Annotated in this window: 784 protein-coding genes, 18 tRNA genes, 1 other RNA gene, 8 pseudogenes and 1 CRISPR repeat array (1 of these 812 only partly in view); of the genes and pseudogenes, 470 read left to right on the forward strand and 341 right to left on the reverse strand. The window is 48.7% G+C overall.

Going from position 1 to position 922746, the window contains the following annotated elements:
- Positions 1-186 precede the first annotated feature (186 nt).
- The 3 genes from B0D95_RS02095 to B0D95_RS02105 all read left to right on the forward strand — a co-directional run bounded on the left by B0D95_RS02095 (position 187) and on the right by B0D95_RS02105 (position 5216).
- A complete protein-coding gene (locus B0D95_RS02095) occupies positions 187-1026 on the forward strand; it encodes an NAD(P)-dependent oxidoreductase (protein ID WP_246841701.1) in 840 nt (279 codons plus the stop codon).
- Between the two features lie 411 nt (positions 1027-1437).
- Positions 1438-4377: a TonB-dependent receptor gene (locus B0D95_RS02100; protein WP_078042357.1), complete on the forward strand. Its 2940-nt coding sequence runs from the start codon at positions 1438-1440 to the stop codon at positions 4375-4377.
- Between the two features lie 89 nt (positions 4378-4466).
- The gene (locus B0D95_RS02105; protein WP_078042358.1) at positions 4467-5216 is read left to right on the forward strand and encodes an SDR family NAD(P)-dependent oxidoreductase; all 750 of its coding nucleotides are present in this window, start codon (positions 4467-4469) and stop codon (positions 5214-5216) included.
- Between the two features lie 116 nt (positions 5217-5332).
- On the opposite strand, the gene B0D95_RS02110 is transcribed toward B0D95_RS02105, so the two are convergent.
- Positions 5333-6073 carry a FadR/GntR family transcriptional regulator gene (locus B0D95_RS02110; RefSeq protein WP_078042359.1) on the reverse strand — a complete coding sequence of 247 codons (741 nt, stop codon included), beginning with the start codon at positions 6071-6073 and terminating at the stop codon, positions 5333-5335.
- 491 nt (positions 6074-6564) lie between these two features.
- Here B0D95_RS02110 and B0D95_RS02115 point away from each other — a divergent pair, with 491 nt between their 5' ends.
- The 9 genes and pseudogenes from B0D95_RS02115 to B0D95_RS02155 all read left to right on the forward strand — a co-directional run bounded on the left by B0D95_RS02115 (position 6565) and on the right by B0D95_RS02155 (position 17829).
- Positions 6565-8817 (forward strand): chondroitinase-B domain-containing protein, encoded by a 2253-nt coding sequence (locus B0D95_RS02115; RefSeq protein WP_078042360.1) that lies wholly within the window; start codon positions 6565-6567, stop codon positions 8815-8817.
- Between the two features lie 53 nt (positions 8818-8870).
- Entirely contained in the window at positions 8871-11114 is a 2244-nt protein-coding gene (locus B0D95_RS02120; RefSeq protein WP_210403670.1) for a heparinase II/III family protein, read from the forward strand.
- Between the two features lie 40 nt (positions 11115-11154).
- Complete coding sequence (locus tag B0D95_RS02125; protein ID WP_078042361.1) at positions 11155-11502, forward strand: cupin domain-containing protein; 348 nt, start codon at positions 11155-11157, stop codon at positions 11500-11502.
- Positions 11503-11597: 95 nt separating this feature from the next.
- Positions 11598-12778, forward strand: a pseudogene (locus tag B0D95_RS02130) (MFS transporter).
- A 32-nt stretch (positions 12779-12810) separates the two neighbouring features.
- Positions 12811-13743, forward strand: coding sequence for a sugar kinase (locus B0D95_RS02135; RefSeq protein WP_078042362.1), 933 nt, complete (start codon positions 12811-12813; stop codon positions 13741-13743).
- A 165-nt stretch (positions 13744-13908) separates the two neighbouring features.
- Positions 13909-14728: pseudogene (gene tpiA / locus B0D95_RS02140) on the forward strand (triose-phosphate isomerase).
- An 18-nt stretch (positions 14729-14746) separates the two neighbouring features.
- On the forward strand, positions 14747-15826 hold the full coding sequence (gene fbaA / locus B0D95_RS02145; RefSeq protein WP_078042363.1) for a class II fructose-bisphosphate aldolase: 1080 nt from the start codon (positions 14747-14749) through the stop codon (positions 15824-15826).
- A gap of 48 nt (positions 15827-15874) precedes the next feature.
- Complete coding sequence (locus tag B0D95_RS02150; protein WP_078042364.1) at positions 15875-16906, forward strand: class 1 fructose-bisphosphatase; 1032 nt, start codon at positions 15875-15877, stop codon at positions 16904-16906.
- Between the two features lie 62 nt (positions 16907-16968).
- Positions 16969-17829 carry an amidohydrolase gene (locus B0D95_RS02155; RefSeq protein ID WP_078042365.1) on the forward strand — a complete coding sequence of 287 codons (861 nt, stop codon included), beginning with the start codon at positions 16969-16971 and terminating at the stop codon, positions 17827-17829.
- A 17-nt stretch (positions 17830-17846) separates the two neighbouring features.
- On the opposite strand, the gene B0D95_RS02160 is transcribed toward B0D95_RS02155, so the two are convergent.
- Complete coding sequence (locus B0D95_RS02160) at positions 17847-18233, reverse strand: DUF2956 domain-containing protein (protein ID WP_078042366.1); 387 nt, start codon at positions 18231-18233, stop codon at positions 17847-17849.
- Between the two features lie 373 nt (positions 18234-18606).
- On the opposite strand from B0D95_RS02160, the gene B0D95_RS02165 reads away from it, so the two are divergent.
- The gene (locus tag B0D95_RS02165; protein WP_078042367.1) at positions 18607-20283 is read left to right on the forward strand and encodes a cellulase family glycosylhydrolase; all 1677 of its coding nucleotides are present in this window, start codon (positions 18607-18609) and stop codon (positions 20281-20283) included.
- Between the two features lie 120 nt (positions 20284-20403).
- Here the strand turns inward: B0D95_RS02165 and B0D95_RS02170 are convergent, their stop codons facing one another.
- The 3 genes from B0D95_RS02170 to B0D95_RS02180 all read right to left on the reverse strand — a co-directional run bounded on the left by B0D95_RS02170 (position 20404) and on the right by B0D95_RS02180 (position 23602).
- Entirely contained in the window at positions 20404-21339 is a 936-nt protein-coding gene (locus tag B0D95_RS02170) for an NADP-dependent oxidoreductase (RefSeq protein ID WP_078042368.1), read from the reverse strand.
- A gap of 105 nt (positions 21340-21444) precedes the next feature.
- Complete coding sequence (locus tag B0D95_RS02175; protein WP_078042369.1) at positions 21445-22644, reverse strand: MFS transporter; 1200 nt, start codon at positions 22642-22644, stop codon at positions 21445-21447.
- 154 nt (positions 22645-22798) lie between these two features.
- Positions 22799-23602: a hypothetical protein gene (locus B0D95_RS02180; RefSeq protein WP_078042370.1), complete on the reverse strand. Its 804-nt coding sequence runs from the start codon at positions 23600-23602 to the stop codon at positions 22799-22801.
- A gap of 242 nt (positions 23603-23844) precedes the next feature.
- Here B0D95_RS02180 and B0D95_RS02185 point away from each other — a divergent pair.
- The 4 genes from B0D95_RS02185 (at position 23845) to B0D95_RS02200 (ending at position 24242) form a co-directional block, all read left to right on the forward strand.
- A tRNA-Glu gene (locus tag B0D95_RS02185) sits at positions 23845-23920 on the forward strand.
- Between the two features lie 4 nt (positions 23921-23924).
- Positions 23925-24000: transfer RNA gene (locus tag B0D95_RS02190), tRNA-Gly, on the forward strand.
- Positions 24001-24084: 84 nt separating this feature from the next.
- Positions 24085-24160: transfer RNA gene (locus tag B0D95_RS02195), tRNA-Glu, on the forward strand.
- A gap of 6 nt (positions 24161-24166) precedes the next feature.
- Positions 24167-24242 (forward strand) — tRNA-Gly (locus tag B0D95_RS02200).
- A 212-nt stretch (positions 24243-24454) separates the two neighbouring features.
- Here the strand turns inward: B0D95_RS02200 and B0D95_RS02205 are convergent.
- Positions 24455-24877, reverse strand: coding sequence for a PA2817 family protein (locus B0D95_RS02205; protein WP_246841702.1), 423 nt, complete (start codon positions 24875-24877; stop codon positions 24455-24457).
- A gap of 57 nt (positions 24878-24934) precedes the next feature.
- Here B0D95_RS02205 and B0D95_RS02210 point away from each other — a divergent pair, with 57 nt between their 5' ends.
- The 3 genes from B0D95_RS02210 to queF are packed head-to-tail and all read left to right on the forward strand — an operon-like array spanning position 24935 to position 27521.
- Positions 24935-25882, forward strand: coding sequence for an ABC transporter ATP-binding protein (locus B0D95_RS02210; protein WP_078042371.1), 948 nt, complete (start codon positions 24935-24937; stop codon positions 25880-25882).
- Between the two features lie 2 nt (positions 25883-25884).
- A complete protein-coding gene (locus tag B0D95_RS02215) occupies positions 25885-26658 on the forward strand; it encodes an ABC transporter permease (protein WP_078042372.1) in 774 nt (257 codons plus the stop codon).
- A gap of 20 nt (positions 26659-26678) precedes the next feature.
- Positions 26679-27521 (forward strand): NADPH-dependent 7-cyano-7-deazaguanine reductase QueF, encoded by an 843-nt coding sequence (gene queF, locus B0D95_RS02220; protein ID WP_078042373.1) that lies wholly within the window; start codon positions 26679-26681, stop codon positions 27519-27521.
- A gap of 72 nt (positions 27522-27593) precedes the next feature.
- Here queF and B0D95_RS02225 read toward each other — a convergent pair whose 3' ends face one another.
- Together B0D95_RS02225 and B0D95_RS02230 are read right to left on the reverse strand one after the other, a co-directional pair.
- Positions 27594-28976 (reverse strand): adenylate/guanylate cyclase domain-containing protein, encoded by a 1383-nt coding sequence (locus B0D95_RS02225; RefSeq protein ID WP_078042374.1) that lies wholly within the window; start codon positions 28974-28976, stop codon positions 27594-27596.
- 141 nt (positions 28977-29117) lie between these two features.
- Positions 29118-30347: a hypothetical protein gene (locus B0D95_RS02230; RefSeq protein ID WP_078042375.1), complete on the reverse strand. Its 1230-nt coding sequence runs from the start codon at positions 30345-30347 to the stop codon at positions 29118-29120.
- Positions 30348-30557: 210 nt separating this feature from the next.
- On the opposite strand from B0D95_RS02230, the gene B0D95_RS02235 reads away from it, so the two are divergent.
- From B0D95_RS02235 to B0D95_RS02250, 4 genes are all read left to right on the forward strand, one after another.
- Complete coding sequence (locus B0D95_RS02235) at positions 30558-31133, forward strand: nitroreductase (RefSeq protein WP_078042376.1); 576 nt, start codon at positions 30558-30560, stop codon at positions 31131-31133.
- Positions 31134-31238: 105 nt separating this feature from the next.
- Positions 31239-31326: transfer RNA gene (locus B0D95_RS02240), tRNA-Ser, on the forward strand.
- A gap of 181 nt (positions 31327-31507) precedes the next feature.
- A tRNA-Arg gene (locus B0D95_RS02245) sits at positions 31508-31584 on the forward strand.
- A gap of 610 nt (positions 31585-32194) precedes the next feature.
- Complete coding sequence (locus tag B0D95_RS02250) at positions 32195-33016, forward strand: HDOD domain-containing protein (protein ID WP_168172383.1); 822 nt, start codon at positions 32195-32197, stop codon at positions 33014-33016.
- Positions 33017-33080: 64 nt separating this feature from the next.
- Here B0D95_RS02250 and B0D95_RS02255 read toward each other — a convergent pair whose 3' ends face one another.
- Positions 33081-34040 carry a tRNA-dihydrouridine synthase gene (locus B0D95_RS02255; RefSeq protein WP_078042378.1) on the reverse strand — a complete coding sequence of 320 codons (960 nt, stop codon included), beginning with the start codon at positions 34038-34040 and terminating at the stop codon, positions 33081-33083.
- A gap of 131 nt (positions 34041-34171) precedes the next feature.
- Here B0D95_RS02255 and B0D95_RS02260 point away from each other — a divergent pair, with 131 nt between their 5' ends.
- From B0D95_RS02260 to B0D95_RS02335, 9 genes are all read left to right on the forward strand, one after another.
- On the forward strand, positions 34172-35545 hold the full coding sequence (locus B0D95_RS02260; protein WP_078042379.1) for a DEAD/DEAH box helicase: 1374 nt from the start codon (positions 34172-34174) through the stop codon (positions 35543-35545).
- 382 nt (positions 35546-35927) lie between these two features.
- Positions 35928-36734, forward strand: a complete 807-nt coding sequence (locus B0D95_RS02265; protein WP_078042380.1) for a PhoH family protein — start codon at positions 35928-35930, stop codon at positions 36732-36734.
- A gap of 204 nt (positions 36735-36938) precedes the next feature.
- Entirely contained in the window at positions 36939-37712 is a 774-nt protein-coding gene (locus B0D95_RS02270) for a putative RNA methyltransferase (protein ID WP_149867851.1), read from the forward strand.
- A gap of 280 nt (positions 37713-37992) precedes the next feature.
- Positions 37993-39780, forward strand: a complete 1788-nt coding sequence (locus tag B0D95_RS02275) for a TolC family outer membrane protein (RefSeq protein ID WP_244904706.1) — start codon at positions 37993-37995, stop codon at positions 39778-39780.
- A gap of 98 nt (positions 39781-39878) precedes the next feature.
- Positions 39879-42044, forward strand: a complete 2166-nt coding sequence (locus B0D95_RS02280; protein WP_078042382.1) for a type I secretion system permease/ATPase — start codon at positions 39879-39881, stop codon at positions 42042-42044.
- Positions 42044-43483 (forward strand): HlyD family type I secretion periplasmic adaptor subunit, encoded by a 1440-nt coding sequence (locus tag B0D95_RS02285; RefSeq protein WP_078042383.1) that lies wholly within the window; start codon positions 42044-42046, stop codon positions 43481-43483. The genes B0D95_RS02280 and B0D95_RS02285 overlap by 1 nt, the downstream gene beginning before the upstream one ends.
- On the forward strand, positions 43483-44076 hold the full coding sequence (locus tag B0D95_RS21030) for a response regulator transcription factor (protein WP_078042384.1): 594 nt from the start codon (positions 43483-43485) through the stop codon (positions 44074-44076). The genes B0D95_RS02285 and B0D95_RS21030 overlap by 1 nt, the downstream gene beginning before the upstream one ends.
- Positions 44077-44235: 159 nt before the next feature.
- Entirely contained in the window at positions 44236-50862 is a 6627-nt protein-coding gene (locus B0D95_RS20370; RefSeq protein WP_149867852.1) for a retention module-containing protein, read from the forward strand.
- Positions 50863-50916: 54 nt separating this feature from the next.
- A complete protein-coding gene (locus B0D95_RS02335; protein WP_078042385.1) occupies positions 50917-51246 on the forward strand; it encodes a hypothetical protein in 330 nt (109 codons plus the stop codon).
- Between the two features lie 23 nt (positions 51247-51269).
- Here B0D95_RS02335 and B0D95_RS02340 read toward each other — a convergent pair whose 3' ends face one another.
- Positions 51270-53213, reverse strand: a complete 1944-nt coding sequence (locus B0D95_RS02340; RefSeq protein ID WP_078042386.1) for an EAL domain-containing protein — start codon at positions 53211-53213, stop codon at positions 51270-51272.
- A gap of 52 nt (positions 53214-53265) precedes the next feature.
- The gene (locus B0D95_RS02345; RefSeq protein WP_078042387.1) at positions 53266-53985 is read right to left on the reverse strand and encodes a transglutaminase-like cysteine peptidase; all 720 of its coding nucleotides are present in this window, start codon (positions 53983-53985) and stop codon (positions 53266-53268) included.
- A 299-nt stretch (positions 53986-54284) separates the two neighbouring features.
- Between B0D95_RS02345 and B0D95_RS02350 the strand changes: the two genes are divergently transcribed.
- Positions 54285-56888, forward strand: coding sequence for an alpha-amylase family glycosyl hydrolase (locus tag B0D95_RS02350; RefSeq protein WP_078042388.1), 2604 nt, complete (start codon positions 54285-54287; stop codon positions 56886-56888).
- 111 nt (positions 56889-56999) lie between these two features.
- Here the strand turns inward: B0D95_RS02350 and B0D95_RS02355 are convergent, their stop codons facing one another.
- Together B0D95_RS02355 and B0D95_RS02360 are read right to left on the reverse strand one after the other, a co-directional pair.
- Complete coding sequence (locus tag B0D95_RS02355) at positions 57000-57491, reverse strand: hypothetical protein (RefSeq protein ID WP_078042389.1); 492 nt, start codon at positions 57489-57491, stop codon at positions 57000-57002.
- 5 nt (positions 57492-57496) lie between these two features.
- Positions 57497-58114: a hypothetical protein gene (locus tag B0D95_RS02360; RefSeq protein WP_078042390.1), complete on the reverse strand. Its 618-nt coding sequence runs from the start codon at positions 58112-58114 to the stop codon at positions 57497-57499.
- Between the two features lie 496 nt (positions 58115-58610).
- On the opposite strand from B0D95_RS02360, the gene B0D95_RS02370 reads away from it, so the two are divergent.
- Both B0D95_RS02370 and B0D95_RS02380 read left to right on the forward strand, forming a co-directional pair.
- A complete protein-coding gene (locus B0D95_RS02370) occupies positions 58611-59963 on the forward strand; it encodes a carbohydrate-binding protein (RefSeq protein WP_246841703.1) in 1353 nt (450 codons plus the stop codon).
- Positions 59964-60293: 330 nt separating this feature from the next.
- The gene (locus tag B0D95_RS02380) at positions 60294-60602 is read left to right on the forward strand and encodes a chorismate mutase (protein WP_078042392.1); all 309 of its coding nucleotides are present in this window, start codon (positions 60294-60296) and stop codon (positions 60600-60602) included.
- Between the two features lie 36 nt (positions 60603-60638).
- Here the strand turns inward: B0D95_RS02380 and B0D95_RS02385 are convergent, their stop codons facing one another.
- Positions 60639-62780 carry a methyl-accepting chemotaxis protein gene (locus B0D95_RS02385; RefSeq protein WP_078042393.1) on the reverse strand — a complete coding sequence of 714 codons (2142 nt, stop codon included), beginning with the start codon at positions 62778-62780 and terminating at the stop codon, positions 60639-60641.
- Positions 62781-63105: 325 nt separating this feature from the next.
- Here B0D95_RS02385 and B0D95_RS02390 point away from each other — a divergent pair, with 325 nt between their 5' ends.
- Positions 63106-64152 carry a linear amide C-N hydrolase gene (locus B0D95_RS02390; protein WP_078042394.1) on the forward strand — a complete coding sequence of 349 codons (1047 nt, stop codon included), beginning with the start codon at positions 63106-63108 and terminating at the stop codon, positions 64150-64152.
- Positions 64153-64399: 247 nt separating this feature from the next.
- Here B0D95_RS02390 and B0D95_RS02395 read toward each other — a convergent pair whose 3' ends face one another.
- The gene (locus B0D95_RS02395; protein ID WP_078042395.1) at positions 64400-66055 is read right to left on the reverse strand and encodes a hypothetical protein; all 1656 of its coding nucleotides are present in this window, start codon (positions 66053-66055) and stop codon (positions 64400-64402) included.
- Here B0D95_RS02395 and B0D95_RS02400 point away from each other — a divergent pair.
- Positions 66054-66308, forward strand: coding sequence for a hypothetical protein (locus B0D95_RS02400; RefSeq protein WP_078042396.1), 255 nt, complete (start codon positions 66054-66056; stop codon positions 66306-66308). The two genes, B0D95_RS02395 and B0D95_RS02400, sit on opposite strands and share 2 nt — an antisense overlap.
- 159 nt (positions 66309-66467) lie before the next feature.
- Here B0D95_RS02400 and B0D95_RS02405 read toward each other — a convergent pair whose 3' ends face one another.
- From B0D95_RS02405 to B0D95_RS02415, 3 genes are all read right to left on the reverse strand, one after another.
- Positions 66468-66749: a hypothetical protein gene (locus tag B0D95_RS02405; RefSeq protein WP_078042397.1), complete on the reverse strand. Its 282-nt coding sequence runs from the start codon at positions 66747-66749 to the stop codon at positions 66468-66470.
- A gap of 306 nt (positions 66750-67055) precedes the next feature.
- Positions 67056-68693 carry a GDSL-type esterase/lipase family protein gene (locus B0D95_RS02410; protein WP_078042398.1) on the reverse strand — a complete coding sequence of 546 codons (1638 nt, stop codon included), beginning with the start codon at positions 68691-68693 and terminating at the stop codon, positions 67056-67058.
- A 19-nt stretch (positions 68694-68712) separates the two neighbouring features.
- On the reverse strand, positions 68713-70815 hold the full coding sequence (locus B0D95_RS02415; RefSeq protein WP_168172384.1) for a YCF48-related protein: 2103 nt from the start codon (positions 70813-70815) through the stop codon (positions 68713-68715).
- A 393-nt stretch (positions 70816-71208) separates the two neighbouring features.
- On the opposite strand from B0D95_RS02415, the gene B0D95_RS02420 reads away from it, so the two are divergent.
- Complete coding sequence (locus tag B0D95_RS02420; protein WP_078042400.1) at positions 71209-72222, forward strand: pectate lyase; 1014 nt, start codon at positions 71209-71211, stop codon at positions 72220-72222.
- A gap of 120 nt (positions 72223-72342) precedes the next feature.
- Here B0D95_RS02420 and B0D95_RS02425 read toward each other — a convergent pair whose 3' ends face one another.
- From B0D95_RS02425 to argS, 5 genes are all read right to left on the reverse strand, one after another.
- Positions 72343-74184, reverse strand: coding sequence for a glycoside hydrolase family 9 protein (locus B0D95_RS02425; protein ID WP_078042401.1), 1842 nt, complete (start codon positions 74182-74184; stop codon positions 72343-72345).
- A 27-nt stretch (positions 74185-74211) separates the two neighbouring features.
- Positions 74212-76212, reverse strand: coding sequence for an alpha-L-arabinofuranosidase C-terminal domain-containing protein (locus tag B0D95_RS02430; RefSeq protein WP_078042402.1), 2001 nt, complete (start codon positions 76210-76212; stop codon positions 74212-74214).
- A 176-nt stretch (positions 76213-76388) separates the two neighbouring features.
- Entirely contained in the window at positions 76389-77540 is a 1152-nt protein-coding gene (locus B0D95_RS02435) for an AraC family transcriptional regulator (RefSeq protein WP_168172385.1), read from the reverse strand.
- A 17-nt stretch (positions 77541-77557) separates the two neighbouring features.
- Positions 77558-78460 (reverse strand): hypothetical protein, encoded by a 903-nt coding sequence (locus B0D95_RS02440; protein WP_078042404.1) that lies wholly within the window; start codon positions 78458-78460, stop codon positions 77558-77560.
- Positions 78461-78589: 129 nt separating this feature from the next.
- Entirely contained in the window at positions 78590-80329 is a 1740-nt protein-coding gene (argS, locus tag B0D95_RS02445; protein ID WP_078042405.1) for an arginine--tRNA ligase, read from the reverse strand.
- Positions 80330-80507: 178 nt separating this feature from the next.
- On the opposite strand from argS, the gene B0D95_RS02450 reads away from it, so the two are divergent.
- Together B0D95_RS02450 and B0D95_RS02455 are read left to right on the forward strand one after the other, a co-directional pair.
- Positions 80508-81302, forward strand: a complete 795-nt coding sequence (locus B0D95_RS02450; RefSeq protein WP_078042406.1) for an enoyl-CoA hydratase — start codon at positions 80508-80510, stop codon at positions 81300-81302.
- Between the two features lie 70 nt (positions 81303-81372).
- Positions 81373-82185 (forward strand): SDR family oxidoreductase, encoded by an 813-nt coding sequence (locus B0D95_RS02455; RefSeq protein ID WP_078042407.1) that lies wholly within the window; start codon positions 81373-81375, stop codon positions 82183-82185.
- Positions 82186-82192: 7 nt separating this feature from the next.
- On the opposite strand, the gene B0D95_RS02460 is transcribed toward B0D95_RS02455, so the two are convergent.
- The 4 genes and pseudogenes from B0D95_RS02460 to B0D95_RS02475 form a co-directional block, all read right to left on the reverse strand.
- On the reverse strand, positions 82193-83650 hold the full coding sequence (locus B0D95_RS02460) for a DUF5666 domain-containing protein (RefSeq protein ID WP_078042408.1): 1458 nt from the start codon (positions 83648-83650) through the stop codon (positions 82193-82195).
- On the reverse strand, positions 83651-84553 hold the full coding sequence (locus B0D95_RS02465; RefSeq protein WP_078042409.1) for a DUF6502 family protein: 903 nt from the start codon (positions 84551-84553) through the stop codon (positions 83651-83653).
- A gap of 107 nt (positions 84554-84660) precedes the next feature.
- Positions 84661-86208 (reverse strand): DUF5666 domain-containing protein, encoded by a 1548-nt coding sequence (locus B0D95_RS02470; protein WP_078042410.1) that lies wholly within the window; start codon positions 86206-86208, stop codon positions 84661-84663.
- A 199-nt stretch (positions 86209-86407) separates the two neighbouring features.
- Positions 86408-87207 (reverse strand): annotated as a pseudogene (locus tag B0D95_RS02475) (glutaminyl-peptide cyclotransferase).
- A 39-nt stretch (positions 87208-87246) separates the two neighbouring features.
- Here B0D95_RS02475 and B0D95_RS02480 point away from each other — a divergent pair.
- Complete coding sequence (locus B0D95_RS02480) at positions 87247-87876, forward strand: DUF502 domain-containing protein (RefSeq protein WP_078042411.1); 630 nt, start codon at positions 87247-87249, stop codon at positions 87874-87876.
- A gap of 55 nt (positions 87877-87931) precedes the next feature.
- Here the strand turns inward: B0D95_RS02480 and B0D95_RS02485 are convergent, their stop codons facing one another.
- From B0D95_RS02485 to trmL, 5 genes are read right to left on the reverse strand one after another with little or no spacing between them, the layout of a single operon-like run.
- Positions 87932-88363: a late competence development ComFB family protein gene (locus tag B0D95_RS02485; protein ID WP_078042412.1), complete on the reverse strand. Its 432-nt coding sequence runs from the start codon at positions 88361-88363 to the stop codon at positions 87932-87934.
- Positions 88364-88411: 48 nt separating this feature from the next.
- Entirely contained in the window at positions 88412-90460 is a 2049-nt protein-coding gene (mnmC, locus tag B0D95_RS02490) for a bifunctional tRNA (5-methylaminomethyl-2-thiouridine)(34)-methyltransferase MnmD/FAD-dependent 5-carboxymethylaminomethyl-2-thiouridine(34) oxidoreductase MnmC (RefSeq protein WP_078042413.1), read from the reverse strand.
- A complete protein-coding gene (fldB, locus tag B0D95_RS02495) occupies positions 90457-90993 on the reverse strand; it encodes a flavodoxin FldB (protein ID WP_078042414.1) in 537 nt (178 codons plus the stop codon). Before fldB ends, mnmC begins: the two co-directional genes overlap by 4 nt.
- A 31-nt stretch (positions 90994-91024) precedes the next feature.
- Positions 91025-91471 carry a flavodoxin domain-containing protein gene (locus B0D95_RS02500; protein ID WP_078042415.1) on the reverse strand — a complete coding sequence of 149 codons (447 nt, stop codon included), beginning with the start codon at positions 91469-91471 and terminating at the stop codon, positions 91025-91027.
- Between the two features lie 37 nt (positions 91472-91508).
- The gene (gene trmL, locus B0D95_RS02505; RefSeq protein ID WP_078042416.1) at positions 91509-91973 is read right to left on the reverse strand and encodes a tRNA (uridine(34)/cytosine(34)/5-carboxymethylaminomethyluridine(34)-2'-O)-methyltransferase TrmL; all 465 of its coding nucleotides are present in this window, start codon (positions 91971-91973) and stop codon (positions 91509-91511) included.
- A gap of 203 nt (positions 91974-92176) precedes the next feature.
- Here trmL and B0D95_RS02510 point away from each other — a divergent pair, with 203 nt between their 5' ends.
- The 17 genes from B0D95_RS02510 to B0D95_RS02590 all read left to right on the forward strand — a co-directional run bounded on the left by B0D95_RS02510 (position 92177) and on the right by B0D95_RS02590 (position 109569).
- Complete coding sequence (locus B0D95_RS02510) at positions 92177-93130, forward strand: MSHA biogenesis protein MshI (protein ID WP_078042417.1); 954 nt, start codon at positions 92177-92179, stop codon at positions 93128-93130.
- A gap of 1 nt (position 93131) precedes the next feature.
- Positions 93132-93806 (forward strand): MSHA biogenesis protein MshI, encoded by a 675-nt coding sequence (locus B0D95_RS02515; RefSeq protein WP_078042418.1) that lies wholly within the window; start codon positions 93132-93134, stop codon positions 93804-93806.
- Entirely contained in the window at positions 93806-94498 is a 693-nt protein-coding gene (locus B0D95_RS02520; protein WP_078042419.1) for an MSHA biogenesis protein MshJ, read from the forward strand. Before B0D95_RS02515 ends, B0D95_RS02520 begins: the two co-directional genes overlap by 1 nt.
- A gap of 25 nt (positions 94499-94523) precedes the next feature.
- Entirely contained in the window at positions 94524-94874 is a 351-nt protein-coding gene (locus tag B0D95_RS02525) for a hypothetical protein (RefSeq protein WP_149867853.1), read from the forward strand.
- Between the two features lie 29 nt (positions 94875-94903).
- Positions 94904-96676, forward strand: a complete 1773-nt coding sequence (gene mshL, locus B0D95_RS02530; RefSeq protein WP_078042421.1) for a pilus (MSHA type) biogenesis protein MshL — start codon at positions 94904-94906, stop codon at positions 96674-96676.
- Between the two features lie 73 nt (positions 96677-96749).
- The gene (locus B0D95_RS02535) at positions 96750-97670 is read left to right on the forward strand and encodes an ExeA family protein (RefSeq protein ID WP_078042422.1); all 921 of its coding nucleotides are present in this window, start codon (positions 96750-96752) and stop codon (positions 97668-97670) included.
- Positions 97667-98884 carry a lipopolysaccharide assembly protein LapB gene (locus B0D95_RS02540; RefSeq protein WP_078042423.1) on the forward strand — a complete coding sequence of 406 codons (1218 nt, stop codon included), beginning with the start codon at positions 97667-97669 and terminating at the stop codon, positions 98882-98884. Before B0D95_RS02535 ends, B0D95_RS02540 begins: the two co-directional genes overlap by 4 nt.
- A 16-nt stretch (positions 98885-98900) precedes the next feature.
- Complete coding sequence (locus B0D95_RS02545) at positions 98901-100619, forward strand: GspE/PulE family protein (RefSeq protein ID WP_078042424.1); 1719 nt, start codon at positions 98901-98903, stop codon at positions 100617-100619.
- A gap of 35 nt (positions 100620-100654) precedes the next feature.
- Positions 100655-101875, forward strand: a complete 1221-nt coding sequence (locus tag B0D95_RS02550; protein WP_078042425.1) for a type II secretion system F family protein — start codon at positions 100655-100657, stop codon at positions 101873-101875.
- A gap of 7 nt (positions 101876-101882) precedes the next feature.
- The gene (locus B0D95_RS02555) at positions 101883-102419 is read left to right on the forward strand and encodes a hypothetical protein (RefSeq protein ID WP_078042426.1); all 537 of its coding nucleotides are present in this window, start codon (positions 101883-101885) and stop codon (positions 102417-102419) included.
- A gap of 172 nt (positions 102420-102591) precedes the next feature.
- Positions 102592-103011: a type II secretion system protein gene (locus B0D95_RS21035; protein ID WP_078042427.1), complete on the forward strand. Its 420-nt coding sequence runs from the start codon at positions 102592-102594 to the stop codon at positions 103009-103011.
- Positions 103012-103032: 21 nt separating this feature from the next.
- On the forward strand, positions 103033-103470 hold the full coding sequence (locus tag B0D95_RS02565) for a type II secretion system protein (RefSeq protein ID WP_078042428.1): 438 nt from the start codon (positions 103033-103035) through the stop codon (positions 103468-103470).
- Positions 103454-103888: an MSHA biogenesis protein MshD gene (locus B0D95_RS02570; RefSeq protein ID WP_078042429.1), complete on the forward strand. Its 435-nt coding sequence runs from the start codon at positions 103454-103456 to the stop codon at positions 103886-103888. Before B0D95_RS02565 ends, B0D95_RS02570 begins: the two co-directional genes overlap by 17 nt.
- Positions 103889-103908: 20 nt before the next feature.
- Positions 103909-104715, forward strand: a complete 807-nt coding sequence (locus B0D95_RS02575; protein ID WP_371453621.1) for a type II secretion system protein — start codon at positions 103909-103911, stop codon at positions 104713-104715.
- Entirely contained in the window at positions 104705-105214 is a 510-nt protein-coding gene (locus B0D95_RS02580; RefSeq protein ID WP_078042431.1) for a pilus assembly PilX N-terminal domain-containing protein, read from the forward strand. Before B0D95_RS02575 ends, B0D95_RS02580 begins: the two co-directional genes overlap by 11 nt.
- Positions 105214-109131, forward strand: coding sequence for a DUF6701 domain-containing protein (locus B0D95_RS02585; RefSeq protein ID WP_078042432.1), 3918 nt, complete (start codon positions 105214-105216; stop codon positions 109129-109131). Before B0D95_RS02580 ends, B0D95_RS02585 begins: the two co-directional genes overlap by 1 nt.
- Positions 109132-109155: 24 nt before the next feature.
- A complete protein-coding gene (locus tag B0D95_RS02590) occupies positions 109156-109569 on the forward strand; it encodes a DUF2721 domain-containing protein (RefSeq protein ID WP_078042433.1) in 414 nt (137 codons plus the stop codon).
- 81 nt (positions 109570-109650) lie between these two features.
- Here B0D95_RS02590 and B0D95_RS02595 read toward each other — a convergent pair whose 3' ends face one another.
- Positions 109651-110178: a glycine cleavage system protein R gene (locus B0D95_RS02595; RefSeq protein ID WP_078042434.1), complete on the reverse strand. Its 528-nt coding sequence runs from the start codon at positions 110176-110178 to the stop codon at positions 109651-109653.
- A gap of 66 nt (positions 110179-110244) precedes the next feature.
- Between B0D95_RS02595 and B0D95_RS02600 the strand changes: the two genes are divergently transcribed.
- Together B0D95_RS02600 and rlmM are read left to right on the forward strand one after the other, a co-directional pair.
- Positions 110245-110523 carry a YheU family protein gene (locus B0D95_RS02600; protein WP_244904710.1) on the forward strand — a complete coding sequence of 93 codons (279 nt, stop codon included), beginning with the start codon at positions 110245-110247 and terminating at the stop codon, positions 110521-110523.
- 27 nt (positions 110524-110550) lie between these two features.
- Entirely contained in the window at positions 110551-111603 is a 1053-nt protein-coding gene (gene rlmM / locus B0D95_RS02605; RefSeq protein ID WP_078042435.1) for a 23S rRNA (cytidine(2498)-2'-O)-methyltransferase RlmM, read from the forward strand.
- Positions 111604-111680: 77 nt separating this feature from the next.
- On the opposite strand, the gene B0D95_RS02610 is transcribed toward rlmM, so the two are convergent.
- Complete coding sequence (locus B0D95_RS02610; RefSeq protein ID WP_246841706.1) at positions 111681-112082, reverse strand: hypothetical protein; 402 nt, start codon at positions 112080-112082, stop codon at positions 111681-111683.
- Positions 112083-112190: 108 nt separating this feature from the next.
- Here B0D95_RS02610 and tusA point away from each other — a divergent pair, with 108 nt between their 5' ends.
- On the forward strand, positions 112191-112424 hold the full coding sequence (gene tusA / locus B0D95_RS02615; protein ID WP_078042436.1) for a sulfurtransferase TusA: 234 nt from the start codon (positions 112191-112193) through the stop codon (positions 112422-112424).
- Positions 112425-112526: 102 nt separating this feature from the next.
- Here tusA and B0D95_RS02620 read toward each other — a convergent pair whose 3' ends face one another.
- The gene (locus B0D95_RS02620) at positions 112527-113228 is read right to left on the reverse strand and encodes a hypothetical protein (protein WP_078042438.1); all 702 of its coding nucleotides are present in this window, start codon (positions 113226-113228) and stop codon (positions 112527-112529) included.
- 205 nt (positions 113229-113433) lie between these two features.
- Between B0D95_RS02620 and B0D95_RS02625 the strand changes: the two genes are divergently transcribed.
- Genes B0D95_RS02625 through B0D95_RS02635 form a run of 3 tightly spaced genes read left to right on the forward strand, consistent with a single transcriptional unit; the run spans position 113434 to position 116637 of the window.
- On the forward strand, positions 113434-114582 hold the full coding sequence (locus B0D95_RS02625) for a 4-phosphoerythronate dehydrogenase (protein WP_078042439.1): 1149 nt from the start codon (positions 113434-113436) through the stop codon (positions 114580-114582).
- Positions 114575-115714 carry an ATP-NAD kinase family protein gene (locus B0D95_RS02630; RefSeq protein ID WP_078042440.1) on the forward strand — a complete coding sequence of 380 codons (1140 nt, stop codon included), beginning with the start codon at positions 114575-114577 and terminating at the stop codon, positions 115712-115714. Before B0D95_RS02625 ends, B0D95_RS02630 begins: the two co-directional genes overlap by 8 nt.
- Positions 115714-116637, forward strand: coding sequence for a class I SAM-dependent methyltransferase (locus tag B0D95_RS02635; RefSeq protein WP_078042441.1), 924 nt, complete (start codon positions 115714-115716; stop codon positions 116635-116637). Before B0D95_RS02630 ends, B0D95_RS02635 begins: the two co-directional genes overlap by 1 nt.
- Before the next feature lie 55 nt (positions 116638-116692).
- Here the strand turns inward: B0D95_RS02635 and B0D95_RS02640 are convergent, their stop codons facing one another.
- The gene (locus B0D95_RS02640) at positions 116693-117907 is read right to left on the reverse strand and encodes a pyridoxal phosphate-dependent aminotransferase (protein WP_078042442.1); all 1215 of its coding nucleotides are present in this window, start codon (positions 117905-117907) and stop codon (positions 116693-116695) included.
- Between the two features lie 96 nt (positions 117908-118003).
- Here B0D95_RS02640 and msrB point away from each other — a divergent pair, with 96 nt between their 5' ends.
- From msrB to B0D95_RS02660, 4 genes are all read left to right on the forward strand, one after another.
- Positions 118004-118405 (forward strand): peptide-methionine (R)-S-oxide reductase MsrB, encoded by a 402-nt coding sequence (gene msrB, locus B0D95_RS02645; protein WP_078042444.1) that lies wholly within the window; start codon positions 118004-118006, stop codon positions 118403-118405.
- Positions 118406-118678: 273 nt separating this feature from the next.
- Complete coding sequence (locus tag B0D95_RS02650) at positions 118679-119764, forward strand: efflux RND transporter periplasmic adaptor subunit (protein WP_078042446.1); 1086 nt, start codon at positions 118679-118681, stop codon at positions 119762-119764.
- Between the two features lie 10 nt (positions 119765-119774).
- Positions 119775-122891, forward strand: a complete 3117-nt coding sequence (locus tag B0D95_RS02655; RefSeq protein WP_078042447.1) for an efflux RND transporter permease subunit — start codon at positions 119775-119777, stop codon at positions 122889-122891.
- Positions 122892-123061: 170 nt separating this feature from the next.
- Positions 123062-123763: a LamG-like jellyroll fold domain-containing protein gene (locus tag B0D95_RS02660; protein ID WP_246841707.1), complete on the forward strand. Its 702-nt coding sequence runs from the start codon at positions 123062-123064 to the stop codon at positions 123761-123763.
- A 46-nt stretch (positions 123764-123809) separates the two neighbouring features.
- Here B0D95_RS02660 and B0D95_RS02665 read toward each other — a convergent pair whose 3' ends face one another.
- From B0D95_RS02665 to B0D95_RS02675, 3 genes are all read right to left on the reverse strand, one after another.
- Positions 123810-124580: a hypothetical protein gene (locus B0D95_RS02665; protein ID WP_078042448.1), complete on the reverse strand. Its 771-nt coding sequence runs from the start codon at positions 124578-124580 to the stop codon at positions 123810-123812.
- A 96-nt stretch (positions 124581-124676) separates the two neighbouring features.
- On the reverse strand, positions 124677-126065 hold the full coding sequence (locus B0D95_RS02670) for a carbohydrate-binding protein (protein WP_078042450.1): 1389 nt from the start codon (positions 126063-126065) through the stop codon (positions 124677-124679).
- A gap of 463 nt (positions 126066-126528) precedes the next feature.
- A complete protein-coding gene (locus B0D95_RS02675) occupies positions 126529-128256 on the reverse strand; it encodes a proline--tRNA ligase (protein WP_078042451.1) in 1728 nt (575 codons plus the stop codon).
- A gap of 136 nt (positions 128257-128392) precedes the next feature.
- On the opposite strand from B0D95_RS02675, the gene B0D95_RS02680 reads away from it, so the two are divergent.
- Positions 128393-128815 (forward strand): HIT domain-containing protein, encoded by a 423-nt coding sequence (locus tag B0D95_RS02680; protein ID WP_078042452.1) that lies wholly within the window; start codon positions 128393-128395, stop codon positions 128813-128815.
- Positions 128816-128888: 73 nt separating this feature from the next.
- Here the strand turns inward: B0D95_RS02680 and B0D95_RS02685 are convergent, their stop codons facing one another.
- The 8 genes from B0D95_RS02685 to B0D95_RS02720 form a co-directional block, all read right to left on the reverse strand.
- On the reverse strand, positions 128889-129368 hold the full coding sequence (locus B0D95_RS02685) for an HU family DNA-binding protein (RefSeq protein ID WP_078042453.1): 480 nt from the start codon (positions 129366-129368) through the stop codon (positions 128889-128891).
- A 255-nt stretch (positions 129369-129623) separates the two neighbouring features.
- Complete coding sequence (locus B0D95_RS02690; protein WP_078042454.1) at positions 129624-130124, reverse strand: hypothetical protein; 501 nt, start codon at positions 130122-130124, stop codon at positions 129624-129626.
- Positions 130117-130587, reverse strand: coding sequence for a GNAT family N-acetyltransferase (locus tag B0D95_RS02695; protein WP_078042455.1), 471 nt, complete (start codon positions 130585-130587; stop codon positions 130117-130119). Before B0D95_RS02695 ends, B0D95_RS02690 begins: the two co-directional genes overlap by 8 nt.
- A 4-nt stretch (positions 130588-130591) precedes the next feature.
- A complete protein-coding gene (locus B0D95_RS02700; protein WP_078042456.1) occupies positions 130592-131746 on the reverse strand; it encodes a cupin domain-containing protein in 1155 nt (384 codons plus the stop codon).
- A 69-nt stretch (positions 131747-131815) separates the two neighbouring features.
- A complete protein-coding gene (gene purB, locus B0D95_RS02705; RefSeq protein ID WP_078042457.1) occupies positions 131816-133195 on the reverse strand; it encodes an adenylosuccinate lyase in 1380 nt (459 codons plus the stop codon).
- Positions 133196-133255: 60 nt separating this feature from the next.
- Positions 133256-133879, reverse strand: coding sequence for a high frequency lysogenization protein HflD (gene hflD, locus B0D95_RS02710; RefSeq protein ID WP_078042458.1), 624 nt, complete (start codon positions 133877-133879; stop codon positions 133256-133258).
- A 62-nt stretch (positions 133880-133941) separates the two neighbouring features.
- The gene (gene mnmA, locus B0D95_RS02715) at positions 133942-135060 is read right to left on the reverse strand and encodes a tRNA 2-thiouridine(34) synthase MnmA (RefSeq protein WP_078042459.1); all 1119 of its coding nucleotides are present in this window, start codon (positions 135058-135060) and stop codon (positions 133942-133944) included.
- 58 nt (positions 135061-135118) lie between these two features.
- Positions 135119-135556 carry an NUDIX hydrolase gene (locus B0D95_RS02720; RefSeq protein ID WP_078042460.1) on the reverse strand — a complete coding sequence of 146 codons (438 nt, stop codon included), beginning with the start codon at positions 135554-135556 and terminating at the stop codon, positions 135119-135121.
- A gap of 579 nt (positions 135557-136135) precedes the next feature.
- Between B0D95_RS02720 and B0D95_RS02725 the strand changes: the two genes are divergently transcribed.
- The 3 genes and pseudogenes from B0D95_RS02725 to apbC form a co-directional block, all read left to right on the forward strand.
- On the forward strand, positions 136136-137260 hold the full coding sequence (locus B0D95_RS02725) for an efflux RND transporter periplasmic adaptor subunit (protein ID WP_078042461.1): 1125 nt from the start codon (positions 136136-136138) through the stop codon (positions 137258-137260).
- 78 nt (positions 137261-137338) lie between these two features.
- On the forward strand, positions 137339-140419 hold the full coding sequence (locus B0D95_RS02730; protein WP_078042462.1) for an efflux RND transporter permease subunit: 3081 nt from the start codon (positions 137339-137341) through the stop codon (positions 140417-140419).
- A 119-nt stretch (positions 140420-140538) separates the two neighbouring features.
- Positions 140539-141387: pseudogene (gene apbC, locus B0D95_RS02735) on the forward strand (iron-sulfur cluster carrier protein ApbC); the annotation flags it as partial.
- An 87-nt stretch (positions 141388-141474) separates the two neighbouring features.
- Here apbC and B0D95_RS02740 read toward each other — a convergent pair.
- A complete protein-coding gene (locus B0D95_RS02740) occupies positions 141475-142920 on the reverse strand; it encodes a glycosyl hydrolase (RefSeq protein WP_168172386.1) in 1446 nt (481 codons plus the stop codon).
- A 17-nt stretch (positions 142921-142937) separates the two neighbouring features.
- Between B0D95_RS02740 and B0D95_RS20510 the strand changes: the two genes are divergently transcribed.
- From B0D95_RS20510 to lysS, 3 genes are all read left to right on the forward strand, one after another.
- Positions 142938-143108 carry a hypothetical protein gene (locus tag B0D95_RS20510; RefSeq protein ID WP_168172387.1) on the forward strand — a complete coding sequence of 57 codons (171 nt, stop codon included), beginning with the start codon at positions 142938-142940 and terminating at the stop codon, positions 143106-143108.
- Positions 143109-143234: 126 nt separating this feature from the next.
- Positions 143235-144330, forward strand: a protein-coding gene (gene prfB, locus B0D95_RS02745) for a peptide chain release factor 2 (RefSeq protein WP_149867854.1) whose coding sequence is annotated in 2 segments (ribosomal slippage) — positions 143235-143306 and positions 143308-144330 — 1095 coding nt in all. Because the reading frame shifts where the segments join, the coding sequence is not laid out codon by codon here.
- 50 nt (positions 144331-144380) lie between these two features.
- On the forward strand, positions 144381-145883 hold the full coding sequence (gene lysS, locus B0D95_RS02750; RefSeq protein WP_078042465.1) for a lysine--tRNA ligase: 1503 nt from the start codon (positions 144381-144383) through the stop codon (positions 145881-145883).
- A 68-nt stretch (positions 145884-145951) separates the two neighbouring features.
- On the opposite strand, the gene B0D95_RS02755 is transcribed toward lysS, so the two are convergent.
- From B0D95_RS02755 to arsC, 5 genes are all read right to left on the reverse strand, one after another.
- Complete coding sequence (locus tag B0D95_RS02755) at positions 145952-146497, reverse strand: lipocalin family protein (RefSeq protein ID WP_078042466.1); 546 nt, start codon at positions 146495-146497, stop codon at positions 145952-145954.
- A gap of 38 nt (positions 146498-146535) precedes the next feature.
- Positions 146536-148512, reverse strand: a complete 1977-nt coding sequence (gene sppA / locus B0D95_RS02760; protein ID WP_246841708.1) for a signal peptide peptidase SppA — start codon at positions 148510-148512, stop codon at positions 146536-146538.
- A gap of 54 nt (positions 148513-148566) precedes the next feature.
- Positions 148567-149019, reverse strand: coding sequence for a DUF2069 domain-containing protein (locus B0D95_RS02765; protein WP_078042467.1), 453 nt, complete (start codon positions 149017-149019; stop codon positions 148567-148569).
- Between the two features lie 3 nt (positions 149020-149022).
- Positions 149023-149619: an NAD(P)H:quinone oxidoreductase gene (wrbA, locus tag B0D95_RS02770; RefSeq protein ID WP_078042468.1), complete on the reverse strand. Its 597-nt coding sequence runs from the start codon at positions 149617-149619 to the stop codon at positions 149023-149025.
- Between the two features lie 67 nt (positions 149620-149686).
- Complete coding sequence (arsC, locus tag B0D95_RS02775) at positions 149687-150049, reverse strand: arsenate reductase (glutaredoxin) (RefSeq protein ID WP_078042469.1); 363 nt, start codon at positions 150047-150049, stop codon at positions 149687-149689.
- A 100-nt stretch (positions 150050-150149) separates the two neighbouring features.
- On the opposite strand from arsC, the gene B0D95_RS02780 reads away from it, so the two are divergent.
- The 6 genes from B0D95_RS02780 to B0D95_RS02805 all read left to right on the forward strand — a co-directional run bounded on the left by B0D95_RS02780 (position 150150) and on the right by B0D95_RS02805 (position 157178).
- Positions 150150-151427 carry a YihY family inner membrane protein gene (locus tag B0D95_RS02780; protein WP_078042470.1) on the forward strand — a complete coding sequence of 426 codons (1278 nt, stop codon included), beginning with the start codon at positions 150150-150152 and terminating at the stop codon, positions 151425-151427.
- A 129-nt stretch (positions 151428-151556) separates the two neighbouring features.
- Positions 151557-151922 (forward strand): response regulator, encoded by a 366-nt coding sequence (locus B0D95_RS02785; RefSeq protein ID WP_078042471.1) that lies wholly within the window; start codon positions 151557-151559, stop codon positions 151920-151922.
- A 133-nt stretch (positions 151923-152055) separates the two neighbouring features.
- Positions 152056-153330, forward strand: a complete 1275-nt coding sequence (locus tag B0D95_RS02790; protein ID WP_078042472.1) for a valine--pyruvate transaminase — start codon at positions 152056-152058, stop codon at positions 153328-153330.
- Between the two features lie 147 nt (positions 153331-153477).
- The gene (locus B0D95_RS02795) at positions 153478-153723 is read left to right on the forward strand and encodes a TIGR02647 family protein (RefSeq protein ID WP_078042473.1); all 246 of its coding nucleotides are present in this window, start codon (positions 153478-153480) and stop codon (positions 153721-153723) included.
- A 116-nt stretch (positions 153724-153839) separates the two neighbouring features.
- Entirely contained in the window at positions 153840-154871 is a 1032-nt protein-coding gene (locus tag B0D95_RS02800) for a DUF4380 domain-containing protein (RefSeq protein WP_078042474.1), read from the forward strand.
- A gap of 231 nt (positions 154872-155102) precedes the next feature.
- On the forward strand, positions 155103-157178 hold the full coding sequence (locus B0D95_RS02805; RefSeq protein WP_078042475.1) for a glycosyl hydrolase: 2076 nt from the start codon (positions 155103-155105) through the stop codon (positions 157176-157178).
- 143 nt (positions 157179-157321) lie between these two features.
- Here the strand turns inward: B0D95_RS02805 and B0D95_RS02810 are convergent, their stop codons facing one another.
- From B0D95_RS02810 to B0D95_RS02820, 3 genes are all read right to left on the reverse strand, one after another.
- Positions 157322-159904 carry a glycoside hydrolase family 9 protein gene (locus tag B0D95_RS02810; protein ID WP_078042476.1) on the reverse strand — a complete coding sequence of 861 codons (2583 nt, stop codon included), beginning with the start codon at positions 159902-159904 and terminating at the stop codon, positions 157322-157324.
- A 232-nt stretch (positions 159905-160136) separates the two neighbouring features.
- Positions 160137-162254: a glycoside hydrolase family 6 protein gene (locus tag B0D95_RS02815; protein ID WP_078042477.1), complete on the reverse strand. Its 2118-nt coding sequence runs from the start codon at positions 162252-162254 to the stop codon at positions 160137-160139.
- A 1280-nt stretch (positions 162255-163534) separates the two neighbouring features.
- Positions 163535-165577 (reverse strand): PhoX family phosphatase, encoded by a 2043-nt coding sequence (locus B0D95_RS02820; RefSeq protein ID WP_078042478.1) that lies wholly within the window; start codon positions 165575-165577, stop codon positions 163535-163537.
- Positions 165578-165791: 214 nt separating this feature from the next.
- On the opposite strand from B0D95_RS02820, the gene B0D95_RS02825 reads away from it, so the two are divergent.
- Positions 165792-166646: an HDOD domain-containing protein gene (locus tag B0D95_RS02825; RefSeq protein WP_246841709.1), complete on the forward strand. Its 855-nt coding sequence runs from the start codon at positions 165792-165794 to the stop codon at positions 166644-166646.
- A gap of 3 nt (positions 166647-166649) precedes the next feature.
- Here B0D95_RS02825 and B0D95_RS02830 read toward each other — a convergent pair whose 3' ends face one another.
- Both B0D95_RS02830 and B0D95_RS02835 read right to left on the reverse strand, forming a co-directional pair.
- Positions 166650-167795 (reverse strand): diguanylate cyclase, encoded by a 1146-nt coding sequence (locus B0D95_RS02830; RefSeq protein ID WP_078042480.1) that lies wholly within the window; start codon positions 167793-167795, stop codon positions 166650-166652.
- 10 nt (positions 167796-167805) lie between these two features.
- Positions 167806-168840, reverse strand: a complete 1035-nt coding sequence (locus B0D95_RS02835; RefSeq protein ID WP_078045598.1) for a DUF72 domain-containing protein — start codon at positions 168838-168840, stop codon at positions 167806-167808.
- Positions 168841-168975: 135 nt separating this feature from the next.
- Between B0D95_RS02835 and B0D95_RS02840 the strand changes: the two genes are divergently transcribed.
- The 8 genes from B0D95_RS02840 to B0D95_RS02875 all read left to right on the forward strand — a co-directional run bounded on the left by B0D95_RS02840 (position 168976) and on the right by B0D95_RS02875 (position 188687).
- The gene (locus B0D95_RS02840; protein WP_078042481.1) at positions 168976-169866 is read left to right on the forward strand and encodes an AEC family transporter; all 891 of its coding nucleotides are present in this window, start codon (positions 168976-168978) and stop codon (positions 169864-169866) included.
- A gap of 205 nt (positions 169867-170071) precedes the next feature.
- Positions 170072-178138, forward strand: coding sequence for a putative Ig domain-containing protein (locus B0D95_RS02845; protein ID WP_078042482.1), 8067 nt, complete (start codon positions 170072-170074; stop codon positions 178136-178138).
- Positions 178139-178363: 225 nt separating this feature from the next.
- Entirely contained in the window at positions 178364-179005 is a 642-nt protein-coding gene (locus tag B0D95_RS02850; protein WP_078042483.1) for an aspartyl/asparaginyl beta-hydroxylase domain-containing protein, read from the forward strand.
- 92 nt (positions 179006-179097) lie between these two features.
- Positions 179098-180165 carry a sulfotransferase gene (locus B0D95_RS02855; protein WP_149867855.1) on the forward strand — a complete coding sequence of 356 codons (1068 nt, stop codon included), beginning with the start codon at positions 179098-179100 and terminating at the stop codon, positions 180163-180165.
- The gene (locus B0D95_RS02860) at positions 180158-180640 is read left to right on the forward strand and encodes a GNAT family N-acetyltransferase (protein ID WP_078042485.1); all 483 of its coding nucleotides are present in this window, start codon (positions 180158-180160) and stop codon (positions 180638-180640) included. Before B0D95_RS02855 ends, B0D95_RS02860 begins: the two co-directional genes overlap by 8 nt.
- 300 nt (positions 180641-180940) lie before the next feature.
- On the forward strand, positions 180941-181540 hold the full coding sequence (locus B0D95_RS02865) for a phage tail protein (protein ID WP_078042486.1): 600 nt from the start codon (positions 180941-180943) through the stop codon (positions 181538-181540).
- A gap of 95 nt (positions 181541-181635) precedes the next feature.
- Entirely contained in the window at positions 181636-182091 is a 456-nt protein-coding gene (locus tag B0D95_RS02870) for a hypothetical protein (protein WP_078042487.1), read from the forward strand.
- Complete coding sequence (locus B0D95_RS02875) at positions 182070-188687, forward strand: fibronectin type III domain-containing protein (RefSeq protein WP_210403672.1); 6618 nt, start codon at positions 182070-182072, stop codon at positions 188685-188687. The genes B0D95_RS02870 and B0D95_RS02875 overlap by 22 nt, the downstream gene beginning before the upstream one ends.
- A 96-nt stretch (positions 188688-188783) precedes the next feature.
- Here the strand turns inward: B0D95_RS02875 and cysC are convergent, their stop codons facing one another.
- Together cysC and B0D95_RS02885 are read right to left on the reverse strand one after the other, a co-directional pair.
- Complete coding sequence (gene cysC / locus B0D95_RS02880) at positions 188784-189353, reverse strand: adenylyl-sulfate kinase (protein WP_078042489.1); 570 nt, start codon at positions 189351-189353, stop codon at positions 188784-188786.
- A gap of 106 nt (positions 189354-189459) precedes the next feature.
- A complete protein-coding gene (locus tag B0D95_RS02885) occupies positions 189460-190857 on the reverse strand; it encodes a PLP-dependent aminotransferase family protein (RefSeq protein ID WP_078042490.1) in 1398 nt (465 codons plus the stop codon).
- A 189-nt stretch (positions 190858-191046) separates the two neighbouring features.
- Between B0D95_RS02885 and B0D95_RS02890 the strand changes: the two genes are divergently transcribed.
- Entirely contained in the window at positions 191047-191859 is an 813-nt protein-coding gene (locus tag B0D95_RS02890; protein WP_078042491.1) for a PhzF family phenazine biosynthesis protein, read from the forward strand.
- Positions 191852-192751 carry a branched-chain-amino-acid transaminase gene (gene ilvE, locus B0D95_RS02895; protein WP_078042492.1) on the forward strand — a complete coding sequence of 300 codons (900 nt, stop codon included), beginning with the start codon at positions 191852-191854 and terminating at the stop codon, positions 192749-192751. Before B0D95_RS02890 ends, ilvE begins: the two co-directional genes overlap by 8 nt.
- 172 nt (positions 192752-192923) lie before the next feature.
- On the opposite strand, the gene B0D95_RS02900 is transcribed toward ilvE, so the two are convergent.
- The gene (locus B0D95_RS02900) at positions 192924-193127 is read right to left on the reverse strand and encodes a hypothetical protein (RefSeq protein WP_078042493.1); all 204 of its coding nucleotides are present in this window, start codon (positions 193125-193127) and stop codon (positions 192924-192926) included.
- Positions 193128-193493: 366 nt separating this feature from the next.
- On the opposite strand from B0D95_RS02900, the gene purU reads away from it, so the two are divergent.
- The 3 genes from purU to B0D95_RS02915 all read left to right on the forward strand — a co-directional run bounded on the left by purU (position 193494) and on the right by B0D95_RS02915 (position 195044).
- Positions 193494-194354: a formyltetrahydrofolate deformylase gene (gene purU / locus B0D95_RS02905; protein ID WP_078042494.1), complete on the forward strand. Its 861-nt coding sequence runs from the start codon at positions 193494-193496 to the stop codon at positions 194352-194354.
- A gap of 76 nt (positions 194355-194430) precedes the next feature.
- Entirely contained in the window at positions 194431-194721 is a 291-nt protein-coding gene (locus B0D95_RS02910; RefSeq protein ID WP_078042495.1) for a nucleotidyltransferase family protein, read from the forward strand.
- The gene (locus B0D95_RS02915; RefSeq protein ID WP_078042496.1) at positions 194718-195044 is read left to right on the forward strand and encodes a DUF86 domain-containing protein; all 327 of its coding nucleotides are present in this window, start codon (positions 194718-194720) and stop codon (positions 195042-195044) included. The genes B0D95_RS02910 and B0D95_RS02915 overlap by 4 nt, the downstream gene beginning before the upstream one ends.
- A gap of 17 nt (positions 195045-195061) precedes the next feature.
- Here B0D95_RS02915 and B0D95_RS02920 read toward each other — a convergent pair whose 3' ends face one another.
- From B0D95_RS02920 to B0D95_RS02935, 4 genes are all read right to left on the reverse strand, one after another.
- Positions 195062-196213 carry an MFS transporter gene (locus B0D95_RS02920; RefSeq protein ID WP_078042497.1) on the reverse strand — a complete coding sequence of 384 codons (1152 nt, stop codon included), beginning with the start codon at positions 196211-196213 and terminating at the stop codon, positions 195062-195064.
- Between the two features lie 163 nt (positions 196214-196376).
- Positions 196377-197210, reverse strand: coding sequence for an ABC transporter substrate-binding protein (locus B0D95_RS02925; protein ID WP_078042498.1), 834 nt, complete (start codon positions 197208-197210; stop codon positions 196377-196379).
- A gap of 122 nt (positions 197211-197332) precedes the next feature.
- Positions 197333-199855, reverse strand: coding sequence for an alpha-glucan family phosphorylase (gene glgP, locus B0D95_RS02930; protein WP_078042499.1), 2523 nt, complete (start codon positions 199853-199855; stop codon positions 197333-197335).
- Positions 199856-199882: 27 nt separating this feature from the next.
- Positions 199883-200881 (reverse strand): 2-hydroxyacid dehydrogenase, encoded by a 999-nt coding sequence (locus B0D95_RS02935; RefSeq protein ID WP_078042500.1) that lies wholly within the window; start codon positions 200879-200881, stop codon positions 199883-199885.
- Positions 200882-201064: 183 nt separating this feature from the next.
- On the opposite strand from B0D95_RS02935, the gene B0D95_RS02940 reads away from it, so the two are divergent.
- A complete protein-coding gene (locus B0D95_RS02940; protein WP_078042501.1) occupies positions 201065-201436 on the forward strand; it encodes a DUF6164 family protein in 372 nt (123 codons plus the stop codon).
- Between the two features lie 5 nt (positions 201437-201441).
- Here B0D95_RS02940 and B0D95_RS02945 read toward each other — a convergent pair whose 3' ends face one another.
- Positions 201442-201846: a DCC1-like thiol-disulfide oxidoreductase family protein gene (locus B0D95_RS02945; RefSeq protein WP_078042502.1), complete on the reverse strand. Its 405-nt coding sequence runs from the start codon at positions 201844-201846 to the stop codon at positions 201442-201444.
- Between the two features lie 154 nt (positions 201847-202000).
- Here B0D95_RS02945 and B0D95_RS02950 point away from each other — a divergent pair, with 154 nt between their 5' ends.
- The gene (locus B0D95_RS02950; protein ID WP_078042503.1) at positions 202001-204658 is read left to right on the forward strand and encodes a choice-of-anchor I family protein; all 2658 of its coding nucleotides are present in this window, start codon (positions 202001-202003) and stop codon (positions 204656-204658) included.
- An 81-nt stretch (positions 204659-204739) separates the two neighbouring features.
- On the opposite strand, the gene B0D95_RS02955 is transcribed toward B0D95_RS02950, so the two are convergent.
- Together B0D95_RS02955 and B0D95_RS02960 are read right to left on the reverse strand one after the other, a co-directional pair.
- Positions 204740-205099, reverse strand: coding sequence for a YggL family protein (locus tag B0D95_RS02955; protein WP_078042504.1), 360 nt, complete (start codon positions 205097-205099; stop codon positions 204740-204742).
- A gap of 61 nt (positions 205100-205160) precedes the next feature.
- A complete protein-coding gene (locus B0D95_RS02960) occupies positions 205161-205907 on the reverse strand; it encodes a YceH family protein (RefSeq protein ID WP_078042505.1) in 747 nt (248 codons plus the stop codon).
- A gap of 179 nt (positions 205908-206086) precedes the next feature.
- Here B0D95_RS02960 and B0D95_RS02965 point away from each other — a divergent pair, with 179 nt between their 5' ends.
- On the forward strand, positions 206087-207250 hold the full coding sequence (locus B0D95_RS02965) for a hypothetical protein (protein WP_078042506.1): 1164 nt from the start codon (positions 206087-206089) through the stop codon (positions 207248-207250).
- 7 nt (positions 207251-207257) lie between these two features.
- Here B0D95_RS02965 and B0D95_RS02970 read toward each other — a convergent pair whose 3' ends face one another.
- The 4 genes from B0D95_RS02970 to B0D95_RS02985 form a co-directional block, all read right to left on the reverse strand.
- On the reverse strand, positions 207258-207788 hold the full coding sequence (locus B0D95_RS02970; protein ID WP_078042507.1) for a shikimate kinase: 531 nt from the start codon (positions 207786-207788) through the stop codon (positions 207258-207260).
- 119 nt (positions 207789-207907) lie between these two features.
- On the reverse strand, positions 207908-208360 hold the full coding sequence (locus tag B0D95_RS02975; RefSeq protein WP_078042508.1) for a hypothetical protein: 453 nt from the start codon (positions 208358-208360) through the stop codon (positions 207908-207910).
- On the reverse strand, positions 208353-208667 hold the full coding sequence (locus tag B0D95_RS02980; RefSeq protein WP_078042509.1) for a hypothetical protein: 315 nt from the start codon (positions 208665-208667) through the stop codon (positions 208353-208355). Before B0D95_RS02980 ends, B0D95_RS02975 begins: the two co-directional genes overlap by 8 nt.
- Positions 208668-208732: 65 nt before the next feature.
- Positions 208733-210034 carry a DASH family cryptochrome gene (locus B0D95_RS02985; RefSeq protein WP_078042510.1) on the reverse strand — a complete coding sequence of 434 codons (1302 nt, stop codon included), beginning with the start codon at positions 210032-210034 and terminating at the stop codon, positions 208733-208735.
- Positions 210035-210246: 212 nt separating this feature from the next.
- On the opposite strand from B0D95_RS02985, the gene B0D95_RS02990 reads away from it, so the two are divergent.
- From B0D95_RS02990 to B0D95_RS03075, 18 genes and pseudogenes are all read left to right on the forward strand, one after another.
- Complete coding sequence (locus B0D95_RS02990) at positions 210247-210873, forward strand: MotA/TolQ/ExbB proton channel family protein (RefSeq protein WP_078042511.1); 627 nt, start codon at positions 210247-210249, stop codon at positions 210871-210873.
- A gap of 17 nt (positions 210874-210890) precedes the next feature.
- Entirely contained in the window at positions 210891-211316 is a 426-nt protein-coding gene (locus tag B0D95_RS02995) for a biopolymer transporter ExbD (RefSeq protein WP_078042512.1), read from the forward strand.
- A 118-nt stretch (positions 211317-211434) separates the two neighbouring features.
- Positions 211435-212508, forward strand: coding sequence for a tetraacyldisaccharide 4'-kinase (lpxK, locus tag B0D95_RS03000; protein ID WP_078042513.1), 1074 nt, complete (start codon positions 211435-211437; stop codon positions 212506-212508).
- Positions 212509-212536: 28 nt separating this feature from the next.
- Entirely contained in the window at positions 212537-213298 is a 762-nt protein-coding gene (gene kdsB / locus B0D95_RS03005; RefSeq protein WP_078042514.1) for a 3-deoxy-manno-octulosonate cytidylyltransferase, read from the forward strand.
- A gap of 20 nt (positions 213299-213318) precedes the next feature.
- Positions 213319-213792, forward strand: a complete 474-nt coding sequence (locus B0D95_RS03010) for a low molecular weight protein-tyrosine-phosphatase (protein ID WP_078042515.1) — start codon at positions 213319-213321, stop codon at positions 213790-213792.
- Between the two features lie 46 nt (positions 213793-213838).
- Positions 213839-214855 carry a UDP-N-acetylmuramate dehydrogenase gene (murB, locus tag B0D95_RS03015; RefSeq protein WP_078042516.1) on the forward strand — a complete coding sequence of 339 codons (1017 nt, stop codon included), beginning with the start codon at positions 213839-213841 and terminating at the stop codon, positions 214853-214855.
- Between the two features lie 277 nt (positions 214856-215132).
- Positions 215133-215786 (forward strand): response regulator, encoded by a 654-nt coding sequence (locus B0D95_RS03020; RefSeq protein WP_078042517.1) that lies wholly within the window; start codon positions 215133-215135, stop codon positions 215784-215786.
- 51 nt (positions 215787-215837) lie between these two features.
- Positions 215838-217675, forward strand: a pseudogene (uvrC, locus tag B0D95_RS03025) (excinuclease ABC subunit UvrC).
- A gap of 116 nt (positions 217676-217791) precedes the next feature.
- Positions 217792-218346 carry a CDP-diacylglycerol--glycerol-3-phosphate 3-phosphatidyltransferase gene (gene pgsA, locus B0D95_RS03030; RefSeq protein ID WP_078042518.1) on the forward strand — a complete coding sequence of 185 codons (555 nt, stop codon included), beginning with the start codon at positions 217792-217794 and terminating at the stop codon, positions 218344-218346.
- A 116-nt stretch (positions 218347-218462) separates the two neighbouring features.
- Positions 218463-218536: transfer RNA gene (locus tag B0D95_RS03035), tRNA-Cys, on the forward strand.
- A 33-nt stretch (positions 218537-218569) separates the two neighbouring features.
- A tRNA-Leu gene (locus B0D95_RS03040) sits at positions 218570-218656 on the forward strand.
- Between the two features lie 318 nt (positions 218657-218974).
- The gene (locus tag B0D95_RS03045) at positions 218975-222421 is read left to right on the forward strand and encodes a DEAD/DEAH box helicase family protein (protein WP_246841710.1); all 3447 of its coding nucleotides are present in this window, start codon (positions 218975-218977) and stop codon (positions 222419-222421) included.
- 33 nt (positions 222422-222454) lie between these two features.
- Positions 222455-224011, forward strand: a complete 1557-nt coding sequence (locus B0D95_RS03050; protein WP_078042520.1) for a class I SAM-dependent DNA methyltransferase — start codon at positions 222455-222457, stop codon at positions 224009-224011.
- Positions 224008-225204 carry a restriction endonuclease subunit S gene (locus tag B0D95_RS03055; protein ID WP_210403673.1) on the forward strand — a complete coding sequence of 399 codons (1197 nt, stop codon included), beginning with the start codon at positions 224008-224010 and terminating at the stop codon, positions 225202-225204. The genes B0D95_RS03050 and B0D95_RS03055 overlap by 4 nt, the downstream gene beginning before the upstream one ends.
- 1 nt (position 225205) lies before the next feature.
- Positions 225206-226654, forward strand: coding sequence for an AAA family ATPase (locus B0D95_RS03060; protein WP_078042521.1), 1449 nt, complete (start codon positions 225206-225208; stop codon positions 226652-226654).
- On the forward strand, positions 226654-227568 hold the full coding sequence (locus B0D95_RS03065; RefSeq protein ID WP_078042522.1) for a hypothetical protein: 915 nt from the start codon (positions 226654-226656) through the stop codon (positions 227566-227568). The genes B0D95_RS03060 and B0D95_RS03065 overlap by 1 nt, the downstream gene beginning before the upstream one ends.
- Before the next feature lie 251 nt (positions 227569-227819).
- Positions 227820-228749 (forward strand): DUF5655 domain-containing protein, encoded by a 930-nt coding sequence (locus B0D95_RS03070; protein WP_078042523.1) that lies wholly within the window; start codon positions 227820-227822, stop codon positions 228747-228749.
- Positions 228750-228779: 30 nt separating this feature from the next.
- Positions 228780-230621, forward strand: coding sequence for a 3'-5' exonuclease (locus B0D95_RS03075; RefSeq protein ID WP_078042524.1), 1842 nt, complete (start codon positions 228780-228782; stop codon positions 230619-230621).
- Between the two features lie 108 nt (positions 230622-230729).
- Here the strand turns inward: B0D95_RS03075 and B0D95_RS03080 are convergent, their stop codons facing one another.
- Positions 230730-231350, reverse strand: coding sequence for an arylesterase (locus B0D95_RS03080; RefSeq protein WP_078042525.1), 621 nt, complete (start codon positions 231348-231350; stop codon positions 230730-230732).
- Positions 231351-231459: 109 nt separating this feature from the next.
- Between B0D95_RS03080 and B0D95_RS03085 the strand changes: the two genes are divergently transcribed.
- From B0D95_RS03085 to B0D95_RS03100, 4 genes are all read left to right on the forward strand, one after another.
- On the forward strand, positions 231460-232143 hold the full coding sequence (locus B0D95_RS03085) for an ABC transporter ATP-binding protein (RefSeq protein ID WP_078042526.1): 684 nt from the start codon (positions 231460-231462) through the stop codon (positions 232141-232143).
- Between the two features lie 5 nt (positions 232144-232148).
- On the forward strand, positions 232149-234647 hold the full coding sequence (locus B0D95_RS03090) for an ABC transporter permease (protein WP_078042527.1): 2499 nt from the start codon (positions 232149-232151) through the stop codon (positions 234645-234647).
- 119 nt (positions 234648-234766) lie between these two features.
- Positions 234767-236155 (forward strand): MATE family efflux transporter, encoded by a 1389-nt coding sequence (locus B0D95_RS03095; protein WP_078042528.1) that lies wholly within the window; start codon positions 234767-234769, stop codon positions 236153-236155.
- Between the two features lie 285 nt (positions 236156-236440).
- Entirely contained in the window at positions 236441-238741 is a 2301-nt protein-coding gene (locus B0D95_RS03100; protein ID WP_168172388.1) for an NPCBM/NEW2 domain-containing protein, read from the forward strand.
- 82 nt (positions 238742-238823) lie between these two features.
- Here the strand turns inward: B0D95_RS03100 and B0D95_RS03105 are convergent, their stop codons facing one another.
- Entirely contained in the window at positions 238824-240788 is a 1965-nt protein-coding gene (locus B0D95_RS03105) for a hypothetical protein (protein ID WP_078042530.1), read from the reverse strand.
- A gap of 96 nt (positions 240789-240884) precedes the next feature.
- The gene (locus B0D95_RS20515; RefSeq protein ID WP_168172389.1) at positions 240885-241058 is read right to left on the reverse strand and encodes a hypothetical protein; all 174 of its coding nucleotides are present in this window, start codon (positions 241056-241058) and stop codon (positions 240885-240887) included.
- A gap of 344 nt (positions 241059-241402) precedes the next feature.
- Between B0D95_RS20515 and B0D95_RS03110 the strand changes: the two genes are divergently transcribed.
- The 6 genes from B0D95_RS03110 to B0D95_RS03130 all read left to right on the forward strand — a co-directional run bounded on the left by B0D95_RS03110 (position 241403) and on the right by B0D95_RS03130 (position 250771).
- Complete coding sequence (locus tag B0D95_RS03110; protein ID WP_078042531.1) at positions 241403-248977, forward strand: FG-GAP-like repeat-containing protein; 7575 nt, start codon at positions 241403-241405, stop codon at positions 248975-248977.
- A 1-nt stretch (position 248978) separates the two neighbouring features.
- On the forward strand, positions 248979-249338 hold the full coding sequence (locus B0D95_RS03115) for a hypothetical protein (RefSeq protein WP_078042532.1): 360 nt from the start codon (positions 248979-248981) through the stop codon (positions 249336-249338).
- 66 nt (positions 249339-249404) lie between these two features.
- A complete protein-coding gene (locus tag B0D95_RS20970; protein ID WP_256386846.1) occupies positions 249405-249527 on the forward strand; it encodes a hypothetical protein in 123 nt (40 codons plus the stop codon).
- A 47-nt stretch (positions 249528-249574) separates the two neighbouring features.
- Positions 249575-249841, forward strand: coding sequence for a hypothetical protein (locus B0D95_RS03120; RefSeq protein WP_078042533.1), 267 nt, complete (start codon positions 249575-249577; stop codon positions 249839-249841).
- Positions 249842-250086: 245 nt separating this feature from the next.
- The gene (locus B0D95_RS03125; RefSeq protein ID WP_078042534.1) at positions 250087-250398 is read left to right on the forward strand and encodes a hypothetical protein; all 312 of its coding nucleotides are present in this window, start codon (positions 250087-250089) and stop codon (positions 250396-250398) included.
- A gap of 43 nt (positions 250399-250441) precedes the next feature.
- Positions 250442-250771 carry a hypothetical protein gene (locus tag B0D95_RS03130; protein ID WP_078042535.1) on the forward strand — a complete coding sequence of 110 codons (330 nt, stop codon included), beginning with the start codon at positions 250442-250444 and terminating at the stop codon, positions 250769-250771.
- A 51-nt stretch (positions 250772-250822) separates the two neighbouring features.
- On the opposite strand, the gene B0D95_RS03135 is transcribed toward B0D95_RS03130, so the two are convergent.
- The 3 genes from B0D95_RS03135 to B0D95_RS03145 form a co-directional block, all read right to left on the reverse strand.
- Positions 250823-251794 (reverse strand): glycosyltransferase family 2 protein, encoded by a 972-nt coding sequence (locus B0D95_RS03135; protein WP_078042536.1) that lies wholly within the window; start codon positions 251792-251794, stop codon positions 250823-250825.
- Between the two features lies 1 nt (position 251795).
- On the reverse strand, positions 251796-252191 hold the full coding sequence (locus tag B0D95_RS03140) for a GtrA family protein (RefSeq protein ID WP_078042537.1): 396 nt from the start codon (positions 252189-252191) through the stop codon (positions 251796-251798).
- A gap of 156 nt (positions 252192-252347) precedes the next feature.
- Positions 252348-252575: a 4-diphosphocytidyl-2C-methyl-D-erythritol kinase gene (locus B0D95_RS03145; RefSeq protein ID WP_078042538.1), complete on the reverse strand. Its 228-nt coding sequence runs from the start codon at positions 252573-252575 to the stop codon at positions 252348-252350.
- 322 nt (positions 252576-252897) lie between these two features.
- On the opposite strand from B0D95_RS03145, the gene B0D95_RS03150 reads away from it, so the two are divergent.
- From B0D95_RS03150 to B0D95_RS03160, 3 genes are all read left to right on the forward strand, one after another.
- Positions 252898-253326: a MerR family transcriptional regulator gene (locus B0D95_RS03150; protein WP_078042539.1), complete on the forward strand. Its 429-nt coding sequence runs from the start codon at positions 252898-252900 to the stop codon at positions 253324-253326.
- A gap of 61 nt (positions 253327-253387) precedes the next feature.
- On the forward strand, positions 253388-253957 hold the full coding sequence (gene dcd, locus B0D95_RS03155; protein WP_078042540.1) for a dCTP deaminase: 570 nt from the start codon (positions 253388-253390) through the stop codon (positions 253955-253957).
- Positions 253958-253983: 26 nt separating this feature from the next.
- Positions 253984-254169, forward strand: a complete 186-nt coding sequence (locus tag B0D95_RS03160; RefSeq protein ID WP_078045599.1) for a hypothetical protein — start codon at positions 253984-253986, stop codon at positions 254167-254169.
- A gap of 55 nt (positions 254170-254224) precedes the next feature.
- Here the strand turns inward: B0D95_RS03160 and slyD are convergent, their stop codons facing one another.
- From slyD to purM, 4 genes are read right to left on the reverse strand one after another with little or no spacing between them, the layout of a single operon-like run.
- Positions 254225-254707: a peptidylprolyl isomerase gene (gene slyD, locus B0D95_RS03165; RefSeq protein ID WP_078042541.1), complete on the reverse strand. Its 483-nt coding sequence runs from the start codon at positions 254705-254707 to the stop codon at positions 254225-254227.
- A 44-nt stretch (positions 254708-254751) separates the two neighbouring features.
- Positions 254752-255465: a DUF3108 domain-containing protein gene (locus tag B0D95_RS03170; protein ID WP_078042542.1), complete on the reverse strand. Its 714-nt coding sequence runs from the start codon at positions 255463-255465 to the stop codon at positions 254752-254754.
- Positions 255466-255475: 10 nt separating this feature from the next.
- Positions 255476-256147 carry a phosphoribosylglycinamide formyltransferase gene (purN, locus tag B0D95_RS03175; protein ID WP_078042543.1) on the reverse strand — a complete coding sequence of 224 codons (672 nt, stop codon included), beginning with the start codon at positions 256145-256147 and terminating at the stop codon, positions 255476-255478.
- Between the two features lie 4 nt (positions 256148-256151).
- On the reverse strand, positions 256152-257207 hold the full coding sequence (purM, locus tag B0D95_RS03180; RefSeq protein ID WP_078042544.1) for a phosphoribosylformylglycinamidine cyclo-ligase: 1056 nt from the start codon (positions 257205-257207) through the stop codon (positions 256152-256154).
- Between the two features lie 299 nt (positions 257208-257506).
- On the opposite strand from purM, the gene B0D95_RS03185 reads away from it, so the two are divergent.
- The 3 genes from B0D95_RS03185 (at position 257507) to B0D95_RS03195 (ending at position 261526) form a co-directional block, all read left to right on the forward strand.
- Entirely contained in the window at positions 257507-258853 is a 1347-nt protein-coding gene (locus B0D95_RS03185) for a DUF2066 domain-containing protein (protein ID WP_168172390.1), read from the forward strand.
- 2 nt (positions 258854-258855) lie between these two features.
- Complete coding sequence (gene hda / locus B0D95_RS03190) at positions 258856-259569, forward strand: DnaA regulatory inactivator Hda (protein ID WP_078042546.1); 714 nt, start codon at positions 258856-258858, stop codon at positions 259567-259569.
- A 145-nt stretch (positions 259570-259714) separates the two neighbouring features.
- The gene (locus B0D95_RS03195) at positions 259715-261526 is read left to right on the forward strand and encodes a glycoside hydrolase family 9 protein (RefSeq protein WP_078042547.1); all 1812 of its coding nucleotides are present in this window, start codon (positions 259715-259717) and stop codon (positions 261524-261526) included.
- Here the strand turns inward: B0D95_RS03195 and B0D95_RS03200 are convergent, their stop codons facing one another.
- Entirely contained in the window at positions 261527-262384 is an 858-nt protein-coding gene (locus B0D95_RS03200) for an RluA family pseudouridine synthase (protein ID WP_078042548.1), read from the reverse strand.
- A 16-nt stretch (positions 262385-262400) separates the two neighbouring features.
- On the opposite strand from B0D95_RS03200, the gene B0D95_RS03205 reads away from it, so the two are divergent.
- The 3 genes from B0D95_RS03205 (at position 262401) to B0D95_RS03215 (ending at position 264945) form a co-directional block, all read left to right on the forward strand.
- Complete coding sequence (locus tag B0D95_RS03205; protein WP_246841711.1) at positions 262401-262949, forward strand: YaeQ family protein; 549 nt, start codon at positions 262401-262403, stop codon at positions 262947-262949.
- Between the two features lie 52 nt (positions 262950-263001).
- Positions 263002-263865, forward strand: a complete 864-nt coding sequence (gene trxA / locus B0D95_RS03210) for a thioredoxin (protein ID WP_078042550.1) — start codon at positions 263002-263004, stop codon at positions 263863-263865.
- Positions 263866-264003: 138 nt separating this feature from the next.
- Positions 264004-264945: a YidC/Oxa1 family insertase periplasmic-domain containing protein gene (locus B0D95_RS03215; protein ID WP_078042551.1), complete on the forward strand. Its 942-nt coding sequence runs from the start codon at positions 264004-264006 to the stop codon at positions 264943-264945.
- Positions 264946-265015: 70 nt separating this feature from the next.
- On the opposite strand, the gene ylqF is transcribed toward B0D95_RS03215, so the two are convergent.
- On the reverse strand, positions 265016-265954 hold the full coding sequence (ylqF, locus tag B0D95_RS03220; RefSeq protein ID WP_078042552.1) for a ribosome biogenesis GTPase YlqF: 939 nt from the start codon (positions 265952-265954) through the stop codon (positions 265016-265018).
- 32 nt (positions 265955-265986) lie between these two features.
- A complete protein-coding gene (locus tag B0D95_RS03225) occupies positions 265987-266307 on the reverse strand; it encodes a hypothetical protein (RefSeq protein WP_078042553.1) in 321 nt (106 codons plus the stop codon).
- A 107-nt stretch (positions 266308-266414) separates the two neighbouring features.
- Here B0D95_RS03225 and B0D95_RS03230 point away from each other — a divergent pair, with 107 nt between their 5' ends.
- On the forward strand, positions 266415-267653 hold the full coding sequence (locus B0D95_RS03230; protein ID WP_078042554.1) for a sugar efflux transporter: 1239 nt from the start codon (positions 266415-266417) through the stop codon (positions 267651-267653).
- Between the two features lie 23 nt (positions 267654-267676).
- On the opposite strand, the gene B0D95_RS03235 is transcribed toward B0D95_RS03230, so the two are convergent.
- Genes B0D95_RS03235 through B0D95_RS03245 form a run of 3 tightly spaced genes read right to left on the reverse strand, consistent with a single transcriptional unit; the run spans position 267677 to position 270378 of the window.
- Positions 267677-268309 (reverse strand): hypothetical protein, encoded by a 633-nt coding sequence (locus tag B0D95_RS03235; protein WP_078042555.1) that lies wholly within the window; start codon positions 268307-268309, stop codon positions 267677-267679.
- Positions 268310-268355: 46 nt separating this feature from the next.
- Complete coding sequence (locus B0D95_RS03240; protein WP_078042556.1) at positions 268356-268775, reverse strand: DNA polymerase III subunit chi; 420 nt, start codon at positions 268773-268775, stop codon at positions 268356-268358.
- Positions 268776-268779: 4 nt separating this feature from the next.
- Complete coding sequence (locus B0D95_RS03245) at positions 268780-270378, reverse strand: leucyl aminopeptidase (RefSeq protein ID WP_210403674.1); 1599 nt, start codon at positions 270376-270378, stop codon at positions 268780-268782.
- Between the two features lie 191 nt (positions 270379-270569).
- Here B0D95_RS03245 and lptF point away from each other — a divergent pair, with 191 nt between their 5' ends.
- The gene (gene lptF, locus B0D95_RS03250; protein ID WP_078042557.1) at positions 270570-271670 is read left to right on the forward strand and encodes an LPS export ABC transporter permease LptF; all 1101 of its coding nucleotides are present in this window, start codon (positions 270570-270572) and stop codon (positions 271668-271670) included.
- Positions 271663-272721: an LPS export ABC transporter permease LptG gene (lptG, locus tag B0D95_RS03255; RefSeq protein WP_078042558.1), complete on the forward strand. Its 1059-nt coding sequence runs from the start codon at positions 271663-271665 to the stop codon at positions 272719-272721. The genes lptF and lptG overlap by 8 nt, the downstream gene beginning before the upstream one ends.
- A 25-nt stretch (positions 272722-272746) precedes the next feature.
- Here the strand turns inward: lptG and B0D95_RS03260 are convergent, their stop codons facing one another.
- Both B0D95_RS03260 and B0D95_RS03265 read right to left on the reverse strand, forming a co-directional pair.
- The gene (locus B0D95_RS03260) at positions 272747-273253 is read right to left on the reverse strand and encodes an RDD family protein (protein ID WP_078042559.1); all 507 of its coding nucleotides are present in this window, start codon (positions 273251-273253) and stop codon (positions 272747-272749) included.
- 36 nt (positions 273254-273289) lie between these two features.
- Positions 273290-274186, reverse strand: a complete 897-nt coding sequence (locus tag B0D95_RS03265) for an adenylate/guanylate cyclase domain-containing protein (protein WP_078042560.1) — start codon at positions 274184-274186, stop codon at positions 273290-273292.
- Between the two features lie 414 nt (positions 274187-274600).
- Between B0D95_RS03265 and B0D95_RS03270 the strand changes: the two genes are divergently transcribed.
- Entirely contained in the window at positions 274601-275386 is a 786-nt protein-coding gene (locus tag B0D95_RS03270) for a hypothetical protein (RefSeq protein WP_149867856.1), read from the forward strand.
- Positions 275387-275451: 65 nt separating this feature from the next.
- Here B0D95_RS03270 and B0D95_RS03275 read toward each other — a convergent pair whose 3' ends face one another.
- The 3 genes from B0D95_RS03275 to B0D95_RS03285 form a co-directional block, all read right to left on the reverse strand.
- On the reverse strand, positions 275452-276021 hold the full coding sequence (locus B0D95_RS03275; RefSeq protein WP_078042562.1) for a hypothetical protein: 570 nt from the start codon (positions 276019-276021) through the stop codon (positions 275452-275454).
- Between the two features lies 1 nt (position 276022).
- Positions 276023-276625, reverse strand: a complete 603-nt coding sequence (locus tag B0D95_RS03280) for an AHH domain-containing protein (protein ID WP_078042563.1) — start codon at positions 276623-276625, stop codon at positions 276023-276025.
- Between the two features lie 380 nt (positions 276626-277005).
- Positions 277006-277092 (reverse strand) — tRNA-Leu (locus B0D95_RS03285).
- A gap of 235 nt (positions 277093-277327) precedes the next feature.
- Between B0D95_RS03285 and queA the strand changes: the two genes are divergently transcribed.
- From queA to B0D95_RS03325, 8 genes are all read left to right on the forward strand, one after another.
- Positions 277328-278410 (forward strand): tRNA preQ1(34) S-adenosylmethionine ribosyltransferase-isomerase QueA, encoded by a 1083-nt coding sequence (gene queA / locus B0D95_RS03290; RefSeq protein ID WP_078042564.1) that lies wholly within the window; start codon positions 277328-277330, stop codon positions 278408-278410.
- Positions 278411-278443: 33 nt separating this feature from the next.
- Positions 278444-279565, forward strand: coding sequence for a tRNA guanosine(34) transglycosylase Tgt (tgt, locus tag B0D95_RS03295; RefSeq protein WP_078042565.1), 1122 nt, complete (start codon positions 278444-278446; stop codon positions 279563-279565).
- 175 nt (positions 279566-279740) lie between these two features.
- Positions 279741-281624, forward strand: a complete 1884-nt coding sequence (gene secD, locus B0D95_RS03300) for a protein translocase subunit SecD (RefSeq protein ID WP_078042566.1) — start codon at positions 279741-279743, stop codon at positions 281622-281624.
- A gap of 12 nt (positions 281625-281636) precedes the next feature.
- Positions 281637-282791, forward strand: coding sequence for a protein translocase subunit SecF (secF, locus tag B0D95_RS03305; RefSeq protein ID WP_078042567.1), 1155 nt, complete (start codon positions 281637-281639; stop codon positions 282789-282791).
- A 162-nt stretch (positions 282792-282953) separates the two neighbouring features.
- Positions 282954-284963 carry a PAS domain-containing protein gene (locus tag B0D95_RS03310; protein ID WP_078042568.1) on the forward strand — a complete coding sequence of 670 codons (2010 nt, stop codon included), beginning with the start codon at positions 282954-282956 and terminating at the stop codon, positions 284961-284963.
- Between the two features lie 281 nt (positions 284964-285244).
- The gene (locus tag B0D95_RS03315; RefSeq protein ID WP_168172391.1) at positions 285245-286423 is read left to right on the forward strand and encodes an efflux RND transporter periplasmic adaptor subunit; all 1179 of its coding nucleotides are present in this window, start codon (positions 285245-285247) and stop codon (positions 286421-286423) included.
- A 5-nt stretch (positions 286424-286428) separates the two neighbouring features.
- On the forward strand, positions 286429-289566 hold the full coding sequence (locus B0D95_RS03320; RefSeq protein WP_078042570.1) for an efflux RND transporter permease subunit: 3138 nt from the start codon (positions 286429-286431) through the stop codon (positions 289564-289566).
- Positions 289563-290153, forward strand: coding sequence for a TetR/AcrR family transcriptional regulator (locus B0D95_RS03325; RefSeq protein ID WP_078042571.1), 591 nt, complete (start codon positions 289563-289565; stop codon positions 290151-290153). Before B0D95_RS03320 ends, B0D95_RS03325 begins: the two co-directional genes overlap by 4 nt.
- Before the next feature lie 81 nt (positions 290154-290234).
- On the opposite strand, the gene B0D95_RS03330 is transcribed toward B0D95_RS03325, so the two are convergent.
- Positions 290235-291038: an inositol monophosphatase family protein gene (locus B0D95_RS03330; RefSeq protein ID WP_078042572.1), complete on the reverse strand. Its 804-nt coding sequence runs from the start codon at positions 291036-291038 to the stop codon at positions 290235-290237.
- Positions 291039-291269: 231 nt separating this feature from the next.
- Here B0D95_RS03330 and trmJ point away from each other — a divergent pair, with 231 nt between their 5' ends.
- The 21 genes from trmJ to B0D95_RS03435 all read left to right on the forward strand — a co-directional run bounded on the left by trmJ (position 291270) and on the right by B0D95_RS03435 (position 311769).
- On the forward strand, positions 291270-292109 hold the full coding sequence (trmJ, locus tag B0D95_RS03335; protein WP_078042573.1) for a tRNA (cytosine(32)/uridine(32)-2'-O)-methyltransferase TrmJ: 840 nt from the start codon (positions 291270-291272) through the stop codon (positions 292107-292109).
- A 160-nt stretch (positions 292110-292269) separates the two neighbouring features.
- Positions 292270-292758, forward strand: coding sequence for a Fe-S cluster assembly transcriptional regulator IscR (gene iscR, locus B0D95_RS03340; RefSeq protein WP_078042574.1), 489 nt, complete (start codon positions 292270-292272; stop codon positions 292756-292758).
- Positions 292759-292800: 42 nt separating this feature from the next.
- The gene (locus B0D95_RS03345) at positions 292801-293961 is read left to right on the forward strand and encodes an aminotransferase class V-fold PLP-dependent enzyme (protein WP_078042575.1); all 1161 of its coding nucleotides are present in this window, start codon (positions 292801-292803) and stop codon (positions 293959-293961) included.
- 33 nt (positions 293962-293994) lie between these two features.
- The gene (gene sufB / locus B0D95_RS03350) at positions 293995-295431 is read left to right on the forward strand and encodes a Fe-S cluster assembly protein SufB (RefSeq protein ID WP_078042576.1); all 1437 of its coding nucleotides are present in this window, start codon (positions 293995-293997) and stop codon (positions 295429-295431) included.
- A 110-nt stretch (positions 295432-295541) separates the two neighbouring features.
- Positions 295542-296291 carry a Fe-S cluster assembly ATPase SufC gene (gene sufC / locus B0D95_RS03355; RefSeq protein WP_078042577.1) on the forward strand — a complete coding sequence of 250 codons (750 nt, stop codon included), beginning with the start codon at positions 295542-295544 and terminating at the stop codon, positions 296289-296291.
- Positions 296292-296293: 2 nt separating this feature from the next.
- The gene (gene sufD, locus B0D95_RS03360) at positions 296294-297607 is read left to right on the forward strand and encodes a Fe-S cluster assembly protein SufD (RefSeq protein WP_078042578.1); all 1314 of its coding nucleotides are present in this window, start codon (positions 296294-296296) and stop codon (positions 297605-297607) included.
- Positions 297600-298829 (forward strand): cysteine desulfurase, encoded by a 1230-nt coding sequence (locus tag B0D95_RS03365; protein ID WP_078042579.1) that lies wholly within the window; start codon positions 297600-297602, stop codon positions 298827-298829. Before sufD ends, B0D95_RS03365 begins: the two co-directional genes overlap by 8 nt.
- A 49-nt stretch (positions 298830-298878) precedes the next feature.
- Positions 298879-299241, forward strand: a complete 363-nt coding sequence (locus tag B0D95_RS03370) for an iron-sulfur cluster assembly accessory protein (protein ID WP_078042580.1) — start codon at positions 298879-298881, stop codon at positions 299239-299241.
- 25 nt (positions 299242-299266) lie between these two features.
- Positions 299267-299803 carry a putative Fe-S cluster assembly protein SufT gene (gene sufT / locus B0D95_RS03375; protein WP_210403676.1) on the forward strand — a complete coding sequence of 179 codons (537 nt, stop codon included), beginning with the start codon at positions 299267-299269 and terminating at the stop codon, positions 299801-299803.
- A gap of 38 nt (positions 299804-299841) precedes the next feature.
- The gene (locus B0D95_RS03380) at positions 299842-300264 is read left to right on the forward strand and encodes a SufE family protein (RefSeq protein WP_078042581.1); all 423 of its coding nucleotides are present in this window, start codon (positions 299842-299844) and stop codon (positions 300262-300264) included.
- 176 nt (positions 300265-300440) lie between these two features.
- Complete coding sequence (gene ndk / locus B0D95_RS03385; RefSeq protein ID WP_078042582.1) at positions 300441-300866, forward strand: nucleoside-diphosphate kinase; 426 nt, start codon at positions 300441-300443, stop codon at positions 300864-300866.
- A gap of 39 nt (positions 300867-300905) precedes the next feature.
- Positions 300906-302081, forward strand: coding sequence for a 23S rRNA (adenine(2503)-C(2))-methyltransferase RlmN (rlmN, locus tag B0D95_RS03390; RefSeq protein WP_078042583.1), 1176 nt, complete (start codon positions 300906-300908; stop codon positions 302079-302081).
- Between the two features lie 61 nt (positions 302082-302142).
- On the forward strand, positions 302143-302925 hold the full coding sequence (gene pilW / locus B0D95_RS03395) for a type IV pilus biogenesis/stability protein PilW (RefSeq protein ID WP_078042584.1): 783 nt from the start codon (positions 302143-302145) through the stop codon (positions 302923-302925).
- 28 nt (positions 302926-302953) lie between these two features.
- Positions 302954-303880, forward strand: coding sequence for a RodZ domain-containing protein (locus tag B0D95_RS03400; protein WP_078042585.1), 927 nt, complete (start codon positions 302954-302956; stop codon positions 303878-303880).
- Positions 303881-303919: 39 nt separating this feature from the next.
- A complete protein-coding gene (ispG, locus tag B0D95_RS03405) occupies positions 303920-305044 on the forward strand; it encodes a flavodoxin-dependent (E)-4-hydroxy-3-methylbut-2-enyl-diphosphate synthase (RefSeq protein WP_078042586.1) in 1125 nt (374 codons plus the stop codon).
- A gap of 30 nt (positions 305045-305074) precedes the next feature.
- Positions 305075-306346, forward strand: a complete 1272-nt coding sequence (gene hisS / locus B0D95_RS03410; protein WP_078042587.1) for a histidine--tRNA ligase — start codon at positions 305075-305077, stop codon at positions 306344-306346.
- Positions 306347-306409: 63 nt separating this feature from the next.
- Entirely contained in the window at positions 306410-307105 is a 696-nt protein-coding gene (locus B0D95_RS03415; RefSeq protein WP_078042588.1) for a tetratricopeptide repeat protein, read from the forward strand.
- Positions 307106-308332 carry an outer membrane protein assembly factor BamB gene (gene bamB, locus B0D95_RS03420; protein WP_078042589.1) on the forward strand — a complete coding sequence of 409 codons (1227 nt, stop codon included), beginning with the start codon at positions 307106-307108 and terminating at the stop codon, positions 308330-308332.
- 176 nt (positions 308333-308508) lie between these two features.
- Entirely contained in the window at positions 308509-309909 is a 1401-nt protein-coding gene (gene der, locus B0D95_RS03425; protein ID WP_078045602.1) for a ribosome biogenesis GTPase Der, read from the forward strand.
- A gap of 181 nt (positions 309910-310090) precedes the next feature.
- Complete coding sequence (locus tag B0D95_RS03430; RefSeq protein ID WP_078042590.1) at positions 310091-311287, forward strand: SpoIIE family protein phosphatase; 1197 nt, start codon at positions 310091-310093, stop codon at positions 311285-311287.
- Positions 311287-311769: an STAS domain-containing protein gene (locus B0D95_RS03435; RefSeq protein WP_078042591.1), complete on the forward strand. Its 483-nt coding sequence runs from the start codon at positions 311287-311289 to the stop codon at positions 311767-311769. Before B0D95_RS03430 ends, B0D95_RS03435 begins: the two co-directional genes overlap by 1 nt.
- A gap of 31 nt (positions 311770-311800) precedes the next feature.
- Here the strand turns inward: B0D95_RS03435 and B0D95_RS03440 are convergent, their stop codons facing one another.
- From B0D95_RS03440 to dusA, 3 genes are all read right to left on the reverse strand, one after another.
- Positions 311801-312262, reverse strand: coding sequence for a TerB family tellurite resistance protein (locus B0D95_RS03440; protein ID WP_078042592.1), 462 nt, complete (start codon positions 312260-312262; stop codon positions 311801-311803).
- On the reverse strand, positions 312255-313208 hold the full coding sequence (gene tal / locus B0D95_RS03445; RefSeq protein WP_078042593.1) for a transaldolase: 954 nt from the start codon (positions 313206-313208) through the stop codon (positions 312255-312257). The genes B0D95_RS03440 and tal overlap by 8 nt, the downstream gene beginning before the upstream one ends.
- Positions 313209-313332: 124 nt before the next feature.
- Complete coding sequence (gene dusA / locus B0D95_RS03450) at positions 313333-314361, reverse strand: tRNA dihydrouridine(20/20a) synthase DusA (RefSeq protein WP_078042594.1); 1029 nt, start codon at positions 314359-314361, stop codon at positions 313333-313335.
- Between the two features lie 122 nt (positions 314362-314483).
- Between dusA and moaC the strand changes: the two genes are divergently transcribed.
- The 3 genes from moaC to moaE are packed head-to-tail and all read left to right on the forward strand — an operon-like array spanning position 314484 to position 315690.
- The gene (gene moaC / locus B0D95_RS03455) at positions 314484-314987 is read left to right on the forward strand and encodes a cyclic pyranopterin monophosphate synthase MoaC (RefSeq protein WP_078042595.1); all 504 of its coding nucleotides are present in this window, start codon (positions 314484-314486) and stop codon (positions 314985-314987) included.
- Complete coding sequence (gene moaD / locus B0D95_RS03460; RefSeq protein WP_078042596.1) at positions 314984-315232, forward strand: molybdopterin converting factor subunit 1; 249 nt, start codon at positions 314984-314986, stop codon at positions 315230-315232. The genes moaC and moaD overlap by 4 nt, the downstream gene beginning before the upstream one ends.
- A 5-nt stretch (positions 315233-315237) precedes the next feature.
- Positions 315238-315690, forward strand: coding sequence for a molybdopterin synthase catalytic subunit MoaE (gene moaE / locus B0D95_RS03465; RefSeq protein ID WP_078042597.1), 453 nt, complete (start codon positions 315238-315240; stop codon positions 315688-315690).
- A 65-nt stretch (positions 315691-315755) separates the two neighbouring features.
- Here moaE and fucP read toward each other — a convergent pair whose 3' ends face one another.
- Entirely contained in the window at positions 315756-317078 is a 1323-nt protein-coding gene (gene fucP / locus B0D95_RS03470; protein WP_078045603.1) for an L-fucose:H+ symporter permease, read from the reverse strand.
- A gap of 240 nt (positions 317079-317318) precedes the next feature.
- Here fucP and B0D95_RS03475 point away from each other — a divergent pair, with 240 nt between their 5' ends.
- Positions 317319-318356: a LacI family DNA-binding transcriptional regulator gene (locus tag B0D95_RS03475; protein WP_246841712.1), complete on the forward strand. Its 1038-nt coding sequence runs from the start codon at positions 317319-317321 to the stop codon at positions 318354-318356.
- A gap of 61 nt (positions 318357-318417) precedes the next feature.
- Here B0D95_RS03475 and B0D95_RS03480 read toward each other — a convergent pair whose 3' ends face one another.
- Both B0D95_RS03480 and B0D95_RS03485 read right to left on the reverse strand, forming a co-directional pair.
- A complete protein-coding gene (locus tag B0D95_RS03480; RefSeq protein WP_078042599.1) occupies positions 318418-319254 on the reverse strand; it encodes an HDOD domain-containing protein in 837 nt (278 codons plus the stop codon).
- A gap of 16 nt (positions 319255-319270) precedes the next feature.
- Positions 319271-320233, reverse strand: a complete 963-nt coding sequence (locus B0D95_RS03485; protein WP_168172392.1) for a folate-binding protein YgfZ — start codon at positions 320231-320233, stop codon at positions 319271-319273.
- A 112-nt stretch (positions 320234-320345) separates the two neighbouring features.
- Here B0D95_RS03485 and B0D95_RS03490 point away from each other — a divergent pair, with 112 nt between their 5' ends.
- A complete protein-coding gene (locus B0D95_RS03490) occupies positions 320346-320600 on the forward strand; it encodes a succinate dehydrogenase assembly factor 2 (protein WP_078042601.1) in 255 nt (84 codons plus the stop codon).
- Between the two features lie 70 nt (positions 320601-320670).
- Positions 320671-321108, forward strand: a complete 438-nt coding sequence (locus tag B0D95_RS21090) for a protein YgfX (RefSeq protein WP_371453626.1) — start codon at positions 320671-320673, stop codon at positions 321106-321108.
- Positions 321109-321111: 3 nt separating this feature from the next.
- Here the strand turns inward: B0D95_RS21090 and nadB are convergent, their stop codons facing one another.
- Positions 321112-322737 (reverse strand): L-aspartate oxidase, encoded by a 1626-nt coding sequence (gene nadB, locus B0D95_RS03500; RefSeq protein ID WP_078042603.1) that lies wholly within the window; start codon positions 322735-322737, stop codon positions 321112-321114.
- A 239-nt stretch (positions 322738-322976) separates the two neighbouring features.
- Here nadB and rpoE point away from each other — a divergent pair, with 239 nt between their 5' ends.
- The 5 genes from rpoE to arfB all read left to right on the forward strand — a co-directional run bounded on the left by rpoE (position 322977) and on the right by arfB (position 326442).
- Positions 322977-323567 (forward strand): RNA polymerase sigma factor RpoE, encoded by a 591-nt coding sequence (rpoE, locus tag B0D95_RS03505; protein WP_007641990.1) that lies wholly within the window; start codon positions 322977-322979, stop codon positions 323565-323567.
- A 124-nt stretch (positions 323568-323691) separates the two neighbouring features.
- Entirely contained in the window at positions 323692-324420 is a 729-nt protein-coding gene (locus B0D95_RS03510; RefSeq protein ID WP_078042604.1) for a sigma-E factor negative regulatory protein, read from the forward strand.
- Positions 324421-324507: 87 nt separating this feature from the next.
- A complete protein-coding gene (locus B0D95_RS03515) occupies positions 324508-325524 on the forward strand; it encodes a MucB/RseB C-terminal domain-containing protein (RefSeq protein ID WP_246841713.1) in 1017 nt (338 codons plus the stop codon).
- Positions 325525-325547: 23 nt separating this feature from the next.
- Complete coding sequence (locus B0D95_RS03520; RefSeq protein WP_078042605.1) at positions 325548-326021, forward strand: SoxR reducing system RseC family protein; 474 nt, start codon at positions 325548-325550, stop codon at positions 326019-326021.
- Position 326022: 1 nt separating this feature from the next.
- Positions 326023-326442, forward strand: a complete 420-nt coding sequence (arfB, locus tag B0D95_RS03525; RefSeq protein ID WP_078042606.1) for an alternative ribosome rescue aminoacyl-tRNA hydrolase ArfB — start codon at positions 326023-326025, stop codon at positions 326440-326442.
- 12 nt (positions 326443-326454) lie between these two features.
- Here the strand turns inward: arfB and B0D95_RS03530 are convergent, their stop codons facing one another.
- Together B0D95_RS03530 and B0D95_RS03535 are read right to left on the reverse strand one after the other, a co-directional pair.
- Positions 326455-327543, reverse strand: coding sequence for an MJ1255/VC2487 family glycosyltransferase (locus B0D95_RS03530; RefSeq protein ID WP_078042607.1), 1089 nt, complete (start codon positions 327541-327543; stop codon positions 326455-326457).
- A 51-nt stretch (positions 327544-327594) separates the two neighbouring features.
- Positions 327595-328137 carry a phosphatase PAP2 family protein gene (locus B0D95_RS03535; RefSeq protein ID WP_078042608.1) on the reverse strand — a complete coding sequence of 181 codons (543 nt, stop codon included), beginning with the start codon at positions 328135-328137 and terminating at the stop codon, positions 327595-327597.
- Between the two features lie 190 nt (positions 328138-328327).
- Between B0D95_RS03535 and B0D95_RS03540 the strand changes: the two genes are divergently transcribed.
- From B0D95_RS03540 to galK, 3 genes are all read left to right on the forward strand, one after another.
- Positions 328328-328699: a diacylglycerol kinase gene (locus B0D95_RS03540; protein ID WP_078042609.1), complete on the forward strand. Its 372-nt coding sequence runs from the start codon at positions 328328-328330 to the stop codon at positions 328697-328699.
- A gap of 171 nt (positions 328700-328870) precedes the next feature.
- On the forward strand, positions 328871-329914 hold the full coding sequence (locus B0D95_RS03545) for a UDP-glucose--hexose-1-phosphate uridylyltransferase (protein WP_078042610.1): 1044 nt from the start codon (positions 328871-328873) through the stop codon (positions 329912-329914).
- 6 nt (positions 329915-329920) lie between these two features.
- Positions 329921-331069 carry a galactokinase gene (galK, locus tag B0D95_RS03550; RefSeq protein ID WP_246841714.1) on the forward strand — a complete coding sequence of 383 codons (1149 nt, stop codon included), beginning with the start codon at positions 329921-329923 and terminating at the stop codon, positions 331067-331069.
- A 67-nt stretch (positions 331070-331136) separates the two neighbouring features.
- Here the strand turns inward: galK and B0D95_RS03555 are convergent, their stop codons facing one another.
- Positions 331137-331352, reverse strand: coding sequence for a hypothetical protein (locus B0D95_RS03555; protein WP_078042612.1), 216 nt, complete (start codon positions 331350-331352; stop codon positions 331137-331139).
- Between the two features lie 130 nt (positions 331353-331482).
- On the opposite strand from B0D95_RS03555, the gene B0D95_RS03560 reads away from it, so the two are divergent.
- From B0D95_RS03560 to B0D95_RS03570, 3 genes are all read left to right on the forward strand, one after another.
- The gene (locus B0D95_RS03560; protein ID WP_078042613.1) at positions 331483-331806 is read left to right on the forward strand and encodes a BolA family transcriptional regulator; all 324 of its coding nucleotides are present in this window, start codon (positions 331483-331485) and stop codon (positions 331804-331806) included.
- Positions 331807-331912: 106 nt separating this feature from the next.
- On the forward strand, positions 331913-332923 hold the full coding sequence (locus B0D95_RS03565) for a rhodanese-related sulfurtransferase (RefSeq protein ID WP_078042614.1): 1011 nt from the start codon (positions 331913-331915) through the stop codon (positions 332921-332923).
- 101 nt (positions 332924-333024) lie between these two features.
- Entirely contained in the window at positions 333025-333363 is a 339-nt protein-coding gene (locus B0D95_RS03570) for a hypothetical protein (protein WP_078042615.1), read from the forward strand.
- Between the two features lie 87 nt (positions 333364-333450).
- Here the strand turns inward: B0D95_RS03570 and B0D95_RS03575 are convergent, their stop codons facing one another.
- The 4 genes from B0D95_RS03575 to fnr form a co-directional block, all read right to left on the reverse strand.
- Complete coding sequence (locus tag B0D95_RS03575; protein WP_078042616.1) at positions 333451-333969, reverse strand: hypothetical protein; 519 nt, start codon at positions 333967-333969, stop codon at positions 333451-333453.
- Positions 333970-334227: 258 nt separating this feature from the next.
- A complete protein-coding gene (locus B0D95_RS03580) occupies positions 334228-334605 on the reverse strand; it encodes a SirB2 family protein (RefSeq protein ID WP_078042617.1) in 378 nt (125 codons plus the stop codon).
- A gap of 39 nt (positions 334606-334644) precedes the next feature.
- Positions 334645-335241 (reverse strand): DUF4202 domain-containing protein, encoded by a 597-nt coding sequence (locus B0D95_RS03585; RefSeq protein ID WP_078042618.1) that lies wholly within the window; start codon positions 335239-335241, stop codon positions 334645-334647.
- A gap of 18 nt (positions 335242-335259) precedes the next feature.
- Positions 335260-336018 carry a fumarate/nitrate reduction transcriptional regulator Fnr gene (fnr, locus tag B0D95_RS03590; protein ID WP_078042619.1) on the reverse strand — a complete coding sequence of 253 codons (759 nt, stop codon included), beginning with the start codon at positions 336016-336018 and terminating at the stop codon, positions 335260-335262.
- 392 nt (positions 336019-336410) lie between these two features.
- Between fnr and B0D95_RS03595 the strand changes: the two genes are divergently transcribed.
- Positions 336411-336617, forward strand: coding sequence for a cold-shock protein (locus B0D95_RS03595; protein ID WP_078042620.1), 207 nt, complete (start codon positions 336411-336413; stop codon positions 336615-336617).
- An 83-nt stretch (positions 336618-336700) separates the two neighbouring features.
- Here the strand turns inward: B0D95_RS03595 and glk are convergent, their stop codons facing one another.
- Entirely contained in the window at positions 336701-337699 is a 999-nt protein-coding gene (glk, locus tag B0D95_RS03600) for a glucokinase (protein WP_078042621.1), read from the reverse strand.
- A 331-nt stretch (positions 337700-338030) separates the two neighbouring features.
- On the opposite strand from glk, the gene B0D95_RS03605 reads away from it, so the two are divergent.
- Positions 338031-340490, forward strand: a complete 2460-nt coding sequence (locus B0D95_RS03605) for an exo 1,3/1,4-beta-D-glucan glucohydrolase (protein WP_078042622.1) — start codon at positions 338031-338033, stop codon at positions 340488-340490.
- Here the strand turns inward: B0D95_RS03605 and B0D95_RS03610 are convergent.
- The gene (locus B0D95_RS03610; protein ID WP_078042623.1) at positions 340487-340756 is read right to left on the reverse strand and encodes a hypothetical protein; all 270 of its coding nucleotides are present in this window, start codon (positions 340754-340756) and stop codon (positions 340487-340489) included. The genes B0D95_RS03605 and B0D95_RS03610 overlap by 4 nt on opposite strands.
- A gap of 49 nt (positions 340757-340805) precedes the next feature.
- On the opposite strand from B0D95_RS03610, the gene B0D95_RS03615 reads away from it, so the two are divergent.
- The gene (locus B0D95_RS03615) at positions 340806-342164 is read left to right on the forward strand and encodes an alginate export family protein (RefSeq protein WP_246841715.1); all 1359 of its coding nucleotides are present in this window, start codon (positions 340806-340808) and stop codon (positions 342162-342164) included.
- A gap of 107 nt (positions 342165-342271) precedes the next feature.
- On the opposite strand, the gene B0D95_RS03620 is transcribed toward B0D95_RS03615, so the two are convergent.
- Complete coding sequence (locus B0D95_RS03620) at positions 342272-343552, reverse strand: citrate synthase (RefSeq protein ID WP_078042624.1); 1281 nt, start codon at positions 343550-343552, stop codon at positions 342272-342274.
- Between the two features lie 615 nt (positions 343553-344167).
- Here B0D95_RS03620 and sdhC point away from each other — a divergent pair.
- The 14 genes from sdhC to B0D95_RS03690 all read left to right on the forward strand — a co-directional run bounded on the left by sdhC (position 344168) and on the right by B0D95_RS03690 (position 362312).
- Entirely contained in the window at positions 344168-344542 is a 375-nt protein-coding gene (sdhC, locus tag B0D95_RS03625; RefSeq protein ID WP_078042625.1) for a succinate dehydrogenase, cytochrome b556 subunit, read from the forward strand.
- Positions 344536-344907 (forward strand): succinate dehydrogenase, hydrophobic membrane anchor protein, encoded by a 372-nt coding sequence (gene sdhD / locus B0D95_RS03630; RefSeq protein ID WP_078042626.1) that lies wholly within the window; start codon positions 344536-344538, stop codon positions 344905-344907. The genes sdhC and sdhD overlap by 7 nt, the downstream gene beginning before the upstream one ends.
- A complete protein-coding gene (gene sdhA / locus B0D95_RS03635; protein WP_078042627.1) occupies positions 344907-346679 on the forward strand; it encodes a succinate dehydrogenase flavoprotein subunit in 1773 nt (590 codons plus the stop codon). Before sdhD ends, sdhA begins: the two co-directional genes overlap by 1 nt.
- A 15-nt stretch (positions 346680-346694) precedes the next feature.
- Positions 346695-347399 (forward strand): succinate dehydrogenase iron-sulfur subunit, encoded by a 705-nt coding sequence (locus tag B0D95_RS03640; RefSeq protein WP_078042628.1) that lies wholly within the window; start codon positions 346695-346697, stop codon positions 347397-347399.
- A gap of 203 nt (positions 347400-347602) precedes the next feature.
- Positions 347603-350434: a 2-oxoglutarate dehydrogenase E1 component gene (locus B0D95_RS03645; protein ID WP_078042629.1), complete on the forward strand. Its 2832-nt coding sequence runs from the start codon at positions 347603-347605 to the stop codon at positions 350432-350434.
- Positions 350435-350494: 60 nt separating this feature from the next.
- Positions 350495-351697 carry a 2-oxoglutarate dehydrogenase complex dihydrolipoyllysine-residue succinyltransferase gene (gene odhB / locus B0D95_RS03650; protein WP_078042630.1) on the forward strand — a complete coding sequence of 401 codons (1203 nt, stop codon included), beginning with the start codon at positions 350495-350497 and terminating at the stop codon, positions 351695-351697.
- Positions 351698-351801: 104 nt separating this feature from the next.
- Positions 351802-353241, forward strand: a complete 1440-nt coding sequence (gene lpdA / locus B0D95_RS03655) for a dihydrolipoyl dehydrogenase (protein WP_078042631.1) — start codon at positions 351802-351804, stop codon at positions 353239-353241.
- A 124-nt stretch (positions 353242-353365) separates the two neighbouring features.
- Positions 353366-354532 carry an ADP-forming succinate--CoA ligase subunit beta gene (gene sucC, locus B0D95_RS03660; RefSeq protein WP_078042632.1) on the forward strand — a complete coding sequence of 389 codons (1167 nt, stop codon included), beginning with the start codon at positions 353366-353368 and terminating at the stop codon, positions 354530-354532.
- A gap of 12 nt (positions 354533-354544) precedes the next feature.
- On the forward strand, positions 354545-355417 hold the full coding sequence (gene sucD, locus B0D95_RS03665) for a succinate--CoA ligase subunit alpha (protein WP_078042633.1): 873 nt from the start codon (positions 354545-354547) through the stop codon (positions 355415-355417).
- Positions 355418-355578: 161 nt separating this feature from the next.
- Positions 355579-357132: an FAD-binding domain-containing protein gene (locus B0D95_RS03670; RefSeq protein ID WP_078042634.1), complete on the forward strand. Its 1554-nt coding sequence runs from the start codon at positions 355579-355581 to the stop codon at positions 357130-357132.
- Between the two features lie 261 nt (positions 357133-357393).
- Entirely contained in the window at positions 357394-359313 is a 1920-nt protein-coding gene (gene speA, locus B0D95_RS03675; protein ID WP_078042635.1) for a biosynthetic arginine decarboxylase, read from the forward strand.
- A 69-nt stretch (positions 359314-359382) separates the two neighbouring features.
- Complete coding sequence (locus tag B0D95_RS03680) at positions 359383-360582, forward strand: saccharopine dehydrogenase family protein (RefSeq protein ID WP_078042636.1); 1200 nt, start codon at positions 359383-359385, stop codon at positions 360580-360582.
- Positions 360583-360591: 9 nt separating this feature from the next.
- Positions 360592-361779 (forward strand): carboxynorspermidine decarboxylase, encoded by a 1188-nt coding sequence (nspC, locus tag B0D95_RS03685; RefSeq protein WP_078042637.1) that lies wholly within the window; start codon positions 360592-360594, stop codon positions 361777-361779.
- A gap of 14 nt (positions 361780-361793) precedes the next feature.
- A complete protein-coding gene (locus tag B0D95_RS03690) occupies positions 361794-362312 on the forward strand; it encodes an RNA methyltransferase (protein ID WP_078042638.1) in 519 nt (172 codons plus the stop codon).
- 44 nt (positions 362313-362356) lie between these two features.
- On the opposite strand, the gene B0D95_RS03695 is transcribed toward B0D95_RS03690, so the two are convergent.
- The 5 genes from B0D95_RS03695 to B0D95_RS03715 all read right to left on the reverse strand — a co-directional run bounded on the left by B0D95_RS03695 (position 362357) and on the right by B0D95_RS03715 (position 365503).
- Positions 362357-363118, reverse strand: a complete 762-nt coding sequence (locus B0D95_RS03695) for a TSUP family transporter (protein ID WP_078042639.1) — start codon at positions 363116-363118, stop codon at positions 362357-362359.
- A 22-nt stretch (positions 363119-363140) separates the two neighbouring features.
- A complete protein-coding gene (locus B0D95_RS20630) occupies positions 363141-363386 on the reverse strand; it encodes a zf-HC2 domain-containing protein (RefSeq protein ID WP_078042640.1) in 246 nt (81 codons plus the stop codon).
- Positions 363380-363988, reverse strand: a complete 609-nt coding sequence (locus tag B0D95_RS03705; protein ID WP_078042641.1) for an RNA polymerase sigma factor — start codon at positions 363986-363988, stop codon at positions 363380-363382. Before B0D95_RS03705 ends, B0D95_RS20630 begins: the two co-directional genes overlap by 7 nt.
- Positions 363989-364079: 91 nt before the next feature.
- Positions 364080-364586 carry a DoxX family protein gene (locus B0D95_RS03710; RefSeq protein ID WP_246841716.1) on the reverse strand — a complete coding sequence of 169 codons (507 nt, stop codon included), beginning with the start codon at positions 364584-364586 and terminating at the stop codon, positions 364080-364082.
- Between the two features lie 236 nt (positions 364587-364822).
- Positions 364823-365503, reverse strand: coding sequence for a hypothetical protein (locus B0D95_RS03715; protein WP_078042643.1), 681 nt, complete (start codon positions 365501-365503; stop codon positions 364823-364825).
- 202 nt (positions 365504-365705) lie between these two features.
- Between B0D95_RS03715 and B0D95_RS03720 the strand changes: the two genes are divergently transcribed.
- The 3 genes from B0D95_RS03720 (at position 365706) to B0D95_RS03730 (ending at position 371817) form a co-directional block, all read left to right on the forward strand.
- The gene (locus tag B0D95_RS03720; protein WP_078042644.1) at positions 365706-365903 is read left to right on the forward strand and encodes a DUF2788 domain-containing protein; all 198 of its coding nucleotides are present in this window, start codon (positions 365706-365708) and stop codon (positions 365901-365903) included.
- A 61-nt stretch (positions 365904-365964) separates the two neighbouring features.
- The gene (locus tag B0D95_RS03725) at positions 365965-368154 is read left to right on the forward strand and encodes a response regulator (RefSeq protein ID WP_078042645.1); all 2190 of its coding nucleotides are present in this window, start codon (positions 365965-365967) and stop codon (positions 368152-368154) included.
- A gap of 171 nt (positions 368155-368325) precedes the next feature.
- The gene (locus B0D95_RS03730) at positions 368326-371817 is read left to right on the forward strand and encodes a ThuA domain-containing protein (RefSeq protein ID WP_168172393.1); all 3492 of its coding nucleotides are present in this window, start codon (positions 368326-368328) and stop codon (positions 371815-371817) included.
- Positions 371818-371973: 156 nt separating this feature from the next.
- Here B0D95_RS03730 and B0D95_RS03735 read toward each other — a convergent pair whose 3' ends face one another.
- On the reverse strand, positions 371974-373350 hold the full coding sequence (locus B0D95_RS03735; protein ID WP_078042647.1) for an aspartate ammonia-lyase: 1377 nt from the start codon (positions 373348-373350) through the stop codon (positions 371974-371976).
- A gap of 93 nt (positions 373351-373443) precedes the next feature.
- Here B0D95_RS03735 and uvrB point away from each other — a divergent pair, with 93 nt between their 5' ends.
- The 3 genes from uvrB to B0D95_RS03750 are packed head-to-tail and all read left to right on the forward strand — an operon-like array spanning position 373444 to position 376589.
- Positions 373444-375456 carry an excinuclease ABC subunit UvrB gene (uvrB, locus tag B0D95_RS03740; RefSeq protein WP_078042648.1) on the forward strand — a complete coding sequence of 671 codons (2013 nt, stop codon included), beginning with the start codon at positions 373444-373446 and terminating at the stop codon, positions 375454-375456.
- A 6-nt stretch (positions 375457-375462) separates the two neighbouring features.
- A complete protein-coding gene (locus tag B0D95_RS03745) occupies positions 375463-375900 on the forward strand; it encodes a hypothetical protein (RefSeq protein WP_078042649.1) in 438 nt (145 codons plus the stop codon).
- The gene (locus tag B0D95_RS03750) at positions 375900-376589 is read left to right on the forward strand and encodes an HTTM domain-containing protein (RefSeq protein WP_078042650.1); all 690 of its coding nucleotides are present in this window, start codon (positions 375900-375902) and stop codon (positions 376587-376589) included. Before B0D95_RS03745 ends, B0D95_RS03750 begins: the two co-directional genes overlap by 1 nt.
- A 53-nt stretch (positions 376590-376642) precedes the next feature.
- Here the strand turns inward: B0D95_RS03750 and B0D95_RS03755 are convergent, their stop codons facing one another.
- Positions 376643-377725, reverse strand: coding sequence for a Gfo/Idh/MocA family protein (locus B0D95_RS03755; protein ID WP_078045606.1), 1083 nt, complete (start codon positions 377723-377725; stop codon positions 376643-376645).
- Positions 377726-377975: 250 nt separating this feature from the next.
- Between B0D95_RS03755 and B0D95_RS03760 the strand changes: the two genes are divergently transcribed.
- Positions 377976-379430: an RsmB/NOP family class I SAM-dependent RNA methyltransferase gene (locus tag B0D95_RS03760; RefSeq protein WP_078042651.1), complete on the forward strand. Its 1455-nt coding sequence runs from the start codon at positions 377976-377978 to the stop codon at positions 379428-379430.
- A 5-nt stretch (positions 379431-379435) separates the two neighbouring features.
- Here B0D95_RS03760 and B0D95_RS20975 read toward each other — a convergent pair whose 3' ends face one another.
- From B0D95_RS20975 to B0D95_RS03785, 6 genes are all read right to left on the reverse strand, one after another.
- Positions 379436-379930, reverse strand: coding sequence for an SUMF1/EgtB/PvdO family nonheme iron enzyme (locus B0D95_RS20975; RefSeq protein WP_256386849.1), 495 nt, complete (start codon positions 379928-379930; stop codon positions 379436-379438).
- Positions 379927-381759, reverse strand: a complete 1833-nt coding sequence (locus tag B0D95_RS03765; protein ID WP_256386850.1) for a bifunctional serine/threonine-protein kinase/formylglycine-generating enzyme family protein — start codon at positions 381757-381759, stop codon at positions 379927-379929. The genes B0D95_RS20975 and B0D95_RS03765 overlap by 4 nt, the downstream gene beginning before the upstream one ends.
- Positions 381760-381823: 64 nt before the next feature.
- A complete protein-coding gene (locus B0D95_RS03770) occupies positions 381824-382690 on the reverse strand; it encodes a PP2C family serine/threonine-protein phosphatase (RefSeq protein WP_078042652.1) in 867 nt (288 codons plus the stop codon).
- A gap of 140 nt (positions 382691-382830) precedes the next feature.
- Positions 382831-385749, reverse strand: coding sequence for an insulinase family protein (locus B0D95_RS03775; RefSeq protein ID WP_078045607.1), 2919 nt, complete (start codon positions 385747-385749; stop codon positions 382831-382833).
- 53 nt (positions 385750-385802) lie between these two features.
- Positions 385803-386459 (reverse strand): tRNA-uridine aminocarboxypropyltransferase, encoded by a 657-nt coding sequence (locus B0D95_RS03780; protein WP_078042653.1) that lies wholly within the window; start codon positions 386457-386459, stop codon positions 385803-385805.
- Positions 386452-386793, reverse strand: a complete 342-nt coding sequence (locus B0D95_RS03785) for a GIY-YIG nuclease family protein (protein ID WP_078042654.1) — start codon at positions 386791-386793, stop codon at positions 386452-386454. Before B0D95_RS03785 ends, B0D95_RS03780 begins: the two co-directional genes overlap by 8 nt.
- A gap of 80 nt (positions 386794-386873) precedes the next feature.
- On the opposite strand from B0D95_RS03785, the gene B0D95_RS03790 reads away from it, so the two are divergent.
- From B0D95_RS03790 to B0D95_RS03800, 3 genes are read left to right on the forward strand one after another with little or no spacing between them, the layout of a single operon-like run.
- Positions 386874-387686 (forward strand): methyltransferase domain-containing protein, encoded by an 813-nt coding sequence (locus B0D95_RS03790; RefSeq protein WP_078042655.1) that lies wholly within the window; start codon positions 386874-386876, stop codon positions 387684-387686.
- Between the two features lie 15 nt (positions 387687-387701).
- On the forward strand, positions 387702-388748 hold the full coding sequence (locus B0D95_RS03795) for a GGDEF domain-containing protein (protein ID WP_078042656.1): 1047 nt from the start codon (positions 387702-387704) through the stop codon (positions 388746-388748).
- On the forward strand, positions 388715-389320 hold the full coding sequence (locus B0D95_RS03800) for an EAL domain-containing protein (protein WP_078042657.1): 606 nt from the start codon (positions 388715-388717) through the stop codon (positions 389318-389320). The genes B0D95_RS03795 and B0D95_RS03800 overlap by 34 nt, the downstream gene beginning before the upstream one ends.
- A 12-nt stretch (positions 389321-389332) precedes the next feature.
- Here B0D95_RS03800 and B0D95_RS03805 read toward each other — a convergent pair whose 3' ends face one another.
- Entirely contained in the window at positions 389333-389836 is a 504-nt protein-coding gene (locus B0D95_RS03805) for a molecular chaperone DnaJ (RefSeq protein ID WP_078042658.1), read from the reverse strand.
- A 303-nt stretch (positions 389837-390139) separates the two neighbouring features.
- Between B0D95_RS03805 and B0D95_RS03810 the strand changes: the two genes are divergently transcribed.
- The 9 genes from B0D95_RS03810 (at position 390140) to B0D95_RS03850 (ending at position 398254) form a co-directional block, all read left to right on the forward strand.
- Positions 390140-391720 (forward strand): hypothetical protein, encoded by a 1581-nt coding sequence (locus B0D95_RS03810; RefSeq protein WP_149867859.1) that lies wholly within the window; start codon positions 390140-390142, stop codon positions 391718-391720.
- 8 nt (positions 391721-391728) lie between these two features.
- A complete protein-coding gene (locus B0D95_RS03815) occupies positions 391729-392334 on the forward strand; it encodes a hypothetical protein (protein WP_078042660.1) in 606 nt (201 codons plus the stop codon).
- A gap of 75 nt (positions 392335-392409) precedes the next feature.
- A complete protein-coding gene (locus B0D95_RS03820) occupies positions 392410-393453 on the forward strand; it encodes an agmatine deiminase family protein (RefSeq protein ID WP_078042661.1) in 1044 nt (347 codons plus the stop codon).
- Positions 393453-394352 (forward strand): carbon-nitrogen hydrolase, encoded by a 900-nt coding sequence (locus B0D95_RS03825; RefSeq protein WP_078042662.1) that lies wholly within the window; start codon positions 393453-393455, stop codon positions 394350-394352. Before B0D95_RS03820 ends, B0D95_RS03825 begins: the two co-directional genes overlap by 1 nt.
- A 200-nt stretch (positions 394353-394552) precedes the next feature.
- Positions 394553-395179 carry a GGDEF domain-containing protein gene (locus B0D95_RS03830; RefSeq protein WP_168172394.1) on the forward strand — a complete coding sequence of 209 codons (627 nt, stop codon included), beginning with the start codon at positions 394553-394555 and terminating at the stop codon, positions 395177-395179.
- 75 nt (positions 395180-395254) lie between these two features.
- Positions 395255-395728 carry a thioredoxin-dependent thiol peroxidase gene (gene bcp, locus B0D95_RS03835; protein ID WP_078042664.1) on the forward strand — a complete coding sequence of 158 codons (474 nt, stop codon included), beginning with the start codon at positions 395255-395257 and terminating at the stop codon, positions 395726-395728.
- Positions 395729-395941: 213 nt separating this feature from the next.
- Entirely contained in the window at positions 395942-396385 is a 444-nt protein-coding gene (locus B0D95_RS03840) for an AraC family transcriptional regulator (RefSeq protein WP_078042665.1), read from the forward strand.
- A 104-nt stretch (positions 396386-396489) separates the two neighbouring features.
- Entirely contained in the window at positions 396490-396834 is a 345-nt protein-coding gene (yajC, locus tag B0D95_RS03845) for a preprotein translocase subunit YajC (RefSeq protein ID WP_078042666.1), read from the forward strand.
- 64 nt (positions 396835-396898) lie between these two features.
- A complete protein-coding gene (locus tag B0D95_RS03850; RefSeq protein ID WP_078042667.1) occupies positions 396899-398254 on the forward strand; it encodes a sodium:alanine symporter family protein in 1356 nt (451 codons plus the stop codon).
- Here B0D95_RS03850 and B0D95_RS03855 read toward each other — a convergent pair whose 3' ends face one another.
- The 7 genes from B0D95_RS03855 to rne all read right to left on the reverse strand — a co-directional run bounded on the left by B0D95_RS03855 (position 398255) and on the right by rne (position 403705).
- A complete protein-coding gene (locus B0D95_RS03855) occupies positions 398255-398587 on the reverse strand; it encodes a TusE/DsrC/DsvC family sulfur relay protein (protein ID WP_078042668.1) in 333 nt (110 codons plus the stop codon). It abuts the gene before it with no gap.
- Position 398588: 1 nt separating this feature from the next.
- Complete coding sequence (gene tusB, locus B0D95_RS03860; RefSeq protein ID WP_078042669.1) at positions 398589-398897, reverse strand: sulfurtransferase complex subunit TusB; 309 nt, start codon at positions 398895-398897, stop codon at positions 398589-398591.
- 1 nt (position 398898) lies between these two features.
- Complete coding sequence (tusC, locus tag B0D95_RS03865) at positions 398899-399261, reverse strand: sulfurtransferase complex subunit TusC (RefSeq protein WP_246841717.1); 363 nt, start codon at positions 399259-399261, stop codon at positions 398899-398901.
- A gap of 4 nt (positions 399262-399265) precedes the next feature.
- Positions 399266-399649: a sulfurtransferase complex subunit TusD gene (gene tusD, locus B0D95_RS03870; RefSeq protein ID WP_078042671.1), complete on the reverse strand. Its 384-nt coding sequence runs from the start codon at positions 399647-399649 to the stop codon at positions 399266-399268.
- A gap of 66 nt (positions 399650-399715) precedes the next feature.
- Entirely contained in the window at positions 399716-400399 is a 684-nt protein-coding gene (locus B0D95_RS03875; protein ID WP_078042672.1) for a Bax inhibitor-1/YccA family protein, read from the reverse strand.
- Between the two features lie 215 nt (positions 400400-400614).
- A tRNA-Ser gene (locus B0D95_RS03880) sits at positions 400615-400704 on the reverse strand.
- Positions 400705-400858: 154 nt separating this feature from the next.
- The gene (gene rne, locus B0D95_RS03885; RefSeq protein ID WP_078042673.1) at positions 400859-403705 is read right to left on the reverse strand and encodes a ribonuclease E; all 2847 of its coding nucleotides are present in this window, start codon (positions 403703-403705) and stop codon (positions 400859-400861) included.
- A gap of 792 nt (positions 403706-404497) precedes the next feature.
- Here rne and rluC point away from each other — a divergent pair.
- Positions 404498-405499, forward strand: a complete 1002-nt coding sequence (gene rluC, locus B0D95_RS03890) for a 23S rRNA pseudouridine(955/2504/2580) synthase RluC (protein WP_078042674.1) — start codon at positions 404498-404500, stop codon at positions 405497-405499.
- Positions 405500-405516: 17 nt separating this feature from the next.
- Positions 405517-406164 (forward strand): HAD-IA family hydrolase, encoded by a 648-nt coding sequence (locus B0D95_RS03895; protein WP_078042675.1) that lies wholly within the window; start codon positions 405517-405519, stop codon positions 406162-406164.
- Here the strand turns inward: B0D95_RS03895 and B0D95_RS03900 are convergent.
- Positions 406131-406748 carry a nucleoside triphosphate pyrophosphatase gene (locus B0D95_RS03900; protein ID WP_078042676.1) on the reverse strand — a complete coding sequence of 206 codons (618 nt, stop codon included), beginning with the start codon at positions 406746-406748 and terminating at the stop codon, positions 406131-406133. The genes B0D95_RS03895 and B0D95_RS03900 overlap by 34 nt on opposite strands.
- Positions 406749-406878: 130 nt before the next feature.
- Between B0D95_RS03900 and B0D95_RS03905 the strand changes: the two genes are divergently transcribed.
- The 13 genes from B0D95_RS03905 to B0D95_RS03965 all read left to right on the forward strand — a co-directional run bounded on the left by B0D95_RS03905 (position 406879) and on the right by B0D95_RS03965 (position 418228).
- A complete protein-coding gene (locus B0D95_RS03905) occupies positions 406879-407412 on the forward strand; it encodes a YceD family protein (RefSeq protein WP_078042677.1) in 534 nt (177 codons plus the stop codon).
- A 40-nt stretch (positions 407413-407452) separates the two neighbouring features.
- Positions 407453-407635 (forward strand): 50S ribosomal protein L32, encoded by a 183-nt coding sequence (gene rpmF / locus B0D95_RS03910; protein ID WP_078042678.1) that lies wholly within the window; start codon positions 407453-407455, stop codon positions 407633-407635.
- A 24-nt stretch (positions 407636-407659) separates the two neighbouring features.
- A complete protein-coding gene (plsX, locus tag B0D95_RS03915) occupies positions 407660-408664 on the forward strand; it encodes a phosphate acyltransferase PlsX (RefSeq protein WP_078042679.1) in 1005 nt (334 codons plus the stop codon).
- Between the two features lie 32 nt (positions 408665-408696).
- Positions 408697-409635: an ACP S-malonyltransferase gene (gene fabD, locus B0D95_RS03920; protein ID WP_078042680.1), complete on the forward strand. Its 939-nt coding sequence runs from the start codon at positions 408697-408699 to the stop codon at positions 409633-409635.
- 48 nt (positions 409636-409683) lie between these two features.
- Positions 409684-410427: a 3-oxoacyl-ACP reductase FabG gene (fabG, locus tag B0D95_RS03925; RefSeq protein ID WP_078042681.1), complete on the forward strand. Its 744-nt coding sequence runs from the start codon at positions 409684-409686 to the stop codon at positions 410425-410427.
- Positions 410428-410619: 192 nt separating this feature from the next.
- The gene (acpP, locus tag B0D95_RS03930; protein WP_012487300.1) at positions 410620-410856 is read left to right on the forward strand and encodes an acyl carrier protein; all 237 of its coding nucleotides are present in this window, start codon (positions 410620-410622) and stop codon (positions 410854-410856) included.
- A gap of 209 nt (positions 410857-411065) precedes the next feature.
- A complete protein-coding gene (fabF, locus tag B0D95_RS03935; RefSeq protein ID WP_210403677.1) occupies positions 411066-412307 on the forward strand; it encodes a beta-ketoacyl-ACP synthase II in 1242 nt (413 codons plus the stop codon).
- Between the two features lie 85 nt (positions 412308-412392).
- Positions 412393-413265, forward strand: coding sequence for an aminodeoxychorismate lyase (gene pabC / locus B0D95_RS03940; protein ID WP_078045608.1), 873 nt, complete (start codon positions 412393-412395; stop codon positions 413263-413265).
- Positions 413266-413278: 13 nt separating this feature from the next.
- Positions 413279-414337 (forward strand): endolytic transglycosylase MltG, encoded by a 1059-nt coding sequence (mltG, locus tag B0D95_RS03945; RefSeq protein ID WP_246841718.1) that lies wholly within the window; start codon positions 413279-413281, stop codon positions 414335-414337.
- Positions 414338-414497: 160 nt separating this feature from the next.
- Entirely contained in the window at positions 414498-416219 is a 1722-nt protein-coding gene (locus B0D95_RS03950; protein WP_078042684.1) for a glutamine--tRNA ligase/YqeY domain fusion protein, read from the forward strand.
- A gap of 1 nt (position 416220) precedes the next feature.
- A complete protein-coding gene (gene cysS / locus B0D95_RS03955; protein ID WP_078042685.1) occupies positions 416221-417624 on the forward strand; it encodes a cysteine--tRNA ligase in 1404 nt (467 codons plus the stop codon).
- A gap of 28 nt (positions 417625-417652) precedes the next feature.
- Complete coding sequence (locus tag B0D95_RS03960) at positions 417653-417853, forward strand: hypothetical protein (RefSeq protein WP_078042686.1); 201 nt, start codon at positions 417653-417655, stop codon at positions 417851-417853.
- Positions 417854-417925: 72 nt separating this feature from the next.
- Complete coding sequence (locus tag B0D95_RS03965; protein ID WP_078042687.1) at positions 417926-418228, forward strand: hypothetical protein; 303 nt, start codon at positions 417926-417928, stop codon at positions 418226-418228.
- On the opposite strand, the gene B0D95_RS03970 is transcribed toward B0D95_RS03965, so the two are convergent.
- Positions 418209-419009, reverse strand: a complete 801-nt coding sequence (locus B0D95_RS03970; protein WP_078042688.1) for an inner membrane protein YpjD — start codon at positions 419007-419009, stop codon at positions 418209-418211. The two genes, B0D95_RS03965 and B0D95_RS03970, sit on opposite strands and share 20 nt — an antisense overlap.
- Before the next feature lie 272 nt (positions 419010-419281).
- Between B0D95_RS03970 and ffh the strand changes: the two genes are divergently transcribed.
- Entirely contained in the window at positions 419282-420670 is a 1389-nt protein-coding gene (gene ffh / locus B0D95_RS03975) for a signal recognition particle protein (RefSeq protein ID WP_078042689.1), read from the forward strand.
- Positions 420671-420739: 69 nt separating this feature from the next.
- On the opposite strand, the gene B0D95_RS03980 is transcribed toward ffh, so the two are convergent.
- From B0D95_RS03980 to B0D95_RS03990, 3 genes are read right to left on the reverse strand one after another with little or no spacing between them, the layout of a single operon-like run.
- On the reverse strand, positions 420740-421165 hold the full coding sequence (locus B0D95_RS03980) for a secondary thiamine-phosphate synthase enzyme YjbQ (RefSeq protein ID WP_078042690.1): 426 nt from the start codon (positions 421163-421165) through the stop codon (positions 420740-420742).
- A gap of 23 nt (positions 421166-421188) precedes the next feature.
- Entirely contained in the window at positions 421189-421485 is a 297-nt protein-coding gene (locus B0D95_RS03985) for a hypothetical protein (RefSeq protein ID WP_078042691.1), read from the reverse strand.
- 15 nt (positions 421486-421500) lie between these two features.
- On the reverse strand, positions 421501-421845 hold the full coding sequence (locus B0D95_RS03990; protein WP_078042692.1) for a HopJ type III effector protein: 345 nt from the start codon (positions 421843-421845) through the stop codon (positions 421501-421503).
- A 150-nt stretch (positions 421846-421995) separates the two neighbouring features.
- Between B0D95_RS03990 and B0D95_RS03995 the strand changes: the two genes are divergently transcribed.
- From B0D95_RS03995 to B0D95_RS04025, 8 genes are all read left to right on the forward strand, one after another.
- A complete protein-coding gene (locus B0D95_RS03995) occupies positions 421996-423687 on the forward strand; it encodes an NAD-dependent malic enzyme (protein ID WP_078042693.1) in 1692 nt (563 codons plus the stop codon).
- 413 nt (positions 423688-424100) lie between these two features.
- Complete coding sequence (locus B0D95_RS04000) at positions 424101-424463, forward strand: MmcQ/YjbR family DNA-binding protein (protein ID WP_078042694.1); 363 nt, start codon at positions 424101-424103, stop codon at positions 424461-424463.
- 97 nt (positions 424464-424560) lie between these two features.
- On the forward strand, positions 424561-425085 hold the full coding sequence (locus B0D95_RS21095; RefSeq protein WP_246841719.1) for a helix-turn-helix domain-containing protein: 525 nt from the start codon (positions 424561-424563) through the stop codon (positions 425083-425085).
- A 114-nt stretch (positions 425086-425199) separates the two neighbouring features.
- Entirely contained in the window at positions 425200-427350 is a 2151-nt protein-coding gene (gene fadB, locus B0D95_RS04010; protein ID WP_078042695.1) for a fatty acid oxidation complex subunit alpha FadB, read from the forward strand.
- Positions 427351-427362: 12 nt separating this feature from the next.
- Positions 427363-428541 (forward strand): acetyl-CoA C-acyltransferase FadA, encoded by a 1179-nt coding sequence (gene fadA, locus B0D95_RS04015; protein WP_078042696.1) that lies wholly within the window; start codon positions 427363-427365, stop codon positions 428539-428541.
- Between the two features lie 174 nt (positions 428542-428715).
- Positions 428716-429210 carry a hypothetical protein gene (locus B0D95_RS20390; protein ID WP_149867860.1) on the forward strand — a complete coding sequence of 165 codons (495 nt, stop codon included), beginning with the start codon at positions 428716-428718 and terminating at the stop codon, positions 429208-429210.
- A complete protein-coding gene (locus B0D95_RS04020) occupies positions 429162-430127 on the forward strand; it encodes a hypothetical protein (RefSeq protein ID WP_149867861.1) in 966 nt (321 codons plus the stop codon). The genes B0D95_RS20390 and B0D95_RS04020 overlap by 49 nt, the downstream gene beginning before the upstream one ends.
- Before the next feature lie 104 nt (positions 430128-430231).
- The gene (locus tag B0D95_RS04025; RefSeq protein ID WP_078042698.1) at positions 430232-430498 is read left to right on the forward strand and encodes a hypothetical protein; all 267 of its coding nucleotides are present in this window, start codon (positions 430232-430234) and stop codon (positions 430496-430498) included.
- 239 nt (positions 430499-430737) lie between these two features.
- Here the strand turns inward: B0D95_RS04025 and B0D95_RS04035 are convergent, their stop codons facing one another.
- Positions 430738-431553: a M23 family metallopeptidase gene (locus B0D95_RS04035; RefSeq protein ID WP_078042699.1), complete on the reverse strand. Its 816-nt coding sequence runs from the start codon at positions 431551-431553 to the stop codon at positions 430738-430740.
- 342 nt (positions 431554-431895) lie between these two features.
- On the opposite strand from B0D95_RS04035, the gene B0D95_RS04040 reads away from it, so the two are divergent.
- From B0D95_RS04040 to B0D95_RS04055, 4 genes are all read left to right on the forward strand, one after another.
- The gene (locus B0D95_RS04040; RefSeq protein WP_078042700.1) at positions 431896-433242 is read left to right on the forward strand and encodes a PAS domain-containing sensor histidine kinase; all 1347 of its coding nucleotides are present in this window, start codon (positions 431896-431898) and stop codon (positions 433240-433242) included.
- A gap of 2 nt (positions 433243-433244) precedes the next feature.
- Positions 433245-434804 (forward strand): sigma-54 dependent transcriptional regulator, encoded by a 1560-nt coding sequence (locus tag B0D95_RS04045; RefSeq protein ID WP_078042701.1) that lies wholly within the window; start codon positions 433245-433247, stop codon positions 434802-434804.
- A 363-nt stretch (positions 434805-435167) separates the two neighbouring features.
- Positions 435168-435494: a hypothetical protein gene (locus tag B0D95_RS04050; RefSeq protein WP_078042702.1), complete on the forward strand. Its 327-nt coding sequence runs from the start codon at positions 435168-435170 to the stop codon at positions 435492-435494.
- 219 nt (positions 435495-435713) lie between these two features.
- Complete coding sequence (locus B0D95_RS04055) at positions 435714-436250, forward strand: hypothetical protein (protein WP_149867862.1); 537 nt, start codon at positions 435714-435716, stop codon at positions 436248-436250.
- Between the two features lie 154 nt (positions 436251-436404).
- Here the strand turns inward: B0D95_RS04055 and B0D95_RS04060 are convergent, their stop codons facing one another.
- Positions 436405-436605: a PA3496 family putative envelope integrity protein gene (locus B0D95_RS04060; protein WP_078042704.1), complete on the reverse strand. Its 201-nt coding sequence runs from the start codon at positions 436603-436605 to the stop codon at positions 436405-436407.
- Positions 436606-436861: 256 nt separating this feature from the next.
- On the opposite strand from B0D95_RS04060, the gene fliE reads away from it, so the two are divergent.
- From fliE to B0D95_RS04220, 32 genes and pseudogenes are all read left to right on the forward strand, one after another.
- Complete coding sequence (gene fliE / locus B0D95_RS04065) at positions 436862-437236, forward strand: flagellar hook-basal body complex protein FliE (protein WP_078042705.1); 375 nt, start codon at positions 436862-436864, stop codon at positions 437234-437236.
- Positions 437237-437291: 55 nt separating this feature from the next.
- Positions 437292-438995: a flagellar basal-body MS-ring/collar protein FliF gene (gene fliF, locus B0D95_RS04070; protein WP_078042706.1), complete on the forward strand. Its 1704-nt coding sequence runs from the start codon at positions 437292-437294 to the stop codon at positions 438993-438995.
- Positions 438988-440022, forward strand: a complete 1035-nt coding sequence (fliG, locus tag B0D95_RS04075) for a flagellar motor switch protein FliG (protein ID WP_078042707.1) — start codon at positions 438988-438990, stop codon at positions 440020-440022. Before fliF ends, fliG begins: the two co-directional genes overlap by 8 nt.
- A gap of 62 nt (positions 440023-440084) precedes the next feature.
- On the forward strand, positions 440085-440927 hold the full coding sequence (locus B0D95_RS04080) for a flagellar assembly protein FliH (protein WP_078042708.1): 843 nt from the start codon (positions 440085-440087) through the stop codon (positions 440925-440927).
- A 3-nt stretch (positions 440928-440930) separates the two neighbouring features.
- Positions 440931-442334, forward strand: coding sequence for a flagellar protein export ATPase FliI (gene fliI, locus B0D95_RS04085; protein WP_371453117.1), 1404 nt, complete (start codon positions 440931-440933; stop codon positions 442332-442334).
- 36 nt (positions 442335-442370) lie between these two features.
- Positions 442371-442823 (forward strand): flagellar export protein FliJ, encoded by a 453-nt coding sequence (gene fliJ / locus B0D95_RS04090; protein WP_078042709.1) that lies wholly within the window; start codon positions 442371-442373, stop codon positions 442821-442823.
- Positions 442824-443008: 185 nt separating this feature from the next.
- Complete coding sequence (locus B0D95_RS04095) at positions 443009-443314, forward strand: STAS domain-containing protein (protein ID WP_078042710.1); 306 nt, start codon at positions 443009-443011, stop codon at positions 443312-443314.
- Positions 443315-443368: 54 nt separating this feature from the next.
- Complete coding sequence (locus B0D95_RS04100; RefSeq protein ID WP_078042711.1) at positions 443369-445078, forward strand: fused response regulator/phosphatase; 1710 nt, start codon at positions 443369-443371, stop codon at positions 445076-445078.
- 22 nt (positions 445079-445100) lie between these two features.
- Entirely contained in the window at positions 445101-445433 is a 333-nt protein-coding gene (locus B0D95_RS04105; protein WP_078042712.1) for an Hpt domain-containing protein, read from the forward strand.
- Positions 445434-445530: 97 nt separating this feature from the next.
- Positions 445531-446979, forward strand: a complete 1449-nt coding sequence (locus tag B0D95_RS04110; RefSeq protein ID WP_078042713.1) for a flagellar hook-length control protein FliK — start codon at positions 445531-445533, stop codon at positions 446977-446979.
- A gap of 239 nt (positions 446980-447218) precedes the next feature.
- On the forward strand, positions 447219-447776 hold the full coding sequence (gene fliL, locus B0D95_RS04115; RefSeq protein ID WP_078042714.1) for a flagellar basal body-associated protein FliL: 558 nt from the start codon (positions 447219-447221) through the stop codon (positions 447774-447776).
- Between the two features lie 10 nt (positions 447777-447786).
- Positions 447787-448842, forward strand: coding sequence for a flagellar motor switch protein FliM (fliM, locus tag B0D95_RS04120; RefSeq protein ID WP_078042715.1), 1056 nt, complete (start codon positions 447787-447789; stop codon positions 448840-448842).
- The gene (gene fliN, locus B0D95_RS04125; protein ID WP_078042716.1) at positions 448832-449236 is read left to right on the forward strand and encodes a flagellar motor switch protein FliN; all 405 of its coding nucleotides are present in this window, start codon (positions 448832-448834) and stop codon (positions 449234-449236) included. Before fliM ends, fliN begins: the two co-directional genes overlap by 11 nt.
- Positions 449237-449244: 8 nt before the next feature.
- On the forward strand, positions 449245-449853 hold the full coding sequence (gene fliO, locus B0D95_RS04130) for a flagellar biosynthetic protein FliO (RefSeq protein WP_078042717.1): 609 nt from the start codon (positions 449245-449247) through the stop codon (positions 449851-449853).
- Between the two features lie 5 nt (positions 449854-449858).
- A pseudogene (gene fliP, locus B0D95_RS04135) lies at positions 449859-450718 on the forward strand (flagellar type III secretion system pore protein FliP).
- 10 nt (positions 450719-450728) lie between these two features.
- Positions 450729-451001 (forward strand): flagellar biosynthesis protein FliQ, encoded by a 273-nt coding sequence (gene fliQ, locus B0D95_RS04140; protein WP_078042718.1) that lies wholly within the window; start codon positions 450729-450731, stop codon positions 450999-451001.
- A 31-nt stretch (positions 451002-451032) separates the two neighbouring features.
- A complete protein-coding gene (gene fliR, locus B0D95_RS04145; protein WP_078042719.1) occupies positions 451033-451818 on the forward strand; it encodes a flagellar biosynthetic protein FliR in 786 nt (261 codons plus the stop codon).
- Between the two features lie 33 nt (positions 451819-451851).
- The gene (flhB, locus tag B0D95_RS04150; RefSeq protein ID WP_078042720.1) at positions 451852-453006 is read left to right on the forward strand and encodes a flagellar biosynthesis protein FlhB; all 1155 of its coding nucleotides are present in this window, start codon (positions 451852-451854) and stop codon (positions 453004-453006) included.
- A gap of 89 nt (positions 453007-453095) precedes the next feature.
- Positions 453096-455324, forward strand: a complete 2229-nt coding sequence (flhA, locus tag B0D95_RS04155) for a flagellar biosynthesis protein FlhA (protein ID WP_078042721.1) — start codon at positions 453096-453098, stop codon at positions 455322-455324.
- A 56-nt stretch (positions 455325-455380) separates the two neighbouring features.
- Positions 455381-456946 carry a flagellar biosynthesis protein FlhF gene (flhF, locus tag B0D95_RS04160; RefSeq protein ID WP_168172395.1) on the forward strand — a complete coding sequence of 522 codons (1566 nt, stop codon included), beginning with the start codon at positions 455381-455383 and terminating at the stop codon, positions 456944-456946.
- 172 nt (positions 456947-457118) lie between these two features.
- On the forward strand, positions 457119-457943 hold the full coding sequence (locus B0D95_RS04165; RefSeq protein WP_078042723.1) for a MinD/ParA family protein: 825 nt from the start codon (positions 457119-457121) through the stop codon (positions 457941-457943).
- A 115-nt stretch (positions 457944-458058) separates the two neighbouring features.
- Positions 458059-458802: an RNA polymerase sigma factor FliA gene (locus tag B0D95_RS04170; protein ID WP_078042724.1), complete on the forward strand. Its 744-nt coding sequence runs from the start codon at positions 458059-458061 to the stop codon at positions 458800-458802.
- A gap of 199 nt (positions 458803-459001) precedes the next feature.
- Positions 459002-459385, forward strand: coding sequence for a chemotaxis response regulator CheY (gene cheY / locus B0D95_RS04175; RefSeq protein ID WP_039914554.1), 384 nt, complete (start codon positions 459002-459004; stop codon positions 459383-459385).
- 34 nt (positions 459386-459419) lie between these two features.
- Positions 459420-460223 (forward strand): protein phosphatase CheZ, encoded by an 804-nt coding sequence (locus B0D95_RS04180; protein WP_078042725.1) that lies wholly within the window; start codon positions 459420-459422, stop codon positions 460221-460223.
- 26 nt (positions 460224-460249) lie between these two features.
- Positions 460250-462559, forward strand: coding sequence for a chemotaxis protein CheA (locus tag B0D95_RS04185; protein WP_078042726.1), 2310 nt, complete (start codon positions 460250-460252; stop codon positions 462557-462559).
- 86 nt (positions 462560-462645) lie between these two features.
- Positions 462646-463797, forward strand: a complete 1152-nt coding sequence (locus tag B0D95_RS04190) for a chemotaxis response regulator protein-glutamate methylesterase (RefSeq protein WP_078042727.1) — start codon at positions 462646-462648, stop codon at positions 463795-463797.
- Positions 463797-464546 (forward strand): flagellar motor protein, encoded by a 750-nt coding sequence (locus tag B0D95_RS04195; RefSeq protein ID WP_078042728.1) that lies wholly within the window; start codon positions 463797-463799, stop codon positions 464544-464546. Before B0D95_RS04190 ends, B0D95_RS04195 begins: the two co-directional genes overlap by 1 nt.
- A gap of 14 nt (positions 464547-464560) precedes the next feature.
- Entirely contained in the window at positions 464561-465442 is an 882-nt protein-coding gene (gene motD, locus B0D95_RS04200; RefSeq protein ID WP_078042729.1) for a flagellar motor protein MotD, read from the forward strand.
- Positions 465443-465755: 313 nt separating this feature from the next.
- Positions 465756-466592, forward strand: coding sequence for a ParA family protein (locus B0D95_RS04205; protein WP_078042730.1), 837 nt, complete (start codon positions 465756-465758; stop codon positions 466590-466592).
- On the forward strand, positions 466589-467647 hold the full coding sequence (locus tag B0D95_RS04210; RefSeq protein ID WP_078042731.1) for a chemotaxis protein CheW: 1059 nt from the start codon (positions 466589-466591) through the stop codon (positions 467645-467647). The genes B0D95_RS04205 and B0D95_RS04210 overlap by 4 nt, the downstream gene beginning before the upstream one ends.
- 145 nt (positions 467648-467792) lie before the next feature.
- A complete protein-coding gene (locus tag B0D95_RS04215) occupies positions 467793-468278 on the forward strand; it encodes a chemotaxis protein CheW (protein ID WP_078042732.1) in 486 nt (161 codons plus the stop codon).
- Between the two features lie 64 nt (positions 468279-468342).
- Positions 468343-468726 carry a DUF2802 domain-containing protein gene (locus tag B0D95_RS04220; RefSeq protein ID WP_078042733.1) on the forward strand — a complete coding sequence of 128 codons (384 nt, stop codon included), beginning with the start codon at positions 468343-468345 and terminating at the stop codon, positions 468724-468726.
- A gap of 111 nt (positions 468727-468837) precedes the next feature.
- Here B0D95_RS04220 and B0D95_RS04225 read toward each other — a convergent pair whose 3' ends face one another.
- The 4 genes from B0D95_RS04225 to B0D95_RS04240 all read right to left on the reverse strand — a co-directional run bounded on the left by B0D95_RS04225 (position 468838) and on the right by B0D95_RS04240 (position 472441).
- Positions 468838-469590 carry a YciK family oxidoreductase gene (locus B0D95_RS04225; RefSeq protein ID WP_078042734.1) on the reverse strand — a complete coding sequence of 251 codons (753 nt, stop codon included), beginning with the start codon at positions 469588-469590 and terminating at the stop codon, positions 468838-468840.
- 45 nt (positions 469591-469635) lie between these two features.
- A complete protein-coding gene (locus B0D95_RS04230) occupies positions 469636-470307 on the reverse strand; it encodes an HAD family hydrolase (protein WP_371453129.1) in 672 nt (223 codons plus the stop codon).
- A gap of 14 nt (positions 470308-470321) precedes the next feature.
- Entirely contained in the window at positions 470322-471026 is a 705-nt protein-coding gene (gene ubiG, locus B0D95_RS04235; protein ID WP_078042736.1) for a bifunctional 2-polyprenyl-6-hydroxyphenol methylase/3-demethylubiquinol 3-O-methyltransferase UbiG, read from the reverse strand.
- A gap of 77 nt (positions 471027-471103) precedes the next feature.
- Positions 471104-472441 carry a TRZ/ATZ family hydrolase gene (locus B0D95_RS04240; protein WP_078042737.1) on the reverse strand — a complete coding sequence of 446 codons (1338 nt, stop codon included), beginning with the start codon at positions 472439-472441 and terminating at the stop codon, positions 471104-471106.
- 356 nt (positions 472442-472797) lie between these two features.
- Between B0D95_RS04240 and gyrA the strand changes: the two genes are divergently transcribed.
- The 12 genes from gyrA (at position 472798) to ihfB (ending at position 486923) form a co-directional block, all read left to right on the forward strand.
- The gene (gene gyrA, locus B0D95_RS04245) at positions 472798-475452 is read left to right on the forward strand and encodes a DNA gyrase subunit A (protein WP_078042738.1); all 2655 of its coding nucleotides are present in this window, start codon (positions 472798-472800) and stop codon (positions 475450-475452) included.
- A 15-nt stretch (positions 475453-475467) separates the two neighbouring features.
- Positions 475468-476577: a prephenate dehydratase gene (gene pheA, locus B0D95_RS04250; protein ID WP_078042739.1), complete on the forward strand. Its 1110-nt coding sequence runs from the start codon at positions 475468-475470 to the stop codon at positions 476575-476577.
- A 6-nt stretch (positions 476578-476583) separates the two neighbouring features.
- Positions 476584-477498 carry a prephenate dehydrogenase/arogenate dehydrogenase family protein gene (locus B0D95_RS04255; RefSeq protein WP_078042740.1) on the forward strand — a complete coding sequence of 305 codons (915 nt, stop codon included), beginning with the start codon at positions 476584-476586 and terminating at the stop codon, positions 477496-477498.
- Between the two features lie 142 nt (positions 477499-477640).
- Complete coding sequence (gene cysD, locus B0D95_RS04260) at positions 477641-478549, forward strand: sulfate adenylyltransferase subunit CysD (protein ID WP_078042741.1); 909 nt, start codon at positions 477641-477643, stop codon at positions 478547-478549.
- Positions 478550-478618: 69 nt separating this feature from the next.
- Positions 478619-480040, forward strand: a complete 1422-nt coding sequence (cysN, locus tag B0D95_RS04265) for a sulfate adenylyltransferase subunit CysN (protein WP_078042742.1) — start codon at positions 478619-478621, stop codon at positions 480038-480040.
- A gap of 208 nt (positions 480041-480248) precedes the next feature.
- Positions 480249-480563, forward strand: coding sequence for a ComEA family DNA-binding protein (locus B0D95_RS21100; RefSeq protein WP_078042743.1), 315 nt, complete (start codon positions 480249-480251; stop codon positions 480561-480563).
- 111 nt (positions 480564-480674) lie between these two features.
- A complete protein-coding gene (pyrF, locus tag B0D95_RS04275; protein WP_078042744.1) occupies positions 480675-481382 on the forward strand; it encodes an orotidine-5'-phosphate decarboxylase in 708 nt (235 codons plus the stop codon).
- Between the two features lie 30 nt (positions 481383-481412).
- A complete protein-coding gene (gene cmk / locus B0D95_RS04280) occupies positions 481413-482090 on the forward strand; it encodes a (d)CMP kinase (RefSeq protein WP_078042745.1) in 678 nt (225 codons plus the stop codon).
- A gap of 136 nt (positions 482091-482226) precedes the next feature.
- Positions 482227-483579 carry a phosphomannomutase gene (locus B0D95_RS04285; RefSeq protein ID WP_078042746.1) on the forward strand — a complete coding sequence of 451 codons (1353 nt, stop codon included), beginning with the start codon at positions 482227-482229 and terminating at the stop codon, positions 483577-483579.
- Positions 483580-483605: 26 nt separating this feature from the next.
- Positions 483606-484499 (forward strand): UTP--glucose-1-phosphate uridylyltransferase GalU, encoded by an 894-nt coding sequence (galU, locus tag B0D95_RS04290; protein WP_078042747.1) that lies wholly within the window; start codon positions 483606-483608, stop codon positions 484497-484499.
- Between the two features lie 327 nt (positions 484500-484826).
- Positions 484827-486506, forward strand: a complete 1680-nt coding sequence (gene rpsA / locus B0D95_RS04295; RefSeq protein ID WP_078045611.1) for a 30S ribosomal protein S1 — start codon at positions 484827-484829, stop codon at positions 486504-486506.
- 126 nt (positions 486507-486632) lie between these two features.
- Positions 486633-486923 carry an integration host factor subunit beta gene (ihfB, locus tag B0D95_RS04300; RefSeq protein ID WP_078042748.1) on the forward strand — a complete coding sequence of 97 codons (291 nt, stop codon included), beginning with the start codon at positions 486633-486635 and terminating at the stop codon, positions 486921-486923.
- 51 nt (positions 486924-486974) lie between these two features.
- On the opposite strand, the gene B0D95_RS20520 is transcribed toward ihfB, so the two are convergent.
- Complete coding sequence (locus tag B0D95_RS20520) at positions 486975-487121, reverse strand: hypothetical protein (protein WP_168172372.1); 147 nt, start codon at positions 487119-487121, stop codon at positions 486975-486977.
- Positions 487084-488082: a glycosyltransferase family 4 protein gene (locus tag B0D95_RS04305; protein WP_078042749.1), complete on the reverse strand. Its 999-nt coding sequence runs from the start codon at positions 488080-488082 to the stop codon at positions 487084-487086. Before B0D95_RS04305 ends, B0D95_RS20520 begins: the two co-directional genes overlap by 38 nt.
- Positions 488083-488548: 466 nt before the next feature.
- Between B0D95_RS04305 and B0D95_RS04310 the strand changes: the two genes are divergently transcribed.
- Positions 488549-489805: an ammonium transporter gene (locus B0D95_RS04310; protein ID WP_149867966.1), complete on the forward strand. Its 1257-nt coding sequence runs from the start codon at positions 488549-488551 to the stop codon at positions 489803-489805.
- Between the two features lie 71 nt (positions 489806-489876).
- On the opposite strand, the gene B0D95_RS04315 is transcribed toward B0D95_RS04310, so the two are convergent.
- The 6 genes from B0D95_RS04315 to B0D95_RS04340 all read right to left on the reverse strand — a co-directional run bounded on the left by B0D95_RS04315 (position 489877) and on the right by B0D95_RS04340 (position 493951).
- The gene (locus B0D95_RS04315; protein ID WP_078042751.1) at positions 489877-490650 is read right to left on the reverse strand and encodes an RNA methyltransferase; all 774 of its coding nucleotides are present in this window, start codon (positions 490648-490650) and stop codon (positions 489877-489879) included.
- A gap of 20 nt (positions 490651-490670) precedes the next feature.
- Positions 490671-491447: a pyridoxine 5'-phosphate synthase gene (locus tag B0D95_RS04320; RefSeq protein ID WP_078042752.1), complete on the reverse strand. Its 777-nt coding sequence runs from the start codon at positions 491445-491447 to the stop codon at positions 490671-490673.
- The gene (locus B0D95_RS04325) at positions 491434-492087 is read right to left on the reverse strand and encodes a peptidylprolyl isomerase (protein ID WP_246841720.1); all 654 of its coding nucleotides are present in this window, start codon (positions 492085-492087) and stop codon (positions 491434-491436) included. The genes B0D95_RS04320 and B0D95_RS04325 overlap by 14 nt, the downstream gene beginning before the upstream one ends.
- A gap of 10 nt (positions 492088-492097) precedes the next feature.
- A complete protein-coding gene (locus tag B0D95_RS04330) occupies positions 492098-492718 on the reverse strand; it encodes a TIGR04211 family SH3 domain-containing protein (RefSeq protein ID WP_244904755.1) in 621 nt (206 codons plus the stop codon).
- A 66-nt stretch (positions 492719-492784) separates the two neighbouring features.
- On the reverse strand, positions 492785-493084 hold the full coding sequence (locus B0D95_RS04335; RefSeq protein WP_078042754.1) for a YciI family protein: 300 nt from the start codon (positions 493082-493084) through the stop codon (positions 492785-492787).
- A gap of 96 nt (positions 493085-493180) precedes the next feature.
- Positions 493181-493951: a VC0807 family protein gene (locus tag B0D95_RS04340; RefSeq protein ID WP_371453136.1), complete on the reverse strand. Its 771-nt coding sequence runs from the start codon at positions 493949-493951 to the stop codon at positions 493181-493183.
- A 38-nt stretch (positions 493952-493989) separates the two neighbouring features.
- Between B0D95_RS04340 and B0D95_RS04345 the strand changes: the two genes are divergently transcribed.
- The 5 genes from B0D95_RS04345 to rluB all read left to right on the forward strand — a co-directional run bounded on the left by B0D95_RS04345 (position 493990) and on the right by rluB (position 498654).
- Entirely contained in the window at positions 493990-494835 is an 846-nt protein-coding gene (locus B0D95_RS04345; RefSeq protein WP_244904757.1) for a PHP domain-containing protein, read from the forward strand.
- A 70-nt stretch (positions 494836-494905) separates the two neighbouring features.
- Positions 494906-495532, forward strand: coding sequence for an L-threonylcarbamoyladenylate synthase (locus tag B0D95_RS04350; RefSeq protein WP_078042755.1), 627 nt, complete (start codon positions 494906-494908; stop codon positions 495530-495532).
- A 223-nt stretch (positions 495533-495755) separates the two neighbouring features.
- Positions 495756-496589: a ScpA family protein gene (locus tag B0D95_RS04355; RefSeq protein WP_246841781.1), complete on the forward strand. Its 834-nt coding sequence runs from the start codon at positions 495756-495758 to the stop codon at positions 496587-496589.
- Positions 496586-497491 (forward strand): SMC-Scp complex subunit ScpB, encoded by a 906-nt coding sequence (scpB, locus tag B0D95_RS04360; RefSeq protein ID WP_246841721.1) that lies wholly within the window; start codon positions 496586-496588, stop codon positions 497489-497491. Before B0D95_RS04355 ends, scpB begins: the two co-directional genes overlap by 4 nt.
- Before the next feature lie 275 nt (positions 497492-497766).
- Positions 497767-498654: a 23S rRNA pseudouridine(2605) synthase RluB gene (gene rluB, locus B0D95_RS04365; RefSeq protein WP_246841782.1), complete on the forward strand. Its 888-nt coding sequence runs from the start codon at positions 497767-497769 to the stop codon at positions 498652-498654.
- Positions 498655-498749: 95 nt separating this feature from the next.
- Here the strand turns inward: rluB and B0D95_RS21050 are convergent, their stop codons facing one another.
- The 3 genes from B0D95_RS21050 to B0D95_RS04380 form a co-directional block, all read right to left on the reverse strand.
- A complete protein-coding gene (locus B0D95_RS21050; protein ID WP_305763980.1) occupies positions 498750-499685 on the reverse strand; it encodes a GGDEF domain-containing protein in 936 nt (311 codons plus the stop codon).
- 268 nt (positions 499686-499953) lie between these two features.
- Positions 499954-501351 (reverse strand): ATP-binding protein, encoded by a 1398-nt coding sequence (locus tag B0D95_RS04375; protein ID WP_078042757.1) that lies wholly within the window; start codon positions 501349-501351, stop codon positions 499954-499956.
- The gene (locus B0D95_RS04380) at positions 501351-502058 is read right to left on the reverse strand and encodes a response regulator transcription factor (RefSeq protein WP_078042758.1); all 708 of its coding nucleotides are present in this window, start codon (positions 502056-502058) and stop codon (positions 501351-501353) included. The genes B0D95_RS04375 and B0D95_RS04380 overlap by 1 nt, the downstream gene beginning before the upstream one ends.
- 176 nt (positions 502059-502234) lie before the next feature.
- Between B0D95_RS04380 and B0D95_RS04385 the strand changes: the two genes are divergently transcribed.
- From B0D95_RS04385 to traF, 6 genes are all read left to right on the forward strand, one after another.
- Entirely contained in the window at positions 502235-502726 is a 492-nt protein-coding gene (locus tag B0D95_RS04385; RefSeq protein ID WP_078042759.1) for a Spy/CpxP family protein refolding chaperone, read from the forward strand.
- 188 nt (positions 502727-502914) lie between these two features.
- The gene (locus B0D95_RS04390) at positions 502915-503457 is read left to right on the forward strand and encodes a flavodoxin (RefSeq protein WP_078042760.1); all 543 of its coding nucleotides are present in this window, start codon (positions 502915-502917) and stop codon (positions 503455-503457) included.
- A gap of 93 nt (positions 503458-503550) precedes the next feature.
- Positions 503551-504306, forward strand: a complete 756-nt coding sequence (locus B0D95_RS04395) for a phytanoyl-CoA dioxygenase family protein (protein WP_078042761.1) — start codon at positions 503551-503553, stop codon at positions 504304-504306.
- Positions 504307-504475: 169 nt separating this feature from the next.
- A complete protein-coding gene (locus B0D95_RS04400) occupies positions 504476-506623 on the forward strand; it encodes a protein-disulfide reductase DsbD (protein ID WP_078042762.1) in 2148 nt (715 codons plus the stop codon).
- Positions 506624-506739: 116 nt separating this feature from the next.
- Complete coding sequence (locus B0D95_RS04405) at positions 506740-507378, forward strand: redoxin family protein (RefSeq protein WP_078042763.1); 639 nt, start codon at positions 506740-506742, stop codon at positions 507376-507378.
- Between the two features lie 257 nt (positions 507379-507635).
- Positions 507636-508787, forward strand: coding sequence for a conjugal transfer protein TraF (traF, locus tag B0D95_RS04410; protein WP_078042764.1), 1152 nt, complete (start codon positions 507636-507638; stop codon positions 508785-508787).
- Positions 508788-508902: 115 nt separating this feature from the next.
- Here the strand turns inward: traF and cmoB are convergent, their stop codons facing one another.
- Together cmoB and cmoA are read right to left on the reverse strand one after the other, a co-directional pair.
- Positions 508903-509871 carry a tRNA 5-methoxyuridine(34)/uridine 5-oxyacetic acid(34) synthase CmoB gene (gene cmoB, locus B0D95_RS04415; RefSeq protein ID WP_210403713.1) on the reverse strand — a complete coding sequence of 323 codons (969 nt, stop codon included), beginning with the start codon at positions 509869-509871 and terminating at the stop codon, positions 508903-508905.
- A gap of 23 nt (positions 509872-509894) precedes the next feature.
- A complete protein-coding gene (gene cmoA, locus B0D95_RS04420; protein ID WP_094985962.1) occupies positions 509895-510647 on the reverse strand; it encodes a carboxy-S-adenosyl-L-methionine synthase CmoA in 753 nt (250 codons plus the stop codon).
- A 165-nt stretch (positions 510648-510812) separates the two neighbouring features.
- On the opposite strand from cmoA, the gene B0D95_RS04425 reads away from it, so the two are divergent.
- The 7 genes from B0D95_RS04425 to B0D95_RS04450 all read left to right on the forward strand — a co-directional run bounded on the left by B0D95_RS04425 (position 510813) and on the right by B0D95_RS04450 (position 517769).
- On the forward strand, positions 510813-512591 hold the full coding sequence (locus tag B0D95_RS04425; RefSeq protein ID WP_078042767.1) for a bifunctional diguanylate cyclase/phosphodiesterase: 1779 nt from the start codon (positions 510813-510815) through the stop codon (positions 512589-512591).
- An 89-nt stretch (positions 512592-512680) separates the two neighbouring features.
- Positions 512681-514324, forward strand: coding sequence for a tetratricopeptide repeat-containing response regulator (locus B0D95_RS04430; RefSeq protein WP_246841722.1), 1644 nt, complete (start codon positions 512681-512683; stop codon positions 514322-514324).
- Between the two features lie 2 nt (positions 514325-514326).
- Positions 514327-514551, forward strand: a complete 225-nt coding sequence (locus B0D95_RS20765; protein WP_246841723.1) for a hypothetical protein — start codon at positions 514327-514329, stop codon at positions 514549-514551.
- The gene (locus B0D95_RS04435) at positions 514551-515048 is read left to right on the forward strand and encodes a sensor histidine kinase KdpD (RefSeq protein ID WP_246841724.1); all 498 of its coding nucleotides are present in this window, start codon (positions 514551-514553) and stop codon (positions 515046-515048) included. The genes B0D95_RS20765 and B0D95_RS04435 overlap by 1 nt, the downstream gene beginning before the upstream one ends.
- Positions 515049-515157: 109 nt before the next feature.
- Positions 515158-516051 (forward strand): FHA domain-containing protein, encoded by an 894-nt coding sequence (locus B0D95_RS04440; RefSeq protein WP_078042768.1) that lies wholly within the window; start codon positions 515158-515160, stop codon positions 516049-516051.
- Positions 516052-516122: 71 nt separating this feature from the next.
- The gene (locus B0D95_RS04445; RefSeq protein ID WP_078042769.1) at positions 516123-517442 is read left to right on the forward strand and encodes a DUF5610 domain-containing protein; all 1320 of its coding nucleotides are present in this window, start codon (positions 516123-516125) and stop codon (positions 517440-517442) included.
- A gap of 78 nt (positions 517443-517520) precedes the next feature.
- A complete protein-coding gene (locus B0D95_RS04450; protein ID WP_078042770.1) occupies positions 517521-517769 on the forward strand; it encodes a glutaredoxin family protein in 249 nt (82 codons plus the stop codon).
- Between the two features lie 36 nt (positions 517770-517805).
- Here B0D95_RS04450 and B0D95_RS04455 read toward each other — a convergent pair whose 3' ends face one another.
- Positions 517806-519044 carry an EAL and HDOD domain-containing protein gene (locus tag B0D95_RS04455; RefSeq protein ID WP_078042771.1) on the reverse strand — a complete coding sequence of 413 codons (1239 nt, stop codon included), beginning with the start codon at positions 519042-519044 and terminating at the stop codon, positions 517806-517808.
- A gap of 258 nt (positions 519045-519302) precedes the next feature.
- Here B0D95_RS04455 and B0D95_RS04460 point away from each other — a divergent pair, with 258 nt between their 5' ends.
- Positions 519303-520250, forward strand: a complete 948-nt coding sequence (locus B0D95_RS04460) for a chemotaxis protein CheV (RefSeq protein WP_078042772.1) — start codon at positions 519303-519305, stop codon at positions 520248-520250.
- Positions 520251-520372: 122 nt separating this feature from the next.
- Here the strand turns inward: B0D95_RS04460 and B0D95_RS04465 are convergent, their stop codons facing one another.
- The gene (locus B0D95_RS04465) at positions 520373-522367 is read right to left on the reverse strand and encodes a transglycosylase SLT domain-containing protein (RefSeq protein ID WP_246841725.1); all 1995 of its coding nucleotides are present in this window, start codon (positions 522365-522367) and stop codon (positions 520373-520375) included.
- Positions 522368-522539: 172 nt separating this feature from the next.
- Between B0D95_RS04465 and B0D95_RS04470 the strand changes: the two genes are divergently transcribed.
- Positions 522540-524462 carry an ATP-binding cassette domain-containing protein gene (locus B0D95_RS04470; RefSeq protein WP_078042773.1) on the forward strand — a complete coding sequence of 641 codons (1923 nt, stop codon included), beginning with the start codon at positions 522540-522542 and terminating at the stop codon, positions 524460-524462.
- Between the two features lie 29 nt (positions 524463-524491).
- On the opposite strand, the gene B0D95_RS04475 is transcribed toward B0D95_RS04470, so the two are convergent.
- On the reverse strand, positions 524492-524950 hold the full coding sequence (locus B0D95_RS04475; protein ID WP_078042774.1) for a universal stress protein: 459 nt from the start codon (positions 524948-524950) through the stop codon (positions 524492-524494).
- Positions 524951-525039: 89 nt separating this feature from the next.
- Between B0D95_RS04475 and B0D95_RS04480 the strand changes: the two genes are divergently transcribed.
- Positions 525040-525549: a hypothetical protein gene (locus B0D95_RS04480; RefSeq protein ID WP_078042775.1), complete on the forward strand. Its 510-nt coding sequence runs from the start codon at positions 525040-525042 to the stop codon at positions 525547-525549.
- Here B0D95_RS04480 and B0D95_RS04485 read toward each other — a convergent pair.
- Positions 525539-526246, reverse strand: a complete 708-nt coding sequence (locus B0D95_RS04485) for a hypothetical protein (RefSeq protein ID WP_078042776.1) — start codon at positions 526244-526246, stop codon at positions 525539-525541. The genes B0D95_RS04480 and B0D95_RS04485 overlap by 11 nt on opposite strands.
- Before the next feature lie 333 nt (positions 526247-526579).
- Here B0D95_RS04485 and topA point away from each other — a divergent pair, with 333 nt between their 5' ends.
- From topA to B0D95_RS04535, 10 genes are all read left to right on the forward strand, one after another.
- A complete protein-coding gene (gene topA, locus B0D95_RS04490) occupies positions 526580-529201 on the forward strand; it encodes a type I DNA topoisomerase (RefSeq protein WP_078045620.1) in 2622 nt (873 codons plus the stop codon).
- 51 nt (positions 529202-529252) lie between these two features.
- A complete protein-coding gene (locus B0D95_RS20525; protein ID WP_078042777.1) occupies positions 529253-529792 on the forward strand; it encodes a DUF6586 family protein in 540 nt (179 codons plus the stop codon).
- Between the two features lie 154 nt (positions 529793-529946).
- Positions 529947-530031, forward strand: a tRNA-Leu gene (locus B0D95_RS04500).
- A 67-nt stretch (positions 530032-530098) separates the two neighbouring features.
- Positions 530099-531412, forward strand: coding sequence for a trigger factor (tig, locus tag B0D95_RS04505; protein WP_078042778.1), 1314 nt, complete (start codon positions 530099-530101; stop codon positions 531410-531412).
- A gap of 175 nt (positions 531413-531587) precedes the next feature.
- The gene (gene clpP / locus B0D95_RS04510; RefSeq protein ID WP_078042779.1) at positions 531588-532229 is read left to right on the forward strand and encodes an ATP-dependent Clp endopeptidase proteolytic subunit ClpP; all 642 of its coding nucleotides are present in this window, start codon (positions 531588-531590) and stop codon (positions 532227-532229) included.
- Between the two features lie 116 nt (positions 532230-532345).
- Positions 532346-533647: an ATP-dependent Clp protease ATP-binding subunit ClpX gene (gene clpX, locus B0D95_RS04515; RefSeq protein WP_078042780.1), complete on the forward strand. Its 1302-nt coding sequence runs from the start codon at positions 532346-532348 to the stop codon at positions 533645-533647.
- Between the two features lie 152 nt (positions 533648-533799).
- The gene (gene lon / locus B0D95_RS04520) at positions 533800-536220 is read left to right on the forward strand and encodes an endopeptidase La (RefSeq protein WP_078042781.1); all 2421 of its coding nucleotides are present in this window, start codon (positions 533800-533802) and stop codon (positions 536218-536220) included.
- 211 nt (positions 536221-536431) lie between these two features.
- Entirely contained in the window at positions 536432-536704 is a 273-nt protein-coding gene (locus B0D95_RS04525) for an HU family DNA-binding protein (protein WP_039914522.1), read from the forward strand.
- Between the two features lie 191 nt (positions 536705-536895).
- The gene (locus B0D95_RS04530) at positions 536896-538767 is read left to right on the forward strand and encodes a SurA N-terminal domain-containing protein (protein ID WP_078042782.1); all 1872 of its coding nucleotides are present in this window, start codon (positions 536896-536898) and stop codon (positions 538765-538767) included.
- Between the two features lie 309 nt (positions 538768-539076).
- Positions 539077-540084, forward strand: coding sequence for a glycosyl hydrolase 53 family protein (locus B0D95_RS04535; protein WP_078042783.1), 1008 nt, complete (start codon positions 539077-539079; stop codon positions 540082-540084).
- 69 nt (positions 540085-540153) lie between these two features.
- Here the strand turns inward: B0D95_RS04535 and B0D95_RS04540 are convergent, their stop codons facing one another.
- The 5 genes from B0D95_RS04540 to flgA all read right to left on the reverse strand — a co-directional run bounded on the left by B0D95_RS04540 (position 540154) and on the right by flgA (position 545770).
- Complete coding sequence (locus B0D95_RS04540; protein ID WP_078042784.1) at positions 540154-542502, reverse strand: glycoside hydrolase family 2; 2349 nt, start codon at positions 542500-542502, stop codon at positions 540154-540156.
- Positions 542503-542544: 42 nt separating this feature from the next.
- On the reverse strand, positions 542545-543642 hold the full coding sequence (locus B0D95_RS04545; RefSeq protein WP_246841726.1) for an arabinogalactan endo-1,4-beta-galactosidase: 1098 nt from the start codon (positions 543640-543642) through the stop codon (positions 542545-542547).
- A gap of 269 nt (positions 543643-543911) precedes the next feature.
- Positions 543912-544388, reverse strand: coding sequence for a flagella synthesis protein FlgN (locus B0D95_RS04550; RefSeq protein WP_168172396.1), 477 nt, complete (start codon positions 544386-544388; stop codon positions 543912-543914).
- A gap of 102 nt (positions 544389-544490) precedes the next feature.
- Positions 544491-544811, reverse strand: coding sequence for a flagellar biosynthesis anti-sigma factor FlgM (gene flgM, locus B0D95_RS04555; protein ID WP_244904785.1), 321 nt, complete (start codon positions 544809-544811; stop codon positions 544491-544493).
- 164 nt (positions 544812-544975) lie between these two features.
- On the reverse strand, positions 544976-545770 hold the full coding sequence (gene flgA / locus B0D95_RS04560; protein WP_078042786.1) for a flagellar basal body P-ring formation chaperone FlgA: 795 nt from the start codon (positions 545768-545770) through the stop codon (positions 544976-544978).
- A gap of 179 nt (positions 545771-545949) precedes the next feature.
- Between flgA and B0D95_RS04565 the strand changes: the two genes are divergently transcribed.
- The gene (locus tag B0D95_RS04565) at positions 545950-546906 is read left to right on the forward strand and encodes a chemotaxis protein CheV (RefSeq protein WP_078042787.1); all 957 of its coding nucleotides are present in this window, start codon (positions 545950-545952) and stop codon (positions 546904-546906) included.
- Between the two features lie 52 nt (positions 546907-546958).
- A complete protein-coding gene (locus B0D95_RS04570) occupies positions 546959-547834 on the forward strand; it encodes a protein-glutamate O-methyltransferase CheR (RefSeq protein WP_078042788.1) in 876 nt (291 codons plus the stop codon).
- A gap of 102 nt (positions 547835-547936) precedes the next feature.
- On the opposite strand, the gene B0D95_RS04575 is transcribed toward B0D95_RS04570, so the two are convergent.
- Positions 547937-548164 (reverse strand): hypothetical protein, encoded by a 228-nt coding sequence (locus B0D95_RS04575; protein ID WP_149867865.1) that lies wholly within the window; start codon positions 548162-548164, stop codon positions 547937-547939.
- Here B0D95_RS04575 and flgB point away from each other — a divergent pair.
- The 17 genes from flgB to B0D95_RS04660 all read left to right on the forward strand — a co-directional run bounded on the left by flgB (position 548157) and on the right by B0D95_RS04660 (position 570069).
- The gene (gene flgB / locus B0D95_RS04580) at positions 548157-548558 is read left to right on the forward strand and encodes a flagellar basal body rod protein FlgB (RefSeq protein WP_078042790.1); all 402 of its coding nucleotides are present in this window, start codon (positions 548157-548159) and stop codon (positions 548556-548558) included. The genes B0D95_RS04575 and flgB overlap by 8 nt on opposite strands.
- 58 nt (positions 548559-548616) lie before the next feature.
- A complete protein-coding gene (flgC, locus tag B0D95_RS04585) occupies positions 548617-549066 on the forward strand; it encodes a flagellar basal body rod protein FlgC (RefSeq protein WP_078042791.1) in 450 nt (149 codons plus the stop codon).
- Between the two features lie 18 nt (positions 549067-549084).
- Positions 549085-549789, forward strand: coding sequence for a flagellar hook assembly protein FlgD (locus B0D95_RS04590; protein ID WP_078042792.1), 705 nt, complete (start codon positions 549085-549087; stop codon positions 549787-549789).
- A gap of 68 nt (positions 549790-549857) precedes the next feature.
- Entirely contained in the window at positions 549858-552257 is a 2400-nt protein-coding gene (locus tag B0D95_RS04595; protein WP_078042793.1) for a flagellar hook-basal body complex protein, read from the forward strand.
- 277 nt (positions 552258-552534) lie between these two features.
- On the forward strand, positions 552535-553278 hold the full coding sequence (flgF, locus tag B0D95_RS04600) for a flagellar basal-body rod protein FlgF (protein ID WP_078042794.1): 744 nt from the start codon (positions 552535-552537) through the stop codon (positions 553276-553278).
- A 63-nt stretch (positions 553279-553341) separates the two neighbouring features.
- Positions 553342-554127 (forward strand): flagellar basal-body rod protein FlgG, encoded by a 786-nt coding sequence (gene flgG / locus B0D95_RS04605; RefSeq protein WP_078042795.1) that lies wholly within the window; start codon positions 553342-553344, stop codon positions 554125-554127.
- 13 nt (positions 554128-554140) lie between these two features.
- The gene (gene flgH, locus B0D95_RS04610; protein ID WP_078042796.1) at positions 554141-554845 is read left to right on the forward strand and encodes a flagellar basal body L-ring protein FlgH; all 705 of its coding nucleotides are present in this window, start codon (positions 554141-554143) and stop codon (positions 554843-554845) included.
- 74 nt (positions 554846-554919) lie between these two features.
- Entirely contained in the window at positions 554920-556023 is a 1104-nt protein-coding gene (locus B0D95_RS04615) for a flagellar basal body P-ring protein FlgI (protein WP_078045623.1), read from the forward strand.
- Entirely contained in the window at positions 556024-557217 is a 1194-nt protein-coding gene (gene flgJ / locus B0D95_RS04620) for a flagellar assembly peptidoglycan hydrolase FlgJ (RefSeq protein WP_078042797.1), read from the forward strand.
- Between the two features lie 4 nt (positions 557218-557221).
- On the forward strand, positions 557222-559990 hold the full coding sequence (gene flgK / locus B0D95_RS04625) for a flagellar hook-associated protein FlgK (protein ID WP_078042798.1): 2769 nt from the start codon (positions 557222-557224) through the stop codon (positions 559988-559990).
- 112 nt (positions 559991-560102) lie between these two features.
- Positions 560103-561680, forward strand: a complete 1578-nt coding sequence (gene flgL, locus B0D95_RS04630) for a flagellar hook-associated protein FlgL (RefSeq protein WP_078042799.1) — start codon at positions 560103-560105, stop codon at positions 561678-561680.
- A gap of 221 nt (positions 561681-561901) precedes the next feature.
- Positions 561902-562228 (forward strand): flagellar protein FliT, encoded by a 327-nt coding sequence (locus B0D95_RS04635; RefSeq protein WP_078042800.1) that lies wholly within the window; start codon positions 561902-561904, stop codon positions 562226-562228.
- Positions 562229-562441: 213 nt separating this feature from the next.
- Positions 562442-564235, forward strand: a complete 1794-nt coding sequence (locus B0D95_RS04640; RefSeq protein ID WP_078042801.1) for a flagellin — start codon at positions 562442-562444, stop codon at positions 564233-564235.
- 61 nt (positions 564236-564296) lie between these two features.
- Positions 564297-564689: a flagellar protein FlaG gene (locus B0D95_RS04645; RefSeq protein ID WP_078042802.1), complete on the forward strand. Its 393-nt coding sequence runs from the start codon at positions 564297-564299 to the stop codon at positions 564687-564689.
- A gap of 433 nt (positions 564690-565122) precedes the next feature.
- A complete protein-coding gene (locus B0D95_RS04650; protein WP_078042803.1) occupies positions 565123-566907 on the forward strand; it encodes a flagellin in 1785 nt (594 codons plus the stop codon).
- A 260-nt stretch (positions 566908-567167) separates the two neighbouring features.
- The gene (fliD, locus tag B0D95_RS04655) at positions 567168-569234 is read left to right on the forward strand and encodes a flagellar filament capping protein FliD (RefSeq protein WP_078042804.1); all 2067 of its coding nucleotides are present in this window, start codon (positions 567168-567170) and stop codon (positions 569232-569234) included.
- A gap of 145 nt (positions 569235-569379) precedes the next feature.
- Complete coding sequence (locus tag B0D95_RS04660) at positions 569380-570069, forward strand: cytidylyltransferase domain-containing protein (protein ID WP_168172397.1); 690 nt, start codon at positions 569380-569382, stop codon at positions 570067-570069.
- Between the two features lie 57 nt (positions 570070-570126).
- Here B0D95_RS04660 and acnB read toward each other — a convergent pair whose 3' ends face one another.
- On the reverse strand, positions 570127-572745 hold the full coding sequence (gene acnB, locus B0D95_RS04665; protein ID WP_078042806.1) for a bifunctional aconitate hydratase 2/2-methylisocitrate dehydratase: 2619 nt from the start codon (positions 572743-572745) through the stop codon (positions 570127-570129).
- A 385-nt stretch (positions 572746-573130) separates the two neighbouring features.
- Here acnB and B0D95_RS04670 point away from each other — a divergent pair, with 385 nt between their 5' ends.
- From B0D95_RS04670 to B0D95_RS04685, 4 genes are all read left to right on the forward strand, one after another.
- A complete protein-coding gene (locus tag B0D95_RS04670; RefSeq protein WP_246841727.1) occupies positions 573131-574114 on the forward strand; it encodes an SMP-30/gluconolactonase/LRE family protein in 984 nt (327 codons plus the stop codon).
- Between the two features lie 58 nt (positions 574115-574172).
- A complete protein-coding gene (locus B0D95_RS04675; protein WP_078042808.1) occupies positions 574173-574655 on the forward strand; it encodes a DUF1289 domain-containing protein in 483 nt (160 codons plus the stop codon).
- Positions 574656-574665: 10 nt separating this feature from the next.
- Positions 574666-575271, forward strand: a complete 606-nt coding sequence (locus B0D95_RS04680; protein ID WP_078042809.1) for a tRNA-(ms[2]io[6]A)-hydroxylase — start codon at positions 574666-574668, stop codon at positions 575269-575271.
- 113 nt (positions 575272-575384) lie between these two features.
- Positions 575385-577826, forward strand: a complete 2442-nt coding sequence (locus B0D95_RS04685) for a glycoside hydrolase family 9 protein (protein ID WP_246841728.1) — start codon at positions 575385-575387, stop codon at positions 577824-577826.
- A 107-nt stretch (positions 577827-577933) separates the two neighbouring features.
- Here the strand turns inward: B0D95_RS04685 and B0D95_RS04690 are convergent.
- From B0D95_RS04690 to B0D95_RS04735, 10 genes are all read right to left on the reverse strand, one after another.
- Positions 577934-578009 (reverse strand) — tRNA-Asn (locus tag B0D95_RS04690).
- A gap of 200 nt (positions 578010-578209) precedes the next feature.
- A complete protein-coding gene (locus B0D95_RS04695) occupies positions 578210-578491 on the reverse strand; it encodes a pyrimidine/purine nucleoside phosphorylase (RefSeq protein ID WP_078042810.1) in 282 nt (93 codons plus the stop codon).
- Between the two features lie 85 nt (positions 578492-578576).
- Positions 578577-578652, reverse strand: a tRNA-Asn gene (locus B0D95_RS04700).
- Positions 578653-578816: 164 nt separating this feature from the next.
- A complete protein-coding gene (locus tag B0D95_RS04705; protein ID WP_078042811.1) occupies positions 578817-579890 on the reverse strand; it encodes a class I SAM-dependent methyltransferase in 1074 nt (357 codons plus the stop codon).
- Positions 579887-580582, reverse strand: coding sequence for a 16S rRNA pseudouridine(516) synthase RsuA (gene rsuA, locus B0D95_RS04710; RefSeq protein WP_078042812.1), 696 nt, complete (start codon positions 580580-580582; stop codon positions 579887-579889). Before rsuA ends, B0D95_RS04705 begins: the two co-directional genes overlap by 4 nt.
- On the reverse strand, positions 580583-581344 hold the full coding sequence (gene truC / locus B0D95_RS04715; protein WP_078042813.1) for a tRNA pseudouridine(65) synthase TruC: 762 nt from the start codon (positions 581342-581344) through the stop codon (positions 580583-580585). It lies immediately after the preceding gene.
- A gap of 101 nt (positions 581345-581445) precedes the next feature.
- Positions 581446-582291 (reverse strand): bifunctional methylenetetrahydrofolate dehydrogenase/methenyltetrahydrofolate cyclohydrolase FolD, encoded by an 846-nt coding sequence (gene folD / locus B0D95_RS04720; protein WP_078042814.1) that lies wholly within the window; start codon positions 582289-582291, stop codon positions 581446-581448.
- Positions 582292-582502: 211 nt separating this feature from the next.
- Positions 582503-582578, reverse strand: a tRNA-His gene (locus B0D95_RS04725).
- 77 nt (positions 582579-582655) lie between these two features.
- Positions 582656-582732: transfer RNA gene (locus B0D95_RS04730), tRNA-Arg, on the reverse strand.
- Between the two features lie 37 nt (positions 582733-582769).
- Positions 582770-582846: transfer RNA gene (locus B0D95_RS04735), tRNA-Pro, on the reverse strand.
- Between the two features lie 318 nt (positions 582847-583164).
- On the opposite strand from B0D95_RS04735, the gene B0D95_RS04740 reads away from it, so the two are divergent.
- The 6 genes from B0D95_RS04740 (at position 583165) to B0D95_RS04765 (ending at position 587925) form a co-directional block, all read left to right on the forward strand.
- Entirely contained in the window at positions 583165-583665 is a 501-nt protein-coding gene (locus B0D95_RS04740) for a flavin reductase family protein (protein ID WP_078042815.1), read from the forward strand.
- Between the two features lie 507 nt (positions 583666-584172).
- Positions 584173-585192 (forward strand): NAD(P)H-dependent glycerol-3-phosphate dehydrogenase, encoded by a 1020-nt coding sequence (locus B0D95_RS04745; protein WP_078042816.1) that lies wholly within the window; start codon positions 584173-584175, stop codon positions 585190-585192.
- Positions 585192-585566 (forward strand): DUF4389 domain-containing protein, encoded by a 375-nt coding sequence (locus B0D95_RS04750; RefSeq protein ID WP_078042817.1) that lies wholly within the window; start codon positions 585192-585194, stop codon positions 585564-585566. Before B0D95_RS04745 ends, B0D95_RS04750 begins: the two co-directional genes overlap by 1 nt.
- Positions 585563-586033: a phosphohistidine phosphatase SixA gene (gene sixA / locus B0D95_RS04755; protein ID WP_078042818.1), complete on the forward strand. Its 471-nt coding sequence runs from the start codon at positions 585563-585565 to the stop codon at positions 586031-586033. The genes B0D95_RS04750 and sixA overlap by 4 nt, the downstream gene beginning before the upstream one ends.
- Positions 586034-586094: 61 nt before the next feature.
- The gene (locus B0D95_RS04760) at positions 586095-586997 is read left to right on the forward strand and encodes an alpha/beta fold hydrolase (RefSeq protein ID WP_246841729.1); all 903 of its coding nucleotides are present in this window, start codon (positions 586095-586097) and stop codon (positions 586995-586997) included.
- 28 nt (positions 586998-587025) lie between these two features.
- A complete protein-coding gene (locus B0D95_RS04765; protein ID WP_078042819.1) occupies positions 587026-587925 on the forward strand; it encodes a DUF4892 domain-containing protein in 900 nt (299 codons plus the stop codon).
- 65 nt (positions 587926-587990) lie between these two features.
- Here the strand turns inward: B0D95_RS04765 and folE are convergent, their stop codons facing one another.
- Complete coding sequence (gene folE, locus B0D95_RS04770) at positions 587991-588533, reverse strand: GTP cyclohydrolase I FolE (RefSeq protein ID WP_078042820.1); 543 nt, start codon at positions 588531-588533, stop codon at positions 587991-587993.
- Between the two features lie 144 nt (positions 588534-588677).
- Between folE and prmB the strand changes: the two genes are divergently transcribed.
- The 17 genes from prmB to B0D95_RS04855 all read left to right on the forward strand — a co-directional run bounded on the left by prmB (position 588678) and on the right by B0D95_RS04855 (position 604511).
- Positions 588678-589607: a 50S ribosomal protein L3 N(5)-glutamine methyltransferase gene (prmB, locus tag B0D95_RS04775; protein WP_078042821.1), complete on the forward strand. Its 930-nt coding sequence runs from the start codon at positions 588678-588680 to the stop codon at positions 589605-589607.
- A gap of 86 nt (positions 589608-589693) precedes the next feature.
- Entirely contained in the window at positions 589694-590794 is a 1101-nt protein-coding gene (gene aroC / locus B0D95_RS04780; RefSeq protein WP_078042822.1) for a chorismate synthase, read from the forward strand.
- Between the two features lie 126 nt (positions 590795-590920).
- Positions 590921-592105, forward strand: a complete 1185-nt coding sequence (locus tag B0D95_RS04785; protein WP_244904794.1) for an MFS transporter — start codon at positions 590921-590923, stop codon at positions 592103-592105.
- Positions 592102-592875 (forward strand): amidohydrolase, encoded by a 774-nt coding sequence (locus B0D95_RS04790; RefSeq protein WP_078042823.1) that lies wholly within the window; start codon positions 592102-592104, stop codon positions 592873-592875. Before B0D95_RS04785 ends, B0D95_RS04790 begins: the two co-directional genes overlap by 4 nt.
- A 20-nt stretch (positions 592876-592895) precedes the next feature.
- On the forward strand, positions 592896-593795 hold the full coding sequence (locus B0D95_RS04795) for a 5'-nucleotidase (RefSeq protein ID WP_078042824.1): 900 nt from the start codon (positions 592896-592898) through the stop codon (positions 593793-593795).
- Between the two features lie 287 nt (positions 593796-594082).
- Positions 594083-595057 (forward strand): HTH-type transcriptional regulator CysB, encoded by a 975-nt coding sequence (gene cysB / locus B0D95_RS04800; protein ID WP_078042825.1) that lies wholly within the window; start codon positions 594083-594085, stop codon positions 595055-595057.
- 223 nt (positions 595058-595280) lie between these two features.
- The gene (locus B0D95_RS04805; RefSeq protein WP_078042826.1) at positions 595281-596240 is read left to right on the forward strand and encodes a DUF523 and DUF1722 domain-containing protein; all 960 of its coding nucleotides are present in this window, start codon (positions 595281-595283) and stop codon (positions 596238-596240) included.
- Between the two features lie 2 nt (positions 596241-596242).
- Complete coding sequence (locus B0D95_RS04810) at positions 596243-596866, forward strand: MerR family transcriptional regulator (protein ID WP_078042827.1); 624 nt, start codon at positions 596243-596245, stop codon at positions 596864-596866.
- Positions 596833-597159 carry a hypothetical protein gene (locus B0D95_RS04815; protein ID WP_078042828.1) on the forward strand — a complete coding sequence of 109 codons (327 nt, stop codon included), beginning with the start codon at positions 596833-596835 and terminating at the stop codon, positions 597157-597159. Before B0D95_RS04810 ends, B0D95_RS04815 begins: the two co-directional genes overlap by 34 nt.
- Positions 597160-597168: 9 nt before the next feature.
- On the forward strand, positions 597169-597603 hold the full coding sequence (locus B0D95_RS04820) for a nuclear transport factor 2 family protein (protein WP_078042829.1): 435 nt from the start codon (positions 597169-597171) through the stop codon (positions 597601-597603).
- Positions 597600-599021, forward strand: a complete 1422-nt coding sequence (locus B0D95_RS04825) for a deoxyribodipyrimidine photo-lyase (protein WP_078042830.1) — start codon at positions 597600-597602, stop codon at positions 599019-599021. The genes B0D95_RS04820 and B0D95_RS04825 overlap by 4 nt, the downstream gene beginning before the upstream one ends.
- A gap of 9 nt (positions 599022-599030) precedes the next feature.
- Positions 599031-599801: an SDR family oxidoreductase gene (locus B0D95_RS04830; RefSeq protein WP_078042831.1), complete on the forward strand. Its 771-nt coding sequence runs from the start codon at positions 599031-599033 to the stop codon at positions 599799-599801.
- Positions 599802-599856: 55 nt separating this feature from the next.
- Positions 599857-601125: an NAD(P)/FAD-dependent oxidoreductase gene (locus B0D95_RS04835; RefSeq protein WP_078042832.1), complete on the forward strand. Its 1269-nt coding sequence runs from the start codon at positions 599857-599859 to the stop codon at positions 601123-601125.
- Between the two features lie 33 nt (positions 601126-601158).
- A complete protein-coding gene (locus B0D95_RS04840) occupies positions 601159-601986 on the forward strand; it encodes a DUF1365 domain-containing protein (RefSeq protein ID WP_078042833.1) in 828 nt (275 codons plus the stop codon).
- A complete protein-coding gene (locus B0D95_RS04845; RefSeq protein ID WP_078042834.1) occupies positions 601983-603248 on the forward strand; it encodes a cyclopropane-fatty-acyl-phospholipid synthase family protein in 1266 nt (421 codons plus the stop codon). Before B0D95_RS04840 ends, B0D95_RS04845 begins: the two co-directional genes overlap by 4 nt.
- 11 nt (positions 603249-603259) lie before the next feature.
- Positions 603260-603763 carry a DUF2878 domain-containing protein gene (locus B0D95_RS04850; protein ID WP_168172398.1) on the forward strand — a complete coding sequence of 168 codons (504 nt, stop codon included), beginning with the start codon at positions 603260-603262 and terminating at the stop codon, positions 603761-603763.
- Positions 603750-604511, forward strand: coding sequence for a hypothetical protein (locus B0D95_RS04855; protein ID WP_078042836.1), 762 nt, complete (start codon positions 603750-603752; stop codon positions 604509-604511). The genes B0D95_RS04850 and B0D95_RS04855 overlap by 14 nt, the downstream gene beginning before the upstream one ends.
- 20 nt (positions 604512-604531) lie before the next feature.
- Here the strand turns inward: B0D95_RS04855 and B0D95_RS04860 are convergent, their stop codons facing one another.
- Both B0D95_RS04860 and B0D95_RS04865 read right to left on the reverse strand, forming a co-directional pair.
- Positions 604532-604825 (reverse strand): EscU/YscU/HrcU family type III secretion system export apparatus switch protein, encoded by a 294-nt coding sequence (locus B0D95_RS04860; protein ID WP_078042837.1) that lies wholly within the window; start codon positions 604823-604825, stop codon positions 604532-604534.
- 46 nt (positions 604826-604871) lie between these two features.
- Positions 604872-606608 (reverse strand): flagellar hook-length control protein FliK, encoded by a 1737-nt coding sequence (locus B0D95_RS04865; RefSeq protein WP_168172399.1) that lies wholly within the window; start codon positions 606606-606608, stop codon positions 604872-604874.
- Between the two features lie 229 nt (positions 606609-606837).
- On the opposite strand from B0D95_RS04865, the gene ccmA reads away from it, so the two are divergent.
- From ccmA to B0D95_RS20530, 8 genes are all read left to right on the forward strand, one after another.
- Positions 606838-607512 carry a cytochrome c biogenesis heme-transporting ATPase CcmA gene (gene ccmA / locus B0D95_RS04870; protein WP_210403679.1) on the forward strand — a complete coding sequence of 225 codons (675 nt, stop codon included), beginning with the start codon at positions 606838-606840 and terminating at the stop codon, positions 607510-607512.
- Positions 607505-608218 carry a heme exporter protein CcmB gene (ccmB, locus tag B0D95_RS04875; protein WP_078042839.1) on the forward strand — a complete coding sequence of 238 codons (714 nt, stop codon included), beginning with the start codon at positions 607505-607507 and terminating at the stop codon, positions 608216-608218. Before ccmA ends, ccmB begins: the two co-directional genes overlap by 8 nt.
- A gap of 26 nt (positions 608219-608244) precedes the next feature.
- Positions 608245-609003: a heme ABC transporter permease gene (locus B0D95_RS04880; RefSeq protein ID WP_078042840.1), complete on the forward strand. Its 759-nt coding sequence runs from the start codon at positions 608245-608247 to the stop codon at positions 609001-609003.
- The gene (gene ccmD, locus B0D95_RS04885) at positions 609000-609203 is read left to right on the forward strand and encodes a heme exporter protein CcmD (RefSeq protein WP_078042841.1); all 204 of its coding nucleotides are present in this window, start codon (positions 609000-609002) and stop codon (positions 609201-609203) included. Before B0D95_RS04880 ends, ccmD begins: the two co-directional genes overlap by 4 nt.
- 66 nt (positions 609204-609269) lie before the next feature.
- A complete protein-coding gene (gene ccmE / locus B0D95_RS04890) occupies positions 609270-609734 on the forward strand; it encodes a cytochrome c maturation protein CcmE (protein WP_078042842.1) in 465 nt (154 codons plus the stop codon).
- Positions 609724-611727 (forward strand): heme lyase CcmF/NrfE family subunit, encoded by a 2004-nt coding sequence (locus tag B0D95_RS04895; RefSeq protein ID WP_078042843.1) that lies wholly within the window; start codon positions 609724-609726, stop codon positions 611725-611727. The genes ccmE and B0D95_RS04895 overlap by 11 nt, the downstream gene beginning before the upstream one ends.
- Positions 611720-612265, forward strand: coding sequence for a DsbE family thiol:disulfide interchange protein (locus B0D95_RS04900; RefSeq protein WP_078042844.1), 546 nt, complete (start codon positions 611720-611722; stop codon positions 612263-612265). The genes B0D95_RS04895 and B0D95_RS04900 overlap by 8 nt, the downstream gene beginning before the upstream one ends.
- Positions 612266-612370: 105 nt before the next feature.
- The gene (locus B0D95_RS20530) at positions 612371-612508 is read left to right on the forward strand and encodes a hypothetical protein (protein WP_168172373.1); all 138 of its coding nucleotides are present in this window, start codon (positions 612371-612373) and stop codon (positions 612506-612508) included.
- Between the two features lie 142 nt (positions 612509-612650).
- On the opposite strand, the gene B0D95_RS04905 is transcribed toward B0D95_RS20530, so the two are convergent.
- Together B0D95_RS04905 and B0D95_RS04910 are read right to left on the reverse strand one after the other, a co-directional pair.
- Positions 612651-612727 (reverse strand) — tRNA-Asp (locus tag B0D95_RS04905).
- 40 nt (positions 612728-612767) lie between these two features.
- Positions 612768-612843 (reverse strand) — tRNA-Val (locus tag B0D95_RS04910).
- 237 nt (positions 612844-613080) lie between these two features.
- On the opposite strand from B0D95_RS04910, the gene B0D95_RS04915 reads away from it, so the two are divergent.
- From B0D95_RS04915 to B0D95_RS04970, 12 genes are all read left to right on the forward strand, one after another.
- On the forward strand, positions 613081-613596 hold the full coding sequence (locus B0D95_RS04915) for a cytochrome c-type biogenesis protein (protein WP_078042845.1): 516 nt from the start codon (positions 613081-613083) through the stop codon (positions 613594-613596).
- Positions 613596-614876 (forward strand): c-type cytochrome biogenesis protein CcmI, encoded by a 1281-nt coding sequence (gene ccmI / locus B0D95_RS04920; protein WP_078042846.1) that lies wholly within the window; start codon positions 613596-613598, stop codon positions 614874-614876. The genes B0D95_RS04915 and ccmI overlap by 1 nt, the downstream gene beginning before the upstream one ends.
- A gap of 287 nt (positions 614877-615163) precedes the next feature.
- Complete coding sequence (gene smc, locus B0D95_RS04925; RefSeq protein ID WP_078042847.1) at positions 615164-618673, forward strand: chromosome segregation protein SMC; 3510 nt, start codon at positions 615164-615166, stop codon at positions 618671-618673.
- A gap of 27 nt (positions 618674-618700) precedes the next feature.
- Positions 618701-619897, forward strand: a complete 1197-nt coding sequence (gene zipA / locus B0D95_RS04930) for a cell division protein ZipA (protein WP_078042848.1) — start codon at positions 618701-618703, stop codon at positions 619895-619897.
- A 98-nt stretch (positions 619898-619995) separates the two neighbouring features.
- A complete protein-coding gene (ligA, locus tag B0D95_RS04935; RefSeq protein WP_078042849.1) occupies positions 619996-622038 on the forward strand; it encodes an NAD-dependent DNA ligase LigA in 2043 nt (680 codons plus the stop codon).
- Between the two features lie 2 nt (positions 622039-622040).
- On the forward strand, positions 622041-622667 hold the full coding sequence (locus B0D95_RS04940) for a transglycosylase SLT domain-containing protein (RefSeq protein ID WP_078042850.1): 627 nt from the start codon (positions 622041-622043) through the stop codon (positions 622665-622667).
- Positions 622668-622707: 40 nt separating this feature from the next.
- Positions 622708-623133, forward strand: a complete 426-nt coding sequence (locus tag B0D95_RS04945; RefSeq protein WP_078042851.1) for a hypothetical protein — start codon at positions 622708-622710, stop codon at positions 623131-623133.
- A 19-nt stretch (positions 623134-623152) separates the two neighbouring features.
- Positions 623153-624130, forward strand: a complete 978-nt coding sequence (gene hemB, locus B0D95_RS04950) for a porphobilinogen synthase (protein ID WP_078042852.1) — start codon at positions 623153-623155, stop codon at positions 624128-624130.
- Between the two features lie 25 nt (positions 624131-624155).
- Positions 624156-624563 carry a DUF3012 domain-containing protein gene (locus tag B0D95_RS20770; RefSeq protein WP_244904796.1) on the forward strand — a complete coding sequence of 136 codons (408 nt, stop codon included), beginning with the start codon at positions 624156-624158 and terminating at the stop codon, positions 624561-624563.
- A gap of 31 nt (positions 624564-624594) precedes the next feature.
- Complete coding sequence (locus tag B0D95_RS04960; protein WP_078042853.1) at positions 624595-626115, forward strand: Wadjet anti-phage system protein JetA family protein; 1521 nt, start codon at positions 624595-624597, stop codon at positions 626113-626115.
- Complete coding sequence (locus tag B0D95_RS04965) at positions 626108-626866, forward strand: DUF4194 domain-containing protein (RefSeq protein WP_078042854.1); 759 nt, start codon at positions 626108-626110, stop codon at positions 626864-626866. Before B0D95_RS04960 ends, B0D95_RS04965 begins: the two co-directional genes overlap by 8 nt.
- Before the next feature lie 2 nt (positions 626867-626868).
- Positions 626869-630528 carry an ATP-binding protein gene (locus tag B0D95_RS04970; protein ID WP_078042855.1) on the forward strand — a complete coding sequence of 1220 codons (3660 nt, stop codon included), beginning with the start codon at positions 626869-626871 and terminating at the stop codon, positions 630526-630528.
- 26 nt (positions 630529-630554) lie between these two features.
- Here the strand turns inward: B0D95_RS04970 and B0D95_RS04975 are convergent, their stop codons facing one another.
- Positions 630555-631232: a response regulator gene (locus B0D95_RS04975; RefSeq protein ID WP_078042856.1), complete on the reverse strand. Its 678-nt coding sequence runs from the start codon at positions 631230-631232 to the stop codon at positions 630555-630557.
- A 118-nt stretch (positions 631233-631350) separates the two neighbouring features.
- On the opposite strand from B0D95_RS04975, the gene B0D95_RS04980 reads away from it, so the two are divergent.
- The 3 genes from B0D95_RS04980 to B0D95_RS04990 all read left to right on the forward strand — a co-directional run bounded on the left by B0D95_RS04980 (position 631351) and on the right by B0D95_RS04990 (position 635759).
- Complete coding sequence (locus tag B0D95_RS04980; protein WP_078042857.1) at positions 631351-632205, forward strand: ATP-binding protein; 855 nt, start codon at positions 631351-631353, stop codon at positions 632203-632205.
- Positions 632206-632330: 125 nt separating this feature from the next.
- Positions 632331-634511, forward strand: a complete 2181-nt coding sequence (gene ovoA / locus B0D95_RS04985; protein ID WP_078042858.1) for a 5-histidylcysteine sulfoxide synthase — start codon at positions 632331-632333, stop codon at positions 634509-634511.
- A gap of 84 nt (positions 634512-634595) precedes the next feature.
- Positions 634596-635759 carry a MalY/PatB family protein gene (locus B0D95_RS04990; RefSeq protein WP_246841730.1) on the forward strand — a complete coding sequence of 388 codons (1164 nt, stop codon included), beginning with the start codon at positions 634596-634598 and terminating at the stop codon, positions 635757-635759.
- Positions 635760-635780: 21 nt separating this feature from the next.
- Here the strand turns inward: B0D95_RS04990 and B0D95_RS04995 are convergent, their stop codons facing one another.
- Entirely contained in the window at positions 635781-636527 is a 747-nt protein-coding gene (locus B0D95_RS04995; protein WP_078042859.1) for a hypothetical protein, read from the reverse strand.
- A 150-nt stretch (positions 636528-636677) separates the two neighbouring features.
- Here B0D95_RS04995 and B0D95_RS05000 point away from each other — a divergent pair, with 150 nt between their 5' ends.
- The 5 genes from B0D95_RS05000 (at position 636678) to B0D95_RS05020 (ending at position 641391) form a co-directional block, all read left to right on the forward strand.
- Positions 636678-638600, forward strand: a complete 1923-nt coding sequence (locus B0D95_RS05000) for a Cache 3/Cache 2 fusion domain-containing protein (protein WP_168172400.1) — start codon at positions 636678-636680, stop codon at positions 638598-638600.
- 71 nt (positions 638601-638671) lie between these two features.
- Positions 638672-640075, forward strand: a complete 1404-nt coding sequence (gene rimO / locus B0D95_RS05005) for a 30S ribosomal protein S12 methylthiotransferase RimO (RefSeq protein ID WP_078042861.1) — start codon at positions 638672-638674, stop codon at positions 640073-640075.
- 105 nt (positions 640076-640180) lie between these two features.
- Positions 640181-640435 (forward strand): GNAT family N-acetyltransferase, encoded by a 255-nt coding sequence (locus B0D95_RS05010; RefSeq protein ID WP_078042862.1) that lies wholly within the window; start codon positions 640181-640183, stop codon positions 640433-640435.
- Positions 640436-640480: 45 nt separating this feature from the next.
- Complete coding sequence (locus B0D95_RS05015) at positions 640481-640960, forward strand: prepilin-type N-terminal cleavage/methylation domain-containing protein (RefSeq protein ID WP_078042863.1); 480 nt, start codon at positions 640481-640483, stop codon at positions 640958-640960.
- A 32-nt stretch (positions 640961-640992) separates the two neighbouring features.
- A complete protein-coding gene (locus tag B0D95_RS05020; protein ID WP_078042864.1) occupies positions 640993-641391 on the forward strand; it encodes an OsmC family protein in 399 nt (132 codons plus the stop codon).
- Between the two features lie 36 nt (positions 641392-641427).
- Here the strand turns inward: B0D95_RS05020 and B0D95_RS05025 are convergent, their stop codons facing one another.
- Positions 641428-642456: a zinc-binding alcohol dehydrogenase family protein gene (locus B0D95_RS05025; RefSeq protein ID WP_078042865.1), complete on the reverse strand. Its 1029-nt coding sequence runs from the start codon at positions 642454-642456 to the stop codon at positions 641428-641430.
- Between the two features lie 131 nt (positions 642457-642587).
- Between B0D95_RS05025 and B0D95_RS05030 the strand changes: the two genes are divergently transcribed.
- Entirely contained in the window at positions 642588-643502 is a 915-nt protein-coding gene (locus B0D95_RS05030) for a LysR family transcriptional regulator (RefSeq protein WP_078042866.1), read from the forward strand.
- Between the two features lie 15 nt (positions 643503-643517).
- Positions 643518-644372, forward strand: a complete 855-nt coding sequence (locus tag B0D95_RS05035) for a pirin family protein (RefSeq protein ID WP_078042867.1) — start codon at positions 643518-643520, stop codon at positions 644370-644372.
- A gap of 94 nt (positions 644373-644466) precedes the next feature.
- Here the strand turns inward: B0D95_RS05035 and pgm are convergent, their stop codons facing one another.
- The 3 genes from pgm to glgB all read right to left on the reverse strand — a co-directional run bounded on the left by pgm (position 644467) and on the right by glgB (position 649965).
- Positions 644467-646107, reverse strand: a complete 1641-nt coding sequence (gene pgm / locus B0D95_RS05040; protein ID WP_078042868.1) for a phosphoglucomutase (alpha-D-glucose-1,6-bisphosphate-dependent) — start codon at positions 646105-646107, stop codon at positions 644467-644469.
- Positions 646108-646295: 188 nt separating this feature from the next.
- Positions 646296-647735, reverse strand: coding sequence for a glycogen synthase GlgA (gene glgA, locus B0D95_RS05045; RefSeq protein WP_078042869.1), 1440 nt, complete (start codon positions 647733-647735; stop codon positions 646296-646298).
- Between the two features lie 22 nt (positions 647736-647757).
- Positions 647758-649965: a 1,4-alpha-glucan branching protein GlgB gene (gene glgB / locus B0D95_RS05050; RefSeq protein ID WP_078042870.1), complete on the reverse strand. Its 2208-nt coding sequence runs from the start codon at positions 649963-649965 to the stop codon at positions 647758-647760.
- 379 nt (positions 649966-650344) lie between these two features.
- Between glgB and glgC the strand changes: the two genes are divergently transcribed.
- The 8 genes from glgC (at position 650345) to B0D95_RS05090 (ending at position 662447) form a co-directional block, all read left to right on the forward strand.
- Positions 650345-651610, forward strand: a complete 1266-nt coding sequence (gene glgC, locus B0D95_RS05055) for a glucose-1-phosphate adenylyltransferase (RefSeq protein ID WP_078042871.1) — start codon at positions 650345-650347, stop codon at positions 651608-651610.
- Complete coding sequence (locus B0D95_RS05060; RefSeq protein ID WP_078042872.1) at positions 651603-653330, forward strand: glycoside hydrolase family 57 protein; 1728 nt, start codon at positions 651603-651605, stop codon at positions 653328-653330. The genes glgC and B0D95_RS05060 overlap by 8 nt, the downstream gene beginning before the upstream one ends.
- A 45-nt stretch (positions 653331-653375) precedes the next feature.
- A complete protein-coding gene (malQ, locus tag B0D95_RS05065) occupies positions 653376-654884 on the forward strand; it encodes a 4-alpha-glucanotransferase (protein ID WP_078042873.1) in 1509 nt (502 codons plus the stop codon).
- A gap of 59 nt (positions 654885-654943) precedes the next feature.
- Positions 654944-655306, forward strand: coding sequence for a hypothetical protein (locus tag B0D95_RS05070; RefSeq protein WP_078042874.1), 363 nt, complete (start codon positions 654944-654946; stop codon positions 655304-655306).
- Positions 655307-655464: 158 nt separating this feature from the next.
- A complete protein-coding gene (locus tag B0D95_RS05075) occupies positions 655465-658566 on the forward strand; it encodes a glycoside hydrolase family 15 protein (protein WP_078042875.1) in 3102 nt (1033 codons plus the stop codon).
- A gap of 141 nt (positions 658567-658707) precedes the next feature.
- Entirely contained in the window at positions 658708-660159 is a 1452-nt protein-coding gene (locus B0D95_RS05080; protein ID WP_078042876.1) for a TrkH family potassium uptake protein, read from the forward strand.
- Positions 660159-661682: an ATP-binding protein gene (locus B0D95_RS05085; RefSeq protein ID WP_078042877.1), complete on the forward strand. Its 1524-nt coding sequence runs from the start codon at positions 660159-660161 to the stop codon at positions 661680-661682. The genes B0D95_RS05080 and B0D95_RS05085 overlap by 1 nt, the downstream gene beginning before the upstream one ends.
- Positions 661683-661760: 78 nt before the next feature.
- Positions 661761-662447, forward strand: a complete 687-nt coding sequence (locus tag B0D95_RS05090; protein ID WP_078042878.1) for a response regulator — start codon at positions 661761-661763, stop codon at positions 662445-662447.
- A 131-nt stretch (positions 662448-662578) separates the two neighbouring features.
- Here B0D95_RS05090 and B0D95_RS05095 read toward each other — a convergent pair whose 3' ends face one another.
- From B0D95_RS05095 to B0D95_RS05110, 4 genes are all read right to left on the reverse strand, one after another.
- Entirely contained in the window at positions 662579-663583 is a 1005-nt protein-coding gene (locus tag B0D95_RS05095; RefSeq protein WP_078042879.1) for a right-handed parallel beta-helix repeat-containing protein, read from the reverse strand.
- A gap of 207 nt (positions 663584-663790) precedes the next feature.
- A complete protein-coding gene (locus B0D95_RS05100; RefSeq protein WP_168172401.1) occupies positions 663791-664171 on the reverse strand; it encodes a hypothetical protein in 381 nt (126 codons plus the stop codon).
- 24 nt (positions 664172-664195) lie between these two features.
- Positions 664196-664999 (reverse strand): peptidylprolyl isomerase, encoded by an 804-nt coding sequence (locus B0D95_RS05105; RefSeq protein ID WP_078042880.1) that lies wholly within the window; start codon positions 664997-664999, stop codon positions 664196-664198.
- A gap of 182 nt (positions 665000-665181) precedes the next feature.
- Positions 665182-666162: an HPP family protein gene (locus B0D95_RS05110; protein WP_078042881.1), complete on the reverse strand. Its 981-nt coding sequence runs from the start codon at positions 666160-666162 to the stop codon at positions 665182-665184.
- Positions 666163-666281: 119 nt separating this feature from the next.
- Here B0D95_RS05110 and B0D95_RS05115 point away from each other — a divergent pair, with 119 nt between their 5' ends.
- The 7 genes from B0D95_RS05115 (at position 666282) to pelA (ending at position 679770) form a co-directional block, all read left to right on the forward strand.
- Positions 666282-668570, forward strand: coding sequence for a heavy metal translocating P-type ATPase (locus B0D95_RS05115; protein WP_305763982.1), 2289 nt, complete (start codon positions 666282-666284; stop codon positions 668568-668570).
- Entirely contained in the window at positions 668567-669028 is a 462-nt protein-coding gene (gene cueR / locus B0D95_RS05120; RefSeq protein WP_078042883.1) for a Cu(I)-responsive transcriptional regulator, read from the forward strand. The genes B0D95_RS05115 and cueR overlap by 4 nt, the downstream gene beginning before the upstream one ends.
- Before the next feature lie 13 nt (positions 669029-669041).
- Positions 669042-670421 (forward strand): TolC family protein, encoded by a 1380-nt coding sequence (locus B0D95_RS05125; RefSeq protein WP_168172402.1) that lies wholly within the window; start codon positions 669042-669044, stop codon positions 670419-670421.
- Positions 670414-671802: a multicopper oxidase family protein gene (locus B0D95_RS05130; protein ID WP_210403680.1), complete on the forward strand. Its 1389-nt coding sequence runs from the start codon at positions 670414-670416 to the stop codon at positions 671800-671802. Before B0D95_RS05125 ends, B0D95_RS05130 begins: the two co-directional genes overlap by 8 nt.
- Positions 671803-672062: 260 nt before the next feature.
- Positions 672063-675458 carry a HEAT repeat domain-containing protein gene (locus B0D95_RS05135; protein WP_078042885.1) on the forward strand — a complete coding sequence of 1132 codons (3396 nt, stop codon included), beginning with the start codon at positions 672063-672065 and terminating at the stop codon, positions 675456-675458.
- Between the two features lie 466 nt (positions 675459-675924).
- Positions 675925-677784 (forward strand): pectinesterase family protein, encoded by a 1860-nt coding sequence (locus B0D95_RS05140; protein WP_078042886.1) that lies wholly within the window; start codon positions 675925-675927, stop codon positions 677782-677784.
- A 24-nt stretch (positions 677785-677808) separates the two neighbouring features.
- Entirely contained in the window at positions 677809-679770 is a 1962-nt protein-coding gene (pelA, locus tag B0D95_RS05145; protein ID WP_078042887.1) for a pectate lyase, read from the forward strand.
- A gap of 59 nt (positions 679771-679829) precedes the next feature.
- On the opposite strand, the gene B0D95_RS05150 is transcribed toward pelA, so the two are convergent.
- The 5 genes from B0D95_RS05150 to B0D95_RS05170 form a co-directional block, all read right to left on the reverse strand.
- Positions 679830-680681 carry a DUF1080 domain-containing protein gene (locus B0D95_RS05150; protein ID WP_078042888.1) on the reverse strand — a complete coding sequence of 284 codons (852 nt, stop codon included), beginning with the start codon at positions 680679-680681 and terminating at the stop codon, positions 679830-679832.
- 139 nt (positions 680682-680820) lie between these two features.
- Positions 680821-681573, reverse strand: a complete 753-nt coding sequence (locus B0D95_RS05155; protein WP_078042889.1) for a ribonuclease H family protein — start codon at positions 681571-681573, stop codon at positions 680821-680823.
- A gap of 231 nt (positions 681574-681804) precedes the next feature.
- On the reverse strand, positions 681805-683211 hold the full coding sequence (locus tag B0D95_RS05160) for a DUF3999 family protein (protein ID WP_078042890.1): 1407 nt from the start codon (positions 683209-683211) through the stop codon (positions 681805-681807).
- A 50-nt stretch (positions 683212-683261) separates the two neighbouring features.
- Positions 683262-686021 (reverse strand): DUF2339 domain-containing protein, encoded by a 2760-nt coding sequence (locus B0D95_RS05165; RefSeq protein WP_078042891.1) that lies wholly within the window; start codon positions 686019-686021, stop codon positions 683262-683264.
- Positions 686022-686048: 27 nt separating this feature from the next.
- Positions 686049-686675 (reverse strand): DUF4230 domain-containing protein, encoded by a 627-nt coding sequence (locus B0D95_RS05170; protein WP_078042892.1) that lies wholly within the window; start codon positions 686673-686675, stop codon positions 686049-686051.
- A 156-nt stretch (positions 686676-686831) separates the two neighbouring features.
- Between B0D95_RS05170 and pabB the strand changes: the two genes are divergently transcribed.
- The 3 genes from pabB (at position 686832) to B0D95_RS20535 (ending at position 689385) form a co-directional block, all read left to right on the forward strand.
- The gene (pabB, locus tag B0D95_RS05175) at positions 686832-688292 is read left to right on the forward strand and encodes an aminodeoxychorismate synthase component I (RefSeq protein WP_078042893.1); all 1461 of its coding nucleotides are present in this window, start codon (positions 686832-686834) and stop codon (positions 688290-688292) included.
- Positions 688293-688343: 51 nt separating this feature from the next.
- Positions 688344-689096, forward strand: a complete 753-nt coding sequence (locus B0D95_RS05180) for a dienelactone hydrolase family protein (RefSeq protein WP_078042894.1) — start codon at positions 688344-688346, stop codon at positions 689094-689096.
- 133 nt (positions 689097-689229) lie between these two features.
- Positions 689230-689385, forward strand: a complete 156-nt coding sequence (locus B0D95_RS20535) for a hypothetical protein (RefSeq protein ID WP_168172403.1) — start codon at positions 689230-689232, stop codon at positions 689383-689385.
- Positions 689386-689445: 60 nt separating this feature from the next.
- Here B0D95_RS20535 and thrH read toward each other — a convergent pair whose 3' ends face one another.
- Complete coding sequence (thrH, locus tag B0D95_RS05190; RefSeq protein WP_078042896.1) at positions 689446-690063, reverse strand: bifunctional phosphoserine phosphatase/homoserine phosphotransferase ThrH; 618 nt, start codon at positions 690061-690063, stop codon at positions 689446-689448.
- A gap of 172 nt (positions 690064-690235) precedes the next feature.
- Between thrH and B0D95_RS05195 the strand changes: the two genes are divergently transcribed.
- Positions 690236-690958, forward strand: a complete 723-nt coding sequence (locus B0D95_RS05195; RefSeq protein WP_078042897.1) for a phosphoadenylyl-sulfate reductase — start codon at positions 690236-690238, stop codon at positions 690956-690958.
- 131 nt (positions 690959-691089) lie between these two features.
- On the opposite strand, the gene B0D95_RS05200 is transcribed toward B0D95_RS05195, so the two are convergent.
- From B0D95_RS05200 to B0D95_RS05235, 8 genes are all read right to left on the reverse strand, one after another.
- Positions 691090-692352, reverse strand: coding sequence for a tetratricopeptide repeat protein (locus B0D95_RS05200; protein WP_078042898.1), 1263 nt, complete (start codon positions 692350-692352; stop codon positions 691090-691092).
- 70 nt (positions 692353-692422) lie between these two features.
- A complete protein-coding gene (locus B0D95_RS05205) occupies positions 692423-692842 on the reverse strand; it encodes a biopolymer transporter ExbD (RefSeq protein ID WP_078042899.1) in 420 nt (139 codons plus the stop codon).
- 42 nt (positions 692843-692884) lie between these two features.
- Positions 692885-693295, reverse strand: coding sequence for a biopolymer transporter ExbD (locus B0D95_RS05210; protein WP_244904443.1), 411 nt, complete (start codon positions 693293-693295; stop codon positions 692885-692887).
- Positions 693296-693392: 97 nt separating this feature from the next.
- Positions 693393-694358, reverse strand: coding sequence for a MotA/TolQ/ExbB proton channel family protein (locus B0D95_RS21055; RefSeq protein ID WP_149867866.1), 966 nt, complete (start codon positions 694356-694358; stop codon positions 693393-693395).
- 83 nt (positions 694359-694441) lie between these two features.
- Positions 694442-694930 (reverse strand): energy transducer TonB, encoded by a 489-nt coding sequence (locus B0D95_RS05220; RefSeq protein ID WP_141229355.1) that lies wholly within the window; start codon positions 694928-694930, stop codon positions 694442-694444.
- 463 nt (positions 694931-695393) lie between these two features.
- A complete protein-coding gene (locus B0D95_RS05225) occupies positions 695394-696170 on the reverse strand; it encodes a ferredoxin--NADP reductase (RefSeq protein ID WP_078042902.1) in 777 nt (258 codons plus the stop codon).
- A 21-nt stretch (positions 696171-696191) separates the two neighbouring features.
- Entirely contained in the window at positions 696192-697118 is a 927-nt protein-coding gene (locus B0D95_RS05230; RefSeq protein WP_078042903.1) for an electron transfer flavoprotein subunit alpha/FixB family protein, read from the reverse strand.
- On the reverse strand, positions 697115-697864 hold the full coding sequence (locus B0D95_RS05235; RefSeq protein ID WP_078042904.1) for an electron transfer flavoprotein subunit beta/FixA family protein: 750 nt from the start codon (positions 697862-697864) through the stop codon (positions 697115-697117). The genes B0D95_RS05230 and B0D95_RS05235 overlap by 4 nt, the downstream gene beginning before the upstream one ends.
- Before the next feature lie 108 nt (positions 697865-697972).
- Between B0D95_RS05235 and B0D95_RS05240 the strand changes: the two genes are divergently transcribed.
- Both B0D95_RS05240 and B0D95_RS05245 read left to right on the forward strand, forming a co-directional pair.
- A complete protein-coding gene (locus B0D95_RS05240; protein ID WP_078042905.1) occupies positions 697973-698899 on the forward strand; it encodes a LysR family transcriptional regulator in 927 nt (308 codons plus the stop codon).
- An 8-nt stretch (positions 698900-698907) separates the two neighbouring features.
- Complete coding sequence (locus B0D95_RS05245; RefSeq protein ID WP_078042906.1) at positions 698908-700560, forward strand: electron transfer flavoprotein-ubiquinone oxidoreductase; 1653 nt, start codon at positions 698908-698910, stop codon at positions 700558-700560.
- 42 nt (positions 700561-700602) lie between these two features.
- On the opposite strand, the gene msrA is transcribed toward B0D95_RS05245, so the two are convergent.
- The 7 genes from msrA to B0D95_RS05280 form a co-directional block, all read right to left on the reverse strand.
- Positions 700603-701241, reverse strand: a complete 639-nt coding sequence (msrA, locus tag B0D95_RS05250) for a peptide-methionine (S)-S-oxide reductase MsrA (RefSeq protein WP_078042907.1) — start codon at positions 701239-701241, stop codon at positions 700603-700605.
- 74 nt (positions 701242-701315) lie between these two features.
- Positions 701316-702398 carry a protease SohB gene (sohB, locus tag B0D95_RS05255; RefSeq protein WP_078042908.1) on the reverse strand — a complete coding sequence of 361 codons (1083 nt, stop codon included), beginning with the start codon at positions 702396-702398 and terminating at the stop codon, positions 701316-701318.
- Positions 702399-702464: 66 nt separating this feature from the next.
- Entirely contained in the window at positions 702465-703115 is a 651-nt protein-coding gene (locus B0D95_RS05260; RefSeq protein WP_078042909.1) for a cation/multidrug efflux pump, read from the reverse strand.
- Between the two features lie 24 nt (positions 703116-703139).
- A complete protein-coding gene (nudC, locus tag B0D95_RS05265; protein WP_078042910.1) occupies positions 703140-704009 on the reverse strand; it encodes an NAD(+) diphosphatase in 870 nt (289 codons plus the stop codon).
- A gap of 2 nt (positions 704010-704011) precedes the next feature.
- Positions 704012-705718, reverse strand: a complete 1707-nt coding sequence (locus B0D95_RS05270; RefSeq protein WP_078042911.1) for a pilus assembly protein — start codon at positions 705716-705718, stop codon at positions 704012-704014.
- 261 nt (positions 705719-705979) lie between these two features.
- Positions 705980-706693, reverse strand: coding sequence for a DNA polymerase III subunit epsilon (dnaQ, locus tag B0D95_RS05275; RefSeq protein ID WP_078042912.1), 714 nt, complete (start codon positions 706691-706693; stop codon positions 705980-705982).
- Positions 706694-706763: 70 nt separating this feature from the next.
- Entirely contained in the window at positions 706764-707633 is an 870-nt protein-coding gene (locus B0D95_RS05280; RefSeq protein WP_078042913.1) for a methyltransferase domain-containing protein, read from the reverse strand.
- 162 nt (positions 707634-707795) lie between these two features.
- Here B0D95_RS05280 and gloB point away from each other — a divergent pair, with 162 nt between their 5' ends.
- Entirely contained in the window at positions 707796-708584 is a 789-nt protein-coding gene (gene gloB, locus B0D95_RS05285; protein ID WP_210403681.1) for a hydroxyacylglutathione hydrolase, read from the forward strand.
- Between the two features lie 304 nt (positions 708585-708888).
- Positions 708889-710436 (forward strand): LysM peptidoglycan-binding domain-containing protein, encoded by a 1548-nt coding sequence (locus B0D95_RS05290; protein ID WP_078042915.1) that lies wholly within the window; start codon positions 708889-708891, stop codon positions 710434-710436.
- Between the two features lie 69 nt (positions 710437-710505).
- On the opposite strand, the gene B0D95_RS05295 is transcribed toward B0D95_RS05290, so the two are convergent.
- A complete protein-coding gene (locus B0D95_RS05295) occupies positions 710506-712029 on the reverse strand; it encodes an alpha/beta fold hydrolase (RefSeq protein ID WP_078042916.1) in 1524 nt (507 codons plus the stop codon).
- A complete protein-coding gene (locus B0D95_RS05300) occupies positions 712026-712721 on the reverse strand; it encodes a TIGR01621 family pseudouridine synthase (RefSeq protein WP_078042917.1) in 696 nt (231 codons plus the stop codon). The genes B0D95_RS05295 and B0D95_RS05300 overlap by 4 nt, the downstream gene beginning before the upstream one ends.
- Before the next feature lie 447 nt (positions 712722-713168).
- Between B0D95_RS05300 and B0D95_RS05305 the strand changes: the two genes are divergently transcribed.
- From B0D95_RS05305 to B0D95_RS05325, 5 genes and pseudogenes are all read left to right on the forward strand, one after another.
- A complete protein-coding gene (locus tag B0D95_RS05305) occupies positions 713169-713792 on the forward strand; it encodes a DapH/DapD/GlmU-related protein (protein WP_078042918.1) in 624 nt (207 codons plus the stop codon).
- 84 nt (positions 713793-713876) lie between these two features.
- Positions 713877-715417 (forward strand): annotated as a pseudogene (locus B0D95_RS05310) (FMN-binding glutamate synthase family protein).
- Between the two features lie 28 nt (positions 715418-715445).
- A complete protein-coding gene (locus B0D95_RS05315) occupies positions 715446-716036 on the forward strand; it encodes a DUF3806 domain-containing protein (RefSeq protein WP_246841731.1) in 591 nt (196 codons plus the stop codon).
- A 295-nt stretch (positions 716037-716331) separates the two neighbouring features.
- Positions 716332-716904: a TMEM165/GDT1 family protein gene (locus tag B0D95_RS05320; protein WP_078042920.1), complete on the forward strand. Its 573-nt coding sequence runs from the start codon at positions 716332-716334 to the stop codon at positions 716902-716904.
- A gap of 71 nt (positions 716905-716975) precedes the next feature.
- Entirely contained in the window at positions 716976-718163 is a 1188-nt protein-coding gene (locus tag B0D95_RS05325) for a helix-turn-helix domain-containing protein (protein ID WP_078042921.1), read from the forward strand.
- A 10-nt stretch (positions 718164-718173) separates the two neighbouring features.
- On the opposite strand, the gene B0D95_RS05330 is transcribed toward B0D95_RS05325, so the two are convergent.
- From B0D95_RS05330 to B0D95_RS05365, 8 genes are all read right to left on the reverse strand, one after another.
- Positions 718174-719769 carry a tetratricopeptide repeat-containing sulfotransferase family protein gene (locus B0D95_RS05330; protein ID WP_078042922.1) on the reverse strand — a complete coding sequence of 532 codons (1596 nt, stop codon included), beginning with the start codon at positions 719767-719769 and terminating at the stop codon, positions 718174-718176.
- Positions 719770-719828: 59 nt separating this feature from the next.
- Positions 719829-720824, reverse strand: a complete 996-nt coding sequence (locus B0D95_RS05335) for a hypothetical protein (protein ID WP_078042923.1) — start codon at positions 720822-720824, stop codon at positions 719829-719831.
- Between the two features lie 44 nt (positions 720825-720868).
- Entirely contained in the window at positions 720869-723442 is a 2574-nt protein-coding gene (locus B0D95_RS05340) for a family 20 glycosylhydrolase (RefSeq protein WP_078042924.1), read from the reverse strand.
- 101 nt (positions 723443-723543) lie between these two features.
- Positions 723544-725151 (reverse strand): discoidin domain-containing protein, encoded by a 1608-nt coding sequence (locus tag B0D95_RS05345; protein WP_078042925.1) that lies wholly within the window; start codon positions 725149-725151, stop codon positions 723544-723546.
- A 165-nt stretch (positions 725152-725316) separates the two neighbouring features.
- Positions 725317-728142, reverse strand: a complete 2826-nt coding sequence (locus B0D95_RS05350; protein ID WP_078042926.1) for a TonB-dependent receptor — start codon at positions 728140-728142, stop codon at positions 725317-725319.
- A 580-nt stretch (positions 728143-728722) separates the two neighbouring features.
- Entirely contained in the window at positions 728723-729430 is a 708-nt protein-coding gene (locus tag B0D95_RS05355; protein WP_078042927.1) for a hypothetical protein, read from the reverse strand.
- A 16-nt stretch (positions 729431-729446) separates the two neighbouring features.
- Positions 729447-729866, reverse strand: a complete 420-nt coding sequence (locus tag B0D95_RS05360; protein ID WP_078042928.1) for an HIT family protein — start codon at positions 729864-729866, stop codon at positions 729447-729449.
- Between the two features lie 44 nt (positions 729867-729910).
- Complete coding sequence (locus tag B0D95_RS05365) at positions 729911-730753, reverse strand: 4-alpha-glucanotransferase (protein WP_078042929.1); 843 nt, start codon at positions 730751-730753, stop codon at positions 729911-729913.
- A gap of 731 nt (positions 730754-731484) precedes the next feature.
- Between B0D95_RS05365 and B0D95_RS05370 the strand changes: the two genes are divergently transcribed.
- Complete coding sequence (locus tag B0D95_RS05370) at positions 731485-733287, forward strand: DEAD/DEAH box helicase (RefSeq protein WP_078042930.1); 1803 nt, start codon at positions 731485-731487, stop codon at positions 733285-733287.
- An 85-nt stretch (positions 733288-733372) separates the two neighbouring features.
- Here B0D95_RS05370 and B0D95_RS05375 read toward each other — a convergent pair whose 3' ends face one another.
- The 3 genes from B0D95_RS05375 to rapA form a co-directional block, all read right to left on the reverse strand.
- Positions 733373-734134 carry a hypothetical protein gene (locus tag B0D95_RS05375; RefSeq protein WP_078042931.1) on the reverse strand — a complete coding sequence of 254 codons (762 nt, stop codon included), beginning with the start codon at positions 734132-734134 and terminating at the stop codon, positions 733373-733375.
- 74 nt (positions 734135-734208) lie between these two features.
- Complete coding sequence (locus B0D95_RS05380; RefSeq protein ID WP_078042932.1) at positions 734209-734490, reverse strand: hypothetical protein; 282 nt, start codon at positions 734488-734490, stop codon at positions 734209-734211.
- A 30-nt stretch (positions 734491-734520) separates the two neighbouring features.
- Complete coding sequence (gene rapA, locus B0D95_RS05385) at positions 734521-737487, reverse strand: RNA polymerase-associated protein RapA (protein ID WP_078042933.1); 2967 nt, start codon at positions 737485-737487, stop codon at positions 734521-734523.
- Between the two features lie 143 nt (positions 737488-737630).
- On the opposite strand from rapA, the gene B0D95_RS05390 reads away from it, so the two are divergent.
- Complete coding sequence (locus tag B0D95_RS05390; RefSeq protein WP_246841732.1) at positions 737631-738560, forward strand: D-hexose-6-phosphate mutarotase; 930 nt, start codon at positions 737631-737633, stop codon at positions 738558-738560.
- 164 nt (positions 738561-738724) lie between these two features.
- Here B0D95_RS05390 and B0D95_RS05395 read toward each other — a convergent pair whose 3' ends face one another.
- Both B0D95_RS05395 and B0D95_RS05400 read right to left on the reverse strand, forming a co-directional pair.
- Positions 738725-739459, reverse strand: a complete 735-nt coding sequence (locus B0D95_RS05395; protein WP_078042935.1) for an outer membrane beta-barrel protein — start codon at positions 739457-739459, stop codon at positions 738725-738727.
- Positions 739460-739562: 103 nt separating this feature from the next.
- Positions 739563-740546, reverse strand: a complete 984-nt coding sequence (locus B0D95_RS05400) for a malate dehydrogenase (RefSeq protein ID WP_078042936.1) — start codon at positions 740544-740546, stop codon at positions 739563-739565.
- Between the two features lie 383 nt (positions 740547-740929).
- Here B0D95_RS05400 and B0D95_RS05405 point away from each other — a divergent pair, with 383 nt between their 5' ends.
- Positions 740930-741256 carry a YkgJ family cysteine cluster protein gene (locus B0D95_RS05405; protein ID WP_246841733.1) on the forward strand — a complete coding sequence of 109 codons (327 nt, stop codon included), beginning with the start codon at positions 740930-740932 and terminating at the stop codon, positions 741254-741256.
- Positions 741257-741268: 12 nt separating this feature from the next.
- On the opposite strand, the pseudogene B0D95_RS05410 reads toward B0D95_RS05405, so the two are convergent.
- From B0D95_RS05410 to B0D95_RS05425, 4 genes and pseudogenes are all read right to left on the reverse strand, one after another.
- Positions 741269-741891: pseudogene (locus B0D95_RS05410) on the reverse strand (dUTP diphosphatase).
- Positions 741892-741956: 65 nt separating this feature from the next.
- Positions 741957-742748, reverse strand: coding sequence for a TatD family hydrolase (locus B0D95_RS05415; RefSeq protein ID WP_078042938.1), 792 nt, complete (start codon positions 742746-742748; stop codon positions 741957-741959).
- A gap of 95 nt (positions 742749-742843) precedes the next feature.
- Positions 742844-743197: a PilZ domain-containing protein gene (locus B0D95_RS05420; RefSeq protein WP_078042939.1), complete on the reverse strand. Its 354-nt coding sequence runs from the start codon at positions 743195-743197 to the stop codon at positions 742844-742846.
- 70 nt (positions 743198-743267) lie between these two features.
- Positions 743268-744293 (reverse strand): DNA polymerase III subunit delta', encoded by a 1026-nt coding sequence (locus B0D95_RS05425; protein WP_078042940.1) that lies wholly within the window; start codon positions 744291-744293, stop codon positions 743268-743270.
- A 95-nt stretch (positions 744294-744388) separates the two neighbouring features.
- Between B0D95_RS05425 and B0D95_RS05430 the strand changes: the two genes are divergently transcribed.
- Positions 744389-745027: a pseudouridine synthase gene (locus B0D95_RS05430; protein ID WP_078042941.1), complete on the forward strand. Its 639-nt coding sequence runs from the start codon at positions 744389-744391 to the stop codon at positions 745025-745027.
- 3 nt (positions 745028-745030) lie between these two features.
- On the opposite strand, the gene tmk is transcribed toward B0D95_RS05430, so the two are convergent.
- Complete coding sequence (gene tmk, locus B0D95_RS05435; protein WP_078042942.1) at positions 745031-745654, reverse strand: dTMP kinase; 624 nt, start codon at positions 745652-745654, stop codon at positions 745031-745033.
- A 111-nt stretch (positions 745655-745765) separates the two neighbouring features.
- On the opposite strand from tmk, the gene B0D95_RS05440 reads away from it, so the two are divergent.
- Both B0D95_RS05440 and B0D95_RS05445 read left to right on the forward strand, forming a co-directional pair.
- The gene (locus tag B0D95_RS05440; RefSeq protein ID WP_078042943.1) at positions 745766-746260 is read left to right on the forward strand and encodes a peptidylprolyl isomerase; all 495 of its coding nucleotides are present in this window, start codon (positions 745766-745768) and stop codon (positions 746258-746260) included.
- A gap of 1 nt (position 746261) precedes the next feature.
- Positions 746262-746984, forward strand: a complete 723-nt coding sequence (locus B0D95_RS05445) for a UDP-2,3-diacylglucosamine diphosphatase (RefSeq protein ID WP_078042944.1) — start codon at positions 746262-746264, stop codon at positions 746982-746984.
- Between the two features lie 27 nt (positions 746985-747011).
- Here B0D95_RS05445 and B0D95_RS05450 read toward each other — a convergent pair whose 3' ends face one another.
- The 6 genes from B0D95_RS05450 to B0D95_RS05475 are packed head-to-tail and all read right to left on the reverse strand — an operon-like array spanning position 747012 to position 754716.
- Positions 747012-747422, reverse strand: coding sequence for a hypothetical protein (locus tag B0D95_RS05450; protein WP_246841734.1), 411 nt, complete (start codon positions 747420-747422; stop codon positions 747012-747014).
- A 17-nt stretch (positions 747423-747439) separates the two neighbouring features.
- Positions 747440-749053 carry an ABC transporter ATP-binding protein gene (locus B0D95_RS05455; protein ID WP_078042945.1) on the reverse strand — a complete coding sequence of 538 codons (1614 nt, stop codon included), beginning with the start codon at positions 749051-749053 and terminating at the stop codon, positions 747440-747442.
- A 3-nt stretch (positions 749054-749056) separates the two neighbouring features.
- On the reverse strand, positions 749057-749947 hold the full coding sequence (locus B0D95_RS05460) for an ABC transporter permease (RefSeq protein WP_078042946.1): 891 nt from the start codon (positions 749945-749947) through the stop codon (positions 749057-749059).
- Positions 749947-750882, reverse strand: coding sequence for an ABC transporter permease (locus tag B0D95_RS05465; RefSeq protein ID WP_078042947.1), 936 nt, complete (start codon positions 750880-750882; stop codon positions 749947-749949). The genes B0D95_RS05460 and B0D95_RS05465 overlap by 1 nt, the downstream gene beginning before the upstream one ends.
- Before the next feature lie 2 nt (positions 750883-750884).
- Positions 750885-752501, reverse strand: coding sequence for a peptide ABC transporter substrate-binding protein (locus B0D95_RS05470; protein WP_149867867.1), 1617 nt, complete (start codon positions 752499-752501; stop codon positions 750885-750887).
- 52 nt (positions 752502-752553) lie between these two features.
- Positions 752554-754716, reverse strand: a complete 2163-nt coding sequence (locus B0D95_RS05475) for a M3 family metallopeptidase (protein ID WP_246841735.1) — start codon at positions 754714-754716, stop codon at positions 752554-752556.
- Between the two features lie 221 nt (positions 754717-754937).
- On the opposite strand from B0D95_RS05475, the gene B0D95_RS05480 reads away from it, so the two are divergent.
- Positions 754938-755555, forward strand: a complete 618-nt coding sequence (locus B0D95_RS05480; RefSeq protein ID WP_078042949.1) for a histidine kinase — start codon at positions 754938-754940, stop codon at positions 755553-755555.
- Between the two features lie 14 nt (positions 755556-755569).
- The gene (locus B0D95_RS05485) at positions 755570-756535 is read left to right on the forward strand and encodes a GGDEF domain-containing protein (RefSeq protein WP_244904451.1); all 966 of its coding nucleotides are present in this window, start codon (positions 755570-755572) and stop codon (positions 756533-756535) included.
- Positions 756536-756541: 6 nt separating this feature from the next.
- Here the strand turns inward: B0D95_RS05485 and B0D95_RS05490 are convergent, their stop codons facing one another.
- Complete coding sequence (locus tag B0D95_RS05490) at positions 756542-757270, reverse strand: hypothetical protein (protein ID WP_078042951.1); 729 nt, start codon at positions 757268-757270, stop codon at positions 756542-756544.
- A gap of 13 nt (positions 757271-757283) precedes the next feature.
- Positions 757284-757532: a hypothetical protein gene (locus B0D95_RS05495; protein WP_078042952.1), complete on the reverse strand. Its 249-nt coding sequence runs from the start codon at positions 757530-757532 to the stop codon at positions 757284-757286.
- A 216-nt stretch (positions 757533-757748) separates the two neighbouring features.
- Here B0D95_RS05495 and B0D95_RS05500 point away from each other — a divergent pair, with 216 nt between their 5' ends.
- Entirely contained in the window at positions 757749-759962 is a 2214-nt protein-coding gene (locus B0D95_RS05500) for a TonB-dependent siderophore receptor (RefSeq protein WP_078042953.1), read from the forward strand.
- Positions 759963-760189: 227 nt separating this feature from the next.
- On the opposite strand, the gene B0D95_RS05505 is transcribed toward B0D95_RS05500, so the two are convergent.
- The 13 genes from B0D95_RS05505 to B0D95_RS05565 all read right to left on the reverse strand — a co-directional run bounded on the left by B0D95_RS05505 (position 760190) and on the right by B0D95_RS05565 (position 783398).
- A complete protein-coding gene (locus B0D95_RS05505; protein ID WP_078042954.1) occupies positions 760190-762403 on the reverse strand; it encodes a TonB-dependent siderophore receptor in 2214 nt (737 codons plus the stop codon).
- Between the two features lie 226 nt (positions 762404-762629).
- The gene (locus B0D95_RS05510) at positions 762630-765110 is read right to left on the reverse strand and encodes a TonB-dependent receptor (protein ID WP_078042955.1); all 2481 of its coding nucleotides are present in this window, start codon (positions 765108-765110) and stop codon (positions 762630-762632) included.
- Positions 765111-765342: 232 nt separating this feature from the next.
- Entirely contained in the window at positions 765343-767805 is a 2463-nt protein-coding gene (locus B0D95_RS05515; protein WP_078042956.1) for a PKD domain-containing protein, read from the reverse strand.
- 74 nt (positions 767806-767879) lie between these two features.
- The gene (locus tag B0D95_RS05520; RefSeq protein ID WP_078042957.1) at positions 767880-770594 is read right to left on the reverse strand and encodes a TonB-dependent receptor domain-containing protein; all 2715 of its coding nucleotides are present in this window, start codon (positions 770592-770594) and stop codon (positions 767880-767882) included.
- A 138-nt stretch (positions 770595-770732) separates the two neighbouring features.
- Positions 770733-772043, reverse strand: coding sequence for an HlyD family type I secretion periplasmic adaptor subunit (locus B0D95_RS05525; protein WP_078042958.1), 1311 nt, complete (start codon positions 772041-772043; stop codon positions 770733-770735).
- Positions 772040-773812 carry a type I secretion system permease/ATPase gene (locus B0D95_RS05530; RefSeq protein WP_078042959.1) on the reverse strand — a complete coding sequence of 591 codons (1773 nt, stop codon included), beginning with the start codon at positions 773810-773812 and terminating at the stop codon, positions 772040-772042. Before B0D95_RS05530 ends, B0D95_RS05525 begins: the two co-directional genes overlap by 4 nt.
- A gap of 43 nt (positions 773813-773855) precedes the next feature.
- Positions 773856-775445 carry a choice-of-anchor tandem repeat GloVer-containing protein gene (locus tag B0D95_RS05535; RefSeq protein ID WP_149867868.1) on the reverse strand — a complete coding sequence of 530 codons (1590 nt, stop codon included), beginning with the start codon at positions 775443-775445 and terminating at the stop codon, positions 773856-773858.
- A 575-nt stretch (positions 775446-776020) separates the two neighbouring features.
- Entirely contained in the window at positions 776021-776965 is a 945-nt protein-coding gene (locus tag B0D95_RS05540) for a hypothetical protein (RefSeq protein WP_078042961.1), read from the reverse strand.
- A 264-nt stretch (positions 776966-777229) separates the two neighbouring features.
- Positions 777230-779941, reverse strand: coding sequence for a TonB-dependent receptor (locus B0D95_RS05545; RefSeq protein ID WP_078042962.1), 2712 nt, complete (start codon positions 779939-779941; stop codon positions 777230-777232).
- A 117-nt stretch (positions 779942-780058) separates the two neighbouring features.
- The gene (locus tag B0D95_RS05550; protein ID WP_078042963.1) at positions 780059-781057 is read right to left on the reverse strand and encodes a FecR domain-containing protein; all 999 of its coding nucleotides are present in this window, start codon (positions 781055-781057) and stop codon (positions 780059-780061) included.
- Positions 781058-781579: a sigma-70 family RNA polymerase sigma factor gene (locus B0D95_RS05555; RefSeq protein ID WP_078042964.1), complete on the reverse strand. Its 522-nt coding sequence runs from the start codon at positions 781577-781579 to the stop codon at positions 781058-781060.
- Between the two features lie 103 nt (positions 781580-781682).
- A complete protein-coding gene (locus tag B0D95_RS05560; RefSeq protein WP_168172404.1) occupies positions 781683-782714 on the reverse strand; it encodes a FecR family protein in 1032 nt (343 codons plus the stop codon).
- A 102-nt stretch (positions 782715-782816) separates the two neighbouring features.
- Positions 782817-783398, reverse strand: coding sequence for a sigma-70 family RNA polymerase sigma factor (locus B0D95_RS05565; protein WP_078042966.1), 582 nt, complete (start codon positions 783396-783398; stop codon positions 782817-782819).
- A gap of 270 nt (positions 783399-783668) precedes the next feature.
- On the opposite strand from B0D95_RS05565, the gene B0D95_RS05570 reads away from it, so the two are divergent.
- From B0D95_RS05570 to B0D95_RS05580, 3 genes are read left to right on the forward strand one after another with little or no spacing between them, the layout of a single operon-like run.
- Entirely contained in the window at positions 783669-784286 is a 618-nt protein-coding gene (locus B0D95_RS05570; RefSeq protein WP_078042967.1) for a biliverdin-producing heme oxygenase, read from the forward strand.
- On the forward strand, positions 784283-784666 hold the full coding sequence (locus B0D95_RS05575; protein WP_078042968.1) for a YbaN family protein: 384 nt from the start codon (positions 784283-784285) through the stop codon (positions 784664-784666). Before B0D95_RS05570 ends, B0D95_RS05575 begins: the two co-directional genes overlap by 4 nt.
- Positions 784666-785469 carry an energy transducer TonB gene (locus tag B0D95_RS05580; protein WP_078042969.1) on the forward strand — a complete coding sequence of 268 codons (804 nt, stop codon included), beginning with the start codon at positions 784666-784668 and terminating at the stop codon, positions 785467-785469. Before B0D95_RS05575 ends, B0D95_RS05580 begins: the two co-directional genes overlap by 1 nt.
- Positions 785470-785476: 7 nt before the next feature.
- Here B0D95_RS05580 and B0D95_RS05585 read toward each other — a convergent pair whose 3' ends face one another.
- From B0D95_RS05585 to B0D95_RS05630, 10 genes are all read right to left on the reverse strand, one after another.
- Complete coding sequence (locus B0D95_RS05585; protein WP_078042970.1) at positions 785477-786460, reverse strand: FecR domain-containing protein; 984 nt, start codon at positions 786458-786460, stop codon at positions 785477-785479.
- Positions 786439-786954, reverse strand: a complete 516-nt coding sequence (locus tag B0D95_RS05590) for a sigma-70 family RNA polymerase sigma factor (RefSeq protein WP_078042971.1) — start codon at positions 786952-786954, stop codon at positions 786439-786441. The genes B0D95_RS05585 and B0D95_RS05590 overlap by 22 nt, the downstream gene beginning before the upstream one ends.
- A 22-nt stretch (positions 786955-786976) precedes the next feature.
- On the reverse strand, positions 786977-787306 hold the full coding sequence (locus B0D95_RS05595; protein WP_078042972.1) for a DUF3325 domain-containing protein: 330 nt from the start codon (positions 787304-787306) through the stop codon (positions 786977-786979).
- Positions 787299-789023: a PepSY domain-containing protein gene (locus tag B0D95_RS05600; RefSeq protein ID WP_078042973.1), complete on the reverse strand. Its 1725-nt coding sequence runs from the start codon at positions 789021-789023 to the stop codon at positions 787299-787301. The genes B0D95_RS05595 and B0D95_RS05600 overlap by 8 nt, the downstream gene beginning before the upstream one ends.
- A 9-nt stretch (positions 789024-789032) precedes the next feature.
- On the reverse strand, positions 789033-789338 hold the full coding sequence (locus tag B0D95_RS05605; protein ID WP_078042974.1) for an iron uptake protein: 306 nt from the start codon (positions 789336-789338) through the stop codon (positions 789033-789035).
- 206 nt (positions 789339-789544) lie between these two features.
- Positions 789545-791305 (reverse strand): family 2A encapsulin nanocompartment cargo protein cysteine desulfurase, encoded by a 1761-nt coding sequence (locus B0D95_RS05610; RefSeq protein WP_078042975.1) that lies wholly within the window; start codon positions 791303-791305, stop codon positions 789545-789547.
- A gap of 51 nt (positions 791306-791356) precedes the next feature.
- Positions 791357-792292: a family 2A encapsulin nanocompartment shell protein gene (locus B0D95_RS05615; RefSeq protein WP_078042976.1), complete on the reverse strand. Its 936-nt coding sequence runs from the start codon at positions 792290-792292 to the stop codon at positions 791357-791359.
- A gap of 104 nt (positions 792293-792396) precedes the next feature.
- Positions 792397-792669, reverse strand: a complete 273-nt coding sequence (locus tag B0D95_RS05620) for a helix-turn-helix domain-containing protein (protein ID WP_078042977.1) — start codon at positions 792667-792669, stop codon at positions 792397-792399.
- Complete coding sequence (gene epsC, locus B0D95_RS05625) at positions 792666-793634, reverse strand: serine O-acetyltransferase EpsC (RefSeq protein WP_078042978.1); 969 nt, start codon at positions 793632-793634, stop codon at positions 792666-792668. The genes B0D95_RS05620 and epsC overlap by 4 nt, the downstream gene beginning before the upstream one ends.
- A 15-nt stretch (positions 793635-793649) precedes the next feature.
- Positions 793650-794153: a rhodanese-like domain-containing protein gene (locus tag B0D95_RS05630; protein ID WP_078042979.1), complete on the reverse strand. Its 504-nt coding sequence runs from the start codon at positions 794151-794153 to the stop codon at positions 793650-793652.
- Between the two features lie 250 nt (positions 794154-794403).
- Between B0D95_RS05630 and B0D95_RS05635 the strand changes: the two genes are divergently transcribed.
- On the forward strand, positions 794404-795309 hold the full coding sequence (locus B0D95_RS05635; RefSeq protein WP_149867870.1) for a hypothetical protein: 906 nt from the start codon (positions 794404-794406) through the stop codon (positions 795307-795309).
- A gap of 25 nt (positions 795310-795334) precedes the next feature.
- A complete protein-coding gene (locus B0D95_RS05640) occupies positions 795335-796117 on the forward strand; it encodes a class II glutamine amidotransferase (protein ID WP_078042981.1) in 783 nt (260 codons plus the stop codon).
- A gap of 98 nt (positions 796118-796215) precedes the next feature.
- Here the strand turns inward: B0D95_RS05640 and B0D95_RS05645 are convergent, their stop codons facing one another.
- The 13 genes from B0D95_RS05645 to B0D95_RS05705 all read right to left on the reverse strand — a co-directional run bounded on the left by B0D95_RS05645 (position 796216) and on the right by B0D95_RS05705 (position 813349).
- Entirely contained in the window at positions 796216-798594 is a 2379-nt protein-coding gene (locus B0D95_RS05645) for a TonB-dependent receptor (RefSeq protein ID WP_078042982.1), read from the reverse strand.
- 264 nt (positions 798595-798858) lie between these two features.
- The gene (locus B0D95_RS05650) at positions 798859-800628 is read right to left on the reverse strand and encodes an ABC transporter ATP-binding protein (protein WP_078042983.1); all 1770 of its coding nucleotides are present in this window, start codon (positions 800626-800628) and stop codon (positions 798859-798861) included.
- Entirely contained in the window at positions 800628-801239 is a 612-nt protein-coding gene (locus tag B0D95_RS05655; protein WP_078042984.1) for a nitroreductase family protein, read from the reverse strand. The genes B0D95_RS05650 and B0D95_RS05655 overlap by 1 nt, the downstream gene beginning before the upstream one ends.
- Positions 801240-801280: 41 nt before the next feature.
- Positions 801281-803113 carry an extracellular solute-binding protein gene (locus B0D95_RS05660; protein WP_078042985.1) on the reverse strand — a complete coding sequence of 611 codons (1833 nt, stop codon included), beginning with the start codon at positions 803111-803113 and terminating at the stop codon, positions 801281-801283.
- Between the two features lie 44 nt (positions 803114-803157).
- Positions 803158-804780, reverse strand: coding sequence for an ABC transporter ATP-binding protein (locus B0D95_RS05665; protein WP_078042986.1), 1623 nt, complete (start codon positions 804778-804780; stop codon positions 803158-803160).
- 16 nt (positions 804781-804796) lie between these two features.
- Positions 804797-805972, reverse strand: coding sequence for an ABC transporter permease (locus tag B0D95_RS05670; protein WP_078042987.1), 1176 nt, complete (start codon positions 805970-805972; stop codon positions 804797-804799).
- A complete protein-coding gene (locus tag B0D95_RS05675) occupies positions 805969-807033 on the reverse strand; it encodes a microcin C ABC transporter permease YejB (RefSeq protein ID WP_078042988.1) in 1065 nt (354 codons plus the stop codon). Before B0D95_RS05675 ends, B0D95_RS05670 begins: the two co-directional genes overlap by 4 nt.
- A gap of 25 nt (positions 807034-807058) precedes the next feature.
- Positions 807059-808378 (reverse strand): LLM class flavin-dependent oxidoreductase, encoded by a 1320-nt coding sequence (locus B0D95_RS05680; protein WP_078042989.1) that lies wholly within the window; start codon positions 808376-808378, stop codon positions 807059-807061.
- A 90-nt stretch (positions 808379-808468) separates the two neighbouring features.
- Positions 808469-809134 carry a class II aldolase/adducin family protein gene (locus B0D95_RS05685; RefSeq protein WP_170941588.1) on the reverse strand — a complete coding sequence of 222 codons (666 nt, stop codon included), beginning with the start codon at positions 809132-809134 and terminating at the stop codon, positions 808469-808471.
- Between the two features lie 130 nt (positions 809135-809264).
- Positions 809265-810341 (reverse strand): ABC transporter substrate-binding protein, encoded by a 1077-nt coding sequence (locus tag B0D95_RS05690; RefSeq protein ID WP_078042991.1) that lies wholly within the window; start codon positions 810339-810341, stop codon positions 809265-809267.
- A 275-nt stretch (positions 810342-810616) separates the two neighbouring features.
- Positions 810617-811411 (reverse strand): ABC transporter permease, encoded by a 795-nt coding sequence (locus tag B0D95_RS05695; protein ID WP_078042992.1) that lies wholly within the window; start codon positions 811409-811411, stop codon positions 810617-810619.
- A 28-nt stretch (positions 811412-811439) separates the two neighbouring features.
- A complete protein-coding gene (locus B0D95_RS05700; RefSeq protein ID WP_078042993.1) occupies positions 811440-812279 on the reverse strand; it encodes an ABC transporter permease in 840 nt (279 codons plus the stop codon).
- Entirely contained in the window at positions 812276-813349 is a 1074-nt protein-coding gene (locus B0D95_RS05705) for an ABC transporter substrate-binding protein (RefSeq protein WP_210403683.1), read from the reverse strand. The genes B0D95_RS05700 and B0D95_RS05705 overlap by 4 nt, the downstream gene beginning before the upstream one ends.
- Before the next feature lie 396 nt (positions 813350-813745).
- Here B0D95_RS05705 and B0D95_RS05710 point away from each other — a divergent pair, with 396 nt between their 5' ends.
- From B0D95_RS05710 to B0D95_RS05720, 3 genes are read left to right on the forward strand one after another with little or no spacing between them, the layout of a single operon-like run.
- Positions 813746-814525, forward strand: coding sequence for an energy transducer TonB (locus B0D95_RS05710; protein WP_078042994.1), 780 nt, complete (start codon positions 813746-813748; stop codon positions 814523-814525).
- A 52-nt stretch (positions 814526-814577) separates the two neighbouring features.
- Positions 814578-815309: a MotA/TolQ/ExbB proton channel family protein gene (locus B0D95_RS05715; RefSeq protein WP_078042995.1), complete on the forward strand. Its 732-nt coding sequence runs from the start codon at positions 814578-814580 to the stop codon at positions 815307-815309.
- Complete coding sequence (locus B0D95_RS05720) at positions 815309-815728, forward strand: biopolymer transporter ExbD (RefSeq protein ID WP_078042996.1); 420 nt, start codon at positions 815309-815311, stop codon at positions 815726-815728. The genes B0D95_RS05715 and B0D95_RS05720 overlap by 1 nt, the downstream gene beginning before the upstream one ends.
- A gap of 83 nt (positions 815729-815811) precedes the next feature.
- On the opposite strand, the gene B0D95_RS05725 is transcribed toward B0D95_RS05720, so the two are convergent.
- Together B0D95_RS05725 and B0D95_RS05730 are read right to left on the reverse strand one after the other, a co-directional pair.
- Positions 815812-816876: an ABC transporter substrate-binding protein gene (locus B0D95_RS05725; RefSeq protein WP_078042997.1), complete on the reverse strand. Its 1065-nt coding sequence runs from the start codon at positions 816874-816876 to the stop codon at positions 815812-815814.
- A gap of 220 nt (positions 816877-817096) precedes the next feature.
- On the reverse strand, positions 817097-818269 hold the full coding sequence (locus B0D95_RS05730) for a sigma-54-dependent Fis family transcriptional regulator (protein ID WP_078042998.1): 1173 nt from the start codon (positions 818267-818269) through the stop codon (positions 817097-817099).
- Between the two features lie 399 nt (positions 818270-818668).
- Between B0D95_RS05730 and B0D95_RS05735 the strand changes: the two genes are divergently transcribed.
- Complete coding sequence (locus B0D95_RS05735; RefSeq protein WP_168172405.1) at positions 818669-819790, forward strand: ABC transporter substrate-binding protein; 1122 nt, start codon at positions 818669-818671, stop codon at positions 819788-819790.
- An 86-nt stretch (positions 819791-819876) separates the two neighbouring features.
- On the opposite strand, the gene B0D95_RS05740 is transcribed toward B0D95_RS05735, so the two are convergent.
- Genes B0D95_RS05740 through B0D95_RS05750 form a run of 3 tightly spaced genes read right to left on the reverse strand, consistent with a single transcriptional unit; the run spans position 819877 to position 823302 of the window.
- Entirely contained in the window at positions 819877-821055 is a 1179-nt protein-coding gene (locus B0D95_RS05740) for an LLM class flavin-dependent oxidoreductase (protein ID WP_078043000.1), read from the reverse strand.
- Positions 821056-821087: 32 nt separating this feature from the next.
- Positions 821088-822158 (reverse strand): LLM class flavin-dependent oxidoreductase, encoded by a 1071-nt coding sequence (locus tag B0D95_RS05745; RefSeq protein ID WP_078043001.1) that lies wholly within the window; start codon positions 822156-822158, stop codon positions 821088-821090.
- 40 nt (positions 822159-822198) lie between these two features.
- Positions 822199-823302, reverse strand: coding sequence for an ABC transporter substrate-binding protein (locus B0D95_RS05750; RefSeq protein WP_078043002.1), 1104 nt, complete (start codon positions 823300-823302; stop codon positions 822199-822201).
- Between the two features lie 441 nt (positions 823303-823743).
- Between B0D95_RS05750 and B0D95_RS05755 the strand changes: the two genes are divergently transcribed.
- On the forward strand, positions 823744-825528 hold the full coding sequence (locus B0D95_RS05755; RefSeq protein ID WP_078043003.1) for an ABC transporter ATP-binding protein: 1785 nt from the start codon (positions 823744-823746) through the stop codon (positions 825526-825528).
- On the forward strand, positions 825518-827440 hold the full coding sequence (locus tag B0D95_RS05760) for an ABC transporter ATP-binding protein (RefSeq protein ID WP_078043004.1): 1923 nt from the start codon (positions 825518-825520) through the stop codon (positions 827438-827440). Before B0D95_RS05755 ends, B0D95_RS05760 begins: the two co-directional genes overlap by 11 nt.
- Positions 827441-827573: 133 nt before the next feature.
- Here B0D95_RS05760 and B0D95_RS05765 read toward each other — a convergent pair whose 3' ends face one another.
- From B0D95_RS05765 to B0D95_RS05775, 3 genes are read right to left on the reverse strand one after another with little or no spacing between them, the layout of a single operon-like run.
- Positions 827574-827789: a molybdopterin-binding protein gene (locus B0D95_RS05765; protein WP_078043005.1), complete on the reverse strand. Its 216-nt coding sequence runs from the start codon at positions 827787-827789 to the stop codon at positions 827574-827576.
- 37 nt (positions 827790-827826) lie between these two features.
- Positions 827827-828663 carry an ABC transporter ATP-binding protein gene (locus B0D95_RS05770; RefSeq protein ID WP_078043006.1) on the reverse strand — a complete coding sequence of 279 codons (837 nt, stop codon included), beginning with the start codon at positions 828661-828663 and terminating at the stop codon, positions 827827-827829.
- On the reverse strand, positions 828663-829232 hold the full coding sequence (locus B0D95_RS05775; RefSeq protein ID WP_078043007.1) for an NAD(P)H-dependent oxidoreductase: 570 nt from the start codon (positions 829230-829232) through the stop codon (positions 828663-828665). The genes B0D95_RS05770 and B0D95_RS05775 overlap by 1 nt, the downstream gene beginning before the upstream one ends.
- Positions 829233-829570: 338 nt before the next feature.
- Between B0D95_RS05775 and B0D95_RS05780 the strand changes: the two genes are divergently transcribed.
- Together B0D95_RS05780 and B0D95_RS05785 are read left to right on the forward strand one after the other, a co-directional pair.
- Positions 829571-830497, forward strand: a complete 927-nt coding sequence (locus B0D95_RS05780; RefSeq protein ID WP_078043008.1) for a sulfurtransferase — start codon at positions 829571-829573, stop codon at positions 830495-830497.
- A gap of 96 nt (positions 830498-830593) precedes the next feature.
- Positions 830594-831790, forward strand: coding sequence for a YeeE/YedE family protein (locus B0D95_RS05785; RefSeq protein ID WP_078043009.1), 1197 nt, complete (start codon positions 830594-830596; stop codon positions 831788-831790).
- A 14-nt stretch (positions 831791-831804) separates the two neighbouring features.
- Here B0D95_RS05785 and cysW read toward each other — a convergent pair whose 3' ends face one another.
- From cysW to cysP, 3 genes are read right to left on the reverse strand one after another with little or no spacing between them, the layout of a single operon-like run.
- Positions 831805-832635 carry a sulfate ABC transporter permease subunit CysW gene (gene cysW / locus B0D95_RS05790; protein ID WP_078043010.1) on the reverse strand — a complete coding sequence of 277 codons (831 nt, stop codon included), beginning with the start codon at positions 832633-832635 and terminating at the stop codon, positions 831805-831807.
- Positions 832632-833510, reverse strand: coding sequence for a sulfate ABC transporter permease subunit CysT (cysT, locus tag B0D95_RS05795; protein WP_246841736.1), 879 nt, complete (start codon positions 833508-833510; stop codon positions 832632-832634). The genes cysW and cysT overlap by 4 nt, the downstream gene beginning before the upstream one ends.
- A 33-nt stretch (positions 833511-833543) precedes the next feature.
- Positions 833544-834557, reverse strand: coding sequence for a thiosulfate ABC transporter substrate-binding protein CysP (cysP, locus tag B0D95_RS05800; protein WP_078043012.1), 1014 nt, complete (start codon positions 834555-834557; stop codon positions 833544-833546).
- Between the two features lie 389 nt (positions 834558-834946).
- Between cysP and B0D95_RS05805 the strand changes: the two genes are divergently transcribed.
- Positions 834947-836236: an O-acetylhomoserine aminocarboxypropyltransferase/cysteine synthase family protein gene (locus tag B0D95_RS05805; RefSeq protein ID WP_078043013.1), complete on the forward strand. Its 1290-nt coding sequence runs from the start codon at positions 834947-834949 to the stop codon at positions 836234-836236.
- A gap of 171 nt (positions 836237-836407) precedes the next feature.
- On the opposite strand, the gene B0D95_RS05810 is transcribed toward B0D95_RS05805, so the two are convergent.
- On the reverse strand, positions 836408-837046 hold the full coding sequence (locus B0D95_RS05810; protein ID WP_078043014.1) for a peroxiredoxin: 639 nt from the start codon (positions 837044-837046) through the stop codon (positions 836408-836410).
- A gap of 366 nt (positions 837047-837412) precedes the next feature.
- Between B0D95_RS05810 and B0D95_RS05815 the strand changes: the two genes are divergently transcribed.
- The 4 genes from B0D95_RS05815 to B0D95_RS05830 all read left to right on the forward strand — a co-directional run bounded on the left by B0D95_RS05815 (position 837413) and on the right by B0D95_RS05830 (position 842031).
- Positions 837413-838252 (forward strand): sulfite exporter TauE/SafE family protein, encoded by an 840-nt coding sequence (locus B0D95_RS05815; RefSeq protein WP_246841737.1) that lies wholly within the window; start codon positions 837413-837415, stop codon positions 838250-838252.
- A 149-nt stretch (positions 838253-838401) separates the two neighbouring features.
- The gene (mutS, locus tag B0D95_RS05820; protein ID WP_078043015.1) at positions 838402-841056 is read left to right on the forward strand and encodes a DNA mismatch repair protein MutS; all 2655 of its coding nucleotides are present in this window, start codon (positions 838402-838404) and stop codon (positions 841054-841056) included.
- A gap of 183 nt (positions 841057-841239) precedes the next feature.
- Positions 841240-841563, forward strand: coding sequence for a ferredoxin FdxA (gene fdxA, locus B0D95_RS05825; RefSeq protein WP_078043016.1), 324 nt, complete (start codon positions 841240-841242; stop codon positions 841561-841563).
- 159 nt (positions 841564-841722) lie between these two features.
- A complete protein-coding gene (locus tag B0D95_RS05830) occupies positions 841723-842031 on the forward strand; it encodes a PilZ domain-containing protein (protein ID WP_078043017.1) in 309 nt (102 codons plus the stop codon).
- A gap of 117 nt (positions 842032-842148) precedes the next feature.
- On the opposite strand, the gene B0D95_RS05835 is transcribed toward B0D95_RS05830, so the two are convergent.
- Entirely contained in the window at positions 842149-842883 is a 735-nt protein-coding gene (locus B0D95_RS05835; protein ID WP_246841738.1) for a VacJ family lipoprotein, read from the reverse strand.
- Between the two features lie 419 nt (positions 842884-843302).
- On the opposite strand from B0D95_RS05835, the gene B0D95_RS05840 reads away from it, so the two are divergent.
- The 3 genes from B0D95_RS05840 (at position 843303) to B0D95_RS05850 (ending at position 848731) form a co-directional block, all read left to right on the forward strand.
- Positions 843303-844964 carry a hypothetical protein gene (locus B0D95_RS05840; protein WP_078043018.1) on the forward strand — a complete coding sequence of 554 codons (1662 nt, stop codon included), beginning with the start codon at positions 843303-843305 and terminating at the stop codon, positions 844962-844964.
- 109 nt (positions 844965-845073) lie between these two features.
- The gene (locus tag B0D95_RS05845) at positions 845074-847755 is read left to right on the forward strand and encodes a TonB-dependent receptor domain-containing protein (RefSeq protein ID WP_078043019.1); all 2682 of its coding nucleotides are present in this window, start codon (positions 845074-845076) and stop codon (positions 847753-847755) included.
- Positions 847756-848005: 250 nt separating this feature from the next.
- On the forward strand, positions 848006-848731 hold the full coding sequence (locus B0D95_RS05850) for an energy transducer TonB (protein ID WP_078043020.1): 726 nt from the start codon (positions 848006-848008) through the stop codon (positions 848729-848731).
- Between the two features lie 79 nt (positions 848732-848810).
- Here the strand turns inward: B0D95_RS05850 and B0D95_RS05855 are convergent, their stop codons facing one another.
- The 7 genes from B0D95_RS05855 to B0D95_RS05885 form a co-directional block, all read right to left on the reverse strand.
- Positions 848811-849278 (reverse strand): hypothetical protein, encoded by a 468-nt coding sequence (locus B0D95_RS05855; RefSeq protein WP_078043021.1) that lies wholly within the window; start codon positions 849276-849278, stop codon positions 848811-848813.
- 77 nt (positions 849279-849355) lie between these two features.
- Positions 849356-850297 carry a porin gene (locus B0D95_RS05860; protein WP_078043022.1) on the reverse strand — a complete coding sequence of 314 codons (942 nt, stop codon included), beginning with the start codon at positions 850295-850297 and terminating at the stop codon, positions 849356-849358.
- 142 nt (positions 850298-850439) lie between these two features.
- The gene (locus tag B0D95_RS05865) at positions 850440-851180 is read right to left on the reverse strand and encodes a DUF2063 domain-containing protein (RefSeq protein ID WP_078043023.1); all 741 of its coding nucleotides are present in this window, start codon (positions 851178-851180) and stop codon (positions 850440-850442) included.
- Positions 851177-852019, reverse strand: a complete 843-nt coding sequence (locus B0D95_RS05870; protein WP_078043024.1) for a DUF692 domain-containing protein — start codon at positions 852017-852019, stop codon at positions 851177-851179. The genes B0D95_RS05865 and B0D95_RS05870 overlap by 4 nt, the downstream gene beginning before the upstream one ends.
- Before the next feature lie 5 nt (positions 852020-852024).
- Entirely contained in the window at positions 852025-852375 is a 351-nt protein-coding gene (locus B0D95_RS05875) for a hypothetical protein (RefSeq protein ID WP_168172406.1), read from the reverse strand.
- Positions 852376-852517: 142 nt separating this feature from the next.
- Positions 852518-856480 (reverse strand): ATP-dependent RNA helicase HrpA, encoded by a 3963-nt coding sequence (gene hrpA, locus B0D95_RS05880; RefSeq protein WP_078043025.1) that lies wholly within the window; start codon positions 856478-856480, stop codon positions 852518-852520.
- Between the two features lie 77 nt (positions 856481-856557).
- Positions 856558-857574 (reverse strand): cupin-like domain-containing protein, encoded by a 1017-nt coding sequence (locus B0D95_RS05885; protein WP_078043026.1) that lies wholly within the window; start codon positions 857572-857574, stop codon positions 856558-856560.
- Positions 857575-857891: 317 nt separating this feature from the next.
- Between B0D95_RS05885 and B0D95_RS05890 the strand changes: the two genes are divergently transcribed.
- Positions 857892-858602, forward strand: a complete 711-nt coding sequence (locus B0D95_RS05890; RefSeq protein ID WP_078043027.1) for a DUF6445 family protein — start codon at positions 857892-857894, stop codon at positions 858600-858602.
- Positions 858603-858612: 10 nt separating this feature from the next.
- Here B0D95_RS05890 and B0D95_RS05895 read toward each other — a convergent pair whose 3' ends face one another.
- The 14 genes from B0D95_RS05895 to ffs all read right to left on the reverse strand — a co-directional run bounded on the left by B0D95_RS05895 (position 858613) and on the right by ffs (position 873692).
- A complete protein-coding gene (locus B0D95_RS05895; protein WP_168172407.1) occupies positions 858613-859344 on the reverse strand; it encodes a SapC family protein in 732 nt (243 codons plus the stop codon).
- Positions 859345-859388: 44 nt separating this feature from the next.
- A complete protein-coding gene (locus B0D95_RS05900) occupies positions 859389-860960 on the reverse strand; it encodes a tryptophan halogenase family protein (protein ID WP_078043029.1) in 1572 nt (523 codons plus the stop codon).
- 159 nt (positions 860961-861119) lie between these two features.
- The gene (locus tag B0D95_RS05905; RefSeq protein WP_168172408.1) at positions 861120-864068 is read right to left on the reverse strand and encodes a TonB-dependent receptor; all 2949 of its coding nucleotides are present in this window, start codon (positions 864066-864068) and stop codon (positions 861120-861122) included.
- Positions 864069-864487: 419 nt separating this feature from the next.
- Positions 864488-864955 (reverse strand): Dps family protein, encoded by a 468-nt coding sequence (locus tag B0D95_RS05910; RefSeq protein ID WP_078043031.1) that lies wholly within the window; start codon positions 864953-864955, stop codon positions 864488-864490.
- 153 nt (positions 864956-865108) lie between these two features.
- Positions 865109-865603 (reverse strand): GNAT family N-acetyltransferase, encoded by a 495-nt coding sequence (locus B0D95_RS05915; protein WP_078043032.1) that lies wholly within the window; start codon positions 865601-865603, stop codon positions 865109-865111.
- Complete coding sequence (locus B0D95_RS05920; protein ID WP_246841739.1) at positions 865603-867615, reverse strand: vWA domain-containing protein; 2013 nt, start codon at positions 867613-867615, stop codon at positions 865603-865605. Before B0D95_RS05920 ends, B0D95_RS05915 begins: the two co-directional genes overlap by 1 nt.
- A 198-nt stretch (positions 867616-867813) precedes the next feature.
- A complete protein-coding gene (locus tag B0D95_RS05925; protein ID WP_244904611.1) occupies positions 867814-868335 on the reverse strand; it encodes a hypothetical protein in 522 nt (173 codons plus the stop codon).
- Between the two features lie 51 nt (positions 868336-868386).
- The gene (locus B0D95_RS05930) at positions 868387-868830 is read right to left on the reverse strand and encodes a YcgN family cysteine cluster protein (protein ID WP_078043034.1); all 444 of its coding nucleotides are present in this window, start codon (positions 868828-868830) and stop codon (positions 868387-868389) included.
- A gap of 62 nt (positions 868831-868892) precedes the next feature.
- The gene (locus B0D95_RS05935; RefSeq protein ID WP_078043035.1) at positions 868893-869189 is read right to left on the reverse strand and encodes a YcgL domain-containing protein; all 297 of its coding nucleotides are present in this window, start codon (positions 869187-869189) and stop codon (positions 868893-868895) included.
- Positions 869186-870358, reverse strand: a complete 1173-nt coding sequence (gene rnd, locus B0D95_RS05940; protein WP_078043036.1) for a ribonuclease D — start codon at positions 870356-870358, stop codon at positions 869186-869188. Before rnd ends, B0D95_RS05935 begins: the two co-directional genes overlap by 4 nt.
- A gap of 5 nt (positions 870359-870363) precedes the next feature.
- A complete protein-coding gene (gene recR, locus B0D95_RS05945) occupies positions 870364-870957 on the reverse strand; it encodes a recombination mediator RecR (RefSeq protein ID WP_078043037.1) in 594 nt (197 codons plus the stop codon).
- A gap of 23 nt (positions 870958-870980) precedes the next feature.
- A complete protein-coding gene (locus B0D95_RS05950) occupies positions 870981-871301 on the reverse strand; it encodes a YbaB/EbfC family nucleoid-associated protein (protein WP_078043038.1) in 321 nt (106 codons plus the stop codon).
- A gap of 62 nt (positions 871302-871363) precedes the next feature.
- Positions 871364-873370 (reverse strand): DNA polymerase III subunit gamma/tau, encoded by a 2007-nt coding sequence (gene dnaX / locus B0D95_RS05955; protein ID WP_078043039.1) that lies wholly within the window; start codon positions 873368-873370, stop codon positions 871364-871366.
- Positions 873371-873596: 226 nt separating this feature from the next.
- An RNA gene (ffs, locus tag B0D95_RS05960) (signal recognition particle sRNA small type) lies at positions 873597-873692 on the reverse strand.
- A 275-nt stretch (positions 873693-873967) separates the two neighbouring features.
- Here ffs and tpx point away from each other — a divergent pair.
- The 4 genes from tpx (at position 873968) to B0D95_RS05980 (ending at position 879135) form a co-directional block, all read left to right on the forward strand.
- Positions 873968-874465, forward strand: coding sequence for a thiol peroxidase (gene tpx / locus B0D95_RS05965; protein WP_078043040.1), 498 nt, complete (start codon positions 873968-873970; stop codon positions 874463-874465).
- 219 nt (positions 874466-874684) lie between these two features.
- The gene (locus tag B0D95_RS05970; protein WP_078043041.1) at positions 874685-876148 is read left to right on the forward strand and encodes a PAS domain S-box protein; all 1464 of its coding nucleotides are present in this window, start codon (positions 874685-874687) and stop codon (positions 876146-876148) included.
- Positions 876141-876572: a response regulator gene (locus B0D95_RS05975; protein WP_078043042.1), complete on the forward strand. Its 432-nt coding sequence runs from the start codon at positions 876141-876143 to the stop codon at positions 876570-876572. The genes B0D95_RS05970 and B0D95_RS05975 overlap by 8 nt, the downstream gene beginning before the upstream one ends.
- Before the next feature lie 46 nt (positions 876573-876618).
- Positions 876619-879135 carry an EAL domain-containing protein gene (locus tag B0D95_RS05980; RefSeq protein WP_078043043.1) on the forward strand — a complete coding sequence of 839 codons (2517 nt, stop codon included), beginning with the start codon at positions 876619-876621 and terminating at the stop codon, positions 879133-879135.
- Between the two features lie 6 nt (positions 879136-879141).
- Here B0D95_RS05980 and B0D95_RS05985 read toward each other — a convergent pair whose 3' ends face one another.
- Entirely contained in the window at positions 879142-880056 is a 915-nt protein-coding gene (locus B0D95_RS05985; protein ID WP_078043044.1) for a LysR family transcriptional regulator, read from the reverse strand.
- Between the two features lie 224 nt (positions 880057-880280).
- Between B0D95_RS05985 and metE the strand changes: the two genes are divergently transcribed.
- Entirely contained in the window at positions 880281-882707 is a 2427-nt protein-coding gene (gene metE / locus B0D95_RS05990; protein WP_078043045.1) for a 5-methyltetrahydropteroyltriglutamate--homocysteine S-methyltransferase, read from the forward strand.
- A 73-nt stretch (positions 882708-882780) separates the two neighbouring features.
- On the opposite strand, the gene B0D95_RS05995 is transcribed toward metE, so the two are convergent.
- From B0D95_RS05995 to B0D95_RS06010, 4 genes are read right to left on the reverse strand one after another with little or no spacing between them, the layout of a single operon-like run.
- Positions 882781-884811: a TonB-dependent siderophore receptor gene (locus B0D95_RS05995; protein ID WP_078043046.1), complete on the reverse strand. Its 2031-nt coding sequence runs from the start codon at positions 884809-884811 to the stop codon at positions 882781-882783.
- A 36-nt stretch (positions 884812-884847) separates the two neighbouring features.
- Positions 884848-887346, reverse strand: a complete 2499-nt coding sequence (locus B0D95_RS06000; protein WP_244904457.1) for an EAL domain-containing protein — start codon at positions 887344-887346, stop codon at positions 884848-884850.
- A complete protein-coding gene (locus tag B0D95_RS06005) occupies positions 887343-890045 on the reverse strand; it encodes a response regulator (RefSeq protein ID WP_078043047.1) in 2703 nt (900 codons plus the stop codon). The genes B0D95_RS06000 and B0D95_RS06005 overlap by 4 nt, the downstream gene beginning before the upstream one ends.
- Before the next feature lies 1 nt (position 890046).
- Positions 890047-890547, reverse strand: a complete 501-nt coding sequence (locus B0D95_RS06010) for a YfiR family protein (protein ID WP_168172409.1) — start codon at positions 890545-890547, stop codon at positions 890047-890049.
- Between the two features lie 230 nt (positions 890548-890777).
- On the opposite strand from B0D95_RS06010, the gene B0D95_RS06015 reads away from it, so the two are divergent.
- Entirely contained in the window at positions 890778-891629 is an 852-nt protein-coding gene (locus B0D95_RS06015; RefSeq protein WP_078043049.1) for a 6-carboxytetrahydropterin synthase, read from the forward strand.
- Between the two features lie 3 nt (positions 891630-891632).
- Here B0D95_RS06015 and B0D95_RS06020 read toward each other — a convergent pair whose 3' ends face one another.
- The 3 genes from B0D95_RS06020 to B0D95_RS06030 all read right to left on the reverse strand — a co-directional run bounded on the left by B0D95_RS06020 (position 891633) and on the right by B0D95_RS06030 (position 895351).
- Entirely contained in the window at positions 891633-891962 is a 330-nt protein-coding gene (locus tag B0D95_RS06020) for a YqcC family protein (protein ID WP_078043050.1), read from the reverse strand.
- 96 nt (positions 891963-892058) lie between these two features.
- A complete protein-coding gene (gene dinG / locus B0D95_RS06025; protein WP_078043051.1) occupies positions 892059-894197 on the reverse strand; it encodes an ATP-dependent DNA helicase DinG in 2139 nt (712 codons plus the stop codon).
- A complete protein-coding gene (locus B0D95_RS06030) occupies positions 894191-895351 on the reverse strand; it encodes a 1-acyl-sn-glycerol-3-phosphate acyltransferase (RefSeq protein ID WP_078043052.1) in 1161 nt (386 codons plus the stop codon). The genes dinG and B0D95_RS06030 overlap by 7 nt, the downstream gene beginning before the upstream one ends.
- A 152-nt stretch (positions 895352-895503) precedes the next feature.
- Between B0D95_RS06030 and B0D95_RS06035 the strand changes: the two genes are divergently transcribed.
- Positions 895504-895926: a YchJ family protein gene (locus tag B0D95_RS06035; RefSeq protein WP_141229362.1), complete on the forward strand. Its 423-nt coding sequence runs from the start codon at positions 895504-895506 to the stop codon at positions 895924-895926.
- 201 nt (positions 895927-896127) lie between these two features.
- Positions 896128-897420, forward strand: a complete 1293-nt coding sequence (locus B0D95_RS06040; protein ID WP_078043054.1) for a diguanylate cyclase — start codon at positions 896128-896130, stop codon at positions 897418-897420.
- A 44-nt stretch (positions 897421-897464) separates the two neighbouring features.
- Here B0D95_RS06040 and B0D95_RS06045 read toward each other — a convergent pair whose 3' ends face one another.
- The 7 genes from B0D95_RS06045 to B0D95_RS06075 form a co-directional block, all read right to left on the reverse strand.
- The gene (locus tag B0D95_RS06045; RefSeq protein ID WP_078043055.1) at positions 897465-898481 is read right to left on the reverse strand and encodes an aspartate carbamoyltransferase; all 1017 of its coding nucleotides are present in this window, start codon (positions 898479-898481) and stop codon (positions 897465-897467) included.
- A gap of 174 nt (positions 898482-898655) precedes the next feature.
- Positions 898656-899828 (reverse strand): FAD-dependent oxidoreductase, encoded by a 1173-nt coding sequence (locus B0D95_RS06050; protein WP_078043056.1) that lies wholly within the window; start codon positions 899826-899828, stop codon positions 898656-898658.
- A gap of 81 nt (positions 899829-899909) precedes the next feature.
- Entirely contained in the window at positions 899910-900215 is a 306-nt protein-coding gene (locus B0D95_RS06055) for a lipid asymmetry maintenance protein MlaB (protein WP_078043057.1), read from the reverse strand.
- Positions 900212-900868 carry a phospholipid-binding protein MlaC gene (locus B0D95_RS06060; protein ID WP_078043058.1) on the reverse strand — a complete coding sequence of 219 codons (657 nt, stop codon included), beginning with the start codon at positions 900866-900868 and terminating at the stop codon, positions 900212-900214. Before B0D95_RS06060 ends, B0D95_RS06055 begins: the two co-directional genes overlap by 4 nt.
- Positions 900861-901343 carry an outer membrane lipid asymmetry maintenance protein MlaD gene (gene mlaD, locus B0D95_RS06065; RefSeq protein ID WP_078043059.1) on the reverse strand — a complete coding sequence of 161 codons (483 nt, stop codon included), beginning with the start codon at positions 901341-901343 and terminating at the stop codon, positions 900861-900863. Before mlaD ends, B0D95_RS06060 begins: the two co-directional genes overlap by 8 nt.
- Positions 901344-901345: 2 nt before the next feature.
- Positions 901346-902137 (reverse strand): lipid asymmetry maintenance ABC transporter permease subunit MlaE, encoded by a 792-nt coding sequence (mlaE, locus tag B0D95_RS06070; protein WP_078043060.1) that lies wholly within the window; start codon positions 902135-902137, stop codon positions 901346-901348.
- Complete coding sequence (locus B0D95_RS06075) at positions 902134-902943, reverse strand: ABC transporter ATP-binding protein (RefSeq protein WP_078043061.1); 810 nt, start codon at positions 902941-902943, stop codon at positions 902134-902136. The genes mlaE and B0D95_RS06075 overlap by 4 nt, the downstream gene beginning before the upstream one ends.
- 224 nt (positions 902944-903167) lie before the next feature.
- On the opposite strand from B0D95_RS06075, the gene B0D95_RS06080 reads away from it, so the two are divergent.
- Positions 903168-904625, forward strand: a complete 1458-nt coding sequence (locus B0D95_RS06080) for an MFS transporter (RefSeq protein WP_210403684.1) — start codon at positions 903168-903170, stop codon at positions 904623-904625.
- A gap of 68 nt (positions 904626-904693) precedes the next feature.
- Positions 904694-908018: a CRISPR direct-repeat array (repeat unit 29 nt; unit sequence CGGTTCATCCCCACGGGCGTGGGGAACGC).
- A 101-nt stretch (positions 908019-908119) separates the two neighbouring features.
- Here B0D95_RS06080 and cas2e read toward each other — a convergent pair.
- The 15 genes from cas2e to B0D95_RS06150 form a co-directional block, all read right to left on the reverse strand.
- A complete protein-coding gene (cas2e, locus tag B0D95_RS06085; protein WP_078043063.1) occupies positions 908120-908425 on the reverse strand; it encodes a type I-E CRISPR-associated endoribonuclease Cas2e in 306 nt (101 codons plus the stop codon).
- Positions 908422-909348, reverse strand: a complete 927-nt coding sequence (cas1e, locus tag B0D95_RS06090; protein ID WP_078043064.1) for a type I-E CRISPR-associated endonuclease Cas1e — start codon at positions 909346-909348, stop codon at positions 908422-908424. The genes cas2e and cas1e overlap by 4 nt, the downstream gene beginning before the upstream one ends.
- Positions 909341-909844, reverse strand: a complete 504-nt coding sequence (locus B0D95_RS06095) for a DUF3368 domain-containing protein (protein ID WP_078043065.1) — start codon at positions 909842-909844, stop codon at positions 909341-909343. Before B0D95_RS06095 ends, cas1e begins: the two co-directional genes overlap by 8 nt.
- Positions 909819-910139: a type II toxin-antitoxin system prevent-host-death family antitoxin gene (locus B0D95_RS06100; protein ID WP_210403685.1), complete on the reverse strand. Its 321-nt coding sequence runs from the start codon at positions 910137-910139 to the stop codon at positions 909819-909821. The genes B0D95_RS06095 and B0D95_RS06100 overlap by 26 nt, the downstream gene beginning before the upstream one ends.
- 115 nt (positions 910140-910254) lie before the next feature.
- Positions 910255-911025, reverse strand: coding sequence for a type I-E CRISPR-associated protein Cas6/Cse3/CasE (gene cas6e / locus B0D95_RS06105; RefSeq protein WP_078043066.1), 771 nt, complete (start codon positions 911023-911025; stop codon positions 910255-910257).
- Positions 911025-911816, reverse strand: coding sequence for a type I-E CRISPR-associated protein Cas5/CasD (cas5e, locus tag B0D95_RS06110; RefSeq protein ID WP_078043067.1), 792 nt, complete (start codon positions 911814-911816; stop codon positions 911025-911027). Before cas5e ends, cas6e begins: the two co-directional genes overlap by 1 nt.
- Before the next feature lie 8 nt (positions 911817-911824).
- Positions 911825-912898 (reverse strand): type I-E CRISPR-associated protein Cas7/Cse4/CasC, encoded by a 1074-nt coding sequence (gene cas7e / locus B0D95_RS06115; RefSeq protein WP_078043068.1) that lies wholly within the window; start codon positions 912896-912898, stop codon positions 911825-911827.
- Positions 912899-912923: 25 nt separating this feature from the next.
- A complete protein-coding gene (casB, locus tag B0D95_RS06120) occupies positions 912924-913481 on the reverse strand; it encodes a type I-E CRISPR-associated protein Cse2/CasB (protein WP_078043069.1) in 558 nt (185 codons plus the stop codon).
- Positions 913481-915064, reverse strand: coding sequence for a type I-E CRISPR-associated protein Cse1/CasA (casA, locus tag B0D95_RS06125; RefSeq protein WP_078043070.1), 1584 nt, complete (start codon positions 915062-915064; stop codon positions 913481-913483). The genes casB and casA overlap by 1 nt, the downstream gene beginning before the upstream one ends.
- A 15-nt stretch (positions 915065-915079) precedes the next feature.
- Positions 915080-915238: a hypothetical protein gene (locus B0D95_RS20540; protein WP_168172410.1), complete on the reverse strand. Its 159-nt coding sequence runs from the start codon at positions 915236-915238 to the stop codon at positions 915080-915082.
- A 157-nt stretch (positions 915239-915395) separates the two neighbouring features.
- The gene (locus B0D95_RS06130; protein WP_078043071.1) at positions 915396-918107 is read right to left on the reverse strand and encodes a CRISPR-associated helicase/endonuclease Cas3; all 2712 of its coding nucleotides are present in this window, start codon (positions 918105-918107) and stop codon (positions 915396-915398) included.
- A 106-nt stretch (positions 918108-918213) separates the two neighbouring features.
- Entirely contained in the window at positions 918214-919062 is an 849-nt protein-coding gene (locus B0D95_RS06135) for a YafY family protein (protein WP_078043072.1), read from the reverse strand.
- An 86-nt stretch (positions 919063-919148) separates the two neighbouring features.
- Positions 919149-920639, reverse strand: coding sequence for an FGGY family carbohydrate kinase (locus B0D95_RS06140; RefSeq protein ID WP_078043073.1), 1491 nt, complete (start codon positions 920637-920639; stop codon positions 919149-919151).
- A 56-nt stretch (positions 920640-920695) separates the two neighbouring features.
- Positions 920696-921037: a DUF1820 family protein gene (locus B0D95_RS06145; RefSeq protein ID WP_078043074.1), complete on the reverse strand. Its 342-nt coding sequence runs from the start codon at positions 921035-921037 to the stop codon at positions 920696-920698.
- Positions 921038-921190: 153 nt separating this feature from the next.
- Positions 921191-922746, reverse strand: the 3' portion of a protein-coding gene (locus B0D95_RS06150) for a DHA2 family efflux MFS transporter permease subunit (protein WP_078043075.1). 1 nt of this gene lie beyond the right edge of the window; the window shows 1556 of its 1557 coding nt (coding positions 2-1557); the start codon is cut by the window's right edge — 2 of its three bases fall inside, at positions 922745-922746; it ends in the stop codon at positions 921191-921193.

The following is a 922746-nucleotide window of genomic DNA, read 5'->3' on the forward strand; positions in this document are numbered from 1 at the left end:
TTGGTAAAGCCAATATTGAGGTTGTTTGTATTATTGGATTGACAAAAAATATTAATAAAGTATAAATTGGTAAGCTATCTGTAGTGGCGAATGATAATATTCATATTGCTTTAAATTAATACGCATCACCCCTTCCAGGAGTTAGATATGACAAAACCGGTCATTGGTTTTATTGGGCTTGGCCTTATGGGCAGCAACATGGTTGAAAACCTGCAAAAGAAAGGCTTTGAGCCAATGGTTATGGACCTGAATAAGGAGGCTGTGGCGGCTGTTGTTGCTCGTGGTGCCACCGAGGCGGGTTCTGCCCGCGAACTGGCTGCTGCCTGTGACATTGTGATGCTTTGTCTGACCACTTCTGTTGTTGTGGAAAAGCTGGTTTACGCTGAAGACGGCATTCTGGCCGGTATAAAAGAAGGGGCTGTGGTGGTTGATTTTGGAACCTCAATTCCAGCATCTACCCGAAAGATTGGTGTCGATCTCGCGGCGAAAGGGGCGGGGATGATAGATGCGGCTCTGGGGCGCACACCTGCTCATGCTAAAGATGGTTTGCTCAATATTATGGTTGGCGGCGACAAGGCGACTTTTGACAAGGTGCAGCCGGTACTTGCTATGCAGGGGGAGAATATTTTCTATCTGGGCGCGCTCGGCGCGGGTCATACCACCAAGCTGATCAATAACTTTATCGGCATGACAACTGTGACCGCCATGTCGCAAGCCTTTGCTGTGGCTGACCGCGCCGGCATTGATCGCCAGCAGTTGTTCGACATTATGTCGACAGGCCCATCAAGCTCACCTTTCATGAAGTTTTGCAAAAACTACGCGGTAGATGGCGTCAGCGATTTGGGTTTCTCTATTGCCAATGCCAACAAGGATCTGGGGTATTTCCTGGCGATGGTCGACAATTTGGGGACTCGTGCCCCAATTGCTGAAGGCACCTCTGCTCACCTCCAGGCTGCTGTTGATGCTGGTATGGGCAACGGCAATGTGCCGGAAATCTTCGATTATTTCCTCACCTTAGGTAAGTAAGCCAATCAGTATTTGACGACAGCCGTGCTCCTTATTGTGAAGGGTGTGCGGCTGTTTTCCCTCTTCGTAAGACTTTTTAATCCCTCGTTATTCCTCTCTCAAGTCTGCTTTCGTCGACAACTGCGCTGACTGACCGCCACATTGGCCTATTTCAGTGCGACGTAATTTTCTCCTTAACAAATCAAGCCAATCATTTGCACCTGGCCAACACTGTGGCGCATCAATTTGCGTGCACAATATAGACACAAACCAATCATGGGCTGTTACTTTTTCGGATTAAAGCATTACCAATATACACATAATTGGTATTACCAATAATAAATTTGGCTAGTATGTTTGGTAAAATATCTGGTTGTGGTATTTTGCTTGTGAGGTCAAAACTTAAAAATAAAAGTTACTGGAGGTGAAACCATGATGAAATTACGTACGAAGGTTTGTAGCTTGTCATTAGCCATTTCTGCTGTGTCATCCATGACCTATGCGCAAGACCAGGCAAGTGCGCTGGAAGAGGTGATGGTTACCGGTATTCGCGCTTCTTTGCAGGGTGCTATTGAAGAAAAGCGTGCTGCTTCTAACTTGATCGAAGTTATCCAATCAGAAGACATAGGTAAGCTGCCTGACCAAAACCTGGCAGAAGTGCTGGAAAATATTACCGGCGTTCAGATCACCCGTGAGGGTGGTGTAGGTGTGGGTGTTCAGATTCGCGGTACCGATGCAAACCGTACTGAAATTAACGGTGTATCAACAGTGGGTTCGGGATCTGGCCGTACCGGTATCAGCTTTGAGGATGTGTCGGCAGCGATGATCTCTGCTGTAGAAGTCACTAAAGCACCTGAAGCAAAAACCATTGAGGGTTCTGTCGGCGGCACGATTAACCTGCGCACCATTCGCCCGCTTGAGTTGAAAGAAACACTTGGCTCTATCCGTGTTCAGGGCGAGCACAGTGACCTTTCATCCGATGGTGGTTTGACTCCCCGCGTGTCAGGCACCTGGGGCGATAATTGGTCGACTAACGCGGGTGAGTTTGGTGCAGTCATCAGCGCCAGTTACGCAGAGATGGATGTGACGGATTTCCGCCCCCGCGTTGATCGCGACAATCTGGTATTGGCAGGCCAAAACCCTACCGCTGACTACGATCACTTACCGGTTCAATTTCTGCAGCAAGATTATGACAATTATGAATATGAAACAAAAAACGTTTCAGCTTCATTTGAGTGGGCGCCAAACGACGACACAAAATTGTATTTTGATGCAGTTGTGAATGATCAGGAGCGCAGACAAGAGAGTCACCGTATACAGGCATCCGGCGTGGCCGATGTTGCCAGAACAGCACTCATTACGGATTATGAGACCATCAACTTTGGAACAATTCGTGGTGAAAATGGCCCGCAGGCTATAGGTTCGATTCGCGCGGTAACCAAAGGCATATTGTTGCCACAGCAAACCGGTAATTTGGATCCTAACCTGCGTACCTCAACGGATACCAATGCGCGCGTGACCGACAGTAATATTTTCAGGTTGGGTGGCGAGTGGTCGGGTGATAAAACGTTTGTGCGCGTAGAGGCATCCACCTCGGACTCCGAAAGTAATACGCCTAACTTCAGCACTACGCTTAATTTTATCAATCCTAATTCCGCATCAACCAGCACCAGAATCGATAATGGTGTGCCTTTTGAGTTTGATCTAACCGGCGGCTCGCTGACCTTTGGTATTGCTCAAGGTCTGGCTACTACACCGACAAAAGAGCAGTTGCTGGATCCTGCGAACTATGTGATCGCATCGGTAAACCAAAGTAATAACCTGATTAAAAACCAGGAAGACGCTTTCCGTGTTGATTTCCGCTACGATGTGGATATGGCCGGTATTACGTCAGTAGAAGTTGGTTATCGCTACAACGAAACATCCAGCCTTAAAGATGTGAGTGGTAGTAACTTCACTATTTCTGATCGCAGAAATTCGCCGACCGGCGATATGTTTGCCAGCGTTCTCTCTGCGGGCCCGGATAACTTTAATGCGGCTGACGGCAGAAAATTATATGTAAAAGATTTTTTGTTGGTCGATCCGGCAAAATCATTTTCTGATCCGGATGCGGTGATGGCGGCGTTAAATGCGGCAATTGTTGCAAACAATACGGCGAATAATCGCACCCAGGCTCAAATTTCTTCACCAACCTCAACCGCTGCATCGTTCTTTGATATCTCAGAAGAAACTAACTCCCTGTATGGGCAGGTGAATTTTGAATACGGCATATTCCGTGGTAATGCCGGTTTGCGTTATCTGGAAACCAAGGTTAATTCGCGGGGCAACAGTGTCGTGAACGGTGTTGCCACACCGAATGTTGAAACGGGCAGTTATGACTTTGTGTTGCCACGTATAAACCTTGTGGCAGATGTGAGGGATGATGTCGTGGTTCGTGCGGGTTGGGGTAAAGATATTCGTCGCCCGGATTTTGATGACCTGTCTACGTCTGTCGCGTTTCAAACCAGTGAAAACCAGGCTGTTGCTATAGGTAATCCCGGGTTGGAACCGGAAGAAGTAACCTCATTTGATTTGTCGGCAGAATGGTATTTTGCGCCTTCCAGCGTATTAAGTGCCGGTATTTTTCACAAAGTCCGCACCGGTTTGCATGTGACTCAAACACAGGATGCTTATTCCGAGCCGGGCACTGGTTATCGTGATACTACTGCGCCCTGTGAAGCGGGTGGTATTTGGAACCCTATTGCTGTCCGTAATACCTTGGCGCCGCCAGAAGAAAATGGTCTACAAGGTATTTGTGTGCCTACCTCGTCAAAAGTAAATGGCGCAGGAGAGACCACGCAAAAAGGGATCGAGCTTGCTTTTCAATACGATCTTTCCGAGTTTGAAGATACGTTGGGTTGGGCCTCCGGTTTTGGTTTTATCACCAACTATACCTTCCAGGAATTCTCGGGCGGTGATACCTACCAAACGCCAACAAGTCGTGCTGATCAGGTATTTACCTTGTTAGGTCATCCGGATGTCACCTTGCGCGCGGCACTGCTTAACCTTTCTGAGAACGCCTATAACATTACCGCGTTCTACGAAAAGTACGATATTTCTGCGCGTATCCGTTACACCTGGCGCGATGCCTTCAGTACCAACAATTACGGCAGTGGTAGTGATCCTTGGGGTTTCTACGCTATTCAGGAAGCCAGAGGACAGCTCAATGCCAGTATCAATTACGATGTAACTGAAGCATTGAATATTGGTGTGGAAGCTATCAATTTGCTGCGCTCGGATACCCGACAATCTTGTGTGAATGAAGGTGGGTTGTTGTGTTTCCAAGGCCTCACGGATCGTCGTGTGACCTTCGGTGCAACCTACAAATTTTAATTGGCGCACTAATACCAACATTGAAAGCCGAGAATTTATTCCCGGCTTTTTTTATCGAATAATTTTTCCAGTTTACTTCAGGAGCTGTGATGGACATGAAGGGTAAGGTATTCATCGTGGCGGGCGGTGGGCGCGACATTGGGCGTTCATGTGCCTTGGCTTTGGCGAAGCGTGGTGCCAGCATTTTATTAACCTATCACGCCAGTGCCGATGCGGCGCATGAGGTTGTGGCAGAAATAGAGCGTAGTGGAGCAAAAGCAGTTGCCCTTAAGGCAGACCTTACACAAGAGTCTGAAGCAAATGGTGTTGTGGCTGCTGCTATAAATGCTTTTGGGCATATTAATGGTTTGGTGCATGTGTCAGGTGGTTTGATTGAGCGCATTACTATTGATGCTATGCCGCTACAGCATTGGCGCAAGGTGATGGATGTTAATCTAACATCACTGTTTATGATGGTGCGCGCCACCATACCGCACTTAAATGCGGGCGATAGTATTGTTACCTTTGCCTCGCAAGCAGGGCGCGATGGTGGCGGTAGTGGTGCGGTGGCTTACGCCACATCCAAAGGTGCGATCATGTCTTTCACGCGCGGCCTGGCCAAAGAATTGGGTGCAAAAAATATCCGTGTTAACAGTGTTTGCCCTGGCATGATCAGCACCGGATTCCACGATCAATTTACCCAGAGCGATGTGCGTTCCAAAGTTGCGGCTGCAACGGCGTTAAAGCGTGAAGGCACTGCTGATGAAGTGGGGCAGTTGGTGGCATTTTTAATGTCTCGCGAAGCCTCATTCATGACCGGAAATTGTATTGATATTAATGGCGGTTTGTTGTTCTCGTAATTTTGCTTTTGCAGTTTTTTAAATACACGTCCATACAACAACGCCAGTCAGATTAACTGACTGGCGTTGTTGTATGGACGTTGTATTTTTAACGCAAGGTGAGAGTGCTGCGTGGATTAATTGCGTGCTTGCGCCAAATAATCCAACGAGTATCTGCCTCTGTATTCTGAGGTCTTGCGGCGTATTTCATCCAGTGCGCGCTGTTCGCTGGCATCGAACAACGAATTTATCAAGCGATTGAAGTGAAAGTGCATGGCTGCCCGCGCGGCATTTCCATCGTGCATCTTAAGTGCGTTGTAAATCGCTGTATGCTCTTCCATGCGCTTGTGAGCGCTTTGGTTACAAACACCTTTGTAGGCTTCGATAATGTCTTCATTGGTGCTGCGCAGATGCCAGAGCTTTTCTACTGCCACCAGGATGGCATTGTTGCGTGTCGCCTTGGAAATAATTAAATGGAACTGCTCGTCGGCATCCTCGGCGTTGGCTTCGTTTTCCATATCCACCAATGTTTGGTGCAGTGCAGCCAGTTCTTCTTCGGTAATCGTAGTGGCTGCCAGTGCAGCGGCTTCGCCTTCCACCAGTGCGCGTGCTTGAGTGAGTTCAAACGCACTGATTTTCACAGCACTTTTTTCTGCAGACTGATTTTCTGCCACATAGATGCCTGAACCAGTTTTTACTTCCACGCGTTCGCGAACTTCCAACGCAATAATGGCTTCGCGGATAGTTGGTCGGCTTACGCCGTAATTGTCCGCAAGCTCACGTTCTGGCGGAAGCCTGCTGCCCGGAGGGTAAATACCGCTATCAATCAAATGTTCAATTTTTTCAACGATGCGCCAAAACAAGCGACGGTTTTTCATTTTTATCCCCATTGGTACGCGCCCGACTGCGTTAACGCTTCAAGCATAACTCAAAGATCAGATAATTGGCAAAGCCAGTGGCTAAAAGGCTGCCATCTTTTTCGTGAGCTTTATCTTGGCTTCTTATGTTGTTTTGGTAATGCCAATTTATCATTTTTGGCAGCTATCTTTTGTGTTATTGGTCAAATTATTATTGACATACAGGTCTTAACTGTTAATATTTTGTGGTCAGTCACAATAATAGATACCAAGGCAATGCCATGACCGTACAGCCATCGTTAAAGCGCAACAAATTTGCAGGTTCAGTGGCAAACCGCATTGCCACCATTGTTGTTGGTCGCGTTTGGGCCCCAATCGCTATTTCAATTCTTCTTTCTTCTATCCGTCGTTGCTATTGCTCGTGGAAGTTGGGCGAAACACCCACCTTATAGCGGTGCGTGTTTTGCCATTTTTAATTGGGTGTTGTTACACAATTTGTTGGGGTGATACCAATGCAGTGGTTTGGAAAAGCGTCTAGCGTTTTATTGATGGGTTTGTTGCTGAGTAGCAATCTCTTAGCCAAGGATATTGTGGTCGAAAATCAACAAGCATTTGCATCTGCATTGAAAACAGTTGTGCCGGGCGACGCGATAGTCTTAAAAAATGGTGTATGGTCAGACTTTGAAATTGGTTTTTTTGCTGAAGGCAATGCTCTAAAGCCCATAACTCTCCGCGCTGAAACCCCGGGTAAGGTCATTATCTCTGGTCTATCTAATTTGCGCCTTGCGGGAAATTATTTGGTAGTAGAGGGGTTGGTGTTTAAAAATGGTTATACCCCAACCGGGGAAGTGATTTCATTCAAGCGTGACGATGAACATCTGGCCAATTATTCTCGCGTCACTCAAGTTGTAATTGATAGCTTTAATAATCCGGATCGCGATTCGTCAGATTATTGGGTGGCTCTCTACGGTAAACATAATCGCGTTGATCATAGTTACTTGGCAGGCAAGCGCAATTTGGGTGTGACTATGGCTGTGCGTTTGGATGGCGTTGCCAATCAACAGAATTATCATCAAATTGATCATAATTATTTTGGCCCTCGCCCCATTCTTGGCTCCAATGGTGGTGAAACATTGCGAGTGGGCACCAGCACCTATTCGCTTACAGATTCGCATACGCTCATAGAAAACAATTATTTTGATCGCTGTAACGGCGAGGTGGAAATTGTTTCCATTAAGTCCGGTAAAAATATTGTTCGCAATAATGTTTTTTATGAGGGGCGTGGAGCCCTGACGCTACGCCATGGCAATGGTAATGTGGTGGAAGGTAATGTGTTTTTCGGTAATGGTGCTGAGCATACAGGTGGCATTCGGGTAATTAATAGCGATCAAATAGTGCGAAACAACTATTTGGAAGGCTTGACTGGAACCCGTTTTGGCAGTGGTTTTGCGGTGATGAATGGCACAGTTGGTGCCTCGGTCAGTCGCTATAGCCAAGTGGTTAATGCAACTATTGAAAATAATACTTTTATCAATGTCGATAATATCCAATTGGGTGCGGGCAGCGATGCAGAACGAAATGCGCCACCAGTAAATAGCCGGATGCAACGGAATTTGGTCTTCAGTGAATCAAACGCTGATGTGTTCAAGATCTTTGATGACATGAGTGGAATTGCCTTTGCGGACAACGTCTTGCACAAGGTGAAGAATCCCAATCTACAAACGGGCTTCAGCGCGAAAACCCTGACAATGAAACGCAATGCTGCCGGTTTATTAATGCCACAGGGCGATGCGTATAAACATATCGGTGTTGCTGCATCCTTAAAACCTATAAAAAAATCAGAGGTAGGCCCGCACTGGTACGAGAAGAATGTGGCTCAGGTTGAGTTTGATTCGGGTAAAACGATTAGTGTCGATGCCAATGCAGAGGATTCATTGTCCCATGCCATTGCGGCGGCTGAGTCGGGCGATCAGTTAGTCCTGGCTCCCGGTCAATATAAAATTACCAAGCTGCTGGCAATTAATAAGGTGTTGAGCATCCGCGCTAAACAAGCGGGAAAGGTTGTTTTATTGCCTGAGCGAACCACCTTATTTGAAATACAAAATGGCGGCTCTTTAAAACTGCACAATGTGACTATTGATGGTAGCAAAAGCCCGGATTTGGCAGGCAATATTCTGATTCGCACACTCAAAAGCGGTATGTATATCAGCTATCGTTTAATCGTTGACAATGTCCGGGTAGAAAATCTAAACGTTAATCACTCGCATCACTTTTTAGAGGCTGGCAGTCGCAGTCTTGCAGAAAATATCCAGATTATGAATTCCAGCTTTAATAACATCACTGGCGACCTGTTGCGATTGGATAAAGAGACGGATGATTTGGGTAATTACAACGCTGAAACCCTGGTGATGGATAAGAATCGCTTTACGAATATCGAAGGTGCATTAATCAGTCTGTATCGTGGTGGCACCGATGAAAGTACCTTTGGCCCCCATTTATTGTTCAGACACAACCATGTTGAAAATGTGGGGCAGGGTAAGCGCAATAAACGCAGCGCATCACTGTATTTACATGGTGTGCAATACACCCGGATTGCCAACAACCATATCAAGAATGCGGCAGGCATTGTGATTGAGCATACCGTGGGTGATCCTGATACTGAAATCCGCGCAAACAGATTTACCAAGGTGCCCGCATTGCGGGTGGCGGAGCTTCACACCAAGGGCGAGTCCAGTGTGAAGTATGTAGATAATCGTGAAGACTGATCTTTATACACAATGATTAACTGACTCAATAGTTGAATAATCTGGATTTTCCTATGAATAAAGCAATGATAACGATGAATAAAAGCCTGCTTTCTGCAATAAGTGTAATAGTGATTTTTATCTGCAATAGTTTCGGCACTGCTGTAGCGGCTGAACAGCAAGCAGTAAAACAACATCCCTCGCTGGTCATTACTGCTCAGGACGTAGTTGACATGCGTTCTGAAATTGCACGCGATGGTCGCTTTAAAAAAGAATTTCAGGATAAAAAATCACAGCTTGATAGTAAGCTGGCACTGCCCAAACAAGTACCTGTGCCGCGTGATTCCGGTGGTGGTTTTACCCATGAGGTACATAAGAATAATGCGCAGAGCATGTACGATGCAGCAATAATTTATCAATTAACGGGGGAGGCAAAATACGCAAACTATGTGCGCGATATGTTATTCCTCTATGCCGATATGTACCCCGGGTTACCCTTGCACCCGCAACGTAAAACTGATTCAGTGATTTCGGCAGGAAAGTTGTTTTGGCAGAACCTGAATGAATCTGTGTGGCTGGTTTATGTTATCCAGGCTTACGACGCAATATTGCCAGCATTAACGACCAGTGAACGTAAAACCATTGAAACGGGCATACTGCGCCCGGTGGCATTATTTTTATCTGAAGGATCGCCCCATACATTTAATACCATTCACAATCATGCGACCTGGGCTACTTGTGCAGTAGGTATGACAGGCTATGTACTCAATGAACCGCAGTGGGTGGAACAGGCACTCTATGGTTCTGATAAATCCGGTAAAGGTGGTTTTCTTCGCCAGTTGGATGAATTATTTTCACCCCAGGGTTACTACAATGAGGGCCCTTATTACCAGCGTTATGCCTTGCTGCCATTTGTCACCTTCGCAAAAGCAATAGCGGTAAATGAACCGCAACGCAATATATTTTCCTATCGTGATGGCATTGTTTTAAAAGCCGTTAACACCACCATCCAACTGAGCTATAACAATTTATTTTTGCCGATCAATGATGCGATCAAGGACAAAGGCCTGAATACCATTGAGCTGGTAAATGGTGTTGCCATTGCTTACTCGGTAACAAAGGATACCGGTTTACTATCAATTGCCAAACAGCAGGATAAGGTGATTCTGACTGGTGACGGCCTGCGTATTGCACAGGCATTGGATCAGCATTTGGAGCAGCCTTACCCGTTTACCTCCATGGTGTTTCAGGATGGCGCCAAGGGTGATGAAGGTGGCCTTGTTGTTATGCGCGAGAAAGATCAAGCACTGGTATTCAAAGCTACCGCCCAAGGTATGGGACATGGCCATTTTGATAAATTGAATTGGCTCTTTTATGACAAAGGCGCGGAAATTATTTCTGATTATGGTTCGGCGCGTTTTCTAAATGTGGAAGCAAAATTTGGCGGCCGCTATTTACCGGAAAATGACACCTATGCCAGTCAAACCATTGCACATAACACCCTGGTAGTTGATGAGACTAGTCATTTTAATGGCGACACCAGTATTGGAAATGAAAACCATCCAGACCTGCTTTATTTCGCAAATAAGGACGGGCTAAAAATTTCGGCAGCGCGTGTGGACAATGCCTATTCGGATGTCGAGTTTGTGCGCACCATGGCCCAGATCCATCACAAGCAATTAGCCCACCCGGTGGTATTGGATGTCTTGACGGTGCACTCAAACAACGTACATCAACTGGATTTGCCATTGCACTATAAAGGGCATTTGATGGATACCAATGTGGCGCTGGATACGGCAACGCAACGCTTGGCTCCTTTGGGCAAAAAAAATGGCTATGAACATTTATGGTTGAAGGCAACCGCCAAAGCAGCTATGCCTGTGAGTCAAATTACCTGGTTACATGATAATGGTCGTTTTTATTCGCTGAGCACAATTAGCCGTGCGGATATGAAAATACTGTTCACTCAAATAGGTGCCAATGACCCGCTATTCAATTTACGCACTGAAAATGCATTTATATTACGGATTCCCAGTGCAAAGCAGGCCGCATTTGTGAGTGTGCTTGAACCTCACGGTGAATATAACCCGGTGAGCGAATTAACCTTTACTGCCAATAGCCAGGTAAAAAATATTACTCACCAGCAAGTGGGCGATATAGATCAGGTGAGCCTTGAATTTATCAATGGGCCTAAACTACTTTTGTTATTAAACAATGCAAAGGCATTTGATGAGAAAAAACTCAACAAGGTGAAGATTGGTGGAAAGCAATATTCATTTCGTGGACGTTTCCACCTGATAGACCTGACAGACAACTAAAAAATACAAACCATTAAGTGCCACTACACGAGGTATTTTTATGACGACGAGTAAAGACTTTATATTCAGTGATGAAACACCGAAAGTCGATTTAGGTGGTGGCATGGTTCGCCAGGTTCTGGGTTATAACCAGGAGCTTATGGTGGTGAAAGTATGGTTTGCCGCGGGTACAGAAGGCTATGTGCACAGTCATGTTCACTCGCAGGTTGCCTACATTGCCAAGGGCGTTTTTGATGTAAACCTTGGTGGTGTTATTAAGCGTATGAAAGAGGGCGACAGCTTTTTTGTCGCACCTTATGTTGAGCACGGTGCAGTGTGTATTGAAGAAGGTATTTTGATTGATACGTTTAGTCCCTGTCGTGAAGATTTTTTAGAGGCTAAGGTATGAGTCATAAAACTGTAAAAGGTCTGCGCTGGCTGGTTATTACCTTGGTAGGTATTGCCACCGTCATAAATTATATCGACCGTACAGCGCTCTCTGTGATGTGGCCGGGTATTGCCGAGGAGTTAGGTCTTGGTAAGCAGGATTACGCCAACATCATTACCGTCTTTATGATTTCTTATGCGATTGGTCAATCCTTGTTTGGCAAAATCTTTGATGCCTTGGGAACGCGCATTGGTTTTCTGTTATCGATTGTTGTTTGGTCTATTTCTATTGCGCTGCATGCGGTTGCCAGTTCGGTGATGAGCTTCAGTGTATTTCGCTTTTTCCTGGGCTTGGGGAAGCGGGTAACTGGCCAGGTGCAACCAAGGCCAATGCCGAGTGGTTTCCCGTACGTGAGCGCGCTTTGGCGCAAGGGATATTTGGTGCGGGAGCTTCCATGGGCTCCATTATTGCACCGCCCTTAATTGCGTTCATGTATGCTTTTCTCGGTTGGAAGGCAACCTTCCTGGTCATTGGCGGGCTTGGTTTCTTATGGGTTATTCCCTGGTTAATTGTGTATAAATCTTCACCAGATTCTCACCCCTGGATCACGCCGGAAGAGCGCGAATATATTTTATCGGGGCAGCGGGTAGCTGAATCGGCAGAGCAGGAATATGTTCCGGGGTGGTTGGATTTATTAAAACATCGCCAAAGCTGGGGTGTGATTGCGGCGCGTTTTTTTATCGACCCGATTTGGTGGTTGTTTGTGGCTTGGTTGCCGTTGTACCTGAATGAGAAATTTGGTTTTGATGTAAAGCAAATCGGTATTTTTGCATGGGTGCCTTATGTCGGTGCTGCTATTGGCGCCTTGTTTGGCGGGTGGCTGGCCGGGCAATTAATAAAACGCAGTTGGTCAGTCAATAAAGCGCGTAAAACAGTGATCACTTTGAGTTGTGTGATTATGTTGCCTGCACTGATTTTAACCTCCATGGCGAATACTCCATTGCTGGCGGTGTTATTGATTGCCGTTATTTTGTTCGGCTTTCAGGCGGCGATTAGTAATATTCAAACCATGCCCAGTGATTTTTTCTCGGGTAAAAGTGTAGGTTCATTGGCGGGTATGAGTGGAACCTCGGCAGTACTGAGTGTGATTATCAGTATTCAGTTGGTGCCTATGTTGACGGCGGGTGGTAATTACGGCCCGTTTTTTGTGTTGGGTGCGGTATTAGTACCCCTGGTGTTGGCCTCTATATTTTTGGCTGGGCGCATTGAGCCTGTGGCAAAACCCCAGAGTAAATAACCTGCGAATTCATGTGTGACGAAAGAGTTGTTATGAGCCAGATATTTTTAATGGGCGAATGTATGGCGGAGTTGCAAGAAGTGGCTCCTGGTCATTTGCGCCAGTCCTTCGCAGGTGATTTTTATAATACGGCGGTGTATTTAAAGCGTGCATTTCCTCATATAGATGCATGCCTGTTAACAGCAGTGGGTAATGACAAGCTGAGTGATGCCATGCTAGCGCATTGCGAGCAAGAGCGGTTAGATTGTTCGTCCGTTCTGCGTTCGCCAGAGCGTATTCCCGGGCTTTATTGGATTAATACCGATGCTCAGGGAGAGCGTACATTTACTTACTGGCGCGATAACTCTGCCGCACGGCAGTTGATGTCATTAATGGATGAGGCGGTGCGCGAGCGCTTAACCCATGCTGATTGGTTTTTCTTTTCGGGTATTTCGCTCGCCGTTATAGAGCCTCAGGATCGCCCCTTATTGTGGGCACTGCTGGCAGATTTAAAACACGCGGGTGTAAAAATTGCCTTTGATCCTAATTATCGCGCGCGCTTGTGGCCGGATGCTGATGTGGCTAAACAACATTTTGAACAGGCGTTTGGATTGTGCGATTTGTTATTGCCAGGAGTAGATGATTTTATCCAACTCTATGGCGTGAAAGATGCCGCACAAATCCGCACTTTATTAAACCCATTCCACATTACAGAAGTGGTATTAAAAAATGGCCCGGCAGAGATCTGCTATATCGCTGGTGACTTGATGGAGACCTATCCGGTGACACCGGCAGTCAATGTGGTGGATACCACTTCTGCTGGCGATTCGTTCAATGGTGTTTTTCTTGGCGCACGACTGTCGGGAATGCCCGTGGTCACAGCTATTGAATGGGCAGCAGCTACGGCAGGTTTGGTAATCCAGCATCCGGGAGCCATTATTCCCGCAGAGATTTTTAACCATTTCTGGGAGAGCATGGCCAAGTGAGCCGCTGATTTTTTAGTGGCTATGTCTCGTTAAAAAAATCGCCAGCGCTATTCGCAAAAAAATTCAGGTAATAGATGAGTCCAGTCGTGCATTGCACTGCTGCGGATAACTATTGCCTGTTATATGGAACCAAATAAGTATTCGGTTAATACCAGGAAGAAACAGATGAATGCTCAACTGCAAAAACCAAAACCCATCGTCATTGCTAATTGGAAGCTCAATGGCGGTATAGATCTGATTTGTACATCAGTCGCATCATTTATCGGTAAGCATTTTGATGCACAAATCGCAATTTGTCCTCCCTATATTTATATGCGTGACATGCTGACATTCCTGCAGCATTCAGAAATTAGTATTGGCAGCCAGAATGTCAGCAAATTTGAATCGGGTGCTTATACCGGAGAGACATCTGCACAAATGCTAAAGCAGGCAGGTTGCAAATTGTGTTTGATTGGTCATTCAGAGCGGCGCGCTATGTTTGGCGAAAGTAATCTCAGCTGCCAAATTAAAGTATGCCGCGCTTAATCATGGCTTATTGCCCGTGTTATGTATTGGTGAAAACCTGGAAGAGCGCGATGCAAATATTACTAAAGCGGTTATTTTTCGCCAGCTCAGTGAAGGTTTGCACAATATTAATCTGGAAGGGAAAGAGTTATGTATCGCCTACGAACCTGTGTGGGCAATTGGCACAGGGCTTTCCGCAACACCTGCTATGGCACAGAAGATACATCAGTTTATTCGTCGCGAATTGGCTGTGTTATTGGGTAAAGAAACTGCTGGGCGAATCCGATTGTTATATGGCGGCAGTGTCAATAAAACCAATGCAAGGGAATTGTTGGCACAAGCGGATATCGATGGCTTGTTGGTAGGTGGTGCCAGCCTTGATCCCGGCCATTTTTTAGCAATTTGCCAATTGGCATCTGAGCAGGCAATGCTGAAACAACATGCCGTTGTAACAGAGAAACAAGCTGCGGTCTCACACTAATCGGAGCAGATAAAGATCATGAATAATCTTGTAAGTGTAGTCCCCGCCGGTGTCGCAACCGGTGATCAGGTACAAATGTTATTTCGCATGGCAAAACAACAGGGATTTGCTTATCCCGCTGTGAATGTGGTGGGCACAAACTCTATTAATGCCACATTGGAGGCGGCCCAAAAAATTAATTCCCCGGTGATAGTGCAGTTATCCCAAGGTGGTTCCGCCTTTTTTTCAGGTAAGGGGTTGTCATTGCCAGGGCTGCAAAATTCGGTATTGGGTGCGGTGGCCGCTGCAAAATATGTGCATTGCGTTGCAGAAGCCTATGGCGTGCCTGTTATTTTGCATACGGATCATGCCGCGAAAAAATTACTGCCGTGGATCGACGGTTTGCTTGACGCCGGTGAACAATTTTTTACTGAAACCGGAAAACCGTTATTCAGTTCCCATATGCTGGATTTGTCGGATGAGTCGCTGGAACACAATATCGATATTTGCGCGGGCTATTTAACCCGTATGCACAAATTGGGTATGACGCTGGAAATTGAACTCGGGTGCACTGGTGGTGAAGAAGATGGCGTAGATAACTCCGCCATAGACAGCTCCGCGCTCTATACCCAACCCGAGGATGTAGCCTATGCCTATGAGCGCTTGAGTGCAATTAGCCCGCGGTTCACCATCGCCGCGTCCTTCGGCAATGTGCATGGTGTTTATAAACCCGGCAATGTAAAGCTAAGGCCGGAAATCCTTAAAAACTCACAAGCCTATGTGAGTGAAAAATGTAATTTGCCACACAACAGTTTGGATTTTGTTTTTCATGGTGGTTCCGGTTCTGACCCTGCAGAAATCACCGAGTCCATTACTTACGGTGTCGTTAAGATGAATATTGATACCGATACCCAATGGGCAGCATGGCAGGGGGTGATGGATTACTACAAGACGAATCAGGATTACTTACAAAGCCAAATTGGCAACCCTGGTGGCGCCGATGCCCCCAATAAAAAATATTACGATCCACGGGTGTGGTTGCGTAGCCTTGAAGAGAGCATGGTGTCGCGGTTGCAGCAATCTTTCCGCGATTTGAACTGTGTTAATCGCTACAGCTAAACGGTTATGAGTAATCCCATGAATCAATATTTCACAAGGTATATGCCCATGCGTGATTTGCAAAACTGCTTCAACCAGGATGCTGTTGCTGTGGAGCTGCAGAGTGTTATTACCAACCTGCTGGATGTGACCAAAGAGATCGCTCTGGCCGTTCGTCAGGCGGCCTTGGCCGGCGTTTTGGGGGCGGTGCAGGTTCAAAATGTACAGGGTGAAACGCAAAAAAAATTGGATGTGATCGCCAACGATTTATTGAAAGCTGCCTTAAAGAAAAATATTCATGTGCGTGCACTGGCTTCCGAAGAGGATGAGCATGTGATTGCCTTGCACAATTCAGGGCGATATGTCGTTGCATTTGATCCGTTGGATGGCTCATCGAATATAGATGTGAATGGCCAGGTGGGTACTATTTTCACTGTCTATCCTGCATTGGATAATGTTGCAGCAGATAGCCCCTCGCAATTTTTTCAGCAGGGGAAAAATCAGCTGTGCGCAGGTTATGTGCTTTATGGTCCATCAACAGCGCTGGTGTTAACCAATGGTGGCCCGACACGCTGCTTTACGCTTGACTCCCATCACAATGAATTCGTATTAACAAATGCAAAATTGCAGGTGCCACAAAACACTGAAGAATTTTCCATCAATATGGCAAACCAGCGTTTTTGGAGTGATAACTTCAAACGCTATATTGCAGATTTATTGGCCGGTGAAACCGGTGTGCGCGGCAAGCGCTTTACGATGCGGTGGAATGCCGCTATGGTGGGTGATGTGCACCGGGTGTTAACTCGCGGTGGTATTTTTATGTACCCGAATGATAGCCGTCACCCGCGCCAACCTGCTAAATTGCGCCTGCTTTATGAAGCCAACCCTATGGCCATGTTGGTTGAAAATGCCGGTGGAAAAGCATGCAGTGAAGCCACCAATAAAATCCAGCGCATTTTGGATATAGTGCCTGACGCATTGCATCAGCGTGTGTCTGTGATTCTGGGGGCGGCTAATGAAGTGGATATTTGTATCGTGTATTTGTTCAAGCGCGATCAGGTGGACGAGTCGGTTTTGATTGAGAATGAAGAAGCCTATTAGTGAAGCCGTCTGCTCATGAATTCATCTCTTTATTAGCGCGGAAACGACAGAGATAAATAGCAATGATTGTAGATTCTCATGTACATATTTGGGCGCCTCATTGCGCCGATCGCCCTTGGCCTAATCCTCAAACGGCAAAACCACACAAGGCTTATCCGGGGATTAGTGAGCATGGCATGAGCAAGCAGATGCTGGTGGCAGCGATGGATATCGCCGGTGTAGGTCGCGCTATTTTAATTCCACCATCGTGGGAAGGACATTACAACGATTTGGCTCTGGATGCAGTGCAATCCTATCCTGAGCGTTTTGCGGTCATGGGGCGTATTTTTTTAGAAGAACCTATGCCTGAAGCGCAGTTCAATCTGTGGCGACAGCAGCAGGGAATAGTGGGAGTACGCTGTATTTTTCACAGCCCGCGCTACCAACAATTATTGTGTGATGGTGCATTTGATTGGTTTTGGCAAATCGCTGCAAGCAACAAGGTGCCTGTTACCCTGATGATGCCCGGTTTAAAAAATGCGGCACTCATCATCGAACACCTGTTAAAAACATTCCCGGAATTAAAACTCTCATTGGATCATGTGAATATTCAGGGTGCTGATAAAGATCAGGTCGCTACGCAAGTCAAACAATTTTCTGCCTTGGCGCATTATGACAATTTCGCCATAAAGGCCAGTGCTGTGCCCAGTTGGTCGCAAGAGTCTTTTCCATTTAAAGATACCCATGACCATCTAAAGCGCTTGTTCGATGCTTTTGGGCCGCAGCGCACGTTTTGGGGCAGTGATTTCACCCGGCTGGATATTGATTATCGCCGCGCCGTTTGCCAATTCACTGAAGCAATGAATTGGCTCGACGGGCGTGATCTGGAATGGGTCATGGGACGTGGTGTTTGCGAATGGCTGGGCTGGCCTATTAACGCATAAGCTGCACTCAGCCATTTTTACGATGGACTATTCACTACAAATCCAATAATACCCACCACCAAAAACAATCCCCAGGACAGTGCCAATAACACCCATGGCAAGCGGGGATTGGTTTGTGTTGTTGCACTTTCTTCTTTTACCTCATCCGATTTTTGTTGTGTTAATTGATTGGATAATTGCTTTACTTTTTTTACCCGTTTATCCAGCTCCCGTGTTTTTTCACTTTGCTGACGCAAAAACATTTCCATGCCGCGTTGAATACCATTGGCAATGGCTTTGGTTTCAACCGGTGTTTGGCCTTCAATTTTTATGCTGTTGGCAATTTTCTGTGCGTCGGCGCGAATATCGCGCGCGTCTTTTTTCTGTTTGGTTTTGGGTGGGGCGGTGTGTGCGGCTTGGGTCATAAGAGCTACTCAGGTGTGTGGAGCCTATCCGGCGATTCTGGCTATCTGTGCGCAGGATAAAGGAGTTTTACGCCATTTTGTTGGTTCGCCATGAGTGTAGAGTCATGGCTATGGCTTCGTCATTAGTGTTTTTCATAGGTAAAATAAATTTTGTTTGTGAGTTGCATCCCATAATGCATTTTTTGTCATCCAAAACCTCATGGCAGGAGCTGATCCAAGTTTCATCCTGTTGTTTAGTGACTAGCATATGGTGCTGCTGACTATTTTGTGATCTGTTCGGTCGCAGTAGGTAGTTCAAGGCAGATCCTCCCGGCCAGTGGCGAGTCTGCCCTGTGCCGGGTCAATAACGGATAACAAACAGGAGCATAACTTGATGAAACTTTCACGATTGAAATTATGGGGCGTTGCCGCGCTCTTGGGGATGGGGCTTATGGCATCCCAAGCACAGAGCGCCAGTTGCCGGTATGTGGTAACCAATAGCTGGGGCAGCGGTGCTACCGCGAATATCGAAATCACTAATACCGGCTCCACGGTGTTGAATGGGTGGAGTGTGAATTGGAGTTATATCAACAACCGCATCACCAATAGTTGGAATGCCAACCTGAGTGGCTCCAACCCTTACAGCGCGTCCAACCTGAGTTGGAATAGTAGTTTGCAGCCAGGGCAAACCATCACGTTCGGGATGCAAGTGAATGCCAATGGTGCCATAGAAACACCCGTGGTGACCGGGGCGATTTGTGGTTCATCCACTCCGTCCAGTGTGAGTTCTTCCAGTCGCCCATCAAGCCTGAGTTCGTCATCGCGATCATCCAGCAGTGTGAGTGTGACTAGTCCATCGTCCAGCTCCAGAAGCAGTTCATCGTTCAGTAGTTCATCGCTGAGTTGTCCGCAGGGCAATAGTTGGCCGGACTGCCCACCATCTACCTGGAGTGATGCCTATTGTGCCTTGATTGGCCCACCCATCTGTGTGAGAAGTTCATCCAGTCGCTCCAGTAGTTCCAGCAGCTCAGTGAGTTCCGGTGTAACCAGTGTGGAGCTGACGCGCTCAATGGGGATTGGATGGAACGTCGGAAATTCACTGGATGCCGTTGGCGGTGAAACCAATTGGGGCAATCCATTAATTACCCAGCAACTGATTAACTCTGTGAAAGCGGCTGGATTCAAAACGATTCGTTTACCAGTGGCCTGGAGTAAATTTTCTGACGCGCAAAATTTTGTGATTCAAACGGCGTGGATGGATCGGGTAGAGCAGGTGGTGAATTACGCACTCAATGCAGATATGTATGTGGTGATGAATATTCACTGGGATGGCGGTTGGATGCAACCTACCTATGCGCAACAAAACTACGTGAATAATCGCCTTACTATTATGTGGACGCAAATTGCCAACCGCTTTAAAAATTATGATGACCGTTTGTTGTTTGCGGGCACCAATGAAGTGATGGTCGATGGCGATTACGGCACCCCAACGGTTGAGTACTACACAGTACAAAATAGTTTTAACCAAACATTTGTGGATACAGTGCGTGCAACCGGCGGCAAAAATGCAACCCGTCATTTAGTGGTGCAGGGGTTTAATACCAATATCGATCACACGGTCAATTTTGCGGCGATTCCGGTGGATACAGTCAGTGATCGTTTAATGATGGAAGTGCATTATTACGATCCTTACAACTTCACCTTGAATACCAACAGCAACATCACCCAATGGGGTTCCATCGCCACTAACCCGAATGCCACCGAAACCTGGGCAAACGAAGCCTATACCAATGCACAATTCCAAAAAATGAAAACCCATTTTGTGGATCAAGGGGTTGGTGTGATTTTGGGTGAGTACGGTGTGGTGTCACGGTTGAATGTGTCGGGCCACGCTACTTATCGCAACTATTGGAACGAGTACATCACCAAGTCTGCTTATGATCGTGGTTTGGTGCCCATTTATTGGGACAACGGTTATTCCGGTGATGGCGGTTTTGCATTGTTTAATCGGAACACTGGTGCGCAACTTGAACCTGTGTTAATTCAAGCGATTGTAAAAGCAGATGATTAAATACGGAGTGGCATCAGCAATGGACTGCTAAGTTATTGAATCTTTTAATGAGGATATTGTGTGATTCGCACATGAGCGTGCGATGTAAAAACCGCAAGGCGATAGTGCCTTGCGGTTTTTTTATGGCTTGCCAACATGCACAATAATTTTTCCGTCTGCACGGCCTGATTCACTCAGGGCATGGGCTTTGGCTATATCTTCCAGTGCAAATTCAGCGGCGATAATCGGGCGCATTTTTCCTGCATCAACCAGCAGTGCCAATTCTTTTAAAACGGCGGCATCAGGTTCGATAAAAACAAAGGCGGAGCGCACAGCATGTTCAGCGGCTTTTGTCGCTGATGGTGGGCTGACAACCGATACCAAAATACCGCCCTGTTTGAGTACCGCCCAGGATTTTTCCTGTACTTCGCCACCAATAGTGTCAAACACTATGTCCATTTCATGCACTATGTGCTCGAACGCTTGAGTGCGATAGTCGATGACCTGATCGGCGCCCAGTGATTTCACCAGCGGAATATTTTTGCTTGAGGTGGTGGCGACAACATAGGCACCGAAGGCTTTTGCCAATTGCACTGCCAGCGAGCCAACACCACCGGAACCTGCGTGGATTAACACGCGATCCCCTGCTTTGATAGCAGCTGCTTTGACTAACACATCCCAAGCGGTAATGCCTGCCAGTGGCAATGATGCGGCGCAGGCATGGGAGATAGTTTTGGGTTTGAATGCAGCTTCACTTTCATCAATCGCAATGTATTCGGCGTAGCTGCCATCGCGCAGAATATTAGGACGGGAATAAACCGCATCGCCAATGTTAAATCGGCTCACGTCTTTGCCTGTGGCCTCAACAATGCCGGATACATCCCAACCCAGAATGATTGGCAATTGGTAGTGCAGCATCTCTTTGAGGTAACCGGCGCGAATCTTCCAATCCACGGGGTTTATCGAGCTGGCAATAACGCGCACTAATATGTCGCGATCGCCAAGTGTGGGCAGGGGAGCCTCCTCCAGCGTTAATACCTCTTGTCCGCCGTAGGCATGGATTCTGACTGCTTTCATGGTGTGCCTCGAATGGTAGCGATAACTATTGTCTGACCTTAGACGCTCGATGGGTTATATCAAGTCAAATGATGCAACCAAACCAATATTGTGTGCCGTGGCCGCCTAACCATTTTTGATCGCGTCTTTTTTGGCGAGCTTGTAAATGCCCAGACCTGCGATGGAAAGCACTACACCAACCCAACCAGTGGATGACCAGCCAAGCCCCAAATCAATGGCAAAGCCGCCCAGTAGGGCGCCAATCGCATTGGCAAAATTAAATGCAGAGTGATTGAGCGCTGCCGCTAGGGTTTGTGCCTTGCCGGCCACATCCATCAAGCGGATTTGCAGGGCAGGGCCGATGGCAACGACGGTGCCAATTAAAAACACATTGATACAGGCTATCCAGAGCACATGGGCTGTAAGTACAAATGCGCCGAGCACAATCGCAGACCAAATAAGGGTTACCCGAATAGCGCCCATTAAATTTTTGTCGGCCATGCGGGAGCCAAAGATATTGCCTGCAACCATCCCGGCGCCGAACAGTGCCAGCACAAAGGGCACGCCTGCCTCCGTGAGGCCTGCTAATGCCATGAGGCTGGGCTTGATATAGCTGAATACCGCAAACATACCGCCAAACCCAATGGCGCCAATTCCCAGGGTTAACCAAACCTGCTTATTAACCAGCGCGGCCAGCTCTGCCCAAGGGCTGGCGGATGCTTCTTTAGGGATAGCGGGAACCCAGAGATAAATCATCACTGCCGATAACAGCGCAATGCCGGCGACAAATACAAAGGCAAATTGCCATCCCAACCACTGTCCCAAGGCAGCGGCTAAAGGCACGCCGAGCAAGGTGGCTAACGACAGGCCGAGCATAGTCATGGCCACAGCCTGGGCGCGTTTGTGTACTGGCACCAATGAGGCGGCAACCAGCGCTGCTATCCCGAAATAGGTGCCGTGCGGGAAGCCACTTAAAAAACGCATCGCCATCATCCAGTGATAATCGCTGGAGAGGGCACTGGCCAAGTTGCCGAGGGTGAATAGCCCCATCAGTATAATAAGCATGAGGTTGCGAGCAATTTTGGCACCTAGCAGCGCCAATATGGGCGCACCAATCACTACACCCAAGGCATAAGCGCTGATGGTGTGACCGGCTTGGGGAATGCTAATCGATAGGTCTGCGGATACTTCCGGCAGCAAACCCATAATGACAAATTCACTGGTGCCTACGGCAAAACTGCCAACACCCATCGCAATCAGTGGACGAATCATGTCACTGCGCGATGTTACTACCGGCGGGGTATCGCCTTGGGCTACATCTAACATCAAAAAAACAACCTTGGGCGGGAACAGCGGGAGAGGGATGGAAACGCCGCGCATTTTACAAAATTGACGATATAAATGACAGTCGGCGAACCGGCGATGCCTCAATCAGTGGATGGTGCAGGAAGGGATAATGCTAGTAATACGGAGCATCGCATCAATCGTAGATGGATTTCTTTTTCCACTTGTCGTTTTCTTCATCAAATTGCCGCCATTCCTTGCTGGTAGTTTGATCGCCCGTTGCGGGTGCTTTTGCCGGAGCAGCTTCCCCTTCGCTGGCCGCTGCCTCTTTATTGACCTCTACTTTTTCTTGCAGTTTGGCCATTACTGCGTCCAATTGGGCTATTTGTTTATCAAACAGATGGCTGCCGTTATCCGCTGCCAGAGCCTTGCGGGCGAGGGCATAGTGATGAACTGCCAAGCGCAACTTGCCAATTTGCTGTGCCTGCCGCGCATTAAACACATGGCCATCTACCGTAATTTGCAGCATCAGGCGAGTAATCTGATCGGTATAGGCTTCGGTTTGTACCTGATTGATATTACGTAATGCGGCTTGTTGGGCAACGAACTTATTGAGTTCCTGCAGCAGTTGATTTGCTTCTTTGATCTGCTGGGGGTTATCCAGCCTGACCTTAACTTGTGGGGCATTCTCTTTTTGTGCTGCCAGCAAATTGGTGTAGAGATTGAGGTTTTCTGTATGTGTTTGGTCATTGGGTTCCAGGCGAGACAATTGCTCACAGCAGTCGATCAGTGCGCGGTAGAGAAGCCCGGTCAGATCATTGGATAGAAAGCCGCTCGGGAAGCCTGTGGCAAGGTCGCGGAAGGAATTACGCCGCGCACGCAGGGCGGTAATCAGCCGTTGGCGTTGCACGCGTTTTTTCTCAATGGAATGCGAAAGGAATAAATAGCCCGCCAATAAGATCAGGGAAAGGAAAATACCGGCGATTACATAGGCAGACATGATGGTTTAAGAACCTTATTGATTAATTGCTGGGCTAATTTATGCAGCAAGTATAGCACCGATAAAAATGGCATCAGAATTTGAATTGATGAGTCGGGCTGAGCGCGCTAAGTGCTTGTTTCCGCACTGATAAAAAAAGAATTAAAAGTGTTGACACCTGCGGCATCCATCCCTAGAATGCGCCCCACTTCTGACGCAGACGTTAACTTGAAAAAGAAAACAAAAGTGTTGGATGGTCCGGGGTCCCCTTCGTCTAGTGGCCTAGGACACCGCCCTTTCACGGCGGTAACAGGGGTTCGAGTCCCCTAGGGGACGCCACATAGCGGGAATAGCTCAGTTGGTAGAGCATAACCTTGCCAAGGTTAGGGTCGCGAGTTCGAGTCTCGTTTCCCGCTCCAACTTCCTTAATGGGAAGTTATGTAATAAGTTTTAAACTGTTAGTGAAGTGTATTTTATTGTTGTCGCCTGATGACGATTAAAATGTCCCCTTCGTCTAGTGGCCTAGGACACCGCCCTTTCACGGCGGTAACAGGGGTTCGAGTCCCCTAGGGGACGCCACATTTAGCGGGAATAGCTCAGTTGGTAGAGCATAACCTTGCCAAGGTTAGGGTCGCGAGTTCGAGTCTCGTTTCCCGCTCCAATTTCTCTCGTAGAAATTCTAAAGTTTAAAAATGTGCGTCTTGAATAATTATCTTGCTACTCCCTTCCGTTATAAAAATATCTATTTTTGATCATCAGATTATTCTCTTTCGTATTTTCCTGATTGTTTGGCTGGAATGTGTTTACATGGCGCAAGCGTGAATTGTGAGCGGTGTAATAGGTGCGTCCTTGCAATTCTTCTATTGATCTCTTTCAGTGCAGTCCCATGCGTGTAGCCCTTGCTTCTTTATAGCTAAACGGTAGTTGTTCCTGTTTTGCTGTTTCACGTAGCTCGTCCAGTTGTTGGAAAAAATGAATTTCTTCGTCGGGCATGTAATGCAGGCAATCACCGCCAAAAAACCACAGCAGGTCGCGGTACAGTAATGGCATCAGGTGAGGGTAGGAGCCTACGACGCGGCACATCAGTGTTTGCCCTTTATCCAACCAGTCTGTAGCTTGTGTATTGCTGGCCAGCTCATCCAGCGCCACTAAAAATGCCAGATCATCTTCGCTGGCATCGGTGAGTGTAAACGGTGGAAGTTGCTTGATTTGTGCGATAAACGCATTCAGTAACTCCAAATGACATATGTAATACTCTTTATCATATTGGTTTTCTTCAGTGCTTGAAATCGACATACTTGGCCTCAAGTTGAGTTTTGATTTTTTGATCGTCCACTATTTCCGCGAGGGGTTATGACTCCGGCACTCTCAATCAGAAATTTGCGTAAAGTTTACAACGAAAAGTTTGAAGCGCTTAAGGGAATTTCACTGGATGTTATGCCTGGTGATTTTTTTGCAGTGCTGGGCCCCAATGGTGCAGGTAAGTCAACCACGATTGGCATTATTAGCTCATTGGTGCGTAAAACGGCAGGCACTGTCGAGGTGTTCGGTAAGAATATCGATACCGATTTTTCGGCGGCCAAAAAATATTTGGGTGTTGTTCCCCAGGAATTTAATTTCAGCATGTTTGAAAAAGTGCAGGATATAGTCCTGCAGCAAGCCGGGTACTACGGTATGAATCGTAGCCAGGCACTGCAACAAACCGAGCGCTACCTCAAGCAGTTGAGTTTGTGGGACAAGCGCGATACACCAGCGCGCATGTTGTCGGGCGGCATGAAGCGCCGTTTGATGATTGCTCGCGCATTGGTGCATGGCCCGCAATTATTAATTCTTGATGAGCCGACAGCAGGTGTTGATATAGAGTTGCGTCGCTCCATGTGGGATTTCTTGCGCGAGATTAATGCAGCAGGCACAACGATTATTTTGACCACCCACTACCTGGAAGAGGCGGAGAGTCTCTGTCGCAATGTGGCAATTATTGACCAGGGTGTGATTGTGAAAAACACCAGCGTTAAAAGTTTGTTGCAGCAGCTCAACAAAGAAGTTTTTGTGTTTGATGTGCAGGAAACCTTAACCGGATTACCCGTCATCGATGGGCATAGGGTGGCGCAGATTGATGAGCACTCGTTTGAGGTTGATGTTGAAAAAGGTCAATCGCTCAATGCGGTGTTTGAGCAATTAACGGCGCAACAATTTCGCATAGTGAGTATGCGCAATAAAGCTAATCGCCTGGAAGAGCTATTCGTTTCCATGGTTAACGCGAATAAAAGCGCGGCACCATCTGCAGTAAAAGAGGGGTAAGCATGACTATTCATGAGCAGTGGATTGCCTTTATGACAATCCTGCGCAAAGAGGTTAAACGTTTTACCCGTATCTGGGTGCAAACGCTGTTGCCACCAGCTATTACCATGATTTTGTATTTTGTGATTTTTGGTAAATTGATCGGGGCTCGTATTGGCGAGATGAGTGGTTTTAGCTACATTGATTTTGTTGCTCCCGGCCTGATTATGATGGCGGTAATTACCAACTCTTATGCCAATGTGTCCTCCTCGTTTTTTAGTGCAAAGTTCCAGCGCAGTGTAGAAGAAATTCTGGTGTCCCCTACGCCCAACTATGTCATTTTGCTGGGCTTTGTAATGGGTGGTGTCGCGCGTGGTATGGCCGTGGGCTTGATTGTCACGTTGATGTCATTGTGTTTTACCAGTTTGCAAGTGGAACACTGGTTTATCACGGTGTTTATTGTGTTGATGACATCCACGCTATTTTCATTGGCAGGCTTCATCAATGCCATTTATGCCAATACGTTTGATGATGTCTCTATTGTCCCCACTTTTATTTTGACGCCGCTCACTTATTTCGGTGGGGTATTTTACTCCATCAATTTGTTGCCGGGATTCTGGCAGCAGGTGTCAGTATTTAATCCGATTCTGCACATGGTGAATGCATTCCGTTACGGTATGTTGGGTATTACGGATGTGCATGTCGGTATGGCATTTGCCGGTTTAACGCTCTGCGTCGTAGTGTTGTTCGCAGTGGCATTGCATTTATTAAAAACGGGCAAGCGTTTGCGTGCCTGATTTATTTTCCGGGTGGTTCTATGGGTTTTAATCCGCTTGGGCAGCAGACTGAATATGTGTCAGTTTACTCGCCACAGTTGTTGTTCCCCATTGCTCGCGCTGAGTCGCGCAAATTATTGAATACAGTGGCGTCCTTGCCTTTTTCCGGTGTGGATATTTGGACCGGGTATGAGCTCTCCTGGCTTGACCCGAAAGGGAAGCCTGTTGTGGCGGTGGCAGAGTTTTTTATTCCCTGTGACAGCGAATTTATGATTGAGTCAAAATCATTCAAGCTGTACCTCAACTCGCTCAATCAGAGCCACTATCACAGTGCGGCGGAAGTGGAGGAATTGCTTGCCCGGGATTTATCTGCTGTGGCGCGTGCAATGGTGCGAGTGCAGTTGTATCCATTGTCATCCACGCAGTCGTCCCAGTGGCGCGCACAGCCGGCACATTTATTAAATACAGTGACGCTGGATGGCGTATTGCTCGATGACTTATCGGTCAGTATTGATAACTATCACCCAGATCCCAATTTGCTCACCACAGCGGATGCTATAGTTAGTGAGACCCTGGTGAGTCACCTGTTGAAAACCAATTGCCCCGTTACCGGGCAACCGGACTGGGCAAGCCTTGTGGTGCGTTACACTGGGAAGAAAATTGAGCATGACAGTTTGCTGCGCTACATTGTTTCCTTTCGCGAGCATCAGGATTTCCACGAGCATTGCGTAGAGCGGATCTTTAGCGATATAGCTGCGATTTGTAAGCCAACTCATCTGACTGTCTATGCTCGCTATACCCGGCGCGGTGGTTTGGATATCAACCCGTTCCGTAGCAGTCATGCGGCAGAGCAGCCGGAGTTGTTGCGTTTGATTCGCCAGTAAACTGTTGGGGAGGGGGTTTACGAAAAAACAGGGCGTGTGCAATACACGCCCTGTTTTTTTTATGTGTTGCGATTAGAGAATGACCTTGTCTTTAAGGCGACTGGCTGCTTTTTCCAGGGTTTCAATGACTTTTTGTTTGTCGTAATTGCGCACCTTATCCATATCCAGATACATCGAAAAGCCTTCTGCGCGGTCTTCAAAGTAACTCTGGTTTTTGCCCATCTCTTTACGCAAGTCGGCAACTTGATACACCTTCACTGGCATGGAAAAGCCTTTTACGGTGATCTCACCTTTATCGCGGCACATCACTGTATCTTTCACCAATGACCAGGTTTCATGGGAAATGAGGATTTCATCCGGCTCGGCGGCGGATTCCAATCTGCTCGCTAAATTCACTTGTGTGCCGAGTACGGTGTAATCCAGGTGATTGGATGTACCAAAGGTGCCCACGGTGCAATAACCGGTGTTGATGCCCATACGTACTTGCAAAGGTTTTTTGATGCCTTGATTAAACCATTCCACCTGCATGGATTTGATGCGCTTTTTCATGGCGATCGCCATGGAGACACAGCGCGTAGCATCATCTTTGACACCTTTGCTCGCACTATCACCAAACAGCACCATAATGCCGTCACCCATGAACTTATCGATAGTGCCGCCATAATGAGCGACGATTTTGGACATCTCGGTCAGGTAATGGTTAAGTAATTCGGTGAGGGCTTCTGCTTCGATTTCTTCGGAGAGTTGGCTGAAGTCTTTGATATCGGAAAAGAATACGCTGATGCGTTTGCGCTCTGCTTGTAAGTGTTTGTCGTCGCCGCGATTAATCGCTTGCCACACTGTAGGAGGCAAGTAGCGTGATAATTTGTATGCACGGATCTTGTGCCACTTCTGTTCATTCTCCAGCTTTTTTTGGCTGAGGATAAGTTTGTGTAACCGCTGGTGCATATACACCGCGTACACCAGGAAATAAGTAGCTACTCCAATCAGGCTGGCGGCACTGATTTGAATACTGCTGGATAGCATGAGTTGCGGGCTGTGTATGAATAGACTGAGCAGCACACCAACAGCGAAGGCGCTATTGTCTTCCAGCAATTTGCGCATTCCACCGCTGATCAGTGCATTGAATTGAATCATGGTCAGGAACATGATGCAGGGCAAAATACTGAAATCTGTCAGGCTCAATACCACCCCTATGAGCGCTGCATCGATATGGGACAACCAGCGGTTATTGCGCACTACTTGTTCAGGCAATTGTTTGCGGGTAAAAAAATAAGTGCCGTAGGCGTAGGTGAGCAGTAAGACTATAACGCCGATATATACCGGATTGGGTTTGTCCCAATTGACAAAGGAGGCGAGGGTACCGGAGGCGGCAAAACAAATAAGTGCGCGAAAGTAGTACTGTTGTATCGGGGTTTCAGTCTGCAAAGGTTCAGAGTCGATCTTACTGTTCATTGGGTTAAAGCCTTATTGTTTTGTGCAGTAAGGTCCTCCTTGCAGATTGAATTGCTCCCTAATGTCGCGGAGGAATTAAACGGTTTTTTTTCCAAAATGTCCACCTTGTTCGTGTGCCTGTTGATAGACCTATTTGTCATATTATTTGAGCTTTAATGCCAGGTACTTTTCTTCCAGCTCAGCATATTGTTTGCGCAATGCAATAATTTCGCCATTGAGCTGCTCGGCACTCTCTTGTCTACTAGTGTTGTTTTGCGCGTGCGAAGCATTTTTCAGTTGGTCGTTTTCTTTTTCCAGTTCCTCTATATTCTCTAATAAATCCTTACTTTCACGTGTAAAACTATGTAGCGTTTCTTTGATGCGCTGATTTTCCTCCTCCAGCAGATGTTCGTGTTCGATAGCGCCCTCTTGTTGCTGCAGCTTTTCATTGGCCCGGGTAAGTTCCTCTTCCAGCAGTTGTACGCAGGTATCGGATTCCTGCACAAAGCGAATTTGTCGTTGCAATTGTTGATCCAGCTCTTTAATTAGCTGATCTTTTTCTTCGGCGGTAACCGCCTCTTCGAGTTTGCGCTGCAGGTTATTGATCACCCGATACTGATCTGCTGCCACATTGCGCAGCTTCATAATCTCTTCTGCTGCACGTGGATCTTGGCGAATGATGTTAATAGTCTTGTTTTCGATAGGTTGGCCGTTAATCGCTGCACTCGTGGAATAGATATGTTGATTAATATCGTTGTAGCTATCGCTGTATTGACTTAATAAATTCTCATAATGCTCCTTGTCTGCCATACCATCAGCCATTGCATAGAGTTCGTTATAGTGTACTTGGGCGTTGGTTTGAGCCTCATCCCAGCGTTTTTCCAGATCGAAGAAGAGTTTTTTGAATTTCTCCAGGTTCTCGACTCGTTTCTTGTAAATATCCAGCTCTTCACTGTTATCTGGTATGTCCTGCGCTACTTGCAGCAAGGGTTCAAGGGTCTGCTGGAATATATCCCAATAACCTTCACTACCTTGTACGGCTGTTGTGCCCAGTTCTTCTGCGCGCAAAAACGCATAGCGCAATGCAACAATGCGCTGGTTGAGCGGTACATCATTGGGTTGTATGCCGGCAATATCGCTGCGTGGCGCGAGCAGGTTGAACCTATCCTGAGTGAATTCCAGTTGCTCATAAATAAACTGTTTGTAGGGTTTTGCTGGTGTGGCTGGGGTGTCGCCTCCGCGCTTAATTGCCTCAATGAATTCGCGCAGCTTTTGCTGTTGCTGCCGCATGATTTTTTTTTGTTTGATGGCATTGATCAACAATGCAGCTGTTGCAATAAGCAACAGCACAAAGGGTGTAATAATTGCGATGATTAAGGTGGTTTCTTGCATAAAAATTGCCGGATCTAGGGCTTATTAGCGGTCACAAAAGCTGAGTATTGCTGATAGCCCACACCTTGGGCGGCATTCACAGACAGGAATCAGTTGAAAGTATGGTACAACTTCCACCAATATTCGAATGGCACACCGCTATTTGTATGGGGCGACTATTTTGCCCCTCCAGTTAATGGTTTTTAACATTGTATTAGGTAGATGAGTTTTATGGATGCAATCACGGCACTACACCAGCGCGTATCCCAGTCAAAGCTACAAGCCCCTGCGCCTGACGCACAGCAATTGGCCACATTAATTCGCGCCGCAACGCGCGCGGCAGATCACGGCAATCTTCAACCCTGGCGCTTTTTGACCATAGAAGGCGATGGCTTGGAAAAATTGGGTCAATTATTCGCCAATGTGGCTGCTGCTAAAAAAACGGATATCAGCCAAGCAGAATTGGATCGTTTTAAATCCATGCCGCTACGAGCTCCAATGATTATTGTGGCGATTGCTAAATGTCACGCGCATCCGAAGGTGCCGCAAATCGAGCAGCTAATTGCGGCGGGTGCGGCCGCACAAAATATCATCAACGCCAGTTTTGCCTTGGGGCTTGGCGCCATCTGGCGCACGGGTGATATGGCCTATGACGACACGATAAAGCAGGCGCTTGGGTTGATCAGTAACGAAACACTGGACGAACAAATTGTTGGCTTCATCTATATAGGTACACCTGCGAACAGCGCGTCTCTGCCGCGTGAAATAAATCCCCAAGATTTTTTTACTGCTTGGACTAACGAATAAGATTGCGTTTGAAAGCTTGCTTGTGTAAATTAGCGCGCCTTCGTAGGGGTGACTATGGAGAGTTAGCAATGCGAAGAACCGCGCAAGCTGTCGGCGGTAAAATACGGTGAGATGTCCGAGTGGCCGAAGGAGCACGCCTGGAAAGTGTGTATACCGCAAGGTATCGAGGGTTCGACTCCCTCTCTCACCGCCATTTTAAAACGATGCATCTCCAAAATACGGCGCAGACTTGTAAGCAGTTCGTTATGCATCCAAGTCGACCGGTTTTTGTACTTCATTGATTTATAAAGCATTATTTTAAAATTTCACGAAAGAAAAATTAAAAAATGCTTGACGAGATAAAGGTCAGTCAATAGAATGCGCGCCAACAAGACGCACTCATAGCTCAGCTGGATAGAGTACTCGGCTACGAACCGAGCGGTCGGAGGTTCGAATCCTCCTGAGTGCACCATATAGAAGTCCCTAATCCCCTGATTATCCTAGAGATTTTCAGGGGTTTTGCTTTAGGGAGGTTGCTGTGCTGAATTTACTTTTTCAGTGATCGATTGCTGGTCTAAATTTTCACTGAGTAAATTGAACCTTCCGATTTTTTCATGATTTGTGAGGGTATTAATTTTCGCCACACACCAATTGCTCTCATAAGCAAACAATTACTCTCGATCAAATGAATACAAGATGTTGGCTTTTGACTTCAGTCTGAGAGTCTTGTTTTTTGTGAGTGGGCTTTTGCCAAAATGATGCGTTAGTTAGGCCTTCTCGGTCTGATGTCATTCGCTTGGTTTACTAAACTTTGGATCACTTACCTCTCTGTGGTATTGCCGGAGTTATGTCTTTTCCCCAAGTACAATTATCCCAATTGGTTTCTGTTGAGAAATCTTCCCGAGTGCGCCATATATGCGTCGCTAAGCCCTAGCTATCCTTCATCAAATCTGCGTTACTTATTTCTTATTCTTTGGTTTGTCGTTGCTATCCGGCAAAGATTTGCTATACCCAATCGAGGTAGAACGTTTTTGTTGCAGTTGGCTACCTTTGGTCGGGGTTTGAATATAAGCGAGGGTATCGTGGATTTAAAAGATTTAGTGGATAACGCACAAAAGTTGCCGAACATCCCAAAGGTGGTTCAAGAGCTGATTGAGAGCTTTGGTGATGAAAATGTTAATAACGAGGAGATTGCGAAGAAGATCAGTGCCGATCAGGTGCTGACAGCAAAAGTCCTGCGAGCGGCAAATACGGCGCATTATGGCGGTAACCGCAAAGTGGGGTCGGTAAGCGATGCGGTATTTTTGCTGGGGTTCAATGCAGTGCGTACGCTGGTGTTGGCCTCTGGCATGGTAGGGACATTTAAGGCCCCGGAAGGGTTTGATTTACCCGCGTTTTGGCATAACAGTTTTGCGGTTGCCAGTACCTGTAAGTGGTTGGCCCGTTTTTCCCGCGATGATGCAGAAACCGCATTTACCTGTGGGATGATCCATAACATTGGGGAGCTGTTGATCCATATTTTGCTGCCGGAAGAATGCAAAGAGATTCAGAAAGTGGTAGATCGCGGTGCGCGTAACCCTGACATTGAGAAGAATGTGCTGGGCTTTAACTTCCCAGAGGCGGGCGCTGAATTGGCTAATCGCTGGAAGTTTCCTGATGCTATTGTGGCGGGGATTCGCTATCAGCTGAACCCACAAGCGGCTCCGCAATTTTCGCGGTTGGCGGCGTTGGTTTACATTGCGGATTACATTGTGCATTCCAATGAAAAAGAAAATTCAGCCCATTTAATTGAGAATTTCCCCAATGAACTGGCAACCCAGTTGGGTATTAATTTGGTGAAATTGTTGGAGCGTATCGATGAAACCAAGGATTTAATTGGTGGCTACGATGAGTTGTTGCATTAATTAGATATCAGGATAAAAAGCCGCGCGCTACCCAAGTAGTGCGCGGCTTTTTTATGGTTCACCGTTAATGACTGGCTGCCAGGGCTTCCTGGAAGCAGGCTTCTATTTCCGGTGGAGTTGTTTTACGTTTTATCGCTTCAAAAAACACAGTGGCTTGCGGGTATTGGCGGCTTAGGTACATCAGCCATTGTTTTACCCGGTTGCCACAATTGCGCTCGCAATACAGTGGTGTTGTGAGTGCGTAGTAGCGGTACAGCATGGTGCAAATTTCTGCCCAGGTGAGTGGTGTGTAATCCTCACCCTGAATACGGGCTTTAATTTGGCGAGCCAGGTCAGGGCAGGCGAGTAGGCCACGGCCCAGCATGACGTCGGCACCGGCGGATTGCTCGCGGCAACGCAAGTAATCTTCCACTGTCCAGATTTCGCCATTGCCAACCACTGGAATTTTCAGTTCCGCGCGAATATCCGCGATGTAATGCCAGTAAGCGGGTGGTTTATATCCGTCGACTTTGGAGCGGGCGTGTACTGTCAGTTCATCGGCGCCTGCCGCTTCTACGGCGCGTGCGTTGTCCATATAGCTGCTGCGGTCTTCAAAGCCCAGGCGAATTTTGGCGGTGACGGGAATCTCGCGCGGTACTGCATCGCGTACAGCTTTAATAATCGCGTAGACACGGTCCGGTGTGCGCAACAGACAGGCGCCTCCTTCGTGAGCATTGACGGTTTTGGCGGGACAACCAAAATTCAGGTCGATGGCTTTTGCGCCGTAATTGACCAGTTCCTGCGCGTTGATTGCCATAGGTTCGGGTTTGCTGCCGAGCAATTGGACGCGCACAGGGGTGCCATTGGGTGTTTTACAATCGCTTTCCAACTCCTGTGCATATTTATAAAACACTTTATAAGGCAGCTTTTGATCCGTAACACGGATAAACTCGGTCACACAGCCATCCAACCCACCAATGCGGGTCAGTATGTCGCGTACGTGGTGTTCAACAACGCCCTCCATCGGGGCTAACATAATTCGCATTGATTAACTCTGGCCAGCTATAAAGGTCGGCATTTTAGCGGTTTTGGTTGATAATTTGCGCAGCTCTGCGTAGATTGCGCGGCCTTTTGCGGGTAAATCCTGCTTTTATTGAATGAATTTCGAGGTTCTTGATGACTCAGCCCGGTTTCCACGATCTGATTAGCGATACCCAGTTGCGTAAAGCCATTGACGTGTTGGGGTACGAAGCGCCCACGCCTGTACAACTTGCAGCCATTCCAGCGGCAAGTGCGGGCAAGAATCTGATTGTGAGTTCCAAAACCGGCAGTGGTAAAACCGCCGCTTTTTTACTGCCTGCTATTCAGGCAATGCTGGCTCGCCCCTGTGTAAATCCAGCTTCTACACGTATGCTGATTTTGACCCCTACCCGCGAGTTGGCGCGGCAGATCGTCAAGAACGCAGAACAGATTTTGAAGTTCACCGGCTTTAAGGTGGGTATGGTGTGCGGTGGTGAGGAGTTGAAGTATCAAAAAGCCATGCTGCGCAAAAATCCGGAAATTATTGTGGGTACCCCAGGGCGTTTAGCGGAGCACATCTCCCATAAGTCGACGGAGTTTTCCGGGTTGGAGTTTTTGGTGTTGGATGAGGCGGATCGCATGCTCGATATGGGCTTGAGCGATGATGTGCTGAAAATTACCAATACCTGTCGCACCGAGCGTCAGACCTTGTTGTTCTCGGCAACCATGGAACAAAAAGGGCTGCGCCATTTGATCAAGCAAGTCATTCTGGGTGAGGCAGAAGAGATTTACATCGACGAAAAGCCCAATGCAATCAACCAGCAAATGTTGATTGCGGATGATTTCAAGCATAAAGAAAAGCTCTTGTTAGCCTTGTTGCAAAAAGCCGAATTTGAAAAGGCCATTATTTTTACCAACACCAAAGCACGCGCTACCCAGTTGGATAATTTCTTGCGCTATAACAAGTTTCGCGTTGGCGCGCTGCATGGTGATATCACTCAGGATCAGCGCAAGATCACACTGGATCATTTCCGCCAGGGGCGCACCAGTATTTTGGTGGCCACGGATGTGGCAGCGCGCGGTTTGGATATCCCCGGTGTGGAGTTGGTTGTCAATATCGATATGGCTTATTCGGGCGATGAATATTTGCACCGGATTGGCCGCACTGGTCGCGCAAACAGTGAGGGTAGGGCGGTATCCATGGTGGATGCCAAAGAGTGGAATCTCACCAAAAGTATTGAGCGTTATTTAGGTGTGAGTTTTGAGGTGATCAGCATTCCGGGTTTGAAAGGCCATTACCAGGGGCCAGATAAAACCAAGTCTTCTGGTAAGTCGGTAGGGACTAAAAAGAAAACCACGGTGAAAGATAAAAAAGCTGATGCGAAGCCTAAGGTGAAAGTGCGTGAGCGTGATAAGAAAAATATTGGCAATCGTCGCGTGCCTAAAGCGGTAGCAGCTGCGCCGGTAATGGACGGTTTTGCGCCACCGAAAAAGAAAGTCGAAAAGCAGATCGAAGAACGCGATGAATAAATCGGTAAATGAGGGCGCGATAATAGCCTGTCGGGCTCTCAATTTTATTTTAAAGAAGTGATTGATCTTTTCCACAATAGGATTAATATCAGAGTTGTAAGGGCGAAAAACAGCAAGTAGCCCTTCAAGATATCTGCAGCTTTTCTTCAATACCACTGGCTTTGCCAGCGTAGTCTATCTGTCACACGTTTTTGCTTTACTCAGTTTGATTTATTGTTTTGAAGTAGCGATTTAGTAGTTGTTGTTAAGTCGATATTCGTAAACCAGTAGAGAAAGGGGGTAACAGACATCATTCCACAGCAAGTTTTGTATCCAGGGTAAATTCGATCACAAAGCCGTTGCCGGTTTTTGTGTTACTCATAGGCTTGAAGGGGATTTTTTTATGGCAAAAAAAACGCATGCCAGACGTAGTGCGAATCACCAATCATACGACGATAGCAGCTTCTCCAACTCGCGGCACAAATCGCGAAGAAACCAACGAAGTGATGACAACATCGTCGAAATAAAATCCCGCTCACAACAAGTCGAAACCGCTTACTCTCCTCCTCGCTCTCCACAACCTCTTCGCGCCAAAACAAAATCCCAGCAGCAGTATATCAACGCCATTAACTCCCATATGCTCACCTTTGGTATTGGCCCAGCCGGTACAGGCAAGAGTTATTGCGCGGGCGCCTTGGCGGCAGAAGCGCTGGAATCCGGGCGGATTGAGCGCATTATCCTGACGCGTCCTGCGGTAGAGTCGGGTGAAAACCTGGGTTTTTTACCGGGCGATCTGGATCAAAAATTCTCTGTGTACATCGATGCCTTTCGCGATATTTTGAACGAGCGCTTGGGTGCCGGGACGGTGGATTACTGTTTGCGCCACGGGCGTATTGTGGCGGCGCCGCTTGCATTTATGCGCGGCAAAACCTTTAACAGTAAAACCTTTGTTATTCTTGATGAGGCACAAAATACTACACCAGCGCAAATGAAAATGTTTTTAACGCGCATAGGTGAAGATTGTAAGGTGGTAATTAATGGTGATATCCAGCAGAGCGATATTCGCGGCCCCAACGGCTTGGCCGATGCGGTAGACCGCTTGCAGGGGCTGCCTGGTGTTTATCTGCATGAGTTTGAACGTGAAGATATTGTGCGCAGCGGCTTGGTGCGCGACATTATTGATCGCTACGAAGTGCCCGACGAAAATTAATCCTGTGTGGTACCGCATCTTCTGAAAAAAGGTGCGGTATTTTTGTATTCTCGCATGGCTTGCTTATTGATGAGTGAGTCGGCATCCTGCGCGCTTGTTTTCCCCCTTCTTTTTCCTTGTCGATGAATGCATGGTTATTTGTCGATACATAATTTCTATACGCCTATGAATGCTTTGTCTTGTCCTTTGTGTCGCCTGCCTTTGATGCTTAATTCCCAAGGTGTAGGGTGCGGCAACCGCCACCAGTTTGATCGCGCCAAAGAGGGTTATCTGAATTTATTGCCGGTGCAGCAGAAACATTCGCGAGAACCGGGAGATGCAAAAGCGCAATTGCAGGCGCGACGACAATTTCTACAGGTGGGATTTTTTTCACCGTTGCGCCAGCGTTTGCAGCAGGTATTACCTGCATCGGCGCAGCAGGTGTTGGATATAGGTTGCGGTGAAGGTTATTTCACCCAAGGCATTGCTGAGGCCTTAGGCACCGCGCAGGTCTACGGCATGGATATCGCGAAGGCTGGTGTCAGGTTGGCGGCCAAAACGGCCAAGTCGGAGGCTATGGGTACTCGCCTGATTTATGCCGTTGCTTCCAGCTTTGATTTGCCCTTGGCAGACGAGTCGATGGACCTGGTCACCCGTATTTATGCCCCGAGTAAGGATGCCGAGTTATATCGTGTAATAAAATCTGGCGGCATGCTGGTTATAGTATCCCCTGGTGAACAGCATTTGCTGGGGCTGCGCCAGCGTATCTATCGCGAAGTCCGGCCCCATCAGCTGACACCTGTACCAGAGGGGTTCCGTTTGATCGAGCAGCAATCACTTTTGGCCGATTTGACCATAGCGCAACCTGAACTGCGTGCGGCACTGTTGGATATGACGCCTTTTGCATGGCGTATGTCGGCGGAATTAAAGGCCAGCTTGATCAATGAGTTGTTTGTGGATCGGATGGATTTCACTCTTTCGCTATATAACAAAATGTGATTAGATTTTTGTTATCAATAGCATTACTTTTGGTGTTTGGCTTATATGTGATCTATTTCTCATTGATAAATGCTATTCTGGAATAAGTCTGCAAATAATTATGATGAATTTATCGCCAATATTGCCTTTTATGCCATTGTAAGTGTTTACCTGATGTCGCTGTTTTTCCACTTGTGGGTGTTTTCATTGGTATTCCGGTTATTTGGAGTCCCGGCGCCTGCGGTGGTGGATTACTGATCAATAAAGTATCGCGCTGTGCGATAAACGACGGAAAATTTTCATGACGCCTTTATTACTTGGACAAGTGTCCCGTGTCTCGCAATCCCTGATGTTAATGTCGGCTTTACTGCTGCCCGGCCAAGTGATTGCCCAGGCCACCCCGAATACAATTAAGGATGTAACCCTGCAAGCCTTGGATAGCAACCCCGAAGTCCAGGCCGCCTGGCATGAATTTAAAGCCGCCACTCAGGATGTGCGTGTTGCTCGCGGTGGCTATTTGCCCACTGTGGATATTGGTGCATCAGCGGGGAAAACCAATCGAGATTACGATGGTCGCGGTGTGTATAACACCACGCAAGGTCAGATTACCCTCAGCCAAATGTTGTTTGATGGCTTCCGTACCTCGGGTCAGGTGGAGCGTTTTGACAGTGCACGATTGGTGCGTTACTACGAATTGCTCAATGTGGTTGAGTTGACGGCACTGGAATCTGTGCGCGCGTTTGAAGATGTAAAACGCAATCGCGAATTGGTAGAACTGGCACGCGCAAACTATGCAAAGCATCGCGATGTATTTGCTCAGATTGAAGAGCGTGCAGTTTCCGGCGTTGGACGCCGTGTAGATTTGGAGCAGGTTGCTGGCCGTTTGGCGCTGGCTGAATCCAACCTCCTGACTGAGGCCGCTAACCTGCACGATGTGACCGCGCGCTATTTGCGTGTTGTGGGACAGCTGCCTGCCGATGAACTAGTGCCCACCGAGCTCGCCGGACAGAAATTACCTGAGTCCATTCGTTCGGCGCTGACTCTGGCATATCAGGGCAACCCTGGGTTCCATGCTGCGATTAAAAATATCAGCGCTGCACAGGCCGCTGTTAAAGTGGATCGTGCAGGTTATTACCCGAAAGCAGAATTGCGCGCGCGTCAGGTGACCAGCCGCAACCAAAATGGTTTTGATAATCGCGTTGATCCCAGCAACTATGGCGATGAAAGTGCCGTTGAATTGGCAATTACTTACAACCTTTACAGTGGCGGCTCCAATCGTGCGGCGGTGCGTCGCTCGCTGGAGTTGGTAAATCAGGCAAAAGATTTGCGCGACCAGGCGTGTGTCGATTTACGCCAAACTACCCAAATTGCTTACAACGATGCCCAGCGCTTGCGCGAGCAATTAATTTCGCTTGAGCAGCATCGCCTGTCCAGCGATAAAGTGCGCACCGCTTATGCAGAACAATTCAATATTGGTCAACGTACTTTGTTGGATGTACTGGATGCCGAGAACGAATACTTCCAGGCTAGCCGTGCACTGGTGATTGCAAAAGGGGATTTGGAATTGGCCTATGCGCGCTCACTGGCTGCCATGGGCAGTTTGTTACCTGCATTGGGCATAGTGCGTGATGGTTTGGGTATATTGCATGACACCCGCGTGGAAGATTCGCTGCAAATTTCCGAGTCAGCTTGTCCGGCAGAGGCACCGGTCGCGATGAGTCGTGATGATTTAATCAGTCAACTCACTCCCTTGAGCGGCGATACTTTATTTGATTCGGGAAGTTCTGAATTAAAAGTGACGGCCACAGCGGCGCTGAATCAATTAATTGGTTCTATCAAAGCCATGAAAGGCGTCGTGCAAATTACGATTGAAGGTCATACCGATAGCACGGGTGCTGATGCCTTGAATGTGCAGCTTTCCAAAGCTCGGGCGCAACGCGTACGCGATTATTTTGTACTGAATGGTTTGGAAGCCATTCCTATGTCGGTTGATGGTTTGGGGTCTGCTCGTCCTGTGGCGGATAACAATACCGATGCGGGTAAAGCGGCTAATCGTCGTGTTGATGTCACGGTGACACGCAAAGAATAAAAACGCCTCTCTGTCTGGCAATCATTTGCTAGGCTTGAGCGAGTGGGGCGGTTTGCGCAGACCGCCCGCGTTGTTTGATTGTTTGTTCCGGAGCCGCAATGACCCTTGATATTCAACTTCCGCCCGATACAGCAACACGACAAACGGGGCCTCTTGTTGAGTGTCTGTTGTTGGTGGCGCGTGCGCACCAGATTACCTGTACCCGCGAGTCTCTGCTGGCGGGCTTGCCCTTGGATCGATCAGGGCTGACTCCCTCATTATTCGCACGCGCTGCGAAACGTGCTGGCTTGGCCAGCAAATTAGTGGCGCGCTCGCTGCCTGAACTGAACAGTGCTTTATTTCCTGCGATTTTATTATTGAATAATAATCAGGCGTGCGTACTGCTCGATCTGAATGCAAGCACTGCACGTGTTATTTATCCTGAGTTGGGCGAAGCTGTCGTTACGGTTGCATTGGATGAATTGATTGCCAATTACACCGGGCGCGCTATTTATGCGCGGCCAGAAGAGCGCTTTGATGCGCGCGCCGCCGATATCAGCAAAACCAGTGCGCTTAAGCACAAAGGTGCGCACTGGTTTTGGAGTGTGATTGGTGAGTATAAATATCTCTATCGCGATGTATTGCTCACTGCACTGCTTATTAATTTCTTCGCGTTGGTTTCACCGCTGTTTGTGATGAATGTGTATGACCGCGTGGTGCCCAATCATGCGACCGATACACTCTGGGTGTTATCGGCAGGTATGTTGATTGCCATTAGCGCTGATTTTGTACTGCGCATGATGCGCGCCTGGTTTGTGGACCTCGCTGCCAGTCGGGTGGATGTAACCCTGTCGGCCACGATTATGGAACGCGTACTGGGCATGAAGCTCGCAGAGCGCCCAGCATCGGTGGGGTCTTTTGCATCGGGTTTGCAATCCTTTGAAGCGATACGCAATTTTATTTCCTCTGCCACTATTTTGGCGCTGGTGGATTTACCCTTCGTATTTTTGTTTTTAGTCGTGGTGCTGTTAATTTCATGGCCGCTGGTCTTTCCCATTCTGATCGGCGTGTTGCTGGTGATTATTTACACTGCCGCTGTGCAGAAAAAAATGCAGCTACTCGCCGAAAATTCTATGCAGGCATCGGCGCAGCGCAATGCAACCCTGGTGGAAAGTTTGTCGGGTTTGGAAACCATTAAAACCCTCGGTGCAGAAGGGCGCATGCAAGTGATTTGGGAAAAATCCACGCTATTGGTATCGCGCGTTGGGGTGAAAATGCGCTTGTTATCTGGCTCTGTGGGCACTAGCACTTTATGGATTCAGCAAGCGGTATCGGTGGTGATTATTATCGTCGGTGTCTATCAAATTATTGAGGGCAATTTGTCGCAGGGCGGACTAATTGCAGCTTACATGCTGTCGTCGCGCATCATGGCACCGGTGGGGCAAGCGGCAGGCTTACTGATGCAATATCACAGTGCCGCAACGGCGTTAACCGCGTTGGATGAAATCATGGCCAAGCCTGTTGAGCGGCCATTGGAAGCCCAATGGATTAGTCGCCCGCGTTTGCAAGGCGCCATCGAGTTTAAAAAAGTTGCCTTTAAATACCCGCAAGATGAGCGCGAAGTGCTGCGTGATGTCTCTTTTAAAATTAACGCCGGTGAGCATGTGGCGATTCTGGGGCGCAATGGTTCCGGTAAAACAACACTGGAAAAATTAATCGCTGGTTTGTATGAGCCGAATGCTGGCAACTTGCTGATTGATGGCATAGATATTCGCCAGCTCGATCCTGCTGAATTGCGCCGCAATATTGGCTATGTATCGCAGGATGTAAATTTATTTTTTGGCAATTTGCGTGAAAATATTGCGATGGGATCGCCTCATGCCAGTGATGAAGCGATTCTGGAAGCGGTGCGCTTGAGCGGCTTGACTGACTTTGTAAACCAGCATCCTATGGGCTTGGCCATGCCAGTGGGTGAGCACGGTCAGTTATTATCGGGCGGCCAACGCCAGTCAGTGAGTATTGCCCGCGCCTTATTAAATGATGCCCCGATTTTATTAATGGATGAACCCACCGGTGCTATGGATCACACCAGTGAAGAAGAATTCAAGCGCAACCTGTTGCAATTTGCCGCGCACAAAACGCTTATTGTTATCACCCATCGCACGTCGCTACTGGAGTTGGCGAATCGTATTATTGTGATTGATGCGGGCAAAATTGTTGCCGATGGCCCCAAAGAGCAAGTGGTGGAAGCGCTGCGTCAGGGCAGAATCGGGAGGGCGTCATAATGCCTCAGCCGACCAATGCGACGCCAATATCGCGCGATAAATTATGGTTTGAAAAACTGGGGCGTGTGCTGGATAAATTAGGTGTACCAGCGAGCAGTTACATCGACAAATTGTATGCGCGCTGGCTTGATCCACTGCATGAACAACCCAAAGACTGGGTGACCGATTCTGATTGGGCACGTTTGCAGCAGGAGCCAATTAAAGCACGCGCACTGTTACGCGTGATTGCGCTGATTCTTTTCCTCTTATTGGTGTGGGCTGCATTTGCGCCGTTGGATGAAGTCGCGCGCGGTGAAGGTAAGGTTATTCCCTCGTCGCAATTACAAGTCATCCAATCGTTTGATGGCGGTGTGGTGCAGGAAGTACTGGTGCGTGAAGGGCAAATCGTTAACAAAGGCGATTTATTATTGCGCATCGACCCCACCCGGTTTATCTCCACCTTCCGTGAAAATCGTGCTGAGTTTTTATCGCTACAAGCACGGGCGGCGCGCTTGCAGTCATTAACCATGAATACGCCCTTGACGCTGCCGGATGATTTGCTGGCGGAAGCGCCGGATATTGTGAATCACGAGCGCAATTTATATGAATCCAATCGCAAGGAATTGGATGAGCAACTTGCTATTGCGCGCAGTCAGTTGGATCAGCGCTCGGAAGAGTTAAACGAGGTGCGTGCCAAATTAACCCAGGTGACTCGCACTCTGGAATTATCCACGCAAGAATTAAATGTCACCAAACCATTACTGGCGAGTGGCGCTATTTCTGAAGTGGAAATTTTACGTTTGGAAGGCGAGGTTTCCAAAGCGCGTGGCGATCGCGAGCAGACGCTGTCCCAAGAGTCGAGGCTCTTGTTGGCAGTGGAGGAAGCGCGTGGCAAATTGCGTGAAACCGAGTTAATGGCGAGTAATAAATGGCGCAATGAATTATCGGAAGTACTGAGCAAAATTGCGGCGCTCACCGAGTCCAGCACAGGCCTTGCGGACAAAATTAAATACGCGGAAATTCGTTCGCCAGTGCGCGGGACGGTGCAGCGTGTTTTTACGAATACTGTCGGCGGCGTGGTGCAGCCGGGGCGCGAAGTGATTGAGATGGTACCGCTCGACGATCAATTACTTGTAGAAGCAAAAGTATCGCCCAAGGATATTGCGTTTTTACACCCTGGTCAGGATGCGATTGTGAAATTCACTGCCTACGATTTTGTCGTTTACGGTGGCTTGCGCGGCAAGGTAGAACACATCAGCCCGGACACGATTACCGATGAAAAAGAGCGCACGTTTTATATTGTGCGTGTACGCACCGAACGCGCCGGATTTGATCCTGCGCTGCCAATCATGCCGGGCATGATGACGCAGGTTGATATTCTCACAGGCAAGAAAACCGTGTTGGCTTATTTGCTCAAACCAGTCTTGCGTGCCCAACAAAATGCGATGACGGAACGATAATGCCCCAGTTGTTTGTTGCTCCTGCCACTATCCATTCGCCGCACTGGTTGCAGGCGTTTCCCGATGCTCAGGTGGTTGATAGCCTGAGTCATATAGAGGTGCGTGGTTTGGTGTGGTTATTGTTGGGACGAGCGCAGAGTTTTACGCAGATACAAACACTGAGTGCGGATGGTTTTAAAGTGATTGCCATGACGGCGATCGAGCAAACGGCTGAAGCGCGTAGCGCTTTGGAAGCTGGCGCCAGTGGTTACGTACATTACTTGGCGGTGCCATCTGTTTTGGAGCAAATCGCCCAGTCGGTGGCGGTGGGTGGCGTATGGTTGGGCGCTGACCTTATGCGTCAGTTGATTCTGGGGGCGCAACGCCTATCGCCAATCACACCCTTGCCAACGGCGAACTTGAGCTTGCTGACCAGCCGTGAGCGCGCCGTGGCGGAATTGGTCGCTGCAGGCAAAACCAATAAGGAAGTAGCGCGGGAGTTGGATATCACTGAGCGAACGGTAAAAGCGCATCTTGGTGCCAGTTTTGAGAAACTGGGTGTCCGCGATCGCCTGCAATTGGCCTTGGCCTTATCCAACGGCACTAAGATCTGATTTCTTTCCGTTTTCCCCCGCTTATTCCATAACAGTATCTAAAAAAATACTGTTTATTGTCCTTTAGTCCAATGGCGTTAATCTCAGCTGTCGCTAGACTCCGTTTATCATCCACATTTTGTGCGCTGGTTCACCTTTTATCAGGATTCGGAGTCAAATATGAGCAATGCCGTTGCTACTGTTGCATACCTTCAAGGCCAAGCTTGGGCAAAAGCGCCCGATGGAAGTTTACGTCCGCTCACCTTGGGTGCGGTTCTCCATGACAATGAAATTCTGGTGACCGCCGAAGGTGCACGAGTAGAACTGGATATTGGCGGTGTTGAGGCGTTGGTCATTAACGGTGGCCAGGAAGTGGCTATGAGCCGCGACATGAACCCGCAAACCGCGACTTCTGCCGATGAAGCTTTATTGAATGATGCCAGTGTGGAGCAAGTATTAGCAGCACTGGAGCAAGACGGTGATTTACTGGACGAGTTGGAAGAAACGGCTGCAGGTGATAACGGCGCGAGCGGCGGCGGTTCCAATAGTTTTGTGCGCTTGGATCGCATCTCTGAATCCACGGACTCGCTGGCATTTACCTATGCCCAGGATGCACAGCCTGAATCGACACTGGTTTTGAATGATGGTGAACCGGTATCTTCTTCCTCAGAAGAGGAGCCTGAGGTTCCAGTTGATCCGGAACCACCGGTAAACAGCGATCCTATATCTGCTGACCAAACTTTGACGGTTGATGAAGATACAGCGCTCAATGGTCAAATCATCGCTACTGATGCGAATGGCGATACCCTGTCTTACGCGGTAACGACCAACCCAGTAAATGGCACGCTGACACTGAATCCCGCAACCGGCGCCTTCGTCTACACGCCGAACGCCAACTACAACGGCAGTGATTCGTTTGTGGTGACCATCAGTGATGGCAAGGGCGGTACCACGACCAGTACTGTGAACATCGGCGTTACGCCAGTGAACGATGTCCCGGTCTCTGCCGATCAAAACCTCACCACCGACGAAGACGTGGCCTTGCCTGGTCAGATCGTGGCGAGCGATGTGGATGGCGATACCCTGTCTTACGTGGTAACGACCAATCCCGCAAATGGCACTTTGGCACTGGATCCCGCAACTGGCGCCTTCGTCTACACGCCGAACGCCAACTACAACGGCAATGATTCGTTTGTGGTGACTATCAGCGATGGCAAGGGTGGCACAACCACCAGCACCGTGAACATCGGCGTTACACCGGTGAATGATGCGCCGGTCTCTGCCGACCAAAACCTTACTACTGATGAAGACGTGGCCTTATCTGGTCAGATCGTGGCGACGGATGTGGATGGCGATACCCTGTCTTACGCGGTAACCACCAATCCGACAAACGGTACTTTGACGCTGGATCCCGCAACTGGCGCCTTTGTCTATACCCCGAACGCCAACTACAACGGCAGTGATTCGTTTGTGGTGACTATCAGTGATGGCAAGGGCGGTACGACTACCAGCACTGTAAACATCGGCGTTACGCCGGTGAATGATGCGCCGGTTTCAGCGGATCAAAACCTCACTACCGACGAAGACGTGGCCTTGCCTGGTCAGATAGTGGCTAGCGATGTGGATGGCGATACGCTGACCTACACCGTCACCACTAACTCTGCAAATGGCACTTTGACACTGGATCCCGCGACTGGCGCCTTTGTTTACACCCCGAATGCTAACTACAACGGCAATGATTCGTTTGTGGTCACCATCAGTGATGGCAAGGGCGGTACCACTACCAGCACCGTGAACATCGGCGTTACGCCGGTGAATGATGCCCCGGTCTCCGCCGATCAAAACCTTACTACTGACGAAGACGTGGCCTTGCCCGGTCAGATCGTGGCTAGCGATGTGGATGGCGATACGCTGTCTTACTCAGTAACGACCAATCCTGCAAATGGCACTTTGACGCTTGATAGCGCAACTGGCGCCTTCGTCTATACACCGAACGCCAACTACAACGGCAATGATTCGTTTGTGGTGACTATCAGCGATGGTAAAGGCGGTACGACTACCAGCACTGTGAACATCGGTGTCATACCGGTGAACGATGCGCCGGTCTCTGCCGATCAAAACCTTACTACCGACGAAGACGTGGCCTTGCCTGGTCAGATCGTGGCTAGCGATGTGGATGGCGATACGCTGACCTACACCGTCACCACTAACCCTGCAAATGGCACTTTGACACTGGATCCCGCGACTGGCGCCTTTGTTTACACCCCGAATGCTAACTACAACGGCAATGATTCGTTTGTGGTCACTATCAGTGATGGCAAGGGCGGTACCACCACCAGCACCGTGAACATCGGCGTTACACCGGTGAATGATGCGCCGGTCTCCGCCGATCAAAACCTTACTACCGACGAAGACGTGGCCTTGCCCGGTCAGATCGTGGCGACGGATGTGGACGGCGATACGCTGACCTACACAGTCACCACTACCCCTGCAAACGGCACGCTGACTCTGGATCCTGCGACTGGCGCCTTCGTCTACACACCGAACACTAACTACAACGGTAGTGATTCGTTTGTGGTCACCATCAGTGATGGCAAGGGCGGTACCACTACCAGCACTGTGAACATCGGTGTTACTCCGGTGAACGATGCCCCAGTCTCTGCCGACCAAAACCTTACTACCGATGAAGACGTGGCCTTGCCCGGTCAGATCGTGGCGACAGATGTGGATGGCGATACCCTGTCTTACGCGGTAACTACCAACCCAGTAAATGGTACGCTGACGTTGGATCCCGCAACTGGCGCCTTTGTTTACACCCCGAATGCTAACTACAACGGCAACGATTCGTTTGTCGTTACCATCAGTGATGGTAAAGGCGGTACGACTACCAGCACTGTGAACATCGGTGTTACGCCGGTGAACGATGCCCCAGTCTCTGCCGACCAAAATCTCACCACCGACGAAGATGTGGCCTTGCCCGGTCAGATCGTGGCTAGCGATGCGGATGGCGATACGCTGTCCTACACAGTAACGACCAATCCTGCAAATGGTACTTTGACGCTTAATAGCGCAACTGGCGCCTTCGTCTACACCCCGAACGCTAACTACAACGGCAACGATTCATTTGTCGTCACCATCAGCGATGGCAAAGGCGGTACCACTACCAGTACCGTGAACATCGGTGTTACACCGGTGAACGATGCTCCGGTCTCTGCCGACCAAAACCTCACTACCGAAGAAGACACCCCCATCGATGGCGCTATTGTTGCGACTGATGCCGATGGGGATACTTTGGCTTATAGCGTCACTACCGGCCCAGTGCACGGCACAGTGACGCTAAATCCTGCGACTGGCACTTTCACTTACACCCCGAATACCAACTACAACGGCAGCGATTCGTTTGTGGTCACCATCAGTGATGGCAAGGGTGGTACGACCACCAGCACGATCAATATTGGTGTCACACCGGTAAATAATGCCCCAACTTCTGCTGACCAAAACCTCACCACCGATGAAGACGTGGCCTTGCCCGGTCAAATCGTCGCTAGCGATGTGGATGGCGATACCTTGTCTTACGCGGTAAAGACCAATCCTGCAAATGGCACCTTGACCTTGGATCCCGCGACTGGCGCCTTCGTTTACACCCCAAATGCTAACTACAACGGCAGCGATTCCTTTGTGGTGACCATCAGCGATGGTAAAGGCGGCACAACCACTAGCACGGTGAATATCGGTATAACACCCGTTAATGATGCCCCCGTTGCTGCGGACGATTACTTTACGATCGATGAAGACACGCCATTAGTCATTAGCCCAAGTCAATTATTGGCCAATGATACTGATGTGGATGGCAACCCCCTGACGATTATCACTATTCAAAGTGCAGTTAATGGCACATTGAATGTTGTAGGCGGCAACATTGTCTTCACGCCTGCGGCTGACTATTCCGGGCCTGCATCATTCCGCTACACCATCAGTGATGGAAAAGGTGGATACAGCACCGGCACAGTCCATATCACAGTAAACCCGGTTAATGATCCAACGGTGATGAAGCCGGAAGTGGTTAGTGTGCTTGAAGACAGCTTTATTGAAGGTAATGTGCTGGCCAATGACTATGATCCTGATGATGTATTGAGCATCCAATACTATGAAATTGATGGTGTGAAACACTCACCAGGAACAGAGCTCGATATTTCGGGGGTAGGGACATTCCTGCTATTGAGCAACGGCGATTATACGTTTACCCCGTTTGCCAATTACAACGGCCCCGTACCGGTGATTAGCTATACCACTAACACCGGTGCATCCAGCACCCTGACTATTACCATCACACCGGTAAATGATTTGCCCGTCGCTGTGGATGACAATTTCTCGATGGAAGGAAACACGTCATTGGTTATAAACCCCAGCGAACTGTTGGCCAATGATTACGATATTGATGGCGATATATTGTCTGTGTCGACCATTTTTGGCATCGACAATGGCACTGTTTCTATTTCCGGCGGCAATATTATATTTACCCCAACACCTGGGTTCTCTGGGGCGGCTTCATTCAGCTACACCGTGTCCGATGGCAAGGGTGGCTATGATACGGCGAAGGTAAATATCAATGTGACGCCAGCGAATATTGCGCCCGTTGCCAATGACGACAATCCTGTCGGTGTTGGTGCAGAGGCAGGGCTGCATTCTGAATACTTTGCCTATCGCCAGGGGACTGATGGCCCCAATCTGACCAACTTGAATCAGGTTGTTAACTACATTGATGGTAAGACGCCGTCAGCCACCTTTACGGCCACAACCCTGAATTACAACCCCGGTAATTTGTTTGATAACAATCTGGGCGCTGGTGCGGGGGCTAACTTGCGCACCTTCCTGGGGAGTGATGCCACCAGCCTGAGCAATAATCCGATTACTTCCAGCGATGCCATTATTCGCATGAATGGGTTTGTTGAGTTAGAAGCTGGCACCTATAAGTTCCGGATATTGGGTGATGATGGTTATCAAATCAAAATTGATGGTGTCACCGTTGCCGAGGTGTCCAAAAACCAAAGCGCGACACTCACTGAGCACCCTTCATTTACTATTGCAACGGGTGGTTTGCATACCATCGAAATCGTCTATTGGGATCAGGGATATTACGCGCGCTTTACCGCAGAACTCAGCAACAACGGCGGTGCGACTTATCAACCGTTCAGCGCGTTTAACAGTTACAAATCGGCCAATTTTGTGGCCACGGAAGACACACCTTACAGCATCAGTGCAGCGACTTTGCTCGCCAATGACACTGACGCCAATGGCGATACCCTGAGCATCCAGAGTGTGCAGGGCGCGACTCACGGAACGGTGGCGTTGGTTGGCGGCAATGTGGTGTTCACACCGGCGGCCAATTATGCAGGCCCGGCATCCTTTACTTATACCGTGACAGATGGTCGTGGTGGCGTGAGTACCGCAACGGTGAATCTGGTGGTTAAACCGGTCAATGATGCGCCTGTAGCGGCGAATGATAGTGTGACTATCGGCGCCGATAAAACGACGACCATTCCGACGACTACCTTGCTGGCCAATGACACTGATGTGGATGGCGATATCCTTGAAATCATCAGCGTGCAAAATGCCTCCCATGGCACTGTCAGCCTGGGTAGCAATGGTGTGATTTTCACGCCAACAACCGGCTATGAGGGCAATACTGCCGGCTTTGAATACACAGTGCGTGACCCCAGTGGGCTTACCAGTACAGCCAGGGTTAACCTCACGGTAGGCAGCGCCAACGCACCATCGGTGGTAGTGAGTAAAACCTTGGTGGCGGTGGCCCATGGCACCGGCGGTACCAGTGTGAAATTCCCTATCACCACCAAACTGGTGGATACCGATGGCTCGGAAAGCTTGTCCATCAAAGTGAGCAATGTGCCCACCGGCTTGAGCTTTAATGCGGGTGTCAATTTGGGTGGCGGTGTATGGCAATTTACCGAGGCAGATTTGCCTAACCTGATGCTGAATATCCCCGGCAGCTACAGCACTAATGCGACTAATTTGACGGTACAGGTCACATCGACTGAGATGTACGGTGGGTTCACTGCATCAACCTCATCGATTGTTATGTTGAAAGCCTCATATACCACTGTTGATATTACAACCACCGCGTCTGGCAATTACACCGGGAGTTCGGCGAGCGAATATATTCAGGGCGGTGCGGGCGACAACATTATTAATGGCGCTAATGGTAATAACATTATTAATGGCGGTGCCGGTAACGATACGATCACCACGGGCAGTGGCTCGGATATTATCTACGGCGGCAGCGGTAACGATATTATCAGCAGTGGCTCCGGTAACGATCGCATCTATGGCGGTGCCGGTAACGACATCATGAAAGGTGGTGAGGCCGGCGAAAACTTTGTTGACGTATTTGTCTGGAATTTGGGCGACCAAGGTGTTGCCGGTACACCTGCGGTAGATACCATTCAAAACTTCAGTACAGCGGCAGTCGGTAATAATGGGATTGGTGGTGATGTGCTGGATTTACGCGATTTGCTGCAGGGTGAATCTGTTGGTGCGTCTAATAGCGCGGGCAACCTGGCGGATTACCTTCACTTTGAAATCAGCGGCAGCAACACGGTTATCCATATCAGTCATACCGGCGGTTTTGGTGCGGATAACCACGCTGTGGGTAGCAGTTTTACCAGCGGGGCAACTACCCAGCAAATCGTATTGGAGGGTGTTAACCTGCAATCGGCTTACAATGGTGCAACGACTGACCAGCAAATTATTACGCAGTTGTTAAACAACAATAAATTGATTACCGACTAAGGTAATGTGGTAAAAATCCCGCTAGTAATAGCGGGATTTTTTTGTGGGGTAGGTATGTATATAAAACGCAATCATCAGGGCGATATTATTGCGCTGAGCAAAGTGGCTGCTGCGGATTTTACCGAGCAGTTGGCGGATGACGATGCACAGCTTCTGGCGTTTTTGCAGAGTGAAAAATCTTCCGAGCAATTGGCGCTGGAGCAAACCGATACTGCTATGGCGCGGGTACTGGAAGACGTTGTGGGGCTGCTGGTGGAGCAGGGGGTGATTCGCTTTACTGATTTGCCCGCACCAGCACAAGACAAGCTACTGGCGCGGCGCGAATTGCGTGGCAAGCGTCAAGGCATTGAACTGCTTGATGATGGCGACCACTTGCCGTTGTAATTTAGGGTAATTGAAGCGGGCCGCTATTGAATATGCGGCCCGGTCACGCCATCCATTCCCAAGGTAAATAACACATCCCGTTCGGCGGTAGTTTGCACACCTTCGGCGATCATCAGCAAACCAATTGAATGGCCCAATGTGCACAGGCTTTGCACAAATGTCTGGTTATTTGGTTGTGTATCAATATCGCGAATAATGGCGCTGTCGATTTTTAAAAAGGCCAGTCCCATCTCCTGCAATTTATCAAACTGGGTGAACTCCAGCCCCACATGTTCCAGGCCGACAGAGCACCCCAAACGACGCAATTGCGTGGTGAAAATACGCAGTTCTTCCGCGTGGCGAACCACGCAGGTCTCCGGGAATTCCAGCCAAAGTTGTTGGGTGCGGCCGGTGTGCATTGCAATTAATTCCAGTGCTTGCTCGCGAAAACTGGCGCTGCACAATGCGGCGGCGGACACGTTAATCGCCATAGGTTGCGCCATGTTGGCAAGTTGTGTGAGTGCCATACGCAATACCGCCAAATCAATATTGGACATGACGCCAAGGCGAACCGCCCAGGGGATAAAATAGCCCGCTGGTTTTTGCTCGTTATCCAGTTGCAAACGCACGACGGTTTCATCGTGCACTAATTCGCCCTGTGCATTGCGTACCGGAAATTTCACTAGCGCGATTTCTTGTGCGAGCAGTGCATTATCAATGGCTTCGCGCCACTGGCTTAAATTCTTTGACTGGGAGTCAGCTTGACCTTCATCGCGAATCACAACCGCGCGGTTACCTTTTAACTCTGCTTGCGCCAAGGCACCGTCCAGGCGATGCAATAAATCGGCGCGTCCATCACCGTGTTTGAAATTACACAAGGCCATGGGCAACGCAATCTGTGCGTGGCCAGTGGCAATTAATTGGAAATTCAATTGCTGCGAAATATCGGCACTGACAATATCAACCGGCGTATCGGTGGGAATCAGCAAACAAAAATCGCTGCCGTTTAAACGGCCGGCGTAACTTGCAGGGTAGCGCTGGGTAAGATCGCTAAACACGCTGGCAATGGCACAGAGCAGTTGATCGACCTGGTGGTGTCCGAGCTGGTTATTTAAATGCTGCAATTCCATAACCCGTGCAATGGCAATTACCCCTTGGCCTTGTGCTTCTTCCTGGGTGAGTTGTGCATCAAACAAATGCAAAAAATGCATGCGATTGGCAATGCCGGTCAGTGAATCCATTTGCGATTCACGGCGCAATAATTCGAGCTGGCGCGCCTCTTTTTCCAGCATGTGTTTAACGCTGGTAGAGAGACGGTTCATCGCTCGCACCAAGCGTTGGAACTCCCTAGTTTTGGGTTCTTCCGAGGTAATAAACCGGCGCTCGCCAATGGCTTCGGCCTGACTTACCACCACATCCAGCGGGCGGGAAATGTATTTTAAAATCAAACTGCCAATCAGGCCGCTGAGCAGGGTTGCAAATAAAAACCACTCTAATAAATCGCGGGTATTTTTCCACAAGGCTTCCAGTGCGTAGCCCGAGTGGCTTTTTACAACCAGGGTGCCGGCCTGTTGCCAGCCGTCCTGAATTTGCGCAATACCGGGCGCCACATCAAAATCCACTTGCCTGGCAAACCAATCGGGAACGCGGGGACTGTTGCTGGCTTTAGCGCTGTCGTTATCAGCTAATACACCGGTATTTTCATAATGGCGCGCAACAATAGCCTGCTTATTGGAATCCTGAAAAATAATATATTCATAATGGCCGGAATCAAATTGCGCGGTGATTAACAGCTCCAATGTCACTGGATCTTTATCGGGCATTTGTGAAATAGACAACGCCAGTGAGTTGGCATTATCGATATTTTTTAACCGCAATTGTTCCTGCAAATAGGTTTTGGCGGTGATAGTGCTAATCACAAAATTACCGCCCAGCGCCAGTAATAGCAGGGATAAAATCCCGATCCACAATTGTTTAATTAATGACATGCTCGTGCCTTCTGCTGTTCAAGCCGTGATAGTAAAAGATTGATTGCGTCACTCAAAATCCCTCCTCGCGCACGCGCGCTAGCAAGTCGCGCCAACGCGATAAGCGCGCAGTCGGATCTGCCTGGGATTGCGCACTGTTGCCAACCCATAATCCTTCACTGTTAAAACTGAATACGGGGCGCAGGTCCGGCCGTTTACTGGCTGGTTCAATGCGGCTGATTAAATTATCCAGAATCAGCGGTTCTGCATCGGCGCTGCTGTAGTAACCGAGCACCATGTGCGCTTGAAAGCGTTTGCTCTGCGCGCCGCCAATTTGTGCGCGCACATAAATCAAACGCAATTGTTCGGTGGGTATGCCTAATTCCAACAAGCTCATGTATTTGGCAATGGTGAAGTCCTCGCAGTCGCCTGCGCGAACGCCCATGGTTTCCAGTGGTGTGGCCCAGTAGTCGCTTTTTTGCCACAGGGTTACATCGTCGGTGTAGCGAATGTGACGATTAAAAAAATCATTTACCTGGGTAATTTTTTCGCGGTTATCGAGGGAGCGGCTGCTGTCGAGCATGCGATTCCATGCGCCAAGTAGTGCGACGCCATCGCTGCCGTAACGGCTTTGCATCACCGCCTGCATTTTTTGTGGATTGAGTTCAGCAGCAACAAAGAGAGCGGAGCAAAGTGCAAACGCAAGGGCGATGCAGTAGCCGATCACCCTGACAACAGGACGAGCGCTAGAGATGTGTTTGAGCCAAAGGCTATTAATCCTGTGCACCGGCATGCAGGTATTCCGCAATTAAAAGGGCAATGAATAAATTGGGCATGATAAGAGGATTATTGGCACAAGAGTCCGCTCAGTATAGTCAGCTTTCTAATGCTTTTTGAAAAATACTCTGCAAGCTGTAATCGTTTCCATTTAAACCACAGTGATTGCGCGAATCGCTCTGATTGCAATTTGAGCAAAACTGCATACGTATTCACCAAATATTCCCAATCTGAATACGTATGCAGCAATTTGCGTGCATGGGCGTTATCTCTTCAAATGGCCGCTCCAATAATATTAATAAGGGATCGACCACTATGAAACACAAACTCGTTTTACTTTCATTCCTGCTGGCAACCTCTGCCAGCGCGCAAGCCGAATGGTTTTTGCGCGGCACACACAACGCCTGGGCCGCCACACCAATGAATCCGGTGGGAACCAATACGGTGGAATTAACCAACGTGGTGTTTACCGCTGCAGGCAACATCAAATTTGATCGCTACGGCGACTGGTCAGAAAACTACGGTGTGGGTGGCCGCAATGGCACTAATATCGCCGTCGCGCAGGGCACCTGGAACATCCGGTTTTATACCGACACCAAGAACTGGAACATCAGCGCAGTTACTCCCCCCACGCCTTATCATTTGCGCGGTACTTTCAATGGTTGGGCAGAAGGCACTTTGCTAACGCGCGTGGGCACCACCGATGTGTACGAGAGCTGCCAACAATTTGTGAGCGGCGATGCCACTGGTGGCCCGCGTTTTAAAGTGGACCCGAATGGCGGTTGGGGAAGCGATGCTGTTCCCGCTGCAGATTACACGGTCGCCGCTGGCTGGGTAAAAATCACGTTCAATGCGAGCTCCAAGGCAATCACTACCCAGCAAAATCTTGCGGCCAATTGTGGTAGCGCTACCATTTCAAGCTCGTCCAGTTCATCGTCTTCGATGGCGCCATCAAGCTCCAGTGCAGCCACAACCTCCAGTTCAACATCAACGTCTAGCGCAAGTCCTTCGTCTGTGTCGAGCTCATCCAGTGTGCCCGCCATCCTGTTCCATTTGCGCGGTACTCATAATGCCTGGGCGGAAGGTGATGTGTTTGTCACCCCTGCCGGGGCTAACCAGTTGGAAGCCTGTCGCAATTTCAGTACAGGCGATGCCAACGGCGGGCCGCGCTTCAAGGTGGATCGCAACGGTGGCTGGGGTGCAGATGCTTTCCCCGCCGCGGATCAAGCCGCCAGCGGTTGGACGCGCATTGTGATCAATACCAGTACCAATAGCCTTGTTAGCGTTACCACCAACCTGGCTGCCAATTGTGGTACGGCAAGCGCCAGTTCGCTGTCTTCGTCTTCCAGCAGCTCAAGCAGCAGTGCTCCGGTGGCAGACGATTTCCGCGCACGCACCATGTACTTTGTGTTTGTGGATCGCTTCGCCAACGGCAATACCAATAACGACAACGGCACTAACCCGGCTGCCACCTCCACTGTCAAAGGTGCCGGTGCGCAAAGCGAATGGAAAAAATATTGGGGTGGTGATATTGAAGGCCTGATTTCCAAGCTCGATTACCTGCAAGCCCTGGGCGTCACTGCCATTTGGGTAACGCCATTGGTGGATAACATCAATGAGGGCAATGAAGGCGGTTATCACGGTTATTGGGCGCGGGATTTCTACGCGGTGGATGAACACCTGGGCGACTGGGCGCTGGTGGATGAGCTGGATGCGCAAATGGAAGCCCGTGGTATGAAACTGGTATTGGATATCGCCTTGAACCATTCCAACCAGGACGACCAATACGAGTTCGGTGCACTCTATAAAGAGGGCGCATTCATCACCGATTTCGCCAGCGGCAAACATACCTGGTACAACGCCAACGGCGCCATTTCCGATTGTGGTGATACCAACCCAGCGACCACCTGTAATGGCGAGTGGGATGACCCCTGGTCCTTCCGCAACAAAAGTTTGTTCAACCTGACCGACTTCAAACACGGCACTACCAGTAATTCGCTGGCGGATGAATACCTGATTAATGCCGCGCTCAAATGGATGGATCATGGGGTTGATGCCTTCCGTATCGATGCAATCAAGCACATAGAGCCAAGCTTTATTAATCGTTTCAGTGCAGCAGTGCGCGCCAAAAAAGCGGATACCTATATTTTTGGTGAGTGGTACAACGCCGGTGCGGGGGATGCTGTGTCCATGACATTCCTCAATGAACGTCGCGGTTCGGAGCTCTTGGATTTCAAACTGCGCGATGCGATTGAAAACGCGATTGCGGGCAACATCAATATGATCAACCTGAGTACGCACATTGGCTCGCGTGGGGCGGCGATGAACGGCTATGAAGATTGGCAGGCCATCTTCCTGGACAACCACGACGCGACACGCACCAGTGTGTACCTGCAAACCACGGGTGTGACCAATAGCAATCGCCCTGGTAAGGGCATGACAAAAGCCTTTGCCGATGCGCGCCAGAATTTGGGTATGGCTTTGGTCATGACCTTGCCGGGTATCCCAACCATCTATTACGGCACCGAGCAAAACTCCACCTGGTTTACGGCCAATGGCGATGGTCAGGTCGGTCACGACCCATACAACCGCGAGCAAATGCCATCCTTCAGCCAAACGACGGCGGCATTTAGCCTGATCAGTGCTTTGTCCGAGCTGCGTAAAAACAGCCCGGCGATTCAGCGCGGTACTTATGCCGAGCGCTGGGTGAATGCCGATGTACTGGTATTCCAGCGTCAGGAGGGCAGTGACTGCGCTGTAGTCGCCGTCAACCGTGGTTCACCTACCACCATTACAGTTCCCAATTTGTGTTTGGCCAATGCGGCTTACACCAGCAAAGTGGGAAGTGATGTAGTGAATGTGACCAGCGGTAGTGGCACCTTTAATTTGTCGCAAAATGAGGTAGTTGTGCTGCATTAATCACAGCCCGGCGTAAACTCTGGAAGGGTGCTCATTGAGCACCCTTTTTTCATGGTGTCCCACTTAAATCAGGTTCGAGTTGAAGAATGGAGCGGGAAGGTTTCTTGTGGTTTACTGGCTAACAATATCTGCAAGCCAAACATCAGTGGGCACGTCTGTGCAATCTCCTGAATAATTTGCATTTAAAATATTCGCTTTGAGTGACGTACAGCGCTTAACAAAGTGCATGTTTTCAGAGCCGTCCATAGCTCGGTCAAACAACACCACCCAATATTCCCCGTTATTGCCAAGCGTAACTACTTCGTATAAGTAGGACGTGGATGCGAGACGGAATGAGCCAACTTTGAATGGCGTACCGCTGCTTATAGCCGTGTTTACACATTTCTGCGCCGCCCATAGCTGGTTTTGGATTTCAGTTTTACTTCCCCCCTTAACCTGATCTATCAAGCCGCAATTAACTGCATCACTCCCGGCGAGCCGGTTGATCTTTTCTGTGAATCCAGCGTAAGCCATTTGCGGCCATTCTTTTTGTGGTTCAGGTGGCGTGGCCGTAGTGCATGCAGTCAGTGCGGTAACTGCCAGAACAGTAAGAAAATTGCGCATAGTGATCACTTGTATAGGTCGATTATTCGTTGTTTGTCACTGGGTTTAAATTTCCGCATATCCACTGCCGTTTTGGGCGGATAGTCCATGATCCCTACGTCAGTGCGGTGCTTAAGACCGAGCTTGTGACCGAATTCATGGGCATCTGAAATACGCCAGTCGCGCCTGTCGGAATGCGGATTTACAAGCAGTGCATTTCCCCAAATAGGGTGACGTGGATTCGGTGCCCAGCCGCCGATATAGAGAGCGCTTTTGCAATCACATAGGCTAAGTCCTTGTGCCAATTCCGCTAAGGTGGCGCCGTGGATGCGCAAATCGAATTTCCGAGAAGAAGGTGCTAGGTTAACTTCGATCCCGGCATCACCATAGACTTTACGAATGTTCGCTAACGCGGCATCTGCTCTACTGATATTGCCGGTAAGAACATAGGACAGATTGATGGATAGCTTACCGCCGACGTATCTAACCTTGCCGACGTAATTGGGATTCGCTACATCTGGTTTACCGACACCAGATGGATTCCCTTGAAGGTTTTCAACTTGTTCCAGCGATAGCTGGCAATTTGCAGGGAGGGATGATTTACACATCCTCATTTCCAGTCGTTCCAACCGCGTGTCCGACATATCAGCTCCTTTGTTGTATTTAGAATTTCGCTAGTCACTATAAACCAGAAGCGTGGGGGAACAGGCTCGAAGATTAGAAAAAAGTGAGTTAAATCACGGTAAAAAAACGACAAGACTTGCACTAAATCCGAGACTAAAACGTGCCGATGTAAGCTTTGCCTAAGCTGGCACAATGGAGTGTGCCGTCATAGTTTGTGCAATGCATCCCTGTAGGTATTGTTTCTTTGCCGGACAGCCGCTGTTACCGCGTGATAAGTATCACGTGTAGGTGTCACCCTCCTTATCAACCCTCGTCGCACTTGGTCATTTGTGTTACTGAAAAAGTGGGATCTTTTTAGCTCCAGGGTTCGATTATTTTTTGATAGTGCGCACCGCCGTTTTTTTGCGCTCTCGGTGGGGATTTGGCTGGATTGTAATCGCGGCAGCGCTTTATATACTGGTTCTCGCCGCTGTATTGCGCACATCAAATCCCTCCACTCTATGAGCAATAATAATCATGAATAAGTTCACTCTACTGAAAAAAAGTTGTTGGCTAGCCATGGCCTGCATCGGGTTATCTGCCACGGCGAATGCTGTGGTTTTTCAAGCGGAAAATTACAACGCGTTTTACGACACCACACCGGGCAATACCGGTGGTGTATTTCGCAACGACGCCGTGGATATTGAAGCCACCAGCGATACTGGCGGCGGTTACAACGTAGGTTGGATTGCGCAGGGCGAGTGGCTCGCGTTTAACGGCTTAACTATTCCCACCAGCGGCAACTATATCGTTCGTTTGCGGGTCGCTTCTCCTTCAGGCGCTACAGCATCGGTGGATTTAAATGGCGGCGCTATCCAACTGGGTAATTTCACAATTCCCGCCACCGGCGGTTGGCAAACCTGGACCACCGTTAGCCGCACAGTTAATTTGAATGCGGGCACTTACAGCCTGGGTGTGTTTGCACAAACTGCCGACTGGAATTTCAACTGGATTGAAGTGGTCGCTGACACCAATAACAACACTAATTTGCCCACGGCCTATCCAGGGTACACAGGTACTTATTCCGGTTACACCCTCAAACTGGATGAACGGTTTAACAGCCTGAATACCGCCATTTGGGCCAAAGGTGATGGCGCCGTCGGCAATGAATCCATTTGCCGTTTCCAACCGCAAGGCGTGCAAGTGGCCAATGGAAATCTGGAACTGGTGGTGCGCCGCGAGTATGTGCCTGGCAGCTACTCCTACGATCACAGATCGGAAAAGGGCCCCTACAACTTCTCATGCGGTGAACTGCGCACCGTGCCCAGCAAACGCATCAAATACGGCCGTATTGAAGCTCGTATCAAAGCGCCATCACGCAGCGTCGCTACGGGTTATATCTCGTCACTCTTTACTTACAAACACGAAGGCTCACCCAGAGAGTGGGAAGAAATTGACGTGGAGCTGGAAGGTGGTCGCCCGGATAAATTCCAGGCCAACCTGATTTACGGTGTGAACGTTGTGGATTGGAACGGCACTCGTCAATGGGGTGCATGGGAGCACAAAATTGATATAGCTCCGGCTGACCAATGGCGTGTCTATGCCATCGATTGGACGCCAACAGGTATCAAGTGGTTTGTGGATGGTGTGCTGGTTAAAACCTTGAATCAGGACTGGATTGACTGTAACCCATCCTGTGTTCCTCCACAGGTCACCTACACGCCCATCCCCAACGACCTGACCGAACTGATGATGAATTTCTGGATTCCCAACGATGCTATCCAAAACGACTTTGGTGGCAATAAGGCCGGTAACGTTTACCCCATGGTTACCCAATACGACTGGGTGCGGATTTACCAGTTAAATACCCATCCGTTGACTAACTGGTAATCCGGCAATGCTTTAAAAACGGCTTAACAACAAGTTAAAACAACAGGTTAAAAAGTCCCACGGCACGCGGCATTTACCGCGTGCCGTTTTTTATGGATGAAAAAAGTGAGTCATCAATCTGGGCTTGGTCCAACAATTTCAGGGGGCTTGGGGTGTTGGCATTTCCCACTTCACGGTTTTTGCCTCTAATGATGAACAAAAACAGCAAAGTGGGACGATTTGTGATGCCAGTCTCGGTAAGTTTGACGCTGTATTGTGGTGCGTGTTGAACAAGGTGTAGCAGCAGCCCAATACAGAACTTTAACCACAACTTGTGTAAGTGGATCGCCAATGGAAATCAGCAACGAACTAACGCCAGAAGAATGCAGCAGCATGAGTGATATTCGCACCGAGATTGATTTTCTGGATCGCGCGATTATCAATCTGATTGGTCAGCGTTCCAAATACCTGGAAGCCGCCACCAAATTGCAAACGTCAGATCTGACGGTACGCTCGCCCGAGCAAATTAAAACCATGTTGCTACAGCGCCGCGAGTGGGCCAATGCCGAAGGGGTCGATCCCGATATTATCGAAAAAATCTATACCGATCTGGTGCATCATTTTTTACAGGATCATCTAAAAGCCACGCAGCCTGCCTAGTACCGGCGGCGTGGCTTAAGGGCGATGCGGGCAGGATCAGCGCGAGCTAACCTGAAACTCGCCCGCCAGTTGATGGAGTTTGGTCGCGGTATTTTTCAGGCGATCCGAACTGGTTTGCAGTGCGCGCACCACCTTGCTCATGGTGTTGTTGGCGCTGCTGAGTTCGCGTACCTGGTCGCCGTGTTGTTGGCTGTTCTGGTCGATATGGTGAATGATGTCAAACATGCGCTCGACAATGTCATGCAGGGGCGCGTTATCGGTAGATGCCTCCTCCGCCAGACGCAGGCCGCGATCCACATCGGCAACACTGGTTTCCATATAAGCTGCTGCGGTTTGTGACTCATTGCGAATGGCTTCGATTTTCTCGCCAATTTCCCGTGCGACACCCGCCGTGCGGGATGCCAGGCTGCGCACCTCGTCTGCTACCACGGAAAAGCCGCGTCCGTGCTCACCCGCCCGTGCTGCTTCAATGGCAGCGTTGAGTGCAAGCAAGTTGGTTTGGCTGGTAATGTCGCTGATCAGTGAAATCATATTGCCAATTTCGGCGGTACGGCCATTCAGGTTGTGAATGGTGCGCGCCGAGTTGTCCACTACATCGCGAATACTCTGGGTGCCGGTGCGCACCGATTCAAATTGGGTGCGCGCTTGCTCTACCAGGTTTTCCATCATTTTTTTCATGTCGGTTGCGGTACCGGACGCTTTGCTGATTTCCTGCAATTGCTCGCTGACCAACAACAGCATTTTATCCATGGCGGTCGAAACAGAATGGGATGACTCGGTAGCCTGGCTGTTGTGGGTTAATAGCCGGTCGCTGTTTTTCATCACCTCATCCGCGGCGCGAATCACTTCACCGACAATATGGTCCAGGTTGTCGATAAAACTGTTTGTCCAGCGCCCCAAATCGCCACTCTCATCATTGGCCAGTTTTTGGGTATTCAGGCGCTGCTGCAAATTGCCGCCACCCTCGGCAATGGCGTGAATGACTTCGGTCATTTTGCCCAGGCGTCGTGCCAATTTACGCGGCCCGCGGTGGTAAAAAATAAAGCCGCCAATGATTAACACCAACAGGGTTAGGGCATTAATAACGGCGTGGGGCAGGTTGCTGAAATACCCCAGGGTGAGATTGGTTAAGACACCGGCACCCACACAGGCGCCATAAATGCTCATCAATTTAAAACCGAGCGAACGGTGGCGATAGGTTTCCTCTAAATCCGCTTCACACATCATGCCCCAGGTATCGGGCGAGCCTTGCAAATTAAAGGTAACCCCTTTGCCCACCACCGGTATGTGGCGGTAGTCCGAGTAGCCGGGGTAAGTGACAAATAAATTGCTGCCCTTGCGAATAGTTTCGCGCACGCCAGGGTGTAACTGGTTGGTGGCCGGGTCGGTAAAGCGAATTTCAAATTCAGTGTGTTGCTGGATTTTTACTGCGCCCCAATTGGTGTGCACGCCTGAGGTGAGGTTTTCACCGTGGGAAAAAGTATTGTCCTCAAAACGGGAGCGGGAGAGGGCGGTGCCGCTTTTGATGGACGGGTCGAATACCGACTTCACCATAAACAAATAGTTATCGCCGGATTCGCTAAAAATATGCCCCGCTTCGCGCTGGATCAAATCGCCCAGTACATCGTTGGGAATACGCGCGCACAGGCAGCCCTTGGTGCCATCGCTCAAGGCGATGGGCAAATAGAACATCAGGGTGACCTGATCGTGGAAGGATGAACTGCGTTTGCCAATGGCGAGTGTTTGCGGGTCTTTGTAAGGGCCGTGTAAAAACGGCTGTGCCAAGCCCGCGCTAACGGCATTGCGATCCAGATCCTCGGCACCGATGCGCGCCGCATAACTGGATGCCAGGGTTTTGCCCCGTTGGTCTATCACAAATAGCTCGGTGCAATCGCTCATGCTGACAAGGCTTTTACGCAACAGCGTGTCGTAACTTTCATTCACGAGTTGTGCATGGGAGTCCAGTAATTGCAGTTGACCACTGCAGGACTCCAACTGTGCCCACTGGCGTTTTACCCATTGTTGCAAGAGTTTAATGCGGGTATTCGCAATACTCTCAAAGGTTTGCTCCATGATGGGGTAGCGGCTTTTGTTCAACCAGCAAGCCCATCCCATCGCCAGTTTTCCGGTTTTACCAAACCAGGGCAGCCAGGCGCGTTCAGCCGCTGAAAGTGGCATTAATGCACTTTGCAAGCTAGAAAGAGAATGTCGTGTCGTATGTGAATCATGCATAGTTTGAGTGACTAGTCTGTAGTGATAGTGGAATTGCTTTTGTTGTTTTGATTTTTGTGTTGTTGATTTTTGTACCTTGTCGCCATGCAGAATTTACGCCAGTGGCACAAAAATCATTATTTTTGGCTGTTTTTCTACGTTTAAGCACCTGATTGGTGCCAAATGCATGATTATTTTGGTGCGTTAATTTTTATGTGATCTAAATTGGTGCAACTGTTGTAAGTGACCTTATTCAATCGCTGGTCTGGCAAAGTGGCAAAGGAGAGAAAATATGAGTGATCGCTATCGGATTGTATTTGCTGTGTTATTGGGTTGGTTGGTACTGGTTGGGTCGGCAGCCTATGCGTGTACGCGGGTTGTCTATCAGGGGCCGGAACAAACCATTATTACCGCCCGTTCAATGGATTGGCGTGACGAGATTCCCGCCGACCTCTGGTTGTTCCCCCGTGGGATGGAGCGGCAGGGCATGGTGGGCGATCACTCCCTGCGCTGGACCTCCCGCTACGGCAGTATTGTTACCAGCGCATTTGGCATGAGCAGCACTGATGGCATGAACGAGAAGGGCTTGGTCGCCAATTTGCTGTGGTTGGCGGAGTCACAATACCCGGTGTTTGATGGGCGCAAAAAAGGTCTGACCGTGGCGGCTTGGGTGCAATATGTATTGGATAGCTACGTCAGTGTGGATGAGGCTGTCAAGGCTCTGCGCAAAGAACCATTTGTGGTGGTCTCGGCCAATATTCCCGGCACCAATCGTTTTGCGACGTTGCATTTGTCGCTATCGGACGCGACGGGTGACAATGCCATCCTGGAATACATTGATGGCAAATTGGTAATTCACCACGACAAGTCATACACCGTCATGACCAACTCCCCGGTCTTTGAGCGACAGTTGGCACTCAATGAATACTGGCGCGACATTGGCGGTACGGTGATGCTGCCTGGCACTAACCGCGCTGCTGATCGGTTTGTGCGCGCGTCTTTTTACATCAATGCCATCCCTCAAACCAGCGACGCGCAAAAAGCACTGGCCAGTGTGTTTAGCGTAATTCGCAATGCATCTGTTCCATTCGGGATTTCCTCCGAACAGGAACCTAATATCTCCTCCACGCGCTGGCGCACGGTGGCTGATCACAAGCACCGTGTTTATTATTTTGAAAATGTACTAACGCCTAATACCTTTTGGGTGGATATCAGCAACGCTGATTTCAACAAGGGAGCGACAGTAAAAAAATTGCCGCTGGCAAACCATGAAACCTATACCGGCGATGCGCTACCGCAGTTTACAGCGGCAGCGCCTTTTGAATTCGCCGGTTTGTAGCCAATTTTAAAGTTTTCAAATAATTAAGCCCATGTTACCGAAAAAGCGCGTCGCCAATTATTTTGGTAACGCGCTTTTTATTAGGTACGAATCGGTTGTTTTTACACTGTAGAATTTTTGTAACGCGGATATAAGTTGAATGGTGAAAAATTTATCAACGAAAGAATGCGGTTCTGAAATAAAAAACCCTCACTTTTAGAGTGAGAGTTTTTTAGCTAACGATTTTAAGTTCGTCGTTGTTGTTAATTTAGAGCGGCGTGCGGCTTAACAAATATTGCACCAACGCATCGCGGCCATCCGGATCATCCACTTCCCCCACTTGTGGAAAATAAAATGCATGGGGCGCTACGCGGTCATCATTGGTTAATACAGTGGGTGCTTCACGCGCAGGGTTCAAAAGAAAGTCCAGGCTAGCGTTTGCGCTTGCTGGCAAATAACCTTCGGGTGCAGAAACCGATCCATTATGTAAAAACTCATCTTTATCACCCAACCCTATCAGTAAAGGCTTGGCGTAACCACGAACAAAACGCTCTGCTGGCGTGCGACCGTTGACTAACCCAGCATTAGCATTTTCCGCCAAACGTCTGGTTGCATCGAGTACGGTTAAGGTGAGAGTGTATTCAGGGTTTGGCCCAGCCAAGGTAGTTTGCACAGGGCTGAGTCCCACATTTGAGCGATCCAGTAAGACCAGTACATCATCGTCATACGCTCTGTAAAGCTCGTTGATCGGACGAATGCGGTCATTTTCTACTGGCATGCTTGGGTCAGAGGTATGACAAGCCGCACAGTTAGCACCCCCATCAGCACGAGCATTCATAAATATACTTTTACCTAAAGCAACCTTGGCCGCGTCTAACCCATCTTTTACTGGTGGGGCTGGCAATTGATCCGTGTAGGCGTTGAGTGCTGACAGCAAATCATTATCTACCCGGCGACCTGTAGGGCCAGCAGAAGCACCTGCATCAATATCGGTTCGCGTTGCTTTCACAAACGGAATTGCATCCTCTGTTGCGACCCCCATAGGGATAACGCCAGTTGCTTTCAGTGTTGCTTCATAACGTGTAGCAATCTCATCCCCAACTGGCCCAGCTAAAACATTGAGCAGCGTACGACCTTTTGGTGTGAGTAGACTGGTGGGATCCAAGGCTACGGTGTAAACAAGGTTGTTAAAATCTTCCAACTTTTCAAATGAACCGCTACTACCCCAAGGAGCCGCTAAATCAGTGCGGAAGAAAGGCGCAATGTAAGTGGCATTACCAATCCCGTCGGGTGTTGCGTCAAACGATGTTACAGGGTAGTGACGCATTCCCTTGGCATTGTTACTGGTTAAATATTCGCGTGCTTGTGCGGTTTGCTGCTCAATAGTCAAGCTGGAGTCGATACCCGCGAAATCCCCACGACCCAAAGTGGCGCCATCTAATGCATCAAATTTGAGCTGAAGAAATGGAAGGTATGCCAGAGGATTACCGGATGCAGCAAATATGGCTCCTACATCCAGCTTTTCAGCAGCGCGGCCGTCAATCTGCACACCTACCGAGCCTGGACCTACTGTATTGGCGGCCAATACAGAACCATCAGTTACCGAATGGCAAAGCGCGCAGGAAACACCCACTTTGGCAATTTGAGCGCTATCACTAAATGTTGGATCACTACCCAGTGGAAGACGTTTGCCATCTGCACCAAAAGGCACAACACCAATCACGGCGCCTTGGCGGATCAACTCAAGCGTAATCGCAGGGTCAGATAATGCAGGCGCATCCTGACCTGCCAGCGCTGCATTAATTTGTGCAACCACAACACCTGCAAACGTCGGCTCAAGAGACTCAGCATTCACACTCAAACCTAAGCTGAGCGCTTGCAGCGGCGTTAATTCAGCGGCAATGATGCCCTGAGGTAATTGCATGGCGTCAGTCCAAAAACCTTCGTTGCCAAAAGTTTCAAACCGAAATACATTTTTTCCAACTTCGACTGGCGATAAGGATGAAGACGAGGACGACATTGATGATACAGATGATGTCATGGATGAAGATGATGAAGATGCCGCTGGAGGTTTTCTATCGTTATCGTTGTCGCTACATCCTGCAAGAATACATACCCCCGAAAGGGCGGCTATAAATGCGATTGGCTTACTGATTTTCATAAAACTCTCCTTATAAAAAATTTGTACGCACGTGACTTAATATTCACTTTGCAAACACGGTTAATTCCTCAAATTGACTTGTCAGACGTTGAGCAAAATAAATACCTCAACAACTAGCTCGCGAGCGATGACTTCGAATTAAGACTTCATACTTCAGATTTATTTTAGATTTATTTTAGATTTTTTTTGGATTTATTTTAATAGAATGCTTTTCGTAATATTGATGGATTTTTTTATAGGCAATACTCTGAAATTCCCACGCATCTGACTGATAATGAGGCTTTTGGCGACTGGGCGGTGTTTGAATAAAGGGCTGCGCGATGAAGAGGGCAGCTATGGTAATAGCGATAAATACATTAAATAGTTGAAAGCAGGTATTGAAATTTTTTTGGCCGCAATGAGCCTCAGAATGGCTGTTGATGTATCTGTCGTATAAAGTATCGATAAGTGGCGTCACTTTTCTTGTCCGTGTTGGAGGTGCCTTCGGTAGGTGCAATTGATAAGGAGGAAGGGTGAGAAAAAATTCGACTACTTGATTCGAGATAAGCGGTAATGCGCGCGAGTTTTTGGAAAAATGGAGATAAAAAATACTGTAAACCTGTCGGCCAAATAGGAATTTTTTTTGAGAGGGCTAGTACAGGGGGATCGGAGATTTTTGCTTTACGGGAATTATAAAAATCAATAACGTAGATTACTAACTAACAATTTGAAGCATAAAACGTCAGCTTCAAATTGTTAGTATAAAGTGTCATTTTCGGACGATTTATGGGGAACCTGACATCTGACGCAGCAGGGCAGCCAGTGGTGCCAGTTCGGGCTGGTGGCGAATGGCGTTGGCTACCAGTTGCGCCATGGCCTCGGCGCCATTTTTTTGGAAGTGGGTGCCATCCGGCAATTGAGTACTGCCGCCCATAGTATCGCTGTAATAGGGGTTGATGCTTTTATCCACCACCAGCCAATAGTCGCGCCAGCCGGGTTCGCCCACCCGATTGGCAAAGGCGATGCTGGCTTTTTCCAAATCGATCAGCGGGAGCTTTTCGGCGCGGGCCAAATCCATAATGGTCTGGCTGTAATCGCCCACAAAGGCATAGTCACTGCCGGGTTTGTGACGGGTGAGGTGGCTGTGCACTACCGGTGTGGTTTGTACGCCCTGTGCGTTTTTAATACGCGCGGTGGGGGTGAAAAGCACAGGCATGGCGCCGCGCTCCCGGGCAATTTTCACATAGCGTTCCAACGAATGGTAAAAGGCCAATTCCGGTTTGCCTGCCGGGTACTGTGGTTGGCCTTGGGCATTGTTTGGGTAGGTGCATAAGTTAGCGACATCAGCCGCGCCGCGCAGAGGTTTACTGGCATCACAGTTTTGATCGTTGTGGCCGTGATTGATAAATACATAGTCACCGGGCTGGATAAGTTTTTCCATCTGCGCAAACCAGCGGCCATTGTAAAAATCCCGTGAGCTGCGCCCGGCGCGCGAGCCGACAACCACTTTCACGCTGGCATTGTCGGCAAATTGCGCTTCTAACATTTGACCCCAACCCATACGTGGGTAGCGCAGTTGTTCGTACACCGCCGACGTGGAATCGCCCACGATAAACACGCGGGTTTTGGCCTGGCGAATAGCCGCTGCTTCCTGACGTGCGCGCGATAGGTCAAACACTTCATAGGCTCCTGAACTCTGTAACCCGACCAGTGGCCGAAAGCCGGGATCGCTCAGGCTGGTATGGCCAACGCTGCCGGTGTTGTTGTCGTAATTGCGGTTGTGATTGAGCAGCCCCAGCATCTCCTGCAGGGCACTGTTATCCGTTAACGGATAAGTCGCCGGGTCAAAATGATCCACATCCCTTATACCAACCTGTTTCAACGCTTGCGCAAAACCGGCCTGCATCGGGCGCCTGGCTTGAGTGAAGGCGCTGGGGGTGAGTGGTGCGATTGCTGGTGCATCTATCCATTGTTGTGGGCCAATAAACCCCTGTGCGACGGCCAGGTCAGACACTATGCGATCAGTGAGCGGGTTGATATTGGCAATAGCGGTTGTGGTGGCCGGCAGCGTCTCAATCACTGCTGCCATGCAAATCGGGCGCAAGGTTGCATTTTGCTGGCAGTCTTCACTCTTGCCACCGGCAACGGCTGACAGGCGCAGCGGTGGGGTTAACCCCTGCACAGGCAGGCTGTAGCTGCCATGGCTATCGGTAGTGGTTTGGCGCGTTTCGCCCTGTGCATCGCGCAGGGTCACCACAGCATTGGCCAGTGGTTGTCCCGCTATCACCAATCCTTGTAATTGGGCTGAGTCACCTGTGGTGTGTTGGCAGGCGGACAGGGCGCCGCACAGGCCGAGCAGGAGCAGGGCGTGGCGCGAGGTTTTTGCTATAGCGGATTGTTTGATGGCTAGGGTGCAGGTCATAACATGGTCATCTTTTGTGTCAGTGGAGTAGTGGTATACGGATCAGGCGTTCACCGCCGCCCAGCAGCATGCGCTGTTGGGTATCCAGCGCGAGGGACTTGATGGACGCCGAGGTGAATTTGTCGAGCGGCTGCCAGTGCTGCCCATCATCCCTGCTGTAGATAATGGTTCCCGCACGGCTGGAAGCATAGAGAATGCCGGTAGCGGGGTCTTGCACTGGTTGACGGATCAGGTCAGTCGCGGGCGTTGCTTGTAGCTGCCAATCCTGACCGGCATTGGTGGAGCGCAATACCGTGCCGTGGGTGCCGGTAATTATCAGCGTGCCGCTCTGGAGTTTGGTGAGCGATAACAATGTACGATTGGTATGGGTCGCTACCTGGTGCCACTGTTTCCCGGCGTTGTCGGAGTAGAGCAGTATCCCTTGTTCACCTCCCCCCCAGAGCCGTTTGCCATCGGCATAAGTCATTTGCAGGCTGTGGCTGACCCCACTTTCCTGTGCTTGCCAGTGTTTGCCATCGGCTGAGAGTGTGATTCGCCCGCCTTGGCCAACGGCGATAAAACGTTTCAGCGGGTGGCTATAAGTACCGGAAAACAGTTGCCTGTTGTCATCACTCGCCACGCCGTCCCAGTGTTCACCTGCATCCGTCGAATAGTGAATCTTGCCGGGGCCTGCAATGGCCACCAGCGTTCCCTTGTCGTTTCCCAGCAGTTGATGAAAGTAGCCCTGCGTGGCGTCGCCCAATGCTAGGCGTACACGCCAGTGATCGCCGCCATCGTCAGACACTACAACAGTGCCCGGTGGCCCCGCTGCGATCAATCGGTTGGACTGCTGGTCGTGGATCAGCGAGAAAAAATAATCGCTTTGCTGGGTTGTGGCGTTCACCGCTTGCCAGTCTTGACCGCCATTCGTGGATGACAGCAGTAAACCTTTCGCGCCAACCGCGAGCCACAGTCCTGCGTGTGTTTGGCTAAGTTGATGCACAAAATCCAGCGCAGGCGCTTTAAGCCATTGCCAGTCTTGCCCCTGATTTTTGCTGTGCAGCAACAACCCGCCAGCGCCATAGGCGACAAGTTGCCCGTCCGCCACGGCAATCAGCCCTTCAATATCCGCTTCGGTGCCTGTCTTGATCGGGCTCCAGGTGCGGCCACCATTGTGTGAATAGGCAAGGGTGCCGCTGTCGCCTGTGACCCACAGGGTTTGATTGAATGCGCTAATGGTATTGAGCGGCGCGTCCAGCATGGCGACAGGAGCCCAGAGTGTGCCGCCGTCATCGGACAGTAGAATCTCACCTGCACTGGAAATCGCAATCAGCGTATCGGTATCAGCATGGTGATGCAGGCCTGTAAGAAATGCGTTGCTACCGGTGGCGATTGTCTCCCAGTGCTGCCAATGCGAATCGCTGCGCAGGATTTTGCCATCGGTTGTCGCAAGCAATAATACCTCGCCGTACACCACCAAACGCGCGAGCGACAATTCCGCATCAACCGGTATTGTTTGCCACTCACTGCCGCCATTCGTTGATATCAGCAATAACCCATTGTCACCCAGAGCGATAAGACTGGCGCGTGTGGGAACAGCATAAATAGCGCTGATGTTGGCATTGTTTTCCAGCGCAATTGTGCGCCAGTCAGCGCCATTGGATGAGTACAACAAGGCGCCTTGTTCACCGCCAGCTACCCAGGTGTTATGTGCAGTATCAAATGCAATTGCCAGTAATTTTTTGTCGCTATGACTGATTTTTTTTATCCAGTGAGCACCGCCATCGGTTGAATGCAGCAGCAACCCCTCTTCCCCCACAGCAACCCATTGGCTTGCATCACTATTTGTGGCGAGTGCAAAAATACTATTGCTCACACCAGTTGCGAGGCTATTGCCACCTACAGCATCAGCGCTATTGACCTGCAGCGAGATTATGGTGCCATCTGTTCCTGCAATAATATGTTGTGTCGGGTGAGACAGCGCCGTTAAAAAACGTGGGTTAGTGACACGTAAATTCTGAATAATGGCATCGCTTGTGAATAATGAGTTTTCGGTAGCCGCTAAGGCAGGTGCCGATTTTTTTTCACAGGCGCAAAGCAGCAAGGTGCCAAGAACAATAATTATAAAAGGCAAACTTTTCATGATGAGAATGTTCATTTATTTTTTTGAAATGAAAAAGCACGCCACAACAGCAAGTCAATAAAAGACGCTGTGACCTTGTTAACACATGAGAGGGATTGAATAAATGCCATTACCGATGGGTAGCGATTATTTTTTTACACATAAGCCTTTGGTTTATAGGCTGTTTGTTATCGCTTGCGGATAAGTTACCAATAAATGGAAAAAATTCCTACCGATAAATTGTATTTACAGCCTAATGAAAACTGCTATATTGCCGTTGCTAGGATTTTTGCGGGCATAAACAGCAGTTTATGCTCTTCGCGTCAGCGAAGCGTGCACCTTGCACGGTTGGTTTGGTGGTACGCGAGTTGCAAAATCTGCTCCTCTTCTGTTCTCTAGAGAAAGGAGTTTTTTATGTTAAAAAAAATAATGATAACAACGCTATTGATTGGTACCTCTGCCGCCGTTATGGCAGCCAATCGCCCGAGTGGATACACCACGATTTGTAAAACAGACCAAACCTGTACCGTATCTCAAGCGACAAATGTGGCTTTTGGTGCGTCAGACAAGTTTGTTTACAAAGTACTGAGCGGTTCATTCAAATGTAGCGTCTCAACTTTTGGTTCTGATCCAATCCCATCCAAAACTGTAAAAGAGTGTTCAATTCCTGCCAGTGGTACAGGAACCAGCACGCCAAGCAGTAGCAGTGTTGCATCATCGTCCGGTTCTACGGGTGGTAGTGCGGAGTGTAAAGCGGGAGCGGTAATTGAGAACAAAACCGTCGATTGCGGTGGCAAGACACTCGGTCTGTCATGCCCTGGCGACGGCGAAGGACAACCGCCTGTGATTACCCTGAAGAATGCGACGATTAAAAACCTGCGCATTTCCAAAAGCGGTGGAGCAGATGGTATTCACTGTACGAGCGGTTCCTGTCGTGCAGAAAATGTGGTCTGGGAAGATATCTGTGAAGATGCTGCCTCCCTGATCAGCAGTGGTACACGGTTCACTATTTCCGGTGGTTCTGCGTATAACAATACCAGTAATTCACCGGGTGGAAAGCCTGATAAAATTTTCCAGCACAACTCCAAAAACAGTACCTTTGAAATTAATAACGGGTTTACTGCCAAGGGTGTGAACGGAAAATTGTGGCGTTCTTGCGGAAACTGCTCAAGCAATGGCGGGCCGCGTAACCTGGTAGTGAACAATGTTCGCATAGAAGGAAAAATTGATAGCATCGCCGGTGTAAACCGTAACTTTGGTGATAAGGCAACGATTCGTAACCTGAAAATCCAGGGCTATAAATCCGGCTCACCCAAAGTGTGTGAGGAATTCCAGGGCGTACAAAAAGGTAGCGACTCTAGCAAGTACGGTGAGTACTGGAATACTGCAAACTGCGATGTAAGTAAGTCTGATGTAACGGCTTTCTGATTTTTATAATAATGATTCAACAATAATCGGCCCGCAAAAATCAGTAGCCCCTCTCTGGCGACAGAGAGGGTTCTAATAACACTCATTTCACCTTGCGGTTTTCATCCTCTAACATCCTGATTATTCAGTGAGTACCTGCAATGCTGCGGATACATAAACCAAGGGCGCATTCCAGTTAATCGCAATTTCATTACTGGCGTAACTACACTCTTCATCCAGATAGGATTTTGCAGCCAGTGTTGAAGGGTAGGGCTTGCTGCAACTGGACTTATCCTCTTGACCTGCATTGGCACCGCCCGCCAGAAAACCGGGAATTGCACCGGGGATGCCATCTGCACCGGAAGGGCGATGATGAATATTCTGCGGTGTTTTTTTGCCAAATCCTGTAACAAATGAATAGTCTGTCGGGTTTCTTCCCACTACATAATCCAGCAAGGATTGCGCCGCATTCAAGTAAGCCGTTTTTGATTTGTCGCGTTGATAGGCTTCAAGTAATACCCAAGCGTGATTCAAAATACCGGAATTGCTGCCCCAATTAAAATCACCCGTACTGATGGCAACACCATAAGCCGAACTTGAACCTTTATTGACAATCGTGGTTGCAAGGTTGTCCAGTTTTGTCTTGATGATTGCCGTCTCTGCAACTGCCGTCAGCTCTGCACTGTGGCGTGCAAGTGAAAACAGCCCCAAGGTTTTTACGCCGCCCCACCAAGGAACATCGGGTGTCAGGTTGGCCAGGTTTACATCGGTGTAGTAGCTATCGATTTTTGTGGTTATGTATAACTCTGCAGCGGCCCACATAAATTCGTCGCTCACATCACCATCGCCGTAAGTGCCTGTCGATATGTCTGCAGGTTGCGTGTAATAAATGCGCGGGTTTGCTTTTGCCCAGTCGTAAGCTGTTTTAGCGGCAGTTAACAGGGTTGCAGAAAATCCGGGAAATTGCGTTTCATAGCCTGCATAGACACGGCTCGCGGCCGCCAGAGTTGCCGCAAAATTCAAAGCGGCTGCTGTGGTTTTTTGCACAACATAACGATCTGAAATATCGTTCGCGGGCATCACAAAACCGCTAAAGTTTTTACTGGTGAGTTTATGATACACACCGCCATCATTCGGGTCTTGCATGGCCAGCATCCACTCAAGGTTCCAGCGTATCTCATTCAATAAATCAGGCACATCATCATCGCTTTCGGGAATATTGAGATGTTGGTGTTTAAAATAATCACCAAAACTTTCATAAGCGGCGAGTAGTGTGTAAGTGGATATGCCGGAGTTAACAACGTAGAGATTGTAATCACCGGCATCGTACCAACCTTTAGGTGCAGCGATGACGGAGCCCTCGGGGCGTAAAGCACTTTTTGCACTTGCGTGGATGTACACTTTATCGCCCATGTGCCCCGCCGCGCGTTTGTATACACCCGCATGCGCTTCGAGGAGCTCGGTGGATGCGCGATTAAAATAAAACGCTTTTACTGCTCCAGCATTAAGTGCCTCATAAGCATTGTCCGATACAGTAAATTCAGCGGCTTTTTCCACACCATCCACTTGAAGCTCATAACTGCCTGCGGTAGTGATCGCGGAAAAATCAGCAAGCTTTACTGATTCCTGTGCAGGAACCCAGGTTGCTGCCGCACTGAGATTACCGGTAAGCGCGGTGCTGTTATCGCTCTTGTTTATGACGCGAAAAGTGGTCGCTGCTACGGCGGGGATGACAGCCCATTTCTGTGAATTGGGTTTAAAGCCTATCTGATTGATTTTAATTAATGCCTGACTAATAGCCGCACTGCTCGTAGCGGCACTACTGCTAGCAGGGCTACTGGATTGACTGCTTGTCGTGGCAACGGAAGAACTAACGGCAGCACTTGATGGTGGTTTGGGGCTGCTTCCGCTACCCCCGCCTCCACCACAGGAAACATTTGCCAGACAGCAGATGAGCAGGCTGATGGTACTTATTGTTCTCATTAAAATACTCCGGGCTATATATTATTGTTAGTGGTTAAGAGGAATGCTAATGACCGAAACGGAATGCGGTGGTGCTGTGTAGGTGAGTGTATTGTTTTTAAACCCCTGCCGATGTATTTCAGGTTTGATCTGATCCGGTGATGCAAAACTATTTTCCGAGAGCAAGTGCTTTGCTCCCAGATAAGTGATAGTAGCGATAGATTTTTTCACCGGTGCAGGTACAGTAAACTGGATATGACGGGCATCAGCGTCAGTATTTACCAGTTTAATCAGCAGCGCATTTTCTGGTTGGTCGGTAGCTGCAGATGCGTACAAACCATTTTGTCCTGTCAGGGGCTTTCCTGCGTGGGTAATACTCACTAATTCGCTGCCTTTATGGGTGGAAAATAATTGTTGTACCTGATAATTAGCCGTAGCTAATACCTGTAAATTATTAAACCAAATCATGTTGGGTGACCATTGCCACGCATCCGTATGAGCCATTAAGGGTGCATAAGATGTCAGCTGAACCACATCGGCATTGCGTTCCAACCCTGTTATAAATGCGGCTTCGGCCAATGCAGTTTCCCAGGAGTTTTTATTCTCCGGGCTAACCACGGCAACACTTTGCGCGGCATATTCTCCTGCAAAAATTTTAGGTCCATTACGATCATAATTATCGTAACGTGTCGCGTTGTTTTTGAACCAGGCGATATCCCGATAATAATGTTCATCGATAATTTCGGCGTTTAGCTTTTTAAGTTCGCGATGGGCGTAATCAAACATCTGTCCATCGGCGAAAGGGCCTGAACCGGAAATTAAAATGATCTCCGGGTGCTTTTCCTTTAATACTTTTTGGAACACTTTGAATCGCTCAATGTATTGAGGGCCCCATTGTTCGTTGCCAATACCAATGTATTTCATATTAAAGGGTTCTGGATGACCCATGTCGGCACGCACTTTGCCCCAAGGGGATTGGGTAGTTCCATTGGCAAATTCGATCAGGTCAATAGCATCCTGAATATAAGGGTCCAGTTCGGAAACCGGCACCAGCTCACCGCTATTAAATTGGCAAGCAATACCGCAGTTGAGCACAGGTATTGGCTCTGCTCCTAAATCTTCTGCGAGTTGAAAGTATTCATAAAAGCCGAGACCAAAGCTTTGGAAGTAATCGGGTGTCAGCTTGTGTTTGAATTCAGTGTTCCACCGGCTGATCATGGTAGGGCGGTTATCCAGTTGTCCCAGTGTATTCTTCCACTGGTAACGCTGGGCCAGAGTTCTTCCCTCAATAATGCAACCGCCAGGAAAGCGCAAAAAACCTGGTTTCAGGTCAGCCAGTAATTGCACCAAATCTTTCCGTAAACCGTTTTCGCGCCCTTTCCATGTGTTTTTAGGAAACAGGGATATCATGTCCATATCCAGTGTTCCCTTACCCTCAAAGGTAATTTTCAGGCTGGCTTTTTCTTCGGTTGCAGTAGCGACCAGGGTTTGGCTGTATTTATGCCAATCTTTGTGTGTAGTCGGTATGGCAGTGCTGGCAATAACCTTGCCCTTGGCATCAACCAACTGAGCTACTACGCGCTTGATTGTCCCCTCGGGATTGGCTGCATAAAATGAAAGGCGGTAGGTTTCGCCTTTGAGAATGCCCATGCCGCGGAAGCCTTCATTTACCAGACTGTAGTTTTTATCGTTGAACACGTTTACGCGCAGTACATTTTTATTGGTTGTGTTTTCAGCAAAATTAAGCGTATTGGCAATACCGGAATCATCGTTAGTAGAGTAGGGATCTGTTGCGGGTTGCGACCAACCCATTAACGGCTGCTCGAATTCAAACGAACGGTTCTTGACCAGCTCCGCATACAAGCCACCGTCTGCTGCGAAATTGATATCTTCAAAGAAAATACCGTACATGGTGGGTTGGATCTTGGCGATTGGCGTGAGGTTCACATCCAGTTTGAGGGGATCAGCCCCTGAAGCGGTGTGTGTAATAAGTGAATAAAGGGCAACACCCAGACTCGTCTGGATAAGTTTTTTGATTGAGTATCTCATGGTGATTGAATCGCTATTGTTGTTGGAAGATACGCGCGAGCGTTTGAGTTGCGTGGTAAGAACGCCCGCTATCGAGTCTGTAAAGAGTAGCAGTAATTGTAAAGTATCAGTTTCTTCTGGTGCAGAAACTGATACCTGATGAATTTTTATGCACCAGAGTGGTGGAATGCTCGCGCTTAACTGAGGCTTCTGGTGGTTTGGTCGCGGTATTCAGAGGGGGTAAGGCCGGTGAACTTCTTGAAGAACCGGTTAAATGCCGGTTTGCTGTTAAAGCCAACCGTGGTTGCAATCTCCATAACATTTTGTTGTTGGTTAGTCAGATCACCGAGGATACGTTTAGCTTCGTCAACACGGTGCTTGTTAACAAACTCATGAAAATTTTGATTCAGGTGACGGTTAATAATCGCGGATACCTGACGACTGGGAACGCCAATCCGTGTTGAGAAGTCTTCCAGGGTGAGACGCGAATTCAGAAAAAGCTTGTCTTCATCCATCGCCTTGATCACTTTTTCAATATAGTCGGGCCGCAGGGGATCGCGTGCTGGCTCCTCTGCTGAATCGGTAGTGTAAGGCGTGTGTGAAGTATTGGTGTGCAGCAGCTTGTAAACCAATAGGCCATTGAGCAAACCGCAGGCAAGGTAATTGGTAATAATGCCCATGGTATCGCCAAAGGTATAAGTGTAAAAACGCGTAAAACCGGATAAATGAATAACCAGTGACCATATCCATACAAACAGGAAACTGCCTAGCAACAACTTCAGCCATTGCATATCAGCCTTTTGCGCACTGCGTGTCGGGTGTTGTGCTGAACGGGTTTTTCTGCTCAATAAATAGACACAGTAAAAGCCGTAGCCAAGGGTAATAAACTTTTGCAGGGTGATGAACCAATTAAAGTTGCCCGGAAAAGGCGCGAGCATTTCAAAGTCCAATGCCAGTTTGCGTTTAAGTTCAGTGGAATGACGGTAGTAAAGAAAGTAAAGGTAAGGTGGTGTCAGTAGGGTTGGAATCAAATGCCACATGGCTTTTTTACCCAACTCGAAGCTTGGTTTAAGAAGCGATAGGGTGTACCAAAATAACACCGGGCCTTGTAAGAAGCTGGCAAAGGCAAATAAAAAGAACAGGTCTGGTGAGAAATCAAATGCTTTTGTGCGCAAGCCTGCGCCATACTGGATTAATACATTGGTGGCGATCATGCCATTGAGCAGCGCAAGCACCATTAGCAGCCGTTGTCTCAGGTGCTTGTGAGCGAGCCCCCACATCAGAATTAATGCAATCAGAAAGCATTCCCCGGCAAAGAGTGCTAATACCAAATCATGGATATTGAACATTAACTCTTTCATTGGTATTAATTTTCACCCCAGCCAGCTTTTAAGCTTTCCCACATATCTTCAAAATGCTGTTGTTCGTACTCGCGTAATGCATTGTATTGCGCTTCATCCAATGTTGTGCGCGCGGTGTTTAGATAATTGTCTTTGTAGTCGTGCAGTGCTTCTCGTGCCTTTTCGATCAAAAAGGGTTTTTCTTCAGCCGGTGCTGCGTTAATGCGTTGGCCGGTCATTTCCAAATAGTGGGTGAACTCCTGTTTTTGTTCCAGCTTGCTCAGTAATAACAGCTCGCGCTTCTCCGTCGGAATGGCTGAGCCACCCTGTGCCCGATCAAAAAAATCGTTCATTTGATATTGTTCGTACGCTGAGTCCTTGAGTAGCTCATAGGTTTTTCTATCTTCGGGTGAGTCAAGCAATTGGGCAATTTGACGGTCAATCTCTGCCAGACTTTCCTGCTGTTTACGAATAGCGGCTTCGGTATCGGCTTGTGACGAATAATAACCAATACTGGTTGCTCCCAGAATCTGCTCGCGCTGCAGTAGTAACTCCTGCAGTTGGTTGCGCGCCTGGCCGGATAACCCCAATCGCGACATAAGCAATGCATATTTTTTTTCCAGCGTACGCGTGAGGTTTTCTTGCTGGATACTGGCAAACTCATCCAGCTTGGAGGATCTAACAACAGGATTTGCAGTCAGGGTAGTTTGTTTGGTGGGTTGCAATGTATTTTGCCCAAAGGCAATGAACTCCTGCAAGCTATCAATTTTTTTCTGATAAGTCTCACGCTCTTCCTGCAAGCGAGTATCAAAATCTGCTTGTTGCTGCGCTAGCTGTTGTTGCAGGGTTTTATTATCCAAATAAAGCACACTGTAATGCGCGCCAAGAACCAGCAATGTAATTGTAAGGATAATACAGAGTAGCTTCATTTTTACCTCCGTAAATACGGGTTCATTATTATGGATTTAGGTAAATTTGACCGAACGTTGCCGAGCTTTTTATATTTGCTGCGCCGCCATTTATAAAGAAAGTGTGACGACACAGCAAGTTTGATGGTGTTACATCCTCTCCATCACCTCAATCCCCAATAATTCCAACCCCTGTTCAATCGTTTTCGCCACCAAATGACACAAGCGCAAACGGCTATCGCGCACGTCAGGTTCTATGCCATCTTTCAGAATCGGGCAAGCTTCGTAGAAGGTCATGTAGAGGCTGGCGATTTCATACAAATAAGTACACAGCAAATGCGGCATGGCTTCGCGGGCGACTTGATCCAATACTTCGCTAAATTGCAGCAACTTAATCGCCAGCGTTTTTTCCTGCTCTGTGCCAATAATAATCGCATTAGTGAGTGATTCAGGAGCCACTCCGGCTTTGCGGAAAATACTTTGCACGCGGGTGTAAGCGTATTGCAGGTAAGGCGCAGTGTTGCCTTCAAAGCTGAGCATGGATTCCCAGCTGAATATGTAATCGTTCGTGCGGGTTTTACACAGGTCAGCGTATTTCACTGAGCCGATGCCTACCTTGCGTGAAATTTCCGCGATTTCATCAGCAGACAAATCGGGATTTTTTTCACTTACCAATGCGCCTGCGCGTTCAACGGCTTCGGTTAATAACTCGGCGAGTTTAACGGTGCCACCGGTGCGGGTTTTGAAGGGTTTTCCATCGCTGCCCATCATGGTGCCGAACGCCAAATGCTCAAGGCTTACGGATTCATCGACAAATTTTGCTTTGCGTGAAAGGGTAAACACTTGTTGCATATGCAGCGATTGGCGCGCATCAATAAAATACATAATGCGATTGGCTTTTAATGTGTTCACGCGATAACGCAGTGCAGCCAAGTCGGTAGTGGCATACAAAAATCCGCCGCCTTGCTTTTGGATAATCATTGGCGATGGATTGCCTTCTTTGTCGGCGAGTTCTTGCAGGAATACGACTTGCGCGCCGTCGCTTTCTACGGCGAGGCCTTGGTCTTGCAGTTCTTTTACAACGGGCGCGAGATCGTTGTTGTAAAAACTTTCGCCGCGCACATCAGTGTCTTTGAGCGTGACGTTGAGCTGTTGGTAAATTTCAGTGCTGTGATGCAGGGAAATGGTTTTAAATTGTTCCCAGAGTTTTAACATTTGTGCATCGCCGGATTGCAAGCGCACAACATATTCGCGCGCTTTATTGGCAAAGGCTTCGTCGCCATCAAAATGTTTTTTGGCTTGCTGGTAAAACACTTCCAAATCTTTGAGTGCCATAGCTTCGTCGCCTTTGGCTCCCAATTGTTCTTCCAATTCGGCAATCAACATACCGAATTGTGTGCCCCAGTCGCCCACGTGGTTTTGGCGAATAACATTGTGACCTTGAAATTCCAGCAGGCGAGCGAGGGAGTCACCAATAATGGTGGAGCGCAAATGGCCGACATGCATTTCTTTGGCGAGGTTTGGGCCAGAGTAGTCGATCACCACATTTTGCGGGTTGGAAACTTGCTCAACCTGCAGGCGCGCATCGCTCTGCGCTTTGGCGATTTGCTCACCCAACCATTCGGGCTTGAGGTCGATATTGATAAAACCGGGGCCGGCGATTTCTACTTTTTCAGCGATGCCGGCCAGATCCAATGCGGCGACAATTTTAGCGGCCAACTCGCGTGGGTTGGTGCCCATGGCTTTAGCAGCGCCCATGGCGCAGTTGGCTTGGTAATCGCCAAAACCGGCTTTTTTACCGGGGGCAATCAGAGCGGGCAGGTCAGCGGGTACACCCACGGCGGCCATGGCATTGAGGACTTTTTGGTTCAGTAATTCGCGGATATTCATAGAGTCAGGGAAATCGCTAGAGGCTGGAGAATTAAGGGCGGGAATTGTACCCGCCAGTGCTGGCGCTTGCCATCTTTTATGCCTTGGGCGGGCAGGGGCGGTCTGCTTGGCTATACTCCTACCTGACCTTGCCTTGAATGTGGCATCAAGGCTGAACTTGCCCTTACAGGATTTGATAATGACAACCAGCCCCTTCCCCCAGAGCCCCAGCCCACAGATTGTTGCCCAGCTTGACCAGCGTATTTTGACCCTTAGCTTCAATCGCCCCGAGCGCAAGAATGCGTTGACCCTGGCGATGTATAGCGCGTTGGCAGAGCTGATCACCCAGGGCGATAGCGACGCGCAGGTGCGTGTGATTGTGCTGACCGGCAGCGATGAGTTTTTTACCGCTGGCAATGACTTGATGGATTTTATGAATGAACCAAACATTCACCCCAATCACCCGGTGGTACGTTTTATCGACGCCCTGCGTCACTGTAAAAAACCGGTGGTTGCGGTGGTGCGCGGCCATGCGGTGGGGATTGGTACGACTATGTTGCTGCATTGTGATTTGGTGTATGTCGCCGAGGATGCGCGCCTGCAAATGCCCTTTGTGAATTTGGGGCTGTGCCCTGAATACGCCAGCAGCTATCTCGTTCCGCGTTTGGTCGGGCAACAAAAAGCGGCGGAATTATTGCTGCTGGGTGAACCCTTTAGTGGTGTGGATGCCGAAACCATGGGTATTGCTACTAAAGCGGTTCCCTGGGATGAACTGACGGAATACGCTCGCGCCAAAATTGCACGCCTCGCACAGCAGCCACCGGGGGCGGTACAGCGCAGTAAAGCATTATTGCGTGCGAGTACCTTGTCGGCGGTGGAGGCATCGCTCAAGGCGGAATATGCCGGTTTTGCTGAGGGATTGGCCTCGGACGAGTGTAAAGAATCAGTCACCGCTTTTTTTGAAAAGCGTGCACCGGATTTTTCTCGTTTTTAATTCTCGTCGCGTTTTTGATTCTGGTTATGGTGTTAATTCAGGCAACAACACATTGGATTGGAAAAATATTATGAGTACGCCCTTTAATTTCAAACATAAAAATGTCCTTGTTGTCGGTGGCACCAGCGGCATTAATCGCGGTATTGCAGAAACCTTTGCCAGGGCGGGTGCACGCGTTGCGGTCATCAGCCGCTCCCAGGAAAAAGTGGATGCTACGGTTCAATCATTAACGGAGTGCGGCGCCGCAAGTGCTCGGGGTTTTGCGGCGGATGTGCGCGAAGCAGAGGCAATCAAAACCGGTATTGATGCCATCGCCGCTGATTGGGGTAAGTTGGATGTTGTGGTTTCAGGTGCAGCGGGAAATTTCCCTGCATTGGCGATGGGTATGTCGCCCAATGGTTTTCGCTCGGTGATTGAAATCGACCTGCTCGGCACCTTCCATGTGATGCAGGCCATTTACCCGCACCTGCAAAAACCGGGAGCATCCATTATTAATATTTCTGCGCCCCAGGCAGACATTCCCATGGCGGGCCAAAGCCATGTGTGCGCCGCTAAGGCCGGGGTGGATATGATTACTCGCACCCTGTGTTTGGAGTGGGGTGCAGAGGGCGTTCGCATTAACTCTATTATTCCCGGCCCGATTGATAATACGGAAGGTATGAAGCGCTTGGCACCGAATGAAAAAATTCGCGCTGCTGTGGTGAAATCTGTTCCTCTGCAGCGCATGGGCAGCACTGACGATATTGCCAATGCCTGTTTGTTTCTCGCGTCTGATTTTGCCAGTTACATCAGCGGCGCCGTTATCCCCGTGGATGGTGGATGGGCACAAGGCGGCGCCGCCATGGTGGGTGCAGGTTTGGCAGAGATGCTAAAAGCGCGCTGATACTGCGTTAGTCATCGTCATCCTGATCCTCATCATCCAGTTCGATTTCCGTCGCATAAAATTCGCCATTGAGTTGATAGCCGCGAACTTCAATTTGTTGATTCAGCGCAATCAAGTAAAAGGCGGTGAGTGACAGCAGGTTGTCGTCGCCACGAGTGATAATGGTTTCTGGCGTGGTGAAAATTTTGCGGCCAAACAGCATAAAATAATCTGGCCCTACCGCACTGATGACACCTTCAAATTCGCGGGTGTTATCGTCATTATCATCGGCTTCTTCACGTTCAATTTTGGTAGCGACAAAGCCCGTGGCGGTGGAGTAGCCAGTCACTTCTACCTGATCTCCCTGCAGTAAACTGCTGAGGTTAAAGCGTTTCAAGTCGAGCTTTTTATCTTCATAGCGCGTTTGTGTGGTGGTGGTTATGACAACGCCATCCACCTCCAGGGTGCCGCTGATAATACCCGTCGTAGTGACGAGATTAATCCCGGTGACGGTGCCGCTGATTTTGTTGTTACTCACCTGCTCAAATTCCAGTTTGCTGGCGACCAAAACACCATTGGCATTCACGCTGCCTTCAATTTCTACTGTGGCGCCCAAGCGCAAATCGCTGAGCGAACCATTTTCAAGGCGTGTTTGGTTGGTGGTGGTGGCGCTAATACCGGCCACATCGAAATCAGTGGCTGAGGCATAGCGAGTCACAAAACCTTCTATGTCCGCCTTGTCCAGATTGCGCGGCAGGGTTTTATTCAGGCCGATGACCAGTGTTGCTTGCAATTGGTTGTTGCCCATCACCCCGATAGCGGTAACGCGCGCGCCGTTGGTAAAACGATTGCCATCCAGATTAATGAGCTGGGCGCCGCTGTACACAACGTTGGTGTCGCCCAGGTTAAAACTGTTGCCGGTCAAGTTAGCCACAAGCCCGGTGAGTTGCAGTGTTTCGCTGCTGGACAGCTCAATACGGGTTGCGCTGATGCTGCCATCGGCCGCCACGGCACCGCTCACCAAAATGCGCTGCCCCACTGTGAGGCCAGCAAGCGATGCGGGTTTGATCGCGGCATCAAACAGGGTGTCGTTGGTGATGTGAACGGTTTTACCCAGTACGACCAGCAATTTATTGTTCGGCTCTATGGCGGTGATTTCACCGACCAGCGTGGGCACAAATTCAATTTTCTCGGCTGTGGTTTTGCCGTCGGTAATGGTGCCGCTGACACTGACCTGATAGCCGACCCGCAGGTCATCTTCGGTAGCTAATTGGCCATTGATCAATATCTGTGCCTTGTCCGATTCATATTTCACGCCGTTGACAATCACACTGCCAAAACCGTTGATGGCGCCATTGCTGTTAGTGCTTGCCACCGGCGCGCCGCTGCCATCAATACCGGCGGTTTGCGCACCGCCAGAGCCACCGCAACCTGACAGCAATGCCATGGTGATGGCGGCCAAAAAGGGAAGTGATAATCGGGTCATTTACTGCTCTCCACCATCGCTATGATCGCCTTCTGCTGGCGTTTCGGGTTCGATGAGATTACTGAATAAGTAGGTGCCCACACCCAGTCGCCAATGGGGCGTTTCTGGTGGCAGGTCACTCTGTTCATGTTCGCTGAGCCAGGCATCAACCTGCTCCAAAAAGGTCTGGCCTTGCTGTTCGACAAACTGTTGGAACGCCAGTGCGGTATCCAACGGCATACGGCTATTGCTGGCGCGCCGCTCAAAGCGCAGTGCGTGTTGCGCGCGCTGTGAGGATGTTGCCCTTGCCGGGAGTTTTTCGCTGTTGGCTTTATAAATGTTGTGATGCAAGGTGTTGCCAATATCCTGTAACACGCTGCCTGCGCGGAGCAGTGCTGCCGGATCTGATTGCGCCGGCACAAAATAACGTTTGGTGGCGATGACCTTGTCATCAGCCAGGGGTTCGACCACACCCACTCGTTTTAATTCTTTGAGCAGCGCACTGGCAGGAAAATCACCACCATAACGGCGTACCAACAGGGCAAAGCTCTGCTGTTCGCCATCGATATCCAGTGGTTTGGGTTGATGATCCGGCGTACAAAAATCCGGGTCCTGATGCCAGGCCGACAACAGACGCGTCAGGCGATCCTGATGCTGTTGGCTCTGTTCACTTTGCTCATTGCTGTGCATGGCTTCTTTGATGCGTGCGACTTCTTTGCGATCAATACCCGTGAGCATAGCAACGCGGGAGAGGTTGGTGTCGCGCCCGCGAATACCAAATTCGTCGGTGGCGACTTGCACATAAAGCTGTTTGCAAATTAATGCGAGGTCTTTGTGAGTTACACCGTTGCGCAGCAGTATCCCGATGATCGGCTCCATGAGTTGCCGACAGGCGGATAAGGCTGTGTCTTTAGGTGTAGTCATAATATTTTCAGTAGCAATCGATGGTAATAGGGCTGCGAAATCTACCAGAAATAGCCATAAAAAACCCTCTGTGCCGCAGGCACGAACACAGAGGGAAGGTGTAGCCCTTAGTCGTCGCGACCGTCATCGTCCTGGTCGTCATCGCTATCGTCATCATAACGATCATCGTCCAGTTCAACTTTTAACGCGGTAGTGACGCCATTTTGGGTGATGGCTTTGACTTCAACATCCAGGCCCAGTGCGGCGGCCAGGAACAATTCCAGTGTGGTAAAACCTTCGATGCGAGTTTGTGAAGTCAGTTGAATGACTTGGCCTTCAACCGTAATGGAATCCACACCGACAGCTTCCACCACACCTTCAAATTCCAGTTTCCAGTCATTGTTGCCAAAGGCATGTGGGTTATGGCGCTCAACGCGGCTGGCGATATTGCGCTCCGCTGTTGTTGCCGTTGCGGCAATTTTATAACCGCGCACATGCAGGGTATCACCAGTGGCCAGGTCGGCCAGATCAAAGAAGCGTACTTTGGCACTGCTGCGATCGTTAAAACTGGTGTCCTCGTTCACTTCAAAGGTCATGCCATTCACCACAAGGGTGTTGGTTGTCAGGTCAACGGATTCCAGCAGGCCTTTGTTGCTGATTTTGGCGCGGTATTTCAGTTCAATTTCCTCGGCGACCAGATTCTGGTTAGCGTCCAGTTGACCCTCTACTTCGACTTGGATGCCATCGACCAGATTCGCGGCAACACCATCGTCAAATTCGGTGCGGTTGGTGATCAATACGGTGGTGCCATTAATGGTGAAACTCACGCCGGGAACAAGGTTGGCCACTGTGCCGCTCAGGGTGATTTCCTGGTCATCGTCAAAGTCGTCGTGGTGTTTAAAGCCGAGGTGGCTGGCGTGCAGGTTGCCGCGAGCAAAGAATGTGGTGCCATCAAAATCGCCGACTACACGCAATTTCAAACCGTTTTCCAGAGTGGCGCCGCGCAGGGCAGAGAGGCTGGCATTGCTGTAATTCACCACTGTGCCATTGAGCAGGAAGGTTTTGGCAGTGGTATCCAGCGCGCTGATCTCACCGGACAATTGGAAGGCATCGTCGTCATCTTCCCAGTCAATGCGGGTTGCTACTAACAGGCCATCGCTGTTGGTGTAGCTGCTCACTTCAATAATGTCGCCCACCTTCAACTGGGCCGCCGTCAGGCCATCGTCATAAAAGGTATCAGCCGTGAGCTGGATGGTTTGGCCCAGTGCCACCAGCGTGCCGCTTGTCAGGTCGATACTCGTAATCGGCCCCACCAATTGGGACTCGCCTTCCAGCTTCATCGCTTTGCCGGTTTTGCCATCGGCGTTGAGCCTGCCGGTGATGCGCACAATCTGGCCTACTTTCAGATCCGACTCCACCAGGGCTTTGCCATCCACATTGATGTCAGCGTCATCCACATCGTAGTGGACGCCATTGACAATCACACTGCCAAAGCCCGTCACCATGCCTTGGGTGACTGTGGTTTTGGCGGCAGCGGCGCTGCTGCTATTGCCGGTAATACTGCTACTGCTGCCGTTGTTACCAACGGCAGGCGAATCGCTGCTGCCACCACTACCGCCGCCGCAAGCGGCAAGGAGCAGGCTGATCATCAGGGGAGAGAACTTGGTGTACTTCATGGTCGTTACCTCGGTGGTTGATAGGGCTTCGGTTTATTAATTTACCTTATTTGGTATATTATTTACCAAATGTAGAAAATAATGTGCGAAAAGTCAAATTTTTGTAAACGAGGGCGACATTTGATAGGGGCGAAAACGACAGCGCCCGCAGTGTTGGCTGCGGGCGCTGTGGGTCAGATCAGGGAGGTGGAGGCGAAGATCAGTCTGCGGCGATGCGGATTAAAAACATTTTTGGCCAGAGTTTGCCTGTTACCCAAAAGCCTTGGCGTTGTTCATCCCACGCGATGCCGTTGAGTACCTGTTCACTACTGGTGAGCTTCAGTTGTTGTTTCAAGGCTTTAAGGTTCAGCTCCCCAAGACCTTGCCGTTCTTGGGGTCAATTTTGACAATGCGATCCTCGTACCAGATATTGGCCCAGATAAATCCTTGGGCAAATTCAAGTTCATTGAGCTGTCTCACCGGGCGCTTGCCATCAGTCACCTGCAACTGGTGCATCAAGGCAAAGTCGGCGGCCTGGTGGAAAAACAGCTGGTCACTGCCATCGCTGCGAATCAGCCACTTGCCGTCGGTTGCCAAGCCCCAGCCTTCGCCTTCGTAAGCCAGTTTTTGCTCCAGCGCAAAGTTGTCTTTGTTGTACACCAGTAGCGTTTGCTCTTGCCAAGTGAGCAGGTAGAGTTTGCCGTTCAGCAGTGTTAGCCCTTCGGCAAAAAACTCGGCGGGCAGCGCGAGTTTGCGGGTAAAAGGTGCGGAAATCTTGGCCCAGGTGCTCTCCGGCTCGGCGATGGGATAGGTCACCAACAGGGATTTTCCATACAAGCCGCTGCTCTCATAAAAATGATCGCCATCAACCAGCAGCCCCTGGGTAAAGAGTGTGGGTTTGTGCGTGCGCTCCGCGACGATGTCAAAAGCAATCGGCGGTGCTGCATTGGCGGTGGCGGGTAGAAGGTTCGCTATGCACAGCAAGCTGGTGCACAATAGCGCGGCAATAAACGGGTTCACTCGGTTAATCCATCGTCAGATAGTAGAAAGGCTCCAATCATGAAGCGTTTGCGTTCGTTTGTCAGTATTACCCTGATTGGCGGGTTTATGGTCATTTTGCCAATAGCGATTTTTTTATGGCTGGTTGAGTGGTTGCTGGGGGCGGTGCGTTCCATTATTCAACCGCTGAGCCATTGGTTGGTGGCACAAACGGCATTCACTGAGTATATGGCCGATATAGTGGGCGTATTGCTGTTGTTGTGTTCGTTTTTCCTGATCGGTTTATTTATCAAAACCAGCGTCGGCGAGTGGGTGCATGATCAGTTGGATGCATGGCTAACGCGGCTGGCGCCGGGTTACAAAACCATTCGTGAAGTGGTATCGCAATTATTGGGGGGCGAGGGCAATACCTCGTTGCTGAAAGGTGAAGTGTGTCGTGCCTACCTCATGGGACGCGCGGCAGGTGTATCGGTCACGGCGATAGTGACAGCCAAACATGCCAATGGCGATTTCACCGTTTATGTACCCACTGCGCCCATTCCTACATCAGGATTTGTGTATCACCTCTCTGCCGAATGTGTGGAGATGCTGCCCCATGTGGGAGTGCAAGAGGCAATGCGCACAGTGATTGCCTGTGGCAGCGGTTCGCAGATCATTTCAGAAATACCGCCAAAAATTGATAGCCTCTAGGTTGGAAAAGCCTGGGGCGCCTTCCCAACCTGCATAAAGCGATCGGTAGCGGCGATCAGGTCTTTTTCTTCGGCGTTTTTGTTTTGGCGGGTGCGGTGGCAGGTTTCTCTTTGGTCGATTTGGCCGCTTTCCCGCCCTTATCGCCACGGGTGGAAATCAAGGAGACTTCCACGGGTGGCAAACGTACCTCTTCACCACGCTCGCGGCTTTCCACATATTGCAGTGCATCCGTCACCGCTTGGGAAACCTTGTTGGCAATTTCCACCATATCCTGCGGCGACATAAAAAACGTCATGTCCACATCGTGACGAATATAGCGCGGTGGCAAGCGGTTTAATGCCACGCAGGAGACGTCTGCAAGAAAATCCCTGTCACCTTGCTGTACCCGTTCACTTTGATCATGCACCTCTTGCACCACCAAACGCTCATAGTAGTTGTGCAGAAAATCCACTTCATCGGCCATAACATAGGGGCGGTTAGTTAGCATGGTGTTACCTCTCTGAATGTAATGCTGAAGAGTATAGACAGGTTTTGACTAAGGTTTATTTTTCACCAGATTGCGAATCAAAAATCGCGCAGGGTTCAGGGCATTAGCAAGGTTGCGTGGCAGCGGCAGGATTTCGTTATTAATCTGTGCGGCGAGCAGTTCGGCGCAGAGTGGGGTATAGGCCAGACCGCGTGAGCCGTGGCCGATATTGATGTACAAACCGGCGTGATAGCAGCCGGGCAAATGTACCGGAGCGCGGGCATTTTTCCGCAGCGGCGCAAATCGCTCCCGCATTGCCTGCTCATGAGCCACCGGGCCAACGAGCGGTAAATAATCCGGAAGGGTGCAGCGAAAGGCAACCCGGCCGCCGAGCTTATCCAGCGCTAATGCCTGCCAGTCAGTGTAGATACTGGCCAACGGCTCACGCAGATTATCCAGATTGGTTTGATGATCGGTTGTGCGCAAGCCGCGCTCACCATCTTTTAAATTAAACGTTGCACCGGTGCAATGCACGCCCTGTTCCGCTGGGGCAATGTAACCCTCGCTGCAGATAACGCTGGCTAGCGGCTGGCTGGTAGCCGTGGCGGGCAAGTAGGTGATTTGCCCGCGAATGGCGTTAATAGGTAATGCGCTGGTGTAGGTAAATTGCTTGGCGTCGCGCGCGTTGGCGATGATGGCAACTGGTGCTTGGGCAATCACATCGCCACTGGTATTGCGCACTTGCCATTGCTGGTCATCACAGGTCAGATCCACCGCATCACACTGGTTGATGATGTGAATGGCAGGGTGATCCACCAAGCTCTCGCACAAGCGGCGCGGATTAATCCATCCCGCTTGGGGAAAATACAAACCGCCATGTTGCAGCGACACACCGGCAAGCGCACTGGCCTGCGCGGCGGAGACAAACTCCACCAAGGGCGATGCCTGCGCAAAGCGGTTGTGGAGTTGCTGCTGCAATTGCCGTTCAGATTCACTGTGAGCCAATTGCAATACGCCGCATTGCGCACCTATCTGTGCCCAGCGCGATTGGTAAAACCCCAATGCAAATTGCAGCGCACTTAAATTAAATTCGGCCTGCGCTTCTTGTTTTGGCGATAGCTTGGCATAGAGCACGCCCTGCGGGTTGCCCGATGCCTCTTGCGCCAGTTGTGCGTGGCGCTCGATCAGCGTTACCTGCCAGCCGCGCTCTGCCAAGGCTCTGGCACTGGTACAACCCGCCAAACCGCCGCCAATAATCAGTGCTTGTTTTGCGCCCGCCAGCGGGGTGTGTTGTTCGGCAATTGTCCAGGGCACCGGGAAGGGCGAATAGCTGCGCGCCAAAGCCAAATCGGATACCGGCAGCACAAAAGGTTCATTTTGTATGGCCTTAACCATTTCCCGTTTGCGCCCAAAGCCAGGTACTTTTTGAAGGGTAAATCCGGCGAGTTTTAGCCCCTGTTTAACAATACCGGCTGCACTGAAGGTTGCTGCCGTTGTACCGGGTTTACTCAATTGCCCTATGGCCGTGAATAATTCATCGCTCCACATCTGTGGGTTTTTAGAAGGAGCAAAACCATCCAGAAACCAGGCATCTACTTTTGCACAGCAATCGGCAAACAGTGGGTGACTGGTGGCGAGTAATTGCTGAAAGCCCAGTGCCGCATCGTTAATGATAAGCGTGAGTGTGATGCGCCCATCCATAAAGCGCAGGCGATGAATGCCAGTGCCAACAAATACCGGATAGGCGGCTGTCAACTGTGTGGACAATTCAGCTAACTCTGGCCACAAACTTAATGCGCGCTGTAAATCGGCTTTGGCGAGGGGGAATTTTTCCACCGTTACAAAATGCAATTGTGCTGTAGTGGGTGCACTGCGCATCCACAGGTCCCACGCCGCTAAAAAATTTAACCCGGAACCAAAACCGGTTTCGGCAATGGTGAAGTGATCGCCTGCCGATAAGGCTTGCCAGCGTTCGGTCAGTTGATTGTGTTGCAGAAATACATGGCGTGTTTCTTCCAGGCCATTGGCGCGGGAGAAGTACACATCGCCAAACGCACTCGACAGTGGTTGGCCTTCTTCATCCCATTCCAGTTGGGCGTGATGGATGGTGTCGGTCACAGGCCAAACTCGCGCAGCACTTGTTCGCACCACTGCTGGATACGCTGTTCACTCAGGTTAAATTCGTTTTCTTCATCCAGCGCCAGGCCGACAAAATAATTGCCGTCGGGTGTGAGTGCTTTGGAGGCTTCAAATTCATAACCGGCACGCGGCCAGTAACCGCAGGGAATTGCACCGCGATGCACCAGTTTGCTGTGCAAATAACCCATGGCATCCAAAAACCATTCGGGGTAGCCGACTTGATCGCCCAAGCCATAAATGGCGATTTTTTTACCGCTGAAATCCAACTCGTCCAACTCGTCCCAAATTTCTTCCCAATGTTCTTGCAGTTCGCCGTAATCCCAGGTGGGAATACCAAAAATCAGGTAGTCGTAAAATTGGGTTTGAATAATGGGGGTGTCGGCGATATTAAAAAAATCCACGCAGGCTTCGCCCTGATGTTGGTGCAGCGCCTTACAGATTTTTTCGCCCGCCATTTCGGTATAACACGTGGAACTGCCGTAGAACAGGCCGATGATGTTGCTAGTGCTCATAAGGGGATCTTTAATCAAAAACAAATAGTCATTACAGCAGTGTTGCCCAGTGTTTTACCCAGTTGCGCGCTTCGGTTGCTGCGTCGTCGCCACTGCTGGCATCCAGTACCAGTGGTTCGCCAATACGCTGTGCGCCCAGGTCTTCAAACGCAGCGGCCAACATAACACCGGCTTCGTTAAAGGTGGTGTAGCAACTATCCGCCAAATTGATAACACCAAAACGGCGGCCGCTGATGCGGGGGTAATCGCGGGTTAAATGCAAATAGAGCGGCAGGATATTATCGGGCAATTCCCCGGAGCCGGTATTGGAATGACACAGCAGGATAATCTCGTTCGGGTCGCGTGCCAGATCCTCAGCGCGCGCATAGGTATTCAGGGTGACTTCATGCCCCAATGCGCGCAGTTCTTCGCCCACCAATTCAGCCACTTCTTCGGCGCCGCCATACACGCTGCCAATAAAAATCTGGATGTTGCTCATCAATGCCTCGCTTTGTCTGATTCACAATTAACGACGATTACAGCGCGCCAGCATACCCCAACTGACGCCAGGCTTCATAAACCATTACGGCAACCGCATTGGATAAGTTCATGCTTCTACTATTAGCGGCCATGGGAATGCGCAAGACATGATCAGCGGGCAGGGACTCACGAATCGCAGCGGGTAAACCCCGTGATTCAGGGCCGAACAATAAATAATCACCGGATTGGAAATGGGCATCGCTGTGGCAGTGAGTGCCTTTGGTGCTCAAGGCAAAAATCCGCGCTGGGGTTTCGCTGGCCAGAAAATCCTCCCAGCTTTTATGGAGGCGTAAATCCTGGGTTTCTGCGTAGTCCATACCGGCGCGGGTCACGCTTTTTTCGTCCAACTTAAAACCCAGTGGTTCAATTAAATGCAACTGGCAGCCAGTGTTGGCTGCCAGGCGAATAATGTTGCCGGTGTTGGGTGGAATCTCCGGTTCAAATAGAACTATGTGAAGCATTTGGCGTTTTCTACCTTTATAGTCTATGTTCTTTGTTAAACGTTATGTTTCTGGCGCTAATTATAAACATGAGTTATTAGCTGCCAGGGTATTTTCCGCTTTTCTACCTGAATTGTGTGGTTTCAAAAGGACTTTTTAGCTTCAGTTATCTAGCGCTATAAATCATCTATAGTGGTTAAAAATCTGGCATCGAGAACTCCGATTTGAAGTCAATTGTTGAAAAAATAAACAGGCTCTTGCCTGGCCCTGCGCGTACCAATCAAACGATTGGCGTCGAGTTTTGCCCCGAGGGGGTTGCCTTCGCGCATATTCAACGTCATGCCTCCCAGCAGCCACTGTTACTCCACTGCGAATTTATTCCCTCTTCGACTGGTATTGATTTGGCTGAACAGCTGCGCGCGCGTTTATTCAAGCTCGGCGTACAAACAACGCCAGCCAATATCGTGATGAGTGCCGGTAGCTATCAGCTTATTTTAGGGGAAGCGCCCAAGGTGCCCGCCGAAGAGTTGGCAGAGGCATTGCGCTGGCGTGTTAAAGATTTGGTGCAATTCCCCATTTCCGAAGCGATTGTGGACGGTTTCCTGCTGCCGGAGGATAGCGCACGCGGTAGCAGCCGTATGGCCTACGCTGTTGTCGCCCAGCGCAAAACCATTGAACAACAAGTCAGCTATGCCACAACGGCAGATCTGCATTTGAAGAATATTGACATCCCCGAATTGGTGCTGCGCAATCTGGCCGAAGCCTGCTGCGATACCAAGCGCGGCATTGCCTTGGTAAAACTGCATCAGGGGGGGGGCAATTTACAAATTATTCGCGATGGCAATTTGTACTTATCGCGTCAATTCTCACTCTCCTACAATGCCGGTTTATTGGATGATTTACCCGCAGAAGCCTTGGTATTAGAGCTGCAGCGATCGCTGGATTATTTTGAGCGGCAAATGCGTCAGGTTCCGCCCAGCCACATCTATTTGTGTGGTGAAAATATCACTCCCGACAAACTCACGCCGGCGATTCAAAATGCAATGGCCGTTTCAATTCAAGTGCTGGATCTGGCCAATGGGATACAAATCGCCGAGGCGATTGCCGAGCATCATCTCGCACTGTGTTTACAGGCTATTGGCGCGGCCTTGCGTCAGGATCAAGTAGGGCAGGGCTAATATGCAGCAAATCAATTTATACCTTCCGGAATTCCAACCCAACCGCGAACCACTGCGCAGCATACATATGCTGTGGGGCATTGTAGCGTTTATCGGCCTATTGCTGGTGTTCAGTGGTATTACCTTCAATGCGAATAATGAGCGCGCGTTGGCACTGGAAAATAACCGCCAACAGCTTGAACAGCGTAAAGCGCAATTGAGCGAATTGGAGCAACAGCGGCCACAAAGTAATTTAGCCGACCTGGATGGACAGATTGTGCAATTACAGCAAGACCTGGGGCGCCGCGAACAAATCCTGAGCATTATCGCTAATAAAAAATTAGGCAATAACACCGGTTACTCCGGTCATTTACAAGCCTTGGGTAATCAATCGTTGGAGACCATCAGTTTGCAAGCCTTTTCATTACAGCAAGGTGGTAGCTACATGGAGTTTGCTGGTCAGACCAGCGCTGCAGATCAGGTGCCTCTTTATATTCAACAGTTGCGTACACAAGCGGTATTCGCGCAATCCGCTTTTGGCGTGCTGCAAATAAAACCCGATGCGTCAGGCGTGTTTGAATTTTCGCTGGCAAAAAATAACCCGCGCAATGCACCTGTTGTTGCAAAAACGGCAGTGCAACAATTACTGGAAGCCAATGAAAAGGCCGCAACTTCTACCGCGGGAGGACAAGAGTAATGCCCGTTGCGTTGCAGAATCTTATGGAGCAAATCGATAGCCGCGTTTTGCGTGAGCGAGTCCTGATTTTTTTCACAGTGCTCGCGGTTATTTTTTTATTCTGGCAACTACTACTGCAATCCCGTATAGACCAAACTACCAAAGCACTGGAAGCTGAGCAGGCGCAGTTAACCACCGAACAGCAAACACTGGATTCAAAAATTGCAACGCTGACACTGCAGATGGCGAGCGACCCTGCTATCGCCAAGCGCAAAAATATTAACGATTTGCAAGCGAGCGTTGCCCAGGTGGAAACACAGCTCGCCGGTTTGTCCCAAGGGTTGATTAGTGCGGAGCTGTTACCCAATGTGCTGCAAGATGTGTTGGCGCGCACCACAAGTGTTCAGCTCTTGCAAGTGCGTACGTTTCCTGCCAGTGAATTGCAGTTGGGATCCCCGCTGCCTAATCCTAATACGTCGGCTAATTCGGCGTCAGACACAAGCGCGAGTGGAACCGGTGTTTACAAGCACAGTGTATTGATTCGCGTGTCGGGCACTTATGCGGAATTGGTAAAACTTTTGCAGGATATTGAATCACTGCAATGGAAATTTTATTGGGAATCGTTGAATTACACCGTGAAAAAATATCCCAATGCTGAAATCGATATTCAGGTCTTTACCCTGAGTTCAGAGGAGGGATTGCTGGGTGTTTAATCAAGGGTTTTGTACAGCAGTGATAATGGCAATGAGCATGGTTGCGTCTGTGTCCTTAGCGCAGACACCTGCCGACACTGCACCGGATAATTCAGTCGCTAAGGCTGATAAACCTGTGCGCGATCCAACCCAACCACTCGGTTATACCACTGCGCGTGCAGTGGTGGCCAATACCAATTACACCCTCAACTCGGTGTTGATCAGCGCCCAGCGCAAACATGCGGTGATCAATGGCATTACCCTGCGTGAAGGGCAAACTATTCCCGGTTCGGGCGGTGTTCTGGTCAATCGTATTTCGCCCCAAACAGTTGTGTTACAGCAAGGCACAAAAACCTGGGCACTGCGATTGTCGCCCAGTGTGGTTAAAAGACACTAATCGATTTAAAAATATCTGAGGCAGTGACAATGTTCACCCACCCTGAAATGAATAAACGTTTATTCCAATGCTCGTTGTTGTCGCTAGCGATATTGTTATCCGCGTGTAACACCCATAAAAATGCCGACAAACGTTTGCTCGGTGAAGATGTGCTCGATCAAACGGCCAGCCAGCAAGCAGCGCGTGACAATCAAACCAGCAGCGTGCCCGCCGAAGTGAATAAGGCACTGCTCAATAATCAATCGCTCAGCGCCCCTGCCAGCAAGGGGGCATACGACCGTTTTGATGTCTCTGTGCGCAATGTACCCGCCAAGGATTTTTTCCTGGGGTTGGTCAACGGCACTGGCGTGAATGTTGTTGTGCATCCGCAAGTGACCGGTAGTGTGACGCTGGATCTGAAAAATGTGACGGTAGACGATGTGCTCCGCGTTACGCGTGATATCTACGGTTATGAGTATCGCCATGATCGCGGCATTTACACCATTTATGCCAATGCGCTGCGCACGGAAGTATTCCAAATTAATTATCTGGATGTGCAACGCGTAGGCGTATCAGATACCAGTGTGTTGCTTGGTCGTTCGCAATCATCTAACAATAACAACACCAATAACTCAGGCGGCAATTCCGCTAACGCAGGCGATACTGCCAATTTATTGGGAATGATCGAGAGCGCGCAACAGCGACAAAATAATCGCACCTCATCGGGGCTTGCCCCCGGCTCGCGTGTACAAACTTTGAATCGCACCGATTTCTGGGCGTCTCTGGAAAAAACCGTCACCTCTATTATTGGTGGCGAAACAGAAGATCGCAAAGTGATGGTGACACCTCAAGCCGGTATGGTGGTAGTAACGGCTATGCCGCATGAATTAAGTGCGGTGCGCAATTTTCTGGAGCGTTCCGAGCTGAGCGTAAAGCGCCAGGTTATTTTGGAAGCAAAAATTATTGAAGTGCGCTTGAATGAAGGTTTTGAAGCCGGTGTGAATTGGGGGGCGATTAGCGGGCAGATGGGTTATGCCTACGCGAGTGGTACAGGTACTAAAACGATCAATAGCCAGCAGACCTTAACACTGGATGAAAATTATAATTCTCTGGGTGGTACTCGTGTTGATAGCGAGAGCTATGAAATAGGGCCGGATAATTTATTTTCATCCATTATTCGCGTTAATGATATAACCAAGGTGCTATCGCTTTTGGAAACCCAAGGTACAGTGCAAGTGCTGTCCAGCCCGCGTGTATCCACCGTGAATAATCAAAAAGCTATGATTCGTGTCGGTTCCGATGAATATTTTGTGACAGGTATTTCCAGTAACCAAACCTCTAACGCGGCCACTACAACCTCTACCCCCAATATTGAATTGTCATCCTTTTTCAGTGGTATTTCCCTGGATGTAACGCCGCAAATTTCAGAGCGTGGTGAAGTCATTTTGCACATTCACCCGGTAGTGAGTGAAGTGCAGGATCAGCAGAAAATTTTCACCGTCGGCAGTGAGGAATTTGCGCTGCCACTGGCGCTGCGCGGTGTGCGTGAGTCTGACAGCATTGTAAAAGCCGCCAATGGGCAAGTGATTGTATTGGGTGGATTAATGACGGAGTCGTCCAATAATGTGGATGGCAAGCGCCCGTTATTGGGTGATATTCCCCTCGTGAATACCTTGTTTAAAACGAAAAACAAATCCAGAAGCAAAACCGAGTTGGTCATCCTGTTGCGCCCCATTGTGGTGGACGATAAAACCTGGGATGAACAGCTAACAGAAGCGCAAAATTCCATGCGTGCGATGGGCGATACCTACCGCAAACAGTAGTAAACAAGTGAGTGGCAGTAGCCATTAATCAACAATTCTCACTGGGCTGGGTTGCTGGGCGACGAGGTTTTCCATGTACCGTCAACATTTTGGGTTACGCGAGCATCCGTTCTCGCTCACACCGGACACCCAATTTTATTTTAATAACCAAAGCCACCGCGAGGTGTTAAGCACATTGCTGCTTGCACTTCGCCACAGCGAAGGGTTTATTAAAATTGTAGGAGAGGTGGGTACAGGTAAAACCTTACTGAGCCGTAAATTGTTAGCCAGTTTGGGCGATACTTTTATCACCGCCTATATTCCTAATCCTTATCTCACACCGGATGAATTGAAATGGTTTTTGGCAGAGGAAATCGGCATCGCCTATTCACCGGACATTCCCTCTTATCAATTACTCAAAGAGATTAACTTGCGCCTGGTCGAACTGGCGCAACAAAAGCGCCAAGTGGTGCTGGTGGTGGATGAAGCCCAGGCAATGCCACGCGAAACTATTGAAGCCTTGCGCCTGCTGACTAATCTTGAAACGGAAAAAAGCAAGCTGCTGCAAGTGGTGCTGTTTGGGCAACCGGAATTGGATGAGTTGTTGGATCGCCCGGATTTGCGCCAACTAAAACAGCGCATTGTGTTTTCTGAATATTTGCAAACTATTCCCAAAAAAAGTTTGCCTGACTATTTGGCTTATCGCCTTGCGTCAGCAGGTTATAGTCGTGCATCGCTATTTTCTGCCAGTGCTATCGCCTTGCTATACAAAGCATCCGGTGGTGTACCGCGTTTGATCAATGTTATTGCACACAAAGCGATGTTGGCAGCCTATGGACAGGGGGCAGAGCGTGTAAATCGCCAGCACATGGTGCGCGCCATTATGGATACTGCAGAAAGCCGTCGCTATGGGCGCTGGTTAGCGCGACGTGACTACTGGTTGTGGCCGATCCTGGCTGCCGGTGCCGCCACAGCTATTGCAATAGTACCGGGTTTACTGGGTGGTATGGCATGAGTTTATTGAACGATATGTTGCGTGATCTATCGCAGGATTTGTCGCGCCCACAACAGATTGAACAGACTGATGCTGAAAAGAATGCGGACAAAGATGCCGATTTTTTTCGCAGTCGGGAACAGCGGGAATTATTTGCCCAGTCAAGCGCTGCCAAACCACTGCCACGCCGTTTGTTGCCGAGTATTCTAGTGTTTGTCGTGGTGTTGGTTGGCATTGTAGGCGTGCAATATTTTTTACCGGAAAAACCGGTTTCATCTACTGCCGAACCTGCGCCTTTATTGCCTGAAATTGTTCAGGAAATACCAACGCCTGATGCAGTGGTAACGCTATCGCCAGCTTTGGATGAGCGTTTAGCTGCATTGGAGTCTGCCGTAACCAAGCTTGGGGATGCAGTTGTCAGTGCACAACAAAATACAGCTACCGAATACACTGTTGTCGAGCCTGAGGTTGAACCTGTAAACCCCAATACAGCGATCCCGGAACAAACCGCTTCTGTGAGTATTCAAGATCCGTTTAGCAATACTGCCATCAATCAGCGTGAAAATAGTGATACAAACGAAGTGGTTGATAATGAGCCCATAAATGGTGAGGTGAGTGGTGAAGTGAGTGGTGGTGTGGGCGATCCATCCTTATTCATAGCACCAAGTCCGGCGTGGCAGGATCGCCAATTCGCGATCCGCATGCGTGAAATGTTTCAGGCGGGACAAGCAGCGCAGAGCGTGGCGCAGTTACAAGCATTTGTAACCAGTCACGCCAATCCTTACGAGTCAACCACATTATTATTGGATATTTTGTGTGAACAAGAAAATGCTGTTGCCGCACAACAAGCATTGCAACAAGCCGGTTTTTTACCGGCAGTGGAGAAAACTTACTACGCTGCAAAAATCGCTTTACTGACCGGGCATGATGCGGAGGCCATTAGTATGTTGGAGTCTGCTTTGCCGGAGGCTGAAAGTCATGAGCAGTATCGCGCGTTGCTTGCAGGCTTATACCAACGCACCGGTATGAATCAGGAAGCGGCGAGTCATTATCGACGCTTGCTCAGTGTGTTTGGTGAGAAGCCTGCCTATTGGCTGGGGTTTGCATTGGCACAGGATGCACTTAATCAATCGCAATTGGCCATGCAGGCATATCAGCGAGTCAACCAATATTCTGATTTACAACCGCAAGTGCGCCAGTATATTGAGCAGCGTTTGCAGGTGTTACAGCAGTGAAATGGATTAGCTAATTATGATGAATCTCGCTTCGCAAAAACGTATTCGTATCGGCGACTTGTTGGTCGAAAAGAATATGATTTCCGAAACCCAGTTACAACATGCACTGCAGGAGCAAAAGCTCACGGGCAGAAAGCTGGGGGCAACCCTGGTGGAGTTGGGTTATGTAGAAGAAAATGCACTACTTAATCTCTTGTCTGCACAGTTGCATATTCCATTTGTCGAGTTAAAACAATTTCGTTTTGATCGCAGCTTGGTGCAGCGTTTGCCAGAGACGAGTGCGCGTCGCTACCGGGTAATGTTATTGCGCGAGGATGTTGATGGTTTATTGTTGGGCATGGCTGACCCAACAGATATTTTTTGTCTGGATGAATTGCAGCGCCTGTTGCAAAAAAATATCAAACCTGCGGTGGTACGTGAATCCGAGCTATTGGATATTCTCGATATCGCTTACACCCGCGCCAGTGAAATTGCCACCCTGGCCGGTGAACTGGATGAAGAGCTACAAGAATCGGCCCTGGATTTGGCTGATTTTGCAGTAGATGCAACCGACAGCGAAGCCCCCGTAGTAAAACTGCTGCAAAAAATATTTGAAGAGGCCATTAATACCAAAGCATCAGATATTCATATTGAACCCGATGAAAAAGTATTGCGTATTCGCACGCGTATCGATGGCGTCTTATTGGAGCAGGTGATGAATGAAAAGCGTATCGCTTCTGCGTTGGTGGTGCGCTTGAAACTGATGTCGGGTATGGATATTTCAGAAAAACGCTTGCCACAGGATGGCCGTTTCAACTTAAAAGTAAAACACCACAATATCGATGTGCGTATCTCCACCATGCCAGTGCAATTCGGCGAGTCAGTGGTTATGCGGTTGCTTGATCAAACTGATGGGGTGAGGTCCTTGGACACTGTGGGCATGCCGCCACATTTAATTGATCGTTTTCGCAAAGCCATTACGCGCCCCCATGGTTTGGTATTGGTTACCGGGCCAACCGGTAGCGGTAAAACCACAACACTTTACGGCGCGTTGGCCGAATTAAATAAACCGGAGAAAAAAATCATCACCGTGGAAGACCCGGTGGAATACCGGCTCCCGCGTATTAGTCAGGTACAACTGCATGAAAAAATCGGACTGACTTTTGCGAGCGTATTGCGCGCGACCTTGCGTCAAGACCCGGATATTTTATTGGTCGGCGAGATTCGCGATGCAGAATCAGCAGAAATTGCACTGCGTGCCTCCATGACCGGTCATATGGTGCTGTCTACACTGCATACCAACGATGCAATCACCTCTGCCATGCGTTTACTGGATATTGGTGTCGATGGTTATTTAGTAGCAACCGCATTGAAAGCCATAGTGGCACAGCGCTTGGTGCGGCGTATTTGCACCAGCTGTATTCAACCTCACTCGCCCGATGCTAACGAGCACCAGTTGTTGGCTGTGATTGGCAAGGGGCGCGATTACAGCAATGTGGTGTTTAAAAAGGGCACGGGTTGTCCCCGTTGTCATAACACCGGCTATCGCGGTCGTATTGGTGTATTTGAAATTCTTGAATTAAACCAGACCATGGCGGAAGCGTTGCGCGTAAATGATATTAATGCCTTTACGCGCGCAGCCAATGACGTGCCGGATTTTATAACCTTGAGTGAAGCGGCATTAGCCTATGCCATTGACGGGCTAACAACGCTGGATGAAGTCATGTCTATTTCAGCCCAGGTCAATGAAATCTAATGCGGCGGACATTATCCATATGAGAGCTTGCTACTATGGCCATGTATGAATTTAAAGGGCGCAATACAGAAGGGCGCCTGATTACCGGTCAGTTGGATGCCTCCAGTCCGGATGCTGCCGTCAATCAATTATTGGGGCGCGGTATTACACCGGTCGATATAAACCTGTTTGTTGAGCAGCTGAGTTTTTCCGAGCGCTTTGCGCGGGCAACCAATCGCGGGCGAGTGGATAAGGTGGAGCTGATTATGTTCTGCCGTCAAATGCACACCATTACCCGTGCCGGTATTCCATTGGTAAAAGGGTTGCGAGGTTTGTCGGCGTCACTGCGTAACTACACATTTCAGCAGGCATTAAATGATGTGGTTGAACGGTTGGAGGCTGGTGTTGAATTATCCACCGCTATGCGTGCGCACCCTAAAATTTTTGATAATTTATTTGTCAGCCTGGTCAGTGTTGGGGAAAATTCCGGTCGTTTGGATTTGGTGTTTAAGCAGCTCAGCGAATACATGGAACGCGACCTTGCCACCATCAAAAGCATTAAAACGGCGTTGCGTTATCCTTCTTTTGTATTGATCGCTATTAGTATCGCCATAGTAGTGATTAATGTAAAAGTGATTCCTGCCTTTGCGAAATTATTTTCTACGTTCGGCGCGGAGCTGCCTTTACCAACACGTATCCTAATTGGAATTTCTGATTTTTTTGTCGATTATTGGCTTCATTTATTGGTGATTATTGCAGCGGTAGTTGCCTGGGTATACCACTATGTGAGAACACCCGATGGTAGCCGGGTATGGGGGCGTAAAAAATTACGCTTGATAGTGATTGGAGATATTATCGAGCGCGCATCACTGGCGCGCTATGCCCGCTCATTTGGTTTAATGTTAAATGCGGGTTTACCTTTATCCAACGCATTGGAACTAAGTGCACGCGCGGTGGATAACCCTTACCTGGGCGATAAAATCCGCGGCATTCGTGCGGGCGTGGAGCGCGGTGAAGGGTTATTTCAAACCCATTTGGTCAGCGGCATGTTTACCCCCTTGGTCTTGCAAATGATTTCAGTCGGTGAAGAAAGTGGCCAGGTTGATGCGCTCCTGGCAGAGGTTGCTGCGTTCTATGAAAGTGAAGTGGAATACGATGTGAAACAACTCAGCGATCGTATTGAACCTATTATGATTGTCATCATGGCAGGGTTTGTTACGGTGCTGGCGCTGGGAATTTTCTTGCCCATGTGGGATATGTACAGCATCCAAAAATGAGGCTCCCTTGATACGAACCTATAATAATGGACGATTTGAGTGGTTTGTTGTTGCCATAGTGATCGCACTGATCAGTTTAAGTGCGTTGGGGCGCTATTGGTTTATGGCTGAGGATGCACGTATTGTACGGATGGAAATGCTGGCTCACCGGTTTGTAACCGCGGCAGCCAATGCCCGTGTGGAATTTTTAGTCAGCGGCTTAAGTAGCAGTCACAGTGCAGAGCGAAAGCAAATCCGGATTTTGGATCAAGTGGTTTATTTTTCCGCGCAAGGTTGGCCTGTTGGTGTCAGTGGCCCAGTGGTTAATGGCTATAGTGTGACCGAGGAGGATTGTGCGCAGTTGTGGAGTTTACTTTTGCAAAATCCGGCGCCTATTAGCCGCCCTGCGCAGCCGGATAGCGGGGCAGAATACCAGCTCACTGTTGGCGATAGGGTTTGCCGCTTTCAGTTGGCCAGTGGCAAAGCCTTCTTTGATTATTACCCTATAGAGGGAAGGATGATATTTACGGTTGGTGATACATCCAAAATTTCTATTGATAATTAGTTTTATAACTGGATTTATCGAGCTTATTGGCTATATTTGAACACAATATTATTGGGTTTTGTGCCTGCATCCACTCCGGGTTTAGGGCAGCAAGGATGTAGTTGCAAATGGTCTATGCTTTTATTTATCAACGCTTTTGTTAACTTGTCTTTTTACTGTCGTGGAGTGTTTTATGAAACAACAATCTGGTTTTACATTAATCGAGTTAATCGCTGTAATCGTTATTCTCGGGATTTTGGCGGCTACTGCATTGCCGCGTTTTGTGGATTTATCAACCTCGGCTCGCCAAGCTACCTTGCAAGGGGTTGCCGGAGCACTGGGTAGTGCATCAGCGCTCAATTACGCGAACAGCATTGCTGCTAACGCGGGCCTTCAGACCAGTACTGCACCAGTGGCTGTAGCATCATGCACCGATGTTGGCGGTTTGTTAGAAGGCGGAACTCTGCCAGCGGGTATGGAGACCAGTGCAACAACAGTTACTGTGGGGCAGACTGTTGTCTGTACCGTTAGTTATACAGATACCAACCTCAACCCAACCACACTGCCTACCTTTACCGCGCACGGCGTTACTGTGACAACCACAACTCCTTAATAAAGATGCTTACTGCCCATAATGAAAAAAGCAGAGCAAGGTTTTTCGCTCCTTGAATTAATTACCGTAATGATTTTGCTCGGTATTCTTTCTGTCACGCTTTTTTCACGCTTGGGCCCTGTTAGCACAGCTGCAGTACAATCAGGCCGCGATGACATCATCGCGGCTTTATTTTTTGCGCAGCAAACAGCCATGATGCGTAGCAGTGGTGGCAATATAGTGCTCCAACTAACCACTCATTCAGTCAGTGTTACAGAGAATGGCCAGCCTATTCGGGTTGCTGCTGATTACTATCCGCTTGCTTTACCACAAGGGGTAAGCGCAACTCCAGCCACCTTTGTGTTCGACAAATTAGGTCGCACAACGGCAAATAGCATTACGCTCACCGGTTCCGGTAATACGGCAGGAACATCCGCCGTCATTCAGGTGGAGGCCAGTGGTTATGCCTACGCCAACTAAATCGATTCCTCGGGGTGTCAGCCTTATTGAGCTGATTGTATTTATGGTGGTTGTCAGTATCGCGCTAATAGCGTTGGTCGGTGTTTATCGCCAGGCGACCATTAATAATGCCGATCCTGTGATTCGTTTGCGTGCCTTGGAATCTGCACAATCCCTGTTGGATGAAGTTATCGCCCTTAGATATGACGCTGCCACTCCCGTTGGTGGTATTCCCGCTTGCCGTAATACATGCACCAACGCGCCTGATGGCAATATGGATGATGTAGATGATTACCACAATTTTAACGATGAGCCATACACCGGCTATCGGCGCAGTGTGAGCGTAACAACGGCGAACAATATTAAGTTGGTGACGGTGAGTGTCACCACGCCGACGGGTGAAACGTTTTTATTATCTGCAGAGCGAGCAAATTTTTAATGCGTACCGGCAATGCAGCAATGCAGCATGCGTCTGGTGTGATAGAGCCAGCCCGCATCGCTGGGCAGCGCGGGTTTACCTTGGTTGAGCTAGTGGCGGTGATGGTGATTTTATCAATCATCGCTGCAATCGGTGTTGGCTTTGTTGTGCGTGCAACCGAGTCCTACCAGAGCACCCAAACCCGCGCACTATTGGTGAATACGGCGCGGCAATCTATTGAGCGCATGACCCGCCAATTGCGCGGCGCATTACCCCATTCTGTGCGCACAACAAATGCGGGTCAGTGCTTACAATTTATGCCCATCGCGGCAGGTGGCAATTATTTCAACTCCGTACCTGACCGACAAAATGAACAGGGTGGTTCTTCAACTATTCTTGCATCGCCTGTTGCGGTGGATTTTGGTAGTGCTCGCCACGTTGCTATTGGTGCGATGAGTAGTGGTGAGATTTATGGTGCATCTCCTGTGTCCTTGGCAGGCTACGTTAATTATGTGGCTGGCAATTTACAATTGTCCGCAGCAAAACAATGGCAACGAAACTCCATCAGTAAACGTTTTTATTTGTTGGATAACGCCCAGGCGTTTTGTGTTGTGGGTAATGAATTGCGTTTTTATAGCGGCATAGAACCACAGGAGGACGGTGTTAATCTCAGCAGCGGGTTCGACATTCTTGCGCGTGGTGTTGCTGTGGTTGATGGTACTGATCCATTTGTGCTTGCCAGCGGTGCAGAGAATCGCAACGCGCTGGTTACCATCACCTTGGATTACTCCAAGGGGGGGGAAACCATTAATTACACCCAGCGGGTTTTTATTCGCAATGTTCCCTAATACACCACTACTACAGCCACTCAATTCCCAGCGCGGTTTTTTGTTACCGCTGGCGCTATTTATTATTGTGGTAATGAGTGTGTTAGCGCTGACTATTTCCCGTACAGCCACACAAACACAAAGTGCTGCTGTGCAAGAGTTAATTAGCTTGCAAAGCTTTTATGCCGCAGAGAGTGGCGCCCAACGCGGGATGAAAGCCTTATTCTTCGATGTGAATAACAACCGTCAGGCAGCAGATGCTGTATGTGCGAATATGAATCTTAGTCCAAGCTATAGCGGTGTGGCGGGTCTGAGTACTTGCACTGTGACGGTTAGCTGTAGCTGCCGTTACCGAAATGGCAATGATTGCGCACCTGCGACTACTACAAACTACACACCTGCACCGGCAATTGATGTGCTGACGAGCTTTTATACCATCACCAGCATTGCTGCTTGCGGGCAGCATGAATATCGTGCAGAGCGCACTATTCAGGCGGGTGCTTATATGGAGCAGGAGTAATGAATTTTTTGATTGCTATCGCACTGCTGACCTGGAAAAGAGTAGGGCGCTATTACGCGTTACTTTTGCTGGCATTCGGCTTTTCAAGCCTAAGTTATGCTGCCACTTATAATCTGAGCAATGGGCAATATCCACCCTGTAATACCAGTTGGAGTGTTTCCGGCACAACTTATACCTGTACTGGTAATGGCCGCGTTTCGCTGGCAAACGGCGATGTGCTCACCGCTAATACAACAATTACTATTTCCGCAAACGATGGTTTTTCTCTAAACAATAATACGATTGGTTCTACGGCCAACAATATTAATCTGGTCTCCAGTTATGGCTCCATCCAATCGTCCAATACCAACTCGGTTTTTGGTTCTATCTCCAGTGGTAGCGGCACTATCTCTTTAACCAACACCACAGTAACAGGCACTATTACAACCGGTGGTAATATCAATTTAAGCGGTGGCAGTGTCAGCGGAAAAGTAACCAGCAATAACAATACGATCACTACTAACGGCACTAATTTAAGTGGTGGTGCACAAGCGCAATCCGGTATGAGTTTTACTGGCGGTACACTTGCCGGCAGTTTTGTGATGACATCCAACAATCAGCTCACCATGAGCGGCGTGACAATGACGTCCGGCAGTATTTCAGGGGCGAGTACTGTCACTATTCAAAATGGTAGCCAATTGGGATCGGCTTCTTCATCCATCACTATTAGCAGTAATAGTGGGCCGATTACTGTGAATAATTCAATCGTTCATGGAAGTTTAACGGCACCCAGCTACTCCACTGTTAATGTAACAAATAGTGGTACGGTTTACGGAACATGTTTACCCAATTCTACGCCAGCTAATGCCTGTAATTCTGCTCCGCCTGTGTGTACAACCGGGTTGCTTGGCGGACTTACCGGCAGTCACTACAACAATATTAATTTGTCAGGCAATCCTGTTGGTACGCGTGTTGATACCAGTGTAGATTTTGATTGGGGGGCTGGTTCATCGGGCGTGAGCGGTGTGAATAGCAATCAGTTTTCAGTGCGATGGACCGGGCGATTGCGTGCACCTGCAACAGGCAATTACCGCTTTCAAACCGTTTCTGATGATGGCGTCAGGTTGTGGATTAACAATCAGCTAATTATTAATAATTGGGGCGATCATGGTGCTACGACTGATACCAGCGCAACTGTTGCATTGCAAGCGGGATACGCTTACGACGTTCGTTTGGAATACTACGAAAATAATGGCCAGGCAGTAATTCGGTTGCTGTGGAGTACTCCCGGCTCGGCAACCTTTACCACCCTGGGCACAGCGGCAGATCCAAACTACAGCACGGCTAATTATTGCGAAGTACCTGTAGCAAACTGCAACAATGGTTTTGTGGGCAGTGCTACCGGGCAATATTTTAATAACAACAGTTTATCCGGCTCTCCTGCGGCTACGCGTCAGGACAACATTATTGATTTTGACTGGGGAACCGGTGGGCCGGGTGTTGCTGGTGTGGGTAGTGACGATTTTTCCGTGCGTTGGAATGCGACACTCAAAGTCGATGTGACTGGCAGTTATCAATTTCAAACCCTCAGTGATGATGGGGTTCGGCTCTGGGTCAACAATCAACAGATTATTAATAATTGGACGGATCATTCGGTCACTACCGATACCAGTGCGGCCATTACTCTCACTGCAGGACAAACTTATCCCCTGCGTATGGAGTTTTACGAACGCGGTGGTTATGCGGTTGCATCACTGCGTTGGCGACGCCCGGGCGATTCCAGTTTCCTGCCAGTTTCCGGTTGTCCTGCAAAAGTACATCACTACGGCATATCGCACAGTGGCAGTGGAATAACCTGCATGGCAGAGCCAATTACCATTAGCGCCTACGATGCAGCGGGCACATTGGTAGCACCGGAGAGTGGCACAAAAGTCGATCTCTCCACGGCACCGGCAACCGGGAGCTGGGTTTCCTCTTCCTATATATTTTCGGGTACAGAATCTTCATTTATCGCCTATTTACGTCAAACGACAGCAGCAATATTGAATATCAATGTAACCGACGGTGCTGCCGTAGAAGATCCGGGGCGAGACCCGTCAATCAGTTTTTTAAATACGGGTTTGAAGTTTTATAACGCATCCAATAGCAATCTCCCTATTGCTAATCAGCGTGCAGGTGTGACGGCGACGACACCGGTATTGCGTTCGATCAGAACCAACACAGACACTGGCGCCTGTGAAGCGCGGGTAACTGGAACACGTACGGTCAATGTGGGTTATGAGTGCGTCAACCCAGCCACCTGTGTTGCGAATCAAACCCTGACGTTGCAGGGCGCTTCCATCGCAGCCAATAACCAATCCAGCAGTAGCAATTTCACCCCGGTGTCATTGACGTTTAATAACAATGGTGAGGCCCCCATTCCTTTTACTTACAGTGATGTCGGGCAAATCCGTTTGCATGCATCGCTACCACTGACCACATCGGGTAATAACCCGGCGATTACCCTGCGTGGCAGCAGTGATAATTTTGTGGTTAAACCCGATAGGCTGGCCGTGAGTCTGGTACAGAAATCCAATGGCACCAGCAATCCCGGCAAAACCAATGAAGCGGGAGCTGCTGCCGGCTTTGTTGCTGCTGGCGAAGCATTTCGGGTTGTTGTACAAGCGCAAAATGCCAATCAACAACCCACTCCGAATTTTGGGCGAGAGACGGCAAGTGAAAATAATATTTTATTAAAAGAATTTGCCCTCGTGCATCCTGTGGGGGCCGGTACCACATTAACGCCACTCCTTAATGGCACAGCGGGAAGTTTTGGTGTCACGACCCCCCAAGGCAGTTTTGAAAATAATAATCTACGTTGGAAGCAGGTAGGCAGTTTGACACTGCGCCCGGAATTGGCTGACAACGATTATCTGGGCGCAGGTGCGCCAACTTACGTGGTGAGCGATACACTAGGGCGCTTCTACCCTGATCGTTTCGCATTGGCATCCGCCTCGCTTGCCAATAGCTGTAATAACACATTTTCTTACATGTCTCAGGAGGCACTGCCCCTGAATTATGTATTGCAGGCAGAGGATGCGGATGGGGCTGTTGTCAGCAATTATGGTGCAAGCTACGGCACGTTACCAACGCTGGGCTATGTAGCGGAAAATGCCAATGCAGCGAATGGAGCAGTGTTGGGCCCTCGTTTTATTGAAACAGCAACAAAAAACTGGGCGTCAGGTCGCTTGCAGGTCGGGACTAATGCGACCTTTTCCCGTGCGACAGTGCCTGACGGCCCTTTTGCTGATTTGAATGTTGGTTTAACACTGACCGATAGCTTTGATGCACGTGAACTAAAAGCAAAAAATATGAATGCGCTTACCACAGACACTTGTTCAGGCGCTGGTTGCACGGCAGTTAAATTAAATGCAATGCCACTCAATTTGCGCTATGGTCGCTTACGCCTGGATGACGCCTTTGGTTCTGGTGCTGCTAATTTGCCGGTGAAGTTTTTCACCGAACACTGGATTGGCAATCGATTTGTAAGAAATCTGGATGATAATTGCACGCAAATTCTTCGCAGTACAGTGACCTATAACGACAAGAATATTTTAGATCCGGCCAATTTGACCGTTGGGCTTAACGGTGGTTCTACTACCGGTAATTATGGTGCTATGAGTGCAACGGATATTAATTTCACTAATGGCGATGCCAATCATTTTTTCTCCGCTCCAGGTGCTGAGGTGGTGGGAAGTTTTGTTGTCAGTGTGGATTTAACAAGCACACCCTGGCTGCGGTTTGATTGGAACACTAGCGGAAAAGTGCCAACCAATGCTGAGTGTTCATCGGGTATACCGGAAACTGAAAAAACCGATTGCAGGATAAGGGCAAATATTGGGTTTGGCGACTATCGCGGTCATGACCGCATTATTTATTGGCGTGAAATTTTTAATTAATTGAGGTTTTTCAAGCGTATTTTTATGGAAATGACCATTACCACTCCCAGTTTATTGTTCCCGGCTATCTCATTGTTGATGCTTGCTTACACCAATCGATTTGTTACTTTAGCTAATGTGATTCGCCAACTCAGCAGTATGGAAAATGCGCCTTCCAAAGATTTGGTGATCCGTCAAATTGAAAACTTGCGTATACGTATGACAGTGATTCGTTTAATGCAGGCGTTTGGGGTGCTGTCATTTGTGTTTTGCACCTTGTCTATGTTTTCGCTGTTGTTGGCGTTTCAGGTGGCGGGCATGTATTTGTTTGCGGCAAGTTTATTGCTGTTGGTGTTGTCTCTGTTGTTTTCGTTTTATGAAGTCAACATATCCACCAAAGCGATCAATATTGAGCTTGAAAAATTCAATGCCGTGCTAAAAAAGCACAAGCACGATTAGTATTTACTGCTCGTGCACTGTGTTGTTTGTCGCCCTATAAAAATGGCAGCCTGTTGCTGCCAGTAATCCTCAGTCCATCAATTATCGCTCAGTGGACGATTCCAGGCGTATATCAACGGCCAGCTCATCGGCAATCTTATCCAAATAATCGTAAAGCTCATTCATATCCACTGCCTTGGGGACTTCAATCACGCCGGTTGCCTCAAACAGCGGCTCACCGGACCAAGGCATACTGGAACACGCCGTTTCCAGCTCACCCATGTTAATATGGCGAGCGGCGAAGGCTTGCGCGATTTCGCGTACTATGCCGGGCCGATCATTGCCGACAACACTGAAGCTGAATTCACGGCAGTCGGGTTTGCTGATGGTAATAGCATCCTCGATAACGATTTTAAGGCCTTTGTCTGCCAGTTGACTCAGGGCGGTACGCAGCTCCGCTTGATGTGCATCGCTGACCGCTACCTGCAAGATCCCCGCGAATTTGCCAGCCAAATGCGCCATACGGCTTTCCAGCCAATTGCCATGGTGTTGGCTAATGGTGTGAGCCAGCAGCTCAACCACGCCAGGGCGATCGTCGCAGATAACAGTTAATACAAGTTGTGTATTCACAGTGATTCCTTATTAGTTACTTATTGAAATATCAAGGTTACTCCGCTTGTTGCCAGTGAACAAGTTATGTGTGAGCCAGCATTTTTACAGCGAGACAAGCAGATGATTATTCCCTATGAACAATTATCGAGCGATGCTCTGCAAGGATTGATAGAGGAGTTTATTACCCGCGAAGGCACTGATTACGGGGTAGAGGAAGTGTCGCTCAATACTAAGGTGGATCAGGTTAAGCAGTTATTAAAGCGACGCGAAGTCGTAGTGGTGTTTGATTTTACAACCGAGTCTGCCAGCTTACTGACGCGTCGCGATGCAGAACTTGTGCAACAGAACAACACTGTCGATTAATTTTTTACTATTTATATTGAGAATATTGTGAATCATTTATTTTTACATTGCCGTGCCGGATTTGAAAAAGAATGTGCGGCAGAAATTTCCGATATAGCCGCTGGGTTGGGTATCTATGGTTACAGTAAAACCAAAGATAACAGCGCCTATGTGCTATTCATCACCCACGAGCCTGATGGTGCTGAAAATATTATTCGCATGTCAGGTTTTCGCCAATTAATTTTTACCCGCCAGTGGTTTGCCTGTGCAGGGCTGATCGATAACTTGCCGGTTACGGATCGTGTAACGCCGCTGTGTGAAGCTACCGCTGCGCTACCTAAAACCAGTGAATTAATCATTGAAACAGTTGATACCAATGAAGGTAAGGAATTATCGGGGTTGAGCAAAAAGATTGTTGCACCGCTCGAAAAAGCCCTGCGCGCCCAACAATCGTTTTTTGCCAAAAGCCCGTTGCGCCTACATTTGGTTTTTATCTCCGGTACCCAAGCCTATATAGGTGTTAGCCCTATCGCCAATTCATCGCAGTGGCCCATGGGAATTGCACGTTTGCGTTTGCCAAAAGAGGCACCAAGCCGTGCAACCTTGAAGCTGGAAGAAGCCTGGCACCACTTTATTCCCGCAGATGAGTGGGATATTCGCTTGACATCGGGAATGCGTGCGGTTGATTTGGGGGCGGCACCGGGTGGCTGGACTTGGCAACTGGTGCAACGCGGTATGTATGTAGAGGCTGTTGATAATGGGCCAATGGAAAAAAGCTTGCTGGAGACCGGGCAGGTTCTGCACATTTTGACCGATGGTTTTTTATACGAACCTAAAAAGCCTGTGCATTGGTTGGTGTGCGATATTGTGGATAAACCCGCGCGTGTCACCAGCATGATTATTCGTTGGTTTACTAAAAAACACTGTCGCGAAGCTATTTTTAATTTGAAGCTGCCCATGAAGCAACGCTATGCCGAAGTGAAAAAATGCGAGGAGCGTATTCGTGCGGAATTGGAAAAAGCAGGGTTTAAGTTGGATATCCAATTCAAGCAGCTGTATCACGATCGTGAAGAGGTAACGGGATATTTGCGTGTTTATTGATCGTTAGATTAATGGGCGATGGAAATGGCACCGCCCATTAACCTGACACTTGGTGCGTGGTACATCATGTGGCCGGATCAGTGATAAGAGGTGCGATCACTTTGATCTGCTGCAGTGTGTTGCAGCACCCACTCGGTGAGTTGTACCCAATCCTCAATCAAGGTGCGTAGTAATGTCATGTGGCTGGGAGGGACATTTTTATCGCGCAGTGCACTCTCGCCAATCTCGGTTAATACCGATACTATTTTGCCAAGGTTATGTGCTTTGAGTGAATCCAATAATTGCGCGTTGAGCAGCATTTCTCCGGTATAGGCAGAGTGTAAGTCTTCGTAAGAAACATTGGGTATTGTATCTATCGCCTGCTTGACTGCATGAGCCAAAAGTGGGTGATTATTGCGCAGCAAGCGAAATGTAAGCTCAAGCGCTTGGCGGCTAAAAAAGTCAGTGGGCATATAATCTACTGCTGATTTCCGAGACATCGAACGGGGTTCCTCGGTAGTGAACGATTCTCCTACACGTTTTTCCATTATCGATAGCATAGCAACTCCGCTACTATTCGTTTGTGTATTTATAGACGATTTAAAACTATGAATTTGAAAATTGATAAAACTTTAGATGCGAGCGGTTTGCTGTGCCCTGAGCCGGTAATGATGTTGCACAAAATCATGCGCGAGACAGATTCAGGTTGTCTGATCGAAGTTATTTCGACAGATCCATCCACGCTGCGCGATATTCCCAAGTTTTGTTTATTTTTGGGGCATGAATTGGTTGAGCAAACTCAAACAGAGAAAAATTATATTTTTTATATTCGTAAAACGTAGAAAATTATTTTTTGTATCGTTTTGGTTATACATCCTGCGATGTTGGAGTATTGCGCAATAAAAAAACGCCGCAGATGCGGCGCTTTTTTGAACAGCTTACAATTACTGCAAGCCATCAACTAATAGTGAGATGGCTGCCATGGCTTCAGGGTCTTCCGCTTTGATCTTGTTGGCGATTTGATGCTGGAAGAAATAGCGGAAATTTTCACTGGCTTGGGCTTCGTAAAGTGATTCATCCCCCGGTAACACCGGTGTACTCACCACTTTGGCTGGGTCACTGATCATGGCGTATACACTGCCATCGTAGTGCAAGCTCCAACTGACAACCTCAACCAATGCCAGGCGTTTGCTATCCGGGATTGCTAATACCGCATGGGTACCAATGGTATCGGGCAACTCCTGAATAACATCATCGCCGCTTTCGCACTCAACTTCGTAGTATTCCGCCGCTGTTTCCAGCTCAATCACTTTATGCATCGGCGCTTCAAAGAAGAGTTCGTCAATACCCGGATCGTAATAGCCTTCCCAGTGTCCGTTCAGTGGGTCGCACAGATCGGGGCAGGGGACTATATCGTTTAACCAAGGTACAAGCCCAACCACATCGCCGTTGGCGCGCAGGCCCCAGCAAAGAATTTTAAGGCTGTAGAGCTTTTCGGAGCTGGTATCGTTGGAGTAGAGCATTTCCAGCCCGTCCAATTCTGGCGCGAGGCGGATAAAACGCTCGTCGTGAAGCGCGGAGTAAGTCTTCTTCGTGAAGAGATCAACCACATTATCCATGTTGTGGCCAGTGTGCGAGGTCTTCATAATACCACCCCCTAAAGTGAGGCGAGTCGCCGCTTTACAGCGGTACCCAGACGATGGTTTTAAAGTCACCATCACTATATAAGGTATATGCTAAATCCCCAAAGCACAACTGCTATGGGTAAAAATTTTATTCCATAGAAATCTGTCAGGCTGATTTTTAATCAACACAAATCTATAACCTGAGGTTTCCGATAAGTGAGCTTTTATGAAAATAGTTGCGGATGAAAATATCCCACTGGTCGATGCTTTTTTTAGCCCCCTTGCGCAAGTCATTCGTTTGCCGGGCCGCAACATGACTGCGGCAGATGTAAAAGAGGCAGATGCGTTGATTGTGCGTTCGGTAACCCAAGTGAATTCAGCCTTGTTAGCGGGTAGCAAGGTGAAGTTTGTCGGCACCTGCACCATTGGTGTGGATCACCTGGATCAGCAGTATCTTGATGAGAATGCGATTGCGTGGTCGAGCGCGCCGGGCTGCAATGCCAATTCAGTCGTTGAATATGTTTACGCAGCGCTGTGCCATTTGAATATTAATTGGCTGCCCGTGACATTCGGCATTATTGGTTGCGGCAATGTGGGTGGATTGTTGTATCAACGACTGAAAGCGCAAGGTGTGAAGGTGCGCTGTTATGACCCCAACCTCAGCCTTGCCCAAAATCCTGACTTAACCACACTGGATGAAGTGCTAGCCTGCGATGTGATCAGCATGCATACACCGCTGGTGACTGCGGGCGCGCATCCAAGTTTTCATTTATTGGGGCGCACCGAGTTGCAACAACTAAAACCCGGGGCTGTGTTAATTAATTGTGGGCGCGGCCCGGTGATTGATAATCAAGCTTTATTGGATGTACTGGGTGAGCGCGATGATATCAATGTGGTATTGGATGTGTGGGAGCCAGAGCCGAATATTTCGTTGGAGTTATTGGACAAGGTGCTGCTGGGTAGCCCGCATATTGCGGGATACAGTTACGATGGAAAATTAAACGGCACAGACATGATTTATCAGGCGCTGTGCAAGCATATGGACAAAACGCCGCAGGCAAGTCTCACACAATTGGTTCCGCCGCTGGAAAACAATCGACTCACCATTGACGATGCCATTGCATCGCAAGTCAGCGTATTCCAGATTGCCCAATCATTGATTAAACAAGTCTATGACATTGCCGCCGATGATGCGCGGTTGCGCGATCTTGCCCGGCAGGCGCGCAGTGGGCAGGCTCACTTTGCAGAAGGTTTTGATGGCTTGCGTAAGCATTACCCCAAGCGCCGTGAATTTCACAACTATCAGGTGTCGCTGCCAGGCTTTTCAGAGACCGACAAGCAATGGTTACAGGTATTAGGATTTAACTGTGTTTAAGCTCGGTGTCATTATTAATCCCTACGCCGGTGTTGGTGGCAGTGTTGGTTTAAAAGGGTCCGATGGTGAGGCAATCCGCACTGAGGCCTTGGCTCTCGGCGCAGAACAGCGTGCGCCCGCACGCATGCAGCGCACACTGGAAACCATCGCAGAATTAAGCCAGCAGATTCAAGTGATGTGTTTTGCCGGTGATATGGGCGAAAGCGCCGCAAAAAATGCGGGTTTTGCGGTGCAGGTCATCGGTGCTGCAAAAAATACTCCGAGTGAACCAGAGGATACTTGTGCAGCAGCGCGCGCGTTAATGCAAGCGCAGGTAGATTTAATTTTATTCGCCGGTGGTGATGGCACTGCACGTTTAATTGCCGATGTGGTGGGCACCGCTATGCCGGTGCTGGGTGTGCCTTCCGGTGTGAAAATGCACTCCGGTGTTTACGCCATTTCCCCTGAAGCGGCGGGTGCAATTTTGAAACAATTGTTAACCGGGCAATTGGTTAATATTGCCGAGCGCGATGTGAAAGATATCGATGAAGAAGCGTTTCGCAATGGACAAGTGCGCGCACGTTTTTATGGCACCTTATTGGTACCGGAGGATTCGCAATACCTGCAACAAGTAAAAAATGCGGGCACTGAGCGCGATGAATTGGCGCAGCTTGATGTTGCCCAGGAAATGATTGACCAACTTCAACCGGATACGCTCTATTTGGTTGGTCCCGGATCTACTACCCATTTATTTTTGCAGCAGTTGGGGCTTGAAGGCAGTTTGTTGGGAGTGGATTTGCTGTTGAATAACGAATTAATTGCGGTAGATGTCAGTGCATCGCAGATCCTGCAGCAACTTGATGATTGTAGCCTGCCGGTAAAAATGATTATTACCGCGATTGGTGGTCAGGGGCATATCCTCGGACGCGGCAATCAACAATTCACGCCCGATATTTTACGCCGCATAGGTAAAGATAATATTCATATCATCGCCGCGCGCGGGAAAATTCTGGCGCTCAATGGGCGACCTCTATTAGTGGATACCAATGACCCACAGTTAGATAAACAGTTTGGTGGATACCGTCCAGTCATTACCGGTTACCGCGAGACGATTATCTATCCCGTTGGTTATGCGGCAGAAGGGGATTCCTGATGCAGCTTATCCTGGATCGTCTTGCGCAGCTTGCCGATAAAATGCAGGGCGCACTGGTAATCGACAGTTATAGGGTTTTTCATGGTCGTGGTCGCTGTTTTCCTGGGTTAGAATTTGTCACCGTTGATTTTTTTCAGCCCGTTATTCTTATTACATTATTTGCCGAGCCGCCTGAGTCTTGGGTTGAGCAATTAATTGCGCAAGCCCAACCACTCTTTAATCCAGGACACACCGTATTGGTGGTTCAGCGCCGCTATTTGCCGCAAGCACCCAGCGAAATACTCTGGGGCGAATTGCCTGAGTCGATATATGCGCGTCGTCGTGACTCAAGGTTTAATTTGCATTTGGCCCAGCAGCAAAATGCCGGTTATTTTTTGGATATGGAGCCGGGCCGGTTGTGGCTGGAGCAGCACGCCAGTAACAGGCGTGTACTGAATTTATTTGCCTATACCTGTGCTTTTTCTGTGGTTGCGATTGCGGCGGGCGCCGAAAAAGTGGTGAACGTGGATATGAGCAGCGCGGCGTTAAACCTTGGACGAGCAAACCATCAGTTGAATGGTTTGGCAAAAAGCCACAGTGAATTTGTGGCCGAAAATATCCTCAAGTCCTGGAGCCGCGTTAAAAAACCGGGCCCTTATGATCTGGTTATTATCGACCCGCCGTCGTACCAAAAAGGCAGCTTTATCGCCGCGAAAGATTACGCCAAAGTTATTCGTCGCCTACCGGAATTAATGCCACAGGGTGGTTTGGTGCTGGCCTGTTTGAATGCGCCGGAGTTGAGTGAGGGTTTTTTAAAACAACAATTTGATGAGCAGTGTCCGCAGGCTGAATTTATTGAGCGCTTGCAGGCACATGCGGATTTCCCCGATATAGATCCCGAGCAACAATTAAAACTCCTGATCTATAAAATCCCGACTGCATAAGCGCGACATAAAAAACCAGCACAAGGCTGGTTTTTTATGTAATCAATGCATGTGTTTATTGCGAGTAGCGCGACAGGAAATCACCAAAACGGTTGATGGCTTTGGTCAGGTCATCTTCACGCGGCAAGAATACAATGCGGAAGTGATCGCTGTTCGGCCAGTTAAAAGCGGTGCCCTGAACCAGCAATACTTTTTCCTGGATCAAAAAGTCCAGCACCATTTGCTGGTCATCTTTGATTTTGTAGCGATTCAAATCAATTTTGGGGAACAGGTACATGGCACCGCGCGGTTTAACACAAGACACGCCGGGAATATCTGCCAGCGCCTTAAGTGCGGCATCGCGCTGATCGCGCAGGCGTCCGCCCGGTACAATCAATTCGTTAATACTTTGATAGCCACCCAATGCAGTTTGTACCGCATACATGGCGGGCACATTGGCGCAGAGGCGCATGGAGGCGAGCATTTCCAAGCCTTCAATATAGCTGCGTGCACGGTGTTTCGCTCCGCTGATAACCATCCAGCCGGAGCGGAAGCCGGCGAGGCGATAGGCTTTGGATAGGCCATTGAAGGTTACGCAGAGGACGTCCTGGGCCAGTTTGCCCATGGGGATAAACTCGGCATCGTCATAAAGAATCTTGCTGTAAATTTCGTCGGCAAAAATAATCAGGTTGTGGCGGCGGGCCAGTTCAACCAATGATTCCAGCAGATCCTGACTGTAAACCGAACCGGTTGGGTTATTGGGGTTAATCACCACAATACCGCGGGTTTTATCGGTGATTTTGCTTTCAATGTCAGCCAGATCCGGGAACCAATCGGATTGCTCATCGCACAGGTAGTGACGGGCTTTGCCACCTGCGAGATTTACCGCTGCCGTCCACAGTGGGTAATCGGGAGCGGGTACCAGAATTTCATCGCCGTTATTGAGCAGCGCTTGCATGGCCATCACGATTAATTCGCTCGCGCCATTGCCGAGGAAAATATCTTCAATATCGACACCGGGCACCTGGATGCGCTGGCACTCTTGCATAATCGCTTTGCGCGCTGCAAACAGGCCTTTGGAGGCGGTGTAACCTTCCGCGTTGGGAAGGTTGTAAATAACGTCCTGAATAATTTCATCCGGCGCGGCGAAGCCAAAGGGCGCGGGGTTGCCAATATTCAGTTTAAGAATGCGGTGGCCTTCTTCTTCGAGGCGGTAGGCGTGCTCCAGTACGGGGCCGCGAATGTCATAACAAACTCCATTGAGTTTGTCGGATTTCTTAATCGGGTTCATTTGCAGTAAGATGCCTTGGATGCGGTCGTGCGTGATTGCGGTGGAAAAGCGCCCAAATAATCGACCTTAACCAGTTGATCTGTCAAGGAAATCCTTATGGCTGATAACGAAAACTTTAGCGCTGACTACTGGCGTGAAAAATTAACCCCTGAGCAGTATCGGATTTGCCGTGAAAAGGGCACAGAACGCCCGTTTACCGGTGAGTATTGGCAGCAATTTAACCCCGGTAATTACCGCTGCCGCTGCTGTGGCGAACTGTTGTTTGCGGCCGATACCAAGTTTGATGCGGGTTGTGGCTGGCCGAGTTTTTATGCACCGGTCAACAAGGCGGCGATTCGTGAGCATTTGGACAGGAGTCACGGCATGTATCGCACAGAAGTTGTGTGTCGTCATTGCGATTGTCATCTGGGGCATGTATTCACCGATGGCCCTGAGCCGACTGGATTGCGCTATTGCATTAACTCCGCGTCTATTTTGTTTGTGCCCAGCGAACCCTGATTAACAGGTGCTCCCATCGCTGGAGCACCTTCCTCCTTTTCTCCACATTTGCTGCTAAGCGTCTGATTTTGTAAACAAATGTTAAATTTGTTCCTTGGCCTTGTGTGCGTCACATCCTTTGTTCATCTTGCTACGTACGAGTAATCCAATAATACAGTTAACCACTCACTTTACCGGGTATCGTGCACATAACATTTAAATGACCGCGATACTTTTCCCTGGGAGATAGCTATGAAGTTTTCATTACCGTGTAGGACTCGCGGTACACCTCTTATGCCTTTTGCATTGTGCGCGCTACTGGGCTCATTAAATGCACTGGCGCAGCCACCAGCCGCCAAGGGCGCTACAGAGGTCATTGTTCAGCCTGCCAGCATGGCACAACTAACTACCACTATTGAGGCGTTGGGCAGTTTGCGTGCAAACGAGACGATTACACTCACTTCCAATGAAACTAAAAAAATTACGCGCATTAATTTTGATGATGGTCAACGTGTGGAAAAGGGGCAGATACTGGTTGAGATGACCAGCCGTGAAGAATCTGCATTGTTGGAAGAGGCGCGCTTCAATACCGATGAGGCCAAGAAACAATTGGATCGCGTGCGTGAACTGGCTAATCGCGGTGCAGCGTCGCAATCTGAACTGGATCAACGTATTCGCGAATTTGAAGCAGCACGTGCGCGCTACAACGCGACCGAATCGCGTTTGAAGGATCTGGTGTTATTAGCGCCGTTTTCCGGTGTAGTGGGGTTGCGTCAAGTCAGCGTGGGCGCCTTGGTGTCACCGGGCAATACCATTACTACCCTGAACGATGATTCCAAAATGAAACTGGACTTCACCGTGCCGGCCATTTATTTGCGTAGCCTGGCCAAAGGTTTGCCCGTTGTAGCCAAAAGTCGCGACTTGGGTGATAAAGAATTCCAGGGCGAAGTAGTCAGTATTGATAACCAAATTGACGAAGTAACCCGAGCAATCAAAGTGCGTGCGTTGTTGGATAATAAGCAGCATGAGCTGAAGCAGGGCATGTTGATGCTGGTGGATTTAAAAGCGGCATCGCGCGATGCAGTCGTGATTTCTGAATCCGCATTAGTGCCCCTGGCGAGTAATAACTTCGTGTTTGTATTGCAAGAAGCGGAAGGTGGTCCGGTAGTGGAACGTCGCCAAATTACCATTGGCGAGCGTTTTCCTGGCGCGGTGGAAGTGCTGAGTGGATTGAGCCCCGGCGATAAACTCGTCACTCACGGGTTGCAAAAAATTCGCCCCGGTCAAAAGGTGCGCGTATTGGCAGAGGAGAAACCTTTTGCTGAGAAAGCGGGCGAGGCACTGCATCTGTCCGATTTAATTAAAACCAATAATAACTGAGGGCTAACCCATGATGCTCTCGGATGTGTCCATCAAGCGCCCGGTATTTGCCTCGGTGCTATCCATTTTATTAATCGCGTTTGGCATAGTCGCTTTTGAGCGGCTCACCTTGCGCGAATATCCCAACATAGATCCACCAGTGGTGTCCATTCGCACCAGCTACCCGGGTGCGGCGGCAAATATTGTGGAAACACGTATCACCAAAGTGATTGAAGACCGCATCTCCGGTGTGGAAGGCATTCGTTATATCGAATCCTCCAGCGAAAATGGTGTTTCCAATATTGTGGTGCAATTTGAAACCGGCTATGACATGGACGCAGCAGCCAATGATATTCGTGATAGGGTGGCGCGCGCCTTGGGGAATTTACCCGACGAGGCAGATCCGCCGGAAGTGCAAAAAGTCAGCTCCGATGAAGATGTGATTCTCTGGTTCAATTTTGCCGGCGAAAACATGACCATGCCGGAGCTTTCCGATTACGCCCAGCGTTATTTGGTGGATCGCTTTTCAGTAATCAACGGTGTGGCGCGGGTGCGCATTGGCGGCGAGCAACGCTATGCCATGCGCCTGTGGCTGGATCGCCGTGAGCTGGCCGCGCGCAACCTCACCGTAAACGATGTGGAAGCCGCACTGCGCGCTGAAAATATTGAATTGCCCGCAGGCAGCATTGAATCCCTGGAGCGACAATTTACAGTGCGCATGGCGCGCTCCTATCGCACTGTGGATGAATTCAGTCGCTTGGTGGTACGGCGTGGTGATGATGGTCACCTGACGCGCCTCGGAGATATTGCCAAAGTAGAAAAGGGCACCGAGGAAGATCGCAATTTATTTCGCGGCAACGGTGTTACACAAGTCGGTATTGGTATTGTCAAACAATCCACAGCCAATACGATTGATGTGGCGCGCGGCGCAAAAGCCGAGCGCGATAAAATCAATGCTATTTTACCTAAAGGCATGAGCCTTGAAGACAGTTACGACAGTTCGATATTTGTAGAGCGTGCCATTCATGAAGTCTATATCACGCTAGCCATTGCCATCGGCTTGGTGGTGTTGGTGATCTACTTATTTCTGGGCAGTGTGCGCGCCATGTTGGTGCCTGCTGTCGCTGTACCTGTATCCATTATTGCGACCTTCACCGTGCTGGCGGCGTTGGATTTTTCCGTCAATATGCTTACCTTGCTTGCGCTGGTATTAGCGATAGGGTTAGTGGTGGACGATGCCATTGTGGTGTTGGAAAACATTGTTCGGCACATTGAGGAAAAAGGTAAAACACCGCTGTTGGCGGCGGTAGATGGAACACGTGAAGTGGGTTTTGCCGTAATTGCGACAACACTGGTATTGATTGCGATTTTTGTGCCGATTATTTTTCTCAAGGGCGATATAGGGCGATTATTTTCCGAATTCGCGATCACAATGGCCGCCGCCGTGGCCTTCTCCTCACTTATTGCTTTGACGCTTTCGCCGATGCTGGCGTCCAAGGTGTTGGTGCGTAACGAAAATAAAAATAATTTTGTAGAAAAAATTAATCAGGGCATGTTGCGCCTGCGGTTGAAATACCAGAACTCCATTCGTTTTTGCTTGCGTCATACCAAGGCGGTGGTAGTTATTTTCGCATTGCTGATTCTGGCTATGTTTTATGTGGTTAAAAGTTTGCCGTCTGAATATGCGCCGCGTGAAGATCGCGGGACATTTTTTGTGATGGTAAATGGACCGGAAGGTGCAAGTTACGCCTACATGGAAGAATACATGACCGAGATTGAAAACCGCATGATGAAGTATGTGGAAGCCGGTGAGATTAATCGCCTAATGGTGCGTGCACCACGTGGCTTTGGTGCGGTGGAAAGTTTTAACTCGGGCATGATCATTGCCGTCATGAATGACTGGAGCCTGCGCCGCGATGCCTTTGTGGTGATGGAAGAAATCCGCCAGAAACTGGCTGATTTACCCGGCGTAACTGCCGCACCGGTTATGCGTCAGGGCTTTGGATCGCAAGCGCAAAAACCGGTGCAGTTTGTACTGGGTGGCGGCACCTATGCTGAGTTGGCCGAGTGGCGCGATATTTTGCTTGAAAAGTTGGAGGCAAATAACCCCGGCTTAACGGCGATTGATTGGGATTACAAAGAAACCAAACCGCAAATTGAAGTGCTGATCGATACCAATCGCGCTGCTGATCTGGGTGTGAGTGTTAATAATATCGGCCGTACCCTGGAGGCGATGCTGGGGTCGCGCCGTGCGACAACTTACATTGACGATGGTGAAGAGTACGATGTCATCATGCAGGGTGAGCGGCACGAGCAGCGCACTACTACCAGTTTGGAAAATATGTATGTGCGTTCCGAGCGCAGTGGCGAGTTAATCCCACTGGCAAACTTGGTAACACTGAAAGAAATGGCCGATGCGAGTCGCTTGAATCGCTACAACCGTATGCGTTCCTTAACCATTGAAGCAAACCTCGCTGATAATCTCGCCTTGGGCGATGCACTGGCGCACTTGAATGGATTGGTGCGCGAGCATTTACCCGCGACAGCGATGGTGGATTACAAGGGGCTATCGCGGGATTTCCAAACCGCAGGTGGCTCGGTGATGTTTATTTTCTTGCTCGGTATTTTGATTACCTTTTTGGTACTCGCCGCCCAGTTTGAAAGTTATGTGCATCCTTTTGTAATTATGTTGACCGTCCCACTGGCTATTTTTGGCGGTATGTTGGGGCTCTATGTCACTGGCAGTAGCCTCAATCTCTACTCGCAAATTGGTTTGATTATGTTGGTTGGGCTTGCAGCGAAAAATGGTATTTTGATTGTCGAGTTTGTTAATCAATTACGCGATCGCGGCGTGGAGTTTAACGAAGCTTTATTGGAAGCGTCATCGGCTCGTTTGCGTCCAATCCTGATGACCAGTTTAACCGCCGTTGCCGGTGCTGTTCCCTTGGTAATTTCCTCTGGTGCCGGTGCAGAAACACGGTTCGTTATAGGTACAGTGGTCATTGCCGGTGTGATTGTGGCGACCATCCTGACTTTGTTTTTGGTGCCCGTAGCCTACAGTTTGTTGGCTCGCAATACTGGCTCACCCGGTGATGTCGCTCGCCAGTTAACGCAGGATCAGGCGCGTTACAGCGGCGAAGAAGATTAAATAATTCCTGCTTGATGCAATAAGGGCGATACTGACTAGTCAGTATCGCCCTTATTCGTTAGTATCCATTCCATTATAAAAACAGTTGTTGTCGGCAATATTCCGGTTAACCCTTGTGTTGTTACCTCCCTACTATAAAAGGAGCAGTAATACTATTACTGCGGATTGCTATGAAAAATACTTCACCACTCACAATTCCCTGTCTTTCTCTTTGTTTTTCTTTTTTAATGGCCTGCACCAGCGTTACGCCTGCTGAAAAGCACTCATCCTTGTGGAAAATAGATTCGCTGGCGACTATTGGCGGCGCCACAGTGGCTGTGTCCGGCGATCCGCAAGTCATCACAACCGCCTATGGTAAAGCGGTGCGTTTTGATGGCGATGGTGATCGTTTGCTGGTTGATACTAATCCCTTAGTGGGGGCGCAGGAATTTACGGTTGAAATTTTCTTTAATCCCGCCGATGCCTATCCCAATAATTGGGAGCCACGTTTTTTTCATATCGAAGCGGAGGATAACCCGAATCGCCGCATCACCATTGAGTTACGATTAAACGATAAAAAGCAGTGGTACCTGGATGCTTACATCAAATCAGAAACGTCACAATTTACACTGATTGACCCTACCAAAGTTCACCCTGTAGGCCAGTGGGCGCACGCAGCGGTGACTTATAAAGACGGTGAGTTTGTGTCCTACGTAAATGGTGTGCGCGAATTAAGTGCGCAAGTTAACTATTTGCCAATTGCAGCGCAGGCTAAAACCTCTATTGGTGCGCGTATGAATCAAGTGCATTGGTTTAACGGGGATATTGCACAGGTGCGAATTAGCAAAACAGCCCTGACGCCTGAACAGTTTTTTATTCCGCAGCCTAAATAATGTTTGGCCCATCATAAGTGATGGGCCAAACGCGATTGAATTGAACTTAATGTACGTGTGCTGGATGCGTGTAGTTTGGATCGACATCGGCAGGGTGGATGGCATCGCTCACGGATGTATCGGCTTTGAATAATAATTGGCTGGAGGCAATCCAGCCCTTATTGCCGTGCGCTTGTATCACAAAGTGACCATCTGGCGTGTCCAGCCCACCCACCGTGAGGTGTTCGCCACGGGTGACACTGACCTGGTATTTGTGTCCGTCATCGCCCGTTATATGGCCATACCAACTGATGCTGTTGTAGTCGTGTTTTTCAATACGATCAATGGTGACTTTGTAGTCTTTCGCCTGTTCATCAACGCGTACATTGATCTGGTCACCGGGCATTAGGGTTTCAATTTTTAAACTATCCAAATCTAAAAATTGACGACCATCGGTAAATTCTTCTTCTGCCAGCGGCAATTCGCGGTGGATAGTATCGGTCGCTGTCCAGGTCGTGGTGCGCGCAACGGCGGCGGTAACCTCGTTAGTATCAAAGTGTAGATTGGGTCGTCGCGCCTGCATCTCACTCAAGCGCTCCTGTAGTTCTGGTGTCATTACCTCTGCGTCTGTTGAGCTGCCCGATGAAGCGGTTGCTGTGATTTTTTTATCAGCAGAAGGCATATTTTCGCCGAGGTTCTGAGCCGTTGGTGTGGCGGCAGCTTGATTTATCTCTGTGTCCTTGTGTTGTGGTTGCGGGCGATTAAAAAAATACAGGGAAGCTATCGCCAGTAGCCCGATGCTGAGTATTGTTAACCAAAAACGTTGTTGGGTTTGCATAGTTTTCTCTCGTTGTTTTTTATTTTCCGCGATTTTTTATGCGAGTAAACAGCGGCAGGAATTTATCGGTATTGAACAAATTCCTGCCGCCATTAATTAACGTTTTATGCGTATCCAGTTAATGTTCCAGCCGCCCGCTTTAGCGAATAGGCCAAAATTATAGGTGCCCGCATTAATTTGCACATTGTGGGAAATGGTTGTCCAGGTTTGCCAGCCGCCTGTGGCTGGAACGGCCAACTCCCCAAGCACTATTCCGCCACCATTTAAATCTGCAGAGAGCCTGCCGCCACTCGGGCTGGCAACACGGTATTCAATGGTGTAAGTCCCGGAAGTGGGAATGGTGATGTTGCTGTAGGCCATCCAATCATTGGTTTCGATCCAGCCAACATTCAAACCGCCACCGGTATCCGTTGTAGGTTCCGTTTGTACGCCATTGTTGGAGAAATAATTTTCCGCCTGGATCAGCAGGTTAAATCCACCGGTGCTCTCTACAACAATTGAGCTGGTGCTGTCATTAAAGCCATCGTCGACCAGACAACTGTCATCGGCAGTTTTGGTCAGGGAGTTTCCGGTGAAGTTGTCATTTTGGTAGAGCGTAACCCTGTAACCCGCCTGTACCCGCACCGATGACACATCATCATTTGGTATGCCGCGTGCCAGCAATTGGCTCAGGGTGTAACGTCCAACCGGTAAGCCAATATTGTAGCCACCGTAGTTGCAATCCTGCGCGACTTGCACCGGGCCAGATGAGCCCGCTGTTGGTCGGAACGCTGCAATTTCGTTTCGTACGTTGTGAATCGCCAGTGCGCCATAGGCTTCATTGCTTTGTCCCACCGGAATGCCGCAGGGCAGGCCACGGCACGTAAGGTTGGGGTTGGAGAAGCGATTGACCCGCGTGGTGTTGAAAACGCCTTCATAGGCCATGATGTCCACAAACACGTTATCAACGCCGTAGCCTACGCCATAACGGAAGCGTGCACCTGACAGATCGCCCTGTTTGCGCGAATGGTTCAAGCCCATGTTGTGCCCCAGCTCGTGGGCGACCACTATGGGGCCGCAACCCGGTGCACTCACATTCCAGGTCCAGTTTTTATCGACAGCTACATAGCCGATACCGCATGCGCCTTTCTGGTGGAGTTGGGTTACAAAATCCGCTCCCAGTTGGTCGCGCAGCGCAATTGCCGCACTATTGAGTCGCAAGTTCCCCAATACAGCACCCATGTCGGCACCGGCTTGCTCCATTTCGCGCACACCCACCAAACGCAATTGCACGTCAATTTGGCTATCGGCGTAAGCGGCATTAATTTGGTTTACCCAGTTATTCATCGCTGTCTGCGGATCGCCACCAAAATAGTTTTTGGTGAAATTATCGTACAGCACAAGCAGGTCAACGGTTGCAGCTTGCGTTGTGCTGGCGAGTGTAAAACTGGTGAGGCCAGCAAAGAGCGCATGCTTTGCAGCCTTGGTTAATCGATGAAAGTTCATTGCATTCCTCTCAATTATTGTGTGATGAGTTTATCAATGCGAAGCATATAAGCTGTCCCAATCGCCCAATGACGGGATGCTCTTCCTGTTGGCAACAGCAGGCAACTTCTTACGGATGAAACGTACAAAAATAGCCAACCAAGCAGCCTGACAACGTTATCATCCGAGGAAATGTGTATTTGCAGAGTGCGTCACACGCTTTAAAAGGTGCCAGTCTTGTGCGTAAAGTGGGAATGGATGATTGAGGGGGTTCGCTAAAGGCCGCTGTGCCAGATTGTGGCAACAGAGTGGAACCTCGCCTAAAAATAATGTTCGATTTTTGGCAGAAATAAAAAATAGCGAGTGGTGTGCTAAAAATAATTGCTTAATTACTAACAAAAAAATAAATAATTGAGAGGGGCTGTTGAGCGAAGCGCCATTGCAGCCTGTTGCTGCAATGGCGCAATTAAGCGAGATGAAAATATTAGAGAGCGATACGGTTTTGCAAAAAGTTGACTATATCGCTGGCAGCAATTTCCTGTTTCTCAAGATCGCGACGACCTTTGTACTCAACATTGCCTGCTTCCAGTCCGCGATCACCAATGACAATGCGATGGGGAATGCCCATCAGGTCGGTATCAGCGAGCATCGCACCCAAACGGGCCTTTTCATCGTCCATTAGTAGGACGTCATAGCCCGCTTTAGTCAGTTCGGCATACAACTCTTCGCTTTTGTTGGCGACTGCTTCTGACTTGCTGATATTGATTGGCACTATGGCGATATGGAAAGGTGCAATAGCGTCGGGCCAAATAATGCCATTGTCGTCAAAGTTTTGTTCGATGGCGGCGGCCACTACGCGTGTCACACCAATTCCGTAACAACCCATGATCATGGTCTGTTCTTTGCCATTTTCATCCAGCACTCTGGCTTTCATGGCCTCGGAATATTTGGTGCCGAGTTGGAAGATATGGCCCACTTCAATACCGCGCTTGATCTCCAGTGTGCCTTTGCCGCAAGGGCTAGGGTCACCGGCGACCACGTTGCGAATGTCGGCCACCAATGGCGCTTTTTCGTCGCGCTCCCAATTCACACCGGTCAGGTGGAAACCTTCTTTATTCGCGCCACAGACAAAATCGGCAAGGTGTGCGGCGGCATGGTCAACAATCATCGGGATTTGCAAACCAACGGGGCCAATAGAGCCAATGCTCAGGCCCAGCTCGTCTTTAATACGAGCTTCAGGCGCCAAAGTCAGTGGGGCGGCAACGCCAGTCAATTTCTCGGCTTTGATTTCATTGAGTTCGTGATCGCCACGCAACACCAGCGCGACCAGTGACTGGGTTTTGTCAGCGCGCACTTCACCCAACACAATCAGGGTTTTAACAGTTTGTTGCGGCGCGACCTTCAGGAAGGCACAGACATCTTCAATGCTGTGCTTACCGGGAGTCGCTACTTCTTGCAACAAGTGCTGTGGCGCAGGGCGTGGCGTTGCGGGTGGCAGTGCTTCGGCTTTTTCAATGTTGGCGGCATAGTCGCTGCCATTGCTGAAGGCAATATCATCTTCGCCGCTGTCAGCCAACACATGGAATTCGTGGGAGAAGGCGCCGCCAATAGAGCCCGTATCTGCTAATACCGGGCGGAATTGCAAACCCAAACGGGTGAAAATACTGCAATAGGTTGCATGCATTACATCGTAGGTTTCCTGTAATGATTCAACACTATTGTGGAAAGAGTAGGCGTCTTTCATGATGAATTCACGCGAGCGCATCACACCAAAACGCGGGCGAATTTCATCGCGGAATTTGGTTTGGATCTGATAGAAGTTAGCGGGCAATTGTTTGTAACTTTTTATTTCATTGCGAATCAAATCAGTGATGACTTCTTCGTGGGTTGGACCCAGGCAAAAAGGCCGATCGTGGCGATCATTCATACGCAGGAGTTCAGGGCCGTACTGCTGCCAGCGGCCGGATTCTTCCCATAATTCAGCCGGCTGTACCACCGGCATCAATACTTCCATTGCACCGGATTTATTCATTTCTTCGCGCACGATTTTTTCAACCTTGCGCAGCACACGCAGGCCCATCGGCAGCCAGTTATACAAACCGGATGCAGATTTGCGAATCATCCCGGCACGTAGCATCAGCTTATGGCTGATGACTTCCGCATCCGATGGGGTTTCTTTCAGGGTGGCAATTAAAAATCGACTTGAACGCATAGTTAAGGCTTCTTGATGGCTATAATGGGTTTCAAAGCCGCCTATTCTACGGTGGTTCATGGTATTGGTATAGCGCCCTGTGGGGCGGCACCACATCCGGTATTGATTGCTTTCGCTTATAAAAGGATAACAACTTATGTTTGAACTACATCCCCGCCTTGCACAGGACTCGGTTGTCATTGGCGAGTTTGAGTTGTCGCTGCTGCTGTTAAGCCGCGATGCAAACTACCCTTGGTGTATTTTGGTGCCCAAGCGCGAAGACGTGTATGAGATCCACCACCTGAGTGAAGAAGAACAGCTGCAGTTGATTCGTGAATCCTGCCGCCTGTCCGAGGTGATGACGAGCGTATTTGATGCCGACAAAATGAACGTGGCTGCACTAGGTAATGTTGTGCGTCAGTTGCATGTACACCATATTGCACGGTTTACTGACGATCCTGCCTGGCCCCAGCCTACTTGGGGAAAATTACCCGCGAAGGATTACACAGAGGCAGACTTTGCCGAACGTATCAAACGGCTACAAAATGCTTTGGTGGGGGAGGGGTTTTCCATTCGCTAAGGGCTGATTAGTTTTACATGGTCATAAAAAAACCCGCCGTAGCGGGTTTTTTTATGAAAGCTGGGCACGCTAATTAAACAGCGAATTCTTTCAGCTTTTTCAGCGGGCGCACTTTTACAGAAATGCTGGCTGGTTTGGCTTTGAATACAACTTCTTCTTTGGTGAATGGGTTGATGCCTTTGCGTGCTTTGGTAGCAGGCTTTTTCACCGTGGTAATTTTCAGCAGGCCAGGCAGAACAAACTCGCCTACGCCTTTTTTCTTGATGTGACCTTCAATAACGTTGGTCAATTCATCCAATACTGCTTGTACTTGCTTTTTGCTCAACTCGGTAGCATCAGCAATTTGTTGCAGCATTTGGGTTTTGTTTTGACGCTCTGCAATTGGCTTAACAACAGCAGGAGCCGCTTTAACGGCAGGTGCTTTTTTAGCAGCAGGCTTGGCAGCAGGTGCTTTTTTAGCGGCTGCTTTTGGTGCGGCTTTAGGCGCTGCTTTAGCAGCAGGTGCTTTTTTTGCTGGAGCAGCTTTAGCGGCTGCAGGTTTCTTAACGGCCATATTTTTTTCCTTGTGTAAATGTGATCAACCTTGGGTTGAGTCGGTGTTTTTTGATTACGCGTGGAACAAAAACCCCTGTATTTATAGGCTTTGTGGCGCCTCAATACGGATTGACGCTATATATATAGGATTGAAATCGAATCAGCAACAAAAAACACGCTGTATGCCGCGTAAAACATGCTTTTTTTACGGCATGTGACTTTTTGCCACGGTTTTTCCCGGTGGATCAATCCTTGCTGTAGGCGGCATGATTAATCACAAATAGAGCTGCTGAAATTCAGGTTCAGGTTCGGCGTACTGCCACAGGTAATTGAATTCGTCGCGCAGCTGTTTCACTTCTCGCGCGGCGGCGCTATTAAAAAAGCCGCGATAAACGCTGTCATCATTTTTGTACAGCAGCTTTGTGGTATCGCCCAACATAAAGGCCATCTCTTTATTGTTGGGTTGCTGGGTCATTTTTCGAACATGAATTTTAGACGAGAGTCGTTGCGCAAGACGTACCAGCGGGTGGCCTGTTGCAATGGCGAGTTTGGTGTCTTTTACCAATATGTGTACTTGGCAGTGTCGGCTTGAGCGTACAAAATCCAGGAGCGCTTGTACTGAGTGGCTGGTGCCATACAGGGGTTCATCCAGGTCATGGCTGAGAATGGCAATCTGCCTGTTGCTCTGTTGTAAAAGAGCAAGGTGATAGTGGCGAAAATCCTCAATGCCATCCAGTAGCCAGAGCGCTTTGCTGGCGGTAGATTGTTCAGCCATGGTGAGGTTCCCGCGCTTGATCAAACCACATACTGATATGAAGAATACCGGCATCCATAAATTCGGTGCCGCGTGCGCAAAATCCCAGGCGCTCATAAAAACGTCGCCGCTCGCATTGGGCGTGCAGATAAATAGAGCAGTGTGGCGAGCTGCTTATGCAGTAACTAATAATATGCTGCATCAGATGCTGGCCAATACCCTGCCCACGAAACGCTGCTAGCACAGCCACGCGGCCAATGTGGTAGCAGGCTTCTCCATGAGGGCTGGTTTCACTGAGCAGGCGCGCGCAAGCAATCGCTTCTCCCTGCGTCGAGTGCACAATAAAATGAATGGCTTGCTCATCCAACCCGTCCCATTCGTCAGCGGCAGAAACCTGTTGTTCCTGCATGAACACCGCTGTGCGGATATTGGTTAAATCCGCACGGTGAACTTGCCAACTGGTGCGAGTGATTGAATGATGCATGCACTTACTCATCAACCAGTAATGTTTCCAAATTAATTAGTTGGGTGATGGCGGCGCGATCCTGCGGATCCTGAACCAGGGTTTTCAATTCACGCCAACTGATTTCCACTTCTTTGCTCACCAGTTCAGCCAGTGCGCGCGAGCAGCAGATAACTTCACCGTCGGCAAATAGCATGGTGCCTTTTTCATCGCTGTGGAAGGCGATGCGTGCAGCAGGGTGACGCCAGAGCAGTTCGCCATCAGCGAGTGCCGACTGCCATTCATCGGCATCAATATCCAGTGGCTCTTCGTCGGTGTGTTCCAGATACTTGCGCTCGGTCATAAACTTGCCGAACCAGTGGGCGATATTTTCATTGGTCAGGTGCTGCAAAATAATATTGCGCACCTGTTCAATTGCCTTGTCATTAATTTCGCCCGGATTATCTTGCAGGGTTAAATCCGGGTCGGCATAACGCAGGTCATCGACAATAGAAAGGGCAATTTCCTGTCCAGCCTCGGCAATAATATCGGCATGGCTGGGGGCGCGGAAACCTATGGAATAGGTCATGCAATCATCGCCTTGGGCATTGCCCCAGTGCGCAATGCCGGGCGGAATGTAGAGCATATCGCCAGGCTCCAACACCCATTCATCCGTTGTGTGGAATTCGCTGAGAATTTTTAAGCGCGTGCCTTCTACTCGCGGCGAATTGTTATCGCACAGTTGCCCCAGTTTCCAATGACGCTTGCCCAGGCCTTGCAATAAAAATACATCGTAATAATCAAAGTGCGGGCCAACGCCGCCTTGATCCGGCGCATAGCTAATCATCACATCGTCCAGTCGCCAGCTGGGAATGAAACGAAAGTAATCGAGTAGCTGATTGACTTCCGGTACAAATTGATCGACTGCTTGTACCAGGAGTGTCCAGCGTTTTTCCGGCAAGGTTTCAAAGGTTTTTTCATCAAATGGCCCGTTGCGCAGTTCCCAAGGCGTTTCACCCTGTTCCAGCACAATGCGTGATTCCACTTCTTCTTCCAAGGCAAGGCCAGCCAATTCGTCGGGCGATAAGGGCGATTCAAAACCGGGAAAGGCATTGCGAATCAAGAGTGGTTTTTTTTGCCAGTAATCGCGCAGAAATTCTTCAATTGGCATATCGCCGAGATGGGTGAGGGGCGTTGTCATGGTTAATACCTACAAATAAAAATAGATCGCAAAAATAAGGGCTCCGCAGAGCCCTTATTTTTTCACGTTTTAGATCGCCTTGGCTTGATCTACCGCATTACCTATGTAATTAGCGGGGGTTAAGTCGCGCATGGTTTGTTTGGCGTGTTCGGGAATATCCAATGTCTCAACAAACGCGGCTAATACTTCGCGGTTGATGGTTTGACCGCGTGTAAGCGCTTTTAATTTTTCATAGGGCTCCGCCACATTGTAGCGGCGCATAATGGTTTGGATTGGCTCGGCCAATACTTCCCATGAATTGTTCAAGTCTTCGGCGAGACGTGCGCGGTTAATTTCCAGCTTGCCCATACCTTTTAAGGTAGATGCATAGGCGATCATGCCATAGCCAAAACCTACACCCATATTGCGTAGCACGGTGGAGTCCGTCAGGTCGCGCTGCCAGCGGGAAATAGGTAGTTTTTGCGCGAGGTGCGTGAAAATAGCGTTGGCGATTCCCAAATTACCTTCAGAGTTTTCAAAGTCAATCGGGTTAACCTTGTGCGGCATAGTGGATGAGCCCACTTCGCCGGCGATGGTTTTTTGTTTGAAGTAACCCAGAGAAATATAGCCCCAAATGTCGCGGTCAAAATCGATCACGATGGTATTGAAGCGAGCGATAGCATCAAACAATTCGGCGATGTAATCGTGGGGTTCAATTTGCGTAGTGTAGGGATTCCAGGTCAGGCCCAGACTTTCAACAAACTCTTTGGCGTTGGCTTGCCAGTCGACATCCGGGTAGGCAGACAAGTGAGCGTTGTAGTTGCCTACAGCACCATTGATCTTGCCGAGTAATTCAACGGCTTTTACCGCACTAATCTGACGACGCAAACGGGCTGCCACGTTAGCCATTTCTTTGCCCACGGTAGTGGGTGATGCAGTCTGGCCGTGGGTGCGCGACAGCATGGAATCTTCCGCGTAGTCGTGTGCGAGTTTGGCGATGCCATCGACAATGGCTTCGGCGTCTTGCAAAAATACCTTGCGGCCTTCGCGCAGCATCAGCGCATGCGACAGGTTGTTAATATCTTCAGACGTACAAGCAAAGTGCACAAATTCCAATACCGCTTCCAACTCTGCATTGCCTGCAAATTTATTTTTGAGGAAGTACTCAACGGCTTTTACATCGTGGTTGGTGGTGCGCTCAATGTCTTTAACCGCTTGAGCATCGTCACTGTTAAAGTTGGTTACAATGCTATCAAGGAATGCATTGGTTGCTGCACTGAATGCCGGCACTTCGGGCACGCCAGTCATACGGCTCAACTGCTGCAGCCAGCGCACTTCCACTTCTACGCGAAAACGAATCAAACCGAATTCACTGAAAATGCTGCGCAGTGCAATCGTTTTGCTACCGTAACGACCGTCCACCGGGGATACCGCATTAAGTGCGGAGAGCGTGTTGAATGTATTGTCCATTGTGTTTCTCGTTTGAAAATAAAATTAAAAATAAAAGCAAAAAAATAATAGTGCGGGCGATTAAATGCGGCGCAGTAAATTATCAACCTGTTGGGCAATATCTTTGCGGTTGAACAGTAATTGCCAGCGATTGCCACCTACCTGACGCCATAAAATGGCAGAGCGTACAGCGGCAAGTAGCAGGGCGCGAATTTGATTGGCGATGCGTTGTTGCTGCAAATAATTGTAGTCGCCATTCACTTGGATGCGAAAACGGAAGGTGCTCAAGGTTTCAGTGTACAGGGTGCCAAGGTTGGCAATCACATTGTCGTGCGTGGATGAAAAATGTTGTGCTTGTTGGCTGACTTGCTCAATACGGCTGCCAATCACATTCAGCATATCGCGCCGGCCGGCGAGTTTCTTTTGCAAATGGAGTACGCCCAATCCGTAGCGCAATACCTCGCGATGTTGCTGCGAGTTGGGGCGCAAGAGTTCACGCATAACCTCCAGACCGGTGCGCAGGTTTTCAATGTTGCCCCCATAAACATCCAGTGTGCTGGCCGGGTTCAAGTCGAGTATGGACTCCATACTGCATTTAAAAACATCCGCTGGTACATGGCCGGTTTTGGCGACTTGATCAACCAGTGTAGTGGCTTGAAATACGCCGGCGAGGGCGATGGTAATGTCTTGCCAGTTTTTGCTCACGCTAAACTCTCTCACTATCAATCTATTGGAATGCAATCAATCGGCCGGAGCAGGTTTTTTCTCTAGCGATTGTCGGTTGATTCGATAACCGCGCCGCCCAGGCAGATATCGCCCTGGTAAAACACCACCGATTGACCCGGTGTTACGGCGCGCTGGGGTTGATCAAAGTCTACATCAAGTGTTCCATCGGCCATGACTTTAACCAGGCACTCCTGATCGGGCTGGCGGTAACGGGTTTTGGCGCTGCAGCGAAACTCCGTTGCCGGTGGAGTGCGATTAATCCAGTGAGCCTGCTGCGCGATTAAATGGTTGGTGAACAGCAGAGGGTGATCTGTGCCCTGAACGACCACCAGTACATTGCGCTCCAGATCTTTTTGCGCGACAAACCAGGGCTCTTCGTTGGCACCTTTAACGCCGCCAATTCCCAACCCTTGGCGTTGGCCAATAGTGTGGTACATCAAGCCCATATGCTCACCGATGACTTTACCATCCGGTGTTTGAATGGTGCCCGGCTGTGCGGGTAAGTATTGCTGTAAAAAATCCTTGAACCGGCGCTCGCCAATAAAACAAATGCCAGTGCTGTCTTTTTTGTTGTGTGTAACCAGGCCATGCTCTTCGGCGATACGACGTACTTCCGGCTTTTCCAGTTCGCCTACGGGGAAGAGTGAATGGGCGAATTCAGCCTCGCCAACAGCGTGTAAAAAGTAACTTTGGTCTTTGTTTGGATCCAGGCCTTTCAATAAATAGGTGTGACCATCGCGGTCGGCGCGGCGCACATAATGACCGGTGGCGATTAACTCACCACCCAGCATGCGCGCATATTCCATGAACACTTTGAATTTGATTTCGCGGTTGCAGAGAATGTCAGGATTTGGGGTGCGGCCTGCTTTGTACTCTTCGAGGAAGTGTTCAAAGACGTTATCCCAGTATTCTGCGGCAAAATTGGCCGTATGCAGTTTAATGCCAATACGCTCGCAAACACGTTCGGCATCCGCCAGGTCAGCCTTGGCGGTGCAGTATTCGGTGCCGTCATCTTCATCCCAGTTTTTCATAAACAGCCCCTCGACCTGATAGCCTTGCTGTTTTAGCAGCAGGGCAGAGACAGACGAATCGACACCACCGGACATACCGACAATCACGCGGGCACCGGGGGTAATAGCGGGCTGGGAGAACTGGGTCATAAGCAGATATTACAGCGGTTGAAAAAGAGGCGAGCATTTTACCCGCCTTTTGCCTCTCTTAGCCAACAACCTCTAGCGGAAAACGGCGGCCAGCCCGATATTCCTCAATAATTTGCAGCGTCATGGGGCTGCGCAGCTGATCTTTGCGGGCGACCAGTTCCTCGTAACTGAGCCAAACTGCCTCAATAATGCCGGTATCCAGCGGGCGTTGGGTATCGTGGCTAAGGGCTTTGGCGATAAATGTGGTGCGGAAATAAGTAATGCCATTGCTGGGGGCTGTGTAGAGATTGACGCCTACCACACCGGTGAGGGCGACAGTCCAGCCGGTTTCCTCCAGGGTTTCGCGGATTGCGGCTTCTTGTAATGTTTCGTTAGGGTCCAGGTGCCCGGCGGGCTGGTTGTAAACTTTGTTGCCATCGGCTTCCTCATAAACCATAAGGTAGCGGTTATCGCGTTCAATAATCGTGGCGACAGTTACATGGGGTGCCCAAGTCATAAATAATCCTCAGATGCGTCGGCGGCTAGTGGTAGAAGGTTATGGGTTTCTGGTGTGCAGTGAATCCTAGCAGATTCGGCGTGCACCAATCTGGTTAGCCTGAGCGTGAATAGAATAGTGTTTACGGAAGCTATCTACATCCAATCATGGCGTTGGTACGTATCACGGGCAACAGTTATTACTCCATGCTGTCGCCAGACTATTTTGTGATCGTTATTGAGGATGATCGACGCGCAGGCTTCACATGAAAGCGCAAATGACACACCTGATTGTTTTGGCAGGATGATGAATGTCATTAGTTTGTGATAAGCATAAACAACTCGTTGGAGAATCAGGCAAAAGGGAATATTATTCGCGCACCGACCAGATGGTCGGCTGGTTTTAATTGTGGCCAGTTCCGGATGTTACAACTACATTTTTTGACAACTCCCGGGTTTGGTTTTACAGGTGACTGTGCAACAATTCTTCCGCATGAATGCGCGAAGTGATGGTCGGGATACCGTTAATCTAGCTTCCCCGCCACTGTGTTGTCCGTTTCCAAATCGTTTTTTCTCCTCTTCTTAAATGGTTCTTCATCTTATGAACAATGCGAAATCAATCGGCATTGCGGTCGCAAGCCTTGTAGGGATTTTCTTGATTGTTGCTGGTGTTAAAACTGGTCAAATCATGGCGATGGTTTCCGCAGGGGAAAGTGCACCGCCTGTTACCGAAACTGTCAGTACCTTTACGGCGGAAATGCAAAGCTGGCCCAATAGCTATACCGCTATGGGAACGGTTGAAGCATCCGAAGGGATTGTGATCGCAGCGGAAGTGGCCGGTAAGGTAAAAGAAATTCGCTTCAAGTCAGGCGAGCAGGTCAAAAAAGGCACTGTGCTTCTGGTGCAGGAATCCGGTAACGAGCAAGCGCAATTAAGTGCGGCAGACGCGCGCTTGCGTCTGGCAAAGTCTAATTACGATCGTTTGGTGGAACTGCGCAAACGCAACACCGTTTCGCAAAGCGAATTGGATGCCGCGTTGCAACAAATGGAATCTGCCCAGGGCGACGTTAACGACTTGAAAACCACACTGGAGAAAAAAATTGTTCGCGCTCCATTTGATGGTCGCCTCGGTATCCGCAAAGTGGACTTGGGACAGGATTTGCAAGTTGGCGGTGAATTGGTCTCTTTGCAAGCAACTAACACCGTACGTGTAAATTTCCCTGTGCCGCAATTCTGGTTGGTGCAAATGACGCGCGGTTTACCGGTTGACGTGAATGTGGGTGATGGCTCGGATAAAACCATTAGCGGCGAAATTACTGCCATTGGTGCCGAGATTAGCCCGGTCACACGCAATGCTATAGTGCAGTCGTATCTGCAAAATGAAAACAACCTGCTCATTCCCGGCATGGCGGTAGAAACCAAAGTGACGTTGTCTAATCCGCAAGAAGTATTGGCTGTCCCATCCACTGCCGTTATTTATGCACCCTTTGGCGATACCGTATTTGTGATTGAGCCGGGTGAAGCGGCGGGCAGTTTCAAGGCGCGTCAGCAATTCGTGCGTTTGGGCAAAGCGCGTGGTGATTTTGTGGAGATCGTTGATGGTTTAAAACCGGGCGAAGTAGTTGCCAGTGCCGGTGCCTTCAAATTATTGAATGGTCAGGCGGTCACTGTGGGTTCATTGCCAACCCCGGAATACAAATTGGCGCCAACCCCGGAAGATAGCTAATCGATTGTTATTTGTGCTGTTGGACAGCCATAACCATACGATTTACTCCATAAGCCACAAAGCCAACGAGCCTAACTTATGAAATTTACTGATGTATTTATTAAGCGTCCGGTTCTCGCGATTGTCGTGAGCCTGCTTATTTTAATTTTGGGGATTCAGGCCGGGTCTAATTTGACTGTGCGCCAATATCCCCGCAGCGATATCTCCGTCATTATCATCAATACTGTTTATGTGGGGGCTAACGCCGAGTTGGTGCGCGGTTTTATTACTACGCCAATTGAGCGTGCGATTGCCTCGGCAGGTGGGATTGATTACATCGAATCGCAAAGTGCAATGGGATCTTCCACTGTTACTGCGCATTTACGTTTGAATTATGATCCGCTCAAAGCCATGACAGAAATTTCTGCCAAGGTGAATCAGGTGCGCGGTGATTTACCGCCAGAAGCGGAAGTCCCTGCTATTCGTATTGAATCGGCGGACTCACAATTTGCGGCGGCTTATATCAGCTTCAGCTCGGATATTCTTGAGCAAAACCAAATCACTGACTTTTTAACACGCTCCATTCAACCGCGTCTTACAGCTATTGCTGGTGTACAAAAAGCGGACGTATTGGGTGGTAGAACCTTTGCGATGCGCATTTGGCTGAAGCCCGAGCGTATGGCGGCGTTAAATGTGACGCCGGTTCAGGTTCGTGCGGCGCTTGCTGCCAATAACGTGCAAGCTGCTGTTGGTCAGACACGCGGTTCCTATACGCAAGTAAACCTGCGCGCCGATACAGATCTGAAAAGTGTTGATGAATTTAGGCAGATGATTATTCGCAATTCTGCGGATGGCATTATTCGCTTGAGCGATATTGCCGATGTGGCACTCGGTGCAGAAAACTATGACACAGTCGTAAACTTTTCTGGCGATACCGCCGTGTTTATGGGGGTGTGGGTTGCGCCCAATGCAAATGCGTTGGATGTAATGAAAGCGGTTAATAAAGAAATGGAGGCGATTAAGTCTGAATTGCCAACGGGCATGAGTGGCACAGTCGCTTATGATTCTACTGAATACATTGATACGGCTATTAATGAGGTCATTAAAACGCTCACCGAAACACTGGTGATTATTGTGATAGTGATTTTCCTGTTTTTGGGTTTCAGTCGCTCCGTCATTATTCCGGTGTTGGCCATTCCGTTATCTTTGGTGGGTGCTTTATTCATCATGCAAGTGTGCGGCTTCTCGCTGAACTTGCTGACCTTGCTTTCCATTGTGCTGTGTGTGGGCTTGGTGGTCGATGATGCCATCGTGATGGTGGAAAATATCGAGCGTCACATCCAGGAGGGAATGAAACCCTTTCCGGCCGCGATTACTGCTGCGCGTGAATTGGCAGGGCCGATTTTGGCGATGACAGTAACTCTGGCATCGGTTTACATTCCTATCGGTTTGCAAGGTGGTTTGATTGGTTCATTATTCCGCGAGTTCGCCATTACCCTGGCGGGTGCAGTGACTATTTCTGCGATTGTGGCCATTACCTTATCGCCCATGCTGGGTTCGCGTATGCTCAAGCCTCATACAGGTTTAAATGCGCCGCTTGAAAAACCCTTCGAACGTTTCCGTGGCTGGTATGAGAAAAAACTTAAGGCGAGTTTGGAAAATCGTGTAGGCGTTTACATTTTCTGGATTGGCATTACCGCGCTGTGTGTTCCGCTGTACAGCATGTCGGCAAAAGAGCTGGCGCCTGCGGAAGACCAGGGTGTTATTTTCGGTATCGTGGATGCACAAGCCAACTCGACCGTTGACCAATCATCGCACTATGGTAAGCAAGTCAACGAAGCGTTTATGAGCATTCCAGAGACAGACTTTACCTTCCAACTGACCATGCCGACGGGTGGTTTTGCGGGAATGGTGACCAAGCCATGGAATGAGCGTGATCGTGATGTATTTCAAATCATGCCTGACGTGCAGAAAAAACTGGCGGAAATTTCCGGCGTGAGAATTTTGCCAATTACACCGCCTGCATTACCGGGTGGTGGGCAATTCCCGGTTGAGTTTGTACTGGCATCAACAGCGGATATTAAAGAGATCTACGATTACGCTTTGAAAGTGCAAGAGATTATGCAGAAGTCGGGCAAGTTTTATTTCCAGACACTGGATGTAAAAGTGGATCAACCGGATTACAAACTGAATATCGATCGAGAAAAGGTGGCTGATTTAGGTCTGGATTTGCAAACCGTCACTAACGATGTTGGCACTCTGTTAGGTGGTGGTTATGTCAATCGATTTAATATGGCAGGCCAGAGTTACAAAGTGATCCCGCAGGTTAAGCGCTCCGGGCGTTTGAATCCGGATGATCTGGCGAACCTTTACGTCACCGGGCCGGATGGTAACCTGATTCGTTTGGATCAAGTTGCCACCATTACCCACAGCACTGAGCCGCGTACTATTAACCGTATGCAGCAGTTGAATGCGGTAAAAATCAGCGGTGTTCCCGGCGTGCCGCTGGGTGAAGCCTTGGACTATTTGGAAACGGAAGTGCGTCAAATCCTGCCCAAAAGTTACACCATTGATTACACCGGTGAGTCTCGTCAGTTAAAGCGTGAAGGCAATACCTTCCTGCCAGCATTTTTGATGGCCATTCTGATGATCTTCTTGGTGCTGTCTGCACAATACAACAGCTTCCGCGATCCATTGGTTATTTTGGCGGGTTCAGTGCCCTTGGCAATGTTTGGTGCACTCTTGTTTACCTTCTGGAAAATACCTATGCCAATCCCGTTCTTCACCGACGGTTTTACCACTACGCTGAATATTTATTCGCAGGTAGGTTTGGTGACGCTGATGGGTTTGATCGCACGTAACGGTATTTTGGTTGTGGAGTTTGCGAACAAGTTGCAAGAGCAGGGCATGGCGAAGCTGGAAGCGGTGCGCGAGGCGTCCTCGTTGCGTTTGCGTCCGGTGATGATGACCAGTGTTGCTACTATTGCCGGTCACACCCCTTTGATTTTTGCCTCAGGCGCCGGTGCGGAAGCGCGTAATGCCATTGGTATTGTATTGGTGTTGGGTATGGCGATAGGTACATTCTTTACACTGTTTGTACTGCCTTCGGTATACATGTTACTGGCGAAAGACCACCAACACGACCGCGATGCTCTGGAAGAGTTAGCTGAAGCCCATTAATTGGCGATAGCTACTTTTTAAGGAATAGTGTTACGCAAAAGAGGGTGCCAAACGGCGCCCTTTTTTGTTAGGGTGTGCCGCTTTTGTTAAGCCGCTGGCCAGTGTTTTTATTCTCTTGAGGTATCTCCATGGCGACTCATAATCAAGCTATTCCCGGTGTGAAAAATATTATCGCCGTTGCCTCTGGCAAAGGTGGCGTGGGCAAGTCGACCACGGCAGTCAATCTGGCATTAGCACTTGCCGCCGATGGTGCGCGGGTCGGTATTCTCGATGCGGATATTTACGGTCCCAGCCAGCCGCACATGCTGGGTGTGGGGCAGCAGCGCCCCAAGATTATTGGTGAACAGGGGCAACAGAAAATGGTGCCCATTGAAGCCTACGGCATTCAGTCCATTTCCATGGGGTATTTGGTCACCGAAGAGACTCCGATGCTGTGGCGCGGCCCTATGGCGACGGGTGCTTTGCAGCAATTACTGATGCAAACCGCGTGGGATAATCTGGATTATTTGGTGATTGATATGCCGCCCGGTACGGGCGATATTCAAATCACCCTTGCGCAAAAAGTCCCGGTAACCGGTGCAGTAGTAGTGACTACACCACAGGATATTGCGCTGCTGGATGCCAAAAAAGGCATAGAAATGTTTCGTAAGGTGAATGTGCCGGTGCTAGGTGTGGTGGAAAATATGGCTATTCATATCTGCTCTTCATGCGGGCATGAAGAACATATTTTTGGCGAGGGCGGTGGAGAACGCATTGCGCGTAATTATCAGACCCAATTGCTGGGGTCACTGCCACTGGATTTATCCATTTGCGCCCAGACTGATGCGGGTAAGCCGACAGTTGCAGCAGATCCGGATTCTGCGATTAGTCAGCGTTATCGCGCTATTGCACGCAACCTGGTAAATGCAGTTACACAACTGCGCGAAACCAGTTCAGACCTGCCGGAAATAGAATTCGGCGATGATTAGTCTCGTGTTGCGATAACAAAAAGTAGTAACCAAAAAATGCCCGACTGAATCGGGCATTTTTTTTGGAGCAGTTTGTGCGCTCAGGTATTACTTGGGCAGATCAAAGTCAGGCAGTTCATCCAGTGTGATGACATTGGTGTGATTGTAAACCTTGGTCTTATGGGCGCTGGTGTTGTAATAGTCGCCGCTCCAGAAATTGTCGGCATGAGTACCAGATGCCTCTGTTGTCTGGTCAAAATTGCTGTCATTCCAGGTCATAAACCATAACCACCAGGCATTGTCCGCAGCGATTTTATCCGGGTCAGGGATATAGCTATTCTCACTTAGCGCTACCATCTTGTTTTCGGCCGGGTATTTGCGCGCTTGATCATAAATAGCAATTTGCGATTTGTAGGCCTTGTTATCGGTGTTGTCGTAAATATCGTGGCTGACAATATCGACATAATCATCGCCCGGGTACCATGCCGCATTTTGGCCATTCCATACCCAGAGCAAGTTGTGAATACCGTGATGGTTTACCAAGCGGTCATACATATGGCGCCACAACAGAATCTGGGCAAATGCTTGTGGTACACCATCAGTGCGAGTGCGCCCCCACCAGAACCAGCCATCACCTTTATAACCTGAGGCTTCGTGCAATGGGCGCCAGAGTATGGGCACGTTGGCATCGGCAAGCTTTTTCAGTTCTTCCGCGATCAAATCAATACCAGCGTTGAGTTGGTTGTAGGCAGGGCTGTTGGTATCCAGCGCTCCGTTTGCAACAGGGATAATAAAGTCGGTATTTTTGCTCGCATCGGATTCGCGCACATAAAAATTAGCGCTATTCACATTGCTGGTATTGAGCAGTGCCGGATCGCGCCAGTGCCAGGCAAAGGTTACCAGGCCACCGTTATTGGCGTGGGCAATCGCTTCTCCTGTTTGATTCAAACCCTGCACCCAACTTTCAGTCATGCCGTAGTTCATAAAGTCATAACCCATCAACGCCGGGTATTTACCGGTGTCGTTGAATACGCGCTGCGCCATGTCTATATCGTCTTTCCAGGTTACATCCTGTTGGCCTGCCAATGTTTTTTGGCCCCAAATACTTTTCAGGTAGCTATAAATGGTTTTGGTCTTGGTGGAGACAGCGGCATCAACCGGTGTATCGCGGGTATCCAGACTGGGGAACTGGGTGCGATTGGCAGGGCAAAAGCTCTGGGCAACACAGTAGCTTCCTGCTTCAAAGCCCCAATTATTGTTATCGGTTACACAAATATTCCATTGTTTTCCATCCACCGTGCAGGTAGCGATTGTCGCTGCACTGGAGGAGCTGGTGGTTTGTGTAGACGATGAGGAAGGCTGAATCGATGAGCTGCTGGATGCTGGTGTAGAACTGGGTGCAACAGAGCTGACAGCGGTGGAGCTAGATATGGCGCTGGTTCTGGACGAAGAGGGCGCTGAATCGCCTCCTCCGCTACCGCCGCCGCACGCGGTTAACACTAATCCGATGCTTACCAATGCAAGCGATAATGGGAGTTTGGTTAGAAGGTTCATTAGGTCTCCGGATTCTTATGATTATTGAGGGCATAGTGGTAACTGGTGTCAGTTTTGTAACCGGTTACTTTTTTCAGTATAACCATCCGCAGGTATTACCGATAGCGATTGGCACAGGAACCATCAAAAATTTACTGTCAGGTGGTGGTGCAGATGGATGTGTCTTTACCGGTGGTGTATGGGTGTAAATCTTTTTACCAATCCTGGGCTGCATATAGGGCTGGAATTTGGCCTGTGATGGCATCTCATGTAGAATGCGCGCCTCGCTTTTTCCGCCTGTTCAGGCCTAAACCCGGATCAAATTGCGCACTATCATGGAAATTAATCCCTTATTAAATGCCCTTAAAGACCTCAGCGAGCGTACCAATGTGCTCAGGGGGTATCTTTGACTACGACCTCAAGAAAGAACGCTTAGCGGAAGTTGAGCTGGATTTAGGGGAACCCAGTGTGTGGGATAACCCCGAGCGTGCCCAGGCCTTAGGGCGCGAACGTTCCGCGTTGGAGATGGTAGTTAAAACCATTGATGACCTTGATGTGGGTGTGCGCGATTCTCGTGAACTGCTGGACATGGCGGTGGAAGAGGATGATGAGTCCATGGTCGCTGAGGTGCAGTCAGAGCTGGATCGCCTTGATAAGCAGTTGGCCGAATTGGAATTTCGCCGCATGTTTTCGGGTGAAACTGATCCCAATAATGCGTATCTGGATATTCAATCCGGTTCCGGTGGAACCGAGGCGCAGGATTGGGCTGAAATCGTGCTGCGTATGTATTTGCGCTGGGGTGAAGCCAAAGGTTTTAAAGTGACACTGGAAGAAGTGTCTGCTGGCGATGTGGCCGGTATTAAAAGTGCAACTATTTATTTTGAAGGCGAGTATGCATTCGGCTGGCTGCGTACCGAAACCGGCGTACACCGCCTGGTGCGTAAATCGCCATTCGACTCAGGCAATCGTCGCCACACCTCATTCTGTTCGGTGTTTGTGTCGCCGGAGATCGATGACAATATTGAAATTGAAATTAATCCAGCGGATTTGCGGATCGATACCTATCGCGCCAGTGGTGCCGGTGGTCAGCACATTAACAAAACCGATTCTGCGGTGCGTATTACTCACGTGCCGACCGGTATTGTCGTGCAGTGCCAGAACGAGCGCTCACAACACGCGAACCGCGACAAAGCCTACAAAATGCTGCGTGCAAAAATGTACGAGCAGGAAATGCAAAAACGCAATGCTGAAAAGCAGGCACTGGAAGACAATAAGTCAGACATAGGTTGGGGTAGCCAAATTCGTTCCTATGTATTGGACGACTCGCGCATTAAAGACCTGCGCACCGGTGCCCAGACCTCCAATACCCAAGCGGTATTGGATGGCGACTTGGATCAATTTATTGTGGAAAGTTTAAAGGCAGGCCTGTAATTTTTTTGCGGGACCACTCCTGGAATTTTAATTCAACATCAGTGAAGACTATGAGCAACGAAACCCAATCAGCGCAAACCGATGCGCATGCACATGATGAGAACAAACTGATCGCCGAACGTCGCCACAAACTGGCTGCTATTCGCGAGAAAGGCAATGCATTCCCCAATGATTTTCGTCGCGGCGATAAGAGCATTGATTTGCAGGCGCAGTTTGGTGAAAAAACCAAAGAAGAATTGGAAGCACTGAATCATGTGGTAAGCGTTGCGGGTCGCATTATGGCCAAGCGCGGCCCATTTATGGTGTTGCAAGATGGCGATGGCTCCATTCAATTGTATGCCGACAAAGCGGCGCAAGAAGTCATTAAAGAACAGTGGGGCCTGTGGGACATTGGCGATATCGTCGGTGTAAAAGGCGCACTGCACAAATCGGGTAAAGGCGATTTGTACGTGAATTTGGAAGAGTATCAACTGCTCACCAAATCCCTGCGTCCACTGCCGGATAAATATCACGGTCTGAGTGATCAGGAAATTCGCTATCGCCAGCGCTATGTGGATTTGATTGTAAACCCGGAAGTGCGTGACACTTTCCGCTTGCGTTCGCAGTGCATCAGTTTTATCCGTAATTACATGAGCGGTTGCGGTTTTATGGAAGTGGAAACGCCCATGTTGCATGTGATTCCTGGCGGTGCATCGGCCAAGCCGTTTATTACCCATCACAATGCCTTGGATATGGATATGTTCCTGCGCATCGCGCCGGAGCTGTATTTGAAGCGTTTGGTGGTGGGCGGTTTTGAGCGCGTATTTGAAATTAACCGCAACTTCCGCAACGAAGGCGTTTCCACTCGCCACAATCCTGAATTCACTATGATGGAATTCTATCAAGCCTATGCAGATTACAAAGATCTGATGGACTTGACCGAAGACCTGCTGCGTAAACTTTGTATTGAAGTGACCGGCGGCACTATCCTGAAATACCAAACCAGTGAATACGATTTCGGTAAACCTTTTGCGCGTATGTCGGTATTTGATTCGGTACTGCACTACAACCCGCAAATTACTCGCGAGCAATTGAGCACTATTGAAGGTGCAACCAAAGCGGCGAAAGACTTGGGTATTGCCATTAAAGAGTCCTATGGCTTGGGCAAAATCCATATCGAAATTTTTGAAGAAACTGTCGAACATAAATTGGATCAGCCAACCTTTATTACTGAATACCCAATTGAAGTATCGCCATTGGCGCGTCGCAATGATGAAAACCCGGCGGTGACTGACCGTTTTGAGTTCTTTATCGGCGGGCGTGAATTGGCAAACGGTTTCTCCGAATTGAACGATGCGGAAGATCAGGCTGAGCGCTTCATGCAGCAAGTGCGTGAAAAAGATGCCGGTGACGATGAAGCCATGCATTATGACGCGGACTTCGTGCGCGCGTTGGAGTACGGCTTGCCACCAACAGCGGGTGAGGGTATTGGTATTGATCGTTTAATTATGCTGTTTGCCAATGCGCCATCCATTCGCGATGTATTGTTGTTCCCGCATATGCGACCAGAATAATTAATTCGAGTGCAAAAAAATAGCGCCCATTGTGGCGCTATTTTTTTGTCCGGATTTTATCCCAGGTGTCAGGGCATATTTTCTGGTGGAGCTGTGGCGGTGTTATGGTCCACAAAAATCAATTGCTCGGTAGCGAAACCCAAAGATTTTGCTTTGGCAATTAAATCAGCTTGCAGATTTTTATCGAAATACGGCGTGCGTGCCAGCAGCCAGAAATAACTTTTGTCCGGCCCGCTTACCAGCGAATATTGATAGTCCTGCATGTCTAACTCAAACACCACATAAGAACCATAAAAAGGGCCAAAGAAAGAAACCTTCAAATAGCCTTGGTCTTTTTTATCAACAAAATAGGCTTTCCCTTCTGCGGATTGCCATGCTTTTTTTTCTGCAGAATAACCTTTATTCAACACGTGAATACCGCCGTCTTCACGCAGGCTGTAGGTAGCGCTAATGTGGCTTAATCCTCGCTCAAAGGAGTGATCAAGGCGGGCGATTTCATACCACTGCCCCAAATAGCGATTTGCATCAAAATTATCGACTGGCTTGATGTTCTCAGGCATACCTGTACAGGCCGATAGCAGCCCCACTAGCAATAACACGGCATAGATTTTCATAGCACTTTACCTTGTAAGGCATCCGTTAAGTCGAGGTGTCAGGGGATAACACAATCCAGGCATTGCACATAAATACCTTGTGGATCATTCATGTTTTTCAAATCTTGCAGTGGTTTTAACACTGGGCTCAGGTCATTCAAAATACTGAGCGATGCAAAATGATTAACCAGCGATTTGGGTAGCAGTGCACCGGCTTGCCCTTGTGCAAGGGAGCGCAAAAACTCTTCTTTTGGCGAGAGTGGGCGCTGTACCACTTCTACTTTGTAGCTATCCAATTGCGCGTCTTGTGCGATTGCGTGGATAACGTCTTTCAGTGTTCCCAGCTCATCCACCAAGCCGATTTCTTTGGCTTTGTTGCCAGTCCACACATGGCCTTGTGCGATTTCATTAATCGCGGTTTTCTCTTGCTTGCGGGCATCGGCAACCAGGGCGATAAAACGCTCATAAATGTGATCAACACTGTGCTGTACAACCTTGCCAGCTTTATCAGAGAGCGGACGATCCAGGCGCATGGTGCCTGCCAGCTCAGTGGTGCCTACGCCGTCGGTATAGACGCCGATTTTTTCCAGGGATTTTTCCAGTGTTGGGAATGCGCCGAATACACCAATAGAGCCGGTGATGGTAGTTGGCTGCGCCCAAATTTTATCGGCGGCGGTAGCAATCCAATAACCACCAGACGCGGCAACAGTTCCCATGGAAACATAAATGGGAATATTTTTATCGCGCAGGGCGATTATTTCGCTGCGAATAATTTCCGAGGCAAAGGCGCTGCCACCACCGGAATCGATACGAATTACCAGGGCCTTAATATCCTTGTCATCCTGTACCTGACGCAATAATTCAAGCATGCTCTCGCTGCCAATGCTGCCATCGGGTTGGTGGCCGTCCAGAATTGAGCCAGCGGCAACAATGACGCCCACTTTGTTCGATTCGGTGTTGGCTTTTTTACGTACATCCGCAAGGTAGCTGTTGATGCCAACACCGTTGTAATTATCGCCGTCTTTATTTTTTCCCGCTGCTTCTGTTAACAGGGCAATGAGTTCGCGGCGCGAGGCAACCTTATCTACTAACGCTTTTTCCAGTGCCAGTGCGGCGCTGTCACCTTTGGTCAGTGCCATATGGGCATCAAGGTTATTGACATAATCATTGATGCTGCCTGGTGGCAAACGACGCAAGCGTTCTATATTGCCGGTGTAATTGACCCAGAGTTCATTGATCCATTGCGAATTGTGCTCGCGGGATTCGTCCGACATATCATCGCGCAGGTAGGGTTCCAAATAGTCTTTGTATTTGCCTGAGCGAAATGCGTGAATAGTGACACCGAGTTTGTCCAATGCACTTTTGTAATAGTTCATGTAGCGGCCATAGCCAGTGATTTCGACTAGACCCATTTCATGCAGGTAAATTTCATCGGCAAAGCTGGCAAGATAATATTGATCCTGTGAGTAGTTATCGCTTACGGCGATAATTTTTTTACCGGCTGCTTTAAATTGTTCCAGTGCCTGACCAATCTCATTGAGTTTGCTGATCCCGCCGCCGAGCAAGCGACCGGGTTCCAGCACTAACATGGTTACACGTTTGTCTTTTTCAGCGTTGTTGATCGCTGCCACAATATCGCTTACCAGTGTTTCATTTTCTTGTGGATTTTCATCGGATAAGAGCAGGCTGGCGGGATCAATATAGCTGCGTTGGTCAACCAAAATACCGGTGGGCGCCACGCGTAACGCAAAAGTTTCCGGCAATGGCGGTGTGGCCTTGCCACTGATGGCGGCAATAATCAATAATAAAATAAGCAGAAAAATAATATTGGCGAGTGTGTTGCGCAGCGTGGTTACAGCGGCGCCCATACCGCCAAAAATACGACGCAGGCGGCCGGATGGTTTTGGCCGTGGCGTGTAGCCACTATTACCAGTGGCTTGCTGATGGTATTGGTTATTCGGCTGCTGTGGCGCCTGTGCAGCTGGTTGTGGCGCAGCTTGTGGTGCCGAAGGCGGTTCATAATAATTCACAGACACAATAATATTCCTTGAGAAAAAATAAAACGTAGCGACGAAAAGGCGAGTGAGTAATTATTGCTTGGTCGATAAGTAGTAATTCCAGTATTGCAGCCAGCGGCTGGTCATCATGGCGGCTACAAACAGTAGCGTCACCAGAAGAGTTAACACCCAATAGGTCAGTGACCAGTAACTCATCAATAGCGGCACCAGGAATAAAAAGTACATGAGCAATACGAAACACAACCAGCTATAAGTGCGGTGGTGTGGTTTGCGCAAGCCGGGAATAAAAATCGCGAGAGGTACAATTGCAACCAGCAAATGCATAAGGTTCAGGTCATTACTGAGCAGAAAATTAAGCGTGAGCATCAAGAGCAGTGCTATGTAACTCAGATTGCAGACGCGTTGCCCTACGCGTAGTTTTTTTTCTAACACAAGCGCATCAGCATCGGTAATGACAATTACTTTTTTGGGTTTTTCATCGGCCATTGTGTCTGTCGGTGAATCCTTGTGTGAATCCTGAGTCATAATTTAACCTTTTAATTTATGCGCAAGTGTGGCGATGCGTTTGCCCAGCGCTTGGCACAGGGCAATTTCATCGCTGCTGAGTTTGGTGGGCGCATCGCCGCTGGCCAAGTGCGATGCACCATAGGGAGTGCCGCCAGTGCGCGTGGTGGAGAGGCTCGCCTCGCTGTAGGGAATTCCGGCGATAATCATACCTTGATGCAACAGCGGTAACATCATGGTCAATAACGTGGATTCCTGCCCGCCATGCAGTGTGGAGGTGGAAGTAAATACTGCGGCTGGCTTATCGATAAGGTCGCCGTTCAACCATTGGGTGCTGGTGCCATCCAGAAAATATTTCATGGGCGCGGCCATATTGCCGAAACGGGTAGGGCTGCCGAGGATTAATCCCGCACAGTGTTTTAAGTCGTCCTCGGTGCAATAAACCGCACCTGAGTCAGGTATGGCTGGTGCGCTGGCTTCTGTGACGGGCGATACGGCCGGTACAGTGCGTAAGCGCGCTTCCATACCGCTTACTTGCTCAATGCCGCGTGCGATCTGTTTTGCCATTTCCAGTGTGGCGCCATGGCGGCTGTAATAAAGTACCAATACATAGGGAGACATAAGCAGGCTCTTGATGGGGAGGATAGGGTCGTGCCAATAACCTTATAAACCGTTGTATAAATAAACGTCAGGCCAACAACTGTAAAACGTTTTCCGGTGGTCGGCCGATCACGGCCTTGCCGTCTTTTATGGCAATCGGGCGCTCAATTAATTTGGGACGGGCAACCATGGCGTTAATCAAAGCGCTGTCGCTGAGTGTGGTGTCTGCCAGCCCCAGTGTTTTGTAGTCATCCTCGCCTTTGCGCAATAACTCGCGTGGGCTGATGCCCAATGCGGTCAATAGCGATTTCAGGGTTTTGGCATCCGGCGGTGTTTCCAGATACAGAATGATCTCTGGCTCTATGCCTTGTTCACGCAACAGGTTCAGGGCATCGCGCGATTTTGAGCAGCGCGGGTTGTGGTAGAGTGCCATCATCGTTTTATGTTTCATGAAACAAGAGTCCCGGTACAATTTCAGATAATTTTTACTAAGAACAGCCGTGCGGCGATTATAGCGGCTGTCGTCAGACTTGTTTTAAGGATTTAACCCTATGCCTTTGTTGCTCCCCTTATTGCATTCCCTGCGCAGCCTTATTATTACCGCCTACCACTGGCTAATCGGTTTTTTTGGTTTGATGGTGCATCAGTACCGCGCTAAAGCCTGTCAAAAAAGTGCAGCCTCCCTGACTTATGTAACCCTCTTTGCCACAGTGCCCATGTTGACGGTTACCTTCTCCATGTTTTCCCTGATCCCCGCCTTTCAAAACCTGGGCGATCAATTGCAGTCACTGCTGTTCCAGCACTTTTTGCCCAACAGCGAGCAGGATTTGGGCAAGTACCTGAATTCCTTCTCCCAGCAGGCGCGCCAGCTCACCGCCTTTGGTTTTGCGTTTTTGCTGGTATCGGCCTATTTGATGCTCAAAAACATCGAGCAGAATTTTAATGCGATCTGGGGGGTATCCAAGGGGCGTCGCGGTGTTGCCAATTTTTTACTCTATTGGGCGATATTGAGCCTCGGCCCCTTGTTGCTGGGTGTGGCACTGGCGATGAGTACCTATTTGGCCTCCTTCCGCTTACTGGTAGGCACTTACGATAGTTTGGGGGTTGTGGAGTGGGTGTTGCAGTTTGCACCCTGGGTGCTGACCTGGGCAGCCTTTACCCTGCTGTTTGTGGCGGTGCCGAATTGTAAGGTCTCTGTGCGCCACGCCATGATCGGCGGTTTTTTTACCACCTTGGGCTTCCAAGGCCTGAAAGCTGCCTTTGGCTGGATTGTCAGCCACTCTTCATTTTCCTTGGTTTACGGTGCGTTTGCGGCACTGCCCTTGTTCCTTTTGTGGGTGAACCTGATTTGGACGGTCGTGCTCAGTGGTGCGATTTTTGTCCACACCATCAATGCCCATCAGATAGGCTTGCGCGACCGTAACTATCCGGATTTGGTAGCGGCGCTGCTGGTGCTGTGGAGTTGTTATCACGCCTCTGCTGGCGGTGCGACTGTACCTGAGCGACAACTGCTACAGCAGGGATTGGCAGCAGACCAGTGGCAGCGCATTCGCGACGCATTAGTGCGTCACCATGTCATTACCGCCAACTACCAGGGCGATTACCTGCTGAGCCAAAACCTCCACCTGCTCAGCTTGCAGCAATTGGCAGATATCCTGGCATTGCCCCGGCAGCTACCGGCAGAGCAAGAGTGCCTGCGCCAGTTGCCTTGGGGGCCAACCGGATTACAGTTATTGGCCGAGGCCGAATCGCAGACCAGCGCGCTATTTGCCATCAAGATTGGCGCCTTGTTTGACAATGTCGAACCAGCTCAAGTACCTGCCGAGTAAGCGCACGCTTAGGTCTTGGCGGGTGCCGGTGCAGTTGTCGTATCGCAAAATTCGGTAAAAAAATGACTGACGCCTGAATCACTGGCTATACTCAGCCCAATCCATTCAAATAGCAGACACACCAATTCCATGGCTACACCTCTACTGATTTGTGATGATTCGATGATGGCGCGCAAGCAGGTTGCGCGCTCCCTTCCCGCCGATTGGGAAGTGGATATTACATTTGCCACCAATGGGGCTGAGGGTTTACAGGCCATTCGCGAAGGCAAGGGCGAGATGGTTTTTCTGGACCTGACCATGCCGGAACTGGATGGTTACCAGGTATTGGAAGCCATTAAAGCTGAAGGCCTGAATGCGATGGTGATAGTGATTTCCGGCGATATCCAGCCCAACGCGCAAGCGCGTGTGACCCAGTTGGGGGCTATGGACTTCATCCAAAAACCGGTCAACCCGGAAAAACTGGCAGAGACCCTGCGTAAATTTGGTTTGATTTGAGTGCCCGGTTGCACCGCAGGTTGCGGTGATGTTTTGTTATCACACCCGTTAGATTGCCCGCCTGATCGCGGTGACAATCAACGGGTGTTTGTTTTTTTGAGCCCATTTATCTGTGCGAGTAAGGCAGTGGTTTATGAGTGATGCAGTATTAAATCTGTCGTGTTTCGGGCAAAAGCTTTGCACTGATGCCGGTATTGTCACCCTGATGGATGATTTGGGGGAGGCGTTACGGGTAAACCCTGACATGATTTTTATGGGCGGTGGCAACCCGGCGCGCATTCCTGCCATGGAGCAAGCCTTTGAGCAGGCCTTGCGCAGCACACTGGATAATGCACGTGATGCCCATGAGTTACTCGGGCTTTATCAGCCGCCGCAGGGCGATGCACAATTGCTGGATGCCATTGCCGAATTGCTTTCACATGAATATGGCTGGCCCATTTCCCGCGACAACATCGCCTTATCCAACGGCAGCCAGTCGGCATTTTTTGTATTGTTTAATTTATTTGCGGGCGATTATCCCGGCGGTATTAAAAAGAAAATTCAGCTGCCACTCACACCGGAATATTTGGGTTACAGCGATTTGGGGATTAGCGGTGATTTTTTTACCGCCACTCGCCCCAGCATTGAAATGTTGCCTGATGGTTTTTTTAAATATCACGTGGATTTCAGCCAGTTGAGGATTACGGATGAAACCGGGGCACTGTGTGTGTCGCGCCCCACCAATCCCACGGGCAATGTGATTAGCGATGACGAGCTGGCAAAATTGGATGCGCTGGCACGTGAGCACAAAGTGCCATTTATTGTGGACGGTGCATACGGTACGCCTTTTCCCAATATTTTATTTGTGGATGCGCAACCCCATTGGAATCGCAATACGATTTTGGTATTGAGTTTATCCAAACTCGGCTTACCTGGTGCACGCACAGGAATTGTTATTGCTGATCCTGCAATTATTCAGGCGTTTGCCAAAGCCAATACCATTTTAAGTCTGGCCACCGGCAATTTCGGCCCGGCTGTCGCGCGCCATTTATTGCAGGACGGAAATATTTTGCGCTTGAGCCGTGATCTGGTTGCTCCTTTTTATCGAGAGCGGATGGAGATGGCTGTGGCAACCTTTAAATCCTCGCTGGGGGATTTACCCTGTTTTATCCACAAACCGGAAGGTGCGATTTTCTTATGGCTTTGGTTCAAGGATTTGCCTATCACCAGTGAGGCTCTGTACCAGCGGTTGAAAGCGCGGGGTGTGCTGGTGGTCTCCGGGCATCACTTTTTCCCGGGTTTGACGGATGATTGGCAGCATCGCCATGAATGTATTCGTGTGACTTATTGTCAGGACCCAGAGACGGTTGCGCGCGGCGCAGCAATTATTGCCGATGAAGTGCGTGAGGTTTATCGCACAGCAGTATGACCGTTTGATTTTTACAGAAAACGGTTGTGATCTGCGGTGGCTATGCTATTTATAAAGAATTGCCCGCAGGATTGAATGGTTATTTGCACAAACGCTGCACCTGTATTTTAACAATAAAAAACATTAACTATCACGGTGGAATCTGCTATGCCAATGTCCCAGGAATTAATTGCTGAGTTGAAAGTATTGCGTTTATTTGATGCAACCACGAGCCAGACCGGACTCAAAGTGCATTCGGATGCAGATCCGGAATTGATCGCGGCGACCCGGCGCTTGCATGAAAAACAGTTAATTACCTTATCGGATGGTGGCTATTTAACACCATTGGGTTATGAGTCCTCTGTGCATTTGCAAAACTTGTTACAGATCCTGACTTCAAAACCCTTGTTGTAATTTTTTGTTAATTAATAGATGGCTTGTTGATAGATTGCTCGCTGCAATATACCCGATGGTGTGTGCAGCAAATTTCTGTTTTTTTACTTCACCTTTTATCGTCAGTGAGTGACTTTATGGCCAGCATTGCGCCGCGTTATTTCTCCGGAACCTTGTGCATATTATTGTGGTTCGCGCCCATTGCCGCGCAGGCGGAAGTTGAACGCATCCAATTAACAACAGAAGCACTGACGGTTGATGTTACTCCCGCAATTGGTGGTCGCGTATTGTCGCTGGCGCTAAAAGGACAGCCCAATTTTTTGTGGGTGAGCGATGAAGTGAATAAGCAGCCCTCGCCGCAGGTGACACCCGAGGCAGGCAATATTGGCTACATGGGGCATGAAGTGTGGGTGGGGCCCCAGAGTCAGTGGTGGCAGCACCAGAAATTAAATAGCGAGCGCCGCGCGGCAAAGGCCGTGTGGCCACCAGATCCATTTCTGGTACTGTCTGGCTACACATTACTGACGCAGGATGCGCAGCAAATACACATGCAAAGCCCTGCCAGCCCTATCTCCGGAGTGATGCTGCAAAAGCATATTGCGGCGGTGGACAATAATCCCAATCAAATTCAGTTCAAGGTGAATGCACAAAATATCCGCGATACCAGTGTGGCGTGGGATATCTGGTTTAATACCCGTGTTCCGCACACAACGGCTGTTTATGTTCCTGTGGCGCAGGAAAGTGATGTGCGCATTGCACAATTTACTGATGACACCTTCGGGCCTATCGCCGGTGAACTACAGGATGGGTTGTGGTCTTTGGATAACAGCAATTCACCCAGCCATAAAGGGCGTAAGGGAAAAGTGTTTGTCCAGCCTTCGCAGGGGTGGCTAGCGGCTTTCCGTGACCAGCAGCTATTGATCATTCAATTCCCGCTACAGTCAAAAGCGGCAATCCACCCCGAGCAGGGGCAGGTTGAGCTGTATCAGGAATTTACCAACGCCAATATTTACCCTGGGCTGTTGGAGTTAGAAGTGCATGCGCCCTATAAAACACTTGCACCCAAGGCAAGCATGCAGGCCAGTGAAACCTGGTGGCTAATGCCGTATCACGGTGAACAAACGGCGGTAGCCCAACGCGCTTTTTTGCGCAGCCTCTCCGGCTTGTGAACCAGCTCCCACTAATCACTTAATGTCACTTCATTCATTGGATGTGTCAATGTAACCCGTTTCATTTAGGGTTTCTCTCTTTACTATGGCTTTTCTGCAGGCTATTGCTGTCGCGTCATTACTCTTTCCTCGATAGTTGTTGTTAGTCCACGGCAGGCTTGTCTCGGCCCTGGATACTGCTGCATTGCATTTCCTTGCGTCGAATAATAACTAACAAAAGGAGAACTTCTGATGAAACTTTCCCATCTCAAACGCTGTGGCTTTGCCGTCCTTCTGGGGATTGGTGTGGCCGCAGCGCCTTGGGCCTCAGCCCAAACGGCGAACTGTAAATATGTCGTGAGCAATGCCTGGGGTAGTGGCGCAACAGCCAGTATCGAGATCACCAACACGGGCACCTCTACCTTGAGCGGCTGGACGGTGGGTTGGTCATATGTGAATAACCGCATTACCAGCAGTTGGAATGCCACATTGTCGGGAACTAACCCCTACACGGCATCTAACGTAGCATGGAATGGGACGATTCAGCCGGGGCAAACCGTTTCCTTTGGTGTGCAGGTAAATACCAACGGCGCAGTAGAGACACCGGTTATTACCGGTGCGATTTGTAGGGGTAGCAGTTCGTCCCCATCATCCAGCCTGGCGCCTTCAAGCGCTTCTCGCTCCAGTGTAGTGTCCAGTAGTTCCTCTTCCGTTGTGCCAGCGTCATCCTCATCGAGCCGGGTGGCATCGTCGGCGTCTTCCACTTGTACGGCTAGCGCATCCCAATGTAATTGGTATGGCACTTTGTATCCGTCTTGTGTCACCACAACCAGTGGCTGGGGATACGAAAACGGCAAGAGCTGCATTGCCAATAGCACCTGTGTGGCACAGCCATCGCCTTTTGGCCTTGTGGCCGGCTGCGGTGTGTCATCCAGTGCCGTCACCAGTACATCGTCTTCGGTCTTGTCATCCAGTCGGTCATCCAGCTCTAGCAGTGCCTTATCAAGCAGCCTGCGCTCCAGTGTATCCAGCAGCAGTTCCAGTAGCGCCCCAAGCGGTGTTATTCCCAATGCCACTGCCAGTGGCTGGCCTTATTGCCGCTCTGCGGATTCCGATCCGGATGGCGATGGTTGGGGCTGGGAAAACAGCTATTCCTGTATCGTCTATGGCTCAGCCGCTGACTCGGGGGTAGGGAATTTCTCTTACTGCATGATTGGTGCCTCCAAATTGAATCTGTGTGCCACGGATAACGGTAGTTGGGGTTTCCAGGCGGGACAGGTGTGTTTGTCTACCAGTATGTGTCCAGGTAAGGGCAGTGGAATCCAGGCACCGGCTCGCACAGCACCGGTTAATGCCAATGCAAATGCAACGACCAGGTCAGTATTTAGTTACCTGCAATCTATCTGGGGCAATTACATGCTCTCCGGCCAGCAAGATTTAACCTGGCAGGACAATATCGACCAGTACCAGCGGGTGATTAACGACACCGGCCGTGCTCCGGCAATCATGGGGTACGACTTCATGAACTACGGCTTGTGGGCCGGAAACCCCGGTCTGGCACAGACAGAAGAGGCGATAACGCACTGGAATCGCGGTGGCTTGGTGACCTTTGCCTGGCACTGGCGCGATCCTAATGCCAGCAATAACACTATTGGTGAGTTCTACACGGCGGATACCGCTTTCAGCATCCCGCTTGCCAACGGCCAGTTGAACACCGCCAGTGCCAGCTTTGCCAATATGGAAGCGGATATCGCACTGATCGCCGCCGAATTACAAAAATTGGAAGATGCTGGCGTCACTGTATTGTGGCGCCCACTGCACGAGGCTTCGGGTGGCTGGTTCTGGTGGGGTCGCAGTGATCGCACCGATGGTATTCCAGCCGCTTATGCGCAAGTTGTGTTGTGGCGTCATCTGTACGATCGCCTGACCAATTACTATGGTTTGAATAACCTGATTTGGGTGTGGAATGGCCAGAGTGCGGCCTGGTATCCGGGTGATGCTTATGTGGATATCGTCAGTCACGATATTTATGACGGCAATCGTAATTACGAGTCGCAAGCATCGGTTTACAACATGGCGAAAGCCTATCCACAGGAGCGCAAAATGGTCGCGTTGAGCGAAAACAGCAATATTCCCGACCCTGACCTGATGGCGCAAGACAACGCCTGGTGGTTGTATTTTGTGGTGTGGAATGACACGGATACGGCGGAAGGTGTAACCAGCTCCAGTAACTTCTGGACTGGCGAGTACTACAACACCCAAGCACACAAGGTGCATGTATATAACCACGAGCGGGTGATAACGCTGGATGAGTTACCGGATTTTTAACAGAACGGAGCGGAAGTGATAAAAAATTAAGGCGACCTTTTGGTCGCCTTAATTTTTTGAGCTGTTGGACTGCCGGATTTCGGCTTTATCCTGGTAAATACCCAGGTAAAGCCGGTGATATCGCAGCAGTATTCACTACCGCATCAATTACAAACCGCACCGCTGACGACTGGAATTTGTGCCGCCGCGTTGCTGCCTTTATTGCCTTGGAAGCCTATCTCCACCGATTGACCGGCTGGAATGGTGCCATTCCAGTTCAGGTTGCTGGCGGTGTAAGGATTATTGCCGCTCAGGCTTGCATTCCAGCTGTTGGTGATCCTGGTGCCATCACTATAGCTCCAATTCACTGTCCAGCCATTGATTGCGCTGCTACCTGTGTTGGTAATCCGCACTGTGGCGGTAAACCCATTGTTCCACTCGTTGCTTACCAGATACTGGCATTTACCGCCTGTCCCGACACTGGCAACGGAGCTGGATGAACTAGCTGGAATTGAGGAGCTGGCCGGTGTTGAGGAGCGCACAGAGCTGGAGGAAGACGATAGCGGCCTGCTGCTGGCGACACTGCTTGTTGCTGTGCTGCTACCACCGCCGCCGACTATGCCAAAAGGTGCTGGCTGGCCGCTGCAGGTACTGGCGGAGATACAGCTTCTGTTGTTTTCATAACCCCAGCCCGAGGTGGTGGTGACACACAAGGGGTAGAGGGTGCCATACCAGTTGCATTGCTGTGCCCCAAGGCTGGAGGCAACCGATGACGAGCGGCTGCTGCTGATGCTGGACGAGCTTGACGTCACTGCCACGCTGGATGAGCTACTGCTCACACTGGAAGAACTTGTCGCTTGGGACGAACTGCTGACCGCAATGCTGGATGAGCTGTTGCTGCCATTGTTGCCCTGTGCATAGTCGTTATAAAACGCCAGGTTCCACGCCAGTGGCGCGTTCCAGTTAATCGTAATTTCATTAACGGCATAAGCATTAATGTTATCCGCCCAGCAAGTGGCAGGTCTGGACTGGCACCCCCCCAGCAATGAAACCGACGTACTGTCCTCAAGCCCGGCGTTAGGGCCTCCGGAAAGTGCACCGGGTGGCGGAGCAGGGTAGTTCGCGCTAATGGCATTAGACCAGAAGCGATGGTGTGGCTGGGTGACCGCTTTGGTGCCTGAGCCGGTAACAAAGGACGTGGACAGGGTATTTTGACCAAAGAAATAGTTCAGTCCTTTGCCTACACCCTTCGCGTAGTTGTCATTGCCGGTGAAATCATAGGCAAGCCCCATCAGGATCAGTTTATTCGCTACCGCACCATTAGAACCCCAATAGTATTCGAGGGTTGATAGGGGCGCGGGATAGCCGGATGCATTTTGGGTGACGAGATTGGCGTCGGCGATGGTGATAATTTTCTGGCGTGCACTGGCGCGCAAACTACTGGTGTGTGAAGTGGGAACCATCGCCAGTGAGATTAACCCTGCCAGTTCAGTATCAGCCCAACCCAGATCGTTACGAGTGATAACAAAGTTGTTTATGGTGCTCAGGTATTTGCTATTGCCGGTGGTGATGTACAGCTCGGCAGCGGCCCAATAAAACTCATCGCTGACATTGGCATCGCCATAACCGCCGCCACCGTTGTCATAGTTACCGCTGTAAATATCATTGGGGTTGGCTTGGGCGGCATCCCAAGCGCGAGTTGCAGCACTAAGACAGGTTGCGGCAAAACCGGAATCGATGTCTTGCCAAATCCGCGCACACTGGGCAGCAGTGGCTGCTAAATTCAGGGTCGCGGCAGTCGAGGGCGGAACCAGCGCGCGCTGCTGTGGATCTTCATGGGGTGCCAGCGGAAATCCGGTCCAGCCTACATCATGCATTTTGTGGTGCACCATGCCTGCTTTGGCTTGGCCAACGGGCACTTGCATTGCCAGCAAAAACTCCATTTGCCAGCGCGCTTCATCCAGCACATCAGCAATGCCGTTGGCACTTTCCGGGATATTCAGCTTGCCATCGCCCACCAAACTGCCATTGCTGCTCAGGTGAGTGTCGCGCTCGTACAGGTTTAACAGTGTCCAGACAGAAATACCGCCATTGACCACGTATTTACCGTGATCACCCGCGTCGTACCAGCCTTTGCTTACATTCAACGAGTAATTACAGGTGCCGCTCCAGCAGGGCACATTGATATCGCCTTTATTGGCGCCGATATTCAAATGGCCCGCCGGGCGTGACCACTTGCTTTGACTGGCAAAAGAGCCGTTGCCACCACCGGTATATTGGGTCTCAATCGCGATGCCGCTGCGGTTGTGGTAGAAGTATTTCAGTGAATCATAAAGTGCGCCTTTGAGGGCGGTATTGGATATCGCAAAGTTATAACTGGTGTCGCCGCCAACACTCAGGGTAAAGCCGGTGCCTGTTGCATTTACTGCCGACAGGTCGATGTTGTGCAGGTTGTCGCCGCTCGCCGCGTCAGTACCGCGAGGCTGTGTTTGGCCGCTGGCGATCACTGTGCCATTTTGTCTGAGCTGCCAGGTTTGTGCGCTGGTCTGGTTGGTTTTGTAGGTCGCCGTTTTGGCGCCTGTCGGCAGATACCCCAATTGGTTTACCCGCGGATTGCCTACTTCGGCCTGGGCATTGAGTGCCGCTAGTGTTAATAATCCGGTTCCAATCAACTGATAGAGTGGTGTGCGTTTAACCGATAGGGCGCGCGCGAATTCTTGCTCATTATTTTTGAAGGATTTTTTCATCGGAAATATCTCGCGTGAAATTGAAAAGGAAGGCGCTGTCATGTGCATCAAAAAAAACCGGCCTGCGAAACAGGCCGGTAAACAATTGCATTGATTAAAGGGGTTTTATACCGGGCGGGAGTGATGGCCTTGTCCCGAAACCCACCACCTCCGGTATAAAAGATACCGGCTCATCCCTAAGCCAAGTCGCAACTCCTGTTTTGACTTGAGTCCACCGGAAATCCGGTTGTACTTATTCCAATGGTGGGTAAGCGTTATCCACCAATTGCTTGAACCCTGCCGAGAACCAGCGACCAGCAACCGGCGCATTGGGCATAGCGCCTGTGTTGGTGCCAGATGCATTGGTAAAGGTTGGATCACAGTTGCGATCAAAGCCTTTGGCAGGATCTTGTGGGTCGTAAGAGAGCTCCAGTGAGGCTGCACCATCTGATTCACCTGGCGGTTTCACCCATACATAAGCATCGATACCTGCAACCGGCGCTACTTGTGGTCGTTCACCCACGCCACCGCGTTGGTTACACCAGTTGCCGCGATGGGCACGACGGTCAATGCGCGACTGGTCAACAAAGGTATCCAGCACTGTGCTGGTTGATTGTGCGGTTGGACGGTTAGCGCCACCCCAGCCGTTGCGAGAGGTATCTACCAGCATGCCGATGTTGGATGGGAAACCAGCAGAGATCATGGCATTGCGCCAGGCTGTCACGAAGGAAACTTCACTAAAATGCGGGTTCCATTCGTAGAACTTGGCTTGACGGGTTTGGGTGCCGCCGCCGCTGCCTGGGAAGGCGCTATTAGCCAATGAGTCCAGGAAGGGTTCGTACAGTGGAGTGTAACCAGAGGTGTTGGATACAAAGCCAGCTACAGAATTCACTCCGCCAGTTGCTCCTTTGATCGCATCGCCAATCAGGGTAACGGCCTTACCAAAATTGTCAGTCCAGCCCAACCAGCCTGAGTGGCCGATATCAACATAAGAGTAAACGTTGGTAATCGGATAGAACTTGCTCAGGGTATAGCGGGTATTGGGCACATAACCGTGGGTCGCATCGGCAGCTTGTTGACACGCCGGTGTGCTTAGGTTGGTGACCAGATTAGGCAGTGAGTCAGGTTCGATGATCGCAATAATGCGCAGTGAGCGGTATTTAGGATCAGCGAAAATGGAGGCCAACACATCAACATATTCGGTGCGATAGCGGGTAGTACCTTCAACGCCTTGCGTCAATTCACCATTAGACGCCAACGCGTGGCAATCACGGTTAGGCAGGTCATAGACTACTACTTGGATTACATTGGCGTTTTGATCCAATGCTGCATCCAAGTGGTCGCGCAGACCCCAGCTACCATCGGTTGGTGCAATAGCGCCAATGCGATCCATCCACACTGCGGTATTGTAATTAGCTACTTTAGAACCACCGGTTTCGGCCATAGCTTTGGCAGACCAGATAGGATCTATGTACCACTGAGCGCCAACGAAGGGGTTATCCATGCGTGGGCCAGCGCTTGTCACACTGGAACTGCTGCTGGACAAGGAGCTACTGGAGCGCGAGCTGATAGACACTACACTGCTCGATGAAACGCTTGCCACACTGGACGAAGAGGGCGAGGTAGCAATCGAACTGGATGAAAGAATAGACGAGCTGGACGAGCGTACAGACGATGACGAGCTAGTCGCTGCTGAACTGGTCGTTGCCGAGCTGGATGTAACACCACAACCCGCCACTACACCAAATGGAGAAGGCTGTGCCGCACAAGTCGCGGTAGAAATACAGCTCTTGCCATTTTCATAACCCCAACCGCTGACCGTGGTGGTACAGGTTGGATACAGGGTGCCATACCAGTTGCACTGCGATACCGCTGCACACTGGGATGCCTGGCTGCTGGAGGAAATGGATACCACACTCGATGAGCTGGAGCGCGGTGTGCTGCTTGGCGCTGAACTGGATGAGGTGGTCGGTACCGAGCTGCTGCTGGTTACACTGGAGCAGACGCTGCCGGTGATGGTCGGGATCTCGGCAGTGCTGCCGTTTTTGTTACCCTGCACGCCGAAGGTTACAGATTGTCCCGGTTGAATCGTGCTGTTCCAATTCAGGGCGCTGGCCGAGTAAGGGTTGTTACCTGTGAGAGTGGCATTCCAGGAGTTGGTAATGCGGTTGTTGGCATAACTCCATCCCACAGTCCAGCCATTGATAGCAGTTGTGCCATTGTTAGTGATGCTCACTGTGCCTTGAAAGCCAGTGTTCCATTCATTGTTGAGCGTGTAAGAGCAGACTGCCGCGTGCGCTTGGCTGGCGGCAGCCAGACTCAAACTTAGCAACGAGGCTACCCCGAGCGTTTTGCGTAGTGACATTTTCATTATGCTTATCCTTGAACGTGATGTTGAAAGGCGCAGTGCGCCTTTTTTTAACTCACCTCTCATTTCGGTGTTGGTTTCCCAAAATGAACAGCAGGTGGATTGCTACTTCGGTACTTCATGTACTTCGTTTCAGTCGCGGGACTAAAACGGCGCCAATCCTGACAATAGTTGGCAAAAAGATCTGAACTGTCCCAATTCTCTCTTGCCTCTGTTTTGGTGCCTCAAGTCCTTGTATTTGAATCAATTAATTTCAGTTCTACCCAGCTTTTTAGCTGTTTCCAGTAAAAAGGACAGCGCTGTCATTTTTAAGCTATGAAAAAACTTCATGCAGTGAAAAACTTGTCGCGGAGGAGCAGGGAATGTTGATGCTCTGTGCAATTGATCACACTGGGTTGCGGCATAAATTCACTCTTGATCTGTGCTGTTATGAATGTTTTGTAGGGATGAAACCGCCAAATGTTTTTTGATTAAACTTAGCTAAGTCGTTGATTTTAAGAGTAACTACTTACTCGTTTTGCTGCCTGAGAATGTTCCATGAATAATTATTTTTATTGTTGCTAACAATGAGTTTGTAAATGCCATGCATCATATTGATGGCGCATAAATTTTCTTTTTTGATGTGCTGGAGAATGCCTTATGACCGAGGCAGTAAAGCTAACCGATTATTGTTTTTTTTGATGGATTTGTTGAAAAGCAATTCGCTCAACATTAGTGCAAAAAAAGTAAAAAAACAATGGGTAGTTTTAAATATTGCTTTGTGGGTTGTGTAACTTTTCTATTTTAAGATTTTACTTTTATGGTTGTTTTTATTTAATTAAATATTTTAAATTTTTATTTTTTTTATTTTATCTGTTTGGTTTTTTAATTTTTTGTGATTTTTGGCTTTAAATTATGTGTTTTTTGTAAGATTTTTATATCGATATATATTTTTGTTTTTCCTATTTTTTTAATTTCTTGTTTCAGTAATTTTTTAAAGTAACAGGGGTTTATTTTTTTTGTCGCTTAAATCAACGTTAATTTGCTTTCGTGATGAGTGTGATGCTGTTCTCGTTTAATGTGGTAATTCGACACGGGTTTTAGGTGTCTTTGTGTAATTAGGCGTCACTATGTGGCGTTGAAATTATTGTCTGCACTTTATTTCGTACAGAATGTTTGTTCGTTTAATCGTTTGTCGCCATAAAAAGACACCCGGAGAGCCAGGCTTTCCGGGTGTTTTTTTATGGGCAAGGTATTATGTGACATCCTTGTCTTATTGGTAGTTGTTTGACGCCTAAAACATTTTAGGTGCCGATAATGCCACCATCATTTTTGGTCACAATAACGGTGGCTGAGCGTGGGCGAGCGGTGCCGCCTTCGGGCCAGTGGCTGGTGAAGCTGGATGGCGTAGAACGGTCGCCGGGGTGTTGGATATTCACGAACATGGTTTTGAGATCAGGAGTCAGCGTCACACCGGTGACTTCTGCATCTACCGGGCCAACAAAAAAGCGTTTCACTTCTTTGGTGACTGGGTCCGCAGCTAACATTTGGTTATTACCAAAGGGGCCATCGGATTGCTGTGAACCGCTCATGTCGGTTTGAATCCAGGCCACACCACGGGTGTCGATTAACAAACCATCGGGGCTGGCAAAGTGATTCTCTGCGGTCAGTGCCACGGCATTGCTACCGCTACCAGTGGTGGTGCCAACATCGCCGCCCAACAGGAAAATATCCCAGTTAAAACCGCGAGGATTATTGGCGATTTCACGCCAGCGAATAATGTGGCCGGTAGTGTTATTGGGACGTGGGTTGGCGGCATCGGTCGTGGTGCGACCAGTGTTGTTGGTAAGGGTAAAATAAACTTCGCCTGTGTCGGGGTGTACTGCGCCCCACTCAGGGCGATCCATTTTGGTGGCACCCATGATATCGGCTGCGAGGCGGGTATTAATCAACACATCAGCTTGATCGGCAAATGTCACACCGGCGGTGGCGGCTTTGGCTGTGAAGTCGCTATTAGTGATATCCAGTGGCAGCCACTCACCTGTGCCATCGGCATTAAACTTAGCCGCATAGAGCACGCCGCTATTCAACAAATAACCGCCGGCGGTGGCTTTGTGATAGTTGTCGGTGGAGACAAACTTGTAAATGTACTCGTTAGTGGAGTCATCGCCGGAGTAGCAGACAACCGGTTGGCCTTCTACCGCTGGTGCAAAAATCACCCCTTCATGCCCGAAGCGGCCAAGGGCAGTACGTTTTTGTGGGCGGCCTTCCGGGTCAAAGGGGTCGATTTCTACCATCCAGCCAAAGGTGTTTGGCTCGTTGCGATAATCATCCAGCGCTGTTGCGCCTTTGGTGGACGCATCAAAACGGATGTATTCATCGGCACCTGAGTCAGCCAATTCCCAGTAATAACGGCCATTTTTAGTGCCTACGCTGTACTCCTTGTGTTCCCGTGGCTGGGTTGCATCCTTATTTACAAAATAGCCAGCCCAGTTTTCTTCGGCAGTCAGGTAAGTATTCCAGGGCGTGGCGCCCATGCCACAGTTGTTCAGGGTGCCGCGGGTTGCTGTGCCGTTAGGGCTGTATTTGGTAGCCAACTTGGCAGAGCCAGCTGCCGGGCCGCGGATATCCATTGGTGTTGCGCCGGTAATGCGACGGTTGAATGGGCTGCCGTTAACCACTTCCCAATTGCTGCCGTTTTTGCGGATATGAATCACGCTTACGCCATGGCCGGCAATTTCCTTGCGTACTTCATCGGCGGGACGTGTCTCGCCCAGGGTTGCGCCATTGGGGTGGAACAGGTTTGGGTCCAGGTATTCGTGGTTCATCACCAACAGGCCTTCGCTGGAGTTGGTGTGTGTGGTTTTGGCGTCCATCGGGAAAAAGTAAACGCCGTCGTGGTGCGCGCCAACTTGTTGCTCCTGATCAGCACCGCTGTTGCTGCCATCAGGCTTATAGGCTGGCATGGTGCCGGTCAGCGGCGTGCCCCAGGGGACAAAAGCGGTAGCTGAATAACCGGCCGGAACACTAATCGCATCGTTCCGGTTGGTGGCGATGGCGGCAAAGCCAAGCAGTGGCGCCGTTGAGGACGATGACGAACTGGAGCTTGACGAGTTGGCGCTTGAACTTGAGCTGGAAGAAGAGGAGCTTGAGTTGCTGTTATTGTTGCTGTCGCCACCACAGGCTACCAGGTTCACGCCCATAAACGCCGCCACCGCTGTGCTCAGGCTGCCCTTCAAAAACTGACGGCGCTGGCTCACGATTTGATCAAAGGTCGGGTTGTTGGAAGTGTTGCGCATTGGCTCTATGCCGGAGTTGTCGATCTCATAAATAGTATGGTTAGTCATCGGTTGCTTCCTGATTTTTTGGTGTAAGAAAGAGTGTTGAGCAATGATGCAGCCGATTAAAGACACTCTCTGTTGCAGATAGACGACAGAAATACGACAGTTTGTTGAAGGTTTGATAACAGTGGGATGAATAGGCGCAGGCGCCCAAATCTGCTAGGCTTTGCGCAACTGAAAATAGTGGATTAAAAATTTATTAACTTTTATGGAACTGAATGTGCAGTCCGTTCAACCTGATTATTCAATCTATCGCAGCTTGGTTAGCGAATTACTGGCAGGCAATGAGCAATTGCCCAGCTTGCCTGCTATCACTTTTGAAATTCGCAGCGCTCTGGAACAGTCCGATTTATCCATGGTGGAGCTGAGTAAGCTGCTCGCCAAGGATCCATCCCTATCGGCCATTTTGCTTAAATATGCATCAAGCCCGTTGATTGGCAGCCAAAACCCGCCGCAAACCATGTTGGAAGTGGTTCGCCTGTTGGGGATGAATCAGGTCGAACGAATTACCATGGTTCACTCTATCAAGAGTTTGTTTTCTGTTCACTCCTTTAAACACAAACGTCTGTTTGTGGAAGCTTGGCGGCGGATGGCGCTCAAGGCAAGTTTGAGCACCTTTATTGCCAAGCATGTGGGTAAAGTGGTTCCTGATCAGGTATTAATGGCTGCGCTCCTGAGTGAAGTTGGAACCTTGGCTGTGCTATCGGCGTTTAAAAAGAGTGAGCAAACGCCGGACTTGTCGGTTTATGTTGCTCTCTGCCGTGAATATGCAAAATCGCTGGGTGTTATTACCCTCAAAAAATGGCAAGTAGATAGTCAATACCTGAGTGTGGTGCAAAACATCGGTAATTGGTCGGGCGAGAGCCCGGGTGCGATCAACCTCAGCGATATTATTAATTTAGGCTTGTATCATTCCCTGAAACTCAGTCAGGCAAAAAACGATTTGCCTCCTATCGCTGAATTAACGGCGTACAAAAAATTGGAGGCGCCGGAAAATTCTGTGGTGGCGGGTGGCCTCACATTGGTGATGACTAATGTGCAAGAAATTCGCATAGTGGCCAAAAGTTTGTTCTAACCTTCACTCGTTCCAACACACCTGATTACGGCCATTTTGTTTGGCGTTGTAGAGGCGCGCATCAGCACGGCCGATAGCGCTAACCAGATCGTCGCTGGCGGCAATATCGGCAAGGCCAAAACTAGCGGTTACGCGGGTGGAAATGCTGTTAAACGTTGTTTGCTCAATTTCTTCGCGGATGCGCTCGGCTATTTTGCGCGCATCGGCGATATCCATTCCACGTAAGAAAACCACAAATTCTTCTCCACCAAACCGGGCAACCAAATCTCCTTTGCGTACATTTTTCACAATGGCTTTGCTCACGGCTTGCAATACTTTATCGCCGGCAAGGTGGCCCCAGTTGTCGTTTACATGTTTAAAGTGATCGATATCGCAGGTCAGTAAAAAATAGTAGCTGTCAGTATGAGATCCCAAAAGTTTTTTGGCCTCTTCAAAAAAACCGCGGCGATTTAATAAGTGTGTGAGCGGGTCGCGGTAGCGCTCGTCATTCAGTTTAAGCACTATGTCGCGTACTGTAATTGCAAAAATAACCAGTGCTAACCAAAGGCTGAGCAAGATGCTGGCGGATAACATGAGTAGCCAGTAGTTGGACTTGGTTAGCTCGCCAAAATTATCGGGCGATGAAAAGAAAAAAATCACAATCGGCCGAACGAGGGTGTAAATAATAATGCTGATATAGGCAATGGAAAGTGCTCTATCAAACATGTCGCCATCGGGATACTGAGTCAGAAAATGCTTTGCAACCAGCAGCTGCATTGCCCCCATGCCGAGGCTTAAAATAATAATGCGTAACCAGAGGTTTTCTGCGATCCATGAAAAGTAAAACAGTAGTGACAGCGTAATCAGCCCGATTAATACACCCATCACCGGGTGCGCATGGCTACCTTTACGTAGCGCCATGCCGTGGGCAATAGACCAGATGCCAAATAGATAAAAAGTGCCAGTAACAACGGCCCAGTTCGACAATTGTTGATTGTCCATCAGGCTTTGTGCTGCCAGCGCTAGCGCCGTTAGTATGTAGCCATTTGCCACCCAGGCTAAAAATGTTTGCTCGCGCAAAATCAACTGACAAATAATAAAAGCAATACCCAACAGCAGTAGGCTGGCGGGGATAATCAGAACAAATAATTGGATGTTTTGATAATTCACAATGTGTTTTCTATGAGTGGTCTGGGCCTTGGCGATCGCAAAGCGCGCGGGCTAATGCAATTACCGACAGTGGTGCAGAGCCTTCTGCTTTATTGCTGAGCGTGACAAAAACATTTTGACCTGCACCGGCAGTACCGGCAATAACACGCACTAATTCGTTGCGGGTTTCCACATCCGGGTCCACCATCTTGTCAAAGGGCGAATATAAATCGCGGGCATCTTCATAGCCGTAAGCGCCATGCAAGGGGTTTAAATTCCAACGACAAACCAAAGGCCCTGGCCAGAGCGCGCGCAGGATAGGCAATTGCTCTGTAATGTGTGGCATTTTGGCGTGCAGCCCCATGCAATAGGTCGCGCCAGTATCGCGTAATGCCTGCACAAAATGCGGTGTTAACCATTGCGGGTCGCGTACTTCGACAGCGACGACCCCATCAGGTGCCTTGGGTTGCAGCGCAGGTATCGCACGCAGTAATCGGTGCAGGCGATCAATCATCTCCGGCATGCGCGTCAGCCAGGCGGCGGGCAGGGGGCTTATTTGAAATACCAGCGCGCCAAGTCTGTGGCGCAAGCCTTCCAGTGCAGGCTCGACGAACATTTGTACCGCCTGTTCCGCATTCAGAAAGTGTGGGTTATGCCGCATGCCTTTACCGGACTCGTCGCGCACCAGAGCATCGGTAATGAGGCTGGGCGCTTTCACCACAAAGCGAAAATCATTGCCGACTTGCGCCGCATATTCTGCGTATTGGGCGACGTTCAATGGCCGGTAAAAACTGCGATCCACACTGACCGTGCGAAAGAGTGGATGTTGTGCATAGGCGGCAAGGCCGTAGCGGGACAGATGGGTTGCGGGGTATTCACGGTCCCATACCAATCCGGCCCAGCCTGGGTAATTCCAGGATGAAGTGCCGAGGCGCAAGTGAGCGGGCAGGGTTTCTGCCAAGGCAATCAAGGCGGGATCGGGCATGGCGGGCGCTACACTGCGGCTGGATATTGTCGCGGGTGCGGAAGGTGTCGCTTCAGCGTCACCGAATAACGAGTTCTGCATAACAATAGTGGGCAAGGGCAGTGAGCTTAATAAGATGTCGCCAAGCTTAGCAGAGCTTCTATGCACCAGCGATAGCATCTGTAACAGTGGATCGTTAAGATGCGCGCTCTTTGCCTTTCCGCATCAGGGTTAACCATGCTCAGCGAATTACTCGCCATTCTTGCTCCTATTGTGATTTCGGTCAGTGCCGGTTTTATCTGGGGCAAAACCGGCAGCGATTTTCCCGCCGATTTTATTTCGCGCATCGTGATGAATATAGGCACGCCCTGCTTGATTATCAGTGTGATGGCGAAAGTAGATGTGCAGCCTTCCGTCATGGGGCAGGTAGCGCTAGCGACTGCCATCATCATGAGCGCGATGGGCTTATTTGGTTGGGCGTTGTTGCGCTGGATGAAACTGGAAATCAGCACCTATTTGCCACCGCTCATTTTTCCCAACAATGGCAACATGGGCTTGCCGCTGTGTTTATTTGCTTACGGCCAAACTGGCCTCGCACTCGCGCTGGGTTCCTTTATGGTGATGATGGTGGCGACCTTTACAGTGGGGTTATTGCTAGTGTCCACCAGCGAAGGCGGCATTGTTAAACGTGTGGCCTCCATCGCTAAACAGCCAGTGATTTATGCCATGGTAATCGCCGTTCTATTATTAATTACCGATACAGAATTACCGCGCTGGATCAGTAACACCCTTGATCTCCTCGGTGGCATTGCCATTCCTTTAATGACCATCGCACTGGGCGTTTCCCTTGCTACGTTGCGCATTCATTTTTGGAAGCGCAGCCTGTTGTTTAGTGTGTCGCGTGTGGGTGGCGGCCTGCTATTTGGTTTTATTGTGTGCGAATTCATGGGCTTAACGGGCACGCCACGTAATGTGGTGTTATTGCAATCGGCCATGCCGGTGGCTGTGTTCAACTATTTGCTGGCGCTGCGCTACAACCAAAAGCCGGAAGAGGTTGCGGCCATGGTGTTGGTATCCACTGTCATTGCATTTATCGGCTTGCCGTTTTTGTTGCTGGTTATTTTGTAGGCGTTCATGGTGAGTGAGTAGTTGTACTTATCCTGAGTAATTTGCATTCCATTACTTGGCGTCTATTCTAACCAAGCGTATTAATTTTTCGCTTGGCTTTATGTGTCAATGAGTTGCCTTATTGACGAATCCTTATTCAATCACGATTTTAATAGTTAAAAAAACAGCAATGCTTTCCAACAAAAGTGAAGGAAACTAAATCACCATGTCTAACAAACTACTAATGGGCTTATCGTCATTGCTGTTACCGCTTGGGCTTTACGGAATGCCTGTGCAATCGGCCGTGCCTATTTTTGAAAACTCAACCCCTTCAGTCAGCAATACAACTACCGCCAGTTTTCAAATTACTGCTGACATTAACGAAGCTGGTGCTGTTTATTATGTGGTGGTCGCCAACAACTCGGGCGTACCAACTGCAGCTCAGGTGAAAAACGGAAAAGATAGCAGCGGTGCGGATGCTATTAAATCGGGTAGCCAAACGATTACCAATGGCAGTTTTGCGCACACGTTTAATGTAACAGGTTTGTCTGAAGCAACAACCTATGATGTGTACATGGTGGCTCAGGATGATGAAGGTACACCGAATGTAAGTGCGGTAACGGCTAAGGTGTCTGCCACAACCTTATCCAATAATAGTGCTGTTTCATTCGCCTGCGACGCTGTTAATACACAGTTTGGCACTCAGCAAACAATTGCGCCTGACCACAATATGGTATACCCATCGACCAGCACCAATGTGCAGCCTGGTCGTTTTCTTAACGAGTATTTCTATTCAAATTTTGCCGCGGGTGAAACGATCAATATTGTGGCATCGTCCGGTGGAAATGGCTCGAATGGCAATGATGCGTCCCTTTATCTTTATGATACTGATTTCACCAATTCTTTATTTGAGGCCTCCAATAATACTGGGGTCAATTTCAATAAAAATGTTTCGCATACTTTTACGCAAGCTGATGTAGATAACAACCTGAACTCCCTTAATGCATACGTTGATGTCATTAATACTAATAATCTGGGGCTAACATTAACTCTTCAAATTACTTGTTCTGCAGGAGTGACCAACGCGGCGCCTGTTATCTCCAATCTTAACAGCGACAGCGTCGCTTGGCCGGGAGTTGGCAATACGGTCACATTGGATGCTGGCGGTGACGCTACTGTCGCAGATACTGAACTTGACGCTGCCAACTGGAATGGTGCAAGCCTAACCGTGCAACGTAATGCCGGTGGTACAAATACACCTGTTAATTCAGATCTATTCAGTTTTAATTCGTCGGGTTACACCCTTAGCGGTGGGAATTTGCAAACAGGTGCTACTACCTTTGGCACTTTCACCAATATCAATGGTGTGCTGACGATCAGCTTTAATGCCAATGCTACTAATACCTTGGTGCGTGATGTTATGCGCGGTATTCAATACCGTAACGATACGCCTGCAGGTGATGCCACCATTCGTTTCGCGTTAAGCGATGGTACGACCAGCACTACGGCTGACGTCGCTGTAACTACCGATTATGTTTACGTGACAAATACTACTGATACTGCTGTTATTGACCTGACTAACGGGGTGAGTTTCAGTGAAGCGGTTGCGATTGCAGCAGCGGATGTTACCGGCAGTCAGACGCTGATATTAAGCAGTGCTTTTACCGGCTCAATGTCATTGGCTGGAAATTTGGCCATCACCGAGAGTTTGGCTATTGATGGTAATTCTACAAGCGGGCTGGTAATTGCGGGTAGCACCATCACCTTGTCTGGTGGCACTACTTTGCACCTAACCAATGCCAGCGGCACTTTAACTATTGGCAGCACAGTAGCCGGTAGCGGAGCACTGTCTAAGTCTGGTGCGGGTACTTTGGCGTTAAGCTCAACTACCAATAACAGCGGCTGGTCGGGTGCGCTGTCTGTTTTAGGCGGAACCTTGAGCGTTAGTGGCAGTACAACTCCCACCTTTTTCCCTACTGGTTCCTTGACCCTGAACGGCGGCACCCTCCTAATGACGGTGGTCGGAACACCGGGAACTACCTTGACAGTGCCCAACAGCCTAGTGTTAGGCGCGAGTGGTGGTACTATCGCTGTGGGCGGCGGCAGTGGTCTTAATATCGCTAATTTCTCTGGTGTGATCTCTGGTTCGGGTAACCTCACCAAATCGTCTGCTGCCATATTGCAACTCTCTGGCACAAACACCTATACCGGTACCACAAACCTATCGGCAGGGACGCTGCGTGTCAGTGGTGATGCGAATTTGGGTGCTGGCAACGTGACGCTGGCAAGTGGCGTTACGCTGGATGTTACTGGCGGCACCACCATAGATAACAGCATTGCTCTCAGTGGTGATGCCACTATTAATAACTCGGGTAGCCTTACCTTATCCGGCGTTGTCAGTGGTGCTAATACGCTGATCAAATCAGGTTCCGGGACACTGACCTTATCCGGTACTAACAGTTATTCCGGTACTACTGTGAATGCAGGCACCCTAAGTGTTGCTGGTGATGCGAATCTGGGTTCTGGTGTTATCACCTTGAACAGGGGCACGCTTGCGGTCACAAGTGCTGCCACAATCGATAACGTGATTGCCTTGACTGATGACGGCACATTTGACTTGGCTGCCACAACAAGCTTTACCGGTCAGCTTTCAGGGGAATACCGACTGGCAAAATACGGTGTTGGTGACTTGATTGTCGCCAACAGCAATAACACCAACATGACCGGTGAAATTGCTGTTTTTGAGGCCAATTTATTGGTTGCTGATGGTTCCTACATGCCGAGCACTGTTGTGTTACGTGGCGGTAATCTGATTTTCACCGATGCGACAACAGTATCCTCTGTGGTGGCCGTACAGGCAGATGCATTTATCTCCAACAGTAATAATGTCACGTTGAATAACGTTATCGAGTTGGGCGATTCCAATCACACCTTGACCAAGGCTGGCGCGGGTAGGCTAACGCTGGCCAGTACCGCTAACTCTCAATTCATGGCAGGTAAGCTTGTTGTAGAAGAGGGGGTTTTGTCTGTGAGTGATGATCGCCATCTTAACGCGGGCGATACCACGATCAACGGCGGCACTTTGGCCATCACGGCTACCGGTATTTACGACAACAATATTGTTATCGGTGCAAGTAACGCCGTGATTGATGTATCCAATAGTGTGACCGCAACGCTTTCAGGCGGGATCACTGGTGTTGGCGGACTGGGTAAAACTGGTGCTGGTTCGCTCAGATTGGCTGGGGCAGGTAGTTTTACGGGTGCTACAAATGTCTCGGGCGGTACGTTGGTCGTGAATGATGCTTTGTCCAGCACCTCTTTGGTGACAGTGGCATCTGGCGCGACTCTCACCGGATCAGGCAGCGTTACTAACCTTCTTGTTAATAGTGGCGGCACCCTCTCACCCGGCAATAGTCCCGGCATCTTTACAGTAAATGGCAACCTGCAAATGAACTCTGGTAGTACCTTGGCAGTTGAGATTAATGGTACAACTGCCGGAACTCAATACGACCAGATCTCGGTCAATGGTGCGGTGAATGTCAGTGGTGCAACCTTGTCAGCAACCCATGGCTACACCGCCGGGCAGGGCGATAGCTACACGATTATTGTCAATGATGCAGCAGATGCAATCACCGGTACGTTTAGTGGTTTAGCGGAAGGTGCTACTACAACGGCGGGTGGTAATGGCACAGTCCTGAGCGCAAGTTATACCGGCGGCACCGGCAATGATTTCACCCTGGCTGCGCCGCTGAATGCTGCGCCAGTTATCGCGAACCTGAATGGCGATAGTGTCAGCTTCATTGAAGATAGCGATCTCATATTGCTGGACGCTGGCAGTGATGCAACCGTCACTGACAGCGATTCGCTCGATTTTGACGGTGGTAATGTCACTGTCGCGATTGTTGCCAATCGTGTGAGCAGCGAAGATGTACTCTCGATTCAAAATCAGGGGACTGCAGGCGGTCAAATCGGCACCTCTGGTTTGAACATCACCTATGGCGGCACGCTTATTGGTACTCGTACCGCAAATGGCGGCACCGATATTAACAATCTTGTTATTACACTCAATAGCGCTGCGACTCCTGCCATTGTTCAAGCCTTGGTTCGTAGCCTGACTTATACCAATACGAATACCACTACGCCGGATACTAGTGTCCGAACTGTGCGCGTAACGGTAAATGATGGTGATGGTGGTACCAGCAGTAATGCGGATATTGCTGTTGCTGTTGTCGCGACCAACGATGCGCCGACATTGACTGCTACCGGCGCAACTCCCACCTTTACTGAAGGTGGTGCGGCTGTTGGTTTGTTCAGTGGAACCAGTGTAAGTACTGTGGAATCTGGCCAGTTGATTACCATGCTCACAGTAACTGTCACCAACGTTACTGAGGGTAGTGATGAGGTCATCTATTTTGATGGTAGCGATATTCCGCTGGTCAATGGTTTTGCGGGTACTTCATTGATCCATGGCGTGGATATCAGTGTTGCTGTAACTGGCTCAACAGCAACCTTGACGCTTGTCAGAACCGGTGGCCTTTCATCTGCGCAGACGTTGGTAGATGGGATGACCTATGCCAATCGCAGCACAACCCCGACGCTAGCGAATCGTGTGGTTACGATTACATCAGTGCGAGATGATGGCGGTACTGCCAATGGTGGCGTGGATACTTCCAGCCCCAATGTGTCAGCGACAGTCACTATCTCGGCAGTTAACAGCGCCCCTGTGGTAACTACCAGTACCGGTGTGACAGCATTTACCGAAGGTAATAATGTTGCCTCCACCCCGGTTGTTATTGATGGCGATATCACAGTGAGTGATCTGGATAATGCAACGCTTGCCTCTGCCACTGTGAGCCTTACTGCTAATTTCCAAGCGGCTGAAGATGTGCTGGCCTTTACCAATGATGGCAGCACCATGGGTAATATCAGTGCAAGTTTCGACAACAGTACAGGTGTGCTCACCTTAACCTCCACTGGTGCCACCGCGACCCTTGCTGAATGGGAACTTGCTCTGGCCACCGTGACTTACACCAACAGCTCCGAAACCCCCTCGGAAGCAACCCGCGAAATCAGTTTTGTGGTGAATGATGGCGTGGATGCGAGTGTTGTCAGTACCAAATCAATCAGTGTGACTGCGGTTAACGATATACCGGTCATCTCTGGTATTCCTGCGCTGTCGATCAACCAAGGCGTGGCTTACAGTTTCACACCAAGCGTGAGTGATACCGACTCGGTTGTGTTCCTCTTCAGTATCGCCAACCAACCTGCTTGGGCCACCTTCGATCCTATAACCGGAACATTGAGTGGTACGCCAACCAATGCGAATGTTGGAACAACAGCCGGTATTGTCATCACCGTGAGTGATGGCACTACATCGACCAGCTTGCCCGCGTTTAGCCTGACGGTTGTTAACGTTAACGATGTCCCGACCATTAGCTCCACCCCCGTCACCACTGCTACGCAAGATGTCGCCTACAGCTACACCTTTGCCGCTGCCGATGGTGATGCAGGTGATGTACTGACGTTAAGTGCAGTAACCATCCCAAGCTGGCTGAGCTTCAATCCCGCCACTGGCGTATTGACTGGTACACCGACCAATGCGGATGTGGGCAGTCATACCGTGACCTTGCGTGCGACCGATGCCGATGGTTTGTTCATAGAGCAAACCTTCACCCTTACGGTCGACAATGTTAATGACGTCCCTGTGATTAGCGGTACACCTGCTACTTCAGTTGATCAGGATGTTGCCTACAGCTTTACCCCAACCGCAACCGACGCGGATGTGGGTGATACGTTGACCTTCAGCATCACCAATCAACCAAGCTGGGCAAGTTTCAATCCGGCAACTGGTGCACTCACCGGCACACCAACCGGAGCCGACGTGGGTGTGACTGACGGGATTGTAATTAGCGTGAGCGACGGTACTTTGAGTGCATCACTGCCAGCCTTTACCCTGGAAGTGGTGGCGAATATTGATCCATTGCAACCTGTGGTGACCGCACCGGATGACATCACTATCAATGCCACAGGGCTTTACACTCCGGTCAGTCTGCGTCAGTTATTGAGCTTGAACCCGGCGGCAACTCAAGAGCAGGTGGAAGCCATCCTTAACAGCATGGCCAGTGATGGTGTGAGCGGTAATACCTGTTGCACCACCAATCCGGAAGGGTTGAATGCCAACAACGTGTTGCTGTTGCCTCCGGGGCGTCATGAGGTGACCTGGAAGGCCACTAACGCGGCGGATGTGAGCGGTACTGCTACCCAAGTGGTATCTATTAATCCGCTTGTATCGCTGAGTAAATCGCAAGTGACTGTGCGTGGTAATGATGTGTCCTTCCGGGTGCTACTCAATGGCCGTGCACCGGTATATCCACTGAATATCCCTTATGTGATCGATTCCAGCACTACGGCAACGTCAGCAGAACACAATCTGTTGAGCGGTATTGCCAGCTTTACCCAGGAAGGGCAGATGGAAGTGGTTGTCCCTGTTTCCCTCGCCGATGTAAGTGGGTTTAGTGATAGCCAGTTGGTGATTGCCTTGGGTGAGGGTATTAACGCTGGAGCAACTAACCGTCATGTGATTGAAATCAAGAGTGGCAATGTGCCTCCGGTGGTGAAACTGTCCATTATTCAGGGTGGCATTAATACCAGTCTGATCACTGTAAACGGTGGTCCGGTCACTATTACGGCAACAGTATTTGATGCAAATAAAGCTGACACCCATAGCTTCGACTGGTCCGCAACAAACGGCTTGGCTGATACTGATGGCAACCCTGTGGATGCTGTACGGGTCATTGATCCAACCGGGCTCAGTGGCACTCGTCAGGTAAATGTCACCGTGGCCGACTCAGCTGGTGCCAGCGTGTTGGCGTCTGTCTACTTCCGTGTAGTAACCAGCTTGCCGGTGTTGCCGCCGGATACCGACACTGATGGCGATGGGCTTGATGATCTGTTGGAAGGTACAGGCGATGCTGACGATAACGGTATCCCCGACTATCTGGACAATATGCCCTCCAGCAATATCCTGCCGCAGCAGGGCAACACGACCAATGCCTTCCTGGTCGAATGCGACCCCGGTGTGCGCTGTGGTTTGGGCTTGTTTGCACGCAGCAGTACCTCTGGTGGAGTACAAGTGCTGGATGATGAGTTGGCCGCGCTGGATGGCATAAGTGCTGATCCGACCTTTAAACCTGTTGGTGGCATTTTTGACTTTGTGGTTCGTGACTTGCCGGCAGTAGGGCAATCGGTACGTATTGCCATACCACAGCGCACAGCTATCCCTGCCAATGCGGTTTATCGTAAATACAACAATGGCCGCTGGGAGAGTTTTGTTGTGGATGCCGACAATGCGCTCCATTCTGCACCAGGCAACCCGGGTTACTGCCCACCACCGGGTAATTCTGAATGGCGAGTTGGTTTAATTGAAGGTTACTTGTGTGTGCAATTGACCATCAAAGACGGTGGCCCGAATGATGATGACGGTCTGGAAAATGGTGCTGTGGTCGACCCGGGTGCAGTCAGTGTCGCACTGCCGGTTGACCCTGAGCCACCAACCCCTGAACCACCAAAACCGGATGTCAGCCTCAAATCCAAAGGGGGCGGTGCGGTAGATGGTGTCTGGATCTTGTTAATAGGAAGCCTGCTGATGATGAAATGGATAGGTGCAAGACAACGCAAAAGCCTGCTCGCCGCCGCGCTGCTGGTGACCTCGGTCTCCAGCCAGGCACTGACCGATGGCAAAGCCTTTGTGCGAGTAGATGTCTACAAAGTTGAAGGTGGCACCCATGAAGCCGCCTTCAGCCAAACACTGGCCGCCGCCGGTCATGACTTCACGGTAGATCGTTACGATGTGGATCGTCGCGGCTACCAAATCGCCCTGGGTTACCAATGGCACAACTACACCTACACCGAACTGGGTTTTTTGGAGTTGGGTGATGTGAATGTCGATATGACCCTGGATGGCGACACTGATCTGGTCGCCTTCAAGCGCGACTTTGCCGATGCCTATCCGGTGAGTGCAAGCGGTTGGACGGCGGTGCAGGGATTAACCCTGTTCAGCGAGCGTCCAATTAATCTGTCGTTGGAAGCGGGCGCTTATTTCTGGCAGGACGACCGTAAAACCAACCAGGCCCAAATCACCTTGCAAAGTGACAGTGGTGTAGCGCCATTAGCGGGTGTGCGTATGGATTGGTTACTGACCAAGTCTATCTCGATGGGATTTAATGCACGGCGAATTTATCTGGGCGATCAGGTGGTTGATTTGTATTCGCTGTCTGGTCGTTATCGATTTTAACGAGTAAGCTTGCGGCTATTAAAAAGAGGGAAAGGTGTTTGGCATCTTTCCCTTTTTTATGATGCCTAAGTAATGTCGTTTAATATCTTGTTGCGTAATATGCTGTTATTGCAATTGGCCGCACTATAGCTACTATTCAACTCTATAGATGTGTGTCAGCTAAGATATAGTTACTTTAGTCTGATGTGTGAAAGGGATCGTCATTCAATAACCAAGAGACTGTGAATGGAAAATCCTGATATTACTGTTGCCCCTCCGATTATTTCATCGCCCCCCATTTCTTTTGCAAAAGTCCCTTGCCGGGTTCAGCTTACCGCTTTGCAAGCAGACGTTGAATCACTCCTGCAGAATTCACAAGTCATTAAGGCTTGGGTCGATCACGTTAATAAAAATGATCATCGCGGTGGTTGGGATGTATTGCCTCTGCGCTGTCAGCGTCAGCATCTACAAGCACACCCCATTTTACAGGGGTTTGCTATCGCCGATGGCGATGACTGGGAAAACTTGCCTGTATTAGCAGGGTGCCCGGCAATCGCTTCCATTTTTAATCAATTGCAATGCCCCATCAAAGCTGCACGTTTAATGCGTTTAAAAGCCGGTGCGGAAATAAAACCCCATCGCGATCACAGATTAAGTATCGAATATGGTGAGGCACGTTTGCATGTACCGATTCACACCAGCGCTGCGGTGAGTTTTTTTGTTGATGATAAAGAAATTCCTATGCGTGCGGGTGAGTTGTGGTACTTCAATGCGGACCAGGTGCATGAAGTTTACAATCGCGGCAGCGAAGACCGAATTAATTTAGTGATTGATTGCGTCGCTAATGAATGGCTATGCGAGCAAATTCGTGTGGGGGTATGGCAGTGAGTGATTTGTTTTCGGCTTACTGCGAGCTGATCAGTTCACCTGCACAATTAACGCGCTGCCAGGAAGCGACGTCGGTTAGTGAACTGTTGTGCGTGATTAAACATTTGTGGCAACAAACAGCGCTGAGCGATGATCAATTAATTGCTGAATTGGCGCAATTAAATCAGCAGGTTATTAGTGGAGATAACATTCAATTGGCAGGGCATTGGTTGCCATATCGCTATCATGCAAAAAGCCGCAGCATTCATTGGTGCTTGCCTGCCGGACATGCCACTGAGCCATTTCAGGATGAAACTATTTCCCGTTATCGACAAACTGTTTTAGTTAATCAATTCATTACACCTAAAACTGCTTTGTCGTCGCTGGATATTCAAGCGCAGGCTGTGCAATCCATAACGCCGGCAGGATTTATTTTTCACTTGTCCCGCTGTGGTTCAACGTTGCTTTCCGGTTGTTTGTCTGAATTGGAGACCACTAGCGTGTTCTCTGAATCGCCTGTATTAACCGAAATCCTACTAGATCAAACCCTCAATGAGACAGGGCAGCAACAATATTTGCAACACCTAATCAATTTGCAAGCGAGTGTATTTCCTGCGCGGCCGAAAATTGTTATCAAATGGAATGCCTGGGATATTTTTCGTTGGAAATCGATTCGCGCAATTTACCCACAAGTGCCAGTCATTTTTTTAGTGCGTAATCCAGTGGAAATATTGGCATCGCATCAGCGTTCAGCGGGGAGACACATGAGTGGTGATCCGAGCTTGGCGGATTATCATCCGGTATTTGCACAGTGGAACGATGCGAGCAATTTATTGGATAAACAACTACAGGTTCTGGATTGTTTGCTAAGTACAATGTACTCCGCTTGTTCTTCGCAATCGACTTTTCTGATTGATTATCAGCAATTGAATGTTCACACTATGGTGCGGGTATTTGATTTTTTAAGGATTAAATGGGAGCAACTTGTTTTTTTAAAAATACAAGAACGCATGCAGTTTCATTCTAAAAATCCAAGTCAGTTGTTTTTACCCGATACAGAAAAGAAGCAGTCGTTATTTGCGCGCCAAACACAGGAAAATATAAAGGCACATCTCGCCGTTACTTATACTCGTTTGTTAGCAATAGCTAATAATTCGAGAGGGATCGTAATTAATGTTTAGTGAAATATCTCTGCCGCTTGGGTTGGGGCTGCGTGAGCTGCAATCGCAGGATCATGCATTCACAGAAGCCTTGTTCTTTTCCACGCGCGACTATCTTTATCAACTGCCAATAACAAAAGCACAGGTGGATTTGCTGATAAAACAACAATTTATTCTTCAGCAGGCGTCTTATTCAACCTCTTTTCCTGCCGCAGAAACACTTATTGTCCAACTGTTTGCAGAGCCGATTGGGAAAGTTATTCTGAACAAAACCCCCGATAGCTTGCATATTATTGATATCGCATTTTTACCATCCATGCGTGGTAAGGGGTACGGAACAACACTATTGCGTACACTTAAAAATTTGGCAGATCAAGCCTGTAGACCTGTCCGCCTTGCGGTCGACCAGAAAAATCCCCGGGCCAAAAAACTTTATCTAAGTCTTGGTTTTACATTATTAGAATCATCCACTACACATGACACCTTACTGTGGTAAGACGTGGGCGCCCCCACCATCAGGAGCCTCTGTTATGGGGTGTAATTGGATATTTGACTGAATGTTTATAAACTCAGGTGTGGGTATTTTGGGCAATAGACATAGGTGTAAAAAGCATCAACTGGTGTTTTTTTGAATATCGCCTAAGGTTGATTCATGTCTTGGTATTGCAAAGACATCATTTTTATTGGAGCTGTGCTGTTTTTGATGGGCAGGATGAGAGTCAGGCTTTATCGAAAATACAAGGAGCAACTTATGTACTTAAAAAACCATCCTAAAAACTAGTTAAGGAGAAGAACTATGTCTGAGCCGTTTCTTGGTGAAATTATTATGTTTGCGGGCAACTTCGCTCCGCGTGGTTGGGCTCTTTGTAATGGACAATTATTGTCCGTCTCGCAAAATTCTGCGCTTTTTGCAATTTTAGGCACCACCTATGGTGGCAATGGGCAAACGACTTTTGCACTGCCTAACCTTCAAGGGCGTGTGCCTGTGCATCAAGGCCAAAGCCCCGGTACCAGCCAATACACCTTGGGCGAGGTAAGTGGGACTGAAAGTGTAACATTGACGATCAATGAATTGCCCGCTCATAACCATACCGTTGCATTGAGTGGAACCGGAAATGTCAGCGTTGCACTTGGGGCTTCTTCTGCCAATGGTAATACCCCAACTCCCGGACCAACCACAGTACCAGCCAAAGTACCCAATGGGCTGGCTGCGCTCAATGCATTCAGCACGACTGCACCTGATACCACTCTTTTGCCAGTGACTACTACAACGAACGTCAATGTGAATGGGAATACAGGCGTTGTGGGGAATAATCTGCCAGTGCCAATTGTTCAGCCTTATGTTGTGGTTAATTTTATTATCGCAACTGAAGGTATTTTCCCTTCACGTAACTAGTTTTAAATAGTTGTGGGATATGGAACTCACGTCAGACAGTGCGCAAAGGATGCGCACTATTTTTGTTGAAAACAAGTCATTAACGGGGAAGCATCATGTTGCTAGCTACTTACAAAATAATTCATGTGATCAATAATCTGGTTACTGGATATCGGAGTTATGGGGTCAGATTATTTTTAGGTGGCTTGGCAATTTTGGCATCCACTGAAACATACGCCGTTGTTCCAACGGATAATAATTTTGACAGCCCGGCCAGTGCCCCTTATGAGTTCACATCTCCTGAAACAATCGATGGGGCCAGGTTCACTCTGGTAGCTCCCGCTGGTGCGAAAAGCACCATCACGGCGAATGACGTTAGCTTTTCCATTACGCCGATAGATGGCAGCAAACCCTATGGATTCGATCTTGCCCTGATATTCAATATAGATAATTCGAATACTGTCGTGGGGGAGCCTTTGACGCGCGAATCACTTCGGCAGATGGCTCAGAGTTTCGTATTGTGTCAATGGAAATTGATACAGGAGCTGGCTTGGGAACTAGCCCAAACCTGACAATAACGGGGTATCGCGATGGTAGTTCGGTCGCCTCAGATTCTATTAATACCGGCGCCTCAGATTCTTCAGGCTCTGTGACTTATACAAAAAACGGGGTAGGTGCAGGGTTTGGCGGTACTCTGACGTTTAATGCTGACTGGCAATACATCGATGAAATCCGTTTTACCGGCAACAACACCGCAGTTGCAATCGACGATATAGATTTTGAACCTGGTGTACTGCCTGATTCTACTCCCCCCACTGTAACTTCTATTACCTCCAGTACTCCAAACGGCACCTATAAAATAGGTTCTCCAATTAGTATCCAGGTTAATTTTGATGAGATAGTTAATGTAACAGGTACACCACAATTAACCCTGGAAACTGGCGCTACCGACAGAACGATCAACTATACCAGTGGCACCGGCAGCAGTACCTTGACATTTACTTATACCGTACAGGCGGGTGATGTCAGTGCTGATCTAGATTACATCTCAACTACTGCCCTGACTTTGAACGGCAGTACTATTCGTGATGCAGCAGGCAACAATGCCATCCTTACACTTGCCACCCCTGGCGCGGCAAACTCTCTGGGCAATAATAAAGCATTGGTTATTGATGGCGTGGCTCCCACCGTTACATCAGTAAATTCCAGTACAGCAAATGGAACCTATAAGATTGGTGATCTAGTCAGTGTGCAGGTCAACTTCAGTGAAGCGGTAACCGTGACCGGTACTCCACAGTTAACACTGGAGACGGGTACAACTGACCAGACAATCAACTATACGAACGGTAGTGGTACCTCTTCGTTGACATTTAGCTATACCGTTCAGGCTGGGGATAATTCCAGTGACCTGGATTATGTAGCCACCAGTTCGCTGACATTGGGTGGGGGAACCATCAGAGACGCCGCAGGTAATGACGCGACTTTGACCCTGGCTTCACCGGGTGCAGCCAATTCATTAGGTAACAATAAAGCCTTGGTTATTGATGGTGTTGTACCTTCGGTATCCAGCATTGTGGTAAGCGGGAGCCCAACGGCGGCGGCTACCAGTGTGAATTTCACTGTGACCTTTAGTGAATCGGTGACCGGCGTTTCAACCGACGACTTTGCATTAGGCACTACTGGAACAGCCAGTGGCACCATTGCCAGTGTTTCCGGGTCTGGTTCCAGTTTCACGGTTACGGTGAATGGTATTGTTGGCAACGGTACCATTAAGGTCAACCTGAATGGATCGACGGATATTGTTGATGCAGCAGGTAACGTGAGCCCAGCGGCCTATACCAGCGGTACCACTCACACTGTCGCCATCCCAACAGCGCCGGACGCGCCCACCATCGGTGCAGCAACACCAGGCGATGGCCAGGTGTCTGTTGCCTTTACTGCGCCTGTTAACAATGGTGGTTCAGCGATTACGGGTTATACCGTAACCTCTAACCCGGGTGGATTTACTGGAGGTGGTAACGGTTTTACCACCTCACCGATTACAGTGAATGGTCTCACCAACGGCACTGCCTATACCTTTACTGTAACTGCGACTAATGGGGTTGGTACCAGCACGGTATCGGGTATATCCAACTCGGCAACCCCTAAAGGTAGTCAAACCATTACCTTTCCGAACCCCGGGACACAAAACTTTGGTACTGCGCCTGACTTGAGTCCGACGGCCAGCACTACATCCTCACTTACAGTGAGCTTTACTTCATCCACCACTGGCGTTTGTACTATCACCAGTGATGGTGCTTTGACCTTCGTGACTGCCGGTAGTTGTACTATTGATGCGGATCAGGCAGGTGATGATACCTGGAATGCGGCGACTACAGTAACCCAGACGTTCACTGTGAATGCGGTAGTCCCTGATGCACCAACCATTGGCACTGCCACTGCAGGTGATACTGAAGCTACGGTGACATTTACTGCGCCTGCCAGTACAGGCGGTGCAGCTATCTTTGCCGGCGGCTATACCGTCACCGCTAGTCCGGGTGGTGCAACTGCTACGGGTTCCAGTTCACCTATTACGGTAACAGGGCTGATGAACGGAGTGGCTTATACCTTTACCGTGACCGCCACCAACTCGGCGGGTGAGGGGAATCCCTCGGCAGCTACCAACTCGGTAACCCCTGCCGCACCGCAAACCATTACCTTTGCTGATCCCGGAGCGCAGAACTATGGTACTGCGCCAACCCTGACAGCTAGCTCTTCGGCGGGCGTTGGTTATGGGGTCACCTTTACCTCAGCCACCACCAGCGTTTGTACAGTTAACAGTGCCGGGGTGTTGACCTTTATCAGCGCTGGCACTTGTACCATCAACGCAGATCAGGCGGGCGACTCGTCCTTCTTGCCGGCGCCTCAGGTGAGCCGTACTTTCACTGTTAACCCTGTGGTCTCCGCTGCCCCAACCATAGGCACGGCAATCGCCGGTGATACCCAGGCGAGCGTCGCATTTACGCCGCCGATCAACACCGGTGGTACCAGCATTACCAACTACACAGTGACGGTAAGTCCACCGGATGTTGCTCCGATAAACGGCGCTTCCTCACCGATTGTGGTGACCGGGTTGACTAACGGACAGGCCTACACCTTTACCGTGACGGCGGATAACTCGGCTGGCACCAGTCCGGCATCAGTTGCATCCAACCCTATAACCCCCAAATCGATCCAGACGGTTACCTTTGCTAACCCTGGGCCGCGAAACTTTGGTACCGCGCCGACGCTTATAGCGACTACTGATGCAACTGGTTTGACTCCGACGTTTACTTCATCGACTCCCGCCGTGTGTACCATCACCTCGGGCGGTACTTTGACCTTTGTGTCCACAGGCACTTGTACGATCAACGCTGATCAGGCGGGGGATGCTAGCTACTTGGCTGCACCCCAAGTGACCAATAGTTTCACAGTGAACGCCGTGGTTCCCGGAGCACCAACGATTGGTACTGCGACTGCTGGTAGTGCCCAGGCTAGCATCGCCTTCACTGCACCGGCCTTCAACGGTGGTTCATTGATTACCGGCTACACCGTCACCGCCAGCCCCGGCGGTGCAACGGCAACGGGTGCCAGCTCGCCCATTACCTTTACCGGTTTGAACAATGGCACCAGTTATACGTTTACCGTGAGTGCAACCAACGCGGTGGGTACTGGTTCACCCTCGACGTCATCCAATGCGGTTACGCCGAATGGAGCACCCATCATTAGCGGTACACCAGCACTTAGTGTCAATCAAGATGCAGTCTATAGTTTTATCCCAACAGCAACTGACACGGCAGGCGATACCTTAACCTTCAGCATTACCAACAAACCTACCTGGGCCGTATTCGATACGGTGACTGGCGCCTTAACCGGCACACCAACCAATGCCGATGTGGGTGTGACAAACGGTATTGTGATCAGCGTGAGCGACGGCACTTTGAGTGCATCACTGCCAGCCTTTAATTTGACGGTTGTGAATGTGAACGAAGCGCCGGTTATCAGCGGTACACCAGCCACCTCGGTGGATCAGGATGTTGCCTACAGCTTCATCCCAACCGCGAGTGATGTGGATGTCGATGATGTATTGACCTTCAGCATCACCAACAAACCAACCTGGGCAAGCTTCAATCCTGCAACCGGTGCACTCACCGGCACACCAACCAATGCCGATGTGGGTGTGACTAGCGGGATTGTAATTAGCGTGAGCGACGGCACTTTGAGTGCCTCACTGCCAGCCTTTAATTTGACAGTTGTGAATGTGAATGATGTACCAGTTATCAGCGGTACTCCGGCAACCTCGGTGGATCAGGATGTTGCCTACAGCTTCATCCCAACCGCGAGCGATGTGGACGTGGGAGATGTACTGACCTTCAGCATTACCAACAAACCCACATGGGCTATGTTTGACTCCGCGACTGGTGCATTAACAGGTACACCAGCCAAGGCAGATGTAGGTACCACAACAGGTATCATCATCAGTGTAAGTGATGGCACTCTGAGTGCTAGCTTGCCGGCCTTTGATCTGGTTGTAGGTAATGTGAACGAAGCGCCGGTCATCAGCGGTACACCAGCAACCTCGGTGGATCAGGATGTCGCTTACAGCTTCATCCCAACCGCGAGCGATGTGGATGTCGGCGATGCACTGACCTTCAGCATCACCAACAAACCAAGCTGGGCAAGTTTCAATCCTGCCACCGGTGCCTTAACCGGCACACCAACCGGAGCCGATGTAGGTACTACAACCGGTATCGTTATCAGCGTGAGCGACGGCACTTTGAGTGCATCACTGCCAGCCTTTACTCTGGAAGTGGTGGCGACAATCGATCCATTGCAACCTGTGGTGACCGCACCGGATGACATCACTATCAATGCTACGGGGCTTTACACCCCAGTCAGTCTGCGTCAGTTGTTGAGCTTGAACCCGGCGGCAACTCAGGAGCAGGTGGAGGCGATCCTCAATAGCATGGCCAGTGATGGTGTGAGCGGTAATACCTGTTGCACCACCAATCCGGAAGGGTTGAATGCCAACAACGTGTTGCTGTTGCCTCCGGGGCGTCATGAGGTGACCTGGAAGGCCACTAATGCGGCGGACGTGAGCGGTACGGCTACCCAAGTGGTGTCTATCAATCCGTTGGTATCGCTGAGTAAATCACAAATCGCCATTCGCGGTAGTGCAGTGGAATTCCGTGTATTGCTTAACGGTAAGGCACCGCAGTACCCCTTGAGCGTTCCTTATGTGATTGACACTAATGCCACTACCGCAGCGAGTACTGAGCACAATCTGGTGAATGGTACTGCTAACTTTGCTGAAGAAGGGCAGGTACAAGTAGCAATTCCTGTACAGATCGCTAACCTCAGCGGCTTAACAGACAGCCAGTTGGTAGTACGTTTGGGCAGTGATATCAACGCTGGTGTTGCCAACAGCCATACCATCAGTATTCGCGAAGGCAACATACCGCCGAGCGTAACCCTGGGACTGACTCAAGGTGGCATCAATACCATTCAAATCACCCCAACCGGCGGCCCGGTGACCGTGACGGCTACCGTGACTGACCTGAACCCCGGTGATACCCACACCTACGACTGGTCAGCCAGTGACACAGTGTTAGGCGATACTGACGGTAATCCGGTCAATAACACCCTGGTGTTTGATCCGAGCAATCTGAGTGGCCGTCATCAAGCACAATTAACGGTGACGGATTCCGGTGGAGCCTCTGCCAATGTGCAGTTGTTCTTCCGTATAGTTGCCAGCTTGCCAGTATTGTCACCGGATGTTGACACCGATGGCGATGGCATCAGTGACCTGGATGAAGGCTTGGGTGACAGTAATGGTAACGGTATCCCAGACTATCTGGACAGCATGCCCACCACCAACATCCTGCCGCAACAAGGTGCGGTCACCAATGCCTACCTGATTGAATGTGATCCGGGGGTTCGCTGTGGCCTGGGTAAATTTGCCCTGGTTGGTCAATCCGGTGGCGTGCAGATTCTGGATAACGAGTTGGGTGCAATGAGTGAGTTGATAGTCGACCCTACCTTTAAACCGGTAGGCGGCATCTTTGACTTTGTGATTAACGATCTGCCTACCCCGGGCCAGAATGTGCGCATTGTGATTCCACAAGCATCTCCTATCCCGGCGAATGCGGTCTATCGCAAATACCAAAATGGCAACTGGGTTAACTTCCAGGAAGATACTAACAACACCATTTTCTCCGCACCCGGCAACCCTGGTTATTGTCCACCACCCGGTAATGCGGAGTGGACCCCGGGTCTGACCCAGGGCAACCTCTGTGTACAGCTCACCATCACCGATGGTGGCCCGAACGACGACGATGGTTTGGTTAACTCCGCGATTGTCGACCCGGGTGCAGTCAGTGTCGCACTGCCGGTTGACCCGGAGCCGCCAACCCCTGAACCACCAAAACCGGATGTCAGCCTCAAATCCAAAGGGGGCGGTGCGGTAGATGGTGTCTGGATCTTGTTAATAGGAAGCCTGCTGATGATGAAATGGATAGGTGCAAGACAACGCAAAAGCTTGCTCACCGCCGCGCTGCTGGTGACCTCGGTCTCCAGCCAGGCACTGACCGATGGTAAAGCCTTTGTGCGAGTAGATGTCTACAAAGTTGAAGGTGGCACCCATGAAGCCGCCTTCAGCCAGACACTGGCCGCCGCCGGTCATGACTTCAGGGTAGATCGTTACGATGTGGATCGTCGCGGCTACCAAATCGCTCTGGGTTACCAATGGCACGACTACACCTACACCGAACTGGGCTTTTTGGAGTTGGGTGATGTGAATGTCGATATGACCCTGGATGGCGACACTGATCTGGTCGCCTTCAAGCGCGACTTTGCCGATGCCTATCCGGTGAGTGCAAGCGGTTGGACGGCGGTGCAGGGATTAACCCTGTTCAGCGAGCGTCCAATTAATCTGTCGTTGGAAGCGGGCGCTTATTTCTGGCAGGACGACCGTAAAACCAACCAGGCCCAAATCACCTTGCAAAGTGACAGTGGTGTAGCGCCATTAGCGGGTGTGCGTATGGATTGGTTACTGACCAAGTCTATCTCGATGGGATTTAATGCACGGCGAATTTATCTGGGCGATCAGGTGGTTGATTTGTATTCGCTGTCTGGCCGTTATCGGTTTTAACGGCTCAGTTGATATTGATTGACCACGGTTTTTAGCGCAAACAATCATTGCCAGAGTGCGACACCATCCAAGTGTGTTGCCTCTGGCAATCTTGTTTTAGGGCTGCGGATTAATCAGATAATGGTTACTTTTCAGGAAAGAGATTATCTGTTCCACGCCTTGTGTTACATCCAATTGATCGGTGCGCAAATGCAGTTCTGCCTCAGCGGGGCGATCGTAAGCGGAATCAATACCGGTAAATTGTGTAATTTTCCCCTCCCGCGCTTTGCGATAAAGGCCCTTCGGATCGCGTGCTTCGCAAACAGCAAGCGGCGCATCAATAAACACTTCAATAAATTCGCCGGATGGAAAGCGCGCGCGTAACTCGCGACGTGTTTTTTCAAACGGGGATATAGTTGCACAAATCACTAGCAATCCTGCGTCGACCATCAAGCGTGCGACTTCACCAACACGGCGCAAGTTTTCGGCGCGATCTGCTTCGCTAAAACCCAAATCTTTGCACAGCCCTTGACGCAATACATCGCCATCCAGCAGGTAAGTACGGCAACCCAATTCGTTTAATAGGGTTTGCAGTACTGCTGCCGTAGTGGATTTTCCTGCACCACTCAAGCCGGTAAACCAGAGCACACAGGGGCGATAGTTTGAGTTGGATAAGATTGTCGTCATAAATGATTATTCATGTGTTTATAGAGAGGTGGTTTTTATAACATTTGGCAAGCATGACAGCTATGGTAAACCTGCCAGAGCAAAGCGTATTTATCGGCCAGCGATGCTAAAGCAGTCCGGCCAAACTGACCAATGCCCGCTCAATCCGGCTGCTCCACACACAAGCGCACGAGAGTCGGGTAAATTGCCGGTACTTTTGACTCGCCGAAAAAATCGGCCCGGGTGCGATACTAATTCCTTGCGCCAAGGCCTTGCGGGCCAGTGCAAAGCTATCCACATCACCCGGCAGCTCCAGCCAAATCACAAAACCACCTTCCGGGCGCGAGATTTTAGTGCCCTCGGGAAAGTAGTGAATTACCGCTTCGGTCATACGTGTTACCGCCTGTGCATAGTCCCCGCGCACCCGTCGCAAGTGACGCTCGTATTGCCCGTTTTCCAATAACTCGGTCACCGCCAGTTGTGGGATGGTCGTTGTCGCCAGATTTAGCACGTATTTCATGTACTCGACTTTATCCTGATAGCGCCCCGGTGCGATCCAGCCCACACGCAAACCGGGCGACAAGGTTTTGGAGATCGAGCTACACAGAATCACATTTTCATCCAACCCCTTTAGTAGTGAAGGGCGCGCATGGCTGAAGCTTAAGTCGCCGTAAATATCATCTTCAATCAGCGGAATGTCCCGCGTTTTGAGCATCGCCACCAGCTTTTGTTTGTGTTCATCCGGCATCAGGCAGCCGAGTGGATTGCTGAAATTGGGTGTGACGACACACGCCTTTACTGGCCAGCGACTCAGCGCGAGTTCAAGCGCTTCCAATGACATACCTGAGTGCGGATTGGTAGGAATCTCTAACGCCTCCAAGCCCAGCGATTCAATGACTTGCAGCAATCCGTAAAAGGTAGGTGATTCGATGGCAACTACATCACCGGGCGATGTCACCGCGCGCAATGCCAGTGTCAGCGCTTCTTGGCAGCCATTGGTGATTACCAGATTATCCGGGTGCACTGCGCAACCGGCATCAGCAAGACGGCGCGATAAGTGTCGCCGCAACTCAGGCGCACCGGGCGAAAACTCATAGTTAGCGGTGCGTACACGATACTGCCGCGCGGCCTTGGTAAGCGCCTGTTCGATCGCCCTGGTCGGCAAAAACTCCGCAGCTGGAACTGCCGCGCCCAATTGCACAACAGCGGGGTCATTGGCGGCTTTGATCAATTGCAGCACCATATCCTGCCCGGTAACCGGAGCAGGGCGCATAGTCGTCACCACAATGCGCGGTGGTGCGGCGGCCACCGCAGGTTTGGCTTTGACGTAAAAACCCGAGCGGTTGCGCACCTCCAGCAATCCCCAATCCTCGAGTTGGCGATAGGCGGTAATCACGGTGGCGATGCTCAAACCGCGTAACTGCGCCTGATTGCGCACACCCGGTAGGCGGTCTCCCGATTGGAATCCACCGGCGTTAATCAGACTGGCAAGTTCATCGGCAAGTTTGCGGTAAAGAATGTCCATCAACGCTCCATGCTGGTGTTCGATAGGTACAGTTTTGGTAAAAATTGATAGGTACAGATTCAGATTGGTTAAATCTGTATCGTATCAATTAAGTATTTTTGAAACTGTAATGGTTGTTGCACAAGAAATACACTGCTTTCTCGCAAAAAACAGTTATCAGTACACCACAAGGACACTACAGGAGGAGCCATGAGCTACCCATTATTCTTGGTCGATGCTTTTATTGCCGGGCCGTTAAAAGAGGGGCCATTTAGCGGTAATCCCGCAGGTGTATGCATTCTGGATAAAGAGCCGCCCGCCAGTTGGATGCAGCAGGTCGCGTTGGAAATGAATCAAGCCGAAACTGCCTTTGTCCACAAAGGTGCGGATGGCAGTTGGAACCTACGTTGGTTTACCCCGCAGGTAGAAGTCAGCCTCTGCGGTCACGCAACCCTCGCCGCCGCCCATGCCCTCTGGCAACACGCCGGTGAAACCGCCGCGATATTGGAATTCCACACCCTCAGTGGTCTGCTCTCAGCCAAACGAATAGGCGATGAAATCCAACTGGATTTTCCTGCCGATTTCCCCCAGTCAGTCGCCACCGTTCCGCCGGCACTTTTGCAATTACTCGGTGGTAAGCCTCATTGGTTTGGGCAAGGGCGAGATGATCTTATCGCCGTATTGGATTCCGCCGCTGCTGTGCGCAATTTTGTACCCAATGCCGAACAAATCGCCTCCTTCACCTCGCGCGGATTAATCCTCACCGCCCCGGGCGATGCAGGTTCCGGTCTGGATATGGTTTCGCGTTTTTTTGCGCCCAAGATCGGTATTAGTGAAGATCCCGTCACTGGTTCCGCGCATTGTGTGCTCGCTTGCTACTGGGGCAATCGCCTCGACAAAACCCATCTGCGCGCGCAACAAGCATCGCCGCGCGGTGGTTTATTAACGCTGGATTGGCAAGATGATCGCGTCCTATTACGCGGCAAAGCCCGCACTATGCTCACCGGAGAATTTTATGGTTGATTTGACAATTGCGGATCACAAACTTACAGCCGCCACCCCAGTATGCTGGCGCAACGGCTACATAGTTCCGCTCGAACAAGCCACTGTCTCTGTTTTTGACCACGGTCTTTTATATGGTGATGGCGTGTTTGAAGGGGTTCGTTTTTACAACGGGCGTGCATTTCGTTTGCAAGCGCATCTCGAGCGATTATTCCTCTCGGCGCGCGCGATTGCGCTCAGTATTCCCTACAGCATCGAACAATTAACTCATGCCGTTATTGAAACCATTTCTGCCGCACCGGAAATCAACGGCTATTTGCGTTTAGTAGTCACACGCGGCCCTGGTCCCTTGGGAATTGATCCCTCACGCTGCCATTCACCTGTTGTTTTTATAGTTGCAGATCGTTTGCAATTGGTGAGCGAAAGAGTGCGCAGTGAAGGTGCAAAAGTCATTATCGCCGCCACCCGTCGCTTAGGTGCTGATGGCCTCGATCCGCGCATCAAAAGTTTGAATTACCTCAACCATATTCTCGCGCGCATTGAAGCCACACACGCTGGCGCCGACGAAGCCATTTTGCTCAACAGTGCAGGCAGGATTGCAGAAGGCAGTGCGGATAATATTTTTATCGTGCAGCGCGGCGAATTATTAACACCGCCTGTTATTGAAGGCGCACTCGATGGCATCACCCGCCAAGTGGTATTGGAACTCGCTGAAAAACTCGGCATAAAAGCGCGCGAAATCCAGCTCGCCCCTTATGATCTGTTCACCGCCGATGAATGCTTTCTTACTGGGACAGGAGCGGAGTTAATTCCAGTAGGATACGCGGATGGCCGCAAAATACCTGAATGCCCAGGCCCGATTTATTCGCGTTTGGCGGTGGCATTTAGGGAGTTGGTGAATCAGGAGGTTTAAAGTAGGGCGGCTTCGCGAAGCAAGCCGCCGTATGAATTCGGTGGTTATTTTTTAAGGAAGTCAGGTGATTTTTCTGAGTGGAAAAGTACAATCGCTTGATTTCCGGCCAGACAGCAGATTGATCTCCAGCCTAAGTCAGAAAAATCTATCTTTTGAATCTCGTTGGGTTTTATTAATGATGCACGTGTTCTTGTAACGTGAAAAATATTAAGTCTAGTTCGCTTTTGAAGTCGATATATTTTTCGCTTTGTGACTTTTCTTTGGCTTGCTTAACTACCAAATCATAAATTCTAGTCACCGGCGGAATGTCTCCATCAATGGTTGGAAATTTTAAATTTTCGATAGTATTTGCTTGCTGAGCATCCTTAAAAGTCATCTTCTTTTATCGTCCATGCTTTTTACCTATATTAGGTTTTCAATAATACGGCGGCTTGCTTCGCGAAGCGCGCCCTACGTCAGTCAATCCAAACGGCTAGGGCTTCTTCGGCAGGCGTATTGAACCCATGGTTTATGGTAATCAGCAGTATTTGAAGTCTCCAGACTTTGGGTTGGAGTATTATTCATTGGGTTAGAATTTAACCATATTTTGGTGCTGAGAGTCGGTTTTTGCTGGTTGCTTACGCAAATTAGTACAAGTAGCATGAGGCCTTTGACTGGGCTGCTGCCGAGCGAATAGCGATCGAGCGCCGGATTGCCCATAATCCCCTGTTGTAAACGCTGAATTCGATAAAGAGAAAATCACATGTCTGCTGTTAAGGAAATCGTTTTAACCTTTAGTTGTGAGGATTCCAAAGGCTTGGTGGCCGCCGTGGCCACTTTATTTGCGACCTTGGGGTTTAACATTAAAGAGTCTTCGCAATTTGAAGATGTGCAAAGCAACCGCTTTTTTATGCGCACCGTATTTGAGTGCCCAACTGGTTATAACCTAGGGCAGATTCGCTCGCTGTTTAAACCGCTCGGTGAACAGTATCAAATGGATTGGAATATTTTTGATAGCGCCAGTAAGCCGCGTGTGTTGATTGCGGTTTCCCAGTGGGGGCATTGTTTGAATGCGCTGCTCAACAGCTGGAAAAATGGCTCGCTGCCGATTGATATTGTGGGCGTTGTTTCCAACCACAATGTGATGCGCGATTTAACCGAGTGGTATCAATTGCCGTTCCACTATTTACCGATTACTGCCGATACCAAACCGCAACAAGAAGGGCAGTTGTGGCAGTTGATGCAGGATTTGCAGGCGGATTTTTTGGTGCTTGCGCGCTATATGCAAATTCTCTCCGACGATTTGTGCCGTAAATTAAATGGCCGTGCGATCAATATTCATCACTCATTTTTACCGGGTTTTAAAGGTGCCAAGCCTTATCACCAGGCATTTGATCGCGGGGTAAAACTGATTGGTGCGACTGCGCATTTTGTTACGGCCGATTTAGATGAAGGTCCGATTATTGAACAATCGGTTGAGCGTGTATCCCATGTGAATTCACCGGATGAAATGGCAGAAATTGGGCGTGATATTGAAGCCGTTGTGCTCAACCGAGCCGTGCGCTGGCATGCTGAGCATCGGGTTTTATTGAATGGCACCAAGACGGTGGTATTTTCAAGGTAGATGAATATACGGCTATGCTTAGACTATTAAACTATAGGATGTGATATACCAGCGAGAATTCATTCAGGGGGTATTTATGCTGCTAGAAGATTTGCACCAACAAAAAGCCACTATCGATGCTATAGCCCAGCAGTTTGGTGCGCGCAGGATTCGCGTTTTCGGATCAGTTGCCCGTCGGGAGGAAAATGCGAATAGTGATGTGGATTTTCTAGTCGATTTTCCGGTGGGATACGATTTGTTTAAGCAGCGATTACCCTTGGCTGACCGCTTGTCTAATTTGCTGGGGCGCAAAGTGGACTTGATTCCTGAGCATGAATTGAATTGCCATATCCGCGCTGCAGTATTAAGCGAGGCGGTAGATATATGAGTAAGCCGTGGCAGCCCTATGCATTCCATATTTTGGATTCGATTGGCAAAATACGCCGTATTCAGGAGCGTGGTGACATTCGACAAGACGATATTTTGTATGACGCGGCCTTGCGTAATTTACAAACCTTGTCGGAAGCTACGCAGCAATTACCAACGGAATTAAAGCAGCAATATCCTGATATTCCGTGGAGAGAAATTAGCGGCTTTCGCAACATCCTTGTCCACAATTACTTAGGCGATATAGATGCTCAGACGGTTGCAGCTGTCATAGAGCAATATCTGCAACCTTTGGAAAATACCGTTAAGAAAATGCTGTCTTAGCACTTCACGTCTGGTATTTATTTAGTCGTTGCCTTTTTAGCCAGCGCTGCTAGTGCCAACAGCCCCAGCGCTACAATCCCAAACGATACGCTCAGACTGCTCAGCTCCGCAATAAACCCAATCACTGCCGGGCCTGCCAATAATCCGGCATACCCCATACTTACCACGGCTGAAATTGCCAGGCCCATGGGCATGGAGTCCTGATTGCCGGCGGCGGTGAAGAGTACCGGGACTATGTTGGATGCTCCAACGCCAACCAGGGTAAACCCGATAAACGCGGCGGCGCTGTGGGGGACAAACACGACAAGAAGAAAACCAGTGGCGGCGCAGAGGCCGCCCCAGAGTACAACGCGGGTGCCGCCGAGGGCGTTGACGATTTTATCGCCGGTGAAGCGACCAATGGTCATGGCGACAGAGAAACAGGCAAAGCCTAGACCGGCATAGACAGGATCGATTCCGCGCAGGGTATTGAGGAATACGGCGCTCCAATCCAGCACGGCACCTTCCGATAAAAAGGCGACAAAACACAGGCTGCCAATGAGCAGCACTTTGCCGCGTGGTAAGACAAAAAAGGGATCGCGTTCACCGCTGGCCTCACTTTCGGCCTTGGGGAGTAAATCCTTGGCGGAGTAAGCCAGCATGAGCAGCAGTACGGCGGTGAGGCTGAGTAGCGAGTGGAAGGGGCTTAATCCAAACCAAAGCAGGGCGCTCATGACTACGGCGCCAAAAATCCCGCCCAAGCTGTAAAAGCCGTGGAAGCCGGACATCATTGAACGGCCACTGGCTTTCTCTACCACTACGGCTTGCATATTCATGGCGACATCGGTGCCGCCCAACATCATGCCAAATAGCAACAGGTTAATTGCCATACCCGGAATCCCGGGGGAAATGGCAAGGCAGACCAGACTGATGCACATCAATAACAGGCTGGTGGTAATGACACGGCGGCAGCCGTAGCGATTGACCAGCAGGCCGGTAACGGGCATCGCCAGGAGCGACCCTATACCAAAACACAAAATCAGCAAACCAAGGGTGGATTCACCAATCGCCAACCGGGATTTAACAAATGGAATCAATGGTGCCCATGCTGACATAGCAAGGCCGGTGATAAGAAAGGCGAAACGGGTAGACATTTGTTGCGCAAGCGCAGTGGAATCCGGGGTAGACATAGTGAATAAATATCCAATCAGCAGTAGAACACTTTGCAGTCCTGATTGCCTTGTTGGCACAGACGGCAGCGCACTATACCGGTGCAGGAGGCGGTCTTGTTAGTGAGGATTTGTAAATCCAGCCAGGTAATATGGTGTTTTGTACTGTTCCCGGGCTTGGATTTTACTTGGCAGGTTGAGCGGGTTTATTGGTGTTGCGCAGGCTGACAGTCGGGTTGTAAAAACTGTTGTTATCCACCCGGTCCAATATTTTCTGGTAGGCGCCGCTGGCTTTGAGTTTTTGTAACCCGGTGTTGAAGGTGGTAATCAGCCATTGGGCATTTGGGTGGGTTTTGCTGGCGAGCAAATAGCCTTTGGGTGAACTCAGTGGCGGCTCTATGACCTTGAGTTTGCGCGGGTCGATACTCAATTGTGCGGCCATGTAAAAGCCTGACATTTCATCTGTCGCAAACAGATCCACCCGGTCTGCCATGAGCAGTTTTATGTTCTGGATATCCGAGGGCACCATGATCGGGTTGATTACCTGGGAATCAACGGCGCGATAAAAGTCTTCGGTATAAGTAAAGCCAAGTGTGGCACTCATGCGATAGTGACTAAGGTCATCGAACCCTTTCCAGTGGATAGCATCGGTATTGGCGCGCTGGAAAAATACGGTGCGATTAACCACTACTGGCTCGCTAAACAGCATGGCCTCACGACGTTCGGTGTTGTCGTACCAGTAGCTTGTTGCGTCAAACTTGCCCAATCGCGCTTCTTCAAATGCACGTTTCCACGGCAGATAGACGAATTTCACGGCTACACCTTGGGCGGCAAACGCTTCCCGAATAATGTGATTGACGTGACCGTCGTCAGGGAGCTGTTTTCCTGCCCAGGGAGCGAATTCTCCGGTGGCGATACACAGGGTTTGTGGTTGTTGTTTTGGCGCCTCGGCTGTACAACCAAGGCTATAGCCCAGCGTCAGCGCAAGGGAATATCCAATCAATTTAACGAGTGACACAGACTGCTCCTGGTAGTTGACTCACGGTCACCGCCTGATCCTGATACGCGGTTTGCTTATATAGTGATCATACCCATCTATTACGTTTATAGCTCATGACACGGTGTATTGCGCCATTTTACCTAGTCAGCCCAGCAAATAAGGGGATTCTCTGCCGGTACTTGCGCCTGCGGGTGACGGGCGATGGCACGCAGGCTCCAATCACTTATTGGGCGATACAGCGGCAGGCTACCCTGATAGTGGTAGGCATTGACGGCGCCGGTGAGCGGGTAGGCCAGTTCCAGCGCGATGCACTCAGCACCATGCCCGGCAACAGGATCGGCAATCACTTCTATGGCTACCGTCTCCGGGGCTATACCCCCTAAATAGACCTGCACTTCGGCGAAGCAGGTGCCTGCCTTCTCGGTAATGATCAACTTTCCAAGATGAATCTCATGCCAATGGCGTGCCAAATGCTGCTCCCATTGGCGCAATTCCCGCGCTAGTGCGCCCTGATTGGCTAGACGCTGCTGATACTGCCGTGCGGCGGGTAAATAGTAGCGTTCCAGATAATCCTGCAGCATGCGATTGGTGCTAAAGCGTGGTGTCAGTTGCGCCATGCTGGTGCGAATGCGTTGCAGCCATTGGTGGGGAATATCTTCCGCGTCCCGTGTGTAAAAACAGGGGGCAATCTGTTGTTCCAGCAGTTGGTAGAGTTGCTCAGCGTCGGCGGCATCCTGTTCGGGGCCATATTCGCCGCCATCGCCCAATGCCCAGCCGCAATCGGGTGTATAGGCCTCTGCCCACCAGCCATCGAGCGAGGAGAGGTTAAGCCCGCCATTGGCCAGTACTTTCATTCCGCTGGTGCCACAGGCCTCCCAGGGGCGGCGTGGGTTGTTGATCCATACATCCACTCCCTGTACCAGGTAGCGGGCGAGGGTGATGTCGTAATCCTCGATAAAAACCAGATGCTTTGCCACGTCTTCGCGCTGCATAAACTCCTGCCAACGCTGCAGTTTGGCTTTGCCTTGTTCATCGGCGGGGTGTGCTTTTCCTGCGACCAGAAGTTGTACCGGGTAGCGGCTGTTGCACAGCAGGCGCGCCAAACGGTCGGGGTCGTGGAGTAGCAGGTCGGGGCGCTTGTACTCGGCAAAACGGCGGGCAAAACCCAGGGTGAGAATATTGGGGTCCAGTGGATGCACGTTGGGCAGGCTGCAATCGAGTTGGTTGGACTCATGACGCCACTGGCGGCGATAGCGCTGACGCGCGTATTCCACCAGGCGCGCCCGGCTATTAGAGGTCAGCTGCCACAGGCGATGGTCGCTCACCGCCTGCCACTGTTCGGGGTGTTGGAAAACACGGTCATCCTGCCAGGGATGCGGGCCAAACACCTCGCTCCACAGGGTATCGGTTTCATCGGCCGCCCAACTGGGTATATGTACGCCGTTGGTCACATAGCCAAGGGGTACTTGCCGCTCCGGCCAACGGGGAAAGAGCGGCTGAAAAATACGCTGGCTCACCTGACCGTGCAGTTCGCTAACCCCATTGCTGTGTGCACAGGTGCGCATGGCGAGGTAGGCCATGTTGAATGCTTCACTGTCATCCTTGGGGTTGGCACGGCCCAGGGCGAGAATGTCTTCCATGGTGACGCCCATTTCCAGGGCTGCTTCGCCTGCATAGCGATGCAACAGGCTTTCCGGGTAGCGATCAAACCCGGCGGCGACAGGAGTATGGGTGGTAAACAAATTGCCACTGCGAGTAGCCCAGAGTGCCTGCCAGAAATCTACCTTGTGCTTAACACAGTGGGCGCGAATTCGCTCCAGAGTGGCAAAGGCGGCGTGGCCTTCATTGAGATGGCAAATATCAATCTCCAATCCCAACTGCTCCAGCAGCCGCCAACCACCAATACCCAGGGCGATCTCTTGTACCAGGCGCAGCTCGGTGCCACCGCCGTAGAGCTGGCTGGTGATTCCCCGGTCACGTGGTTGGTTGCAGGGGTGATTGCTATCCAGCAGGTAAAGCTTCACCCGGCCAACCTGTGCTACCCACACCCGGAACAGCACATCGCGACAGAGAAAACTGGTGGTCACATCCAGCCAACTGCCATCTTTATCCAGCAAGGGGGTTAACGGCAGGCTACCGGGGTCATTGAACAAGTAGGTTTGCTCCTGCCAGCCTTGCTCATCAAAACTCTGGCGAAAGTAGCCTTCCTGATACAACAGCCCCACGCCAACCAGCGGCACACCCAAATCGCTCGCGGTTTTCATGTAGTCACCGGCCAGAATACCCAGCCCACCGGCGTAAAGGGGTAAGGCATCGCACACCCCGAATTCCATACTGAAATAAGCGATGCCCTTGAGCGGTCCGGGTGATGTTGCCTGAGTGTAATGACGCTGATACCAGCCGGGCTCGTCCAGATAGCGGCGGCGCTCGTCAACCAATCGTGCCAGATGCGTGAGAAAGCCTTGATCCTGTGCCAGTTGTTGCAAGCGTTGATTACTGGTGAATTGCAAGACGCTGACCGGGTTGCCGGTGCTCTCCCATACGGCGGGGTTGAGCTGGTGCCACAGGGCGTCGCCGGAATGATTCCAGCTCCACTGCAAATCGGCCGCCAGCTCATGCAGTATCGCTAGCGCAGGGGGAAGTTGACGCTCAAGGTTTGGCATAGGGCAAGGCTCCTGATACAAACAGCGCTAGTTAACTAAACATACCTGATCCAGCTCACCCTGCTCAAAGTGATCAATATTCTCAAAGGTAACACGCGCGATTGCCGCCAGCGCTTCGCGGGTGAAAAACGCCTGATGCCCGGTGACCACCACATTGGGGAAGGTGAGCAGGCGTGCGAATACATCGTCTTGCAGCAGGCGATTGGAATTGTCTTCAAAGAATAAATCGCCTTCCTCTTCGTAAACATCCAAGCCTAAATAACCGATTTTTTTACTTTTTAAACCGCTTATGACCGCGCGAGTGTCGATCAAACCACCGCGACCGGTGTTGATGAGCATCACACCATCTTTCATGGTGGCAATGCTGTCGCGATTAATTAAATGGTGGGTATGGCTGTTGAGTGGACAGTGCAGGGAAATAATATCGGCTTGTGGCCAAAGCTCTGCGAGTGGAACAAAGGGCACGCCTGCGGCGACCAGTGCGGGGTTGGGTTGTGGATCATGCGCAATCACTTTACAGCCAAGGCCGCGCACAATAGTGGCAAATACCTCACCGATTTTACCGGTGCCAATCACCGCTACCGTTTTATTCACCATATCAAATCCCAGCAGGCCATTGAGTGAATAATCGTTTTCGCGTGTGCGATGGTAAGCGCGGTGCAAATTGCGGTTAAGCATCAGTATCAACCCCAGCGCATGCTCCGCCACCGCATGGGGTGAATACTCCGCAACACGCGCAACCAGCAATCCCCATTTTTTGGCAGCGACCAAATCCACCTGATTAAAGCCTGCACAGCGCAGGGCAATCAGTTTTATGCCAAGAGATGCGAGTTGCTGTAATACCCCGGCATCCAGGTGATCATTCACAAAACAGCAAACCACCTGGCAATCCTGCGCCAGCAGGGCCGAGTTGGCATTGAGTTGCACCTCGTGAAAAATCAATTCGTGGGGGTTGGGTAAGGCATGGTTGGCGCGGTTTAAAAAATCGCGATCGTAGGGTTTGGTGCTGAATACGGCAATTTTCATAACAGTCCCTCCGCAGGTCTCATCTCAGTATTGTCAGTAGAATCCTGAGTCTAGTGCTTTATGTCCAGCAGGGCTTGATTTAAAACAGACAAGGGCAATTTGGCGAAGGCCTGGCAATAACTGGTATCCTTGGCGGCTGTCGGCACCAACGCCAAAAAAATGCAATAAGACGGATGAATTCCCATGGCCAAACTACTGTTTAAACTCGCACAGGTTCCCGATGATGAAGCGCAAGAAATTCGCGAGCTATTGACCCGTGAAGCGATTCGTTTTTACGAAACCGATGCCGGCTTCTTTCGTGTCGGGCTGGATGCTATTTGGCTTGCCGATGCAGAACAGGAAGCGCGCGCGCGCGAGTTATTGTTGGCCTATCAACAAGAGCGCAACCAGCGGCAGCAGGAAAATTATGCGCGCTTGGTGGAGGCGGGCGAGGCGCCCAATGTGTGGCAACTTTTTTGCGCCCAGCCGTTGCGTTTTATCGCCCTTGTTGTGGCGATTATTTTTGTCGCCAGCTTAACCCTGTTGCCATTTGTGATGCCTGCGTTGCAGGGTTGATATTGTTAAAACCTGTCGTTGTCAGCCAAGCCCAAATTATTAATTTTGGTTTTACCCAACAACTTTAATAAAAGATTACGCAGTGTGCGCAGTATGGGGTAGAGCAGATGGCTTAATCGTTTGGATTTAAACAGCCAATAGTTCAAACGATTAAATACCCCCGAGCGAGTGCCCAGTAACGACAGCATATGAATTGCATCGGAGCCGTAATAAAGTTGCTGCTCCAATTTTAATACCATGCCCTGATCTATATCCCAACCCAGCGCGGTAATCTCATCCAGAATCGGGCCGGGTTCGCGCGCATCCACCAATACCAAGTCGCCAATATCTTCACGAATACGCACCAGGCGGCAATAGTTGTCGCACGCGGGGCACTCCTTGTCATAAACCAATACCACTTGTTTTGTCATTTTTATCTGGCACCTGCTGCGTGTCATTAACTGCGTTTTGCCATCAAATTGTCATCTATTTGTTGTGTGTCTGTCATCTTGCAACCCTAAGCTTGGGCGCTCCAAAAAACGTTTATTTACGACATAAGATCGTCTTTACATGAGAGCGCACATTATGACACTCATCCAACAATTGCCACGCTGGGCGGCGCTTACTGCTGTATCCTTTACGCTGGCGGCCTGCGGTGGCGATGGCAATAATTCATTCAACAGTTCATCCCTTGGCTCAAGCAGTTCAAATAGCTCAAGCAGTGTGTCCTTATCCAGCAGTGTATCTTCTGCTGATACTCCCTCCTCAGCAAGCAGTAGTTCTACCGTTACAAGTTCTACAACAAGTTCTGCGCAAAGTTCTTCTGCGCTGAGTGAGAGCAGCAGCTCATCATCCGTTTCGTCTGTGGCATTGCCCGCGCTGGTGCTGAATGAAATGCGCTCCGACGGCGGTGGTTATGACTACATTGAAATTTACAACGCCAGTAATACCGATTACACCTTTGCCGCCAATGAGTGGGCGGTGAATGACCTGAAAGGTTTTAGCGAAGACAAAGTACCCGGTATAGTTATTCCGGCGGGTACAGTCATTACTGCCCATGGCTTTTTGTTGGTTGCGGTAGACCAAACTGCCGTACCTTTTGGTGCGCCGACCAATACCCTGATAGGCGGTGCCGGTGAATTCGGATTGGGGCGCGGTGATACCGCACTGCTGACCTACAAAGGCGAGATTATTGATGAAAAAGGCTGGGCAGCAGGCAGTCATGTCAATACCTTTGGCCGTTTGCCCGATGGGGGTGAATGGCACGATCAAACCGAGGCATTGGTGGCCACCCCCGGTACGATTAACGCCTTGCCAGTTGTGAATCCACCTGCGACGCAAAGCGATATAGTCATCAATGAAGTCGTATCCAAAGGTCGTGCGGATATTGATTTTGATTATGTCGAACTCTACAACAAATCATCCCAACCTTATGTATTTGCTGAAGGGGAGTGGGCATTAAGTGATAGCGAAAATACCGCAATGCCAATTCCCGGCGGCACGACCATTCCCGGCCACGGTTTCCTGGTGTTATTGCCGGATGTGGCAGTTGACGCAAGTTTGCCAACCAATGCCCCTGCAGACGCTGTTTTAAATAGCACAGGTGGATTTGGTATTGGAAAAAATGAAACGATTACCTTGATCCGTTTTGAAGCGATTATTGACCGTGTGAGCTACGGCAATTTTCATGTGAATGCTTATGGTCGCTTTCCTGATGGCGGTGAGCTGATCGCTTTGGGTGACGGTACCGCTACCCAACTCTATGCATCTCCCGGTTTGAAAAACTTTATGACCCCGGCAATGAATTTAACGGTCACTACCATGAATTTTTCTGCCTTCAATAACGATGAAACCACCTTGGAAAATAGCGGTTTCCGTGTATTTGGCTTGAATGCCGATTTAGCCAAAGATGTAGAGCCGGAATATATTGCTGTCGCCGCCGATTCAAAAACAGCTTGGGTGACCCTGCAAGAAAACAATGGTATTGCGCGCATTAATTTGGATGGCACACCGGCGATCACTCACATTTTCCCGCTGGGTTTTAAAGATTATGGTGCAGCAGGCAATGAAATTGATCCAAGTGACCGGGATAATAAAATTGAATTTGCCGCCCGCCCGAATGTGTTTGGCATCTATCAGCCCGATGGCATTGCAACTTTTAATGACGGTGGTATGGATTATGTGATTACCGCTAACGAAGGCGATGTACGCGATTACTACACCAATTTTGTCGAAGGCGTAAAAGTGTCCGACATCACTTTGGATGAATCAGATTTTCCCACTGCCAGCGAGTTAAAAAAGAATGAAAACCTGGGGCGTTTGGTCGTCACCCAATTTGCAGCATCCCCAACGGCAGAAACCCTGTACAGCACATTGCTGAGCTTTGGTGCGCGTTCATTCAGTATCTGGAATGGCACGACGGGGGCGCAGGTTTATGACAGCGGAAATGATTTGGAAGTGCAGGCTAACGCGGCCGGTGTTTATCCGGATGATCGCAGCGATGCCAAAGGTGTTGAGCCAGAAAACTTGACTGTCGGTGTAATAGGTTCCAAGCGCTTTGTATTTGTTGGTCTTGAACGCGCCGATGCCGTAGCGGTTTACGACATCACCGACCTTGGTAATATTCAATTCAGCCAAATGCTCATTACGCAAGGTGATGATGCACCCGAAGGTATTTTGTTTATCAGCGCGGCAGATAGTCCGAATGGTAATCCCTTACTGGTCGTCTCCAATGAGGACAGTGGCAACGTGACCGTGTATCAAAGCGATGCTAATGGCGATTTTAGTTTTGCATCACGATTAGTGCTGGAAGGTGGTACTGCTGCAGCAGAAATCAGCGCCTATGATCCCATCACCAAACGATTGTTTGTTCTGAACAATGGCGAGCTGCTGGCTAATTCACGCATTGAAGTATTGGATCTGGCTAATCCAGCGGCACTGTCACTGCTGACGACCATTGACCTCAGCCCCTACGGCGGCGGTATTAACAGTGTTGCTGTCAGCAATGGCAAAGTGGCAGGTGCACTGCAAGCCGTCGATAAAACCCAACAGGGCACTGTGGTGGTGTTTGATACCACTAACTACACACTGCTCGGTATTGCCAAAGTGGGTGCTTTGCCCGATATGCTCACCTTTTCACCGGATGGAAAATTTATTCTCACCGCCGATGAAGGTGAAGCAAAGGATGATTACTCCTATGATCCAGTTGGTTCTATTTCTGTGATTAGTTTGCCTGTGCTCTAATTAGGCCTGCAATTAATCTGCAATAAAAAGCCCGCACAACTAACATTGTGCGGGCTTTTTTTATACTGTGCGAAGTGCTATTTACGCGTAGTAATTCGCATCAATAATTTCACTCAACTCAACCTTGGCAACTTGAGGCTGGGCCACTAACCAAGCATGCAGTTTGGCCTTGTCTGCTTCTGTAGCAGAGCCGTAGCGTTTGGCTGAACCGATAAAACCGGACAAGCGTTTGCTGGATAAGCCGCCGCCAAATACCAGACCTTCGGCATTGATGGCATCGATAAAAAAGCTATCCACAAATTCGCTAATAGTCTCTTCGCTCAAATCGCTTTTAAATTCACATTCCAATTCAAAGCCGAAGGTAGCAAATTCGTCTTGAAATAATTTTTTGCGCAAACGTTTACTGCGCTGTGGTGCTTTTTTCGTACTTACAACGGTCATGGTTTTACCTTTACTTAATCACAATCAAAAAAGAGTGTTACAGCGATGGGATGCAACCTGATTACGTCAGGTCATCATTACTCACGCCATTTAATTCCATCAGCGTGGCGACTTGTTTTTCCAATAATTCAACACGGCTTTCCAGTTGCTGTACTTTTTGTTCCAACTGTTTGTGTTGTTCCAGCTGCGCGCTGTGTTCTTCGTGGCCGCTGCGGCTACCGCTTACTGCACTATTTTGCATGGCGGCAATGGCAGCTAAATCTGGTGCGCCGCACAGTAGGTGCATGTAGCGATCTTCGCGCTGTCCGGCCTGACGCGGAATGTGTACCACGTGGGGTTTGGTTTTGGCGCAGAGTTGTTGCAGTTTTTCTTCCAGTGCCTGATGGCCGCTAAACTCCACCATGCGCTGGGTGCGGGTGAGAATCTCGGCCACCGTTTGCGGGCCGCGCAGGAGCAGTACGGTCAAAATAGCCTGAGTGGCTTTATCCACACTCAGTACGCGGGTCAGGCGCTGGTCGTAACGCGCGGCGCGGTTGCCATAATCCACACTGAGCAATTGGCGGTCCTGTAGTTCACTGACGCAGCGCTGCACCTGACCGCTTTCGTAATTGCTAATAGGCTCGCGGCTGGTTTTCTGGTTACAGGCCAGCAGCAGGCTGTTTAACGTCAATGGGTATTGGTCGGGCGTGGTTAGCTGTTTTTCCATCAGGGCGCCTAGTACACGGGCTTCAATGGCATTTAGCAATGCGGGTTCTTCGTGGTGGGCGTCTTGGTTGGTATCGTTGTTGTGCTCAATACTGTTTTCCATAAGGACTCTCGAAGATCATCGACGGGCTGCAACTCTACGCTGATGGCGTTCAAATTTCACCTTTTAGGCTTTGTACACTGGGTTATTCACGAAATATTTCAAAGGTACGCCAATTCTTGACTATATTTTAGTCATTGCGCGGGTTGAGCGCGTAGCGTGATTTTGTCGAGGACGATGTTATGGATGCCGTGTGGTTAATAGGAAATCCCGCCCAGTGTTACCGGGTGCCCGATCAGCAAATGATCATTAATACGCAGGATGAGCTGGTCGGCGATGCCGCCGTTTACCGCGTGCCCGTTACCACTGTCTCTGAATTTAGCGATCTCTGCTCGCGGGCAGCACTTCTGGTGGTGGTGGCGGGTGCCGGATTAGCGGAGGGGTGGCTGGAATCCATACCCGGTCATTTACCCAAAATCGGGTTGCTGGCGCACCATCATCAGGATAATGCGCACGAGCAATTGGGCGCCTTGGGCATAGATGCCTATGTTTCCAGTGCAATGAATCCGGCAGATTATGATTTGGTGCTGCGCAAAGTATACGACGACAAGCTCGCGTTAAATGCCTTGCAGCAGGAATTAAAAAACTTTTCCTCTATTGCATTTACGGCCATGTCTTCAGCATCCGAAATGGGAACGGTAGCTATCTTTGCCGAAAAAGTGCAAGACATTATGGAGATGGAGCGACTGGCGCAGTTGATCCACTCTTGTTTGAGTGATCTGGGGGTTAGCGGTGTGGTGCAGTTTATTTTTGATCAGGATGTGCGTCTGTTCCCTCCGCATATATCAGCGTCTTATTTGCGGTTACTGAATTTTGCCTCCGAATCCAATGCGCGCATTGTGTCCCAAGGGCGATTTTTATTATTCAGCTTTGAGCATTTACAACTATTGGTCACCGATGCACCGGTGCACGAGGAGGAACGCTATGGTCGGCTGCGGGATGTGTTAGCGCATTTGGTGTCTATTGCCGAGGCGCGCGCAAAAACCTTGAAAGTGAATTCGTTGTTAAAAACACAGCAGGACAATACCCGTACCGTCATGATGCTACTGGAAATGTCATCCCGTGATAATCGCAATGCCGTCAAAGAAATTATGACGGAGTTGTCGGATTCGCTACGCATGATCGCAACAGGGTTTGATTTGAATATGCAGCAAGAATCGGCACTGCTGGGGTTATCGGAGAAAGCACTTGAGTCACTGGAGTCGTTACAAGAAGCAACCTCAGTTGTTGAGGAGTATTTCCGCAGTTTAGTGCAAGAGTTGGAGGCTGTATCGCTGTTGTTGGATAAGCAAGAGCAGGTTGCACAGGATCAGCCTGAGCAGGACAGCCGCGTAGAATTATTTTAAGGCTCGCTCAGGCATCCTCAGTGGTAAAGGCGTTGGCTTCCTGGCAAATAATTTCATCCACCAGTGTCTCAATCGGTTTTCCGGTGCAGTCAATCACTATATCGGCGTAGCGCATATACAGCGGGCGCCGCTCGGCAAATACTTCGTCAAAACCTTGATGGGCCGGGCGGGCGATGCCGCGGTTATCCATATTGTGGATACGCTGTTCCAGCTCATTCAGGGCAACATCCAAAAATACAATCGGGCCAAATTGTTTCAGGTGATGCATAGCGACTTCGCTATATACCGCACTGCCACCGGTAGCAATGACATGGTTGGGGTAGTGGGCATTGAGCAGGACTTTTTCCTCCTGCTCGCGCAGCGCCAGGTAACCTTGTTGGTGCAGAATATCCTGCAGGGTTTTGCGGTGTTCAAGTTGAATCAGCAAATCGGTATCGACAAAATCCTTCGCAAGGCTTTTCGCCAGCAGTAACCCCAAGGTGCTTTTGCCAGCACCGGGCATGCCAATCAAAATCAAACTTTGATGATAAGGGTTCATAGCCATGCTCCAGCATTTCAGCAAAGGAAAGGTCAGCACTCAAAACCATACCCGACACTATAGCCGAGAATCAGCAAGCCGGTGCGATTGCCCCGGTGTTTTCCCTCGTCGTGTCGGGTTTAAAGCAATTGGGTCTCGGCGCGTGAACTGCCGTGGAAAATGGCCACCAACGAGTAGCTGAAAAACGGGCTGTAACTCGCTAAAAAATCGCTCAGTAAAAATTTGACAGTTTCATTCAATGCATCAATGGATGCGCTGTTGCCGCTCTCTGCTGGATGCAACTGCGCACGTAGATCGGGGAATTGTGCCTGTATGGTGTGCGCACTGTCGCGCTGCTTGGTTGCATCGGTAACCACAACCTGCAGTTCTGCCGCCAGCGGGTTCCACTCGAACAACAAGTAGAGCGAATCATCGTCAATCGCAGTATCCAGCAGGCTTACGGCTTTAGCTGCACAATTTTCCAGTGCGCGCTTGAGGGCAGGCTGGTCATATCCATTAAAACAATTAAGGTAGGCGGTGCCTTGTGCGGATGACTGCTGTTGCCAGGGCGATAAAGTCACGATATTAGCCATTGCACAAGTCTTCAAACGCATCGACAACTGCCTCTTCATCCGCTTCGGATAATTCAGCCAAATCCATAATACAGGGTTCATTAATACCGAGAATTTCTTCGATATCTTCAAACGCCAATTCAGCAGCCAGGGCATGCTTGACGTAGTTTTTTACCGCTTGATGCAGCGCGGTTTCGTTATCGCGTGCAGCTTGCAGCTCTGCAACCGTTTGAGCCGTCAGCCAGTCGATAAATGCACTGCGATCAGCGTCCGAAGTGTTTGTGCTGGCGTTGTAAGAAGGGGGCGTGTCGTTGGGAGTTGTGCTCACAGTAATACCATTGCGTTAGTTAACAAGGTCGCCAGTATAAGGCTTTTCAGTGGATGGGCGATCCGTTATTTGCGCTCAGGTTCGCACCAGCGGCGGATAAACGCGCCTTCAGGATCATAGGTGTCGCGCTGTTTTTGGATATTAAATTCCCGTCGCCCACGGGGATCGGTGCCTACGCCCGCCAGATATTGCCAGTTGCCCCAATTGGCGGCGCAGTCGTAGTCGATCAGTTGTTGTTCAAACCAGGCAGCACCGTAACGCCAATCCACACCCAGTTGATTAATCAGGTAGCTCGCCACAATTTGTCGACCGCGGTTGCTCATCCAACCCGTGGCCGCCAGTTGTCGCATAAACGCATCCACAAAGGCATTGCCCGTATTCCCCGCGCACCAGGCGGCAAACGCCTCGGGGTAAAAACTCAACAAGGGATTTTTATTTTGTATGCCGCGCAAGGAAAACAGTGTTTTGCCTGCACGAAACGCCAGCCACTGAAAATACTCGCGCCAGAGCAATTCAAAATAAAGCCAGTAGGTGGATTCATTTGCACCGTATTGTTGTTCGTAGCCTTTAATAGCATGGGCCACTTGCCGGGCGGAAATACAACCCAGTGCCAACCAAGGGGATAATTTGGAGGAAAAATCCCAGCCGTCCAAACCATTGCGGGTATTTTTGTAGTTACCAAGCAGTTGCTGCTCGCCCAAAAAATAGTGCAGTTGCGCCAGCCCTGCGGCGCTGCCGCCCTGAAAGGGCAGACGGCGCTGATCCATGGGCTGTACTAACTGCTGCGCTTGCATAATCCCCACCCACTGATCCAATTCGCAGGGTGAGTCCACAATATGCAGCGGCTGGCGTAACGCCGGGGCGGGAGGCAGTGGGATGGTGCAAGGACGAGCTTCGACCTGTTTGCGAAATGTGGAGAAAACCATCGGCAAATCTGCCAGGGCAAAGGGCAGCTCAACGCGATCAAACAAGGTGAAGTTTTCATCGCAGCGCAGTGGGATATCAATTAACTCACGCAGGCGTTTTACATCCTGCTGTTCGTCGCTGCCGGGGTGTTCGCCTGTGGCGATGGTGCCAATGTCCCACTGCTCAATTAGCTCGGCTAATACTCTGGCTGGATCGCCCACCACCACAATCAAATCGCTACCTTGGACGCGCAGTTGTTGTCGCAATTGTTGCAGCGATTCCACTAAAAAATACTGGCGATAAATCCCCAGGCTTTTCTGTTGATAGCGCCATGGGTGCAGCCAGCGCTCGGGCAATACATAAACCCCAATTACGCGATCATTATTGGCGACCAAATGGCTCCAGCCGGGGTTATCCTGCAGGCGTAAATCGTAGCGAAACCAGTAAATTGCTGTGCGCATGGTGTATCCCCAAGTGTTTGCGCTTCATACGCAAACCCGGCGTTTAGCAATCATTGGGCAGCACAAAAATTATTTTGCATCGCTCAAAACTTCTTCACACATTTAACGTCTATTAGCCCGGCCCCCATGGCAAGGGCAGGATCTTGTGGTAATGTACGCCGCACTTGGAGCCAGGGGCTCATTGGGTTTGGATAATAAAGAGGACGGTTTCTGTGGTTGAGATATTTCTGGCTGGCGGTATTTTGATGTGGCCTATTCTGGCCTGTTCCTTAATTGTGATTGCAATCAGTGCCGAGCGTTATTGGACACTTAACCCTGCCAAAATCGCCCCTAAAACCTTGTTGGCACAAGTCTGGAGCTGGATTAAAAACAACCAGCTGGATGCCACCAAATTGCGCGAACTCAAACAATCCTCACCCCTCGGGCAAATTCTTGCAGCAGGTTTGAGCAACTCCAAACACGGACGCGAAGTGATGAAAGACTCGGTACAAGAAGCCGCCAGTCAGGTCATCCACGACTTGGAACGCTACGTTAATATTCTCGGCACCATTGCCAATGTTGCTCCCTTGATGGGGCTACTGGGTACGGTGTTCGGCATGATTCAGGTATTTAATGCCATCATGATTCAGGGCTCTGGCAACACCGGGGTACTCGCGGGTGGTATTTCTGTTGCGCTCTACACAACAGCCGCCGGTTTGATGGTGGCTATTCCTGCCATGATTGCACATCGCTTTTTCCAGCGCCGTATCGACTCCATTGTTGTGACCATGGAAGAAGAGGCAATCAAACTGGTTGATGCATTGCACAGCGATCGTCGTGTCGATGTGAAACTGGTTTAAGGGCGCGGGGTCGCAACGTGAAATTTCGTCGCCAAAAAACGGAAGATGAAGGCATCAACCTGACACCATTGATTGATGTGGTGTTCCTGCTGTTGATTTTCTTCATGGTATCAACCACCTTCACTAAAGAGACGCACCTGAGTGTGGACCTGCCGGAAGCCGTGGGTGAGCAGAGTAGTGAATTGCCAAAACAGATTGAAATTCTGATTAACAGCGACGGCAGCTACTCGGTCAATGGCTTGGCGCTGGTGAATAATAAAGGGGCAACCCTCAAATCGGCGCTGGAAAAAACGGCTGAAGGCGATAATCAACTGCCGCTGGTCATTACTGCCGATGCAAAAACTCCGCATCAAGCGGTTGTTCAAGCCATGGATGTGGCTGGTCAATTGGGCTTTGCGCGCTTGAGCATCACCACACGCCAGCCGGAACCTGAAAAAGACTAGTAACTCAGTTACAATTCGCGCTGGTTTTTCACTAATGCCAGGCAATCCCGCAGGGCTTTTGTATTCACCATGCAAAAGCCCTTTCCATTTCTGCGATACAGGTTGATAGGTTCTTACCGTGCACTCCTCTCCGCCCACCCATCCATCCGCCGCCCACCCGCGCACTGCCAAAGCCGATAGCTGGCAAGCTGCTTGGTATGGCACAAGGCGTTGGAGTTTTTGGCTGTTGCCACTGAATTGGTTGTTTGTTCTGGCGTCGGCGGTGCGCCGTTATGCTTTGCTTCGCTGGCAACAAAAAACGCTGGCAACACCGGTGATTGTGGTGGGTAATATCTCTGTGGGCGGCACGGGCAAAACGCCTTTATTGATTGCGCTGGTTAAATGGTTGCAGGCGCAGGGTTATACCCCCGGTGTGGTCAGCCGTGGTTACGGTGGCCGCGCAGAAACCTATCCTTATTTGCTCAGTGCCCAGAGTACTGCAGCCCAAGCGGGCGATGAGCCGGTTACCATCTACCAACAAACAGGCTGTGCGGTATGCGTGGGGCCGGATCGTCTGGCTGCTGCGCGTATGTTGGAGGATCAGGGCTGCGACCTGCTGCTGAGCGATGATGGTTTGCAGCATTATCGTTTAGGACGCGATATTGAAATCGCCGTGGTTGATGGGCAGCGTGGCCTTGGCAATGGCTGGCGCCTGCCAGTTGGCCCCTTGCGTGAACCCATCAGTCGTTTGGCGACAGTGGACTGGGTAATCGTGAACTCGCCCTCAGCGGATTTTGCTGTGCCGGGGTTGGCCGACCTGTACTTTATTCCCATGCAGATTCAACCCCATGCGCTGGTCAATCTGAGTACGGGTGCAGCTCATGATGTGTCGTTACTCGCGGCGCAATCGGTGAATGCCGTTGCCGGTATTGGCAACCCGCAGCGGTTCATCAACACTCTGGCGGAATCTGGCATAACTGCGCAATTGCACGCTTTCCCCGATCACCATGCCTATACCGCCAGCGACTTTGCGTTTGCCAATCAGTGGCCGCTGGTCATGACGGAAAAGGATGCCGTTAAATGCAAAGCTTTTGCCCAACCCGATTGGTATTACCTGACGATTAACGCGTGTTTGTCCGATGCCTTCTGGTCGGCTTTTGCGCAGCGTATCGAACGGGTAATGGAACAGAAAAAATCCCGTTTCGGGGTGTAATTTTTTATTCAGACAGTGGAATCCTGCTATGCGTTTTTATGTTGTTATTCCCGCTCGCTACGCTTCAACCCGTTTGCCTGCCAAACCTTTAAAGGAAATCGCAGGCAAACCCATGATTCAACATGTGTACGAGCGCGCCTGCGAAAGTGCCGCCACTGAGGTGGTGATTGCAACTGATGATGCGCGTATTGAAGCGGTTGCCAAGGCTTTTGGTGCTCGCGTATGCATGACCTCTGCTGCGCACAATTCAGGTACAGATCGCCTGCAAGAAGTGGTCGCGCAACTACAGTTAAACGATGACGACATTGTTGTAAACGTGCAAGGCGATGAGCCGCTGATTCCACCGGCAGTGATTAATCAGGTCGCAGAAAATATCGCCAACAACCGTTTTGCCAGCATGGCCACCTTGAGCGAGCCCATCCATTCGCTGGAAGATTTTCGCAACCCGAATATTGTAAAAGTCGTTGCTGATCACGCGGGTAAAGCGCTGTATTTTAGTCGTGCGCCTATTCCTTGGGCGCGCGATCACTTTGCGCAGGCAGATGTAACTAGTTTGCCGCAGGATTTCCCCGCCCAGCGCCATATTGGTATCTATGCCTATCGTGTGGCGCTGTTAAATCGCTTTATTACCTGGCCCCAGGCGCAACTGGAAAAAATTGAATCCCTGGAGCAATTGCGTGTGTTGGCAAACGGTGAAGCGATTCATATTGCCGAGGCCTGCGCTGCGGTGCCCGGCGGTGTAGACACCGAAGCAGATTTGGTGCGCGTAAAAGCCTTATTGGAAGCTTAATCGAGATCTGGTACTGACCTATGACCAATGTTTTATTTGTGTGTTTGGGAAATATTTGTCGTTCTCCTACCGCCGATGGCATCTTTCGCGAGTTAGTGGCGAATGCGCGGTTGGATCAAAAAATTATTGTCGACTCGGCGGGCACGGGCGATTGGCATGTGGGTAAAGCGCCTGATACTCGCACTGTCGCAGCCGCACGCAAACGCGGTTACGATCTGTCGGTATTGCGCGCGCGCCAAGTTAATGCGCGCGACTTTGATGAGTTTGATTATGTACTGGCGATGGATGATGCCAATCTGGCGGATTTACAGCGCCTCAAACCTGCGCATTTTACTGGTCATTTAGGCTTGTTTTTGGAGTTTGGTTCTCGAGGCGATTATCGCGAAGTGCCAGATCCTTACTATGGCGGCAGCGATGGTTTTGAACTGGTACTGGATTTGGTCGAAGACGCCGCGCAAGGTTTACTGAATCATATTCGCCAGCGTCTCTACTGATCGGGTTTGTATGCCCCGCAATTTCTGTGTTTAAGGTGATAAGGCTGTGCCACTTTTTTTACCCCATTTTAATTTACAAAAGCTCAATACCCTCGCTGTTCCTGCAGTGGCGGATTATTTTGTCGCCGTGCATAACGACGATGAGCTGCGCGAAGCGTTAGCATTTGCGCGCACGGAAAACTGTCCGTTACTACTGCTTGGTGGCGGCAGTAATATTGTGTTGCGCGACGATTTTCCCGGCGTTGTTATCCAGCTTAAATCCCAGGGTAAAGAAGTGGTTGCCGAAACCGATGACCATGTATGGTTAAAAGTGGCAGCCGGTGAAAATTGGCATCAGCTGGTGCAATACACCCTGGATAATGCGCTTTATGGTTTGGAAAATTTATCGCTCATTCCTGGTAGTGTTGGTGCAGCACCGATTCAAAATATCGGCGCCTATGGCGTAGAAGTGAAAGAGCTTATTACCGAATTGAGTGCGCTTGAAATTCGCTCAGGCATTGTGGTGAATTTCACTAATGAAAGCTGCCAGTTTGGTTATCGCGACAGTATTTTCAAGCAATCACTTAAGGATCAATACGTCATTACCTCGGTGACTTTCCGGCTGAATAAAACGGCGCATGTAAACTTGTCTTACCCGGCATTGCGCGATGCATTACGGGATATCGAAACTGTAACACCACAAGCGGTGAGCGATGCGGTTATTGCGATTCGTCAATCCAAGCTGCCAGACCCGGCGATTATCCCCAATGTTGGCAGCTTCTTTAAAAACCCCATCATCAGTAGCGAACAACTGCATGTGTTGCGTGCGAACTTTCCAGACATAGTGAGTTATCCAGTGGATAGCCACCGCGTAAAACTGGCGGCTGGCTGGCTGATTGATCGCGCTGGCTGGCGTGGTAAAGCCGCTGCCGGTGCGCAGGTTCACGCGCAGCAAGCGCTGGTACTGACTAACCCAGCAAAAGCATCGGGTGCCACTGTACTGGCCTTGGCCGAATACATTCAGCAGTCGGTAGCTGAACAATTTGGCGTGGTGTTGGAAATGGAGCCGCGGATTTATCCTTGATATTTAGCAGCCGCAATGACTCGCCATCTATCATTCCTCTGGTCGATTATTGCGCTATTTCTTCATGGATCATTTAGTCTTCATAACTAAAAGACAAATTAAACGCCTTAAAAAGCGATTATTGGTATTTAAGAAAGCACAAACCTGCCATTAAATAGTGGTAGTTTGCTCAGAGTCTCACTACAATCGATAAAAATGTGGCAGTAAAAACCCTGAGTATTCATGCCGCTTTATAAAAACAATTGTTAAAGGGTCCGGTTTCGGATTGGGGGCTAGTTTGACAAAGATTCTCGTAGTCGATGATCACGATCTAGTTCGCATGGGGATAGTGCGTATGTTAGCCGACGTAGAAGGCTATCAAGTGGTTGGGGATGCCAAGAGTGGTGAAGAGGCCGTAACCAAGGCGCGCATATTGAAGCCTGACGTTGTGTTGATGGATGTAAAAATGCCCGGCATGGGCGGCCTTGAAGCAACCAAAAAACTACTGACCGTGAATCCGGTGATTAAAATTATTGCCGTTACCGCGTGTGACGATGACCTTTACCCGACTCGATTGATGCAGGCGGGGGCAGTGGGCTACGTCACCAAGGGCGCTGAATTTACCGAAATCACCGATGCCATTAATAAGGTGATTCGCGGTGATCTCTATATGAGTAATTCCATTGCGCAGCAACTGGCGTTACGGACTTTCTCGGGCGCCAATAATCAGGAGTCACCGTTTGAAAAGCTCTCCCAGCGTGAACTGCAAACGGCGATGCTGATTGCCAATGGTCAAAAGGTAAATGATATAGCCAATACCTTTTGTGTCAGCCCGAAAACAGTCAATTCTTACCGTTACCGCATTTTTGAAAAGCTCTCCATCAACAGCGATGTTGAATTGACCTTGTTGGCGGTAAAGCACAATCTTCTTGACCCGGAAGCAGTCGTGTAAACGGCTGCTGTTTCCTTCCCCTGAGCAGTCGTTTTGGCAGATAGTGTTCCGATGACGCAAGAGTGCGCCGATCTTTTTGATCATTCCCGTTTTTTAGCCAATACCACCCAGCAGCCGGGCATTTATCAAATGTTTGGTGCCGATGGTGGCATTTTGTACGTAGGCAAAGCCAAAAATCTTAAGGCGCGCCTGTCCAGCTATTTTCGTAAAACCGGATTAACGCCCAAAACCCAGGCACTGGTAGCGCGGATTGCACGTATCGAGGTGACAGTCACTGCGAGTGAAACTGAGGCGCTGATTCTTGAACAGAACCTCATTAAATCCAATCGCCCGCCTTACAATATTTTGCTGCGTGACGATAAATCCTACCCCTATATTTTTATTTCCAGCGGCGAGGATTACCCGCGCATATCCTTTCATCGCGGCGCCAAAAAAAAGCGCGGCGACTATTACGGCCCCTTTCCCAATGTGGGTGCGGTGAAAGAAAGCCTGAATTTTTTACAAAAAACATTTCGCACGCGTCAGTGCGAGGACAGTGTATTTAAAAATCGTACACGGCCTTGCTTGCAATACCAAATCAAGCGCTGCACCGCCCCCTGTGTGGATTTCATCTCCCCGAGGATTACCAAAAAGACCTGCATCACACCCGGCTCTTTTTAACGGGTAATAGCGATAAGTTGCTGAGCGAGCTGGCGGATCAAATGGATGTGGCCGCACAGCAATTGCAATTTGAAAAGGCGGCCGCTTACCGCGATCAAATCACCGCTTTGCGCACTGTGCAGTCCCAGCAGGTAATTGAAGAGGGTAATGGCGATATCGATATTATTGCCGCCGAGATGCGCGCCGCCGCCATTTGTGTGCATATTTTGTTTGTGCGTCAGGGCAGGATATTGGGCAGTCGCAGTTTTTACCCGGCGGCCACGCTTGCAGAAACCCCGGCAGATATTCTCGCGGAGTTTATCCCCCAGTTTTATCTGGCAAGCGCCGGGCGTGAAATCCCGCGCGAAATCATTGTGAGCCAACCATTGGATGAGGTGGATGTAATCAGCGCGGCGTTGCAACAGTCAGCAGGGCGGCAGGTATTTATCAATCACCAGGTGCGACGTCATCGCACCCAATGGCTGCAAATGGCAACAACGGCCGCGCAGCAAAACCTGGTTGCCCATATCAATAATAAAAAGAGTTCGCTGGATAGGTTTGTTGCCTTGCAGGAGGCATTGGGATTGGATGAAACACCCCAGCGGATGGAATGTTTTGATATCAGCCACAGCAGCGGTGAATTAACCGTAGCCAGCTGTGTGGTGTTTGATACTAATGGTCCCCTCAAGTCAGATTATCGTCGTTTCAATATAGACGGCATTACACCCGGCGATGATTATGCCGCTATGGAGCAGGCGCTAACGCGGCGCTATACCCGCCTGCAAAATGGCGAAGGCAAGCTGCCGGACATTTTGTTAATTGACGGTGGCAAAGGGCAGCTCGGTAAGGCAATTGAGGTGCTAGGTGAACTAGGCGTGCAGGGCGTACAACTGATTGGTGTAGCCAAGGGAACAACCCGCAAAGCCGGATTTGAAACCCTGTTCGATGGTGAAACCGGCGACGAGATTGTCCTGCCGGGAGATTCCCCTGCGCTGCACTTGATCCAGCATATCCGCGACGAATCCCATCGCTTTGCTATTACCGGGCATAAGCAGCGTCGCGACAAAAAACGCAAAACATCGACCCTGGAAGACATTCCCGGCATAGGTGCAACGCGCCGTCGCGAATTGCTTCGTCACTTTGGTGGCCTGCATGAAATACAAAATGCCAGCATCAATGACCTTGCCCGCGTCAACGGCATCAGTCAAAAGCTGGCTGAGGAGATTCATGGGTTTTTCCATAGCGACTAGGGTGAGGTAAGAGGGGTAAAATCCTGCTTCACCCGTCTCACAGGATGTGAAATCTATGTTGCTGGTGTATTATCTCTGCCGGTTATATGACTTCAAGCGACACCCGAGACCTCTCTATGAATCTTGCCAACCAATTGACGTTGATGCGGATATTTATGATTCCGCTATTTGTGTTTGTCTTTTATCTCCCTTTTGGTTGGTCACATATTGTTACTGCAATCATCTTCAGTGTTGCAGCAATCACCGACTGGGCCGATGGTTACGTCGCGCGTAAATACAATCAAAGTACCCCTTTTGGTGCCTTCCTTGACCCGGTAGCAGACAAACTGATGGTGGCTATCGCCTTATTGCTATTGGTTACTTTGCATCATGATTCTGCCTGGTTTGTCGTTGCCGCTGCGGTGATTGTCGGGCGTGAAATAGTGATTTCTGCATTGCGTGAATGGATGGCCGAAGTAGGGCAGAGAGCCAGTGTGGCGGTATCCGGTATAGGCAAGGTAAAAACCACCCTGCAAATGACCGCGATTATAGTGCTGCTCATGAATGTGCCGCTACTCATGCCCTTGGGGTTTATCGCCTTGGCGGGCGCCGCGGCCCTGACCCTGTGGTCCATGGTGCTCTATCTGCGCGCTGCCTGGCCGTTTTTATTGCCCGCAAAGGATCAAAAATAACGGCTTTTTAAGCGACTTGAGTAGTATTTAAACAATCCGCAAAAAACCTTATAACCACCCGTATAAAAGACTAGGATTTTTAAAATGAGTCCGCTAGAATTGCGGCCTCTCAAAATGGCGCGATAGCAAAGCGGTTATGCGTCGGATTGCAAATCCGTTGAGCCCGGTTCGACTCCGGGTCGCGCCTCCATTTTTCTTTTACTTACCGAAGTAAAAGCACTCTGCCCGAGTGGTGAAATCGGTAGACACAACAGATTTAAAATCTGTCGATCTTTTGGTCGTGCCGGTTCAAGTCCGGCCTCGGGCACCATGTTTAATCCAGTAATATTCCTGAATACATAAAAACCGCCCTGACAGGTTCAGGGCGGTTTTTTTTGGTCTTTTATCTTTCAGCATCTACAACAATTTCATTACAGCTCAGCAGCAATCACCACGTTCAATGCAGATTGGCGTGGATTAGGTTGATACTTGCGTCAATTCACAAAACGGTTACTATCGAGCTTTCGCACGGCTTTCAGTGAATGATGTGCGAATCAAAAGCTACAACATCCAATAATACTTGGCGCGGCTCCGACCCTTTTTGCTCAAGGTGTGGCAGGGCTGGGTTGTCATGGAAAGAATATTATTTATGCAATCATTAAACTTCGAGCAGCTTCGACCTTACTGGCCTGATTTGGCTAGCCTTGGCGGTCATGCAGAAAAGTACGCGTTTGATGACCCGCAAAGTGCGCTCATCAAGTTACGCTGCTTTGCGGAATTGATGGTGGGTATTGTCTACCGCGAGTTTCGCTTGCCCAGTCAACCGACTGATAAATTTGTAGATCGCCTGCAAGCCGCTGTATTCACCGCTGCGGTTGATAAATCCATCCTCGATAAATTTCACGCGATTCGCAAAGTCGGCAATAGCGCCGCGCACGATGGCAAATTTGCCAAGGGCGATAGCCTGTGGTTGCTAAAAGAAGCACACATTCTCAGCTACTGGTTGTTACTATCCACCCAGCCGCGCGATCAAGTTGTGGTGCAGCCTTTTGTATCGCCCGCGCATCTCCAAGAAAAACCGAATCCCAAAAAAGCCGAAGAGCATCAAGCGCGCTTAGAGCAAGCCCTTGCAGAATTAGAAGCAGCAAAAGCGGCTGAAGAAGCGGCAGTGCGTGAAAATGCTAAATTAAAAATCCAGCTTACCGAGGCGGAGCAAGCTAAATTCCAGCACGCCAGTGCGGTCGCCAAAAACAGTTTGGAATTGAACGAGGCAGAAACCCGCCGCCGCATGATCGATACCGAATTGTATTCACGCGGTTGGGATGTTGATTTAGTGCACGGCAAAAATACCGCCGAAGTCACCCGCGAAGAAAAAGTGGACGGCCAGCCAACGGCTTCAGGTGTTGGTTACTGCGATTACGTTTTATGGGATGACAACGGCAAACCGCTCGCGGTGATCGAAGCCAAGCGCACCCGCGAAAATGTCGAAAAAGGTCGCCAGCAAGCCATTCTCTATGCGGATGCCCTGGAGAAAAAATTCGGTCAGCGCCCAGTGGTGTTCTACACCAATGGCTATGAGATTTATATTTGCGATGATGCCCAAGGCTATCAACCGCGCAAACTCTACAGCTATTACAGCAAAGAAAGTCTGCAATATTTAATTCGCCAGCGTAGCGAGAAAAAGCCCTTAGCCACTACGCCGATTCGCATCGACATTGCCGGGCGCGATTACCAAATCGAAACCATTACCCGCGTGTGCGAACGCTTTAGCCAGAACTACCGTAAAGCGCTGGTAGTGCAGGCAACCGGTACGGGTAAAACCCGCGTCTCCATCGGCCTGACCAAACGCATGATCGATGCCGGGTGGGCCAAGCGCGTATTGTTTTTATGCGACCGCAAAGAGCTGCGCAAACAAGCGGGCAAAGCCTACACCGAGTACCTTACCGAGCCGGCGTACATTGTGGGCAAAAGCAAAAAAGTTGATGTGACCAATGCGCGCATTTACGTTGCCACTTACCCCGGTATGATGGGCATTATGGAAGAGTTCGATCCCGGCTTTTTTGATTTGATTATTGCCGACGAATCCCATCGCTCCATCTACAACGTGTATGGCGATATTTTTAAATACTTCGATGCCTTGCAATTGGGTTTGACTGCCACACCGGTAGAAATGATTAGCCGCTCCACCAGCCAATTGTTCGGCTGCGAATACAAATTACCCACGGCGAATTATCCGCTGGAAAAAGCCGTGGAAGACAAAAACCTTGTGCCCTTTAAAGTTGTCAGCCACACCACGCAATTTTTGCGCGAAGGTATTCAAGCAAAATCCCTGAGCGACGAACAAATCGCCGCCCTGGAAGATCAGGGCTTAGACCCGAACGAATTGGATTTCGATGCAAAGGAAATCGATAAGGCGGTTTACAACAAAGACACCAACCGCGCGATTCTGCGCAATCTAATGGAAAACGGCCTGCGCATGGCCGATGGCCAAACACTCGGCAAATCCATGATTTTTGCACGCAATATTCAGCATGCAGAATTGCTGGCGCAACTTTTTGGTGAGATGTACCCCAATTACCTAAAAGAAACCCAAGGCAATTTCTGCCGCGTGATTCACTCCAAATACGAGCGCGCCGAAGAATTAATCGATGACTTCAAATTAAACGATGGCAGCAGCAAGCAAGTCACCATCGCCATTTCGGTGGATATGCTGGATACCGGTATCGATGTGCCAGAAGTGCTCAACTTGGTCTTTGCCAAGCCGGTGAAATCCAAAGTGAAGTTTTGGCAAATGGTAGGGCGGGGCACGCGCCTGTGTGAACATTTGTTTGGCAAAGATAAACACAAAACCAAATTTCTGATTTTTGATCACTGGGGAAACTTTGATTACTTCGCGGTAGAGCATGAGGAAGAAGAGCAGCGCCAGAGTAAATCCGTTGCGCAAAAATTATTTGAAGCGCGCGTTAATTTTGCGACCGATGCATTAGCGTTGGGCGACCTGCCCAAGTTTGAAAAAATGGTCATGCTCATCAAGCAAGATATAGATGCGCTGGATGACAATTGCATCGCCATTAAAGACAACTGGAAACTAAAACACGAGTTCGGCACCTTGGCTGTGCTCAATTCATTTGCGCCCGCTACACGCAAAGTGCTGTTAGACAATATCGCGCCCTTAATGCAGTGGCGCAATATTCAAGGGCAGGGTGATGCGCTGGCCTGGGATCAGGATGTGCTCGCCGTCCAACACGCCTGGCTGAACCACCCTGAATTGCAAGATCAAACCAAAGATCGTTTGCTCCACAAAGTCAAAACCTTGCAAATGCACCTCAACCAACTGCGCCCCAAGGCACCAATTGTCAATGCCATCCAGCAAGACAGTTATTGGGATCTCAAGAATTTTGATGAGCTGGAAAAAGCCCGCACCGAATTGCGCGGCGTTATTCATCTGCATAATCCTGGCGCTAAACCGCCAGCAGCGCCCATCACCATTTACGATATTCCAGAGCATGCCGATAAGTTCGAAATTAAAGAACTGAAAACCAATATCCGCACTGTGGATTATGAAATCTACCGGCAAGAAGTAGAGAAAACCCTGGAGCCGTTATTTAACCAAGACCCGGTTCTGCAAAAAATTCGCGCCGGTGAGCCAGTCACAGAGGAAGAGTTAAACCAGCTCAATGCCTTGGTGCATACGCAAAATGCGCGGGTGGATTTAAAACTCCTGAAAGAGTTCTACCCGGAATCCTCCCTAGGGGTAGATCAGCTCTTGCGCACCATTATCGGGTTGGATGAGCAAGCCATTCGCAAACGTTTTGAAATTTTTGTGCAGCAGCATCACATCAGCCTGAATGCGTTGCAGCAGCGCTTTTTGGAATTATTAAAAAGTGAAATCTGTCGCACCGGCCAGATGAGCATTAGCCGCTTGTATGAGCAGCCCTTTATTGCCCTGCACCAAGACGGTGTAGACGGTTTATTTAAAGAAGAACAAGCGCAACTGATTGCCAATTTTATCAGCGACTTCGCGTTAGAGCTTGGCAAAAAGCAAGCGCAAGTACAGCAACAAAATCCCCAAGTACCCAGTTCCTATTCGAACTGAGTTATTAACCCTAACACCTTATTGAGACACCTGATGATCACCGGTCAACTGAAAAACAAAATCGATAAACTTTGGGAAGAATTCTGGACGGGCGGCGTAGCCAACCCGCTAACGGTTATCGAGCAAATTACCTTTTTAATGTACGCGCGCCTGCTGGATATGAACGAAACCAGCGACGAGAAAAAAGCGCTGCGTACTAAAAAACCGTTCAAGCGTCGCTTTAATGATGAGCAGCAACATATTCGTTGGCAAAATTTAATTCATATCGAATCTGCCGATAAATTATTGGTGCTGGTGCGCGATGAACTATTTCCCTATTTCAAAAGCACCGCCGATGGCAACAGCTTGTTTGCCGAATTTATGAAAGATGCACAGCTGATGGTACAAAAGCCCTCACTGCTGATGAAAGCCATCACCATGGTGAATGAGTTGCCCTTGGACAAAGGCGATACCAAAGGTGATTTGTACGAATACTTGTTAAGTAAACTCACTACGGCAGGCATTAACGGCCAGTTTAGAACGCCGCGTCACATCATCCGCGCCATGGTGGAGCTAATGGACCCAAGTGCCGATGACCGCATTTGCGACCCCGCCTGCGGCACAGCCGGTTTTTTAAGTAATGCCTACGAATTTATTCTGCAAAAATACAGTTCGCCCGCAGGCACGATCACTGAAAAGGTGATTAATGAAAAAGGCGAGGAAGAAATTCAAACGCTGTATACCGGTGATTTGCTGGGCGATCAGCGCAGCCATGTGGATACCGATATGTTCCATGGCTTCGATTTTGACGCAACCATGTTGCGCATTGCCGCCATGAATTTGGTCATGCACGGTGTAGCGGAGCCGGATATTCACTATCAGGATACCCTCAGCCAACGCTTTGCCGAGCGTCACCCACAAGCGGCCAATGAAGGTTTCGATATCATCCTCGCCAACCCGCCGTTTAAAGGCAGTTTGGATGAAGAAGACGTAGCGCCAGAATTACTGCGTTTGGTAAAAACCAAAAAAACCGAATTGTTATTTGTCGGGTTAATTCTGCGCATGCTAAGAACCGGTGGCCGCGCCGCCGTGATCGTGCCAGACGGCGTACTCTTCGGCTCCAGCAAAGCCCACCAACAATTGCGTGAAGAACTGATCGAGCGTAACCAGTTAGAAGCCATCATCAGCTTGCCCTCGGGCGTATTCAAACCCTACGCCGGTGTCAGTACCGCGATTATGATTTTCACCAAAGGCGGTGAAACCGATCAAGTATGGTTTTACGATTTAGCGGCAGACGGCTACTCGCTAGACGACAAGCGTACACCCATTCAAGACAACGACCTGCCAGATTTAATTGCGCAATACGAAAAATACCGCAAAGCCCGCGAAGCAGGCAAAAGCACCAAAGCCTGGAGCGATAAAAAACAAAAAGCCTTCTTGGTGGATAAAGCCGCAATCGCCGAACAGAAATACGACCTCAGCATAAACCGCTACAAAGAAGTGGTTTACGAAGAGCAAAGCTACGCACCGCCAAAAGAAATTCTGAAAGAGCTTAAAAAGCTTGAGCAAGAAATCATGCAGGATTTGTATGAGTTGGAGGCGATGCTGTGAGTTGGCCTTTGGTGAAATTGGGAGATATTTTCGATATTACTTCCAGTAAACGAGTGCATGAAAAGGACTGGCGTAGTGAGGGTGTTCCTTTTTATCGAGCAAGAGAAGTTGCTGTTCTTTCGAGAGAAGGAATAGTCGATAACGAACTATTTATCGATGAATCCATGTATGAAGAATTTAAGCATAAATATGGCATTCCCAAAGAGGGCGATCTACTAGTTACCGCTGTTGGAACTTTGGGGAAAATATATGCAGTCAAAGCGCATGATCGCTTTTATTTTAAAGATGCAAGTGTTATCTGGCTGAGAAAGAAGTCTGAGGTCGATACTTCATATGTTTGGCACGCCTTAAATAGCGTCGAAGTGCAACGTTTCATACAAAACTCCAGTGGTGCAACAGTTGGTGCATACACAATTAGCAGGGCGAATGAAACTGAAATCCCTCTACCCCCATTAGAAGAACAAAAACGCATCGCCGCCATCCTCGACAAAGCCGATGCCATCCGCCGCAAACGCCAACAAGCCATAAAACTCGCCGACGATTTCCTTCGCTCCGTGTTTTTAGAAATGTTTGGTGATCCGGTGAGTAATTCTAAAGGATGGAATGAATATGTTTTGACAGATGTGGCTGATATCCGTTCAGGAGTAACTAAAGGGAAAATAATAGATTTAAATAGATCCGTTACACTCCCTTATTTGAGAGTAGCTAATGTTCAGGATGGGTATTTGGATCTGTCTGAAATTAAGAATATCGTAGTCTCAGAAAATGATGCTAAAAAATGCATTCTTAAAAAAGGCGACATCCTGCTTACGGAGGGAGGTGATCCCGACAAGTTAGGGCGTGGTTATGTGTGGAATGATGAAATCGAGAGATGTATCCATCAGAATCACATTTTTTCAGTGCGAATTAAAGTTTCTAATAAAAAAATTGTTTACCCTGAATTTTTAAGTGCTTTGATATCCTCTCAGCGAGGAAAACGTTATTTTCTCAAGGTGGGAAAACAGACTACTGGCATCGCTACAATAAATAAAACTGTTTTGGGCGAGTTCAGAATATTTATCCCGCCTATGGAATTGCAAGATAAATATATAAGAGTAAAAAATGCAATAAAACATCAGTCTGAGCTTTTCAGTAAGGGTGATTTAAATTTGTTTGCTTCCTTAAGTCAGCGATGTTTTTCCGGAGATATTTGAAATGCTTATAAAAAAATTAAAGTTAACCAATTTTAAAGGAATCAAATCAACAGTAACCATTCCTTTGGCTCCTATTACGTTGCTTTTTGGAGGTAACAGTTCTGGTAAAAGCACTATTTTGCAATCTTTTTTATACTTATATGAAATATTAATTAATAAAAATCTTGATCCGATAAAATCATTCAAGCAGGGTGCGAGTTGTTATTTAAATGGATTTGAAAACTTGGTCCATGGAAAAGACCTTGATAATGTGATTTCTATTGAGGTTGAGCTTGATACAACCGATGTTATCTTGCACTCCTACTTAAGTGATACAGAGGAATTGTATATATCGGATTCAATTGAATCATCCGATGGCTTTCAATTAAATGAGCCAAGTTTAGCTTCGATGAGCATAAAGTTAGATATTGCTGGCGGTTCTGATGGTGTTCCATATATAAAAAGAACTGAAATATTTTTGAATGGTGAATTGTTTGCAGCAATATCACGAGAAGATTTGAGCAAACAGATATGGTTGGTGCTAAATCCAGAGTGTATTGAAAAAATGAATGAATACTACGGTGACCCATCGATATCTCAAATAGTTGCTGATGGGGTCGGAGGTGACAGTTTCATATATTTAGATAAGCTCGATTCTGCGGTTCCCAATGCCGATTTTCGGCTTTCAATTAACAAGAATAGTTGGACTGACACCGGAAATTTTGGAAATAATCCATACATTGGCAAGTTAGTTTTGGAAGTGATATTGAGTCAAATAATTTGTGGGCCTTTTAAAGTTCTTATAAAAGAATTAACAAAATTGATACATATTGGTCCAGTCAGAGTTGTTCCGCCAATAGGGTATGCACCCAATAAAGAGCCAAACGATTGGTATTCGGGGCTTGCGGGATGGGATAAATTTGCTTTTTCAGATGATAATTTTAAGTTAAAAGTAAATGAATGCTTTGGGGAAAAAGGGCTTTTATCAAAATATCAATTTGCTTCTCATGGCTTTTATAATCATGTGAAAGTTATTGATAAGGTAATGGATATTGCTCATGAACCTATGGAGCTAGGTATTGGAGTTTCACAAATATTTCCTTTTATAGTTGCCGCCGCTGATAAAAGTTTCTCTTTTATTTCCGTGGAGCAACCCGAGCTACATATCCATCCTGGATGGCAGCTTATTATTGCAGATTTGATAATTAAATCAGTTAAGGAAAATCCCAATAGGCTTTTTTTAATCGAAACTCATAGCGAACATTTAATGCTTAGATTACTTAATCGAGTGCGAGAAAATGAAAACGATGGTGCTGACTTAAAAATTGATCCAGATATTATAAGTGTTGTTTGTGTTTATCCAGATGAAAATGGAAGACCGTATTATCAAAGGCAAAGAATTTTGCCTGATGGTGATTTTGAGTTAGATTGGCCTGAAGGATTTTTTGAAGAACGATATAAGGAGGTTTAATGATACGGGAATATGCTGTTAATCCAGAAGTTATATGTTCGAGTGTGGAAATCCTCCAGCGTTTTTTTTCTGATTTTGGTGCTGATAAAGGGCGAGTTATCGGCGCGATTCCTCATCAGTGGTATAGAGATATTGAGCGTCGAATCCAGTTATTGGGCTTGACTACGATCGCAAAAAGAAAGTGTTTTGACAATCTTAGAAGTTTTGAGAAGTCCTCGCTCGTTAAAAGAGATGGTAAACCTCTTGACGCCCATACTTGGGTAGAAAAGGCAAAATTACTTAATGGTCAGGAGATTTTTGAAGGGATACTAAGTGATCAAGTCTCAGTGGATGAAAAATTATACGACTACCGAAACATGTTAGAGAGCGTGCCTGCTGATTGGGATATTGAGCAAACCAAATCTGTTCAAAGGGATGCTTTACTAATTTCAAGCGCAATCGAAAAGTCATTAAGATTTTCTAATAGGCCTGTTCTATTTATAGATCCTTATTTTGATCCTCTACATGAAGACTCTAGAACGCCGATAATAAATTGTATTAGTTCAATTACCGCAGGACGGTTCGGCTTAAAAAAAATATTTATCCATACCTGCGAACAGCAAGATATCGATTATCGACGTAGGAAAATAAGAACGGATATTGAACGTGGTATGAATGAATGCGTGCAGCCCTTATTGCCACAAGGTTTTGAGGTCGAACTTTGGGTATGGCCCAATAATTACATTCATGACCGTTTTGTAATTACTAATCATGTTGGATATGCGTACGGTCATGGTTTAAGTGCAGCTCAATTCCAGGATGCAATTCAAGTAAATATAAATCGGATTTCCGAATCGGCGAGGCAGTTTGAGTATAGGCGTTTTTCTACAGCCGCTGGACGGCTTGGAGATGAAATTTTCATTGTTGGAGCATAAACCCTAGAAAATTTTATGTGAGTACAGCATGGAATTTGGAAGTGAATAAAGCTTTGAGTCAATTGTGGGTTGGAAGAGCCATAGGTGCCTTCCTACAGTTTTCAAAGCAGCCTCTGAGATTCCAATTTTTTTGATTCTGCACTGATTCATTAGAGTGAAGGCTTGGCTGAAAAGGTAAATGGCCAATGCCTTTAATAATTAACGAATGCCTATCAATTTGCCTCGCTCAATATGGCGGAGATACTTGACCTGTGAGTGATATAAAACTGTTTTCAATAAATGGCCAATCAGCTCAAGAGTTAGAGGCCAAAACAGCAGTATTAGAAAAGGATCTGCAACACCATATCGAGCGGCATATGGAGGTGTTGCTGGGTGTTCGTTTTCTGGCGACTGAATACAGCACCGGCAAAACTCATAAAGGGCGAATTGATTCATTAGGGTTGGACGAAAACAGTTGTCCGGTAATTGTGGAGTACAAGCGTCACACCAATGAAAATGTGATTAACCAAGGACTGTTTTATCTGGATTGGCTTTTGGATCACCAAGCTGAATTTAAGTGGTTGGTGATGGAAAGTTTGGGTAAAGAAACCGCTGAGGCTATCGAGTGGAATGGTACACGCTTGATTTGCATCGCTTCCGATTTCAATAAATACGACGAACACGCAGTGCAGCAAATCAATCGTAATATTGAGCTGATGCGCTACCGTTATTTTGGCGCTGACTTGTTGTTACTAGAGCTTGTGAATGCACAAACAGTTGCTCAAATAATTGGATCATCTAGTGATGAAAGCGGACGAAGAACGGCTGCTTCTGCCAGCAGAGACAAAACTCAAGGCGAGCGCTTAGCAGAAGCATCACCTGAATTAGTCGAATTGTTTCAAGCGGTTTGCAGCTACTCCGAACAACTGGGCGATGAAGTCCAGCGCAAAGAGCTAAAGCTCTATACCGTATTCAAACGTATCCGCAATTTTATGTCTGTGGTTGTTATGCCAGGAAAAAACGACCCCAAGCTATTGGTCTACCTAAAACTCCCCGGCGAATCTGCCAATGAGGATGGCTTCACTCGAAATGTTACCAATATAGGTCACTGGGGAACCGGCGACTTTGAAGTAATCATTCGCAACCAAAACGATTGGTTAAAAGCGAAAGATTTGATTTTGCAGAGTTATGAAGCGAGTTAATTTAATACCTCATAAAAATTTAATCACCTTATGGCCACAATTCTTCCCAATATAAATTCCAGCTCCACCAAAATGACCACCGGCGAACGCCGGTTTGGGCAGCGGTTGGAGAAATTTTTAGAGGATGATTACCTCTGCTGGTTTGATGTTCCGGTGGGGGATGCGCGGCGCTATCCAGATTTTATTATTTTGCATCCGGGCCGTGGCTTATTGTTTTTAGAAGTGAAGGATTGGAAGTTGCCGACCATCCAATCCATGAATCACCAAACCTTTACATTGCTGACGCCAAACGGCGTTATTAATCAGCCCAATCCTATTGAACAGGCGCGTCAGTGTGCTTATCAAGTGGTGAATAAATTAAAGCGCGATAAAGCCTTGGCGCAACCGGAAGGAAAACATAAAGGTGGGTTGGTGTGTCCTTATGGTTACGGTGTGGTATTCACCAATATTTCCCGTAAACAATTGCAGGCTGCATTAGGTGAGGATGGCGAATCGGTATTACCTGCACATTTGGTGATTTGTCAGGATGAAATTCTGGAAAAATGCGACTCGGAAGAATTTCAGCAGCGTTTATGGAGCATGTTTAATTATCAATTCCCGCAAAAATTAAGCCTGCCGCAAATTGATCGTATTCGCGCGCACTTGTTTCCTGAGATTCGCATTGGCGCAGGAACGATAGATTTATTTGCATCGCCAACGGATGACAGCATCAAGCCGGTTGATGTCCCCGATATTGTAAAAGTCATGGATATGCAGCAAGAACAGTTGGCGCGTAGCTTTGGAGAAGGGCATCGCGTTGTGCATGGGGTAGCTGGTTCCGGTAAAACATTGATTCTTGGTTTTCGCTGTTGGTATTTGGCACAAACCCAATCCAAACCTATTTTAGTACTGTGCTACAACATGTCCCTGGCGGCCAAGCTGCGTGTGTTTATTCGCGATAAAGGCATAGTAGAGCAGGTGCAGGTTTATCATTTTCATGATTGGTGCGGCCAGCAGTTGCGTAGCTACCATGTGGATACCATTAAAAGCGATGCGCCTGTGTGGGAGCGGCAGGTGTTGAGTGTGATTCAGGGGGTAGAGCAGGGGTTAATTCCGCGCGCGCAATATGGCGCGGTGTTGATTGACGAGGGGCACGATTTTGAAGCTGAATGGTTAACGCTCATCGTGCAGATGATCGACCCGGAAACGAATTCACTGCTTCTGCTTTATGACGACGCACAATCCATTTACAAAAAGAAAAATAGCTTGAGCTTTACGTTATCCAGTGTTGGCATTCAAGCGCGCGGTCGCACCAGCATTCTCAAATTAAATTACCGCAATACCCGTGAGATACTCCATTTTGCGTTTGATTTTGCTAAAGACTACTTGCAAGAAAAGGATGCCGACGAAGATTCGGTGCCGCTGGTTAAACCGGAAATGGCGGGTAAATCCGGTACTGTACCGGTGTTTCGGTTGTTGCCTAATCGCACACAGGAATTGGCATTTATTCGTGCTTGCTTACAGAAATGGCACGACGATGGTGTTGCCTGGTCTGATATGGTAGTTATTTATTGCCATCACCAGTTCGGTGAAGCCTTATTGCGCGAACTCAACCAATACGCTATTCCTGCTATTTGGATGGGCGACAAGAAAAACCGCCGTAACTACGACCCAGCGGAAAATAAAGTGTTATTAGTTACTCGCCAAAGCAGCAAAGGCTTGGAATTTCCTCGCGTAATAGTCGCAGGCTTAGGCAGCTTAAACGATGATGACGACACTAAGCCTGAAGAAGCGCGTTTGTTGTATGTTGCTATGACACGTGCGCAGGAATATTTGTTATTGACTGCCTCGAATAATAATCATTATACGCAGCAGTTTTCTGTAGGAAGTTAACATAAAAATAACGGACAAGCATGCAGGCTTGTCCGTTTCAAGAAATAGTAATTGGCTCGTGGGGCGGTTGATCAGATATATGCTATTTCGACAGATTGTTTAGATATTTCAAATACTTTCTAAAACACTTAGCAACTCAGGCAGCACATTATTCACAATAATAGGTTGTGCTTCTGCCGTTGGGTGAATACCATCGCGTTGCATTAATTCTGCGTTTCCACCAATGCCCTCCAGTAAAAATGGCACCAATGCAATATCATTTTTTGTAGCTAATTTAGGGTAAAGCTCTTTAAATTGATTACTGTAACGCGCTCCATAATTTGGGGGAATTTGCATGCCGGTGAGTAATACTTTTGCATTGTATTTTTTGCTGGCATCAATCATGGATTGTAAGTTTTTCTCAAGCAGTTTGAGTGGTTGGCCACGCAGTGCGTCATTGCCTCCCAATTCTAAAATAACTACATGTGGCTGATGTTCGTTCAGTAGTGCCGGTAGGCGAGTATTTCCACCTGAGCTTGTTTCGCCGCTCACGCTTGCGTTAATGATCTGTATATCTTTTTGCTTCGTTAATTCCTTCTCCAGCAAGCTGACCCAGCTTTTCTCTATGTCGATACCATAGCCTGCACTCAGGCTATCGCCCATGACCAGAATGGTTGTTTTTGGTTGGGCGTATGCATGACTGATGACAATTGTCAGGAGTAAAAACAGGTAAATCTTCAGTTTGTTCATGGTTATCAAAATCCTATGCCAATAGAATGGATGTATTGGTGTGTGAACTTACTTTTTGTCTGGGCTTGGTTGTCAGCCAGATGACTCATTGGATAAAGGTTACTTAATTATGTCTGTTGTTGCCATGGTTCAAGCAAATTCTGTTACCAAAGAAGTGAATACGCAGGAGGGTTCACTAAAGATCCTCCATCCTATTTCTATCACTGTGAATGCTGGCGAGTCTCTGGCAATAACGGGCGCATCGGGCTCTGGTAAGTCGACCTTGCTAGGCATTTTGGCTGGCTTGGATGTGCCTAGCAGCGGTGAAGTTATCCTGAATGGTCACAACCTTTCTTTGTTGGACGAGGAGGGGCGCGCAAAAGTTCGCGCAGGCAATGTGGGGTTTATTTTCCAGTCGTTTCAGTTGTTGCCGGGGTTGAGTGCGCATGAAAATGTGATGCTGCCTCTGGAGCTGCGTGGCGATAAGGCTGCGGACAGCAAGGCGCGCGAGTTTTTACAGCGTGTTGGTCTGGAGCAGCGCTTGCATCACTATCCACAACAATTGTCGGGTGGCGAGCAGCAGCGTGTTGCAATTGCGCGGGCGTTTGCCAGTGAGCCTAAGGTGCTGTTTGCCGATGAGCCTACGGGCAACCTTGATAGCGCAACGGGGGCGCGCATCATTGATTTGCTGTTTGAGTTAAATCGCGCTCAGGGAACAACATTGGTCTTTATCACCCATGAAGAGCGATTGGCGCAGTTATGCCAGCGCCGCATTGAATTGGCAGCGGGTGCATTGGTGTCCGGGCAGGAGTAAGTACGATGAAACTGGCAATTAATTTATTGCGACGTAACTGGCGTAGTGGCGAGTTAAAGCTGTTGGGCTTTTCTTTGATGTTGGCTGTTGCGGTGTTGAGCGGCATTGCTATTTTCACCGATAGGCTGGAAACAACTCTGGTTAGCGAAAGCAATAGTGTATTGGGTGCAGATTATATTGTGCGCGGTTCCAGTCCACAGGATGCAGCTTGGGCTATAGAGGCGGATAAGGCTGCTATAAAACACACGCAATCAGCGTTATTTTCATCCATGGTGTTTGCTGGCGATGAGATGCATTTGGCATCGGTAAAAGCGGTTGATCAAGGCTACCCATTGCGTGGTCACTTCGAGATTAGCAAGGTGCCTTTTGCGATGAATCCAGAAGACATTCAGGTTGTCACTGGCATTCCTGCACCCGGTGAAGCCTGGGTTGATTCACGCCTCTTGCCATTATTGAAAATCGAGTTGGGTGATAAGGTGGCGGTGGGTGAATACGAATTACGTATCACCCACGTGTTAATTAGAGAGCCTGATAGTGCCAATCCATTTAGTATGACCGGTGCCCGGTTGATTATGAATTTTTCCGATTTGGAAAAAACCCAAGTCGTGCAGCCAGGAAGTCGTGTGGATTATCAGTGGTTAATCGCCTCTGACGATAGCAGTCAGCTAAAAACCTTTGTTGATTACCTGAAGCCACAACTCAGTAAGCACCAACGACTGGTTGATATCAATTCCGCGCAAGAGCGAGTAGGGCGAACACTGGAGACTAGCAGGCAGTTTTTATTGTTGTCCGCGGTTATTGCCGTGTTGCTGGCAGGGGTTGCCATTGCAATAACCTCGCGTCAGTTTTCCGCGCGCCACACGGATCAAGTCGCTTTGATGAAAAGCCTGGGGGCGAGCGCGCAACGTATTCGTTCTCTCTATATATCCCAACTAGTGCTGCTTGGAATTATTGCTTCATTTATTGGCTTGTGTGCAGGCGAATTGCTGCAGCGTTCCGTTGCCGTCAGTTTGCAGCAGGCCTATCAAATCCGCTTGGGGAGTGCGACGTTTTACCCTTATGGGTTGAGTTTTTTTAGTGGCATTTTATGTTTGGTATTTTTTGCATTGCCAGCACTGTGGCATTTGCCAGCGGTTCCCCCGCTAAAAATTCTTCGCCGTGAATTAGCGGTTAATATGCCTCAGGTATGGCAACAGGGATTGCTTGCGTTATTGGCGGTGTTGACCTTGGTTATTTTATTTAGTCGGGATATAGAGCTGGCATTAAGTATCAGTGGTGCCTTGTTGGCTGTCATTCTTATCACTATTGCAGCGGCTTATGGTTTGTTGCTTCTGAGTAAAAAAATGGTGTTGCGCCTTGGTGGTTTCTGGCGCTTGGCATTTGCTAATTTGCAGCGCCAGCGCGGTCAAAGTCTGGTGCAGATTTTAGTGTTTTCTATTGCCATCATGTTGTTGTTCACTTTAACCATTGTACGGACATCCTTGATCGAAGAGTGGAAGGTACAAGTACCCGATGAGGCGCCTAATCATTTTCTGGTGAATATTCCCCCTGCTGAATTAAATAGTGTGCAAGCAATATTGGCAGAAAATCATGTGCGTCCGGAGCCGCTTTATCCGATGATGCGTGCCCGTTTAACCCATATCAACGGTGTGGAGACTACAGAAGAGCAGCGTTCTATTGCCAATGCCTTGCGGCGAGAATTAAATGTCACTTGGTCTGATAGCTTGGCGGAGGATAATAAAATCCTCACTGGCTTGTGGTGGGACAAATGGCAGCGCAGTCCAGCCAATTTGCCCGGCGTATCGGTGGAGGTAGAAACGGCTAAGGAAATTGGATTAAGCATTGGCGACAAATTGCAATTTTCATTTGGTGGTTTATTGCTTGATGCGGAGGTTGCCAGTTTCCGCAGTTTGGATTGGCGTAGCATGCGCCCTAATTTCTTTTTTATTTTTGAGCCAGGTTCGCTGGATTCCTATTCACCGACCTATATCACCAGTATTTATTTGCCAGCCGATCAAAAATTCGTCATCAATAAGTTGTTGTTAGATCACCCTACTATTTTGGTAATGGAGTTAGATCGGATTATTGGGCAGATTCGCAGTATTGTTAATCAGGTGAGCGATGGGGTTTTATTGGTGCTCTGGTTGACATTGATTGGTGGTTGTCTGGTGTTGCTGGCAGCAGTGATGGGCAGTATTGCCGCGCGCAAGCAGCAAGCAGGGCTATTGCGTGCGCTGGGTAGTCCGCGCCGGTTAATTGTGGGCAGTATTTGTGCTGAGTTTGCCATACTTGGGTTTTTGGCAGGACTAATCGCTATTATCGGCACTGAGATATTATTGATTAGCTTGCAAACATTTGTACTAAAGACGCCTATCCAACCTCACTATGTGTATTGGCTGATATCGCCTCTCAGTGGCGCTGTGTTTGTCTCCGCATTGGGTTATATGTGTTGTCGCCACACGGTCACCACTCCACCCGCGGTGGTACTACGCGAAGCCGCCTGATAATACGCGCACTATATCCGGATTCGGCAAGGCTCATTGTATAATGGCCTTGTCAATTCATCTCTGGATGCACCAGATTTGCCCTGTTAGCTACCTCACTACCTGCCCAGACATTCACTATGAAACCTGCACCGAAACTTGTGCCGCAAAGCCGTGTATTAGATAAAGGCATTTGGGGCATGAGTCGCCCCATGTTTATTGATCAAGCAGTGACCTATACCATCCCATTGGTTGATATGTACTTTCTGAGCCGAGTCTCCGACAACGCAGCAGCAGCTGTTGGGGCAATCACGCCATTAGTTTTTGTCGCCAATGCATTTTTGATCGTGAGCGCCTTTGCCGGTGCAAGTATCGCGAGTCAACGCATAGGCGCTAATGATTACCAGCGCGGCAATGCCACTATTGCCGCTTATGCGATTTTTGTCGTCATACTTGCGCTGATTGTTGCATTAGCCGTTAATCATGGTGGTCCTTGGGTTGCTTCGGCTATGTCGTTGAGTAGCGAGGTGGAGCAGCATGCGCGCACCTATTTGTCCATTATTGGCTGGATGGTAGCGCTCTGGGGTTGCCGTGTTATTTATCAAACTATTTTGAATATATACGGCGAGCCGCAATGGAACACCTATAGCAATATCATTCTATTCGTCGCCAATGTGATTGGCTGTTCCATCGCGGTTTATGGCTTTATGGGAATTCCTCCCATGGGTGTTAAAGGCGTTGCTGTAGCAAGTGTTATTGCTGCGGGTTGTAGTTTGTTGTTTGTTGCTCTTATTGTGCATGTGAAATTGCGAATTCACATTCCGCTTGGTGAGGGCTGGAAGCAGTTTGGTGTTCTTATTACGCCTGTACTGATGATTGCGGCTCCGTCCATACTTGAGCCTATGTCTTTTCAGGCATATATGATTGCACTCAACTGGATTGCGGCAGAGGTTGGTGATCTTGCATTAAAAGTAAAAGTGTATGCGTACAATACTTTTCTATTCTGTTTAATGATTTCGGTAGCCATTGGCATGGCGACAGAGGCAATCATTGCTCAACGCGTTGGCCGTAAAGAATTCGCGTTGGTCGATCAACAATTGAAGCAGAGTTTAACAATATCCTTGATCGGCACCAGTTTATTAGCCTTGTGTTGGCTGGTGTTTAATCAACCGATTTTGAAATTGTTTAGCAGTGATCCTGAGGTGATCGCTATCGGCTTTTGGGCATTTCTATTGAGTTTCCTGGCAGAGCCTTGGCGCACGGTTAACATCACCGTTGGTAGTGCGCTACGCTGTACGGGCGATGCCGCGTTTACATCAATTTCCAGCATTGGCGTCATTTGGCTATTCTCTGTCCCTTTTGCCTATGTACTGGCAATTCCCTTGGGGATGGGGCTATATGGTTTGTTAATAGCGGCTATATCTGATGAATTCGTACGCGCCTTGATAAAACGCTGGCGCTGGAGGCAGGGGAAATGGATGCATACAGGGGTTGCAGCGCGGGAGGCACGTTTGACGATTTCTGAATAACTTTCTCTCCTTGATAAATCATCGCCTCTGAGCAAATTGCCTGCATCTGAATATTGTGCTGTACCTGTAAAATGAACCGGTAGCGGATAGCCCACCGTAAATCTTCCGCGAAGTGTGAATAGAAGACTAGTTGTTGTCGAGTAATATCGGATAATATTCACACAATAATACATTCAGGATTGTTGCTTCTATCCTCTAGTGTTTTGGACCTGCACTTATCAATACCATTGAAATTGGATGTTCAAAATTTCCCTGAGATTTTCAAAATTATTCAGGAACATAATAATGCTTGCTGCTGTTGGCCAATCGCGATTTCGTTATGAAATTCTTGTTTTCTTTGCTGTGTTGCTCCTCGGCGCCTTGGTGCGATTTTATGCACTTGGATCTGTCCCTGCCGGATTAAACCAGGATGAAGCATCAATGGGTTACGATGCCTATGCATTATTGCATTATGGCGCGGATCGTAATGGAATGCATAATCCTGTGCAGATGATCGCCTGGGGTAGTGGGCAAAATGCGTTGCAAGCATACGCAACAATTCCCTTCATTGCGCTATTTGATTTAAGCGTATTCAGTATTCGTCTGGTTCCCGCATTATTTGGTGTGTTCTGCCTTGCGCTTTTTTATTGGGTAGCTAGAAGAATTGCCGGTCCCAAGCTGGCTGTGGTAGCGCTATTTATCCTAGCGATTAGCCCTTGGCATATTGTGTTGAGTCGGTGGGCACTTGAATCCAATTTTTTGCCCGGCACTATGTTGGTTGCAATGGCACTTTTGATTTTTGCGCAAGAGCGCCCTCGCTTGCTGTATTTATCCTTTGCATTTTTTGCTGTTTCACTTTATGCCTATTCCACTGCCTATGCATTTGTGCCAGTGTTTTTCCTGATGTACGGTATCTATGCCTTGTGGCATAGGATTTACAGCATCAAGGATTGGATAATAGCGTGCAGTGTTTTTGCCGTGGTTGCAGCACCGATAATGCTCTTTGTGATTGTTAATCTATTCAAGCTGGAAACTATTGATTTGAGATTATTCAGTGTGCCGCGTATGCCAGGCGAAGCGCGTTATACCCATATGACCTCTTTTTTTAGTAATGAATTCTGGGGTGAGCTGGCAAAGAATTTCCATCGTGTAATTGAAATCCTATTTATCCAGTTTAATGATCGGGAAACGCAAAGCAGCGTGAAAGATATTGGAACTGTTTATGCATTCAGCATCCCATTTTTGTTTATTGGGCTCATTTTGTTTTTTCGGGATCTTTGGAGAGAAAAACGAGCGTCCGCAAAAATGCCAATCCTGCTGTGGTTAATTGCTGCATTAGGTGTGGCAATATTAAGCTGGCCAGCAGTGCATCGCATGAACCTGGTTTTCTTTCCACTCATCCTGTTGATTGCTTACGGCGTACGCGCGGTTTGGTTAAAAAGCAATGTAATTTTTGCGGTGATTATGTTGGTTTATCTCGGGTTGTTTGTCCGTTTTGAGAAGGTTTACTTTACTGAATATGCTGAAGAGGTTGGCGCATTCTTTTTTGAATCTTACACGGATGCAGTGGGTTACGCGTATAAGCACGCTGATGTCTCGCACACATTGTATGTGAGTGACAACCTTAATCAACCCTACATTCATGTCCTTTTTGTTACCAAATACGATGTAAAGGATTATATTTCCACTGTTGATATACCTAATCGCAGCGATGCGTTCCAGATAGTTAAATCGTTTGGTCGCTTTGTATTTGGAGTGCAAACTCCGCAGGCCGCTGAGGGTAAAGTCATTGTTGCACGCAATGATGAAGCCCGGCGTTTCCCGCAGGAGCGATATATTGCTAAAGCCTTTAAAAATTACACTGCCTTATTTAATCGCGATTATTACGGTTTAAATGCGGATGGTGATCCGGTTTCCCAAAGTAATAAATTTGAATTGGTAAATCCTGCGGTTTCTAACGATCAAATCACTCTGATTAAACCGGAAGCGCTTGCCAGTGTTTCCAATGTGAGTTTTCAAGCTTTTTATTCACCGGATAAAGCAGGAAAGTTGCCATTTAATATTGCAGATAACAAGTTGGTAATTGACGCAGAGCAATTGCCTGAAGGCATTAATAAAATAATTGTTGTAAGTAAATTACTGAATAGCGAAGTTGATTCTACCCAGTTTTTCCTTGTCTTTAAGTCCAGTGAAAGTTTGTCCTTACTCGATCTGGAACGTTTACATGGAGCCCAGAGTTTTGGTGCACTTGAAAAGAATCGAGCTTATGAAGGCAGCGTGTTTACCCATGAGGAATTTGCAATACCCTGGGGTTTTGGGGCTCATGCAGATAGCAGTTATGCTTACGAGTTGCCGGTACCAATGGCGTCGCTGGAAATTACTGTGGCAATGTCGCAAGCCAGTGGTAATTGTGGTGATGGTGCTGTGTTTGAAATTTGGGGCAACGGCACCCCACTGGTTAATGCTGATCTTGCGCCCGCACAATCGCGCAAACTGTTGGTGGATTTGAAAGGCATTAATGCCCTGGAGTTTAAAACTTATATGAAGGAGTCACCGCATTGCGACCACACCAACTGGATCGCTCCTGTTTTTACCCTCGCTAAATAATTTTTCTCTACAAGTAAAAATAAAAATGTCCTCAGATGAGGGCATTTTTATTTTCCATTTATTTTCTTCTGCAGTCCCGGCGCTAGATTCCCAATATAAAGAAAAAATTGGATATGATGAAAATAATCGCTATCAGTAATCCAATATTCGCCAGACGTACTGCTCCGATGCGATGGAAATTGGTGATGCTGCTCGCATACAAAATGCAGTAGGGAATTAATATCGGCAGAATGTAACGGAAATCAATGTTTACCGGGAATGTCATTCTCATGTAAGTCACACCGGCAACTAACAACAGGCCGGTGAGTAATATCACTGTTTGCCGTTTAAATTCTTCTCGCTGCATATGATAGAGGCCAAATAAAATGTAGGTGCTCATAAGCACTGCTAACAAGCTGGAAATAACCGCGGCATTTTTTGCTAACATGCTGCTGTAACCAAACTCGCCGAATAATCCGGTTTTACCTTGGTAGTTCATGAAATACTGGCGGCCTTTTTCATCTTCCCATGGAGACGTAAACGGTTCGGTAATAAATGTTTTCATATCAAACCAGACAAAATTCTGCGCTGCATTACCAACGCGAAGTGCGGAAGAAACATTGTTGATGTTGTCAATATACAGTTGGTCGCGTTTGCCTTGCAGCTTTAACAATAGCCCTGGGCCTACTGTGATTGCCAGTGATAGCAATACTATCAAGCCGGGTACAATGGCCAGTTTTAAATAGTAAACCCATTCTCTGGATTTGATCATTTTGGCGAGGCCGATAACGCCAATAACCGCAATCAGTATTTCCCCGTTTGCTTTGGTCAGGGTAGTAAGTGCCGTTAATATACTGGCAATCAGCAGGTCGCGTTTGCCATCACTGCTAAACCAGCGTGCAATGTAGTAGGTGCCAGCAGCAAAAAGGAAATAGAGCAGCGGATCATTGCCGATGCGTACTGAGTGAATAACGCTTGATGGCCATAATACAAACATCGCACCGATTACGATGAATAAATGCTGCTCCGTGATTGCCCATGTTTTTGTCGCAGCACAGGAAGATAGGGCAGGCTCCGGTTTTTTATTTGCTGATAATAATTGTATAAATTTTGAATTCAGGTGTTTTCCATATTCCTTCGATCTTCTAACTGGTACGGAAGCAATTGTTGCTTGCAGTGGTACGGAAGAAGCAGGGGGGCTGTGGGTGATATTTAAAAATTGTTTAATCAATAACAAGCCAAAATATACAAATCCCATTGAATAGGCCAAGCATAACAACTGCTGGATACGTTGTGCCTCCTGATTGCTGATCGGCCCAAATGCTCGTGTTATTTTAAGTACGATGGCCCCGGTGTAGTAGTAAAGTGGAGGATGGAAGTAGGCACCATCGGTTGCCTTTTCCAGCGCAGGTGGCAGCCAATGTACTGCGAGGTATTCCGAGTATTCCAGATGTTCTTCTTGATCATGGGTACGGGTGTCGGGTGGGGTAATACTGAAATAAAATAAACGTATAAATAACGCTGCAATTAGCAAAATTTTAAATGCAAAGCTTAGTCTTGCCTTTAATATTAATAAGGATATTGTTAGCCCCATGAGGGCTATCATTAGTTTGTTTAAGTTTTCTGCATACAGTGATTTCAAGTTGATGCCCATCATTCCTCCTGTATCAGAAAAAATGATCTCGATCTTGTTCTCTCCATTTTTAAGGTGATCTTTCAGATCTAATATAAAACCATTTCTATAATCCCTGCGTCCTGATTCAGGTATATGGCTTATATCAACCAGATTGTTGTTAATTGATAGGCTAGAGATTTCATCGTCAGGAATAATCTGCAATTTTGTGCTGCTTATGCTATTTTTGTAAGCAATTCCTTCAAGCTTATAAATTCCACTTTCCTGTGATTGCTTGTGGACGGGGAAATCTATTTTAGATGTATTTCCTGACGGTGTAGTAATCGAAAAGTCACTATATTGCAGTTGAATTTTATTTATTAAAAAGGCAACAGTAATAATAGATATCCCTAAAAAAATCAGGGCGCTTAAAAAAAATACATTCGTTTTTTGCATGCTGATTTGCCTTTCCAAAATTTTAATATTTTTGTATTGAAGTTGTATGTTTTTTCAAAGTAATAGTCGTAAAGTTTGCTTTTTATTGTTTTTGCTTTAATGCTCTTCTAATCTTGATTTATTTACTATCTTTTGGGTATTGCCACTTTTGCTCTTTTTAGCATTTACTGGTTGTGTCTGCATGGTTGGGCTTTTGGCCTTGTTATTATTGGTTTGATGTAATAGCGAGCTAGAGCTGATGGTTACCGTTACTCCCTTGGCATTCCCCATGTTGCCTACTCTCTAAAATTTCATAGCTGATATTGTATCGTCTTCAGTAATAAGCTAAGGGTAAAAGTTATCATTCTTGATGATAGTGCGGCTATAGTTCTCTTGGGTTATTTATTCTTGTGGCTGGAGCTTGCTGTACTCAGCGTGACCTGTGGTATGTATTAGGGTTATTGGTGCTGTAAACTTTAGATGGAGTCAAGATTGGCTATATAATAAACAAGGAAGGCGGACAGTAAAAGAATTGCCTGCAGCATAAAATTATGTAAAATGACTCCTTTTTTATTGACAGGGAGTCTAAAACTCCCTTTCTTTATAGATAAATATTGCGAAAGGGAGATAGTATTGTGTTTTCTATTATAAAAAAAATAAGCCAAGTCCTTTGTTTGCTTGCCTTTATACCTGCCGCCCAAGCAAATAAGGTAACAGTAGAGAACTACGATATCTACATTGGTGATTTAAATAGCGATGGTGCAGCCGACTATTATTTTCATCAAAAACCTCTCGTTCTAATCCTTCATGGTGATATCGCTACACCAATATTGGTGCCGCAAACAGGGCATTTTGCCGTCTATCGCTCTGCGGATAGTTATAGTGATCCTCAATTAATTTCTTTGAGCGAAGCTGAAATTGCGCAGAAATTGGCATCAGCTGCTCTGCGTCCTGCATTGAACCCTGCCGATTTTACAGCCTGGTCATCCGGTGTTTCAGACGAGAATTTTGTGCTTTTACGGGGTGCCGACTCAGCTGCACCAGCCTTATTGCTTCAAACAATTGCCGGTAATGTTTTACCCAATAAGGTGCACGTCTATTCTACGATTAACTACCCCAATATTAGTAATCGCGCTGTCCCCTTGCGCATCGTGGATATTAATAATGATGGGCGTATGGATATCGTGTTGGGCTCTTATACATCAGATGTTGGTGAGACAGCTTATTTGGCTGATGCTACCCAAATCCCGAAAGAGTTTTTTGAAGTAACGCCAGCAACAACGAAACCAAGTGTTGGACTCAACTCGACTGATGGAATTTCCTACCATGTAGGAACGGTAGCTGGTGAGTTTCGTGTCGATGAGTCAGGATCAGCAACCTACAATATTCCCATTAATCTGCCTGCCGGGGTTGCAGGTGTTACACCACAAGTTTCACTGGGGTATTCCAGCGGAGCTGGTACAGGCGTTCTCGGTAAAGGCGGCTCCTTGAATGCCTTTTCAACCATCTCTCGTTGTAGAAAAACCTTGGTACACGACACTAAAACTGAAGCAATAACATGGACATCTGAGGATCGTTTTTGTCTTGATGGACAGCGCCTTATTTTGATCTCAGGGACCTATGGGAGCGCAAATAGTACCTATAAAACTGAGATGGATAGTTTTGTCACTGTTACAGTCGTGGGGGACGTTTTAGCAGGCTCAGGGTACTTTAAGTCAGTGAGTAAAGATGGCTCTACTAGCTTTTTTGGCAGAACTTCTAATTCAAAGTTTTTTAATGCTGCAGGGGGAGTGTCCAAAACTCTCACTTGGGCGCAAAGCCGTTTTCAAGACAATATTGGTAATGGCATTGACTATATCTATGAAGGCTCCTCTACTGATGGGCAGCGGCTAAAAACAATACAGTATGCCTACAGCGCGCCATCCCTCAATACTGCAGTGATACCACAGTCTGGTACTAGTAGTGCATCTGTTCATTTCGAATATGAGACTCGACCTGATCCATCCTTTTCTCTTGTGGCGGGTTACCGGTTTGATCAGACGCAAAGGTTGCGCAGAGTTATTGTGAAAAATCAAAACAGTGAGGTTCGTCGATATGTAATTGATTATATGTCTGCCACTACAAGTGATTCTCGCTATCAAAATAAAGTTAGTCGTATGGAGCGTATACGTGAATGTAGCGGCCAGTTTAACTGTTTGGTACCAACAACCTTTATGTGGGGCGGTGGTTCACATTTAAATATGGCATCACTTATTAATAATGTTAATTTGAATGATGCAAACGCCAATAAATATTTATTGAATTACTTTTTTGCTGATGTGACCGGTAATGGAAAGCAGGATTTAGTGTATTTAATGTTTGAATCAGGCAGTGCTACATCGGCAAGTGTCTCAGTTCGTATCAAATATGCTGATGAGGATGAGAGTGTTGCCCGGTCATCTGTTTTTTATCTGTATAACAAGAATATTGCCAATATCCGTTTGGCTAGTATTGATTACAATGCTGATGGTCGTCAGGATCTGGCGCTGTACGATGGCAGCAACTGGAAAATATATTTAGCAACCCCCCGCTCTAATAATAAATGGACTATTGATGCAAGCAGTACATTAATCGATGTGGGAATAACAACAGCTGATACTAGCTTCATTGATATTAATGGCGACGGCTTGGCCGATGCGGTAACAAAAGATTTTTATCGTTTACTGGTGAGAAACGCTGAATCGAACACATCTAATAAGGCATATTCCTTTGGCTCCTCTGTTAACTTCCTATGGGATGAAAGATCAACATTCCCTGGTATGGATGGTCCTATCGCTGTCAACATAGGCTGCGGTCAAAGTAGTTATAGTAAGCGGATTTCCCCCGGACGGGCCGCTGATTTTAATGGCGATGGGGTTGTTGATTTTATTGGTGAATATAGCCAGACGGCAACCTGTCATCCTCCATCAGCACCAGCTCCTCAGGTGCTTACAAAAACGCTCTCCTACGCGCTTGTTGTAATTAATGGGCAAATAAAAAATTATGGGAATATTAGCTTAAGTGGGACAGATATTACTCCCGTTGATATTAACGGCGATGGTTTATCTGACCTAGTATATCTCTCTGCTGGAAGTTATTACTACAGAATAAACAACGGGACTGGTTTTGATGATGCTGTGTTATGGGCCACTTTGCCTACCTACACATCTGGACCAAAAGCAACGCCGCAGTATCTTGATTTTAACGGCGACGGATTCGTTGATATTGTTTGGCATAACCGTAATGACGGGAAAATATACGCTCGCCTTTTTGGTGATACACAAGACGTCGTTATCAAGAGCAATGCAGGTACGGCGCAAAATGATGCGCACATGATCATGGATGTAACAGGGGATGGTTTATATGATCATTTACGGGTGACATCTACATCACTTAATACCTACAAAGGTGTGCTTTCTGTGACTGGCGCGCCCATTCCATGCCATTACTACTCCACGCCAGTAGGAATGCAATGTGTAGGCGGGAATCCCAATCCCTCTGTTCCTGTCCCCGACAATGAACAACATACAAATGTATACTCCATTGATACTGGCTTGGGTGCTGTTACCCGGATTAATTACGGCACGCTCTCCAATAGTGGTCGTTATACCACTACAGATGTAAATTTGTCCGTTACGACAGAAGTCAGGCCTACAGGTTGTCCTCAAGACAGAGGATATCCTTGCTCACCAACCTATACGACTGTGGTCACTGACTCCAGTGACTTCTATTCCAGGTTAAATGGTGGGTGGCAATTACCTGCTGGCAGTTCAACGTTAGTTGCCAATAACGCAAATAAAGGCGCTCCGGTTCTTGAGGTAAATGGGGCAATACAAGTGGTTACTGCGGTGGAAAGCAGTGCACCTGTTGCAGGCGCATTGCCAGGGAATGTCAATCAAAATGCCATGAGTAAGGTGGATTATTACTACGGCGAAGCAAAGATGCAGGCCTCAGGGCGAGGCTTCCTTGGTTTTGGGACCCTGAAAACTATAGATGCCCAAACCAACATCACAACATTATCAACATACCGGCAAGACTTCCCCTTTACTGGCAAACCATTGTCGACGGTTGTATTTAAGGATAGTGGTGCCAGTACCTCGCTTTTGAGTAGCGCTTCCAACAAATGGGCCTATAAAGAGTTTACGGGTGCTGACAATACAAAATACTATCAACCATATATCAGTGACGCAGAAGAAAAAACTTTTGATTATACAAATGCAGCGCTCTTGCAAACTATTGCCAGCAATAATCAGTACGATGATTTCGGTAATTTGATTGAATCGACAGTCGTTACATCTGGCCTGAAGGCGAATGGTACAACTGCCACAACATTAACGAGTAAAACCGTTAATAATTATGGCACTTCAAATGAATACAAAAGGTTTGGACGGCTAACTTCATCGACAGTTACTACGACACGTGATGGCACATCAGCAAGCAGGTCTTCAACATTTACCTATTACGGTGCATCAGATTCAAATGGCGCAGAGTATTTGCTGAAATCAGAGGCCGTAAATGTCACTGGCTTGGCAAGTACAACTACGACTTATGAATACGATGTCTTCGGAAATAAAACAAAAACAACAACGCAAGCTAGCGATACTCTTAAGACTAAATCTGTTGTTAACAATTTTGGTACAACAGGGCGCTACTTGGTTTCTACAACAAATGATTTGCAGCAATCATCACAAATTAATGCACGAGATATTTTTGGCAATGTTAAAAAAGCTACTGATATAAATCAGATTCAAAGCGAAACATTTTACGATGCCATGGGTAGCGAGTATCTGCGTAAGGACGATACCGGAGCATGGGCACGTACAGATGTAGCCTTCTGTAATACGACAACTTGTTCGTCGTTAGTCGGAGCTAAATATCGTGTTTATAAGCGAGTTGCCGGAGGGGGTAAAGCTTATGAATATTTTGATGCGCTCGGTCGTGTAATACGTTCAAGTAAGCTAGGGTTAGATGGTTGGGTTCACATAGATACCGAGTACGATAATCTAAGTCGGATCAAGCGTCAGTCAGTTCCTTTTAGTGGAGCTGCAGCGGAATACTGGACTGAAAATAGTTACGATCCTATGGGACGTTTGGTTTCCGTGGTTGCACCAGATGGCTCAAAAACGGATTTTGCATATGACGGTAATACCACAACCACCACTAATGCGCTTCTGCAAAAACGCAAAGAGACTCGCAATGGATTGGGACAACTGGAAAAAGTAGAGGATCACCTTGGTGGGGTTGTAGAGTATCAATACGATCTATTCGGTAATTTGACTCAGGCTCAAACAACAGCTGATGGCTCCAGTGTTGCCGTAAAAATCTGTTATGACGCGTTAGGGCGTAAGGTGGCAATGCATGACCCGGATAAGGGCGGCTTTAAAGGAAACGGAGGTTTAACCTGCGGTCAGGTCGTTGGTGTTTCTCCCAGAAAAGCAGGTTGGTGGTACTACAGCTACAACGCTTTTGGTGAGCTGGTTGAGCAGGTAGACCCTAAAGGCCAGAAAGTTAAAAATTATTATGATCAATTAGGTCGTATGACGGGGCGTATTGATTATTTGGCATCAGGGGCTATCGAAGGGCTATCACAATGGTTCTACGAGGGTGGTGTTGGTTCGCATAACCCTGGTATTAAAGGCGCACTCACTGCTGTTGTAATGAATACAGCAACCAACATAACTACAGTTCAAGCAGAGACCTTCATTAATAACGGGGCTGCAAGTTGTAATGAGAGCGCAGCGTCTTGCCATAAAACGTTGTACCATTTTGATATTTACAGTCGCCCATCGGAAACCACGGTTTATTTTCCGGGTAGTAATAAGCCCTACGTGTCTTCTGTGCAATATGACAATTTCGGCCGTCCATATCGTCAATATGATGCATTGGATAATCTTATACGTGACAGCAACGGTCGTGAGACTCCAAGCGGTATACAGACCCACTACAACACAAATGGGTATGCATTTAAGACAACAGATATAGCGACAGGTAGAGCATTAAGTACCACGCTCAAAACCAATGTTTTAGGTCAGGTTACCGAAGAGTTACGTGGTAACGGGTTGCGAAGTATTAGTACTTATGACATTAAAACCGGGTTGCTCACCAATCAAAAGACACTTAATGCGCTGAATTTGACTAACGTCCAAAATAATGTGTACGGGTGGGATACTGTAGGTAACCTGAGATATCGTCAAAACCTGAGTGGGAAAACCGCAACACCTGCTGCAGGCAACTCTTCAATGTCGAGCTATTCGCAGTCAGAAAGTTTTTGTTATGACGGATTGAACCGACTGATTAAAACCAATGCGGGTACAACTAGCACTTCTATGTGTGCATCACTGGCGCTATCTGCGCAGGATCTGCGTTACGACGGTCATGGCAACATCAAGTATAAAAAAGATGTCGGAGATTATAGTTATGACAGTGGAACTACAGCGGGTCCCCATGCCGTAACCTTGGCTGGAGGGAAAAGTTATGCCTATGATGCAAATGGAAATAATATATCAGGTGATGGAAGGGAGCTCGAATACACTAGCTATGACATGGTTAGCAAAATAACGAAGGGCTTTAATAGTACCGAGTTTAAATACGGCCCTGATCGTACCCGTTGGCAGCGTAATGATTTTCGTGGTTCGACAATTATTACGACTTATATTGGTAATGTAGAGAGGATTCAGGTTGCAACCAATGTAGTGGAATGGAAGCGTAATGTTGCTGGTGTTGTGTATAGCTATCGTACCGATAACAACAATCAGCTTTTGGCAAATGATGCTCGTTATATTTATACCGATCATTTGGGGTCCGTGGATCTTATTACTGATGCTGCCGGTGAGGTAGGCGGTCAGTACAGTAAAATCTCGCATGCCATGAGTTTCGATGCCTGGGGAGCAAGGCGAAACTTTACCCAATGGAATGACGCGAATTTTACATTTGCCTTATCGGCAGTTACGGTTCCAGGTTTTGAACCTATTACCCGTCGCGGTTATACCGGCCATGAAATGGTGGATGATATGGGTATCATTCACATGAATGGTCGCATCTACGATTCAAAATTAGGTCGGTTCTTACAGGCAGATCCGTTTATTCAAGCGGCGACTAATACGCAGAGTTTCAACCGCTATAGTTATTTATTAAATAACCCGTTAAATGCAACTGATCCGAGCGGGTATTTCCTGAAGAAGTTGTGGAATAAAATCCGGCCTTTTGTGGGCGCAATCGTTGGAGTGATATTGACTGTATATTGCCCTCCTTGTACCGCTAGTATTTGGGGGGCGATGGGGGCTGGTGCAGCAGCAGGCGCAGCAGGTGCTGCCGCAAATGGCGGTAATATTTTAAAAGGCGCATTCACTGGGGCGATAAGTGCAGCAGCTTTTTATGGGGTGGGCAGCGCTTTCCAGGGGGTTGAAGGTAGCGGTAACTTCTTGGGGAGTGGTCTCAAAGCAGGGGCTTTTGCAGGTAAAGTAATTGCACATGGAATGGTGGGTGGCGTTATGTCGGTGCTACAGGGTGGTAAGTTTGGTCATGGTTTTGCGTCCGCAGGTGTAACCCAAGCCTTTTCTGGTGCTATAGATGGTATTGGTGGCAATAAAATGAGTTCTGCATATTACGAAGGTGGTAATCGAGCTCTTAGAATTGCTGCAGCTGCGACAGTTGGCGGAACTACTTCTGTTATTACTGGTGGAAAGTTTGCGAATGGTGCAATTACGGGGGCATTTTCTAGGGCGTTTAATGATGAGGCGCATCATAGGAAATATGAGGAGCAGCAACGAGCAAGAATGGAAGCTTTTTATAAAAAACATCCGTCACCTAGTTTCTGGAAGGTGTTATCTGAAGAGGCTCCTGTTGTTTTGAAGGAGTGGGGGACGGAGTCTGGTCAAGTTGCTGGTGAAATGAGTAGGTTGTCGGGACATGCAGCTGGTGTAGCACTTATAGCTGGACAGCCTGAAATCGCGGGACCATTAGGGTTGTTTTCCTCCGTGACGGGCGCATTTTCTGTTGGTATGGGGCTGCTCTACGGTGATCCTTTAGCAGCAGTGGATAGTGCGGGGGGCTTGATGTTAGGAGAGGGCAATCGATTTGCAAGGGAGAATTTTGTAAAAATGTTGCCTGCACCGGCTAAGGCTCCAGTAAATATTTTTATGGTTTCTGCTGATGTGGGTATTCAGGAAATTTTGTATCAATCCGGAAAATAGTATGAATAAAGATATTGATTTTATAAATTATAAATACTCTTTTGTAAAAAATATGGCGCTATGGTATGCAGGGTTGAATATGTCTTTCATCGCTATCTTGCGTTTAAAATTAGATGTTTTTGTGGTCGTTGCTTTTGGCTTATTACTATTTGCCATGATAATTTCTGATTCTTTATATAATGAACTTTCCAAATCAAAATCTTTTAAGTTATTTTTGATTAGATTTTTTGTAATTGATCTTTTAATTAATTTAATTGCCTTTATATTTTTTAAGCCATTATTTATTTTTAAGTTAATTACAGTTGTATGGTTTATGGTTTTTACTCTTTCATATGAAATAAAAAAGGATGCGGCTATGTAGCGGTGTCAGCAGTCCCGATGATGATCTGATCTGTGATGGTTTTGGCAATACACCTACAAAAAAGGTGTGGGCGATTATCAATACGATCACATCAACGGCGGCGTCCACGCCGTCACCTCGGTGAACGGTGTTGCCTATCGCTACGATGGCAATGGCAATGCCATCAGTGGCGATAATCGTAATTTTTAATGTGCCGGTTACGACAGGCGAGCAAAGTCAACAAGAACGCCAAAATTATGCTGAGCTCAATTACTGCCCTGATTGTGCGTGCTTGCAGCGGATTGATAAAAATGGGGTTGTCATTACCAGCACAACGTATTTGGGAAGTGTCGAACGCATTGCCACCAATAACCTCACTGTTGTTGGAATGGAAACGTACAGTGGCCGATGCGGGTTACACCTATCGAACGGTTAATAATGTTCTGCAAGCTAACAGCGCGGATAAAAAATATCTCTACCTCGATCATTTGGGGGCGGTGGGCACCATAATGGGTGGTGTTTGAATGGTTTTGAATTAAGTGAAGTTTTTAAATTTACTGAGAGCTGTATGCCTGATTTTTACGTTAATATAGGGTGGTTGGGCGGGTGTGTGATTTAAGAGTTAATGATGTTGGCTTTCTTGTGTGTAGATTAGACAGTAATGCCAAGTGTTGCATAAAAATTGTGGTTTTTGATGCGATGTTTTTTGATGGATAAGCTTTCTTTAGTAAGAGTCCTGAAGGTGTTGTAAGAAAAGGAATATAAATAAATGAATAAATTTTTAAAAATAACTTTATTAGCGGCATCAGGTATGTTTTCCAGTATGACTTTGGCGTGCACGCAGAATAATAATTCTATTGGTATGGTTGGCTTGGATCACCCTTCCGGTACTGTATATGTGAGTGTGACATCTTCTTCTGGTCAATGTTCTTGCTCTACCATCAGGTTTACGTCTGCAAATACAGATACAAAAATGGTATTAAGCATTCTTCTCGCAGCAAAAATGGCGGAGAAAAAAGTAAGAATCGATTTTTTGGATATAAATAATTGTAATTCGGCTAATCGTGTATATGTTCAGTGATACTAAGTTTTTAAATTGTTATCTTAATATAAGGAGTGATCAAATGCTTTTAAGATTGATGTTACTTGTTACTTTGTGTGTTTCATCTTTATGTTCTGTTGCGGGGACTGGTACTGGCAAGATTCAGAATGTGAAAGTTATACCTGATTTGAAATTGTTGGCGGTTCGCATAACAAATTATACTGGTGCGCCTGCTTGCGCCACATGGCATCACCACCTTGTAATAAAGTTTAATAATGATGATGCTATAAATGCTTTGTATTCACTTTTGTTGTCAGCCAAAACATCGGGTCAAACTGTTCGAATTGTTGGGAGTGGCGCATGTGTTGCTGGCACTAGTGCGGAGCTAATAGTTGATGCCGATTTAATGTGATTTTTCGGTATTTTTTGAGTGTTACTTTCTCGGGTGATATAAATTTTTTAATTATGAGTTTATATCCCCTGAATTTTTGATAACTTCACTGATGTGAAATTTCGGCCTTCTTTTTACTTCTTCATAAATTTTTGACAGGTACTCACCAATCACCCCGAGACATAAAAGTTGCACGCTGCCAATAAACAACAAAGGCAAAAGTACTGAAGCCCAACCTGGGGTGGCATTGTCGGTAAAAAAGCGAATTATCAATACCCAGGCAATGAGTGAAAATGAGGCGAAACCTGAGAGCAATCCCAGAATGGTAATCATGCGTAGCGGTGCGGTGGAGAAAGCGGTAATGCCTTTCCATGCAAAGGAGAGCATTTTTTTCAATGGATATTTGCTTTCGCCTGCTTCGCGAGCCTGACGTTCGTACTCTACGACAGAAGAGGGATAACCAACTTCGCGTACTATGCCGCGTAAAAAAAGGTTGGACTCATCGTACTCTTTCAGTGACTCCAATGCGCGACGCGAAAGCAAGCGGAAGTCTGCGTGGTTGAAAACCAGATCCACGCCCATTTTTTTCATCAGGTGATAATAGCCTTCGGCGGTAAAACGCTTGAAAAATGTATCGGTATGGCGCGCTGAGCGTACGCCGTATACCACGTCATTTCCTTTGAGGTATTCGTCCACCATGGCTTCGATATTTTGTGGATCGTCTTGCAAGTCTGCATCTATGCTGACGGTAATATCTTCTGTTGTAGTGCAAAGTCCTGCATAGAGTGCATTTTGATGGCCTTTATTTCGCGATAGCTTTACAGCTACCAATGCGGGGTTATTGGCGGCTTCTGAGGAAAGGATTTGCCAGGTTTTATCTTTGCTGCCATCGTCGACCAAATAAATTTTTGAGGCTGTATTTATTTTCCCCCGGCTAATCATTCCATCGCGCAGTGATAGCATGGTTGTCAGGGTTTTGGGTAGCATTTCCTCTTCGTTGTAACAGGGGATGACAATTGCCAGCGATGGAATTTGTGTTGTCATGTTAGTGATTCCTGTAAATCCAGATTTTTTGAACCGCAAAGTTAATGAATACAGTGATGCCCGTCGCTATAAATTGTGCAGCCAGATAATTCTCCATCCAAGGAATAGGTAGGTAATTATCAAATAACCATAAAAAGGTGGCGAATATCAGGGTATTACATGACAGGCCAATTCCCACGGCGACAACAAAGCGAGGAAAGGCTTGTGCATGGCTGCGAGTACTTTTGAATGTGAAGCGGTAGTTTGCCCAATAGTTGAATAGCGAGGAAAGTAAATAACCTGCGGCAGATCCTGTCACCTCAGTTAATAGTTTCGTCTCAACAAAAATAATGAGCAGGAGAAACTGGAAAAGGCTGGAAATGCCTCCAATCCCAACAAATAAGGCAAAACGTTTCATTGTTATTTTAGTAAATTATATTTCTTAGGGTTAATGGGTTGTCGCTGTTAAAAAGCGCTCAAACCTTAACATATTTTTGCTCGGGAATGGATGAGAATTGTGTGACAACGCGCCGAAATCCTGCTGGTGATGGCACATTAAGATGGTGCTGATAGTTTATGCCCAGCGCAGCGCAGCGCCGGCGCGTTCGATGTAGATGTACTCAGGCTTGTTGGTCAGAGGATGACAGGCGTGGCGTAAGTGATGGTGATGCGCGGTAGAGCCCATATATTCCCAGCAGTGGCCATCATTCACACACAGAGGATCACCTTCATTGAGCTGGTAGCTGGCAAGGTCATCCCACATTCTTTGCCATTCGGCATGGTTAATATCAAGGTATTCCATAGCGATTTTCCGGGCAGCGGCAAGAGAAAATGGGGTCAAAAATTGTTCAATAATTGTGTCTTGTTAAATCTATTTGTCAATAAACATCATTAACATAGTGATTTAAAACAAAATTTCAATTTTATAACTGTCGACTACTTCTCTTATTATAGGTGCTTTCTTCTCTTTTTTGTCGCCTAAAGTTGCATTTTTAACGTAAAAGATTGGCTGTGAGGTCATTATTCAATGGAGTATATGGCTTCATCGAGCAACTAATTGATTAAACCTTTCCTTATCTGTAAGGTTTGCAGCATCAAAATGCGTTAATAGCGAGGTTGGATGAATGAATATCGGGCAGGCGGCGCAGGCTTGTGGTTTACCCAGTAAGACAATTCGATTCTACGAGGAACTTGGGTTAGTGGTGCCCGAGCGGCAGGCTACAAATGGCTATCGAATTTATTCCATGTCTGATATTGAAAAGCTGCGTTTTTTACAGCGTGCTCGTGCAGTTGGTTTTGGTCTTGATGAGTGTCGGCAACTATTGGCGTTTTATCAGGATGAGGCGCAGCGCGGGGTGGCGGCTCGTGAATGCTTGAGCGGGTATTTGCATCGTTTGGATCAGCAATTTATTGCGTTGAATTCAATGCGCTCCAGTTTGCAGTCGATGATTGATCAATGTGTGACTGATCAGGCAGCTATTGCAGCTCCGGCAGGTGCCGAAAGTTTGTCGTCACTCATGGCGTTTACGCTGATTGATTCAGGGCGCGGTTGATGTTTTTCCATGCTAAAAAGGCTATGATGCGCGCCGTTTAACAATTTGCGAAGGGGATATTATGAGCATCAAATCCGATAAGTGGATGCGCCGAATGGCAGAAGAGCACGGCATGATTGAGCCGTTTGAGCCGGGACAAATTCGCTACGATGCGGCTGGTCAGCGCATTATATCCTACGGTACTTCCAGCTATGGCTACGATGTTCGCTGTGCTGATGAATTCAAAATTTTTACCAATGTGCATTCCACAGTGGTGGACCCTAAAAACTTTGATGAAAAAAGTTTTGTCGATATTAAAAGCGATGTATGCATTATTCCTCCCAACTCGTTTGCCTTGGCAAGAACGGTGGAGTACTTCCGTATTCCTCGCAGTATTTTGACTGTGTGTTTAGGGAAGTCTACCTATGCGCGCTGCGGTATTATCGTAAACGTCACGCCCCTTGAGCCAGAATGGGAAGGGCATGTGACACTGGAGTTTTCCAATACGACACCGCTACCGGCGAAAATCTATGCCAATGAAGGTGTAGCGCAAATGCTGTTTTTTGAAACCGATGAGATTTGCGAGACCTCATACAAAGACCGTGGTGGTAAGTATCAGGGGCAGCGTGGTGTTACTTTGCCGCGCACCTAGTGGCTTCTATTGCTGGCGGTGCTGCTATGGGTGATGTAATCCAATTTAAAAAGCCAAGCCCTTTTGATAAACACAAAGGAAAAACTTTGTGTCGAAGTGGTTTTCATAAGTGGCAGGTCGTTAAAGAAAAACAGTTCGATGTGAAGCAGGGCAAGTTGGTGACAATCTATAAATGCACTCGCTGCGGCGAACAAAAAGTGGAGCTCAAATAAGCTTCGCGTAAACAAAAAGGCTCCGCAATGGAGCCTTTTTGTTGTGCGGGTCACCTTAGTGGTGATGTCCGCCTGCACCGTGGGCGTGGCCATGGTTCAGCTCTTCTTCTGTAGCTGCACGAATGTCAGTAATTTCTACGTCAAAGGTCAAATCCACGCCTGCTAATGGGTGATTGCCGTCAATAGTAACTTGATCGCCCTCTACGTGAGTCACAGTAACTACTTGCAGGCCTTGCTCTGTTTCGGCGTGGAATTCCATGCCTACTTCAATATTGTCAATGCCTGAAAACATAGTGGATGGCAGTTGTTGTACCAAGCTGTCATCGCGCAGGCCGTAGGCTTCTGCTGCTTTAACTGCCACATTCAGTTTGTCGCCAACTTTTTTTCCTTCCAGTGCGTCTTCCAGGCCTGGGATGATGTTGCCCGCGCCATGCAGGTAAGACAGGGGTTCTTGCCCTTCGGAGGAGTCGAGCACCTTGCCTGAGCCGTCGGTCAGGGTGTAGTGGAAGCTGGCAACACAATTTTCAGAGATATTCATAATGAACCTTTCAGGTTAAGTAAAAAAACGACACAGGGTATAGATTAAAATTGGGTGATGCTTTTTCCATCTACCACCGCTTTGTGGATATAGATGGTGTAGGTGTCGCCTTTTTCTTCTTGTTGCAGGCGAACCAGCAGGTAGTTCCAGTCTTTAGCCAGCCAGGCATAGGTTACGCGATCATTGTCTTCGCGGCTGCGTTTGATTTTAACGGTCTTTACCTTGCCCAGTGGGGTGTCCAGCATTTCTTCGCCCACTGTGGTGAATTTGTATTTCTTGAGATGGCCTCCATCGGCAATCTGGTATTCAAAGTCCTTGTGGCCGTTAAGCAGGTCTTGCTGCATCTGCAATTGGTAGCTCAGTTTGTCCTGCACCTTTTGCGCAATATCCATTTCCCAACTGGTTTTTTGTACATTGTTGGTAACGGTTTTGCCATTCCAGTCAAAGGTTAGTTCAGCATTACGGTCTTTACCCAGTCCACGGCGGGCATAGGTGTATTTCAGTGGGCTGATGGTTTGTTGTGCTTTATTCCATTGCATATGGCTTTGCTCGGTGATGCTGCCAATCATGGAATCCGCTTTGAATAATAAATGGTAGCTGCCGTCGTCGGCTTTTGTCAGGCGATTGGTGACGGTGATATTAAAGCCGTAGAGCTTGGCTCTGTATTCGTTGTCAAAGGTTTTTGGCGCTTCTGCTGCCCATGTGGATATTGATAGCAGGGCGCCAGCGGAAAGGAGAAGTGCACGGAGGCTAAACATAAGGAATCCTTTAAGGCTCATTTGCCTCAATTTGATAACCGCTAGCCGGCAAAAGTTCACCATTTAACAGGGCTTTACCTTCTTGCATGGCCAGATTGCCTAATGCAAACCATTTAACGGCTAATGGGTATATCACGTGTTCCTGGCGCTGAACTCGTTTTGCCAGCAAAGCCGCATCATCGCCAGCCAGCACGGGAACCTTTGCCTGGATAACGGCAGGGCCACCATCCAGCTCGGCGGTAACAAAGTGTACTGTGACGCCGTGGTGGCTTTCGCCTGCATCCAGTGCACGTTGGTGGGTGTGTAGCCCTTGGAATTTAGGCAGTAGCGACGGATGAATATTGAGCATTCTGCCCAGGTAGTGCTGGGTAAATTCCGGTGTCAGGATGCGCATAAAACCGGCGAGCACTACAAGCCCAGGTTCGTAGCTATCAATCAGCTGCATCAGTGCCACATCAAAGGCTTCGCGGTTGGTGAAGCCTTTATGATCCAGGGTTTGTGTGACAATTCCGGCGTTGTGCGCACGCGTCAAGCCAAATACATCGGGGCGATTGCTAATTACCGCAGCGATTTCTATTGGCAGTTCGCCGCTAGCGGCGCCATCAATCAAGGCTTGCAGGTTGCTGCCGCTACCGGAGATTAGAACAACAACGCGCAATGGTGTTTGGGTGGAGGTGGGCATGTAATCAAAGACCCTGCAGTTCCACTTGATGCTCATTTCCGTTGGCGGTTGCAATATGGCCAATCACAAATGCGTTTTCGCCTGCATTGCGCAAAATGGTCAGTGCATTGTCCTGTTCGCTGGCAGGAATGGCGATAACCATGCCCACACCACAGTTAAAGGTGCGGTACATTTCGCGCATATCAACATTGCCGCCGCGTTGTAACCATTGGAAAACTGGTGGGAACGTCCAGCTTTTGGTGTCGATAACGGCTTTGGTGCCTTCCGGTAACACCCGTGGAATATTCTCAGTCAGGCCGCCGCCGGTAATGTGCGCCATGGCATTGACCTGCGATTCCTTGATCAGCTTAAGTACGGATTTCACGTAGATGCGGGTTGGTTCCATCAGCGCGTCACCCAGCGGGCGACCGCCGCAATCCTGCGTTAAATCAGCCTTGGTGACTTCAATGATTTTGCGGATCAGTGAGTAGCCATTGGAGTGTGGGCCGCTGGAGGTGAGGGCGATCAGGGTATTGCCAACCTTGACCTTACTGCCGTCAATAATTTCGGATTTTTCTACCACGCCAGTACAGAAACCGGCCAGGTCGTAATCTTCACCTTCGTACATGCCTGGCATTTCTGCTGTTTCACCGCCAACCAATGAGCAGCCAGCCAGTTCGCAGCCATCGCCAATACCCGCTACAACGGAAGCTGCTACATCGACATTGAGTTTGCCGGTGGCGTAGTAGTCGAGGAAGAAGAGTGGTTCTGCACCGGTGACAACCAGATCGTTTACGCACATGGCCACCAGGTCGATACCGATGGTGTCATGCTTTTGCAGGTTCATGGCCAAGCGTAACTTGGTGCCTACGCCATCAGTACCTGACACCAGAATCGGTTGGCGATAACCCGCAGGAATCTCTACCAGCGAGGCAAACCCGCCCAAGCCAGCCATCACTTCCGGGCGACGGGTGCGTTTGGCAACACTTTTAATGCGTTCAACCAATGCATCACCGGCTTCAATATCAACGCCAGCGTCTTTATAGCTAAGGGATGGGGTAGGGGTTTGGTTTTGGCTCATAGGAAATGGCTCACAGCTCGTGCAGTTGGAGTGGTTTAAAAAAAGGCCGCCATTCTAACAGCTTATACCGAGGCGTGCAGTGCAAAGCGCGATTGCAGCGAAAGTTATTCTTGCCCGGCAATCCTGACGATTCTACGCTTGGGTGCAATTTCTTGAATCTGTGTCCAATTGCGCTTGCCGTTGGCTGGTTTAAGCCTGTTACAATGCGACCCCATCCCATTTATTGGCTGTGTTCAGGGGTTTATTTGGTGCGCCTTTTATCGATCCGTATCCTGTTATTGTCACTGTGTTCTGTGCTTGTGAGCCCTGTTTTAGCGGGGCAGCAGGTCGATATTTATCGCGCGCAGGCGCTGGTAAAGTCCCAAGCTGAAGCGGAGCGCAATGCGGCTGCGCGCGCTACTTTTGGTGAATTAATGGTGCGTGTTTCCGGGCAGCGCAATGCGCTCGATAATCCGGTGGTTCGCGCGGCCATGCCCAAAGCCCAGAATTATCTGTTTGGTTTCAGTTATAAATCCTCCAGCGAAAAACTGGTTGAAGGCTCGCGCAGTTTTACGGCGTTGGCACTGCAGTTGGATTATGAGCCGCAAGCTATTGCCCAGTTATTGCGCGATGCACAGTTGCCACTCTGGCCTGCCCAGCGTCCGACCTTGTTGGTTTGGTTAGTATTTAAAGATCAGCGCGGATTGCATCTGGTGCCAGAAGTTATTGATTTGCAGGCTATTCATGGTTTTGCTGCATTTCGTGGGTTACCTCTGGTATTTCCCAAGCTTGATGTCGAAGACAGTATTTCCCTCTCGGCTGATGACCTATGGGCGCTGGATCAGCAAAAAATCAAAGCAGCATCGGCTCGTTACAATGCTGATGCAATCCTTATTGGCCGTTATACCCCAAGTGCTATGGGGCCGATTCCTGCCGCCATCGTGGTAGATCCATTGGCTGTTGGCGAGTTTGACAGCTCTGATGTTGCCAGTAGTGCCGCATCCATAGCTTCGGCGGCTGCCAGTTCGGTGGATGATGGCAGTTTGATACCTGTACCAGTTGAGCCCGCCCAAGGTCCTTGGCAGGGTGATTGGGTGCTTTTACACGGCGATGTACAAGATGCATTCGCTGATGAGACGCCAGAAGTAAAAGGCTTGTTTAACAATGCGATTGATCGCGTAGCAGATTATTTTGCGAATCAGTACGCCATCATACCTACTAACCAGGGGCCGCAACAGATTGTGCTGCGTATTGGCAATATCACCAGCTTTGCTGCTTTCAAGCAGGTGCAGGCGTACTTGGAAGAGCTGGCATTAGTGCAGCGAATGGAGGTTGTCACTGTCAATGCCGAAGGTGTTGTGGTGCGCTTAACCACAGAGGCTGATGCTCGCCTGCTGACCAGTACCCTGGCGCTGGGGCGCCGTTTGATGCCGGTGCAGTCTGCGGCTGTTGACTCTGCCCTGACGCCATCTGCACCAACGCAAATAGCGGCGCTGCCGGAGGGGATAGATGCCGAGGCAATGGCGGATTTGGAGCGTGCCATGGAGAGTGAGCAAATGTCGGGCACTCCAGCCGCTGATGATGTCAACGCCACGACAAGCACAACTGCTGTGCTCACTCATGCGGGTACTTTGCAAGATCCACTGATTTACGTTTGGCAGAAGTAGTTATGGTTCATTTGCCGCAGCAATTGTCTTTGGGCGTCAACCTGAATGATGACGCCACCTTTGAAAACTTTTATGCACCAGCTGCAACCCACAATGCCATGGTGTTACAGGGGTTGCGTCAGCAAGTAGAGGGTAGTGGCGAGTCTTTTATCTATTTGTGGGGTGCGCCCGGCTGTGGTTTGACGCACTTGTTGCAGGCCGCCTGCCATGAGGCACAGCATCAAGGTTTGTCGGTACAGTATTTGCCCCTGCGTGATTTGGCCGGTTACGCGCCTGATGAGTTGTTTACCGGTTTGGATGCTGTGGATTTGGTCTGCCTGGATTGCTTGCCAGCGGTGGCTGGTCGCTCTGATTGGGAGCTGGCGATTTTCAACCTTTACAACCGACTTCGTGATCACGGCAAGCGTTTATTAGTAGCTGCGGAGCAGAGCCCGCGTGAATTGGCGCTGACCCTTGAGGATTTACGCTCGCGTTTGCAGTGGGGGTTGACCTATCAGGTGCACAGCCTGAGCGATGACGATAAACAACAAGCGCTGCAATTGCGCGCCCGTGCTCGTGGGTTGGAATTAAGCGATGATGTGGCGCAATACATTATCCAACGCTTACCGCGCGATACCAACGAACTGTTTTGGCAATTGCAGCGCCTTGATCATGCCTCGCTTGCCGAGCAACGTAAACTTACCATTCCTTTTGTAAAGAAAGTTCTAACTATTTGATCTCCTTACGGATCACTACCAGAATTCCTCCTCAATAGCTTTGATGTGTATTGACTATTAGGTCTTTTTGCCTTGGTCGCACTCAATGCTGTGTGCCCATAATAATGATCAGGTCTGAGTGCCTGATAGGTAATGGAGAGTTTCAATGGCATTTTTTACCCCAAGTCCCAAGGCGTTATGCGCTGTTGTTTTCGCAGCAGCGACGCTGGGTAGTGTTTCTCTGCTGAGTGGTTGCAGCAAGGGGGACAGCACTGCGTCTTCAGCCTCCGCATCAATAGCGGCCACCAGCAATTCGTCGCCCGCTGTTGCAGCCTTGGGCATCAGGTTGAATCAACTTGGGTTCCTGCCCGGTTCGGCCAAGTGGGCGTTAGTGCCTGCCGTAGCGGCAAGTCGCTTCAGTGTGATTGATGTTGCCAGTGGCGAAGAAGTCTATGGCGGTGACCTGATGCCTGCGGCCACATGGGAACCGGCAGAAGAGTCCGTACAGCGGGCCGATTTTTCGCAGTTAACGCGTGCAGGGGAATATCAATTGCGCGTCGCTGGTGTGGCGGATTCGCGCCCATTCAAAATCGCCGAGGATGCTTACGTTGCGTTGAATGCGGCTAGCATCAAGGCGTTTTATTTCAATCGCAATAGTGCGGAGCTGCTGGCAGAGCATGCCGGTATTTATGCGCGCCCATTGGGGCACCCGGACACCCATGTACTGGTACATGCTTCGGCAGCCAGTGCTGAGCGTCCCGAAGGCACGGTCATCGCCAGTCCCAAAGGGTGGTATGACGCTGGTGACTACAACAAATACATTGTGAACTCCGGTATTTCTACCTATTCGCTTCTGGCGGCCTATGAGCACTTTCCTGAGTTCTTTGTCGGGCAGAATCTGAACATTCCTGAAAGCGGTGATGCCATTCCTGACCTGCTCAATGAAGCCTTGTGGAATCTTGAATGGATGTTGACCATGCAGGACCCTCATGATGGTGGTGTCTATCACAAGCTCACCAATAAGCGGTTTGATGGTGTGGTGATGCCCCATGAGGCGACCAGTGAGCGCTATGTTGTACAAAAATCGACTGCAGCAGCGCTGGATTTTGCGGCAGTAATGGCAACTGCTAGCCGTGTGTTGGCAAAGTATGAGGAGCAGTTGCCGGGTATGTCTGCTCGAATGCTGGCGGCAGCAGAATCGGCATGGCAATGGGCGCAGGCAAATCCCGCGGTGATTTACCAGCAACCGGAGGACATCAAAACCGGTGAATATGGCGATCGCCAGTTGGACGACGAGTTCTTCTGGGCGGCGTCTGAGTTATACATCGCTACCCGCAATGACAGTTATTACGCAGCCTCCAAAGCAGCCAGTACCAGTGCAACCGTTCCCTCATGGGGCGATGTGCGCAGTTTAGGGTGGATTTCGCTGGCGCATCATCGCGCTCAGCTGAGTGAGGTGGCCGATCAGGAGTTGATTGTTGGTCGCATTGAAACTCTGGCGAAACAATTGCGATCTGTGTGGTCTGGCTCAGCCTATGGCGTGACTATGCAAACCGAGGATTTTATTTGGGGGAGCAACTCGGTAGCTTTGGGGCAGGGCATGATATTGCTACAGGCCTATCGTTTGAATGGTGAGCGCGATTATCTGGATGCTGCGCAGTCAGCGCTGGATTATGTGCTGGGGCGCAACGCAGTGGATACCGCATTTGTCACCGGATTTGGTCAGCAATCCACTCTACATCCACACCACCGTCCCTCAGGTGCAGATGGTATAGAAGCGCCCATTCCCGGTTTTATTGCAGGGGGCCCACAACCGCGCCAGCAGGATAAAGATGATTGCTCGGAGGCTTATCCCTCCGCTATTCCTGCCAAATCCTACCTCGATCACTATTGCAGTTATGCCAGCAACGAGATTGCGATTAACTGGAATGCGCCACTGGTTTATGTGTCAGCAGCGCTGCAAGTGCTGACCCAATAATTATTGATTAAATTGCATCGTTTTAGGCAGCTCCGCGATTAAGCGTTGCTGGCTAAAGGGGCAAATAAATTCCAGTCGATAGGCCAGGAGCTGTAAACCCACATTGGCTTTGGTGCCATAAACACGGTCGCCCACAATCGGGTGGCCGATGTTGGCAAGGTGGCGGCGAATCTGGTGTTTGCGGCCAGTCTCAATAGTGATATCCAGCAGCGTCTTATTGTGTTCAGTGCGGACTTTGTGAAGGTGAGTGATGGCCGATTTACCATCCAGTGCCTCGCTCAGTGTTAAGCCGCTTGATGGAATTTCACAATCTCCTGTTACCCAGGCTTGATAAGACTTGTGCATGTCGCGCGCCTGAAACAGCGTGGATAATTTGCCAGCGGCTTGGCTATCGTGTGCGAGCATTATTAATCCACTTGCGTCGCCATCCAAACGGTGCACTAAAAAGCACTCGCGTTGCGTGCGCCCTTGAGTAAATTGTCCATTCACTTCAACCCACCGTAAAATGCTACAGTGATCGCCCCATTGGGAGCCCTGCGAAAGCATACCCGGCGGCTTGAACCAAATACTGTAATTGCCCGCATCGTGAATCAGCGTGGCCGTTTCCGGTTTGCGCGCAAGCACTTGTTCGTCGTAAAAAAACTGAATGCGCGACCCCTTGTATAAAACCTTGGTTGCACGACGCAAACGCAGGGTTTTGCCCTTGAGTGTCCACCAAACAGCGCCTTTATTCATCGCATCTTTAATGCGCTGCTTGGACAACCCAGTACCCTCTGCCAATAAATCGAGCGCAGTTTGTTCGGCTTGAGTGACAGTAAATTCAAATTTTTGTGGTATTTCAAATGAAGTATCGGACATTGGTTAGCTTTGATAAGTGAGAAAAACGGTGGCAGAAAAGGCAACGATTTATAAAGCAACAATTACCTTGGCAGATATGGATCGCAGTGTATATGGCGATTATAACCTGACTGTCGCACTGCATCCGTCGGAGACGGTGGAGCGGATGATGGTGCGCATTCTAGCCTTTTGTTACTGCGCTGCGGAAAATTTAACCTTCACTAAAGGTCTCTCATCCATGGAAGAGCCCGATCTGTGGTTAAAGCACGATAACGGCACCATTTTGCAGTGGATTGAAGTGGGTCAACCGGCGCCTGATCGGCTGAAAAAAGCATCGAGCCAGGCGCAAGCGGTGCATGTATTTAGTTATGGTCGCGGCATGGATGTTTGGTGGAGAACCAACAGTGCCGCTATTCGTGCCTTGCCCAAAGTGACCATTCACCATTTTGCGGCAGATGAGTTACAACAACTTTGCGCCTTGGCTGACAAGACCATGAAATTAACGGTGACTATTACCGAAACTATTGCCTATGTGTCATCAGCTACCGAAAATGTCGCGCTGAGCCTGCGCGATATGCCTCAATGACAGATGGAAACCTATCAGGATTAACCGCCCCATGAATATGACGAGCACTACAATGAACAGCCCTTTGTTAACCACTGTCGACATCACGATCGACAACGCCCAGCAATACTTGATTGATGAGTCCTTCAATCGCCCGGTGGTGATTGATTTTTGGGCAGAGTGGTGTGGGCCGTGCAAAAATCTGATGCCGATTTTGGAAAAACTGGCTACTGAATACGCGGGCGCTTTTTTATTGGCCAAGGTGAATGCGGATGATCAGCAAATGATTTCATCGCAGTTTGGTGTGCGCAGTTTGCCCACTGTCATGGTGATGAAGGACGGTCAACCGGTTGATGGTTTTGCCGGTGCCTTGCCGGAAGTGCAGGTGCGCGATTTGCTTGCCAAATACTTGCCAAAACCTTGGGAGGCGCCGCTGCAACAAGCAAAGGATTTGATAGTGCAAGCACAATATAGTGAAGCCTTACCGCTGTTGCGTCAGGCTTATGAGCAATCCAATAATTTGGCAGCCATTGGTTTATTGATTGCCCAATGTCATTTGGAATTAAATCGTATTGATAATGCAGAAGCGATTTTGTCCACCATAAAAATGGTCGACCAGGACAGCTTTTATGAACAGTTAATAGCGCAGGTGGCGCTAAAAAAACAAGCGGCTAAAACACCGGAATTATCGGCACTTGAAGCTGCACATTCGGCGGCGCCGGAGGATTTGCAGGTGCGTTTGCAGTTGGCGTTGCAGTACCATCAAGAGGCAGAGCATCGCTTGGCACTGGAGCATTTGTTAGCGATTTTGCGTAAGGATCGCCAATTTGCGGAAGGCGAGGCGCGTCAGTCGTTTAATGCAATTCTCGCTTCGCTGGGGAAGGCAGATCCTCTGGCAATTGAGTTCCAGCGGAAATTATTTACCTTGCTTTACTAGGCTTTACCTGCAGTCAAATGGTTGTTATTACAAAAAGTGGGTACACTGGTACGGCTGTAAAAATACTGTAAACACGCCGCATGAGCTGTGCTAAACCTTGGTAGCAGTTGCGCTACTGCTAGAGGATTTTGATAGACAATGAGTAATCGCTATTCCCTGATCGCATGTGTTGCCATGGTCGTTTTGGCTATGGCCGGGTGCGGCAAAGGTAAAGAGGAAGCTAAAGACTTGCCTCACTTTTGCAAGCAGGATGGTTCCCGCCTGCTGATCAAACAGGGCAAGATGCGGTTGGAGATAATGCCCAAAATTGGTGGCCGCATTTCTTCACTTCAATATGCTGGCCACGAAATACTGGTGCCTATTGTCGATCTGGATAAAGTAACCGATTGGGGCACTGTGCTCTGGTCCAGCCCACAAACTGATTGGGGGTGGCCGCCTATTGATGTGCTGGATAACAAACCCTATCGCCTGAGCACTGAAGATGACAAAGTGGTGCTCACCAGTGAAATTGATGGCCGTACCGGTTATCAATTCACCAAAACCTACCGTCCCGATGGTGAAGATCGTATCGCCATTGATTACCGCATCACCAATCGCAGTAATGAACGCAAAAATGTAGCGCCGCTGGAAGTAACGCGCTTACCCTCATCGGGCAGTTTATTTTTCCCCAGTGGTGAAGGTGAGGTGTCCAACGGGTTGTTTTATCCGTTAGACGTGCAGATGATTGATGAGCTCACCTGGTTTGATTACGACAAGAAAAAAATTCGTACTGATCATCATAAAATGATGCAGGACGGCAAAGAGGGCTGGATGGCCTATGTCGACAAAGGTTACTTGTTGGTAAAAGAATTCAACGACAGTCCTGCAGGTACTACTGCCAAAGGCGAAAACGAAATAGAAATCTTTGCCCATGTTGATCATGTGTTTATCGAAATGAAACAGCAGGCGTCACTGGTGGCATTGGAGCCGGGGCAGTATTTGGATTGGACTGTCATTTGGCATGTAAAAAAGCTGCCGGATGATCTCGTACAAAACCCGACACCCCAAGCGCTGGCGACATATGTGCGCAGTCTGTTGTAAGTGCATAGATGATTGATGCCCATAAAAAACGCCGCAGTGATGCGGCGTTTTTTATGGAGCATTGAAAAAATCAGCGGCGATTTTTGCGTGTTTTCAAACGGCGAATGCGGTCGGCTTCTTCCTTTTCGATTTTCTTGCGCTCGTCCTCTTCTTTGGCGCGCAATACTTCCTCTTGTGTCATTTCCGGGGTTTCCCAGCTGATTGGCCCGAGTAAACCGGCGCGCAGTTCGGTAATTAAAATCGATGCAACTTTTTGAATTTCTACACCGCCACCTTTGCGTGTGCAGCCGCGTTTTACACCAATGGCATCCAATAATTCCAGATCCGTCTCCGGCAATTCGTTCAAGCCGTAACGGGTTTTGAGGGCGTCCGGGTAGGCCTTGAGTAAATACTCGGCGGCGTAGAGGGCGATATCGGCGTAATCAAACACAGTGTCTTTAATGGCGCCGGTAATCGCCAGGCGATAGCCGCAGGACGGTGGTGATAATTTGGGCCATAAAAAACCCGGTGTGTCGGTCAGGAGAATACCGTGTTCCAATTTAATTTTTTGCTGGGCCTTGGTCACGCCAGCCTCGTTGCCGGTTTTGGCAATAACACGACCAGCCAAGGTATTGATGATGGTGGATTTGCCCACGTTGGGGATGCCCATAATCATCACCCGCGCCGGGCGCACTTCGCGCTGGCGTTCGCTCACCAGTGAAGTGCACAGGTTTAGCAAGTTGCGAATTTGATCGGGGCGCTGTTGGCTCACGGGTAGGGCTTTTACGCCTTTTTCCTGCTCCATTTTATCTACCCAGAGTGCAGTAATTGCCGGGTCGGCCAAATCGGCTTTGTTGAGCAGTTTGATGAGTGGAGTGTCGCCACGCAAACTGGGAACCAATGGGTTTTCGCTGGAAAAAGGGATGCGTGCGTCGATGACTTCTATCACCACATCCACATGAGGCATGACTTCCGCAATTTCTTTGCGGGCCTTGTGCATGTGGCCGGGGAACCAATTAATTGTTGACATGAATTACTCGGGTATCGGAAGAGGGTAGGTGCTTAGGCAAAACTGTCGAGCGGTTCATCGCGATTAAAATGATGCAGCAGCAAGCATTCATCATCGGTTTCGCCTTCGCATATCACAATAGAAACGGGGGCAATGTAAGGCGCGTAAGTATGATCCAGATAAAGCGCGTGTTGCAGTTCTTGCCAGAGCTGTGCGGGGAACTCGGTGAAAAAGTTGAAGCTTAAAAAGAGCTTTCCTTTTTCTTCAATCGCATCCACTTCGGGGGAGCGAATGGGGCGAACACGTTCCAAAAAAGCAGTGCGATCAAAGTCGCGTGCATGTTTGGGAGAAATTTGAATGCTAATGCATTGCATGGAGACGATCCTCAACGGCTAGTTGCATGATTATACAGAAAGCGCTGCCAGCGCGGCGGAAATCGCAGCGACCCCATATGGCACGTAACCGGTTTCAGCTATGATGTATGCCCGTCATTGATCATTCGGTAGTTGTTGTGTCTTCTCCCTTATTTCGTCCTGCGGCATTGGGTATTTACCTGTTGTTTTTTTGCGCGGGTATTGTCGGTGCCTTGGTATTGCCAACCTTCAGTCTTTTTCTGGCGAAAGAGATCGGTGTTCGCCCTTTATTGGTCGGCCTGGTTTTCGCGGGCATTGCGCTGGCGAGTATTGGGTACAACCACTGGATTGGTCACTGGTCCGACAAGCTTACCGACCGCCGCCCATTGGTGGCTATTTTTTGTGTGTTGGGTGCCATTGCCTGCGTGATTTTTGCCTTGTCCCGTCACTATTGGCTGGTGGCTAGCATTGCGGTTGTTGTCTTCAGTTTATCCATGGTGTCGTTTTCGCAAATCATGGCCTATAGCCTGGATTATGCCGAGGCAGAAATTCCTCCCGACCGCATTCCGCTGTTTAATGCCATCATGCGCGCGCAAATTGCATTTGCCTGGGTAGCTGGTCCACCCGTTGGATTTTTATTGGCTACCTATTACAGCTTTAGCTTGAGTTACTCCGTTGCCGCAGGGTTGTATGTGTTGGTGGCCATGGCCAGTTTCAAACTCTTGCCGCGCCTGCCGGGCAAGGCGCGCCAGAGTGACCACAGCAATACGCCTGTGTCACTGCCTCCTTTAGTGCCCGCTGTCAGGCAGTCGCTGTGGTTTTGCGCACTTGCTTTCTCGCTGATGTGGGGCGTGAATAATGCCTACCTGATTAGCCTGCCGATTCATCTCAAGGATAATTTGCACATAGATGCCCAATGGATGGGATGGATCATGGGTACTACCGCCGCACTTGAGGTGCCCTTCATGTTGCTGGCAGGGCACTATGCCAGCCGTTTTCGGCTGGTTAATTTAATCCGCTGTGCTGGTGTTGCAGCCTTGTGTTTGTATTTGGGTGTTTATGTGGCGACCACCTTGTGGCACCTGTTTGTGCTGCAAATTTTCAATGCCATTTTTATTGGATTGCTGGCGGGCGTCGGCGTTTCTGTGATCCAGGCGTTAATGCCTGGTCGTTCTGGTGGTGCATCGGCGCTTTATACCAACACTACGCATATCGGCAATTTATTCAGCAGTTTGCTAGTTGGCGTGGTGGCTGATTATTTTGGGTATCACCAAATATTTATTGTAAATGTAGCCTTGGTGATAGTAGCCATTTGGGCTTTTGGTAAGGTGCGGTCAGCGCGCGAGTTGGCTTTACCTCACCAATAACCTGCGCGATGGAGGAGTGGGTATTACACCTCCTCCTCATTTAATAATTTTTCCAGGTCTTCCACGCTCATCGCAAAAAGGCGATGGCGTAATTCCGCTTCTATTTGCGGCATCAAACCCTTAATGACCTCATCCACCAATGCCTGCCGCGGCTTGTTAATTTTGTTAGCGATGTTTTTAGTGGCATTGACAATTTTTTTGGCTGTTTCGTATTCAAACAGCGGCGGTGGATTGTTGCCGTGCAAGCGTTCGCGAATATGCTGTGGCAAAAATGGATTTTCCCCGCTGGCTTTGGCGAGCGGGCGCGGTGCATGGGTTTCCATTGCTGCACCAAAGGATGGCTTATGACTGCTCAGGTGCGATGCAAATCCTGGTTTTTTATCGAGTATTGCGTGTGAGGGTGTTGTCAGGTCGTCTTCAAACAGTGAAGTTTGCCCCTGTAGCACAGCAGGATTATGGTGAGTCAGAGGCTGTTCCGCCGCCGCGTATGGTGAGTGATTAACTATTCCCACAAGGGGTTCCGTAATCCCCTCATCAACGTGATGGCTGTCGTCAAGGGTTTGCAATATAGGGATGTCGTCATCCTCCAGCAGAAGTCCTTTAATCGACTCCAGTTCTTGTAAAATCTCGGCTTTGGTTTTATTGGTGTTGGCCATGATATTGGTTTACCTGATGCTCGGTGCAGGGCAAATAAGGTTGTGATTATAATTTTCGGGTTTCGATTGGATAACCGCGCTGTTTATAAAAGCCAAAGCGCTCGCGGCTGGTTTGCAAGCTCCGAGGCTCCTGAATCACCACCTCACTCAACCGCTCAAAGCGGCTGAAGTAGGGCGGAATCGTTTTACTCAAGTTAAGCAATAAACCTTGATGATCTCCCGCTTCACTGCTGAAAGTGATTTCAACGGGCGCTGGCTTACCGGCGTTTATCAGTTGATGAGGCACAAAGCTCTCTGGCTTAAAGGTCCAGAGTAGGTCATCGAACTGGCGCGCTTCAGTTTCATCATCCATTACCACCAGCGTGCGCATACCCATACGGTGTACCTTGTCGATCAGACGACAAGCAAACAACCAGCGGGCTTCGCTGGTTGCGTCGGGGAGCACATAAAAATCGATCTGGGTCATTGGCTTAGGCTTGTTTTTCTGCTGTTTGATTTAGCAAGAACTGCACCAGCAGTGGAACCGGGCGGCCAGTGGCGCCTTTGGCTCCGCCAGAGCGCCAGGCAGTACCGGCAATATCCAGATGCGCCCAGTCAAACTTTCTGGCAAAGCGCGACAGGAAACAGGCCGCTGTAACACTGCCGGCTTCGCGGCCACCAATGTTTGCCATGTCGGCAAAGTTGCTATCCAGCTGTTTTTGATACTCATCCCACAGTGGCATATGCCAAGCGCGGTCAGCCGCTTCTTCACCGGCAGCGAGCAGTGATTTTGCCAATGCGTCGCTGTTGCTGAACAGTCCAGTGGCATGGTTGCCCAAGGCGATTACACAGGCGCCGGTCAGGGTTGCAATATCGACCACCGCTTTGGGTTTAAAGCGTTCGGTATAAGTGAGTGCATCGCACAGCACCAGGCGGCCTTCGGCATCGGTATTCAGAATTTCAATGGTTTGGCCAGACATAGATGTGACTATGTCGCCAGGTTTGGTAGCGCTACCGCTTGGCATGTTTTCAGTGGCCGCAATAACACCTACCACATTGATGGGCAGCTCCAGTTCAACGAGAGTCTGGAATGTTCCCAGCACACTGGCAGCGCCGCACATATCGTATTTCATTTCGTCCATAGCCGCGCCGGGCTTGAGGCTGATGCCGCCAGTATCAAAGGTGATGCCTTTACCTACTAGCGCGACAGGGGCGTGTTTCTTGGTGGCCCCTTTGTATTCGAGCACAATTAATTTGGCTGGCTGGTCGCTGCCTGCCGCAACGGAGAGGAATGAACCCATACCCAACTCTTTGAGCTGCTTTTCTTCCAGAATATTCACGCTGAGTTTGGTGTGGCTGCGACCAAGGCGTTTGGCTTCATTAGCCAGGTAGGTTGGGGTGCAGATATTCCCCGGCAAATCCCCCAGCTCGCGGGCCAGGTTCACGCCCTTGGCAATTGCTTGGCCCAATGCCAAGCCTTTAGTGACGGAATCGCTGTTGGCTTTGGTGGCAGCAAACGTAACTTTCTTTAACTGCAGGCTGACTTCTGCGGGCTTGCTTTTGAGTTTGTCGGCGCGGTAATCGAGTTGGCTCAAATGCTCTGCCAATTGACGAGCCTGCCATTCGGTAGATTGATTGCTGACAGCAACATCGGCCAGTGCCAGTGTTAAATCGGTGCAGGTCGTTGCGCGCAAAGCATCGCTGATTTTTTGTACGGCTTTACGATAGCTGTCGGCACCGATACTGCCTTCTTTGGTGGTACCCAATCCCAAAACCAGCAGTCTTGCAGCGGCAATACCCTGAGGATTTAGCAACAGTAAATGTTGTCCGGCTTTGCCTTGAAAATTCTCGCGCTTGAGTATGGTTTCCAGTTGTTGCGCATCGGCGGCATTAATCGCACTGCCAGCGGCACTGAGCTTCAGGCCTTCATAGCAACCCACCACAAGGCAATCGGTTGTGTGTTTGAGTGGGTCAATCACTTTGCTGGAAAAGTGAATTAGGGTGTTTTTTGAGCTTGGCTTGCTCTTTTTTTCATCAGTCTTTCGAGTGTTTTTGGTGTTGCTCTGAGAGGTGCTTTTGGCGGAAGTCATAGGGTGTCCTTATGGGGCTAAGACAATTAATAATTCGCTCAAGACAAAACGGGCGCTGTGCGTGATAATGCCACAGTTTTTAGCGCTTATGGCGGCAAAATTCGGTCTGCGCCGGAACCTTGTTGTTTGGTGCGGGTCACTAGCCATTCAGGCTCACTGAACGCGCCATGCTTACTAACAGGATTAGCATTTTGATTATTTTTCGTTACCTTTCGCGTGATTTATTGGTCACTGCCCTTGCCGTTAGTGCGGTACTGCTAACGATTTTCCTCTCCGGTAAATTCAGCGATTATCTCGACGATGCCGCCCAAGGCAAACTGGCGGTTGATGTGCTGTTCACCATTATCGCCTATCGCATGCCTAACTTGCTGGAGCTGATTTTACCGCTGGGGTTTTATCTCTCGATTTTGCTGGCTTACGGGCGCATGTATATCGAAAGTGAGATGGTGGTGTTGTCAGCAACAGGCATGAGCCAGTGGCAATTGGTGCGCATGACCATGGTGCCTGCAATCATCGTAGCGGCAATTGTCGCCTTGTTCAGTTTTTGGCTCAGCCCCCTGGGTGCGCAGTTAACCCAGCAAACACTGGCGGAGCAACGTAGCCGCAGTGAATTTGAAAGCTTGCAGGAAGGGCGATTCCAGGCCATAGGGCAGGGGCGCATCATGACTTATGTGCAGCAGGTGAGCGAGGATAACAAAAGCCTAAAAAATGTGTTTGTTGCTCAACAGGATGGACAACTGACATCCACCATTGTGATGGCAGAAACCGGTGCACAGGCTTACAACCCGGATTACGGTCAGCGGTATCTCATACTGAATAATGGCCATCGCTATGAAGGTCAACCGGGTTCCAGCGAATTTACCATTACCAGTTTCAAGGAATGGGGGCGCTACTTGCCGCCAACCACCAGTGCGGCAGAGATTGAAAGCAAGGCCGATGCAAAAACAACAGCAGAATTGATGGCGGCTGATGATTTGGAAAGCAAGGCGACGCTGCAGTGGCGGCTATCCATGCCGCTGATGGTATTGATTGCTACCTTGCTGGCTGTGCCCTTGAGCAAAACCAATCCACGGCAGGGGCGTTACCTGAAAATGCTGCCAGCGATTTTGATTTACATTTTTTATCTGGCCTTTTTGATTAATGCGCGCAGTGCTGTGGCCGAAGGTGGCCTGCCTCATTCGATTGGTTTATGGGTGGTACATATTCCCTTTTTATTGATAGGTTTAGTGATGCTTAACTGGCAGAGCCTGCTGCTGTCGCGTACCAAAACAGTAGGAGGCGCTCATGCATAAAATTACGGCTTATATTTCGCGTACAGTGTTTTACGCTATTGCCATGACACTGCTGGTGTTTATTGCGCTTGATTTTATTTTTGGTCTTATATCGCAGTTGGAAAAAACCTCCGGTGCCTATACCGCGTTGGAAGCCTTTTACTACATGTCGCTGACGGTGCCGCGCCGCCTGTACGATTTGATTCCCTATTCCTGTCTGATCGGTTGCCTTGCTGGCTTGGGTTTATTGGCGAGTAGCAGCGAGTTGGTTGTGGTGCGTGCTGCCGGTGTTTCAGTAAAACGAATCACCTGGATTGCATTGCGTCCCGCCATTATTTTTATTGTGATTGCCTTGTTGCTTGGTGAATTTGTCGCTCCTTATACCGAACAAATGGCGGATAACCGTCGGCATTATTTGAAATACAACACCACCCAATCGGCGCCACAGAATATGTGGAATCGCGAGGGTGATGAATTTATGCATGTGAGCGCGGTATTACCTAACGGTGTTATCTATGGGCTGACGCGTTATAAATTTAATCCGCAACAACAGTTGGAATCTGCCAGCTTTACCAAACAGGCGCGCTATGAAGATGGCTACTGGCAGGAAGAGGATGTCTCTATTACCTATCTTGCCGAAGAGGGTGTACGGAATGAGGTGATTGAATCGCGCCGCTGGGATACGCCTTTGACTCCCAACCTGTTCAACATTCTGGTGCTGGATCCGGAAGATCTGTCCATGCGTAATTTGCACTATTACACTAACTATTTGCATGAACAGAGTTTGACATCTGGCAATTACAATTTGGCATTTTGGCAAAAAGTATTACAGCCATTGGCAACCGCAAGTCTGGTGTTGATTGCGATTTCGTTTGTATTTGGCCCGTTGCGCAGTGTGACCATGGGGCAGCGTATTTTCACCGGTGTTGTGTTTGGTGTGGCGTTTTTGTTGCTGCAAAAACTGCTTGGCCCATCAAGCCTGGTATTTGGGTTTCCGCCGGTTGTGGCGGTGATGATTCCAATCCTTATTTGTATTTTGCTGGGAATGTATTTGTTGAAACGGGCGCGCTAGCGGCGCCCGGTTTTTTGGCGGCAAGTTAGTGTTTGGGTTCTTTACTGAGCAATAAAATGCGGGTGTTGCTGATTTTATCGTGCAGGGTTTGACGATCAGCAAAGGCGTACATCAACCAATAACCGGCACCGAACAGCAGCAGTGAAAATGGTGCGCACACACAGCGAATCATGCATTGTTTTACGCTGGGCAGTTGCATCTTGTTGTTGTCAAACATTTTCATGCGCCAGGTTTTCATGCCCAGAGTCTGGCCGGATTTGCACCAGAAATAACAAAAAAATAATACCAGTGTCAGCAGCCAGCCAATAAAAACCAATATCCCCCAATTCCCCCAGCTTACGCGCTCACCGGTTGCCGGTGTGCCGTTAATAAGCAGGTTTATCCCTACTGCTATCGCACCGTACAAAATACTCACGGCCATTAATAATAGCGAGTCATACACCATGGCGGCCAAACGCCTTGGTAAACCTGGTGTGGCGTATACCGGTGATGGATTAGTGGGCGCTGTGTGGTCAGAGGCTGGTGTAGTCATTGGGTGTATTCGTAGGTGAAAGGTTGGCGTGAAGGCTTAAAGTGCAAAGTGAATTGCCCATGGGTTATCGCCGCGCAGGGTTTGGCCTAAACCAATAAACCCACGACCTTGCAAGGGTAATTCTTCGCGGCGCAAATAAATGGGTGCCTGTTCTTCCTGATAGACATAGGTGCCATTGGTTGAGTGATCAACCAGTACATATTTGCCACGGCGAAACTCAATGTGGCAGTGCTCGCGCGAGGCAAATTCGCTTTCGATGTGCAGTTGTGCCTTTTGTGTGTCCCGTCCAATAGCAAAAGGGGTTTGCTCCGGTAGCAAGAAAACCCTTGCTCCATTTACCTGCAAGCTGAGCTGGAATTTTTCGGCAAAGCTGGTGATGTCTTCAATAGGAATAACGATGGTGGTGCGGCTGTTATTGCCGGTGTGTTCCCACTGCAATCGGTAAATAATGGTTTCTTCCTGATCGCCCTTGATATTGATGCGATCAAACATCTGGCAGTCCCGTCGCAATTGCTGGTCGAGTGCATCGACAGTGGATTGGGTGATGACTATTTGGTTGGCGCGGGCAATTTGTGCGACGCAGGCGGCATCGTTGACGTTATCCCCAAAGGCATCATCAGCGGTGATCAACACCTCGCCAAATGCGATGCCTATGCGTATACCCAGGTCTTTCAGGTGCGGCTCTTTTATGGCGCGCAGTTGTATGGCAATGGCTGCTTCACAGGCTTGGTCTGCCTTATCAAAGCGGGCCATGATTTCATCACCAATGGTTTTGACCAGTGTCCCTTCATGCACTATGGTCAACGCCGTCATGAATTGTACGGATTCATCAATGATGGCTTTAGCCTGCTCATTGCCCAGTCGTTTATACAGCGCCGAGCTGCCGGATACATCGGCAAACATAATCGCTTGTGGTTGGCTGTATTGGGTCATGGGGTCCGCGAGGGCAAGGGCAAAAAGAATAGGTGGATAATAGGCGCTTTATTTTACAGGCGCAAAAACTCCGTTGGGTAACTTTAAGGGTGTCGGACTTTTTAATCCATCTGCGGGGGCATGGTGTAATACTATGTGATTTCGCGCTGTTTTTAAACCAGCCCACACGGTAAACCTAGATACTTCAAAGAGGTGAGTCCTTCCTAATAGCTGTTTGTGGTTATGATGGGGTTGTGATGGAGATATCGTACTGTGCCGCTCATGGTTTTTCTGTGGCGAGTTTTCTTGCTCTTCATATGAAGAGGGGGGAGTTAGCCGTATTATCCTAATAGGGGTGCGCTGTTAAACAGCATGCCTGTAATAACGATGGCTCGCTAGTCGCATAGTGGTTTATTGGTGGGGGGTTATTGATTAATGGAGAAAATGAGTATGGGGCAGGAAAATCAGCCTGAGACCGGTAAGGTACAAAGTGGAAATAAGAAACTAGGCATGGCTACATCTACAATATGGGCAACATGGCTCACAGTTCTTTGGTTGATTGGTGTGGCTGTAATTGTTTATTTGCGTCGTGGAGATATTCCTACTTTGCAGTTGAATGCGATTGGTGATTTTCTGGCGGGAACAGTATCCCCACTCGCTTTGTTGTGGTTAGTGGCTGGGTATGTGCGTCAGGGGTATGAGTTAAGGCAAAACACGGATGCACTTTATCTTCAGCAAAAGGCTTTGCTGTTACAGCATGAGGAATTGGCTAATCAGGTTGCTGAAACCAGAAAGTTAGCTCATCACTCCGAGCAGCAGGCTGCTGCATCGTTGGCGATGGTGGAGTTCAACATAACAGAAAAAAGAGATAAAGAAATTTCAGTAATCAATGCAGTACAGCCTCTTTTTGATTACAAAATATTTTTTATTAATGAAACGGTTTGCAATTTAATTGTGCACAATAAAGGGAATCCTGCTTCTAATATTGTTTTTGACTGTGAGGGTTTTGTTGCGCGGCTTACAGTGGGATCTGCAATGGCTAAAGATAGGAAGGTAAATTTTAATCATACCAGGCTAACTGCTGAAGCGAATGTTGAAGATTTGCTTATTCGGGTTAATTATTTAGATATCTATGAGGCGCCTCGGCTGCAAATTTACCGAGTGATAGCAGGAAATACGCATCTGATTGAAAGCAGGGAAGGGGAGCTTAAAACTAATTAATTTTGATATGGTTTTTATCTGCTTTGTATAGATGAATGAAGTAAAGGCAGCTTTCGCTGCCTTTTCTATATCTCATCAATACACGCTAAATCTCTCGAAAAGTACAACCCTTTCAATCCATTTGAATCAACCAGTGTTTTAAATTCCTCCGTGCAGTACATGTTGCGGTGGTTGCTGAATTCCGTTTGAAAAACCAATTGGTCTTTTAAGGAATCCTCTTTAAAAACCAATGCCTGCATTTCTACATAATCCACTTCATCAACTTGCCGCGCACTCTGATTAAGGTCAACGTGTTCCATGCCGGTTTTGTTGGTGGAGTGGAATAGCCAGTAGGGTGTGCCTTCACATTCGATAGGTAACAGCTCGCCGAATTCTGCCAGATGTTGCTTTAATTTGTCGTAGGCGTTTTGGTTTAGCGCCAAGCAATTTTGTGTTGCCCATACTGTGATATCTGGCACTTTTACGACATTGTTGCTATCGCTGTCGTCTGTGAAAGTGCCCGGCACTTTTTTCCAAAAATCTGCCCAATGATCTTCATACAGCAAAAAGAAATCGCCAATTATTTTTTCTATGGCGTATGAGTCGAGGTAAAAATTTAAATAGTTTTCGCGGTCTGCGCGTAGTTTGTAAATCATTTTAAATTGCTTCCTTTGGGGAGGCCGACCCCTTTTTCAACATAACAGATTCTGGCATGCCTCCATATTGCATCATTCTGGAGATCAGATTTAGCGTCTGCCGGAATTTGATGGCTTGATACGCTGGTCTTAGCCTGGAGTTAATCCACGAATAGTAGTTGTGACGGTGGATTCGGCTGTGTGGTGGTGCTTTTGGCATGGCCGGGTGCGGTGTTGCTGCTGTGTTTTCTGGTAACCAGCAACCATTATCTACATCATCGATGCCAATTTTCATTTTGGCCATCATTAGCCGTAGCTCTGCGGCCAGTTTATGTTTGCCCGCAACTATCGCATGGGCATGACAACGGGCAGGGCGGGCACCGTAGGCTTCTACCAAGTGGTAGCCAAGCCGACTGGGCACGTGTTCTTCGGCCATTAAATTTTCGAGGGATTTTGCGGCGGCTTGTGCGCGGTATTTGTCGATACCTGCTTGTACTTGGGCGGCAACTTTGACGAGATTTAAATCTGAATTGGTTATCGGACCACCTTTGGCGGCGGTGTTGTCGATTGCGTGGTCGAGGGCGTCCTTCAGGTAATACGGGGTAGGTTGTGCTGGAAAGGGCATGGTCAATTTCCATATGGTTAACGATTATTTGCAGATGCGTGCTGCATGCGAGGCTGTGCAATCGTAAGGTATCAGCTCTGTGTGTGCAGTGATCAAATCGAAACTACGTCAAAGTCCCAATCAAAATTAAGCGAGCGAGTACCGCAGCCTTAAAGTTCACTCCTCCCCCGCCTGCGGGCTTTGCGAAAAAATTGAGTTCGTGAAGCGGCCATTTGAGTCTAGGTCGCATAGGTTATTCGGCAGGATGACTTTTTTTGATGGCAGCAATTGCAGGGGTAATTAAGCTGGGCTTTTTGAGGGGGGCGTCCCTTGAGGGGGTTGAATTGTCAAATTTGGAACATAAAAAAGGGGCTTACATTGCTGTAAGCCCCTTTCGGATTTGGTGCCAGTGGTCGGACTCGAACCGACACGCTTTTAAGGGCGCCGGATTTTGAATCCGGTGCGTCTACCAATTCCGCCACACTGGCGAGTGGTGCGCATTCTAATGATTTGAACTCTCCTGTCAAATACTAATTTCAAAAACTATAGAAAACAGTTATTTGCTAAACAGCTTGGTCAAAAATCACCACTTTTCTGGTGGTAATTTATGCGATGTCATCCGGCAGGGCGGTCTTGGTCTGTCGCAATTTAAACTTGGGCCAAATTGGTATACCCTTGCCGACCTTTTATTGTTTATCCACCAACCTTTTTTAAGCCCTCGTTATGCGTCGCCAGGATTTTTTTTACGAACTACCCGATAGCCTCATTGCGCGAGCCCCGGCGGCTGAGCGACGCGGCAGTCGCCTATTGCAGTTGGACGGCCAAAGCGGTCATTTGACCCATGGTCAGTTTCCTGATTTGCTCAATCTGGTTGAATCCGGCGATTTGATGGTATTCAACAATACCCGCGTGATTCCCGCGCGCCTGTTCGGTCAAAAAACCTCGGGTGGGCAGGTGGAGATTCTGGTTGAGCGGGTATTGGATAATCGCCGCGTGCTGGCTCATACCCGCGCCAGTAAGGCCCCAAAGGTGGATTCCCAAGTGATTCTGCAAGACGGCACCCGCGTGCAATTGGTTGCCCGTCACGATGCCCTGTTTGAGTGGGAGTTCCTGGGCGATGATCCGGCATTGGTTGTGCTGGAGCGTATCGGCCATATGCCATTGCCTCCTTATATAGATAGAGAGGATGTGGCTGCCGACCGCGAGCGTTATCAAACTGTTTACAGCAAAGAGCAGGGGGCGGTTGCAGCTCCCACAGCGGGTTTGCATTTTGATGAGTTGATGTTGGAGCAGTTGCGTGCAAAAGGCGTCAATATCGCTTTTGTGACCTTGCATGTGGGTGCGGGCACCTTCCAAAACATGCGTGTCGATAATATTGCCGAGCATCAGATGCACTCGGAAATCATGGATGTATCGCCCGAGGTATGTGAAATGGTGCGTGCGACTAAAGCGGCAGGTAAACGTGTTATCGCCGTGGGCACTACCAGCGTGCGCAGTTTGGAATCGGCGGCGCAGGGTTATGCGGATGCCACACAAAAAGGTGAAATTCACCCCTATCAAGGCGAGACCAGTATTTTTATTTATCCCGGCTACCAATTTCAGGTGGTTGATGCCTTGGTGACTAATTTCCATTTGCCCGAATCAACCTTGATTATGTTGGTGTCGGCCTTTGCCGGTTATGGTTTTACCATGGCGACCTATAAAGAAGCAGTTGCCCAACAATACCGTTTTTTCAGTTATGGCGATGCCATGTTTATCACCCGCAATCCCGCTGCTGCGCAACAGCCAGTGGGTATATCTATTTAAGCCAGAGAGAAGATTGTGACTAACCAGTGTTTTATGGAATTTGAATTGGATAGCCAGACGGGCAGGGCGCGTCGCGGTCGTTTGAAGTTTCCGCGCGGCACAGTCGAGACTCCGGCATTTATGCCTGTCGGCACTTACGGTACCGTGAAAGGCATGACCCCGCGCGATGTTGAAGATATTGGTGCCCATATCATTCTGGGTAACACTTTCCACTTAATGCTGCGCCCCGGTACCGAGGTGATAAAAGCCCATGGTGACCTCCATGATTTTATGCAGTGGAAAGGGCCTATCCTCACTGATTCCGGTGGTTTTCAGGTATTCAGCTTGGGTAAGTTACGCAAAATCACTGAAGAGGGCGTGACTTTTAAATCGCCGATTAATGGCAGCAAAGTCTTTATGGGGCCGGAAGAGTCGATGCAAGTGCAGCGCGATCTGGGCTCCGATATAGTTATGATCTTCGATGAATGCACACCTTACCCCGCGACAATCCATGAAGCGCGAGACTCTATGGAGTTGTCGCTGCGTTGGGCCAAGCGCTCCAAGGTTGCTCATGGCGATAATCCCTCGGCCTTATTCGGCATAGTGCAGGGCGGTATGTATGAAAACCTGCGCACCGAGTCCCTGACGGGATTGGTTGAAATTGGGTTCGATGGTTATGCCATTGGCGGACTATCGGTGGGTGAACCCAAAGAAGATATGCTGCGTATCCTCGAAAGCCTCACTCCGCAAATGCCCAAACACAAGCCGCGCTATTTGATGGGAGTTGGCAAGCCTGCTGATCTGGTAGAAGGTGTGCGTCGCGGTGTGGATATGTTTGACTGCGTAATGCCAACACGCAATGCGCGTAATGGACATCTCTTTACCAGTGAAGGTGTCATCAAGCTGCGCAATGCTAAATATCGCGATGACACTGGCCCGCTCGATCCACTGTGTGATTGCTATACCTGCAAAAACTTCTCTCGCTCTTATCTGCATCATTTGGATAAATGCAATGAGATGCTGGGAGCGCAGCTCAACACCATTCACAATCTGCGCTATTACCAGCGCATCATGGTCGATATGCGGACGGCTCTGAGTGAAGGCACATTTGATGCATTTTTGGCCGATTTTTATGGTCGTCAGGGGTTAGAGGTACCGCCCGCACCGTCTGTATGATTCGTGCATCATTGTTGTACGCCAATTAAAGGGTATAATCCGGCGCCCTTGACCATACCGCAACCAGATAAGTGATCGGTTGTGTGCTCGTAAAATAAGGCGGAGTTGATTTAAGTAGCTGCAAACCAAGTTGCTGAACCTCTGAAATCTGCCGCAGACCAGTTGGGAAATTTTTATGTTAAACCGCTATCCCCTATGGAAGTATCTGTTGCTACTGTTTTTCACAGTAGTCGGCGTTGTCTATTCAATCCCCAATCTGTACGCACCTGATCCCGCTATTCAAGTGTCAGGCGATTCAAGTACCAAAGTCATTGATGCACCGGTACTTGAAAAGATGGAGGCAGCACTTAAAGAGGCAAATATTGAGGCGTTTGGTGGTGAAGTTACGCCGCAAACCGCCATGTTGCGTATCAGGGATGTCGAGCAGCAAATGATGGCACGCAAGGTGGTACAAAAAGCCTTGGGTGATGGTTATGTGGTTGCTTTGAATAAAGCATCGAACACACCTGCCTGGCTGCATGCCTTGGGTGCAGAGCCATTGAAGCTGGGTCTTGACCTTGCGGGTGGTGTGCACTTCTTGCTGGAAGTTGATACCGCTTCTGCGGTTGCAAAGCGCCAGGAAATTAATGCTGATGACATGAAAGAAAAAATGCGCAAAGCCAAAGTGCGCTATTCATCGATTGTCGCACAAAAAGATAATCAAATTATTGCCCGTTTCCGCAGCGCCGAGGCACGTGATGAAGCAATCAATTTATTGCGTCGCGATTATCCCAACCTGATGTTTACCAAACCGGATACCGAAGCCAGAGCTGATGAGTTTACCTATGCGGCAAATTTCACCGAAGCCGGTGTGCGCGAAATCGAAGATTATGCGGTTAGCCAAAACCTTATCACCCTGCGTAATCGGGTAAATGAGTTGGGTGTGTCTGAACCCATTGTTCAGCGTCAGGGGCGCAGCCGCATTATCGTGCAACTGGCCGGTATTCAGGATCCAGCAGAAGCGAAGCGTGTTATCGGTAAAACCGCCAACCTGGAGTTCCGCTTGGGTGCCACTCCAGACACTATGGTGTCCAACAAAGAAGAATTTCCATTCAAAGATGAATTGATGCAAATGCAGCGCGGTAATGCCGTGTTGGAGCGTCAATTAATTGTGACCGGTGATCGCGTGTCTAACGCCACCAGTAGCTTTGATCCTGAGAGCAATCAGCCACAAGTAAACATCACGCTCGATAGTTTGGGCGGTGCACAAATGCACCGCGTGACACGCAATAACGTCGGTCGTCAAATGGGTATTTTGTTTATCGAATACAAAACCCGTACGCAAATAGTAAAAAATGCGGCAGGCGAAGATGTTGAAAAAATGACCCAGTACGTTGAGCGCAAGGTGATTAGTCTGGCGACTATCCAAAGTGCGTTGGGCGTGCAGTTCCGCATCACTGGTCTTGATAGTCCCGCCGAAGCATCAGAGTTAGCGCTATTGTTGCGCGCGGGTGCACTGGCGGCGCCTATGCACTTTGTGGAAGAGCGTACCATCGGTGCATCCCTGGGTGCCAAGAATATTCAGAATGGTGTGGACGCCACTCTCTGGGGATTCTTGTTAGTGGTTATATTCATGTTGGTTGCTTATAAGGTCTTTGGTGTATTCGCGAATATTGCGCTTGCGGTCAATATCTTGCTGATGTTAACCATGTTGTCGATGTTTGGTGCAACTCTGACCTTGCCTGGTATTGCCGGTATCGTACTCACGATTGGTATGGCAGTAGATGCCAACGTGCTGATTCACTCGCGTATCCGCGAGGAGCTTAAAAACGGTGCTTCACCGCAGCAGGCGATTTTTGCCGGATACCAGCGCGCGTTTATCACTATTGTTGACGCCAACCTCACCACCTTGATTATCGGTGTCATTCTCTTTGCCATTGGCACCGGTCCGATTAAAGGTTTTGCCGTTACGCTGATCGTCGGCATTATTACCACCATGTATGCCTCTGTAAGTTGCAGTCGTGCGCTTGCCAATTTGTACTACGGTCGCCGTAAAAACTTACAGAAAATTTCGATTTAAGAGACCACTTTTATGACTAAGGAATTACGCATTATTGATTTTATGGGTGTAAGACATTACACCTCCGCGTTATCTATCTTGATAGTGATTATTTCTCTGGGATCGCTGGCGTTTAACGGTTTGAAGTTGGGTTTGGATTTTACCGGCGGTACCCAATTGGAGTTGCTACTGGATAAGCCTGCTGACCTGGATAAGATCCGTGAAGTATTGGAGCAGGAAGACTTAAAAAGTCCTGCGGCAGTGTTGTTTGGTTCTGATCAGGAAGTGATGATTCGCACACAGGATCAAATGAAAGAAAAGGCGCTGGAGCATTTGCAAACAGCGGTGGGTAAAGCCGGCGCTGTACTTGAGGGTGTGGAGCGTCCTGCACGTGAGTTGGAAGGGTTTACCGATACCTTGGTGTTTGCCAATACCAGTATTGATAGCTTGCGTCAGAGTAATTTGTTTTCTTCTACCGATTATGGTCGTGTTGATTACGCTCAGCGTGAAGACAAGGTGTTAGTAAATCTCGAAGCACCGATCGATATGGTTTACTTGCGTACACTCATCGCTGATATAGAGCGCGCAACTGATACCAAGATCCAACTGCGCAGCAGTGAGTTTGTTGGTCCGCAAATTGGTGACGAGTTGCGCGATCAGGGCGGCTTGGGGATGTTGGTAGCATTTATTCTGGTGTTTCTGTACGTTGCGGTGCAATTCCAGTGGAAGTTTTCAACTGGCGCGATTGCAGGTTTGGTGCACGATGTCATTGTAACACTTGGCTTTTTTTCGCTCTTTCAATGGGATTTTGACTTAACTGTATTGGCAGCCATTTTGGCATTGATTGGTTACTCCATTAACGACACGATTGTTATTTACGACCGCATTCGGGAAAACTTCCGGATTTTGCGTAAAAGTGATCCCCATGAGGTTATCAATATTTCTATTACCCAGACCTTGGGTCGTACAATCATGACCTCTGTATCGGTATTCATCGTGTTGTTCTGTTTGTATTTTATGGCCGGTGAAGTGTTACAAGGTTTTGCTCTGGCGCTGATTATCGGTATCCTTGCGGGTACTTATTCATCAGTTTATATCTGCGCCAATATCACTGCGGCTCTGGGTATTACCAAAGAAGATTTGATGCCAAAACCCAAAGAGGAAACGGAGCTGGAAGAAACTTTGTAAGTTCCACGTTCTTTTCCTTTCAACAACAGCGCCTACGGGCGCTGTTGTCATTTTTAGGGCATGCATATTGTGTGGTGGTGATGTGAGTGGTCGGGGCGATTGTGCAACCGGTCGATCTCGGTTATCGTCAATCTATCCAGGGTATATAGATAACAAGATCCTATGATTGAACACATCAGTTTTAGTCCGTCTTTGCAAACCAGCGATAACCTTGAGTTATTGCGTGAGACTGTTGGCCGCTTCCAGCGCATTTTTAATGGTAGCGGTTATGGTTTTTGGGAGTGGAATCTGCAAACCCAGCATATTGAATGGTCAGGCGGATTCTGGGAGCGCTTGGGTTATGGTGCTGAAGATGCCGAAAGCATCAGTGACTCCGCCAAGGTGTTGATGTACATGCACCCGGACGATCACGATTATGCTATCGAGGCGACACGTCAGCATTTGCGCACGGGAAAACCGCTGGATGTGTCATATCGCATCAGAACCAAGGCGGGCGATTATATTTGGACCCAGGTGCGGGCAGATTCGCTGCGCGATGAAAATGGTCACGCGACCATTATGTCCGGCGTGAATTTCGATATCACCGAAATTAAAAAAGTAGAAGCGGCACTACGCGAGAGTGAGGCGCGTCAGGTGCGTATTATCCAGGCGTCCAGTGATGGTATTTGGGAGTGGTATGCTGACCGCGGCGGCTTCCATTTTTCCCATCGCTGTTGGGAACTGCTGGGCTACAACGATTTGGATGATGTGCTGACGGAGGGCGAGGATCGCCTCAAAATCTGGCGCAAGCATATTTTTCCGCAAGATCTGCCTATTTTTGATAATGCCTTGATTGAGCACATGGCAGGGCGTGCGCCCTTTGATGTTGAATACCGGTTGATCAGCCAGCAAGGCGATATTCGTTGGATTCGTGGGCGTGGTCGTGCGGTGTTCAATGAAAATGGGCAGCCGATCATGATGTCTGGCAGCAACATGGATATCACCGAAATCAAGCGCGCAGAAGAGCGTGTTATCCAGGCCAAAGAGCAGGCCGAGAAAGCCAATCGCGCCAAGTCTGAATTCCTCTCCAGCATGAGTCACGAGTTGCGCACGCCACTCAATGCCATCTTGGGATATACCCAGCTGTTTGAATACGACGGTAATCTCAGGCCCCAGCAAATCAACAATGTGCGCGAAATTCGCAAGGCTGGCGAACATCTATTGCAGCTGATAAGCGATGTATTGGACTTGGCCAAAATTGAATCGGGCAATATGACTGTATCGCTTGAGCCGGTGTTGGTATCGCGCTTGATCAGCGAATGTTTCACTCTGGTGCAGCCGCAGGCCGATGCCAAAGGAATTCGCCTCATGGCAACTCTGGCGGAGTTCAATAATACCTATGTGGTCGCCGATAATGTGCGCGTCAAGCAAGTGTTGCTCAATCTTTTGAGCAATGCCGTTAAATACAACCATGTGGGTGGCGAGGTTGAAGTTCGGCTGGATATGCAGGACGGTCAGCAGTTGCGCATCAGCGTACGTGACACGGGGCGCGGTATTCCCTTGCAGCGTCAGAATGAAGTGTTTCAGCCGTTTAATCGCCTGAGTGCAGAAAACTCCAATATTGAAGGTTCCGGCGTAGGTTTGGTGATTACCAAGCAGCTTGTTGAAATGATGAAAGGGGTGCTCGACTTTGTCAGTGCGGAAGGGCAGGGAACCACCTTTTGGATCGATTTCCCAGTGGCGACAGAATGGAATGATGAGCCCATCAAAAAAGCATCAACCCACAAAGACTATGCACCGGCTACACTGAATGTAAAACGTCACTGCAAAGTTCTGTACGTGGAAGATAACCCCACTAATGTACGGTTGTTGCAACAGATATTTGAGCGTTATCCGCAGCTCTCCCTGGAGATAGCTGAAGAGGCGTTTTTAGGGATTTACAAGGCGCGCAGTATTAATCCGGATTTGGTCATTCTGGACATTAACCTGCCGGGTATGGATGGTTATGAGGTATTGAGCGTATTAAAGAATGATCCCACTACGTCCTTTATTCCGGTAATAGGGTTATCTGCCAATGCCATGCCTTACGACATAGAGCGCGGGCGCAATGCCGGTTTTTTTGACTATCTCACCAAGCCTGTGGATATCCACAAGTTGATCGATGTATTTAACAAGCTCTTGCAGGACGGGTAGTTACTTGCCAGCCAAATACTGCTCTGTTTGAGGGTGCCGTTTTTTTATTTCTTGGCATGTCTCTTTGCCGTTTTTCGGGGATGGCTTGTGGCTCATCCCGTCAGGCTCTGTTCTCCGTGGTTGCATAACAGTTAATTAATGCAAATTTATGAGGTGTTTGGCCATCTGACCACTATTATTCCAAAAATGAACATTTGTTCATTTTTGGGCGTGTTTCCCTTCCCGGTATTGATTGTTGTGTCCTGATCCAGATTATGGTCGCGACCTGTTTAAAGGAGTTCATGATGTTATCCAATCCCTTTTCCTCTGTTGCTGGACGCTATTCGTTATTTGCGGCTGCCGGCTTGGTTGCCCTGTGTTTGTCAGGTTGTGATAACTCCACATCCGGCGCGGGTATGACCCCACCGGGTGCCCCGGAAGTGAGCGTGATTGAAGTTGCTGCCAGTGATGTGCCTCTGCAGACTGAATTGCCTGGCCGTACTTCGGCCTACCGAAAAGCAGAAGTGCGTCCTCAGGTGGGCGGTATTATCCAGAAGCGTCTGTTTACCGAAGGGGCTGAAATTAAAGCGGGCAGTGCGCTCTATCAAATAGATCCAGCTACTTATCAGGCGGCGCTGACCAGTGCACAGGCTGAGTTGTCGCGCAGCCAGGCAACGCTTGCGGCGGCAGCGGCTCGCGAATCCCGCTACAAGAATTTGGTTGCTGCTAAAGCCATTAGCCAACAGGATTACGACGATGCCTTAGCCACGTTGAATCAGGCCAAGGCTGGTGTTGCGGTTGCCAAATCCGCGGTTGAAAACGCTACGATTAATTTGAGATATACCCGTGTATTAGCACCTATTGATGGCGTTATCAGTAAATCAGCCGTTACCGAAGGTGCTTTGGTCAGTGCCGGTCAGGCGGATGTATTGGCCAGTATCCTGCAGCTTGACCCTATTTATGTAGATGTTTCCCAATCTGCCGAGGAGTTGTTGCAACTGCGTCGTCAGATGAGGAGCGGTCAGGTCACTGTGGCAGATAGCGCCAAGGTGCGTCTGATTCTGGATGATGGCAGTGTGTATGAGCACGAAGGGCAGTTGCAGTTTGCCGAGGTCGGGGTGAATGAGTCGACCGGCACGGTTAATTTGCGGGCGCAATTCCCTAATCCTGATCGTTTGTTGCTCCCTGGAATGTTTGTGCGTGCCCAAGTGGATGAAGGTGTACGCAGCAATACCATTCTGGTGTCTCAGCGCGGTATTGCACGCGATCGCACCGGAAGTGCGACAGCCATGGTGGTGAATGCAGAGGGGATTGTTGAGCAGCGCCAACTGACAACCGGGCGCGCTATTGGTGATCAGTGGTTGATTCTAGATGGTTTGGCTGTAGGCGATAAGGTGATTGTGGAAGGTTTGCAAAAAGTGAAACCAGGAATTCCGGTTAAGGCTGTTCCAGCATCCAGCACCAAGGCTTCCGGGGAGTAAGACGTATGGCCAAGTTTTTTATTGATCGCCCGGTATTTGCCTGGGTTATTTCTATCATCATCATGCTGGCGGGGGCCTTGTCCATCTTCAAGCTCCCGGTTGCCCAGTACCCTGAAGTGGCGCCACCTGCGGTCAGTATCAGTGCTTCTTACCCTGGAGCATCTGCGCAAACGGTGCAGGATACGGTAATCCAGATTATTGAGCAGGGCTTAACCGGTATCGACAATGTGCAGTATATGTCGTCGACCAGTGAGTCCAGTGGTCGCGGTGAAGTGACACTGACCTTTTTGGCGGGCACTGACCCGGATATCGCCCAGGTGCAGGTGCAAAATAAACTGCAAACAGCTATGCCATTGTTGCCGCAAGAGGTGCAGCAGCAGGGAATTCGGGTGACGAAATCCTCCGCAGGTTTCCTGATGGTTATCGGCTTTGTGTCAGCTGACGGTCGGATGGATAAGTACGATATCGCGGACTATGTTGCCGCAAACGTGCAGGATCAGCTGAGTCGTGTAAACGGCGTTGGCCAGATCACCCTGTTTGGCTCGCAATATGCGATGCGTATCTGGCTTGATGCCAACAAACTCGCGACCTACAACCTCACCAGTACCGATGTGGCCAGCGCGATTCGTGCGCAAAATGCGCAAATTGCAGCGGGTGAATTGGGTGGTACACCATCGTTACCCGGTCAGGAAATTAACGCCAGTATTGTGGTGCAAACGCGCCTGTCTACACCGGCAGAGTTTGGCAATATTTTGCTGCGGGTGAATCAGGATGGCTCGCAAATCCGTTTGGGCGATGTTGCCCGCATTGAATTGGGTGGCGAAAACTACCAATTTGAAACTGAGTACAACAATCGTCCAGCGGCAGGTATTGCGATTACGCTCGCATCCGGTGCCAATGCGCTGGATACCGCTAATGCAGTTCGTCAGCGTATTGCAGAGTTGCAGGGCTTTTTCCCCCAAGGGTTGGAGATTGTTTACCCCTACGACACCACGCCATTTGTAAAACTCTCGATTGAGTCGGTAGTGCATACGCTGATTGAGGCAATCATCCTGGTGTTTTTGGTGATGTACCTGTTCTTGCAGAACTTCCGTGCCACCTTGATTCCTACCATCGCTGTGCCTGTTGTCTTGTTAGGTACTTTTGCGGTGCTGTCCGTCTTTGGTTTCTCGATCAATACCCTGACCATGTTTGCGATGGTGTTGGCTATCGGTCTGTTGGTGGATGACGCGATTGTCGTGGTTGAAAACGTTGAGCGGGTAATGGCCGAAGAAGGGCTCTCGCCGCGCGAGGCAACGCGTAAATCCATGCAGCAGATTACTGGCGCCTTGATTGGTATTGCTCTGGTGTTGTCGGCGGTGTTCGTGCCTATGGCCTTTTTTGGCGGTTCCACCGGCGTTATTTATCGCCAGTTTTCGATCACTATTGTGTCAGCGATGGTGCTGTCGGTGATTGTAGCGCTCACGCTCACCCCCGCACTTTGTGCCACGTTGCTCAAGCCAGTGAGTCACGATCATTATGAAAAAGGTGGTTTTTTCGGTTGGTTTAATCGCAACTTCAATCGGGCAACCAATGGGTATCAACGTAGCGTGGGTGGCATGCTCGGTAAAACCCGCCGTTACATGCTGATTTACGGTGCGATTGTGATTGCGCTGGGGGTCTTGTTTATGCGCTTGCCCAGCTCATTTTTACCCGATGAAGATCAGGGCATTATGTTTACCCAAATGACCTTGCCCGTGGGCGCGACTAAAGAGCGTTCGATGGTGGTGATGGATCAGGTGGAAAAATACTATCTGGAAAACGAATCAGATAATGTTCGCTCGGTCTTTTCGGTTATCGGCTTCAGTTTTAGTGGTCGCGGCCAAAACAACGGCATCGCCTTTGTGGGCATGAAAGATTGGAGCGAGCGTACTGATGACTCCCAGCATGTGCAGAGTGTTGCGGCGCGGGCGATGGGTGCTTTCTCGAAGATTAAAGACGCCATGGTTTTCCCCTTTGTTCCGCCAGCGATTACGCAGCTCGGCACCTCGTCCGGCTTTAACCTCCAACTGCAGGACTTGGGTGGCTTGGGTCATGAGGCGATGATGCAGGCGCGTAACCAACTGCTGGGTATGGCAGCGCAGGATGCACGATTGGTAGGCGTGCGCCCCAATGGGCAGGAGGATAATCCGCAGTTCAAACTGGACGTGAATCAGGAAAAAGCGGCAGCACTGGGGGTTTCACTTAGCGATATCAATTCCATTTTCTCCACTGTGTGGGCAGCGTCCTACGTCAATGACTTTATTGATAAAGGGCGTGTGAAAAAGGTTTATATGCAAGGTGATGCTCAATACCGCATGCTGCCGGAGGATGTTAAAAACTGGTATGCCCGCAATAATAAAGGCGAAATGGTGCCATTCTCCGCGTTTACCTCAGGGCGTTGGATTTATGGTTCGCCGCGTCTTGAACGCTACAACGGTGTGCCATCGCTCAATATTATCGGCCAGGGCGCTCCGGGCGTAAGCTCGGGTGATGCCATGCTTGCGGTGGAGGAAATTATCGCCAAGTTGCCAGCCGGTATTGGCTATCAGTGGACGGGTATGTCTTTGCAGGAGCGTGAGTCCGGTAATCAGGCGCCGCTGCTCTATGCCTTGTCGATTCTGATTGTATTTCTCTGTTTGGCAGCACTTTACGAGAGCTGGTCGGTGCCTTTCGCCGTGATTCTCGTGGTGCCGCTAGGGATTATCGGGGCGGTGTTGTTTGCGATGGCGCGCGGCTTATCCAACGATGTGTATTTCCAGGTAGGCTTGCTAACCACTATCGGGCTGGCGGCCAAAAACGCCATCCTGATTGTCGAGTTCGCCAAAGCGCTCTATGAACAGGGGATGGATTTGGTGCAAGCAACTATGGAAGCGGTGCGTATGCGGTTGCGTCCTATCATCATGACATCCCTGGCATTTATGTTGGGTGTGACACCGCTGGTGATTAGCACCGGTGCTGGCTCCGGTAGCCAGAATGCGATTGGTACAGGTGTATTTGGCGGCATGTTCTCTGCAACGGTCCTGGCTATTTTCTTTGTACCGGTCTTTTTCGTGGTGGTGTTTCGCTTGGCGCAGCGCTGGTTCCCAGCGCCTCCTCGCACAGACGAGTCGGTCAAAGAATGAGTTCGGCTATCACCCAAAACAAACGTGAGGTGATACTGGAGGCCACCTTGGCCTTACTGGCGAGCCGTGGTTTCCACGGCTTCTCCATCCGCGATGTTGCCAAAGAAGCGGGGGTTGCCACAGGCACTGTGTATTTGTACTTTGAGGATCGCGAGGATCTGATTAAAAACTTGCACAGCCAAATTATTGAAACCGTCAGCCAGGAAGTCTTTGTCACTGTCGGTCAGGAGGAATCCTTGTATCAGCAGTTTCAGGGGATGTGTCGGCGGTTTTGGGGGTTGTTCCAACAGCAGCCGGAGATGATTTTAAGCAAGGGGCAATTTGATCACTTGCCAGCGGACTCGTTGCGCAGTCGTCACGAAGAGGCAAAAGTGGTGTTAGCACCGCTGTTCACCTTTTTTATTCGCGGGCGTGAGCAGCAGGTCTTAAAGGATTTTCCGGATGAAATTTTATTCTCGTTAGCCTTTGAACCCTATTTTGAAATTGCGCGTAAATCCCTTCAGGGGTTTGTTCGTGTTGATGATCAAATGCTGGAACAAATTATCAGTGCCAGTTGGGATGCTATTGCAAAAAAACCTGTAGGCTGAGCGGCGTCATTCAGTAATAAAAACGGCGAGTCATTCCTGGCTCGCCGTTTTTATTACTGGATTCGGATAATCGACATCACTTTATTTCAAGTGACCAAGATTTTTCTGCACGATTTGCAGGATTGGCTTAAATACCTTGGGCGCTCCGCACACTATGTGGCCAGTTTCCAAATAATCTGCACCGCCATTAAAGTCGCTGATCAAGCCGCCTGCTTCTTTAACCAGCAAAATGCCGCCAGCAATATCCCATTCGTTTAAATTCATTTCCCAGAAGGCATCAAAACGGCCCGCTGCGACATAAGCCAAATCCAGCGCCGCAGAACCACAGCGACGAATACCGGAGGTTTGTCCGGCAATTTCCTGTACACAGGCGAGGTAGGGGCCAATGTGTTCTAGTGCATAACCGCTGAATGGAATACCGGTGCCAATCAGCGCGCCTTCAAGGTTGCGACGAGTAGAAACACGCAAACGGCGACCATTCAGTGCTGCACCACGGCCGCGGCTGGCGGTAAATTCTTCGCGTTTAATCGGGTCGATAACAACGGCGTGTTCGATCTGGCCTTTGTATTTGCAAGCGATGGAGATAGAGAAGTGAGGAACCCCATGAATAAAATTGGTGGTGCCGTCCAGCGGGTCAATAATCCATTCGTAGTCAGGATTCTTACCAGGCTGATGGCCGCCTTCTTCACCGCGGATGCTGTGATCGGGGTAGGCTTTACGGAGGTGGTAAATGATTTCTTTTTCCGCGGCTTTATCAACTTCAGTGACATAGTCGTTGCGGCTTTTGGTTTCGATTGTCAGCAAATCAACGCGTTCAAAGGCGCGTTCAATCAATTCGGCAGCTTTGCGACCAGCGCGCAAAGCAATCGTTAACATGGGTTCCATAAAGCACCAATTAATGGGCTGCTGCAGTATCACTGTTGATACGCGCGGGCCAGATTGTTCAGGGGGTGGGGATTGTAAAAGAGCGCGGCCGCAGGTGTCATAAGTACCTCTCGCCAAGGGCGCGCAGTATAGCGGTAAGTCGTCACTAGAGGCTAGTCATAAGTGACTGTATACTGCGCGCCTTTTTGTTAATTGCGCCTGTTGTTGCGCGCCAGTCACCGAGAATTGCCTATGTCAGCCCAGCCTTTTGCCAACATCCGTATCGTTTTGGTTAACACCAGTCACCCCGGCAATATCGGCGGCGCGGCGCGGGCGATGAAAAATATGGGCTTGTTGCGCCTGTATTTGGTCGCCCCGCAGGAATACCCATCAGATAAAGCCGTATGGCGCTCCGCCGGTGCAACAGATGTGCTGGACAATGCCGTTGTCGTTGAGACACTGGATGAAGCGATTGCCGGGTGCAGCCTGGTGGTGGGTACCAGCGCCCGCGAACGTCGTATCCCCTGGCCCTTGCTTGATCCGCGCCAATGCGGTGAGAGTGTCTGGGCAGAGGCGGCCAGCCATGAGGTGGCGTTGGTGTTTGGTCGCGAAGATCGCGGCTTGACCAATGAGGAACTGCACAAGTGCAACTATCATGTGCATATCCCCGCCAACCCTGACTATAGCTCGCTTAATCTGGCAACCGCCGTGCAGGTAATTAGCTACGAAATTCGTATGGCTTACCTATTAGCTGCAGAAGGAAAGACTTTGCCCCAGCATCAATGGGATATGCCCCCCGTTGAAGCCCAGGCGATGGAGAGTTACTACGAGCATTTGGAGCAAACTCTGGCCGAATTGGACTTTCTGGATCGCGACAACCCCAAACAGACCATGACCCGGTTACGTCGCCTTTATAACCGTATTCGCATGGATCAAATGGAGCTGAATATTCTGCGAGGTGTGCTGACCGCAGTGCAAAATTATGTCCATTACAGCGGGAAAGTGATGACCAAGTTTGGTCTCAAACCTGGCTTGGATAGCATGCGCGACCTCACCAAAGAGGTCAAACCGAGAGATAAATCGGCTGAATAGCCCAATAAAATCAAAAGGATAGTAGGGCTGGCCGATAATGGGTGTTGGAAAAACGCTAATACCTGAGTAAAATAGTCGGAATTAAATCGGCGGGCGATTATTATCCGCTATCGCTAACCACGCCTTCCACTGGCGCCTTGTTGCTACGGGGTTCAGCTGCATGAGACTCACCACCAAAGGACGTTATGCCGTGACGGCAATGCTGGACCTGGCACTGCACAGTGATCAGGGGCCTGTCAGCCTCGCGGATATCTCTGTACGACAGGGCATTTCCCTGTCGTATCTGGAGCAACTTTTCGCCCGTTTGCGTCAATTCAAATTAGTGAAAAGCGTGCGTGGCCCGGGCGGTGGTTATCAGTTGATGGGTAGCACAACAGAGATCTCCGTTGCGCAAGTGGTCGATGCCGTCAGTGAATCCCTGGATGCAACTCGCTGTGAAGGAAAAGGTAACTGTCATGAGGGCGAGGTGTGTTTAACCCATCATTTGTGGGAAAACCTGAGTGAGCAAATCCACCGTTTCCTCAGCGACATCACTCTCGCTGATCTGGTGGCCCGCAAGGATATTCGCGCCGTCAGTGAGCGCCAGAATCAGCGGCTTTTATCGGCCCAACATGACAACAGCCATATTGCGGTGAGTGAAATTAATTAATCGCACCAGCCCAACCATTTTAGTCTCAAGGTATTCAAGGTTTTGCGTAAACCCGTTTATTTAGATTATGCCGCCACTACGCCCGTGGCCCCTGAAGTCGCTACACGCATGGCGCAATGCCTGACGCTGGAGGGGAATTTTGCCAACCCTGCGTCCCGCTCCCATGTCTATGGCTGGCAAGCAGAAGAATTGGTAGAAGAGGCGCGGGCTCAGGTTGCGCAATTAATTAACGCTGATCCACGCGAAATTGTATGGACCAGCGGCGCCACCGAGGCTAATAACCTTGCACTCAAAGGAATTGCAGAAAGCTATCGTGCGGCCCATCCGCAGGGTGGCCATATTGTTGTTTCAGCAATAGAACACAAAGCCGTGCTCGACCCTGTGACATGGCTTGAACATCAGGGGTTTAGCGTTACCCGGTTAGTGCCAACGCCAGAGGGGATCGTCACTGGCGATGCACTCACTGCCGCACTGCGGGCGGATACGTTTTTAGTGAGCATCATGCAGGTCAACAATGAGCTGGGCTGCATCAATGATATTCAGTCCCTGGCGGCGATCTGTAATGCCCGTGACATTTTATTTCATTGCGATGCGGCGCAAAGTGCCGGAAAAATCGCAATCGATGTCAGGGCGTTGAATGTGGATTTGCTCTCGCTGTCGGCACATAAATTTTATGGCCCCAAGGGTGTTGGTGCGCTGTATGTGAAGCGTGCAGCCAATGTAAAAGTGAGCGCACAAATTCACGGTGGTGGACACGAGCGCGGTATGCGTTCCGGCACCCTGGCAACCCATCAGCTAGTTGGAATGGGGGAGGCGGCCAAATTGGCGCAGGCGCATCTTGTTGCGGATGCTGAACGTATCAAAGCCCTGCGCGATCATTTATGGCAAGCAATCGCGTCCTTGCCCGGTGTAACACGCAATGGTTCCAGCAGTGCCTGCGTGAGTGGCATCTTGAATGTCGCCTTTGGCAATGCTGATGGCGAAATGTTGTTGCTGTCGCTGCGTGAATTGGCTATTTCCAGTGGGTCAGCGTGCAATTCAGCCAGTATGTCACCCAGCTATGTGCTCAAAGCCATAGGGCTGAGCGATGCGGCAGCTCAAGCATCGTTGCGTTTTAGTATTGGCCGTTATACCACGGCTGAAGAAATTGAATTTGCGATTGAACATCTGCGCAGTGTGATCAGCAAACTGCAAAAGGCCTAGTGTTTTCAGGTCGCCGCAAACAAGGTAATTATCATGTCTGAACAAGTCGAACAGCTCATCAAAAAAGAATATGCCGCTGGTTTTCATACGGCGATTGATGCAGAAACCTTGCCTCCTGGCTTAAACGAAGATGTGATTCGTTTTATTTCCGCCAAGAAAAATGAGCCAGAGTGGTTGCTGGAATGGCGCCTTAAGGCCTATCAGTCATGGCTTGAGATGAGCGAGCCGGAGTGGGCTCACGTTAAATATGACGATATCGACTTTCAGGCGGTGTCCTATTACTCCGCGCCAAAATCCATGGATTCCAAACCCAAAAGTCTGGATGAAGTTGACCCGGAATTACTGCGCACCTACGAAAAGCTTGGCATTCCCTTGCATGAGCAAGCGGCATTAGCGGGCGTTGCCATGGATGTGGTGTTTGACTCTGTGTCAGTCGTGACAACCTTTCGTGAAAAATTACTCGAAGTCGGTGTGATTTTTTGTTCAATCAGCGAAGCGGTGCATAAGTATCCCGAGCTGGTTAAAAAATACATTGGCTCTGTAGTGCCGCAAAAAGACAACTACTATGCCGCGCTAAATTCAGCCGTCTTCTCGGACGGTTCCTTTGTATACATTCCCAAAGGCGTGCGCTGCCCAATGGAGTTGTCTACCTACTTTCGCATCAACGAGCAAAATACCGGTCAGTTTGAGCGCACATTGATTGTTGCTGACGAAGGCTCCCATGTGAGTTATCTCGAAGGCTGTACGGCCCCCATGCGCGATGAAAACCAATTGCATGCGGCGGTTGTTGAATTGATCGCGTTGGATAACGCCGAAATCAAATATTCAACAGTGCAAAACTGGTACCCGGGCAACGAAGAAGGCAAGGGCGGTATTTACAACTTTGTGACCAAGCGCGGTGTATGTCACACCAATGCCAAAATTTCCTGGACGCAAGTTGAGACAGGTTCTGCCGTCACCTGGAAATACCCCAGCTGTATTTTGCGTGGCGATAACAGCGTAGGCGAATTTTATTCCGTCGCCTTGACCAATAATTATCAGCAGGCCGATACCGGCACCAAGATGATTCACATCGGCAAAAACACTCGCTCGACTATTATCTCCAAGGGTATTTCGGCAGGCAAAAGTTCCAACGCTTATCGCGGCTTGGTGCGCATCAACCCGGGCGCCGAAGGGGCGCGCAATTACACCCAGTGCGATTCGCTATTGATCGGTGATAAATGCGGCGCGCATACCTTTCCTTATATCGAAAGCAGAAATCCCTCAGCAGTTATTGAGCACGAAGCGACTACATCAAAAGTCAGTGAAGACCAGATGTTTTTGTGCCAGCAGCGCGGGTTGGATGCAGAGAAGGCCGTTTCCATGATTGTGAATGGTTTCTGCCGCGAAGTATTTAAAGAGTTACCCATGGAATTTGCCGTAGAGGCTGGAAAATTGCTGGAAGTGAGCCTTGAAGGTTCTGTTGGTTAGTCGGGTGATAAGGCTTTGCCTGTGAGCATTTTTTGGCAATCCAAAAAACGCGCTCCTACAAAAACCAGAAATTGAATTTACCGTGTTAGAAATTATCGGACTGAAAATTTATGTTATGCATTACTGATTTGTTTGCACGCGTTGAAGATAAAGAAATTATCAAAGGGTTGAACCTGACCATCAAACCCGGCGAGGTTCACGCCATTATGGGGCCTAACGGTGCGGGCAAAAGTACATTGGGTAACGTGCTTTCAGGTCGTGACGGCTATGAAGCAACGGCCGGTACAGTCAGCTTCAACGGTAAGGATTTGTTCGAGCTGGACATTGAAGAGCGCGCGCGTGAAGGGTTGTTTCTGGCGTTCCAATATCCGGTGGAAATTCCCGGTGTAAGCAACATGGAATTTTTGAAGGCTGCCGTTGATGCCAAGCGCAAGCATCATGGTCAGCCGGAACTGTCAGCCATTGAATTTATGAAAATGGCGCGCGAAGCCAGCAAGCGCGTTAATCTGGACCAGGCTTTTTTAAAGCGCGGTGTGAATGAAGGCTTTTCCGGTGGCGAGAAAAAGCGCAACGAAATTATGCAAATGATGTTGCTTGAGCCGAGCTTGTGCATCCTCGATGAAACCGACTCCGGTTTGGATATTGATGCCCTGCAAGTTGTTGCCAGCGGTGTCAATGCAATGCGTTCACCGGAGCGCAGCTTTATTGTTGTGACTCACTACCAGCGTCTGCTGGATTACATAGTGCCGGATTATGTCCACGTATTAGCTAATGGACGTATTGTTAAAACCGGTGGTAAAGAGCTGGCGCTGGAGCTGGAAGAAAAAGGCTATAGCTGGCTTGAAACCGAGGCCGTATAACCATGACCGATTTTCAACAACAGGCGATCAAACTAGCCGCGCAACAACAGCCTTTGGCATGGTTGGAGCATTTCCGTGCACTGGCTGCCAATGAGTGGTTGGCTCAGCCTTGGCCTACGCGCAAAACAGAGCATTGGAAATACACACCGCTTCAGGGGTTGCAGAAAACACAACTGACTTCCTGGGGGGGTGCTGGTATTGCGGCAAATCATGTGCAAAGCGAGTTTATTCCGCTGGATGCGCATCGCTTGGTATTTGTGAATGGCGTGCTTGATGTTGCCAACTCAACGATGGAATCAACTTATCTGGTGCGTTTTTCACAGGCCAGTGCAGAGCAGCAGGCATTAATCCAAACCCATTTGGGCAAGATTGTGGAGGGCGAGCGCCATTTGTTTGCCACCTTGAATAATGCCTGGCTGGATGATGGTGTATTGCTGCATGTGCCGCGCAACCAACGACTCGATAAGCCGGTTTATATCGTCAATATCGCAACGGATACTTGTGCGGCCAATCAGCGGTTGTTGATTGTGCTGGATGACAATGCTCAAGCGGAAGTGATTGAGCATTACTTTTCGCAGGCAGATATTCAGGACGGTTTTGCCAACTCGCTGACTGAAATCCACATCGGCGATGGCGCTCAGCTGCAGCATTATCGACTTAATCTTGAAGCCGAACAGGCTCAGCATATTGGTGCTGTGCATGTGAATTTGCAGCGCAATGCACGCCTGCGCGGATTCGCCTTGGCGTTGGGTGCCCGTGTGATGCGGATTGATTACCAAATCAATCACCGCGGCCAAGGGGCCGAGCTGGATTTGCAGGGTATTTACGTGCCGCGCAACCAGCAGGTTGTGGATTATCACACCAATGTTTGCCACTGGGTTCCTCACTGCACGTCCAATGAAGTATTTCGCGGCATTATCAGCGATTCGGCTCAAGCTATTTTTAATGGCCGTATCTACATTCACAAAGACGCACAAAAAACCTTGGCTGAATTGAGCAATAAAAATTTGCTGACATCCAACAAGGCAGAAATTAATACCAAGCCAGAGTTGGAAATTTATGCCGACGATGTGAAGTGTGCTCATGGTGCGACGATTAGCCAGCTCAATGAAAATGCACGCTATTACTTGCAAAGCCGCGGGCTGTCGCGTGCAGATGCGGATGTCATGTTGAGTTTTGGTTTTATCAATGAGTTGCTGGAACAGATTGCCCAGCCAGCAGTGCACGATTATCTGCAGCCGCGCCTTGCGGCCCTGTTTGGGCGTGATATGAGTTTGCATACCGCTGCCGGTATGGCGGAGCTGAGCAATGACTAAATCCGGATTCGATGTAGAGCGGATTCGCGCTGACTTTCCGATCTTGCATCAGCAAGTAAATGGTCAGCCGCTGGTGTATTTGGATAATGCGGCAACAACGCAAAAACCGGAGCAGGTGATAGCTGCAATCAGTGATTACTATCGCACGGACAACAGCAATGTGCATCGCGGTGCTCATGCTTTGGCGGATCGCGCCACAGTAAAGTTTGAAGCGGCGCGCGAAAAAGTAGCGCAATTTTTAAATGCACCCGCGGCAAAACAAATTATATGGACTCGAGGCACCACAGAAAGTATTAATTTGGTTGCTGCCTCTTGGGGTAAGGCTAATTTAAAACCGGGTGACCGGATTCTGGTATCGGCGATGGAGCATCACGCCAATATAGTGCCCTGGCAATTTGCTGCCCAGGCTACAGGCGCGACGCTTGAACCTATTCCCGTAGATGCTCATGGCAATATCAATATGCTGGCGTTCGATAGCATGTTGGATTCCCATGTGAAAATGGTTGCCGTAGGGCATGTTTCCAATGCAATGGGAACTATTAACCCGATCGAGAAAATCATTACTCTGGCCCATGCGGTGGGGGCGCGAGTGCTGATTGATGGCGCGCAAGCGGTGAGCCATTGGGCGGTGGATGTGCAGAAACTCAATTGTGATTTTTATGTTTTTTCTGCCCACAAATTATTCGGCCCAACAGGCTTGGGTGTGCTCTACGGTAAGGAAGATTTACTCAACTCCATGCCACCTTATCAGGGCGGCGGGGAGATGATCGAAACTGTTTCTTTTGCGGGCACAACATTTAATCAGTTGCCTTATAAGTTTGAAGCGGGCACACCGGATATTGCCGGTGCGATTGGCTTGGGAGCCGCGATTGATTATTTAAATGCACTGGATCGCGTTGCTGCCGCTGAGCATGAGCAGGCATTATTGGCTTATGCAGAAGAAAAAGCGCGTGCAACGTCCGGGCTGACATTGGTGGGTACTGCTCCCCACAAAACCTCGGTAATGAGTTTTTTAATTGATGGTGCCCATCCTGCAGATGTGGGTGTGTTGCTTGATAAGCAAGGCGTTGCCGTGCGCACAGGCAATCACTGCGCCCAGCCAATCATGGATCAGTTTGCCATTCCGGGTACTGTGCGCGCGAGTTTCAGTTTTTATAACACCTTTGCTGAGGTGGATCGTTTATTCGCAGCGATTGAAAAAGCAAAAACGTTTTTAGTCTGATGATGGCTTCTATCATCCTGAGTAATTGTGATGTTTGTCGGAGTAGATCATGAGTATCGCTTCATTTGACCCGCAACAAGACACTGTAGTTGTTACGCCTGCGGCAGCGGCGCACTTCAAGCGTCAGCTCAGCACCAGTAAAGAACCTGCAACGGCGGTTAGGCTGAGTGTTAAGCAGAGCGGCTGCACTGGCTGGAAATATGTTGTTGATCTGGTGGCTGAAGGTAAGCCTGATGATTTGCATGTGCCCTTGGCAGACGGTGTTGAATTGTTGGTGGACGTGAACAGTCTGTCGGTGGTTAGTGGTACGGAAATCGATTATGTGACTGAAGGTGTGAATCGCCAGCTTCGGTTCAATAATCCGCGCGTTAAGGATTATTGCGGCTGTGGTGAAAGTTTTAGTGTTAATTAACGGGCGCTGTGCCTAGAGAATTTCTATGTCTGAAAGACGCATGGTGGTTGCCCAAACGGATTGCCCAGCACGGCGCGTGCCCGATGGGACGCCATTGACTATTCCCGAAGGGACCTTTGTCACCATCACCCAGGCATTGGGTGGCAATTACACGCTGACCTATCACGGGCAAATGGTGAGAGTTGATGGGACCGATGCCCATCGGCTGGGTTTGGAGCCTACTCATATTGAGTTTCCCGCGCCGCTTGATGATCAAATTATCGAAGCACAGGTCTGGCAGGCGCTGGGCAGTGTTTATGACCCGGAAATTCCGGTTGATCTGGTGAATTTGGGGCTTATCTACGCCGTGAAAATAGACCAGCAGGCCAAGCAGGTTGATATACAGATGACCCTTACCGCACCTGCTTGTGGTATGGGGCCAGTGTTGGTTGGCGATGTCGAGTACCGTGTGCGCTTGGTGCCCAATGTCAAATCCGTCAAGGTTGAACTGGTGTTCGATCCGCCATGGCAGCGCCATATGATGAGCGAAGAGGCTCAATTGCAAACCGGTATGTTTTACTGAGTTGCCTGTTTTACTGATTGCTACCGCCAGGAATACACATGACCCAATTTGGTATAGATGTCACGGCTGAGGATATTGTCGATACCCTCGGCTTCTTTGATAACTGGGAAGAGCGCTACAAGTACATTATTGACCTGGGCAAAGAGCTGCCACCAATGGATAGTGCATTGCGCAATGACCAATATTTGGTTCGCGGTTGTCAGAGCCAGGTATGGCTAGTGGATGAGTGGCGTGACGGAAAGCTATTTTTTCAGGCGGACAGCGATGCTTTCATCGTCAAGGGGTTGCTTGGTGTGGTCTTGGCAGCATTTAACGGCAAAACGCCCGGTGAAATATTGAGCGTTGATATAGATGCCTATTTTGGCCAACTGGATTTATTGCAGCATTTGAGCTCCACCCGGGGGAATGGTCTCAAGGCGATGGTCAAGCGCATTCAGGAGCGGGCAAGCAGTGCCAACTAGTCGTCTCCCTGGCAGATAATCCTTAGCCGATTTTGTTTATTAATCAAATAGCTAGCATATAAAAATAATGTAAACCCGCGTATAATTCGCGGGTTTTGTATTTTGTAGGCCCTGAATCGCTGGTTGCGGCGTAGAAGGAGCTAGTCTAACCGGAAACATTGTGTGTGGAGTCTCTCATGGCTGTTGAACAAACCTTATCAATTATCAAGCCCGATGCTGTTCGCAAGAATCTTATTGGCGCCATCGTCTCTCGCTTCGAGCAGGCGGGTTTGAGCGTCGTCGCCCAGCGCATGTTGCTGTTAAGTCGTGCCCAAGCTGAAGGGTTTTATGCCGAGCATCAGGGCAAGCCTTTCTTTGATGGCTTGGTAGATTTCATGACCTCTGGCCCTGTGGTTGTACAGGTGCTCTCGGGCGAAAACGCTATTGCCCTGAATCGTGAGTTGATGGGTGCTACTGATCCTGCTAAAGCGGCACCAGGCACCATTCGTGCGGATTATGCTGAAGCGATCAACAAGAATGCGGTGCACGGTTCCGACTCACCTACATCCGCTGCGCGCGAAGTGGCTTATTTCTTCGCGACCCATGAAGTGAATCTTCGTTAATTACCCCTTAGCCCTAATTTTGTTTACAGGTATTGAGCCATGACTGATGTATCCACCTCCATTACTTCCGCTGATGCGGTTGCAGAGGGCTCTGCCAAAGTAAACCTCTTAGGGCTGCCGGAAGCCAAGTTGGTTGCTTTTTTTGAATCCATCGGCGAGAAAAAATTTCGTGCTATCCAAGTCATGAAATGGATTCATCAGTTGGGTGCCGATAACTTTGAAGACATGACCAATGTCAGCAAAGACTTGCGGGCGAAATTAAAAAATATTGCCGAAATTCGCTTGCCCGAAGTAGTGCAGCAATTTGACTCAACCGATGGCACGCGCAAGTTTCTGATTCGTGTCAGTGGTGGCAGCGTTATTGAAACGGTATTTATTCCTGATGGTGATCGCGGCACCTTGTGTGTTTCCTCCCAAGTGGGTTGCTCATTGGATTGCAGTTTTTGTGCAACGGGTAAACAGGGTTTTAATCGCGATTTGACCGCCGCTGAAATTATTGGCCAGGTATGGATTGCTGCAAAATCGTTTGGACAATTACAGGCAAATGGCCCGCGTCGTGTTACCAATGTGGTGATGATGGGAATGGGGGAGCCGCTGCTCAATTTTGATAATGTTGTCGACTCAATGAACCTGATGATGCACGACAACGCCTATGGTATTTCCAAGCGCCGCGTCACCTTGAGCACCTCTGGTGTGGTTCCCCAGTTGGATCGCTTGAGTCAGTACACAGATGCCTGTCTGGCGATTTCCTTGCATGCGCCTAACGATGAATTGCGCAATGAATTGGTGCCCATCAACCGCAAATACCCGATTGCCATGCTGCTTGATTCTGCCAAACGTTATATTTCTGCAATGCCGGATACGCATCGCAAAATTACCATCGAATACACCTTGATCGATCAAGTCAATGACCGCCCCCATCATGCCCACCAGTTGGCGGAACTCCTGCGCGATGTGCCGGTCAAGATTAACCTTATTCCGTTTAATCCGTTTAATTTGTCCAACTACAAACGCGTCAGTAACAATGCGCTGCGTAAATTCCAGGACATATTGATGGAGGCTGGCTATATCACCACGGTGCGTACTACGCGCGGTGACGACATAGATGCAGCTTGTGGTCAGTTAGCGGGGCAGGTGAATGATGTGACGCGTCGCAGTGAGCGCTATCGCGCGCAATTTGATGAAATTCAAGCAGTGAAGATTGTTAACCAGTAGTTGTATAAAAACAGATTGGCTTCATTAACATCAGTAAGCTTAATTAAGAGTAGGTGTGTTCATGCAAAAGAATAAACTACATAAATTGCTACAACTGTTGCTAGTCGGTATAGCGAGCGTGGTACTGCTTGCTGGTTGTGTATCTGATGGCAAGGGAAAACCCAATCGCCCTGTTGATAAAGTTAAGTCTCTGGAGTTACACATTAAGCTGGCGCAAGGTTACATCGACAGGGGAAATCGTGAGTCTGCACGGCATCATCTGCGTAAAGCGGCAGAGATAGATCGTAATTCGGCAGACGCTACCGAAACCATGGCGCGCCTCTACCAATTAGAGGGTGAGCCCGCACTGGCAGAAGAGTCGTTCAAAAAAGCGATTAAAGCCAAAAAGAATTTTACCTTGGCGCGCAACAACTACGGTGTCTTTTTGTTTGGTGCCAAACGCTATGAAGAGGCATTGGAACAATTTGAATTGGCTGCGGAAGATCTGGATTACACTGGTCGCGCATCTACTTTGGTAAATGTGGGAAGAACGGCGTTGTTGCTCGGCAAAAACGAACGTGCCAAAGCTGCACTTGAACATGCTGCTGTACTTGATCGCAGTTTGGGCGATGCACAGATTGAGTTGGCCGATATCAATTTTCAAAATCAGGAGTACGCCGCTGCTAAGCAGCATCTTGATCGCTATCAAGCGCTGGGGCAGGTTACACCGCGTTCACTCTTGTTAGGTATCCGTTTGGAACGTATTTTTGGCAACAAGGATAAAGAGGCCAGTTATCTTTTAATGTTAAAAAATCGTTTCCCTTATTCAAAAGAATATCTTGAATATAAACAGACGATGATGTGAGGCGATTCGCGATTGTTGTAGGCAAAAAATGACTTCTGAAGACGAGAAAAAATCCACAGACGATAGTAGATCCAGAGACCTTTCGCCCGGAAAGCTTCTGGTGTGGGCGCGTGAGCGATCCAACCTGACGCAAGATCAGGTGGCCAAAGAACTCTACATGACGCTCACTAAAGTCAGGGCATTAGAGTCTGATGACTATCGTCATATGGGCGCCGATACTTTTGTACGTGGTTACCTTCGCGCTTATGCCAATCTGGTTCATCTTGATGTTGCCCAAGTGTTGGTAGCCTATGATCGGCACCTGCAAAAATTAGGTTTGCTCGAAGCTCCCGTACCGCGTCGTACAGAATCTGCCAATAAACCTATTTGGCAGTTCGTGTTATTTATCGTGGTTGCTCTGGTTGTGCTGTGGTTAATTTCAATCTGGTTCTTTGATAATCGCCAGTCCCCCGTGATTGATCGCCCCGCCAATGTCACGCCGCAATTGGAGATTGGTCATGTCGCATTAAGTTCGACAGCCAGTTCGGTACTGCTTGTTGCGGATAGGATCCCGGCTGTTGAATCTACGGCATCCTCTACTGATAGTGTGTCCGCTACAACCTCGAGCGATGCGGTGCAATCCACTACACAATCCGTTAGTAGTGTCGCGGCATCTGTTGAGTCTTCCAGTCAGGCATCGGTGGCTGTTGTTCCGGTGGTCGCGAATACAACTGGATTGGCGGTGCTTGCGTTAAGTTTCACTGCGGAGTGTTGGTTGGAAGTGAGCGATGCACGCGGTGATGTGCTCGCGGCAGATTTGCAAGCAACAGGTAGTCGTTTGCAATTGCAAGGTGAGGCACCATTTGATGTGAAACTTGGTAATGCTCATGCGGCACGTATTGAACTTAATGGTGAGTCAATTGCGATAGCGCCATTGCCAACCACAAATGTATTGTCGTTAAAAGTGGGTCAGTAAACGAGTTGCTCTGCTCGTAAAAACGAATCGGGAAATGTTATGCACTGCGAGTCTCCTATAAAACGTCGTAAGTCGCGTCAAATAATGGTCGGAAATGTAGCGGTTGGCGGTGATGCACCTATATCTGTGCAGAGCATGACCAATACAGAGACAACAGATGTTGCGGCAACGGTTGAACAAATCCGCCGAATCCAGGCTGCCGGTGCTGATATAGTCCGTGTCTCGGTGCCTAGTATGGAGGCCGCTGAAGCCTTTGGTGCCATTCGGAAACAAGTCAATATTCCCTTGGTCGCGGATATTCATTTTGATTATCGTATTGCGTTGCGTGTGGCAGATTTGGGTGTGGATTGCCTGCGCATTAACCCCGGCAATATTGGTCGTGAAAAGCGTATCAAAGCCGTTGTTGATAAAGCGCGCGATTTAAATATTCCCATTCGAATTGGTGTGAATGCCGGCTCGCTTGAAAAAGACTTGCAGAAAAAATACGGTGAGCCAACGCCCGATGCCCTGGTTGAATCTGCGTTGCGTCATGTAGAAATTTTGGATCAATTAAATTTTTACAACTTCAAAGTCAGTGTAAAAGCCTCTGATGTATTTATGGCTGTTGCTGCTTATCGCAAGCTTGCCACGCTGATTGATCAACCGTTGCATTTAGGTATCACTGAAGCGGGCGGTTTACGTTCTGGCACAGTGAAATCTGCAATTGGTTTGGGCGCTCTGTTAATGGACGGCATAGGCGATACTATTCGCGTATCCCTGGCAGCAGATCCGGTAGAAGAAATCAAAGTGGGTTGGGATATGCTGCGCAGCTTAAAAATTCGCAGCAAGGGCGTTAATTTTATTGCCTGCCCAAGTTGTTCTCGTCAGAACTTTGATGTGATCAAAACGATGAATGATTTGGAGCAGCGAGTAGAAGATATTACCGTTCCTTTGGATGTAGCGGTTATCGGCTGCGTGGTGAATGGCCCGGGTGAAGCAAAAGAGGCTGACTTGGGATTGGCTGGCGGAACACCCAGCAACCTGATTTATATTGATGGCGAACCAAATCAGAAGTTAACCAACGAAAACCTGGTTGATAATCTGGAGCGCCTCATTCGTGCCAAGGCGGCACAGAAGCAGGCAAAAATGGATGCTGATGCAAAAAATATTATCGCAAAAGCCTGATGCTTTTGTATTGACAGATAAGGTTTTAAATTGAAAAAAATACAAGCAATTCGCGGCATGAATGATCTGCTTCCGGCAGACTCACCGCTGTGGCAATACGTGGAATCGGTGGTTACCGATATCCTCGCGCGTTATGCCTATCAGGAAATTCGTTTTCCGATTGTGGAATCTACTGAGTTATTCAAGCGTTCAATCGGTGAAGTTACTGATATCGTTGAAAAAGAAATGTACACATTTGATGATCGCAATGGTGACAGTTTGACCTTGCGTCCGGAAGGTACTGCCTGTTGTGTTCGCGCCTGTGAAGAAAATGGTTTGCTTTATAATCAAACACAGCGTTTGTGGTACATGGGCCCCATGTTTCGTCACGAGCGTCCGCAAAAAGGGCGCTATCGCCAATTCCACCAGATTGGTGTTGAAACCTTCGGTATTCAGGGGCCAGATATTGATGCGGAAGTGCTGGTGTTGAGTGCACGTATTCTGCGTGAGCTGGGTGTGGCAGAGCATGTCCGCTTGCAAATTAACTCCTTGGGAAGCACTGAGGCACGCGCTGCGTATAAACAAGCACTGGTAAACTATCTGAGCCAGCTGAAAGATCAGCTTGATGAAGACAGTAAGCGTCGTCTGGAGTCAAATCCACTGCGAATTCTCGACTCAAAAGATGCAAATACCCAAACACTATTAAATGCAGCGCCGGTGCTTTTGGATTACTTGGATGATGCCTCTCGTGAGCATTTTGAGGAATTGAAAACACTGCTTGATGCAGCGGGTATTCGCTATGAAGTCAATCCACGCTTGGTGCGTGGACTCGATTATTATGGTAAAACGGCGTTCGAGTGGGTGACTGACAAATTGGGGTCACAAAGCACAGTCTGTGCCGGTGGTCGCTACGATGGCCTTGTTGAGCAATTAGGCGGTAAATCTACACCTGCTGTTGGTTTTGGTATTGGCCTTGAGCGATTGGTGTTATTGCTGCAAGCTGCAGAGGTTGTGCCTGAGGGCTTGGATCAACAGGCTGACATCTACTTGGCTGCCGTTGGTAATGTGCAGTCAGCTGCGATGAAATTGGCAGAACGTATCCGCGACGAGATCCCCTTTGTTCGTTTATTGGTCAATTGTGGGGGCGGTAATTTTAAAAGCCAATTAAAGCGAGCCGATAAAAGTGGTGCTGAAATCGCATTGATTTTAGGGGAAGATGAAGCTCATGCTGGCAAGGTTAGTATTAAGTTCCTGCGGGATGAGATTGAGCAGCAAACCCTGCCATTTGATGAAGCAATTGCTTATTTGCAGTCGCTTGAGTAAAAAAATAACGGTTTTAATCATTAATATTTCCTGCGCTTTGCGCAAGTCCTACAGGAGTCAATTGTGAGCGTACATCTTTCAGAAGAAGAACAATTAGAGGTATTAAAGCGCTGGTGGAAAGACTACGGCAAAACAGTAGTTATTGCTGTTCTGGTGGCGGTGGCTGGCTATTTTGGTTTCACCACTTGGCAGGATCAAAAACGCCAGAAGGCTGAAAATGCATCAGCAACTTATGAACAGCTGTTGAAATTGGTCAATGTTGAGCCAGGAAAGGCAATCTCTGATGCGGACAAAGCAACAGTGACTCATTTGGCTGATCAATTAAAGGATGCGAATAGCAAAAGTATGTACGCCCATAGTGCTGCTTTTTTTCTTGCCAAGCTGGCTGTTGAAGATAACAAGTTAGATGATGCAGTGAGTGAACTTAAATGGGTTTTGTCTGCCAAACCGGATGCTGCAACCGAGCAGTTGGCGCGTTTGCGCTTAGCGCGTGTGTTAACTGCCCAGAAGGCATATGACGAAGCCTTGGCACAGCTGAGCCCAGAGCCTGCGGCAGCATTTGTTGCTGATTATGCCGAAGCGCGCGGGGATATTCTTAAATTACAAGGTGACTTGGACGCGGCTAGAACCTCATTTGAAAAAGCTCTGAACTCAATCGATCCGCAACAACAAGAACGTTACATGTTATTGCAAATGAAAGTTGATGATTTGAAAGTAAATGACTCTGTGCCGACAGCCCCTGTTGCTGAGGAGAAGTAAATGACGCAAGTCTCTGTGAGGCACTTTAGCTGGTTGATTTTGCTTTGTGCGTTCGCTGTTTCCGGTTGTTCCTGGTTTAGTAAAAAAACAGGGAATGAACCTATGGAATTGGTCGACTTTAAAGAAACCGTCGATCTTGACCGGGTGTGGAAGCGTGGTATTGGCGAGGGCCAGAATAAAGGCTTTAGTAGTCTCACGCCCGCATTGGATGGCGAGATGATCTATGCGGTTGATTACGAAGGGTTAGTGGTTGCAGTAAATACTACCTCGGGCAAAAAACTGTGGTCTCACAAAGTTAATAAGCCTGAGCAAAGTGTTTGGGGCTGGTTCAAAAGTTTCTTTGTGAGTACTGACCCCAATTACCAGATTATTGGTGGCATTGCGGCTGAGAATGGATTGCTTCTGGTTGCAACTTACGCCGGTGAGGTCATGGCTTTATCAAAAGATAATGGCGATGAACTGTGGCGTAAACAATTGCCGGGTGAGATTATCTCTGCACCGCGTACAAACGGCAGTGTGGTTGCTGCCCAGTCAGTCAATGGCAAGCTTTATGCGTTGGATGCCAAAACGGGCGATCAATTGTGGTTTTATGACAATCAGCCACCGGTATTAACCCTGCGCGGCACACCATCGCCCATTGTTACCGATACAGCAGTTTATACCGGCTTTTCCAATGGCCGCATGATGGCATTTAACCCTAATAATGGTTTGATTCTGTGGGAACAGCGTATTGCATCGCCTAAAGGGCGTTCTGAATTGGAGCGTATGGTTGATATCCATGCGAGTCCTATTCTTCGCGACGGTGTTATCTATGTGGGTACATACCAAGGCAGAATAAGTGCTGTAGCGCGTGGTACGGGTAGCCCATTGTGGGGTATTGATGGGTCGACCAGTGAGAATCTGGCTGTTTCTGCTGACAAGGTGTTTGTGGCCCACTCTGACGGCAAGGTTGCTGCCTACAGTGTTGCCACTGGCGAGCAACTGTGGGTTAACGATCAGATGTTGCGTCGCAATCTGAATGGCCCACAAGTATTTGGCGATTATGTGGCAGTAGTAGATTTTAAAGGCTACATGCATGTGCTGAATCAAAGTGATGGTCAGTTTGCCGCACGTACCCGTGTTGATAGAAAAGGTGCCCGCGCGCCCATGCAAACCGATGGGGATACGCTGTACGTTTTCACCAATCGTGGCAAGTTAATCGCTTTCCGTGCTGAAAAAGACGAATAGCGTTCAGTCTGTTTATTTACCACAACAACCAGCCGCTGAATTTACCATTGGGTGATTAATGGTAAACTTCACAGCGGCTGGTTTTGTTTTTGGCCGTATTTATTCCTTGGCTCGGTTTATTGTTTGGCTATAGCCACCTTCATTCCTGATTTTTTATCTCAATTGATATTTTTATGATTATCCCCGTAATAGCACTTGTTGGTCGCCCTAATGTGGGTAAATCCACGCTCTTCAATCGCTTGACCCAATCGCGTGATGCACTGGTTGCAGACTACCCCGGGTTAACCCGTGATCGTAAGTACGGCGAGGGTGTATTGGAGAATCGCCGTTTTATCGTTATCGATACCGGTGGTATCAGCGGTGAAGAGGAGGGTATCGACAGTATGATGGCGGGGCAGTCGCTGCTGGCAATACAAGAGGCGGACATTGTGCTCTTTATTGTGGATAGTCGAGCTGGACTTAACCCGGCGGATGAAATCATTGCCAAGCATCTGCGTGTTAACAACAAAAAAACCTATTTGGTTGCCAATAAAATTGACGGTACTGACCCGGATATCGCTCTGGCGCCCTTTTATGAGTTAGGGCTTGGGGAAGTACATCCAACCACTGCAAGTCATGGTCGCGGTGTTAGATCCCTGATGGAAGAAGTGTTGGCGGATATTCCGGAGTTTCCTGAAGGCTATGAGCCGGATGATGCAACCGGCATCAAGATCGCTATTGTTGGTCGCCCCAATGTAGGTAAATCCACCCTGGTAAACCGCCTGCTGGGTGAGGATCGTGTGGTTGTTTATGATCAGCCGGGCACAACCCGTGACAGCATTTATATCAATTACACCCGCTTTGATAAGCCTTATACCATTATCGATACGGCAGGTGTACGTCGACGTAAGAATATTGATTTGATGGTGGAAAAGTTTTCTATCGTTAAAACCATGCAGGCGATTGCTGACGCAAACGTGGTGGTATTGGTGATGGATGCCAGCGAAGGAGTGGTAGAGCAGGATTTGCATCTGATGGGCACCACCATTGAAGCCGGGCGCGCGCTGGTAATCGCCTTGAATAAATGGGATGGGCTGGATGATGCGCATAAGCAATATGTAAAAAATGAAATCGAGCGCCGCTTACGTTTTGTAGATTTTGCGACTATTCACTTTATTTCAGCTTTGCATGGCACGGGTGTTGGCAACCTCTATAAATCCATCGAGCTGGCCTACCAGTCTGCTACGGATAAATTCAGTACCAATTACCTGACAAGAATTTTGCAAGATGCTGTGCGTGAGCACCAGCCGCCGATGATTCAAGGGCGTCGTATCAAACTGCGTTATGCTCACCCCGGCGGTCACAACCCACCTATTATTGTGATCCACGGTAACCAAACGAATGACGTTCCCAGTCACTACACCAAGTATCTGGAAAAGACATTTCGTCGTGTCCTCGACCTGCATGGCACACCAATCAAAATAGAGTTCCGTAATAATGAAAATCCTTATTCGGAGCGCAAAGGCAAATTGACCCAGCGTCAGTTGGTTGAAATGCGCCGGAAGGCAGAGCGTGAGAAAAACCGTAAGCCAAAATAGGTGCGCCGAAATGGCGCATCCTTCAGCCTTATTGCGGTTGTTTGATGTGCCAGTAGGCGAGCGTTAAAAGATGTGGTTGCAGAGCCAACTACGGCTTGCAACAGGCGTAGTGAAGGAGTAGTGTTACGCGCTTTATTGATCGCCGCCGCGGTCTACCTGAACTCCAATGCCCGAGCAGAAGATGACACCCGCAAGCCGCAAGCTGCTTATCATCGATGACGATGCCCTTGTCCGCCAAAGCCTTGTGACCTATCTCTCCGATAGTGGTTATTCTGTGCAGTTTGCTACAGATACCCATTCTGCCCTGACAATCCTGCAATCCGACTCTACCAAGCCAGACCTTATTATCACCGACCTGCGTATGCCCAATGGCGACGGTTTGCAGCTTCTGCACGCCTTGCATGATCAATTCCCGGAGTTACCTGTAATTGTGGTCTCTGGGGCAGGGGTGATGAATGATGTGGTCACGGCATTACGTTTGGGAGCCAGGGATTACCTGATTAAACCTCTGGTAGATCTGGAGGTTCTTGTTCATTCTATTGATAAGGTGCTGGATCGGCAGGATCTGGAAGCAGAAAACCTGCGTTACAGGGCGCAATTGGAAGAGGCTAACCGCGAGCTGAAAGAAAATTTGCGGGTTTTGGAGCGGGATCAAATCGCTGGCCGCCGGGTTCAGCGACGCTTGATGCCCTCGGGCCTTGCCACAGAAGAGGGCTACCAAGTTGCCCATACTATTGTTCCTTCCTTATTTCTCAGTGGCGACTTTGTTGATTACGCCCATATCAAAAAACGTTACCTGGCTTTCTACCTTGCGGATGTTTCCGGTCATGGCGCATCGTCGGCATTTGTCACTATCTGGCTGAAGCACCTGGTGAGCCGGATGGTGCGTGAAGAGGGGCTGTTTGGTGATGAGCATTCCTTTGTGGATGGCGCAGACCAGATGCTTCGACAAATAAATCGCGAACTTCACGAAACGCGGCTCAGTCATCACCTGACCTTGTTTGTGGGTGTGATAGATACTGTGACGCACAAAATGCATTATGTGGTCGCAGGGCATTTACCTATGCCGATTCTGGTCACTGAATCTGGTGCAGAGTACCTCACCGGTTACGGCAAGCCTGCCGGTATTTTCAAAGATGTCAGTTGGCAATTATACGAGCGCGATTTGCCTGAAAAGTTTGCGTTGGTGTGTTTTTCGGATGGTGTTCTGGAAATGCTGCCTCAAAATGAATTGGCAGATAAAGAGGCGCATTTGTTGGCGCTGGTTGCCGCGAGTACTGGCACATTGGAGTCAGTCAGCGATAGTTTGGTGATAAAAGAGATGCGCGATAATCCGGATGATATTGCCGTCTTGTCGATTTCCAGGGGTGTGAGTTGATGAAACCCGGTCAGATTCTGGTTGCTGATCACAACGGTGTTTATGTGATTAAGATGTTGGGCGATGTGCGCCTGACATTGTGTATTTCATTTGATCAATTTATCGACGCGATGTTTAAAAGTGAAAACTTCACGTCAGTGTTGTTTGACCTGTCTGAAGCAGAAGCTATCGATAGCACAACCTTGGGTTTGATGGCAAAGATATCGATTTTAGGGCAGGAGCGTTGCGATATGGTGCCGGTTATTCTTGCCAGCAACCCAAGCATCCAGCGCATTCTGCAAACCATGGGTTTTAGCGATATTTTCACTATTGTCGACAAGCTTGATGGCCCTGTACTGGATGCTCAGCCATTGCACTGCGTGAACTGCGATGAAAAAGTTGTCAAAGATAAAGTATTGGAAGCACACAAAATTTTGATGGGACTAAACGCAAGTAATGCAGACACTTTCCGCAATCTGGTGAACATGTTGGAAAATTGTTGAGCTGGTGTGCTATTGACAGTGAGCTTTGAGCTTAAATGAACCCGGCTTTTACCAAACTTTTAGCACGAATAAATTCGCTGTGCGGAACGTAAATTAAATCCGCCACTTTTCTAATCATATAGTCTTCGTATTTATCCAAATCCCCATCGGCGTACGCCATTTCCCACATAGCTTTTATCAAGCGAAACTTATCATCATGGGAGCACTGGCTATTCACAATTTGCGTAAATTGGTGAAGTGAGGTTGCATGGTTAGATTCAGTTTTGGCAAGGTCAACCAACTCACTAATTTCATTGGTTGTCAGTGAAAATTTTTGAGTGAGTAATTGATGGAGTTTGCTGGCTTCAATATCGGAGAAGTGATGATCAGCCATTGCAATTTCGACCAGCAGCGCAGCAACAGCCAGTTGTTTCTGGTGATCGGTAAGGGCTGGGGAATCGCCACCTGCTACTTGCAGATGGCGTTCGATAAACCGCGAGAGTTTATTAAGCACGGGCTTTGAGCAAATTCTCGAGGTTGATTTGGTCTTTCACAAAACCGCGGATGCCTTCGGCCAACTTTTCAGTTGCCATAGCGTCCTGATTGAGGCCAAAGCGGAAGCTGGCTTCAGTCTCAATTTGTTTAGCGATGGCTGCGCCTGAATTGTTGGGTGAAAGCACACGCTTCAATTCACCTTTGTCTTGATCCAACTCTTGCAACAATTGCGGGCTGATGGTCAAACGGTCACAGCCAGCCAAGGCTTCGATCTCGCCAAGATTGCGGAAGCTCGCACCCATCACAACAGTGTTGTAGCCATTTTGTTTGTAGTAGTTGTAGATCTGGCGTACTGATACCACACCTGGATCTTCTTCTGCGGTGTATTCTTTTTTGTCAGTATTGGCTTTGTACCAGTCAAGGATTCGGCCTACGAAGGGTGAAATCAGGAATACGCCGGCATCCGCACAGGCAGCGGCTTGATTGAAACCAAACAACAGGGTCAGGTTACAGTTGATGCCTTCTTTTTCCAGCACTTCAGCAGCGCGAATGCCTTCCCACGTGGAGGCAAGTTTGATCAATACACGTGACTTATCTACACCGCCTTTCTCATACAAACTGATCAACTGGTGAGCCTTGGCAATTGATGCCTTGGTGTCGAATGACAAACGAGCATCCACTTCGGTTGAAATGCGGCCGGGAACAATTTTCAGGATTTCCAAACCAATGCCAACGGCGAGATGATCACAGGCAGCACTCAATTGTTCAGCGCTGTTGGTAATGCCTTTGCTGGCAGTGATAGCAGCAGTCAACAGATCCTGGTATTGCGGCATTTGCGCGGCTTTGTATACCAGTGATGGGTTGGTGGTCGCATCCAGTGGTTTGTAGAGGCGAATGGCTTCGATATCGCCAGTATCGGCTACGACGTCGGTAAATTGTTTCAGTTGTTCGAGTTTACTAGTCACAGTGGTAATCCTATTTCTGAAATAACAAGTGGTTGATATTCGTCTTATTGCCGTCAGAACTATTATAGTCTTAATGACTTTTTGAGTGAAGCAGTCATTTTTTATAAAGCGATCAATGCATAGGCTATCGGGATGTTAGGCTTATGCCAGTATCGGTAATGTTTGTTAATGGTACCTCATTTACAGCAGCAAGCGCTCGTTCCAGTACCTCAATTCCCGCACCGGGTTTATGTGCTTGTTCGCTGATGACACGCCGGAATTGCCGAGCACCGGGCAGGCCTTGATAAAGCCCCAGAATATGTCGAGTCAAATGATTGAGGCGTGCGCCCTTGGCTAATTGTTCGATGCAATATTCCTTGAATTGTTCCATAACGGCTTCGCGGCTGATTACGGGACGCGTGCTGCCGTAGATCTGTTGGTCTACTTCGGCCAACAAGTAAGGGTTGCTGTAGGCTTCGCGGCCAATCATCACGCCATCAACCTGTTGGAGCAGGGTTCTAGTCTGTTCCAGCGTGGTAATGCCGCCATTGATAATAATGTTGAGCTGAGGGAAATCCTGCTTCAGTTGGTAGACCTTATCGTATTGCAATGGCGGTATTTCGCGATTCTCTTTTGGGCTTAGGCCTTTTAGCCATGCTTTGCGGGCGTGAACAATAAATGTAGTGCACCCTGTGGCGGCAATGGTGCTTACAAAGTTAACCAATCCGGCATAATCTTCCATGTCATCGATACCGATGCGGTGCTTCACTGTGACTGGAATTTTTACTGCATTTTGCATCGCCGCAATACAATCAGCCACCAGTGCTGGTTCTGCCATCAAGCAGGCACCAATCATCCCATTTTGTACGCGATCACTGGGGCAGCCACAATTGAGGTTAACCTCGTCGTAGCCCCAGTCTTCGGCGATTCGTGCGCACTCTGCAAGGTCTGCGGGGTTACTGCCGCCGAGTTGTAATGCCAGCGGGTGTTCGCAGGCGTTGTGATCGAGAAAGCGTTTTTTATCGCCATGCAGTAGTGCGCCGGTGGTAACCATCTCACTGTAGAGAACAGCTTCTTTAGTAAGCATACGCCAAAAGGTGCGGCAATCAGATGTTGACCACTCCATCATGGGGGCGAGGGTGAAGCGGCGGTCTAGGACGGTGGGTAATGTCATCAGGATATGAAATTCAATAGCGCAAAATAAAATTGCCAGACAATGTTGGCAGGTGTTTTATGATAGCGATATTTACTCAAGGCTGCACGGTAATCCCGTCTGGCAACAGGAAGAATCTACTTATGTCATTAACTCATATCGACTCCCAAGGCCACGCCAGCATGGTAGATGTGTCCGATAAGCCCGCCAGTGTGCGCGAAGCGCGGGCCTTTGCGCGTGTGCTGATGCAGCCGGAGACCCTGGTGCATATCAAAAATAACAGCTTGAAAAAGGGTGATGTGTTGGCGGTCGCTCGCATAGCCGGTATTCAGGCAGCAAAAAAATGTGCTGATTTAATCCCGCTGTGTCACCCCTTGGCTCTGAGTAAAGTGGCGGTGGATTTCAGTTTGGATGATGTTAATGCCAGTGTGGAAATTACCAGTTATTGCAAGCTGACCGGGCAAACCGGAGTTGAGATGGAAGCATTGACTGCCGCAAGTGTTGCCGCGTTGACGATTTACGATATGTGTAAAGCTGTGGATATGGGCATGGTGATTGAACAGATTTGCTTATTGGAGAAAAAGGGCGGGCGTCGTGGACATTATCAACGCGGGGTAGAATCGCAAGTGGAGGGAAATGAAGCATGATTCGCGTCGTTTTTCTGGCTCAGCTGCGTGAGCAGTTGGGGTGTGCTGGTATAGAGGTCGATTCTACAGAAGTCAGTTCCATTAGCGAATTGAAACAATATTTGCTGGAGAGATATCCTGAGTGGAGCGAATTTCTGGAGCAAAAAAAATTATTAATTGCACTTAATCACGAATATGCGCGCAGCGATTTACCCTTGGTGTCCGGTGATGAAGTTGCATTTTTTCCGCCGGTTACCGGAGGCTAGCTAGTATGTCGTTTTCTATTGCGATTCAAGCCGATGATTTTGATGTGGGCGCTGAATATGCCCGATTAATTGAGCATGATAAAAGGGCAGGTGCGGTAGTATTTTTTGTCGGGCGTGTGCGCGAGATGAACCAGTCCCGTGTCGTATCCGGTTTATCGCTTGAGCATTATCCGGGTATGACGGAGCGAGTGCTGGAGCAGATCATGGAGTCTGCCAGAGCACGATGGGATTTAATTTCAGCGCGCATTGTGCATCGTGTAGGTGCGCTGCATCTAAGCGATCAAATTGTATTTGTGGGTGTTACTAGTCAGCATCGCGAACATGCATTTCAGGCTGCAGAGTTTTTGATGGATTTTTTGAAAACCCAGGCGCCTTTTTGGAAAAAGGAAATAACGGAACAGGGAGAGGTGTGGGTAGATGAGCATCAAAAAGATAAAAATGCCAGTGAACGATGGTAGTAAATAAACAACCATAAAAATGGGCGCCAGGGCGCCCATTTTTATGGTGAGTTATCGGTCACTCATTACAAGTGTGCTGGCTCAGCAGCAGGTGCCGCTTTGTAAATGCCAGCGTATTTAATACCGAAATACATAATGTACAGGTAGCAAACAGCAGGTAATAAAAATGACAGTTGCAAGCCGATGGTGTCTGCGAGAGCACCTTGCGCCAGAGGAACTAGCGCGCCGCCTACGATCGCCATGCACAATACACCTGAGCCTTGGCCAGTGAATTTGCCAAGGTTATGCAGTGCCATACTGAAAATGGTCGGGAACATAATAGAGTTAAACAGGCCTACAGCAATAATCGCCCACATGGCTAACTTACCTTCGGTCAGCACGGCTACCAGCACCAAAATTACGGAACAAATACAGTTAAAGGCCAGTGTTTTGCCAGGGCTTACGTAGCGCATAACGGCAAAGCCAATAAAACGGCCGACCATTGCACCGCCCCAGTAATAGCTCACCAGATGCGCGGCATCGGCTTCTTTTAATCCGGCAATATTTTCTTCGCCGAAAAAGTTAATCAAAAAGCTACCAATAGATACTTCTGCACCTACGTACAAGAAAATACCAATAGCGCCCAGCACTAAATGTGTATGTGACAGCGCAGACTCTTTATTGGAGGCGGTATCAGCTGATAGACCGGGTTCTTCGTCGTGTTGGATTTTAGGTAATTTGGCAAAAGCAAAGAACAAGGCCAATGAAAGCAATGCTGCTGCCAGTGCAAGATAGGGACCCTGTACGGAAGCGGCTTCCTGAGCGCGATGGGCTGCTTGTTCTGCTGCCGGTAACAGCGCTAACTGATCGGCGGTGAGTACAGCGGTTCCCAAAATCAACATACCACCCAAAGCTGGGGCAATAGTGGTGCCCAAGGAGTTAAATGCTTGCGTAAGTGTTAAGCGGCTTGATGCGGTTCTGGCTGGGCCAAGCACCGTAACATAGGGGTTGGCCGCAACCTGCAAGATGGTGATGCCCGAGGCCAGCACAAACAGGGCAAGCAAAAATAATGCGTAGCCACTGGTGGCTGCGGGATAAAAAAGTGCGCAGCCTGATGCGGCAATCACAAGGCCAGCTACGGCGCCATTTTGATAGCCTAGGCGTTTGATCAGCGCACCTGCTGGTAATGACACTACGAAGTAGGCGCCAAAGAAACAGAACTGAACCAGCATCGCTTGGGTATAGCTAAGGGTGTAAACACTTTTTAAATGGGGAATGAGTACATCATTCAATGAGGTTAATAAGCCCCACATAAAAAACAAAATGGTGACGATAATAAGTGGAACGGTATTGTTGCCCGTGTCCGCCGCGTTGAGTTGAGTCGATGAGCCTTGGGGTATGCTGGCCATGGGGGTTACCTCATTGTTATAAAAATTGTTTGTCGTTGTCGTGGTCTTAAAATAACGTTTGCCGATCAATAAAACCGTGGCGTGCTGACGCAGCTTGGGCAAGCTGAGCTGAGCGCGCGCGGTACTATAATGCAAGCGTATAACGCTGTCACATTGTTTGTTCCCGGTTTACAATCGGTTGCACTCTGGTGATCTTATGGTCATTTTGACCTCTAAAACGATAATGCTGAGGTGAATATAGTGACTAAAGCAACAATTGATGATGTTGCCGCGCTGGCGGGCGTTTCCATGAAAACGGTGTCGCGTGTGGTGAATAATGAACCCAATGTGCGGCCTGCCACGCGTGAAAAAGTAGAAGCGGCGATTCGGGAATTAAGTTATCGCCCCAACCAGTCGGCGCGTAGCCTTGCGGGTAACCGCTCCTACTTGCTTGGGCTTATTTATGGCCATCCCAGCGCACACTACGTCTTGGATATTCAGGAAGGTGTGTTGGAAATTTGCCGCCCGCAGCGCTATGAATTGCTGGTGCACCCGGCAATTCATCGCGATCCTAATTTGATTGATGAAGTCACGGATTTGATTTTGGAGAAGCGGGTAGATGGCGTCATGCTAACGCCGCCACTGTCAGACAATATGGCCGTGATCACGCTACTCAAAAAAATGAATATTCCGTTTGTGCGCGTGGCACCTACAGAAAATAAATCCGCTTCGCCCTATGTGGAGACCAATGATGAAGAAGCCTCTTACGATATGACTTGCCAGTTAATTACCCAAGGTCACACTCGTATCGGTTTTATTTGCGGGCACCCGGACCATCGCGCTATGTCACTGCGTTATGAGGGTTACAAGGCGGCGCTAATTGAAAATGAATTACCGCTCTTGCCTGACCTGGTTGCACAAGGGGAAAACTCTTTTGAATCCGGTGAAATGTGTGCCAAGCAATTGTTGGGGTTGCCGGATCGACCTACGGCGATTTTTGCCGCTAACGATGATATGGCTGCTGGTGTCATAATGGTGGCCCATCAGATGGGCGTAAAAATTCCGGCGCAGTTATCGGTTGCCGGGTTTGACGATACGCCAGTTGCGCATCAGATCTGGCCATCATTAACAACCATTCGTCAGCCCATTCGGCAGATGGCGAAAAAGGCAACGGACTTATTGCTTAAACAGTTAAAAGGAAAGGATATCCAGTTGCCTGCCAGCATGTTGAATTCAAGCATTATTGTGCGTGAATCTACCGGGCCTCTGGTGGCAGTAAAACCGGGAAAACCAAAATAGATGGGGGATGCGCTGCCTTGAATATCGCAGCAGCGCGTATCTTAAGGTTACTTCAGCATGCTCATCCGAGCATTGACATAGCCGCTTCCATATCAGCGCTTAAATCTTCTGATTCACTGACCTGCATGTCCGAGTCAAGGCCGAGCCGCTCAAAGGCTTTCACCTGGGTGAAATCAATTTTAGTCATGGCGGAATTGCTGCCCAAATAACTTTGCAACATAGCGACGGTGACAATGTCAGCGTAGTCTGCTTTTGGAATCGAACGAGTGAAATCCACATGCTGCGTGGGAATGTGAGCTAGCTCTTCCGGAAAACCCCAGGTTTTTAAAATCAGGTCACCCAAGGGCGCATGAAGTTCATCGATAACTGCATCCAGGGTAAAGCTGTCTTTCAATAATGCCGGGTGGTCTTCGGCATAGGTGAGAATAGGAAGCACGCCAATTTTATGCACCAGCCCGGCAAGTGTGGCTTGATCGGGGCGCAGCTTGGTGTAGTGCTTGCAAAGTACGTGGCTAATACCGGCCACTTCACTGGAGCTTCTCCAAACTTCGCGCATGCGCATGTCTACCAAGTCAGAAGTGGCTTGGAACATTTGTTCCATTGCCAGGCCTGTGGCGATATTGCAGGTGTATTGAATGCCAAGGCGCATGAGGGCGGTACGTAAATCTTCAATGGCGCGACTGGCGCGCAACAACGGGCTGTTGGCAACACGGATAATACGCGCACTCAGCGCGGCATCGTTGCCAATCACGCCGGTTAATTTGTCGATGTCAGCATTGGGGTCATCGGCTACTTCCCTTACTTTGAGTGCAACTTCTGGCAGGGTGGGTAATACCAGTTGGTCCTTTTCAATCGCGGTCACTATTTCCTGGCGTACTTTTTCGGCAATTGGATTCATTGGGTGTCCTGACATCTCATTGGATAGGGGCATCATCTGCTGTAGGTATAGCATAGGGCAGGTTGCGCGGGCTTAGTTTTTCCGTGGCGTCTGCCACACTGGCATGGTCCAGTTGTTCATCCAGCAGCGAGGCCAGCAGTTCGATTTTTCCAGATTGGTTGCGCGATGCCATTACAACCGCACCTGCCTGTTGTCCGCTGAGGCTATTGACCACTGCTGTGCCTGGTGCGGGAATCTTGTCAGCTGTGTACTCAAAGCGATACATATGGCGTTTCAGTTTGCCGCGATAATGCAGTCGCGCAACGATTTCCTGCCCGGTATAACATCCTTTACGGAAGTTGATACCGTTGATCAATTGGTAATTTAGCTCTTGCGGTGTGAAGAGTTCGTAGGATTCAGGGTAAACATCGGCGATGCCACTGGCGATATCCAACAGTTGCCATGCCTGCGCATCCATGGATTGTGTCTGTTTTGTCACCGCATCCAAAAAATGATCCTGTTCGGCAAGCGCAATCCAGCATTCAAATCGATTTGCCGCCAATTGGATCAGGTAGCTGCCACGATGTTCGACCCAGCCATCTTGCTCTGTGGGCAGTTGGGTGAAAAATGTGCTGGCGGCTGCAGCGGCAGATTCGCCGAATAAACCAAACAGGGCGAAAGCATCTGTACCTTCATGCAGCTTGGCTTTGGAGAAAACAATATATTTACCAAGGGTTTTTTGCGCTGATTCCAACATGCTGGCGGGGATGCGCAGCGCAATGGTCTCGCTATCCATTTGCAGGGCGCGAAAGCTCAGCAATATTCTCCCTTTGGGGTTGCATTGAGCGCCGATGCGCGTGACAGCTGCAGTCAGTTCCTTTACATCACAGGTGACTTGCCCTTGAAGAAATTTACTGGCGTCGGGGCCTTTGACCAGAAGGAGTTGTTTGTCGGCAAGTGTTGCGAGGTAGGCAGTGGGCGATAAATCCGGGTTGGGCATGGGGCAAATTCCGCAAATTAACGACAGGCAGCGCGATTCTCTAGCCAAAGTGAGCCTTTGGCAAGCTGCTCGTTTATAATGTGCGCCTCTCATCATCAATACGGGTATTAGCGTGGATATCAATCGGTTATTTTGGGGTAGTCGGCGCGGCATGTTGGAATTGGATTTGGTGCTGATGCCATTTTTGGAAAACGTATATCCCGGGTTGGAGCAGAGCGATAAAGAACGCTACTGGTTATTATTGGAAGAGCAGGATCAGGATTTGTTTGCGTGGTTTCTCCGCCGGGAAAATCCTGATAACCCAGAACTACAACGGATTGTGGATATTATTCGTGCAAACACCGGGCTTCAACAAAAAAGCAACTGACGCTTGTGGCTTGCTGTCACTGTCTTCGCAAGATCTATCTCCCGCCTCAAAAGCACTGCCGCCACTGGCGGTGCTGACCATCAGGGATTCTGCCTTTTTGCGCAGGTTCTACCGCTGTTTTTATTGTCTTTTTGCTGTTGCACTTATTATCGCGCTTGGTCCTTACCTGAGCGATGAGCGCAGCAGTGCTATCACACGTTTGATCTGGTGCTGTGCGACATTGTTGGGGTGCATTGGGTTGTGGTGTGTTTGCCAGAGACAATGCAGGGCAATTCCGATGGGCAGCCTCGCCTATGAAAATGGGTTATGGGTACTGCGGGATAAAAATAAGCTGATGAACTATGTGTTGGCAGGTGATGTGCTCTGCTGGCCGTGGCTGATTATTCTGCCGTTGAAAACCATGGAAGGTCGTAGCAGGTTGCTATTGCTTGGGGCTGATGCGCTTGAGCCCGCCGACCAGGCACGTTTGCGCACCTGGTTGCGGGCGTGTCTGAAACCCAAAGGCTAGCGGTTAAAAGTCTTTACTGACAATCACATCTTGCCCGGCAAAATTGGTCGGTACCAAAATAGTGTCGCGTGCGATGGGCGACTTCTCCGGGTAGTCGGGCGAGTAGTGGAGGCCTCGGCTCTCTTTGCGCTCGTGTGCCGAGCGAATGATTAATTCGGCCACAGTTGCCAGGTTGCGCAGTTCAATCAAATCACTGCTGATGTTGTAATTGCTGTAGTACTCAGCAATTTCTTTTTGCAGCAGCTTGATGCGATGTGTGGCGCGCTCAAGGCGTTTATGGGTGCGAACAATACCGACGTAATCCCACATAAACCGGCGCAACTCATCCCAGTTGTGCGAAATCACCACGTCTTCATCGGAGTCGCGTACGCGCGAAGCATCCCACTGGGGTGATACATCCGGCGTATTGATCCGATCCAGTTTGGCCAGAATGTGCTGTGCCGCCGATTGGGCGTAGACGATACATTCCAACAGTGAGTTGCTCGCCATACGGTTGGCACCATGCAAGCCGGTAAATGAAGTTTCGCCAATCGCATACAAATGCTGCAAGTCTGTCTGCCCGTTCTTATCGACCACCACGCCGCCGCAGGTATAGTGCGCCGCTGGCACCACGGGGATCGGCTCTTTGGTGATATCTATTCCGAACTCCAGGCAGCGTGCTTTAACGGTGGGGAAATGCTCGCTGATAAATTCAGGTGATTTGTGGCTGATATCCAGGTACACAAAATCGCACCCCAGGCGTTTGATTTCATGGTCTATGGCGCGAGCGACTATATCGCGCGGTGCCAATTCTTCGCGCTCATCAAAACGCGGCATAAAGCGCTCACCACTGGGTAGGCGCAAGTAGGCGCCTTCGCCACGCAAGGCTTCGGTGATCAAAAAGTTTTTAGCGCGCGGATGATAGAGGCAGGTGGGATGGAATTGGTTGAACTCCATATTGGCCACCCGGCAGCCGGCACGCCATGCCATGGCGATACCGTCTCCGCTAGCGCTATCAGGGTTGCTGCTGTAGAGGTAAACCTTGCTTGCACCACCTGTTGCCAGTACAACCACCTTGGCCTGGAATACATGAATAGCATCGCTGGTGTTGTCGAGCACATAAGCACCGCTACAGCGCAGTTTGCGCGAGTCGGCATCGGCTTGGGATATCAGATTGATGGCGACATGATGTTCAAAAATATCGATATTCTTTTGCTGCTGTACCTGATCTATCAGTGTGGAGTGAACCGCTTGGCCGGTGGCATCAGCACTGTGAATAATACGGCGATGGCTATGGCCACCTTCTTTTGTGAGGTGGTAATCGCCATTGGCGTTTTCTTTAGTGAAGTTAACGCCTTGATCAATCAGCCATTGGATGGCGGCTTTACTGTGTTCAACGGTAAAGCGAACAGCGTCTTCGTGGCAGAGGCCTGCGCCGGCGATTAAGGTGTCGGCTACATGGGCATCAATTGAATCCTGATCATCAAGCACCGCCGCAATACCACCTTGGGCATACCAAGTGGAACCCTGATTGATTGCATTTTTACTCAGTACTGCCACACGGGCTTCTTTGGCAAGGCTCAACGCCAATGTCAGGCCAGCGGCGCCTGAACCTATCACCAGAACATCATATTGGTAGTGTTTATTCATTCAAATCAGACCCGGTTTACGAAAGTAGGGCAAAAAAGTGAGCAACAAGTTGTCGCCAGTATATCAAGCCTTGGCGTTATAAAGCGGCGCAACACAGGGTATATACGAACTAAACAGCGTTGTGGTTAATAACCCCGTATAATGCGCCCTGAACTTTTAATGTATGGTTTTGTCTATAAGCGGTTCTAAACCAATAGACTTTGCATAAGATACTGTGTTTTCCCTTGGGGGTTTAAAGAATGACAGCGCAATTAGCGCCTGATGTTGATCAGCAACTGGTCGAGCGAGTTCAAAAAGGCGATAAACGCGCGTTTGATTTGCTAGTGATTAAATACCAGCACAAGGTGCTGGCCGTGATCAGCCGATTTATCCGCGATCACGCTGAAGCCCAGGATGTCGCCCAAGAGGCGTTTATTAAGGCTTATCGCGCTTTGCCTAATTTTCGTGGCGATAGTGCTTTTTACACCTGGATTTACCGTATCGCCATTAATACTGCGAAAAATCACATCGTAGCGCGCAATCGCCGCCCGCCGTCCAGTGATGTAGAGATAGAGGATGCCGAGTTTTTTGATGGCAACGATGGTATGCATGAACTCAATACTCCTGAGCACAATGTATTGTGCGAGGAATTGGAAAATACCATCGCCCAGGCATTCAAGGATTTGCCCGATGATCTGCGTACCGCAGTAACATTGCGTGAAATCGATGGCCTGAGTTACGAAGAGATTGCGGAAGCCATGGAGTGCCCGGTAGGTACGGTGCGCTCGCGTATCTTCCGCGCTCGCGAGGCGATAGATAAGCGAATCAAGCCGCTGGTTGAGGATATTTAGCCATCTTTAAAAACTTTCACATTTTTTTGTAAATCTTTGAACCAATTGGCTAGTGTCTAGTCATATCGAGTACAGCGTTAACAACCGAATCACCACCAGCATTTGCACAGAGGCACCCGCGAGAATGACAGAGCAAACTCAACCACCAGTGCTTGCCGAATCTCTATCAGCACTAATGGACAATGAAGCTTCCGAGTTGGAGCTGCAGCGGCTGTTAAAAGCGCTGGAGTCAGAGCCGGAGCTGAAGTCCACTTGGTCGCGCTACCAGATTGCCGGTGCAGGCGTAAAAGGCGATATTCCGGTTCTCGCTTCCAGTGATTTTGCCTCCCGCGTGAGTGCAGCGATTGAGGCAGAAGAAACCTATTCGGCGCCTGCGGCTCATCAGGTTGCGGCGAATCAGACAAGTGCTCCAGCGAGCAATGTTGTTGCCATGCCGTTGCGCTGGTGGCAACAAGCAGGGCGTGTCGCTGTGGCGGCTTCGGTGGCGGGTGCAGTAATTCTGGGGGTTCAGCAATACCAAACCCCAGGCCTCAACCCTACCGATATGGCCGCAGGCACCATGGCAGCGGCACCTGCGCCAGCCACAGAAAGTAAGGCGGCGAATTTGCCATCCGGTATTAACGCGCCGGCATTATCGGCACGCACTGTTGCGGTACAAAGTGGTTATGAATCTCGCCCACAAGAGAGCCGCAGGGTGATGTTTGTGCCGCGCCAGCAAGTGGCACCGGTTTACAATGAAGATGTCAGTAGTTATGTGAATCAGTTGATTCAAGAGCATACCGATAATGCATCGCTTAACAGTGGTCAGGGTATGCTGCCTTACACCCGAGTGATTCTGGTCGAAGAGGACTAATTTTTATCTCCCCTTCCTGTCCGGATCCTTGTAAAAGCAGGTGGAGCAGTTATGCTGCTCCCCTGATTCCATTCTCCCGAGACACGCATGTTGATCCCCGTTCTTATCCACCGCCTGATTTGCTCCTCTGTTATTGCTTTGGTGGCTACAGTTCCGTTCATGGCCGTCGCACAGCAGGACTCTTCGTCCGGTACGAGTCTAGCCGATCCCCATGTTTCCCCAGCGGCACCGCAATCCCCTGAGGTAGCGAGTCTGTTGCGCAAAATGGCAACCATTCCCCACACCCTTAACTATCAGGGGTCGTTTACCTATCAGCACAAGGATAATCCTGCGCTCCAGAGCTTTCGTATTATCCATTGGGTGGAAGAGGGCGTTGAGTATGAGCGCTTGCAACATTTGAATGGTCCTGAACGTGAAGTGTTGCGTAGCGGTAAGTCCATTGGCTGTGAGTCATTGGGCGATCAATTGTTGCAGGGAAAAATAAGCCAATTCGGTGCCAACCTTGCGCGCCTTGATCAGTTATACAAGTTTGAGATTCGCGGACCGGAGCGAGTTGCAGGGCGTGAAGCGACGGCACTCTTGGCGCTACCGCTTGATCAATTCCGTCACAGTTCCTTGTTGACCATTGATAATGAGACGGGTTTGGTGCTCAAGTCATGGTTGGTGGATGAAACTGCCCGTCCGCTCGAGCGCTACCAGTTTATTGACCTTGACCTGAGCCCGGATATTGAGAGCCTGCGTGAACCCAAAGCGCGCTTGCATCGTGCAGCGGCGCCTCAAGTGGCTGATTGCAATCCCACCGAGGTGAAGCAGGTTGAACGCTGGGCCTTGGGGTGGATTCCTCCCGGCTTTGCTTTTGTTGGGCAGCGCCAGGTTCGAAATCATATTGATATGTTGATGTACACTGATGGACTGACAACATTTTCGGTCTTTATCGAGGAGGCGAGTGGCGCAATTCCCGAAGGGGTTGCCCAACGCGGCGCTACTTTGGCGGTCATGGATTCATTGAGCTACGCCAACAAAAACTACCGCATTACGGTAGTGGGTGAAATTCCAGTCGTCACCGCGCAAAAAATTGCGCAAAATATCGACGGTATCCAGTAATAGCGAGTGCTGCAGGTTGTCACATGATTCTTGAAACAGGCCGTATTGTATCCATAGAGGCAGAAGGTGTTTGGGTGGAGACCATCCAAAAATCAGCCTGTGGTTCATGCAAAGCCGAAAAAGGCTGTGGCCAGAGCCTGCTTCATAAATGGGATGGACATTCAGCCTATATCTGGGTGTTATTGGATGGCCGCGATCCGGCGCGCTACACCCTGGGTGATGAGATTCAAATCGGAATACCCGAAGAGGTCATCGCCAAGGGATCTTTATTGGTCTATCTGGTTCCTGTCATCAGCTTGGTCGTCTTAACGGCGCTGGCGCATAATCAGTTTGCTCATGAAGGAATTACCACCCTGGCAGGTTTTGCGGGCTTGGTCTTGGGTGGGCTTATCGTCCGCTGGCATTCATGGCGCACCCGTTTTGACCGTGACTTGCAACCGGTATTAGTCGACGAGCAGCAACCACTACGATTCTATCGGCCCCTCGAGCAACACTGATATGTTGCGGATTAATGCTTCCGACGTTATCTCGCCGGGTGAGATTGAACTCACTGCTATGCGTGCGCAGGGGGCGGGTGGACAGAACGTCAATAAAGTGTCGAGTGCGATACATTTGCGTTTTGATATTCCCAATTCTTCACTCAGTGATTTTTGTAAATCCCGCCTGCTGTCGCTAGGTGATAAACGCATCACCAATGATGGTGTGTTGATTATTAAAGCCCAAACCTATCGTACACAAGAACAGAATCGCGATGATGCATTAACGCGCTTGCGCGATATTATTCTCGATGCGATCAAGATAGAAAAACCGCGTCATGCGACTCGCCCTACCTTCTCCTCCAAGCAGCGCCGTATGGATGCCAAAACCCAACGCGGTGCGATCAAATCAGCACGGCAGAAAAAAATCACCTTGGATTAATGGACAACAACCTTAAAACCCGGCTGAATTTTTCAGCGCAGCTAACACGGGTTTTGGTTGGGGATTGTTAATCGGTCGCCGTTCCTCTTGCCACAACTGCTGTTGCAATTGCTCCATATTTTTCCCGCCGCCAGCCATCAGCCAGTTAACCAATGCCTTGGCAACATCCGGGTAATTACGCGGGCTGGTTGGTGTATTTAATGGTAGCCAGCGTGCCAGTGTTGCCACATCCAGTGTGGTTGCCATGGTGCCCAGCCCCAGTTTCTCCAGCGCTATCGCATTGGATTTTTGTTCCATTTGTCCTGCAACAGGTTGCGCCAGGATTTTTTTTCCTAAATGTATCGCCTCGCTGGGCAATTCAAAACCCGCACTGCAAATAACGCCTTCACAGCGGTGTAAGTCCCGTTGAAAACCGTCGCGTGAAAAAGGGCGAATGTGTATGTGGCCCTCGTCAGTGGCCGTGGAAACGGGTTGATACACAAAAAATTCGTAATCCGGGAAGTGACGCAATTGCGGCACTATATCGTCCAGGCCAGCAAAGGGCAGGTACACCAAATAATGTTTGGGGGTGACGATATTAGGGTGTTGGCCAGCTTCCACCAGCGGCGGCAAAATAGGTTGGCCAAAGTGATGCCAGTGCAACCCTATGGGTTGGCTGACAGGTGCGAAATTACGCATAAACCAGCGCACAAAAATATTGTCGTCTGCTTTGGGGATGTCATAAAAAAAAGCATTTTGGTGCGATATACCAATGACGTGTTTACCGGCACGTTTTGCTGCCCAGGCGCTCACCGGTTCAAAGTCATTGATAATAAAATCATAACCTTCAAGGTTTACTGATGTTACGTCATGGTACAACTGCCCAAGGTTCGCGGTAAGCAAGGTTTTTGCGTAACGTACCTTGCCATGTTCAGTCACAAAGGTTAATCCGCGATAGGTTTTGAAATCGCCGAATGCTTGCATATCAAAATAGTTATCGCGTTCCCTGCCAGAAAAAATCCAGTCGACCTGCGCACCCGCGTCAGCAAGTGCTTTCGCCATAATGCGTGCGCGTGTGGTGTGGCCATTTCCCGTACCTTGAACGCCGTATAAAATTCTCATGCCGTTTCACTCTTGATGAAGATGCTTATGCCCGTGAGGCAGGCGGTAAACTTAGTGCAGTGCGACAATCAACCCGTGCAAATAAATTCCCCAAAATGCACAGAGGCTACCAAGCAGTGCACCGGCAACCAAATCGGTTGGGTAGTGAACGCCCAGCAGAACACGACTGATTCCTACTGCTGATGCCCACAAAAAACAGGGCAGGGCAAAGGCCGGATAAAAATTCAATACCAGGCAGGCAAATAAAAATGCTGCAGCTGTATGGCCTGAGGGAAAACTGAATTGATCAGACGGCGTGATAAATGCCTGGTAGCTGCTGATCTTGACGGCCGGGCGATCACGTTTGATGAGGTTTTTTAGCAACAGGTAAAGGCTGACATCGAAGCTGTAGGCGATAATCCCGGCCCAGAAAAACGTAGCGCCTGCATCGGGCTCAAGCAGCGCCAGTGCAAGTGCAATACACAAGTAGACTGGGCCATCGCCAGTCGCAGAAATAAATCGCACTGAGCGACGGTATTGAAAGCGTTTTGTCACATGCACCCATAAGAATGCAAGGGTGTCCAGGTGGTGGACGCGCTGTAAAAAAGTATTCATGATTCACCGCCATTAATGATTTGCAGATGAATGAGAGCGACGGTTATTGTTGTGCCCTCTCCGTAATCATTTTTAGCACTGCTTTATGACGCTTCTGTGACTGCCGGGTGAAGCTCAAGTGACACGGCGAAAACAGGGCGCTTTTTTTGATTGAATCGGCTGTTCTAACTGAAACTAGTGGAGTAAAACCATGGGGAAGCCAGGTAAAACCGGCATGGCACGTGTGATTGATGCATTTGGTTATTCAATGAAAGGCCTGTCGGCCAGTTGGAAATACGAGGCGGCTTTTCGTCAGGAAATAACGATGGGTCTGGTGCTGATTCCTATCGCCTTTTGGCTGGCGCAAACCCATATAGAGTTAATTTTGTTGATCAGCAGTATTTTCTGGGTATGGATGGCAGAGCTGGCCAACTCTTCGGTAGAAGCGGTAGTTGACCGTACCGGTTCCGAGCGCCATGAACTGTCGGGGCGAGCAAAGGATATAGGTTCGGCATTGGTATTTATGAGTTTGCTATTGCTGGGGATTACCTGGGGCATCATCGCGTTTAATCGCTTCGCCTGATAGCGTTGGAATAGTGAAAAACCCCGGCAGCCCAAGGTTGCCGGGGTTTTGTTTTTTTAGCGCAGATTCAGCACGCAAAAAAATACAATTACGGATTGTGATCTCTCTTTTATTGGGGTAAATTAGCGACATCATTTAATTATCATATTTATATGCCCAAGTAGGTAGTTTATGGCAGACAGTTTTTCGGTCAATGAACATCCGCATCGCCGCTTTAATCCACTGACTGGCGAGTGGTTGTTAATCTCTCCACATCGCACCAAGCGCCCTTGGCAGGGGCAACAAGAGTCTAATCAGTGGCCAGAAAGTGCCGCACACGATCCTGGTTGTTATCTCTGCGCCGGAAATGTACGGGCGGGCGGTGAAGCTAATCCGGCTTATCAAACCACCTTTGTATTTACAAACGACTTTGCAGCGCTAATGCCGGATGTTCCCGCGGCGCCTGTGAGTGATGATCCGCTGTTTCAAATTCAGTCGGAAGTCGGCACCAGCCGGGTGATATGTTTTTCACCTGACCACAGTAAAACTTTGCCTTTATTAACGGATGAAGAAATCCGCGCTGTGATCAGTACTTGGATGAGAGAAGCCGCTGACCTTGGACAGCAATTTCCCAGCGTACAGATTTTTGAAAATAAAGGCGCCGTCATGGGATGCTCCAATCCGCACCCGCACGGCCAAATTTGGGCGCAATCGCAATTGCCCACCTTGGTGAGCAAAGAGGACCAACAGCAGCGCGACTATCACCAACAATATCAACAGTCACTGCTGCTTGAATATGCCCGCAAAGAGTCTGCCGCAGGTGAGCGGGTGGTGGTGGAAAATGATGATTGGCTGGTAGTCGTGCCATTTTGGGCCGCATGGCCTTACGAAACATTATTGCTCCCCAAACGCGCCTGCGCACGTATCACAGAGCTAAGTGATGCTGAGCAAATTAGCTTGGGCAATATATTGCGTGATATTACCGCTCGCTACGACAACTTGTTTGAATGCTCATTTCCCTATTCGATGGGATGGCACGGCGCGCCGTTTACGGCAGATGACGCGAGCCACTGGCAATTGCATGCACACTTTTTTCCGCCACTGCTACGCAGCGCTACGGTGCGTAAATTTATGGTGGGTTATGAAATGTTGGCGGAAGCACAACGTGATTTGTCTCCCGAGCAGGCGGCAGAGCGTTTGCGCCAACAATCTCCTGTTCATTTTAGATTGAGGTAAGCGGGCGTGACGACTCTCTCTTCTGCTCGTGTGAGCGAATTATTTGCAGCATCTTTTGGTTTTGCGCCAGTGACAACCGTGAAAGCGCCTGGCCGTGTCAATCTTATTGGTGAACACACTGATTACAACGGTGGTTTTGTATTACCCGCCGCAATTAATTACTACACCTACATCGCCTTGGCACCCCGTGATGATCGTCAATTGCATCTGGTGGCTTACAATTTTGACAATGAATCAATCCGTATTGACCTTGATGCGGAGCAGTGGCACAACCCTGATGAATCATGGCCCAATTATGTGCGCGGTGTGGTGCAGGAGTTGCGCAAAAAAGGTTTCGTGCTTGCAGGCGGTGATTTGTATATCGCAGGCAATGTTCCGGCGGGTGCCGGGCTGAGCAGTTCTGCTTCTCTTGAAGTTGCATTGATTCGCGCGTTGTTATCGCTCAGCGGTGAAACCATTGACCCAACCCAAGCGGCATTGATTGGCCAGGCGGCGGAAAATAATTTTGTTGGCTGTAACTGCGGCATCATGGATCAATTAATTTCTGCGCGTGGGCAGGAGAATGCAGCACTCTTAATCGATTGTCAGGATCTATCGGTTCGCCCGGTCTCTATGCCGGCTGACTGGGAAATTCTGATTGTTCACAGCGGCGTTAAGCGCGGCTTGGTGGACAGTGAATACAACCATCGTCGCCAACAATGTGAAACAGCGGCTGGCTTTTTTGGCCAGCGTTCACTGCGCGCGGTTGAGCTTTCGCAATTGCTGGCGGCAGAGCATCAACTGGATGAATTAAGTTTTCGTCGTGCACGTCATGTGTTAACCGAAAACCAGCGAACCCTGATTGCCGCCGAGGCCTTGGCCGCCGGTGATTTACCTGGCTTGATCAAGGTGATGGTTGAGTCGCATGAATCAATGCGTGATGACTTTAATATCACAACCCCTGCCATCGATACACTGGTAAAGATTTTGGTGGATGCGGGCGCAGGTCAGGCAGGAGCGCGTATGACGGGCGGAGGGTTTGGCGGTTGTGTGGTGGCTGTCGCGCCCACAGTGGTTATTCCACAACTCATGGCAGCGGTCGATGCCGACTATCAGGCCAGAACAGGTTGCGTGCCCACGTTAATCCGTGCAAAAGCCAGTGCGGGTGCGTTTTAAATCTCGCTAGATTTTCTCTTGAATGTCGTTGTTTGCCCCGCCTTGTGTGGGGCTTTTTTATGGTTGCTTAATGGGATTTACCCGGATCTTTAGGGGAGCTATTGGCTGCGTTACTCAGAAACGCCGCCAAGTCTTCCTCCAGTGTGCGGTCTGAGGCGCGTCGCTCTTTGGATTTGCGGCGCTTGCGATGGTAAAGATCAAGGGGCATGTATTTGCAGGGGTCGCGATCAAGGCGGCGGTCCGTGCCTTTGCGACGGTCGATAAAAAAGCGGTAACCACTCATGATTTACCCCATTTCGCCCGGTTGATAGTGGGTGTTTTTGAAGAAATTGGCGACTAGTTGTTCCAAGTCAACACAGTGTAGGTCTTTGCCGTTAGAATGCGCGTAAAATTTTGTAGCCTGTGGTGAAACTATGAAGCCAGTTGAAAACCGTATCCTGTCCATACTGACGGCAGAGTTCCAGCCAGTACATCTGGAAGTGATTAACGAGAGTCATATGCACTCAGTCCCGCCCGGATCAGAAACGCACTTCAAAGTCGTATTAGCGGCCCCCGCATTTGCAGGTAAGCGTCAGGTTCAGCGCCATCAAGCTATTTATGCCTGCCTCGCTAATGAGTTGCAAAATGGTGTGCACGCCTTGGCATTGCACACCTTTAGTCCGGAAGAGTGGTTGGCTAATGCAGCGGTACCGGCGTCGCCCCAGTGTCTTGGCGGAAGTAAGCACGACCATCAATAAAGACTGGCTGTACAAAAAACAAGCGCCTATAATGCGCCGCCCGATACATGGCTATCCGGTTTTCTGCACAACCCTACGTTTAACCCTACATCCTTAAGTACTATCTATGAGTCAGATTGTTGTTGCCGCACTTTATAAGTTTGTAAAACTGCCCGACTATGAAACCCTGGTTCCACGTTTGAAGACCCTGTGCGATGAACTGGGCATCAAAGGAACCCTATTGTTGGCGGAAGAAGGCATTAATGGCACTGTGTCGGGCAGTCGCGATGGCATAGATGCGTTGCGCGCTTTTCTGGATGCTGATGGCCGTTTTGATAATCTCAGTTACAAAGAATCCTTCTACGAAGAGCAGCCCTTCTACCGTATGAAGGTCAAGCTTAAAAAAGAAATTGTCACCATGGGTGTGAATGGTATTGACCCACAAAAAATTGTCGGCACCTATGTTAAACCACAAGATTGGAATGCACTCATCAGCGATCCGGATGTAGTGGTCATTGATACACGTAATTCCTATGAGTATGAGATTGGCACCTTTGAGCGTGCGATAGATCCAAAAACCGAAACCTTCCGCGAATTCCCGGCTTATGTAGCCGAGAACCTAGACCCTGCCAAACACAAAAAAGTGGCTATGTTTTGCACCGGTGGCATCCGCTGCGAAAAATCAACCGCTTACATGAAAGAGCAGGGCTTTGAAGAGGTCTACCACCTCGAAGGTGGCATCCTTAAATATTTGGAGGAAGTTCCAGAAGAGGAAAGCCTGTGGCGTGGTGAGTGCTTTGTGTTTGATAACCGTGTGGCCGTCAACCACAAGCTGGAAAAAGGTGTTTACGACCAGTGCCATGGCTGTCGTTACCCCATCACCGAGGAAGACAAAAAGTCCGAACGCTATATGCTCGGTGTTTGCTGTCCGCGCTGTTATGACAAGCTGACCGTCGAACAAAAAACACGTTTTTCCGAGCGGCAAAAACAAATTGAGTTGGCCAAACAACGCAATCAGGCACACATTGGCGTATTGCCTCCGGAGCGTCAATTGCGCCGGGAGCAAAAGTTGGAGCTGCGTGAAGAGCAACGGCGCAAATCTATGGCCGCGGATAATGCCGCTGCTGTAAACGGCTAAGTTGCAGCTAGCTTGGCTAAATAGCCAATAGCTATTTTGTCACATAAATAGTTTATGATTTAATGCAGGCTTCGTTAATAAACATCACATCAGTGGTAGCTATGAATTTTGAGGATTGGGTAGCCGATGCGGCTGCCGGTACAGCAACACACGCAAGTGGATTCAGTATTCGCATTGAGGGAAACCCCAAGGATCCGAGTGATGTCTATCCCGGTAAGTTTCCGGAGGGCATCAGTTTTGTCGATCAGGCGCGCCTGCTGCGATCGGGTCTGGAGTTTTTGGCAAAGTCTGGCGGTAGTGCGCCTAAATCCTGGCAGAGTAGTCCGGTTCAGGATGCAAAATCCGAGGCGATTAAAGCACGTGAAGAGCTGGCAAAGCACTTTGCCGAGCGTCCAGATAAACCGGATCGCCCCGTACTGTCTTTGAAAAAGAAAACCTGATAGGTGTGTTTATTTCCACCCAGGCATAAAAAAACCGGCTCAGTCATGGCCGGTTTTTTTATGGGTATTCATCGGGTGAATTGGGGCTTAAAGCAGACCGCGACGTTGCAGTTCAAGATAGTGGTCATCCACATTTTTAAAAAGCTCATCAAATTTTTGCCCGGCAGCGGCTGTTACCAATTCCAGGCTTTCCACTTCAGCGCGTGGGCGCATCATGATTTTATGCAGTTCATCGGCGGTATTGGTGAGCGACGACATAATCTTTTCGGTGCTCTCTTTATCGCGGAATATCCTGCCTTGCTCGGTTAATTGCATGTAGTTATCGCACTCTTGCAGCCAATCTTTGCGCTGCATAATGAAGTTGCGAATATTTTTGGCGCCGCCCCGGTGTGCTGTAGGCAGTTGTTTCTCGCGGTAGGCTTGGAGGCTTTTGCGGCCTTGTAATAAGAAATCCAAACTGGTGGTTTTGCAGTATTTAAGGTTGAGGTAACTGGCAAATTTAACGTTATTTGCTGTTTCGGCCTTGGCGCGCTTACAAGCTTCATCACACGCAAGGCTGAATTGTGAAAAACAAAATAGGGTGATGCACAAGAGTATCTTTTTCATAGGTTTCGCCGATTATTAAAGTTATTGGAAAGCTAAACAACAGACGTGTGATATAAATCACTTTTTAAGAAAGGTCAAGTATTGTAAATAAAATCAGTGCTATTAATTACCTATAGATCTATCATGGTCCAAGTGGCTGGTTATTTAAATAACTGTATAAAAGGTAAAGAGTGGGGTAGGGGGCGTTAGTGAAGGGGGGAGCTTAGCAAAGGTTTTTGCCGCAACACTTAGGTGTTGCGGCAATTAGTTGCTGTCTAATTAGCCTAAAAACCCCATTGGGCTTTTGGTGATAGCAACGCTGACAATATAAGCAAATACCACTAAGGCATCTACCCAGAGGATTTTTTGCAGGAGCACGTTGCGAACCTTAAATGCGCCAACACCGAGAATGATAAATACAACCAAGCCGATGAGTTTGGCCATAAGCCAAGGATGCTCACCTGGTTTCATCCCCAAACTGACGGCTAATAGGATGCCGCTCACCAGCATGATGGTATTGATAATATGTGGGGCAATTTTCAGCAGTTTTTTGTTCAGTAGTGGTGAATTAATAAATAACAAAACACCACGTACAAAAAATATCAGCAGGGCGAGGGCGACAAACGTTAAGTGCAAGTGTTTAAGGGCTATATACACGGTGTTTTCCTTTTTAATGATGGATGAATCATTGTTGTATTAATTATCAGGGCTCAGCGCTTTGCTGACCAACGTTAGCATCTTGTCATTCAGCGGCAGTGTTAATGCTGCAGTATGACCAGTGGGTGACATTTTATTCCAGGTCTTGCGAATAATATCGATGAGCTTGGCTTCCTCGTGTTTACCGGCAAAATCCTCCAGATAAAACTCGATGAATACCAGGCAAATAACATCCTCAAGGGTTTGAACTTCTTCATCGCGCTTGAGGCTGCGTTTTAGCAGTAGGTCTTTTACCCGTGCAATAACCGCATCTTCATACCCTTGGCTGGCCATAATCTCACCGGCAATATCCCCATGCATTTGTGCCAAATCCAGTCGCCACTTTTTGTAGCCGGTACGATCCATGGGGTAATCGGAGCGAGGGATTTTCCAGCGGCAGATATGTTGGCTGCGTGCCGCCAGTTGTAGGGGGTCAGATGCGTGAGGACAAAACTGCGCCAGTCGTGCGCTCATGCGTTGGCCATAAATCCATTCTTTGGCAACAACCTTGCCATCCACTATTTCAGTATTAGGGTCTTGCAGGTTGGCCGTATCAAAAGCGGCGAGGGTGGCGTCCAGACGTTGGGCGTTAATCATTGTGGATACTCGTGGTGGTTAACAGTGACTGTCGCCGTTGGCGATGTTGCGCAGCTGTTCCATATTGGTAATCAGTACTTCTTTTTTATCAACAGAAATGACCTGTTGTTTTTGTAAGCGAGTAAAAATCCGGCTGACGGTTTCAATGGTCAAACCGAGGTAATTGCCAATATCTGTGCGCGACATGGGTAAGCGGAATGCATTGGCCGATAACTGGCGGCGGCTATTGCGGCTAGATATGCTTAACAGCAGGGCTGCAATGCGCTCCTCGGCACTACTTTTACTGAGCAAGGTAATAATTTGTTGGTCCTGAGTGATTTCGCGGCTCATTAACTGGAAAAAGTGACGCTGCAAATTGGGAATTTGCAAACTCAATTCTTCCATGCGATTAAACGGAATCTCGCATACAGACGCCGTTTCCAGTGCAATGACCGAGTTGGTATAACGGTTATCTGCAATACCGTCCATACCGACAACTTCACCGGGTAAATAAAATCCGGTGACTTGCTCTTCGCCGTTATCACTCAGTGTCAGTGCTTTTACGGCACCCGAGCGAATGGCATAAACGGAGTGGAAGTGATCATTGGCGCGGTAGAGATAATCGCCTTTTTGCAGGGGTTTGCCGCGCTGGATGATGCTGTTCAAGCGATCAATATCTTCAATGTGCAAGCTGATCGGCAAGCAGATAGTGTTTAAACGGCAATTTCCGCAACTAACGCGCTTATCGTGAGGGCAGCTGGAATCCTGGGTTTTTACAATGTGTTGATTAGCTGTCATAAGTCCACCACCTCAAATAAGTGACCATGGCCGCGAAACCTGCGGCAATAGTGTAATAAGCGATTGTTGCAGCTTTAATGGAGGCGGTAAATAGTTGATTTGGCTCAATTGTCCGCGGAATTTGCATTCGGCAGAGGGGAGCTTGCCCTGATGTATGGATATAACTAAAAAGCAGGTGGCTTTCTTAAAAAGCCCTCTTTACTTGGGGCTGACTGAATAATATATTGGTTCGGCTGGCCAGTTAGCAGCATTATTTATGGTAAGTCGCATCGTTGTTCTAGCAGTAAATCTATTAGCACCTCGTTCTGTTTTTCATAAGTAACATCTGAATCCGCCAGCGCAATCCCACTTGGGGTATTCATTTTTATTTTAAGAAAACATCGAGGTTTATTATGGCTAGAAGTACTGGCACCGTTAAGTGGTTCAACGAATCTAAAGGTTTTGGCTTTATTGCAAGCGAAGCTGGTCAGGACGTTTTTGTTCACTACAGTGCAATCAGCGGCTCAGGTTTCAAGACCTTGGCAGAAGGTCAGCGCGTAGAATTTGACGTAAAGCCCGGACAAAAAGGCCCACAGGCTGAAAATGTAGTTGGTCTTTGATCGTATCCTCGCGAACGCAAGAGCAATAAAAAAATCCGCCCGGGTAACCGAGGCGGATTTTTTTATTGTTTACAAATGCTTTGTTATTTCAATGATTCTGTATTGTTGATTAACCATGCAGCAGAACCTACTAGCGCTGCTTTGTCATTCACAATCAAACGAATCGATATGTCACTGACGTAGCCGGTCATTGGCCCCTTATTTTTGTAGCGCTCAAGAAAGTGTGATTCGGGTAATAGATCTACCAGCTTGGGAGTAATCCCTCCACCAATCACTACGCCACCTTTTGCGCCGAGGGAAAGCGCTTTGTCACCTGCGACTTCACCCAGTACGTCACAAAATGTCAACACTGCTTCGCGACAGAGTGGGTCTTGATTGGCAATGCCTTTGGTGCTCACATCGGCTGGTGTATAAGGCTGCGCTTCAACGCCTTCATTGTGCGCCAGGGCTCTGTAGAGTGTTACCAAGCCGCCGCCGGAAAGAATATTCTCCACAGAGACATGGTTCTGCTCTTTCAACAGAAAGGCTTTGATATCCAGCTCTTTTTCATTGGTTGGCGCGAAGCTGGCGTGGCCTCCTTCGGTGGGGATGATTCGCCAGTTGTTTTGGCTAGGCACTAGCGCGGCCATGCCAAAGCCCGTACCTGGCCCCATCACCACAATCGGTGCATCGGCACTGGATTTATGCGAGTCATATAATGTGATGAGTTCATCGTCTTCGAGAAAGGGAACTGCATAGGCAAGTGATGCAAAATCGTTGATCACATGCAGTGTTTTCATGCCCAGTTGATCGCGCAAGCCATCAATTGAAAACTTCCAATTAAGGTTGGTCATCGATGCTTGGCCATTTTCGATTGGACCGGCAATCGCGAGGCATGCATAGGCTGGAATTTCAATGCCAAACTCGCTACAGCAAGCTTTGATCATTGTTGCCATGTCTGGATAGTTGGCACATTTAAGTGTAATTTGGCGTTCTGCTGTGTAATTGACCTTGCCATTTGCGCGATTCTTGTCTGCATCAAACTCGACCAAACCGAAACGACCGTTAGTGCCTCCGATATCAGCAACCAGTAACAGGTTCATGAGACTCCTCAACTTCTTTTACATAAGAAGATTAGATTGTTATAGATGGTGTGTTAGGACCGTAGTAATTCTTGAGCGCGGGAGAATAACACTAAACGCAATTGGCGGAAATTCACTTTTGGGCGAGAGCCCCCAAATGCCTGCAATACGGCAGTAGGGAGAGTGTAATCGTGTTTAGTTAGGTTAATTTACATCATTTATAGATGATAAATGGTATTTATGTTGTCGCTTATTAGCTTTCTTTGTATTTTGTTGACAGCGCTGTCATTAATGGGTAGCGTTCTCGCTGATTACTCTTTATTACATATATGTCGTTCCGGAGGTTGCACAAGTGCAGTGGCCCAGTATCACTAGCAAGGTTAAAAAAGATCCTGTTCTCGAGGCAAAGATTGATCACATTCTTGGTGATATGAGCCTAGAAGAGAAAATAGGGCAAATGATTCAGCCGGAAATCAGGCATTTAACACCGCAGGATGTGAAGGATTTTCACATAGGTTCAGTATTGAATGGTGGTGGCTCAGTACCAAATGGAAATCGTTACTCAAAAGCAGCTGATTGGTTGGCAATCGCAGATGCCTATTATCAAGCGTCTATGGATGATAGCGATGGCTATCTAGCGATTCCGATTATGTGGGGAACGGACGCAGTACACGGTGTTGGCAATATTGTTGGTGCGACTTTGTTTCCCCATAACATTGCACTGGGGGCAGCGCGCAACCCGGAATTGATTAAGCAAATCGGCAATATCACCGCAACAGAAATTGCGGTAACTGGCCTGGATTGGGATTTTTCGCCTACCGTAGCAGTCGCTCGTGATGATCGCTGGGGGCGCACTTATGAGTCCTATTCAGAGCATCCTGAGTTGGTGCGTGACTACGCTGGGATGATGGTGGAAGGGCTGCAAGGCGAGGCTGGTGATTCCGGCTTTCTGTCGAGCTACAAGGTCCTCTCTACTGCAAAACATTTTATTGCTGACGGCGGTACCCATAACGGAATTGATCGTGGTGATTGCCTTGCTGACGAAGAGACTTTGTATCGCATACATGCGGCAGGGTATTACAGTGCAATAGAGGCCGGTGTCCAGTCGGTGATGGCATCTTTTAATAGCTGGCACGGCGAACATATGCACGGCCATCAATATTTACTGACCCAAGTGTTAAAAGAGCAAATGGGTTTTGATGGTCTTGTAGTTGGCGATTGGAATGGCCATGGCTTTGTTGCTGGTGCGACAGTGCTCAATTGTCCGCAAGCGGTCAATGCGGGGCTGGATATCTTCATGGTGCCTGATCCTGATTGGAAGCAGTTGTATCGCAACACATTGGAGCAGGCAAAAACGGGGGTTATACCTCTGTCGCGTATTGATGATGCCGTAAAGCGTATCTTGCGCGTTAAGTTGCGAGCAAATCTGTGGCACAAAGGCCTGCCATCACAGCGTCCTTATGCTGGCAAAGATGAGTTATTGGGGGCGCCCGCGCATCGTGCTGTTGCACGTCAAGCTGTGCGAGAGTCATTGGTGTTGTTGAAGAACAAAAACAATATTCTGCCGCTTTCGCCTCGCTTGAATGTTCTGGTTGCCGGTGATGGTGCGGATGACATTAGTAAGCAAACGGGTGGTTGGTCGGTGAATTGGCAGGGGACTGGCAACACCATGGCGGACTTCCCGGGTGCAACTACCGTGTGGACGGGCATTAATGCTGCCGTTTCTGCTGCAGGTGGTAAGGCTGTACTGAGCCCAGATGGTTCCTATGAGCAAAAGCCTGATGTGGCCATTGTGGTGTTTGGTGAAGACCCCTATGCGGAAATGCAGGGTGATGTTCAGCATCAGCTATTAAAAGCAGGTGATACGCGCGATCTGGAATTGCTGAAGGCATTAAAGTCCCAAGGCATTCCGGTTGTATCCCTGTTCGTTACTGGTCGTCCCATGTGGATCAACAGAGAGCTCAATCAATCAGATGCCTTTATGGTTATTTGGCAGCCTGGCACTGAAGGTGCGGGTGTGGCAGATGTCGTATTTAGTGGCATTGACGGAAATATTAATCACCCTGTAACGGGGCAACTATCATTTTCCTGGCCCAAGCGACCTGATCAGGGGCCGCTTAACTGGGGGGGTGAGGATTATGATCCTTTGTTTGCATATGGTTTTGGTCTGCGTTATGACGAAGCTTCTGCGTTGGGTGATGACTTGCCTGAGGAAGGTGTTGCCATAGAAGCAAGTTCGCAGACGTTGGAGTTGTTCAATCGGCGGCCTTTGGGTGATTATCGTGTCATGCTCGAAGGTAAAAATAATGATCGAATCCTGTTGAATGGCAATATTGGTAGTGTCTCTACGCTTACCGTGAGTTGTGTTGATCGCGATGTGCAGGAAGATGCGCGCCGGGCGCAATGGAATGGTGCTGGCGAAGGACTGGTTGCCGTGTCCAGTCAAAACCGCCAGGTGTTAAGCGATTACTATGAAGCTGACTCTTCGCTACTTTTCGATATTCGAGTGGACTCTGCCCCTGCTAATCAGGCTTGGGTCAGAATTGGTTGTGGCCCTTCCTGTTATTCCCAAGTCGATATCACAAAAGAGTTGCGTGAAATTGCGGGAATGGGGTGGAAGACCTTGGCGGTTGATTTGAAGTGCTACCCCGATGCTGGCACCGACTTTGGTTTGAAGCGAACTCCAGAAGAGTTGTTTGCGCTTATTCTTGAACCCTTTGCGCTAGTGGCAAATGGTGTTTTGGATCTGACGTTTTCTCATGTTCGCATAGACAAAGGTGTGGCGCAGGGGGCTAGCGTTAGAATTCTTTAGCCATTTTTTGTTTGGAATAGCCGCACCATTATTGGTGCGGCTTTTTTTTGCCTAAAAATAATGGGGTCGATTTTATGGTGTGCGCTATTTTTGATCTTGCTTGCAAGTAGGGCGTGCATTTTTTTGTTGTTAATTGGTGCGCTACTATTTTTATTTTTGTTTGTCTGTGGTGCTTTTAATAATGACTTATCCCCATAAAGGGGCTTTTGGAAAAATTGTTTTTGTGGTGATGAGTTTTCTGTGGTTTTTATATCCCCTTGATTCATAGAGATTTATTTTTAGGTGTTTGGGTTTTTACGGTTATTGGCATAAGGCTTGCGCTACGCCAACCAGGTTGGTGTTCCTGTTTTCGTTGTAAATTTTGCTGGAAACTTTTTGGTGCAGGTTGCCGGCGAAATGCAATGTGATGCGAGTCTGCCAACAGCTGAAAATATCTATCACATCTTTGGGGAAGGCTTTATGAAAAAAACGATGTTTCATCTTGTGATGGCGACAGGCACTTTTATTTTTTGTGCGCCATATGCCTCTGCGAAAACATTCACAGAATCCTTGCAGCAAGGGAGTGTTGTGAAGGTGAGTTTTCGTACACGTTACGAAGATGTTAGTGAAGACGGATTAAAAGATTCTGATGCGCTGACTGCGCGCTCTCGGCTTTCTTATCAGTCTGGAGCCTGGAATGGCTTGGGGTTTTCCGCAGAGTTTGATGATGTTACGGAGTTGACGGGTGATGTTGATTATCGCACGGCACCTTCCGGTGATTTAAATAATCCTGGTACAGCAATAATCGCAGATCCAGAGGGAACTGAAGTTAATCAGGCATTCGTGTCATATACAACTACCAATAATCAGCTCAAATATGGGCGTCAGCGATTAATTTTAGATAATGCACGTTTTATCGGTAATGTCGGATGGAGGCAAAATGAACAGACCTATGATGGTGTCTCATGGGTGAATAAAACAACGGATGTCATTAACTTTACTTACGCTTACATCAATAATGTGAATCGTGTTTTCGGTGATAATAACCCCATCCAGGGTGATCATAAGCACAATAGCCATATATTTAATGTGAGTTACAGTGGATTTAATGCGGGCAAGTTAATTGCGTATACCTATTTGTTGGATGTAGAAAATCCTGCTATAGCCAAAAGTGCAAGTAGCGATACCTTTGGTGTGCGTTGGCAGGGGGCTGCAAGTCAAACGTTTTTGTATAACCTGGAATATGCGCAGCAAACAAAGGCAGGTGCAGCAGAGGAATTTGAGGCGGACTATTTCCTGGCGGAGGGAACTTTGAATCTATTGCCATTTGCATTTACGCTTGGCTATGAGCTGCTAGGGTCGGATAAAGGGCTGTATGGATTCTCAACGCCATTGGCGACTATGCATGCTTTTCAAGGTTGGGCTGATAAATTTCTTGCAACACCTGTTGTTGGGTTGGAGGACAAATATATAAATGTTGGTGTAACGGCAGCAGGCGCTCAAATACTGGTGAGTTATCACCAATTTGACTCAGACAAGGGGGCGTTGGATTACGGTAATGAAATTGATTTCAGTGTGAGCAGGAAATTTGGGCCGGTGGTATTGATGGCAAAATACGCAGATTTCTCGATGGGTGAAGTTGCAGCCTTCAAAGATACCAAAAAGTTCTGGCTAATGGCTGACTGGAGTTTTTAGTAAATATTCATCGTTTTAGAAATACAGGGGACCGTAAAAAACGATCCCAACAAAAAGGCCGCATACTGCGGCCTTTTTGTTGTAAACATGTTCAAACAAATAATGTGTTATTTGTTTGGGTAATCACGCTTTGGGCTACCAGTGTATTGCTGGCGTGGACGACCGATTTTGTAAGGGCCGCTCACCATTTCATTCCAGTGCGAGTACCAGCCAACTGCGCGACCCAAAGCAAAAATCACAGTAAACATTTCGGTTGGGATACCGATTGCTTTCATGATGATGCCTGAGTAGAAGTCGACATTGGGGTAGAGTTTTTTGGAAATGAAGTAGGGGTCTTCCAGTGCAATTTGCTCAAGGCGTTTTGCAATCGCTAGCAGTGGGTCGTTTTCCAAGCCGAGTTCGGCAAGGACTTCATCACATGTTTGCTTCATGACTTTGGCGCGTGGGTCAAAGTTCTTGTACACACGGTGACCAAAGCCCATCAGGCGGAAGCCAGAGGTCTTGTCTTTGGCGCGAGCAACACAGGCTTCAATGTTTTCAACTGTACCAATCTCTTCAAGCATTTTAAGTACAGCTTCATTGGCACCACCATGAGCAGGGCCCCAGAGTGTAGAGATGCCGGCGGCAATCGCTGCGAATGGATTGGTGCCTGAAGAGCCTGACAGGCGTACGGTTGATGTTGATGCGTTTTGTTCGTGATCAGCATGAAGTACAAAAATGCGATCCATTGCCTTGGCGATGGTTTTGCTAACGTTCGGTGCCTTGCCTGCAGTGCCAAAAGTCATGTTCAGGTAGTTTTCGGCATAGCTCAGGCTGTCATCAGGAGCAATGAACTCTTCGCCTTTACTGTGTTTGTATACCATGGCCGATAAGGTCGGCATTTGGCCAATCAGGCGGTAGGCGGTCAGTTTGCGGCTCGCCTCATCAGTAATGTCGATTTCGTCGTTATAAACAGCTGCCAAGGCCGCTACAGCGCTGCAAAGAATCGCCATTGGGTGGGATTCGCGTTTGAAGCTCTTGATAATATTGGCGACGGAGGGGTCTACGGCGGAGTGTTTTTTGATTTCAGCTGTGAATTCTTCTTTCTGGGCTGGGGTTGGCAATTCGCCATTCAGTAGAAGGTAGCAGGTTTCAAGGTAATCAGAGGAGACAGCGAGTTGTTCGATTGGGTAGCCGCGGTGGAGAAGTACACCTTCGTCACCATCAATAAATGTAATGCTGGATTCGCATGAGGCGGTGGACATGAAGCCCGGATCGAATGTGAAGAAGCCATTTTTGGTGATGCTGGTGACGTCAATAACGTCTGGTCCGATAGTGCTGGCGTAGATAGGTAACTCGATCGTCTTATCAATACCATCAATCGTGAGATGTGCTTTCTTGTCAGTCATTACTGACTCCTGTGCTTACTGATTTGGACTAAAGGCTTGAGAGAAGCATGTTTCGCTTTACTCAACGAATAAAAACCGTAGGTGGCTTTGCTTTCTACAAATAGCTCTGCTTTTGACAGCTTTATAGGCCGGCTACTTTTTATGGACTAGTCAGCTGCTTATATGAGCTGACGCTGCCGATTGCGAGCGGCATTATAGATGACTTAATTGTTAAGGCGAAAGTTTTTGGTGCGCTTCGGGGGCAAATTTACCTTCTTTTTTGAAAAACGCTGTTGGTGGCGATCCGGGTTTTTGGGCTTTGCGTAAATGCTGATGAAGTGATGTGGGGCGTCGCAGCATAATGATTATTTCTGTGCATTAAAAATGTGCACTTTTAAGGAAATAATTCAGGGAAATCAGCATCTTGTGTAAAAAGCACGTTAAATATTAATCGTACCTACTTTGGTTGCCTTTAAGGTTGGACGTGAGCGGCTTTTTGTTTGTGTTTCCAAGGGCCACTCTCTATAATGCTGCGCGACTTGCAGGGCGCACTGCACTTTTTTGTCTACTGCAGATATAAAAGTGTGGTGCTTACTCTTAAACCTGCCCGCGATGGGCATAAAGGTGATCTAGACCGTGAAAAAGAAAAGACCTGTCAACCTAGATATATCAACAATCAAGCTTCCCATTACTGCATACGTATCCATTCTTCATCGTGTCTCCGGCGTGTTCCTTTTTGCTGGTGTCGCTGTTCTGCTGTGGATGTTGGACTCAAGTCTTCGTTCTCAGGAGGGTTTTAATGCCGTAGCTGCACTTACTTCGCATCCTGTATTTAAAGCCGTGCTATGGGTAGTTCTTGCCGGGTTGGCTTACCACATGGTGTTAGGCGTACGCCATTTAATTATGGATTTCGGTGTGGGTGAGTCACTGAAAGGTGGGCAGACAGGTGCCAAGATTGCCTTGTTTGTCGCTATCGTTTTGATCGTATTGGCAGGGGTGTGGGTATGGTAACTTCAGTAACCAGTTTTGGGCGTAGCGGTCTTTACGATTGGCTAATTCAACGTGTTGGTGGTTCGATAATGGCTGCCTACACAGTATTTCTTACTGTATACCTTGTTACTACTCCTGAGCTCACTTATGAGCAATGGCAATCTCTTTACAGTCAGTTGTGGATGCGTGTGTTCACGCTGGCAACACTTCTTTCTTTTATATCTCATGCGTGGATCGGTTTGTGGGTTGTATTAACCGATTATTTAACCACTCGCCTGTTAGGCTCCAAGGCAACTTTTTTACGTATATTGGCCCAGATAGTCCTGGGTGCTGTTGCATTGACCTATCTCATATGGGGTATTCAAGTAATTTGGGGTGTTAACTAATGGCTAATATGCGCACGATTTCGTTTGACGGTATTGTAATTGGTGGTGGTGGTGCGGGCATGCGCGCTGCGCTGCAACTGGCTCAGTCGGGCTATAAAACTGCAGTAATCACCAAGGTTTTCCCCACTCGTTCACATACTGTATCTGCCCAAGGTGGCATTACCTGTGCAATTGCAAGTGCTGATCCTAATGATGATTGGCGCTGGCATATGTATGACACAGTGAAAGGCTCTGATTACATCGGTGATCAGGATGCTATTGAATATATGTGTTCTGTTGGTCCGGAAGCGGTGTTTGAGTTGGAGCACATGGGCTTACCATTTTCACGCACTGAAAATGGCCGTATCTATCAGCGTCCTTTTGGTGGTCAATCCAAAAACTTCGGCGAAGGTGGTCAGGCAGCGCGTACTTGCGCAGCAGCAGACCGCACTGGCCATGCCTTGCTGCATACCCTTTATCAGGGCAACCTGAAAAACAAGACTGTATTCCTGAATGAATGGTTTGCAGTTGATCTGGTAAAAAACCAGGATGGTGCAGTAGTTGGTGTTATCGCAATCAACATTGAAGATGGCGAAACCGTTTATGTAAAAGCCAAGGCAACTGTATTGGCGACTGGTGGAGCAGGGCGTATTTATGCTTCTACCACCAATGCACATATCAATACCGGTGATGGTGTTGGCATGGCGTTGCGTGCTGGCTTCCCGGTACAAGATATCGAAATGTGGCAGTTCCACCCGACGGGTATCGCAGGTGCTGGTGTACTGGTGACCGAAGGTTGTCGTGGTGAGGGTGGCTACCTGATCAATGCAGATGGAGAGCGTTTCATGGAGCGTTATGCTCCTAATGCCAAAGACCTTGCAGGTCGTGATGTTGTGGCGCGCTCCATGATTCAGGAGATCATTGCCGGTCGTGGTGTTGGTCCAAATAAAGATCACGTGTTACTGAAGCTTGATCACTTAGGTGAAGAGGTTCTGGAAAGCAAGTTACCTGGTATTTGTGAACTTTCACGCACATTTGCTCACGTTGATCCTGTTTACGCCCCAATTCCTGTGGTGCCAACCTGTCACTACATGATGGGTGGTATTCCTACCAATGTTAATGGTCAAGCTTTGACGCAAGATGCCAATGGTAATGACATCATTATCGATGGCTTGTTTGCCTGTGGTGAAGTGGCTTGTGTATCAGTGCACGGTGCTAACCGCTTGGGTGGTAACTCACTGCTTGACTTGGTTGTATTCGGGCGTGCAGCCGGTTTGTACATCGAGAAAGCCTTGCGTGAAGGTATTGAGCACCGCGATGCAAGTCAGGCCGATATCGACAAAGCGATGGCTCGTCTTAACAAAATTAATACTTCCACAACAGGTGAAAGTGCGTCTGTGTTGCGTAAGGAATTGCAAACCATCATGCAGAACTACTTCGGTGTGTTCCGCAAGGGTGAGTTTATGCAAAAGGGTATTGAGCAACTGGCTGAGCTGCGTAAGCGCATCGAAAATGTTTCAATCACCGATAAAAGCAGTGCATTCAATACCGCGCGTATCGAAGCTCTGGAATTGCAAAACCTGCTTGAAGTTGCTGAAGCGACCGCGATTGCAGCGGAAGAGCGCAAAGAGTCTCGCGGCGCCCATGCACGCGAAGACTTTGAAGATCGTGACGATACTAACTGGTTATGTCACTCCATGTATTTCCCCGCTGACAAGCGTGTTGGTAAGCGTGCGGTTAACTTTAAACCGCGCACTATGGACGCTTTCCAACCCAAAAAACGTACTTATTAATCGGGAGCTGAAATCATGTTGAAAGTACAAGTGTATCGCTACAACCCTGACGTTGATAATGCACCCTACATGAAGACCTATGAGATCGACACTCAAGGTAAGGATCTGATGGTGCTTGACGTTCTTGAGCTGTTAAAAGCACAGGATGAGTCACTTGCCTATCGCCGCTCTTGCCGCGAAGGCGTGTGTGGTTCTGATGGTATGAACATTAATGGTAAAAATGGCTTGGCTTGCATCAAGCCGATATCGGAATGTGTTAAAAACAATACGTTGATATTGCGCCCCTTGCCAGGTTTGCCTGTGATTCGTGATCTCGTGGTTGATATGACCCAGTTCTACGATCAATACAAAAAAATCGAGCCCTATCTGCAAAACGATACACCAGCGCCAGCCATCGAGCGTTTGCAATCACCGGAAGATCGCGCCAAGCTAGATGGTCTTTATGAGTGTATACTTTGCGCCTGTTGCTCAACCAGTTGTCCATCTTTCTGGTGGAATCCGGATAAGTTTATTGGTCCAGCCGGTTTGTTGCAGGCTTATCGCTTCCTTGCCGATAGCCGTGATTTGGCCACCCAAAAACGCTTGTCCAATTTGGATGACCCGTTCAGCGTCTTCCGTTGTCATGGTATCCAAAACTGTGTGGCGGTATGTCCAAAAGGGCTTAACCCGACAAGAGCGATTGGTCATATTCGCAACATGCTTTTACAGAGCGCTACCTAAAGGTAGCGCTTTTCTGCATTTAAACTGGTCAAAAAATTGTCGCGCTAACTGGATGATTTTTTGAATATGTAAGGCTGTTTGCTGCAGCTCAGCGTTGCGGCAACTTAAAAGCGGCGCTTTTAATCACAAGTTGAAAGCGTTTGGTAGCTAACCGCTAGTTGTTGATAGCAGGGGGGATACCCCCAATGATTAAGGTGAGTGGAATGCAAGACAGCATGATGGAGCAATTTTGGAGCACATCTCATATCTCCGGTGGGAACGCTGCTTATGTCGAAGAGCTCTACGACACGTATTTACATAACCCTAATGCCGTTCCTGAAGAATGGCGCAATTATTTTGATCAGTTGCCTCGTGTTAACGGTGTGCTGACTCAAGATACTCCCCACTCGGTCATTCGTGCCCAGTTTGAACAACTCGGCAAGTCTCGCGTTCGCACCGTTACGGTTGCTGGCGGTTCAGTTAGCGCAGAACATGAACAAAAACAAATAAAGGTTCTGCAACTGATTAGTTCTTATCGTTTTCGTGGTCACCAGAAAGCGCAACTCGATCCTCTTGGTTTGATGCAGCGTGACGCTGTACCTGATTTGGAGTTGGGCTTTCACGGTTTGACTAATGCTGATCTGGATACAGTGTTCAATACTGGCACTTTGTTTATCGGCAAAGAGCAGGCAACGCTGCGCGAAATTATTGAAGCGCTTGAAAAGACCTATTGTGGTCACATCGGCGCAGAAATCATGCACATTACTCCTCTGGCAGAGAAGCAATGGCTGCAACAGCGCCTTGAAAGTGTGCGCTCCAATCCTGAGTTCACCAAAGAACAGCGTCTGGCGTTACTTGAGCGCCTGACTGCCGCAGAAGGGCTCGAGCGTCATTTGGACAGTAAATACCCCGGTACCAAACGCTTTGGTCTTGAAGGTGGTGAAAGCTTTATCCCCCTTGTTGATGCCTTGGTTAAGCGCGCGGGTACCTATGGCGCAAAAGAAATTGTGCTAGGTATGGCGCACCGCGGTCGCCTAAATGCTTTGATTAATGTTTTTGGTAAAAGCCCGGCAGAATTATTTGCCGAATTTGATGGCAAGCGTTCGTTGAGTACTTCCGGTGACGTGAAGTATCACTCCGGTTTTTCTTCTAACGTAATGACTCCGGGTGGTGAGTTACATATGGCGATGGCATTTAACCCATCCCATTTGGAAATCGTATCACCGGTAGTAGAAGGCTCTGTGCGTGCTCGTCAGGATCGTCGCAAAGATAAAACCGGTTCCAAAGTCGTTCCGATTGTGGTTCATGGTGATGCGGCTTTTGCGGGCCAAGGCGTGGTTATGGAGACTTTCCAGATGTCTCAAACCCGCGCTTATGGCACCGGCGGAACACTTCATTTGGTGATTAATAACCAGGTAGGTTTTACTACCAACAAACGTGAAGATGCTCGTTCTACCGAGTATTGCACCGATGTTGCCAAGATGATTGAGGCTCCGATTTTTCACGTCAATGGTGATAATCCAGAAGCTGTATTGTTCATTGCCCAGTTGGCAATGGATTATCGCTATGAGTTCAAGAAAGATGTGGTAGTGGATCTGGTATGTTATCGCCGTCGAGGCCATAACGAGACCGATGAACCATCGGCGACCCAGCCCTTGATGTATCAGGTGATTCGCAGTCTAAAGACAACACGTACCCTTTATGCAGAAAAACTCGTTGCTGAAAACGTGTTAACCCAATCTGCCGCAGATGAAATGACGACAAATTACCGTGCGTCACTTGATCGCGGTGAGAATGTAGCAAGTGGTTTGGTTAGCGAGCCGGATCGTAGTCTTTTTGTTGATTGGTCACCCTATATTGGCCATGATTGGCTGACACCAGCCAATACCGGCTGTGAATTAAAGACTTTGCAAGCTGCCGCCAACAAGATGTGTGAAGTGCCCGACGGCGTGGTATTGCAAAAGCAGGTCGAAAAAATTTACGAAGATCGCCGCAAAATGGCAGCAGGTGCATTGCCTCTTAACTGGGGGATGGCTGAAACCTTGGCCTATGCAACTCTCGTTGAGCAAGGCTATCAGGTACGTATGACCGGGCAGGATGTAGGTCGCGGTACTTTTTCGCATCGCCATGCCGTGATTCATAGCCAAAAAGATGGTTCTGCCTATGTGCCATTAGCTAATATGGCGCCAGATCAGCCTTCTTTTGAATTGTTTGATTCTTACCTGTCTGAAGAAGCGGTGCTGGCATTCGAATACGGTTATGCAACTACAGCACCAACAGGGTTGGTGATATGGGAAGCGCAGTTTGGTGACTTTGCAAACGGCGCTCAGGTTGTGATTGACCAGTTTATTACCAGTGGTGAGCACAAGTGGGGCCGTTTGTGTGGCTTGACTATGTTGCTGCCTCACGGTTATGAAGGGCAGGGGCCAGAGCACTCATCTGCACGTCTTGAGCGTTTTATGCAGTTGTGTGCTGAGCACAATATTCAAGTGTGTGTGCCTACTACTCCAGCACAGGTATTCCACATGCTGCGCCGTCAGGCGATTCGCCCGATGCGTCGTCCGCTGGTGGTAATGAGTCCCAAGTCACTTCTGCGTCACAAGTTGGCAACTTCCACACTGGAAGAGCTGGCAAACGGTTCTTTCCAGAACGTTATTGGTGATAACTCTGTTGATCCGGCAAAGGTTGAGCGAGTGATCTTGTGCAGTGGTAAGGTTTATTACACCCTACTCGAAGAAAGAACGGCTCGTCAGCAAGAGAATGTTGCATTAATCCGTTTGGAGCAGTTGTATCCTTTCCCGGAAGAGGAATTGAAGGCGGCCTTGGCTCCATTTACCAAAATCAAAGATATCTTCTGGTGTCAGGAAGAGCCCATGAACCAAGGTGCGTGGTATAGCAGTCAGCACCATATGCGCCATGCCGTTCAAGAGCTCTATGGCCGCGATATGTATCTTGATTATGTGGGTCGTGAAGCATCGGCAGCTCCGGCAGGTGGTTACATGTCGGCGCATATTGAAGAAGAAAAACGTTTTGTGAATAAAGCGCTCACTGTGTGAGTGCTTTTTACTAACTGACTTGATCAAATAAATCCTAGCGCTACAGAGAGATGGAATAGCATGAGTATTGAAATCAAAGCCCCTACCTTCCCTGAATCCGTTGCCGATGGCACGGTAGCAACCTGGCACAAAAAACCAGGTGAAGCCGTTAAGCGCGATGAATTAATTGTTGATATTGAGACCGACAAGGTTGTATTGGAAGTTGTTGCTCCTGCTGATGGCAGCATTGCTGAAATCATTAAAGGCGAAGGCGAGACGGTGCTGAGCAATGAAGTGATTGCCAAGTTCGTAGAGGGTGCTGTCGCTGCCTCTGCACCTGCTGCTGCACCACAGGCTGAGGCTAAAGCAGCTGCTCCAGCCGCCGCTGCAGAAAAACTGGTTAATCCGGCCGCACGCAAGATGGCCGAAGAAAACAATGTGAACACTGCTGTTGTTGCTGGCAGCGGCAAAGATGGCCGTGTTACCAAAGAAGATGTGGCCAACCATTTGAAATCTGCTCCTGCCGCTAGCGCACCAGCCGCTGCGCCAGCACCGGTTGCCGCTATTGAAGCCGTTGGCGATCGCGTTGAGAAGCGCGTTCCTATGACTCGCTTGCGTAAGCGTATTGCTGAGCGTTTGCTGGAGGCATCCAGCACTACTGCTATGCTCACTACCTTCAATGAAGTGAACATGGCGCCAGTAATGGCACTGCGTGCAAAATACAAAGATCAATTTGAAAAGGCTCACAACGGCTCACGTTTGGGCTTTATGAGCTTCTTTGTAAAAGCAGCGGCGGAAGCACTGCGCCGTTTCCCGGTGGTAAATGCCTCTATCGATAATAACGATGTTGTATATCATGGTTATCAGGATATTGGTGTGGCGGTATCGACTGACAAGGGCTTGGTTGTTCCTGTGTTGCGCAATGCAGAAAATATGAGCTTGGCGACCATCGAAAACACTATTCGTGATTTCGGTTTGCGCGCGCGTGACGGCAAGCTTGGTATCGAAGAAATGTCAGGTGGCACTTTCACTATCACTAACGGTGGTGTGTTTGGTTCTCTGCTTTCAACTCCAATTTTGAACCTGCCACAATCAGCAATTCTGGGTATGCACAAGATTCAAGAGCGCCCCATGGCAGTTAATGGCAAAGTAGAAATTCTGCCAATGATGTACTTGGCCTTGTCCTACGACCACCGTTTGCTGGATGGTAAAGAAGCAGTACAGTTCCTTGTGACCATCAAGGATTTGCTGGAAGATCCTGCACGTATTTTGTTAGAAATCTAAACGGTTTTTCTGAAACGCTCTTGGCAACCTAAGAGCGTTTTTTTATGTGAAGGGCTATTGCTCACAAGGTTGTAGCCGACTGTTAATAATTTGGGAACATTGTTATGTCTGAAAAATTTGATGTGGTAGTCATCGGTTCGGGCCCAGCAGGGTACGTTGCCGCTATTCGCGCAGCGCAATTGGGTTTGAAAACTGCGTGTGTTGAGAAGTGGCGCAATGAAGAAGGTAAGGGTGTTAATGGCGGTACTTGCTTGAATGTGGGTTGTATTCCCTCAAAAGCATTGCTGGACAGTTCTTACAAATACCACGAAGCAAAAGACGATTTCGCTATTCACGGCATCACTGCCAGTGGCGTTGAAATCAATGTTCCGTCGATGATCGCGCGCAAAGCGCAAATCGTGAAAAATTTGACTGGCGGTATTGCAGCGCTGTTTAAAGCAAATGGTGTTACTAGCGTTTTTGGTACCGGCAAGTTGTTAGCAGGCCGCAAAGTTGAAGTGACCGACTTTGAAGGTAAGGTTTCTGTACTGGAAGCGGACAACGTCATTCTCGCCTCAGGCTCAAGTCCTATCAATATCCCGGTTGCTCCAGTGGACAATGATGTGATTGTGAACTCTACTGGTGCTCTGGAATTCCAATCTGTTCCTCCTCGTTTGGGTGTAATTGGCGCAGGCGTGATTGGTTTGGAACTGGGTTCTGTATGGAATCGCCTTGGCTCTAAGGTTGTGGTATTGGAAGCACTTGATAGTTTCCTTGCTATCATGGATCAACAAATCGCTAAAGAAACCCAAAAAATCCTTACCAAACAAGGTTTGGATATCCGCACCAGTTCACGTGTCACTGGTTCAAAAGTAAACGGTAAAGAAGTCACCGTGACTTATTTGGATAAAGATGGCAAAGAGCAACAAGAGACTTTTGATAAGTTGATCGTTTGTGTTGGTCGTCGTCCATTTACCGAGAACCTGCTCGCTGCTGACAGCGGTGTAAATCTGGATGAGCGCGGTTTCATTTTTGTGAATGAACAATGCGAAACTAATGCACCGGGTGTATGGGCAATTGGCGACGTAGTGCGTGGCCCAATGTTGGCGCACAAAGGTTCGGAAGAAGGTGTGATGGTTGCTGAGCGTATTGCTGGCCAAAAATCACAAATCAACTACGATATTATTCCAAACGTAATTTATACCCACCCCGAAGTTGCTTCTGTTGGTAAAACAGAAGAGCAAGTTAAAGCCTCAGGTGAACCCTACAATGTAGGTACTTTCCCATTTGCGGCATCTGGCCGTGCTATGGCGGCTAACGAAACCCAAGGGTTGGTGAAAATTATTGCTCATGCCGAAACTGATCGTATCCTTGGTGCCCATATTGTTGGCCCAAGTGCTGCAGATTTGGTTCAGCAAGTGGCGATTGCAATGGAATTCGGTTCCAGTGCGGAAGATTTGGGCATGATGGTGTTTGGTCACCCAACCTTGTCTGAAGCTATCCACGAAGCAGCATTGGCAGTGCATGGCCATGCCATCCACGTAGCCAACAAGAAGAAGCGTTAAGAGAACCATAGAGTCCTCGTTTTTTTAGGCGGTTCCATGCTCACAAGGCATGGAGCCATCGATAACCCAGTTGGCATGCCTATCGATAATTGCATGTCCAACCATCGTCAAATGGAAATACACCATGAATTTGCACGAGTATCAGGGTAAGCAGCTGTTTGCCCAATATGGTTTGCCTGTTTCTAAAGGCATTGCTGCTGCGACCGTTGAAGAGGCTGTTGCTGCCGCAGATCAAATCGGCGGCGATATGTTCGTCGTTAAAGCTCAGGTTCACGCTGGTGGCCGCGGTAAAGCGGGCGGCGTAAAGCTGGTTAAGAGCAAAGAAGATATTCGCGCTTTCGCTGAAAAGTGGTTAGGCAAGAATCTGGTGACTTATCAAACTGATGAGAAAGGCCAGCCTGTTAGCCGTATTCTGGTTGAAACCTGTACCGATATCGCCAAAGAATTGTATTTGGGTGCGGTAGTAGATCGCTCTTCTCGTCGCATTGTGTTCATGGCCTCTACCGAAGGTGGTGTAGAGATCGAGAAAGTAGCGCACGAAACGCCAGAAAAAATTCTCAAAGCAACAATTGATCCTCTGGTTGGTGCTCAGCCTTTCCAAGGCCGCGAATTGGCTTTCAAACTTGGTTTGGAAGGCAAGCAAGTTAATCAATTCGTCAATATTTTCCTCGGCTTGGCCAAACTCTTTAAAGAGAAAGATCTGGCTCTGTTGGAAGTTAACCCACTGGTAATTACTCCAGAAGGTAACTTGCACTGTCTGGACGCCAAGTTGGTAATCGACGGCAACGCGCTGTACCGTCACCCCGAATTGAAAGCAATGCAAGACCCAACCCAGGAAGATGCACGTGAAGCTCACGCTGCAGCTTGGGAATTGAACTACGTTGCTTTGGGTGGCGATATCGGTTGTATGGTAAACGGCGCCGGTTTGGCAATGGGTACCATGGACATCGTTAAGCTGCACGGCGGCCAACCCGCTAACTTCCTCGATGTAGGCGGTGGTGCAACCAAAGAGCGCGTGGTTGAAGCATTCAAAATCATTCTGTCTGATGACAATGTGAAAGCCGTATTCATTAACATCTTCGGCGGTATCGTACGTTGCGACATGATTGCAGAAGGCGTTATCGGTGCAGTGAAAGAAGTTGGCGTAAAAGTCCCTGTTGTTGTTCGTTTGCAAGGTAACAACGCTGAGATCGGTGCGAAAGTGCTGACTGAAAGCGGCCTGAACATCATTGCTGATACTGACTTGACTGGCGCAGCCAAGAAAGTTGTTGCAGCTGCTGCGAATCAATAAGGGGCGAAGAACATGAGCGTTTTAATTAACAAAGACACCAAAGTAATCTGCCAGGGTTTTACTGGCGCACAAGGTACTTTTCACTCTGAACAAGCGATTGCCTACGGCACCAAGATGGTTGGTGGTGTAACTCCCGGCAAAGGTGGTCAAACTCACCTGGGCTTGCCAGTGTTCAACACTGTGAAAGAAGCAGTAGATGCAACTGGTGCTACTGCATCAGTAATCTACGTTCCTGCCGCTTTCTGTAAAGATTCAATCCTTGAAGCTGCCAACGGTGGTATCAAGCTGATCGTATGTATTACGGAAGGTATTCCAACTCTCGATATGCTTGATGCGAAAGTGAAGTGTGACGAGTTGGGCGTGCGTTTGATTGGCCCTAACTGCCCAGGTGTTATCACTCCGGGCGAGTGCAAAATCGGCATTATGCCCGGCCACATTCACAAGCCAGGTAAAGTGGGTATCGTTTCACGTTCAGGCACCTTGACTTACGAAGCGGTTAAGCAAACTACCGACTACGGTTTCGGCCAATCTACTTGCGTAGGTATTGGTGGTGACCCAATTCCAGGCTCTAACTTCATCGACATTTTGAAGTTGTTCCAAGCTGACCCACAAACCGAAGCCATCGTAATGATTGGTGAAATCGGTGGTTCTGCAGAAGAAGAAGCGGCTGCTTACATAAAAGCTAACGTGACCAAGCCTGTTGTGTCTTACATCGCTGGTGTGACTGCACCTGCTGGTAAGCGTATGGGGCACGCTGGTGCGATTATTTCTGGCGGTAAAGGTACTGCTGATGAGAAATTTGCTGCACTGGAAGACGCTGGTGTTAAAACCGTGAAGAGCTTGGCCGACATTGGTAAAGCACTGAAAGAAATCACTGGCTGGTAATTCTTCCTGCTGAGTAATTTCAAAAGGCGATCTTCGGATCGCCTTTTTTATTGTCTAAAAAATATCTATTTGCTGGCAGCGTTAGATTTTTGTGGTGATTGGAAGATCTGTATGGGGCCGCAATTCGTACATGAAAAACCCTTACTGTTTTTCGGTTTTTTATGCGTGCGCTCTGGTGGATAAAACGCGATTTTCGCCTTGATGATAACCCTGCATTACAAGCCGCTTTGGCTAGTTGCACTTACCTTATTCCAGTATTCTTCCTTGAGCCGCGTGTCTATTTAGCGCCGGACGCTTCCGCTTTTCATTTGCAGGCACAGTTGACGGCATTGGCGGATTTGCAGTCTTCACTGCGAGCAATCGGTGCTGAGCTATTGGTCATTAAAGCGGACTTGCCCCAGGGATTTATCGGGTTACAACAGCAGCTTGCGTTTACACACATCTATTCCCATGAAGAAACCGGTGCGGGCATTACTTATCAGCGCGATATTGCAGTGGCGAGATGGTGTAAACAGCAGAATATTATGTGGTACGAGTTTCCTCAATCCGGTGTGATTCGCCGTTTGCGCTCACGTGATAATCGCTCACAAATTATCGCTAAGCGCCTTCTGGACTCTGAACCTCTGCCGCCGCCCACTCATATTCCGCAACCGGATATTCGTCACCTGAACACTAGTGCCATTCCACCCTTGGATGCGCTTGCGCCCGAGCTGTTGGACAAACGCATTCACTGGCCGAGTGTGCAGGTGGTGAGTGAGCGGCGTGCACAGCGCACACTGGATAGTTTTTTACAGGAGCGTTCGCTGCGCTATAGGGGAGGGATTTCATCGCCCAACAAGGCCTTTTTGTGCGGTTCTCGACTATCGCCCCATATTGCCTGGGGCACTGTGAGCCTGCGGCGTATTTTTTTTCGCCTTCATCAGCGCTTGAATGAGTTGGAGGATGAGCAGGAGTCTGGCGTTGACAACTTACTCGCACAGCGCTGGCAAAAAAGCCTGGAGAGTTTTAGTTCGCGATTATTCTGGCGCGACCATTTTGTACAGCGGCTGGAGTCGGCGAGTTATATGGAGTTCAGTGCGCTCAATCCTGCCTATGAGGCTTTGGAATATACACAGGACCCGGCGCGTTTGGCGGCATGGATTAATGGCGAAACCGGGTTTCCCCTGGTTGATGCTTGTATGCGCTGCCTGCAGGCCACCGGTTTTCTGAACTTTCGCATGCGGGCGATGGTAGTTAACTTTGCCTGCTTTGGATTGCATATCCATTGGCGCGATTTGCAGTACCCACTGGCTCGTTTATTCACCGATTACGAGCCAGGTATTCATTTTTCCCAGGTACAAATGCAGGCGGCAATCGTCGGCATCAATACTATTCGTGTTTACAGTCCCCTAAAGCAGTTGATGGATCAGGACCCGGATTGTCAATTTATCAAGCGCTGGGTTCCTGAGTTGCGCCCCTATAGCCCTGAACAAATTGCTTGCCATGAGACTATGCCTTTGCCCGGTTACGTCTTGGCGATGGTCAATGCTGAGCATAATATCCGCATCATGAAAGCGAGAATCAGCCACATTCGTAGTAGCGAGCCTGGCCAAGAGAGCGCCCGACAAGTACTGCTCAAACATGGTTCTCGCTTGAAGCAAAAAGGCCGCAAAACTGGCGGTGCCTCGAGTATCACGGCGCCAGCTATCAACCAAATCGACCTCTTTGGCGATTGATTCCTGTCCTTCCTGTGGGCGCAGTAGTAAGGTGTTGTGCGGTTATTCGTTGTCCCATTACTGTGCTGCTTTTATTGCGCTTACCGCCGTTGCGGTCAGCTGATTTCCCTTCAATCGACCAGAATGCTTTATTTTTCACAAAAAATGTGGACAATTGCGCGCCACTTTACCGTTTCTCCCCAGTCGGGAGAGGACGAGTACTCTAGAAGAGTTTATTGCCATCTGGCGGGTTTTCCCGTTCATCACAAGGGTTGAATCATATTGAATACTTCTGAGCAAGCAGCAGTTTGGTCCGCGCGTACTTCCGCTGAACTCTATGGCATTGATGAGTGGAGTAACGGTTACTTTGGAATATCGCCTGAAGGCGAAGTGGTTGTGCACGCACCCACTGCCGGCGGTGATGCTGGTGTATCCCTGATGGAAATTGTGGATGGTTTGCAGCAGCGTGGATTACAGATGCCGGTATTGTTGCGTGTGGAAAATATCCTCGATTCACGTATCAGCATTCTGAATGATTCCTTTGCCCAAGCGATTGAAGCCAGTGGTTACCAGGGCCATTATCGCGGTGCATTTCCTATTAAAGTCAATCAACAAAGCCATGTGATTGCGGAAATCGCTCGCTTTGGTGAGCGCTACAATCACGGTCTTGAAGCTGGCAGTAAAGCCGAATTAATGATTGCGTTGGCCACACTCACCAACCGCGACAGTTTGATTATTTGTAACGGCTATAAAGATGCCGAATTTATTTCCCTTGGATTGCAAGCGCGCAAGCTGGGTTTCAAATGTTTTTTTGTATTGGAAACTTTGAGTGAATTGCAATCTGTTATTGAACGCAGTCGCGCCCTGAATGTGGAACCGCTGATAGGTGTACGACTAAAACTGTCGACCAAAGTAGAAGGGCACTGGAGTGAAGACAGCGGCGATCGCAGTTTATTCGGCTTGAATACCAATGAACTTGTCAGTGTGATAGACACATTGCGCGATGCTAATTTGTTGCACTGTTTCCAGTTGTTGCACTTCCACCTTGGTTCACAAATTCCCAATATTCGCAGTATTCGCGCAGGTGTGTTGGAAGCTTGCCGTTATTACATTGAATTGGTAGGCGAGGGCGCTCCCCTGGGTTATTTGGATTTGGGCGGCGGCTTGGCAATCGATTATGATGGCACCTGCAGCACCAATGGCCACAGCCGAAATTATTCAGTGCAAGAGTATTGCATTGATGTGGTTGAAGCGATCCAGGAAAGTCTGGATCACCACCATATTCCTCACCCGACGATTGTCACCGAATCGGGGCGCGCTACTGTCGCCCATACCTCGGTGTTGCTGTTCAATATTCTGGATGTCACTCATTTTGAACCCACGGTGATGCCAACCTCGCTGCCTGAGGGTTGCCACGAGATGATTGCCAACCTCTGGCATACCTTGTCGGTAATTCGCGTTGCGAATTTGCAAGAGTCCTATAATGACGTTATTTATTATCGCGATAAAATACGTGATTTATTTCACGCAGGTGATATCAGTTTGCGTCACCGTGTCCTGGGTGAAAATATTTATCTCGCGGCGCTACAAAAAATCGCTGCGCTCTTGCCACACATGAAGCGTATTCCAGCGGAGTTGGAAAGTTTGCCGCAATTACTGGCCGATATTTATTACGGCAATTTCAGTGTGTTTCAATCCTTGCCGGATTCATGGGCGATTGAGCAAATTTTCCCTGTGATGCCAATCCATCGCTTAAACGAAGAGCCAACTCGTCAGGCGATCATTGCCGATCTCACCTGTGACTGCGATGGTAAATTACAAAAGTTTGCTACCTCTGCCGGTGAGTCCTCCACCTTGCCTTTGCACCCGATTAACGCGGGCGAAGAATATTACCTGGGTGTTTTTTTGGTGGGCGCCTACCAAGAAACGCTAGGTGATTTGCACAATTTATTTGGCGATACCAACGTGGCCAGCGTGCGTATCAATGCGGATAAAAGTATTGATTTTGTGCATGAATTACATGGCGACAGTATCGCTGATGTGTTGAGTTACGTGGAGTACAAACCCAACTCTCTCTATGAGCAGTTCCGCAAGACGGCAGAACAAGCTGTGCGTGATGGTGTAATCAGCATTGCTGATCGCCAGCATATGCTTGCTGCTTATTCTGAAAGTTTGCGCGGGTATACCTATTTCGAGAAATAGTTTTTACGACGCCTCATGTCCGCTATTGGCTGCGGATATGTCATTTTTTATTCTGATGGGAGGCCAGTCATGGCAAAAGTATTAATCATTGGTGCAGGTGGTGTTAGCGGAGTTGTAGTGCATAAGTGCGCACAACTGCCTGAAGTGTTTTCAGAAATAGTGTTGGCAAGTCGCACAGAATCCAAGTGCAAGGCCATTGCCGCACAATTAAATCGCCCCATTAAAACCGCACAAGTGGATGCAGACAATGTGCCGCAATTGGTTGCGCTGATTAACGCTGAAAAGCCGGACCTGGTGATTAACGTGGCGCTCCCTTATCAAGACCTGACCATTATGGATGCCTGCCTGGAAACCGGCGTGGACTATTTGGATACCGCCAACTATGAGCCGCTGGATACTGCTAAATTTGAATACTCATGGCAGTGGGCCTATCAGGATAAATTTAAAAATGCCGGTTTAACTGCATTGCTGGGTTCCGGTTTTGATCCCGGTGTTACCAATGTGTATACCGCCTATTTGAAAAAACATTATTTTGATGAGATCCATTATCTGGACATTATCGACTGCAATGCGGGCGATCACGGTTTGCCGTTTGCAACTAACTTTAATCCGGAAATTAATATCCGCGAAGTAACGGCCAATGGTCGTTACTGGGAAAATGGCCAATGGGTGGAAACACCTCCGCTGTCTGTTAATCAGGTGTTTGATTTCCCTGCTGAGATTGGCCCTAAAAAAATCTACATGATGTACCACGAAGAACTTGAGTCTTTAGTGAAACATTTTCCCGACATTAAACGTGCCCGTTTCTGGATGACATTCTCTGACAATTATCTGAAGCATTTGGAGGTGCTGGGTAATGTGGGCATGACTGGCATTGAACCCGTGATGTTTGAAGGCCGTGAAATAGTGCCGCTGCAATTTTTAAAAGCACTCTTGCCCGATCCAGCCAGCCTTGGCCCGCTTACCAAAGGTAAAACCTGTATTGGGTGTTTTGCCCAAGGTGTGAAAGATGGTAAGCCAGTCGCTATGTTTGTATATAACGTTTGCGATCATCAGGAGTGCTATCGCGAGGTGAAATCCCAAGCGATTTCTTACACCACCGGTGTGCCAGCCATGATTGGTGCCAAAATGATTTTGGAAGGTAAGTGGAAAAAGCCCGGTGTATGGAATATGGAGCAGTATGATCCTGATCCATTTATGGACGACTTGAATAAATACGGTTTGCCATGGCAGGTGGTAGAAGTTGATCCGCGTGCAATAAACGGTTGATGCTTGCCCATGAATAAACGCGCTTATTTTACGCACTTTGATCCTACTTCTGTACCGTCGCCTTGTTTTGTGATTGATAAGGCGGCGGTGGAAGATAACCTGAAAATTCTCAATCGCGTGCAGCGGGAAAGTGGTGCAAAAGTCTTGGCCGCCCTCAAGGCATTTTCGTGTTGGGAACTGGCGCCGCTGTATCAACAGTATATTAGTGGAACTTGTGCCAGCGGGCTGCACGAAGCGCGTTTGGGGCGTGAAGAATTTGGTGGAGAAGTTCACTGCTATTCGGCGGCATATAAAGAAGCAGATTTAGCCGAGATTTTAACGGTTGCTGACCATGTGCTGTTTAATTCTTTTTCGCAGTGGTCTCGCTTTAAAGCCTTGGCATTGGCCGCGCAGCAACAGCGTCCTGAACTACAATTTGGTATTCGCATTAATCCGGAGCACTCGGAAGGCGAGGTTGCACTTTACGATCCTTGTGCACCCTGTTCACGCATGGGCGTGCCTATTGCGCAATTTGAACAGGCAATTAACGATGATCCATCACTACAGGAAGGGATTAGCGGCCTGCATTTTCACACCCTGTGCCAACAGGATTTACCACCACTTGCGCGTACATTAGCGGCGGTGGAAGAAAAATTTGGCCACTATTTTTCGCGTATCCAATGGATTAATTTTGGTGGTGGCCACCACATTAGTCGTGAGGATTATCAGGTTGATGAATTGATTACGCTCATCAAGTCATTTATGGCACGCCATAAGCTGCAAGTTTATTTGGAGCCGGGTGAGGCCGTTGCTATTCGCAGCGGTGTACTGGTTGCAGAGGTGTTGGATATTACCTGGAATACCATGGCACAGGCGATACTGGATACCTCCGCTACTTGCCATATGCCTGATGTGTTGGAAATGCCATATCGCGCGGATATTCTTGGTGCCGGTATGCCCAATGAGTTTGCGCACACCTATCGTTTAGGTGGCATGACCTGTTTAGCTGGCGATGTAATTGGTGATTATTCTTTTGAACAACCACTCGCGGTTGGCCAGCGTTTAATGTTTGATGATATGGCCCATTACACCATGGTGAAAACCACCACATTTAACGGCATTAATTTGCCAGCAATAGCCTTATGGGATTCGCGCACTAATAGCGTGAGCCTTGTTCGTGAATTTGGTTATAGCGATTTTAAACACCGTCTTTCTTGATAGAGCAATCCATAATGCAAAACCCAGCCGCGTACATTGGCTTAATGAATCCCAAAAGTCCTGCCAATGTGGGCATGATTATGCGTGGAGCAGGTTGTTACGAGGCGAGCGGTGTGTTTTATACCGGTGAACGTTTTGATCGCGCACGTAAATTTTCTGCCGATACGAAAAATGCTGCCAGCAAAATTCCGCTGCTGCATGTGAATCAATTAACGGATGCGATCACTGAGGGCGCTTTGGCTGAAGGTGCTGTACTGGTGGCCATAGAGTTGATTGAAGGTGCAACGCCGTTAATGGATTTTGTGCATCCCGAACGCGCCTATTATCTGTTTGGCCCGGAGGATGGTTCGCTAAAAAAAGAAATTGTCGATCAGTGCCAGCATGTTGTTTATATCCCGACAATTGGCTGTATGAACCTGGCCGCAACGGTGAACGTGTTGTTGTATGACCGTATGGCCAAATCGGGCGGGGCAGTTGTTGAACAGCGTCCAATCGCCGCCAATCGCGATGTTAATAATAAAATCAGGGTTTAACGGCGCTTTCATTTCAAATTACACTATCACTTCAGGCAACATTATTACGCCACGAATTGTTTATACCAATATTGCCCCAGCATGAGCAGGCAAATAGTTACAATGAGTATTCGCAATATTTTGGGATTCACTTTAAATAAGTAGTGCGATCCCAGCCATGCTCCGAGTATCTGCCCAACAATCATCGTTAAACCCGCCAGCCACATAATTTGCCCCGCAAAAATAAACACAATTAACGAGGCGATATTGGTCGCGAAATTAAGGGGCTTTGCGATTGCTGTAGCATTAATCAACGCCAATCCTCGCAGGCTCACACCGGCGACTGCCAAAAAAGAACCTGTGCCCGGGCCGAACATACCATCGTATGCTCCTATCGCGGGCAATACCGTTTTTTGATAGAGCCCGGCAGACATCCTTGGTTCGGGTGATTCCAGTTTTAAGTAGGGCGCTGTGATAAAGTAAGCGGCAATAATGACCAATACCAAGGGAATCATAAACCCTAATACTCTGGTGTCGATGAATTGTACGATGACTGTGCCTGCAACCGAGCCGATAAATGCGGCGAGCATCATTGGGCGCAATTCCTGCCAATGAATTTTTTTGCGCTTAAATAATAAAAAGCTCGCGGTGCCTGAACCAAAACAGCTTTGTAGTTTGTTGGTACCCAAGGCTGCCAATGGTGGCACGCCAGAAACTACTAATGCGGGAATGGTGATCAACCCGCCACCGCCAGCCAGTGTATCCATAAAGCCTGCAATTGCTGCGGCGATGAATAAAAATACTAAAACCTCTATCGCAATCTCCAAACCCTATCTCCGTTTTAACACATTAATCTGCTGATGATTTTGCATGTATTTTAGTTTTTACTTTTTGCAGTACTTGCTCTGCATCATCCGCTGGGATGTTTGCGCTGTGCTCCAAACCGGCGCCCATTTTACGGGTAATATCCAGATGCTTTACAAAGCGGCGACAATTGGCACACATCAGCAAATGCAAGCGAATTTGCCATTTTAACGGCGTATTCTTATCCAGATAATCGCTGGCGAGGCCTGCGACCTGCTTGCAATTTAGCATGAGCCTGTCTCCTGATAACGATCTATAACTTGCATCAGTGTAAGGCGTGCGCGATGAACCAATACGCGGACATTCGCGGCGCTTACATTGAGTAGTGCACAAATATCCTCAAACGATTGCTGCTCCACGTCGCGCAAAATAAAAGCTGCTTTTTGTGCGGGCGGTAATAACGTCAAGGTTTTTGCAATACAGCGCTGCAATTGTTTTTCTTCCAGCAATGCTTCCGGCGATTCATTATTCCAATGAGGAATAGGGTGGGACCAATGTCCATCGCGGTGAAATTGATTGCCATCCAGATAGCTGCCCGGTGTGTCGCCATCCAATTGATCCAGTGACACCTGGCGCGACTCTTTGCGCAAACGTGTTTTGGCCTGATTGCTCACAATAGTTAACAACCAGGTTTTTAATGAGGCGCGGCGTTCAAAGGTGGCGATGTTTTTGTAGACAGATACCCAAGCCTCTTGCACCACCTCTTCGGCAAAAACTTCGCCAATAATAGCGCGGGCAATACTCAGCATTAATGAGTGGTATTGGGAAATCAGCTGGCGAAAAGCGCGATCATTGCCGGCAATTAATTGTTCAATCAGCGCGGTTTCATCCATGCGCGGGTATGTCCGACGAGTTCACATATGCGGTTGCCATGTTGCCTATTTCCATGGGTATGAATAAGTGCACCAAGCTTAGCACCCTTGTTCAGGCTTGCGCCTCGCCTCTGTTTGTTTTTCGCAAAAATACATTATGCAACCAGTAATCCATGCTGTGATATTTGCCGCTCCCCAATGCGATCAATGCCAGCAACATAATCAGGTAGGTGGTCGCAAATTCAATGCCGTTATTGAGTACAACAAATTTACCGCTGGCGGTAAGCCATTGGTAATTGCCGTGGGTTTGTAAAATGCTTCGTGCGCGTTCGAGCTTTTCGGTAGCGGCAATGACTTGTGCATTGGCGAAGGGCGCCTGTGCATCGGCAATGGCTTGCCAACCGTTATGCCAATGCACTGCAAAAATGGCCACCAACATTGTAATGATCAATGGAATACTGATCAGACGTGTGAAGAGTCCGAGTGCAAGGCAAATGGCACCCGCGAGTTCCGCCGCTGTGGCGAGTGCAGCCATTAGCCAGGGAAAGGGCAGGCCAAGGCCCCACTCGGTATTGCCAAACCAACTGACGGTATCTTCAAACGCGGTCAGCTTATTCATGCCTGCCATCCAAAAAATGGGAGCGAGGTACAAACGCAGGCACAGCGACGCAAGATTGCTACCGGGATTGATCAGCAGGGAACTTATGGAATTGAATCTGGAGACCAGTGGGTAAGGGTTATGCATAAAAAAAGCACCTATAAACATGGATGTTAGATAGATGCTTTGGAATGGCGCTTGTTACAAATTCGCGAGGTTTTCACTCGCTATGATGCAGCGAGTGAGATTACTGTGGATTAATGAGCGGGCTGCGCCTCGCGCTTGAGTGCTTCCTCAAGTTCTTGTTGGTCAGCGTTGGGCAGGCTTTGTTTGATGGCGTCATTGAGTGTGTTGTCGACTTTGGATTTCTGTTCTTCTTTAACCTTATTCAAGGTGGAGTCGAGTTTGTTATCCAAGGCTTCGCCCATCGCCGCCGCAGGATTGCTCAGTGCTTGTTGCACTGATTGTGCTTTCTCATAGGCATTTTTTAATTCTGTGGGGAATACCGGGGTAATGGCTTCGGCGGCACCGGCAATTTGCTCGGAGAAAATCTCGGGTTTGCCGTCTTTAATCAGCATGACGGCCATTTGGTTGGTTTGCGAGTTCCAGACCAAACCGGCTTTGTCGGTGACGGCTTGTACCTGGGCGGGCGCGTAGCGCGAGGCAACATAAAACAGCGCGCCTTCCTGTTGGATCTCTTGCGCGGTGCGCAGCAGTTTCATGGTGGGCTCGTATTTATCGCCAAGAATAGCGGTCATGCGGTCTTTAATAATGGGTGCTTCAAAAAAGTTCACTTCATTTGGGTCAAAACCAACCAATGGTTTGAGGAAGGTCCACATGAGTTTGCTTTGTAGTTGATTGCCAATAAGCAATGAGGACACGCAGGCTGATAAGCACAGGCTAATGAGTACGGCAGCAATAATCTTGTATAAACGCATAACATTCCTGAATGGGACAGTTTAACGGGATGGATAAATGGGCCGTTATTGTGCGCCTATCACTATTTACGGGCAAGTCGAGGGTTTTATCGGTGGTGGATAAGCGGCATCCCGGCGGAATAGCGCTAAACTTGGCACAGGCTTTTCGCTACAATGGCGCCCCTTGCGACCTTCTGTGTATCTATTCTGGGCTTAATTAACTATGACTCTTGCGCAACTTGAAACCTGGGGGATGTACCTCTGTGGCGGCGGGCTAATTGTATTCATGTTCTTTATTGTGTGGGACCTGGCCAAAAAATCGAAAGCGGGCAAGTTTGGCACTTTCGTTCTATTCGGCGTCCTGGGGTTTGCGATCATGGTATTCGTGATCAAAGAGGTTTTTGTACACATTCTTGGTTGAGGCCGACATAGGTTAAAACCCTGATTGGCTCTCCATTTACGCTCGTGCCAGTGGATACCTTATGTTTCATTTTTTTGTTCCAGCAACCAAGGTGCAAAAGGATCGTGCAATCATGCGCGAGACCGATGCGCGTGTCGCCAAATACAGTCGCCGTGGGCTTGTGCTCAATTTTATTGTGTTTGTGCTCTGTCTTGCCTTCGGCAACTTCCAGGAAAAAGAGCACAATCTGGCGATAGTGTTGGTGACTGGCCTGCTGCTGGTAACACTGGTGCGCAGTTATTATCTGTTCCGCTTTGATAGTCTCTATGCCCGCGCGCCTGCGCGGTGGCGCAACCAATATTTCTTTGCATCCTGCCTTGGCGCTGCCTGGTGGAGTTTTATCCTTGTCACCCTGACCTGGGTGCAAGGTATGCGCGGTGAAACGCTGGTGATGTGGCTGTACTCCGTTGTTTTTTACTCCAGTGTTTCCAACGTGTTTGCTCCCTACACGCGCTTTCTCAGTATTTACCTTGCCATAGGCCAGGTTCCGGCGGCGATTACGGCAATTATGCTGGGTACCGCGCAAGGTGCGCTTTATGGCTGCATTATGCTGACTTTCTACATAATGTTGGCGCACCAGGGCAAGGTGACATCACTGGCTTACTGGGAGCGGCTTGAAGCACATTTTTCTCTGCGCGAGCGGGCGCAAGGCTTGGAAAATGAGAAGCGAACATCCCAGGCGCAAATCGAATTAAAAAATGAATTTCTGGTGAATCTGGGGCAAGAAATTCGCTCCTCTATCAGCGATGTGATGAGCACCTTATCGCTTATTGATGACAGTCAGCTTTCAGAGCGCCATCGCGAATTATTGGCCATGGCCAACAAAGCCACAGGGCGACAAATTGATTTGGTGAATAACGTGGTGGACTTCTCCAAGATCACCACCAAAACCCTGGTGTTGGATGAAGTTGAGTTTGACTTGCGCCGGGTGCTGGAAAAATTTGTGCAGGATTTTGCACTGGATGCCCATCAGCAAGGTGTGGAACTCTATTACAGCTTTGACCCGACTATGCCACTGCGTGTGCGTGGTGATGCGGCGCGCTTGAATCAGATTCTGGCCACGCTGCTCAATCACACCTTAAAGGCGAGCCGTATAGAGCATGTTTTTATTGAAGCGCGCTTTCATCAGGATCAGGATGATTTGGGTGAGTTGCAGGTGGTGATTAGCGATAGCGAAAAAAGTATTCATCCCGAGGCGGATGGTGAATCGCGCGAAAGTAATTATCAAGGCATAGGCTTGTCGATTTGTAAGGGACTGGCTGAGTGCATGGGCGGCAGCATTCACTTGCGTGAAAATAAAAATCGCGGCAATCGCATTTTTATCAATGTTGCGCTGCAGGTGGTATCCCATGAAGATCGCCGTTTTGGTGCCGAGCAAAAATTGCGTGGCAAACGTGCGCTGCTGGTTGACCTGCCGGATAACAATGGCAATGCACTGGCCGATGAAGTTAATGCCTGGGGCATGAGTACAGTGATTGTCGCCGGACAAGAGCAGACCATCACAAAGTTACGCGAGCAAGCGGTTGCCGGTTCGCCATTTGATTTAGTGCTTATTTTCACCAAACTGAACAATATGAATGGCTTGGCGATTTCCCGTGAAATTACCCAGCACCCGGATATTGCACCAGTGAAGCAAATTATTGCCATGAGTATTTTGCAGAGCGATAGCCCGGAAATGAAATCTCATTTGCGTGCGAATCCGCAGGTGAGTGTCATAGAAAAACCAATCATGCGCCGTCGCTTGCATGACGTAGCGGTACAAAAATTATTAAATACCAGTGCGGACGACGAGCGCAAAGTGATCGCAACCGAAAGCATAGGTATAGCAATAGTGCCCAGAGTATTATTGGTTGAAGATCACCGCGTGGATCAAATGGTGATTAGTGCCATGCTTAAAAAGTTGGGTTGCTATGTACAGGTCGCCCACAATGGACTGGAAGCGGTTGAGATAGTCACTAAAGAACGCTTCGATTTGGTGTTGATGGATTACGACATGAAGGAGCAGGACAGCATTGTGGCCGCGCAGAAAATTCGCGATCACGAGCGCAGCACGCATAGCAAATATCACTTGCCGATTGTGGCGGTGACCTCCACCCAAACAGAAGCCGATCAGGATGTGTATTTGTCGGCAGGTATGGATGACCACATTACCAAGCCGATCCGTTACGACGACCTTGAAGGGCGTTTGCAGCGCTGGCTGGAAAAAGCCTGACCCTGTTAAGAAGCGTTTATCCGCGTAAACACCACCACAATAGCTAAAAGTCACTGTTACAATAAGGTGGCTTTTTTTATTGCTATTGCTACACCGCAACCCTCCACGAATCGCCCAATAAAAACGTCTTTCTATAACAAAGGCATACCTATGATTAGCTTGTTTCCATCTATGAAAAATAGACTTTCGTTAATGGCCCTAAGTCTGGCCGCACTTCTTTTGTTACCGGCTTGTAGTGACCCTTCTTCTGCAGATAAACACAGCACTCATGCGCCTGCTGATGTGATCAGTTTGAAAGGTGCACAGTTGTTGGTATTCAGCAAAACCAGTGGTTGGCGCCACGACTCTATTCCGGCAGGTGTTGCTGCGATAGAAAAATTGGCCAGCGAGCAGGGCTTCAAGGTAGTTGCCACAGAGGATGCAAGCCTGTTTAGCGATGCTGAACTGGCAACATTCAATGCAGTGGTATTTTTAAATACCACCAGCGATGTTCTCAATGAGCAGCAAGAATTGGCCATGGAGCGTTATATCCAGGCTGGCGGTGGTTACGTGGGCATTCATGCCGCCGCCGATACAGAAACAGAAGGCGATTGGTTTTGGTATCGCAATCTGGTGGGTGCGGTTTTTAAAAATCATCCCAACGAACCGAGCAATGTGCAAAACGCGCGGGTGGATGTAACCAATAAAAACCACGCCTCCACCCGTGACTTACCCGATCATTTCGAGTTGGCAGATGAGTGGTACAACTATCGCGATATGTACGAATTTATTAACGTGCTTGCCAAGGTAGACGAGTCTACCTATCAAGGTGGCGAGCATGGTCATGACCATCCTATTTCCTGGTACCACGATTACGATGGTGGCCGCGCGTTTTACACCGGCCTTGGCCATAGCGCAGAAACCTTTGCGGATGCCAATTTCTTGCAGCATTTATTGGGGGGAATTCGCTACGCGGTTGGTTTGAACTACCGTGCTGATGCCGCGCCGCAATTGGATTACAGCAAGTCGCGCCCCGAAAATAATCGCTTTGTAAAGAAAACCTTGATTGAAAATTTAAACGAGCCAGTCAAGTTTGATTTCTTCCCCAATGGCGATGCGCTGATCGCTTTACGCCCCGGTGCGTTTACCCGTGTCGACTATAAAACCGGTGCAGCACACGACGCCGGTACTATTGCGGTGGAGTACAACAAAATTCAGGAGTGGGGTTTGGTCGGTGTTGCGATTGACCCGGATTTTGCGCGCAATAATTGGGTTTACGCCGCCTTTAACGTGAAGGATGAGCAGGATAATTTTTACCAGAAGTTATCGCGCTTTGAGTGGCGCAACAATCAGGTAGATGCCAGCACTGAAAAAGAAATTCTGCGTTACGGTATTGATAATAATTGCTGTCACACCGGCGGTGATTTGCAGTTTGGCAATAATGGCGAATTATTTTTCTCCACGGGCGACAATACCAATCCACACGATCAGGACGGTTATGCCCCACTGGATTTTCGTCCAGACATGAAAAAGAACGATGGCTTGCGTGCGCCGGGTAATACCCAGGATCTACGCGGTAAAGTATTGCGCATCAAACCAAATGCCGATGGCACTTACGATATTCCCGCTGGAAATTTATTTACTGATGCAGCGCAAGGCCGCCCTGAAATTTACGTGATGGGCGCGCGCAACCCCTACAGTATTACTTTTGATAAAAAAACCAATACTCTGTTTTATGGCGATATAGGCCCGGATGCTAATGTTGACTCCGATGAAAAAGGCCCTCGTGGTTACGATGAAGTTAACCGTGTAACCGCTGCCGGCAATTTCGGATGGCCTTTGGTGATTGGCCAAAATCGCCCTTACAAAACCTATGATTACCTGACGCAGACCGGTGGAGAAACGGTTGATGTAAATGCGCCGTTGAATATTTCGCCGCTGAATACCGGCGCAAAACAATTGCCGCCTGCGCAACCTGCGTTTATTGCTTACCCCTATGCCGTGTCTGAGCAATTCCCGGAATTAGGTGCTGGCGGGCGCTCTGCCTTGGTGGCTGATGTATATCGTGCGGATGCTTACCCGGAATCGGTCAATCGGTATCCGGCGTATTACAACAACAAATTATTCATCACCGATTTTATGCGCGCCTGGGTGAAAGCCGTGACTTTTGATGAGCATGGGCGCATTCAAAAAATTGAGCCCTTTGCACCGCAAATCAGTTATTCATTGCCTATTGATGCACGCTTTTCTCCCGACGGCACACTCTATGTGTTGGAGTACGGCATGTCCTGGTTTACCGGTAACCCGGATGCACGCCTGGCGCGTATTGAGTATGTTGGTGCCGGTAATCGTCCACCGGTTGCTACTATCAGTCTGAATAAAACACAGGCCGGTTTACCCGCATTAATTAAAGCATCGGCTGCTGAGTCTGTTGATTTGGATGGCGATGCCATTCGTTACCAGTGGACGCTGAGCTGCACTAATAATACCTGTGCCAGTAAAGCCTTGGGCGATACACGCGACGTGGAATTGCCTTTTGCCGACGCGGGTCATTTTATGCTGAGCTTGCAAGTGACAGATATTCACGGCGCAACTGCTACCACTAGTCAGCCATTGGAAATTGGCAACGAGCCGGCCACTATTGAATTGGTATCGTCACAAAATAAATCCTTCTTCTGGGCAGACACCAAGAGTTTTGCCTATGAATTACACATTAAGGATTTGGAAGACGGCGAGATCAAGAGCATCACCGACAATAATCCTCACGTGCAATTGACCTACACCGCCGCTCAGAAAGCAGCAGGGCAGGGGCATCAACTGGCCAGCATTAGCGATCAGGCAAAAAATTTACTCGATGCGAACAATTGTTTGAGTTGCCATAAGCTGGATGAAAAAGTAGTTGGTCCGGCACTGCGTGATGTCGCCAAAAAATACAAAGATGATCCAAAAGCCATGGAGTATCTGGTGCATAAAATTGGTAATGGTGGCAGTGGTGTTTGGGGTGAAATGAATATGCCTGCATTCTCCGGTTTGGGCGAGGCAGATTTGAAAGTCCTGGCAACCTATGTGTTGTCGCTTGATAAACAAGAAGCGGCTGCTGCCTCATTACCCTTAAAGGGCACCTTGTCACTTAACGACCATCAGGCCACCAAACAGCGCTTGGCCGAGAATGAGCCTTTTGCAGCACAGGGCGAAGCCTATTCGTTACGCGCGAGTTATAGCGATAAACCGGTTAATGGTGTTGCCTCTATCGCTGTGACAAAAACCTTTTCACTAGTTCCGCACCGGGTGGATCTGGATGCTGTATTTGATGAAAGCACCGCGAGTAAAGACGTTAAGCGCAATACTTTCCGTGGTGTCAAAGCAATTCAAATGCCTGCGACTGCTGATTGGTCCGGTTTTGCCTTGGGTACTTTTGATTTAACCGGCATCAAGTCGCTGCAAGTGGGTGCTTTTTTCTTTAAAGAAGCGGCTGCATGGCAATTTGAATTGCGTCGTAATAACGCTGAGGGCGAGGTTATTGCTGCTGGTGTTTTGTCCTCGACGGCAGAATTGAGAACCTATCAGCGCAGTAGCATTGCAGTAACGCCCACTGCAGGATTTACTGAGTTGTACTTGCAAATCAAAGCGGAAAATAAAACCTCTGGTGAAGTGGCGCTGCAGGATATTAGCTTTGAGAAATAAAAATAGTTAATTCAATTGTGGTACAGAGAAGGAGTTCGTAATTCCCTCTGAGACTGCCGGAGACAGGATGTCGACGACAAGCCCCCATGGATGGGTTCACGGCGTGTCTCAGAGGGAATTGCGGAGTCCTTCGTTCTCGATTAGAGCGATATACTTTTACAACCCGCCACGTGTTAATTTTTCGGGGTTTAGCAATTGTGCTAATTGCTCCCGACTTAATCCACTTTGCTCCTGCGCAACATCAATAATCGCGCGCCCTTCGGCATAAGCCTGTTTGGCGATGGCTGCCGCTTTTTCATAACCGATTAATGGATTTAAGGCCGTAACCAGAATCGGGTTTTGTGCCAGCGCCTTTTCAATACTGGTGTGATTGACGGTGAAAGTCGCAATCGTTTTATCGGCCAATTCATTGCTGGCATTGCTCAGTAATTCAATTGACTGCAAGAGGTTGTAAGCAATCAAAGGCAACATCACATTCAATTGAAAATTGCCCGATTGCCCCGCCACGCCAATACTCACATCGTTTCCCATTACTTGCGCGCACACCATGCACACTGCTTCGGGAATGACCGGGTTTACTTTACCCGGCATAATCGATGAGCCGGGCTGCAACGGTTTTAAACTAATCTCGGCAATACCGGCGAGCGGGCCTGAGTTCATCCAGCGTAAATCGTTGGCGATTTTCATCAGACTAACCGCGAGGGTTTTTAATTGACCAGAGAGGGCAACCGACGTGTCCTGCGCGCTCATCAAGGCAAAAAAATTATCGCTCGGCATAAAAATTAAACCCGTCGCTGCTGATAAATGCTCAGTCACTTTGCTGGCAAAGTCCGGGTGGGCATTAATGCCGGTGCCTACTGCTGTGCCGCCTTGAGCCAGGCGCAGGAGCTGGGGCAGCGCCATTTGCAAGCGCACGTAATTACTTTCAATTTGACTGGCCCAGCCTTCCAGTTCCTGTCCAAAGGTCAGGGGCATGGCATCCATTAAGTGGGTGCGGCCGGTTTTCACCACAGTACGCAGTGCTTCCGCTTTCCCGAGCAGGCTGGTGTGTAGCTCTTCCAGCGCGGGAAATAGCTGTTGTGTCAGGGCGAGGGCGGCGCTGACGTGAATTGCACTGGGAATAACATCGTTACTGCTCTGGCTCATGTTGACATGGTCATTGGCGTGGATCTTTTGCCCGGCCAGATCACTGGCAATATGGGCAATCACCTCGTTCACATTCATGTTGGTACTGGTGCCGGAGCCGGTTTGAAACACATCTACCGGGAACTGGTCTACGTAATGTCCCGCAAGGATGCTGTCACACGCTGCCGCAATCGCCCAGGCAAGGTCGCCATCCAACAGCCCCAGTTCCTGATTTGCCAGCGCCGCCGCCTTTTTAATCTGCACCACCGCGTGGATAAAACGCGGTGGCAGGGTGAGGCTGCTGAGGGCAAAATTGTCCAGCGCACGCTGGGTTTGGGCGCCGTACAGCGCGGTTTTAGGGACTTGAACCTCACCCATACTGTCGTGCTCGGTGCGGAACTCGCTCATAGAAACCTCCTTCATTGGATTCATGACATAAATGAATCCTGATCCTGATCAGTTTTAGTTACAATCACTTTTTTAATTCATTATTGAGTTCTTATGTCCAAGCAATTTGTCGTAAATAGTGAATTCGCCCCCGCTGGGGACCAGCCCACTGCTATTACCGGTTTGGTGCAAGGCATAGAGGCAGGCCTGTCCCACCAGACCCTGCTCGGGGTGACCGGTTCCGGTAAAACCTTCACCATCGCCAATGTGATTGCGCAGGTGCAGCGCCCCACGCTGATTATGGCGCACAACAAAACCCTGGCGGCGCAGTTGTACGGGGAATTCAAAGAGTTCTTTCCCAATAATGCCGTCGAATATTTTGTTTCCTACTACGACTATTACCAACCCGAAGCCTATGTGCCGTCCTCCGATACCTTTATTGAAAAGGATTCAGCGGTAAACGAGCATATTGAGCAAATGCGCTTGTCAGCCACCAAGGCGCTGCTGGAGCGGAAGGACGCGATTATCATCGCCTCAGTCTCTGCTATTTACGGTTTGGGCGACCCGGACGCCTACATGAAAATGTTGCTGCACGTCGTACGTGGCGACAAAATCGACCAGCGCCAAATTTTGCGCCGCCTCGCCGAATTGCAATACACCCGTAACGATATGGATTTTGCGCGTGCGACTTATCGTGTGCGTGGCGAAGTCATTGATATTTATCCTGCCGATTCCGATATTGAAGCGGTGCGTATTGAATTGTTTGATGACGAAGTGGAGCAAATTTCTATATTTGATCCATTGACTGGTGAAGTGCTGCAAAAAGTTCCGCGCTTTACGATTTACCCTAAATCCCATTACGTGACTCCGCGTGAACAAATTCTGGAAGCGATTGAAAATATCAAAGAAGAATTGCGCACGCGTTTGGAATATTTGCGCGAAAATAATAAATTGGTAGAAGCGCAGCGCTTGGAACAGCGCACCCGCTACGATTTGGAAATGATGCAAGAGTTGGGATATTGCAACGGCATCGAAAACTATTCGCGTTATTTGTCCGGCCGTAACTCCGGTGAAGCTCCACCCACCTTGTTTGATTATTTGCCGCAAGACGCGTTGCTTGTTATCGACGAAAGCCATGTGACCATTCCGCAAATTGGCGCCATGTACAAAGGCGACCGCTCGCGTAAAGAAACACTGGTGGAATACGGTTTCCGTTTGCCCTCGGCACTGGATAACCGTCCCATGCGTTTCGATGAGTGGGAGCACATAGCCCCGCAAATGATTATGGTGTCGGCAACACCTGGAAAATACGAAGAGGAGAAGCAAGGGCAGGTCGTTGAACAGGTGGTTCGCCCCACTGGTTTGATCGATCCGGAAATTGAAATTCGCCCGGCCACCACCCAAGTGGATGATGTGCTCTCTGAAATTCGTCTGCGCGTGGAAAAAGGGGATCGTGTATTAATTACGGTACTCACCAAACGTATGGCAGAAGATTTAACCGAATATCTCGCTGAACACGGTGTGCGTATTCGCTATTTGCACTCGGATATTGATACGGTGGAGCGCGTAGAAATTATTCGCGATTTACGTTTGGGGCAATTCGATGTGCTGGTGGGTATTAACCTGCTGCGTGAAGGTTTGGATATGCCGGAGGTGTCGCTGGTAGCGATTCTGGATGCAGATAAAGAAGGCTTTTTGCGTTCGGATCGCTCACTCATCCAAACCATTGGTCGCGCCGCGCGTAACGTCAATGGTAAGGCGATTCTCTACGCCGACCGCATTACTGGCTCCATGCAACGCGCGATTGAAGAAACCGATCGCCGCCGCGAAAAACAAGTGGCCCACAACCTTAAACACGGCATTACCCCCAAAGGAATTAACAAAAGTATTGCAGATATTCTGGAAGGTTCAGTCGCCCCCGGTGCTGGTGGTCGCAGCGCGCGCAATAAAGCCATGGCCATTGCCGAGCGCAGTGGTAAATACACGGTAGATGTGAATCCTAAAGATATCTGGAAAACCATCGAGCTCATGGAAAAACAAATGTTCCAGGCCGCGAAAGATTTGGAATTTGAAGTGGCGGCTAAACTGCGCGATGAGATTGAAAAATTGAAGCACAAGGCAGTGTAATGTGCGATGTTAAAACTCCTTCTGCCCATTCTTTTTCCTTCCTGGCGCTTCTTTAGTAGCATTGGCCCGTCGCCGCGTATTGATGTGGCCTTTGTAACGGAGAAAAATGCTGAACCACAGACGTGGTTGCCATTTCGGCCACTGCCTGAAACGGTAGGATTTGCGGCGGGTGTGCGGCGCTTGTTTCACAATCCAGCCTGGAATGAGCAGTTATATATCAATACTTGTGCAGAGCATTTGTTTGAAGAACCTTCTGATTTTTATGCGCAGGAAATTGGTGTGCGTTTAGTGGCTGCGGCCTCCAATAAAGAAATTATTGTTGATGATACGTCCCGCTATTTGGTGTTTCGTATTCGCACTATAGAGTTTGACGCAGGGCAGGTAAGTGATGAGGTTGTATTTATCTCCCAACCTTTTTTATTGCAAGCGGCAGGTGGTAGGTAATGACACTGGAACTTGCCGTGCGATTGGCGGAGATTCTTTTAGGCTTTGCGATTTTTCAGCAGAGCCTGGAATTTATGCGCGGTTTAACGGTGGAAAAAACACTGGGATTCATTCGCGCATGTCTGGCTATTTTATTGATGTTGGGGTTACAGCCACTGTGGGTTGAGTGCGTACTACTGGTGACGGCGATAATTCTTATTCGGCGTTTTCAGGGGCCGTACAACGGCGGCAGCGATACCATGACGGTGTTAGTGCTTGTGTGTTTATGCTTATCGCATCTGGCGCCTTCCCGTTATTGGCAGGAAATAGCTCTGGGCTATTTGGCTGTGCAATTAATACTTTCGTATTTTCAATCCGGTTGGGTAAAAGTCGTTAATCCACAATGGCGCAATGGCAGCGCGTTGCAGCAAGTGTTTGCGTTGAGTGCTTATCCGGTAAGTGAACGAGTACGATTGTGGGCGCAGCGGCCGCGAGTGTTGTGGGTTATGTCCTGGGCGATAATTGTTTTCGAGTTGCTCTTCCCGTTGGCCTTGCTGAATCAAACAATATTGATTGTTGCCTTATGTATTGCCGCTTTATTTCATTTGGCCAATGCGTGCTTGTTTGGGTTGAATCGTTTTTTCTGGATCTGGCCTGCGGCTTACCCGGTCATGATTTGGTTTCAGGCGCGCATAGCAGAAGTGTTTTGATTTGAACTGAAAGAGCACACTCCCGCGTTCAATACAGGAGTGTGTATTTCGCGTTACAGCACAATACGCTTGGCTTCTTTTGCGGCTTTAAAAATCGCTTCCACAATAACAATGTCTTTCATGCCTTCTTCGCCGGGAACCAATACCCGTGAATTATTAATAATGGCGAGGGCGTCGTTATCCATTTGGCGGGCTTGCTGATTCTCTGGCGCAGCGGTGAGGATAATGCCATCGCTGGTGCTACCTTTTACACCGCTGTAGGATTGAAAAGGTTTTAATTCATACCAACCCTTGGCGCATTCCGCTCGTAATTGATTCATGCTCTGTGCATAACTGGTGGCACAAACCGCGCGTGCGCCGCTGGCAAATTCCAATTCAAAACGCGTGGTTTCATCCACGTTTTTATAGACCTCGGTAGTGCTATTCATGGTAGCGGTAACGGCGATAGGCTCTTCACCGGCGGTGTAGCGCGCAGCGTTGAGTGGGTATACGCCCATGTCATACATAGCGCCGCCACCGAGTGCCGGATCGGCGCGCCAGGAATAGCTTGCGCCTGTGCCGTTATAACCCGCCTCCGCGATAATGGTTTTAATATCGCCATAAGGCTTCTGTTTGGCGAATTGCATAATACGCTGGGTGTTGGGTTCATGCTGCATGCGATAACCAATGGTTAATTGCACTTTGTTTTTTTTGCAGACATCAATCATGTCCTGGCATTCTTGTTCGTTCATCGCCATGGGCTTTTCACACCACACGTGTTTACCCGCATTTGCGGCGATCTCAGTAAATTTTTTATGCGTACCGGTGGGCGTGACGACGTAAACCACATCGATGTCCGGGTTATTGGCCAACTGATGCATATTGTCGTAGTTGTATACGTTGTAATCAGCAATACGATAATTTTTTTGCCATTGCGGAATTTTTTCCGGCGAGCCAGTCACTATGCCCGCAAGGTAACAATGCTTGGTCATTTGCAGGGCAGGGGCGAGTAAATCGCGGCTGTAGTAGCCCAGGCCTACCAGTGCAACGCCCAATCGTTTGCGCCCCAGGTTATTGGCAAAGACAGCGGGAGCACCCGCCATAAGGCCCATCGCACCCAGCGTTTTTAAGAGTTGGCGACGTGAAACCTGATTCATGTTAGTTACCTCAATATTTTTTAAGCGCATTGACTGGCCCTTGGGCCGCATTTCATTCTGTAGTTGTAATCGTCTGTGCCGCAGGGTGCAAATCGATAAACAAAAAATTACCTGCATTTACTTTGCCCGCGCCGCAGCTACTGGTTAAAACCATCAATTACTGCCAAAGAGCAGGCTAAATAGGGGCTTGGCTGATAGAATGGCGCTCTTTTTCTGGTTTCTCCCTATCCCGACCCTATTTGGCGCTCTTATGCAAAATTCCACTGAACACACGACTGTTTCACCCCACAACACCACCATTGATGTGCAATACGAAGATTCGCGCCTGGTTCCTTTGTGGCGCGCCTGGTTGGAGGTGGCGGGTACTATGCCGTTGGATAAATGGATAAAAACCAGTGTGCGCCAATTTGCCCATTCCGGCCCCACCTCTAAACCTGAATATGATGAGGTGAAAAAGCACAATAAATTCAAACCGGCAAAAACCCAGGCTGATCACGCCAATGCCGAAGCAGTTGATACGGCCTCGCTCAGTTTAGCGATGTTTTCGGCGCTGCGATTTCAACAATTGGCATCGGGTTTGGAAGTGGCCTATCGCGCGACTGTGCAAGAGCCTGAATATGCGATGGATTGGGTGGCGTGGGATGAGGGCTGGCAAGCGCGCGATTTACAAGCCATCGCTCCCGTTGCCTTTTGGTATTGGATTCAATTGCGCGTGAAGGGTGATCAGCCTAAAAAAAATCAGGCGCAGTTGCGCGATGCGGAAGCGCGTCGCCATTTTTTTAATAAGCTAATGCGTGACGCGGCATTCAACAATCTGCCCGTATTTTTACTCTGGCATGGCTTGCGCCCACAGTGGAGTGAATTGCTCAAGGCGCGCCAGCAGGCCAGTGGCTGGAGTGATAAAACCCTACAGGATTTTATCGTCCAACAAGTGAGCACGCCGCCGCTGTGGTTGCGCCTGCAAAAAAATGCAGTGGCGAGAGAGGTGTTTAACAGCTTGCAGCAACAAGGCGTCAGTGTATTGCTCACCGAACAAGGTTTAGCCGCGCGCGGTGGGGTGGGTATTCATACGACCGATGCTTACAAAAATGGATTGGTGGAAATTCAGGATCTGGCCAGCCAGCAGATTGCCGCGAGTGTTGCAGCCAAGCCGGGGCAAAAGGTCTGGGATGCCTGCGCGGGTGCCGGTGGAAAAACCCTGGCGATTGCCGCACAGATGAACAACAAGGGCGCGCTCTTTGCGACTGATTTACACGCTTATAAATTGGATGAATTAAAACGTCGCGCCAAACGGGCGGATATATTTAATGTGCGCGTGTTTACCTGGGAAGGGATTGAGCCATTGCGCCTACCCAAAGAAGCGGCGCAGCAACAGGGTTTTGATTGGGTGTTGATTGATGCACCTTGCAGCTCCGCAGGCACCTGGCGCCGCAACCCGGATGCCCGTTGGCGATTTGATCCGGCTGATACACAAGAACTGGTGCAGTTGCAGCAGCAATTGCTGACCAATGCCGCGCCTGCGGTGCGTGCAGGCGGGCGTTTGGTGTACGCCACTTGCAGTTGGCAGGTCAGTGAAAATGAGCAACAAGTAGAGTGGTTTTTATCTCAGCACCCGGAATTTTCTGTGGAATCCCAAGTAATAGCCGGTGCACCGGAGATAGATTCAGACACTATGTTTGTGGCGGTGCTGCGCAAAAGCGCGTGATGCGTTTATAAATCCATCACCACGCGAAAGCCCAAGTGGGCATCAAAAATTTCAGAGTGGTGATAGTCGCGGTGATGGCTGGTTAGTCGCTCTGCATTGTCTTTGGCAGAGCCGCCGCGCACGACGCGCGCATCGCAACTTTTTACTAATAATGCCTGCCCGTTTTTAGGATGCAGGTTGTAATTATCGGCGAAACAATCCTCCACCCATTCGGCGACATTACCTGCCGTGTCGTAAATGCCAAAGCCATTGGCGGGATAGCTGCCAACCGGCGCTGTTTTTGCGCCAAATAAACCAGAGAACTTACTGTTGCAACCGCGCCGGCAATTGGCGCGGCCTGCGGCATCTTTGGCGTCATCGCCCCACCAAAACAAAGTGTTGGTATCGGCGCGAGCCACATATTCCCATTCTGCTTCCGTGGGCAGGCGATATTTTTTGCCCGTGGTTTCACTGAGCCAGCGAGCGTAGGCTCGTGCATCTTCAAAGCTGATATTAATCACCGGGCGATTGCCGCGCCCCAACGATTGTCGTTGGGCAGTGCGCGATTAGTGGCCTGCGCAAAAATATCGTAATCATCAAATGTGATTTCGTATTTGCTCATGGCAAAGGGTTTATTGAGTGTGACTTTGTGCACCGGCATGGCGAGCACATCATCTTTATAACCCATCAAAAAACTGCCAGTGGGAATGCGCACCATTTCTGGCCCCTGGCTTTTAATGGCGGCGACTAATTCACTGCTCATGGCTTCGCCGGGTTTCAAACTTTGGGTCAGGCTATAGGCGAGCGATAAATCTTGGTCGCTAATTGTTACCCAGGTGCGCTGCATGTCGTAACCCGGGTGACTGACTTCAATGTGGTAAGGGCCAGGTGGGAGTTGAATGCCGGGCTCATAACGCTCGGGAATATTCAAAATGCGTACCCGTGCCTGCGCCGGTACGGTTTTCACTTGCAGTGCGTAGGTGATTATTGGTGCGCTGCTGGCGGCTTCACTGCTTGCGGATGCCCCTGCATTCATATCGATGACTGCCATGTTGCTGCCGTCATCCGTACTGGCAGTTTCATTGGCAGTAGCGTTATTTTGCAAAGTAGTTGCTTCAGTGTTGTTAGCGGTATCTTGTGTGTTGAGTTGTGATTGTGTTGCGGCAGAGGCGCCTGTTTGTTCTGCTACGGGTTGTTTCAGTGCAGCTTTTTGCGGTGTTGGCCAAAATACAAAACCGATGAGCACCGCAACCAGTATTGCACCAACACCTGCCAGAATTTTATGTGCTGTTTTTTGTGTGCCAATAACACCATGCACCTGGGTGGCAATTTCTGTGCGCGCGGAGTGTTGTGGGGCGTGACCTTCGTTGAAGAAAATCTCGGTGATTTTGGCAGATTGCCGCGAATAAAAACCGCGGCTTGGACTCCAGCGCAGGGCGCGTAGTTTATTCCAGCGCCAGCGCGCTGCATTCACTGTTGCGCTGGCCAGCGCACGTGCCAAGGTAATAACGGTTAAATCGGTAGGGTGCACACTGCTGGCTGCTGGCGCGTGATACTGTTTTTCCAGCTCATCAATTGCTTGAATTAAATCGCGCCCTCGTTGGAAACGTTGCTCCGGGTCTTTGGCGAGAAGTTTGTCCAGAATTTTTTGATAGGCCAAATATTGCAATGGCAGTTTGGGAATAGGGGCACTGATGTGTTTGAGTGCAATAGTGACTGCCTCTTCACCTTGATAGGGCAGGCTGCCGGTGAGCATTTCATAAAAAACAACACCGAGGCTGTATAAATCTGAACGGCCATCGACGCTGTTGCCTTTGGTCTGTTCCGGGCTCATATAGTGCGGTGTGCCGACAACTGTGCCCACATGGGTCATGCGCGAATTATTGCTCAGGCCGCGCGCTACACCAAAATCCGATAACACCGCAGAGTTGTCGGTGCGGAATAAAATATTTTCCGGTTTTATATCGCGGTGCACGTAACCTTTTTCGTGTGCGTGGTCGAGCGCGCTGGCGACTTCGCGGGTAATACGCAGTACTTCTTCGCCATTTAATCCGGTTGCCATGCGGTCGTGTACTGAACCATTGGGCAAGTAATCCATGGCGATGTAATTTAAATCTTCATGGCGGCCTATATCGTAAATCGCCACGATATTGGGATGGGAAAGCTGGCCCACAATGGTGGCTTCGCGCTGGAAGCGCTCACTGAAAGCCGGGTCGCTGGTGAGCTGTGGGTTCATGACTTTTAATGCGACAACACGCCCCACACTGATTTGAATCGCGAGGTAAACGGTGGACATACCACCCTGGTTTATTTTTCTTACTACCCGATAACCGGGAATATGCAGCGCCATAACAAAATGTATCTGTGGACAAAATCGGGTTAATAATCAGTGTGCTGATCGGTTACTGACGCGATCACGACAATACAACATACAACAATAGCCCAAACAGTGACGTCAGGGATGCGCCGAAGATCCAGGCGTCTTTTGTCAGATCACCTGTCAGGTGTGGCACAAACTGCCACAGGCCTTTGCGGCGATTGCTTTGGCTCAGGGGCGATTCAATAATTTGCAGGGTGATATTGTCGCGCCCTCCATGGGTGAGCGCAGCATGCATTAATTGATCCACCGCGGCCAGGCAATCATTGGCGTTACCCAAAATCTGCGCGATGGTTTTATCGCTCACTTCATCGGTTAAACCATCGCTACACAGCAGAATCCATTGATTTTTCTGCCACTGGTTTTCGATGTGATCCACTTTTACCTGTGCCAATTCCTGCATGCCCAGACATTGGGTAATGATATTTTTTTCAGGGTGGAACTCTGCATCCTCCGCGCGAATTGCGCCACTTTCTACCAGCATTTGCACGTAGGAGTGATCGGTACTTAATTGTTCCAATCGCCCGCCCTCATGGTTGGGTGTCCATAGGTACGCACGGCTGTCGCCCACCCAGGCGATTTGGTAGCGGTAGTCCTGACTTTTCAGCGCCACCACCGTTGATCCCATACCTGGTGCACCCACCCCGTTTTGTGCGGAGTGGATAATACTGAGGTGGGCTTGTTGGATGGCGTTTAGCAGGGAGAGATGGGGATTAGTGCGGGTATTTTGTTCGATGGTATCGCGCACTATGGCGCTGGCGACTTCGCCGGCTTCATGCCCTCCCATGCCATCGGCGACCAGCCATAAGCCTTGTTCCGGCTTGCTGAGAAAGCAATCTTCATTGTTGCTGCGCGTTAGGCCCGGGTGGGATGCGGCGCTGTATTCAAGTGGCTTGGTGGTCATAGGTGGGTCAGCGTCATGCCAGTTATTGTTCGAATCTATGTCGTTCAATACTAGATGACTTTTGCCGCCAACACTATCCAGCCGGGGCAAAACTATGCGCCCCGGCACACTTGTTTACTGGCCGTACAGACCGGGTCATCTCAGCAGGTTTTGAGGCTTAATCCCAGCTGCTCCACCAGTTCTTTTTGCCCTGCATGGGTTACTACGGCAATGCTGGCTTTTTCCGGCCGCAAATAGGTAGCTGCAACACGCTTGAGGTCATTGGCGGTGACAGCCAGAACACGGTTGCGGAACTGCTCGCGCTTTTCGCGGGTGCGGCCAAACAACTCGGCTTGATAGGTGGATTTGGCTTCACCAGCAGGCGAGCCGGGTTTATCGATACTGCCGATAACCCCGAGGATGGCCTCTTCCACGGATTGCCAAGGGTGATCCGTGGTTTGTAACCATTGCAAGGACGCATCGAAATCCGCCAGGGTTTCGGTCAGCCGTGGGTCGCGATAAGAATAGAAGCGGAACGCCGCGCTATTACTGTCCTGGCTGGCGCCACCGCCGTAGGCTCCGCCTTGTTCGCGAATGGTGCGATGCAAAAAGCCGTTGCGTAAAAAACCGCCCAACACCGTGAGTGCCGCTGCATCCGGGTGATCACTGGGCACACTGGGGTAGGCTTTGGCGCAGAAGTTTACCTGAGTGTTGGTAATCCACGCCTCGCGCACGGTTTCTTGCACGGGCGGCAAACTGAAGTGTTTGAACTTGCTGACGATGCTTTCCGCAGGCCAACGCGCTTGCAAGTTATCGCGGTAGTTATCCAGATGTTCCTGCTCGCCCACAATCAGGAATTGTTTAGGGGCGTGCAGCACCAAGGCGTGGATGGATTGCAGCAGCGCGGCAAAATCGGCAAGTTGCTGCGCATCGTCCAGTGAGTTATCCAATGCTTTGACCGCCGCAATGCCTTCCAGTCCGCCTAGCAGGTGTGACACTTTGGCTGCCGGACTCATGCCTGCACAAGCGGCAGTCATGGCGAGGCTATGGCCATTGCCGGTAATGCTCTGCTCGCGGCGGGCGCGGTTTTGGGCAATAAGCTCGCGAATACGGCTGTGCTCGTCAAAACGGACTTCCAGCAAGGTGGTTTGCATCAACGCATTGAGCGCGGCACTGTTGCGGCTCAAGGCCTTGGCGGAGAGGGTCAGGTAGGCGTCAATTGCCTGTACATCACCACTGGCGCCACGAATGCTGCTAAAGGCATGAATGGAGCCTACCACTTCGGCTTGCCAGCGCTGGGTGGCCAGGTAATCTTTATCGCCCGCGCCCAATTCGGTTAAGCAAATGCAGTAATAAGGCAATACCTTGAGTTGCGCTTCAGACAGCGCGGGTAACTTACAGGTAATTTGTTGGTATACCAGCCCATTAGTTCCCGCGCTGTAGCGGCGCAGCGGGTAGTGATGCAGTAGCTCATGGGTGCCCGGTGTGTAATGCAGGTTGGCGGGAATATCAGTCAGGTCAACCTTTGGCAGTATGCTCTCATCGTCCTGCTGCTGTTGGCGCTCCTGCAGGGCATGGGCCCGGGCGATAATTTCCTGTTTTTGCTCCTCGCTCAGGTTGGCTTTCATCGCGGCGAGACGCGCAATTTCAGCGGCTTTGATGCGCTCGCCCATTTGGGCATCCGGGCGCAAGGTCAGGCGTACACGGTGCGGGTTATCCAACAGCCATTTGCGCACGGCAGTCTGGATAAACGCCGGGTCCTGGGTTTTGCGACGCAAATTGTCCAAGGCGGCATCCACATCCAGCAGGGCGATAGGGTCGCCGCGATGGGTCGCAGAGGTTAAACCAGTCAGGATCAGTTGCAGGCCATAGGGATAACCGTCGCCACCCACTTCGCGCTGCGATAACTCCAGTTGGTGCAGGGACGCTTCGATCTGCTCTTGCGGAATACCCGCATCGGCCACTTTGCGCATAGTGTCGAGGATCATCGCCTCTACATGGGGGGCATTTTCCAGCGTACAGCCTTCCAGTCCGCACACAAACGCCATTTCGCGCGATGAGTCGTCCAGCCCACATAAGGGGGATGGCGCTTGCCCCAGGTCTGTGGTTTCCAGTGCTTGCTGCAGTGGCGATGCGCTGTTATCCAATAAAATATTGGATACCAATTGCGCCTCCAGCGATTCATCCAGATCAGTCGTTTTGCCTAATAACCAAGCAATAACGACATGGTGTTTTTCATCCAGGTTATCGGCATCACTCTCATCAATCGGATAGGCTTCTTCTACCGCAATAGGTGCGTGGTAGCGTTTCTCATCGCCCACTGCAATCACTTCATCCAATGGCTCAAATTGGCTGAGCGCACGGGTTTCAAATTTCTCTTGATGAACAGCCGCAGGAATGTCGCCATAGGTCATAAAAATGGCGTTGCTGGGGTGATAGTGGGTGCGATAAAAATCTTTCAACTGCTGATAGGTGAGGCTGGGAATATCTTCCGGTTCGCCACCACTGTTGTAGTGATAAGTCGTTGTGGGGTAAAGGTACTTACACAGGGTATGCCAGAGTTGGGACGATACCGAACTCATCGCCCCTTTCATTTCATTAAATACTACGCCTTTGAAGACTAAATCGGATGCGGGATTATCTGTTTCAGCAAATTCCACGCGGTGGCCTTCCTGTGCAAAATCCAGTTCATCCAGACGCGAAAAAAACACCGCATCCAAATACACATCCAGCAAATTATTAAAATCTTTTTGGTTCTGGCTGGCGAAGGGGTAGGCCGTCCAATCCGAGCTGGTAAAGGCATTCATAAAGGTATTAAGCGAACGGCGTACCATCATAAAAAACGGATCGCGCACCGGGTATTTTTGGCTGCCGCAGAGCGCGGTGTGCTCCAGAATATGCGCCACACCTGTAGAGTCATGCGGCACTGTGCGCAAGGCTACCAGAAAAACATTTTCATTATTGTCGGCCGCTAAATGGATGTGTTGGGCGCCGGTCACTTTATGGCGATATTCCTCAACACGAATCTTCAATGCGTCGATACTGTGGCTGCGCAATAATTCAAACGTTGGATAACTCATAGGTTTGGCATTCTCTGGGTCAATAATAGGGTTCAATAACCTGAATAACGACACTACAAATCTGGCGATAGGCGCCGTGTTTGTTCGTCAGGTTTGGGAATAAATGCGGCCAGTTGCGTAACAAAATCGGCCATCGCCTGTAATACGGGTTGATAGTCGACTCGGCGCTGTTCAAGTTGCTGCAGAGCGTAACAACTTGCCTCCAGTGTGGAAAGCTGATTTTCGCTATGTGCCTTGCGAATGGTGTAAATCGATGTTGGTGTATCGTTCAGGCTTAAGAGTGGGAGTTGTTGCAAAATCGGGTTCAGATAAAGCATTTTCCGGCTTTTGCGCCAGGTCGCATCAATCACAATCAAGCGCAACTGTTCGGCGGCAATGCTCGTCAGGTTTGGTGTGGCTGGCGGCGGTTGAATGCCCAGTGAATGATAGTCTGCCAGTGCAGGGTAGAGCAGCAATGGCTGGCGTTGACCGGCGTAAATAGCAGCGTGCAATTCTGCGCTATCAAACTGTTCCGCCTTGTAAAGCTGGCTGTTTTTTACACTCAGGTGTAACAGGGCTGCCGTATTTTTTGCGTTTGTGGCTTCATCCGGGTGCTGCAAAATCACAAGCTCCACACGATTGTGAACCTGATGAATAAATGCGCAAAAACAAGTGCGCGCCGGGCGCAAGCAGCGATCACAGGTTGTTCGCTTGAATGACTCGCTACTCATCGCTGACGGTGCTCGTGTTGGATGTGCTTTGTTTTAGTATGTTGCGATCTGGTGTAGCAAGGTGTTGCAGGTCGTACTTGTCCATCAGTTGTAACACGGTGACCTGATGCTGGTATATCAGTGCGCGCTTCGCTTTGGCGCTGAGGGCTTTCAATGCATATTCACGCTGGCTCGCCGTTGAACGGTTGTGACCTTCCTCCAAAAAACACAGTTGCACGGGCTTGCGTCCACGAAAATAACGCGCACCGGCACGGCCAGATTCATGGGCCTGCCAGCGGCGGCGCATATCCGTGGTAATTCCGGTGTAAACTTGGTCGTCACTGGTGAGAATCATGTAGACCAACCAGTTATTTGTGGGTGTTATGTCGTGCAAGCGTTTCAACACCAATCGTGTGATGAGTGAACGGAAAGTATATGGTAAAAGAATCCAGCAGTCAGGATCGCAATTTTGACGATCTTGCCAAGCGCTTTAAAAAGAATATTTACGGCGGTTTAAAAGGCGATATTCGCTTGGCCGTATTGGAACGGGATTTTACCGACCATATCCCTGTTGTTCCTTTTGGTGCAGAAGTTCGCCCTTGGCGCGTGTTGGATGCCGGTGGCGGCCAAGGGCAATTCTCCTTGCAGATGGCGCGGGCAGGGCATCAGGTAGTAATTTGCGATATTTCAGCCGAGATGCTCAAACTCGCCGAAGAGCAAGTCGCTGCAGCCGGTGTACAAGCCAATGTACAGTTAATTCACTGCGCTATTCAGGATTTACCAGCGCAACTAGCGCCCCATGAACAGCAGTTCGATGTGGTGATTTGCCATGCGGTTATGGAGTGGATGCAAGAGCCGTTCACACTCTTACCTCACTTGTTGCATCACCTGAAACCGGCCGGTTATTTATCGCTCACCTTTTACAACCTGCATTCTTTGATCTATAAAAACTTACTGCGTACCAACTTTAAAAAAATAATCAATCAGGATTTTGGCGGTTCCAAAGGCAGTTTGACCCCCATTAACCCCTTGAATCCACAAACGGTGATGGAATGGATTGACGCTTTGCCACTGGTAGTCCTTGAGCAAAGTGGTATAAGGGTATTTCACGATTATATTTTCAATGAGGAACATCGCGCGCGGGAACCTGAACAGTTACTGCAGATGGAGCTTCATTTTTCCCGACAAGAGCCTTATCGCTCATTGGGTCGTTACATTCATGTACTTGCAAGATGCATTAACGATTAAGCAGGAGAGAGATGTTTGAGTGAATCGTCTTCGCTGATAAAGGAGTCCCTGCCGGCTTCTGTTAAAACCTCTGCCTTTATCGCGCTGAAGCTCGCGGTTGTTTACGCTGCTTTCTCCGGGCTTTACATATTGCTGTCCGATCAATTGCTTTACTTTCTGTTCACCGATCCCGCAACCATTACCTTTGTCAGCACAATTAAAGGGTGGATCTTTGTATTTCTCACTTCGGTGATGCTGTATTTTTTTGTGCGCTCACAAGTGCAGGTTGCGCTGGAAGCTTCACGCTTGCAGCAAGAAGTGCAGGAAGAAAAGCGACGTACAGAGGAACGCATTCATCACCTGGCTTATTTTGATGGTTTAACAGAACTGCCAAACCGCGTGTTATTAACCGATCGCCTTGCGCAAATTATTGCGCAATCTGTACGTGAAAAAATGCAAAGCGGATTAATTTTGTTGAACGTGGATCGCTTTAAAAAAATCAACGACGCCCGTGGGCAAGGTAGTGGAGACAACCTGCTTAAAGCACTTACCCTGCGATTGCGAGCGGTAATGCGTGATGGCGATACCCTGGCCCGGGTAGGCGGCGATGAATTTGCTATTTTACTGCACTCCCTCAATAGCAACCCGCAATCTGCCAGCCATACGGCAAGAATTGTTGCCAACAAAGTCCAGCAAGCGCTCAATATACCTATTGTGATTGACGACAATGAAGTGCGCGTCACCGTCAGTATGGGGTTGACACTGTTTCCTGATGCGAGCGATGACTCGGCAGATGAAGTTATTAAGCGCGCGGATAATGCACTACACAAAGCCAAAAATAAGGGCGGTAATCAGGCGCTGTTTTTTGAGTCGGAAATGGGCATTGCTGCCGAGCAGTATTTTCAAATTGAGCGTGAGTTGCGCAAAGGAATCGATCAGGGTGAGTTGCAGTTGTATTTGCAATCGCAGGTTGATGCCAATGGTAAGGTGATGGGGGCTGAAGCGCTGGTACGTTGGTTACACCCGAACGCGGGTTGGTGCCACCTGCCATGTTTATTCCTGTGGCAGAAGATACAGATTTAATCGCCGATATTGATAAATGGGTCTTTGAGCAAGTGTGCCTACTGTTGGCGAGTGCGGCAATGTGTGAGCGATCACTGCGTATAGCAGTAAACATTAGCCCAAGGCATTTTCGGCGCAGTAATTTTGTCAATTGGATAAAAAGTACTATTGCAAAAACAGGCGTTGATGCAGGAAAACTCACTTTGGAAATTACTGAAGGCTTATTGGTAGATAACGTCAGTGATGCTATTGCAAAAATGAGTGAACTAACAGCGCTGGGAATTCATTTTTCAATCGATGATTTTGGAACCGGTTATTCTTCGTTGTCCTACTTAAAACGTCTCCCTATCCATGAATTAAAAATCGATAAGGTGTTTGTACAGGATGCGCCCGCCAACACAGAAGATGCAGCATTGGTTGAAACGATTTTGGCTGTGGCAAAGCATCTGCGCCTAAGGGTTGTTGCAGAGGGTGTTGAAACCCAGGCGCAAGCGGATTTCCTGAATGAGCGCGCGATGGTCACTCATCAAGGATATTTGTATAGCAAACCGGAACCGGCAGGTCGCTGGTTGGAGAATCAATTACTATCATAGGTGTTGTTGCGCTTAGTTGCCGCTGAGTTTATTAATCAGAATATCGCGCGCCTGATTGATTTTAGCCGCCAGATAATCATTACCCCCTCTGTCGGGATGCAGTTTCTGAATTAGCCTGCGGTGCGCATCCTGCACCATATCTTGTGTCACTTCACCTTTGTCTATGTCACCTGCGAGGCCAAGAATTTCCAGTGCTTCGCCAATGTTCATGGCGCTGCTTTGGTTATTAGGCGGTGTTTTTTCTTGTGTCTGCTCTTTTTTATGTTTTAGCCACAAGGGTAATGCCTGCATAAGCAAACCAGCGCCCATGCGTAAAAAAGGCAACATTGCTCCAATCGCGGCGCCTATCCAATGCATACGCCCTGTTACCACCAAAATCACGAGTAAACCAAGGAACATGCCTGTGCCTAAACGCCACAGTGTTTTGCGTTGTTGAGCTGTGCTCATTTTTTTATAGCGTGAGCTGATAATCACAATCGATGTCACAATCACCGCAAAAATAAGAATATTCAACATAATAGGCGCAAACTCTGGTTATGGTTCAGTCTATGGGGTGGTTATTTGTAAGGCTGTATTATCGTGATGGGGCGATTGTAACACCAGTTTCTGAATCGCTTAATTACTGAATTTGATTATACTTGCCTACAGTTATTGTTAATCCTATCAACATTCACGTTACGGTTTGTGAGGCAACAGATGGTTGGGTACCTTGTGGGCAGTGTAAGGCGATCAGTCAGCAACCTTCTTTGCCTGTCACTGATAATCATCCCGGCATTGTTAAGTGCCTGTGGTGGTGGCTCCTCGGGTGGCACTCCTCCTGTGGCCAGTAGTACACCGACGCTATCGTCGTCATCAAGCAGCTCCTCTTCCTTGCCAGCAATAATTACCCTGTCGGGCAATATTACCTATGATTTTGTGCCCCATGCCGCGGAGCAGGATGGGTTGGATTACACCGCCACAGTGGCGCGTCCGGGGCGTGGGTTATTGGTTGAGTTACTGGATGCGAATAATCAGGTGTTAACCAGCACTATCAGCAGTCAAACCGGTGCCTATAGCTTGAATGCGACGCGCGATAAATTGGTACGGGTTCGTGTTAAAGCACAACTGCTTAGCGAGTCAGATAACAGCGCGCAATGGGATTTTAAAGTCACGGATAACACCAGCAACAATAGTGTTTATGCCATGGCTGGGTCTTTGTTGGCTGCGAATGAAGCAACCGCTGCGCGTGACTTGCATGCATCATCCGGTTGGGGCGGCAGTGCCTATAGCCAGCCACGTGTGGCCGCACCTTTTGCGATTATTGACTCTATCTTTACCGGTGTTGAACGCCTGTTGGCTGTGGATGATGCCTTACAATTTCCCACACTCGAATTGCGTTGGAGTCAAAACAATAATACTGCCGATGGTGATTTGGCGTTGGGTGAAATTGCTACCAGTTTTTACAGCAGTGACCTGAATGCCATTTATATTTTAGGTAGCGAAAATGACGATACAGATGAATATGATCGCCATGTCATCCTGCACGAATGGGGGCATTACATTGAAGCGACATTATCCCGTTCCGACACTATTGGCGGGAGTCATCAAGGCGATGACAAACTGGATTTGCGTGTTGCTATGTCAGAAGGATTTTCCAATGCGTTTTCAGCCATGTTACTCGATGATCCTGTGTATCGTGACACCAGTGGCGTTCAGCAAAGTGATGACTTTAGAATTGCGGTAAATCGTATCGATAATACTGTGCGTGGTTGGTACTCAGAGGCATCGGTACAATCAATCTTCTACAATTTTTACGTGAGCGATACCAATAAAACAGCTCGTGATATCGCCGATGTGTTTACTGTCATCCGGCGTGACAATTACATCAATAGTGATGCATTTGTATCGATCTACCTTTTTGCCGAGCAGTTGCGGGCTGCAGATCCAACAGTTACGCCAACGATTAATAGTTTGCTGATTGGACAAAATATCGCAATTACTGATCGTTTTGGTGCAAATGAAAGCAACTCCGGTGGTGCAGCGGCTCATCTGCCGATCTACAAAACGCTACCGCTAAATAATACTGCTGTGAATGTTTGTAGTACCAATAACCAAGGTGCTTACAACAAACTAGGTGTGTCGCAATTCTTATTGTTGAATGTTGTATCCGCTGGCAATTACCGCATTACAGCCACTGAATCCGGTACAGCTTCCAGTGATTCCGATCCTGATATGTATTTGTATTTTCGCGGTGAAATCCTGCAAGAGGCAACCAGTGCAATGGTAGGTTCGGAAACATTGACCCATTCATTGTTAGCTGGCGCTTATGTGCTCGAACTGGTTGATGATAGGGCCGTGAGAGATGATTTTAATGGGAATGCCTATGCCTGTTTTGACGTGCGTGCATTCCAACTTAATTAGGTGATTACATGCTCAAAAAAACAAACCGTCTGCTATTGATTTGCACTGCAGCGACCCTGCTCGCATCGCTCTTACAAGCGTGTTATTCAGGTCACTATTCTGGTAGTGGCGAATTGGGCAGCAGTGAGGCACATGAAGCGCAGTCGCCGGTTGTTGCCAATGCGCAAGAGCGAGTGCTGCCTGCGCAAAAAATGACCATGAAACCTGGCGCCAGTGTTAGCCTTGCCAACACACAGCCCATAGTATTACCGACAACAGGTATGCAACAGATTGAGCTTGTTTTGCAATCAGCCCGCCACGAGGGTGAGATGAGTATCAGCGTCGCTTCCAGTGACGGTATGAGTGTGGACTCGACCACCAATACATTTCATTTTTCGCTGGTAGAGCAAGGGGAGTACCGTCTTCCAATCACGCTTTATGTGGCGCAAGAGGGGCGTCACTATGTTCGTTTGAATATCAGTGTAGCCAGTCAGGGCACCAGTGAAAAACGGGCGATCTCGGCAATTGTGCAGGTAGGTAAACTTGCCCCAGCAGCACAAAAAACAGCGCCTGCCGGTACAACCGATGGCGTTATAACGCTGCCCGCGCAAGAGCGTATATCGCCGCAGCACTAATCGTTCATTGCCTTGTCGGGTTTGTTTATAATGGCCGGTAGTATCTGGCCATTTTCTTTTGTAATGAGGTGTTTTATGTCTACCCAACGATTACCCGCAGAATGGGAGCCACAGGATGCCGTCCTGTTGACCTGGCCTCATAAAAATACCGCTTGGAACTGGATTCTTGAGGATGTCACGGAGTTATACGAAGCCTTGGCCACAGTGATAGTGGATTATGCTGATGTAATTATTGCATTACCTGCCGACATGATTGATGAGGTCTACGGGCGCCTTGAAGCGATGGGGGCTCCCATGGAATATATTTATTTGTACCCTTGTGACAGCGACGACACCTGGGCGCGCGATCATGGCCCGCTCACAGTCGAAACGGAAAATGGCTTCACCTTGCTTGATTTCCAATTCAATGGATGGGGCAGCAAATTTCCACATCAAAAAGACAACCAATTGTCGCAACAATTATTTGCATTGAACGCATTTCCTTACGCAACTATAGCAGCGCAGGATTGGGTACTTGAAGGCGGTTCAATAGAGACTGATGGCCAAGGTACGTTGCTCACCACTTCTTCATGTTTGCTCAATAAAAATCGCAATCCCAACTTAACCAAAGACGATATTGAAACAAGATTGAAAGCGGCATTCGGAGTACGAAAAATCAATTGGCTCGATCATGGGTATCTTGCAGGTGATGATACCGATAGCCACATAGATACCTTGGCGCGGTTATGCCCCAACAACACTATTGTTTACACCGCTTGCGATGACGAACAAGATGAGCATTATGCTGAATTAAAAAAAATGGAGGAGCAGTTAAAAACCTTTACTAATGCCGATGGTGAACCCTACCGTTTATTGCCTTTACCTTGGTCTGGCCCAGTGTTAGGCCGCGACAGCGATGAGCGATTGCCGTCAACCTATGCCAATTTCCTCGTGATCAATGAAGCTGTTCTGGTGCCCATCTATGAGCTACCTATGGATGAGGATGCGTTGGAAGTGATTTCCCAAGCCTTCCCCGGGTTTGAAATTCTGGGCATTCCTTGTAATGCCTTGATAGAGCAGGGCGGTAGTCTTCATTGCATTACCATGCAAATTCCCGAAGGTGTTCTGGAGCCACTCTAATGCACAATGAGCGTTTAAAAATAAATCTACATGTCGGTATTATTCAGCAAACCTGCAGTGCAGATCTGGCTGCAAATTTTGCCAAAACATTGCACAACATTCGCACCCTTGCTGCACAAGGCGCAGAGTTAATTGTGCTGCAGGAATTACACCGGGGTTTATATTTTTGTCAGCAGGAAATTAGTGATCATTTTGATCAAGCCGAAACAATTCCAGGACCCAGCACAACAGCCTTGGGCACTCTTGCCAGAGAATTAAATATTGTTATCGTCGCCTCACTGTTTGAAAAGCGCGGTGTTGGTTTGCACCATAATACTGCCGTTGTCATAGAGCGTGACGGGACCATCGCAGGAAAATATCGCAAAATGCATATCCCGGATGATCCGGGCTATTACGAAAAATTTTATTTCACTCCTGGCGATTTGGGATTCCATCCCATCCAAACATCGGTTGGAAGCTTGGGTATCCTGGTTTGTTGGGATCAATGGTTTCCCGAAGCGGCACGATTGATGGCCATGGCTGGCGCGGATATGTTGATTTATCCAACCGCAATTGGCTGGACGCCAGATGAAGATTCAGCAGAAAAAGTCCGTCAGCGTGAAGCCTGGATAACAGTTCAGCGGGCACACGCAATTGCAAACGGCTTACCGGTGATCAGTGTCAATCGTGTCGGCCACGAATCCGATCCGGCGGGTGGTTGTGGTTTGGATTTTTGGGGCAGTAGTTTTGCTGTCGGACCGCAGGGCGAATTCTTGTGGTCGGCATCGACAGACCAGGAAGAGCTTGCTGTTGTGCAGATTGACCTGAAGCGCAGCGAATCTGTGCGACGCATGTGGCCTTATTTACGTGATCGTCGTATTGACCATTACGGAGATCTGTTAAAAATTTATCGTGACTGAGGTCAAGTGCGTAATTCTGCGGCGATCTATCCAGCAGTGGTTTTTTTAAAAAGGCTTCTGGTTGTGGTAAGCGAATTCGTCTAGACTTTGACGAATATATACCTTCAGTGGTCATTAACTAAAAAGTGCGTATGGATTCCTTACCTCTAGCCCCAGATTCATCGTCTTTATGTTGCCCCTGTGGGGCAAAGTGCCAGTTCATGGATGAACTACTAAACCTTCGTAGTGAAGTTAATGATCTTCGGCATCAGGTTCAAACAGATGCGCTCACCGGTTTGTATAACTTCCGTTTTTTTTCCAATATTTTGCCCTTGGAGATGGAGCGAACCCGCCGTGCTGCTCAGCCTTTATCGCTCATTATCCTTGATATAGATAACTTCAAACAATTCAATGATCGCTGGGGGCATGAGCTTGGTAACCAGGCGCTGGTTCATGTTTCCCAATTGATTGCACAGACAATCCGCAAGTTGGATTTTGCATGCCGTTTTGGCGGTGAAGAATTTGCTATCGTATTGCCCAATACCGATTTGTATCAGGCTATCAATGTGGCAGAGCGATTGCGTTTTGCAATCGACAGCAGCCCTTTGGAAACGGGCAATGATTTGATCTCATTAACCGCCAGTGTCGGCGTGGATGAGTTCAAATCGACCCATACTGACAATCCTCAAGGTTTTATTGAGCGCGTTGATGCTTGGTTATATCAAGCCAAAAAGCTGGGGAGAAATTTGGTTAAAGGGCCAGTTGTTTCTCCTGTCGATACGAATACAAATGTTACCGCTGATGAAAAAGAAGCACTGTTCGGTGTATTTAAAAAACCGGATGCCTGATCTGATCCTGCTACGGTCCTATCACGTAATCACGTGAAATTCATCCTACCTAAATTAGTTTGAGAGCGTTTTATTATGAGTCTACCTAAGATTGGCAATTTGGCACCGGCATTTTCCCTTGTAAATCAACGCGGTGAAAAAGTGTCGCTAAAAGATTTCAAGGGTAAAAAAAATGTTGTCTTGTACTTTTACCCTAAAGCGTCAACACCCGGTTGTACTGTACAGGCCTGTGGTATCCGCGATACCCAAAGTGAATTTGCAAAACTGGATACTGTCGTATTGGGTGTAAGCCCGGATTCGCCGGGAAAACTACAGAAATTTATAGATAAATATGATTTAAATTTTGATTTGTTGGCCGACGAAGATCATGCCATCGCAGAGACTTATGGTGTATGGGCACTTAAGAAGTTTATGGGCAAGGAGTCCATGGGGATTCTACGTACCAGTTTTATTATCGATAAAGAAGGCCGTCTGCGTCATATTATGGATAAGGTAAATACCAAAACTCATGATCAGGACGTGCTTGCTATTCTCCAAAATGGCATTTGATACAACCTTTTATATTAAAAGGTGATATGAAAAATATTTGTGCGTGAAAAGTGTACGCATTTCTCTTTGCAGCGATTCGATATAGACTATAATCAGCCATGCTGAGTGTGGCTTGCTTGACAGAAGGACGATTTTTGAACCTTGGTTTCGTTTGAGACTAAGTAACACTCCTTAATTCTATAATTGCCCTTAATTGGCAAAGGAGAAGCCTGGATGATCCAATTACAGCGAATTTACCGAAATAATGACAGCTCGTCAGATAACTCCTTTGTTGGCTCTGAAGCAAGATCCTACGAAGAATATCTGGCTCTTGCTGAGATCCCCAAATTCGAGGGGGTTTCTGCAAGAGTAATCGATGCCCTGAAGCAGCGTGTTGGGCGCGATGATTTGTCTATAGATCGGATTGCAGAAGATCTGAAGTTATCAAAGCGTACATTGCAGCGTCGCCTGCAAAATCAGAACGCTAATTTTGCTCAGATAAGAGATGCCTTGCGGTTCCATTACGCTATCAAGTATCTGATTGGTGAGCATATGAGCGTCGATACTGTGTCCAAGGCGTTGGATTTTTCTGATCGTACAAGTTTTACCAATGCCTTCAAGCGCTGGACAGGGCTTTCTCCGAGTGTATTTAGAAAGCTTTTCCGCGACTACGCGTGATTGTTGTCTCTATCTTTTAATAGTCTCCAATTTAAAGAGCGCTAATTGCCTGTATGTTTCAAAACAGGTACAGTTAGCGCTCTTTATTCTGTGAGGTTAGTTTCATGAGTTTCTTTATAGCATCTGCAATGGCCCAAACTGAGGCTGCTTCTGCGCCACAAGGCAATCCAATGATTACCTTGTTAATGTTTGGCGGCATGTTTTTGTTTATGTACCTGCTCATTATCCGTCCTCAGCGCAAACGTCAAAAAGAGCACCAAAATTTGGTTTCTGCGTTAGCTAAGGGTGATGAAGTGATTATGACTAGCGGAATGCTGGGTAAAATCACCAAGGTTGATGAGAATTATGTGGTTCTTGAAACTGGCAATAATGTTGAGCTCAAGTTCCAAAAGGTTGCGGTGCATGCTGTTTTGCCAAAAGGCACTATCAAAACAATTGAAGCGGCGTAACTGCTGAATCGAAAAAAGGGGCTTAGGCCCCTTTTTTTATACCTATTTTCCGGAGTTTTTGGTGATGGAGTTTATCCATAAGCTTGTTGTGCAACTGAATGATCTCGTCTGGGGAGTGCCGATGCTGGTACTCATTCTTGGGACGGGTATGTTCCTGATGGTAATGCTGAAAGGCATGCCCATTTTGCGTATTGCATTAGGTTTTCGCCTCATGTGGCGAGGTAGAGCTAAAGAGGCTGCATCATCAGGACATGTAAGTCCATTTCAAGCGCTTATGACTGGCTTGTCAGCAACCGTAGGTACAGGAAATATCGCTGGTGTAGCTACTGCGATTTTTTTGGGTGGGCCGGGAGCTCTTTTCTGGATGTGGTGTACAGCACTGGTGGGGATGGCAACAAAATACTCGGAAATCGTCCTTGCTGTTCATTACCGGGATGTTGATGCAAATGGCGAGTGCAGTGGTGGTCCCATGTATGCCATTAAGAATGGCTTGGGGCGCTCATGGCATTGGCTGGGATTTGTCTTTGCTGTTTTTGGTGGGTTGGCTGGCTTTGGGATCGGCAATATGGTCCAGTCCAATAGTATGGCAGAAGTTATAAAAACAACATTTGGTGTTGAGCATTGGATAACTGCTGCGATTACTACAGCGATTGTTGCATTGGTCATTCTTGGTGGAATTAAGCGTATTGCCAAGGTGGCGTCATCGTTGGTGCCGTTTATGTGCATTGGCTATATTGTAATGTCGGTTGTGGTGCTGGTTTTATACGCATCCCAATTACCTGCTGCGTTTGGCCTTATTTTTGCCCACGCATTTACGCCGGTAGCTGCTACAGGTGGATTTGCAGGTGCTGCCGTTATGATGGCTATACAATATGGCGTTGCCAGGGGAATTTTTTCAAATGAGGCTGGTTTGGGTACTGCCGGTATAGCCCAAGCCGCGGCGACAACAAATAGTCCCGTGCGGTCAGGATTGATTGGGATGATAGGCACTTTTATCGATACCATCGTTATTTGTACCATGACCGGGCTTGTTATTGTGTGCACTGGTGTTTGGGATAGTGGTGAGCGAGGTGCAAGTCTGTCTTCGGCGGCATTTGAATTTGCTTTGCCGGGTGTTGGAAGTTATTTATTGGCACTGGCTTTAATTATATTTACCCTCACCACAATATTGGGGTGGAGTTATTACGGTGAGCGGTGTTGGATGTATTTGGTGGGTAAAAAAGCCATATTGCCGTTCAGGGTCTTGTGGGTTTTGGCGGTTTTTGGTGGTGCAGTGTTTCAGTTAGATTTTGTCTGGTTATTGGCGGACACACTCAATGCATTAATGGCAATCCCAAACTTAATTTCTTTGCTGTTACTTAGTCCTGTCGTTTTTAAGCTGACAAAAGACTATTTTGAAGACAATAGGAATGGATTGTAGTTACAGGCAATTTGTCGGGCGCGGCAGTCCGGCAATTTTGCTGGCAATTTTGGCGGGGCTTGGCGGAAAGAGAGAGAGCAAATAAATACTTTTACCTTTTTCGGATCCAAGCTGTTTTTCTGTATATTTTACGAGTGCTCTCATTGCTGGGGAGATTTGAAATTCGCTGTAAAACGATTGTAATAAGCTAATAATTTCCCAGTGCTCAAGTGTTAATACAATACTCTCTTGCTCGGCTAGTAGCGTTGCAACTTCAGGTGTCCACTCATTTAAATTTACAAGATAGCCATCTTTGTCCAGTGCTATATTGTGCCCGTCTATACTCAAATGCATTTTAATACCAGCTTTGAACGCAGCGATGCTCAATTGTTAATTGAACAAAACTGTTGTAGTCAATAAGTTCTATTGAAGACAGTAATTTGTCAGTAAGTCCGCGAGCTTTAACATCGGCACTAATAGCAAAAACGCGTGTTCCATCATGTATTAGTTGTTGTAGTTGTTCAGATTCCGGTGCTGATATGAGAGCACCAAATACACCGTCCTCCAGTAATAAAATGGCATCGCTTTTTGAGCATATCTTTATGCAGGATGCGAGAGAGCTATTCGAGTAGGGTGATTTGTTAATAGTGTGCAGCGTGCTCATGCTAAAAACTCAGTAGATGGTCTTGTTGGTCTAGTAGTTTTTCTACATCTTCGCTTGTTAATATTGCAACATCACTCAGGATTAATTCATTTATTGTTATGTTGCGTTCTGCTAGCGATTCCTTATGTACATAAATGTTGTCGACCCCATAAAGTGATAATGCTGACAGTGTAGATGCGAGATTTTTTTGTAATATATCGCTTGGGTTCTGTGTTTTGAGTAGCTGGAACACGCCATCACCCATAAATAATATACCTATCTCTTGATCATAGACTGCTGCAGCAAGAGCAACATCCAATGCCTCGCGTGGCAGGCTGCTACCATAGGGTGCGTGGCGGCTGATCACCAGTAGTTTCTTATTCATGTAGCTACCCAAATGTAACAATGCGGTCAGAGGTTATCGCTGCTTCTATGAGTTGCCCAAGACCGCTAATAGAATAATCATCTGCAATATTGTGTGCAGGTTTATCATACCGCACCGCTTCCTCGCTATTGAGTATCCCTCGTTTGAGTGCTGCAGCTATGCAGATAACCAAATCGTATTTTGCTGCAAGGCTACTCCACGCTTGATAGAGGTTAAATTCATCTTGTGGAGGTGTGGCTAAGGATGATGCTGTGTGTACACCATCGTGATAGAAAAAAACGCGATGTAGTGTATGCCCCTGGCGAAGTAAGGCGGATGCAAATTCGTAGGCAGTATGGCTCGCTTGTGATGAGTAGGGGGCTGCATACACGGCGAGTGAGAAAATCATAATGTACCTGTGTGATCAAAAAAATAGGGCTCCAGAAAGGAGCCCATGGCAATGCAATTTGTGTTTTTAATCGTTGCTGGATACGCCGAGAAGATGCAGCAAGCTGGTAAACAGATTAACTATTGATAAATATAAACTGGTGGTCGCCATAATGTAGTTGGTCTCTCCACCATGGATGATTTCGCTGGTTTGGTAAAGGATAAGTGCAGACATGAGCAATACAATACCAGCAGAGAAGGCAAGGTGTAACCCCGAAAATTGGTAGCCAAAAAACGAAGCTCCAAACAGGAATAACATAACGGCCAGCATTAGCATTACACCAACAGCAACAAACCCTCCCAGGAAATTAAAGTTTTTGCGTGTGGTCAAAACGTAGGCTGAGAGACCTATAAAAACAACTGCTGTGCCGCCAAGGGCCTGCATAATGATTGATGAGCCATTGGTCATGCTGAGGTATTTGTTTAAGATTGGCCCTAAACCTGCGCCAATGAGTCCGGTAAAGGCAAAAACAACAAGAAGACCAGTGGATGAGTTTGCTGTTCTCGGCAGTACAAACCATATTAATGCCATTGCTATAAGGCTCATAACAAGCCCTGCGCCATATCCAATTCCTGATGCCATTGATATGGCGGCAGCAACAGTACTAAATGCCAGCGTCATGCCCAGTAGCATATAAGTATTGCGCAATACTTTGCTTGACTCTATTTGGCTTACCGATTGATTTGTTTGTGTGCTATAGACTTCTTGCATGGTTGTCTCCATTGATGAACTTTATTGCTAGTTACTCGCTTTTGATAATACAAACTACGGACTGTAAAGCCAAGCGGTTGATGCCGGTTATCGACGTTCATCTGGCTTAAGGGTATGGCTAGCTTATATTTTGACCCTGTATGCAAAAAATGGTTTCTATGTATTTTTTAAGAAACAAAAAAGGCGCTAGATTTCTCTAGCGCCTTTTTCATGTATGGCGGAAGGGCAGGGATTTGAACCCTGGGTAGGCTCGCACCTACGCCGGTTTTCAAGACCGGTGCATTAAACCACTCTGCCACCCTTCCGAGTGGCGCAAATTATACCTGGCTTTTTATTTTGGGCAAGAGAAAAACCAAACTTTTATAGCTAAATGTTAATTTAAATTAAATTTTAAGTTTTTATTTGCTCACAAAAAAGCCGAATCGTTTCCAATTCGGCTCTCTGTGTGCTGTGGAGAGATTATTGCTGTTCTGAATGGCTGCGCTTGTTCAGTCGCGGATCATTCGACGGTCTGCTTAATGGGCGAGGATTGTGATCAACGCTCGGTGGCAGGCTTGTGTCCAGTGCGGCAGAAATTGGGGCTTCAATGGTCTCAGTAATGATGCTGACATTGGCTACCGGCTTTGGCGCTTTGCGTGGATCGTTGCTTGCGCGAGTCGGTGCGGTACTTTCTTCGGTTGTTGCAATCACCGTTTCTGTGTGGCTTGCGTTGGCATCATTGCGTGCAGTTACCTCTTGTTCTACGGGAGCATCAATTGCTTCCGTAGTCTCTATTGTAGTGGCCACTTCCGGCTCACTGATCTTTAGTTGAGGGGCGGTGGCTGGTGCAATGATCTCGGTGTTGCGTGCTTCTACAGTTGCTGCTTCTGTAGCAATAACCGGTTGCTCTGGTTCTGTATGGGGGCTGCTGGTTTCACTGCTCTCATTTATATCAGCTGATGCAATAACTTCAGTGTCAATCACATAGGCTTTTGGTTGAGAGTGTTGTGCGTGTTCAGCAATGGCGGCAGAGATTTGCTGTGCCAACTGAGCTGATTCGCTCAGCACTTTGGGTTCGCTTTGTTGATTTTCTTCCGCGTCAGTGCTCACGGGTGTGTTTTCGGCTTCCTGGGTGCGTGAGCGGCGGCGCTGTTGAGAGCGTGTGCGACGTCCTGCTGGGCGCTTGGATGGTCTTTGCTCATCGCTTTCATCAGCAGTCTCCTGGTTGTCTAGAGGCAGGTTTTCACTAGCGATCACAGCTTCCTCGCGCACTTGTGGGCGGCGATTGTCGCGTTCAGGGCGTTGATTGCGGTTGCGTGGCTGACGCTGTTCTTCATCACCCACTTGCACGTCACGTGTGTTATCGCGTTGCTGATCACGGTTGTTGCGTGAACGGCGCTGCTCATTATTGTCACGGGTTGTGGCTTCGCGTTTTTCGGCATCTCTGGTGTTCTCGCGCTTATCTTGTTCACGACCTGATTTCACCTCTCCTGCAGCGCGGTGTTCCAGATTATCAAGGATCTCGCGATCTTCTTTGCGATCCTTATCGCGGCGATTATTGCGGCCATCGCGACGGTTGTTGCGTCCAGAGTTGCGGCGGCTATCGCGTTTGTGTTCGCGCTTGCCTTTGTTCTCTTCGCTTTTTTCACCGCTGAAAATGCTGCTGATGGACCCAATCAGGCGTGACAAGAGTCCAGGCTTTTTGACGGGCTCTGGTGCTGGCTGGCTTGGGCTGCTGGGTTGCACCAATGGCTTGGGTGCATTAATCGGTTTTGCTTTGAAATCTTCTTCGTCTGATTTGGCTTCATCGGTGTGCGCTACGATTTTGTAGCTGGTTTCCAGTGTGCCTTCATCGTCGTCACGCAAGCGTTGAACCTCAAAGTGAGGGGTCATAAGCTCTGCGCTGGGTACAATGACTACGCGAGTGTTGTTGCGAGATTCAATGCTTGAAATGGTTTTGCGTTTTTCATTCAGCAGGTAGGTAGCTACAGATACTGGACAAATTGCGCGAATTTCTGCGCTGCGCTCTTTTTGGGCTTCGTCTTCAACCAGGCGGAGGATTGATAGTGCCAAAGAGCGTGTGCCGCGGATGCTACCTACGCCATCACAGCGTGGGCAGATTTTGGAGTGGGTTTCGCCCAAAGAGGGGCGGAGGCGTTGGCGCGACATTTCCATCAGGCCGAAGCGTGAAATGCGGCCAATTTGCACGCGAGCACGATCCATCATGAGCGCATCGCGTACACGGTTCTCTACTTCGCGTTGATTGCGTACAGGTTGCATGTCGATGAAGTCGATAACAATCAGGCCGCCCATGTCGCGCAAGCGCAACTGGCGGGCAATCTCGTCAGCTGCTTCCAGGTTGGTTTGCAGGGCGGTTTCTTCGATATCGCCGCCTTTTGTGGCGCGAGAAGAGTTGATGTCAATCGCAACCAGTGCTTCTGTGGCATCGATAACAATTGAGCCTCCAGATGGCAATTTAACTTCGCGTTGGAAGGCTGTCTCAATTTGGGATTCAATCTGGTAGCGGTTAAACAGGGGGATGTCGTCCTGATACAGCTTTACTTTACTGCGGTAGTTAGGCATTACTTGCTGGATAAAGCCTGCCGCCAAATCAAAAGCTTCTTTGTTGTCGACAATCACTTCGCCCACGTCCTGGCGCAGATAGTCGCGGATTGCGCGAATAATAACGTTGCTTTCCTGGAACAGAAATGCGGGCGCGGGTGATGTTTTTGCGGCTGTTGCAATGGATTCCCACAGTTGCAGCAGGTAGTTAAGGTCCCATTGCAGTTCTTCAGAGCTGCGGCCCACGCCTGCAGTGCGGATAATTACACCCATGCCGTTGGGGACTTCTACTTCGCCAAGTGCATCTTTTAATTCGGCGCGGTCTTCCCCTTCAATACGGCGGGAGATGCCGCCTGCCCGAGGGTTATTGGGCATTAAGACCAGATAGCGGCCTGCAAGGCTGATAAAGGTGGTCAGTGCTGCGCCTTTGTTGCCGCGTTCTTCTTTATCGATTTGAACGATGACTTCGGTGCCTTCTTTCAGTACGTCTTTAATCTTGATGCGGCCGTCTGAATCGCCAGAGTTTTTGGTGAAGTATTCGCGGGATATTTCTTTGAGTGGCAGGAAGCCGTGGCGCTCTGCGCCGTAGTCAACAAATGCTGCTTCGAGGCTTGGTTCTACGCGGGTAATGCGGCCTTTATAAATGTTGGACTTCTTTTGTTCACGATTGCGGTTTTCAATATCCAAATCGTAAAGCCATTGTCCATCGACCAGTGCTACACGCAACTCTTCGGGTTGAGTTGCATTGATAAGCATTCTTTTCATGTGTTACCTAATTGTCTGTGGCGTGAGGCTGACATGACAATCATGGTTAACAAAATAATGTTCTGCGCAACCTGATGGACTAGCTCGCTACCTGAATATCCGGCTCGCGCTAGCGGTTGGAGGGGTTTACCTGTCGGCTTTGCGGCATATCGCTTTGCAGCGGCCACGCAAGCATTAATTGACCAGTTGGCCCATTTGGCTCATTCATAGTTGCCGGCACTATCCGGCTTTCCTATTTGAGGTATCAGTCGAGACGGTTTCCATCCGATGTGACTGGGTTACTCGCGCGTTAATCCAGCTTGATCAAGCTCAGGGGGAGAAGAATCCTCGCGGCTGTTGCTTGTATCAGCGTAAGGCCTTGTGGGCCGCGCTTTGATGATCGGTAACCTTTAACCCTGACTTCGGATAGGGGGCTTCATTATGCTCACTATCCGGAATTTGCAAATAGAACTTGCTTGAGTTCAGCAAAACAAAAAACTGTTAACAATGAGTTCAACATCAGTTGACGCAGTTGTTAAAGGCAAATGTCGAGTGTTCTCGATAGTTGCCGTTGTTTAGTTTCAATAAGGGAGTTGCACTTGTGTTTGTTTCGATGCCTCAAAAACAGGCTCCCTTGCTGTCAGCGGTATTTCCTATTGATGCGCCTAGTGTTGCGCGCTACCCGGAAACCAGCCTGTATCAGCCGCTTGACTATAGCAGCTCTGTTTGTGGGCGGCAATTAAATCAGTGTGTTAGGTGATTTTAGGTGTCTTGTGGTTTGGGTTGTTTTGCGTCTTCGAGTATCATGGTCGCATGAAAAAACACGAAAAAACGATTGCACAAACTAACGAAGGCTCGTCTCAGATCGAGGTTTCTATTGTTGAAATTGATTCTGACCAGGCTGGACAGCGGCTGGATAACTTTCTTATTGCTCGCTTGAAAGGTGTTCCTCGCTCGAAGATTTACAATGTCATTCGAAAGGGGGAGGTTAGGGTCAATAAAGGGAGGATAAAACCCGAATACAAGCTGATGGCGGGCGATTCCGTGCGGATTCCGCCCATTCGCACTGCCGAGGCAGGTACTGTGGCAAAGGCCAGTCATCAGATGATGGCATTGCTGGCAGATTCCATCCTTTTTGAGGATGATGGATTGTTGGTTGTTAATAAGCCGCCAGGACTTGCTGTGCACGGTGGTAGTGGCATTACACTTGGGTTGATAGAGACGTTGCGCCAAATGCGCCCGGATGCCCGTCATCTTGAATTGGTGCATCGGCTTGATCGTGATACATCGGGATGCATTATGGTGGCGAAAAAGCGGAGTTATCTGCGCCATCTTCAAGCTGCATTGCGTGAAAAGTCGGCTGGTGCTGGTGGTATTCAAAAGGTGTATCAGGCATTGGTTATGGGTGAGTGGTCAAAGCGCTGCCATCGGGTTAATGCGCCGCTGTTAAAAATGGAGGTTGCTGGTGGTGAGCGGATTGTAAAGGTTCACCCGGAGGGTAAGCCCAGTTTGACCGAGTTTAAGTTGTTGCGTCGGTTTGATGGGCTGAGTCTTATAGAGGCGCGCCCTATTACTGGCAGAACTCATCAAATTCGTGTGCATGCTCAATATGCGGGGCACAGTTTGGTGGGGGATGAAAAGTATGGCGATGATCAAATTAATGCATCCATGCGTGAGCTGGGTATTAAGCGTTTGTTTTTGCATGCCTCTGCGCTGGCTTTTTACCTTCCTGAGTCTGATAAGTTAACCAGGGTTGAGGCGCCTTTACCTCTGGATCTGGCGGCTCCCTTGGGGCGATTGCGTGTTGTTGAATGATTGGGTGGTAATAGGCTGTGCTATTTATATTTGATTGGGATGGTACCTTGAGTGATTCCATGGGCAAAATCACCAAGGCAATGCAGTTGGCTGCTCAGGATCTTGGCTGGGAGCCCTTAGCGGATAGCGTGATCCACAATATTATCGGATTGGGTTTGCCTGAGGCTATTCATCGTTTGTATCCCGAAATTGATGCCTCTGGCCGTCAAAAATTGCGAGATGCCTATGCTGCTCGCTTTCTGGCACTGGATGAGCTGAAGCCGTCCGAGTTTTTCCCTGGGGTAATGAATACCTTGCATCAGCTAAAAGATGCAGGGCATACATTAACGGTGGCAACGGGCAAAAGCCGAAAAGGGTTGGATCGTATCTTCGGGGTGCTTGGTTTGAGCGATTTCTTTCATGCCACCCGGTGTGCAGATGAAACGGCATCGAAGCCTGATCCATTGATGCTCTCGCAGTTATTGGGTGAGTTTCAGGTTTCTGCTGCTGATGCTGTGATGATTGGTGATACTGAGTACGATATGGATATGGCCAGACGCATTAAAATGCCCCGCATTGCTGTGAGTTATGGTGCTCATCATATAGATCGGCTCCATCCTTATGAGCCTGAGCTGTGTGTTGACCGTTTTGATCAGTTGCTATTGTGGGAGCGGTTAGGTGCGTAAGTGAGTGGGTCTACTCCTTCCTTTATAAGCATGTCGGTCAGTCGGATTAGTGGCAGGCCAATCAGAATGTTGGGGTCGTCGGTGTGAATGGACTCGAACAGTGCAATTCCAAGGCCTTCGGATTTGAAACTGCCTGCGCAGTCATAGGGCTGCTCTTTGGTTAGGTAGCTTTCGATTTGGCTTTTGCTGAGGGTTCTGAATTTCACTGTACAGCTTTCAACGCTGAGCTGGCACTGTGCCTCCTGGCTATTCAGGAGGCACAGGCTGGTGAGAAAGGTAATCTGGCGGCCTGAAAACTGCTCCAGTTGTCCAATAGCGGCATCATGATTCTGTGGCTTTCCCAAAATATTGTTTTCGTAGGTGGCAACCTGGTCTGAGCCAATAATCAGGTGGTGTTTGTGGGTTTGTGCGAGCTTGTTGGCTTTTGCTTGTGCGAGGCGCATAACCAGTTGTCTGGCGGTTTCGCCGGGCAACGCTGCTTCGTCAATATCGGGGGATGCGCTTTCAAAGCTTACCCCCAGTTTTTGCAGCAGCTGGCGGCGATAAATGGAGCTGGAGGCGAGCAGGATCTGTAATGGTGGCATGGGGGCTCTGCTTTGTTTGGGTGGGTAAACGCAAAATAGAGGGGCAATCTTACCTCTAAGCCACTAAATAGCGCTATTTTTCCAGTTTTTCTTTGACAGTGGATAGTGATATCCCTATGATGGCGCGCTTATGTTTAAGACCACTTCTCACAAGGCTTTGCCTCGGCAAGCAGACCCCCGAAAATTCGCCCAGCAAGGTGTTTCTTTGGAGGGGTTTATCCTTACTTCTGAGCTTCCTCGTATTGTTGAGGCGACTGAAAGTAACAAGGGTGAGATTCAAGTTAAGCTTGAATTCAAACTCAGTGAAGAGGGGAAAAGGGTTGTTGTTGGACACGCTCACGCTGACATGGTTTTGATTTGTCAGCGTTGCTTGGAGCCAGTAACGGTGCCTGTTGAAAGTGACATCTCTCTTGGAATTGTCTGGGACGAAGAGGCAGCAGCAAAGCTACCGCCACACTTTGAACCCTGGATTGCGGGAGAGGGCATGGCAGATCTCTACGATATGATCGAAGAAGAGCTGTTATTAAGTTTACCTGCAGTTGCTTACCATGAAGAGCCTTGTATCGATAGCAAGCTGTATTCAAGCGGTAAGCCTGTAGAAGTAAAAAGAGAGAAAAACCCATTTCAGGTGTTGGAACAACTAAAGAGCTCGCCGAAATCTTGAGGCGCCTCGGTTCCAACGAGTAAGTAAATAGGAGCAAACCATGGCAGTTCAACAAAACAAAAAATCTCGTTCAAAGCGTGACATGCGTCGTTCACACGATGCCCTGACTGGCCCAACCCTGTCAGTCGACGCTACCAGCGGTGAGAAGCACCTGCGTCACCACGTGACTGCTGATGGTTTCTATCGCGGCCGTAAAGTGATTGACAAAGGCAGCAACGAGTAATTTATTACTCAAGACGACTGCACCTTGTCGGCAAGAATTCGAATAGCGGTTGACGCTATGAGCGGGGACTTAGGTCCCCGCGTTGCTATTTCTGCGGCACAAATTTTTGTGGGCCGCTACCCTGATGTAGATTTGCTGCTTGTTGGTGATGAATCCAAGCTGCTTCCCCTGCTTTTAAAAGATAATTTCCGTCATACACGCGTGTCAGTGCATCATGCCGCTGATGTTATTGCTATGGGCGATGATCCATTGCTGGCGATGCGACACAAGAAAAACTCATCAATGTGGGTGGCGTTAGATCAGCTGCGTTCCGGTGCTGTGGATGCTTGTGTCAGTGCAGGTAATACCGGAGCATTGCTTGCGATCGCGCGGTTTCTGGTTAAAACGTTTCCCGGAGTTAATCGTCCTGCCATCTGCAAATCCATGCCGGTGGATGTCGGTTTTACCTATATGTTGGATTTGGGAGCTAATATTAATTGCACTGCGGAGCAGTTGTATCAGTTTGCCAAAATGGGGAATGTATTAGCTAAGTCGACCGGTCTTTTATCGCCTCGCGTTGCCTTGTTGAATATTGGTGCCGAGGAGCAAAAGGGAACGGAGGTGCTACAACTTGCGCGGCAGTTGATTGCGGAAGACTCTGGTATTAACTGCACCGGGTTCGTTGAGGCAAATGCTATTTTTTCAGGTGCGGCAGATGTTATTGTCTGCGATGGTTTTCATGGCAATATTGCACTCAAAGCCAGCGAGGGCGTTGCGCGCTTCATTCAGAAAAAAATTATAAAAACTGCGCGAAAAAATACGCTGAATAAAGTCTTATCCGTTCTTGCGTATCCATTGTTGCGGCAACTGCGACAAGAGCTCGATCCCTCTTCTTATAACGGTGCCAGTCTTTTGGGGTTGCAAAAAACTGTCATCAAAAGTCATGGCAATGCCAATGTAAATGCATTTTTGCATGCATTAATTGTGGCTCGCGAGCAAGTAGTGCAGAAGGTACCTGCATTGATTCAGAAAGAATTTCAATCTTATTAATTACTAGTGATAAAAGAGACGTATTAATTACTATGACTACTCAACATCTTGCTTTTGTATTCCCGGGTCAAGGATCCCAAAAAATTGGTATGTTAGCTGAGCTGGCGGCAGAGTTTCCTGTTGTGCAGCAGACATTTGCCGAAGCTTCTGATGTGCTGGGATATGATTTGTGGGCACTGGTACAGACTGGCGCACAAGAAGAAATTAATTTAACAGAGCGTACCCAACCTTTGCTCTTGACAGCAAGTGTTGCTGTTTACCGTGTTTGGCAGCAAAAGCAGGGGGCTCAGCCAGCATTGATGGCGGGGCATAGTTTGGGTGAATGGTCCGCTCTGGTGTGTGCGGGTGTTGTTGCCTTTCAGGATGCGGTTAAATTGGTGCAACAGCGCGGCAAATTTATGCAGGAAGCTGTCCCTGCTGGGCAGGGTGCCATGGCAGCCATTATTGGATTGGATGACGCGCTTATTATAGAGGCGTGTAAAAAAGCAGAGCAGGGTGAAGTGGTCTCTGCTGTAAATTTCAACTCACCTGGCCAGGTGGTGATTGCGGGTGCAGCTGCTGCTGTTGAGCGTGCGAGTGCTTTGTGTAAAGACGCTGGTGCAAAGCGTGCGTTGCCCTTGCCTGTCAGTGCGCCATTCCATACAGAATTAATGCGTCCTGCTGCGGAGCGTTTGGCGGAGCAAATTGCAGCGACCAGTTTTGCTGTGCCTAATATTCCTGTTGTTCATAATGTAACTGCAGATGTTGAAATGAATCCGGAAAAAATTAAGGCCTTAATGATTGAGCAAATCTTTAGCCCAGTTCGTTGGGTTGAGTGTGTTAACACCCTTGCAACGAAAGGAGTTTCTTTAACGCTGGAGTGCGGTCCTGGTAAGGTGCTGTCTGGCTTGAATAAGCGTATCAATGCAGAGCTCAATACAATCTCTGTCGAAAAGCCTGACGAGTTGAATGCCGCATTGGCAATCGTGTAATCATTTTTATTGACTAATTTAAACGCATTTTTTCAGGAATACATGATTATGAATTTAAATGATAAGGTTGCATTGGTTACAGGCGCGAGTCGAGGGATTGGTGCTGCCATCGCTGAGCAGTTGGGTAAGGCTGGTGCCGTTGTTATTGGTACTGCAACCAGTGCCTCAGGTGCTGAAAAAATTACCGCCCGATTTGCTGAGTTGGGAATTCGTGGTGCAGGTAAGGTGTTGAATGTGACTGATGCGGAATCGGTTGCCTCCTTGTTGAAAGACGTAGGTGATGAATTCGGTGCTCCTGCTATTTTGGTTAATAATGCCGGTATTACTAAAGATAATTTGTTGATGCGGATGAGTGACGAAGAGTGGTTTGATGTGATCAATACCAATCTGAGTTCTATTTATCGCCTGAGCAAAGGTGTATTGCGCGGCATGATGAAGGCGCGCTGGGGACGCATCATTAATATAAGTTCCGTGGTGGGCGCTATGGGGAACCCGGGGCAATCCAATTATGCGGCAACCAAGGCGGGTGTGTCTGGTTTTGCGCGCTCTCTGGCGGCTGAAGTTGGATCGCGGAACATCACGGTTAATACCGTGGCACCGGGCTTTATTGATACGGATATGACCAAAGTGCTGCCTGAAGAGCAAAAACAGCAGTTATTGTCTCGTATTCCCTTAGGGCGCCTTGGTGCACCTGAGGAGATTGCTTCCGTAGTTGTTTTCCTGGCAAGTGATGCGGGTGGATACATCAGCGGAGAGACAATTCATGTCAATGGCGGCATGTATATGTCGTAATTTTTTGAGCGTAACCTTTTGTTTTTAAAGGGTTATGTTCTAATTTTCAAAGAAATTTAGCACTTGGCATTACAACAATCTTAAAATCGATGTAAAATGCGCGACGATTTTGAGCGGAACACCAGACTCAGTCAGTTTGGTTTGAATTGTCAGGTGTTTCGAATACATAACCACTAGGAGTTACATAACATCATGAGTAGCATTGAAGAACGCGTAAAAAAGATCGTTGCTGAGCAACTGGGTGTGAAAGAAGAAGAAGTTAAAAACGAAGCTTCTTTCGTCGAAGATCTGGGCGCTGATTCTTTGGATACCGTAGAGTTGGTAATGGCTCTCGAAGAAGAATTCGAAACTGAAATCCCTGATGAAGAAGCTGAGAAAATCACTACCGTTCAATTGGCTATTGACTACATCAATGCCAACTTGGCGTAATTCGCCAATTTGGTGTAATTTGACTGTCAGCTGATTTCTGTTTTAGAAAAGCCGTATTATTGCAAAATAGTACGGCTTTTTCTTTTTGTCATTCCGTGTTCATTTGCTCGATGCTAGCAGATGAATAATCAAGATTACTCACAGCAACAGGCATCAAGATCACTGTGTTACGGTGATGGCTGGGCTGTGCCATGCAGGAGAACCGCAAGGTGTCACGTAAAAGAGTTGTAGTCACTGGCTTGGGTATGATCAGTTCCTTGGGTAACACCGTTGCAGATACCTGGCATGGCATTGTTAATGGTAAGAGTGGTGTAGCCACTATCTCTCACTTTGATGCCTCTGCGTTTACTACGCAGTTCAGTGCATCAGTTAAAAATTTAGTGGTGGATGATTATTTCCCCGGAAAAGAAGCGCGCAAAATGGATCCATTTATCCAGTACGGTATGGTTGCTGGCATTCAGGCGATTCGCGATTCCGGTTTGGAGATTAATGAGTCGAATGCGGGCCGTATCGGGGTTTCTATCGGATCGGGTATCGGTGGCATAGGTACTATTGAAGAAGGTTCCGCTACCCTTGAGCACAAAGGGCCGCGTCGTATTTCTCCATTCTTTGTGCCCAGCGCAATTATTAATATGATCTCCGGTAATTTGTCGATTATGTATGGCTTACGTGGGCCTAATATCGCCATTACCACCGCCTGTACTACAGGTACCCACAGTATCGGTTTTGCAGCGCGCATGATTCAGTATGGTGACGCCGATGTTATGGTGGCTGGTGGTGCTGAAATGGCGACAACTCCGTTAGGCTTGGGCGGATTTGCAGCAGCGCGCGCCTTGTCTACCCGCAATGACAACCCACAAGCAGCCAGTCGTCCTTGGGATAAAGACCGCGATGGTTTTGTGCTGGGCGACGGTGCTGGCGTATTGGTTCTTGAAGAATATGAGCACGCTAAAAAGCGTGGTGCAAAGATATATGCCGAGCTGATTGGCTTTGGTATGAGTGGCGATGCTTATCATATGACTTCACCGCCGGAAGATGGCTCTGGTGCAGCGGCGTCCATGCGCAATGCGATTTTGGATGCAGGCATTTCCCCGGAGTTGATTAACTACATCAATGCCCATGGCACATCAACGCCGGCGGGCGATAAAGCTGAGTGTGCAGCGGTCAAATCCGTCATGGGGGCGGCATCTGCCCAGGTCGCAGTGAGTTCGACCAAGTCGATGATTGGTCATTTGCTGGGTGCGGCGGGTGCGGTCGAGGCGATTTTCAGTGTACTTGCGATTCGCGATCAGGTGGCGCCGCCAACAATCAACCTGGATAATCCGGAAGAGTCCTGTGCGGATCTCAACTTGGTTCCCCACACCGCCCAAGAGCGCAAAATTGATGCAGTGTTGTCCAATTCCTTTGGTTTTGGTGGCACCAATGGCTCTCTGATTTTCCGCAAGTTGTAATTACGCTGCTTTTCGTTCGCAGCGATGTTGCAAAAAATGACGCCGGGCTGGAGACAGTCCGGCGTTTTTGTATAGACTGCTCCCTATGCCAATAAAACTTCCCCTGATTAGCGTTAACGGTGTTCTCGATGCGGCTATTTCGCCCCTGGATCGAGGCTTTACCTATGGTGATGGAATTTTTGAAACTTGCCGCTACCAGTCGGGCGAAATCCCCTTGTGGGCGCTTCATCGCGACCGTTTGTTGGGTAGTGCATCGCGTTTGGGGATTCCACTGGATGAATCGCTTCTCATGGCTTATCTAAAGCCCTTGCTTGATGAAGTACGTTCATCGGGGATTAATGCTGCAGTGGTAAAGATCCAGGTAACTCGCGGTATTGGTGGGCGAGGATATCGTGTTCCGCCAGAGATAACCCCAACCTACTGTGTAGGTGTTTTTCCGGCGGAGTCATTGTGCTCGGCAAACTTTTTAAAGGGTGTTGATGTCCGTGTATGCACTCAGCGGCTTGCGGCCAATAAAACCCTGGCGGGTATGAAGCATTTAAATCGTCTGGAGCAAATACTGGCTCGCGCCGAGTGGCAAGATGAGTATGCAGAAGGTTTGTTGATGGATGAGTCTGGTCACGTGATTGAGGCAACGGTAAGCAACCTGTTTGTGGTTAAAAACGGGCAGTTGTACACGCCCGATCTGTCTCTTTGTGGGGTAGCGGGCATTATGCGGCGCAACCTGATAGAACGCCTGGCTCCGAGTTTGTCGCTGAGTGTTGGGGTAGTGGCGATGACTCTTGATTTTGTGTGTCGCGCGGACGAATTATTTTTGTGTAATAGCGTCTACGGTATATGGCCGGTGAATCGTATAGTCGATGGCACAAACTCATCCTTGCTGGCCAGTTTTGGGCAGCCTCCTATCACCCACCAAATACAGAGCTTGCTGGAACAATCCTTCGCGCTTGTTGATTGATGAATTTCTGAATATGACAAAAAAAATCTCCCTGGCTATGAAACTCTTGGGCTTTGCGGCCTTTATCTATCTTGCAGGCTTAATGTCGGCTACTTTTGCCTGGATTTATGTACAAAAGTGGCTGACTACGCCACTGGCTATCTCTGAGCAGGGGTATCGATACGAATTGAAGGCCGGTCAATCCTTGGGGCATTTGGCTTATGCCCTCGGGCGCGATCAGGTGATTCAGCATCCGCGGTTGTTGCGTCTTTATGCGCGCTTGACCGAGCTTAATAAGGTGCATGCGGGCGAATATTTCTTCCCGCAGGGAACTACACCTGAAATGTTGCTGGATAAATTGGCTAAAGGCGATGTGGTTCTCTATCAAGTTACCTTTGTCGAAGGCTGGACTTACAAGCAGGCACTCAATGCGTTGGCCAAGGTGGATGCAGTCAAACTGCAATTAGCCGGTAAAACCGAGCAGGAGCAGATTGCGTTATTAAATATTCCAGTGACCCAATTGGAGGGCTGGATTTTTCCCGACACCTACAGTTTCAGTCGCAATACGAGCGATGTCGAAATAGTGCAGGGTGCCTATCAGAAAATGCTGTCACTGTTGAATGCTGAATGGGAAAAGCGCGCACCTGATTTACCTTATAAATCGAGTTACGAGGCCTTGATCATGGCTTCTATTATTGAGCGTGAAACGGGGCATCACAGTGAGCGGGATCAGATTGCTGGCGTATTCGTACGTCGTTTGCAGCAGGGCATGAAATTGCAAACCGACCCCACAGTTATTTATGGTATGGGAGAGCGTTATCAAGGGCGTATTCGTCGCGCTGATTTGGAAGAGGCTACCGATTACAACACCTATGTGATTCAAGGCTTGCCGCCAACGCCTATCTCCCTGCCCAGTGCTGCATCGATACGCGCCGCATTAAATCCTGCACCGGGCAAAGCGTTATATTTTGTAGCCAAAGGGGATGGTACCAGCGAGTTTTCTGAAACACTGGCGCAGCACAATCAAGCCGTGCGCCGTTATCAGCTTAATCGGAGTAGCGATTATCGTTCTGCCCCGCCGCCTGCAAAATGACCATGTTTTCCCTGGACGCAGGCCTCTATTCGCGCGGTATGAAAAATACGGTTGAGCCAGTACAATGCATCCAACATCATTCAGCCCCATTTTTGGGCTGTGAAACCCCGGATATCCCAATCCCTGATTTACGATCTCACCCTAACGGATTTGTTATTCCATGAGCAGCAATCATTCATCGGCTAATGCCAGCGACGCGAGCACGACAGAGGTTAAAACCAAACCTTTGCACTTTATCCAACAGATTATTCGCAAAGATTTGGAGCAGGGTGTACACAATAAAATTGTTACCCGTTTTCCACCGGAGCCTAATGGTTATTTGCACATAGGCCATGCCAAGTCTATCTGCCTGAATTTTGGTATGGCAGAAGAGTTTGGCGGTGCGTGCAATTTGCGTTTTGACGATACCAACCCGGAAAAAGAAAGCGAAGAGTTTGTAAACTCCATCAAGGCCGATGTTGAGTGGCTTGGCTTTAAATGGGATGGAGCCGTACGTTACACCTCCGACTATTTTGACCAACTTTATGCATGGGCCATCCATCTGATCAACAATGGTTTGGCCTTTGTGTGCGATTTAACCGCAGAGCAAATGCGCGAATACCGTGGAACCCTGACTGAACCGGGGAAAAACAGTCCATTTCGCGAGCGCAGTGTGGAAGAAAACCTGGCATTGTTTGAAAAGATGCGTGCAGGTGAATTCAATGAAGGTGCTTGCTCTTTGCGCGCCAAAATCGATATGTCATCGCCCAATATTAATTTGCGTGACCCGATTATCTATCGCATTAAAAAAGCGCATCACCATCAAACCGGTGACAAATGGTGTATCTATCCCTCTTATGATTTTGCGCATGGGCAAAGTGATGCCATTGAAGGGATTACTCATTCCATTTGTACCTTGGAGTTTGAAGATCATAAACCCCTTTACGATTGGTTTATCCAGCATTTACCGGTGCCAGCGGTTCCGCGCCAATATGAATTTGCCCGGCTGAATATTAATTATTCGGTGACCAGCAAGCGCAAGTTAAAACAATTGGTTGATGAGAACCATGTTGATGGCTGGAACGACCCGCGTATGCCTACCATTTCCGGTATGCGTCGCCGTGGTTTTACACCCGCTGCCTTGCGTGACTTTTGTGAGCGTATTGGCGTCACCCGCTCGGATGGGATTGTCGATGTAGGTGTGTTGGAATTCTGTGTGCGCGATGATTTGGATAAGAATGCGCCCCGTGCTATGTGCGTGTTAAAGCCGTTAAAAGTAACGCTTACAAATTATCCTGCGGAGCAAGTTGAAACCTTAACCGTACACAATCATCCCAATCGTGATGATTTGGGTGATCGCACCATTCCGTTTACGCAAACGGTATTTATTGAGCAGGAAGATTTTCGCGAAGAAGCGAACAAGAAATACAAACGTTTGGTAACCGGTAAGCGTGTTCGTTTGCGCGGTGCTTATGTGATTGAGGCAGATGAAGCCATCAAAGATGCCGACGGCAATATTATCGAAGTGCGCGCGCGTATTATCGAGGGCACCTTGGGGAAAGATCCTGCCGATGGTGTCAAACCTAAAGGTGTTATTCACTGGGTGTCAGCAACTAACAATCTTGATTGTGAAGTGCGTTTGTACAGCCGTTTATTTACCGATGAAGCGCCTGATGCTGGCGGTAAAAATTTCCTCGATGTTATCAATCCGGATAGTTTGGAGATTTTGCAAGGTTGCAAGGCAGAAGTCAGTTTGACAACTGCGCAAGTTGGCAATAGTTACCAGTTCGAGCGTCAGGGTTATTTCTGTCTGGATAGTAAATACAGCACTGCAGAAAAACCGGTATTCAATCGCACCATCAGTTTAAAAGACAGCTTCGGCAAAACAGAAGATCAGGAATAACATGCTGCAGATCTACAACACACTCACGCGTCAAAAAGAAATTTTTAAACCGATTCATCCCGGTAAAATTTCCATGTATGTCTGTGGCATTACAGTTTATGACTATTGCCACATAGGTCATGCGCGGGTATTGGTTGCGTTTGATGTAATAACCAAATTCCTGCGCAGCCAAGGGTGGGATGTTACCTACGTGCGCAACATTACGGATATTGATGACAAAATTATTAAGCGTGCCAATGAAAACGGCGAGCCGTTTGATTCACTGACCGCTCGTTTTATTGATTACATGCACGAAGACGAAGCACGCTTGGGTATTGCGCGCCCGGATATTGAACCACGTGCAACGGCTTATATCGATCAAATCGTGGACATGAACAAAACCCTGATCGACAAAGGTTTTGCTTATGCTGCGAACAATGGTGATGTGTATTACCGCGTTACCCGCTTTGCCGATTACGGCAAACTCACCAACAAAAATGTTGATGAACTATTGGTTGGCGCGCGCATTGAGGTCGATGAAGTAAAAGAAGATCCGCGCGACTTTGTGCTTTGGAAAGCGGCTAAGGCCGGAGAGCCAGCATGGAAATCACCTTGGGGTAATGGTCGCCCTGGTTGGCATATTGAATGCTCTGCCATGAGCAAAAACTGCTGCGGTGAAACATTCGATATTCATGGCGGCGGCCCTGATTTACCTTTTCCGCATCATGAAAATGAAATTGCCCAGAGTGAGGCAGCTAATGGTTGCAAGTATGTCAACTATTGGATGCATGCCGGTGCTGTGCGCGTAGATGGTGAGAAGATGTCGAAGTCGCTCGGTAACTTTTTTACCATTCGTGATGTGTTGGAAAAATATCATCCGGAAGTGGTTCGCTTTTTATTGGTGAGCAGCCATTACCGCAGCCCGATTAATTACGCCGAAGATAACTTGATTGAGGCGCGGTCAGGCCTTGAGCGTTTTTATGGCGCACTGCGTGATTATGCCCACGTCGCTCCTGCCAATTTGGCTGAAGTAAGCGATACAAACTATTACAAGGCATTTGTGGATGCCATGAACGATGACTTCAATACCCGTGTTGCGCTTGCTGGTATGTATGACTTGGTTCGCGATTTAAACAATGCCAGTAAAACGAACCCTGCACAGGCGGAATCGCTGGCTGCTCTGTTAAAAGCCTTTGGTTTGATACTGGGGATTTTGCAGGAAAATCCTGCGGTATTTTTGCAATCTGGCGGTAATGACCAAATTGAGGCTGATGAAGTTGAGCGTTTGATTGCGGAGCGTATTCAGGCCAAAAAGGACAAACAGTACGCGCGTGCGGATGAGATTCGTAAGCTGTTATTGGATGCCGGTGTGACATTGGAAGACTCAAAAGATGGCACTACTCAATGGCGCCGTGAATCTGTTTAATCATTGATAGTGAAGGGCGTTATCCCAAATGCAAGCACAGCTTTTTCATGAATACGCGATTTATTTTGCGTTGGGTTTTCTGGTGATTTATGTGCTGGCACAGCTGCTGGTATCAAATCATCCCCGGTTCCAGGCTTTTACCGCGATACAAAAAAGTGTTGCGGTAAAAGTGTTGGCATTGCTTGGGTTTATCCTGGCCTATGTGTCAGTCACTCTATTAGCTAAATGATGCTGATCATTTTCCTGCTGTTGTTAGGGTTGTTACATTGGCCGGATTGCCAATTCTCTTTGTGGGGTGTTTATGATCATTCGCAAACTGCTTCGTAATCGTGGCCTTGGCGTTAACCTTATTGCTGGTTTTTGTTTTATTTTTCTTGCTGTCTATGCTTGGGGATTAAGCTGGAAAGAGTTGGGCGGTTACTTTCTGGTAATTCTGTTTTTTTTGGTTGGTTTGATTGCGCTCGCGGCATTGTGTGGTTGGGTGTTACGCAAACTAATGGCTAAAACGGATTGGAATTCCATTGGTCCTGATCAACATGAGAGCGACAGGAAAAACGAGCCTGCCGCCAATGAAAAGACGGGTGTTAAACCCGATGCAAAATAATTTCCAGTACTAATTTGCTACCAAAATACGCCAGCATCAAGCAGACGAAACCGGCCAGCGTCCAGCGAATTGCTGTATTGCCTCGCCATCCCAACTGATGGCGCCCCCAGAGTAGCAGGGCGTAAATCAGCCAAGCGACCAAGGCAAAAACGGTTTTGTGTGCAAGGTGCTGCGCAAACATATCCTCCAGAAAGTAAAACCCTGAAGCAATAGCCAAGGTCAACAGAATCTCCCCAATCCACAAAAACTCAAACAGCAGTGCTTCCATGGTTTGTAATGGCGGCAGCAGGCGAGAGCTGTTGGTCAGCTGTTTGTTCTTGAGTGCGTGATTTTGATAGGCCAGTAGTAGTGCTTGCAGGCTGGCAATCGTCAGTAAGCTATAGGCCAGAATAGACAGCACGACATGAGTGGCTATTTGATAGCTCAGTGATTGTTGCCACTCGCTGTTGTGACCGCCGATAGAGGCCAAAACCGAAATGGCGGAAAGCGGGAAGAGCAATAAAAACAAATTATGCAGTGCCTTTTTTAGGCTGCTGAATAATACGATGGCATTGATTACCCAGAATATCAGTGACGATGCTGAGAAAATACTGACGTTTAAACTGTCGCCTTTGATACTCATGCCGTAGACACCAATACCATGTGCGATAAGGGCCAGACCGGCGGTGGCAATCAGCTGCTTGGGTTGGAGCGCCTGCTGGCGTATGAATTGGCGACCAAAGTAAGCGGCAGCGACGCTGTATATGAATAGGGCGATCAGGTTGGCACTGAGTGTGATCATGTTGGTAAGGCTAATCCGTAGGCGGCAGCGGGAATGCTAATCGAGAGGACAAGTGTGTCATAAGGTTTTTGTAAAGAGAAGGGTAAATGAGAAACATACTTATCCATTTCTGCTTGCTGCCGGTAGTATTCATTCTGCCTTTGCTTGCCCCTTTATGATGGCTTTGAGGGTATAATCGCCACCACATTTTTGAAGGGTATTAGCCGTTTTTTGCCTCCCGGCTGCCGGCTGCGTTAACCTTCGTCGCATTAACCGATTGTTTGAGACAGGCTATGTTTGAGAATTTAACCGACCGCTTATCCCATACGTTGCGCAGCATTACTGGCAAGGCGCGCCTCAGTGAAGACAATATTAAAGATGCACTGCGCGATGTGCGCAAGGCGTTACTGGAGGCTGATGTTGCGCTGCCAGTTGTTAAAGCATTTATTGATCAGGTTCGCAGCCGTGCGCTGGGTCAGCAAATCAGTAAGGCGCTGAACCCCGGCCAGCAATTTATCAAGATCGTAGAAGCTGAGTTGGTTGCCACTATGGGGCAAGCCAATGAATCGCTGAACCTTGCGCAGCAACCACCAGCTGTAGTTCTGATGGCAGGTTTGCAGGGGGCGGGTAAAACCACCTCTGTTGCCAAATTGGCACGTTTCCTCAAGGAGCGTGAAAAGAAAAAGGTGTTGGTAGTCAGTGCGGACGTGTATCGCCCTGCGGCTATTCAGCAGTTGCAAACATTGGCGGCAGAGGTAGGGGTTGAGTGTTTCCCCTCCACTGGAGAACAAAAGCCATTGGATATCGCCCGCAACGCCATTGATCATGCGAAAAAACAATTTTTTGATGTTTTGATTGTGGATACCGCTGGTCGTTTGCATATTGACGATGAGTTGATGGTAGAGATCAAAGACCTGCATGCGGCAATCAATCCCATTGAAACCCTGTTTGTTATAGATGCGATGATTGGTCAGGATGCGGTCAACACGGCTAAAGCTTTTAACGATGCGTTGCCATTAACCGGTGTGATTCTGACCAAAGCCGATGGTGATGCGCGGGGCGGTGCAGCCTTGTCTGTACGTCACATCACTGGCAAACCCATCAAGTTTTTGGGTATGGGTGAAAAAGTAGATGCTTTGGAACCCTTCCATCCTGATCGTATCGCTTCGCGCATTTTGGGTATGGGCGATGTGCTCTCGTTAATTGAGCAAGCGGAACGCACGATCGATAAAGAAAAAGCAGAAAAATTAATCAAGAAGGTCACTAAAGGCCAAAAATTCGACTTGGAAGATTTGCGCGATCAATTGCAGCAAATGCAAAACATGGGTGGTTTAACATCGATGTTGGATAAGTTGCCCGGTTTGGGCAATGTGGCGCAGATGGCACAGACGGCCAATATGGGCAAGCAGTTTAAAACCATGGAGGCAATTATTAACTCCATGACGCCGGAAGAGCGACGCAATCCGGATGACCTGAGCGGCTCGCGCAAGCGTCGCATTACTATGGGGTCTGGTACACAAATTCAGGATTTGAACCGACTGTTAAAGCAATACAAACAAATGGCCAAGATGATGGGCAAAATGAAAGGCGGCGGCATGCAGAAAATGATGCGCGGCATTGGTGGCATGATGCCAGGCGGAATGCCACCTGGCGGTGGCTTGCCTCCGGGAATGCGTAAATAAGCTGTACGTCCTTTCGTGTTAAATGCGCATAAAAAAACCGCCACTGGCGGTTTTTTTATGCCTGCTGATTTAGTGCGTCTCGCCCTGCAAGGTGATAACCAGAGTTCGGCTGCCGCCATAGTTGCGGTGTTCGCACAAATAAATTCCCTGCCAAACCCCCAAATTCAATCGGCCATGAGTAATGGGAATAGTGAGGCTGGCACCGAGCACACTTGCCTTAAGGTGTGCGGGCATGTCGTCACTGCCTTCATCCCTGTGCAGATAATAGGGCTCGTCTTCCGGGATGGCGCGGTTAAAGTAGCTTTCAAAATCCTTGCGTACTGTTGGATCGGCATTTTCATTGATGGTGAGTGATGCAGATGTATGCTTAATGAGGATATTTAGAAGCCCCAGTGTGAACTGTTTAAGCTCGGGCACTTGTTGCACTATTTCATCGGTTACCAAATGAAAACCGCGTGCCCTGGCTTTCAGTTGGAATTCTTTTTGTATCCACATGGTGTGTTATTTCCTTCGGCAAATTATTTCACTGCTGCCGGCGGGCATTCATTGGCGATATAGCCCATAACAGCCGAGTCTGCGCAAGCACTGCAGCTATTGCTATAGGTTTTTTGCTCGCTGGATGGGCAGGGGGTTGTTACGCAGCGAATGCCGGTATCGCGGGTGGCGCACACAGGGCGATAATCCATGGTGCATATTTGGGGGCGTTGCTCAGGGCATTCTGTTAGCGGTTGTTCCTGCTGTTTTGGTGCAGGCTGGTGGGTGCTGCAGGCGAAAAGTAAACTGATGGTCATTATTAACAGGGCACAATTTTTCATCCTGCAGTCCTCTTTTTATTTTTTGCACAGGGCAGGGTTATCGAATTGAATACCTGACCAACCTGATTGAATAAAATTGCGAATATTTTGGTGATCAGTCGCTGTTGGGTGTTGCAGTACATCAACGCGATAATAATCTCCAAAGCAAGCCAGTGTTTGATCTTCCGGCAGGCTGTGCAATTTGGCGAATGAGAATATTTTACAGGAGCCTGAGTTTTGTCCTGCTTCGTTAATTAACGCTCCATTTTTAAAGCGAGTGGGCGTGAATTCATAATTGGAATCTATTACTGCGATAGTGTTACTAAATTGAATCGAGTCCGGCGTGTTTTTCAGTGTGGTAAAAAACTGTTCAAGGTTCATAATCATCTCTTGCATGGGTGGAAATACTACGAAGCAGAAGCGCTATTCTACGCTGTGCATTGTAAAAATAATAATTCTTTAGTGGCGCTGGTTGTTCGCGATCAATTGCGCTATGGTTGATTTATCGTCCTATGGGTTTTTGTGATTGTTATGACCAAGAAGCGTCCTATTTATATCCCCTTTGCCGGACCGGCATTACTTGAAGCTCCTCTGCTGAATAAGGGCAGTGCTTTTACTGAACGTGAACGCCAGCAGTTTAATCTTGAAGGTTTGTTGCCTTACAACATTGAGACAATTGAGGAACAGGAGGCGCGTGTTTATCAGCAACTGTGTTCATTTGAATCGCCGATCGATAAGCACATTTTTTTGCGTAATATCCAGGATACAAATGAAACGGCCTATTTTCGTTTGGTGACAGATCATCTGACAGAAATTATGCCGCTTATCTATACGCCCACCGTGGGATTAGCCTGCCAGCAATTTTCAAAAATATATCGTCGCAAACGCGGGTTATTTATTTCATACCCGGATCGCGCACGGATTGATGACATGCTGCAAAATGCGACTAAACAAAATGTCAAAGTGATCGTAGTCACAGACGGTGAACGTATTTTGGGGCTTGGTGATCAGGGAATCGGTGGCATGGGGATTCCTATCGGGAAATTAGCGCTTTATACCGCCTGTGGTGGCATCAGTCCCGCTTACACCCTGCCAGTCACCTTGGATGTGGGAACCAACAACGAAGCTTTGTTGAATGACCCTATGTACATGGGGTGGCGACACAAGCGTATTACCGGCGATGAGTATTACCAGTTTGTCGAAGAATTTATTCAGGCCGTTAAGGTGCGGTGGCCGAATGTGTTGCTGCAATTCGAGGATTTTGCACAAGACCATGCGACACCCTTATTGAATCGTTATCGCGATCAGCTCTGCTGCTTCAATGACGATATTCAGGGAACCGCTGCGGTTGCGGTAGGAACACTGATGGCAGCGTGCCTTGCCAAAGGCGAGCAACTCAAAGATCAGCGCATTGTATTTGCGGGTGCCGGTTCGGCGGGCTGCGGTATTGCCGATCAGATTGTGAAGCAGATGGTGGCAGAGGGAGCCAGCAGCGAGGAGGCTCGACGTCGTATCTTTTTGATGAGCCGTGATGGCTTGCTGCAAACCAGTTCACCGGATTTGTTTGAGTTCCAGAGACCCTTTTGCACACCAGATGAGATCGTTGCTTCCTGGAAAACCGCATCGAGCGATGGGCGCTTGAGTTTGTTGGACGTTGTCGCAAATGTGCATCCCACCGTGCTGATTGGTGTGTCAGGTCAAGCAGGGCTATTTACCAAGGCGATAGTGGAATCCATGCAGGCCTATTGCGAGCACCCCTTGATTCTGCCTCTCTCCAACCCAACCTCACAGGCTGAGGCACAGCCGGTTGACTTGTTGCGTTGGAGTGCGGGCAAAGCCATGGTCGCGACGGGCAGCCCCTTTGCTCCGGTGGATATGGGGGGCAAGGTGGTGGAGATCGCCCAGTGCAATAACAGTTATATTTTTCCGGGGGTTGGGCTTGGTGTCATTGTTGCCAAGGCAACACGGATTACCGACAACATGATGATGGCGGCAAGCAAAGCACTGGCTGCAGCATCTCCTTTGGCCACCACGGGGAGTGGTGCTTTGTTACCACTGTTAGATGATATTCGCTCGGTGAGTAAATTGATCGCCAAAGCCGTCATTCTCCAAGCGATAGAAGACGGTGTAGCCTTGCCAATTCCCATTGAATTGATCGATACGAAAATCAATCAACAATTTTGGGAGCCGGAGTACAGGGAGTATCGACGCACCTCATTTTGATGCTGCATTCTGGTGCGTTTGGTGGCATTTAAGGCGTATATATCTACAATCTTTTTATATGAATAGCCTGACTTATTACATCTAAAAGCAAGTGAATGCTAAAAAATGTTGATTTATGCGCCATATCGACTATCGTTTATTAAGCGCCTGATGCAAAATAGACACAGGTGAAGGAGCGAGCCCTGATTATGGAGTGGTAATTGAAGTGTGATGTGCTTCACTTGTCTATAATCAAACTGTAGTCGGGTGTGTAGGTATTTGATGCCTATGCTTTAAATACAACCGATGCTGGCGCAGGGCAGTGTGCATGTATGAGTAGTTACAATGAACTTTTCTGAGTACAACGCGACTACTTCCTTAACCCAATTTATAGCTTTTAAATCGACCTGAGTTGTTCGATAAAGGACTAAAACATGGATTTTCTTTCTTCACAGAAGTACCTTTTAAACAAACATCAAGCCAAAGAGTTATTTCCCTCTGGTCCTGATATGGCCGTGTATAAAGTGTGCCATAAAATGTTTGCTACCCTGACTGCTGAAGGTGGTGTGCCACGTGTTAGTTTGAAGTGTGATCCCGATCTCGCCCTACAACTGCGTGAGCAGTACCCTGCGGTTCGTCCGGGTTTCCAAATGAATAAAAAACATTGGAACACGGTTATTCTGGATGGCTCTGTTCCCTCGGAACAGATCCAGCGCATGATTGATCACTCATATCAATTAATCGTTGATAATCTGCCTACTCTGGAAAGAGAGCAGTTGCTGGCATCCAAAAAATAAGCACTCGTTCTGGCACCGGGTTATTACCCGGTGCACAATGTTTCCCTGCTGTGCCATTCCTCTAGCCGTGCTGCTTGATTATGATGAGTAACCTGTTGTGAGCACTGAGAGCAGTATTCCATCAGATGATTGCCCTATATCGTCCGATACCGGTGTGCGGCTAAAGCTGCTGCGTGAATTAGCTGGTTTTTCCCAACGTGAATTAGCCAAGCGCGCGGGTGTAACCAACAGTAGTATCTCCACTATAGAGCAAGGGCAGGTAAGCCCCAGTGTTCAATCTCTTGTGCGTATTCTGTCTGCCATTCCTATCAGCCTGCCCGACTTTTTTGCCTTTGGTGTTGATGTAAATACCCGCGAATTAAACCGCTTGGTATCCCCGCCTATTCACTCTCGCACGCTGGTGCTAGCTGCCCGCTCTGCGGGTACATTTTCAGTGGCCTCTGCCGATTTGTCCGGTGTGGTGCTAAGCGGCGCGCTGACGCTTACACTGGCTGCAGGTGCTCAAACCCTGGTGACGGGCGAGTCTTTTTGTGTCTCTGCCGGGCAGTTATATCGCTTGGGTAATACAAGTAACGATGAGTCACGTTTGTTTATCTGTTCGCTTTTTGAGCTACCCATCTAATAAGCTCCCTTTTTGTGCGTTTGTTGTCAGCCTTTTGCGCTGCTCTAGGGCAAGTGCTGCTCATGCTGCTACACTCAAAGTCAGATTTTCCCTCCCTAGACAAAAGAGAGATTCATTATGTTTCAAGGAAAAGCCCTCAAGGTTACCCTTTTGCCCGATGGCATTGCGGAGCTGACCTTTGATCTGCAAGGCGAGTCAGTCAATAAATTCAATTTGCTCGCAGTTGCTGAACTTCAACAGGTACTTGATCTGTTGGGAACATCCTCGGGGATCAGGGGGCTCCTGATCACCAGCGCCAAAGAGGTATTTATTGTTGGTGCGGATATCACTGAATTTGGTGCTGTTTTTGCGGCTGGGCCCGATCAGGTCATCGGTCATCTGGCGGCCAACAATCGCAATTTCTGTCGTATTGAAGATTTACCCTTCCCAACCGTGGTGGCTATTAATGGCTTTGCGTTGGGCGGTGGCTTGGAATTCTGTTTGTCGTGTGATTACCGTATCGCCAGCACTGCGGCCAAAGTAGGTCTACCGGAAACCAAGTTGGGTATTATTCCCGGTTGGGGTGGTACGGTGCGACTGCCGCGTATTGCCGGTTTGGATACAGCGGTCGAATGGATCGCCGCAGGCAAAGAAAACGACGCAGAATCTGCGTTAACGGCGCGTGTGGTTGATGCGGTTGTTGAGCCTGCCAAGTTGCGCGATGCTGCACTTCATTGCCTGCAACAATGCATAGCTGGTGTGTTTGATTATCAGGCTCGCCGCACACAGAAAAAATCACCATTACAGTTAAATTTTATTGAATCGATGATGGCCTTTGAAACCTCCAAAGCATTTGTTGGGGCTCAGGCCGGGCGTAATTATCCAGCGCCAGTAACGGCAATTAAATCGATGCAGAAAGCGGCAGATAAAGGTCGCGATGAAGCCCTGCAAATTGAAGCGGAAGGTTTTGCCAAAATGGCATTAACACCCGTGGCTCAATCTTTGGTCGGGATCTTTATTAATGAGCAATTGCTCGGTAAAAAAGCCAAAGCCTGGGAGAAAAAGGCCGACAAAAAAATTGGCCGTGCGGCCGTGTTGGGTGCTGGCATTATGGGCGGTGGGATTGCCTACCAGTCGGCACTCAAGGGTGTCCCCATCAAAATGAAAGACATTGCCCAAAAAGGTATTGATCTTGGTTTGTCAGAAGCCAATAAATTATTAAGTAAGCGCGTAGAGCGTAAAAAATTAACTCCAGCAGAAATGGGAGACGTGTTAAATCGCATTGAGCCTGCGTTAACTTACGATGGTTTTGAGCAGGTCGATATTGTAGTGGAAGCCGTTGTAGAAAATCCGAAAGTGAAAAAAGCGGTATTGGCTGAGGCTGAAACAAAAGTGGGTGCTGATACGGTCATTGCTTCCAATACATCGACCATTTCAATTAGCTATCTGGCGGAAGGTTTGGCGCGTCCGGAAAATTTTTGCGGCATGCACTTTTTCAACCCTGTACACATGATGCCGCTGGTGGAGGTGATCCGCGGTGTAAAAACCTCGGATAACGCTATTGCGCGCACCGTTGCCTACGCCAATGCGATGGGTAAAAAACCGATTGTGGTGAAAGACTGTCCCGGCTTTTTAGTGAATCGCGTGTTGTTTCCCTATTTGGCCGGTTTTGCAATCTTGGTGCGCGATGGTGTGGATTTCCAGCGCATCGACAAGCTGATGGAAACCTGGGGTTGGCCAATGGGGCCTGCCTATCTGCTGGATGTTGTGGGGATTGATACCGCTGTTCATGCCGAGAAAGTGATGGCTGATGGTTTCCCGGATCGCATGCAACGCAATTTTACCTCCTGTACCGATGCCTTGTTTGCGGCTGGCCGCTTGGGGCAAAAAACGGAAAAAGGTTTTTACAACTACGCGCTGGATAAAAAAGGTAAGCCTGCCAAGGTGGTTGCACCGGAAGTCGCCGATATAGTGAAGGCTGGTGTTCAGGTCACGGCAGATATTAGCGATGAAGACATTATCGCGCGGATGATGATTCCAATGGCAACCGAGCTGACTCGTTGCCTTGATGAAGGCATTGTGGAAACGGCGGCCGAGGCGGATATGGCACTGGTGTATGGTACGGGGTTCCCTCCATTCCGTGGTGGTGTGTTCCGTTGGATCGATTCCATAGGTGCGGCAGCATTCTGTGATATGGCAGCAAAATTCAGTGCGCTCGGTCCGCTCTATCATGCGCCGGACAGTCTTAAAGCCAAAGCGGCCAACCATCAAAAATTTTACGGCTAAGGAGTCAGAATAATGAGCTTACAACCACGCGATGCCGTTATCGTCGATTATGCACGTAGCGCTATGGGGCGCTCCAAGAATGGTTGCTTCCGCAATGTGCGTGCAGATGATATTTCTGCGGCCATTATCAAAGGCCTTCTGGCTCGCAATCCGCAGTTAGACCCTAATACTATCGATGATTTGCTCTGGGGCTGCGTTATGCAGCGTGAAGAGCAGGCCTTTAATGTGGCGCGCAATATTTTGCTGCTCGCCGGTTTGCCGCACACTATTCCCGCCCAAACCATCAATCGTTTGTGTGGTTCCTCCATGTCGGCCCTACACACCGCTACAGTGAATATCCGTGCCGGGCAGGGTGATGTGTACTTGATTGGCGGTGTTGAGCATATGGGGCATTTGCCCATGTATGAATCCGTCAGCATTAACCCCTTGCTGGGACTTTCGGTTGCCAAAGCGGCAGGCAATATGGGCATGACAGCAGAATATCTGGCGCTGTTACATGGCATTAATCGTCAGCAAATGGATGAGTTCGGGGTTCGCTCGCACCAGTTGGCCGCCAAAGCGCGGGCAGAAGGGAAGTTCAGTCGCGAAATTCTTGCGGTTAATGGACACAATGCGGATGGTTTTTTAATCGCGGTTGATCAGGATGAAACCATTCGTCCCGACACGACTTACGAAGCCCTGGCTAAATTGCCTCCGGTATTTGACCCTAAAAATGGTCAGGTCACGGCGGGAACTTCATCGCAAATGAGTGATGGGGCATCGGTTATGTTGGTGATGTCGGCAGAGCGTGCCAAGGCGCTCGGACTTAAGCCTATCGCCAAAGTGGTCTCCATGGGCTTGGCTGGTGTTGATCCATCCATTATGGGGTATGGCCCAGTGCCATCCACAGAAAAGGCACTGAAAGCGGTTAACCTGACAATGGACGACATAGATGCCGTCGAGTTAAACGAGGCTTTTGCTGCCCAAGCCTTGCCTGTGCTGAAAGACCTCAAATTGCTTGAGGTGATGAACGATAAGGTAAATTTGCATGGTGGGGCAATTGCCTTGGGGCATCCTTTTGGTTGCTCGGGTACCCGTATTACCGGCTCCTTACTGACGGTAATGCAGGATCGCGATTTAACTATGGGCGTTTCTACCATGTGTATTGGTTTGGGGCAGGGCATTACAACAGTGCTGGAGCGGCTTAATTAGTTGTTTATCTAGCCTGCTATCTACCAAAACAGCCACCACTAAAAAAGCCGACCCAGTGTCGGCTTTTTTAGTGGTCTTTGTAATCAAATGTTGCATGTGTTGTTTTGCCAGCAAGAAATTGCAACGCTCTGATAAACTACAATCCTACGTTGGCTAGCTAATAAAGAGACAGGATTGATTCTTCACACTCTGGATAACAACACCGCACCTGAAGTTTGCTTGAGCGGACATGTGGAAGCATGGCAGGAATCGGCGCAGGAACAGGCTGTTGATATTTTTGCGCTGCGCTTCGTTCATCACGCCACTTATCTGGCAGAGAAATCGCAACAGACATTACTCGCACTGGTGACTATTCAGTCGCGCAATACCCAGTCTACAGTCCCTGATGTTCACATCAGCATTTTTCCCTGCACTGAGGCGCGTATACGCGAACTGGAATCATTGCCTGCTACTATCGAGTCGGCGGTTTGTTATTGCCAGCAGCAAGCTTTTCCCCGTGTGCTCATCTCTGCGCCTTTATTTTTGTCGCCGGTCCATATTCCCAAGCCTTGGGGCAAGAAGTTTGGTATACCGGCATTGAGGCGCGCGGTCAGGCAGAGGTTATTGGTGAAAGGGGCAACTTGCCTTTGCCATGGGTGCTGGAGTTTTTGCGTCATCGCCTCGCTTTAGGTGATGCAGGGCAGCTAATACTGCTAAAAGTGCTCGACCCGCTTGCAGACGAATGTTATGGCGACCTCTATTTCGAGCTACATGAGCAAAAACAAGAGGTCTATGTCGTGACTCACGTGGATCAGCAAGCATGGCCTGATGGGCGCGGCGCAATTCAATTGGGCTTTGATCCGGCCATAAGGGCGCGGTATACAACCAACGAGGCATTTAAGCTTGCCTATGGTGTGGCTGTTAGTGATTATGAAAAGGTGCGGCGGGCAATAGATGATTTGCTGGATCACAAAAAGCGTGAGCAAGGCATTGCACTCGATCAGCCTATCGCGGCGTGCCAGTTAAGGTTATGGATGAATGAGCTGGCACAAGATGCTGAATATAAAGCATTAGTTGACCGTGAAAAAATATTGAAGCAGGTTATGGATGGGTTTGTGGCGCTTCACCCGCTAGCGGTGGGCGATGTAGTGGCTGTACCTCGGCTGGTGCCGCATGCGTTGCAGCATGGGGTACGGGTTGTTGAGTTCCAGACGCCTGTATATGAACGAAAAATTCTCAGCTTTGGGCAAAAGGTGCTAACCCAGAAACACTGGGATACTGCTGCTGCACTAAATCTTGTCGATATGGATTCTGCTCTGTTGGTGCCTCCAACGGTGCTGTGTCACAGCGATGCTCTTCAGGTTCAACGTATCGTCAATTTTGAAGACTTTGAGGTTCGTCGCATCAGATTATGCGGTGAATATACCTTGGAATTCGACCATTATTGCCTGCTCATGGTATTGGAGGGGGAGGTGGGTATTCATAGTCTTGCGGGTTGTACTCGCTTGGCTAATGGCGATGTGACATTAATAGTGGCCGATGTGTTTCCCCATCAGATTGAGTCCTCTTCCGGGTTGCTGCTGCAGGCTATTCCTCGCGTGGCGTGAGTTGTTTGCCCACTTTGCGGCGCTTACCGCCGCTATCAAATAGGCTTCCTTGGCATTGAGTGTTAGAATGCGCGCCCTTTTCATGTGGCGATAACAGGAACCCTATGTCTTCCTTTTATGAAATTGTTGAGCTGACGAATGGCGATGTAGCCCTGCAACGTGCAGACAGCGAGACAAATGAACCTTTGGTAACGATTCGTTTTTCTCAGGAATCCCTGGCATTTTTGGGCGAAGAGAAATTCATGGTTGCCAAAGCGATGATTGAAGCGGGAATGGATGCGGCAGGTGAGATTGCGGATCAGCAAGCGGAGGCGCAGTTGGATGAGGCCTTTGGAGAATTGTCTGAACTGGAAAAGCTGATGTTGCACTAACAAAAAACGTTTCATCATCCCTGATGTTGACGGATTGATCTGTAGTTATCTAACACGTAATAGTAGCCCCTGACATTGACCTTTCGCTGCCGCGACTTCCAGTTGCGATAACTCTTTATCGCTCAGTTTCCCCGGGCTGGAAATAACCGTGTGACTGTTGCCAGCCGACAAAGCTTCCCATGTTATCCAGAGTAGTGCTTGCGGGTCTTGTGCATGGATGACGCGAATGTAGCGGGTATTTACCCCATAAGACTCAAGCAATGGATGACAAAATGCAGGTGGGGGCCGCTGGAGTAGCCGGAACTACCGGATTTGGCGAGGGTGGTACCCGCGGTGACTTTGTCGCCTACGCGCACAGCTGCGGTGCCCAAGAGAATGTGGCCGTAAAGGGCAAAGGTGCCGTCGTCATGGAGAATGCGTACGTAATTGGCTTTGTCGAGGAAGAATTTATCCACGCCGCCCATGTAGTAATCGTCCTTTACGGCGATTACGACACCGGCGCGTGCGGCGTTGATGGCGGTACCCACCGGCAGTGCTATATCGACGGCATAGCGGCTGTTATCACCCTGATGGGAAAACTTACCGTTAAAGGCCTGGGTGATTCTGTAGCAGCCCAAGGGGTCAGCAGGGAACTGGTATTCCTGCGGCCCTGGCACGCGGCTGGGGTCGCCCCATTGCCATTTGTAGGTAAAAGGTTCAATGGTATCCGCTGTGCTCAACAGGGTTTTCTTGCCAAGAGCGGGAATAACGCGGGATTTGCCTTTCTTGAGTTGCGACGACTGCAGTCTGACGTGAACGGGTGCATGAAAAGGGTTGTGCACCACCAAGTGATTCTTGCCCCGCTGCTCATCTTTATCGACAAAAAACCTGGGTTCTATTTTCGGTTTGGCAGTTTTTTTCAGGGTAAGCGTTTCTGCTGTATCGGTTTTGGGTTTTTTGTCGGTATAACGCCATTTGCCGTTGGCATCCTGGTATTTATAAATATCGGCTGCCTGCAGCGGCGGACCTGAAAATACTAAAACCAGTCCAAGTAATGGCAATAAGTGGCGTCGCATAATTGTCCCTGAATGTTATTGGTGCCTGTTTGATCGGTACCAAACCCGTCAAATACCTGGCCTGTCAAAACAGTCGCGTTTTATACGCTAATCCACAGCAATATTAAATCGCCAGTGCGGTAGCCGGGTGTTATTGCTGCTGCTGTGGTCTTGGCAAGTGCGAGCCAATAGTTTGACTGGCTGTTTGCGTGTTTTTATGTAACTCATTGATAATAAAAACAAAAAAAGATTGGCATCAGGCTTGCAGTTACCCCTGTATAGCAGTGCCACGGGCAGCTGATCCGTTAACTTATTGACGGTTTGGTTAGCGATGTGGCGCGAGATCAGCGATCAGGGGTTTCTATGACACAAGCACTTTTGAATACGGTGGATAAGGCAGGGTTGACGCTCGTACCTGTGGGCGATGCTGCCAACACCAATGCGGGTGTGTTGCTAACCAGGCCGCTGGTTCAAGAGCCCCTGCTGGTTAAAGACAGGGTACTCGCTGAAAAGAGCCAGGATTTAAAAAGTGCTTTTGCCTTGTTTGATCAGCTTTCCAATCAACTGGCGGATTCCTATCACCTGTTGGAAAACCGCGTTGCAGAATTAAATGAAGAGCTGTCCAGCCTGAGTGATCGCCGGTTACAAGAGCTGGCGGAAAAAGAAAAGCTCGCGCATCGCTTGGAAAGCCTGCTCAACTTTTTACCCGGTGGCGTGGTGGTACTGGATTCCTCAGGCCGCGTTTCCGAATGCAACCCGGCAGCGCTTGACTTATTGGGCGAGCCCCTGCAAGGCGAACTTTGGCGCGAAGTGATTAAACGCAGCTTTGCGCCACGTCAGGATGATGGTCATGAAGTCTCTTTACACGATGGCCGTCGCATTAGTATTCAAACCCGCAATCTTGGTGAAGACGGGCAAATTATTTTGCTGACCGATCAAACCGAAACCCGCCGATTGCAGGGCGAGTTGAGTCGCCATGAGCGATTGTCCGCACTGGGCAAAATGATGGGGGCACTGGCACATCAAATCCGCACGCCGCTGTCCTCCGCTATGTTGTACGCCGGTCATTTGTGCGATGGCAAATTGGATGATATGCGTCGCCAACAATTCTCTGAAAAAATTCTCGGGCGCTTGAACAATATCGAGCGTCAAATCCAAGACATGCTGTTTTACGTGAAAGGCGAATTGCAATTAAACGATGTAATCAGCGTAGCGCAATTACAAAATGAATTGGCCGAGGCGATGGAAGTGCCGCTCATGACCAGTGAATCCAGTTGTGAGTGGGTTATGAATTGTCGTGAAGAATACATTCAATGCAATCGCGATGCGCTCGTAGGCGCGGTATTGAATCTGGTGAATAACGCCATTCAAGCCGTAGAGCGCAAAGCGCATTTACGCATTGAATTTAATACTTATCCCAACGCGCTGAAGAGTGCTACCGACAAACATCGTTTGCCGCTGGAGCAGGAAGCGCCACGCTTGTGGATTCGAGTGTGTGACAAAGGCCCGGGCATGGCGCCGGAGCTGCTCAATGCGGTGGGCGATTTATTTGTAACTACCAAAGCCCAGGGGACTGGTTTGGGGTTGAGTGTGGTGCAGGCGGTTGCGCGTGCACATCACGGAAAATTTTTATTGCAATCGACGGTTGGTAAAGGGACTTGCGCAAGCTTGTTAATTCCTTTTGCAACCTTTCAATCCCAGGGGAATTAATCATGGCGTTAGCATTGCAACAAGCTGGCTTTGAAAATGCGATCAACGTATTGGTTGTCGAAGATGACAATAACCTGCGTGAAGCCTTAACCGATACGCTGCAGTTGGCAGATTATGCAGTGATTGCCGTAAGCAGTGCGGAAGATGCACTCAAACAGCTCGCACTTTACAGCGACATTCGCATGATTGTGTCTGATGTAAATATGGGCGGCATGAGTGGTCATGAATTGTTGCGCTGCGTAAAGCAGGACTATCCACAAATTCCCATGATGTTGATTACGGCTTACGCCAGCATTAGCGAATCGGTTGATGCAATGAAGCAGGGCGCGGTGGATTATTTGGTAAAACCCTTTGCGCCAAATACCTTGGTGGAAACCGTGGCGCGGCATTTGGGAGTAGCGCAAATTTCCGGTGACGAACCGGTGGCCATGGCGCCTTCCAGCCAGCAACTTTTGCAGCTTGCAAAACGTGTTGCGCAGTCAGATTCCACGGTGTTGGTGGTGGGAGAATCAGGCACGGGTAAAGAAGTACTGGCGCGTTATATTCACGATCACTCACCACGTCGCCATCAACCTTTTATCGCGATTAACTGCGCGGCGATTCCGGAAAATATGTTGGAAGCCATGTTGTTTGGGCATGAAAAAGGCGCTTATACCGGCGCCCACACCAGCAGCCCGGGGAAATTTGAACAGGCTAATGGCGGCACTTTGTTGCTCGATGAAATTTCAGAAATGGATATTGGCTTGCAAGCAAAATTATTGCGTGTTTTGCAGGAGCGCGAAGTGGAGCGCTTGGGTGGGCGTAAAACTATTAAGTTGGATGTGCGTGTGATTGCCACCTCCAACCGCGATATGCGCAGTGAAGTCGTTGCGGGAAAATTCCGCGAAGACTTGTACTATCGCCTGAGTGTATTGCCCTTGCAGTGGGCACCGCTGCGCGATCGCATGGAGGATATTATTCCGCTCGCAGAAAAACTCTTGCAAAAGCATGCCCACAAACAAAATCGTCGCGGTGTGAACTTGTCACCTTCTGCACAACAAATGCTGCTCGCTTATCCATGGCCGGGCAATGTACGCGAGCTGGATAACATTATGCAGCGCGCTTTGATTTTGCAGCCAGGTAAATCGATTCAGGCAGAAGATTTGGGCTTGGGCGGTGAAGGCACCTATTCACAAAGCCCGATCAGCTACAGCCAAAAGCCGAATTTATTGCAAGCGGCGCAGGCGGTTAACCCAGTTATGGATGACGGCGGAGACAGACAGCCATCTTTTGCGGCGCAGGCTTTTGCCAATGCCAGCTTCCGCGCCAGTCAATTTTCTGTCGGTGCAGTGAACAACGAACATTTGGCGCTGGTTAGCAATCAACCAGTGCAGCATTCATCGCTGAATAATCCTGCATTAGGTAACGACCTTAAGCAGCGCGAGTACGAAATTATTATGAATACCTTGCGCAATGAGCGCGGCAGCCGGAAAAACACGGCCGAGCGATTGGGAATCAGTGCACGTACCCTGCGCTATAAAATTGCGCGTTTGCGTGAAGAGGGTTATGACATTACCGAGTAAGTAAATCCTGATAGTTCCTGTCGCATCCTGCTTGTTTGTACTCTTGCTGGATGCGGCAAACCTACCGAATATCCCCATAGCCGTAATAGCTATCACGTCCCAATACATCCCTCCAAGCCAGCAATCGGCAAAGAAGCTAGCCTTGATTTTCTGTAATTGCATCTGTTTGGATAATATCCAATTAATTCAGCATCAGTAGCTTATAACTCAGTAATTAATTAGGAATGGTGATTAAAATGTTGATTTTTATGGGTTTAAATGCATTTAAACTGTTCCAGTTTTTGGGAATTATACAGCGACACAATAAATTTATTGGAATAAATCCCTGCGAGTTATATAGTTGATGCAAAGCAATAAACTGTTATGCAAAACTATAATATATGGGGAATTATTTTGAAGCTTATAACTGTACAAGTAGTGGAAGCACAAAAAGGATACTTCGCTATCTATGAACTAGACGGGCCAGAAGATTTGGAAAAAATTGAGCCTATAATCGCATGGAGAGTGGAAACCTACGAAAAAGAAGATGGAATTGGACTGTATTCTGTTTGCACCCCACTAACGGTAGACGGTGATGTGGGCGGTAATTGTATTGGCGTACAAAATCCAGATCTTTCAGTAACTGTATTTGAGGAATCCACATACTCATCCTTGGTTGAATTAATAAGTATGAGAAAGAGGAAAAATTAATACCTGCAATACAAGTTTAGTTTGCTTGCCGATCGCAAATATTCAGCACTGTAGAATTTAAAATGGCCACTATTTTTGTGTATGTCTTATTTGATAGGTTTCAATTGAACTAAATGGGTTGAAATTTAGAAAGTAATTATTAATCAATTGGCTGTAGGGAGATTCAGTATTTTTTAGGTTTTTCTACGGCCTCTTTAGAGGCATAAAGAGGGGGCTTAATTGGAAGTGGATCGAGAAACTATATCATCATCATCGCTATTTTCGACAAGCGATACTATATCTATTTGCGCAGCAATTATTGCGTTGTCTGCTCTAGGTATTTCTATCTGGCAGGGAGCATTAACAAGAAAGCATAATCGAGTTTCTGTTAGGCCGCATATTGATTGTCATTCAAATATGACTAATGGAGAAAAAATAGAGATAAAGTTGTGTAATCATGGCGTTGGTCCTGCGATTTTTAAATCCATTGCTTTTTCCCACGGCAACAGTGAGTTCAGAGTAAAAAATTACAATGATTACAAGGTTTTGTTTTCTAGCGTGGGTGTTTCTTTAGAAAAAATTTCACATAAATTAGCTTCTTTAGATGATCAGTCTGCTCTCTACCAAGGAACAGAAGTGACTCTTCTCGCTTTTGAAGGGACTCAATCTGATAATGAGCTTCATGCAAAAATATGCGCAGCTCTAAGTCAATTAACACTGGAAATAAAATACGAGTGTATTTATGGAAAAATTCATACTTTTAAAGTTAAGTTATAACAAATATGATTCTCATTTTTGATGAGGATCTCAATAATCGATTGGTTCTACTTTTTTAAAGAGTCTGGATTGGTCTGATAGCAAATACACAGGCTAGCCTGTTGAATAGCTAATGTTTAAAGATAATAATTAACCGGCATATTTCACCGGCAACCTAGTGCAAATAATCAAAATCATACTCGCACGTTTCGCGCGCTAGTTTTTTTGCTTCCCACTTCTCTTCTAATTTGCGGCGACATTCCATGTTGCGCCGCATCTTTTGTTTCTTGCTTTTTGATACCACGACATCGGCGATAAAGCTCGCCATGGCGTCATCGAGTATTTCCAATTCGGTGTGCATAGTAAGCAGATTCATACCTATCTCCTGTAAATGCAATGGTCGAGTGCAGCAAGGGCAAGCCTATTTTTATTCCATGACAAAGCAATGAACGAAACACGACAAATTGATTAATTCGCACGCAGTATTTGCGCGCAACAGGCAAGTGATTGCCGAGCGGCAAATGTTGGCCTGCTTTGTGCAAAATCCTCCCCAGAGAAGAAATAAGCGGGCGTAATGCCAAATTATTGTCACCCGCTATTGGGCTGAATGAGTAAGAAGGGGGAGTTTCACCATGACCGATCGCGTTGATATCAGCAGGCTTCTGGGCGATATGCGTGCTATGAAAGCGCAAACCCAGGCGTTCCAGCGCCCGCAGGGCATAGGTGATACCCCTAATGGGATGCGCAGCCTCGGCGCTTTGCCGGTAGAGGGCGCTACCAAGGTGCCCAGCTTCGGCGATTTAATGACGCAGGCAGTGAATAAAGTGAATGAGGTGCAAAAAACCTCCAGTGCCATGGCCGATGCTTACGAGCGCGGTGTGGCGGGTGTGGACATTACCGACGTGATGATTGCCTCGCAAAAGGCGTCGGTGTCATTTCAAGCGGCGGTACAGGTGCGCAATAAATTAATCGATGCCTACCGCGACGTTATGAATATGCCTATTTAATTCGCAACCCATTCCAGAATTACCGCTAGAACATTATCGATAAGGTATAGAAATTATGGCTACTCCCGCCGCGTCAGATACAGAAAAATTACCCGCCCAATCGCGTTTTGGCGGTGATTTTCTTGAAGGCCTCAGCAATCTGAATTTACTGCGTCAGATTGGTTTGATGGTGACACTGGCTGCCAGCGTGGCGATTGGTTTTGCCATTGTCATGTGGATGCAGGGCGATGATTACCGTCCACTCTATGGGCGTATGGATAATCTGGATGCCTCCAATGTGGTGGATGTGCTGGAGCAAAACCGCATTAAATTTAAAGTCGATCCTAACAGCGGCGCCATTCTGGTGGCGGCCGATGATGTGCATATGGCGCGCCTGAAATTGGCGGAGTTTGGTTTGCCTTCAAGCCCGGTACAGGGTTTTGAATTGATGGATAAAGAACAGCCACTGGGCACCAGCCAATTTGTGGAAAGTACACGCTACCAGCGCAGTATTGAAGGTGAATTGGCGCGGACGATTACCAGTATCAATAGCATCCGCAGCGCACGGGTGCATTTGGCCATTCCGAAAAAAACCGTATTTGTACGTGATACCGCCAATCCAACCGCCTCCGTTTTTGTGGAAGTGTTTGCCGGTAGAACGGTAGATGCGGCGCAAGTCAAAGCCATTATGAATTTAGTTGCATCCTCTGTGCCCGGTATGAAAATGGAGGATGTCACCCTGGTGGATCAGCAGGGTAATTTATTGTCCACCGGCGAGGAAAGTGCAGATCTGCTCTTGGCAGCCAAGCAACATCAATATTCCAAAGAAGTAGAAACCAGCATTATTCGCCGCATCAATGGCATTCTTGAACCCGTTGTGGGCGGTGGTAACTTCCGCGCCGAGGTGAGTGCGGATGTAGACTTCACCGCCGTAGAGCAGGCGGCCGAAACCTTCAACCCGGATTTACCGGCCATTCGTTCGGAGCAAACCCTGAACGAAACCCGCCGCGCGGGCGATGTGGCTGCCGGTATTCCCGGTGCCTTGACCAACCAACCGCCGGGCACTGCGGCGGCGCCCGAGCAAATCGACCCGGCGACTGGCCAGCCCATTGCTCCTGCCACACCGACCAATAATCGCGAACAAGCGACTCGTAATTACGAGTTGGATCGCACCGTTAGTTATACAAAACACCAGCAGGGCACACTCAAACGCTTAACCGTGGCCGTGGTTGTGGACGATAAAATAGTCAAAAACGCGGAAGGCGTTGAAACCGCGGTACCATGGACAGAAGCTGAATTGGAACGCTTGTCTATACTGGTACGTGACGCTGTGGGTTTTAGCGCGGTACGCGGCGACAGTGTGAACGTGTTGAACTCACCTTTTGCCAATCGTGCACTTGATCCTAATGCCGGAATGGAAGCCTTGCCCTGGTGGCAAGAGTGGATCATCCCCAACATCAAATACATTGCCAGCGTACTGGTGATTTTGTTGATTGTGTTTGGATTACTGCGCCCCATGTTTAGAAGCCTTGCCAAACAAGGCGGGGCGATTGCCGAGGAAGAAGAGGCGCGCCAGTTGGCAGCACTTGAAGCGGCCGGTGCCGCAGGCCTGGATGGCATGTCTGATGAAACCGTAACCCTGACCGGCGGCCATGCGCTGATGTTGCCCGGGCCAGAGCAGGGTTACGAAGAACAACTTAATGCAATTAAAGGCTTGATTGCCGACGACCCGGGCCGCGTTGCCCAGGTGGTTAAAAAGTGGATAAATCGCGATGACTGATGCAAATGATAAAGCGGTCGCTACAAAACCCGCGCTGAAGATGCGCTATGTCGATCAGGCAGCGATTCTGTTGATGTCGCTGGGCGAGGCAGACGCTGCTGAAATTCTCAAGCACATGGGGCCGAAAGAAGTACAGCGCATCGGTGGCGCCATGACGCAGCTGCAAAATGTGCAGCAGTCCGAAGTGCAGTTGGTACTGGCGAATTTCCTCGATGAAGTGCGCACCCTCACGGGCCTTGGTGTCGGTGCCGATAATTACATTCGCAAAATGTTGGTTACCGCGTTGGGTGAAGATAAAGCCAACAGCCTGATTGACCGTATTTTGATTGGCGGCAATACCACCGGCCTGGATACATTGAAGTGGATGGATGCGCGCTCCGTGTCCGATATGATCCGCAACGAACACCCCCAAATTCAGGCGATCGTTATTGCCTACCTGGAAGCGGATCAGTCCGCCGAAATTCTGACGTATTTCCCCGAAAAAGTGCGCCTCGACATTATGATGCGCGTCGCCTCGCTCGATACAGTGCAACCGAGTGCGCTGCAAGAACTGAACGATATTCTGGAAAAACAATTCTCCGGCAATGCGGCATCGCAAACCAAAGCCATGGGCGGTTACAAAGTGGCGGCGGAGATTATGAACAACCTGGACGGTTCTATCGAAGCCGAATTGATGGAAGGCATCAAAGAAATCGACGAAGACATGGGCAACCAGATTCAGGACCTTATGTTTGTCTTCGACAACCTCAAAGATGTGGACGATCGCGGTATTCAGGCGCTGTTGCGCGAAGTGTCGTCCGATGTATTGGTGGTAGCGCTCAAGGGCGCCGACGACGAACTCAAGGAAAAGATTTTCAAGAATATGTCCAAGCGCGCCGCCGAATTGCTGCGCGACGATCTGGAAACCAAGCCGCCCATGCGCTTGGCCGATGTGGAAGCAGCGCAGAAAGAAATCCTTATCACGGCGCGCCGTATGGCCGATGCAGGCGAAATTATGCTGGGCGGCGGTGGCGACCAAATGGTGTAATGGGGCGCCCGTTTTCCCTTGTTATGTTGTTATCGCCTTTTTTGAGTTACTGAGAGCCATTCATGTCGGACACCAGCTTACCCAATCGCATTGCCGCTGAGGATGCAGATAATGTCACCGCCTGGGTGTTTCCACCGGTGTCGGACAATGGGCGAGTATTGTCGTCGGCAGAGAAGGAAGCGCGTGAACGCCGTGAGCGCTTGTTGCGCCGTGAACGTGAAACTATCGAGACCCTGGAAATTCCCGAGGAATCGCCCCCGCAAGTAGGCATGACCGCCGAAGAAATGCAGGCGATTTTTGACAGCGCCGAAAAAGACGGTTTTGCCCAAGGCCATAAAGACGGTTTTGCCAAAGGCAGCACTGAAGGTTTTGAGGCCGGGCGTCAGCAGGGTTTGATGGAAATGCGCGCCCAGCTAGTGGCGGAACAGCAGCGCTTCCAAAAACTGGCAAATGCACTGGTGGAGCCTCTTGCCGCGCAGGATGAGGATATAGAACATCTACTGCTGGATGTGATTTGCACCCTGACCCAAAGCGTGGTGCAGCGCGAACTGCTCACCGATTCCTCCCACATCCTCGCGCTGGTGAAAAGTGCGATTGATGCCTTGCCTATTGGCAGTAAAAATATTCGTGTCTGCCTGAACCCCGATGATTTGGCCGCAGTAGAAACCTATGCGGCGGAACAGCAGTTGTCCTGGCAGTTTTTTGGCGACAGTGAATTGTTGCCCGGCGGTTGCCGCATAGAAACGCCCGAAAGCCGGGTGGATTTTTCAGTCTCCACGCGTTTGCAAACGGTATTGGAACAGTTCCTGACCAAGCAGCTGGCTTCGGGTGATGATGCCGATGAGCCGGATTACGCTCTGCCCGATGTGGCACCGCTCACACCAGAACCCGGCAACGAGGCCTGATCTATGGCTGATCATCGAGTCATGGCTGAACGTCGATCCATCAGTTCACGCTTGCGCAGTTATGCGCCGCGCGCGGTGACGCCAGTAGAGCCTCAAGCAGAGGGCCGCATTACCCGTTCCGTGGGCCTGACACTGGAAGCCGTAGGGTTGAATGTGTCGGTGGGGCGACAGTGTGAAATTATCAATAACGACAATCGCCGCATCGAAGCCGAAGTCGTGGGCTTTTCTGGCGATAAGGTGTTCTTGATGCCCATTAAACGCGTGGAAGGCTTGCAGCCCGGTGCGCGCGTTGTGCCTGTCGCTACCCAAATGGGGATGCGCATTGGCCCGCAATTGTTGGGGCGGGTTGTCAACGGTATCGGGCAGCCGCTGGATGGCAAAGGCCCCTTGATTGGCGACGAATTCCTCGACTTTACACCCAGTGAAATCAACCCCTTGCAGCGTCATCCCATCAGCGAACCGCTGGATGTGGGGGTGCGTGCCATTAATGCCTTAATCACCGTGGGGCGCGGCCAACGTTTGGGGCTGATGGCTGGCTCAGGCGTGGGTAAAAGTGTGCTCATGGGCATGATGACCCGTTTCACCACGGCTGATGTGGTGGTGGTGGGCTTGGTGGGGGAGCGTGGCCGTGAGGTAAAAGAATTTATCGATCACATTTTGGGGGAAGAAGGGTTGCGTCGTGCAGTGGTGGTGGCATCGCCCGCAGATGATGCGCCCCTCATGCGGTTGCGCGCCTCGCAACTATCCAGCCGTATTGCCGAGTACTACCGCGATCAGGGCTTGAACGTGCTGTTGCTCATGGATTCGCTCACCCGCTTTGCCCAGGCCCAGCGTGAAATCGCCCTGGCGATTGGTGAACCTCCGGCGACCAAGGGGTATCCGCCCTCGGTGTTTGCCAAAATTCCCCAACTGGTGGAGCGCGCCGGTAATGCCGCCGAAGGCGGTGGTTCTATTACCGCGTTTTACACCGTATTGACTGAGGGCGATGACCTGCAAGACCCCATCGCTGACTCGGCGCGCGCTATTTTGGACGGCCACGTGGTGCTGTCGCGGCGTTTGGCGGAAGAGGGTGTTTATCCGGCGATTGATGTGGAGGGCTCTATTAGTCGTGCCATGCAAAATATTGTCGATGATGAACATTTGAAAATGATGCAGCGCTTCAAGCAATTGCTGGCTCGCTACCAACAAAACCGCGATTTGATTTCAATCGGTGCCTATACGCCCGGCACTGATCCGGATACGGATATGGCCATCGAACGCTTTCCACACCTGCGGGCGTTTATCCAGCAGGGAATTCGTCAGGGGGTGCATATGCCAGAGTCTATTGCCAACCTCAAGGCGCTGCTCAAGCCGCCTGCCAACTCCAAGGGCTCAAGCCCCTTGGCCGCCCAGCATCGCGCTAAATAGTGCGCTTGCAACCGCTAGAATCAAAACGACAATTTTATGGCTGAATCGCGCGCAAAACGTATGCAGGTGGTGTTATCCCTTGCCAAAAAGCAGGAGGATGAGGCTGCCAACAAGCTCAGCCAATACCGCGACCAACTGGCACAGGAACAGCGCCAGCTAGTTGACCTGCGCGATTACGCCTCCCAATACCTGAATGCCCAAGGCGCTTTGCGTCAGGGAGTGCTGCCCCATGAATTAATCAATTACAGCAGTTTCATCCATCGCCTCAATGAAGCCTGTAAAGACCAGGAAGCCAAGTTGGCGCGTATGGTCAAGCTTATGGAATCCCTGCAGCAACAGTGGCAAGTGAAGTATCAAAAGCGTAAGTCGATAGAGGACCTGATTGCCAGACTACAACAGGAGGATGAGCTACTCGCCGACAAGCGCTTGCAAAAGGAACTGGACGAGCTGAGCGCGCAACAGTTGTTACGCCAGCAGGACATCACCTGACCAGCAGCACATGACTTAAATAGGGTATAGGTAACCCAAGAATAAGCTTATAAAGTAATAAACGCTAAATTGGTCTTGGTGCACGGTTTTTATGGTCTATCCTTAGCTGGCAGGCTGCAGTTGCTCAAGTTTTTTCTGTCGCAGCCGCCATTGAAAGGTCCAGACGTTTTTTGAAGAGGTAAGACATGGCGATCACGTCAACAGTATCCCCTGACGGCAATCAAGTCACTATTTACATACAAGGTCGCTTCGACTTCAGTTCCCACCAGGAATTTCGCAGTGCCTACGAAAAGCTTGCACAAACTCCCACCCACTATCGCGTTGACCTCCAGGGTACATCCTATTTGGATAGCTCTGCCTTGGGTATGCTGTTGCTGCTGCGCGACTACGCGGGCGGTGAACAATCCAGCATTCAAATTGTGAATTGTGCGCCGGATGTGAAAAAGATTTTATTAATCTCCAATTTTGAACAATTGTTCGATATCCAGTAAAAGCGCTTCCCCCCGCGTTAATGTGCCGCTCACGTGAAGTATGGATGCGATTTTATGAATGACGTACGCCGTTTAAAAATTCTGGTCGCTGATGATACGGATACGGATCGTTTAATTCTCGAAAGTATTGTGCGCAAGGAAGGGCATAGTGTGGTGTCCGCACGTAATGGTATTGAAGCCGTTGCCGTCTATGCCGCCGAAAAGCCCGATATCGTTTTGTTGGATGCCCTGATGCCGGAGTTGGATGGCTTTGGTGCGGCGCGACAAATCAAAGAATTGGCGGGCGATGAATTAGTCCCGATTATTTTCCTGACCTCCCTGTCCGATACCGAATCGCTTGTGCAATGCCTGGATGCCGGCGGCGATGACTTTCTCTCCAAGCCTTACAACCGGGTGATACTGCAAGCCAAGATTAAATCCTTCAACCGCATGCGCGAAATGCACAGCACCATGCTCACCCAGCGCGATCAAATCGTGCAGTACAACAATCGCCTGCTGCAAGAGCAAATGGTCGCCAAGCATGTGTTTGATAATGTCGCCCACAGCGGTTGTTTAAATGCAGGCAATGTTCGCTATTTTTTGTCCTCACTCGCGGTTTTTAATGGCGATGTATTGGTTGCCGCCATGCGCCCGTCAGGCAGCATGATGGTATTGCTGGGCGATTTTACCGGCCACGGATTACCCGCTGCCATTGGTGCTATGCCACTGGCCTCTACCTTTTACGGCATGGTGCCAAAAGGGTTTTCCATGACGGATATTTTGCGCGAGATCAACGCGAAGCTGAAAAATATCCTGCCAGTGGGCATTTTCTGCTGCGCGACCATCATGGATATCAACTTCCGTAAAAAGCGCCTGAAAATCTGGAACGGCGGCCTGCCGGATTGTTTTATCTACCACCATAAGGATCGTCGGATCAGCGCGGTGAAATCCACGCATTTGCCCTTGGGGGTGTTGTCCAACCGCGCCTTTAAAGACAACTGCGAATACTTTGAGTTGGAGAAAGAGGATCGCATTTTTGCCTGGTCTGACGGTATTCACGAAGCGCGCAACAGCGCCGGGGATATGTTTGGGGAAGAGCGCTTGAGTGCGGTGTTCGACAATAATCGCCAGCCGGAAAATTTATTTAACGAGATCATTGAGAGCGTTCAACAGTTTGTCGGTAGCAATGAGAAGGATGACGACCTGTCGCTGTTGGAAATCCGCATGGATGAACCGGCGCGGGTAAACAGCTTTGCCCAGGAGGCGAGTGACCGCTTTGGAAGTTCGGAAATTGAATGGGCGCTGGGGTTTGAAGTAAAACCCACCAGCTTTAAAGTGTTTGACCCCTTGCCCATGTTACTGAATGTATTGATGGAAGTGCCCAGCCTGCGCGCGTTTAGCAGTACGCTCTACACCATTCTGGCCGAGCTTTATACCAATGCACTGGATCACGGGGTGCTGGGGCTGGATTCCAAACTCAAAACCACCGCAGAAGGTTTTGCCGATTATTACCGGCTGCGCGAAGAGCGTCTGAATGCGGTCACTGAAGGCTTCGTGCGTATTCATATCACTCACAAAACCAATGCCGATGGCGGATTGTTAAAGGTGCGTATAGAAGACAGCGGTGAAGGATTCGATTACAGCGAGCGCGATGTAAATACCTTATCAACATTTGGTTACAGTGGCCGTGGCATCGCACTTGTGGAGAAACTTTGTGGTAGGGTAACTTACCTTGGCTGCGGCAATGTTGTCGAAGTCGATTTCTCCTGGGTCAGTGATGATTAATCTATAGAGCGAAGGGCCGAACATGGAACATCTGGATTACGATACTCTCGATACCCTTCGACAAGTGATGGAAGATGATTTTGGTCTCCTGATCGATACCTTTATCCAGGATTCCAATGACCGCATTCTGGCCTTGCGTGATGTTATTTCCGGCACTGACCCGGACCCCATCCGCCGCGCGGCACACAGTTTTAAAGGCAGTAGCAGTAATGTCGGCGCGATTCGTTTGATGGCGTTGTGTTCCAGCCTCGAAAAGAAAGCGGTATCCAATAAGCTTGAGCAGCTTGAGCAAGACCTGGAAGCCATCGAGCAAGAATTTGCACAAGTGCAGGAATTATTGCGCGCCCTCGATTAGCCACACATTGGCACCCACCTTGCAATTCCCCTCCTGAACCGAACTATTTAGTTGATCATGCGGCAAGCCCTTGCCGTGATCGGATCAGGAGTAATCGATGAATAATGGCAGCCTCTTGGACAATTTACTGGCTACATCCAGCGCCAGTACAGTCAATAAAAAAACAACCCGGACGCAAAAGCCGGGATCAGCAACAGACGGCTTCCAAAGTACCCTGGATCAAGTGCGGCCAAAAGTTGCCGCCCGCACGACAGACACGCGAGCCAATGCCGCGGATACACGCGCACGCGCCGCACAATCCAGAGCGGATGCCCAGTCTCGAGCAGATGGACAGTCTCGAGCAGATAATGCTGCCGTTAAACGCGATGCTTCCGCGCAGGCATCCAACAAAACCGCCAATCGACCCGAGCGCCCTGACAATAGCGGGGTGGAATCCAGCAAGCCCCAAACTCCCGGAAGCAAACAGAAAACCCAGACAGATGCTGCATCGACGGATGATCAAACCGCTACCGAACAAGCTGCTGTGGGGCTAGTGCAACCCCAGGACGTACAAGACGCAGCACCGAACGCATTACTGTCTGGTGTATTGGCCGGCTTGGCGGGTATGAGTGACGCTGTGGGCGAGGGTGAAGGAGAGGCGAGTACGGAGGAGGAGTTGCTGGATGTGAGCTTATTGCCAAGCAATCCAATCCCCGAGGATGTCTTGGCGTCAATACTCAACCCGGCCGCCCAAACAGATGTCATCCTGCCGCCGGCATTGGCTAGCCAAATCGCTGGTGTTATGGGCAGCGCTTCTGGCGCGACTCCTTTGGCTGCCGCTGCGGGCAATGGAATCACAAGCGGATTGCTGAACCCGGATGGTACTGAGGCAATAGCGCTTGAGATAACGCCAGAGACAGACGGCGAACCCTTATTGGCAGACGGGGAGGCCTCCGATAATCCCGATTTGCTGCTGCTCAATAGCAAATCCATCATGAACAAACTGGCTGAGGCCAATGCCGGTTCGCTGGACAAGGGGGCACCGATCAGTGATTTACCCAAAGCATTGACCACTGCCGCACCTGCGGTGGAGTCGCTGAGCCGTTTGACTGAAGCGCAATCGCCCGCTGCCCGTGCCTTTGTTGTGCAGACAGGCGTGCCGGTCGCCCTTGGGCAACCACAATGGGGTCAGGCGGTTGGTGAACGTGTCTTATGGTTGGCGGCGCAAAATGTGAGTGCCGCCGAGATTCGTCTCGACCCGCCCGAACTGGGGCCGATGCAAGTGCGGGTAAGTGTCCATCAGGATCAGGTAAGTGTCAGCTTTGCCAGCCCACATCCCGCTGTGCGCGATGTACTGGATCAGCAATTAAACCGCCTGCGTGAGATGTTTGCGGAGCAGGGGTTGAATCTGGGCGATGTCGATGTCTCGGATAAATCCTTCGCCCAGCAAGACCAGGAGCGCGGTGAGTCAAATAAAAATCCAACCCCTTTGTTGGATGATGAAGACCTCGCACCCTTAACCAGTCCGATTGTTGTTTCCAATCGCCTGGTTGATCATTACGCGTAACCTGGTTGATCCTCGCGCGCAAGTTGAGTGTATTTTCATCTACCATCATCCCAATGCCGCGCCCGCTGATCAGGGCGCGAGCTACCACATTGTTTTCGCTCGCTTTTGTGGCTAATTTCAGCCGCTAAACTTCGCAAAGCCCACTTCCACTGCTAAGCTTCCTAGGGCGATACTGGCATAAGTATTGCTCGACCCCTTTTAAGTCCGCGATTAGCCCAAGAAAGTGACGGAGTTTTGACATGGCTCAGGCCCCCAAAAAAGCAAACGATGCCGGTGGCGACGCCGATGCTGGTAAGAAAAAGAAAAAACTGCTGTTGTTGATCGGCTTGGCTGTAGCGCTGGTTGCTGTCTCTGTGGGAGGAACCGTTGTTGCTCTGAAAGTCTTGGCACCACCAGCGGCTGAAACAAATGCCGAGCATGCTGCGCCAGCGCCCACCTTGGCACAGGCGATCTATTTTGAAATGACCCCCAATTTCACCATCAACTTTACCGTTAACGGGCGTCAGCGCTATTTGCAGGCCGCCATCACCCTCATGTATCGCGATCCGGCGTTGGAAAGTTTGCTGAGCTTGCATATGCCCGCCATACGCAATGGGTTGGTAATGTTGTTTAGCGGCAAGAGTTTTGATGAGCTGCAAACACCTGAAGGCAAAGAGAAACTCAAAGCTGAGGCCTTGGTCGTGATCCAAACCCTGTTAAAGAAAGAACAAGACGCCCTGGTTGCCAGCGGGGAAACCAAAGGTGTATCGCTTGCCAATGTTGAGCAGGTTTTGTTCACCAATTTTGTAATGCAATAAGGAATCCGCCGTGCAAGATTTACTCTCGCAAGACGAAATCGATGCGCTCCTCCATGGCGTCGACGACGGCGATATAGATACCGACTCGGACGCAGAACCGGGTACGGTCAAATCCTATGACCTCACCAGTCAGGATCGTATTGTGCGTGGGCGTATGCCCACGCTGGAAATGATTAACGAGCGTTTTGCCCGTTACACTCGCATCAGTATGTTCAACCTTTTACGGCGCACGGCAGATGTATCCGTCGGCGGTGTGCAAATTCAAAAGTTTGGCGAATACGTTCACACACTCTACGTGCCCACCAGTTTGAATATGGTGAAGTTTCGCCCTCTGCGCGGTACGGCGTTAATTATTCTTGATGCGCGTCTGGTTTTTAAACTGGTCGATAATTTTTTTGGTGGCGATGGTCGCCATGCAAAAATTGAAGGGCGTGAATTTACTCCCACAGAACTGCGCGTTGTGCAAATGGTATTAAACCAGGCATTTACCGATTTAACCGAAGCCTGGAAAGCGGTATTTCCCATTCACTTTGAATACGTACATTCGGAAGTAAACCCCTCGCTCGCCAATATTGTCAGCCCCAGCGAAGTGGTGGTGGTGAGTACATTTCATATCGAGTTGGATGGCGGTGGGGGTGAAATGCACATCACCGTGCCTTACTCCATGATTGAACCCATCCGCGAAGTATTGGATGCCGGTTTACAAAGCGACAGTGATGAGCACGATGAGCGCTGGGAAAAAGCCCTGCGTGAAGATGTGCTCTCTGCCAAAGTAGATTTGGAGTGCGACATAGTGCGTCGCGATATTACGCTGCGCGATATAGTCGATTTAAAAGAAGGCGATATTATTCCGGTGGATTTTCCGGACTATCACGTACTCACGGCAAACGGCGTACCTATGTTCAGGACGCAGTTGGGACAATCAAACGGTTTTCTCTCATTAAAAATTCGTGAATTTATTGATCGCAGCAGTGCTTACAACATAACAGGCACCAAAGCTGAACAGATCGCAAGTATGAAAGGCGAAGGCCAAGCGACAACCAAGGGTGAAAAAAATGGCAAGTGATGATATCGATCAGGATTCAATGGCGGACGATTGGGCCGCTGCTATGGCTGAGCAGGCCGAAGTCGATGAGGCAGCAGCCAGCCCTGTGACCTTTGATGAGTTAAAAGATGAAGTGCTAAGGCAGCCCGCCGGTAGCCCCGACCTGGATGTTATTCTGGATATTCCCGTATCCATTTCCATGGAAGTAGGGCGTACCTCTATTACCATCCGCAATTTATTGCAGCTCAACCAAGGCTCGGTGATTGAGTTGGATCGCCTTGCCGGCGAACCGCTGGATGTGCTGGTCAATGGCACTCTGATCGCACACGGAGAAGTCGTTGTGGTCAATGAAAAATTCGGTATTCGTATGACCGATGTGATTAGCCCTGCAGAGCGCATTAAAAAATTGCGTTAGGAAATACCATGAGCCCCGCATTGTTTATGATGTTAAAACGGTTGTTTTGTGCGGGGCTATGTTGCATAGCGCTGTACTCTTACGCTGATCCCGCAAGCGATACGCCAGTCGCTGCAACTGAATCCCAACCGCAATCGGCAGCGCCGACATCCGCACAAGCAAACGCAACATCCACTACCGCAACACCTATTACAGCAACACCGGTTGCAACAAGCCCAGCCGCGATTAACGCTACTCCCATTGGCGGCGGTCGCCACTTGGTGAGCGTAACTCTGGCACTGTTTGGCATTATCGCGCTGATTGTGGCGATTTCCTGGTTTGTAAAACGGTTTGGTCAGGGTGGATTTACCCAGAATCAGCACATCAAAATTATATCGGCCATGCCGCTGGGCACGCGCGAACGCATCTTATTGGTGGATGCCGGTGGCCAACAGTTATTATTGGGAATTACCGCCACCACCATTAATACCTTGCATGTCTTTAATGAGCCGGTTGTGCTGGCGGAAAAAGATGATCGTGCATCTGATTTCAGTCGCAAGTTAATGACCATCCTGCAACAAAAATCACCGGGCGCAAATGGCGAACAAAATAACAACAACGATTCGGCAGCAAGGTAAGCAGTATGAATGCGCAATCGCACAATTTGGTAAAAGGCCTGTGGCACTGGAGTGTCGCGTTGGTGTTTTTGGTGTTCTCTGGTTTGGCGCTGGCGCAAACCAATACGCCCAATGTTGTTGATCCTACAGCGGGAAGTTTACCGCTAACACAGGTGTCGCCTACCAATGTTGGCAGCTTGCCCGCCATTCCCGGGTTGCCTGCACTGACAGTAAAGACCAATGCCGATGGTACCCAGGAATACACCGTAACCTTGCAAATCCTTGCCATCATGACGGCGCTGACGTTCTTGCCAGCCCTGTTAATGATGATGACCTCATTCACGCGCATTATTATCGTGTTTTCTATTTTGCGTCAGGCATTGGGGTTGCAGCAGTCGCCCTCCAATCAGATATTAATTGGCCTCGCACTGTTTCTAACCTTATTTATTATGCAGCCGGTATTAAACAAGGTGAATCAGGATGCACTCCAGCCCTATATCAACCAACAAATTGGCGCACAGGAGGCGTTGGCAAAAACGGCTGCGCCATTTCATGCCTTTATGATTGCGCAGACCCGAGAGTCCGATATTTCATTGTTTATGGGCATTGCCAAGCATCCCCCATTGCCACACCGGAAGAGACACCTTTCAGTATTTTGGTGCCCGCTTTTATTATCAGTGAACTAAAAACCGCTTTCCAAATTGGTTTTATTATTTTCATTCCCTTCTTGGTGATCGATATTGTGGTAGCGAGTGTGCTGATGGCTATGGGTATGATGATGTTATCGCCCTTGATTATTTCCCTGCCGTTTAAAATTATGCTGTTTGTTCTGGTGGATGGTTGGGCGATGATTGTGGGAACGCTCGCCGCCAGTTACGGAATATGACGGAGGAATTATGTTAACGCCCGAAGTCGTGATGGATTTATTTGCCGAAGCCTTTTACCTCACTATTTTGATGTTGCTCGTGATTATTGGCCCGGGCCTGATTGTGGGGTTGATTGTGAGTATGTTTCAAGCCGCCACTCAAATTAACGAACAAACCTTGAGTTTTTTGCCGCGGTTGATAGTGACCATTATCAGTTTGATGATTGCCGGGCCCTGGTTGTTAACCAAGTTTATGGATTTGTTTAACCGCCTGTTTTCCAGTGTGCCCAGCCTTATTGGTTAGGGCATAAATACCCTCAGCGACAATTCACCCTATGCAAGAACTGGTTATCAGCGAAGAGCAACTCATGCAATTTATCGGTCAGTATATCTGGCCGTTAATGCGTATTAGTGCATTCTATTTTGCGGTGCCGGTGATTGGGGCGCGTACCGTACCGGCGCGCGTGCGTATTATTTTATCGCTCTTTACCGTCATTATTCTTGTGCCCGTATTACCACCAGCGCCCGTAGTGTCTTTTTTATCGGCACAGGGTTTTATGATGGTGATTCAAGAGGTGTTAATTGGTCTCGTCCTGGGTTTTTGTATGCAGGTGGTGATGCATGTTTTTGTGCTGGCGGGGCAATTCATCGCCATGAAAATGGGTTTGGGCTTTGCTGCCATGAATGACCCTTCCAGCGGTGTGAGTGTGACTATTTTGTCGCAGTTTTATTTGTTGCTGTCCACCTTACTGTTTCTCAGTGTTAATGGGCATTTGGTGGTCTTGCAATTAATGATTGATAGTTACAACACCTTTCCCATTGGTGGCGCTGGGATGAATGACGCGCATTTTTCCACCATAGTAGGAATGGGTTCCTGGTTATTCAGTGCAGCCTTATTAATTACGCTGCCACTGTTTACCTCATTATTAATTGTGAATATGTCTTTTGGTGTGATGAGCCGTTCGGCACCACAAATGAACGTCTTTACCGTGGGCTTTCCCATCACCCTGATTCTGGGGTTTATTTTAATGTGGTTTACCTTTGCCAACTTCCTGCCGGTGTATTTCGACATTATGGAAGAGGGTATTGGTGTGCTGCGCACTTTGGCACTAACTCCTTAGGGGCTGCCCCTTAGGATTTTATAGGAGCAACCTATGGCCGAAGATGACGACAGCAGCCAGGAAAAAACGGAAGAGGCCAGTGCCCGAAAACTCGAAAAGGCGCGCGAAGAAGGGCAGGTTCCCCGATCACGCGACCTGACCACCACAGCGGTCTTAATGATTGCAGCCATTGGGTTGTATGTTTTTGCTGAGTTTATGGCGAATAAAATCATCGGTATAAGCCGTGAAAACTTTACCCTGACACGCGCGGCCATTTACGACCCCAACGCAATGATCGCACATTTGGCCAGCGCCATTTACGATGGCCTGTTTAGTATTGCCCCACTAATGGCGCTCTTGCTGATAGCCTCTATTGTTGGCCCTATTGCGCTGGGCGGCTGGAATTACAGTGCCAAAGCCATGGAGCCAAAACTCAGCCGTATGGACCCTCTCGCCGGTATTAAACGCATGTTTTCGGTGAAATCCTTGATCGAATTATTGAAAGCGCTGGCCAAGGTATTGGTGATTTTGGGGGCGACTATTTTTGTGCTGAAATTTTTTGCGCAGGATATGTTTCGCCTGGTTGATGAAAGCACCAATATTGCGATTATCCACTCATTGGAAATATCCATTCTTGCGACCATTGCGCTGTGCGCAACAACCATTGCTATTGCGGCGATCGATGTGCCGATCCAAATCTACGAATACAATAAAAAATTAAAAATGTCGCGGCAGGATCAAAAAGATGAATCCAAAGATACTGATGGCAAGCCGGAAGTCAAAGGCCGTATTCGTCAATTGCAACGGGAAATGGCGCAGCGCCGCATGATGTCCAATGTGCCGCAAGCAGACGTGATTATCACCAACCCGGAACACTTTTCTGTCGCGTTGCGATACGACCCTGAAACCATGGAAACGCCGCTAATGATCGCCAAAGGTGGCGATCACACGGCATTAAAAATTCGCGAAATTGCCAAGGCGCACAATATCGAAATCATTCAATCTCCCGTATTGGCGCGGGCGATTTTTTATACCACCGATGTGGATCAGGAAATTCCCTCTGGCCTTTATCTTGCCGTTGCACAAGTATTGGCCTATGTGTTCCAGCTGCGCAATTACCGCAAAGGTAAGGGCGACAGGCCGATTTACCCACGCAACATCAATGTTCCGCGCGATCTGCGTTACAACGCATCGGGCAAGGTGGATTAAGGTCGATAATTTTTTTGCGATTCAGGTGAATCGGTACACTTCTTGCGATAGGCACTCATAAATGATTCCACTGTCAAGAATCCGTGCTTATGGCTCTACCAACGTTCAATCAATTCAATAACTTTAACGGCAGGGCCGCGCTTGGTTCATTGCGTGGCATGGGGCGTGGCAATTTGGGGATTCCCTTTTTGCTGATGATGTTGTTGGCAATGATTATCCTGCCAATCCCGCCCTTGTTATTGGATATGTTTTTTACCTTCAATATTGCCTTGGCACTGGTTGTGTTATTGGTATCCATCTATTCAATGCGCCCGCTGGATTTTGCGGCTTTCCCGGCAATTCTATTGATTGCAACCTTGTTGCGCCTTGGTCTGAACGTCGCGTCTACCCGCGTGGTATTGCTGGAAGGGCATGAGGGTGGTGACGCGGCGGGCAAGGTCATCGAAGCCTTTGGTGCTGTGGTAATTGGCGGAAATTTGGCGGTCGGGATAGTGGTGTTCATTATTTTGATGATCATCAACTTCGTAGTAGTGACCAAGGGTGCGGGTCGTATTTCAGAGGTGAGTGCGCGTTTTACCCTGGACGCCATGCCCGGTAAACAAATGGCGATTGATGCGGATTTGAATGCAGGCTTGATTGATCAGGATCAGGCGCGCACACGTCGTCAGGAAGTGGCCTCCGAAGCGGATTTTTATGGCGCGATGGACGGTGCGAGTAAGTTTGTACGCGGCGACGCCGTTGCCGGCATCATGATTATGTTTATCAATATTGTTGGTGGTCTTGCTATTGGCATGGCACAGCACGGTTTGCCCTTTGGTGAAGCCTTTGAGAAATACACCATCCTTACCATTGGCGATGGATTGGTTGCACAAATCCCCGGCTTATTGCTGTCTGTGGCATCCGCCATTTTGGTAACTCGTGTCAATAGCTCGCAGGAAATGGGCGCACAGGTTGTCAGTCAAATGTTTGCATCGCCCAAGGCGCTGGCGGTGTCTGGCATCATGCTGATTGTGATGGGTTCTATTCCCGGTATGCCCCATGTTGCATTCTTGGGCTTGGGTATTATTTGTGCGGCACTGGCCTATTACATTCATTGGCGCAAGCAGCAGCCAGCCGTGGTTGAAGACAATTCCTTTATCCCCGCAGGCACCCGTGTAGCGAGTGATATGCCGGCAGCTGGCGTGGCAGCGGGCAGTGCAAACCTTGCACCACAGCGCAGTGCGCCTGCGTTGCCTCCCGGTACACCGGAATCGCCGGAACTAGGTTGGGATGATGTGCAGCCTGTCGATGTCATCGGCCTGGAAGTTGGCTATCGCCTGATTCCAATGGTGGATAAAAATCAGGGCGGGGAACTGCTGGGGCGGATTAAAGGTGTCCGTAAGAAACTCTCGCAGGAGATGGGCTTCCTGATTCCCTCAGTACATATTCGTGACAACCTCGACCTGAATCCCACGGGTTATCGCATTAGCCTGATGGGCGTGTCCATGGCAGAAGCTGATGTTTACCCGGATCGCGAGTTGGCGATTAATCCCGGGCAAGTCTTTGGTTCGCTGGATGGTTTAAAAACCAAAGATCCCGCCTTTGGTTTGGATGCGGTCTGGATTAGCCCCAATCAGCGCGAACAGGCACAAACCCTGGGCTATACCGTGGTTGACCCAAGTACTGTTGTGGCGACCCATCTCAACCAGATTCTGCAACAGCACACCTTTGAATTGCTCGGCCATGAGGATGTGCAGAAATTGCTGGACATGCTGGCCAAATCATCACCCAAGTTGGTGGAAGAGTTGGTGCCCAATACCCTGAGCATCAACGTGCTGTTGAAAGTATTGCAAAACCTGCTGCGCGAGCGGGTGCCCATTCGCGATATCCGCTCCATCGCCGAAGCCTTGGCGGGCAGCGGTATAAAGAGTCAAGATCCCGCCGCTTTAACCGCGATGGCCAGGGTCTCGCTCTGCCGCCAAATCGTACAAAACATCATTGGCAACGAGCGAAACCTGCCTGTCATCACGCTTGAACCCAGCTTGGAACAGTTATTGCTAAATACCGTTCAGCAGGCACAAAAAGCTGGCGCTGATGACAGTGCGTTCATTGAGCCAGGGTTAGCAGACCGGTTGCAGCAATCATTAATCAGTGTTGCGCAAAAGCAGGAAATGGCGGGTCGCCCCTTGGTTCTATTGGTTGCTGCACCTTTGCGCCCCATGTTGTCCCGTTTTGTTCGTCACAGCGTTCCGGATATGCGTGTATTGGCTTATACCGAAGTGCCTGACAACAAACAAATCAGCATTGAGGCCAGTGTTGGTGCTGATAAAAACAGCTGATGTGCTAATTAATTTCAATCGTTAATCAGGTGGCCCACCCAGGGCGGGAGTTGAATATGCAAGTCAAACGTTTCGTAGCTGCTGATATGCGCCGTGCGTTGGAATTGGTTCGCCAGGAGTTGGGGCCAGATGCAATTATTCTCTCAAGCAATCGCATCCCTGAAGGGGTTGAGTTGCTGACGACTATGGGGTCGGACTACGAATTAAAACAACTGCAAAATCGCCCCTTTGCGGACGCGACCTTTGCCCCCAGTGAACCGCTGTTGAGTGATGGCGATATCTCTCCGCGTATCCTGGAGCGTCAACCAACACGCAAGGTTGCCCCGGTGATTACCCAGATTCCCGATCACCCCAACGTAGGCAAAACCGGCGTACAGTTGGCGGATGATATAGAGCGTGCGCGTTTGCGGATGATGGCAGCGCACAAGGCAGAGGAGTCGGCCAAAGAGTTTATGGTTGGTAAGAATACGGTGGTGAATGCCGGTATTCCGCGCCATACGCCCGTGCAGGCGAGCAGACCGAAAAAGGGGATGAGTGCAGCAGAACGTTATCCACTGGTGGATCCGGCTCCTATCAGCAAAGAGCCGAAACTGACACCGGAAGCGGCATCCTTCCGCGAAGCGCTGCTCAGCAATACCCGCAGCGCGCAGGATGCCAAAATTGAAGCCTTGTTGACCAAGGAAAAGCCCGCTCCGGCACTGGTTGTACCGGTTGTAGATGGCCTGGATCAACATGCGCAATTGAGTGAGTTGCAGGCAGAAATCGCCGATATGCGCCTGTTGCTGGAGCAGCAATTGGATCGTCTTACCGGCCAACAAACCATCGCCAACGACTCGCCCATTCTCGCCAGCATCGCTCGTCGTCTGGAACGCCTGAGCTTGCCCAAAGACGTTGTTGCCAAAGTGATTAACGCCTGTACTAAAACCAAAACACTGAGCGAAGCCTGGCCCGATGCGCTGGCAAATCTTGCGCATCAGCTGCCGATCAATGGCCGCGATATTGTGGATCAAGGCGGTATTTTTGCTTTTGTCGGCCCAACCGGTTCGGGCAAAACCACCACCATTGGCAAACTGGCGGCGCGCTATGTATTGCAGCACGGCGCCGATAAGGTAGCGATTATCACCACCGATACCTACCGTATTGCCGCCCATGACCAACTGCGCTCACTGGCGCGGATTCTGCGCGTACCTGTGCGAGTTGTTGATGAAGCCAATCCGCTGGATACGGTTTTGCGCAGCCTACGTCACTGCTCACTGGTACTCATTGATACCGCGGGCTTCCGTCATGGTGATCCACATTTGAAAGCACAGCTTAATGCTTTGGCTGCTCAACCGCAGGTAAAAACCTATCTGGTGATGTCATCCAACAGCCAGGCACAAATGTTAAAAGCCTCGGTCCATGCTTACGGCGCTGCGCGCTTGCAAGGGTGCATCCTCACCAAGCTCGATGAAACAGCCAGTATCGGCGAAGCCTTGGGCGTGGTGATGCAAAGCCGCCTGCCAATTGCCTACACAACCGATGGGCAGGATATCCCCAAGAACCTGGATGTAGCGCGCGCGCATCAGCTAGTTGCCAGAGCAGTAGCGCTGCTTAAAACTAATCCGGCAACGGCGGTTTCTTAGCCAAAAAAAGTTATAACCCTATGATTTTTACAGTGAAACTGAAATTAATCGGATCTTTTTCCAAACCCTATCTATACTCAGTTCACCATTAGAGTGCCAACAAACCGTGCTGTCAGTTTTCTGGCGTCAACATGGGCACACTTAAAAAGAATATGTTTGGAGTTACGTGTAGATGAGCCAAGTGCGACCAGTACAAGTCATCGCTGTGTCCGGCGGCAAAGGTGGGGTAGGGAAGAGCAATATCTCCGTCAACCTCAGTATTGCCCTGGCAGAATTACGTCGTCGAGTTGTACTGCTTGACGCCGATTTGGGTCTAGCCAACGTGGATGTCCTGCTTGGCATTCGCGCCACCCATACTCTGGCAGATGTGCTGGCAGGCACTCATTCGCTGACCGATGTATTGGTCACAGGGCCTGCGGGCGTGAAAATTGTGCCGGCATCGTCGGGTGTACAGCGTATGGCCGAGTTGAGCAGTGCCGAGCACGTCGGGCTGATTAATGCCTTCAATGAGTTGTCAGACCAAGTGGATATTCTGGTGATAGACACTGCTGCTGGCATCTCCGACACCGTTGTAAGTTTTGTGCGCGCCGCCAATGAAGTGATTATTGTGGTGTGCGACGAGCCGTCCTCCATCACAGATTCCTACGCACTCATCAAATTACTCAACAAAGAATACGGTATGCAGCGTTTCCGTGTGGTCGCCAATATGACGCGCACCCAGCAGGAAGGCATGAATATGTTTAACAAACTCAATACGGTGTGCGAGCGTTTCCTGGACGTCACCTTGCAGTTTGTTGGTCAAATTCCCTTTGATGAAAACGTACGCAAAGCCGTGCAAAAGCAAAAAGCACTGCTAGAGTTTGCTCCAAGCTCCAAAGCGGCGGTGGCGATACGTGCCCTGGCGCAAGCGGTAGATAAATGGCCGCTGCCATATTCTCCCACTGGACGCCTTGAATTTTTTGTCGAGCGTTTGTTGCAGGCCGCGAATGCGCGTTAGCAATACTTGTTCATGCAGTTGTTTATGACCCGCTATTTACGAGCCAATTATTTACGAGAAGGCGAGGCAGGGCTGCCACCAATTACGGCAGTTTTTGCTAAACAAAAGGTGTTCGATGGCCGCAGTCAATGGTTTAGCCATGTACGATAAAAAGACCTTGCTTGATGCGCAGATCAATATCGAAGATTACGCACCTTTGGTGAAGCGCATCGCCTATCACATGATGATGCGTATGCCTGCGTCCGTGCAGGTAGATGACCTTATTCAAGCAGGCATGATTGGCCTGATTGAAGCCTCGCAAAAATACGATGCCTCTCGTGGCGCCAGCTTTGAAACCTATGCCGGTATCCGCATTCGCGGAGCCATTGTGGATGAAATGCGGCGCGGTGATTGGGTACCACGCTCGGTGCATCGCAATGCGCGCCGTATTGCCCGCGCCGTCGCCGTGGTAGAAGCGCGAACCGGGCGCGATGCAACCGATGCAGAAGTCGCCATTGAATTGGAAGTATCGCTCGAAGAATATTTTGAAATGCTGCAAGACTCCAACGGCAGCAGGTTATTCAGCTACGAGGAAACCTTTGGCGACGAAGACAGTAACATCGACGCCTCCGAACACAGCAGTGCCTTTGCCAGTCCGCTGGAAGGTGTACAGCGCGATGGGCTGAAAAAGGCCTTGGCAGAGGCTATCGCACTCTTGCCCGAGCGCGAGCGTATGGTGCTTGCTCTGTATTACGATCAGGAGTTGAACCTCAAAGAAATTGGGTTGGTGCTTGGGGTGAGTGAGTCCCGTGTCAGCCAAATACACAGCCAGGCGGCGGCGCGCTTACGCCATCGCCTGGGTGGGTGGCAGCCAGCGTAAAAGTGGGCAAAAAATAACCCAAGATGGCAAAAGTTTGTCTGGTTGAGTGAGTGGCACAGCAAATTAGTCTATGAATACAACAATTTGCGCTATGATTTGCAGTAAAAGTTGAAGATTTAAGTGCCGCTACTGGCCGAAGCTTTAACTCCTACTAGACTATGAATTAATAAAATTCCCTTCTGGGTGATTGGAGGTTGCGTTGGATAAGAATATGAAAATCCTGATTGTTGATGACTTTTCAACAATGCGGCGGATCATTAAAAACTTGCTGCGAGATTTGGGTTTTTCCAATACCCATGAGGCAGATGACGGTGTAACGGCACTGCCGATGCTCAAAAGTGGTGATTTCCAGTTTCTGGTAACTGACTGGAACATGCCTGGTATGACCGGTATCGATTTGCTTAAAGCTGTTCGTGCCGACGAAAAATTGCGCACTTTGCCGGTGTTAATGGTAACCGCAGAAGCCAAGCGCGATCAGATTATTGAGGCCGCCCAAGCGGGTGTGAATGGCTATGTCGTCAAGCCGTTTACCGCTCAGGCGCTCAAGGAAAAAATCGAAAAGATTTTTGATCGGGTCGGTTAATTACCGTCGATTGAATAATAAATAAGGCTCTGCCATGGCATCTGAAACCCAAACATCGTCCAACGACGAATTTGTTGTTGAATTGCGAGAGTGCGCAAAATTGCTTGCAGAAAAACTGCAGGGCAATGAGATCGAAGAAGCATCGGTCTTGATACAAACCATTACCCAGTCGCGGGATCGTCACATCTTCCAATCGGTGGGGCGTTTAACGCGCGGTTTGCACAACGCAATTGTCAACTTCAATGTCGACGCGGATTTAACCAAAGAACCACCCAAGATTGAAAACTCGGATATTCACGATGCGTCGAATCGCCTCAACTATGTGATTGAGCTGACTCAAAAAGCCGCTGAAAAAACCATGGATGTTGTGGACGAAGCGGCCCCCATTGCCATGAACCTGGGTCAAGAAGCCAGCGGCCTGCGCAGTGAATGGGCGCGTCTGAAACGCCGCGAAATGAGCGCCGATGAATTCCGTCAGCTCTACGAGCGCATGGATGTTTTTCTGGGACAAATGGTCACAGGCACAGAGCAATTAAGTAAAAACTTACAAGATATTGTTTTGGAACAAGGCTTTCAGGATTTAACCGGGCAAGTATTAAAGCGTGTTATCGGGTTGATCAACGATGTTGAAAAAGACCTGGTGAGTCTGGTGCGAATTGCGGGGCAGGTGGAAGAAATTACCGGCCTTGCCAATGATCGGGAAACGGTCGAGCATGATTTGGAAATAATGCACAAACGCAAAACTGAAGCCGAAGGGCCACAAATTAACAAAGAGCGGGCAGATGTAGTATCCGGGCAAGATGACGTTGATGATTTGTTATCAAGTCTTGGTTTCTAAACTGCAGGTCACTCGAGGAAAGTTGCATGAGTTTTGGTGATGACGAGGATATTCTCCAGGATTTTCTGGTAGAGGCGGGAGAAATTCTCGAGCGCCTTAGCCAGCAATTGGTCGATCTGGAGCAGCGCCCGGAAGATAAAGATTTGCTCAATGCGATTTTTCGGGGCTTCCATACCGTAAAAGGCGGTGCCGGTTTTCTGGCACTGACGCCTATGGTGGAATGCTGTCATCTCACTGAAAATCTTTTCGATATTTTGCGCAACGGTAAACGCGCCGTCACATCAGAATTAATGGATGTGGTGCTGGAAGCGCTCGATATGGTGAATCAGCAATTTGAGCTGGTATCCCAGCGCGAAGAATTGCCGCCGGTGGAGCCCGCGTTGATCGCCGCACTTGAGCGATTGGTGTCATGCGAGGACCTGAACGAAACTGCAGCTGCTGAGGAGGTTGCACCTGTCGTGGAGGTAAGTGCTCCGGCAGCGCCACCAGTAGACACTGCGGTAGAAACGCACAGTGTTGCCTCAGGTGATATCACCGATGCTGAGTTTGAACAATTGTTGGATGCAATTGCTGGCACTGCACCTGCGGCAGTGGCCACTCCGGTAGCAGCCACCGCGACCGGTACGGAAGAAATCACAGAAGATGAATTTGAAGCCTTGCTTGATCAACTGCACGGCAAAGGTAAAGGGCCGGGCGACCAAGTGCCTGCTGCTAGCGCTGCACCTGTCAGTGCGCCACCGGTAACAACCGGTGCATCCACTAACAATGAAATTTCAGAAGATGAATTTGAAGCCTTGCTTGATCAATTGCATGGCAAAGGTAAAGGTCCTGGGGTAACTGACGCTTCACCTGCACCAACCACCCCCGTTGCTGCCGCGCCAGAAGCGCCAAAAAGCGCAGGTGATTTGATCAGTGATGATGAGTTCGATGCATTGCTCGACCAGTTACATGGCAAGGGAAAAGGGCCTGGCACTACTGGCACTGCACCAGCACCAGCCGCCGCAAAACCGACGCCTAAAGTGGATGTGAAACCCAATGTGGTTAGCGCGACGCCTTCACCTGCACCCGCGCCCGCTAAAAAAGTAGAGCCGCCTAAACCAGTTGCCGCCAGTGCTGCTCAGGCACCAGCCGCCGATAAAGAAGCGCCGCAAGTCGAAACAACGGTGCGTGTGGATACCCAGCGCCTTGATGACATCATGAATATGGTGGGCGAGCTGGTATTGGTGCGCAATCGTCTGGTGCGATTGGGCAATGGCTCTACCAACGAAGCTTTGGTGAAAGCAGTCGCGAATCTGGATGTGGTGACGGCAGATTTGCAAACCTCGGTCATGAAAACCCGCATGCAACCGATCAAAAAAGTATTTGGTCGTTTCCCTCGGGTGGTTCGCGATTTGGCGCGTAATCTGCGCAAAGAAATTAATCTGGAATTGGTGGGCGAAGAGACCGACCTGGATAAAAACCTGGTTGAAGCACTTGCCGATCCACTGGTTCACCTGGTGCGCAACTCGGTGGATCACGGCATTGAATTCCCCGATGTGCGTGAAGCCAACGGTAAATCCCGCGTAGGGCAGGTTGTCTTATCGGCGGAGCAGGAAGGCGATCATATTTTGCTATCCATTAGCGATGATGGCGCCGGTATGGACCCTGTGAAGCTGCGCCGTATCGCTGTGGAAAAGGGCATGTTCGATGAAGATACTGCCAATCGTCTCTCCGATACCGAAGCCTACAACCTGATTTTTGCACCTGGCTTTTCCACCAAAAAAGAAATCTCCGACGTGTCCGGTCGCGGTGTGGGTATGGATGTGGTGAAAACCAAAATCACCCAACTGAACGGCACAGTGGAAATTAAATCTGAATTGGGCAAAGGCACGCGCTTTATTATCAAAGTGCCGCTGACATTGGCAATTATGCCAACGCTCATGTTTATGCTTGGTCAGCAAACCTTTGCATTCCCCTTGGTGAGCGTGAACGAAATTTTCCATATGGATCTCACCAAGAGCCATATAGTGGATGGGCAGGATTGCGTTGCTATTCGCGATCAGGCTATCCCGCTGTTCTACATGAAAGATTGGCTGGTAAAAAATGCGTTTGGCCATCGACCCGATAATGCGCATGTTGTGATTGTTACCGTAGGGTCGCGTCGTGTTGGCTTTGTGGTTGATCAGTTAATCGGGCAGGAAGAAGTAGTGATCAAACCTTTGGGCAAAATGTTACAAGGGACACCTGGCATGGCCGGCGCAACCATTACCGGCGACGGTACTATCGCGCTGATTTTGGATATCCCCAGCTTATTGCGTCGCTATGCAAAAGGTTCTGCCAGTTGGGGTCATAGTTAATCCTAAAGCTCACCTGCAGTGTTCTGATGTATTAATACTCCAGCTGAAATTCTGTTCAATATTTTTCCCCTTGCGGAGTGCGATAGATGCCTTTCCGGGTATTAGTGGTTGATGATTCAAATTTCTTTCAGCATCGGTTGAAAGATATTATTAATGAGCACCCGGAATTAAAAGTTGTTGGCATAGCAAGTAATGGTCGCGAAGCTGTCGATAAGGCAGCAGAGCTCAAGCCTGACATTATCACCATGGATTTTGAAATGCCGGTGATGGATGGGGTGACGGCGATCAAGCACATTATGTCCAATCGCCGTGTGCCTATTTTAATGTTCTCCTCGCTGACCTACGAAGGTGCCAAGATTACCCTTGATGCGCTGGCTGCTGGTGCGCTCGATTTTATTCCTAAAGATTTTGCAGAAGTCTCCCGTAATTCCGAGGTGCTCAAGAGAAAACTGCATGAGCGTTTGATTACGCTCGCCAGTTCGGGCAGCCGTAGCGTTGTGCCACCCTTGGCAACAATGACTCCGCCCTCGACACCTGCACCAACCGTGGCTACCCCGTCATCATTTAAGCCTATTGCATCGCCCGCCCCGACAACGGCTACCCGCGCTATACCTACTGTGCCGGATGAGCCGGTCAAGACATCGGGTGCGGATAATTATCGCCTCAAAAACAAACCCAAAATTCTTGTTATAGGCGCCTCCACGGGGGGGCCTGTCGCCTTGGCGGAAGTATTGATAGCTTTGCCTGCGAACTTTCCTTTGCCGATTGTGTTGGTGCAACACATGCCTGAGAACTTTACCAAGGCATTTGCTGAGCGCCTTAATAAGCAGTGCCATATTCGTGTACGCGAAGCGGTGGATGGCGATCAATTGCAACCCGGCTTGGCGCTACTTGCTCCAGGTGGTAAACAACTGATGCTCGATAAGCGCAATGGCGGCTCAGTGCGTGTATTGCCTGATGATGAGCGTGTTAATTACAAGCCCTCACTGGATATTACCTTCGGATCGGCGGCAAATAATTATGGCGATAAAGTATTGGGCGTCGTATTAACCGGCATGGGTTCGGATGGTTGTAACGGTGCGCGTTTATTGAAAGATGCCGGTTCATCGCTCTGGTCACAAGATGAAGCCAGCTGTGTGATTTACGGTATGCCCATGGCTGTTGCGCGTGCCGGTTTGACCGACAAAGTACTGAGCCTGAAAGAAATCGGGCCGCGCTTGGTGAGAGAGGTTATGTAATGGATCTCCTCAGTATTATTGGTGTCATTATCGCCTTCGCCGCCATTATTGGCGGTAATTTTCTGGAAGGCGGTGGCCTTGGAACCCTGCTGAATGGTCCTGCAGCTTTTATCGTTGTGGGTGGCACCTTGGGTGCGGCGATGTTGCAAACGTCCAAAGTCAATTTGCGTCGTGCACTGAAAATTGTGGTGTGGGTTTTTAAGCCGCCCTATGTGCCCTTCAAGCAAGGTATTTCCAATATCGTGCGTTGGGCCGCTGCTGCGCGTAAGGATGGCTTGTTAGGACTGGAAGAAATTTCCGAGCGCGAAAAAGATAAGTTCGCAAAAAAAGGTCTGCAACTGTTGGTGGATGGTAATGAGCCGGAAGTGATTCGCCGCATTTTGGAAACGGATTTAATTGTTAATGAACAGCGCGATTTTGACGCGATTAAATTTTACGAATCCATGGGCGGCTACGCGCCCACCATTGGTATTATCGGCGCTGTGATGGGTTTGATTCATGTGATGAATAACCTGGCTGATCCGGCAACCCTCGGGCCAGGCATTGCCATCGCGTTTGTTGCGACTATTTATGGTGTGGCATTGGCAAACCTGGTGTTTATTCCTATCGCCAATAAATTGCGTATGTGCGTGAATGAAAACTCCCAATACCGCGAACTGATTATTGAAGGCATTATTGCCATTGCTGATGGCGAGAATCCGCGCTCGATTGAAATGAAACTAAACGGTTATTTACATCCGATTAACTGATAAGTAACGCGCTTATGGTTCGCCGCAGAAGAGAAGACATTCATGTAAACCACGAGCGTTGGCTGATTTCCTATGCTGACTTCATTACCTTATTGTTTGCTTTTTTTGTGGTCATGTATTCCATCTCCCAAGTGAATGACAGTAAGTACCGTGTGTTGTCAGACACTTTCATTGAAGCTTTTCATCGCCCGACTGATTCCCAGACAAACAAAGAACCTGTCGATCAAACAGCCCCTTCCAGTGATCTGATTTCGCCTATTGATATGGGCAAAGCCACCCGCGATGTAGAGCAGATCAACGAGCAGGTGCCGCAAATTATTGATAACTCCCAAGGGGCAGCCAGTGCTCCAGCGATTGAACCCAATACGCCGGTAAAAACCAGCGATGAGCTCACGCAGATTTCTGATTTAGTGACGGAAAAGTTCGCCCCGCTAATCAGCGAGCAGCTTATTCAGGTATCCAGCAATGAGTTGTGGCTTCAAATTGAGTTGAAAGACAGCATTCTTTTTTCATCCGGCAGTGCCGATACCAGTGAACAGGCACGTAAAATCTTCGATGAAATTGCCGCTATATTGGGCAGCTATTCAAATCCGGTGCAGGTTGAAGGCTTTACCGACAATGTTCCCATCAATAGTGCAAAGTATCCCACCAACTGGGAGCTATCCACCGCACGTGCCAGTGCTATTGTGAAACACCTGGCTTCCAAAGGTGTGGCGCCTGAACGGTTGTCTGCAGTGGGTTATGGGGAGTACCAGCCTGTTGCGCCCAACGATTCTGAACAGGGGCGGGCGCAGAATCGCCGCGTCACTATTATGATTGCCAAACGCAAAATGGATCGCCCCAAAGCGCGCCTTGATCAGCCTGTCACGTCAGCATCTACCTCTTCCAATCAATAGCGACAAACTCCCTTGTTTTTCTGCACCGGCAACCCTATTGCGCCGCAATAAACTGCCGCTATATAGGCTAGGGTTTATCAATTGACTTGCAGTTGCCGCCCGCTGGGCAATACTTAGAATCCTGTGATTAAAAAATGATCTTTCCTGGATTCTGATTGGCACAATGGTGATTGGCATGTGTGTTGATAAAAGCGACAATATCCTGCGATGTTACGAGTGGAATCCTGTGTGCCATAGTAATTGGGCACAAACTTTGCTTTTGTCGCTGTAATAAACGATGTGACTGGCGTTTGACGCTGGCGAGGGTTGAATTGTGCGTGTTATAGCAATAGCGAATCAAAAGGGTGGTGTGGGCAAAACCACCACTACTGTATCTCTCGGAGGGCTAATCGCCTCTACCGGAAAGCGCGTTTTATTGCTGGATATAGACCCCCACGGTTCACTGTCTACCTATTTTCGTCAGGATCCTGACACTCAGGTCTTGAGTAGCTATACCCTGTTTCAGGAACGTAAAAATCTATCGCGTGAATCTGTTTCCCGGTTAATTTTGCCTACTGAGTATCCCAACCTGAGTTTGATTTCATCCACGACAGCGCTCGCTACGTTGGAGCGTCAAGCCATAGGTCAGGATGGTATGGGCTTGGTGCTGAGTCGTGCCTTGGCCTTAATTGCTGATGATTACGATTATGTCCTTATCGATACGCCACCATTGTTAGGGGTATTGATGGTGAATGCGCTGGCTGCTTGCCAGTATCTGGTTATTCCGGTGCAAACCGAGTTCCTGGCGCTTAAAGGCCTGGAGCGCATGGTGAATACCCTCAATATGATGTCGCGCTCGCGCAAAAAAGCGCTTGATTACACGATTGTTCCCGTGATGTTCGATCGCCGCACCCAGGCTTCGGTGACCAGCTTGCGGACGATTCGCAATACCTACCCGGCGCAAGCCTGGCCTGGGCATGTACCTATAGATACCCGTTTCCGCGATGCCAGCAAGGCAGGTGTTCCGCCCCATTTGTTTGATTCCACCAGTCGCGGTGTGGAGGCCTATATGGCTCTCTGGCATTGGCTTGAGAAGAAAATTCGCGCTGATGAGTTGCAAACCCAATCAGCACCTATGGCAGTCATTAGTAAGGCTGGTGTGGTGTCGTGACCAATCGTAAAACGCCTGAAGGCGACATAGAGTCACCGGATGTGAGCTTAAGTCATTATTTTGATGACTTGCTCGGCATTGGTGATGCGATTGATGAAGCCTTCGCGGCAGTGGAGGCGCGTCCAGTGCCTGTTGCTGCCAATTCTGGTTTGGCGCGCGTTGTTAATTTACCAACAAAAAAAAATCCCCCGGAAAAGCCCAAAAAAGCTCAGGCAACGCTTTCATCCAAACCCCGTTCGCTGACCAAAAATGAGGTCAAGCGTACCGAGCTTGCAGAACCCGAGTTAGTACAGACTCCTGAACAAAAGCAACAGCTTGAAAAGTTGTTGCAATCGGTTAGTGCCCAGCTGTTGGTCGAGGCGCCAGTTGTTGAACTTCCTTCGGTGGAGCTGGTTGCTGAGCCACAGGCAGAAACCAAAACCCGGTTTGTGGTGGATGCTGAAGAAATTCAGGAATGGGATATTGGCACCTCTGCAGATGTTATTGTCGATTCTCCTGTGGAATCTCCCGTTGAAATTACTCTCTCAGATACTGAATCCGATACCGTCCAATTTAAAATGGAAGGGTTGGAGTGGCTGGAAAATGGCAGGCCGCAATGGGCGCAATCGCGTTTTGATGTATTGTTGTTTAAAGTAGCCGGGCTGACGTTGGCCGTGCCATTGATATCCCTTGGGCAAATCCAGCCATTGACCGATGAGTTAACTCCTTTGTTTGGTCAAGCGGACTGGTTTATGGGATTGCAGCCGACACCGGCAGGGAAAATACGCACGGTGAATACCGCCAAATTTGTGATGCCGGAACGTTATGACGACGTCTTTTTGCAAACCGCACGCTATGTGATGTCAATTAACGGCGTCCCATGGGGGTTGGCAGTAGATTCGGTAAACCAACCCATCACCCTGCAGCCGGATGATGTGAAATGGCGTGGCGACAGGGGCAAGCGCCCCTGGCTTGCGGGTACAGTCAAAGAGCATATGTGCGCACTGCTGGATATTCCGCGCATAGGCCAAATGCTGATTGAGGCAGATAAAAATTTTGCCTCTGCCCGTGGTTAGCCATACACCTGCCTGGCTAAGCGAATGTAATACATCGCTTTTTCTATGAAAAACAAAAGTGGCGTAGGAAAAGGCATCGGCTATAGTTATAGCGACATTGACACGATTTACTGCCGCAAACCGGCAGCCTAGAGGAATATTAAAGATGGCAACTGATGCAGCAAAAAATAAGAGCACTGATGATCCCGTATTGCAGTGGGTTACCTTTCGTTTGGATGGTGAGACTTACGGCATCAATGTAATGCAGGTGCAGGAAGTGCTGCGCTATTCGGAAATTGCCCCGGTACCTGGCGCGCCATCCTATGTACTGGGTATTATCAATTTGCGCGGTAATGTGGTGACAGTCATTGATACCCGTCATCGCTTTAACCTGTCCAGCGGGGAGATTACAGACAACACCCGTATTGTGATTATAGAAACTGATCGCCATGTCATTGGCATTTTGGTGGATAGCGTTGCTGAAGTGGTTTACTTGCGTCAATCCGAAATTGAAATGGCGCCCAATGTTGGCAATGAAGAAAGCGCAAAATTCATCCAGGGTGTCTGCCACAAAAACAATGAATTACTGATTTTGATTGATCTGAACAAGTTGCTGACCAGTGAAGAGTGGTCAGAGCTGGAAGATATTTAAATCCCTTGTTGCCCGGATCGTCTAGAATGCCGCCATTGATGGATGCCAGTGCAGAGAGTAACTCATGACCTTGGTGGAAACAGGATTGCTGGCAAGCCTGCTAATCAGCCTTATTGCGTTGGTGTTTGCTTTAATCAGTTTGCGCCGTGTGCGGCAGCAGGCTCGCGAAACTGAAAAGCTGATTCACAAACTCATGCGTGATGTGGCTGCTTCCAGCAGTGGTTCGGTTGGCATGGGGCAACGGCTTCTGGCAATGGAAAAGCGTTTGCAGTCTGATGTTAAAAAGACGGAAAAAATCGACTATTACAATGACGATGAGTTCCAGCCTTATTCACAAGCGGCGCAAATGTTCAAAATGGGAATGGACTGCGATGAAGTGGCACGCCGTTGCGGCTTGTCACGCGCGGAAGCCTCGCTGCTGGAAATGATGCAGAAATCGAGTCGTTAAAGCCTCAGCGCTAATCCATGAGCGACAATAAACACAAAAAAGGCGATCACAAGATCGCCTTTTTTATTGCACTATTTTCAGCGTTATTGCCGCCTGGATAGTAGTGGAGTGTCAGGGTTGATATTGAAATGAATTACCACTAATACCCACAGAATCATCACTCATTAAATACACATAAGCAGGCATGAGTTTCTCAGGTGTTTTGACGCTTTCCGGGTCTTCTGCCGGATAAGCGGCAGCGCGCATTTCAGTGCGTGTGGCGCCGGGGTTGATGCTGTTAGTGCGGATGCGTGTTGCGCCTTCCAGCTCATCATGTAGGGTTTGCATAAAGTTTTCAGCCGCGGCTTTAGAGGCGGCATAAGCCCCCCAGAACGCGCGTCCTTTAAAGGCGACACTGGAGCTGGTGAAGAGGATGCTGGCGTTGTCGGCACGTTCCAGTAGTGGCAATAATGCTTGGGTCATCATAAAGGGCGCGTTTGCATTCACCTGCATACAGCGTTGCCACGCGCTCACCGAATAATTGCTGATGGGTGTGCGCTCACCTAAATCGGCAGCATTGTGTAGCAGTCCATCCAATCGCCCAAAAGTATCTTCTAGCGCGTTGCACATATCGTCGTAATCTTTTTCTACAGCGCTTTCAAAATTGATGGGGTAAATCGCGGGCTGAGGATGGCCAGCGGCTTCAATTTCGTCGTAAACCGCTTCCAATTTGCTCATGGTTCTACCGCACAAAACAACGGTGGCGCCACAGGCTGCGAATGTTTTAGCGGCGCATCGGCCAATTCCGGCTCCGGCACCGGTGATCACAATGATTTTGCCCTGTAGTGCATCGGGTTTGAGTGTGTAATCAGATGGAATTTGCATAGGAATATCTTCGTTTGGTTTGCAGCAACGGTGTCTGACAGTTGCTTACAAGTGCTTTTCAATAATAGGCCAGATTTCATCGGCGTGATTAACGCAGTAATCAGCATGCCAATCAGCGGCGCTATCGCCCTCATCCAAATACCCATAGGCTGCAGCGATAGTGATACTGCCTGCGCCTTTGCCACAATCGATATCGCGCTTGTGGTCACCGATATAAATGATTTCCTGCGGTGTACAACCCAGCTGTTTGCTCGCCAGGAACAGGGATTCAGGGTCAGGCTTGCTATGCGCAACATGGTCGGGGCAAATCACACTCACGGGAGCCGGTTGTATATCCAGCGCTGACATCAGGGGCAGGGTATAGGCGGCAGGTTTGTTGGTGGCAATTCCCCAGGCGATGTGTTTGTCTGCCAGTTTATCCAGCAGCGATGAGATGCCGGGAAATGGTTTGGTGTAGACCGCAATATGGTCGAGATAAAGTTGCAGCAAACGCTGGCGCAAATGCTCAAATTGCGGATCTTGGTCATCAATACCAAACGCCAGTTTGATCAGGGCTTTGGAGCCGTTGGATACCCCGGCGCGAATCGTTTCCGGGGCTAATGCATCGCGGCCTTCTTCCACCAGCAATTGATTAACAACGACGATAAAGTCCGGCGCTGTATCCAACAAGGTGCCATCCAGATCAAACATAACGGCACGAATTTTTTGCTTCATCATTTACTGACCTTTTGTTAATCACTCACTTTTTTGGCATGCATTAAATAATTCACGCTGACATCATTCGGGTTGAGTTTGTAATGTTTGGTGATGGGGTTATAGGTCATGCCGGTCATGGATTGCAACTCAAGGCCGGCGGCGCGTAACCATTGGGCCAGTTCGGACGGGCGGATGAACTTGCTGTATTCGTGCGTACCTTTGGGGAGCAGTTTTAAAATATATTCGGCGCCAACAATGGCGAAGGCATAGGATTTTGGGTTGCGGTTAATAGTGGAAAAATACACATCGCCACCGTTTTTGACGAGTTGGGCACAGGCGCGAACAACCGATGCCGGGTCGGGCACGTGTTCCAGCATTTCCATGCAAGTAACTACATCAAATGCGCCGGGCATTTGCGCTGCTTTGTCTTCCGCGGTGATTTGTTCGTAGGTCAATTCAACACCGCTTTCCAGAGCATGCAAGCGTGCAACGGCCAGTGGTGCTTCGCCCATATCAATACCGGTGACTTGTGCGCCGCGCTGCGCCAGTGACTCCGCCAAAATGCCGCCGCCGCAACCCACATCAATCAACTTGCGTTGAGCAACCGGTGAGCGCTCATCGATAAAGTTGGCGCGCAAGGGATTTATGTCATGTAGCGGTTTAAATTCGCTGTTTTTATCCCACCAGCGGCTGGCAAGTGCTTCAAATTTTGCAATTTCAGCAGTATCGACATTGGCCATAATCTGTTCCGTCTGTTTTCAGTGATAAATTTTCAGTGATAAAGAGTAGGGTGATTGTCCGAGTGTTGGATCAACCCTCAAAGCGCTGTAATTTGTTTGCGCCACCAGTTGGCTTTGCCCAGAATTTCGCGCTCATTCAGTGTTTGTAGAAGACGATTAGCCAGCAGGACTTTACCTTCTACCCATACGTGAGTCACTGCGTTTCCTGCATGGGTGTACACCAGTTGTGATGCCGGGTTGTACACTGGCTGCATAGCTAAATCGCCCAGATCTACGGCGGTAATGTCGGCCGATTTACCCACTTCAAGACTGCCGATGACATCTTCCATGCCCAGTGCTTTGGCGCCGTTCAAGGTGGCCAGGCGCAGTGCGCTGTGCGCATCCAGTGCGGCGGCATTGCCTGCAACGGCTTTTGCCAATAGCGCCGCTGTTTTTAACTCGCTGAACAGGTTCAGGTCATTATTACTGGCGGCACCATCGGTTCCCAGTGCAACATTAATGTTTGCCCTGAGTAACTTGTCGACCGGGCAAAAACCACTTGCCAGTTTTAAGTTGGATTCCGGGCAGTGGATCACATGGGCACCACTGTCTTGCAGCAATTTGATGTCAGTCTCATCAATTTGCGTCATGTGTACACATTGGGTCAGCGGGGATAATAGCCCTAAATCCATCATGCGTTGGCTGGGGCGTCGCCCGTATTGTGCGAGGGAGTCGCTAACCTCCTGCGCGGTTTCATGCAAATGTATATGAATTGGCATGTCCATTTCTTGCGCTAGAACAGCAATCTTATGCAGCGGTGTATCAGAGACGGTGTAAGGCGCGTGGGGGCCAAAGGCAATGTTGATCAGGTGATTACCCCGAAAGTTGTCATGCAGGCTCAAGCCTTTGTTGAGGTAATCATCTGGCCCCATACCCCATGCCGTGGGGAAGTCCAGTATGGGAAAGGCGAGCTGGCAGCGCACCTGGGCGTCCAGACAGGCTTGGGCGGCCTGTTCGGGGTAGAAATACATATCCGCAAAACAGGTAGTTCCGCTTTTTATCATCTCGGCCAAAGCAAGCTCGGTGCCGTCGCGTACAAAATCTTCGCTAACCCAGCGGCTTTCGGCGGGCCAGATATGGTCGTTCAGCCAGGTATGGAGCGGTTGGTCATCGGCATAACCTCGCAGCAGGCTCATGGCGGCGTGCCCGTGCGCATTTACCAATCCTGGGATCAGTACGTGGCTACTCAGGGTCACCGTTTCTCTGGCGATATAGCGGCGATCAACTTCTTCGTGGGGAAGAAGGGCGAGTATTTGGCCTTTATCTATAGCAATAGCGCAGTTTTCCAAGACTCGATTGGCCGGTACCACGGGGATAATCCAGCGCGCTTTGATAATCAAATCGATGTTATTAAGGTTCACGGCAGAAGTCGGCATAGAGAATGAATGGCTGGGTGATCATGCAAAAAAGGGCGCCCAGTATACTGCAAAGGCTGGTTTCAACTAGGGCTCATTTAGGCATCCACCTGCATGCTTGTCGATTTGGGGCTAATTGAGAAAAACCCGTGTAATTTCATAGGGAAAGGAAATGGCCGGAGTGCCTATCTGTTGGAATTTATGCTACCATCGCGGCCCTGAAACAAGCGTTAGGCGCATTTTTAGCCAACCCGCTACTAGGGTAGCTGTTTTTGCTTTTAACCGATTTAGCGCCGTAATAGAGCCCATCCGCCGAATTGCCCGCTACCAGCAATCACCATAACCAAAGCTTTAATAAAAAGGAAAGCTGTCATCCCATGGTCGAATTCGCCAAAGAAATATCACCGGTAAGTATCGAAGACGAACTCAAACAGTCCTACCTTGATTACGCCATGAGCGTAATTGTTGGCCGTGCCTTGCCCGATGTGCGCGATGGTTTGAAGCCCGTGCATCGTCGTGTGCTGTTTGCGATGAGCGAACTTAACAACGATTGGAATAAGCCTTACAAGAAATCTGCCCGTGTGGTGGGTGATGTAATCGGTAAATACCATCCCCACGGTGATACAGCGGTATACGACACCATCGTCCGTATGGCTCAGCCATTTTCCTTGCGTTATATGTTGGTTGATGGCCAAGGCAACTTTGGTTCGGTGGACGGTGACCGCGCGGCGGCCATGCGTTATACCGAAATCCGTATGGCAAAAATTGCCCATGACTTGCTGGCAGACCTGGATAAAGAAACCGTCGACTTTGTGCCTAACTATGATGGCACCGAGCAAATCCCTGCGGTTATGCCGACTCGTATTCCCAACCTGTTGGTCAATGGCTCCTCGGGTATCGCCGTTGGTATGGCGACCAACATTCCTCCGCACAACCTGAAAGAGGTTGTTCAGGGCTGTTTGGAGCTGATTAATAACCCGGATATCACCATTGATGAACTCATGGAGTTTATCCCTGGGCCGGATTTCCCGACGGGCGCCATCATTAATGGTCGTGCTGGCATTGTGCAGGCTTATCGCACCGGTCGCGGCAGTATTATCGTACGCGCCAAGGCAGAGATTGAGCGTGACGAAAAAACGGGTCGTGAAACCATCATCATTCACGAAATTCCCTACCAATTGAATAAGGCGCGTTTGATTGAGCGCATTGCCGAGTTGGTAAAAGAAAAGAAAATTGAAGGCATTAGCGAACTGCGCGATGAGTCCGACAAAGACGGTATGCGCATCGTTATTGAAGTTAAAAAGAGTGAAGCGGCAGATGTGCTGCTGAATAATCTCTACGCCCAAACCCAGTTGCAAACCACCTTTGGTGTCAACATCGTTGCGCTGGATGACGGCCAACCAAAAATTCTCAACCTCAAGCAGCTGCTCGAAGCGTTTGTTAAGCATCGCCGCGAAGTGGTTACGCGTCGCACCGTATATTTGCTGCGCAAAGCGCGCGAGCGTGGCCACATTTTGGAAGGCTTGGCGGTTGCGATCTCCAATATTGATGAAGTTATCGCGCTGATTAAAAACTCTGCATCACCTGCAGAAGCAAAAGACAGTTTGATGGGCCGCGGTTGGAATGCTGCCGAAATGGCGCCTTATCTGGAGCGTGCTGGTGAAGATGCCTGCCGCCCTGAAGATTTGGGTGCTGAGTTTGGTATGCGTGATGGACATTATTATTTATCAGCAGCGCAAGCACAGGCCATCCTTGAATTACGTTTACATCGCTTGACTGGAATGGAGCACGACAAGCTGCTCGCTGAATACGACGAAAAATTAATCCAGATAGCAGAGTTCCTCGAAATTCTTGGCAATGCGCTGCGCTTGATGGAAGTTATCCGTGAAGAATTAACGCAAGTTATTAATGACTACGGTGATAAGCGCCGCACCGAAATTGTTGCTTCGACGCTCGATTTGACCACTGAAGATCTAATCAATGTTGAAGATCGCGTTGTGACTATTTCTCACGGTGGTTATGCGAAGAGCCAGCCGTTGGATGATTATCAGGCCCAGCGTCGCGGCGGTATGGGCAAATCTGCTACCGCGGTGAAAGACGAAGATTATGTTCAGCACTTATTGATCGCCAGCACACACGATACAGTGTTGTTGTTCACCAACGCCGGTAAGGTGTATTGGCTGAAGGTTTACATGATTCCTGTTGCCGGTCGCCAGTCGCGTGGCCGTCCGGTAATCAATTTGTTGCCGTCGCTGGAAGAGGGTGAACGCATTACCTCGATCTTACCGGTGAAATCTTACGACGACGACAAATTTATCTTTATGACTACCGCTAACGGTACTGTGAAGAAAACTGCGCTCACGCAATTCTCGCGTCAACGCAGCGTCGGTTTGCGTGCAATTGAATTGGATGAGGGCGATACCTTGGTGGGCACAGCTATCACCAATGGTTCATGCGATGTCATCCTGTTCTCAAGCTCGGGTAAGGCGGCGCGCTTCCGTGAGTCACAAGTGCGTGCAATGGGCCGTACCTCGCGCGGTGTGCGCGGTATTCGTTTGGCTGAAGGCCAACGTGTAGTCGGCATGGTTATACCGATGGAAAATGGTCAGGTATTAACCGTGAGCGAAAATGGTTATGGCAAGCGTACTGAAGTGGGCGAATTCCCGGCCAAAGGCCGTGGCTCGCAAGGTGTGATCGGCATGCAAACGACCGAGCGTAATGGCCAGTTGGTTGGCGCAGTGCAGGTGTTTGATGGCGAAGAAATCATGCTGATTTCTGATCAAGGCACCATGGTTCGTACCCGTGTGGATGAGGTCTCCGTATTGAGTCGTAACACCCAAGGGGTGCGCCTGATCAAACTGAAAGATGGCGAACGCATGCAAGGCTTGGAGCGCATTGAAGAAAGCGCTGATGAAAACGCCAAGCGTGAGTTAGCTCGCGCCGAAGGCGATGATGCTGATGTGTTGGCTGATGATGGTGTTGCGGATGAGGTAATTGATGATACCTCGGGCGACGACGCTGTTGATGAATAATTGGCGAGTTTAGCTATGTCAATCGAACAAACGGAAGCTGAAAAATTATCGGCATTACGCATCAAGATTGATGCGATCGATGAGGAAATTGGTCGCCTTATTTCTGCGCGCGCCGAATGCGCGCAGGAAGTCGCCGATGTAAAAAAGGCCAATCTTCCGGCTGATGCTGACATCCTTTTTTATCGCCCCGAGCGTGAAGCCCAGGTGTTGCGCAAAGCAATGGAGCGCAACAAAGGGCCGCTAAGCAATGAAGAAATGGCACGTTTGTTCCGTGAGATCATGTCTGCTTGTCTGGCGCTCGAAAACCCCATCAAAGTGGCTTACCTCGGGCCTGAAGGTACATTTACCCAGCAGGCTGCGTTAAAGCATTTTGGTCATTCAGCCATTGCCATACCTTTTTCTGCTATAGATGAGGTGTTTCGAGAAGTTGAGGCCGGTGCTGTTAATTATGGTGTCGTACCTGTAGAAAACTCCACCGAAGGTGTGGTTAATCACACCCTTGATAACTTTATGGGCTCCAATCTCAAAATATGTGGCGAAGTTGAGTTGCGTATTCACCATAATTTGATGGTGTCTGATGTGACTAACACCAGCAGTATTTCGCGTATTTATTCCCACTCACAATCTCTGGCGCAGTGCCGCAAGTGGTTGGATGCGCATTATCCAAAAGCAGAGCGTATTGCGGTTAACAGTAACGCCGAAGCTGCAAAGCGCCTTAAAGGTGAGTGGAATGCGGCGGCAATTGCCGGTTCCATGGCAGCAGACTTGTACGGTTTGAAGTTGATTGCCGAAAAAATTGAAGACCAACCGGATAACTCCACACGTTTTCTTATTATTGGCAAACAGTCTGTGCCACAAAGCGGTGTAGATAAAACCTCCATCGTCGTTGCGATGCGTAATGAACCGGGGGCGCTGCACAATTTGCTGGAGCCGTTTCATCGTCACAATATCGACTTGACCCGTGTGGAAACACGACCATCCCGTACCGGCGCATGGACTTATGTCTTCTTTATTGATTTTGTGGGGCATGTTGATGAGCCACTTATCAGCGATGTCATGAAAGAAGTTGCCAGCCGCTGCGCTGATTTAAAGTTGCTTGGCTCATACCCTAAAGCGGTTTTGTAATTCGTTATGTCGCAACCTTTGATCAATAAGTTTGTTGTTGTGGGTATCGGTCTTATTGGTGGTAGCCTCGCAACAGGTTTAACCCAGCGCGGTGCTTGTGCCGAAGTCATTGGTATCGCGCGCAAACCAGAAACCTGCGACGAGGCCGTCGCTCGCGGTGTGGTCGCTCGTGCTTATACCTCATTGCGTGATGTGGCGAGCGAGCTGGGTAAGGGGGATGTTATTTTTATCTCCGTACCCACTTTATCTGTCACCGCCGTGTTACAGGAAATAAAGGATTTTATTTCACCGGATGTAACTATTACCGATGGCGCCAGTGTAAAAGGCAGCGTGCAGCGTGCAGCAGAACAAGTCTTTGGCGTGATTCCTCCCCAGCTTGTTCTCGGGCACCCGATTGCTGGTTCGGAAAAGAGTGGCGTTACGGCCGCTAATCCTAACCTCTATGAAAACCATCGCGTTATCCTCACCCCATTTTCCAATACCAGCGCACAGGATTTGGCTTTGGTGTCTGCTATGTGGCAAGCCGTGGGTGCTGAAGTATTAACCATGTCGGTGGAAGAGCATGATGAAGTTCTGGGGGCGACCAGCCATCTCCCGCATGTAATTGCCTATTCACTGGTGGATACCTTGGCGCAGGATATTCATAACCCGAATATTTTTCGTTATGCCGCAGGTGGTTTTCGCGATTTTACCCGCATTGCATCCAGTGATCCGGTGATGTGGCATGACATCATGCGTGCTAATAAAGTTGCGATTTTGCAATCCATGGATTTGTTTATCGACAACCTCTCGCGTTTGCGTAGCAGCATCGAGCATGAGGATAGCGATTACTTGCTGAAAGTATTTAGCCGGGCAAAAGAAGCCCGTGATGAATTTACTGTGATGCTGGCACAGCGCCAGGTATCCACCAAAAAGGAATAGTTTGTTTTTTCACCAAACTATTGGGAATAACCTTAGAAACAATTAGTCATTAAACCTTGCGTCGCGGCTCTATATAATCACTGTTGTTTTTTAAACACTTGTGTCCATTTGCCAACGCTGAACCCAATCTGGTAACTATTGAATGTCAAACTACAACTTGACTCACCTCAAGCAGCTTGAAGCTGAAAGTATCCATATTATCCGCGAAGTAGCTGCTGAATTTGACAAGCCTGTCATGCTCTACTCGGTGGGTAAAGACTCTGCCGTCATGATGCACCTAACAATGAAGGCATTCTTTCCCGGTAAGCCACCATTTCCTATGCTGCATGTGGATACCACATGGAAATTCCGCGAAATGATTGAATTTCGCGATCAGCGCATTAAAGAATTAGGTTGGGATTTGATTGTTCATATCAACCAGGAGGGGGTTGATATGGGGGTTGGTCCATTTACCCATGGCAGTGCCAAACACACTGACATCATGAAAACCCAGGGCTTGAAGCAAGCGCTGAATAAGTATGGTTTTGATGCTGCTTTTGGCGGTGCCCGTCGCGATGAAGAGAAGTCGCGTGCGAAAGAGCGCGTTTATTCATTCCGCGACAAAAACCATCGTTGGGATCCCAAAAATCAGCGCCCTGAATTGTGGAATATCTACAACGGCCGTGTTGATAAAGGTGAAAGCATTCGTGTGTTCCCCTTATCAAACTGGACTGAGTTGGATATATGGCAGTACATCCATTTGGAAAATATCCCTATCGTGCCTCTGTATTTTGCGGCCAAGCGTCCGGTGGTAGAACGCGATGGCACTTTGATCATGGTTGATGATGATCGTATGCCCATAGGTCCAAACGACAAAGTCGAAGAAAAAATGGTGCGCTTCCGTACATTGGGCTGCTATCCATTGACGGGTGCCGTCGAATCAGAAGCGACAACACTGCCGGAAATTATCCAGGAAATGTTGCTTACAACCACCTCTGAGCGCCAAGGTCGCGTGATTGATCACGACAGCTCGGGCTCCATGGAAAAGAAAAAACAAGAAGGTTATTTCTAGTCGCGCTACTTGCTGTGCGCATAAACACTTTCTGAATTACTGAATTTTACTGATACGAAAGAGATTCCTATGAGTCATCAGTCTGAACTGATTGCACAAGATATCAACGCTTATCTTGCTCAACACGAACAAAAAGAACTGCTGCGTTTTCTCACCTGCGGCAGTGTTGATGATGGTAAAAGTACATTGATTGGCCGTTTGCTGCACGACTCCAAAATGATTTATGAAGATCAGTTGGAAGCGATTCGCTCCGATAGCGTGAAGCACGGAACCACAGGCGAAAAGATTGATTTGGCGCTCTTGGTTGATGGTTTACAAGCCGAACGTGAGCAGGGCATTACCATCGATGTGGCATACCGTTATTTTTCTACCGCGAAGCGTAAATTTATTATTGCCGACACTCCCGGCCATGAGCAGTACACGCGCAACATGGCGACAGGTGCATCCACATGCGATTTGGCAATTATATTAATTGATGCCCGCTACGGTGTTGTAACACAAACTCGTCGCCATAGTTATATTGCCTCGTTGTTGGGTATTAAGCACATTGTTGTTGCTGTAAACAAAATGGACTTATTGGGCTTTGATCAATCGGTGTTTGAAAAAATCAAACAGGACTATTTGGACTTTGCCGTTAAGTTGGGTATGAACAATGTGATGTTTGTGCCTATTTCTGCGTTGGATGGTGACAATGTGGTGAATCGCTCAGAGCGTTCGCCTTGGTACACCGGCCAGACATTGATGGAAATTTTTGAGTCAGTGCCAATTGCCGGCGATAAAAACTACACAGATTTCCGCTTTCCTGTGCAATACGTCAATCGTCCCAATCTGGATTTCCGTGGTTTTTGTGGCAATGTTGCATCGGGCGTTGTGCGTGTTGGCGATGAGGTACGAGTGCTGCCATCAGGCAAAACCAGTGTTGTAAAATCGATTGTGACTTATGACGGTGATTTGCAAGAGGCATTTACAGGTCAAGCCGTCACTTTGACCCTAACCACAGAAGTGGATGTCAGTCGCGGTGATATGCTGGTTCTGGCAAAAGATACCGTTCCTCAATCCAATCACTTGAAAGCACACATTGTGTGGATGGCTGAAAAGGCAACAAAAGCCAATTCAGAATATTTGTTCAAATTTGCCAGTAAATTAGTCAGTGGTGTGATTGAGTCAATCGATTACCGCGTTGATGTAAATACCCAAGAGCACTCCCAGGTTGAGCAGCTTCAGTTAAATGATATTGCCGTTGTTGATTTAGTGCTGACCCAGCCGGTTGTTGCAGATAAGTACACCAACAACAGGGCGACAGGTGCTTTTATTGTTATCGATCGCTTAACGAATATCACAGTAGGTGCCGGTATGGTCGTGGAGCAGTTGGAGGCTACTGAAGAGAGCACTGCGTCCTACAGTGATTTTGAACTCGAATTAAATGCGCTGATTCGCAAACACTTTCCTCATTGGGGAGCTGCTGATTTGAAAACGTTGCTATCAAAGTAATAGGGCGGATTCCTTAGTGCGTTGATTTTATTAAGCCCGCAATAGCGGGCCTTTTTATGAGATCTGGTTCCAGTTTTGAGTGTTCTATGGGCAATATCGCACATGATAATTGGATGATGTCGGCTGTTCTGCTGCCGTGATGCTATTTATCGTATCGCCGCACACTCTTGATTGGGGTGTGTTATCAATAATCTTACAAGGAGTTCTTATGAAAAATTTTCTTTCCCTTCTCGCCGTTTTAACCTTGGGCTTTGTTTCCACCTTCGCCATTGCTGCCGATTCCGCGCCGAATGTAACTCCAACTGTCAAGTCACAGGCTGTGGCAGAACAGGGAGCTGTTAACATTAATACTGCTGATGTGGCTGAGTTGACCAAACTCAAAGGTATTGGTGTTAAAAAGGCAGAGGCAATCGTTGCCTGGCGCACAGAGAATGGCGCATTCAAAAGTGTGGACCAGTTGCTTGAGGTGAAAGGTATCGGCGAAGCGACGTTGTCGCTGAATCGGGAAAACATCCGCATATAATTTCAATTGGCAGCTCTATCCGATGGGCTAACCAATGAAGTTTGTGGTATTTTTTGTTTTAATAGAGGCCCAGCATTTAGCTGGGCTTTTTGTTGTCTATGAGGCTAAGAAATGTCTGTTTACGGTCCAAGAATTGTTGTCGCCATGGATTTTGATAATGCCGAGCAATGTATTGCCATGGCGAAGCGACTGTCTCCCAAGGATTGCCGTTTAAAGGTGGGGAAAGAACTGTTTACTGCCTGTGGGCCTCGGATCGTTGAGCAGTTAATGGTACTTGGTTTTGACGTGTTCCTCGATCTCAAATTCCATGATATTCCCAATACCACCGCCAAGGCGGTTAAAGCTGCTGCCGAGTTGGGCGTTTGGATGGTCAATGTCCATGCGTCGGGCGGTGAGCGCATGATGACGGCTGCACGTGAAATATTAGAACAGCGTTCAGGTCAGCGACCGCTGCTGATTGCAGTGACTGTCCTGACCAGTATGGATGCTGTTGATTTGGCGGGTGTAGGAATCGATCGATCGCCAGAGGAACATGTAATGATGTTGGCACAATTAACCCAACGCTGTGGGCTGGATGGTATTGTGTGTTCAGCTCAGGAGTCCAGTGTGATGCGTACACGCTTCGGCACAGACTTTTGTTTGGTTACACCAGGTATTCGTTTGGATTCTTCTCCTGCCGACGACCAGCGTCGTACCTTGACGCCATCCGCTGCCATTGCGGCGGGTAGCAGCTATTTGGTTATTGGCCGGCCTATTACCCAGTCACCAGATCCTGTTGCTACATGTCAGTCTATTATCCAGTCATTACATACTATTTGATTGCTCCCGTTTTTATCAGCAGGTTTCCCAATGGATACAGATTTACCAGTTGTTATTACTATCGATGGGCCAAGTGGAGCAGGTAAGGGCACTCTGAGCCAAATGTTGGCCAGCTATACGGGGTACCATCTGCTGGATAGTGGCGCACTTTATCGTCTCGTCGCTCTTGCTGCATTGAATAGCGGTGTGGATTTGAATAACGAACAGTTGGTGGCGCAAATAGCGTCGACGCTGGATGTGGTTTTTAAGGTGTCGGGAAACAAGACGACTATTTTATTGGTTGGGCGAGATGTGACCTCCGCGATTCGCCAGGAGTCAGTCAGTATGGCAGCGTCACAGATTGCTGCTTATCCCGCCGTTCGCGCTGCATTGTTGGAGCGCCAGCGTGAGTTTGCAGTGCTTCCCGGGTTGATTGCCGATGGCAGGGACATGGGAACTACAGTATTTCCTGCGGCACAAACAAAGCTCTTTCTCACCGCCAGTGCGGAAGCAAGAGCTGAGCGACGTTATAAACAGTTGATCGCAAAAGGTGATCCTGTCGAGATGACCTCATTAATTAAAGATATCCAAGAGCGCGATGAGAGAGACTCCAATCGTGCCGTGTCTCCGCTTCGTCCCGCAGAGGATGCGATTGTTATTGATAGTACATCAATGACAATTGAGCAGGTTTTCGCCAAAATGCTGGCGGCTATTGGTCATCGCACATAGTTTATTGACCTCGCGTCAACAAACGGTAAGAATGCTTTACTATATTTAACAGTAGTCTCCTTGATGGGATTGCGCAGATAACAATGTTTTCAAAACATACACAGTGGGCTCCTGAAAATATCAAGTGAGATTCAGAATGCCCCTAACTTGCTTCAAAGCTTATGATATTCGTGGAAAATTGGGTGAAGAGCTCAATGAAGATATTGCGTACCGGATTGGCCGCGCCTACGCGCAGTTTTTAAGCCCCAAAGTCGTTGTAGTGGGTGGCGATGTTCGGCTCACCAGCAATTCACTCAAACTTGCTCTTGGCAATGGTTTGCGTGACGAGGGGGTCGATGTTCTTGATATAGGCATGAGTGGAACAGAAGAGATTTATTTTGCAGTCAGTCATCTACAAGTTGATGGTGGGATAGAGATCACGGCAAGTCATAACCCTATTGATTACAACGGCATGAAATTGGTTCGCGAGAATTCCAGACCAATCAGTGGTGATACAGGGCTAAATCAAATCAAGGTGCTTGCTGAGGCCAATAAGTTTCTCCCTGTTAATCCTGCTGCCAGGGGTGAGCTGCGTGAAGTCAGTATTGTCGATGAGTATATAAAGCATCTTCTGAAGTATGTAGATGTCTCGGAGTTAAAGCCATTGCGTTTGGTTGTGAATGCGGGCAATGGTGCAGCTGGTCATGTCATTGATGCACTGGAAAAATATTTACCCTTTGAATTTATCAAGATCAACCATGAGCCAAATGGTGCATTTCCTAACGGCATCCCAAATCCCTTATTAATTGAAAATAGGGCTGCTACGGCAGATGCTGTTATCGCTCACAAGGCAGACATGGGAATCGCATGGGATGGTGATTTTGACCGCTGTTTCTTATTTGATGAGACAGGAGCATTTACAGAGGGTTATTACATCGTTGGTTTGTTGGCTGAAGCTTTTTTGCATAAAAATCCGGGTGCAAAAATCATTCATGACCCGCGCTTGACATGGAATACCATCGATATAGTTGGTGGTAATGCAGGTCACGCAGTTCAATCAAAAACGGGGCATGCTTTTATTAAAGAGCGTATGCGCGCAGAGGATGCAATATATGGTGGTGAGATGAGTGCTCATCACTATTTTAAAGACTTCTTTTATTGTGATAGTGGGATGATTCCCTGGTTGCTTGTGTGTGAGCTGGTGTCGCACAAAGGGCGGCCCTTGTCTTCCCTGCTTAAGGATAGAATTGAAAAATTTCCGTCGCCCGGTGAAATTAATGTGCATGTGCCTGATGCTCAGCAGGCAATAGAAAGGGTTTTTCAGCATTATGGCGAGGAGGTAAATGCTGTTGACAGAACGGATGGTATCAGTATGGAATTCGATGCATGGCGCTTTAATCTGCGTATGTCAAATACCGAGCCAGTGGTTCGTTTAAATTTGGAAAGCCGTGCTGATAAGGATTTGCTTCATCAAAAAACAATAGAAATACTTAATTTACTCAACAGTTAAAAACATACTCTTCCAAGGACAATTATATGCAAGTTAAAAAAGCGGTTATTCCTGTTGCAGGTTTGGGTACGCGTATGCTGCCTGCAACCAAAGCAATTCCAAAGGAAATGCTACCTGTTGTCGATAAGCCGCTTATTCAGTATGTGATTGAAGAGGCAGCGGCGGCCGGTATAAAAGAAATTGTTTTGGTAACTCATGCCAGTAAAAATGCAATTGAAAACCACTTTGATACCAGTTTTGAGTTGGAGGCTCAGCTTGAGGCTCGCTTGAAGCGCTCATTGCTGGCGGAGGTTCGCTCCATAACGCCACCAGGGTTAACTGTTATTTCTGTTCGTCAAGCAGAGGCTAAAGGCTTGGGGCATGCAATATTGTGTGCAAAGTCCGTTGTGGGTGATGAACCATTCGCTGTGCTCTTACCGGATGTGTTGGTTGATAACGCTGAATGTAATTTAAAGCAGGACAATCTTGCCGGTATGACGCGCCGTTTTGAGGAAACTGGGTTTAGCCAGATTTTGGTTGAGCAGGTACCCCATGATCAGGTTGATAAATATGGTGTTGTAGATTGTTCGGGTGTCGATATCCCGTCAGGTAAAACAGCGGCTATCCGCGCGATGGTGGAAAAACCGCCTGTGGATGATGCGCCTTCTAATATGGCTATTGTTGGTCGTTATGTGCTTTCTCGTACGGTGTGGGATCTGTTGGCGAAAACCTTGCCCGGTGCCGGCGGCGAGATCCAGCTTACAGATGCGCTGGATACCTTGTTGGGGCTTGAGACTGTTGAGGCGTATCAATTGATTGGTCGCAGCCATGACTGTGGAACCAAGTTGGGTTATTTGGCTGCCAATGTTATCTATGGTGAGCGTCATTCTGAGGTTGGTGCCAAGTTCAAGGCGTTTTTATCCAGTCGTTACAAAAGCTGATATTTAATTTATGGGGTGGGAATAGAGGGCGGCAATCGCTGCCTTCTATTGTTGTCTCAGTCTGCAATTGTTTTCTTTTCTCCTTATCTATTCCTCTCCCTAAGCTGTTGATAAATAAAGCGCATTCTGCTAGGCTCTTGCACCTGCTAATTTTCCGGTTTCGTGATCTCGGTCATTAAGAGTGTTTCTTGGCAGTAGTGAGGGTCGTCAAACCCAGCCTGAGGGGATCTTTGCTTTACATTAACTGACCCGCGTGACTGGCCGTGCGGAAAAGGTAGGGCGTGAGTTTAACGTCTGTACCTCTAATCTATAGGTAATACGATGAGTATGAACGAAAGTTTTGCTGAGTTATTTGAAGAGAGTTTAAAGACCGTTGATATGGTGCCAGGCACCATCGTTACTGGTGTAGTAATCGATATCGACAAAGACTGGGTTACCGTACACGCAGGCCTGAAGTCTGAAGGTGTCATCCCCGCAGAACAATTCCGTAACGAACTGGGTGAGTTGAATCTCCAGATCGGTGACGAAGTACAAGTAGCTCTGGAAAGCGTTGAAGACGGTTTCGGTGAAACCAAACTGTCACGTGAAAAAGCCAAACGCGCTGAAGCTTGGAAAATTCTCGAAGCTGCTCACGTTGCTGAAGAAGTTATCAAAGGTGTTATTAACGGTAAAGTTAAAGGTGGTTTCACCGTTGACGTTGCTGGTATCCGTGCCTTCCTTCCTGGTTCATTGGTAGATGTTCGCCCTGTGCGCGAAACTACTCACCTTGAAGGTAAAGAGTTGGAATTCAAAGTTATCAAGCTCGACCAAAAGCGTAACAACGTAGTTGTTTCTCGTCGCGCTGTACTTGAACAAGCTAACTCTGTTGAGCGCGATGAATTGCTGGCCACCCTGCAAGAAGGTCAAGCAGTTAAAGGTATTGTTAAAAATCTTACCGACTACGGTGCATTCGTTGACTTGGGCGGTGTTGATGGTCTGTTGCACATCACCGACATGGCGTGGAAGCGTATCAAGCACCCAGGTGAGATCGTAAACGTTGGTGACGAAATCGACGTTAAAGTATTGAAGTTTGATCGTGAGCGTAACCGTGTATCTCTTGGCCTGAAGCAATTGGGTGAAGATCCGTGGATACAAATCACCAAGCGTTACCCGGAAGGCGCTCGTGTGAAAGCAAAAGTAACCAATTTGACTGATTACGGTTGTTTCGCAGAGTTGGAAGAGGGTGTTGAAGGTTTGATCCACGTTTCAGAAATGGATTGGACTAACAAAAACATTCATCCTTCAAAAGTTGTGCAATTGGGCGACGAAATCGAAGTTATGGTATTGGATATCGACGAAGAGCGTCGTCGTATCTCTCTCGGCTTGAAGCAATGCCAAGAAAATCCATGGGATGCATTTGCTCGTACTTGCGCCAAAGGCGACAAGATCAGCGGTAAGATCAAGTCAATCACTGACTTTGGTATCTTCATCGGTCTGGATGGTGGTATTGATGGTCTGGTTCACTTGTCAGACATCTCTTGGCACGAAGCTGGCGAAGAAGCTGTTCGCAAGTACAAGAAAGGCGACGAATTGGAGACAGTGGTATTGGCCATCGATCCAGAGCGTGAGCGCATTTCTTTGGGTATCAAGCAGCTCGAAACCGATCCATTCTCAGAATACGTTTCTGTGAATGACAAAGGTGCCGTAGTTAAAGGTATCGTGAAAGAAGTTGAAGCAAAAGCTGCTGTAATCACTTTGGCTGATGACGTAGAAGCTACTTTGAAAGCGTCTGAGTTGAGCCGTGAGAAAGTAGAAGATGCACGTAACCTGCTGAAAGTGGGCGACGAAGTTGAAGCTAAGATCATTGCCGTAGATCGCAAAAATCGCAGCATCAGCCTGTCAGTGAAATCCAAAGATGTTGAAGAAGAAAAGACTGCTATGAAAGAGCTTTCTAGCAAGCAATCTGATCAAGCTTCTCCAACCACCTTGGGTGATTTGATTAAAGCGCAAATGCAAAGCAAAGAGTAAGTTTTTTGCTTGTGGATAATGGCCAGCATTGCTGGCCATTATTTTTTTGTGGGTGGTTTACTTGGGCTCAGGCTCAGCTATGATGTTTGTGTTGCTTGAACGTTGGCTAATAACAGAGAGCAGGTTATGACAAAGTCAGAATTGATTGAATACATCACCGAAAAGCAAAATCAGTTGACCATCAAAGATGTCGAGATGTCAGTAAAGCTGTTGCTCGATTATATGTCCGATATTCTCGCGTCCGGCGAACGTATCGAAATTCGTGGGTTTGGTAGTTTCTCGTTGCATTATCGTGCTCCCCGTACTGGTAGAAATCCAAAAACAGGGGAGGCTGTCGTGCTTGAAGGCAAATATGTCCCTCATTTTAAGCCTGGCAAAGAAATGCGCGATCGCGTAAACGAGAGTATTGATAAGTAACGCCTTGTTGCGTTATTCCTAAATATATATCTTGAAAAGCAGGTATTGCTATTATGCTTCCTGCTCCTGCTCCTGCTCCTGCTCCTGCTCCTGCTCCTGCTCCTGCTCCTGCTCCTGCTCCTGCTCCTGCTCCTGCTCCTGCTCCTGCTCCTGCTTCCTGCTATTCGGCTTTTCCTGCTTTGATTTTGTGTGCGCCATAGAGTGCCGGTGTATAAGCCAGCATCAATGCAGCGAATTCATTAATCTTGTCGAGTTGTGTGGCAATGGCCAAAGGAAGTAGCCATGCCAGATTAAAGCACATGATTAATAGCGTTGCTTTTGTGTGAGAGTTTAGTTTTTGTGCGATTTTTTGATAAAAGTGCGATCTGTGTGGCAGATAGAATTTTTGTCCGGTTGTCAGTCTGGCAAGGAGGGTGTAGCTGGCATCTACGATGAATGACGTCAGAATAATAAGCCAGATGCAGGCGGTGGTCATATCGTTATATGCGGTCCATACCATTAATGTAGCGAGCGTTATGCCAATAAAAAGGCTCCCCGCATCCCCCATAAATAGCTTTGCGCGCGGGAAATTCCAATATAAAAAGCCCAGGCTTGCATTGCTAAGGGTGAGCATAAGTAGAAGTGTCTCAGGGTGTTCCGCCTTGAGAAAGAAGAGAAGACTCATGCTTCCGCAGACAAACACGGTTTGAAGTGCTGCGAGCCCATTAATACCATCCATAAAGTTATAGAGGTTGGTGAGCCAGACAATGCCAAGAATAGATATGGCTCCTAGAGTCGCAGCGATAAGTATGGGGTGTGTTGTGTTATGCAGGATGACTCCAGTAATGGTGCAGGCTACTGCCAACTGGATGATAAGTCTGATGCGTATGTTGAGTGTGAATAGGTCGTCGGCGATTCCTACCGCAGCCATAAGTAGGCCAGGGGCTATCAGGTAGAGTAGTGTTGGAGGTTGCGGCATTCCTGATAGCTCGGTGATTAATAGGCTCAATACCGTTGCCAGTACTATGGCAATGCCACCTCCGCGTGGTGTAGGGACGGTATGCGAGCTTCGATCATTGGGGATATCTAAAAGACGACGCCCAAACCAATAGATAACAAGCTTCGATAGCCCCAATGCAAGAATCAGGGGTATTAACAAATAGGCAATCAATAATTCCATGCTTCACTGATCTTAAGTAACGATTGTTCCTGTCATTCTACCTTATCTCCTTTATTTTCATTGTCTTGTGATTGATGTTGCACCGATATTGATCTCGATTGTTTTTGATGTCTCTTTATGGTGCTTATTTTGATTGTATAAACAGCCTGATAATTTATAACTTATTGAAAAATAATTTTTTTTTGTTTTTGGATCATTTATTGCTTTGGCGCAGAGCCATTTAGCGTTTAGATAGATATTCGACAATTAGTGCTCTCTGGTTGTGCATTTTCCACCTAATATATCTTTCAGTGTGGCAAATCAACACCTAGGTCGTAGGGTGAATTGTTTCATATTGAGGCGCTCAAATTGCGGCTCATGTTTGCGTCACATTTGGTTGGTCTCAAACAATAATCATTCTGGGGTAAGTATGAAAAAACTAAATTCCACTATTTCATTCATTGTTGCCACTGTGCTGACTGCTTGTATGTCGCCAATAGCATTTGCGGAAGAGGCGATCAATCAAGCAAATACGGCTTGGATTCTGACATCGACAGCATTGGTGCTGTTTATGACCCTGCCGGGATTGGCTTTATTTTACGGTGGTCTTGTTCGCGTTAAAAATATTCTCTCTGTGTTGATGCAGTGTTTTGCAATTGCATGCTTGGTATCGTTGCTGTGGTTGATCGCAGGTTACAGCTTGGCATTTGGTGAAGGAAATGCCTGGATTGGTGATTTTAGTATGGTCTTTTTGGGTAGCGTAACTGAGGATGCTGTTTCTGGCGGTATTCCACTCAGTTTGCATGCCATGTTTCAAATGACATTTGCCATCATCACTCCAGCATTGATTGTTGGTGCGTTTGCGGAGCGTGTAAAGTTTTCTTCTATGTTGTTGTTTTCTGGTCTGTGGTTGTTTGCTGTGTACATTCCCGTTTGTCATTGGGTATGGTCAGGTTCTGGCTGGTTGTTTCAGAAAGGGCTTCTTGATTTTGCTGGCGGCACGGTAGTGCACATTACTGCTGGTGTGGCCGCATTGGTTGCTGCAATTGTCGTGGGTAAACGTAATGGGTTTCCTACAACGGCTATGCCTCCACATAATATGACAATGACTGTTACCGGCGCGGGCATGCTGTGGGTGGGTTGGTTTGGCTTTAATGCAGGCAGTGCCTTGGCGGCTGATGGTAATGCGGCTATGGCAATGTTAGTGACGCATATTTCAGCAGCTGCAGGTGCGTTGTCCTGGATGGCTGTTGAGTGGATGCGTTTTAGAAAACCAAGTGCTTTGGGTATTGTTACAGGTATGGTTGCAGGCCTGGGTACTATTACACCTGCTTCCGGTTATGTTGGCCCTGGTGGCGCTTTATTAATTGGTTTAAGTGCGGGCGTTGTCTGTTTCTACATGACGCAATTGGTTAAGCGAGTCTGGAAGATTGATGACTCATTAGATGTATTTCCTGTTCACGGTGTTGGTGGCGTGCTGGGGACTATTCTTGCTGGTGTGTTTGCATCCACTGAGCTGGGTGTATTTAGTGGCCAGGGGTTTGCTGAGGGTATTAACTCGATTGGCGAGCAACTTGGCGTTCAATTTCTGGGTGTGATTGTGACTTTTGTTTACACCGCTGTTGTTACTTATGTATTGCTTAAGTTGACGGGTCTGTTTACTGCTGGTTTACGTGTCAGCAAAGAAGACGAAACGATTGGCCTTGATTTGGCATTGCATGAAGAAGACGGTTACAAACTGTAATCTGTACACAAATAAAAAGAGGAGCATTGGCTCCTCTTTTTATTTGTGCGGTCTGTGGGTAGTAACAATATTTAGCGAAACGCAATCAGTGCTGCAGTAACGGCAACATTCAGGGATTCGACGCCATTGTTCATTGGAATTCTCACGCTTTCATTGCACAGTTTGGCCACAACGGGTGAAACTCCTTCAGTTTCATTGCCTAGTACATAAATGCAGGGAGCATCGGGTGTGAACTTTTTCAGTTCCGTTGGTGCATGCGATGAAAGTGCGCACACCACAGTTCCTTTCTTTTTGAAGTCAACTAATGCCTCGGGCAAGTCTTTGCAGCGGAGCAGCGGCGCACGGAAAACTGTGCCGGCGCTGGCTTTGATGACCAATGGATCGATTTGCGCATTGCCTTTTTGGGGCAGCAGTATTCCATCGATTTGTCCTGCGCATGCAGAGCGAATAATCATGCCAAGGTTTTGTGGGTTATGTACGCCATCAAGTGCTAGCAGCGTGTAATTTTTTGCGTGATTATTGCGCAGGAATTCATCGTAGAGTTGATAGCCGCGTAGCTGTAAATCTGCCGCCACACCTTGGTCTTGCGCAGCATTTTTAGAAATGCGGGAGAGCGCCTGGCGATCGTGATAAACAATTTCAGCGCCCTTCTGTTTGGCCAGTGTAGATATCTCATCCAAAATACCAGCCGGTTTATTGCTTTTGGCTAAATGCAATCTGTAGATAAACGTTGAGGAATCTTGCAGTGCTTCCAGGACTGTTTTGCGTCCGTACACGGTCATGAGTGAATCAAAAAAGCGTTTTTTTTCCAAATAAGCGAGGCTGTCTTCGCGGTCATTAGTCATGCTTGAATTCTTGTGTCGATTTAATGATGGGTTGTGCAAAGAGATTTGTACGCTTTTACTGCAGCAGGCAATCCCATGGCGATGGCATCAACCGTGAGTGCATGCCCAATTGATACTTCAAGCAGCGCAGGGATTTGGCGAAAATGTGCGAGATTATGAAGGTTCAGGTCATGGCCTGCATTTACACCAATACCAATTGATTGCGCATGCAGGGCAGCATTCATGTAGCGTGCAAACAGTTCATCAAATGGCTGGCCTGGCGTTTTGAATGCATCGGCATAAGGGCCGGTATAAAGCTCAATGCGGTCTGCACCTATCTCTTTTGCCAAACTGATTTGCTCAATATCCGGGTCCATAAATAAACAGACCCTGACACCTTGGTCTTGTAGTTGTTTTATCAATGGCGTTAACTTTTTGCTGGCGACTGTTAAATCGAAACCATGGTCAGATGTCAGTTGGTCATTAGTATCTGGCACCAAGGTGCACTGATCAGGCATGACGTCGCTAACCAACTTAATGAAACCGGGAAAGTTTCCCAGTGATTCTGCGTAGGGGTTTCCTTCAATATTAAATTCAATACCGCGATAGTTTTTCACCAATTCACTCAGCTCATACACATCATGAGGTCTGATGTGACGTTGATCCGGGCGAGGGTGAACGGTCAGGCCATCGGCACCTGAATTAATGCAGGTTTCCCCGTGTGCAACTACATCGGGATAATTGCCTGGGCGAGAATTTCTGATCAGCGCTATTTTATTGAGGTTAACGCTGAGTGCGGTGTCATTACTGGTTTTCATCGATGGGTACCAAGGCATCTTTGATGCTCGACGGTTTGGTTGCGCGCTGCGCGTTAATAATAGCCTGCACACCTGCCGAATCTGTTCTGGTTGCGCTCAGTACGCGCACAGCATAGTTGGGTGCTTCAGGGTGTGCTTTGAACATACCGCGTGGTTCTTGTGAGATTTTCTCAATCACGTCCATGCCTGCGACCACTTTTCCAAAAACGGTATAGCCGGGTTTGGTGCCTGTTGCATTGAGTCCGGTATTGTTTTTGAGGTTGATATAAAACTGTGCGGTTGCGCTATCAGGATCTGACTGGCGCGCCATAGCAACACTCTTGTAGTCGTTGGGCAGGCCATTAATCGACTCATTAACTACGGGGTCTGCTGTTGGTTTCTCGGTGAAATCAAATGTCATGCCGCCACCTTGCACAACAAAACCGGGCACAACGCGATGGAAAATCGTCCCGTCGTAAAACTTGCTATCAACATAGGTTAAAAAGTTTTTTACCGTAGCAGGAGCAGACTTGGGATAAACCTCAATCACAAAGGTTCCAAGGTCTGTTTTCATGGCGATCAAGTTGCTTTCTGCCATGCTGTTAACAGATAACAGCAGTGAGATACCCGCCAATAAACCTGTAAGACTTTTTAGCATCATCAAGCTCCTGTTAGCGCCACTCTGATTTACGTTTACGGCGGCCAATAGCTTGCAAAATCAGCGATAACAATATGCCACCCAAAATAAGGCCGCCACCATAGAGCCAATGATTGAAACGATCGGTATCTTTTAGTTTTTCGTTTTCGGCTTTTAATACATCGGCGTGCGTTTGTAATAATTGGTTTTCGGTGAGCATACGTTGATGCTCTTCCTCGAGGTTGAGGGCAGTGGTTGCGGCTTGGCGCATATCCTCGGTGTCATCGAGTAATTGTTGGTGTTCTTGCTGGAGCTTTTCCAGCTGTGCTTTAAGTTCAGTATTTTCAGCTTGCAGGCTGATGAGGCTGCGAGATGAATCCGATAGGGCTGCCAGCTTTAATGCTGCTGTTGGTTTATCGCTGATATTTTGACTGCGAATCCAACCTTCGGTGCCCTCCGGCGTCACAACCAGTGACCAGAGGTTATTGTCTGTTCCTATTTCTTCGCGCAAAAAATTCAATTTTGTACCGCTGGGCACACCTTGTTGCAAAACCCCTGCCTGAGGGTTTTTGTCGCTGCGAACAGGGACATAAATAACATCAGAGACATATTTTTCAATCGCAAAGCTTGGCAGGCTGATAAAGGGGAGGGCCAAAAGCGACAATCCTGCACCCAAAAGATTTAAATGTTTCACAGTGGCTCCAATCCTGAAAAATGAAAATTAAGGCAAAACTTTTTTGAAGGGTTTTACGATGACCTTGGCATAAACACCGGCTGCAATATAGGGATCGGCATCAGCCCATGCTTGTGCGTCTTGCAGTGAATTGAATTCCGCAACAACCAAGCTGCCGGTAAAGCCTGCATCACCAGGGTTTTCATTGTCGATGGCAGGGTGTGGTCCTGCGATGAGCAGGCGACCTTCATCGGTCAATTGCTGCAATCGGGCAAGGTGTGCGGGGCGGGCCGCTTTTCGTTTATCAAGGCTATTGGCAATGTCTTCACTGATAATGGCGTAATACATAAAACGGTCTCTGAAAAATAGTGCAGCGGCCCGCTAAGGCACCGCTTGAATGTTTTGTTATTGAATTACATTGGGCTTGCGATGTACTTGTTGTTCTTATTCGGTACTACCATCATTAATCACTTCTTCCAGTGTCAGGTGGGTTAGCAGACGAATGCTGCGAAACACATAGAAGAGTGTGCCCATCATGATGATTAACATTGGTAGCGCAATGACAGGGTAGCTTAGTGCTGTCATTTTACCCAGTTCTGCATTGAACTCTGCTGTGCCTGGGTGGCTAACCAAAATTATTTTAGCCAGTACGTAGTTTAAAATCGAGGATAGAAAAAAAGACGCCGCAATCATCAATGAGGCATTGCTCAGGGTGCGTTCAAAATGTTTTTTGGTTTGATAATGTTCAAGTGCCGCGTCCACTTTTTGTATTTTTAGCACTTTATCGTTGTAAATAAATACTTTCACCAAAGGGTAGCGGGTTTTTATGGAGACGAGTGTGACTATGCCGAGAATACCGGGTATAGCAGCTTCTTTAATTGCAAAATATTCCGGGTCGAGTTGCAACAGGCTCAGACCGCCAGTGAGCAATACACTCACGATACCGAGTGCCGAAAAAACATTCACTTTTTTGTTGGCGATAAAATCGCGCAAGCCATAACTCAGTGGGAAGGCGAGCGCAATGACTAGCGCCCAGGTTGGTCCTAGATATTCTGCATCGCTAAGCTTGGTCAGAATCAGCGTCGGAATGACGATGTTCATTAACAGATTGGCAAAAAAGCTTTCTTTTTTTGGCTTGGGCTGGGAATTTGTCGTTTCCAGAGGGGGTTTATCGGCTAACATGGGAGGTGATTTTTCCGCGTTGTTGTCAGTCATGACCAATCCTGTCGATCTTCTAGTAAAGTGGTATTTGAGTGATTTTTGATCTGCACAGCCATACGTATTTTTCAGACGGTATGCTAAGCCCGGAAGCCTTGATTGCGCGCGCCAAAGAGCGCGGTGTCTCGGTGTTGGCAATTACGGATCACGATACCATAGCTGGCGTTCGGATTGCACAAAAAGCCGCATTGGATGCGGCGATCCAGTTAATTCCCGGCATTGAGTTTTCCAGCCAATGGGGGCGGGGTGGTGTTCATATTGTTGGCTTGGGTGTGGATATTGATTCCGCTGTTTTAGCTGAGGCCATTGCACACCAGGAGGATGCGCGTGCAGCGCGCTCAATCGCTATTGCCGAGCGGCTGTCGAAGGCCGGCTTTCCCGATGCCTTGGCTGGCGCGCGTGCATTGGCCGGTGGCGTCAGTGTTGGCCGACCTCACTTTGCCCAGTATTTGGTTGCCATTGGTGCGGTAAAGAATATCAATGCTGCATTCAAAAAATACCTGGGAGCAGGAAAACCGGCTGATGTGAAATACCAGTGGCCATTAATGGATCAGGTTATTGCCTGGATTCACGGTGCAGGTGGCGTTGCAGTGTTGGCGCATCCGGCAAAGTATGAGCTTACTCGTACCAAAATGTGCGCGTTAGTCGATTCCTTTGTGGCGGCTGGCGGCGATGCTATCGAGGTAATCAGCGGTTTGCAGCCCTCTGCGATGACAGACGATTTATTGCGTATTACCGCGAGCCGTAACCTTTATGCATCTTGCGGCTCTGATTTTCATATACCCGATCAACCTTGGCAGGATCTGGGTGGTTTTGGTCGATTGCCACCACAGGCCAAGGCTGTGTGGGAATTGTTGGGCTATAACAATATTAATGCGTAAGGCCTGCGGGCTTTATAGCCTTTTCATCCTGGCCTGTTTATGGCTGATGGGGTCGTAAGGAGTCTTTACCATGGCACAATTTTTCCAAATTCACGCGGAAAACCCGCAGCACCGTTTAATCGTACAAGCGGCAGATATTATCCGCAAAGGCGGGTTGGTCGCTTATCCAACAGATTCCGCGTACGCCCTTGGCTGCCACATTGGTGATAAGGATGCTTTGGAGCGCATACGTACGCTGCGTAAGCTCGATAAGAATCACAATTTCACCCTGATGTGTCGTGACCTGTCCGAGTTGGCAACCTATGCGCGCGTGGATAATCAGGTATTTCGCCTGTTAAAAAACCATACGCCCGGTGCTTATACCTTCATCCTTGAGGCAACCGCTGATGTACCGCGTCGCTTGATGCACCCCAAGCGCAAAACCATAGGGCTGCGTGTGCCTGATAATCCTATCGCCCTGGCTTTACTTGAAGAATTGGGCGAGCCATTGATGACCAGTAGCTTGCTGTTGCCTGGTGAAGAGTTTCCAATGACTGACCCCTACGACATTCGCGACACCTTGGAGCATTTTGTGGAGCTGGTGATTGATGGCGGCTATTGTGGGTTGGAGCCAACGACGGTGATCGATCTGACTCAGGATGTGCCAGAGCTGGTGCGCCAGGGCAAGGGAGATTTTGCTCCGTTCGATGCCAACTGATTGATTCCATTATAATTTTATTGTCTTGACGGGCTGCTGTCCGGCGCCTCCTTAAATCGTTATAATGCCGCTCCTGTATTGTCCGCCCTATGGCGTTCTTTTCTTATTCGACTGATGAGCTTGCTGAGTGACTGAAATTCTCGAACCCGTACCGCTGCCTGATCCGGACTCTGAAACAGATTCGGTACCGGTCGCTGTGGATGACGTTCCGGATGTTGCTGACATTTCAACTGAGCAAGCTCCTGTTGATGCCGCCGCTTCATCAAAAGCACCGCAGCAAGGCGAAATGCCTTTTGCTGTGGTTCATGGCAAAGCGTATACCCAGCTACCGCAGGATTTGTACATTCCACCGGATGCACTTGAAGTATTTTTGGAGGCGTTTGAAGGGCCTCTGGATTTGTTGCTGTATCTGATCCGTCGCCAAAATATTGATATTCTTGAGATTAACGTATCCGAGATTACCTCCCAGTACATGGCGTATGTCAATCTGATGGAATCCCATCAGTTTGAGTTGGCGGCCGAGTATTTGGTCATGGCGGCCATGCTGGCTGAGATCAAGTCGCGCATGTTATTGCCTCGCTCCAGTGAAGAGCAGGAAGAAGAGGACGATCCTCGTGCTTCCCTGATTCGTCGTTTGCAGGAATACGAGCGTTTCAAGCAGGCAGCCGAGGATATGGATAAGCTTCCGCGCGTAGCGCGTGATGTTTTTCCGGTTACAGTCGCAGGGCCTGACCGCAGCCTGACACGCCTTGATCCCGATGTGGAATTGCAAGAGCTGTTGCTCGCCCTGTCAGAGGTGTTGCGACGTGCGGATATGTTTGAAAGTCACCATGTATCCAAGGAGCGCTTATCAACGCGCGAGCGTATGGCGCAGGTTTTGGATACTTTGGCGCACCAACACTTTGTGCCCTTTGTGAGTCTTTTTAAAGCAGAAGAAGGGCGCTTGGGTGTGGTAGTGACCTTCCTTGCGGTGATGGAGTTGATTAAGGAATCTCTGGTAGAGATTGTTCAAAGCGAATCTTTTGCACCTATTCACGTAAAAGCCAGAACACAATGACCGATACAATAATCCCCGAAGAATTAGATGAAGTCCTGGATGCACCGGAAGAGGGTACTCGTTCATCGGCCGACGACGCGCTGATGGAGGAGCCTGCCACCGTTCCGGTAACGCAAATGCCGGTTGATGCCGAGCGTTTGCGTCAGATTATCGAAGGTACAATTTTGGCGGCAGGGCAGCCAATGACGGTTGCGCGTATGCTGGATTTGTTCGATGAGCAGGTCGCACCAACGAAAGACGAGGTGCTGGCTGCACTCGCTGATATTCAGGCCGCCTGTGAAGGGCGTGGTTTTGAGTTAAAAGAAGTGGCTTCCGGTTGGCGCTTCCAGGTGCGTGATAATTTGGCGCCCTGGGTGAATCGCCTCTGGGAGGAAAAACCACAAAAATACTCACGTGCGCTACTGGAAACGCTGTCACTCATTGCCTATCGACAGCCAATCACACGCGGCGATATTGAGGAAATTCGTGGCGTTGCTGTCAGTTCGCACATTATGAAAACCCTGCTTGAGCGCGATTGGGTGAAAGTAATTGGGCACCGTGATGTGCCCGGCCGCCCATCGCTCTATGCAACAACCCGCCAATTTTTGGATTACTTCAATTTAAAAAGTTTGGATGAGTTGCCCTCACTCAGTGAAATCCGTGATTTGGATGAGTTGAATCCGGTCCTGGATTTGGGTGAGGCTGGCTTGGGCGAAAAAGATACAGATCCACCTATTCCGGATGATCAGCCTGTCGCTACACTGGATGAGTTGGAAGAGGTGGAAGTGGATACCCAAACAGCACTCTACGAGGATGGCTTTGTAGAGGGTGAAGAGGCTTTTGTGACCATTGAGGAGCCGCTTGATACTGCGGTGCCGCAATCATCGACACCAGCCAACAATGAGGAAACTGGTCACTCATAGGTGACCCTTGAATTATGGTGAAGAAAATCAACCAAGATAAACCTGAAAAACCTACCAAGGCTGTGAAGCCAGTAGTTGCCGGTAAAAACGCCAGTGCTAAATCGGCTGGTGGTGGAAAAAAAGCATCGGCAGAAAAATCCCATGGGTTTAAAAAATCCAACGATGGTGCTGTTAAAAAACAGCATGGAGCTGAAAAGCCGGCGGCCAAGCCTGGGCAAAAACCTGCAGCGGCGCGTACCAAAGCTGTTGCCACTACAGAGTCGCAAGCACCGGTTATTGCAACTCCTACGGATGAAAAACTACAAAAAGTTCTGGCGCGTGCAGGCATTGGTTCTCGCCGTGAAATGGAACGCGCCATAGAGTTGGGCCAAGTTAAGGTAAATGATCGTATTGCCAAGTTAGGTGATCGTGTTACCGCGCAAGATAAAATTTTTGTCAATGGTCAGCGCGTAGTATTGCGCAGCGAATTAACCCGCCGCCGGGTGATTTTATATAACAAACCGGAAGGGGAAATTTGTTCCCGCTCAGACCCTGAAGGGCGCCCAACGGTCTACGATCACTTGCCGTCGTTGAAAGGCGAGCGTTGGATTTCCGTAGGGCGTTTGGACTTCAATACCAGCGGGTTATTGTTGTTTACCAACGATGGCGAGTTGGCCAATAAGTTGATGCATCCATCATCAGTAATTGATCGCGAATACCTGGTGCGTATCCAAGGTGAAGTGACCGATGATATGCGACAAGTGCTTTTGCGCGGTGTAGTGCTTGATGATGGCATCGCCCGCTTCACCGATATTGTGGACGGTGCAGGCGAAGGAAAAAATCGCTGGTTCTATTGCGTGGTGATGGAAGGTCGCAATCGCGAAGTGCGCCGTTTGTGGGAGTCACAGGGCGTTAAGGTCAGCCGCTTAAAGCGCGTGCGTTATGCCAATATTTTTATTCCTTCCCATGTGCGTGTAGGGCAGTGGATTGACCTTACCGAGCGTGAAATTGAAGACTTGTGTATGACCGCAGGTTTTGACAGCTCGACATATACTCGAATGATGACACCTACTCGCGACGAACTCGCGCAACGTGAACGTCACGACAAGAAATTGCGGTCTGCATCAGCAGCTCCGCGCCGGGTAAAAGCACCACCACGCAAGCGTCCACCTATTGTTGAGTAGTGGTTACTTTGTTGCACTGCTTGATAGAGTGATTGTTGCATAAAAAACGCGCTTAAATTAGCGCGTTTTTTTATGCTGTTCAGTTGCCTCACTGGCTACTGATGAAATAGTGGCATTACCGTGCTGTTAATAGTGCGGTTTCTGCCGGATTGTTTGGCGCGGTAGAGTGCTCTGTCGGCGCGTTCAAACAGGCTTTCCATTTCCTCATTGTGTTCGCCATTGTGGGTTGAGATACCGATACTGACGGTGGTGTTGATACCTGTCCCATTATGAAAAATTTGCGTATTGGCAATTTGTTGGCGAATTCGCTCGGCAATAATTTCTGCCCCGAGTGAATTGGTATTACTTAAAATCACTACAAACTCTTCTCCGCCATAGCGGAATATACTGTCGGTGCTACGGCATACTGACTGGATATTTTTTGCAATGTCGCACAGGATCAAGTCACCGCGATGATGGCCGTAATCGTCGTTAATTTTTTTAAAATAATCCACATCGATCATTAGCAGTGACAATTGCTGGTGTTGACGGTTCGCCAATTGCAGCTCGCGTTTCAGGCTGTTATTCAATGCAGCACGGTTACCTACAAGCGTCAATGGGTCCAGCAGTGCGAGGCGCATGGCGGTTTGATAGCGAACGGCGTTACGCAATGGATAAACCAGTAAGCTGAGCAGTTGTTCAATGCGTGCGAGTTCATCTTCGCTGAAACGTTTGCTGCGGCTGAAAATAACTTCGCCCAGATAGCCTTCGTCAGTCGTTAAACGATAATCGCAATGATGCAGTGATTCACGTCCTACGCGCGCATCATCTTTAGTGGTGGCTGATTTGAACAGCACGCCAGACATTTGCACCAGTGGTTGTATCTGGTGAAAAAACAGTGAAATGATTTCGCTGGGATCCAGGCTCATCTGCAACGCTTGGGTTAAGCGCGCGCGAACGGCGAGCTCTTGATCCTGCGTGGGAATGCCAAGGGGGATATTTCCTGCGCCATTTGCCTTTTGGGCATTGGTCACCATAGTCATGTCCCGCATATAAAGTACCTGTCACATTTGAGGTGATAATTGCCGCCCGTCATTGCGTATTTGGGCGCTAGTGAAGGCTATTTAGCGAAAACCATGCCATGTGCTTGGGGGATTTAAAACTCCTTTTAAATCAATAGATTAGTGTTTTTGTGGGCGTGAGAATCAGCAGGAAAAGCCAAAAAAATCGCGGCGCGGAAATGATAAAGCGGAAAACTATTGCCGATAGTCAAAAAATTGTCAGGGATCCTATAGGCTCCTGATTGGCAGGTAATACCAATCAGGTATTGACTTGAGGAAGAAGGATTCCCAGGGTTAATCCACCGGTCGGGCGGTTTTCCGCCCAGATCTTGCCTTTGTGGAGGGCGATGCTGCGATGGGCGATGGCAAGGCCTAAACCATAGCCGCCGCTCTCTCTGGCGCGGGCCTGATCGGTACGGAAGAAAGGCTGGAATATATCTTCCAGCGCATCTTCCTGCACACCAGGCCCCTGGTCCATGATTTGGATGCGATAGTGCTCTCCGTCACCAGTTTCGGTGAGTTGAATACAAATTTCCGAATTGGCTGGCGTGTAGAGCAGGGCATTGCGCAAAGTGTTTTCAAAAACCCCTACAAGCATATTGCCGTGAGTGGCAACCAGTGCCTCCTCCAGATTAGATTTAAACAGAATGCGAATATTTTTCTCGTCTGCATCCTGCTGGTAATTTTCAATCAATGTTTGCAGCAGTGAAACCAGGTCCAAAACGTCATCCAGCACCCAGCTGTCTTGTCCTTGAATAGGCAGCGTAAGAATGTCAGTGATAATGTCATTTAAGTAATCAGCAGCTTGTTTGATGCGCGCTAATTCGTGATCAATTTGCCCATCGCTTTTTTGTTGCGCCAGAGCGAGGGCGATTTGCAGGCGCGCCAAGGGTGTGCGCAATTCATGGGAAACATCTTTGATCAAACGCTTTTGTTCGTGCATGGCTTTTTCGAGGCGTTCGGTCATGTTGTCAAAATCGCGCCCCAGCGCGGCAATCTCATCGTTGCGACCACGAAATTGTTCGCTGATGCGCACGCTCAAATCACCACGGGCAATTTGATGGGTCGCTTTTTGTAAAGTGTTGATGCTGCGCGTGAAATGGCGTGCGAGAAAAAAACAGGCTGAGCCGCTGACAAGAATTGATACGAGTAACAGCGGCCAAATATTATCGATAAATAATTCCCAGATAATATCGCGATCCTGCCCTTCGTCCCGTCCGGCAGAAATAGTAATTAATTTGACGCTATTGCCGTCATTTAATGTGATGTAGCGGCCGAATAGTTTGCGATTGCGATCCTGCACCTTATCAAAAGGATGTTTGCTGGTGAGGCGTGGTGTAAGAAACATAACGCCGGGAGGAAGTGGGCGATCGAGCAAATCACGATTGCGTTTATCTACAACATACACAAACCGAGTGGACCAACTGGGCATGGCGCGCAGGTCTTGTGTGAGCTGTGCAGTGTTGCGATTAATGGCATTGCCGACCATTTGGAAGAGCAGGCGTTTGGCGGGATCGTCATCGTTCGCGGTTCCGCTGTGTTGCAGCTTGCCATCCGGTGTTATATCAAACCAATGAACAACCAGATTGGTGCCGATAATAATCGCCACCGTAATCAGCCAAAAGGTTAAAAATATTTTTAAATAAAGACGTGTCATTAAGCGGCGGAATCATCGTCATTCATTGTCAGCATATAGCCCGCACCGCGCACATTGATAATTAAATCTTTTGATGAGCCTGCCGCCGTAATTTTTTTACGGATGTTGCTCACATGCACATCAATACTGCGGTCATAGGGGGTTAATTTGCGATTCAGCGCCTGCTCGGTCATTTCATCTTTGCTAATCACCTGTCCTGCGCGGCGCACCAGAATTTCAAGCACACTAAACTCGGTGCCGGTCAGTGGTACTTCGTTGCCCTCCCAAGTGGTGGTACGGGTGCCCAAGTGTAGCGACAACTTGCCTGAGGATAAGCGTTCAACACTGTTAGTAGTGACTTCCTTCTGATTAGCGCGTCGCAAAATGGCGCGAATGCGTGCGACAAGTTCGCGTGGGTCACAGGGTTTGGCTAAATAATCATCAGCGCCAATCTCAAGGCCTATAACGCGATCCACCGTGTCACCCTTGGCGGTCAACATAATCACCGGTGTTTGGTTGTGCTGGCGCAGGTTTTTGAGCACATCAAAACCGTTGCGAATAGGCAGCATTACATCCAGCACTATGGCTGAGTAGGGATTTTTCAGTGCCAGTTCCAGCGCTGTTTGACCGTCGTAGGCGGTATCTATAGTGAACCCTTCAGTATGCAGATATTCACTCAGTAATTGGCTGAGTTCTTTATCGTCGTCGATGAGGAGAACCTTGAGCATAGCGATTACATACCCTTGTTATTTAAGGCGCTGAGTGTGCACCAGGCCTCGGTGAGAGTCATGATTCTTTGGAAATTGTTAACTAATCTTAACATGATCGCGCCCATAATGACTTCACTGGCGCTGATCATGCAATCCGGCGCTTCAGTCAACCTAACTTACCAGAGGAACTTGATATGAAAGCGATCAAATTATTAGCAACAAGTGCATTGCTTATAGGCGCTGCCGGTATGGTTGCTCCTGGCATGGCTGCTGAAGCGGCTAAATCCTGCGGCGGCTATCATGCTGGCAAAGATTGGCATAAAGGCGAAAAGCATGCTGACCGCTTAGCCAGCGCGTTGGATTTGACCGATGCCCAGAAGGCGACCTTGAAATCCCAGCGTGAAGCAGATAAAGCGGCACGCGCAGCATTGCATGAGCAGCTTAAGGATGCGCGCACCGCCTTGAATAATGCCAGCGCCGCTGGCGCCAATGATGCCGAGTTGAACAGTTTGGCTGAAACCCTGGGGCGTTTGCAGGCGCAACAAGCCTTGAACGGTGCCAAAAGCCATCAGGCATTTTTGGCGGTACTGACTGCGGAACAAAAACAAACCTTGTCTGAGCTGAAATCCAAGCGCATGGAGCGTAAAGAGTTTCGCAAAGAGGCACGCGACAGCAAAACCAGCTAAATCATGTGCCCTTATCTGGCGCTCGTTACCATAACCCCGGCTTGCCGGGGTTATTTGTTTTTGCTGCGTCATTTATAGGCTTGCTTGCTGTGCGTAATCTTGGGAAAATCCGCGCCGCTTTCCTTGCCGTCGGTGTGGCTTTACCTGCGCGATGAGCAACTTCATTTTCCCTGCATTCCGAGGTTATTGTGGCCCAGATTGGTCTGTTTTTTGGCAGTGACGAAGGTAATACCGAGCGTGTTGCGTATCGTATTCAAAAGCGTTTTGGTGAAGATGTGGTTGATGTACGTGATATCGCCGATGTTACCCAATTGGATTTTGCCCAATACGACAAAGTGATTCTGGGTATCCCCACTTGGGATTTCGGCCAGATCCAATCCGACTGGGAAGAGTTTTGGGACGATATTGCGGCGGTTGATTTCTCCGGCAAGCAAGTAGCGCTGTTTGGTTTGGGTGACCAATTTGGTTATGGCGATTATTTTTTGGATGCCATGGGTATGTTGCACGACGTGATTATCCAAAGCGGGCCGGAAATTGTCGGGCATTGGCCGACTGAGGGCTACGAATTCGAGGCTTCAAAAGCAGAAATTCCGGGTGCCGGAATGTTTGTTGGCTTGGCGCTGGATGAAGATCAGCAGGAAAATCTGAGTGCGGATCGCCTCAACCGCTGGTGTACGCAAATTCACGTTGAGTTTGGCCTGGATACCCCACTGGACCTGCTTGACGACTGAGTAGGGCTTAAATCTGCATTACGCTCCGGCCGTTAGTGGTGTTAACTGTTAACGGCAATTCTTTTTTTATCTCCTGTTGAGTCATCTATCGTGATGCTAACTCCCGCGCAAATGCATGCTTTCCAACGCGATGGTTATATTGTCGTGCGTGCTTTTTCTTCCCCTGATTTTTGTGAGCAAGTGGTGGCCTTTGCCCGGGAAGAGCTTGCCCGGGAGGCTATGCCGATTGAATTTGAGGCGGATACCCGTTATCCCGGTGCGCCTGAGTCGCGCAGCGCCGAGGGTGGTGCTACAGCACGGCGATTGCTGATGGCAACCGGACGGAGTGCGGAATTACTGACTTGGGCTACGGGTGAACCTCTGAAAAGCCTGTTGATTCAACTGCTTGGCGAGGGAGTTGTATTATCCCAGGCGCATCATAACTGCATCATGACCAAGCAGCCGGCGTTTTCCAGTAGAACAGGCTGGCACCGCGATAGCCGTTATTGGCACTTTGCGCGCCCCGAGCTGGTTTCTGCCTGGTTGGCTCTGGGGGATGAGCAGCCGGAGAACGGTTGCCTTTGGGTGATTCCGGGCTCCCACCGCGTTGCTATAGAAAGTGATCAGCTTGATGAGTACCAATTCCTGCGCAGCGATCTAACCAGTAATAAAACCCTGCTGGATTCCGCGTTGCCTGTTCCATTGGCGCAGGGCGATTTGTTGTTATTCCATAGCAATTTATTCCACGCCGCTGGCCGCAATACTACCGGTATGACCAAGTTCTCCATGGTATTTACCTATCGCGCTGCCGATAACCTGCCCAAACCGGGGAGCCGTTCTGCACTTAAACCGGAAATCCCTCTGGCATAGTTTTTAAGGGATTTGACGCCAGACCGATATGCCGCAGTGATCGGTCTGGGTTTAAGAAAAGTAAATTATTCCCATTAGCGAAACTTCAATGTTAAAAACCCGATAAAACGCAATAGCAGTGAGTCGCTTTTGCGATGACAGGGTTAAGTGAAGCGTTATAGGGCAATAGATGAAGAAAATGCTGTGGCGATTTACAGGCTGGATATTGTTAGCGGCGGTTGCGCATGTCGCACAGGCGGCTTCTGATCGTGCGTCGACAGAGCAAGTAGCGGCGCAATTGGTGGCATCAGTCGCTGCGGTGCACCCCGGCTCCGAGATTTACCTCGGCCTTCACCAACAAATCATTCCTCACTGGCATACTTATTGGGTTAATCCTGGCGATTCCGGGAATGCCACGACTATCGATTGGTCCTTGCCGGAGGGGGCGACGGCTAGCGAGATTTATTGGCCTATCCCCAGCCGTTTTTCGCTGGGGCCAATCACCAATTATGGCTATGAAAATAGCGTCACCCTGCTGACTAAAATCAGTGTTCCCGCCCAGTTGCAGCCGGGCGATCAGTTCACCGCCGCGGCGTTAGTGGATTGGTTGGTTTGCGAAGAAGAATGTATTCCCCAGCAAGTTGCCCTTGAACTGAGTTTGCCGGTTGTTGGTTCGTCAGAATCCACGGGGCAGGGGAGCCCTCTCATAGAGCAAGCCTTGGCGCAACTACCGGTTGCCAGCCCTTATAAAATCAGCGCACATCAGGCACAAGTAGATGCTACAAGCGGCCAAACCCAGCTCAGGTTAACGCTCGGATTACCCGCCGCACAAATCCCGCAGGTCAGCGATATCTGGTTTTATCCTTATGATTGGGGGCGTATCCAGCAAAGTGCCCCGCAGCGGGTGACCACAACATCGCAAGGGTTGGAGTTGGTAATTGAGGAGGGCGAGGCACCTCTATCTCCCGGGCAATCCTTGACGGGCGTGTTAGTTATTCAAGAGCAGGTACAGGTTGAGGGATCAAGCACTCCCACGCCCGCCATAATCCGTGGTTTTGAAATCAATACCCCTCTATTGGCGGCAACGACGGCAGATGTTGCCGACTCGCTGCCCGGTTTTTTCAGTGCGCTGTTGTTGGCCCTGATTGGCGGCATTATTTTGAACCTTATGCCGTGTGTGTTTCCGGTATTGTCGATCAAGGCGCTGTCACTGATTAGCCATGCGCATCAATCCCCTGCACAAATACGCCTGCATGGCGCCGCCTACACATTGGGTGTGTTAGCGAGTTTTGCGCTGTTAGCACTGGTACTGATTCTATTGAAAGCGGGTGGTGCGCAGATCGGCTGGGGTTTCCAATTCCAATCGCCTCTTTTTGTTATAGCTGTTGCTTACTTGATGTTTGCTGTCGGTTTGAGCTTGTCCGGTGTTTTTTACATTGGCGGTTCTGTTGCGGGTGTGGGCGCATCGCTTGCCGAAAAGCCAGGCTATGGCGGTAGTTTTTTTACTGGCGTGTTGGCCACGATTGTCGCAACACCTTGTACGGCACCTTTTATGGCTGCAGCACTGGGTTATGCATTGGCGCAGCCACCCTTGATGCTTTTGGCGGTATTTCTGAGTTTGGGATTGGGGCTAGCATTGCCGTATTTGCTGCTGACGTGTTGGCCTCGTTTGCAGCGGTGGTTGCCGCGTCCGGGCGCCTGGATGGAGCGGATGAAACAGCTGCTGGCATTCCCAATGTACGCTGCTGCCATCTGGTTGGTGTGGGTTCTGGTGCAGCAAGCGGGGCTGGATGCTTTGGTAATTGTATTGGGTGGTATGTTGTTGCTGGCGCTCGCTGCCTGGATTTACGACAGCAGTCGTTATGCCTCAACCGGATGGCGTCGACTGGGCAGTTGCAGTGCGGTATTGCTTATTGCTGGTGTGCTGGTGATGAGCTTTATCCGCATTGATGGTTCTCATACCAGTAGCACACAAGCAAGCACCTCTGCCGCACAGCATTGGGAACCATTCAGTGAGGCGCGCTTGAATGCCTTGCGCGCCGATAATAAACCTGTATTTGTTAATTTCACCGCAGCCTGGTGTATTAGTTGTCTGGTGAATGAAAAAGTAGCGCTCAGCGATCAAGGTGTCATTGATGCATTTAATCGCGCGGGTATCACTTATTTAAAAGGTGATTGGACAAATCGTGACCCTGAGATTACTGCATTTTTAAAACGATTTAATCGTAGTGGTGTACCGCTTTATCTTTTTTATCCCGAGTCGGGCAGTGCGCCCCGCGAGTTACCGCAAATACTGACACCGGATATGGTAATCGCCGCTATTGAACAACCCCATTGATCCTGATCATGCGTTGAGTACGCAAGTCGTTATTGAGTTTTTTATGTGATGTAAATGTTAAGTGCCTGATGAAAACTGTAGTAACTAATCTTAATTAATAACCTATAGGAGTTCTTATGTTAACTATTCAAGGTGCAAAATCATTGCTGGGCAAAGTAGTAGCAACCAGTGCGCTGATAACCCTGGCGGCTGTACCGGCATGGGCTAATCCGATTATCGATAAACCGGCACCGGTTTTTTCGGGGGCTGCCGCTGATGGGTCAACCATTAATCTCGCCGATTTAAAAGGCAAAACTGTGGTGCTTGAATGGACGAACAATGAATGTCCGTATGTTAAAAAGCACTATGATTTGAGTGGTAACATTCCCGCCTTGCAAAAATCTGCCACAGCCGATGGTGTGGTTTGGCTGCAAATTATTTCCTCCGCCCCCGGTAAACAAGGGCATGTGGATGGTGCCACTGCCTTGAGTTTAAATACGCAGCGCGGTGCAGCGCCCAGCCATGTGATTCTGGATTCAGATGGCAGCATTGGAAAACTGTATAACGCGCAAACGACTCCGCATATGTTTGTCATTAATGCAGAAGGCACACTGGTTTATAAAGGTGGAATTGATAGCATTAAAACAACTAAAGCGGAGGATATCCCCAAGGCTATTCCTTACGTGAAAGATGCGCTGGAAGCGGTAAAAGCCGGAACCAAGGTGACTAATCCAAGCACTGCACCTTACGGTTGTTCGATTAAATACGCGGGCTAATATTCACTGCATTAACACCTATTGCGCGCCACGTCTTTTGGCGCGCAATAGAGTAATTCTACCTAGCGCTTCTCCAAGTGCTTAACTTGTCCTTCAATACTTCTCTGCTATCCTTTCCAGCAACTGTGACATAAGTCATGGTTTGTTGATTTCTTGCACAAGTTTTCCGCTGACTTGCAGGCGCTGTAAATGGATCACTCGATCCCTTGGGGTTTGCCGCGCTGTTTGAAATTTATACTTATCTAAGGAATATCCTAATGAAAAAAACGCTATTGAGTATTGCACTGGTCAGTGCCTCCTTACCGTCGTTTGGTGGCGAGTATCACGGTAGTCTTTCCGGTATGTCCGGGGCTGCATATGCAACGGGTAACTACTCTGAGGGCGTACTGCTGAATCCAAGCTTGGGTGCCTCCTATGATCCGGAGAAAGATGATTTTGCACTCTTAATTGGTGCCGGCGCTCTGGTATCGGATAAGGACGACCTGATTGATCAGGCAGACGATTTGGTTGATTTATTTGATGAAATTGAAAACTCTCAAGTGCTGACTAACGCACAGGCGACGGAGCTGAAAAAACGTTTGCAAGATATTGATGGCGACAGCGCGCGCGTAGCTGTAGGCGCAAATGTTGCGGTATCGATTCCAAATCAATTGGTGTCTATGGCATTTATTGCTAGCGGACGCGGTTATATTTCACTCAGTCCTGATATTGCGCAGGATGACCTTGATTTGATTGACCGCTATCTGGAACAAAATCTGAATCCATCAGACCTGAATGCAGAATTGGAATCCACTATTGAAGGTTATGGTGCAATCGTAACGGATATAGGCGTTGCATTTTCCAAGGCATTCACTCTGGATAATGGCAACCACTTGTTGGTTGGTTTCAAACCGAAAAAAGTAGAAGTAGAAAGTATTATTTACACCAGCAACGTCGCCGATTTTGACGAAGATGACTTTGATGCGGATGACTACACTCGCAAAGAAGACTCAATGAATTATGATTTGGGTTTAACTTATATCGCAGGTAATCTGCGTTATGGGCTGGTGGCAAATAACTTGCAAAACAAAGATTACAAAACCATCGATCCGGAAGAGGTCATCTCTATCGAGCGTCAATTTGTTGGTGCAGTTGGTTATGTGAAGGGTAATTTAAAAGCCGAGGTGGCGCTGGATTTGAACGCGGTTCCCGCCATCGGATTACCGGGCGAGACACAAATGCTGCGCGCCGGTGTTGAATACAGTGTGTGGAATTTATTGCGCTTGCGTGCCGGTATTGAGCAGGAACAAAAAGACGCGCTGGATGATACCTACTCATTCGGTGTTGGCTTGGGCGCATTTAATTTGGCCTATATCACTGGTTCCGATAAAACAGAAGGTTTTGCATTGAGCGGTGGTATTCGCTTCTAATGGTATAAACGGCGCTGTCGCAAAATTGCTGTACAGCACCTTGGAAAACCTGAATAAAAAAGCCCCGACTATAAAAGATAGTCGGGGCTTTTTTATGTGTTGATTTTTATTTTGCTTAGGCTTCGGCAACAAATACCGCTCTGATAGGGGCAGGGTGGCCTTCAACGGTGCGCTGAGGATTGTTGGAATCTAAAAATTCCGGCAGTGAATGAAAACGCATCCATTCCGTCGCGCGTTGCTCTTCTGTTGTGGTGGGGCAAATATCTACAACGCGTGGATTTTGATAACCCATTTTGCGCAGCCAGGAAATCATGGTGTCGCAACTGGGCAAAAACCACACATTATTCATCATGCCATAGCGACCTTCAGGCACTAGCACATCGCCAGATTCTCCTTCAATAACCAGAGTCTCCAGCACCAATTGCCCGCCGGGACGCAGAGTGTTTTTTAATTCCAGCAGGTGATCCATGGGCGAGCGACGGTGATAAAAAACGCCCATGGAAAACACCGTATCAAAGGCGTGTAATTTTTCGGGTAAGTCTTCAATACCGAGCGGCAGTACATCAACCGGGTGATGGGCGCCGGCAAAATGTTTGATCATGTGAAATTGCACAATAAAGCGCGGGGATGGATCAATACCTATCACACGTTTTGCGCCCGCACCGAGCATGCGCCAGCAGTGATAGCCATTGCCGCAGCCAACATCCAGAATCAAGCGATCTTTGAGCGGCGCCAGGTGCGGCAACACACGATCCCATTTCCAATCCGAGCGCCATTCCGTATCAATGTGAATGTCGTGAATAAAGTAGGGGCCTTTGCGCCAGGGAATTAATTCTTGCAATACGGATTTGATGGTGGCGCGCGTGGTCTCGTCACAATCATTGCTCGTACCAATACGCACCGCATCAGTAAACTCGATATGCTGCGTGCTGACCGACGGCAATTTTGCCAAGGAGGCTTTCCAGCCAGCTAAATCACCGTAGCGTTTTTCACTGAGACCGGCGGCAATTTGCTCTGGTAGTATTTTGGCCCAATCAGCCAGCGCGGTATCTTCCAGTGCGTGAAGTAAATAGTCGTAATTAATCTGGGTCACTACAAAGCCTTGAGTTATTTAATCGCAATCAGCGACGCAAAATTAAAACATTGAAACCAAACATCTACACTGGAAAAACCGGCCTGACGTAAACGTTGGCGGTGGGCATCCAGTGTTTCCGGAATTAAATAATTTTCAATCGCGGCGCGTTTTTGCGCAATTTCCAAATCACTATAACCATTTGCGCGTTTGAAATTGTGGTGCAATTCAGTCATTAGTTGTTGGTGTGGCTCATCATCAAACGCCACTTTTTCCGAGAGAATTAACACACCGCCCGGATTGAGCCCATCACAAATAGCGCTAAGGGTTGGCAGGCGCTCCTCAACAGAAATAAATTGCAGCGTGAAGTTCAGTACCGCCATGGAGGCGTTGTTAATGGCAACCTGTTGAATGGCGGCTTCAACCAATTCCACAGGTACTTCACCGCTGTCTGCAGCAATTACTTGCTGGCAGCGTGCAATCATAGCGGCGGAATTATCAACGCCAATAATTTTGCAATTGGCGGCTTGAATGCGGTGACGCATTGCCAGTGTCGCGGCTCCCAGTGAACAGCCAAGGTCATAGCAATTACTATTGGCTTGCGCATAGCGTTCAGCCAGGTTGCCAATCATATTGATGATGGTGGCGTAACCGGGCACTGAGCGCTTGATCATATCGGGGAAGACATCCACCACGCGCTCATCAAAGGTAAAACGGCTGACCTCGGCCAGAGGGTTGGCGTAAATGGTGTCCGGGCTGGTAGCGGATGGGTGATCGCGGTTGGGCATGATATCAACTGATTGGTGATGATGTAGGCAGGTTGCTGCCGGGGCGGGCATTGTAGCGCCCAATGTCGATGACAACAAATTCCCACATTCATAAAACTGTCATCTTTCGGCGGGATTATTCTGACTATTACTTTCTATCCTCGCCAGCTGTTAAGTTGTGGTCCTATGCATTTGCAGAATAACGTTGTTCAATCATCACTTCTGCACAAGGAATTGCGCCGCTTGATTGAGTTCAAGCTGCTAACCCCTGTTTTCCAACCCATTATGGCGGTGGAGAATCCCCGTATTATCGGTTACGAGGCGCTGATTCGAGGCCCGGAAACCAGCCCCTTGCACAAACCCGATAGATTATTTGCGGTTGCCCGTGCATCGCGGCTGTTGGCATCCCTGGAGTTTGCCTGCCGCGAAGTGTCGTGTGAGCGCTTTGTCGAGTTAAATTTGCCCGGCAAATTATTCCTTAACATGAGTCCCATCAGTTTTACGGATAGCCAGTATCGCGATGGCGTAACCCGGGAAATTTTGCAGCGTGTAGGGCTCAGCGCGGAGCGCCTGGTATTTGAACTCACTGAAAGCCAACCACTGGATGAACTGGATTTACTCTGCGCCGCCTCCGATCATTTCAAACGTCAGGGTTTTGCTGTGGCGCTCGACGACTTGGGGGCCGGTTATGCTGGCTTGCGGGTGTGGAGCGAGCTCTGCCCGGACTATGTGAAAATTGATCGCCACTTTATTGCCGGTATTGATAAAGACCCGGTTAAGCGCGAATTCGTGCGGGCGATTTTGGATATTGCCCACCGCATGGGCCACAAAGCGATTGCAGAAGGTATAGAAACCGCAGCTGAATTTACCACGCTGGTTACCATGGGTGTTGATTATGCCCAAGGCTATTTTATTGCCCACCCGCAGGCTTTGCCTGCCACGGAATTGCCCGCGAACCTAGTGCAATTATCCGGCGCCTCTATGCACCGCTATCACGACCATTTCACGCGCCGTGTGGGGGAAATTGTTGTCGATTGTGCATTTGTTGAGCCGTCTGTCACGGCTGAAACCCTGGTTAAAATGTTCCGTGCCGATACGCGTTTGACCTGTATGCCCGTTGTCGACCAAGGACGGCCGTTGGGAATGGTCAGCCGTGCGGAAATACTGAATATTTTTTCGCGACGCTTTGCCCATGAGCTTTATGCACAGAAACCGGTCAGTGAATTTATTTGCGCCTTGTCGATTATTGTGGATGTGAATGCTGACCTTAAAACCGTTGGGCAATTAATCAGCGAGGACCCGGGGCAAAATCTCAGTGTGGACTTTATCGTCAGCGATAAGGATCAGTATTTGGGTGTTGGCAAAGTGCGTGATTTGTTGCGCTCCATCACCGAAGAAAAATTGCGCGTAGCTCGTCACAGTAACCCCTTGACCCAACTGCCGGGCAATGTGCCTTTATACGAATGGGTTGATCACTTGTTGTTGCATCAAAAAGCGTTTGTGGTGGCCTACTGCGATATCAATCACTTCAAGCCGTTTAATGATGCCTTTGGATACAGCGCTGGTGATGACGCGATTCTTAACCTTGGTCGAATTTTGTGCGCAGCGGTGGATAGCCAGCAGGATTTTGTCGGGCATGTGGGCGGCGATGATTTTATCGTGGTTTTTCGCTGTGCCGACTGGCAGCAGCGCTGTGAACAAATATTGGCAGAGTTTACCCGCATGAGTGAGCGGTTGATGCCGGATGCAACAACCGATTATTGGAGCACAGATCGCCAGGGGCGTCGGCAAAAGTTTGGTGCGTTAACCTTGGCAATAGGTGCGGTAGAACCGGATTTGGCGCAGTGCAAAACACATCATCAAATATCGCAGTTATTGGCTGAGGCCAAACAAAGTGCCAAGCAAGAGGGTGGTAATCGCTTGTTCCTATCCCGTCGACGTCAACCATCCGGGGCGCATTATTGATCGCTCTGCCGCCGGAATCCCGCTGAATCCGCTAGCCATAGGAAAATACTGAGCTATCCTTAGCTTGATTTCTTTCCGGAGGTGGACTAATGGCCGATCTTGGCTTTTACAAGATGCATGCATTGATAATTGACGACTTTGAGAATTTTCGCAGTACCCTGTACAAGATGCTCATGGATTTGGGAATAGGGAATGTGGATTCGGCAGCGTCTGGTGAAGAGGCGCTGCGCTATTGCAAAGCGCGCTGTTACGATCTGATTCTCTGTGACAATAATTTGGGAAAAGGCAAAAGTGGCCAGCAGGTGCTGGAAGAATTGCGTTCAACCGATAACCCCTGTGCCGATAGCCTGTTTATTCTGGTGTCGGCTGAATCCAGCAAAAGCATCATCATGGCTGCCTACGATTACGAGCCGGATGCTTACCTCGCCAAACCTATTACCCCCAAAGCCCTCGACCAGCGCCTTAACCGGTTATTTGAGCAGCGTTTGGAATTAAAAGAGGTGCTGGCGGCACAAAAAGCCGGTGAAGACGAGCAGGCCATTACCCTGTGCAATAAACTGATTGCGCAGGGGAGTCGCTATACCAACAGTTGCCAGAAAATTTTAGGGCAGCTCTATTTGCAACAACACAATTTGTCGGCAGCGGAAGAGCTCTACCGCACTGTTTTGGATAACCGCGAATTGGAGTGGGCCCAACTGGGCATGGTAAAAACCAAACTGGCTCAGCAGGATTTACTGGGTGCCCAGCAGTGGCTTGAAAATATTTTGCAGTCCAATCCGCTGTGTATGAAAGCCTATGATTTACAAGCCGAGTTATTCAAGTTGCAGCACAATACAGAAGGCTTGCAAGACATTTTACAAAAGGCGACAGATCTGTCGCCCCTGTCCATTTTGCGCCAGCAAGAGCTGGGCGTTGTGGCCCAGCAAAATAATGATTTGTTGACCGCTGCCAATGCACTCAAACGCGCTGTGAAACTGGGCGAGCATTCCTGTTTTGATAAGTCTGATGTTCACTCCCTGTTTGCTCAAGCTACCATCGATTTATTTTCCATGGATAAAGAACTGGCCAAGCCGTTGATACGGGATGCCATTGCCAGCGCCAATAATCTGGAAGATAAATTTGGCAAAAATAATTTACGTAAAGCGCAGTCGCTGTTGTTGGAGAGTCAATTACAAATCTGTGCAGGTGACCAGCGGCGTGCGCAGGACGCATTGGTGAATGCACAGTCCGTGTTGGGTAATACCAAGGACGACAGTGCGCTTCCGGTGCAAATCGAAATGGTGCGCGCCTTGCGATTGTTGGGGCGTAACAATGATGCGCAAAAATGCCTTGCCGATTTACTGGAACACTACGCTGCCGATGAGCAGCAATTACAAAAACTGGATGTATTGTTGGATGAGCCGCGCAGTGAAAAAAATAAGCTGATGGTGGCCGAAATTAACAAAAAAGGCATAGCCCATTACAACGCCAAAGATTTTTCGGCGGCGGCCGATGCGTTTAAAATCGCGCTGCAAAAATTACCTAATCATGTGGGCTTGCGTTTGAATTACGTACAAGCACTGATTGATAAGTTGAAAACCCAATTTAATCCGGCGCTCAGCGAGCGCATTCAACAAACCTTTACTAAAACGAGCGCCATCATATCGCCGCAGCACCCGCAGTTTCAGCGCTATCGTCAGTTGAATGATGTCTACAACAGCCTTGTCCGGGCGTTTGAGAAACAGCGAGGTTGAGAATGGAACAGCATCCAGAACCCAAGCATCCTGATCAGGATTACGATCAGGTTCCTATTGATTTTTCATTTGTGCTGGCCTCCAGCGTGCACGACATGAAAAATTCACTGGGGATGTTATTGAATACCCTGGGAGCCATGATGGAGGCGTCGCCCCCAAGGATGCCCAGCAGGCTAAATTCTTTTCAACATTGGAGTATGAGGCGGCGCGTATTAACGGTGAGTTAGTGCAGTTGCTATCACTCTACAAAATGGATGAAAAAACCCTGGCGGTATTGATTGATGAGCACCATTTGATTGACGTGATTGAAGAACAAATTGCTCGTAATGATGCTTTGTTGCGCTCGCGCAATATCCGTATCGAGGTGGATTGCGATGCAGATTTAGCCTGGTATTTTGATAGCGAATTGGTGGGTGGTGTATTAAATAATCTGGTCGTGAATTGCGCCCGCTATTGTCGCGAGCGCCTGTTGATCCGCGTGAGTGAGGAGCAGGGGTACCTCTGTATTTGTGTGGCGGACGATGGTCAGGGGTATCCGGAAAATATGTTGCTCGGCCCGATTCCCCAAGCATCAGTATCATTTAATTCCGGCAATACCCGGTTAGGGTTATTGTTTGCGCGTAAGGTGTTGTCACTTCATAAATCCAGAAAAGGGCAGGGTTATATGACCATTGAAAATGGCGGCCCACTGGGTGGCGGTGTGCTTAAGTTGCATCTCCCTTAATCCATTGGTGTATGTTTGCAAATGTAATCTGGTCGGGCGAGTGTTGAAATCAACATAAGCCTGCTGCATTATCAACGCCCGTTTCGTTTTTGTTTTCAGGTTAATTGCTATGCTCAAAATCCGCTTTAAAGACAATAAATATAATGCGGTATGGTTAGTTGAGCCAAAAATTACGATAGGTCGGTCAGCGACTAATGCATTGGTAATTGATGATCCGTTAGTAAGCGATGTGCACATGGAAGTCTTGGTGGACAATGAGCACCTCACGTTGCGCAACCTTGTGCCCTCACAAGCGGTTGTGGTCAATGGGCAAAAAATCACGGGCGCCTGCGAATTAAAACCCGATGACACTATCGTTATAGGGGCTGTTGAGCTGCTTGTAATAGACCCCAAGCGTGAGGCGCGCCTTGCGGCAGAACAACCGGCGCCTAACCCCCAGGTGCGTATGCCCAAAGCGACTGCTTGGTCACTCAAGGCCAATCATACGGCTTTGGCTAACCGGGTTTTCCCACTGAAAGACATCACCACGATTGGTCGCTCCACTGAGTGTGATATCAGCCTGCCAGCGGCGCATTTGTCGCGTCGTCACGCCCAGTTGCAAGTGATTGATGGCATGCTGTTTGTGAAAGACCTGGATTCTGCAAATGGCACCTTCCTCAATGGAAAGCGCGTAGCAGAGGCGAGGGTAAAACGCGGTGATGAGTTGCGCTTTGATGCGCTGAGTTTCGGTGTGATCGGGCCGGTAGATGTCATGGACAAAACCACTGTACGCAAGGTGGCACCGCAGGAATCCCCTGATATACAAGCCGAAGCCGTTGTACGTAAGTCGTCTGCGGCTCGCCCATCAGTACAAGTAGCCAGGGCCTCATCCGTTAAGCGCACCAGCGCCGCGCCCGTCCCCAAGATGCCAGTAGAAGAGACCAATAAAGGCAAATTTGGGCTGATTTTCCTGGGAGTATTGGCGCTTGTGGTTATAACAACCCTGATTTTAACGCGCAAATAAGTCTTTAAGCTTTACAGAAGCTGGTCGATAACCTGTGATGCTACAGACCGATGCAGCACATAGGTGAATTTATGACTATTTCCTCACTCAACAACCCGGCGTTAAACAACTCGCTTCCGGCAAGTGTGTCCAGCAATGGCTCGGCGTCCAGATCGGGCAGCATTAATTCGGCAGGCTCAGATGGCCGCGACGCACTTCAGGTGCCTGACACCAAAGTGATGACGCTGGAAGAAAAACGTCAGACCGCGCTGCAACTGGTCAATAAAACCCTGACCATGGCCTATGAAAAAATCGCCTCACGGGGGCAAAGTGCCAGCGCAGAATACGCGGCATTTGAGCCCTTAACCGCCGAGAAAGTGGCCAATAATATTCTTGGATTCATCGAGCGGCGCTTACAAATGGATGTTGCCGATGGCGCCACACAGGAAGAATTGCAAGCGCGGTTAGAGGCGGGGCTGTCCGGCTTCAAAAAGGGGTTTGCAGAAGCCAGTGAAAAATTGGAAGCCTTGAGTTTGCTGTCGCCGGAAATCAAGACGGATATAGGTAAAACCTACGATCTGGTGCTTGAGGGCGTAGATGCCTTGCGTGCCAAATTTATCCAGGCTGCGGCTGCTCCAGTAGCCGATGAGCCGCAAAAAACAGCACCTGTGACCAGCGAACAAATTACCTCGGGCGGTGCAAAAGCAGCACCGGTCGCGTTGGCGGTACCGGATTTTATCCCTGCGCCAACGTCCTACCTTGGTTATGCCAACTATGAATATGGCCGTGCACGTGAATTCAGCTTTGAGTTGACCACCAAAGAGGGTGACAAGGTGACCATCAAGGCCGCATCCAGTGAAGGTTTGGCGATGGAGGCAGGGCATGTAAGCAGGGGCGGGACTAGCCTGTCGGCGATGAATGCCAGTTACAGCTCCAGTCAGTCTTTTTCACTGAGTATCGAAGGGGATTTGAGCGAAGCTGAGTTAGTGGCCATTAATGATTTGCTTGGTCGCGTAAACGATTTGGCCGGGCAATTCTTTGCTGGTGATTTGGATGGCGCTTTTGCAAAAGCCATGAGCTTGGGGTTTGACTCCGAGCAAATTAGCGGTTTTGCCCTGAACCTGACTCAGGCTGAAATCCAACAGGTCACCAAAGCCTATCAAGCATTTGAGCCCGCTCGCGCAGCGACCAATGGCAACAGCAACGGCTTGAACCCTGAAAACTTATTGCCGCTAGGGAATTTTATCCGCGATCTGCTCGATAACCTTGATCGCGCGTCTGTATTTGCTGATCCTGAATTGTTGTTGACGAATCTGGCAGAAAAAATACCGGGCGACACTGAGCAGGACAAGGTACAAGGGCGCCGGTTTAGTGACTTTATGAAAGAAATACTGGCGTTGGAATTACGCTAGGATTCAACAATCCATCAGGTGGCACGAGGATTTCTCTTGTGTCACTGGTAAACTGCACTTTTTGTGCGGACGCTTGCTATGAAGTCCCTCTATTTATATTCCACTCCCGGTTGCCATCTCTGCGAGCTGGCACGGGAGGTTGTTGACCCGCTGTTGAATCATTACGCGCTGGTATTGGAAGAAATCGATATTGCTGCTTCAGATGAATTAATTGAACGCTATGGGGTGAAAATTCCGGTATTAAAATCGCCCCACCATATTGATGAACTCTGCTGGCCGTTTGATGCAGCGCAAACGGCGAATTTCCTCCAGCGTATTAGTGTGTAACCTGCGGTATTGCTCTGGGGATTGCTTGGCGAGCTGTTATTTTTCGTTGGCACTTACGCCCAAGGTGCTCATGGTCTCAGCAACCCAGCGCAGTGCGTCGATGTAAATTTCTGCCAGATTTTCCGGGGTAATACCCTGATCGGCAAGGTGATCCCAGTTTATCTCTTGCCAGTGCCCTTGCTCGTGCATTTGCACAATTTCCAGCACCATTCCCTCTGGCCCAGTGTGTTTTAGCATGGCCTGATTCAGGGGTTCACTCAGCGATAAATTGCGCAGTAACTCTTCCAATGGCGCATCTAAAAATGCATCCAGTGTCGATAGCAAACCCACTGTAAAAAAAGAATCTGGGCGCGAGCGCTGGTTAATTTTTGTGGCAATCATTTCGCACATGCGCGCGCGCGTGAGTGCAGTGATACTCAATTCATGGGGTTTGCCACTCAGGTTGGAGAGGGCTAATAAATTCACCCAGTTGCGCAGTTTGTTGAGCCCCAGCAGCATAATAGCCTGCCGCAGCGACTCCACATTGCGCGATAAACCAAAGGCAGCCGAGTTAACCAGTCGCAGCAGTTTAAAACTCAGCAAGGTATCGCGCGCAATCATGCGCTCTATTTTGTCGATAGGGGCATTGGGATCGTGCAAGGCGGAGAGTAATTGCAATACAGATTGTTTGTTTTCGGAAACTTTTCGCCCGCTGATAACGCGGGGTTTTGCCAAAAAATACCCTTGAAAAAGGTCAAAGCCCATGGCTTTGCATTTTTCAAACATATCGTAGGTTTCTACTTTTTCGGCGATCAAGGTGACACCAAAGGTTTTTAAATGGCTAACATGCTGTACAAGTTGTTCGGGCGATAATGCCAACACATCCAGTTTCACAATATCTGCATAAGGCACCAGGCTTTCGGTGTCGGCGCTCAGCTCAAAATCATCCAATGCAATAGTGTAACCTTGCTCGCGCAGTTGCTTGAGCGAGAAGAGCATGGCGGCATCAATTTGTTGGCCCTCAAGCACTTCAATCACCAGTTTTTGACGGCTAAAAGGCGGCGGCGAATTAAGCAGGGCACGGGTAAAATTCACAAATGCTTTATGGGTGCCTACTACTTCTTCAATGGAGAGTTCAGTGAAGGCATTAAGCAATACTTGTGAGCTGGCGGCATCGCCATCGGTTGAGGCGATGAACTTTAATTCGCTATTGCGACACAATAATTCATAAGCGACAACTTTCATGTTGCCATCAAATATTGGCTGGCGTGCGAGCAGTGGTATGGTTTCTGACATAGTGTGACGGACTGGATGCTAGTTGTTGTTAATGTGCCGCTTCCGGATATCCTGCTATCTTCCATGTTGAAGTGTAACTCGAAAAGAATATCTTACAATGTGCCTTTTGTTATAGCGGTTTCGCGCTACATCCTGTTATTTCAGGTTTAGTGTGTATTTTTGTCTATACTGCTAGGGTATTTGAATTCAAAAAGTGCTGGCCAGTATTTGCCAGCGTTGTTTTTTGCGGCCAAGCCCCTTTGACCACAGGGTAACAGAATGTCTAAGTTACTGGATTCCATTGATCAGCGTACCCGCTTGGTGGGTGAGAATCGTCTGGAATTATTAATGTTCCGCTTGGGCGGGCGTCAACTTTTTGCCATTAATGTTTTTAAAGTACAGGAAGTGGTAAAGATCCCCAAGTTACGCCATGTTCCTCATAGCCATCACCATATTCGGGGTGTTGCACACTTACGCGGCCAGGCAGTGCCAGTGATCGATTTGCGTGCAGCAATTGGCATGAGTCCGCTTAAGGATTTGGATAACGCCAATTTAATTGTGGCGGAATACAATCGCTCTGTGCAGGCGTTTTTGATTGGCGAGGTCGATCGCATTGTCAACTTGAATTGGGAGTTGATATTGCCTCCGCCAAAAGGCACCGGGCGCAGTCACTTTTTAACAGCTATCACCCGTATTGAAGATCAATTGGTAGAGATTTTGGATGTCGAGCGCGTACTTGCTGACATCATCCCTTACAACACACAGGTGTCAGCAGACGTGTTGGATTCCGATCTGGTACAGGAAGCGCGTCGACGTAAATTGAAAGTATTACTGGCAGAGGATTCGCCCACGGCCGTCAAGCAGGTTGTGGAAACCCTGGGCAATATTGGTATTGAAGTGCTATCGGTACAGGATGGTTTGCAAGCGTTAAACTTGTTGCGCCAATGGTCAGCTTCCGGACGCAAAGTGACCGATGAAATTTTAATGTTGGTAACGGATGCCGAAATGCCCGAGATGGATGGCTATCGTTTAACGGCAGAAGTGCGTAAAGATCCTGCGCTACGGGATTTGTACGTGGTTCTGCATACATCGCTCAGCGGCAGTTTTAACAAAGCAATGGTTGAAAAGGTGGGATGTAACGATTTCTTGTCCAAATTCCAGCCGGATGAATTGGCGGCTGTGGTGCAAAAACGATTACGTGCCTTTTTGAGCCAGCCTGCCAGCTAAGTGTTTTACTCTCGATACATCACAAACACCTAAGCCAGAAAAACCTAAGTCACAAATAATAACGCCACCGATTGGCTCAATCGGTGGCGTTATTATTTGTGACTTAGGTTTTTCTAGCGAAATTAAAGAGTGCGATTTGCCTCTTCCGGTGTTACGAAGCTGGTTTCCTGCCCGAGACGATAGGCATAAATCACTGAGAAAGACAGGATATTTTGCACATAACCCCTTGTCTCTTTGAATGGAATGGTTTCGATCCACACGTCATAAGGCAATTGCGCGCTTTTTTCTTTGTTCATCCATTGGCGTACACGCGATGGACCGGCGTTGTAGGCAGCAGCGGCAAGAATACGGTTGCCATCAAACACACCTAATAAATAGTCCAGGTAACGGCTGCCCAAGGCGATATTTTTATCCGGCTGTATTAAATCCTGCGGGTTAAAACTCATCCCGCTTTTTTGTGCGGTTTGTTTCGCTGTTGAGGGTAAGAGTTGCATCAAGCCTACAGCACCGGCTGGCGATTTTGCATCGGGCATAAAGGCGCTTTCCTGACGGGCGACGGCAAAAATCAGCAGCGGATTCACAGAGGTTTGCTTGGCCGCTTTGGTGACTTGATCCTGATACACAATCGGGAAGCGAACTTGCAATTCGTCCCAGAGTTGCGCCTCAGCCATCACTTGAATGCCATGGCGGTGCCAGCCCCAGCGCTCTGCCAGGCGACCGGCAATTGCGGCTTGCTCAGGCGGCATGCGGCGCGCGCTGTAAAAAAATTCGCGGGTGGCTGCCGGTAATTCACCGCGCTCTAAAAATTCGCGAGCGCGCAACATGCCCTGGCTATTTTCTACCGCACGCACCTGTTCATCGCTCACGATGATCGGACGGTCGAGCAGGTGATAATTAATACCGGTTTTATCGGCAGCAAGGAAGCCATAGAAGCTGCGAGCAGGCGCCACACTGTTGTATATCGCCATAGGCGTTTCGCCATTTATTTCCTTGATGCCCAGCTCTTCCATGGTGCGCGCCTGCCAATAACGCCAGCGCTCGGTGCTGCGCGCCTCATCTGGCAGACGCGTCAACCATTCATTAACTTGTTCCCAATGCTGTTTGCGCAGTGATTCCCGCAGCAGCCATTCAAGCAGGTCAACACTGTTTAAACCGGGTGTGGAAGCTACCAGATTTTGCGCTTCGGTATCGTAATCCTGATGCAGTAATCGCAGCGCAATATGGTGTTTGATGGTATTGCGGTCTTCGTCGCTAAACAGTTGTTGTGCGTCATAAATTCGCCACAGGCTCAACGCTTCTTTGGCATTCAATCGCGCTAATTTCTCCAACCCATGCAGGATGATGGTTTTCATGTGTGGCGATTGTTTGGCAAATTTGCCGGTTTGCTTGAGCAAGCGCGGGTTGGCATTAACTTGCTGAAGCAGCAGGGCATTCGGACGCTCTGCCGCCGGCAAGAGGTTGCTTAAGTAGCTGGCCATACTATTATTGCCCGCTTTCAGCACTTTGAGGTGACGCTGCCAAATCAATTCCGGTGTCATGCGGCCAGCTTTGCGCCAATCAGCAAACACCGGGTCACAGGCTTTGGATTGCGCTTTTTCAATATTCCACAAGGCGGCTACGTCATCCATCGCGGTTTTATCACCTGTTGCCAAGCGCGCACGCAGGTTGAGACAGGCCAGTTCCGGGTCAGTCAGGCGTTTATCGTAATAGTGGCGATAATCTGTCCACTGCTCACGCAGTGCCAGGGTGCGCAACCAGCGATGGGTCAATCGCTCGGCCAAAAATGAATCCGGGTAGCGGGCATAAAATGCATCGACATCTTTGCGCGGTAGTCCGATCAAACGTTCGCTTAATTCCTGGTATTCCAGGTAGGGCAGCAGCGGGTAATTTTGTAATTGCTTGGCGAGCTGTCGGTATTCGGCGGTATTTTTTGCGTTTAAGGCTTTTTGTGCCTGATTGTATTTTTGTCGTTCAAGCTGGCGAGCATCGGGTTTGCTGGTCTGTTTGGCGGGCGCGGGAGTGGCGGCGGATGCCGTGCTGGCGATGGTCAGGGTCATACTGCCGATCAATACGCTGGCACTCAATGACAGCGGCCAAAGTATCTTCGAAAACCTCATGGGAACCTCAATTCTTATCTTGCCAATTATTGTCGTTGCTGGACGGTTATCTAGTCGGCGGGTTGGTTATGTGTGCCTGCTGGGATATGATGCGGCTCCTTTGAGAATAACAGCCCACCGGTGCTTCTGCCAGTATCATTTTTGTTGTAAAACTACCTGAATTATTCCTTCTATGTCTTTGATTAAAATTGAAAAAGCAGGGCTAAGTTATGGCCTGCAAGTGCTGCTTGATGGTGTTGACCTGACTATCGAGCGCGGCCAGCGGTTATGTTTGATTGGTCGCAATGGCACTGGTAAGTCCAGCCTGTTGAAAGTGATTGCCGGTGAGGTGGATCTGGATAAGGGCGATGTCATTAGGCAAACCGGTATTCGTGTTGCGCGCTTGGAGCAAGACTTGCCAGAGGCGGATGATCGCCTGGTGTTCGATGCGGTGGCAGCGGGTGCCCAAGGGGTTGGTGAATTGTTGGCGGAATACCGCGCAATTTCCCATTCCGCCGACATCAGTGACAGCCAACTGGAGCGTATGACCCAGTTGCAGCAAAAAATTGAAGCCAATGATGGCTGGTCATTACAGCAAAAAGTGGAAGAAATTATCTCCCGCCTTGATTTACCGGCTGATCGCTATATGCGCGAACTATCGGGCGGGTGGCGCCGTCGTGTGGCTTTGGCGCGGGCTTTGGTGTTAGAGCCGGATGTGCTGCTGCTGGATGAGCCAACCAACCACCTCGATATCGCGGCCATTGAATGGTTAGAAAAGCAGTTGTTGAATTTCAATGGCGCACTGGTTTTCATCACCCACGACCGCTCACTCTTGCAGGCACTGGCAACCCATATTGCTGAGTTGGATCGCGGTCATTTGCGTTACTGGGAGGGCGATTACACCAGCTTTTTGGTGTATCGCGAACAGGCGCTGGCCGATGAGGCGCGTCACAATGAATTGTTCGACAAAAAATTGGCGCAGGAAGAAGTATGGATTCGCCAGGGCATTAAAGCGCGTCGTACCCGCAATGAGGGCCGTGTTCGCGCCTTGAAAGCCTTACGTGAAACCCGGTCGCAACGCCGTGAACTTGTCGGTAAAGCCAACTTCACTCTGGCCAGCAGTGGCGACTCGGGCAAGCTGGTTGCAGACTTGATGGATGTTTCCTATTCCTATGCCGATAAAGTCATAGTGAAAAACTTTTCCACGCGCGTTATGCGCGGTGACCGTATCGGTTTGGTCGGGGCTAATGGTGCCGGTAAAAGCACCTTGCTTAAACTGATTTTGGGTGAGTTGGAGCCGCAATCCGGTAGCATCAAGTTGGGCACAAATCTGCAAATTGCCTATTTCGATCAGCTGCGCGATCAACTTGATCTCAATAAAAATGCCGTGGATAACATCGCTGAAGGGCGTGAATTTATCGATATCGATGGCAAGTCCAAACATATTTTCTCGTACCTGAGCGATTTCTTGTTTAGCGGTGAACGCGCCCGTACACCGCTGCGCGCACTTTCCGGTGGCGAGCGCAACCGCGTATTGCTCGCCAAGTTATTCAGTAAATCGGCAAACCTGTTGGTATTGGATGAACCAACCAATGACCTGGATGTGGAAACGCTGGAGCTGTTGGAAGACATCCTCACTGAATACCCAGGCACCTTACTGCTGGTAAGCCATGACCGTGCATTTTTGAACAATATTGTCAGCAGCGTTATCGCCTTTGAAGGCCGAGGCAATGTGCTGGAGTACGTTGGCGGTTATGATGACTGGATTCGTCAGGGTGGAAAGTGGACTCAGGCTGATGAGTTACCTGCTGCTGAGAAAACCACGCCAGTGCCTGTCGCGCAACCGCTTGTGACTGCCGCGGAAACACCAAAAGCACCCGCAAAATTGAAAAAACTCAGTTATAAGTTCCAAAAGGAATTTGATGAGTTGCCGCACAAAATCGAGCAGTGGGAAGCCAAGGTTGAGGCATTGGCGGCAATTACCAGCGCAGCCGATTTTTACAGCCAACCGGCGGCGACTGTTGAGCAAAAGTTGCAAGAGCTGGCTGCTGCACAACAGCAGTTGGATGAATGTTTTGAGCGCTGGGCTGAACTGGAAGACATGCAGCAAGAATAGTAGTGCTTGCTGCAGGCTATTTAATTTGCTCAGGATTCTGCGGATTGTTTTTTGACAAGCACGGCCAGCACATCACAGGTCGCGCCATGCAAAACACTATTGGGTGTTGAGCCGAGCAGCAGTGAAAAACCTTTGCGGCCATGACTGCCTACAACGATCAAATCCGCCGATTCTTGTTCCGCAAGGTAATGAAGCTCGGCAGCCGGTTGGCCGACCAGTACGTGCCGTTGCTGGATGGGGTAGGGGCTGGATGCGGCCAGTTGTGCCAATTCAGCTTCTGCCTTCTGTACTTGCTGTTCTTGTACACCACTCAAATCCACAGGCATATCGCCGCCGTAGGCAAACGCAATAGGCTCAAGCACATGGGCAATGGTCAGTTTTGCGTTGCACACCCTGGCAATACCCGCTGCGCGCTGAATGACGATAGGGCAATCCTCGGAAAGATCTACGCCGATAATAATATGTTTGTAGCTAATCGTTTCTGTCATGATTCCTGTCCCCTGTAAAAGTACAAATACAGTAAAGAGTTTAGTTCGCTCTGCTGAAAATTGCGCCCTCTAATCTCACAAGGATTTTTATGAATCTCTGGTTTTTTGTGTTGTTGATTGTTGCGGTTGCGCTGGTATTAGGGCCAATCTCCATGTTGCGTCCCAATCCTGCGCAAAAACGCAAAGAGCAATTGCGCCTGCAGGCCAGTGCTCAAGGGATACGTTTTGGTATGCGTCGCTTGCCAGCACGCAAAACAGACATGGAGCAACCGCCTGTACTGCCGGTTTATTTTTTGCCGCCATCTCCCCAGATGCAATTGGTAGAGGACTGGGTATTAATGCGTACAGACTACGAACATGAAAGCAATTTTTACCACGAATGGGATTGGCAAGACGCGGTGCGACCCACAGATACTGTCAGCAATGCCTTGAAAACCCTGTTACCGGAATTGCCCTTGTCGATCCCAGCTATTGTGCAGGGCAAGTCAGGAACCTGTATTTTTTGGCGTGAAACAGAAGGGGAAGAGGTGTTAATGATGCTGATTCAACACCTGCGTCGGTTGAATCAGCTAGCGAATGAGTCGGGGGCTACCCCATAGCGGCCGCTGTCGGGTCGCGCAGTTCCCGGCTTAAACCCACGCGTGCGCCATCGACCATCTCACTCAGTTCCTTGATCATCTTCAACCGGCGTGGGTCCTGATGCATGGATTCCATCAAGTGTTGCTGGGCTTTGCGATAAAACGCCTGGGCAGAAAATCGATCGCTGATAGCCACGGATTTGTCGCCTTGGCCAATGTAAGACATTACCGCCACCATCAAATGCGCCCAGCGCAGTTCGCTTAAATAGGTGCTTAACTCGGTTTCATTAATAGTGCCTTGTGCCGCAAGCTGGGTGATCAGATGCATGGCATCCGTTAAATGCAGTTGGGTTTTGGCGATTTGTGCATCACTTTCGCGCTGATAACTAATGGCATGGCGATTATTGCTGCTGAGCAGTTCCTCTGAATAGGCTTCTGTTTTCTGGATCGCCTGTTCCAATAGCTCCGGGTTTTTGTCCTCCAAGGCCAGCATTTGCTGTTGCAAGCTAGCAATCATGTCGTTGATATGCTTGGTAATCATCCGGTTTGGCAGTGTCTGTTCCAGGCAGCTCACAATTTCTGCTACCCCTTCTGCCTGGATGCGCAGGCGTCGTTGTTGCAGGCGGCGCTCCCGTTGGCGCAGCTGAATGCGATTGATAATACTGACCGCCATAAGTGCCAGCAGCATCAATAGAAAGAGAATTGCGATCAAGGTCATGCGAAATCTACAGCTGCGTTGTGACGTAAAAGTTAGGGTTTATGCTGTTTCTTATGGCGAAACAGTTAGTAAAAATAAAAGCATTAAAAAACAATCGGTTAGGGTTGGTTTTTGTTCTTTTTCCCCCGCCGTAACGGGCGATCATTTTACATACCTTGCCGGTCTTGGCTATAAGGCATCATGGAAATTATAACTTGACCCCTTGCAGCGCAGGTCTTATATATGCGCACCTTCGAGCTGGTTAAGCTATCCCGATAGGTGATACTGCAATCTTTTGGCACACAATTCAACTTTTTGCACAGCCTTCCTTTACTAGAGAATTTTCTGACCATTATGGGCAAATCCTTAGTTATCGTTGAGTCGCCAGCAAAGGCGAAAACCATTAATAAGTATCTGGGTAATGACTTTATTGTTAAGTCCAGTATTGGTCATATTCGCGATTTGCCCACCAGTGGTGGAGCCAAGCCCGTGGATGCCAAAGAGCGCGCCAAGCAGGCAGCCGCTACACGCAAAATGTCAGCTGAAGAAAAGGCGAGCTATCAGGCCAAGAAAAGCAAAAGCCAGTTGGTTAATCGGATGGGCATAGACCCGGATAACAACTGGGAGGCCACCTACGAAATCCTTCCCGGTAAAGAAAAGGTTGTCGATGAACTGAAAAAGCTCGCGGAAAAGGCCGATATGGTTTATCTCGCAACCGACTTGGATAGAGAGGGAGAAGCAATCGCTTGGCATCTGCGCGAGGCAATCGGCGGTGATGAATCACGCTATCGCCGTGTGGTGTTTAACGAGATTACCAAGACGGCGATTCAAAATGCCTTCAAAACCCCCGGCCCCATAGATCAAAACCGCGTAGACGCCCAGCAGGCACGTCGTTTTCTCGATCGTGTAGTAGGTTATATGGTCTCTCCGCTATTGTGGGAGAAGGTTGCGCGCGGTCTGTCGGCCGGTCGTGTGCAGTCGGTCGCTGTGCGTTTGGTTGTTGAGCGCGAGCGTGAAATTCGCGCTTTTATCCCCGAAGAATATTGGACGTTGTTTGCTGATTTGCAGGCAGACAAAGGTCAACAGGCCAGTTTTGAAGTAAAGAAATTTGGCGATGAGGCATTCAAGCCCGTCAATGAAAATCAGGCCATGGCGGCAGTAGCTGCTTTGCAAGGCGCCAGTTATAAGGTTCTCAGTCGCGAAGACAAGCCGACACAATCCAAGCCCTCCGCTCCGTTTATCACTTCTACACTCCAGCAAGCGGCCAGTACCCGTTTGGGTTTTGGGGTGAAAAAAACCATGATGATGGCCCAGCGTTTGTACGAGGCGGGCTACATCACCTACATGCGTACCGATTCCACCAACCTCAGTAAAGAAGCGGTTGAATCCTGTCGCGACTATATTCTTGAAAATTTTGGCAAGCGCTATTTGCCTGAGTCGCCCGTGTTGTACTCAAGCAAAGATGGCGCCCAGGAAGCGCATGAGGCAATTCGTCCATCCAGCGTTGCAGTAATGCCTAATCAATTGAGTGGTATGGAGCGCGATGCCGAGCGCTTGTACGGTTTGATTTGGCAACAATTTGTCGCCTGTCAGATGACGCCGGCGGAATACACCAGCACCAGCGTTGTTGTCACTGCCGGTGATTATGAGTTGCGTACCCGCGGCCGCGTTATTCGCTTCGATGGTTACACCAAAGTTAGTCCTCAGGTGGCTAAGAAAGACGAAGATGTTGTTTTGCCTGATATGAAAGTAGGGCAAGTATTGCCCCTGATTAAACTCAATCCGCAACAGCACTTCACCAAGCCTGCTGCACGTTATACCGAAGCCAGTTTGGTGAAAGAGCTGGAAAAGCGCGCAATTGGTCGTCCATCAACCTATGCATCGATTATCTCGACGATCCAGGAGCGTGGTTATGTTCGTCAGGAGAATCGCCGGTTTTACGCCGAAAAGATGGGCGATATAGTCACCGAACGTCTGGTGGAAAGCTTTGATGACCTGATGGATTATGGTTTTACCGCCAATATGGAGGATTCGCTCGACGTAGTGGCCCAAGGTGGTAAAAATTGGCGCCAACTGCTCAATGAATTTTATGCAGGGTTTAGCAAGAAGCTGGCGTTGGCATCCAGTGCAGATAAAGGGATGCGCGCTAACGATCCGACTGAAACGGATATTCCATGCAGCCTTTGTGGTCGCCACATGCAAATCCGCACCGGCAGTACGGGAGTATTTCTGGGCTGTTCCGGCTATGCATTACCGCCCAAAGAGCGCTGCAAAAACACCATGAATCTGGTGTCGGGTGACGAAGTGATCGATGCGGATGCAGATGAAGAGGCCGAGTCTCGTCAGCTGCGCGCCAAGCATCGCTGCAAGTTATGTAATTCGGCGATGGATTCCTATCTGCTGGATGAGCATCGCAAGTTGCATATTTGTGGTAACAACCCGGATTGCGCCGGTTATGAAGTAGAGCAGGGCAGTTATCGTCTCAAGGGGTATGAAGGCCCGACGCTTGAGTGCGATAAGTGCGGCAGTGAAATGCAGCTCAAAACCGGCCGTTTTGGTAAATATTTTGGCTGCACCAATGCCGAGTGTAAAAACACTCGTAAGTTATTGAAAAGCGGCGAGGCTGCGCCACCAAAAGTAGATCCTATAGTGATGCCGGAACTGCGCTGCGAGAAGGTGGATGATCACTACGTCTTGCGTGATGGTGCTGCCGGTTTATTCTTGGCCGCCAGCCAGTTCCCTAAGAATCGCGAAACCCGTGCGCCCTTGGTGGAAGAGCTGCTTCCCTATAAGGATCGTATCGATCCCAAATACCATTTCCTGTTGTCGGCACCAGTTACCGATCCCGATGGCAACAAAGCCATTATTCGCTTTAGTCGCAAAACCAAAGAGCAATATGTGCAGACGGAAGTGAATGGCAAGGCGACTGGTTGGAAAGCATTTTTTGCCAATGGCAAATGGCAGGTCCAGAAATAGTCTTGGGGCGATCCAGCGGGTCGCCTTTTTTATCGCCAACATAGTGTGATTATGTCGATTAGTAACTTTTCTCTGGTGAATCAGAAACTAGCCTTTGCCAAAACTCTGTGCGTGTTGGTTGGGGAGGCTTCATTATCTTCATCGATAAGCAACAGTGCTTTGCATCTGCGCCAGGATGCTCTGTTAAGCAGTTGTGCGTTCCAGCTTTCCCTAGCGTTTCATTTTTACTTGCGAGAAATAGCTGATAGAAGCTATTTAAAAAATAGCGGTGCTATCAGTTCATTGGATGAGCTGGTGCAATCATTGACGCAAAGCGATAATTACCCATCAGAAATTATCGAATTGCGCGAGCTCGCCAGTCAGTCAGGTTCCTGGCTCGAGCAACTGCTGCGCTATACGCAAGCAGCCCGCCAATCGCCACGTAAAGAAAAGGAACAGAAGTCATTTCCACAGGACAATCTGATTCTGGCTGTTGATATTACTGCTAGTGAAGAGCAATCCTTATCGCTGACCCTTGAGGTGGTTGAGTTCTGGACAGAAGCTTTTCGCGCTATGGTTCTGCGCCAACGCGATACCAGTGCAGAGTTTTGATAAAAAGTTGAACCCGCAGTATCTCTGTGGCACAATCAGCACCCTTCGCGCATCAGGCCTGTTGGTTTTTATAAAAAACATTAAAAATCAAATAGTTAGAGCGCAATGAAAAATTAGTCAGTGCCTGCATTTATCGCAAATGAGGCAACCAAAAGCGGACGTGGTGAAATTGGTAGACACACCAGGTTTAGGTTCTGGCGCCGCAAGGTGTGAGAGTTCGAGTCTCTCCGTCCGCACCATTTTATGAGCATTCCTACGTCTGCTCGATCTAATGCCAAACATTATCAGTTATTTCACGAGGCACATATGCAGGTTTCACTTGAAACGACTTCTGGATTGGAACGCCGCTTGACCGTTGGTGTACCCGCTGAGCAAGTAGAAAACGAAGTTGAGAATCGCTTAAAGCAGGCTGCGCGTAATGTCAGCATCAAAGGCTTCCGTAAAGGCAAAGTGCCCCTTTCAGTTGTAAAACAACGTTTCGGCGCTGGCATCCGTCAGGAAGTTGTGGGTGATGTTATCAGTCGCTCTTTCTATGCTGCTGTGCAAAAAGAGAATGTGAAGCCTGCTGGCCAGCCATCTATCCAGCCAAAACAATTGGCAGTTGGTAAAGATCTGGAATACATCGCTACTTTTGAAGTTTACCCAAGTGTTGCTCTGAGTGATTTGACTGCATACGAAATCACCAAATACAAGGCTGAAGTAACAGAAGCCGATGTAGACAACATGATTGAGGTGTTGCGTAAGCATCAGGCCACCTGGTCTGAGGTTGATCGTGCGGCTGCAGAAGGTGACCAAGTCAATATCAATTTTGTAGGCACCAAAGAAGGTGTTGAATTCGCTGGCGGTAAGGCGGACAACCACACATTGGTTCTTGGTTCCAAGTCTATGATCCCAGGTTTTGAAGAGGGTATTGTGGGCATGAAGTCGGGCGAGCAAAAAGTTATCGCCGTGACTTTCCCTGAAGATTACCAGGCTGAAGAACTGAAAGGTGCGGCAGTTGAGTTTGCTATCACTTTAAACAGTGTGTCTGAAGCGCAATTGCCTGAGCTGAAAAAAGAATTCTTCCAAAAATTTGGTGTTGAAAAAGGTGGCGAAAAGCAGTTCCGCAAAGAAGTAAAAGCTAATATGGATCGTGAGTTAGCTAATGCTCTTAAAGCAAAAGTTAAAGTTCAGGTGATGGACGCACTGATTGCTTCACATACCACTGATGTGCCCAAAGCACTGGTTGCCAATGAAATTCAAGTGTTGCGTAATCAAATGATGCAGCGCTTTGGTGGGCAGCAACAAAACTTTGATGTTAAGTCCTTGTTGCCGGATACCATGTTCCAGGATGAGGCTTCACGTCGGGTTACATTGGGCTTGATTGTGGGTGAGATTGTAAAGTCTGCCAAACTGAAGCCTGATGCCAAGCGCGTACGTACGATGATTGAAGAAATTGCTTCAACCTATCAAGAGCCTAAAGAGGTAATTGATTACTACAATTCCAATCAGGAATTGCTCGCAGGTATTGAATCTGCCGTGCTTGAAGATCAGGTTGTTGATCATATTATCTCTCAAGCCAAGGTTTCAGAAGTTGAAACCAACTATGATGAAATCATCAAATCTAACGCTCAGCGTTAATTGCTTAAAAAAGCCGCAAAGCGTCTGCTTTGCGGCTTCTCCTCTCTCGAATCCCTCCCAAAACCCCTCTTTTGACTGGCATATAATGCCATCACGGGTTAAGCTCTCTGGTAACAAAAATCCATAGTTTTCAACACTGGCGACACTAGATGTTCGCTTAAGGATAAAACGCAAGATGTCATACGAATCTATGAAGTCCCAATCATCTGTTATCAATAGCGGTCTGGTGCCGATGGTAATCGAGCAAACAGCCAGAGGGGAGCGCTCATTCGATATATATTCACGCTTGCTCAAAGAGCGTGTGATCTTTCTCGTTGGCCCGGTCGAAGATTACATGGCCAATCTGGTTGTGGCACAGTTGCTGTTTCTGGAAGCCGAGAATCCGGATAAAGATATCCACTTGTACATCAACTCTCCTGGCGGTTCCGTAACGGCGGGTATGTCTATTTATGACACTATGCAGTTCATCAAGCCAGATGTAAGCACCATGTGTATTGGCCAAGCGTGCAGTATGGGTGCTTTCCTGCTTAATGCGGGCACCAAAGGCAAGCGTTTTTGTTTGCCCAACTCGCGCGTTATGATTCATCAGCCAAGTGGCGGAGCGCAGGGTCAGGCATCTGACATTCATATTCAAGCACAAGAAATCCTGAAGATTCGTGCGCGCTTGAATGAACTAATGGCTCTTCACTCCGGGCAGCCGATTGAAAAGATTGAGCTTGATACTGAGCGTGACAACTTTATGTCAGCTCAACAAGCGAAGGAATATGGTTTGATTGATGCTGTTATTGAGCGCCGTGTTCAGCCTGAAGCCAAATAGCCTTGGTTAGACAGGTGTGTTACATCTATTTATGATAAGTACACACAACACGTTTTGTATTTGCTGCTGACAAGTTACCTAACAGCTGTTTTAAAATTTAGATGGAGTGGGTTCCGATGACCGATCACACCAGCGACACAGGTGATAAAAACGGAAAATTGTTGTATTGCTCTTTTTGTGGCAAGAGTCAGCATGAGGTTCGCAAACTAATTGCTGGCCCATCAGTTTTTATATGCGATGAATGTGTCGACCTCTGCAACGATATTATCCGTGAAGAAATTCAGGAAAATACTGCTGAGGGTGTTTCAGAGAAATTACCTAAACCGCATGAAATATCCGCTATTTTGGATCAATACGTAATTGGCCAAAAGCGCGCCAAGAAAGTGTTGGCTGTGGCTGTATATAATCACTATAAGCGTCTGCGCTTTGGTGATAAAGCTGGTAAAGATAAAGAGCCAATCGAATTGGGCAAAAGTAACATTTTGCTGGTTGGTCCTACTGGTAGCGGTAAAACCCTGCTTGCGGAAACACTTGCTCGCTTGCTGGATGTGCCTTTCACGATTGCCGATGCAACCACCCTTACCGAAGCTGGTTATGTGGGGGAGGATGTTGAAAATATCATCCAAAAACTGCTGCAGAAATGCGATTACGATGTAGAAAAAGCTCAACAAGGGATAGTCTACATTGATGAAATTGATAAGATTTCACGCAAGTCAGACAATCCATCTATCACCCGTGATGTCTCCGGTGAAGGTGTGCAGCAGGCTTTGTTAAAACTCATTGAAGGTACGGTTGCATCTGTTCCGCCACAAGGCGGACGCAAGCATCCCCAGCAAGAGTTTTTGCAGGTAGATACCTCCAATATCCTCTTTATTTGCGGTGGTGCTTTTGCTGGCTTGGACAAGGTCATCCGTGACAGATCTGAAAAAAGCGGCATAGGCTTTGGTGCGGAAGTTAAAAGTAAAGACGAGAAGCGCAATTTTGGTGAGACTTTGCACTCGCTGGAGCCAGAAGATTTGGTGCGTTATGGCCTTATCCCAGAGTTTGTTGGTCGTCTCCCTGTAATTGCAACCTTGGATGAGCTTGATAAAGCTGCATTGATTCAGATTTTGACTGAGCCAAGAAATGCACTGACTAAACAATATGCCAGATTGTTTGAGATGGAAGGTGTTCAAATTGACTTCCGTCAGGATGCACTGGATGCAGTAGCAGAGCGAGCACTTGAGCGTAAAACTGGTGCTCGTGGCTTGCGTTCAATCATGGAAAATGTGCTGCTGGATACTATGTACAAGATTCCATCGGAAGAAAATGTTGTCAAAGTAGTTGTTGATGAGTCTGTTATTAAGGGTGAGTCTGAGCCACTGTTGGTATACGAAACTGCTGAAATACCTGCCAAGGTTGCAACTGACGACAAGTAGCTTGTTCAGTCAGTAATCTTGCTGGATAAAAAGAGCGCATTTATGCGCTCTTTTTCTTTTTTCTTTCCTGATAACTTGTAATTAGCGCTTTTTGACCCCAATCTTGGTTCATGGCAAGGTATTTGTTGCCTTCTTGAAATAGAGAGGAACCAATGGTCGCTGAAACTCTTGTTGATACCCATATCGCTGATATTCCCCTACTACCGTTGCGCGATGTTGTTGTTTATCCGCATATGGTCACTCCTCTGTTTGTCGGCAGAGGAAAATCTATTGAAGCCCTTGAACGGGCTATGGCAAACGACAAGCAGGTCTTGTTGGTTGCACAGAAAAATCCCCAGCAAGATGAACCTCAAGGTGAGGATCTCTACACCGTTGGTACTATCGCCTCCATTTTGCAGCTTCTGAAATTACCAGATGGTACCGTCAAGGTTCTTATCGAGGGGCGTGAGCGTGCCAATATAGAATCTATTGAGGACACCGGCAGTCATTTCAAGGCAAATGTTAGTCTTATTACCAGTCCGCAAGTAGAGGCTGCAGAGGCGCGAGCCTTGGTTGCTTCGGCGATTGGCCAGTTTGAGCAATATGTCAACCTTAGCAAAAAAGTGCCTGTAGAGGTTATTACCTCTCTGTCTGGTATTGATGAACCTGGGCGTCTTGCGGATACGATTGCTGCGCACATGTCCCTTGAGTTGCCGAAAAAGCAATCTGTGCTTGAGATTGCTGATATTCGCGAGCGCATTGAACATCTCTTGGATTTAATGGATGCGGAGGTCGATCTTTTTCATGTTGAGAAAAAGATTCGTGGTCGCGTCAAAAAGCAGATGGAAAAAAGTCAACGCGAGTATTATTTGAATGAGCAGATCAAGGCTATTCAAAAAGAATTGGGTGAGCTGGGCGAAGAAGTTAGTGAAGCGGATGAGCTGGAAAAGAAAATTGTCGCCGCTGCTATGCCAAAAGATGCCTTGGAAAAAGCGCGTGCAGAATTAAACAAACTAAAAATGATGTCGCCAATGTCGGCCGAGGCATCTGTGCTTCGCGCGTACATTGACTGGATGATCAAGGTGCCTTGGAGCAAGCGAAGTAAAGTTCGCAATGATCTTGTGCGCGCTGAAGAAGTTCTCAATAAGGATCACTTCGGTCTTGAGGAGGTTAAAGAGCGCATCCTTGAGTACCTTGCCGTGCAGCAGCGTGTGAAAAAAGTAAAAGGTCCCATACTGTGTTTGGTTGGACCACCTGGAGTGGGTAAGACTTCTCTGGGGGAATCTATTGCGCGAGCAACTAATCGCGAGTTCGTGCGTATGGCATTGGGTGGTGTTCGTGATGAGGCAGAGATTCGTGGTCACAGACGAACCTATATAGGTTCATTACCCGGAAAATTGATTCAAAAAATGGCGAAAGTGGGTGTTAAAAACCCATTATTCCTGTTGGATGAAATTGACAAGATGGGTATGGACAACCGCGGTGATCCAGCATCAGCCTTATTGGAGGTATTGGATCCTGAGCAAAACAGCCATTTCAATGATCATTACCTTGAGGTTGATTATGATTTGTCTGATGTGATGTTTGTGTGTACCTCAAACTCCATGAATATTCCCGGGCCACTACTTGATCGAATGGAAGTGATTAGAATTCCTGGCTACACCGAGGATGAAAAATTAAATATTGCCCAACGCTACCTGATTCCAAAACAGATCAAGGCTAATGGTTTAAAAGAAACTGAAATCAGTGTGACAGCAGAGGCGATAAAAGATGTTATCCGTTATTACACTCGTGAGGCAGGTGTTCGTGGTCTTGAGCGTGAGGTTGCTAAAATTTGTCGCAAGGTTGTTGCCCGCCATGTAAAAGGGCGCGCACAAAATACTGATGTAATTGATTCTGCGGCACTGGAAGATTTGCTGGGTGTTCGTAAGTTTGATTTCGGTAAGGCAGAGAGTAATGATCAGGTAGGGCAGGTAACGGGCCTTGCCTGGACACAGGTTGGCGGTGAGCTGTTGACTATTGAAGCTTCTGCAGTAGTAGGAAAGGGGCGCATTATCAAGACTGGTTCTCTTGGTGATGTAATGCAAGAGTCAATACAAGCGGCATTGACAGTGGTGCGTTCCCGTGGACAAGCCTTAGGCATCGCACCTGATCATCATGAAAAAGTTGATATCCACATCCATGTCCCCGAAGGCGCAACTCCGAAAGATGGTCCGAGTGCAGGTATTGCGATGTGCACGGCGTTGGTTTCTGTGCAAACAGGAATTCCTGTAAAGGCTGATGTTGCCATGACTGGTGAGATTACCCTGCGTGGGGAGGTGCTACGTATCGGTGGGCTTAAAGAAAAGCTACTTGCTGCTCATCGTGGTGGTATTAAAACGGTTATCATCCCCGCCGATAATGAGCGGGATTTAAAAGAGATTCCCGCAAACATTAAAGAGGATTTAACCATCAGGCCGGTTAAATGGATAGATGAGGTTCTCGATATTGCCCTTCAGCACAGCCCTAAACCGCTCAGTGATGAAGAGTATCGTGCTCTGGAAAAAGCTGCTCAAAAGGCTGATGAAACGGACAACCGACTTAGCACACATTAGTGTTGACGGGGCTTTGACGGGTTTCTTGGTTTAACTGTTTGTTTTGTGATCAGAGTGGTAGGGGTTTTGTGTAAAGCTGTAAGCTTTCCTTGACCCCCTGATGCTCTGTTGGTATAAATCGCAATTCATTTGCTGCACAGATCATGCGAATTAAATGCATCATTGAATTTGTACTGTGTTTTTAGAAACAAATAATCAAAAGGGGTTAAGTGTGAACAAAACTGAGCTGATTGAAGCCATCGCCGCATCTGCGGATATTCCTAAAGCGGCTGCCGGACGTGCATTGGACGCAGTGGTTGAGAGTATTACCGGTGCCCTCAAAAATGGCGATTCTGTTGTTTTGGTAGGCTTTGGCACCTTTGCGGTTAAAGAGCGTGCTGCCCGTACTGGTCGCAATCCTCAGACCGGTGCTGAGATCAAGATTGCAGCCGCCAAAGTTCCTGGATTCAAGCCAGGTAAAGCTTTGAAAGACGCTGTTAACTAAGTTAGCGTTTATTCAGAAAATACTCTGAATACCAAAGCATAAAAAGCGCATCTAGGTGCGCTTTTTTTTTAATCGCGTGACTTTTTACTAATCAAGGCCTGTGTCTTGAACAACATCGAATAATTAAGTACTTAGTGTCTCTGTGTGCTGTTGATTAGCGCAAGACATCCCCATCATGCTAGGAGTTTAAAATGTTACAGAACCTCAGAGATAATTCCCGAGGAGTAATCTCTTTCATCTTAATCGGATTTCTGGTGATCATTTTTGCCCTTACCGGTGTTGAAGCACTTTTCAACTGGGATACTTCCGCCAATCAAGCAGCGAAAGTGAATGGTGAAACGATTACGGAAATGGATGTAAATCGTGCAATTGGCATGCAAAAGCAGCAGATGCTGAATGCCTATGGCGATCAAATTCCGGCTCAATTTTTAAGTGATGAATATCTGCGCAAGCCAGCAATAGATAATTTGGTTCAGCGTTTGATTTTATCGCAAGCAGCGAAAGAGGCTGGCATGGCGGTAGGTGAAACCTACTTGGCTCAACAGATTGCCACTGCGCCACAATTTAAAAATGAAGCCGGTGTTTTTGACAATAATGTCTATCAAGCGCTATTGCGTAATTTGGGTTATACCCATAGCACCTATACAAAAATTCTTTCTGACGAGTTGTTGATTAATCAATTACAAGCCGGTGTTGCTGAGAGTGCATTTTCTACACCAGCGCAGCTTGATGATATCGTTGCTCTTAGTTTCCAATCCCGTGATATTCAGTATGTGATTTTGCCATCGGCAAAAGTGCGCGACTCAATTGAGCTGCAAGATTCAGAGGTTCAATCTTACTACGATGCTAATCAGCCAATGTTTGTAAGCGAAGAGCAAATTGCTGTCGATTACATCAGTTTGAGTGTTCAGGATTTGATGGCAAATGTGTCTATTTCTGAAGAGCAACTTCGCGCTCAGTATGAGCAAAACTCAGCCGCTTTTGTTGCTGCGCCTGAGCGTCAAGCAGCACACATTCTGATTGAAGGGAATGATGCAGATAAGATTAAGCAAGTTAGCGAAAAGCTGGCCTCAGGTGTTGAGTTTGCCGCTGTCGCCAGTGAGTTTTCAGATGATTCTGGTAGTAAAGATCAAGGCGGTGATTTGGGCTTTACCTCAGGTGATGCCTTCCCCCAAGAATTTGAAACAGCACTTGCTTCTCTTAAAGTGGGCGAGGTATCTGGACCTGTTAAAACAGATGCTGGTACTCACTTTATCAAGTTATTAGCGGAAAAGAATTCAACTCCACCATCATTTGAAGAGCAGAAAGCGGCCATTGAAGAGCAATTAAAGCGTGCTGAAGCCGAAGTCAATTTTGTTGCCCAACTTGAGAAGCTGCGTGACCTCTCTTATAACGCTGAAAATCTGGCTGAGGTTGCCAAGGAGTTAGGCCTTAAAGTAGAAAACTCTGGTTTGTATGAGCGCAGTAAAGGAAAGGGCCTACTTGCCAGTCCTAAAGTAACAGAGGCGGCTTTCTCTGATGAAGTATTGCGTGAAGGTAATAGTAGTGAAGTGATCGAAATAGATTCAAGCAATGTGCTGGTACTTAAAATGACCGAGCACAAGCCAAGTCAAGTTAAGCCGTTGGCTGAAGTGAAAGAGCAAATTGTGAATACACTGAAAGACCAAAAAGCGCGCGTCTTACTGAGTGAGCAATCCAATAAATTTATTGCGGATCTGAATGCAGGTTCTACTTTGGCTGATTTGAGTGTTGCTGCAGGTTTGGAAAGCAAAGAGTTTAAAGAGGCAACACGTAATACTGCTGACGCGGATGGTGATGTCTTGCGTCATGCTTTCTCAATGTCCAAGCCAGCCGCTGGTAAGCCATCTGTTGGAAATGTTATGACCTCTGGCGGTGATATGGCGATTGTGGTTGTACAGTCAGTCAGTCCTGGTTCATTCGAGAAAGTGACGCCAGAGCAAAAGACAACCATTAGCGCGCAGTTGGCTTCTATTTATGGACGCAATGATTTCTCTGGATTTCAGAAATTCTTAAAAGATTCAGCTGATATTGTTCAGAAATAACATTCAATAGTTAGTATCGACTAAACGAAAAAACCGCGCTTATGCGCGGTTTTTTCGTTTGGGTCGACAAATTTTTTATGTTGCCTATATGACGTGTACATCACGTCTCTCCCTGATAGTGGCCAGAAACTCTCCTTTATTGAGAATTTTGACTGAAGGTCAGTGCTCTTGATAAAAGATAATATATGTAATATAAATAATCTTATAGGGCGGGGCTCTATGATGTAGTGCTGAGTTGAGCTGTACAGCGTGAAGGGATGCATGAACACTGAATAACAATAATCTTTGAACTCTAATGGAAATATCCCTATGAAACTCACTAAAAATGTTCTTTCTGCGTGTGTTGGAGCCGTATTGGCTCTGTCTACTGTTTCCGGATTGGCTGCGCCAGTTAAAGGAGCGGATGTTAGTTGGATGTCAGAGATCGAGGCTAATGGCATCAGCTTTTATAATCGCAGTGGGGTCAAGAAAGATATCCTGGCGATTATGAAAGAGCAGGGAATGACTGCGGTACGTTTGCGTGTATGGGTTAATCCTGCTGATGGTTGGTATAACTCGACGCAAGATGTTGTTGCAAAGGCCAAGCGCGCAAAGGCAGCGGGAATGAAAGTCATGATTGATTTTCACTACAGCGATAGCTGGGCCGATCCGGGCAAGCAAACAAAGCCTGCCGCCTGGAATGGCTATAGTTTTCAGCAGTTGATGGATGCTGTATGGAACTCTACACGTTTCACTTTGCAGGCTGTTAAAGATGCCGGTGTGACGGTTGATTGGGTTCAGGTTGGTAACGAGACCAATAACGGGATGTTATGGAATGAGGGTAAGGCCTCCGTCAATATGAAAAATTATGCCTGGTTGACAAACACCGGGTATAACGCAGCAAAAAGTATTTATTCAAATGCAAAGGTCGTTGTGCATTTAGCAAATTGTCACGATAACGCTAACTTCCGTTGGATTTTTGATGGGCTCAAGGCGAATGGTGCAAAGTTTGATGTGATTGGTGCGTCTTCGTACCCGACGAATGCGACAGGCTATACTTGGCAGTCGGCGAATAGCGCTTGTTTAAACAACTTGAATGATATGGTTGCGCGCTATGCAGTCCCGGTAATGGTTTCAGAGATTGGAGTGCCTTGGGATCACGCACAAGCGCAAACTATTGTGAAAGATATGATTACCAAAGTTGGGCAGGTGAATGGCGGCAAAGGTGAGGCCATTTTCTACTGGGAGCCTCAAGCACGCCCTGGCTGGAAAGGTTACACCTTGGGTGCAATGGATAATAATGGAAAAGCAACCGCTGTATGGGATGCGTTTAAATAGCTATTGTTGATTGGCTTGATGTGAATAAAAAATGCCCCGTATTGTCACGGGGCATTTTTTTAGGAGATGTTATTTAATGCTTATCGCGGCAGCGTTGAGATTGCTCGATTCTGCTGTGATGTTTATTCCATCCAATGAATCCCCAATTTCTACCAGCGCACTGGCGATACCAGCGGCGGTATTTACTTCTACGGGGCTAATGAGTGTTGCCGGGCCGCTAACTGAAAATTTCACCGGAATATTGTTGCTGTATAAAGGGTTGCCTTTGTTGTCTTGCAGTTGTGCATAGACAAAGATGGCGTCTTTTACCCCTGGTTGCGGCTCTTTTCCGCTGGTATCTATTGATAATGCCAGTGAGTGTGCTTCGCCTGGCGTCACTACAGTATGTTCGGCAACAATATTCCCGCTGCGATATGCAACTGCTTTGAGTTCGCCGGCTTCAAACTTATCTACTACAAATGTAAATGGTGGGTGTTTTAAATTGGTTGTATTGTTGTTTTGGTCGGGCGTTTGTTTGGCAATCATTTTACCGTTCACGTAAAGTGCCACTTCTTCGGCGTTGCTAAAGACACGAATATTTAATGCAGAATTTTCTGACCACTCGCTTGCAATAAATACCATGGGGCCAGAGGCGAATTTATCTGAGACCTCATCCGGGTCGCGTTGGCTTTGATAAAAGTAATAACTGTATTTGGGAAGGCGATCAATGCTCATAATTCCCGAGCTTTCCAGATCGGGCGCGTAGCCGCGATTGTAATCAAACATGACCCAATAGCCGTCCGCAAATGCAGGTGTATTAAAATTATCATTGTGGGCTTCCTGAATATTTGCAGCTTGCTGCAACAAGCGCTTTTCACCATCGCTCAATAATTGACGGCTGGAGCGATCAGCTTGTAGCAAGTTTGCCCATGCACTTTGATTTAAGCCGGCATTCATCGCGTAATATTCCCAGTCACCATATTCACTGACGACGTAAGCCTTGGTTGGAGTTTTGTAATGCTCCAAGCGGTGTTGGCGTGCTTGCAGGTAAATATCGTAACCATATTCTTGCCAGCCCGCCGATAAGGCGCCGGGGTATTCTTGTTGGATAATCGTGGTGAGTGAGTCGATAAAAGGCTCTGTCATCCAGGATTCGTTCAGTGAGCACTCCCACGCCATCACTGACGCATGATTGCGATCGCGACGAATCAGATCGCGACACGTTTGCTGGATTTGTGCTTGAAATGCGGTGTCTTCAGAAAAATATTGCCAACCCAAAATGGCATCGAGCAACACCAGGCCCAATTCATCAGCCGCGGCCATAAAGGCAGGTGAGTGAGGGTAGTGTGAGAGTCGTACATAATCAAAACCTGCCGATTTTATTTTTACGGCATCGCGATAATCCGCTGCATCGGAGGTTGCATAGCCTATGTAGGGATATTCTTGATGACGATTTACGCCGCGTAAAAATGTTTTCTCGCCATTGATATGAAGTTGTCCCTCAGCCCATTTGAACTCCCGAATACCAATGCGTGTAGTGTGTTCATCAACGAGTGCATCGCCTTCATAAACACGTGTTACAAGGTTGTATAAATTGGGGGCTTTAGGCGACCAAAGTCGTGGGTTGTTAAGAGTGAATTCAATGGTGTTTTCTGCATCACTATTGCCATTAATGGTTTGTGATTCGCTGGTATGTTCGGCAACAGATTTGTCTCCATCCATGAGTTGTTGCACTACACGAAATACTTTGTTAGCGGCGTTTTTATTAACCAAGTGGGTTTGTACGTTCAGGGTTGCTTGCGTCGCATTAACCTGCGGGTAGCGAACGAAAATGCCGCCGCTTGCCGCCTTTCCAGCGGCAACAGCATCGCTGATGTGCAAGTCATTATCGATTTGTAAATAGATGTGGCGATAAATACCGCCATAAGTATTGAAATCCAAATCGTGTAACGGTTTTGGGCCTGTTACCGGGTTATCTCGGTTGTCCAGCCGAACCATTAATTCGTTAGGTGCATCCCAATTTAATTGTTGGGTTAAATCCACTGAAAATGGTAGGTAACCGCCAACATGGGTTGTTAGCTTTTTACCATTCAACCACACATCCGCAACATTCATGGCTGACTCAAATTTCAAACGGATATGCTTTCCTTTCCAGGCGGGTTCGGTAGTAATGGTTTTTTTGTACCATGCGTCGCCCTGGAATTGAGCATTGACTACCAGTGGTTCAATTTTAGGTGTGTGTGGAATACTGACATTTTCCCACTCGGTTTGTTGTTGTGCTGCTGTGAGATCAAGCGCTTTTTCACTGCGAAAAAATTGCCAGCCCTGATCAAAGAGTGCATCGCTCACAAGGTTTGTGTTGGGCGTTGGGTTTGGTGAGCAGGCGGCTAGTAAACAGCACAGCACCAGTGCGCCAAGGTGTGATAATTGTTGATTCATTGTTCGTCTCGCTTTTCAATATTATGTCAGTGTAATAATGAGTTAGTTGTCGTTTTTGTTGGAGAAAAATAAGAACGCGGGCAACGCTTTATTGCCATTGCCTGCATCAAAAAATGTTGCGTTTTCCCAGTGTGAGCCTGTTCCCCACAGGGTTTTACATTTAGTGCTCACCCATGCCGGTTCCCAATACACAACGCCCAAACCGCCTGATGTTTTTACCAGGTTGCGCAGTGTTAATAGGTAGCTCGCTTGCCCCTTGGGTGTTGCTGGAAAATTGCGTTGTATAGCGGTTTTGCCAAGTACATTGGCTGCTTTGTCGAAATTATTTAAGGTGTAGGGGTAGGCTGTTTCGACAATAAGAACATCTTTTTGATAATTTTGCCTTAAGGTTTTTATCGCATTTGGTAGTTGCGGTAATTGATAAGTAGACCACTGTGGATAATAAGAGAGGCCAATAATGTCATAGTCAAGTACACCGTTTTCAGTGGCTTGCTTAAACCACCAGAGTGCGTTTTCCGGTTGGGCGATATGCAGCACTATCTGGATGGGCTTATTGGATTTTTTACTGTAATCGCGCACGGCTTTTATGCCGCTATTCAATAGGGTGGCGTTACGCGACCAATCAGGAATGCCTTTTACCAGCTTGTCTTCATGTTGCAATATTTCGATATTGGTTTCGTTGCCAACTTGAACCAGGTCGGGCAGGGCATTGTGTTCGTCAAGTGTTGCAAGGGTTTGTGTTGTGTAGTCGTATAGTGTTTGCGCCAGTTCACCTGTGTCGCTAATGTGTGCCCAGGCTTTGGGAATAAATTGTTTTTCGGGGTCGGTCCAGGTATCCGAGTAATGAAAATCCAACAGGGTTTTCATGCCGCTGGCTTTTGCGCGTTGCAGGGTTTTGGTGGCATCTGCCAGATTGGAATAACGTGTCCAGTCCGGGTTATGCCATAGGCGCACGCGAATCAGATTGGCTCCTTTATTGGCGAAAAGTACGAACGGATCCTGACGTTTACTTTTGTCGTAATATTTTGCGCCGCAGTCCTCCATCTCATTAACGTAAGACAAGTCTGCGCCCAGGTAAAAGGGTGTGCTGGCATCGGCGGCTAACACCATGTGATTAAGCAGGCAAAGTAGTATTGCCATGGAGTATTTCATTATTTGTCTGCCTTTATTGTGCTGTATGCCGTTGGCATTCAGTGTGGTTCCAGGTTGTTAGTGGCGGTTAGGGTGGGCTGGTGTTGTGCATCCGTGAAATGTAGCTCTTAACGCTATAAATCATATATATATTCTAATATTAGCGATTTGAGAAAAGATGTCAATACAAAGCCAGTGCCTTGTGTGTGCAGGTATTGTGGGCTGGAGGGGGGATTGGCCTGCAGTGCGCGCGCAGGCCGGGGAAGCTGTTTTGCGGATTAAGCCTTCGCGACAGTGAAGGAGGAGGTTTGCTCGGTTTTGAGACCTTGTGCGGTATAGAGTGAGGCTGTTGCAACTTTGCCGCGTAAGAGGTTGAGCAGGTGATTCAGGGTTTGTTGGGAGCGGGCAATCATTTTGCCATTAATGTCATTCAGTTCCTGGCATTCTTCAAACTCGCCAATCAGGCGCTGCCAGTCTTCGCGCAGTGGCAAAGTGGCCGTATTGCGTTGGAGAAAAAGATCCCATCCTTCTGCATTGGCGGGCAGGTTCAGCGCATTGAGCACTTTCTGGCGCTGTTTGCTGTTATGGCCGAGCTGGTTTACGAGGGTAGTTTTTTGCTCGGCGATAATGGCCAGTTGATCCTGCTTGCGTTGTGCCAGTTGTTCGCGCTCATCAATTAACAGTTGCTTTAATTGTTGAATTGCAGCGGAGTCCTGCGCAAGCATTTGGCGCAGTAGTGTGATATCAAGAGACATAGCAACCTCTTTTTTAATAGGCCCTAAAAGGTGGGCGGGTAATAAATCAACGCAAATCACAAGATGGCGCAGGGGAGGCGCGTACTTGCGTTTGCATTGGGTTTAGCCGAGCAGATCGTTTTGCTTGAGCATATTCTCTGCGATACGTTCCGGGTTTATTTCAAAGCGTCCTTCTGCAATAGCGCGACGAATTTCTGCAACCTTTTCAAGGTTTACATCTGGTGCGCTATTGATCTTGCTTTGTAGCCTGCCGAGTGTTTGCGCCTCCTGGCTCAATACAACCTGGTCGCTTGCCGTTTGGGCGGCCGGTGGCGATGATTTTGTCTCGGTAGTTTTGGCATCTGCCGTGGCAGGTGCAGCAGGTTTGCTACGAGCGCCCTTGGCATTGACCGAGTCAAGCGAGTTGTTGGTGTTAAGAATCATGTTTTTCCCCTTGGTATCATCGGGCCTGTATGCCGGATGACTGTTAATCTAAAAGTCGCGGTTGCTATGTCGTGACATTTGGGAGTCCCGGTTTAAGGTTCTCCTGTTAAGGATATCGGCCAAGGCCGGATTAACTTTAGCAACATTTTTTAAAAAACCCAGGCCTATAAGGTTTGTACAAGCCCTTGATTTAAAACGACTCCCGTGACAATGCGATCTGATGAGCTATTGCGCACCCTGATTTTCTGGCCAAGCCGACCATCTGCCAATGCAACGCCTGAGCTGACCACTTTGATAGCGCCAGCCTGTGCTTGTAATGTGACTATCTCGCCGCGCTTGATCGCGGTGGGGGCGTCCAATGAGCTGGTTTTGAATGCCTCGCCTTGCCCTATATTTCGCTTTGCCTCTTTACCGAGTATTTGCTCCCTGTCCAAGGCATAGCCTTGCCTGATGCTGCTGACATTGGTCAGGGTGTTGGCTAGATGGCTATCATTTATATGTTCACCGCGTGCAATAGTGCGTGCTGCAACGGGGATTTGCCGGTAAATCATGACCTGTGCAGGGACATGGACTGCCCAGCCTTGCGGTGTTGGGCAGCGTGTTTGGACGCTAATGCTACCGCCAAGGCCTGTTGAGTCTTGCAGGTTGAAATGCAGCGGTTCCGCACAGGCCTCAAGCCGCAGGCGGCTATCAAGGTTGCCAACCTTAATGTCCAGTCGTTCATGGGGCTCTTGGGCATAATGCGTCGCCAAAAAATTGGCAACATCTTGTTTCAGTGCCAGAGGCGAGTAGATTTGTGCGTTAGCGGTCATGCTGGGTAACGCGATGAAAAGGGCGCCAGCCAGATATTTAACCCCTGCGGCTGAATTGTGGGTGCGTTTTTGCGCGAGCGCCCTGTTGGCGGGGATGCTCGGTAAAAATTTCCGTAAGAAATTGCTGCAAAAACTAGGAAGTTCCATATTTTGGCCTATCCTCAAGGGTAAGAACCGAGTGTCACTCGCTCTATTAAATTAACGACTAAAGTCTGACACTTTTTTGCCGCTAAGCTTCTTAAATGACATAAAGCAAATACTGTGCCGCACGCTGCAGTTCTTGTAAGTGATGTCTTTGCTGACTTTTCAATCAATGAGGTAATTGCATGGCTGGGGTAATGGATAGTGTCAATCAGCGCACACAACTGGTTGGCCAAAATCGTCTTGAACTATTGCTGTTTCGCCTGGGTGGTCAACAGTTGTACGGCATTAATGTGTTCAAGGTGAAAGAAGTGCTTCAGTGTCCACAGTTGAATGCAATTCCTGGCCGCAGCTCGGTTGTTCGTGGTGTTGCACATATCCGTGGTGGCACCTTACCGATTATGGACATGAATCTGGCCATAGGGCGCCGTGAATTGCCCGATATAGAAAGCTGTTTTGTTATCATTACCGAATACAATCGCACGGCCCAGGGTTTTCTGGTTCGCTCTGTGGAGCGCATCGTCAATATGAACTGGGGGGATATACATCCACCGCCTAAAGGTGCAGGTAAAGAGCATTACCTGACGGCAGTCACCCAGGTGGATGGGCAGTTGGTTGAAATTATCGATGTGGAAAAAATTCTGGCTGAGGTATCGCCTGCGCGCGAAGAGGTGAGTGCCGGCGTGATTGAGGACGGTATTGCTGATCGCGTAGTGCAGAAGCATGTCCTGATCATTGATGACTCAACCATCGCTCGCAAGCAGATACAGCGTGTTATTGAAGGGATGGGCATCAAAACCACCCTGAAAAAAGACGGGGCAGAGGGCTTTAATTATCTGCTGGATCTGATTAAAGCCGGTAAAGATCCCTACGCTGAACTGATTATGATCATTTGCGATATTGAAATGCCCGAGATGGATGGGTACACCTTTACCGCAGAAGTGCGGAATCATCCGCAGTTGAAAAATCTCCACATTATTTTACATACCTCACTGAGTGGTGTGTTCAATGAAGCGATGGTGCGCAAGGTGGGAGCAGATGATTTCCTTGCTAAATTCCATCCTGATGAGTTGGCAAAACGGGTAAATGATCGGGTGTTGTCGATGACGGGCGAAAGTTTGTTGCCGCCTGAAGAGGTGTGAGTTTGTATTGCTGTCGCAATTGTGCGGCAGCAATTGTTTTTATTGAGAGTCTATGAGTAATAAGCCAACCCCTTTTTCCAAGCCGCTCGGTGGCGATAACCTCAACCAAGCTGACTTTGACCAATTTCGCCAGTTTCTTGAGGAGGCTTGCGGTATTTCGTTGGGAGATAACAAGCAATACCTGGTGACCAACCGCATCAGGCGTATCCTGGAAGAGAACAATATCGCGTCCTTTGGTGAATTGGTTAAAAGCCTGAAGCAGGGTTTTAACCGCAAGTTAAAGGATCAGGTTATCGATTCCATGACGACCAATGAAACGTTTTGGTTTCGTGATAACTATCCTTATGATCATTTAAAAAATGTGCTCCTGCCCCAGTTGATGGCCGGTAATAACCGCATGTTTGGTCCGGTGCGAATTTGGTCTGCGGCTTGTTCTTCCGGTCAGGAACCATATTCCATTAGCATGATGGTTGAAGAGTACAAGCGTCAAAATATGGGGAATTTGGCGCGCCCTGTACAGGTTGTCGCGACCGATTTGTCCTCCACTGTGTTGGATCAAGCGCGTAGCGGGGAATATGACAAGCTGTCGGTGATGAGAGGTCTGTCGTCTGAACGCCTTGAGCGATACTTCGATAATCCGACACCGGTGCTGTGGAAGGTAAAGCCTTTTGTTAAAGAGCGTATCGATTTTCGTTCGCTTAACTTGATGGATTCCTATGCGGCTTTGGGTAAGTTTGACATAGTGTTTTGTCGCAATGTGTTGATTTATTTTAATGCGGATCTCAAGCGTCAGATTCTGCAAAAAATCCATGCATCCTTGAAGCCGCAGGGCATATTGTTCCTCGGGTCATCGGAAGGGCTTGCGGGAGTCGCAGACTTGTTTGATATGGTTCGCTGCGAGCCTGGCATTCTCTATAAGGCGATTTAACGTCTTCTCCTCTATCTAACCTTCTTTCAAGCTCCTTCGTGTTCGGGGAGTTTTTAGTTTTTTTTCTACTGCCATTCGCCGCCTGCTTGCCGTTCCGTTTACTTATTCCCCCTGTGGGCGGAAAAGCTTTGCCGCTTTCTTGTTGCCGCTTCTGAATCCACACCCGACTAAAAATAAAAAATATAAATAAAACAAGGTGTTATCTGCTTTTTGTGCGCTTGGCACAGCCATTGCTTTATCGTCAATAACTGTGGCAATAGAACCCTTGTTGCCTACCGCAATAGTTTTTCCCGGCGCGATGCGTCGGACAGGTGAAACCATTATGTCCATCTCTTTCGATAAAGCACTCGGCATTCATGAGTCTGCACTGCGGTTTCGCTCAGAGCGTGCGGCTGTGCTAGCGAATAACCTCGCCAACGTTGATACCCCTAACTTCAAAGCCAAGGATATCGACTTCAAGCAAGCGCTTAATCAGAAAATGACAGCAAATAACGGATTTCATTTGTCCACCACCCAGTCGGCCCATATCGACGGCAGTGCATTTGCCACCAATGAGGCGGACACCTTGTACCGCACGCCGCAACAACCATCTATTGATGGCAATACGGTTGAAGATCAAATCGAACACGCGGAATACATGAAAAATGCGCTGGCCTTTCAATCCAGTTTTCAGTTTTTAAATAGTAAGTTCACTGGTTTACGCAGCGCGATTCGCGGCGAATAAATCCAGCTGAAGCGTTATCCCTTGCGGTGATAACGTCAATAAATGAATAGGTGAAGCTATGGCACTTGGAAATATTTTTGATATCGCAGGCACAGGGATGAACGCACAAAGTTTGCGTTTGAATACCACCGCCAGCAACCTGGCAAATGCGCAGTCGGCCAGTTCCAGTGTTAACGAAGTGTATCGCAGCCGCCAGCCAGTATTTGCTGCTATCCAACAAGAAGCGATGCGTGCCAGTGTCACCGAAGGTGCATATAGCGATAACGAAGTGGATGCCGCTGCTGGTGTTCAGGTATTGGGAATTGTAGAAAGTGATGCGCCTTTACAGCGTCGTTATGAGCCAGGTCACCCCAAGGCCGATGCGGAAGGTTATGTGTTTTATCCTAACGTCAATCCGGTTGAAGAAATGGCGAACATGATTGCTGCATCTCGCTCATTTCAAATGAATGTTGAAGTCATGAATTCAGCAAAACAAATGGTTCAGCGTGTGCTGACGCTTGGTCAGTAATTAGCGAGGGAGAAATTTATGTCAACTGTAGGTAGTTCAACCAGCAGCTCCAGCGTTACCGACAACCTGAGCATTACCAAAAAGCAGGAAGCCAATAAGACCACCAATGAATTGGGGCAGGCTGCATTTTTGGAATTGATGATCACGCAGATGAACAATCAAAACCCACTGAGTCCGCAGGACAATACCGAGTTTGTAGCGCAATTGGCGCAGTTCAGTTCGGTTGAAGGGTTGGAGCGTTTGAATAAAAGTTTTAACAGTTTTATGTCAAACAATGCGCTTCAGGCGTCCTCCCTTGTCGGGCGCAGTGTCAGCGTAGAGTCAGACAAAAGTACCTTGGTCTCTGGAGGCATAGTCGCGGGTAGTACAGAGCTTACCTACCCGGCAAAAGACATGACCATGAGAATTTACGACAATGCTGGTGCCTTGATACAAACAATTCCTGTGGGCGAAGTGCCAGCCGGTGAGACGGTATTCCGTTGGGATGGCCAAAACCTTGAAGTGAATGGCAAGTTGTTGGATTGGGAGGCGGGCGATGATGCGGCAATCACGGGCCAATACAAGTTTGAAATTACCGCCACTCAAAATGGTAAAGCTGAAACCTTGAATACCTCGCTCAGTGCGAATGTGAATAGTGTAACCATTGGTGAGAATGGCAAATTAATTCTGAATCTTGCCGGTATTGGCGCAGTAGAAGCCGATAAAGTAAAACAATTTAACTAACAGTTTTTGATGTGAATATGAGTGTTTATCTGAACATCAAAATTGATTAACCCTGGGCGAGGTGTACTATGTCTTTTAATACAGCGTTAAGCGGAATTCGTGCGGCAAATACCGACCTGCAGGTTACCGGTAATAATATTGCCAACGCCAGCACCATTGGTTTCAAATCATCGCGCGCTGAATTTGGTGACGTGTACACCAGTACCTTGTTAGGTGGTGGTTCCAACACGGCAGGTAGTGGCGTAACGCTACAAAATATTCGCCAGCAATTTACCCAGGGTAATCTGAAGTTTACGCAAAATGAATTGGATCTCTCCATTAACGGTGAAGGATTTTTTATCGTCGAGAAAAACGGCGAACGCTTGTACACCAGGGCGGGTACATTTGGTCTGGATAAGGACGGCAATATTGTTAACGGCACCGGTGCCTTACTGCAAGGTTTTTCTGCTGATGCCAATGGCAATGTGAGTGGCGTGTTGGGGGACTTGCGTGTTGATGTGAGTTCACAAGAACCACGTCAAACAACGGCGGTAAATGCGTCTTTTAATTTAAACGCAAATGAAAAAGTCCTTGAAACAACAGGGCAACGTTTTTCTACCAATGGTACTGGTGTTAATGAGGCGCAGCGAGGCGCAAAAACTGCCACTACCTCAACTCTGGCGGTGGGCACTGTTGCTACGCCTATTACGTTTTCGCCAACCAATAGAACGTCATTCACCATTTCTCGCGTTGATCCAATAACGCTAGCAACTACAGATGTGGATATTGTATTGAGCTCAGGGTCTGCATCTTCACCTGCGGCACTGGCCAACTTAATTAATTCTGCCAACTTTGATTCTGCATCACCCGTTAATGTGGAGGCTTATGCCGATCCGGTAACCGGGCAGATTGGCTTTCGTGATCTTGCCAAGGGCGTTGCATCAATTGTAACGCTGACAATTGACGCTGCTAACTCCGACGCAAACGCACTCACCACGGCAGTAGGTGCGGTTAGCACCGCAGCGGGAACCCCAGCCGCATCACACACCACGGGTATTCCACAAGTTACTAATAATTACGGTTCTCACACCCTGGTTGTTCGTGGTCCAAATGGCGCTGATGTTACTTACATCAGTAAATATGGTGCGAGTGCAGATAAGACCGCATCAGAGTTAAATTCATTGGCAGGTGTTTCTGCTACAGCGCGTACTGAAGCGACATTGTTGGCGCCTTCATTTAGCAACAATGGATCATTCCGTATTAATGGTGTGAATTTAACATCCACCGGTTTGCCGGATATGACAGCCTTACGCGATGAAATTAATGCGTTGAGTTCATCAACTCTGTTTGGTATCAGTGCGACGGTTGATGATGCGGGTAATTTAAGCGTTGTTTCGGCTACAGGTCGCGACCTTGAGTTCACCTTTGATAATGCCGGTGGCAACGCCGAGATTCAAGGTAGCCAAGGTGTTGCACAAGTAGTTAACGATGCTGTTAACGGTGTAAGAATTGGCGGGCAAGTAACAACTACCCTGCAAGAAGGCTATTCCATTGTTAGCAGTCAACCAACGATCCCTGTTTTTGGTGGCAGTCTGTTTGGCTCAACCAATGTGCCTAATTTTTTCACTGATGTGCCGATCAATGCATTCAACCCGGCTGACCAAAAAACCTTTAACCATGCAACAAATACCACTGTGTACGACAGCTTGGGTAATGCGCATGTGATGCGTCAGTATTTTGTGAAGGAACCCTATGATCCGGCAGATCCCACTACATCTCCCAATCACTGGAAGATGTATGTACAGATTGATGGGAAAAACGTAGGTGACCCTGATCCAACCTTGCCATCACCGCAAAATACCGAACCCACAATGGCATCGTTCAACCTTCACTTCGCGCCGGATGGCAATCTGGATCCTTTCAGAACAGATGCTATGTTGATTTCCAACTGGACACCGATTGGTGCAGATGGGCAGCCCTTGGGTGGATTGGGGCCATTGAATGTGTTGCAGGGCGGTACAATCCCTGTTGCTGAGCCACCAGCGAGCTCCAACTTCCAGATTGATCTGGCGGGTTCCACCCAGTTTGGCAGTGCGTTTGGGGTGGAGGAACTGGATCAAAATGGTTATGCCACTGGTCGATTGGCCGGATTGGACATCAGCAGCACCGGTATAGTATTTGCGCGCTTTACCAATGGTGAAGCGCAGGTCCTGGGGCAAGTTGCTCTGGCAAACTTTAGTAGTGTGGAAGGCCTGAAGCCGACTGGCGATACCATGTGGGCGCAAACCTTTGAGTCGGGCGAGGCGATTGTGGGGGCGCCTGGTTCGGCACAGCTCGGCAATATCACGGCGGGTGCAGTGGAAGAATCTAACGTAGACCTGTCAGAGCAATTGGTTAATTTGATTATCGCCCAGCGCAATTATCAAGCGAATGCAAAAACCATTGAAACCGCCAACGCTACTACACAAACCATTATTAATTTGAGGTAGTAGGTAGCAGTGCAAGCCGGGTGTGACTTATCGCGCGCCCTTCATCAAAAAACAGCAGCGGCAAAGAGCGGAAGTTCTTTGCCGCTTTTTATTTTTCCGCCAGTCTGCTGCCTTGCAATAATGGATATTCTTGCTGCTGTTATAAAAAATGTCCTGAAATTTCAGTAATTTAAGATCTATTCAAAGGTTGGCACCGCTCTTGCAAAACTCCTGATAACAACTAAACCGCCAAAAAACCAACATTCGTTTTTCGGTTGTGATTTCAGGAGTAACCCAGGTGGACAAAGCCCTTTTCATAGCGATGACCGGCGCCAAACACAATATGTTGGCTCAAGCCAATCGCGCCAATAATCTGGCGAACGTCAGCACTACCGGTTTTCGTGCCGATTTCGAACAATCGCGCAGCATGGGTGTTTACTACGGTGATGGTCAGCCTACCCGTGCCTATGCCATGACCGAATCACCCCGCTCAGACTTTACCTCCGGCCCCATGATTCAAACCAACAACCCACTGGATGCCGCCATCCAAGGCAATGGCTTTTTTGTTGTGCAAGCGCCAGACGGTACTGAAGCCTATACCCGTGCAGGTAATTTTGCGGTGGATGCTGCCGGTGTGTTGCGCACTGCCAATGGCTTGGCGGTCCTGGGTGACGGTGGCCCGATCACCATTCCTGAAAATGAAAAAGTACAGATAGGTTCAGATGGCACTATCTCCATTATCGGGCAAGGGCAGGGGCCTGAAGCCATGGTGGAGGTGGGGCGTATTCGTTTGGTTAATCCGGATATCCAGGCCATAGAAAAAGGCGATGACGGTCTTTTCCGCCAACGCGATGGTTTAAATGCATTGCCGGCTGCTGAAGTGACCTTGCGTAGCGGCATGGTGGAAGGCAGTAACGTGAATGCGATTGATGAATTTACGCAAATTATGAGCTTGGCTCGTCAATACGAAATGCAAGTGAAATTAATGAAAACCGCCGATGAAAATTCAGCGGCCTCTGCCCAATTGTTACAAATGTCCTAATTGGTTTAGGTCGCCAATCTAAGTGCGTTGTTATGTGACCGCACTTTAAATGAGGAAAAGATTATGCACGCCGCCCTCTATGTCAGTAAGACTGGTTTGTCTGCACAAGATCGCCAGTTGACCACTATCTCCAACAACCTTGCTAATACCAGCACCATTGGTTTTAAACGCGATCGCGCCATATTTGAAGATCTGTTGTACCAAAACCAGCGTCAACCGGGGGCGCAACAAACCCAGGAAACGCAACTGCCATCGGGTTTGCAATTGGGGGCCGGTGTGCGCGTTGTGGCAACGCAAAAAGAATTTACCCAGGGCACCTTGCAAGTGACTGAGCAATCGCTGGATGTAGCAATTGATGGGCATGGTTTTTTACAAGTGCTGCAACCAGACGGCACCATCGCTTACACCCGCAATGGGCAGTTGCAAATTAACGGTGAAGGTCAAGTTGTGAATGCCGACGGTTATTTGCTAGAGCCTGCCATTATTGTTCCTGAGGGCGCTACCAAAATCACAATTGGTGCCACAGGTGCCGTGAATGCCTATTCGCCCGGTGTTGTGGAGCCGCAACAATTGGGTGATATCACGTTGGTTGATTTTATTAACCACTCCGGTTTGCAACCTATCGGTGGCAATTTGTTTGTTGAAACGGTTGCGAGCGGTGCACCGGTTCAGGGAACGCCGGGTGAAAATGGTTTGGGTGTGTTGAAGCAGGGCATGTTGGAAAATTCCAACGTCGACATAGTAGAAGAAATGGTCAACATGATCACCACCCAGCGCGCTTACGAAATGAATTCAAAAGTCGTCTCCACCGCGGATCAAATGCTGCAATACATTACGCAAAATCTTTAATGAGTAATGAATCATGAGCGCACTCCATAACATTTTATTGTCCTTCACCAAAGTGTTGCTACTAAGCGGCATAGTGTTGGCGTTAAGCGGGTGTTTTGCCAGCCAGAAGCCCATGCCGGATGACCCTGCTTATGCACCTACCATCGCGGCTAACATGCCGGTACCGCAGCGCTCTGAAGGCTCGCTGTATCAGGATGCTTACGGGTTGAATTTATTTGATGATCGCAAAGCGCATTTTGTCGGTGATGTGATTACCGTAACCCTGAGTGAACGCACCGTATCCAGAAAATCATCGGGTGTGAAAACAGGCAAAAAAAGTGGTGTGAATTTTAATGCAGGGCCTTTGCTGGGAGCCAACCCAACGATTAAAGGCAATGAATTAACCACAACCTTATCGCAAGACCGTACCTTTGATGGCGGTGCTGATGCTGACCAAAGTAACAGCTTGCAGGGTAATATCACTGTAACTGTGGCAGAGATTTTGCCGAACGGTAATTTAATTGTGCGCGGTGAAAAATGGATAACACTCAATCGCGGTGACGAATTTATTCGAATCAGCGGCATTGTACGCCCCGACGACATAGCACCAGACAATACTGTGGTATCAACCCGTTTGGCGAACGCCAAAATTTCATACAGTGGTACCGGCGCCTTGGCGAGCACCCAATCTATGGGGTGGTTGTCCCGTTTTTTTAACAGCGACCTATGGCCTTTATAACCGAGGCTAATAGCATCATGTTTTATCGAGGTACTTTTATGCGTAGGCTTTCAGTTGGCGCGGTCAAAAAAATAATGCAAGGCCTGGGTGTTAGTTTTGTTGCACTGATGGTTCTGTGCAGTGCATCCAGTTATGCCGAGCGCATTAAAGATATTGCCAGCGTCGCCGGTGTGCGCGCGAACCAATTGGTGGGTTATGGCCTTGTTGTTGGCTTGGATGGTACTGGTGATCAGACCACCCAATCGCCATTCACTACGCAATCCTTTAACAGCATGCTTAAACAATTTGGTATTACCGTACCGGAAGGTGCGCGTATGCAAATGAAGAATGTTGCAGCCGTAATGATTCAGGCGGAGCTGCCTGCCTTCGCCAAACCCGGCCAAACGATTGATGTCACTGTGTCATCCATTAGTAATGCCAAAAGTTTACGTGGTGGCAGTTTGTTAATGACGCCGCTAAAAGGATTGGATGGCAAAGTGTACGCTATTGCCCAAGGAAATTTAGTAGTGGGTGGCTTGAGTGCATCAGGCAACGACGGCTCAAAAATTACCGTGAATATTCCCAGTGCTGGTCGAATTCCCAGTGGTGCCATTGTTGAGCGTATGGTGGAAACCAATTTTGCTGGTGGTCAGCCTATTGTATTTAATTTGCATCGCGCTGATTTTACAACAGCCAATGAATTGGCAAAAAGTATCAATGCGATGTTAGGGCCGGATGTGGCAAGACCTTTGGATGCAGTGTCCATTATGGTGAATTCACCAGTGAACCCGGCGCAGCGAGTAGATTTTATTTCCATGTTGGAAAACATCGAAGTCACACCCGGTGAAGAAGTGGCAAAAGTCATTATCAATTCACGCACCGGCACTATTGTTGTGGGTAAAAATGTGCGTGTCTCACCGGTGGCGGTTACTCACGGTAGCCTTACGGTATCTGTGGCTGAAAGTTTAAGCGTAAGCCAACCCAATGCATTGGCAGGCGGCACTACGGTGGTTGTGCCTAGCAGTAATGTGCAGGCCGATGAAGAAACCAATCCCATGTTTAAATTTGCTCCCGGTGCAAACCTGGATGACATTGTTCGCTCTGTGAATAATGTGGGAGCTTCCCCCAGCGATTTGATGGCGATTCTTGAAGCCTTAAAACAATCCGGTGCGCTCAAAGCAGAATTGGTGGTGATCTAAATGCAGTCCATTGATACCGGCATTAAAGTCCCGCAGGTTCAAGATAATTATTTTGACCCTAATTCGCTAAATTCCATTAAAGCAATGGGGCGCGATAGGGACCCTCAAGCGATTAAAGAAGTCGCTAAAAAGTTTGAGGGGTTGCTGGTACAACAAATGCTGAAATCTATGCGTGAAGCGAATGATGTCTTTGGTGAAGGCAGCTTTTTAGATAGCCAAACCACACGCTTTCATCGCGACATGTTGGATCAACAAATGGTGTTGGATCTTACTAGCGGTCCGGGCATTGGTTTGGCAGATCATTTTTATCGTCAAATGATGCAAAACTACGGTAGTACTATGCGCCCTGAAGGTGGTGTGAAAAATACGGATTCATCAGCCCTTGGTGAAATCACACCGCGCACGGCGAATAAAACGTCTGTAGCAGAACAGGCTAGTGTGGATGCGCTGGATGACTGGATTCAGGACTTCATGCGCATGAGTGATAACGTACAGATGCAAGCCTTGGGTGATGGGGACGAGCAGCAAGTGCCTGCGGTACCTGCCATTAATTATGCACTTATCCCCCAACTGCTTTCCAAACAAGCTATTGGAACCGTGCGTGGCGGTCAAAAATCCAGTATCAGTCCAACGCAAGAAAATTTTGTAATGATGCTCAAACCTCACGCTGAAAGAGCCGCTGCTGAATTGCAAATTAGTCCGGATGTATTAATTGCACAAGTCGCTCTGGAAACAGGCTGGGGTAAACATGTTATTCATGATCGCAGCGGTAACAACAGCTTTAATTTATTCAATATTAAAGCGGGTGGTCAGTGGCAGGGTGAAAAGGTAAATGTGAATACACTGGAGTATCGCAATGGTATTGCGGCTCAGGAAAAATCAGATTTCCGGAAGTATAACGACTATTCCGAAAGCTTTTCAGATTATGTTCGCCTGATGAAAAACAACCCACGCTATGAAAAAGTACTGGCTACAGGCACGAATTCTTCTGCTTATGCTGATGCTTTACAGTCAGCAGGCTATGCCACTGATCCACACTATGCGAAAAAAATTAAAAGCCTGTTGAACAGTGATGTCATTAAATCCCTTGATCTCGCTAGCGTGACAGAAAATATGCAAGCTGATCTTCTGCAAACGGGTGCTCAAGCCATTCTCTCTCTGGCGGCCAGTGCCAGCCGTCATATAGTGGAGTAATCATATGTCCGGTATTCTTTCCACCGCCATTTCCGGCTTGCAGGCCAGTCAAAATGCATTGCGCACCGCTGGGCATAATATTTCCAATGCAAATACCCAGGGGTATTCGCGTCAGGAAGTAAATTATGTCACGCGTCCTGAGCAAAATGCCGGCGGTGCTGGCTATATAGGTTCAGGTGTTACTACGGCCTCTATTGAACGGGTAGTGAATGAGTTTGTCACTGCGCAGCTGCGTTCAGATACTTCTACCTACAACCAATTAAATAAATTCAATATCAATATCGGTAAAGTGGATAAGCTTTTTGCTGATGCCAGCACCGGTTTGTCTGGCTCATTGCAGAGCTTTTTTGCCGCGCTGCAAAATGGCGCCAATGATCCTTCATCTACACCCGCTCGCCAGTTGATTATCACCGAAGCTCAAGGGTTGAGTAGCCGTTTCAATAATCTGTACCAGCGTATGGCTGATATTGAAAAAAGTGTTAATAGTGAGATTCGTACCGTAACGTCACAAGTTAATTCGTTGGCAACCTCAATTGCGGCATTAAACCAATCCATTGGCGAAGCGGTTGCTTCCGGTAATGGCAATCAGCCGAATGACTTGCTGGATAAACGCGATGAAGCGCTGCGTCAGCTTGCAGAATTAGTCTCTATACAAACCGTAAAAGACTCGTCGGGCGATGTAAATGTATTTATCGGCAACGGACAACCCTTGGTGGTTGGTGCTGCCGCCAGCGCATTTAGTGTGACCAATGATGGGCAAATACAACTCAGGGCCAACAAAGCGGTATTTGATATTACGGAGCAGGTTTCTGGTGGTCAGCTGGGTGGATTATTAAGTTTTCGCGATGATGTATTAAACCCCTCAATGAATGAACTGGGGCGCATTGCGATTTCAATGTCAGAAGAATTTAATAAATTACAACAGCAGGGCATTGATCTTGATAACGACTATGGTCAAAAAATGTTTTTCGACATTAATGACCCTACCAGCGCAGTGAATCGCGTCAAACATAGTGGCACTAATCAACAACCCTATGATCGTCAATTAAATGTAACCATTACTGACACCAGTAAATTAACCACCAGTGATTATCGGTTTGATATTGTGCCCGGTACAACTAATTATGTTGTCACTCGTTTATCTGATGACCAAGTGGTCAGCCAAGGTGGTTTATCTGGTGCTTATCCATTTAGCATTGCATTTGATGGTGTCAGCCTTAATTTGACCAGCGGTTCTTTCCAAGGTGGCGATTCGTTTGTGCTGCAACCGACTCGCAATGGCGCTCAAGATATTAAAGCCATGCTGACACGCCCTGAAGATCTTGCGTTCGCATCCCCTATTCGTACCAATTCTGCAAGCAGCAATACTGGTAGTGGTGTAATCAGTAGTGGTGAAGTGTTGGGTGTCAAAGATGTCAACGGCAATATCTTGCCTGCTTTCTCGACAGACGGCCAATTGTCGCCGCCTATTATTATTCGTTTTACATCTGAAACAACTTACGATGTGCTGGATAATACTGACCCTGCGAATCCAAAACACCTAAATCCGCCTTTGCAAGACCAAGTCTTTGTACCCGGTACAGTCAATAATATTTTTTCCAATGATCCGGGTGAAACCCGTATTGTGGGTAATGGTGATCGCTTGGGGCTGCCATCTGACCGCAGCGCACAAACCGTGACTATTGGTGCGGCAGCGCAAGGCAATGGTTATTTAGCGGAGCGATTAAACTTTACCTTTAAAGATCCGCAAACCGGATCAATTACTTCACGCAGTTTAATTACCCAGTCTGGCGCGTCGGCAATGCAAACCGCTGCGCAATTAAGCGCACTGCCAGGGGTAACGGCTAATGCCTACACCACGGCAACCATCACGGGTATTAATGTGGCACCCGGTGATTTTGCGGTGCCTATGCAGTTGCGTATCAATGGGGAAGCCTTACTTCAAGACGATGGCGCATTACCGACACCTGCATTTCTGAGCACAGTACCTGACCCTAATGTCAGCGAAGCCGATTTTAATGATTATCTTGCCAAGCGGATTAATGAAAACCCGAATTTGAATGCATTGGGAATTCGTGCGCAAAGCTCTACCAATCCATTAACCGGTGCCCCCGAGTTACGTATTTTTGCATCGTCCGGTGTGGATGTAGATATTCGTTTCTCCGCTGCCAGCGCTACTAGCAGCATCCAGGTGAATGATGGTTCCGGCGATAACCCCAATCAAACATTAACCAGTGCCGGCGTGGGGCAGGAGAGTGCAATTACTGTTGGTGGGAGGATTGATATCACTCTCGCCTCAGGTATCGAAATGTCGCCTTCTATTTCAAGTAGTCCGTTATTTGGCGATAGTAATTCTGCCTCCTTTGTGCAGTCGTCATATTTGGGATATCAGGTGTCGCTCAGCGGCCAACCCAAAGCAGGTGATGTATTTACCGTGGGTTTTAATAACAACGGTAAAAATGACAACCGCAATGTGTTGGCAATGGTCGCGATGGAAAATAAATCCACCATGCAAGACGGTAGCCTTAGCTTTGCAGAAGGATATGGCAAGTTAGTTGAAGAGGTGGGTACCAAAAGCAGCCTTTCCAAAATCAATACCGCGGCAAGCCTCAGTTTGTTGGAGCAAAGCCAGACCACACGTGACAGTATTTCCGGTGTCAATCTGGATGAAGAGGCGGCAGACCTTATCAAGTTTCAACAACTCTACAGTGCAAATGCGCAGGTTATAACCGTTGCGCGTGAACTGTTTGATACCTTGTTAAATGCGCTCTAATCATGACCAAGCCATATTGCTCTATGCTGTTTTTTGGAAAATGATACAAACTTGGATTGATTTGTGCATTGCTTTTACCAAGCGGCAATAATTGTAAGCACAGGGTATTGGTATGCGTATATCGACTTCGCAAATTTACAACATCGCATCTCTTGGCATGGGAAAAGCGCAATCAGCTCTTGCTAAAACTGAAGAGCAGATGGCCAGTGGCAAACGTGTCTTGTCTCCGGCGGATGACCCAGTCGCCGCTGCGAATATTTTGAAGTTAAATCAAGAACTGGCGCGCACAGAGCAGTACAAAAAAAATATCGATATTGCTGATAATGCCTTGGACCTTGAAGATTCCACTTTGAAGTCAGTTGTTGAACTGATGCAAAAAATGAATGAACTTGCGATAAAAGCCGGTAATACCGCGGTGCTGACAGCAGCGGATTACAAATCTATTGCAGCAGAAGTGGATACTCGTATTAACGAATTAATGAGTTTGCAAAATACACGCAACTCATCCGGGCAATATATTTTTGCTGGCTATCAAGGTAACACACCTCCTTTTGTCTACAACGGCGGTGGCAATTATGAATATATGGGCGACGAAGGGCAGTTATTATTGCAAGCCTCTGCCTCTGTCAGTGTTCCCGTGAGTGATTCAGGCAAAAAAGTATTTGTTGATATTCCCAGTGGACACAATACTGTCAACACCTCGTCCAATCCCGGCAACCGTGCCTTGCCTGCATCCATCATCAGTGTGGGGCAGGTGATTGATCAAGAAGCGTTTGATAAGTTTTATCCGGAAGATATGGTTATTTCTTTCAACGCCAATTCAGCCATTATTCCTAACGGCCCTAACTACACAATTACCGAGCGCACCACTGGTAAGGTAATTGTTGCAAATGCCAGTTATACCTCCGGCCAGGAAATTTTAGTAAATGGCGTGAGCTTGAATATTTCCGGTGCGCCTGTAGCACCCGCAGCGGCAAGCTTACCTTTTACATTTGATGCTGCTGCCGCGCCGATTGATTTTTCCGCTAACCCAACAACGCTAAGAATCTCCGTGGGCGGTAAAACAGAAATACTTGAATTTAATAGTTTGCCGGTAGTGAATAACGCTGCAGATTTTGCTGCGATGCTAAATGCAGCTCCCAATGCCGCGAAACTTGCTAATTTAGGGGTAACAGCAAGTGCGACGGGGTTTGCGACTGCCAACGGTATGAATATTAGCCTTCAAGGTGGAAATGCTGCATTACAAAGTGCAATGGGCTTGGCAACGACAACCGGTATCACGTCAACCAATGGGCAGCCTGGCGATTCTTTTTTTGTGAAATCTACCGATAAGCAAGGTTTATTGACAACACTGTCGCGTTTTAGTGAAGCGATGAAAAGTGTAAAAGACACGCCGGAAAGTAAGGCCGTTCTTAGTGAGATGGTAGCGAAAACCATTACCAACCTCTCTCATGCCCTCACCAGCATTGTTTCAACCCAAGGAGAAGTGGGTGCGCGTCAAAACACATTAGAAAGTTCACGCAACCTTAATCTGGACGTTAAATTATTTGTCAATGCAGAGCTAAAAAGCTTGCAGGATCTTGATTATGCCGATGCCTCTATCCGCTTATCCATGGAGAAGTTGGTGTTGAGCGCATCCCAGCAAAGCTTTGCACAAATCAGCCAACTGAGCTTGTTTAATTATTTGTAATTAATCCTGTGTTATGGATTTTGTTGTTTATAGGCAGTGACAGTAGTGCGTAACTACTCTCACTGCCTTTTTCTTTATTGGCCGCGCCGTTGCATACACTGCTTTTATAGGTTTGGCATAAGATTCGCCTCGCTAATTTAGTTTTGCTAATCTTAGTAGATGGCGTTAGTCTTCATCTCATTAATCGATCTATTGTATCTCCATGGTAAAGAGCTGTTTTTATGGATATTGAAACCCTGCTAGACCCGCTTTCCCGTGCATTAAGCCAATCCCAAGCATTATTGTCCTTGGCAGAAGTGGGCGATTGGGATTCATTTGAAACCTTGGTGCAGCAGCGTCAGCAGGGGCTGCTTTCCATCAATGACGCTGAATACCTCCAATCCCTGGCCCAGGCAGATTTGGAAGCACAGGCAGCGCATATGATTGAAGAGATTCAGGCCATCAACAAGCGCCTGTCAGAACTGGCGGAAATCAGTCGTGATAAGGTGGCGTCAGATTTGCGTCAGAGCACAAAAGCCATGAAGGCAATAGATGCTTATGGTCGTTAATTTGACGGTTTGTGATTTTATATAACCATTTGCAATAAAATTTACCATTCCCTGCGATAAATATTTTGTTTTAGCCATAAAAAAAGATTAAAGCAACTCCCGGACGTGTCGATAACCTTGTTAGAAGTGCTGATTAGTAAGTTTGTCTCAGGCTTCATCAACAGACTTGTTATAGCAGTGATACTGCAAAGACATTAATCCAGGAGATTAATCATGGCTTTAGTAATTAACACCAACGTGGCATCCCTCAATACCCAACGTCAGTTGATGAGCTCAGGCAACTCGCTTGATAAGGCAACTGAGCGTTTGTCTTCCGGTAACCGTATCAACTCTGCAAAAGACGACGCTGCCGGTCTGGCGATCTCTAACCGCATGACCTCCCAGGTACGTGGTCTGGATCAGGCAATTCGTAACGCCAACGACGGTATCTCGCTGATTCAAACCGCTGAAGGCGCCTTGCAAGAATCCACCAACATTCTGCAACGTATGCGTGAACTGTCGGTTCAATCAGCGAACGGTATCTACGGCGAAACTGACCGTAAAACCCTGCAAGCGGAAGTAAAACAGCTCCAGTCTGAATTAACCCGTATTTCTGAAACCACTACCTTCAACGGTCAAAACCTGTTGGACGGTTCTTTGGGAACCAAACAACTGCAAGTGGGTTCGCAACAGAACCAAACTATTTCTGTATCCATCGGTTCATTTAACGCTAACTCATTAGGTGGTTCTACTGGTGATTTAGTGGGTACATCTACCACCTTGGCTGAAATGTACACAGCGACTGATGCCGCTATTGAATTTAAAGTTAACGATAAATTAGCGACAGCACTCGATGCTACTAACGCTGGTACCGTTAATAAAATGCTTGAAGTTATGAACGCTGACTTTAATACAGTTGGTGTTTCTGTGAAAACTGTATCTGAGTTCACATCTGCCAACATCGGTTCCGGTGTGTTGGTTGCTGGTACAGATGCGCTGCAAATTGCGGTGGTTGATGGTGATGGCAGAACGCAAACCCTGCAAATTACTGGCACTAACAGCATGAAAGATGTCGTTAATAAGATTAACGAATCTGCAGGTGGTGTTGTTCAGGCATCGTTGAATGACTCTGGCAAATTAGTATTAACTGCGCAGAATTCACAAAGCATTACATTGACTAACGCGCAAGGTACTGCAGCTTTGACTGCTGTGGGAGCTGGTACCGGTGCAACTTCTGCTGACTTCTCGTTAGTGCTTAACAAACAGCCTGGATTCCAAGGTGACATCAAAGTAACTAGCGATACAGCAGCAGCTTCTGTAACGGCCTTGACTGGTGCTGGCTTGAATGGACATCAAGCAGATGGTTCTATACAAGGCGCTACTGTTGCTTCTGGTGCTTTGAACAAAGGCGATTTGATCATCAACGGCGTTGAAATTGGTTCTGTCGCAGCGGGTGTTGCTGGTGCTTCAGTTACAGGAAGTACAGTTCAATATGAACAAGCCAAAAACGTTATTGACGCTATCAATGCCAAGTCAGCCGAAACCGGTGTGGTTGCTTATGCTGATAGCAGTGATTCAACTAGCGCTACTACCGCGATTAAATTGAAGTCAGTAAATGGTGGAGAGGTATCTGTTAAATATGGTGACAATATTACAGATGCAAACGCTTTGGCTCGTACCGGCTTACTTGAGCGTAACGCCACCGAAGGTGCAGGTTCAGTAGCCTCTATCGACATCTCTACAGAAGCTGGTGCGCAAAAAGCCATTGGCATTATCGATAAAGCCTTGGAGCAGGTGAACTCCACCCGTGCGGACCTCGGTGCAATTAACAACCGTTTGGACTTTACCGTATCTAACCTGTCCAATATCTCCGAGAAAACGTCATCATCTCGTTCACGTATTATGGATGCTGACTTTGCTGCTGAAACTGCAAGCCTCAGCCGTTCACAAGTATTGCAACAAGCGGCGAGTGCGATGTTGGCTCAGTCTAATGCTCGTCCACAACAAGTACTGTCACTGTTGAGATAAGGTGATAACTTCCTTCGGGTTAGCCAACCGCTAACCCGAAGGAGGTTTCAGTGAGGGCTTAATGATGAATGAGATCACTAAAGTAGCCGCGGGACCGGTGCAGGTTAAATCTGTATCGGCTTCGTCGTTGGTTGGCGGTGCTCAAGGTCAAAAAACCGGCAATGATTTGCCGCCGATTGCCGAAGCGGCAAAGCCTGTAGCCGTAGAGACCGTCAATTCTCAAGCGGTTCAAGAGAAAGTTCAGGCTGCCGTTGCACAGATGAATGAATATATTCAGTCAACCCAACGGGATTTAAATTTTACTTATGACCCGAGTTCAGGCGAGACCGTAGTTAAGGTGTTGGATAGAAGTACGCAAGAAGTTATTCGCCAAATACCCGATGAAGTATTCTTGCATTTGGCACAACAACTTACCCCGGATGAGCCGGTTAGTTTGATCAGTGCGCAGGCCTAAATGTCTTTTTAAATCAGTGATTTATTGAGTTTTTGGGGTGCAGTTTTAGCACGCTTCTGATAAAAAAAGAGCAGCAATCGCTGCTCTTTTTTTTGCATTTTTTTGGTGGATTTGCTTACCAATAATCTTTATTTTTAATATTAAATCCCCTGGTTTTTCAGGTGCGCCGCATCCTTTTTCTGCCTATTTTTTCCTGGTTTGTAATCCCGCTTTCCTCCACCAATATTCCTGCTGTTTGTTCTTGGCACGGTCTGTGCAAAAGCCCTCTCAGGCGACCCGTATAGAAATCCTGTTGGTATCCATTTCTTACCAGTCTTGCCACGAAGTTCTCACAAACTGAGCAATTCATTGTTGCCGCCGTTTCTGGGCTTCATCAGTCGGCTTGTCACAGCACACGCAACTGTGAACAGGAACAATCATTAGGAGATTTATTATGCCTTTAATCATTAACACCAATGTCGCTTCCTTGAATTCACAGCGTCAATTGATGAACTCTGGCAACGCGCTCGATAAAGCGACAGAGCGTTTGTCTTCTGGTCAACGTATTAACTCGGCAAAAGATGATGCCGCCGGTTTGGCGATTTCAAACCGTATGACCTCTCAAATTCGTGGCTTGGATCAAGCGATCCGCAACGCGAATGACGGCGTATCACTGGTTCAGACAGCAGAAGGTGCTTTGCAAGAAGTAACCAATATGCTGCAGCGTATTCGTGAACTCTCAATCCAGTCTGCGAACGGTATCTATAACGATGCAGACCGCAAAACCCTGGATGCTGAAGTTCAGCAGTTGAAGAAAGAAATGGATCGTATTTCTGAAACCACTTCTTTTAACGGACAGAAATTGCTGGATGGCACCTTGGGTAAAACTTTCTTGCAGGTAGGTTCGCAAGCAAATGAAACCATGGATGTCAGCATTGGTTCTTTCTCAACCACCAGTATGGGCGGTACCTCGGGTGATATCGTGGGGGAATCTGTCACTGGTGTTGGCACATCGCATGCCACTGAAATTGCTTCATTAAATGCCTTATTGGCCGGTGATCTTCTTGTGAATGGAACGGCCATCAAGCCGATTACTCCTGCCGCTGACACCTTGAATGAAGCTCTGGCAAGTATTAATAGTGATTTGAAGGGCAAGGGTGCAGAAGTTGTATCTCTGGTGCAAGTGGCGGCAGATACTGCTGGCTCTGGTGTGCTCAGATCGCCTTCTGAAACGCTGACGTTGGAGTTGAGGGATGGCAATGGTTTGACGCAAACCTATACCATTACCGGTACCAACAGCATGAAAGAGTTGGTCGCTAAGATTAATTCTGAAACGGCTATTGAGGCTACTCTGGGTGATAATGGCAAGTTGGTGCTTACCGCTCCTGGCGCATCATCATTAACCATTACTGAAACTGTGCCTGCTACAACAGCGAGTCCAACAGGGCTTACAACTGGACATCATAATTTTGCGCTTGTATTCAATGATACAAGTGCAGAAAAGCAAGGCGTCACTATTCAGGCTGGTACTACACCAGTGACTGCGGCTATCGCGGGAAGAATTAGTGATTTGGGTATTGATGTGCAGGACGCTAATGGCAACTTGCTGGGTAGTGCCGTAGATATTGCTGGCCCACCGGGTATCCTGCAAGAAGGTGATTTGCTTATTAATGGCATTGCCATTGGCAAAATCACTCTTCAGCCTGCGGTTCCCACTGCTGCAGGTACTGCTGCTGAAGCTATTCGTGTGATCAACTTGTCATCGGATAAAACAGGGGTTGTGGCCTTTGCAAATGGTACTGATGGCATCGCTTTGCGTTCTGCGAATGGTGAAGAAATATCCATTAAATATGGTGATACCGCTGTCGCTGCTGATGTATTGGCTGTAACCGGCTTTAAAGAGCGCAATGCCACCGAAGGTGTTGGCAGTGTCGCCAGTATCAAAATTGACACTTACGAAGGTGCGCAGCGCGCAATCGGCATTGTCGATAAAGCCTTGGAGCAGGTAAACGCGACTCGTGCAGATTTGGGTGCTGTGAATAACCGCCTGGATCACACCATGGCAAACCTTGCAAACGTCTCGGAAAAAACCTCTGCATCGCGCTCTCGTATTACCGATGCTGACTTTGCCGCCGAAACAGCAGCATTAAGTCGCGCTCAGGTTCTGCAGCAAGCTGCTTCTGCGATGTTGGCACAGGCGAATGCTAGACCAGAGCAGGTGTTATCACTGCTCAGATAATTGTGTCTTATGTTTTGCTAAAAAAGCCGCAGCTCTCACTGCGGCTTTTTTATGTCTCATTTTCCACTGAGGGTGCAATACTTCTTCTGTGTGAAAGAAATAAGGGAGGTATTAGTGTGTTTTTTGTGAGTATTGGCGTACTTTGTGCTGTAGTAACTGAGCGTAATATTTTTAAGAAAAAAGCGGCAAAAACGGCTAAAGTTTACCCATTGGTTGCCGCTAACATTGTATAGCGGTAATTTTAAGGTGTGGAGGCGTCTATGGTGACCAGTACATCCAGTACATCCAATGCGACAAGCAATAATGGATCTATCGGTTCCAGTATCATTGGTGCCTTGGGCTCAGGTTCAGGGATTGACAGCAATAAGCTGGCCGACCAACTGACCGAAGCGAGCAAACTGGTTCAGTCACAGAAGTTAACCAGCAAAAAGACACTTCTACAAACCCAAATTTCCGATTACGGTTTACTCCGCAGTTCACTTGCCAAACTCGAGACCGCCGCTGCCGCTTTGGGGAGCGCGGACACTTTTAATGCCAAAGCCCTGTCTGTACCTGACACCAAATTATTAGGTATCACCAAGCTCGACTCAAAAGCGGTCGCTGGTAGCTATCAATTAAAAGTACTGCAAACCGCGCAGGCACAGTCCTTGAGTTCGGGTAGTTTTAGTTCAACAAGCAGTCCGGTAGGTAAGGGTACCCTCGTTATCCGTCTAGGGGATTGGGCATCTGATGGCTCCTCATTTGGTGTGGACTCTACTAAAACGGGCGCAACCATTACGATTGATGATACCAACAATTCCCTGACGGGCTTGCGCGATGCTATCAATAAAGAAAATTTCGGTGTAACGGCCACAATTGTGAGCGATGGTGGCGGATATAAATTACTGTTAACCGCCAGTACGGGCGCTAAAAATGAGATAGAGGTTGTCGCGACCGAAGACTCTGGTTCCTTGGGGTTGGCGGCCTTTAATTTCAATGAAACATCCAAAAGCCTTGCGCAACAACAAGAAGGGCGTGATGCGCTAATTAGTATTAATGGTTTGCAAGTTAGCCGGGAATCAAACCATGTGACTGACGTTATTGATGGTCTTGAGTTTGACTTGTTTGCCAGTTCTTCCAGTGAAACCATAAACCTTATTATTTCTGAAGATAAATCCGTTGCAGAGAAAACCATTCGTGATTTTGTGGCTGCCTACAATACTTTTAAAGCGGAAACCGAATTGCTAGTTGGCTACAACCCGGAGCTGGAAGAAAACGGTAGCCTTAATAAAGATCCTCTGGCTAAAAACTTGATGCAAAATATTCGTAGTGCATTAACCAGCGCCGTTCCAGGTCTCACTGATGGTTTTGCTAATTTATCCAGCTTGGGTATTCGTACAGAAATCGATGGAACACTCAAAATTTATGAGGAAGAGAAAACCGGGTTTCGTGCAGCAATAGACGAGAATTTTGACTTTGTTCGTGATCTGTTTATCCCCAAGGCCTCATCTTCCTCTCCTGGCATTGAAGTCACCAAGTTCACTGCAAGAAGCCAGCCTGGTTCCTATGAAGTAGTGATTACCCAGCAGCCCTCAAAGGGGACCTTGACCACCACTGACCCTGTCGATCTGGCGGCTATTGGTAGCGGAACAAAAGACTACAGTTTTAGCTTTCAATTGAACGGTGTGGCATCCAATGCCATTAGTTTGCCAGATGGAAAGCAATATACATCTGGTGCTGAGCTTGCTGCGGACTTACAAAGTTTGATTAACCTTGATGCCAACCTTAAGGCGGCTAAAGCAAGCGTGTCCGTCGCATTTGAGGGGGGGAAACTGGTGTTTACCTCGGCGACTTATGGTGCGACCAGTACGGTGAACTTTACTGCGGTTAGCGCCGATATGCTGGCTGACTTTGGTCTGACTAATGGCGCTGTTGTGACCAGCGGTACTGATGTTGCCGGTACCATTGATGGTGTTGAGGCATTTGGCTCCGGCAATATTCTGCTTCCTGCGATAGGTTCCAAAGCAGAAGGTTTGAGTATGTTGGTGGAGCCGGGAACAACATCCACGACCTTGAAATTTACCCGCGGTTTTGCCGGTGGGTTAAGCAGCCTGGTAAATGAATTCCTGAAAACCTCTGGTTTGATTTCCGAGCGCGAAAAAAATATCGGTAAAGATATTGAGCGTGTAGAAAAAGACGAGGAGGCGTTAAATCGCCGCAGTGAAGCCTATCGCGCGCGGTTAATGGCGCAGTTTCAGGCAATGGAAGCCATTGTGCGCTCACTCAATACTACTGGTGGCTTTTTGGATGGTCTGGTCGACAGATTGCCATTTACCTCAAAAAACTAATCGCCGCCCTTAATCGAATAACTGGCGTTCGGCTATTTGGGTTGAACGCTTTCTTATCCCACAAACTCATCTATTCTTTATAGTGTCTGTTCTTTGGCAGCTTATGTTGCCGCTCCTAATAGCAAGCCAGAATTCTGGAGTCGCTATGTCTAGTGTATTTGCCTTAGTGCCTGCCCGTGGTGGCTCTACCGGTATTATTCAGAAAAATATTCAGCCTTTGCTGGATCAGCCATTGCTCGCTTATACCTTGAATGCAGCTCATGGATCGGGAGTGGTAGATGCTGTTTATGTGTCATCCGATGACGATCAAATTCTGGCGATGGCCCATTATTATGGTGCTGAGCGAATCAAGCGCGATCATCATTTGGCGCGGGATGACTCGCCACTGGATCCGGTGGTTGGCGAGTTTATCCATCGCATAAAACCGGCGGGCAAGGATATTGTTATCTTGCTGCAGCCCACATCGCCACTGCGCACTGCAAAACATATTGTGGAGGCGCTGGCGGAATATCGTGATTTTCCCTGTTGCCGTGGGTTGATTAGCGTGTACGAAATCAGTAATCAATATAGGCGTGCTTATGTGGGTGGTAATGAGTTTTTGCAGCTTTTAGCGGGTGAACATGCGGGCCTGATGCACCGCGAGGCTCTACCGTCACTGTACATGCCGAATGACGCCATTGCGATTTTCAAGGTGGATGATTTTTTACGGGAAGAGTCGATTCCGCACAGCCATCTGATTCCTTATTTAATGTCAGAAACAGAGAGTTTGAAAATTCACACAGAGGATGACATTAAGCGAGCGGAAGCCTATCTGCGCAATCAGGTGCAGCAATAAAAAAACCCGCTTTTAAAAGCGGGTTTTTTCGTTCAAGACATGAGTCTTGCTTTACCTTTATACAGCGACAGTTTGAATCTCTACCGCTGCAATACGCTTACCTTCGTTGGCAGCGTTTTGGTAGCTCTCAATTTCATTGAAGTTGAGGTAGCGGTAGATATCGGCAGACATGCTGTTGATCTTGCTGGCGTAACTTTGGTATTCCTCTGGGGTTGGCAGTTTGCCCAATACAGCAGCAATGGCAGCCAATTCCGCAGACGCCAAATACACGTTTGCACCTTCACCCAAGCGGTTCGGGAAATTACGGGTAGAGGTAGAAACCACAGTGGATTTTGGCGCTACACGTGCCTGGTTACCCATGCAGAGTGAGCAGCCTGGCATTTCGGTGCGGGCACCTTTCACGCCGTAGATGCTGTAGTAGCCTTCTTCCATCAACTGGTGCTCGTCCATTTTGGTGGGCGGTGCAATCCACAAACGAGTGGTCAGCTCTTCTTTGGTTGATGCCAGCAATTTACCGGCAGCACGGAAGTGGCCGATGTTGGTCATGCACGAACCGATAAACACTTCATCAATCTTCGCGCCTTGAACTTCAGACAATACTTTCACATCATCCGGGTCGTTAGGGCAGGCGAGGATTGGTTCTTTGATGTCAGCCAGGTCGATGTCGATGATCGCTGCGTATTCTGCATCGGCATCAGCTTCCATCAACTCAGGGTTGGCAATCCAGGCTTCCATTTTCTGTGCGCGACGCTCAAGGGTGCGGATATCGCCGTAACCTTGTTCGATCATCCAGCGCAGCATAGTGATGTTGGAAGTCATGTATTCAATGATGGGCGCTTTGTCTAACTTGATAGTACAGCCAGCCGCTGAACGCTCAGCTGATGCGTCAGAGATTTCAAACGCTTGTTCTACTTTCAGGTCAGGCAAACCTTCAACTTCAAGAATGCGACCAGAGAAGATGTTCTTCTTGCCCTTTTTCTCAACGGTCAGCAAACCGGCTTTGATGGCGTACAACGGAATCGCGTTTACCAAGTCACGCAAGGTGATGCCTGGTTGCAATTCGCCCTTGAAACGAACCAGAACAGACTCTGGCATATCGAGTGGCATAACGCCAGTCGCTGCAGCAAACGCCACCAAGCCAGAACCGGCCGGGAAGGAGATGCCGATTGGGAAACGGGTATGCGAGTCGCCACCGGTACCTACTGTGTCAGGCAACAACATACGGTTCAACCAACTGTGGATGATACCGTCGCCTGGGCGCAAGGAAACACCGCCGCGAGTCATAATAAAATCAGGCAGGGTGTGTTGGGTTTCGATATCAACCGGCTTCGGGTAAGCCGCTGTGTGACAGAAAGACTGCATGGTCAGGTCGGCAGAGAAGCCCAAGCAAGCCAGATCTTTCAGTTCGTCACGGGTCATAGGGCCAGTGGTGTCCTGTGAACCTACGGTAGTCATGTAGGGCTCGCAGTATGTGCCTGGGCGAATACCTTTAACGCCGCACGCCTTGCCTACCATTTTCTGTGCGAGGGTATAACCCTTGCCGGTATCAGCCGGTGATTCTGGCAGGCGGAACAACGTGCTTGCAGGCAAGCCCAGTGATGCGCGCGCTTTGGTAGTCAGACCGCGACCAATAATCAGTGGGATACGACCGCCCGCTTGAACTTCGTCCAGCAGTACATCAGATTTGAGGCTGAATTCAGAAATTACAGCACCGGTAGTGGCGTTGAGGATTTTGCCCTCGTAAGGGCGAATCTCAATCACATCGCCCATGTTCAGGTTATCAACCGGTGCTTCAAATACCAGTGCGCCAGCATCTTCCATGGTGTTGTAGAAAATCGGCGCGACTTTGCCGCCGATACACACACCACCAGTACGCTTGTTAGGTACGCCGGGAATGTCTTCGCCAATGAACCACAATACCGAGTTGGTAGCAGATTTGCGTGATGAACCAGTACCTACAACATCGCCCACAAATACCAACGGATAACCTTTGGTCTTCAGTGCTTCGATTTGTTTGATTGGGCCGATTTTGCCGGGCTCATCAGGGGTGATGCCATCGCGTGCCATTTTGAACATCGCGAGTGAGTGCAGGGGAATGTCAGGGCGTGACCAGGCATCAGGTGCTGGTGATAAATCATCGGTATTGGTTTCGCCGGTGACTTTGAAAACGGTGAGCTTGGTGCTCTCAGGAACCTTGGGTTTGCTAGTGAACCACTCGGCATCAGCCCAGGATTGCATCAATTCTTTCGCGTGTGGGTTGCCGGCTTTTACTTTCTCTTCCACATCGTGGAATGCATCAAACATCAGCAAAGTGTGCTTGAGTTCTTTGGCAGCCAAAGGCGCCAGAGTGGCATCGTCGAGCAGGTTAACCAGGGTTTCGATGTTGTAGCCGCCGAGCATCATGCCGAGCAGTTTAATGGCGAGAGGCTTATCGATCAGGGGAGAGGAGGCTTCGTCTTTGAGAATCGCGCTTAGAAAGGCAGCTTTAACATAAGCGGCTTCATCAACGCCGGGCGGAACGCGGTTGGTGATCAAGTCCAGCAGTACTTCAGCTTCACCAGCGGGAGGGTTTTTCAGGAGTTCGACCAATCCGGCAACTTGTTCAGGGTTCAGTGGTTTTGGTGGAATACCTTCTGCGGCGCGTTCTGCGACCTGTTTACGATAGGCTTCAAGCACGGTTTTATCCTCATTAGTGTAGGGGTTACTCCTTCGGCAGGATCTCTGCTTCAGGAGACTATCCATGGCCTTCATGGATGACTAAGCACAGGCCAAACAAGCTGTACTTAACTTTGCACTGCCTTTTCTCAAGGGCAGTGTGATTTACCAAAAGCGTGTTAAATCGGGCGCAGAGTATAACCCAAGAGAGTCGCGCTGTTAATGCGCTATGCGATAAGTTAGGGGCTTTTGAACATCGGTATTTAAGGGCGATTGTGATAAGGTGTCGACCTTGTTTGGTCAACCCAGACCGACGTGCGGCAATGTAAATACAGCAATGACAAATAACAAAGGGATCACTATGAAAACCTTACCAAAACCACTATGTAATGTCGGCTTAATAACGATGCTTTTACTCTCTGTTGCCGGTTGTGAGCAGAAATCATCCCAGGCTTCCGCGAGCAGCTCTGCTGCTGTTGCATCCAGTGCGGACGCCACAGTGTCATCAATGGCGGCGGGTGCAGCGTGTGAAGGTGTAGCACCATCTGGTGATTTGACGGCTGTGCGTATCGAGGCTGCCAATACCACACGCACCGAGCCTGGATTGTATGAAGGGCCAGTGTGGATTAATGACTCACTCTATTTCTCCGATTTTGTATTCAGTGAAGGCTTCCCCTCGCGCATACAAAAACTGGATGCCTCAGGACAAATGAGCACCGCCATTGAGGATTCTGGCAGCAATGGTCTGGCTGTCGATAACAATGGCCTGCTGGTAGCAGGAACCCATAAATACAAAAGCGTATCCCGTTACAACCTTGTGACTGGCGAGCGCACATCAGTGGCCCAAACGTTTAACGGCAACGTATTTAATTCACCGAATGACATCGCCATTACGGAAGATGGCATTGTGTATTTTACCGACCCCGCCTTCCAAACCGCTGCTGCGCCCGGTGGACAGGAAAAAACCGGTGTTTACCGCGTAGCGCTCGATGGTACTGTGACTCTGGTTGATGACACCATTAGTAATCCAAACGGAATTACGCTATCACCCAATGAGGATGTGCTCTACGTCAATGGTGGCGGTGAGCAGGGCGTATTGCGCGCTTACGCCATTGTTGATGGTCAACCTCAGGCAGGTAAGGATTTGGTTACCGGAATCAATGTGCCCGATGGTATGGCGGTAGACTGCCTGGGTAATATTTACCTGACGGAGCATTTGACTCGTAAACTGCGAGTCTTCAACCCTGCCGGTGAACAAATTGCCCAAGCGACAGTGGATGCCAATTTAACTAACGCCGCCTTTGGTGGCCCGGAAGGTACAACGCTCTTTTTAACCGGAGCGGGCGCCTTATGGAAAATTGATTTGGCGATCACAGGCTCTGCTTATTAACGTTATTTTATGACCGCGAACCGTTTTTACAGAACGGTTCGCGTGTAGTGCGATATTTATGCTTGTATTAAAACCCGTAAAAACACCCTGCGTGGGAATCTGTTCCACAGGTATTGGCGATAGCGTGTGTCGCGGCTGTAAGCGCTTTGGCCACGAAGTGATTGATTGGAATAGTTACACCCATGAACAGCGGTTATTGATTGCCCAGCGACTTGAATCTTTCCTTGCGCAAATCGTACAGAACATGATTCAAGTCAACGATGAAAAACTCCTGTTCACGCAAATTAAACACCAGCAAATCCAATTCAAACCCGAGCAAAGTCCATACTGTTGGGTGTTTGATTTATTGCGCGCAGGCGCCAGTCAGATTCAGGATTTATCCCTCTATGGCTTGGCATTGCAAACGGGTTGGATTGGTACACCCCTGACGGTTATTCGCGACAATATCGACAAGGATTTTTATGCTTTGTCTTGCGCGCATTATGAGCGTTATATATCGCCATGCTTTATCACTGCTGAAACCCTTGAACAACACACATAGTTTTTAATTTATGAATGCTCTCGCCAAAATACAACAATTCCTGCATTGCGAAACCCCTGATGCCTGGGTAAAAAATGCCTTGGACAATCAAGCTTTATTATTGCTCGATCATGCCAATTGCGAAAAAAAAGCGGCATCGACTGCAATTAATTTGATGTTTCGCTATGTAGGGGATTTTGACATGATGAATAAAATGTCGCGCCTCGCCCGTGAAGAGTTGCGTCATTACGAGCAGGTAATGGCAATCATGGAGGCGAGGGGAGTTGCCTACGAGCAGATTACACCCGGACGCTATGCGGGTGAGCTGCGCAAATTGGTGCGCACCTCGGAGCCGGGACGTTATATTGATACGCTTATTTGCGGTGCGATTATTGAAGCGCGCTCCTGTGAGCGCTTTGCCAAAGTTGCTCCATTTCTGGATGAAGAGCTGCAAACATTTTATCTCTCCTTGCTGAAATCTGAATCGCGTCATTACGAAGATTATTTAACACTTGCCAAACGAGCCGCAGAAGGCGCCGATATTTCGGTGCGTGTGCAGGAGTTTTTAGCCTTGGAGAAAACCTTGGTTGAAGGGGGGGATGAGGAGTTTCGCTTCCATTCTGGTGTGGTGCAATAAGTTGGCGTTTGCCCTGCCTTAACGCCCTCGGTTATTAAGTGTAAATCAGGTATACCACCGTGTTATGTGTACATAGACTATAAGTCTGTGTAAATAATAATCAGGAGTAGCACATGGTATATCCCCTCGGTCAAGGGCGGGCTTGGCTCGCCGCGTTGTTTCTTACTTTCTCATTGCCAGTGTTGGCAAAAAATGATCTCGCCCTTAACGATAAAGACTATTTTGAAAAGCCCGGCCTGAATGTGCTGGTGTTTAGCAACTGGTATGACGGGCTTTTTAGCGATTCCAAAACCAGTGGGGTTGAATTAATTCATCATGGTGAGCGCACTGTCACCAATGGCGATGTGCGTTTGAATGCGACGCCGGAACAGTGGGATATGACACCTCTGTTCAAGGAGCGCAAAGTCAATCATGCCGATCAATCGATTGAGGCATTTTTGCATTATCCCGATCAACAATTTGATTTTTCTATCAAGGTGACTAAAAACGCGGCGGGTGTGCGTTTGACAGTTAACCTGCCAAAAGCGCTACCAAAATCCCTTGAAGGTAAAGCCGGTTTTAATCTGGAATTTTTACCGGCGGCTTACTTTCATAAATCGTTTTTGATGGATGATACGGCGGGTGGATTTCCAGTGTATCCCACGGGATTAAAAGAAATTAATGGCAAGGCTGATCCTATTGCTCTGGCGCAAGGTCAGCATCTGGTGTTTGCCCCGGAAGATGTGGAGCGTCGTGTCAGTATTCAATCTACCAGTGCGCCGCTCGAACTGTATGATGGCCGAGGTAAAGCGCAGAACGGCTGGTTTGTCGTACGCAGTAAAATTCCTGCGAATAAAACCGGCACAGTAATCGAGTGGCAAATTGATGCGGCCACGGTTAAAAACTGGATTCGTAAACCCATGATCGCGCATTCGCAAGTGGGTTATCATCCGGCACAGAAAAAAGTAGCGGTAATCGAATTGGATGCGCGTGACAAAAAAATCCAAAAAGCAAATTTGGTGAAAATTAATGCCGATGGCACGCGTCAAACAGTCTTGAGTGGAAAACCTAAACGCTGGGGAAAATATCTGCGTTATGAATATCATCACTTTGATTTCAGCAGTATCCAAGCTCCGGGTTTATACGCAATAACCTATGGCGATCAAGAGACCCACAGCTTCCGTATTGATAAAAAAGTTTATCAGGCAGCATGGCACCCCACGCTGGATATGTATCTGCCGGTGCAAATGGATCATGTGACGGTTAATGAATCCTATCGCATATGGCATGGTGCATCCCATTTGGATGATGCTTTGCAAGCGCCAGTGAATCACGAACATTTTGATTTGTATGCGCAAGGCCCAACAACCGATACGCAATTCAAGCCTGGCGAACATATTCCCGGCTTAAATATTGGTGGTTGGTATGATGCGGGTGATTACGATATACGTACGCAAACCCAATACGATGTAGTAAATACCCTTGTGACCGCGTGGGAAACCTTTGTTCCCACAAACGATAAATTTGGTTTAAGGCGTGATACCACCAGTGTTGATTACGCGAGAAAATTTGTCGACTTGCACACGGCAGATGGCAAGCCCGATATATTGCAGCAAATTGAGCACGGTACGCTGGCGTTAATTGCACAGCATCGCGCGGTGGGGCATGCCATTCCCGGTATTGTTGAGGCGCATATTGATCAGTATCACCATTTGGGTGATGGCGTCACCAAAACGGACAACTTGATTTACGATCCTGAAATGGGTGAGTTGGAAACCAATGGTTTTAAAAGTGGAAAATTTGACGATCGCTGGGCTTTTACCAGCAAATCATCATCGCTGAATTACGGTTCAGCGGCAGCGCTTGCCGCCGCGAGTCGTGCACTAAAAGGGTTTAATGATGAGCTTGCCCAAGAGTGTTTGGTAACGGCGAAAAAGGTTTGGTCAGAGGAGCAGGCCAAAGCAAAACCTGATTTGTTTAAATTTGGTAATACAACCGGCGGGAAGTTGGAGCATGAGCAATTAAAAGCGGCAACCGAGCTATTGATTACTACCGGTGAAGCAAAGTATGCGCAAGCGGTTGAGAGATTATTAAGCGAGGTTGAGTTTGCATTCAATGCATCCTGGTTTATTCGTGCGGCTCCGGCGATGAACGATGCGTTTCGGTCTGCATTGCGCACCAAGGCACTGGCTTATCGCGAACAGTTAAACGAGGTTGAATCAAAAAATCCTTTTGCTGTGCCGATTACTGAAGGTGGTTGGGCGGGCAGTGGTGCAGTAATTCGCTATGCGCTCAATAATTACTATATTCACAAAGCATTTCCGGATGTGGTGAGTCGTGAATCTGTGTTGCAAGGGTTGAATTTTCTCTACGGTACTCATCCTGCTCATAATCTTTCACTGGTATCGAATGTGGGAACTCGCAGCAAAGAGGTTGCTTATGGGATGAATCGCGCCGACTTCTCATTTATTTCTGGCGGGATAGTACCGGGTATTCTGATTCTTAAGCCTGATTATCCTGAAAACCATGAGGATTGGCCGTTCTTTTGGGGCAGAATGAGTATGTGGTTAATTTAGCCGCAAGCTATATTTTTCTGGTGAATGCCGCTGAAGAATTATTGAGCGAATAATTTGTATGTTGAAAATAAAAAAGGTCGCACATGTGCGACCTTTTTTATTGCATTTGGCTCCGCCTGCTGGACTCGAACCAGCGACCCAATGATTAACAGTCATTTGCTCTACCGACTGAGCTAAGGCGGAATGGCACTTCCTATTAGGAAGTGGCGCGCATCATATAGAGCTACTCGCTATTGGTCAACCTGTTTGCCGTTTGCATGGCACTGGTTGTGTGATTTTTGTTTTATTTGAGGGTTGTTGCAGCCACTACAAAAAATAAAAGCGCCGCGGCGCTTTTATTTTTTGTAGTGGATGTGATGTCTCGTGTTAGAGAGATCTTGGTCTTACTCGTATTTACACAGGTAAGAGGTTTCCACATCGGCACTGACTTTGAAGCGTTGATTGGCTTCAACAATAAAGGTTTGGCCTGCTGCAAATGTTTCTGCCTTGTCACTGCCGGGTAATACAACTGTCAGGCTACCACTAACAACGGTCATGTATTCTTTTTGGCTGGTGCCGAATTCGTAATCGCCCTTAGCCATTACACCAATGGTGGCGGGCAGGGTTTCGGTTTGAAAAGCGATAGATTTTACGGCGCCGCCGAAGTACTCATTAACTTTAAACATAAAATGCTCCGCGAGGAATGGATAATAAAAACAAATATTGCAGGCACAAAAAAGGCCGCATAAATGCGGCCTTTTTTGTTTAATTTGGCTCCGCCTGCTGGACTCGAACCAGCGACCCAATGATTAACAGTCATTTGCTCTACCGACTGAGCTAAGGCGGATCGGTGACTTCCTCTGTGGAAGTGGAGCGCATGATATAGAGCCGGTTTTGGTTGGTCAACCGTTTTTTGATGCTTTGATACAAGTTTTTTTCAAAAAAACCTCAATGAATTCAAGGCTGTTCATTAAATCTCCAGACTGTCGCCAAGTTGCTCAGTAAAGTGCGCTACCCCTTGTTGCTCAGGCGAATGACTTTAAAACTGCCATTGTTGGCAATCAGGGAAATCTCTTTGAATAGCTCGACTGCTTTGCGTTCAAGGGGGATAAATTGGTTGACCACAAATAAGGCCAAGCCTTCGGGGGTCAGTAGTTGCTGTGCGCTTTTGAGGAATTTGTCGGTGAGGTCACCATCCACACTAAAGCCTTGATGAAACGGGGGGTTGCAGAGCAATAGATCCACTTTTTTCCCTAGTTGCTTGCCAGCATCAGCCGCAAGCACTTCGCCGACTATGCCATTGGCCTGGAGATTTTCTTTGGCGGCAGTCAGTGCGGCGGCATTGTTGTCAGTGAGTATCCAGCGTTGAATATGCTGGCAGGCGCTAAGTTGTGCGGCAGCAAGGCTTAAATAACCATAACCGCAGCCTAAATCCAGAGCGCTACGCGGGTGCAAGTCGCCCAAGGCTCCCTTGGCAATTTGTTCAATCAGCAGTGCGCTGCCCGCGTCAATTTTATTCCAGCCGAAAAGCCCCGGCTTGCTTTGTAGGGTTAGGTCGGTGTTTTCCGCAATCGGGCGTAGGTGCGTGTAATCACTATCATCAATTCGTTTCGTTGGATCATAGGTGGCCTGTTTGTAAATGATGGAAGAATAACTGGCACCATTTTTTTCAATCTGCTTTTCGCATCCCATAAGCGTGGTGATTTTTTCTATGTAGGTTTTAGCACCTTCATTTTTATAGCCAGCAATTACCAGAGGGGCTCCCGGTTTCAAGCAGCGCCAGGCTTCATTCAATAAATGATGCACAACAGGTTTTTCTTTAGAGATGCGATAAAAAAAACCATCGAGACTTGCATCGGCAATGTCGCTGCAATCAAAGTCGCTAAAGCGAGATGAAAAGCCTTGTTTGATTGCCTCCTGTGCCACATCCCAGCGGTTGGTCATAAGCAGTAGCCCTTGGTGACTCAAGGCTGGTGGCAGGCTGTTAAGGGTATTTTCATCGGTGCACCAGAGAATGCGACCCTGAGTGTTCTGCGTCATTACCGTCAGTTGTTGTGCAACTGCAGCCAGTGCCAAATCAATCATAAATAAATACTCTGTATTTCATCGCTGGTTAAATGGCGATAGGCGCCTTCGGGAAGGTTTGCGTCCAGCGCTATGGTACCTATGGTTTCCCGGTGAAGTCCGGTGACGCGATTACCCACCGCTGCAAACATGCGTTTGACTTGATGGTACTTGCCTTCATGAATCCGCAGGCGTGCTTCGTGGGGTGCTAACAATTCCAGTTGTGCCGGGCGGGTCGGTGCCTTTTCGCCATGCAGTTGTACGCCTTGCGCAAAAAGGTCAATAACCTCACTGTCGATGGGGTTGGCAGTAGTGACTCTGTAGGTCTTCTGGCATTCATGGCGTGGCGAGGTAATGCGATGATTCCACTGCCCGTCATCCGTCAGCAATACCAGCCCTGTGGTGTCTATATCCAATCGACCAACAATTTGCAATTCCTGCCGGTGAGGTAAATCCAGCAGGTCAATAACGACGGGATGTTGTCCATCGCTGTTGGCACAAATATAACCGACAGGTTTATGTAGCATCAGGTAGCGGATGGCTTTGGGGGCAACTATCTGGCCATCCAGTAACACGGTTTCACTGCCGGTGAGTTTTAGGTCGGCTTTGTGTGCAATCAAATCATCAACAGAAATGCGCCCTTGCTTGATGGCCTGATGTGTTTGTGCGCGGCTGAAGTCGGTGCATTGGCTGACAAATTTATCGAGGCGCATTTAAATATCCTGGGTGGTAAGCCAGTGTGAGGGTAGGGTATTCGCCCAGCTAAATGTCTGGACAATTCGGGTAAATGCGGCCGATATGGGCGCGCTAATCACAACTGGGGTATGGCTGACAGGATGTGTAAAGCCAAGTTCAGTGGCGGCGAGCATCAGTCCAGGGCAAGCAAATTGTTCGTGGAAAAAGCGGTTGTGAATTCCCTTACCGTGTTTGGCGTCACCAATAATAGGGTGGCTGATGTGCTTCATGTGGCGGCGAATTTGATGCTTGCGCCCCGAGTGCGGTGTGCATTGCACGAGCGAATAGCGCGTGCAGGGGTATTTATCAATACTGAATGGAAATTCGATTTGCGCCAGCGTAGAAAAATGCGTAACAGCGGTTTGTGCTGGTTTATCGGTGCGCGCTTTTTTATCGGTGTATTTATCCAATTCTTCGGTTAAGGGGTGATCAATAATCCCTTGTGCAGGCGCAAAGCCTCGCACCAATGCAACATAGGTTTTTGTAAGGGCATGCCGAGTAAACAAGCCCCCTAAGTAGCGAGCGATATCGGGAGAGAGAGCAAATAACAATACCCCTGACGTTGGCTTATCCAACCTGTGCACGGGGTAAACCATTTGCCCGATTTGGTCGCGTAATAGTTGCACCGCAAAGCGGGTTTCATGGCGATCAATTTCGCTGCGATGCACCAATAGGCCGCAGGGTTTATTGATAGCAACCATGTATTCATCGCGATAAATAATCGATAGGGTTTCTGACATTGCATTAGTTTATAAAATGTAATGGCTATAAAAATAAAAGCAGGCCCATGCCTGCTTTTATCAAAATTGCCTTGATGCGCTAAATATTATCCAGCGAATAATTAACCAATTTTCTTCTCGCCTGAGTCGCAGGTTTGATAAATCAAGGTATTAATGGTCATTGGGCCAACACCGCCAGGAACGGGTGTGTAAGCGGCGACGCGATTAACCAGTGGTTTTAATTCGATATCGCCAACACCGCCGGGGTGGTAGCCGGCATCAACAACGACAGCACCGTCTTTAATCCACTCGGCTTTAATAAATTCCGGTTTGCCCACGGCGCCAACAAGAATGTCGGCTTGTTTGATAAGTTCAGGTAAATTTTTGGTGCGCGAGTGACAAATGGTAACCGTTGCGTTGGCATTCAACATCATCAGTGCCATGGGTTTACCGAGAATAGGACTGCGGCCGACAACAACGGCGTGCTTGCCTTCAAACTCAATACCGTAGGCTTCCAATAAGCGCATAATGCCTTTGGGGGTTGCACAGCCATAGGCTTCTTCGCCCATGCTCATGCGACCAAAACCAAGACAGGTTACACCGTCTACATCTTTTTCTGCGCTGATGGCATCAAAGCACAGGCGCTCATCAATTTGGTGTGGTACCGGGTGCTGTAACAGTATGCCGTGCACATTGGGGTTGTTATTTAATTCGTGAATTTTGCTGAGCAATTCTTCGGTGGTTGTCGATGAAGACATTTCCACCTTCAGTGATTCCATGCCGATACGAGTGCACGCATTACCTTTCATTTTTACGTAGGTTGCGGATGCCGGGTCATCGCCCACCAGAATGGTCGCCAAAATTGGTGTTTGGCCATTGCTGCGCGCCTTGAGGGCGGCAACGCGTGCAGAGAGTTCCTGTTCGGTTTTTTCGGCAAGGGCTTTGCCATCCAATACGAGTGCGGACATGGGCATTTATTACCTGTGTGTTAGCAAATTAAAGTAGATAGGCTGAAATTGCGCGCATTTTCCCACAGTGAGCATAGGACGCCAAGGGAATTAATTATGGGGCAATGTGTATAGGTTCTTTGTGGGTAAAGCAGAGGGGATTGATCTTCGGAGTGATGTTCAGAAAACAGATATTTATTAGCAACTGATATCTTGGGGAGTTTTTAAAATATGGGGTGGCTGATGGGGCTCGAACCCACGACCACTGGAATCACAATCCAGGGCTCTACCAACTGAGCTACAGCCACCGTAGCAGAATCATATTTTCAGGTCTTTACCCGATAATATTTTTAAGAGAGATTTGAGCGATCTATAAATGCCAATGTGGCGCGCCCGGCAGGATTCGAACCTGCGACCACCCGCTTAGAAGGCGGGTGCTCTATCCAGCTGAGCTACGGGCACATACTGGATCAAACCTTCGCAGGTTCGATGAAAAAAATGGTCGGAGTGGAGGGATTCGAACCCCCGACATTCTGCTCCCAAAACAGACGCGCTACCGGGCTGCGCTACACTCCGACGACTTAAAACGTTGTGCGTTTCAAGTGGTGCGCATATTAACGATGAGATCCGATGTCGTCAACGAAAAAAACACAACAAAATAAAATATTTAGCGGCGCAAGTTAAATTCTAGGCAGCTTGAACAAAGACTGTTCCGGGTTGGTGAAAATTAAGACTTTGCCCGACTTCATTTGCCTTTTGCTGTGTTTATTCGCAGGGCTTTTTGCCGGGTGTGAATGGTTGGAGTGCCATATCTAGGTTTTTGATGTTGGCAGCAGCTTGTTTGTGCGGCATCACCTAGTCAGAATAAGCGCTTGATCTGGTTTGGGAGTTTTTATGCAAAACAATAGTTTGGCGGCTTCGATGAAGCAGGGTATGCGCAGGTTGGCTTCTGGCGTTTGCGTTCTTTCTACCTCTTTAGAGGGAAATCAGCGGTTTGCTATGACGGTGTCTTCTGTAACATCCGTTTCTGATTCTCCTGCATCTTTATTGGTTTGTATCAATCAGGCTGTGTCCCAGCAGGCGCACCTCAGCAGCCTTGAGGCCAGCTTTGCAATCAATGTGCTCTCGATAAATCATCAAGATGTTTCCAATTTATGCGCCGGACGCGACCCATCAAAAAATCGGTTTGATGTCGGGCATTGGGTTGAGGATGTGTCCGGCCTGCCGGTTCTGGCAGATGCCTTGGCAGTGTTTATTTGCAAAACCGACAAGGTAATGACTTACGGCACTCATAAAATAGTCATAGGTGCAATCAGCAATGTGATTATTAATGGTGCAGAGGTAAATCCACTTTTGTATGCCAACGGAAGTTATGGTGCGTTTAGCCCTCAGTAATGTCTATGTTGTCGGGCGGATATAGCGGTTAGTGGTGGTAATGACAGGTAGATTTTCCCTGGTGCTTTTTTGATTCAAAATGAAGCATAGATATTGTTAAGAATTATCTTGCATTATGAATCTTTCCTGTCTATCGGCACTTTAAGGTTAATGAGCACTAACTCTTTATGCACACCTCTTGTGCTAATTTGCCCAGCTAGTACAAGGGTTGAGCAAAAACGCGAAAAAACGTGCTTTTTGTGTTGTGATTTTATGTAACATATTGATTTTTAAGGTAAATACTTTGTTGATTAAAAATTAATCAATTTGTTGTTGGTGTAGATTTTATAGGGGTTTGGAGCAGTTTCCCAAAATCTATCCACTAACTTATCCACAGAAAATGTGGACAAAATAAATGTGAAGTTTTTTGTGCAAAAAAGTTACAGTTTGTATGGTTTGTGACTTTTATTCGTAACAGGTGACATTCTTTTTAGGTTCACTTCCCCGGTCAACTCTCTGGATTTTTTTATGGGTAAAACGTTGAAAGTCGCCGTGCTTGGCGGTGGCAGTTTTGGTACGGCGATTGCGAATATTATTGCTTGTAACCAGTATCCCACTTATCTCTGGATGCGCTCAGAGGAACAAGCGGCAGCTTGTGTGGCTGCACATGAAAATACCCGTTATCTACCGGGTTATAAGCTTAATAAGGATTTGATTATTACTGCTGATTTGGCAGCAGTGGTCGGTGGAGCGGATCTGGTTTTCATTTCTATTCCCACGCATTCGTTTCGCGCGGTTACCCAAATGATCAAACCATTGCTTGATGCACGGGCTATGGTTGTTAGCACTGCTAAAGGAATCGAGCCGGAAGGTTTCACCCTCATGAGCCAAATTCTGGAGCAGGAATTACCGGGTCATGCGATTGGCGTGTTGAGCGGCCCTAACTTCGCAAAAGAAATCGTGCAACAACAACAGACCGGTACTGTGATCGCCAGTGAAAGCGAAGCGCTGACCAACAGTGTTCAACAGACATTGAAATCTGCCACCTTTCGCGTTTATGCAAACCATGATCGCTATGGTGTGGAATTGGGCGGTGCCCTGAAAAACATCTACGCTATCATCTGTGGCATGGCGGCGGCGTTGGGTGCTGGCCACAATACCCAGGCGATGCTGTTAACGCGTAGCCTTGCTGAAATGGGGCGTTTTGCCCAGGTGATGGGTGCTAATCCCATGACATTTTTAGGTTTGGCTGGTGTGGGTGATCTTATACTGACCTGCACATCGGATCTGAGCCGGAACTATCGTGTTGGATTTGCTTTGGGGCAGGGTAAAGCCTTGGATGAAATCGTTGCTTCTCTTGGGCAAGTTGCCGAGGGTGTCAACACCCTGCGTCAGGTAAAGCAAAAAGCGGCCGAGCTGGGTATTTATATGCCTCTGGTGAGTGCACTCTATGCCGTGCTTTTTGAAGGGCGTGCCATTTCCGAGGTGGCTCGTGGTTTAATGGTGGGTGAGCAAGCTGACGATGTTGAATTTTTAAGGGGAAATTAATGGACAACGAACAACTGAAATCGAATCTGACCTCAAGTAAGCACTGGTTCCGACTGATTTTTATGCTGCTTTTTGCCGCTGTATTGCAGCTTGCCAGTATTGTGATGTGGGCATTGGTGATTACCCAATTTTTCTTTTCATTAATTACCGGTGAAGACAATCAATACTTGCGTCGTTTTGGCCATTCGTTATCGACCTACATTTATGATGTGCTGAAATTTTTGTGTTACAGCAGTGATGAAAAACCTTTCCCTTTTGCAGATTGGCCCAGCGGTGTTGCGGATAAAGAAGCTCCTGTCGAGGCGGCAGAGGTGCAGGCTCAAGCAGAAGCGCCTACCAATGCAATCACTGATGAATCGACAGGTAATAAATGATTATCTATGTGTTGCGTCATGGGCAGGCTGAGGCGCAAATAAGCTCCGATGATGCGCGTCGATTGACGCCAACTGGAATTATCGAAACAGAAGCAGTATTGGCTTCTCGCGTCAGTCTGTTGGCGGGTGTGGCAGAAATCTGGGCCAGCCCGCTGGTGCGCGCACAGCAAACGGCGCAGCTAGCACGGCAGTATTTGCCGGGAATTCCATTGCAAACAACTGCATTACTGGTGCCGGAATCAGAACCGGAGCAGCTTATCGATTGGCTTTACCAGCGCGAAGCTGAAGGCGTGGAGTCCATCTTGTTGGTCAGCCATCAGCCATTGGTTGGGCGGTTGCTGGCACTCTTGTGTGGAAAACCGGAAGGGTTTTATCCGATGGGCACCAGCTCATTGGCCGCTATTACCCTTCATCCTGTTGCGGCAGGCTTGGGCGATCTGCTGTGGTTAGATCACGCAAAGCGCTGACGGATGGGACAATTAACAATAACCTAACCATGTCGTATGTAATGCCGGCATCGGAGTGTTGATGATACAGCAAGGTTCGGCTTGCCCAGCGCATCCAAGAGAGTTGCTGCTCAAGGTCAACGGCCTTGAGTTTGCGGCGCAAGAGTGGGGAGAGCCTGGTCAGCTACCAGTGCTGGCATTGCATGGCTGGCTGGATAATGCCGCCAGTTTCTACAAGTTGGCCCCACAGCTACATAATCTGCACATTGTTGCTCCTGACTTGGCCGGGCACGGGCAAAGCAGCCATCGCCCCGGCCAGACGGCCTACACCCCCTGGGATGACATCAACGATATTCTGGCGATTGCCGACCATCTCGGATGGTCGCGTTTTGCCCTGTTAGGGCATTCACGTGGAGCCATTATTGGTAGTTTGGCTGCAGGGACATTTCCCGATCGTTTTATCGGGCTTGGCCTGATAGAGGGCATGTTGCCTGAGCCGGCCTTACCGCATGATGTGCCGTTGCAATTGGCGAGCGCCATTAATGGGTTGCGCGCCCAGCAACAAAAAACACCGTCTGTTTATACCAATATTGAAGTGGCTATCAAGGCGCGTGAGCGAGGCCTGTTTCCGTTGAGCAATGCGGCGGCAACCGCCTTAACCTTGCGTGGTGTTGTCCAGCGAGAGGGAGGATTCTCCTGGAGTTCTGATCCGCGCTTAATGGCGCCCCCTGTGCTGAAATTGTCGCGGGAACAATTGGCCGCGTTTGTGAATCGAATTACAGCACCAGTCACTTTGTTATTGGCACGCGATGGCTTGCCAAAACTCTATGCTAATTATCTTGCTGAGGTGGAGAGCTTCTCCAATGTCGATTATGAGCTGTTGGATGGCGGACACCATCTTCATATGGAGCAGGAGTCATACACAGTGGCGGAAAAACTGAATCGTTTTTTTGCGGCTTTATCCAATAAGCATATTTCTGCGTAATCTGGTTTTTATCCCTGTGAGTGTGGTTATGAAAGTTTTTGTCGTGTTTTTTGTGTTGGCTTTTTCGCATATTGCATTAGCCGCAGACTTATCCATCCAGCCTTACCATAACGCTCGTATCATGTTCCAAAGTACAGGAGCAACTGACGATTACGTGTTTGCCCTGGGCAGTTACAAAAAAATTGCGGGCAGTTGGCGGTTGGATCGCCAGCAGCGCCTGAGTGGTAATTTGACGCGTTATACAGTGGAATTGCCTGAGGGGCACAGTGCCAATAATGGTTTTGATTTTTACCTTGATCAGTTGCAGAATTTTAACCTGCGCGAATTATTTCATTGCACCGGACGTGACTGCGGTACCAGTAACTCCTGGGCCAATAATCATTTCAAAATTCTTCAGCTCTATGGCTTGGACCAGTTTCAGCAATACGGTGCCTATGAGGTGACCAATGCTGATGCCCGGCCATTTTATGTTGCGCTCTATGCCGTTCAGCGTGGCAATAAGCGTGTTTATATGCAGTTGGATGTATTACATGTCGATAGCGTGAATGAATTGGGTGTTGCGGCAAATCCTGAGTCTATTATTCGTGCGCTGGAGTCCAGTGGCTATTACGTGTTTCCTGATTTATTGGTGAGCGATGCCCAAGGCAGCGTTAGCATCAAAATAAAACCTGCACATTTACAGGTGTTGGTCGATGTATTGAACGCGAAACCGAATTGGACACTTGCCGTGGTGGGGCATGATTACGCTCCTGTCGCTTTGGCTGTCCAGCAGAAAAACTCTCTGGCTTATGCTGAGCAATTAAAGGCGGCATTACAGGAGGCGGGTGTTAAGGCTAACCGGTTAGTGCCTTACGGTTTGGGTGGATTAGCGCCTGCGGGGCGAGGTGACAGGGCAGGGAGAGTGGAGCTGGTTAAAATTGACCCTTAATAAAAAACCGCAGCGATTGGCTGCGGTTTTTTATATCTGTCAATCTGGAATCGCGTGGCGATGAATCAGTTGCGCAACAAGGACAAAAATTCGCTGCGAGTTGCTTGATTGGTGCGAAATGAACCCAGCATCGATGATGTTTTCATTGAGGAGTTCTGCTTTTCAACACCGCGCATCATCATGCACATATGTTTGGCTTCAATAATAACGCCCACACCAGATGCACCAGTGATCTGTTGAATACATTCTGCAATTTGCACAGTCAGTTGCTCCTGGATTTGCAGGCGTCGTGCAAACATATCAACGATACGTGCCACCTTGGATAAGCCCAGCACTTTTCCGGTAGGAATGTAGGCAACATGCGCTTTGCCGATAAAGGGAAGCAGGTGATGTTCGCAGAGTGAGTAAAGCTCGATGTCTTTCACCATGATCATCTCCTCCGAGTCAGACGGAAAGAGTGCATCATTCACCACATCGTCAAGTGTTTGATGATAACCACGGGTCAGAAATTGAAATGCTTTTGCGGCGCGTTCCGGAGTGTCCAGCAGGCCGGGGCGGGTTAAATCTTCGCCAATGCTGGCAATAATACTCGCAAAGTGTTCTTTCATTGGATATTCCTCTTACGGCAGCGGCGCACTGCCATTCACAAAACGGCAGTTTACCGCGTTCGTCCTGATTCTAGAAAACATAAATCCTGATTGACGCGATTAATTCGGTAGAATATCGCCATAGCAATCCACTCGAGGTTATTCATGGCTTTATCTTCTTCAGATTTTGAGGCAGCGCGTGACGAATTATTAACCATTCGCGATTTTTTGCGGTGGGGCGCCAGTGAGTTTATTGCCGCCAAGCTGTTTTATGGCCATGGCACTGATAATCCCTGGGATGAAGCGGAGCAGCTGGTGTTACACGGGATTAACCTGTCGCCGCCCTTGGGTGAAGAATGGCTGGACGCGCGCTTAACTCTGTCGGAGCGCAAAAAAATTATGGGCAACCTTGCGCGCCGTATTCAGGAGCGAATTCCTGCGGCCTATATCACGGGTCAAGCCTGGTTTGCAGGGCTGCCATTTGTGGTGGATGAACGGGTACTGGTGCCGCGTTCGCCGATTGGAGAGCTAATCCAAAAGCGCTTTGAGCCTTGGTTGATCAATGAGCCCGCACAGATTTTGGATTTGTGTACTGGCAGTGGTTGCATTGGTATTGCCTGTGCCTATGCGTTTCCAGAGGCTTATGTGCAGCTCAGCGATATTTCATTCGATGCGCTGGCGGTGGCAGAAGAAAATATCCAGCAGCATGGGGTGGGTGATCGTGTTTTTGCCATGCAGTCGGACTTGTTTGAAAACCTGCAAGGGCAGGTGTTTGATTTGATCCTGTCCAACCCGCCTTATGTGGATGCAGAGGATATGGCGAGTTTGCCGCAGGAGTATCACGCTGAACCTGAGCTGGGCCTGGCTTCTGGCAGCGACGGGCTGGATTTCACCCGTCGCTTACTGGCGGAAGCGGCCGATTACTTGAGCGAGCAGGGCGTATTGCTGGTAGAGGTCGGCAATTCCTGGCCGGCACTTGAGGCGGCCTATCCGGCATTGCCATTTACCTGGATTGAGTTTGAACGCGGCGGTCACGGCGTGTTTGTGCTTCAAGCCGAGGATTTGCGCGCTGCCCGTGCGTCGGGAGTCCTGTAATACGCGGCCTGCTGGATGGCGATGCGCCTTGGCGCTAACTCACGTATAATCCGCCCACTTTTTTATTGATCAGGTGTTTGATTTCTATGTCTGGAAATACCTATGGCAAATTATTTACGGTAACCACCTTTGGCGAGAGCCATGGCATTGCGCTGGGCGCGATTGTGGATGGCTGCCCTCCCGGTCTGGCGCTGAGCGAGGCGGATATTCAAATCGATCTGGATCGCCGCAAGCCGGGTCAATCGCGCTATACCACCCAGCGTCGCGAAGAGGATTCCGTCAAGATTTTGTCCGGTGTGTTTGAGGGCAAAACCACTGGCACACCTATTGGCATGTTGATTGAAAATACCGACCAACGCTCCAAAGATTACTCCAACATTAAAGATCAATTTCGCCCGGCTCACGCGGATTACACCTACATGCAGAAGTATGGCGTGCGCGATTATCGCGGCGGTGGTCGCTCTTCTGCGCGCGAAACGGCAATGCGCGTTGCTGCCGGTTCAATCGCCAAAAAATACCTTAAGGATTTCCACGGCATTGAGGTGCGCGGGTACCTGTCGCAACTTGGACCAATCAAAATTGAGTCCGTTGATTGGGATCAGATCGACCAAAACCCGTTCTTCTGCCCTGATGCCAGCAAAGTGGCGGAAATGGAAGAGTTTATGAAGGCGCTCAATAAAGAGGGCGACTCCATCGGTGCCAAAATTACAGTGGTGGCGACCAATGTTCCGCCGGGCCTGGGTGAGCCTGTTTTTGATCGTTTGGATGCAGAAATTGCCCATGCCTTAATGAGTATCAATGCGGTAAAGGGCGTAGAAATTGGTGAAGGTTTCGGGTCGATTGAACAGCGTGGTAGCCAGCACCGCGATGAAATAACACCGGAAGGCTTTTTGTCGAATAACGCTGGCGGTATTTTGGGCGGCATCTCATCCGGCCAGGATATTATTGCCAACATTGCTCTCAAACCTACATCCAGTTTGCATATTCCTGGCCGTAGTGTGGATGTGCACGGCAACCCGGTCGAGGTGATTACCAAGGGCCGTCACGACCCCTGCGTTGGTATTCGTGCAACCCCGATTGCCGAGGCGATGTTGGCTCTGGTGTTGATGGATCATTTGCTGCGCCATCGCGGGCAAAATGGAGCAGTACAACACACTATTCCTGTGATTCCCGGCAGCGTGAAATAAAACCGGGTATCCATCGGGTTATCGAATTGTGAATCGCACATGGCCGCTCAATCGAGCGGCTATTTTTTTCAAGGGTTCATCAACGTTTACTTGTTGGTGAACATCCACTCCCTTCGCAGCATGCTTATGTCCCTTTCGTTTGCACAACAGGCAATTCCTTATTGGCGCTTATCCGGCTTTTACTTTTTTTATTTTGCTGTTGTCGGTGCGCTGATTCCTTACTGGGGAATTTATCTCAAATCATTAGGTTACTCCTCGCAGGATGTCGGCATTATTAGTGCGATCATTTTGGCAACGCGTATTGTTGCCCCTAATTTTTGGGGTTGGCTGGCCGATCGCACCCAGCAGCGCTTGCGTATCATCCGCGTGGGTAGCTTGTTAGCGAGTATTATTTTTGCCGGTGTGATGTTGGATTCGCGCTATTGGTGGTTGGTGTTAGTGGTGAGTTGCTATACCTTTTTTTGGCATGCGGTACTGCCACAGTTTGAAGTAATCACCTTGGGGTATCTGGGCAACAATTATTCACGTTACGGGCAAATTCGGCTGTGGGGCTCCATGGGGTTTATGGCGGCGGTGGTAGGCTTGGGCTGGGTGTTTGACCTCTTGCCTATTCGTTATTTGCCGCTGTTTATCCTCAGCTTTTTAATTCTTATCTGGTTATCCAGTTTGAGTTTGAAAGATATGACCGGTAAAAAAACGGCATCCGCGAGTGAAGGCTTTTTGAGTATTGTCAAACAGCCCACAGTGCTGTGTTTTTTGCTTGCCAGTTTCTTGCTGCAATTCAGTCATGGCCCTTACTACACCTTTTATACACTGTATTTGGTTGAGAATTATGACTACTCCCGCTCTGCTACTGGCCTGCTATGGGCGCTTGGGGTGCTGGCGGAAGTGGCGATATTTATTGTGATGTTCAAGTTGCTACAACGTTTTACCTTGCGCACATTGCTGTTGTTTAGTTTGCTGGTCAGTATGGTGCGCTGGCTGCTAATTGGTTATTGCGCCGATTCTCTGTGGGTACTGTTGTTTGCCCAGCTTATGCACGCATGCAGTTTTGGTATTGCGCACTCTGTTTCCATTGAGTTGGTGCGCAATTATTTTGCTGGTGGCCATCAAGGGCAAGGGCAGGCGCTTTACAGTTCATTCAGCTTTGGGGCTGGTGGTGCGGCAGGTGCGCTGGCAGGCGGTTTGCTCTGGGATTACAGTGCATCCTTAACATTTTTATTAGCAGCGATTTCAGTGGGCATGGCATTGGTATTGTGCTATTTCTGGTTGCATCCTGCCCACCAAACCTTACGAGGTGATTCACAGTGAAGAATCTGGTTGTTGCCTTGGTTCAACACATTATTACGCCTAACGCGCCGGAAGAAAATTTGGCCCGCTATGCCGCTGCCCTGGCGGTTATGGATAAGCCCGTCGACCTGATTATCTTGCCGGAAGTGTTTACTACCGGTTTTTGTGCCAGTGCGCGGCAGTATGCGGAAGTGGTGGGTGGGCGCGCTTACCAGTGGATGCAAGCCCAAGCGCAACAGCACAACGCCGTGGTGACTGGTAGCTTGGTGGTGAAAAAGGGGGATGAGTATTTTAATCGCCTGGTGTGGATGCGTCCCGACGGTACTCATGTGCATTACGACAAGCGTCATTTGTTTCGCATGGCCGGTGAGCATACGCGCTACTCAATGGGCAGCGAACGGGTACTTGTTGAGCTGAATGGCTGGCGGATTTTGCCATTGATTTGCTATGACTTGCGCTTCCCGGTGTGGAGTCGCAACAGAAATGATTATGATCTTGCGCTGTATGTGGCCAATTGGCCAAGTGCCCGCGCCCTGCATTGGAATCGCTTGCTGCAAGCCCGCGCCATTGAAAATTTGAGCTACGTGATTGGTGTCAATCGCGTTGGTATGGATGAGGCCGCTCAGCACTATGCGGGCGACTCCAGCGTTTACACGGCGGCCGGTGAACTGATCGCCACCAGCCAGGAGGCCGGAGTATTGGTTGTCGAGCTGTTTGCCGGGCAACTGCAGGATTATCGCGAGCGTTTCCCTGCATATTTGGATGCGGACAACTTTGAGTTGCGCCATTAATTTTTTATCGGGAGGTCTGTATGGCAAAAGGTTTTGGCGACAAGCTGGTGATAGCGATTTCGTCGCGCGCGCTGTTCAATCTTGATGATAGCCATCAGGTCTATATCAAGGATGGCCTGGCGGCCTACGCACAATACCAAATCGACCACGAAGATGAAGTTTTGCCGCCGGGTGATGCCTTTCCAATGGTTAAGAAGTTACTGCGTTTGAATGAGCGCCTCGGCGGTGAGCCACGGGTAGAGGTCATTTTGTTATCGCGTAACAGCGCGGACACAGGCTTGCGCGTCTTCAATTCTATTGAACACTACGGGCTCAAAATCAGCCGTGCGGCATTTTGTGGTGGCACTTCTCCCTATCGTTACGCCTCGGCGTTCGGCTGTCATCTATTCCTTTCAACCGAGCCTGATGACGTGCGCCAAGCCTTGGATCACGGTATGGCGGCAGCGACGTTGATTGCCTCCAAGCCGCAGGTGGAAAATGAAGATGAACTGCGTTTTGCATTTGATGGTGACGCGGTTATTTTCTCGGATGAAGCGGAGCAGGTTTACAAGCTACAAGGTTTATCGGCTTTTACTGAAAGTGAGAAAGCGGCGGCAAAAGAACCGCTCAGTGGTGGCCCGTTTAAGCAGTTTTTGTCTGCCCTGCAGGGGCTGCAAGCGGAGTTTGGCGAGAATTGCCCGATTCGTACCGCGTTGGTAACGGCTCGCTCGGCGCCGGCCCATGAACGGGTTATCCGTACCTTGCGTGCCTGGAACATCCGGATTGATGAATCCCTGTTCTTGGGTGGCCTGGCAAAAGGCACTTTTTTAAAGGCCTACGGTGCAGATGTATTTTTTGATGATCAAAAAATGCACTGCGAATCGGCGCGGGAGCATGTGGCGACAGGGCATGTGCCCCACGGCATCGCCAATCGTCCTTAGCTTGTGCTTTGTATGTTCGATATAGCCAATATTGGCTGTTTTACCCCTAAATTCGATCATTTTTGTAATATTAGGTGGCAAGTCACTTTGAATTTGGTGGATATAGTCTAAAGTTGTAAAAAGATTCGTTTGGCGCAAAATTAATAATTCCAAGCGAAAGGTCGCGGTATCTACTATTCTTTAAGTGAATAAATACCTATTATTTTTATAACCTTGGGTTTTCCAAGGTTATGTTACCGGTGTCGCTGCTGGCGATGCCTCCAGTGAGTGAGCCAATCGGAGGGCTTATGAAACTGCAACAATTGCGTTACATCTGGGAAGTGGCACATCACGATTTGAACGTGTCTGCTACTGCACAGAGTTTATATACATCCCAACCTGGTATCAGTAAGCAAATACGCTTGCTGGAAGACGAGTTGGGTGTGGAGATTTTCTCGCGCAGCGGGAAGCACTTAACCCGCATTACACCCGCCGGTGAAGCCATTTTGAAAACGGCTGGCGAGATTTTGCGCAAAGTGGAAAGTATCAAGCAGGTAGCCCAGGAGTTCAGTAATGAACGCAAAGGGACCCTGACTTTGGCCACTACCCATACGCAAGCGCGCTATGCACTGCCGCCGGTGATTGGCTCTTTTATCAAGCAATACCCCGAAGTTGCGCTGCACATGCACCAAGGCACACCCATGCAGATTTCTGAAATGGCGGCCGATGGTACCGTTGATTTTGCAATAGCAACGGAAGCGATGGAGCTGTTCAGCGATTTGATTATGATGCCGTGCTATCGCTGGAATCGCAGTATTGTGGTGCCTAAGAATCACCCGCTTGCCCAAGTCTCCAATCTCACCTTGGAAGAAGTTGCCAAGTACCCGATTGTGACTTATGTGTTCGGGTTTACCGGGCGTTCCAAACTGGATGAAGCGTTTATTAATCGCGGCTTGGCGCCCAAGGTTGTCTTCACTGCAGCTGATGCGGACGTGATTAAAACCTATGTGCGTTTGGGGCTTGGTGTCGGCATTATCGCCAGCATGGCCTATAACGAAACCACGGATAGTGATTTGATTTCATTGGATGCCAGTCATTTATTCGAAGATAGCGTTACCAAAATCGGTTTCCGTCGCGGCACCTTTTTGCGTGGTTTTATGTACGATTTCATCGAAAAGTTTGCTCCACACCTCACCAAAGACATCATCAATGAAGCATTTGACCGGCATTCCCGTGCCGAGCTGGATGAGTTGTTCGAAAATATCAAAATACCGCGTCACTAGGCAGCGACCAAAAAACCGGGCTAAATGCCCGGTTTTTTTATAATTAAAATCAGATAGTTATCGTTTAATCTTAATGTCACATCTCGTCTTTTGTCGGTCACTCAAGCCCGTTCTGTGCATAACATCCCATTTATTTATTCACAAAAACTTGTACAAATAATTTGCTTTGTACAGGTTTATGAATTAAAACTTATACAAGATTAACTAATTGTATAGGTTTCCCATGAGCAAGATTCCCGTTGGTGTCAGCCAGTGCCTGTTGGGTGAACAAGTGCGATTTGACGGTGGTCACAAGCGCAGCCGCTATCTGACTGATGTACTTTCCAGCTTTATCGAGTTCCGCCCCGTGTGCCCCGAAGTTGCTATTGGCCTGGGTGTCCCGCGCAAGCCAATTCGATTGATGGTGATGGGGGAGGAGACCCGCGTTGTGGGAGTAGCAGACCCCAGTCTGGATGTAACGGATGCACTTGTGGCACAGGCAGAATTGGCAGTGCAACAAATGCCGGATATTTGCGGCTATGTATTTATGCAGAACTCACCCAGTTGCGGTGTGTTTGGCATGAAGCGCTATCGCACCAATGGTTACACCATGGATGCCAAAGGCAGAGGTGCCTATGCCAAGCGCTTTATGGAACTTATGCCTTACCTGCCAGTTGAAGAGGCAGGGCGATTAAACGATGCAGGGCTGCGCGAGAATTTCCTGACGCGGGTATTTGCATTCCATGATTTTAAAACCCACCTCGCACAAGCCCCTACAGCCAAAAAACTGATTGCGTTTTATTCGCGCTACAAATACCAGGTTATGGCTCACCACGTGCCCAGTTATTTTGAAATAGGGCGCTTTTTATCCAACCTTGCAGGGCGCGATATCGAGAGCTGTCGCGATCAGTTTTTCCAGTTATTTATGGCGGCGTTGTCGCACCATGCAACCCGGAAGGGCAACACCAATGCCATGATGCATTTACGTGGCTATCTCAAAGACATTCTCAGCACTCAGGATAAGCAAGAGCTGTCGCAGCTTATCGATTCCTACAAAGCGGGCATGGTGCCTCTGGTGGTGCCTTTAACGCTGTTAAAACATCATCTCCTTAAACTGGATAACCCTTATCTAAAAGCACAAACCTTCTGGTCACCACATCCGGAACAGTTGGGTTTGCGTAATTACATTGTTGAGAATGTTTAACGATGAATGACCTTGAAGTCTTGGTAGGCGACGACGAAAACCCGAACGACGAATTGGTACCTATTCGCGAAATTTCCCGTGTGACTGGCGTGAACACAGTGACCTTGCGCGCGTGGGAGCGGCGTTATGGTTTGTTGATTCCACAGCGCACCAGTAAGGGCCATAGATTGTATAGCCGTGCAGACATTGATCGCGTGAAAGAAATTCAATTATGGCTGGGGCGCGGCTTGGCTATTAGCAAAGTAAAAGCATTACTTGCCAGCCAAACACTGGAATCCCTTGAGCAGGTGGTTGATTCCAATTGGGTGCAACTGGCGCAGCAGGTTCACAGTGCAATCAATAGTTTTCAGCGCAAATTATTGGAGCGATTGATGGCTGATACGCTCGCACTCTATCCGGCAGACATGGTGGCTGATTATTTATTTTTGCCCTTGCTGGCGGATTTACAAGGCAACGAACCTGGCATGGCAGCGCGGCGTGCATTTTTTTCGCAGCTGACATTGGAGATGCTATTGGAGTCACAGGGCAGGCAGCGGCAGTCAGCCACGGGGCACGGGTTTTGTTGCTGTCTGCAACAGAACAAGAGCATCCATTGCTTGCCAACCTGTTTGGTTACAGTTTGCTAATCAATCAGCATCCTGTTGAATATTTGGGGTATTTGAACCCGCGTGAAGCATTGCTGGCTTGTCAGGCGCTTGATGCAAAAATAGTCGTGATTATCGGCTACAGCAGCATGAATGCCGCAGACTTACAACTACACTTAACCCACTGGCAGGAAAAATCTGCTGTGCCAGTTGTACTCCTGGGCGAAGTTGCTGCGGCTTATCCTGTGCTCGATGTGGCGCCACAACAAAAGGTAGCCCTGTGCAGTAACCAGCAACAGGCGGTGACTTACATTAATCAATTTCTGAATGGATGATTCGTCGTTATGGCGTCAACAGTTCCACAAAAAGTGCGCACCCTGTATCTGCGCTTCGATAAAAAAATACTTAACACTATACCCGAGATTTACAGTGAGGATATTCAATTCCGCGATCCCTTGCATGCTGTCAATGGGCTCCAGAATCTCACCGACTATTTCAATGGCATGATGGAAGATTTGCTCGAATGTCGTTTTGAATTTCACCACTCGCTGGAATCCATGGAGCGAGGTGAAGCGATTTTATTTTGGACCATGCATTATCGGCACAAAAAAATTGCTGGGGGAAAACAATTGGAACTCAGTGGCAACAGTCATTTATTGTTTAACGACAAAGTTTATTATCACCGCGATTATTTTGATGCAGGCGCCATGCTGTACGAGCATTTGCCTTTGCTAGGTGCTGCCATTCGCTACGTGAAAAAGCGCATAGGTGCCAAATGACAGCACTTGTCTGGTTACGGCATGACTTGCGTTTGCGCGACAATCCCGCGCTATTCAAAGCGGCTGCGCTGGAGGAGGGTGTTGTTGCTGTCTATGTGCATTGCGATGCGTACGTGCGCCTGCATGATCAATCCGCAGCACAGCGCGATTTTATTCGCCGCCACTTGCATATTTTGCGCACAGATCTGGCAGAACTGAATATCCCATTATTGGTGAGTCGGTTGGAAAAACCGGCGCAAATTGCGCCTGAAATCTTGCACCTTGCGCAGAGCTTGAATGCCGGGCACTGTTTTTTCAATGCAGAATATCCAGTGAATGAATTAAATCGTGATATGGCGGTAAATCAGTTACTGCGCGAGCAAGGTATTGCGGTAAAGCGTTGTCATGACCGCTGCATAGTGCCACCGGGAATGGTGCGCAATGGTCAGGGCGAGCCTTACAAAGTCTTTACGGCGTTTAAAAAGAAATGGCTGCACACGGTTATGCCCTTATCGTTAACGCCTTTGGACTTGCCTTTATGCCAAGCAGCTGATCCGGCGGTTAATGGTTGTACCCCTGAGGCGATTGATCAGTTATTTTCTGCCCATGAATTGCGTGACTTGTCCGTCCTCTGGCCTGCCGGTGAGCAGGAAGCCTATGCTCGGTTAGACGAATTTATTGCCCATAGCCTTACAGGGTATCTCGATCAACGCGATTATCCTGCTATCGAAGGCACATCCACATTGTCGCCTTATTTTGCGGTGGGCTCGCTGTCGCCGCGACAAGCCTTATCTGCAGTATTGGCCTACACCTACGGTGACTGGAGTGGCAATGCCGGTGCCGCTTGTTGGATTAGCGAATTAATCTGGCGCGAGTTTTATCAGCATGTGGTGGTGGATTATCCGCAAGTCTGTAAACGCAAAGCCATGCAAGCTCACACCGAGGCATTTCCCTGGCAAAAAGATACTGGCTTATTTGATGCCTGGTGCAAGGGCATGACAGGCATTCCCATTGTAGATGCCGCTATGCGTCAGTTGAATACAACAGGTTGGATGCACAATCGCCTGCGCATGATTGTTGCTATGTTTCTCACTAAAAATTGTCAAATCGATTGGCGCTGGGGCGAACAGTATTTTATGTCGCAGCTGATTGATGGTGACTTTGCTGCTAACAATGGCGGTTGGCAATGGAGCGCTTCTACCGGTACCGATGCTGCACCTTACTTTCGTATTTTTAATCCCTGTAGCCAATCAGAGCGCTTTGATCCAACGGGTGAATTTATTCGTAAGTGGGTACCAGAAATAGCGCATTTATCAACAAAAGACATTCACAGTCCGCCACTGCAAAGTGGTTATCCACGGCCAATTGTGGATTTGTCAGAAAGTCGTAAAGCGACTATCGCGCTGTTCAAAAATTTGCAGCCCTACACCACAACCTAGAGCCATGTTATGACCGCTATTGCTGATCAACGTACCATTTTGGTGACTGGCGCATCCAGCGGAATCGGGCGCGATTTGGCGCGTTATTATTTAGCTCAGGGCGATAAGGTTTTGGTATTGGCGCGTTCGGCTGACAGCTTGGCTGAACTGGGGACAGTGTATCCGGGAAATTGCATTGCTGTGCCTGTTGATTTGTCAAATGACGCGGATTGCTTGCGCGCTGCGAGCATTATTGCGCAGCACACAGATCATTTGGATATCGCTATTTTAAATGCAGGCACCTGCGAGTACGTGGATGTTGATCGGTTTTCCATGGAACCTTTTGATAAGGTGATGGCGATTAACTGGCGTGGCACCTTGAACAGTGTGCAGTTTTGCCTGCCCTTGCTGCGCAAACGCAAAGGGACACAGCTAGTTGGTGTATCCAGTATGGCTAGTATTTTGCCCATGCCGCGCTCACAAGCTTATGGGGCATCCAAAGCGGCACTGGAGTATGTGTTTAATTCGTTGCGGGTTGATTTGGTGAACGACGGGATTGATATTTCTATTGTGCGCCCTGGGTTTGTCAAAACCCCCTTAACGGCGCGCAACGATTTCCCCATGCCATTTGCGATTGATAGTGAAACAGCGGTTAAAAAAATAGTGCAGGGTATTGCTGCGCGTAAATGGATTATCGCATTTCCCTGGCAACTGGTTTGGTTGATGAATACAGTTGCTTGTCTGCCATTAAAATGGCAGACAGTACTTTTGCAAAAACTATCACGCAATTCATCTCCTTAACTGATGGCAGTCAGAATGAGCCTGAATTCATAACACTTAACAACAGAGTAGATCGATGTCATCAGTGGTAAGGAAAAAAATTGCAGTAATCGGCAGTGGTATTAGTGGACTGCTTAGCGCGTATTTATTGGCGCGTCGACATGACGTGAGTGTTTATGAGGCCGCGAGTGTAATAGGTGGGCATACTGCCACTAAAACAGTCACTGTGGCGGGTGAAGACTTTGCTGTGGACACCGGTTTTATTGTATTCAATAACCGCACTTACCCCAATTTTATTAAATTGCTTGAGCAGTTGAATGTGCCGTATCAGCCAACCGATATGGGCTTCAGTGTGTGCTGTCGCGCTACTCAATTTGAGTACAGTGGCACATCAATCAATGGTGTCTTTGCCCAGCGTAAAAATATTTTCAGCATTGCACATTGGCGCATGTTGAATGAGATTGTTCGTTTTAACAAAGCCTGCACCCAACTTTATCAGGCGGATACTATTCCCGCAGGCGTAACTCTAGGTGACTATTTGCAGGCACAGGGTTACAGCGAGCGCTTTCGTCGTTTTTACATACTGCCCATGGTATCGGCTATTTGGTCTTCCGGTCTGGAAACCGCAGCGGCAATGCCATTGGTATTTTTTGTTCGCTTCTTTCATAACCACGGTCTACTCACCATTACCCAACAGCCCCAGTGGTACACCATCAAAGGTGGCTCGCATCAATACCTGGCGCCGTTGACCCAGAGCTACAGCGATAAGATTTATACCGACTGCGCAATCAGTGCGGTACGGCGAACTGACGAGGGTGTTGTGCTCACCAGTGCCAGATTTGGCGACCAGTTATTTGATGAGGTTATTTTTGCTTGCCATAGCGATCAGGCGCTTAAATTATTGGCAGACCCAAGCGCTGCCGAGTACGACATACTCTCGGCTATTCCCTATAAGGAGAACGATGTTGTCCTGCACAGCGATACGCGATTCTTGCCAGCATCAACGCGCGCTTGGGCCAGTTGGAATTATTTGCTGTTGGATCACACAGAGGATTCAACCGCACTGACATACAACATGAACATCTTGCAGCGGTTAAAAGCTCCTGTGACATTTTGCGTATCTGTGAATGCCGGGGAGGGAATTGACGCGCAAAAAATATATGGCCGTTATCGCTACAGTCATCCCATGTTTACTCTTGAGTCCATCGCCGCCCAAGCGCGTTGGTCGGAAATCAGTGGTGTTAATCGAACACATTTTTGCGGTGCTTATTGGCGCAATGGTTTCCACGAAGACGGTGTGGTTTCCGCGATACGTGTAGCGCAATCACTCGGGGAAATCTGGTGATGAGTGCCCATCATCCCGGCGGGTGTCGCGGCTATGCATAGCGCTATTTATCAAGGCAATTTACGCCACAGGCGCTTTCATCCAAAGCGCCATGAATTTACCTACAGCTCCACGTTGTTTTATATCGATTTGGATGAGTTATCGACATTATTTTCGGGTATCCGTGGTTGGTCACTTAACCGCAGGAATCTTGGAAGCTTTTGGCGTAAGGATTATTTAGGCGATCCCCAAATACCATTGAAAGATGCCGTGCGTAACAAAGTGCAGGAATTGATGGGGTACTGCCCGGCAGGACCGGTACGTATGCTGACTAACCTGCGTATTTGGGGTTTTTGTTTTAATCCGGTCACGCTCTATTATGTGTTTGAGGTGGACGCGGACTGCCCCAGCGTTATTCTTGCAGAGGTCAATAATACCCCCTGGAATGAACGCCATTGTTATTTGGTTCGTTGCGATAGCCATACCGGAAAAACAAAAACTGATTTTGAAAAACAATTTCATGTGTCGCCCTTTAATCCATTGGCGATGCGCTATCACTGGGTGAGCAGTAACCCTGGCGAACACTTATTAGTGCACATGGAAAATCACGACCTGCCAGTGGCAGCAACGGCAGATGGAGAGCAGGATGTTGTGTGTCATATGGATGCAACACTCAGCCTGAAACGTCATGATTGGTCTGCCAATCTGTTAACACGATTATTGTGGTTACAACCCTGGGCGGCGGTAAAAGTACCATTCGCTATATATTGGCAAGCCGCTCGCCTCTTTTTTAAAGGTGCTCCCGTGTATTCGCACCAGACACTAAATCCTTTGCACACTGACACCAGTGTAGAACTTAAAACGACAGGGGAAAAACCGTGAAAACGACGAGTATTGCACTGGCGCCCAAGCATCGTGTTGCTTCATTAACGCGCAACCAATCTATCGCCAAAGGGCTGCTGTTTAAACTCTTGCGCGGGCTTGAAATTGGATGCTTGCGTGTACACGAACAGGGGGAGCTGTTTGAGTTTGGTCAGTCTCACGAGTCAGGTGATTTGATTGCCGATATTTTTGTACACGATGCCAGTTTTTACTCCGACGTGATTTTTGGCGGTTCTGTTGGTGCTGGTGAAGCTTACATGAGTGGTTACTGGTCTACGCCCAATTTAACTCAAGTGATGCGCTTGTTTGTACGCAATATAAATGCGCTGGATAAACTTGACAGTAACCAGTCGGTGATTGGTCGCTGGCTGCTGAAAGCGTTTCATTGGTTTAATCGCAATACCAAAGAAGGTTCACGCAAAAATATTTCTGCCCACTACGATTTGGGAAATAATTTTTTCAAGTTATTTCTTGATGAAACCATGATGTACTCATCGGCCATATATCCAGCGCCGGAATCGAGCCTGTCTGTGGCTGCACGTCACAAACTACAGCGCGTATGTGAAAAGTTGCAACTCAATGCCCAGGATCATTTATTGGAGATCGGCACAGGCTGGGGTGGTATGGCTATTTATGCGGCGCAACATTATGGTTGCCGCGTGACCACCACGACCATCTCCAAAGAGCAACGCGATTATGCGCTTGCACGAGTAGCCGAAGCAGGCCTGAGTGATAAGGTGACGGTATTGTTTGATGATTACCGTGACCTGCAGGGGCAATTTACCAAACTGGTTTCGATTGAAATGATCGAGGCGGTAGGGCACGACCACTATGATCAATATTTCTCAACTTGCTCACGTTTGTTGGCGCCGGATGGATTGATGCTGATACAGGCAATCACCATTCAGGATCAGCGCTATGTCCAGGCACAGAAGTCTGTGGATTTTATCCAGCGGTATATTTTTCCCGGCGGTTCGCTGCCCTCTATTGCCGTTATCAGTGATTTTATAAAACGTAACACCGATATGAATATTCTTCATCTGGAAGATATAGGTGAGCACTACGCGCAAACCTTAAAACACTGGCGCGATGCGTTTATGGATAAATTGGATGCTGTATGTGAACAGGGGTTTGATGAGCGTTTCATCCGTATGTGGGAATTTTATCTCTGCTACTGTGAAGGCGGTTTCAGGGAGCGCAGCATTGGCACTGCGCAAATAGTCTTCGCCAAGCCATCCTATCGCCCCAATTTTTTTAACTGATGACGCGCGCATTGGCGTTTACACTAACGAATGTCCTGCTGTTTCAAGTGGGCTGGTTTGTTTGCATATTGTTTGCCAGCCAATGGGCCGTGTTATACACCTTGGCGGCAGGCTGCGTGCATTTTTATTGGTCGCAAACGCGTGTTCGCGATGCAATTGCCGTTGTTCTGTGTTTGCTGATTGGTGTTGTGCACGATTCGGTTTTGATCCATGCCGGACTGATCCGGTTCGTGGAATCATCGCTCTGGCCGCCATTGTGGCTAATGTGTTTATGGCTCCTGTTAGGCATCACCCTTAATCATTCCTTGCGCTGGGTGTACGAACGCCCTTACTGGTCTGCCATGCTGGGGGCTATATCTGGCCCGTTGAGTTATTTGGCAGGTGTTAAGCTTTCTTCGGCAGAATGGTCTAGCCCCTTAACAGAGGTTATTCCTATAATAGCCTTCCTGTGGCTGCTTGTTCTGCCGTTGCATCGTTTTTTGAGTGTGAGGATAACGCCCTATGTACAAGATTAAATCCTTTAACCCCATCGATTTGGTACGCATTTCATTGCGTCCCGTACTGACACTTTTCTTATCGCTGCTTGCGGCTGTACCTGTGCTGGCGGAAAAAAATTATGTCGTAGCAGGCAGTGCTTACAACATAGTGGACAACCAATTAGCCTATCGCGAACTTTATACCGCATTGGACGAAAACAAGTCGGTTACCGTTGATTATGTATCACCGGAAGGCAATACCTTTGCAACGAAAACCCTGGTGTACCAAGGCGAGCCTTTCCAACCAGCGTTTGAGCTGGAAGATAAGCGCGATAATGAATATGTTTCAGCCCAATTCCAGGGCGCACGCCTGATTTTAAGTAATGGTAAAAATTCCAATATTAATGAAAAGGTGATTTTTGATAATGCGCGGCTGGTGGTTGATGCCGGGTTTGATGCCTATATACAACTGCATTGGGATCAACTAATGGCAGGAAAACGCCTGAAGTTTGATTTTGCCTTGCCGCTGCGCCTGACCACGATTCAATTGGAAGTGCGTAAAATTAAAGCGACGGAATCGCCTGTCAGAGACAAAGAATTTGGGTCTGACTGGGTGCATTTTCGTATCGCACCCGCCAGAGCTTTTATTTCATTTTTTTCCGATCCAATTTTTTTAGCTTACAACCCTCAGGGTAAGTACTTGATGCGCTATTACGGCCGCTCCAATTTGGATAACGATGCCGGTGAGCCCGTCGATGTCAGGATTGAGTACGAATATCTCGATTAAAATAACCGGATGCTTTGCGACTATTCAGTCTGCCAGGCATCCGGTACTTTCCCTTCCAATTGATAAGCAAAGGCGATGATGTAAGCGACGGCAATGTACAGCGCTTCCGGAATTTCATCGCCCAACTCCAAGGTGACCAATAAATCCACCAGTGCCGCGTTGTCGCACAGCGGCACGCCGTGTTCATTGGCGATCGTAATAATTTGCTCTGCTACCGCTCCGGTGCCTTTGGCGCTCACGTGTGGGGCATTTTTACCATCGTAATAAAGTGCAACAGCTTTTTGTAATTGCGCACCGGAATAGGTTTGGGTCATAGCGCGGTTCTCATAAGGGTTGATGGCTTTTTATAGTGCGCGGGTGTCAGGTTTTTACATCAACCAATGAATAATTCAGGGACATTTTAGGCGTGGGTGGTAAGCCCGGCACACATTGCATCTGTGCGATTTGAATCCCTTCTTTTTCCAATTGGGCTTTAAAGGCATCCAATCTGGCTTGCGCCTGTAGCAAAGTTTTTTCCTGTTCCGCCCAAAATTTTACACTCAACCGTTCACCCAATAGTGCCAACTGCGCATAGAGTCGCCCCAGTTCCGGCAAATCAAAACCCAGCATGACATTCCATTGCCGCACTCGCTTGGTTTCTTTTTCGTTGGACTCGTCTGCATCTTCCACCCATTTCTGTTCAAGCTGGATGCTGAGCGGGTGAATGTCATGCCCGTGGCGCACAGGAATTTCCATTTGCCAGGATTGTGTGGGCTGCGGTTGATCAGTTTGCGTCAGTTGATGGCTGAGGGTATGGATTTGTTGCAACTGAATCTTAGCTAAGCTACCGAGTGTGTATTGGTGCATCAACATGACCAGTTGGGCGCGCAGTTGTTTTTGGCTGAGTTCTGCGGGTTGTTTTTGCATCATAAATGCCAGCAGTTGGGGCAGGGCGCTGGCGAACTGTAACTTTCCCGCTTCACTGACTGGAATGAGTGCGGCTGCGGAGCTGGTAACAAGCTCTCGCTCTAATTGATACAACACACCCAGTAGCGCCCCTTTTAAATCTTGCGCGGCAAGTTTGTCCGGGGTGATACCAAGCACTTTGTTGTTTGCCGTCATATCAGGGGCTGTATTTTTTAGCCCCTGAGTCGCCAATTGCGCGGTTATGGCATTGGTGGGTGAGGCGGTGCCGCTTTTGGGCACCTGAGTGGCTGTTGGTTTATCGGCAGGGAGGGTGTTGTTTGGGGTAGTAAGGCCCATAAGCTGGGCCAATTTTTGTTCAAAGCGCTGCCCATTATTGGTCAGCGTCATCTCCAGTAATTTGGGGTTGGTTAGTTGATCACTAAGGCGAATGTGATTGGCCAGAGTCTTCAATGCTCCCTGCAATTCATTCGACAGCCATTCAGCACGGGCAGCGGGTGGCAATTGCTGGATAAATTGGGTGAGTTTTGGCAGGGTGCCCAGCATGTCTTGCCCTCGGTCTTTGACAGGCAAGAGCTGGCGCAAACTTTCGCTGATTGCTTGTTGGGCTTTGGCGACTAGCTGTTCCTGCACACTGCCTTGTTGCACATTGCGTAACAGATCCTGCAGGGATACCGACAGAGGCTTTCCCTCGTTTTGCAAGGCCGTGATCAGGCTTATCACCTTATTCAATTGCTCTTGGGTAATGGGCTCTATGATTTGTACGCGTTGGTTCGCCGTTAGCTGCAGGAGCAATGTTTGTCCAAGGGGGAGGGACTCGGTGCTGTAACTGAGAAGATTGGTTGCTACCGCCGGGGTGGCCGCTGTCTGCAGCGGATTGGAGGCAGTCAGGTTGATGAGTTTTAACGTCGGGGTCTGAATGAGCGCTTTTTGCTCCTGAAGCTGGTTTAAAACCGCTTTTACTGCAGGGGCAGAGGAGTTTTTATTGAGTTGTGTTAAGGCTGCCTCAATCGACTTTACTAGCTCGGCGCGCTCGGCAGGGCTGGCCTGGGTTACTTTTTCCACTTGGGCGATAAACTGATCACCGGTTTTCAGCCCTAGGGTTTTGGCCAAGGCACTGATTTGCTCAATCTGAATCTGTTGCTGGTTGCGCAGGGTCAAATCGGACTTGTTGGCGATAGAGTGAATGTCCATGATCGATTCCGATTGTTGATTCATCGCATCAAATGCGCAATTTGGGGTACTTTGCCGGGAGCCAGACGGCTATAATCGCGCGCAGTTTCTCATACGCAGGATGCGGATTCCGAAAAAGTGGGTTGTGTGAGTATAGCGGCTCGCCCTTTTGCTGTGTCGATTTGTGATTCGGCTCGGATTGACTCAAGCACTTATGGCTAAGGTTGATAACTAAGGTTGATTACAACGCATGACTGATTTGGTAACTCCGCTGCTTGAATTGCACAACCTCAGTTGCGAGCGCGACGAGCGTTGTTTATTTGCCGGTCTTAGCCTCAGCCTTGCCGCTGGCGATCTGGTGCAAATCGGTGGCCCCAACGGCGCCGGAAAAACCACACTACTGCGTGCACTGGCAGGCATCAGTCAGGATTACTCTGGCGAAATTCGTTACTGTGGCCAGTCACTTGCTACAGTGCGTTGGGAGTTCGCCCGCGACAGCCTCTATCTCGGTCATCTTGCCGGCATTAAAAAAGCCCTCAGCCCCCTTGAAAACCTCAGTTGGTATCTCGCCCAAACCGGCGATAGCGGCGATATCCACCAAGCCCTTAGCGCAGTAGGGCTATATGGCTACGAAGATACGCCCTGTTACCAGCTTTCGGCCGGCCAATTGCGCCGTGTCGCGCTGGCGCGTCTGTACTTGAGTCAGGCGCGCATCTGGATTCTTGACGAACCCTTCACCGCCATCGATAAACCGGGCGTTGCCCAGTTGGAAGCGCTTATCGCCAAACAGGTTGCCCAGGGTGGCTTGGTAATATTGACCTCCCATCAGGATCTGACCTTGCCGCAGCTGCGTATGGTCAACTTGCAGGATTATCAACCGGCAGGGGCCATCAATGAAACTTGCGGGGCATCAGTCAATGGCTAACCCCGCATTGCACAATGAGCGTGCAGGTTTCTCCCTGCTGGCCGGATTCATCGCCAGTTTCCGTCGGGATTTATTGGTTGCTGCGCGGCATAAATCGGAACTTGCTAATCCGCTGGTGTTTTTCCTGATCGCCATCACTCTCATTCCATTGGGCGTCAGCCCGGAAAAGGCCGTGTTGACCTTACTGGCGCCAGGCATAGTGTGGGTAATGGCTCTCCTGGCTACACTGCTGTCCCTCGATGGCTTATTTCGCAGCGACTATGACGATGGATCTCTTGAGCAAATGCTGATTAGCCCGCAATCGCTGTATTTTGCCGTGATGGCCAAGGTGCTGGTGCACTGGTTGGTATCTGGTCTGCCGGTGACTTTGCTGGCTCCCATACTGGCGTTAATGCTCAGTTTGCCCGCAGAGGGCTATTGGGCGCTCTTTGTCTCCCTGTTACTGGGTACGGCATCCATGAGTTTGATTGGCGCAGTAGGGGCAGCACTCACAGTTTCATTACGTAAAGGTGGGTTATTGTTGTCGCTAATCGTCATGCCCCTGTATATTCCTGTTCTCATTTTTGGGGCCAGTGCAGTACAAACCGCTGTGCAGGGCGGCGCTATCACTATGCAATTGGCAGTTCTTGGCGCTTTTTTAGCCTTGGCTATTGTTTTGGCGCCCATAGCGGCAATGGGTGCACTGCGCATCAGTGCTAACGGTTAAACATAATAATCAAGGTCTCACTACATATGGCATGGCAATGGTTTCATCGTTTAGGTTCTCCCCGCTGGTTTTATGAAAAAACCACTTCCTGGTTGCCATGGTTGGCCGCAATCAGCATCGCCTTGATTCTGACTGGCGCTGTATGGGGCTTGGCCTTTGCGCCCGCGGATTACAAGCAGGGTAATAGCTACCGCATTATTTACATCCACGTGCCTGCTGCCTTTTTGGCGCTGGCCGGTTATTACATCATGGCTCTCTCGGGTGCCGTGGGTCTCATCTGGAAAATGAAATTGCCCTTCATGGTGATGAAGTCAGCGGCTCCTATTGGCGCTGTGCTCACGTTTATCTCCCTGGTCACTGGGTCTATCTGGGGCAAACCTACTTGGGGAACCTGGTGGGAATGGGATGCGCGCATCACCTCCATGCTGATTTTGTTCTTTCTGTATCTGGGCATGATTGCGTTGCAGCAGGCGTTTCAGCACCGCGATACCGCAGACAAAGCCAGTGCGGTATTGGCGTTGGTCGGCATGGTGAATATCCCGATCATCTACAAGTCGGTCGATTGGTGGAATACCCTGCATCAACCCGCAACTATTAAATTCACCAGCAAATCGTCTATTGATCCATCAATGCTTTATCCCTTGTTGACTATGGTTATCGGTTTTTACTGCTTCTATGCCTTGGTGTTGCTGCTGAATACTCGCCTTGAGGTGTTGCGTCGCGAAAGTAAAACCCAGTGGGTCAACGATCTACTGAGCGATACCAAAACGGAGTCCAAATCATGAAATTCCAATTTGAGTCACTGGCAGATTTTTTGGCAATGAGTGGCCATGGTCCTTATGTGTGGGCCTCCTATGCCATCACCTTCATTGCCCTGATCTTTTTGGTAGTAAACCCAGTATTACAGCAGCGGGCATTGGTAAAACAGCAAAAAAAATTGCGCAAATTGGCGCAAGGTCCACTAGAGCCATCTTCCAACCCTTAATTCACTTTAAGGGTTGGTGATATTAGAGTCGGCTTTTAAATAGACTTTTTAAGAGTAAAACGAATTATGCATCCGCTTCGTAAGCAACGTTTGATGATTGTGATTTTTATTGTGGTGTTTTCCAGTATCGCGGTCGGCCTTATGGCCTATGCCCTGCGAGAAAATATCAATTTGTTTTATCCGCCCAGCAAAATTGCCGCCGGTGATGTTCCCCACAATACGCGGATTCGCGCTGGTGGTTGCGTCAAACCTGGCAGTGTCCAACGCGCTAGCGATTCACTGCAAATACAATTCGTGATTACCGATGGTAGCGCCGATGTAAAAGTGAATTTTAATGGCATATTGCCCGACTTGTTTGCCGAAGGCGAAGCAGCGGTGATTAATGGCATTGTCACCGAAGCTGGTGAACTGAATGCCAGTGAAGTATTGGCCAAACACGATGAAAACTACATTCCTCCTGAAGTGGCGGAAGCCATGAAAGACAAGGGCGAACACCAAGCCAGTTGCGAGGGTCTTAAATATGCCTCTTGATTTTATTCAGTTGGCCCCTGAGCTGGGGCAGTTCGCATTAATTTTGTCGCTGTGTCTTAGTACGGCATTATTTTTACTGCCATTAATTGGCGCGCATTATGGCAGCCAGTTGCTAATGCGTTCTGGCCCATCACTGGCAACAGGTTTCTTTTTCTTTGTCGCCTTTGCATTTTTTTGTTTGACCTATTCGTTTATTCACGATGATTTTTCAGTTCGCTATGTAGCCACCAACTCCAATTCACTGTTGCCGATCCAATATAAAATCAGCGCGGTTTGGGGGGGGCATGAAGGTTCATTGTTGTTATGGATTTTAATGCTGGCTGGCTGGACTTTAGCGGTTGCAATTTTTAGCCGTTCACTGCCGTTGGATATGCAGGCTCGCGTCTTGTCGGTAATGGGGTTTGTTGCTATCGGCTTCCTGTCATTTATTTTATTCACCTCTAATCCTTTTGATCGTATTTTGCCTTTGCCGCCGCAAGACGGCAGCGATCTGAATCCGCTATTGCAAGATATTGGTTTGATTATCCATCCGCCTGTTCTCTACATGGGCTATGTGGGATTCAGTGTGTGTTTTGCTTTCGCGATTGCGGCACTACTCACTGGCAGATTGGATAGTGCATGGGCTCGTTGGTCGCGCCCATGGGCCACTATGGCTTGGGGATTCCTCTCTGTGGGTATTGCATTAGGTAGTTGGTGGGCTTATTACGAATTGGGTTGGGGCGGCTGGTGGTTCTGGGATCCGGTTGAAAATGCATCCTTCCTGCCGTGGCTAATTGGTACCGCCTTGATTCACTCCTTGGCCGTCACGGAAAAACGCAGCTTGTTCAAGAGCTGGACAATTCTGCTCGCCATTTTCACTTTTTCCTTGAGTTTGTTGGGAACCTTCCTGGTGCGCTCCGGCGTACTAACTTCTGTGCATGCGTTTGCCAATGACCCTGAGCGCGGCGTCTTTATTCTCGGGTTTTTGCTGCTGGTCGTTGGTGGATCTCTCACGCTTTATGCACTGCGCGCGCCTGTCGTAAAAGGTTCAACTGGATTTGGTTTATTTGCGCGTGAAACGCTCCTGCTGGGCAATAACATTCTGCTGACCATCATTATGATTATGGTGTTGATTGGCACGCTTTACCCATTAATTGCCGATGCGTTGAATTTAGGCAAAATTTCGGTTGGCCCACCATATTTTAATCTGTTCTTTTTACCCCTGATGGGGCTGCTGTGTTTGTTGATGGCGTTTGGCCCTATGGCCAACTGGAAGCGGACATCGGGCAAACAATTCATTACGCTCTTGTGGAAGCCTTGGGTAATTAGCTTGGTTATAGGTTTGTTGTTCCCACTATTTTATCGCGACACCTATGAGCCGCTTGCTGCATTAACAGTATTTATTGCCAGCTGGGTTTTTATCGCACTGGTTGCCGATATTATTTACCGAATCCGTAACGGTTCAACGCTGTTAAACGGATTAAAGAAATTGAGCCTCAGTTACTACGCCATGGTTATTGCTCATGCCGGCATTGCGGTGACTGCAGTTGGCGTTGGCCTGACCAGTATTTACACCGAAGAGCGTGATATTCGTATGGAGGTTGGTCAACACGTTCAGGTAGTTGAATATGAGTTTGTGTTAAACAAACTGGTTAAAGTCAATGGCCCGAATTACATTGCGGATGAGGCGCAAATCTCTGTGTTTCAGGATGGTAAATTTTTGCGTGATATGAAACCGCAAAAGCGTCGTTATCTGGCAAGTGGTAGCACCATGACAGAAGTGGCGCTGGATGTTGGTTTTTTCCGCGATCTCTATGTCGCCATGGGTGAACCTTTGACCGATAACGCATGGGCTATGCGTGTACATCTCAAACCCTTTGTGCGTTGGATTTGGTTAGGCGCATTAATGATGGCCTTTGGCGCTGTGCTTGCGGTTGCAGATAAACGCTACCGCAAAGCAATAAAACAAGAAGTGCCGGTAGATATGCCCGCAGGAAAATTAGTCAATGAATAAGCAGCGTTTGTTTTTATTTGTCCCTTTATTGACCTTTATTGTGTTGGCGATTTTTTTCTGGCGTGGTTTGTCACTGGACCCTAACGCCATGCCATCGGCGCTGCTCAATAAACCTGTTCCTGCATTTGAGTTGCCGGTGTTGCCAGCACAAGAAAACCCGCCCGGATTAACAACGGCTAATCAGGAATTGTTAAAGGGTAGGGTGAGCCTGCTGAATGTTTGGGCAACCTGGTGCGTGACCTGTAGGCAAGAACATGAATTTTTGAATAGCTTAAAAGCCCAGGGCATTCCAATTTATGGTGTTAATTACAAGGATAACGATGAGGATGCACAAACCTGGTTGACTGAGCTGCATAACCCCTATGTGTTTAGTGTGATTGATAGTGATGGACGTTTGGGAATTGATTTAGGCGTATTCGGCGCACCTGAAACCTATGTCATCGATAAGGCGGGTGTGATTCGCTACAAACATATTGGTGATGTGAATGCAGTGGTGTGGGAAAAAACACTAAAACCCATCGTTGATAGCTTGCAATAAACCCATTTGGCCAAGATGGCCGACGTTTGATTTCGATCAATGGTTTTCCCTCTCATGCCGCTAGACTGAATTCATCAGATCAAACGGCGGAGGTGCATTATGTATATGGATTCAATTGTTGCTTATGGTTTGGTAATTGTCTTACTAACCTGCGTGATGATTACCTATGTTGGAATTTATGCTTATAAGCACATTAAAGAAGACTCAGCAAAAGCGGATCGTGAATTGGGCAAAAAGGCCTAATAAACGGATAGCACAATCTGTTCACCAAAAGGCCCTCTGCGGGCCTTTTGCGTTTTAGTTGTCTGGTGCGGATTGGTGGTGGTGTAGCTTTATTTCGGGCATAAAAAAAGCCCCTAATGCGGGGCTTTTTTCATTTCATATATGGCGGACCGGACGGGGCTCGAACCCGCGACCTCCGGCGTGACAGGCCGGCATTCTAACCGACTGAACTACCGGTCCGCAGCGTCACTAAGAACCACAACTACCTTATGAGTAAGAGTGGTGGGCGGTACAAGACTCGAACTTGTGACCCATGCCTTGTAAGGGCATTGCTCTACCAACTGAGCTAACCGCCCAAGATTACTCGCTTTTCAGCGATCACCTTGTTGGTGGCGCGTATTCTAATGATGTAAAAGTTTCGGTCAACCTTTTTTTTATAGATTCGCTAAAATTTTTCCAAAAAACCAAAAAATGGTTGCGAAACAAACACTTGTGATCGATTTTTACTCTTGCAGGCAAAGTTTCCCGCTCTTGCTTATGAGTTGTTATACTCGCGCAAAATTTTCAGTTAATGCTGCGGAAGCCTATTTACTATGCGCGCAACTCTAATAAAACTCTGTTCCTGCCTCGGTTTGTTGCTCATTGCTTTTTCCAGCCTTGCGGCCATCGAAGTACATGAATTTGATAACGATGTAGATCGGAAGCGTTATCAAAGCTTTGTCGAAGAGATGCGCTGTCCCAAATGCCAGAACCAAAATCTTGCTGGCACTAACTCTGCGATCGCCATGGATTTGCGCCGCGAACTGGTGTTCATGATAAAAGAGGGTAAGTCCGATAAAGAAATTGTCGACTTTATGGTCGAGCGCTATGGCGAATTCATTCTGTACCGGCCTCGACTCAATTCATCGACCCTGTTGCTATGGGGGGCGCCGGTGTTTTTGCTGATCGCCGGGATTATTTTGTTGCTGGTGATAGTGCGTAAGCGCCGCACCCTGGATCTAGCGAGTGGTGAGTCCGGTTTGTCCGCAGAGGAGCGGGCGCGTCTCACTGATTTACTCAATAACACACAAGATTCCACATCACATACTAATAAGCAGGAGAAGCAATAATGGTCGCTCTGTGGGTGGGCGCCGTTGCGCTCTGCGTTGTCGCTGCATTATTTATCTTTTGGCCGCTTTGGCGTTATGGCGCACAAAAAAACAATATTTCAGTAATCGATGTAGATGCCCGGCTTGCCGAAAATGTACGTTTATTCCATGAACACATTGCTGAGCTGGAAACGCACTTGGCTGCAGGGCGGATTGATGCGGAGCAGTTTGCCCAACTCAAGCTGGAGCAGGAGCGAGCATTGTTGGACGATGAGGCAAATATCCGCGCCGCACAACAAACTCGTCGCCTTAATGTTGGTGTGGCGACATTTGCGGTAGTTGCTGTCGTCGCTGTTTTGAGCACTTATGTTTTATACCGTGAGCTGGGCAGCAGCGCAGATGTTGAAATCCGAATCGCACAATTAGAAAAGCAGTACCTGGATAACCGGGATTATCAAATCGGGAAAGATCCTGACCCAGCGCGGACTCGCGAAATGATCAGCCTGATTGAGGAGCGGTTGGAGGATAACCCTGACCAACTTCAGTATTGGTTTCTTCTCGCACGCATGTATATGGATGTCAGCGATTTTGGCAAAGCAACAAATGCCTATCTGCAAGTATTGGAGCGCGACAAGGAGTCAGCCATGGTAATGGCTGAGGCCGCTCAAGCGATGTTCCTGCGCGACGGAAGCAAAATTAATCCAGCTGCTGCGGATTTGGTGCATAAAGCGCTAAAAGTTGAACCTGATAACACCATGGCATTGGGGTTGGCGGGGATAGAAGCTTTTGGCAAGCAGAACTACCTCGATGCAATTAAGTATTGGGGGCGTACAGTTAAACTGACAGGTGCTGATTCTCCCGGTGGTCAGGCGCTTGTAGCTGGTATAGAACGGGCGGCAGGTCTCTTTTTTGCCAATGGGGGCACGCAGGAGCAATTGGATGCTGCTCGTGACGGTCGGCACATCGCAGTCAACGTATTGCTGGCAAGTGACGTTAAAGTCGGGCCGGATCAACTGGTGTTTGTGTATGCACGGGCTTGGCAAGGCGCCAAAATGCCCCTGGCTATTGCCCGTTTTAAAGTATCTGAGCTGCCCAAGCGTGTGGTGTTAACGGAATCCATGGCGATGACAGACAGCATGACGCTCGCCACGGTGGATAAAGTTGAGTTGGTTGCGCGTGTCTCTCAAGATGGCACTGCAACCGCTAAAGCTGGGGATTGGCAGGGTAGCATTGGCCCGATTGATTCAGCGGCTGCTCCCGCCGATTTGCAAATAACAATCGGTGAGCAAGTGGCGCCCTGATGTGTATTGGCGCTGGTTGCGCCTGGATTGCCTAAAAAATGGACGGCCATTCAGGCAATCCCATTTTTGCCCTTCGAGGCGGGTGTAAAGCGATACACAAATGTGTAGAATCCCGCCCTTAGTGGTTAATTTGGCGTTTTTTGAAAATTCAATAGCCATTAAAAAGGCCAACAAAATCAAACAGCTAGGCGACCTGAATCGCCAGCGGACTATTTCTTGAGCAGGTGGATTGAAGATGGGCGCTTCAATCGCAAAAAAACCTGATGAATCATGAGTGATATGGACCTATGCGGTTAAAGTGCATCAAGCTGGCTGGCTTCAAATCGTTTGTTGATCCGACAACGGTCAACTTTCCCAGCAATCTATGCGCTGTTGTTGGGCCAAACGGCTGTGGCAAATCCAATATTATCGATGCTGTGCGTTGGGTGATGGGGGAATCCTCAGCCAAAAACCTGCGCGGCGAAAACATGACTGATGTTATTTTCAACGGTTCCAGTGGCCGCAAGCCCGTCGGTCAAGCGTCAATCGAACTGGTGTTCGACAACTCCGATGCAACACTTACCGGCGAATATGCGGGTTACAGTGAAATCAGTATCAAGCGTAAGGTCTCCCGCGATGGCGATAACAGCTACTACCTGAATGGCACCAAATGTCGTCGTCGTGATATCACCGATATTTTCCTCGGCACCGGCTTAGGGCCACGGAGTTACGCGATTATTGAACAGGGCATGATTTCGAAATTGATCGAAGCCAAGCCAGAGGAATTGCGTGTATACATTGAAGAAGCGGCTGGTATTTCCAAATACAAAGAGCGCCGTCGCGATACCGAAAGCCGTATGCGTCGCACCCAGGAAAACCTTGAGCGTTTGACGGATATCCGCGATGAATTGGAGCGTCAATTATCACGCCTGCAACGGCAGGCTCAGGCGGCGGAAAAATACGCAGAATACAAAAAAGAAGAGCGTCTGTTAAAAGCGCAATTGCAAGCCCTCAAATATCAACAGCTCGATCAGCAAGCTAAAGCCAAACAACTGGCTATTCGCGATCTGGAATTGCGCATGGAATCTTTCGTGACTGATCAAGTCAATAAAGATACCCAAATCGAAAAATATCGCAGTCAATATACTGAATTGGGCGATAAATTTAATGAAGTGCAAGGGCGTTATTACGCCATAGGTGCCGAAATTGCGCGCCTTGAACAAAGTATCCAGCATGCCAATGAGCGCGCGCGCCAGTTACAGACCGACCTTGACCAAACCAGTCGCGACAGCAAAGAAGCCGAGGAAAATCTCGCACTCGATACGCAGAAAGTAGAAGCGTGGGAAGAAGAGTTGTTGACGCTGGAGCCTGAGCTGGAGTTGGTCAAAGCAGCCGAAGAAACATCCAACGAATCATTAATTGATGCTGAAGAGGCAATGCAGCGTTGGCAAAATGACTGGGACAGTTTTAACCAGCGCGCCGCTGAGCCACGTCAGCGTGCAGAAGTACAGCAATCGCGTATTCAACATTTGGAGCAGGTGCAACAGCGTTTGTTGCAACGTATTGAAAAGCTGCGTGAAGAAAAAGCAAACCTGCAAGATAGTTCCGATGACGAATCGATTAATGAATTGACGGAACAGCTCGCGGAATTGGATTTAGTTGCCGATGACAAACGTACGCGCCTTGATGAATTTGTAGAAAAGCTGGATACCACGCGCAACGACAACAATCGTATCGTCAACGAGCTTGATCAGGTACGCAGTAAATTGCAGACCATGCGCGGCCGTCATGCATCACTGGAAGCTCTGCAGCAAGCGGCGCTCGGCGAAAAGAATAAAGCAGTCACTGAATGGCTGGTGCAGCATCAACTGTCTGGCAAAACCCGACTCGCTGAATCAATTGTTGTTGCCGATGGCTGGGATAAGGCATTGGAAACAGTGCTAGGCAATGCATTGCAAGCTGTGTGTGTTGATCAGGTGGATGCGGTAGCGGGGTTGCTGGAAAACCTTACTCAAGGTGAGTTGGTGTTATTTGATACCAATGCAAGCTCTGCTTCTACTGCTGCAGCAAAAGCGACGTTGTTGAGCACCAAAGTCACTGCCCCTTGGGATGCACAAGGGCTGCTTGCTGGTATTTATATAGCTGAGGATTTAACAGTGGCGCTTGCTTTGCGTAAGCAACTTGCTGCCAGTGAATCCGTCATTACTCGCGATGGCATTTGGTTAAGTGCGCATTGGGTTCGTGTCACACGTGATACAGATGCAAGTTCAGGCGTGATTGCTCGCCGCCAGGAATTGGAAGAATTGTCGGCAGCGATTGCCACTGCTGAGGAACAGGTTGAACTATTAAGTCTGCAACTGGAAGAAGGGCGCGATGCAATCAAGCGCCTTGAACAGGATCGCGAGACCTTGCGACGTGAAGTGGATGAACAAAACCGTAAGCATGGTGAATTGCGTTCACAATTAAGTGCAAAACAAGTGCGCATCGAACAGATGAATATGCGTCGCGAGCGTGCTGAAAATGAAATTCGCGAAGCACGCGAGCAAATGGAGCAAGAAGCTGAGCATTTGTCAGAAGCGCGGATGATTCTTGGCGAAGCCATTGAAATGATGGAACAGGATACTGACCTGCGCGAATCTTTGCTGCAGCAGCGTGATGATATTCGCTCCGGTTTGGATATTGCACGTCAGCGCGCACGTCACGACAAAGATAAAGCCCATGAGCTTGCCATGCGTTACCAATCGGTGAAAACCCAATTGGATTCCATTCGTTTGGGGATTGGGCGCTTGCGTGAGCAGGTTGCTCGTTTGCAAGAGCGGCGTGAACAATTAATTGCCAGCATTGCAGATAATCGCGACCCGGTGGAAGAGTACAAGCTGGAGCTTGAAGCCTCCTTGTCCAAACGTCTCTCCGTAGAGGCTTCCTTAACGGAGGCGCGCCGCGCGCTGGAAACAGTTGAGCATGAGCTGCGTAATTCCGAGCAGGCGCGTAACCGCGCTGAGCAAGAGGTACAAGCAGTGCGTGCTCACTTGGAGCAAGAGCGTTTGGCTGCGCAAATGTTTGAAGTACAGCGTGCTGGCATTGTCGAGCAGCTTGAAGAAGAGGAATTAAATCTGGAAATCATTCTGGCCGAAATGCCAGAGGGAACAGAAGTAAAACCCTTAGAGGAAGAATTGGAATCCATTGCTGGCCGTATCAGTCGTTTGGGCCCCATCAACCTTGCTGCGATTGATGAATATAAAACAGAGTCCGAGCGTAAAAATTACCTTGATGCGCAAAATGCAGACTTAATGGAAGCGCTTGATACACTTGAAAATGCGATTAAGCGCATTGATCGCGAAACCCGCACACGCTTTAAAGAAACTTTCGATCAGGTTAACAAAAGTCTGCAGGAGCTGTTCCCGAAAGTATTTGGCGGCGGACATGCTTATCTTGAGTTGACGGGGGATGAGCTTCTGGATACGGGCATTACTATCATGGCTCGCCCACCGGGCAAGCGTAATAGCACTATCCACCTCTTGTCAGGTGGTGAAAAAGCGCTTACCGCGATTGCTTTGGTTTTTTCGATTTTCCGTCTAAATCCCGCACCTTTCTGTATGCTGGATGAAGTAGATGCCCCACTGGATGACGCTAACGTTGGTCGCTATGCACGTATGGTTGAAGAGATGTCAGCTCAGGTGCAATTTATTTACATCACACACAATAAGAATGCGATGGAAATGGCACACCAATTGTTAGGCGTTACCATGCATGAGCCAGGTGTTTCACGTCTGGTGACAGTAGATGTTGACGAAGCTGCAGAACTCGCTGCAGTTTAATACTAAACACATATTGCGGATAACCTTATGAAAGATTGGGTCATCATTATTGGTACGTTGCTGATTCTGCTGGTTCTTGCGGATGGAATCAGACGCAAGCGCAATGAGCGTATGGGAAAAATTAAAGTCTCGCGCACACTAAAAAAGAGTTTGAAACAACAGCCTGAAGATGAGGAAGATCACTTTGCTGAAGTCCCCAGTTACACCAGTGAACTGCCTAATGGTGGTGCACGTGTAGTGGGCAAGCGTGACCCTCAAGCACCGATTCCAAGCATAGAGAAAAAGGCTCACGCAAAATCCTACACGGAAAAGCAACTTCGCAATGCGCTTACTGAAGCCCCTGTTACACGTGCGCAACGTGAGCCGCAACAAACCAGTCTTAATCTTGGGCAGGCTGTGCCAATACTGATGGAGTCGGTGGAAGATAAAAATCGTTCACTGCCGCTGGATGAGCGCATTGAGCCCCGCTTTTCGGCGATTGCCGATGAGCAGGATAGTCATCACGATGTTGATGACGATCAGGATGAGTACGAAGGTGAAGATTACGAAACCGATGATCACCCCTACACGCGCGAATTGGATGATGAGCGCGACGAGGATGAGTTTGATCAAGAGAGTGATTACGAAGACGAATATGAAGATGATGAGCTTCCGTTAGATGATCATGAGCAAGATGAGAGTGATTACGACGATGAAGACTACGAAGAAGAGGATGACTATGACGATAATCCGCAATCCGCCGGGCATAGCAAAAATGAATTAGCGCAGCAGCCGGCACCAGAGCCGGAAGAGGTGTTGATTATTAATGTGATGGCGCACAAAGGGGAAATGTTCAAAGGTTCTGACCTGCTGGATATTATTCTGAAGTGCGGTATGCGTTATGGCAGTATGGATATTTTCCATCGTTACAGCGATGCAAAAGGCGAGGGTGCCTTGCTGTTTAGCATGGCAAATATGGTGAAGCCTGGCACCTTTGATCTTGATGCAATGGACGAATTTGAAACGCCAGGTGTCAGTTTGTTTATGACCTTGCCAATTAATGCTGACTCAATGCAATCATTTGATTTGATGGCCGATACTGCGCGCGCTATTGCAGAAACGTTGAATGGCGAATTGAAAGACGAACAGCGCAGTGTGATGACCCGTCAAACACTGGAGCATTGCCGTCAACGCATTCGCGACTTTGAACGAACCCGTTTGTTCCGCCGTCCACCACGTCACTAGTTTCCCTTTTTAAAGTGCAGGGATGCACTCGCTCTCACAAGGCATGAATCGCAGCGTGTTGTAAACCGCAGGATTCGAATATTCAGGTACATTCATTCATGTCTACCCTTTCTCTTTTTGATGATTTTCCGCCAGATATCGAACAGCTGCGTCAGGAAATTAATTATCACAGCTACCGTTATTACGCATTGGATGATCCGCAAATAACAGATGCGGATTATGATCGATTAATGCAGCGTCTGCGCGAACTCGAAGCGCAATATCCAGCATCAATTACGCCTGAGTCACCCACTCAACGTGTGGGTGCTGCACCACTTTCCGCTTTCCAGACGGTTGTGCATGAAATGCCCATGCTGTCACTGGATAATGCGTTTAGTGATGAGGACTTGCTGGCTTTTAACCAGCGCGTGCAAGATCGCTTGAAAAGCGCAGACGATATTGAGTATGCCTGCGAAGTAAAACTGGATGGGATCGCTGTTAGTTTGCTGTATCAAAACGGTTTGTTGGTGCGTGGCGCAACCCGTGGCGATGGTACTAACGGGGAAGATATCACGCAAAACGTACGCACGATTAAATCGATTCCACTGCGTTTGCATGGTGAGGGCTTTCCATCTGTTCTGGAAGTGCGCGGCGAAATATACATGCCCAAAGCAGGTTTTAATGCGCTTAACGAAAATGCCCGCATTGCCGGCGAGAAATTATTTGTAAACCCCCGTAATGCAGCGGCGGGTTCTTTGCGCCAATTGGATCCACGTATTACTGCCAATCGTCCACTGGAGATGTGTGCCTACAGTGTAGGTTGGGTAGATGGTGGTGAATTACCTTCTACGCACAGTAATGTGCTTGCTGCATTGAAATCCTGGGGCTTTTTAACGAATCGCGAAACACAAGTCGCTAAAAATATTCATGAGGCAATAGCATTTTATCGCCGTATCGGTGAAAAGCGCGATGCACTGGCCTACGATATTGACGGCATAGTCTTCAAGGTGAACTCGCGTAAATTGCAGGATTCATTGGGATTCATTTCACGCGCACCCCGCTGGGCTATCGCGTATAAATTTCCTGCACAGGAAGAGTCTACGCTGTTACTGGATGTTGAGTTTCAAGTAGGCCGCACTGGGGCGGTTACGCCAGTGGCTCGCTTGCAGCCGGTGTTTGTAGGTGGCGTAACTGTGTCCAATGCAACGCTGCATAATCGCGATGAAATAAATCGCTTGGGAATAAAAGTTGGTGACACGGTTATTATTCGTCGCGCCGGTGATGTTATTCCACAGATTGTGCAAGTTGTTGAATCAAAACGAACCGCGGATGCTCGCGATATTGTGTTTCCGGATTCCTGTCCTGTTTGTGGTTCGCCGGTAGAAACTGTTGCTGATGAAGCTGTTGCGCGTTGTTCTGGTGGTTTGGTTTGTGCGGCGCAACGTAAAGAAGCCATTAAACATTATGCATCACGCAAAGCCATGAACATAGAAGGCTTGGGTGATAAGTTGGTAGAGCAGCTCGTTGATTCTGGTCGGGTTAATACGCTTGCCGATATTTATTCCCTCACGCGGGAACAATTGTCTGCGATGGAGCGCATGGGCGAAAAGTCAGCTGACAATATTATTAACGCGCTGGAGATATCCAAAAAAACCACGCTGGCAAAATTTATTTATGCCTTGGGTATCCGCGAAGTGGGTGAGGCAACGGCTCGTAACTTTGCCAACTATTTTGGAAGCTTTGAGGCGCTGGCAGCGGCTGATCAGGAAACCTTGCAAAAAGTACCCGACGTCGGCCCGGTTGTTGCGCATTTTGTGGCTGAGTTTTTTGCACAGGAATCCAATATCGCCGCCGTATCGGCGCTGCGTAATCATGGTGTCCATTGGGATAACATTGAGGTTGTGAGCCCCGAAGAGTTGCCTCTGGCTGGCTTGACCTATGTGTTAACCGGCACCCTGGAGGCGCTTTCGCGTGATGATGCAAAAGCACATCTGTTGGCTCTGGGAGCTAAAGTGGCGGGCAGTGTATCTGCTAAAACCGATTATGTTGTTGCCGGTCCTGGCGCTGGTTCAAAACTCGCCAAAGCAGAAGAGCTTGGCCTTAAGGTGATGGATGAGGCCGGCTTGCTTGCACTGCTTCAACAGCATGGCAGGAGTGTGTAGTCATGTCGGTTAAGTTTGCGCTAATAGGTGTGTTCAAATTGCTGTGCTTGGGTTCACTGCTTACTTTAGTGGGTTGCTCCAGTTTACCACCGAGCAAACCACAGGATCTGTGTGCAATTTTTGATGAAAAACCTTCCTGGTATAAAGCATCTAAAAAAGCAGAAAAACGATGGGGCTCCTCAGTGCCAACGATGATGTCCATTATGTATCAGGAGTCGCAGTTCAAGCACAATGCTCGCCCGGCGCGCACCAAAATTTTGTGGGTAATACCGGGGCCGCGTCCCAGTGATGCCTACGGATATCCGCAAGCCAAAAATGCCACTTGGAATGAATACCAAAAAAACAGCGGGAATGGTTGGTCGCGACGCGACAATTTTGGCGATGCGATTGATTTTATAGGTTGGTATAACAAACAAAGCCAGATTCGCAGCCGAATTAATCCGGGCGATAGCTACAATTTGTATCTCGCCTATCATGAAGGGCATGGTGGTTTTAATCGCGGTACTTATCAAAGAAAGAACTGGCTGACCAATACTGCTCGCAAAGTGGAGTCCCGTGCACAGCAATATGACTACCAACTGCGCGCCTGTGAAGACCGTTTTAAAGGCAGTTGGTGGTGGCCGTTTTAGCTAAAAGTTGTCAGTTGTCGTTACTCATGTCGGAGTGATTATGGATCAAGAATCAATTGTTTACGGTTGTATTAAGGATATATCGCCGTCAGCGCTGGAGTCTGAACGTATCCGCGTTAATCGCGAGGCGATGTTGTCCTTACCGCATGCAGATGAATGGCCCTTTTTAAGCCAGGAAATGTTTTCAATTCCAGGCGTGAGTGCGCCATTTTTTAATTATCAAACCGAAGTTATGCACTTCGGGGCATCTTATAAAGCGGTGGAGTATGAGTGGGATCAATGGATTGCCCAATTTGAATCGCTGTTAAGTAAAATGTATTGGGTATCTGCCACTGTGCATTTGGAAACGGAATTGTCTGGCACCCATACGTTTACCTGGGAAGCGAATGGCAGTTTCCATAAACCTGGTTCCGGCAATATGCGGGTGCGCTGTGAATGGAGTCACGAGGGCTCCTTGGGCATCTAATTAATTACTGAGTGTATCTATGCAAATTCCATTATCCAAACCTGATTTCCGGTTTCGCCGTTTGCGCAGAACCACAGCTCTGCGTGAATTGGTTCGCGAGACACACTTGCACATGAGCGACTTCATCCTGCCTATTTTTATAGAAGAGGACATTAGCGCACCTGTTGCCATAAAATCCATGCCCGGTGTATTTCGTTACCCTGAATCACAACTGGCAGAATTGGTAAGTCGCGCCTGGAGCAAAGGCGTGCGCGCTATTATTTTGTTTGGCGTGTCTACCCATAAAGATCATGAAGGGGCTGATACCTGGTGTGAGCATGGTTTATTGGCGCGAATGATTCGTATAGCCAAAACGGCGCAACCGGACATGTTGGTGATTAGCGACAATTGTTTCTGTGAATACACAGATCACGGCCATTGTGGTGTTGTGGCTAATGATGATGTGGACAACGATAAAACCCTCGCTAATTTGCAAAAGCAAGTTGTTCTGGCTGCGCAAGCAGGTGTGGATATGATTGCACCTTCAGGCATGATGGATGGCGCGATCAGTGCGATTCGCCAAGCGTTGGATAGTGCAGGTTTTACCCATATTCCTATCATGTCCTACTCCACTAAATTCGCTTCTGCCTTTTATGGCCCATTCAGGGATGCCGTTGATAGCAGTTTTAAAGGGACACGCAATACTTATCAAATGGACCCGGCTAATTCCCGCGAAGCGCTTGCCGAATCCATGCAGGATGAAATGGAAGGCGCCGATATTCTTATGGTAAAACCGGGCATTGCCTATTTGGATATTCTGGCCAGTATTCGTGCCAATTCCAGTCGTCCGCTCGCGGTTTATCATGTCAGCGGTGAATACGCCATGATTAAAGCTGGAGCAGCGGTGGGTGTAATCGATGAAAAATCTATTGTTCTTGAAACCATGACAGCATTTAAACGCGCAGGGGCTGATTTAATTATCACCTACTATGCAGAAAAAATGGCTGAATGGCTTTAAGGGTTTGCGTTGAGGTTTATGTAACATGATGTCATTTTTTCGCGAGCAAAAATTACTTGTTGTTTTATTACTTATCAGTTTGCTCGTGTTGGGAGCGGGGGTATTTATGATTCAAATCACCGAAGAGCAAGCACAGCAACACACGGAACAACAGGCCGTACAACAACTGGATGAGCAGGAAAAAGCCATCGCGGCTATGAATTTAATGGCAGATATCGCCGAGAAAGAGCTAAAAGCACAACAGCAGCAACCCCAGTCTGTTGTGCAGGGCGTTAGTGATATTAAACCGCAAGAATCGATTGATCGCGTTGCCGCGCTGAATGGTCGTGTACCCGATGTGGGCTCTGACGACTGGTGTGAAGTGATGATGGTAAAAGACGCCAAAGACTGGACTGTGGATGAGCAATCGCTTTTTGCTAAACATTGTCTGTAATTGATTTGTTCCCACCCTGTGAACCCTCCTGATGTTTTTTAGCGATTCCCGCCAACATTTTTTTAACCCGCTGACAGGAAAATATCGGGCTCTCGTTGCAGAGTGCCTGCGTCTGTTGTATCAGCGGTTATACACTGACCTACGTGATTATGGTCATGCGATCAATCGCGAGCAGTTGGTCGATATCTTCAAAGAAGCCATTGCCCGCGCGCCTATTCTTGATGCGGATGCAGATGCCGATATTAATGACGGTGAAGATGCTACCGAAGGGCGATTCAAGACCCAGCGCGATCTTGCCAGTTTTATTATTAACCGACTAATTGAGCATGGCTGGCTTGAAAAACAGGTTGACGAAACCAGTTTACAAAGCAGTTATGGTTTTAGTCGTATGGGGCGCTTGTTTACCCAACCTTTTGCCGACAATGATGCCAATCAATTTCGTACCCGCAATCGCAATACCCGTAATACGCGCAATAGTTTGCAGGCATTTTATGATCAGGGCGAGATCAATGATTTGCTGGATGCTTACGAATATTCCGAACGTATTATCAGCGACTTTACTGATGTTATTGCCGAGCTTGAAGAGCGTAAGCGTCAGTTAGTGCGAGAGGTGGAATCGCGCCAGTTAATCCAACAGGCGAGCGATGAGTTTTTTGACTTTATGGAAACGGTATTTAAACCGGATCTGGAAGTGCGCTTGTCGGCCGACAGTGTTGAAAAGTATCGCGATCAAATTTCGGACATTATCACCAAAATTCGACGCAAACGAAAATATGGCCAAGGCAACGAAGAGACTGCTGCAAAAGATTGGCGTGCAGTCATGGAAATTCGCTTGCGCAAAGCGCTGCCGCAAAAAGTAGTACCCGGCGTATCATTATTGGAAACCTTGTTGCAAACGATTGATTCCCGGTTAAAAAATGCCTGCGACATTATGTTGCCTGCCTTGCGGCGCGCGCTGAACACCTTTACTCAACGTGCCGATATTATTATTCGCCAGCTCAGTTACATTAATAGCCGCGGTCAGGATGATCTGATGGATATTTATCGCTCTTTGGGGAATTTAACCCCAGAGCAACAGGATCACTTGCTGCTGGAGCAGGGCGAGACGATTGCCAGCATACAAATGGGGTTTATTGATCCGGCGCAAATCCAATTGCGCGCTCCGCGCAATATCCAAGTCGTGCGCTCCATGTTGGATGAAGATAAGGCATTGGATGCAGACGCACAGAAGTCGTTGTTCATCCAGCAGGCACTTGATAAAGCATTTATTTTGCAGTCCAGCAGTGTGCGTGATTATGTTCACCAAGCACTATTGGAAAAGGGAGAGGTTCGTAGCAGTGCATTGCAAGCAAGTAACATGCAGGAATTGTTAAACCTTTCTCATGCCATTGAAGTCGGAGCTGCTGATAATCTGTCGTCCCGTTACCGTTTTACGGTTCAGCAAAACAGTGAATGGCTGCACCAGCAACCGCTGGTTACCGGCGATGCTTATTTTAAACAGCGTGATGAGTTTGTCATTCGCTTGACCGATGAAGGTAAGCCCAATGAGTAACCTATTAAGCTCGCTCTTGCAGGAGCAATTGGATAAACACAACATGAGTTTGGATAACTGGCGCGAGTTAGTACAGCGCTTGTTGGATTACGGTGTTTTATGCCGCGACGACAGCCAGGTTGAGGCTGAGTTATATGATCGTTTTTTGCGTATTCATGAGTTACTGAATGATTATTTGAGTTTGATGGGCATTCGTTTTCAACATGACAGCCATTTCCGGTTTGTGCGTATCCTGCCACCGGGGGCACGCTTACCGGGAATGGATGATGAAAGTGATGAGCCCTTCAATGCCAGTTTGCGCAGCCGGTTAAATCAACACGAAGTTGCCTTGGTGTTAGTGTTGCGTGCTGAATATGATAAAGCGCTGCGTGAAGGCAGTATTGATGAGCAGGGCTGCGCAACCTTGTCGCTGGAAGCGATTGCTATGGCGATGAAAAGCTTGTTGCGGCGTAGTCTTCCTGAAAATATTGGTGAACGTCGACAGGCATTTAAACGGCTGCGTCAATTGCGCTTGATTAACTTTTTTGCAGAGTCAGATATTGATTCCGGCGAAAGCTGGATAAAAATCCGCCCACTCATTATTAACCTGGTCAACAATGAATGGCTTGAGCAGATTCGCAATCACCTTGCTGAAAACCTGCTGCTGGTTGATGAAGAGACTGACGAATCCACGACTCCTGATCCGGCACGTCCCGCTGCGGTCAAACCAACTCCGCACTTCAATCGCTCGCTTTTTGCCGCGGAAGAATAACTATGTATTTAAAAAAGTTTATCTATGTCAATTGGGGAAATGTCCCCAATACTGAATTTGAATTTGGCCCTATTAATTTATTTTCCGGGGGCAATGGTTCAGGAAAAACAACAGCGGCAGATGCTATTCAAACCATCATGACTGCTGCTCACGATAATTTGTTTCATTTTAACCCCGGGCAAGATGAATCCAGTCAGCGCGGTCGCGGTGGAAAACTGGTGCGTACACTGGCGTCTTACGTGTTGGGTTGTGATGATGGTGCCTATTCCCGCCCACAGGGGTGCGATGGTTATCTGGCTGCAATATTTCACCCCACCCAAGGGGAAAACAGTGAGCCTTTCACCGCACTGATTGGCATGCGTGCCTTTCTGGAAACTGCAGGGCAGGGCGCGGGTCTGCAAAAAGTGGCGCGCTTGGATGATACCCAGTTTTATATCCTGAGCGATGTAGAACTGGGCTTGGGTGATTTATTAAAGGAAGAAAAAAACCATAAGTATGTAGTGCCGCTCGATAAGCTATATGCGGGTTTGCGCCGTAAATACGGTCAACAACAAGTAGAAAAGTACGATAAGAAAAAATCTTACCTGTGTCGCCTCTACGGCATTTTGCGTGGCAAGAAGGATGCAATTTCTGAACGTGAGGCCATGAATGCCGCGCGTGCTTTTTCGCGCTTTATGGCATACAAGCCGATCAAAGGTATCGATGAGTTTGTCGCGAACGAGATTCTGGAATATCGCGACTTGGGCGAAGCTATTCGTACTGTATCCACCATGCTCAAGCGTATCCATACCATGGAATCGGATGCGCGAACCTTGCGTCAGGGTATTGAGCGTATGGCGCAGGGACGCCAATGGTCGGATAACTTTATTGCCAATTGGCTTGAGCAACAGGTGTTGCAATATTCACTGGCCAAACGTCGCTATACCGACTCACAGAGTTTATACCTGGATGCAAAACACAAGCAGCAATTGCTGCGTGAGAGTTCAGCGGGCTACCAACAATCACTGTCTGCTTGTGAGGCCCAGCGCGATGAAATCAATCAATTAATTCTGGCGGCTACGGCGCGTCGCTTGGGCGTACCGGCGTTGCGCGATAAGGATCAATTAGAGCAGGAAAAACTGGCGCAAGAAAAATTGATTCAGGCGCAGGTACCTGAATTACGTAAACAACATCAACAGTTGCAAACCAATATCGAGGCGGCGCAACAGTTTTCTCTTGCCTTACGCCAAACGTCTATTGCGCTGGAGTTGCCAGCATTAAAGGATGCTAATTTAACAGCCCTGGTAAAAACGCTTTGCAATGATGCAGAAGCATTGGATATTCATCAATTGCTTAATCGCGATTTGATTGAGGTTAGCCCGCTGCAACCCCAGTTAGAAAAAGTCGTTGAGCTACAAAAACATCACAACGCATTTGCGGCTAGCCTGTTTGCACAGGACAGTAATGCCGGTGTGGTGCGAATCAATTTGCGCGATCAAATTGCACAGGAGCGCGATAAACGTAAAGCACAGGCTGAGCGATTACAAAAAAATACCGATGTTAAGCGCCGTGAAATTCAAACATTGGAATCGCGTCAGGTTAGTTACCCTGGGTTTGTGCGTGCAGCCTTGGAGGCAATTGCCGCACAATGCCCTAAGGCCGATGCACGTGTGTTGTGCGATTATGTAGATATTACTGACCATGAATGGCAAGCAGCGATAGAAGGTTATATTGGCGCCGCACGTTTTGGCATTATTGTTGAGCCGGAGTACGAGGCTGATGCCATTGCCATAGTGCGTAACATGGCGGGCCAAGGGAATAGGGCACGTATCATTCAAGGCGATAAGGCACGTAAGGATGCGGAAAAATCCGGCGAGTTAACCAATAACTCTATCATTCAAGTGATGAATTTTTCCCATGCCACAGCAGAAGCTTATATCAAGGCCAGCTATGGCAATGTACAGCGCGTGGAAAATGCCAAAGAGTTAAAAAACACTCGCCGCGGTATCACTAAAGATGCCATGGGCTCTGGTAATTACGCCATGTTCCGCTGCGATATGGCTGACTCGGAATTGGTATTCGGGCAAGGCGCGCGCGAAAGGGCCTTGGAGGCCAAGCGCAATGAATTTCATGCGTTGGTCAGTGAATGGCAATCAGCCTCTGCCTATGCAGAAGAAGCGCAAGAGTTATTGCTGGCACTGGATAAGCTAAAACCACTGGCCTATGCCGAAACATTACAAAGCATGTTGGCAGCACAAACTAAAATTCAGGCTGTTGAAACCAAATTACAGCAATTGGATTTGAGTGATACGACGGCGTTGGAGGCAGAGTTAAATGATTTACACCTGCGAATGCAGGAGCAAAACCAACAATACGCGCGCTTGAATAATGCACAGGTGGATTGCCGTGCAGAACTGAAACTGGCAGATAACCTTTGTCACAAGTTAGATGCAGAGCAAGATAAAACCCTGGCTATAGTCGATAGCTGCGAAAGCAATTTACAGGCGATTACTGCTTTCTGGCCAGACTTTGATGCGGATGCGCGTTTACAACTCGCCGATGAGGAAATTGCCCAGCATAGCGTGCAATATTTTGAAAGCCAGTTGACCAGCATTAATGCGGAATTAAAAACTATTTTGCATCGGTTGCAGCAAGCGGCCATGGTGCATAACCAATTCTGTGCAACCAGCGACGCAATTCTATTCGATATTGATTACAACGATGATTTGGGCAGTGCTAATTTTCGTGCAATTTGTGACATGCGCCGTCAGTTTGATGCGCTTTATAATCGCGATAAAAACCATATCCTTGCCCAGCGCCATCAGGAAATTGAGTCACTGCGGGAAAGCTTTAACAATGCGTTTGTGACTAACCTTTGCCACTCCATTTATCAGGCCATTAATGATGGCAAGAAAGTGCTTGAGGACTTAAACAAAGAGTTGGAGCATCATCGCTTTGGTGCAGATCGCGAGCGTTTCCGTTTTGATTGGGAATGGGTGCCGGAATTTAAAGAGTATTGGCAGTTTTTTAAAGCGGTGATTGATAGCCCCAGCTTGGGCGAAGGCGAAACCCTATTCAACATGAAGTTGGATGAAAAACATCAGCGTGTGCGCGAACGTTTGATGACCATGTTGTTGGACGAGGATGAGCAAAAAGCGCTGCGTGAATTAACGCGTATTGCCGATTATCGTAACTACCGTTGTTATGAAATTTATAAAGAACCGGAAGGTAAAGCGCCGATTGCCCTCAGCCAATACGGCACTGGCTCGGGCGGCCAGTTGGAGACCCCAGCCTATATTATTCGCAGCGCAGCAATCACCTCCGCGTTTCGTTTTAATGAAGGTAACAGCCACCTGCGGATGGTATTGGTGGATGAAGCCTTTTCCAAAATGGATGAGCACCGTTCGCGCGAGGTCATTAATTACCTCACCGAGAGTTTGGGGTTGCAATTAAACTTTATTATGCCCAGCAGCAAGTCGGGACCGTTTATGGATTTAATATCCAATCAGTTTGTATTCAGTAAGTGCCCAACGGCTGAACCAGTGGGGGAATTAAAAACCCGGGTAATGTTGGATCGACAAGTATGTGATCAAGAGAAAATCAAGAAATTGATGGCAAACCATCGCCGCGCTATACGACAACAAGCCGCCTTGGATTTTATGTTGGAAGTAGAGACCCCTTAAATAAAGGGTAGTGCAATATGCCGCTGTTATTCAGCGGCATTAGTTTTAACACGGGGGAAAAAGCGCGCAATTTTTTTAAAGAGTTTCTCTTGCTCTATAGGCTTAACCACATAGTCATCAACACCTTCTTCAATGGCCGAGCGTATTTGACTGGCTTCAGCCACTGCCGTTACTAACATGAAAATGGCATGTTGGTAACGCTCCGCCGCGCGCATTGCATTGTGTACATCAAGTCCTGATTTTGTGGGCATATTCCAGTCGCAAAGAATCAGGTCATAAATAGGGTTGGCATTAAACATCATGTTGATGCCTTTCATGCCATCGCTGGCGCTGTCAATTTGTACAATACCTTCGCTGCGCAAATACACATCGAGCAAATCGCAAATTAACTGGTCATCATCAACTACCAATACCCGAATATCCTCTGGCTCTAAATTCAGACGCCGGTCTATAGCCGCTTGGCGGGTAGGGGGGATGCTGGGCTGGGAGATATAGTGATTGACGGTTTCATCAGGTTGCGTTTTGTCGCTTGCAGCACGGAGCTGTGCAGTGATTTTAACCAGTGCTGATTCAATGATTTGCAGTGTGCGCTCGTTCGGTACTTTATTGGCAGCCATATCTGGCCTGCTGATATTCTTATGTAGCCAGTCTCGCCGCTGAATCAGGGTTTGCCCCATGACTTGGAGTTCCTGCTTACTGAACATAATAAATCCTGAATAATCTTTAAATGCCGATGGTGCCAATTGCGCGCTAAAGGTAAAAAACCTCTTACAATATAGCCCATACTTTTATGTTAGCCGAATCGGAATTGAGGATTTTATAGTGACTCAGCTTGATCAATTTATCACCCGTTTGAATGCTCTTGTTGACCGCGTAGAGGCCATTTTGCCAGCGCAGCGCCCTGAACCCGATTGGAGTGCCAGTGCTTTTCGTTGGCGTACCCAGGTAAGCGGCGTAGGGTATCTGCAGGCGGTCAAGCATCCGCATAAAGTTGCGCTGGATTCCCTGAAAAACATAGACCATCAAAAACAGTCCATTCTGCGTAATACCGCCCAGTTCGTGAGCGGGCGCGAGGCGAACAATGTGCTCCTGACTGGCGCGCGCGGCACAGGAAAATCCACCTTGATCAAGGCGGTGTGGAATGAGTTTGCTGCGCAGGGTTTAAAAATCATCGAAGTAGATAAAACAGACCTTTTACACCTGACCGAAATTGTTGATTTACTGGGCGAGCGTCCCGAAAAATTCATCATCTTTTGCGATGATTTATCGTTCGAAGAGGGTGAGATTAGCTATAAAGCATTGAAATCGGTGTTGGATGGATCTATTTCGGCGCCGACTGCGAATATGCTGTTCTATGCCACCAGCAACCGTCGCCACCTTATCCCGCAAAAAATGCGCGACAACCTGGATATTAGCGATGAAAACGGTGAAGTGCGCCCCAGTGATGCCATTGAGGAAAAAGTATCCCTTTCAGAGCGATTTGGTCTTTGGTTAAGTTTTTATCCTTTCAGCCAGGATGATTATCTCGCCGCCGCCCAATATTGGGTTGCGCATTTAGGTGGTAATTGGACTGAGGCAACGGAGCAGGCTGCGCTCTTGTGGCATAGAACACGCGGTGCACGCAGTGGCCGTGTGGCATGGCAGTTCGCCAAAGATTACGTGGGTCGTCAGCTATAGCCGGTGTTAAGGTGGGCGATTGGCGTAACAAATTGGTGTTTTCTGTATCTATCTTCAACCATTAAGGCCATTCATGGCCTTGCCGATCGCCGCCTTACCTATAGGAACGAATCAGGAGTTCACCGATGCATTCAGGACAAACCCCATTGCGCCTCGCGCCCTCAACTATTGATGCAGCGCCCCATGTATCAGGCTTTGTTTCCCAGCCGTTATTTTCACGGACACCCAATTTGCGTGATGTTGATGAAGCCACTATGCGGCGCTGTTTGCGCGATTATTTTGTCAGCACCTTTAATCGCTATGAATCCCTGTTTGAATGTCTTGCCAATGATCAGGCGTATTACACTAAGCCGATTACATTGCGCCATCCATTGATTTTTTATTTTGGTCATACGGCAACATTTTTTGTTAATAAATTATTATTAACTCGCATGATCAGCGAGCGCATCAACCAGCGTTTTGAATCCATGTTTGCGGTAGGCGTGGATGAAATGAGTTGGGATGATTTGAACGATGCACACTACCAATGGCCGACACCAGCGGAAGTAAAAGCCTATCGCGATCAGGTGCGCGCATTGGTATTGGATTTGATCGAAAACGCACCCTTGCAGATGCCGGTAGATTGGGGAAATCCCTGGTGGGCGATCATCATGGGGATTGAACATGAGCGTATTCACCTTGAAACCTCTTCGGTATTAATTCGCCAGCATAAATTAGAATTTGTGAAAAATTCTCCGCACTGGCAACCACTGCGTGAATCAGGTAATGCCCCGCAAAATAGTTTAGTGAAAGTCACTGCTGGCAAAGTGCGTTTGGCAAAGGATAAAACCGACGCGCATTATGGCTGGGATAACGAGTACGGCATCCACGAGGCGGATGTTAATGCATTTGAGGCGGCCAAATTTTTAGTCAGCAACCAAGAATTTTTACAATTTGTAGAGGCGGGCGGTTATTTAAATTCCCATAATTGGGAGGAAGAAGGCAAAGGCTGGCTCGCCTTCACCAAAGCGCAGCATCCAACCTTTTGGGTGAAAAAAACCAATGGCTGGTATTTGCGTTTAATGACAGAAGAAGTTCCCATGCCATGGGATTGGCCCGCAGAAGTGAATTACCACGAGGCCAAAGCTTTTTGTAATTGGAAAAAATCTGAAACAGGTATGAATGTTCGTCTCCCAACGGAAGATGAATGGTATCGCCTCTATGATGTGAGTGGGCAGCAGGTTCTTGGTGATACTTCTGCTAATGCTAATATCCACCTGGATCATTTTGCCTCCTCTTGCCCGGTCAATAAGTTTTCACAGGGTGATTTTTACGATGTGGTTGGCAATGTATGGCAGTGGACAGAAACACCTATTTATCCCTTTGAAGGATTCGAGGTTCATCCCATATACGATGACTTCACCACACCCACATTCGATGAGCGCCACAATTTGATTAAAGGTGGCTCATGGATTTCTTGCGGCAATGAAACACAGCGTTCATCGCGCTATGCGTTTCGCCGCCATTTTTTCCAACATGCGGGATTCCGCTATGTTGTCTCCGGAGATGTAAAACCCTTGCCTAGCTCTCATTACGAAACCGATAAACTCCTCTCGGAATACGCTGAATTCCATTATGGCGACGAATATTTTGGCGTAGCTAATTTTTCTAAAGCGCTTGTTGATTTGGCTGTGCAAGAATTGGGTAATAGACCAACATCAAAAGCGCTGGATTTAGGTTGCGCTTCTGGTCGCGCCACCTTTGAATTGGCGCGTCATTTTGATCATGTCACCGGCATCGATTTTTCTGCCCGTTTTATCGGGCAGGGTGTCCAGCTCGCCAATAGCGAAACATTGCGTTATACCTTGACTGATGAAGGTGAATTGGTTTCCTACAAATCCCGCTCACTCAGCGATTTGGGGTTGAGCGAATTCAAGCAAAAAGTGGAATTCTCCCAAGGCGATGCTTGTAATCTCAAGCCACAATTCACTGGCTACGATTTTATTCTCGCTGCCAACTTGATTGACCGCCTTTACAGTCCGGCGAAGTTTCTTGGCAGCATTCATGAGCGTCTTAATATTGGCGGCGTACTGATGTTGACCTCGCCTTACACTTGGCTGACTGAGCATACGCCACGGGAAGAGTGGATTGGCGGCTTCAAAAAAGACGGCGAGAGCTTTACGACGTTAGATGGCTTACAAGCACATTTAAAAGCGCACTTCCGTTTAATAAAAGGGCCGCATGAAGTACCCTTTGTGATTCGTGAGACTAAACGTAAGTTTCAGCACACGCTCTCTGAAGTGACGTTTTGGGAGCGGATTAAGTAATAATGTAATGGGATTTTTGAGCGGCGAGGTGTGGATATCACTCTTCGCCGTTTTGTTATTAATAGTCTCACTAAGGAATCCATCTTGTTTAATTTTGATCAGCCCGTAATCCGTGAAAACACCCACTCTGTAAAATTTGATGGCCGCCAACAATATTTCGGCACCACGGATGTATCCCCTTTGTGGGTAGCCGATATGGATTTTGCGGTGCCCGAGTGCGTCACCCGTGCATTGCAAGAGCGCGTTAATCACCCAGTATTTGGATACACACTTTATCCGGACAGTATTTATCAAGCAATCATCGATTGGTTTCAGCGCCGTCATGAATGGGCCATTGAGCGGGATTGGATTGTGTTTGCCCCTGGGGTTGTGCCTTCATTATTTGCAGCAGCCAAAGCCTTCGCACAAGAAGGAGAGGGCGTTATTGTGCAGTCGCCAGTTTACTTCCCATTTTTTTCGGCGGTGACCACCAATAATCGTAAGCTCATTAATAATCCGCTGCGTGCAAATAATGGTCGCTATGAAATTGACTTTGAGCATCTTGAGGTGTGCGCACAACAGGGTGCGAAGTTGTTAATGCTGTGTACGCCGCACAATCCGGTTGGGCGTGTGTGGGACGAAGCTGAATTACAACAGCTGCTGCAAATTAGTCGCCGTTACGATTTAACAATTCTCTCTGACGATATTCACTGCGATTTAATTTACTCTGGTGTTAAACACACCATGCTTGGTCGGCTTGCGCTGCCGGGCGATAAAATTATTACCACCATAGCACCCAATAAAAGTTTCAATATTCCCGGGCTGGGTTTATCGGCCTTGATTATTCCCAATGCGGCCGAGCGTAATGCAATGAAGCAACAATTTGAGTCCTTGCATCTGGGCAATTATAACCCCTTGAGTATTGCTGCATTTGAAGCGGCCTATTGCGGAGGCGATCAATGGTTGGATGCCTTGATGCGCTATTTGGAAGCTACCCGGGATTTTGCGGCTGATTTTATCGCGCGGGAAATTCCACAAATCAAATTGATAAAACCTGAAGCTACTTATCTCTTGTGGTTGGATTGTCGCGATTTGGGGATGAGCGATACGGAATTGCGTGATTTTTTTATTAAAAAATGCCAAATAGGCATGAACCCGGGAACAGTATTTGGCGAAGGTGGCAGTGGCTTTATGCGCATGAATATTGGTACACGCCGCGCCGTAATTGTCGATGCGTTACAGCGTATTAAAATAGCACTGGGTGATTAATGCTTGTGCAAATTTGGCTGCCTAGCTTTGTGGTTGAATGGGCACAAAACGACTGTATAACCCATTCGTGTCGTAGACGGCGATTTCAAATATCACATTGCCTTCCAAGTGATTAAAGTAATAGGAATTAACATAGCCGCCTTCAATAATCACTGAGGTAAAATCGGCTTCGTTCTCCGTTTTGTAACGCAGTTCGTAACCACCAATTTCTTCCACAACTAGCGTTTCTCCATTCTCCCTTGCTGATGGCACCGACCAGACCAACAGGGCTGGCCCTGCAAGGTTTACTGATGATAAAGAGGAGGATGATTGCGACGAGAGTGCAATCGAGGAGGATGAGCTGGATGAATATTGATTCGTGAGCGAACTGGAGCTGAATGAAACTGGTGAAGACGATTGTTCGGTGATTACAGAGGAAGCCACCGCACTGTTGTCCGTTTTATTACCGCCGGAGGTGCTGGGTGTTCCTCCTCCGCCACCACCACAGGCGGTAGTGAGTAAAGGTGCAACAAATGACATGACCAGGGTGGCTTTACGCAAGCGGCTTTGCCAACCCAAACTTTGCACCAGTTGTTGGCGAGAGATAAAGCCAAGTTCGATTAATATTTCCCCTATGGGTGCCGCCGTTCCAGGATAGGTTCCTTCTTTTTCCCGCAGTAATTGTCGCGCCTGTTGAATCTCAATGGCTTCACGGAGTTGTTGCCGCGTGATTACACCGCGATCCAGCAGTATCTCGCCTAAACGGGTCGGCTTATTCTGATTGAGCATATTAGCGATCCTGTTAAGTTTTAATGTTTGAAAAGCGCGAATTATTACCAGAGTTTGGACGTTAATTATCATATCGGCGCCAGTGTTCAGCTACACTTTTTTTCGTATTACGCTAAATCGTGATTAAGAATGGAGTCCTTGGGGTATTTTATGTCGATTACCAAAAAATTCATGTTTGCGTTAGTGGGAATACTGTTCGTTGGAATATTGCTCGCGGCGATCAGTATTTATATGGCTGAGCGGCGATCCATCCAACAGCAGGCGGAATTGGAAAGCCAGCGAATCAGCGATGATGCCTTGCGCTTGCTCGGCGTTATTGACTCAATCATGTCGGAACGCGTTAAAAATAGCATGTCGCTGTTGCGCGATTTAAGTCAAAGCCTCGGACCTGCCAGTCAATCTACACCAATAAGTGTCAATGCGCGCAGCGTTCCCGATTTATTGCTGGGAGAGGTGCCCATTGGTAATCAGTTTGATCTGGTAGATAAAGTCGCCGCTATTATGGGCGGAACCGCCACCATTTTTTCCCGTGACGGTAACGATTTTGTCCGCATATCTACTAATGTCATGACTCCTACCGGCAGGGCAACGGGCACCTTGCTTGCGCCACAAGGTGCGGCCATCAAACAAATCTTGCAAGGCAAACCTTTTTACGGGCTAGTCGATATTCTGGGCACTCCCTACTTGACCGGTTATGAACCCATTCGCGATAGCAGTGGTGCGGTGATTGGTATTTTATATGTCGGCTATAAGGCTGATTTGCAGGAATTGTTCAGCGCCATTGAAAAAAGTCGCTTATTAGAGCAAGGGTTTGTTGCTATTCGCGATAATCTGGGCGCAACCCGCGTGCATTCAACTCACCTTGATACTGCCGAGGTTGATCGCATTATTCGCGATAAAGATCCCGCATGGGAACTTAATACTCGTCATTTTGCAGCCTGGGATTACGACATTGTTACCGCTTATTCTCGGGACGAAGTGGCAACACGTGTTAATGCATCATCCACTTTTTTGACCATGGTGCTCGTTGTTGCCGGATTAATTATTGTTGCGATTGTTTACACCCTGATCCAATGGGTTGTGGTGAAGCCCCTGCATCAAACTATTACGCGTTTGCACGATATCGCCCGTGGCGAAGGGGATTTAACCTTGCGCTTCAACTCCGCTGCAAAAGATGAACTGGCGCAGTTGGCCAATGGCTTTGATGACCTGATGGATAAGCTGCAACACACAATTAACTCTGTTACCCAATCGACACAGCAATTATTTTCATCGGCCTCACAACTAGAAATGATCGCGACTGACTCTACGCGCTCGGTGACGGCACAGAGCCGTGATATCAACGGTATTGCCTCCGCTATTTCTGCAATGACCAGTCAATCCCGCGAAGTGGCGCAGAACGCCGATCGTGTGATGGCGGCAGCGACGCAAGCCAAGCGGGATGCGGAGCAGGGCTTTCATAATTTGCGCAATACCATTAACTCCACACAAGCACTGGCGGCTGATATAGAGCAAGCGGCTGAGGGGATTAATGCATTGGCATCGGCCAGTAATGAAATTGGCGCGGTACTGAATGTGATTCGCTCCATCGCAGAACAAACCAACCTGCTGGCCCTTAATGCGGCGATAGAAGCGGCAAGGGCAGGTGAGCAAGGGCGAGGTTTTGCCGTGGTGGCTGATGAGGTGCGCTCATTGGCCAGCCGTACCCAGGCATCGACAGAAGAAGTCGATAAAATGGTGCAGCGCTTTCAATCCAACTCCATTAAAGCCTTTGAAAAAATGCGTGCGGCTGAAAACCAGGTGCAAACCAATGTGGGAGCGGCGGCTAGCTCCGGGGAGTTTATCCAGCAGGTGTTGCTGGCTGTTTCCGAGTTGAGTCGTCTCAATAATGAGATTTCCCAGGCGGTGCACGAGCAAAGCAAGGTGGCTGAGGATATTCAGAGCAATATCAATCGCATTAGCAGCAACAGCGAGGAAAATCACCAGCGAGTGCAAAGTACGCTGCAGGCATCGGAGGTGGTGGCTGGGATTACGCGGGAAATCCAACAGCATTTGGCGAGCTATAAAACGTGAATGAGCATGCAAAATGATCATCAAAGGCCTACAATAGCCGCCTTTTTTGACTGACTGCTCCTTGAGATTCTATGACCGTAAATACCTTCGACCCTTCACAAACCACCACATTGGATACCCCGGCCAAGACATTGGCCAGCCAGGTACAGGCTAGCGGTAACAAGGGGAATACCATTGGCTTTGTGTCGCTTGGCTGCCCCAAAAACCTGGTGGACTCCGAGCGTATCCTCACCCAATTGCGTACAGAGGGTTACAACATTGTCCCCACCTATAACGACGCTGATATGGTGATCGTTAATACCTGTGGTTTTATCGATAGTGCGGTACAAGAGTCATTGGGGGCTATTGGTGAAGCCTTAGCGGAAAATGGCAAAGTGTTGGTGACTGGGTGTTTGGGGGCCAAGAAAGACGAAATTATCCAGGTTCACCCCAATGTATTGGGTATAACCGGTGCACATGCCTACGAAGAAGTCTTGTCGCAAGTGCACGAGCACCTGCCGCCCAACCCCACACACAACCCCTTTACCGATCTGGTGCCGCCACAAGGTATCAAATTAACCCCGCGCCACTATGCGTATTTGAAAATCTCTGAAGGCTGCAATCACTCTTGCAGTTTCTGCATTATTCCCGATATGCGCGGCAAATTGGTTAGTCGCCCAATCGGGCAGGTAATGGGCGAAGCTGAGCGACTGGTCAAAGCCGGTGTGAAAGAACTGCTGGTGATTTCACAGGACACCTCAGCCTATGGTGTGGATATCAAACACCGCACGGATTTCTGGGATGGTCGCCCGCTAAAAACCGATATGTATCAACTGGCCGCTGCATTGGGCGAGTTAGGGGTATGGGTGCGTTTGCATTACGTCTATCCCTACCTGCACGTAGACAATGTGATCCCACTGATGGCTCAGGGCAAGGTTTTGCCGTATCTGGATATTCCATTCCAGCATGCCAGCCCAACACTGCTGCGTAAAATGCGCCGCCCGGGCCAGGTAGAGCAAACCTTGGAGCGTATTAAAAGCTGGCGCGAGCAAGTGCCCAACCTGACCATTCGCTCGACCTTTATTGTGGGCTTCCCCGGTGAAACTGAAGAGGATTTCCAGCAATTGCTCGACTTCTTGCAAGAAGCGCAGTTGGATCGCGTTGGCTGTTTCCAGTATTCCCCGGTCGAAGGCGCCAAGGCTAATGACCTGCCAGATCATGTTCCGGATGAAATCAAACAGGAGCGCTATGATCGGTTTATGCAACTGCAACAACAAATCTCTACCGAGCGATTAAAACAAAAGGTGGGGCAGGTGTTGCAAGTGCTTATCGATGAAGTTGATGAGGAAGGCGCAATTGGCCGCAGTTTTGCTGATGCGCCAGAGATCGATGGTTGTGTATACCTGAACGGCGAAGAAAATGTAAAAGCCGGTGATCTGGTCAATGTATTGATCGAACATTCTGATGAATATGATCTGTGGGGTACCAAGGTCTAAACACAGGTTTGTTCTGTTGCTAAAAATCCTCCAGCTGTGAAAACACTGGGGGATTTTTTTATGGTTTGTGTTTTACACTGGAGCCTGTTTAGGGAGCACTTATTAATGAGCGACGTACAACACCAGCCCAACCAACAGCGATTTGTTATTCACCATGAAGGCGCTGAAGCCCTATTGGCTTACCGGTTATTTTCCAACGGCGGAATACCGGCTATCGACTTTACCAGTACTTACGTGCCGCCTGAGTTTCGCGGCCAGGGACTTGCAGAAAAACTGGTGCGCACCGGTCTGAAATGGGCGAAAGCGCAAGGCTATGAGTTGCATGCCAGTTGTTGGTATGTGGCGAAATTTATCCGCTAGGGTCTATGATGAGTGCCTGTGTGGTAGCCAGGCAAAGGAACTAATGTGAAAAAATTTAACGGGTTTACCTTAATTGAAATGATGGTGGTTGTGGCCATTATTGCCATACTGGCATTGATGGCGATCCCCAAAGCCGACCCCACTATTGCGCGCCGGCAAGTGCTGGAGTCTCTGGACTTGATTGAGGATTACAAAAAACTGGTTGCCTATTATCAAAAAAGCGAGTTGGTTTTTTTAAAGAATAATAAGGAAGCAGGTATTCCTGAGCCCGATAAATTGTTGGGTAATTATGTGGATGCGATTGAACTAAAAGACGGTGCTTTTCATTTGCATTTTGGCAATAAGGCTCATCCATCCATCAAGGGTAAAACACTCAGTGTGCAGCCTATTGTTGTAAAGGATTCACCGCAAAGCCCTATGTCCTGGATCTGTGGTAAAGCAGATGTGCCAACGGGAATGCAGGCAGTAGGCGAGAATCGCACCGATCTGGAAATAAAAGACTTACCCATTAATTGTCGAATCTGACTACTAACCTTATAACTGGATTTAGTGACTTCATGATTAGCTTACAAAAAGACAAAACCGGTATCTATCGCCAACGCATCAGCGTGAACAGCCATGAATTTTTTGCCGATGTTGGCACTGATGTCGGTGGTGAAAATTCAGCACCCGATCCTCACGATTTACTGGATTCATCGCTTGCAGCATGCACTGCCATTACCTTAACCATGTTTGCCAAACGCCGCAGCATTCCCCTTGAATCGATTAATATCGATGTGGCGCGCGATAGCAGCAAAGAAAAAAGTGGTGAGTATAATCTCGCGCTTAACATCCATTTTGTGGGTAGTTTAAGTGATGAGCAAAAACAACAATTATTGGGCATTATTGAAAAATGCCCAATCCATAAATTGTTGTCTCATGCCACTATCAATATCACTACACAGCATCAGTCTTGATGCTGATACAAGGTTCAGCGTTTTCCAGTGCTGAACCTATTGCCATTTTTCCAATACTATTTTGCCGATAGTGGTTCCACTTTCTATTTGCGCATGTACCTGGCGTAAATTGCTGGCATTAATTGGGCTGAGCACCTGATTTAAGGTGGTGATAATTTTTCCGCTATCAATTAAATCGGCCACACGATTTAATAAATGGTGCTGCTCAATCATGTCATCCGTCTCAAATAACGAGCGGGTAAACATCAGCTCCCAGGTAAAGGTGACGGATTTATTTTTTAAGAGATTCAAATCCACTTGGCCACGTAATTCCACAATCGAACAAATATGGCCTTGGGGTTTAATGACTTCGCTCATGGCAACCCAATGTTGGTCGGTGTTGTTCAGGCAAAAAATATAATCCACCGCGTTGATGCCTTGTGCCGTTAATTGCTCCTGTAATGACTTGCGGTGATCGATAACCACATCTGCGCCCAGCGAGCGACACCATTGTGCTGATTCGGCGCGCGATGCAGTGGCAATCACTGTGACATTTGTGAGTGTTTTTGCCAGTTGGATCGCAATAGAACCCACACCACCTGCACCGCCGATAATTAACAGCGTTTTTGGTTTGGACTTGCTGGCTTGTGTACTTTGCGGAATTAATAAGCGATCAAACAGGCCTTCCCATGCCGTAATGGCGGTGAGGGGTAGGGCTGCGGCCTGGGCATTGGATAAGGTGGTTGGTTTGTGCCCGACAATGCGTTCATCCACCAACTGAAACTCACTATTACTGCCCGCGCGCGCAATACTACCGGCGTAATACACCTCATCTCCCACCTTAAAAAGTGCTGCTTCTGGGCCGGTGGCTACCACACGGCCAACGGCATCCCACCCCAGTACGCGATACTCACTTTCCACTTTGTCCTTTGGAGAACGTACTTTGGTATCCACCGGGTTCACTGAAATTGCATCTACAGCAACCAGTAAATCACGTCCAGTAGGGACTGGTTTGTCGAGCGTTACATCCAGTAATGAGTCGGGGTTATTAATGGGCAAATAGGTTTTTAAGGCGACAGCTTTCATAAAAGGCTCCTTGATAAGAGTGATTGCCATGAATTTTTCAGGATAGATTCAGTCTAAACTCTGGCTATAATTTTGATAATCGCTATATTGCTTGAATTACTATTAACTAAATTTTGATAATTGGACGCCATATGAGCAAACCCTACTCATTGCAGGACCTTGAATTATTTCTGCGGGTAGTGGAATGCGGCAATATGAGTGAAGTAGCGCGACAACTGAACGTGACCAATGCGGCAGTGTCCGCCAGTATTAAACGGTTGGAGTTGGCGCTGGATGTGAGCTTGCTGGAACGCACCACACGCAGCCTGCGTTTAAGTGCCGCTGGGCAGAGCCTGATTCCCTATTTGCAGCAGGCATTGGGCGCGCTGGATGATGCTGAATCTGAGTTGCGCAATTTGCAAACGGCGGTTGTCGGTGAAATTAGTATTGGGCTACCCTCCGATTTAGGTCGACATTTGTTGCTAGGCATATTGGATGCGTTTCAACAGCAATACCCGGGCATTCGGTTGCGATTGGATTTTTCGGACTTGATGCAGGATTTGTATCGCGACAATCTGGATCTGGTGATCCGCTACGGCGACTTGCGCGACTCCTCGCTGGTCGCACGCAAGCTTTGTGATAATCGACGTGTGCTTGCGGCAGCGCCCGGTTACATCGCGCAGATGCCGCCTTTAAATACCCTGGAAGATTTAGTGAATCACAACTGTTTGTATTTTTATCGCAATGACCGCCCCTACAATCAATGGATTTTTTACCGCGATGGTGACAGGGTAGAAGTGCCTATACAGGGAAATCGTCACACCAATGATGGTGAGGTCGTGCGGCGATGGGGCTTGGCAGGGCATGGTATTGTGTACAAATCTGCATTGGATTTAGCGCTGGATATTAAACAGGGCTCCTTGGTTGCATTGCTCGATGGCAAATATCAGGGCCAGTCCACACCGCTTTATGCGGTCTATAAACAACGAAAATACCAACCTTATCGATTAACGGCTTTGATCGATCACCTTGAGCATCAGGTTACGCAATTTATTAACCCTTCATAACCCGAGGACAACACCGTGACACTCATTATCCCACCCCGCGTTCAAGACATAGGTTTTACGGTAAAACGTTTATTGCCATCACGCTTAAAACAGCGTGTGGGCCCCTTTATTTTTGTAGATCACATGGGACCGGCTCACTTTGAGCTTGGCACTACAGCGGACGATGTACGCCAACATCCGCACATTGGTTTGGCTACGGTGACCTACTTATTTTCCGGCGCCATGATGCACCGCGACAGCTTGGGTATAGTGCAGCGTATTGAGCCGGGCGCCATTAATTTAATGACAGCTGGCAAAGGCATTGTTCACTCCGAACGCCTACCGGAGGATATTCGCGCTGGCAGTATTCCGGTTGAAGGCATTCAAATCTGGTTGGCATTACCCACGGACGTGGAAGATTGTGAGCCATCATTTGTGCACTATCCGGCGGATGCCATACCCTCTGTGAATTTGCCCACCATGAGCGCCCAAATACTGATTGGCAGTGCATTTGGGGTTGAATCGCCGGTTAAAACAGCCAGTAAAACAACCTATCTGGATTTAGCCCTGGGTGCTGATACGCGCTATGTGCCGGATTTCCCGCAACAGGAATTGGCGATTTATGTTGCCTGGGGTAATGTCAGGGTTAACGGTGAAGAGGTACAAGAGTTTCACATGGCCTTGCTGGATGAAAATGCGGTTATCGAAACCGATCACGATGCGCGCGTATTGTTATTGGGTGGTGAGTCGTTGGCGGGTGAGCGATTTATTTTGTGGAACTTTGTGGCGTCATCACGTGAAAAATTACGTGCAGCCGGTGAGCGCTGGGAAAATAAAGAGTTTGCTATGGTGCCAGGTGAAAGTGATTTTATTCCTTTGCCTAAAAGCTAATTAAGATAAATCGTTTGGTTATTTTTAGCTCCCCCTTTTTTCAGAAAAGGGGGGAATTGAGTGCGAATGCTAGTAGCGGTACAAAGTGAAAAAGTTACGAAATAGCTTTATTCACAATCACTTGGGCTTCTGCAATTAATTGCTGCAAATGTTCTTTGCCTTTGAAGCTTTCGGCGTAAATTTTATAAATTTCCTCTGTGCCTGATGGGCGCGCCGCAAACCAGCCATTTTTACTCATCACCTTAATACCGCCAAAGCTGGCATTGTTACCCGGTGCGTGCGTTAAAATATTTTCAATCTTATCGCCTGCTAATTCGGTGGATGTAATTTGCTCGGGTGATAATTTTGACAAGGCTTTTTTCTGCGCACTGTTTGCCGGTGCTTCTACTCGCGCTTCGGCGGCATGGCCAAATTCATCGGCAAGCAGCTTGTAGCATTCGCCAGGATCGCGGCCAGTATTGGCTTTAATTTCTGCCGCTAACAGGGATGGAATAATGCCGTCTTTATCGGTTGTCCATACACTGCCATCGATGCGTAAGAAGGAGGCTCCAGCACTTTCTTCACCGCCAAAGCCCAGCGAGCCATCAAATAAACCCGGCGCGAACCATTTAAAACCAACCGGCACTTCATACAACCGACGACCAATTTTGTGGGCGACCTTATCGATCATAGCGCTGCTGACGACTGTTTTACCTATGGCTGTATCGGCGCGCCATTGTGGGCGATGCTGAAATAAATATTCAATCGCAACAGCAAGGTAATGATTTGGTGGCAACAGGCCGCAGCTTGGGGCAACAATTCCGTGGCGATCGTGGTCTGCGTCGCACGCGAAAGCCACATCAAATAAATTGCGTCGCTCAACCATGCCTTGCATTGTGTAGGCAGAGGATGGATCCATGCGAATCTTGCCATCCCAATCAGCAGTCATGAATGAAAAGGTTTTATCGATGGTTGTATTAAGCACTTTTAAATTCAGTTGGTAGTGATCGGCAATGGCACTCCAATAATTAACGCCGGCGCCACCAAGCGGGTCTGCACCCATGTGCACATTGGCTCCGCGAATCGCTTCCATATCGATCACATTGATCAGGTCTTTGACATAGTTGTGCACATAATCGTGGTGATGGGTTGTTGCCGATTTTATCGCCTGGTGATAGTCCATGCGTTTTACATCACGCAGATTATTTTCCAGTAATTCATTGGCGCGAGCTTGCATCCAGTTGGTGATGTCGCTGTCGGCGGGCCCGCCATTGGGCGGGTTGTATTTAAAACCGCCATTATCGGGTGGGTTGTGTGATGGGGTAATAACAATACCATCGGCCAGGCCCGTGGTGCGACCACGGTTGTAGGTCAAAATCGCATGGGAGATCGCCGGGGTAGGGGTGTATTCACCGCCTTGCGCGAGCATGATTTCAATCCCATTGGCCGCAAGCACTTCCACGGCGCTGATCTGCGCAGGTTCAGACAAGGCGTGAGTGTCTATACCCATATACAAGGGGCCGGTGATGCCCGCTTGTTGGCGGTAATCGCAAATGGCCTGACTGATCGCCAACACGTGATTCTCGTTAAAACTGTAGGTCAAGGACGATCCGCGGTGCCCGGATGTCCCAAAACTAACGCGTTGTTCGGCGATGGAAACATCCGGTTTATTGGTGTAGTAGGCATCGATCAGTGCGGGCAGATCTACAAGCAATTCCTGGGGTAGCAGCTTGCCGGCCAAAGGGCTGGTAGACATAAAAACTCCTGAAGTTAACAGATGTGCGGATTGATAAATGTTGTTTTGATTATGAATGCTATTTGCCAACACTGGCCGTTAGGGAAAGGGCTGGTACAAACAGAGGTTGAGATGGCCATATGGTAGCGCGGTTTGATGGCGGATGCACTGGGATACAGGGCTGTTGCACCAGCCCTGTGCAATATTTATTACGCGAGCTTATCGTAAATGGCGACATATTGTTGCGCACTCAGGTCCCATGAAAAATCCTTGCTCATCGCATTCAATTGCAACTGCTTCCAGCGAGCGGGATGTTCATAGGTGGCCAGTGCACGTTCTATTGCGGCAAACAATAATTCGGGAGTGGGGTGCTCAAATACAAAGCCATTGGCGTGCTCATCAACGACTTCGCCTTGTTGTTCAAACACGGTATCGCGCAAGCCTCCCACCGCATGGACCACCGGTAAGGTGCCATAGCGCAAGCTGTAGAGCTGGTTTAATCCGCAGGGTTCAAACAGCGATGGCATGAGAAAAATATCGCTGCTCGCCTCAATGCGGTGTGCAAAACTTTCGTTGTAGCCAATAGTGACTGAGACGCGCCCGGGGTGCGTGTTGGCGATCTCTGTGAGTGCGGCCTCGTAGTGAGGGAAACCACTACCGAGAATAACCAACTGACACGGCGTCGATAAGAGTTGCGGCATTTGCGCCAGAATCAAATCAATTCCTTTTTGATCGACCAGGCGCCCGACAAATCCTAACAGCGGCAGGCGTTCATCAAGGGTAAGGCCGAGTTCTTCTTGCAGCGCCAGCTTGTTTTTTACTTTGTTGCCCAGTGTGCGGCGATTAAAATTAACACTGATGTGTGCATCGCTGCCGGGGTTCCACTCATCCATATCAATGCCATTTAAAATCCCGGCAAGTGAGTCGCTACGATAGCGCATCAACCCATCCAAGCCACAGCCGAATTCTGGCTGCTGTATTTCATTGGCATAACTGGGGCTGACGGTGGTTATAAAATCTGCAAATGCCAAACCGCCTTTCATAAAGGACATTTGTCCGTAGAACTCGATGCGTTCGTGATGCCAAAACCCCGAAGGCAGCTGCAACTCCTCAAATGCTTGATAGGGAAAAAGACCGCGATAGGCGAGATTATGAATGGTAAACACCGTGGCGGGCCGCTCCGGGTGCAGCGATAGAAGCGCAGGAATCAAACCGGTTTGCCAATCATTGCAGTGCACAATTGTCGGTCGCCATTCCAGCTGTGCTTGATCCAAAGCAATCAACTCAGCGGCTTTGGCAAATAAATAAAACCGCTTGTGGTTATCAAACCAATCCGCACCATCCGGGCCGCAGTAGGGATTGCCGTCGCGTGCGGAAAACTCGGGAATATCCACCAGAAGTACGGTGACACGCGATCCTGGTAGACGAGTTTGTTTAATGGATAAGATGCGACCATCAACATGTAACTGTGCGACTTCTTTCACGCCAGTCGTTAATTTTTGCATCACACTTGCATAGGCTGGCAGGATAATTTTTACATCATGCCCCAGCTTGAGTAATGCACGTGGCAAGCTTGCCGCTACATCGGCAAGCCCGCCGGTTTTGATGAGCGGATGTACTTCACTGGTTGCAAAGAGAATTTTCTGCATGAGTGATCCTTGTCGTTAACGGTTACGCGAGTTTTAAAATTAGCGCCCCCAAGGGTGGCAAATTAATTTCCAGCGATTGTTGATGATTCATCCAGGCAACAGGTTGTGAGTAAATAGGGTTGCTATTGCCCCAATTACTACCACCATAGAAGCTTGAATCTGAATTCAACAATTCGTTGTAGCTCCCTGCAACAGGTACGCCAATTCGATAATTGCTGCGCGGTACTGGCGTACAATTCAAAATAACAATACAAAAATCCGTATCACTTTTGCGAATGTAACTCACAATAGACTGTGTGCTGTCGTGGCAATCAATCCATTCAAAACCATCACCACGAAAACTGTGCTGATAAAGTGACGGCATTTGGGTGTAGCACTTATTCAGGTCACTGACGAGTGCATGAATTCCCTGGTGCGGTGCAAAATCCATCAAGTGCCAATCGAGCGTGCGGCTCTGCGCCCATTCGCTCCATTGAGCAAATTCACTGCCCATAAATAAAAGCTTGGTGCCAGGGTAGGTAAATAAATAGGTATAGAGCAGGCGAAGGTTGGCAAATTTTTGCCAATCATCGCCGGGCATTTTATTGATCATACTGCCTTTGCCGTGCACGACTTCGTCGTGTGAAAAGGGCAATTGAAAATTTTCAGTGAAGGCGTACATCATGCCAAAAGTTAATTGGTTGTGATGGTACTGGCGATGGATTGGATCTTTGCTGAAATAATCCAGCGTGTCGTGCATCCATCCCATATTCCATTTCATCGAGAAGCCCAAACCACCCACCCAGGTTGGGCGCGTTACTTGTGGCCAGGCAGTTGATTCTTCGGCAATCACCAAGGTGCCCGGGTGTTGCCCGTGACAAATGGCATTTAATTGTTGCAAAAAGCCCATGGCTTCCAGATTCTCATTGCCGCCATGGATGTTGGGAATCCACTCACCGGGTTCCCGCGAGTAATCCAGATGCAGCATGGAGGCTACCGCATCCACCCGCAGGCCATCCAGGTGATACTCCTTCAACCAGAAAAGCGCATTGGCCAGCAAAAAGTTGCGCACCTCATTGCGACCGTAGTTGTAAATTAATGTTCCCCAGTCGCGGTGTTCGCCCAGGCGTGGGTCTTCATGCTCATAGAGTGCAGAGCCGTCAAAGCGGGCGAGGGCATGTGCATCCTTGGGGAAGTGGGCAGGAACCCAATCCAGAATGACCCCAATATGGTGTTTATGCAGGTAGTCAATAAAGTAGCGAAACTCATCCGGGGCTCCAAAGCGACTGGTCGGCGCGTAATAGCCGGTGGTTTGATAACCCCAGGAGTCATCCAGCGGGTGTTCACTGACGGGCATGATTTCAATGTGAGTGAATCCCAACGGTTTTACATAGTCGACCAATTGATGGGCAAGGTCGCGATAACTCATAAACTCACCTGCCCAGCCACGCCGCCATGAGCCAAGGTGCACTTCATAGACAGACATGGGTGATGCCTGCCAATCCCAGTGTTCACGTTTTGTCATCCAGTCTGCATCTTGCCACTGGTACACTGAGTCGGCTTTTACAATGGAGCCGGTTTGTGGGCGCAGTTCAAAGGCTTGGCCATAGGGATCAGACTTGAGGAAAACCGCGCCGGTGGCGCGATTGCGTATCTCGAATTTATAGAGAGCGCCGGGTTTAACACCGGGGATGAACAGCTCCCACAGACCGCTACCGCCGCGTACGCGCATTGGGTGAGCGCGGCCATCCCAATCATTGAAATCGCCCACCACACTGATTCGCTCGGCGTTGGGAGCCCAAGTCGCAAACAAAACGCCGTCTATGCCCTCAACCGTGCGCGGGTGTGCACCAAGATGTTGATAGATGTTCCAATGTTGGCCCTCGGCAAAGAGGTGCATATCAATGTCGCCCAATTGTGGGGCAAAACAGTAGGGGTCGAATTCAGTATGGGGCACGTTGTGGCGATCCGACCATTGAAACTGATAATAAGCGGGCAGATTTTTAGCTAAACCCCGCCAGGTAAAAAAATCCGTGCCCTCTACGCGAGTCATGGGAGTGGGCTGATTATTGATAATTAATGCGGCATTGCGTGCACCGGGAAGATAGGCGCGAACCAGAGTGTCCGCTTCTGCTGTCACTTTATCCCCCAGCGGATGTCGGCCGAGCACCTCAAAGGGATCATGATGCGTCGCAGTCACTATGCGTAACATCTCATGGCTCAAGCTATTATCCTGTTTTGCATGCGTCATTCGATCAATTCCTGTCTAATTGTTGTGGCATCTGATGCCTTATGGTGAAACACCATAACGCCTTGAGAACCCTAAAAAAATATCAGCCGATTCTACTCTGCTAGCTTAGCCAGTATCCGCTTATTTTGTTGCACGATTTTGGAAATAAATTTCATTCAACTGAACGCAATTGCAGGTTCAATGCCAAACTTGAGACTACACTTGTTCGTGCACTTAAAATAAGCCTGCGCTTAATGTTAAATGCACCATAAGTTTTTTGTGATAGTTGCATCCTTGAGCCAGATCAATTTATTGGCACTGATATTGCTCTCTCTATGGTCATCGCAGTCACAAAAAATTCATAATCTGCAAACACAATAGCCATAAGGAAGAAGATTTAATGAGTACACAATCATCGGGTCGTTTTGTAAGTCGACTTACTCGAGAAACACTGGCAATAATCCTTGCAGGCGGGCGTGGCTCCCGATTACATCAACTCACTGACTGGCGAGCAAAACCAGCGGTTCATTTTGGCGGAAAATTTCGCATTATCGACTTTCCTTTATCTAATTGCGTCAACTCCGGTATTCGCCGTATCAGTGTACTTACGCAATATAAATCCCACTCGTTGGATCGCCATGTGCAGCGCGGCTGGGGTTTTTTGGGCGGTGAATTGGGCGAGTTCGTAGAGCTTATCCCCGCGCAACAGCGCTTGAGTGAATCCTGGTATGTGGGAACTGCAGATGCGGTGGTGCAGAACATCGATATTATCCGTCGCCACAATCCGGAATATGTCCTTATCCTTGCTGGCGACCATGTTTATAAAATGGACTACGGCACCATGATTGCAGCCCACGTTGAACGTGGTGCCGATATTACGGTCGGTTGTATTGAAGTGCCACTGGAAATCGCCCATGCCTTCGGGGTAATGGATGTCGATAAAGATTTTCGCATTGTGAAATTTACCGAGAAGCCAAAAAATCCAGAGCCTATTCACGGTAAGCCGGATAAAGCATTGGCGTCCATGGGCATTTATGTTTTTAGTACCAAAGTGTTGTTTCGCGAACTGTTAAAAGATCGTGATGATCCGAATTCATCACATGATTTTGGTAAGGATATTATTCCTTCCATGATCAAATCCCATAGAGTGACTGCATTTCCATTCCGCGATCCAGTCTCGGGTGGCGATGCGTATTGGCGCGATGTGGGCACAGTGGATTCGCTGTGGGAAGCCAACCTTGAATTAACCGGAATCTCTCCGGAATTGGATTTGTATGATGCCGAGTGGCCTATTTGGACTTATCAGGAACAAGTCGCTCCCGCCAAGTTTGTGTTTAATGATGAAGGGCGTCGCGGTTACGCAGTGGATTCCTTAATTGCAGGTGGTTGCATCATTTCCGGATCCGCGGTGAAGCATTCATTATTATTTCCCCGTGTACGTGTACATTCGTTTTGCGAGATTGAAGATTCAGTGTTGTTCCCCAGCGTAGAAGTAGGGCGCAACTGTAAAATCCGTAAAGCGCTGATTGACCGACGCTGCAAAATTCCCGATGGCACTATTATTGGTTACGATCAGGAAGAAGATAGAAAACGCTTTCATGTGTCGCCCAAGGGTGTCGTTTTGGTTACTCCCGATATGTTAGGACAGGATGAGATCAATGGTTAATCATGGCAAAACGAAGGTCGTTTTTCTCTGGCATATGCACCAACCGGATTATCGCGACATAATGACAGGGGAATACTATTTCCCCTGGACATACCTTCATGCCATTAAGGACTATGTAGATATGGCGGCGCACATAGAAGCGCAACCTGCTGCAAAAGCTGTGGTTAATTTTGCTCCCATTTTACTTGAGCAACTCGACGATTATGCGCAGCAGATTGCGGCGCATTTATCGCGGGGTGAAAAAATCAAAGATGCGGTATTGGCATCATTGGTTGACCCTGCATTACCGGCGCCGGGTACCATGGCGTTTACCGACCTTGCACGAAAATACTTGCGCGCAAACCGCGAGCGAATGATCGAGCGCTTTCCTGTATTTAAGGAGCTTGCGGATGTCGTTGGTACATTTGATGAAAAACCGTTTATTAGTCGCTACCTGAATGAACAATTTCTTGTGGATTTATGTGTGTGGTATCACATCAGTTGGCTTGCTGAAATTCCACGCCGTACCGATCTCCGCATCCAAAAATTACAAAGCAAAGAGCGCAATTATTCGCTTGCTGACAGGCGCGAATTGCTCGGCATAATCGGCGAGCTTATGGCATCCATCGGGCCGCGTTATCGCGCACTGGCGGAGTCAGGACAAATTGAATTATGTATGAGTCCTTATGCCCATCCAATTGTCCCTCTGTTGATCGATCTCAATAGTGCTAAACAAGCAATGCCGGATGTCAGCTTGCCGAATGCAGATTTTTATCCAGATGGACGCAATCGCGCTCGCTGGCATTTGCATGAAGGCATCAAAGTGTTTGAGCATTATTTTGGCAAGCGACCACGGGGTTGTTGGGCTTCTGAGGGCGCATTAAGTGATGACACATTAAAGCTCCTGGAAGAAGAAAAGTTTGATTGGGCGGCGACAGGTGATTCTGTGTTGCATAACAGCTTGCGCGCTCCGGAAAATCTTGCAGTAGCAAATGATATTAATGCAACACACCAGTCGCTGCATCGTGCGTACCATTTCCATAATACGAACATCAATACTTTTTTTCGCGATGATGGCTTGTCTGATCTGATCGGTTTTAAATACGCGACTTGGCATTCAGACGATGCAGTGGGCGATTTACTCAATCATATGGTTAATATCGCTCGTCACGGTAAAGACAACAAAAATACTGTCATTTCAGTGATTATGGATGGTGAAAATGCCTGGGAATATTTTCCTGAAAATGCCTACCACTTTTTACACACCTTGTATGAACGTTTAAGTAATCACCCTGAGCTTGAATTAACTACCTATAGCGATTTATTGGATAAACAACAGCCTGCCGCTGTTGCTGTCCCGCATTTGGTGGCGGGCAGTTGGGTTTATGGCACCTTTTCAACCTGGATTGGTGACAAAGATAAAAATCGCGGCTGGGATATGTTATGTGATGCCAAGCAGCAAGTGGACGCCGCGCTCAGCAAACGATCATTTACAGCGGCAGAACTGGCGCAAATTGAAAAACAATTAGCACTCTGCGAAGGATCAGATTGGTTTTGGTGGTTTGGGGATTACAACCCGGCGCAAAGCGTGAGTGATTTTGAATATTTATATCGTCGCCATCTGATTAATTTGTACGCCTTAATTGATCAGCCAGCTCCCGCTTATTTGCATCAAGTGATCAGCGTTGGTGGCGGCGACCCGGCAACGGGTGGGGTGATGCGACAAGGTCATGCCAACTGATATCGTATGATTATTTTATTGACCTAAAGGGAAGGGCACTCATCGATGGTTAACAAATCACCTTTGTTCCAACGTCGTACCGCCGGTGTTTTGTTACATCCAACATCGTTACCATGCTCCGAGTCCTATAGCCGCAATGAAATTACAAAAGCCTTTGGAACCCTGGGAAAGGAAGCCTATGCATTTGTAGATTTCATGGCGACCGCCGGATTTTCAATCTGGCAAATGCTGCCAACCGGGCCAACACAAGCTGATATGTCGCCTTATCAATCTATTTCAGCGCATGCAGGAAATCCGGATCTGATTAGTCTTGATTGGCTGGCTGAAAAAAATTGGATCGATGCAGGGCAGGTGACAACCAAGGAGCCAATCCCCCTTGCAGAGTTGCGCGAGTTGGCGGCTGCATCGTTTTACAAACATTTGGGCAGTAATCCAGAACTTGAGCAGGCGTTTGCTGCATTTCGCCAAGCACAAGCCTATTGGCTGGATGACTTTTCACTGTTTAGCGCGCTGCGCGCCGAATACCAAAATACTTCATGGGTGGATTGGCCAGCTACAATTCGTACTCGTCACGATGAGGCGCTTAACCAAATCCGGCTCACCTTAAAATACAAAATTGACCAAGTATTGTTTGAACAGTTTGCTTTTTTTAGTCAGTGGAGTGCGCTAAAAAAGTATGCGAATGAAAAGGGCATTTATCTCTTCGGCGATATGCCCATTTTTGTTGGGCACGACAGTGCCGATGTGTGGGCGCAACAACATTATTTCAATCTGGATGATCAAGGGCGGCCACTGACTGTAGCCGGCGTGCCTCCTGATTATTTTTCTGAGACGGGCCAACACTGGGGTAATCCGCACTATAACTGGAATCAAATGCAGCAGGATGGATTTCAGTGGTGGTTGGCGCGATTGAAAACGCAATTGCATTTGTTTGATTTAATCCGGATCGACCATTTTCGCGGTTTTGAAGCCTTTTGGGAAATTCCTGCTGACGGTGAAGACGCTCGTTCCGGCAGATGGGTTAAAGCGCCGGGTGAGGCATTTTTGCAGGCGTGTTTTGATGCTTATCCCGAGCTGCCGTTAGTGGCAGAAAATTTGGGTGTTATCACCGACGAGGTTGAAGCCTTGCGCCGGCAGTTCAACTTGCCGGGTATGCTGGTGTTGCAATTTGGGTTTGATGGCAATAGCAATAACCCGCATTTACCACACAACCATAGTCGCGATGAGGTGATTTATACCGGAACCCATGACAACGACACTACGCTTGGCTGGTACGAAACCTTAGCGGATGAACATCGCAAGCAACTGCAAGCTTATTGTTTTAATTCAACGGAGCCAATGCCATGGTTATTGATTGAAACGGCGCTGGCTTCGGTCGGAAGTATGGCGATTATTCCGATGCAAGACCTTTTGGAACTGGATGGAGGGCACAGGATGAATATGCCCGGGACAACGGATAAAAATTGGGTGTGGACGTTTTTGTGGGATCAGGTTGATCCAGCATTGGCCGGGCGGATCCGGCAGTTGTTAACAATCTATCATCGCCTTGGCTAAAGGCTCCATGGCCACAGCGGTTGGTAGCACATTATCACTCAACCTATGTAGGAATCATTATGGAACACAGATGCAGCGAGCGTTATACGGCAGATATAAAAATCCTGATTTATCGCTACGGTATTCCGGTCGCTATTGGTCGTATCAAAAATGGAAATCGATATGGCTTGTATATCGAGTCAGACTTGGCAGATGTGCATCCTTTACAGCAATTAGGCATCGAGGTGTTGGTATACCGCAGCGCACAGAAGCTTCAGCGCTACAAATTTGAATCCATCGTTGTCCATAGCAATGGACGCGGATTCGGCCTTGAACTTGATACCCTAAGTGAAGATGCTGCAACCCAACTGACAGAAATGCTGCTAGCAGCACCGGTAACTCCACAAACCACAGAGTTATTTGCTATGGTGGCAAACGCTTGAGGATTCAGGCTCAAGCACATAATCAGGGGCGCCCCAGGCACAGGTATATCAATATATAATTGCGCATAATGTATATTATGTTAAATTGCAGTTATGGATTCCTTGTGCACTAATGCGCCCCTTCTTTAATTACATCTGATAGATGGCGCACTGGTTTTATGAAGCATAAACAACTGTTAGAGCGTTTGTACGCTGAGGTCGAAACAGTCATTCTCAGTAAGCAGCATCCGGTTACCGGCCTGCTTCCCGCCAGCACAGCAATTACCAGCCATGGCGACTATACCGATGCCTGGGTACGCGATAACGTTTATTCCATTGTCAGTGTCTGGACCTTGTCCATGGCATTCAAGCATCAAGGCGAAACTTACAAAAGCGATCTGCTCGAACAATCTACCATCAAGCTGATGCGCGGTTTGTTGCAATCCATGATGCGCCAAGCCAATAAAGTTGAAGCTTTCAAACATTCCCTGGAAAACGGCGATGCGCTGCACGCCAAGTACGACACGGCGACAGGTTTGCCGGTTGTGGCGGATGATGCCTGGGGGCATTTGCAAATTGATGCAACGTCCGTTTTTCTATTGATGCTGGCACAAATGAGCGCCTCTGGTTTGCGCATTGTGTGCACCTACGATGAAGTCGATTTCATCCAGAACCTGGTGTATTACATTGCCAGTGCTTACCGCACGCCGGATTACGGTATTTGGGAGCGCGGCAATAAAGTGAATAATGGCAAGACGGAAATCAACGCCAGTTCCGTTGGCATGGCTAAAGCAGCCTTGCAAGCCTTGGACAAATTTAATCTGTTCGGAAAACACGGTGACCCACGCGCAACCATTCATGTGATTGCCGATGCAATCTCTCTGGCCAGAACCACCCTCGCCTCACTGCTGCCACGGGAATCGCTATCCAAAGAAACGGACAGTGCGCTGTTGAGCATTATTGGTTTCCCCGCATTTGCAGTAGGAAAAGAAACGCTGGCAACACAAACCCGCGATTCAGTGTTAACCAAGTTGGGCGGCAATTATGGCTGCAAACGATTTTTATGGGATGGACATCAAACCGTACTCGAAGAAAGTTCACGAATTTATTATGAGCACGATGAGCTGGGTAACTTTGCACACGTAGAATCGGAATGGCCACTATTTTTTACCTATTTATATATCACCGCCTTGTTTGATGGCAGTGAAGCCACCGCAAAATATTATCGCAAGAAACTTGAATCGCTCATGGTTAATGTGAATGGTATAGGGCTATTACCTGAGCTATATTATTTGCCATTGGAAAATGTGGAAGCCGAAAAGCGTAATCCACGCTCACAAACCCGTGTACCCAATGAAAACGTTCCTTTGGTGTGGGCGCAAAGTTTATATTTAACGGGCTTGATGTTGGATGAAGGCTTGGTCAGCTCCGATGACCTTGATCCGTTAAAGATGCGTCGCCGCTCTACCCGTTTTATTAAATCCAATATTGCACTGGTTGTACTCACTGAAAATGAGGCGATCAAACAAAATCTCTCAAAGTACGGCGTGATTGCCGAAAGCTTGCAGGATATAAAACCAATGGGCGTAGTTTCTGCTTCCAGTTTGATGGAGGCTTATGCGCATGTTGGTGAAAATAAAGCGCTAGGGTTAAGCGGCAGACCGCGTCGCCGTGTACAAAGTTTGGCAACATCGCAAACCTACGAGATCAACAATAAAGTATATTTAAGCCTTTCCTGGCTACAAAGCGAGCGTGAAGACTATCGTCGCTATGATGCGGAATGGATAACTGAAACACTGATACAAGAGATTGCCTTTATCCATAAGAATTGGCTGAGTTCAGAGGTGGCTGTATTTACTTTATTGGTTGATCACAGACTTAATAAGGTTCCCAATAGTGAATTGTTATTTCAAACCTTGCGCAATTATCAGTTACGTAATGAGAAAGAGTATGTTGGTTATGCTTCTGCCAATTTGGCATATCGCGCATCGCGGGTGAATACACTCAATATTCCGCACTTCCATATTCCCTCTATGAGTCAGCAGATGCTGGCAAGTTATTCCAGCGATGATGCTTTGCAGCCATCCCAGTTGGAACCTGTGGCAGCTGCGCTGCTAGAACATTTTTATACAGAAAGTGACATTATTACCTTCAGGAAATTTTCAGCTTATGTGGCCAGCAAACAATTAACTGACAATGTTGGGGCTGTGGGCACGGAAATTACTTTAAAGGAATTGATTCGCGACTTTTTTTACCGCTCGCAAAAAGTGAATTATTGGTTGTTGTCACGCTTTTGTTTCTCACAGTTGAATTACACATTAATCGATCTTGCCGATAGTCTCACGCTCTTGGCGGCACGCAACCTGATTATTTCTGTGGGCGATAACGACCATACCGAAATTAAGGTGGATCAATCTTTTTCCAATGCGACTTATTTTGAAAGCGTACGCGAATTGTTTCCTGATTTGCTGGAGCGCACACTGGTACAAGAGCTTATCTCGGGCATCGGTTCATTGATTCGTGCTGAACCGACATTGTTTGATGGTTTGCACTCAGTGCAATTGCGTAATTTCATGTTGCTGTGTGGCATGGATAAAGGCGATGCGGAAGAAGTGAGTATGGTTGAGTGGCTTGGGCTGCAATCACCGGCGCGACTGTATAAAAAAATCCATTCTATTCTCACCTCGCGTAAAAAAGTCTTCTCGCAAGAAATCAACCATGTCACGCCCTATCCTATCCATCATCACTTAGCGGATCTTAACGATGAAAATCCAGTTTTGTCCGATGCAGTGGACAACGATTGGCATGAATGGCGTACGGCACGCGGCCTGATTACCCATTTTGATAATAATTTCCTCAAGGATATCTGGCACAGCCTTATGTTTGCCGAGGTACTGGTGTTCAGTAATCCGGATGGGCGCGCCTTCAATTTGGATTGCAAGACGACTCGTCGTTCAATGACGCCCGGTGAAGAAAGTTTTGCTCACCATATAGATCAGCTTACTCACCAGATATACCCGGCCTATTACAAAAGTGCGGTTATTGAGGCGCTCTATGCCTATACCCAATTCTGCATTCACAACCCGCAGGTACGTTTTGGCGAGCCTGTGGTCTTTCTGGAGATACTGGAATTGGCTGCCGAGCGCTATATGCGTGAGCGCAAGTCGCCAGTCCATGGGCGCGGAATTGAAAGCGATCTAGCGATATTTTTGGAGCAATCGCCCCATATTGTTAACCTCTATGTCACCCTGATTTTTGCGGAGATCACCCAGCCCTACTAATCTATTAAGCAGAAGCCCCTGTGCCGGTTGCTATGAACGACAGATTTTATGAAATATATAGCCGCCGGCCATAGGCTCCCGACAGCATAGCGTTTAGAATGCGCCGTCTTAAGGCACTTCATTTTGCTAAAGTTGAGAACTATGAAATTACTGGGGCCAACACTGCTCATCCTTGGCGCGATCCTCAATATTCTTGCCTTGTTCATGCTCATCCCGCTGGCACTGTCTATTGCTTACGACAGCGATAACCAGATTGCCTTTTTCTCTTCCGCCACGATTACCAGTGTTGTCGGCATCATCTTTTTGCTGATCGGTAAAAAATCCCGCTTGGACTTTATGCAACCGAGGCAGGTATTTTTGATTACCAGCGTCGCCTGGGCCGGGGTTTCACTCTTTAGCGCTCTTCCATTTATTTTGATTGATCACCCATTAACCATTGCTGATGCGGTGTTTGAAGCCGTATCCGGCGTTACCTCTACGGGTTCATCGGTCATGGCTGGGCTCGATCATTTTCCAAAAGATGTGCTCTTGTGGCGCTCGTTGCTTAACTGGATTGGTGGTGTGGGAATCATCGGCATGGCAATTGCGGTGCTGCCATTTTTACGCGTGGGCGGAATGCGTCTGTTTAAAACCGAATCGTCGGATTGGTCTGACAAGGCCATGCCCCGTGCACGTAGCCTTATGGCGATGATTATTTATTGCTACATAACCCTTTCGCTCATTTGCGGATGTGCTTATTGGCTTGCTGGAATGGATGTATTCAATGCAGTCAATCACGCCATGGCGACGGTATCGACTGGAGGATTCTCTACATCAGATGCCTCTTTTGCGCAGTTTGACAGCCTTATCCTTCACTGGATTGCTATCATTTTTATGTTGGCCGGTGCTTTCCCGTTTGTGCTCTTCGTGCGCATGTTGATTAATCGCCGCTTTATTGTTTTGGAAGACACGCAGGTTCGTGGATTGTTGCTGATTGTTGTGGTCATGACCTTGCTGCTTACAGTGCAGTTAATTATTGCCGATAAGATGGATCCTTTTCGTGCATTGACTATGGCCTGTTTTAACTTGGTTTCTATTGTCACGACCACTGGTTTTGCGTCTGGCGACTACCAACAATGGGGGCCGATTGCCTTTGTTGTGTTTTATTTTGCTATGTTTGTGGGTGGCTGTTCAGGTTCAACCAGTGGTGGCATCAAAGTGTTTCGCTTACAGATATTTGCCGGCTTGGTCAAAGAGCAGATTATTACTGCCATTCACCCCAGAGCTATTATTAGTCGCCGTTACAATGGGCGTTTGATTAGCTCTGAAATTATTGCGTCATCCATTTCCTATATGTGTTTAATGGCGGCCTGTTTGGTTCTTATCACTGTCATTCTGGCATTTACCGGGCTGGATTTAATAACCAGTGTTTCAGGTGCAGCCACTGCAGTAATGAACGTGGGCCCTGGGCTTGGTGATGTAATAGGCCCAGCCGGTAATTTTTCCAGCTTGAGTGATACCGCGAAATGGGCACTATCGGCAGGAATGCTTCTCGGGCGACTTGAGTTTCTGACCATTCTGGTTCTATTCACCCCAGCGTTTTGGCGTGCCTGATGATTATTGAAAAAACACTACGAAAGTTCGCCTACCCCATCGGGATTTTATTTCCCTGGTTGCTCACGCCCCTTGCATTCCTGATTACAGATTACCTGCCTAAAACCAATGTACCTCTGCTGTACATTGTGATGGTGGTGTTTATCGCCATCAATGTGACAGTGGAATTGGCGATTATTAATGCCTTGTCCAGTTTTTTTGCGTTCAGCTTTTTCTTTGCGCCACCTCACCGCTCGATAATGATCCATCAGGATGAGGATTTACTGACAATCTTACTGTTTCTGCTGACGTCGGTGATTGTTGGTTACATGGCCACTAAACATAAAAAAAATGTACAAAAAATTCGCATGCGCGAATTTATGACAGACATTGAGCTGGAACTGCTTGAGAAATTGCCCAAAGCACTGAACACAGAAGATGTTGTTAGTGCTATGCGTGAAGCCTTGCTGCCCTGGAAGGAAAACTGCGTACTCATTACCCATGGCGATAATTGGGTCACCCACCCAATGATCAGACGCATGACTAATCTGCGCAAAACCTATCTGGAAGAACTGTTGGAGCTGCGTCTGACTCCTGAAGTGATTGAAAAAATTCCTGCCTTGGAAGAAGAGCATGATGTGTATTTTCTGTATAACACGCGTCAGGTTATCGGGTTGTTGAAAATATCTATTGAGAATATCCAATACCTGCCCAAAGATATTTTTCTGTTGCTCTTGCATCAGGTTAACATTTCATTGGAGCGTACTCGTTTGGCGGCAGATTTGGAAAAAGAAAAAATCGCAAAAGAAAATGAATTATTACGTTCTGCCTTGTTGTCATCGGTATCCCATGATTTTCGTACGCCATTAACCACTATGATTGGTGCAACGTCCACCGTGATTGAGTTTGGCGAGCACCTGAGCAAAGCAGAAACCACCGAGCTGTTAAAAACAGTATTGGAAGAGGCGCAGCGTCTGAACCGCTATACCCAAAATCTGCTGGATATGACCAAACTGGGTTTTGGTCATCTGCAATTGGAGTGCGACTGGGTAAGTGTGGAAGAAATTGTTAGTGTTGTTAAAAAGCGCTTAAAACCCCTGCTTATACACAATGACCTGAAGTACGAGATTAGCCCTAACCTGCCGCCACTGTATGTGCATGCCGCGTTTCTGGAACAGGCTATTTTTAATGTGATTGATAATGCAATCAAGTTCTCGCCCATGGGAGCCACTATTGATATTGATTGTTTTCAAGAAGATGGAAAGATTGTCATCACAATTTCGGACCAAGGCAAAGGCATCCCTGAAGAGGAGCGCGAAAAAGTCTTTGAGCGTTTCCATACGGCGGAGAAAGGTGATAGGCGCCGATCTGGCAGTGGCTTGGGGCTGACAATCTGCCAAGGCATGATTATGGCTCACGGTGGTAAAGTGAGCATTCATGCTAATCCACGCCGGGTGGCCGATAAAATCAACCCAGGTTGTTGCGTAAGAATTGAATTGCCTATTACAGAAAGTGATGAAAACCTCGATCAACCCACTCAATAACATTATAAATTTAACAGTGATATGACGCTGGAGCAGAATGACGCTATTTATACTCTGCCCTAACGTAATGGAGTCATCATGAGCAAGATACTGATTATCGACGACGAGCCGCAAATACGTCGTTTTTTACAAATTGGCCTCACCGCCCAAGGCTATACCATTTTGGAAGCAGACAATGGTCGTCAGGGGTTAGCGCTGGCCGCTGAAATCATGCCTGATTTGATTATTCTGGATATGGGGCTGCCCGACCTTGACGGTCAAGTGGTGCTTAAAAAACTGCGTGATTTCTTTCATCAGCCCATTATTGTGTTGTCAGTGCGCAACCGCGAATCGGAAATCGTGCAGGCATTGGATACTGGTGCCAACGATTATGTTGTGAAACCCTTTGGTATTCAGGAATTACTGGCGCGTATTCGCGGTTTGATAAAAGCCTTTGGCCCAACCGTAGAAAGTGTACATACCTTTCAAGATGAGCGCGTTGTGATTGATTTACAGGAGCGGAAGTTAACCGTGGATGGTGAAGCAACCAAACTGTCACGCAAAGAATTTGAGCTACTCAAGCGCTTGATCAATAACGCAGGTCGTCTGGTTACCCAGCAACAATTGCTGCGCGAGATTTGGGGGGGAACCCACGTAGAAGACACACATTACTTGCGGATTTTTATTGCGCGCCTGCGTACCAAGTTGGGTGATGATCCCTCCAATCCTCGCTACATCGAAACCGAACCGGGGGTTGGTTATCGCTTTTTACCCAATATTGAATGAAAAAATACTCGCGGCCAAATAGGGCCGCGAGCTGACTTAACGTACATCCATTTACACACACAGGGTTACTGCCTTTGTGGTGTGCTTATTCTCTCTCACCTCACGCAGGCACAAATTCATAAGGGCATTTGCTAACGGCAAATAGCGCCGACATTCTCTACCAGCCCAGATGCCGCTTCGCTGATACAGCCTTGGCGATTATCAATAAACTGCGCGGCAACCATCATGTTATTCACGCAGGAGGCATCATTAGCAATCATACCGGCACCGCCTGAGCGGCTAATGACAACCCCGGTGAATGTGTTGCCGGTTGCGGCGGTGGATGGGTCATGATTGACCTGCGCCAGGAAAATCCCGTGCTGCACACTGTCACTGATATGCAGGTTGGTGAATGAGTTGTCGAGTGAATCGCGCATAAAAATGCCGACGGTTTTATTGTTGGCGATAGTTACATCAAAAAATTTATTGTTGTTAAATTTAATGTCAGTAGAAATGCCTGCGGCTTTATTGCCGTAGAGGTAAATACCGGAAAAGCTGCTGTCTTCGGTTTCATAACCGGCCATACCATCAAATTCGTTATCGTAGGAGGTGTAATCGCGAATCCGCAAGCGACGGCATCCAAGCTCAGTCACCAACCCGCCAGACATAGCACCAAACACCACTACAGATTGCACACTACAATCGATACAGCGACGAATGCTAATGCCGTTATTACGCAACGGGAATTGATCGCTGCAAGGGCCGCCCATACATTCAGAGGATTGGTTTGCCCTGTTGCCGTCGATCATGACATCCACAACACTTACGTAATGGGTGGCCCTACTTGGAATATTTTCTGTTGTTCCCATGACGATAACCGGTGCATTAATGCCATCAGCCAGACGCAGCAGGGTTGCAGTGCCACGACCACGCAAAATGACATTATTTTTATCGATCACAATCGGGTGGGTACAGGTATAGGTGCCGGTGGATAATTGCACTTCACCGCCAGCCGGGGGCAGTTTATTGATTGCATTTTGTATAGCAGTGCAGTTTTTTTCGTTGACGGTTTGGGCGGCAAAAACCGGAGTGCTGCCCGCAAATGCCATGGCCAATATGATGATCAAGTACTGCTGCGCGCTATGAATGAAGCTCATAGTTTACCCTCTCGAACAGGGGAGAATTGTGACTCCCTATGTTTGAAGGCTAGCGCTAAAACGCCATCAGACAAGCAAAAACTAGGTGGTTATCTTAAAAAATTCTAATCGCCTTTGGCGCCCGATTCATCAGCGATAAGACTGTGTATTCCGGAAACACAAAAGGGGCGCAAGGCCCCTTTTGTGTGTCAAATATCGCCGCCACTATTATTCGGCAGCAGGCACTTCTGCCTTGGGCATCAGTGGATTACAGTTTTTAATGGTCACCCTACCCTCCAGTAAACTGCCTTTTGAGTATTCACTGAAAATGCAGCTATTGGTGGCTGGGTCGTAGTTCTCTATCCAGAGGTTGTCATCTTTCCAAGTGGCGGCCATGTGCATTTGCCCTTTGGGTACTTCAATCGACATGACGCCGCCGAAGTTCTTCACAAAGTGTTGTTCATAGTGGAAGAAATACATCCCCCAACCAATGATCAATATGGTCAGTGCGCCTACAGCGCCCGCTTTCCATTTGAAATAGCGGCCAATACCCCAGAAAACAAAGATGGCAACGGCGATAACCGTTATCCAATACAAGTATGTAATCACACTGCGTCCCTCTTGTTGATAAGATTAGGCCTTATTCAACAGGGTTTTACGGCCCAGCGCAAGCAAACCGAGTGCAAGGAGGCTTAATAAACCTAAACTACCACCACCGCCACTTTTCTCGTTGATGAGGGTGTTTTTTGTTGGATTGAGGCCATCAGCGGTGCCTGCATCAGCATTGAGCACGACCACTTTGTGAATCACTACAAAATTAGCATCGGTGACCGGTTTTTTAGCTGTGTAATCTGCGGTTGAGTAGTCGCGCAGTGGAATGTCGGTAAATGCACCGTTGAAATTGAAGCGGTTCAACTTGGCAATTTCGAGCACAACTTCCATACCGCCACCAACGACTTCACCAAAGGCAGTAAAGCCACCATTTTGTTTATCGAGTTGGCTGGCGTTATTTTCCAGGTTGATAAACCATTGATTGGTTGCACTGTTTGGTTTGCTGCCTAACTTTGCCATAGAGATAGTAGCGCGCACATTGGAATAAATCGGCTCATTCTCAACGGCAGCATTTTGGGTAATGGCTTCCAATTTGTCGGTAGCTACATATTTGTATCCGCCGCCTTGCACAATAAAACCACTCATAGAGCGATGAATAACTGTATTGGTGTAGGCCTCTGCATTGACATAGGCGAGAAAGTTGGCAACGGTTTTTGGGGTCGTTTTGTCGTAGAGGTTAACTTCGAAATTGCCCAGCGACGTTTGAAATTGAACAGTAGTAGCGGCGGCTAGTTGGCTCATCAATACACCAGCACCCAAACAGAATGCGGCAAAGGTATGTTTTAACAATGTAGTCGGTGCAGTAGGCTGGGATGTGGAACGCATGGGCAATAAACCTCGGATGACGAAAATCAATAATAAGAATAATTAGATTGTTATAGCTAACCGGGCTTGCTCCATGCCCAATCAGGATGATGGCATCTTATCCTGTAGCACTGGTGGCACACATCTTAAATTTGTTGGAAATTGTAATCTCGGTTGCCCGTTATTAATGGCAATCCTGGCTGTCACTCCTCCTCATCGGTCAACTTTTTCCAGTGGCCGTTGGGTTGCGGTACTACTTCATAACGCGCCCATTGACGAAACTCGCTACGCAAACAAATACCGGTGGCATAACCTCCTGCTCCGGCAACCACTTTAAAGATGACCTGGTCTTTACTGGCAATAGCGTTCTCGGCGGCGTCTACGACCTGGCGCACACTCCATAAGTTCCCCAGTTTGCCATTACTGTAAAAATGCCCCGAGGTGATTTGCTCCGGGTGGGTGATATTTTTTTCCGCATGCTGCTTGGCTAACTCCAATAATTGCGTCAGGTTTTCAGCGGTGATATCTACATAGGAATTAAGCTGCTCCATGGCTGCTGAAAAATCCTCCTGGGTTATCTCAAATTGACGCTCTGCTGCCGCGGTCGGCTTGGCGATGGTGCGACGGGTAAGGTGTGCCGGGTAGCGACGCCAGGGGAAAAAAGCATTAAAAACCAGTGCCATCGCCATGATACTGGCCAGGTTAATCAGTATTGGCGCGACCATATAAAAGTATCCCAGTTTGTATATTTCTGCCCCGCCAATTACTGCGGCAAGGGCGGTTGCCCCGCCGGGTGGGTGCATGCAGCGCGCATAGTGCATTACCCCAACTGCAAGGCCGACGGCCAGTGCCGGTGTCCAGGTCTGATCGGGTACCAGTTGCTGGCAACTCACGCCCACAAATGCTGATAAGAGGTGGCCACCAATAACGGCCCAGGGTTGGGAAAGTGCGCCTTGGGGCACAGCGAACAACAAGACGGCTGAAGCACCCATCGATGTCACCATAATTAGAGTGCCAGCCGTATGCATGAAACCATCCGGGAAGCACCAACGCGTCCCCCAATACACAGCCAGAATTCCCAGAAATGCCCCCAGAGCTGAAATGAGTTTTTCACCGTGCCGTGTGGTATTACGCTCAATACCCAAAAACAAACGTGCTTCGTGTAACCAGTGTTTGACGCTCATCAGAAGGCTCTCTACGCACCAGAAAAGTGCGTGATGCTAGAGGTTTATCGACTCGACTGCAAATCGGCGTAGACTTTGTGAAAAGGCTTGACCTTCCCACAATAGGAAGCCTTAAGCTGTTGTCAGTCGTCATTATTAAAGGGCATGACCATGACCTTATCCCCCATTACGATTTAGATATTCAGGGCATGAGCTGCGCTTCTTGCGTTGGCCGTGTGGAGCGAGCCTTGGCCGCCGTTGAGGGCGTCGAGAGTGTTAGTGTCAATCTTGCCACCGGTCGTGCGCACCTGCAGTTGGCGACCACTATCCCCACGGCAACACTGATTACCACCGTAGAACAGGCGGGCTACAAGGCTCAAGTGGCACACACTGGTGATATCAGTACCCAAGGTGAACGCCATGAGCAGGAGCGTATCGCCCTGACTCGCCAATTTGTTGTCGCACTGGTATTAACCCTGCCGGTATTTGTGATGGAGATGGGCAGCCATTTAATCCCGGCATTGCACCATTGGTTGATGGCCAGCCTTGGCCAGTGGAACTGGATTATTCAGGCTCTGCTAACGACATTGGTGATGTTCGGCCCCGGGCGCATGTTTTATCGCAAGGGGTTGCCTGCGCTGCTGCGCATGGCACCGGACATGAACTCGCTGGTAGCCTTGGGAAGCCTTGCTGCATGGGGTTATTCACTGGTAGCGACCTTCCTGCCCCACACCCTGCCCTCGGGTACAGTGAATGTCTACTTTGAGGCGGCGGCCGTCATAGTGACCTTAATCTTGTTGGGGCGGTTATTAGAAGCCAGAGCGCGAGGGCGCACCAGCGACGCGATTGCACGCCTCATCAAACTGCAACCTCATACGGCGACACGGGTTGTCGATGGCAAACCGGAGCTTGTTGACCTCGCCGTGATTCGCCCCGGCGATAACCTGTTAGTACGTCCCGGCGAGCGAATCCCCCTTGATGGCACACTGACCAGTGGCAATTCCTTTGTTGACGAATCCATGATGACCGGTGAGCCCATGCCGGTCAGCAAAACTGCCGGGGCGGAGGTGATTGGCGGCACCCTCAATACCAGTGGCGCCTTTAATTACCGTGTTACCAAAACCGGCAAAGACACCCTGCTTGCGCAAATTATCCAGTTAGTGGAAGACGCCCAGAACACAAAGCTGCCCATTCAGGCGCTGGTGGATCAAATCACTCGCTGGTTTGTGCCTGCGGTGCTGGTAATAGCCGCACTGACCTTTGTGCTGTGGATGCTGTTTGGCCCTGAACCTGCTTTGGGGTTAGCGCTGGTGAATACCGTCGCGGTGTTAATTATCGCCTGCCCCTGCGCCATGGGCCTTGCCACACCGACATCCATTATGGTGGGCACGGGTCGCGCCGCGAACCTTGGTTTGTTATTTCGCCGTGGTGATGCACTGCAAACCCTGGCGGATGTTAAAACCATCGCCTTTGATAAAACCGGCACTCTCACCCTGGGTCAGCCACAACTGACCGATTTTGTAGTGGCTCCCGGCATTGACCAGCGCGAGTTGTTGGCACTGGCCGCCGCTGCTGAACAACATTCCGAGCACCCGATTGCACAAGCGCTGGTTAAGGCCGCTGCGCAAGGCAATATTACGCTGGGCCAGCTTGAATCCTTTGAGGCCATTCCCGGTTATGGTCTCGCTGCACAGGTTTCCGGTGTGCAGTTACATATAGGTGCCGATCGTTTGTTTGATCGCTTGGGCATCAATTTGGATGCCATGCGCGAATATGCACAACCCTTGGCGGAGGAAGGTAAAACCCCCATTTATATCGCACGCAACCATCAACTCGCTGCGGTGATGGCACTGTCGGACACCATTAAGCCCGGTACCGCAGAAGCCCTGCGTGCATTGCACAAGCTCGGGTTTCAGGTGGCGATGATTTCAGGTGATAACAAGCGCACAGCGCAGGCAATTGCCAAACAATTATCGATAGATCTCGTCATTGCCGAAGTGCTGCCCGAGCAGAAAGTTGCCGCCATTAAACAATTGCGCCAGGAACATGGAGCTATCGCCTATGTGGGTGATGGTATCAACGATGCTCCGGCACTGGCCGAGGCCGATATAGGACTCGCCATTGGCAGCGGTACTGATATTGCGATTGAAAGTGCCGATGTGATTCTGGTCAGTGGCGATATTCAAGGTGTCCCCAATAGCATTGCTTTGGCGCGTGCCACCTTGCGCAATATCAAACAAAATTTAGGCTGGGCATTTGCTTACAACATCGCCTTGATTCCACTGGCTACAGGTATCGCGTACCCGGCATTTGGTGTGCTGTTATCACCGGTGCTTGCAGCAGGTGCCATGGCCTTGTCGAGTGTTTTTGTTGTCACCAATGCCCTGCGTTTACGCAACTGGCATTCAGCAAAGGAGCTTTCACTGTGACCACTCACAATACATCCGCACTGGAATTGGCTGAGGCACAAGCCCAGGGGTTATACACCATTGGTGAGGCCGCCAAGCTGAGTGGCATCAGTACCAAAATGATTCGCCATTACGAAACATTGGGGCTGGTTTCGCCAGCAGAACGTACCTTCGCCAATTACCGCATGTACCAAGCGCGGGATATTCACTTGCTCGGGTTTATAAAAAGTGCGCGCGATTTGGGATTTTCCATGAAACAAATCGCCCAACTTACCAGCCTGTGGCTGGACGAAGCGCGCAGCAGTGCCGACGTCAAAAAAGTAGCGCTGGCGCATATTGACGTGATGGATGAGCGCATTCACTCGCTGCAAAAAATGCGCAAGGCACTCAGCGATTTAGCCAATCGCTGTCAGGGTGATGATCGCCCCGACTGCCCTATTCTGGATGGCCTTAACACAATGGCTCACTGCCACAACTAATGCCGAGGGTTCAATGCAGCATTCCCGCGCAACCATTTGCCCCAACCACATTGCGACAGGTTTATTGCTTGTCAGCTGCCTGCTGTTAAGTGCATGCAGTACAACAGCAATACCTCGCGGTCATTCACTTGCAGCGGTTGAAAAAACGCTGGCAGAGAATTTTCCCATCGCTTTACTGCCACCACAAACCTCTCAGGAAGATTCCCTGAGTGCAAACGCGGCGGTACAGCTACTGTTGCAGCAGTCACCCAAGGTTCGCGCCGCTATTGCTCGCTTGGGTATTGCTGATGCACAGCAACTGCAAGCAGAATTAATTAATAACCCCCATATTTCCATTGGTGCGATGAAGCCAGATGAAGGTGGCCGCTGGCAATTGGATGCGGGTTTAAGCCAGCCGCTACTGGCGTTATTTACTCGCCCGCTCCGTCGTGAACTGGCGCAAGAAAATCTACTGCTCGCGCAGCAACAATTACAAGCACAACTGCAAGCATTAGTGGTGCAAACGCAACGCGATTATTACCGTGCAGTTGCCACACAGCAGCATGTGCAAGTACAACAGCAAGTGTGGGAGGCCGCCAGGGCGCAACAGCAATTGGCATTGAGCCTTTATCGCGCCGGTAATATGGCAGAAAATACATTTTTGTATTACGACAACGAATTGCGCCGTGTAGAGCAACAATTAAATGCGTTTAAACAAACGGCACAAGAAAAGCGCTTGCAATTATTTAACCTGATTGGATTGCAATCCACCGCCGACTTTACCTTGCCCACACAATTGCCGCTGCCGGGTGATGACATTTTCGTTCACCGTGAATTGATGGCCATTGCTAAACAGCAGCGCCTGGATTTGCGTATCGCCCAACAACAATTAACGCTGCTGGAAAAGCGCCGTCACCTGATAAAAAATGAATACGGCTGGCGCGATATAAGCTTGGGCATTAATGCGGAACGTGAGTTTGACGGTGCAACTAACATCGGCCCGGCGGTGGAGTTTTCCCTGCCAGTATTTAACCGCGGCCAAGGGGCATTGGCAGGTATTGATGCGCAGGTTTCCCGCCTGCAAGCTGAGCTACAACAGCGTGAACTGGATATGGATTTACAAATCGCCAGCGCTTTGAGTCAATTAAAGACCGCTCAGCAACAGCTGACTTTGCTCACACAGAGTTTAGCTGTAGCGCAACAGCGTGTGGCGCTGGCCAGTCGCGAAGTCAATTTTATGCTCAGCAGTCCGCTTGAGTTATTAGCGATCAAGCGCGATGAAATCCAACTGGCTCACGATTACACCGACGAACTCAATCGTTATTGGCAGGCGCGCAGCCAACTTGAATTGGCGATTGGACAAGCGTTGCCGCTCATTCCCCGCGAACACAAGGAGCATCATCACCATGATTAATCGTCGTACTCTTTTGCTCGGCAGTGCAGCTGGTTTGGTGGCGGCGAGTTTGCCTTTACAGGCGCAAATGGATCATTCACACCATCACCCTGCATCACCGGAAACAGCCAACAGTGGAGAAAAAAATACCGCACCGGTTGATCATTCGCAGCATGTCGCAGGCAATAAACCCGCGCACAAAAGCACCAGGGAGATTCCCGCCGTCAGCACGCAAAAGCCGCCACTCACAGCGGAAGGCTATCGCCCTGTCATTACGCCCAATGGTCGTACACTGCCTTATCGCCTGACAGACGGCGTCAAAGAATTTCATTTAATTGCAGAAGAAATCGAACATGAATTTGCCCCAGGCTCAACCATTAAAGCCTGGGGTTATAACGGCACAACACCTGGTCCAACCATTGAAGCATTGGAAGGTGATCGCGTGCGAATTTATGTCACCAATAAATTGCCGGAGCACACCAGCATTCACTGGCACGGTATTTTATTACCCTGGGGCATGGACGGTGTTAGCGGCTTGACTCAAGCCCCCATTAAACCGGGTGAAACCTTTGTCTATGAATTCACGCTGGAACAACACGGCACCCATATGTATCACCCACACGCTGATGAAATGGTGCAGCTCGCCACGGGTATGATGGGGATGTTTATTATTCACCCCAAAACAAAAATCACCCCGGAAATCGATCGCGATTATGTTGTACTGCTGCATAACTGGGCGGTGCATCCCGGTACCTATCGCCCCGATCCCAGTGTGATGACGGAATTTAATTTGTGGACGATGAACAGCAAAGTGTTTCCTGCTATTGAATCCATGGTGGGACAAACCGGCGAGCGCATTCGGATTCGCGTCGGCAATTTATCCATGTGGAATCACCCGATTCATTTGCACGGCGTGCAGTTTGAGGTAACCGGCTCTGACGGTGGTCGTTGGCCGCAAAATCAATGGCGCAAGGAGGTAACCGAAATTGTCGGGGTTGGCCAAACCCGCGATATTGAATTCACCGCCGTGCCCGGTGACTGGGCATTCCATTGCCACATGAGCCATCACACCATGAATGCCATGGGGCATGACATTCCCAATATGCTGGGCGTAAAACAACCGGTAGCGCAGATCAATAAAGTGTTGCCGGGGTATATGGCAATGGGCGAACACGGCATGGCTGAGCATCAGGTGCATGTGGATATGGGCCATATGCCCGGCCCGGAAAATACCCTGCCGATGATGATGGGTGAAGGTCGCTACGGAAAATTGGAAATGGGCGGTATGTTTTCCATGATCCGGGTGCGCGATCAATTGGGTGAGCAGGCCGATTTGTACTCGCCACCAGCGGGAACCCAGGCACGCAAAGTCAGTCGTGTGCCGGATGGAATCCCTACCTGATTCACGAGCAACTTCCCCAAACAACTTTTTCAAACAGCTTTCACACACATCTACCCGATTACTCCCATTGGCGGAGTGATTGGGTTATGTCGTAAGCAAAGTGTTAATTAGTGTCTACATACGTCAATTCAGACTGCCTTGGCGCCAGCGCTCACCTATAATCCTGCCTGACTATAACTACAGCTAGACAACTACACCCGATGAGCATCAACCCGTTCATCCAACCCTTTTTTCATAATCATAACCAGCGTGAGAGTCACATGAAAAAGCGCCCACTTGGCATTCCCTTTTCACATTACATCCATCGGTCACGCCCTACGGCAATTACCCGCACCTGGCTGGCAACATCGCTAGCTTCACTGGTGCTGTTAACGGCTTGTGGCGAAAAACCAACCAATGCTCCAGCAGAAAATAACGCTGCACAAACGAGCGCTGCCAGCAGTGTTGCATTGGACATTACGCGCATCAGCCCCGAAGAGGCCAAAAAAGATGCTGCCGCAATTGAAGCGCAAGTTGAGTTAACTTTGGCCGAAGGTATTACCGGCGAGCTTTGGGCCTCAGAAAAATTAATGGGTGATACAGTGGCCATCCATGTGGATGACAAAGGCCGTATTTGGGCGGGCATCACCCAGCGCAGTAACAATTCTGAATTTGATATTCGTGGCTATTCCGATTGGGAACACCCTTCTGTTTCCTTCAGAAATATTGAAGACCGTCGCGCCTTCTTAAAAGAAGAATTGGCGCCGGGAAAAAGTGCGCAGAACAAACGCATCCCCGATCGCAATAAAGATGGCAGTAACGACTGGCGCGACCTTGCCGTTGTGAAAGAAAAAGTCATCCGCCTTGAAGACACCTCCGGCAGCGGCAAAGCAGATTTTGTACAAACCGTGGTGGAAGATTTTAATACCGAAGTGACCGATGTTATCGGCGGCATGTACTACAGCGATTTGCTGGACGAATTATTTATCAACGTCGCCCCCGATTTTTGGCAACTAAAAGACACCAATGGCGATGGCCAAATTGACCAGAAAAAATCCCTCGCTCACGGTTTTGGCGTGCACATTGGTTTTAGTGGTCACGGTATGTCCGGCGCGACTATGGGGCCAGATGGCAAACTCTATTACAGCATGGGTGACATAGGCACAGTAGTGACCGATGCCACGGGAAAAACCTGGAATTACCAGGATCAAGGTGTGATTGTACGCAGCGAACCGGATGGCAGTAACTTTGAAGTATTTGCGCATGGGCTGCGCAATATTTATGAATTTTCATTCGACAAATACGGCAACTTTATCAGTGTGGATAACGATGGCGATCACGTTGGTGAATACGAACGTGTTGTGCACTTGATTGAAGGCTCCGACACCGGCTGGCGCATTAACTGGCAGTTGGGTAAATACAAAGATCCGAAAAACAACAGCTACAAAGTGTGGATGGATGAAAGTTACTACACGCCACGTTTTAAAGATCAGGCCGCACATATTCTGCCACCGGTTGCGCCCTATCACGCCGGCCCTACTGGCATGACCTACAATCCAGGCACCGCGTTTAACGACAAATGGAAAGACCATTTCTTTGTGGTGGAATTTGTTGGCTCTGCGGCACGCGCCGGTATTAATGCCTTCACCTTGAAACCCAAAGGCGCCAGTTTTGAACTGGATACGGATCAAAATATTTTCCGTGGTGTATTAGCTACTGGTTTGGACTTTGGCCCGGACGGCGCTATGTACATGAGCGACTGGATTGAAGGCTGGGGTTTAAAACAAAAAGGTCGCGTATGGAAACTGGATACGCCCGATACGGCAGGCAACGCAATCCGCAAAGAAACCCAAGCCCTGTTGGCAGAAGATTTACGCTTGCGCAGCGCCGATGATTTGGCAGGCCTGTTGAGTCATGTGGATATGCGTGTGCGTCAAAAAGCGCAATTTGTCTTGGTTGATAAAGGCGAGCGCAGCATTCTGGAAAATCAGGCACAAACGGCAAGTGATGAATTAGCACGCATTCACGCCATTTGGGGCCTCGGTCAATTACTGCGTAAAGATGCAAGCGTTGATGCCGTACTTATTGGCTTATTAAAAGATGCCAGCGGTGAAATTCGTGCGCAAGCAGCCAAAGTATTGGGCGATGCCAATCACGCTGCTGCCGCGCAAGCATTATTGCCCTTGCTAAGCGATAAAAATCCGCGCGCGCAATTGTACGCGGCGCAAGCCTTGGGTCGCATTGGCGATAAAGCGGCTATCGCTCCTATTGTCGAGATGCTCGCTGCCAATAACGACGACGATGTTTATTTGCGTCAAGCCGGTGCTATCGCACTCGCACGTATTGGCGATGATGCAGCCGTCGGTCAACTGTCTACGCACAATTCGGAAGCAGTGCGCATTGCCGCTGTAGTTGCCCTGAAGCAAATGGCCAGCCCTGCCCTTGCGGCCTTCCTCAGTGACAAAAATGAATATGTTGTCACCAACGCCGCACGCGCGATTAGCGATGACACTCAAGTCCCTGCTGCGCTTCCCACACTGGCTGCGTATTTGGATAAACCGGTTTTCACCAATGAGCCGTTATTACGCCGTGCCATTAACGCCAACATTTATGCAACCACTGAGGGAGCGAGCACCGCTGACAACGCCGAGCGTTTAATGCGCTTTGCCACCCAGAAAAAAATGGCTGGTGTATTGCGCGCCGACGCCGTGCATGCCTTGGCGAGCTGGGGTGAAACCTCCGCTTATGACCGCGTAACCGGCGCCTATCGCGGTGCGGTAAAACACCCGGAAAGTGAAGCCGTTGCGGCATTGAGTGCAAACTACAAAAACCTGCTGGCAGACGGCGAAGCCGATGTGCGTGAAGCCACAGTCAATGCCATTGCCGGTTTGAATGTGCGCGCCGCGCAAGAGCAACTGGTGTCATTGCTGAGTAAAGATGCTGCACCACAAGTGCGAATCGCCGCGTTACATACACTGAAAAAATTTGCGGTCGATAATATTGGCGATTTGGTTTTTGTCGCCATGAAAGATAAAGAGCAAAGTGTACGCATGGCTGCTTTGGCACTGGTGCCAGAATTGGATTTACCGGTTCAGCAAGTGGTAGAGATGCACAGTCTATTGCTGAAAAACGGCACCACCGGTGAGCAGCAAGCAGCGCTCTTGTCGCTGGTCAAGGTAGATGCACCGGAAGCGGTAGCGGTATTTAAAGATCAAATGACACAACTGATTGCGGGCAAAATCGCACCGGAAGTGCAATTGGAATTAATTACGGCAGTAGAAAAAATTAACGCACCGGAATTAAGCGAGTTGCTTACAAGCTATCAAAACAGCAAAGACAAAAACAAACCGCTGGAAATGTTCCGTGAGTCTATGTACGGCGGTGATCCGGAAAAAGGCGTCGCTATTTTCCGTTACAGCAACACCGCACAGTGTGTGCGTTGCCATATGGTGGGCACGCGTGGCGCCAACGTTGGGCCTAACCTGACAACCATTGCCAAAACCCTGTCACGCGAACAATTGCTGGAAGCATTGGTTGATCCAGGTGCACGTGTAGCGCCCGGCTTTGGCCCTGTATCCGGTATGCCGCCCATGGGCTTACTGTTAAAACCGGATGAAATTCGCGATGTAGTGGCTTACTTGTCCACACTGACTGAAGAAGTACACGAAGGTCACTAATCGTTATTTGGCAGCCTTGTTTTGTTCGCAATCCTCCGGCATATGCCGGGGGATTTTTTTATCCATAAAATCCCCCTTTTTGGTTTGCTGAAATCTAAAAGTGGCAGCTAAAGCCACGGCGAATGCAAAACCACGTCGCAATACTATTTTTTTTCTTTGCCTCTTCTTTTATGTTTTTTGATGCGGGCGTAGACTCGCGCAGGCAGTACATAATAAAAATAGAATCAAGCATCAAACAATTATCTATTACAGCAATTCAATTCATAACAATAAAACGTAATTCGGCAAAAACGACGCATAAAGCTACTCAGTAACCGACGGGTGATTTTCTGCTCACTCTATTTATCATTCGCGATTACCTTTTCACTTTCTGCTGTTGTAATCCTGCGGGTCGTTATTCGGTCATTGTCTCTCGGTGCTTTTGGCGCCGCAGAAAACCTTTGTCCAAACATCATAAGGAGTCGATATGAATAATAATCTGTTAATAGCTCTACGCCCGTCTAAAACCCGGCATTCATTATGTGTCGCCGCATTGTGCATGACGTTCTCTCCCTTTTTGTGGGCCGAGTGCACTTACCAAGTGACTAATAATTGGGGCAGCGGGTTCACCGCTGAAATTAAGGTAACCAATAACACCAATCAAACCGTGAATAATTGGTCTGTGTCCTGGCAGGAGGCAAATGCCAGTGTCACCAATGCGTGGAATGCCACGCTCAGTGGCGCAAACCCTTACACCGCCACCGGTTTAAGTTGGAATGCCACACTTGCGCCTAATGCTTCTGCCAGTTTTGGTTTTCAAGCCAATGGCACGGCGGGTGCACCCAAAGTGAATGGCAGTTTATGCGACAACAATACACAAACATCCTCTCTTACTGCCACTTCTAGCAGTGTGAGATCGAGCAGTGCGATTTCCAGTGTAAGTAGCAGTGTAACTACGAGCGCAAATCAAAGCGCGCGTTCATCGGCATCCAGTGTCAGCAACTGGCTGTTTGAAGAAAACTCGTTGGGCTTCTGCAACTATTCCGGTGTTGTTGCGACAAACCATGCCGGTTATACCGGCACCGGATTTGTTGACAGTGAAAATGTATTGGGCGCAGCAATTAATTGGAGCGTTTCTGCTGCCAGTGCCAATACCTATGCCATCAGCATTCGTTTTGCAAACGGCGGTGCCGCAACACGACGTGCCGCTATTGTTGTGAATAATAACAAGTTGTTATCGGTGGATTTTCCAAGCAATAACAATTGGGCTGCATGGCAAACCGTCACAGTAAATGTTCCCCTCAATGCGGGAGTCAACAGCCTGAAGGCGCAAGCAGAAACCAATGATGGTTTAGCAAATATCGACAGCATTAGTATTGCAGGGCTTGGTATTACTCCTGCCGCCTGCCCCACTACGGCGGTAACTATGGACTGCAATAGCATTACTGATCAGCCTGTTTTGCGTGTTGCTGCCGATGGCTCCGCCACTTACAGAACCCTGCAAGCTGCATTAAATACACTGCCCGCCACTAACACTACGCCGACACAAATTCGCATCAAGCCGGGCGTGTATCGTGAAAAATTAACGATCAACAAACCTTTTGTTACATTTTGTGGCGAAGCAGGAAAACAATCATCAACCATTCTTACCAATAACGATAGCGCCAGCACACTCAAGCCTGATGGCACAACGCTTGGAACTTCTGGTAGCGCGAGCGTCACCCTTAGGGCCAATGATATTTCCATGGAAAACATCACCATTGAAAATACATTTGGTGTTGGCTCACAAGCTGTCGCGCTGTTAGCACAGGGGCAGCGATTACAATTTCGCAACTGTCGTTTATTGGGGCATCAAGACACACTCTATGTGCACAGCGGTACGCAGTACTATCGCAACTGCCATATTCAAGGCACGGTAGATTTTATTTTCGGTGCGGCAACAGCTGTATTTGAAAACAACACCATCCATAGCGTTGGTGGTGGTACAGCAATAACAGCGCCTAGCACTGAGCAACAGGTTCCTTATGGTTTGGTGTTTCTTGGCGGAAAAGTGACGGCTGTATCCAATGTTGCAAAAGGCTCAGTAGCATTGGGGCGCAACTGGCGTCCTTATGGTGCAGCCACTTATATTCGCACGGAATTGGGCCAGCATATTTCTAATGTGGGCTGGGTAAAAATGAGTGAAAACACATTGGACACCGCACGTTTTTCTGAATATCAAACCACAGGTGCTGGTGCCACCACTTCAGGCCGTGCACCACAGTCACGGCAACTCACCGCTGCACAAGCGGCCACTTACAACATCAATAGTATTTTTGGCTCCTGGGTTCCCAGCTACAGCAAATAACCTGATAAACATAACGAGGATATTATGAAAACATCCATGAAAAAAACGGCGGCATCGCTAACTGGCTCGCTGGCGTTGAGTGTATTTAGCATGGCAATCGCATCACCGGTTTGGTCTGCATGTACTTACACAGTGACTAATAATTGGGGCAGCGGGTTCACCGCTGAAATTAAGGTAACCAATAACACCAATCAGACTGTGAATAATTGGTCTGTGTCCTGGCAGGAAGCAAATGCCAGTGTCACCAATGCGTGGAATGCAACGCTCAGTGGCGCAAACCCTTACACCGCAACCGGTTTAAGTTGGAATGCCACACTTGCGCCTAATGCGTCTGCCAGTTTTGGTTTTCAAGCCAATGGCACAGCGGGCGCACCCAAAGTGAATGGCAGTTTATGCGGTGTGGCCACTACTTCATCTGCACCGAGCAGTGTGGCGCAATCGAGTGTTGTGAGTTCAGTAAGCTCCAGCATTGCTTCATCCAGCAGCAGCCGAGCGGCCAGCTCTACTGCGACGACATCAACATTGGTGATTCAAGAGGAACAAACCGGTTTCTGCCGTGTGGATGGCATAGCCACAGAAAATACTAACAGTGGTTACACCGGTAACGGCTATACCAATAGCAATAATGTGCAGGGTGCTGCCATTGTGTGGGCAGTGAATGCAGCAACCAGCAGCCGCCACACATTGACGTTCCGTTTTGCTAATGGTGGTACAAGCAATCGCAATGGTTCACTGCTGATTAATGGCGGTAGCAATGGCAATTACACGCTGCAATTACCTGCCACCGGTAGTTGGACAAATTGGCAATCCGCAAGCATCGAGATTGATTTGGTACAAGGCAATAATCTGTTGCAACTTACTGCACTCACAGCCGATGGTTTAGCCAATATCGATTCACTAACGATTGTTGGCGGCACTACTTCGGCAGGTGTATGCGCTACGAATGCGAGCAGTTCTTCGTCAGTAAAATCCAGTTCCAGTGCAACAACCAGTTCAGTGGCGAGTTCAATTGGCTCGGCAAGAATGCTGACATTGGATGGCAATCCCGCTGCCAGTTGGTTAACCAAATCGCGCACCAAATGGAATGCATCAAGAGCCGATATAGTGGCCTCTTATCAACAGTCCAATGGAGGTTGGCCCAAAAATCTGGATTACAACACGGTGGGTAGTGGCAGCGGCGGCAATGAAAGTGGCACCATCGACAACGGTGCTACTATCACCGAAATGGTGTACCTCGCCGAAGTGTACAAAAACGGAAACAATACCAAGTACCGCGATGCTGTGCGTCGCGCGGCTAATTTTTTGGTGAGTTCGCAATACAGCACAGGCGCCCTGCCGCAATTTTATCCACTCAAAGGCGGTTATTCCGATCACGCTACATTTAATGATAACGGCATGGCCTATGCCCTGACCGTGTTGGATTTTGCCGCCAATAAACGTGCGCCGTTTGATACCGATGTGTTTTCAGATGCAGATCGTGCACGTTTTAAAACGGCAGTCACCAAGGGCACGGATTTTATTTTAAAAGCGCAGTGGAAACAGAATGGGGTATTAACCGCTTGGTGTGCGCAACACGGTGCAACGGATTATTTACCGAAAAAAGCACGCGCTTATGAATTGGAATCCCTGAGTGGCAGCGAATCAGTAGGCGTGCTTGCCTTCCTTATGACACAACCACAAACGGTGGATATTGAACGCGCTGTGCGTGCAGGTGTGGCCTGGTTTAATAGCCCGCGAACTTATTTGGAGGGTTATACTTACGATTCTTCATTGGCGGCAACCAATCCTATAGTGCCTAAGGCGGGCAGCAAAATGTGGTATCGTTTTTACGATTTAAATACCAACCGGGGTTTCTTTAGTGATCGCGATGGCAGTAAATTCTATGACATTACACAAATGTCTCTGGAGCGCCGTACCGGATACAGTTGGGGTGGTTCTTACGGGACATCGATAATTAGTTTTGCGCAAAAAGTCGGTTATCTTTAATAAAAAAATCCCCTTCGCTTTTTAGGCGAAGGGGATTTTTTCATATCAACCCTGTGTGCTTAATATACGCAAGCATCCTGTTTGTTTTTCACAAAATAGGTTTTGAAGTTTTTCGCGGTTTTATCCATACAACCTTCCAGATTTAACAAGCTCACACGGCGGAAATCCGCCGGATGGCTTTCTGCTTGCAAGGCAATGTAACCACCGCTATTCGGTGTGCGGTCATCCCATTGCAAATCGGTGTATTCCAATACTTTTTTACCATTAATAAAGTGCTCGGCCTTTTCACTACCGTGCACTAGCAACTCAGCTGTTACCCATTGGTCGCCATGAAAGGTGTCGCTGCTGGAGTTAATAATATGGTCTTCTGTGAATTTCCCGTTATAAACAACGTGAGTGCCCGGGGTACACAGGTTGCCGGTGGTGCGTGGGTTTACACCATCGCCACCTAACAGTTGGTATTCCATACTACCGGGGAAATCTTGATTGATGCCCATGGTTTTAGGGTCTTGCGTGTGATACATGATGCCATTATTGCGGTAAGCCCAAGCTGGCCCACCTTTCACCTGATCGCCCACAAAGCGGTATTCCACTTTAATGCGGTAATAAGAGAAAGGGCCGCCGTTGTAAAAAATATGGCCAAAATGATTGTTAAATTCTTTGTACTGGTCGTAACGCATTTTCATAATGCCGTCTTCCACGCGGAAGGTATTAAATGCATTATCGTTTAACTCAAAGCCGCTGATTTTTACACTCCAGTTGCTTAAATCCTTACCGTTAAACATTTCAATCCATTCTTCTTTGTTCGGGTCATTCGCTGGCGTGGTTGCCGAAGCAGCCAGTACCGGACTAGCTAAGGCGCACAGCAGCATGGCTGCCAGAGTGTTTTGTTTAAATCCGGGGGTTGTCATAAGTAGCTCTCTTTCTGCTGCGATGGATGTTGTTATTGATATGGTTATTAGTGCTCGATGCAGAAATTTAAACCAATTATCGGATAAATGGCAGGGGATTTACAAAACCAAACCAACCTACACAGACCCTGGGGCAATATCAGCCCGCACGGGTTGCCAAAATAGCGGCAATATCCAAGGGTTCGAGGTAGAGAGCAAAATCAGTTTCGCGGGATTGAATAGCGAGGATCGACATGCGGTCAGCAAGCTCATTGCCTTGCACACCCACGTGGCCATTTACATGCAGCACTTGCACTTTGTCTTTCAGGGTTTGATGTAGCGAATAAACTTCCTTAATCAGCTCCAGGTTTTTAATTTCCCCGCCCTTCTTTTTCCAGCCCGCTTTTTCCCAGCCTACTGCCCATTGCACAACACACTGGATGGAATACTGCGAGTCAGAAAAAACCGCCGCCGTTTTGCCCTTGGCGATTTCTTCTTTCGCCAGCAGCAAACCTTGGTGTAATGCATTTAATTCGGCGGTGTTATTGGTACCGTTCGGGTTATACAAACCATACCAAAGTTCTGCGACTTTATTATCACGATACAAGGCCAACCCCGACCCCGCTTCACCGGGATTGGGTTCACAACCGCCGTCAGTAAAAATTTTTACCTCAGCAGGCAACGCATTCACCTCGGCAGCATTATAAGTTTTAATTTTTGCCCCACTCGCCGCCGCCCGCCCGGTTCCCGCCTTTGGCTTTACACTGCCGAAAGCTGCTTCGGCTTCTTCACGGGTTAAAAACGATTTATATCGGGCACCGGTAAAACCATCAATATGCTTTTTACACGTAGCCCAATCCGTAAAAATCCCAGTCTCGCGCCCTGCCCATACCACATAAAATTTTGAAGCCATTACACTCTCTTTCTTTTAATTTAAAAATTGATACTACTGATATCTAATCTATTTATCGAACGTAGGTTGGTGCTGAGGAACGAAGCCCAACATGACCATGCTGATGATACCCACCAAAAATAATTTAATGCATTGTTCTAATATTTTACTAATTTAAAAACATCGCGATATAAACGACGACGAATGTTGGGGTTCGTTCCTCACCGCCAACCTACGGGCGTGCTTGAGGTATTATTGAGCATGTTTCATCTGCCCCACCAACCGAACCGCTACCCAAATCAAAGCCCCCACTGCACTAATCAACACCAACCAAAACAAAATAGTCTTCCAACTAATATGCACTTGGTGGCGGGCGAAAGAGTCCAGGTCGGGATTTAAGGGGGCTGCGCTTACGGTTTCCCATTGCACATCCTTCCCTGCCATAAGTTGCGAAAATATTTGTGCGCTGACGGCTTCGTGGTCGGTGGTGCTTTGGTTGTCTATGGCGATATTGTAGGGTGCACTGTTGTTGGCGATAAATTGCAGGGTTTGTGCTGTGCGATGAAATACCAGTGTAGGTTTGGCGCTGGTGCGTACTAATTCGTTGAGTTCAACGCGCCATTGGGTGTCGCTGTTGCTATAGATACTTACCGCATCGCTGCGCTGCCATTCGCTGCCTACTTGTGCATTAAACCAAATACCTTGGTGTACCAATTGCCATGGTTGTTTGCTGCTGTGGCGTGAAAAAATAGTGATGCGATCGCCGTATTGGATATTGCCCAAGTCAATACTGATTTTATTAACGGGGGCTATATCGTCGCGCTCAAATTCCCAGGCGGCAACGGGTAAATGATTGGTATGGCGCTCGGCGAGCATGGCGGAGTCTTGTTTTTCTGCCAGTGTGCCCTGCACTTCCCAAGTATCTGCCGCGGGTGTGTTAGCGATCTGATGAGTGTTTTCAATATGCACACTGGTGAGTTTTAAATTATCGCCGCCGCGCGTGAATTTAAGACGCAGATAGGCATATTGCATTTCACTCAGGTTGAGCGCGATTTTATTGCGCGTTAAATATTCGTCCTCTTTCTGCAATTGCACCAAGGTGGTATTGGTGATGGGTGCCCAGTTGGTCATGTCGTTGGTGCCACTGACTTCCACTTCCAGATATTGATGTGCATCGTTAATTGGCCAGAGAATCGCCAAAGTATCGGCTTGGGTTTTTAAATCGCTCAAATCCACCACGTAAAAATCAGTGGGTGTTGTTTGGCCTGTTATGGCCGTGTTGTTGCCCTTTTCAACACTGACAGAAATTTCATTGTCGTCTAACCGAATGGATGCACTGCTCAACACCAACAAGGTTTCTGGCGATGCGCCGACTGGCACCGGGAAAAAGCGCACAGGGGTTTGTTGGGTTTTTACGCTGACCTTTGTATCTGGCGCGCTAATGCGGTAAGGCAGCTTATTGCCTTGTTGGTCGGTAACCACCAAATCTGTTAATTGCGCATCAGCACTGTAGCGATAAATATCGTGCGTTAAGGTTGTTTGCACATAGCTGCCAGTGGCAGCGTCAATTTTATACACGGGAACTATTTCAGCATTACATACCGCACTAAAACCCAGTGCCATTGCAATTGCTGTTAGATACTTTTTAATGGAATTCATTTTTTACCTCTTATACAAATCGCACATTGGCAAGCGATTTCGGAGTGCGTTTACTCAGGTTCTACCGCTTTTGCCTTCGCCGGAATCGGCGATAAATAACCAATCAATAACATTAATGCACCCACTGCCATAAACGACACTACACCTGCCAGGGTGCCTGCCCCGCTTAAATCTTTCAGGAATAATTTTGCCACTATCACGGCAAGTAAACCGGCGCCGAGCATCCAGAGTTTGCGCTCTTGCAAGCGGCGGGAAATATTCATAACGACCAGCGCACAAATTGCCCACAAAATGGAAAGCGACATTTGTACTATGGCTGAGTCCCACATCACCGTTGCGACATAATCCACCTGTGCGTAATGATGAATTGCACGCAGCAATACAACATTAATCCACACAAAACCTAAACCACCGAGCAGGCCGTAGCGCAGTTCGGTGGGTGCTGTGTGCAAGTTTACAAAGCCGCGTTTAATGGCATAGGCAACAATTGCCAATACGGCGGCTTGCGCTAAATCCAGCGGGTTGAGTATGGGTAAATAAAATTGATTGGTGATGCCGGAATAATGGCAAGCAACAAAAAACCAACCAAGTAATAACAGCAACAATGGTGCAGGAATTAAATTTTTGTAATCCGCCGGATAAGCCGCAAACGGCCAAATGGATTTATTAGTAAGGTTCAACAGCGCAACCAAGGGCACAACCAAACATGCAAACCACAATACCGCCGCACTGGTGCCGTACCACTGCATAACACCTTGCCAATGGCTCGCTTCCCAATAGACCAACACAAATAAAAACCACGCGGTTAAAATGTGCCATACACTTAACAGGCCGCAAGAGGAAAGTTCACGGCGGTTCCACAGGAAGCGATACTGCACCAATATGAATAGCGCGAGCGCCAACACGCCAAATCCCTGTGAAGGATACACACCATAACCGATGAATAAACCTTCGCCAAAATTGCGTAGTGCCCAGAGGGCCGTTAAGGGCAGCAACCAAAAACCTAATGACGCAAGTGATGGCCAGGACAATACTTTACTTAACCCCATCACCCCGGCAACTGATGCGGCAAAAAATACAATCAGTGCGGCAAACTGCTGCTCGCCCGGCAAGTGAGCACTGAGTTCCATATAACCCGCATGCAACCACCACAACCAAGCGATTACTTGCGCAATGGTGGCAAGATTCTTTTCGCCACGACGCAGCACTTCAGTAAAATGTCCTGCAATAAACGAAATTGAAAAAGCGGCAAAAGACAAGATCAACAAACCGATAAAATCGCCACGGATAATGGGTAATGTTCCAGCACTGATGCCGCTTATCAACAATGACACCACCGCGGCGGCATACAGCAAATAGCCCGCACAGCGCGGCAGTAACCGCTGTTGGCGTAAGCCAACCCAAGTCAAACCTGCAGCTTCCAGTGCCCAGGTAGCGGATGTCCATTGGGCATCCAGTGCCAATGGAATGGTGAGGGTTGCAAAGGTGACGCCCAGCGCGATAAAGGATTCAATTAATATGCGGTGCGTGTGTTGGTATCTCGCCCAAAGCACTCGCGCTAGTGCGATATAAATGATCGCCAGAGCGAGTGCGCTAATAGCCAAACCATATTCTGTGTGTTTCAACAGTGCGGTTTGCAAACCAAAACCGACGATGGGCAAGCCAAATACCAAGCTGCCATCCACCAGCCCTTTTAAATTCGGTGGCTGTTTGAGTGAAAATAAAATGGAGAGGCTTAGATAGAGCGCAAAAAACGCCAGCAAAAATGGTTGGGTACTGGCATATAAATGAGGTTCGTATTTGAGTACGCCCCAGGTCGCGGTAATCACAAAGGTAAATACAAAACCAACCCAGTTGAGCAGGCGCCAGGTTTTAAACCAGGCGATGGCGAGAATACCGAGGTTCAGCAGCAGATAAAAACTAAATAATCCGACATGATTACCAGAACCGTCCGAGGTGAGAATAGGTGCAAGAAAACCACCAGCGGTAGCCATGAGTGCGAGCACCTGTGCGTTTTGAATAACCGCCAGCAGTACGCCCAGCGCTACAATAATCAGCATGAATACCAACGCAATACTGGCTGGCATAAGTGCGTACATTTTGGCAGCCGCAAATACTGTTAAGTAGAGCGCACCAATACCACCGCCCTGTAATACCAAGCCGTAACCACCTTCACGTGTGCGGGTTTTCCAGCCTATGCCAATTAGCACTAATGCAATAGCGGCGACTATGGCCATGCGCAGTTCTAACGGAAACATACCCTGGTTTGCGGCGTATTTAACCAGAAAGCTCAAACCAAAAAACATCACCAACATGCCAATACGCACAATGGCATTACCTTGGGTAAAAAAATCTTTCAAGTAGTGTTGCAGTTTTTCTGCTGCCTTTTCCACGGCATTGGGTTGGCGTGGTGGGCGCTGGTATTGCTGTGTTGAAGGCTGCATGTGTACGGCTGCTGGTTGTGTCGCCGCTGTTTGCAACGGTTCTTGCAGTGGTTCTTTTGGCCGTTCCTGTGATACTACTGAAGCAGGTAATTCGATGCCTTGTGCTTTTAACCGTTCTTCCAGCGAGAGTTGTTGTGGTGCAGAAACGCTTGGCGCAGGTGCAGCATCTTGAATGCTGGCTGGTGGCGAAACCGGTTGTGTTTGCAGTTGTTTTATATCGCGCTCAAGGCGCGTCACCTGGCTGCCCAGTTGAATAATCTTGGTGATTAAAAACCCGAGCGCGCCGCCAATCAACCAGCCGTTTTCATAAAAAATCGCTTCACCCAAGCCCATCCCGACCAGGGTGAAAATAATCAGTAGCATCATAGAAATTCCTTGTGGGGCTTTTATAGCTTATTGGTGTTGATCGGTAATCACTTGCACGGTTTTTAGCGGCTCCAATACTTTTTCATGTTCCAACTGCCAGCCAACGGAGGCGCAGAGCTGCTGCATCATTAATTGGATTTGCTTTTGTGCGATCTGCGGTAAATCGCTCTCTTGCGCTTTTTCTTGCATGAGTTTTTTGGCCTCCGCCAGTATTTCGGTGTAGTCCTCGTTATCAAACTTATTCAATAAACCTTGATTGATGTCGTAGAACTTGTAGTCGGTATCGATAGAGATAATCTCCGGCTCGGCAAATTGTTCTATGACCAGCGTACGGCTATTGTGATCCCGACGAAAACGCATTTTGGCAAAATCGTAACCAACAGAGACCTTGGCTTTAGCAACAACCAGCGCCTTGCTGTTGGTTTTGAAGATGCCGAAAAAATCTTTCTTGGATTTGTGATCGTAAATCTCGGTGAAATAGCCCTCAGCCAATACCACTTTGAATACTTTTTCAATGCGCTCCAGCAATACATGGGATTCTGTCGCTACATCCTGTTTGGGCGTTTTGAATTTTTTGGCGTAGTACCAACTGAATGCCTGCCAGGCAGCAACACCACCAATCAGCATGGCCAGTATAAAAATGAGGAAATCCATCGAGGTAGTCCTTAATTATCAAACATTGGTCTGCTGTGTATGCACAGCCAAAGCCACAGCAGCTTAAACGGGCTTGGCGTCAAAGTCTATTTGCCGCAGCCCATACCGGATAAGGTAGAATGCAGCCCCCGTAACGGCACTGTCCGACGAGATTCCATGCCTGCAGAACTTCGAATTATCCCGCTTGATTATCAACCAGACCCCGCGCACTGGTTTGCTGTGGTGCGCCACTTGCCCCACGCCATTTGGCTTGACTCTGGACGCCCGCAAAGTAGTTATGGGCGCTTCGATATTATCTGCGCTGCTCCCCAGTCGGTATTAACCAGTCGCGATGGCCTGACGGCAATTACCCATCACCGGGGCCGAGATCACAAAGAGAAGTCAGAGCATCAGGATGGCGATCCATTTCAATTGTTAAATGACCTGCTGTTTGGCGAAGCGGCGCCCAGCCAAGCCCATACTGAACTGCCGTTTATTGGCGGTGCACTGGGTTATTTTGGTTATGACCTTGGCCGCCAGTTGGAGCGGCTGCCGGTTATTGCGCAAGCGGATATCCAACTGCCGGACTTGTGCATAGGCATTTATCCCTGGGCGATTATCCAGGATCACCAGTGCAGTACAGCCTGCTTGGTGATCAATGAGACCCTGAGTCAAAGCCTTGGCGGTGCTTATAACTTTTTGGAAATCGAGCAGCTCTGCCGCTCTGCCGCTCAAAAGCCGGTGTTCCACGCAGCTCCAAACACACGTAAGAATAATGAAAAACCATTTAAAATCAGTGGGTTTCAAAGCAATCTTAATGTGGATGAGTACTACCAAGCCCTGGCGAAAATTCAGGATTACATTCGGGCGGGCGATTGTTATCAGGTTAATTTTGCCCAGCGTTTCAGTGCCAGTTTCAGTGGTGATCCCTTTATCGCTTATCTCGCCCTGCGCCAAGCCCTGCCCTCGCCCTTCTCCGGATTCATGCAATTGCATGACAGTGATGGCAAGCCAAATGGTGCGGTGCTGAGTTTGTCACCTGAGCGCTTTATTCAAGTACGTGGCTCGGCGGTAGAAACCAAGCCAATCAAGGGCACTATTAAGCGCGGCATCACCCCAGAGGAGGATGCGACCAATGCCCACTGGCTACAGCACAGCCTGAAGAACCGCGCTGAAAACGTGATGATTGTGGACCTGCTACGCAATGACCTGAGTAAACACTGCTCCCGGGTTCAGGTGCCCACACTGTGCGAATTACAGACCTTTGCCAATGTGCACCATTTGGTCAGTACTGTTACTGGTGAATTACACCCAACCGCAACCGCCCTTGACCTGCTACGGGATGCCTTCCCCGGCGGCAGCATTACCGGTGCCCCTAAAATTCGCGCTATGGAAATTATTGAAGAGCTGGAGCCTACCCGTCGCTCACTTTACTGTGGCAGCCTGGGCTACATCAGTGTTGATGGCCAGATGGATACCAGCATCGCCATACGCACTTTGGTGTGCGACGGTGAGCGAATCCACTGCTGGGGCGGCGGCGGTATAGTGGCGGACTCTGAAACAGAACAGGAATACCGCGAGTCCATCGCCAAGGTCAACGTGCTGATGGATACGCTGGAACACGCATTTAAAGACTGATTCAAGAACACCTATTAACAACACCAATCAACACGCGTTGAGGAGAAAATAATGCTTATCCAGGACCATCAAGTCGACCTGAATACCCCTACTGGCCTGATGCGCTGCTATGTGTATCGCCCCAAAGAGACGAGCGACACAGCCGGTAAAAAATTCCCGGCCATTATTCTCTACTCCGAAATTTTCCAGCAGACCACACCCATTCGCCGCAGCGCGCAAATTATGGCTGGCCATGGTTTTATCGTGATTGTTCCGGAAGTATTTCATGAGTTAAATCCCATCGGCACTGTATTGGGCTATGACGATGCGGGCCGCGATAAAGGCAACGCGGATAAAGTGGCTAAAACCCTGGAGGCGCATGATACAGATACCCAGGTGATGATTGATTACGTGCAAACCCTGGAGTATTACTCGGGCAAGATTGGCGCTATGGGCTTTTGTCTGGGCGGTGGCTTGGCTTATCGCGCTGCGATCAATCCTGCTATTGCAGCAACCAGTTGCTTTTACGCTACCGATATCCACTCTGGCTTAACACCATCCAACCCCGGCAATGAGAGCCTGACCCGCACCGGTGAAATTAAAGGGGAGTTGCAGATGATTTGGGGTAAGCAAGACCCGCACATTCCGCCTGAGGGACGTGCAAAAGTGTATGCCAACCTGGTTGCGAAGGGAGTGAACTTCACTTGGCATGAGGTTAATGGTGTGCATGCTTTTATGCGCGATGAAGGGGAACGATATGATGCGGAGTTACAGCTGTGGGGTTATCAAACAGCGATTGGCATGTTTAAGCGCGTACTTTATTAGTAGAAATCAGTGACAAAGGAGGTGTCACGCTACAACTCAAGCATAATATTTGTAACAAGATCACTATATGATCGTCCAACTAGAGCGGGTATTGAACGAAACGTTAAAACACCTGATTCACGTTGGAGTTACTATGAAAATACCAACTCAAAAGAACAACAAAATCCTGACTGAACTGGTTATTGGTGCAGTGATTGTTATCCTCATGAAAGGAATGTTTTTGTTGGGCGTTAGTGCCACAAAACAGCAGTGGGCACCGCCCTTAATAGAATTCAATCAGCAACAATAAAAAAGGGGCAATCATGTGAATGATTGCCCCTTTTTTGCGTTGTAGCTATTAAAGCGCTAATTACAAGCTCAATTCACGGTTACTAGCTTTGATGAATTCTTTCTTCAAATCTTCGTAAGTGTGAACTGCCGGGAATTGCGGGAACTGCTCGATTACGTTTTGCGGTGCGTGGAACAGAATACCTTGGTCTGCTTCACCCAGCATTGTGGTATCGTTGTAGGAATCGCCTGCGGCAATTACGCGATAGTAAAGTGTTTTCAGTGCCAGTACCGACTGACGTTTCGGGTCGCGCTGACGCAAGGTGTAACCGGCAACCATGCCGCGCTCATCGATATTCAAACGATGGCACAGGAGTGTGGGGAAACCGAGTTGACGCATCAGTGGTTGTGAGAATTCGTAGAAAGTGTCGGACAGGATAATCACCTGAAAACGCTCGCGCAGCCAATCCACAAACTCAACGGCGCCGTCGAGTGGTTTGAGGGTAGCGATAACATCCTGGATTTCTTTCAAACCAAGGTTGTGCTGCTCCAGAATGCGAATGCGTTGCTTCATCAATACATCGTAATCAGGAATGTCGCGGGTCGTGGCTTTGAGTTCTTCAATGCCGGTTACTTTCGCGAATTCAATCCAAATCTCCGGAACCAATACACCTTCCAAATCCAGGCATGCAATTTCCACGACAACCTCCAAAACGGTTAATAATTAAGCGGTTAAGACCCAATAAGTGGCGGCAATCTACCCTTTTTGCCCTGCTAAAGCAAACCCGAATACCGCGCATTGCTTGGGCTGAAGGTGGCGCCTCTGGTATCCTTGCCTACTCTTAAAAAAGAATGACCGTGAGTAGCCCGCCATGACTGATAACCAAATCAATCTTGTTGACCTTGAAGCCAAGTTGCAGCAGGAAAGTCCGCAAAAAATCATTAAATACGCCCTGAATCAGTTCGAGAATATCGCGATTTCATTCAGTGGCGCTGAAGATGTAGCCCTGATCGAAATGGCCCGCAATTATCGTCCCGATGTACAAGTGTTTTGTCTGGATACAGGCCGTTTGCACGCCGAGACCTATCGCTTTATTGAGAAGGTGCGCAAGCACTATGGTATTGCGATTGACGTGATCTCACCCGATGGTGATGCCGTGCGCAAGCTGGTGCAGGAAAAAGGCCTGTTCAGCTTCTATGAAGATGACCACAAAGAATGCTGCGGTATTCGTAAAATCGAACCTTTACGCAAAAAACTGCTGACAGTAGATGGCTGGATTACCGGTCAACGCAAAGATCAAAGTCCGACTCGCGCAGAAATCCCGGTCATTCAGGATGACAAACTGTTTGCGCGCCCAGGTGAGAAGCTAACCAAATTCAATCCACTGGCCAACTGGTCATCCAAAGAAGTGTGGGATTACATTCGCCTGTGCGAAGTACCCTACAACGAATTGCATGAGCGCGGCTTCATTTCCATTGGTTGCGAACCTTGCACTCGCCCCGTTGCGCCTGGACAACACGAACGTGAAGGTCGCTGGTGGTGGGAAGAAGCCACCAAAAAAGAATGTGGATTACATGCAGGCAACGTGAACTAAATACCCTAAACCCAACCCCTGCACATAACAAAACGCCCGGTATAAAAGCCGGGCGTTTTGTTTATGAGGCTATTCGAGTATTAAAACCACCCAACCAACTTCCTTGTCAGCCAGATGGGGGGGACGTAAACCTATTTCGCTTTTGCTGCCTGGATCGCCCAAAGGCGTGACATTAATGCCAAGGGGGAGCTGGACGGAACGGTTTTAAATGCACTGATTGCCTCTTGGGGTTTGTTTAACGCCATATAAGCAATGCCGATATTGATATTTACTTCATCCTGAATCTTGACTCCACCTTTGGCTAAACCGCCTTTAAATGCAGCTATAGCCTTTTCATATTGTCCATGCCCTAAATAGGCTTCCCCAATTTTTATCAGCGCATCGCCTGTGGGTTTTGCTGCAGCCTCTTTTTCAATAGAAGGCAACAATTGCAGATCTTCAGCGGCTTGGGTTCTGGCCATGGCCAGTAATTTCAACTCGCGCTCTTTAGAGTCGCCCTGCCCTAAAATACCTTTATTAAAGCCATCTTCCAGTACCGCTTTGGCATCGCCAGGGTTGGCGACAGCAAGGGACAGCTCAGCCATTTCAACATATTCATTGGCTTGCAAGTACCCGGTACTTTTTACCAGACGTAAGTAGATAATATTTTGGCGATCACTAAAGGATGAGCCAGACAAGAGATAAGTGAACATATCCTGCCAATATTGCTCATTGGGGTAGTGGCTTAACAATTGTTCCAAGGTGGCAATAACAGCAGGCTTTTTGTTTTGTTTGTGCTGGGAACTCATCAGCAATTTCAGCCAATCTTCATCCGCAACCTTGCCTTGCTTTTGTGCGGTATCAATTAAGCGTTGGGTTGCCTGTTCAGCACGGACAAAATCATTTTGCAGATAATAAGCTTGAGCAACCTGATGCATCACTTCCAAGTCATTATTGACTGCTTTTAAATAGCGTTCACCCAACTCTGCTGCTTTGGCATAGTTTTTCAGAGCAAAGTAAATTTGCGACATATTCAGTATGCGCTTGGGCTCTTCTTCCTTTTTAAACTGCCCGGCAGCCAACATTTTTTCATAAACAGCAACCGCACCCGCATAGTCTTTCAAGTTCACCATGCAGTAAGCCAGCATCTCATTGATGATGGTTTCCTCCATAGGGCTCTTATTCTCAATCGCCGCTACCTCTTTGGTTTTGGCTAAGGCTTCCTTCCATTTTTTTGCATCCATTAATTCCCGTGCCTGCTTTAAAGGCTTACCCACTTTGGCACTGAGTTGTTGTGTCTCTGCGGCTTTTGCTGCAAAGGCATATTGGGTGACCAGTGGTGCGACTGCAATACTTGAGCAAATACCCAATAGAGCAACACGCAACAGGCGAATCATTTTTTTATTTGGTTGCATAAAACTATCCACGTATTTTGATTAAATGGAACCTGTTTGAATTAAATGAGTTGGCAGATCAGGCTCATGCCTACTCAAGCTTCTCATTGCCGACAATGCCGATGTTCGTCAGCCCCAAGCGCTGGGCCGTTGCAAGCACTTTTGCTACTACATCATACTTCGCGAGCTTGTGCGGCTTTAAATGCACTTCTGGTTTTGGCTCCATATTTGCAGCATGAAGCATATAGTTTTTTAATATTTCACCATCGCGAATCACACTGCCATCCCAGCGCATGGTTCCATCAAAGTCGACTTCAATATTAATGACTGTTGGCAGTTCAGTCGGTGGTGGTGCATTGGTCACTGGCATATCCATTTTTACGGCGTGCGTTTGAATGGGTAAGGTAATAATTAACATCACAATCAATACCAACATCACATCAATCAATGGTGTGGTATTCATTTCCACCATGACTTCATCATCGCCGCCATTGCCTATATTCATGCCCATGGCATTAACCTCTCTGTAGGTTGTTTGTTAGTGCATTTACGGCTAGCGAACAGGAATGGTAATAAAACCAATCTTGCTGATGCCGGCACGTTGGCAATACAACACCAAGCGTCCTACATGCTCATATCGGCCATTCAAATCGCCGCGAATATGCACTTCCGGTTGCGGGTTAATAACCGCAATGGTTTTTAATTTGGCCAGTAACGCTGCCTTGTCGGCAACACGCGCTTCATTCCAGTAATACTCACCGTCTTTAGTTACGGCGATTACAATATTTTCCGGTTTGGTTTGCGTGGGTGTATTGGAAACGTTTGGCAAATCAACTTGTACTGTTTTAATGACTACAGGAATCGTAATCAGGAAAATAATCAGCATAACCAACATAACATCCACTAGCGGAGTGGTATTGATAGTTGAATTGAGTTGCTCTTCGTCGCCAGAAGAAATATTCATGCCCATAATCTTTTCTCTCTTAAGCAGTGATCTGGCAATTACCTGCGGTTAAGTTGCTGTGGCTAAGTGACCGTGGGTAATTGCGATGAAAGAGATATTATTCAGCGTGACCGCCACGTACACCCATTGCCAGGTTTGCGTGTAAATCACCGGCAAAATTACGCAAGGATTCAGTAATTACTTTGTTACGACGAACCAACCAGTTGTAACCCAGTACCGCAGGTACAGCGACAGCCAAACCGATTGCAGTCATAATCAATGCTTCACCTACAGGGCCGGCTACTTTGTCGATACTGGCTTGACCTGCCAAACCGATTGCAATCAGCGCGTGATAAATTCCCCACACGGTACCGAACAAGCCTACGAATGGTGAACATGAACCTACGGTAGCCAAAAGTGATAAGCCGGTTTGCAATTGACCACTTACACGTTCTACTGAGCGTTGTAATTGCAAGGCTAACCATTCAGCCAATTCAATCTTATCGCCTTTACGTGCAGCATGTTGTTTGGCGGCAAGCATGCCGTCCTCGGCAACGGCGCGAAATGCACTGTCATCTTTGTAGAGTTTCACACCTTCTGACAAATCGCTGCTTTCCCAAAAGCGACGGGTTTTTCTGGCTTGTGATAACAAGCCTTGTTGTTGAATTAATTTAGTGACCAGCACATACCAGGTGGCGGCCGACATGATGATCATAATGATCAAGGTGCCGCGCGCGATAACATCGCCTTGTTCCCACAGTGCGCCTAAACCATATTGGCTATGCGTATCAGCAGTGCTGGCTTCTGCGGTGGTTGCTGCGTTGGCAGCGGCATCGGAAGTGGCAACAGAACTGGTATCGATACTCGCACTCATATCAGCAGTTTCATTCAGGCTATCTGTCGTACTGGTATCAACCGGCGCAGCCGTGGCATCCAATGTTTCTACTGCTGCTGCGTTCACAGGGGCAGCAGTGGTAACGGCGCTATCTGTTGCCTCCTGAGCATAGGCTGAGGATAGAGCCAAGGGCGCCCCCAACAACAACACCATTTGCAATACTAAAGAAGATGAGAATTTAGCGTTCATGTTTAAAATCCTACGTTGAATAACATTATTAATGTGGGTCTGATTTTTTTCGCTGTGCAACATAATCGGTTGCGTACTAACTGCTATTGTTGATCGATTTTGAATCGGAACTTAATGCGATGCCAACAAGCCACTGGCTGGTTTTCCTTGGTGCATGGTTCAAATTTCCACGAGCGAATAGCGTGTTTCAGTGCGGCACTATCCAAGCGCTCAAAGCCGCTACTGCTTTCAATTTTTCCATCGACAACCTTTCCGTCTTCGCGAAGATAAAGTGCTAAACCAACAGCACCTTCCTCACTTAACCGCAGCGATGCTGATGGATAAGGTGGACGACTCAAGCCTTTTTTCGGCGGACGCGGAGGCGTCACTTTTACCTCGACCGGTTTTCTGGAAACCGTAATCGCATTGGCGTTGGTTGGTGCCACATCGGGCGCAAAGTCAATATCCGGTGGCGGCACAAAATCAGGTGGAGGCGGAACAAAATCCGGCGGAGGTGGTGGCGGCGCTTCCGTTTCCGGCGGCGGTGCCTCTTCGATAATTTTTGCATCGATTTGTTGTTTAACAAGATTCATGGCGTCGCTGCCGAGCCCTGATGCCAAACCATAGATGACAGCAACATGGAATAACACAACAAAAATTATTCCGCTGAATCTTTGAGAAAAGGTTTTATTCGCGTTATATGACATAGCCTCAACATCTTCAAAGTGATAAGTTTGAGATGTCAGTTTGCGTGAAGACAGCTATAGAAGGCGAATGACCATTTACGACTAATTAATAAGAATTTTACGTGCGGTGATAAAAAAATTACGCCAAAACTAATGGGGCATAACTAAATCATTGAAACTACGTGGGAAATTTATTTGCGGCGCGTAAAAAATGGTAAATAACTGTTTACGTGTAATTTATGAATTCTACAAATATCAGATACGCTATATTTACGGCATGTTACGGATTTTAAACGGGAGAAAAAACAGAGAAGTCGCCGCGCAAGATAAGGTCGGGTATATCTTTCGCGGCGCGACAGGACGTAGCCATTTATTTTTGGACGAACGCTCGTTCAATAACATAATCACCGGCAATACCAATACGTGGTGAAACCTGCAAACCAGCCTTGTCGAGCAAGGCACAGGTGTCCTCTAGCATGCCTGGACTGCCGCACAGCATGGCGCGATCGTACTCGGGGTTAAGGGGTGGCAAGCCTATATCGCTTAACAGTTTTCCGTTTTCCAGCAAGTCAGTTAATCGCCCTTGATTGGTAAAGGTTTCTCGCGTCACGGTTGGGTAATAGATCAGTTTATTAACAACGTCTTCGCCTAAAAACTCATGCTCAGGGAGTTCTTTGGTAATAAAGTCGTAGTAGGCAAGATCGTTCACTTTTCTAACGCCATGCACCAGAATAATTTTTTCAAACCGCTCATAAATATCCGGGTCTTGAATCAAGCTGATAAATGGCGCCAAGCCTGTGCCGGTAGACAAGAGATACAAATGTCTTGCCGGTTTTAAATCCGACAGCAGGAGTGTTCCTGTGGGTTTACGTCCGACCAGGATTGAGTCACCTACGTTGATGTTTTGCAAACGTGACGTCAGCGGGCCATTGGGTACTTTGATACTGAAAAACTCCAAGTGTTCGGCATAGTTTGGGCTGGCGATACTATAGGCGCGCAGCAGCGGCTTGTTGTCGACTTCCAGGCCGATCATGACGAACTGGCCATTTTCAAAGCGGAAGGATTCATCGCGTGTTGTGGTAAAGCTGAACAAGCTATCGTTCCAATGGGTAACTGATAACACAGTTTGGGTGTTGAAAGCGCTCATTAAAAAATTCCTGTGGTGGCTTTATTGCAAGGCGGCGTTTAATTCGGGCAAGGCACTGAATAAATCAGCAACCAGACCATAGTCGGCATACTTGAAAATGGGTGCATCGGGGTCGTGGTTGATCGCCACAATAACTTTGCTGTCTTTGATGCCGGCGATGTGTTGCATGGCGCCGGAGATACCGACAGCAATATATAACTCGGGGGCGATAATGGTGCCCGTCTGCCCTACTTGTAACTCGTTAGCGGCAAAGCCCGCATCCACACAGGCGCGGGTTGCACCAATGGCCGCGTCCAGCTTTTCTGCCAGCGGGTTTAACAAACTATCAAACTGTTCACCCAGGCTGCGGCCACCGGCAATAACAACCCGTGCCGAATTTAATTCGGGGCGTTCAGAATGGCTGAGTTGCTCGCTTATCCAGCGACTGACAGCGCGTGATGGCGGCACGCTGATCTCCACAATCTGTGCATTGCCATTACGTTCAGCGGCGCGAAATGCCGTGCTGCGCACCGATACAATTTGCACATCTTCATGATTATCGATGTGCGCCAGAATATTACCAGCGTAACTGGGGCGCACGTAGTGCGACGGAGCCTCTATGGCAATCACATCGGTAATCGAGGCGGTATCCAAACGCGCGGCAATTCCTGGCAGGAGGCTTTTACCAAACACACTGTGCGCGGTGAGGATAACGTTATAATCACTGGCGATTGTCATTACCAAATCGGAAACATCTTCAACCAACGGATGCTGCAGGTGATCAGCTTGCGCATGCAATACCTGACGGACACCGGATATTGTGCTTGCCTCTGCAAGTGCTGCATCCAGATCTTTGCCATAGACCAACACATCAATCGCTAACCCCCAGTAGGTCGCCGCTGTGATTGCCTGATAAGTAGATGGTTTCAGGGTTTTACCATCCACTTCTGCCAATACTAATACACTCATACCAACACCTCTGTTTGACGCAATTGTTTTACCAGTTCATTCACGGTCGCAAATTGAACGGCTCCCGGTCTTGGTGCTGGCTCAACAGCGCGAGTGACAGTAAAGCGTGGGCGCAGATCGACCCCCAAGTCATTAGCCGCCAGGGTTTCTATGGCTTTCTTTTTTGCCATCATCAAATTAGGCAACTTGATAAAGCGTGGTTCGTTCAAACGCAGGTCACTGGTGATGACAGCCGGTAATTGCAGGGCGATGGTCTCGGTGCCCTTATCGATTTCACGCGTCACCACAATATGCCCCTCCGCTATCTGTAACGCCGAACTAAAGGTGCCTACACCCATGCCAAGGAGTGCCGCTAACATTTGCCCTGTTTGGCCATAGTCTTCACCCACGGCCTGCTTGCCCAAAAAAATCAGTTGCGGCTGTTCGCGCTCAACAATCACCTTCAGCAGTTTTGCCACGGCAAGCGGCTGTAGCGGTTGATCGGTTTCAACCAGCAGTGCGCGATCAGCACCCAGCGCATAGGCGTGGCGCAAGCTGTCTTTTGCCTCGGCGGAGCCAATGGCGACAGCCACAATCTCGCCCACATGACCGCGCTCCTTCAAACGCACAGCCTCTTCCAGCGAGATTTCATCAAATGGATTGATGGCTTTTTTCACTTGGGCAAGATCAACCTGCCCTGTTTCGGTGTGGATATCGGGTTTTACGTTGTAATCAATCGCGTGTTTAACAGCGACAAGTACTTTCATGGCAGGCTCCCGGAAAAAACAGCAAGGTGGTTGTTGCTGTCCATTCTATTTCGCGCTAGCATATTTGTTAAATTGATAATATATGTTTTATATATTTGTGAAATAGATATGAGATATACACTACGTCAACTTGAGATTTTTGTGGCTATTGCCCGCACTGGAAATGTATCCCGCGCGGCAGAAGTTGTTGCCCTGTCGCAGTCTGCTGCCAGCACAGCGCTTGCTGAATTGGAGCGACAGTTCGATTGCCAGCTGTTTGATCGCAATGGGAAGCTGTTGAAGCTCAATGCCTTGGGTCGGAGTTTGCTGCCCGTTGCAAGCAGCTTGTTAACCCAAGCGGGTGAAATAGAACAGCTGCTGGAGGGAAAATCGGCCCTGGGCGACCTCAAGGTCGGGGCGACGCTGACTATTGGTAATTATTTGGCGATTATGATTATCAGCGAATTTATGCAGCAGCATGCGGACTGCCATATCTCGCTCCAGGTCAAAAATACCCAGGCAATTTTGCAACAGGTTGCCGGTTATGAGTTGGATCTCGGTTTGATTGAAGGCAGTTGCCACCACCCCGACTTAAACGCAGAAACCTGGATTGAGGATGAGCTCGCCGTATTTTGTGCGCCGACGCATCCACTGGCCAAAGCCCAATCGGTTACTGTGAACGACCTGTTACAAGAAACCTGGATTCTGCGTGAACAGGGCTCAGGCACACGAGAAACCTTTGACCAAGCCCTGCGCCATCACCAACCTGACCTCAACATTCGCCTGGAGCTGGAGCACACGGAAGCGATCAAGCGCGCGGTTGAGTCGGGTTTAGGAATAGGCTGTATTTCCCGTCTCGCCCTGCGCGATGCGTTTCGGCGAGGCAGTTTGGTTGAATTACCCGCACCAGAACTGGATCTACGTCGGCAATTTATGTTTGTGTGGCACAAGCACCGCTACCAAACACCAGCGATGGTTACATTTCTGGATTATTGCCGTGCGCTAACAGCAAACCTTCGGCGCAGCGACGATATTAATTTTCCCTCTATTGCTTGAGTGTGTATATGACCCAGCGCGATCAAATGCAGTATGACGTAGTGATTGTTGGTGGTGGCCCGGCAGGGCTTGCGGCGGCAATTCGATTGAAACAACTGGCCAATGAACAACAGCAAGAGCTGAGCGTGTGCCTGCTGGAAAAAGCCGCTGAAGCCGGTGCGCATATTTTATCTGGCGCAGTGATTGATCCTATTGCCTTGAATGAATTAATTCCGGACTGGAAAAATAAAGGCGCTCCTATCACCACCACTGTTCAGCGGGATCAATTCTTATGGCTGACAAAAAATAATCACTACACTATTCCCGCCGCACTCATGCCGCCCCTGATGAGCAATCATGGTAATTATATTGTGAGCCTCGGCCAGGTTTGCCGCTGGTTGGTGACGCAGGCAGAAGAATTGGGTGTGGATGTATTCCCTGGTTTTAATGGCAGTGAAATTTTGTATGGCGATGATGGTGCTGTTAAAGGTGTTATCACCGGTGATATGGGGGTCGCACGCGATGGTACTCATAAAAATACATTTTCTGCAGGAATAGAATTGCATGCGCGCTATACCTTAATCGCAGAAGGAACTCGCGGGTCGCTCACAAAATCGCTGGAGCAAAAATTTAATTTACGCGCAACGGCAGAACCACAAAAATACGGGTTGGGGTTTAAGGAAGTATGGCGTATTGACTCGCGCCAGCATCACGAAGGCACTGTGCTGCATACACAGGGGTGGCCACTGGATAATCACACTGGCGGTGGCGGATTTTTATATCACCTGGAGGATAATAAAATCGCGCTGGGTTTTGTTGTGCATTTAAATTACCGCAATCCTTATTTAAATCCCTTTGAAGAATTCCAACGATTTAAAACCCATCCCGCCATTAAACCCTTGCTGCAAAATGCCAAGCGTCTCTCTTATGGTGCGCGCACAATCAATGAGGGTGGCGTGCAATCGCTGCCGGAATTGATTTTCCCTGGCGGTGCTTTGATTGGATGCTCTGCCGGTTTTGTCAATGTGCCTAAAATCAAAGGCTCTCATAATGCGATGAAATCCGGCATGCTTGCGGCAGAAACTATTATTGCTGCGCTGGCCCATGAACAATTCCAGCCATTATTGACTGACTACCCCAAAAAAATTCGCAGTTCATGGTTATGGAAAGATATATACGCCGTACGCAATATCAAGCCAGCGCTATCGGCGTGGGGAAATATTGGCGGAACCTTGTACGGTGGCGCGGATATGTGGCTGCACTCGCTGGGTATCACCCTGCCCTGGACCTTAAAACATAAACAGGCCGACCATGAAACATTAGTTGCAGCAACTAATGCGCAGCCCATTGATTACCCGGCACCCGATGGAAAAATTACCTTTGATCGATTGGCATCAATTTATTTAGCGAATATCCAACATGAAGAGGATCAGCCAGTCCATTTGGTATTAGGTGATACAGAAATTCCTATCACTACAAATTTGGCTATCTATGCTGCACCCGAGCAACGTTATTGTCCGGCAGGGGTTTATGAAATTGTGGACGTGGATAAGAGCGCGCGTTTGCAGATCAATGCGGATAACTGCATACACTGCAAAGCCTGTGATATCAAAGATCCAACCCAAAATATCACTTGGGTGCCACCGCAAGGTGGTAATGGCCCCTATTACGAGGCAATGTAGAAATGGTTCTTTGAAATACTATATGTGATGAAAGGCTGACGATTACACATCGTCAGCATAACAAACACCGGTGCCGCCCAAACCACAATAACCGCCGGGATTCTTGTGCAAATATTGTTGGTGATAGGTTTCGGCGTAATAAAATTCGCTGGCCGGTAAAATTTCGGTAGTAATATCGCCAATATTTTTCTCATTCAGCGCGGCTTGATACGCTGTTTTAGTGCGCTCTGCTAACTCATGCTGCGCCACATTAAAATAATAAATTCCTGAGCGGTATTGTGTACCGCGATCATTGCCCTGGCGCATACCTTGAGTCGGATTGTGCGACTCCCAGAATAGTTTTAGCAGGGTTTCCAATGATGTTTGTGCCGGATCAAACACTACCAACACCACTTCATTGTGACCGGTTAAACCACTGCATACTTCTTCATAAGTAGGGTTGGGTGTATAGCCAGCCGCATAACCTACCGCTGTTGTGTATACACCGGGCTGCTGCCAAAACTTGCGCTCTGCCCCCCAGAAACACCCCAGTCCAAATAGGATTTGCTCATGGCCAACGGGAAACGGCGGTTTAATCTCCGTCCCCTTTACTGCATGCTTGGAGTCAACCTTCAGGGGCTGCTGTCGCCCTGGTAGCGCTTGTTCGGGGGCGGGCATCTGCATTTTGGTGAGTGAAAACATAACGGGTAACTCCGCTTACTGAGCTTTAAATAAAAACGGTGCCATCAGGCACCGCTCTTGGTTGTTACTTGTGGTTAAAACCAGCGGCTAATATTGAGCCGCTCCCACCATGTCATTAATAATCTGTCTACCGCCGCTTGCGCTGCAAACCCCAGTTTTTCCGGCAGGGATTTTTTGTAGGTAAATTCCACCTCAAAAATATCTGCCGTTTCGGCTTGGGCAAACAGATACTCGTCACTGGTTTGAATCTCATCGATCAAATTGACATCTTTTGCGCGACGTCCGAACCAGACTTCACCCGTAGCCACTTTCACAACATCTACTTGTGGGCGATGCTCACTGACAAATTCCTTAAACAATACGTGGGTATCTTCAAGTTCTTCTACAAATTTAGCGCGCCCCTTGTCGGTATTCTCGCCAAACATGGTGACGGTACGTTTGTATTCACCAGCGGTGAACATCTCGTAATCTATATCGTTTTTCTTCAGCAGTTTGTGAAAATTAGGCAACTGTGCGACAACACCGATAGACCCTAAAATTGCAAAGGGCGCAGCAACAATTTTGTTGGCCACACAGGCCATCATGTAACCACCGCTGGCAGCCACCTTGTCTACACAAATGGTCAGTGGAATATTTTTGTTGGTTATGCGCGTCAGTTGGCTGGATGCCAAGCCGTAGCTGTGAACCATACCGCCGCCACTTTCTACTTTTACCACCACCTCATCCGTAGGTTTGGCCAAGGTGAGTACAGTGCTGATTTCTTCGCGCAGGCTGTCCACTTCCGAGGCCTTGATATCGCCATAGAAATCGAGCACAAAAATACGCTTTTTATCGGCAACTACTTCGTCGGTAGTGGCATCTGCCGTTGGTTTTGCGGTTTCTTTTGCGGCTTTTTTCTTTTCTGCCTTTTCTTCTTTGCGGCGCTTTTTCTCGGCTTTTTCAAACTCTTTGTAAGCGTCATCGTCCATCATGGCGTCGCGTAATGTATCGCGCATGTGATCAAACTTTTCATTGAGTTTGGTCACTTCTATATGACCTTTATCTGATTTTTTATTGCGGCCGCCCAGTGATACAGCAACCACTACCACAACCAGGATTGCGGCAACAAAGGTGACGACTTTGGCCAGGAACAGCCCGTATTCTGCTAAAAATTCCAAAACATAAACTCCATACAACAGCTTGGGAAACCGGCACCATGCCGATGTCTAACCATCGCTCATCAATTAAAAAGTACTTACTGCATCCCGGGCAACTTGATTGACCGGACGCGCAACTAGTCCAGTATTGGACAGGGTGATCTCAAACAAGGCGCCGTCTTTCATGGGCAAATAGGTGGCTGAGCCATAAACCGCATCAACAATCGGGAACCAATCAGGGTGTTTATTGACCACTTGCCACAGGTCAACGCCGTAAAGATCGGGATGTACACTGTGCGCGGTGCGTTTTTCTGTGGTTTCCTGTTCAATATCGTAATAGCGCCCACTCAAGCGCTCCAGCCGATAGGCGGGTTTCAAGCCAAAGGTAGCCAGATACCCCTTCCATTTAACAATACGCGCATCCAATTGCCATTGATCACCACGCAGTTCTACGCGCTGTTCTTTTCCATTCTTATCGGAAAGTACCGCAAAGTAATGTTGATCTTCAATTTTGTCAAAATTAATAGTGGCGACGACTTGCTCCTGCAGCACTTGCTTGTAGCTGTACAAATCAAATGCCGTTACCGCGATAACTGCTGCCAAGCCAATCAACGCCAGGCCAAATAGCCCACGGCAAAACCCCACAAACCATGAGTTTTGCCAAAGTATTCTCGCGGCCTTATAAAGGATATAAACCGCAATAAGGCCAATAAGGAGGGCAAGTAAAGTGAAGATCATATGAGGCTACCTGTTACCAGCGAGTTATTGTGTTGTTAACGAAAGTTGCTGACGTTGGCGTACATAATGCGCGATTAGTTGCCCCGCTACACTAGCTTTTGCCGGAATAGCCGGCAACTGGTCATAGCGGAACCATTTAGCATCTCTAATTTCTTGCGGATCCACGTTTATCTCACCCGATTCATAGGTCGCAAAGAACCCCAGCATCAACTGCGAGGGGAATGGCCAGGGCTGGCTCTGAAAGTAATGCAGCTCGCCGACCGTCACCCCGACCTCTTCCATCACTTCACGGCGCACACAATCCTCTACGCTTTCTCCTGCTTCCACAAAGCCAGCCAAGGTACTGTACACAACCCGTGTCGCCCGCTGATGGTGGGCAAGCAGTAATTCATCGCCACGAGTAACCAAGACAATCATGCAAGGCGAGAGGCGGGGATAAAAACGCAGGCTGCAATGAGCGCAACAGGTTGCCCTGTCGATTTCATCCTGCTGGGTGGCACGGCCACAGCGACCACAATATTGGTGATCATAAAACCACTGCGCAATTTGCAAGGCGCGCCCGGCCAATTGGAAAAAGGGTGGCGACAGGATTTCCAGTTGCGAGCGTAGGCCTAACCACTCATAGCCTTCTACTACACAACCTGCATCCACTACCCTGACCCAGAGATCTTCACCCGCCAGCACCCCAAGATAATGCTCACTCAGAATAGAAAGCCCCGGTAACGCAGCTTGCATGGTGTCGGCCAGAACCAGGTGGCCCGCTTGGCACAACAATAAATCGCAGCGCAATGTGGGTGTAGCGGCAACCAAAATAAAGCGCCGGTTGCGGCTGGCAACCGGCGCTATGTGATTGGCATGAAATTCAAATGATGTGGGATCGAACTCTATAGACATAATCAGAGGTTATAACCAAGCGCCTGCAGACTTTCCTCTGCAATTTGTAAAACCGCAGTATCGGCATTTTTATTTAACTTGAGTGCATCCAGATAATATTCCAGGCTGATCACTGCATCGGCAAAGGTTTCAAGTAAATGTTGAACCGCTGGCTGTTGTTCCGCCGCCAGAAGATCGTCTTCCACAAAACGCATACACCCCGCCAATACCTTGGCCGCACGTGACAAGCCCAGCACAAACATGCCGCCGCGCACTGAGTCCAAAATGCCGGGGATATTGCGAATATGACCCTTGTCGTAGTTGGATTCCGCAAATGCACTCAGTGCACGCTTGACCGTCGCCAAGCCCACTTCGGCTTCATCAATGACAATTTTTTCTGCTTCCGCGATTTGATTGTTCGTCATCGCAGCATCACGCGATAACGCATTGATTTGTGCCAGTTTATCGTCAGACAGGTTGGCATTGTTCAAGCCGGCAATGGTGCTTTCGACATACAACAATGTATCCGCAACCTGCAACAGTTCATCGGGCGTGACTGCGCTGCGGTTGTTCTGCCATTGGGCGATTTTTTCTATTTCCTGTTTCAGGCTATTGCTGGGCGATACCAATCCCACAATCGATAAAATATCGGCGACTTTTTTCAGCGTTTCCAGAAGCTCAGGCGAATCGTTCAACAACTCTGCCCCACCCTGCGCCGCGCGTTCCAAAATATTTTTGGTGCTGTGTAACTCATCAGTTAATACAGTGACCATGGAACTGATGGTGTTGGCGCTGGGGCCATTAAGGAATTCCATCTCACGGGCTAATTCTGACTCGGTGTAGCCAAGCGGCCCAACGCCAAAAGCGGCTAAAACAGCAATAGAATGTGGCTGCTCTGAATGCGCCAACGCCAGCAAATACAACAACTCTTTTTGTAAGGATTGATCGACATCGCGCTCCAGTACCGCTTTACCTTCAAATTGGAAGCGCTTTATTTCACGCTCTATCGCGCTAAATATCATTTTGCGGCTTTTGGTAAGACGCATATTTTTTTCACCGATGGCGGCAAGGGTTGCCGCGCACAGCCACCAGAAATTGCTCAGCGCACTTCCCGTAGAAGCAACCTCAAGGCGCTGCAAGGCGCGAGTCATCATTGCCAGTGATGGCTTGACTTGCGTGCCTTTAAGCACATTCAGTAAGGTGGTCTGGTACATATGCCGCAAGCGACGCACCAGCACGCTCAAGTCTTCTGGCAATGGCTGTGCTGACGCCGTTAACTGGCGATGGCATTTAACACTTGGCAAGGCAAAAAAATAGCTTTCGGGCAAGGGAGCGGCTTTGCGCGCGAAACGCAATTCGTTGATATGGGGAATGAGGAGCATCGCCATGCTGCGTGCAGTTTGTGAACAATATTCCAGGTAGCGCGGCAGGATAAAAAAACTGGAGGTTAGCAACTCCAGCTTTGCATCGGTTTTAGGATCATCGCCCAAAGTGATGTCATTGATATGGGTGACCAGTTCATCCGCCAACAAATCCAAACCGCGTAGTTGGATCAAGCTGAGGATGCCGCGAATTTGCTTGATGCCCTCAATACAGCTTTGCAGCAATTCACCGTTGTTTCGATCCTGCGCAAATTGCTCCAGACGCACAGCGGATTGCTCGATAGTGGCAACCAGCTCATCCTGAACCATTTTTAGTGAAGCAAGATTTAAGGTTTCTGTTGTGCTCACGATAACTTCCTGGCATTGAACAATGATAGTAGGCACGAACAGAAACTAGGTGCCCGCCTCTTTTATAGGGTAATTGAGTAGATTGACTCTATACCATGTTTGGCGCTATTTCACGGTGCTCGTTTAAATAAGCCTCAACCAAGTGCGAGACTGCCGAACATTTCTCATTTGCGGTTATCCGACTGATTATTATCTGTTCGCTTTGGTCTGGCCCCTTCGTTATTATCTGTTTGCTGTGCTTTACCAAGGGTCTTTGTACCGCTAATCGCGCAACCAAACGCAATTATCGCCACTGGCCTTGGCAATAGCTGCCAATTTTTGCTGGTGTAATTCCAGCTCGTCACTACTCGCCGCAATGACCGGCAGGGGTTTACGCCCACTGGGAAGGCGGCGAATCTGGTTCTGGTCATCGCCCCCCTCCTCTTTTGATTGATTGCCCCCTAATGACAGTGCGGTTTGGCCGCCGGTCATTAACAGATAAACATCCGCCAGGATCTCGGCATCGAGCAATGCGCCGTGCAGTTCGCGTTGGGAGTTATCGACACCGTAGCGTTTACACAGTGCATCCAGATTATTTTTTTGGCCGGGATGTTTGGCGCGGGCCATTAACAAGGTGTCTACCACATGGCAGCGATCGGTGATCGAGCCAAATCCGGGCCGCAGGAGGTTTAACTCGTAATTGATAAAGCCAATATCAAACGCGGCGTTGTGGATCACCAACTCGGCATCGCCAATAAAATTCAGAAATTCATCGGCAATACGTGCAAATACCGGTTTATCTTCCAGCATGGCATTACTAATACCGTGCACTGCTTGCGCACCGGCATCAATTTCCCGCTCGGGTTTAATGTATTGATGGTAGTGACGGCCAGTAAGGCGACGATTGAAAAGCTCGACACAACCAATTTCGATAATCCGGTGCCCTTGGGATGTTTCCAGACCGGTAGTTTCGGTATCCAATACAATTTGACGCATGTTGCTTTAACCTGATGTGTTTAACCCAATAACTATAAAAAGTGCTGTAGATAGCGTTCTGTAGGATTGCCTAATAAGCCGTATTTTTCATAAACAGGCAGGCGCGCAAGCGGTTTTGCGCCGAAGGCCCCACAATGCGAGTCACTGCCAGCCCCCGCAGCGGGCGATACTGTTGCCATGCCGGTTTTATGGGTGTTAAGGGGATATGATCCTTGCGTGCCACCACAAGATAGAAACCGCCCCACGGCAGACGCAGCCTTTTACCCCAGCGCTCCAGCCATTGCAAATATTTAATGGCGCCCTCTTGGGGTAAGGGTGGGCGGTAAAATCCCTCGTACACCGCTACCGCTTCCATATCAACCAGCGCGAGCCAATCAATTAACCGGCCTTTGCGTAAGTATTGAAAACGCCAGCGCGGTTTTGCGGTAAAAAATCGCAGCAAGCTTGCACAGCATCCCCACAGACTCCAGGGGTTGAACCCCACCACAATCAAATGACCACGCGGAATAATTACCCGAGTCGCTTCGCGCAATAGATGATGGGGGCTTTGGCTGTAATCAAGGGCGTGATGAAGAATGACAGCGTCGATGGATTCTGAGGCCAGAGGTAAGTGATTGAAATCTGCCAGCGCGCCAATAGGCGGGTTATTGGATTCGGTTTTAGGGTGCAGTAAAAATCGATGTGAAATACGGCTCTCACCCGACAATTCCAGACGACCGCTGACCCCGAGTTGCAGCAAGTGATAGCCAAATACACATTGCAAGGCATCATCTATAGCAATGCGTTCCTGCTCAAGCAGGGCGTGTCCGAGCGGTGTATCGAACCAATCGGACAAATCGGTAATAGCCTCACGTATTGGCAAAACGCCAAAACGTTTTTTCCACATCACCGACAGGCGCATCAGTAATCGATGCGGTGTTTTTTTGATCTTTGGGTCCATGTGCTGCTCTCGGTTGGAGATATAGCCTGCGTGGATTAACCAGCGAATGCCGACTCGGTGAGCCAATCTATCACAGCTGACGGTCGATATGGACTTCAGTAAGCTCGCGATAAGACCTTGATGCGCGTAGAATTTAACGCCTGCAACCTGGAGGTTTACCGAGTGACGAGCATCACACCTATTCCCGCCCTGGACAGCAACTACTTCTGGGTAATAAGGCCCGATATAAATATGCCCGAGGTTTATCTGGTGGATCCGGGCGATGCAGCTCCTCTCATTACCTACCTGCGGCAGCACCAATTGGTTCCCGTGGCTATTTTAGTCACCCACCGACATCGTGATCACATCGGCGGCATTGATGAACTGCTCCGCCATTGGTCAATTCCGGTCTATGGGCCGGAGTCACCGGCCATCCCCCAAATCACACACAAGCTCAAAGGCGGCGATAAACTTTTTTTCGCCAAAATGCCGTTGGACGTTATCGCTGTGCCCGGTCATACCACAGAGCATATTGCCTACTATATGCCCGCACGCGAAGATGTGAATGAACCGGCGCTGTTCTGCGGTGATGCCTTATTTGCTGCTGGCTGTGGCCGCATGTTCGATGGGCCAGCTGATGTGATGTGGGCGTCGCTCTGCACATTGGCCGCCCTGCCGAACGCTACACGTATTTATTGCGCCCACGAATACACCCTTGCCAACCTGAGGTTTGCTTGTGCTGTGGAGCCAGATAACCTGGATATAAAGCAGCGCCATGATCAAGTTAGCGCCTTGCGAGCGACAAATAGCATCACCCTCCCCTCAAGCATCGCGCTTGAAAAACGAACCAATCCCTTTTTGCGCTGTCAAGAAGCTGGCGTCAAACGCTTCATTGAGCAACAAAATGGCCATCACATTGAGTCGGCTGCCGAGGTATTTGCTCTGCTGCGCAAGGCCAAAGACAACTGGTAGCCACAGCGAATAAGGCAAAATCCAGCGCCAAAACCAGCTCTCAAGCCTGCTGTGACGCACTGCTGTTATTCCAGATTAAACGTTGACCGCATGGTATTCAGCCCCTAGAATCCGAAATCCACAGTCCCAAGGAGGGCAGAGGCAATCACTAAATAGCATTCATTTCAGCAATTTATAGGATGAACAACCTAACTTATTGCGAAATGCTGCTTTATTAATCAGGCTTTTTAACAATCGGAAACCTATGCAAGTGATCGCATAGCTATACGTGATGCTCAAAAAGCACCCAACAAAAAGTGACCCTATGAATCACCAACACCCTCTTTTCAAGTTGTCCGCTTGCCTATTGCTCGCCGTGACAATGTTAGTAGCAGGCTGTAGCAGCCTTCCAGATAAAAGCAGCGAAACCGCTGACGTTAAAACAAAATCTATTAAAAAGCAGGCAAAAAAATCCGTTGCCAAAACACCAGTCGAACCTCAGCAAGTGACAAATCTGTGGGATGAGATAGTAGACGGTTATGGCTTGCCCGAGGTGAGCGATGACAGGGTCAGTAAAAATTTGCGCTGGCTCGCCAATAATCAACGCTACCTGGATCGCGTCGCCTTACAAAGTCGCCCCTACTTACATTATGTAACCAACGAATTGAAAGCTAATGGCTTGCCGCTTGAACTCGCGCTCTTGCCGATTGTAGAAAGTGCTTACAATCCATTTGCCATATCGCCCAGCAGAGCCTTGGGGATTTGGCAATTTATGCCGCAGACCGGCCGCAATTTCGGCTTGGCGCAAAACCACTGGTATGACGGTAGACGTGATGTAATGGCATCAACAGATGCCGCGGTGCGTTATCTAAAGCGCTTGAATACTATGTTTGATGGCGACTGGTTTTTGGCAGTGGCCGCTTACAATGCCGGCGAAGGTACGGTACGCCGTGCGATTGACAGAAACCGCAAGCAGGGTAAAAAAGCAGATTTTTGGTCGCTCCCACTTTCCCAGCAAACGCAATCCTACGTTCCCCAGCTAATCGCCCTGTCAAAAGTGATTGCCAACCCGGGTAAATATGACCTTGAACTCGCCGCCATTCCCAATAACCCCTACTTCACTACTGTTAATGTCAGCTCCCCTATTGATTTGGCCCAAGCGGCGCGCATGGCGGAAATTGACCCCAAAGAATTGCGCAACCTCAACGCTGGCTACAATCGCTGGATAACTAATCCCTCTGGCCCGCACCAATTGCTGGTCCCCGTTGCTGATGCCGCACAATTCACCCTGACACTCGATAAACTCCCCCAAATTAAACCCATGCAAATTGCCGGTGATTACAAGGTGAAATCCGGTGATACCTTGGGTGCCTTAGCCAAACGCTACGGCACCAGCGTTGCGGCAATCCAGGCAGCTAATAACCTCAAATCCACCAACCTTCGTGTGGGCCAGAGTTTAAGTATTCCCGGCCAAGCTCCAGTTGATTCACCTTATGCGCGCCAAGCTGAGCAAGAAATTGCGCAGCGCAACACCAAAAATACTGGTGTTTATTACACCGTTAAATCGGGTGACAGTTTCTGGACCATCGCCAAAAGCAACGGCACCAGCGTTAACAATCTGCTGAAATGGAATGATCTGAGTGCAAATGCCAAACTCAAGCCAGGCCAAAAACTCTTGGTTGCCAATAGTGCAGTGACTCAAAAAGATGGCAACAAAATTACCTACCAAATCAAAAGTGGCGATACCCTGAATAAAATCGCCAACAAATTTGCTGTTTCCACAAAAGATATTTTGAGCTGGAACAAAGTAAAAAATGAAAGCTATATTCACCCAGGTCAGGAACTAACCATTTATCTTTCTGCCAAGAATTAATCGCAGATCGATACCCACAAAAAAGCCGCAGTTTTCTGCGGCTTTTTTGTGCAACCAATATTCTTATTGTTACGGTGTTTCGGGCTCTTGTGTTAAGCAGCCACCGAATACCTTGTCAGGTGAATCATAAAATACTACCAGCGATTGCAACAGGCAGGCTTCACTGCTCAACACTGAGTGCGCCGTATTTTTACTGATATGCAGTTGCGTATTTTTCCATTCAGCATGTACAGATCTCGCCCAATCCACCGGTGTTACCGGATCTAATTCTCCCGCTAAAATAAGTGTCGGCACCTGTGGTTGATGGCGCAGCAACGGCCTTTGTGCAGCCAGATAATGACACGCTTGGTAGCGCCATTGATCACGCGTGTATTCCTGTAATAAGGGATATTGGCCAACGCTCGTGAGGTATTCTGCCTCTGCCATTACTAGGTTATCCGCGCAGTCGACTGCCGTAAATGTCAGGCTGTTAAAGTCGCTGCTCATGCTTTGATTTACAAAGGGTTCGAGCAAGGGTTTGATTTGATCGTGACTATGCATAGCCACACCATTGATCGCCTCGGCGATTTTTATCCAATCGCGAGGACTGTAGGTTGCCGCAAAAGCGGCAGATAAAAACCGATGGTCATTCAATAAAAAAGCAACGGGGGCTTCCCCATCCCAGCGTCGAATAGTGAATTCCATAGGTGATTCACGCAAGCGGGTTAATGTGTCCATAAATAGCTGTACAATGTGCCTGTTTGAATCACCGATTGCATTTGTGCATTCATGATTTGCAGCGCAACCCTTAAAGAATTTATACAACGCCTCATCCAATACTTTTGGCCAGGTTTGCACACCGCCAAAACCGGCAGGATAAATAGAATCAAGCACCATCGCTTTTAATTTTGTTGTCTGGGGTTGATGTATTTCCTGATTCGCTATTTCCAGAGCCAGGCGCGTTCCATAGGACACGCCTAAAATATTCCACTCCGTATAACCCAGTGTTTGTACCAATGCACGAATATCACGGGCAGATTGTTCGGTGCTGAAATGTTGGTAATCCAGTGCGGAGTTGTGCGCGGAGGCGGATTCAAAGCAAGCTCGCGTCACCTCAAAACCAAGCGCCAATTCTTCTGCAAGTGATGTGTGCTGGCGCAACAACTGCTGATTACTACGATTATATTCCGCACAGACAAGTGCAGGAGTGCTGCGCCCGGTTCCGCGAGTATCAATCAGAATAATATCGCGCCCCAGTGCTGCATAACGCATCCAACTAAGCCAACTTTTTATTCCATCGCTATGCAAACGCGCACCAGCGCCTGGTCCTCCCTGTAAATACACAATGGGGTCATTGCGCCGCGCCGTGGTTTCATCTTTCAGTATGACGACCGGCAATCGAAAAGCACCGGAGGTTTCGGGTGTATGCAATTCACCACAGCGGATTGATGCGGTCCAATCGGCATCAAACCAACAAGGGGTTGTTATAAATTTATAATCTTGCTGTGCTTCTGCTGTTTCGTTGGCATCTGCACGGGCATAAAAATAAATCGATAACACTAGCGCAATTAGGATCAGTATTGTGACGAGTAACCAGTGACTTTTTTTTATCATGTTTCTGCAACCTTTGGCCAAGGTAATAGCCAGGGTTCACGCCACTCATCCATGCCTTCAGTAAAAATAGCATCATTAAAATAATGCCCCTCACGGGGCAACACAGTGTAGCGATAGGGTGTATTGCCCAGCGTAAAGCCAAGGCTGTAAGCATGCAGATAAGTGCGGTCAATGGCAGAGCTGGAAGCAGCATCCGCATAAAGCGCATCCCCCATAATGGGGGCACCAATACTTTTTAATGCAACGCGAATTTGATGGGTTTTCCCTGTGTGAGGTTTAATGATGAACAACCGGCGCCCGGGAGCGATGCTTTTACTAAAAAATTGTGTAATCGCGGGACTCTCTTGTGTGGCCAATAATTTAAATGCACCACGGCGCGATGCAGCCATATCACCTTTAATGAGCCCCTGTTTTTTGGTCGGTTTTTTTGCGCTCAAGGCAAGATAATATTTTTCTACACAGCGCGTACGGAAGGCTGTTGTCAGTGCATTATTAATAGACGCTGTTTTTGCCATGACCAACAAACCGGAAGTGACCTTGTCTAATCTGTGCACAGGGTAAAGCTCTGGCTCGCCTTGCTTCTGCTTGCAGTACTCAAATAATCCAGCTTCGCCCGAATCGCTATGAAAACTGGTATTTGGTTTTTTATAAATCACCAGAAAATCGGCATTTTCATCAATTAATTCATACATTCAATGTTTCTCTGCAGTAATTGGCAGCGACTGTGTTTTGTTTCCTGTTCATAGAATATTTCAGCTGTAAAATCAGCTATGTTGTGACGTAAAAAACTAAGCCAAGGCTAGCGCTGCAAGTGTCACTGACTATAATCAACACAGGTGTCCGCTACGGCTGTCGTAATGACGGGTTACCCCTAAGAGCGCCTATCTCGGCACTCCATGTTTCGAATTGTGTCCAGCTTGCTGCCAAAAAAGCAGTAGCGCCAGCGACCAAGCGAACAAACCAATCACCTACAGCCAGCGGGCACCTTTTCCAGTGCAGGCCTTTTTATCGCCCTGCTATTCAGTTTCCGTTATTCTGCGCTGTTTTGTTGCTTCAGGCGACTTCCTTACACGTATAATTTGATTTCCGCTCCCAAACGGGTAATGCGGAAAATCCTTTTCTGTTCACACCACGACTTTATGATTGATTCCCCCAGCAATACCGACCCTTATCGCACCCAACACAAATTGCGACTGAGCTATATGCCTTGGCTCTATGCGCGCCTGAAACCGGCACAGCGCCTTTGGGCACAACAATGGCAAGAGGAATGGCAGGCGTATCTCTGCACAATGGAAACGATCAGATTGGGTAAGAATTGTTTTATCGCGCCGGAAGCCAGGCTCTTTGCGGAGCCTGGCCGTCCGATCATTATTGGCGATAACTCCTATGTGGCCGCTGATTCTGTACTGCATGGGCCACTAACCTTGGGGCAAGGCGTATCCATTAATCATCACGTCAGTCTGGATGGTGGCAGTAAAGGCATCACTATCGGCGATAATTCGCGCATTGCCGCTTATACCCAGGCTTATGCATTCAACCATGGCATGGAAGCTGACCGCTTGATCAGTGACCAGCCGGTTACATCGAAGGGGATAGTCATCGGCTGCGATGTCTGGATTGGCGCTAATACTGGCATAGTGGATGGTGTTCATATCGGCAATCACGCTGTGGTCGGCATGGGCAGCCTTGTCACTAAATCAGTGGCGGAATACAGCAAAGTCGCAGGAAATCCGGCTTGTGTCATAGGGTCGCGCAAAAAATAGCGTAGCCATTAGATGATTTGACGCGATTAATCGCTGCACACCCCTTAAACTACCAATACTTATTTAGCGTAGGACATAAACACAATGGTAGATATGCACTGGGCACTCAAGTTGCTCACTTGGCTCGAGGTAACATTTATCGCCGTTATCGGCCTTGTTCTGTTGTCACTGGCAGTTATGTACATTGCCGATATCACCCAAAATACCCATACCATTCGCAAGAACTATCCACTTATTGGTCGTTTCCGCTATTTTTTTGAGCATTTGGGCGAATTTTTCCGCCAGTATTTTTTTGCTCAGGATCGCGAAGAGCTTCCCTTCAATCGTGCTGATCGCTCCTGGGTTTACCGCGCGGCAAAGAATGTTGATAGTAATGTCGGGTTTGGCTCCACCCTGAACCTGAATCAGCCGGGAAACCTGTTGTTCTTAAACGCCGCATTTCCTATCCAAGAGGATGAGGCCCTGCTTGCCGCACCAGTCACACTGGGGCCATTTTGCAAAACCCCCTATACAACCAATTCCATTTTTAATATCTCTGGCATGAGCTATGGCGCTATTTCTCGCCCGGCGATTTTGGCCTTGTCACGTGGTGCCGCCAAAGCCGGTTGCTGGCTCAATACCGGCGAAGGGGATTGTCGCCTTATCATCTGGAAGGTAATTGTGATCTGGTGTTTCAAATTGGCACCGCCAAATACGGTGTGCGCGATTTGCACGGCAACCTTAGCGATGAGCGATTAGCGGAACTGGCCGCCAAGCCGCAAATCAAAATGTTTGAAATTAAACTCAGTCAAGGCGCAAAGCCCGGCAAAGGCGGTATATTGCCTGCCGAAAAAGTCTCGGCGGAAGTGGCGTACATTCGCGGCATTGCAGAAGGCCAGGCATCCATCAGTCCAAATGGTCACACCGATATCCGCTCTGTTATCGATTTGCTGGCGATGATCAATCATGTTCGTCAGGTAACCGGCAAGCCGGTGGGTTTTAAAGCAGTGATCGGTGAAAAAAATTGGTTGCTCGATTTGATTACAGAAATTCGCGTTCAAGGTATTGAATCGGCACCGGATTTCATCACACTTGATAGCGCAGATGGCGGTAGCGGCGCGGCCCCACAGCCACTGATGGATCATGTTGGTTTGCCAATCAAAGAAAGTTTGCCATGGGTAGTCGCGCTACTGGAACAAGCAGGTTTAAAAGATCGCATTAAAATTATTGTTGCAGGCAAACTGATTACCCCACACATGGTTGCTTGGGCCTTGGCTTGCGGCGCCGATTTCATTAACAGCGCACGCGGATTTATGTTTGCATTGGGCTGTATTCAAGCACTGCAATGCCATAAAAACACCTGCCCTACGGGTATAACCACGCACAACACCAAGTTGCAAAAAGGTTTGGACCCTGCAGATAAAGCCGAGCGCGTTGCGTCCTATCAACGCAACCTGACTAAAAGTGTTGCCATGATTGCACACTCCTGCGGGCTTGCTGAGCCACGACAATTAAGAATGAGCCATTTACATATTATTAATAGCGATGGTTTCTCCGTTCCCTGGGAAAGCGTAAACCCACAACCTTTGTTATTTACGACAGCGGAAAATCGCACCAGCAGTGGTGAAGCATCCGCAAAAAATTAAGCCATAGTTAATGTCGCAAGAGGTCATCATGAACCACATTAAATTCATCGCCGCTATTACACTACTCTGCTCTGCAAGCATGGGTTTTGCGCAACAGTACGCTCCGTTGAACGTAGTCTCTGAAAAAAACAAAGCACCAACCGAACCGCAGAAAGAAGTCACTATTAAAAACCTCGGTTGGATGGATCAAAATAAAATGGAGCAAGAGATTGCCACTGTTAACGAATTGGCGCAAACCAAGATCGGGAGCACCATTCGTCGCGACCTGTCTGACTTGCAACTGTTGCAGCGCTTGGCTGATGGCAGTTGGATCGCACGGGATGATTATGAAACGCAACAAGCAATGGGCGTCGTTTTAGGCAATGTGATGCTTGCTGACTTCCCCACTATTTTTGAATGGAAAGTGTACGAAGATAAAATGGGTCGCAGTCGCGCCATTTGTGTTAAAAATACCTCGGAATGTTTATTCCCTGTCACTATGTTGTCACGTCGCATGGAAGTAAACTCCAGACCAGATGTAAAAAAAATCTACGATGATGCAATCATGCTTATGGAAAAGCATTTGCCCAAACTTCCCTACGGCGGCGGCATAATGTATCGCCTGCCCCGTCAGAAATAAGCGCTTGCCGCTTGCATAGTGGCGCATTATAATTCGTGCACTCTCTCGGGGAGTAATCTGCTCCAGCAAACTTGATAATCATTATCAAAAACTGCTGAGCGCTTTTGTCAACAAACTTGCCGCACTCTTTGTTAGTCACACATTTATCAAGAGCGCATTTACGGCATGGCAAAAGCGTCCTCTGTCGTGCTTGCACTACAAGCACACATCGGATTGATGAGACCTGAGATACCACTGCAGCCCCGGGCGGGATGCGGTTGTATCTCATGTATTTCATCCCGCCCTGGTAAATCTAATGGAAGCTTTTCTCAGTTCAACCTTCGCCGTCGCCATTGCTGAAGTTGGTGATAAAACACAGCTGCTCGCACTCTTTCTCGCCGCTCGTTATGGTCGCCCCTATATCATCAGCCTTGGCGTACTAGTCGCCACACTCGTAAATCACGCACTTTCTGCATGGCTCGGTACTGTGTTAGCTGATGTTATTCCCGCCGAGTGGATTCGCTGGATTATTGCTGGCAGCTTTTTTGCGATTGGTCTATGGCTGTTAATTCCCGATAAAGAAGACGACAACATGGGGCGCTTTGCCAATTACGGTCCTTTTGTCGCGACTCTGGTTTTATTTTTCCTTGCAGAAATCGGAGACAAAACCCAAATCGCTACAGTGATTCTTGCAGCAAAATACAATGCAGATATCTGGATGACCTGTGCTGTCATTGCAGGCACAACCTTTGGTATGTTGCTGGCAAATGTACCGGTTATTTTTGCAGGAAAATGGTTGATGGATAAGTTGCCACTTGGGCTTGCACATAAAGCGGCATGTATTTTATTTATTCTCTTGGGAATTGTAACCCTGGTGGGAATGGACTGAGTTGATTAGTCAAACCTGATGTACTATGGTGATATCCTCTCTATCGTAGTCGCCACATCAGGCAAAGATTAATGATCACTCCTATTTTTAATTTAAACGATATTATTCTAATTCTAGCAATAGGATTAAGTTTAATTCTGGCATTATTCCAACCCATCTTACCGGCCAAGAAAAAACTGACTAAAGCCCTGTTAGCCGGTTTTTTCTTGAGCCTTACGCTCTCCGATATCGGCATTATGTTGATTTGGAATGAATACATTCCTCAATCAATACTGAGCGCAACACTGGTGCCTTACTTCTACTGTTGTGCCATGCTGTTAAAAGCGCCGTTGCTACTTCTTTATGTTCGCAGCATCACCGAAGAAAATTTTCATTTAAAACGCACCCATCTTTTGCATTTCATACCAATGCTCCTTGCTATCCTGGTGATATGCAGTTTTGATATTGATATCAACCGCCTGAAGCTAGACACCTTTGGTATGGATGCCCTGCTCTATCAAGTGATAGATAGCCTTTGGTATTCGTTGAAAGTTATTCCGTTGGGATACTTCATTGCAGCCACTTATACAGTGTGGCGCTATCATAAAATGCTGCGCCAACAACATTCTGATATAAATGAAGCAGCACTCTGGTGGCTATACTATTTAACATTAGGCTTTGTACTCGCAGGCGTTTGGACACTTTCTCTAAGCGTACTTGCCTATTTTTACAGGCTGCCTTTTGGTGTCACTGACAACTACCTGAACTTTATTTTATTAATCGCCCTCTTCTACTACAGTATTTCACACGCACAAAACCTGACCACCACCAAGGAAGAGGAAGAGTTTGAGGACCCGAAAGAAACCGTTACTCCAATTGACACCAAACCATTGGACTCCACTATTAGTAAAATAATGGATGGCATAGTTAACCAAAAACTCTACCTGAACCAAAGCCTGAATGTTGAGCAGTTTTCAGCAAAGATTGGGGTACCTTACCGCGACGTCTCTTTTGCCATCAACAAGGCATTCGGCACAAACTTTTTTGAATTTATCAATTCCTACAGGATTGAAGAATCCAAACGTTATCTCGCCGATGAAAAATACAAAGACATGACTATTATGGATATTTTGTTGGAGTCAGGGTTTAACAGTAAATCGGCATTCCAGCGCTTCTTCAAGCGTTTGACCGGGATATCGCCAACAGAATTCCGCCGCGAGGCTTTACGCGCAGCACATTTTGCACAGAAGCCCGAATCGATTTCAGAAAAATCGGAATAGTCGAATTACCTCAATCATCCCTGTTTTGGATAATCCCTGCCGCTGTAAGCAGGTTAATGGCTGGCTCCATATGCGCCGCATAACGTTGCCACTGGCCAACGCCGGAAGCGCTAATGGGCTGCCTGACCTGCACTGCGCTGGCAGTCGCTACTGGCTTATCATTTTTTTCAATAAGCAAACAGCTTGCTTCCCAAGGCAATCCACAAAAGTCTAGCAACTTTCGTACTTCCAGTTCAGGATTGGATACCAGCGCCTCATAATTAATAGAGTAAAAACGCTCGGGATAGATATTCAGGAGTAAATTACTCAGCTTTCTGAATTCAACGTAGTAGCGTGCAGTATCTTCAATATCCAGTGAGTAACCAAAGGTTGAATCATGCAAACTGAATAACTGACGGTAATTGCTGGCAATCGTATCGAGAGGGTTGCGGTCAAGGCAGATGATTTTAGAGTCAGGTAATGCACTCAAAATAAGCCCAGAATAGATAATATTAAGAGGCAATTTATCGACTAAAAATGCTTTATTGCCAGCCAGATAATCTGTGCTTTCAATATAGGCTTTACCAAGAGCGGCTAAATCTATGAGGCCAAAATGATCGACAATATCAGGCGTAATGAACTCACGGCCAACATGTCCAAGTAACTGTTTCACCGCAATGGAAAAGTTATAGAGTTCTCCGCCTGCTGCAACATTGCTATGGCCAGTAAGGATACGCTCTACCAGCGTTGTTCCTGTGCGTGGCATTCCCGTTACAAATAGCGGACGATTATTGTGAAAACCTTTGCCGGCACTGTGGGGCTGAGTAGTATAGAATTCCGTTAATTTTTTAAACACTAATTGATCTTGTGCAGCACTGTATTTCAACTGGGCTGATTTTTTTTGCTTGGCAGTAGTGAGGACGGCTATTGAGTTCTCCCACTCGCTTAACGCTTCCCATTCTTTTGATAAGGCATGGGCAATACACAAACTATCATCAGGATCTATGGTTTTTTCCAATAACGCTGTAAGGCGCTCAATATGATTGTGCTCAGCAGTAATTCCACCCAAGCTGGTTAATGCAGCGTGTGCTTTAAAATAATCCGGTTGTAATGAAATTGCTTTCTCATAGGCAGTACGGGCACCCGAAAAATCACCACAAAATTTAAGGGTTGATGCGAGATTAAAGAATACTCCTGCATTGGCGCAACCGTATTCTATGGACTTCTCAAAGCATACCGCCGCCTGTTGATACATAGATAAACGATTATAAGTAACACCCATGACATCATAAGTTTCTGCAGTATGTGAGTCGAAACTCTCTGCAAAGATCAGCCACTCATATGCTCTTGCACTATCGCCAACAAGCACTTGTGCACGCGCCAGATACACCAAAAACACAACATTATCAGGCTCAAACTGATGAGCCTTCTGTAGCATTTCAACCTCTTTGAGGTGGTTTTTAAAATCGTAAGCAATTCGACTTAGCAGGAAATAAGCGCCCGCAAAATGAGGGGCGCGCGCCAGAGCATCATTTAATATCTGATAGGCCTTCTGGTATTGACCTTGCAACAAGGCAAGTCTTGCCGCGTCTTCAATTAATACTTGCTGATGCTCTGTAGCGCTCATTTCATATCTCTAATTAATACAGCAGTGATCAAGCTTATGTCCGACCAATAGTGTCGCGCTCAATTTGTGCAGCCATTGGCTGGGCCAATGCCTACATCCAAAAACTTATCGTAGACAAACCAGGTTGCACCCACTATTTCAATATTTTCTTTCCAGGTATGCGTCAATGCATCATATTGCGCTTTCCAGGATTTGAAGGCCTGTTGGTTTGCGTTATTTTCAAGCCAACACCCCATAAAAGGTACATCATAGGTATTTTTGGGGCCTTCGGCTGAAAATATTGGTGCAATTTTAACTTTACGACTTGCCGCTGCCAAATACTCAAGCCGCTCAATACCAAAGTTAACAATATCTATATCGTTTTGACGGTAAAAATGAACCAGAATTCGATCCGTGACATTTGCCAAGCTGATAGCCTCTGTTGCATCTATCCAGCCAATATAAATTTCGGTTGTTAATTGATTGGCCAGTGCAACGCTTCTAAAACGTTCCAGCATGGAAATGGTAGTGGCAAATTCCATTTTCCTGTTGGGTTTGTTCCAGAATTCGTACTCAACATTCAATACATCTATACGCTCTGCGGCAGGACGGCCTTTATTGTATTTAACAATAGTGTCAGCCTCTCCCACATCCCCCAGTGCGGCTGCCACTTGTGTCACGCCTGCAGTCAACTTTGCACGACTGACCAGTGATGAAAACTGCTGTGCTTTGAGGGATGTGGGTTCAATACCTTCCAGCTCATAGAAAATTAAATAATTGAATCCATTGTCTCGCACAAATTGAATAAACCTGTCTTCACGCTGGGAGTTACCTAAAAGTTGATCAGCCCTGCCCATATGCAAGGATACATATAATCCATACAATTCTTCCGATATCGCAGAGGAACTGGATAGGGCTGCGTTGGATGCAGTACTGGATGAGATACTAACCGCCGCATTCGATACGGCACTGGAAGTACTGGCGGAAACATATTGCTCACCCGTATTTTTTACCGAGCCAGAACCTCCACAGGCCGATAATAAAAATGCAATGGAAATTAATAAAAGTCGAATCACAATAAATAACCTCGCGGGTTAAGAGAAATAGGAAATTCCACCCATTAGTGCAGTATTGCTGTTGCACTGACAACTGAATTCAAACGACTGCGCAGGTGTATTGCGCCATCATCAATACTGGTATTCTGCTGATACGGAGACCAACTCTTACCACCATCCAAGCTGAATTCAATTGTCAAACCTGGCAGTGATGTATTTGCTTTTAATGTGTTGTCGATCCGAATAGCGCCAGGTGGAGGCAAATAAAACGCCAATCCAGATTGCTCCAACTTTGGCAATTCTTTAGTGACCAGGGTTGCTGCAAACGTTTTCCATTCGGCGTCACGTGCTTGTGTATTGACTGGATTCCCTTCCCACGGCGCCTTAAACCAGGCTCGCTCGGCAAGCGCAATCACACGTGGAAAAATCATTGTTTGCAGCTGTGATTTGGTACGAATGGTTTCCGTCCACACCTGCCCTTGCATACCCAATACATGCTCCGGTTTTTCCAAGGGAGGAAGAATACGCCCCACCAGTGCATTTAAATTACTTATCTCGCCACCAATAAATGTTCTGTCTGCATTGGCGTAAAGGTTGTCCGGCATAAAACCAAATACTTTTGCAATATCGATGTAACGTGTTGCCCAGTGGTAACCGCGTTCATTTGCATGTGGCTCATGAGGATGATCAAAATATAAATGCGTAGCACCGGAAATCACCACATCGTACCCGTTGTTGGCAAGACGATGTGCGCGATCAGCAACACCCGCTTCCCAAATGTTATCCCACGCATTAGCAATTACTCGTTTATTAACAAGCTGTTCGCGGTTAAAGGTGTTATTGGGGTCATACATCAAACCATCTTCCCAACCCATTAAATCCAAACCGCGCTTGTTGGTAATTTCAGCAATGCGTTGAACGAAATACGGCTTAAGATCAGCAACACCGGATACCCCATTTTCACTGTTTGCAAATAGCTCATTACACGCCGGCGATTGTGTCCATGAACCTACTCCAACTTCATCACCCCCCATGTGAAATACAGTGAGTTTTTGTCCGGCCTTGCGATACATCTGCTGCAATTCATAAGTGACTTTTTCAATAAAGGCATAGGTTGATGGCAAACAGACATTCACCGAGTTATCGGAATAGCTCTGTACTGTCAGGTATTGGGATTGATCTTTCGGGTCGCTCAGTAAATAGCGCCCTGCATCTTCCTTCTTGCCCTCAGCGATCAGTTTTTTATACCGTGCTTCCATAGATTTAATGGCTGCACGTGAATGCCCTGGCATATCTATCTCTGGAATCACATCAATGTGGCGCTGGGCGGCATATTTAATAATTTCAGTAAAATCGGCAGCGGTTAAATAACCATTTCCCGCGGATGCTTTGTCAGGGCCACTACCCAACTGCGGCATTAAACATCGGGTTTCCGTTAAATCAAAACAGCGGAATGCCCCAACACCTGTCAACTCAGGCAAGCCCGGAATTTCAATACGCCAGCCCTCATCCTCGGTGAGATGTAAATGCAGTTTATTGAGCTTATAACGCCCCATTTGTTCAATCAGTTCCATAACCGCATCTTTGCCGTGAAAATTGCGCGCGAGATCGTAATGCATTCCCCTCCACCCTGCGCGGGGCTCATCAAATACCCGCAAGGCAGGAATTTGTTGAGTTGCGGATTTTTCAGCAGGCAACAAGCTCAAAAAGCTTTGTACGCCATAAAAAACACCTGCAGGGCTTGTTGCGGAAATCACCACCTTTTCACTGGTAATATTCAGTTCGTAAGCTTCTGTTTTGGCGATTTTTTTATCGATAGTGAGCTCAATAAACCGGTTTTTATGTGAACTATTTTTGATGCCTTTATTCAGTAAAAGCCCTGAATCGCGCAAGCGCTGTTGTAAGTAATCCGCTTCAAATGCAAGGCCGCCAACCTCAATGATGCTCCACTCGTGATTAATGTTGGCGCTACCTTTACTGTAGGTAACTGTTTTAGGTGTAGGGACTATTTTTGCTGTTTCAGCAGTGGCGTCCGATAGGTTAACAGCCAGATTGGATTCATAGCGACTGGTCGTAGTGACTACTGAATACAAGTCTTTAGGGGTATCAAAGCGTAATAGCTGTTCAGGCCTTGTGAAGGGATCAATAAATTGAGTTAAATCTTCTGTATCTGTATTAGCAAATACCGCGTATTCACCTGCTGTGTTCGCAATAAATGCACGTGGCATAAAATCACTATAGCTCACAATATGGCCTCGCGCCTTGTAGGGAAAGCCCAGGGTTTTTCCTGGCATCAAACCCTGAAACGCGTCGGTAGGTGCAATCTCGTAAAGATCACCTTGTAAGCGTTTAAAGGTTAGCTCTGTGGAGCTGGTAGAAAGAATGCGTTTTACTGAGTGGATATAAATTTTCCAATTAGCTTTTCCCTTTGGTAAGGCGATAGCAGAATGATTATTGACAGTTACCAGTGCATCAAACGTTCCCTCTTGGCCAAAATTGCTTACTGTTGCAAAACGCAGTTCTGCTTTATCGCCAAACTTTTTTAAGTCATTGGCTGATAAATTGGCAAGTGCTTGCCCAGTCGATAGCGCCAGGCATAAACACAGCATTATTTTTGATAAAATATATTGTTTAAACATGTTTACCTCTACACAGCTCCCTGCTAATACAAGGAGCTACAAACGTTCCGATTCACGCTGCCACATAGGCAACAGATAGTGTTGTATAAGCAGGTTAAGGCTTAATACACTTCCAATTCGTACATAGAGAAACCCCATGCAGGTAAGGCTTTGGTTGTGCCATTAATGCGTATATAGCGCCCGCTTCCATTTAATCCGGAATTGTCATTAATCAGGCTCGTGTTTCCAGTAATGGAACGCAATGTTGTCCAATTGCTTCCGTTGGAGGAAATAAGGATTTGATAATCTATGGCGTAGGCCGGATCCCAGGTTAATTTCACGCGGTTCACACTGGTTATTGTCCCCAGATCTACTTGAATCCATTGCGTGCCTGAATAGGCGCTTGCCCAGCGGGTTGTTGTGGAGTTGCCATCAACCACTTTTGCAGGCTCATAACCCGCTGCAATAAATGATGATGCAGTAACGCTCTTGTTAAGCGCGAGATTCGTGCTTGAGCCGCTACAACTGGTTCCCGCCGTTAAACTTGCCGCATTTGAGGTATAGCTTGTGGGGTTTGCAGAGTCATAACTGATCACTCTGGCGGCATAGCTGGCAAAATCCTGTGTAGTGATATTGGAAATACTCAGTGATGCTGTACGTGCACCTGAAATATTTCCGCCATCGGCCAAGCATTTTCCATTCTTTAACCAGCAATAGGTTTTGTTGGTTGCAGAGCTTGCAACGGTAAATGTTTTTGTCTGGCCAACACATGCCGTTTGATTAACTGGATTACTGGTAATGTGATTGGGTTTTGATGCATAGATTACTGGGAAGTGGTTATACAGAAACCAGTTTGAACCAATGATTTCTATGTTATTTTTCCAATTGGCGGTAATGGCGTTATAGCCTGAAAGCCAGGTTTTATAGGCCTTATCATTAGGGTTAGTAGCCAACCAATTACCCATAAAATAAGTTTCGGCATCATCCGTTGTCGTTGGCCCTTCATTGGAAAAGATAGGTATGACTTTAACTTTTCGACTCGCCCCTGCGAGATATTGCAGGCGTTCCACACCGTAATTAATGATATCGGTATCTGTTTGGCGGTAGTAATGAACCAGTACACGATCAACTGAATCACCAAGGCGAACACCTTCTGTTGCGGTAATCCAGCCAATATAAATTTCGGTAATTAAATTGTTGGCGACAGCAACAGTTTTAAAATAGTTAAGGATATTAATGGTTGTATCGAATTCGCCCGCACGATTAGTGGTGGAGCGCCAAAATTCACGCTCAACGTTCAATACATCGATTCGTTCATTGGTAGCATGGCTATTGTTATAGGCGACAATATTGTCTGCAAATTGCGATTCAGCCAATGCTGCACCCACCTGCTGAATGCCGTACTGGGTTTTGGCGCGAGAGATTAGTGATGCCAATTGAGTGGCACGAGTTGAATTGGCGGCTAGCCCTTGCAAGTCATACATGATGAGATAGTTAATCCCATTATCACGTGCGAATTTGAGCATGGCATTTTCCGCTGCGGTATTACCTAACACACCGGCAATACGGCTGGTTGAATCCAGCTTTACGTACATTGCATTAATCTGCGTGCAGCTACCACCTACGAATGCGTTACATACTAGTTGTGCGTTTGCAGGATTGCTTAGGAAAATAGCCGCAAAAATTAAAATGGATGTTTTTATTAAAGGAGTAGCGAATAATGTTTTCATATAACACCTTTAGCGGATCATTAAATTTATTGTGTATTTATTGCATTATCTTGAGCAAAGAGGCAGCTCATTGCCGTTCAAATAGTGCTCAATACAAATTTCAGGCAAAAGGGTAAAAAAGCCCGGCCTAAGCCGGGCAAGCGGGAGAAAAATAAGAGAGCTAACTTATAGCTTGGCGCGAATACCAAAGGTGTAAAGTGCACCTGTGTCTTCAAAACCGATGAACTGGTTTTTGTAGCGGCCATATTTATTAACCGTTTCACCGGTAACGTTGCTGCCTTCCATAAACACAGTAATCTTGTCGGTGAAATCGTAACTTGCGCTCACATCGATTGCGCCATAGGCATCATAGTGGACAGGCTCACTGCTTGGCCCATTAGATACGCGACCAAGGAATTCAGTACGGTAGTTATAGGCAACACGCAATTGCAGGCCATCTCTATCGTAGAAAACCGTAGCATTTCCAGTATCGCTAATACCTGGCAACGCAAATCGTTGTGTTGCACCGGCTGCGCTGAGTGACGCATCGCTATTCACGAAGGTGTAGTTAGCGGCAAAACCAAAACCGTTATCAAACACATGAGTCCAGTTAAGTTCAGCGCCCTCAATAGTGGCAGATTCACCATTTTGTGGACGCGTAACCGTAAAGGTTCGCCAATCAGGATCTTCAACCGAGATGCCTTCAAATGTTTCAGGCAAGCTCATGGTCACAATAAAATCATCGATATCTTTTTTGTACAAAGCGACAGCAACCATATTTACATCGTCGTAGTAGTACTCAAATGACAAGTCCAGATTTTGCGAAACAAATGGTTTGAGATTCGGGTTATTACCGCGTGCTGTGCGTACTGAAGTCGTCGTGGTACCGTATGATGTGTATGGAGCCAGCGCAGTCAATGTTGGGCGAGTCAATGTCTCGCTGAACGCTGCACGGATATAAAAATCATCAGTCACTTCAAGGCGTGCATTGAATGATGGCAACCAATTGTCGTAATCATTTTTCAATGCAACGGCAGTGCCAGCTTCATCCGCAAACTCTTGCACCAACCAGGGTGATGGTGGCCTGCCCGGCTCCGCGGCTTCACGTTCAAGGCCGACTAATACTTGCGTAGTGCCTGATGAGGTTAATGCAGTATCGGTGTAACGCACACCACCGGATAAATGCAGCGGCATTGTAAAAAATTCAGTTTCAGACGCAGCCTCTACATAAAAGGACGTAACATTTTCTTCTATGGTGGATGAGTCATTGGATTTAACGGCATCCCAACTATTGCCGTTAGCAATAAACGCTTCTTTTGATGCTATACCCGCTGGTGTATCCGCTCTGGTGCGGCCGTCAATGTTTTCTGCCATCCAATTGCGGTACGCAACAGGATCAATCATATAGACATCGCCGTTTAATCCACCAAATACATTACCCGGTTTAAAAACACCTTTAATAATGGAGTCAGTATCCATGACTTGCTGGGTTGCAAGGCCGTGGTACATCCGACGAATCAGGTCAGGTGTTTTCCAGTATTCAGTTATTTTTTCTGCGACTGTATTGTTAGCACCAAACTTCACTTGAGAGAGGAATGAGTCAACGGGTGACCACTCAACATCAACTTTGAACTCGTGATTTTTGGCTTTGTTGTAAATACCATCATTCGAGTTAATACGCGCACGCAAATCTTTCATATTTGCGCTGCCCATTTCCGGTGTTATGGCTACGGGATCAGCGTATTCCAGAGTTGGAATACCACCATTGGAGGTCATGATGTATCCGGGCCTATCCAAAAACTCCACGATGTACAAACGATCCAGCCCGCGGTTGTCGAGAATTGCATCAGACATGGAAATATCGGCGATCATTTTCCATTCGTCAGAAATATCCCAAGCTGCATTTAAACCACCCACATTGGATTCTGTGGGGCGCTCGGTGGTGGTCAGCAAATGTGCGTAACCTGTGATGTTGTAACCGGCATCGTACCCGTGATTAATTACGTTGTAGAAACCGTTTTCATCAACATGATTGAGTGGTGATAAGGTCGGTGCCCACATATAGGAACCGGTGGAATATTTTGAGGTAGATGAATCATATTTTGAGTGGATGATATCGGCAGTTAATACCAAGTCATCCGTTGCTTGTAATTGAAGTACCAGATTGCCGCCAAGGCGCTCACGGGTTTCATTGGTCACACCGGCATACAAACTTTGGATACGATAAGTATCCTCTTCCAAACCATCGCCCGAGTATGCGTAGCCGCCAGCCCAACCTTGCGATGGATTGGTAAATTTTAGAAAAGGCTCTTCAATTGTTTTGGAAATGTGTTCATTTTCAACGGTGTACTTTGCGCTTGAGCGTTCCTGATAAGTAATAGAAGCAAGCACACCAAACTTTTCATCATTGAATGTGTTACTTACCACAAAGGATGCCTGGGGGCTGGTATCTTCACTGTTTTCTTCGTACATGCCTTTGATGCTGCCGGCCGCGTGAAGCCCATCAAAATCAAATGGACGAGCAGTAACAATATTGATCGTACCTCCCAAACCACCCTCTTTTAAGCCGGGATTGGAGGTTTTAAATACATCGACTGTACGCACCAGTTCGGAAGCCAGGGTATCGAAGCTGAAAGCGCGGTCTTCGTTTTCAGTGGCCGGTGAGCGACCATTGATCAGTACGGCACTGAAATCTGGCCCAAGCCCACGGATACTCACAAAGCGTCCTTCACCGCCTGCACGGTCAATCGCAACACCGGGAATGCGCTGTAGTGAGTCGGCAATATTGTTATCGGGGAATTTACCCAAATCCTCTGCTGTAATGCTGTCGGTTACCAAATTTGAATTGCGTTTCTTATCAATGCTGCGACCTAAGCTGGCGGCAATACCGGTGACTACGACCTCTTCTATATCACCACCTGTGGTTGAGTCCGCTGCCTGAGCACTACCCAATGCCAGGGTCGATGTCATAGCGGCAACCACTGCCAGCGACATTCTTGACTTGATGAACATAACAGTGTCCTCCTCGGACCTTTTTCTTGTTGGTCTTATCTCTCTATGGCAGCGTGGTCTTGTTTATGGCCCGATCAACCAAACACAGGATCTCTCATTCCGGTGCAGGCAGGCTTGTCCGTTGCAAATCCCGAGCCCAGCTATATTCCCTTGTAATGACTATCAACCGAGGCATTGTTTTTTTGCTTGCTCGCCAAGGCTAGATACCGTTTTGGATATCTTGTGGGCCCATGATTACTGACTGCACATTAGCTGTCGCTTCACTTTGGCGCCCCACGAAAAATGCGCCGACTCAGTTTTGACGAAAAAGCGAATCGCAACTTACCTCATTGATTTATATGGATTTTTTATTGGCAAAGCGGCTAGTTGAATATCAGTAGGGCTCATTTTTTATCGCCATGCACCAATCACCAAGGCTCAATATACGGCGATAGGTTGAGCTCAACACCAGCCCTACTAAAAGTCGTACCCGATATTTGTTGGATGTGTCCGGGGATATATTGAAATACGAGAAGAGGAATAAATGGAGAAAGCAGAAGGAGCCAGCATTAGCGAAAATGATCGGTTTTTGATCTCAATACTAATCTTTCAAATACCAATCATCGCGATAGGTTTTAACCAGATCCGGGTAAAGCACCGTCATCACCGTGGCCAACAAACCATTCACAAAACCTTCGGGAAAGGTCATCAACAGGAAGACGAAAAAATGTTCGCGGGTGTTGGATAAGTGTATGTCACTGCCGGTTAGCGCAAATAAAACCAGCGCCGTAACACCGACCAACAAACAACTGAGCATGGCTCCAAAGAATCCGACACCCCAAAAATAGGTGAATGGATTCTTGAATTTCCAGCGATCCACCAGCCACAGTACACACCAGGCCCAACTGGCTGGCACTATGACACTGAGGCAAAAATCCACCGGCCAGGTGGTTAAATCAAATTGTGCCAATGCCATATCCCAATCCATGTGCAGCGCTCGCAATGGCAGTTGGTAGCATTCCAGCACTATGAGCGCAGAAGCACCTATTAGCAGCGCAAAACTCCAACCAAACACCATTGTGGTGACCGTCATCAACAGCGGATGTATGGCCAGTGTCGCTCGCACTTCAACTTGCAATAACCACAAGAGCGCCAGCGCCAACACACTGGCAAATAAAATGTGCTGGCGTGTTTGACTGACCAGCAACTGCGACCAGGGAGCATGACGTATGGCAAGCCATAGCATGGGCACACTAATGGCCGTTGCCAGCCAAAACAATGCGCTATTGGGCGGTAACAACAGGTTCATAGGTCACCATAGGCGATTACAGCTGCGACTCCGAATGCCCTTGCTGTTGCAGTACAGCGCGAATTCTGGCGGCAGTTTGTTTCAAGGTTTCGGCATCGGCATTTTTGGCAGAGGCAAAACTCAAATCGTCCATGGAATCCATTGGCACCACATGGATGTGGGTGTGAGGCACTTCCAGCCCTGCGATCATCATCCCTACCCGCGTGGCTGGATAGGCCACCTTTAACGCATTGCCGATTTTGGAGCTAACCTGCATCACATGCGCAGCAAGATCCAGCGGCATATCGGTCCATTGATCAATCTCTTCCCGGGGGATCACCAGTACATGGCCCTGGCGAATAGGCTGGATGGTCAAAATGGCGACCGCCTTGTCATCTTGCCAGACGAAATTACCGGGAATTTTCCCATCCATAATTAAACTGAATACGCTAGCCATGACTGCCTCCTCATTAAACGTTAATCATTAATTGCGCGATGTGATTAATAAATAGCAACCCCGCGACGCAACATTTCGCGTGCGAGCATGTCATCTACCTGATGAATATTTTCATCGCGGAATTCAATATAAGCCACTTTGTATTTTTTATAGAGCTGGTGCTTTTCCAGCTCATCACTAATAACAGCCGCGCGATTCTGTTCCTGCCCCAACTGATCGGCCCAGCACTCAACGCAGAGCGCTAGCTCGGGCAAATAAAAATCGGCAGTGGCGCTGTCTGCATCCCATTGCAGGCGATAATCCCGTGCATGGATGGTGCGCGTCAGGTACAGCCAGTTATCAATACGGCGCTGCATTGCATTATTGACGCGGTGCCCATCCATTGTTGTCTGTGTGCTGACGTGCTCATCGCCCACTATCTGCAGCAGTGCAGTAATTAACTCCGGATCATCCAACAGGGTTTCTGGCCAAGTGACAAAAGGTACGCCCGATTCTGCTTCCTGCTGTTGGCCACCCACTTTTTTGCCGTGCTCGGTCAAATGCCAACCACGGACATAGCGACGAATCAGTCCTTTTTCTGCCAACAGTAGGTTTACAAGGCGCGCGGGAATATCCCATTTGTGTGCAAGGTTTGTTGCACTGAGCGGCGCTTCCGGTAGCAATGTTAATAAATGGTGATGCTGGATAGATTCAGGCCAGGCAATGTATTCACCAAACTTGGGGTGATTCACATAGATCCCACCTTCAAACTTGCCTTTTTCGGTCAATTGCCAATGATTGTCTACCTTGACGATCCAGCCGCCGCTGGTAAGCAGCACAAACAGCTCTTTACTTTCTTTGCCGATCAGGCGCGCCAGCGCGGTTGTCGAAATATGCCGTTCAGCCATGATTCAATCCTGTAAAAATATGCAACCAACACCCCATAAACAGGGCGACGAGTGTACCCCCCGACGCCCTCACAAAACAGTCATGCCGCCTTCAATTGTGCCAACCCATTTGAATAATCCAGCGGTATTTTGCGACATGCATCAAATTTAACTGGCCTTGCGGCGGCCAAGTCCCTATAATCTGCGCACTTTCAGTGACCCCCTTCCTTGATCGTGAATGTCTTGCCGGGGTAATGCTGAACAGACGGATGTCTGAGGGCTGCCGGTTTACCACTAAGGTAACTATTCACGCTGATCGATTCTGCTACACAATCTATTCAGCCTGCCCCAAAGTATACAATCGGTTATGCAATACGGATGTTGTGGATTGTAGCTGTGTCTGCTTTGCAGACTACGCGGGAATTTGTTGATTAAATCGCTTTTTATGATTGCCCTTGTGCCCTGACTCACACGAGTTATTTTCACAGGCATCTCACAGGCACTTAACGCCTGGTATGTAGTTCATACGCATAGCGATCCAATCATCGCTCCCACTTTATTGTGTTTGCCCATTCACTATTGCCCCATGGTTTCGATGTGTATTTTTACGCATAGATTTGTTGGCGATGACTTTTGCAAACACCCTTTTAGAAATTATAAGAATCAAACCGTAAACCGCTGGTACAGTTCACAAACTGTTTCACTGGCATGGTTTGCGCTTGATTATCATGTTTACTCAAACAGGTTATTACATGTCTGAAACTATTATGTTTGCCGATTTAGCCCTTTCTGAACCCGTTATGCGCGCCATCCAAAAGGTGGGCTACGAACAACCATCACCTATTCAAGCTGCTGCAATTCCCGTGTTGCTCGCAGGTGGCGATATTTTAGGTATGGCTCAGACCGGCACCGGTAAAACAGCGGCATTTGCATTGCCTTTGTTGTCACGCATCGACACCAAACAAGCAGATCCACAAATTCTGGTATTGGCACCGACGCGTGAGCTCGCGATCCAAGTTGCCGAAGCCTTCCAAAAATACGCCAGTGAAATTCCTGGTTTCCATGTGCTGCCGATTTACGGCGGCCAGGATATGACAAGCCAGTTGCGTTCATTAAAACGCGGTGCTCACGTTGTTGTGGGCACACCAGGCCGCGTGATGGATCACCTGCGTCGCGGCAGCTTGAACCTCAATAATTTAAAAGCGCTGGTACTCGATGAAGCCGACGAAATGTTGCGTATGGGCTTTATTGATGACGTTGAGTGGATTTTGGAGCACACACCCAAAACCCGCCAGACTGCCCTTTTTTCCGCCACCATGCCGCGCGAAATTCGCCATGTGTGCAACAACTATTTGAACAACGCTACTGAAATTAAAATTGCCAGCAGCCAATCAACCGACGCCAATATTGAGCAGGTTTATTGGATGGTTAGCGGCACCAACAAACTGGATGCACTTACCCGCATTTTGGAAGTTGAGCCCTTTGACGGCATGATTATTTTTGTGCGCACCAAAACCGCTACCGTTGAACTGGCAGAAAAACTGGAAGCCCGTGGTTACTCTGCAGCAGCATTAAATGGTGACATGAACCAACAATTGCGTGAACGCACTATCGAGCGATTGAAGACCAATAAACTTGATATCGTTATCGCTACTGATGTTGCCGCACGCGGTATCGATGTTGAGCGCGTAAGCCACGTAGTGAATTACGATATTCCTTACGATTCAGAAGCCTATGTACACCGCATTGGCCGTACCGGCCGTGCTGGTCGTAGCGGTAAAGCCATTTTGTTTGTTGCGCCACGTGAAAAGCGCTTGCTTTATACCATCGAAAAAGCAACCAAAAAGCCAATCACGCTGATGGAATTGCCAAGTGGTGCGACGGTTACCAAGCATCGTATTGATCAATTTACCCAACAAATTACCGATACCTTGAAAGAGCAATCAGACCTCAGCTTCTTCAATGATTTGTTGGCTGAGTTCAGCCATAAAAATGATGTATCGCCAGAAGAAATTGCCTCTGCCCTCGCCTACTTGTTACAGCGCGAGCGTCCATTGCAAGTGAAATTTACCGATGTGAAACCAGAGCGCGAGCGTAGCAGTCGCGATGAACGCGGTGGACGTGATGACCGTGGCAGCCGTGATCGTGGCCCACGTGAAGATCGCCCACGTCGTGAACGCAGCGATGAAAATATGGATCGCTACCGCATTGAAGTGGGCCGCAACCATGAAGCTCGCCCTGGCGACATCGTTGGTGCAATTGCCAATGAAGCCGGTATTGAAAGCCGTTTCATTGGACACATTAAACTGCACGATGAGTTTTCAACCGTAGATTTACCCACAGGTATGTCAAAAGATATTTTGGCAAAACTGAAAAAAGTGCGCGTGCGTAATCGCCCATTGGAAATCTCATTGGATACCGGCCCGCGCGGTGGCGATGATTTTAGCCGCAAGCCCAAGCGTGACTTTGGTCCACGTGAAGGCGGACGCGATAAGCCGCGTTTTGGTGAGCGCGATGGTAAAAAAACCAGCTTTCGCCCCAAGAAATCTGACTAACTAATTGCCATGCCCAACCAATAAAAAAGGACGCCTTGTTGCGTCCTTTTTTATTGGACTGTTATTCGGTTATCACCAGTTATTCTTATTCATCAAACCGCAACTTTCCATTTACCTGATCGTTGATCCGTTCCATCATTCGTTCAGAATCAGATTTTCCGCCACAGCTTGTCATGTACCAGTTTTGTGCCTCACCTGCTTTAGTCACAACAGATGAGCGTAAGCACTTTCCATTTCCCAACTCGACAACGGTAGCACCGGATGGATCCATATGGGTTTTAGGGCCAACATCTGCTCGCTGTAAATCCGGCTTGTTTTCTTCTGCTATCAGACGTTCGCGCAAGGCAGGGTTAAAGACATTGCGGCTAATGCTGTCTGTTTTTGGCGAGATACTGGTTGCATTGCGCTGATTATAAATTTCATGCATTTCATCGCGAGACAGGCTTGTAATAATTCGCGGCTTTTGTTCGACATTCGATAAGCTGTCATCAGGAGTTGTGGGCGCAGGCGCAGTCATCGCAGGAGCGTCTACCACAGGTGCAGCGACTTGCTCCGTATTATTTATTGCTACAGGCTCTTCCGATTTGGCAGCGGGCATGGAGGTCTCTTGTGGTGCCTCATAAACCCTGTTTAAGTTGAGGTGAATGCGTTTGGCTGGTGCGTATTGCGCAGGCTTCTCGACTTGCCACAGCAGTAGCAGGCTGTGGAGTAGAACAGAAACGAACAGCGCAACCAATAAATAACCAATAGTAGAATTGGAGCGTAAGTCCGTCTCTAGCTCGGCAATGGATGAGCGCGTGAGATGGGAAAGATCAACTTCCCTGAAATGTGCTGGGTCAGCCAACATACTTGTGAGCCTGAATTCGACGAAATGCGACCGAATCTAGACTCACAGGGCAATAAAAAGTTCAGTGCGTGAAGTTACTCATCAAACATTTGAATCATGTAACCATCTTTCATGGCTTCTGCCATCGCTTTGTCGGCCGCAATGACTCGCGGGTCGCTAGTGAGATTGCTGGGCACCAGTTTGCGGTTTTCAATGTCGATCTCGGTAAAACCGGCACGCATTAAATACAGCTTACACAGATGTTCAGCACCAAATAAATCTTTGAAGTTGATGTATACAATAAAAGGCACCATCTGCCCTTCTTTAATATCATCAAATGCTTTTTTAGCGCGGCCATTGGCAGAAAAGATATACATATATTTTTACCTTATGTTGTTGCATCCGGATTAAATGGTCATGACCACACGCAAAGCATCCAGGCGAATTGTGGCTTGCGATAAAAAGTGCTGACTGGCAGCCAAACGCTGCGCCAGGTAATCAATTTCTTCCTGGCGCACATTGGGGTTTACTGCTTTGAGCGCCTTCATTCGCGCCAACTCAGCATTCAACTGCTCGCCCACTTTGGTTTGCGCCTCTGCGATTAACTCTGCCTGCCTTGCTTGCGTAATTTCTTCGGCTTTCTGAACCATTGTTGTTAAGGTTGGGCGCGCGTGACGCACCAAGTCCTGCGCGTTGTTTCGCGGTACTTTTTGCAAGAGCTTGCTCAACTGGGTGATACCCAACACATTGGATAAGTCCTTGCCTTTATCATCCAGCAACACGCGCAATAAGGATTGTGGCATATAGCGGAACAACTGCAATTCCGCAGGCGCCGGGCAATGCAATACAAACAAGGCTTCCAGCATGAGAGTGCCTGGTTTTAATGGCGGTAACTTCAAGGTGCAGAATGCGGTATTGCCAAATTCGCTAAGTGAAATTAAATCCTGAGCGCCTCGCACCAAGGGATGCTCCCAAGTCAGGAATTGCATATCTTCACGCGACAATGCTTGCTGGCGATCATAGGTAACTGTCAAACCACCCTCGGGCAAGCCGGGAAATTGCTCAATGCGCATGTGGTCGCTGGGGTGCAACACCAAACTTTTCTCGCTGTGTCTTTCATAGTCGATACCAAAACTATCAAACACCTGTTCCATGTATATTGGCAGTGCAGTGTTTACATCGTTTTCAGCTAAGGCATTAACTAATGCTTCTGCTTGAGCGGGCTTGCAGGAATTCAGCTCCAGCAAGCGGTCACGCCCCTGTTGCAATTGCGCAACTAACTCGGCAGAAAATAGGCGGGTTTTCTCAACCAATGCAGCAAACGCAGCTTCATCTTTATTGATTAATGCAGGCAACAAGGCATCGGCAAATTGCACATAGGCGGCCTGCCCTATTGCGCAGGTTTTTTCAAAGGCATTCAGGCCCTGATGGTACCAATTGAGTAGTTTTTCTTGTGCTGAATGTTCGTAATAAGGCACATGGATATTCACTGTCGCCGTTTGACCGATACGATCCAGACGGCCAATGCGCTGCTCTAACAAATCGGGGTTGGTGGGCAAATCAAACAACACCAGATCCTGTGCAAACTGGAAGTTGCGCCCTTCACTGCCAATTTCCGAGCAAATCAATACCTGTGCGCCATCCTCCACTTCTGCAAAATAAGCAGCCGCACGATCGCGCTCAATCAGATTCAAGCCTTCATGGAATACCGCTGTGGTCAGGCCTTTACGTAACCGCAGATATTCTTCAATGGATTGCGCGGAATCTGCATTGGCGCAAATGACCAATACTTTTTTGCGGCGATTCTGGCGCAACCATTCTGCCAGCCAAACTACGCGTGGGTCTTGCAACCACCAATCACTGTCGGTACTTTGCTGCCAATAATGTTCTGCACAGATTTGTACCGCTAATGGCTGCGCTTGCACAGCAAGCAAATCAGCATCTGTTAACTGCAGGGCATGTGCTTGCAGTTTGCGCTCAGGGAAACCACTGACTGAGTTGCGAGTGTTGCGGAACAAAACACGACCAGTGCCATGGCGATCCAACAAATAGTGAATTGCCGTATCTATCGCCGCGCCCAGTGTTTGATTTTCTGCCTGAGCTTGTAACTCGCTGACAGTTTCGGCGGGCAAATAATTCGCCAGGGATTTCACCAAACCGGCAGGAATAGTTTGTGCGCTATCGCTATGCTCTTTTAATAATGCCTGCACAAGATCATTCAGTGGCTGGTAGGCTTTTTGCTCTGCAATAAATGCTTGCAAGTCGTAATAGCGATCGGGATCAAGCAAACGCAAGCGTGCAAAATGACTTTCCAAACCTAACTGCTCTGGCGTTGCCGTGAGTAGCAATAAACCTTTGGATTTTTGCGCTAAACCTTCAATGCAAGTATAGGCCTTGCTCGGTTTCTTTTCGCTCCACTGCAAGTGATGCGCTTCATCGACCAGTAATAAATCCCATTCCGCCGCGACAGCTTGTTCATAGCGATAATTATTTTTGGTGAGAAAATCCAGTGAACAAATGACCAACTGTGCTGTTTCAAAGGGGTTGCTGATATCCGGTTGCTGCTCAATATTTTCTGTAAAGTCATCCGCAAAATCATCGACATAATCGACGGACTCTTCAACACTATCCAGCCCAACCAACGCATTGCAACGCGCTTCATCTAACAAGGTGAACGCGAAATTAAAACGACGCAACATCTCCACCAACCACTGATGCTGCAAACTGGCCGGCACCACAATCAAGGCGCGCTGTACACGACCGCTCATAATTTGCTGATGTAAAATCAAGCCTGCTTCAATAGTTTTACCCAAGCCAACTTCATCGGCTAACAATACGCGAGGAGCATGGCGCTGGGATACTTCGCTAGCGATATATAGCTGATGCGGTAACAACTGGACTCGCGGGCCCGCAAGGCCAAACATGGCCGACTGGCGATGTAAATTCTGGAAGTGCAAGGTTTGATAGCGCAACGTAAAGTGCGTGTGTTTGTCGATTTGTCCCGCAAACAAGCGATCGCGCGGTGTACTGAATTGGACAAAGCTATCAAGCTCAAACTCGGGAATCGCAAATTCCTCATCGTCTTTAGTAAGGCCGACGTACATCAAACAGCCCGCTTGCTCCACAATTCGGGTTATCAGGATTTTGGTGCCGTCCTGATGGCGAACCTTTTCGCCTACCTCATACTTCACCCGACTGACAGGGGCATTATCCATTGCATAGGTACGGCGCTCGCCCGCTGCGGGGAAACTCAAGGTTAAACGGCGATTGGACACATCCAACACTATGCCTAACCCCAAATCCGCCTCTGACTCACTTATCCAGCGTTGACCAATAACAAAAGCCGCCTCACCCGCAAACCTGGTTCTACTCACGCAAATACCTACTTACAAAATCAGAATTATCGAAAAGGCGCGCATCATACTGTTTTAAGGCCCACAAAACCAAAAAATTTGGCTGTGGGCAGGCGTAGTTTTCTATAGAATCCCTGCCATTAGTCACACAAATGGTAGCCTCCATGCATATCAATACACCCGATGCCGCAAGCACCCAGCGCCTTGAACAATTAGTTGCCAAATCAAACTGTTTACGCCTGACCACCAGCACCGAGTACTATCCCGATTCAGTGGGCACAGGCCTGCCACTCCTGATAGTGGAAACCGAGCTGTGCAGTGCGGTCATCTCTCTGCAAGGCGCCCACCTGCTTGAGTTTAAAACAGTAGAGAGCGATGCCCTGTTATGGCTGAGCCCCAATTGTGACTTCACCCCGGGCGTTGCCCTGCGCGGCGGCGTTCCCCTCTGCCTGCCATGGTTCGGCGTTAACCAAGCCTATCCCGACAAACCCAAGCACGGCTTTGCCCGCAATAGCTTTTGGGAGCTGGGTGAGGCGCATCTACTCAGTGACGGTGCTGTCGAGCTGGAATTTTTATTCCTGAGCGATGCCAATGAACTCTTCCCTTACGACTTCTCTGCCGAATTGCGTATGACGTTGGGCAAAAGTGCCAAACTCGAATTGACCATCAACAATACCGATACCGAAGACTTTGACTGCAGCTGGGCGATGCACAATTATCATCGCATCAGCTCGCTAACGGACGTGCGTGTATTAGGTTTAGCCGAGCGGAGCTACCTGGACAATTTGGAAGGCCATGCAGAAAAATACCAATCCGGCGATGTCAGTTTCAATGGCCCCGTGGATCGTGTTTACCCTGCTATAGAGAACAGTATTCGCATCAGCGGATCACCTTCCATTGAAATCACACACAATAACTGCCCAAGCGTAGTCGTATGGAACCCCGGCCAAGAAGCTGCCGCCAAAATTGCCGACATAGGCGAAGGTCAGGAACAGTTTTATATCTGTGTAGAGCGTGGCGCTGTGCTTGGTGAAAAATGGTTCATGGCTGCAGGCACTAGTAAAAGTGCGTGGATGGAGTTTAAGCAGGTTTAGTTTTTTATCCTGCTTAAAAGAAAGCTGGCGCGATAGCGGCTTTTTATTTACTCCTGTTCAAAAAGACAAAACCTTATTCCAATTCGATTATTTATTTTAAGCATAAGTCTCATCATAACCTAACTTAAACAACCGCTCATATGAGCGGTTGTTTAAGTTCTTTATTAAAAGGCGTAGTTAATACTCAAAGAATAAAAATCAAGATCATCATTCAACATTGTATATTCCAGCTCTGAAAACAGACTGGCAGTAAACTTATAACCTACACCTACGCCACCCGAGAAACCCGACTCACTTTCAGAAATTTTCTCGGACAGCCCCAAATCTAGCGCATCGAAATTGTTATCGCCTCTTTTGGCGCTGAACCGAAATGGATCACCGTCTGAAACATAGGCGGTTAAGTCGTATGAGTTTGCGCGCATGGTTAAGGTGCTCTTTTCCCGCAGATAACCAGCTTTGGCTTTTACATATAGATCACCGCTAGAACGATACACGCCATATATTGCTGTGGTTTCAACATTTACATCCGCACCCAGTGATGCATCAACTTCAACATAGGGATACATGTTCTGAGCATCGGCCAAGGTAACGCCAGGGTTTAGCGAAACTATTGAACTCCACCAGACATCGCTAACATCTATACCTTCTGCTTCGAAACTGGCAGATGCATCTTTAATAGATTTTGAGTACTGTCCTTCTATGGCAAAATTTTCATTAATTTTATAACCGAATTGGATGAATCCATTATTGGGATCGCTAAATTTAATCTCCTCAACAGTAGGAACTGAAACTTTACCGAAGCCAATGCCTACATAAAAGGGAGACGGATTTTGCTGCGCAGCGGCATGCAGAGAAACCACTGCAGCCATTAACGACGATACCAATAGCATTTTTTTCATTCAAATAACTCCATGTTGACAACAATAAACCCCATCAAACTAATAATGGGTAAAAAAATAAAGCCGCTCAATGAGCGGCCTTATTGTGTACAGCTTTTACAATTTACGCAGGCAGCAACTCTTTCACTGCATCACGCTCTTCTTGTAATTCTTTTTCGGTTGCAGTCATACGAGCGCGTGAGAATTCGTTGATATCCAAACCTTGTACGATTTCCCAATCACCGTTTTTACACACAACAGGGAATGAGTAGATCAGGCCTTTTTCAATGCCGTAAGAGCCATCGCTGTATACGCCCATGCTGGTCCAATCATTTGCTGGAGTGCCCAGTGCCCAATCGCGGATATGATTGATTGCCGCGTTTGCTGCAGACGCAGCAGAAGAAGCGCCGCGTGCAGCAATAATGGCAGCACCACGTTGTTGTACAGTTGGGATGTAATCTGCTTCGTACCATGCTTGATCAACCAGGCTCAACGCTGGCTTGCCATCAACCAAGGTGTTGTGCAGGTCTGGGTATTGGGTAGATGAGTGGTTACCCCAGATCAGTGCTTTGGTGATGTTATTGATGCTGGTGCCGGTTTTGGTCGCCAACTGGGACAGTGCACGGTTGTGATCCAAACGGGTCATGGCAGTGAATTGACGTGGGTTGATGTCAGGTGCATTGCGCTGTGCGATCAATGCGTTGGTGTTGGCAGGGTTACCAACTACCAATACTTTGATGTTGCGTGAGGCGTGATCGTTGATTGCCTTGCCTTGTACAGAGAAGATCGCGGCGTTAGCAGCCAGCAGATCTTTACGCTCCATACCTGGGCCGCGTGGACGTGCGCCTACCAACAGTGCGTAATCGGTATCTTTGAAGGCAACCGATGGGTCATCAGTAGTCACAATGCCAGCCAACAATGGGAATGCACAATCGTCCAATTCCATCGCTACACCTTGCAGTGCTTTCAGAGCCGGGGTGATTTCCAGCAATTGCAGGATAACGGGTTGATCTTTACCTAACATGTCGCCAGCAGCGATGCGGAACAACAATGAGTAGCTGATTTGGCCTGCGGCGCCAGTGACGGTAACTCTTACAGGTGCTTTCACGATGAGACTCCATTTATTCGGGTGATATTGGAAGGAAACGAAAGTTCGGCATTGTGTGCCTGGGTTTTACTGATAAGACGGGCGAGCATTATAGGCATTTGGGCAGAAAATTCACCCCATTTCACCATGCTGGATGAGATTGATTCCTGAAATTAACCGGTTATTTACACTTGCCAATAAAATTTTGAAGCGCGGAATCCTTTTTGACGCATTTGGCGATATCGCCCTCTTGAAAATTCCAACCGATAGCGCACAATCGCCGCCAATCAAGAGTTCTCTTGATCAATCAGGGATTCTCCCTGCATTCAACTCCTTATACGTGAACTTACATGAGCCTGGAATCACCGTGCCTTAGCTGTGGGGCTTGCTGTGCCCACTTTCGCGTGTCTTTCTATTGGGGCGAATGCCAGAGCACTGGCGGCATAGTCCCTGACGACCTGACCTTACAGGTCAGCCCCCACCACGCCTGTATGAAAGGCACAGAAACCCATCCGGTGCACTGTACAGCGCTGGAAGGTGTGGTTGGCTCGCAGGTGAGTTGTAGTATTTATGAGAATCGCCCAAGTACCTGTCGGGAGTTTGATATTTTGGATGAGCAGGGACAGTTGAACGAGGCATGTACACGTGCGCGTGCACATTATGGATTGCCTCCGGTGTTGCTTGCCGTGGATCAGCACCTGGACACGGGTGGTATCCAGGCACTGCCCTAACTAATGACTCACTTACTGTTGATAACGCGCAGCCAGTGCTCGATATAACTCATCTTTAAATTCTACTTTGGTCGTATCCAGGCTTAGCACAGCCTCAACCAGGTGCTCGTTATCTTCGCGGCCATCATGCCAATGCTTGCGATAGCTGCCATCTTTATAGCCATGATCCTGACGGAAAAAATTGAGCACATTTTTACCCACATAGCCACGATAGAGCTGGTCAAAACTCATATCCACGCCCGCCATTAAACGCGCAAACAAGCCGATATGGAATTGACGATCCCCAAGGTAGCGGCGACAAATTTTTCCAGGTCGAGACGGAAATCGGTTTCATCGGTAGCAATAACCAATTCGCGCTGCAGGCGGGCGATGATGTCATCCCGTGAGGCATCTGATTGCAGCAAAATACTTAAACCAAAATGCCAGATATCAATTAATTCCAATGCCACTTGTTCAGTATCGGGCGATTGTTTTTTCCACCACTTCCAGCCGTAATGATCCATCAACTCAGCACACTCAACCCAAATGGCGCGATACCATTCATAGCCTTGTTGCTGCCAATTGGCAGTGACTTTTGTGTTCATGGCATCTTGCAGATCGAGCATAATTTTTAACTGTTGGGCTTGTGCAGACATTGTTGTTCTCACATTAATATTGGTAGGTATTCGCCATTCTTTTTTGGGAAAGCCTCAAAGCGGGCTCAATTAGGCAGATAGTGTTTAGCTTTGCGAAACAGGCGATAAAAATTTTCAGTGGTGTGCTCAGCCAATTCCTGCAGTGGAATACCACGTACGTCGGCAACAAACTGCGCCACTTCGCGTACATACTTTGGCTCATTGGGTTTGCCGCGATAAGGAATGGGCGCGAGGTATGGCGAATCAGTTTCAACCAACAAACGATCAATTGGCATATTACGCACCACATCGCGAATTTGATCGGCCGTCTTAAAGGTAACGATACCGGAAATGGAAATGTAGTAATTCAAATCCAGTGCCGCTTTCGCCATTTCCCAATCTTCGGTAAAGCAATGCAGTACACCGCTGTGTTCGAGGCTGCCATGTTCTTTTATTAATGCCAGCGTATCGGCTTTGGCTTCGCGAGTATGCACAACAACCGGCAGGCCAATTTGTTTACCCACACGTAAGTGCAGCGCAAAACTGTCGTGTTGGATCTCTTTGCTTTCAGTTTCGTAGTGATAGTCCAAACCGGTTTCACCCAGTGCAACGACTTTGGGTTGTGATGCCCAATTAATTAATTGCTCTGCGGTTGCAGCCCCTTCTTTCACATCGCAGGGATGAACCCCTACAGATGCGACCACACCAGGATGAGCTTGGGCAATATCGATTACCGTCTGGATATTTTCCAAACTAATACCGATGCACAGCATTTGTTGAATTCCACGCTCGTGTGCCGCCGCGATGGCTGCGCCTAAATCACCGCTATAAGCGTCAAGCTTGAGTCGGTCGAGGTGGCAGTGGGAGTCGATTAACATAAATACTTCTCACAAAAAACAGTTCACAAAAAACAGCACTAACAAAAACAACGAAGCCAGGCGTTACCTGGCTTCAGGGAAACTCAGTGGGCAGATTACATGGTATGGGTGGGCTTGTCTGAATTGAGCATACCGGCCAGGTAATTTTCAATCTTGTTGATGGCAGTATTATCCTGGTCGCTAAATTGCACACCGATGCCAGCCGCACGGTTGCCTTGTGCACCTTTGGGCGTCACCCAGACAACCTTGCCTGCAACCGGAATCTTTTCCGGTTCATCCATTAAACTCAATAACATAAACACTTCATCGCCCAACTTGTAGGTCTTGTTGGTCGGGATAAACATGCCACCGTTTTTCACAAACGGCATATACGCGGCGTAAAGCACGGCTTTGTCTTTGATCGTTAACGAGAGTATGCCGTTGCGGGCACCACCACCAATCGGTTGCATAACTGATCCTGCTTGTTGTTTTTGTAAGCTTCTGAGCCCCAATAGGGTCGAACACTAATAGATTAGCTGACTAGTGTCCAGACGCCATTGCGCGATTCGTGCTGGCGCGCAATAAGGCGCCCCAATCGAGCAATAATTCCTCCAATAACAATTGCTTATTGGGATTGGAACCACTGAGCAATTGCTTTTTAGAGAGCATCAATTTTTCAACATAACGGTGCAGCAGCGGCAAATTCAAATGGCTCAAGCGTTCGCGCAACTCTACCGGCGCATGTTGCATTTGCGCATCGTCGGCACCGACTTTCCAGCGCGCAATACTGTGTAGCAGGCTCAGCAGCCACTCCAGTAAGCCTTGCACATCGCCACCGTGCCATTGAGCAGCTACCTCAATAGCCGATATTTGCCCCAAGCTCAGGCGCGTAAATAGCTGCAGGGTTTGCTCCCGCTGCTCCAGTGCATCCCCTTGTAACAACGCCAAAGCCGCCAAGGGGGCACCACGCGCGGCGGCGAGCAACGGCTCAGGCGTGGCTGTTGTACCAACCAATAAGGGGGATAACCAGCGGATAACCTGCTCACTACGCGGCATGGGAAACTTGCGCAACTGACAGCGGCTGCGAATCGTAGGTAATACTGCACTAGGGCTATGGGCGATGAGCACCAATAAAGTATTGGCTGCCGGCTCCTCCAAGGATTTAAGCAGCGCGTTGGCGGCGTTACCGTTCATCGCTTCCGCCGGCTCGATAATGACGACTTTATAGCCACCTTGTTGTGCCGTCTTTCCGAGGGATTCTGTCAGCTCACGCACCTGATCCACCTTGATGGCTTTGCCCGCCTCTTCCGGCTCCAGCCAAACCAAATCCGGGTGAGTCTGGGCTTTATTCAATTCACAACCGCGGCACTTGCCGCAGGCTGTGCCTTCGATGGGTGCATCGCATAACAAGAGCTGTGCCAAGGCATCGGCAAGGTGACGCTTACCTATACCACGAGGGCCGGCGAACATCATGGCATGCGGGAGTTTTTGTGCAGCGATTTGCTGCATCAACTGCTGCCACTCAGGTAATTGCCATGGGTAAGGGTGAATCGGGAAGTCGCTCATGAAACTACTCGGTATAGCAAATCGAATAAAATATTGGGCAAGCTTAACAAATTTGCGATAATCCGCGCCCGCTTAATTCCGCCTCAGGCCCACTAATGACCGATTCCCTGCTCGACATTCTCTATCTGGATGAGGATTTACTCATTGCCAACAAGCCAGCAGGACTGCTTTGTGTTCCCGGTAAAGGCCCCGACAAACAAGACTGTCTCTACAATCGCGCCTTAAAATTCAACCCTAACGCACGCGTAGTGCATCGTCTGGATCAAGGTACATCAGGCATTGTGATGTTCCCGCTCAACTACCTCACTTTGAAAAACCTTACCCACAAATTTGAGGCGCGCGAAATACATAAGCGCTATGTAGCCGTGGTCGAGGGATTGGTCGAGCAAGATGAAGGCGAAGTCACCCTGCCGCTGATTTGTGACTGGCCCAATCGCCCGCTGCAAAAAGTCTGTTTTGAAAGCGGCAAATCAGCCCATACCCGATACAAGGTACTGGCGCGCGATAAAGACAACAATAGCACGCGGGTATTGCTTGAACCGGTGAGCGGTCGTACCCATCAGCTTCGCGTGCACATGCTGAGCCTGGGCCACCCGATGCTGGGTGATGGGCTCTATGCGCCAGCCGATGTACTCGCCAAATCCCCTCGCCTTTTACTGCACGCGCAAGAACTCTGGTTTGACCATCCCATTACCGGTATGCCCTTACGCATTGAGGCTGCTGCTGATTTTTAATGGCTATACCAGCAATCTCGTCAGCAGGCTGTCTATATCGGCCTGTACTTTGCTTAAGGGCTGGCCTGCATCTACCAAGGCATAGCGCTTCGGCGCTGCCAATGCGCGCTGACGATAGGCGGCACGAACCTGCTCAAAAAAGCTGATTGTTTCACTTTCAAATCGATCCAGTTCGCCCCGTTGGCGAGCGCGATCCAAGCCAAGCTGCACATCGATATCCAGAATCAGGGTTAAGTCCGGTCGCAAATCACCCTGCACTAATTGTTCAAGCTGTTCGATGATCGATTTACTCAAACCGCGCCCGCCACCTTGATAGGCATAGGTTGCATCGGTAAAACGATCGCTGAGCACCCAAGCACCACGCGCCAGTGCCGGTTTAATGACCTGGGCCAAATGCTGGGCGCGGGCGGCAAATACCAGCAAGAGCTCTGCCGTTTCATCCACTGCTTCAGCGCGCTTGCTCAACAACAGGCTGCGAATTTCCTCCGCCAAGGGGGTGCCGCCGGGTTCGCGGGTGACAATAACCTCCAGCCCCTTTGAAACCAGCCAATCACGTACAAAGGCCAGGTTTGTACTCTTGCCGACACCTTCGGTGCCTTCTATAGTCAGAAATTTGCCGCGCTGCATAACTCTCTCTACGTTTAAATTTACTCACTTGCGCATTCCTTCCCCTTAGGGGAGCGCGTATCATACCGGCTTTTTCCAGCACCACCCTCTAAATCTCAAGGGAGATTCATCATGATCACATTACATACTAACTACGGCGATATAGTTATTGAACTGGATTTCGATAAAGCGCCCAAGACCGCAGCCAACTTCAAACAATATGTGGAAGATGGTTTTTATAACGGCACTATTTTCCATCGCGTCATCGACGGCTTTATGATCCAAGGTGGCGGTTTTACCGAGGATTTCCAACAAAAAGAAACCCGTGAAATGATTCAGAACGAAGCTGACAATGGCCTTCAAAACCTGACCGGCACTTTGGCTATGGCGCGCACCAATGATCCACACAGTGCAACTGCGCAATTTTTTATCAACGTGAAAGATAACAGCTTCCTCAACCACAGCGGTAAAAATGCATCAGGCTGGGGCTACTGTGTGTTTGGCAAAGTTGTCGATGGGATGGATGTCGTTAACAAGATTAAAGGTGTGAAGACCGGCTCCAAAGGTTTCCATCAAGATGTTCCCAAAGAAGCAGTGATTATCCAAAGCGCTACCATCGCTGAATAATATGCAGACGCTGTTTATTTCAGATTTACACCTTCATGAATCACGCCCGCAGGTCACGCGGGCGTTTTTTCATTTTTTGCAAACACAAGCAATCCATGCCGAAGCGCTTTATATCCTCGGCGATTTTTTCGATACCTGGATTGGCGATGACGATGACGCAGAACTACCACAACAAGTCGCCAATGAATTATTCGCACTTCACCAGCGAGGCATTGCTATTTATTTTATGCATGGCAATCGCGATTTCTTATTAGGTGAAGGCTATGCAAAACAATCAGGCATGACGCTCATCCCAGAAGGTACTGTGATTAATTTGTACGGTACAACAACGCTGCTTGTGCATGGCGATGCGCTGTGCACAGAAGACCAGGACTATCAGGATTTTCGTGCGATGGTTCGCAGCCCTCAATGGCAACAGCAAGTACTCGCACAACCACTGGCAGCGCGCCGCGCCCTGGCAACACAGCTGCGCGACAAAAGCCAAAGTATGAACAGCTTGAAAGCCGCTGACATCATGGATGTAACACCGGCGGAAGTGATAAGGCAAATGGAGCAGGTAAACGTTCAGCTCATGATACACGGCCACACCCATCGCCCCGCACGCCACGCGCTGATTGCCAACAACAAACCCGCCGAACGCATGGTATTAGGGGACTGGCATGATCACGCATGGTGTATCCGCGCCAACCCACAGCAGATCGCACTCATAAACTGGCCCATTTAATAATTTAAATAGCAGCAAAAAAAACGCTTAACGATTGCGATTGGTCATCATATAAAGACCGCCGATGATGACAAAAATGGGCCACCAGGTGGTGAAAGACAAATCCAGCAAAAACATCAACGCAATAAAGATAATTGCACCGGCTGACACCAGAGAATTTACCACCGCCGCACTCAAACCTTCGCGCCGATAAAACGTGAGCGCCTGCTGCAACGGTCCAATAGCGGCCAGCAAAATGAAAAAAGCCCACCAGTTATGAAAATCCAGAAAGAATAATTCATAGCCCAAATTACGAGCCAACAACAGCCCGCCAATTACCACGATTGCCAGACCCAACGGCCAATTAGTTGATCGTGGTGCCGCTTTTGGTGAGCTTATATCAGGTGGAGTATTAGTCTGTGGTGCCGGTGTTTGTGATTTATCATCTGGCTGATTCATAGTAAATTCCTTGGTCGTTAGAGCGTTGGAATCGCTGCTAATAAATGCCGTGTATATTCTTCCCGAGGCGCTGCAAACAACTGCTCGGTTTCTCCTTCTTCTATCAACTTACCCTTCTGCATGACAACCACCCTGTCGCACAGATAGCGCACGACTGACATATCATGAGAAATAAACAACATGGTCAAATTATGTTTTTGTGTGAGCTCCAACAATAACGCCAATATTTGTGCTCGAATAGTCACATCGAGCGCAGAGACCGGCTCATCGGCAATAATTAACTGTGGTTTTAATGCAATAGCACGCGCAATGGCAATACGTTGGCGCTGCCCGCCGGAAAACTCATGGGGATATTTGCGAATAAAGCGACGATCCAGACCGACGTCATCCATCAACTCTTTTACTTTTTCCAGTACCGTTGCGTGAGTGGCAAGCCCATGAACCAAGAGTGGTTCCGCCAAGGTATCGAATACCGTCATGCGCGGGTTAAGCGATGCGTAAGGGTCTTGGAAAATCATTTGTATCTGCGGGCGAATGCGACTGAAGTCTGACTCGGATACAGCAAGGAGATTTTTGCCTTTAAATAAAATCTCACCGGACTGTGCATCCACCAAACGAATAATGCTGCGCCCAAGAGTTGATTTCCCTGAGCCCGATTCCCCCACTACACCCAAAATTTCACCGCGTTGGATATTAATATTCACGCCATCCACACCGCGCGCAAAGGCTTTTATTTTGCTAAAAATAGTACCCACCCTGACAGGGAAGCCAACTTGTAATTTTTTTACTTCCAGTAATGCAGGCTCATCTTTATGTGCAGCGCTTGCAGCGGGTTTGGCTGTAGTGAGTACGGCACTCAACAGTTTATGTGTATAAGGTTGGGTTGGATTTTTAAAGAGCTGCATCGTTGCACCCTGCTCTACCAATTTCCCTTTTTCCATTACCAATACATGATCAGCCATTTGTGCAGCCACGCCCAAGTCATGGGTGATAAAAATCACGGCTAATTTGCGCGTTTGTTGTAGCTGTTTTATAAGTGTAAGAATTTGTGCCTGCACCGTCACATCCAATGCAGTGGTTGGCTCGTCAGCGATTAATAATTCTGGTTCTGCCAAGAGTGCCATAGCGATCATCACCCGTTGGCGCATACCACCGGAAAACTGGTGTGGATATTCATTAATACGTTTTGCCGCATCTTGAATCCCCACCTCATTTAATGCAGCTATCGCCTTTTCCAATACTTGCTGTTTTGTTACCCCTTTATGCTGCCGCAACACCTCCGTGAGTTGATCCGCAATACGCATATTTGGATTAAGGCAAGTCATTGGGTCCTGGAAAATCATAGCGATTTTATTGCCACGCACCTTGCGTAACTCCGCCTCAGTCATTCGCAACAAGTCCTGACCATGAAATAACGCGCGACCTGACTCAACATTTCCTGGCGGCGTAGGTATTAGCCCTAGCAAACTGTAGCAGGCCACAGACTTACCTGAACCTGACTCCCCCACAATACCCAATACATCGCCCGCATTAAGCGAAAAACTCAAATCTTCAACAGCAACAGTTTGTCCATTGCGGGTATTAAATACGACACGCAGATTCTCGACAGCTAATAAGGTCTCTTGGCTCATGATTTAATCCTTGGAGGCTCGTGGGTCAAGCGCATCACGCAAACCATCACCGAGGAAATTGAGTGAAAACAGTGTGATCGTCAGAACCAACCCGGGGAAAATCAATAACCACGGATACTCTTCCATGGTTTCGACACCACCGGAAATTAATGAGCCCCAAGAACTGGCTGGTGGCTGAATGCCCAAGCCAAGGAAACTCAGAAAAGACTCCAACAAAATCACACTGGGAATTGTCAAGGTGGTGTAGACAATTACCGGACCAAGCACATTGGGAATTAAATGGCGAGTGATGATTCGCCAGGGCGACAAGCCCATAGAAATAGCCGCCTCCACAAACTCCTGCCGCTTAATGGTAAGTACCTGCCCGCGCACAATCCGCGCCATGGTCAGCCATTCCACCGCACCAATTGCCAGGAACAACAGCAGCATACTGCTGCCAAAAATAACGGTGAGCAAAATAATAAAAATCGTAAAAGGTAATGCATAAAGCGCATCAACAATACGCATCATTACGGCATCAACACGACCGCCAACAAAACCGGCAATAGCCCCCCACAGCACACCAATCGTAAGGGCAACGGCGGTTGCAATAAAACCGACCATTAACGAAATACGACTGCCGTACATAATACGAGTGAGCTGATCACGCCCCAGCGTATCTGTACCTAACCAATGATCCGCCGACGGAGCAGAAGCACCAAGATCCAAATTTTGTTCTTCATAACTGTAAGGTGCAATCCAGGGTGTGAGCAGTGCAATTGCGACCATAAATAAAATGACAAATAAGCCGAGCATTGCCATTTTATTTTTCTTGAGGCGGGCGATAGCATCCTGAGTAAGCGAGCGCCCTTTTTCTGATTCAAGCAATTCCGGTGAAAGAGTTTTAACCGACATTATTGTTTACCCCCAAGATCCTGACGCACTTTTGGGTTTAACCACACCAATACAATATCGGCAAGCAAGTTAAACAAGACGATTAAAAAGGCAAAGAAAATGGTGAGACCGAGAATCAGTGTGTAATCGCGATTAAACGCCGCCATTACATAAAACCGCCCCAGACCCGGAATTTGAAAAATAGACTCAACTACAAACGAACCGGCAAGTAAGCCCGCAATAGCTGGCCCGAGAAAGGAAATAACCGGTGTAATTCCGCCGCGCAATGCGTGAACAAAAATAATGCGAGCAGTTGATAAACCTTTGGCTTTGGCAGTGCGAATATAATCTTGTGATAGCACATCCAGCATACCACCGCGACTGATGCGCGCAATATAGGCAGCATATGCAAATCCCAGAGTAACAGAAGGTAAAATTTTATCGCCTGCAATTTGCCCCCACCCAGCCACAGGCAACCAGCCTAACCAGATCCCAAACACTAATAGCAGTATCGGCCCCAGTACAAAAGTTGGCATACAAATACCGATCATAGCGGCCGACATAGGAATATAGTCTTGCAGGGTGTTGCTTTTTAACGAAGCAAAAATGCCTGCCGTTAATCCCACCACCAACGCAAATAGGATCGCATAGAGTGATAGTTCTGCAGTAGCAGGAAGACCAGCTGCAATCAAATCGTTAACCGTGTGAGTTGTATATTTGAAGGAAGGGCCAAAATCACCTTGCAACAAGTTACCCATATAATCCAGATACTGCTTCCAGAGCGGATCATCAAGATGATAGCGTTCATTTAAATGTTTCAGCACATCTGGCGGCACCGCGCGCTCTGCATCAAAAGGCCCTCCAGGCGCCGCACGAACCATAAAAAAGGTAACTGCAGAGACAAGCAGCAACACAGGAATTGCTTGTAAAATTCGTTTAAGGATAAACAAAAGCATGATTATTTTTTATCCTGCGCTAAGTAAACATCAGTGAAAGAAAAATAATCCTGAACATTGTCTTGCCAATTTTTCACGCTTGGCGAAACCAAGCGATTCCATGAATAGCCATAAATAGGCATAATTGGTAATTCAGTCATAAGTATCTTTTCTGCTTCTTGCATGATTTTCACGCGAGCATCCAGATCTTTTTCTAAAGAAGCCGCACGAATAAGATCATCATATTCAGCACTTGACCAACCAGTTTCATTGTTACCACTAGATGCAATAAAAATTTCTAAAAAAGTATTTGGATCAACATAATCGCCGATCCAAGAGGCTCGGGATATCTCATAATTCATCTGATGTTGATTTGCAAGAAAAACTTTCCACTCTTGATTTTGCAAGTGTATGTCAATACCAAGATTCTTTTTCCACATCTGTTGAATAGCAACAGCAATTTTTTGATGTTCATCTAACGTATTGTATGTCAATGTCAATTTTGGAAATCCCTTCCCTTCAGGAAAGCCGGCCTCAGCTAACAATTTTTGAGCCAACGCTATGTCTTCGGGAAATTGATAACTAGGTTTATACGCAGGAGTAATAGGCACTAAAGAGCGCATAACTGGCTCTCCACCACGTGAAATAGTTTTGGTAATCTGCCCTCTATCTATAGCATAGGAAAGTGCCTGCCTAACTCGCACATCGTTAAGAGGTTTAATCGTGGTGTTAAACCGGTAAAAATAAGTACCGTACAAAGGGAATGAATGCAGAGCAGGATCATTTTTATAAGAGGCTATTTTCGCTGGAGGAAGTTTTTCCACCACATGCAATTGACCAGCGCGATACATCCGCTCCATGGCTAAAGTGCCCTCAACTGGCAGAACATGCACTTCAGATAACTTGATGCGCTCATGATTCCAATACAACGGATTTTTAGCCATTACAAAAACTTTATTGGGCACCCATTCAACAGGCACAAAGGGGCCGCTTCCAACAAAGTTTTCAGGCCTTGTCCAGGGCGTACTCCGCTCATCAAACTCTCCATGTTTCAGGATGGTTTTAATGTGCACTGGATACATACAATTATGATCAAGCAGTTGCAAAAAATACGGCGTGGGTCCAGAGAGAGTAACCCTTAATACCTTCTCAGAAACAGCCTCAACGCCAACCTCTGAAAAGTCTTTAATTTTTCCAGTGTGATATGCCTCTCCATTTTTCAATACGTACAGATAGGTTGCCCATTCACTCCCCAATTTAGCTGACAATACCCGTCGCCATGACTGAACAAAGTCCTCTGCAATCAAATTATCACCATTAGACCATACAGCATTGTCACGAATTTTAAACTCATACACCAAACCATCCTCTGATACAGTCCAGCTTTCAGCAAGTGCTGGCTCAATTTCAAGGGTGGTGAGGTTTTTTGTCAGCAATGGTTCAAATAGCGCTCCCTCAATACGATGCTCAACAGAACCTGTGGTGATTTGAGGATCTATATCAGCAGGATCAGCGCCATTGGCTATATACAAAATTTGCTTTTCATTCCCTATATCCACTAATCGTTTGCGTTCCCCGCAAGCCACCAGAAAAACCACACTCATCAACAACACAGAAAACTTCATGCTTATTTTCATCATTTATAACCTTAATGGGAGCGGACATGTTGTATACAGATGAAATTACATTGCTCTATTCAATCGCCAAATCCTGAGCAAAAGCATCAAAACTGTACGGACGGCCAAGGAAGTCCTTAACCAGTTCTGCCGCATCTTTCGTACCGCCGGGTTCGAGCACTGTTTTGCGGTAATGATGTGCCAACTCAGGATTGCGTAAGCCTTTTTTCACAAACTCGCTATGCATGTCAGCAGCAATAACCAGTGACCACATGTAGGTGTAATAAATTGAGGAGTAACCATTGAGATGGCCAAAGCTGGCATAAAAATATGTATCCTCAACATAGCCAAAGGGCGAGTATTTGGATTGAATGGTTTTCATTGCCTCATTCAAATCCAGTGACGCGGGATCATTGTTATAAAGACCGAGAGATAAAGCGGCATAAAATAATTGATGCTTGGTCCACATGCCACGACCGAAGTCCCTGGCAGCGATCATTTTTTCTACCAGTGCAGGCGGAATGACTTCGCCTTTATCGTTGCGTGCAAAGGTGGCAAGTGTTTCTGCGTCCCACACCCACTCTTCCAGCATTTGCGATGGAGCCTCAACAAAATCCCATTCTGTTTTGATGCCGGAGAAATACATCCAACGCTGATTGGTACCGGCAAAAATGTTATGCAGCAAGTGACCAAATTCATGCAGGAATGTTTCAACATCCGCATGTTCCATTAAGCCTGAACTACCATCGCCACCGGGGAAATTACACACCAAGGCCGCGACGGGCAATTGCACTCCGTTAATGCCATTAATAACGGAAAACTCGGCAGCATGTTTGTATTTTCCTGCACGAGGGTGCATATCCAGATAAAAACGCCCGATAACCTTTTCACCATCCAAAATTTCATAAGCGTCCACCGACTCATGCCAGACCTCTGCCTGCCATGGGCGAATGGTCACACCGAACATGGTTTGGGTGAGGTCAAAAATTCCTTGTTTAACACGATCATAATGAAAGTACTGGCGCACTTCTTGTGCGTTCACCTGATACTGTTCTTTTTTGACCAAATGCTCGACATAGATTTTTTGCCAGTCGGCAACGCGGGTTGCTGTTGGATCTATTTGTTGCAAACGTGCCAACAGCTGTTGGTACTCTTGTTCCGCACGCGGAGTGGCAACATCAGAAACCTTATCGATGAATGTTTGCGCATTGGCGGGAGAACCGATCATTTTATCTTCAGTAACAAATGCCGAATAATTTTCATACCCCAGGATCCTGGCCAATTCATGGCGCTTTTCAATCAAGGTTTTCAGCACAGCTTTATTTTCGGGGTAGGCTTGTTGGCGAAAAATAACGTAGAACTGTTTACGCAGCTCATCGTTTTCTGCGTATTGCATAAAAGGAACGTAATCGGGATAGGCCGTTGTTAGAATGATTTTTCCTTCTTCGTTCGGCTTATGGGCGTCGATATAATCCTGTGGCAAACCTTTCAGGTCATCTACTGAATCAAGCACTAATTGACGGGCACCATCGCGAATATTTTTATCGAAGCTCTGGCCAATCAAGTTAATTTCTTCATTTAATTTTTTAATGCGATTACGTGTTGCTTCATCTTTATCAACACCGGCACGTTTGAAGTCGCGCAGCAAATGCTCCACAAGTCGCTTGTCCAGCGCATCCAAACTGTCGATCTCAACAGCTACCAAATGATTGTAGAGCGGACGAGACAAACTGATTTCACTGACTAATTCTACAAATTTTTGCTCGCACTCTTCTGCACTAACACGTACTGCTTCATTGGGATGCACATTGGCATAGAGGCTGGCCAGATTCATTTGCTTATCCAGCAACAAATCTATGTCATTGATGGCGGATAATAATTCTTTTGCTTCATAGCGTTTTGAGTCAACGGAAAACGCTTTCATCTGCTCACGAATCTGTGTGTGATCGGCTTCGCAACTTGCAAAATAATCAGCAGCAACTTTGTCAGTGGGTTTTTGCCATGCAAGTGGCGCAGTAGAGGACAATGAAGCACTTGATTCTGTAGGGGATGGACTACAACCGGTTAATAAACCCATTCCTACTATTGCGGCGAGTACCGGCTTGAGCAGCCCCGACGGATTGCATGCACGGACATTTGCCAATATCAGCTTGCATTGACTCATAATTGCCTCTTGGTAGCGATTGATCGAAAAAGCGCCGGACTGGAAACCCACAACCCAATCATCGATAACGCTCATTTAACTCATATTCAGGGCATGGTAGTACACTTTTCGCTACAAACAAAGAGCCTAAAAAACCATATCCGATAGACACTTAGCGCATAAAAAATAAGCCCGTTTCACGGTGCGGCAAGTCACAAAAAATCATACCAATCAATGCCCTGATGTTTTGCAACAAAGCTGCAGATTGCTGCTAAGCTTCTATTAAACCCCCAGATGCTTATAACAAGATCGAAACTATGCCCGATTACTTGCTTACCGAAGACCAACGCGACTGCTTGCAAGAGATTACCAATGTCGCTATGGGCCAAGCCGGATCCCATTTGGCCCGTCTGTTGGATGTTTTTGTCGTCCTCTCCATTCCCCATGTCAGCGTACTGAACCCCACCGATATTGCCATGGCCTTGCAGTCACTGAACCGCGAGAACCACAATGACATAGTGCACGGTGTGTGTCAGGGATTTATCGGCGGCGGCATTGCTGGTGAAGCCATGCTGATATTCCATGAAACCGACTTCAATGACCTTGCCAGACTGTTGAAATACGACAAAGTGCCTGACGAACAAGCACAATATGAATTACTGATGGATACGGCAAATGTCCTGAATGGCGCCTGCCTGCGTGGACTTGCCGAACAGTTGGATACCCATTTCAGTTTTGGCCCTCCCATGTTGTTGGGGCAACATTGCAACATTACCGATTTGCTGCAAAACAACAACATGAAATGGAAGCAAGCTTTAGTGGTAGAAATTAATTACGCCATTGAAGATCACAAGATTAACTGCGACTTGTTATTAGTGATTGCAGAACACTCCATTTCGGGGCTGACCGAAAAACTTGACTACCTACTTGATTAGGTTGAATGACACCGATGGCAAACAGTAAAGACCAAAACAAACTGTTCGATGATATTCATTGGCAAATGGATATCCTGCAAAACATTGATGTTGGATTGGTAGTAATGGATGAACATTACACAATCAATGTCTGGAACAGCTTCATGCAAAATCACAGCGGCAAAGCACCAGAAATGGTACTTGGTAAAAGCCTGTTTGAGGCCTTCCCGGAATTGCCTGAGGCTTGGTTTAAACACAAGGCCAAATCGGTATTTGTGCTGAAAAATACGGCGTTTACCACTTGGGAGCAACGCCCTTACCTGTTTCGCTTTCCGCACTATCGCCCGATTACCGGCACAGCGGAATACATGTATCAAAACAGCAGCATTATTCCCCTGCTGGATAGCAACGGAATTGCCCGCCATATCTGCCTGATTATTTACGATGTGACGGATACGGCTGTTAATAAATTGGCGCAGCAGCAGGCCAATAAACAATTGCAAAACCTTAGCCGTACCGATCACCTGACCGGACTGTTTAATCGCGGTTATTGGGAGTTAAGGTTGATACAGGAGTTCAAGCGGTTTGATCGCTACGAACAGCCTTCCAGTTTGATTATGTTGGACATAGATCACTTCAAAAAGATCAATGACAGCTATGGCCACACAGTCGGTGATGAAGCCATTCGCGCTGTCAGTAGATCCATCAAGGAACAGGTGCGCGATTTGGATATCCCTGGCCGCTACGGTGGTGAAGAGTTTGGGATTGTACTGACCAATACCAATGGCGATGGTGCCTGCGTATTTGCCGAGCGCTTACGCACCACAATTGAAGAGTCGACCATCTATGCCGAAGGTCACGAGATTAAATTTACTGTGAGCGCGGGCGTTGCAGAATTAGATGAACAACTGCACGACCATCGCCAGTGGATTGAAAAAGCAGACCAGGGGCTTTATCGCTCAAAAGAAGCCGGGCGCAATCGGGTTACGCTACTGCCATAAACACTGCTAAAAATGTAGCGCTACCCCCAGAATCACACCTTGTTTGGAGTGTGTGCTTTTTCCAAAATAGTTAATGTCGTCCACCTCGCCACCCAGTGCAGTAAGGGTTGTATGCCAGTGCCCAAATACAGACAACCCTATTGCACGCAATAACCGCTCGTACCAGTGGGATGTCGCCTCCAGAAGTATATGTACGTAAATGGGTGTATCGGCTGATCGCGTATTCAATAAGGATTGCAGCAGGTTACTCAGCCATGCTTTATCCAGCGGGTAGGAAAAGCCATCGGCAACAATCATCAACGGTGTTGTTTTGTCCCAACGGATTTCATTTACCAGTGGGTCATTAGCGTGGTTATTAACCAACAGTTGGTAGTTATCAATGACCGGCATAGCGCTGGATTTCAGCAACAGACGCTCTTCGGTGTCTATATCAATCCAGGAAAATTGCGGCCATTCGTGTTGCTCACTGAGCCGATGAAAACGCGTACTCAAACCTGCACCGCATTCAATTCCCAAACCTTTTGGAAACTGATTGAAGAAGGCCAGACAGCGCTGATCGAGCCAGTGATTTGCCTGCAAATAGCGGCGCTCATCGACCGGTGAAAAACGCACACGGGCATCAATGTCCAACAAACGGGTCAGCGCCCTTGCTGCGCGATCATAAAAATGTATGTCCGGCCATGCCTGACCCGCATCTGCACGGGCATTCAACGCCATCATTTCGGTACTGATCATAAAACGCCCTCATTCAATGACATGCCTTTAAATATTCGTCTTCCAGTAATTGTTTGCCAATTCCCATGGCAAAACTGCAGAGATACACGCGGACATCCCCTACCAGAGAGAGGATCTCGCCATCGTCCAGCCGCTTGCGAGCCTCATGGATAATTTTCTCGGCAAACCCGTTTGATGCAAACCGCTGGGCGAGGTAAACCGATAACTCCGGTACCAATTCGTCAAAGGTAAGTTGAGCTGATTGAGTCATTGAATCACGCATAGCCAATCCTCTTTATGCAATTGATAATTATTCTCAATAAATATAATTATGCACGTAATTTCGATAATGGCAAGCGGGAAAAATGGGTGGGATTGTAGATCAGCGGTTCTACATTCCCCTTGACTGAAGAAATTTAGACTGGTTAAAATTTAAAGGATATTAATTATCATTAACATACGCATTTAAATTTCAAAACCACCAGGTAGCTATACTCGAATGAGCCTCCCCTCCTTGCTTTCAAATCATCTGAACACCAAACTCAATTATCTTTGTAACCACCATAAAACAGCCGCCATATTTGTATTGGCATTAGGCACTTCATACTATGCAGCTGCCGCAGAGTCCCAGGTAACATCTTCTACGCTTCAATTGGCGGCAGCCACAAAAGATAAGAATGTAGAAGAAGTAAAAGTTGACGGTGTGGCTCGCAAAAATGAAAACACAACGCGCCTACCATTCACCCCGCGCGAACTACCCCAATCGATCAGCGAAATCTCGCAGGAAATGATCGAATTGACGTCAATGACAGACATTAATGACATATTGATGAATGTGACAGGCGTCAATGTGACACTTTACGATAGTCAACGTCCGCTCTACTTTTCGCGCGGTTTCCAGATTACTGACTTTCAGGTCGATGGCATCCCCACCTATAGCGGATCAACTAATCAGGAATACGATACTGCGCTTTATGAGCGGGTTGAGGTGATCCGCGGCGCCAACGGATTGTTATCCGGTGTTGGATCACCCTCGGCCACGGTGAACTTGGTACGTAAGCGTCCCGGCAAAACATTAGAGGCATCTGTTGCTGCCAGCCTCGGCTCATGGGATCGTCAGCGTGGTGTGGTGGATGTATCAACACCGCTCTCCCCCGAGGGAAAAGTGCGCAGTCGAGTTGTCGTTGCCTATCAGGATTCCGATAGCTTCCGCGATCGCTACAGTGAAGACAAAACCGCTATGCTGGGCGTGATCGAAGGTGATATAGGAGAAAACACCACTCTAGCCGTGGGTTATCAAAATCAGGACAACAACCCCACAGGCACCATTTGGGGCACTATTCCCCTGTTTGCATCCGACGGTACTCAAGCCAAATTACCCGTATCTACCAGCTTTGCGCCAGAGTGGACACAATGGCAACGCGAATCCAGCACCCTGTTTGCCGATCTGGAGCACAACTTCAATGAGAACTGGAAGTTGCGCCTTGCCGCCAATCGCACGGAAGGCGATGTATTTAGCCTGCGTGTCTATGCCCAAGGCTTCCCCAACCGCGAAACCGGTAGTGGCATGACGCTTCTGGGCAGTGTAAGTGCAGGTGAAGACACCCGCGACAGTATCGATTTCACCCTGACTGGGGATTACATTTGGTTTGGGCGCGAACACACCCTGATTGTGGGCGGCAATAGCTATGAGTTGGAGTCCTACACACCCGGTTTTACATCGCTTGCCTCATGGAGCTATCAAGTACCCGATGCCTGGAACTATGACGGAAAAGCACCAAAACCCACCTACTCGCGCACCGGCTCATTCCGAATTGCCACCACCGAGCAAACCGGTATTTACGCCGCGAACCGCTTTAGCCTGACCGATTCACTCTCGGCCATTGTGGGCGCCCGCGTCACCTCATGGGAGACCGGTACAGACAACTACAACACCAGCGGCGCCTACCTGAATACCACAGGTACCCTCAAGGTTGATAATGAGATAACTCCCTACGCCGGCTTGGTATATGACCTAAGTTCGCAGTATTCACTCTATGCCAGTTATACCGATATTTTTAATCCGCAAAGCTACAAAGATAAGAACGACAACCTGCTTGAACCGGTGCTCGGTAGCAACGCAGAGCTGGGCATTAAAGGCGAATTTTTTGATGGAAAACTATCCGCCTCCGCAGCCATTTTCAAAACCAAACAAGACAACTACGCCGTGCGCGACATGACCCAACCGGAAAACTCCCTGCCGGATGGAAGTTCAGCTTACGTGGGTGTTAATGGTACGGAAAGCGAAGGGATAGAACTCAGCCTGAGCGGAAGTATTACGGCGCAATGGATGATCAACGCAGGCTATACCTATGTCGATACCAAACGCCATACCAATGATCGAATCTGGACAAACCTGCCCGAGCATTCAGTGCAATTGTCTACCCACTATGACTTCTCGGGCGCGCTTGCTCCCTTGGTATTGGGTGGCGGCATTAACTGGCAGAGTGAAACCATTGGTTATGGCGTAAGCCATCCGACGCTAACAGACGCAACCTTTACACAAGACTCCTATGTGCTCACCAATCTTTATGCGACGTGGAATTTCAACGAACGATGGACAGCGTCATTGAGTGCAACCAATATTTTCGACGAAACTTATTGGGCCAATATTGATTATGCTAACTACGGTGAACCACGAAATGTGTCGCTCACCCTGAAGTGGAAACTGTGATGCAGTAAAACGCCACAATCCCCATCAAAACAAAAGGCCCATCGCGGGCCTTTTGTTTAACGGTCTAACCCGCAAAATACATAGCAGAACCTGTAAGTCCCACTCACAGATCCCGCCCCGCACCACACAAACCAGCAGCTCAGGAATCACAATGTAATCTTTTAAATGTTATTAATTTCAAAGCCACCCAAGAGCAATTGGGAGGCTTTATCCTAAAAACGTAAATATCAAAACGTGTATTTTGCACTTAGTGTTGCACTGCGTGGTTCACCAAAATCGGCATAGCCCCACATGGAGCGGTTGTAGGTCTCGTCAAACAAGTTATCGACATTGAGTGAGACTGAAAGCGAATCCGTCAATTCATAGCGCGCCATCACATCCACCAGCCAATAGGATGGCTGCTCCTGCCTGACATCAATGGCTTGCCCGGTTGCGCTAATCGCAGCGGGAATTGTTGCATCGCCATAAGAATAATTTTGCCAACGTGCACTGGCTCCCAGCGTTAAACCATTTACAAAATTATAGCTATTGGTGATTTTGAATTGTTTGGTAGGAATATAAGTCTGGCGAGGATTGCCGTCTTTATCTTCCGCTTTGTTATCGGTGTAACCGCCACTGATATTCCATTGCTCACTAACCGCACCGGCAATTTCAATTTCATATCCATCGGTTTTAATACCATCGACACTTCTATAAATCCAATTGCCATTAGGCAATCTACCCATGTTGGCGTACTCAGAAACATTGTCTTTATTCGCGCGATAGACTGCTGCCGAAATATTCAGGTCGTTATCAAAAAATGCCATCTTGATCCCGGCTTCGGTGTTGGTGCCTTCTGTCGGCTCCAGCAAATTGCCATCCGCGCCGTAATCACCCACAGGTTTGAAAATGCCGGTGTAACTGGTGTAAACCGATAGGAAACTATTTACGTCGTACACTATGCCCGCATAAGGCGTCACGACATTTTTTTCTTCTGCATGCACAATCGACGAGGTGAGTTTGTTGGTGTTGTCGTAACTCCAGTTACTGACACGGCCACCCAGCATCAGCTTGAGTGGGTCCGCCAGGCTAAAGCGCAGGGTTGTATAGGCGCCCGATTGCTCGCCAATTTCCAATGACTCTGATTGGTCATATGGTGATGACTCTCCTGAATAATCGGGTGCAATAGGATTCGGATTGTTGAGGTTGTATGTCGGCAAATCAGCATAATCGAACAAGAGGTCAAACTCGTTTTTGCTATAGCTGTAGCCAAATACAACTTCATGATCGCGGCCAAATAAACCAAAGCCGCCATTGGTCACTATGTTGAAACTGGTTGTATCAGATTCACGCCCGGAAAACAGCGCATGAGGACTTACACGGGCATCAACCACATTTCCTGTAGCTTTATCCACATAAGCACCATAGGTGGCATTGCTAACATCCTGGGTTGCACTGGCAAAACGATAGGTGCCTTTCACTACCCAGCCATTGGTAAATTCATGTTTGACATAAGGCATCACACTCCACTGTTCAATGACGCGATACGCCCACTCGTAGCCTGTAGAAAATGATGTGTCATGATCAATCAAGGTACCATCGGTATAGAACGCCGGATTCGAGCTCCAGTTGTAAACGCCGTAGGATTTAACCGATGACTGATCGACAGCAAGGGAAAGCAGTGTTTGAGGCGTTAGATCCCAGTCAACAATCCCGTAGGTCACAGATTTATCGCGCGAGTAACGATCAATATAAGAATCGCCTTCCATGTAAGAGCCAATAAGACGCCCACGCACATTGCCGGATTCGCTAATAGAGCCGGAAATATCACCTTCTGCACGATAGGTATCCCAACTGCCAACAGCGCCGGTCAGCGATGCCTGGAAATCAGTTGTGGGGCGCTTGCGGATCATGTTCACAGTGGCAGATGGCTCGCCCTGCCCGCCCAGAATCCCCGCAGCCCCTTTCAATATTTCGATTCGTTCCGCAAGGACCGGGTCAAGGCTCTGGCTCGCATCCCCGGAATAGGTGGAGTTGGCTGGCGTAGTGATCATGCCATCTACCTGAACACCAGTATCCAATTGGAAACCCCGTACATACATCAAACTGTATTCCGACGCATCCCCCGACTTACTCACACCAGGCACATGGTCGAGCACCTGTTCCATATCCACCAAGCCTTTATCCTGGATCATTTGGCTGGTCACGATGGTGATGGTTTGCGGCGTTTCGCGCAGGGTCATATCCAACCCTGTAGCGCCATTCATTGAGCGTGTGGTGTAACTACCGGTGACCGTTACCTCTTCAACGGAGGTGGCAGTATTTTGTGCTTTTCTGGAGGTTTTTACTGGAGGACTGGTGTTGCTTGCCGCGTTGTTATCCGCCGCCAGAGAAGACACTGAAACACTGGCACCGCACAGGGCGCTGGCCATCATCAGAACTAATGATTTTTGCGTGAACATGGTGTGTTGATCCTTATAGGAAGTGCAAATCGACAGCGGCGAAATACATTTCCTGAATCAACATTTCAACGGAGGTATCGCCACAGGGTCTGGGTGGCGCGCACATTATTACTAATGATAATTACTTTCAATATCATTTATCAAATTGGGCGCATAAATATTTATGCGCCATCACACTTCATTTTTATTTGCACAATTTAGACGACCAATGACAAGCAACCAGAAATCAGAATTGACCGCGCAGTGTTATCGTGGCATTGCGCGGCGTACCATACCAGTTACCATCGCTGGGTCTGCCGAGCGTAGCGTAGTAATTTTCGTCAAAGATGTTGTTGAGGTTCAGCGACAGGTTCCAGCTATCACTCATCTGATAATTCACCCGCGCATCCCACACCGCATAACCGCCTTGCTTGATTTCAAACGGTGGTTGAGTCCAGCCGGCATCAGTCATGACCCAATAAGTACCCGAGTTGGCGTGCTCACTTTTTGCAGTGACCCCACCGCCAAACGTCCACTGAGAGAGATCACCTGGCAAGGTGTAGTCCGACCAGAGTTTGAAAATATGCTTGGGCGTCAGCTCGCTATAGACCACATCGCTTTGTTCATTTTCATTGCGATTGTAGGTGTAGCCAGCAAAGATTTCCCAGCCCGGCGCCAACTCACCCGACACTTCCAAGTCCACGCCTTCACTAACAATTTCGCCCAGCGGCAACCAGAAATTACTGCCCTCCCCGTAGCGCATATCCTGAATTGCCTCACCATCCCGCTCGATGCTGTAGAGAGCAACCGATAGATTCAACGCACCGTCCAATACGCTGCCCTTGGCGCCCAGCTCATAGTTGCGGCCGGTGATGGGGTCTAGTTTTGTCGGATCTTCAGCGGGACCAGCAAAAGAGTTTTGCGGTTTGTAGACCTCAGTAAAGCTGACGTAAGTAGTCCAGGCTGGCGTTAAGTCGTAGGTGAAAGCGGCATAAGGTGTGAAGATACCATCCTCGCGCCAGCCGTTTTTTTCACTGGCAATGAGATTGCCTGCTCCGTCAAATAACTCATAGGAGCTGTAATCGCGGTAATTGGCATAACGTCCACCGAGGATGACGTGGGCGCTGTCAGATACTTGCAAGTTCAGCCGAGCATAGCCGCCCTTCTGTTCAGCTCCCCACGCTGGCCAACCATGGTTATATCCGCCAACCGTGGGTGCTGGTAGCTCCAGACCAGGGAAGTCATCAATACCGACCTCACCATTAGGAAAGTCCACCTCGAAGTTGTTACGCATCTCCTTACCGTGACTGCTGCGTGAATCAATTCCCGCGACCAACTTGTGCAAGTAACCCCACGCCTGGAAACGGCCAGTAATACTCAAATCCACACCTTCAGAGTGGTTGCCATCATCCTCGGAAAAGGCACCCGGCTCACCAAACAATCCTGTCGCTTTATCAACTGGCCCCTGGAGGCTTAGCTGGATGTAGTCGAAGTCATAGCGCTGCTTCATGCCGCTGAGCTTGGCCGACCAGTTATCGTTAAATTCATGGTCGATAGTGAGGAAAGTCTCTTTAACTGTGGTATCGCGTGTAGCCCAGTCCAGGTTCAGTGCTACCTTGCGCGGCAAACCCAACTGACTGCTGTCATCAAAGGTCGGTAGGCCTTTCATCCAAGTAACACCTTCCACTTTTTGATCGCTGGCACCACCACTGATAGTGGTCGAATCGGTCAGGTCAAACTCCAGAATGCCGTAGATAACCTGTTTTTGTTCATCGGCCGGGCGGTAGAAAAATTCGCGGTCTTGCCAAACGCCGACCACGCGGCCGCGCAACTTGCCGTCAAACGCAATGGCACCGCCGATATCGCCTTCAATGCGGGCATTGTCCCAGCTGCCGTAGGCCAGCGAGACCGAGGAACTCAAGTAATCTGTCGGCCGCTTGCGCGCAAGGTTAATAGTACCGCCCGGTTCGCCAGCGGCGGAAAACAGGCCATCCGCGCCGCGCAGAATTTCCACCCGATCATAAATCGCTAAATCAAAATCCGGCCGATAGGTCGAGGTATATAAAGTGCCCAGACTATCGACTTGATAATTATCGATCACAAAACCGCGCGAGCGGAATTCAGGATTGCCCATGCCATCGGTCGTGGCAACTATGCCCGGCGCCTTGGCCAGAGCATCACTCATCATTGTCAGATTCTGGTCTTCAATTAGCTTGCGCGTTACTACCGTTACCGATTGTGGAATCTCCTTGAGCGACTCCGCACCACGGACAATGCTGGCTGTTTTGGTGGCATAGCTGTAACTAGTATCGCTTTCAGCCGCAGCAGTCACTTTCACCGTTTTTAATTGCGCCACTGGCACCGCCAGTTTCAAGCTAAAACTACCGTCCGATTTAATAACCGTTTCCAATCCACTGCCTTGCAAAAGTTTTTGCAATCCACTGTACGGGGCAAAGCTACCATTAAGTTCCTGCGCTTGTTTTCCCTCCACTAACTCAGGCGTAAAGGACAGCGTAATTCCAGCTTCACTGGCAAAACGGTTGAGTGATTGCGAGAGAGTTCCCGCTGGTATGTGGTAACTCTTTTGGACTGACGTAGGCTCAGATGGCGATACCTGCGCAACGGCAGTGCTGCCACAAGCGAGACCAAGACCAACACCTAAAGCCGTGGCGCGCAGGATGCGTGTTAACGGCGTTAGTGAGAAATGAATGAATGAAAACTGCGGCATACGCTGATAGCTCCAAACGAGAAATGAAAAGTGGCTTTCACGTGTTATGCCGAACGAACCAGAAAAAGGTGACAATAATTAATACAGAAAACCAAAAAGATTGTTGCAACATCAATACACGCGCATCACTACCGCACGCTAATCAGTCACTACAAACAAGCCACCTGTAAATCGCCGCCGCCAATGACATAACCAGCGGCGGCGATTAGCGAACAATTACAACCAGTCCAAATTACTCAACTTGACCCGGTTGGCACAGCGGCCATTCGCTCACTAGCCCTTGGGAGGTGGACTGGTAGTTTTCGTAGATGAAATGCACGTTTGGTAGCTCTTTGATACGGAAGGAGAAATGGAAACCTTCTGTCTCATCGTCAGTGCGGGTACACAAGACTGGCGGGATGATGGTACTGAAGGCTGCTGTATCGCCTTGCTTAATCACCTGCTCTTCTACCAACCCGGTAAAACGCGGTGTGAGCGACACTTTGTTGCCATTGATGTGTGAGACTTTTACATCGACGATGGTGTAATCCTGATCTTTTGCTTCCAGCGACCAATTCAACACACGCTCCGCCGTTGGGCGAATACCTGAATAGCCGTAGCCAAAGGCAGGGATGTTTTCATAGGGCAGCGGCAGCAACAAGCTGGTGGTTGCACCAACACTTTTCAGCAAAACGCCTTTGGCATTTTCCGGTGATTCAACCACCACATTAAAGTCGTAAGGCACTGATGTATCCATGCCGTCACTCGCCAAATAACGCAGTGTATAGGTGCCGGGCTTGGTGAACACCAAACCGCCGTAATTGGGGCAATCAGCATTCTTTTCTGAAGTGCTGCTGGTGAAGGCACCACCTTCTGGTTTGGCGACCAGTTCTTCATAGTAATCCGTTGCGTCACCATCCAGGTCAACAATTGTCGGACGCAGTAGCAGCGACATGCAGGGCAGTATCTGGAAGTAACTTTCGTTAGGCGCCAGCCTGCCCCAGTTGCGAGTCCAGACTACACTGCGAATTTCCGGTGCCGCGTTGCTAAGTTTTGCAAACACTGTGGCTTCAGCTGGGCTAACACCACTCAGGCCACGGTCATCGGTGACGACCATACGCACGCTGTAGGAACCTGGAACGTCAGCCAATACGCGTGCACGGCGATATTCTCTGGTCTCTTCGTCCAACACCGGCTCAATAACGGCCTTGCTGTTATTCGGGCGGTCGATCAATTCCCATTGGAAACTAAGTGGATCAAGGTCTTTATCGCTGCTGGACGCATCAAAAATAAAGGGTTCACCCACAATCACCGACGGACGCTGAGCCTTAACACCGCCGGTACTTGGGCGATTGTTAACGCCGCCCACTTTGGCCACCATAGTCGCTTCACGGGAGATTTCCTGCGTACCATTGGAGATAACCATACGGACGCGGTAAGTGCCTAACACATCCAGTTTCTGGATTTTTCTGCCCAGCGGTTCCCAGCTACCAATTGCCGCCAAAGTAGCGGTGCTGCCCTGGGGTTTTTCGATAATCTCGGCTGACACAACCTGTAGTGCATCGCCATTCGGGTCAAAGCCAATAAACGAGAAGTTCGCCCGCAAGCCCAGTTCCTGCTCACCAATGCTGGCGGAGGGTGAATAGCCTGTCGCCACCAATTCGCCTACGGGCGCAAGGTTGGCAGCATCGGCAGGTTTTTCCACGGTGACGGTGACTGTGTGCGGCGTGCTTTTCCAGGTGCCATCAAATACAAACAAATCGAGTGTATAAGTACCTACAGCGTTCGGAGTAAAGCTTGCATTGACGGTTTTGCTGCCAGCCAATTCAGGCACAGGCGCATTTTTCGGCGTTGAATCCCAGCTCCAGCGATATTCCAGCGGCGCGTTTTCCGGGTCGTAGCTTGCACTGGCACTCAGCTCGACTTTTTCGCCACGTTTTACGGTCACATCGCTGGCTTTGGCTACAGGAGGAGCATTGCCGGAAGATACAGTCACAACAACCTCGACTGGCTCGCTGGCAACCTCCTGATGGCGCGCCACCAGACGCACGCGATACTCACCGGCGATATCCAGATACAAAGTCGCCACCGCTTGATTACCATTCGTGATGTAGGGCGCGCTGTCTTCCGGTGAGGACACCAGCGTCCATTGATAACTCAATGGGGTGGTTGCACCGGTGGGTGCGATACTCGCCGATGCATCCAGTTCTACTTTGTCCGCCCCCAGTAGCACACTGTGCAGGAGCTGGGTAATGGCGACGGGATAGGTGCTGGTGGCATTGATGGTGAAGCGCACGGGAGCACTTTTTGCGGTGCCGTCATCGACCACCAGACTCACTACGTAAGCGCCGGGAAGGTCTGCACTAAAGCTGGCACTGCTGGTGTTAACCGCGCCAAACACCGCATTGCTTGTCGCCGGTTTGGATACCAACTCCCACTGGTAGCTCAAGGCGGCATTGCGCGGACTGGTGCTGGTAGCGCCGCTCAGGGTGACCGTCACCGGTTCGTCGGCAAGCGCGAATGTCGCCCCGGTAGAGCCTTCAACTCTAATCGCAGCAGTAGGCAGCTCTTGTGGTGCGCTACTGCTACTGGTGCTAAGGCTGGTGCTAGTACTGCTATTGCTTGCACTGTTATCACCACCGCTACTACCGCCGCCACAGGCGGCAAGCAGGAGGCTAAACCCCAGCGCGCCAATCATAGATATTGGATATTTCATCGATAATCCTCTCGAAAAAGTCAGTCGGTATTGAAAAAGTCAGTGTTAAAAAAGTACGAATTAAAAGAAGCGAACTAGAAATGTAAGGTCATACCAAGGCGCGCCGTGCGACCGGGTGCAGGCACAACACCCAAACTCAGGGCGTCCAGGTAGTACTGGTCGGTGATGTTGTCGATCGCCATATCGAACGACAGGCTGGTGCTGTAGTTGTACTTGGCAAACAGGTCGTAAATCTCGTAGCTGTGCCACTCGACGGGCGGGTTAAATCCGGTGGGGGCGTTGTAACGTGGTATAGGGTTGCGCTGCCCCATGAATGTGCCACGCAACCCAAGTTCCAAACGGCGTTCAAGCAAGCGCAGGCCGAGGGTACTATTGGCATGCCAGGTAGGTGGAATCATATTGTTGATATAGCTCTGCGGCAGGCCCCAGTCGGAGCAGTAATTGCGCACAAAACTACCGGTATTACAGACTTCGATATGGGTGTAGCGAGTGCCGCTGAGGCTGGCAAACCAAAGGCCTGCGTCATATTCGGCGCTGCTTTCCCAGCCGTAAAAATCGGCGCTGTCGATATTGCGCAGGCGGAAAAAATCCTGGCCGGGCCCCATCTCCCAGGCATTGGGCTGGGTGCGGGTGAGGTAGTCTTTGGTGTGATTGCGAAAATAGGCGAGGCTCAAGCGCAGTTGATCACCGCCAAACAGCGTTTTGTTCAGGTAATGCAGGCCGATTTCCTTGTTACGCGCTTGCTCGGGTTTTAACTCAATATTCTGTACCGGGCTGACCGACCAGCCAGAGGTGCCTTCAAATAAGCTCGGCATCCGCAGGGCTTCAGCGTAGCGGGCGTAAAACTGTAGTCCAGTCAGTGGCTCCCAAGTGAGCGACGCAATAGGCGCTGAACCGGAACGTTGATTGCGGTAATACACGGGAATGCAGCCGCCACTGCCATCGGGCTGGCAGTTGTCATTGCCGGGAGCCGTATCAAGTGGATTATTATCGCGCGATTCAAAACGGGTGTAGCGAGTGCCAGCTTCCAGCGTCCAATCCGCTATGGGCTGCCAGCGGGCGGAGACAAAACCACTCAGCTCATCCCGTTCACCACTGCGCGAACCATCGTAAAAGCCGCCGGTCTCCGGGGTGTCGGTATCCATGCGCTCCCACTGGGCGGCAACGCCGTATTCCACTTGCCATTGTCCGGCGGCATAAATATGTGATTTGTTGGTGACATCTACCCCATAGCGCTGGTAATCGTCGCGACGCGGCGTGTTGTCTTCAATAGCGACTGAACCCACCGCCGGCGTATTCATATCGGTGATGGTATCCGTGTGCCAGAGGTTGATGCGCAAATCCGCCCAATCGTAATCCAGTGGTTCCCAGCGATAACGGGCGGTATAGGTGTCGTTGGTGACCTTGCTATCAAGCCATTGGCGCGCTTGGCCAAACGAGCGAATTTGCGAGGGCATCATCTCGCCAAAATCACTGGTATAACCGATATAACCGAGTTCGAGGCTCTGCTCCTGCGGCAGTACCACGCTGCCTTTTAACAGCCAGGATTCGCTGGAAAACTGGGTATTCGGGATGCGCTCCTCGGCGCGAAAAGGCGACACGCCTTTTCGGCTGTAGGTAGTTTCTGTGTACCAAAAGGAACGCGTTGGCTCGCCCTGTACCACATAGGGAGTCGGGCCATTTTCACCCGCGTAATAATTGCCTTGATCGCGCGTGGTGTAAGCAGCCACCAGCTCGCCCCATTCAAAATAGCGCGCTGCTGCCAGGCTACCGGCCAGGCCTCTTAAATCCAGTAAATCCGGGCGATCCATACCCTGCTCGGGGGCAAAGCTATCCGGCACTGTGTACTGCGGGCTGCAATCGACCGGGCGGTCGCAGTTGGAGCGATACTTGGTATAGGGCACGTAATAACCAGCGTAAGTACCCGGTTCCGGCGCCGCCGAGTTGTTGCCTGTCAGGCTGCCGCGCACACGCACGCCGCCGGTTTGGCCGGATTTCACAATATCTGCCGCGCTCAGGGTGTTTACATTCACTACGCCGCCCGTAGCGCCGGTGCCCTCAGCGGTCATGCTCGGCCCTTTATCGATGCGGATATTGCCAATCAGATCCGGGTCGATATAGCTGCGGCTGGATACCCCCGAATAACCGCGATACACCGTGGTTTCCTGACGCGACCCATCCACCAGCACGGGCACCCGACCCTGCCCCTGCATGCCACGGATGTTCACATCCAACCCACCGGAGTTGCGGTTTTCGCCCACCAACACACCGGTGGTTCCCTGGAAAATATCGCCTACCGAAGTACCGCGGAAGCGCTCGATGTCGTCGCGGGTGATGACATTCGCTGAACCGGCCGTTTTATATACCTCGTCGCTCGGGCTGACAGCGCCCTGCACCCGCACTGTCCCCAGGGTAATGGCACTATTACTGGCTGCTGGGGTTTCGAGTGCATAAATCAGCACTGCGTTTTCTGCGGTTTTGCGCCACTGCAAGCCGGTACCTAACAGCAAACGGGTCAGTGCCTGATCTGCGGAGTAATTACCGTCTACCGCGCTGGATTGTTTGTCCGATGCCAATTCAGCCCGCAGGGAAACCTGCCAGCCGGACTGACGGGAAAAACTGTTGATCGCATTGCTTAATGCCTGTGGCGGGATGGAAAAGGTCCGGCTGGCTCCAACTTGCGCCTTAATTTGCTCCAAAGGGGCTGGAGGGGTATCTGCGATGGCGATAATTGGCACAGCCCCCACTGTGGCCATGACCAACAAACAACCCTGCAACAACTGCGGCATGAAATTCGGCTCCTATTACCGTTCAGCAAATGGTTTTCATTTGCTTGAGAACAGTAAGACGAAGCAATTGAGAAATTTTCCCAACAAAAGCGCTTTTTAGTATTTATTTTTAAGCGCGGGTATTGATGGTCATAGAGCTCATTCACCCATAGCTGTTCGTGTTCGATCACGCAGCGGTTTGAAGAGGTAGGACAACAGGCTGCGCTCGCCGGTTTTTACAAACATTTCTACCGGCATTCCTGGGCGGATCTGGTGTTGTGCCAGTTTTTCCATACCTTCCGGCGTAACCCTTGCTTGCACTCGGTAGTAGGGAATACCGGTGTGGTTATCCATCAGGCTATCGGCCGATACGGTAATCACTTCTGCCGGAATTTGCGGCGTAATCGCCTGATTGAAAGCCGAAAACATAAGGTTCACCACCAAACCGGGACGCAGGCTATCGACTAGGTGCACAGGTGCGCGGCCATCGGCCAATAGATGCTGGGTGCGGGGAACAATGTCGAGCAACTGCGCCTCACGCGCGACAAACCCGCCCTCGGTAAACACCGCCAATCCGGTCACAACACCATCAACCGGAGCAACAATCCGTGCATTGTCCAACTCGTAACGTGCCGCCTGATAAAGCTCGGTTAAGCCCTGCACGCGCAACTCTGTATCGCTAAGCTGGCTGTAGACATCGCGCATAAATTCATCGCCGATGGCCTGCTGGCGCAAATGCCCTTCCTGAACCTGCCGCTGCAACTGCCCTACCCGCCCTACTTCCTCTACAACCGCTACATCGAGCTGGGCAGAAAGCCGCTCCATTTCCAACAGCTGATTGCGCGGGACATGGCCTTTTTCGGAGAGTTTGCGAATACCTTCCAGTTGCTCTGCCAACACCTGGCGCTGCCTTTTTTTGCCGGAAAGCGATTCCTGCGCGGCAATTAATTGTTGCGCCAGCGCTGCCGTGGTTTCTTTTTGTACCGCTTGGGTATTTGCCAGCGCCACGCGGCGCGCCGAAAATAACGCACGCTGGTTTTGAATGACATCTTCAGAGCCATTCCAATCCGCCGGAAAAACAAGTTCGCTCGCTTGATTGCGCTCTGCGCGCAAACGCGCCAACTGAGCCGTGGCGCTTTCCAATTGCAAACGCAGGCTCTCGGCCTGGCTGCGAATTTGTGTATCGTTCATTTGGATCAACAACTGACCCGCTGTCACTGCATCACCTTCACTCACCAAAATACGCTCAACTTGCGCACCGGTCGGGTGATGCAAGGTTTTGCGCTGCCCTTCAATCATCATAGTGCCGGGCACAGGTATGCCTTGATCCAAAGGGGCAAGCGCTGCCCAAGTGATAAACCCTAAAAAACCTACTGCAATCACCCAGATGCCTGCACCTACAAAGCGGCCTGCATCTTGTGGCAAATTTGCAACCGACAGTGATTCCATTGCTCCCGTAACGGCTGTCATGTTAGGTCTCCCAAATTATTCAGTTGTACACGCACCGCCGCAGGCTGGTTATAACTCAGGGTCGATACCGGCGCTTGCTTTTTACCCTGCGCAGCGATTTCTTCCATACTGCTAAATGCGCGCAATTGACCATTCTGCAACGCAAGAATATGCGTGGCTTGCTGCACCAGACTTTGCCGGTGGCTGATAAATACCACCGTGCAGCCGCGCGTTTTTAATTGTTCCAACGCGGCCATTAATGCGCGATCCCCGGCGTCATCCAGATTCGCATTAGGCTCATCCAATACCACAAACGCAGGTTCGTTATAGAGCGCGCGCGCCAAACCAATTCGCTGTTTTTGTCCACCGGATAAACCCGCACCTTGTTCACCTAATGGTGTGTCGTACCCCTGGGGTAATTGCAAAATTAATTCGTGTACGCCAGCCAATTTTGCGGCGGCAACAATTTTTTCGGCATCGCGTTCACCTGTAATACTTGGTGTACCAAAGCGCGCAATATTGTCGGCAACAGTTCCGGCAAAGAGTGCGACCTCTTGCGGCAAATAACCCACCGATTTTCCCAGTTCATCCTTGTTCCATTGATAGATGTCCGCACCATCCAAGCGCACGCAACCCGATGCCGCTGGCCACACGCCGGTAAGCAACCGCGCCAGAGTGGATTTGCCCGAGCCCGATGGCCCCACCAGCGCAACCAAACTACCGGCGGCAATCGTGCAGTGGATATTTTTTAATAACGGCGTGCGGCTTCCCGGCGCACAGGCAGAGACATTCTCAATCGCTATCTGCCCCAGCGGTGCGGGCAGCGGCAAGCTGACGGGCTTGTCGGGATAGGTCGCCAATAATCCCTGCAAGCGCCAATAGGCGAGCCGCGCTTGCTGCCACTGTTTCCAGCTGCCAATAATTTGTTCGATAGGCGCGAGTGTGCGCCCCATTAAAATAGACTCGGCGATCATCATGCCTGCACTAATACTGCCATCGATTACCAATAACGCTGCAAAGCCCAACATAAAGGATTGCAAGGCAACGCGCGCGGTTTTTGTCGCCGCATTAAAAGCAACTGCTTTATCACTGGCGTGCGATTGTTTGCACAAAAAAGCAATTTGCAAATCCAGCCAGCGCTGGCGCAACGCAGGCAACATGCCCATGGCTTCAATCACTTCAGATTGACGCAAACTGCCCGCCGATACCCGCCCCGCTTGTTGAGATAAGTGGCTCGCCTCTGCCAAATGAACAGCCGTACTTTTTTCATTGAAAAAGGCCAACAGCAACAACACGACTGCACCACCCAAGGCCAATAAACCGAGCCATGGGTCAAATAAAAAAATCACTGCCAAATAAATCGGAAACCAGGGGGCATCAAAAAAAGCGAACAATCCCTGCCCCGTTAAAAATTGACGCAACTGTGTGAGATCACCCAAGGTTTGCACTGCATCAACGGGTTTGCCCATCAGGTTTGCACGAAACGATGCGTTATAAATTTTTTGGTTGAGCGACATATCCAGTTGATTGCCGCAACGCACCAACACCATGCCGCGAATATATTCGAGCGCGGCCATTAACAAAAACAAACCGACTAATATCAAGCTCAGCATTAACAAGGTGGTTTTATTTTGTGAGGCCAGTACACGGTCGTACACCTGCAACATATAAATCGCCGGGACTAACATTAAAATATTGATAACGGCACTGAATAATCCGACCGATAAAAACGCTGCGCGGCTTCGTCCCAGGGCAGTGGACAGTGCTAATGATGAGTGTGTCTTTTCCATAACCGCTCCAAAATAAAAAGCACGTCCGTGTGCGCGTCAATCCCTAGACGTTAACGCGACGACCTAGCGCCAATAAACACAGTGATAACATCCACCAGAGATTCATCGCACCGCCACCGCCCGAACCTTGCGGACCGCTTGCAACTGAACTGCCAGCACTGGAACTGACAACGGCAGTTGAACTGACACTGGAAGTAGATGCTGCTGATGAAGTGTTCGCACTGGAAACGGACGACGAACTAACACCACTGCCTGGGCCGAAATCAAACTCAAGGCTGGCGGTTTTAGTGACGGAATTGCTCTCGGGATTGCGCAAATCTTTTTCGTTGCGCTCGCATACCAGCGTGAAGGTGTAGGTATGTTTTCCGGTGCGACCATTGGCGGTTGGTACATCCAGTTGCTGACTGTCAGTGCCAAACGCGTAGGTTCCACTCCAATAACCTGCTGGGTCAGAAGTCCCACGGCATTCACCGCCCGCATTACCAGGTGCTGTCACATTCCAATAAAGATTGGCCTTCTCGCCGGTGCTGTTGGGATTGGCAGTAAAGGTCACTGACAAGGGATTGGGTTCACGGGCATTTACCGTAATCGATACAGTTTTGCTGTTTGTGGAATCAGAAGCGCTGGCACACGCCAGGGTGAAAATATTCGCTTGCGTCGCCTGCATTCTGGAATTCACTCCGGCTAAATCAGGTGTTGTACCGCTACCTTTTTTCTTGCCGTTATCGTCTTCCAATACCAGCGATGGATTATCCCAATCGGCATTGAGCGGGTCAGACGTGGCGGCGCAAATAGCATCAGTAGGTGCTGCCTGTACCGACCAATTCAGCAGCAACTCTTGCTTGCCTAACTCAACATCAGTACGGGAGGCGGTTAGGGAAATTTCGAAAGATTTTTCTTCTAGCAGTTTAAATACGGATACACCTGGAGCATTTTGTATTACCCCATGTGCACCCGACGTTGAACCGTAGATCATGTCAGTAGCGGAATCGTAAATAAGACCCAATGGTTTGTCATACTGGTTGCCAAAGGAGCCAACGGCCTCATAGGTGCCATCAACTTTATTAATTCGATAAATCGCACCGACATTATTCTCACCACCTTTCAAGGTAGTGCCATAGATCCATTCGTCCTTTATCGCCAAAGGGCCAGCCGGCTTACTGCCATCATGGTTAATGCCGCTTGTATCCTGGCCTGTAAAACTGTGCAACACACTAAAATCGCTGCCATCCGGCTTAACGCGGAACACGACACCATGCCCGGTTGCGTTAGCCCAATCAGTGACCGTGCCATACAACCAATCACCTTCTAACAGTAGCGTAGAGCGAGCGTAAAAAGTATCTCCATCCGGAATACCTTCTAGATTGAAGGTATGTAAAATATTCAAACTTCCCGTTCCATCCAGCTTTTTGCGAAACAATGTTCCTTTGCTATTGATTCCACCAACACGGTTCAACCCATACAGATATTCGCCCTGTGCCAGCAGAGCACTGGTGGTATTACCTTCATCAATACTCTGTCCATTAAAATTATGGAAAACTTCAGCAGTATGGTCGCTGCTACCGGCAACCGGCACAATTTTCCAGATCACACCACTGCCCGCTGCACCTGCGGCATCGCTGCGATCAGCCACATACAGGTTTCCAGAAGCGTCTGCTGCCAATGATCCTGTTGGCAGATAGAATTTATCTTTTAATAAAACACTCCCAATACTGGTATTTGGAGTTTGAGGTATACCCGCATCATCAATAACAGAAAAGCCGATAAAGCTTTGCCTGAATATCGCGTTCCCATGGGCGGGAAATCTTGTGGCGTTAGCGACATAAATGCGACCGTTCGCCACAACATAATTACTAAAATCCTGATTTTTTCCATCGAAGCCCACGTGCTGTGTTACAGCTAAGGACGCTGAGGATGGATTCTGGATGCGGTAGGTTATTTGATTAACTGAACTACCCAAACCGACGTAAAGCGAATCACCAATCTTTAGCGGCGGTGTCATCAATACTGGAACTGGATTCGTTGTAGTGTTAGTCAAAATGCTTTCCGGATAAAAACTGACAGCTAATGCATTTAAAGAAGATAACGCCATCAGTCCACATAACATGCAGCCCTGAAAAATAGTTCGATTCATTAGTTTTATTCCACATCAATGAACAATATCTTTGAAAAAGCGGGCAGGAATGTCCTGCCCGTTTACATCAACTATCAGGCAAAGAAATTAATATCTGCCGTCGTCAATGCACCTGTGAGAGTGATGCTATTAGTTCCATCACTGATAACAGACACACCGCCGCTGTAGCTGTAATACCCATTCAAGGGATCAAGAATGTCAGCCGCGCTGAGACCACCAAAAATCCCAGTTTTAAAGGAAATAAGATCGCGCTCAGAAACCGAACCGCTTGAGTTAATAAAGTCGGTAATTACGTCATCACCGAAACCGCTCTCAAAACGGAAAGTGTCGTTGCCGCCATTGCCGGTGAAAGTGTCGTTGCCGCCATAGCTGCTGAACACCTCATCGTAATTGCCAGCCACACCGGTTTGCGTGGTGCCATAAGCCGCAAGATAGCCTTCCAGTACACTGGTGCCACCGGCGCCACCGGTTGCGCCACCCATCAGGTTAAGGATCAGGTCGTGAACCTTGTTGACGCCCACAGCGGTTGGAATTTCGACCGCATCGTAAGCACCATCACTGTCGATATCCTTGTACCCATTACCGATATGCGGGGTAAGGTTGGTTACCGTGAATAAGGTGCTGGCCAGACTGCCTGAGGAATAGGCGCCGTTACCAAAAATCAACTCACCTATTTCACCCGCCAAGTCATGGCCGTTGGCCGCGGTATAGATCATGTCGGCAGACTGATAGTGGGTACCAGCACCATTCTCAAGGGTGACTTCAGCGGCTTTGACTAGAAAGCTAACGTTCGATGAAGTTGAGGTATTGGCCAAGTCCTCTCCAATTACCTTGATGCCAAAGTAAGTGTCATTGTAAGTAGTGCCACCAATATTCAAGCTACCTGGATTATTGTGAAACCACATATTGGACGCGTGGCCAGGACTGGAATAAGTGCTTTGAAAATAATCAAAGTAACCACTCAAACCCGTAAAACCGGCAGCTGAAAAATCAGTGCTGTACTGAATCGCAATACTCATGTCAATTTTTCCTAATGAAGGTATTTAGCGGTTTGGCCTTTATTCACGGCATGGCTATACTGCGCACCCGATCAAATGTTTCCGGTCGGCGCGGTCGAATTGCCCTGCGGTAAATTCAGGCCGTTCTTGTGGGCTTATGCCCATGGGATTACCCGCCCCTTAGGTTCTCCCATTTTTTTGCTACCGGAGTGTTGCACCACTCCGGCAGCAAAAACCTTCCTTGTTGTTATGCACATTTCCCTCGTTAAAAAGCGGTGTTTCTCTCTAAAAAAACCATTGCAGGTTGGCCGTTAAGGTTCTACCCGGCGCGTAACTCTTCACCATGTCATCACCCATCGCCTGGATATATTCACGGTCAGTAAGGTTCTTCAGGTTTACTCCCAAGCGCAGGCTGTCGAGCAGTTGATAGCTGGTGTACAGGTCGGTCACGCAATAATCGCGGATCCCTTGTTTGGCACCGGTGAAATCCACCATTTCAGTGAAATAGGAATCGCCCGTCTGGCTGGCGCAGGTGAGGGTTGCGCCGGTATCCAATTTGTTTTGCAGCCAACGTTTACCCAGCGTGAGCTTGCCGGTCCATTCCGGTACCTGCGGGTCGTATAAAGTGCTGAAGGAATAGCAACCGGTGGCATATTGGTAATAGGCATCGGGGCAGTAGTCGGCCGGGCTTTCGCCATTCGGACCACCCACTGCCCAAGGGTGGTAATAGAGGTAGGGAGTCGCTTTGCCTTCGTAATAAAACACAGCGTCAGTATTGCGCCCGGTATGGGTCACATTGAGCGAGCCGTAATAGCTGTCCAGGATGAAATCCAGTTGCAACTCTTGCCCTTCAAAAATCAGGTCATTAAGGGCATTCACGTAAAACGCCTGAATTTGTAGTGATGAAATTTCATGGCCGGGTTTACGCGCTCCGGTTGCATACAAAATATAGTCTTCTGTGCGGTTATAGAATTGCGCCAGTTTGATGTTCAGTTGGCGATTATCCGTACCAAAACGCCAGTTAACGCCCGCTTCAGCATTGCGTGTTTGTTCAGGCTCTAACAACCAGTTGGGATAGGTATTCATGGGCGGCAAATGGCCGGGAATAGCGGCCGCTGTCAGGGTTTCAGTAATCGCCGGTGGCCGCCAGCCCAAGCTGGCATTGGCAAAGAGCTGCAGGTGATGCTGTTGGCTTTTGATTGCATCAAACGCCGCACCTAATGAGGGCAACCATTTGCTCTCGGTGCGATCAACCGGGATCTCGGCAAATTGCCACAGGATTTGGTTGCGATACATGTCCCGAAAACCCGTAGTACCTTGCAGGTTGTATTGCTCCCAACGTACAGCGGGGCTGAGGGTGAAGGCTTTGTAACTCCAATCGGCACGCAACCAGCTACCAAGGACACTGCGCTCGCCATGGGGTGTAGTGCCGGTCAATAAATCAATTTCATTGCCAGTGAGTGTTTGGGAGTTGGCTTCGGGTTTGTTTTCATCGCGGAACCACTCAACCCCATAGTTCAAGGTAATGCTATGGTCGCCAACAAACAGGCGTGACGTATTTGCCAACAAGGCGCCCAAGGTATCGGTTTGGGTGGTAAAGCTGTAGGTATTGGCGCTGGTGATGCTGGTATTTTGGGTGCTTACGCTATAGAGCTTGCCGCTTAAATCAAGCCAATCACCACCAGGCGTGTAGTGCAAATCCAGCGCATAGCTTTGGTTTTTGGTTTCGTTGGTATTGCTGATGGGGTGGGCATTTTCCGGGTCATATTCCCAATTGCAGTAGGTGTCCCAATCCGGGTGATTCGGGTTATTAACCAAATAATTAGCGGGTGGGTTGCAATATAGTTGTTTGAAATATTGGCGCTGAACCTGATCGATATTTATTGATTGGCTTTCGCCATAGGACGCACTGCTGCCAAGTGCTGTGAGTTTCAGCTCCAGACTGTCGGTTGCCATCCAGCGCGCCTTGGCCAGCCAGGACTCCATGTCCTGACCTGTGCCATTGACGATATTGGTTATAGCTTCGTAGCCAGGACGACCATCAAACTGCCCCCAATACACAGCACTGCCATGGGTACCCGGCTGGTATTCGTCGCTGTTTTTATTACTGTAAGCAAACAGCACATCCGTGTTATCGGTTGGACGTGCAGCCAGTGCCAATGAGCCGGACAGGTTTTGACCGTTATCCCACTCGGGTACGCCATCGCTCAAACGCAGGCGGCCACCAAACTCGTCATCTGCCTCGCGCAAAATATCCTGTGACTCCAGAGTACGGAAGGTCGCTACACCGCCACTGGCCGCTGCACCACCCTGCCCCGCATAAGCGCCTTTGAGGATTTCCACACCGTTCAAAAACTCGGTATCAAAAAACATCTCGCCGTTGCGCTGGCCGTGGCCGCTGCGCTGGTAGTTCTGGCGCATACCATCAATATTCATATTGATGCGTCCAAAATCCTTTAAGCCACGGATATTCACTGACACGCTGGGGTTTTGTTCATTAGTAACAGTGAAAACACCTGCGGTGGCTTGCAGGATTTCACTGGCATGGCGCGGACCACTGCGATCTATATCGGCACGATCAACACGCGCAACACCACTGGCGCGGGCGTAAACACTCTCACTCCCCGCCAAACCACCGCCAACCCGCACAGCGCCCAGCACCAGGTTATTGGCATTGGTACTGGCAGAACGAATAAGCCAGCTCCCGTCACCCACCGCTATCGCCTGCAAACTGGTGTTTTGCAGCAGCCGCTGCAGGGCTGCTTCAGGTGTATAGCTGCCCTGCAAAGCTTGAGTATTTAACCCTTGCACCAAGCGCTCTTCATAGGAAAGTGTTACGCCCGCACGACGGGAAAAGAGATTCAACGCATCGCCCAAGGCGCCAGCAGGCAGATTAAACTCAATCGCCGCAACAGCTTCTGATTGGGCTTTGGCCAGGGGTGCTCCGACCGAAGCAAGCAGCAGAAGCAAAGCACCTATTACAAAGAGGGATTTCAAGAACGGTCTCCATTTTCAGTTGGTTTACAACTAAAACGGATGAAAATGAGAAACCCGCAAATACAAATGAGAATTCTTTACATTTATTTTAACGAAGGAGTTTTAATTAGGCAGCCGCTAAGACCACGCGACTTTTTGCGGAACAATTTCAGCCCACCAGCGAGTGAAATAACGCACATCGGCGTTAGTAGCCAAAGCGAGTGTGCGCAGGATTAAATCGGTATCGCGCAGTTGGTATACGCCCGACACTTGAAAATTCTCCAGATCAGGCGCGCAGCGTAACACCCCTCGACGATAGCGCCCCAGCTCTGCCAGCAAGTGCTTCAACGGCATATTGCGTACGGCAAATACTCCATCAATCCATGCGCTGTAATCAAACATGTGACTGTCCACGGGCGTGATATTGCGTGTGCTCAGGCGCACCACCTGCCCCGCCGCTATCAACAAAGGTTCTGATGCGCGCGCTGGCTGTACCAGCAAGCTGCCATCGATTGCTTGTACCAGACTTGATTCCGGCTCTTGCCGAACTAATAACCGCGCACCAAAACTGGTGATTAAGCCTTGTGTAACCTCAACGACGAATGGACGTGTATCAGCAGCGACAGCCACCGACAATTCGCCGCGCGCCAACGACAGGCGCCGTTCGCTGTCATTAAAATTCACGCTGCTGGCTGAGTCGGTATTGAGAAATAACTGGCTGTTATCCGCGAGCCGATACTGCTGCCGCTCGCCCACCGCAGTGGCAAAATCGGCGCTCAGGCGTTGGATCACACCAGTGTCATTGATGCCCCACCCCAGTAGAAACACTCCCAACGTGGAGCCCGTTAAGGCGCAGAGAGCAGCACGACGGCTCATGCGGGAACGCTCAGTGTCTGCATTGCGCAGAGTAGCTTGGGCAAGGCCGGGCGCTTTGGATGCCACTTGTGCAAAGGGGGTTTCTATTTGCGCCAAACGCTCCCAGGCTAGCGCATGCAAAGGGTCGCTGTTACGCCATTGCTGACAAGCTGCCTGCTCCAACTCACTCGTATTGCCGCCAGCCTCCAAACGAACACGCCAGGCAATCGCCTGGGTAATCACCGCTTGAGGGAGGGAGGTATTTTGCACAGGCGATGACATCTAATAGCCCTCCTGGTACGCAGCCTTGTAACAGGCGAGCATAGCTTTGGCCATGTACTTTTCGACCGACGACAAGCTAATACTGAGCTGCTCGGCAATCTCTTTGTAGGTAAGGCCGTCAAGACGGGACATGAGGAAGGTGGTTTTTTCCAGCGGACGCAAACCGTCCAGCAGGTGATCGATACGGCTAAGCAATTCTAATAACTGTAATTGTTCTTCGACCGAAGGGACTTCTTGTTCTGGAAGGTCAGCAACCAACTCCAGGTAATGCTTTTCCAGCAACCGGCGACGCGCCTGATCCACCACTAAATTGTTGGCGACTCTGGCCAGCCAGGCGCGTGGATGCGCCAAGCTGTCAAGCACACCAGGCCGTGCCAATATGCGTAAAAAAGTATCCTGCGCCAAGTCTTGCGCGTTATGTAATCCTCTGGTGCGATGTACTAACCAACGCACCAGCCAGGCATGATGTTCTTCATAAAGCTTGCTGAAATCCTGGGGAATCGAAACATCGCCTGACGACATACTGACCTCATAAACCGTATGGGAATGATGGGAAATCCGCCACACTGTAAATGATATTAATTCTCATTTCAATTAATGCATTGAAACTCCTGGCAATCCCCCCTCAGCGAGTCACCAGCCGCAGCAACCCCATTAGGTTATGAATTTTGCCTTGGTAGGGCGATACCAGACTTTCCAAGGCTTGATCCGGTGCGGCTAAATCATAGGCACCAGTCACCCGCTGGGTTTCCATATCGCTACCGAGAATAACAATCCGACTGCTGTGGTAGCGCTGCAAGGTCGCGGCGACATCCGCAATAGCGGCGTCTTGTACATATAAACGTTTATCTCGCCAGGAGCCCACATCCTCAACCGCTAATTCGCTCAGCGCAAAAGTGCCGTTATTGGCAATCGTCAGCTGATCTCCCGCTAGCAGATGTTGCGCAAAAGTATCAGCCTGACCCACTTGCTGGTTTTGCACCGCCACTTTGCCACTGGCGACACTGACCGATTCGGACAACTTACCCATAACCACATTAAAGCGTGTGCCCAACACGGTCACTTTCAGCTTGCCGGTATTCACTACAAAAGGACGTGTATGATCAGGCACCACATCGAAAAACGCCTCGCCTTTTAGCAGTTGGATGCGCCGCTCTTTGTCACTGTAATCCTCGGCGATGGCGCTATCCGCGCCTAGATACAACTGGCTGCCATCGGTCAGACTGATCTGCCGGGATTCGCCAATACCAGTAGCATAATCTGCCTGAAGAAACAGGCTCAGCGAAGGCAAGGTCACCAATATCAAACAAGCAGCAATGGCAACGCCTGCAAGCCTGCGGGCGTAATGGGCCCAAGGGGACACTGGAAAAACAGCAACATTGGCAGTGACCAGAGGCGTTTGTGGCTCTGGCACCACGGTATCCATCGGCGGCAAGGTCTGTAGCAGGCGCCACGTATTGCAAGCATGCGTCCAAGCGCTTTGGTGCTGCGGACTCGCAGCCAGCCAATCGAGGTGTTGCTGCATCAACGCCACATCTTCTGGATGCGCCTCAAGGCGCATCAACCAATCCATTGCATCGGCCAGCTGAAGTTCGCGCTGGGTCGGCGGTTGTTCGCCTGAACCCGAAATGCGCGATGAATGAAAGGAGTCCTGCATCTGCCTTCCCCGGTAGCTATTGTGATAAGCGCTCAACATAAAACTCATCTTCGTGTGACCATTATTGGGCAACCATTGTTATGACGAAGGAGCGCGCGAATTTTACCCACGGTTGTTTTTAATAGGCTCGTTTTTTGTCGATGTGGCGGTATTTTCCCGGTTAACCCCATCCAGATGAAGAGCCACCTTGACCATCGCCTGATGCACCAAGCGGTGCGCGCTGGACACGGAAACATCCAGTGCTTTGGCAATCTCGTCATAGCGCGCGCCACCTAAACGATGCATCTCCAGTGCCCGCCTCTCCTTTTCCGGCAGAGCCGCCAAGGCTTTCGCCACTTCATCCAGTTGTTCGGCATTCACCAAACTATCCTCCGGTTCCGGTAACGCGCTGGGCATCATCCAGGCGCACACTGGCGGCGCCTCCTCTTCAGGCTGATAGCGGTTTTCGAGATTCAAACGGCGTACGAAGTCCAGCGCCAGATTGCGCACTATGCGATACAAATAGGCTGAGGGTGTTTGCGCTGTCGGGGCGCTGGAGAAACGGAACCAGGCATCTTGCACAATGTCTTCCGCCGCCGCCCGGCTCCCGGTTAACGGCGTCGCATAGCTAATTAACGCCGCGCGATGTGCCAGATAAGCATCGAGTTTGTCGCGGTCTGCAGGTGTCTGCTCGTCGGATATCATCAATTACAACACTAGAAAGTGATTCGCCAAAGGAAAGTTGCGCGTGAATACGCGAAAAAGAAATTTTGCGCGCCACAAACTAGTAAAAATGAAAATAAATGTCAAATAGAATTAATTATCAATTAAAATTACAATGAGAATAGAAAATATTTTCATTTGAAGGGGGAAGATTGGATTCTCATACGTCTTATAAGAATCCATACCGTAAACAAGCATCTCAAGTGTTTGATGAACCGGTGTTTATATCGACATTGATCCAGGAAATACCTCATGTCACTACCTTTAAGCAATGAACCTGCTCCGCTCTCTTCGCTCCTGAAAAGCGTATCCACTGACTCTCACGAAAGCCTTGATAAACGCATTATGTCGCTCTCGCCCTTTTCCAGCCGTGAACGCTATGCGCTGTTTGTGCGTACCCAGGCCCGCCTGCATCAGGCAGCATCACCCTGGTTTCAAAACAAGACATTACAATCCTGGCTACCAGGCTTAGGTGAACGGGATCGTCTTACCGCTGTATTGCACGACTGTAGCGATTTGGGCATCACTGCCAGTGAGCAAGTTGAAGATGCCCTAGCCGCAGCGCAAATTGATATCAACGATACCTATACCGCGCTGGGCTGGATTTATACCGTTGAGGGCTCAAACCTCGGCGCTGCCTTCCTGCTAAAAATAGCGCGCACCCAGTTGGGGTTATCAGAAACCTTCGGTGCTCGTCATCTGGCCGGTCATGATGACGGTCGCGGCTTGCATTGGCGTCGTTTCCGCGAAGACCTTGACGCCATTTCACTAACCGATACACAGCGTAATCTGGCGCAGGAAGGTGCATTGGCAGCCTTTCACTTTGTGCGAGAAAACGTGGAATTACTCATGTCGGGCAAAGCACCATGATGAAATGGTTATGGCGTAGTTTGGCCTTGATAGCGCTGATACTAGGCTTTATCGGTGTCATAGTGCCCGGCATGCCTACTACGGTCTTTATGCTAATGGCGGCTGGTGCAGCATCACGTGGCTGGCCAGCCCTGCATGACTGGCTTTTAAGACACCCGCGCTTTGGCCCGCCTATTCATCATTGGCGCGACCATGGTGCCGTCCCGCGCAAAGCAAAATGGCTGGCCCTGGCCACCATGCTGCTGAGTATGTGGATGATTTGTGTATCGCCCAGCGCGCTGTGGGTGAAATGGTGCATCCCCTCGTTTATGACACTGATCCTTATCTGGCTGTGGACACGGCCAGAAATAAAATCTATTGCAACAGAACATCATCCCTAATGCAGACGCCGTCCTACCCTTTGTATTCGCAAGCGACAGACAACAATTTACGAACCGACAGCCTCGGACTGGTCATAGTGATCGGCATGCACGCACTTATTATTCTGATCGCGCTTTGGACACCACTAACACTGCCAGTACCCGATACACAAGCTGCGGCACCAAAAGTAATGGAAGTTTCCTTATTAACGGCCGCACCGCCCCAACCAGTCACAGAGCTGTCCCCGGGACCACAACAAGTGGAGGCTGCTGCGACACCACAGACGATAGAAACTATTGAGCAACAGGAGTTACTCACCCATAAGGATGCACAGACCACCATCAGCGATGCCCCCAAAACCCCCGAGCCGATAAAGGAAAAGATCCCGGAGACAGTAGAGGAGGAAGTCATTACCGAACAGCAAATATCGGCACAACCGGCACCGGACACCACCGCACCAACGGCGCTACCGGCTGCGCCAGCAGAGACAGCAACAGCAGCCAACATGGGCGCGAATCAGCAACAACTGCGTGAGGTTCAGAATTGGCAACAGCAATTACAAACCCACCTTGAACGCAGAAAGCGTTACCCACGTCAGGCGCAGATGCGCAATCAGGAAGGAATGCCCTGGGTAAAATTCAGTATGGATCGCAATGGCCAGGTATTATCGGTAATGCTGGCACAAAGCAGTGGCGTTGATTCATTGGATAAAGAAGCATTGGCCTTGGTAAAACGCGCCGCACCACTCCCGGCACCGCCACCCGAAGTGGAAGGCGAGACAATCACCTTAACGGTTCCCATTGAGTTTTTTATCAACCAATAAATGCCCATCAATTCAACGTAGTAACCGTGATCCAGTAATCTGTTACACGTGCAATGCGTACAGGCAAAGTACCCGCAATCACAGTCAATATTTGCAGGGGAGCCTTTAGTTGGAATACACCGGAGATACGTAACTCCGCCACTGCTGGATCGCAACGCAACACACCTGGATGGTAGCGAGCAAGATCCGCAATAAAATCGTCGAGACGTTGATTGTCGGCAATGATTTGGCCATTCGTCCAGGCAGCTATACGCTGGTGATGTTCTTCAATAAGGTGAATTTTTTGGCGATTAAACAGCGCTTGTTTTCCGCTATCCAATAAGACTTCAATGCCTGTGTGAGCAGGCTTTAACGCTACTGTATGCTCATAAACTGCCACTTGAGTGATGTCGTCATCCAGCGCGCGTACTGCAAAGCGTGTCCCTAATGCACGGATATTTCCCACCGAGGTTGAAACAATAAATGGACGCTTGTGAGTGGAATTACCAGTGGCATCATCGGTTAGTATGTCCGGCTTCGTTTGAATCGCAATTTCACCGCGATGCAAATGGATCAAGCGCCGCTGCGCATCAAACTGCACACTGACCAAGCTACCAGTATTGAGTTGCAATTGGCTGCCGTCGGGCAAGCTGATCTGTCGTTGCTCGCCCTTGGCTGTGCGATAGTCTGCCGTCAATACCGGCAATTGGCGATAGGCCAACCAGGCCAGCGGTAGAGCTGTTGCCATCAAGGCGATAGAGAGTAACTGCCGCCGATTCAGTCGCTGTCGCCCTAGCACTGGCTGACTCAGCTCATCCGGCACACGCTCCATCATCGCTTTAAATTGCATCGCAGCTTGCCAGGCACGTTCGTGCTCCGGTTTCTCAAGGCGCCACGTCAGTAGTTGTTGTTCATCGTTCGGGGTAAGCGCACCCTCTTGCATTCGCACCAACCAGGTGGCCGCGCGATTAATGACCTCGGGGGGAGGCGCTAGAACATCGCTGTTATGCATTGGGCAAACCCCTGCTGCATGTAGCGCTTAATGGTGCGCGGCGAGAGGTTCATCTGCTGCGCAATCTCGGCGTAAGTTAGCCCTTGAATTTGGGAAAGGAGAAATGCCTGACGCACTGACTCAGGCAACTGATCCAGCAACGCATCTATGCGATGCAGAGTTTGTAAAAGTATTTCCTGCTCTTCCGGTGAGATACCGCAGGCTGCCGGCAAATGCGCCAGCGCCTCCAGATAAGCTTGCTCCAATGAGCGCCGACGCAGATGATCAATCACCAAACCTTTCGCTATGGACCACAAATAGGCGCGCGGTTCTTGCAGTGATTGCACTGGTGATGAAGCAAGATTCCTTCGAGCCAGTATGCGCACAAAGGTATCCTGCGCCAGATCAGCCGCCGCATGGGAACACCCCATCCGTCGCCGCAGCCAGTTATACAACCAACTGTGGTGACTCTGATAGAGGTCCGCGACTTGGCTGTTATCAACAGAGGGCGGCATGCAATGCACAGTCAATCAACTATCAGGCTTTTTCCGCACTGACTTTCGGCCAGAAAATCCGCAGTAACTGTGGGCGCCAGGCTAACAACATGCCCACCGAGGGAGCGCCAGCAGCCAGCAGCATAAGCCAGACGAGTGCCGCCATTGATGGGCGATCAGCAATAAAACACAACACCGCTGATGCCAACAGGCCAACGCCACCTAACAGACGGAGAGTCTTTCGCGTCTTGGCGTTGGGCGCGCTGAAGCCATGCACCTGCTGCCAATGGGCATTCATTGCCAGTGCCAGCCAGACAAATCCGGCAAAACAGCTAATTACGGCGAGTGTCAATGCAATCCAGGGTTCAACCATGATTTACCTCAGCAGCCATCTCCAAACTATTCACCGCCCGGCCTTGAGCGACCTTGGCATCGGGTACTGCTGCAGCTTGTTCGCGCAGTTTCAATTTACGTGCTGCCACAACAGATAACACAGCCGTAGCAAGCAGGCTCAAATCCACACCCGCGACAGCCCAATAAGTGTCCGTAAACAGGGTTTTAATTAGGTGATCGCCAGTGGAGATCCAGTTAAGTAACACGGCGGCAATAGCCAGGGTAGCCGCGATCCAGCACTGTTCGCGCCAGGCGGGGTTAAAGGCTGCACGCGCCACGGGTGCACTGCGCCATGCGGCATGTAAAAAGGCCAATACCCAAGCGCCCCAAAAAGCCCTCTCTTCCCAATCACCCTTGCCAGCAAGGTCAGCGGGCAACAGGCGATTGACTACCAGGATGGCAAGTGTGGCGATCAACATACCTGTCACGGTAGTAACGGCCAAGGCATCTACAATACGACTGCCTTGGCTGTTATTTTTGGCATGTTGTTGCTTGCGCTTTTCGACAAAGAAAATAAAACCGGTGGCGATACAAATACAGCCCAGCAAACCGCCGATGACGTAGAGCCAGCGCAAGAGCCAATGTTCAAAGTGCTGGAGATGCAAGCCCGTCAAAAACTCATTCACTTCGGAAACCACTGTACGCGGTGGGTCTTCGCGCAACACTTCACCGGTGCTGGCCTTGAAGTGAATGCCCTCGCCCACCAACGCAACCCGATCGCTGCCTGCGCGGTAAATACTGACATAACCATTTTGATCACCCAGGTGATCAGCGAACAGAAAACCGACTTCTCCGGCCATATCGCGCGCTGCCCAGCGGCGTTTGGCTTCGGCTACCATGGCATCCACCGAGGCCATGGGTGCTGCAATGCCCGCCGCTTCATGCGGCAAACCGGTGCGCTCTGCTTCCAGAATTTCATGTTGGTCATGCAGTGGTTTGAGCATGGTGTGCGATAGCGGAAAGTAAAAGAAGCTGGCAAAAATCACCAAGCCGGTAAAGGCGAAAAAGAAATGAAAGGGCAGCGCCACAACACCGGTCATATTGTGCAGATCCAAGGCGCTACGCTGGGTGCGTTTTTTAGGGCGAAAGGTAAACAGTTCGCGGAAGATTTTGCGGTGCATGATCACACCAGTCACCAACGCCGCCAGCATAATAAACGCAGCCAATCCAACTACGTAATAACCAATGTTTTTCCAGTGCCAGTTGAGGCTGTAGTGCATAGGGTAAAACCATTGGCTGCCGATTTTGAGAGCATCATCGGGAATTGCCGCGCCCGTTCGTGGGTCGATAGTTGCCCAGCCATGGACATGCAGATGATCATCGGCAGCGTTCTTTGGTTTGTTAGGGATGCTGAATTCCGCACCAATCGACAGCACCGGATCACGGTGTGTTGTGTAAGCATAAAAAGAAGCCATTGGCATAGTGTCTGGATGAGGCAAGTCGCCAATCACCCGCGCCGCTGTCGCGACCATGTCGTCTGGATGCGCGCGTAACTGCTCAAAGACAGGCTTGAGTAAATGATCATAGGATGGCATGGGCTGCGGCTCAAAACGCGTTTCCGGAATAGCCCAGCGGTCTATCTCCCGATCAAATACCGAAAGTGCACCAAAGAAAAAACAGATCATGAGCACAAAGCCCAACACCAGGCCAAACCAGGTGTGCACCCATGTCATCGACAGACGGAAACTGGAAAACATACTAACCCCCTACCCTAATAACACGCGTTGTAGTGCCCAAGTGGCGCTCGTCATTAACACCGCGCCACCCACCAACAACGCCCATACCCGTACCATATTGGCAGCGGCAAATGCCCAGAGGAACATCCCTAAAAACACCAAAAAGGCGAGCAATAACATGGCCGTCTCGGCCTCATGGAAATCCACACCCAGCGCGACCAACCCAACCATACCAAGCCCGGTGAAACCCCAGGTAAATGCGTAACCGCCCAAAAGGGCCGCAGCGATGCGCGCGACAAGATGCCAAGCTGATGAGGAAGATGTAATTGCAGACATAGAAGTTCGCCAGGATGTAAAACAAATGATAATTGTTAGCATTTATTTTACGATGTAGTTGAGCGTAAATACAAACCCTTCGCGGATTTATCTGTGAAATGGCTGTATTTCAAGCTGAAAGCGGCTAGCTGCAACAGGAAGAAAAGGTCGCAACCCCGGTATAAACGGGGTTGCGATACCTTGGTTCGGGGAGGATAACGCGAGGTTTAGCGTGAACGGCGCGCGAGGCGCTCCACGACTGACGCTAATAAATCGATTTCTTCGCAGGTGTTATAAAACGCAAAACTGGGGCGAACAGTTGTCTCCAAACCAAAGCGACGCAAAATCGGCTGCGCGCAGTGATGACCCGAACGTACCGCAATACCTTCGCGATTGAGTTCGGTCCCCACCTCTTCCGTTTTATACCCGGCCAACACAAACGACAGCACGCTGGCTTTATTCGCAGCAGTGCCCACCAAGCGCACTCCCGGAATAGTCTGCAAACGCTGCGTGCCATAAGCCAACAGGTCATGTTCATAACGAGCGATACGATCCATGCCAATGCGCTGGACATAATCAATCGCTGCGCCCAAACCAACGGCGTCAGCAATATTGCCCGTACCGGCTTCAAAGCGATTTGGCGGGTCCTGATAAATAATCCGCTCAAAGGTCACATCTGCAATCATGTTGCCACCGCCCTGCCAAGGCGACATTTTTTGCAGGTGCTCTGTTTTACCGTACACCACACCAATTCCAGTAGGGCCAAAAACCTTGTGCCCGGAGAACACAAAAAAGTCGGCATCCAAGGCTTGCACATCCACTCGCATATGCGACACAGATTGCGCGCCATCCACAATAACCGGTACGCCGTTAGCATGGGCAATATCAATAATGTCTTTCACCGGTGTCACAGTACCCAGTGCATTGGAAACCTGTGTAACTGACACCAGTTTGGTACGACCATTAATCAGCTTGCGGAATTCATCCAACAAAATCTGGCCGGTATCATCAACCGGAATAACACGCAATTTCGCCCCGACACGATTTGCCAGCATGTGCCAGGGAACTATGTTTGCATGATGCTCCAATTGCGAGACGATGATTTCATCACCCTCACCTACCTGTTGTTGGCCAAATGTATTGGCCAGCAAATTAATTCCTTCCGTTGCGCCGCGCACAAAAATAATTTCATCCGGTGTTTTAGCGCCGAGAAATCCAGCTACTTTGTTGCGCGCCCCTTCGTAAGCATCCGTAGCCCGTGCAGCCAGTTCATGCGCCGCGCGGTGAATGTTGGAGTTTTCGTGTTCGTAAAAATAACTGACACGTTCAATCACACTGCGGGGTTTGTGTGTGGTCGCCGCGTTATCAAACCATACCAGCGGTTTACCATTCACCCGCTCGGATAAAATGGGAAAATCGCGGCGAATCGCGTGCACATCAAAACCGGAATGCTCTGCAGCAAAGTGGCCGTGTTTTGGATCATTGCCAAACACTTTATTTCCCAGAATTGGCTGCGCATGGCTATCCAGAAAATAAAAGCGGGAATCCGGTGCAGGCGATGCGGAACCGGCAGGGGCATCGAATTTACTGACACTAAGTTCAGTTGCCAATAATTCACGCAAGTCATTTTCATCCGGCAAACCAAAATCCTTGGGCGATGCCTGACCGGTCAATTGATCCAACTGTAAATTTGCCAAGGGATAATGGCTGGCATTATCGGCAAAATAATAATTGGGCGCAGGCGACGCCGCCAAGTGTTGATCGAGCCCGGGAGAAGTCAATGTGGGTGTTTCGCTGGTGCGGCCCAACGGCGGGCGCTGTGGGTTAGCGCCGCTTACGGAGGGCTGCACACTGCCAATCGGTGCAGCAGGAATTGCCGGTTGTAAACCGGACACCAATGGCAGCGCCGCCGTCGGCAATGCCTGAAACAGCTCAGTGGCCATGGCGGCGAGGGATTGGAGATCAGGTAAACCTGGATGCTCGGACATAACAGCACTCTTTAATCGTCGGGTCAGTTGTCGTTTTGTCGGGTGCGATAATTACTGCTTATAAGTATCGGGATATTCGTGATACTTACCGACTTCAACATCTTCCAATACCGCTACCGCATCTTCCGTCAGGATTGCTAATGAGCAGTAGAGCGAGATCAAATAAGATGCAATAGCGTTGCGACCAATGCCCATAAAACGCACAGACAAACCGGGGCTTTGTTGCCCAGCCAAACCCGGTTGGTACAAACCAACAACCCCCTGACGTTTTTCACCCACGCGGATCAATAAAATTTTGGTTTTGCCATCTTCATCAATCGGTAATTTATCTGACGGGATAATCGGTACGCCGCGCCAGGTAATAAATTGTGAGCCAAACAAACTGACCGTTGGCGGAGGAACACCGCGACGGGTACACTCGCGACCAAATGCGGCAATCGCCAAAGGATGAGCTAAAAAGAAGCCTGGTTCTTTCCAGACTTTCACCAACAATTCATCCAGATCATCGGGCGTTGGCGCACCGGTTAATGTAGAAATGCGTTGGGTTTCATCCACATTGGCCAACAGGCCGTACTCGGGGTTATTAATTAATTCACTTTCCTGACGCTCTTTAATGGTTTCAACCGTCAAGCGCAATTGTTCTTTGATTTGATCGTGTGGGCTGTTGTACAGGTCTGATACGCGGGTATGTACATCCACCACACTGGTCACCGCATTTAAAAAATACTCGCGCGGCTTATCATCGTAATCAACAAATGTAGGTTTGATTTCAGACTCATCGCGCTGTGAGCAAGTCACTGTCACTTGACGTGGATTTTTAACGCGGTTTAAACGAAAAATACCTGCTTCAACCGGAACCCATTGTAAAAAGTGAACCAACCAGCGCGGTGAAATAGTGGAAAGTTGCGGGGTTGTTTTGGTGGCATTGGCAAGTTGCCGTGCGGCGTTATCACCCAGTGCTAATTGAACTTCATTTTCGGTGGACATCCCGAGGCTCCTTTAGAGAAAAACACATAGAAGAAAAAATACTAAGCTAAGATCGCATTGTTCTAAGGCATGCTCAACCGGCTATAGCCATCACTCAGTGTTGATTAATCAACACTGAGTGATGCAGGTATTTTTCCTGCCGAACCGGTAAGTTGTTGATGGTTTTCACTCAACGCAATTAATTGCGATGTTGAAAGATTTAACGCAGTAGCAATTTTATTAATGGTTGCCAGTGATGGAACCGCAACGCCGCGTTCAACCTCCCCCAGATAAGTACGGTTTAAATTAGCCTTATCGGCCAATACTTCCTGTGAGTAGCGCGCCTCTTCACGCAGCTGTTTTACTACACGTCCAAAATAGACGGCGATACTGCTCATACAGGTGCCTCCTGCGGAAACAAATTACGTGAACTCGCCTGGGTAATGCTGCTGCCAGAAGGAACGCTACGGGTTAACCACACGTTGCCACCAATGGTTGAACCTTTACCTATAGTGATGCGCCCCAATACGGTGGCACCGGCATAGATCACAACATCGTCTTCAACAATAGGATGACGCGGCAAACCTTTTTTAAGCGCGCCATTTTCTTCAGCGGGAAATGTTTTGGCCCCTAAGGTAACGGCTTGATAAATCCGCACACGCTCACCAATGACCGCCGTTTCACCAATTACTACACCCGTGCCATGATCAATAAAAAAACCACTGCCAATATCGGCGCCAGGGTGAATATCAATCCCGGTTAAGGAATGCGCCAGCTCCGCGACGATACGTGCTAATAATGGCACACCTAACTTGTATAAACTGTGAGCCAAGCGATGGTGAATAATCGCAAGCACACCGGGGTAGCAGAGTAAGACTTCATCCACACTGCGTGCCGCCGGATCGCCTTGAAATGCAGCCTGAATATCAACATCCAGAATGCGGCGCAAACCGGGTAGTGCCGATGCAAACAGGCGCACGATTTGCTGTGCTTGATGCTTCTGTGTCGCCTCACTTACCACACTACCCTGCTGGCGAGCGGCATAAGAAAGCTCCAGTTGCACTTGTTGCAATAACTCATTCAACGCAGCATCCAGTGTGTGACCGACGTAATAATCTTCCGTCTCTTCACGTAATTCCTGCGGTCCCAAGCGCATGGGAAACAAGGCGCCGCACAGATCGCGAATAATGTTTTGCAGTGCATCACGCGAGGGCAATTCGCGTAATCCCGGCTCGCGGGAACGACCGCGCTGATTACGCCAATCATTCCGCGCACTGCGCAGTTCCTGCACAATTCTGTCCAACTCCCAGTTGGCAGCACTACTGCCGAGGAAGTCCGTTTTGGTATTGATGTCGATGGTCATTGTTATTCTCGATATTTAGTCTTGTACCCAAGGCAACCCACGTTGACGCCAGCCACCACTGGAACCGCGCTGCTGACGATCATCCAAATCGCCCTCAAACCCTTCCCTAACGTTAAATACATTTTTGAACCCGGCTGCCGTCGCATTGGTCGCTGCAGCAGCTGAACGCTTACCACTGCGGCACAACAACAGAATGACCGCTTCTTTTGAGAGCTTATTTTCCAAGTCGCGCAAAAAGCGTGGGTTTTTAATCAACGCAGGGCCGGTCTGCCAGGCAACATGCAAAGTGTTAGGTACGTGACCCACAAACTTGCGCTCCTCTGCCGCACGGACATCAACCAAGTGGGCTTGACCATTAATGAATAATTTCCACGCATCATCAGGCGCAACAATACCGGCATAAGGCAAGCCGGTTGCTTCGGCGTCCTCTTTTGCTTTGCGCAACACCTCAGGCAACTCCTGGGAAGTTTGGCTATTGGCCGTGGTGGGCTGGGTTGAATTGAGCGGAACAACCGTCATACATAATCCTCGCATTACCAGTGTTTATTTTTAAACACTCATTAAAAGTGGTTCTTACAAGCTGTCATCGTGGAGGCAAATATAGTGATGGCTATAGACAATTGGAAAGAATATATCTGTATATCCTTATAATCAGAGCGAGGTATTTGCGCGGTATTAATAGGTCGTTATCCCGCAGGGTGAAGTTATAAGCTGAGAATATTTAATTCTTTTATTAATCCGCAGCTTATCTCTAGTATGCACAGCTTGAATGGATAAACTTTTACAGGTCGATAGTCGCAACATGCCGCTCACAGAATTAATGCATTATTTTAATGACCAACTACAAACCCAGGCGCGCACCAAGTCGCTGCCCAAAACCGGCTTTTTTAAAGCGGACAATCAATATTGGGGACGTTTTGGCAACCTGATTCTTGGCAGCCGTTTTCAAGGAATCAAATCATTTGAAAGCGAAGCGCTGATTGGTTACAACAGTGAATTATTAGTTCGCTCCTCCACCGGAAACGCACTCAATATCGACAGCATTTTTAATTCATTGGACAGCACCGACCAAATTGTCCATTTGGATCGATTGGTGCGCACCCTTCATTCCATTAACTATTTACAACAGCACGATGGCCGCAAGGATTTATTGTCATTGCAAGTTCAACCTCGCCACATCATCAGTGTCGACAGCGATCACGGTAAAACCTTTGAAAAGATATTAAGCGATTGCGGCCTTGGCCCTGAACGTGTGTTGTTGCACACCCGCTTGCTGGATGAAGACAGCTTGCCGCATTTTTTTCGCGCTTTAAGTAGCTATCGCTTGCGCGACTATAAAATTGGCATTCATTTGCGCGATGAAAAGGATATTGCTCTACTGCTTAAGTTAGGCATTAGCCCGGATGTTATTTTAGTGAGCCATCCAGAGGTGAGCCAACAGCTGGTTGCTCACCCCCTACCCTTATCACTTACAGCCAGCAAGCGTATTTTGATTGTTAATACACCAGTCATTGCGGCTGATACGGCGATTAACAACCAGAGTCGCGCGCAAGCAGATGCTTATTTGTTAAATAGCAATACAGAATCACTGAGCACCGCCATAGATAATACCTTTCCGGATGTTTATCTACAGGGTGGTGACGTAACTGATCAGTCCAAAGCGACTGCATCTTGAATGGCGATAAAAGGTTTTAAATGAAATGTGCCAGTTATTGGGAATGAGTTGTAAAAAACCGGCAAGTATTGGTTTTTCATTTGAAGGCTTTCGTGCACGTGGCGGCAGAACGGACGAGCATCGCGATGGTTGGGGTATTGCATTTTCCAATCCCAATGGTTTTGATATTTATCGCGATGAACAACCAGCGGCGGGATCACACCTGGCTGACCACATCAGCAAGGCTGAAATTAAAGCCAAAACAACAATTGCGCATATTCGCAAGGCGACTATTGGTGAGGTTAATATCAATAACTGCCACCCTTTTGAGCGCAAACTCTGGAACAAGAGCTGGCTGTTTTGCCATAACGGCGATTTAAAAGCGTTTTCACCGGAGTTGGACTCATGTTTTGTTCCGGAAGGAAATACTGATAGTGAGTTGGCATTTTGTAAGTTATTGCAGGATTTGAACCGGGACTTTCCTGACGGAGAACCAACTCTTGAAATATTGTTTGACTGGTTACATAACGCCAGTGTTGTTATTGCCAGACAAGGTACATTCAACATTATTCTTTCCAATGGTGAATGGCTCTATACTTTTTGTTCTACACACTTGGCCTATGTGGAACGGCAATATCCTTTTCAGGAAATTGAGTTTATCGATACAGCAACATCGGTAGATTTATCGATACACAACGATCAGGATGATCGCATGGTGATTATTGCCACTCACCCATTAACGCGCAATGAACTATGGAATGTGTACACTCCTGGGCAATCGCGGCTGTTTTGCAATGGTCATCTCGTTCACGAAAAAGCCAATACCTGAGTGATCAGGTATTGGCTTTTATATTTTACTGCTACAAAAAATCACTATATCCACATTGTTCACACGCATAGCATGCACGTCCCTGTGCCCCCATAAGATTAAAACTTATAATTCACCTGTAGCCCCAAGGTTTTTGGGGCGCTGATGTTATTGGGTTGAGTTCCTGTATTGGGGTTAGCAATTTGACGCAAGAACACTGGCGCTTTATCGGTCACATTGTTCACAAAACCGGTAAATGTCCAATTGCCATCGGCAGTTTCATAAGAGGCACGCAGGTTGCCAATCCAGTAACCCGGAGTTTCCTGCAGTGGGTCATTTTGCACCGTCGCATTGTGGTAAATTCGGCTGCGATAAGACCAGTCAGTAGCCAGGATAATATTACCGCTAGCCAATGGAATGGTGTAATCCGTATCCAAACGCAAAGAAACTTCAGGCGTGCGGTAGAAATCGTTGCCACTCGCATCAAATGGGCCACCGCCACCGATGTAGTAAATAAAATCGTTGTATTCAGATTTCAAATACCCCAATGAGCCACCCACACGCCAATTCACGCTGGCTAATGCATTAAATTCAACCTCAATACCTTTTACAGTACCGTCTGACTCACCGGCTGCACTGGTGGTATAGGTATTGGTGCTGGTATTCAAAAACGCACGCTGAATATTTAGCTGCAAACTTTTAATGTCGTAATAAAAGACCGCCGTATTCAGGGTTAATTGCCCATCAAACCAGGCTGACTTTATACCCGCCTCATAATCTGTGAGTGTTTCTGGTTTGGTTTCTACAATATCGCCATTGGTAATAGCCTGGTTAAAACCACCGGAGCGGAAACCGGTAGCAATGCGCAGGTAACCCAATACATCGTCATTGAAATGGTATTCAGGTGTGATATCCCAAGTAAATTCATCCCAGGTATTATCTTTACTAACAGCGGTCACAGCAGAAAATGCGGGCAAAATTCTCACGCCGCCGGGCAAATACCAGCCATTTTCACTCACAAAGGTAACACGGTTACTGGTAGCTGTATCCGTTACGGTTAATGCAGTTTCAGTAATATCTTTTTTCTCTTCGGTATAACGTGCCCCCAACGTGATAGATGCTTTATCACTGAATTTATATTTCACATTACCAAATAAAGCATTGCTGGTGGCCTCTTGATCCCATGATGATTCAATATACTGTTCACGGGTTGTGCCCACGGCAAAACGTGCGCTGCGGTTTTCATTCTTTGCATTCAGGTTGTAATGATATGCCCCCAAAATCCAGCTGATTTTTTGATCCTTGGGTGAGGTCAAGCGAAACTCTTGCGATACCTGTTGTGAATCCAATAGCGCCGTTGCGCTGATTCTATGCAAGGTTGTGTCAAGGGGAACGCCCACCAGAGATAAGGAATCCGCATCACGCGTACTGTAGCCGGTTACGGATGACAGTGTATTTGCCCCCAGTTGCCAATTCACTTTCAACGTTGCGCTGTTATCGGTTTTGGTGTCGTAACCATCACCGGCCCAATAATCACTATAAACCGTTGGGTTATTGCCATAGGACGGAATATAAGACGTACCACCCTGATTAATCGCCCCTTGGGGATCAACCTGGGTAATATCTGTTCCCGGTAAGGTTGTTGCTCCCACAACATAAGCCGGTGATGGCCCGGCATCTACTTCACGTGTGGTGAGAATTAATTGCGTATCCAGTGTGGGAGAAAAATTGCCCAAAAACTGCACGCGTATATTTTGATCTTTAAGGCTTGGACCTTCATCACCTGTGACAATATTTTTGGCCCATCCATCATAGGACTCATTGTATACCGAGATACGTCCAGCCAGCGTTTCATCAATAATCGCACCGCCAAAAGCCGATTCAATAATGCGTGTGTTATAGCTGCCATAGGTCAGCTTGCTGTAACCTTCCTTATTAAAGGACGCTTTGCGCGTAATATAGTGAATGGCACCGCCAGTATTATTTTTTCCCCACAAGGTTCCCTGTGGGCCACGCAGTACTTCTACGCGCTCTAAATCGTAGAGCGGAAAACTTTGCAATTGTTGTAGACCAACCACCACTTCATCGACATAAATCGCCAGTGGGCCATCCTGGTTTTGGTTTGGATCATTAGTGCCAATACCACGTAAAAACCAGCGTGGCTTCCCGGTGCGACCACCACCCTGTGAGGACAAGTTAGGAGCCAAGCGCTCAATATCTGTCGATAAAACGACTTGTTTTTCATCAACATCTTTACCACTGACAGCGGTAATGGTTGAGGGAACTTCTTGAATATTTTCAGCGCGCTTTTGCGCGGTCACTAAAACCGATGCCAATTTTTTGGTAGCTGCCGGTACAGCTTTCTCTTCAATCTCGCTAGTAACATCTTGAGCAAAAACAGCATGAGAAAACGCAATATTGGCAATTAAAAAAGGCAACAATTTTCGGGAAAACGTAATCGTTCGATTATCGATAGGGGGTGTTTTATCAGAGCGCATGATTATCCTCGGTGTGTTAAATATAAGTCCACACCTTGTTTAGCAGTTCTTGTGCCAACACAAAAACCTCTTGAAAATCATCAGTTTGTTAGAAAACGTGAGTGATAGGCAATGTTATGTCTGATTGAAATGGAGCAGTATTTTAAAAAATACTGTATAAAAATAAACATACAACAATTTAATAATTGTCACCCATAGCTATAAAAAATAAAGGCTTACGGCAACACCACAAGCCTGAAAGCAAGAAACCCATGAAAACTAAAATTAACTGACAACCGTGACAGGCTTTCGCCCTTGAGTTTGCAGCGAAAATAAATGCGCGTATAAACCGCCGGGTCTATTTGCAAGTTGGGCATGAGTACCCGACTCCAAAATATCACCATTGCGCAACACTAAAATAGTGGTGGCATTCATCACCGTACTCAAGCGATGGGCAATAACAATGGAAGTTCGTCCAACCATCAACTTTTCCAATCCTTGTTGCACAAGGTGCTCAGACTCAGAGTCCAATGCGCTGGTTGCTTCATCAAGAATAATCAGCTGCGGATTCTTTAGGATGGCTCTGGAAATCGCCACACGCTGTTTTTCGCCGCCTGATAGTTTAATGCCCCGCTCACCCACCAGGGTTTCGTAACCTTTCTCCATACGCTCAATAAATTCATGGGCATTGGCAGCATGGGCGGCCGCTTTGATATCCGCGTCGGTTGCACCGGGTCGGGCAAAAGCAATATTTTCGCCAATACTATCGTTGAACAGGGCAACATCTTGCAGTACAACGCCCATAATTGCTCTTAAGCTACGCTGCTGGTAATCACTGATATCACGACCATTGATGAGTATCACACCCTTGGTGGGTTCGTAAAACCGCATTAACAATTTCACAATCGTTGTCTTGCCGCTGCCGCTACTGCCAACCAACGCTAATGTTTCACCGGCATCCAAGTGGAACGTAATGTGTTTGAGCGCATAGTCTTCTGTGCCGGGGTAACGAAAACTTACATCAGCAAAGGTGATACTTTTCAACTGGGTCAGGGGAATAGCATCCGCTTTATCGGCATGTTCAGATTCCACATCCAGCAATTCCACTAAACGTTCAGAAGCGCTTTCGATTTCGCTGGCCTGATTAATTTGGCGCGAAATGGGCGTAATTGAATTAATCAGGTTTTGCGTCAAGGTTAACACCAGCAAAATATCGCCCGTGGTAAACCGTCCATGCAGTGCGCCGTGGGTGATAATGGCAACGGCGGCAAATACGGCAAACGTATTGACAATATTTAGAGCTTGCTCAGAGCGCCACTGGGTTTTATGCAGATTATCGCGCGCGATTTTCCACTGCGCCTGGGTATCATCATAACGTTGCTTAACAGCAGGTTCACCACCAAAACTACGCACAGTTGCGATATTGCCAACCATTTCGGCAAGCAAGCCGGACATACGCCCGGCATATTCTTGCCAACCGCGACGGTGTGGCTTGGTCCAGTGAATAGTGCGGTAGGAAATCCAAAAATTGAACAGCAGAATAACGGCCATCATCGCACCCACTACCGGTATTTTGATGGTCAGCACGATAATGATAAAAAACATTTGCAGGATGTTGGCTAGGGTACCTTCTGTTAAGGAAGACAACCACATAGTAATGGTGGTGATGGCACCGAACCTGTCCATGATTTCACCAACGCGGGTTTTCTCAAAATAATCAATCGACTTTTGGGTCATATTGTCAAAAACACGTTGGCGAAAAGTGCTGACAGTATCCAGCCACAAATCATCCGCCTGTTTATTTTGCCATGCGCCAAAAATAACAACTCCCAGGCGCAAGGCAAAAAAACCAACCAATAGCCAGGTAACGGTTGAGGTCGCGGATTCAAAACTGATTTTCTCTGAAAACAATTGGGATATAACATCCACAATTCCCTTATATATGTAAGGAGTTGCCGTACCGATAAATCCCAAAAAGGTGCCAACAAAAATAACACCTACTACCCTGCCTCGATACTCAGGGATATATTGAATAACTCGCCACAGATTTTTCATTAATGTCCTACTTCATCGGAAAAATGGAATGCACCCTCAGCAATAAAGCTGCTGATTGGGTTGCGTGAATTAGGTTTTTCCCTCTCATGGAATTCGGCATCCAGTTGGGCAATATCGCCCTGCTTGCCAAGGGCAATCGCCAGCTCCACCTGATACCCGGCAGGAACCCTCAACTGTTCACGGGCCTTTTCACGATCAAACCCACCAATAGCATGGGTTTTCCAACCCAAAAATTCGGCTTGCAGTGCGAAATTGGCCCAAGCAGCACCGGCATCCAGCGAATTATTGCGCAATGGTGTTGGTTCGCTTGCCCCTTTGCGTAAATTAGTTGTTTTTGAAACCAACACAATGAGCGCCGCAGCTTTACTGGCCCATAGGCGATTTTTCTCATTTAATAATTCGATAAACAATGGCCACTGTTCAGTGTCGCGGGTGGCATAGATAAAACGCCAGGGCTGGGAATTATTGCCAGACGGCGCCCAGCGCGCCGCTTCAAACAAACGAAAGAGTGTTGCCTCATCAATAGCATCGCTACTGAGGGCACGCGGTGACCAACGCTGTAAAAATATGGGGTGAATATCATGATCGGGAATGCGTGGATCAATTGTCATGCAATATACCTATGCAAAGTTGTATTAAGGGTGATTGTGAATCAGTCAGTGTTCGGGGTTGAGTGGCCATCCCACCAGGTGCGTACGGCCCAGTCAGTCGCGGCGTAATAAAGTGGTAGCGTTTGCGGGTATTGCAAACGTTGGTTAAACATCACGTAATGGTTTTTCAAATAGCGCCAGGGAATAAAATAATGGTTATGAATAAGTACGCGATCCAATGCGCTCGCCACAGTTTCCAACTCTTGTTGGCTGGTGGCATTAAGTAACTGCTTGATTAATGCATCCACCACAGGCGATTTCACACCAGCGATATTTTCAGAGCCGGGGCGATCCGCAGAAGCGCTATTAAATGCACGCCAGAGTTCATCACCTGGCATACGCGCTTCACGCAAGCTCACAGAAGTATAATCAAAATCAAAGTCTCGCAATCGCGCGCGCAAGGTTGCCGCATCGGCCAGATTGGTACGCACTTGAATGCCAATTTTTGCCAGATTGCGATAGATCGGATCTGTGAATGGGCTCTGGCGACGAGTGCCCGCTACTTCAATAATAAATGGCTCGCCGTTTTGATTGCGCAGTACACCATCGCGATAGTGCCAGCCTGCTTCTGCAAGTAATTGCAAGGCAATATCCAGATTATCGCGTAGCCGATGGGGTGGCACCGTTGTCGGTTGCTCAAACATGGGACCAAATACCGCCTCGGGTAATTGATCGCGCCAGGGCTCTAATAAAGCTAACTCTTCTTCACTGGGCAGCCCTTTTGCAGCCAAGGTGGTATTGCTGAAATAACTGTCAACGCGGGAAAATTCGCTATCAAATATTTTGTCGTTGATCCATTCAAAATCCAGAGCATAATTTAATGCTTTGCGCACACGAGTGTCCTGAAAGCGCGGCTTACGTAAATTCAGTACCCAGCCATTCATCGCAGGAGGATTCGCATGTAAAAAACGGCGCTTCTGAATTTCACCAGAATCAAAGCGTTTACCAATATACTGGCAGCACCAATAACGCATTTGATTTTCACTGAGAAAGTCATACTCACCAGCACGCAGTGCCGCGACTTGTGTGTCGCGATCCTTATAGAGCTTGTAAACAATTTGATCGAAATTAAACGTGCCCCGTTGTACTGGAATATCTTTCCCCCAATACTCGGGGTTACGCCGGTAAATAATGTCGCGGCCACTGCGTGCCTGCTCAATGGTATAGGGCCCAGAGGCAATAGGACTTTCAAAACGTAAATCGGCAAACGCCACATCGCCCTGATTACTTTTTCCCCACTTGGGCGAAAAAACCGGAAGACTACCCGCAATAAAGGATAAATCGCGACCTTTACGTTTGAATACAAAGCGAATGCGGCGCTCGTCCAATACATCGACCGATTCTATTTCACTGAAATAGGCGCTGTAACGCGGGCTTACGGCCTTGCTGGTCATTACCTTGAATGAATATTCAACATCGTACGCGGTGACGGGGTCTCCGTTGGAGAAGCGCGCCAAGGCATTGATCCTGAAAATAGTTGAGCCGAAATCAGGCGCCACCTCAATATCATCCGCTAACAAACCATATTGGGTATTGGGTTCATCCAAACCATTAATAGTGAGTGTTTCAAACACTAATTCCGCCAAGCCCGGGGCCGGAACGCCACGCAAGCTGTAAGGATTAAATTTATCGAAACTGCTGTTCAAGGTAACCAATGACAACACCATACTGCCGCCCTTCGGTGCATGGGGATTGATGTAATCAAAATGGGTAAAGTCTGCCGGATATTTTGGCTCGCCAAAAAAAGCAATGGCATGCGCAGCCCACACTGCTTGCGTTTGGAGTAAAAATGCCGCTAACAACAGGGCAATTTTTTGCGTGATGTTTTTTTTCATAAGCCGATATTTCGCTACTCTCTGTATCATAAAAACCAACGGACTCACAGTGATGCTTGAATCAGGCCCTGGGTATAGGCATGTTGTGGGCTGGCAATAATGGATTCCGTTTCACCAGACTCTACAATCACACCATCCTTCAAAACATACAGGCGATGGGCCAATGCATTCACTACTTGCAAGTCATGGGTGATGAGTAAATAACTCAATCCGTATTTCTTTTGCAGGTTAACCAATAAAGCTAACACCTGATTTTGAATGGACACATCCAGTGCTGAGGTGGGTTCATCCAACACCAGAATTTTGGGTTTGAGTACAATCGCCCGTGCAATCGCAATACGCTGACGCTGGCCGCCGGAAAATTCATGGGGGTAGCGCTCCAGCACCGACTCTGGCAAGCCCACATCGCGCAATACATCCACTATGCGTTGATAATGTTCAACCGCACTCAATTCAGGGAAATGCAAGTGCAACCCCTCCCCCACAATTTGCTCAATCGTGTGGCGGGGAGACAGGGAGCCAAACGGATCCTGGAATACCACTTGTAACCGCGCGCAGAGTTCCCGTCGCTGGCGTTTCGCCAAGCTATTGCAGGAAATGCCATCCACTTGTAAATCGCCACTACGTGTGCGAATCAAACCTAAAATTGCTTGGGCCAACGTGGATTTACCCGAGCCAGACTCCCCTACTACGCCGATAGTTTCGCCTGCACGCAGGGATACATTTGCCCCTTCCAATGCAATAAAACGCTCATCGCGAAACAGGCCGCGCCAACCTGTGGATTTTTTGGGGTATTCCACACGCAAGGCACGAGTTTCCAATAACAAAGGGGCATTGCTCTTCACCGGTACAATATTGCGCACCGGAATACTGTTTAACAATTTAATGGTGTAAGGATGCTGTGGTGCCTGAAAGAGCGCTTGGGTGTTATTGGATTCCAGCAGTTTTCCATGCTCCATTACTGCAACTCGCTGGGCAAAGCGACGCACCAGATTTAAATCGTGGGTGATGAGTAAAATGGCCATGCCCTCGCCGGGCGTTCCCGCTTGGCGGTTGCGCTCCAAATCTTCCTCTTGTAAGTCCAGCAAGAGTTTGACAATACGAGCACGTACCGTCATATCCAGTGCCGTCGTAGGTTCATCTGCAATTAATAATTTGGGTTTGCAGGCGAGCGCCATTGCAATCACAGCGCGCTGTAATTGACCGCCGGATAATTGATGGGGATAACTGTCTACCCGGCGTTCCGGCTCGCGAATTCCGGTTCTCGCTAAAAGCGCAATGGTTTTTTCGCGCGCGACCTGCGGTGACAGATGTTCATGCAGGATCAATGTTTCAGTAATTTGATTGCCAATGGTATACAGCGGATTCAGTGCTGACATAGGCTCCTGAAATACCATCGCAATATCGGCACCACGTACCTGACGAATACGCTCTTCAGATTGCGTCAGCAGTTCCTCACCCTGTAGGCGAATGCTGCCACTGACTCGAGCATGTTGTGCCAGTCGTAAAATAGACAGTGCGGTAATAGTTTTTCCTGAGCCTGATTCGCCCACCAGCGCCAGGCGCTCGCCGGGTTCAATATGCAATGAGAGATTATCGACAACAATTTTGTTGCCAAAGGCGATCTTGAGATTTTCTATTGCCAATAATGGAATACTTGTACTCATGAGTGATTGCCGCCAGTTAATGATTGCTTGTATTGACATCGGACATACGGGTATCTATCGCGTTACGTAACGCCTCGCCCATAAACGTCAACAATAAAAGGGTTGAAACCAATACCGTAAAAGCAGCAACGGCAATCCACCAGGCATCAAGGTTTTCCTTACCTTGCAACAGTAACTGCCCCAAACTAGGTGCAGGAGCCTGGACACCCAGTCCCAGAAAATCCAAACTTGCCAAGGCCATAATGGCGGCACTCATACGGAACGGCAAAAAGGTGATCACGGGCGTAAGGCTGTTGGGAAGAATGTGTCGCCAGATAATTTGCATATGCGACAAACCCATGGCTTTTGCTGCTTTCACATATTCCAACTGACGGTTGCGTAAAAATTCGGAACGCACGTAATCTGACAGGAAAATCCAACCAAATAAGGAAAGCAATACAAATAGCAGCAGCAAGCTGGGTTCAAATAATGATGAGAAAATAATTAATAAGTACAGCTCGGGCATAGAGCCCCATATTTCAATCACTCGCTGGGTAATTAAATCAACTTTACCGGCAAAATAACCTTGTGCTGCACCAATAATGACACCGAGAATCGTCCCAACAATGGTTAACCCCAAACCAAATGTCACCGAGGTACGAAAGCCATAAATAAGGCGCGCAACTATGTCGTAACCGGCAATATCAGTACCGAGTAAGTTCTGCTCATCGGGCGGGCCTGGATAATGGCGTGTATCTGAATAGTAATTCAGTGTGTCGTAATAAAAGGGATTGGGTGGATAAATGACAAAACTACTATTCTCCGCTAGTAATTTTCGAATATAAGGATCATTGTAATCGGCAAATATTGGCAGCTTTCCACCAAATACTGTTTCAGGGTAATCCTTAAACAAAGGAAAATACCACTCTTGCTCATGATGGATTACCAACGGCTTATCGTTAGAAATGAATTCCCCTAACAAGCTCAAGAGATAGAGACTGGAAAAGATAATCAAACTCCAGTAACCCAAGCGATTGCGTTTGAAACGTAACCAAATGCGTCGGCGTGGTGATACCTTTTCAGTAACGCCAAGCAACTCATTTTCTATAGGAAACTGTGGTTCATTCGCGATACCTGGGTTAACCAATGAACCATCGCGCCTTAACAGAAAGCGCCGCCATAGGCTGAGTGGTGGACTGACAGGAGAGTTCATCGCGCCTCCACAGAATCAAATTTAATGCGTGGGTCAATTAATACATAAGCGATATCGCCAATTAACTTGGTGATCAAGGCAATGAGTGTGAATAAATACAAACTGCCCATCACCACTGGATAATCGCGACTGTTAATAGACTCGTAAGAAAGTAAACCCAATCCATCTAAGGAAAAGAGAGTTTCTATCAGCAAGCTGCCGGTAAAAAATGCAGCAATGAAGGTACCGGGAAAGCCAGTAACCAGTGGCAAGAGTGCATTGCGGAATACGTGCTTCCACAATACGCGACGTTCGGACAACCCTTTGGCGCGCGCGGTGAAAACATATTGACGACGAATTTCTTCAAGAAAGGTATTTTTGGTGAGCAGTGTCTTGAGTGCAAAACTACTGACCACAGCGGCAATAACAGGCAGGGTCACATGCCACAGATAATCAGTAACTTTTCCCCCGAGGCTCAGATCATCCCAATTGTCGGAGGTTAGACCACGCAAGGGAAAAATATCCCAGAAAGAACCGCCGCCAAACAGCACAATCAACAGCACGCCCAATACAAAACCGGGCACGGCATAGCCAATAAGTACCAACAAACTGGTGACAAAATCAAAGCGAGAACCGGCACGCACGGCTTTAGCAACACCGAGTGGAACCGACACTACATAGGTCAATAAAAATGTCCAGATTCCCAAAGAAACTGAAACACCCAATTTGGATTGAATCAGCGACCAAACACTTTCATTGCGAAAGTAACTATCGCCGAAATCAAACACAATAAAATCACCCAGCATATTGGTGTAGCGAGTCCACAATGGTTGATCAAATCCATACAGGCTTGTCAGGTGCGCAATTTGTTGATCATCAATCCCCTGTCGGCCGCTATAACTCCACCCGCCGCCACTCGCGCCACCTTCCACACCGGTGCGTGCACTCTCGCCATCAATTGTGGCGAGCATATTCTCTACCGGGCCACCGGGTACAAATTGGGTAACAAAAAAGGTTAGCGTAAGTACGCCCAATAAAGTCGGAATCATTACCAGAAGGCGCTTGATCAAGTAATACCACATAGGGTTATCGTATTCCGTAAGAGAATTAAGATTTGCGCTCCGGGCGATCCAGACCGAGGTTTTCACGGAAGGTTTCGCCTTCGTATTCAGTGCGGAAAATGCCGCGTCGCTGTAATTCCGGCACCACCAATCGCGTGAAATCTTCAAAGCCTTGTGGCAGATAAGGCGGCACCACATTAAAGCCATCCGCACCGCGCTCTACAAACCATTGCTCAATCGTATCGGCAACGGTTTTTACTGAGCCTACCGCTTGCAAATGCCCGCGTGCTACGCGAAAGCGCAACACCAATTGGCGGATGGAGAGATTTTCCCGGCGCGCCAAATCCAATTGCTGTTGAAAGCGGCCGCGACCATTTTCACCGCTTTGATAAGGAAGATCCGGCAGCGGGCCATCCACGTCGTAACCCGACAAATCAAATCCACCAAAATGCACGTTGCTCACATCCACCAGGCTTTGCAATTCGCCAAATTTATCCTGCGCTTCCTGATCGGTTTCTGCGACCACCACCGATAAGCCAGGGGTAATTTTTAATTGATCTTCCGCACGGCCATACTTCGCCATGCGGCTTTTCACATCCTTATAAAATGCTTGGGCAACATCCAACGATTGTGCCGAGCAGTAGCTCATCTCCGCGATACGTGCGGCAAATTCACGGCCGGTATCAGAATTACCTGCTTGCACCAATACCGGATACCCCTGAATGGGACGCGGAAAATCCAACAAGCCATCGGAGGCAAAATGCTCGCCGTTAAATTGCAGCGGGTGAGATTTTGCCGGGTCATAAAATTGACCAGCGGCGCGATCCGGATGATCAAAGGCATCGTCATCCCAGGAGTCCCACAGGCGTTTGGACAGCTCGACAAATTCCGCTGCGCGCGCGTAGCGATCTTCATGGGCACGTTGCTCATCCAAACCAAAATTCAATGCCGTGTGGGGCGAATAGGATGAAACAATATTCCAACCTGCACGACCATTACTCAAATGATCGAGCGAAGTAAATTTACGCGCAACATGATAAGGATGATCGTAATTGGTATTGACGGTTGCAACTAAACCAATATTTTTAGTGACGGTCGCTATCGCCGATAACAAGGTAAAAGGTTCAAACTGGTAACTAATACCACTGCGTCCGGTATCCGCCGTAATTTCACCGGAGCGACCAATAAAATCGGCAAGGAAAAAAGTATGGAACTTTGCCGCTTCGGCCAGTTGCGCACCACGCACCCACCAATCGAGATTGGGTCGCCCGTTATCTTTGGACGATGAATGACGCCAGGCGGCCAGATGATGACCAAAGCGCTGAAGGAATACGTTAAGAACCAACTGACGTTTTTTACTGGTCACGATAATGTCTCTTTCTCAGTAAAGCGAAGAGTGCAACTGCCCTCTCCGCTTATTATTAACTATGTGTTAACTGTAAATTGATAAGGGTAATCAGCCCGCGTAAGCGTAGGACTTTTCCAATAACCCAGTGCGTTTCCACTGCAATTCCAATGCACCTGGGGTGTACACCTGGGCACCACCAATTTGCTCGGCAATGGCTTGGTAACGCGCAGCTTCTTCAATAAACAGAATCAGTTCCGACGTTTTGAGAATACCCTTGCCCCAGAAGTTGGCGCCGCCGTTAGATTCCAACAATGCCGGTGGCGGAGCCAATTCAGGGTGCTTATCCAAACGCTCACGAATAACTTCCAGCGGGCTGCGAGTACGCTCCAAATGGTTGGGAATTTCGCGTGCAAGCAAGTGGCGTGCAGCAGCAACATACAAAATAGGAAATGGCTTATGAGCCAGTGACCAACCTGACAGGAAATTGGTGTGGGCGTGAATGACTGTATCGGCCTCCAAACGAGTCTCATGCAGAATTAAACTTGTGTTTTCTGCAAACGAAGAGAGGCTGACTTTAGGGCTTTGATCGCGCGCCAAGCCGCCGGGAAATCGAATATTCAACAAATGATCGGTGTCGGGAATACGATGGGTAATATGGAACGTGAGACTGGCTGACAGGGTGCCATTTTTACCCAGGGTTTGAAATGCATGGATCGCATCGGATTTTGCCTGCTCGATATAAGCAATCAATTCAGCTTCGTTAGTGACTGACATAATATTTACCTTTAACTATTAAATGGGGTGGCTGCGAACCGGGTAGCTGTTTCCATCTCGCCCTACCCGCTCCTTGAATAACCCGGCTGCTGCCATTGCTCGTAACATTGGGGTGATTAATTTCCGCCTATCACGCGGCCTTTTCGGCGCGACGTTCGGCCTTGCGCTGCTCAACCAATTTTTGCGCACGCGCCAGTGGCCAAAACTCAATCCAGGTTCTCACACTGAAATCTTTCTCAAAATAATTCCAACGGTGTAGAAAATCCTTCTGTACTTCCAAACCCAAAACATATTCAGGAATTAATTTTGGCTCAAAATGCAGATGCAGCTCATTGCCGTGGGAGCCGATAATTTCCTCGCGGGTAATATCACTGCCATCCTCACGCAACAAATCAATCACTTCATCGGGATTTTCCTTGGCCCACTCAGCGGTTTCCAACAACACCGCCAGGTAGCGCACAACCACATCAGGATGTTTATCCAGGAACGCACGATCCACGGTCACCGGGCGCGGCGTGCCGTTATTCACGCGCTGCAGGTGATCAGGCAGATCATTAATATTGATAACCTGATGAAAACGCGGATCTTGTGATAAGCGGTAACCACGTGCAAAGCGCAGGAAAATGGCATCTACTTCCCCCGCCTCCAGTGCAGCCACTTCCACAGAGCGCGCGGATTCGCGCGGCTCTTTGCGCGGCCCATCCTGGGTGTCATAAGTCGGCGCGGGCAAATCCACCAAGGTCACATCCTTTACGGTTAAATTTGCCAAACGCAATGCAGTTTCGTATCCGTGTTGCGCGGCGCCGCGTTGAAAATCAATCACCGCTTGCGAATGCAAAGGCACACCCAAACGCTTGCCTTTTAAATCAGCCACAGTGCGAATGCCACTGTCGGCCAAGGTCAGAATGCCTTGATATTCATCCAACCAGGTAATGCCAACCACTACAGTGTCCTGCCCTGTGCCCTTGGCCCAAATGGGAGGAATGTTTCCACCTTCGCGGAACATGCCTGACTGCGAATGGTTGTAGTGTGAATTGCGTGTGGCAAGGCTGGTTGAATCGCGCAGTGCATGCAACACCGTGCCAGGCTGGTTAAATTCCTGCTGCAACCAACCTTTACGAATTGCAAGTGCTGATGCGGTGGCAGCACCGCAACGGGTGTACCAAAGTTCTACGGCGGGTTCATCAATAACATTGTGCTCTGTCATTTGTATTCTCCATTTGATGTGCAATCATTTTCAAATGGGGTAACAGCAGATTCTGTGCCAGAAAACAAAATTTATTGGATTAATTTTAAAACAACTTATGCAGTTGATTTATATAAATATTTTTATAACTTTAAAAAAAACAAAAAATAGTGTTTAGAAGAAAAAACACGGATAAATATAAAAATCATTATCCGTGCGTAAAACCAAACAGAGTTAAAAAAAATTATGTTTAAAAAATAACATCGCCCATGATTAAAAATAAACAATAGCGGTTGTTATAACGCCACACCGCGCCAGCGCAACACATAATTACCCAGGCGCATCACCGCGTAATTCATGACAACACCGAGCAGCGTTACTACCAGCGCACAGATTAAAATAATATCCATGCGTGCCGAGGCCTCAGCGGTCATCATTAAATTTCCCAAACCAGCTCCGGCGTTAAATAACAATTCACTGCCAATACAGGTAATCCACGCAAAGGGAATCGCCAGCAATAAACCAGTCACAATACCAGGCAAGGCAGCGGGCCAAAGTACCAAGCGAAATTGCTGCCACCGGGTAAAGTGATAAATATGCCCTACTTCACGAAAGCGGTTGTCTACGTTGCGCAAACCCTCATAGGTGTTGAGCACCATAGGGTAAAACGCAGCAAGAGCGATAATAAATACTTTTGCTTCGTCACCATTGCCCAACCATAAGCCGATAAGCGGGGTGAGCCCCAGTAAGGGCACCTGACGAATGGCGTTGTAAAGTGGGTTTACCAATAGCAATACCACTCGCGAGTAATACATCAGCAAGCCCAATCCAATACCAACCACAATACCCAACAGCAATCCCACACCGGTACGCTCCAGACTGCCGTAAAAATTGATCCATAACTCACCGGACTCAATCAATAACACCAGCGTGTGCCCCACATCCTGCAAAGGTACAAATGCATAAGCATGAGTAGCACTCAGGCCTGAGGTATATTGCCATACACCAATCAACACCAATGGCAGCAATAAACCACGCCAGCGACGAAGAACCGCGCTGACTGTTCCAAAATGGGTATTTTTTTCTGTCACTTTGTTAACATCACTTTTTGTCTATGGGTTATTCAGGACGCCAGCGCATTAACCGCCGCTCCACAAGGCGCAAGCTTTTATCCAAACTAAAACCAATCACTCCGGTGAGTACAACACCCACCAGTACAATATCCAGGCGTAACATTTGACGGGCAAACTCCATCATCTGCCCTATGCCAGCATCTGCAGCCAGCAATTCAACGGCCACCAGAATTAACCAGGCGCGCCCCAATGCGATACGCATTCCAGTCAATACGGGCGGCACAGTGGCCGGCAATAAAATCGTGCGATAAAAATCCCAGGGCTTAAGCTGGTAAACACGCCCTACTTCAATAAAACCGCGCGGAATATTGCGCACTGCGTCTGTCGCTGCCTGGGCGACCGGGAAAAAAACAGCCTTAACCAAAATGACAATTTTAAATGTCTCGCCAATTCCCAATAGCAAAATCAACATGGGAATTAATACCAGGGTAGGAATATGACGCAACATTTCAAAAGTCAAACCAAGGTACGCACGCACACCCGGGGAAATAGCAAGCAACACACCCACTAACAAACCGGAAACAGCGCCTATACCAAAGCCTACCAATAAGCGGAATAAGCTGATGCTGAGGTTATCCTGTAACTCGCCACTGTTAATTAAGTCTAAAAAACTTTCCCACACGGCTGCGGGCGCAGGCAAAATTTGCTCAGGCACCCATTGCTGACGCGCTGCCCAATACCACACCAACAACAGCGCTGCCGGTGAAACCCAAACAGCCAAAGGCTGCAATTGACGCAACGGCAACCAGCTTGGCCATAGGAGTCGCCATGACAACACCAACCTCAACCATTCACCAGCACGAATATTAAAACCAATCGATTTCATTCACGCCCCTCAAGGGGTAGCCAGTAACTCTCCAACTGCAGAGCTTGAATGGCTGCAGGTACAAACCGCGAGTCAATTAACTGCTCTGTTGCCACTGGTTTGCGAACCAACTTCGCACTCACCGCATATTCATTCAAAGCGTGATAGTGCTCAAAAAGTCCATGGCTGATTAAGGGCGACCAATAATCTGTCCAGGGGATATTGTCATCAAGAATATCCTGGCGAATAATCGATTCCGGCATACCCAAGCGCGCTTGCTCGCGAATATAGTCCGACTGATTTTCTTCCTGCGACACCCAATGCATGGCACGCACAGTAGCCGTTGCCAACAATTGGGTAATTTCCGGGTTTGCATTTATAAACGCCTCTGCGCCCCACAACTCTGCGCGCATACGCCATGACACGGGCGCCACCTTGGTTGACCAAATAATTTTCCCCACCCCTTTTTCATTCAAGACATGGGCATCACTGAGGGTAAAAAATCCATCCACGTTACCTGCCGATACTGCCGCTGCACCGGCTTGCGGATTGAGATTCATAATACGAAAATCCCTTAACCCCAAGCCTTCCGATGCCACCAGTTTGGCAAAGGTCGCCTCCCAGGGGCGCCCGCGATGCAACGCAATACGCTTACCTTTTAAATCGCCAATGGTTTTTGCTGTTGAGTCTTTGGGTACAACCAAATACACATTATTCCCTACACTACCAGGGACAACCAATCGCGTGTTTACACCCGACGCATTCAAAATCAACGAGGGTAAATCACCATAAAAGGCAAACTGGATTTTGCCACTGGCAAAACTTTCATTGACGAGTGTTGCCACTGCTGCGGTGGATACCGGGACCCACTCAACGCGATAATTGAGTTTTGCCAAGGCGTCGATAAATAAACTATCGCGAGCAACCACCTGAGGAATACCGGCAAACGTCAGCTCACCGGAACTGGCATTGGCAACCACCGCAACACGCAATACATTGTCTTGAGCGACGACCGTAACAGATGCAAAGCCGATAGCAGAAAACGCCACAATAGAGGCAAACACACGCTTGATAATTCTTATAAACAACACACAAACCCCACAGTATTTTTACATTCAATGAAATAATGAAAGACCAACCAATAACGCAGCCAGCTTTATATAAAAAGCAAAGCAAAATATGAACCAGCTTGCGCTGCTTAATACCAAACAATCGCGCAAGACAATAAAGATTCAAAATAAAACAATTCCACCAGCAGAGTGTTCAAAAGAAAACACCCAGCCTAAAACCAAAATGTTTACCATCAAACAAAATGGCTGTTCATTTTTAAACACAACTTCATCACTGTTGAATTAGCAACAACATTTTCCTTGCTGCCGTAAAAAATCATGATTTCCCATCAATACAATGGGATTTTTTTAGTGATGGCATATTTTCTGCAAAGTCTTACTCATGAGTGTTAGTCATCAACGCGATGGGAGTTACTTATGAGCGCACATGCTTATTCAACAGGAAGCCGCCGTCATGCACGCCATTATGTGCGTGACACATCACAACAACAGCAGGTATTTACACGCAAAAAAGCAGATGTAGTGGTATTGGTTCCGCGTCAACAAAAGCTGGGGCAATTGACACCACCTAAATCCCACAAAGGGATTGTATCCTTCACTTTATTGTTGGTTGCTGCTGCACACCTTGCTATTGCGTGGCAGCTAACCAACCAACCAGAGCCGGTACTGACCAAAGCGGAAATTCCACCCATGACCGTTGAGTTCTATCGCCCGCCGGTTGAACAACCACCACAGCCGGAACAACCCAAAGAAGAGCCACCACCACCAAAACCTGAGCCTGTAGTTGAAAAACCCAAACCGGTGGTAAAAAAAGAGGCGCCGAAACCGGTAGAACCAAAACCGGAGCCAGTCCAGCAAGTCGTCGTGCCGGAGCCCACGCCGGCGCCACCGCCACCACCCGCTGAACCTGTGTTAACCAAAGCGACGGCCGACGCTGGCTATTTACGCAATCCGGCGCCGCGCTATCCCGACTTTGCACAACAACAAGGTTGGGAAGGCACAGTGATTTTAAATGTACACGTATTGGCTAACGGCAAACCTAAAGCGGTGGAAATAAAAGAATCCAGCGGCCGGAAAATTTTGGATGACTCTGCAATACAAGCAGTGAAGCGCTGGAGTTTTGTGCCAGCCAAACTGGGAGATACAGCAACCGATTCCTGGGTAGAAGTGCCAATTGATTTCCGCCTTTCCCAGTAACACACAATGAACCTTTTTAAATTTAACACTTTTGATTCAAGCGAGATTTACCATGAATGAACTCTATACATTTGCTGTTGAACTGACGCTCTGGTTACTGGCTGCATTTTCAGTGATCGTCTGGGCCCTGATTGTTATTAAAGGCGTACAGAATTTTTTAGCCGCACGACGCAACCGTCGCTTCACCCAAGCCTTTTGGGGTGCTGCGGATCTTAATGCGGCGGCAGCATTGGAAAATCATCAGGGCTCTGCTGCACAGGTAGCACAAGTTGGATTTCGCACACTGCGCAACGCCGATTCCAGCTCTGGCCATGACCTTGAACACAGTTGGGATCGCCAGGATTTATTGGAGCGCCACTTGCGCCAGCAAATTCAAAAAGAGCGTCGCTCGCTGGAAAGTGGTTTAGCAGTATTGGCCTCTATTGGCACCACAGCTCCTTTTGTTGGATTGTTCGGTACAGTGTTCGGGATTATCGAAGCACTCACCGCAATCACCAGTAGCTCTTCTGCCAGCATTGAAGTTGTTGCAGGCCCGATCGGTCATGCCTTGATCGCAACCGGTTTTGGTATTGCTGTCGCTATTCCTGCTGTATTGGCTTACAACTATTTCCTGCGTCGTTTGAAACTGGTTGCTGCAGACCTGGACGATTTTGCTACCGATTTCGTAACCCTTGTACAAAAGGCAGGCTTCCGAATTAAACCCACCGCCGTCACCACCAAGTTGCCTAACCGTAATACGGAAGCTGGCGCAGCGACTGATAAATCTCCCGAGGTATTTGCATAATGGCTATTTCCAGTGGCAACAGTGATAGCGATGAAGTATTGAGTGAAATTAACATTACGCCCATGGTGGATGTTATGTTGGTACTGCTGGTGGTATTTATTATTACCGCCCCTTTAATGACCAACTCAATTACCGTTAACCTGCCTAAAACAGAAGCAACGGAACAAATTCAGGAACCCGTAAAACCGGTAACACTCAGTATTGATGCAAACAGCGTGATTTATCTGGACAAGGAAGAGTTTCCAATTGAATTTGTGGAACAAGAATTGATCAACCGCAAAGCAGCCAACCCGGACATTAAACTGAACCTTAATGCCGATGAAGTGGTTCCTTATGGCGTAGTGGCAAAAATTATGGTGATTATCGAACGCGCTGGTATAGATAAACTCGCAGTAGTGACGCAGCCTGAGGGTGCATAAATATCGCATTAATCAAAAACCAAAAGGGCCGGTGTTTTGCACCGGCCCTTTTTATTACTTAATGAGTAATACCAAACAATTACTTAAGCGGCAGATTTTTTCACATTAGCCAGTACGGCTTCCAGCGGACGCGAATCAATCCACTGGCGAACATCGACTGCGTTAGGAATAAAATTCCAGCGGTGTAGGAAATTGGTGAAATCTTGCAAGCCTGCAATCGATGTTTCTGATAAGTCAGTTTTTAAACGTAAGTGTGCATCTTCACCGTAGGCTTGGGTAACCCAATATTCACTGCTGTTGGTTTCACGGGCAAGAAAACGACGGGCATCACTTGGGTTTTCCCACGCCCATTGTTCGGCGCGCAATACCTGTTCAACAATATTGACAGCCGAATTAAAGTGATTGTCGAGCAAATTAAGATCAACTGCCAGTGTGCGTGGTGTACCGTTGTTTGAGCGAATTAATGGATCCGGGTGTGAACCGGTATCAATCACCACATGCAAACCAAATTGGTGTGCGGTGTGAGCACCTGAGGCGCCTTTCAGGAAAATAGCATCCACTTCGCCACGCAATAATCCAAGCAGCTCCGCATTGCGACCACCCTGACGCCGCCCGCTAAAAGTATTGGTGCCGGTTTCTGATTGGACCGCAGGCTCGTCGCTGTAAGTACCACCAATGACATAGTCAACCAGTTCTACGTCAGCAACATTTAAACCTTCCAATTTCAGGGCATTTTCCAAACCGCGCAGTGCCTGGGCACGGGTAAAATCAATTTGTACGCGTTCCCACTTTGGCAAACCGAATTTGCGTCCTTTCAGATCCTTAACAGTTTTGATACCCGATTCTGGCAAGGTCAAAATCAGTTGCACTTCATCTGCCCAGGACAAACCGAGCACACGGGTTTCGCGCCCTACAGAGCGAGCCCAAATAGCGGGAATATTGCCACCATGACGTACGGAGTTAACCAAGGTGTGATCAAAATGGGATTCGCGTACCGCTTGATCATTTGATTCACGCAGCGATTTAATTTGCGTGCATTGGGATTTAAAACTTTCTTCCAGCCATCCTTTTTGAACAGCAATACCCAAGCCGGTGGGAACCGGGCAACGGGTGTACCATAATGCATCCAGTGGCTCTGATTTACTCATTGTGAATTGCTCCTGTAAAAGTGAATAACCAAGTCGTTACTTTTTGTGTAAGAGCAAAGCCCATGCCATTCCACTATTTACAAGAACAGGTGATAAAACACGAAAAAACCTTTAAAAGCCGATTAAATAGTCTATTTTTTACCCTCTTACCATAATCACACTGCGTATGACACCGCGCAGTCTGCTGAATAGCACACAGCAGACTGCGCAAAAAAAAGCATCATCCTACGCGCTGCTCTGTCGCCAACTCTTCCGAGTCGTGAGTGGTATCCTCGTATGAGGAATCGCGTAATAACCCGTGACGCTTTAACAAGGTACGCATTACATTGCGCGAAATTCCCAGTAACGCAGCAGTGTGTACCTGGTTATGATTACTGAAATCAAATGCCTCATGCACAATCAGACTTTCAAGGCTATCAAAATAGGCATCGTCCCCACCTTGCTTGAACAACCGACGCAACTGTGCAGCAAAGACATCCAGCGGGCTTTCATTCAAGCTAATCGCACTGGTGTTATTTGCCCTGGCAGCATTATCACTCCAATTGGGTTGGCGATTAGTGAGCAAGTTTTCCCAACCACCCGTCACTTTCAAATGCTCGGCTTTAATTGTGTCCTCGCCAGAAACCAACAGCGCAAAATGAATTACATTTTCCAATTCACGAATGTTTCCCGGCCAGGCATATTTGAGCATTAACTCAATGGACTGTTCGGAAAATGTAGGCTGTTTGTAGCCCATTCTCTGACTGTAAGTGCGCAAAAAATAATCGGCCAAGGGCATAATATCACCAGGACGCTCGCGCAACGGGGGAAGGCGTACATGCGCGATATTAATGCGGTACAGCAAGTCACTGCGGAAGTGCCCTGCATTAACCGCGTAATCCAAATCCACGTTGGTTGCTGCCACAAGGCGCACATCCACTGGAATACTTTTACGCGAACCAATGCGTACGACTTCGCGCTCCTGTAACACACGCAACAACTTAACCTGTAGGGGCAAAGGCAAATCGCCAATCTCATCCAAAAACAAGGTGCCGCCATTTGCCGCTTCAAACCAACCTTCACGCTTGCCAATGGCGCCGGTAAAAGAACCCGCCTCATGGCCAAACAACTCACTCTCAGCTAACTGATCACTAATTGCACCACAGTTCACCGCAAGGAAAGGCCCCTTGCGCCCGCTCAGGTGATGGATATGGCGAGCGACCAATTCCTTACCGGTCCCCGTTTCACCACCAATGAGCACAGGTGCCTCACTAGGTGCTATTCGCTCGATATAGTCCAGTAGTTCCGCTGAAACTGGATCGGAAAAAACCAAAGCTTTGGCTCTGACAGACAAAGGCTGGGCGTTACCACCTTCCAATGACAGAATTACAGGTTGTTTTATTTCTTCGCTCACGATGTTTACTCAATACTGGGAAAGCTTGTTGGGTTAAGGACGCGCCTTAATGTTTGCGCAGTGTAAAAGCAGCGCAGCAAATTCTTAAGGAATTTATAACTATAAACTTATAACCAATTTGCAATGCCTTTAGCGCTCAATAGAAAATCATCTTTAAGCGGTTATCTGCAGCCCACCAGAAAAGAGACCTGCTGAAAAACAAACACCTTGCAATTTTAATGTTGGCCATTCAACACAAATTAGCGGAAAAAATTAAAAATCAATAAAAACCAGTCATTTTCAAGACAACTAAAAATGGCACAATTAGTGCAAATTTTTAGAGAAAAATTAAGCGTATTTAAAATACTGACTGGTAAAAATGATGATGGAAAGACGATTACGGAGAGTACAAATAATTTTATGACAAACAGATTCGGACGTTTAAACCAACTACTTTATGCCCGCTGTCCTGTTCCGTCACCACTGGCATTGGCTATGCAATTGGGGTGGATAGAGGAGGCAATGTATCAACTCGCCAACATCGAGGTGCGCTCGCTCTTTGAAAGCACCAATCCAACCGATATACCGCGGCATTTTGATATCAACCAACTCAACGCCTTCCGTCAGGGAGGCAGTGCACCGGTTATTTGGGCCAAGTCAAAACAGCAGGATACGCGGGTCATTGGATTGACCTGGACCGATGAATATCAATCGCTGATTGCCCTGCCCCAATCTGGCATACAGCAGGTAAAAGATTTACGCGGGCGTCGCATTGGTTTACCCAAGCATAATGTACCGCTGGATCATTCACGGGTAGCAGCGTTACGTGGCTTCAGTGTGATGCTGGAAACCGAAGGTTTGTCACTCAAGGATGTAGAGATTATTGACTTGCCCGACCATGAAATTCCCACACAAGTTCGCGATGGGCAAATAGTCTCCACTGGAACAGGACGACGCGGTCGCTACAGCTACAGTAGTGAGATCCATGCCATTAGCCATGAACTGGTAGATGCTGTCTATGTAAAAGATGTGCGCGGTGCGCAGGCAACCCACCTGCTCGGCGCACAGGTTATTGCCAATATTAACCAATACCCGGATCCCTACGTACGCCTGAATAATTGCACGCCCAGACCACTCACTATCAACAGTTGGTTGTTGGAGCACTATCCACACCTGGTGGATTGTTTGTTACTGCAAACCCATATGGCGGGCGCTTGGGCACAAGATCACCCACTGGAAACCCTGGCACTGCTAAGCCGTGAAGTAGGATGGTCGGAAAACTGGATCCAATATGCTTATGGCAATGAAGTGCATCAAAGTTTGCAATTGGATTTAACTGCAGAAAATATAAAACGCTTGAGTTTGTATAAGGACTTTTTATTACAACATCAGTTTATTACCCAGGATTTTTCTATCGCACACTGGATTGATCATGAGCCCATGGAGCGCTTGTTGCGCAAACATAAACCGTTCAACCGACGCAAACCATTAGTATTGGGGAGCAAAACTGCAGGTGCCAAATCGAAGGGGCTTATTCATTAGTTTTATTCGCTTGGTTGGAATTGCACCAGGAAAAACAATAACAGCAGTATCACCGGAAAACGGCTGTTATTGCTTTGGTATGAATATCAAGCCGATAGCGATAAAGAGGGTGTTTCAGCAATACCTTGTGAGCGCCCTCTCACCAACGGCAACACCTCTTCTCCCACACGATAAGCCTCCTCCAAATGCGAGGTGCTGGCCAGAATAAACGCGTCAGCGCCAAGCGCAACCAAATCGTCAAGCCGCTGTGCGACCTGTTCATAACTGCCAACAATGCCCTGCCCTTGCCCACCGCGTAGTAAATTAAACCCGGACCAGATATTCGGCTCGACAATTAAATCCTTATAGCTGTTAACCTGACTGGGACGAAACCCGCTTTGGCGACTGGCACCAACAGAATCACCCTGACGCGCCCACTGCTGTTTGAAACGCTCCAACTGCACTGCATCCAGATTTTCAAACCCGCGCCGCACTTCGCGCCACGCTTCTTCCTCGGTAGCACGCGCCACAATATCCACCCGCACCGCACATTTTATTTTTCGCCCCAATTGATCAGTCTTGGCTTTTACACGATCAAACTTTTCACGCAATTGCGCCAACGGCTCTAACCAAGACAAATAATAATCCGCATGCTTTGATGCAGACACCAAGGCTGCATCCGATGAACCTGAAAAATATATTTCCGGAAATGGCTCGTGATTTAATGGAAATGGAAGCTGCGCATTTTCTACTTGATAAAAACGCCCCTGATAATCAAATGGCGTGCCTTGCCAAACACCGCGTAAAATATCTAGGAACTCTGTGGTACGCGTGTAGCGATCATCGTGAGCAAAAGAATCGCCCCACCACAATTGGGATGGTCCACCACCGCCGGTAATAATATTAAACAACGCCCTGCCACCGGTCGCACGCTGCAGGCTGGCAGTCATTCGCGCCGCCGTAACCGGATTTAAAAAGCCTGGCTGAAAAGCAATCATGAAACGAAAGCGACTTGTCTCTCGCGCAAGAAATGACGATATAGCCCATGGCTCGTCGGTCATCGGAAAAGAAGGTAATAAGCCGCCCTGAAAACCGGAGATTTCAGCGGCGTGCGCTACCTCGGCAATATAATCGATATAACTGAAACCATCGCGCCCCCCACCGGCCAAACCGGGATGACGTATATGATCTTGCCCTTGATACCAATCGCCGCGATACGGCAGACGTGAACGATGTGAACTGGGTTCGCCGTGAGTTGGAATACGCCAAAAAAAATCAAGACTCATAATAATTCCTCAAGTATTTTGTGTGGCAAAAATCAAGCCGCCACAACCAATCCATTGGCTTCAGCAATCGCTTTTCGCAGCGCGGGCAATAAATGCTCACCCACACGATAAGCCTCTTCCAAATGTGGACTACCAGCAAGAATAAAACTGCTAATACCCGCATGGACATAACCCACCAACTGCGCAAGCACTTGCTCATAGCTCCCCACCAAGGATGCTGTGGCATCGGTGTGCGTAACAGGCAAAGACCAAAGCCCCGGCGCTAATTGCACTGCATCCCCCAGACCGGCTTGCTGCCAAAACCGCTGCGCATCGGCCAACGCTTCCTCTTCCGATTCACGTGCGAGCACATTGATACGCAAACCAACCGCTAGCGCTCTACTTTGTTGCTGCGCCAACACATGCAACTGCGCAATCACTGACTGCAACTCTGTTATGGGGGCCGCATCCAATAGATGCACATTCGCATGACGTGCAGATAATTCATAAGCTGCCGTGTCATTGCCACCGAGATAAATTTTTGGCACGGGGTTATTGCCGAGCGGCCCTTGAAAACCACCCTCCAGCACTTCAAAAAAGTCGCCTTTAAAACTGAACGGCGACTGGGTAATAACACCTTTGGCAACCGTGAGAAATTCATCAATACGCGGCAAACGTTTTTCATCGGCAACAAAGTCGCCTAATTGGCGCCGCTCTGCTGCCGTACCACCCGGTGTTAGCTGCCAGGCAAATCGTTGGTTACTAAACCGCTGGTAGCTCACCGCATTTTTTGCTGCATACACCGACGAACCACGGGATGCTTCAAATTCGGTGATCAAACGCAAGTGCCGGGTATTACGCGCTAAATAACCGGCAACAATCCAGGACTCATCGCCCTGGGGATCATGAGGAATCTGAATACCATCAAAACCAGTTAAATCAGCAGCGCGTGCAATCTGTAAGAGATAATCAAAATAATTAAAACTATCGCCACGAGGATCAGTAATCTGTGGGCCATAGGGATAGGCATCGCCGGGCAAGCGCTCGGCGCGTTTATAACGGCGCGCATCTGCATAACGCGAATCGCGGGCACCGGGCAATTGCCAAATAAATTCAACAGACATATCAACTCCAAATAATCAAGCTGTCAGTGAGACATTGGCATCACGCCTTTCCCTTTTCGCGCCACTGCGCCAATAATTCATGGGCAGCAGCCAATGGGCGATGATCCACCCAATCGGAAAAATCAAAATCATGTTCAAGGAAACCATGCAACCACAGCGATTTTTTCTGCTGTTCAAACCATGCCAAACGCTGGGGCGATAAATCCGGGTGCAGTTTTTTATGGAAATCATCGCGATAGGCATCTGCTACCGCACTGCCGCTACCGCGAGTTTCCGATTCCAGAATCTTATGCACTTCAGCTTCATGGCTTGCTGCCCAATCTGCCGTGCGTAAGGTTTGCGCCAGAAAACGCACTAACTCATCAAAATGGTTATTGATAAAGTCCTCATGGACAGTAATTGGGCGCGGAGTGCCGTTGTTTACGCGGTAGGTTGGATCAGGAATGCGATCCAGATCAATCCCTACCACCACTCCCGCCGCACGGGCGGCATCTACTGCTGATGCGCCTTTTACATAAACCGCATCCACTTTTCCCTGCACCAGATAATCAATGCCTCGCCATAAATTACTCAGACCATCTTGCTGCGCAGCGGCGGTATGATCACCCCGCGTTGGATGCGGACGATTAGACGGCACCTCTACCAACTCGACATCATCAAATGTTAAACCGGCGTAATGCAACACACCGCGATAGCCTTGCAGCGACATACCGCGTGCGATACTGGTTCCGCGTTGGTGACTGGCAATGGGATGCTGATTCCAATCCGGCAATGCAAGGCGCTTGCCTTTTAAATCTTTTGCTGCGCGAATCGCGGAATCCGGGCGCACCAAGATTGCCTGCCGCTCCTCAATCCAGGTCAAACCAATTAATCGCGTACTCGCGCCTTGGGCACGTGCTGCAAGCGCCAGAATATTACCGCCTTCGCGCACCAGAGTTGGCAAATCATGGTCGTAGTGGTGACGGCCTAAATCGCGATTTTCCTGCAATGTATCCAGCGCAATACCGTCTACCGAAAATTCGTCGCTTAACCAACCCAATTTATAGGCCAATCCCGTTGCGGTTGGCACTGGGCAGCGGGTAAACCAAATTTGTTCCAGTGCGGCCGCCTGCACAGGCTGGCCAATTTTTAATGATGCAGTCATTAACAGACTCCTTGCTAACAGATTTAATCAATCAATAAACGCCGCCTGCTACTTACACCAACAAGCAGCAAGGACAGTAAATAATTACGCAAGGGTTAAAGCAGAAAGTGTTCCAACACGTTACTGTGCCGATAATAGTGGGATATTTTATTTTTTCACTGACACAAGTGCGCAAAACACAACACACGGGGCGCCACTATTGTTCGCAAAACAACAAACTATTTAACGGTGGCTAAGCCTAAGGATTAAAAACTGTCGGTTCAGCAACAATTTTCTGTGTTTTCACACTACAACCGCACAAACAACATTCAATCATCTGCCTCTGCTAATTTGGCCTACACCTTGCTATGCGCTACTGAAACCACTGCATAAAAGCACACAGAACCCTGTAGGGATAACAACACTGGTAATCCCCCTTTCTTTTTTTGGAACCTCAAGCTCATGAGTAAGACTTACCCCTTATTGCGCTGCCTTGCGCTCTACCGCGAAATGCCCTGGCGCTTTGCATTAACGGCAACCCTGTTTGCTGTGGGCAATTTAAGTATGGCTTGGCAGCAATGGCTGCTGGGCCGTGCCATTCACGATGTGGAATTAGGCAAAGCTGTCGTAACACACAGTGATGGCACACTGGATTATTCTGTTGCCTTGGGCTGGCTCGCCATTTTGGTTGCCATTGCCTTTGGGCGCGGTGTAGTGCAATACCTGTCCGGATTAATGGCACTGATCATTGGCCAGGATTTATTATTTATTTTGCGCGAACGCATTTTTTCTCAAGTGCAACACCTGGATCTGGCTTATCACCGCGAACACGGTGTGGGCGGCATGGTGACACGCACCACGCGCGACGCCGATAAGCTGCGCGACGCACTGGTGAATTTCTGGCGGCAAGTATTTGAAACTGCGCTATTAATTATTGCCACTGTTGGCATGCTATGTTGGTACAGTCCACTACTGGGCTTGGTGCCACTGGTGATTACGCTGGCTGGCATGGCAATACTGGTATCGCAAACCGATCATTTGGTGACGCTGGATCGCGCTGTAGGCCAGGCCTATGACGAGGTCAATCAAAACCTCACCGAAGGTGTTAGTGGTGTGCGTGTTATCAAAGCCTTTAGCCTTGAGCCATCACGCATAGCAGACTTTAGCAATCAGGTTAACGCCTTCGCATTTCATTCTCGTCAAGCATTGGCCTATGCCTGCTCACATATTCCACTGCCGCAAATTATTATTGCTTTGAGCCATGTGTGGGTACTTGCCTATGGTGCTCACCTGATTGGCAAAGGCGAATTAAACCTCGGTGAATTTATTGCATCGGTACTCCTTGCCAATACGCTGGTCCTGCGCGTTGAAGGCATAGGCCGGGTAATGCAAGTATTTGCTGATGCACGGGCATCAGCGGCACGCATTTGGGAATTACTGGATGCAAAACCCGGCATTATCAGCGGCACAGAAAAATTACCCCAGGGGGAATTGGGCGTGCACTTACGGGATGTGGGCCTGCATCCTGCGGCGCAGGATAACGCCATACTCCAACACTGCTCGCTGGATATAAATCCCGGCGAAATTGTTGCCTTGGTAGGCACTACCGGCAGCGGGAAAAGCACATTACTCAGTTTGCTTCCGCGCCTGCTGGACGCCGATGAGGGCACCATTACCATTGGCAGCGATGCGCTGGGCTGGAAAAATATCAAACAATTGGACACAACAGATTTGCGACGGCGTGTTCACGTTGTACCGCAAGAAAGTTTTTTATTTTCCGATACCCTGGCCGCCAATATGCGACTTGCCAAACCCGATGCCAGCGATGCAGAGATTCTTGAAGCACTGCGCCTGGCCAGTGCCGAAGATGTATTACGCCGCTTGGAACACGGGCTCGATACGCGTATTGGCGACCGCGGGATTACCCTTTCCGGCGGTCAGCGCCAGCGTATTTGCCTGGCGCGGGCACTGCTCAGCAACGCCTCAATACTCGGCCTGGACGACGCCACCAGCGCCTTGGATGCCACCACCGAACGACGCATTATCGACAATTTACGTGAACTCAAACAAAGCCAGGGGCGCGGCGTAAGCCTGCTCATCGTCTCTAGTAAATTATCCACTGTGTTGTTGGCCGACAAAGTAGCACTCTTGGCGCAAGGTCAAATTGTTGCCGTAGGTACTCATCAACAATTGGCACAACACAATTCAATTTATCGCGAACTGATGGGAGTCGCCGATGGCCACTAATATTCGAGGCAATACCGCCCTGAGCGATATTCAATTAGAAGAAATACTCGCTAAAACATCTCTTGAGCGCGGTATGTTTTTGCGCTTGCTACCACTACTTGGCCCGGTAAAAAAACTGGTGCTAGGCGCCATTATTATTGAGGCATTATTGGTTGCTGCTATTTTTATGCGCCCCTGGCTTGTCAGCCACTTGATTGATGCAGGTTTTATTCGCACAGCGGAGACAATCAGTGTGGATTATCAGGTCGTTTTGTGGACGGGTATTGCATTTACCCTCACCTGGGCAGCGCGTTTTTTATTGGCAGGAATAGGACAATACTTGAGTGGGCGTGCCGCTATTCATGTGATTAACCAATTGCGCATTCGTGTTTTCAGCCACGTGCAAAAACTCAGTGTGGGTTATTTTGATCGCACCAAAGCGGGCCGCATTACTGCCCGCGCTGATAGCGATGTTAATGCACTGGAACCCCTCTTAATTCAAGGCCCGCCTGAGCTACTCTCCGCCCTGTTGCGCTGCCTGGTAGCAGGCGTGATGCTCTGGTTAATTTCGCCACTGCTATTTACTAGCATTGTTGCCATAGTGCCCATCATGATCATTGCCACGGTTATTTTCAAAAAAATATCCCAGCGCAACTGGGGAATTGTGGCAGAGAACCGCAGCCGTTTTACCGCACATTTAGTAGAAACCGTGGCCGGCGTTCGGATTATTAAACAAAACGCCTACGAGGCAAGCAACCACCAGCGCTATTACACACTGGTGGATAATTTCAATAAAGCATTAGTGCATGGCAATATTCGCGCAAGCTGGTTTGCGCCCTTTACTGCCATTCTCACTACAACCGCAATGGCTGTGTTATTAGTGGTGGGCGGCCGCGGTGTGGCACTGGATCAAATCACCATGGGGCAATTAGCTGCCAGTTTATTTTATGTTTTTATTTTTCTGGCACCGCTGCAAGAGTTAAGTGATTTATTCGAGCGTTATGCGAATGGCTCCGCCTGTGCACAACGTATTTTTCTCATGCTGGATACCCAACCGGAAATTATAGACCCGGAACAACCTCACCCACTGCCACAGGTGGAAGGGCATGTGGCTTTTAATCAGGTGAAATTTGCCTACTCGCCACAGGCAACACAGTGGGTCATCGACGATTTGAATTTACACTTGCCAGCCGGTGAAGTCTTGGCAATTGTTGGTCCCACCGGCCATGGAAAAAGTACACTGGTGCAATTATTAACGCGCTTTTACGATGTCAGCGAAGGCAGCGTAACGGTCGATGGCATTGATGTGCGCGCACTGCGCCAAAGTGATTTGCGTCGCCACGTCGGTGTAGTGCTGCAAGATAATGTGCTCTTCAGTGGCAGTATTCTGGACAACCTGCGCCTTGCAGCACCGGAGGCCAGTGATGATGAGTTAATTACAGCCGCCGAAGCGTTGGATGCGCATGAATTGCTGGTTGCATTACCCGAAGGTTATCACACGCAAGTTGGCCCACTGGGTTCACTCTTGAGCCATGGACAGCGGCAATTGGTGTGTTTGGTACGCGCTTATTTAGCTAACCCTGCCATTCTGGTTTTGGATGAAGCCACTTCCGCCGTGGATGTAAAAACCGAGCGTCGCTTGCAAATCGCCTTGCGTAGACTTTGTGAAGGCCGCACGGCGATTATTATTGCGCACCGTTTATCTACCATTCGCGATGCCGATCGCATCGCTGTGATTCGCGAAGGAAAGGTTGTTGAATTGGGCAAGCACGATGATCTTATTGGTGCGCAGGGATTTTATGCATCGCTCTATAAGGCCTATGAGGAAAACAGTATTGGTGTCATTGTTGATACAGGGAAAAATATTCCAGTTGAAACAGAATCAAAAACCAATTCACTTCAGAGCAGGCAATTACCGCTTAAAAATAAATAGTGATTAAAATAATAAAGCCCGGCACTTGTTGCCGGGCAATATAAAAAATACGTCACTGCGAATTAAGCGTAAAACCATCTTCCGGTGCGTTTAACTACAGCGCCATCAATTGATAGTTAAAATGAACTGATAGTTAGAATGCGGCGACGGATACGTCGGTAGATTTGATCAAAGCAACTACCTCTTTACCAACCACCAAACCCAAATCATCTACGGAACGAGTAGTAATAACGGAGGTAATAATTCCAGCAGGCGTTTCTATATCCACTTCCGACACCACTGATCCACGCACAATCTCTTTAATTTTCCCATGAAACTGATTGCGCACATTAACTGCTGTAATAGACATAACCCTCACCTTTTTAAAAGTTTCCAAGAAAAATACATTACCAGGACAGACGAACCTCGCCCAAGCGATTAAAGTCCACAAATGTTTGATGCGTACCTTTACTGGTATCTTCACCATTAATTTCCGCTAATGCCAAGCGCTTTACAGTATTGAAAGGCGCACTATTGCGATCGCGCGGATGTGCGCCAGGGCCAACCAATATTCGCTTAATGCGCCCGGGATTAGGCTCCATAATCACTATGCGATCCGCCAGAAAAACCGCCTCTTCCACATCGTGTGTTACCAAAATCATCGTGATATTTTCTTTGTGCCAAATTGCTTGCAACTCCTGTTGCAAATAGGCACGTGTCATTGCATCCAACGCGCCAAAAGGCTCGTCAAGCAAGAGCACATCCGGGCGATTAACCAGTGCGCGCGCAATCGCCACACGCTGTGACATACCGCCCGACAACTGATGGGGCCAAGCCTGCTCAAACCCTTTAAGGCCGACCAATTCAATATGTTGTTGCACCAAATCCTTTTTTTCTGCGGCCGACACTGTGGCATTTTTAAGCGCAATGGCGACGTTGTCATAGACGGTCAACCACGGCAGAAGGCGATGCTCCTGAAACACAATGCCGCGTTTCAAACTGGGACCAGTCACCGGTTTTCCTCCCAGTGAAATCTCACCGGAATAATCGATATCCAGCCCGACCAATAACCGCAAGAGTGTCGATTTTCCGCAGCCGCTACTCCCCAAAATACTGACAAATTCACCGGGGTGTACCGTCAGGTTAACTTCCTTTAACACCTCCAAGGCAGCGCCTTGATGATGAAATGTTTTGCCGATATTTTTTAACCGTAAAATCGAATCAGGAATGGCATGGACACCCATTAGACAAATGCCCCTTCGGGTTCTGATTTGGCGACGGCAGGTAATAGACCGCGCTGTAAACGCAGCACTTCATTAATGGCTACATCTACCCGCTCCAATACACTGGGATTACTCAGGTAGTAACCGTCAAAATCCGAGGACTGACTATAAATACCCGTCGGTACAGTGAAAGAACCCAAACTATTAAACAGTGGACGTAAATGACTTTCCAAAATTAAAGCGTGGTGCGCACTGCCACCATTGGCAGCCAAGATCACCGCCTTCCCTTCCAGGGCGTCGCGTTCTATCAAATCAAACACATGCTTGAATAACCCGGGGTATGCAGCACGGTACACCGGCGATGCCACAACCAATACATCTGCTGCTTCAATACGCTCCAGCACTGATTTCAATTCCGACGGTAAATGTTGACGATACAAAGCACCACCGAAACCCGTCGCGACCTGCGCCAGATCAATCACTTCAGCCTCCACCTTGGCTCTGGTTGCAAAGCGTTCAACAATTGCATTAACCAATCCATGTGTTTTTGACGGAACGCTCAATCCGCCAGAAAAACCTAAAATACGCATAACACTATCTCCACTAAAATAAACTCTGTAAGGCAACTGTAAAATCTGTACCAGCAATACTTGTGCCACCAAAATCGTCACATCAAAACCACTGTTAAGGTTTAGATTGGGGCAATTCACTGCTCAAAAATAAACAGCACCAATAAAGTACTGCACAATAACAAACAGCCCTTTCAGCTCGAATAATCGAAGTGAAATTACAGTTATATAAATATAAAAAACTATTCTTTTATTTTTCCGAATGATCAACCTACTGTGTCCCTGTCTTAGCGACAGATGCCTTGCATGAATCAGGGCGATTCTGTTTACCCTAATATCACTAACAACAAGGAAAAATTATGTCACTTTTAAAATCCATCAGTTACGGCGTTGGCGTAGCACTTTTCGCCATTACCAGCGCGACTCACGCTGCCAGTGAATTTTTGGTTTCTACCGAATGGCTCGAGAAAAATATCAACGAAAAAAATATTCGCATTCTTGAAGTGAGTGTTGACACAGGACAGTTTGAGCGTGGCCACATCCCCAATGCGAGCAATATTAATTGGCATACTGATCTGGTTGATCCAGTAAAACGTGATATCGCCTCCCGTGAGAACTTCCAACAATTGTTGCGCAATGCCGGGATCAATAAAGACTCAACCGTTATTCTCTATGGTGACAATAACAATTGGTTCGCCGCATGGGGTGCGTGGGTTTTTGATGTATACGGTGTGAATAACGTTAAATTATTAGATGGCGGACGCAAAAAATGGGAGAGCGAAGGCCGCCCACTCTCGGTTAAACAAACCAGTGTTAAACCCGGCAACATTAGCCTTGCAGAAGCGAACCCGGCACTTCGCGCCTATTTGAGCGATGTTGTGAGTGTGGCCAAGCAAGAAAATACCACGACAAAATTAGTCGACATTCGATCTGCCGATGAATATAGCGGTAAAATTTTTGCGCCTGCCGGTGTACAGGAACTGTCTATTCGCGCCGGACATATTCCAGGCGCCGTTAATGTTCCTTGGGGGCAAGCTGTAGCGGCCGATGGTACATTTAAATCTGCTGAAGAGTTGCGCAAAGTCTATGCCGCTGTAGGAATTGATGGAACCAAGCCTATTATTACCTACTGCAGAATTGGTGAGCGCTCCAGTCATACCTGGTTCGCACTCAAGAAAATTCTGGGCTACGATGTAAAAAATTACGATGGTTCCTGGACTGAATACGGCAACTCTGTGGGCGTTCCGGTTGCCAACCTGAGCGGTACTGTGTGGGGCGGCAAGTAAATATTTCACGCATTCGTTATTGTTATTTCCTTTCTCTAGTAGCCACACAAGTTTAGCTCCTCCACCGGGGAGCTTTTTTATTTCAGAAGAGTCGATATGAGTTTTGTCTTTTCAACACACTGGTTGCAACGCAGCACTGCCCTGCTCATTACGAGTGCACTAATCACAGCCAGCATGCAACTGGCCAATCAATACGAACGTGATTTATCACTCTCACTCATCCTGGGCGCCCTGTTTGGCACCCTGTTGCAACGATCAAAATTTTGTTTTTTTTGCATCAGCCGTGATTTTATTGAACAGCGAAATAGCCATGGATTACTCGGGCTCATCACCGCACTGGCAATTGGCCTTGTGGGTTACACCGCTATTTATGGTGCAATATTGCCTGTCGCCGCTGAAGGCCGGTTCCCACCGGATGCACACATTGGCCCCGTATCCTGGGTGCTCGCATTCGCCGCGTTAATCTTTGGTATCGGCATGGGCCTTTCCGGTTCTTGCATCAGTGCGCATTTATATCGTTTAGGTGAAGGCGCCTTTGCCTCGGTGTTTGCATTGATTGGTGTTATCTTGGGGTTTATCGCCGGCTTTCAAAGCTGGAATCCCTTGTATTTAGGCTTTATACAGAACGCGCCTGTCATCTGGTTACCACACACCTTTGGTTATGGCGGTGCATTACTGGTGCAATTAAGTGTGTTGGCATTTATCGCTGTACTACTTATGAAATATCATCGTGCCATCACATCACATCGCGCACCAAACCCGACGGTTGAGCATGGATCTTTTTTTATCGCATTGTTTGTGAATCGCTGGCCCACCTATGTTGGCGGCATACTTATAGGTTTCGTTGCCACCATCGCGTATTTTCGTATTGCACCCTTAGGAGTTACTGCGGAGTTGGGCAGCATTGCGCGCACCACCGGTAGCTGGCTGGAGGCTATTCCCGCTCGCCTGGAAGGACTGGATAGTTTTTCTGGCTGCGCCACAGCAGTCAAAGAAACCTTGCTCTCAGTCAATGGTGTTTTTGTTACTGGCTTGGTGCTTGCGTCATTTGCATCCGCATTATGGAGCGGACAATTTGCACCTGAACGTCCATCGCCACAAAAAATTGTTCGTCACTTTATCGGTGGTTTACTCATGGGCTGGGCAAGCATGACGGCACTGGGTTGCACTGTTGGCTCCCTCTTGTCCGGAATTATGGCAGGCGCATTATCCGGCTGGATATTTGCTGCACTCTGCTTTGCTGGTTTGTGGCTGACGCTACTTCTGCGGCAAAGAATATCCTGGCTGCAATGAGAAGTGGTAAGGAATTATACTTCGCTGTTTTTTTCGCGCTGAAAATATTCAAGAATGGTTTTCAGTACGAGTGTTAACAGTGCAATAGATGCAAGAAGCAAGGATGCGGTAAATGCACCGATACTATTGTAGTCCTGATGCAACAACTGCACATGCAGCGGCAAGGTATTAGTCTGCCCGCGAATTGCCCCCGAGATCACCGATACAGAGCCAAACTCACCCACTGCCCTCGCTGTTGTCAGTACCGCACCGTACAACAAAGCCCATTTAATATTGGGTAAAGTCACCCGCCAGAACAGACGCCAACCACTGGCACCCAACAAGACAGCGGCCTCTTCTTCCTCGTGTCCCTGTGTTTCCATAAGTGGAATTAACTCGCGGGCGACATAAGGGCTGGTGACAAAAATAGTTACTAATACTATACCAGGCCAGGCAAATACCAATTGAATTCCAAAATCGCCCAACCAACTACCCAACCAGCCTTCACTACCGTACAGCAATAAATAGCACAGCCCGGCAACAACGGGTGAGAGTGCATAGGGAGCATCAATTAATGCCACAATCACACGTCGCCCCCAAAAGCGAAACCGCGTTACGCACCAGGCGATCATGATTCCAAACACCAGATTTACTGGCAACGTTAAGAGCACAACTAATAATGTAAGCCGAATCGCGGCGAGCATATCCTTATCAAGCAAATTCTGCGCAAAGAGCGTCCAACCACCTTGAAAGGCCGCCACAAAAATCAACAACAATGGCAGAATCAACAAAACAACAACAAGGAGCACACCAAGAAATAACAAGCCTTTGGCAAAGCCTTCCGGTTTACGTGGAGTGTATTTCATGGCATGGACCGGGATTTAGGCAATTGATAATATTTTTGTAGCAACTGGATCAGCAGCAAAAACACCAGCGAGACAATTAAAATTGACAAGGCAACCGTCGATGCTGCCACATAGTTGTATTCACCAATGTAGGTAAACACCATTAGCGATACCACTTCTGTACTGTAAGGCATATTGCCGGCAATAAAGATTACCGCACCAAATTCGCCAAGGCTACGCACAAAAGCCAAACCTATTCCCAATAAAAAAGCAGGAAAAATATGGGGCCACACTATGCGATAGAAAATTTGTGCACGGTTAGCCCCCAGCGATACAGCCGCCTCCTCATACTCTGGAGAAAAATCCTCCAGTACCGGCTGAATAGTGCGTACCACAAAAGGCAAGCTGGTGAACATCATGGCAAGAATGATGCCGTAAAAACTATAGGAAATCGTAATACCCAAGGGCGCCAACCACTGGCCAATCCAACCATTCGCCGCAAAGAGTGCAGACAAAGTCAACCCCGCTACAGCAGTCGGCAATGCAAAGGGCAAGTCGATTAATGTATCAATGAATTTTCTACCGCGAAATTCATAGCGCACCAGAATCCAGGCTAATAGCAATCCCACTATGCCATCAATAATAGAAGCCAGTGCGGCAGCGAGAAATGTTACTTTAAAACTGGCAATCAACCGCGGATCAGTAAAATAGAAGAGCAGTTCATTCCATGTGATTTCTGCCGCCTTCAGTACCAACATAATCGCAGGCAACAAAACAATTAGGCTTAAATAGACAACACTCAGCCCCAGGCTGAGTGTGAGTCCAGGCAATACAGGTTTTGGTCGAGAGAAAATACCTTTTGGATTGGAAAATAAACGCGAACCAAATCTAGACAATGACATCCCCTCTCACAGACACAAACACCTCAATTATTTTTTCGCCTGACGAAGCAATTGATCCAAAATACCGCCGGTACCAAAGTGTTCCGCATTCACTTTATTCCAGCTACCAAATACATCCTCAACTGCAACCAGCTTCAACTCCGGAAATTGAGCGGCATATTCAGCTTTCACTTTAGGATTGTGCACACGGTAGAAAAAATCTGCCAGTACACGCTGGGCATCTTCAGAGTATAAATAATTCAAATACTCAGTGGCAGCCTGCTCGGTACCTTTTTCTTTTGTTACCTTTTCCACGACAGCAACGGGGAACTCGGCAAGCACACTGATCTTGGGCACAACAATGTCATACTTGTCTTCGCCATACTGCTTGCGAATCAAATTGACTTCGGATTCAAAGGTCAACAACACATCGCCCAGCTCACGCTCTACAAATGAAGTGGTTGCACCGCGACCACCAGTATCAAACACCACGACATTACCGAGCACTTTGCTCACAAAATCACGACTCTTGGCATCATCGGCTTTAAATTTGTCTTTGGCGTAAATCCAGGCAGCCAAGTATGTATAGCGCGCATTGCCTGAGGTTTTAGGGTTGGGAAATACCAGTTTCACATCACTGCGGGCAAGGTCATCCCAATCTTTAATGCCTTTGGGATTACCCTTGCGCACAAGAAATGCCGTAGTGGAGTAAAAAGGTGAGCTATTATTAGCAAACTTTTTACGCCAGTCCGGGCTGACGTGATTACCCTTCTCATGCAGCACATCAATATCCGTGGACTGGTTAAAGGTCACTACATCTGCCTTTAAACCCTGAAGAATGGAAGCCGCCTGTGCCGATGATCCCGCATGGGACTGCTGCACCGTAATGACAGAACCATGGGTTTTCTGCCAATGCTCTTGAAACTTTGGATTAATTACCGCAAACAGCTCGCGCGACACATCGTAAGATGCGTTTAATATTTCTTGTGCAGCACTCACTGTTCCGGACAATGCCAATAAAACGGAAAGACCAACAACTCTTAACCCTTTGGATTGAATCATGCCTAGCTCCTTAATTGAAAAAAGTGTTTTTTACGTTAAGGATTTAAACACATAAATGAAATTCGTTTTATACCAATATTCTCTATACTTATAGCCGACTATCATCCTTGCCATAAGCCGCTTAAATAGCACCAGACTGCAAATGAAATAACACCATTTCCGTCAGTTGCAGAGGGAAATTCGATTAATTAAACAGCAACCACCAACTCCAGCAGCAGGCAAAATGTTTGTTTTTATACATAAAAACTGCGTAAGATTAAACACCGCACTGCAGCCCTGTCATATGCTTATGCTTTAATCTGATTTCATAAAGCCTAAGTAAGCCGCTAGAATGCTTGCGCACTACACAGTATTACGTTTTTCCGCTAATAAAATTAATGGAGCCATCAATGTCTGATAACTGGAAATTTGAAACCCAATCTGTTCACGCAGGTTATTCACCCGATCCGACCACTAAAGCAGTTGCTGTACCTATTTACCAAACTGCCGCCTATGCGTTTGATAGTGCACAACATGGCGCTGATTTATTTGACTTGAAAGTTGCCGGTAATATTTATACCCGTATCATGAACCCCACCAATGATGTGCTGGAAAAACGCATCGCTGCATTGGAAGGTGGTATTGCCGGGTTAGCGCTCGCTTCTGGCCAGGCTGCAGTCGCTTATTCCATTCAAACAATCGCTGAGGCCGGCGACAATATTATTTCCTCTACTGCCCTTTATGGCGGAACCTACAATTTATTTGCGCACACCTTTCCACAATACGGCATTACTACGCGCTTTGCCGATCACTTGAATCCCGATAGTTTTGAGCCTTTGATCGACGAAAAGACCAAAGCTATTTTTGTGGAATCTCTCGGCAACCCCCAAGGCAATGTAACGGATATTGCAAAAATTGCGGAAATCGCTCATCGCCATGGTATTCCGCTGATTGTCGATAACACTGTAGCCACCCCCTATTTATTGCGCCCGATTGAACACGGTGCCGATATTGTTGTGCATTCATTAACCAAATACCTGGGTGGACATGGCACCAGTATTGGTGGTGCCATTGTGGATTCAGGCAAATTCCCCTGGGCACAACACAAAGAGCGCTTCAAACGCTTAAACGAACCCGATGTAAGTTATCACGGTGTGGTTTATACCGAGGCACTGGGCGCTGCCGCTTACATTGGGCGCGCTCGCGTAGTACCACTGCGCAACACCGGTGCGGCACTTTCACCCTTTAATGCGTTTTTGATTTTGCAAGGCATAGAAACATTGGCTTTGCGTATGGATCGCATTAACGACAATACGCAAAAAATTGCAGAATATTTGCAACAACACGCCAAGGTCAGTTGGGTAAATTACGCAGGCCTGCCCAACAATAGTTATTACCCATTAGCACAAAAATATCTGGGAGGAAAAGGTTCAGGGTTATTAACCTTTGGAGTTAAAGCCGATGACGGCCGCGCAGCGGGCGCTCGCTTTTTGGATGCACTGCAATTGTTTACACGCCTGGTAAATATTGGCGATGCAAAATCCTTAGCGACGCACCCTGCATCAACCACTCACCGCCAGTTATCACCGGAAGAGCTACAAAAATCCGGCGTAGGTGAAGATACCGTGCGCCTCTCTATTGGCATTGAACATATTGATGATTTGTTGGCAGACCTTGAGCAAGCCTTAAATCAAGTCTAATCATTGCACCACTAAAAAAGCGCCGCCACGATAAAACCTGGCGGCGCTTTTTTTATGCGCACAGCATTTCTATTTACTTTTCTCTCTTCTGCAAAAAAAATAAGAGCGCATCCGGCGCCCTTATTTTTTATAGCGACAACAACCAAGTTAACATGAGTGAGTGAACAATAGTTATCCGCGTGGATCAGGTGTTAATCGCAAGTAAGGTTTTACAATGGTGTAACCTTTTGGGAAACGACGTGCGATTTCTTCCGCATCCTGCAATGCAGGCACAATCACGACATCATCGCCAGATTTCCAATTGCCCGGCGTGGCAACTTTGTGATGCTCGGTCAATTGCAAGGAATCGATCACACGCAAAATCTCATCAAAATTGCGCCCGGTACTGGCCGGATAAGTAATAATTAACCGCACTTTTTTTGCCGGGTCGATAATAAACAGTGAGCGCACGGTGAGTGTTGCGTTGGCGTTCGGGTGAATCATGTCATACAGCGTGGCCACTTTACGGTCAGCATCTGCAAGAATCGGAAAATTCACCTGGGTTAATTGGGTTTCATTAATGTCATCAATCCAACGGTTATGTGAATCCACCGGATCAACACTGAGTGCAATTGCTTTTACATTGCGCTTGCTGAACTCATCTTTTAATTTTGCCGTTAGCCCAAGCTCAGTGGTGCATACAGGAGTGAAGTCAGCGGGGTGGGAAAATAATACGCCCCAGCTATCACCCAACCATTGATGGAAATTGATGGTGCCCTGAGTGGATTCCTGCGTAAAATCCGGTGCTTCATCGCCTAGACGTAAGCTCATTGTGCCTCCTGGTGGCGCTATTGATGTTAAATATCAGGAGCAACCAGACTGCCAGTTCCCCCTGCGAGATGGGCTTATAGTAGACCTCGGGCACAAACAGTAAAATATTATTTTGTGCTTTGCTTAGAACCGAATTAACCATCAACTTTTGGTTATAAGCTGATAACTAGTTAGTATTTCTCAGAACAAAACGAATTCACTAGGATGTGCTCACCCAACACTGGCCCGGAATTGCGCTCCAATGAAAATTCGCGACCTCGACTTATCCGACAACGCTATCAACCAAGAACATGAAGCGCTCGGAATCCCCCGGTAGAACAAATCCCCCTTCATCCGATTATTCGCACCGCCGTATGGTTTGCCATATTGACCTTGATTGGCCTTGTCATCCTGGGGGCTACCAAACTCTTTGGTAACAGTTGGGGCGAAGGTCTGGAAACTATCGAGACCACACTCAATGACTCCATGTTCTGGAACGCATTACTCGTAGGTTTGCTGGCACAAATCGTCGATGGCGCATTGGGCATGGCCTATGGGCTGACTTCTACCAGCTTCTTGCTGGCAACCGGTGCCTCACCAGCCATGGCAAGCGCGTCGGTACATATGGCTGAAGTATTTACCACTGGCATCTCCGGCGTCTCTCATGCCAAGTTCGGCAATGTCGACAAAAAGCTGTTCTTACGCTTGTTGATCCCCGGCATTATCGGTGGACTGCTTGGCGCGGTCGTGGTAACACAAATAGATGGCGACACCCTCAAGCCATTTATCACCGTTTATTTACTGCTGATGGGCGCTTACGTACTGAGTAAAGCCTTTCGCAAACATATCGCCACGCGCAAAGGCGAAGCCAAACACGTTGCCAAACTTGCTTTGCTTGGCGGCTTTGTCGATACCTCTGGCGGTGGCGGTTGGGGCCCGGTTGTTACCACCACATTGGTCGGCACCGGCCACGACCCACGCACAACCATAGGCTCAGTTAATTTTGCCGAGTTTTTTCTGACCCTCACCAGCGCAGCTTCATTGTTCATTTTGGTGGATGAAACCATCTGGCATGTAGTGGCAGGCTTGATCATCGGCGGATTGTTTGCCGCGCCCTTTGCTGCCTACGCGTGCAAAAAGTTCTCCACAAGAACCCTGCTGATTTTGGTTGGCCTGCTCATCAGTGGTATTTCCGTGTTCAATTTGTACAAAGCCTTGGCTGGCTAATTTTTCCGCTCAAAAAACCAACAGCAACAGGCCATTTGTATTGGCCTGTTTCGCTTTTTCAGTCTCTCGCCAAACACACCCCAGGGTTTTGATAGGCAAGCGAATCCCGTAGAATGGCCGCCTGTTTTCACCTCAGCCGGTTATACCTCATGTCCAATACGCTCGAAGCCAATGACAGCCATACCCCGATGATGCAGCAATACTTGCGCATCAAAGCCCAGCATAAAGATGAAATTGTGTTCTATCGCATGGGGGATTTTTACGAGCTGTTTTTTGATGATGCTAAAAAAGCATCCGAAATTCTGGATATCACCCTGACGGCGCGCGGCAAATCCAACGGTGAACCCATTCCCATGGCGGGCATTCCCTTCCACTCTGCCGATGGCTATCTCGCCAAATTGGTAAAAGAGGGAATCTCGGTAGCGGTTTGCGAACAAGTTGGTGATCCAGCTACCAGCAAAGGCCCGGTGGAACGCAAAGTCATGCGTATTGTGACGCCCGGTACCGTGAGCGACGAAGCACTGCTCGATTCACGCCGCGACAATTTGCTGGTGGCCTTGCATCAAGCTGGCGAAACTTTTGGTATTGCCTCACTCGATATGGCCAGCGGTCGTTTTTTAGTGCTGGAGGTGGAAGGACTGGAATCTGCACTGGGTGAATTGCAGCGCTTGAGTCCGGCGGAATTATTAATCAGTGATCACATCACCACACCCGCACTGGTGGAAAACCGCAAAGGCTTGCGCCGTCGTGGCCCTTGGGAGTTTGACCTGGAAACAGCAGAGCGCTTATTAATCCAGCAATTTGCCACCAAAGACCTGGCCGGATTTGGCTGCGATCATTTAAAAGCGGCGCTCTGTGCAGCGGGCTGCCTGCTCAGTTATGCGCGCGAAACCCAGCGTACAGCCCTGCCCCATGTGCGCAGCCTCGCCCATGAAAACCGCGATGAAGCGGTGATTATGGATGCCGCTACACGGCGCAACCTGGAGCTGGATATCAACCTCACCGGCGGCGATGAGCACACTTTATTTTCCGTACTTAACCGCACTGCCACCAGTATGGGTAGCCGTTTGCTGCGCCGCTGGTTAAATCGTCCATTGCGCGATTTGGCGTTGTTGATTGGCCGACAAGATGCCATTGCCGAACTGCAACACAATTATGCGTTTGAAGTGTTTAACGGCATTTTAAAACGTGTTGGCGATATGGAGCGTATTCTGGGGCGTTTGGCATTGCGCTCAGCGCGCCCACGGGATTTATCCCGCCTGCTCATGTCAGTTGGGACCTACCCCGAATTACAAAACGAACTAGCGCACACACAATCGCCGCAATTAAAAAATCTCGCGCAGCAGATTTCCACGTTTCCTGACATAGTCGATTTATTGTCGCGCGCGATTATTGAAAACCCACCGGTTGTCATTCGCGATGGCGGCGTTATTGCAGAAGGTTACGATGCGGAATTGGATGAGCTGCGCAATATCAGCACCAATGCCGGTCAATATTTATTGGATCTGGAAACCCGTGAGCGCGAACGCACTGGCATACCGACGTTAAAAGTTGGCTATAACCGCGTGCATGGTTATTTTATTGAATTAACCTCGGCACAATCGGAAAAAGCACCGGCAGATTATATTCGTCGCCAAACCTTAAAAAATGCCGAGCGTTACATCACGCCGGAATTAAAAGAGTTTGAAGATAAAGCACTCTCCGCACAAAGCCGCGCGCTCGCACGCGAGAAAGCGCTGTACGAAGAATTAGTTGATATTTTAAATAATCAATTAATTCCCCTGCAGGATTCAGCTGCGGCTGTTGCCGAATTGGATGTGCTCACCACACTGGCCGAACGTGCCGACGCGCTTGGCTTCTGCAAGCCAACCCTGACCCTGCAAGCAGGCATCCATATCAGCGGTGGTCGCCACCCGGTTGTTGAGCAAGTCACTACAGCACCCTTCGTACCCAATGATTTGGACTTTACGCCGCAGCGCCATATGCTGATCATCACCGGCCCGAATATGGGCGGTAAATCGACCTACATGCGACAGGCAGCGCTCATCACACTGCTTGCGCATATCGGCAGTTTTGTACCGGCACAACAAGCTACCATTGGTATTGTTGATCGCATTTTTACCCGTATTGGCTCAGCCGATGATCTGGCGGGCGGACGCTCTACCTTCATGGTGGAGATGACTGAAACCGCCAATATTTTGCACAATGCCACGGCGCGCAGCCTGGTATTAATGGATGAAATCGGCCGCGGTACCAGCACCTTTGATGGCCTGTCATTGGCGTGGGCCTGCGCAAAACATCTCGCCGAAAAAGTGCGTGCATTTACCTTATTTGCGACGCATTATTTTGAAATTACTACGCTACCGGAAACTGTTAGCGGCATTGCCAACGTGCATTTGAACGCGACAGAACACAAAGACAACATTGTGTTTTTGCACAAAGTACAAGAAGGACCCGCCAGCAAAAGTTATGGTTTGCAAGTAGCCAAGCTAGCCGGTATTCCCGCGCAAGTATTGGCTGAAGCCCAGCAACAATTGCACCTGCTGGAAAATGGCGAACATCCGCATGCGATTAAATCGTCATCAACGGTGGCGGCAAGTACGGTTATTGCAACAACTGATGCAGTACAAGCCACCAGTGAACCTGCAGCAGCACCGGCATCGCCACTGCAATCGGGCCTGTTTGATACACTGCCTAACCCGGCACTCGCGGCATTGCATAAAATCAATCCCGATAGCCTCAGTCCACGCGAAGCGCTGGAACAGTTGTATCGCTTGAAAGAACTCTACGCCAAAGGGAAATAGCCATTAAAAGGAACTATTCTCAACTGGCTGAATTTACCGGCATTTAAGCGGCTTTTCTGTGGATTTTCGCCGGTAAAAGCCTACCCAAATGGGTGGCGGCTGTTTAGAATGCGCGCTCTTGTTTTGGCGCTACTCTGGTTGCGCGCATTAACTATCGAATTCTGTTACTTGTGGGAGTCTCCTATGACGTTTGTAGTTGGGGAAAATTGCATTAAATGTAAACACACTGACTGTGTGGAAGTATGCCCGGTAGATTGCTTCTACGAAGGCCCCAATTTTTTGGTGATTCACCCGGATGAGTGCATTGATTGCGCACTCTGCGAGCCTGAGTGCCCGGTAGGCGCGATTTTCTCGGAAGATGAGCTACCCGAAGACCAAGCAGTATTCCTTGAGTTGAACGCCGAGCTGGCGCAAGTCTGGCCAAACATCACTGAGATGAAAGATGCACCGGCAGATCATGCCGATTGGGATGGCGTTCCAGGCAAGTTGCAGTATCTGGAGCGTTAATTGCCCTACCCGGTGTAACGGCTCAAAAAACCGCGCTTGTCGCGGTTTTTTTTCGCCCGGCAAAACTGGCCATTTAAACGCCTGTGCTACACTCAAGTGGATTTTTAGACCAAGCAAAACCCACATCCCAATGAAGTAACCAATAACGAGGATCATGCTATGGGGATCAATGATAAGCCTTACAGCGAAAAGCGCGATTTCATCCGAATGAAGATTGGCGCCCCTTTAAACGCTAAAATTGCAGCCGAATCCGAGGTTATTGAAGGCCGCTGTCTTGACTTGAGCGGCGGCGGTTTACAAGTAGAGGCTCAGCAAGCACTGGCGATAGGAACACAAGTGGAAGTGGAGGTTTCATCCGACCACGGTCATAGCCCTACCCTGAAAGCAAATGCCAAGGTGGTTCGCGCCGCGCAATCCGATAGCGGCAGCCATCTACTGGGTTTGGAGATTGTCAGTATTTTGCCTTAGGGTTGATTCTCCCTAAACATACACCTCAATACCCTTATATAGAGTGTACAGCGCATAAAAAACGGCTACCGAAGTAGCCGTTTTTTATTGCGTAATCAAATAGTTGGATGGTGATACCTAGAAATCACCTTCAAAGTCTTCGTCGCTAAAATCTTCCGCCCCAAAGTCATCTGTTACCTCACCATTGCTGATGAGATAGGCACGGCGTTGCAGATACACATCACGAATAAATACGTAACGATCGCCAGTGATATTTTTTTCCAATTCCAGCAACCCGGCACGAGCATCCAGAATAGACAGTGCCTTAACACTAATTTCTGTGCCTTCATGGTTAATGTAAGTGGTTGGGTCAGTGTACCAATCAACAGGTCTACTCAAAGTATCGCGCACCGTGCTCGGCCCCAAGAGTGGCAGCACCAGGTATGGCCCCTGCCCTACACCCCAGGTTGACAAGGTCTGGCCAAAATCCTCCGGAGTATCTGCCGGCAAATTCATGTGCTTGGCAACATCCAGTAAGCCGCCCAAGCCCAGAGTACTGTTTACTAAAAACCGGCCAGTATCGTAGCCGGCACCTTTGAAGTCCCCTTGCAACGTACCGTTGATCACATTAGGCACTTCACCAATATTGGAGAATATATTGCTTATACCCACTTCAATAGGATCGGGCGTCACCGCTTTGTAGCCTTTGGCTAATGGTTTAAGGAACCAGCGATCCACACGGTCATTGAAGTTGAACACAGCACGATTCCAACCCTGCCACGGATCAGGATTTTTCTCTTCTTGGGCAACGCTGGCTGCCACTGGCATAAGCGTGAGTAGCGCAAGAGCGATCGGATTGAGGATATGTTTCATAAAGTCCCTGGGCGCCATGACGGCATAAGCAAAACGTAAAATAAAAGGCCTGGGCAAAAGCACTGGCAAGGCGCGCCACTTTAGCGAATCGCCGATAAGCGCTCAACCAGATTAGCGCAATGCCCCCTAAGCAATTCCGCTCAGAGTGCGATTGCTGACAAGTGTCACGCCAGAATAACAGCTATTCGCCGCCATTTTCGCACGTTTGCACCGGCAAATTGTTACGCGAACAAGTCGCAAAAAGCTCAAGAACTCTCCTCCACTGAAATACCTTTGCCATATTTCCGCAACAAAAGCTTCATGGATCTGTCGTCCAACTTTCACATTTGTCATCAAAAATGGCTTCACCAAGCGCTTGGGCTAGAACGGCGCGGAGAATTTCCACACACCCTTGTGACAACTGAGAAGAGAGTGAACTCATGAAACTGAAGAATATTTTTGCACTGAATGTACTGGCGGCAGCGTTGACGGCCTGTGGCGGTGGCGATATCAATTTAAACCCAAGCAACACCGTAACCGACTCAAATAACAATACCACCAACAATAATGGGGCAAGCAGTTCTTCTGCTGTTAGCAACCCTTGTGCCTCTTACGAATTAGGCGGCCAAAAGGTTCAAGGGATTCTGAATGGTGCTAACTGTACCTACGGTGTGACCTTCGTTAGCGATACTCGCCCGCTGACCACTGACCTTGAAATTCCAGCGCTGCCAAACGGTGGTGTGCATATTTTCCAGGATAGCTTGTTTGTTGGTGAAGACGTGGATGCCAACGCGATTGCAGCAGGCGTAAAAGTGCCTGCTGCAGGTGCAGGCCCAATCCTGACAATCAAAGCAGGCGCCAAATTGGCATTTAGCAATCCCGTAGATTACGTGCGTATTGCCCGCGGCTCGCAAATTTTTGCAGAAGGCACCAAAGAAGCACCAATTGTTTTCAGTGCGACTAAGGATTTGATCGAAAAAACCGCCACTGAAGGTGACCGTGGACTCTGGGGTGGTGTGCAAATTCTGGGTCAAGGCTTGACCAACAAATGCACAGACCCTACTAACTGCCATATTACGTCTGAAGGTCGCCCAGGTACCTATGGCGGCAATAACAATGAAGAATCATCCGGTGTATTGCGCTACGTTGTGGTCAAACACGCTGGTTATGAAGTAGTTGATGGCAATGAATTAAATGGCATCACCTTCTATGCCGTAGGCTCTGGCACCAAAGTGGAATATGTACAAACTTACTCGACTCGCGATGATGGCTTTGAAATGTTTGGCGGCGCGGTAAATCTGAAGCATGTAGTAGCGGTTAACGTTGCCGATGACTCATTTGACTTTGCCGATGGCTATGTTGGCAACATTCAATTTGCTCTGGCAATTCACACCTCAGGCGCCAACCGCTGTATCGAAGGTGACAACACCGGTGAAGGCCGTGCTGATGGCATTCTGCCCATGACTCACCCACGTATTTCTAACCACACTTGTATCACCAGCGGCGTAGACACCAACCAAGGCACTTTCCCAACCTCAAAAGGCGACTCTGAAGGCCCGCTGCTGCGTGAAGGTACTCAATTCGAGCTCTACAACTCAATCATCACCTCCAATGCACCCGGTATGGCATCTAATGAATGCTTTGAGCAGGACGATACCGAAGGCCCAGAGACTGTTGATGCGATGGAAGCTGGCATCTCTGTTGTGAAAAGCACACTGGTTGCCTGTTCCGAAGCAATTAAAACCGGCAAAGTTGACCCAAGTAATGCAGGCTTTAATGCAAAAACCTGGTTCACTACAGCAGGCAATAACAACGTCGTTATCGACTCAAGTGTGACCGGTGGCCTGCCTGCTACCGTCATTAAAGACCTGGCCACCAACCCACGCGCTTACATCACTGCACCAGCCCTTAGTGATGGCAACACCACAGCGATCACAGTTCCGGTATTTGATGTAACCACCCTGTCCCAGAATCCATCAACCACCACAGCTCCTGTCGCTGGCAGCAATGATTTCTTTGATGCTGTTAACTTCATTGGTGCAGTTAGTGCGGAAAACGATTGGGTATCCGGTTGGACTGTTGGTTTGACGACAAGCAACTAATTCAGGGCACAGAGCACGCCTTGTTGCTGGCAACGAAAAGAGGCGCCCAAGGGCGCCTCTCTTTTTAAGCAAAGACCAGCCAGACCACTGAATTCAGAAGGTTAACACTATGCAAAAATTATCTATTAATCGACACAAACTGTTTATTGCCATGTCGGCAGCTTCCTTGTCCGTTCTCTCTAGCGGCGCGATGGCACAAGCACAAACTGAAACCTCTGATAAGCCTGTTATTGAGGCGCCCGTTTTAGAAGAAATGCTGGTAACCGGTCGCCAGCAAAGCGGAGCGCAAACACTCACCCAGGAACGAATGGAAGACGCCTTTGCAGCCGACTTAATGGGTGCAGACCAAATTTCGCGCACCGGCGACACTAACGTCGCTGTTGCACTCACCCGTGTTACCGGTGTAACGCTAAATCAAGGTAAATATGTTTATGTGCGCGGCTTGGGTGAACGCTACTCAAGCGTGCAACTCAATGGCGCCCAGGTTCCATCACCAGAGTTAACACGTAACGTATTACCACTGGATATCATTCCATCATCTATCGTAGAAAGCCTGAAAGTTCAAAAAGCCTATTCGCCAGATTTACCTGCCAGCTTTGGTGGCGGCAATGTTGATATACGTACCAAGAGCGTACCGGATGAGTTCGTTCTTGAGATGACATTGGGTACCGGAACCAATACTAACAACGACAGCAATAACCTTAGCTATTCGGGTGGGAGTAAAACGTCTGGCTTACCCAAGCCTATTGATCAGGCCTTGGACACCTACCAAGGGGTTATCGATATTAATGGCATACGTCGCATTCTCAGCACTGAAGTCGACAATAGCGTAACTCCCGAGCAAGCCCAGCAATCAATTCAAATCAACCGCGACCTGGCACTGGCAGTTAATCGCAACGTTGATATTAAAAAAGATAAACCATCACTCGATCAAAATGGTGCAGTGACCTTAGGCAACGCTTGGGAACTGGGTGACGACTGGACCTTGGGTAGCATGCTCAATTGGTCGCAAAAAACCGAGTGGCGCAACAAAAATCAGGCGCGCAGAGGTGTTGGCGCTCCCGATGTTACCTATTCATCGATTAAACGCAGCACCGAAGATACGAAGGAACTTGCCTCAATTGGAGTCGGCATCAAATTCCAAGAGATGCATGAGCTGGAGGCCAGCTATATGAAAATCGGCAATGAGACCGATGAAGCGGCTATCACCCTTGCTCAAAACAGTAACAATAATCTGGCTGACGGCAATCAAAAAGTCACTTACGAAACGCGCTATCAGGATCGGGAGTTGGAAGTCACTCAAGTACTGGGCAAGCATGTATTTGACCAATTATCCGGCAATACCCTGGGCAATTTCGATCTTGACTGGTTTTACTCGGATTCCAGCGTAAAAACCAATATTCCTGGCGCATCAACAATTGGCGGTGATAACACTGTTGATCCGCAAACCGGCGAAATTCTGGCAACGCGAATCACGTCCAGTTCATCGGCACAATTTGCTTATCTGAATCTGCAAGATGACGTACGCAGTTACGGTTTAAATGCAAAATTACCACTGTCATTCGATAACGCCGAAATAACCTTGCGTGGCGGTTACAGTTATAACGACAAATCCCGTCAGTATTATGGCTATACCGCACTCATCGATGTGGGCGGCGGAGATTACTTGCTGGGCACACCAGGAAATGTATTTACCGATAGCAATATCAGCAATCTGGATAATGCATTCGAGCTCACCATGAGCCGCGGTTTTGGTACGGAAAGCTACATTGCGGCACAAATGACCGATGCAGCCTATGGCATGATTGACGCGAACTTCAATGATGTGTGGCGCTTTACTGCAGGTGCACGCTACGAAGACTATCGCACTGCCCTGCTCCCCGTTGACTTGCTGGATTACACCGGCATTACGCTACAAAAACTGATTGAAGAACTTGCCAAAGATGGCCAGACATTTTCATCGCGTAGCGATGACTGGCATCCATCAGCAGCACTGACCTTTATCAATGACGGTTTCATGTGGACAGAAACCTTCCAATTGCGTTTGAGCTATGCACAAACGGTTGTTCGCCCTGATTTGCGTGAATTATCTGATGTCGTGTATATCGATCCAGAGTTGAACCTGCGCGTTCAAGGCAACCCAAACCTTGTGTTTTCAACAATCGACCATGTTGATTTACGTGGTGAGTGGTACTTTGATGGTGGCAATAACCTGACCGCCACTCTGTTCTACAAAGATATTGCAAACCCGATTGAGCAAAAACTAAATCCAGGCTCAGACACTGATATTGTAATGGGATTCTATAACGCTGAATCTGGCGAGATTTATGGTGTAGAGTTGGAAGGCCTTATGAATCTGGATTATGGCTTCTTCTTATCCGGCAACCTGACAATCAGTGACTCAGAAATTGTATCGCCTGACAATCAAGGCTTTACTAATGCAACTCGCACCATGAGCGGACAATCACCCTATGTACTTAACGCACAATTGGGTTATGACTCGGATGATGGCAAACATGGTGCAGCCCTCAGTTACAATATTGCCGGCAAGAAAGTTTACTTTGCTGCGTTTGAAACGGGCCATGACGATGCATTTGAACAACCTTTCAGCTCATTGGATTTCACTTATTCTTACTACCCTACCGAGAAACTTACACTGAAAGCCAAGTTGCGCAACTTGTTAGATGAAGACCGAGAAATAACACAAACCAACGCCAGCGGGCAAAAAGTTACCATTCTGACCCAGGAAGTGGGCACCAGCATGAGCCTGGATATCAGCTACAAATTTTAAACCTGGCTACTAATTTAATTATTTTTAAAATCAAGGACAGAAAAGGATTTGCACCATCAAAAAATATTATCGAGCCACCTTCGGGTGGCTTTTTTATTCGCACAATATTTTATATTTTCTGTTTACCGCTGAAATTGTCACAAACTATTCACATTAGTGTGCTAGGTGCGATGCTAATCTAACCATGAAACGGCGATCATGACCCACAAGGGTGCAGATAACCGCATAAATGATTCACGAGGAGCACCCTATGACTAACAATATTCTTAAAAAAATGATTCGCTCACTGGTAATGTTAGCGGCAGTTGCACCATTTGCGAGCTATGCAGCCGCATACACTCCCGCAAAGTTTGGTAATGCCCAAGAAACCTTGAGCAAACAAGTCACACTGCCCACTTCATTTGGTGAAGGTGTACGTACAGTGGCGGTTTACTGCCAAGCCGACATAATGACAAGCGGCAATATCAATGCTGTCACCTGCTATGAAAATAGCCCATTGGTATCCATGCAGAAAGTAACAGAATCCGCCCTCAAATCTGCCACCTTTACCCCTGCTACCATCGATGGCAACGCCGTACCTGTGAGAATGCAATTACGTGTTGTTTACTCATTAGGTGGAACTCAGGCCCCCATAGTCTTGCTGCCGAATCTGGGAACCCTGCAAGCGCAATACGGTACTCATTACTACGCGCCACAAGAACGTTTGGATACCAGTGACTGGTATGCCAACTACACCACGAAAGAACATGGCGACGGTAAATTATTTTTTGCTGAAGGCAAAATGACTCGCGTTATGGCAACGATTGAAGCTGACGGAAAAGTAGAAACGGTGAGCACGATTGAGGCGGCATTGCGCAAACAAGCCGATGCTACCAGCATTGAAAACTCGTTGAAAAAATCGAAATTTATCCCGGGTTTTGTCCAGGACACGCCCACCGCTATGCATTACATCGCCGTGGTTAATTACAAAAAATAGTCTTGTACATGAACCAGAAAAAAGGCCGCACTCGTATGCGGCCTTTTACTTTGTAAGTATATTCAGCGCTGGCCAACACTTACAAACAAGAATAGTGCAGACTCAATTCAATGCGCCCCATGGGCAATGAACGATAGCTTTCATTTAATAGACTAAACCCTTTAGTACAACGCTCCATAATTTTGGGTAGCAATTGATTTTTTGCCAGGGCTACATTAGCCCACTGATCAACCTCTACGCTCAATACCGGTACATTTTTTAGTCCATTCTGAGCTTGGCTCGTCACCACTGTTGTAGATGCCATCTGTGCCTGAGGTTGCACACCATCAGCATCCGATGTACTGAGTACCGCGCCTTCATTTCCTTTTTTAAAGGCTTTTTGCAAAAAGCCATTTAAACCCTTGTCACTGTAATCGCACTCTTTTTGGTTGAGATCCATCGAATCTGCTGCATCAACAGCGTTATCACATGTATCTTCAGCAAACGCATATGTCATGCCACTAGTGGCTAACCAAATTATCAATAAAGAGCCGTATATTTTTTTCATCGTTTCATCTCAGCTTTATCAAGCAAGAAAAAACAAAGGGTGCCTAAGCACCCTTTGTTTATCATCAGAGCGTGGTACTAAAATTTGAAATCCAGACCCACACCAACATAAGTGTCATCGCGTGTCTCAGGTTCATTTTCCACTTTGGTGATGTAAGAGTAAAGAGTAGCTGCTTTTGTCATCTTGTAGTCAAGACCAATGCTTGCACTTTCCCCATCAGCCATTTTAACGTCGGATTGACCGTATTGAGCTTTTGCTGCCCACTTATCAGTCACATTCCACAATGCAGATACCAGTACACCATCTTCATCTACAACGCCATTGTCATAGTTCTCTGCCAAGAGGCCGAACTGGAAAGCGCCAACATTAAAGCGGCCTACTACACGAATTAAATCTACACCTTCAGCTTCAACATCCTGATCCATAGCGACACCAACATATAACATTGTGCTGGTGTAGCCGAAAGAAGCAGAAATACCATTGCCTGGCTCGGTGCCAGCAGGGTTGTTTTGCTTGAATGTACCATCATTTTCTTCAGTTACATATGCAACCGAACCTGCAAAACCACCACCGAAAGTTGGTGTGGTGTATTGAACGATGTTACTTGCGCGGATCTCGCCTTTGAATATTTGGGTAATATCGCCTTCGAGATCATTAAACAGATCTACTTTTTCCTGGGCAACTTTGGTTGGGGTATCGAAATGACCACCAATAAATGTACCTGCAGTGCCTTGCAAACCAAGGAAAATGTTGCGCTGACCGAATGTCTGGCTACCGTTAGTGCCATCATCCACTTCAGTTTGATATTCAAACTGATAGATAACCTTCAAACTGGAATTGATGTCCTCACCGCCTTTCAGACCAATGCGGGAAGCATTGCTGACCAGCTCTACACGACTGTCAGCTACTTCGTCGGCATGCTGAATAGCAACATTCGCTTTACCGTAAACAATTACGTCAGCAACTGCAGCTACTGGGAAAAGAGAGGCCACAACCAGGGCCAGTAATGATTTTTTCATGGAGTCGTCTCCTAGAGATGATAAAGATGTTCATTTCCTGAACACCGGTCTTTGGGCTAAAACATGACGCTTATGTGTCATTGTTGTTGCCATTATGTGAACCTAAGATTACAAAATTATGACAACGCGCAATGATAGCTGATTAAGCTATTGGATAAAGTACATCCAGTTCGCATAACGCTTTCACAAGCGACTCGGCTTCAGACTTTAACTGTTCGGGATGAGGATGCTGTAACTCTTCCGCGATGATTGACAACAACTCGCCTAAATAAGCACCAGTGTTGGCATGCATCAGATAAAGTAAACGTGATGTCAGCGGGTTAACAGTCATAAATCGAACCTGATCAGCACGGTTGCGATAAACCACCAAAGCTACAGCGTCAGGAGTTGTGGTTTTAAACTGCGGGGAGATTTTATGGACGGGGTACTGATAATGCAATGCAACCGCCAAGGGAGATACGCAAAAAGTGGCGCCAAAAATATCATTTGGCACCGATATCAACGCAGGAAGCTGCGCCTCGCTAATATCCAAGGCCAATTCAACCCATTCATAATGGGCTAGCTCAGCAATAAATGGTAACTCGCTGAGCAATACTGATTGCTGGGTAATAAATTGCAAAAACTCTTCACTGATTTCCAAAAAATAAGGCGTTTGGCAGCGGTGACTCTTAATAAATTGACGAACCAATCCGTGCCACTGCTCATCACTCAACACCGAACGCAATACGGGAAATACACCTGCAATCAAATTCTCAATGTTGTTGTAAATTAAATCACAATAAATATCCATACGCCGCACCTCCATCCCTGCGGGAATGGGCTGCTCATCCGGTGCGCGTAAATATTTCGCAAAATCTATTTGTGTTTGCTGAAATGTTTTCATCGGATAAAAGTATTGGATTGGTGCTTTTTGATAAGCGCTAACTCTGCCATTAATTCAGGCACAGGAGGAATATTAAAATCACGCTCAAGCAAAGTAGGTCGTACACCAAAAAGTGCATAGGCCTTTGCGAGTATGTCCCATACCGGTTGAATCACTGCGGCACCATGGGTATCTACCCGTAAATCCTCTGCTTCTTTGTAATGCCCGGCAATATGAATATATGCCGTACGCTCGCCTGGCAGGCTCGCTAAAAACTCATAGGGGTCATAACCATGGTTAATGCTGTTGACGTAAATATTATTTACATCCAGCAAGAGCGCACAATCTGCCTTTTTAATTACCGCGTTAATAAATTCGCTCTCACTCATTTCTTGCTGGGGCGCGCAGTAATAGGATGAGTTTTCTATGGCAATGCGCATGCCTAAAATATCTTGCGCCTGCTGTATGCGCTGCGCCACATAATCAACAGCGTCTTCGGTAAAAGGAATTGGTAATAGATCATACAACTGACCATCGTCAGAACAATAACTGAGATGCTCACTGTAATAGCGAATACCGTGTTCCTGCATAAGCTTTTTAATTGCGCGTAACAGTTCAGTATTCAGGGGCGCCGGGGAGCCAATCGATAAGGACAAGCCATGGCACACAAAAGGGAAACGTTCGGTGTAGCGGCGAAATTGCTTTCCTAATCGCCCACCAAGGTTGATCCAGTTTTCCGGCGCTACTTCCATGAACTGGATATCATCCGTAGTGGCCTGTTCCAGACTATTCAACAAACTCCGACGCAGGCCCAAGCCTGCACCGGAGATAGGAGCTACATAATCAGCAGTAGATAACAAACCTATTATTCCGCTTTTTTATCAGCGCCACATTTGCCTTCGCCGCATTTACCTTCGGCATCCGCTTTTTTCTCTGCACCACACTTGCCTTCTGCGTCCGATTTTTTATCAGCACCGCATTTGGCTTCACCACACTTGTGTTCGCCATCTGCTTTTTTATGCTCGGCGCCGCATTTAGCTTCACCGCACTTGTGCTCACCTTCACTCTTATTGCTGTTGTCCGCTAGCGTATAACCGGTAGTCATGTTGTTTGCAGCAAAAGTAGCATCGGCGGCAGAAGCCATGGGTGCCAAAGTCGCAGAAGCGGCAAATGCAACGCCCATTAACGCCGACATGGAAGAGATTTTGTTATTCATAAAAGACTCCGTTGTATTAATACGAGTGTGGGATTGAAAATAACATCAATGGATTAACCAACTCCAGGAACTGGTTACACTATAGAAGCACAACCCTTGGATTTGTTACAACCAAGGCCAGTTTTTTCCCTATACCACTCTGCTAGCCTTGAGCCACTAGCATAGCCTGCTCCCATTGTTTATCCAAACGTTTGTCAGAGACTGGCACTAAAGTCTTGAGCGTCTGCGCAAACAAGGAGATACGCAACTCTTCAATCCACCAGCGATACTCCAATAGTGCGTCATTCTGCGCCAACCGGTAATCGCCCTCTTTGGCCAAATAATCCACCAGCCGCTGCCAGTGAGGAGCGATCTCAGCCAACTGCAACTTGTCTTTTTGTGGATTGAGCGCCGCCTTCTCCAAGCGCTGCTGGATACCTCGCATATACTTGGGATATTGATGCAACCACACAGCAGGCGTTTTATACACCAACCCCGGATAAAATAACTGCGCCAGTTGGTGATTAATATCACTCACGGTAAACGCCAGCATCAGCATATTCTTTTGTTGTTTAAGTTGTTTTTTAACATCCACCAACAATTTCAAACTGGCGATTAACTGTGAAGCTAACTCTTGTGTATGCAGGATCAGTTTATCCTTAACCGCATTTACCGCACGTTCAAAGGCAGCATGGCTGCGTGGCAATTGCTGTTGATCTGCCAAAGCCAGGTGTTTTATGGAAGCCATGATTAAATCATCGGCTACCTGATCACGATTACCAATACCCGCCAGAGTCAGTGCAACCTCCTGCCCTTTTAATAACTCTTTCTGCAAATATTTCACGGTTTGATTCAGCGCTAAAAAAATTAATCGCGCAATACCACGCTGGGTTAAATCCTGTGCTTGCAAGGGATTATCCAGCACTTGAAGTGACACCGCGCTCTGTTTATCAACCAATGCCGGATAAGCGCGAATACTGATTCCACCGCGAGGCAATTGCATACTTAAGGGCAGCTCAGCAAAATCCCACGTAACTATGCCATCGCGTTCGATATCGGTTGCGGCGGATTGAATATTTTGTTGTACACGTTCGCGGTATTTATCGCGCAATGGCGCCAAGTCACGACCACTGGCAATAATTTTTCCTTTGTCATCGACCACATGAATATTAAAGCGGTAGTAATCATCGACGTTGGTTTCCAGCCATGCCTCTTTGGGAACTTCAACGCCTGTGAGCCGTTTTAGTTGTAATGCCAAGGCTTCACTGAGCGGTTTATTATCTGGTGTAAGTGCCGCGAGTATTTTATCCACCACGTCTGGCACTGGCACAAAGTGTTTGCGCAGGTTTTTAGGTAGTGACTTCAAAAGACCAATACATTTATCGCGCAACATACCGGGCACTAACCACTCAAGGCGGTGCTCAGGTACTTGATGCAATACACTCATCGGCACATGAATGCTCACACCATCGAAGGCGTGATTGGGCTCAAAGTGATAGCTGAGTGGGAACACCATGCCGCGCCATTCCAATTCGTTGGGAAACTGCGCTTGGGTGATATCGCCCGCACCGTGCCGCATCAGGGTTTCACGGGTAAGGAACAGCACTTTGGGATTGGTTTGCTCTGCTTTTTTACGCCAGGCCTCAAAGCCCGCTAGATTCACAACATGAGAGGGAATGCGCTCATGGTAAAAATCAAAAATAACTTGCTCATCCACCACTATGTCACGGCGGCGCGCCTTGGATTCCAACTCCTCCAATTCACCCAGTAACTGCAGTTGATGGGAAAAAAAATCGGTTTCGGGATTTTTGTTACGCAAGCTTTTTCGTTTGGGGTGCTGATCATACTGCCCTTCCACTAGCGCTGACCGAATAAATACATCGCGGCACTGGGCAGGGTCAATATGGCTGTAGCTAACCGATTTTTTCTCAACAATGGTTAATCCATAAAGTGTAATTTTTTCAAACACCATCACCTGCCCGCTGCGACTGTCATAGTGCGGCTCAAAATGCTGGCGCTTAATTAAATGCTCCGCTGCGGCAATCACCCACTCCGGCTCGATTTTAGCAACTGTGTGCGCAAATAATTTGGAGGTTTCAATCAGCTCTGCTGCCATGATCCATTTGGGTGTTTTTTTGGCGAGTGATGATCCCGGGAAAATAGCAAACTTACGATTGCGAGCGCCCAGGTATTCGCGCTCTTCGTGATTAAACCCAAGGTTGCCCAGCAATCCTGTTAAAAGCGCCTTGTGAATGGACTCGTAATTGGCTGGCTCACTGTTGACGCGAATCCCCAAATCTTTAACGGCTACACATAACTGGTGATGCACATCGCGCCATTCACGCAAGCGCAAATAGGACAAAAACTCTTTTTTACACAGTTTGCGCAGTTGATTTTGCGTAAGCGCTTGCCGTTGGGTTTCAAAATAATCCCACAAGCCAACAAACCCGAGAAAATCTGAATGTTCAGCCCAAAAACGGCGATGCATCTGATCTGCCGCTTGCTGCTTTTCTGCCGGGCGCTCACGCGGGTCTTGCACTGACAGTGCACTGGAGATGATCAGTAATTCACGCACACAAGACTGCTCTTGCGCTGACAACAACATTCGCGCAAGGCGAGGATCAAGCGGTAGCTTACTCAGCTGTTGCCCTACGGGAGTTAATTGGTTTTTTGCGTTAACCGCGTGCAATTCTTCTAATAATTTAAAACCGTCACTTATCAGGCGATGATCAGGCGCATCGATAAAGGGAAATTTATGAATATCGCCCATGCGCAGTTGCAACATTTGTAAAATGACCGCGGCGAGATTGGTGCGCAGAATTTCTGCATCGGTAAATGCGGGGCGAGAATTAAAATCGTCTTCACTGTACAAACGAATACAAATACCTTCAGCAACACGCCCACAGCGACCTTTACGCTGGTTGGCGCTTGCTTGTGATACAGGTTCAATCGGCAAACGCTGTACTTTTGTGCGGTAGGAATAACGACTGATACGCGCAAAACCCGGATCGATCACATAGCGAATACCCGGTACCGTAATGGAGGTTTCTGCCACGTTTGTGGCCAGTACAATACGGCGACCAGTATGCGCAGCAAAGACTTTTTGCTGCTCAGCCAAACTCAAACGCGCGTAAAATGGAATCACTTCCATATGGGCAAACTGCGCTTTACGCAGCGCCTCTGCTGCTTCGCGAATTTCGCGCTCACCGCTCAAAAACACTAGGATGTCGCCACCACGCGGGCCCGATCCGGTTTTTTCGTGCAACTCGATTTCGTGTACAGCATCGACAATCGCCGCGTATTGATCAGATTCGTTTTCACTTTCATCGCTGCCTTCGAACTCGTAAAGCGGGCGATACCAGACCTCAACCGGATAGGTACGGCCAGACACCTCAATAATCGGCGCATTATTGAAATGTTGCGAAAAGCGTTCAAGGTCGATAGTCGCCGAGGTAATAATGAGCTTCAAATCAGGGCGCTTGGGCAAAAGTTGTTTTAAATAACCCAGCAAAAAATCGATATTCAAACTGCGCTCATGGGCTTCATCGATGATGAGCGTATCGTATTTATTCAGGAAGGGATCATGCTGGATTTCTGCCAACAAAATCCCGTCTGTCATGACTTTGATTAGAGTATTTTCGTTGGACTGGTCACTGAAACGAACCTGGTATCCGACTTTTTCGCCTAGCGTGGTTTTTAATTCCTCCGCTATACGATTCGCCACCGTATTGGCAGCAATGCGGCGTGGCTGAGTGTGGCCAATTAGCCCTTTCACACCACGACCTATAGTCAAACAAATTTTAGGAATTTGCGTGGTTTTACCCGAACCAGTTTCGCCAGCAAGTACCACGACCTGATTGTTGGCGATTATCTGTGCAATCTCTTCACGCTTTTCACAGACAGGTAAATTAGGGAACTCAATCTCTGCAGGAACCAATGCCAGACGACGCTGCACACTGGCTTGTGAACGCGCTAGCTGCGCGTGCCATTTTTCCAGGGATTCTGCATAAGGCTTTTCAGCGCGGGCGAGTTTTTCAAGTTCATTGAGGCGGCGAACCAGTTTGTACTGGTCCTGCCCCATGACATTCACGATAGATTGTTTATAACTTGACCAAATATTTGACATATCGACTCAGCGTAATGCCCGGTGCAATGTGGATTCATCGCGCCGGTAAATAGCGGAGGATAATACAGCGGGGGCTATTAACGATTCAAACGATTGATCAACCAAGCGCGCAATTGCCGGGACTTCATATCATCCAGCGGTGCTAAAAGGCCTTGCGCAGCAGGAGGAATATTTTCGCGCGGGCGGTCGCTATCGCCAAAAATATAAAAGTCGAACAATGCCTTCCACGCCGCTTTTTCACGCTCGGGTAAATCGCGAATGCCCAATATCGCATGCCTCAGAACATTCACCGCCGGGCCAACAAAGTCGGGGGAGGTACGCCACCAATAGTTCACCAGGATGTTAAATGGACTCAGCCCTTCAATGTGGTGCCACCACATGCTGGGCAGATACAGCGCATCCCCCGGCTCCAGCTCGGCAACCTGCGCAGCGGCAATGGCGTCACGAAAACGCGGGAACTTCTCAAAGTCAGGGTTGGCAAAATCGACCAGACTGATTTGCTGACCGGCAGGGTTAAAATCCAAGGGGCCGGGATACAAATTATCCACCTGCTCTGGCGGGAAAATAGTGAAGCGGCGTTTACCAACCACGCTGCAAGCGAGGTTATCTGGTGCATCAAAATGGCAGGAAATACGTGATTTGTTGCCAATCCAAATACTGACCAGCGGGTCCTTGTCCATGGGGATGGTTACATCATTCTGCGCGCGAAAGCCCGGCAAACAGACATCTACGGTGGTAGATCCCACATAAAACGTGGGGGGTTGCTCATCATCTTTATGCTCAAGCAACTTGTCCAGCACCTGATCCAGACGCACACGCTCTGATGCGTAATTCAGTGCGGTCATCTCCTGATTATAAAAATAGTGCCCATTATTTTCGGGAGCACCTAAAAAGGTTCCCACGGTTTTACCATCATAAAACGCACGCAAATAAGCATCGGCCTCTTCATGAGAGCGCAACCCGGCCTGCGTCAAAGGCCAGTCACGCGCCACGCCCTTGAGCACCAGAGGCTCGTTAGTGCTGAGTAGTTCTGCCGGAATATTCTGAGGGTCTATGCCCTGCACTTCTTTCACTCGTGTTGGAATGTCTAGCATGATCAATTCTTCTTGTGAGTCACAACAGGCTGTTAGGGGCTGATAAGCCGTTTTATCAACCGCGATTATTGTAAGAGTACAGCGAATTTGACCACTAATATCCGCCAAATACAATTGATATAGATCATCTAACCCAAGGACCAAGGAACAGCGGGCAAGACTATTTGTAGTAGATGAAAAGGGCAGGATCAACACCCTTGAAACTTTATCTGCACTCCAAGAAAACAGTCTGTTTGCTTTATAAACCAATCTTATTTATAGAAGTTCATCACGAAATCCGCAATAATCCATAAGAGAAAAATGAATGGTTTACTATCATGACTAGCAACAACTTTTGCCCACCATTACACCCGCAATTCCGTTATCGCATTGACATTATCGGCAATGAAAAAACACCCGTATTGGTGATTGATAATTTTTTACATGAAGCAGAAGCCTTGCTCGGTTTTGCGGTGAAGTTTGGCGAGTTTCGCGACGGAACAGAGTTCTACCCCGGAATACAGTCCAATGCACCGGAATTTTATAGCTACGCATTGCAAACTTATTTGCCAGATCTTATATGTGAGGCATTTAATCTCAACCGGGAAAATATAAATTACTCTTTATCGACCTATTCACTGATACTAACTCCACCGTCACGATTGGCACTTCCGCAATCAAGACCACATGTTGATACGATCCATAAAGAAAAACTCGCTTGTGTACATTATCTTTGCACACCAGATAAGGGGGGCACATCTTTTTATCGCCATAGAGCAACTGGCTTTGAGCAACTTTCACCCGAGCGAATGGATATTTACGGCGAACATCTTGAAATAGAAGCGCTGGATACGAGCTGGCATAAAAAATACATTAATGGCTCAAACCGATACTACGAAGAAATTGGCAGATATGAGGCCAGCTTCAACCGCTTGATTATGTATCCCAGCGATCTATTACATTCTGCCTCAATTCCAGAAAACTTCCAGTTCCGACCCAACCCGATTATTGGGCGACTGACATTAAATAGCTTTATTTTTTTGAAATAATGCAAGCAATTTACTGAGCAGATAGCCTTGCCTCAACACGGGCAATTAGCTTGAGGACATTCGCATGGGAGGCCAATATCATATAAATGCATTCTAAAAAACCTTTAGCATGCAATTCTGCTACTGCACTGCCCCCCAAACCGTTTAACTTATCTTCATTAATGGTATAGAGGCCTGCAAGATTATTTTGCTCACCACTCTTTAATGTAATCTCTAATGCAACCACTTCAAGCAGTTCACTTGCTAATAACATGTCGACAAATTGCTCATTTAATTCTGTGCCATATTGGATGTACTCTAATAACTCCACCATTGTTTCCAAATACGGGGAATAGCCACCATGAGGCAGAAATACTGGGTCGCCAGCAACTTCACTAAGGCGCGGGCTATCCATATCAACATACACTAACCGACTTGGCTGCTCCCCCTCGCCCGGCTTAGGTGGTTGAACACCAATTAAAAATGGACGCCTTTTAACAGATGCAGGAATATATTGTGCATCCCACCCCGCTTCGGACAAAAACACATTTTCATTTTGGCGCAACCCCATGAGCGCAACAGGAATAAACTTCCCTGTTTCAGCATTTTTCTTGAGAAAAATAGGGTATTCATTTTGGATTGCACGAAACTCCTGGGGAAAGGTCACCACAGAAATTTCATTATCGCCATACTGCGACGAATAATCACGAATAACACGCATATTTCTATGATCAACATTATTCAATAAAGCAAAATTTGGCATAGTGTCTCCTGGAGAAAGCATCTCCAATATTGTGATATTCACGCTTAAATAGTCTGCAAACCATACAGCTTTATTTTTTCTATCAGTTCGCGATTAGGTTGCAATATTTTTCTCAGTTGCTGAATGTGCTGGGCATTTTCCATAAACAAGGCTTCAGCTTTTCTTAATTTCCTATCGCACAACGGCTTTCCACCAAGAGCATATCTATCTACACCTGCGGACTCCGTCATGCCCCTCATACCATAATAAACATATTGGTAGCTGGCTGAAGGAAACATTTCCTCACGTCGCATTTCATCATGCAACCACGGAGATTGCACCTTCCACAAAGCCAATAATTCTTGCAAGCTATCGGGAATAGTGCCAGCAAGACAATTATCTCGCCAGTATTCTGTGTCAGTACGCTTTGTTAGCACATAATGCAGTTTTAGAAAATCAATGATTCGTCTCCAATGATGCCCTAAGGTATTGTTGAAACGTTTGGCAACAATATCCATAGTGCTGCGATTGACAGGAAATTGTTCTGCGATCATTTTTGCAGAGATTTCAATCAATACTAGTGCGGTCGCTTCCAATGGTTCAATAAAGCCAGCCGCCAAACCAATCGCCACACAATTTTTATGCCAGAATGTGTCTCTATGGCCGGGGTTAAATGAAATTTTTCTGACAGACAATTCTTCTGCCATTTTTTCACCGACTGAAGGGGCGATGTAATTGCGCAACTCACGCTCAGCAAGCTCATCTGTAGTATAGCGGCTGGAAAAAACATGACCAATGCCGCGGCGGGACTGCAAACCTATATCCCAAATCCATCCGTTGGTTTGTGCAGTGGATAAAGTGTGCGATGCAATCGCATCTGCATTTTCAATATAAGGAATTTGGACTGCAAGGGCAGAATCATTAAAGAGAACATGTTGTTGCGAGACAAATGGAACTTTGTAATGCTGACCAAGCAGCATTGACGACAATCCAGTGCAATCTACAAACAGATCACCCACCACTTCACCTTGGGTATCTGTATTGACTGACCTGATGTCACCATTTTCATGGGAATTGATGACGGTGACGTTTGCACTAATGTAGTTAACACCTAGCTTTTCTACACAGTGTTTATGCAAAAATGGCGCAAACTTTCCTGCGTCCAAATGGTATCCATAATTTAATACAGCACTAAACTCTGGCGAAGTGATTTGTTTAGGGGCATATCCCAAATCGCACACAGCCGCCTGGGGGCAAACTGCACTTGCAAAGGGAATTTTTTCTTTGAAAGGCAACCAAAAAGGCGCGAGATTTATTTCATGGTATTTGGCTGGCAGCGTAAATGGATGATAGTAATCATCGTCTTTTGACAAGCTAGTCCAGCGGGAAAACTTGGAGCCTTGCTTGAAACTGGCATCGCATTCGCGAAAAAAATCCGTTTCCGATATCCCCATTGATTGCAAAGTTGCACGCATGGTAGGCCAAGTGCCCTCGCCCACACCGATAGGAGCAACATCTGGTGATTCTATGAGACTTACCTGGACATGGTTTGGGCTTGTTGCCGCAATAATGCCCGCAGCCAACCAACCTGCAGAGCCTCCGCCCACTATTACAACCCGGGTTACATGATCAGCCATAAACGACCTATAGAACTTCTAATAATTTTTATTGGCGAGTAATAATTTTATTGGAAAGCAGCATGAACAAAAACAACATTAGGGAAAACAGGTTAAAAAAGCCGCTGTTTCCAGCGGCTTTTTACTTGCCGAAACAATCAACTACAACAACTAATAAAATTAGAAGCTGTAACGAACGCCCACATTGTAACGAGCACCGGTTTCGATGTAGCTAGACGTCATGCCCGTATCACGTACATAGGTACGAGTATCTTCGTCAGTCAAGTTCAACGCTTCCATAGATACCGTCAGGTTGTCAGTGATGTCGTAGCTTACACTGGCATCCAACTGTCCGTAGGCTTCGGTATAACCTGCGTAACCATTCAAGAAATCATCGCGCCAGTTGTAAGCAAGACGGGCCTGCAAACCATCTTTATCATAGAAACCAATAAAGTTAGCAGAGTCACTCAAACCATAAACAGCAAACTGCGCTCCAGTGGACGCATTGTCAAACTTGGTATCTGAATCCACTAAAGTCGCATTTGCCTGGAAGCCAAAGCCAGACTCACCAAAAGTATGCTGCCACGCAATTTCAATACCATCGATAGAAGCATCTTCGTTGTTAATCGGTCGGCTTATCTCGTAGTTTAGGATTGGATCACCTGCAACCGCTGGAATATGACCCTTCTCATTTACCCATTCAGGACGGTTGGCACGAATCCACTCGGAGATTTGTGGGGGTGTGGCAGTACCACCAAGGGCTGCAAGAGCCTCATTCCAACGCGCACCACCGAAAGGCGTTCGGAAAGGCTCGGATATACCACCCGGCAGATCCGCTGTTGACCCCTCTTCCGGAGCAGAACCACCAATGAAGTCAGCAACGTCTTTTTTGAAGTAACCTAAGGATACATAGCTGGAATCTGAGTAGTACCATTCTGCTGATATATCAAAGTTGGTTGACTCCATTGGTTTCAGGTTTGGGTTACCGGATGAGCCAGTTACTTCACTGCTACGCGGCGCGGCATTCCAGTTGAAGCCACCTCTCAAATCGGCAAAGTCAGCACGCGCGATAGTTTTGCTGACCGACGCACGCGCTTTGATATCATCCGTCAAAGCAATATCAAAATCGAGGTTCGGTAGGGTTTTTGAATAGCTACCAGTGGAGAAACCGTACTCGCTACCAGCAGGCGTCAAGTTATATTCGTTACCCCCCTCCCAATTCGCAAGAGGCAGATAAGCAGACACATACTGAGACGATTCAACATCGGTAGTTTCATAACGCACACCGACTGCCACATTAGCTGGCATGCCCGCAATCTCTGGCTTGAAGCCAAACTGCACGTAAGCAAAGTCAGTGGTTTCTATGGTAAGGTCATCGTTCAGCCCGTCGTTCGCCCTGGCGTTGTCTCGGGTAGTGCAATAGGCTTTTGGACAAGGGCCAGTATCAGAGCCATAGAGCCTTGCACTAACGTCCAACAACTCATCCCAGTTAGCGCGAACAATCGTGTTTTGGAAGTAAGGGCTACTGAACTCTTTGTTATCAAAGTAGTTGGTCAGCCTGTCAACAATCCAGTAGTACTGTGGAATATCACCAATACCATTTTTACCCTGAACACCACCCCAAGTGCCTTGGTTTTGCTGTTGAAGACCAAGGAAATAATATTTGTTGGTGATTTCGTTAGTGCCTACGCCTGCTTTAATGTTGTCTATAAAGCTGTCGTCAAAGGTATAGGTACCTTTTAATTGGTACTCGTCAACACCTGAGTCCTGATCTTGTACGCGGAAAATATTGTTGGTCAACTGCATACGGGAAACATCCGGTACAACGTCATCACGACCATCAGCATACTCGAACTGCATAAGCGGATATTTCTTGGTGAAATCAACACTTACCTTGTAGTCATCGATAATACCGAAGTGGAACTGGTTATTGCCGCCCCACTTACCGTTAGGGCCAGAGTATGAGTCTGAGTTGTGTGCATCAAATTCCACCACCAAGTTATCGGTAGCTTCCCACTTTACATTCAAACCGGCTGACTTAAGGTCAGACTTAGCCTGATTGTGGTTGATAACATAGTTAAGCTCTTTCGTCTTTGCGACTTCGGTGTAAGAAAGTGGATAGGCAGGATTGGTATCGCTCCATTCGATTTCGAGAGAACCATCGTTAGGGCGGGTAAACCAAAGGCCAGTACCAAAGTTGTTTTCTTCACGCTCCTGATTAACGTAGAGGTAATCAGCCGTTACCGTCAGCCTTTCTACTGGTTGGTACTGAATAGTCAACTGAGCGTTGGTGCGCTTGCGGTTTACTTCATTAACACGATACATAATCTCGGAAGGAAGTGAACGACTTCTATTTACCGGCACATCTGTATAACTGGATGGTAAGTCGTCCCAATCACCTATTGGCTTATCAGCCGCATGAGTAAACCAACCACTCACCTGTGACTGGCGGTTGCCACTGTTACGATCCTGATAACTACCGGTCAAAGAAACGCCAATTTTGTCATCAGCGAAGGTATTGCTGAACAACCCGGAAATTTCCGGAGTTATGCCCTCTTCAATGACAGAGGATTGGTCGCTAACGGCCTTAGCTGAAACAACGGCTTTCAAGCCTGGGCTACTCAGCGGACGAGGAGTCAAAATGTTGATTAATGCCCCCATGCCACCGGACTGAACATCTGCACGGCCGCTTTTGAAAACTTCAACACCTGAAATACCTTCAGAGGCTAAGTTAGAAAATTCAAATGAACGGCTGGTACCAAAGGAGGACGCCGGCATTTGACGGCTGTTCAGAGTCACCAGGTTGTAGCCGCTGCCCAAACCACGGACAGTCACTTTACTGCCTTCACCGTTCACACGATCAATGGATACACCAGGGATACGTTGTAAGGATTCTGCAAGGTTAGAGTCGGGCATCTTACCGATATCCTCGGCAGAAATAGCATCCACAACACCGACCGCTTCGCGCTTGATATCCATCGCACGCTGCAAGCTGCCCTTAATACCTGTAACGATGACCTCTTCTAACCCATTGTCTTGCGCCATAGCGGCGCCAGTGAAGCCTGCCAAGGCATAGCTTGCAATAGCGCTAGCAATGATTTTTCTTTTAAAGTTGATTGGGGTTTGCATGAGCATAATCCTCGAACCGTTATTGTTATCGTAACTTGCCGCTCGTCGTGGTCACTGCAAAAGCACAGGACCCTGTGCCAGTTACTCACTAGTCTTTTTTTGTTGCGTTAGGTGCCAAAGTGACATTCACGCGAGGCTATAATTACGCGTTCGAAAAAATTGGGCGTCCGAGTTAACCAGCGCTGCCCAAGGTGGGAAGTTCGAGTTGGGGATTTTTACGCGAACACACAAAAAGACAAATAAAATCAAATAGTTAAAAAAATAAACAACGATTTGAGTGCCACTAATTTTCGTTACCTATTTGGGGCCGACACAGGTAACAATAGGGTGAAGATAAAACCTGGGGCGTTTTTTGGCCGGGATTCAGTGATAAAAAAACCCGGCAAGCCGGGTTTTTGGGAAGAGAACGACAGAACGCATCACTCCAGCAAACTACGTAACATCCAAGCCGTTTTTTCATGCAATTGGATACGCTGGGTAAGCAAGTCTGCGGTTGCTTCATCACTTGCCACCTCAACTGAGGGGTACAGCGAACGCGCGGTGCGTACCACTGCTTCCTGACCTTCCACCAACAAGCGAATCATATCTTTGGCGGCGGGAATACCTTCTTCCTCTTTGATGCTGCTCAATTGGGCATATTGCTTGTAAGTGCCCGGCGCCGGAAAACCCAATGAGCGAATACGTTCGGCAATCAAATCTACCGCCAGCGCTAACTCGTTGTATTGGGTTTCAAACATCAAGTGCAAGGTTTGAAACATAGGGCCAGTTACATTCCAATGAAAGTTGTGGGTTTTCAGGTAGAGGGTATAAGTGTCGGCCAACAGCCTGGATAAACCCTGTGCAATTTCCTCGCGGTTTGCCTGGGAAATTCCGATATCAATATTCATAGAGGCTCCTTTTAACGCGTTTTTGAATCGAGTGCCTTACCTGTGTGCGTCTGAAACACTCGCTCACAGGAGTGCATGTGTTTGTAAGATAGATACTAATAACAAGGTTCACCAGTAGCTTTTGCCTATGGTGCATATTGTCAAATATAGCAATCATGAGATTAGACACGCCGTTTCCGTTATATATCCCATTAACAACCAATCCCGCCCACGGGCGCGATATTGTTCATATTTTTGCTGGATATCTGCCGGGCAATGCTTGGGTTGCAAACTGAATCCGAGACGCAGGTAAAACTGCTCCAAATGCGGCAAGGCAAAGCAATAGCAGCCCTGAGGATGAATCTGCGGTAACAGATACTGCATCAGCAATGTTGCCACGCCCTGCCCGCGCTGATCCTTGGCCACCAGTAAATTGCGCAGCCAAAAATGGCCGGATGCTTGTGGTACAAGGCGCAGTGCGGCCACCATCTCCACCGGTAAGCCTTGTGATGTTGCTGTGTACACAGCGTAGACTGACTCACTGGCGGCAATTTTTACTTTGTAACCCAGGCTGCGATAAAAACGATCCACCAGAGCGTGGCGAGCGGCAGGCTCGGGGCAAACAATATAATCAGCTACTACAGCCACTGAAACATTATGTACAGCCATCAGGTTTTATCTTTGTTGCTATCGTCGTCCATATTATCCAATGGAAACAGGTTGTCAGCCATCAGGTCATCGGGCATTGAGAGGTCCATGCCGGGTGCATCGCCCATCGTGGTGCCATCTTCCATGGGAATAGGCGCTGCCGCTTCATTGGCAACATCGATCACTGGTTGAGTGTCTTTGCTACCCTCTTTCGCCGCCGCTTTTTTGAGCTCCTCAGGTGAAAGGTTTAAGGTTTTTTCCATTTCATCCAGTTCTGAGCGGCTGCCTTTACCGGCAATAACCCGATAGGCAACAAAGCCAAGTGCGAGAACCAAGAGATTGGCGACTGCAATAGCGATGTAAAGCCACAAGTTTGATTTTTCCTCTGCAGCGGGTGGTTCAGCGGCTACAGGAGCCTCTTCACTGCTTGAAGACGATGACTCAGCCGCATGGGAAACAGCCGAAGAAACTGCGCCCGTTACCGCCGCTTCGTCGGGGTAGAAAAAATCATCCAGCGCGATCACTTCACTCAAAGGGCTACCATCAAGCTGTTTGCCCGATACCTGCATGGAAATGTTATAGCGTGCAGTTTCTACAGGTGCGAACGAAAATTCCCAATGGGATTTTTCAATTGCATTCAACTCTCGCTCCAGATTGTTGTCGCGGGAGTTTTTAATGCTAGCGATCACTTTGGTCGTAGCTACATCAACCACTTCGAGATCCGCACTTAATTTATAGACATAGGTTTTTTTATCGCCGACTTGGTCGATGCGTCTCTCCAACTGGAATGCGGAGTCGCTGACATTAACGCGATGCACAAACTCGCGCTTGAAGGTTTTACCATCAATCAGCACCTTAATGTCGTATGCACCTTGAGCACTAAAACCATCCAATTGATCCGCAAAAATGCCGTTTTCCGCCGCTGGCTTTGTCAGGGCACGGGTTTTGGTTTCCAGGCTATCCGCAGGTGTTATAAATACTTCACCCGTTAACAAGCTCAGAAAATCACTGTTGGTGACAGTTTCATTGTTGGCGATAAATGAATAGGCAAGATCCATGGTTTGATTGCGTTTAATGTTGCTGCTGAGAGGCTGAACCACTAGCTGCAAATTACTCACTACCGTCACACGGCTGCCCGGTGCCATTTCTGTTTTTACTTTCCACTGCCCTGCCACCGGTTGCTGGACTGTGATCAGGTCATATTTGTCGGTGCGATACCAATTGACGTTGTTGGCCGGATCGGTCGCTGAATACTCTTTACCATCGGGGGCAATAATCACGGTTGCTGGTACTTCGGCGCGGCGGAAAATCAGCGCGGTAAATTCTTTGATACTGCTATCGACCAAAAACCCATTCTCATCAAGCGGCACACGCTCTGCAGGAACGGCTTGATCAAAAATGCGCAAAAAGGTCGCCATCAATTCATCGGCCGTTTCAGCTACTTCAAAAATCCCATCGGTTGCGATGGATAATTTTTTCATCAGTTCCTGATCCGCATCGGCAGAGAGTGCGATGGTGTGAATGCGGTAATCCGAGCTTTTTAAGCGCGGCAATAACTCTGTGAGTATACGCTTGCGCTCATTCAGGTTAACGACAGCTTCTTTGCTGATGTCTACAACACCGTCGGTCAACAAAATCACATTGCGGCGGTAATCACTCGAGGGGGTTGCGTAATCTGCCGCGGCAGTTTCAAGGGCAGCCCCAATATTGGTAAACAGGGCCACCGAATTAATGGCATTCGCTTTGGCTGCACCCTCTGTACGCCAAGGAGCATCCACTACACGATGCGGCACCAACATGTTGACCGATTGCCCAAATGTCCAAAGGCCGGCCTTACTTTGATCAGGTAGCAAGCGCACAATCAGATCCACTGCCGGTTTGCGCAAATTATTGGGATCCGTTTTTTTCATGCTGCCGGATATATCAATCACAACCCGCACATCCGCCGGTTTGGGCGCAGCAATTTCACTGGCACCACACACCGCAGATACCAGCAGGCATCCCGCCAATAAATAATAAATAACCTGTCGCATGAGCATTTCCACCACAAAAAAATCCACTTTCGCCAGCCTGCATAAGCCTTTTTCTGGCGATATTGCCATTAGTTATAGCAGCTCAGCCCCGATTCGCCATTTATGAAAAAATCGTCTACGTAAAAAGGCTATTAATAAATGCAAAAAAGCCAGCGCTGAGGCTGGCTTTTATACAAGTGGCTCAAGAATCAGGCTGCTTTAACGGATTGCCCTGATTGGCTCCTCACGCAGCAACTCGTCGCGCGCAATACGCTCTTCCCGGCTCAACCCTCTGCTGCTATTAGTGCGACGGGCTTGCGCTGTGTAATCAAAGTCCGGTTCGTCATCCTCAATATAAGATTGCTTACGGGATGATCGGCGCGACTGTTGATGGTGAGTTTCCGGCACATCGTAATCCGCCATGTGGCGATTGCGTGTCAGTAACTGATAAATGAGCGAGAGAATTAAAACACCACCCCATAAGCCCAGCATCAATTTCAACACGGGTTTGATGCTGGTAAAACCACCATCCATAAAACCAAACAACAATGTATAAACAGCAGGTGCCATGGTCATGGTTTCTGCATCAATCGCATAGGGAGTGAAGAGTACCACCGCCGCAGTAATCACAAAAAAATGTGTTACTGCGCGACCAAAACGGCGAAACAGCAACCATGCCGCCAACACGCAACCTGTCGCACCTATCAGGTACAGCGTCCAGGCATATTGATAATCAGTCATATTTTCCACGAGAAAGCCTCCTTCCGGCTCACCACGACTGGCCGCAGCCGATTAATTAACCCAGCGAATAACATAATCTTCAAAATCCTCAGGATTTACATCCCGCTCATGCACTACACGCCCCGCCACCGACACACCGGCCTTGTGCACCGAATCCGGGTCACCAGACACCAATGGGTGCCAATCAAACAGCGGTATACCCTCGGCGATAAGCCGATAAGCACAGGTTTCCGGCAGCCAGTAGGTCTCTTTGACGCTATCTGGTGTAAGCACAGCACAGGCTTCTACCAATTGCTGACGATCAGTGTATTCCTGACAGCGGCAGGTGTCATGATCCAAATAGCGACAGGCAACCTTGGTGTAATAAACATCACCAGTGTCTTCGTCTTCCAGTTTGTGCAGACAACATTTACCGCAACCGTCGCAGAGGGATTCAAACTCCTCGGCGGACATATCCTGCAATGTTTTACGCTGCCAAAAAACCTGTTGTGCCATGAGCAATCCGAATCAATAGCCTGTTTGAGTAAATCGCCTTTCCAGGCAGAAAAGTAACCGGGCTACTGCCCGGCCAGTTTGGAATTCAGTGCGCGCAAGCGCTCGGCTTCCGGGTCACGATCATGGCGAGGGGGCAATTGCAAATAAAATCCCTGGGTCTCCAAACTTTCAGCCACCTTTTCAACCGAGGCATGAGCCAGTTTTTTACCTGGCGTCAGCAGCAACACCATTGCCTGCTGGGGTTTGCCAAACAATTTCAACAAATCCTCTGGCACCTTGCTTAAGCCCTCTTCCTTTATCACATAGAGATACATGCCCTCTTCCCTGGAGCTGCGGTAAATTTCACAAATAATTTTCACTGGGATTCACCCTGTTGTTGAAGGTTTTGCAAGGGCGCATTTTGCTGCTGGACAATGCGCAACAACCCCTCGCCGATCAAATCGTAACGCCAGCCTAGCAAGCGTTCGGGCAAGCGATACTCGCCCCCATTCATACCGGAACGCACTAACTGCTCATAATCTTTTTTACGAATCAATACTTCTGGCGGTAGCTGCGCCTGCTCAGCAAATTCACGCACATAATTTTTCAAGGCTTTCATCAGCGGCCCCTCGCTTTGCGCCAAAGGCGGGTCGAGGCGCGCGGGCCACGCAGAAGCATCAAGGTCCAATGCCTCGGCCACAATAGACAATAGCGTGTCACTATCATTTTTCAGTGTGCGCGAAGGGATATCCGGTACCCGCTGCAGTTGTGAGGCATCCTGAATTCTTTTGCGCGCAATTTCCCACAGCGATGGTTCTTTGATCAGACGATTGCGTGGGATATCCCGTGCGCGCGCTTCGGTTTCGCGCCAAATACACAGTGCTTTTAAAATCAACAATTCCTGTTCGCGCAATTTCCAGGCAAATGCCACCTTTTGGTAGGCATCACTAAAATCATCGGCCTTGCGAGCATTTGTCACTACATCGGCACAGTCACTTTTTACCCAGGCCAAGCGCTCACTGGTTTTGAGCAATTGCAGCAATTTGCCGTACACAATCAACATGTGGGCAACATCGAGTGCGGCATACTTTAATTGCGCCGCACTGAGCGGACGCTGTAGCCAATCCGAGCGGGTTTCCTCTTTGGGAATCTCAATGGCGAGCAGGCTTTTAACCAGATTGGCGTAACCCAAACCAAAACCCAATCCAGCAAAGGCCGCCGCAATCTGGGTATCAAATAAAGGGGATGGCACAACGCCCAACCAGCGCTGGAACACTTCCATATCTTCCGAGCAGGAGTGCAATACTTTGGTCACTGCCGGGTTAAGCATCAAGGCGCGCAAGGGTTCCAGATCGCTAATCGTCAGCGGATCAATTAAATAGCAGCCCTTGCCATCGCCAATTTGTAGCAACCCGGCAATGGGATAAAAGGTATCGCTACGCATGAATTCGGTATCAATCGCCAGCGCCGCTTGCTGTTGCCAGCAGGCGCACAATTCAGCGAGTTGATCGTCTTGATCAATCCAGATAGGTTCGGTGGGAATCAGCATTAAAATTACAAACTTCTACGAGAGGAAAAAGCGTGGGCAAGCGTACCGCCATCAATGAACTCCAGCTCGCCCCCCAGTGGTACACCGTGGGCAATACGCGAGACTGTCACATTCAGGTTTTTGGCGCGCTCACTGATGTAGTAGGCTGTCGCCTCGCCTTCTACTGTGGGATTGGTCGCCAGAATAACTTCGGTGATGGGCTCTTGTTGCAACAAGTTAATTAATTGATCAACGCCTATATCTTCCGGCCCAATACCATCGATGGGCGATAAATGCCCAAGCAGTACAAAATATTTGCCCTGATAGGTTCCCGCCTGTTCGATAGCCAGGACATCACCTGGCGTTTCAACCACACACAGCAAGCTATTATCGCGTCGATTATTGGCGCAAATACCGCAGTGAGTTTGCTCGGTCAGGGTACGACAGCGTTGGCAGCGGCCAACACCTTCAACAGCTTTGTGCAAACTCAGCGCAAGACGCTCGGCACCAGCGCGATCTCGCTCCAACAGGTGCAAGGCCATACGCTGTGCGGATTTTGGACCGACACCGGGCAAGCAGCGCAAAGATGCCATCAGCTCGTCGATTAAAGGGCTGAACATAAAATTACTCGATCAGTAGCGAATTAGAATGGCATTTTAAAATCAGGCGGGATGCCCATACCGGCGGTCATTTTGGCCATTTGCTCGCGACTTTGTGTTTCCACTTTGCGCACAGCATCGTTAACGGCAGCGGCCAGTAAATCTTCCAGCATTTCTTTGTCTTCCGTCATCAAGCTGTCATCAATGTGTACGCGCTTGACGTCGTGACGACCATTCATCACCACAGAAACCAAACCGGCGCCAGCCTCACCTTTGACTTCAGCTTTCGCCAAATCCTCTTGCATTTTCTGCATATTGGCTTGCATTTGCTGCGCTTGTTTCATCAAATCGCCTAGACCTTGCATAGCGTCCTCTCTTCATTAAATCAGTGAATAGTGCGTCGATTCATTATCAGCAATCAACGGTATCAATTAACGGGCTGTATGGTTTCTTCACGCAATGTCGCACCGAACTGGGCGATTAACTGCTGCACTATAGGGTCGTTTTTGATCGCATGGATGGCATCCTGCAACCGCTCTTCGCGCAAGCGAATTGCCATCATTGAAGGCGTTTCTGCGGTCACTTGTCCCAACTGGATACGAACAACTACCGGTTCGACAAAATAATCGCCCAGCAAATCGGCCAAGCGCTTTTCATGGCTCACGTCATAAAGCGTACTGTTGGCTTCATCCAACACAAAAAAGAACTCATTTCCCTGGCGCTTCACCATTTGGCAGTTAGCCACTGTACTTTGCAGAATACCGGTCACACCCAAGCCCAGGTAAATTTCCGTCCAATCCGCCGGGCCGGCTTGCTCATAGGGTACTTTACGTAGCGCTTTTGCTGCCGGGCGCGGAGTAACAGCAGCGACATTACTTTCCATTGGGACTGGTGCCACCAGGTCAATCGGCGGCGTGGCCGCCTCAGGCTTTTTTGGTTCGATTACCTCGGTAACCGGCTCCGCTGACGGCATTTCGTAATAGGCTGGCGCCTGTGCGTATTCTGCATATTCGTCGTCAGGCACATTTTCATAAGAGGCGTCATAGGGCGGTGGCTCAGATATCGCCGCCGCATTCGCGACTGTCGCTGGAGGCTGTTCAACCACAGGCGTAGTGACCTGTGGCGTAACTGGTGCCTCTTGGGCATCGCTCACAGGCGCTCTAGTCACCACCGCCTCTGGCGTGGGCGGTGTAGTCACTGGCTCAACTGCTGCTACAGGAGGGGCGACAGGCTGGGGTTGAGCTTGAGGCTGCGCCTGAGGCGATGACGTTTGAATAGCGGGTGCCGCTACCTGTGCTTTTAAGGGAGTATTGGTCTGCGGCAATGCCTGGGTCGGCATTTCAATAACACCCTGCGGTTTGAACGCCAACATGCGCAGTAAAACCATTTCAAACCCGGCGCGAGGATCCGGTGCAAGGGGCAAGTCGCGGCGTCCCAACAAGGCGGTTTGATAAAACAACTGCACATCTTCCGAGGGCAATTGCTGGGCAAGCTGCATGATGCGCTCGCGATCGCCATGACTGTTGTCCACCGCTTCCGGCAAGGCCTGGGCAATGGCGATCCGGTGTAAAACCGCCAACATTTCAGCAATGGCACTGGCGTAATCCGGCGCCTGCTCCGACATGCGCTCAACCGCTGCCAATACCGCGCGACCATCCAGCGATGCCAGCGCGTTCACTATGTCGTACACCGCCGTTTGGTCGATAGTGCCTAGCATGGCACTGACTTCCGCTTCAGTAATTTTGCCCGATCCGTAGGCGATAGCCTGATCGGTCAAACTCATCGCATCGCGCATACTGCCATCGGCAGCGCGCCCCAGATGCCAAAGCGCTGATTCTTCAAAGGGAACCAACTCCTCATTCAACACAAACTTTAAATGCTGAACGATGCGCTCGGGGTTCATATTCTTGAGGTTGAACTGCAAACAGCGCGACAGAATGGTCATCGGCAATTTTTGCGGGTCGGTCGTCGCCAGCAAAAATTTTACATGGGGTGGAGGTTCTTCCAAGGTTTTCAGCAAGGCATTGAAGCTGCTGTTGGAGAGCATATGCACTTCGTCGATCAGGTAGACCTTGTAACGGCCACGGGTCGGTGCGTACTGCACATTTTCAAGTAGTTCGCGGGTGTCTTCGACCTTGGTGCGTGAGGCCGCATCCACTTCAATCAAATCAACAAAGCGGCCTTCGGCAATTTCACGGCAACTGGCGCATTGACCACAGGGTTCAGAGCTGACACCGGTTTCGCAGTTGAGGCATTTGGCAAGAATCCGCGCAATAGTGGTTTTACCCACACCGCGGGTGCCGGTAAACAGATAAGCGTGGTGCAAGCGATTATGGTCCAGCGCATTAATCAAAGCCTGCAGGACATGCTCCTGCCCGACCATCTCCCGGAACACACGCGGGCGCCACTTGCGCGCCAGAACTTGATAGCTCATGCCGATTGTTGCTCTCTGTATATAAAGTGTGCTGGCTGCGCCTTTCAATTTGCCTGGCGCGCCAAAAACAGGGCGCGATTATAGCTGCCAACGCCAGAAATAGACACCAACCAAGGGCAAGCACAGGCGATCCGAGCGCATAAGGCAACACGACAAGTAGGACTGCATTGGAATTGATTGTTAGAAACAACTACGAAAGAAAACAGAGGGGGGAATTGGGTGGCAACCTAACCAGCCACACCCCGGCACATAACTTACTGCTACCGTTGCTCCCTTCCGGGCCTGGCGGGGTTTACAGATCATTATTGCGAGGGGACCGGTTAGATCACCATAGCAGCTTGCGCCATTCGCTCGCCGATGGCGGCTACGCAAGAGGCGCGCATTATCATCAGTTTGTCCGCGCAATGCAAGGCGCAATTTTCGTCTTAATCGCAAAAACCTTATGGGATATTCAAGGTCGTATAAAAATCAGGCACCATTTTTTTGCAAGTTTTTAGCTTTGTCGCGTGAATGACAATTCCCTTTTGCGCCACTATCAACTAGGCTTGATCAACGTTTTTACTAATCAAACACACCTAACGTTCAGGAGCATTATTTATGGCAACAGTGACCCTCAAAGGGAACCCATTTAATACAAACGGTAATCTGCCTGCAGCTGGCAGCAAAGCTCCGGACTTTAAATTGGTTAAAACAGATTTATCGGAAGTGTCGCTGGCAGATTTGGCTGGCAAGCGTGTTGTATTAAATATTTTCCCCAGTGTGGACACACCCACTTGTGCACAATCTGTGCGTACATTTAATGCACAAGCCAGCGCATTGGAAAACACCGTTGTGGTTTGTGCCTCACAGGATTTACCGTTTGCCTTGGCTCGCTTTTGCGGCGCCGAAGGCCTTGATAAAGTTATCCCTGCCTCCGCCTTCCGCTCCACCTTCGCGGGTGACTACGGCGTAAAACTGGTTGATGGCCCTCTGACCGGCTTGACTGCACGCGCAGTGGTAGTTGTGGGTACCGATGGAAAAGTGCTCCATACCGAACTGGTTAGCGAAGTGGCTCACGAACCAAACTATGACGCTGCATTGAAAGCATTGGCATAAACATCACAGCATAGCCACCGAACGCCAGCATCATGCTGGCGTTTTTATTTGTGCCTCTCACCTACTCCACTCAAACTTATTATCAAAAATATTTTTTATGCTTAAAGACTCTTAAAAAATTCAATTTTTTAAGTCGGCCAGCGCCGCCGCCGTCAGTCGACACCTATACTCTGTTCTGAAACCACGTTGTGTTAGTGACAATCAGGAAGCGGAGTGCCAATGCTCACTCAGGATGAAACACAAGAATCCGGCAGCGACTTTACCCGGGAGCTATTGGATGCCGTTCCCGCAGGCATTATTGTCAGCCGCCAGGATGGCAGAATCAGCTATATCAATGAAGAAGCCGGACGTTTGTTTGGTTATTCGCGCGCAGAGTTAATTAACCAGAATATCGAACTATTATTGCCGGATCGCTTCAGTGGCGATCACGCCCAGTTGCGTCAAAGTTATTTGCAGCAACCCTCTACCCGCTATATGGGCGCTGGTCGCGACCTTTATGGCAAACGCAAAGACCATACCGAATTTCCGCTGGAAATTGGCCTGCGCCCACTGATTGCCGATGGCGAGCGCTTTGTGGTGGCCACCATTGTCAACATCACCCGACGCAAACAACTTGAGGAGCGATTGTCCGCTGTTATAGACGCGTCTCCCTATGGCCAACTTCTGGTCGATGACAAGGGCATCATCCAACTTATCAACCCCAGCTTGTTAGCCGTGTTCGGATATGAAAAAACTGAACTGCTGGGCAAGTCCATGGATATTTTATTGCCAGAACGCTATCGCGAAGGCCATCAAAAATTGCGCGATGGTTATGCCCAAAAACCGTCACTCCGCGCTATGGGACTTGGTCGCGATTTAACGGGCAGGCATAAAAATGGCACAGAAATTCCAATCGAGATCGGACTGAGTCCGGTAGATAGTGATGCAGGGAAAATGACGCTGGCGGTTGTCACGGATATCTCTGAAAGAAAACGGCTGGAACTCAACTTGAAACAGGCGAATGCTCACCTGGAAGAGTTTACCTATGTCGCCTCCCACGATTTGAAATCTCCCCTGCGCGGTATTGCCGATTTAGTGGAATGGATTGGCGAAGACTTGGGCACTGACACTCCAGAACCTGTGCTCAATAATATTGGCCGCATTAAAATTCGCATCGGGCGCATGGAGCGCTTGATTGAAGATCTGCTGCTTTACGCCCGCGCCGGTCGGCGCCATAAAGAATCGAGCGCAGTAAATGTGCCCGAGCTGATCAGCAATATTATTGAGATGCATCCTGTTCCTGCGGGCTTCACCATCAAGCAAGATATACGCATCAATGAAATTTTTGCCGCCAAAACACCGCTGGAAACGGTATTGCGCAACCTGTTTAGCAATGCACTGAAACACCACCATGGCACCACACCTGAAATAGTCATCAGCGCCGAGTCCAGTGGTAGCTACTGTTTATTTAAAGTCACAGACAACGGTCCCGGCATTCCTGAAATTGCCCAAGAGCGGGTATTTCGCCTATTTCAAACATTAACCAGCAACGATAACGGAGGCAGTGGAATAGGTTTAGCCCTGGCAAAACGATTGACTGAAAGCCACGGCGGACAAATTGAACTCATCAGTAACAGTGAGCGACCAGGCTGTAGTTTTCATGTGTGGTGGCCGCGTTTCTCGAGGAAAGATATCGATGATTAATGAGCAGAAAATAAATATTTTACTGGTGGATGATGACGACGTTTCGGCCGAGTCTGTTGTTCGCAGCCTGCGCAAAAATGCCGTTGATTTTCCCATTACTCTGGCGCGTGATGGCATGGAGGCGCTGGAGATACTACGCGAAACCCACCCTCATCTGAGCATTGAAAAACCCTATTTGGTATTGCTGGATTTAAACATGCCACGCATGAATGGTTTTGAATTTTTGCACGAAGTGCGCGGCGACAAAACACTGCACAGCAGCGTGATTTTTGTATTAACCACCTCCGATGCAGAATCGGATCGCATGCGCGCCTACGAAGAAAATATTGCCGGTTATATGGTGAAATCCGTTGTGGGTCCGCAATTTTCCAAACTGGCCTCGCTACTGGAGAGCTATCGTTCAACCATTAGCTTGCCCAATTAGTTCACCGTTATATTAACCAACATCAGCAGCAGGATAAGCGACGCCTATGCCAGTAACGACTGCAATGCCACCGGTATCGTTACTCATTATCGAGGACGATGATGTTGATTTGGAAAAAATAAAACGCTTACTGCGCAAAAGCTCGCTCAATGTGACAATTTCCGATGCAGCGTCAAGCTCACAGGCTGTCGAACAGTTGAAACAACAATCCTTTGATTGCGCAATCCTGGATTATCACTTGCACGACGGGCTTGGCTCAGACCTGCTACTGAGCATTAAACACCACAAACCCTACCCCACACCTGTCATTATGATTAGTGGCAATAGCGACGAACGCGTTATTGCTGACATTATGCGCGAAGGCGCCTTTGATTATATTTCCAAGCGCCAGTTGGATGCAGAGACGCTCATTTCCACATTGGACGCCAGCTTGCTCTGGGCCGAAAAAACGCGCCTGGAACAAGAAGATCAAGCGCGGGTTCACAACCTTGCCGAAGGCTTGCCACACCTTGCATGGACTTGCACACCCAAGGGTGAATGCGATTATTTAAACCAGCGCTGGTGCGATTACACCGGGATTGCGCAAGAGAAGCAAATTGGCAGTGACTGGATAAATGCCGTGCACCCGGACGACCGCGAATATCTTTGTCGTACCTGGCAAAAAGCTGTCACCGACACGGAGGAAATGTTCGTTAAATTCCGTATTCGTCGCTACGACGGGGTTTATCGCTGGTTTGATACCCGTGCCGTGCCGCAAAAAAATGCACAAGGCGATGTGGTCCGCTGGTTAGGCACCAATACTGATGTCACCGAAATGGAATCTACTCGCCAAGCCCTGGCGCACAGCGAGCAATTATTTCACGCTGCATTTGATTACGCACCACTGGGCATGGTATTGATCAATATGGAAGGCATGATTATTCAAACCAATCCGGCGCTGCACCATTTGTTGGGTTATAACAATGATTTATCGACACCAACAACCGATGCAATACCAGCAGCACCCAAATCGCTGCAAAAATTTGGCGATTTATTTGCGGCCGAGGACATTACCAACGCGCTGATTGAACTGGAAAAGCTCTACAGCGGCAACCAGCTCTTCGCGCAGTATGAAGCCCGCTGTCAAACCAGCGACGGCAGCCACATTCCCACCATGATCAATGCGGCCTACATCAAGGAATTCTCTGGCGAACCTTGTTACTTACTGCAAATTTACGATTTATCCGAGCGCAAACGCTACGAACAACAACTCCTGAAACTCGCGCATTTTGACAGCCTGACCGGGCTTGGGAATCGCGAAAAAATGAACCGGGAAATCGAATTTTTAATTCGAAAATCGCACCGCAATGCGGCGCCCTTTGCGGTTATTTTTGGCGATCTGGATCACTTCAAACAAATTAATGATGGCCTTGGGCATGAAGCGGGCGACATATTGCTAAAAACCATTGCGCGCCGCTTGCAAAAATCCCTGCGCCATGAAGATATTATTTGCAGACTGGGTGGCGACGAATTTGTCATTTTGCTACCGGACATACCCCGCTTTGAAGCGGTTGTCTGTGTTGCAGAAAAGTTATTACAAAAAATTCACAAACCCATTCGGCTCGGTAAAAATCGCGTGCACGTGAGCATGAGCTTTGGTATTGCGCTCTACCCCACAGATGGAGACGATGCCAAAACCCTGCTGCGCAATGCCGACAGTGCCCTCTACGATGCCAAAGCGAGAGGCCGCGGTTGCTATCAACTGTACCGTAAAGAACTCACTGAATATGTACACGGACGATTGCTGTTAGATGCCGATTTACGCAAAGCCATTATTAATCATGAATTCGAGTTGCATTACCAACCGGTGATTGATTTAGGCACCAACCAAGTCGCCTCTGCCGAGGCGCTGATTCGCTGGAATCACCCTCAGCGCGGACGCGTTGCGCCGGACGAATTTATTCCTTATGCACAAGAGACCGCATTAATACTGCCTATTGGTAACTGGGTAATTAACGAGGCCTGCCGTCAACTGGCGCAATGGAAAGCCCAGGGGTTCAATATCAATATGTCCATTAATATCTCGGCGCGGCAATTTATGCAGTTGGATCTGGTGCAACAATTTGAACAGACACTGGAAAAATACGCACTACGCGGGGAGCAAATCACCCTGGAAATTACAGAGCAAATGTTTCTGGAGAACACCGAACACAACTTGAAACAAATTTGTGAGTTAAAAAACCGAGGAATAAAAATATCGCTGGACGATTTTGGAATTGGCTACTCATCACTCAGTTATATTTTGCGGTTTGCACCGCAATATTTAAAAATTGACCGTTCATTTGTCAGCCTGATTGGCACCGGCAAGGAACACGATGAAATGGTCAACGCAATCATTGGATTAAATAAAATTATTCCCATGCACATTGTGGGTGAAGGAGTCGAAGAAGAGCACCAACGTTACTTTTTGTATTCACGCGGGTGTGATTTTGGCCAGGGTTATTTCTTTTCACGCCCCTTACCAGCCACACAATTCCTGCAATTTTTACAAACAAGGGCGATGACCGAACCACAGCCATCATAACCCGGCTCACAGTGACGTTACGCCGCGCAGGTTTTTCAAACAATGGGCCTTGGCCAGCGCCAGAAATTCCTGCACATAAGGTAGTGCCAAATACTCCTCGCGCACAGCGGCATAGAGCGTCGGCCAAATGCCGTTTTTCCCGGCAGAACGTACGCTAATCAAGCCCTGGGCCACATACTCCGCCGCCACCCAATTGGGCAGCGCGCACACACCGCGACCACTGGCAACAAGCTGCACCATCATCAAGGTAAGTTCCGAGGTACGCACAGCTGCAGGTTCAACGCCGGCAGGCAATAAAAATTGAGTGAATACATCCAACCTATCGCGGCTTACCGGGTAGCTAATTAAGGTTTGATCCGCCAGATCCTGCGGCTGCAAATAATTTTTGGCAGCCAAGGGATGCTCATTAGCCACGGCTATTTGCATTTCGTAGCCAAACAGGGGCACGTATTCCACCCCTTTTATCGCCTGCGGATCAGAGGTGATCACCAGATCTATGTCACCCTGCGCCAGAGCGGGTAAGGGTTCAAAGGTAAAACCGCCGGAAAAATCCAGTTCTATCGCCGGCCACTGGTTGCGATACACCTCAATGGTGGGCATCAGCCAGTTAAAGCAGCTGTGGCATTCAATCGCCATGTACAGGCGCCCTGCTTCACCGTGCACCAGCTTTTTCACGTCGCGCTCCGCATCGCTGACCCTGGCCAAGACATCCTCAGCCAACAGCAGTAGCCGTTTGCCCGCTTCGGTAAAGCGCAATGGCCGGCTTTTACGGATAAACAATTCGCACTCCACCCGTGATTCCAATTCCTTGAGCTGGTGGGAAAGCGCCGATTGGGTAAGAAATAAGCGCTCAGCCGCCTCAACCAAACTGCCGGTCTCACGCAAGGCGATAAGGGTTTTTAAATGGCGGATTTCAATCATGGTTATCTACTTCGTAAGTTGGAAAAGCCTAAGCGCCTTCAGACGATGCTGCCCAATGACAGTTGTCTTCTCGGGTATTTGCACAGCATAACATTAATAATTTTCACGTTTAAGCTGAAAATTACCAGTTTGATTCATATTGGTGTTTTATCCAGAATGATTCCATGCCAATCCACACCAGGAAGTCAGTAATTGATTTCTGTTTATCACATGGGATTTATCTTATGACTCTGACTACCCATAATTTGGGGTTTCCACGTATCGGCGGTGACCGCGAACTCAAAAAAGCCCAGGAAGCCTATTGGCGCGGCGAGATAGATCAAACCCAACTTGAGCAAGTGGGGCGCGAACTGCGCAGGGCCCATTGGCAGTTGCAAGCCGATGCGGGCGTGGATTTGATCCCCACTGGCGATTTTGCCTGGTACGATCAGGTACTTACCCTGTCAGCTACTCTTGGCAATATTCCTGCACGCCATCGCAACAACGCTACGGCCACGGTTGCACCACAAAAACAGGACGACCAAGCCTGCTGTGCACACCACAGTAATGCCCATGAACCAAGCGAATGGGCATCTGCGCCCTGCAAAGATATCGATTTGGATACCCTCTTTCGCGTCGCGCGTGGCCGCGCACCTACAGGCCAAGCTACCACTGCATCGGATATGACCAAGTGGTTCGATACCAACTATCACTATCTGGTGCCTGAGTTCCATGCGGGTCAAACCTTCCAGTTAAGCTGGCGCCAAATTATTGATGAAACCGCCGAGGCAATTGCACTGGGGCACAAGGTCAAACCCGTCATTCTCGGCCCACTCAGTTACCTGTTTCTGGGAAAGGAAAAAGGCGCTGCCTTTGATCGTTTTGACTTGCTGGATAACCTCCTCCCCGCTTACCAACAATTGCTCACCGCCCTCTCGCAAGCAGGCGCAAGCTGGGTGCAAATTGATGAGCCTATTCTGGTACTGGATTTGCCGGAAAAATGGCAGCGCGCATTTGAACCTGTGTATAACCGCTTGCAACACAGCAAGCTAAAAGTATTGCTTGCCACCTATTTCGGTACACTGGGCGATAATTTACCCATCGCTGCCAATTTACCGGTTGCCGGATTACATATCGATGCTGTGCGTGCCCCTGAACAAGTGCTCACACTGATTGATCACTTGCAGGACCACAAAATCTTATCCATCGGTGTGGTGGATGGTCGCAATATTTGGCGCAATGATTTGGAAAAATCACTCACCCTGTTAAAACAGGCGCGGGAACGTATTGGCGATCGCTTGTGGGTTGCCCCCTCCTGTTCCTTGCTGCACTCGCCGGTAAATGTGGAACGCGAAGAAAAACTACCGGAAGATATTAAAAGCTGGCTCGCGTTTGCCAAACAAAAAGTGCAGGAAGTTGTGACCCTGAAAACCCTGCTTACCAACCCGGAAGATGCCACCGCACAAGCCGCCCTGGAAGACAGCAGTGCCGCCGCACAAGCGCGCTTAAGCTCCAAAAAAATTCACAACACTGAAGTACAAGCCCGTTTGCAAGCAATTACACCTGACCATGCACGGCGTGATTCGATATTTGCGCTACGTATTGCCAAACAACAAGCGCTGCTACAACTCCCACCATTTCCTACCACTACTATTGGTTCATTCCCGCAGACGGATCATATTCGCCAAACGCGCAGTGAATTCAAACAAGGAAAAATTAATGCGGTGGAATATGAAAACCGTATTCGTCAGGAAATTGCAGATTGCATTGCCAAGCAAGAGCAGCTTGGTATTGATGTACTGGTACACGGCGAAGCAGAACGCAATGACATGGTGGAATACTTTGGTGAGCAACTAAACGGCTATGCGTTTACCCAATATGGTTGGGTGCAAAGTTATGGTTCGCGCTGTGTAAAACCGCCCATTATTTATGGCGATGTATCACGCCCTGCGCCTATTACAGTGAGCTGGGCACGCTACGCGCAATCGCTCAGCAAAAAACCGGTTAAAGGCATGCTTACCGGCCCTATTACCATGCTGTTCTGGTCTTTTGTGCGCGACGATCAACCCCGTGAAACTACCGCGCTGCAAATTGCATTGGCGCTGCGCGATGAAGTTGTCGATTTGGAAAGTGCAGGTATTCAAGTGATCCAGATTGACGAGCCAGCGATTCGCGAAGGCTTGCCGCTGCGCGAAAAAGATCGCAAAGAATATTTGGATTGGGCAGTAAAAGCCTTCCGTATCACAGCCAGCGGGGTGCAGGATGAAACCCAAATTCACACCCATATGTGCTATTCGGAATTCAACGACATTATTAAAGCCATTGCCGATCTGGATGCCGATGTGATCACCATTGAAACCTCGCGTTCCGATGGCGAATTACTGCAGGCTTTCGAGCAATTTAATTATCCCAATGATATTGGCCCGGGTGTATATGACATTCATTCACCGAATGTTCCCGAGGTACAAACCATGGTGAATTTACTCAAGCGCGCCGCCCGTGAAATTCCTGCTGAACGCCTGTGGGTCAACCCGGACTGCGGTTTAAAAACCCGCCGCTGGCCAGAGACAGAAGCCGCACTGGCGCGCATGGTTGAAGCTGCCAAAACACTGCGTGCACAGATTGCAAACGCCGCAGTGCTAACAAACAAGGAAGTACCTCTGGAAGCCTAGCTAACCCCTGGCCAGGCACAGACAAAAAAGCCGCCGTGTATTGTGCACGGCGGCTTTCTTGTTTAAGCGATAATCACCAACGCCACTGAACCTCTGCCGTCAGTTCACGCCCTCGACCGGGCACGCCATCCAATTTACCCAGGCCTTGGGCGGGAGTGGCGTAATCCTCATCGGTGAGGTTTTTAATTTGCAGACTGATGTCATAACCACCCTCAAAGCGATAGCGCCACTGGGTATTGAGCAACCAAAAATCATCCAGCGTCACTTGGGTAGTCGCCGACACCGGGGCTTGATGTTCATCCTGATAAACACCTGACAAATTCCAATTCCAGCGCTGGGCAGCGTAATTGATTTCAAAGGAGGCCAATGACTCCGCTTCGCGAAATGCCGTCATCGGTAAATTCATATGGGTGTAGGTACTGCGTAATGACCAACGGTCACTCAATTTTTGCAGCCACTCCAGTTCCAGACCTTCACTGCGCTCACTTTCACCATTGACATAGGTGCGACGGTTGCCGATAAACCCGGTCATGATCGGATGTTCATAATGGCTCTGGAACAAACCGGCACTCAGGCTGGTTTTTTGCCAGTTACCCATCACAATCAAATCCCAGGTTTTGACAATTTCATGCTTAAGGTCCGGGTTGCCCAATAATGTGGGGTTATTAATAAATGCCGTTTCCGCCAGTGTCGGTGCTCGAAAGGCCTCACCGTACAATAATTTCAGGCTGTAAATCTCATTGAGTTGTTCAACCAACGCCAGACGCGGGCTAAAACGTGCGTCTACGTCAGAATAGTCATCGTAGCGGCCACCAATAGTCAGCCGGGTTGAGTCGCGCAAGCTGCGAATGTATTGACCGTGAATACCGGTGGTGGATTGCGAACCGGAAATGCCCAACGGCGTGCGCTCGCTCATATCGCCGTAGTAGGTGATTGGAAACTGCTGCTGGATTAATTGCAGCAAATTGTAGTTGGTGTAAGCACGGGCCTTGATCTCTTCATGGTGAGCAGCCTGTATGCCCCACTGGGCACTGGACAACTCATCAATCGACCAGTCCGTGGTGTAGGCTAAGCGATAGCTTTCACCGGCTTGCGTTGCCTGGATACGAAAGGGCTCATTGCTACTGGGAACACTCACCGCCGCCAAGGCGCCTGGCCCCTGTACAAATCCCTCCAGCGCAAAGGTAAATTGCTGATAGCTGACAGAGAGGTTGGATTTGATATCCGGCGTCCACTCAAATCCCTGGTCGACACTGAGATTCCACAGTTCACGGGCGTGATCATTCACCCCATTGGCAGTATTTTCAGAGAGATAGAAATCCTCTGACTCACCGCGATAATAGGTCAGGTCGATTTGGGTTTTACCACGACGTAAGCCCAGATCCACATTCAGCAAGCGCCGCGGATCATCGCTATCCAGTGGCAAGTGATTAAAACTGTCGGTAATGGTCAGGGCTTGCCCTCTGTCTTCATAAGCATGTACATAGGCATCAGCCTGCCACGACTCACCGGCATGGCTCCACAGCACATCCAGCGCCCGGCGCGCTTCGCTCCCCACACCTACCGCGACAGATTTTTGTTGTTTGCGCGTCACAATATTAATGACGCCGGTAAACGCCGAGCTGCCATATACCGCCGAACCGGGGCCGCGAATAACTTCCACACGCTCCACTTGTGCCAAAGGAAATAACGGCATGGTTACATCGGGGCTGCCACCACGGGGATCGTTAAATACCTTGCCATCTACCAGCAGCAACACTTCCAGCGATACATGGGTAGTGCGTCGGCCACGGGCACTGTAGCTGTAAGCCAGCCCGGAATTGGCATTGCGATTGAATTGAAACCCAGGCACCAAACCAAGCAGTTCGTGCAAGTAATCTACCCCTAAACGCTCTATGTGTTCATGAGTGAATACAGAGACAGCCGCCGGTACAGTTTTAATCGACTCTTCTGTCAGGGTCGATCCGGTGACCGGAGTTTCCAGCAATTGCTCAAGGCTTAATTCGAGGTAGGCGAACTCGTCCGCATGCGCGCCCAGACTTAACAGACACAGCAGCGCTAACCAGCAGCGCCGAGGCTGATAACCCCTTGGTGTGATAACCATGTTGCGATTCTCCACGTCAGTAATACCGGGCGCCGATCAGCGAGCTGACCATTGCGCCAACCAGGCATCAAACTGCGCTGGCGGTAAGGCTTTGGAAAAGTGATAGCCCTGCATCAAACGACAACCTTCATTGACGAGCAATGTCATTTCGTTGCTGGTTTCTACCCCTTCGGCAATGGTGTCCATACCCAGTGACTGCGCGAGCCGGATGATGTAACTGACGATGGCCAGCGACGCTTCATCGGATTGCATATCACGAACAAACGATTGATCAATTTTTAAAATATTTACCGGCAAACGACGCAGGTAATTCAAACAGGAAAAGCCGGTGCCAAAATCATCAATGGCAATGCGATACCCAAGGTCGCGAAACAGTTGCAACTCATGAATGGAGGCATCCATATCGCTCATGAGCATACTTTCTGTCAGTTCCAACTCCAGCGATTGGGGCTGCGCACCGGCGGCATCCATAATCGCTTGCACTTCACTCAAAAAACCCGGCTGATGAAATTGCAATGCGGAAATATTAACGCTCACCACCATTTGCTTATGGCCTTCGGCCTGCCAGCGTGTGATCTGGCGCGCGGCCTCGGCAATCACCCAACCGCCAATCGGAATAATCAGGCCGATCTCTTCGGCGAGCGGAATAAAATCATTGGGTGGCACCAATCCGCGTTCAGGGTGGCGCCAACGAATCAGTGCCTCGGCGCCGTATAACTGTTGCTTGGTGGCGTCAATTTGCGGCTGATAATGCAATTCAAACTGCCCTAAATCCAGGGCCAGGCGCAAATCGTATTCCAGCTTTAACCTATCCAGCGTGCGCGAGTTTAACAGCGGTGTGTAAAACTGATAATTGTTGCGCCCTTTTTCCTTGGCGAGATACATAGCCGCATCTGCATTTTTAATCAGGGCACTGGGCGAATCGCCATCTTCCGGATAAATCGCAATACCAATACTCGGGCTCAAATGCAGTGGCATGTCTTCCAATATATGAGGCTTTAATAATTCCTCGCGCACTTTAATCGCCACTTCGGCCAAATCGCGCTCATCATTTACACGCGGCAGTAATACCACAAATTCGTCGCCACCCAAGCGCGCGACAGTATCGTCATTGCGAATCACTTTTTTGAGTCGCTGTGCCGTTTCGCGCAGAATTTGATCGCCCGCCGAATGTCCCAGGGAATCGTTGATATTTTTAAAGCGATCCAAATCAATAAATAGCACGCCGATTTTTTCCTGCCGACGTTTGGCAGTGTTGATCGCCATTTCCAGGCGATCATTTAACAAGGTGCGATTCGGCAATTCGGTGAGGCTGTCATGGTGAGCGAGAAAATCGAGCCGCTCGCGGGATTTTTTGCGCTCGGAAATATCAGTAAAAATCGCGATGTAATTTTCCACCTGCCCGTCGCTACCCAATACGCGGCTGATTGAAAACCAGGAGGGAAATGTCTCACCGTTTTTGCGCTGGTTGGTCAGTTCCCCCAGCCAGGCACCGCGCTCATTGAGCACCGCAATCAGGTTGCGAAAAAAACCACGGGGGTGCTGGCTGGCGCCCACTTGTGCAGCATCCACGCCCAATACATCGGCGGCACTGAAACCCATCATTTTTTCATAGGTTTTGTTGACCAGCACGATGCACAATTTAGCGTCGAGAATCATGATCGCTTCGTTGCTGCCTTCAAACACCTTGGCCCACAATCGCAGCTCGGCTTCTTGATGTTTTCGCTGGGTAATGTCGCGAATCACCATCACCACTTCTTGCTGTTCGCGCAACATAATGCGCGCTTCCCAGGTGCGCATTTTTCCTTGCAAAGGCGACCAGTCAAACTCAACCAACTGTTCACTTTGGCCGGCAAATACGCGGCGAATATGCGGGGCGAGGATTCGGTATACCGGCGCGGGTAAATGCCCCTCACCACTCACATCATCGTAATTCACCCAGTGATCCATCTCGTGGGTATAGGCACCTACTTGCATGTCGATCACATGACCATCGCGGTCGATGCGCAAAATCATGTCGGGAATACCCGCCAACAGTGCGCGGGTTTTTCCTTCGCTCACACTCACATCGTGAAATGCTTTTTTAGCACGCAAAATAAATTGCAGGCGATAGGGAAGCGAACCCCAGCTGACCGGTTTGGTAATAAAATCCGTCGCGCCGGATTCATAGGCGTGATGTATGGACTCTATATCGCCCAGCCCCGTCACCATGGCAATGGGTAAATCGTGACCGCGCGGATCATTTAACAACTCGCGACACAAGCTGAAACCATCGCCGTCAGGCAAGAGCACATCCAGCAACACAATGTCCGGTTTACGCTCGGCAAACCGCGCCCGTGCTGAAGCGCAATCAGCGGCTTCAATGACTTGAAACCCCGATTGCTCCAGGGTGATGCTGGTCATCAGGCGCGCGGCCTCATCATCATCAACAACCAGCACTACACATGTCGCCGTATCCCCCATGGTGATCAGGGGTACGCCGCTATCGGTGGTTTTTTGTTTGTCTGCATCAGGCATGGGGCTAGTGTCTTTCACGTGGATCGCTCCTTTCGCTCTAATTCAGCCAAACCCTCTAGCGATAAATCATAGAGCCGTAAAATAGTATCAACCTGCTGCGCGGCGTCCTCCATATCGCCCTTGCGCGCACTGGCCTCACAATCTCGACAAGCGGCTGCCAAATCCAGTAACCCGAGATTAGCAGCGCTGTTTTTAAAATTGTGTGCGGTTTTGTAGAGTAAATTGGCATCCCCTGTGGTAACAGCCTGACGCAACTGGGTAATAAGTGCAGGACTGGCACCGCGAAACAAACCAATAATTTTGAGCAACAACCCTTCGCGCAGCTCGCGCAACTGTCGGATGACTTGCTGGTCAATTTCAATGGCCTCTCCCCCCACCGCGGAAGGTGTCTGTTGTTCCGGCAACCAACGGCTGAGGGTTTGATACAACTGCATTTGGGAAAAGGGTTTGCTGAGGTAATCATCCATCCCCTGGGCCAGACAATGCTCGCGATCGCCGCTGATTGCATTGGCGGTCAGCGCCACAATCGGCACCTGCGGCAACCCTATGGATTGCTCCCGCTGGCGGATGCGACGGCTGGCTTCAAAGCCATCCATAACCGGCATCTGGCAATCCATCAGCACCAGGTCAAAGCCACGGCGATCAATCAGTGCCAGAGCCTCCTGGCCGTTATTGGCGAGGGTCAAATCCAGCCCCATACGCTGCAACATAGCCTTGGCGACTTCTTGATTGACCGGGTTATCCTCCGCCAGCAGGACTCGCCCGCTCAATGGTTTCAGGCCAGATGTTGCCAAAGTGCCCTGCTTACTCACGGGCGCACCAAGGGGTTGGTAAATAAAATCACCGGCAGCGACCTGGGCAATAAGCCCATGCAGCTCGGCCTGACGGGCGGGTTTAAACAACATCAAGGCGCGATTGGCCAATGACTCCTGAATCGCAACACCGGCAGGACACAAGATAATCACCGCCAGGGATTCAAACAGTGGCGACGCCGCCAAGCTATCCAACACGGCACCGGCATTCATTTCCGGCATCGCCCAGTCAGTTAATAACAACTCAAACGGGGCGTCGGTTTTGGCCTGTTTATTCAGCAATGCCAAGGCTTCAGCGGCAGACTCTGCCAACACCGGCGCAATACCCCAGGTGCGCAACCATTCGTCGAGGATATCGCGGCTGACATCATTATCGTCAACCACCAGGGTTCGCAGTGGTTTGAGCGGATGGAAGGCAACATCAGCGGAAGCGTCGTTGTCAGCTTCCAGGTGCAGGTCAAAATAAAAACGACTGCCCTCGCCTGGCAAACTCTCCAACTGGATTTGTCCGCCCATCATTTCAATCAGGCGCTGTGAAATGGCTAGCCCCAAACCCGTGCCGCCGTATTTACGCGACATGGATGAATCCGCCTGGGTGAAGGACTGAAACAGCTTGGCGCTTTGCTCGGGGGAAATTCCAATACCGGTATCGCGGACACTAAAGCGCAACTGCAATTTGTCGTCATGACGGGCAACCAGCGCAACGCCAATTTCTACCTCACCATCTTCCGTAAATTTAATGGCGTTGCTCAATAAATTGGTGATGACCTGCCCCAAGCGCGGGCCATCGCCCATGACTGATACCGGGGGCAGCGGTGTTCTACACAGCAACTCCAAATTTTTGCTCTGGGCGATGGGGGCATAGCGCTCGGCAATATCTTCCACCAGCGTATTGAGCGAAAAAGGCAATGACTCCAGTTCCAACTTGCCTGCTTCGATTTTGGAAAAGTCGAGGATGTCGTTGATGATTAACAGCAGGTCTTCGCTGGAGCGGCGCGCCACCCGGGCGAAGCGTTTTTGTTTGCTGTCCAGCTCCGTTTCCAGCAGCAAACCGGTCATGCCCATAATGCCATTCAGTGGTGTGCGTATTTCATGGCTCATCACGGCCAGAAAGTCACTTTTTGCCTTGCTGGCTGCCTCTGCCTGCTCCCGCGCATATTGCAATTCCAGGGTGCGTTCAAACACACGTTGCTCAAGCAATTCCTGGTTCTGGCGCAGCTCGCTGTCCTGCATTTCAATGCGATCCAACATGGCATTGAAGCGACGAGTCAGCAGGCCGACTTCATCCTCCACCGAGGTCTCTGGCGCACGGGCATCATATTGGCCTTCATCACCCACTTTTTGCGCCAGCTCACTCAGGCTTCCCAAAGGGCGCATCACCCGCGAAATTAATGTCCAGGCCAAAATGCCCGACACCAACAAGGCCACCAGTGCCGCTGCCAGCACCCAGCCAATCTGGCCGTAAAATTGTTCGCGCAGCGGTTTCAGGGTGACATCCAGCTCCAAATAGCCAAGAGGTTCGTCAGCCCAAAAGACATCGGCGCGCACCAGTGTGTCGCGCACTATTGGCGTGGAGCCCGGTGTGGGCAGCACTGCGCGGTACTCAGCCAACTGCTTGTTATTGATGAGGATCAGGCGCGCGGCAATCACCTTGGGCTCTACCCGCAACACTGCCAGGGTTTGCTGCGCGGCATCTTTATCCGCAAACATACTCGGCGCCGCCATATTCAGGGCCGTTGCCTCAGCCAGAATTTGCAGTTGGTTATTTACCTGGGTCACAAAGTAGTTGTACTGCTGCCAACTGGACACCAGCGCCGCGCCCAGTACGGCAATGCTGGTCAACAACATAGCCAAGAGGCTGATTTTGCGGGTCAGTGAAGTTCCGGGAGGAGTCGAGTTAGACATATTAACTTCGCTCCTTCGTTGGCTTTCTGGCCAGCTTGAGCAACTGGCTACTCACTTTCACACCCGCGTGCCCTATCGCCCATTCGTTAATAATGAATTCAATGCGATTATCCACTGTGCGCACCAACGCGATGGCAACACGTTTGTCACTTGGATCAGGCTCGTCGGCAACCAGTAATGCGCCGGGCGGCAATTGCGCCGGCAAGGGAAAACGTTCGCCGCTCATGGGGCGATAAATCATTTGGCAAGAGGTTAAGTGTTGGCCGAGGTCATCCGCTTTATCAATATAAACAACCTGGATAAACCGCTGCGGTTGTGACTTTTTTTCCAACTGTGCCAAAGCTTGGCGAGTAATACCTTCAGCCCCCAAGGCACAGAGTGAAATGGGTTGGTTTTCACGCTGGGGCCATTCAATAAATTTTAAAAAGTTGTACACAAATGCAACGCGTAAGCTGGCCTCGGACGCCTGCGCCGAAGCCACAAAAAAAGGGGTCGAGAGCAAAACTCCCACACCTGAATAAATTAATCGACGACCAGCAGTTCTGGCCAACCTTCCCAGCACAGACTTCACCTTGTGCGATTCCCTCGTATAAAGCGCGTTAATCTGCTCAGGATAGCCCAGCGAGCTTCGATTTGCGATAAACGGATTCGCTATTTCCACTGCGCCCAACCACCTGCAGAACACTAAGTGGTATCATACGTGCCCTCAAAATCCACCAATATGGCCTTTTTATGTTGTTGTTTGTCGATAACCTAACCAATGTCGATTTCAGTTTTCTTGATCCGCAGCGCGGCCTACTGGGTGAGACCTGGTTAGCAAATGTCCGTTTGCACGGCGAATTGGATGAGCAGGGCATGGTGTGTGACTTTGGCACGGTTAAAAAAGTGATGCGCCATTGGTTGGATACTGAATTGGATCACCGCTTGGCAGTGCCCATTCGCTCACCGCAAATCCGCATTGAAGAAGAGGGAGATTTTCTCAGCATTCATTGGCAATTTGGCACCAGTGGCGAATTTTTGCACACGCGTTCACCGCGCGATGCTATCGCCTTGGTTGATGCAGAGATCCTGACCGCAGAAACCGTCGCCGAGTGGTGCATTAGCCAACTCAAACAACAATTTCCATTAAGCGTGGCGCGCCTGGAATTGGACTTCACCCTGGAAGCCATGAATGGAGCTTATTACCACTACAGTCACGGCCTTAAAAAGCACAAGGGAAATTGCCAACGTATTGCCCACGGCCACCGTTCGCGCATCGACATTTGGGCCAACGGCAAAAAATCCCCGAAACTGGAACAGCGCTGGGCCGATGAGTGGACTGATATTTATCTCGCTACCCGCGACGATTTAATTGCCAAACCGAAACACGCCGGGGTGGACTATTACCAATTTGCTTACGAAGCGGAACAAGGCTCGTTTGACATTACCCTGCCCCAACGCTGCTGCTATTTGATCGACACCGACACCACCGTGGAGTTTATTGCCCATCACATTGCGCAAAAAACTCGTCAGGAAAACCCGGAAACGTCTATTCGTGTGAAAGCCTACGAAGGGATTAACAAAGGGGCGATTGCCGAAGCCTAACGTTTATTGCTCGCGAGTGAGCAGGCGATCAATTTTTTTCAAATGCGACACCAAGGGTGTTGAATGCAGGTTCAACACCGAAAAATACTCTTCCGCCATAGGCGCCACCGAGCAATAGCTGGGTAATTCCATTTGTTGCTCGATCATAAAATACAAACGCGGCAATAATATAAATTGCACCCACTGCGGAAAGGTCATGGTATCTATCGCAAAGGGCTCTGTGCTTGCCAAAGCCTCTTCAGAAATCATTTCAAACTCCCACAAGTGCAATTGACGCAATTCTTTTTCGACGTCCATTAATACTTCAGCGACGGAGACATGAAGGTTGTTCATTTGGGTTCTCTGCAAAACATGTGTTGGGCATCGCTGCGCTCAGCACCAACCTACGCGAGCACCCCGTAGGTTGGTACGTGCCCAACATAGCTGTGTTTATTTATGAATAATATGCGTGAAAGGCGGCAAGGAGTTCAAAATTGCCTTGCCATAACGCTTGGTGATGATACGGCGATCCAGCAAACTGATTTTGCCCGTATCACTTTCGGTACGCAGCAAACGGCCACAGGCCTGAATTAATTTCAGCGATGCATCGGGCACAGTGATTTCCATAAACGCATTACCGCCACGCGCCTCAATCCACTCCGAAAGCGATGCCTCAATCGGATCATCCGGCACAGCAAAGGGCAACTTGGCGATAATGACATGAGTGCAGTATTTGCCCGGCAAATCCACCCCTTCAGCAAAACTCGCCAAACCAAACAGCACACTGCCCTGCCCTGCATCTATAGCTTGCTTATGCTGCACCAGCATTTCCTGCTTGGAGTTATCGCCCTGCACTAAAATAATATCGCGCAAGTCTTCCGGCATATCTTCAAATACATCGAGCATTTGTTTGCGCGATGAAAACAGCACCAGTGTGCCCGCCTCCGGGTCAATCAAATTAGGCAGGTCATCGATAATCGCCAGGGTGTGCACATCGGCATTGGTGGCTTCCACCGCAGCAGACGGAATTTCCAAGGTCGCTTGCTGGAAATTAAAGGGGCTGGGCACAACGTGATAATTGGCATCGGGCGGTGTTCCTGCGCGCATTTGAAAACGCTGGAAATTGCCCAATGCGGTTAAGGTCGCGGAGGTAATCACCGCGCCGCAGGCTTTTTCCCACAAACTGAATTCCAGGGTTTTGGCCGCAAGAATGGGGCTGGAACAAATTTCCAAATCCAGATTGCCGGTGTGATCGATGGGGGTGATCCAGCGCGCTTTGGGAACCGCACCGGGTTTATCCGGCGTGGCAAAACTCGCCCATAAATCGCGATTAGCTTCTGCCCGCGACTGCCAAGTACCTAACAGCGGGTAATTATTTTCCAAATCTATTTTCGGCACAGGGCAATGAACATCTTCCATGGCCTGGGTTAATTCATCGCACATTTTGCTGAGCAATTCGCTCAGGCGATCAAAGCCCTTGTATAACTCCACACAAGGTACTAACAAGTCCTGGGGAACTACGCCGTTATCAAAACGATAGTGATTTTGGCGATCATCAAACGCAATGCTCTGCGCCAGTTGATCAAACACCGGGTACAACTGATCCAACCGCTGCTTGCAATCGATTAACGCGGCGGGCAATTGCTCGCCATAGCGATCCACATTTCCTGCGCCACTCACCGCGCCTAAAATTGCGCCAAGCGCTTTGTTGCATTGATCCAACCATTTGCTGGTGGAAAGCATACGGCTGTGATGGGCGAAATGGCTCAGCGCTTTTTGCGGCAAGTGATGGCCTTCATCGAACACAAAAATGGCGTCTTCCGGCGCGGGCAAAATTGCACCGCCGCCCAAGGCCAAGTCAGCGAGCACCAAATCGTGATTAGTCACAATGCAATCCACTGCATGCATGGAATCGCGCGCTTTAAAAAAACTGCACACCGACACATTGGAGCAACGACGCCCTGTGCATTGGCGATGATCGGTGGTAATAATTTGCCACTCGTTTTGTTCGAGTGCTTGCGGCCAGGTGTCGCGCTCGCCATTCCATTTATTGGACGCGAGGGATTCCACCATGGATTGATAGAGCTTTATGCTCTGCGCCGACACACTCGGGTATTCATCTTCATAGAGTGCGCGGGTCGGGTTGATGCCACTTTCATATTCGGCAATCAGGTTGTCGAGTTTGCTCAAACACAAATAACGTCCGCGCCCTTTGGCCAGGGTGAAGGAAAAATTCAACCCGCTATTGCGATGCAAATCAGGCAAATCTTTATTCACAATCTGCTCTTGCAGGGCAACCGTCGCGGTGGAAACAACCAATTTTTTACCCAGCGCTTTCGCCATCACCAACGCCGGCAATAAATAGGCGATGGTTTTACCTGTACCTGTGCCCGCCTCTACCACACAAATATGACCACCGGCGCACTCTTCCACCAAGCGGTGATTTTCACCATCCAATTTAATGCTGCCGAGCGCCTTGGCGATTTCTGCAATCATTAATTTTTGGCCATAGCGGGATTTTAAGCCCTTATTTTCCAAAAAAGTGCTGTAGGCGCTTTGAATTTGCTTTTTGAGATCATCGGTTAGCATTCGCTAATGCTGCTCAGTTTGCTCACCACAGGGTTAGCATAAATTCCCAGCGCTATCTCGCGCTGACCATCCGGAATGGCATTCATACGCTGGATAAACGCCGCTTTTTCTGCTGTCAGACTTGTCGGGTCATAGGGCGTATTGTTCACGCCATAATTCACAGACGGCACCTTGCCATGCAAGAGTTCATAGGCAAAACAGTTGGTGGCATGCAGCACATAGTTGCCCAGGATTTGTTTGTCGAGTGCAGCAACCAGTTCGTCGGTATCGGCGTAATCGCCATCCAGAATATCGCCAAACGCTAAGTGCACGTTGCCTTTATCACCAGCGATCCCCATGGCGATACTTTTCACATCTTCGTGCTCTTCTTTTTGATAGCTGCCCTGGGTGCGCTGCATATAAAGCTCGCGTGCTTTTGCCGCATCGCAAGGATCAAGTTCGTAGGAAATGGATACCGGCACAATACGCAACTGGCGAATGTAGCTGGAGAGGTCTTCGGTTTTGGGTTTATTCAGTGCAATCATTCCCAGCACTGCCGAGTTGGTTTTATCGCAGCCATCTTTAGCGCGCCCTTCACGTTGGGCGATCCAGATACTGGAGTGCTCATTGCAAATGGAGTGATGAATGTAGGACGACAAATATTTCGCCGCTTTTAATTTTTCACGGGGCGCTTTTGCCGAGCGATTAACAATGAAACTTTTGTTTAAACGCATCAAATCTGACACAAAGGGTTTAGTCAGCAAGTTGTCGCCAATGGCAATGCGCAGCGTGTTGCTTTTGTTGTGATATAACACCCAGTTTACAAAGGCCGGGTCCATGGCAATATCGCGGTGATTGCTAATAAATAAGTAGGCCGTTTTTTTATCCAGCTTATCCAATCCGGATGAGGTCAGCGCTTTAACACGCTTGGTCATCATCGCCGCCATGTAATTCTCTACCACATGTTGAAAGCCATCCACATCCTGAATGCTGGATAGCTGTTGTTTAAGCGTTGACTTCACCAAAGGCTTCAGCAGCCAGCCCAATAAGGGGTAAAGCCCAGGGAAACGCAGGCGAGTTACCGCATCGACCAATTCCGGGTCTTGCAGCAGGCGATCAAGGGTGGAGCGAACTTCATCATCGCGGTAGGGGCGAATATCATCAAATTCAGTCATATCAGGGAGTCATCAGTCATGAAGCGATAGGTAATAGGCACCAGAAGAAGATGCGCCGGATCAGGGCATTTTCCATTCAGGGATCGGGTACTTTGCATAAGGGCTGGAAGCCAGCGAAAATAGGCGCACAAAATACCGAAAAGGGTCACAAAATGCCACCAAAACCGCCACAGGCTGATCGTAATGCCCCCTGCCCCTGCGGCAGCAACCAATCCCTTGGGAGCTGTTGCCTGGTATTTATTGAAGGCTCCCAGCTGCCCGCCACTGCCGAACAACTGATGCGCTCGCGCTATACCGCGCACGGCTTGGGCGCCATAGATTACCTGTGGAACAGCTGGAGCCCCGAGCAGCGCATACGCTCCAGCAAAAGCGATGTGCGCGCCTGGGCGGAAAGCTGCGATTGGCTGGGATTACAGATTCTGGACACCCGCGCAGGCGGCCCCACCGATGAACAAGGCGTGGTTGAATTTGTGGCGATCTTTCGTCAGCAAGGACAAGTTCATCAACACCATGAGGTGTCACTTTTCAAAAAGAGTCTTGGTAAATGGTTATATGTTGACCATCTGAACGAGTAAATCAGTCAAAAAAACGGCAGGCAAAAATGAAACTGTGATTCAACCGGCGAAGCGCACAAAAAACCGTCAGCGCCAGCAGGAGTTGTTCGACTCACAACCAATATGTGACTAAAATAGCGCCAAAATCATAACACACAATAATACTATTACCGGCTACACTCTCCGGTGTGCCTATTGCCAAGATTATCGCCCCCTTACTCTATGAAAATTTTGCTGGTCGAAGACAGTGCAACCCTGCGCCATGCCATGCGCAACTATATTATCGAAGCGGGCCATGAGCCCCTGATCGCACGTAGCGGTGAAGAAGCGCTGCAGCTACTGGAAAACACACCGGTCGATATGATCATCATGGATGTGGAAATGCCAGGCCTGAACGGCTTTGAAACAACCCGCCTGATTCGCGAGTGGCTCGCTGGCCACTGGATTCCCATCATTTTTGTGACCGGCCTGAATGAGGACGAAAATTATCGCGAAGGCATTGAAGCCGGTGGTGATGATTACCTGATTAAACCCGTCAGCTTTATGATCATCAAGGCAAAAATTCGCGCGATGGAACGTATCGCTGAAATGCGCGATCAACTCAATCAACTCAATGTTGAGCTGGAGGCACTGAGCCAGCTCGACAGCCTCACCCAGATTTACAATCGCCGCACCTTTAACGAACTGGCACAGCAGCAATGGTCGCTGGCCAAACGCCACCAACAGCCCATTAGCGCGCTGATGATTGACGTCGACCACTTCAAACTATTTAACGATCACTACGGTCACCCCGCCGGTGATGCCTGTTTGAAAAAAGTCAGCCAGGCCATTAAGAGCTGCCTGCACCGCAGCAGCGATATTTTGGGCCGTTACGGCGGCGAAGAGTTTGTGGTGCTGCTGCCCGAGACCGATGCCAAGGGCGCAATGCGCGTGGCGCAATCCATTGGTGAAGCCTTGGCGCAACTGCAAATACGCCACGATGTATCACCTACTGACAGCTTTGTGACCGCCAGTATTGGCGGTGGCACCTGCTTGCGCACTACCGGACACGATTTGGAAGAGCTGATTAAAAATGCCGACCGCGCCCTGTACAAAGCCAAACGCGCTGGACGCAATCGCAGTTGGGTGGAGGAAGTCGCGACACACAAAACCATTTTGTTGGCGGATACCGATCAGGATCTCATTCGCCATTTCAGCGGTTGCTTGCAAGCACACTTCAATTTATTGACGGCAGAAACCCAGCGCGAATGCCTGGAGTTGGCGGTGGAGTTGCATCCGGATTTGATTTTGTTGGGCAGCGGTATTGTGGATACCCAGGCAGGCGTTGAACTGTGTAACCTGCTGGCGCGCACGCCCAAAACAGCCAACAGTATGCTGGCACTGGTCAGTGAGCAGACCGATAGTGAAACCGAAGCGCTGGGGCAAACCCTCAAAATCAATCGATTTTTTGATAAAAGCCTCAGCGCACCGGCGCTGCTCAATAACATCATAAAACTGCTAAACGACGCGCACTGATACAAAGTACTGCGTCGATTACTTGTTGCGATTAATTGTTCCGATTATTTGGTGCGCAGTGAGTTGTACCAATTCACTTCGCGCGAATAGTTGTCCACCTGATCGGCAACATCCAATACCAGCGCGAACAGCGCCATGCGCACCAGCACACCGTTATCCGCCTGACGGAAAATCGCCAGGTTCGGGTTCGCATTCAAATCATTATCCAGCTCATTGGCATCGGCGCGCGAATCTCGCGGCAGCGGATGCATGATCACCGTATTCGGTTCGCAATACTGGGTGTAAATAGATTGATTCAAGCGGAAGCGACCACGATACAAATCGGCCTCTTCCTTACTGGCAAAACGCTCTTCCTGGATGCGGGTTGAGTAAGCAATATCGATATTGCCGATGCTGGAGGCCAGATCGTCGGTAATGGTTACCTTGTGACCGGCGCTGCGCAACTCTTCCACAATGTAATCCGGCATGGCCAATTCCTTGGGCGATACCAAACACAGGCTGATGTTTTGAAACAGGCACAGTAGTTTGCACAGAGAGTGCACTGTGCGGCCGTGTTTTAAATCGCCAATCATGGCAATGCGCAAACCGTCGATACTGCGCCCGTTGGAGCGCAACTCTTTGCGAATGGTGTACAAATCCAGCAGCGCCTGGGTGGGATGCTCGTTGGCACCATCGCCACCGTTCAACACCGGCACACGACTGCCTTCGGCAAATTCCGCTACAGAACCCGCTTGCGGATGGCGCATACAAATCACATCGCTATAGCCCGACAATACGCGCGCGGTATCAAACAGGGATTCACCTTTGGTGAGCGATGAACTTTCAAAACCGGTTGTTTCACGAACATTGCCGCCCAACAGATTAAACGCCGATCCAAAACTCACTCGCGTGCGAGTGCTGGGTTCAAAAAACATATTCCCGAGAATGGCGCCCTCCAACACCCGCGTCACCTTGCGGCGCAGGGCATAGGGCTCCATGGCATCGGCCACGTCAAAAATGCGCTGGATATCTGCGCGTTCAAATTGTTTGATGGAGAGGATGTGCGCGCCGGTAAAATTCACAAGGAGTCCTTAGCGGTGAGACCGCTGGCCAAAGAGGCGAAACCAAAGGGGGACAAAAACGGTCGCCATTTTAGCGACAGCAACGCGCGATACCAACGGCTGATCACAAAAAAATTTATGCAATCGCCGCTGCATGAGTTCCGCTAAATATCAGCCGCGCCGGAATCAACTGCATTAATGCACCGGAATCAGCGATACCAAGCGGGTATCGGCGCGCCGCTCTTTAGTGGGGAGCGATGGCATGATACGCGCCAGTGCCGCTTCCGCCGTCGCGCGATAAGTAGTCAACTTGCCGCCCATTACCGACAACACCCTGGGTTGCTGCTCGTTATCCACCGAGAAAATCACATCCCGTGAACGTCCAAAGGCCGCCTTATCGCTTTTGGGCAATACGCGCAAACCGGCAAAGCTATTGATATGGCTCGCATCAGGGAGGGGCAATTCGGGGAAATAATGCTGTAACGTCGCTAACAGATAGGCCTTTTCTTCATCGCTGCAAAACGCGGTGTCGGGGCGTCCATGGTGCATTTTTTCGGTAGTGCCTACCATCAGTTGCCCTTCCCACGGCAGCACAAACACGGCGCGCTTATCCTGCGGTGCTTCCAGATAAAAATATTGCGACAAGAGCGGCGGCAAGAGTAAATGACTGCCCTGCACTAACTCGACCTCGGGGTGAGCAACCGCCGGGGTGATGTTCGCCAGCACCTCGGTTGCCCAAGGCCCGGCGCAATTAATCAGCACGCGGCAACTGATAGTCTGGGAGCCGGATTCAGTTTCTATATCTACCTTACAACACTGGCCATTGCGTTCCGCCGCCACAAAGCGCGCGGGCATGAGAATATCTGCCCCCAACAAAATGGCAGACTGCAATACTGAACGCGTGAGCGCGGCATCGTCTGTTTGCGCCTCGTGGTAGCGAAATACCGCTTTTAAACCCTGCTGTTTTAACCCGGCCAAGCCATTCCATTCACTGCGGGACAATTGACTGAAACGGCTGTTTTTATCAAACCCGGCCAGACCGGCGTAAAGGCTAAGCCCGGCGCGAATCGTCAAGGCCGAGCGCGTTGAATGTTCATACACAGGAATATGCAAGGGGCGCAGTTTCACCAGCTCGGGTGCCAAGCGTAACAACAGCGCCCGCTCGCGCAAACTTTCGCGCACCAAACCAAATTGCGCCGATTCCAGGTAGCGCAAACCACCGTGGATCAACTTGGAAGATTTAGAGGATGTACCTGCCGCAGGCGCCGTTTTCTCAACGACCAATACAGAGTAGCCAGCAGCAACTGCCGCCTGGGCAACACCCGCGCCTTGAATGCCTGCGCCAATCACGACAATGTCGTATTTCATTGTTTTTCGTCCGGGATAAAGTCAGCCAGAGTATAGACAGACTTGTAAAAATGATCGACAGCCATTTTCCAAAAAATGAAATCAATCATGCCCGGTATTAACAAGGCCGGGAATAATCCCGTCCACATCATACAAGTGCACCAAGCGGCTTACCGCCTGCGGTGCTCCGGTAATCGTCACACTCGCACCGGCACTTCTGGCGAGCTTCATGGCTACCAACAACAGCGCCACAATGGAAGAATCTGCCTTGGTTACACCACTGCAATCCAGTGTGCGCACCTGGGGCTGGACTACCCCTTGCAATTGCTGGCTCAAGCCGGTCACGGTTTTAAAACTTACTTCACCGCGCAGGGAAATAATATCCTGACTTAGCGACAATTCACTCATTGATTCACAGCCGCCTTGTTGTTTTGCTCGGTTAGGTTTTTCAAAAATGCATCCAGACTGGTGCGATTAATTTCTTCATCAAATACACCGCGCGCGGTGACCACCAAGCTGATGCCCTCTACATTAATATCCACAATTTTCCACACAGCATCCTGCAGTTCTAAACGCAAAAATAAAATCACCGCTTCACCGCGTTCATTATTAACGCGCACTTTCAATGTGGTTTTATTGGCATCGCTGCCCTTGCTGTCTTGCCCCAACATTTCCGGTTTGGTATTGCGATACAAATACAGGGTTTTGGTATAGCTGCGAATCAAATAGCGCTGGAATTCCCGCACATAGGTTGCGCGCTGCTCCGCACTGGCACCGCGCCAGTGTTTTGCTAATGCCAATTGAGCCATGCGTTTGATGGCCAGGTTAGGCAATGCGGATTCCGCTACTATAGTGCGCAATTGTTCCTGATCTGTTTGATAGAGCGCCTCGTGTTTTTTGAGTTTCGCGAGCACGTCTTCAATCGCCACTTTCATGACGGCCACAGGGTCGGCGGCTTTATCCTGCGCTTGCACCCACAGTGAGAAAGACAACAAACAACACAGACTCGTACTGACAACAACAATGCGTCGCAACAAGGAATACACTGAAATGCTACTCATGGCTACTCGCCTCCGTAGATGTACTGGTTGCTTTATTTAAACCAAACTCACCAATCAGCTTTTCCAACAACAGCGCTGACGATGTGAATTCAATCGTGTCACCGTCTTTTAACATGTCCTCTTCTGCGCCCACATCCAGGCCGACATACTGCTCGCCCAATAAACCGGAGGTAATAATACTGGCCGACGAATCCACGCTGAATTCATAGCGTTTATCAATCGCCATACTGACCTTGGCTTTGTAATTGGTTGTGTCCAATTGGATATGGGTTACACGCCCCACTACCACGCCAGCACTTTTTACCGGCGAGCGCATTTTTAAACCACCGATGTTGGTGAAATAAGCATTCACTTCATAACTGGGCGCTGCGCGAAAGCTGGATTGGTTCGCCACCTTTAATGCCAAAAACACCACAGCAGCCATACCCAATGCCACAAAAAAACCGACCCACAAATCCACCAATGTGCGATTCATTATCAAAACCCTCTGAACATAAATGCAGTCAAAACAAAATCCAGTGCTAATACCACCAGGGCCGATACAACCACCGTGCGTGTTGTCGCACGGGAAACACCTTCGGCGGTAGGCACAGCCGAATAGCCTTCAAATACCGCGATTAAACTCACCGCAACACCAAAAATCAGGCTTTTGATAATGCCGTTTACCACATCCTGACGAAAATCCACCGCGTTTTGCATTTGCGACCAAAAAGTACCGGCATCCACACCCAGCAATTGCACAGCAACCAAATAACCACCAAAAATACCCAGTGCGCAAAAAATCACATTCAGCAGTGGTAACGAAATTACCCCCGCCCAAAAACGCGGTGCAATCACGCGCGCGAGTGGTTGAATTGCCATCATTTCCAATGCATTTAATTGTTCAGTGGCTTTCATCAAGCCGATTTCAGCGGTCACCGCCGAACCGGCGCGACTGGAAAATAACAACGCAGATAACACCGGCCCCAGCTCGCGCACCAACGCCAGAGCGACCACCATGCCCACACCATCGCCCGAACCAAAACGCTCCAGCGTGTCATACATTTGCAAGCCCAACACCAAGCCCACAAATAAACCGGACACCACAATAATTAACAGCGAGAGCACACCAATAAAATACACCTCACGCACCACCAACCAGGGGCGACGCAAGCACATGGCAGACATAAAAACGATGGAAATCAGAAAATGGCAAACTTCGCCCAACACAATCAAACGGCTGGTTACTTGCCGTCCGATCAACTCAACACCTTGCAGAATGGATTTCATCGCACACTCCCCCACAACTGGCTGGCGTAATCCGGCGCGGGATAATGAAACGGCACAGGCCCATCGGCTTTGCCATTCACGAATTGCGCAAGGAAAGGATGATCGGACTGTTGGATATCGGCAGGAGTCCCCTCGGCAATCACCGCACCATCGGCAATCATGTACACATAGTCCACAATCTTGAGGGATTCTTTAATATCGTGCGTTACCAGAATCGAAGTTGCGCCCAGTGCATCATTAAAACGGCGCACCAACTGTCCGATTACGCCCAATGAAATAGGATCAAGCCCGGCAAAGGGTTCATCGTAAAGAATTAACTCCGGGTCCAGCGCAATGGATCGCGCCAGCGCCACCCGCCGCGCCATACCGCCCGACAGTTCCGACGGCATTAAATGGTGTGCACCGTGCAAGCCCACGGCATGCAATTTCATAAGCACCAGGTTGCGAATTAAATCCTCCGGGAGATCCGTGTGTTCACGCATTTGAAACGCTACATTTTCAAACACCGTCTGGTCGGTAAACAGCGCGCCCATTTGAAACAGCATTCCCATTTTGCGTCGCAACAAAAATAACTTTTGTGCATTTAATTCCGCCACCGACTGGTTATCCACCAACACGCGCCCGGAAGTTGGCCGCACCTGCCCGCCAATCAAACGCAGGATTGTCGTTTTGCCACAACCACTACCGCCCATAATGGCAACCACCTTGCCACGGGGAATACGCAAACTGATGTTGTGTAAAATTTTGCGCGAGCCATAACCAAAAGAAACCTGCTCCAACGCCACCATCGCCGATTGATCACTCATGCCAATTTGCCATCCCTTTTAAGATAAAAAGACATTAGCCTAAGTGTCGTCTTATAAGGGAAAAATACAAGCAAGGACTCTGATATGGATCAACTCTAAGAGAATTAAAACGAGTGTGCTAATAGGTAAGGAGTCTAAAAAAATCTATTCAAGCCCATTCAGGCAGCATGAATAAAATAAGCCATGTAAACTCCACATTCGATGATCGATATATTGGAAGCCCAGTGGAAAAGCCAGTCAAGAATGCGGTAGACATCGCGACAGTAAAACGTTACTTACCGTGGTTAGTGGCAATCGCACTGTTCATGGAGCATTTGAATGCAACCATACTCAACACTGCGGTGCCTGCGATTGCCGCCAGTCTGGAAGTAACGCCCCTGAGTTTGAAAGCCGTTGTGAGCTGTTACGTATTGAGCCTCGCCGTGGGTATTCCCGTCAGCGGCTGGATGGCAGACCGTTTCGGCACCCGGCGCATATTTGCAGCCGCTGTAGGAATATTCACTTTTGCCTCCATCCTCTGCGGGCTGGCGCAAAATGTACCCATGCTGGTGGCTGCGCGAATATTACAAGGAATTGGCGCAGCCATGATGCTGCCCGTTGGGCGGCTCGCCATAGTGCGCACTTTTCCCAAATCCGAATTATTGGCTGCAATGAATTTCGTGATTATTCCCGCATTAATCGGCCCGCTGCTCGGGCCAACCATCGGCGGTTTAATTGTGTATTGGCTACCCTGGCAAGCCATTTTTTTCGTGAATGTTCCAGTCGGAGTGATTGCGTTATGGCTGATTCATCGACACATGCCAGATTACCGATCCGATGATCCGCCGCCGCTGGATATTATCGGCCTGGTACTTTTTGGCTGCGGTATTGCCCTGCTCTCCTGGGTGCTGGAAATTTTTGGCGAGCATTATCTGGATGCAACATTAATCGGTATTTTGATCGGCCTTTCGTTAACACTGCTTGCCGCCTATGGCCTGCATGCCCGCCAACATATTTACCCTTTGCTACAACTAGCGCTCTTTAAAACCCGTACATTCCGCGTCGCGGTCGCCGGTGGATTCATTACCCGCCTCGGGCTGGGCGGCATGCCCTTTTTATTACCACTGCTGTATCAAGTCGGCCTCGGGCTGCCCGCATGGCAATCCGGCTTATTACTCATGCCCGCCGCCGCGGCCGCTATGTTTATGAAAGTCATTTCAATTCGTTTGCTAAAACAATTTGGCTATCGCTCGGTGCTGATCGTCAATACATTATTGATCGGCACCACCATCATGTTGTTTTCCACGGTAAGCAGCTCAACCGCCATCGGCTGGATAATTGCACTCAGTCTCGCGCAAGGCCTGTTTAACTCTTTGCAATATTCCAGTATGAATTCCATGGCCTACGCCGACGTATCCTCCGAACAAGCCAGCATGGCCAGCACCATCGCCAGCTCACTGCAACAATTATCCATCAGCTTCGGCCTAGCATTCGCCTCCATTATTGCAGGCCTATACCTCGGCGACTCACCACAATCAGACCGCATCGCCCTTACCAACGCACTACATAACGCCTTCCTCACCCTCGGTGGCCTTACCATTATTTCATCACTGTCTTTTTGGTCACTGCGTAAGAATGATGGGGATAATGTGAGTCGCGGCAACAACAACCGCGATGCAGAAAATACTGAGCGGATAGGGTAAAACAACCGGACAACTTATCGTGATTACACTCACTCGAAAGTTTCAATTCACAACCAGAGGAATCAGAAAGATTCATCCCCACGGACGTGGGGAACGCGGGTTCGGGGAGCGTAGCGACTAGGGCGCGGCCGGTTCATCCCCACAGGCATGGGGAACGCTGGCCGCGAATGTTGCGACCCTGGAGTCGGACCGGTTCATCCCCACGGGCGTGGGGAACGCATCTCAGGCCTCCGCCGGGAATACCCCAAACGCAGGTTCATCCCCACGGGTGTGGGGAACGCTGTGATTTCGCCTGCGCTTTCGCTCATTTCTGCGGTTCATCCCCACGGGTGTGGGGAACGCCGATTACAGGCCGCCATGAACATTCCCAGCTCCGGTTCATCCCCACGGGCGTGGGGAACGCTAACCCAGCGCCTGTGCGAGTACGCAAACGCGCGGTTCATCCCCACGGGCGTGGGGAACGCGGGCAGCTTTGGGTCTTCTCTCACCGAACTAACGGTTCATCCCCACGGGCGTGGGGAACGCGAAATCGCCCGCATTAACCGAGAATGCAGACTCGGTTCATCCCCACGGGCGTGGGGAACGCTGTGGAGTTAGCTGCATGCAACCCGGCAAATGCGGTTCATCCCCACGGGCGTGGGGAACGCTGGTGGCGCACCGGGTTTTCCTAATGCTGTAACGGTTCATCCCCACGGGCGTGGGGAACGCAAGCGAAGAGGTGCGCAAAATCACCTCATTGCCGGTTCATCCCCACGGGCGTGGGGAACGCCTATCAGAAAGCTACCAAGGGCAGATTAAATGCGGTTCATCCCCACGGGCGTGGGGAACGCATGAGAAAGAACAAAAGTGGAAGCGTATCATACGGTTCATCCCCACGGGCGTGGGGAACGCAGCTACACCAACACGTGCAGTAATACCTGCAGCGGTTCATCCCCACGGGCGTGGGGAACGCTCAATGCGATTGTTGCGAGCAGCGTGAACCATCGGTTCATCCCCACGGGCGTGGGGAACGCCCAAGTGTTAATGTCCTGATTTTGCTGCGCAACGGTTCATCCCCACGGGCGTGGGGAACGCAAAACTGGCAGAAGTCGTGTCAATTCTATTCGCGGTTCATCCCCACGGGCGTGGGGAACGCTTAGATTCAATACTGATGCCACGCCTTCTACCCGGTTCATCCCCACGGGCGTGGGGAACGCTTACCTGCGTCCCAATTGGCACGGTGTAAACACGGTTCATCCCCACGGGCGTGGGGAACGCACTCCGATGACGTGAAGGGCGACAACGTTAAGCGGTTCATCCCCACGGGCGTGGGGAACGCAGTGGTGAATTTGCACCGCAGTGTTATTTGCTCGGTTCATCCCCACGGGCGTGGGGAACGCGCTGGCATGTATCACACGCAGTGGGCAAAGCACGGTTCATCCCCACGGGCGTGGGGAACGCCACCTAAAAACGAGCACGGCTATGTGCCAGATCGGTTCATCCCCACGGGCGTGGGGAACGCGGTTTTTCCGCCCAATCAAAACAGAGCGAGAGCGGTTCATCCCCACGGGCGTGGGGAACGCTCGAATCGATGCTGGCAAGGGCGTTATGGTCGCGGTTCATCCCCACGGGCGTGGGGAACGCACTATGGCGATGAGGCTCGCCGCGTTGAGTACCGGTTCATCCCCACGGGCGTGGGGAACGCCACCAAAGTTTGAACCAGTTACCACGCACCGCCGGTTCATCCCCACGGGCGTGGGGAACGCCATATTGCGACAAGAGAAAGGAGGTTCATATGCGGTTCATCCCCACGGGCGTGGGGAACGCCGGATGGAGTTGGACTACCACTTGTATCTATGCGGTTCATCCCCACGGGCGTGGGGAACGCTTCAGCCTCCGGCCCCGCTAGCGTGGCTATTACGGTTCATCCCCACGGGCGTGGGGAACGCGGTTTGTATAGCCAACTATAAAAAAACGACAGCGGTTCATCCCCACGGGCGTGGGGAACGCTCGATAATTTCACATTTAACAATCTCGCCGCGCGGTTCATCCCCACGGGCGTGGGGAACGCTGAAATGGGGATAGCAAAATGAAAACAGGAAACGGTTCATCCCCACGGGCGTGGGGAACGCAATGTTGTAGCTGACGGCATCCGGCTCAGAAACGGTTCATCCCCACGGGCGTGGGGAACGCTTGAAAGCTGACCTGCAATTTTACCTCCATTCCGGTTCATCCCCACGGGCGTGGGGAACGCTGCATCCCTCGCGGTTATTGTTAAGCGGTCTACGGTTCATCCCCACGGGCGTGGGGAACGCTCACCGGGAATAGGTACGGTAGTGTGCCCCTGCGGTTCATCCCCACGGGCGTGGGGAACGCTCACCGGGAATAGGTACGGTAGTGTGCCCCTGCGGTTCATCCCCACGGGCGTGGGGAACGCTGCCCTTGATCGACCTGCAACCGGCGAAAATGCGGTTCATCCCCACGGGCGTGGGGAACGCCCATGTACTTATAGAGTCACCCACTAAACAAACGGTTCATCCCCACGGGCGTGGGGAACGCTCATCTATTAGTTCATAATATCCAAGATTTATCGGTTCATCCCCACGGGCGTGGGGAACGCCCGAAGAGCTTGCCGCAGCTACCCAGCAATTGCGGTTCATCCCCACGGGCGTGGGGAACGCCCGAAGAGCTTGCCGCAGCTACCCAGCAATTGCGGTTCATCCCCACGGGCGTGGGGAACGCATCGCGCTGTCACCCCTGTTACGTTTCTGCGACGGTTCATCCCCACGGGCGTGGGGAACGCGATTTCAGATTCAAAGCAGGCATATGTGCAGTCGGTTCATCCCCACGGGCGTGGGGAACGCTTAACGTGTGAGACTCTAGGTCATACTCAACGCGGTTCATCCCCACGGGCGTGGGGAACGCTAATTTTTCATCACTAAAATCGCGCGCTGCGCCGGTTCATCCCCACGGGCGTGGGGAACGCAAATCATTGACCAAAATGATTTGCCCGAGCTGCGGTTCATCCCCACGGGCGTGGGGAACGCTTGTTCTGACCAAAGCATGAAGTCTTTGGGCGCGGTTCATCCCCACGGGCGTGGGGAACGCTTCCTCTGCCAACAGCAGATTAAACAAGCGCTCGGTTCATCCCCACGGGCGTGGGGAACGCTTACCACCGTATTGCATGGGTTTTGCCAAGAACGGTTCATCCCCACGGGCGTGGGGAACGCTCGCCTCTGCGCATTGCCAATATATCACGCGCCGGTTCATCCCCACGGGCGTGGGGAACGCCGATTTTGTTCTATTATTTTTGCAAAACCGTCCGGTTCATCCCCACGGGCGTGGGGAACGCGTCTGAAGCGCAAGTTCAACTCGCCATGGCTGGCGGTTCATCCCCACGGGCGTGGGGAACGCACTTAATGCAACCCATTGATCTACCGAAAGAAAAATGGGTTGCGGAATTCTACCGATTTTTAAAGAGCAAAAACACACCGATCACAAATGATGATCATGTGTCAAATGAGATCAGTTTTTTTATCCGGAGGTAGGAAAGACACCAAACGCAAACCGTCAAACTCAACAGGGATTCGGCGATTGCTGCCAAGAGTTTGAAAGTCAAAACCGGACTCTGTATTGGTCGCCCATGCCATGACGATGTTGCCATCTTCGATCATTTTTTCGCATTGCTGCCAAATCATTTCACGCACACGGCGAGTGGCATCCCCCACATACACGCCTGCCCTAACCTCCAACAACCACACCGCAAGGCGACCGCGTAAACGGGGCGGCACATTTTCAGTGACTACTACCAGCATACTCATTTGGTGCGATGCCCTTCATCACCCAAACTATCGGGGTTAGGGATGGCTGACGCGACAGATTCTGGCGGCATTTCAGGCGGTTTTATTTCACCCGCCGCAAGCACCTCTTCAATGGTAGGAATTATTTTTTCAAGAATATGGCTACTACGAAAAATATCGCGGCACGCCAAGCGCACTTCACGATCCGGATTGTGCGGTCTTTTACCAGCGATGCGAAATGCAATAGGCACTACTGAATCAAATTTAAAAATATCGGCAATGTCATACACAAACGACAGTGGCTTTCCAGTATGGATAAATCCCACTGCAGGCGCATAACCCGCCGCTAGTACCGCCGCCTCAGTGATGCCGTATAAACAGGAAGTGGCCGCCGACAAACATTGGTTGGCAACATCGCCCTTCTCCCAATCTTTTACATCGTAATTGCGGCCATTCCACTGCACACCATATTGCTTTGCCAGCAGCTTATAAGTTTCGCGTACGCGTGCACCTTCAATACCGCGCAACTGCTCTACGCTACGTCGTTGCGGTGGTGCCTCACCAAAACGCAGTTCATACATTTTGCGCACCACTTTCAAACGCAAATCATCATCTAATGCGAGTTTGGCTTGATACAACAATCGATCTGCACGCGCCCCGCCCGGTTGGCCAGATGCATATAAACGCACTCCCGCCTCACCCACCCATACCAATAATGTTCCCACCGTGCTCGCCAATTTAACGGCAGCATGAGAAACGCGAGTGCCTGGTTCCAACATTAAACAAGCAACAGAACCAACGGGAATATGGGTACGGATACCAGTTTGGTCGATCACCACAAATGCACCATCGACCACATCAATTTGGCCGTACTGGATAAACATCATAGAAATGCGATCTTTCATCGGCAGGGGTTTTAACGGAGGGGGTGGAGCGTCACTCATTGGCTAACTCCAAAATCTGTGCAACCAGCGCATCACTTAAAAAATAACCTGAGGCAATTAGTTCTTGCAATTTTAGCTTAACAGCAGGCAATAAACCTTTGCGTTTAGCCAGCAATAACACACCGGGAGCGCCAATTATTTTGAGGTGATGAGCTTTGGCCGCTAAACGCCCCAAACGCTCATCAATCAAGACAGTTGCCTGTTCGACCAGTGCGTATTCCAAGGCGGTTTGTTCACCGCGATCCAAATGCGATAACGACACGCGCACTTGCGGGTCAGGTACAACAAGTAAAAAACCAGCATGGATTGCAGCTTGGACTCGCTGCGCGTCAAGGCGCTCCAACTTAACCAAGCACTCAGCCGCTACGCTTTGCGTAACGCAGACCTGATCAAAAAGCCCGCACAAGGCTTGTAAAAAATCAACGCGCGCCAACGCCAATAATGGGCTGGTATCAGCTACCAATAATTGATTAGTCCTTGAATTGCTCAAGCTCATCCGCCAACTCTTCCTTTGAGTAATCAACAACAGGGATCTTTTTCTTTGCCAATATATCCATCATTTCAGAGGCAGATACACCAGCCACACGCGCAGCTTGCACCAAGGTTGCCTGATGACTTGCAAACAACCGTATCGCCAGAGACATCCCAACACCAGATTCCAACAAAGCGTCATCAAACGGCACTGCCACAAATACTGGCTGCCCATGTTTGGTGATAAGCGACAAATGCCCCAACTCCGCCTCGCGGATAAGCTCCCCTGTGCGATTGCGCAGGTCACGAACCGTAAACATCTCCATAAAAACCTCAATTGTGCCAACAAGTGTTGGCACATTTTGCGCGCCGGATGGTTGTTTTTCAAGCAAACATGTCTAAACACATCGAATTCGAGGGGTTTAGGCGTAGCCATCAAATGCGGCGTACAAGCATCAAACCACAGCCGAAGGCTTTAGATGGCCCCAAACCTGATACCAGCATCTGCATGAACAACTCAGGATCTTCAACCGTCACAACCCCCTCGTAGTCCATCGAGCTAAAACCCGCGTTGCGATCCTTTTCAGGTAAAGCATTCCACCGATAGCCAGTCGCCTCAACGCTGTTCAACTCATAGCCATGAGTAACGCCACGTTTTTTGATCCAATCTACTGCCGCAGTTTCAGTTGCCACATCCAAAGCATCAGAAAACTCTTTGCGTTGCTCATAATTTTGAAAGTCAGCATGACCAAATAAGAGTGCTCGCAAATCGCTTTTCTTCTCCAAGCATGACAATCCTCGTGCTTTGCATGCAGCAATCAAAAATTGGCGCTGAGCATCCATCACCACATCGTGCTTGCTGGAGTTTTTCTTACCCTCCACTTTGCGCGCAACTATAGGATTTGCTCGCAACTTAAAGGCTAGCTGATCACCTCTACTTAAACTGGGCGAAAATGGTTTTGTATCAATCTTAAAAATGGGTGATTCCAACACCGGCTTCTCTACCGAGAGAACATAGTAAAGCGGTAAATGCCTCTCCATCCCCAACTGGTCTTGAGTGTTTTCTTCACGGAATAAAAACCGCTCTTTAGACTCGAACAAGTCCCACAAAAGCCTGTGCATACCGTAGCTACGCTCTTTGAGTAATAAACCCAATTGCGAGTAATTGGCTATGGCAGCGGTTAATTCAATGCGTGATAAATACATCAGCTAGCCTCCTTACTTGTGTCTAACTTGCTGTTATGCAACCACAGGTATTCCGTGCGTGGTGCAAACTGCCAGCGACGGCGCGATGTTGGTTTGTCATGACGCGAAAGTTTTTGTACATGCTGCGGATTAAAAATCTGATCCTGTGCAGAAAAACTGTGTAAGTCGCCCTCCCAGTAATAATGCGTCAGATCATCGTGAGGCAACCAACGAGCATCACTCTCCCATTCGTATTTACCGCTCAATAAGGTTTTTACTGAATAGTCATCCAGTGCTTGACGAAAATTATCGGCAGTAATAATTTGCGCAGCCAGAGGTGCAGACAAGGGACAAGACTTGCGCCCTAAATACAAATGAAACTTGGGTGACTGCAACGCGTCTTGTAACGATTGCAAATCATAAGGCGCTCCATCCAACGCTTTGATGGCAATAATTGCTTGCGCATCGGTGCGATATTCACGAGTTGATAACACAGTTCCCAAACGATCTTTACCCTGCACAATTTCATCGCGCCGCGTACGGTAGCGAAACTTGCCTACAGAATCCGGCGCTTGGGCAGTGTGGTAATCCTTGAGCACCTGCCCGGCTTTTAGTAACTTAACTGCTTGCCAATAACCTTCGGTTAATTGGTTATGCAACTCCTCTTGCTCACGCCGAATGCCCAGCGCCGCTGCCAATAAACCAGTAATGGCAGACTTGCTTGGGTAGACTGCACTGTGGCGCGCCTCCCCTACTGCAATTTCCCCCCAACTGGCCATTGGCCCATAGAGGCGAAAAACTAAAAAGTCCATATCGCCTCCTAGTGAGTTACAAATTCAAGTAACTCACTCATGCTGCCTTCCGCTGTTATCGCATTGAGCTTGTAAGACGCATCACTGCAATTGCCATAAACTTTATCAAAATTAGCTGCTTGTAATTCCAACGCGGCAATAGATTCAGCCGCATAATCTTCTGCATTTTTACCCAAGGGTTTTAAGAAGGCGACAGACAACGAACGCGGCTGTTGATTGCCCAGCTCAGCACGAACATAGGACGCATAAGCGCGGCTGCCAAAACTGTTTTGTTTGCCCGCAGGCGCCACTTTAATCGCCGCTTCGGTTAGGGCTTGAATCGCTTTGTCGGCGAGTGCTTTATCGCCATTAAGGTTTTCGATAAGCAGCTCTTTATTGATGCAGATGTAGGAATAAAACAGGCCTGCAGCAAAACCCGTTTCGCCAATGTGCGCTGCACCCGCATCCTCATTGTGATCATTCAAATCATCTACCGCAGTAAAGTAATCGTCTTCAATCACCACACCGTGAACAGAAATAGCGTGGGCAACTTGGCAAGCGGCCTCAACATTAAATGAAGGTTTGGAAGCCAACATACGACCAAACAAAGCAATGTCTGCTGCCATTTCGCTTGCGCGCAATATAGTTAATTCGTTTTCTTCGGGCGCCCGCTGTTCGGCAATTAACGTTTTCACCAAACTATCAATAACTGTTTGTTCGGCTTGACTGACATGCACTAACTGCTCAATCTCCAAGTCATTAAAAGGGTTATTTGCGTCTTCTTTTTTGAGCTTTCCAAATTGCCCTGCAATAGCCTGTGCCCAGGTTTTGGCTTTTTTATCTACTATGCCGCCTGCCAATAACTGCTGGTATACATTTACACCAAGCATTTTTGAGCGAACCCCCACATGTCCATGCAAAGCATCTTGAAACAAATCCGACGTGCGCCAAGTACGCTTTAAACTTTGCGATGAAACCCTCAGGCGATCCACTCCACCCATTTTGGCTGTCTTGGGGCGCCCTAAATCATCGCGGTTTAAATTGGCAGGAGGATAAGAAGTAAGTAAATGTAATTGTAAAAAACGGTTTTCTTGATTAGTCATGGTATAGCTCCTTGTGAAATTAGAATTAGTCTTTAAATGCGGCGTAGTAATCACTGGCCCAACGAACCGCCAAGCGGTCTTCGGGTTTACTGGCGGGGCCAGTGCGAAATTCGATTAACCAATGGGCGATGTCGTCGGCCAGCGAGGCGATATTGGCTTTACCTCCCAACAGATTTACCGCCCGACAAACGCGGGTAAAAAAATCTTCCGGTGAACGGCTTTTTTGTAATTGCTGAAAACGCAGCTCACTCATAGCAGCTTTACCACCCGCCTCTTTCGGCAGCGCTAGCGATTTAGCAAAGCTAACATCTGCTTTTTGTGGTTCGCTTTTTACCCGCGCTAAAACTGCTGCAATCAGCGCGATTTCAGAAATAGAAAGCACAACTCCTTTACCGGTTGAACCTGTACCCCAAGTTTCTGGCATAGCCTGGAGAAAATGTGCAAATGCCGAAGTTAACAGCACATCATCCGCATTAGCCGCACGGCGCAATTGGGCACGATCACCACGCTTATCATCCAGCCCTGCCCACCAGCGCTTTAAACAGCTTGCATCCTCTTCGCTGATTTTTTTTAACTTAATCATTACGCCACCTCCTCTGTTGTAGCTGCCAACTGCTCTAAATGTTGCAGGCTTTTTAACTTGCCCAAGTTAATTAATAAAAATCGGCGCGCACTGGTAATTCGCTTCATGTCCATGTCTTCCGCATCGCCCTCTAACACCCAGTAGTCAAATAACGTCAAGGCTTGGTTAAACATAAGTTTTCGCCAAGTAGCGGCCACGCTTGCAGGCATAGTGCGGGTGTTACTGGGCTGTTCAGCGAGTATTTTTAATTGCTGATAGAAAACAGGTTCTGTAGCTTGCCAGAAGGATTGATCAATCATGCTGGTATCGCCTTTAACATCCTTAGGGCGACTAAACCAACCGGACTTTACTTGTGAACGCAATTCTTTAATTACATCTCTTGCGCTATTAAGCAGATCAGAAACCAGCTTAAAAAATAGCTCCCTATATTCTTCGCCGATAGCAATAACTGGCATGGTCTGCTCGTACCAGCAGCGGGCTTTCATGTTGTCCATGTCATAACCAAAGCTCCACAGTTTTACCGCATCGCATGAATCCAATACGCGCAGTTTGCTGTCGTAAAAATGCTTGATGCTCAAGGCAGCTGCATCACCATTACTCGGATCTGCCCACATAAGCCCCAACCAATGCCTATAGCCCAAGCCGCCCTGCTGACCTTTAAGGCTGAGTGGCGGTTGTTCATTTTTTGGATCAAAGCGATAGGGTGTTAAGGGATGAACCCAGGGACCTTCATAGTTCACACCGTAATTCTTGGTGCGGAAATGGGAAAATAATTCAGTGCAAGCATCGCCACATAAATCACACACGCCTGCGCCTTGGGTTGGCTCAAGGCGAATACGTCGCGGCATACCCCAATACATTTGTAGCGGATGAACATCATCAGGCAGGGTTGCGCCGCCAGTTTTGTCGGACACTCGGGTAGCAGCCATCCAAGGGAAAATATCACCACTGGGTGTGTGAGCTTTGGGGGCTAATTCTTCTTCAGTTAACACGTTCAACCACAGTTTTTGCCACAAACTCGCATGAGCGCTTTCGGGCAGCAACAAGCTCGTTAATGGGCCACCACCACGCAATCCAACGCGATGCCCCACCCCGCCCGAGGGCGCATTAGTTTGTAACGTAAATAAGGCGCTCGCGGTACAACTGGCGCAAGCACCTGCCAGCGTGCCACCTTTTACAAAGTGATCGAGATGGTCTTTAAGGGTTTTACCGCCGGGGGCATCTATTAACAAAGCCGCCAATTCCTTGGGCTCATCATCCAGAACTGTAAAGTCCTGCAGAAAAGCCAAGCCTTGCGGGTTAAAAAATTCAAAGGCGCCGGAGAAAGGTGCCAGCACCTCTTTTAGTTGCTCGGTACTGGGCGGAGCCTGCCAATACTTTAGCCACTCGTCTTCATCCTCGGACGCAAAGCTGGTTTGCAAAAGTCCAATTAAAAACTGATACAAAGCCCCCTGAAAATCTGGCCTTGGGGCAGCCAGCTCCACCACTGAATTTCCTGTATCAGTTAGTTGCCAGGGCGCAATTTTGCCCCTTTGTCCATCCGCATGAATAACGGGTATCCACGGATCATTGATTAAGTTCATCACACCTCCTCTATGTCATGCCTTGTTTTTCGATATTACTAAGATGCCAAATATCAACGCCATCCCAGCCACAACCCCAAAGATCAACGCCAGTGCAACTAAAGCGCTCGCAGACGGTGAAAGTTGATTTAACTGCTCAAAAAGCTGTAATAGAGACTGAAACAATTGCGCCATAACACGACCCTCCGTCATCAAGTTGAATACAAGATAACCAGGATCATTATTTTTGTAAAGTACATACGGGTTTTTTATTTTATCTTATTGGAAATAACCTGTATGATCAAAACCGTTCTCTGGAGACTTTCAGAGATGAACCGTACATACGGGTTTTTCAAATACGTTCCCCACCTTCGTGGGGATTTTTTACCCCCAACCATCCATCTACAGCCCGATACAAACACTCAGCACCCTGAATAAGGGGTATTAGCTCTACCCACCGCAGACTCACTTCACGCTCTTTGAGCTGCTCCAAAGACTCCATCAAACCCTTTGGAATCAGCTTCTTAGCCTGCTCCCACTCAGCCTTGGGTAAACTCAATTGGCTTAATGCCCACTTGTGCGGAACATCGCCCGCATAGGCAACCCAATTACCATCATCACCCTGTTTTACCAACACACAGGTCACCGTATCGCCACCCAAACGCGTGGGGATATTGACCTCCTCACTCCAGCCGCCATTGTGAATAGCGCTCGCTTGGGTGTAACCCTTATCCAACTTCAGCTGATTAAAATTGCCCATACCAGCCTCAGCTCGCTGTTCGCCTTCGGCTTTTTTGCTCGCCGCTGTTAATTCATTGGGAATTTCATCTTGAGCATCGTCGCTATAAACCCCCTCAATCAATTCGCGGGCATCCTGCGGCATGGAAAAACCATCATTTTTTAACAGCACTTTGGTGGTTAGCCAAAGCTGGCCAACATTGGGATAAACCGCTTGGGTGCCGGGCAACAAGCCACGCAACCATTGGCTATCTGCAACCTGTGCCGGATCGGGCGATAAAAGCCACAAGCAAGGCGGCTCACGCTGCTCTTGTGCATCCTCACCGATTAAAGGCTCGCCCTGCATAGTTCTGATATGACGCTGCAACCGGCCTGCTCGCTGGATTAATAAATCAACTGGCGCCAAGTCGCTAACCATTACGTCAAAATCCAAATCCAAGCTTTGTTCTACAACTTGAGTAGCGATGAGAATCTGCCCTGCGCGATCCGCTGCTTTTGAGATCTTACCGAAGCGTCGCAACACATCCGACTCAACCATTTGACGATCAACCATTACATAACGGCTGTGAAATAAACTGAGTTTTTCCGGCTCTCTCCACGATTGGCTTTGCAAATACTGATAAGCATTGCGCGCATCTTTAACAGTATTACGAATCCAACATACACACCGCCCCTGCTCCACCATTTTCTGAATTAACGCAAAGGCTTCATCTTCATTATTCAAACGTTGCACAGCCACACGCCGCTCAACACTTTTACGAGAAGCAACAGGTGACTCCTGAAAATTTTCTTTACTTAATTGAGTCACCCAAGGGTAAGTGGCTTGCTCATTTAACTCTGGGGCTAACAAACTTGCACCTCGCGCAAAGGCCCCGGTTAGCTCACTACGAAAACGATAGGGCAATGTCGCAGAAAGCAAAATAACACTGCCACCTTGCGCGGCATGTGCCTGCAACAAAGCCACCAACAAGCTACGCATATAGGGATCAAAGGCGTGAACCTCATCCACTAGCAATACCTTATTCGTTAAACCCAATAAACGTAGGGATTGATGGCGCGCTGGTAAAACACCCAATAAAGCTTGATCAATGGTGCCGACACCTACATCAGCCAATAAAGCTTTTTTGCGGCTATCAGCCAACCAATGATTGCAATAAGCGCTGGCCGACAACTCATTGGCTTCATAATTTTTGTCGTCTGTCTGTGTCAATAAAGCAACTGAATCACTAAAAGCTTTTGATAATTTACTGGCACCATGAGCCAAGACCAAAGAAGGCAATTCTTGTTCAGCGTATAAGCTGCGATAACTTTCCGACATGCGCTTGTACATAGCATTAGCCGTCGCCATAGTCGGCAAACCAACATATAAACCACTTGCCAAGCCTGCCGCCATCAACCTATGTACCAACACCATGGCAGCCTCGGTTTTCCCTGCGCCGGTAACATCCTCAAGAATAAATAGCTGCGGAGCTTGCCCCAACTCAACAGTTTGCGCATAAGCCTGCAAGGGCGTTGGGCTTTTAATGAAATCGAACTGTTGGCGAATGGATACAAATGGATTAACAAGCCTATTACCGATACCCGCAAGCTCAACCGCCTCAACTGCTTTAGGTAACGCTCTGGTTTCCCAGTAGTCTTTGAGTGGCATTGACTCAACACAGTATTTAAAAACCGCCTGATTGGAACCTAACCAATCCGCCAAAACAGCCAATCCCGCAAATTGCCATGAGACTTGCTTAAAGATTTTTTTATCAACTGACTGTAATGGCGTCAGGTCAGGCATCCATTGCGCAATAACATCTGCAACAAACTGCTCTGCAGCTATTTCATCTTCTTCCAACAGGTAAGGTTTAATAACCCGTAAACTTTCCGGCGGCTTTCCATGATGACCGCACACAACCTCTAACCACCCCTCAAAAATACGAGAATATTCGGCAGGGATTGACTGCATCATTTTTTTATTTAAAACGTTCACCCATAAAGCGAAACCGAGCGTGTCATGCCTTTTGTCATAAATACAATTATTATCAAAAGGCACAAGTGAAGAGGATAGATTTGGTGCGAGATTCTGAAATGCGCGGCAGAACTTCCCTAAATCATGCAGCATCAAACAAAAGCAAAACCACGATTGTAACCACCGAGGATCAACATTTAATTGAGTAGCCAAGTGCTTGCATAGTAGCTTTTCAGGATCGAGCAATGAATAACCCACCGCCGCCACATCCAAACAATGGTATGGCAACAAGTGATAATCAGGCCCTTCGGCCTGCGGGTCTTTTTTTGCTTTACCCCAATACTGAAAATAACTTTCCACTGCTTTCCTCATTCACTGCTGTTCGCACAGGCTGACTTTACACACATCAAAATAGTTAGCAAGACTGCACAAAAACACAGGTAAACAGACTGTAGAGGCTTTTGGCAATTACAGGGTATTACCCCTCAAACAACCACTCTTTTATGTCCAGTAAGTTGACACATATCAATTGCTGGGCTTCGGGAGTACCGTCCAGCATTTTGGTGCTGACTTGCATTTCGCGGAGTAAATATTGAACCAAGCAACCTTTGGTGGTGATGTGCAATTGGCCGTTTTGCATTTGATAGTCGTTTTCCAGCACTTCGCATTTTGCCGGGCTTAAACGAGGGTCGGGTTGCAGGATGATGGTGACGAGGGTGTTCCAGCCGTAATCTTGTTCGGTAGTGTGTTGGGTTTTATCGCGCAATAAGGGTACACCGCGAAAACGGCTGAGTACAAAATCGCGATAGTCCTCAGATTTTTCACACCACGCACGCAAATGCCAACGCAAACCGGTATTGATAAAACTGTGCGGGGCGATGGTGCGGCCCTCGCGATTAGGGTTATTCAATGAAACGTAATCCACATCTATACGTTTTTGTTGGCGCATAGCAGCGACAAGACCGCGCATTATTTCCGGTGCAATTTTGCGTGCGGGTAATTGCAGGTTTTCTGATAGTGATATGCCATAAACAGGCAATTGACGCTCGCCTGTACTGAGGTGACCGGAATGAAACCAGTGGAGATATTCGTCCGGGCGAGTGGAGATATAGCGGGGAGTAAATGTTGCAGTGGGTAAATAGGCCTTGTGCGAGGTGCAGTAATGCAGGTTGTTGGGCAATTGCTGTTTGTAGCGATTGATGTCCGCACTGCTTTGCTGTCGGCTGAGCTTAAAATAACTTTCCAGATCTTTCGCGTTTACTCGCCCTTCCCAATAGGCGAGTAATTCGAGCAATTGAAAGCGCTGGTGAGTGATAGTTTTTTCCATGTGCACTCCATGTGGTTATGCTTTTTTCAACGCTACCACAATTTTCACGCCTGCGTCATTCCATTTGTTTGCGTGCTATTTTTAAATCATGTACTGAGCCACTGCTGCATCGCCCCCTGCCAACACGCAAAGCGCTGCAACAAAACCGGATTCTCCTGAGGTACAAACACATCTTCCTGTATAAGGGGCTTCCAGCTTTCGGGTAAGCCAGCGGCCATGCAGGCGGTGCCTTGCAAGGTTGCATCGGCGTTGTCGCTGCGGTGAATGTTGGCACGAGTGAGGTCTGCTATTTTTTGGCAGACGGCACCGGCTTTGCTGAAGCCGCCGCTGATAATAATTTTTTGTACCGGCCCGAGTGAATTCATTAATTGCACATTGATAACAATTTGAAAAATAACTGACTCGATCCAGGCGAGGATTTTTTCTTGTGGCGATAAGCCTTGGCTGAAGTGCGATTGCAAATCGGTTCGCCAATAAGGCGCACTTAAACCGCCAACCGCATTTAATAAATAACAATCGCCCGCCGGATTTAATTCCAGTGCAGCGTTTATGTTTGCCGGTGTTATGGCGAGGCCGGTTTGCTCTTGCATAAAATCGATGGCAGCGGCTGCGCCATTGACTGTGGCTTCCCATGCGTAGAATGTCTGTTGATGTTTGGATTCAGGAAACCATAGCGGGCTGACTAATAAACCGTCTGGCGCTTGCAACTTGTCACTCAGGCGTTGGATAAACGCACCGGTGCCGATGTTGATGTAAACACAATCCGCTTGCGGCAAACCGCGCGCGAATAATGAAGCACCTTGATCGCGTGCGCAGGCGGTAAAAGGTATGGAATGATCACCCACTAATAAATCGCCAAAGTGGCTGTTGTGATGCAAACACTCCGGTAATACCGCGCGCGGAATTTTAAAATGTTCTAACAGCGTTGATTCCCATTCATTGCGCTGCAAATTCCACAACAGCGTGCGCTGGGCGTGACCGGGGTCGATAACGGATTTTGTATGTTGTGTGCGTGGTCGATCCAGCAGATGCCAGAATAAATAACTGACAATCGGCCCTATGCTTAAACAGTGATTGTGTTGTGCGGCGATAACGGCGCTGCTGTGCTCCAAACACCAGCGCATTTTGCTCACGCCATAATGGGGTGATAAACGCAAACCGGTTAATTGTTGTAGCTCTTGGTTGTCCAAGAGAAATTGCGCTAAATAAGGTTCGCCGCGAATATCCTGCCAACTCAGTACCGGTGTTAATGCATCGCCCGTGTGATTATTCCAACACAACAACGACGAGCCCTGCCCTGCAAAACCAGCGCTGGCAATATATTGCACATCGGCTCCCAAATATTGCTGGATGCTGTGAAGGCTATCGCGGATGCCCGCCAAAATTGCCGCACCATTTTGTTCAATGTGTGGGTAGGCAGAATCGGCCGCGCGTGAATGTTGTGTGGCGCAGGGCGAAGAATAGGCACAGATCTGCTGCCCAGCTGCGGTGTAAATGGCAACGCGAGTGCTTTGGCCGCCCTGATCGATGGCGAGGTGCAGGTTGTTATTGAACTGGCTGGAAAAAACCGGGGGCATAATACTTGCTCGACAGTGATGATCTTATCGAGCAAGTGTAGCGAGAAATGCGGAAATTATTCACCCGACTGGGGGCCAGGCATAAAACCGCTGTAGGGGAATTGGGCAATCTTGTCGCTGCCGCCTTTGACTTCGGTAATTTTGGCGGGGCCTTCTTTTTCCACTTCATCGATGCGCACAATCGAATGCATGGGAATATAGGAGCGCTTGACGCCCGCAAATTCGGTTTTGAGCTTTTCTTCGGCGGGGTCGATTAACAAGCCGCTGCGTTCACCAAACACGAATTCTTCAATTTCGATAAAGCCATACATTTCGCTCTGGTAAATCGCCGAGCAAAACACCTCGTATACCTGGCTTTGGTTGAGGAATATCACTTTGTAAACAGGTTTAACTGCCATAACACTCTCTACTGAAATGCGTTCCGGACGGACGCGGTAAAACACACCCCTCTTGACGGGCGAACCCCGGCAAGGGGCGCGAAGAATAGCACACCTTTTGGCGATTCTCGCCCCACTTGCTTATTTTCCATACAACCCGCCGGAACGCGCCTGTTATTCCATAGCGATGTTGGTCTCTGTAGCGGTGTTTTTGGGTGGTCGGCGCAGCAGTAACAACAGAGGCAGAGAAGCTAAGGTAATCCACATCATTAACTGAAAGTCCTGCAAATAGGCCAGGGTTGCGGCCTGCCGCTGCACTTCATTGTTGATGGCCACCAGGCCCTGGGTGGTGTGAATATTCCAGTAACCGCTCTCGCCCACCTTGAGCAGCGCCTGATTGTAGGGGGTGATGTAATCGGCAAAGGCGGCGTGGTTACGCTGGATATTTTGCTGTAATTCCGCCATCACCACCGAGATTCCCACGCTGCTGCCAATATTGCGCGTGAGGCTAAACAGTGCTGTGCCTTCTGTGCGGTAGCTGGCGGACATGGTGGAAAAGGCGATGGTAGTGAGCGGAGCAAACACCAAACCTATGCCAAACCCCTGGATTATGCTGGTTCTAACCAGCACCCACGCGGCGCTGTCGAGGCTGAACAGGGTCATCTCCCACAGCGAAAACGCGGTGAGTACCAAGCCGGTGAAAATCAGCTTTCTGGGATCGACTTTGCCAGAGAGGCGGCCGACCAGCATCATCGCCACCATCACTCCGGCACCGCGCGGTGCCATGAGCATGCCAACATCCAACACCGGGTAGCCCATCAGGTTCTGTAAAAAAGGCGGCAGCAAGGCCATGGTCGCCAACAAAATAATGCCCACGATAAACATAAACACCATGGCGACGGAAAAATTGCGATCCTTGAAAATGGCAGGTTCGATAAAGGGATTGCGGTGGGTGAAGATATGGGCCACAAACCAGTAAAAACCGAGCGCCATGAGAATCGCTTCCGTGATAATTTCCGGGCTGTGAAACCAGTTCTGGCTCTCACCGCGATCCAGCATCATTTGCAGTGCGCCTAACCCAAGACTGAGGAAGGCAAAGCCCAGTAAATCAAAGCGGCGCGCGTGGTTGATGGTGGTTTCCTTAACCGAGGTCAGAATGCCCAACAGGGCCAAGATCCCCAAGGGTAAGTTGATGTAAAACACCCAGCGCCAGTTGTAATGCTCCGTTAACCAACCGCCCAGTGTCGGCCCGAGGATGGGCCCCAACATCACGCCCATGCCCCACATCGCCATAGCGGAACCGTGTTTTTCACGCGGGTAGGCATCCAGTAATACCGATTGCGATAAAGGCACTAAAGCCGCGCCAAATATGCCCTGCAGCAGCCGGAAGCCCACCAGTTGGGGCAAGTTTTGTGCGGCACCACAGAGCATGGAAGCGATGGTAAAGCCCACAACCGACCAGACAAACAAGCGCTTGCGCCCAAAGCGATCCGCCACAAAGCCGGTCAGTGGCAAGAAAATCGCGGCCGCGACTATATAAGAAGTTAATACCCAGGAAATCTGATCCTGAGTGGCAGACATACTGCCCTGCATATGGGGCAAGGCAACATTGGCGATGGTGGTATCCAGCGCCTGCATAATGGTCGCCAGCATGACCGATACCGTTAGCAGCACCGGTGTTGCCGGGCTGGCAGGTGCTGTCGCCTTGGCCACAGCCGTCGAACTAGACA

Source organism: Cellvibrio sp. PSBB023, from assembly GCF_002007605.1.
In the GTDB taxonomy this organism is placed as follows: domain Bacteria; phylum Pseudomonadota; class Gammaproteobacteria; order Pseudomonadales; family Cellvibrionaceae; genus Cellvibrio.

Coding starts and splice junctions, on each gene's coding strand:
- B0D95_RS02740 (WP_168172386.1), bottom strand. CDS start 142,920: ATGAACCTTCTAACCAAACTCCCATTATCGCTTGCATTGGTAAGCATC.
- B0D95_RS05470 (WP_149867867.1), bottom strand. CDS start 752,501: ATGATGAAAATAAGCATGAAGTTTTCTGTGTTGTTGATGAGTGTGGTT.
- B0D95_RS04240 (WP_078042737.1), bottom strand. CDS start 472,441: ATGCCGACTTCTGCCGTGAACCTTAATAACATCGATTTGATTATCAAA.
- B0D95_RS03555 (WP_078042612.1), bottom strand. CDS start 331,352: ATGAGTGGTTACCGCTTTTTTATCGACCGTCGCAAAGGCACGGACCGC.
- B0D95_RS04900 (WP_078042844.1), top strand. CDS start 611,720: ATGAATAAGCAGCGTTTGTTTTTATTTGTCCCTTTATTGACCTTTATT.
- B0D95_RS02960 (WP_078042505.1), bottom strand. CDS start 205,907: ATGGAAAACAGTATTGAGCACAACAACGATACCAACCAAGACGCCCAC.
- B0D95_RS02565 (WP_078042428.1), top strand. CDS start 103,033: ATGAAAAAAGCAGAGCAAGGTTTTTCGCTCCTTGAATTAATTACCGTA.
- B0D95_RS04315 (WP_078042751.1), bottom strand. CDS start 490,650: ATGACTAATGACCGCGAAGACAGCCTCGCTTATTTGGAAAAAAAACGC.
- B0D95_RS03265 (WP_078042560.1), bottom strand. CDS start 274,186: ATGACCCAATACAGCCAACCACAAGCGATTATGTTTGCCGATGTATCC.
- B0D95_RS02610 (WP_246841706.1), bottom strand. CDS start 112,082: ATGTCTCGGAAATCAGCAGTAGATTATATGCCCACTGACTTTTTTAGC.
- B0D95_RS03985 (WP_078042691.1), bottom strand. CDS start 421,485: ATGAAAAATTGTGCCCTGTTAATAATGACCATCAGTTTACTTTTCGCC.
- B0D95_RS05170 (WP_078042892.1), bottom strand. CDS start 686,675: ATGGATTTCCTCATTTTTATACTGGCCATGCTGATTGGTGGTGTTGCT.
- B0D95_RS04285 (WP_078042746.1), top strand. CDS start 482,227: ATGCCCCTAACTTGCTTCAAAGCTTATGATATTCGTGGAAAATTGGGT.
- B0D95_RS05630 (WP_078042979.1), bottom strand. CDS start 794,153: ATGACGGTTGTTCCGCTCAATTCAACCCAGCCCACCACGGCCAATAGC.
- arfB (WP_078042606.1), top strand. CDS start 326,023: ATGTTGCGGATTAATGCTTCCGACGTTATCTCGCCGGGTGAGATTGAA.
- B0D95_RS05370 (WP_078042930.1), top strand. CDS start 731,485: ATGTCTGAAACTATTATGTTTGCCGATTTAGCCCTTTCTGAACCCGTT.
- B0D95_RS05565 (WP_078042966.1), bottom strand. CDS start 783,398: ATGATATCCGACGAGCAGACACCTGCAGACCGCGACAAACTCGATGCT.
- B0D95_RS03050 (WP_078042520.1), top strand. CDS start 222,455: ATGATCACCGGTCAACTGAAAAACAAAATCGATAAACTTTGGGAAGAA.
- B0D95_RS03235 (WP_078042555.1), bottom strand. CDS start 268,309: ATGGCCAACACCAATAAAACCAAAGCCGAGATTTTACAAGAACTGGAG.
- flgC (WP_078042791.1), top strand. CDS start 548,617: ATGGCACTTGGAAATATTTTTGATATCGCAGGCACAGGGATGAACGCA.
- wrbA (WP_078042468.1), bottom strand. CDS start 149,619: ATGTCTCCCTATGTATTGGTACTTTATTACAGCCGCCATGGCGCCACA.
- B0D95_RS05455 (WP_078042945.1), bottom strand. CDS start 749,053: ATGAGCCAAGAGACCTTATTAGCTGTCGAGAATCTGCGTGTCGTATTT.
- moaD (WP_078042596.1), top strand. CDS start 314,984: ATGATTCGCGTCGTTTTTCTGGCTCAGCTGCGTGAGCAGTTGGGGTGT.
- tusD (WP_078042671.1), bottom strand. CDS start 399,649: ATGATTTTCTCACTCGCCGTGTATGCAGCCCCCTACTCATCACAAGCG.
- B0D95_RS02575 (WP_371453621.1), top strand. CDS start 103,909: ATGCAGCATGCGTCTGGTGTGATAGAGCCAGCCCGCATCGCTGGGCAG.
- B0D95_RS05080 (WP_078042876.1), top strand. CDS start 658,708: ATGAAATTACTGGGGCCAACACTGCTCATCCTTGGCGCGATCCTCAAT.
- purU (WP_078042494.1), top strand. CDS start 193,494: ATGTCTGCTGTTAAGGAAATCGTTTTAACCTTTAGTTGTGAGGATTCC.
- aroC (WP_078042822.1), top strand. CDS start 589,694: ATGTCTGGAAATACCTATGGCAAATTATTTACGGTAACCACCTTTGGC.
- B0D95_RS05020 (WP_078042864.1), top strand. CDS start 640,993: ATGATTAGCTTACAAAAAGACAAAACCGGTATCTATCGCCAACGCATC.
- B0D95_RS03100 (WP_168172388.1), top strand. CDS start 236,441: ATGCTTGCTGCTGTTGGCCAATCGCGATTTCGTTATGAAATTCTTGTT.
- B0D95_RS20535 (WP_168172403.1), top strand. CDS start 689,230: ATGAAAATACCAACTCAAAAGAACAACAAAATCCTGACTGAACTGGTT.
- B0D95_RS03065 (WP_078042522.1), top strand. CDS start 226,654: ATGATACGGGAATATGCTGTTAATCCAGAAGTTATATGTTCGAGTGTG.
- B0D95_RS03970 (WP_078042688.1), bottom strand. CDS start 419,009: ATGATCACACTCAGTGCCAACCTGATCGCCCTATTCATATACAGCGTC.
- B0D95_RS02100 (WP_078042357.1), top strand. CDS start 1,438: ATGATGAAATTACGTACGAAGGTTTGTAGCTTGTCATTAGCCATTTCT.
- B0D95_RS05125 (WP_168172402.1), top strand. CDS start 669,042: ATGCAGCATTCCCGCGCAACCATTTGCCCCAACCACATTGCGACAGGT.
- B0D95_RS03770 (WP_078042652.1), bottom strand. CDS start 382,690: ATGACCACCAAGCCACTTGAATACAGCGCCGCATCCCACCCGGGCCTA.
- B0D95_RS03755 (WP_078045606.1), bottom strand. CDS start 377,725: ATGAATCAGGTTTCACGTCGCCAACTCTTAAAAACGCTGGGTGCGATG.
- B0D95_RS02620 (WP_078042438.1), bottom strand. CDS start 113,228: ATGAAGACCTCGCACACTGGCCACAACATGGATAATGTGGTTGATCTC.
- B0D95_RS02460 (WP_078042408.1), bottom strand. CDS start 83,650: ATGACCCGATTATCACTTCCCTTTTTGGCCGCCATCACCATGGCATTG.
- purM (WP_078042544.1), bottom strand. CDS start 257,207: ATGAGCCAAAACCAAACCCCTACCCCATCCCTTAGCTATAAAGACGCT.
- B0D95_RS04190 (WP_078042727.1), top strand. CDS start 462,646: ATGCCTTTCCGGGTATTAGTGGTTGATGATTCAAATTTCTTTCAGCAT.
- B0D95_RS04340 (WP_371453136.1), bottom strand. CDS start 493,951: ATGACTGACAACAACGCGGAAAAATCACCTCCCATGTTAGCCGATAAA.
- B0D95_RS05480 (WP_078042949.1), top strand. CDS start 754,938: ATGCCCGATTACTTGCTTACCGAAGACCAACGCGACTGCTTGCAAGAG.
- B0D95_RS02945 (WP_078042502.1), bottom strand. CDS start 201,846: ATGACAAAACAAGTGGTATTGGTTTATGACAAGGAGTGCCCCGCGTGC.
- B0D95_RS02470 (WP_078042410.1), bottom strand. CDS start 86,208: ATGAAGTACACCAAGTTCTCTCCCCTGATGATCAGCCTGCTCCTTGCC.
- malQ (WP_078042873.1), top strand. CDS start 653,376: ATGGTTAACAAATCACCTTTGTTCCAACGTCGTACCGCCGGTGTTTTG.
- B0D95_RS05895 (WP_168172407.1), bottom strand. CDS start 859,344: ATGCCAAATTTTGCTTTATTGAATAATGTTGATCATAGAAATATGCGT.
- pgsA (WP_078042518.1), top strand. CDS start 217,792: ATGAATCTTGCCAACCAATTGACGTTGATGCGGATATTTATGATTCCG.
- B0D95_RS04855 (WP_078042836.1), top strand. CDS start 603,750: ATGTACAAGATTAAATCCTTTAACCCCATCGATTTGGTACGCATTTCA.
- B0D95_RS04695 (WP_078042810.1), bottom strand. CDS start 578,491: ATGTTTAAAGTTAATGAGTACTTCGGCGGCGCCGTAAAATCTATCGCT.
- B0D95_RS05290 (WP_078042915.1), top strand. CDS start 708,889: ATGAATCACCAACACCCTCTTTTCAAGTTGTCCGCTTGCCTATTGCTC.
- B0D95_RS02160 (WP_078042366.1), bottom strand. CDS start 18,233: ATGACCCAAGCCGCACACACCGCCCCACCCAAAACCAAACAGAAAAAA.
- B0D95_RS20520 (WP_168172372.1), bottom strand. CDS start 487,121: ATGGCGCACACAAAATCAAAGCAGGAAAAGCCGAATAGCAGGAAGCAG.
- B0D95_RS05635 (WP_149867870.1), top strand. CDS start 794,404: ATGGATAAACTTTTACAGGTCGATAGTCGCAACATGCCGCTCACAGAA.
- B0D95_RS05850 (WP_078043020.1), top strand. CDS start 848,006: ATGACTAACAATATTCTTAAAAAAATGATTCGCTCACTGGTAATGTTA.
- B0D95_RS02275 (WP_244904706.1), top strand. CDS start 37,993: ATGACGCCTTTATTACTTGGACAAGTGTCCCGTGTCTCGCAATCCCTG.
- flhB (WP_078042720.1), top strand. CDS start 451,852: ATGGCCGAAGATGACGACAGCAGCCAGGAAAAAACGGAAGAGGCCAGT.
- B0D95_RS03435 (WP_078042591.1), top strand. CDS start 311,287: ATGAAACCCGGTCAGATTCTGGTTGCTGATCACAACGGTGTTTATGTG.
- B0D95_RS02815 (WP_078042477.1), bottom strand. CDS start 162,254: ATGAAAATGTCACTACGCAAAACGCTCGGGGTAGCCTCGTTGCTAAGT.
- rimO (WP_078042861.1), top strand. CDS start 638,672: ATGACCGTAAATACCTTCGACCCTTCACAAACCACCACATTGGATACC.
- B0D95_RS03075 (WP_078042524.1), top strand. CDS start 228,780: ATGGCCACAATTCTTCCCAATATAAATTCCAGCTCCACCAAAATGACC.
- B0D95_RS05575 (WP_078042968.1), top strand. CDS start 784,283: ATGATGAAATGGTTATGGCGTAGTTTGGCCTTGATAGCGCTGATACTA.
- B0D95_RS02835 (WP_078045598.1), bottom strand. CDS start 168,840: ATGCAGAACTCGTTATTCGGTGACGCTGAAGCGACACCTTCCGCACCC.
- B0D95_RS05600 (WP_078042973.1), bottom strand. CDS start 789,023: ATGTTTTCCAGTTTCCGTCTGTCGATGACATGGGTGCACACCTGGTTT.
- B0D95_RS02790 (WP_078042472.1), top strand. CDS start 152,056: ATGAGTGATGCAGTATTAAATCTGTCGTGTTTCGGGCAAAAGCTTTGC.
- B0D95_RS04395 (WP_078042761.1), top strand. CDS start 503,551: ATGCTAACTCCCGCGCAAATGCATGCTTTCCAACGCGATGGTTATATT.
- B0D95_RS05810 (WP_078043014.1), bottom strand. CDS start 837,046: ATGAGCTTACGTCTAGGCGATGAAGCACCGGATTTTACGCAGGAATCC.
- B0D95_RS04040 (WP_078042700.1), top strand. CDS start 431,896: ATGACACAAGCACTTTTGAATACGGTGGATAAGGCAGGGTTGACGCTC.
- B0D95_RS03365 (WP_078042579.1), top strand. CDS start 297,600: ATGACTAAATCCGGATTCGATGTAGAGCGGATTCGCGCTGACTTTCCG.
- B0D95_RS02430 (WP_078042402.1), bottom strand. CDS start 76,212: ATGAGATACTCAATCAAAAAACTTATCCAGACGAGTCTGGGTGTTGCC.
- B0D95_RS05105 (WP_078042880.1), bottom strand. CDS start 664,999: ATGCGTTCCACATCCCAGCCTACTGCACCGACTACATTGTTAAAACAT.
- B0D95_RS02965 (WP_078042506.1), top strand. CDS start 206,087: ATGGATGCCGTGTGGTTAATAGGAAATCCCGCCCAGTGTTACCGGGTG.
- B0D95_RS20765 (WP_246841723.1), top strand. CDS start 514,327: ATGGAACAGCATCCAGAACCCAAGCATCCTGATCAGGATTACGATCAG.
- B0D95_RS02415 (WP_168172384.1), bottom strand. CDS start 70,815: ATGAAAAGTTTGCCTTTTATAATTATTGTTCTTGGCACCTTGCTGCTT.
- B0D95_RS03805 (WP_078042658.1), bottom strand. CDS start 389,836: ATGTTGAATATTCTTATTTTTGCGGTGATTGTGACATCGATTGTGATT.
- B0D95_RS05860 (WP_078043022.1), bottom strand. CDS start 850,297: ATGAAAAAATCATTACTGGCCCTGGTTGTGGCCTCTCTTTTCCCAGTA.
- B0D95_RS02435 (WP_168172385.1), bottom strand. CDS start 77,540: ATGTTCAATATCCATGATTTGGTATTAGCACTCTTTGCCGGGGAATGC.
- B0D95_RS03720 (WP_078042644.1), top strand. CDS start 365,706: ATGACTCTTGCGCAACTTGAAACCTGGGGGATGTACCTCTGTGGCGGC.
- B0D95_RS03270 (WP_149867856.1), top strand. CDS start 274,601: ATGGAGAAAATGAGTATGGGGCAGGAAAATCAGCCTGAGACCGGTAAG.
- pelA (WP_078042887.1), top strand. CDS start 677,809: ATGAAAACATCCATGAAAAAAACGGCGGCATCGCTAACTGGCTCGCTG.
- fabD (WP_078042680.1), top strand. CDS start 408,697: ATGACTACTCAACATCTTGCTTTTGTATTCCCGGGTCAAGGATCCCAA.
- B0D95_RS04705 (WP_078042811.1), bottom strand. CDS start 579,890: ATGATTGATTTGGCACTGGCTGCAGTTGCACAACAACTGACGGTAATG.
- B0D95_RS04445 (WP_078042769.1), top strand. CDS start 516,123: ATGACTATTTCCTCACTCAACAACCCGGCGTTAAACAACTCGCTTCCG.
- B0D95_RS02890 (WP_078042491.1), top strand. CDS start 191,047: ATGAGCTACCCATTATTCTTGGTCGATGCTTTTATTGCCGGGCCGTTA.
- casB (WP_078043069.1), bottom strand. CDS start 913,481: ATGATTAAGTTAAAAAAAATCAGCGAAGAGGATGCAAGCTGTTTAAAG.
- B0D95_RS04740 (WP_078042815.1), top strand. CDS start 583,165: ATGCAAAACAATAGTTTGGCGGCTTCGATGAAGCAGGGTATGCGCAGG.
- B0D95_RS04765 (WP_078042819.1), top strand. CDS start 587,026: ATGAAAGTTTTTGTCGTGTTTTTTGTGTTGGCTTTTTCGCATATTGCA.
- B0D95_RS02230 (WP_078042375.1), bottom strand. CDS start 30,347: ATGCAAGAAACCACCTTAATCATCGCAATTATTACACCCTTTGTGCTG.
- fliN (WP_078042716.1), top strand. CDS start 448,832: ATGGCAAGTGATGATATCGATCAGGATTCAATGGCGGACGATTGGGCC.
- folE (WP_078042820.1), bottom strand. CDS start 588,533: ATGAAAGAACACTTTGCGAGTATTATTGCCAGCATTGGCGAAGATTTA.
- B0D95_RS04550 (WP_168172396.1), bottom strand. CDS start 544,388: ATGTCTCTTGATATCACACTACTGCGCCAAATGCTTGCGCAGGACTCC.
- B0D95_RS03280 (WP_078042563.1), bottom strand. CDS start 276,625: ATGCCCTTTCCAGCACAACCTACCCCGTATTACCTGAAGGACGCCCTC.
- B0D95_RS05835 (WP_246841738.1), bottom strand. CDS start 842,883: ATGAAACATATCCTCAATCCGATCGCTCTTGCGCTACTCACGCTTATG.
- sufT (WP_210403676.1), top strand. CDS start 299,267: ATGTCTGAAAGACGCATGGTGGTTGCCCAAACGGATTGCCCAGCACGG.
- B0D95_RS04840 (WP_078042833.1), top strand. CDS start 601,159: ATGCATAGCGCTATTTATCAAGGCAATTTACGCCACAGGCGCTTTCAT.
- B0D95_RS06035 (WP_141229362.1), top strand. CDS start 895,504: ATGCCACCAAAACCGCCACAGGCTGATCGTAATGCCCCCTGCCCCTGC.
- B0D95_RS05560 (WP_168172404.1), bottom strand. CDS start 782,714: ATGCAGGACTCCTTTCATTCATCGCGCATTTCGGGTTCAGGCGAACAA.
- trxA (WP_078042550.1), top strand. CDS start 263,002: ATGAACAGCCCTTTGTTAACCACTGTCGACATCACGATCGACAACGCC.
- B0D95_RS02785 (WP_078042471.1), top strand. CDS start 151,557: ATGGCTACACCTCTACTGATTTGTGATGATTCGATGATGGCGCGCAAG.
- B0D95_RS05180 (WP_078042894.1), top strand. CDS start 688,344: ATGCTTATCCAGGACCATCAAGTCGACCTGAATACCCCTACTGGCCTG.
- pilW (WP_078042584.1), top strand. CDS start 302,143: ATGCAAAAGAATAAACTACATAAATTGCTACAACTGTTGCTAGTCGGT.
- cas6e (WP_078043066.1), bottom strand. CDS start 911,025: ATGTATTTATCACGCATTGAATTAACCGCTGCCATAGCCAATTACTCG.
- B0D95_RS03640 (WP_078042628.1), top strand. CDS start 346,695: ATGTTGAAAGTACAAGTGTATCGCTACAACCCTGACGTTGATAATGCA.
- B0D95_RS04895 (WP_078042843.1), top strand. CDS start 609,724: ATGCCTCTTGATTTTATTCAGTTGGCCCCTGAGCTGGGGCAGTTCGCA.
- B0D95_RS04975 (WP_078042856.1), bottom strand. CDS start 631,232: ATGTTCAGTAAGCAGGAACTCCAAGTCATGGGGCAAACCCTGATTCAG.
- B0D95_RS04805 (WP_078042826.1), top strand. CDS start 595,281: ATGAGCAAGATTCCCGTTGGTGTCAGCCAGTGCCTGTTGGGTGAACAA.
- scpB (WP_246841721.1), top strand. CDS start 496,586: ATGACCGATACAATAATCCCCGAAGAATTAGATGAAGTCCTGGATGCA.
- B0D95_RS05970 (WP_078043041.1), top strand. CDS start 874,685: ATGCTCACTCAGGATGAAACACAAGAATCCGGCAGCGACTTTACCCGG.
- B0D95_RS02580 (WP_078042431.1), top strand. CDS start 104,705: ATGTTCCCTAATACACCACTACTACAGCCACTCAATTCCCAGCGCGGT.
- B0D95_RS04105 (WP_078042712.1), top strand. CDS start 445,101: ATGGAACATCTGGATTACGATACTCTCGATACCCTTCGACAAGTGATG.
- B0D95_RS03875 (WP_078042672.1), bottom strand. CDS start 400,399: ATGCAAGAAGTCTATAGCACACAAACAAATCAATCGGTAAGCCAAATA.
- B0D95_RS05375 (WP_078042931.1), bottom strand. CDS start 734,134: ATGTTGGCTGACCCAGCACATTTCAGGGAAGTTGATCTTTCCCATCTC.
- B0D95_RS02110 (WP_078042359.1), bottom strand. CDS start 6,073: ATGAAAAACCGTCGCTTGTTTTGGCGCATCGTTGAAAAAATTGAACAT.
- hrpA (WP_078043025.1), bottom strand. CDS start 856,480: ATGTCAAATATTTGGTCAAGTTATAAACAATCTATCGTGAATGTCATG.
- sufB (WP_078042576.1), top strand. CDS start 293,995: ATGTCTGAACAAGTCGAACAGCTCATCAAAAAAGAATATGCCGCTGGT.
- cmk (WP_078042745.1), top strand. CDS start 481,413: ATGGATACAGATTTACCAGTTGTTATTACTATCGATGGGCCAAGTGGA.
- B0D95_RS05685 (WP_170941588.1), bottom strand. CDS start 809,134: ATGTCAGTCACTAACGAAGCTGAATTGATTGCTTATATCGAGCAGGCA.
- purB (WP_078042457.1), bottom strand. CDS start 133,195: ATGGACAATACATTCAACACGCTCTCCGCACTTAATGCGGTATCCCCG.
- B0D95_RS05260 (WP_078042909.1), bottom strand. CDS start 703,115: ATGATCTTCACTTTACTTGCCCTCCTTATTGGCCTTATTGCGGTTTAT.
- tpx (WP_078043040.1), top strand. CDS start 873,968: ATGGCAACAGTGACCCTCAAAGGGAACCCATTTAATACAAACGGTAAT.
- B0D95_RS02675 (WP_078042451.1), bottom strand. CDS start 128,256: ATGCGTTCAAGTCGATTTTTAATTGCCACCCTGAAAGAAACCCCATCG.
- fucP (WP_078045603.1), bottom strand. CDS start 317,078: ATGGCCAGCATACCCCAAGGCTCATCGACTCAACTCAACGCGGCGGAC.
- fliD (WP_078042804.1), top strand. CDS start 567,168: ATGGTGACCAGTACATCCAGTACATCCAATGCGACAAGCAATAATGGA.
- B0D95_RS05075 (WP_078042875.1), top strand. CDS start 655,465: ATGAAGCATAAACAACTGTTAGAGCGTTTGTACGCTGAGGTCGAAACA.
- tgt (WP_078042565.1), top strand. CDS start 278,444: ATGGAATTTGAATTGGATAGCCAGACGGGCAGGGCGCGTCGCGGTCGT.
- B0D95_RS04465 (WP_246841725.1), bottom strand. CDS start 522,367: ATGAGGTTTTCGAAGATACTTTGGCCGCTGTCATTGAGTGCCAGCGTA.
- B0D95_RS04095 (WP_078042710.1), top strand. CDS start 443,009: ATGGCGATCACGTCAACAGTATCCCCTGACGGCAATCAAGTCACTATT.
- B0D95_RS02395 (WP_078042395.1), bottom strand. CDS start 66,055: ATGCAATTACCTCAGGGCATCATTGCCGCTGAATTAACGCCGCTGCAA.
- B0D95_RS05580 (WP_078042969.1), top strand. CDS start 784,666: ATGCAGACGCCGTCCTACCCTTTGTATTCGCAAGCGACAGACAACAAT.
- B0D95_RS02970 (WP_078042507.1), bottom strand. CDS start 207,788: ATGAACCCTTATCATCAAAGTTTGATTTTGATTGGCATGCCCGGTGCT.
- B0D95_RS05765 (WP_078043005.1), bottom strand. CDS start 827,789: ATGTCTATTACAGCAGTTAATGTGCGCAATCAGTTTCATGGGAAAATT.
- B0D95_RS02215 (WP_078042372.1), top strand. CDS start 25,885: ATGACTATTCATGAGCAGTGGATTGCCTTTATGACAATCCTGCGCAAA.
- B0D95_RS02540 (WP_078042423.1), top strand. CDS start 97,667: ATGAGTTTATTGAACGATATGTTGCGTGATCTATCGCAGGATTTGTCG.
- B0D95_RS05195 (WP_078042897.1), top strand. CDS start 690,236: ATGACTGATAACCAAATCAATCTTGTTGACCTTGAAGCCAAGTTGCAG.
- B0D95_RS04575 (WP_149867865.1), bottom strand. CDS start 548,164: ATGGACATAATGGTTTCACCTGTCCGACGCATCGCGCCGGGAAAAACT.
- B0D95_RS04170 (WP_078042724.1), top strand. CDS start 458,059: ATGGCCGCAGTCAATGGTTTAGCCATGTACGATAAAAAGACCTTGCTT.
- B0D95_RS04540 (WP_078042784.1), bottom strand. CDS start 542,502: ATGAATCAACAATTATCACACCTTGGCGCACTGGTGCTGTGCTGTTTA.
- B0D95_RS04080 (WP_078042708.1), top strand. CDS start 440,085: ATGTCGGACACCAGCTTACCCAATCGCATTGCCGCTGAGGATGCAGAT.
- B0D95_RS04480 (WP_078042775.1), top strand. CDS start 525,040: ATGAATCTCTGGTTTTTTGTGTTGTTGATTGTTGCGGTTGCGCTGGTA.
- truC (WP_078042813.1), bottom strand. CDS start 581,344: ATGTCAGAAACCCTATCGATTATTTATCGCGATGAATACATGGTTGCT.
- B0D95_RS02095 (WP_246841701.1), top strand. CDS start 187: ATGGGCAGCAACATGGTTGAAAACCTGCAAAAGAAAGGCTTTGAGCCA.
- cmoA (WP_094985962.1), bottom strand. CDS start 510,647: ATGCCCAACCGCGATCACCCATCCGCTACCAGCCCGGACACCATTTAC.
- B0D95_RS20770 (WP_244904796.1), top strand. CDS start 624,156: ATGATGTCATTTTTTCGCGAGCAAAAATTACTTGTTGTTTTATTACTT.
- B0D95_RS05345 (WP_078042925.1), bottom strand. CDS start 725,151: ATGAAAACATTATTCGCTACTCCTTTAATAAAAACATCCATTTTAATT.
- fliQ (WP_078042718.1), top strand. CDS start 450,729: ATGTTAACGCCCGAAGTCGTGATGGATTTATTTGCCGAAGCCTTTTAC.
- B0D95_RS05890 (WP_078043027.1), top strand. CDS start 857,892: ATGACTAGCAACAACTTTTGCCCACCATTACACCCGCAATTCCGTTAT.
- B0D95_RS03135 (WP_078042536.1), bottom strand. CDS start 251,794: ATGACAACACAAATTCCATCGCTGGCAATTGTCATCCCCTGTTACAAC.
- B0D95_RS04680 (WP_078042809.1), top strand. CDS start 574,666: ATGAATGCTCTCGCCAAAATACAACAATTCCTGCATTGCGAAACCCCT.
- sucD (WP_078042633.1), top strand. CDS start 354,545: ATGAGCGTTTTAATTAACAAAGACACCAAAGTAATCTGCCAGGGTTTT.
- B0D95_RS02810 (WP_078042476.1), bottom strand. CDS start 159,904: ATGAAAAAATCCTTCAAAAATAATGAGCAAGAATTCGCGCGCGCCCTA.
- B0D95_RS04940 (WP_078042850.1), top strand. CDS start 622,041: ATGTCGGTTAAGTTTGCGCTAATAGGTGTGTTCAAATTGCTGTGCTTG.
- B0D95_RS02210 (WP_078042371.1), top strand. CDS start 24,935: ATGACTCCGGCACTCTCAATCAGAAATTTGCGTAAAGTTTACAACGAA.
- B0D95_RS05450 (WP_246841734.1), bottom strand. CDS start 747,422: ATGAATCAGCCAGATGATAAATCACAAACACCGGCACCACAGACTAAT.
- B0D95_RS03125 (WP_078042534.1), top strand. CDS start 250,087: ATGAATAAATTTTTAAAAATAACTTTATTAGCGGCATCAGGTATGTTT.
- B0D95_RS05460 (WP_078042946.1), bottom strand. CDS start 749,947: ATGTCGGTTAAAACTCTTTCACCGGAATTGCTTGAATCAGAAAAAGGG.
- B0D95_RS05415 (WP_078042938.1), bottom strand. CDS start 742,748: ATGTTAATCGACTCCCACTGCCACCTCGACCGACTCAAGCTTGACGCT.
- B0D95_RS05905 (WP_168172408.1), bottom strand. CDS start 864,068: ATGCAAACCCCAATCAACTTTAAAAGAAAAATCATTGCTAGCGCTATT.
- B0D95_RS03080 (WP_078042525.1), bottom strand. CDS start 231,350: ATGAACAAACTGAAGATTTACCTGTTTTTACTCCTGACAATTGTCATC.
- B0D95_RS05350 (WP_078042926.1), bottom strand. CDS start 728,142: ATGTTCATCAAGTCAAGAATGTCGCTGGCAGTGGTTGCCGCTATGACA.
- B0D95_RS02520 (WP_078042419.1), top strand. CDS start 93,806: ATGCCCGTTGCGTTGCAGAATCTTATGGAGCAAATCGATAGCCGCGTT.
- B0D95_RS03570 (WP_078042615.1), top strand. CDS start 333,025: ATGAATTTTGAGGATTGGGTAGCCGATGCGGCTGCCGGTACAGCAACA.
- B0D95_RS04965 (WP_078042854.1), top strand. CDS start 626,108: ATGAGTAACCTATTAAGCTCGCTCTTGCAGGAGCAATTGGATAAACAC.
- B0D95_RS20630 (WP_078042640.1), bottom strand. CDS start 363,386: ATGCTAAATTGCAAGCAGGTCGCAGGCCTCGCCAGCGATTATCTGGAT.
- B0D95_RS03815 (WP_078042660.1), top strand. CDS start 391,729: ATGCTCAAAAAAACAAACCGTCTGCTATTGATTTGCACTGCAGCGACC.
- B0D95_RS04475 (WP_078042774.1), bottom strand. CDS start 524,950: ATGACAGAAACGATTAGCTACAAACATATTATTATCGGCGTAGATCTT.
- lon (WP_078042781.1), top strand. CDS start 533,800: ATGGTCGCTGAAACTCTTGTTGATACCCATATCGCTGATATTCCCCTA.
- casA (WP_078043070.1), bottom strand. CDS start 915,064: ATGAACTTAATCAATGATCCGTGGATACCCGTTATTCATGCGGATGGA.
- B0D95_RS05775 (WP_078043007.1), bottom strand. CDS start 829,232: ATGCGTATTTTAGGTTTTTCTGGCGGATTGAGCGTTCCGTCAAAAACA.
- B0D95_RS02935 (WP_078042500.1), bottom strand. CDS start 200,881: ATGAAAATTGCCGTATTCAGCACCAAACCCTACGATCGCGATTTTTTA.
- nadB (WP_078042603.1), bottom strand. CDS start 322,737: ATGAATAAACACTACCAATATGATGTTCTGGTGATAGGTTCAGGCGCC.
- B0D95_RS04060 (WP_078042704.1), bottom strand. CDS start 436,605: ATGAATCTGCTTACTATGCACACCGAATTGGAAATACTCGATGACGCC.
- B0D95_RS05615 (WP_078042976.1), bottom strand. CDS start 792,292: ATGTCCACCGAAAATGAAGTTCAATTAGCACTGGGTGATAACGCCGCA.
- B0D95_RS04820 (WP_078042829.1), top strand. CDS start 597,169: ATGGCGTCAACAGTTCCACAAAAAGTGCGCACCCTGTATCTGCGCTTC.
- B0D95_RS02985 (WP_078042510.1), bottom strand. CDS start 210,034: ATGCGCACAGCAATTTACTGGTTTCGCTACGATTTACGCCTGCAGGAT.
- B0D95_RS05925 (WP_244904611.1), bottom strand. CDS start 868,335: ATGACTGATTATCAATATGCCTGGACGCTGTACCTGATAGGTGCGACA.
- B0D95_RS02865 (WP_078042486.1), top strand. CDS start 180,941: ATGTCTGAGCCGTTTCTTGGTGAAATTATTATGTTTGCGGGCAACTTC.
- B0D95_RS03120 (WP_078042533.1), top strand. CDS start 249,575: ATGCTGAGCTCAATTACTGCCCTGATTGTGCGTGCTTGCAGCGGATTG.
- B0D95_RS05595 (WP_078042972.1), bottom strand. CDS start 787,306: ATGGTTGAACCCTGGATTGCATTGACACTCGCCGTAATTAGCTGTTTT.
- B0D95_RS03510 (WP_078042604.1), top strand. CDS start 323,692: ATGACAGAGCAAACTCAACCACCAGTGCTTGCCGAATCTCTATCAGCA.
- sufD (WP_078042578.1), top strand. CDS start 296,294: ATGACCGATTTTCAACAACAGGCGATCAAACTAGCCGCGCAACAACAG.
- B0D95_RS05130 (WP_210403680.1), top strand. CDS start 670,414: ATGATTAATCGTCGTACTCTTTTGCTCGGCAGTGCAGCTGGTTTGGTG.
- B0D95_RS04450 (WP_078042770.1), top strand. CDS start 517,521: ATGAAGTCCCTCTATTTATATTCCACTCCCGGTTGCCATCTCTGCGAG.
- B0D95_RS05585 (WP_078042970.1), bottom strand. CDS start 786,460: ATGCATAACAGCGATGTTCTAGCGCCTCCCCCCGAGGTCATTAATCGC.
- B0D95_RS02525 (WP_149867853.1), top strand. CDS start 94,524: ATGGCAATGAGCATGGTTGCGTCTGTGTCCTTAGCGCAGACACCTGCC.
- B0D95_RS02420 (WP_078042400.1), top strand. CDS start 71,209: ATGTTAAAAAAAATAATGATAACAACGCTATTGATTGGTACCTCTGCC.
- B0D95_RS03760 (WP_078042651.1), top strand. CDS start 377,976: ATGCAAAATTCCACTGAACACACGACTGTTTCACCCCACAACACCACC.
- B0D95_RS02545 (WP_078042424.1), top strand. CDS start 98,901: ATGATGAATCTCGCTTCGCAAAAACGTATTCGTATCGGCGACTTGTTG.
- B0D95_RS02205 (WP_246841702.1), bottom strand. CDS start 24,877: ATGTCGATTTCAAGCACTGAAGAAAACCAATATGATAAAGAGTATTAC.
- B0D95_RS06100 (WP_210403685.1), bottom strand. CDS start 910,139: ATGTTTACGGTTCGTGACCTGCGCAATCGCACAGGGGAGCTTATCCGC.
- B0D95_RS04430 (WP_246841722.1), top strand. CDS start 512,681: ATGGCCGATCTTGGCTTTTACAAGATGCATGCATTGATAATTGACGAC.
- B0D95_RS02125 (WP_078042361.1), top strand. CDS start 11,155: ATGACGACGAGTAAAGACTTTATATTCAGTGATGAAACACCGAAAGTC.
- B0D95_RS04485 (WP_078042776.1), bottom strand. CDS start 526,246: ATGACCTTGATCGCAATTCTCTTTCTATTGATGCTGCTGGCACTTATG.
- B0D95_RS04745 (WP_078042816.1), top strand. CDS start 584,173: ATGGGTAAAACGTTGAAAGTCGCCGTGCTTGGCGGTGGCAGTTTTGGT.
- ligA (WP_078042849.1), top strand. CDS start 619,996: ATGTCTACCCTTTCTCTTTTTGATGATTTTCCGCCAGATATCGAACAG.
- B0D95_RS06050 (WP_078043056.1), bottom strand. CDS start 899,828: ATGAAATACGACATTGTCGTGATTGGCGCAGGCATTCAAGGCGCGGGT.
- B0D95_RS04860 (WP_078042837.1), bottom strand. CDS start 604,825: ATGACCCAAACCTATTCCGGTGCGCAATTACAAAAAGCTGTTGCACTT.
- B0D95_RS05140 (WP_078042886.1), top strand. CDS start 675,925: ATGAATAATAATCTGTTAATAGCTCTACGCCCGTCTAAAACCCGGCAT.
- B0D95_RS05720 (WP_078042996.1), top strand. CDS start 815,309: ATGGCTATTTCCAGTGGCAACAGTGATAGCGATGAAGTATTGAGTGAA.
- B0D95_RS03595 (WP_078042620.1), top strand. CDS start 336,411: ATGGCTAGAAGTACTGGCACCGTTAAGTGGTTCAACGAATCTAAAGGT.
- B0D95_RS02910 (WP_078042495.1), top strand. CDS start 194,431: ATGCTGCTAGAAGATTTGCACCAACAAAAAGCCACTATCGATGCTATA.
- B0D95_RS03140 (WP_078042537.1), bottom strand. CDS start 252,191: ATGAAACGTTTTGCCTTATTTGTTGGGATTGGAGGCATTTCCAGCCTT.
- glgC (WP_078042871.1), top strand. CDS start 650,345: ATGAGTACACAATCATCGGGTCGTTTTGTAAGTCGACTTACTCGAGAA.
- recR (WP_078043037.1), bottom strand. CDS start 870,957: ATGTTCAGCCCTTTAATCGACGAGCTGATGGCATCTTTGCGCTGCTTG.
- trmL (WP_078042416.1), bottom strand. CDS start 91,973: ATGCTTCACATAGTTCTATTTGAACCGGAGATTCCACCCAACACCGGC.
- B0D95_RS03325 (WP_078042571.1), top strand. CDS start 289,563: ATGAGTTCGGCTATCACCCAAAACAAACGTGAGGTGATACTGGAGGCC.
- B0D95_RS03200 (WP_078042548.1), bottom strand. CDS start 262,384: ATGTCCGATACTTCATTTGAAATACCACAAAAATTTGAATTTACTGTC.
- B0D95_RS05665 (WP_078042986.1), bottom strand. CDS start 804,780: ATGAGTACAAGTATTCCATTATTGGCAATAGAAAATCTCAAGATCGCC.
- B0D95_RS05745 (WP_078043001.1), bottom strand. CDS start 822,158: ATGTCTGTTGAATTTATTTGGCAATTGCCCGGTGCCCGCGATTCGCGT.
- B0D95_RS03715 (WP_078042643.1), bottom strand. CDS start 365,503: ATGCGTTTATACAAGATTATTGCTGCCGTACTCATTAGCCTGTGCTTA.
- flgK (WP_078042798.1), top strand. CDS start 557,222: ATGTCCGGTATTCTTTCCACCGCCATTTCCGGCTTGCAGGCCAGTCAA.
- B0D95_RS04185 (WP_078042726.1), top strand. CDS start 460,250: ATGAGTTTTGGTGATGACGAGGATATTCTCCAGGATTTTCTGGTAGAG.
- B0D95_RS03480 (WP_078042599.1), bottom strand. CDS start 319,254: ATGAATCCAATTGCCGAAAAAGTACGCCAGGAAATAGTGACCGCGATT.
- B0D95_RS05530 (WP_078042959.1), bottom strand. CDS start 773,812: ATGGAAAAGACACACTCATCATTAGCACTGTCCACTGCCCTGGGACGA.
- B0D95_RS05445 (WP_078042944.1), top strand. CDS start 746,262: ATGCAGACGCTGTTTATTTCAGATTTACACCTTCATGAATCACGCCCG.
- B0D95_RS02515 (WP_078042418.1), top strand. CDS start 93,132: ATGCAGCAAATCAATTTATACCTTCCGGAATTCCAACCCAACCGCGAA.
- flgG (WP_078042795.1), top strand. CDS start 553,342: ATGCACGCCGCCCTCTATGTCAGTAAGACTGGTTTGTCTGCACAAGAT.
- B0D95_RS04225 (WP_078042734.1), bottom strand. CDS start 469,590: ATGCAAATTCCATCTGATTACACACTCAAACCCGATGCACTACAGGGC.
- B0D95_RS05235 (WP_078042904.1), bottom strand. CDS start 697,864: ATGAAAGTACTTGTCGCTGTTAAACACGCGATTGATTACAACGTAAAA.
- B0D95_RS04400 (WP_078042762.1), top strand. CDS start 504,476: ATGAAGAAAATGCTGTGGCGATTTACAGGCTGGATATTGTTAGCGGCG.
- glgB (WP_078042870.1), bottom strand. CDS start 649,965: ATGACGCATGCAAAACAGGATAATAGCTTGAGCCATGAGATGTTACGC.
- B0D95_RS05155 (WP_078042889.1), bottom strand. CDS start 681,573: ATGGCTTCAAAATTTTATGTGGTATGGGCAGGGCGCGAGACTGGGATT.
- B0D95_RS03230 (WP_078042554.1), top strand. CDS start 266,415: ATGCCCGTCATTGATCATTCGGTAGTTGTTGTGTCTTCTCCCTTATTT.
- B0D95_RS02355 (WP_078042389.1), bottom strand. CDS start 57,491: ATGCGCAATTTTCTTACTGTTCTGGCAGTTACCGCACTGACTGCATGC.
- clpP (WP_078042779.1), top strand. CDS start 531,588: ATGTCATACGAATCTATGAAGTCCCAATCATCTGTTATCAATAGCGGT.
- B0D95_RS04165 (WP_078042723.1), top strand. CDS start 457,119: ATGAGCCAAGTGCGACCAGTACAAGTCATCGCTGTGTCCGGCGGCAAA.
- B0D95_RS05805 (WP_078043013.1), top strand. CDS start 834,947: ATGTCTGATAACTGGAAATTTGAAACCCAATCTGTTCACGCAGGTTAT.
- odhB (WP_078042630.1), top strand. CDS start 350,495: ATGAGTATTGAAATCAAAGCCCCTACCTTCCCTGAATCCGTTGCCGAT.
- B0D95_RS03670 (WP_078042634.1), top strand. CDS start 355,579: ATGCGTGCGCTCTGGTGGATAAAACGCGATTTTCGCCTTGATGATAAC.
- B0D95_RS03520 (WP_078042605.1), top strand. CDS start 325,548: ATGATTCTTGAAACAGGCCGTATTGTATCCATAGAGGCAGAAGGTGTT.
- B0D95_RS05300 (WP_078042917.1), bottom strand. CDS start 712,721: ATGTATGAATTAATTGATGAAAATGCCGATTTTCTGGTGATTTATAAA.
- fliO (WP_078042717.1), top strand. CDS start 449,245: ATGAGCCCCGCATTGTTTATGATGTTAAAACGGTTGTTTTGTGCGGGG.
- B0D95_RS05230 (WP_078042903.1), bottom strand. CDS start 697,118: ATGAGTGTATTAGTATTGGCAGAAGTGGATGGTAAAACCCTGAAACCA.
- B0D95_RS05280 (WP_078042913.1), bottom strand. CDS start 707,633: ATGGACCCAAAGATCAAAAAAACACCGCATCGATTACTGATGCGCCTG.
- B0D95_RS21035 (WP_078042427.1), top strand. CDS start 102,592: ATGAAACAACAATCTGGTTTTACATTAATCGAGTTAATCGCTGTAATC.
- rpsA (WP_078045611.1), top strand. CDS start 484,827: ATGAACGAAAGTTTTGCTGAGTTATTTGAAGAGAGTTTAAAGACCGTT.
- sufC (WP_078042577.1), top strand. CDS start 295,542: ATGTTATGCATTACTGATTTGTTTGCACGCGTTGAAGATAAAGAAATT.
- uvrB (WP_078042648.1), top strand. CDS start 373,444: ATGTCCAAGCAATTTGTCGTAAATAGTGAATTCGCCCCCGCTGGGGAC.
- B0D95_RS02335 (WP_078042385.1), top strand. CDS start 50,917: ATGTATATAAAACGCAATCATCAGGGCGATATTATTGCGCTGAGCAAA.
- B0D95_RS03060 (WP_078042521.1), top strand. CDS start 225,206: ATGCTTATAAAAAAATTAAAGTTAACCAATTTTAAAGGAATCAAATCA.
- metE (WP_078043045.1), top strand. CDS start 880,281: ATGACTCTGACTACCCATAATTTGGGGTTTCCACGTATCGGCGGTGAC.
- glk (WP_078042621.1), bottom strand. CDS start 337,699: ATGAACCTGTTACTGGTTGCTGATATCGGAGGCACTAACGGTCGTTTC.
- B0D95_RS03900 (WP_078042676.1), bottom strand. CDS start 406,748: ATGCCACCATTACAGATCCTGCTCGCCTCCAGCTCCATTTATCGCCGC.
- B0D95_RS02455 (WP_078042407.1), top strand. CDS start 81,373: ATGAGTACGCCCTTTAATTTCAAACATAAAAATGTCCTTGTTGTCGGT.
- B0D95_RS02350 (WP_078042388.1), top strand. CDS start 54,285: ATGAAACACAAACTCGTTTTACTTTCATTCCTGCTGGCAACCTCTGCC.
- B0D95_RS03160 (WP_078045599.1), top strand. CDS start 253,984: ATGGGTGATGTAATCCAATTTAAAAAGCCAAGCCCTTTTGATAAACAC.
- B0D95_RS05755 (WP_078043003.1), top strand. CDS start 823,744: ATGAGTAAGACTTACCCCTTATTGCGCTGCCTTGCGCTCTACCGCGAA.
- B0D95_RS04565 (WP_078042787.1), top strand. CDS start 545,950: ATGGCTGGGGTAATGGATAGTGTCAATCAGCGCACACAACTGGTTGGC.
- B0D95_RS05920 (WP_246841739.1), bottom strand. CDS start 867,615: ATGCGACAGGTTATTTATTATTTATTGGCGGGATGCCTGCTGGTATCT.
- B0D95_RS04220 (WP_078042733.1), top strand. CDS start 468,343: ATGACCTTGGTGGAAACAGGATTGCTGGCAAGCCTGCTAATCAGCCTT.
- kdsB (WP_078042514.1), top strand. CDS start 212,537: ATGCGTTTTTATGTTGTTATTCCCGCTCGCTACGCTTCAACCCGTTTG.
- msrA (WP_078042907.1), bottom strand. CDS start 701,241: ATGTTTTCACTCACCAAAATGCAGATGCCCGCCCCCGAACAAGCGCTA.
- B0D95_RS05160 (WP_078042890.1), bottom strand. CDS start 683,211: ATGAATTCCATTAAAAAGTATCTAACAGCAATTGCAATGGCACTGGGT.
- B0D95_RS02150 (WP_078042364.1), top strand. CDS start 15,875: ATGCGTGATTTGCAAAACTGCTTCAACCAGGATGCTGTTGCTGTGGAG.
- B0D95_RS02640 (WP_078042442.1), bottom strand. CDS start 117,907: ATGAACCCGATTAAGAAATCCGACAAACTCAATGGAGTTTGTTATGAC.
- B0D95_RS04750 (WP_078042817.1), top strand. CDS start 585,192: ATGGACAACGAACAACTGAAATCGAATCTGACCTCAAGTAAGCACTGG.
- ccmD (WP_078042841.1), top strand. CDS start 609,000: ATGAAATTCCAATTTGAGTCACTGGCAGATTTTTTGGCAATGAGTGGC.
- cas5e (WP_078043067.1), bottom strand. CDS start 911,816: ATGGACTTTTTAGTTTTTCGCCTCTATGGGCCAATGGCCAGTTGGGGG.
- B0D95_RS04660 (WP_168172397.1), top strand. CDS start 569,380: ATGTCTAGTGTATTTGCCTTAGTGCCTGCCCGTGGTGGCTCTACCGGT.
- B0D95_RS03840 (WP_078042665.1), top strand. CDS start 395,942: ATGATCCAATTACAGCGAATTTACCGAAATAATGACAGCTCGTCAGAT.
- cas7e (WP_078043068.1), bottom strand. CDS start 912,898: ATGACTAATCAAGAAAACCGTTTTTTACAATTACATTTACTTACTTCT.
- tusA (WP_078042436.1), top strand. CDS start 112,191: ATGAATTTGAAAATTGATAAAACTTTAGATGCGAGCGGTTTGCTGTGC.
- B0D95_RS02915 (WP_078042496.1), top strand. CDS start 194,718: ATGAGTAAGCCGTGGCAGCCCTATGCATTCCATATTTTGGATTCGATT.
- mshL (WP_078042421.1), top strand. CDS start 94,904: ATGTTCACCCACCCTGAAATGAATAAACGTTTATTCCAATGCTCGTTG.
- sucC (WP_078042632.1), top strand. CDS start 353,366: ATGAATTTGCACGAGTATCAGGGTAAGCAGCTGTTTGCCCAATATGGT.
- B0D95_RS02695 (WP_078042455.1), bottom strand. CDS start 130,587: ATGCATCATTCAATCACTCGCACCAGTTGGCAAGTTCACCGTGCGGAT.
- B0D95_RS03690 (WP_078042638.1), top strand. CDS start 361,794: ATGCAAAACCCAGCCGCGTACATTGGCTTAATGAATCCCAAAAGTCCT.
- fliL (WP_078042714.1), top strand. CDS start 447,219: ATGGCTCAGGCCCCCAAAAAAGCAAACGATGCCGGTGGCGACGCCGAT.
- B0D95_RS04795 (WP_078042824.1), top strand. CDS start 592,896: ATGGCAAAAGGTTTTGGCGACAAGCTGGTGATAGCGATTTCGTCGCGC.
- B0D95_RS06145 (WP_078043074.1), bottom strand. CDS start 921,037: ATGGCAGTTAAACCTGTTTACAAAGTGATATTCCTCAACCAAAGCCAG.
- B0D95_RS02465 (WP_078042409.1), bottom strand. CDS start 84,553: ATGACTACACCTAAAGACACAGCCTTATCCGCCTGTCGGCAACTCATG.
- B0D95_RS03195 (WP_078042547.1), top strand. CDS start 259,715: ATGGCATTTTTTACCCCAAGTCCCAAGGCGTTATGCGCTGTTGTTTTC.
- B0D95_RS05490 (WP_078042951.1), bottom strand. CDS start 757,270: ATGATCAGTACCGAAATGATGGCGTTGAATGCCCGTGCAGATGCGGGT.
- B0D95_RS03330 (WP_078042572.1), bottom strand. CDS start 291,038: ATGGAACCCATGTTAACGATTGCTTTGCGCGCTGGTCGCAAAGCTGCC.
- B0D95_RS03765 (WP_256386850.1), bottom strand. CDS start 381,759: ATGGCGCTGCATATTCCCGGTTATCGGGTAGTAAGAAAAATAAACCAG.
- B0D95_RS05740 (WP_078043000.1), bottom strand. CDS start 821,055: ATGAGTCTTGATTTTTTTTGGCGTATTCCAACTCACGGCGAACCCAGT.
- B0D95_RS03260 (WP_078042559.1), bottom strand. CDS start 273,253: ATGACTACACCAGCCTCTGACCACACAGCGCCCACTAATCCATCACCG.
- B0D95_RS03225 (WP_078042553.1), bottom strand. CDS start 266,307: ATGCAATGCATTAGCATTCAAATTTCTCCCAAACATGCACGCGACTTT.
- B0D95_RS03980 (WP_078042690.1), bottom strand. CDS start 421,165: ATGTGGATACAAAAAGAATTCCAACTGAAAGCCAGGGCACGCGGTTTT.
- B0D95_RS05910 (WP_078043031.1), bottom strand. CDS start 864,955: ATGAATATTGATATCGGAATTTCCCAGGCAAACCGCGAGGAAATTGCA.
- B0D95_RS03965 (WP_078042687.1), top strand. CDS start 417,926: ATGATCATTCGCAAACTGCTTCGTAATCGTGGCCTTGGCGTTAACCTT.
- B0D95_RS04995 (WP_078042859.1), bottom strand. CDS start 636,527: ATGCTCAATCAGAATAAGCCGACCCGTTTAGGCGAGATACTGCTGGAT.
- B0D95_RS02885 (WP_078042490.1), bottom strand. CDS start 190,857: ATGGACATTCTTTACCGCAAACTTGCCGATGAACTTGCCAGTCTGATT.
- B0D95_RS03995 (WP_078042693.1), top strand. CDS start 421,996: ATGACCAAGAAGCGTCCTATTTATATCCCCTTTGCCGGACCGGCATTA.
- epsC (WP_078042978.1), bottom strand. CDS start 793,634: ATGACCATCGACATCAATACCAAAACGGACTTCCTCGGCAGTAGTGCT.
- B0D95_RS03240 (WP_078042556.1), bottom strand. CDS start 268,775: ATGACCCAGATCGATTTTTATGTGCTCCCCGACGCAACCAGCGAAGCC.
- B0D95_RS03730 (WP_168172393.1), top strand. CDS start 368,326: ATGAAAAATAGACTTTCGTTAATGGCCCTAAGTCTGGCCGCACTTCTT.
- B0D95_RS04535 (WP_078042783.1), top strand. CDS start 539,077: ATGAAACTCACTAAAAATGTTCTTTCTGCGTGTGTTGGAGCCGTATTG.
- B0D95_RS02670 (WP_078042450.1), bottom strand. CDS start 126,065: ATGAACTTTCATCGATTAACCAAGGCTGCAAAGCATGCGCTCTTTGCT.
- B0D95_RS05550 (WP_078042963.1), bottom strand. CDS start 781,057: ATGTCATCGCCTGTGCAAAATACCTCCCTCCCTCAAGCGGTGATTACC.
- B0D95_RS04545 (WP_246841726.1), bottom strand. CDS start 543,642: ATGGCAATACTACTTTGCCTGCTTAATCACATGGTGTTAGCCGCCGAT.
- B0D95_RS20525 (WP_078042777.1), top strand. CDS start 529,253: ATGTCGATTAGTAACTTTTCTCTGGTGAATCAGAAACTAGCCTTTGCC.
- B0D95_RS05900 (WP_078043029.1), bottom strand. CDS start 860,960: ATGGCTGATCATGTAACCCGGGTTGTAATAGTGGGCGGAGGCTCTGCA.
- B0D95_RS02950 (WP_078042503.1), top strand. CDS start 202,001: ATGACACTCATCCAACAATTGCCACGCTGGGCGGCGCTTACTGCTGTA.
- B0D95_RS05150 (WP_078042888.1), bottom strand. CDS start 680,681: ATGACAACCCCCGGATTTAAACAAAACACTCTGGCAGCCATGCTGCTG.
- B0D95_RS03710 (WP_246841716.1), bottom strand. CDS start 364,586: ATGAATAAGCTGACCGCGTTTGAAGATACCGTCAGTTGGTTTGGCAAT.
- B0D95_RS04960 (WP_078042853.1), top strand. CDS start 624,595: ATGTTTTTTAGCGATTCCCGCCAACATTTTTTTAACCCGCTGACAGGA.
- B0D95_RS05090 (WP_078042878.1), top strand. CDS start 661,761: ATGAGCAAGATACTGATTATCGACGACGAGCCGCAAATACGTCGTTTT.
- B0D95_RS02285 (WP_078042383.1), top strand. CDS start 42,044: ATGCCTCAGCCGACCAATGCGACGCCAATATCGCGCGATAAATTATGG.
- B0D95_RS05070 (WP_078042874.1), top strand. CDS start 654,944: ATGGAACACAGATGCAGCGAGCGTTATACGGCAGATATAAAAATCCTG.
- cysW (WP_078043010.1), bottom strand. CDS start 832,635: ATGAAATACACTCCACGTAAACCGGAAGGCTTTGCCAAAGGCTTGTTA.
- B0D95_RS05690 (WP_078042991.1), bottom strand. CDS start 810,341: ATGACAGAGCACAATGTTATTGATGAACCCGCCGTAGAACTTTGGTAC.
- B0D95_RS02665 (WP_078042448.1), bottom strand. CDS start 124,580: ATGCAAACCCAACAACGTTTTTGGTTAACAATACTCAGCATCGGGCTA.
- B0D95_RS03735 (WP_078042647.1), bottom strand. CDS start 373,350: ATGAGCGAGTTCCGCACCGAGCACGACAGTATGGGTGAGGTTCAAGTC.
- B0D95_RS02870 (WP_078042487.1), top strand. CDS start 181,636: ATGTTGCTAGCTACTTACAAAATAATTCATGTGATCAATAATCTGGTT.
- yajC (WP_078042666.1), top strand. CDS start 396,490: ATGAGTTTCTTTATAGCATCTGCAATGGCCCAAACTGAGGCTGCTTCT.
- prmB (WP_078042821.1), top strand. CDS start 588,678: ATGGCTTTATCTTCTTCAGATTTTGAGGCAGCGCGTGACGAATTATTA.
- B0D95_RS05985 (WP_078043044.1), bottom strand. CDS start 880,056: ATGATTGAAATCCGCCATTTAAAAACCCTTATCGCCTTGCGTGAGACC.
- B0D95_RS05340 (WP_078042924.1), bottom strand. CDS start 723,442: ATGTTTAAACAATATATTTTATCAAAAATAATGCTGTGTTTATGCCTG.
- B0D95_RS06030 (WP_078043052.1), bottom strand. CDS start 895,351: ATGACTGAATTTGATGATATTCGCCCCTACCGCGATGATGAAGTTCGC.
- fliG (WP_078042707.1), top strand. CDS start 438,988: ATGACTGATGCAAATGATAAAGCGGTCGCTACAAAACCCGCGCTGAAG.
- flhA (WP_078042721.1), top strand. CDS start 453,096: ATGGCTCTACCAACGTTCAATCAATTCAATAACTTTAACGGCAGGGCC.
- B0D95_RS02850 (WP_078042483.1), top strand. CDS start 178,364: ATGGAAAATCCTGATATTACTGTTGCCCCTCCGATTATTTCATCGCCC.
- iscR (WP_078042574.1), top strand. CDS start 292,270: ATGAGACTCACCACCAAAGGACGTTATGCCGTGACGGCAATGCTGGAC.
- msrB (WP_078042444.1), top strand. CDS start 118,004: ATGGCTGATAACGAAAACTTTAGCGCTGACTACTGGCGTGAAAAATTA.
- B0D95_RS20530 (WP_168172373.1), top strand. CDS start 612,371: ATGGATTCAATTGTTGCTTATGGTTTGGTAATTGTCTTACTAACCTGC.
- B0D95_RS02170 (WP_078042368.1), bottom strand. CDS start 21,339: ATGAAAGCAGTCAGAATCCATGCCTACGGCGGACAAGAGGTATTAACG.
- B0D95_RS05570 (WP_078042967.1), top strand. CDS start 783,669: ATGTCACTACCTTTAAGCAATGAACCTGCTCCGCTCTCTTCGCTCCTG.
- B0D95_RS05325 (WP_078042921.1), top strand. CDS start 716,976: ATGATCACTCCTATTTTTAATTTAAACGATATTATTCTAATTCTAGCA.
- B0D95_RS03585 (WP_078042618.1), bottom strand. CDS start 335,241: ATGATTAACGCCCAACGTCTGGACGCCACCCTCGCCGCTTTTGATACG.
- B0D95_RS05010 (WP_078042862.1), top strand. CDS start 640,181: ATGAGCGACGTACAACACCAGCCCAACCAACAGCGATTTGTTATTCAC.
- B0D95_RS02265 (WP_078042380.1), top strand. CDS start 35,928: ATGGCAAAAAAAACGCATGCCAGACGTAGTGCGAATCACCAATCATAC.
- B0D95_RS02585 (WP_078042432.1), top strand. CDS start 105,214: ATGAATTTTTTGATTGCTATCGCACTGCTGACCTGGAAAAGAGTAGGG.
- B0D95_RS02820 (WP_078042478.1), bottom strand. CDS start 165,577: ATGACTAACCATACTATTTATGAGATCGACAACTCCGGCATAGAGCCA.
- B0D95_RS02235 (WP_078042376.1), top strand. CDS start 30,558: ATGGATGCAATCACGGCACTACACCAGCGCGTATCCCAGTCAAAGCTA.
- tusB (WP_078042669.1), bottom strand. CDS start 398,897: ATGAGCACGCTGCACACTATTAACAAATCACCCTACTCGAATAGCTCT.
- B0D95_RS05440 (WP_078042943.1), top strand. CDS start 745,766: ATGATCACATTACATACTAACTACGGCGATATAGTTATTGAACTGGAT.
- B0D95_RS04595 (WP_078042793.1), top strand. CDS start 549,858: ATGTCTTTTAATACAGCGTTAAGCGGAATTCGTGCGGCAAATACCGAC.
- B0D95_RS05930 (WP_078043034.1), bottom strand. CDS start 868,830: ATGGCACAACAGGTTTTTTGGCAGCGTAAAACATTGCAGGATATGTCC.
- B0D95_RS03960 (WP_078042686.1), top strand. CDS start 417,653: ATGCAAGCACAGCTTTTTCATGAATACGCGATTTATTTTGCGTTGGGT.
- B0D95_RS02225 (WP_078042374.1), bottom strand. CDS start 28,976: ATGAACAGTAAGATCGACTCTGAACCTTTGCAGACTGAAACCCCGATA.
- B0D95_RS05240 (WP_078042905.1), top strand. CDS start 697,973: ATGAGATATACACTACGTCAACTTGAGATTTTTGTGGCTATTGCCCGC.
- B0D95_RS05360 (WP_078042928.1), bottom strand. CDS start 729,866: ATGGCTAGCGTATTCAGTTTAATTATGGATGGGAAAATTCCCGGTAAT.
- ccmB (WP_078042839.1), top strand. CDS start 607,505: ATGGCTAACCCCGCATTGCACAATGAGCGTGCAGGTTTCTCCCTGCTG.
- B0D95_RS05430 (WP_078042941.1), top strand. CDS start 744,389: ATGACCGATTCCCTGCTCGACATTCTCTATCTGGATGAGGATTTACTC.
- B0D95_RS03820 (WP_078042661.1), top strand. CDS start 392,410: ATGTCTACCCAACGATTACCCGCAGAATGGGAGCCACAGGATGCCGTC.
- secF (WP_078042567.1), top strand. CDS start 281,637: ATGACTAAGGAATTACGCATTATTGATTTTATGGGTGTAAGACATTAC.
- B0D95_RS03575 (WP_078042616.1), bottom strand. CDS start 333,969: ATGAAAAAGATACTCTTGTGCATCACCCTATTTTGTTTTTCACAATTC.
- B0D95_RS04255 (WP_078042740.1), top strand. CDS start 476,584: ATGTCGCAACCTTTGATCAATAAGTTTGTTGTTGTGGGTATCGGTCTT.
- B0D95_RS02800 (WP_078042474.1), top strand. CDS start 153,840: ATGGCCAGCATTGCGCCGCGTTATTTCTCCGGAACCTTGTGCATATTA.
- queF (WP_078042373.1), top strand. CDS start 26,679: ATGGGTTTTAATCCGCTTGGGCAGCAGACTGAATATGTGTCAGTTTAC.
- mltG (WP_246841718.1), top strand. CDS start 413,279: ATGACAAAAAAAATCTCCCTGGCTATGAAACTCTTGGGCTTTGCGGCC.
- galU (WP_078042747.1), top strand. CDS start 483,606: ATGCAAGTTAAAAAAGCGGTTATTCCTGTTGCAGGTTTGGGTACGCGT.
- B0D95_RS02120 (WP_210403670.1), top strand. CDS start 8,871: ATGAATAAAGCAATGATAACGATGAATAAAAGCCTGCTTTCTGCAATA.
- B0D95_RS02260 (WP_078042379.1), top strand. CDS start 34,172: ATGACTCAGCCCGGTTTCCACGATCTGATTAGCGATACCCAGTTGCGT.
- B0D95_RS04830 (WP_078042831.1), top strand. CDS start 599,031: ATGACCGCTATTGCTGATCAACGTACCATTTTGGTGACTGGCGCATCC.
- B0D95_RS03310 (WP_078042568.1), top strand. CDS start 282,954: ATGATTGAACACATCAGTTTTAGTCCGTCTTTGCAAACCAGCGATAAC.
- B0D95_RS05995 (WP_078043046.1), bottom strand. CDS start 884,811: ATGGTTATCACACCAAGGGGTTATCAGCCTCGGCGCTGCTGGTTAGCG.
- B0D95_RS04310 (WP_149867966.1), top strand. CDS start 488,549: ATGTCGCCAATAGCATTTGCGGAAGAGGCGATCAATCAAGCAAATACG.
- B0D95_RS02700 (WP_078042456.1), bottom strand. CDS start 131,746: ATGACAACGCCCCTCACCCATCTCGGCGATATGCCAATTGAAGAATTT.
- rsuA (WP_078042812.1), bottom strand. CDS start 580,582: ATGCGCCTCGATAAATTTGTCAGCCAATGCACCGACTTCAGCCGCGCA.
- rlmN (WP_078042583.1), top strand. CDS start 300,906: ATGACTGATGTATCCACCTCCATTACTTCCGCTGATGCGGTTGCAGAG.
- nspC (WP_078042637.1), top strand. CDS start 360,592: ATGAATAAACGCGCTTATTTTACGCACTTTGATCCTACTTCTGTACCG.
- B0D95_RS05210 (WP_244904443.1), bottom strand. CDS start 693,295: ATGAATATTTCTTCTGGCGACGAAGAGCAACTCAATTCAACTATCAAT.
- dnaQ (WP_078042912.1), bottom strand. CDS start 706,693: ATGCGTCAAATTGTATTGGATACCGAAACTACCGGTCTGGAAACATCC.
- lptG (WP_078042558.1), top strand. CDS start 271,663: ATGCATAAAATTACGGCTTATATTTCGCGTACAGTGTTTTACGCTATT.
- B0D95_RS03150 (WP_078042539.1), top strand. CDS start 252,898: ATGAATATCGGGCAGGCGGCGCAGGCTTGTGGTTTACCCAGTAAGACA.
- B0D95_RS03855 (WP_078042668.1), bottom strand. CDS start 398,587: ATGCATTTGAGTATAGACGGGCACAATATAGCACTGGACAAAGATGGC.
- moaC (WP_078042595.1), top strand. CDS start 314,484: ATGTCATTAACTCATATCGACTCCCAAGGCCACGCCAGCATGGTAGAT.
- B0D95_RS03790 (WP_078042655.1), top strand. CDS start 386,874: ATGGTAAAAGAATCCAGCAGTCAGGATCGCAATTTTGACGATCTTGCC.
- nudC (WP_078042910.1), bottom strand. CDS start 704,009: ATGTCTATAGAGTTCGATCCCACATCATTTGAATTTCATGCCAATCAC.
- B0D95_RS05295 (WP_078042916.1), bottom strand. CDS start 712,029: ATGATAAAAAAAAGTCACTGGTTACTCGTCACAATACTGATCCTAATT.
- hda (WP_078042546.1), top strand. CDS start 258,856: ATGGTTCATTTGCCGCAGCAATTGTCTTTGGGCGTCAACCTGAATGAT.
- B0D95_RS02780 (WP_078042470.1), top strand. CDS start 150,150: ATGCCTTTGTTGCTCCCCTTATTGCATTCCCTGCGCAGCCTTATTATT.
- bcp (WP_078042664.1), top strand. CDS start 395,255: ATGAGTCTACCTAAGATTGGCAATTTGGCACCGGCATTTTCCCTTGTA.
- B0D95_RS05425 (WP_078042940.1), bottom strand. CDS start 744,293: ATGAGCGACTTCCCGATTCACCCTTACCCATGGCAATTACCTGAGTGG.
- B0D95_RS02570 (WP_078042429.1), top strand. CDS start 103,454: ATGCCTACGCCAACTAAATCGATTCCTCGGGGTGTCAGCCTTATTGAG.
- ndk (WP_078042582.1), top strand. CDS start 300,441: ATGGCTGTTGAACAAACCTTATCAATTATCAAGCCCGATGCTGTTCGC.
- B0D95_RS04455 (WP_078042771.1), bottom strand. CDS start 519,044: ATGTCAGAAACCATACCACTGCTCGCACGCCAGCCAATATTTGATGGC.
- queA (WP_078042564.1), top strand. CDS start 277,328: ATGCGTCGCCAGGATTTTTTTTACGAACTACCCGATAGCCTCATTGCG.
- B0D95_RS05025 (WP_078042865.1), bottom strand. CDS start 642,456: ATGAAAGCTGTCGCCTTAAAAACCTATTTGCCCATTAATAACCCCGAC.
- B0D95_RS04615 (WP_078045623.1), top strand. CDS start 554,920: ATGCAAGGCCTGGGTGTTAGTTTTGTTGCACTGATGGTTCTGTGCAGT.
- rluC (WP_078042674.1), top strand. CDS start 404,498: ATGAAAAAACACGAAAAAACGATTGCACAAACTAACGAAGGCTCGTCT.
- B0D95_RS02685 (WP_078042453.1), bottom strand. CDS start 129,368: ATGGCCGTTAAGAAACCTGCAGCCGCTAAAGCTGCTCCAGCAAAAAAA.
- B0D95_RS03800 (WP_078042657.1), top strand. CDS start 388,715: ATGTTTATTCCTGTGGCAGAAGATACAGATTTAATCGCCGATATTGAT.
- B0D95_RS05640 (WP_078042981.1), top strand. CDS start 795,335: ATGTGCCAGTTATTGGGAATGAGTTGTAAAAAACCGGCAAGTATTGGT.
- B0D95_RS06075 (WP_078043061.1), bottom strand. CDS start 902,943: ATGAGTGATCAATCGGCGATGGTGGCGTTGGAGCAGGTTTCTTTTGGT.
- B0D95_RS05245 (WP_078042906.1), top strand. CDS start 698,908: ATGACCCAGCGCGATCAAATGCAGTATGACGTAGTGATTGTTGGTGGT.
- B0D95_RS21100 (WP_078042743.1), top strand. CDS start 480,249: ATGAAAAATTTTCTTTCCCTTCTCGCCGTTTTAACCTTGGGCTTTGTT.
- B0D95_RS05975 (WP_078043042.1), top strand. CDS start 876,141: ATGATTAATGAGCAGAAAATAAATATTTTACTGGTGGATGATGACGAC.
- B0D95_RS04915 (WP_078042845.1), top strand. CDS start 613,081: ATGCGCGCAACTCTAATAAAACTCTGTTCCTGCCTCGGTTTGTTGCTC.
- B0D95_RS04590 (WP_078042792.1), top strand. CDS start 549,085: ATGTCAACTGTAGGTAGTTCAACCAGCAGCTCCAGCGTTACCGACAAC.
- B0D95_RS04025 (WP_078042698.1), top strand. CDS start 430,232: ATGTCTTCCTTTTATGAAATTGTTGAGCTGACGAATGGCGATGTAGCC.
- B0D95_RS06055 (WP_078043057.1), bottom strand. CDS start 900,215: ATGAGTGAATTGTCGCTAAGTCAGGATATTATTTCCCTGCGCGGTGAA.
- B0D95_RS02165 (WP_078042367.1), top strand. CDS start 18,607: ATGAAACTTTCACGATTGAAATTATGGGGCGTTGCCGCGCTCTTGGGG.
- B0D95_RS02920 (WP_078042497.1), bottom strand. CDS start 196,213: ATGTCTACCCCGGATTCCACTGCGCTTGCGCAACAAATGTCTACCCGT.
- B0D95_RS03115 (WP_078042532.1), top strand. CDS start 248,979: ATGAATAAAGATATTGATTTTATAAATTATAAATACTCTTTTGTAAAA.
- B0D95_RS05735 (WP_168172405.1), top strand. CDS start 818,669: ATGACAAACAGATTCGGACGTTTAAACCAACTACTTTATGCCCGCTGT.
- B0D95_RS03380 (WP_078042581.1), top strand. CDS start 299,842: ATGACCCAATTTGGTATAGATGTCACGGCTGAGGATATTGTCGATACC.
- B0D95_RS05510 (WP_078042955.1), bottom strand. CDS start 765,110: ATGCCGCAGTTTTCATTCATTCATTTCTCACTAACGCCGTTAACACGC.
- ilvE (WP_078042492.1), top strand. CDS start 191,852: ATGGTTGATTTGACAATTGCGGATCACAAACTTACAGCCGCCACCCCA.
- B0D95_RS04570 (WP_078042788.1), top strand. CDS start 546,959: ATGAGTAATAAGCCAACCCCTTTTTCCAAGCCGCTCGGTGGCGATAAC.
- flgB (WP_078042790.1), top strand. CDS start 548,157: ATGTCCATCTCTTTCGATAAAGCACTCGGCATTCATGAGTCTGCACTG.
- B0D95_RS03535 (WP_078042608.1), bottom strand. CDS start 328,137: ATGAATACTTTTTTACAGCGCGTCCACCACCTGGACACCCTTGCATTC.
- B0D95_RS05505 (WP_078042954.1), bottom strand. CDS start 762,403: ATGTTCACGCAAAAATCATTAGTTCTGATGATGGCCAGCGCCCTGTGC.
- B0D95_RS04325 (WP_246841720.1), bottom strand. CDS start 492,087: ATGATGCTAAAAAGTCTTACAGGTTTATTGGCGGGTATCTCACTGCTG.
- B0D95_RS03430 (WP_078042590.1), top strand. CDS start 310,091: ATGACACCCGCAAGCCGCAAGCTGCTTATCATCGATGACGATGCCCTT.
- B0D95_RS04000 (WP_078042694.1), top strand. CDS start 424,101: ATGGATTTTCTTTCTTCACAGAAGTACCTTTTAAACAAACATCAAGCC.
- B0D95_RS03370 (WP_078042580.1), top strand. CDS start 298,879: ATGAGTATCGCTTCATTTGACCCGCAACAAGACACTGTAGTTGTTACG.
- B0D95_RS03245 (WP_210403674.1), bottom strand. CDS start 270,378: ATGACTTCCGCCAAAAGCACCTCTCAGAGCAACACCAAAAACACTCGA.
- cas1e (WP_078043064.1), bottom strand. CDS start 909,348: ATGAGTGACGCTCCACCCCCTCCGTTAAAACCCCTGCCGATGAAAGAT.
- fadA (WP_078042696.1), top strand. CDS start 427,363: ATGAGCTTACAACCACGCGATGCCGTTATCGTCGATTATGCACGTAGC.
- B0D95_RS05475 (WP_246841735.1), bottom strand. CDS start 754,716: ATGAGCGTTATCGATGATTGGGTTGTGGGTTTCCAGTCCGGCGCTTTT.
- sdhA (WP_078042627.1), top strand. CDS start 344,907: ATGGCTAATATGCGCACGATTTCGTTTGACGGTATTGTAATTGGTGGT.
- cysP (WP_078043012.1), bottom strand. CDS start 834,557: ATGATTCAATCCAAAGGGTTAAGAGTTGTTGGTCTTTCCGTTTTATTG.
- mlaE (WP_078043060.1), bottom strand. CDS start 902,137: ATGAAATCCATTCTGCAAGGTGTTGAGTTGATCGGACGGCAAGTAACC.
- B0D95_RS04835 (WP_078042832.1), top strand. CDS start 599,857: ATGTCATCAGTGGTAAGGAAAAAAATTGCAGTAATCGGCAGTGGTATT.
- B0D95_RS02635 (WP_078042441.1), top strand. CDS start 115,714: ATGCAGCTTATCCTGGATCGTCTTGCGCAGCTTGCCGATAAAATGCAG.
- B0D95_RS20540 (WP_168172410.1), bottom strand. CDS start 915,238: ATGGCGCAATTGTTTCAGTCTCTATTACAGCTTTTTGAGCAGTTAAAT.
- B0D95_RS20510 (WP_168172387.1), top strand. CDS start 142,938: ATGATTATTGAGGGCATAGTGGTAACTGGTGTCAGTTTTGTAACCGGT.
- flgM (WP_244904785.1), bottom strand. CDS start 544,811: ATGATTCTTAACACCAACAACTCGCTTGACTCGGTCAATGCCAAGGGC.
- flhF (WP_168172395.1), top strand. CDS start 455,381: ATGCAAGTCAAACGTTTCGTAGCTGCTGATATGCGCCGTGCGTTGGAA.
- B0D95_RS05950 (WP_078043038.1), bottom strand. CDS start 871,301: ATGCAAGGTCTAGGCGATTTGATGAAACAAGCGCAGCAAATGCAAGCC.
- B0D95_RS04180 (WP_078042725.1), top strand. CDS start 459,420: ATGGCATCTGAAACCCAAACATCGTCCAACGACGAATTTGTTGTTGAA.
- tmk (WP_078042942.1), bottom strand. CDS start 745,654: ATGCAGCGCGGCAAATTTCTGACTATAGAAGGCACCGAAGGTGTCGGC.
- B0D95_RS05655 (WP_078042984.1), bottom strand. CDS start 801,239: ATGACAATTGATCCACGCATTCCCGATCATGATATTCACCCCATATTT.
- dcd (WP_078042540.1), top strand. CDS start 253,388: ATGAGCATCAAATCCGATAAGTGGATGCGCCGAATGGCAGAAGAGCAC.
- flgH (WP_078042796.1), top strand. CDS start 554,141: ATGAGCGCACTCCATAACATTTTATTGTCCTTCACCAAAGTGTTGCTA.
- B0D95_RS05780 (WP_078043008.1), top strand. CDS start 829,571: ATGTCACTTTTAAAATCCATCAGTTACGGCGTTGGCGTAGCACTTTTC.
- B0D95_RS05845 (WP_078043019.1), top strand. CDS start 845,074: ATGCAAAAATTATCTATTAATCGACACAAACTGTTTATTGCCATGTCG.
- B0D95_RS04320 (WP_078042752.1), bottom strand. CDS start 491,447: ATGAAAACCAGTAATGACACCGCACTCAGCGTTAACCTCAATAAAATA.
- B0D95_RS02180 (WP_078042370.1), bottom strand. CDS start 23,602: ATGTCTGCCTATGTAATCGCCGGTATTTTCCTTTCCCTGATCTTATTG.
- B0D95_RS04195 (WP_078042728.1), top strand. CDS start 463,797: ATGGATCTCCTCAGTATTATTGGTGTCATTATCGCCTTCGCCGCCATT.
- bamB (WP_078042589.1), top strand. CDS start 307,106: ATGACGCAAGTCTCTGTGAGGCACTTTAGCTGGTTGATTTTGCTTTGT.
- B0D95_RS05095 (WP_078042879.1), bottom strand. CDS start 663,583: ATGAGCTTCATTCATAGCGCGCAGCAGTACTTGATCATCATATTGGCC.
- B0D95_RS05395 (WP_078042935.1), bottom strand. CDS start 739,459: ATGAAAAAAATGCTATTGGTATCGTCGTTAATGGCTGCAGTGGTTTCT.
- B0D95_RS02765 (WP_078042467.1), bottom strand. CDS start 149,019: ATGACTCAGGATTCACACAAGGATTCACCGACAGACACAATGGCCGAT.
- B0D95_RS05355 (WP_078042927.1), bottom strand. CDS start 729,430: ATGAACCTGTTGTTACCGCCCAATAGCGCATTGTTTTGGCTGGCAACG.
- B0D95_RS05525 (WP_078042958.1), bottom strand. CDS start 772,043: ATGACAGCCGTTACGGGAGCAATGGAATCACTGTCGGTTGCAAATTTG.
- B0D95_RS04825 (WP_078042830.1), top strand. CDS start 597,600: ATGACAGCACTTGTCTGGTTACGGCATGACTTGCGTTTGCGCGACAAT.
- B0D95_RS05980 (WP_078043043.1), top strand. CDS start 876,619: ATGCCAGTAACGACTGCAATGCCACCGGTATCGTTACTCATTATCGAG.
- B0D95_RS04865 (WP_168172399.1), bottom strand. CDS start 606,608: ATGGACATTCACTCTATCGCCAACAAGTCCGATTTGACCCTGCGCAAC.
- B0D95_RS02805 (WP_078042475.1), top strand. CDS start 155,103: ATGAAACTTTCCCATCTCAAACGCTGTGGCTTTGCCGTCCTTCTGGGG.
- B0D95_RS20370 (WP_149867852.1), top strand. CDS start 44,236: ATGAGCAATGCCGTTGCTACTGTTGCATACCTTCAAGGCCAAGCTTGG.
- B0D95_RS05725 (WP_078042997.1), bottom strand. CDS start 816,876: ATGAGTAAATCAGAGCCACTGGATGCATTATGGTACACCCGTTGCCCG.
- B0D95_RS02755 (WP_078042466.1), bottom strand. CDS start 146,497: ATGAAAATCTATGCCGTGTTATTGCTAGTGGGGCTGCTATCGGCCTGT.
- B0D95_RS04945 (WP_078042851.1), top strand. CDS start 622,708: ATGGATCAAGAATCAATTGTTTACGGTTGTATTAAGGATATATCGCCG.
- B0D95_RS02105 (WP_078042358.1), top strand. CDS start 4,467: ATGGACATGAAGGGTAAGGTATTCATCGTGGCGGGCGGTGGGCGCGAC.
- B0D95_RS05225 (WP_078042902.1), bottom strand. CDS start 696,170: ATGAGCGCTTTCAACACCCAAACTGTGTTATCAGTTACCCATTGGAAC.
- fliR (WP_078042719.1), top strand. CDS start 451,033: ATGCAAGAACTGGTTATCAGCGAAGAGCAACTCATGCAATTTATCGGT.
- B0D95_RS04405 (WP_078042763.1), top strand. CDS start 506,740: ATGTTAACTATTCAAGGTGCAAAATCATTGCTGGGCAAAGTAGTAGCA.
- B0D95_RS05700 (WP_078042993.1), bottom strand. CDS start 812,279: ATGAAATCGATTGGTTTTAATATTCGTGCTGGTGAATGGTTGAGGTTG.
- B0D95_RS03745 (WP_078042649.1), top strand. CDS start 375,463: ATGTTAAAACTCCTTCTGCCCATTCTTTTTCCTTCCTGGCGCTTCTTT.
- rpoE (WP_007641990.1), top strand. CDS start 322,977: ATGACAGCGCAATTAGCGCCTGATGTTGATCAGCAACTGGTCGAGCGA.
- B0D95_RS02860 (WP_078042485.1), top strand. CDS start 180,158: ATGTTTAGTGAAATATCTCTGCCGCTTGGGTTGGGGCTGCGTGAGCTG.
- B0D95_RS21030 (WP_078042384.1), top strand. CDS start 43,483: ATGCCCCAGTTGTTTGTTGCTCCTGCCACTATCCATTCGCCGCACTGG.
- B0D95_RS03095 (WP_078042528.1), top strand. CDS start 234,767: ATGAAACCTGCACCGAAACTTGTGCCGCAAAGCCGTGTATTAGATAAA.
- cas2e (WP_078043063.1), bottom strand. CDS start 908,425: ATGAGTATGCTGGTAGTAGTCACTGAAAATGTGCCGCCCCGTTTACGC.
- B0D95_RS02500 (WP_078042415.1), bottom strand. CDS start 91,471: ATGAGCAACATCCAGATTTTTATTGGCAGCGTGTATGGCGGCGCCGAA.
- mlaD (WP_078043059.1), bottom strand. CDS start 901,343: ATGAATCGCACATTGGTGGATTTGTGGGTCGGTTTTTTTGTGGCATTG.
- B0D95_RS05855 (WP_078043021.1), bottom strand. CDS start 849,278: ATGAAAAAAATATACGGCTCTTTATTGATAATTTGGTTAGCCACTAGT.
- fbaA (WP_078042363.1), top strand. CDS start 14,747: ATGAATAATCTTGTAAGTGTAGTCCCCGCCGGTGTCGCAACCGGTGAT.
- B0D95_RS03850 (WP_078042667.1), top strand. CDS start 396,899: ATGGAGTTTATCCATAAGCTTGTTGTGCAACTGAATGATCTCGTCTGG.
- B0D95_RS04670 (WP_246841727.1), top strand. CDS start 573,131: ATGCTTTTACTCTCTGTTGCCGGTTGTGAGCAGAAATCATCCCAGGCT.
- B0D95_RS03085 (WP_078042526.1), top strand. CDS start 231,460: ATGTCTGTTGTTGCCATGGTTCAAGCAAATTCTGTTACCAAAGAAGTG.
- B0D95_RS05660 (WP_078042985.1), bottom strand. CDS start 803,113: ATGAAAAAAAACATCACGCAAAAAATTGCCCTGTTGTTAGCGGCATTT.
- B0D95_RS04100 (WP_078042711.1), top strand. CDS start 443,369: ATGAATGACGTACGCCGTTTAAAAATTCTGGTCGCTGATGATACGGAT.
- B0D95_RS02690 (WP_078042454.1), bottom strand. CDS start 130,124: ATGGCTGAACAATCTACCGCCAGCAAAGCGCTCTGGCTACTGGATGGC.
- fliJ (WP_078042709.1), top strand. CDS start 442,371: ATGGCTGAATCGCGCGCAAAACGTATGCAGGTGGTGTTATCCCTTGCC.
- B0D95_RS03130 (WP_078042535.1), top strand. CDS start 250,442: ATGCTTTTAAGATTGATGTTACTTGTTACTTTGTGTGTTTCATCTTTA.
- B0D95_RS02370 (WP_246841703.1), top strand. CDS start 58,611: ATGAATAAGTTCACTCTACTGAAAAAAAGTTGTTGGCTAGCCATGGCC.
- B0D95_RS03105 (WP_078042530.1), bottom strand. CDS start 240,788: ATGCAAAAAACGAATGTATTTTTTTTAAGCGCCCTGATTTTTTTAGGG.
- lysS (WP_078042465.1), top strand. CDS start 144,381: ATGAGCAACGAAACCCAATCAGCGCAAACCGATGCGCATGCACATGAT.
- moaE (WP_078042597.1), top strand. CDS start 315,238: ATGTCGTTTTCTATTGCGATTCAAGCCGATGATTTTGATGTGGGCGCT.
- B0D95_RS02135 (WP_078042362.1), top strand. CDS start 12,811: ATGAGCCAGATATTTTTAATGGGCGAATGTATGGCGGAGTTGCAAGAA.
- B0D95_RS05200 (WP_078042898.1), bottom strand. CDS start 692,352: ATGCAACCAAATAAAAAAATGATTCGCCTGTTGCGTGTTGCTCTATTG.
- B0D95_RS03565 (WP_078042614.1), top strand. CDS start 331,913: ATGAGTCAGATTGTTGTTGCCGCACTTTATAAGTTTGTAAAACTGCCC.
- B0D95_RS03905 (WP_078042677.1), top strand. CDS start 406,879: ATGTTTAAGACCACTTCTCACAAGGCTTTGCCTCGGCAAGCAGACCCC.
- B0D95_RS02385 (WP_078042393.1), bottom strand. CDS start 62,780: ATGCCACTTTCAGCGGCTGAACGCGCCTGGCTGCCCTGGTTTGGTAAA.
- B0D95_RS04305 (WP_078042749.1), bottom strand. CDS start 488,082: ATGGAATTATTGATTGCCTATTTGTTAATACCCCTGATTCTTGCATTG.
- B0D95_RS03990 (WP_078042692.1), bottom strand. CDS start 421,845: ATGAACCTTGAACAGTTTTTTACCACACTGAAAAACACGCCGGACTCG.
- fldB (WP_078042414.1), bottom strand. CDS start 90,993: ATGAGCACTAGCAACATCATCGGCCTGTTCTACGGCAGTTCCACGTGT.
- purN (WP_078042543.1), bottom strand. CDS start 256,147: ATGCCCACCTCCACCCAAACACCATTGCGCGTTGTTGTTCTAATCTCC.
- ffh (WP_078042689.1), top strand. CDS start 419,282: ATGTTTGAGAATTTAACCGACCGCTTATCCCATACGTTGCGCAGCATT.
- sixA (WP_078042818.1), top strand. CDS start 585,563: ATGATTATCTATGTGTTGCGTCATGGGCAGGCTGAGGCGCAAATAAGC.
- motD (WP_078042729.1), top strand. CDS start 464,561: ATGGTTCGCCGCAGAAGAGAAGACATTCATGTAAACCACGAGCGTTGG.
- B0D95_RS02845 (WP_078042482.1), top strand. CDS start 170,072: ATGTCTAACAAACTACTAATGGGCTTATCGTCATTGCTGTTACCGCTT.
- B0D95_RS04635 (WP_078042800.1), top strand. CDS start 561,902: ATGGATATTGAAACCCTGCTAGACCCGCTTTCCCGTGCATTAAGCCAA.
- B0D95_RS04470 (WP_078042773.1), top strand. CDS start 522,540: ATGTCTTTGATTAAAATTGAAAAAGCAGGGCTAAGTTATGGCCTGCAA.
- B0D95_RS02390 (WP_078042394.1), top strand. CDS start 63,106: ATGAGTGATCGCTATCGGATTGTATTTGCTGTGTTATTGGGTTGGTTG.
- B0D95_RS05135 (WP_078042885.1), top strand. CDS start 672,063: ATGAAAAAGCGCCCACTTGGCATTCCCTTTTCACATTACATCCATCGG.
- B0D95_RS04675 (WP_078042808.1), top strand. CDS start 574,173: ATGCTTGTATTAAAACCCGTAAAAACACCCTGCGTGGGAATCTGTTCC.
- B0D95_RS05610 (WP_078042975.1), bottom strand. CDS start 791,305: ATGTCCGAGCATCCAGGTTTACCTGATCTCCAATCCCTCGCCGCCATG.
- mutS (WP_078043015.1), top strand. CDS start 838,402: ATGTCCAATACGCTCGAAGCCAATGACAGCCATACCCCGATGATGCAG.
- B0D95_RS06040 (WP_078043054.1), top strand. CDS start 896,128: ATGAAAATTTTGCTGGTCGAAGACAGTGCAACCCTGCGCCATGCCATG.
- B0D95_RS02360 (WP_078042390.1), bottom strand. CDS start 58,114: ATGTCGGACACGCGGTTGGAACGACTGGAAATGAGGATGTGTAAATCA.
- tig (WP_078042778.1), top strand. CDS start 530,099: ATGCAGGTTTCACTTGAAACGACTTCTGGATTGGAACGCCGCTTGACC.
- B0D95_RS03830 (WP_168172394.1), top strand. CDS start 394,553: ATGGATGAACTACTAAACCTTCGTAGTGAAGTTAATGATCTTCGGCAT.
- B0D95_RS03275 (WP_078042562.1), bottom strand. CDS start 276,021: ATGATTTACAAACTACGCGCAGACCGCGAAAACTATTTAAATTTTTAC.
- B0D95_RS02625 (WP_078042439.1), top strand. CDS start 113,434: ATGAAAATAGTTGCGGATGAAAATATCCCACTGGTCGATGCTTTTTTT.
- B0D95_RS03645 (WP_078042629.1), top strand. CDS start 347,603: ATGCAAGACAGCATGATGGAGCAATTTTGGAGCACATCTCATATCTCC.
- B0D95_RS05060 (WP_078042872.1), top strand. CDS start 651,603: ATGGTTAATCATGGCAAAACGAAGGTCGTTTTTCTCTGGCATATGCAC.
- B0D95_RS02600 (WP_244904710.1), top strand. CDS start 110,245: ATGTGTGAGCCAGCATTTTTACAGCGAGACAAGCAGATGATTATTCCC.
- B0D95_RS03215 (WP_078042551.1), top strand. CDS start 264,004: ATGAGTAATCGCTATTCCCTGATCGCATGTGTTGCCATGGTCGTTTTG.
- gyrA (WP_078042738.1), top strand. CDS start 472,798: ATGGTCGAATTCGCCAAAGAAATATCACCGGTAAGTATCGAAGACGAA.
- B0D95_RS04050 (WP_078042702.1), top strand. CDS start 435,168: ATGCAAAACTATAATATATGGGGAATTATTTTGAAGCTTATAACTGTA.
- B0D95_RS05650 (WP_078042983.1), bottom strand. CDS start 800,628: ATGAAAAATCTGTGGCGAGTTATTCAATATATCCCTGAGTATCGAGGC.
- B0D95_RS05165 (WP_078042891.1), bottom strand. CDS start 686,021: ATGATGCTACTGATTATTTTCACCCTGGTCGGGATGGGCTTGGGTGAA.
- B0D95_RS05750 (WP_078043002.1), bottom strand. CDS start 823,302: ATGACTGCATCATTAAAAATTGGCCAGCCTGTGCAGGCGGCCGCACTG.
- B0D95_RS02840 (WP_078042481.1), top strand. CDS start 168,976: ATGCTCAGCGAATTACTCGCCATTCTTGCTCCTATTGTGATTTCGGTC.
- B0D95_RS04385 (WP_078042759.1), top strand. CDS start 502,235: ATGAAAGCGATCAAATTATTAGCAACAAGTGCATTGCTTATAGGCGCT.
- B0D95_RS02380 (WP_078042392.1), top strand. CDS start 60,294: ATGGAAATCAGCAACGAACTAACGCCAGAAGAATGCAGCAGCATGAGT.
- B0D95_RS04230 (WP_371453129.1), bottom strand. CDS start 470,307: ATGATGAAGCAAAAAATTCGTGCCGTTATGTTTGATCTGGATGGCACC.
- B0D95_RS05715 (WP_078042995.1), top strand. CDS start 814,578: ATGAATGAACTCTATACATTTGCTGTTGAACTGACGCTCTGGTTACTG.
- argS (WP_078042405.1), bottom strand. CDS start 80,329: ATGAATATCCGCGAATTACTGAACCAAAAAGTCCTCAATGCCATGGCC.
- B0D95_RS05380 (WP_078042932.1), bottom strand. CDS start 734,490: ATGTATATCTTTTCTGCCAATGGCCGCGCTAAAAAAGCATTTGATGAT.
- B0D95_RS05420 (WP_078042939.1), bottom strand. CDS start 743,197: ATGCAACCGATTGGTGGTGGTGCCCGCAACGGCATACTCTCGTTAACG.
- fliE (WP_078042705.1), top strand. CDS start 436,862: ATGACCGATCGCGTTGATATCAGCAGGCTTCTGGGCGATATGCGTGCT.
- B0D95_RS02340 (WP_078042386.1), bottom strand. CDS start 53,213: ATGTCATTAATTAAACAATTGTGGATCGGGATTTTATCCCTGCTATTA.
- rnd (WP_078043036.1), bottom strand. CDS start 870,358: ATGCTGATTCCCACCGAACCTATCTGGATTGATCAAGACGATCAACTC.
- B0D95_RS03540 (WP_078042609.1), top strand. CDS start 328,328: ATGGGGAAGCCAGGTAAAACCGGCATGGCACGTGTGATTGATGCATTT.
- B0D95_RS05465 (WP_078042947.1), bottom strand. CDS start 750,882: ATGCTTTTGTTTATCCTTAAACGAATTTTACAAGCAATTCCTGTGTTG.
- B0D95_RS05875 (WP_168172406.1), bottom strand. CDS start 852,375: ATGAATAACAAAATCTCTTCCATGTCGGCGTTAATGGGCGTTGCATTT.
- B0D95_RS02955 (WP_078042504.1), bottom strand. CDS start 205,099: ATGACCGTTGTAAGTACGAAAAAAGCACCACAGCGCAGTAAACGTTTG.
- ispG (WP_078042586.1), top strand. CDS start 303,920: ATGCACTGCGAGTCTCCTATAAAACGTCGTAAGTCGCGTCAAATAATG.
- B0D95_RS06005 (WP_078043047.1), bottom strand. CDS start 890,045: ATGTCTAACTCGACTCCTCCCGGAACTTCACTGACCCGCAAAATCAGC.
- B0D95_RS02410 (WP_078042398.1), bottom strand. CDS start 68,693: ATGACCTGCACCCTAGCCATCAAACAATCCGCTATAGCAAAAACCTCG.
- flgA (WP_078042786.1), bottom strand. CDS start 545,770: ATGGAACTTCCTAGTTTTTGCAGCAATTTCTTACGGAAATTTTTACCG.
- lpdA (WP_078042631.1), top strand. CDS start 351,802: ATGTCTGAAAAATTTGATGTGGTAGTCATCGGTTCGGGCCCAGCAGGG.
- pgm (WP_078042868.1), bottom strand. CDS start 646,107: ATGTCTACCAGCCCTTTGGCCGGCAAGCTGCTACCCCAGGAATTGCTT.
- B0D95_RS02175 (WP_078042369.1), bottom strand. CDS start 22,644: ATGTTAGATGTAGCCCAAGGCGATACCCCGCCGGTAGTAACATCGCGC.
- B0D95_RS03780 (WP_078042653.1), bottom strand. CDS start 386,459: ATGAGTAGCGAGTCATTCAAGCGAACAACCTGTGATCGCTGCTTGCGC.
- B0D95_RS02660 (WP_246841707.1), top strand. CDS start 123,062: ATGAAAAATACTTCACCACTCACAATTCCCTGTCTTTCTCTTTGTTTT.
- ccmI (WP_078042846.1), top strand. CDS start 613,596: ATGGTCGCTCTGTGGGTGGGCGCCGTTGCGCTCTGCGTTGTCGCTGCA.
- B0D95_RS04380 (WP_078042758.1), bottom strand. CDS start 502,058: ATGCTCAAGGTTCTCCTCATCGACGACGATAAAGAACTCAGCCAATTA.
- B0D95_RS02725 (WP_078042461.1), top strand. CDS start 136,136: ATGAACAATGCGAAATCAATCGGCATTGCGGTCGCAAGCCTTGTAGGG.
- secD (WP_078042566.1), top strand. CDS start 279,741: ATGTTAAACCGCTATCCCCTATGGAAGTATCTGTTGCTACTGTTTTTC.
- B0D95_RS02280 (WP_078042382.1), top strand. CDS start 39,879: ATGACCCTTGATATTCAACTTCCGCCCGATACAGCAACACGACAAACG.
- B0D95_RS03775 (WP_078045607.1), bottom strand. CDS start 385,749: ATGAGTTATCCAACGTTTGAATTATTGCGCAGCCACAGTATCGACGCA.
- B0D95_RS03705 (WP_078042641.1), bottom strand. CDS start 363,988: ATGGATGAAACCGCGCTGATTGAACAATTAATTGCCGGCAATGATCGC.
- B0D95_RS02550 (WP_078042425.1), top strand. CDS start 100,655: ATGGCCATGTATGAATTTAAAGGGCGCAATACAGAAGGGCGCCTGATT.
- ylqF (WP_078042552.1), bottom strand. CDS start 265,954: ATGTCAACAATTAATTGGTTCCCCGGCCACATGCACAAGGCCCGCAAA.
- B0D95_RS02480 (WP_078042411.1), top strand. CDS start 87,247: ATGAAGCGTTTGCGTTCGTTTGTCAGTATTACCCTGATTGGCGGGTTT.
- fliF (WP_078042706.1), top strand. CDS start 437,292: ATGGCTACTCCCGCCGCGTCAGATACAGAAAAATTACCCGCCCAATCG.
- B0D95_RS03825 (WP_078042662.1), top strand. CDS start 393,453: ATGCACAATGAGCGTTTAAAAATAAATCTACATGTCGGTATTATTCAG.
- B0D95_RS03145 (WP_078042538.1), bottom strand. CDS start 252,575: ATGGAATACCTTGATATTAACCATGCCGAATGGCAAAGAATGTGGGAT.
- B0D95_RS06060 (WP_078043058.1), bottom strand. CDS start 900,868: ATGAGTAGCATTTCAGTGTATTCCTTGTTGCGACGCATTGTTGTTGTC.
- ovoA (WP_078042858.1), top strand. CDS start 632,331: ATGCATTCAGGACAAACCCCATTGCGCCTCGCGCCCTCAACTATTGAT.
- B0D95_RS04880 (WP_078042840.1), top strand. CDS start 608,245: ATGGCATGGCAATGGTTTCATCGTTTAGGTTCTCCCCGCTGGTTTTAT.
- B0D95_RS02680 (WP_078042452.1), top strand. CDS start 128,393: ATGTTTGAACTACATCCCCGCCTTGCACAGGACTCGGTTGTCATTGGC.
- B0D95_RS03170 (WP_078042542.1), bottom strand. CDS start 255,465: ATGTTTAGCCTCCGTGCACTTCTCCTTTCCGCTGGCGCCCTGCTATCA.
- B0D95_RS03785 (WP_078042654.1), bottom strand. CDS start 386,793: ATGATTCTCACCAGTGACGACCAAGTTTACACCGGAATTACCACGGAT.
- B0D95_RS04685 (WP_246841728.1), top strand. CDS start 575,385: ATGGTATATCCCCTCGGTCAAGGGCGGGCTTGGCTCGCCGCGTTGTTT.
- B0D95_RS05305 (WP_078042918.1), top strand. CDS start 713,169: ATGATTGATTCCCCCAGCAATACCGACCCTTATCGCACCCAACACAAA.
- ccmE (WP_078042842.1), top strand. CDS start 609,270: ATGCATCCGCTTCGTAAGCAACGTTTGATGATTGTGATTTTTATTGTG.
- flgL (WP_078042799.1), top strand. CDS start 560,103: ATGCGTATATCGACTTCGCAAATTTACAACATCGCATCTCTTGGCATG.
- B0D95_RS03620 (WP_078042624.1), bottom strand. CDS start 343,552: ATGACTGACAAGAAAGCACATCTCACGATTGATGGTATTGATAAGACG.
- B0D95_RS05110 (WP_078042881.1), bottom strand. CDS start 666,162: ATGAGCGTCAAACACTGGTTACACGAAGCACGTTTGTTTTTGGGTATT.
- B0D95_RS05670 (WP_078042987.1), bottom strand. CDS start 805,972: ATGAACTCTCCTGTCAGTCCACCACTCAGCCTATGGCGGCGCTTTCTG.
- B0D95_RS02900 (WP_078042493.1), bottom strand. CDS start 193,127: ATGACTTTTAAGGATGCTCAGCAAGCAAATACTATCGAAAATTTAAAA.
- B0D95_RS05620 (WP_078042977.1), bottom strand. CDS start 792,669: ATGAGCAGTATCGCCGTCTATTTTGGACGTGTAGTAAAACAGCTGCGT.
- fdxA (WP_078043016.1), top strand. CDS start 841,240: ATGACGTTTGTAGTTGGGGAAAATTGCATTAAATGTAAACACACTGAC.
- B0D95_RS02345 (WP_078042387.1), bottom strand. CDS start 53,985: ATGCCGGTGCACAGGATTAATAGCCTTTGGCTCAAACACATCTCTAGC.
- B0D95_RS02720 (WP_078042460.1), bottom strand. CDS start 135,556: ATGACTTGGGCACCCCATGTAACTGTCGCCACGATTATTGAACGCGAT.
- B0D95_RS06015 (WP_078043049.1), top strand. CDS start 890,778: ATGTTGTTGTTTGTCGATAACCTAACCAATGTCGATTTCAGTTTTCTT.
- B0D95_RS03545 (WP_078042610.1), top strand. CDS start 328,871: ATGGCAGACAGTTTTTCGGTCAATGAACATCCGCATCGCCGCTTTAAT.
- B0D95_RS05770 (WP_078043006.1), bottom strand. CDS start 828,663: ATGGGTGTCCATGCCATTCCTGATTCGATTTTACGGTTAAAAAATATC.
- B0D95_RS04650 (WP_078042803.1), top strand. CDS start 565,123: ATGCCTTTAATCATTAACACCAATGTCGCTTCCTTGAATTCACAGCGT.
- B0D95_RS03725 (WP_078042645.1), top strand. CDS start 365,965: ATGTTTCATTTTTTTGTTCCAGCAACCAAGGTGCAAAAGGATCGTGCA.
- fnr (WP_078042619.1), bottom strand. CDS start 336,018: ATGACAGCTAATCAACACATTGTAAAAACCCAGGATTCCAGCTGCCCT.
- B0D95_RS02940 (WP_078042501.1), top strand. CDS start 201,065: ATGGCCAAACTACTGTTTAAACTCGCACAGGTTCCCGATGATGAAGCG.
- B0D95_RS03010 (WP_078042515.1), top strand. CDS start 213,319: ATGACCAATGTTTTATTTGTGTGTTTGGGAAATATTTGTCGTTCTCCT.
- B0D95_RS02440 (WP_078042404.1), bottom strand. CDS start 78,460: ATGAAGCTACTCTGTATTATCCTTACAATTACATTGCTGGTTCTTGGC.
- B0D95_RS05390 (WP_246841732.1), top strand. CDS start 737,631: ATGCATATCAATACACCCGATGCCGCAAGCACCCAGCGCCTTGAACAA.
- dinG (WP_078043051.1), bottom strand. CDS start 894,197: ATGCTAACCGATGATCTCAAAAAGCAAATTCAAAGCGCCTACAGCACT.
- B0D95_RS04530 (WP_078042782.1), top strand. CDS start 536,896: ATGTTACAGAACCTCAGAGATAATTCCCGAGGAGTAATCTCTTTCATC.
- B0D95_RS05515 (WP_078042956.1), bottom strand. CDS start 767,805: ATGAAATATCCAATATCTATGATTGGCGCGCTGGGGTTTAGCCTCCTG.
- traF (WP_078042764.1), top strand. CDS start 507,636: ATGAAAAAAACGCTATTGAGTATTGCACTGGTCAGTGCCTCCTTACCG.
- B0D95_RS05540 (WP_078042961.1), bottom strand. CDS start 776,965: ATGAGTATTGCGATTCAGTACAGCACTGATTTTTCAGCTGCCGGTTTT.
- B0D95_RS05330 (WP_078042922.1), bottom strand. CDS start 719,769: ATGAGCGCTACAGAGCATCAGCAAGTATTAATTGAAGACGCGGCAAGA.
- trmJ (WP_078042573.1), top strand. CDS start 291,270: ATGTCAGCCCAGCCTTTTGCCAACATCCGTATCGTTTTGGTTAACACC.
- B0D95_RS02650 (WP_078042446.1), top strand. CDS start 118,679: ATGCCTTTTGCATTGTGCGCGCTACTGGGCTCATTAAATGCACTGGCG.
- rne (WP_078042673.1), bottom strand. CDS start 403,705: ATGAAAAGAATGCTTATCAATGCAACTCAACCCGAAGAGTTGCGTGTA.
- B0D95_RS05485 (WP_244904451.1), top strand. CDS start 755,570: ATGGCAAACAGTAAAGACCAAAACAAACTGTTCGATGATATTCATTGG.
- fabG (WP_078042681.1), top strand. CDS start 409,684: ATGAATTTAAATGATAAGGTTGCATTGGTTACAGGCGCGAGTCGAGGG.
- B0D95_RS04810 (WP_078042827.1), top strand. CDS start 596,243: ATGAATGACCTTGAAGTCTTGGTAGGCGACGACGAAAACCCGAACGAC.
- B0D95_RS05675 (WP_078042988.1), bottom strand. CDS start 807,033: ATGTGGTATTACTTGATCAAGCGCCTTCTGGTAATGATTCCGACTTTA.
- B0D95_RS04970 (WP_078042855.1), top strand. CDS start 626,869: ATGTATTTAAAAAAGTTTATCTATGTCAATTGGGGAAATGTCCCCAAT.
- B0D95_RS05220 (WP_141229355.1), bottom strand. CDS start 694,930: ATGAATCTTGTTAAACAACAAATCGATGCAAAAATTATCGAAGAGGCA.
- B0D95_RS04440 (WP_078042768.1), top strand. CDS start 515,158: ATGCTCAAAATCCGCTTTAAAGACAATAAATATAATGCGGTATGGTTA.
- zipA (WP_078042848.1), top strand. CDS start 618,701: ATGAAAGATTGGGTCATCATTATTGGTACGTTGCTGATTCTGCTGGTT.
- ccmA (WP_210403679.1), top strand. CDS start 606,838: ATGACTGATTTGGTAACTCCGCTGCTTGAATTGCACAACCTCAGTTGC.
- B0D95_RS05315 (WP_246841731.1), top strand. CDS start 715,446: ATGAACCACATTAAATTCATCGCCGCTATTACACTACTCTGCTCTGCA.
- B0D95_RS04760 (WP_246841729.1), top strand. CDS start 586,095: ATGATACAGCAAGGTTCGGCTTGCCCAGCGCATCCAAGAGAGTTGCTG.
- B0D95_RS06095 (WP_078043065.1), bottom strand. CDS start 909,844: ATGAGCTTGAGCAATTCAAGGACTAATCAATTATTGGTAGCTGATACC.
- B0D95_RS05885 (WP_078043026.1), bottom strand. CDS start 857,574: ATGCTAGACATTCCAACACGAGTGAAAGAAGTGCAGGGCATAGACCCT.
- pabC (WP_078045608.1), top strand. CDS start 412,393: ATGCCAATAAAACTTCCCCTGATTAGCGTTAACGGTGTTCTCGATGCG.
- glgP (WP_078042499.1), bottom strand. CDS start 199,855: ATGCCAAACCTTGAGCGTCAACTTCCCCCTGCGCTAGCGATACTGCAT.
- B0D95_RS03090 (WP_078042527.1), top strand. CDS start 232,149: ATGAAACTGGCAATTAATTTATTGCGACGTAACTGGCGTAGTGGCGAG.
- B0D95_RS05645 (WP_078042982.1), bottom strand. CDS start 798,594: ATGCGCTCTGATAAAACACCCCCTATCGATAATCGAACGATTACGTTT.
- pheA (WP_078042739.1), top strand. CDS start 475,468: ATGTCAATCGAACAAACGGAAGCTGAAAAATTATCGGCATTACGCATC.
- B0D95_RS05520 (WP_078042957.1), bottom strand. CDS start 770,594: ATGCCGCAGTTGTTGCAGGGTTGTTTGTTGGTCATGGCCACAGTGGGG.
- B0D95_RS05785 (WP_078043009.1), top strand. CDS start 830,594: ATGAGTTTTGTCTTTTCAACACACTGGTTGCAACGCAGCACTGCCCTG.
- glgA (WP_078042869.1), bottom strand. CDS start 647,735: ATGCAGAAAATTCTCTTTGCAACCAGTGAAGTACATCCGCTCATCAAA.
- B0D95_RS05500 (WP_078042953.1), top strand. CDS start 757,749: ATGAGCCTCCCCTCCTTGCTTTCAAATCATCTGAACACCAAACTCAAT.
- acpP (WP_012487300.1), top strand. CDS start 410,620: ATGAGTAGCATTGAAGAACGCGTAAAAAAGATCGTTGCTGAGCAACTG.
- B0D95_RS02115 (WP_078042360.1), top strand. CDS start 6,565: ATGCAGTGGTTTGGAAAAGCGTCTAGCGTTTTATTGATGGGTTTGTTG.
- ubiG (WP_078042736.1), bottom strand. CDS start 471,026: ATGGCCAATGTCGATACTGCTGAAATTGCAAAATTTGAAGCACTTGCC.
- B0D95_RS20515 (WP_168172389.1), bottom strand. CDS start 241,058: ATGGGGAATGCCAAGGGAGTAACGGTAACCATCAGCTCTAGCTCGCTA.
- slyD (WP_078042541.1), bottom strand. CDS start 254,707: ATGAATATCTCTGAAAATTGTGTTGCCAGCTTCCACTACACCCTGACC.
- B0D95_RS03315 (WP_168172391.1), top strand. CDS start 285,245: ATGATGTTATCCAATCCCTTTTCCTCTGTTGCTGGACGCTATTCGTTA.
- B0D95_RS05840 (WP_078043018.1), top strand. CDS start 843,303: ATGAAACTGAAGAATATTTTTGCACTGAATGTACTGGCGGCAGCGTTG.
- B0D95_RS02255 (WP_078042378.1), bottom strand. CDS start 34,040: ATGCGAATTATGTTAGCCCCGATGGAGGGCGTTGTTGAACACCACGTA.
- B0D95_RS04375 (WP_078042757.1), bottom strand. CDS start 501,351: ATGACACGTCTTTATTTAAAAATATTTTTAACCTTTTGGCTGATTACG.
- cysN (WP_078042742.1), top strand. CDS start 478,619: ATGAGTCATCAGTCTGAACTGATTGCACAAGATATCAACGCTTATCTT.
- cysB (WP_078042825.1), top strand. CDS start 594,083: ATGAAACTGCAACAATTGCGTTACATCTGGGAAGTGGCACATCACGAT.
- B0D95_RS02730 (WP_078042462.1), top strand. CDS start 137,339: ATGAAATTTACTGATGTATTTATTAAGCGTCCGGTTCTCGCGATTGTC.
- clpX (WP_078042780.1), top strand. CDS start 532,346: ATGACCGATCACACCAGCGACACAGGTGATAAAAACGGAAAATTGTTG.
- B0D95_RS04335 (WP_078042754.1), bottom strand. CDS start 493,084: ATGTATTACGCCATTATCAGTGAAGACATTGCCAATAGCCTTGATAAA.
- mnmA (WP_078042459.1), bottom strand. CDS start 135,060: ATGACCCAGTTCTCCCAGCCCGCTATTACCCCCGGTGCCCGCGTGATT.
- B0D95_RS05030 (WP_078042866.1), top strand. CDS start 642,588: ATGAGCAAACCCTACTCATTGCAGGACCTTGAATTATTTCTGCGGGTA.
- B0D95_RS05555 (WP_078042964.1), bottom strand. CDS start 781,579: ATGTCGTCAGGCGATGTTTCGATTCCCCAGGATTTCAGCAAGCTTTAT.
- B0D95_RS05915 (WP_078043032.1), bottom strand. CDS start 865,603: ATGGCTGTACATAATGTTTCAGTGGCTGTAGTAGCTGATTATATTGTT.
- B0D95_RS03560 (WP_078042613.1), top strand. CDS start 331,483: ATGAAGCCAGTTGAAAACCGTATCCTGTCCATACTGACGGCAGAGTTC.
- B0D95_RS04425 (WP_078042767.1), top strand. CDS start 510,813: ATGCATTTGCAGAATAACGTTGTTCAATCATCACTTCTGCACAAGGAA.
- B0D95_RS05605 (WP_078042974.1), bottom strand. CDS start 789,338: ATGTCTGCAATTACATCTTCCTCATCAGCTTGGCATCTTGTCGCGCGC.
- B0D95_RS03680 (WP_078042636.1), top strand. CDS start 359,383: ATGGCAAAAGTATTAATCATTGGTGCAGGTGGTGTTAGCGGAGTTGTA.
- B0D95_RS05205 (WP_078042899.1), bottom strand. CDS start 692,842: ATGGGCATGAATATAGGCAATGGCGGCGATGATGAAGTCATGGTGGAA.
- B0D95_RS03750 (WP_078042650.1), top strand. CDS start 375,900: ATGACACTGGAACTTGCCGTGCGATTGGCGGAGATTCTTTTAGGCTTT.
- B0D95_RS05000 (WP_168172400.1), top strand. CDS start 636,678: ATGTCGATTACCAAAAAATTCATGTTTGCGTTAGTGGGAATACTGTTC.
- B0D95_RS02270 (WP_149867851.1), top strand. CDS start 36,939: ATGCTTAATTCCCAAGGTGTAGGGTGCGGCAACCGCCACCAGTTTGAT.
- B0D95_RS03950 (WP_078042684.1), top strand. CDS start 414,498: ATGAGCAGCAATCATTCATCGGCTAATGCCAGCGACGCGAGCACGACA.
- B0D95_RS04045 (WP_078042701.1), top strand. CDS start 433,245: ATGGCGTTAGCATTGCAACAAGCTGGCTTTGAAAATGCGATCAACGTA.
- ihfB (WP_078042748.1), top strand. CDS start 486,633: ATGACAAAGTCAGAATTGATTGAATACATCACCGAAAAGCAAAATCAG.
- fliI (WP_371453117.1), top strand. CDS start 440,931: ATGGCTGATCATCGAGTCATGGCTGAACGTCGATCCATCAGTTCACGC.
- B0D95_RS05760 (WP_078043004.1), top strand. CDS start 825,518: ATGGCCACTAATATTCGAGGCAATACCGCCCTGAGCGATATTCAATTA.
- B0D95_RS04035 (WP_078042699.1), bottom strand. CDS start 431,553: ATGCGACGCCACTTATTGCCATTACTTGGACTGGTTTTAGTATTTTCA.
- B0D95_RS02485 (WP_078042412.1), bottom strand. CDS start 88,363: ATGCTAACTAACCGCCCCTATGTTATGGCCGATGAAGTGGATTTTCTG.
- B0D95_RS03045 (WP_246841710.1), top strand. CDS start 218,975: ATGCAATCATTAAACTTCGAGCAGCTTCGACCTTACTGGCCTGATTTG.
- B0D95_RS02450 (WP_078042406.1), top strand. CDS start 80,508: ATGACAACCAGCCCCTTCCCCCAGAGCCCCAGCCCACAGATTGTTGCC.
- B0D95_RS05710 (WP_078042994.1), top strand. CDS start 813,746: ATGAGCGCACATGCTTATTCAACAGGAAGCCGCCGTCATGCACGCCAT.
- B0D95_RS03400 (WP_078042585.1), top strand. CDS start 302,954: ATGACTTCTGAAGACGAGAAAAAATCCACAGACGATAGTAGATCCAGA.
- B0D95_RS03610 (WP_078042623.1), bottom strand. CDS start 340,756: ATGAATCAAGGGGATATAAAAACCACAGAAAACTCATCACCACAAAAA.
- B0D95_RS04460 (WP_078042772.1), top strand. CDS start 519,303: ATGTCTAAGTTACTGGATTCCATTGATCAGCGTACCCGCTTGGTGGGT.
- dnaX (WP_078043039.1), bottom strand. CDS start 873,370: ATGAGCTATCAAGTTCTGGCGCGCAAGTGGCGCCCGCGTGTGTTCCGG.
- B0D95_RS02425 (WP_078042401.1), bottom strand. CDS start 74,184: ATGAGAACAATAAGTACCATCAGCCTGCTCATCTGCTGTCTGGCAAAT.
- B0D95_RS03320 (WP_078042570.1), top strand. CDS start 286,429: ATGGCCAAGTTTTTTATTGATCGCCCGGTATTTGCCTGGGTTATTTCT.
- B0D95_RS02655 (WP_078042447.1), top strand. CDS start 119,775: ATGATGCTCTCGGATGTGTCCATCAAGCGCCCGGTATTTGCCTCGGTG.
- pabB (WP_078042893.1), top strand. CDS start 686,832: ATGCCTGCAGAACTTCGAATTATCCCGCTTGATTATCAACCAGACCCC.
- B0D95_RS04785 (WP_244904794.1), top strand. CDS start 590,921: ATGTCCCTTTCGTTTGCACAACAGGCAATTCCTTATTGGCGCTTATCC.
- flgJ (WP_078042797.1), top strand. CDS start 556,024: ATGCAGTCCATTGATACCGGCATTAAAGTCCCGCAGGTTCAAGATAAT.
- B0D95_RS05320 (WP_078042920.1), top strand. CDS start 716,332: ATGGAAGCTTTTCTCAGTTCAACCTTCGCCGTCGCCATTGCTGAAGTT.
- B0D95_RS03485 (WP_168172392.1), bottom strand. CDS start 320,233: ATGCCCAACCCGGATTTATCGCCCACTGCCTACCTCGCAACACTTGCC.
- folD (WP_078042814.1), bottom strand. CDS start 582,291: ATGTCCGCACTCGTATTGGATGGCAAAGCCCTTGCCGAAAAAACCGAA.
- B0D95_RS05865 (WP_078043023.1), bottom strand. CDS start 851,180: ATGAAAACATTTCAGCAAACACAAATAGATTTTGCGAAATATTTACGC.
- cysC (WP_078042489.1), bottom strand. CDS start 189,353: ATGACGACAATCTTATCCAACTCAAACTATCGCCCCTGTGTGCTCTGG.
- B0D95_RS05495 (WP_078042952.1), bottom strand. CDS start 757,532: ATGCGTGATTCAATGACTCAATCAGCTCAACTTACCTTTGACGAATTG.
- B0D95_RS02590 (WP_078042433.1), top strand. CDS start 109,156: ATGGAAATGACCATTACCACTCCCAGTTTATTGTTCCCGGCTATCTCA.
- B0D95_RS03530 (WP_078042607.1), bottom strand. CDS start 327,543: ATGAGAATTTTATACGGCGTTCAAGGTACGGGAAATGGCCACACCACA.
- B0D95_RS02155 (WP_078042365.1), top strand. CDS start 16,969: ATGATTGTAGATTCTCATGTACATATTTGGGCGCCTCATTGCGCCGAT.
- B0D95_RS06140 (WP_078043073.1), bottom strand. CDS start 920,639: ATGCCCCCGGTTTTTTCCAGCCAGTTCAATAACAACCTGCACCTCGCC.
- B0D95_RS05830 (WP_078043017.1), top strand. CDS start 841,723: ATGGGGATCAATGATAAGCCTTACAGCGAAAAGCGCGATTTCATCCGA.
- sdhD (WP_078042626.1), top strand. CDS start 344,536: ATGGTAACTTCAGTAACCAGTTTTGGGCGTAGCGGTCTTTACGATTGG.
- rpmF (WP_078042678.1), top strand. CDS start 407,453: ATGGCAGTTCAACAAAACAAAAAATCTCGTTCAAAGCGTGACATGCGT.
- B0D95_RS06130 (WP_078043071.1), bottom strand. CDS start 918,107: ATGAGGAAAGCAGTGGAAAGTTATTTTCAGTATTGGGGTAAAGCAAAA.
- B0D95_RS05365 (WP_078042929.1), bottom strand. CDS start 730,753: ATGGCTGAACGGCATATTTCGACAACCGCGCTGGCGCGCCTGATCGGC.
- B0D95_RS03515 (WP_246841713.1), top strand. CDS start 324,508: ATGTTGATCCCCGTTCTTATCCACCGCCTGATTTGCTCCTCTGTTATT.
- B0D95_RS04110 (WP_078042713.1), top strand. CDS start 445,531: ATGAATAATGGCAGCCTCTTGGACAATTTACTGGCTACATCCAGCGCC.
- B0D95_RS05590 (WP_078042971.1), bottom strand. CDS start 786,954: ATGCCGCCCTCTGTTGATAACAGCCAAGTCGCGGACCTCTATCAGAGT.
- smc (WP_078042847.1), top strand. CDS start 615,164: ATGCGGTTAAAGTGCATCAAGCTGGCTGGCTTCAAATCGTTTGTTGAT.
- tusC (WP_246841717.1), bottom strand. CDS start 399,261: ATGAATAAGAAACTACTGGTGATCAGCCGCCACGCACCCTATGGTAGC.
- B0D95_RS04215 (WP_078042732.1), top strand. CDS start 467,793: ATGGCAACTGATGCAGCAAAAAATAAGAGCACTGATGATCCCGTATTG.
- B0D95_RS04640 (WP_078042801.1), top strand. CDS start 562,442: ATGGCTTTAGTAATTAACACCAACGTGGCATCCCTCAATACCCAACGT.
- B0D95_RS21055 (WP_149867866.1), bottom strand. CDS start 694,358: ATGAACGCTAAATTCTCATCTTCTTTAGTATTGCAAATGGTGTTGTTG.
- arsC (WP_078042469.1), bottom strand. CDS start 150,049: ATGAAACATAAAACGATGATGGCACTCTACCACAACCCGCGCTGCTCA.
- B0D95_RS04350 (WP_078042755.1), top strand. CDS start 494,906: ATGGCACAATTTTTCCAAATTCACGCGGAAAACCCGCAGCACCGTTTA.
- B0D95_RS02535 (WP_078042422.1), top strand. CDS start 96,750: ATGTACCGTCAACATTTTGGGTTACGCGAGCATCCGTTCTCGCTCACA.
- pyrF (WP_078042744.1), top strand. CDS start 480,675: ATGTCTGTTTACGGTCCAAGAATTGTTGTCGCCATGGATTTTGATAAT.
- B0D95_RS02400 (WP_078042396.1), top strand. CDS start 66,054: ATGGCGTCAGTCCAAAAACCTTCGTTGCCAAAAGTTTCAAACCGAAAT.
- topA (WP_078045620.1), top strand. CDS start 526,580: ATGGGCAAATCCTTAGTTATCGTTGAGTCGCCAGCAAAGGCGAAAACC.
- B0D95_RS06020 (WP_078043050.1), bottom strand. CDS start 891,962: ATGAACAACCTTCATGTCTCCGTCGCTGAAGTATTAATGGACGTCGAA.
- dusA (WP_078042594.1), bottom strand. CDS start 314,361: ATGACATTACCCACCGTCCTAGACCGCCGCTTCACCCTCGCCCCCATG.
- hemB (WP_078042852.1), top strand. CDS start 623,153: ATGCAAATTCCATTATCCAAACCTGATTTCCGGTTTCGCCGTTTGCGC.
- B0D95_RS06135 (WP_078043072.1), bottom strand. CDS start 919,062: ATGGAAAAAACTATCACTCACCAGCGCTTTCAATTGCTCGAATTACTC.
- B0D95_RS21050 (WP_305763980.1), bottom strand. CDS start 499,685: ATGCGGGACATGACTATGGTGACCAATGCCCAAAAGGCAAATGGCGCA.
- B0D95_RS04645 (WP_078042802.1), top strand. CDS start 564,297: ATGATGAATGAGATCACTAAAGTAGCCGCGGGACCGGTGCAGGTTAAA.
- B0D95_RS02975 (WP_078042508.1), bottom strand. CDS start 208,360: ATGGCTAATATCGTGACTTTATCGCCCTGGCAACAGCAGTCATCCGCA.
- B0D95_RS02795 (WP_078042473.1), top strand. CDS start 153,478: ATGCCAATGTCCCAGGAATTAATTGCTGAGTTGAAAGTATTGCGTTTA.
- cysS (WP_078042685.1), top strand. CDS start 416,221: ATGCTGCAGATCTACAACACACTCACGCGTCAAAAAGAAATTTTTAAA.
- cysD (WP_078042741.1), top strand. CDS start 477,641: ATGTCAAACTACAACTTGACTCACCTCAAGCAGCTTGAAGCTGAAAGT.
- B0D95_RS05085 (WP_078042877.1), top strand. CDS start 660,159: ATGATTATTGAAAAAACACTACGAAAGTTCGCCTACCCCATCGGGATT.